Origin of the sequence: Janthinobacterium lividum, assembly GCF_034424625.1 — a bacterium.
GTDB classification, from domain to species: Bacteria; Pseudomonadota; Gammaproteobacteria; order Burkholderiales; family Burkholderiaceae_D; genus Janthinobacterium; species Janthinobacterium lividum.
This window is the reverse complement of record NZ_CP139976.1, coordinates 1,084,517-2,000,838: the sequence shown is the minus strand read 5'-3', so window position 1 is coordinate 2,000,838 and position 916,322 is coordinate 1,084,517. Positions and strand designations below refer to the sequence as shown.

Annotated in this window: 817 protein-coding genes, 11 tRNA genes, 9 rRNA genes, 2 other RNA genes, 1 pseudogene and 2 riboswitches (2 of these 842 running past the window's edge); of the genes and pseudogenes, 331 read left to right on the top strand and 509 right to left on the bottom strand. The window is 61.9% G+C overall.

All coding sequences use genetic code 11. The features are described from left to right. From U0004_RS09045 to U0004_RS09020, 6 genes are all read left to right on the top strand, one after another. A protein-coding gene (locus U0004_RS09045; RefSeq protein WP_070259747.1) for an L-cystine transporter crosses the window boundary here: on the top strand, window positions 1-1,177 show its 3' portion. 224 nt of this gene lie to the left of the window's left edge; only the last 1,177 of its 1,401 coding nucleotides appear in the window; the start codon falls outside the window, past its left edge; its stop codon occupies window positions 1,175-1,177. A 212-nt stretch (window positions 1,178-1,389) separates the two neighbouring features. Continuing rightward, entirely contained in the window at window positions 1,390-2,154 is a 765-nt protein-coding gene (locus tag U0004_RS09040) for a histidine phosphatase family protein (protein ID WP_070259744.1), read from the top strand. Window positions 2,155-2,170: 16 nt separating this feature from the next. After that, window positions 2,171-3,049, top strand: coding sequence for an NAD(P)H-hydrate dehydratase (locus U0004_RS09035; protein ID WP_070259743.1), 879 nt, complete (start codon window positions 2,171-2,173; stop codon window positions 3,047-3,049). A 126-nt stretch (window positions 3,050-3,175) separates the two neighbouring features. Continuing rightward, on the top strand, window positions 3,176-5,689 hold the full coding sequence (locus U0004_RS09030; protein ID WP_231958611.1) for a TonB-dependent receptor plug domain-containing protein: 2,514 nt from the start codon (window positions 3,176-3,178) through the stop codon (window positions 5,687-5,689). Window positions 5,690-5,706: 17 nt separating this feature from the next. After that, window positions 5,707-6,642, top strand: coding sequence for an SAM hydrolase/SAM-dependent halogenase family protein (locus U0004_RS09025; RefSeq protein ID WP_070259741.1), 936 nt, complete (start codon window positions 5,707-5,709; stop codon window positions 6,640-6,642). A 237-nt stretch (window positions 6,643-6,879) separates the two neighbouring features. After that, window positions 6,880-7,215, top strand: a complete 336-nt coding sequence (locus U0004_RS09020) for a hypothetical protein (protein ID WP_070259739.1) — start codon at window positions 6,880-6,882, stop codon at window positions 7,213-7,215. A gap of 92 nt (window positions 7,216-7,307) precedes the next feature. On the opposite strand, the gene U0004_RS09015 is transcribed toward U0004_RS09020, so the two are convergent. From U0004_RS09015 to U0004_RS09005, 3 genes are all read right to left on the bottom strand, one after another. Further along, window positions 7,308-10,529, bottom strand: a complete 3,222-nt coding sequence (locus U0004_RS09015) for an efflux RND transporter permease subunit (protein ID WP_070259737.1) — start codon at window positions 10,527-10,529, stop codon at window positions 7,308-7,310. Window positions 10,530-10,532: 3 nt separating this feature from the next. Further along, a complete protein-coding gene (locus U0004_RS09010) occupies window positions 10,533-11,708 on the bottom strand; it encodes an efflux RND transporter periplasmic adaptor subunit (RefSeq protein WP_070259735.1) in 1,176 nt (391 codons plus the stop codon). A 240-nt stretch (window positions 11,709-11,948) separates the two neighbouring features. Continuing rightward, entirely contained in the window at window positions 11,949-12,374 is a 426-nt protein-coding gene (locus tag U0004_RS09005) for a divergent PAP2 family protein (protein ID WP_034785408.1), read from the bottom strand. 248 nt (window positions 12,375-12,622) lie between these two features. Here U0004_RS09005 and U0004_RS09000 point away from each other — a divergent pair, with 248 nt between their 5' ends. The 11 genes from U0004_RS09000 to U0004_RS08950 all read left to right on the top strand — a co-directional run bounded on the left by U0004_RS09000 (window position 12,623) and on the right by U0004_RS08950 (window position 23,340). After that, a complete protein-coding gene (locus U0004_RS09000; protein WP_034785106.1) occupies window positions 12,623-13,705 on the top strand; it encodes a DUF475 domain-containing protein in 1,083 nt (360 codons plus the stop codon). Between the two features lie 100 nt (window positions 13,706-13,805). Further along, window positions 13,806-14,381: a TerD family protein gene (locus tag U0004_RS08995; RefSeq protein WP_034785104.1), complete on the top strand. Its 576-nt coding sequence runs from the start codon at window positions 13,806-13,808 to the stop codon at window positions 14,379-14,381. 106 nt (window positions 14,382-14,487) lie between these two features. Beyond that, window positions 14,488-15,204, top strand: a complete 717-nt coding sequence (locus U0004_RS08990; RefSeq protein WP_035826041.1) for a TIGR00266 family protein — start codon at window positions 14,488-14,490, stop codon at window positions 15,202-15,204. A gap of 165 nt (window positions 15,205-15,369) precedes the next feature. Beyond that, a complete protein-coding gene (locus U0004_RS08985) occupies window positions 15,370-16,407 on the top strand; it encodes an ATP-grasp domain-containing protein (protein ID WP_070259733.1) in 1,038 nt (345 codons plus the stop codon). Further along, on the top strand, window positions 16,404-17,561 hold the full coding sequence (locus tag U0004_RS08980; RefSeq protein WP_070259731.1) for a phosphoribosyltransferase domain-containing protein: 1,158 nt from the start codon (window positions 16,404-16,406) through the stop codon (window positions 17,559-17,561). The genes U0004_RS08985 and U0004_RS08980 overlap by 4 nt, the downstream gene beginning before the upstream one ends. After that, entirely contained in the window at window positions 17,539-18,291 is a 753-nt protein-coding gene (locus tag U0004_RS08975; RefSeq protein ID WP_070259729.1) for an HAD family hydrolase, read from the top strand. Before U0004_RS08980 ends, U0004_RS08975 begins: the two co-directional genes overlap by 23 nt. Next, entirely contained in the window at window positions 18,288-19,394 is a 1,107-nt protein-coding gene (locus U0004_RS08970) for a cysteine protease StiP family protein (protein WP_070259727.1), read from the top strand. The genes U0004_RS08975 and U0004_RS08970 overlap by 4 nt, the downstream gene beginning before the upstream one ends. Then, the gene (locus U0004_RS08965; RefSeq protein WP_070259725.1) at window positions 19,387-20,382 is read left to right on the top strand and encodes an HpcH/HpaI aldolase/citrate lyase family protein; all 996 of its coding nucleotides are present in this window, start codon (window positions 19,387-19,389) and stop codon (window positions 20,380-20,382) included. Before U0004_RS08970 ends, U0004_RS08965 begins: the two co-directional genes overlap by 8 nt. Further along, window positions 20,379-21,623 carry a TerD family protein gene (locus U0004_RS08960; RefSeq protein WP_070259723.1) on the top strand — a complete coding sequence of 415 codons (1,245 nt, stop codon included), beginning with the start codon at window positions 20,379-20,381 and terminating at the stop codon, window positions 21,621-21,623. The genes U0004_RS08965 and U0004_RS08960 overlap by 4 nt, the downstream gene beginning before the upstream one ends. Before the next feature lie 127 nt (window positions 21,624-21,750). Beyond that, the gene (locus tag U0004_RS08955; RefSeq protein ID WP_070259721.1) at window positions 21,751-22,125 is read left to right on the top strand and encodes a hypothetical protein; all 375 of its coding nucleotides are present in this window, start codon (window positions 21,751-21,753) and stop codon (window positions 22,123-22,125) included. Between the two features lie 261 nt (window positions 22,126-22,386). Next, on the top strand, window positions 22,387-23,340 hold the full coding sequence (locus U0004_RS08950; RefSeq protein ID WP_070259718.1) for a hypothetical protein: 954 nt from the start codon (window positions 22,387-22,389) through the stop codon (window positions 23,338-23,340). An 82-nt stretch (window positions 23,341-23,422) separates the two neighbouring features. Here the strand turns inward: U0004_RS08950 and U0004_RS08945 are convergent, their stop codons facing one another. Together U0004_RS08945 and U0004_RS08940 are read right to left on the bottom strand one after the other, a co-directional pair. Beyond that, window positions 23,423-25,873 (bottom strand): coiled-coil domain-containing protein, encoded by a 2,451-nt coding sequence (locus tag U0004_RS08945; protein WP_070259716.1) that lies wholly within the window; start codon window positions 25,871-25,873, stop codon window positions 23,423-23,425. 125 nt (window positions 25,874-25,998) lie between these two features. Then, window positions 25,999-27,012: a serine/threonine protein kinase gene (locus U0004_RS08940; RefSeq protein WP_070259714.1), complete on the bottom strand. Its 1,014-nt coding sequence runs from the start codon at window positions 27,010-27,012 to the stop codon at window positions 25,999-26,001. A 102-nt stretch (window positions 27,013-27,114) separates the two neighbouring features. On the opposite strand from U0004_RS08940, the gene U0004_RS08935 reads away from it, so the two are divergent. The 6 genes from U0004_RS08935 to U0004_RS08910 all read left to right on the top strand — a co-directional run bounded on the left by U0004_RS08935 (window position 27,115) and on the right by U0004_RS08910 (window position 33,417). Further along, a complete protein-coding gene (locus U0004_RS08935) occupies window positions 27,115-27,813 on the top strand; it encodes a UPF0149 family protein (protein ID WP_034785080.1) in 699 nt (232 codons plus the stop codon). Between the two features lie 78 nt (window positions 27,814-27,891). Then, a complete protein-coding gene (locus tag U0004_RS08930) occupies window positions 27,892-28,812 on the top strand; it encodes a LysR family transcriptional regulator (RefSeq protein WP_070259712.1) in 921 nt (306 codons plus the stop codon). A 116-nt stretch (window positions 28,813-28,928) separates the two neighbouring features. After that, a complete protein-coding gene (locus tag U0004_RS08925) occupies window positions 28,929-30,452 on the top strand; it encodes an MFS transporter (RefSeq protein WP_034785076.1) in 1,524 nt (507 codons plus the stop codon). Window positions 30,453-30,479: 27 nt separating this feature from the next. Next, a complete protein-coding gene (locus tag U0004_RS08920; protein WP_070259710.1) occupies window positions 30,480-31,550 on the top strand; it encodes an HlyD family secretion protein in 1,071 nt (356 codons plus the stop codon). Continuing rightward, window positions 31,547-32,986 (top strand): efflux transporter outer membrane subunit, encoded by a 1,440-nt coding sequence (locus U0004_RS08915; protein ID WP_070259708.1) that lies wholly within the window; start codon window positions 31,547-31,549, stop codon window positions 32,984-32,986. The genes U0004_RS08920 and U0004_RS08915 overlap by 4 nt, the downstream gene beginning before the upstream one ends. Then, a complete protein-coding gene (locus U0004_RS08910) occupies window positions 32,983-33,417 on the top strand; it encodes a hypothetical protein (RefSeq protein ID WP_070259706.1) in 435 nt (144 codons plus the stop codon). The genes U0004_RS08915 and U0004_RS08910 overlap by 4 nt, the downstream gene beginning before the upstream one ends. A 29-nt stretch (window positions 33,418-33,446) precedes the next feature. Here the strand turns inward: U0004_RS08910 and U0004_RS08905 are convergent, their stop codons facing one another. The 5 genes from U0004_RS08905 to U0004_RS08885 all read right to left on the bottom strand — a co-directional run bounded on the left by U0004_RS08905 (window position 33,447) and on the right by U0004_RS08885 (window position 38,406). Further along, the gene (locus U0004_RS08905; RefSeq protein ID WP_070259763.1) at window positions 33,447-34,235 is read right to left on the bottom strand and encodes an ATP-binding cassette domain-containing protein; all 789 of its coding nucleotides are present in this window, start codon (window positions 34,233-34,235) and stop codon (window positions 33,447-33,449) included. 10 nt (window positions 34,236-34,245) lie between these two features. Further along, window positions 34,246-35,298 (bottom strand): FecCD family ABC transporter permease, encoded by a 1,053-nt coding sequence (locus U0004_RS08900; RefSeq protein WP_070259704.1) that lies wholly within the window; start codon window positions 35,296-35,298, stop codon window positions 34,246-34,248. After that, complete coding sequence (locus tag U0004_RS08895) at window positions 35,295-36,230, bottom strand: heme/hemin ABC transporter substrate-binding protein (protein ID WP_070259702.1); 936 nt, start codon at window positions 36,228-36,230, stop codon at window positions 35,295-35,297. The genes U0004_RS08900 and U0004_RS08895 overlap by 4 nt, the downstream gene beginning before the upstream one ends. Beyond that, window positions 36,218-37,303 (bottom strand): hemin-degrading factor, encoded by a 1,086-nt coding sequence (locus U0004_RS08890; RefSeq protein WP_052140378.1) that lies wholly within the window; start codon window positions 37,301-37,303, stop codon window positions 36,218-36,220. The genes U0004_RS08895 and U0004_RS08890 overlap by 13 nt, the downstream gene beginning before the upstream one ends. Window positions 37,304-37,506: 203 nt before the next feature. Further along, entirely contained in the window at window positions 37,507-38,406 is a 900-nt protein-coding gene (locus tag U0004_RS08885) for a DMT family transporter (RefSeq protein WP_034785067.1), read from the bottom strand. A 230-nt stretch (window positions 38,407-38,636) separates the two neighbouring features. On the opposite strand from U0004_RS08885, the gene gcvA reads away from it, so the two are divergent. Next, complete coding sequence (gcvA, locus tag U0004_RS08880) at window positions 38,637-39,581, top strand: transcriptional regulator GcvA (protein ID WP_070259700.1); 945 nt, start codon at window positions 38,637-38,639, stop codon at window positions 39,579-39,581. Then, window positions 39,578-39,943, top strand: a complete 366-nt coding sequence (locus tag U0004_RS08875) for a hypothetical protein (protein ID WP_070259698.1) — start codon at window positions 39,578-39,580, stop codon at window positions 39,941-39,943. Before gcvA ends, U0004_RS08875 begins: the two co-directional genes overlap by 4 nt. A 135-nt stretch (window positions 39,944-40,078) precedes the next feature. Here the strand turns inward: U0004_RS08875 and orn are convergent, their stop codons facing one another. Then, window positions 40,079-40,675 (bottom strand): oligoribonuclease, encoded by a 597-nt coding sequence (gene orn / locus U0004_RS08870; RefSeq protein ID WP_170846480.1) that lies wholly within the window; start codon window positions 40,673-40,675, stop codon window positions 40,079-40,081. A 56-nt stretch (window positions 40,676-40,731) separates the two neighbouring features. Here orn and U0004_RS08865 point away from each other — a divergent pair, with 56 nt between their 5' ends. From U0004_RS08865 to ppnP, 15 genes are all read left to right on the top strand, one after another. After that, on the top strand, window positions 40,732-42,012 hold the full coding sequence (locus tag U0004_RS08865; protein ID WP_034785061.1) for a M48 family metallopeptidase: 1,281 nt from the start codon (window positions 40,732-40,734) through the stop codon (window positions 42,010-42,012). Beyond that, window positions 42,009-42,374, top strand: coding sequence for a 4a-hydroxytetrahydrobiopterin dehydratase (locus U0004_RS08860; RefSeq protein WP_070259695.1), 366 nt, complete (start codon window positions 42,009-42,011; stop codon window positions 42,372-42,374). The genes U0004_RS08865 and U0004_RS08860 overlap by 4 nt, the downstream gene beginning before the upstream one ends. Then, complete coding sequence (gene rsgA / locus U0004_RS08855; protein WP_070259693.1) at window positions 42,371-43,276, top strand: ribosome small subunit-dependent GTPase A; 906 nt, start codon at window positions 42,371-42,373, stop codon at window positions 43,274-43,276. Before U0004_RS08860 ends, rsgA begins: the two co-directional genes overlap by 4 nt. Window positions 43,277-43,557: 281 nt before the next feature. Next, window positions 43,558-43,974 (top strand): hypothetical protein, encoded by a 417-nt coding sequence (locus tag U0004_RS08850; protein ID WP_070259691.1) that lies wholly within the window; start codon window positions 43,558-43,560, stop codon window positions 43,972-43,974. Window positions 43,975-44,203: 229 nt separating this feature from the next. Then, entirely contained in the window at window positions 44,204-47,059 is a 2,856-nt protein-coding gene (locus U0004_RS08845) for an ATP-binding protein (protein WP_070259688.1), read from the top strand. 285 nt (window positions 47,060-47,344) lie between these two features. Next, on the top strand, window positions 47,345-48,265 hold the full coding sequence (gene argF, locus U0004_RS08840) for an ornithine carbamoyltransferase (RefSeq protein WP_034785055.1): 921 nt from the start codon (window positions 47,345-47,347) through the stop codon (window positions 48,263-48,265). 69 nt (window positions 48,266-48,334) lie between these two features. Continuing rightward, the gene (locus tag U0004_RS08835; protein ID WP_034759383.1) at window positions 48,335-49,570 is read left to right on the top strand and encodes an argininosuccinate synthase; all 1,236 of its coding nucleotides are present in this window, start codon (window positions 48,335-48,337) and stop codon (window positions 49,568-49,570) included. 186 nt (window positions 49,571-49,756) lie between these two features. Beyond that, complete coding sequence (locus U0004_RS08830) at window positions 49,757-51,568, top strand: methyl-accepting chemotaxis protein (RefSeq protein ID WP_070259686.1); 1,812 nt, start codon at window positions 49,757-49,759, stop codon at window positions 51,566-51,568. Window positions 51,569-51,572: 4 nt separating this feature from the next. Then, window positions 51,573-52,028, top strand: coding sequence for a chemotaxis protein CheW (locus tag U0004_RS08825; protein ID WP_070259684.1), 456 nt, complete (start codon window positions 51,573-51,575; stop codon window positions 52,026-52,028). Next, entirely contained in the window at window positions 52,025-53,275 is a 1,251-nt protein-coding gene (locus tag U0004_RS08820; protein WP_070259681.1) for a CheR family methyltransferase, read from the top strand. The genes U0004_RS08825 and U0004_RS08820 overlap by 4 nt, the downstream gene beginning before the upstream one ends. Window positions 53,276-53,284: 9 nt before the next feature. After that, window positions 53,285-53,971 (top strand): chemotaxis protein CheW, encoded by a 687-nt coding sequence (locus U0004_RS08815; RefSeq protein ID WP_070259679.1) that lies wholly within the window; start codon window positions 53,285-53,287, stop codon window positions 53,969-53,971. Further along, window positions 53,968-56,256, top strand: coding sequence for a hybrid sensor histidine kinase/response regulator (locus U0004_RS08810; RefSeq protein WP_070259677.1), 2,289 nt, complete (start codon window positions 53,968-53,970; stop codon window positions 56,254-56,256). Before U0004_RS08815 ends, U0004_RS08810 begins: the two co-directional genes overlap by 4 nt. Window positions 56,257-56,266: 10 nt before the next feature. Next, complete coding sequence (gene cheB / locus U0004_RS08805; RefSeq protein ID WP_070259761.1) at window positions 56,267-57,319, top strand: chemotaxis-specific protein-glutamate methyltransferase CheB; 1,053 nt, start codon at window positions 56,267-56,269, stop codon at window positions 57,317-57,319. A gap of 10 nt (window positions 57,320-57,329) precedes the next feature. Beyond that, entirely contained in the window at window positions 57,330-58,355 is a 1,026-nt protein-coding gene (locus U0004_RS08800; RefSeq protein ID WP_052140376.1) for a diguanylate cyclase, read from the top strand. 25 nt (window positions 58,356-58,380) lie between these two features. Then, window positions 58,381-58,695: a pyrimidine/purine nucleoside phosphorylase gene (gene ppnP, locus U0004_RS08795; RefSeq protein ID WP_034785044.1), complete on the top strand. Its 315-nt coding sequence runs from the start codon at window positions 58,381-58,383 to the stop codon at window positions 58,693-58,695. A 75-nt stretch (window positions 58,696-58,770) separates the two neighbouring features. Here ppnP and murB read toward each other — a convergent pair whose 3' ends face one another. After that, window positions 58,771-59,799 (bottom strand): UDP-N-acetylmuramate dehydrogenase, encoded by a 1,029-nt coding sequence (gene murB, locus U0004_RS08790; protein WP_070259675.1) that lies wholly within the window; start codon window positions 59,797-59,799, stop codon window positions 58,771-58,773. Between the two features lie 185 nt (window positions 59,800-59,984). On the opposite strand from murB, the gene U0004_RS08785 reads away from it, so the two are divergent. Both U0004_RS08785 and U0004_RS08780 read left to right on the top strand, forming a co-directional pair. Then, window positions 59,985-60,470 (top strand): YajQ family cyclic di-GMP-binding protein, encoded by a 486-nt coding sequence (locus tag U0004_RS08785; protein ID WP_034759416.1) that lies wholly within the window; start codon window positions 59,985-59,987, stop codon window positions 60,468-60,470. A 183-nt stretch (window positions 60,471-60,653) separates the two neighbouring features. Next, window positions 60,654-61,919 carry a nitronate monooxygenase gene (locus U0004_RS08780; RefSeq protein ID WP_046682270.1) on the top strand — a complete coding sequence of 422 codons (1,266 nt, stop codon included), beginning with the start codon at window positions 60,654-60,656 and terminating at the stop codon, window positions 61,917-61,919. 54 nt (window positions 61,920-61,973) lie between these two features. Here the strand turns inward: U0004_RS08780 and U0004_RS08775 are convergent, their stop codons facing one another. The 6 genes from U0004_RS08775 to U0004_RS08750 all read right to left on the bottom strand — a co-directional run bounded on the left by U0004_RS08775 (window position 61,974) and on the right by U0004_RS08750 (window position 68,610). Beyond that, window positions 61,974-63,272, bottom strand: coding sequence for a leucine-rich repeat-containing protein kinase family protein (locus tag U0004_RS08775; RefSeq protein WP_070259672.1), 1,299 nt, complete (start codon window positions 63,270-63,272; stop codon window positions 61,974-61,976). A gap of 110 nt (window positions 63,273-63,382) precedes the next feature. Beyond that, window positions 63,383-63,495 (bottom strand): 5S ribosomal RNA (rrf, locus tag U0004_RS08770). Between the two features lie 138 nt (window positions 63,496-63,633). Continuing rightward, window positions 63,634-66,523: ribosomal RNA gene (locus U0004_RS08765) — 23S ribosomal RNA — on the bottom strand. A 239-nt stretch (window positions 66,524-66,762) separates the two neighbouring features. Beyond that, window positions 66,763-66,838 (bottom strand) — tRNA-Ala (locus U0004_RS08760). Window positions 66,839-66,904: 66 nt separating this feature from the next. Then, window positions 66,905-66,981, bottom strand: a tRNA-Ile gene (locus U0004_RS08755). Between the two features lie 98 nt (window positions 66,982-67,079). Then, a 16S ribosomal RNA gene (locus tag U0004_RS08750) occupies window positions 67,080-68,610 on the bottom strand. Together the 16S, 23S and 5S rRNA genes with 2 tRNA genes alongside form the textbook arrangement of a ribosomal RNA operon. Before the next feature lie 605 nt (window positions 68,611-69,215). Between U0004_RS08750 and U0004_RS08745 the strand changes: the two genes are divergently transcribed. The 3 genes from U0004_RS08745 (at window position 69,216) to U0004_RS08735 (ending at window position 72,673) form a co-directional block, all read left to right on the top strand. Beyond that, window positions 69,216-70,496, top strand: a complete 1,281-nt coding sequence (locus U0004_RS08745; protein ID WP_070253895.1) for a sensor histidine kinase — start codon at window positions 69,216-69,218, stop codon at window positions 70,494-70,496. Window positions 70,497-70,564: 68 nt separating this feature from the next. Then, window positions 70,565-71,323 (top strand): LytR/AlgR family response regulator transcription factor, encoded by a 759-nt coding sequence (locus U0004_RS08740; RefSeq protein WP_034782231.1) that lies wholly within the window; start codon window positions 70,565-70,567, stop codon window positions 71,321-71,323. Window positions 71,324-71,479: 156 nt separating this feature from the next. Continuing rightward, window positions 71,480-72,673 (top strand): PAS domain-containing sensor histidine kinase, encoded by a 1,194-nt coding sequence (locus tag U0004_RS08735; protein WP_070253894.1) that lies wholly within the window; start codon window positions 71,480-71,482, stop codon window positions 72,671-72,673. Window positions 72,674-72,719: 46 nt separating this feature from the next. On the opposite strand, the gene U0004_RS08730 is transcribed toward U0004_RS08735, so the two are convergent. From U0004_RS08730 to U0004_RS08720, 3 genes are all read right to left on the bottom strand, one after another. Then, complete coding sequence (locus U0004_RS08730; protein WP_052140115.1) at window positions 72,720-73,667, bottom strand: porin; 948 nt, start codon at window positions 73,665-73,667, stop codon at window positions 72,720-72,722. 185 nt (window positions 73,668-73,852) lie between these two features. Next, window positions 73,853-74,503 carry a class I SAM-dependent methyltransferase gene (locus U0004_RS08725; RefSeq protein WP_034782226.1) on the bottom strand — a complete coding sequence of 217 codons (651 nt, stop codon included), beginning with the start codon at window positions 74,501-74,503 and terminating at the stop codon, window positions 73,853-73,855. A gap of 61 nt (window positions 74,504-74,564) precedes the next feature. Further along, window positions 74,565-75,506, bottom strand: a complete 942-nt coding sequence (locus U0004_RS08720) for a CysB family HTH-type transcriptional regulator (RefSeq protein WP_034751505.1) — start codon at window positions 75,504-75,506, stop codon at window positions 74,565-74,567. A 160-nt stretch (window positions 75,507-75,666) separates the two neighbouring features. On the opposite strand from U0004_RS08720, the gene U0004_RS08715 reads away from it, so the two are divergent. The 8 genes from U0004_RS08715 (at window position 75,667) to U0004_RS08680 (ending at window position 83,444) form a co-directional block, all read left to right on the top strand. Beyond that, complete coding sequence (locus U0004_RS08715; RefSeq protein ID WP_070253893.1) at window positions 75,667-76,440, top strand: sulfite exporter TauE/SafE family protein; 774 nt, start codon at window positions 75,667-75,669, stop codon at window positions 76,438-76,440. Between the two features lie 81 nt (window positions 76,441-76,521). Next, window positions 76,522-78,210 (top strand): nitrite/sulfite reductase, encoded by a 1,689-nt coding sequence (locus U0004_RS08710; protein ID WP_070253892.1) that lies wholly within the window; start codon window positions 76,522-76,524, stop codon window positions 78,208-78,210. After that, entirely contained in the window at window positions 78,203-78,763 is a 561-nt protein-coding gene (locus U0004_RS08705; protein ID WP_034782220.1) for a DUF934 domain-containing protein, read from the top strand. The genes U0004_RS08710 and U0004_RS08705 overlap by 8 nt, the downstream gene beginning before the upstream one ends. 9 nt (window positions 78,764-78,772) lie before the next feature. Next, the gene (locus tag U0004_RS08700) at window positions 78,773-79,489 is read left to right on the top strand and encodes a phosphoadenylyl-sulfate reductase (protein WP_070253891.1); all 717 of its coding nucleotides are present in this window, start codon (window positions 78,773-78,775) and stop codon (window positions 79,487-79,489) included. Between the two features lie 39 nt (window positions 79,490-79,528). After that, complete coding sequence (gene cysD, locus U0004_RS08695; RefSeq protein ID WP_034782216.1) at window positions 79,529-80,440, top strand: sulfate adenylyltransferase subunit CysD; 912 nt, start codon at window positions 79,529-79,531, stop codon at window positions 80,438-80,440. After that, window positions 80,440-81,756, top strand: coding sequence for a sulfate adenylyltransferase subunit 1 (locus U0004_RS08690; RefSeq protein WP_034782214.1), 1,317 nt, complete (start codon window positions 80,440-80,442; stop codon window positions 81,754-81,756). Before cysD ends, U0004_RS08690 begins: the two co-directional genes overlap by 1 nt. A 28-nt stretch (window positions 81,757-81,784) precedes the next feature. Next, window positions 81,785-82,549, top strand: coding sequence for a uroporphyrinogen-III C-methyltransferase (cobA, locus tag U0004_RS08685; protein WP_070253890.1), 765 nt, complete (start codon window positions 81,785-81,787; stop codon window positions 82,547-82,549). A 244-nt stretch (window positions 82,550-82,793) separates the two neighbouring features. After that, window positions 82,794-83,444 (top strand): hypothetical protein, encoded by a 651-nt coding sequence (locus U0004_RS08680; RefSeq protein ID WP_139144061.1) that lies wholly within the window; start codon window positions 82,794-82,796, stop codon window positions 83,442-83,444. Here U0004_RS08680 and U0004_RS08675 read toward each other — a convergent pair. Genes U0004_RS08675 through lptF form a run of 4 tightly spaced genes read right to left on the bottom strand, consistent with a single transcriptional unit; the run spans window position 83,441 to window position 87,124 of the window. Beyond that, window positions 83,441-84,409 (bottom strand): Stealth CR1 domain-containing protein, encoded by a 969-nt coding sequence (locus tag U0004_RS08675; protein WP_115057433.1) that lies wholly within the window; start codon window positions 84,407-84,409, stop codon window positions 83,441-83,443. The genes U0004_RS08680 and U0004_RS08675 overlap by 4 nt on opposite strands. Further along, window positions 84,406-84,813, bottom strand: a complete 408-nt coding sequence (locus U0004_RS08670; protein WP_070253888.1) for a sirohydrochlorin chelatase — start codon at window positions 84,811-84,813, stop codon at window positions 84,406-84,408. Before U0004_RS08670 ends, U0004_RS08675 begins: the two co-directional genes overlap by 4 nt. Further along, entirely contained in the window at window positions 84,813-85,982 is a 1,170-nt protein-coding gene (lptG, locus tag U0004_RS08665; RefSeq protein ID WP_034782207.1) for an LPS export ABC transporter permease LptG, read from the bottom strand. The genes U0004_RS08670 and lptG overlap by 1 nt, the downstream gene beginning before the upstream one ends. After that, on the bottom strand, window positions 85,979-87,124 hold the full coding sequence (gene lptF, locus U0004_RS08660) for an LPS export ABC transporter permease LptF (RefSeq protein WP_034782206.1): 1,146 nt from the start codon (window positions 87,122-87,124) through the stop codon (window positions 85,979-85,981). The genes lptG and lptF overlap by 4 nt, the downstream gene beginning before the upstream one ends. A gap of 67 nt (window positions 87,125-87,191) precedes the next feature. Here lptF and U0004_RS08655 point away from each other — a divergent pair, with 67 nt between their 5' ends. Continuing rightward, window positions 87,192-88,685: a leucyl aminopeptidase gene (locus U0004_RS08655; protein ID WP_034782204.1), complete on the top strand. Its 1,494-nt coding sequence runs from the start codon at window positions 87,192-87,194 to the stop codon at window positions 88,683-88,685. Between the two features lie 186 nt (window positions 88,686-88,871). On the opposite strand, the gene U0004_RS08650 is transcribed toward U0004_RS08655, so the two are convergent. From U0004_RS08650 to U0004_RS08635, 4 genes are read right to left on the bottom strand one after another with little or no spacing between them, the layout of a single operon-like run. Next, window positions 88,872-89,396, bottom strand: a complete 525-nt coding sequence (locus U0004_RS08650) for a hypothetical protein (protein ID WP_174718095.1) — start codon at window positions 89,394-89,396, stop codon at window positions 88,872-88,874. 11 nt (window positions 89,397-89,407) lie between these two features. Then, the gene (locus U0004_RS08645) at window positions 89,408-89,878 is read right to left on the bottom strand and encodes a CreA family protein (protein WP_058049645.1); all 471 of its coding nucleotides are present in this window, start codon (window positions 89,876-89,878) and stop codon (window positions 89,408-89,410) included. 32 nt (window positions 89,879-89,910) lie between these two features. Next, entirely contained in the window at window positions 89,911-90,099 is a 189-nt protein-coding gene (locus U0004_RS08640; RefSeq protein ID WP_034782199.1) for a DUF1653 domain-containing protein, read from the bottom strand. 10 nt (window positions 90,100-90,109) lie between these two features. Further along, window positions 90,110-90,481, bottom strand: coding sequence for a hypothetical protein (locus U0004_RS08635; protein ID WP_034751548.1), 372 nt, complete (start codon window positions 90,479-90,481; stop codon window positions 90,110-90,112). Window positions 90,482-91,050: 569 nt separating this feature from the next. On the opposite strand from U0004_RS08635, the gene xth reads away from it, so the two are divergent. After that, window positions 91,051-91,815: an exodeoxyribonuclease III gene (gene xth / locus U0004_RS08630; RefSeq protein WP_034782197.1), complete on the top strand. Its 765-nt coding sequence runs from the start codon at window positions 91,051-91,053 to the stop codon at window positions 91,813-91,815. Here the strand turns inward: xth and U0004_RS08625 are convergent. Then, the gene (locus U0004_RS08625) at window positions 91,812-95,474 is read right to left on the bottom strand and encodes a sensor domain-containing protein (RefSeq protein ID WP_070253601.1); all 3,663 of its coding nucleotides are present in this window, start codon (window positions 95,472-95,474) and stop codon (window positions 91,812-91,814) included. The genes xth and U0004_RS08625 overlap by 4 nt on opposite strands. A gap of 211 nt (window positions 95,475-95,685) precedes the next feature. On the opposite strand from U0004_RS08625, the gene prpR reads away from it, so the two are divergent. The 5 genes from prpR to U0004_RS08600 all read left to right on the top strand — a co-directional run bounded on the left by prpR (window position 95,686) and on the right by U0004_RS08600 (window position 101,007). Beyond that, window positions 95,686-97,311 (top strand): propionate catabolism operon regulatory protein PrpR, encoded by a 1,626-nt coding sequence (gene prpR, locus U0004_RS08620; protein WP_070253574.1) that lies wholly within the window; start codon window positions 95,686-95,688, stop codon window positions 97,309-97,311. A gap of 25 nt (window positions 97,312-97,336) precedes the next feature. After that, window positions 97,337-98,275 carry a phytanoyl-CoA dioxygenase family protein gene (locus U0004_RS08615; RefSeq protein ID WP_070253573.1) on the top strand — a complete coding sequence of 313 codons (939 nt, stop codon included), beginning with the start codon at window positions 97,337-97,339 and terminating at the stop codon, window positions 98,273-98,275. A 90-nt stretch (window positions 98,276-98,365) separates the two neighbouring features. Then, complete coding sequence (locus U0004_RS08610) at window positions 98,366-99,238, top strand: alpha/beta fold hydrolase (protein ID WP_070253600.1); 873 nt, start codon at window positions 98,366-98,368, stop codon at window positions 99,236-99,238. Between the two features lie 3 nt (window positions 99,239-99,241). Beyond that, window positions 99,242-100,291: a sensor histidine kinase gene (locus U0004_RS08605; RefSeq protein ID WP_070253572.1), complete on the top strand. Its 1,050-nt coding sequence runs from the start codon at window positions 99,242-99,244 to the stop codon at window positions 100,289-100,291. Beyond that, on the top strand, window positions 100,288-101,007 hold the full coding sequence (locus tag U0004_RS08600; protein WP_034782191.1) for a LytR/AlgR family response regulator transcription factor: 720 nt from the start codon (window positions 100,288-100,290) through the stop codon (window positions 101,005-101,007). Before U0004_RS08605 ends, U0004_RS08600 begins: the two co-directional genes overlap by 4 nt. A gap of 5 nt (window positions 101,008-101,012) precedes the next feature. Here the strand turns inward: U0004_RS08600 and U0004_RS08595 are convergent, their stop codons facing one another. The 3 genes from U0004_RS08595 to clpS form a co-directional block, all read right to left on the bottom strand. Beyond that, window positions 101,013-104,366 carry a S41 family peptidase gene (locus tag U0004_RS08595; RefSeq protein ID WP_070253599.1) on the bottom strand — a complete coding sequence of 1,118 codons (3,354 nt, stop codon included), beginning with the start codon at window positions 104,364-104,366 and terminating at the stop codon, window positions 101,013-101,015. A gap of 298 nt (window positions 104,367-104,664) precedes the next feature. After that, complete coding sequence (gene clpA, locus U0004_RS08590; RefSeq protein WP_034751575.1) at window positions 104,665-106,965, bottom strand: ATP-dependent Clp protease ATP-binding subunit ClpA; 2,301 nt, start codon at window positions 106,963-106,965, stop codon at window positions 104,665-104,667. Further along, window positions 106,962-107,264, bottom strand: a complete 303-nt coding sequence (gene clpS, locus U0004_RS08585) for an ATP-dependent Clp protease adapter ClpS (protein ID WP_034751577.1) — start codon at window positions 107,262-107,264, stop codon at window positions 106,962-106,964. The genes clpA and clpS overlap by 4 nt, the downstream gene beginning before the upstream one ends. Before the next feature lie 321 nt (window positions 107,265-107,585). On the opposite strand from clpS, the gene cspE reads away from it, so the two are divergent. Continuing rightward, the gene (gene cspE / locus U0004_RS08580; protein WP_010395943.1) at window positions 107,586-107,789 is read left to right on the top strand and encodes a transcription antiterminator/RNA stability regulator CspE; all 204 of its coding nucleotides are present in this window, start codon (window positions 107,586-107,588) and stop codon (window positions 107,787-107,789) included. Window positions 107,790-107,876: 87 nt separating this feature from the next. Here the strand turns inward: cspE and icd are convergent, their stop codons facing one another. Beyond that, entirely contained in the window at window positions 107,877-109,130 is a 1,254-nt protein-coding gene (gene icd / locus U0004_RS08575; protein ID WP_070253571.1) for an NADP-dependent isocitrate dehydrogenase, read from the bottom strand. A gap of 290 nt (window positions 109,131-109,420) precedes the next feature. On the opposite strand from icd, the gene U0004_RS08570 reads away from it, so the two are divergent. The 3 genes from U0004_RS08570 to U0004_RS08560 all read left to right on the top strand — a co-directional run bounded on the left by U0004_RS08570 (window position 109,421) and on the right by U0004_RS08560 (window position 110,986). Beyond that, window positions 109,421-109,984 (top strand): pseudouridine synthase, encoded by a 564-nt coding sequence (locus tag U0004_RS08570; protein ID WP_034782188.1) that lies wholly within the window; start codon window positions 109,421-109,423, stop codon window positions 109,982-109,984. 110 nt (window positions 109,985-110,094) lie between these two features. Further along, window positions 110,095-110,415, top strand: a complete 321-nt coding sequence (locus tag U0004_RS08565) for a hypothetical protein (RefSeq protein ID WP_231958417.1) — start codon at window positions 110,095-110,097, stop codon at window positions 110,413-110,415. A 127-nt stretch (window positions 110,416-110,542) separates the two neighbouring features. Continuing rightward, the gene (locus U0004_RS08560) at window positions 110,543-110,986 is read left to right on the top strand and encodes a DUF192 domain-containing protein (RefSeq protein WP_070253569.1); all 444 of its coding nucleotides are present in this window, start codon (window positions 110,543-110,545) and stop codon (window positions 110,984-110,986) included. A gap of 161 nt (window positions 110,987-111,147) precedes the next feature. Here U0004_RS08560 and rpsT read toward each other — a convergent pair whose 3' ends face one another. Beyond that, window positions 111,148-111,414 carry a 30S ribosomal protein S20 gene (gene rpsT / locus U0004_RS08555; protein ID WP_010395935.1) on the bottom strand — a complete coding sequence of 89 codons (267 nt, stop codon included), beginning with the start codon at window positions 111,412-111,414 and terminating at the stop codon, window positions 111,148-111,150. Between the two features lie 308 nt (window positions 111,415-111,722). Between rpsT and murJ the strand changes: the two genes are divergently transcribed. Further along, the gene (gene murJ / locus U0004_RS08550; protein WP_070253568.1) at window positions 111,723-113,270 is read left to right on the top strand and encodes a murein biosynthesis integral membrane protein MurJ; all 1,548 of its coding nucleotides are present in this window, start codon (window positions 111,723-111,725) and stop codon (window positions 113,268-113,270) included. Between the two features lie 185 nt (window positions 113,271-113,455). On the opposite strand, the gene U0004_RS08545 is transcribed toward murJ, so the two are convergent. The 12 genes from U0004_RS08545 to gspG form a co-directional block, all read right to left on the bottom strand. Next, window positions 113,456-113,953, bottom strand: coding sequence for an FxDxF family PEP-CTERM protein (locus U0004_RS08545; RefSeq protein WP_070253567.1), 498 nt, complete (start codon window positions 113,951-113,953; stop codon window positions 113,456-113,458). 241 nt (window positions 113,954-114,194) lie between these two features. Further along, a complete protein-coding gene (locus U0004_RS08540) occupies window positions 114,195-114,845 on the bottom strand; it encodes a type II secretion system protein (RefSeq protein ID WP_070253566.1) in 651 nt (216 codons plus the stop codon). Window positions 114,846-114,850: 5 nt separating this feature from the next. Then, a complete protein-coding gene (locus U0004_RS08535; protein ID WP_070253565.1) occupies window positions 114,851-115,243 on the bottom strand; it encodes a type II secretion system protein in 393 nt (130 codons plus the stop codon). Between the two features lie 3 nt (window positions 115,244-115,246). Further along, a complete protein-coding gene (locus U0004_RS08530; protein ID WP_070253564.1) occupies window positions 115,247-115,738 on the bottom strand; it encodes a type II secretion system protein in 492 nt (163 codons plus the stop codon). Further along, window positions 115,735-117,759, bottom strand: coding sequence for a secretin N-terminal domain-containing protein (locus U0004_RS08525; protein ID WP_070253563.1), 2,025 nt, complete (start codon window positions 117,757-117,759; stop codon window positions 115,735-115,737). Before U0004_RS08525 ends, U0004_RS08530 begins: the two co-directional genes overlap by 4 nt. Further along, window positions 117,759-118,280, bottom strand: coding sequence for a hypothetical protein (locus tag U0004_RS08520; RefSeq protein WP_070253562.1), 522 nt, complete (start codon window positions 118,278-118,280; stop codon window positions 117,759-117,761). The genes U0004_RS08525 and U0004_RS08520 overlap by 1 nt, the downstream gene beginning before the upstream one ends. Then, window positions 118,277-118,849, bottom strand: coding sequence for a hypothetical protein (locus tag U0004_RS08515; protein ID WP_070253561.1), 573 nt, complete (start codon window positions 118,847-118,849; stop codon window positions 118,277-118,279). Before U0004_RS08515 ends, U0004_RS08520 begins: the two co-directional genes overlap by 4 nt. Continuing rightward, window positions 118,846-119,394 (bottom strand): hypothetical protein, encoded by a 549-nt coding sequence (locus U0004_RS08510; protein WP_070253560.1) that lies wholly within the window; start codon window positions 119,392-119,394, stop codon window positions 118,846-118,848. Before U0004_RS08510 ends, U0004_RS08515 begins: the two co-directional genes overlap by 4 nt. Beyond that, window positions 119,391-120,209, bottom strand: coding sequence for a hypothetical protein (locus U0004_RS08505; protein ID WP_139144041.1), 819 nt, complete (start codon window positions 120,207-120,209; stop codon window positions 119,391-119,393). The genes U0004_RS08510 and U0004_RS08505 overlap by 4 nt, the downstream gene beginning before the upstream one ends. Further along, a complete protein-coding gene (locus tag U0004_RS08500; protein WP_070253558.1) occupies window positions 120,202-121,908 on the bottom strand; it encodes a GspE/PulE family protein in 1,707 nt (568 codons plus the stop codon). The genes U0004_RS08505 and U0004_RS08500 overlap by 8 nt, the downstream gene beginning before the upstream one ends. Then, entirely contained in the window at window positions 121,905-123,110 is a 1,206-nt protein-coding gene (locus U0004_RS08495) for a type II secretion system F family protein (protein ID WP_070253557.1), read from the bottom strand. The genes U0004_RS08500 and U0004_RS08495 overlap by 4 nt, the downstream gene beginning before the upstream one ends. Before the next feature lie 36 nt (window positions 123,111-123,146). Next, window positions 123,147-123,590, bottom strand: a complete 444-nt coding sequence (gene gspG, locus U0004_RS08490) for a type II secretion system major pseudopilin GspG (protein WP_034782166.1) — start codon at window positions 123,588-123,590, stop codon at window positions 123,147-123,149. A gap of 465 nt (window positions 123,591-124,055) precedes the next feature. On the opposite strand from gspG, the gene U0004_RS08485 reads away from it, so the two are divergent. From U0004_RS08485 to U0004_RS08475, 3 genes are all read left to right on the top strand, one after another. Next, window positions 124,056-124,814: an NF038120 family PEP-CTERM protein gene (locus tag U0004_RS08485; protein WP_034782165.1), complete on the top strand. Its 759-nt coding sequence runs from the start codon at window positions 124,056-124,058 to the stop codon at window positions 124,812-124,814. Window positions 124,815-124,857: 43 nt separating this feature from the next. After that, window positions 124,858-128,010, top strand: coding sequence for a S8 family peptidase (locus tag U0004_RS08480; RefSeq protein ID WP_070253556.1), 3,153 nt, complete (start codon window positions 124,858-124,860; stop codon window positions 128,008-128,010). A 112-nt stretch (window positions 128,011-128,122) separates the two neighbouring features. After that, on the top strand, window positions 128,123-128,542 hold the full coding sequence (locus U0004_RS08475) for a protease inhibitor I9 family protein (RefSeq protein ID WP_034782162.1): 420 nt from the start codon (window positions 128,123-128,125) through the stop codon (window positions 128,540-128,542). Here U0004_RS08475 and U0004_RS08470 read toward each other — a convergent pair. From U0004_RS08470 to U0004_RS08455, 4 genes are all read right to left on the bottom strand, one after another. After that, window positions 128,539-129,210 carry a LuxR C-terminal-related transcriptional regulator gene (locus U0004_RS08470; RefSeq protein WP_070253555.1) on the bottom strand — a complete coding sequence of 224 codons (672 nt, stop codon included), beginning with the start codon at window positions 129,208-129,210 and terminating at the stop codon, window positions 128,539-128,541. The genes U0004_RS08475 and U0004_RS08470 overlap by 4 nt on opposite strands. Beyond that, a complete protein-coding gene (locus U0004_RS08465) occupies window positions 129,207-129,911 on the bottom strand; it encodes a winged helix-turn-helix domain-containing protein (protein WP_070253554.1) in 705 nt (234 codons plus the stop codon). The genes U0004_RS08470 and U0004_RS08465 overlap by 4 nt, the downstream gene beginning before the upstream one ends. A gap of 347 nt (window positions 129,912-130,258) precedes the next feature. Further along, on the bottom strand, window positions 130,259-130,897 hold the full coding sequence (locus U0004_RS08460; protein WP_139144040.1) for an NF038129 family PEP-CTERM protein: 639 nt from the start codon (window positions 130,895-130,897) through the stop codon (window positions 130,259-130,261). Window positions 130,898-130,907: 10 nt separating this feature from the next. After that, a complete protein-coding gene (locus U0004_RS08455; protein WP_070253552.1) occupies window positions 130,908-133,901 on the bottom strand; it encodes an ExeM/NucH family extracellular endonuclease in 2,994 nt (997 codons plus the stop codon). A 456-nt stretch (window positions 133,902-134,357) separates the two neighbouring features. Here U0004_RS08455 and U0004_RS08450 point away from each other — a divergent pair, with 456 nt between their 5' ends. Next, on the top strand, window positions 134,358-135,107 hold the full coding sequence (locus U0004_RS08450; protein WP_211551178.1) for a PEP-CTERM sorting domain-containing protein: 750 nt from the start codon (window positions 134,358-134,360) through the stop codon (window positions 135,105-135,107). A 40-nt stretch (window positions 135,108-135,147) separates the two neighbouring features. Here the strand turns inward: U0004_RS08450 and U0004_RS08445 are convergent, their stop codons facing one another. From U0004_RS08445 to U0004_RS08435, 3 genes are all read right to left on the bottom strand, one after another. Then, a complete protein-coding gene (locus tag U0004_RS08445; protein WP_231958420.1) occupies window positions 135,148-136,092 on the bottom strand; it encodes a TIGR03790 family protein in 945 nt (314 codons plus the stop codon). A gap of 235 nt (window positions 136,093-136,327) precedes the next feature. Next, window positions 136,328-136,906, bottom strand: a complete 579-nt coding sequence (locus U0004_RS08440; RefSeq protein WP_081345400.1) for an FxDxF family PEP-CTERM protein — start codon at window positions 136,904-136,906, stop codon at window positions 136,328-136,330. A 78-nt stretch (window positions 136,907-136,984) separates the two neighbouring features. Further along, window positions 136,985-137,539, bottom strand: a complete 555-nt coding sequence (locus tag U0004_RS08435; protein WP_070253550.1) for an FxDxF family PEP-CTERM protein — start codon at window positions 137,537-137,539, stop codon at window positions 136,985-136,987. Window positions 137,540-137,782: 243 nt separating this feature from the next. Between U0004_RS08435 and U0004_RS08430 the strand changes: the two genes are divergently transcribed. Then, window positions 137,783-138,388 carry a serine O-acetyltransferase gene (locus tag U0004_RS08430; RefSeq protein ID WP_070253549.1) on the top strand — a complete coding sequence of 202 codons (606 nt, stop codon included), beginning with the start codon at window positions 137,783-137,785 and terminating at the stop codon, window positions 138,386-138,388. On the opposite strand, the gene U0004_RS08425 is transcribed toward U0004_RS08430, so the two are convergent. From U0004_RS08425 to U0004_RS08245, 37 genes are all read right to left on the bottom strand, one after another. Beyond that, on the bottom strand, window positions 138,376-139,806 hold the full coding sequence (locus U0004_RS08425; RefSeq protein ID WP_070253548.1) for a mannose-1-phosphate guanylyltransferase/mannose-6-phosphate isomerase: 1,431 nt from the start codon (window positions 139,804-139,806) through the stop codon (window positions 138,376-138,378). The two genes, U0004_RS08430 and U0004_RS08425, sit on opposite strands and share 13 nt — an antisense overlap. 232 nt (window positions 139,807-140,038) lie before the next feature. Next, window positions 140,039-141,319: a nucleotide sugar dehydrogenase gene (locus tag U0004_RS08420; RefSeq protein ID WP_070253547.1), complete on the bottom strand. Its 1,281-nt coding sequence runs from the start codon at window positions 141,317-141,319 to the stop codon at window positions 140,039-140,041. Between the two features lie 49 nt (window positions 141,320-141,368). After that, window positions 141,369-142,106 carry a WecB/TagA/CpsF family glycosyltransferase gene (locus U0004_RS08415; protein ID WP_070253546.1) on the bottom strand — a complete coding sequence of 246 codons (738 nt, stop codon included), beginning with the start codon at window positions 142,104-142,106 and terminating at the stop codon, window positions 141,369-141,371. Next, window positions 142,103-143,212 carry a non-hydrolyzing UDP-N-acetylglucosamine 2-epimerase gene (gene wecB, locus U0004_RS08410; RefSeq protein WP_070253595.1) on the bottom strand — a complete coding sequence of 370 codons (1,110 nt, stop codon included), beginning with the start codon at window positions 143,210-143,212 and terminating at the stop codon, window positions 142,103-142,105. Before wecB ends, U0004_RS08415 begins: the two co-directional genes overlap by 4 nt. Before the next feature lie 27 nt (window positions 143,213-143,239). Next, window positions 143,240-145,222: a heparinase II/III family protein gene (locus tag U0004_RS08405; protein ID WP_231958424.1), complete on the bottom strand. Its 1,983-nt coding sequence runs from the start codon at window positions 145,220-145,222 to the stop codon at window positions 143,240-143,242. After that, window positions 145,219-146,298, bottom strand: coding sequence for a glycosyltransferase family 4 protein (locus tag U0004_RS08400; protein WP_230522489.1), 1,080 nt, complete (start codon window positions 146,296-146,298; stop codon window positions 145,219-145,221). The genes U0004_RS08405 and U0004_RS08400 overlap by 4 nt, the downstream gene beginning before the upstream one ends. 468 nt (window positions 146,299-146,766) lie before the next feature. Next, window positions 146,767-149,013, bottom strand: a complete 2,247-nt coding sequence (locus U0004_RS08395; protein ID WP_081345399.1) for a heparinase II/III domain-containing protein — start codon at window positions 149,011-149,013, stop codon at window positions 146,767-146,769. A gap of 177 nt (window positions 149,014-149,190) precedes the next feature. Continuing rightward, window positions 149,191-150,531: a phenylacetate--CoA ligase family protein gene (locus U0004_RS08390; protein ID WP_070253544.1), complete on the bottom strand. Its 1,341-nt coding sequence runs from the start codon at window positions 150,529-150,531 to the stop codon at window positions 149,191-149,193. Between the two features lie 53 nt (window positions 150,532-150,584). Further along, window positions 150,585-151,586: a glycosyltransferase family 2 protein gene (locus tag U0004_RS08385; RefSeq protein ID WP_167468640.1), complete on the bottom strand. Its 1,002-nt coding sequence runs from the start codon at window positions 151,584-151,586 to the stop codon at window positions 150,585-150,587. Then, a complete protein-coding gene (locus U0004_RS08380; protein ID WP_070253542.1) occupies window positions 151,564-152,049 on the bottom strand; it encodes a serine O-acetyltransferase in 486 nt (161 codons plus the stop codon). Before U0004_RS08380 ends, U0004_RS08385 begins: the two co-directional genes overlap by 23 nt. A 58-nt stretch (window positions 152,050-152,107) precedes the next feature. Next, a complete protein-coding gene (locus U0004_RS08375; RefSeq protein ID WP_070253541.1) occupies window positions 152,108-153,607 on the bottom strand; it encodes an O-antigen ligase family protein in 1,500 nt (499 codons plus the stop codon). A 46-nt stretch (window positions 153,608-153,653) separates the two neighbouring features. Continuing rightward, complete coding sequence (locus U0004_RS08370; RefSeq protein WP_081345398.1) at window positions 153,654-155,114, bottom strand: oligosaccharide flippase family protein; 1,461 nt, start codon at window positions 155,112-155,114, stop codon at window positions 153,654-153,656. A gap of 49 nt (window positions 155,115-155,163) precedes the next feature. Further along, window positions 155,164-155,850 (bottom strand): exosortase-associated protein EpsI, B-type, encoded by a 687-nt coding sequence (epsI, locus tag U0004_RS08365; RefSeq protein ID WP_070253539.1) that lies wholly within the window; start codon window positions 155,848-155,850, stop codon window positions 155,164-155,166. Next, window positions 155,847-156,746 carry an exosortase B gene (xrtB, locus tag U0004_RS08360; RefSeq protein WP_070253538.1) on the bottom strand — a complete coding sequence of 300 codons (900 nt, stop codon included), beginning with the start codon at window positions 156,744-156,746 and terminating at the stop codon, window positions 155,847-155,849. Before xrtB ends, epsI begins: the two co-directional genes overlap by 4 nt. Window position 156,747: 1 nt before the next feature. After that, complete coding sequence (epsG, locus tag U0004_RS08355) at window positions 156,748-157,623, bottom strand: chain length determinant protein tyrosine kinase EpsG (protein WP_070253537.1); 876 nt, start codon at window positions 157,621-157,623, stop codon at window positions 156,748-156,750. Between the two features lie 15 nt (window positions 157,624-157,638). Continuing rightward, on the bottom strand, window positions 157,639-159,048 hold the full coding sequence (epsF, locus tag U0004_RS08350; protein ID WP_070253536.1) for a chain length determinant protein EpsF: 1,410 nt from the start codon (window positions 159,046-159,048) through the stop codon (window positions 157,639-157,641). Between the two features lie 53 nt (window positions 159,049-159,101). Beyond that, complete coding sequence (epsE, locus tag U0004_RS08345) at window positions 159,102-159,890, bottom strand: polysaccharide export protein EpsE (protein ID WP_070253535.1); 789 nt, start codon at window positions 159,888-159,890, stop codon at window positions 159,102-159,104. A 46-nt stretch (window positions 159,891-159,936) separates the two neighbouring features. Next, window positions 159,937-160,947 carry an EpsD family peptidyl-prolyl cis-trans isomerase gene (locus U0004_RS08340; protein ID WP_070253534.1) on the bottom strand — a complete coding sequence of 337 codons (1,011 nt, stop codon included), beginning with the start codon at window positions 160,945-160,947 and terminating at the stop codon, window positions 159,937-159,939. Window positions 160,948-161,609: 662 nt separating this feature from the next. Continuing rightward, on the bottom strand, window positions 161,610-162,992 hold the full coding sequence (locus U0004_RS08335) for an undecaprenyl-phosphate glucose phosphotransferase (protein WP_070253533.1): 1,383 nt from the start codon (window positions 162,990-162,992) through the stop codon (window positions 161,610-161,612). Window positions 162,993-162,999: 7 nt separating this feature from the next. Continuing rightward, entirely contained in the window at window positions 163,000-164,274 is a 1,275-nt protein-coding gene (gene epsL / locus U0004_RS08330; protein ID WP_070253532.1) for an XrtB/PEP-CTERM-associated polysaccharide biosynthesis outer membrane protein EpsL, read from the bottom strand. A gap of 40 nt (window positions 164,275-164,314) precedes the next feature. After that, window positions 164,315-165,004, bottom strand: coding sequence for a CAAX prenyl protease-related protein (locus U0004_RS08325; protein ID WP_230522482.1), 690 nt, complete (start codon window positions 165,002-165,004; stop codon window positions 164,315-164,317). A gap of 149 nt (window positions 165,005-165,153) precedes the next feature. Further along, complete coding sequence (locus tag U0004_RS08320) at window positions 165,154-167,046, bottom strand: ATP-binding cassette domain-containing protein (protein ID WP_034782110.1); 1,893 nt, start codon at window positions 167,044-167,046, stop codon at window positions 165,154-165,156. Between the two features lie 160 nt (window positions 167,047-167,206). Beyond that, window positions 167,207-167,281 (bottom strand) — tRNA-Arg (locus tag U0004_RS08315). A gap of 65 nt (window positions 167,282-167,346) precedes the next feature. Next, window positions 167,347-168,081 (bottom strand): PEP_CTERM-anchored TLD domain-containing protein, encoded by a 735-nt coding sequence (locus U0004_RS08310; RefSeq protein WP_177885976.1) that lies wholly within the window; start codon window positions 168,079-168,081, stop codon window positions 167,347-167,349. Window positions 168,082-168,203: 122 nt separating this feature from the next. After that, window positions 168,204-168,596: a RidA family protein gene (locus U0004_RS08305; RefSeq protein WP_070253587.1), complete on the bottom strand. Its 393-nt coding sequence runs from the start codon at window positions 168,594-168,596 to the stop codon at window positions 168,204-168,206. Between the two features lie 17 nt (window positions 168,597-168,613). Continuing rightward, window positions 168,614-169,774: an acyl-CoA dehydrogenase family protein gene (locus tag U0004_RS08300; protein WP_070253530.1), complete on the bottom strand. Its 1,161-nt coding sequence runs from the start codon at window positions 169,772-169,774 to the stop codon at window positions 168,614-168,616. 1 nt (window position 169,775) lies between these two features. Then, complete coding sequence (locus tag U0004_RS08295) at window positions 169,776-170,630, bottom strand: enoyl-CoA hydratase family protein (protein ID WP_070253585.1); 855 nt, start codon at window positions 170,628-170,630, stop codon at window positions 169,776-169,778. Between the two features lie 2 nt (window positions 170,631-170,632). Continuing rightward, window positions 170,633-171,145: a MarR family winged helix-turn-helix transcriptional regulator gene (locus U0004_RS08290; RefSeq protein ID WP_081345395.1), complete on the bottom strand. Its 513-nt coding sequence runs from the start codon at window positions 171,143-171,145 to the stop codon at window positions 170,633-170,635. A 13-nt stretch (window positions 171,146-171,158) separates the two neighbouring features. Continuing rightward, complete coding sequence (locus U0004_RS08285; RefSeq protein ID WP_070253528.1) at window positions 171,159-171,947, bottom strand: SDR family NAD(P)-dependent oxidoreductase; 789 nt, start codon at window positions 171,945-171,947, stop codon at window positions 171,159-171,161. Between the two features lies 1 nt (window position 171,948). Further along, window positions 171,949-174,330 carry a bifunctional salicylyl-CoA 5-hydroxylase/oxidoreductase gene (locus U0004_RS08280; protein WP_070253527.1) on the bottom strand — a complete coding sequence of 794 codons (2,382 nt, stop codon included), beginning with the start codon at window positions 174,328-174,330 and terminating at the stop codon, window positions 171,949-171,951. Further along, a complete protein-coding gene (locus U0004_RS08275) occupies window positions 174,327-175,946 on the bottom strand; it encodes an AMP-binding protein (protein ID WP_070253526.1) in 1,620 nt (539 codons plus the stop codon). Before U0004_RS08275 ends, U0004_RS08280 begins: the two co-directional genes overlap by 4 nt. A gap of 93 nt (window positions 175,947-176,039) precedes the next feature. Then, window positions 176,040-176,750 carry a response regulator gene (locus tag U0004_RS08270; RefSeq protein WP_034782102.1) on the bottom strand — a complete coding sequence of 237 codons (711 nt, stop codon included), beginning with the start codon at window positions 176,748-176,750 and terminating at the stop codon, window positions 176,040-176,042. A gap of 86 nt (window positions 176,751-176,836) precedes the next feature. Continuing rightward, on the bottom strand, window positions 176,837-181,066 hold the full coding sequence (locus tag U0004_RS08265; protein WP_231958426.1) for a hybrid sensor histidine kinase/response regulator: 4,230 nt from the start codon (window positions 181,064-181,066) through the stop codon (window positions 176,837-176,839). A 54-nt stretch (window positions 181,067-181,120) separates the two neighbouring features. Further along, the gene (locus U0004_RS08260; protein WP_034751717.1) at window positions 181,121-182,290 is read right to left on the bottom strand and encodes a patatin-like phospholipase family protein; all 1,170 of its coding nucleotides are present in this window, start codon (window positions 182,288-182,290) and stop codon (window positions 181,121-181,123) included. Window positions 182,291-182,329: 39 nt separating this feature from the next. Then, window positions 182,330-184,105: a gamma-glutamyltransferase gene (ggt, locus tag U0004_RS08255; protein ID WP_070253525.1), complete on the bottom strand. Its 1,776-nt coding sequence runs from the start codon at window positions 184,103-184,105 to the stop codon at window positions 182,330-182,332. A gap of 84 nt (window positions 184,106-184,189) precedes the next feature. Then, entirely contained in the window at window positions 184,190-184,948 is a 759-nt protein-coding gene (locus U0004_RS08250; protein WP_070253524.1) for a 3-hydroxyacyl-CoA dehydrogenase, read from the bottom strand. 150 nt (window positions 184,949-185,098) lie between these two features. After that, complete coding sequence (locus U0004_RS08245; protein ID WP_139144039.1) at window positions 185,099-185,521, bottom strand: SANT/Myb-like DNA-binding domain-containing protein; 423 nt, start codon at window positions 185,519-185,521, stop codon at window positions 185,099-185,101. 291 nt (window positions 185,522-185,812) lie between these two features. Between U0004_RS08245 and U0004_RS08240 the strand changes: the two genes are divergently transcribed. Continuing rightward, window positions 185,813-187,873: a TonB-dependent receptor domain-containing protein gene (locus U0004_RS08240; RefSeq protein ID WP_081345394.1), complete on the top strand. Its 2,061-nt coding sequence runs from the start codon at window positions 185,813-185,815 to the stop codon at window positions 187,871-187,873. Between the two features lie 113 nt (window positions 187,874-187,986). Here the strand turns inward: U0004_RS08240 and U0004_RS08235 are convergent, their stop codons facing one another. The 8 genes from U0004_RS08235 to U0004_RS08200 all read right to left on the bottom strand — a co-directional run bounded on the left by U0004_RS08235 (window position 187,987) and on the right by U0004_RS08200 (window position 194,941). Beyond that, complete coding sequence (locus tag U0004_RS08235; RefSeq protein WP_070253522.1) at window positions 187,987-188,439, bottom strand: hypothetical protein; 453 nt, start codon at window positions 188,437-188,439, stop codon at window positions 187,987-187,989. Between the two features lie 190 nt (window positions 188,440-188,629). Further along, the gene (locus U0004_RS08230; protein ID WP_070253521.1) at window positions 188,630-190,753 is read right to left on the bottom strand and encodes a sodium-translocating pyrophosphatase; all 2,124 of its coding nucleotides are present in this window, start codon (window positions 190,751-190,753) and stop codon (window positions 188,630-188,632) included. Window positions 190,754-190,933: 180 nt separating this feature from the next. Then, the gene (gene adk / locus U0004_RS08225; protein ID WP_034782090.1) at window positions 190,934-191,590 is read right to left on the bottom strand and encodes an adenylate kinase; all 657 of its coding nucleotides are present in this window, start codon (window positions 191,588-191,590) and stop codon (window positions 190,934-190,936) included. A gap of 244 nt (window positions 191,591-191,834) precedes the next feature. Further along, window positions 191,835-192,590 (bottom strand): 3-deoxy-manno-octulosonate cytidylyltransferase, encoded by a 756-nt coding sequence (kdsB, locus tag U0004_RS08220; RefSeq protein ID WP_070253520.1) that lies wholly within the window; start codon window positions 192,588-192,590, stop codon window positions 191,835-191,837. A gap of 2 nt (window positions 192,591-192,592) precedes the next feature. Then, window positions 192,593-192,769, bottom strand: a complete 177-nt coding sequence (locus U0004_RS08215) for a Trm112 family protein (RefSeq protein WP_010395789.1) — start codon at window positions 192,767-192,769, stop codon at window positions 192,593-192,595. Beyond that, window positions 192,750-193,805 (bottom strand): tetraacyldisaccharide 4'-kinase, encoded by a 1,056-nt coding sequence (gene lpxK / locus U0004_RS08210; protein ID WP_070253519.1) that lies wholly within the window; start codon window positions 193,803-193,805, stop codon window positions 192,750-192,752. The genes U0004_RS08215 and lpxK overlap by 20 nt, the downstream gene beginning before the upstream one ends. Before the next feature lie 93 nt (window positions 193,806-193,898). Then, window positions 193,899-194,339, bottom strand: a complete 441-nt coding sequence (locus U0004_RS08205) for an ExbD/TolR family protein (RefSeq protein WP_070253518.1) — start codon at window positions 194,337-194,339, stop codon at window positions 193,899-193,901. Further along, a complete protein-coding gene (locus U0004_RS08200; RefSeq protein WP_070253517.1) occupies window positions 194,336-194,941 on the bottom strand; it encodes a MotA/TolQ/ExbB proton channel family protein in 606 nt (201 codons plus the stop codon). Before U0004_RS08200 ends, U0004_RS08205 begins: the two co-directional genes overlap by 4 nt. Window positions 194,942-195,810: 869 nt before the next feature. Here U0004_RS08200 and U0004_RS08195 point away from each other — a divergent pair. Together U0004_RS08195 and xseA are read left to right on the top strand one after the other, a co-directional pair. Then, entirely contained in the window at window positions 195,811-195,954 is a 144-nt protein-coding gene (locus U0004_RS08195; RefSeq protein WP_161789562.1) for a hypothetical protein, read from the top strand. A 315-nt stretch (window positions 195,955-196,269) separates the two neighbouring features. Then, on the top strand, window positions 196,270-197,631 hold the full coding sequence (gene xseA, locus U0004_RS08190) for an exodeoxyribonuclease VII large subunit (RefSeq protein ID WP_070253516.1): 1,362 nt from the start codon (window positions 196,270-196,272) through the stop codon (window positions 197,629-197,631). 84 nt (window positions 197,632-197,715) lie between these two features. Here the strand turns inward: xseA and U0004_RS08185 are convergent, their stop codons facing one another. The 6 genes from U0004_RS08185 to U0004_RS08160 form a co-directional block, all read right to left on the bottom strand. Further along, window positions 197,716-200,166 (bottom strand): TonB-dependent receptor, encoded by a 2,451-nt coding sequence (locus tag U0004_RS08185; protein WP_070253515.1) that lies wholly within the window; start codon window positions 200,164-200,166, stop codon window positions 197,716-197,718. Window positions 200,167-200,273: 107 nt separating this feature from the next. Continuing rightward, window positions 200,274-201,326: an ABC transporter ATP-binding protein gene (locus U0004_RS08180; protein ID WP_070253514.1), complete on the bottom strand. Its 1,053-nt coding sequence runs from the start codon at window positions 201,324-201,326 to the stop codon at window positions 200,274-200,276. 1 nt (window position 201,327) lies between these two features. Continuing rightward, window positions 201,328-202,692, bottom strand: a complete 1,365-nt coding sequence (locus U0004_RS08175; RefSeq protein WP_070253513.1) for a GH1 family beta-glucosidase — start codon at window positions 202,690-202,692, stop codon at window positions 201,328-201,330. 41 nt (window positions 202,693-202,733) lie between these two features. Next, window positions 202,734-203,582: a carbohydrate ABC transporter permease gene (locus U0004_RS08170; protein ID WP_070253512.1), complete on the bottom strand. Its 849-nt coding sequence runs from the start codon at window positions 203,580-203,582 to the stop codon at window positions 202,734-202,736. Further along, window positions 203,579-204,577: a carbohydrate ABC transporter permease gene (locus tag U0004_RS08165; RefSeq protein WP_081345393.1), complete on the bottom strand. Its 999-nt coding sequence runs from the start codon at window positions 204,575-204,577 to the stop codon at window positions 203,579-203,581. The genes U0004_RS08170 and U0004_RS08165 overlap by 4 nt, the downstream gene beginning before the upstream one ends. Window positions 204,578-204,584: 7 nt before the next feature. Continuing rightward, window positions 204,585-205,874 (bottom strand): extracellular solute-binding protein, encoded by a 1,290-nt coding sequence (locus U0004_RS08160; RefSeq protein WP_070253510.1) that lies wholly within the window; start codon window positions 205,872-205,874, stop codon window positions 204,585-204,587. A gap of 403 nt (window positions 205,875-206,277) precedes the next feature. Between U0004_RS08160 and U0004_RS08155 the strand changes: the two genes are divergently transcribed. The 5 genes from U0004_RS08155 (at window position 206,278) to U0004_RS08135 (ending at window position 212,623) form a co-directional block, all read left to right on the top strand. Further along, window positions 206,278-207,297 carry a LacI family DNA-binding transcriptional regulator gene (locus U0004_RS08155; protein WP_034751748.1) on the top strand — a complete coding sequence of 340 codons (1,020 nt, stop codon included), beginning with the start codon at window positions 206,278-206,280 and terminating at the stop codon, window positions 207,295-207,297. 212 nt (window positions 207,298-207,509) lie between these two features. Further along, complete coding sequence (locus tag U0004_RS08150; protein ID WP_034751750.1) at window positions 207,510-208,088, top strand: superoxide dismutase; 579 nt, start codon at window positions 207,510-207,512, stop codon at window positions 208,086-208,088. A 118-nt stretch (window positions 208,089-208,206) separates the two neighbouring features. Further along, window positions 208,207-211,179: a sensor histidine kinase gene (locus U0004_RS08145; RefSeq protein ID WP_070253509.1), complete on the top strand. Its 2,973-nt coding sequence runs from the start codon at window positions 208,207-208,209 to the stop codon at window positions 211,177-211,179. 117 nt (window positions 211,180-211,296) lie between these two features. Then, a complete protein-coding gene (locus tag U0004_RS08140) occupies window positions 211,297-211,668 on the top strand; it encodes a lysozyme inhibitor LprI family protein (RefSeq protein ID WP_070253508.1) in 372 nt (123 codons plus the stop codon). Window positions 211,669-211,747: 79 nt separating this feature from the next. Beyond that, window positions 211,748-212,623 (top strand): Kdo hydroxylase family protein, encoded by an 876-nt coding sequence (locus U0004_RS08135; protein ID WP_070253507.1) that lies wholly within the window; start codon window positions 211,748-211,750, stop codon window positions 212,621-212,623. 54 nt (window positions 212,624-212,677) lie between these two features. Here U0004_RS08135 and U0004_RS08130 read toward each other — a convergent pair whose 3' ends face one another. After that, complete coding sequence (locus U0004_RS08130; RefSeq protein ID WP_070253506.1) at window positions 212,678-214,267, bottom strand: CYTH and CHAD domain-containing protein; 1,590 nt, start codon at window positions 214,265-214,267, stop codon at window positions 212,678-212,680. A 121-nt stretch (window positions 214,268-214,388) separates the two neighbouring features. Here U0004_RS08130 and mgrA point away from each other — a divergent pair, with 121 nt between their 5' ends. Continuing rightward, window positions 214,389-215,429, top strand: a complete 1,041-nt coding sequence (gene mgrA / locus U0004_RS08125; RefSeq protein WP_070253505.1) for an L-glyceraldehyde 3-phosphate reductase — start codon at window positions 214,389-214,391, stop codon at window positions 215,427-215,429. 5 nt (window positions 215,430-215,434) lie between these two features. Here mgrA and U0004_RS08120 read toward each other — a convergent pair whose 3' ends face one another. The 3 genes from U0004_RS08120 to U0004_RS08110 form a co-directional block, all read right to left on the bottom strand. Next, a complete protein-coding gene (locus tag U0004_RS08120) occupies window positions 215,435-215,905 on the bottom strand; it encodes a DUF2244 domain-containing protein (RefSeq protein WP_070253504.1) in 471 nt (156 codons plus the stop codon). 74 nt (window positions 215,906-215,979) lie between these two features. Then, window positions 215,980-216,297 carry a hypothetical protein gene (locus U0004_RS08115; RefSeq protein WP_034782067.1) on the bottom strand — a complete coding sequence of 106 codons (318 nt, stop codon included), beginning with the start codon at window positions 216,295-216,297 and terminating at the stop codon, window positions 215,980-215,982. 123 nt (window positions 216,298-216,420) lie between these two features. Further along, window positions 216,421-216,753 (bottom strand): hypothetical protein, encoded by a 333-nt coding sequence (locus tag U0004_RS08110; protein ID WP_070253503.1) that lies wholly within the window; start codon window positions 216,751-216,753, stop codon window positions 216,421-216,423. 286 nt (window positions 216,754-217,039) lie between these two features. Here U0004_RS08110 and U0004_RS08105 point away from each other — a divergent pair, with 286 nt between their 5' ends. The 7 genes from U0004_RS08105 (at window position 217,040) to U0004_RS08075 (ending at window position 223,685) form a co-directional block, all read left to right on the top strand. Further along, complete coding sequence (locus U0004_RS08105; protein ID WP_034782066.1) at window positions 217,040-217,357, top strand: DUF4148 domain-containing protein; 318 nt, start codon at window positions 217,040-217,042, stop codon at window positions 217,355-217,357. Between the two features lie 126 nt (window positions 217,358-217,483). Further along, on the top strand, window positions 217,484-218,896 hold the full coding sequence (locus tag U0004_RS08100; RefSeq protein ID WP_070253502.1) for an efflux transporter outer membrane subunit: 1,413 nt from the start codon (window positions 217,484-217,486) through the stop codon (window positions 218,894-218,896). A 73-nt stretch (window positions 218,897-218,969) separates the two neighbouring features. Then, on the top strand, window positions 218,970-219,476 hold the full coding sequence (locus tag U0004_RS08095) for a MarR family winged helix-turn-helix transcriptional regulator (RefSeq protein WP_034782299.1): 507 nt from the start codon (window positions 218,970-218,972) through the stop codon (window positions 219,474-219,476). A gap of 10 nt (window positions 219,477-219,486) precedes the next feature. Next, entirely contained in the window at window positions 219,487-221,643 is a 2,157-nt protein-coding gene (locus tag U0004_RS08090) for an FUSC family protein (protein ID WP_070253501.1), read from the top strand. Further along, complete coding sequence (locus U0004_RS08085) at window positions 221,633-221,833, top strand: DUF1656 domain-containing protein (RefSeq protein WP_070224633.1); 201 nt, start codon at window positions 221,633-221,635, stop codon at window positions 221,831-221,833. Before U0004_RS08090 ends, U0004_RS08085 begins: the two co-directional genes overlap by 11 nt. A 38-nt stretch (window positions 221,834-221,871) precedes the next feature. Continuing rightward, the gene (locus U0004_RS08080; protein ID WP_070253500.1) at window positions 221,872-222,768 is read left to right on the top strand and encodes an efflux RND transporter periplasmic adaptor subunit; all 897 of its coding nucleotides are present in this window, start codon (window positions 221,872-221,874) and stop codon (window positions 222,766-222,768) included. After that, window positions 222,765-223,685: a LysR family transcriptional regulator gene (locus tag U0004_RS08075; RefSeq protein WP_070253499.1), complete on the top strand. Its 921-nt coding sequence runs from the start codon at window positions 222,765-222,767 to the stop codon at window positions 223,683-223,685. Before U0004_RS08080 ends, U0004_RS08075 begins: the two co-directional genes overlap by 4 nt. A gap of 10 nt (window positions 223,686-223,695) precedes the next feature. Here the strand turns inward: U0004_RS08075 and U0004_RS08070 are convergent, their stop codons facing one another. The 5 genes from U0004_RS08070 to U0004_RS08050 form a co-directional block, all read right to left on the bottom strand. Continuing rightward, window positions 223,696-224,232, bottom strand: coding sequence for an ester cyclase (locus U0004_RS08070; RefSeq protein ID WP_070253498.1), 537 nt, complete (start codon window positions 224,230-224,232; stop codon window positions 223,696-223,698). 130 nt (window positions 224,233-224,362) lie between these two features. Then, the gene (locus U0004_RS08065; RefSeq protein WP_070253497.1) at window positions 224,363-225,109 is read right to left on the bottom strand and encodes an SDR family oxidoreductase; all 747 of its coding nucleotides are present in this window, start codon (window positions 225,107-225,109) and stop codon (window positions 224,363-224,365) included. Window positions 225,110-225,330: 221 nt separating this feature from the next. Beyond that, window positions 225,331-225,555, bottom strand: coding sequence for a hypothetical protein (locus U0004_RS08060; RefSeq protein WP_070253496.1), 225 nt, complete (start codon window positions 225,553-225,555; stop codon window positions 225,331-225,333). A gap of 12 nt (window positions 225,556-225,567) precedes the next feature. Continuing rightward, entirely contained in the window at window positions 225,568-226,239 is a 672-nt protein-coding gene (locus U0004_RS08055; RefSeq protein ID WP_034782052.1) for a thiol:disulfide interchange protein DsbA/DsbL, read from the bottom strand. A gap of 146 nt (window positions 226,240-226,385) precedes the next feature. Beyond that, a complete protein-coding gene (locus U0004_RS08050; protein ID WP_070253495.1) occupies window positions 226,386-227,921 on the bottom strand; it encodes a TonB-dependent receptor domain-containing protein in 1,536 nt (511 codons plus the stop codon). A gap of 245 nt (window positions 227,922-228,166) precedes the next feature. Here U0004_RS08050 and U0004_RS08045 point away from each other — a divergent pair, with 245 nt between their 5' ends. Next, on the top strand, window positions 228,167-230,455 hold the full coding sequence (locus U0004_RS08045) for a M1 family metallopeptidase (RefSeq protein ID WP_167468639.1): 2,289 nt from the start codon (window positions 228,167-228,169) through the stop codon (window positions 230,453-230,455). Further along, a complete protein-coding gene (locus tag U0004_RS08040; protein WP_070253494.1) occupies window positions 230,452-231,336 on the top strand; it encodes a hypothetical protein in 885 nt (294 codons plus the stop codon). The genes U0004_RS08045 and U0004_RS08040 overlap by 4 nt, the downstream gene beginning before the upstream one ends. Here the strand turns inward: U0004_RS08040 and U0004_RS08035 are convergent, their stop codons facing one another. Beyond that, window positions 231,337-232,227, bottom strand: a complete 891-nt coding sequence (locus U0004_RS08035) for a LysR family transcriptional regulator (RefSeq protein ID WP_070253493.1) — start codon at window positions 232,225-232,227, stop codon at window positions 231,337-231,339. It lies immediately after the preceding gene. A 113-nt stretch (window positions 232,228-232,340) separates the two neighbouring features. On the opposite strand from U0004_RS08035, the gene U0004_RS08030 reads away from it, so the two are divergent. Further along, the gene (locus U0004_RS08030) at window positions 232,341-233,144 is read left to right on the top strand and encodes a DODA-type extradiol aromatic ring-opening family dioxygenase (RefSeq protein WP_115057432.1); all 804 of its coding nucleotides are present in this window, start codon (window positions 232,341-232,343) and stop codon (window positions 233,142-233,144) included. A 69-nt stretch (window positions 233,145-233,213) separates the two neighbouring features. On the opposite strand, the gene ylqF is transcribed toward U0004_RS08030, so the two are convergent. Further along, window positions 233,214-234,134 carry a ribosome biogenesis GTPase YlqF gene (gene ylqF / locus U0004_RS08025; RefSeq protein WP_035825692.1) on the bottom strand — a complete coding sequence of 307 codons (921 nt, stop codon included), beginning with the start codon at window positions 234,132-234,134 and terminating at the stop codon, window positions 233,214-233,216. Between the two features lie 227 nt (window positions 234,135-234,361). On the opposite strand from ylqF, the gene U0004_RS08020 reads away from it, so the two are divergent. Then, window positions 234,362-235,159 carry a hypothetical protein gene (locus U0004_RS08020; protein WP_070257585.1) on the top strand — a complete coding sequence of 266 codons (798 nt, stop codon included), beginning with the start codon at window positions 234,362-234,364 and terminating at the stop codon, window positions 235,157-235,159. Between the two features lie 155 nt (window positions 235,160-235,314). Next, complete coding sequence (locus U0004_RS08015; RefSeq protein WP_070257584.1) at window positions 235,315-235,641, top strand: hypothetical protein; 327 nt, start codon at window positions 235,315-235,317, stop codon at window positions 235,639-235,641. A 13-nt stretch (window positions 235,642-235,654) separates the two neighbouring features. Here the strand turns inward: U0004_RS08015 and U0004_RS08010 are convergent, their stop codons facing one another. Next, the gene (locus tag U0004_RS08010; protein ID WP_034782036.1) at window positions 235,655-236,581 is read right to left on the bottom strand and encodes a histone deacetylase family protein; all 927 of its coding nucleotides are present in this window, start codon (window positions 236,579-236,581) and stop codon (window positions 235,655-235,657) included. 219 nt (window positions 236,582-236,800) lie between these two features. Here U0004_RS08010 and U0004_RS08005 point away from each other — a divergent pair, with 219 nt between their 5' ends. From U0004_RS08005 to U0004_RS07985, 5 genes are all read left to right on the top strand, one after another. Continuing rightward, entirely contained in the window at window positions 236,801-237,709 is a 909-nt protein-coding gene (locus U0004_RS08005) for an AAA family ATPase (protein ID WP_070257583.1), read from the top strand. A gap of 5 nt (window positions 237,710-237,714) precedes the next feature. Next, window positions 237,715-238,713, top strand: a complete 999-nt coding sequence (locus U0004_RS08000; protein WP_070257582.1) for a DUF58 domain-containing protein — start codon at window positions 237,715-237,717, stop codon at window positions 238,711-238,713. Continuing rightward, window positions 238,710-240,731, top strand: coding sequence for a transglutaminase TgpA family protein (locus tag U0004_RS07995; RefSeq protein WP_070257581.1), 2,022 nt, complete (start codon window positions 238,710-238,712; stop codon window positions 240,729-240,731). Before U0004_RS08000 ends, U0004_RS07995 begins: the two co-directional genes overlap by 4 nt. An 8-nt stretch (window positions 240,732-240,739) precedes the next feature. Beyond that, window positions 240,740-241,900 carry a lytic murein transglycosylase B gene (gene mltB, locus U0004_RS07990; RefSeq protein WP_081345702.1) on the top strand — a complete coding sequence of 387 codons (1,161 nt, stop codon included), beginning with the start codon at window positions 240,740-240,742 and terminating at the stop codon, window positions 241,898-241,900. 439 nt (window positions 241,901-242,339) lie between these two features. After that, entirely contained in the window at window positions 242,340-242,672 is a 333-nt protein-coding gene (locus U0004_RS07985; RefSeq protein ID WP_034751784.1) for a hypothetical protein, read from the top strand. 97 nt (window positions 242,673-242,769) lie between these two features. On the opposite strand, the gene cysM is transcribed toward U0004_RS07985, so the two are convergent. Next, the gene (gene cysM / locus U0004_RS07980; RefSeq protein WP_034782030.1) at window positions 242,770-243,672 is read right to left on the bottom strand and encodes a cysteine synthase CysM; all 903 of its coding nucleotides are present in this window, start codon (window positions 243,670-243,672) and stop codon (window positions 242,770-242,772) included. A gap of 252 nt (window positions 243,673-243,924) precedes the next feature. Here cysM and U0004_RS07975 point away from each other — a divergent pair, with 252 nt between their 5' ends. The 4 genes from U0004_RS07975 (at window position 243,925) to U0004_RS07960 (ending at window position 249,291) form a co-directional block, all read left to right on the top strand. Next, the gene (locus U0004_RS07975; protein WP_070257579.1) at window positions 243,925-245,688 is read left to right on the top strand and encodes an FAD-dependent oxidoreductase; all 1,764 of its coding nucleotides are present in this window, start codon (window positions 243,925-243,927) and stop codon (window positions 245,686-245,688) included. Window positions 245,689-245,813: 125 nt separating this feature from the next. Continuing rightward, the gene (locus U0004_RS07970) at window positions 245,814-247,379 is read left to right on the top strand and encodes a phospholipase D family protein (RefSeq protein WP_070257578.1); all 1,566 of its coding nucleotides are present in this window, start codon (window positions 245,814-245,816) and stop codon (window positions 247,377-247,379) included. Window positions 247,380-247,609: 230 nt separating this feature from the next. After that, the gene (locus U0004_RS07965) at window positions 247,610-248,368 is read left to right on the top strand and encodes a PEPxxWA-CTERM sorting domain-containing protein (protein WP_070257577.1); all 759 of its coding nucleotides are present in this window, start codon (window positions 247,610-247,612) and stop codon (window positions 248,366-248,368) included. A gap of 77 nt (window positions 248,369-248,445) precedes the next feature. Then, a complete protein-coding gene (locus tag U0004_RS07960; protein ID WP_070257576.1) occupies window positions 248,446-249,291 on the top strand; it encodes a sterol desaturase family protein in 846 nt (281 codons plus the stop codon). Between the two features lie 86 nt (window positions 249,292-249,377). Here the strand turns inward: U0004_RS07960 and U0004_RS07955 are convergent, their stop codons facing one another. The 15 genes from U0004_RS07955 to gyrA form a co-directional block, all read right to left on the bottom strand. After that, window positions 249,378-250,088: a ComEA family DNA-binding protein gene (locus tag U0004_RS07955; RefSeq protein ID WP_034782026.1), complete on the bottom strand. Its 711-nt coding sequence runs from the start codon at window positions 250,086-250,088 to the stop codon at window positions 249,378-249,380. 165 nt (window positions 250,089-250,253) lie between these two features. Further along, a complete protein-coding gene (gene rfaE1, locus U0004_RS07950; protein WP_052140095.1) occupies window positions 250,254-251,207 on the bottom strand; it encodes a D-glycero-beta-D-manno-heptose-7-phosphate kinase in 954 nt (317 codons plus the stop codon). After that, complete coding sequence (locus tag U0004_RS07945; RefSeq protein ID WP_070257575.1) at window positions 251,204-252,571, bottom strand: UDP-glucose dehydrogenase family protein; 1,368 nt, start codon at window positions 252,569-252,571, stop codon at window positions 251,204-251,206. The genes rfaE1 and U0004_RS07945 overlap by 4 nt, the downstream gene beginning before the upstream one ends. A 79-nt stretch (window positions 252,572-252,650) precedes the next feature. After that, complete coding sequence (gene lapB / locus U0004_RS07940) at window positions 252,651-253,826, bottom strand: lipopolysaccharide assembly protein LapB (protein ID WP_034782020.1); 1,176 nt, start codon at window positions 253,824-253,826, stop codon at window positions 252,651-252,653. Between the two features lie 46 nt (window positions 253,827-253,872). Then, window positions 253,873-254,175, bottom strand: coding sequence for a LapA family protein (locus tag U0004_RS07935; RefSeq protein WP_034751796.1), 303 nt, complete (start codon window positions 254,173-254,175; stop codon window positions 253,873-253,875). A 254-nt stretch (window positions 254,176-254,429) separates the two neighbouring features. After that, window positions 254,430-254,735: an integration host factor subunit beta gene (locus U0004_RS07930; RefSeq protein WP_008446215.1), complete on the bottom strand. Its 306-nt coding sequence runs from the start codon at window positions 254,733-254,735 to the stop codon at window positions 254,430-254,432. Between the two features lie 17 nt (window positions 254,736-254,752). After that, entirely contained in the window at window positions 254,753-256,465 is a 1,713-nt protein-coding gene (rpsA, locus tag U0004_RS07925) for a 30S ribosomal protein S1 (protein ID WP_071650172.1), read from the bottom strand. 141 nt (window positions 256,466-256,606) lie between these two features. Further along, window positions 256,607-257,275: a (d)CMP kinase gene (gene cmk / locus U0004_RS07920; RefSeq protein ID WP_070257574.1), complete on the bottom strand. Its 669-nt coding sequence runs from the start codon at window positions 257,273-257,275 to the stop codon at window positions 256,607-256,609. Window positions 257,276-257,290: 15 nt separating this feature from the next. Beyond that, entirely contained in the window at window positions 257,291-258,646 is a 1,356-nt protein-coding gene (gene aroA / locus U0004_RS07915) for a 3-phosphoshikimate 1-carboxyvinyltransferase (RefSeq protein ID WP_070257573.1), read from the bottom strand. Window positions 258,647-258,664: 18 nt separating this feature from the next. Further along, on the bottom strand, window positions 258,665-259,573 hold the full coding sequence (locus U0004_RS07910) for a prephenate dehydrogenase (protein WP_174718094.1): 909 nt from the start codon (window positions 259,571-259,573) through the stop codon (window positions 258,665-258,667). A gap of 4 nt (window positions 259,574-259,577) precedes the next feature. Beyond that, entirely contained in the window at window positions 259,578-260,684 is a 1,107-nt protein-coding gene (hisC, locus tag U0004_RS07905; protein ID WP_070257572.1) for a histidinol-phosphate transaminase, read from the bottom strand. Between the two features lie 172 nt (window positions 260,685-260,856). Further along, window positions 260,857-261,927 carry a prephenate dehydratase gene (pheA, locus tag U0004_RS07900; protein WP_070257597.1) on the bottom strand — a complete coding sequence of 357 codons (1,071 nt, stop codon included), beginning with the start codon at window positions 261,925-261,927 and terminating at the stop codon, window positions 260,857-260,859. A gap of 82 nt (window positions 261,928-262,009) precedes the next feature. Beyond that, complete coding sequence (gene serC, locus U0004_RS07895; protein WP_070257571.1) at window positions 262,010-263,101, bottom strand: 3-phosphoserine/phosphohydroxythreonine transaminase; 1,092 nt, start codon at window positions 263,099-263,101, stop codon at window positions 262,010-262,012. A 24-nt stretch (window positions 263,102-263,125) separates the two neighbouring features. Beyond that, entirely contained in the window at window positions 263,126-263,710 is a 585-nt protein-coding gene (locus U0004_RS07890) for a DUF2059 domain-containing protein (RefSeq protein WP_070257570.1), read from the bottom strand. A gap of 105 nt (window positions 263,711-263,815) precedes the next feature. Continuing rightward, window positions 263,816-266,494 (bottom strand): DNA gyrase subunit A, encoded by a 2,679-nt coding sequence (gene gyrA, locus U0004_RS07885; protein ID WP_070257569.1) that lies wholly within the window; start codon window positions 266,492-266,494, stop codon window positions 263,816-263,818. Between the two features lie 655 nt (window positions 266,495-267,149). Between gyrA and ompA the strand changes: the two genes are divergently transcribed. From ompA to U0004_RS07860, 5 genes are all read left to right on the top strand, one after another. Then, complete coding sequence (gene ompA, locus U0004_RS07880) at window positions 267,150-267,860, top strand: outer membrane protein OmpA (protein ID WP_034782001.1); 711 nt, start codon at window positions 267,150-267,152, stop codon at window positions 267,858-267,860. A 127-nt stretch (window positions 267,861-267,987) separates the two neighbouring features. Beyond that, window positions 267,988-268,683 (top strand): bifunctional 2-polyprenyl-6-hydroxyphenol methylase/3-demethylubiquinol 3-O-methyltransferase UbiG, encoded by a 696-nt coding sequence (gene ubiG / locus U0004_RS07875; RefSeq protein ID WP_034751812.1) that lies wholly within the window; start codon window positions 267,988-267,990, stop codon window positions 268,681-268,683. Between the two features lie 68 nt (window positions 268,684-268,751). Then, complete coding sequence (locus tag U0004_RS07870; RefSeq protein ID WP_070257568.1) at window positions 268,752-269,456, top strand: HAD family hydrolase; 705 nt, start codon at window positions 268,752-268,754, stop codon at window positions 269,454-269,456. A gap of 82 nt (window positions 269,457-269,538) precedes the next feature. Beyond that, window positions 269,539-269,899, top strand: a transfer-messenger RNA (tmRNA) gene (ssrA, locus tag U0004_RS07865). Between the two features lie 471 nt (window positions 269,900-270,370). Continuing rightward, the gene (locus U0004_RS07860; RefSeq protein ID WP_070257596.1) at window positions 270,371-270,673 is read left to right on the top strand and encodes an HNH endonuclease; all 303 of its coding nucleotides are present in this window, start codon (window positions 270,371-270,373) and stop codon (window positions 270,671-270,673) included. 241 nt (window positions 270,674-270,914) lie between these two features. On the opposite strand, the gene U0004_RS07855 is transcribed toward U0004_RS07860, so the two are convergent. The 4 genes from U0004_RS07855 to U0004_RS07840 all read right to left on the bottom strand — a co-directional run bounded on the left by U0004_RS07855 (window position 270,915) and on the right by U0004_RS07840 (window position 272,825). After that, window positions 270,915-271,427 (bottom strand): hypothetical protein, encoded by a 513-nt coding sequence (locus U0004_RS07855; protein WP_070257567.1) that lies wholly within the window; start codon window positions 271,425-271,427, stop codon window positions 270,915-270,917. 75 nt (window positions 271,428-271,502) lie between these two features. Further along, window positions 271,503-271,913 (bottom strand): hypothetical protein, encoded by a 411-nt coding sequence (locus U0004_RS07850; RefSeq protein ID WP_139144185.1) that lies wholly within the window; start codon window positions 271,911-271,913, stop codon window positions 271,503-271,505. Window positions 271,914-271,956: 43 nt separating this feature from the next. Next, entirely contained in the window at window positions 271,957-272,391 is a 435-nt protein-coding gene (locus tag U0004_RS07845; protein WP_139144184.1) for a hypothetical protein, read from the bottom strand. A gap of 17 nt (window positions 272,392-272,408) precedes the next feature. Continuing rightward, window positions 272,409-272,825, bottom strand: coding sequence for a hypothetical protein (locus U0004_RS07840; RefSeq protein ID WP_139144183.1), 417 nt, complete (start codon window positions 272,823-272,825; stop codon window positions 272,409-272,411). 44 nt (window positions 272,826-272,869) lie between these two features. Between U0004_RS07840 and U0004_RS07835 the strand changes: the two genes are divergently transcribed. Beyond that, window positions 272,870-273,289, top strand: coding sequence for a hypothetical protein (locus U0004_RS07835; RefSeq protein ID WP_070257563.1), 420 nt, complete (start codon window positions 272,870-272,872; stop codon window positions 273,287-273,289). 45 nt (window positions 273,290-273,334) lie between these two features. Here U0004_RS07835 and U0004_RS07830 read toward each other — a convergent pair whose 3' ends face one another. The 3 genes from U0004_RS07830 to U0004_RS07820 all read right to left on the bottom strand — a co-directional run bounded on the left by U0004_RS07830 (window position 273,335) and on the right by U0004_RS07820 (window position 276,376). Further along, window positions 273,335-273,784, bottom strand: a complete 450-nt coding sequence (locus tag U0004_RS07830; protein WP_070257562.1) for an HD domain-containing protein — start codon at window positions 273,782-273,784, stop codon at window positions 273,335-273,337. A 13-nt stretch (window positions 273,785-273,797) separates the two neighbouring features. Further along, window positions 273,798-274,643, bottom strand: coding sequence for a hypothetical protein (locus U0004_RS07825; protein WP_139144182.1), 846 nt, complete (start codon window positions 274,641-274,643; stop codon window positions 273,798-273,800). A gap of 131 nt (window positions 274,644-274,774) precedes the next feature. Further along, on the bottom strand, window positions 274,775-276,376 hold the full coding sequence (locus U0004_RS07820) for a sensor domain-containing diguanylate cyclase (RefSeq protein ID WP_070257560.1): 1,602 nt from the start codon (window positions 276,374-276,376) through the stop codon (window positions 274,775-274,777). Between the two features lie 242 nt (window positions 276,377-276,618). Between U0004_RS07820 and U0004_RS07815 the strand changes: the two genes are divergently transcribed. Both U0004_RS07815 and U0004_RS07810 read left to right on the top strand, forming a co-directional pair. Then, on the top strand, window positions 276,619-277,128 hold the full coding sequence (locus U0004_RS07815; RefSeq protein WP_139144181.1) for a hypothetical protein: 510 nt from the start codon (window positions 276,619-276,621) through the stop codon (window positions 277,126-277,128). Next, entirely contained in the window at window positions 277,128-277,511 is a 384-nt protein-coding gene (locus tag U0004_RS07810; protein WP_081345701.1) for a hypothetical protein, read from the top strand. Before U0004_RS07815 ends, U0004_RS07810 begins: the two co-directional genes overlap by 1 nt. Window positions 277,512-277,597: 86 nt before the next feature. On the opposite strand, the gene U0004_RS07805 is transcribed toward U0004_RS07810, so the two are convergent. The 5 genes from U0004_RS07805 to U0004_RS07785 form a co-directional block, all read right to left on the bottom strand. Beyond that, entirely contained in the window at window positions 277,598-277,840 is a 243-nt protein-coding gene (locus U0004_RS07805; RefSeq protein ID WP_070221783.1) for a hypothetical protein, read from the bottom strand. Window positions 277,841-277,970: 130 nt separating this feature from the next. Continuing rightward, the gene (locus U0004_RS07800) at window positions 277,971-279,416 is read right to left on the bottom strand and encodes an ATPase domain-containing protein (protein ID WP_070257557.1); all 1,446 of its coding nucleotides are present in this window, start codon (window positions 279,414-279,416) and stop codon (window positions 277,971-277,973) included. Further along, window positions 279,413-279,829 carry a hypothetical protein gene (locus U0004_RS07795; RefSeq protein ID WP_070257556.1) on the bottom strand — a complete coding sequence of 139 codons (417 nt, stop codon included), beginning with the start codon at window positions 279,827-279,829 and terminating at the stop codon, window positions 279,413-279,415. The genes U0004_RS07800 and U0004_RS07795 overlap by 4 nt, the downstream gene beginning before the upstream one ends. Window positions 279,830-279,901: 72 nt before the next feature. Continuing rightward, on the bottom strand, window positions 279,902-281,275 hold the full coding sequence (locus tag U0004_RS07790) for a hybrid sensor histidine kinase/response regulator (protein ID WP_231958431.1): 1,374 nt from the start codon (window positions 281,273-281,275) through the stop codon (window positions 279,902-279,904). Between the two features lie 163 nt (window positions 281,276-281,438). Continuing rightward, window positions 281,439-281,675, bottom strand: a complete 237-nt coding sequence (locus tag U0004_RS07785; protein ID WP_070257555.1) for a hypothetical protein — start codon at window positions 281,673-281,675, stop codon at window positions 281,439-281,441. A gap of 219 nt (window positions 281,676-281,894) precedes the next feature. Here U0004_RS07785 and U0004_RS07780 point away from each other — a divergent pair, with 219 nt between their 5' ends. The 3 genes from U0004_RS07780 to U0004_RS07770 all read left to right on the top strand — a co-directional run bounded on the left by U0004_RS07780 (window position 281,895) and on the right by U0004_RS07770 (window position 283,964). Then, window positions 281,895-282,644: a hypothetical protein gene (locus tag U0004_RS07780; RefSeq protein ID WP_070257554.1), complete on the top strand. Its 750-nt coding sequence runs from the start codon at window positions 281,895-281,897 to the stop codon at window positions 282,642-282,644. Between the two features lie 5 nt (window positions 282,645-282,649). Then, the gene (locus U0004_RS07775; RefSeq protein WP_070257553.1) at window positions 282,650-282,892 is read left to right on the top strand and encodes an Imm32 family immunity protein; all 243 of its coding nucleotides are present in this window, start codon (window positions 282,650-282,652) and stop codon (window positions 282,890-282,892) included. Between the two features lie 76 nt (window positions 282,893-282,968). After that, the gene (locus U0004_RS07770; protein WP_231958433.1) at window positions 282,969-283,964 is read left to right on the top strand and encodes an SMP-30/gluconolactonase/LRE family protein; all 996 of its coding nucleotides are present in this window, start codon (window positions 282,969-282,971) and stop codon (window positions 283,962-283,964) included. Here U0004_RS07770 and U0004_RS07765 read toward each other — a convergent pair. Continuing rightward, window positions 283,951-285,018, bottom strand: a complete 1,068-nt coding sequence (locus tag U0004_RS07765; RefSeq protein ID WP_070257552.1) for an SDR family oxidoreductase — start codon at window positions 285,016-285,018, stop codon at window positions 283,951-283,953. The genes U0004_RS07770 and U0004_RS07765 overlap by 14 nt on opposite strands. A gap of 100 nt (window positions 285,019-285,118) precedes the next feature. Between U0004_RS07765 and U0004_RS07760 the strand changes: the two genes are divergently transcribed. Further along, window positions 285,119-286,030, top strand: a complete 912-nt coding sequence (locus U0004_RS07760) for a LysR substrate-binding domain-containing protein (RefSeq protein WP_070257551.1) — start codon at window positions 285,119-285,121, stop codon at window positions 286,028-286,030. A gap of 20 nt (window positions 286,031-286,050) precedes the next feature. Here U0004_RS07760 and U0004_RS07755 read toward each other — a convergent pair whose 3' ends face one another. The 13 genes from U0004_RS07755 to U0004_RS07695 all read right to left on the bottom strand — a co-directional run bounded on the left by U0004_RS07755 (window position 286,051) and on the right by U0004_RS07695 (window position 298,382). Then, complete coding sequence (locus U0004_RS07755; RefSeq protein ID WP_070257550.1) at window positions 286,051-287,013, bottom strand: ABC transporter substrate-binding protein; 963 nt, start codon at window positions 287,011-287,013, stop codon at window positions 286,051-286,053. A gap of 54 nt (window positions 287,014-287,067) precedes the next feature. After that, window positions 287,068-288,042, bottom strand: a complete 975-nt coding sequence (locus tag U0004_RS07750) for an ABC transporter permease (RefSeq protein WP_070257549.1) — start codon at window positions 288,040-288,042, stop codon at window positions 287,068-287,070. A gap of 19 nt (window positions 288,043-288,061) precedes the next feature. Continuing rightward, a complete protein-coding gene (locus U0004_RS07745) occupies window positions 288,062-289,594 on the bottom strand; it encodes a sugar ABC transporter ATP-binding protein (protein WP_225317206.1) in 1,533 nt (510 codons plus the stop codon). Window positions 289,595-289,675: 81 nt separating this feature from the next. Continuing rightward, on the bottom strand, window positions 289,676-290,542 hold the full coding sequence (locus tag U0004_RS07740) for a fumarylacetoacetate hydrolase family protein (RefSeq protein ID WP_070257548.1): 867 nt from the start codon (window positions 290,540-290,542) through the stop codon (window positions 289,676-289,678). 21 nt (window positions 290,543-290,563) lie between these two features. Next, window positions 290,564-291,319 (bottom strand): SDR family oxidoreductase, encoded by a 756-nt coding sequence (locus U0004_RS07735; protein WP_070257547.1) that lies wholly within the window; start codon window positions 291,317-291,319, stop codon window positions 290,564-290,566. 96 nt (window positions 291,320-291,415) lie between these two features. Continuing rightward, entirely contained in the window at window positions 291,416-291,745 is a 330-nt protein-coding gene (locus U0004_RS07730; RefSeq protein ID WP_070257546.1) for an L-rhamnose mutarotase, read from the bottom strand. Then, window positions 291,742-292,584 carry an amidohydrolase family protein gene (locus tag U0004_RS07725; protein WP_217495250.1) on the bottom strand — a complete coding sequence of 281 codons (843 nt, stop codon included), beginning with the start codon at window positions 292,582-292,584 and terminating at the stop codon, window positions 291,742-291,744. The genes U0004_RS07730 and U0004_RS07725 overlap by 4 nt, the downstream gene beginning before the upstream one ends. Further along, window positions 292,581-293,600, bottom strand: coding sequence for an aldo/keto reductase (locus U0004_RS07720; RefSeq protein WP_370452795.1), 1,020 nt, complete (start codon window positions 293,598-293,600; stop codon window positions 292,581-292,583). Before U0004_RS07720 ends, U0004_RS07725 begins: the two co-directional genes overlap by 4 nt. 20 nt (window positions 293,601-293,620) lie before the next feature. Next, window positions 293,621-294,844 carry a UxaA family hydrolase gene (locus tag U0004_RS07715; RefSeq protein ID WP_034781960.1) on the bottom strand — a complete coding sequence of 408 codons (1,224 nt, stop codon included), beginning with the start codon at window positions 294,842-294,844 and terminating at the stop codon, window positions 293,621-293,623. Continuing rightward, window positions 294,841-295,176 carry a UxaA family hydrolase gene (locus U0004_RS07710; RefSeq protein WP_070257544.1) on the bottom strand — a complete coding sequence of 112 codons (336 nt, stop codon included), beginning with the start codon at window positions 295,174-295,176 and terminating at the stop codon, window positions 294,841-294,843. Before U0004_RS07710 ends, U0004_RS07715 begins: the two co-directional genes overlap by 4 nt. Before the next feature lie 25 nt (window positions 295,177-295,201). Next, window positions 295,202-296,119 (bottom strand): GntR family transcriptional regulator, encoded by a 918-nt coding sequence (locus U0004_RS07705; RefSeq protein ID WP_070257543.1) that lies wholly within the window; start codon window positions 296,117-296,119, stop codon window positions 295,202-295,204. A 114-nt stretch (window positions 296,120-296,233) separates the two neighbouring features. Further along, window positions 296,234-297,370 (bottom strand): mannitol dehydrogenase family protein, encoded by a 1,137-nt coding sequence (locus U0004_RS07700; protein WP_070257542.1) that lies wholly within the window; start codon window positions 297,368-297,370, stop codon window positions 296,234-296,236. A gap of 1 nt (window position 297,371) precedes the next feature. Further along, a complete protein-coding gene (locus U0004_RS07695; RefSeq protein ID WP_070257592.1) occupies window positions 297,372-298,382 on the bottom strand; it encodes a zinc-binding alcohol dehydrogenase family protein in 1,011 nt (336 codons plus the stop codon). 339 nt (window positions 298,383-298,721) lie between these two features. Here U0004_RS07695 and U0004_RS07690 point away from each other — a divergent pair, with 339 nt between their 5' ends. Next, window positions 298,722-299,756 (top strand): MerR family transcriptional regulator, encoded by a 1,035-nt coding sequence (locus tag U0004_RS07690; protein ID WP_070257541.1) that lies wholly within the window; start codon window positions 298,722-298,724, stop codon window positions 299,754-299,756. Between the two features lie 67 nt (window positions 299,757-299,823). Continuing rightward, window positions 299,824-300,903, top strand: coding sequence for a hypothetical protein (locus tag U0004_RS07685; protein ID WP_070257540.1), 1,080 nt, complete (start codon window positions 299,824-299,826; stop codon window positions 300,901-300,903). On the opposite strand, the gene U0004_RS07680 is transcribed toward U0004_RS07685, so the two are convergent. The 4 genes from U0004_RS07680 to U0004_RS07665 all read right to left on the bottom strand — a co-directional run bounded on the left by U0004_RS07680 (window position 300,900) and on the right by U0004_RS07665 (window position 304,376). Then, entirely contained in the window at window positions 300,900-301,589 is a 690-nt protein-coding gene (locus U0004_RS07680; RefSeq protein ID WP_070257539.1) for a M24 family metallopeptidase, read from the bottom strand. The genes U0004_RS07685 and U0004_RS07680 overlap by 4 nt on opposite strands. 133 nt (window positions 301,590-301,722) lie before the next feature. Next, the gene (locus U0004_RS07675) at window positions 301,723-302,700 is read right to left on the bottom strand and encodes a GlxA family transcriptional regulator (protein WP_070257538.1); all 978 of its coding nucleotides are present in this window, start codon (window positions 302,698-302,700) and stop codon (window positions 301,723-301,725) included. Between the two features lie 3 nt (window positions 302,701-302,703). Next, a complete protein-coding gene (locus tag U0004_RS07670; protein WP_070257537.1) occupies window positions 302,704-303,927 on the bottom strand; it encodes a D-amino acid dehydrogenase in 1,224 nt (407 codons plus the stop codon). Then, window positions 303,924-304,376, bottom strand: a complete 453-nt coding sequence (locus U0004_RS07665) for a winged helix-turn-helix transcriptional regulator (protein ID WP_070257591.1) — start codon at window positions 304,374-304,376, stop codon at window positions 303,924-303,926. Before U0004_RS07665 ends, U0004_RS07670 begins: the two co-directional genes overlap by 4 nt. Before the next feature lie 91 nt (window positions 304,377-304,467). Between U0004_RS07665 and U0004_RS07660 the strand changes: the two genes are divergently transcribed. Further along, entirely contained in the window at window positions 304,468-305,658 is a 1,191-nt protein-coding gene (locus U0004_RS07660; protein ID WP_070257536.1) for an MFS transporter, read from the top strand. Here U0004_RS07660 and U0004_RS07655 read toward each other — a convergent pair. From U0004_RS07655 to U0004_RS07640, 4 genes are all read right to left on the bottom strand, one after another. Further along, window positions 305,655-306,350: a Crp/Fnr family transcriptional regulator gene (locus U0004_RS07655; RefSeq protein ID WP_034781930.1), complete on the bottom strand. Its 696-nt coding sequence runs from the start codon at window positions 306,348-306,350 to the stop codon at window positions 305,655-305,657. The genes U0004_RS07660 and U0004_RS07655 overlap by 4 nt on opposite strands. Before the next feature lie 155 nt (window positions 306,351-306,505). Next, complete coding sequence (locus U0004_RS07650) at window positions 306,506-307,183, bottom strand: response regulator (RefSeq protein WP_170846465.1); 678 nt, start codon at window positions 307,181-307,183, stop codon at window positions 306,506-306,508. Window positions 307,184-307,186: 3 nt separating this feature from the next. Continuing rightward, window positions 307,187-308,419: a GAF domain-containing sensor histidine kinase gene (locus U0004_RS07645; protein ID WP_070257535.1), complete on the bottom strand. Its 1,233-nt coding sequence runs from the start codon at window positions 308,417-308,419 to the stop codon at window positions 307,187-307,189. A gap of 64 nt (window positions 308,420-308,483) precedes the next feature. Beyond that, window positions 308,484-309,065: a DJ-1/PfpI family protein gene (locus U0004_RS07640; protein ID WP_034781925.1), complete on the bottom strand. Its 582-nt coding sequence runs from the start codon at window positions 309,063-309,065 to the stop codon at window positions 308,484-308,486. A 195-nt stretch (window positions 309,066-309,260) separates the two neighbouring features. Here U0004_RS07640 and U0004_RS07635 point away from each other — a divergent pair, with 195 nt between their 5' ends. Both U0004_RS07635 and U0004_RS07630 read left to right on the top strand, forming a co-directional pair. Further along, window positions 309,261-309,599 (top strand): hypothetical protein, encoded by a 339-nt coding sequence (locus U0004_RS07635; RefSeq protein WP_070257534.1) that lies wholly within the window; start codon window positions 309,261-309,263, stop codon window positions 309,597-309,599. 67 nt (window positions 309,600-309,666) lie between these two features. Then, window positions 309,667-309,966 (top strand): antibiotic biosynthesis monooxygenase family protein, encoded by a 300-nt coding sequence (locus tag U0004_RS07630; RefSeq protein WP_034781921.1) that lies wholly within the window; start codon window positions 309,667-309,669, stop codon window positions 309,964-309,966. A gap of 8 nt (window positions 309,967-309,974) precedes the next feature. On the opposite strand, the gene pncB is transcribed toward U0004_RS07630, so the two are convergent. The 3 genes from pncB to U0004_RS07615 all read right to left on the bottom strand — a co-directional run bounded on the left by pncB (window position 309,975) and on the right by U0004_RS07615 (window position 312,484). Continuing rightward, a complete protein-coding gene (gene pncB / locus U0004_RS07625; RefSeq protein ID WP_034781917.1) occupies window positions 309,975-311,165 on the bottom strand; it encodes a nicotinate phosphoribosyltransferase in 1,191 nt (396 codons plus the stop codon). Window positions 311,166-311,242: 77 nt separating this feature from the next. Further along, window positions 311,243-312,106, bottom strand: coding sequence for a cysteine hydrolase family protein (locus U0004_RS07620; RefSeq protein ID WP_070257533.1), 864 nt, complete (start codon window positions 312,104-312,106; stop codon window positions 311,243-311,245). Window positions 312,107-312,229: 123 nt separating this feature from the next. Continuing rightward, window positions 312,230-312,484 (bottom strand): hypothetical protein, encoded by a 255-nt coding sequence (locus tag U0004_RS07615; RefSeq protein ID WP_034781908.1) that lies wholly within the window; start codon window positions 312,482-312,484, stop codon window positions 312,230-312,232. Window positions 312,485-312,620: 136 nt separating this feature from the next. On the opposite strand from U0004_RS07615, the gene U0004_RS07610 reads away from it, so the two are divergent. Next, window positions 312,621-312,920, top strand: coding sequence for a YciI family protein (locus tag U0004_RS07610; protein ID WP_070257532.1), 300 nt, complete (start codon window positions 312,621-312,623; stop codon window positions 312,918-312,920). Window positions 312,921-312,937: 17 nt separating this feature from the next. Here U0004_RS07610 and U0004_RS07605 read toward each other — a convergent pair whose 3' ends face one another. Both U0004_RS07605 and U0004_RS07600 read right to left on the bottom strand, forming a co-directional pair. Continuing rightward, the gene (locus tag U0004_RS07605) at window positions 312,938-313,444 is read right to left on the bottom strand and encodes a nuclear transport factor 2 family protein (RefSeq protein ID WP_167468637.1); all 507 of its coding nucleotides are present in this window, start codon (window positions 313,442-313,444) and stop codon (window positions 312,938-312,940) included. A 147-nt stretch (window positions 313,445-313,591) separates the two neighbouring features. Continuing rightward, window positions 313,592-314,197 (bottom strand): FMN-dependent NADH-azoreductase, encoded by a 606-nt coding sequence (locus U0004_RS07600; protein WP_070257530.1) that lies wholly within the window; start codon window positions 314,195-314,197, stop codon window positions 313,592-313,594. 133 nt (window positions 314,198-314,330) lie between these two features. Between U0004_RS07600 and U0004_RS07595 the strand changes: the two genes are divergently transcribed. Next, the gene (locus tag U0004_RS07595; RefSeq protein WP_070257529.1) at window positions 314,331-315,245 is read left to right on the top strand and encodes a LysR family transcriptional regulator; all 915 of its coding nucleotides are present in this window, start codon (window positions 314,331-314,333) and stop codon (window positions 315,243-315,245) included. A gap of 149 nt (window positions 315,246-315,394) precedes the next feature. Next, on the top strand, window positions 315,395-315,622 hold the full coding sequence (locus U0004_RS07590) for a hypothetical protein (RefSeq protein ID WP_034781896.1): 228 nt from the start codon (window positions 315,395-315,397) through the stop codon (window positions 315,620-315,622). A gap of 3 nt (window positions 315,623-315,625) precedes the next feature. Here the strand turns inward: U0004_RS07590 and U0004_RS07585 are convergent, their stop codons facing one another. The 6 genes from U0004_RS07585 to U0004_RS07560 form a co-directional block, all read right to left on the bottom strand. Then, entirely contained in the window at window positions 315,626-315,937 is a 312-nt protein-coding gene (locus U0004_RS07585) for a MerR family transcriptional regulator (protein WP_034759737.1), read from the bottom strand. A 3-nt stretch (window positions 315,938-315,940) separates the two neighbouring features. Continuing rightward, window positions 315,941-316,861 (bottom strand): DnaJ C-terminal domain-containing protein, encoded by a 921-nt coding sequence (locus U0004_RS07580; RefSeq protein WP_034781891.1) that lies wholly within the window; start codon window positions 316,859-316,861, stop codon window positions 315,941-315,943. A 132-nt stretch (window positions 316,862-316,993) separates the two neighbouring features. Then, window positions 316,994-317,665 carry a beta/gamma crystallin-related protein gene (locus U0004_RS07575; protein ID WP_070257528.1) on the bottom strand — a complete coding sequence of 224 codons (672 nt, stop codon included), beginning with the start codon at window positions 317,663-317,665 and terminating at the stop codon, window positions 316,994-316,996. A 159-nt stretch (window positions 317,666-317,824) separates the two neighbouring features. Next, window positions 317,825-318,802 (bottom strand): beta/gamma crystallin-related protein, encoded by a 978-nt coding sequence (locus U0004_RS07570; RefSeq protein ID WP_070257527.1) that lies wholly within the window; start codon window positions 318,800-318,802, stop codon window positions 317,825-317,827. Between the two features lie 102 nt (window positions 318,803-318,904). Continuing rightward, a complete protein-coding gene (locus U0004_RS07565) occupies window positions 318,905-319,777 on the bottom strand; it encodes a beta/gamma crystallin-related protein (RefSeq protein WP_070257526.1) in 873 nt (290 codons plus the stop codon). A gap of 168 nt (window positions 319,778-319,945) precedes the next feature. Continuing rightward, complete coding sequence (locus U0004_RS07560; RefSeq protein ID WP_070257525.1) at window positions 319,946-320,623, bottom strand: beta/gamma crystallin family protein; 678 nt, start codon at window positions 320,621-320,623, stop codon at window positions 319,946-319,948. A gap of 202 nt (window positions 320,624-320,825) precedes the next feature. Between U0004_RS07560 and U0004_RS07555 the strand changes: the two genes are divergently transcribed. From U0004_RS07555 to U0004_RS07545, 3 genes are all read left to right on the top strand, one after another. After that, on the top strand, window positions 320,826-322,220 hold the full coding sequence (locus U0004_RS07555) for an MATE family efflux transporter (RefSeq protein ID WP_070257524.1): 1,395 nt from the start codon (window positions 320,826-320,828) through the stop codon (window positions 322,218-322,220). Between the two features lie 18 nt (window positions 322,221-322,238). Continuing rightward, the gene (locus U0004_RS07550) at window positions 322,239-323,078 is read left to right on the top strand and encodes a PhzF family phenazine biosynthesis protein (protein ID WP_070257523.1); all 840 of its coding nucleotides are present in this window, start codon (window positions 322,239-322,241) and stop codon (window positions 323,076-323,078) included. A 188-nt stretch (window positions 323,079-323,266) separates the two neighbouring features. Beyond that, complete coding sequence (locus U0004_RS07545; RefSeq protein WP_070257522.1) at window positions 323,267-325,474, top strand: S9 family peptidase; 2,208 nt, start codon at window positions 323,267-323,269, stop codon at window positions 325,472-325,474. 70 nt (window positions 325,475-325,544) lie between these two features. On the opposite strand, the gene U0004_RS07540 is transcribed toward U0004_RS07545, so the two are convergent. The 3 genes from U0004_RS07540 to U0004_RS07530 all read right to left on the bottom strand — a co-directional run bounded on the left by U0004_RS07540 (window position 325,545) and on the right by U0004_RS07530 (window position 328,681). After that, window positions 325,545-325,730: a CsbD family protein gene (locus U0004_RS07540; protein ID WP_034759763.1), complete on the bottom strand. Its 186-nt coding sequence runs from the start codon at window positions 325,728-325,730 to the stop codon at window positions 325,545-325,547. A 155-nt stretch (window positions 325,731-325,885) separates the two neighbouring features. Then, window positions 325,886-326,527, bottom strand: a complete 642-nt coding sequence (locus U0004_RS07535) for a class I SAM-dependent methyltransferase (RefSeq protein ID WP_070257589.1) — start codon at window positions 326,525-326,527, stop codon at window positions 325,886-325,888. A 69-nt stretch (window positions 326,528-326,596) separates the two neighbouring features. Then, window positions 326,597-328,681 (bottom strand): M13 family metallopeptidase, encoded by a 2,085-nt coding sequence (locus U0004_RS07530; protein WP_071653690.1) that lies wholly within the window; start codon window positions 328,679-328,681, stop codon window positions 326,597-326,599. A gap of 288 nt (window positions 328,682-328,969) precedes the next feature. Between U0004_RS07530 and U0004_RS07525 the strand changes: the two genes are divergently transcribed. Next, window positions 328,970-329,221: a flagellar protein FliT gene (locus tag U0004_RS07525; RefSeq protein WP_327076254.1), complete on the top strand. Its 252-nt coding sequence runs from the start codon at window positions 328,970-328,972 to the stop codon at window positions 329,219-329,221. 424 nt (window positions 329,222-329,645) lie between these two features. On the opposite strand, the gene U0004_RS07520 is transcribed toward U0004_RS07525, so the two are convergent. Next, entirely contained in the window at window positions 329,646-330,767 is a 1,122-nt protein-coding gene (locus U0004_RS07520; RefSeq protein ID WP_070257519.1) for a type IV pilus assembly protein FimV, read from the bottom strand. A 172-nt stretch (window positions 330,768-330,939) separates the two neighbouring features. Between U0004_RS07520 and fumC the strand changes: the two genes are divergently transcribed. The 3 genes from fumC to U0004_RS07505 all read left to right on the top strand — a co-directional run bounded on the left by fumC (window position 330,940) and on the right by U0004_RS07505 (window position 333,061). Next, entirely contained in the window at window positions 330,940-332,334 is a 1,395-nt protein-coding gene (fumC, locus tag U0004_RS07515) for a class II fumarate hydratase (RefSeq protein ID WP_070257518.1), read from the top strand. A gap of 96 nt (window positions 332,335-332,430) precedes the next feature. Then, entirely contained in the window at window positions 332,431-332,652 is a 222-nt protein-coding gene (locus U0004_RS07510) for an RNA-binding S4 domain-containing protein (protein ID WP_034781865.1), read from the top strand. Between the two features lie 124 nt (window positions 332,653-332,776). Then, entirely contained in the window at window positions 332,777-333,061 is a 285-nt protein-coding gene (locus U0004_RS07505) for a hypothetical protein (RefSeq protein ID WP_034781863.1), read from the top strand. 129 nt (window positions 333,062-333,190) lie between these two features. Here U0004_RS07505 and bufB read toward each other — a convergent pair whose 3' ends face one another. The 8 genes from bufB to U0004_RS07465 form a co-directional block, all read right to left on the bottom strand. After that, entirely contained in the window at window positions 333,191-334,813 is a 1,623-nt protein-coding gene (bufB, locus tag U0004_RS07500) for an MNIO family bufferin maturase (RefSeq protein ID WP_070257517.1), read from the bottom strand. Window positions 334,814-334,830: 17 nt separating this feature from the next. Then, window positions 334,831-335,133, bottom strand: a complete 303-nt coding sequence (locus U0004_RS07495; RefSeq protein WP_034781859.1) for a BufA1 family periplasmic bufferin-type metallophore — start codon at window positions 335,131-335,133, stop codon at window positions 334,831-334,833. 239 nt (window positions 335,134-335,372) lie between these two features. Then, the gene (locus U0004_RS07490; RefSeq protein ID WP_034781856.1) at window positions 335,373-335,573 is read right to left on the bottom strand and encodes a YjfB family protein; all 201 of its coding nucleotides are present in this window, start codon (window positions 335,571-335,573) and stop codon (window positions 335,373-335,375) included. Between the two features lie 57 nt (window positions 335,574-335,630). Continuing rightward, complete coding sequence (gene mobB / locus U0004_RS07485; protein ID WP_070257516.1) at window positions 335,631-336,155, bottom strand: molybdopterin-guanine dinucleotide biosynthesis protein B; 525 nt, start codon at window positions 336,153-336,155, stop codon at window positions 335,631-335,633. A gap of 95 nt (window positions 336,156-336,250) precedes the next feature. Further along, entirely contained in the window at window positions 336,251-337,711 is a 1,461-nt protein-coding gene (locus tag U0004_RS07480) for an alkaline phosphatase family protein (RefSeq protein ID WP_139144180.1), read from the bottom strand. Window positions 337,712-337,811: 100 nt separating this feature from the next. Then, window positions 337,812-338,513 carry a general secretion pathway protein GspB gene (locus U0004_RS07475; protein WP_070257514.1) on the bottom strand — a complete coding sequence of 234 codons (702 nt, stop codon included), beginning with the start codon at window positions 338,511-338,513 and terminating at the stop codon, window positions 337,812-337,814. A 1-nt stretch (window position 338,514) separates the two neighbouring features. Then, complete coding sequence (locus tag U0004_RS07470; RefSeq protein WP_070257513.1) at window positions 338,515-340,140, bottom strand: ExeA family protein; 1,626 nt, start codon at window positions 340,138-340,140, stop codon at window positions 338,515-338,517. Window positions 340,141-340,191: 51 nt separating this feature from the next. Beyond that, a complete protein-coding gene (locus tag U0004_RS07465) occupies window positions 340,192-340,716 on the bottom strand; it encodes a hypothetical protein (RefSeq protein ID WP_070257512.1) in 525 nt (174 codons plus the stop codon). Between the two features lie 413 nt (window positions 340,717-341,129). On the opposite strand from U0004_RS07465, the gene U0004_RS07460 reads away from it, so the two are divergent. After that, the gene (locus tag U0004_RS07460) at window positions 341,130-341,402 is read left to right on the top strand and encodes a hypothetical protein (protein ID WP_139144179.1); all 273 of its coding nucleotides are present in this window, start codon (window positions 341,130-341,132) and stop codon (window positions 341,400-341,402) included. 51 nt (window positions 341,403-341,453) lie between these two features. Here the strand turns inward: U0004_RS07460 and U0004_RS07455 are convergent, their stop codons facing one another. Beyond that, window positions 341,454-341,741 carry a hypothetical protein gene (locus U0004_RS07455; protein ID WP_034759823.1) on the bottom strand — a complete coding sequence of 96 codons (288 nt, stop codon included), beginning with the start codon at window positions 341,739-341,741 and terminating at the stop codon, window positions 341,454-341,456. 348 nt (window positions 341,742-342,089) lie between these two features. Between U0004_RS07455 and U0004_RS07450 the strand changes: the two genes are divergently transcribed. The 11 genes from U0004_RS07450 (at window position 342,090) to U0004_RS07400 (ending at window position 354,182) form a co-directional block, all read left to right on the top strand. Next, complete coding sequence (locus U0004_RS07450; RefSeq protein WP_070257510.1) at window positions 342,090-342,962, top strand: glucosamine kinase nucleotide-binding domain-containing protein; 873 nt, start codon at window positions 342,090-342,092, stop codon at window positions 342,960-342,962. Between the two features lie 2 nt (window positions 342,963-342,964). Then, window positions 342,965-343,699 (top strand): GntR family transcriptional regulator, encoded by a 735-nt coding sequence (locus U0004_RS07445; protein ID WP_052140116.1) that lies wholly within the window; start codon window positions 342,965-342,967, stop codon window positions 343,697-343,699. Next, window positions 343,696-344,808, top strand: a complete 1,113-nt coding sequence (gene nagA / locus U0004_RS07440) for an N-acetylglucosamine-6-phosphate deacetylase (protein WP_034781839.1) — start codon at window positions 343,696-343,698, stop codon at window positions 344,806-344,808. Before U0004_RS07445 ends, nagA begins: the two co-directional genes overlap by 4 nt. Further along, window positions 344,798-345,811, top strand: coding sequence for an SIS domain-containing protein (locus U0004_RS07435; protein WP_070257509.1), 1,014 nt, complete (start codon window positions 344,798-344,800; stop codon window positions 345,809-345,811). Before nagA ends, U0004_RS07435 begins: the two co-directional genes overlap by 11 nt. Window positions 345,812-345,942: 131 nt before the next feature. Beyond that, window positions 345,943-347,202 (top strand): ABC transporter substrate-binding protein, encoded by a 1,260-nt coding sequence (locus tag U0004_RS07430; RefSeq protein ID WP_070257508.1) that lies wholly within the window; start codon window positions 345,943-345,945, stop codon window positions 347,200-347,202. Between the two features lie 7 nt (window positions 347,203-347,209). Further along, complete coding sequence (locus U0004_RS07425) at window positions 347,210-348,079, top strand: carbohydrate ABC transporter permease (RefSeq protein ID WP_034781832.1); 870 nt, start codon at window positions 347,210-347,212, stop codon at window positions 348,077-348,079. Between the two features lie 12 nt (window positions 348,080-348,091). Continuing rightward, window positions 348,092-348,928 (top strand): carbohydrate ABC transporter permease, encoded by an 837-nt coding sequence (locus U0004_RS07420; RefSeq protein WP_070257507.1) that lies wholly within the window; start codon window positions 348,092-348,094, stop codon window positions 348,926-348,928. A gap of 26 nt (window positions 348,929-348,954) precedes the next feature. Continuing rightward, a complete protein-coding gene (locus U0004_RS07415) occupies window positions 348,955-350,283 on the top strand; it encodes an MFS transporter (RefSeq protein WP_052140085.1) in 1,329 nt (442 codons plus the stop codon). Between the two features lie 14 nt (window positions 350,284-350,297). Then, on the top strand, window positions 350,298-351,431 hold the full coding sequence (locus U0004_RS07410; RefSeq protein ID WP_070257506.1) for an ABC transporter ATP-binding protein: 1,134 nt from the start codon (window positions 350,298-350,300) through the stop codon (window positions 351,429-351,431). A gap of 159 nt (window positions 351,432-351,590) precedes the next feature. Continuing rightward, complete coding sequence (locus U0004_RS07405; protein ID WP_070257505.1) at window positions 351,591-352,898, top strand: tetratricopeptide repeat protein; 1,308 nt, start codon at window positions 351,591-351,593, stop codon at window positions 352,896-352,898. An 81-nt stretch (window positions 352,899-352,979) separates the two neighbouring features. Beyond that, window positions 352,980-354,182: a DUF5009 domain-containing protein gene (locus tag U0004_RS07400; protein WP_070257504.1), complete on the top strand. Its 1,203-nt coding sequence runs from the start codon at window positions 352,980-352,982 to the stop codon at window positions 354,180-354,182. Here the strand turns inward: U0004_RS07400 and U0004_RS07395 are convergent. The 3 genes from U0004_RS07395 to U0004_RS07385 form a co-directional block, all read right to left on the bottom strand. Continuing rightward, entirely contained in the window at window positions 354,179-355,291 is a 1,113-nt protein-coding gene (locus U0004_RS07395; RefSeq protein ID WP_070257503.1) for an acyltransferase family protein, read from the bottom strand. The two genes, U0004_RS07400 and U0004_RS07395, sit on opposite strands and share 4 nt — an antisense overlap. Next, entirely contained in the window at window positions 355,288-356,601 is a 1,314-nt protein-coding gene (locus U0004_RS07390) for a glycoside hydrolase family 18 protein (protein ID WP_115057428.1), read from the bottom strand. Before U0004_RS07390 ends, U0004_RS07395 begins: the two co-directional genes overlap by 4 nt. Window positions 356,602-356,724: 123 nt before the next feature. Beyond that, window positions 356,725-359,376: a TonB-dependent receptor gene (locus tag U0004_RS07385; RefSeq protein WP_167468636.1), complete on the bottom strand. Its 2,652-nt coding sequence runs from the start codon at window positions 359,374-359,376 to the stop codon at window positions 356,725-356,727. 459 nt (window positions 359,377-359,835) lie between these two features. On the opposite strand from U0004_RS07385, the gene U0004_RS07380 reads away from it, so the two are divergent. Next, window positions 359,836-360,576 (top strand): GntR family transcriptional regulator, encoded by a 741-nt coding sequence (locus U0004_RS07380; protein ID WP_034781815.1) that lies wholly within the window; start codon window positions 359,836-359,838, stop codon window positions 360,574-360,576. Between the two features lie 191 nt (window positions 360,577-360,767). Here U0004_RS07380 and U0004_RS07375 read toward each other — a convergent pair whose 3' ends face one another. From U0004_RS07375 to rpsP, 10 genes are all read right to left on the bottom strand, one after another. Beyond that, entirely contained in the window at window positions 360,768-362,237 is a 1,470-nt protein-coding gene (locus U0004_RS07375; RefSeq protein ID WP_081345695.1) for a carbon-nitrogen hydrolase family protein, read from the bottom strand. After that, window positions 362,234-363,052 carry an AraC family transcriptional regulator gene (locus U0004_RS07370; RefSeq protein WP_070257499.1) on the bottom strand — a complete coding sequence of 273 codons (819 nt, stop codon included), beginning with the start codon at window positions 363,050-363,052 and terminating at the stop codon, window positions 362,234-362,236. Before U0004_RS07370 ends, U0004_RS07375 begins: the two co-directional genes overlap by 4 nt. Before the next feature lie 78 nt (window positions 363,053-363,130). Beyond that, window positions 363,131-363,580 carry a CBS domain-containing protein gene (locus tag U0004_RS07365; RefSeq protein ID WP_035825422.1) on the bottom strand — a complete coding sequence of 150 codons (450 nt, stop codon included), beginning with the start codon at window positions 363,578-363,580 and terminating at the stop codon, window positions 363,131-363,133. Window positions 363,581-363,661: 81 nt separating this feature from the next. After that, window positions 363,662-363,997 (bottom strand): DUF3579 domain-containing protein, encoded by a 336-nt coding sequence (locus U0004_RS07360; RefSeq protein ID WP_029496213.1) that lies wholly within the window; start codon window positions 363,995-363,997, stop codon window positions 363,662-363,664. A gap of 225 nt (window positions 363,998-364,222) precedes the next feature. Next, on the bottom strand, window positions 364,223-365,182 hold the full coding sequence (locus tag U0004_RS07355; protein WP_034759859.1) for a CobD/CbiB family protein: 960 nt from the start codon (window positions 365,180-365,182) through the stop codon (window positions 364,223-364,225). A gap of 97 nt (window positions 365,183-365,279) precedes the next feature. Then, window positions 365,280-365,939, bottom strand: coding sequence for a CoA pyrophosphatase (locus U0004_RS07350; protein WP_070257498.1), 660 nt, complete (start codon window positions 365,937-365,939; stop codon window positions 365,280-365,282). 81 nt (window positions 365,940-366,020) lie between these two features. After that, window positions 366,021-366,404, bottom strand: coding sequence for a 50S ribosomal protein L19 (gene rplS, locus U0004_RS07345; RefSeq protein ID WP_010395528.1), 384 nt, complete (start codon window positions 366,402-366,404; stop codon window positions 366,021-366,023). Between the two features lie 133 nt (window positions 366,405-366,537). Then, complete coding sequence (gene trmD / locus U0004_RS07340) at window positions 366,538-367,284, bottom strand: tRNA (guanosine(37)-N1)-methyltransferase TrmD (protein ID WP_070257497.1); 747 nt, start codon at window positions 367,282-367,284, stop codon at window positions 366,538-366,540. Between the two features lie 50 nt (window positions 367,285-367,334). Continuing rightward, window positions 367,335-367,892: a ribosome maturation factor RimM gene (rimM, locus tag U0004_RS07335; protein WP_070257496.1), complete on the bottom strand. Its 558-nt coding sequence runs from the start codon at window positions 367,890-367,892 to the stop codon at window positions 367,335-367,337. Window positions 367,893-367,905: 13 nt separating this feature from the next. Next, on the bottom strand, window positions 367,906-368,157 hold the full coding sequence (gene rpsP, locus U0004_RS07330) for a 30S ribosomal protein S16 (protein ID WP_010395524.1): 252 nt from the start codon (window positions 368,155-368,157) through the stop codon (window positions 367,906-367,908). A gap of 277 nt (window positions 368,158-368,434) precedes the next feature. On the opposite strand from rpsP, the gene U0004_RS07325 reads away from it, so the two are divergent. After that, window positions 368,435-368,869 carry an NINE protein gene (locus U0004_RS07325; RefSeq protein WP_034781788.1) on the top strand — a complete coding sequence of 145 codons (435 nt, stop codon included), beginning with the start codon at window positions 368,435-368,437 and terminating at the stop codon, window positions 368,867-368,869. A gap of 137 nt (window positions 368,870-369,006) precedes the next feature. Then, window positions 369,007-369,633 carry a glycine zipper 2TM domain-containing protein gene (locus U0004_RS07320; protein ID WP_034781786.1) on the top strand — a complete coding sequence of 209 codons (627 nt, stop codon included), beginning with the start codon at window positions 369,007-369,009 and terminating at the stop codon, window positions 369,631-369,633. A 139-nt stretch (window positions 369,634-369,772) separates the two neighbouring features. Here the strand turns inward: U0004_RS07320 and U0004_RS07315 are convergent, their stop codons facing one another. The 6 genes from U0004_RS07315 to U0004_RS07290 all read right to left on the bottom strand — a co-directional run bounded on the left by U0004_RS07315 (window position 369,773) and on the right by U0004_RS07290 (window position 377,307). Then, on the bottom strand, window positions 369,773-371,563 hold the full coding sequence (locus U0004_RS07315) for an acyl-CoA dehydrogenase (protein ID WP_070257495.1): 1,791 nt from the start codon (window positions 371,561-371,563) through the stop codon (window positions 369,773-369,775). Window positions 371,564-371,655: 92 nt separating this feature from the next. After that, the gene (locus tag U0004_RS07310; RefSeq protein WP_034781780.1) at window positions 371,656-372,588 is read right to left on the bottom strand and encodes an electron transfer flavoprotein subunit alpha/FixB family protein; all 933 of its coding nucleotides are present in this window, start codon (window positions 372,586-372,588) and stop codon (window positions 371,656-371,658) included. 42 nt (window positions 372,589-372,630) lie between these two features. After that, window positions 372,631-373,380, bottom strand: a complete 750-nt coding sequence (locus tag U0004_RS07305) for an electron transfer flavoprotein subunit beta/FixA family protein (protein ID WP_070257494.1) — start codon at window positions 373,378-373,380, stop codon at window positions 372,631-372,633. A gap of 256 nt (window positions 373,381-373,636) precedes the next feature. Further along, window positions 373,637-373,864 (bottom strand): sulfurtransferase TusA family protein, encoded by a 228-nt coding sequence (locus U0004_RS07300; RefSeq protein WP_010395510.1) that lies wholly within the window; start codon window positions 373,862-373,864, stop codon window positions 373,637-373,639. Between the two features lie 237 nt (window positions 373,865-374,101). After that, window positions 374,102-376,714: an alanine--tRNA ligase gene (alaS, locus tag U0004_RS07295; protein WP_070257493.1), complete on the bottom strand. Its 2,613-nt coding sequence runs from the start codon at window positions 376,712-376,714 to the stop codon at window positions 374,102-374,104. 119 nt (window positions 376,715-376,833) lie between these two features. After that, complete coding sequence (locus U0004_RS07290; RefSeq protein WP_070257492.1) at window positions 376,834-377,307, bottom strand: Fur family transcriptional regulator; 474 nt, start codon at window positions 377,305-377,307, stop codon at window positions 376,834-376,836. Between the two features lie 157 nt (window positions 377,308-377,464). On the opposite strand from U0004_RS07290, the gene U0004_RS07285 reads away from it, so the two are divergent. Then, a complete protein-coding gene (locus U0004_RS07285; RefSeq protein ID WP_070257491.1) occupies window positions 377,465-379,522 on the top strand; it encodes a TonB-dependent receptor domain-containing protein in 2,058 nt (685 codons plus the stop codon). A gap of 89 nt (window positions 379,523-379,611) precedes the next feature. Here U0004_RS07285 and ugpQ read toward each other — a convergent pair whose 3' ends face one another. After that, window positions 379,612-380,349, bottom strand: a complete 738-nt coding sequence (gene ugpQ, locus U0004_RS07280; protein ID WP_070257490.1) for a glycerophosphodiester phosphodiesterase — start codon at window positions 380,347-380,349, stop codon at window positions 379,612-379,614. Between the two features lie 198 nt (window positions 380,350-380,547). Here ugpQ and U0004_RS07275 point away from each other — a divergent pair, with 198 nt between their 5' ends. Together U0004_RS07275 and U0004_RS07270 are read left to right on the top strand one after the other, a co-directional pair. Next, a complete protein-coding gene (locus tag U0004_RS07275) occupies window positions 380,548-381,651 on the top strand; it encodes a sensor histidine kinase (RefSeq protein ID WP_070257489.1) in 1,104 nt (367 codons plus the stop codon). After that, window positions 381,648-382,505, top strand: a complete 858-nt coding sequence (locus U0004_RS07270) for a LytR/AlgR family response regulator transcription factor (protein WP_070257488.1) — start codon at window positions 381,648-381,650, stop codon at window positions 382,503-382,505. The genes U0004_RS07275 and U0004_RS07270 overlap by 4 nt, the downstream gene beginning before the upstream one ends. 19 nt (window positions 382,506-382,524) lie before the next feature. Here U0004_RS07270 and U0004_RS07265 read toward each other — a convergent pair whose 3' ends face one another. Further along, window positions 382,525-382,851 carry a hypothetical protein gene (locus tag U0004_RS07265; protein ID WP_070257487.1) on the bottom strand — a complete coding sequence of 109 codons (327 nt, stop codon included), beginning with the start codon at window positions 382,849-382,851 and terminating at the stop codon, window positions 382,525-382,527. Window positions 382,852-383,018: 167 nt separating this feature from the next. On the opposite strand from U0004_RS07265, the gene U0004_RS07260 reads away from it, so the two are divergent. Further along, entirely contained in the window at window positions 383,019-383,672 is a 654-nt protein-coding gene (locus tag U0004_RS07260; RefSeq protein ID WP_115057427.1) for a hypothetical protein, read from the top strand. Window positions 383,673-383,677: 5 nt separating this feature from the next. On the opposite strand, the gene U0004_RS07255 is transcribed toward U0004_RS07260, so the two are convergent. Next, window positions 383,678-384,955 (bottom strand): MFS transporter, encoded by a 1,278-nt coding sequence (locus tag U0004_RS07255; RefSeq protein WP_070257485.1) that lies wholly within the window; start codon window positions 384,953-384,955, stop codon window positions 383,678-383,680. A 108-nt stretch (window positions 384,956-385,063) separates the two neighbouring features. On the opposite strand from U0004_RS07255, the gene U0004_RS07250 reads away from it, so the two are divergent. Further along, window positions 385,064-385,966 carry a LysR substrate-binding domain-containing protein gene (locus U0004_RS07250; RefSeq protein ID WP_070257484.1) on the top strand — a complete coding sequence of 301 codons (903 nt, stop codon included), beginning with the start codon at window positions 385,064-385,066 and terminating at the stop codon, window positions 385,964-385,966. A gap of 107 nt (window positions 385,967-386,073) precedes the next feature. Here the strand turns inward: U0004_RS07250 and U0004_RS07245 are convergent, their stop codons facing one another. The 4 genes from U0004_RS07245 to U0004_RS07230 form a co-directional block, all read right to left on the bottom strand. Further along, complete coding sequence (locus tag U0004_RS07245) at window positions 386,074-386,946, bottom strand: hypothetical protein (protein ID WP_034781756.1); 873 nt, start codon at window positions 386,944-386,946, stop codon at window positions 386,074-386,076. Window positions 386,947-386,965: 19 nt separating this feature from the next. Continuing rightward, window positions 386,966-387,754, bottom strand: coding sequence for a hypothetical protein (locus U0004_RS07240; RefSeq protein ID WP_070257483.1), 789 nt, complete (start codon window positions 387,752-387,754; stop codon window positions 386,966-386,968). Continuing rightward, on the bottom strand, window positions 387,744-388,256 hold the full coding sequence (locus U0004_RS07235; protein ID WP_035828715.1) for a hypothetical protein: 513 nt from the start codon (window positions 388,254-388,256) through the stop codon (window positions 387,744-387,746). Before U0004_RS07235 ends, U0004_RS07240 begins: the two co-directional genes overlap by 11 nt. Window positions 388,257-388,361: 105 nt before the next feature. Beyond that, window positions 388,362-388,655 carry a DnaJ domain-containing protein gene (locus U0004_RS07230; protein WP_010395442.1) on the bottom strand — a complete coding sequence of 98 codons (294 nt, stop codon included), beginning with the start codon at window positions 388,653-388,655 and terminating at the stop codon, window positions 388,362-388,364. A gap of 161 nt (window positions 388,656-388,816) precedes the next feature. On the opposite strand from U0004_RS07230, the gene U0004_RS07225 reads away from it, so the two are divergent. The 3 genes from U0004_RS07225 to U0004_RS07215 all read left to right on the top strand — a co-directional run bounded on the left by U0004_RS07225 (window position 388,817) and on the right by U0004_RS07215 (window position 393,580). After that, window positions 388,817-390,583: a glutamine--tRNA ligase/YqeY domain fusion protein gene (locus U0004_RS07225; protein WP_070257482.1), complete on the top strand. Its 1,767-nt coding sequence runs from the start codon at window positions 388,817-388,819 to the stop codon at window positions 390,581-390,583. A 201-nt stretch (window positions 390,584-390,784) separates the two neighbouring features. Next, window positions 390,785-392,644 carry a CHASE domain-containing protein gene (locus U0004_RS07220; protein ID WP_231958442.1) on the top strand — a complete coding sequence of 620 codons (1,860 nt, stop codon included), beginning with the start codon at window positions 390,785-390,787 and terminating at the stop codon, window positions 392,642-392,644. Window positions 392,645-392,833: 189 nt separating this feature from the next. Continuing rightward, window positions 392,834-393,580 (top strand): glycine-rich domain-containing protein, encoded by a 747-nt coding sequence (locus U0004_RS07215; protein ID WP_070257481.1) that lies wholly within the window; start codon window positions 392,834-392,836, stop codon window positions 393,578-393,580. A gap of 87 nt (window positions 393,581-393,667) precedes the next feature. On the opposite strand, the gene U0004_RS07210 is transcribed toward U0004_RS07215, so the two are convergent. From U0004_RS07210 to U0004_RS07195, 4 genes are all read right to left on the bottom strand, one after another. Further along, entirely contained in the window at window positions 393,668-393,907 is a 240-nt protein-coding gene (locus U0004_RS07210; protein ID WP_029496207.1) for a hypothetical protein, read from the bottom strand. A 242-nt stretch (window positions 393,908-394,149) separates the two neighbouring features. Further along, entirely contained in the window at window positions 394,150-394,512 is a 363-nt protein-coding gene (locus U0004_RS07205) for a hypothetical protein (RefSeq protein ID WP_070257480.1), read from the bottom strand. Between the two features lie 112 nt (window positions 394,513-394,624). Further along, complete coding sequence (locus U0004_RS07200; protein WP_070257479.1) at window positions 394,625-394,885, bottom strand: hypothetical protein; 261 nt, start codon at window positions 394,883-394,885, stop codon at window positions 394,625-394,627. 84 nt (window positions 394,886-394,969) lie between these two features. Next, the gene (locus U0004_RS07195) at window positions 394,970-395,887 is read right to left on the bottom strand and encodes an SDR family oxidoreductase (protein ID WP_070257478.1); all 918 of its coding nucleotides are present in this window, start codon (window positions 395,885-395,887) and stop codon (window positions 394,970-394,972) included. 12 nt (window positions 395,888-395,899) lie between these two features. Here U0004_RS07195 and U0004_RS07190 point away from each other — a divergent pair, with 12 nt between their 5' ends. The 5 genes from U0004_RS07190 (at window position 395,900) to U0004_RS07170 (ending at window position 400,773) form a co-directional block, all read left to right on the top strand. Beyond that, a complete protein-coding gene (locus U0004_RS07190; RefSeq protein WP_070257477.1) occupies window positions 395,900-396,925 on the top strand; it encodes a CDP-6-deoxy-delta-3,4-glucoseen reductase in 1,026 nt (341 codons plus the stop codon). A gap of 80 nt (window positions 396,926-397,005) precedes the next feature. After that, a complete protein-coding gene (locus U0004_RS07185) occupies window positions 397,006-398,277 on the top strand; it encodes an MFS transporter (protein WP_070257476.1) in 1,272 nt (423 codons plus the stop codon). Window positions 398,278-398,315: 38 nt separating this feature from the next. Beyond that, complete coding sequence (locus tag U0004_RS07180; RefSeq protein WP_070257475.1) at window positions 398,316-398,981, top strand: DUF1345 domain-containing protein; 666 nt, start codon at window positions 398,316-398,318, stop codon at window positions 398,979-398,981. 189 nt (window positions 398,982-399,170) lie between these two features. Continuing rightward, on the top strand, window positions 399,171-399,548 hold the full coding sequence (locus U0004_RS07175) for an HPF/RaiA family ribosome-associated protein (protein ID WP_034781728.1): 378 nt from the start codon (window positions 399,171-399,173) through the stop codon (window positions 399,546-399,548). 259 nt (window positions 399,549-399,807) lie between these two features. Next, entirely contained in the window at window positions 399,808-400,773 is a 966-nt protein-coding gene (locus U0004_RS07170) for a GGDEF domain-containing protein (RefSeq protein ID WP_070257586.1), read from the top strand. A 1-nt stretch (window position 400,774) separates the two neighbouring features. Here the strand turns inward: U0004_RS07170 and U0004_RS07165 are convergent, their stop codons facing one another. Then, on the bottom strand, window positions 400,775-401,383 hold the full coding sequence (locus tag U0004_RS07165) for a DUF5610 domain-containing protein (RefSeq protein WP_231958444.1): 609 nt from the start codon (window positions 401,381-401,383) through the stop codon (window positions 400,775-400,777). Window positions 401,384-401,529: 146 nt separating this feature from the next. On the opposite strand from U0004_RS07165, the gene sbcB reads away from it, so the two are divergent. After that, window positions 401,530-402,978, top strand: a complete 1,449-nt coding sequence (gene sbcB, locus U0004_RS07160) for an exodeoxyribonuclease I (RefSeq protein ID WP_070257474.1) — start codon at window positions 401,530-401,532, stop codon at window positions 402,976-402,978. 144 nt (window positions 402,979-403,122) lie between these two features. Here the strand turns inward: sbcB and pyrF are convergent, their stop codons facing one another. Then, window positions 403,123-403,947: an orotidine-5'-phosphate decarboxylase gene (gene pyrF / locus U0004_RS07155; RefSeq protein ID WP_034781724.1), complete on the bottom strand. Its 825-nt coding sequence runs from the start codon at window positions 403,945-403,947 to the stop codon at window positions 403,123-403,125. Window positions 403,948-404,114: 167 nt separating this feature from the next. Here pyrF and U0004_RS07150 point away from each other — a divergent pair, with 167 nt between their 5' ends. The 5 genes from U0004_RS07150 to U0004_RS07130 all read left to right on the top strand — a co-directional run bounded on the left by U0004_RS07150 (window position 404,115) and on the right by U0004_RS07130 (window position 407,923). Continuing rightward, on the top strand, window positions 404,115-404,729 hold the full coding sequence (locus U0004_RS07150; RefSeq protein WP_034759964.1) for a LemA family protein: 615 nt from the start codon (window positions 404,115-404,117) through the stop codon (window positions 404,727-404,729). 1 nt (window position 404,730) lies between these two features. Then, on the top strand, window positions 404,731-405,567 hold the full coding sequence (locus tag U0004_RS07145) for a TPM domain-containing protein (protein ID WP_115057426.1): 837 nt from the start codon (window positions 404,731-404,733) through the stop codon (window positions 405,565-405,567). Beyond that, the gene (locus U0004_RS07140; RefSeq protein ID WP_070257294.1) at window positions 405,567-406,088 is read left to right on the top strand and encodes a TPM domain-containing protein; all 522 of its coding nucleotides are present in this window, start codon (window positions 405,567-405,569) and stop codon (window positions 406,086-406,088) included. The genes U0004_RS07145 and U0004_RS07140 overlap by 1 nt, the downstream gene beginning before the upstream one ends. Before the next feature lie 84 nt (window positions 406,089-406,172). Further along, on the top strand, window positions 406,173-406,937 hold the full coding sequence (locus tag U0004_RS07135) for an SDR family NAD(P)-dependent oxidoreductase (protein WP_070257292.1): 765 nt from the start codon (window positions 406,173-406,175) through the stop codon (window positions 406,935-406,937). 560 nt (window positions 406,938-407,497) lie between these two features. Then, complete coding sequence (locus U0004_RS07130; protein WP_070257290.1) at window positions 407,498-407,923, top strand: VanZ family protein; 426 nt, start codon at window positions 407,498-407,500, stop codon at window positions 407,921-407,923. A gap of 29 nt (window positions 407,924-407,952) precedes the next feature. Here the strand turns inward: U0004_RS07130 and U0004_RS07125 are convergent, their stop codons facing one another. Further along, complete coding sequence (locus tag U0004_RS07125) at window positions 407,953-408,240, bottom strand: hypothetical protein (protein ID WP_139144170.1); 288 nt, start codon at window positions 408,238-408,240, stop codon at window positions 407,953-407,955. Between the two features lie 221 nt (window positions 408,241-408,461). On the opposite strand from U0004_RS07125, the gene U0004_RS07120 reads away from it, so the two are divergent. Continuing rightward, entirely contained in the window at window positions 408,462-408,941 is a 480-nt protein-coding gene (locus U0004_RS07120) for a hypothetical protein (RefSeq protein WP_070257285.1), read from the top strand. Window positions 408,942-408,982: 41 nt separating this feature from the next. On the opposite strand, the gene U0004_RS07115 is transcribed toward U0004_RS07120, so the two are convergent. Beyond that, window positions 408,983-410,110 carry a M24 family metallopeptidase gene (locus U0004_RS07115; RefSeq protein ID WP_115057425.1) on the bottom strand — a complete coding sequence of 376 codons (1,128 nt, stop codon included), beginning with the start codon at window positions 410,108-410,110 and terminating at the stop codon, window positions 408,983-408,985. A 194-nt stretch (window positions 410,111-410,304) separates the two neighbouring features. Further along, window positions 410,305-411,810 carry a dipeptidase gene (locus U0004_RS07110; RefSeq protein ID WP_070257281.1) on the bottom strand — a complete coding sequence of 502 codons (1,506 nt, stop codon included), beginning with the start codon at window positions 411,808-411,810 and terminating at the stop codon, window positions 410,305-410,307. Window positions 411,811-412,024: 214 nt separating this feature from the next. Here U0004_RS07110 and U0004_RS07105 point away from each other — a divergent pair, with 214 nt between their 5' ends. Both U0004_RS07105 and U0004_RS07100 read left to right on the top strand, forming a co-directional pair. Beyond that, on the top strand, window positions 412,025-413,023 hold the full coding sequence (locus tag U0004_RS07105) for an LLM class flavin-dependent oxidoreductase (protein WP_070257279.1): 999 nt from the start codon (window positions 412,025-412,027) through the stop codon (window positions 413,021-413,023). 187 nt (window positions 413,024-413,210) lie between these two features. Continuing rightward, window positions 413,211-414,440, top strand: coding sequence for an MFS transporter (locus U0004_RS07100; RefSeq protein WP_070257277.1), 1,230 nt, complete (start codon window positions 413,211-413,213; stop codon window positions 414,438-414,440). 126 nt (window positions 414,441-414,566) lie between these two features. Here the strand turns inward: U0004_RS07100 and U0004_RS07095 are convergent, their stop codons facing one another. From U0004_RS07095 to U0004_RS07070, 6 genes are all read right to left on the bottom strand, one after another. Then, window positions 414,567-416,195: a M28 family peptidase gene (locus U0004_RS07095; RefSeq protein ID WP_070257275.1), complete on the bottom strand. Its 1,629-nt coding sequence runs from the start codon at window positions 416,193-416,195 to the stop codon at window positions 414,567-414,569. Window positions 416,196-416,332: 137 nt separating this feature from the next. Beyond that, window positions 416,333-417,169: an HDOD domain-containing protein gene (locus tag U0004_RS07090; RefSeq protein WP_070257273.1), complete on the bottom strand. Its 837-nt coding sequence runs from the start codon at window positions 417,167-417,169 to the stop codon at window positions 416,333-416,335. 115 nt (window positions 417,170-417,284) lie between these two features. Continuing rightward, complete coding sequence (locus U0004_RS07085; protein ID WP_070257271.1) at window positions 417,285-418,361, bottom strand: BMP family ABC transporter substrate-binding protein; 1,077 nt, start codon at window positions 418,359-418,361, stop codon at window positions 417,285-417,287. A 21-nt stretch (window positions 418,362-418,382) separates the two neighbouring features. Continuing rightward, on the bottom strand, window positions 418,383-419,312 hold the full coding sequence (locus U0004_RS07080) for an ABC transporter permease (RefSeq protein ID WP_070257269.1): 930 nt from the start codon (window positions 419,310-419,312) through the stop codon (window positions 418,383-418,385). Beyond that, window positions 419,305-420,381 carry an ABC transporter permease gene (locus U0004_RS07075; protein WP_070257267.1) on the bottom strand — a complete coding sequence of 359 codons (1,077 nt, stop codon included), beginning with the start codon at window positions 420,379-420,381 and terminating at the stop codon, window positions 419,305-419,307. Before U0004_RS07075 ends, U0004_RS07080 begins: the two co-directional genes overlap by 8 nt. Next, on the bottom strand, window positions 420,374-421,888 hold the full coding sequence (locus U0004_RS07070; RefSeq protein ID WP_070257265.1) for an ABC transporter ATP-binding protein: 1,515 nt from the start codon (window positions 421,886-421,888) through the stop codon (window positions 420,374-420,376). Before U0004_RS07070 ends, U0004_RS07075 begins: the two co-directional genes overlap by 8 nt. A gap of 440 nt (window positions 421,889-422,328) precedes the next feature. On the opposite strand from U0004_RS07070, the gene U0004_RS07065 reads away from it, so the two are divergent. From U0004_RS07065 to gluQRS, 8 genes are all read left to right on the top strand, one after another. After that, window positions 422,329-423,141 (top strand): outer envelope protein, encoded by an 813-nt coding sequence (locus U0004_RS07065; RefSeq protein ID WP_081345681.1) that lies wholly within the window; start codon window positions 422,329-422,331, stop codon window positions 423,139-423,141. A gap of 78 nt (window positions 423,142-423,219) precedes the next feature. Next, window positions 423,220-425,097: a type VI secretion system baseplate subunit TssF gene (gene tssF, locus U0004_RS07060; RefSeq protein WP_070257263.1), complete on the top strand. Its 1,878-nt coding sequence runs from the start codon at window positions 423,220-423,222 to the stop codon at window positions 425,095-425,097. Next, a complete protein-coding gene (tssG, locus tag U0004_RS07055) occupies window positions 425,061-426,101 on the top strand; it encodes a type VI secretion system baseplate subunit TssG (protein ID WP_070257261.1) in 1,041 nt (346 codons plus the stop codon). The genes tssF and tssG overlap by 37 nt, the downstream gene beginning before the upstream one ends. Before the next feature lie 77 nt (window positions 426,102-426,178). Next, window positions 426,179-428,320, top strand: a complete 2,142-nt coding sequence (locus U0004_RS07050; RefSeq protein WP_070257258.1) for a type VI secretion system Vgr family protein — start codon at window positions 426,179-426,181, stop codon at window positions 428,318-428,320. A gap of 2 nt (window positions 428,321-428,322) precedes the next feature. Continuing rightward, window positions 428,323-429,621: a DUF2169 family type VI secretion system accessory protein gene (locus U0004_RS07045; protein ID WP_070257256.1), complete on the top strand. Its 1,299-nt coding sequence runs from the start codon at window positions 428,323-428,325 to the stop codon at window positions 429,619-429,621. Next, window positions 429,618-434,603, top strand: coding sequence for an RHS repeat-associated core domain-containing protein (locus tag U0004_RS07040; protein WP_070257254.1), 4,986 nt, complete (start codon window positions 429,618-429,620; stop codon window positions 434,601-434,603). The genes U0004_RS07045 and U0004_RS07040 overlap by 4 nt, the downstream gene beginning before the upstream one ends. Then, window positions 434,600-434,977, top strand: coding sequence for a hypothetical protein (locus U0004_RS07035; RefSeq protein WP_139144169.1), 378 nt, complete (start codon window positions 434,600-434,602; stop codon window positions 434,975-434,977). The genes U0004_RS07040 and U0004_RS07035 overlap by 4 nt, the downstream gene beginning before the upstream one ends. Before the next feature lie 124 nt (window positions 434,978-435,101). Continuing rightward, the gene (gene gluQRS, locus U0004_RS07030) at window positions 435,102-436,016 is read left to right on the top strand and encodes a tRNA glutamyl-Q(34) synthetase GluQRS (protein WP_070257252.1); all 915 of its coding nucleotides are present in this window, start codon (window positions 435,102-435,104) and stop codon (window positions 436,014-436,016) included. Between the two features lie 74 nt (window positions 436,017-436,090). Here the strand turns inward: gluQRS and U0004_RS07025 are convergent, their stop codons facing one another. Beyond that, entirely contained in the window at window positions 436,091-438,322 is a 2,232-nt protein-coding gene (locus tag U0004_RS07025) for a TonB-dependent receptor (RefSeq protein ID WP_070257250.1), read from the bottom strand. Window positions 438,323-438,838: 516 nt separating this feature from the next. On the opposite strand from U0004_RS07025, the gene U0004_RS07020 reads away from it, so the two are divergent. Next, window positions 438,839-441,514 carry a hybrid sensor histidine kinase/response regulator gene (locus U0004_RS07020; protein ID WP_070257248.1) on the top strand — a complete coding sequence of 892 codons (2,676 nt, stop codon included), beginning with the start codon at window positions 438,839-438,841 and terminating at the stop codon, window positions 441,512-441,514. Beyond that, window positions 441,507-442,400 carry a class A beta-lactamase gene (gene bla / locus U0004_RS07015; RefSeq protein ID WP_070257246.1) on the top strand — a complete coding sequence of 298 codons (894 nt, stop codon included), beginning with the start codon at window positions 441,507-441,509 and terminating at the stop codon, window positions 442,398-442,400. Before U0004_RS07020 ends, bla begins: the two co-directional genes overlap by 8 nt. On the opposite strand, the gene U0004_RS07010 is transcribed toward bla, so the two are convergent. From U0004_RS07010 to U0004_RS06950, 13 genes are all read right to left on the bottom strand, one after another. Then, on the bottom strand, window positions 442,401-442,835 hold the full coding sequence (locus tag U0004_RS07010; protein WP_070257244.1) for a DUF695 domain-containing protein: 435 nt from the start codon (window positions 442,833-442,835) through the stop codon (window positions 442,401-442,403). A 38-nt stretch (window positions 442,836-442,873) separates the two neighbouring features. After that, complete coding sequence (locus tag U0004_RS07005; RefSeq protein ID WP_070257242.1) at window positions 442,874-443,536, bottom strand: hypothetical protein; 663 nt, start codon at window positions 443,534-443,536, stop codon at window positions 442,874-442,876. Between the two features lie 84 nt (window positions 443,537-443,620). Continuing rightward, on the bottom strand, window positions 443,621-443,887 hold the full coding sequence (locus U0004_RS07000) for a PAAR domain-containing protein (protein WP_070257239.1): 267 nt from the start codon (window positions 443,885-443,887) through the stop codon (window positions 443,621-443,623). A 13-nt stretch (window positions 443,888-443,900) separates the two neighbouring features. Next, a complete protein-coding gene (locus tag U0004_RS06995) occupies window positions 443,901-445,517 on the bottom strand; it encodes a type VI lipase adapter Tla3 domain-containing protein (RefSeq protein ID WP_139144168.1) in 1,617 nt (538 codons plus the stop codon). Between the two features lie 58 nt (window positions 445,518-445,575). Next, window positions 445,576-447,867, bottom strand: a complete 2,292-nt coding sequence (locus U0004_RS06990) for a T6SS effector phospholipase Tle3 domain-containing protein (RefSeq protein ID WP_070257235.1) — start codon at window positions 447,865-447,867, stop codon at window positions 445,576-445,578. Between the two features lie 18 nt (window positions 447,868-447,885). Next, on the bottom strand, window positions 447,886-450,681 hold the full coding sequence (locus U0004_RS06985) for a type VI secretion system Vgr family protein (RefSeq protein ID WP_070257233.1): 2,796 nt from the start codon (window positions 450,679-450,681) through the stop codon (window positions 447,886-447,888). Window positions 450,682-450,894: 213 nt separating this feature from the next. Further along, window positions 450,895-451,890 (bottom strand): extracellular catalytic domain type 1 short-chain-length polyhydroxyalkanoate depolymerase, encoded by a 996-nt coding sequence (locus U0004_RS06980; RefSeq protein ID WP_070257231.1) that lies wholly within the window; start codon window positions 451,888-451,890, stop codon window positions 450,895-450,897. A gap of 84 nt (window positions 451,891-451,974) precedes the next feature. Beyond that, window positions 451,975-454,194: a TonB-dependent receptor gene (locus tag U0004_RS06975; RefSeq protein ID WP_217495247.1), complete on the bottom strand. Its 2,220-nt coding sequence runs from the start codon at window positions 454,192-454,194 to the stop codon at window positions 451,975-451,977. A gap of 148 nt (window positions 454,195-454,342) precedes the next feature. Further along, window positions 454,343-455,149: an alpha/beta fold hydrolase gene (locus tag U0004_RS06970; RefSeq protein WP_070257220.1), complete on the bottom strand. Its 807-nt coding sequence runs from the start codon at window positions 455,147-455,149 to the stop codon at window positions 454,343-454,345. Window positions 455,150-455,265: 116 nt separating this feature from the next. Continuing rightward, window positions 455,266-455,904: a TetR/AcrR family transcriptional regulator gene (locus U0004_RS06965; protein WP_070257218.1), complete on the bottom strand. Its 639-nt coding sequence runs from the start codon at window positions 455,902-455,904 to the stop codon at window positions 455,266-455,268. Between the two features lie 107 nt (window positions 455,905-456,011). Continuing rightward, the gene (locus tag U0004_RS06960) at window positions 456,012-456,968 is read right to left on the bottom strand and encodes a bifunctional helix-turn-helix transcriptional regulator/GNAT family N-acetyltransferase (protein WP_070257216.1); all 957 of its coding nucleotides are present in this window, start codon (window positions 456,966-456,968) and stop codon (window positions 456,012-456,014) included. A gap of 97 nt (window positions 456,969-457,065) precedes the next feature. Continuing rightward, window positions 457,066-457,491 (bottom strand): hypothetical protein, encoded by a 426-nt coding sequence (locus U0004_RS06955; RefSeq protein WP_070257214.1) that lies wholly within the window; start codon window positions 457,489-457,491, stop codon window positions 457,066-457,068. A 27-nt stretch (window positions 457,492-457,518) separates the two neighbouring features. Then, window positions 457,519-457,944, bottom strand: coding sequence for a hypothetical protein (locus tag U0004_RS06950; protein WP_070257212.1), 426 nt, complete (start codon window positions 457,942-457,944; stop codon window positions 457,519-457,521). 172 nt (window positions 457,945-458,116) lie between these two features. Between U0004_RS06950 and U0004_RS06945 the strand changes: the two genes are divergently transcribed. The 4 genes from U0004_RS06945 to U0004_RS06930 are packed head-to-tail and all read left to right on the top strand — an operon-like array spanning window position 458,117 to window position 460,416. Beyond that, the gene (locus U0004_RS06945; RefSeq protein WP_070257210.1) at window positions 458,117-458,611 is read left to right on the top strand and encodes a hypothetical protein; all 495 of its coding nucleotides are present in this window, start codon (window positions 458,117-458,119) and stop codon (window positions 458,609-458,611) included. A 9-nt stretch (window positions 458,612-458,620) separates the two neighbouring features. Beyond that, window positions 458,621-459,142 (top strand): DUF1993 domain-containing protein, encoded by a 522-nt coding sequence (locus U0004_RS06940; protein WP_070257208.1) that lies wholly within the window; start codon window positions 458,621-458,623, stop codon window positions 459,140-459,142. After that, complete coding sequence (locus U0004_RS06935; protein ID WP_081345679.1) at window positions 459,126-459,857, top strand: Lcl C-terminal domain-containing protein; 732 nt, start codon at window positions 459,126-459,128, stop codon at window positions 459,855-459,857. Before U0004_RS06940 ends, U0004_RS06935 begins: the two co-directional genes overlap by 17 nt. A gap of 40 nt (window positions 459,858-459,897) precedes the next feature. Continuing rightward, window positions 459,898-460,416: a hypothetical protein gene (locus tag U0004_RS06930; protein WP_070257206.1), complete on the top strand. Its 519-nt coding sequence runs from the start codon at window positions 459,898-459,900 to the stop codon at window positions 460,414-460,416. A 3-nt stretch (window positions 460,417-460,419) separates the two neighbouring features. On the opposite strand, the gene U0004_RS06925 is transcribed toward U0004_RS06930, so the two are convergent. After that, complete coding sequence (locus U0004_RS06925; RefSeq protein ID WP_070257204.1) at window positions 460,420-461,136, bottom strand: SDR family NAD(P)-dependent oxidoreductase; 717 nt, start codon at window positions 461,134-461,136, stop codon at window positions 460,420-460,422. A gap of 163 nt (window positions 461,137-461,299) precedes the next feature. Here U0004_RS06925 and U0004_RS06920 point away from each other — a divergent pair, with 163 nt between their 5' ends. The 4 genes from U0004_RS06920 (at window position 461,300) to U0004_RS06905 (ending at window position 464,981) form a co-directional block, all read left to right on the top strand. Continuing rightward, window positions 461,300-462,604, top strand: a complete 1,305-nt coding sequence (locus U0004_RS06920) for an MFS transporter (RefSeq protein ID WP_070257202.1) — start codon at window positions 461,300-461,302, stop codon at window positions 462,602-462,604. 335 nt (window positions 462,605-462,939) lie between these two features. Further along, window positions 462,940-464,520: an isocitrate lyase gene (locus tag U0004_RS06915; RefSeq protein WP_034784508.1), complete on the top strand. Its 1,581-nt coding sequence runs from the start codon at window positions 462,940-462,942 to the stop codon at window positions 464,518-464,520. Between the two features lie 114 nt (window positions 464,521-464,634). Further along, window positions 464,635-464,832 carry a hypothetical protein gene (locus U0004_RS06910; RefSeq protein ID WP_070257200.1) on the top strand — a complete coding sequence of 66 codons (198 nt, stop codon included), beginning with the start codon at window positions 464,635-464,637 and terminating at the stop codon, window positions 464,830-464,832. A 52-nt stretch (window positions 464,833-464,884) separates the two neighbouring features. After that, window positions 464,885-464,981: transfer RNA gene (locus U0004_RS06905), tRNA-Phe, on the top strand. A 310-nt stretch (window positions 464,982-465,291) separates the two neighbouring features. Here the strand turns inward: U0004_RS06905 and U0004_RS06900 are convergent. The 4 genes from U0004_RS06900 to U0004_RS06885 form a co-directional block, all read right to left on the bottom strand. After that, window positions 465,292-466,545: a restriction endonuclease subunit S gene (locus U0004_RS06900; RefSeq protein ID WP_070257198.1), complete on the bottom strand. Its 1,254-nt coding sequence runs from the start codon at window positions 466,543-466,545 to the stop codon at window positions 465,292-465,294. Further along, window positions 466,535-468,172 (bottom strand): HsdM family class I SAM-dependent methyltransferase, encoded by a 1,638-nt coding sequence (locus tag U0004_RS06895; protein WP_070257196.1) that lies wholly within the window; start codon window positions 468,170-468,172, stop codon window positions 466,535-466,537. The genes U0004_RS06900 and U0004_RS06895 overlap by 11 nt, the downstream gene beginning before the upstream one ends. Further along, window positions 468,166-471,276: a type I restriction endonuclease subunit R gene (locus tag U0004_RS06890; RefSeq protein WP_070257194.1), complete on the bottom strand. Its 3,111-nt coding sequence runs from the start codon at window positions 471,274-471,276 to the stop codon at window positions 468,166-468,168. Before U0004_RS06890 ends, U0004_RS06895 begins: the two co-directional genes overlap by 7 nt. Before the next feature lie 118 nt (window positions 471,277-471,394). Further along, window positions 471,395-472,282: a WYL domain-containing protein gene (locus tag U0004_RS06885; protein WP_070257192.1), complete on the bottom strand. Its 888-nt coding sequence runs from the start codon at window positions 472,280-472,282 to the stop codon at window positions 471,395-471,397. 156 nt (window positions 472,283-472,438) lie between these two features. On the opposite strand from U0004_RS06885, the gene U0004_RS06880 reads away from it, so the two are divergent. From U0004_RS06880 to U0004_RS30095, 3 genes are read left to right on the top strand one after another with little or no spacing between them, the layout of a single operon-like run. Further along, a complete protein-coding gene (locus tag U0004_RS06880; RefSeq protein ID WP_081345678.1) occupies window positions 472,439-472,723 on the top strand; it encodes a multiubiquitin domain-containing protein in 285 nt (94 codons plus the stop codon). Next, window positions 472,698-473,894 (top strand): ThiF family adenylyltransferase, encoded by a 1,197-nt coding sequence (locus tag U0004_RS06875; RefSeq protein ID WP_070257190.1) that lies wholly within the window; start codon window positions 472,698-472,700, stop codon window positions 473,892-473,894. Before U0004_RS06880 ends, U0004_RS06875 begins: the two co-directional genes overlap by 26 nt. A 35-nt stretch (window positions 473,895-473,929) precedes the next feature. Further along, window positions 473,930-474,325 (top strand): DUF6527 family protein, encoded by a 396-nt coding sequence (locus U0004_RS30095; protein ID WP_071653686.1) that lies wholly within the window; start codon window positions 473,930-473,932, stop codon window positions 474,323-474,325. Window positions 474,326-474,424: 99 nt separating this feature from the next. On the opposite strand, the gene U0004_RS06870 is transcribed toward U0004_RS30095, so the two are convergent. The 7 genes from U0004_RS06870 to acs all read right to left on the bottom strand — a co-directional run bounded on the left by U0004_RS06870 (window position 474,425) and on the right by acs (window position 481,789). Then, on the bottom strand, window positions 474,425-474,865 hold the full coding sequence (locus U0004_RS06870) for a hypothetical protein (protein ID WP_070257188.1): 441 nt from the start codon (window positions 474,863-474,865) through the stop codon (window positions 474,425-474,427). Window positions 474,866-475,120: 255 nt separating this feature from the next. Further along, entirely contained in the window at window positions 475,121-475,321 is a 201-nt protein-coding gene (locus tag U0004_RS06865; protein WP_070257186.1) for a helix-turn-helix transcriptional regulator, read from the bottom strand. 137 nt (window positions 475,322-475,458) lie between these two features. Continuing rightward, window positions 475,459-476,325, bottom strand: coding sequence for a phage integrase N-terminal domain-containing protein (locus tag U0004_RS06860; RefSeq protein ID WP_070257184.1), 867 nt, complete (start codon window positions 476,323-476,325; stop codon window positions 475,459-475,461). A 997-nt stretch (window positions 476,326-477,322) separates the two neighbouring features. Next, window positions 477,323-477,967, bottom strand: a complete 645-nt coding sequence (locus U0004_RS06855) for a DUF4102 domain-containing protein (protein ID WP_167468634.1) — start codon at window positions 477,965-477,967, stop codon at window positions 477,323-477,325. Further along, window positions 477,960-479,270, bottom strand: a complete 1,311-nt coding sequence (locus U0004_RS06850; RefSeq protein ID WP_070257178.1) for a tyrosine-type recombinase/integrase — start codon at window positions 479,268-479,270, stop codon at window positions 477,960-477,962. The genes U0004_RS06855 and U0004_RS06850 overlap by 8 nt, the downstream gene beginning before the upstream one ends. A gap of 231 nt (window positions 479,271-479,501) precedes the next feature. After that, window positions 479,502-479,592, bottom strand: a tRNA-Ser gene (locus U0004_RS06845). A 190-nt stretch (window positions 479,593-479,782) separates the two neighbouring features. Further along, window positions 479,783-481,789 carry an acetate--CoA ligase gene (acs, locus tag U0004_RS06840; RefSeq protein WP_070257176.1) on the bottom strand — a complete coding sequence of 669 codons (2,007 nt, stop codon included), beginning with the start codon at window positions 481,787-481,789 and terminating at the stop codon, window positions 479,783-479,785. 308 nt (window positions 481,790-482,097) lie between these two features. On the opposite strand from acs, the gene U0004_RS06835 reads away from it, so the two are divergent. From U0004_RS06835 to U0004_RS06815, 5 genes are all read left to right on the top strand, one after another. Beyond that, window positions 482,098-482,712 (top strand): YqhA family protein, encoded by a 615-nt coding sequence (locus U0004_RS06835; protein ID WP_034784515.1) that lies wholly within the window; start codon window positions 482,098-482,100, stop codon window positions 482,710-482,712. Window positions 482,713-482,809: 97 nt separating this feature from the next. Beyond that, window positions 482,810-484,351, top strand: coding sequence for a fumarate hydratase (locus U0004_RS06830; protein ID WP_034784516.1), 1,542 nt, complete (start codon window positions 482,810-482,812; stop codon window positions 484,349-484,351). A 66-nt stretch (window positions 484,352-484,417) separates the two neighbouring features. Beyond that, on the top strand, window positions 484,418-485,263 hold the full coding sequence (murI, locus tag U0004_RS06825) for a glutamate racemase (RefSeq protein WP_070257173.1): 846 nt from the start codon (window positions 484,418-484,420) through the stop codon (window positions 485,261-485,263). 142 nt (window positions 485,264-485,405) lie between these two features. Next, window positions 485,406-485,481 (top strand) — tRNA-His (locus U0004_RS06820). A gap of 274 nt (window positions 485,482-485,755) precedes the next feature. Continuing rightward, a complete protein-coding gene (locus U0004_RS06815; protein ID WP_167468633.1) occupies window positions 485,756-486,478 on the top strand; it encodes a DUF2971 domain-containing protein in 723 nt (240 codons plus the stop codon). Between the two features lie 40 nt (window positions 486,479-486,518). On the opposite strand, the gene U0004_RS06810 is transcribed toward U0004_RS06815, so the two are convergent. Further along, window positions 486,519-487,079 carry a recombinase family protein gene (locus tag U0004_RS06810; RefSeq protein WP_070257170.1) on the bottom strand — a complete coding sequence of 187 codons (561 nt, stop codon included), beginning with the start codon at window positions 487,077-487,079 and terminating at the stop codon, window positions 486,519-486,521. Between the two features lie 204 nt (window positions 487,080-487,283). Here U0004_RS06810 and U0004_RS06805 point away from each other — a divergent pair, with 204 nt between their 5' ends. After that, complete coding sequence (locus U0004_RS06805) at window positions 487,284-487,763, top strand: hypothetical protein (protein WP_070257168.1); 480 nt, start codon at window positions 487,284-487,286, stop codon at window positions 487,761-487,763. A gap of 268 nt (window positions 487,764-488,031) precedes the next feature. On the opposite strand, the gene U0004_RS06800 is transcribed toward U0004_RS06805, so the two are convergent. From U0004_RS06800 to U0004_RS06790, 3 genes are all read right to left on the bottom strand, one after another. Further along, entirely contained in the window at window positions 488,032-489,183 is a 1,152-nt protein-coding gene (locus U0004_RS06800; protein ID WP_231958453.1) for an AAA family ATPase, read from the bottom strand. Next, window positions 489,180-489,497 carry a hypothetical protein gene (locus tag U0004_RS06795; RefSeq protein WP_070257167.1) on the bottom strand — a complete coding sequence of 106 codons (318 nt, stop codon included), beginning with the start codon at window positions 489,495-489,497 and terminating at the stop codon, window positions 489,180-489,182. The genes U0004_RS06800 and U0004_RS06795 overlap by 4 nt, the downstream gene beginning before the upstream one ends. 154 nt (window positions 489,498-489,651) lie before the next feature. Beyond that, entirely contained in the window at window positions 489,652-489,921 is a 270-nt protein-coding gene (locus U0004_RS06790; protein ID WP_070257296.1) for a hypothetical protein, read from the bottom strand. Window positions 489,922-490,277: 356 nt separating this feature from the next. Between U0004_RS06790 and U0004_RS06785 the strand changes: the two genes are divergently transcribed. From U0004_RS06785 to U0004_RS06755, 7 genes are all read left to right on the top strand, one after another. Further along, a complete protein-coding gene (locus U0004_RS06785) occupies window positions 490,278-490,535 on the top strand; it encodes a hypothetical protein (protein ID WP_217495246.1) in 258 nt (85 codons plus the stop codon). A 37-nt stretch (window positions 490,536-490,572) separates the two neighbouring features. Next, a complete protein-coding gene (locus U0004_RS06780; RefSeq protein ID WP_139144167.1) occupies window positions 490,573-490,791 on the top strand; it encodes a hypothetical protein in 219 nt (72 codons plus the stop codon). 310 nt (window positions 490,792-491,101) lie between these two features. Continuing rightward, window positions 491,102-491,317 (top strand): hypothetical protein, encoded by a 216-nt coding sequence (locus U0004_RS06775; protein ID WP_070257165.1) that lies wholly within the window; start codon window positions 491,102-491,104, stop codon window positions 491,315-491,317. A gap of 30 nt (window positions 491,318-491,347) precedes the next feature. After that, window positions 491,348-491,659, top strand: coding sequence for a hypothetical protein (locus tag U0004_RS06770; protein ID WP_115057423.1), 312 nt, complete (start codon window positions 491,348-491,350; stop codon window positions 491,657-491,659). Window positions 491,660-491,721: 62 nt separating this feature from the next. After that, window positions 491,722-492,312, top strand: coding sequence for a hypothetical protein (locus U0004_RS06765; protein WP_139144166.1), 591 nt, complete (start codon window positions 491,722-491,724; stop codon window positions 492,310-492,312). Between the two features lie 1,141 nt (window positions 492,313-493,453). Further along, a complete protein-coding gene (locus U0004_RS06760; RefSeq protein WP_167468632.1) occupies window positions 493,454-494,215 on the top strand; it encodes a DUF4145 domain-containing protein in 762 nt (253 codons plus the stop codon). Between the two features lie 656 nt (window positions 494,216-494,871). Next, window positions 494,872-495,726 carry a HEPN domain-containing protein gene (locus tag U0004_RS06755; protein ID WP_139144164.1) on the top strand — a complete coding sequence of 285 codons (855 nt, stop codon included), beginning with the start codon at window positions 494,872-494,874 and terminating at the stop codon, window positions 495,724-495,726. Here the strand turns inward: U0004_RS06755 and U0004_RS06750 are convergent. The 3 genes from U0004_RS06750 to U0004_RS06740 all read right to left on the bottom strand — a co-directional run bounded on the left by U0004_RS06750 (window position 495,680) and on the right by U0004_RS06740 (window position 496,799). Further along, window positions 495,680-496,048: a DUF2280 domain-containing protein gene (locus tag U0004_RS06750; RefSeq protein ID WP_070257161.1), complete on the bottom strand. Its 369-nt coding sequence runs from the start codon at window positions 496,046-496,048 to the stop codon at window positions 495,680-495,682. The two genes, U0004_RS06755 and U0004_RS06750, sit on opposite strands and share 47 nt — an antisense overlap. 39 nt (window positions 496,049-496,087) lie before the next feature. Beyond that, window positions 496,088-496,396 (bottom strand): hypothetical protein, encoded by a 309-nt coding sequence (locus U0004_RS06745; RefSeq protein ID WP_139144163.1) that lies wholly within the window; start codon window positions 496,394-496,396, stop codon window positions 496,088-496,090. A 112-nt stretch (window positions 496,397-496,508) separates the two neighbouring features. Continuing rightward, window positions 496,509-496,799: a hypothetical protein gene (locus tag U0004_RS06740; RefSeq protein WP_070257157.1), complete on the bottom strand. Its 291-nt coding sequence runs from the start codon at window positions 496,797-496,799 to the stop codon at window positions 496,509-496,511. Window positions 496,800-496,827: 28 nt separating this feature from the next. On the opposite strand from U0004_RS06740, the gene U0004_RS06735 reads away from it, so the two are divergent. The 10 genes from U0004_RS06735 (at window position 496,828) to U0004_RS06690 (ending at window position 503,182) form a co-directional block, all read left to right on the top strand. After that, entirely contained in the window at window positions 496,828-497,208 is a 381-nt protein-coding gene (locus U0004_RS06735; protein ID WP_070257156.1) for a phage tail protein, read from the top strand. Continuing rightward, window positions 497,205-497,681: a phage virion morphogenesis protein gene (locus U0004_RS06730; protein ID WP_070257154.1), complete on the top strand. Its 477-nt coding sequence runs from the start codon at window positions 497,205-497,207 to the stop codon at window positions 497,679-497,681. The genes U0004_RS06735 and U0004_RS06730 overlap by 4 nt, the downstream gene beginning before the upstream one ends. A 208-nt stretch (window positions 497,682-497,889) precedes the next feature. After that, a complete protein-coding gene (locus tag U0004_RS06725; protein WP_139144162.1) occupies window positions 497,890-498,483 on the top strand; it encodes a hypothetical protein in 594 nt (197 codons plus the stop codon). A gap of 382 nt (window positions 498,484-498,865) precedes the next feature. After that, a complete protein-coding gene (locus U0004_RS06720; RefSeq protein WP_139144161.1) occupies window positions 498,866-499,573 on the top strand; it encodes a hypothetical protein in 708 nt (235 codons plus the stop codon). Between the two features lie 244 nt (window positions 499,574-499,817). Continuing rightward, the gene (locus U0004_RS06715; RefSeq protein ID WP_070257150.1) at window positions 499,818-500,240 is read left to right on the top strand and encodes a phage baseplate assembly protein V; all 423 of its coding nucleotides are present in this window, start codon (window positions 499,818-499,820) and stop codon (window positions 500,238-500,240) included. A 72-nt stretch (window positions 500,241-500,312) separates the two neighbouring features. Next, entirely contained in the window at window positions 500,313-501,002 is a 690-nt protein-coding gene (locus U0004_RS06710; RefSeq protein ID WP_231958456.1) for a phage tail protein I, read from the top strand. After that, window positions 500,986-501,519 carry a hypothetical protein gene (locus U0004_RS06705; protein WP_070257146.1) on the top strand — a complete coding sequence of 178 codons (534 nt, stop codon included), beginning with the start codon at window positions 500,986-500,988 and terminating at the stop codon, window positions 501,517-501,519. Before U0004_RS06710 ends, U0004_RS06705 begins: the two co-directional genes overlap by 17 nt. Before the next feature lie 50 nt (window positions 501,520-501,569). Then, window positions 501,570-501,758 (top strand): hypothetical protein, encoded by a 189-nt coding sequence (locus U0004_RS06700; RefSeq protein WP_070257144.1) that lies wholly within the window; start codon window positions 501,570-501,572, stop codon window positions 501,756-501,758. 28 nt (window positions 501,759-501,786) lie between these two features. Next, complete coding sequence (locus tag U0004_RS06695) at window positions 501,787-502,011, top strand: DUF4224 domain-containing protein (RefSeq protein WP_070257142.1); 225 nt, start codon at window positions 501,787-501,789, stop codon at window positions 502,009-502,011. Then, complete coding sequence (locus U0004_RS06690) at window positions 501,977-503,182, top strand: site-specific integrase (protein ID WP_070257140.1); 1,206 nt, start codon at window positions 501,977-501,979, stop codon at window positions 503,180-503,182. The genes U0004_RS06695 and U0004_RS06690 overlap by 35 nt, the downstream gene beginning before the upstream one ends. A 131-nt stretch (window positions 503,183-503,313) precedes the next feature. On the opposite strand, the gene U0004_RS06685 is transcribed toward U0004_RS06690, so the two are convergent. The 3 genes from U0004_RS06685 to U0004_RS06675 form a co-directional block, all read right to left on the bottom strand. Then, a complete protein-coding gene (locus tag U0004_RS06685) occupies window positions 503,314-504,354 on the bottom strand; it encodes a DUF4062 domain-containing protein (protein ID WP_070257138.1) in 1,041 nt (346 codons plus the stop codon). Window positions 504,355-505,204: 850 nt separating this feature from the next. Further along, on the bottom strand, window positions 505,205-505,681 hold the full coding sequence (locus U0004_RS06680) for a hypothetical protein (RefSeq protein WP_070257136.1): 477 nt from the start codon (window positions 505,679-505,681) through the stop codon (window positions 505,205-505,207). Between the two features lie 369 nt (window positions 505,682-506,050). Further along, window positions 506,051-506,497, bottom strand: coding sequence for a response regulator (locus tag U0004_RS06675; RefSeq protein ID WP_161789566.1), 447 nt, complete (start codon window positions 506,495-506,497; stop codon window positions 506,051-506,053). 287 nt (window positions 506,498-506,784) lie between these two features. Between U0004_RS06675 and U0004_RS06670 the strand changes: the two genes are divergently transcribed. From U0004_RS06670 to U0004_RS06660, 3 genes are all read left to right on the top strand, one after another. Beyond that, entirely contained in the window at window positions 506,785-508,896 is a 2,112-nt protein-coding gene (locus tag U0004_RS06670; protein ID WP_070257134.1) for a TonB-dependent receptor family protein, read from the top strand. Between the two features lie 481 nt (window positions 508,897-509,377). Further along, window positions 509,378-509,824 (top strand): hypothetical protein, encoded by a 447-nt coding sequence (locus tag U0004_RS06665; protein ID WP_070257132.1) that lies wholly within the window; start codon window positions 509,378-509,380, stop codon window positions 509,822-509,824. Between the two features lie 47 nt (window positions 509,825-509,871). After that, window positions 509,872-510,078 carry a hypothetical protein gene (locus U0004_RS06660; protein WP_070257130.1) on the top strand — a complete coding sequence of 69 codons (207 nt, stop codon included), beginning with the start codon at window positions 509,872-509,874 and terminating at the stop codon, window positions 510,076-510,078. A 63-nt stretch (window positions 510,079-510,141) separates the two neighbouring features. On the opposite strand, the gene U0004_RS06655 is transcribed toward U0004_RS06660, so the two are convergent. From U0004_RS06655 to U0004_RS06560, 20 genes are all read right to left on the bottom strand, one after another. After that, complete coding sequence (locus U0004_RS06655; protein WP_070257128.1) at window positions 510,142-510,528, bottom strand: hypothetical protein; 387 nt, start codon at window positions 510,526-510,528, stop codon at window positions 510,142-510,144. Window positions 510,529-510,689: 161 nt separating this feature from the next. Beyond that, the gene (locus U0004_RS06650; protein WP_070257126.1) at window positions 510,690-511,262 is read right to left on the bottom strand and encodes a hypothetical protein; all 573 of its coding nucleotides are present in this window, start codon (window positions 511,260-511,262) and stop codon (window positions 510,690-510,692) included. Between the two features lie 168 nt (window positions 511,263-511,430). After that, a complete protein-coding gene (locus tag U0004_RS06645; protein WP_092611776.1) occupies window positions 511,431-511,757 on the bottom strand; it encodes an energy transducer TonB in 327 nt (108 codons plus the stop codon). A gap of 81 nt (window positions 511,758-511,838) precedes the next feature. After that, the gene (locus tag U0004_RS06640; protein ID WP_034782537.1) at window positions 511,839-513,578 is read right to left on the bottom strand and encodes a methyl-accepting chemotaxis protein; all 1,740 of its coding nucleotides are present in this window, start codon (window positions 513,576-513,578) and stop codon (window positions 511,839-511,841) included. A gap of 532 nt (window positions 513,579-514,110) precedes the next feature. Continuing rightward, window positions 514,111-514,575: a hypothetical protein gene (locus tag U0004_RS06635; protein WP_070257123.1), complete on the bottom strand. Its 465-nt coding sequence runs from the start codon at window positions 514,573-514,575 to the stop codon at window positions 514,111-514,113. Then, window positions 514,575-515,570, bottom strand: a complete 996-nt coding sequence (gene dusA, locus U0004_RS06630) for a tRNA dihydrouridine(20/20a) synthase DusA (RefSeq protein ID WP_070257122.1) — start codon at window positions 515,568-515,570, stop codon at window positions 514,575-514,577. The genes U0004_RS06635 and dusA overlap by 1 nt, the downstream gene beginning before the upstream one ends. 119 nt (window positions 515,571-515,689) lie before the next feature. After that, window positions 515,690-517,522, bottom strand: coding sequence for a translational GTPase TypA (gene typA / locus U0004_RS06625; RefSeq protein ID WP_034782534.1), 1,833 nt, complete (start codon window positions 517,520-517,522; stop codon window positions 515,690-515,692). A 342-nt stretch (window positions 517,523-517,864) separates the two neighbouring features. Continuing rightward, the gene (gene truB / locus U0004_RS06620; RefSeq protein ID WP_070257120.1) at window positions 517,865-518,800 is read right to left on the bottom strand and encodes a tRNA pseudouridine(55) synthase TruB; all 936 of its coding nucleotides are present in this window, start codon (window positions 518,798-518,800) and stop codon (window positions 517,865-517,867) included. After that, window positions 518,790-519,212 (bottom strand): 30S ribosome-binding factor RbfA, encoded by a 423-nt coding sequence (rbfA, locus tag U0004_RS06615; protein ID WP_070257118.1) that lies wholly within the window; start codon window positions 519,210-519,212, stop codon window positions 518,790-518,792. Before rbfA ends, truB begins: the two co-directional genes overlap by 11 nt. 115 nt (window positions 519,213-519,327) lie before the next feature. Next, entirely contained in the window at window positions 519,328-522,186 is a 2,859-nt protein-coding gene (gene infB, locus U0004_RS06610) for a translation initiation factor IF-2 (protein ID WP_034760145.1), read from the bottom strand. A 46-nt stretch (window positions 522,187-522,232) separates the two neighbouring features. Continuing rightward, entirely contained in the window at window positions 522,233-523,798 is a 1,566-nt protein-coding gene (gene nusA / locus U0004_RS06605; protein WP_034782529.1) for a transcription termination factor NusA, read from the bottom strand. After that, window positions 523,795-524,283 carry a ribosome maturation factor RimP gene (gene rimP / locus U0004_RS06600; RefSeq protein ID WP_070257116.1) on the bottom strand — a complete coding sequence of 163 codons (489 nt, stop codon included), beginning with the start codon at window positions 524,281-524,283 and terminating at the stop codon, window positions 523,795-523,797. The genes nusA and rimP overlap by 4 nt, the downstream gene beginning before the upstream one ends. Window positions 524,284-524,627: 344 nt before the next feature. Next, window positions 524,628-526,703 (bottom strand): 23S rRNA pseudouridine(2605) synthase RluB, encoded by a 2,076-nt coding sequence (gene rluB / locus U0004_RS06595; RefSeq protein ID WP_115057422.1) that lies wholly within the window; start codon window positions 526,701-526,703, stop codon window positions 524,628-524,630. Beyond that, window positions 526,696-527,490, bottom strand: coding sequence for an SMC-Scp complex subunit ScpB (gene scpB, locus U0004_RS06590; RefSeq protein WP_034782524.1), 795 nt, complete (start codon window positions 527,488-527,490; stop codon window positions 526,696-526,698). Before scpB ends, rluB begins: the two co-directional genes overlap by 8 nt. Window positions 527,491-527,888: 398 nt before the next feature. Beyond that, entirely contained in the window at window positions 527,889-528,908 is a 1,020-nt protein-coding gene (locus U0004_RS06585) for a glucokinase (RefSeq protein ID WP_034782520.1), read from the bottom strand. A gap of 389 nt (window positions 528,909-529,297) precedes the next feature. Further along, a complete protein-coding gene (locus tag U0004_RS06580; RefSeq protein ID WP_070260501.1) occupies window positions 529,298-530,260 on the bottom strand; it encodes a VTT domain-containing protein in 963 nt (320 codons plus the stop codon). Window positions 530,261-530,287: 27 nt separating this feature from the next. Then, window positions 530,288-531,979: an ABC transporter ATP-binding protein gene (locus tag U0004_RS06575; protein WP_070260499.1), complete on the bottom strand. Its 1,692-nt coding sequence runs from the start codon at window positions 531,977-531,979 to the stop codon at window positions 530,288-530,290. 9 nt (window positions 531,980-531,988) lie between these two features. Further along, window positions 531,989-533,098: an ABC transporter permease gene (locus U0004_RS06570; protein ID WP_070260497.1), complete on the bottom strand. Its 1,110-nt coding sequence runs from the start codon at window positions 533,096-533,098 to the stop codon at window positions 531,989-531,991. 9 nt (window positions 533,099-533,107) lie between these two features. Beyond that, window positions 533,108-534,046: an ABC transporter permease gene (locus U0004_RS06565; protein ID WP_034782513.1), complete on the bottom strand. Its 939-nt coding sequence runs from the start codon at window positions 534,044-534,046 to the stop codon at window positions 533,108-533,110. 28 nt (window positions 534,047-534,074) lie between these two features. Continuing rightward, entirely contained in the window at window positions 534,075-535,913 is a 1,839-nt protein-coding gene (locus U0004_RS06560) for an ABC transporter substrate-binding protein (protein ID WP_081345921.1), read from the bottom strand. Window positions 535,914-536,592: 679 nt separating this feature from the next. On the opposite strand from U0004_RS06560, the gene U0004_RS06555 reads away from it, so the two are divergent. From U0004_RS06555 to U0004_RS06540, 4 genes are all read left to right on the top strand, one after another. Continuing rightward, window positions 536,593-537,573, top strand: a complete 981-nt coding sequence (locus U0004_RS06555) for a TonB-dependent receptor plug domain-containing protein (protein WP_231958463.1) — start codon at window positions 536,593-536,595, stop codon at window positions 537,571-537,573. Then, the gene (locus tag U0004_RS06550) at window positions 537,570-539,321 is read left to right on the top strand and encodes a TonB-dependent receptor domain-containing protein (RefSeq protein ID WP_327076260.1); all 1,752 of its coding nucleotides are present in this window, start codon (window positions 537,570-537,572) and stop codon (window positions 539,319-539,321) included. The genes U0004_RS06555 and U0004_RS06550 overlap by 4 nt, the downstream gene beginning before the upstream one ends. A gap of 180 nt (window positions 539,322-539,501) precedes the next feature. Then, complete coding sequence (locus U0004_RS06545) at window positions 539,502-542,177, top strand: TonB-dependent receptor (RefSeq protein ID WP_115057421.1); 2,676 nt, start codon at window positions 539,502-539,504, stop codon at window positions 542,175-542,177. A gap of 357 nt (window positions 542,178-542,534) precedes the next feature. Beyond that, window positions 542,535-545,186 carry a TonB-dependent receptor gene (locus U0004_RS06540; RefSeq protein WP_070260022.1) on the top strand — a complete coding sequence of 884 codons (2,652 nt, stop codon included), beginning with the start codon at window positions 542,535-542,537 and terminating at the stop codon, window positions 545,184-545,186. A 186-nt stretch (window positions 545,187-545,372) separates the two neighbouring features. Here the strand turns inward: U0004_RS06540 and aroG are convergent, their stop codons facing one another. Continuing rightward, window positions 545,373-546,437 (bottom strand): 3-deoxy-7-phosphoheptulonate synthase AroG, encoded by a 1,065-nt coding sequence (gene aroG, locus U0004_RS06535; RefSeq protein WP_070260189.1) that lies wholly within the window; start codon window positions 546,435-546,437, stop codon window positions 545,373-545,375. 484 nt (window positions 546,438-546,921) lie between these two features. Here aroG and U0004_RS06530 point away from each other — a divergent pair, with 484 nt between their 5' ends. After that, the gene (locus U0004_RS06530; RefSeq protein ID WP_231958467.1) at window positions 546,922-549,804 is read left to right on the top strand and encodes a TonB-dependent receptor; all 2,883 of its coding nucleotides are present in this window, start codon (window positions 546,922-546,924) and stop codon (window positions 549,802-549,804) included. Between the two features lie 147 nt (window positions 549,805-549,951). Here U0004_RS06530 and tldD read toward each other — a convergent pair whose 3' ends face one another. From tldD to U0004_RS06515, 3 genes are all read right to left on the bottom strand, one after another. After that, window positions 549,952-551,412 carry a metalloprotease TldD gene (gene tldD, locus U0004_RS06525; RefSeq protein WP_070260024.1) on the bottom strand — a complete coding sequence of 487 codons (1,461 nt, stop codon included), beginning with the start codon at window positions 551,410-551,412 and terminating at the stop codon, window positions 549,952-549,954. 157 nt (window positions 551,413-551,569) lie between these two features. Beyond that, on the bottom strand, window positions 551,570-552,370 hold the full coding sequence (locus U0004_RS06520; protein WP_034782501.1) for a carbon-nitrogen hydrolase family protein: 801 nt from the start codon (window positions 552,368-552,370) through the stop codon (window positions 551,570-551,572). Between the two features lie 30 nt (window positions 552,371-552,400). Then, on the bottom strand, window positions 552,401-556,561 hold the full coding sequence (locus U0004_RS06515; protein ID WP_306508869.1) for a YhdP family protein: 4,161 nt from the start codon (window positions 556,559-556,561) through the stop codon (window positions 552,401-552,403). 259 nt (window positions 556,562-556,820) lie between these two features. Between U0004_RS06515 and glnE the strand changes: the two genes are divergently transcribed. The 3 genes from glnE to U0004_RS06500 all read left to right on the top strand — a co-directional run bounded on the left by glnE (window position 556,821) and on the right by U0004_RS06500 (window position 560,691). Next, the gene (gene glnE, locus U0004_RS06510) at window positions 556,821-559,574 is read left to right on the top strand and encodes a bifunctional [glutamate--ammonia ligase]-adenylyl-L-tyrosine phosphorylase/[glutamate--ammonia-ligase] adenylyltransferase (protein ID WP_070260025.1); all 2,754 of its coding nucleotides are present in this window, start codon (window positions 556,821-556,823) and stop codon (window positions 559,572-559,574) included. Window positions 559,575-559,587: 13 nt separating this feature from the next. Then, on the top strand, window positions 559,588-560,364 hold the full coding sequence (locus U0004_RS06505) for a YoaK family protein (protein WP_070260028.1): 777 nt from the start codon (window positions 559,588-559,590) through the stop codon (window positions 560,362-560,364). 138 nt (window positions 560,365-560,502) lie between these two features. Further along, window positions 560,503-560,691 carry a hypothetical protein gene (locus U0004_RS06500; RefSeq protein WP_070260030.1) on the top strand — a complete coding sequence of 63 codons (189 nt, stop codon included), beginning with the start codon at window positions 560,503-560,505 and terminating at the stop codon, window positions 560,689-560,691. 57 nt (window positions 560,692-560,748) lie between these two features. Here U0004_RS06500 and gap read toward each other — a convergent pair whose 3' ends face one another. Further along, on the bottom strand, window positions 560,749-561,759 hold the full coding sequence (gene gap, locus U0004_RS06495) for a type I glyceraldehyde-3-phosphate dehydrogenase (RefSeq protein ID WP_010395244.1): 1,011 nt from the start codon (window positions 561,757-561,759) through the stop codon (window positions 560,749-560,751). Between the two features lie 76 nt (window positions 561,760-561,835). After that, window positions 561,836-563,833, bottom strand: coding sequence for a transketolase (gene tkt / locus U0004_RS06490; protein ID WP_070280969.1), 1,998 nt, complete (start codon window positions 563,831-563,833; stop codon window positions 561,836-561,838). Window positions 563,834-564,021: 188 nt separating this feature from the next. Here tkt and U0004_RS06485 point away from each other — a divergent pair, with 188 nt between their 5' ends. After that, window positions 564,022-564,747, top strand: a complete 726-nt coding sequence (locus U0004_RS06485) for a 16S rRNA (uracil(1498)-N(3))-methyltransferase (protein ID WP_070260034.1) — start codon at window positions 564,022-564,024, stop codon at window positions 564,745-564,747. 110 nt (window positions 564,748-564,857) lie between these two features. Here the strand turns inward: U0004_RS06485 and U0004_RS06480 are convergent, their stop codons facing one another. Further along, window positions 564,858-567,923 (bottom strand): TonB-dependent receptor, encoded by a 3,066-nt coding sequence (locus U0004_RS06480; protein WP_070260036.1) that lies wholly within the window; start codon window positions 567,921-567,923, stop codon window positions 564,858-564,860. A gap of 178 nt (window positions 567,924-568,101) precedes the next feature. Between U0004_RS06480 and U0004_RS06475 the strand changes: the two genes are divergently transcribed. Then, entirely contained in the window at window positions 568,102-568,290 is a 189-nt protein-coding gene (locus tag U0004_RS06475; protein WP_139144283.1) for a hypothetical protein, read from the top strand. 201 nt (window positions 568,291-568,491) lie between these two features. On the opposite strand, the gene U0004_RS06470 is transcribed toward U0004_RS06475, so the two are convergent. Then, window positions 568,492-569,280, bottom strand: a complete 789-nt coding sequence (locus tag U0004_RS06470) for a tetratricopeptide repeat protein (protein ID WP_139144284.1) — start codon at window positions 569,278-569,280, stop codon at window positions 568,492-568,494. Window positions 569,281-569,780: 500 nt separating this feature from the next. Between U0004_RS06470 and U0004_RS06465 the strand changes: the two genes are divergently transcribed. Beyond that, on the top strand, window positions 569,781-571,412 hold the full coding sequence (locus U0004_RS06465; RefSeq protein WP_070260040.1) for an NAD(P)/FAD-dependent oxidoreductase: 1,632 nt from the start codon (window positions 569,781-569,783) through the stop codon (window positions 571,410-571,412). Between the two features lie 76 nt (window positions 571,413-571,488). Here the strand turns inward: U0004_RS06465 and U0004_RS06460 are convergent, their stop codons facing one another. The 7 genes from U0004_RS06460 to glnA all read right to left on the bottom strand — a co-directional run bounded on the left by U0004_RS06460 (window position 571,489) and on the right by glnA (window position 581,943). After that, the gene (locus tag U0004_RS06460) at window positions 571,489-574,305 is read right to left on the bottom strand and encodes a TonB-dependent receptor plug domain-containing protein (RefSeq protein ID WP_070260042.1); all 2,817 of its coding nucleotides are present in this window, start codon (window positions 574,303-574,305) and stop codon (window positions 571,489-571,491) included. A 310-nt stretch (window positions 574,306-574,615) separates the two neighbouring features. Beyond that, the gene (locus U0004_RS06455; protein ID WP_070260044.1) at window positions 574,616-575,989 is read right to left on the bottom strand and encodes a GAF domain-containing sensor histidine kinase; all 1,374 of its coding nucleotides are present in this window, start codon (window positions 575,987-575,989) and stop codon (window positions 574,616-574,618) included. A gap of 134 nt (window positions 575,990-576,123) precedes the next feature. After that, the gene (gene corA / locus U0004_RS06450) at window positions 576,124-577,089 is read right to left on the bottom strand and encodes a magnesium/cobalt transporter CorA (protein ID WP_034760218.1); all 966 of its coding nucleotides are present in this window, start codon (window positions 577,087-577,089) and stop codon (window positions 576,124-576,126) included. Window positions 577,090-577,228: 139 nt separating this feature from the next. Then, window positions 577,229-578,719, bottom strand: a complete 1,491-nt coding sequence (ntrC, locus tag U0004_RS06445; protein WP_070260046.1) for a nitrogen regulation protein NR(I) — start codon at window positions 578,717-578,719, stop codon at window positions 577,229-577,231. Window positions 578,720-578,767: 48 nt separating this feature from the next. Continuing rightward, window positions 578,768-579,856, bottom strand: a complete 1,089-nt coding sequence (gene glnL, locus U0004_RS06440; RefSeq protein WP_034782484.1) for a nitrogen regulation protein NR(II) — start codon at window positions 579,854-579,856, stop codon at window positions 578,768-578,770. Window positions 579,857-579,861: 5 nt separating this feature from the next. After that, the gene (locus U0004_RS06435; RefSeq protein ID WP_370452793.1) at window positions 579,862-580,371 is read right to left on the bottom strand and encodes a DUF4124 domain-containing protein; all 510 of its coding nucleotides are present in this window, start codon (window positions 580,369-580,371) and stop codon (window positions 579,862-579,864) included. Window positions 580,372-580,527: 156 nt separating this feature from the next. Then, window positions 580,528-581,943, bottom strand: a complete 1,416-nt coding sequence (gene glnA / locus U0004_RS06430) for a type I glutamate--ammonia ligase (protein ID WP_029496182.1) — start codon at window positions 581,941-581,943, stop codon at window positions 580,528-580,530. Between the two features lie 384 nt (window positions 581,944-582,327). Between glnA and U0004_RS06425 the strand changes: the two genes are divergently transcribed. Then, window positions 582,328-582,789: a rhodanese-like domain-containing protein gene (locus U0004_RS06425; RefSeq protein WP_070260048.1), complete on the top strand. Its 462-nt coding sequence runs from the start codon at window positions 582,328-582,330 to the stop codon at window positions 582,787-582,789. A 75-nt stretch (window positions 582,790-582,864) separates the two neighbouring features. Here U0004_RS06425 and U0004_RS06420 read toward each other — a convergent pair whose 3' ends face one another. Continuing rightward, window positions 582,865-584,217, bottom strand: coding sequence for a TAXI family TRAP transporter solute-binding subunit (locus tag U0004_RS06420; RefSeq protein WP_070260198.1), 1,353 nt, complete (start codon window positions 584,215-584,217; stop codon window positions 582,865-582,867). 130 nt (window positions 584,218-584,347) lie between these two features. On the opposite strand from U0004_RS06420, the gene U0004_RS06415 reads away from it, so the two are divergent. Next, the gene (locus U0004_RS06415; RefSeq protein ID WP_070260050.1) at window positions 584,348-584,953 is read left to right on the top strand and encodes a glutathione S-transferase family protein; all 606 of its coding nucleotides are present in this window, start codon (window positions 584,348-584,350) and stop codon (window positions 584,951-584,953) included. Here U0004_RS06415 and U0004_RS06410 read toward each other — a convergent pair. The 7 genes from U0004_RS06410 to U0004_RS06380 form a co-directional block, all read right to left on the bottom strand. Next, a complete protein-coding gene (locus tag U0004_RS06410) occupies window positions 584,950-585,330 on the bottom strand; it encodes a hypothetical protein (protein WP_139144285.1) in 381 nt (126 codons plus the stop codon). The two genes, U0004_RS06415 and U0004_RS06410, sit on opposite strands and share 4 nt — an antisense overlap. A 63-nt stretch (window positions 585,331-585,393) precedes the next feature. Then, a complete protein-coding gene (locus U0004_RS06405) occupies window positions 585,394-588,522 on the bottom strand; it encodes a transglycosylase domain-containing protein (RefSeq protein WP_081345895.1) in 3,129 nt (1,042 codons plus the stop codon). A gap of 364 nt (window positions 588,523-588,886) precedes the next feature. Then, on the bottom strand, window positions 588,887-589,672 hold the full coding sequence (locus tag U0004_RS06400) for a competence/damage-inducible protein A (RefSeq protein ID WP_070260054.1): 786 nt from the start codon (window positions 589,670-589,672) through the stop codon (window positions 588,887-588,889). A gap of 31 nt (window positions 589,673-589,703) precedes the next feature. After that, window positions 589,704-590,531, bottom strand: a complete 828-nt coding sequence (locus U0004_RS06395; protein WP_070260056.1) for an EI24 domain-containing protein — start codon at window positions 590,529-590,531, stop codon at window positions 589,704-589,706. After that, window positions 590,531-591,571 carry a sterol desaturase family protein gene (locus tag U0004_RS06390; protein ID WP_081345896.1) on the bottom strand — a complete coding sequence of 347 codons (1,041 nt, stop codon included), beginning with the start codon at window positions 591,569-591,571 and terminating at the stop codon, window positions 590,531-590,533. Before U0004_RS06390 ends, U0004_RS06395 begins: the two co-directional genes overlap by 1 nt. Further along, window positions 591,568-592,377 carry a polysaccharide deacetylase family protein gene (locus U0004_RS06385; RefSeq protein ID WP_070260206.1) on the bottom strand — a complete coding sequence of 270 codons (810 nt, stop codon included), beginning with the start codon at window positions 592,375-592,377 and terminating at the stop codon, window positions 591,568-591,570. Before U0004_RS06385 ends, U0004_RS06390 begins: the two co-directional genes overlap by 4 nt. 14 nt (window positions 592,378-592,391) lie before the next feature. Then, the gene (locus tag U0004_RS06380) at window positions 592,392-593,363 is read right to left on the bottom strand and encodes a YVTN family beta-propeller repeat protein (protein ID WP_070260058.1); all 972 of its coding nucleotides are present in this window, start codon (window positions 593,361-593,363) and stop codon (window positions 592,392-592,394) included. 197 nt (window positions 593,364-593,560) lie between these two features. On the opposite strand from U0004_RS06380, the gene U0004_RS06375 reads away from it, so the two are divergent. The 3 genes from U0004_RS06375 (at window position 593,561) to U0004_RS06365 (ending at window position 594,886) form a co-directional block, all read left to right on the top strand. Further along, complete coding sequence (locus tag U0004_RS06375) at window positions 593,561-593,917, top strand: FKBP-type peptidyl-prolyl cis-trans isomerase (RefSeq protein ID WP_034782471.1); 357 nt, start codon at window positions 593,561-593,563, stop codon at window positions 593,915-593,917. A gap of 200 nt (window positions 593,918-594,117) precedes the next feature. Then, window positions 594,118-594,372 (top strand): acyl-CoA-binding protein, encoded by a 255-nt coding sequence (locus U0004_RS06370; RefSeq protein ID WP_034782468.1) that lies wholly within the window; start codon window positions 594,118-594,120, stop codon window positions 594,370-594,372. 43 nt (window positions 594,373-594,415) lie between these two features. Continuing rightward, window positions 594,416-594,886 carry a GNAT family N-acetyltransferase gene (locus tag U0004_RS06365; RefSeq protein WP_070260208.1) on the top strand — a complete coding sequence of 157 codons (471 nt, stop codon included), beginning with the start codon at window positions 594,416-594,418 and terminating at the stop codon, window positions 594,884-594,886. Between the two features lie 92 nt (window positions 594,887-594,978). Here the strand turns inward: U0004_RS06365 and proX are convergent, their stop codons facing one another. From proX to U0004_RS06345, 4 genes are all read right to left on the bottom strand, one after another. Continuing rightward, the gene (gene proX / locus U0004_RS06360) at window positions 594,979-596,037 is read right to left on the bottom strand and encodes a glycine betaine/L-proline ABC transporter substrate-binding protein ProX (protein WP_034782466.1); all 1,059 of its coding nucleotides are present in this window, start codon (window positions 596,035-596,037) and stop codon (window positions 594,979-594,981) included. Window positions 596,038-596,046: 9 nt separating this feature from the next. Next, on the bottom strand, window positions 596,047-597,150 hold the full coding sequence (proW, locus tag U0004_RS06355; protein WP_034782464.1) for a glycine betaine/L-proline ABC transporter permease ProW: 1,104 nt from the start codon (window positions 597,148-597,150) through the stop codon (window positions 596,047-596,049). Further along, entirely contained in the window at window positions 597,147-598,382 is a 1,236-nt protein-coding gene (gene proV, locus U0004_RS06350) for a glycine betaine/L-proline ABC transporter ATP-binding protein ProV (protein WP_034782568.1), read from the bottom strand. Before proV ends, proW begins: the two co-directional genes overlap by 4 nt. Window positions 598,383-598,964: 582 nt before the next feature. Then, window positions 598,965-599,249, bottom strand: coding sequence for a polyhydroxyalkanoic acid system family protein (locus U0004_RS06345; protein ID WP_070260060.1), 285 nt, complete (start codon window positions 599,247-599,249; stop codon window positions 598,965-598,967). Window positions 599,250-599,449: 200 nt separating this feature from the next. Between U0004_RS06345 and U0004_RS06340 the strand changes: the two genes are divergently transcribed. The 4 genes from U0004_RS06340 (at window position 599,450) to U0004_RS06325 (ending at window position 603,397) form a co-directional block, all read left to right on the top strand. Next, entirely contained in the window at window positions 599,450-600,847 is a 1,398-nt protein-coding gene (locus U0004_RS06340) for a gluzincin family metallopeptidase (RefSeq protein ID WP_070260062.1), read from the top strand. Between the two features lie 89 nt (window positions 600,848-600,936). Continuing rightward, entirely contained in the window at window positions 600,937-601,224 is a 288-nt protein-coding gene (locus U0004_RS06335; protein ID WP_034782459.1) for a protealysin inhibitor emfourin, read from the top strand. A 353-nt stretch (window positions 601,225-601,577) separates the two neighbouring features. Then, window positions 601,578-601,901 (top strand): ferredoxin FdxA, encoded by a 324-nt coding sequence (gene fdxA, locus U0004_RS06330; RefSeq protein ID WP_034782458.1) that lies wholly within the window; start codon window positions 601,578-601,580, stop codon window positions 601,899-601,901. A gap of 275 nt (window positions 601,902-602,176) precedes the next feature. Next, window positions 602,177-603,397 (top strand): polyhydroxyalkanoate depolymerase, encoded by a 1,221-nt coding sequence (locus U0004_RS06325; protein WP_070260064.1) that lies wholly within the window; start codon window positions 602,177-602,179, stop codon window positions 603,395-603,397. 54 nt (window positions 603,398-603,451) lie between these two features. On the opposite strand, the gene U0004_RS06320 is transcribed toward U0004_RS06325, so the two are convergent. The 3 genes from U0004_RS06320 to U0004_RS06310 form a co-directional block, all read right to left on the bottom strand. After that, a complete protein-coding gene (locus tag U0004_RS06320) occupies window positions 603,452-604,129 on the bottom strand; it encodes a DOPA 4,5-dioxygenase family protein (RefSeq protein WP_070260066.1) in 678 nt (225 codons plus the stop codon). A 46-nt stretch (window positions 604,130-604,175) separates the two neighbouring features. Then, entirely contained in the window at window positions 604,176-606,743 is a 2,568-nt protein-coding gene (locus tag U0004_RS06315) for a TonB-dependent receptor plug domain-containing protein (RefSeq protein WP_070260068.1), read from the bottom strand. Between the two features lie 126 nt (window positions 606,744-606,869). Beyond that, on the bottom strand, window positions 606,870-607,610 hold the full coding sequence (locus U0004_RS06310) for a substrate-binding periplasmic protein (protein WP_070260070.1): 741 nt from the start codon (window positions 607,608-607,610) through the stop codon (window positions 606,870-606,872). Window positions 607,611-607,695: 85 nt separating this feature from the next. Here U0004_RS06310 and U0004_RS06305 point away from each other — a divergent pair, with 85 nt between their 5' ends. From U0004_RS06305 to nth, 3 genes are read left to right on the top strand one after another with little or no spacing between them, the layout of a single operon-like run. Next, window positions 607,696-607,953 (top strand): hypothetical protein, encoded by a 258-nt coding sequence (locus tag U0004_RS06305; RefSeq protein ID WP_139144286.1) that lies wholly within the window; start codon window positions 607,696-607,698, stop codon window positions 607,951-607,953. Between the two features lie 19 nt (window positions 607,954-607,972). Next, on the top strand, window positions 607,973-608,704 hold the full coding sequence (gene rsxB, locus U0004_RS06300; RefSeq protein ID WP_070260072.1) for an electron transport complex subunit RsxB: 732 nt from the start codon (window positions 607,973-607,975) through the stop codon (window positions 608,702-608,704). Next, window positions 608,701-609,348, top strand: a complete 648-nt coding sequence (gene nth / locus U0004_RS06295; protein WP_034782448.1) for an endonuclease III — start codon at window positions 608,701-608,703, stop codon at window positions 609,346-609,348. The genes rsxB and nth overlap by 4 nt, the downstream gene beginning before the upstream one ends. Before the next feature lie 54 nt (window positions 609,349-609,402). On the opposite strand, the gene proB is transcribed toward nth, so the two are convergent. From proB to rplU, 5 genes are all read right to left on the bottom strand, one after another. Further along, the gene (gene proB, locus U0004_RS06290; protein WP_070260073.1) at window positions 609,403-610,521 is read right to left on the bottom strand and encodes a glutamate 5-kinase; all 1,119 of its coding nucleotides are present in this window, start codon (window positions 610,519-610,521) and stop codon (window positions 609,403-609,405) included. 27 nt (window positions 610,522-610,548) lie between these two features. Then, window positions 610,549-610,959, bottom strand: coding sequence for a hypothetical protein (locus tag U0004_RS06285; protein WP_034782445.1), 411 nt, complete (start codon window positions 610,957-610,959; stop codon window positions 610,549-610,551). A gap of 12 nt (window positions 610,960-610,971) precedes the next feature. Beyond that, a complete protein-coding gene (obgE, locus tag U0004_RS06280; protein WP_034754647.1) occupies window positions 610,972-612,081 on the bottom strand; it encodes a GTPase ObgE in 1,110 nt (369 codons plus the stop codon). A 113-nt stretch (window positions 612,082-612,194) separates the two neighbouring features. Next, a complete protein-coding gene (gene rpmA / locus U0004_RS06275) occupies window positions 612,195-612,467 on the bottom strand; it encodes a 50S ribosomal protein L27 (protein WP_010395157.1) in 273 nt (90 codons plus the stop codon). A gap of 40 nt (window positions 612,468-612,507) precedes the next feature. Continuing rightward, window positions 612,508-612,819, bottom strand: a complete 312-nt coding sequence (gene rplU / locus U0004_RS06270; RefSeq protein ID WP_034754730.1) for a 50S ribosomal protein L21 — start codon at window positions 612,817-612,819, stop codon at window positions 612,508-612,510. Window positions 612,820-613,123: 304 nt separating this feature from the next. Between rplU and ispB the strand changes: the two genes are divergently transcribed. Then, window positions 613,124-614,113 carry an octaprenyl diphosphate synthase gene (ispB, locus tag U0004_RS06265; protein ID WP_070260076.1) on the top strand — a complete coding sequence of 330 codons (990 nt, stop codon included), beginning with the start codon at window positions 613,124-613,126 and terminating at the stop codon, window positions 614,111-614,113. A 61-nt stretch (window positions 614,114-614,174) separates the two neighbouring features. Here ispB and arsH read toward each other — a convergent pair whose 3' ends face one another. The 3 genes from arsH to U0004_RS06250 are packed head-to-tail and all read right to left on the bottom strand — an operon-like array spanning window position 614,175 to window position 615,694. Next, a complete protein-coding gene (gene arsH / locus U0004_RS06260) occupies window positions 614,175-614,903 on the bottom strand; it encodes an arsenical resistance protein ArsH (protein ID WP_070260078.1) in 729 nt (242 codons plus the stop codon). Beyond that, on the bottom strand, window positions 614,904-615,326 hold the full coding sequence (gene arsC / locus U0004_RS06255; protein ID WP_070260082.1) for an arsenate reductase (glutaredoxin): 423 nt from the start codon (window positions 615,324-615,326) through the stop codon (window positions 614,904-614,906). Next, window positions 615,323-615,694: an ArsR/SmtB family transcription factor gene (locus U0004_RS06250; RefSeq protein ID WP_174718093.1), complete on the bottom strand. Its 372-nt coding sequence runs from the start codon at window positions 615,692-615,694 to the stop codon at window positions 615,323-615,325. The genes arsC and U0004_RS06250 overlap by 4 nt, the downstream gene beginning before the upstream one ends. A gap of 124 nt (window positions 615,695-615,818) precedes the next feature. Here U0004_RS06250 and U0004_RS06245 point away from each other — a divergent pair, with 124 nt between their 5' ends. The 3 genes from U0004_RS06245 (at window position 615,819) to U0004_RS06235 (ending at window position 619,564) form a co-directional block, all read left to right on the top strand. Continuing rightward, window positions 615,819-617,912 carry an AsmA family protein gene (locus U0004_RS06245; protein WP_070260084.1) on the top strand — a complete coding sequence of 698 codons (2,094 nt, stop codon included), beginning with the start codon at window positions 615,819-615,821 and terminating at the stop codon, window positions 617,910-617,912. Between the two features lie 54 nt (window positions 617,913-617,966). Next, a tRNA-Pro gene (locus tag U0004_RS06240) sits at window positions 617,967-618,043 on the top strand. 126 nt (window positions 618,044-618,169) lie between these two features. After that, window positions 618,170-619,564 (top strand): GntP family permease, encoded by a 1,395-nt coding sequence (locus tag U0004_RS06235; RefSeq protein ID WP_070260086.1) that lies wholly within the window; start codon window positions 618,170-618,172, stop codon window positions 619,562-619,564. Between the two features lie 12 nt (window positions 619,565-619,576). Here U0004_RS06235 and U0004_RS06230 read toward each other — a convergent pair whose 3' ends face one another. The 4 genes from U0004_RS06230 to U0004_RS06215 all read right to left on the bottom strand — a co-directional run bounded on the left by U0004_RS06230 (window position 619,577) and on the right by U0004_RS06215 (window position 623,480). Then, window positions 619,577-620,980, bottom strand: coding sequence for a sodium:solute symporter family protein (locus tag U0004_RS06230; protein ID WP_070260088.1), 1,404 nt, complete (start codon window positions 620,978-620,980; stop codon window positions 619,577-619,579). Between the two features lie 131 nt (window positions 620,981-621,111). Continuing rightward, complete coding sequence (pcaD, locus tag U0004_RS06225) at window positions 621,112-621,915, bottom strand: 3-oxoadipate enol-lactonase (RefSeq protein ID WP_231958471.1); 804 nt, start codon at window positions 621,913-621,915, stop codon at window positions 621,112-621,114. 11 nt (window positions 621,916-621,926) lie between these two features. Further along, window positions 621,927-622,217: a muconolactone Delta-isomerase gene (gene catC, locus U0004_RS06220; RefSeq protein WP_034782430.1), complete on the bottom strand. Its 291-nt coding sequence runs from the start codon at window positions 622,215-622,217 to the stop codon at window positions 621,927-621,929. A gap of 153 nt (window positions 622,218-622,370) precedes the next feature. Then, window positions 622,371-623,480, bottom strand: coding sequence for a muconate/chloromuconate family cycloisomerase (locus U0004_RS06215; protein ID WP_070260092.1), 1,110 nt, complete (start codon window positions 623,478-623,480; stop codon window positions 622,371-622,373). 102 nt (window positions 623,481-623,582) lie between these two features. Here U0004_RS06215 and U0004_RS06210 point away from each other — a divergent pair, with 102 nt between their 5' ends. Next, window positions 623,583-624,497, top strand: a complete 915-nt coding sequence (locus tag U0004_RS06210; protein WP_070260212.1) for a LysR family transcriptional regulator — start codon at window positions 623,583-623,585, stop codon at window positions 624,495-624,497. A 6-nt stretch (window positions 624,498-624,503) separates the two neighbouring features. Here the strand turns inward: U0004_RS06210 and U0004_RS06205 are convergent, their stop codons facing one another. The 15 genes from U0004_RS06205 to U0004_RS06135 all read right to left on the bottom strand — a co-directional run bounded on the left by U0004_RS06205 (window position 624,504) and on the right by U0004_RS06135 (window position 641,761). Continuing rightward, on the bottom strand, window positions 624,504-624,887 hold the full coding sequence (locus tag U0004_RS06205) for a hypothetical protein (RefSeq protein ID WP_070260094.1): 384 nt from the start codon (window positions 624,885-624,887) through the stop codon (window positions 624,504-624,506). 56 nt (window positions 624,888-624,943) lie between these two features. Beyond that, a complete protein-coding gene (locus tag U0004_RS06200) occupies window positions 624,944-626,293 on the bottom strand; it encodes a PepSY-associated TM helix domain-containing protein (protein ID WP_070260214.1) in 1,350 nt (449 codons plus the stop codon). An 8-nt stretch (window positions 626,294-626,301) separates the two neighbouring features. Further along, window positions 626,302-628,425 (bottom strand): TonB-dependent receptor family protein, encoded by a 2,124-nt coding sequence (locus U0004_RS06195; RefSeq protein WP_070260096.1) that lies wholly within the window; start codon window positions 628,423-628,425, stop codon window positions 626,302-626,304. A 77-nt stretch (window positions 628,426-628,502) separates the two neighbouring features. Next, entirely contained in the window at window positions 628,503-628,904 is a 402-nt protein-coding gene (locus U0004_RS06190) for a DUF2946 domain-containing protein (RefSeq protein WP_231958472.1), read from the bottom strand. A gap of 47 nt (window positions 628,905-628,951) precedes the next feature. Further along, entirely contained in the window at window positions 628,952-629,548 is a 597-nt protein-coding gene (locus U0004_RS06185) for a PqiC family protein (RefSeq protein WP_052140127.1), read from the bottom strand. Continuing rightward, complete coding sequence (locus U0004_RS06180; protein WP_070260100.1) at window positions 629,545-631,176, bottom strand: PqiB family protein; 1,632 nt, start codon at window positions 631,174-631,176, stop codon at window positions 629,545-629,547. The genes U0004_RS06185 and U0004_RS06180 overlap by 4 nt, the downstream gene beginning before the upstream one ends. Further along, window positions 631,169-632,461, bottom strand: coding sequence for a paraquat-inducible protein A (locus U0004_RS06175; RefSeq protein ID WP_370452792.1), 1,293 nt, complete (start codon window positions 632,459-632,461; stop codon window positions 631,169-631,171). The genes U0004_RS06180 and U0004_RS06175 overlap by 8 nt, the downstream gene beginning before the upstream one ends. Window positions 632,462-632,584: 123 nt before the next feature. Next, complete coding sequence (locus U0004_RS06170; RefSeq protein WP_081345898.1) at window positions 632,585-633,628, bottom strand: acyltransferase family protein; 1,044 nt, start codon at window positions 633,626-633,628, stop codon at window positions 632,585-632,587. A 318-nt stretch (window positions 633,629-633,946) separates the two neighbouring features. Next, window positions 633,947-635,296: an amidase gene (locus U0004_RS06165; protein ID WP_070260106.1), complete on the bottom strand. Its 1,350-nt coding sequence runs from the start codon at window positions 635,294-635,296 to the stop codon at window positions 633,947-633,949. Window positions 635,297-635,300: 4 nt separating this feature from the next. Further along, window positions 635,301-635,978 (bottom strand): DUF2848 domain-containing protein, encoded by a 678-nt coding sequence (locus U0004_RS06160; protein WP_070260108.1) that lies wholly within the window; start codon window positions 635,976-635,978, stop codon window positions 635,301-635,303. A gap of 4 nt (window positions 635,979-635,982) precedes the next feature. Further along, window positions 635,983-637,308, bottom strand: a complete 1,326-nt coding sequence (locus tag U0004_RS06155; RefSeq protein WP_070260110.1) for an MFS transporter — start codon at window positions 637,306-637,308, stop codon at window positions 635,983-635,985. A gap of 108 nt (window positions 637,309-637,416) precedes the next feature. Further along, a complete protein-coding gene (locus U0004_RS06150) occupies window positions 637,417-638,088 on the bottom strand; it encodes a DUF4286 family protein (RefSeq protein ID WP_070260112.1) in 672 nt (223 codons plus the stop codon). 215 nt (window positions 638,089-638,303) lie between these two features. After that, entirely contained in the window at window positions 638,304-639,221 is a 918-nt protein-coding gene (locus U0004_RS06145) for a LysR family transcriptional regulator (RefSeq protein ID WP_034782414.1), read from the bottom strand. A 75-nt stretch (window positions 639,222-639,296) separates the two neighbouring features. Beyond that, window positions 639,297-640,532, bottom strand: coding sequence for a M20/M25/M40 family metallo-hydrolase (locus U0004_RS06140; RefSeq protein WP_070260114.1), 1,236 nt, complete (start codon window positions 640,530-640,532; stop codon window positions 639,297-639,299). Then, window positions 640,529-641,761 carry a urate hydroxylase PuuD gene (locus U0004_RS06135; RefSeq protein ID WP_070260122.1) on the bottom strand — a complete coding sequence of 411 codons (1,233 nt, stop codon included), beginning with the start codon at window positions 641,759-641,761 and terminating at the stop codon, window positions 640,529-640,531. The genes U0004_RS06140 and U0004_RS06135 overlap by 4 nt, the downstream gene beginning before the upstream one ends. A gap of 131 nt (window positions 641,762-641,892) precedes the next feature. Between U0004_RS06135 and U0004_RS06130 the strand changes: the two genes are divergently transcribed. Continuing rightward, entirely contained in the window at window positions 641,893-642,831 is a 939-nt protein-coding gene (locus U0004_RS06130; protein ID WP_034754583.1) for a LysR family transcriptional regulator, read from the top strand. Window positions 642,832-642,904: 73 nt separating this feature from the next. Then, window positions 642,905-644,659, top strand: a complete 1,755-nt coding sequence (locus tag U0004_RS06125; RefSeq protein ID WP_070260124.1) for an allantoate amidohydrolase — start codon at window positions 642,905-642,907, stop codon at window positions 644,657-644,659. Window positions 644,660-644,680: 21 nt separating this feature from the next. On the opposite strand, the gene U0004_RS06120 is transcribed toward U0004_RS06125, so the two are convergent. The 7 genes from U0004_RS06120 to aptA form a co-directional block, all read right to left on the bottom strand. Further along, window positions 644,681-645,916, bottom strand: coding sequence for a Zn-dependent hydrolase (locus U0004_RS06120; RefSeq protein WP_070260126.1), 1,236 nt, complete (start codon window positions 645,914-645,916; stop codon window positions 644,681-644,683). A 10-nt stretch (window positions 645,917-645,926) separates the two neighbouring features. Next, window positions 645,927-647,318 carry a dihydropyrimidinase gene (hydA, locus tag U0004_RS06115; RefSeq protein WP_070260128.1) on the bottom strand — a complete coding sequence of 464 codons (1,392 nt, stop codon included), beginning with the start codon at window positions 647,316-647,318 and terminating at the stop codon, window positions 645,927-645,929. A 16-nt stretch (window positions 647,319-647,334) separates the two neighbouring features. Then, window positions 647,335-648,819: an NCS1 family nucleobase:cation symporter-1 gene (locus tag U0004_RS06110; RefSeq protein ID WP_034782401.1), complete on the bottom strand. Its 1,485-nt coding sequence runs from the start codon at window positions 648,817-648,819 to the stop codon at window positions 647,335-647,337. A gap of 144 nt (window positions 648,820-648,963) precedes the next feature. Beyond that, window positions 648,964-650,244, bottom strand: coding sequence for an NAD-dependent dihydropyrimidine dehydrogenase subunit PreA (gene preA, locus U0004_RS06105; protein WP_070260130.1), 1,281 nt, complete (start codon window positions 650,242-650,244; stop codon window positions 648,964-648,966). Next, window positions 650,244-651,611: an NAD(P)-dependent oxidoreductase gene (locus U0004_RS06100; RefSeq protein WP_070260132.1), complete on the bottom strand. Its 1,368-nt coding sequence runs from the start codon at window positions 651,609-651,611 to the stop codon at window positions 650,244-650,246. The genes preA and U0004_RS06100 overlap by 1 nt, the downstream gene beginning before the upstream one ends. 46 nt (window positions 651,612-651,657) lie before the next feature. Continuing rightward, on the bottom strand, window positions 651,658-653,160 hold the full coding sequence (locus U0004_RS06095; protein WP_070260134.1) for a CoA-acylating methylmalonate-semialdehyde dehydrogenase: 1,503 nt from the start codon (window positions 653,158-653,160) through the stop codon (window positions 651,658-651,660). Between the two features lie 82 nt (window positions 653,161-653,242). Beyond that, a complete protein-coding gene (gene aptA / locus U0004_RS06090) occupies window positions 653,243-654,559 on the bottom strand; it encodes an omega-aminotransferase AptA (protein ID WP_070260136.1) in 1,317 nt (438 codons plus the stop codon). 199 nt (window positions 654,560-654,758) lie between these two features. Here aptA and U0004_RS06085 point away from each other — a divergent pair, with 199 nt between their 5' ends. Both U0004_RS06085 and U0004_RS06080 read left to right on the top strand, forming a co-directional pair. After that, a complete protein-coding gene (locus U0004_RS06085) occupies window positions 654,759-656,216 on the top strand; it encodes an aminotransferase-like domain-containing protein (protein WP_070260139.1) in 1,458 nt (485 codons plus the stop codon). 10 nt (window positions 656,217-656,226) lie between these two features. Continuing rightward, window positions 656,227-656,925 (top strand): TetR/AcrR family transcriptional regulator, encoded by a 699-nt coding sequence (locus U0004_RS06080; RefSeq protein WP_070260141.1) that lies wholly within the window; start codon window positions 656,227-656,229, stop codon window positions 656,923-656,925. A gap of 13 nt (window positions 656,926-656,938) precedes the next feature. Here the strand turns inward: U0004_RS06080 and U0004_RS06075 are convergent, their stop codons facing one another. Beyond that, window positions 656,939-657,874 (bottom strand): choice-of-anchor A family protein, encoded by a 936-nt coding sequence (locus tag U0004_RS06075; RefSeq protein WP_070260217.1) that lies wholly within the window; start codon window positions 657,872-657,874, stop codon window positions 656,939-656,941. Window positions 657,875-658,185: 311 nt separating this feature from the next. On the opposite strand from U0004_RS06075, the gene U0004_RS06070 reads away from it, so the two are divergent. The 4 genes from U0004_RS06070 (at window position 658,186) to U0004_RS06055 (ending at window position 660,838) form a co-directional block, all read left to right on the top strand. Beyond that, entirely contained in the window at window positions 658,186-658,668 is a 483-nt protein-coding gene (locus U0004_RS06070) for a hypothetical protein (protein ID WP_070260143.1), read from the top strand. 142 nt (window positions 658,669-658,810) lie between these two features. Continuing rightward, complete coding sequence (locus U0004_RS06065) at window positions 658,811-659,080, top strand: hypothetical protein (protein ID WP_070260145.1); 270 nt, start codon at window positions 658,811-658,813, stop codon at window positions 659,078-659,080. Window positions 659,081-659,240: 160 nt separating this feature from the next. Then, window positions 659,241-659,663 carry a VOC family protein gene (locus U0004_RS06060; RefSeq protein WP_070260147.1) on the top strand — a complete coding sequence of 141 codons (423 nt, stop codon included), beginning with the start codon at window positions 659,241-659,243 and terminating at the stop codon, window positions 659,661-659,663. An 11-nt stretch (window positions 659,664-659,674) separates the two neighbouring features. Next, on the top strand, window positions 659,675-660,838 hold the full coding sequence (locus U0004_RS06055) for a dipeptidase (RefSeq protein ID WP_115057416.1): 1,164 nt from the start codon (window positions 659,675-659,677) through the stop codon (window positions 660,836-660,838). On the opposite strand, the gene U0004_RS06050 is transcribed toward U0004_RS06055, so the two are convergent. From U0004_RS06050 to xapA, 7 genes are all read right to left on the bottom strand, one after another. Further along, on the bottom strand, window positions 660,835-662,046 hold the full coding sequence (locus tag U0004_RS06050) for a nucleoside deaminase (RefSeq protein ID WP_070260151.1): 1,212 nt from the start codon (window positions 662,044-662,046) through the stop codon (window positions 660,835-660,837). The genes U0004_RS06055 and U0004_RS06050 overlap by 4 nt on opposite strands. Window positions 662,047-662,056: 10 nt before the next feature. After that, window positions 662,057-662,464 carry a cytidine deaminase gene (locus tag U0004_RS06045; protein WP_034785574.1) on the bottom strand — a complete coding sequence of 136 codons (408 nt, stop codon included), beginning with the start codon at window positions 662,462-662,464 and terminating at the stop codon, window positions 662,057-662,059. Window positions 662,465-662,549: 85 nt separating this feature from the next. Beyond that, on the bottom strand, window positions 662,550-663,872 hold the full coding sequence (gene deoA, locus U0004_RS06040) for a thymidine phosphorylase (protein WP_070260153.1): 1,323 nt from the start codon (window positions 663,870-663,872) through the stop codon (window positions 662,550-662,552). A gap of 74 nt (window positions 663,873-663,946) precedes the next feature. Continuing rightward, window positions 663,947-666,328 (bottom strand): aldehyde dehydrogenase family protein, encoded by a 2,382-nt coding sequence (locus U0004_RS06035; protein ID WP_370452791.1) that lies wholly within the window; start codon window positions 666,326-666,328, stop codon window positions 663,947-663,949. A 12-nt stretch (window positions 666,329-666,340) separates the two neighbouring features. Continuing rightward, window positions 666,341-667,300, bottom strand: a complete 960-nt coding sequence (gene deoC / locus U0004_RS06030; RefSeq protein ID WP_046685481.1) for a deoxyribose-phosphate aldolase — start codon at window positions 667,298-667,300, stop codon at window positions 666,341-666,343. Further along, complete coding sequence (locus tag U0004_RS06025; RefSeq protein ID WP_034785578.1) at window positions 667,297-668,490, bottom strand: phosphopentomutase; 1,194 nt, start codon at window positions 668,488-668,490, stop codon at window positions 667,297-667,299. Before U0004_RS06025 ends, deoC begins: the two co-directional genes overlap by 4 nt. Before the next feature lie 117 nt (window positions 668,491-668,607). Then, the gene (gene xapA / locus U0004_RS06020; protein WP_034785579.1) at window positions 668,608-669,447 is read right to left on the bottom strand and encodes a xanthosine phosphorylase; all 840 of its coding nucleotides are present in this window, start codon (window positions 669,445-669,447) and stop codon (window positions 668,608-668,610) included. Window positions 669,448-669,985: 538 nt separating this feature from the next. Between xapA and U0004_RS06015 the strand changes: the two genes are divergently transcribed. From U0004_RS06015 to U0004_RS05985, 7 genes are all read left to right on the top strand, one after another. After that, window positions 669,986-671,143, top strand: a complete 1,158-nt coding sequence (locus U0004_RS06015; protein WP_070260158.1) for a carbohydrate kinase — start codon at window positions 669,986-669,988, stop codon at window positions 671,141-671,143. Window positions 671,144-671,145: 2 nt separating this feature from the next. After that, window positions 671,146-672,075 (top strand): pseudouridine-5'-phosphate glycosidase, encoded by a 930-nt coding sequence (locus U0004_RS06010; RefSeq protein ID WP_034785582.1) that lies wholly within the window; start codon window positions 671,146-671,148, stop codon window positions 672,073-672,075. Between the two features lie 85 nt (window positions 672,076-672,160). Next, window positions 672,161-673,063, top strand: a complete 903-nt coding sequence (locus tag U0004_RS06005) for a LysR family transcriptional regulator (protein WP_034785584.1) — start codon at window positions 672,161-672,163, stop codon at window positions 673,061-673,063. Between the two features lie 383 nt (window positions 673,064-673,446). After that, on the top strand, window positions 673,447-674,442 hold the full coding sequence (locus U0004_RS06000) for a BMP family lipoprotein (RefSeq protein WP_034785587.1): 996 nt from the start codon (window positions 673,447-673,449) through the stop codon (window positions 674,440-674,442). An 81-nt stretch (window positions 674,443-674,523) separates the two neighbouring features. Continuing rightward, window positions 674,524-676,053, top strand: coding sequence for an ABC transporter ATP-binding protein (locus U0004_RS05995; protein WP_070260161.1), 1,530 nt, complete (start codon window positions 674,524-674,526; stop codon window positions 676,051-676,053). Next, complete coding sequence (locus U0004_RS05990; RefSeq protein WP_034785591.1) at window positions 676,050-677,129, top strand: ABC transporter permease; 1,080 nt, start codon at window positions 676,050-676,052, stop codon at window positions 677,127-677,129. The genes U0004_RS05995 and U0004_RS05990 overlap by 4 nt, the downstream gene beginning before the upstream one ends. Window positions 677,130-677,133: 4 nt before the next feature. After that, the gene (locus tag U0004_RS05985; RefSeq protein ID WP_034754516.1) at window positions 677,134-678,105 is read left to right on the top strand and encodes an ABC transporter permease; all 972 of its coding nucleotides are present in this window, start codon (window positions 677,134-677,136) and stop codon (window positions 678,103-678,105) included. A 513-nt stretch (window positions 678,106-678,618) separates the two neighbouring features. Here U0004_RS05985 and U0004_RS30090 read toward each other — a convergent pair. After that, window positions 678,619-679,203: pseudogene (locus U0004_RS30090) on the bottom strand (NUDIX domain-containing protein); the annotation flags it as partial. 75 nt (window positions 679,204-679,278) lie between these two features. Here U0004_RS30090 and U0004_RS05975 point away from each other — a divergent pair. Then, entirely contained in the window at window positions 679,279-680,043 is a 765-nt protein-coding gene (locus U0004_RS05975) for a DeoR/GlpR family DNA-binding transcription regulator (RefSeq protein WP_070260166.1), read from the top strand. 35 nt (window positions 680,044-680,078) lie between these two features. Here the strand turns inward: U0004_RS05975 and U0004_RS05970 are convergent, their stop codons facing one another. The 10 genes from U0004_RS05970 to puuE form a co-directional block, all read right to left on the bottom strand. Continuing rightward, complete coding sequence (locus U0004_RS05970) at window positions 680,079-681,149, bottom strand: S1/P1 nuclease (RefSeq protein ID WP_070260168.1); 1,071 nt, start codon at window positions 681,147-681,149, stop codon at window positions 680,079-680,081. A 2-nt stretch (window positions 681,150-681,151) separates the two neighbouring features. Next, window positions 681,152-682,381, bottom strand: coding sequence for a phospholipase D-like domain-containing protein (locus tag U0004_RS05965; RefSeq protein WP_070260171.1), 1,230 nt, complete (start codon window positions 682,379-682,381; stop codon window positions 681,152-681,154). A gap of 18 nt (window positions 682,382-682,399) precedes the next feature. Continuing rightward, entirely contained in the window at window positions 682,400-684,085 is a 1,686-nt protein-coding gene (locus U0004_RS05960; RefSeq protein WP_070260173.1) for a bifunctional metallophosphatase/5'-nucleotidase, read from the bottom strand. A gap of 158 nt (window positions 684,086-684,243) precedes the next feature. Then, window positions 684,244-686,568: a TonB-dependent receptor gene (locus U0004_RS05955; protein WP_230522256.1), complete on the bottom strand. Its 2,325-nt coding sequence runs from the start codon at window positions 686,566-686,568 to the stop codon at window positions 684,244-684,246. A 567-nt stretch (window positions 686,569-687,135) separates the two neighbouring features. Continuing rightward, window positions 687,136-688,638 carry an adenosine deaminase family protein gene (locus tag U0004_RS05950; RefSeq protein ID WP_070260175.1) on the bottom strand — a complete coding sequence of 501 codons (1,503 nt, stop codon included), beginning with the start codon at window positions 688,636-688,638 and terminating at the stop codon, window positions 687,136-687,138. 43 nt (window positions 688,639-688,681) lie between these two features. Next, window positions 688,682-689,998, bottom strand: coding sequence for a guanine deaminase (guaD, locus tag U0004_RS05945; RefSeq protein WP_070260177.1), 1,317 nt, complete (start codon window positions 689,996-689,998; stop codon window positions 688,682-688,684). A gap of 9 nt (window positions 689,999-690,007) precedes the next feature. Further along, window positions 690,008-691,075 (bottom strand): xanthine dehydrogenase accessory protein XdhC, encoded by a 1,068-nt coding sequence (gene xdhC / locus U0004_RS05940; protein ID WP_070260179.1) that lies wholly within the window; start codon window positions 691,073-691,075, stop codon window positions 690,008-690,010. 9 nt (window positions 691,076-691,084) lie between these two features. After that, complete coding sequence (gene xdhB, locus U0004_RS05935; protein ID WP_070260181.1) at window positions 691,085-693,430, bottom strand: xanthine dehydrogenase molybdopterin binding subunit; 2,346 nt, start codon at window positions 693,428-693,430, stop codon at window positions 691,085-691,087. Window positions 693,431-693,440: 10 nt separating this feature from the next. After that, a complete protein-coding gene (gene xdhA, locus U0004_RS05930; RefSeq protein WP_070260183.1) occupies window positions 693,441-694,907 on the bottom strand; it encodes a xanthine dehydrogenase small subunit in 1,467 nt (488 codons plus the stop codon). A 99-nt stretch (window positions 694,908-695,006) separates the two neighbouring features. Next, window positions 695,007-695,960, bottom strand: coding sequence for an allantoinase PuuE (gene puuE / locus U0004_RS05925; RefSeq protein ID WP_070260185.1), 954 nt, complete (start codon window positions 695,958-695,960; stop codon window positions 695,007-695,009). Window positions 695,961-696,081: 121 nt separating this feature from the next. Between puuE and uraH the strand changes: the two genes are divergently transcribed. Beyond that, window positions 696,082-696,435 carry a hydroxyisourate hydrolase gene (uraH, locus tag U0004_RS05920; protein ID WP_070260187.1) on the top strand — a complete coding sequence of 118 codons (354 nt, stop codon included), beginning with the start codon at window positions 696,082-696,084 and terminating at the stop codon, window positions 696,433-696,435. A 221-nt stretch (window positions 696,436-696,656) separates the two neighbouring features. Here uraH and rrf (U0004_RS05915) read toward each other — a convergent pair. The 6 genes from rrf (U0004_RS05915) to U0004_RS05890 all read right to left on the bottom strand — a co-directional run bounded on the left by rrf (U0004_RS05915) (window position 696,657) and on the right by U0004_RS05890 (window position 703,346). Then, window positions 696,657-696,769, bottom strand: a 5S ribosomal RNA gene (gene rrf / locus U0004_RS05915). A gap of 139 nt (window positions 696,770-696,908) precedes the next feature. Beyond that, window positions 696,909-699,798: ribosomal RNA gene (locus tag U0004_RS05910) — 23S ribosomal RNA — on the bottom strand. A 242-nt stretch (window positions 699,799-700,040) separates the two neighbouring features. Then, a tRNA-Ala gene (locus U0004_RS05905) sits at window positions 700,041-700,116 on the bottom strand. Window positions 700,117-700,141: 25 nt separating this feature from the next. After that, window positions 700,142-700,218 (bottom strand) — tRNA-Ile (locus U0004_RS05900). A gap of 81 nt (window positions 700,219-700,299) precedes the next feature. Beyond that, window positions 700,300-701,830 (bottom strand): 16S ribosomal RNA (locus U0004_RS05895). A 436-nt stretch (window positions 701,831-702,266) separates the two neighbouring features. Next, window positions 702,267-703,346 carry a tartrate dehydrogenase gene (locus U0004_RS05890; protein WP_034785988.1) on the bottom strand — a complete coding sequence of 360 codons (1,080 nt, stop codon included), beginning with the start codon at window positions 703,344-703,346 and terminating at the stop codon, window positions 702,267-702,269. A gap of 103 nt (window positions 703,347-703,449) precedes the next feature. On the opposite strand from U0004_RS05890, the gene U0004_RS05885 reads away from it, so the two are divergent. Then, window positions 703,450-704,349 carry a LysR family transcriptional regulator gene (locus tag U0004_RS05885; RefSeq protein WP_070254568.1) on the top strand — a complete coding sequence of 300 codons (900 nt, stop codon included), beginning with the start codon at window positions 703,450-703,452 and terminating at the stop codon, window positions 704,347-704,349. Between the two features lie 4 nt (window positions 704,350-704,353). On the opposite strand, the gene U0004_RS05880 is transcribed toward U0004_RS05885, so the two are convergent. From U0004_RS05880 to U0004_RS05845, 8 genes are all read right to left on the bottom strand, one after another. Further along, a complete protein-coding gene (locus tag U0004_RS05880) occupies window positions 704,354-705,844 on the bottom strand; it encodes a DUF3482 domain-containing protein (protein WP_070254567.1) in 1,491 nt (496 codons plus the stop codon). Next, window positions 705,841-707,319 (bottom strand): DUF2868 domain-containing protein, encoded by a 1,479-nt coding sequence (locus U0004_RS05875; protein WP_070254566.1) that lies wholly within the window; start codon window positions 707,317-707,319, stop codon window positions 705,841-705,843. Before U0004_RS05875 ends, U0004_RS05880 begins: the two co-directional genes overlap by 4 nt. 62 nt (window positions 707,320-707,381) lie before the next feature. Next, entirely contained in the window at window positions 707,382-708,071 is a 690-nt protein-coding gene (locus U0004_RS05870) for a phosphatase PAP2 family protein (RefSeq protein ID WP_081345520.1), read from the bottom strand. A 330-nt stretch (window positions 708,072-708,401) separates the two neighbouring features. Next, window positions 708,402-708,514: ribosomal RNA gene (gene rrf, locus U0004_RS05865) — 5S ribosomal RNA — on the bottom strand. Between the two features lie 139 nt (window positions 708,515-708,653). Beyond that, window positions 708,654-711,543 (bottom strand): 23S ribosomal RNA (locus U0004_RS05860). A 238-nt stretch (window positions 711,544-711,781) separates the two neighbouring features. Then, window positions 711,782-711,857, bottom strand: a tRNA-Ala gene (locus U0004_RS05855). Window positions 711,858-711,923: 66 nt separating this feature from the next. Then, window positions 711,924-712,000, bottom strand: a tRNA-Ile gene (locus U0004_RS05850). A 100-nt stretch (window positions 712,001-712,100) separates the two neighbouring features. Continuing rightward, window positions 712,101-713,631: ribosomal RNA gene (locus tag U0004_RS05845) — 16S ribosomal RNA — on the bottom strand. A gap of 492 nt (window positions 713,632-714,123) precedes the next feature. Between U0004_RS05845 and cobT the strand changes: the two genes are divergently transcribed. The 13 genes from cobT to U0004_RS05780 all read left to right on the top strand — a co-directional run bounded on the left by cobT (window position 714,124) and on the right by U0004_RS05780 (window position 726,989). Next, a complete protein-coding gene (cobT, locus tag U0004_RS05840; protein ID WP_070258910.1) occupies window positions 714,124-715,164 on the top strand; it encodes a nicotinate-nucleotide--dimethylbenzimidazole phosphoribosyltransferase in 1,041 nt (346 codons plus the stop codon). A gap of 4 nt (window positions 715,165-715,168) precedes the next feature. After that, on the top strand, window positions 715,169-715,975 hold the full coding sequence (locus U0004_RS05835) for an adenosylcobinamide-GDP ribazoletransferase (RefSeq protein ID WP_070258909.1): 807 nt from the start codon (window positions 715,169-715,171) through the stop codon (window positions 715,973-715,975). Between the two features lie 6 nt (window positions 715,976-715,981). After that, complete coding sequence (locus U0004_RS05830) at window positions 715,982-716,536, top strand: histidine phosphatase family protein (protein WP_070258907.1); 555 nt, start codon at window positions 715,982-715,984, stop codon at window positions 716,534-716,536. A 44-nt stretch (window positions 716,537-716,580) separates the two neighbouring features. Further along, window positions 716,581-716,822, top strand: a riboswitch (cobalamin riboswitch). A 127-nt stretch (window positions 716,823-716,949) separates the two neighbouring features. Further along, window positions 716,950-718,818 carry a TonB-dependent receptor domain-containing protein gene (locus tag U0004_RS05825; protein WP_070258905.1) on the top strand — a complete coding sequence of 623 codons (1,869 nt, stop codon included), beginning with the start codon at window positions 716,950-716,952 and terminating at the stop codon, window positions 718,816-718,818. A gap of 81 nt (window positions 718,819-718,899) precedes the next feature. Next, a complete protein-coding gene (locus U0004_RS05820; protein ID WP_070258903.1) occupies window positions 718,900-719,925 on the top strand; it encodes a FecCD family ABC transporter permease in 1,026 nt (341 codons plus the stop codon). After that, window positions 719,922-720,695, top strand: coding sequence for an ABC transporter ATP-binding protein (locus U0004_RS05815; RefSeq protein ID WP_070258901.1), 774 nt, complete (start codon window positions 719,922-719,924; stop codon window positions 720,693-720,695). The genes U0004_RS05820 and U0004_RS05815 overlap by 4 nt, the downstream gene beginning before the upstream one ends. Continuing rightward, window positions 720,692-721,324: a cob(I)yrinic acid a,c-diamide adenosyltransferase gene (gene cobO / locus U0004_RS05810; protein ID WP_070258899.1), complete on the top strand. Its 633-nt coding sequence runs from the start codon at window positions 720,692-720,694 to the stop codon at window positions 721,322-721,324. Before U0004_RS05815 ends, cobO begins: the two co-directional genes overlap by 4 nt. A 7-nt stretch (window positions 721,325-721,331) precedes the next feature. Beyond that, complete coding sequence (gene cobU, locus U0004_RS05805; protein WP_070258897.1) at window positions 721,332-721,898, top strand: bifunctional adenosylcobinamide kinase/adenosylcobinamide-phosphate guanylyltransferase; 567 nt, start codon at window positions 721,332-721,334, stop codon at window positions 721,896-721,898. Continuing rightward, window positions 721,892-722,845: an adenosylcobinamide-phosphate synthase CbiB gene (cbiB, locus tag U0004_RS05800; protein ID WP_070258895.1), complete on the top strand. Its 954-nt coding sequence runs from the start codon at window positions 721,892-721,894 to the stop codon at window positions 722,843-722,845. The genes cobU and cbiB overlap by 7 nt, the downstream gene beginning before the upstream one ends. Beyond that, complete coding sequence (gene cobD, locus U0004_RS05795) at window positions 722,838-723,824, top strand: threonine-phosphate decarboxylase CobD (RefSeq protein WP_070258893.1); 987 nt, start codon at window positions 722,838-722,840, stop codon at window positions 723,822-723,824. Before cbiB ends, cobD begins: the two co-directional genes overlap by 8 nt. Continuing rightward, window positions 723,821-724,732, top strand: a complete 912-nt coding sequence (locus U0004_RS05790; protein WP_070258891.1) for a cobalamin-binding protein — start codon at window positions 723,821-723,823, stop codon at window positions 724,730-724,732. Before cobD ends, U0004_RS05790 begins: the two co-directional genes overlap by 4 nt. Further along, the gene (locus tag U0004_RS05785) at window positions 724,729-725,538 is read left to right on the top strand and encodes an ABC transporter substrate-binding protein (protein ID WP_070258889.1); all 810 of its coding nucleotides are present in this window, start codon (window positions 724,729-724,731) and stop codon (window positions 725,536-725,538) included. The genes U0004_RS05790 and U0004_RS05785 overlap by 4 nt, the downstream gene beginning before the upstream one ends. Next, a complete protein-coding gene (locus U0004_RS05780) occupies window positions 725,535-726,989 on the top strand; it encodes a cobyric acid synthase (protein ID WP_070258887.1) in 1,455 nt (484 codons plus the stop codon). Before U0004_RS05785 ends, U0004_RS05780 begins: the two co-directional genes overlap by 4 nt. A gap of 3 nt (window positions 726,990-726,992) precedes the next feature. Here U0004_RS05780 and U0004_RS05775 read toward each other — a convergent pair whose 3' ends face one another. Next, the gene (locus tag U0004_RS05775; RefSeq protein ID WP_070258885.1) at window positions 726,993-728,147 is read right to left on the bottom strand and encodes a hypothetical protein; all 1,155 of its coding nucleotides are present in this window, start codon (window positions 728,145-728,147) and stop codon (window positions 726,993-726,995) included. Window positions 728,148-728,353: 206 nt separating this feature from the next. On the opposite strand from U0004_RS05775, the gene U0004_RS05770 reads away from it, so the two are divergent. From U0004_RS05770 to yacG, 7 genes are all read left to right on the top strand, one after another. Then, complete coding sequence (locus U0004_RS05770; RefSeq protein WP_230523170.1) at window positions 728,354-729,826, top strand: DHA2 family efflux MFS transporter permease subunit; 1,473 nt, start codon at window positions 728,354-728,356, stop codon at window positions 729,824-729,826. 73 nt (window positions 729,827-729,899) lie between these two features. Further along, window positions 729,900-731,096: a type II secretion system F family protein gene (locus U0004_RS05765; RefSeq protein ID WP_070258883.1), complete on the top strand. Its 1,197-nt coding sequence runs from the start codon at window positions 729,900-729,902 to the stop codon at window positions 731,094-731,096. A gap of 131 nt (window positions 731,097-731,227) precedes the next feature. Then, window positions 731,228-732,388, top strand: a complete 1,161-nt coding sequence (locus U0004_RS05760; RefSeq protein WP_070258881.1) for an acyltransferase family protein — start codon at window positions 731,228-731,230, stop codon at window positions 732,386-732,388. 141 nt (window positions 732,389-732,529) lie between these two features. Next, complete coding sequence (locus tag U0004_RS05755; protein ID WP_070258879.1) at window positions 732,530-733,399, top strand: prepilin peptidase; 870 nt, start codon at window positions 732,530-732,532, stop codon at window positions 733,397-733,399. A gap of 32 nt (window positions 733,400-733,431) precedes the next feature. After that, the gene (gene coaE / locus U0004_RS05750; protein ID WP_034784995.1) at window positions 733,432-734,079 is read left to right on the top strand and encodes a dephospho-CoA kinase; all 648 of its coding nucleotides are present in this window, start codon (window positions 733,432-733,434) and stop codon (window positions 734,077-734,079) included. A 62-nt stretch (window positions 734,080-734,141) separates the two neighbouring features. Further along, on the top strand, window positions 734,142-734,897 hold the full coding sequence (gene zapD, locus U0004_RS05745; protein ID WP_034748811.1) for a cell division protein ZapD: 756 nt from the start codon (window positions 734,142-734,144) through the stop codon (window positions 734,895-734,897). 18 nt (window positions 734,898-734,915) lie between these two features. Continuing rightward, a complete protein-coding gene (gene yacG, locus U0004_RS05740) occupies window positions 734,916-735,107 on the top strand; it encodes a DNA gyrase inhibitor YacG (protein ID WP_034785391.1) in 192 nt (63 codons plus the stop codon). A 3-nt stretch (window positions 735,108-735,110) separates the two neighbouring features. Here yacG and U0004_RS05735 read toward each other — a convergent pair whose 3' ends face one another. From U0004_RS05735 to argJ, 5 genes are all read right to left on the bottom strand, one after another. Continuing rightward, window positions 735,111-735,527 (bottom strand): PIN domain-containing protein, encoded by a 417-nt coding sequence (locus U0004_RS05735; protein ID WP_070258877.1) that lies wholly within the window; start codon window positions 735,525-735,527, stop codon window positions 735,111-735,113. Between the two features lie 3 nt (window positions 735,528-735,530). Beyond that, complete coding sequence (locus U0004_RS05730; protein ID WP_070258875.1) at window positions 735,531-735,740, bottom strand: FitA-like ribbon-helix-helix domain-containing protein; 210 nt, start codon at window positions 735,738-735,740, stop codon at window positions 735,531-735,533. 120 nt (window positions 735,741-735,860) lie between these two features. Next, window positions 735,861-736,283 carry an NUDIX domain-containing protein gene (locus U0004_RS05725; RefSeq protein WP_070258873.1) on the bottom strand — a complete coding sequence of 141 codons (423 nt, stop codon included), beginning with the start codon at window positions 736,281-736,283 and terminating at the stop codon, window positions 735,861-735,863. After that, window positions 736,280-737,161 carry an ATP-binding protein gene (locus U0004_RS05720; RefSeq protein WP_070258870.1) on the bottom strand — a complete coding sequence of 294 codons (882 nt, stop codon included), beginning with the start codon at window positions 737,159-737,161 and terminating at the stop codon, window positions 736,280-736,282. Before U0004_RS05720 ends, U0004_RS05725 begins: the two co-directional genes overlap by 4 nt. Then, the gene (argJ, locus tag U0004_RS05715) at window positions 737,158-738,396 is read right to left on the bottom strand and encodes a bifunctional glutamate N-acetyltransferase/amino-acid acetyltransferase ArgJ (protein WP_070258936.1); all 1,239 of its coding nucleotides are present in this window, start codon (window positions 738,394-738,396) and stop codon (window positions 737,158-737,160) included. Before argJ ends, U0004_RS05720 begins: the two co-directional genes overlap by 4 nt. Before the next feature lie 505 nt (window positions 738,397-738,901). Between argJ and U0004_RS05710 the strand changes: the two genes are divergently transcribed. Then, window positions 738,902-739,981, top strand: coding sequence for an alpha/beta hydrolase (locus U0004_RS05710; RefSeq protein WP_167468631.1), 1,080 nt, complete (start codon window positions 738,902-738,904; stop codon window positions 739,979-739,981). Window positions 739,982-740,061: 80 nt separating this feature from the next. Here U0004_RS05710 and secA read toward each other — a convergent pair whose 3' ends face one another. Beyond that, window positions 740,062-742,830 carry a preprotein translocase subunit SecA gene (secA, locus tag U0004_RS05705; protein WP_034784987.1) on the bottom strand — a complete coding sequence of 923 codons (2,769 nt, stop codon included), beginning with the start codon at window positions 742,828-742,830 and terminating at the stop codon, window positions 740,062-740,064. Window positions 742,831-743,109: 279 nt separating this feature from the next. On the opposite strand from secA, the gene U0004_RS05700 reads away from it, so the two are divergent. After that, window positions 743,110-743,619 (top strand): DciA family protein, encoded by a 510-nt coding sequence (locus U0004_RS05700; RefSeq protein ID WP_034748833.1) that lies wholly within the window; start codon window positions 743,110-743,112, stop codon window positions 743,617-743,619. A 109-nt stretch (window positions 743,620-743,728) separates the two neighbouring features. On the opposite strand, the gene lpxC is transcribed toward U0004_RS05700, so the two are convergent. The 3 genes from lpxC to U0004_RS05685 form a co-directional block, all read right to left on the bottom strand. Beyond that, window positions 743,729-744,664 carry a UDP-3-O-acyl-N-acetylglucosamine deacetylase gene (gene lpxC, locus U0004_RS05695; RefSeq protein WP_070258868.1) on the bottom strand — a complete coding sequence of 312 codons (936 nt, stop codon included), beginning with the start codon at window positions 744,662-744,664 and terminating at the stop codon, window positions 743,729-743,731. 75 nt (window positions 744,665-744,739) lie between these two features. Beyond that, window positions 744,740-745,582 carry a DMT family transporter gene (locus U0004_RS05690; RefSeq protein WP_070258932.1) on the bottom strand — a complete coding sequence of 281 codons (843 nt, stop codon included), beginning with the start codon at window positions 745,580-745,582 and terminating at the stop codon, window positions 744,740-744,742. Window positions 745,583-745,742: 160 nt separating this feature from the next. Continuing rightward, window positions 745,743-746,516 (bottom strand): helix-turn-helix transcriptional regulator, encoded by a 774-nt coding sequence (locus U0004_RS05685; protein WP_070258866.1) that lies wholly within the window; start codon window positions 746,514-746,516, stop codon window positions 745,743-745,745. 104 nt (window positions 746,517-746,620) lie between these two features. Between U0004_RS05685 and U0004_RS05680 the strand changes: the two genes are divergently transcribed. Further along, on the top strand, window positions 746,621-747,388 hold the full coding sequence (locus tag U0004_RS05680; protein ID WP_070258864.1) for a class I SAM-dependent methyltransferase: 768 nt from the start codon (window positions 746,621-746,623) through the stop codon (window positions 747,386-747,388). Window positions 747,389-747,560: 172 nt separating this feature from the next. Here U0004_RS05680 and U0004_RS05675 read toward each other — a convergent pair whose 3' ends face one another. The 17 genes from U0004_RS05675 to rnpB form a co-directional block, all read right to left on the bottom strand. Beyond that, window positions 747,561-748,067 carry a peroxiredoxin gene (locus U0004_RS05675; protein WP_070258862.1) on the bottom strand — a complete coding sequence of 169 codons (507 nt, stop codon included), beginning with the start codon at window positions 748,065-748,067 and terminating at the stop codon, window positions 747,561-747,563. 224 nt (window positions 748,068-748,291) lie between these two features. After that, complete coding sequence (ftsZ, locus tag U0004_RS05670) at window positions 748,292-749,500, bottom strand: cell division protein FtsZ (RefSeq protein ID WP_034784974.1); 1,209 nt, start codon at window positions 749,498-749,500, stop codon at window positions 748,292-748,294. 154 nt (window positions 749,501-749,654) lie between these two features. After that, window positions 749,655-750,887: a cell division protein FtsA gene (gene ftsA / locus U0004_RS05665; protein ID WP_010394955.1), complete on the bottom strand. Its 1,233-nt coding sequence runs from the start codon at window positions 750,885-750,887 to the stop codon at window positions 749,655-749,657. A 42-nt stretch (window positions 750,888-750,929) separates the two neighbouring features. Beyond that, window positions 750,930-751,742 (bottom strand): cell division protein FtsQ/DivIB, encoded by an 813-nt coding sequence (locus U0004_RS05660; RefSeq protein ID WP_070258860.1) that lies wholly within the window; start codon window positions 751,740-751,742, stop codon window positions 750,930-750,932. A gap of 1 nt (window position 751,743) precedes the next feature. Further along, window positions 751,744-752,712 (bottom strand): D-alanine--D-alanine ligase, encoded by a 969-nt coding sequence (locus U0004_RS05655; protein ID WP_070258858.1) that lies wholly within the window; start codon window positions 752,710-752,712, stop codon window positions 751,744-751,746. Between the two features lies 1 nt (window position 752,713). Then, window positions 752,714-754,117, bottom strand: a complete 1,404-nt coding sequence (murC, locus tag U0004_RS05650) for a UDP-N-acetylmuramate--L-alanine ligase (RefSeq protein ID WP_034784971.1) — start codon at window positions 754,115-754,117, stop codon at window positions 752,714-752,716. A gap of 10 nt (window positions 754,118-754,127) precedes the next feature. Next, window positions 754,128-755,222: an undecaprenyldiphospho-muramoylpentapeptide beta-N-acetylglucosaminyltransferase gene (gene murG / locus U0004_RS05645; protein WP_071653277.1), complete on the bottom strand. Its 1,095-nt coding sequence runs from the start codon at window positions 755,220-755,222 to the stop codon at window positions 754,128-754,130. Beyond that, a complete protein-coding gene (ftsW, locus tag U0004_RS05640) occupies window positions 755,219-756,430 on the bottom strand; it encodes a putative lipid II flippase FtsW (protein ID WP_034784970.1) in 1,212 nt (403 codons plus the stop codon). The genes murG and ftsW overlap by 4 nt, the downstream gene beginning before the upstream one ends. Beyond that, window positions 756,430-757,986: a UDP-N-acetylmuramoyl-L-alanine--D-glutamate ligase gene (gene murD, locus U0004_RS05635; protein ID WP_070258856.1), complete on the bottom strand. Its 1,557-nt coding sequence runs from the start codon at window positions 757,984-757,986 to the stop codon at window positions 756,430-756,432. Before murD ends, ftsW begins: the two co-directional genes overlap by 1 nt. After that, a complete protein-coding gene (gene mraY / locus U0004_RS05630; RefSeq protein ID WP_034784967.1) occupies window positions 757,986-759,161 on the bottom strand; it encodes a phospho-N-acetylmuramoyl-pentapeptide-transferase in 1,176 nt (391 codons plus the stop codon). The genes murD and mraY overlap by 1 nt, the downstream gene beginning before the upstream one ends. Window positions 759,162-759,163: 2 nt before the next feature. Then, the gene (locus U0004_RS05625) at window positions 759,164-760,594 is read right to left on the bottom strand and encodes a UDP-N-acetylmuramoyl-tripeptide--D-alanyl-D-alanine ligase (protein ID WP_070258930.1); all 1,431 of its coding nucleotides are present in this window, start codon (window positions 760,592-760,594) and stop codon (window positions 759,164-759,166) included. A gap of 11 nt (window positions 760,595-760,605) precedes the next feature. After that, on the bottom strand, window positions 760,606-762,114 hold the full coding sequence (locus U0004_RS05620) for a UDP-N-acetylmuramoyl-L-alanyl-D-glutamate--2,6-diaminopimelate ligase (RefSeq protein WP_070258854.1): 1,509 nt from the start codon (window positions 762,112-762,114) through the stop codon (window positions 760,606-760,608). Window positions 762,115-762,122: 8 nt separating this feature from the next. Next, window positions 762,123-763,901: a peptidoglycan D,D-transpeptidase FtsI family protein gene (locus U0004_RS05615; RefSeq protein ID WP_070258852.1), complete on the bottom strand. Its 1,779-nt coding sequence runs from the start codon at window positions 763,899-763,901 to the stop codon at window positions 762,123-762,125. Further along, a complete protein-coding gene (gene ftsL, locus U0004_RS05610; RefSeq protein ID WP_034748894.1) occupies window positions 763,901-764,170 on the bottom strand; it encodes a cell division protein FtsL in 270 nt (89 codons plus the stop codon). Before ftsL ends, U0004_RS05615 begins: the two co-directional genes overlap by 1 nt. Then, the gene (gene rsmH, locus U0004_RS05605; RefSeq protein ID WP_070258850.1) at window positions 764,167-765,138 is read right to left on the bottom strand and encodes a 16S rRNA (cytosine(1402)-N(4))-methyltransferase RsmH; all 972 of its coding nucleotides are present in this window, start codon (window positions 765,136-765,138) and stop codon (window positions 764,167-764,169) included. The genes ftsL and rsmH overlap by 4 nt, the downstream gene beginning before the upstream one ends. 9 nt (window positions 765,139-765,147) lie before the next feature. Then, complete coding sequence (mraZ, locus tag U0004_RS05600; RefSeq protein ID WP_034748899.1) at window positions 765,148-765,576, bottom strand: division/cell wall cluster transcriptional repressor MraZ; 429 nt, start codon at window positions 765,574-765,576, stop codon at window positions 765,148-765,150. A 661-nt stretch (window positions 765,577-766,237) separates the two neighbouring features. After that, window positions 766,238-766,577, bottom strand: an RNA gene (gene rnpB / locus U0004_RS05595) — RNase P RNA component class A. Between the two features lie 235 nt (window positions 766,578-766,812). On the opposite strand from rnpB, the gene U0004_RS05590 reads away from it, so the two are divergent. Then, window positions 766,813-768,516, top strand: a complete 1,704-nt coding sequence (locus U0004_RS05590; RefSeq protein ID WP_070258848.1) for a thiamine pyrophosphate-binding protein — start codon at window positions 766,813-766,815, stop codon at window positions 768,514-768,516. Window positions 768,517-768,589: 73 nt separating this feature from the next. Here the strand turns inward: U0004_RS05590 and U0004_RS05585 are convergent, their stop codons facing one another. The 12 genes from U0004_RS05585 to U0004_RS05530 all read right to left on the bottom strand — a co-directional run bounded on the left by U0004_RS05585 (window position 768,590) and on the right by U0004_RS05530 (window position 780,708). Further along, window positions 768,590-769,132, bottom strand: a complete 543-nt coding sequence (locus tag U0004_RS05585; RefSeq protein ID WP_070258846.1) for a hypothetical protein — start codon at window positions 769,130-769,132, stop codon at window positions 768,590-768,592. Window positions 769,133-769,284: 152 nt separating this feature from the next. Continuing rightward, on the bottom strand, window positions 769,285-770,400 hold the full coding sequence (locus U0004_RS05580) for a porin (RefSeq protein ID WP_070258844.1): 1,116 nt from the start codon (window positions 770,398-770,400) through the stop codon (window positions 769,285-769,287). A gap of 870 nt (window positions 770,401-771,270) precedes the next feature. Continuing rightward, on the bottom strand, window positions 771,271-771,555 hold the full coding sequence (locus U0004_RS05575) for a hypothetical protein (RefSeq protein ID WP_254676151.1): 285 nt from the start codon (window positions 771,553-771,555) through the stop codon (window positions 771,271-771,273). A 152-nt stretch (window positions 771,556-771,707) separates the two neighbouring features. After that, entirely contained in the window at window positions 771,708-772,823 is a 1,116-nt protein-coding gene (locus U0004_RS05570) for a porin (RefSeq protein WP_070258844.1), read from the bottom strand. A gap of 975 nt (window positions 772,824-773,798) precedes the next feature. Further along, window positions 773,799-774,236: a nuclear transport factor 2 family protein gene (locus U0004_RS05565; protein ID WP_070258842.1), complete on the bottom strand. Its 438-nt coding sequence runs from the start codon at window positions 774,234-774,236 to the stop codon at window positions 773,799-773,801. After that, window positions 774,233-775,000, bottom strand: a complete 768-nt coding sequence (locus U0004_RS05560) for an SDR family NAD(P)-dependent oxidoreductase (protein ID WP_070258840.1) — start codon at window positions 774,998-775,000, stop codon at window positions 774,233-774,235. The genes U0004_RS05565 and U0004_RS05560 overlap by 4 nt, the downstream gene beginning before the upstream one ends. Then, the gene (locus tag U0004_RS05555) at window positions 774,997-775,557 is read right to left on the bottom strand and encodes a DUF3833 domain-containing protein (RefSeq protein ID WP_081345821.1); all 561 of its coding nucleotides are present in this window, start codon (window positions 775,555-775,557) and stop codon (window positions 774,997-774,999) included. Before U0004_RS05555 ends, U0004_RS05560 begins: the two co-directional genes overlap by 4 nt. Further along, window positions 775,545-776,825 (bottom strand): MFS transporter, encoded by a 1,281-nt coding sequence (locus U0004_RS05550; protein WP_070258838.1) that lies wholly within the window; start codon window positions 776,823-776,825, stop codon window positions 775,545-775,547. Before U0004_RS05550 ends, U0004_RS05555 begins: the two co-directional genes overlap by 13 nt. Then, on the bottom strand, window positions 776,822-777,370 hold the full coding sequence (locus U0004_RS05545; RefSeq protein ID WP_070258836.1) for a chalcone isomerase family protein: 549 nt from the start codon (window positions 777,368-777,370) through the stop codon (window positions 776,822-776,824). Before U0004_RS05545 ends, U0004_RS05550 begins: the two co-directional genes overlap by 4 nt. Window positions 777,371-777,372: 2 nt before the next feature. Next, on the bottom strand, window positions 777,373-778,614 hold the full coding sequence (locus U0004_RS05540; RefSeq protein WP_370452790.1) for an SAM-dependent methyltransferase: 1,242 nt from the start codon (window positions 778,612-778,614) through the stop codon (window positions 777,373-777,375). Further along, entirely contained in the window at window positions 778,611-779,408 is a 798-nt protein-coding gene (locus tag U0004_RS05535) for a DUF1365 domain-containing protein (protein ID WP_070258926.1), read from the bottom strand. The genes U0004_RS05540 and U0004_RS05535 overlap by 4 nt, the downstream gene beginning before the upstream one ends. Continuing rightward, the gene (locus U0004_RS05530) at window positions 779,398-780,708 is read right to left on the bottom strand and encodes an NAD(P)/FAD-dependent oxidoreductase (RefSeq protein WP_070258834.1); all 1,311 of its coding nucleotides are present in this window, start codon (window positions 780,706-780,708) and stop codon (window positions 779,398-779,400) included. Before U0004_RS05530 ends, U0004_RS05535 begins: the two co-directional genes overlap by 11 nt. Before the next feature lie 204 nt (window positions 780,709-780,912). Between U0004_RS05530 and U0004_RS05525 the strand changes: the two genes are divergently transcribed. From U0004_RS05525 to rpoH, 5 genes are all read left to right on the top strand, one after another. After that, window positions 780,913-781,854, top strand: a complete 942-nt coding sequence (locus U0004_RS05525; protein WP_070258832.1) for a MerR family transcriptional regulator — start codon at window positions 780,913-780,915, stop codon at window positions 781,852-781,854. Window positions 781,855-782,018: 164 nt separating this feature from the next. Then, complete coding sequence (gene ftsY / locus U0004_RS05520) at window positions 782,019-783,077, top strand: signal recognition particle-docking protein FtsY (RefSeq protein ID WP_034784937.1); 1,059 nt, start codon at window positions 782,019-782,021, stop codon at window positions 783,075-783,077. Window positions 783,078-783,085: 8 nt separating this feature from the next. Further along, a complete protein-coding gene (locus U0004_RS05515) occupies window positions 783,086-783,829 on the top strand; it encodes a cell division ATP-binding protein FtsE (RefSeq protein ID WP_034784934.1) in 744 nt (247 codons plus the stop codon). Then, window positions 783,826-784,746, top strand: a complete 921-nt coding sequence (gene ftsX / locus U0004_RS05510) for a permease-like cell division protein FtsX (RefSeq protein WP_034784931.1) — start codon at window positions 783,826-783,828, stop codon at window positions 784,744-784,746. The genes U0004_RS05515 and ftsX overlap by 4 nt, the downstream gene beginning before the upstream one ends. A 421-nt stretch (window positions 784,747-785,167) precedes the next feature. Further along, window positions 785,168-786,061 (top strand): RNA polymerase sigma factor RpoH, encoded by an 894-nt coding sequence (gene rpoH / locus U0004_RS05505; protein ID WP_034784924.1) that lies wholly within the window; start codon window positions 785,168-785,170, stop codon window positions 786,059-786,061. Between the two features lie 90 nt (window positions 786,062-786,151). Here rpoH and U0004_RS05500 read toward each other — a convergent pair whose 3' ends face one another. Continuing rightward, window positions 786,152-786,418 carry a hypothetical protein gene (locus tag U0004_RS05500; protein ID WP_034784922.1) on the bottom strand — a complete coding sequence of 89 codons (267 nt, stop codon included), beginning with the start codon at window positions 786,416-786,418 and terminating at the stop codon, window positions 786,152-786,154. Window positions 786,419-786,597: 179 nt separating this feature from the next. Here U0004_RS05500 and U0004_RS05495 point away from each other — a divergent pair, with 179 nt between their 5' ends. Then, entirely contained in the window at window positions 786,598-787,050 is a 453-nt protein-coding gene (locus U0004_RS05495) for a hypothetical protein (RefSeq protein ID WP_070258830.1), read from the top strand. Here U0004_RS05495 and U0004_RS05490 read toward each other — a convergent pair. Beyond that, window positions 787,047-787,394, bottom strand: coding sequence for an antibiotic biosynthesis monooxygenase family protein (locus U0004_RS05490; protein ID WP_070258828.1), 348 nt, complete (start codon window positions 787,392-787,394; stop codon window positions 787,047-787,049). The genes U0004_RS05495 and U0004_RS05490 overlap by 4 nt on opposite strands. Further along, on the bottom strand, window positions 787,391-788,518 hold the full coding sequence (locus tag U0004_RS05485) for a cytochrome P450 family protein (RefSeq protein ID WP_070258826.1): 1,128 nt from the start codon (window positions 788,516-788,518) through the stop codon (window positions 787,391-787,393). Before U0004_RS05485 ends, U0004_RS05490 begins: the two co-directional genes overlap by 4 nt. 76 nt (window positions 788,519-788,594) lie before the next feature. Here U0004_RS05485 and U0004_RS05480 point away from each other — a divergent pair, with 76 nt between their 5' ends. The 5 genes from U0004_RS05480 (at window position 788,595) to U0004_RS05460 (ending at window position 795,139) form a co-directional block, all read left to right on the top strand. Continuing rightward, the gene (locus U0004_RS05480) at window positions 788,595-789,293 is read left to right on the top strand and encodes an ArsR/SmtB family transcription factor (RefSeq protein ID WP_070258824.1); all 699 of its coding nucleotides are present in this window, start codon (window positions 788,595-788,597) and stop codon (window positions 789,291-789,293) included. A gap of 140 nt (window positions 789,294-789,433) precedes the next feature. Beyond that, complete coding sequence (locus U0004_RS05475; protein WP_231958553.1) at window positions 789,434-790,288, top strand: DUF3667 domain-containing protein; 855 nt, start codon at window positions 789,434-789,436, stop codon at window positions 790,286-790,288. Between the two features lie 73 nt (window positions 790,289-790,361). After that, window positions 790,362-791,096, top strand: coding sequence for an ABC transporter ATP-binding protein (locus tag U0004_RS05470; RefSeq protein ID WP_231958547.1), 735 nt, complete (start codon window positions 790,362-790,364; stop codon window positions 791,094-791,096). Next, entirely contained in the window at window positions 791,093-793,414 is a 2,322-nt protein-coding gene (locus U0004_RS05465; protein ID WP_070258820.1) for a type II CAAX endopeptidase family protein, read from the top strand. The genes U0004_RS05470 and U0004_RS05465 overlap by 4 nt, the downstream gene beginning before the upstream one ends. Window positions 793,415-793,486: 72 nt before the next feature. Beyond that, window positions 793,487-795,139: a patatin-like phospholipase family protein gene (locus U0004_RS05460; RefSeq protein ID WP_070258818.1), complete on the top strand. Its 1,653-nt coding sequence runs from the start codon at window positions 793,487-793,489 to the stop codon at window positions 795,137-795,139. Window positions 795,140-795,209: 70 nt separating this feature from the next. On the opposite strand, the gene U0004_RS05455 is transcribed toward U0004_RS05460, so the two are convergent. The 5 genes from U0004_RS05455 to U0004_RS05435 all read right to left on the bottom strand — a co-directional run bounded on the left by U0004_RS05455 (window position 795,210) and on the right by U0004_RS05435 (window position 798,689). After that, entirely contained in the window at window positions 795,210-795,383 is a 174-nt protein-coding gene (locus U0004_RS05455; protein ID WP_370452789.1) for a YqaE/Pmp3 family membrane protein, read from the bottom strand. Between the two features lie 125 nt (window positions 795,384-795,508). Further along, window positions 795,509-796,090: a TerD family protein gene (locus U0004_RS05450; protein WP_034784902.1), complete on the bottom strand. Its 582-nt coding sequence runs from the start codon at window positions 796,088-796,090 to the stop codon at window positions 795,509-795,511. Window positions 796,091-796,128: 38 nt separating this feature from the next. Then, complete coding sequence (locus U0004_RS05445) at window positions 796,129-796,824, bottom strand: TIGR00266 family protein (protein WP_070258816.1); 696 nt, start codon at window positions 796,822-796,824, stop codon at window positions 796,129-796,131. 78 nt (window positions 796,825-796,902) lie between these two features. Further along, on the bottom strand, window positions 796,903-797,478 hold the full coding sequence (locus tag U0004_RS05440; protein WP_034784897.1) for a TerD family protein: 576 nt from the start codon (window positions 797,476-797,478) through the stop codon (window positions 796,903-796,905). Window positions 797,479-797,609: 131 nt separating this feature from the next. After that, complete coding sequence (locus U0004_RS05435; protein WP_070258813.1) at window positions 797,610-798,689, bottom strand: DUF475 domain-containing protein; 1,080 nt, start codon at window positions 798,687-798,689, stop codon at window positions 797,610-797,612. Window positions 798,690-798,804: 115 nt separating this feature from the next. Between U0004_RS05435 and nhaR the strand changes: the two genes are divergently transcribed. After that, window positions 798,805-799,701, top strand: a complete 897-nt coding sequence (gene nhaR, locus U0004_RS05430) for a transcriptional activator NhaR (protein ID WP_070258811.1) — start codon at window positions 798,805-798,807, stop codon at window positions 799,699-799,701. Here nhaR and U0004_RS05425 read toward each other — a convergent pair whose 3' ends face one another. Then, window positions 799,702-800,721, bottom strand: a complete 1,020-nt coding sequence (locus U0004_RS05425) for a serine hydrolase domain-containing protein (RefSeq protein WP_070258809.1) — start codon at window positions 800,719-800,721, stop codon at window positions 799,702-799,704. A gap of 181 nt (window positions 800,722-800,902) precedes the next feature. Between U0004_RS05425 and U0004_RS05420 the strand changes: the two genes are divergently transcribed. After that, window positions 800,903-802,237, top strand: coding sequence for an MFS transporter (locus U0004_RS05420; protein WP_070258807.1), 1,335 nt, complete (start codon window positions 800,903-800,905; stop codon window positions 802,235-802,237). Between the two features lie 120 nt (window positions 802,238-802,357). Further along, window positions 802,358-803,698: a hemolysin family protein gene (locus U0004_RS05415; RefSeq protein WP_034785374.1), complete on the top strand. Its 1,341-nt coding sequence runs from the start codon at window positions 802,358-802,360 to the stop codon at window positions 803,696-803,698. On the opposite strand, the gene U0004_RS05410 is transcribed toward U0004_RS05415, so the two are convergent. The 6 genes from U0004_RS05410 to U0004_RS05385 are packed head-to-tail and all read right to left on the bottom strand — an operon-like array spanning window position 803,699 to window position 808,864. Then, complete coding sequence (locus tag U0004_RS05410) at window positions 803,699-804,775, bottom strand: AI-2E family transporter (protein WP_034784887.1); 1,077 nt, start codon at window positions 804,773-804,775, stop codon at window positions 803,699-803,701. It lies immediately after the preceding gene. Between the two features lie 42 nt (window positions 804,776-804,817). Beyond that, window positions 804,818-805,411, bottom strand: coding sequence for an SCO family protein (locus U0004_RS05405; protein WP_034784885.1), 594 nt, complete (start codon window positions 805,409-805,411; stop codon window positions 804,818-804,820). Continuing rightward, complete coding sequence (gene cyoE / locus U0004_RS05400; protein ID WP_070258805.1) at window positions 805,408-806,307, bottom strand: heme o synthase; 900 nt, start codon at window positions 806,305-806,307, stop codon at window positions 805,408-805,410. Before cyoE ends, U0004_RS05405 begins: the two co-directional genes overlap by 4 nt. Further along, complete coding sequence (locus tag U0004_RS05395) at window positions 806,308-807,477, bottom strand: COX15/CtaA family protein (protein ID WP_070258803.1); 1,170 nt, start codon at window positions 807,475-807,477, stop codon at window positions 806,308-806,310. A gap of 18 nt (window positions 807,478-807,495) precedes the next feature. Then, window positions 807,496-808,125 (bottom strand): SCO family protein, encoded by a 630-nt coding sequence (locus U0004_RS05390; protein ID WP_070258801.1) that lies wholly within the window; start codon window positions 808,123-808,125, stop codon window positions 807,496-807,498. Next, entirely contained in the window at window positions 808,106-808,864 is a 759-nt protein-coding gene (locus tag U0004_RS05385) for an SURF1 family protein (protein ID WP_070258799.1), read from the bottom strand. The genes U0004_RS05390 and U0004_RS05385 overlap by 20 nt, the downstream gene beginning before the upstream one ends. 36 nt (window positions 808,865-808,900) lie before the next feature. Between U0004_RS05385 and U0004_RS05380 the strand changes: the two genes are divergently transcribed. After that, window positions 808,901-809,101, top strand: a complete 201-nt coding sequence (locus tag U0004_RS05380; protein ID WP_034748996.1) for a twin transmembrane helix small protein — start codon at window positions 808,901-808,903, stop codon at window positions 809,099-809,101. 119 nt (window positions 809,102-809,220) lie between these two features. Here the strand turns inward: U0004_RS05380 and U0004_RS05375 are convergent, their stop codons facing one another. The 7 genes from U0004_RS05375 to U0004_RS05345 form a co-directional block, all read right to left on the bottom strand. Then, window positions 809,221-810,081 (bottom strand): cytochrome c oxidase subunit 3, encoded by an 861-nt coding sequence (locus U0004_RS05375; RefSeq protein ID WP_034784877.1) that lies wholly within the window; start codon window positions 810,079-810,081, stop codon window positions 809,221-809,223. A gap of 40 nt (window positions 810,082-810,121) precedes the next feature. Then, a complete protein-coding gene (locus U0004_RS05370; protein WP_034749002.1) occupies window positions 810,122-810,328 on the bottom strand; it encodes a DUF2970 domain-containing protein in 207 nt (68 codons plus the stop codon). A gap of 9 nt (window positions 810,329-810,337) precedes the next feature. Next, window positions 810,338-810,910: a cytochrome c oxidase assembly protein gene (locus U0004_RS05365; protein ID WP_071653728.1), complete on the bottom strand. Its 573-nt coding sequence runs from the start codon at window positions 810,908-810,910 to the stop codon at window positions 810,338-810,340. Between the two features lies 1 nt (window position 810,911). After that, complete coding sequence (locus tag U0004_RS05360) at window positions 810,912-811,016, bottom strand: cytochrome oxidase small assembly protein (RefSeq protein WP_211551746.1); 105 nt, start codon at window positions 811,014-811,016, stop codon at window positions 810,912-810,914. A gap of 51 nt (window positions 811,017-811,067) precedes the next feature. After that, on the bottom strand, window positions 811,068-812,672 hold the full coding sequence (gene ctaD, locus U0004_RS05355; RefSeq protein ID WP_034784874.1) for a cytochrome c oxidase subunit I: 1,605 nt from the start codon (window positions 812,670-812,672) through the stop codon (window positions 811,068-811,070). 13 nt (window positions 812,673-812,685) lie between these two features. Further along, entirely contained in the window at window positions 812,686-813,894 is a 1,209-nt protein-coding gene (coxB, locus tag U0004_RS05350) for a cytochrome c oxidase subunit II (protein ID WP_034784872.1), read from the bottom strand. 464 nt (window positions 813,895-814,358) lie between these two features. Next, window positions 814,359-815,282, bottom strand: a complete 924-nt coding sequence (locus U0004_RS05345) for a methyltransferase domain-containing protein (RefSeq protein ID WP_231958549.1) — start codon at window positions 815,280-815,282, stop codon at window positions 814,359-814,361. Window positions 815,283-815,339: 57 nt separating this feature from the next. Between U0004_RS05345 and U0004_RS05340 the strand changes: the two genes are divergently transcribed. Next, on the top strand, window positions 815,340-816,089 hold the full coding sequence (locus U0004_RS05340) for a ComF family protein (protein ID WP_070258797.1): 750 nt from the start codon (window positions 815,340-815,342) through the stop codon (window positions 816,087-816,089). Between the two features lie 42 nt (window positions 816,090-816,131). Next, a complete protein-coding gene (gene trmL, locus U0004_RS05335; RefSeq protein WP_070258795.1) occupies window positions 816,132-816,602 on the top strand; it encodes a tRNA (uridine(34)/cytosine(34)/5-carboxymethylaminomethyluridine(34)-2'-O)-methyltransferase TrmL in 471 nt (156 codons plus the stop codon). A gap of 113 nt (window positions 816,603-816,715) precedes the next feature. Here the strand turns inward: trmL and U0004_RS05330 are convergent, their stop codons facing one another. The 8 genes from U0004_RS05330 to U0004_RS05295 form a co-directional block, all read right to left on the bottom strand. Then, complete coding sequence (locus tag U0004_RS05330) at window positions 816,716-817,465, bottom strand: hypothetical protein (protein ID WP_070258793.1); 750 nt, start codon at window positions 817,463-817,465, stop codon at window positions 816,716-816,718. A 17-nt stretch (window positions 817,466-817,482) separates the two neighbouring features. Continuing rightward, window positions 817,483-818,544, bottom strand: a complete 1,062-nt coding sequence (locus U0004_RS05325) for a hypothetical protein (protein ID WP_070258791.1) — start codon at window positions 818,542-818,544, stop codon at window positions 817,483-817,485. 204 nt (window positions 818,545-818,748) lie between these two features. Continuing rightward, complete coding sequence (locus tag U0004_RS05320; RefSeq protein ID WP_081345820.1) at window positions 818,749-822,444, bottom strand: tubulin-like doman-containing protein; 3,696 nt, start codon at window positions 822,442-822,444, stop codon at window positions 818,749-818,751. A 36-nt stretch (window positions 822,445-822,480) separates the two neighbouring features. Further along, complete coding sequence (locus tag U0004_RS05315; RefSeq protein WP_070258787.1) at window positions 822,481-822,933, bottom strand: hypothetical protein; 453 nt, start codon at window positions 822,931-822,933, stop codon at window positions 822,481-822,483. Window positions 822,934-822,977: 44 nt separating this feature from the next. After that, entirely contained in the window at window positions 822,978-824,459 is a 1,482-nt protein-coding gene (locus tag U0004_RS05310) for a hypothetical protein (RefSeq protein WP_070258785.1), read from the bottom strand. Next, window positions 824,456-825,952 carry a hypothetical protein gene (locus U0004_RS05305; RefSeq protein WP_139144247.1) on the bottom strand — a complete coding sequence of 499 codons (1,497 nt, stop codon included), beginning with the start codon at window positions 825,950-825,952 and terminating at the stop codon, window positions 824,456-824,458. Before U0004_RS05305 ends, U0004_RS05310 begins: the two co-directional genes overlap by 4 nt. 126 nt (window positions 825,953-826,078) lie before the next feature. Beyond that, complete coding sequence (locus tag U0004_RS05300; protein WP_034784861.1) at window positions 826,079-826,561, bottom strand: adenylyltransferase/cytidyltransferase family protein; 483 nt, start codon at window positions 826,559-826,561, stop codon at window positions 826,079-826,081. A gap of 44 nt (window positions 826,562-826,605) precedes the next feature. Further along, window positions 826,606-826,845, bottom strand: coding sequence for a DUF3717 domain-containing protein (locus U0004_RS05295; RefSeq protein ID WP_034785368.1), 240 nt, complete (start codon window positions 826,843-826,845; stop codon window positions 826,606-826,608). 134 nt (window positions 826,846-826,979) lie between these two features. Here U0004_RS05295 and U0004_RS05290 point away from each other — a divergent pair, with 134 nt between their 5' ends. The 8 genes from U0004_RS05290 to U0004_RS05255 all read left to right on the top strand — a co-directional run bounded on the left by U0004_RS05290 (window position 826,980) and on the right by U0004_RS05255 (window position 832,126). Further along, window positions 826,980-827,918, top strand: coding sequence for a hydrogen peroxide-inducible genes activator (locus U0004_RS05290; RefSeq protein WP_034784860.1), 939 nt, complete (start codon window positions 826,980-826,982; stop codon window positions 827,916-827,918). A gap of 77 nt (window positions 827,919-827,995) precedes the next feature. After that, on the top strand, window positions 827,996-828,850 hold the full coding sequence (gene ubiA, locus U0004_RS05285) for a 4-hydroxybenzoate octaprenyltransferase (RefSeq protein ID WP_034784859.1): 855 nt from the start codon (window positions 827,996-827,998) through the stop codon (window positions 828,848-828,850). A 108-nt stretch (window positions 828,851-828,958) separates the two neighbouring features. After that, window positions 828,959-829,315: an ElaB/YgaM/YqjD family protein gene (locus tag U0004_RS05280; RefSeq protein WP_034784857.1), complete on the top strand. Its 357-nt coding sequence runs from the start codon at window positions 828,959-828,961 to the stop codon at window positions 829,313-829,315. A 67-nt stretch (window positions 829,316-829,382) separates the two neighbouring features. Beyond that, entirely contained in the window at window positions 829,383-829,769 is a 387-nt protein-coding gene (locus U0004_RS05275) for a phage holin family protein (protein WP_034784855.1), read from the top strand. Then, window positions 829,766-830,116 (top strand): hypothetical protein, encoded by a 351-nt coding sequence (locus U0004_RS05270; protein ID WP_070258781.1) that lies wholly within the window; start codon window positions 829,766-829,768, stop codon window positions 830,114-830,116. Before U0004_RS05275 ends, U0004_RS05270 begins: the two co-directional genes overlap by 4 nt. Window positions 830,117-830,205: 89 nt before the next feature. Continuing rightward, on the top strand, window positions 830,206-830,763 hold the full coding sequence (locus U0004_RS05265; protein WP_034784851.1) for a DUF3455 domain-containing protein: 558 nt from the start codon (window positions 830,206-830,208) through the stop codon (window positions 830,761-830,763). Between the two features lie 92 nt (window positions 830,764-830,855). Beyond that, window positions 830,856-831,413 carry a sigma-70 family RNA polymerase sigma factor gene (locus tag U0004_RS05260; protein WP_070258918.1) on the top strand — a complete coding sequence of 186 codons (558 nt, stop codon included), beginning with the start codon at window positions 830,856-830,858 and terminating at the stop codon, window positions 831,411-831,413. Further along, window positions 831,410-832,126 carry an anti-sigma factor gene (locus tag U0004_RS05255; protein ID WP_115057411.1) on the top strand — a complete coding sequence of 239 codons (717 nt, stop codon included), beginning with the start codon at window positions 831,410-831,412 and terminating at the stop codon, window positions 832,124-832,126. The genes U0004_RS05260 and U0004_RS05255 overlap by 4 nt, the downstream gene beginning before the upstream one ends. On the opposite strand, the gene proC is transcribed toward U0004_RS05255, so the two are convergent. Together proC and U0004_RS05245 are read right to left on the bottom strand one after the other, a co-directional pair. Beyond that, entirely contained in the window at window positions 832,127-832,957 is an 831-nt protein-coding gene (gene proC / locus U0004_RS05250) for a pyrroline-5-carboxylate reductase (protein WP_034784843.1), read from the bottom strand. A gap of 22 nt (window positions 832,958-832,979) precedes the next feature. Further along, on the bottom strand, window positions 832,980-833,681 hold the full coding sequence (locus U0004_RS05245; protein ID WP_070258914.1) for a YggS family pyridoxal phosphate-dependent enzyme: 702 nt from the start codon (window positions 833,679-833,681) through the stop codon (window positions 832,980-832,982). A 70-nt stretch (window positions 833,682-833,751) separates the two neighbouring features. On the opposite strand from U0004_RS05245, the gene U0004_RS05240 reads away from it, so the two are divergent. The 4 genes from U0004_RS05240 to U0004_RS05225 all read left to right on the top strand — a co-directional run bounded on the left by U0004_RS05240 (window position 833,752) and on the right by U0004_RS05225 (window position 838,723). Continuing rightward, window positions 833,752-834,795 (top strand): type IV pilus twitching motility protein PilT, encoded by a 1,044-nt coding sequence (locus U0004_RS05240; RefSeq protein WP_070258779.1) that lies wholly within the window; start codon window positions 833,752-833,754, stop codon window positions 834,793-834,795. 3 nt (window positions 834,796-834,798) lie between these two features. After that, window positions 834,799-835,938 carry a PilT/PilU family type 4a pilus ATPase gene (locus U0004_RS05235; RefSeq protein ID WP_174718092.1) on the top strand — a complete coding sequence of 380 codons (1,140 nt, stop codon included), beginning with the start codon at window positions 834,799-834,801 and terminating at the stop codon, window positions 835,936-835,938. A gap of 1 nt (window position 835,939) precedes the next feature. Next, on the top strand, window positions 835,940-836,425 hold the full coding sequence (locus tag U0004_RS05230; protein ID WP_070258777.1) for a glutathione peroxidase: 486 nt from the start codon (window positions 835,940-835,942) through the stop codon (window positions 836,423-836,425). Between the two features lie 186 nt (window positions 836,426-836,611). After that, window positions 836,612-838,723, top strand: a complete 2,112-nt coding sequence (locus U0004_RS05225; RefSeq protein WP_070258775.1) for a putative bifunctional diguanylate cyclase/phosphodiesterase — start codon at window positions 836,612-836,614, stop codon at window positions 838,721-838,723. Here U0004_RS05225 and glcF read toward each other — a convergent pair. From glcF to U0004_RS05210, 3 genes are read right to left on the bottom strand one after another with little or no spacing between them, the layout of a single operon-like run. Next, complete coding sequence (gene glcF, locus U0004_RS05220; RefSeq protein ID WP_070258773.1) at window positions 838,716-839,954, bottom strand: glycolate oxidase subunit GlcF; 1,239 nt, start codon at window positions 839,952-839,954, stop codon at window positions 838,716-838,718. The two genes, U0004_RS05225 and glcF, sit on opposite strands and share 8 nt — an antisense overlap. Window positions 839,955-839,960: 6 nt before the next feature. Then, window positions 839,961-841,031 carry a glycolate oxidase subunit GlcE gene (glcE, locus tag U0004_RS05215; protein ID WP_070258772.1) on the bottom strand — a complete coding sequence of 357 codons (1,071 nt, stop codon included), beginning with the start codon at window positions 841,029-841,031 and terminating at the stop codon, window positions 839,961-839,963. Between the two features lie 16 nt (window positions 841,032-841,047). After that, the gene (locus U0004_RS05210) at window positions 841,048-842,538 is read right to left on the bottom strand and encodes an FAD-linked oxidase C-terminal domain-containing protein (RefSeq protein ID WP_070258770.1); all 1,491 of its coding nucleotides are present in this window, start codon (window positions 842,536-842,538) and stop codon (window positions 841,048-841,050) included. A 151-nt stretch (window positions 842,539-842,689) separates the two neighbouring features. On the opposite strand from U0004_RS05210, the gene U0004_RS05205 reads away from it, so the two are divergent. After that, window positions 842,690-843,244: a cob(I)yrinic acid a,c-diamide adenosyltransferase gene (locus tag U0004_RS05205; RefSeq protein WP_034784827.1), complete on the top strand. Its 555-nt coding sequence runs from the start codon at window positions 842,690-842,692 to the stop codon at window positions 843,242-843,244. 63 nt (window positions 843,245-843,307) lie between these two features. Here the strand turns inward: U0004_RS05205 and U0004_RS05200 are convergent, their stop codons facing one another. The 9 genes from U0004_RS05200 to U0004_RS05160 all read right to left on the bottom strand — a co-directional run bounded on the left by U0004_RS05200 (window position 843,308) and on the right by U0004_RS05160 (window position 850,332). Then, complete coding sequence (locus U0004_RS05200; RefSeq protein ID WP_034749095.1) at window positions 843,308-843,496, bottom strand: hypothetical protein; 189 nt, start codon at window positions 843,494-843,496, stop codon at window positions 843,308-843,310. 96 nt (window positions 843,497-843,592) lie between these two features. Continuing rightward, entirely contained in the window at window positions 843,593-843,793 is a 201-nt protein-coding gene (locus U0004_RS05195) for a hypothetical protein (protein WP_070258768.1), read from the bottom strand. An 86-nt stretch (window positions 843,794-843,879) separates the two neighbouring features. Beyond that, complete coding sequence (locus U0004_RS05190; RefSeq protein WP_070258766.1) at window positions 843,880-844,071, bottom strand: hypothetical protein; 192 nt, start codon at window positions 844,069-844,071, stop codon at window positions 843,880-843,882. Between the two features lie 31 nt (window positions 844,072-844,102). Continuing rightward, the gene (locus tag U0004_RS05185; RefSeq protein WP_034784825.1) at window positions 844,103-844,483 is read right to left on the bottom strand and encodes a glutaredoxin family protein; all 381 of its coding nucleotides are present in this window, start codon (window positions 844,481-844,483) and stop codon (window positions 844,103-844,105) included. A gap of 81 nt (window positions 844,484-844,564) precedes the next feature. Then, complete coding sequence (locus U0004_RS05180) at window positions 844,565-844,750, bottom strand: hypothetical protein (protein WP_034784824.1); 186 nt, start codon at window positions 844,748-844,750, stop codon at window positions 844,565-844,567. A gap of 301 nt (window positions 844,751-845,051) precedes the next feature. Continuing rightward, window positions 845,052-847,169 carry an FUSC family protein gene (locus tag U0004_RS05175; RefSeq protein ID WP_327076250.1) on the bottom strand — a complete coding sequence of 706 codons (2,118 nt, stop codon included), beginning with the start codon at window positions 847,167-847,169 and terminating at the stop codon, window positions 845,052-845,054. 131 nt (window positions 847,170-847,300) lie between these two features. Next, the gene (dxs, locus tag U0004_RS05170) at window positions 847,301-849,172 is read right to left on the bottom strand and encodes a 1-deoxy-D-xylulose-5-phosphate synthase (RefSeq protein WP_070253794.1); all 1,872 of its coding nucleotides are present in this window, start codon (window positions 849,170-849,172) and stop codon (window positions 847,301-847,303) included. Further along, window positions 849,173-850,072, bottom strand: a complete 900-nt coding sequence (locus U0004_RS05165) for a polyprenyl synthetase family protein (RefSeq protein WP_070253850.1) — start codon at window positions 850,070-850,072, stop codon at window positions 849,173-849,175. Window positions 850,073-850,080: 8 nt separating this feature from the next. Next, window positions 850,081-850,332 carry an exodeoxyribonuclease VII small subunit gene (locus U0004_RS05160; RefSeq protein ID WP_034784821.1) on the bottom strand — a complete coding sequence of 84 codons (252 nt, stop codon included), beginning with the start codon at window positions 850,330-850,332 and terminating at the stop codon, window positions 850,081-850,083. A 405-nt stretch (window positions 850,333-850,737) separates the two neighbouring features. Here U0004_RS05160 and U0004_RS05155 point away from each other — a divergent pair, with 405 nt between their 5' ends. Genes U0004_RS05155 through U0004_RS05145 form a run of 3 tightly spaced genes read left to right on the top strand, consistent with a single transcriptional unit; the run spans window position 850,738 to window position 853,682 of the window. After that, window positions 850,738-851,838: an aromatic ring-hydroxylating oxygenase subunit alpha gene (locus U0004_RS05155; protein WP_070253795.1), complete on the top strand. Its 1,101-nt coding sequence runs from the start codon at window positions 850,738-850,740 to the stop codon at window positions 851,836-851,838. A 56-nt stretch (window positions 851,839-851,894) separates the two neighbouring features. Next, window positions 851,895-852,818, top strand: coding sequence for a DMT family transporter (locus U0004_RS05150; RefSeq protein WP_070253796.1), 924 nt, complete (start codon window positions 851,895-851,897; stop codon window positions 852,816-852,818). Between the two features lie 12 nt (window positions 852,819-852,830). Continuing rightward, entirely contained in the window at window positions 852,831-853,682 is an 852-nt protein-coding gene (locus U0004_RS05145) for a sulfurtransferase (protein WP_070253851.1), read from the top strand. Window positions 853,683-853,725: 43 nt separating this feature from the next. On the opposite strand, the gene U0004_RS05140 is transcribed toward U0004_RS05145, so the two are convergent. The 4 genes from U0004_RS05140 to polA all read right to left on the bottom strand — a co-directional run bounded on the left by U0004_RS05140 (window position 853,726) and on the right by polA (window position 860,523). Beyond that, the gene (locus U0004_RS05140) at window positions 853,726-855,468 is read right to left on the bottom strand and encodes an ABC-F family ATP-binding cassette domain-containing protein (protein ID WP_070253797.1); all 1,743 of its coding nucleotides are present in this window, start codon (window positions 855,466-855,468) and stop codon (window positions 853,726-853,728) included. A gap of 276 nt (window positions 855,469-855,744) precedes the next feature. Then, entirely contained in the window at window positions 855,745-856,503 is a 759-nt protein-coding gene (locus tag U0004_RS05135) for a ZIP family metal transporter (RefSeq protein ID WP_051959370.1), read from the bottom strand. Between the two features lie 243 nt (window positions 856,504-856,746). Then, entirely contained in the window at window positions 856,747-857,631 is an 885-nt protein-coding gene (locus tag U0004_RS05130) for a dienelactone hydrolase family protein (protein ID WP_070253799.1), read from the bottom strand. A gap of 129 nt (window positions 857,632-857,760) precedes the next feature. Further along, window positions 857,761-860,523, bottom strand: a complete 2,763-nt coding sequence (polA, locus tag U0004_RS05125) for a DNA polymerase I (RefSeq protein WP_070253800.1) — start codon at window positions 860,521-860,523, stop codon at window positions 857,761-857,763. 304 nt (window positions 860,524-860,827) lie between these two features. Here polA and U0004_RS05120 point away from each other — a divergent pair, with 304 nt between their 5' ends. The 3 genes from U0004_RS05120 to U0004_RS05110 all read left to right on the top strand — a co-directional run bounded on the left by U0004_RS05120 (window position 860,828) and on the right by U0004_RS05110 (window position 863,057). Next, window positions 860,828-861,223, top strand: a complete 396-nt coding sequence (locus U0004_RS05120) for a hypothetical protein (protein ID WP_034784813.1) — start codon at window positions 860,828-860,830, stop codon at window positions 861,221-861,223. Between the two features lie 83 nt (window positions 861,224-861,306). After that, window positions 861,307-862,263, top strand: a complete 957-nt coding sequence (locus U0004_RS05115) for a homoserine kinase (RefSeq protein ID WP_070253801.1) — start codon at window positions 861,307-861,309, stop codon at window positions 862,261-862,263. A gap of 2 nt (window positions 862,264-862,265) precedes the next feature. Next, window positions 862,266-863,057: a BPSS1780 family membrane protein gene (locus U0004_RS05110; RefSeq protein WP_034784808.1), complete on the top strand. Its 792-nt coding sequence runs from the start codon at window positions 862,266-862,268 to the stop codon at window positions 863,055-863,057. Between the two features lie 173 nt (window positions 863,058-863,230). Here the strand turns inward: U0004_RS05110 and U0004_RS05105 are convergent, their stop codons facing one another. Further along, window positions 863,231-865,540 (bottom strand): UvrD-helicase domain-containing protein, encoded by a 2,310-nt coding sequence (locus tag U0004_RS05105; RefSeq protein WP_070253802.1) that lies wholly within the window; start codon window positions 865,538-865,540, stop codon window positions 863,231-863,233. Between the two features lie 114 nt (window positions 865,541-865,654). Between U0004_RS05105 and U0004_RS05100 the strand changes: the two genes are divergently transcribed. Then, on the top strand, window positions 865,655-865,930 hold the full coding sequence (locus U0004_RS05100; RefSeq protein WP_070253803.1) for a hypothetical protein: 276 nt from the start codon (window positions 865,655-865,657) through the stop codon (window positions 865,928-865,930). After that, window positions 865,927-866,451, top strand: a complete 525-nt coding sequence (locus tag U0004_RS05095; RefSeq protein ID WP_070253804.1) for a GNAT family N-acetyltransferase — start codon at window positions 865,927-865,929, stop codon at window positions 866,449-866,451. Before U0004_RS05100 ends, U0004_RS05095 begins: the two co-directional genes overlap by 4 nt. 13 nt (window positions 866,452-866,464) lie before the next feature. Here the strand turns inward: U0004_RS05095 and U0004_RS05090 are convergent, their stop codons facing one another. The 12 genes from U0004_RS05090 to U0004_RS05035 form a co-directional block, all read right to left on the bottom strand. Further along, window positions 866,465-867,328: a hypothetical protein gene (locus U0004_RS05090; protein ID WP_139144057.1), complete on the bottom strand. Its 864-nt coding sequence runs from the start codon at window positions 867,326-867,328 to the stop codon at window positions 866,465-866,467. Window positions 867,329-867,671: 343 nt separating this feature from the next. Then, complete coding sequence (locus U0004_RS05085) at window positions 867,672-868,778, bottom strand: S-(hydroxymethyl)glutathione dehydrogenase/class III alcohol dehydrogenase (RefSeq protein ID WP_070253806.1); 1,107 nt, start codon at window positions 868,776-868,778, stop codon at window positions 867,672-867,674. A 100-nt stretch (window positions 868,779-868,878) separates the two neighbouring features. After that, entirely contained in the window at window positions 868,879-869,511 is a 633-nt protein-coding gene (locus U0004_RS05080) for an ANTAR domain-containing response regulator (protein WP_034749164.1), read from the bottom strand. Window positions 869,512-869,590: 79 nt separating this feature from the next. Further along, entirely contained in the window at window positions 869,591-870,214 is a 624-nt protein-coding gene (gene thiE / locus U0004_RS05075; protein WP_070253807.1) for a thiamine phosphate synthase, read from the bottom strand. A gap of 10 nt (window positions 870,215-870,224) precedes the next feature. Next, window positions 870,225-870,992, bottom strand: coding sequence for a bifunctional hydroxymethylpyrimidine kinase/phosphomethylpyrimidine kinase (gene thiD / locus U0004_RS05070; RefSeq protein ID WP_231958551.1), 768 nt, complete (start codon window positions 870,990-870,992; stop codon window positions 870,225-870,227). After that, on the bottom strand, window positions 870,989-871,783 hold the full coding sequence (locus U0004_RS05065; protein ID WP_070253809.1) for a thiazole synthase: 795 nt from the start codon (window positions 871,781-871,783) through the stop codon (window positions 870,989-870,991). The genes thiD and U0004_RS05065 overlap by 4 nt, the downstream gene beginning before the upstream one ends. 25 nt (window positions 871,784-871,808) lie before the next feature. Next, entirely contained in the window at window positions 871,809-872,012 is a 204-nt protein-coding gene (thiS, locus tag U0004_RS05060) for a sulfur carrier protein ThiS (protein ID WP_070222852.1), read from the bottom strand. Window positions 872,013-872,032: 20 nt separating this feature from the next. Continuing rightward, window positions 872,033-873,946 carry a phosphomethylpyrimidine synthase ThiC gene (gene thiC, locus U0004_RS05055; RefSeq protein WP_070253810.1) on the bottom strand — a complete coding sequence of 638 codons (1,914 nt, stop codon included), beginning with the start codon at window positions 873,944-873,946 and terminating at the stop codon, window positions 872,033-872,035. 79 nt (window positions 873,947-874,025) lie between these two features. Then, window positions 874,026-874,141, bottom strand: a riboswitch (TPP riboswitch). 108 nt (window positions 874,142-874,249) lie between these two features. Next, window positions 874,250-874,504 carry a hypothetical protein gene (locus tag U0004_RS05050; RefSeq protein WP_070253811.1) on the bottom strand — a complete coding sequence of 85 codons (255 nt, stop codon included), beginning with the start codon at window positions 874,502-874,504 and terminating at the stop codon, window positions 874,250-874,252. Between the two features lie 38 nt (window positions 874,505-874,542). Continuing rightward, window positions 874,543-875,349, bottom strand: coding sequence for a response regulator (locus tag U0004_RS05045; protein ID WP_070253812.1), 807 nt, complete (start codon window positions 875,347-875,349; stop codon window positions 874,543-874,545). Between the two features lie 28 nt (window positions 875,350-875,377). Next, window positions 875,378-877,282: a hybrid sensor histidine kinase/response regulator gene (locus U0004_RS05040; RefSeq protein ID WP_230523127.1), complete on the bottom strand. Its 1,905-nt coding sequence runs from the start codon at window positions 877,280-877,282 to the stop codon at window positions 875,378-875,380. 45 nt (window positions 877,283-877,327) lie between these two features. Then, on the bottom strand, window positions 877,328-878,068 hold the full coding sequence (locus U0004_RS05035) for a Crp/Fnr family transcriptional regulator (protein ID WP_070253813.1): 741 nt from the start codon (window positions 878,066-878,068) through the stop codon (window positions 877,328-877,330). 239 nt (window positions 878,069-878,307) lie between these two features. On the opposite strand from U0004_RS05035, the gene U0004_RS05030 reads away from it, so the two are divergent. Beyond that, window positions 878,308-880,392: a putative bifunctional diguanylate cyclase/phosphodiesterase gene (locus U0004_RS05030; RefSeq protein WP_070253814.1), complete on the top strand. Its 2,085-nt coding sequence runs from the start codon at window positions 878,308-878,310 to the stop codon at window positions 880,390-880,392. A gap of 9 nt (window positions 880,393-880,401) precedes the next feature. Here the strand turns inward: U0004_RS05030 and U0004_RS05025 are convergent, their stop codons facing one another. Then, on the bottom strand, window positions 880,402-881,451 hold the full coding sequence (locus U0004_RS05025; RefSeq protein WP_070253853.1) for a porin: 1,050 nt from the start codon (window positions 881,449-881,451) through the stop codon (window positions 880,402-880,404). Window positions 881,452-881,953: 502 nt separating this feature from the next. Between U0004_RS05025 and U0004_RS05020 the strand changes: the two genes are divergently transcribed. The 4 genes from U0004_RS05020 to U0004_RS05005 all read left to right on the top strand — a co-directional run bounded on the left by U0004_RS05020 (window position 881,954) and on the right by U0004_RS05005 (window position 888,534). Then, window positions 881,954-884,761, top strand: coding sequence for a valine--tRNA ligase (locus tag U0004_RS05020; RefSeq protein WP_070278376.1), 2,808 nt, complete (start codon window positions 881,954-881,956; stop codon window positions 884,759-884,761). 115 nt (window positions 884,762-884,876) lie between these two features. Next, window positions 884,877-885,332, top strand: a complete 456-nt coding sequence (locus U0004_RS05015) for a DUF2147 domain-containing protein (RefSeq protein ID WP_070253816.1) — start codon at window positions 884,877-884,879, stop codon at window positions 885,330-885,332. Window positions 885,333-885,605: 273 nt separating this feature from the next. Next, the gene (locus U0004_RS05010) at window positions 885,606-887,381 is read left to right on the top strand and encodes an ice-binding family protein (protein ID WP_070253817.1); all 1,776 of its coding nucleotides are present in this window, start codon (window positions 885,606-885,608) and stop codon (window positions 887,379-887,381) included. Window positions 887,382-887,394: 13 nt separating this feature from the next. Then, window positions 887,395-888,534, top strand: coding sequence for an OmpA family protein (locus U0004_RS05005; protein ID WP_070253818.1), 1,140 nt, complete (start codon window positions 887,395-887,397; stop codon window positions 888,532-888,534). Between the two features lie 67 nt (window positions 888,535-888,601). On the opposite strand, the gene U0004_RS05000 is transcribed toward U0004_RS05005, so the two are convergent. The 11 genes from U0004_RS05000 to tyrS form a co-directional block, all read right to left on the bottom strand. Further along, complete coding sequence (locus U0004_RS05000) at window positions 888,602-889,069, bottom strand: YaiI/YqxD family protein (RefSeq protein ID WP_070253854.1); 468 nt, start codon at window positions 889,067-889,069, stop codon at window positions 888,602-888,604. Window positions 889,070-889,101: 32 nt separating this feature from the next. Then, on the bottom strand, window positions 889,102-890,157 hold the full coding sequence (gene ruvB / locus U0004_RS04995) for a Holliday junction branch migration DNA helicase RuvB (RefSeq protein WP_046683444.1): 1,056 nt from the start codon (window positions 890,155-890,157) through the stop codon (window positions 889,102-889,104). 6 nt (window positions 890,158-890,163) lie between these two features. Beyond that, a complete protein-coding gene (gene ruvA / locus U0004_RS04990; RefSeq protein ID WP_070222695.1) occupies window positions 890,164-890,742 on the bottom strand; it encodes a Holliday junction branch migration protein RuvA in 579 nt (192 codons plus the stop codon). 42 nt (window positions 890,743-890,784) lie between these two features. After that, entirely contained in the window at window positions 890,785-891,324 is a 540-nt protein-coding gene (gene ruvC / locus U0004_RS04985; RefSeq protein WP_070253819.1) for a crossover junction endodeoxyribonuclease RuvC, read from the bottom strand. Window positions 891,325-891,460: 136 nt separating this feature from the next. Next, window positions 891,461-893,047 carry a bifunctional phosphoribosylaminoimidazolecarboxamide formyltransferase/IMP cyclohydrolase gene (purH, locus tag U0004_RS04980; protein ID WP_070253820.1) on the bottom strand — a complete coding sequence of 529 codons (1,587 nt, stop codon included), beginning with the start codon at window positions 893,045-893,047 and terminating at the stop codon, window positions 891,461-891,463. Between the two features lie 96 nt (window positions 893,048-893,143). Beyond that, on the bottom strand, window positions 893,144-893,377 hold the full coding sequence (locus U0004_RS04975) for a helix-turn-helix domain-containing protein (RefSeq protein ID WP_008445162.1): 234 nt from the start codon (window positions 893,375-893,377) through the stop codon (window positions 893,144-893,146). Between the two features lie 191 nt (window positions 893,378-893,568). After that, window positions 893,569-894,621 carry a tRNA dihydrouridine synthase DusB gene (gene dusB, locus U0004_RS04970; RefSeq protein WP_071653609.1) on the bottom strand — a complete coding sequence of 351 codons (1,053 nt, stop codon included), beginning with the start codon at window positions 894,619-894,621 and terminating at the stop codon, window positions 893,569-893,571. A 161-nt stretch (window positions 894,622-894,782) separates the two neighbouring features. After that, complete coding sequence (locus U0004_RS04965) at window positions 894,783-895,427, bottom strand: histidine phosphatase family protein (RefSeq protein ID WP_034784771.1); 645 nt, start codon at window positions 895,425-895,427, stop codon at window positions 894,783-894,785. A gap of 3 nt (window positions 895,428-895,430) precedes the next feature. Further along, window positions 895,431-896,075: a YbhB/YbcL family Raf kinase inhibitor-like protein gene (locus U0004_RS04960; protein ID WP_070253821.1), complete on the bottom strand. Its 645-nt coding sequence runs from the start codon at window positions 896,073-896,075 to the stop codon at window positions 895,431-895,433. A 26-nt stretch (window positions 896,076-896,101) separates the two neighbouring features. Then, window positions 896,102-896,551 (bottom strand): D-aminoacyl-tRNA deacylase, encoded by a 450-nt coding sequence (gene dtd, locus U0004_RS04955; protein WP_070253822.1) that lies wholly within the window; start codon window positions 896,549-896,551, stop codon window positions 896,102-896,104. Beyond that, window positions 896,548-897,813 (bottom strand): tyrosine--tRNA ligase, encoded by a 1,266-nt coding sequence (tyrS, locus tag U0004_RS04950; RefSeq protein WP_070253823.1) that lies wholly within the window; start codon window positions 897,811-897,813, stop codon window positions 896,548-896,550. The genes dtd and tyrS overlap by 4 nt, the downstream gene beginning before the upstream one ends. Window positions 897,814-897,967: 154 nt before the next feature. On the opposite strand from tyrS, the gene U0004_RS04945 reads away from it, so the two are divergent. Next, complete coding sequence (locus U0004_RS04945; protein ID WP_034784764.1) at window positions 897,968-899,335, top strand: M23 family metallopeptidase; 1,368 nt, start codon at window positions 897,968-897,970, stop codon at window positions 899,333-899,335. A 142-nt stretch (window positions 899,336-899,477) separates the two neighbouring features. Next, window positions 899,478-900,569, top strand: coding sequence for an anhydro-N-acetylmuramic acid kinase (locus U0004_RS04940; RefSeq protein ID WP_070253856.1), 1,092 nt, complete (start codon window positions 899,478-899,480; stop codon window positions 900,567-900,569). Window positions 900,570-900,634: 65 nt separating this feature from the next. On the opposite strand, the gene erpA is transcribed toward U0004_RS04940, so the two are convergent. The 5 genes from erpA to rplM form a co-directional block, all read right to left on the bottom strand. After that, complete coding sequence (gene erpA, locus U0004_RS04935; RefSeq protein ID WP_029496047.1) at window positions 900,635-900,997, bottom strand: iron-sulfur cluster insertion protein ErpA; 363 nt, start codon at window positions 900,995-900,997, stop codon at window positions 900,635-900,637. A 98-nt stretch (window positions 900,998-901,095) separates the two neighbouring features. Further along, window positions 901,096-901,485: a bactofilin family protein gene (locus tag U0004_RS04930; RefSeq protein ID WP_070253824.1), complete on the bottom strand. Its 390-nt coding sequence runs from the start codon at window positions 901,483-901,485 to the stop codon at window positions 901,096-901,098. A gap of 90 nt (window positions 901,486-901,575) precedes the next feature. After that, window positions 901,576-902,613: an N-acetyl-gamma-glutamyl-phosphate reductase gene (gene argC, locus U0004_RS04925; protein ID WP_070253825.1), complete on the bottom strand. Its 1,038-nt coding sequence runs from the start codon at window positions 902,611-902,613 to the stop codon at window positions 901,576-901,578. Between the two features lie 179 nt (window positions 902,614-902,792). Beyond that, window positions 902,793-903,185: a 30S ribosomal protein S9 gene (gene rpsI, locus U0004_RS04920; RefSeq protein WP_010393285.1), complete on the bottom strand. Its 393-nt coding sequence runs from the start codon at window positions 903,183-903,185 to the stop codon at window positions 902,793-902,795. A gap of 9 nt (window positions 903,186-903,194) precedes the next feature. Beyond that, the gene (gene rplM, locus U0004_RS04915; protein WP_010393282.1) at window positions 903,195-903,623 is read right to left on the bottom strand and encodes a 50S ribosomal protein L13; all 429 of its coding nucleotides are present in this window, start codon (window positions 903,621-903,623) and stop codon (window positions 903,195-903,197) included. A 225-nt stretch (window positions 903,624-903,848) separates the two neighbouring features. Here rplM and U0004_RS04910 point away from each other — a divergent pair, with 225 nt between their 5' ends. After that, on the top strand, window positions 903,849-904,271 hold the full coding sequence (locus U0004_RS04910; protein WP_070253826.1) for an OsmC family protein: 423 nt from the start codon (window positions 903,849-903,851) through the stop codon (window positions 904,269-904,271). A gap of 85 nt (window positions 904,272-904,356) precedes the next feature. On the opposite strand, the gene coq7 is transcribed toward U0004_RS04910, so the two are convergent. Together coq7 and U0004_RS04900 are read right to left on the bottom strand one after the other, a co-directional pair. Next, window positions 904,357-905,001 (bottom strand): 2-polyprenyl-3-methyl-6-methoxy-1,4-benzoquinone monooxygenase, encoded by a 645-nt coding sequence (gene coq7, locus U0004_RS04905; RefSeq protein WP_070253827.1) that lies wholly within the window; start codon window positions 904,999-905,001, stop codon window positions 904,357-904,359. Window positions 905,002-905,088: 87 nt separating this feature from the next. Continuing rightward, complete coding sequence (locus U0004_RS04900; RefSeq protein WP_034784755.1) at window positions 905,089-905,520, bottom strand: hypothetical protein; 432 nt, start codon at window positions 905,518-905,520, stop codon at window positions 905,089-905,091. A 148-nt stretch (window positions 905,521-905,668) separates the two neighbouring features. Here U0004_RS04900 and U0004_RS04895 point away from each other — a divergent pair, with 148 nt between their 5' ends. From U0004_RS04895 to U0004_RS04880, 4 genes are all read left to right on the top strand, one after another. Then, the gene (locus tag U0004_RS04895) at window positions 905,669-906,448 is read left to right on the top strand and encodes an ABC transporter ATP-binding protein (protein ID WP_070253857.1); all 780 of its coding nucleotides are present in this window, start codon (window positions 905,669-905,671) and stop codon (window positions 906,446-906,448) included. 3 nt (window positions 906,449-906,451) lie between these two features. Further along, window positions 906,452-907,648 carry an ABC transporter permease gene (locus U0004_RS04890; protein ID WP_034784752.1) on the top strand — a complete coding sequence of 399 codons (1,197 nt, stop codon included), beginning with the start codon at window positions 906,452-906,454 and terminating at the stop codon, window positions 907,646-907,648. A 170-nt stretch (window positions 907,649-907,818) separates the two neighbouring features. Beyond that, window positions 907,819-908,712, top strand: a complete 894-nt coding sequence (locus U0004_RS04885; RefSeq protein ID WP_034784750.1) for an ABC transporter ATP-binding protein — start codon at window positions 907,819-907,821, stop codon at window positions 908,710-908,712. 10 nt (window positions 908,713-908,722) lie between these two features. Continuing rightward, on the top strand, window positions 908,723-912,301 hold the full coding sequence (locus U0004_RS04880) for an ABC transporter permease/M1 family aminopeptidase (RefSeq protein WP_070253858.1): 3,579 nt from the start codon (window positions 908,723-908,725) through the stop codon (window positions 912,299-912,301). 52 nt (window positions 912,302-912,353) lie between these two features. On the opposite strand, the gene U0004_RS04875 is transcribed toward U0004_RS04880, so the two are convergent. The 5 genes from U0004_RS04875 to U0004_RS04855 form a co-directional block, all read right to left on the bottom strand. Next, window positions 912,354-912,737 carry a hypothetical protein gene (locus U0004_RS04875; RefSeq protein WP_070253828.1) on the bottom strand — a complete coding sequence of 128 codons (384 nt, stop codon included), beginning with the start codon at window positions 912,735-912,737 and terminating at the stop codon, window positions 912,354-912,356. A gap of 170 nt (window positions 912,738-912,907) precedes the next feature. Next, window positions 912,908-914,371 (bottom strand): catalase, encoded by a 1,464-nt coding sequence (locus U0004_RS04870; RefSeq protein ID WP_070253829.1) that lies wholly within the window; start codon window positions 914,369-914,371, stop codon window positions 912,908-912,910. A 92-nt stretch (window positions 914,372-914,463) separates the two neighbouring features. Continuing rightward, window positions 914,464-915,120, bottom strand: a complete 657-nt coding sequence (locus tag U0004_RS04865) for a DsbA family protein (RefSeq protein WP_070253830.1) — start codon at window positions 915,118-915,120, stop codon at window positions 914,464-914,466. A gap of 20 nt (window positions 915,121-915,140) precedes the next feature. Further along, window positions 915,141-916,010 carry an MBL fold metallo-hydrolase gene (locus U0004_RS04860; protein ID WP_070253831.1) on the bottom strand — a complete coding sequence of 290 codons (870 nt, stop codon included), beginning with the start codon at window positions 916,008-916,010 and terminating at the stop codon, window positions 915,141-915,143. Window positions 916,011-916,098: 88 nt separating this feature from the next. Beyond that, window positions 916,099-916,322, bottom strand: partial view of a LysR family transcriptional regulator gene (locus U0004_RS04855; protein ID WP_139144058.1) — the 3' portion only. It continues 694 nt past the right edge of the window; 224 of the gene's 918 nt are visible here — the last part of the coding sequence; its start codon lies off the right edge, out of view — the gene reads right to left on this strand; the stop codon is at window positions 916,099-916,101.

The window sequence follows — 916,322 nt, the reverse complement described above, 5'->3', positions numbered from 1 at the left end:
GCTGCAGATGATCATCATGCCGCTGATCATGGTCTCGATTATTTCCGCCATTCTAAAGCTCAAGGACGCGAGTTCCCTGGGCAAGATCAGCGCGCTGACCATCGGCACCCTGCTCATCACCACGACCATCGCCGCCGCGCTGGGCATCCTGATGGCCAAGCTGTTCGGCCTGACGGCTGTCGGTCTGACGTCGAGCGCCGCCGAAGTGGCGCGCGGCGTGCAGCTGCAAGGCTCGCTGGAAACGGCGAAAGCCCTGTCCCTGCCGAAACTGCTGGTCAGCTTCGTGCCGACCAACCCCTTCCTCGACATGACGGGCGCGCGCAAGACGTCGACCATCGCCGTGGTCGTATTCTCCATCTTCATCGGCATCTCGGCCACGGGCATCGCCGTAAAGAAGCCGGAAATCTTCGCGTCCTTCGAAAACTTCATGAAAGTGGCGCACGCCATCGTCATGCGCATGGTCACCCTGGTGCTGCGTCTGACGCCGTACGGCGTATTCGCGCTGATGTTTGAAGTGGTGGCGTCGTCGAGCTACACGGACATCTTGAAACTGATCAACTTCGTCGTCGCCTCGTACAGCGCGCTGATATTGATGTTCCTCGTGCACCTGGCCATCATCGCCGGAGTGGGTCTCAATCCGCTGCGCTTCGTGAAAAAAGTCTTCCCCGTGCTGGCCTTCGCGTTTACCTCGCGCACCAGCGCCGGTTCGATCCCGATGAGCGTGCAGACGCAAACCCAGCGACTGGGCACGCCGGAAGGCATCGCCAACTTCGCCGCCTCGTTCGGTTCGACCATCGGCCAGAACGGCTGCGCCGGCATCTATCCCGCCATGCTGGCCGTCATGATCGCTCCCACCGTCGGCGTCGACCCGTTCACGATCAGCTTCCTGCTGCCCTTGCTGGCCATCATCACCATCGGTTCCGTCGGCGTGGCCGGCGTGGGCGGCGGCGCCACGTTTGCCGCCCTGATCGTGCTGTCGGCGATGGACTTGCCCGTCGCGCTGGCCGGCTTGCTGATCTCCGTCGAACCGCTGATCGACATGGGCCGCACGGCCCTGAACGTGAGCGGCTCGATCACGGCCGGCACCGTCACCAGCCGGGTCATGGGACAAACCGACCTGGCCGTCTACAACAGCGACGACGCGCCCGACCTGGACGAAGCGGAACATACCGCCTAGAACGCATAACCAAACCTACTGCGCGTCGCGGGTCGCGGTTTCCGATGCTCACTGTGCATTCGCACAGTTCCGCTTCTCAACCACAACTCGCTTCCGCTCGCTACGGTTTTGTTAGACGTTCTTAAGCGCGTCCAGCCACACCACCGGCGCGCCGCGCCTTGCCGCTTTCGTCTATATTTATTAACAATAAATACAGAGGAAGGCGCAAGGCGATGGAACAGAAATGGCCGCAGCAAATCTGGATCGTGCGTCACGGCCAAAGTGCCGGTAACGTGGCGCGCGATGCCGCCGAAGCGGAAAAGCAGTTATTGATCGCCATCGCCGAGCGCGATGTCGATGTCCCCCTCTCCGAGCTGGGCGCGCGCCAGGCGCAAGCCCTGGGCGACTGGTTCGCCACCCTCCCCCCTGAACAACAACCGACCGTCGTGCTGTACTCGCCGTATGTGCGGGCCCAGCAGACGGCGCAAGCCGTGCTGGCGCGCATCGACGCGGACAGCCTCGCCTCCGTGGTAGCCGACGAGCGCCTGCGCGAAAAGGAATTCGGCATCCTCGACCGCCTGACCGTGCACGGCATCGCCAGCAAGTACCCGGAACTGTACGAACAGCGCCAGCACGTGGGCAAATTTTACTTCCGTCCGCCAGGCGGCGAAAGCTGGTGCGACGTCATCCTGCGCCTGCGCAGCGTGCTCGACACCATCACCCGCGAATACCGGGGAGAACGGGTGCTGATCGTCGGCCACCAGGTCATCGTCAACTGCTTCCGCTACCTGCTCGAGCGCTGCGATGAGCAAGCCATCCTGGCCATCGACAAGGCCGCCGACGTGCCCAACTGCGGCGTCACCTCCTACGCCTTCAACTCCGCCCTGGGCAAGCACGGCAAGCTGCAGCTGGACCTGTGCAACTTCGTCGCGCCGCTGGAAGCGGCCGGCACACCCGTTACGGCCCAGCCCGACATGCCGGCTGCGCCCAAATCCTGATCCTTCGGAGCCATGCATGGACACCACCCATATCACCCCATCCCTGCTGCGCTCCTGGCCCCTGCCCATGCCCCACTCCGACGGTGACAAGGAAGTGCGCGGCCACCTGCTGATCGTCGCCGGCTCGGCGGAAATGCCGGGTGCCATCCTGCTGGCGGCCACGGCAGCGCTACGGGCGGGCGCCGGCAAGCTGACCCTGGCGACGGGCGCATCGGTGGCGGCGCAGGTGGCCATCGCCATGCCCGAGGCGCGGGTCATCGGCCTGGACGAAACGGCGCTGGGCGGCTTCCGCCACGAGGCGCAACACCAGCTGGCGCCGCTGGCCGGCAAGGTGGATGCCGTCCTCGTGGGGCCAGGCATGTGCGACACGGCGGCCAGTTGCGAGCTGATGCGCCACCTGCTGCCCCTGTTTGCCGGCAGCCGCCTCATTCTCGACGCCTGCGCCATGCAGGTTGTGCGCAAGCCCGCGCACTTCCGTTTTGAGCAAGCCGTGCTGCTGACGCCGCACGCGGGCGAGCTGGCCCAGCTGATGGGCCTGTCGAAAGACGCCGTGCTGGCCGACCCGCATGCCTGCGCCGTGGACGCGGCGCGGCGCTGGAATGCCATCGTCGCCCTGAAAGGCGCGCTGACCGTCATCGCCATGCCCGACGGCACCAGCTGGACGCATGCAGGCGGCAATATCGGCCTGGCCATTTCCGGTTCCGGCGACACCCTGGCCGGCATCATCACGGGCCTGGCCGCGCGCGGGGCGCCGTTGGAGCAGGCGTGCGCCTGGGGCATCGCCCTGCATGCGCTGGCAGGCGAACAGCTGGCCCTGCGCTTCGGCAGCCTCGGCTACCTGGCGCGCGAAATCCCGACCGAGATTCCCGCCCTGCTGCGCCATCTGGCCGCATGAACGGCGCGGCGTGGAAACAACAGCATAAGCATATCCAGAAAGAATCGTTAGCGCCGGCGGGCGCCTCCCTTAAGCTCATGACAACTGTTTCCACACCGACACTACTCGAGCCCAAAGGACACCGCCTTGCATCCGCGCCATTCATCCACCCCTGCCTCCCTTCCCGCCACGACCCTGCGCGCCATCGTGCTGGCCTGCGCCATGCTGGGCACCGCGCCCGCCTGGGCCCAGGACGCGCAAGCCAGCGCCAGCACAGGCACCACCGCTGAAACGGCCGGCGCCAGCATCGACCAGGTCACCGTCGTCGGCTCGCGCGCGCGCAACCGCACGGTGTTCGACAGCAGCGTGCCCATCGACCGTTTCGGCGCACGCGAAGTGAGCAATGCGCTGGCGACGGGCGACGTGGGCGCGGCCCTGCAAAACCTGTCGCCGTCGATCAACTTCCCCCGCATCGAGTCGAGCGGCGCGTCCGATTCCGTGCGCGGCATCCAGTTGCGCGGGCTGGCGCCCGACCAGGTGCTGGTGCTGATCAACGGCAAGCGCCGCCACACGAGCGCCGTGCTCGACACGGAAAGCAGCTTTGCCGGCACTGTGCCTGTGGACATCAACGCCATTCCGCCGAACGCCATCGACCATATCGAAATCCTGCGCGACGGAGCCGGCGCCCAGTACGGCAGCGATGCCGTGGCGGGCGTCATCAACATCGTGCTGAAGAAGGCCCGCACGGGCGGCGCCGCTTCCGTCAGCTATGGCGCCAACCACACGCATTTCGACCCGACCGACCAGACCCTGACGGATGGCCAGACCGTCATCGTCAACGCCGACTATGGCGTGCCGCTGGGCGAGGCGGGCTTCTTCCGCTTCGGCGCGGAGACGCGGCGCCGCTCGCCCACGGAACGGGCCGGCCCCAGCGACGCGGGCTGGACTTCCTACAACTTCACGCCAGCCGACCAGGCGCTCGACGGCAAGGTGGTGTTCAAGTCGGGCGACTCGCGCCAGCGCAACCACTATTTGTTCTACAACACCCAGCTCACCCTGGACAGCGGCCTGGACCTGTACTCGTTTGCCACCCTCAACGAACGCACATCGGACGGCAGCGCCTACTTCCGCTATCCGGGCGACCCGTCGAACGTGCTGGCCCTGTATCCGAACGGCTACCGCCCCGTCACCAATGGCGACAAGCGCGACCTCAGCATCGTGGCCGGCGTGCGCGGCAGCGCTGGCGAATGGAACTGGGACGCCAGCGCGCGCCACGGCAGCGACCGCTTTGACTACGGCGTGAGCCACTCCGTCAACGCTTCGCTGGGTGCGGCCAGCCCCACGCGTTTTGATCTGGCCGGCTTCGACTTCCGCCAGAATGCCTTGAACCTCGATGCCACGCGCAGCATCGACATCGGCTTGCCCGCGCCTTTGAGCCTGGCGGTGGGCGCCGAATGGATGCGCGAAACCTACACCAGCTCGGCCGGCGATCCTGCCTCGTATGCGGCCGGCAGCTTCACGGACGCTCCGCCGGGCGCGCAGGCGGGACCAGGCTTGCGCCCCTCGGACGCCTACGACGGCAGCCGCCAGATCCGCTCCGTGTATGCGGACGTGGAAAGCGACCTCACGCCGCGCCTGCTGGTAGGCGCCGCCGCCCGCTATTCCCACTACAGCGACTTCGGCAGCGCCAGCACGGGCAAGCTGTCCACGCGCTATAAAGTGACGGATAACTTCCTCGTGCGCGGCTCGCTGTCGAACAGCTTCCGCGCGCCAGCCCTCGTGCAGACGGGTTTCCGCTTCGCCACACTGAACTTCAACGCCGATGGCACGGCACTGCAAACGGCGGCCCTGCTGCCGGCCAGCGATCCGCTGGCGCGCAGCTTCGGCGCACAACAGCTGAAACCGGAAAAATCGACCAACGTCTCGCTGGGCCTGGCCTGGAAACCGGCCACCGCCACCAGCGTGACGGTGGACGCCTACGTGATCCGCATCCGCGACCGCATCACCCGCTCGAGCGACTTGCAAAGCGACGCCGTCACGGCCTACCTGGCCGCCAACGGCCGCAGCGACATCCAGTCCGTGGCCTACCTGGCCAACCTGCTCGACACCCGGACTAAAGGCCTGGACGTGGTGCTGAACCATGACCTGGCGTTCACCTCAGGCAAGCTGAACCTGAATGCGGCGCTGAACCTGAACAAGACCAGCCTCGACAAGGTACGCCAGAGTTCCGCTGCGCTGGCCAATATCGATCCGAGTCTGACCCTGCTGACAGAAACGAGTTTGTTCCGCATCAAACATGCGTCACCCGCGAGCAAATTGATCCTCGGTGCCGACTGGCAAGCGGCCGGCTGGGGCGTGCAGGCGCGCGCCACGCGCTTTGGCGAGCTGAAAGATTTTTCCTACGACAGCGATGCACCGTTGATCGACGGCATCCCCGCACAGCGCTTCGGCGCCGTCTGGTCGCTGGACCTGGAAGGCCAATTGAAACTGAGCAAGCAACTGACTTTAAGCGTGGGTGGCAATAACATCCTCGACCGCTATCCGCAGCGCGTGCGTGAGACGAATAACGCCACGTATGGCGGCGCCCTGCCCTACAATTTCATCAACCCCATCGGCGTGAACGGCGCGTACTTCTACGCCAAGCTGAACTACACCTTCTAACGTTACGGAAAGAACATATGATCATCAACCGACTTTCTCACCTCGTCTCCCACCTCGCCGCAGGCGCCTGCCTGAGCGCCCTCCTGCTGTCCAGCGCCCAGGCCGCCGCGCCGCTGGTGCTGATGACGGACTTCGGAACGGCCGACGGTGCCGTGTCGGCCATGCATGGCGTCGCCTATGGCGTCGATCCCCAGCTCACCATTTCGGACCTGACGCACCAGATTCCCGACTACGACATCTGGCTGGGCGCCTACCGTTTGTACCAGACGGCCAATTACTGGCCGCAAGGCACGGTGTTCGTGTCCGTCATCGACCCGGGCGTGGGCACGGCGCGCAAGTCGGTGGTGCTGAAAACCAAGGGTGGACGCTATTTCGTGGGGCCGGACAATGGCCTGTTCACCCTGATCGCCGAGCGCGACGGCGTGGCCGAACTGCGTGAAATCGATGAAAAGGTCAATCGCCTGGCGGGTTCCGCCGAATCGTACACCTTCCATGGCCGCGACGTGTACGCGTATGTCGGTGCGCGCCTGGCCTCGGGCGCCATCAGCTATGAACAGGTGGGTCCGCAATTGCCGAGCGAATCCGTGGTGAAGATCGCGTATCAAAAACCTGTACGCGACGGCAACACCATCCGCGGCATCGTGCCCGTGCTGGACGTCAAGTATGGCAATGTGTGGACGAATATCCCGAAATCCCTGCTCGACGAATTGCAGGTAAAGCTGCACGATCCGCTGCAAGTGCGCATCTTGCACAAGGGCAAACAAGTGGCCAAGGTCACGGCGCCATTCGAACACACGTTTGGCGGCGTCGCCAAGGGCAAGCCGCTCGTCTACCTGAACAGCCTGCTCGACGTGGCTGTCGCCATCAGCCAGGGCGACTTTGCTGCCAAGCACCACGTCGAGTCGGGCGTGGATTGGGAAGTGGAAGTAAGCAAGGCCCCTGCCGCCAAATAAACGCTCCTTATGCGGCCGGGGCATGCTGTCCTGGCCCACCTCGTATCCCTTGCGGATTTGCGCTGCGTCAAGCGCAGCGCGCTCCCCGCCCCCGCCAGCACGGCGCCTGTGCAAGTCCGGTGAACCTGTGCCGGCCCGCCTACTCTAAACCTTGCAAGCGATGCCAGCCTTGTTCCAGATACGCAATCTGGCGAGGCATGCGTTTCCACGACAGTCTTACACTGAAAAGGAACAATCATGACGGCTCCACTCCTGACCACCAGCAAGCTCGTCCTCGGCAGCGCCATCGTCTGCGCGCTGCTGGGCGGTTGCAACAAACGCAATGACACCAGTACCACCGCCACGCCCGCCGCCACCGCGCCGGCAACGCCGCCCGCCACCAGCGGCACGTCCGGCACCACGGGCACGACCAACCCGGACGCCACCACGCCAGCCACGCCAGGCATGACACCGGGCACCACCACCAACCCCGATGGCACGACCACGCCGCCATCCACCACACCGCCCCCCAACGGCACGACACCGGGAACAGGCACGGGCACAGGGACCACGCCGCCGCCACGCAACAGTTAGCACTCTGGCCAGACGGGCGGGCAAAAAAAAGAGCCTTCCGCGGAAGGCTCTTGAAATACCACGGCGCAGCGCAAGCTGGCCTTGGCCCGGTATTACTTTTGCAGGCTGACCGACGTCGCCTTCGGCGTGCGGCGTCCCATCAGGAACAGCACGGCCTTTTTCAGCATGCGGTAGACGAAGCGCACCAGCAGCAAGGTCAGCACGCATTCGAGCAAGGTCAATATCATGGCCACGGCTACGGGCATGCGCGCGGCGCGGCGGTGGAACTTGGCCACGGCGCCATCGCGGGCGATCTCGATGCTGTCATAGAAGGTCGGCACGACCAGCAGGGTCAAAATCGTCGAGGTGATGGTGCCGCCGATGATGGCGATCGCCAATGGACGGTAGAACTCGCCACCCTCGCCCAGGCCCAGCGCCACGGGGAACATGCCCGCGATCAGCGCGAACGTCGTCATCAGGATGGGACGCAGACGCATGCGGCCCGCATACATCAGCGCGTCTTCGCGGCCATGCCCCTCTTCCTCGCGCTTGCGCGCCGCGTCCAGCAGCAGGATGGCGTTCTTGGCGACCAGGCCCATCAGCATGATGATGCCGATAAAGCTCATCAGGTTGAGGGTGTTGTTCGTGATCACCAGCGCCACCACCACGCCGATCAGACTCAGCGGCAAGGACATCATCACGGCCACCGGCGCCGTAAATGAACCAAACTGCATCACCAGGATCAAATACATCAGGCCGATACCCATCACCAGCGCGATCAGCATTTCCGTGAACAGCTCTTGCTGGTCCTGGCCAGCGCCGCCCAGCGCCAGGCCATAGCCGGGCGGGAAGTCGATGGAGTTGGCCAGCTTCATGGCGTCGCTCGTCACTTCGCCGTTCGAGCGACCTTGCGCATTGGCCGACACGGTGATCGTGCGCTTGCCATTCTTGTGCTCGATGCCGGACGGGCCCTTGCCCATGGTAATGGTAGCGATCTGGTCGAGCGGCACCATTTGCGACGTGCCCGTCACGCTGATCGGCAGGCGCTCGATGTTTTCCGATGCCACGCGGTCATCGGGATGCAGGCGCACGGCCACGTCGCGCGTCTCGCCCGTCGGATCGACCCAGTCGCCCACTTCCACGCCGGCGAATGCCACGCGCAACGATTGCGCCGCGTCATTGACGGAAATACCCATCGAGTTGGCCAGGCCGCGATTGAGCTCGATCTGCAGCTCGTTCTTCGGATCTTGCTCGGACAGGCCCACGTCGACGGCGCCAGGAATGGCGCGCAGCTTGTCCATATAGGCGTTCGTGATCTCCATGAGTTTACGCGAATCCGGACCCGTGAATTCCACCTGGATCGGCTTTTGCGAACCATTGCTCAAGTCATCCTGCACCACGTACTCGGCGCCCACCAGGCGCGACATCTTCTCGCGCAGCTCGACGGCGATTTCCTTGGCCGAACGCTTGCGGGTGTTGCGCTTGCCGATGTCGACATATACCCGTCCGCCGCCGGCATTGATGGAGCTGTTGGTATCCTTGGTTTCAGGCAAGGTACGCGCCAGCACGGCCGCCGCTTCCAGTTTCAAACGCGAATACTCGATGCTGCTCGACGATGGCGTGCGCACATTGATCATCAGATTGCCCGAATCGGATGCCGGCAAGAAACTCGTGCCGCCATGCGTAGAGTGCAGGACAATGGCGCCCACCAGGCTGCCGAAGGCGATGACGGCCATCCAGCGGCGGTGATGCAGGGCCCAGGCGATCACGCGGCCATAGCGGTCGGCCTGATGGTCGAACCAGTGGTTGAATTTTTCCAGCACGCGGCCGATGCCCTTTTTCGGCGCCGAGTGTTCCTCGACCGGGTCGCCCCAGTAGGCCGACAGCATCGGGTCGAGCGTAAACGAGATGCCCAGGCTGACGAGCACCGAGCACGTCACCGTCAAGGCAAACGGGCGGAACCATTCGCCAGAGATGCCGGGCATGAAGGCCACGGGAATGAAGACGGCGATGATGGAGAAGGTCGTGGCGGCCACGGCCATGCCGATCTCGGCCGTGCCTTCCAGCGCGGCCGTGCGGCGGTCCTTGCCCATCTGCATGTGGCGCACGATATTTTCGCGCACGACGATGGCGTCATCGATCAGCACGCCGATGGCCAGCGACAGGCCCAGCAAGGTCATGAAGTTCAGGGTAAAGCCGCACAGCCACACGGCAATGAAGGCGGCAATCACGGACGTCGGCAGGCTCAGCGCCGTGATCAGGGTCGAACGCCACGAGTTCAGGAAGGCGTAGACGACGAAAATCGTCAGCACGGCGCCCAGTACCAGCGATTCGATCACGTTGTTCAAGCTATGCTGGGCGTTTTCGCCGCCGTCGCGCGTCACTTGCAGGATCGTGCCTTTCGGCAAGGTCTTGTTGATTTCCGCCACCATGTCGCGGATCTTGTTGGCCACGCTGACGGTGGACGCGTCGCGCACGCGGGTGATCGAAATGCCCACGTTCGGCTTGCCGCTGCGCATGCTCAGGCTATTGACTTCGGCAAAGCCATCTTCGATGGTGGCCACTTGCGCCAGGCGCACGATTTCCTCGCCACGCCGCTTGATCACCACTTTCTCGAAGTCGCTTGGAGATTCGATGCGGCCCACCAGACGGATGCTTTTCTCGTCCAGGATACCGCGCACCTTGCCCACGGGCGCATTCGTGTTCTGGTTACGCAAGGCGGTGACGACATCGCTGACGGACACATTGTATTCACGCAATTTTTCTGCCCGCAGCAGCACGGACAGCTCGCGTTTCAGCGAACCGCCCACATTGACCAGCGCCACGCCATCGACGGTGCGGAAGCGGTCCGACAGCACGTCTTCGGCCAGGCGCGAAATTTCCGCATGGCTTTGCGTATTCGACGACAGCGCCAGTTGCATGATGGGCTCGGCAGCCGGGTCGATGCGCTGCAAGATAGGCTCGCGCATTTCCGTCGGCAACTTGTAGCGCACGGCGGCAATCGCATTGCGGATATTGTCGGATGCTTCGATCAGGTTGGTATTGAAGGAAAACTTCAGGAAGATACTGGCCGAACCTTCATTTGAATCGCTGTTGACTTCGGTCACGCCGGAAATGCTTTGCAAGGACTTTTCCAGGCGGTTCACCACTTCGCGCTCGACCGTGTCGGGCGATGCGCCAGGGTAAGGGATGCTGACGACGATGAAGGGCACTTCGACGTCCGGGTTCTGGTTGACGCGCAGTTTCTTGAGCGCCAGCAAGCCGACGCACATCATGGCCAGGATCAGGACGATGGTGGCGGTGGGCCGCTTGATACTGAAATCGGAAAGGAACATGGCTTAGTTTCCTTTACCGGCAACGGCGGTGCTGCTGCTGGCCACGGCGGCTGCAGGCACGGCCTTGGCGGCCGTCAATTCCACTTTCTGGCCATCCTTGAAGGTCGAGCCCGGAGTGCGCAGCACGGTATCGCCGCTGGCCAAGCCGCTTTGCACTTCCCACTGGCCCGTGCGCACGTCGCGCGCGCCGATGCGCAAGTTGACTTTATGCAAGGCCTTGTCCTTGACTTTCCACGTGTACGTGACGTCGCCCGCCTTCACCAGGGCCGAGTCGGGGATCATCAGCGCGCTGACGGTTTCCGTCTCGATACGGCCTTCCGCATACAGGCCGGCCACGCGCGGTTGTTCCTTGTCATTGAAATCGACGAGCACGGCCACCTGGCGCGTGACGGCGTTGGCGGCCGGATCGACGCGGCGCACCTTGCCCGCGAAATCCTGTCCCGGATAACCATTGATGCGGAACAGCACGGGCTGGCCCACCTTGACGACGCCGATCTTGTCGGCCGACACCAGGCCTTCAAGGCGCATGCTGGTTGGATCGATGACCTTGATCAATTCCTTGCCGATTTGCGCCGTATCGCCACTCGAAACCTTGCGCTCGCTCACGATGCCGTCGAACGGTGCGCGCACGAGGGTGCGCTGCAGCTGCTGGCGGGCTTGCACAGCGCGGCTTTTCGCGGCGGACAGGTCGCTTTGCGCATTGTTGCGGCGGATTTCCGCGTCTTCCAGCGCCTGTGTCGACGTCATGCCCGAGGCGCGCAGGGTTTTCATGCGCTGGAACATGCGTTCGGACTGCTCCAGCACCTGGCTGGCGGCGCGGCTGGCTTCCTCGGCCGAATTGAGGCCGTCGCGGATGGACGTTTCGTCCAGGCGCACCAGCACGTCGCCCCGTTTGACCACTTCGCCATTTTCCTTCATGACCTGGATCACCACGGCCGACACTTCGGCGCGCAAGTCCGCATTGCGCTCAGGCTGCACGGAACCGGTGATGACAGGCCCCGATGCCAGCGCATTGCTCTGGATGGTCAGCAGGTCTTCCGGGGATACCAGCAGATTGACGGCAGCGCCCGCCTGTTCCTTGCCCCCCTTGCCAGCGCCTTTGCCAGGATCTTTGGACTCTTTGCCGCAGGCGGCCAGGGCGGAAGCGATTGCCAGAACAAACAGGGTTTTGCGCAACATGGGTAATTCTCCGGATAGATAGCACCACTACCGTTGCTGCGGCCCGGATAGGGCTGCAAGCGATAGCAAGCATAATATTTTTATTAAAACCACAAGCGCCAAAGTATCCATGAGCGTGTCCGGGCATGTCAATCGGCGGCTTCCTGTAATGCTTTAATGAATGGATGAAACGTAGTTTTTACGCCCTGAAACGCAAAACCCCGCCTTCAGGCGGGGTTTTGCGTTTCAGGGAAAGCGAACTTAGCGGGCAAAAACGGTGTTGATCAGGAAACCGATCGCCACGCCCGTGCACAGGCCGCCGGCAATTTCCACCAGAGTATGCCCCATGCGCTCGCGCAACCAGGTGTGCGCCGGGCTGGCCGCTTCCTTGGCCAGGCGGTTGATGGCCGCCGCCTGCTTGCCCACGTGCTGGCGCAGGCTGTTGGCGTCGATGATGACGATGAAGGCCAAGGTCACCGCCACGCCGAAGGCGGGATGGGCTATGCCTTCGCGCAAGGCGATCAGGGTGGCCATGCTGGAAACAACGGCGCTATGGTTGCTGGGAAAGCCGCCATTGCCGACCAGACCGAACGCCCATTGCCGCGTGCGGACACTGTTGATCAGGAATTTGATCGGTCCGACCAGGATCCAGGTGATCAGGGGCGTGACGAGGTAAGCGATATCCACGGGGTATTCCTTCTTATATATGTCTGTCAAGTGTGCGAGGGGCTGCGGCAGCCCGATGGGCGCGCCGCAATTATCGCAGATCATCCGCGCCAGCAGAACTGTCCATCGTCAGCCTATAAAACGCCGCCCCCGGCGGCAACTAATATAAAATCATGGCATATACAACAATTGACGTATATCAACACTGAGTGCGGCGCGCACAGCGGCGCGGATAATCAAACGTCTTTCACACTTGCAACGGGGTCCTCATGCGGCATTTCAGAATTTCCTTTTTAGTCACTTTTATCCTGATGGCAGTGTCAGGCTGGTGGGGGTACAGCCATGGCGGCATGTCAGGCATGATCCAGGCGCTGTGGATCACGGGCGTGCTGGGCATCATGGAAGTGTCGCTGTCGTTCGACAATGCCGTGGTGAATGCATCGGTCTTGCGTCACTGGAATGAGTTCTGGCAAAAACTGTTCTTGACGGTCGGTATCCTCGTGGCCGTCTTCGGCATGCGGCTGCTGTTTCCGTTGGTCATCGTTTCCGTCGCCACGGGCCTGGGTCTGGTCGACGTGTGGACCATGGCCACCACGACGCCGGACGTGTATGCCAAGCACCTGACGGACAACCATGCGCAAGTGGCGGCCTTCGGCGGCGCCTTCCTGTTGCTGGTGTTCCTGAACTTCCTGTTCGACGATGAGAAGGAGTTGCACTGGCTGGGCTGGGCCGAGGAAAAAGTCAATGCGCTGGGCACCGAAAGCCTGGCCGTGCTGATCACCATGGGCGCCGTGGCCGCCTGCGTGGCGATGGGCCCTGTGGATGAAAAGTACAGCGTGCTCGCTTCAGGCATCGTCGGCATCGCCGTCTACATCGGCGTGAACTGGATCAGCGGCTTGCTGGAAGAAGGCGAACCGGACTTGCAGGATGACGCAGAAGAAGGCGCCGCGCCGGCCAGGAACGGCAATGGCGACCTGGTAAAAACGGTGGCGCGCGGCAGTATCGGCGGCTTCCTGTACCTGGAAGTGCTGGACGCCTCGTTCAGCTTTGATGGCGTGATCGGCGCGTTCGCCATCACCAACGACGTCGTCATCATCATGCTGGGCCTGGCCATCGGCGCCATGTTCGTGCGTTCGATGACGGTGTACCTGGTGCACAAGGGTACCCTGGACGAATTCGTTTACCTGGAGCACGGCGCCCATTATGCGATCGGCATCCTGGCCTTGATCATGCTGGCGTCCGTCAAGTACCATATTCCGGAGTGGTTCACGGGCCTGTCGGGCGTGGCCTTCATCCTGGTCTCGCTGTGGTCATCCTTGCGCTATCGCAAACGGCACGCGGCACAAGCTTGAAATCGGGGGTTCCGCCCCCAATTGAGAGAGTAATGGCACGAGCGCCTTGCGCTCATCCCATGAAGGCATGTTTGAGTTATTTATTAAAAAGGAGCACCACATGGCAATCAGTTTGCAAAAAGGCGGCAACGTCAACCTGAGCAAGGAAGCACCGAACCTGAAGAAGATCATCGTCGGCCTCGGCTGGGATCCTCGTTCGACGGACGGCGCCACCTTCGACCTTGACGGCAGCGCTTTCCTCCTGAAAAGCGACGGCAAAGTCCGTGGCGACTCTGACTTCATCTTCTACAACAACCTGAAGTCGACCGACGGTTCCGTCGTCCACACGGGCGACAACACCACGGGCGAAGGCGAAGGCGACGATGAGCGCATCGAAATCGACCTGTCGCGCGTGCCGGCCGACATCGATCGCATCAGCATCACCGTCACCATTCACGATGCCGACGCGCGCCGCCAGAACTTCGGCATGGTCTCGAAAGCCTTCATCCGCTGCCTGAACGCGGAAGGCGAAAAAGAAATCGCCCGCTACGACCTGTCCGAAGACAGCTCGACGGAAACGGCGATGATCTTTGGCGAAATCTACCGCTACAACGGCGAATGGAAGTTCAAGGCTATCGGCCAGGGCTTCAACGGCGGCCTGGGCCCACTGGCCCGCTCGTTCGGCGTCAACGCCTAAAATTCACACGCAGAAAGCCTGCCTGGCTTTCTGCGGTGAATTGGACTAGTGTCGTATCATCACTGCCGCCTGCACAGTTCAGGCGGCTTTTTTTTGGAGATTTATCATGCCAGTATTTAGTGTCACGGGCGACGTCGATCCTTTCCTCCACGTCAGCATGAAACAGGGCGAAACCATCTATTGCGAATCCGACGCGATGGTGATGATGGAAACGGCGCTGGACTTGAAAGGCAAGATGACGGGCGGCCTGGGCAGCGCCATCATGCGCCGCTTCGCGAATGGCGAATCGTTCTTCCAGCAGCATATCGAAGCGGTGCGCGGCAGCGGCGATTGCCTGCTCTCGCCCACCCTGCCGGGCGCCATCGAAGTGGTCGACGTGGGCGCGCGCCAGTACCTGCTCAACGACGGCGCCTTTGTCGCCGCCACCTCGGGCACGGAAATGAAAGTGCGCACGCAAAGCATCGGCAACGCCTTGTTCGCCCAGTCGGGCGGCTTCTTCGTCATGGAGACGGCCGGCACGGGCCAGGTGGTGGTGTCGGGCTTTGGCTCCATGTTCCAGCTCGACGTCGAGCCGGGCAAGGATGTCGTGATCGACAATTCCCACGTCGTATGCTGGGACAACAGCCTGAAATACGAGATTTCCGTGACCACGGGCGGCGGCGCCAGCGGCGGCGGCATCGGCGGCTTCCTCGGCAATATCGTCAATAGCGTCACCAGCGGCGAAGGCATCGTGCTGCGCTTTTCCGGCTCGGGCAAGGTGTTCATCTGCTCGCGCAACCGCGACGCCTTCCTGAAATGGACTGCCTCCGGCAAAGCTGGCTAAGTTCTCGTGAGCATACCTGCCATGCGCAGGTACCAAAAGCGCTGCTAGTTTGTTGTTCAACATTGTTGTTCAAAAAAATTCTAAGGCCAGGTTAAGTCTGGCTGGTTAGACTCCCCGCGCGCGCACCTGCGCGCGGCTTTCCCTTTCTTTACCCGGTCCCCGTACATGCAAAGAGTCTGGTTCAACAAAACATTTTCCTCGGTCGGCACGGCCATGCGCCTGATCCGCGAGGCCGACATGGCCGCGACTAGCGGCGCGCCCCGCTACCACATCGTGTGCAGCAATACGAACGCGCACGCGGCCGCCTTTTTGTCGGCCCACGAATACGCGGTCGAACCGTCGGGACTGACGGGCCTCAATTATGTCGAGTGGTGCCTGGAATTCTGCCGCGAGCGGGGCATCACGATTTTCTGGCCCGGCAAGGAAGCGGGCCTGATCGGCAGCGCCAGCGCGCGCTTCGCCGCCATCGGCACGCGCGTGCTCAGCGTGGCCAGCGAAGACACCCTGAATTTGATGCACGACAAGGCGCGCTTCTGCGACGGACTCGATCTGTCCATGGCGCGCCCGGCCGACTACCGCGCCGTCACCACGATCGCAGAATACGACGCCGCCTACGCCGAACTGCGTCCGCTGCATCGCAAGCTGTGCATCAAGCCGTCCGAATCCGTGTATGCCCTGGGCTTTGCCATTCTCGATGAAGAGCGCACCAGCGCCCAGCTGCTGCTGGCCGGCGCCGCCTACCAGATCAATGCGCAAGAGCTGCGCAGCGGCCTGGCGCAGATGGCATCGTTCAAGACCCTGCTGCTGATGGAATACCTCGACGGCCACGAATACAGCGCCGACTGCGTCGCCGACCAGGGCAAGCTCGTTTGCGCCGTGCCGCGCAAGAAGCTGCACGGGGGCGGCAGCGGCCAGCTGATCGAACTGCGCGACGACTTGCTGGCAGCCTGCGACAAACTGGCGCGCGACTACCGCCTGAATGGCGTCTTCAACATCCAGTTCCGCGAAGGCGCGAATGGCCTGGCGCTGCTGGAAATCAACCCGCGCATGTCGGGCGGCATCGGCATGGCGTGCGCTGCCGGCCCGAACCTGCCCTACCTGGCGCTGGCCGGTTTCGACCAGGGCTTTGACAAGCTCACCGTGCCCGCCATCCACGAAGGCATGCGCGTGGGCGAAGCCGCCTACGCCGTGGAGCTGCCATGAACATCGTCAAGCAGCAGATGCCCACGGGCGAGCTGACCTTGAAAGTGGACGAGGCGCGCTTTCCGCTGGACTGGCTGATCGGCTTTGCCGCGCGCGCCAACGCCAAGCGGGGCTTCCTGTTTTTGTCCAAGGTGCTGGGCAAGCACTGGCCCGTCACGCCGCGCGCCATGCAAGCCATCCACGACGACCTGGCCGCGCAGATCCCCCCCAGCCTGCCCGGTCCCGTGGTCTTCATCGCCATGGCGGAAACGGCCGTCGGCCTGGGCCAGGGCGTGTTCGAGGCATGGCTGCGCGCCAACCCGCATGGGAAAGCCCTGTTTTTGCACAGCTCGCGCTACCGCGTGGGCACGGTGCCCTTCTTCGAATTCGAGGAGTCGCACAGCCACGCGCCGCGCCAGTTCCTGCATTTATCGGACGCCGCCAGCGCGCTGTTTTCCACGGCCCGCAGCCTGGTGCTGATCGACGATGAAGCGTCGACCGGCAACACCTTCGCCAACCTGGTGCAAGTGTGCCGCGCGCGCTATCCGCAGCTGGAAAAGCTGCACCTGGGCGTGATCACCAATTTCATGGGCCAGGCCGCCAACGCGGGCTTGAGCGAGCGTTTCGGCCTGCCCACCAGCATCGGCGCGGCGCTCTCCGGCCAGTACGCCTTCCAGGCAGGCGATGCGCCTGCTCCGGTAGCAGCCAGCGCGCAGCGCTTCGAGGCGAATGCGGAACGGGGCGCCAGCCCCGCGTTTGGCCGCATCGGCGTGGGACGCGCCCTGGCGCCGCCGCAAGGCCTGGCGGTGCAGCTGGCGCAGGAAATCGGCGCCGGCGACTCCGTGCTGGTGCTGGGCACGGGCGAATTCATGCACCCGTCGTTCCTGCTGGCGCGCGAGCTGGAAGCGCTGGGCAAGAACGTGGTGGTGCAATCGACCACGCGCTCGCCCATCCTGTCATGGGGCTCCGTCGGCCACATCGTCAACTGCGACGACAACTACGGCGAAGGCATCGCCAATTACCTGTACAACGTGGCACCTGGCCAGTACCAGCACGTTTTCATCTGCCATGAAACCCCGGCCAGCCCGGCCCTCATGCAACTCGCCGGCCAGTTGAATGGCCGCCTGTTCCACTTTCAGTCAGAGACCAAAATTGAAGAAATTCCTGTTTGTTGATCTGGACGACACACTGTTCCAGACCCCGAAAAAATGCCCGGGCGAGACCGACCTGCAGCCGGCCGCCTATCTGAAAAATGGCGACGCCTGCTCGTTTACGACGGCGCGCCAGCGCGCCTTCTTTGAATTCGCGCACAGCGGCATGACCCTGATTCCCGCCACGGCGAGAAATGGCGACGCCTTCCGCAGGGTCGACCTGCCGTTTACCAGCTACAGCGTGCTCGATTACGGCGGCATCGTGCTGCAGCCGGGCGGCGCGCTCGACGCGGGCTGGCTGGCCCTGATGCAGGACGACATGCAGACGGCCTTGCCCGGCCTGCGGGAAGCCATGCGCATCATCGACGATTTCCAGGCCAAGACGGGCATGCCTTCGCGCGCGCGCCTGATCGAGGACTACAACACGCCGTTCTACATCGTCGTCAAGGATCACGAAGCGCGCGGCGAACGCCTGGCCGATATCGAAGAGCAGGTGCTGCAGCAGTGGATCGCCACCGAAGGCAGCGACTACTTCATCCACCGCAACGGCAACAACCTGGCCGTGCTGCCGAAAACCCTGAACAAGGCACGCGCCGTCGCTTACCTGCGCGCGGAGCTGGAAGCCGAACATGGCCCCATCGTCAGCTTCGGCATGGGCGACAGCCGTTCGGACGCCCGCTTCATGGCCGCCTGCGACTACGCCATCATCCCCAACGGCACCCAGCTGGCGGCACTCACGGTGGCGGCGCTATGACCGACGGCACGCAGCATTTCAGCGGCAGCTACCGCCAGGAAGACGTGGAGTTCCTGCTCACGCCGATGGCGCTCGAACCCATCCTCGACCTGGCCGAAAAAGAGCGCTTGATCCAGTCTGGCCAGCGCCACTACAGCGAAATGCTGTCGCCCGAATCCCTGCCCTCGCCCGCCTACCTGGCCCTGTTCCGGAGCGCGTTCGCGGCCAACCGCCTGCAGATGGCGCGCGACTGCCTGCGCCTGGCCGCCCTGATCGCGGCGCGGCGCACGGGCCCCATCACGCTGGTCTCGCTGGCGCGCGCCGGCACGCCCGTGGGCGTCATCCTGGGCCACTTGCTGCGCCAGGTGTTCCAGCGCGAATGCAGCCACTATTCCGTCTCCATCATCCGCGACCGCGGCATCGACGCCAATGCCCTGCAGCACATCCTGGCGCACGGCCATGCGGCCGAATCCCTCGTCTTCGTCGATGGCTGGACGGGCAAGGGCGTGATTTCGCGCGAACTGCGCCAGACCGTCAACGATTTCAACGCGGCGCATGGCACGGCCATCGACGGCGGCCTGTTCGTGCTGTCCGACCTGGCAGGCACGGCCGCCTGCGCCGCATCGGCCAGCGACTACCTGATCCCGTCAAGCATTCTGAATGCCACGGTCTCGGGCCTGGTCAGCCGCTCCGTGTTGAATGATGCCATCGGTCCGGACGACTTCCATGGCTGCGTGTACTACGCGCAGTTCGAAGCGCATGACCAGTCGCGCGATTTCGCCGACGGCCTGGTGGCAGACGCCATGGCGATTGCCGCCAGCAGCGGCATCCCGCTGGCCGAAGCGAGCGATGCGCCAGCCATGGCGGCCCGCTCGCAAGCCTATATGGCTGCGGCGCAGCAGGAATACGGCATCAGCGACATCAACCTGATCAAGCCAGGCATCGGCGAAGCGACGCGCGTGCTGCTGCGCCGCGTGCCCGAGCGCCTGATCGTGCGCGACACGAATGCGCCGGACGTGGCACATTTGCTGCTTCTGGCGCAGGAAAAAGCCATACCCGTCACAGTAGAACCGGCGCTGCCTTACCAGGCGGTCGCCCTTATCAGGAGCGCAGTCGATGGATAACAACTCCCTACACCCGCAAAGCGAGCATAAAGCGGCGCTGGGCGCCTCCATGTATGTGCCGACCACGCACAAGGACTTGCTGGCGATCGCCAATGGCGACAAATTCAGCCATTTGCGTTCGGTCATACTTTGCACCGAAGACGCCATCGCGGAACGCGACCTCAGTTACGCGCTGTTCAACCTGTCGCTGGCGCTGCAAAACATGTGCGACGAATCGGATACCTTGCGCTTCGTGCGCGTGCGCAATCTCGACGTGCTGGCGCGCGTGCTGGCCATGCCCGGCGCCGACAAATTGAGCGGCTTCGTGCTGCCGAAATCCACGCGCCACAACTTTGCCGCGTATTTCGAGCTGGTGCGCCACACGCACCATCTGCTGATGCCGACCCTGGAAACGGCGGAAGTGTTCGACGACGAGGAAATGAAGCAGTTCCGCATCATCCTGTCGGCGCCGGAAGTGCGGCGCCGCATCCTGGCGCTGCGCATCGGCGGCAACGATCTGCTGGCCCTGCTGGGATTGCGCCGCCCTACCAGCGGCACCATCTACCAGACGCCGCTGGGCCAGGTCATCGGCCGCCTGGTCACCATCTTCAAGCCGCACGGCTTCCAGCTGACGGCGCCCGTCTTCGAGCACCTGTCGCAGGGCAGCTGGCTCGATGCCGAAGTGGCGCAGGACATGGCGCACGGCATGATCGCCAAGACGGCCATCCACCCGGACCAGGTGCCGCAGATCGAACGCCACTACCAGGTGGCGCAGTCGGACATCGAACTGGCGCTGCGCATCATCGACCCGGACAGCCCGGCCGTGTTCCGCATGCAGGAATCGATGTGCGAAGTGGCCACGCACAGCAGCTGGGCGCTGCGCATCATCGAGCAGGCGCGCCTGTTCGGCATCCGCCATGCGGCCGATGGCGCCGCGGCGCCCGCCCCCCATTTGCACCACTCCTTGAATACTCAACTCTCCAGCGACGAAGGGACTGCACGACCATGACCAATTTCACACGCGGACAAAAAGGCAAACTGGCTGACCTGGGCTTGAATGGCCCGTTTGCCGTCACGCTCGATATCGTTTCGGGCTCGATGGAAGTGGACGTCAGCTGCTTCGGCGTCGATGCGGCCGGCAAGCTGTCGGACGACCGCTACATGGTGTTCTTCAACCAGAAAAGCGCGCCGGACAACGCCATCACGGTAGACTTGAACGGCCCCCGCTCCACCTTCCAGGTCGACCTTTCCCGCCTGCCCGCCTCGATCGACAAGCTGGTGTTCACGGCGGCGACGGAACAGGGCAGCATGCGCGCGCTGGGCAATTCCAGCATGGCGCTGGGCCAGGCGGCCACGTTTGCCTTCACGGGCAATGACTTCCAGGATGAAAAAGCCGTCATCATCGGCGAACTGTATCGCCGCGACGGCAGCTGGCGCTTCGGCGCCGTGGGCCAGGGTTTCGCGGGCGGCCTGGCGGCCCTGCTGAAGCACTTTGGCGGCAGCGAAGCGGGGGCATCCTCCCCGGCGCCAGCGCCGGCTTCCGTGCCCACGCCGGCGGCCCCGCCGCCAGCGAATAAAATCTCGCTGTCGAAAATCCGCCTGGAAAAACGCGGCGACAAGATCTCGCTCGACAAGCGCGACAGCGGCGGCTATGGCCGCATCCGGGTCAACCTGAACTGGAACCAGAGCGCGTCGCAAGGCCAGGCTCCCGCGTCGAAGCTGGACACGGGCTTCCTCGGCAAGCTGTTCAACAAACCGGCCGGCCGTGCGGGCGGCATCGACCTCGACATCGGCTGCCTGTTCGAAATGAGCAATGGCAGCAAAAGCGCCGTGCAGGCGCTGGGCAACAGCTGGGGCGCCTACGACCGTCCGCCGTACATCCACCTGGAAGGCGACGACCGCACGGGCAGCATCAGCAGCGGCGAAAACATCTTCATCAACGGCACCCATTTCGACCAGATCAAGCGCGTGCTCGTGTACGCCTTCATCTACGAAGGCGTGCCGAACTGGGCCGCCACCGATGGCGTCGTGACGATCGAGATTCCCGGCCAGCCGACGGTGGAAGTGCGCCTCGACAGCGACAGCCAGCACGCCATGTGCGCCATCGCCATGCTGGAAAACCACGGCGGCAACCTGCAGGTGACAAAGTTGGTGGAATACTTCGGCGGCCAAGGTAAAATCACGGCGCACCAGGCCATGGACGAGCGCTACAGCTTTGGCCTGAACTGGAAAGCCGGCCGCAAAGACTGAGGGAACACTTAAAAAAGTCCATGGCGGCGTTGCATTGCCTTGCCGTACTAATCGTACTGTCTTCGGCAATGCGCCTTGCCCTGAACATTTTTAAGCATCCCCATTTTTTTACTTAGACAACCCTACCATGACCCCTACGACCAAAAAAGTCACCTTCGCCTTCGCCATCTTCCTCGTGGCCGGCTTCCTGCTGCTGGCCGCCTACACGTGGATGGCCCTCAGCTTCTCGTACTCGGAAGGCGAACGGGCGGGCTACCTGCAAAAGTTCTCCAAGCGGGGCTGGATTTGCAAGACATGGGAAGGTGAACTGCTGTTGACGGCACTGCCCGGCACCATCCCGGAAAAATTCCAGTTCAGCGTGCGCGATGAAGACGTGGCCAGGCAATTGTCGGCCGCGGCCGGCAAGCGCATTCTCGTCACCTACAGCCAGCACAAGGGCGTGCCCACGCAATGCTTCGGCGAGACGGAATATTTTGCCGATAAAGTCGTATTGAGCCAGTAATAAGACAGCAATACGACCGCAAGTCCAGCAGTCCCGCGCCGGCCAGCCCCTTCAGGCCGGCGCCTCCCCTCCCGCCCGCCACCGATGTATTTTCAACAAGAAAATATTGGCGCGCATCACGCATTCCCGCTTTCTTATACACTTGTGACAAGTCCTGGCTAAACAGTTTACAAATGTAGTCAATGTGCAAGATTCTTGCGCAATCGCATGGCATTTCGCCAGCCTATCGTTAGCGTGTATTCACCCATCAATGGAAACGTCATGCGCCTGCCATTCACCGTCCTGGCCCTGCTGGCCGCCTCGCTCCCCCTGTCCATCCACGCACAGGACTTGGCCGGCATGGCCGGTTCCCTGAAAGTCAACTCGACCAACGAGCGCACCTTTGTCGGCGCCATCAGCTACACGCAGCCGGTGGGCAATTACAACGCAGTGAGCCTGTCGTATATCAACGAGGGGCATCCTGAAGACCATCACCGCGACGGCATGGCGGGCCAGGTGTGGCTGCGCACGAAAAATGTGGAACAGGGCCTGATGCTGGGCGCCGGCATCGGCCGCTACTTCTTCTTCGACACGGCCAAGACGGACGAGGCACCGCACAATTTCGACAATGACCATGGCTGGGGCTCCATCGCCAGCCTGCAGGCGCGCTGGCAATTCGACAACCGCTGGTATGCCTTGGCCCAGGTCAACCGCATCCGCCCCAGCGGCAAGGACACTACCACGCACCTGCTGATCGGCGCCGGCTACCGCTATGACGGCGTGCCGGGCGCCAAGCTGCACTTGCAGAACTGGGCGCACGACGACACCCTGACCTTATCGACAGGCCACACCATCGTCAACAGCTTCCGCTCCGAGTCCTCGCGCCCGTTCACCGTGGAATACCGGCGCGCGGCGGGAAAATACGTGGACTGGAGCGCCACGCTCATCGACGAAGGCAGCACGGCGCTGGCGCACCGGCGCGGCGCGGCCGCGCAGCTGTGGCTGATCCGTTCGCTCAACGAAAAAGTGGAATTCGGCATGGGCGCCGGCCCGTACGTGGCATGGGACGGCCGCGACACGCAAGGCCACAGCACGCGCCTGACAGGCTTGCTGTCAGCCGTAGGCCGCTACCACGTCAACCGCCGCTGGGTGGCGCAGGCGGCGTGGAACCGGGTGGTGACGGATTACCACCGCGATGCGGATGTGTTGCTGGTGGGGGTGGGACGGAAGTTTTGAGCGAGATGCAGACGTAACCCAAACTTGGGACTGGGGTCGGACCTTAAGGTCCGACCCCGGGTGTTATCGGGTTTTCAGGCCTTCAACGTGAGCGCCAGACGGCTCCCGCGTCGTTCGGCTGCGTCAAGCGCTCGATCACTTCGCGCGTCAAACTGGCCGAGCTGACCTGTTCTGCTTTCGCGCGGGCGGCGGTCAGGGAACTGGAAAACGCGCTTTGCGGCTGCTCCAGGCTGGCGCGCAAGGCGGCCAGTTCGCGCTCTTGCTGCTGCGCGCGCGCCGTTTCCAGGTCCAGCAATTGTTGCTTGGCCGCCGCCATCGCGCGTGTCGTCTCGGCCGCCTTGCGCTGCAGGGCTGCATGGGCCTGGGCGCTGGCCAGCAAGGCTTGCTGCGCGGCGAGCTTCTCGCTGGCCGCCTGCTGCGCGGCCAGTTCCAGTTGCTCGCGCTGGCGCATGGCTTCCAGCGCCTGCTGTTCCATGGCAGCACGCGTTTCCGCTGCCGCCGTCGCCTGTTTTTCCGCTTCCAGGCGGCCGGCGATGGCTTGCGAGGCGCGCTCTTCGGCACTGCTGGTCTGGCGCTGCTGCACCAGCTTTTGCGCGATCAGGGCCAGCGACTCGCGCTCGGCCGCGACGAAATCGCGCTCGGACGCCAGCAGCGCATCGGCCGCTTGCGCCTTGGATTCTTCCACGCGGGCGCGCTCGGCATGCACTTGTCCCAGTTCCACGGCCAGGCGCGCCTGTGCCTGTACGGCTTGCGCGGCAGCGGCTTTCTGCTCGCCTTCGACCAGGGCCTGATCCATCAAAATACGGATGGCGTCCGCTTCTTTTTGCGCCGCTTCCGTCAAGGCCAGTTCGGCCGCCTGCTGGCCGCGCAGCAGTTCCGCTTGCGCGCCTTCGGCGGCGATGCGTTCCTGCGCCGCGTTGAACGCCAGCGCTTCCGCTTCCAGTTTCTCTTTCAAGGCGGCGATGGCGGCTTGTTCGGCGGCCAGGCGCTCCTGCTCCGCCTGCAGCAGCTGCTCTGCCTGCTGCGCTTTTTCCTGTGCCAGTTGCGACGCCTGTTCCTGCGCGGCCAATGTCGCCCGGCCGGCATCGACCTCGGCCTGCTCGGCTTCATTCTGGCTGGCGGCCAGTTCCGCGGCCTGGCGCGCCAGTTCGGCCCTTTCGTGCGCCAGGCTGGCGGCGCGCTGCTGCTCTTCCAGTTCGCGGGCTGCCGCCACGGCGGCGGCCTGCTCGGCCGCTTCGCGTGCCTTGGTTTCTTCGAGGGCCGCCGTTTCCGCTTCCAGCTTGGCGTGGCCGGCGATTTCCGCATCCTGTTCGGCGGCGACGCGGGCCAGCGCCACGGCGCGCAGCTGGCGGTCTACCTCGATGCGTGCTTCGGTGGCGGCCAGGATGCGCACGTCGGCATCGCGGCGCGCCTGCGCGCTGGCCACGGCGACCATTTCCAGGCGCTCGCGGTGGATGGCCGCGTCGCGCAGTTCCTTTTCCGTCTGCAGGCGCAAACGCAGGGACTGCGCCGCATGGCGTTCCGATTCCGCCTGTGCCAGGGCGATGGCTTCGCGTTCCTGCTCCAGGTGCGCCAGCGCGCGCGCTTCTTCCAGGGCGCGCACTTCGGCGGCGGCCCGGTTGAAGGCCGATTCCAGCGCGATCTGGTCGGCGCGCTCGCGCTGCACCGTCAAGTCCAGCGCTTCGCTTTCCGCCTCGGCCAGCATCTGCGCCGTCTGGCGCGCACCGTGCGCATGGCGCTCGCGCTCACGCGCCAGCACGGCAACTCTTGCATCGGCCGAGGCGATGCCCACCATTTCTTCCTTGGCTGCCTGCACGGCGGCGACGCGCTCGACGGCCTGCAGGCGCGCCTGCTCCGTCTGCACCTGCAATTCTTCGGCCGCGCGGGCGGCCTGTTCGGCCAGTTCCGACTGCACGGCCACCTGCTCGCTGGCGCGCAAGCGGCTTTCCTGTTCCGCGCGCGAACGCTGTTCGGCGGCCAGGCGGATTTCATTGTCCGACTCCACGCGGGCGCGCAATTCCGCCGTCTCCTGCTTGACGGCTTCCAGGCGGGCCACGCTGGCTTGCGCGGCGGCGCGCATGGTGTCGAGACGTTCGCGGTTGGCGGCAATCGCTTCTTCGGCTGCCTGGGCATTTTGCTGTGCGGCGGCGGCGGCGGCGGCGTCGATGGCGGCGCGGTCCTCGGCCAGCGAGCGCACGCGCGCCTCGGCCAGCGCGCGGCTTTCGGCGGCGCAGGTGGCCTTCGCTTCCGCTTCCACGCGGGCAATCGCCTCGTGGATGGCTTTCAATTCCATTTTCTGGCGTTCGGCGGCCGGTGCCTTGCCATCAACGTCGGCTGCCGGCCCGGCTTGCGGCTCGGGCATCGCGGTGACGGGAGCGGCAAGAGCGGCAGGAAGCGGCGCTGGCGCATCGGCCTTGCGCTCCAGGTCCTTGAAATCATGCAGCGAGACCATGCTGTCCTGGTCGAACTCGTCGTCGGCGGAATACGCGACGGTGAGGGAGGCGGCCTGGCGCTGATTTTGCTGTGCTTGCATGATTTCTCGCTTATTCGGGTGAATTCCGTTGCTTATGGGAATTTATTACCACCATTATCGAACAGGCATGCGCAAATCAGCGCGGCAAGAAGAGGGGCGTTTACCGCCCTTTTCCCGCGTTTAGGTCAAATGGGCCAGAGCGGCGCTTCATCCATCAAGGCAACCTGCTCCCTGAGTTCCAGAATGCGGTCCTGCCAGTAGCGCTGCGTGTTAAACCACGGGAAGGCGACGGGGAAGGCGGGATCGTCCCAGCGGCGCGCCAGCCAGGCCGAATAATGGATCAGGCGCAGGGTGCGCAGCGCTTCGACCAGGTACAGCTGGCGCGGGTCGAAATCGCAAAAGTCTTCATAACCGGCCAGGATGTCGCTCATCTGGCGCACCATGTCGCCCCGCTCCCCCGACAGCATCATCCACAGGTCCTGGATGGCCGGGCCCATGCGGCTATCGTCGAAATCGACGAAATGGGGGCCGGCATCCGTCCACAGCACGTTGCCGCCATGGCAATCGCCGTGCGTGCGCAGCATGGCCACGTCGCCCGCGCGGTCATAGCAGCGTTTGACGCCATCGAGCGCCTGTTGCGCCACGCTGGAATAGGCGGCCAGCAGTTCGGGCGGCAGGAAATTGCCCTCCAGCAAAAATTCGCGCGGCTCGACGCCGAACGTCTGGTGGTCGAGCGCCGGACGCTCCTTGTACGTGGACAGCGCGCCGACGGCGTGGATGCGGCCGATGAAGCGCCCTATCCACTCCAGCGTCGCCGGGTCGTCCAGCTCGGGCGCGCGGCCGCCGTGGCGGGGAAAGACGGCAAAGCGGAAGCCCTGGTACTGGTGCAGGGTGCTGCCGTTGATTTCCAGCGCCGGCACCACCTGGATTTCGCGCTCGACCAGCTCGGACACGAACGCGTGCTCTTCCAGGATGGCCGTATCGCTCCAGCGCTCGGGACGGTAGAACTTGGCCACCAGGGGCGCGCTGTCTTCGATGCCCACCTGGTAGACGCGGTTTTCATAGCTGTTCAGGGCCAGCAGACGGCCATCGCCGCGCAGCCCCACGCTGTCGAGGGCGTCGAGCACGCAATCGGGGCTCAGGGCGGAAAAGGGATGGACGGGCCGGTCGTCCTCGTGCGGCTGGTTTTCATTGTGCATAAGCGACATTGTAAGGCGCGCGCGGGCCGCCGGTGCAAACACTTAGGTGAGGAAGCGCCGCTAGGCGTATACTGTCTGCTTACATTCAATAAAGAGCAAGCCATGCAACTCGAACAGCCATTATCAGAAAAAGAATTCGACGAATTAGACCAATTCCTGTTGTCGGAGCGCTGCTCCGAAGACGCGATGACCATGGATATGCTGCACGGCTATCTGACGGCCGTCGCCATCGGCCCGGAACCGATCATGCCGGCCGAGTGGTTGCCGCGCGTGTGGGGCGAAGATGCCGAAGATGCGCCGAAATTCAAGAACAGCAAGGAAGAAGAGCGCATCGTCAACCTGATCATGCGATTCATGAACGAAGTGCTGGTGACGTTTGAAGTGGCGCCGAAGGAATTCGAAGCCCTGTTCGTCGAGCACGACTACGAAGGCCAGACCCTGATCGACGCCGAAGCCTGGTGCTGGGGCTTCTGGGACGGCATGGAGCTGCGTCCTGGCTCGTGGAACGAAATCTGGGATTCCGAAGTGGCCGAGCTGATGCAGCCGATCTACCTGCTGGGCGCCGACGAAATCAAGGAAGAAGAGCTGAAACTGGTGGAAGACCCGGTCAAGGCGCACAAGCTGGCGCAGGAACTGGAAGCGAACCTGCCGGCCATCCACCGTTTCTGGGTCCCGCGCCGCAAGGCTCCCGTGCAGACCATGAAGCGCGAAGAGCCGAAAGTGGGCCGCAACGACGACTGCCCTTGCGGCAGCGGCAAGAAGTTCAAGAAATGCTGCGGCGCCGAGCCGGCAGCCGAGTAATCCCGCAGTAGCATCACTCTCTGTGCCGGCGTCCTGCCGGCGCAGCGCTGGCGCTGGCCCCCGGGCTATAATCGCCGCATGAAACTCCCTGACCTGAACCTGCTCGTCGCCCTCGACATCCTGCTCGAGGAAGGCAGCGCCGTGGCCGCCGCGCGGCGCATGAATTTGAGCGCGCCTGCCATGAGCCGCACCCTGGCGCGCATCCGCGACGCCATCGGCGACCCCGTCTTCGTGCGCTCCGGGCGCGGTCTGGCGCCCACCCCGCGCGCGCTGGAATTGCGCGAGCAGGTGCGCGGCGTGGTGGAACAGGCGCACGCCATCTTCACGTCGGGCCGCGAAGTGGACTTGCGCACGCTGGAACGCACCTTCAGCCTGTGCGCCAACGACGTGTTTGTCGGTTCCTACGGCGGCAAGCTGCGCGACCTGCTGGCCCGCCATGCGCCGCACACGGTGCTGCGCTTCGTGCCAGAGGGCGATGGCGCCACGGAAAACGACGCCCTGCACGCTGGCCGCATCGACCTGTACATCAGCGCGCGGCGCGCCTTCGCGCCCGACATCAAGCTGCAGCAGCTGTTTACCACCGGCTTTGTCGGCATCGCCCGCAGCGACCACCCGATCTTCGACGGCCCCATCAACCTCGACAGTTTTACCGAATACGAACATATCAGCGTCTCGCGGCGCGGCCTGGCGCGCGGTCCCTTCGACACCATCCTGGCCGAGCGGGGCTACACGCGCCTGGTCTCGCTGATCAGCCCCAACTTCCAGTCCGCCATCTTCGCCGTGGCCGATTCGCGCCTGCTGCTGCCGCTGATGCCCACGCCCCTGCTGGCCATCGTCGAGCGCCTGGGCTTGAAGCTGCGCACCTTCCAGCTGCCCATCCCCGTCGACAGCGTGGAAGTCTTCCAGGCCTGGCACCCGCGCCTCGACCACGACCATGCGCACCGCTGGCTGCGCCGCATGATCAAGGAGCTGTGCGACGGCACGCCACCCGACGCTTAGGGTCTGAGCCCACAATCATTGCGCCAGACGCAATTCAGAATTCATTAATTATCAATTTTCACAAGATTGACGGCTACCTATACTGCGTGGACTGATCCTCATCCACGGAGTTCCCTGTGTCTGCTGTACCCCTTCCTGGCGCCGCCCCCGCGGCCGCGCCGCCCGCGCCTCCCATCTTCGGACTGCGCCTGGCCACGGGCCTGGCTGGCGTGCTGCTGGCCGTGCTGGTATCCGGCCTGAATGAAAACATCACCAAGGTCGCGCTGGCCGACATCCGCGGCGCCATGGGCATCGCGCGCGACGACGCCAGCTGGCTCGTCGCCCTGTATGCGGCCGCCTCGGTCTCGGCCATGGCGTTCGCGCCGTGGTGCTCCGTCACCTTTTCGCTGCGCCGGCTGACGGCCACCGCCATCATCGTCTGCATGGCCGCCGGCGTGCTATGCCCGTTCGCGCCGAACCTGTCCGTGCTGATGGTCCTGCGCGTGGTGCAGGGCGCGGCCGGCGGCGCCCTGCCGCCCATGCTGATGACGGTGGCGCTGCGCTTCCTGCCGCCGAACATCAAGCTGTATGGCCTGGGCGGCTATGCGCTGAGCGCCACCTTCGGTCCCAGCCTGGGCACGCCGCTGGCCGCCTTCTGGACCGAATACCTGGGCTGGCAATGGGCCTTCTGGCAAGTCGTCCCGGGCAGCATCGTCGCCCTGCTGATGGTGTCCTGGGGCTTGCCGCAAGACCCGCTGCGCCTGGAGCGCTTGCGCCAGTTCGACTGGCGCGGCCTGCTGCTTGGCCTGCCCGCCATCAGCATGCTGGTGGTGGGATTGCTGCAGGGTGAACGCCTGGCGTGGTTCGCCTCGCCGCTGATCTGCGTGCTGCTGGGCGGCGGTCTGTTGCTGCTGGTGCTGTTCTTCATCAACGAGTGGTCGCACCCGCTGCCGTTCTTCAAGCTGCAACTGCTGTCGCGGCGCAATCTCAGCCATGCCCTGCTGACCCTGGGCGGCGTGCTGTTCGTGCTGCTGGCCGTGATCCTGATTCCCTCGTCCTACCTGGCGCAGGTGCACGCTTACCGCCCGCTGCAAACGGCGCCCGTGATGCTGATGGTGGCGCTGCCGCAGTTGATCGCCCTGCCGCTGGTGGCCGCCCTGTGCAACATCCGTGCCGTCGACTGTCGCTGGGTGCTGGCCATCGGCCTGGCCCTGCTGGCACTGTCCTGCGTGCTGGGCGCGCGCATGTCGCCGGACTGGATCCGCACGCATTTCTACCTGCTGCAAGCGGTGCAGATCTTCGCGCAACCGATGGCCGTGATTCCCTTGCTGCTGCTGGCCACCACGGGCCTGGCGCCGCAGGATGGCCCGTTCGCCTCGGCCTGGTTCAACACCATCAAGGGCATGTCGGCCGTCGTCGCCACCGGCGTGCTCGATGCGCTGATCACACGCCGCAACCATTTTCATTCGACGGTGCTTAGCGAACGCCTGGGCAACCTGCCAGCCGGCGTGGACATGGCGGGAATTGCGCAGCGCATGCATGCGCAAGTCGTCACCCTGACCTCGTCCGACCTGTACCTCACCGTGGCCGCCATCGCGCTGGCCATGATTGTGATCATTCCCATCCTGCCGACACGCGTATTCCCTCCGCGCGCCGCCTGATTTCCATTTTTACGAAAGAGCTTCACCATGCAAACACCCATACTGCGCTCGCGCGCATTTCTTCTCGGCCTGGCCCTGCTGGCCTGCGCCCTCGCCTTTTGCGCCTGGCAACTGCTGTTCGCCCGTGGCGACGAACAAGCCACCGACGACGCCTTTGTCAGCGCCGACTACACCGTGCTTTCCCCCAAGGTGGGCGGCATCGTGCGGGAAGTGCTGGTGGAAGACAACCAGACTGTCAAGGCGGGTCAGCTGCTGGCGCGCATCGACGACCGCGACTACCAGGCCGCCGCCGCCTCGGCCCGTGCCGAGGTAGCCGGCGCCGAAGCGCAACTGGCGAATGCCCGCGCCACCTTGCAGCGCCAGCAATCGGTGATCGAACAAGCCAGCACCCTGGTCGACGCCAACCAGGCGGAAGACAAACTGGCGCAGCAGGAACTGGCCCGCTCGCAGCACCTGGCTGGCCAGGGCGCGGGCAGCGTGCAGAACGCGCAGCAGGCGCAATCGCGCTTCGACGTGAGCCGCGCGCGCCTGGCGCAAAACCGCGCCGCCCTCGTCGCCACCCGCAAGCAGACGGAAATTTTGCAAGCGCAGCAAGACGCGGCTGAAGCGGCCTTGCTGCGCGCCAGCGCCAGCCTGCAACGGGCCGAACTGGATCTATCGCATACGCAGCTGCGCGCCCCCATCGACGGCATCGTCGGACGCCGCATCGTGCGCGTCGGCGCCCTGGTGGCTCCCGGCGCCAGCCTGATGGCCGTGGTGCCCCTGAACCGCAGCTTTGTCGTCGCCAACCTGCAGGAAACCCAGCTGACCCACGTGCGCCAGGGCCAGCGCGCCAGCATCGCCGTCGACGCCTATCCGGGCATGCTCCTGCGCGGCACGGTGCACAGTATCGCGCCCGCCACGGGCGTGACGTTCGCCGCCATCGCGCCGGAAAACGCCACCGGCAACTTCACCAAGGTGGTACAGCGCATCCCCGTCAGGATCGCGCTCGATCCGGGCCAGGATGGCGACGCCCGCCTGCGCGTGGGCATGTCGGCCGAAGTGCGCATCGATACGGCCATGCGCCGTCAACATCTGCAACAGGTGAGCGCGCGATGAAAGCATGGATACTCTTCACGGCCCTGGGCCTGGCCGGCTGCGCCAGCGTCGGCACCGACTTCCAGCGCCCGCACCACGAGCTGGGACAGCAATGGCGCCAGGCGCAGGATGCCAGTTTCGCCGCACAGCAGGATGGCGCCATCGAGCAGCGCTGGTGGGACAGCTTTGGCGATACCACCCTGTCGTCACTGCTGCAGCGCGCCGCCGGCGCCAACCTCGACATGCTGGCGGCCGCCAGCCGGCTGGAGCAAAGCCGCGCCGCGCGCGGAGTCATCGGCGCCGCGCAAGGCCCGTCGCTGGGTGCGAATGGCGGCTACAGCCGCGCGCGCAACAGCGAACAGGGCTTGAGCGACCCGTCGCGCAACAATGGCCAGTCCGCCTACAACCTGTGGCAAAGCAACCTTGACGCAGCCTGGGAACTGGACCTGTGGGGCCGCGTGCGGCGCGAAGTGGAAGCTGCCGATGCGCGCGTCGACGTGGCAGTGGAAACGCAGCGCGGCGTGCTGCTGGCCGTGCTGGCCGAAACGGCGCGCGACTACATCGAGCTGCGCGGCGCGCAGCAGACGCTGGCCATCACGCAGCAGCTGCTCGATATCGCCCGCCATACCTTGAACCTGACCCGCATCCGCCTGCGCGAAGGCGCGGCGACGCAGCTCGACGAGGCCGAGGCGGCGGCCCATGTCGCCACCATCGAAGCGCGCCTTCCGCCGCTGCAGCAGCGCGAAGCGCGCCTGGGCAATGCCCTCGCCCTCCTGCTGGCGCTGCCGCCACAAGGCTTGCGGGCGGAACTGGCGGCGGGCAAGGACATTCCCGCCATGACCATGCAGGTGCAGCTGGGCGTGCCGAGCAGCCTGGCCGAACGGCGGCCCGACATCCGCCGCGCCGAAGCGCAGCTGCACGCGGCCACGGCCGCCATCGGCGTGGCGCAGGGCGATTTTTATCCACGCATTACGCTCTCGGGCAGCGTCGGCCTGCAAGCGATGCAGCTGTCCGACATCGGCTGGGACGCCAGGCGCTTCGCTTTCGGCCCCGGCTTCAGCGTGCCCCTGTTCGATGGCGGCCGCCTGCGCGGCAACCTGCAATTGCGCGAGGCGCAGCAACAGGAAGCGGCCATCGCCTACCGCCAGACGGTGCTGGCCGCCTGGCACGAGGTGGAGGATGCGCTATCTGGCTACCAGGCCAACGCCCGCCGCCAGGCCAGCCTCGATGAAGCCGTCAAGCAGGGACGGCGGGCGCTGGGCAGCGCGGAACTGCAGTACCGCCAGGGCGGCACGGACCTGATCAACGTGCTGCATGTGCAAAACACCTTATTGAACAACGAAGCGGCGCTGGTCGACAGCCGTGCCACCGCGTCGCTGTCGCTGGTCCAGGTCTACAAGGCGCTGGGCGGCGGCTGGCAAGCATTTTCAACCACCTCGCAAGGAAGCACGCCATGAAACCGAATCCCGCACAGTTCTCCATCCACGACGTCAGCGACTTTCCCGTCGTGCGCTTTCGTCCTGAAACGGCCGTTACCGGCTATGCCCCGCTGTGGGAAAACGACATGGACGCCCTGCTGCGCCATGGCGAACCGTTCGTCATGCTGTTCGAAGAGGAACGCAGCGATGAAGCGCACATCGACCGCAAGCGGCGCGGCCTTTGGCTCAAGCACAACAAGGTAGCGCTGGCCGCCATTTGCCGGGGCCTCGTATCGGTCGAGGCGGACGCGGAACAGCGCGCGCGCCTGCAGGCGATGGCGGCCGGCGCCATGAAAGCCTTCGGTATCCTGCAAGAGGTGGCGGCCACGCGCGAACAGGCCGAGGCCCTGATGGTATGGCTGCTGGGCAGCGGCCAGATGGCGCGGCCGCGCGCGGCGGACGTGTGGTGATGAATTGATTCAGCGAGTGAGTGTATCCGTCAGGCGACCCTGCGGACGGCGCTTCTGGCAGGGATGACGCACACGTCGCCATCGCTGCTGGTCGCCGTCGTCAGGGCGATGCCGTACAGCGCGGCCAGGGCCGGCACGGCGCCGGCATCGCTGGCGATATCGGCCACCAGCTGGCCCGAACGCACCAGCAGCAGCCGCTCGAAGCCCAGCAAGGCGTGATTGATGTCGTGCAGGATGGCGATGACGGCGTGGCCGCGCGCGGCGCAAAACTGCCGCAGGCTATCGAGCAAATCGAACTGCAGGCCGGGATCGAGCGCCGCCAGCGGTTCGTCGACGAGTATCAAGCCATCCTGTACGTCCCACATCTGCGCGAAGATGCGCGCCAGCTGCACCCTGGCCTGCTCGCCGCCGGACAGGGTATCCAGGCGGCGGCCCAGCAAATGCCCGGCGTGCGCCAGGGTAGCCGCGTCCTGCACGATCCGCCCCAGCTGTGGGTCGACCAGGCGCGCCACCCGTCCCAGGCCGATCACCAGCTCGCACTGCAGTCCGAAGGCCACGTTCGAGCCCTGCGGCAGGACGGCGCGGCGCCGCGCCAGGTCAGCCAGCGGCCACTGCGCCAGCGGCCTGCCGGCGAACGCCACCTGGCCCGCCTGCGGGTGCAGTTCGCGCGCCATCAATTTGAGCAGGGTCGACTTGCCCGCGCCGCTGGGGCCGAGGATGGCGACGCGCTCGCCGGCCGCGATCCGCAGATTGAACGGGCCGAAATACTGCTGGCCCAGTTGTGTGGTGGCGAAGGAGAGTTCCAGCAGGGGCGTCATGCGCATCCTTTCAGGCAGTGCCGTGGCGGAAGCGCCGCAACAGCATCAGGAAAAATGGCCCGCCCAGCAAGGCCGTGAAAATGCCGACGGGGACTTCCGCCGGAATGGCCACCGTGCGCGCCAGCGTGTCGGCCAACAGCAGCAGCAAGCCGCCGGCCAGCATCGCCAGGGGCAGGACGCGGCGCTGGTCGGCGCCCAGCCAGGTGCGCACCAGGTGCGGCGCGATCAGGCCGATGAAGCCGATGCCGCCGCACCAGGCGACGGCAAAGCCCGTCAGCACGGCCACCAGCACGATGACCTGCGTGCGCAGCCGGCCCACATCGATACCCACGTGCAGGGCCTGCGCCTCGCCCAGCGCCAGCGCATTCAATGAGCGCATCAGGAAGCGCGTGGCCCACAGCGCGCCGGCCAGCACCAGCAGCAAAGCCGCCACCTGGCGCCAGCTGCCGGCCGACAGCGAACCGAGGGTCCAGAAAGTCAGGGTGCGCAACTGGTCGTCGCTGGCCAGGTAGATGCACAAGCCCATGACGGCCACCGTGATGGCGTTCAGCGCCACGCCCGTCAGCAGCAAGCCGACGATGGAGCCGGGGGTGGCCCAGCGCGCAACCCTGTCAAGCAGCACGCAGATCAGCATGGCACCGGCAAACGCGGCGGCCGGCAGCAGCCACACGCGCAGCTCGGGCGCCACGTGCAGGCTGGCCGCGAAGACGATGGTGGCCGCGCCCGCGCAGGCGGCGCCGCTGCTCACGCCCAGCAGCCCCGGATCGGCCAGCGGATTGCGGAACAGCCCTTGCGTCAGGCCGCCGGCCAGCGCCAGCGCGGCGCCGATCAGGATGGCAAACAGGGCGCGCGGCAAACGGATATGCCACAGCACATACGCGCCGCCGGACAGCGTCTCCTCGCCAGATTGAAACGGCGCCAGCCAGTCGGCCAGGGTCACCGGCACGGCGCCCGCCTGCACGGCGATGATCAAGCCGACAAACAGCGCCACGGCCAGCAATCCGCCAGCGCCCCAGCGTGGCCAGCGCCACGGGGCGACAGACGCCAGGGAGGCCACGTTCATGCCGTCATGGCTTTGACGAAGGCGGCGTCGAGTTCGGCCAGCGCCTGCGGCATGCGCGGGCCAAAGCCCAGCAGCAGCATGGCTTCCAGCGACACGATGCGGTGCTTGCGCCCGGCCGGCGTCTGCGCCAGGCCTGGCAGTTTCAAGATGCCGTCCACGCCGCCCGAGGCCTTCAAGCCCTGGTCCGTGACGAGCAGCAGGTCGGGCCGCGCGGCGATCACGGCTTCGGGCGTCAGCGGCTTGTAGCCGGCGAATCCACCCTGGCCGCCCTGTCCGCCCATCACGTTGACGGCACCCGCGTACGCGAGCATGGCGTCGGCGCCCGTCTCGCGCCCGCCCACCATCACCTGGTTCGGCGCATGCGCGAGAATGAACAGCACGCGCACGGGCGCATGCTGGCGCTGCTGCACCTTGGCCAGGGCGCCGCTCCATTGCTGCTGCAAGGTATGCGCCAGGCGCGCGGCGGGGTCGGCACGTCCCGTGATCTGGCCCACCTGTTTCACCCGTTCGAGCAAGCCTTCGAATTTGTTATTCGCGTTCAGCACCGCCACCGGCACGCCCGCGTCGCGCACCTGGCGCAGCACCGTTTGCGGTCCCGCTTCCTCGGTGGCGATCAGCTGCGTGGGCGCCAGCGACAGCACGCCCTCGGCCGACAAGGTGCGCGCATAGCCCACCTGCGGCAGCTGTTGCGCCACGGCCGGATACAGCGAGGTGGTATCGACGCCCACCAGTTCCCCCTGCGCTTCCAGCGCATAGACGATTTCCGTCAACGCGCCGCCCACGCTGACGATGCGCCGCGCCTTGACCATCGGCTTGGACGCGTCGCTGACGGCGGCCAGCACCTGCATCGGCGCGGCCAGCGCCAGCGCTCCCGCCCCCATTTTTTTCAGCGCGATGCGGCGCGCCACGCTGGCGGCGATCATGCGGCGCATAGTTCGCCCTCCTGCAGCACCCGCTCGACGACGTTGCGCCATTCGCACAATTCGTGCACGCCCGGCTTGCGTTCGCCGAAGAACATGACGATGGTGTCGCCCTTGGCGTCGAACAGCTCCACCGATGTCACCAGGCCATCGACGGTCGGCTTTTTCACCACCCAGGCGCTGGCGATATGGTCTTCGCGCAAATGCAGGTTGAAGCGCTGGTCCAGGACATTGATCCACGGCCCCATCACGGCGATCTTGTGCACGGGCCCCGAATGGATCTGGATCATGCCGGCATTGCCGACGAAGGCCATGATGGCCACCTTTTCGAGGGCGGCATTATTGAGCAGGTCGAGCACGCAGGATTTGTCGAGCTGCTGCACGAAACGCGCCTCGGCCAGGCGCAGGCCTTGCAGGCGCGAGACCGAATATTTTTTCAGCACGGTGAAAAATTCATGCGTGTCGCGCAAGTCGGCCCAGGCGGCGCGAAAGCCGGCCACGTCGATCTGCGCGTCGGGCAGTTCCGCCGGCGGCGGCGCCGGCGCCGTCACGGCAATGCCGGCCGCCTGATCCGCATCGGCGAAGCGCGCCACCAGCGCGTCGTAGGCGGCCAGGTCGCTTTGCGGCTTGAGGAAAATCTTGTGCACGGCATGGCCGGCCGCATCGAAAAACTGCAGGCTGCGCTGCACTTCCTTCTCGCCCATCTCGCGAACGGCAAAACCATGCGCCCACTGGCGGTAAAACACGCGCAGGTCGATATCGCCACCGAGCACCAGGCCCACGTGGTTGTTGTGGCTGGCTTTTCGATACACGCCCGTCTTTTCATGCACGCACGAGGCGTTGCGCGTCAGCGCCATGACTTCGCCCAGCGGTTCCAGGGCGGCGATGATGGCGGGCCAGTCGGCCTGCAGGCGCTCGGCGCCCAGCAAGGCGCCATCGGCCAGCGACAGGCCGGCGTGCGCGGCGATTAGCTCGCCTTCGGAAATGGCCAGTTCCTCGGCGATATCGCGGTGGCGGGCTTTCTTTTCGCGGCGCAGGCGGGCAAATTCGCCGGCGACCAGCTCGGTATTGCAAATAGGGGGCATGCTCGTCACGGTGTCTCCTTTCAAGGCGAACACTGGCTGGCATGGGCTGGCTGGTGGTGGGGGAATCTTGAAATCAATTATAAATGAGAATCATTCGCAATCAAGTGTTATTTGTACGCGGCCAAAAAAAAGCGCCGCGGCAGGAAACCCGTCGCGGCGCAAAGGAGACCGATCGGTATTGCCGATCAGTTCAGGAAAAAAGTTCAGGCGCTGGCTTGCACGCCAGGCATGGAAACCGGCTTGGCACTGGGCCGCTGTGCCAGCAAGACCACGGCGGCCAGCACCATGGCACCGCCCAGCAATTGCGTGCCGCTGACGGATTCCTTCAGCAAGGTCACGCCGAACGCCATCGTGATGACGGGTTCAAACGTGGAAATGATGGATGCCTTGGCCGCGCCGATCTGCGCCACGCCGGCAAAGAAGGCGGCAATCGCGATGGCCGTCGAGAACAGCGCGATGGCGCTGACGGCCAGCCAGCCCGTCGCCGTACCCGGCAAGGACACGCCTTGCCACAAAGCAATCGCACTGTTCGACAGGCCGGCCGTGCCCAGGATCACCACACAGGCGGCCAATGGGTGAATATTCTCGCGGCTTTTCGACAGGCTGTTGCCAAACAGGATGTACACGGCATACACGCCGGCGGCCATCAATGCCAGCGCGATGCCGATGGGCTGGCCCTGCAGCTTGCCGCCCAGGGTGATGGCCATGCCGGCAATGGCCAGCGCCATCAGCACCAGCATGCGCCGGTCCAGCTTTTCCCAGCCCAGCGCCAGCGCGAGGATGGTCACCAGCACGGGATACACGTACAGCAGCATGCCGCACAGGCCGCTGCTGGCATACATGAGCGCATTGAAATAGCCTTGCGACTGGGCCGTGTACATCAGGCCCATCAGCATGTAGCCGGCCAGCAGGCGGCCGCGCGGCAAGCGCCAGCCACCGAGCCACACGAGCGGCAGCAACAGCATGGCGGCGATGACGAAACGCAAGGCCAGCATGGTCGACGGGTTGACCCCGGACGCATATGCCGCCTTGGCAAACACTGCGGAACTGCCGAATCCGGCGGCCGACAGCAACACCAGCGCAACAGCGCGGCGATCAGACATGACTAACCTCTTTGAGTACACCCGGGCAAACCTGCTGCGCATCGCGACGGTTTTCCCAGGCGTTGTAAATATAAATGCCAAGCAAGGCTGGTAGATGATTCATGCGTGAATCATATTGCGGGTCACTTCACGCATAGCCGGCATCATATTCGCTTGCGCAAAATGAAACAAACCAATATTCTTCACGGATAGGCCAAATAATACTGAGGCTCAATTCTCTTGAGAATGCCATGTCACGTCCCCTGCCCCCACTTGCCGCCCTGCACGCCTTCGAGGCCGCCGCCCGCCACGAAGGCTTCCAGCGCGCGGGCGAAGAATTGCACGTCTCGGCCGGCGCCATCGGCCATCATGTGAAACAGCTGGAAGCGTGGCTCGGCATCGTGCTGTTCCAGCGCCTGCCGCGCGGCGTGGTGCTCACCAGCGCCGGGCAGCGCTATGCGGCCTCGCTGGGGCCGATACTCAACCAGCTGGCCGACGTCTCCGAGCAGGCGCGGCGCCAGGGCGATGACAAGGTGGTGACGGTGACGGCCACCAGCTCGCTCGTCTCGCGCTGGCTGATGCCGCGCCTGGGACGCTTGCGCGACCGCTATCCGCAGATTGAACTGCGCGTGCTGGCCTCGATGCACCCGGTCGACCTGGCGCGCGATGGCGTGGACGTGGCCATCCGCCTGGGACCGGGCCGCTATCCGGGCCTGAAAGTGGATTTATTGATGGAAGAATGGTTTTCCGCCGTCTGCAGCCCCGATTTCCGCGCCAACGCGGCCAGCCTGCGCCAGCCCGCCGACCTGCTGCGCTACCCGCTGCTGCACGACGAGCCGGAAGTGCACCTGCCCGGCGAAATCGACTGGACGCGCTGGCTGCACAGCTGCGGCGTGCATTACAGCGGCAATAGCGGCAACAGCGGCGCGCGCTTTTCGCACACGTATCTGTGCCTGGACGCGGCCGCCAGCGGCCAGGGCGTGGCCATCGCCGCCAGCCCCCTGATCGGCGACGATCTCCGCTCGGGCCGCCTGGTGCGCGTGTTCGAACATACCGTGCGCGGCCCCCACTGCTATTATCTGCTGCGTTCGCCCCAGGCGGAAACGCGCCCCCTCGTGCACGCCTTCTGCGAATGGCTGATCGCCGAGGCGCGCGCCGACCAGGAAACCGTCTGGCCCACCGTGGAGACAGCATGACGAGCAGGGAACTGGCGCGCAGCGCCCAATATATTGTCCAGCATGAATACGAACATGCCAAGGTGACGGCGGCCGATGGGCGTCATGCCAGCCTGGGCGAATTCTATGGCGATCCGGCCGTGGCCTTGATCGATGTCAATGAGCAATGGTGTGCCGTGGCGGGCGAGGGATTGGTGCTGTGCCGGCTGGAGCAACCGTTCGGGCAGTGCGTGGCGTATTTTCGCGAACCTGGCGAGACAGTGTGGCTCACGGGCTTGCGGCAAACGGGACCGTTTGCGCTGGAGTGGCAGGGCGAGGATGCCGAATGGCACGGCCTGATCTTCGCGGCCCCGGGTGCGTCGGCTTACGCGCCAGGGCGCTAAGCCGACCTACGCCGCCTGGATATCTTCGCGGCGGAGGATCGTCGGATTACGCTCCGCTAATCCGACCTACGCCCCCGGCGCGGCGCGCCATATGTAGGTCGGCTTAGCGCCTGGGCGCGTAAGCCGACAACACTATTACAATTTGATGAAGTGCTCGCGGTAGTACTTCAGCTCTTCGATCGACTCGAGGATATCGGCCAGCGCAGTGTGCTTCTGGTGCTTCTTGAAACCGGTGGCGATTTCCGGCTTCCAGCGCTTGCACAGCTCTTTCAGTGTCGACACGTCAACATTACGGTAGTGGAAGAATGCTTCCAGCTTCGGCATGCCGCGTACCATGAAGCGGCGGTCCTGGCCGATGGTGTTGCCGCACATGGGCGACTTGCCTGCCGGCACGTATTTCTTCAGGAAGGCGATCAGTTCCGCTTCCGCCTGGGCTTCCGTCACGGTCGACGCCTTGACCTTGTCGATCAGGCCCGAGCGGCCGTGCGTGCCCTTGTTCCAGGCATCCATCTTGTTCAGGGTTTCATCCGACTGGTGAATCACGAACACGGGGCCTTCGGCCAGCAGGTTCAAGTGCATGTCCGTCACCACTACCGCCACCTCGATGATGCGGTCGGTATCGGGCTCCAGACCCGTCATTTCCATGTCGACCCAGACCAGGTTCATCTCATTTGGACGTGCGGGCACCGCGGGTGCGGGGGTGGATGCAGTTAAGTCGGTCGCTTGTGACATAATTCTCTCTTGGCCTAATCAAACTAAATAATCAGCCATTTTCTCACAGGCACAGAATGTATTCACTCGCGTTTTCGATTTTGTTTGTATCCGTCCTCGTTTTGACTCTCGCCGTGCGCTTCTGGCTCGCTTCGCGGCAGATTCGCCACGTGCTGGCGCACCGCGCCGTTGTCCCGCCCGAATTTGCGGAAAAAATCCCGCTGGCCGCGCACCAGAAGGCGGCCGACTACACAGTGGCCAAGACCAAATTCGGCTTGCTGACCTTGCTGATCAACTATGCCGTGCTGATCGGTTTTACCTTGCTGGGCGGCCTGCAATGGCTGGCGCTGCACCTGAATGAATGGATGGGTCCCGGCTCGCCCATGTTGTACCAGATCGGCCTGATCGCCGCCTTTGCCGCCATTTCCGGCCTGATCGACCTGCCCTTCGACTATTACCGCCAGTTCGTGCTGGAGCAGCGCTTCGGCTTCAACACCATGGCGCGCAAGCTGTTTTTCACGGACATGCTCAAGGGCGTGGGCCTGGGCGCCGTCATCGGCTTGCCGCTGATCTGGGTCGTGCTGACCCTGATGGCCAAGTCGGGCGACCTGTGGTGGCTGTACGCGTGGTTCGTCTGGAGCGGCTTCCAGCTGCTGATGATGGTGCTGTTCCCGACCGTCATTGCCCCGCTGTTCAACAAATTCACGCCGCTGGCCGACGAAGCGCTGAAAAGCCGCATCGAAGGCTTGATGCAGCGCGTCGGCTTCGCTTCGAAAGGCTTGTTCGTCATGGATGGCTCGAAGCGCAGCGCCCACGGCAATGCGTATTTCTCGGGCTTTGGCGCCAACAAGCGCATCGTCTTCTTCGATACCCTGCTGTCGCGCCTGGCGCCACAGGAAATCGAAGCCGTACTGGCGCATGAACTGGGCCACTTCAAGCTCAAGCACATCGTCAAGCGCATCGCCATGATGTTCGTCATCTCGCTGGGTTTCCTCGCGCTGCTGGGCTTCCTGAAGACGCAGCCGTGGTTTTACGCGGGCCTGGGCGTCGATCCCGTGGCGCTGGCGCTGACGGGCCAGCCGACGGACGCGCTGGCGCTGCTGCTGTTCATGCTGGCCTTGCCCGTCTTCACTTTCCTGCTGGGGCCGTTGACGTCGCTCAGCTCGCGCAAGCACGAATTCGAAGCCGACGCCTTTGCCGCCACGCACACGCAGGCGGACGACCTGGTGTCGGCGCTCGTCAAAATGTATGAAGACAATGCGTCGACCCTGACGCCCGACCCGCTGCACTCGGCCTTCTATGACTCGCATCCGCCGGCCAGCGTGCGCATCCGCCACCTGAAAGGGGCTTCCGCATGAATACGCCATCCACTTCGCAAGACCTGGCCCAACTGAGCTGCACGCCGCGCCAGCAGGCGCTGGGCGACACGGATATCGCCACCCTGCACGCCCTGCTGCCCCAGTGGACGGTGCAAAACGGCAAGCTGTGCCGCGACTTCGGCTTCAAGAATTACTACCAGACCCTGGCGTTCGTGAACGCCCTGGCCTATATGACCCATACGCAAGACCACCATCCGGAGCTCATCATTACTTACAAAACCTGCGCCGTGCGCTACGACACGCACTCGGTCAACCAGGGTGCCGGCGGCCTGTCCGAAAACGACTTCATCTGCGCCGCCAAGGCCGACCTTATCTACCAGAGCAGCCAGGTGGCCCCATGAGCGAAGGCAAGTTGACGGGCATCATCATCGCCGCCCACGGCCGCCATTACCTGGCCGACGTGGACGGCGCCAAGCTGCAATGCGTAACGCGCGGCAAGAAAACCAATGTGGCCGTGGGCGACATCGTGCACCTGACGCGCACTTCCAACGACCAGGCCGTCATCGACCGCATCGAGGAGCGCAAGACCTTGCTGTACCGCTCGGACCAGTACAAGTCGAAATTGCTGGCCGCCAACCTGACGCAGCTGTTCATCGTCGTGGCGACGGAACCGGGCTTTGCCGACGACCTGATCTCGCGCTCGCTGGTGGCGGCCGACGCGGCCGGCATCGAAGCGCGCATCATCCTCAACAAGACGGACGTGACCGCTTCGCTGGAGCGTGCCCGGGAACGCCTGCTGCCGTATTCCTCGATGGGCTATCCCGTCGATGAAGTGTCGGCGCGCGCCGAACCGGAGCACGCCGTGGCCACCCTGGCGCCCCTGCTGGCGGGCCAGTCGTCGATCCTCATCGGTCAGTCGGGCATGGGCAAGTCGTCCCTGATCAACCTGCTGGTGCCAGACGCGGACATCGCCGTGCGCGAAATCTCCGCCGCGCTCGACACGGGCAAGCACACGACCACCTTTACGCGCCTGTACAAGCTCGACGAACTGGGCGCGAACAGCTCCATCATCGATTCGCCCGGCTTCCAGGAATTCGGCCTGTACCACTTATCCGAGGGCATGCTGGAACGGGCCTTCCGCGAATTCCAGCCCTACCTGGGCGGCTGCAAGTTCTATAACTGCCGCCACCTGATCGAGCCGCAGTGCGCCATCCTGCAAGCCTTGTCCGAAGGAAAAATCTCCAAGATGCGCCATACCCTGTACGGCCAGCTGCTGCACGAATCGGCGCAAACGCTGTATTAACGCGCCTGGCGCCCGCCATCGGAGCGGGCGCCAAACCGACAAAAACATTATCAACGCGAATTAAACAGAATTAAATTCTGCCGCTCAGCCCGCTTTCCTGCATTCATTCCAAAACCATCCATCGTCCGATTTCGCGTTTCAGCGCCGAATTCCTGCGTTTCATCGCTTTGCGCTGGCATCGCGCAGGTCCGATTGCTACCTTGGCATTGTCCCCGCCAGCGAACCTGCTGGAGACAACATTGGTCTAACTCCAACCAGCATTTTGATCACAAGGTGAAATCATGAAAGCATCGTTCTCGCGTACCCTCGCCCTCGGTAGCGCCGCCCTCGTCCTCGGCCTTTCTTGCCTCAGCGCCAGCGCGCTGGAAATCGGCGATCAGGACAAGGTCCAGATCTCCGGCAAGGTCTATAAACTGGCCCCGCAGGAATTCAGCCAGTACGGCAATCGCTACCAGCTCGACACGGGCGATACCTTGCTGCTGCGCCAGCAAGTCAACCGTTACTTCACGCAAATCAAGGGACAGCCCGAAATAGAGCTGTTCGGCCGCGCGCCCGGCGTCTTTGAAACGGCCAGCGGCACCCGCATGGAATTTCGCAACGATGGCGACGTCATCGCCATTACCGGACTGAACAATATTCCGGGCGCCATCGCCAAGGCTGGCGAAACAGCCAGCACCGTGCACTTCGCCGGCCGCTAGCACAAGCAGTACGGTACAGGCGGCACGGCCATCGCCAGGCTGTCCACGGGGCGTGCATCAGCCGGCAGGGGCTGATGCACGCCCCGCCTGCTTTGCGCCGCCTGAAATGGCGCGCGCAAAAAATACTGTCGAGTCGGCCAAACAACTGCATCCGAATGCAGCTTACAATGCGATCCAATAAGGTGTCACTGGCCGCGGGCCAACACCATCGCCTTGCGGGAGATTTCGGATGGAAATGTTCGCCCTCGAACATGACATTGCACAGTGGGAAGACACACTGCGACCATTGCGCGCCCTGGAGCGCTTGCCCTTGCTGATGTTGCTGGCATGGCATTTGCGCCAGCGTAACTGCGCACAGGCGCTGCACCATGCAGACGAAGCGGCAACCTTGTTGCCCCAGGCCCAGCTGCCGGCCCACGCCCTGGCCATGGCGCAGGCGCGCCTGCAACTGGTGCAGGCGGAAGTGGCCTGGCTGCAAGGTGCGCTCGATGCGGCCGAAAGCCTGGCCATGGCGGCGCACGCCATCCTGTGCGCGCATGGCGACGGCGCCGCTTGCGCCGATGCGCACTGGCTGCTGTCCTCGATTGCCGTCGACCGGGGCGACCATGCCCGCTGCGATGCCGAACTGCTGGCCGCTGCCGAACAGGCGCGCAGCGCCGGCGATGCGATGCGCGCCAGCCTGGCCGACGCGGCCACGGCGCGCTGGGCCGTGCTGCGCGATGCGCCGGCCGCCCAAGCGCGCTGGGGCAGCCACTTCCAGGCCGACGGCGCCAGCGGCAAGCTGCCCGCGCCGCTGGCTGCCTGGGTGCATGATTTCCGCGGCTTGCTGGCGCACACTTCGCGCGACCTGGGCACGGCCGCCGGCCACTACATGCAAAGCTACGAAGCGGCGCTGGAAAGCGGCCAGCTGCGCGGCGCCATCACGGCCGCCATCAATATCGGCGACTGCTTCGCCAGTCTCAACGACAACGAATCGGCCCTCGAATGGATGCAGTGCGCGCTGGACCTGGCGCGCCCCACCGGCTGGCCCCGCAGCATCGGCGCCTGCCAGACGCATACGGCCGAAACCATGCGCAAGCTGGGGCGGCTGGCCGCGGCCGAAGACTTGCTGCGCCAGGCGCTGCTCATCCTGGCCCCCGTGGCAGGCGCGCGCACCTATGCCAACGCCCTATTCCACCTGGGTGAACTGAGCCTGGACAAGGGCGACTACGACACGGCGCTCGACGCTTTCAGCCGGCTGGCGCAGCGCGCCGAAGCGCTGGGCCAGGCCGATTTCCGCAGCATGGCGCAGCGCGGCAGCGCGCACGCGCTGTCCTATCTGGATCGCCCCGATGAAGCGCTGCAGGCGGCCGAACGGGCTTGCCAGCTGGCCACCGCGCAAGGCGACGCCATGCATCAGGTGGCGGCGCTGCGCGTCCTGTCCATGCTGCATGCGCGCCACGAGCTGCCGCCGCCCGCAGGCATGCAGGAACGCAATCCCGCCCTGCATTTCCTGCACCAGGCGCTGCAGGTGGCCGCCTCCATCGAAGGCTATTCGCCGCCCGGCGAACTGCTCGATGCGCTGGCGCGCGAATACGCGCATGCGGGCGACTATGCGCGCGCCTACGATATCGCCCTCGATGCGGGCATGGCGCGTGAAAAAAGCCACACCCAGCAGGCGAGCAACCGCGCTACCGCCATGCAGGTCTACCACCAGACGGAACATGCGCGCTCGGAAGGCTATCACCACCGCGAACTGGCCGCCTCCGAAGCGCGCCGCGCCGAAGTGCTGCAACAGACCAGCGACACCCTGGAACGGCTGTCGGCCATCGGCCAGGAAATCACCACCCACCTGGACGCCAGCGCCGTATTCCAGGTGCTGGACCGCCATGTGCACGCCTTGCTGCCAGTCAACACCTTCGCCGTCTACATGCTCGATCCGGCTGGCACGGCGCTGCGCCGCGCGCACGGCATGGAAGCGGGCCGTCCCCTGCCCGACAACGCCATTCCACTGAGCAATCCACGCGCCTACTCCGTGCGCTGCCTGCTGGGCCGGCGCGAAGTGTATATCGACCAGGTACCGCCGCGCCGCCATGCCTACACGGTGCCCGGCACCCTGCATAACCAGAGCGTGCTGTACGTGCCGCTGATGGTGGGCGAACGCGTTCTGGGCGTGATGACGGTGCAAGCTTGCCATGCCAACGCGTATGGCGAACGCGAGCGGCTGATCTTCCGTACCCTGTGCGCGTATGGCGCCATCGCGCTCGACAACGCCAGCGCCTACCGGCAATTGCAAGATGCCCAGGCGCAACTGGTATCGCAGGAAAAACTGGCTGCCCTCGGTTCGCTGATGGCCGGCGTGGCGCATGAACTGAATACCCCGATCGGCAACAGTTTATTAATCGCCAGTACCATGCAGCAAAAGACGGAAGACGTGGAACGCCTGATGAACGGCCCCGGCCTGCGCCGCTCGGACCTGGCCGCCTTCATCGACGATGCGAACAAGGCGTCGGCGCTGGTGATGCGCGGCCTGCGCAGCGCGGCCGACCTGGTCAACAGTTTCAAGCAGGTGGCCGTCGACCGCACCACCGAGCAGCGGCGCCGGTTTGACTTGCAACAAGTAAGCAATGAAATCATCGCCACCGTCATGAACCGCATCCGCAGCTCGGGCCACCGCATCGAAGTGGAGATAGCCTTCGGCATCGCCATGGACAGCTATCCTGGCCCGTTCGGCCAGGTGATCACCAACCTGATCAACAATGCCCTGCTGCACGCCTTCCCCCCCGCGCCCAACGATGGTGGCGCCGGCACGGGCTGCATGCGTTTGTCCGCCACGATGGAGGCGGCGCGCGTGCAGATCGTCTTCGAAGACAATGGCGGCGGCATCGCCGAACAGCATTTGTCGCGCATCTTCGACCCCTTCTTTACCACCAAGCTGGGCCAGGGTGGCAGCGGCCTGGGTTTGTCGATCAGCTACAACATCGTCACGGCCCTGCTGGGCGGCACCATCCAGGTGGCCAGCAGCCCTGCCGGCACCCGCTTCACCCTGGACTTGCCCCTGGTGGCGCCGCAGCTGGACGGCGCTGCGCCCGCCAGCATCTATTAATCCACCGCCCCGTTGCCCGGGCGCAGGCTTGCCTATACAAGTACGCGCCCGGCCAGTCTTTCCAATCTAAAAGCAAAACCCTTATAATTGAACGGCTGAAGTACTTGCCATTGCATTATTTTCAACTTGGCAAACCGCATCGTACCGCGCGACAGGCGTCGCGCTGGCACCGATCAACACAGCAGCGCGCCGGGCGAGGCAGTCATCAGACGAGATGTTTTACGCTGATGCAACCCGGCGGGAAAGGCACGCCGCCGGCGGCCTGCGCATCTTCAAGTGGTCATTATGTCGACAAAAAAACCGATCAAGCACTACCTCCAGTTCTCCGATTTCACGTTGGAAGAGTACGAATATGTGATCGAACGCGCCCATCTGATCAAGCGCAAGTTCAAGAACTATGAAATCTACCATCCCCTGATCGACCGCACCCTGGTGATGGTCTTTGAAAAGAACTCGACCCGCACGCGCCTGTCGTTCGAAGCCGGCATGCACCAGCTGGGCGGCGCCGCCATCTACCTGAACACGCGCGACTCCCAGCTGGGCCGCGGCGAGCCGGTGGAAGACGCGGGTCAGGTCATGTCGCGCATGTGCGACATCATCATGGTGCGCACCTTCGGCCAGGAAATCATCGAGCGTTTCGCCGCCAATTCGCGCGTGCCGGTGATCAATGGCCTGACCAATGAACACCACCCGTGCCAGGTCTTTGCCGACATCTTTACCTACATCGAACACCGCGGCTCGATCGCTGGCAAGGTCGTCGCCTGGATCGGCGACGCCAACAACATGCTGTACTCGTGGCTGCAGGCGGCCGAGGTGTTCGGCTTCCACGTCAACGTGTCGACGCCGAAGGGCTACGACATCGACCTGTCGCAAGTCAAGACCGAGCGCTACACCTTCTTCGCCAACCCGTCCGACGCCTGCGAAGGCGCGCACCTGGTCAACACGGACGTGTGGACCAGCATGGGCTACGAAGCGGAAAACGCGGCCCGCATCGCCGCCTTCGACGGCTGGATCGTCGATGGCGCGAAGATGGCCCGCGCCGCGCCCGACGCGCTGTTCATGCACTGCCTGCCCGCCCACCGCGGCGAGGAAGTGGCCGCCGAAGTGATCGACGGCCCGCAATCGGTGGTGTGGGACGAAGCGGAAAACCGTTTGCACGTGCAAAAAGCGCTGATCGAATACCTGTTACTGGGTAAAATCAACTAATTCGCCAGGCACTGCATACACTCTGGCAGCATCGCAATACATACATCGACAACGACAACTGGAAGCAATATGAGCGACATTAAAAAAGTAGTCCTGGCCTATTCCGGCGGACTCGACACCTCCGTCATCCTGAAATGGCTGCAAGATAACTACCAGTGCGAAATCGTCACCTTCACGGCCGACCTGGGCCAGGGCGAAGAACTGGAACCGGCACGCGCCAAGGCCATCAAGTTCGGCATCAAGCCGGAAAACATCCATATCGAAGATGTCCGCGAAGAATTCGTGCGCGATTTCGTCTTCCCGATGTTCCGCGCCAATACCGTGTATGAAGGCGAATACCTGCTGGGCACCTCGATCGCCCGTCCACTGATCGCCAAGCGCCTGATCGAAATCGCCAACGCCACCGGCGCCGACGCCATCTCGCACGGCGCGACCGGCAAGGGCAACGACCAGGTGCGTTTCGAGCTGGGCGCCTACGCGCTGAAGCCAGGCGTGAAAATCATCGCTCCATGGCGCGAGTGGGATCTGCTGTCGCGCGAAAAACTGCTGAAGTACGCGGAAGACGCCGGCATCGAAATCGACATGAAGCACAAGAACGGCGGCGCGCCGTACTCGATGGACGCCAACTTGCTGCACATCAGCTTTGAAGGCCGCCACCTGGAAAACCCGAGCGCCGAAGCGGAAGAAACCATGTGGCGCTGGACCGTCAGCCCTGAAAAGGCCCCGGACGAAGCGGAATACCTGGACATCGAATACGAAAAAGGCGACATCGTCGCCATCAACGGCGTGCGCATGTCGCCTGCCACCGTGCTGGCCGAACTGAACAAGGTTGGCGGCAAGCATGGCGTGGGTCGCCTGGACCTGGTGGAAAACCGCTACGTCGGCATGAAATCGCGCGGCTGCTATGAAACCCCGGGCGGCACTATCATGCTGAAAGCCCACCGCGCCATCGAATCGATCACCCTGGACCGCGAAGTGGCCCACCTGAAAGATGACCTGATGCCGCGCTACGCATCGATGATCTACAACGGCTACTGGTGGGCGCCTGAGCGCGTTGCCCTGCAAACCCTGATCGACCACACGCAGGAAACCGTGAACGGCTGGGTACGCATCAAGCTGTACAAAGGCAATGTCATCGTCGTCTCGCGCGATTCGAAGACGGATTCGCTGTTCGACATGAACATCGCCACCTTCGACGAAGACGGCGGCGCCTACAACCAGGCCGATGCAGGCGGCTTCATCAAGCTGAACGCCTTGCGCATGCGCATCGCCGCCATCGCCCGCGAAAAGCGCGGCCAGAAGTAATTAGTTGCCGGGAGGCACTGCCTCCCGCAGCTGCCTGAGCCGCCCACGGGCGGCTTTTTTGCGTCTGGAGCGCACTCTGCCGCAAATTACGCCCCGCCACGTCCCGAGATCGCCCCCATTTTGCTGTCCGCATGGCAAAATGCTACAGTGCAATTGTGCTGACCTTCCCGCTTCCGGAGCCCTCCCATGTTCAAAGACCTGAGTATCAAGAATAAACTGTACCTGGGCTTCGGCTCCATCGTGGCCATCATCCTGATCCTGCTGGGCGTGGCCTACAACAGCTTTTCGCGCCTGTCGGCAGCCAATGCATGGGACCGCCACACGATGGAAGTGCTGGTCGAGATCGACAGGATTCACAATTCCATCCTGCAAATCCAGGTGGAAGCACGCGGTTTCATCCTCACAGGCAACGAAGCCTCGCTGAACCCTGGAACGGACGAGATGGCGGTGCTGAGCCAGCACACGCAAAAAGCCATCGCCATGACGGTCGACAACAAGGTACAGTCGGAACGCTTCCGCAAGATCGACCAGCTGACCACCACCTGGGTCAAGGAGTGGATCAATCCCCTGATCGAGAAGCGCCGCGCGCTGGGCAACGCGCCGGGCGCCACGGAAGCGGTGGCGCGCACCATGCCGCCGACCGGCTATCCGGCCGTCGCGCAAGCGAACAAGCTGCTTGACGAAGTCGCTGCCGAAGAATCCCGCTTGCTGGTCGAACGCACGGCCACCACGACAAAATTGCAGGAAACCATGCTGCTGACCCTGGCGCTGGGCGGCCTGCTGTGCGTGGTGCTGGCGCTGGGCATTTCCTACCTGCTGGGCCGTTCCATCCTCGGCCCGCTGAACAGCCTGACGGACGCCGTCGGACGCATCGCCGGCGGCGAGCAGGGCGCGCGCGCCGCCATCATCTCGCGCGACGAGCTGGGCAAGGTGACGGAAGAATTCAACCGCATGGCGCAAACCATCCAGGACAACCAGGCTAACGAACTGGCCGCAACGAATAGCTTGCGGGCCAAGGTCGATTCCCTGCTGGAAGTGGTGTCGAAGGCGGCCTCGGGCGATCTGACGGGCAAGGTCGGCATCACGGGCAATGACGCCATCGGCCAGCTGGGCAACGGCCTGGCGAAGATGTTCGAAAATCTGCGCAGCTTGCTCAACAATGTGCAAAAAGCCGGCATCCAGGTGACGACCTCGGCCACGGAAATCGCCGCCTCGGCACGCCAGCAGGAAGCCACGGGCATCGAACAGGCGCAAACCAGCGTGGAAATTCTCAGCACCACCAAGGAAATCTCGGCCAACACGAGCCAGTTGCTGAAAACCATGGAAGACGCCACCGCCGTGGCCGACTACACGACGAATGCGACGGCCGAAGCACAAAACAACCTCAAGCGCATGGACTCGACCATGCAGCACATGGTCTCGGCGACCGATTCCATCAATGCCAAGCTGGCCGCCCTGTCGGAAAAAGCCAGCAATATCAATAGCGTACTGATCACCATCACCAAGGTGGCCGACCAGACCAACATCCTGTCGCTGAACGCCGCCATCGAGGCGGAAAAAGCGGGCGAAGCGGGCCGCGGCTTTTCCGTGGTGGCGACGGAAATCCGCCGCCTGGCCGACCAGACGTCCGTCTCCACTTGGGATATCGAGCAAATGCTCAAGGAAATGCAGTCGGCCGTTTCGGCCAGCGTGATGGGCATGGATAAATTCTCGGAAGAAATTCGCCGCAGCGTGGGCGAGGTGCGCCAAGTGGCGGAACAATTGTCGTCCGTGATGGACCAGGTGCAGAAACTCACGCCGCAATTCGATGCCGTTCTGCAAGGCATGCAATCGCAGGCCATCGGCGCCTCGCAGATTTCCGATACCATGATGCAGCTCAACGATGCCACGCAGCAGACGGTGGAATCGCTGAAAGCCACCAGCGAAGCGGTGCACCAGTTGCAATATGCGGCGGGCGACCTGCAGTCGAGCGTATCGACCTTCGCCGTCACCATCTGATCCCATGAAAGTACTGCTCTTTCACATCGGACGCGACCGCTATGGCCTGCCCCTGGCCGGCATCGTGCGCGTCTTGCCGCTGCTGGAGCTGAAACAGTTGCCGCTCACGCCAGACTACGTGGCCGGCCTGATGGACTTGCACGGCACGCCCGTGCCCGTGATCGACCTGTCGCGCCTGGCCGGGCTGCCTGCCGCCGCCGCGCAGTTCGACACGCGCATCGTCATCGTCGACTACCGCGCGCCCGGCGGCGCCACGCATGCGCTGGGCTTGCTGGCCTCGCAGGTGCGCGGCATCGCCGACATCGATGCGGAAAAGCTCGACGACAGCGGCGTGACGACGGCGCCCTTCCTGGGCCAGGTGGCCAGCGACGCCGACGGCATCGTGCAACTGGTGGAACTCGAGCACCTGCTGCCGCCCGACGTGCGCGCGCTGCTGTTTCAAGACGCGGGCGCGGCATGACGGCACAAGCCCTGCTGCGCCGCGCGACCGGCCTGTCCGTCTCCAAAGCCGTGGCCGAACGGGCCGTCGGCCAGCGCATGGAGCAAACGGGCTTCAGCGATAGCGAAGCCTACCTGCAGGCGCTCACGCCGGCCGAAATGACGCAATTGATCGAGCTGGTGGTGGTGCCGGAATCGTGGCTGTTCCGCGACCCGCAGGCGTTCTACGCCACCGTCGAACTGGTGCAGGAACGCTGGGCACGGGGGCGCGCCACGCGCATCCTGTCGATTCCCTGCGCGGGCGGCGAGGAACCGTATTCGATGGCCATGGCGCTGCGCGACGGCGGCGTGCCGAAACAGGCGTTCAGCATCGACGCGTATGACCTGAGTCCCGGCTGCATCGAGCGTGCGCAAGCCGGCGTGTATGGCCGCAATGCCTTCCGCGCGCAGGACGTGGCCTTCCGCGACCGCTATTTCACGCACGTGGCCGACGACGCCTACCGCATCATCGACTCCCTGCGCGAACAGGTGACCTTCAGGCAGGGCAATCTGCTGCAGTTCGATACCGCCACCTACAGCCGCCATTACGACGTCATCTTCTGCCGCAACCTCTTGATTTACTTCGACAAGCCGACCACGCGCGCGGCCATCCACAACCTGTCCGCCCTGCTGGCCGACGACGGCATGCTGCTGGCCGGCTATGCGGAAGTGCCGTCGTTCTGCCAGAACGGCTTTGCGACGCTGCAGTTCCGCCAGGCCTTCGCCCTGAAAAAGGGAACGGCGGCGCCGGCCAGCCCCGCGCAAGTGGCGCCGCTGCCGGCCTTGCGTACCCTGCGCAGCGTGCCGCCCGCGCCAAGGCGCGCCGCCGCAGCCGCCCCTGCTGCCGCGACAGCGCCGCGCACGCGCCCCGTGTCCGTGCCATCGCCGGCGCCGGCCGCGCAAGCCGCGCAGGCCGATTTGCTGGCCGAGGCGCGCCTGCTGGCCGACCGTGGCCAGCTGCGCGAGGCCGGCGAAAAATGCCACGCCCACCTGGCCAGAGTGCCCGAGGCGGCGGAAGCGTATTTCATGCTGGGCATCATCAATGAACTGGCCGGCAAGATGGACCTGGCCGACGATTACTGGCGCCGCTGCATCTACCTGCAGCCCGACCATTACGAAGCGCTGTGCCACCTGTCCCTGCTGGCCGAACGCAATGGCAACCACACGGCCGCCGCCACCCTGAAGGCGCGTGCGGCGCGCATCTACCAGCGCCGCCAGGCGTCCAACTAAGGGGCAAGCATGACCAACCTCATCGCCACCGAGTCCCCCGCCGCCATCGACGACTGCTGGAACCATATCGGCGTGGTCGGCGACCAGAGCTGCCCCAAGCTACCGGCCAACGTGCATTGCCGCAACTGCGACGTGTATGCGGGCGCCGCCCAGCGCAACCTGCAGCGGCCCGTGGATGAACACTACCAGCGCGACTGGGCCAGCCACTTCCGCCAGATCGATGCGGGCGGCGAAGTACGCGACAGCTCGGTGCTGGTGTTTCGCATCGGCCGCGAATGGCTGGCGCTGCCCACGCGCGTGTTCGACTCCGTGGCGCCGCAGGCCAAGCCGCACGTGCTGCCGCACCGCGGCGGGCGCGGCCTGGCGGGCATCGTCAATATCGGCGGCAAGCTGTATCCATGCATGTCGCTGGCCAGTTTGCTGGGTATCGACGAACAGGGCGCGCCGCCGGCCAAGGGCCGCCACACGTTCGCGCGCCTGCTGCTGATGCGCTGGGAAGAGCAGGCCTACGCCCTGCCCGTGGCCGACCTGCACGGCATCGTGCGCTATGCATCAAGCACCGTGCAGGCGCCGGCGGCCACCATCAACAAGGGCCTGTCGCGCTATCTGTCCTGTGTCATCACCGAAGGCGACATGCGCATCGGCTGCCTCGACACGGCGCTGATCGGCTTTCAACTTGCGAGACTATTACGATGAGCCAGGACCAGCACGGCGACCTGAGTGCCTTTTCCATGCTGGACCTGTTCCGCATGGAGGCGGACAGCCAGACCCAGATTCTCACCGACGGCTTGCTGGCGATGGAGCGCCATGCGGGCGACGCGGCCGCCGTCGAAGCGATGATGCGCGCGGCGCACTCGATCAAGGGCGCGGCCGCCATCGTCGGCCTGCAGGTGGTGGTGCAGCTGGCGCACGGCATGGAAGACAGCTTTGTCGCCGCCCAGCATGGCCGACTGAAGCTCACGCCGGAGCGGGTCGACGTGCTGCTCTCGGGCGTCGACCTGATCGTGCAGCTGTCGCGCCTGGACGACGCGGGCGCCGAAGCATGGCTGGCCGCGAATGCGGCGCAGATCGACCAGACCCTGAACGCCATCGCCGGCATCGCCGAGCTGCCCGAATTGCCGGCCCTGCCCTCGGCGCCTGCGCCCATGCCGGCGCCGGCAGCGGCCACACCACAGGCTCCCGTGGCCAGCGGCCTGGCGGTAGAGGAGCCGGAAGCGGCCGCGCCTGCGCCGCGCACGGGGGCCGCACCAGCCAAGGCCCCGGCGCAAAACTTCGACAAATTGCTGTCGCTGGCCAGCGAATCGCGCATCAACGCGCACCAGATGCACCCGTTCATCGGCGCGCTGCAGCGCTTCAAACGCAACCAGAGCAGCCTGTTTTCCGCCATCGAGCACCTGCACGAAGCCATTGCCCGCGCGGGCGACGCGGGCCTGATGGAAAAGTCGCTGCTGGCGCTGCAAAAGACGCAGCCCCTGAAGCAGTTCATGCTCGAGCACATCGCTGACATCGAAACCTATGAACGGCGCCTGCTGGCCGTCTCCCAAGGCATGGTCGACGAAGTGCTGGCCCTGCGCATGCGCCCCTTCCGCGACGGCATCCATGCATTTCCCCGCATGGTGCGCGACCTGGCGCGCAGCCTGGGCAAGGAAGTGCAGCTGGAGATCGAGGGCGAAGACACCCTGGTCGACCGCGACATCCTGGCGAAGATCGAAAGCCCGCTGAACCACATGCTGAGGAATGCCATCGACCATGGCATGGAAGGCCCGTACGAGCGCATCGACGCGGGCAAGGAAGCGCTGGGCACGATACGCATGGAGGCGCGCCACCGCGCCGGCATGCTGAGCATCGAAATCAGCGACGACGGCCGTGGCGTCGACCTGGAAAAAATCCGCCAGTCCGTCATCGAGCGCAAGATGGCCAGCCCCGTCATGGCCGCTGCGCTGTCGCCGGGCGAGCTGCTGGAATTCTTGTTCCTGCCTGCCTTCAGCCTGAAGGAAAAGGCGAACCAATTGTCCGGCCGCGGCGTGGGCCTCGACATCGTACACGAGACGATACGCCAGCAAAACGGCACGGTGCGCCTGGAATCGGAGCCGGGCCGGGGTTTCCGCGCCCTCATCACCCTGCCGCTGACGCAATCGATCGTGCGCGCGCTGGTGATCGATATCCAGGGTGAAGCCTACGCCATCCCCATCGTCAAGGTGGAAAGCGTGGTGCGCGTGCCGCAAGCGGCCATCCATACCCTGGAAAACAAGCAGTTCTTCGAACTCAAGGGCGAGCATCTGGGCCTGGTCTCGGCGGCGCAGGTGCTGGAACTGGGCGAAGCGGCGAACCAGGCCGAGGACTTGCCGGTGGTGGTGATCGGGCGCGGCAAGCAAAGCTATGCCCTGGTGGTCGACGCCATCCGCGGCGAGCAAAGCCTGGCGGTGCAAGCCATCGATCCGATTTTCGGCAAGATGCGCGACATTTCCGCCGCCGCCCTGCTCGACGACGGCGAACCGGTGCTGATCCTCGACGTGCCCGATTTGCTGCTGTCGATCGACAAGCTGCTGCACGAAGGCGGCCTGCACCAGCTGGCGCAGGCGGGCCACGCGCAGCAGCGCCGCGCCAAGCGTATCCTCGTCGTCGACGATTCGCTGACGGTGCGCGAAATGGAGCGCAAGCTGCTGCTGGCGCGCGGCTTCGAGGTCGACGTGGCCATCGACGGCATCGACGGCTGGAACGTGGTGCGCAGCGGCGAGTACGACCTCGTGATCACCGACGTCGACATGCCGCGCATGGATGGCATCGAACTGGTATCGCTGATCAAGAAGGACCTGCACCTGCACAAGCTGCCGGTGATGATCGTCTCGTACAAGGACCGTCCGGAAGACCGCGCGCGCGGCCTGTCCGCCGGCGCCGACTATTATCTGACCAAAGGCAGCTTCCACGACGAGACCTTGCTCGACGCGGTGGCCGACCTGATAGGAGATGCCCGCTTATGAGTTGTACTTCATGAAAATTGCCATTGCCAACGATGTCGCCATGGCCGCCGAGGCCCTGCGCCGCGTGGTGGCCAGCACGCAGGAACACCAGGTGCTGTGGATCGCCCGCACGGGGCTCGAAGCCGTGCGCATGTGCGAAGGCAACCGCCCCGACCTGATCCTGATGGACCTGAACATGCCGGAGATGGATGGCGTCGAGGCGACGCGCCTGATCATGGAGCAAAGCCCGTGCGCCATCCTGGTGGTCACGGGCCGCCCGCAAGACAATGTCAACCAGGTCTTCCGCGCACTGGGCGCGGGCGCGCTCGACGTCACGGCCACCCCCGTGCTGCAGGGACAAGTGGGCGGCGACAGCGAGCTGCTGGCCAAGATCAAGACCATCGGCAAGCTGATACGCCACAGCGCAGAACCTCCGCCGCCGCGCCAGGCGAACGGCAATGGCGGCGAACGGGGCGATGGCCAGGTATCGACCCTGGTGGCCATCGGCGCCTCGACGGGTGGCCCTTCGGCCGTGGCCAGGGTGCTGTCCGGCTGGACGGCGCCGCCCGGCTGCGCCATCGTGGTGGTGCAGCACATCGATGAAACCTTTGCCTCGCACTTCGCCAAATGGCTCGATGACCAGCTCAGCATGCCTGTGCGCGTGATTGCCGAAGGCGACGAACTGGTGTCCGGCACGGTACTGATCGCCAAGACCAATGATCACCTGCTGCTAGATCAAAATTATCGTTTGGGTTACGATGCAGCACCACGCGAGTATGTTTACCGTCCTTCCGTCGATGTATTCTTCAACTGCGTGGCGGAGCACTGGCGCGGCGACGCCATCGGTGTATTGCTCACAGGCATGGGGCGCGACGGCGGCGATGGCTTGCTGGCCATGCGTCGCGCCGGCAAGACGACCATCGCGCAAGACCAGGCCAGCAGCGCCGTGTACGGCATGCCGCGCGCGGCGGCCGAACTCGATGCGGCGCAGCACATCCTGCCATTGGATAGAATTGGCGCCAGCCTGCGCAGCCGCCTGGGCGCCAAACTCAACAATGGGTGGGAGCCCTCCCCTAACATCTGAAAAGAATGCAATGCCAGAATTTTCCTCCAGCTTCATCCAGCAAGAACCCGCATTGACCGAATTCAAGGTCAGCGTCCTGCTGGTGGACGACCAGTTGATTATTGCTGAGGCAATCCGGCGCATGCTGAGCGATCAGCAGGATATCGAGTTTCACTATATGACCGACGCCACCCAGGCGCTGGACACGGCGCTGCGTTTGCAACCGACCGTCATCCTGCAGGATCTGGTGATGCCGGGCATCGACGGCTTCGCCTTGATCAAGCTGTACCGCGAAAACGAGGCGCTGGCGCATGTGCCGGTGATCGTGATGTCGGCCAAGGATGACCCGAAGCTGAAGGCGCACAGCTTTGCCGTCGGCGCCAACGATTACGTGGTGAAACTGCCAGACCGCCTGGAGTTGCTGGCGCGCATACGCTATCACTCGGCGGCCCACATCAGCCGCTTGCAGCGCGACCAGGCTTTTCGTTTCCTGCGAGAAAGTCAAAAAAACCTGGCCGACGCGAATATCGAGCTGCAGAAACTGGCCGCCCTCGATGGCTTGACGGGCATCGCCAACCGCCGCCGCTTCGATGAAACCCTGCAATTCGAATGGCAGCGTGGCCAGCGCGACAAAACACCGCTGAGCTTGCTGTTCTGCGATATCGACCATTTTAAAAGCTATAACGATCACTTTGGCCACCTGGCGGGCGACCTGGGCCTGAAAAAAGTCGCCGCCGTGCTGACGGAACATTTGAAACGCCCGGCCGACCTGGCCGCCCGTTACGGCGGCGAAGAATTCGCCTTGATCCTGCCGGAAACGAATCCGGCCGGCGCGCTGCTGATCGCCGAAGCGTGCCGGCGCCATCTGGAAGGCTTGCAGATCGAGAATCCGGCGGCAAGCACGGGCATCGTCACCATCTCGATCGGCGTGGCCACTATCGTGCCTTCGCCGGACTCGACGGTCGAGCAATTGATCAACCGCGCCGACCAGGCCCTGTACGCGGCCAAGCGCGGCGGACGCAACAGCGTGTTGAGCGCCGCTGACGTCCAGGACTGATTTTTAACAGCAAGGAAAGTGAAGCATGAGCACACAACTGGACAATGTCAGCGTCGTCAAGAAGTCGAATATTTACTTTGACGGCAAATGCATCTCGCATAACGTCATCCTGGCCGATGGCACGAAGAAAAGCGTGGGCGTGATTTTCGCGTCATCGTTGCGCTTCAATACGGGCGCGCCGGAAATCATGGAAATCGTCAGCGGCCTGTGCAAGGTGCGCCTGGCCGACGCGACAGAATGGAACAGCTATGCCGCGGGCACGCAATTCAAGGTGCCGGGCAATAGCTATTTTGATATTGAAACGGTCGAAACCGTCGACTACGTCTGCCACTTCGGCTAATCCACGCAGAAAAAACGTCCATGGCTGCGTTGCACTGCCTTGCCCTGAGCATTTTTCCAAGCGCGGATTGACTATTTAGATAAACACAGGCTCGGGCGACAGGCGCACGCCATATTTCGCCTCTACATCATCCTGTATCGCTGCCGCCAGCCGGGTAATGTCCGCGCCACGAGCGCCGCCATTATTCACCAGAACCAGAGCCTGCTTGGGATACACTCCCGCGGGCCCCAGGTTTTTCCCCTTCCAGCCGCACTGATCGATCAGCCAGCCGGCCGCCAGCTTTTCCGTGCCATCGGGCTGCGCATGGTGCACGAGGGTCGGGAAACGTTCCAGCAAAGCAAGACATTGCTCGCGCGACACCACCGGATTCTTGAAGAAGCTACCCGCATTGCCGATCACGGCCGGATCGGGCAATTTTCTCCGGCGGATCGCCATCACCGTCTCGGCTACCTGTTGTGCTGTCGGCTCGGCAAGATTGCGCTCGGCCACGGCCTGCGCCAGTTCCGCATAGCGCAAGTTCGGCTGCCACTCGGCCGGCAAGGCAAACGTGACTTCCAGCACGATCAGCTCGCGCCCGTCCGCCTGCTTGAAGATGCTGTCGCGGTAAGCGAAGCGGCAAGCATCGCGGTCCATGTCGAAGACGATGCCGCTGGCGCTGTGCATGACGCTCACGCTATGCAGATAATCCTTGATTTCAACGCCATACGCGCCAATATTCTGGATAGGCGCCGCGCCTACCGTGCCGGGAATCAGGGACAGGTTTTCCAGCCCGCCCACGCCTTGCGCCAGGGTCCATTGCACGAAATCGTGCCAGTTTTCGCCGGCCGCGGCCGTGACGAGTACCGTCTCGAAATCCGCCTGCGCCAGGCGCATGCCGCGCGTAGCCATGTGCAACACGGCGCCGGGAAAGTCGCCCGTCAGCACGATGTTGCTGCCGCCGCCCAGTATCAGGCGCGGCATGGCGGACAGGGCGGGATCTTGCAGCGCGGCGTGCAATTCGGCCTGCGAGGTGATGCGTACGTAGGCGGCCGCGTTGGCCGTGATGCCGAAGGTATTCAGGCGCTGGAGGGAGTAATTGTGTTCGATGGTGAGCTCTGCAGACATGGGATAGGGAAATTTTGCTCGATTATAGAGCGAAAGCGACAAAAAACCACCTCAGGACAAGGGCGACTTGCCCGTTGTCCGTTAAAATGTCGCATCTTTAACAGGGCCGTCCCATGGCGCAGAATCAGCCGCCAAGGCCCAGCGCGCCGAGCGTGCGCTCGCTTTAACAAGAAAAGGAACAGACCATGCCGTCATTTGATGTAGTCTCCGAAGCCGATATGATCGAAGTCAAGAATGCAGTCGAGCAATCCAACAAGGAAATCACGACCCGCTTCGACTTCAAGGGCAGCGACGCCCGCGTCGAGCACAAGGAAAACGAATTGACCGCGTTTGCGGACTCGGAATTCCAGCTCAGCCAGGTGCGCGACGTGCTGACCAACAAATTGACCAAACGCAAGGTCGATGTGCGCTTCCTCGACGAAGGTGACATCAAGAAGATCGGCGGCGACAAGGTCAAGCAGATCATCAAGATCAAGAATGGCATCGAATCGGATGATGCGAAGAAAATCGTGCGTGTCATCAAGGACAGCAAGATGAAGGTGCAAGCGAGCATCCAGGGCGAAGCCGTGCGCGTCACGGGCGCCAAGCGCGACGACCTGCAGGCGGCCATGGCCATGCTGCGCAAGGACGTGCCCGACATGCCGCTGGAATTTAACAATTTCCGCGATTAATTTCGATGATGCGCACGCTCCGGCCTGCGCTTGCACCGGCATGGCGGCAAGCTGCCTCGGAGCGCCTGCCCGCTTGGGGTAGAATTGAAGCTGCGCGCAGCTACATGCGCCCGCGCGCCTGACCGGCGGCGGGCTTGACCGTACATCTGGCTCAGTGATAACCACGGTAGTCTAAGGATAGCAATGAAACGTGTTGATGATTTCCGCCTGCGATTTGGCAAAAAAGAATATGTGCCCATCATGATAGGCGGAATGGGTGTGGATATTTCCACGTCGGAGCTGGCCCTGGAAGCGGCCCGGCTGAACGGTATCGGGCATATCTCCGATGCCATGGTGGAAGACGTGTCGGATCGCCGTTTCGACACCACCTTCGTCAAAGACAAGACGAAACTGTACAAGTTCAACATCAATAACAGCGACAAGGCCGTGGTGCAATTCGACCTGGGCCGTCTGGCGGAAGCGCAGCGGTTGCATATTGGCCGCACCATGGAAGCAAAAAAAGGCGATGGTTTGATCTTCGTCAATTGCATGGAAAAGCTGACCATGAATGGCCCGCGTGAAACCTTGCGCGTGCGTCTGAATGCGGCGCTGGACGCAGGCATCGACGGCATCACCCTGTCCGCCGGTTTGCACTTCGGCTCGTTCGCCCTGATGGCCGACCATCCGCGTTTCCGTGATGCCAAACTGGGCATCATCGTCTCGTCCGTACGCGCCCTGCAGATTTTCCTGCGCAAGAACGCCAAGCTCGACCGTTTGCCCGACTTTATCATCGTCGAGGGGCCATTGGCCGGCGGCCACCTTGGTTTCGGCATGGACTGGGCCAATTACGACCTGCACACGATCACGGCGGAACTGCTGGCCTACCTGAAGGCAGAACAGCTGGATATCCCACTGATCGCCGCTGGCGGCATCTTCACGGGCAGCGACGCCGTCTCCTTCCTGGAAGCGGGCGCGGCTGGCGTGCAAGTGGCGACGCGCTTTACCGTCACCAAGGAATGCGGCTTGCCAAACAAGGTCAAGCAGGAGTATTACAAGGCCTCGGAAGAAGACATCATCGTCAATGGCGTCTCGCCGACGGGCTACCCGATGCGCATGCTGAAGAACACGCCCGCCATCGGCGCCGGCATCCGCCCAGGCTGCGAATCGTATGGCTACCTGCTCGACGCGACGGGCAACTGCGCGTACATCAACTCGTACAACCGCGAAGTGGCGGCCCATCCGGAACAAAAAACCGTCGTCGTGATGGACAAGACGTGCCTGTGCACCCACATGCGCAACTTCAACTGCTGGACCTGCGGCCATTACACGTATCGCCTGAAGGACACCACGCATAAGCTGGAGAATGGCGAATACCAGATCCTGACGGCCGAACACGTCTTCAAGGATTACCAGTTCAGCGTCGACAACCAGATCGCCCTGCCGGAAAAAGAAATCCTGGTGGCAAGCTGAATCTTGCCAGCCTGAAATGAAAATGGCGCAGCCTGCGAAGGCTGCGCCATTTTTTTATGCGGGGAGCATGTCCCGCAAGGCCCGTTCGATCACATTAAAGCTGGGCCGCTGCAATGCTTCTTCCTGCAGGCAAGCGTCCATCATGACTTGCAGGGCCGGCAAAGGCGTCGCACAATGCGCGATCAGTTCGCCCAGCAGCACGCCAAAGGCACGCGCCTCTATGCCCTGCAGCAAGTCCCCGCGCGGCGAGCCCGGCACAAACATGGACGCCGCGCCAAAGTCGCCCAGCAGGGAGGTACCAGCGTCCGCATGCAGGATATTGTGTGCATACAAGTCGCCATGCACGATGCCGCGCGCGTGCAGCTGGCACACGGCCGAAGCGATGCCATGGGCAATGGCCAGCGCTTGCGGAGGGGTAAAGCGCGCGTCATCGGCATACACGTCGCGCGTGCACGATTCCAGGCTCGGCGGTCCCGCCAGGTTGCGAAAGGCCGCGTCGATGAGCGGCATGACGAGTCCCATTGCCCCTTGCGGATGCGCATCGAGCGTCCCGAGGATGGGAATCAGGCCCGGGTGCGCACCGGCGCCGACGCAGGCGGCCATTTCACTGCGCGGCAAGCCGTCGCTGGTCATCGCCCCCTTGAACACTTTGACGGCGACATCATCCGCGCCATCCAGACAGGCACGGTAAATCACCCCCGATGCGCCCTCGCCCAGCTGCTGCGCCAATGCCAGGCGCTGCCATGCCACGCCTGCCGCAGCCGTACCGGCCAAGGCCGCCAGTTCCCGCGCTTCCGTGCAGGGATTGCCCGCATACGCGAGCCAGCTCAGGCGTGGCAGGGACAGCAGGCAGTCGGGCAGCGCCGTAAAACGGTTGGCGGCGATACGTACCAGTTCCAGACGGCAGCAGTTCGTCAACGAAGCGGGCAAACTGTCCAGGCAATTTCCCGCCAACATGAGTTTCTGCAGCTCACTGCACTTGCCCAGTTCGTCCGGCAAGGCTTCGATGGCATTGTCGGTCAGGGTCAGCCAGCGCAGCCTGGCTGGCAAGGCGGCAGCAGGCACGTGGCGGATCCGGTTCGCCTTGAAACCGATCATGCTCAGTTCTTCGCAGCTCCCCAGCACGACAGGCAAGGTGGTGAACAGGTTGTCCGAGCAAAAAATGATGCGCAGCTTGTGCAAGCGCGGCAGATCGTCGGGTAAAGTGGACAGCGCGTTGCCCGAGAGGTCGAGGATTTCCAGGCTGTCGGCCAGGTCGAAGATTTCGCGGGGGAAGTCCGTCAAGCCGCAGGATAGCTTCAGGCGGCGCAGACCGGCCAGTTGGCCAGCCCGTAATTGCTCCAGTGTATGCACAGCAGACAAGACATCCCTTTCAAAAACCCGGCAATCGCTGGTGCAGTTAAAACCAGCGGACGTAAAAAAACCCCAACCGGATCACCGGAAGGGGTTTTTTCGAATAACAAGCCTGACGATAACCTACTTTCACACTGGTTGCAGCACTATCATCGGCGCAAAGTTGTTTCACGGTCCTGTTCGGGATGGGAAGGGGTGGGACCAACTTGCTATGGTCATCAGGCATAACTTGTACTGGCGTTTGTCTCCTGTGGGACGACAAAGCCTGAATCTGGAAGAAGCAAAGATTAGGGTAATGAATAGTTGTATCAACACACACGCAACGTTGTACCGTCTTATCCTCTGTACCTGCTAAGGTTATAGGGACAAGCCGTACGGGCAATTAGTACTGGTTAGCTTAATGCATTACTGCACTTCCACACCCAGCCTATCAACGTCCTGGTCTCGAACGACCCTTCAAAGAGCTCAAGGCTCTGGGAAATCTCATCTCAAGGCAAGTTTCCCGCTTAGATGCTTTCAGCGGTTATCTCTTCCGAACTTAGCTACCCGGCAATGCCACTGGCGTGACAACCGGTACACCAGAGGTTCGTCCACTCCGGTCCTCTCGTACTAGGAGCAGCCCCCTTCAAATTTCCAACGCCCACGGCAGATAGGGACCAAACTGTCTCACGACGTTTTAAACCCAGCTCACGTACCACTTTAAATGGCGAACAGCCATACCCTTGGGACCGGCTACAGCCCCAGGATGTGATGAGCCGACATCGAGGTGCCAAACTCCCCCGTCGATATGAACTCTTGGGAGGAATCAGCCTGTTATCCCCAGAGTACCTTTTATCCGTTGAGCGATGGCCCTTCCATACAGAACCACCGGATCACTATGTCCTACTTTCGTACCTGCTCGACTTGTCAGTCTCGCAGTTAAGCACGCTTATGCCATTGCACTATCAACACGATGTCCGACCGTATCTAGCGTACCTTCGAACTCCTCCGTTACACTTTAGGAGGAGACCGCCCCAGTCAAACTGCCTACCATGCACTGTCCCCGATCCGGATAACGGACCAAGGTTAGAACCTCAAACAAACCAGGGTGGTATTTCAAGGTTGGCTCCACGAGAACTAGCGTCCCCGCTTCAAAGCCTCCCACCTATCCTACACAGATTGGTTCAAAGTCCAATGCAAAGCTACAGTAAAGGTTCATGGGGTCTTTCCGTCTAGCCGCGGGTAGATTGCATCATCACAAACATTTCAACTTCGCTGAGTCTCGGGAGGAGACAGTGTGGCCATCGTTACGCCATTCGTGCAGGTCGGAACTTACCCGACAAGGAATTTCGCTACCTTAGGACCGTTATAGTTACGGCCGCCGTTTACTGGGACTTCAATCAAGAGCTTGCACCCCATCATTTAATCTTCCAGCACCGGGCAGGCGTCACACCCTATACGTCCACTTTCGTGTTTGCAGAGTGCTGTGTTTTTATTAAACAGTCGCAGCCACCAGTTTATTGCAACCCTTTCACCCTCATGGAGTAAACCAATCAAGCTACCGGGGCGTACCTTTTCCCGAAGTTACGGTACCAATTTGCCGAGTTCCTTCTCCCGAGTTCTCTCAAGCGCCTTAGAATACTCATCTCGCCCACCTGTGTCGGTTTGCGGTACGGTCTCGTATGACTGAAGCTTAGAGGCTTTTCTTGGAACCACTTCCGATTGCTTCGTGAACAAGTTCACTCGTCTCAACCCCTTGAATTGCGCACCCGGATTTGCCTAAGTGCCTTCTATGAGCCAAAAACCAACTATTCCAACAGTTGGACAACCTTCCGCGATCCGTCCCCCCATCGCATCATACGACGGTGCAGGAATATTAACCTGCTTCCCATCAGCTACGCATCTCTGCCTCGCCTTAGGGGCCGACTCACCCTGCTCCGATGAACGTTGAACAGGAAACCTTGGGCTTACGGCGTGGAGGCTTTTCACCCCCATTATCGCTACTCATGTCAGCATTCGCACTTCTGATACCTCCAGCATCCTTTACAAGACACCTTCGCAGGCTTACAGAACGCTCTCCTACCATATATATCTGTGATAAATCACAGAACAATATCCGCAGCTTCGGTGACTGGCTTAGCCCCGTTACATCTTCCGCGCAGGACGACTCGATCAGTGAGCTATTACGCTTTCTTTAAATGATGGCTGCTTCTAAGCCAACATCCTGACTGTTTTAGCCTTCCCACTTCGTTTTCCACTTAGCCAATCTTTGGGACCTTAGCTGGCGGTCTGGGTTGTTTCCCTCTTGACGCCGGACGTTAGCACCCGACGTCTGTCTCCCAAGCTCGCACTCATCGGTATTCGGAGTTTGCAATGGTTTGGTAAGTCGCAATGACCCCCTAGCCATAACAGTGCTCTACCCCCGATGGTGATACTTGAGGCACTACCTAAATAGTTTTCGGAGAGAACCAGCTATTTCCAAGTTTGTTTAGCCTTTCACCCCTACCCACAGCTCATCCCCTAATTTTTCAACATTAGTGGGTTCGGACCTCCAGGGCGTGTTACCGCACCTTCATCCTGGCCATGAGTAGATCACTTGGTTTCGGGTCTACACCCAGCGACTGATCGCCCTATTCGGACTCGATTTCTCTACGGCTTCCCTATGCGGTTAACCTTGCCACTGAATGTAAGTCGCTGACCCATTATACAAAAGGTACGCAGTCACGGAACAAGTCCGCTCCTACTGTTTGTATGCACACGGTTTCAGGATCTATTTCACTCCCCTTCCGGGGTTCTTTTCGCCTTTCCCTCACGGTACTGGTTCACTATCGGTCGATTACGAGTATTTAGCCTTGGAGGATGGTCCCCCCATATTCAGACAGGATGTCACGTGTCCCGCCCTACTTGTCGTACGCTTAGTACCACCGGTCCGATTTCACATACGGGGCTATCACCCACTATGGCTCCTATTTCCAGAGGATTCTGTTATCGGTCCGACTATCACGTACAGGCTCTTCCCATTTCGCTCGCCGCTACTTTGGGAATCTCGGTTGATTTCTTTTCCTGCAGCTACTTAGATGTTTCAGTTCGCCGCGTTCGCCTTGCATACCTATGTATTCAGTATGCAATACCCTAAAAGGGTGGGTTGCCCCATTCGGAAATCTGCGGATCAAAGTGTGTTTGCTCACTCCCCGCAGCTTATCGCAAGCTACTACGTCCTTCATCGCCTGTAATCGCCAAGGCATCCACCATGTGCACTTATTCGCTTGTCCCTATAACGTTAGCCTCTGATTACCGAAGTCATCAAAGAGCGCTACAGGGATAAGAAAGTACAACGTTGTTGCTTGTTTGTTGATACATACAATCATTACCCATCGATTTACCTTTTACGGCAAACCGATCAATAAATAATCTTTACTTCTTCCAGATTGTTAAAGAACGAAACAGCTTTGATCGCTAAAAGATCAAACCTAAACCTAACCGGCTTACGTTTGCACTTTCGAGTAAAACGTGGTGGAGGATGACGGGATCGAACCGACGACCCCCTGCTTGCAAAGCAGGTGCTCTCCCAGCTGAGCTAATCCCCCTGGGGTATTACATACTGGTAGGTCTGGCTGGACTAGTGTCCACCTTACCCCCGGGTCTGTTTTTACTGGTAGGGCTGGTTGGACTCGAACCAACGACCCCCGCGTTATCAACACGGTGCTCTAACCAGCTGAGCTACAGCCCCAACGCGGAACTACTACGACTACTGTTTCTTCTCTTACTAACAGCCGATAAGTGTGAACATTTGATGCGTGAATCATTACTGATTCGTGCAAACTCTAGAAAGGAGGTGATCCAGCCGCACCTTCCGATACGGCTACCTTGTTACGACTTCACCCCAGTCACGAATCCTACCGTGGTAAGCGCCCTCCTTACGGTTAAGCTACCTACTTCTGGTAAAACCCGCTCCCATGGTGTGACGGGCGGTGTGTACAAGACCCGGGAACGTATTCACCGCGACATGCTGATCCGCGATTACTAGCGATTCCAACTTCATGCAGTCGAGTTGCAGACTACAATCCGGACTACGATACACTTTCTGCGATTAGCTCCCCCTCGCGGGTTGGCGGCGCTCTGTATGTACCATTGTATGACGTGTGAAGCCCTACCCATAAGGGCCATGAGGACTTGACGTCATCCCCACCTTCCTCCGGTTTGTCACCGGCAGTCTCATTAGAGTGCCCTTTCGTAGCAACTAATGACAAGGGTTGCGCTCGTTGCGGGACTTAACCCAACATCTCACGACACGAGCTGACGACAGCCATGCAGCACCTGTGTACTGGTTCTCTTTCGAGCACTCCCCAATCTCTCGAGGATTCCAGCCATGTCAAGGGTAGGTAAGGTTTTTCGCGTTGCATCGAATTAATCCACATCATCCACCGCTTGTGCGGGTCCCCGTCAATTCCTTTGAGTTTTAATCTTGCGACCGTACTCCCCAGGCGGTCTACTTCACGCGTTAGCTGCGTTACCAAGTCAATTAAGACCCGACAACTAGTAGACATCGTTTAGGGCGTGGACTACCAGGGTATCTAATCCTGTTTGCTCCCCACGCTTTCGTGCATGAGCGTCAATCTTGACCCAGGGGGCTGCCTTCGCCATCGGTGTTCCTCCACATATCTACGCATTTCACTGCTACACGTGGAATTCTACCCCCCTCTGCCAGATTCTAGCCTTGCAGTCTCCAATGCAATTCCCAGGTTGAGCCCGGGGATTTCACATCAGACTTACAAAACCGCCTGCGCACGCTTTACGCCCAGTAATTCCGATTAACGCTTGCACCCTACGTATTACCGCGGCTGCTGGCACGTAGTTAGCCGGTGCTTATTCTTCAGGTACCGTCATTAGCAAAAGATATTAGCTTTCACCGTTTCTTCCCTGACAAAAGAGCTTTACAACCCGAAGGCCTTCTTCACTCACGCGGCATTGCTGGATCAGGCTTTCGCCCATTGTCCAAAATTCCCCACTGCTGCCTCCCGTAGGAGTCTGGACCGTGTCTCAGTTCCAGTGTGGCTGGTCGTCCTCTCAGACCAGCTACTGATCGATGCCTTGGTAGGCTTTTACCCTACCAACTAGCTAATCAGATATCGGCCGCTCCACGAGCATGAGGTCTTGCGATCCCCCACTTTCATCCTTAGATCGTATGCGGTATTAGCGTAACTTTCGCTACGTTATCCCCCACTCTAGGGTACGTTCCGATATATTACTCACCCGTTCGCCACTCGCCACCAGAGCAAGCTCCGTGCTGCCGTTCGACTTGCATGTGTAAGGCATGCCGCCAGCGTTCAATCTGAGCCAGGATCAAACTCTTCAGTTTAATCTCTGTTTAATGTCATTTCTGACAGGTCGGACAGTATCACTACCATCCAAATCTTTTGCATTGCAAAAGATTTGCTCACTCAAAAAACTGACAGGCTACTTCCGAAGAAGTATCCTATTTCATTATTTCTTGTGAACATTTGATATTTTAAGTTTTACAGCGATCCGAAGATCACTGCTGCACTTACATCAAATGCCCACACTTATCGACTGTTAATTGTTAAAGAACTGCATTCGGTTACTGCTTTCGCGCTATCGACAAAGCGTTGTGTTTGTCAGCCGCGAAGAAGGAAGAGTATGAAGCATTTCGCTACGTCCGTCAACTCCTTCTTTTTTCTCACTTTACGCTGCATTTGCATGCGTCGTTCAGCGAGGGGGCGAATTATAGCCTTGCCCCGCACGCCCCGCAAGCGCTATTTTTCCACCCTCACCGCCCAGCAAGCATAGTCTTCACTTCAAGCGCCTTTTTGTGCAGCCTGTCGCAATCGGCTGGCGTAGTTCGTGGTCTTTAGGCACAGTGGCAACATCAGACTCTGACGCTACTCAACAAGGGGTTAAACTTGCCCGCTGCGTCGATTAACTCTTGTACTTGAAAGTGCCCTCATGCTTCCGATTTCCAGCCTGCCCCAATTGTTGAAAACCATCCTCGCTTGGTTGCAACGGGCATTCGACGCGACGACGACCTGGGTTACCCAACTGTCCTGGTGGAAATTCTTCCTGTTCGCTGCACTGGCACTGATCGCCGGCTCCATTTTGCAAGATGAGCTGTTCTCGTCCAGCCCGGACGAGGAAGTGGTCATCAAGTCGCATAAACGCAGCAGCAAGGGCTCGGGTGAAACCAATATCCTGATCGACGATACGGGCATTCACTTCAATCCCCGCAACAGCAAGAACCGCCGTAGCAGCTCGGCCGATCCAGCCGATGCGGCCGAGGCAGACGCACAAGCCGGTGCCGTGCCGCCCGAACCGCCTGAACCACCGGCGGCCCCTGCCAAACCCAGCTATCCAGTAACGACGAATGCCTCGGGCGAAGAAGTCCATATTGAATTGCCGCCGCAAATCGGCGAAGAGCTGTCGAATGCTATTGAAGAAGCGGTCGATGATGCGGCAGAACAAAAAGTGTCGCGCTATCACCAGCAGGCATCGACCTGGTTCAAGAGCTTTGTGTCCTTGCTGGTATTGGCCCTGTTTGCCATGAAAGCCCTGGTTGGCGGCAAGAAACGTGCGGAAGCGGAAACTGTCACGGCAAACGAGGCCGCCGAGCGCGAATCCATGCAGCGCCAGCTCAGCGAGGCGAAGATGCAGATGATGCAGGCGCAAGTCGAGCCGCACTTCCTGTTCAACACACTGGCCTCCGTCGAACACCTGATCCAGGTCGATCCGCCGCGCGCGGCCAAGATGCAGCGCAGCCTGATCCAGTATCTGCGCGCCGTGCTGCCGCAAATGCGCGACAACGCCCTGATTACCAACCTGGGCCGCGAAGCGGATATGGTGCAAGCGTACTTGAACCTGCTGAAAATGCGCATGGAAGAACGCCTGACCGTCGATTTCCAGATTCCAGACGGCCTGCGCAGCGCCGCCTTCCCGCCCATGATGCTGCAATCGATGGTAGAGAATGCCATCAAACACGGACTGGAAGTCAAACCGGAAGGCGGCACCCTGCGCATCGTGGCAGAAGTGGCGCACAGCAAGCTGCGCGTCACGGTGACCGATGACGGCCTCGGCTTTGGCGTGGTACCCAGCGATGGCACGGGACTCGGTTTGCCCACCATCCGTGAGCGCCTGAAGCTGCTGCATGGCGACCAGGGCAGCCTGACCATTACGCCTAATCAACCGTCCGGCGTATGCGCCGTGATCGAAGTGCCATATCAATTGTCCAAATAAGACAGAGTAGTTGATAAAAACGCTAAATCATTGAATAATCAATCTTCGCCTGTTCACACTTGAGACCTATGCCTACCGCTATTATTGCCGACGACGAAAGACTGATGCGCGACCAGCTGCGCCTGCGCCTGGGCCAAGCCTGGCCTGAACTGGAAATCATCGGCGAAGCCAAGAATGGCGACGAAGCGATCGAACTGGTGGAGCAACTCAAGCCGGACTTTGCCTTCCTCGATATCCGCATGCCGGGCAAGACAGGCATGGAAGCAGCGCAAGTGATTGGCGGCAAGACGCATATCGTCTTCGTCACGGCCTATGATACCCACGCCGTCGAAGCCTTCGAGCGGGGCGCCGTCGACTACGTGCTCAAGCCGCCCGAGCATGAGCGCTTGCTGGTCACGGTGGAGCGCCTGAAAACCCACTTGAACAAGCCGGCCCTGGACGTCAACAGCAGCGTCACGGCCATGCTGTCGCAACTGGCGGAAAAAATCACGGCCAAGCCCACGTATCTGCAATGGATACAGGCCAGTATCGGCCAGGACTTGCGCATGATCCCCGTGGAAGAGATTCTGTTCTTCCGTTCTGACGAGAAATACACCTGCGTGCAGACAGCCAAGTATGAGGCGCTGATCCGCAAGCCCGTGCGCGACCTGGCCGAAGAGCTCGATCCTTCGCTGTTCTGGCAAATCCACCGCGCCACACTGGTCAATGTGAATGCCATCGAAGGCGTGACGCGCGACATCCGCGGCCGCCACCTGGTGCTCATCAAAGGCAAGTCCGACAAGCTCGAAGTGAGCCGCAGCTTCCTGCACCTGTTCAAGCAAATGTAAGTCTCTCGCCGCCGCCCGGCCCAGGCCGGCGCGGCGCATCACTCTCTTCTTTCCCCTTCCTGCGCCACATCAAGCCGCGCCGTGCCAACAGGCATAGGCTAAAGTCCTGTCTGCCATTCCTGTCTTGCCTTCGTTCACGTTCGCAAGGAGAACCCCATGCCTGACCGAGGCAGTTCCACACTGCTGCGCATCCTGCCACTGGGCATGGCGGCAGCGCTTTTGCTGTGCTTGTTTCCTCCCCTGAAAGCCCTCCGGCAACGGCAGGCGCGTGGCCAGGCCATCATCGATAGCGCCAGCGACGCCATCATCAGCATCGACAGCGGGCAAATCATCCTGCATGCGAACGCGGCGGCAGCCAGGTTGTTCGATGACACACCAGGCGGCATGCGCGGCATGCGCCTGGGCCACTACATCCTGCGCGACTTGCGTACCCTTGACGGCCTGGGCAAGCACGATGGCGATCCGCCGTTTGGCGACATCAGCCAGGAGCTGCGCCTGACGGGCCGGCGCGCCACCGATTACACCTTGACGGGCCGGCGCAGCGATGGCGCCATGTTTCCCCTCGAAGGTTCGCTCTCGGCCATGCAGGAAGACGGCCATAGCGTGTTTACCATCATCGTGCGCGATATCAGTGCGCGCCAGCAAATGCATGAACAGCTGGCCCGCTCCTTTTCGCAACTGCGCGAATTGTCGAGCGCGCTGCAATCCATCCGCGAAGAGGAGCGCAAGCATATCGCACGCGAACTGCATGATGACCTGGGGCAGCTGCTGGCCACCTTGCGCGTCGACCTGACCCTGGTGCGCCAGCACACGGATACCACCGCATCCTTGCAAGCACTGCTGCACAGCATGGACGGCTTGCTGGTGACGGCCATCACCTCGCTGCGGCGCATCGCCAGCAACCTGCGTCCGCGCGCGCTCGATGAAGGGGGCTTATATTTTGCGCTACAAAAACTGCGGCACGACTTCCTGCTGCGCCGCGCCATCCATTTCGACTTGCTGGCCGACGAAGCCGACCTCGTGCTCGACGATGCGCGCAGCACGGCCATCTATCGCATCGTGCAGGAAGCGCTGACGAATATCGCGCGCCATGCCGAGGCCAGCCACATCACCATCGCTCTGCACCGCATCGATTCCTCGCTCGCCATCACCATCCAGGATGACGGCCGCGGCATTGCCGAACACGACCTGGAAAAAGCCACGGCCCTGGGCTTGCTGGGCATGCGCGAACGGGTGTGGGGCTTGAACGGCAGCATCCATATCGGCGCCGATAGCGAATTGGGTGGCACGCGAATCGACATCTCGCTGCCCATGCATGCGGAGGCGGCAGCAGCAGCGGCGATGCAATAAAAAAGGCGCCCGCAGGCGCCTTTCACTTCGTCACATCGAACGATGCTTAGAATTTGTGTGCCAGGCCGATCTGGTACGAGGTCAGCGATTTGACGCGCTCGCGGCCAGCGTAAGCGTACACGTCGGTGCGCTTCGACAGGTGGTAGTCGTAGCCGACGCCGAATTCCTTGATGGTATCCTGATCCTTGAACTTGTTGTTGCTTTGCTCTTGCTTGCCATACGACACTTTGGCATCGCCGCCGCCAACCGTGTAGTTCAGGCCGATCAGGTAGGACTTGAATTCGCCGGTCGTGGCAACTTTGGTGTCGCCTTTCGAGTAGGCGGCCGTGATCTTGGCTGGGCCGAATTTATAGCCGCCACCGATGGACCACAGGTCAGGCTTGGCGGCCGTTGCCGTTGCTTGCACGGCTTTTTCGTAGCCGGCGTGCAAGCTGATCGGGCCATTGTCGTAGGTTGCCAGGCCGATCACGCCTGCGTCAGCGCTGTTGACTTCGCTCAGCACGTATTGCAGGCTGCCCACGAAACCTTCAAAGCTTGGGCTGTTGTAGGTCACGGCGTTGTTGACGCGCGATGTGCCGACGCCCGAACGCAGCAGGGTTTCATTGTTCTTGCCGACCACGCCGTAGGTGTTGAATGGATCGACGCGGGCGATGGTGCCATCGACCAGGTTCTTGGTGCGGCCCAGGATGGCGGTACCAAACGCGCCTTTCAAGCCCACGTAAGCTTGACGGTCGAATAACACGCCTTTTTGCGCGCCGGTATCGGCCAGGAATTCACTTTCCAGGTTGAAAATTGCGGACAGACCGCCACCCAGATCTTCCGTACCCTTGAAACCGAGGCGCGACGCATTGTTTTCGCGTTGTACCGTCGGCTGGCCAGTGGTCTTGGCAATACCGAGGTCAACCAAGCCATACACGGTGACGTTCGATTGTGCTTGTGCCGTAGCTGCTGCGAAGGTGCCGATGATCAATGCTGCCAGAGTAATTTTTTTCACTTGAGATTCTCTACATTAGGTTGGACAAGAATGTTGCTGCTTAGCTGCTGAACCGAATCATGCCCACCAAATACTTCAACAATATGACATCGACAAGATGTTGTTTTTTGGCACAATATCTTGTCAGATAAAAACAACAGGCGAAAAAAAACCGCCCGAGGGCGGCTTGTGGCGGCAGTCCGGCCTTACTTCAGGCGGCAGCTCAGCAGCCAGTAGTATTCCAGGCGCTTCATGCGGATTTCGCGGGCCGAATGGGCGAACTTCTTGCGCAGGTGGCTATCCGACGGGAAATTCTTCAGCACTTCATAGCGCTCGCCCCCATCCGTCGTGCGGAACTGGTGGGTATTGCCTTCCAGGTCGGTGCGCGCGATAACGGTGCTGCTGCCATCGACATAGGAATTGTCGATCAGTACCAGCAGGATGTCCTTGCCCAGCTTGCTGCGCAATTGCTTCAGGTATTTGTCCTGGTCTTCACGCTTGACGTGCGACCACCAGAAGCCGGCAAATACGGCCGTGAACTTGCCCAGCAAATCGTCTGGCAAGTTGAACGCGTCGAGCTTGGCGAAGGTGACGTTGTCGGGCAAGCCGCGCGCCTGGGCCAGCGCCAGCATTTCATCGTTGATGTCGGTAGCCAGCACGGACTCGGCCGACTCGGCGACCACTTCCGTCCAGTAGCCGGTGCCGCAAGCCAGTTCCAGCACGGTGTGGCCTTCCAGCACGTCGGCGACCTTGTCGCGCAACACTTCCAGGTCTTCCTGGCGTTCGGGCTTGTCATAGACGCGCTCGTACTGCTGCGCGATGGTGGCGTAATATTTGGCAAGCTGATCGGTAATCATTGTTTCTTCTCTTCTTAAATAATCTTGGCCAGGCACCTCGCCCGGCCGGCTTCGTGCATTGTTATAGTTCGTAGTGCTCTTTATCACCGCTCATCGCCTGCTCGATGAGCTTGCGGTTCAGGGTCGGCGTCAGCAACTCGATAAAGGTATAAATATAGCTGCGCAAATACGCGCCTTGCTTGACAGCCACGCGCGACACATTCATGCCGAACAGGTGGCCGACAGGGATGGCGCGCAAGCCTTTGTCGCGCTCGGCATCGAAGGCCATACCCGCTATGATACCAATCCCCATGCCCAACTCGACATAAGTCTTGATCACATCCGCATCGATGGCTTCGAGCAAGATGTCAGGCTTCAGGCCGCGCAGCACGAAAGCGTGGTCGATCTTGTTACGTCCGGCAAACGCGCTGTCATAGGTAATCAGGGGGAAGGCGGCGATTTCTTCCAGGGTCACGGACTTCGACTTGAGCAGCGGATGGTCGACCGGCACCACCACCACGTGCTCCCACTGATAGCATGGCAAGGTGATCAAGCCATCGATGGCGGCGATCGATTCCGTGGCGATGGCCAGGTCGGCCTGGTCGCGCTGCACCATTTCGGCGATCTGGCGCGGGTTGCCTTGCAGCAAAGACAATCTTACCTTCGGAAACTTCAACATGAAGGCTTGCACCACCTTCGGCAAGGTGTAGCGCGCCTGCGTATGCGTGGTGGCAATGGTAAAGCTGCCGCTGTCCTGCGCCGCGAATTCCTTGCCGATGCGCTTCATGCTGTCGATTTCCTGCATGATCAGCTCGACGGACTCCAGCACCAGGCGGCCCGGCTCCGTCAAGCCGCGGATGCGCTTGCCGTGGCGCGTAAAAATATCCACGCCCAGCTCTTCCTCCAGCTCGATGATGGCTTTCGATACGCCCGGTTGCGACGTAAACAAGGCCTTGGCGGCGTCCGTCAGGTTGTAATTCTGCCGGACCGCTTCGCGCACGAAGCGCAATTGATGGAGATTCATTGCTGGTTTGCCCTAGATTGCCGTGATTTGCCGAGTTTCCGCCCCACCCATGATTTTACGTTCATGCATATACGCATATCGCATATAAGCAAATGCGTACTTAGTAGTTTGGAATAAACACTAAGTTTATTACTATTGCGGGTACTTTGGGGGTGCAAGCATGACTTTGTCTTATATAGTCTCAGGATTTGCCGTAGGATTACTCGTAGGAATGACCGGCGTGGGCGGAGGTTCGCTGATGACGCCGCTGTTAACCTTGCTGTTTGGCGTGCCGCCTTCCGTGGCGGTGGGCACCGACCTGGCGTTCGCCTCGATCACCAAGAGCGCCGGCACCCTGACGCACCGCCTGCGCGGCACCATCCGCTGGGATATCGTCAAGCGCCTGTGCATGGGCGCCCTGCCCGCCGCCGTCATCGCGACCCTGGCGCTGAAATCGTTCGGCACCCTGTCGCCGGAAATCGGCCAGATCATCCGTTACTCGATCGCCGGCTCCGTGCTGCTGACCGTCGTGGCGCTGATTTTCAAGGGCCGCATGCTGGCCTGGATCAATGCACACCCCGAGAAACAATTGCAAGGTAACAAGCTTGCCGCTGCGACCATTATTTCCGGCGCCGTGCTGGGCGTGCTGGTCACGGTGTCGTCGATCGGCGCCGGCGCCATCGGCGCGACCCTGCTGGTGATGCTGTATCCACGCATGAGCTCGGCCGAAGTGGCGGGCACCGATATCGCCTACGCCGTGCCCCTGACGGCCATCGCTGCCCTGGGCCACTGGTGGCTCGGCTCCATCCACTGGGAATTGCTGGCCTCCTTGCTGGTCGGCTCCCTGCCCGGCATCACGCTCGGTTCCTGGGTCGCCCGCTCCGTGCCGGAAAAGTTTTTACGAGTGCTGCTGGCGATGACCTTGACCGGCGTGGCAGTGAAGCTAATCTATTAATTACCGAACAAGTGACAAGAGCAGTATCAAGAACATAATCCCAGGCAATCTTCCAGCACCCCGGCTTTTTTAGGAATTGATATGTACCACTACGATCAGTACGACCACCTCATCATCAAAGAACGCATCGCCCAGTACCGAGACCAGGTTGCGCGCCGTATCGCCAATGAGCTGACGGAAGAGGAGTTCATTCCGCTGCGCCTGCAAAACGGCCTGTACATGCAACGCCACGCCTACATGCTGCGCATCGCCGTGCCATACGGCTTGCTGTCGTCGAAGCAGATGCGCATGTTCGCACACATCGCGCGCAAGTACGACCGCGGCTATGGCCACTTCACGACGCGCCAGAATATCCAGTTCAACTGGATCGAACTGGAGCAAACTCCCGATATCCTGACGGACCTGGCATCGGTGGAAATGCACGCAATCCAGACTTCCGGCAACTGTATCCGTAATACAACATCGGACCCGTTCGCCGGCGTCGCCGCCGATGAAATCATCGATCCGCGCCCGTACGCGGAAGTGTTGCGCCAATGGAGCACCTTCCACCCCGAGTTCATCGCCCTGCCGCGTAAATTCAAGGTCGCCATCAATGGCGCCGAAGAAGACCGTGCCGCCATCGCCGTGCACGATATCGGCTTGACGGCCGTGCGCAACGAAGCTGGCGAAGTGGGCTTCAAGGTGATGGCCGGCGGCGGCATGGGCCGCACGCCGATCCTGGGCAGCGTCGTGCGCGAATTCTTGCCGTGGCAGCATTTGCTGACGTATATCCAGGCCATCATGCGCGTGTACAACCTGCACGGCCGCCGCGACAACAAATACAAGGCGCGCATCAAGATCCTGTTGAAAGCCATCGGCGTGGAAGAATTCACGCGCCAGGTGGAAGCAGAGTGGGTGGACTTGAAAGATGGTCCGGAAACCTTGACGGCCGAGGAAATGCAGCGCGTGGCGGACTTCTTCAATCCACCCGCCTACCTTGCCCTGCCGGAACTCGACTACAAGGCGGAGCACGCGGACAACAAGGCGTATGTGAACTGGCTGGCGCGCAACGTCAAGCCGCACCAGCGTCCCGGCTACGTGGCCGTGGTACTGTCGCTGAAGAAAACGGGCGTGCCGCCAGGCGATGCGACGGCCGAGCAGATCGACTTCGTGGCGGATCTCTCCGACCGCTACAGCTTTGGCGAACTGCGCGTGACCCACGAGCAAAACCTGGTGCTGGCCGACGTGGAGCAGTCGAAACTGTTCAAACTGTGGCAGGAAGCCAAGGCGCACGGCCTGGCCACGCCGAACATCGGCTTGCTGACGGACATGATCTGCTGCCCCGGTGGCGATTTCTGCTCGCTGGCCAACGCCAAGTCGCTGCCGATCGCGGCCGCCATTGCCGAACGCTTCGACAGCATCGACTTCCAGCATGACATCGGCGAGATCGAACTGAATATTTCCGGCTGCATCAATGCCTGCGGCCATCATCACGTGGGCAGCATCGGCATCCTCGGCGTCGACAAGGATGGCAGCGAATGGTATCAAGTGTCGATTGGCGGCGCACAAGGCAACAATGCGGCCATCGGCAAGATCATCGGACCATCGTTCTCTTCCCTGCAGATGCCTGAAGTCATCGGCCGCCTGCTGCACGTCTATGTGCGCGACCGCCACGAAGGCGAGCGCTTCGTCGATACGGCCCAGCGCCTGGGCGTGGCGCCGTTCAAGGAACACGTATATGCAACGCCGATCACGGTCGGCAACCTGGTGGGAGAGGACGAATATGTTTGAGGTACGCGAAGAAATCATCAAGAACGCCGCCGTGGTGCCAAATACCTGGGGCTTGCTGCGCCTCGATGAAAACGACACGCCGGAGACGGTCGTCGTGCCTGCAGGCAAGGTCATCGTGCCCCTGCTCGTATGGCAAGCCCAGCGCGAGACCCTGGCCGCCCGCCTGCCCGATATCGGCGTATGGCTGGCCAGCGACGAGCGCCCGGAAGAACTGGCGGCCGACGTGGCGCAACTGCCCGTGATCGGCGTGGACTTCCCGAAATTCACGGATGGCCGCGGCTATTCGATCGCCTTCAACCTGCGCGCCCGCCTGGGTTTCCAGGGTGAGTTGCGCGCCATCGGCGACGTGCTGCGCGACCAGCTGTTTTCCATGCACAGGGTAGGCTTTGACGCGTATGCCACCCGGCCCGACCGCAGCATCCACGACGCCCTGAAAGGTTTGTCGGTCTTTTCGGAAACCTACCAGGCTTCGTGGGATCAAAAATCACCACTGTTCCGCCGCCACCAGCGCGAAGGCCAGAATCCTGACCTCGACAACGCGGCCGGCATCTGAGGGCCAATCATGAGCGATCTGACTTCTTTGATTGACGCCACCGAGCAAACGCTGACACGCATCGCCGCGGATTTTTCGCCGGCCGTGTTCGCGTCCAGCCTGGCAGCCGAAGACATGGTGCTGACCGACATGATTCTCAAGGCAAAGCTGCCAATTGGCATCTTTTCCCTGGAAACGGGCCGGCTGCACCAGGAAACCCTGGCCGTGCTCGACAAGGTCAAGACCCGTTACAACCACGACATCACCTTGTACCGACCGCAGCCGGAAGCGGTGGCTGCCTACGTGGAACAGAACGGCCTGAACGCCTTTTATGACAGCGTCGAGATGCGCCGCGAATGCTGCCGCATCCGCAAGGTCGAACCGCTGGGGCGCGCCCTGGCCGGCAACAAGGCCTGGGTAACGGGGCAACGCCGCGCGCAGTCCACCACGCGCGCCGAATTGCACGTGCAGGAAGACGACGCGGCGCACGCGATGACGAAATTCAATCCGCTGGCCGACTGGTCGGAAGAAGACGTGTGGGCGTATATCCGCGCCAACGACGTGCCCTACAATGCGCTGCACGACCAGGGCTACCCGTCGATCGGCTGCGAACCTTGTACGCGGGCAGTCCAGCCGGGCGAAGATGTGCGCGCCGGACGCTGGTGGTGGGAAAACCCGGACTCCAAGGAATGCGGCCTGCACATGGTGGACGGCAAATTGATACGCATCAAATCCGTGGCAGCCTGAACAGACACAACAGACTCAGCAGAATAAGAAAGCACCCATATGAGCAATATTTTGAACCAGCGTCACCTCGACAGCCTTGAATCGGAAGCCATCCACATCATGCGCGAAGTGGCGGCCGAATCGGCCAATCCTGCGCTGCTGTTTTCCGGTGGCAAGGATTCCGTCGTCCTCTTGCGCTTGGCCGAGAAAGCCTTCCGTCCGGGCAAGTTCCCATTTCCCCTCGTGCATATCGACACGGGCCACAACTTCCCGGAAGTCATTACTTTCCGTGATAAAAAGGTGGCGGAACTGGGCGAACGCCTGATCGTCGGCTCCGTGGAAGACTCGATCAAGCGCGGCACCGTGCGCCTGCGCAACCCGGCCACGGATTCGCGCAATGCGGCGCAAGCCGTGACCTTGCTGGAAACCATCGCCGAACACGGCTTTGACGCCTGCATCGGCGGCGCCCGCCGCGATGAAGAAAAGGCCCGCGCCAAGGAACGCATCTTCTCGTTCCGCGACGAATTCGGCGCCTGGGACCCGAAAGCCCAGCGTCCGGAACTGTGGGACCTGTATAACACCCGCGTGCATCCCGGTGAAAACATGCGCGTGTTTCCCATCTCGAACTGGACGGAGCTGGACGTGTGGCAATACATCGCCCGCGAGCAACTGGAATTGCCGCCGATCTACTTCGCGCACGAGCGCCAGGTGATCCCGCGCAACGGCTTGCTGGTACCGCTGACGGACCTGACGCCGCCACGCGAAGGCGAAACCGTGGAAACGCAAGTCGTGCGCTTCCGCACGGTGGGCGATATCTCGTGCACCTGCCCTGTCTCCTCCGATGCGGCGACGGTCGATGCCATCATCGCCGAAACGGCAATCACGCAAATCACGGAACGGGGGGCCACCCGCATGGATGACCAGACTTCCGAAGCCTCGATGGAAAAACGCAAGAAAGCAGGGTATTTCTAATGAACGCAGCAATCCAGAACACCAACCTCACCGACAGCCTGGAGCGCGGCATGTTGCGCTTCATCACGGCCGGTTCCGTCGATGACGGCAAAAGCACCCTGATCGGCCGTTTGCTGTTCGACAGCAAGGGCATCTTCGCCGACCAGCTCGACGCCATGTCGCGCTCCAAGCACAAGCGCACGGTGGGCGACACGGTCGACCTGTCCCTGCTGACGGACGGCCTGGAAGCGGAACGCGAGCAAGGCATCACCATCGACGTGGCCTACCGTTACTTTGCCACGCCGAAACGCAAATTCATCATCGCCGACACCCCGGGCCACGAACAATACACGCGCAACATGGTCACGGGCGCTTCCACCGCCGATGCCGTCATCATCCTGATCGACGTGTCGAAGGTAAAACTGGGCGACGATGGCAGCGTGGAATTGTTGATCCAGACCAAGCGCCATTCGACCATCGCGCACTTGCTGCAGATCGAGCACGTGGTCGTGGCCGTCAACAAGATGGACCTGGTCGACTACGATGAAACGGTGTACAAGCGCATCGTGGCCGCCTACCGCGAATTTGCCCAGTCGCTGGGTTTGAAGGACATCACGCCGATTCCCCTGTCGGCACTTACCGGCGACAACGTCGTCGAACGCGGCGACAAGCTGGGCTGGTACACGGGCCCGACCCTGATCGAGCTGCTCGAATCGCTGTCCGTCTACGATGAATCGCACGACACGCCATTCCGCTTCCCGGTGCAGCTGGTGGCGCGCCACAATGGCCACGAAGCGAACGACTTCCGCGGCTACATGGGCCGCATCGAAGCGGGCAAGGTCAGCATCGGCGACACCCTGGTGGTGCAGCCATCGGGCCAGACGGCAACAGTCAAAGACATCGTCACCCTGGACGGTTCGCTGTCGACGGCCGTGGTGGGCCAGTCCGTGACCCTGCTGCTCAATGAATACCTCGATATCTCGCGCGGCGACTTGCTGGCAAGCAGCGAGCGTCCTGCCACCCTGCTGAAACAGGTGGTGGCCGACGTGTGCTGGCTGTCGGAAGACGCGCTGGACCTGCGCCGCAAGTACTGGATCAAGCACGGCACGAAACAGACGGCAGCCAAGGTGACGGCGATCGAATCGATCCTCGACATCAATACGCAGCAGCGCCATCCGGCCGAAGGCTTGAAGCTCAACGATATCGCCCGCATCAGCCTGAATGTGCAGCAGGCGCTGGCGGCCGACGCGTATGCCGATATCCGCGCCACCGGTGCCTTCATCCTGATCGATGAAGTCACCCACCAGACGGTCGCGGCCGGCATGGTTCGACTCTAACTCCGCATCGTCCAGGAAAGGCAGCCACATGAACAGCTCCCCATCTCTCCCCGGCAAGGTCTACCTGGTCGGCGCCGGCCCCGGCGCGCAAGACCTGATGACCTTGCGCGGCGCGCGCCTGCTGGCGCAAGCGGACGTCGTGCTGCACGACGCGCTGGTCACCGAAGAGATGCTGGAGCTGTGCCCGCAGGCGAAGAAAATCCTCGTAGGCAAGCGCTGCGGCCAGTTGTCGACGGCACAGGCCTTCATCAACAAGCAACTGGTCGACCATGCGCGCAAGCACGCCGTCGTCGTGCGCCTGAAAGGGGGCGACCCCATGCTGTTCGGGCGCGCCGACGAGGAATTGCGCGCGCTGGAAGAGGCGGGCATCACGGTGGAAGTGGTGCCCGGCATTACCACGGCACTGGCGGCCGCGGCCGCCACACAGCAGCCGCTGACCAAGCGGGGCGTGTCGCGCAGCGTGGCCTTTTTCACATCCAGCACGGCACCGGGCGAACCGGACCAGACGCGCATTCCCGACTGCGACACCTTGGTGCAATACATGGGCGGCCGTGAAGCCATCGCCACGGCACAGCGCCTGCTGGCCCAGGGCCGCCGTGCCGACACCCCGGTGGTGGTGATTGAAAACTGCAGCCGCCCGGACCAGCGCATCGTACGCCTGCCGCTGAGCGCCCTGGCGCATGGTCTGGGCGATACCCACGGCCCCGTGCTGGTGATGCTGGGCGACGCCATGGCCGCGCGCGCGCACCAGAGCACCGAAGCAGCCGCCGCCATACTGGCGCGCCATGCTTGAATAAACACACCGTATTTTACCGACTTTAAAGTCAGTAATCGACGTCTTCAGAGGAAACATGATACGATGCGGACGCATCTTTTCTCGAGAAGTTGTTGTGGATAGCAATAAATTCACGCTTCGCCCCGCCATAGCGCTTGCCATGCGGTCTCCCGGCTGACGGAACCACTGGCAACCTCCCCGAAAAAAGCTGCGCCCGCAGGCTGCAATACCGCGCCGCGCAACTTTAGCCTTACGACCACACATGAATTTCACCTCCATGCGCGAAGCCCTGACTTCGCTCAGCCGCAGCAATGTCGGCGTCGCCAGTGCTGTGCTGTTAAGCATGCTCGCCTCCATCGCCCTGTGGACGGTGTTCCCGAATATCGACGACGAAAACCATTTGCTGGAATGGCTGCAAGCGCTGTTCCTGGCCCTGGCCTGCACCGTGCACGGCGTGCGCGCCTGGCAAGAGACTGACCGCCAGTCGCTGCGCTTCCTCATGCATGCAGGCTTGTGCGCCCTGCTGTTCGGCTTCCTGCTGCGCGAACTCGATATCGACCAGTTCGGCACGGCGCCCGTCTGGGCCCAGCTGGAAAAAGCCCTGCGCGTGCTGGAATTGCTGATCCTGATACGCATCCTGATCTTTTTCGCGCCGCGTGCCCGCAAGGTGTTTGCCCATGCCGGCCTGATTTTCAGCATGCGCATCACCATCCTGACGGCCATCGGCGGCTTGCTGATGGTCGCCGGCTGGCCCTTCGACAAGAAGGTCTTCCATGGCATGCCGGACGCCTACGCGCTGCTGGGCGAGGAAGTCTTCGAACTGGGCGCCTATCTGCTGCTGTTCCTCGCTTCGCTGTCCGACAGTTCGGCCGCCGCCCGCATCAGCCTGGCACCAAAGAAGAAATCGGCTTAAGCGCCTTCAAATGAAGATGGCAGCGGCAGCAGCCGCTGCAAGGTCGCGGCCACGCGCAGCAGGCGCGGGTCATCATCCTCGGCCTCGTCGCAGGTATCGTTGATACAGAAAAACGGCAAGCTGCCAAAACGCGCCGCCAGCTCCTCAAGCTGCTGCGGCGCCGCCACATCGCCGCTGGCGATATGCAGCGGGTCGAGCATGCGCGACCGCGCAATCCCCTGATGCACCATCCAGCGCGGCACCAGGTCGGGCAGCAACGCCGGCACCTGCCACGAGCGAAACACCGTCGCGCGCACGCCGGCAAACATGGCCGGCGCCAGCCCTTCCAGTGCATGCAGCGCGCTTTTCAGCATGGGCCGCGGCGCGTGCGCATACAGGCGCGGTTCATGCTGGTAAGCTGCATACTGCGCCGACAGCCATTGCCGCGACAAGGTGGCGCAATTGACAGGGGCCGCCACGTCGGCGCGCAAGCCCTGCATGTCTTCGTGCAGCGCACTCTCCGTGAAAACACTCAAACGCCCGTCCCCTTCCTCCCCAAACCAGAATGCGGGCTCGAACGGCGCGCCAAAAAATACGTCGTCGTTCAGATACAGGAAGCGCTCGGACAGGCCCGGAATATGGTGCAGATACGATTCGATATGGCCGGAATCGAACACGGGCAAGGCGGCGCCGGGCATCAGGCTCGCATGGTCGATCACCGTCAGGCGCGGTGAGGCACGCAGCCACTCCGGCACTTGCCGGTCCGTCAGCAGGTAGATATGGCCGTGGCCGGGGAAGAAGCGCTCGAGCGCGCGCAGGTTGTAGCGCAGCTCGCCGTTGTCGCGGTAGCGCCCCGCCACGTTGCCGTGCAAGGCCAGCTGGCCGGGATGCGCCCGCGCCCAGGCGGCATACGCGTGCTGCCAGCGCGCGCGCCAGGCGGGGTCGGTGCCGTCGACCCACAGGTAGACGATGTCGATGCCGCTCAAGGGAGAGTGCTGGAGCCTGGCGCCGCCACGCAATAATCGGCGATGGCGGCGAGCACGCTGGCGTTCTCGCCGACCGCCTCGACCACCTTCAGGCGCAGTGCCGGATGCCGCTGGCGCAATTCTTCCAGCAATAGCGGCAAGTCGCGCAGCACATGCCCGCCCTGCCCCAGGAACACGGGCACCACGGTGACGTCCAGGGTGGCGCCGGCGGGCAGCTTGGCCAGCAGGCTTTGCACCAGCTCGGGCAGGCGTGGCGTCATCAGTTCAAGGAAAGCCAGGTGCACGCCGGTGCCAGGCATGCGCGCCTGGGTCAGGTCGCGCAGGCGCTCGAAGGGCGCGGCCCACGATGCGGCGCGCGCGCCATGGGCAAACAGGATCAGCGCCTGTTCCGCGTTCGTCTCCATCAGTGCCGCTCCACCCACCACAGGGCGCCCAGCGCCAGCAGCAGATACAGCGCGCTCGGCGCCACCGCCGTCAGGAAGGCCGGCCAGGTGCTGAGCAGCCCCAGATGCGAGAACAGGGTGTTGACCAGCATGAAGCTCACGCCGATCATGATGCCGATGAAGATCTTCAGGCTGATGCCGCCGCTGCGCGTATGCATATAGGCGAACGGCAGCGCCAGCGCCATCAACACGAAAATGGCCAGCGGATCGATCAGCTTTTTCCAGAAGGCGATGCGGAAACGCTCGGTTTCCTGCTTGTTCTCGGCCAGGTGGCGCGTGTACACGGCCAGTTCGCTGGCCGACATGCGCTCGGGATCGGAAGCCGACACCGTCAGGATCTTCGGCGTCACTTCCGACGTCATGTCCTTGCTGGCGCTTTGCACCGTGTGCACCAGGCTCGTTTCCTGCCCATAGTAGTTCGACAGCTTCGGCTCGAAGCCGGGCGACGTGGCCGCGCTGTTCGAGAACGAGGTTTCCGTCACATCGGTCAGGCGCCAGATATTATTGCCCCGATACGTCGCACCCTTGGCCACGGTCAGGGTGCGCAAACGCATATCGGTGTCGAATTCATACAGCTTGACGTTTTTCAGCTGGCCGTCCGGACGCGCTTCGCCGACATTGAAAAAGCGCGAACCGGTGACGGTGCCCGTCAGGCCATCGCTCTTGACCATGTCCTTGGTCCACAGGCCCGAGCGAAATTCGCTCGACACGGCCGCGCCGCGCGAGGTCAGCTTGAGGCGTTCGGCCAGCGGTTCCGTGCGCGGCGTGATCAACTCGCCGAAGATGAAGGTGATGACGACGAAGACGATACCGATGCGGAACAGGAAACCGGCCGCCATCGCCGTCGACATGCTCGATGCGCGCATGATGGTAAATTCGGAGCTGGCGGCAAACTGCGCCATCGTGTAGATGGTGCCGATCAGCGCCGCGATCGGCATCACCTCGTACACGTGCCCCGGCACCAGCACCAGCACGTACAGGAAGGCATACTGGATGGTGTAGCCGTTGCGGCCCACCTTGGGCAGCTCGCCCGTCAGGTCGATGAAGGCTTGCAGTGCCAGGAAGGCCAGCAGCACGAACAGCACCGCCTGGAATATTGAGACCGCAAAATAGCGCTGTAAAATCTTCATTTCGATGCCGCTTTACTTGTATTGCCGGCGCGGCGCGCGCGCTTGAAAGCCGCCAGCAGGACCAGCGGATGATAGCGGTGGTTCACATTCAGGCGCCACGCAAACAGCGCCACCACGGCCAGCGCCGCCAGCAGGTGCAGCGGCCACCAGGCCAGGCCAAAGGTCAGGCGGCCCTGCTTCACGCTCGCTTCGATGACCTTGATCAGGTTGCTGTACGTAAAGAAAATCAGCAGGGCGATGATCAGGTTGGTCGAACTGCCGGCACGCGGATTGACAAAGCCCAGCGGAATGGCCAGCAGGATCAGCATCAGGCCGATCAGAGGCGCGCTGACCCGCCACAGCAATTCGGCCATGGTATACGGATTCGGATCGGCGATGAGCGCCATGGTGCTCATGGCGCGCACGCCCAGTTCCGCGCCCAGTTCCTGCTGCTTGCTCTCGATGCGCATGATGTACTGTTCGAACTCCATGGTCTGGAAGTCCGCCTGCGTCGGCACGCCCTGGTAGCGGCGGCCGCTCTTGAGCACCAGGAAGCGTTCACCCTTGGCGTCGGTATTGATCACGCCTTCCTTGGCGACGACGACGACGGCGCTGCCTTTTTCATCGACGGTATTGACGAAGACGTTTTGCACCACCGTCTTCTCGCCGCTGACGCCCTCGACGAAGAAGATGCGGTTGCTGCCGGCCGATTCGCGGAACTGGCCCGGCGTGACTTTCTGCAGGTCTTCGCGCTTTTCAAAGCGCGCCACATATTCATCGCTTTTCTTTTGCGCCCACGGCGTGGCGTACAGGCTCAGGATGCCGGTGGCCAGCACCAGCGGCAGGCCGAAGCTGAGCACGGGCCAGATCCAGCGCGACAGGCTCAGGCCGGAGGCGAACCACACCACCATCTCCGACTCCTTGTAGCTGCGGGTGACGACCATCAGCACCGAAATGAATCCGGTGAGGATGATGATGGTGGGCAGCTGCATCAGGGCGGAAAAAACCATCAGCGACATGACGTCGGACGACGCAATCTTGCCGCCCGCCGCCTTGCCGAGAATACCGATCAGCATCCAGGTGAGCAGGATGCTGAACAAAACTGTGAAGGTGGCCCCGGCGGCACTAGCCAATTCACGTCGAAGGGCGCGTTGAAAGATCATTCGGAGTTTATAATTCGGATCAGTTAGTTGAGTAACACGTTACTAGTAAATGAAAACGGAGAACCAAATGGACTTTAGCATAAAAGCATTCGATACCAAGAGCACCCTCGGCACGGCCAAAAGCGGATGCATCGCGGTTGCGGTATTCGAAAACAAAAAACTGTCGCCAGCGGCAAAATCGCTGGACAGCAAGGGTGCGATTTCGGCTGCGCTGAAGTCCGGCGACATCAGCGGCAAGCCTGGCAGCACCTTGCTGCTGCGCGCAGTCGATGGCGTCGCCGCCGAACGTGTTCTGCTGGTAGGCATGGGCAGCGATGACACTGTCAGCGAAAAAAGCTTCACGACCGGCGTACAAGCCGCACTGAAGGCCTTCGGCTCGCTGGGCGCTGCGGACGCCATTATCGCATTACCGCTGGCTGAAGTGAAAGAGCGCGACGTAAATTGGGCAATCCGTTGCGTGGTGCAAGCCGCACATGACAGCCAATACCGCTGCGACTCGCAAAAAAGCAAAAAAGATCCGGCGCCAGCAGGCGTGCGCAAGATCGTCCTGGCTGCTCCTGCAACGGCCGCCACGCGCGGCGCGCTGGCGCAAGCCATCGCCATCGCCAACGGTTCCGACCTGACGCGCAACCTGGGCGACCTGCCGGCAAACATCGCCAATCCGACCTACCTGGCCAACACGGCCAAGCAGCTGGCCAAGGATTACAAGTTCGAAGTCGAAGTGCTGGACCGCAAACAGCTCGAAGCGCTGAAAATGGGCAGCTTCCTGTCCGTCACCAACGGCAGCGAGCAGCCGCCGAAGTTCATCGTCCTGAAACACATGGGCGGCAAGGCCAAGGATGCGCCAGTCGTCCTGGTCGGCAAAGGTATCACCTTCGACACGGGCGGCATTTCGATCAAGGCCGGTCCTGGCATGGATGAAATGAAGTACGACATGTGCGGCGCCGCCTCCGTCCTGGGCACCTTCCGCGCCATCGGCGAAATGAACCTGAAGCTGAACGTCATCGGCATCATCGCCGCGTGCGAAAACATGCCGTCGGGCCGTGCCACCAAGCCGGGCGACATCGTCACTTCCATGAACGGCCTGACCATCGAAGTGCTGAACACGGACGCCGAAGGCCGTCTGGTGCTGTGCGACGCGCTGACCTACGCCGAACGCTTCAAGCCGGCAGCCGTGGTCGATATCGCCACCCTGACGGGCGCTTGCGTCGTGGCCCTGGGCCACCACAACAGCGGCCTGTTTACGCGCAGCGATGCGGCGCATGACCAGCTGGCCAATGAATTGCTGGCAGCGGGCAAACAGTCGAGCGACACGGCATGGCGCATGCCGATCGAAGAGGCGTACAACGAGCAGCTGAAGTCGAACTTCGCCGACCTGGCCAACATCGGCACGCCAGGCGGCGGTTCGGTGACGGCAGCGGCCTTCCTGGAAAACTTCACCAAGAAGTACACCTGGGCGCATCTGGACATCGCCGGCACGGCATGGAAATCGGGCGGCGCAAAAGGCGCGACCGGCCGTCCAGTCCCACTGCTGACGACGTTCCTGATCAACCGCGTGTAAGAGAACGCCAGACCACACCTACTGCGCGGGGCTATTGGCGGCCGGCGATGCTCGCTGTACATAAAGTACAGCTGCGCTTCTCGGCCACCACTAGCTCCCGCTCGCTACGGTTTTGTCAGGCGTCGTTACGCAAGAAGACAGCCGCCACGATCACTGACCCTGGCGGCTTTTTTATGTGCAGTTGAATCAGTAGACGACGGGATTGGGCAAGGGCGACGGCGCCACCTTCGGCTGCACCACCGTTTCCGGCACGGCGGCCGGCTGCGGCTTCGCGGCGACGGGCGCGGGCGGCGGCGCCAGGCGCGCGGGGTCCTGCATGACGATGGTCAGGATCGATGGGTAGTCAAAGCCGGCGCCCGTGTTGCGGTCGACGAAATAGCCGACGCCCAGGGTCAGGATGACATTGCCCCAGACGCTGCCATTGAGCTTGGGGTCGATATGGTCGTCCGTCGCGATGGCGGGCGAACCGTGCTTGCGGCAGTCGACCTTCAACGGTTCCTGGCTCTTGCGGATGGTGATGCGCCCGGGCGTGGTGACGAACCACTTGCCCACGTCGTTGCTGAGGATGCAGCCGGCGCCCGTCAGTTCGCGGTTGTCCTGGATGGTTTGCACCAACACCATCTGCTCAGTGTTGCCAGTCAGGGTGGCGCAGCCGCCCAGGCCAAACAGCAGCGTCCCGGCGGCAAAGGGGACAGACAGCGGCACGCGCATGGGAAACTCGCTTAACGGACGGGAATCGGCTGGTCGCCGGGCACGGCGACGGCGGTGACGCTGTTTTTCGGACTGCCATCGATCAGGCGGTCGGAATACACGAGGTAGACCAGCGCATTGCGCTTGCTGTCGACCATGCGCACGACGCGCACATGCTTGAAGAAGATCGAGGCTCGCTCGGTAAACACTTCTTCCTGGCGTGGCAGCTTGCCCTTGAATTGCAGCGGCCCCACCTGGCGGCACGCCACGGCCGCATCGGCCTTGTCTTCGGCCAGGCCGACGGCGCCCTTGATGCCGCCCGTCTTGGCGCGCGACAGATAGCAGCTGACGCCAGCGACGCGCGGGTCGTCATACGCTTCGACGACGATCTTGTGGTCAGGGCCGATCAGTTTGAACACCGTGTCGACCGAACCGATGGTTTCGGCGTGCGCCGCGGCGCAGGCAAAGCCCAGCACCAAAGCGGCAGGCAGCAATTTACGCATGAAAGTATCCTGGGCACGCACGCAGGCGGCCATCAGTTGATGGGAGCGAAACGCTGGACCATGACGCCTTCGACTTCGATCAGTTGAAAGAATACGTCCTTCGGCCGGGTCCAGATGGAACCGTCGGCGGCGCGATAGACGATCATCGGCGTCAGATCCGCTTCCAGCGTGGCTTCGCACACCAGTTCGTAAATGCCGCCCTTGTAGTGCCGATAACGCATCGCCGTCCCCTCAAGCCGTTGAATCTTCGCTCTTGTCGTCGGCCAGTGCCTTCTGCTTCTGCTTCAGGCCCTGGATCACTTTCAGTATGCCTTCCATGCCGGCCGCGCCATCGGCGCCGCTGAAGGCGTCGAGCACTTCATTGAGCACCTTGTTGCGCACGGTCGCTTCATCGGAAGACATTTCCAGCGCGCGCTGGGCTTTCGCCGCCTTTTCGGCAGCGCTCACGCGCGGCTTGGCAGCCGTCTTGCCATGCGTCAGAGCAGCCTGCCAGATAACCCAGCGGCGCTGGGTCTCGAAAATCAGGTACTCATCCGGTTTGTCTTCTCTTCGCCGCACAATGTGGCCGTCACGCTGCGCCCACGCTTCAAATGCAGTTCGCATTTTCTTCCTTTGCAAATGCTACGCGCAAGTCTCACTATTAAAACTGCAACATTTCAAAATAGTACCATCTATTGATGTCGCAAAACAGTCTCATAGATATAGTACTGCAATTTATATAACAAGTCTGGCGGCGCCAGGGACGGAATTGACACTCCGTCCCCGGCACAGTGGTCATGTAATCGGAATAGCAATTACAACTAATTACAACTGCTTCCTGTCTGGTTGCCAACTTGGCCGTAACAAAGCTGTGTGACACAGTTGTTACACGGTGCCATTTTAGTAGTTTTTATCGCGTTTTAGCGAGAAACTTTACACCTTTGTCGCGTTAATCAGCGAGACGCATCCTGCCACGCCAGCCACTTATGCCAAATCAAACATAGGGGTTGATCAATGATACACAAAAACATAATATTCATGCGCCACGATTGGTTAAGTATAAATACTTTATTTGTACTCTTTTTCCCTGCCAGCAAATAAAGCTCCTACCCGGCAAGCGGCGCAAGACGTCATCGACACGCATGCGGTAAGATTCGCGCCTAACGATACCCATTCAAGCAAGGATTTTTCCCATGAAACTCGCCACCTGGAACGTCAACTCGCTCAAAGTGCGCCTGCCGCAAGTGCTGCAGTGGCTGACAGACAACCCGGTCGACATACTCTGCCTGCAAGAGACCAAACTGACGGACGACAAGTTCCCCGTCGCCGAGATCGAGGCGGCCGGCTACCAGGTGGTCTTCAGCGGCCAGAAAACGTATAACGGCGTGGCCATCCTGTCGAAGCTGCCGATCACCGACGTGGTGAAGAACAACCCGCGCTATGAAGACGCGCAGCAGCGCATCCTGGCCGCCACCATCGGTGGCGTGCGCGTCGTCTGCGCCTACGTGCCGAACGGCCAGAGCGTCGACTCGGACAAGTACGAATACAAGCTGGGCTGGCTGGCCGCCCTGCACGACTGGCTGGCCGAAGAAGCGCAGCAGCACCCGCAACTGGCCGTCGTCGGCGACTACAATATCGCGCCCGACGACCGCGACGTGCATGACCCTGTCGCCTGGGAAGGCCAGGTACTGGTGTCGGACAAGGAACGCGCCGCCCTGCAGCGCCTGTTCGACATCGGCCTGACGGATGCTTTCCGCCTGTTCGAGCAGGCGGACAAATCGTTCAGCTGGTGGGATTACCGCCAGCTGGGCTTCCGCCTGAACAAGGGCCTGCGCATCGACCACATCCTGCTCTCGCCCGCCCTCGCCGCCCGCTGCACGGCGTGCGTCATCGACCGCGTACCGCGCAAGTGGGAACAGCCGTCCGACCATGCGCCAGTCGTGGCGACGATTGACTAGCTAACGGCTATCCGCTCCAGCAAGGCCTGCGCGTTCACGGCAGGCACTGGCGCGGAAAACAGATAGCCCTGCGCATAGCGGCAGCCGTTCGCCTGCAGCAGGGCGAACTGCTCTTCCGTCTCCACGCCCTCGGCCACGGCCGACAATTGCAGGCTGTCGGCCAGCGCGATGATGGCCGCCACGATGGCGCGGTCTTCCCCGCTGTGCTCCAGGTCCTTGATGAAGGCGCGGTCGATCTTGACCTTCTTCACGGGGAACCGCTTCAGGTAGGCCAGGCTGGAATAGCCGGTGCCGAAATCATCGATCGACAGGCGCAAGCCCATGCCATTGATCTGGCGCAAAATCTCCAGCGTATGCTCGCCGTGCTGCATCAGCGCCGTCTCGGTGATCTCGAATTCCAGCAGCGCCGGGTCGATGCCCGTTTCCCGCACCACGGCGCCAATCGCCGCCACCAGGCCCTTGTGCATAAACTGGCGCGGCGACAGATTCACCGCCAAGGGCACCGGCTGCAAGCCCTGGCGCTGCCAGGCCATGCTTTGCTCGCAGGCCTGGCGCATTACCCATTCGCCCACCGGCACGATCAGGCCGTTTTCCTCCATGATGGGAATGAAGCGGTCCGGCAGCACCAGGCCGTGGCCCGGGCGGCGCCAGCGCAGCAGCACTTCCATGCCGTGCAGCCGGCGCGTGGCGATATCGATGACGGGCTGGTAAAACAGTTCGAACTGCTGCAGCGCCAGCGCCGTGCGCAGGCTGCTTTCCAGGTCGAAGTGCAAGGCCGCCGCCTGGTTCATCATCTGCGTGAAGAACTGGTAGTTATTGCGGCCGTTGCCCTTGGCGTGGTACATGGCCGCATCGGCATGGCGCATCAGGGCGTCGACGTCGCCGCCATCGTCCGGATACACGCAGATGCCGATCGACGGCGTCACGTGCAGCACATGGCCGTCGAGCGGAAAGGCGGGTGTCAGCGCTTCGATGATCTTCTCGGCCACGCGCGCCGCCTCGTCACTGCCGCGGATGCCCGGCACCAGCACGACGAATTCGTCGCCGCCCAGGCGCGCCACCGTGTCGCTGGCGCGCACGGCGCCACACAGCCGGGCGGCCACTTCCTTGAGCAGCAAGTCGCCCGTCATGTGGCCCAGCGAATCGTTGATGGTCTTGAAGCGGTCAAGGTCGATGAACATCACGGCCAGCTTGCGCCCGGAACGCTGCGAGGCCAGCATGGCCCGTTCCAGCCGGTCCGACAGCAACGCGCGGTTCGGCAAGCCTGTCAGGTTGTCGTGATAGGCCATGTGGTGCACCCGCGCCTCGGCCTGGCGCCGCTCGACGATCTCGCCCTGCAACAGCAGGTTGGCGCCGGCCAGTTCGGCCGTGCGTTCCTGCACGCGCAATTCCAGCTCGTCGCGCGCGCGGCGCACCGCCTCGGCCGCCTCGCGGCGCGCCGTCACGTCGTCGACCAGCCACACGGAACGGCCATGCGCATGCGCCAGGTCGAACGGCCGGCCGGACAGGCGCGCCCAGAAGCGGCTGCCATCCTTGCGCACCAGCTGGTATTCCGACATGTGCACGCGTCCCGCATCGAAATCGCGCGCCGTCTCGCCGCGCGCCACCTTCCACGCGGCCATGTCCGGATACAGGGCCTGCACCGACAGGCCGTTTATTTCACCGGGTCCATAGCCGAACAGCTCTTCCATCTTGCTGTTGGCACGCAAATTGTAGCCGCCCTCTATCACCGAGATGCCCAGCACGGCGCTGTCCAGGATGGCCTGGTTTTCCAGCAGCGCGTTGCGCAGGGATTCTTCGGCGCGCTTGGCTTCCGTGCGGTCCTCGATGATCCAGATGGTGCCGGCGGCGGGATCGTCCGGATTGACGACATAGGCGATCAGCTGCGCCCACAAGGTGCTGCCGTCGCGGCGCATCATTTCCACTTCCGTCTGGAAGGGCTTGGCCACCGACAGGAAGGGGAAGGCCGCCGCGCCCAGCAGCTCGTACGATTGCTGCGACACGTACAGCGCGCGCCCGGGCAAGCCCAGCGCCTCGTCGCCGCTATAGCCGAACATCGCGGCAAAGCCCAGGTTATAGCGCGTGATCAGGCGGTTCTTGGTATACAGGATGCTCACCGAGGCATTCGTCATGATGGCCGCCACTTCCATCTGCGTCTGGCGGCTGGCCGTGATGTCTTCCAGTATCCAGATGGCGCCCTGCTCGCTGTGCGTCTGGTCGACGGCCTTGGCGCGGATGCGGCACCAGAACAGGCTGCCGTCGCGGCGGCGGAACAGCGATTCATCCTGCTCGTATGGCAAGCCCTGTCCCAGCAGCGGCGTGGCCTGTACGCCAAACTCCTCGTAGGCGGCGGGCGACGGAAACAGTTCGGCGGCGGGCAGGCCCGTCATCTCCTCCTGCGCGTAGCCGAACATTTCGGCGAAACGGGGATTGCAGCGCAGGATCAGGCGCGAACGGGAAAACAGGATGCCGACGGAGGCATTGTCGAGGATAGCCTGCTGCTCGAGCATCAGCTGGCGCGTCGCCTCCTCGGCCGCCTTCTGCGCGCTGCGGTCGTCGAACAGCCAGATCGTGTCGCGCAGCGCGCGGTCGGACTGGCTCTCGGGATTCAGCACATAGCCATACGCCAGGGCCCAGAACGTGGAGCCGTCGCGGCGGCGCATCTCCATCTCGCCCTGGAACGGCAGGCCGCGCCGCAGCAGCGGTGCGGCCTGGCGCACGACATTGTCATACGCCGCGCGCGACGGATACAGGTCGGCGACGGCCAGGCCCACGCCGCTGTCGCCGTCAAAACCGAAGCATTCGGCGAAACGCCGGTTGTAGCGCAGCACGCCCTTGTCGCGCTGAAAACCGATGGCCAAGGGCGCGTTATCCATCACGGCCTGCATTTCCAGCATGGCGCGCCGCAGCTGGTCTTCATCGCGCCGGTGGTCGCTGATGTCTTCGATGATCCAGACCGTGCCGTCATGCGTATTGAGGGGATCGACGGCGCGCCCGTGCAGGCGGCTCCAGAACAGGGTGCCATCCTGGCGCCGCAATTCCAGTTCCGTGCGGTAGGGCTTGCCCTTCGACAGCAGCGGCGCCGCTTCCAGCCCCAGGGCGCGGCAATGCTCGGCGGAGCGGTACAGCACCGCGCCCGGCATGCCCGTCAGCTGGTGGCGCGCGTAGCCGAGCATCTCGGCGGCGCGGATATTGCACTCCTCGATGAAGCCGCCCTTGGAAAAGACGATGCCGACGGCCGCGCTTTCCAGGATCGCCTGCTGCTCGAGCAAGGTCTTGCGCAAGGCTTGCTGGTCGCGCTGCTGCACGCTGATGTCGGCAAACACGAGGGTCGCACCGGGCAAGCCATCGTCCACCAGCAGGGGCCGCGACCAGACCTGCACGGCGATGGCGCCCGCCTCCCCTTCCAGGCTGCTGTCCCAGTGCCGCTCGCGCCCGGCCGCGCCAAGCGTACCGCGCAGCATGCTGGTGCTCGACGCGCGGTAAGCGTCCGTAAAGCAGTCGGCCAGCAGCCGGCCCGTCATATCCCGACCCAGCAGGGCCTGCAAGGCGCCATTCGCGGCCACCACCATGCCGCAGGCATCGCAGGCGCAGGCCGGCAAGGCGATCAGTTGCAAGGCATCGGCGATGAAATCGGGACTGGTCGGTACGCGGTTCATGGACACCATGGGATGGTTAAAGACAAGATAAACATGCGCCTGGGCAAATATTCTTCCAAGCATCATGGTGCTGCTAGATCATAAACCAGTTTCCCGGGGTTTTTTCATATTCCTTATTGGCAATATCTGAAACACCACAGACCACTTGCAACACGCCCGTTGCAACGCCGTTGCATGGCTGAAAAATGAAACAAATCGTTTAGAATAAAGCATGCGCCGCCCTCCCCAACCTCCGCTCGACCATCGCGACAAACCCGTCATCTGGACCGTCTCCGTCTCGCGCCTGTTCGACCTGTTCCGCGACATCACGCTCGAATACGACGACCTGGCGACGATCGAACCGATCAACCTGGGCTTCGACGACGCCGTGCGCCACATCCGCGAACGCATGGCCACGGAGCGCTGCGATGCCGTCATCGCGGCCGGTTCGAACGGCGCCTACCTGAAAGGCAGGCTGTCGGTACCCGTCATCATCGCCAAGGCCAGCGGCTACGACGTGATGCAGGCGCTGGCGCGCGCGCGGCGCATCTCGCCGCACATCGGCGTCGTCACCTACCAGGACCCGATGCCGGAACTGGCGGAATTTGCCGCCACCTTCGGCTTCCAGATCTTTCAGCGCACCTATGCCACCGAGGAAGACGCGCGCGCGCAGATCAATGAACTGAAGGCGGCCGGGGTCAAAGCCGTCGTCGGCGCGGGCCTCGTCACCGACCTGGCCGAAGAAGCGGGACTGGCCGCCGTCTTCGTGTATTCGGCCACGGCCATCCGGCGCGCCTTCGACGATGCGCTGGAACTGGCGCGCCTGACCCAGATCGAATCGAACCGCGGACGCCGCACGGTAGTGGCCGACACCCTGCGCGCGCGGCACGGCCTGCACGATCTGCGCGGCGAGTCGGAAGCGATGGAAGCGCTGCGCCAGTCGGTGGTGCTGTATGCGCGCTCGCCGGCAACGGTGCTGATCCAGGGAGAAACGGGCAGCGGCAAGGAACTGGTGGCGCAGGCGATCCATCGCGAAAGCCCGCGCAGCCTGGGCGCGAACCGCCCCTTCATCGCCATCAACTGCGGCGCCATCGCCGAATCTCTGCTGGAATCGGAACTGTTCGGCCACGAGGATGGGGCCTTCACGGGCGCCCGCAGGGGCGGCCATGCGGGCCTGTTCGAGGCGGCCAACCACGGTACCCTGTTCCTCGACGAAATCGGCGAAATGCCGCTGGCCCTGCAAACGCGATTGCTGCGCGTGCTGGAAGAGCGCGAAGTGGTGCGCGTGGGCGGCACGCGGCCCATCGCCATCAATGTGCGCATCATCAGCGCCACGCATTGCGACCTGGAACAGCGCATCCGCGAAGGACGCTTCCGCGCCGACCTGTTCTACCGCCTGGCCGTGCTGCGCCTGCATTTGCCCGCCTTGCGCGAACGCGCCAGCGACATTCCCGGCCTGGCCGAGTGGTCGCTGAAAAACGCGCTGGCCGCGCTGGGCGCCCGTCCGCACCCCAACCTGCATGCGGAAATCCAGGCTTGCGCGCCGCTGCTGCGCCGCTACGACTGGCCCGGCAACGTGCGCGAACTGCGCAACCTGGCCGAGCGCCTGGCCCTGTTCCTGGCCGCCGAACCGCTGCAGGCGCTGACGCCCGCCTTCGTGCTGGGCGTGGCGCCGGAACTGGCCAATGCTGCCGGCACGCCGGCGCCGCTGCCGTCGCCGGCCGCCGCCATCGCGCCGCGCCCGGAAGACGAAAGCGCCAGCGCCGTGCTGGCGCGCTTTGGCGGACGCCGCGACGCCGCCGCCCACTACCTCGGCATCAGCCGCACCACCCTGTGGCGCCGCCTGCGCACCGGCTGATTTCTTCAACCAGACAAAAGACACCATGGACGACTGGCCTCACTTGCACGAATTATGGCAACGCTGCACGAGACATGGCGGCGCGGCCGGCAGCCAGGGACTGGCGCACGACCACCGGGACATCAAGGCGCTGTATGCGCGCGGCATTTCCATGGAAGACGCCATGCAGTTCCTGTTCCAGCAACGCCCTACGCTGGAAGCCTTCCAGGCGTGGCTGGCTGGCCGCACGCGCGTCCGCCCGGCGCACGCCGCCAGCGCGCATCAGGACGTGCTGTCGGCCGCCGAACTGCGCCATTTCGAGGAGCACGGCTACCTGGTGCTGCGCGGCGCCGTACCGCGCGCGCAGTGCCTCGCCGCACAAACGGCGATATGGGAATACCTGGGCGCCAGCCCCGATGATATGGCATCGTGGTACCGGCCGCACCCGGGCAAGCGGGGCCTGATGCTGCAGTTTTCCGACCATCCGGCCCTCGAGGAAAACCGCCACTGCGCGCACATACGCCACGCCTGTCAGCAGCTATATGACACCGGCATCGGCGCCGGCACCGGCATCTACGCCAGCATCGACAAGGTGAGCTTCAATCCGCCGGAAACGCCGCAGCACCGTTTCCTTGGCAGCGCCCTGCACTGGGACGTCAGCCTGCAACAGCCGGTTCCCTTCAAGCTGCAAGGCATGCTGTACCTGAGCGACTGTCCGGCGCAGCACGGCGCCTTTCACTGCGTGCCCGGCTTCCAGCACCACATGGCCGGCTGGCTGCGGCAAGTACCGCCGGGCCGCCAGCCGCGCGAATGGGCCGTCGAGGACTTGCGGCCCGTGCCCGTCGAAGGCATGGCCGGCGATTTCATCATCTGGCACCAGGCCCTGCCCCATTGCGCCACGCCCAACCGCGGCCCGGCGCCGCGCATGGTGCAGTACCTGACCTACCTCCCGGAGCACTGCCAGGATCAGGATGCGTGGATCTGAACCACTCATCCCGCCTTGGCGCCGCTCATCCCGCAGCGCTGGCCGCGCGCTCCCGGCGCCGCTAGCATGGTCGTCAAGGAGGAGTACCCCATGAAACAAACACTGCAAACATTGATCTTGCTCAGTACGGCGCTGCTGGCAGGCGCCAGCCAGGCCGCCGCGCCCACGGCATTCAAGGTCGAGGTCACAGGACAAGGCCGTCCCCTGGTCCTGATTCCCGGCCTGGCGTCTTCCGGCGAAGTCTGGCAAGGCACGGTGGCGCGCCTGTGCGGCCCGCAAGCCGCACGCCAATGCCACGTGCTGACACTGGCCGGCTTTGCCGGCGTGGCGCCCATCGAGGGCGACTTGCTGGCGCAGGCCGAGCAACAACTGGCCGACTACATCGGCACCCAAAAACTGGGCCAGCCGGCCATCATCGGGCATAGCCTGGGCGGCTTCCTGGCGTTGAAAATGGCCATCGACCATCCTGACCAAACGGGCAAGCTGGTGATCGTCGACTCGCTGCCGGCGCTGGGCGCGACGCAGCTGCCCTCCATCACGCCGCCGCAGCTGCAAGCCATGGCCGCGCAGATGCAATCGGCCATGCGCGCGCAGGATGGGACCACCTACGCCGCCAGCCAGCGCCGCACGGTAAGCAGCATGGCCAGCGCGCCGGCCGACGTGGAGCGCATCATCGGCTGGGGCCAGCGCTCGGACCGCGAGACGGTGATCAAGGCCATGGGCACCCTGGTGGCCAGCGACCTGCGCCAGGACGTGGCGAAAATAAAATCGCCAACCCTGGTGCTGGGTACCTGGATCGCCTACAAGGACTATGCGCCGCGCGCCGCCATCGAAGCGACCTTCCAGCAGCAGTATGCCCAGCTGCCCGGCGTAAAAGTCGCGCTGGCCGACACGGCGCGCCACTTCATCATGTACGACCAGCCGGACTGGATGCAGGCGCGCATCGAACAGTTCCTGGACTAGGCGATGAACGCACCCTTGCATCGGCCGCCGCTGCTGGCCAGGATCAACTGGTACTGGACCTTCCAGCTGGCCGGCTGGGGCGCGCTCACCCTGTTCAACAGCGTGTATGGCGGCTCCACGCAGCTGCGCATCGTCGTGACGATTGCCAGCTGGGGCTCGCTGGGCGGGCTGCTGCTGTCGCACCTGTGGCATGGCGTCCTGCGCCGGCGCGGCTGGGCGGCGAACGGCTTGCGCTGGCAGCGCATCGTGCCGTCGCTGATCGTGCTGGCCGCCATCCAGACGGCCAGCGTGACGGCCGCCTTCCACGTCATGTATCCGCCGGACACCATCCGCGGCATCGCCTGGCTGCCCGGCGCGCTGCTGTTCTGGTTCGGGGTATTCCTGACCTGGACGGTGTTCTACTTCACCGCGCTGTCGCTGCGCCGCGCCAGCCGTTTCGAGGCCGAGGCGCTGCGCCTGGAAGTGCTGGCCAAGGATGCCCAGTTGCGTGCCCTGCAGGCGCAAGTCAATCCGCATTTTTTCTTCAACAGCCTCAATAGCGTGCGCGCGCTGATCTTCGAAGACCGCGAAGCGGCCGCGCGCATGATCGACCAGCTGGCCAACCTAATGCGCCATGCGCTGCAGTCCAGCCAGCACGCCACCGTGCCGCTGGCGGCAGAACTGGAGGCCGTGCGCGCCTACCTGGCCATCGAACAGAGTCGCTTCGAGGAACGCCTGCGCGTCAGCTTCGACATCGCCCCCGGCCTGGAGCTCGTGCGCGTGCCGCCCATGGCCTTGCAAACGCTGGTGGAAAATGCCGTCAAATATGGCGTCGAAGCGAGTGCCGAGGGCGGCGACATCCGCATCGCGGCGCGGCGCGGCGCTGGCATGGATACGCTGCAGATCGAGGTCGCCAACACGGGCAGGCTGCGCAGCGCGTCCGGCTCCACCGGCATCGGCCTGCACAATGCGCGCCAGCGCCTGCAGCTGGCCTGCGGCGAGCGCGCCAGCCTGGAACTGTGCGAACAGGCCGGCTGGGTATACGCCACCATCCACTTGCCGGAGCTGGCATGAACGGCCAGCCGCTCAAGATACTGCTGGTCGATGACGAGCGCCTGGCGCGCGCCGAGCTGCGGCGCCTGCTGGCGCCGCATGTGCAGCAAGGTGCCGTGGAAATCGTGGGCGAGGCGGCCAGCGCGGCCGACGCCATCACGCAGATCGGCAAGCTGCGCCCCGACCTGCTGCTGCTCGACGTGCAGATGCCGGGCGGCTCCGGCTTCGACCTGCTGGCCGCGCTGGACGATGCGCCCGACGTCATCTTTTGCACGGCCTTCGACCAGTATGCGCTGCAGGCATTCGAGGTCAGCGCCCTCGACTACCTGCAAAAACCCGTGCAGGCGGCGCGCCTGGCCACGGCGCTGGCGCGTGCCGGCGCACGGGCGCAAGCCGTGCCGCCGCCTGCGCCGCGCAAGGTCTTCATCAAGGATGGGGAACGCTGCTGGTTTGTGGCGTTTGACGATATCCGCCTGCTGGAATCGGAAGGCAACTACACGCGCGTGCATTTCGGCGAACAGCGTCCGCTGATGCTGCGCACCCTGAACCAGCTGGAAGAAAAACTCGATCCCGCCCTGTTCCTGCGCGCCAACCGGCGCCAGATCGTCAACCTGGCGCAGGTGGCGCAGCTGTCACCGAACGGCGCCGATGGCCTCGACCTGCACCTGCTGGACGGCAGCGTGGTCGAGGTCTCGCGCCGCCGCGCGCAACAGTTCAAGGCCGCCTGCGGCCTGTAGCAGGACTATTTCAACGCGGGGATCGGCTGCGCCTGGAATGCGGGGCGCGGCTGCTCCTTGAGCTTTTTCGCCAGCATGTCGAGCGCCACTTCCAGCTGGCGGTCGGCGCCATTGAAGGTGGCGTGCGGCGGGTTTTCCACCTCCACGTCCGGCACCACGCCCACGCCTTCGATCAGCCACTGGCCATCGATGCCGAACTGGCCGTTTTCCGCCACGCGCGCCATGCCGTTATCCGCCAGGCGCGTATTGTCGCTGAGCCAGACGCCGGCGCCGGCCGTGCGCTTGCCCACCAGCGGCGCCAGGCCCAGGGCCTTGACGCCGGCGGCAAAGGTCTCGCCATCCGAATACGTGAGTTCATCGACCAGCACCACCAGGTGGCCGCGGAAGGTGTTCTGCATGTTCGACGATGGCTGCACGCCCGGCGGCGCCCAGTAGGCCCAGGCCTTGCGCAGCAGTTTTTCAATGATCCAGCTGTCGATATTGCCGCCGTTATTGCGCCGCACGTCGATGATCAGACCTTCGCGGTTGATGTTGGCGTAAAAATCGCGCGCGAACGAGGCGATGTCATTCGGGCCCATGGCGCGCAGGTGCAGGTAGCCGATGCGCCCCTGCGAAGCGGCCGCCACCTGCTCGGCGCGGCTCAATTCCCAGTCGCCATAGCGCAGCGCCGTCTGTTTCGCCATGTTGACGGGCGTGACGATGACGGCGCGCGGCGCGCCCTTGCCATTCCCCCGTTTGACCTGCAACAAGACCTGCTTGTCGGCCTGGTTCAGCAGCAGGTCGCTGATATCGCGCGCGGCCAGCACGTCCTTGCCGTTGACGGCCGTGATCACGTCGCCCGCCTTCACATCCACGTCGGGGCGCGACAGCGGCGCGCGCGCCGAGGGCAATTCCGCTTCGCTGCGGTAGACATGCTCGACCCGATAACCGTCGCTTGTCCGCGCCAGCACGGCGCCCAAGCCCGCAGGCGTGCCTTCCTGCTCGGTGCGGCGCAATTCGCCGGGACGGATCTGCGAATGCAGCGCGCCCACTTCGGCCACCATCATGCCGAGTAAATCATTGAGTTCGGCGCGGTCCGTGACCCGCTCGACCAGCGGCGCGTACTTGTCGCGCGCCGCCTTCCAGTTCACGCCGCGCATCTTCGCGTCGTACAGGAAGTCGCGGTGCAAGCGCCAGGCATCGTTGAACATCTGCTTCCATTCCAGGCGCGGATTCGACACAAACGTCCAGTCGTCAACCTTGACCTTGGCTTTCGACAGGTCGGACGGCAGCTTGGCGCCCGCCTCGATCACCAGCATCTCGCCCGGTCCCGTAGCTGCCGCCGTGCGGTAGTACAAATGCTTTTTATCCTGCGCCAGGTCGAATTCACGCACGTTGGCCACCAGCAGTTCCGGCTTGGAACCGGTATTGCCAATCGCCAAAGTCTTCAGGCTGGACTTGTTCTCGCCGCTGTCGCGTTCGAGGAAATACAGGCGCTTGTCATCGGCGGCCAGCGCGCTGTAATTGCCCGCCGCCAGCGGCACTTCATACAGGCGCTCGGCCAGGCCCTGGCTGACGATGGCCGGCAGCGCAGCCGCTACCTTTTTCACTGCGCCCTTGCCGCCGGCCTTTTCCAGTGCCTTTTCCGCCGCCAGTTCGGCCGCCTTCTCATCGTCCGTCTCGGCCGGCTTGACGCCAGGGCGGCTCAGTTCATCGTCGGGCTGGAACGGGAAACGGTTGCCCGGCTGCAGCGCCAGCGCATACACGCCGATGCGCTTGTCGAATACGGGGCCCATGTTGCGGTCGCCCCACGGCGAACCATTGGCCAGCTGAAAATTGCGCGCCGACATGAAGTACAACCATCGCCCGTCGGGCGAAAACACGGGTGAACCGGACGTATAGCGGTCGCTGGTGACGAACTGCAGCTGTTTCGACGCGAGGTTGTACAGGCCGATCTGCTCGCGCTGCTCATTGCTGGCCACACGCACGATGGCCAGGTTGCGGCTGTCGGGCGACCATTGCACTTCGTCGTGCTTGTCCACGCCCGCCTTGCCCGCGTCGTCGATCAACTGGTTGCCCCTGGTCGCCAGGTCCAGCAGCCAGAAGCGGCCCTTCTTGTCCGTGTGGGCCAGCCAGCGTCCGTCCGGCGACGGGTACAGTTTCCAGCGGTGGTTATCTCCCTGCGTCGTCAGCTGCTCGCCCTTGCCCGAGCCATCGGCGGCGTACCTCCAGATTTCATTCTCTCCGCTCGTGTCGACGATGGCGAAGACGGATTTTTCGTCGCTGGAAAAGACGGCGTCGCGCGCCCGCGCCCCTTCGGGAATGGCGATATCGACGCGGCGCATGCTGCCCGTGCCGGCGATGCTGACGCGTCCGCGAGCCGTCAGGATGATGCGCTCATCCTTGCCGGACAGCTGCACATTGCTCAAGGTGTCCAGCGGCGAGCGGATCTGGCGCGCGCGCTGCTGGTCGAAGTCGGATACGAGGCTGATCGGCAATGGCGATGAGTCCGTCCCTGCCGCCAGGTCCAGCACCTGCAGGTCCGCGCCCAATTGATACACAATCTTGCCATCGCCCAAGGAAGCATTACGCACGTCCCATTGCTTGTGCGTCGTCAATGCGCGGCGGTCGGAACCGTCCGGCAGCATGCTCCACAGATTGTCGCTGCCGCCCGCGTCGCTAATATAGTAAACGCGGCCTTGCCACCACATGGGACGCTTGTTGTTGCCAGCCAATACGGCAGGTTCCGCATGCATGCGCACGGCCTCGTCCTTGCCGCCCAGCTCATAGCGCCACAGGGTGGCATGCGCGCCGCCCCGGTAATTGCGCACATTGTCGTTGGTCATGGCCAGGCCGAAACGCGTGAAGAACAGCGTCTTGCCCGCATCGTCGAGCACGGCGTCGTTGGCGTCGGCCACGGGAAACACGCGGCGCGTCTGTTTCACGGGGTCGATGGCAGCGACGATGCGGCGCGAAGCGGGACCATCCGTGTTTTGCGTGCTGACCAGTACCTCGCCCTGCGCCGTCCAGCCCAGGACCAGCACGCCGCCGTTGTCATACGAAATACGCCGCGGCAAGCCGCCTGCCAGCGGCATCACATACGCTTCCTGCGCCCCTTCATAGGCGGCGGAAAAGGCAATCCATTGGCCATCGTGCGAAATCGCCGCGTTCGTTTCATAGCCGGGATGCGTGGTCAGGCGCTGCGCGGCGCCACCGCGCACGCTGCTTTTCCACAAATCGCCTTCGGCGGTAAACACCACGGTATCGCCGCGCACGGCGGGAAAGCGGAAATAGCTGCTGGCAGGAGAAGAGGCAGCGGTGGCGTTGCCCAGCAGGCCGGCGGACAACAGGAGCAAGCTAAGATTGCGGGAAATTTTCATATGAGCATCCAGATAGCGGTCAGGTGGCATGGACATCATGTCGATACCGGACAGCAATTCTGGCATAACTATGACCAAAGAAAACCTTCTTAAAACCTTCTTTATTGCCCACAAAAACGTAAAAAAACCCGCGCCACTTGCGTGGGCGGGTTTTTCGACAAGAGCAGAAACGCTCTGAACGCCGAACAAAACCGTAGCGAGCGGCAGCGAGTTGCGACCGAGAAGCGGAACTGTGCAAGAGCACAGTGAGCATCGGAGGCCGCTAATCGCGACGCGCAGTAGGTTTGGTTCGGTGTTCTTATTCCACTTCCACCGTTTCCGGTGCTGCCGTCGGCGCCGCATCTGGCGGTTCCGGGAATTCCAGCAAGACCTGGTCCTTGTCGTCGAGGTCGACCGTGACCCGTCCGCCCGTCACTAGGCGGCCGAACAACAATTCGTCGGCCAGGGCCTTGCGGATCATGTCCTGGATCAAACGCGCCATCGGACGCGCGCCCATGAGCGGATCGAAACCTTTCTTGCCGAGGAAGGCACGCAGCTTCTCGGTAAACACGGCTTCGACCTTTTTCTCGTGCAGCTGCTCTTCCAGCTGCATCAGGAACTTGTCGACCACGCGCAGGATGATTTCCTGGTCCAGCGCGCGGAAGCTGATGGTCGCGTCGATACGGTTGCGGAACTCCGGCGTGAACATGCGCTTGATGTCGGCCATCTCGTCGCCAGCCTGCTTCGAATTCGTGAAGCCGATCGACGTCTTTTGCAAGCTTTCCGCGCCCGCATTGGTCGTCATGATGATGATCACGTTGCGGAAATCGGCTTTGCGGCCATTGTTGTCCGTCAAGGTACCGTGATCCATCACTTGCAGCAGGATATTGAAAATGTCCGGATGGGCTTTTTCAATTTCATCGAGCAGCAAGACCGCATGCGGCTTCTTGGTGATCGCTTCCGTCAGCAAGCCGCCCTGGTCAAAACCAACGTAGCCCGGTGGCGCGCCGATCAAACGGCTGACGGCGTGGCGTTCCATGTATTCCGACATGTCGAAACGGATCAGCTCGATACCGAGGATGAAGGCCAGCTGTTTCGCCACCTCGGTCTTGCCCACGCCCGTCGGACCGGAGAACAGGAAGGAACCGATCGGCTTGTCTGTCTTGCCCAGGCCGGCACGGGCCATCTTGATGGCCGACGCCAGCGCATCGATGGCGGGATCTTGCCCGAACACGACATTGCGCAGGTCGCGGTCGATCGTCTGCAACTTGCTGCGGTCGTCCTGGTTGACCGTTTGCGGCGGAATGCGCGCGATCTTGGCGATGATGTCCTCGATCTCGGCCTTGCCGATGGTTTTCTTTTGCTTCGACTTTGGCAAGATGCGCTGTGCCGCGCCCGCTTCATCGATGACGTCGATCGCCTTGTCGGGCAGATGGCGGTCGTTGATGAAGCGCGCCGCCAGTTCGGCCGCCGTCGACAGGGCCGAAGCCGAGTATTTCACGCCATGGTGCTCTTCGAAGCGCGATTTCAAGCCGCGCAGGATCTGCACGGTTTGCTCGACGGTCGGCTCGTTGACGTCCACTTTCTGGAAACGGCGGGAGAGCGCATGGTCTTTCTCGAACACGCCGCGGAATTCCGTGTACGTGGTCGCGCCGATGCACTTCAATTGACCGTTGGCCAGTGCCGGTTTCAGCAGGTTGGACGCGTCCAGCGTGCCGCCCGACGCCGAGCCCGCACCGATGATGGTGTGGATTTCGTCGATGAACAGGATGCCGTTCGGATTGTCCTTCAATTGCTTGAGCACGGCTTTCAGGCGCTGTTCGAAGTCACCGCGGTATTTGGTACCGGCCAGCAAGGCGCCCATGTCCAGCGAATACACGACGGCATTCTGCAGGATTTCCGGCACATCGCTTTGCGTGATGCGGTAAGCGAGGCCTTCGGCGATGGCCGTCTTGCCCACGCCCGCTTCGCCGACCAGCAGCGGATTGTTCTTGCGGCGGCGGCACAGGATCTGGATCACGCGGTCGACTTCTTCCTCGCGGCCGATCAGCGGGTCGATCTTGCCTTCGGCAGCGGCCTTGTTCAGGTTTTGCGTGAACTGGTCGAGCGGGCTTTCCTTCGGCTGGCCGTCGACGGGCGCTTCTTCCACCCCTTCGGAGGCTTTCGCGCTTTCCGTCGACTGGTCCTTGCGCACGCCGTGCGAAATGAAATTGACCACGTCCAGGCGCGTCACGCCCTGCTGGTGCAGGTAGTACACCGCATGCGAATCCTTTTCGCCGAAGATGGCCACCAGCACATTGGCGCCCGTGACTTCCTTCTTGCCATTCGAGGCGGACTGGACATGCATGATGGCGCGCTGGATCACGCGCTGGAAACCAAGCGTCGGCTGGGTGTCGACTTCGCCCGTGCCAGGCACGGTCGGCGTGTTATCGCCGATGAAATTGGTGAGGGTCTTGCGCAGGTCTTCTATATTGACCGCGCAGGCACGCAACACCTCGGCAGCGGAGGGATTGTCCAGCAGTGCCAGCAGTAAATGCTCAACCGTGATGAATTCGTGCCGTGCCTGCCGAGCTTCGACAAACGCCATGTGCAAACTTACTTCTAATTCCTGCGCAATCATACTTCCTCCATCACGCACTGCAGGGGATGCCCCGCCTTGCGCGCATGCGTTAAAACGAACTCCACTTTGGTACACGCTATATCTTTAGAGAACACGCCGCACACTCCTTTGCCGTAGCGATGAACACTGAGCATGATTTGCGTCGCCGTTTCACGGTCCTTGTTGAAATACTCCTGAATGATGGCCACCACAAATTCCATCGGGGTGTAGTCGTCATTGAGCAAGGCTACCTGGTAGAGCGGTGGCGGCTTCAGCACTTGCCGCTCCAGCAGGGTTTCTGTGTCGTGCTTGGTTGCCATACGCTTATTCTAATGCTTTCACAGTGGTTGTCATGCGCAATATCTACGCCTTTCCAATTGTTTTCAATCTTACGCGTTTTCTTAATACTGCGCAGATGGCGACCTTGCCGTCAAAATCAAGAGTTGCTTTTTTGGTTGTCGTGAAGAATTTGGCAATATCGATGGAAAAGCGCTTGACTTCATTATTTATTCCGCCAACAATGCTGTATCGACTGTTGCAGTAATGTACAGCTTGATAAGAAGTGAGACGTCGAGGAGGGGGCAAGAAGCTTCTTGCTTTTATGGCTCGTGTGATTTGTTTTAATTTTGAAAGTTCTTTTTATGGCAACAGGTACAGTTAAGTGGTTCAATGATTCCAAAGGTTTTGGCTTCATCACTCCAGATGATGGCGGCGAAGATTTGTTTGCTCATTTCTCCGCAATCAACATGAACGGTTTCAAGACCCTCAAAGAAGGTCAAAAAGTTCAATTCGAAGTCACGCAAGGCCCTAAAGGCAAGCAAGCTTCCAACATCCAAGCAGCCTAAGCATCGCCTGCCCTCAGATGTGAAAAACCCCGTCTCCTGACGGGGTTTTTTTTCGTCCGCAGGGTGCGCGGCACCCTGCCCCTCCAGTTACATGTGCTCGATCATCACTTCGCCGAAGCCGGAGCACGACACTTGCGTGGCGCCTTCCATCAGGCGGGCAAAGTCATAGGTGACGCGTTTCGAGGCGATCGATTTTTGCATCGAAGAAATCACCAGGTCGGCCGCTTCCAGCCAGCCCATGTGGCGCAGCATCATTTCCGCCGACAAAATCAACGAACCGGGGTTCACGTAATCCTTGCCTGCGTACTTGGGCGCCGTGCCGTGCGTCGCTTCGAACATGGCGACGGAATCGGACAGGTTGGCGCCCGGCGCGATGCCGATGCCGCCCACTTGCGCCGCCAGCGCGTCGGAAATGTAATCGCCATTTAAATTCAGGGTGGCGATGACGCTGTATTCGGCCGGACGCAGCAAGATCTGTTGCAGGAACGCGTCAGCGATGGAGTCCTTGACGATGATGTCGCGGCCCGTCTTCGGATTCTTGAACTTGCACCATGGGCCGCCATCGATCAGCTCGGCGCCAAATTCCTTTTGCGCCAGCGCATACGCCCAGTCACGGAAGCCGCCTTCCGTGTACTTCATGATGTTGCCTTTATGCACAATCGTCACGGATGGCTTGTCATTGTCGATAGCATACTGAATGGCCTTGCGCACCAGGCGCTGCGTGCCTTCGATGGACACGGGCTTGATGCCCAGGCCCGACGTGGCCGGGAAGCGGATTTTCGTCACGCCCATTTCATTGACGAGGAAATCCATCAATTTCTTGGCCTCGGGGGAGCCTTGCTGGTATTCGATGCCGGCGTAGATATCTTCCGAGTTTTCGCGGAAAATCACCATGTCCGTCTTTTCCGGCTCTTTCACGGGCGATGGCACGCCCGTGAAGTAGCGCACGGGGCGCAGGCAGACGTACAGATCGAGCTGCTGGCGCAGGGCCACGTTCAGCGAGCGTATGCCGCCGCCGACGGGCGTGGTCAGCGGGCCCTTGATGGAGACCACGTAATCTTTCAGCACTTGCAAGGTTTCTTCCGGCAGCCACACGTCGGGGCCGTACACATTCGTCGATTTTTCGCCCGCATAGATTTCCATCCAGCTGATCTTGCGCGCGCCGCCGTAGGCCTTGGCCACGGCGGCATCGATCACCTTGATCATGACTGGGCTGATATCGATGCCCGTGCCATCGCCTTCAATGAAGGGAACGATGGGATTATCTGGTACATTCAGCGAAAAATCGGCGTTGACGGTGATTTTTTGGCCGTCAGCAGGTACAGTGATATGTTGATACATCGTGATCTCCGAAGTGGGACACACCGCTGGCGGGCAACGCAGGCCGGCGACGCGCTCTGCGGTTGCAGAGTTTACAAAAACAAGTGCGGACATGGCGGCAACAACGCACTTTAGCAGGGAAAGAACACCCGGGCTATCTGGGGCGCCAAAGAATCTCAATGCCATACCGTCCATGTCTTCTATAAGACATAAGACTAACATCCATATTATGCACCAGTATCCTACAGGGCGCCACGCTTTTGCGGCGCCGACCAGCAGCCACCATCGTTTACATCAATTCCTCTACCAGCATGCCACTCATCCTCTTCAATAAACCATTCCAGGTCCTGTGCCAGTTCTCGCCGCAGGATGGCCGCGCCACCCTGGCCGACCATCTGAGCATCCCCGGCATCTACCCGGCCGGCCGGCTCGACGCCGACAGCGAAGGCTTGCTGCTGCTGACGGACGACGGCCGCCTGCAGCACGAAATCAGCCACCCCGACCGCAAGGAAGCGAAAACCTACCTGGTACAGGTCGATGGCGTGCCCGATGCGGCCAGCCTGGCGCGTCTGCAGGCGCCGCTGGACCTGGGCGACTTCATCACCAAGCCATGCAAGGCCGTGCGCATCGCCGAGCCGGACTGGCTGTGGCCGCGCAATCCGCCCATCCGCGCGCGCGCCGACAAGCCGACCTCATGGCTGGCAATCACCTTGAAAGAAGGAAAGAACCGGCAAGTGCGGCGCATGACGGCCGCCGTCGGCCTGCCCACCCTGCGCCTGGTGCGCAGCGCCATCGGCCCGTTCTCGCTGGCCAGCCATCCCTTGCTGCCCGGCGAATGGTGCGAAGTGCCGGCCGAGAACATCGGAAAAACGTGAACCGGACAAGAAAAACCGCCTCCAGTACCGAATTTTGCCAATAAGCACTATTTATTTTTAGATAATGCATTAAAATCATCTGACCTTAACATGACCGAAAAGGAAAGATGATGACAAAAGTAATACTGGCCCTGGCCGCTTCCCTGCTTGCCGGCGCCGCACTGGCGCAATCGGGCGCCCAGGTGCATGCTTCCGCCGCGACCGATGCCGTCAAGCCGCCGCCCGCATCGGCTGCCAGCCATGCCTCGGCCGCCACCGACACCGCCAAGCCGGTGCCGCCGGCATCGGCCACCGTCAACGCTTCGGCCGCGACGGATGCGGCGCGATCAGGTGCATCGACCAAGGCCTCGGCGGCAACGGATGCGCCGCGCCTGATTCCCCAGGCGCGCAAGACCAAGCAGCCGGCCGCTGAAGGCAAGCCCGTGAAATAAACGCGGTTCCCGGGGTTACGGCAGCATGTTGCTGTAACCCCACGCTTTCGGCGCGGCCCGGCAGCACGCTTGACCAGGCGGCCACCAGCATGGCTTAATCGCCGCTTCGCAGCCACCGTCCCGCCCCATGAAAAATTCCCTACGCCGTCTCAGCCTGTCGATCGCCCTGCTGGCGTGCGCCAGCATTGCTCAAGCGCAGACAAAGAGCTTGCAACTGTCGGCTGGCATGCATTTGATCCAGGCGGAAGTGGCCGCCACGGAAGAGCAGCGCGAACAGGGTTTGATGTACCGTGAAAAGATGCCGGCCAATGCGGGCATGCTGTTCGTCTTTGGCAACCCATCGACGCAATGCATGTGGATGAAGAACACGCCGCTGCCCCTGTCCGTGGCCTTTATCGATGCCGGCGGCAAGATCGTCAATATCGAAGACATGCAGCCGCACACGCTCGACAGCCATTGCTCGACCAGGACAGTACCCGTGCGCTATGCGCTGGAAATGCACCTGGGCTGGTTCAAGCAAAGAAACATCAAGCCGGGAATGAACATCGGCAACTTGCCGGCGGCACGCTAGGCCGGCGCGGCCGCGGTCTGCCGCTGGCGGGCGTGGCCGCAAAAAAGGTGAAAAAACGCGAAAAAACCCGCCAGAATGAATCTGCGGGTTTTTGCTTTTCAACCAGTGCCAGCGTACCGGCACAGGCAAGGCCACCATGGTGGCTTGCCTGCTGGCGAATATTAAGCGGACAGTGCTTTCAAAGCAGCTGCCAGACGGCTCTTATGGCGAGCTGCCTTGTTTTTGTGGATGATCTTCTTGTCAGCGATACGGTCGATGGTCGACACGGATGCTTGGAAGATTGCAGCAGCAGCTGCCTTGTCGCCGCCCTGGATCGCTTTGCGAGCAGCTTTGATAGCCGTGCGCAAGGTCGAACGTTGGGACGAATTGTGTGCGTTTTGCTTAACTGCTTGACGAGCGCGTTTGCGCGCTTGTGCGGTATTTGCCATGGAATTTCCTAAAACAGGGTCAAAGTGCGTTTGCAAACATTAGTGTTTGCCAACCGGTGCGTTCTGTGCGTCTGCCGAACCATGTGTGCCAAACCAGTGCCTGTCAAACATTAGTGTCTGCGTAACAGAATTCTGTACAGCCTTCGATTATAGCGATATTTTCAAGCGGGGGCAAATCAAAAAACCGGGTATCGCGGTAAAAACACCTGAAAATGGGCCTGGCAAGGGCGAATCGGCGGCGCTTGTTACCCGCTTGTTACCATATTTTAACCGTTTGCCAGTACCGCGCCCGGCTATAATCTGGCCCCATGAACTTGCTTAAAACCCTCGCCGCCATTTCCAGCATGACCATGCTGTCCCGTGTAACCGGATTATTGCGCGAAAGCCTGTTCGCGCGCGCCTTTGGCGCCGGCGCCTACACGGACGCCTTCATTGTTGCCTTCCGCATCCCCAACCTGTTGCGCCGCCTGTTTGCCGAGGGAGCCTTCTCGCAAGCCTTCGTGCCGATCTTGTCTGAATACAAGAACCAGCATGGCCAGGAAGCCAGCAAGCAACTGGCCGACCATGTGGCCACCACCCTCGTCTGGGCCACCTTGCTGGTGTCCGCCATCGGCATCGTCGGCGCGCCGTGGTTCGTATATGTGATTGCCACCGGCCTGTCCAAGGACCCGGGCGCTTTTGACGCGGCCGTGTGGATGACGCGCTTGATGTTCCCTTATATTACTTGCATGTCCTTCGTGGCCCTGGCCGGCGGCATTCTGAATACCTGGCGCGAATTCAAGATTCCCGCGTTCACGCCGGTGCTGCTGAACCTGTCGTTCATCGCCGCCTCGCTGTTCCTCGCGCCCCATCTGGAGCAGCCGATCTATGCCATGGCCATTGCCGTGTTCGCCGGCGGCCTGCTGCAGGTGGCCATCCAGATCCCTGCGCTGATCAAGATCGGCATGCTGCCGCGCCTGTCGATCAACCCCGCCATCGGCCTGTCCGACGGCGGCGTGCGCCGCGTGCTGAAAAAGATGGGGCCGGCCGTGTTTGCCGTCTCGGCAGCGCAGATCAGCCTGATGATCAACACCAGCATCGCCTCGCGCCTGGCCGAGGGCAGCATTTCCTGGCTGTCCTATGCGGACCGCCTGATGGAGTTTCCCACCGCCATGCTGGGCGTGGCCCTGGGCACCATCTTGCTGCCCAGCCTGTCGAAGGCGAATGTGGATGGCGACAAGACGGAATACTCGGCCCTGCTGGACTGGGGCTTGCGCCTGACCTTCCTGCTGGCCCTGCCCGCCGCCGTCGGCATGGCGACCCTGGCCACGCCGCTGATCGCCACCCTCTTCCACTACGGCAAGTTCACTGCCGAATCCGTGACCATGTCGACGCAGCCGCTGGTGGCCTACAGCCTGGGCCTGATCGGCATCATCCTCGTGAAAACCCTGGCGCCCGCCTTCTATGCGCGCCAGGACATCCGCACGCCCGTGAAAATCGCCATCGGCGTGCTGATCGCCACGCAACTGATGAATCTGCTGTTCGTGCCCTACATCGCCGTGGCTGGCCTGGCCCTGTCGATCGGCCTGGGTGCCTGCCTGAACGCCAGTTTCCTGTACTGGGGCTTGCGCAAGCGCGGCATCTACCAGCCGAAGCCGGGCTGGGCCAAGTTCTTCCTGCGCCTGCTGCCGGCACTCATCGTGATGGGCGGCGTGGCATATGTTGGCGCCATGCGCATCGACTGGATCGCCATGCAAGCCCATCCGCTGCTGCGGGCCGGCGCGCTGGCCCTGGTGGTGGCCGTGTGCGGCGTGGCGTACTTTGCCACTTTGTTCCTGGTTGGCTTCCGCTTCCGCGACTTCAAGCGCCACGCGTGACAAGCTGTGCAGGACGTTGTTGCCGGCGTCTCGCCATACTAGCGTACTGTCTTCGATTTGGCGCCTGGTCCTGCGCAGCTTGTCCGGATTGCACAGGGCATGGTTGCCGGCGCCTTGCCTTGTGCCGATGATCCAGACGAAAAAAAACCCGCCGAAGCGGGTTTTTTTTTCATTACAGCGAAAGCTTAGGCAGCTTTCTTGGCGCGGCGGCGTGCCACGGCGCCGACCAGTGCCAGGCCGCCCAGCAGCATGCCATAGGTTTCTGGTTCTGGTACTGGCAGGGCAGAAACCGTGCCTACGTACTGAACATTTTTCACCAGCGTCAGGCCCGTGACTTGCACCGTGTACGTGCCTGCAGCCAATTGACCGGCCCAGCTCAGATTCTGGATGCCGTTGGCCGTGCTCTTGGCCAGGCTGCCATAGCCGACCAGGCTGGCGGCGAAATCCTTGATCGCGCCGTTAGCAACGGAGAACGTTTGCAATGCACCGAACGAGGTCGACGATGGGGCCAGCAACTGGAAAGTCCACGAATCATTGATTTCCGAATTGATGGCGAACTTGGTCGTGAAAGCCGACAGGGTGTCCGAACCGGTTGGGTCCAGGATGCCCAAGTCGTAGGTTGCTGCCGACGCGCTGAACGATGCTGCTGCCAGAATGCCTGCAGCGATAAATTTCAATTTCATAGTTTATCCCTTAAAAAGTAATTTATGGCTGCAATGCGCAGGCCACCAATAGTTTTAGTACCGGAAGTACTAGACAGGATGGTAGCATAATCACATCAAATTACTTATAAATATTTTATCGAAGTTTCATCCAGTATAACTATTTTCGAAATGAACTATTTGCCACTATCTATGAATTTCTATGGAAAAATAGTTACCGGGGCATACATCTAATTTTTCCCATGTTTAACGGTGAAAACGCCTATTCGGCAGGGTTTTCAACGGAACTTTGCGGTTCAGGCGGCTCAACTGGCTCTGTTGGCGCCTGTTCTTGCGATTGAGTAACAGGGCGGGAAAACAACGGTGGCGGCGGCAAGGCGGGCATGATGCCGGCCTCATCACCCGCCGGAACAGTTGCCGGTCCCGCAGGCGGCACGGATGACAGCCGTGCGTCGACCATGAAGTGCCACTCCGAGAAATGCGCCCTGCCTTCGAAGCCCGCAAACCGGGCGTCGAAATTGCCAACCTTTAATGGCGCCGCCTGGGACAAGCTGTGCACGCCGATGATGCCCTGGCTGCCGGGCTGGTACAGCAAGCCCCACTCGGCGCGTCCCGTGATGGGGTCCACATACAGCTTGCGCAAATGGCGGCGCAGTTGCGGAAAGCGGGGGTCGCGCAGCAAGGCCGCCAGGGTCGGAGGCTGCTGCGGCTGGCCGGCCGGCGTGGCGGCTGCATAGCTGTAGAGGGCATCTGAAAACTGCGCGCCGATGTCGAGCAACTCCTGCTCGGTCGCCTGGCGCTGCAACAAGGAACCCATCTTCAGTCCGGCCGCCCCCACGAGGCCCAGGATAGCCACCAGGATGATCAGGCCCAGGTAGGTAAAACCACGCTGGCGGCGCGCAGGACGGTGCATGGCCGCTACCAGTCGGCAAACGGCGTGCCGCTGCGGTCCTTGCCGGACGCGCCGCTTTTCACGTCATACACCTGGCCCGGCGTGTCGTCGGGCGGCGGCACGATGAGCCAGCTGCTGTCGCTATCGGTGATGGGATCGATGGGCATGGCCCGCAAATATTTCTTTTCCACCAGCTGATCCAGCGTATCGGGATAGCGCCCCGTATCGCCGTGGAACTGGTCGATGGTCGCGCGCAGGTTGCGCAAGTTGTCCGCCAACACGGTTTCCTTCGCCTTGTCCAGGCTGGGAAAGTAGCGGGGGACGGCCAAGGTCAGCAGCAGCGCCACTATGCCGAGCACCACCAGCAACTCGATCAGGGTAAAGCCGCGCCTGCGGTGTGGGATATTTTCAGCAGCCATGGTTCACCATAGACGGTAAGGCACGTTGTTCAAGCCCGTTTTGCCGGACGTACAATACACATCGTAGACATCGTCGCCCTCGCGTGGTTCGGCCGCTTCGCTGGCGTAGCTGCGCTTGCCCCACGTTTGCGCATCGCTCAGGCCAGCGTCCGTATTGAACGGGTCGCGCGGCACGCGGCGCAGGAAAAACAGCTTGCTGCGCTTCGGGTTGCGCTGGTCAGGCACGCCCTCGACCAGCAGTTCCAGGCTTTTCGGATAGCCGCTGGCGTCTGGCGCGCGCAGGATACGACCCTCGTCGCCGGCCCGTTTATAGGCATCGAGCCCCTGGCGGATCTCGCGCAGCGCGCGCCGCAATTCCTGCTCCTGGCGCCGCTGCACCGTTACCTGGGTGACGGGGATCACCAGGGTGGCCAGCACACCCAGGATGGCCAGGGTCACCAGCAGCTCGATCAGGGTGAAGCCGCCCTGCCCACCCTGCGCATGCGCCAGTCTCATTTGACGGGCGGCGGCGGCACCACCGGCACCGGCTGGCTCGATGACAGCGGCAAGGGCGCCGCCTGCAGCGGCACGGGCTGGCCCGACGACATCGGCAAGGGCGAGGCGGCCGGCTCGGGCGACGGCGCCACTTCCGGCGCCGGAACGCTCTGCGGCAAGGCCGATGGCACCTGGCCGGGCACCATCAGCGGCTGCGCCGGCGCCGGCTGCATGCCGACGGCCGACGGGCCGGAACGCACGATCACCGTGCCCGGCATCTGCGTGGGCGCCTTGGCCGCCATGTCGGGCCGGCGGCGGAAGCTGCCTTCCGTGCCGGCAGAGAATTCCGATTCCTTCGCTTCCGGACGCTGCACCGTGCGCACGAGGTGCGGCGTGATCGACAGCACGATTTCCGTCTTCTGGCTGTCGTCCTTGCTGCTGCCGAACAGGCGCCCCAGCACGGGTATGTCGCCCAGGCCAGGCACCTTGTTGCCCGAACTGCGCTCTTCATTGTTGATCAGGCCCGCCAGCACCTGGTTTTCGCCATCCTTCAGTTGCAGCATGGTCGAGGCCTGGCGCGTGCCGATCTGGTACAGGGTCGAGCCGCTGCGGGTGGTGGTGGCCGCGCCCAGGTTGCTCACTTCGAGCGAGATGCGGATGCCCACTTCATTGTTCAAATAAATGGTCGGCTCGGCATTCACCGTCAAGCCCACGTCCAGGTAACTGATGGACTCGGAAGCGAAGCCGCCCGTGCCCGGCGAAATGGTGGTGGTCACCACGGGCACCCTGTCGCCGATGACGAACTTCGCCTTTTCCCGGTTGCGCACGCGGATGCGCGGATTGGCCAGGATGTTCGCGTCGCCGTCCGTCTTCTTGGCGTTCGCCGTCACGGACAGGTCGCTCACGCCGATGGTGCGCTGGTTCAGCCTATTCAGGTCACTGATGGTCAGGCCCGCGCCGCCCGAAGTGGAAAGCGGCGTCAGGGTCAGGCTCGACGGCCAGACCACGCCCAGTTCCATCAGGCGGCTGCGCTTGACTTCGAGGATTTCCAGTTCCAGCACCACCTCGGCCTCCGGCACGTCCTGCAGCGCGATCAGGCGCTCGGCCAGGCGGATCGCCTCCGGCGTGTCGCGCACGATGACGAGGTTGAGTTTTTCATCGGCCACCACGTCGCGCGTCTTCAAGATGGTCTTGAGGGTGTTGGCCACCTGCTTGGCGTCCGCATTCGCCAGGAAGAAGGTTTTCACCAGCACTTCCTGGTACTCCTTCAATTTTGCCGCCACGTTCGGGTAGATCAAGATCGTGTTTGCATCCATCACCTGCTGTTCCAGCTGGTTCGTCACCAGCAGGAAGTAGACGGCCGATTCCACCGTGCTGTTTTTCAGGAAGATCGAGGTTTTCGCATCCGCCTTGACGTCCTTGTCGAAGACGAAATTGAGGCCGGAACGGCGCGCGATCAGCTCGAACACCTGTTTTAATGGCGCTTCGCGAAACTCGATCGTGATCGGCTGCTTGTACGATTTGGCCAGGCCCGATTCGACGACGGGCGGCGCCGTTTTGTCATCGACCTCGCGCAGCAGCGCGCGCGCGCCGGCGTGATTCGGCTGCTCGGTCAGGATCGCGCTCAGGCGCTGGCGCGCCGGGTCGTAGCGCTTGGCCTCGATATCTTTCTGCGCTTCGGCCAGCAGCTTGCCCTGGCGCTGCTCGCGCTCGAGCGCGCGCAAGCCGCTGTTGGCCCGTTCGTTCTGTGCATCGATTTCCAGCACGCTCATGAACGAGGCGCGCGCCAGGTCGCCCTGCCCTGCCTGCGCCTGGCGCTCGGCCTGCTGCAAGCGGCTGCCAGTCGCCCGTTCGCGCGCCTGCAGATAGGCGCTGCGGTATTGCGCATTGCCGGGGTCCTGCTGCAGCGCCTCCTGCAGTTTTTGCAGGCCGGCCGGGATTTGATCTTGCGCAATCAGCTCGCGCCCGTCGCGGTAGGCTTGCTGCCCTGCGCAGCCGGACAGCAGCAAGAGCAGCAGCGCCGATGAAAAGGAACGAGACATCACTCGGAAACTCCAATGTTGAGCTGCTGAACCTGGTTCAACGGCAGATAAGTGAGCGTCATGACGGGCGGCGCAATCGTCACGACCTTGTAGGCGCCATCGATGACGGTATTGGCGCGCACGATATACGTCTTGTCGGCGCGCGACAAAAACACTTCCCAGGCGCCATCGGCGGCCGCCTTGCCCAGGTAGACGAAGGGCAGCGGCGGCGCCATCGGCGGTGGCGGCGGCGGTGGCGCGACGGCTACCATTTTCGGCGGCGGCGGATTCCAGTTCTGGCTCTGGAAGACAGCGCCGGCGCCGGCAAAGGTATCGCCATCCTCGCCCGCCACTTCGCTGCGCGGCAGCAGGGCCAGGATGGCCGGCTGCGCGGCTGGCGGCTTGGCTGCCGCATGGCGCGCGGGCGCGACGGCCCGCTCCACCGCTTCGGCCACCTCGGCCACGGGCTGGCGCTCGCCGAACAGCAGCAAGGCGCCCGCGCCCAGCACGCCGGCCAGCATGAGCCAATGGCGCGGGGTCATGGCGCCTCTCCCGCATCGCCAGGCGTATCGGTCAGATAAAAGGTCAGGCGCAAGCGCGCTTCGAGTTCCGTATCGGCGATCTGCTCGCGGCGAAAACTCAGTTCGTCGAGCGAGGCGAAGGGGACGGCGCGCAGCGCTTGCAGCGCGAACTGCCACACGGCCGCATAACTGCCCTTCAGCGGCAAGGTCACCTGATAGCTGGCAACCCTGCTGGCCTTGTCGTAGCCGCTCTTGTATTCGCCCTGCGCCAGCAGCAAGCCGTTTTTCGCGGCCAGGTCGAACAGCTGCTTGACTTGCTGCTCCGCGTGGCGCTGCTGTCCCAGGGCGGCATAAAAGCGCGCCAGGTTCTCGCTGGATGTCGCCGGCGGCGCCGCGATGACTGCGGCCAGCGATGGCTGCGGCAAGGGCCGCGCTTCCAGCTGCGCCGCCACGGCGCGCTGCTGCCAGGCCCACGCCCAGGCTGCCACGCCCAACGCTAGCAATACCAAAGCCAGGCAGGCAGGCGCGCCCAGGCGGCGCAGCAGCAGTTGCGCGCGCAGGCGCACGCTATTGATGTCGATGGCCATCATGGCGTGCCCCAGCGCGCTTCAAGCTGGAAGCGCAAGGGTTTGTTCGGATCGAGCGCGTTGATTTCATGGCGCAGCAGCTGCACGCGGGTGCCGAACAGCTCCTGCTGCTTCAGTTGCGCCACATACGCGACCATGGCGTCGCTACTGGTCGTCTCGGCCGTGATCTTCAGCACGCGCTTGCGCGCATCCGGTTCCAGCGCCAGCAGCGCGATGGCGGGTGGCGTGGCGCTGGCCAGCGCATCCTGCACGTCGCGCCACGGCAGATTCAGTTGCAGGATGGCCGCATTCACGGCCGCCGCCTGCGCCGGCGCGATGGGTGTTTGCGGTGCAGCCACCGGTCCCTGCGTGGCGGCCATGACGCGCTGCTGCGCCAGCCGCCAATGTGCCTCGCTTGCCTGCTGCCGCTGCAGCGCGGCGCTGCCGCTGTACGCCGCCGTGGCGATCAGCGCCGCACCCACGGCGCCGATGCTCCACGCCCACGCGGGCACGCGGTGCAGGCTGCGGCGCCAGCTGGGCGGCGCGAAATCGATATCGAGGCGCGTCATGCCACGCCCCCGCTGCGGGCCAGCCGGGCGGCCGGCGACAAGGCGCCGTCGCCGTCCGGCGTGGAGAAAATCTGGCAGTGGAACGCTTTCGCCTGTGTCAGCCATGCGGGCGGCGGCGCGCCGCACAGCTGCAGCAGCGCCGGTGCGGGCACGCCTTGCAGCAGCGCCTCGCGCGCCAAGGTCTGCGCCAGCCAGGCATGGCCGGCGTCTGCGGGCACGGGCAGCGCGCGCACGGCGCGCAGGCGGCCATCGTGCCGCACGCCCAGGGTCAGGACGTTCTCCTGCAGCTGGCCAAACCAGGCGCCCGGCTTCAACGCGCCGTGCCAGCGGTTCCAGTGGCGCGCGAATTGCGGTGTGATAAAAATCAGGGCCAGCTTGCGTGCGTCGGCCACGCGCGTCAGCTGCGCCAGCAGCGCACGGGGCACGGCGCAAAAGAACGGCGCGCGCGCATCCCAGGCGCTGCTGCTGTGCCACAGGCCGGGCGCATCGCCATACAGCGAGTGGAAGCGCAGCGCGGCGGCAGCCTCGATATCGGCCAGGCGCGCGGCGCCTTGCGGCATGTCCACTTGCCACAGGCGCGCCAAGCCATCGTCAAGCACCACGGACAGGGGCCAGCCGGCGTATTGGCTGGCTGGCAGAATCTGTTCCAACGCCTGGCCCAGGGCGACAAAGTCGCCATGCAGCGTGCCGTCCGGCACATACGCAGCTTCGCCCAGCAATATCCATGCAGGGGCGCGCCAGCGGCTGCTGCGCCACAGGCTCACCTTGCCCGCCGCCACGCCCAGGCGCAAACCTTGTCCAAAACCTCTATGCATGCAGGGTGACCCTCTTGATTTCCGTGATGGTGGTGGCGCCCCGCTTGACCAGTTCCAGCGCCGCCAGGCGCAGGCTGCGCGTGCCGTTTGCATACGCGGCCGCCTTGATCTGCCGGATCGGTTTCTTGTCGACGATCAGTTCGCGGATTTCATCGGTCAGCACGAGGATTTCGGCAATCGAGCGGCGCCCCTTGTAGCCCGTGCCGCGGCAGTCGCCGCAGCCCTTGCCCTGCTTGAATTGATACTGCGCCACGTCGGCGCGCGCCAGGCCCACGCTGGCCAGCTCACCATCGTCGGGCGTGTAGTCGGTGGCGCAATGGGGGCAGTTGGTGCGGATCAGCCGTTGCGCCCAGATGCCGTTCAGGGCCGAGACGAACGCATACGGATCGATGCCCATGTGGGTAAACCGGCCGAACACGTCGAAGACATTATTCGCATGCACGGTGGTGAGCACCAGGTGGCCCGTGAGGGCCGACTGCACGGCGATTTCCGCCGTTTCGCGGTCGCGGATCTCGCCCACCATGATCTTGTCGGGGTCGTGGCGCAGGATGGAGCGCAAGCCCTTGGCAAACGTCAGCCCCTTCTTTTCATTGACGGGTATCTGCAGAATGCCGGGCAGCTGGTATTCGACGGGGTCTTCGATGGTGATGATCTTTTCGCGCCCGTTATGGATTTCCGTCAGCGCCGCATACAGGGTCGTCGTCTTGCCGGAGCCGGTCGGTCCCGTCACGAGCAGCATGCCATAGGCTTCCTGCGCCAGCGCGCGCAAGGCTTCCAGCGATGGCGCGTCAAAGCCCAGCGCTTCCAGGGTCAGGGCGCCATACGCCTCGATCATGGCGCGCTTGTCGAGGATACGGATGACCGCATCCTCGCCATGGATGCTGGGCATGATGGAGACGCGCAGATCGATTTCGCGTCCGCCCGATTCGACGCGGAAGCTGCCGTCCTGCGGCACGCGGCGCTCGGCGATATCGAGTTCGGCCAGCACTTTCAGGCGCGAGATGATGTGCTCGGCCACTTCGATGCCGTTGACGGACGTGGCGTGATCGAGCACGCCGTCGACGCGGTACTTGACGGCCAGGCCACCGGCCGTGCTTTCCAGGTGGATGTCGGAGGCGCCGGCCTTCAGCGCGTCATATAAGGTCGAGTTGACCAGCTTGACGGCGGGACTGGCCGCTTCCGACACGCTGGCGAACGACAGCACGGCCGCCGTCTTGCCGTCGCGCCGCGCATCCGTGGCGGCGCCGGGCAGCAGGCTGTCGACGGCGCGCGCCGATTCTTCCTGCTTCGACAGATAGGCGCCGATGTCGGCCTGCAGCGCCAGGCGCACGTGCAAGGTGCCCTGCCCGGCGCGCGCACTCAGCCAGGTTTGCAGGTCGAGATCGAACGGGTCGGCAATCACGCCCACCAGCTGGCCGTCGGCGGCGCGCAGCAGCACGCTGTGGCGCGCCAGCGCCTGCGACAGGGGCAGCACATCGAAGGCGGGAGAAAACGCCAGCATGTCGGCCGTTTCCAGCACGTCCAGGCCGAACGGGCGCGCCAGTTCGCGCACCACGGCGCGCGCCTCGATGCCGCTCAGTTCCTGCAATTCCTCGACCAGGCTGCGCTTCGATTGGCGGCTCAGGACGCGGGCGCGCTGCAGCAGGGTGGCGTCGATGGCGACGCTGGCCAGGGTGGATTCGGCAGCGGTCTGCATCATGAAATATCGCCGGCAAGGTCAAAGATGGGCATGTACAGCAGGATCACGATGGCTCCCACGACCAGGCCGATGCCAGCCATCAGCAAGGGTTCGAAAGTACGCGTAAAGCGGTCGATCCAGCGGCTGATTTCACCGTCGTAGAAGGCGGCCGACTGCGTCAGCATGGGCCCCATGTCGCCCGTGCGCTCGCCCACGCGCAGCATGCGCAGGGAAATCGGCGTCGTCAACTGATGCTGCTCGAAGGCGGACGACAGGGGCTGGCCCGCCTCGATGGCGCCGCGCGCGCCCTGCAAGGATGCCTGCATGCCCGGCGAGACCATCGCTTGCACGGTGGAAATCGCCTGCACGATGGTGATGCCGCCCTCGGCCAGCATGCCCAGGGTCAGGTACAGGCGCGACAGTTCATAGATGCGCACGCGCTCGCCGATGCCGGGCAGTTTCGCCAGCAGGCGCGCCACGCCGCCATGGCGCAGCACGCGCCGCACGGCCATGAACACCGCGCTGCCGGCGAGCACCAGCCCAAGCAGCAACAGCACGCCATGCTGCGTGACGAACTGGCCCCAGCTGAGCATGACTTGCGACATCCACGGCAGGTTGCGCCCTGCGCCCTGGTAGACCTCGGCGAAACGGGGCACCACATAACTGATCAGGAAGGCGCTGACGCCGCCGCCCACGGCCAGCAGGATGGTGGGATAGATGGCGGCGCTGACGATCTTGCCACGCACCGTATCGATGCGCTGCTGGTAGTCGATGTAGCGCGACAGCGCGCGCGGCAAGTCGCTCGTGCCCTCGGCCGCCTTGACGATGCCGATATACAAAGGGGGGAACAGCTCCGCTTGCTCTGCCAGCACGGCGGAAAAGCGCTTGCCTTCGCGCAAGCCTTCCAGCAGGCGCGTGAGCACGCTGCGCGTGGCCGGCGACGCTTCCTTTTCCAGCAAGGCTTCCAGCGCTTCGACGATGCCCAGGCCCGCTTGCAGCAGCGCCAGCAATTCCTGGCTGAACAGCAGCAGTGGCAAGGCGCGCGCCCGCTGGCGCCCGGCCGCGCTGAACGGCGTGGCACGCAACGGGCGGATGGCGCTGACAAACAAGCCGCGCGCTTCGGCCTGGCGGCGCGCGTCGGCTTCATCTCGGCCGTCGATCACGCACGTATGCAAGGTTGCTACGGCCTGGTCCGTGGAAAGCGCGCGTACTTCGAACTGCATGATGGCTTGTCCGTAGGAAAAAGAATGGCGCTGGCGTTATTGCGAGCTGATGTCGGCGTTCTCGCCGCTGCCGCCCGGCTGGCCATCCTTGCCCATCGAGACGATGTCGTACTCGCCCTTGCTGCCGGGCGCGCGGTATTGATAGGCATGGCCCCACGGGTCGAGCGGCACGGCCTTTTTCAGGTAGGGACCATTCCAGCGCGTGCCGGCGGCAGGCGGCGCGGCCAGCAGCGCGGCCAGGCCTTCTTCCGTGGTGGGATAGCGCCCCACGTCGAGGCGGTAGGTGTCGAGCGATTTTTCAAACGCCTCGATCTGCGCCTTGGCCACCGTCACTTCGGATTTGCCCAGCTGGGCGAAATACTTGGGGCCGACATACGCCGCCAGCAAGCCGATGATCACGATGACGACCAGCAATTCGAGCAAGGTAAAGCCGCGCGCATGGCGCGTTGCCGCAAGGTTCTGCCTGTGTGCTGCATGCATCCGGTAACTCCTTATTGCCTACCTTCAATACATTGCGTCGCTGCGCGCGGCGGATGGCCACGCACAGGCGACACGCGCTTGCCTGATGCTTATCAGCCTACCATGCCGGTTATGGTTCATACAATCTTTTCTTTGTACTGTGAACAACAAATTCCGACGGAAACCATCCAGTGTGCGCGAAACCGCCACGGCGACGCGCGCGCTTGACTGGCTGGTCAATCACTCAACTATTTTCAATGCGGAAACTATCTACTACTGGTTACCAATTCATAGTAAGTGATGAATTTTATTCATTCATTATTTGTAACTTTCAAATTAAATTTGCAAGAATATCAAACAATGAAATTGCCTCTTTTGCTATAGTAAAAATCAATTTTCTACGTATTGGTCTTATCCGTCCACGCAGGAAAGAGCATCCCAGACGCAAAACATATTGCATCCTACATAATCACCAAGGGAAAATTCATGACTCGTATTGTGCATTCGAAGGCAGCTTCCGCAGCAAGTCCTTTCTCGGCCAAGCAGTGGACCGGCGCCGCCATCCTGGCCCTGTCCGCCGCCTGGGCCCCCGCCGCCATCGCGGACGTGATCAACTTTGACAATCTGGATAGCCAGTTCGTCGGCCATGGCGACTCCCTGGAATTCGGCAAATTCCTGCTGACGGGTGCTTCGAATGCCGCCGGCGCCAGTTATGGCGACCTGGTCGGCGCCGTGTTCGACGGCACGGATCCGGCCGCCTGCGGCATGGCGTGCCCGACCAACAATACGAGCAATTACTATGCCTCGCTCAACGACGGCATCATCTACCTGGACCCGCTGAACCCGGGCGGCAGCGTCAGCCTGCAGGGCTTCGACGCCAGCTTCATCGGCTACGCCCAGGGCGTCACTTATCCGGCGGTAGCCGGCCTGCTGCGCGTGCAAGGTTTCTACGCGGACGGCTCTTCCCTGTATGAAACATACCAGCTGGGCGGCCCCATCGGCGGCAACTTCCAGTTCCAACACTACAACACCAGCGCCAGCTTCGGCAGCCAGCAATTCGCCTCGCTGGCCTTCTTCGGCTTCACTTGCAACACGGCCGGCAATTGCAACGCCTTCAGCACCAACAAGGGCCAGTTTGCGCTAGACAATATCGTCGCCTCGGTACCGGAGCCATCGACCTACGCGATGATGCTGCTGGGCCTGGCAGGCATCGGTTTCGCGGCGCGCCGCCGCCAGCAAGCCTGATTTATCCCTTTCGATTCCCGCTACCGTCACCAGGAAACCCTACATGACATTCCGTCCCGCCTTGCGTCCCATTTCGCTCGCCGTGCTGAGCCTGTTTGCCAGCCTCAGCTTCCAGGCCCACGCCGACGACCTGCGCCGCCCCTACATCGTGCAACTGAACGACAAACCGATCGCTTCCTACACCGGCTCGGTGGAAGGCCTGGGCGCCACCCAGCCTGCCGCCGGCGGCCGCCTCGACCTGGCCAGCACACAAGTGCAGCTGTACGGCGACTACCTGGAACAGAAACAGGCCCGGGTACAAGCCCTCGTCGCCGCCGCGCCCGTGCAATACCAGTACAAGATCGTCCTCAACGGCTTCTCCGCCCTGCTGACCGACGCCGAAGTGCGCCAGCTGCAGGCGAGCGGCGAAGTGGCCAGCATCGCCCCCGACGAACCGCGCGCCCTGCAGACGAACTACACACCCACCTTCCTGGGCCTGGACCAGCCGGGCGGCCTGTGGAGCCAGCTGGGCGGCAAGCAGCATGCGGGCGAAGACATCATCATCGGCATCGTCGATGGCGGCGTGTGGCCGGAAAACCTGTCGTATGCGGACAAGGTCGACGCCAACGGCGCCCCGACCTTCGACCCGAACGCCACCCTGGCCTACGGCGCCGCGCCGGCCGCCTGGAAAGGCAGCTGCCAGACGGGCGAAGGCTTTACGCAAGACCACTGCAACAACAAGCTGCTCGGTGCGCAATACTTCAATGCCGTGCGCCTGACCGAGACGGACAAGATCCAGCACTGGAGCGAATTCACCTCGCCGCGCGATTCCATCGGCGACCCGAATGGCGAAGGCGGCCACGGCACGCACACCTCGTCCACCGCGGGCGGCAATGCGGGCGTGCCCGTCACGGCCAACGGCTCGCCGCTGGGCGCCATTTCCGGCGTGGCGCCGCGCGCCCGCCTGTCCGTCTACAAGGTGTGCTGGTCGTACAATCTGGCTACCCAGCCGACCGGTGCGAAGAACGGCTGCTACGGCGGCGACAGCGTGGCGGCGATTGAAAAAGCCGTGCAGGATGGCGTACACGTCATCAATTACTCGATCAGCGGCGGCGGCACCGTCAACGATCCCGTCGAGCAAGCCTTTTTGCACGCCTCGAATGCGGGCGTCTTCGTTGCCGCTTCGGCCGGCAATGCGGGACCGGCCAATACCGTGGCCCACGTCAGCCCATGGATCACCACGGTGGCCGCCTCGACGCACAACCGCGCCAACCAGGCCAAGGTGACCTTGAGCAACGGCGCCAGCTACACGGGCGCCTCGCTCAACTACAATCCGCTGCCGGCCACCACCCTGATCCGCGCGCAAGACGCGGGCCTGGCCGGCGCCGATGCGCAAAAACTGGCCCTGTGCTACCGCGCCGGCGACAACGGCGGCGTGGCCCTGCTGGACCCGGCCAAGGTCGCCGGCAAGGTCGTCAGCTGCCTGCGCGGCACCACGGCGCGTACCGACAAGGGCGTCGCCGTGCTCGAAGCGGGCGGCGCCGGCATGGTGCTGGTCGACACGGGCGTGGGCCTGGTGTCCGACCCGCACGTGCTGCCGGCCGTGCACGTGAGCGCCGCCGATGGCGCGCTGATCAATGCACAGGCGCAAACGGGCACGGCCACGGCCGCCATCTCGCGCTTCGTCACCAACGGCAACGGCCCTGCCGCGCCCGTGGTGGCCGACTTCTCGTCGCGCGGCCCGAACCTGTACGACGCCAACCTGCTCAAGCCGGACGTCACCGCGCCTGGCGTGGACATCCTGGCCGGCGGCACGCCTGCCCTGTCGCGCGCCCAGCGCGACGCCGTGCAGGATGGCAGCCTGGTCCCTGCGCAAGCCTACATCTTCCTGCAAGGCACCTCGATGGCCAGCCCGCACGTGGCCGGCCTGGCCGCCCTGCTGCGCCAGCAGCATCCGGACTGGAGCCCGGCCGCCATCAAGTCGGCCCTGATGACGACCGGCAGCACCACCTTGCCCGACATCCAGGCAGGCGACGCGCGCGGCATCCTGCCATGGGGCCAGGGCGCCGGCCACGTGACGCCGAACAAGGCGACCGATCCCGGCCTCGTGTATGACGCCAACCTGGCCGACTACAAGAAATACATGTGCGGCGTCGGCATGACGGCCGAGTGCGCGGGCGGCACCCTGGCCGGCTACAACCTGAACATGCCGTCCATCACCATCGGCAACGTGCTGGGCACGCAAACGGTAACGCGCCGCGTCACCAACGTGGGCAGCAGCAGCGCCACCTACACGGCCAGCGCCTCGCTCAGCGGCTACAGCGTTGCGGTGGCGCCTGCCACCCTGGCGCTGGCGCCCGGCGAAACCAAGTCCTTCACCGTCACCCTGACGCGCACCACGGCGCCGGACAACGCCTGGCAGTATGGCGCCCTCGTATGGAGCGACGGCGTGCACACGGTACGCAGCCCCGTCACGGCCCGCTCGGGCCGCGCGGTGCAGTCGCCGGCATTGCTGCAGGCCGACAAGGTCAGCGGCCTGCGTTCGCTGACCCTGTCCACCGGCTTTGCCGGCAAGGTCGGCGCGGCGACGGGCGGCCTGAAGGAAGTGGCGCGCAGCGCGCAAACCATCAGCCAGGCCGCGCCGGGCAGCGTGGAAACGCTGGTGCAGATGGCCGACGCGTGCAAGGCGGGCGGCAGCGGCGTGCGGGTCGTCAATGTCAGCATTCCCGCCAGCACCGTCGTGGCGCGCTTCGAAATCTTCGACCGCGACACCAGCGAAGGCGCGGGCAATGACCTCGACCTGCTGCTGCTCAACAGCGCTGGCGCGACCGTTGCCACCTCGGCCACGGCCGGCTCGAACGAGGCGATCACCGTGACCACCCCGGCGGCAGGCAGCTACAAGGTGTGCGTGGTCGGCTATGAGCTGGCGAATGGCGCGTCGACCGGCTTCGGCCTGTCGTCGGCCGTCGTCACGACAGCGGACAAGGGCGGCAACCTGAAAGCCACCCTGCCTACCAAGGTGTATGTGGGCGGCAGCGCCACGGCCGGCGTCAGCTGGTCGGGGCTGGAAACGGGCAAGCGCTACCTGGGCGGCGTAGTCTTCCTTGATGGTAACAACGCGGCAGCGTCCACCACCGTGCTGTCGGTGGAGACCAACAGCCCGTTGCCGCTGGCCGTCCCCAGCCAGCGCAACGTGAAGGCGGACGCCAAGCTGTAACGGTATCGCTCCAGGCGGTAACACGACGCGCCCTGCGGGGCGCGTTTTTTATGCGTAACACGCGTACAATCGGCGCACGGGCAACTCGTCCGCCATGCGCAAAGGAGTTTGCATGTCCGCATTTCGCCTCAGCATTGCCATCCTGGCCGGCATGGCCAGCCTCCATGCACTGCCTGTCGCGGCGCAGGCCGCTGCGGCGCGACTGTCCTATCTGGTGCAATTGCGCGCCCCGCCGCTGGCCTCGCAAGCGGACGGCGTGCATAGGCTCGATACGGACAGCGACGCGGCGCGGCGCTACACGGCCCAGCTGGAAGCGCAGCAGCGCGCCGTGCTGGCGCTGGTGCCCGATGCCCCAGTGCAATACCGCTACACGGTGGCCTTCAATGGCTTTGCCGCCATGCTGACACGCGCCGAAGTGGCGCGCCTGCAAGCGAGCCCTGACGTGGCACGGGTCTCGCCCGGCAGCATCGAACACACGCAAGATGGCGGCGGCAGCGGCAAGCCGCAGGCCAGGCCGCAGGACCAGCGCTAATGGCTGAGCAAGCGCAGCGCGATGCCGCGCGACACGGCTTGCATGCGATTGCTCACGCCCAATAATTTGTAGATACGCTGCAAATGGCTTTTCACGGTGGCGCCGCTGATACCGAGAATTTCCCCCACCTCGTCATTGCTTTTCCCTTCGCGCACCCAATGCAGCACTTCCAGTTCGCGCGCACTGGCCGCGCGCGTGGCAGCCGGGCCGGCCATGCGCGCATGCTGGCTGCCTGGCAGCGCCAGCCAGTGCACGTGCAGGTAGGGCAACAGCAGTTCCAGCACATACGCCTGGCGCGCAGCGTCCGCCGGCATCACGGCGAACAGGGCAAAAAAGCTGCCGCCGGCGTCGCCCACGCTGCCGTGCACCAGCACGCCGTCGATGACGGCAGCCCCCTGGCCGCCCGCGCGCCAGGCCAGCGCAAGGTGCGCCAGCTGGCCCTGGCGCTCGCGCAGCAGCGCGTGATCGGGCGCGGCGCTGTGCCAGGCTTCGCTGCGCAGCACGGCACCATCGTCATCCAGTTGCGCGCACATTAATATGTCGTGCGGTAACAGCGTTTGCAGCGGCCCCTGGCTCCACAGAAAGAAATCGCCGGGCGCGACGATGCCATGCGCGCCGAGGATGGCGTGCAGCAGGTATTCCTGCTCCCGCCCCGTCAGCAGCATCATGCGCACACGGCGGCGTCAAACGCCAGATAGCGGTAGCCGCTGCCGCGCACGGTTTCGATGCGGTGGCCGCAGCCGCCCGGCTGCAGCGCCTGCCGCAGACGCCCCACGTGGGCGTCGACCGTGCGCTCGTCGAGATACGTCGCATGGCCCCACACCTGGTCCAGCAACTGCGCGCGGCTATGCACCCTGCCCGGATGGTTCATCAGGAAATGCAGCAGCTTGAATTCCACGCGGCCCAGGTTGACGGGCACGTTACCGGCCGTCACGCGCAGGGTGTGTGGGTCGAGCCGCAGCGCTGCCGTGCCTGCGCCTGCGCGCAAGGCCGATGGCGCGCGCCGGCGCAGCAGCGCGTGCACGCGGGCCAGCATTTCACGGGGACCGAAAGGCTTGCACAGATAGTCGTCGGCGCCGCTTTCCAGCGCCAGCACCTTGTCCTGTTCGCTGTCGCGCGCGCTGACCATGATGATGGGCAAGTCGCACAACACGCCATCCTGGCGCACCTGGCGCAGCAGCGCGATGCCGGACGCATCCGGCAGCTCCCATTCCAGCAGCAATACATCGGGCGGGCCGGCCGCCAGCAGCGCCAGCGCGCCGCGCGCATCCAGGGCGCAGCTGACCCGGTAGCCGGCGCCTGCGAAGTTATGCGCCAGCAGCGCTTGCATGGCAGGCGCAGGGTCCAGCACCAGGATATGGCCAGGCATCGATGCATCTCCCGAAAAAAGTTGGCGGCAATCTATGAAGAACTAAGTAATCGCCAGAAAATTATTGTGAATTTATAGCAAACAGAAGTGGATGTGATGCAAGGCGCCCGGCGCGACGCAGTGCGAGCACTGCTAGCGATGGGTAACGCAGCAGCGCGCCACTTATGGAAGCTAGAAAACACAAGAATTTATTGGGGGTTACTTAGACTGCCCGACAAGTTTTTTACTATGCATCAAGCGTAAAACGGTGACCAATACAATTTAGTTTCCTGATTTATAGCTATTTCAAATAAATAAACAAAAAAAACACAGCGGCCCGCAGGCGCGCTGTGTCCAGGCTGGAAAGACTAGGCCCGTGTGCCAGGCTGGCGGCGGCGCAGGGCAAAACCGATCAGCGCCAGGCCGCCCGTCAGCATCATCCATTCCGACGCCTCCGGCACGGCCGAGATCGTCGCGATGCTGGCGTAGCTACTGCCCGCAATGCTGGCGGGCAAGCCGCCGTTGAGCGGGGTCAGTTCGAATTGCACGACGTTGCCGTTCGCATTGCCCAGATAAGCCATGCCGGTGTAGTCGAGCAAGCCCACGCCAAACGTCGTGCCCGCGTTGCCGGCCGTGTTCAGGAAATCGCCGCCGAAGACGATATTGAAACCGAACTTGCCGCCCAGGGTCACGTTGTGAAACCAGTCGTTGTAGGCGCCGCTATTGCCGAAGGTCAAGGTGCCGGGCAAGCTGCCGCTGACATTGCCTTCCTGCGATGCCAGCCCGCCGAACGCACCCGAAAAATTGCTGAGCACGGCGCTGGCGCCCGGCGCGGGGCTATTGCCGGCGATAAAGGCGAAGTCGAGGAAACCGGCGCCCGAGAACTGGCTCGTGTCGATTTCCACGCGGTAGCCGAGCGGATCCGCCAGCGCCAGGCTGGAGCTGGCGGCCAGCACGGCGGCCAGGACGGCGCGGCGCATGGCCGGATGAAGTGTCGTTGTCAACATGATGGTGTCCTTAGAAGTTGCCGGCGAAAATGCTGGCGGAATAATTGATCGTCACTTTCGACGGATTGGTGAAACTGACGGCAAACGAGGCTGTCGCGCCCGGCGCCAGGCTGGCCGCGTTGACCGTGACATACGCGGCGCCCGCATGGCTGCCCGTGGCATTGGCCAGGGCCACGCCGGCAGGCAAGCCGCCGAACACCACCTGGAACGGGCCGGACAAGGCGCTCGTGCCCGTGTTGGTGAACGAGAAGGTGCCCGTGTATTTTTGCGTCACGCGGTTGTACGCGAGGCCCGAACTGGCTTGCGCCACGCCCGCCGTGATGTCGCGGTAAGCGGGCTGCAAGTCCAGGCTGATGACGACGGGATCGTGGTCCGAGGCGCGGTAAGGCAAGCCGTTGTACAAGTCTTGCGGCTTGGCCGAGTCGATGTTGTAGTCGATCACTTCCGGCTCGTCCGCATTCACATGCCATTCGGCCACGCCTGCCACTTGCGGGCTCAGCGACGCACTGGCCAGCGCATGGTCGAGGTAGCCGCTCTGGCCGCCGAATACATACGAGTACGGCATGCCGGACGGCCGCACGAAACGCTCGAGTTCATTGACGAAACCGGCGCCCGTGATGACCTGGATCGGGTCTTCCGCGCCATATGAATTCAGGTCGCCGATGACCAGCACGTCCGCGTCGCCGGCAGCGGCCGCCACTTGCGGCACGAAACTGCCCACCAGGCGCTGGGCTTGCTGCACGCGGGTGGCATTCCAGCAGCTCTGGCTATCGTTCTGGTCCGCGTCCAGCCCGCTCGATGGACAGCTGCCCTTCGACTTCAGGTGGTTGACGACCAGCGAGAATTTCTCGCCATTGCCGGCGCGGAAGGTCTGTGCCATGGGCGGACGGTTGTTGATGGCATTGGCATCCGACAAGGCGGCGCCGACCAGGCCCAGCTTGGCCGGCTTGTAGATCATGGCCACGCGGATGGCGTCCGTTCCCGTGGCGGCCGGCTTCGGCACCACGGCATACGTGACGCCGCCGATGGCAGCGTTGAGCTGCTCGACCAGGTAACTGACGGCTGTTTCGCCATTGTTCTGGATTTCCATCAAGCCCACCACGTCCGCATCGATGGCTTTCAGTTCGGCGACGATCTTGTCGCGCTGGCGCACGAATTCGGCCAGGTTGTCGGCGCCGCGGCAATTGCTCTTGGTGGTAGACGAACCCACGGTGCAGCCCTGCCCCGTCTGGCCAAACACGTTATTGCCATTGGTAAAGGTCGTAAAGAAGTTCAGCACGTTCGCGCTGGCCACCTTGACGTTGCCTGATGGCAGTTCCGGGCTGCCCGTGCGCGGATTGTCGCGCGAAAATTGCGGCGTTTGCGTCGGCTGCAGTTTGTAGGCAGCACCGCCACCGCCGATGGCGCCAAAGTCCACCACGCCCGTCAGGTCGGCCACCGTGTCGCCGCTGCGCACGGTGCCATCCTGGCCGATGTACGGTATCGTCGGCGGTGCGACAAAGATGCCATCATCGAGCACGATCAGGTTGTTCGCATTGGCGGCGATCAAGGCTTGCGCCTCGGCGGAGCCGGCCGGATAACGGTTGGTCGGCACTTCGCGCCGTCCCGCCGACAGGCTCAATTCGCCGCGCGCGCCCAGGTAGGCGTTTTGCGACACGGTCAAGGGCTGCGTGAAGCGCACCAGCATGCCTTCCACGGCGGCCAGGTTCTCGTTCGGCAAGGTCACATTCGTCGGCACGATGGCGTGGCCCGCGCTTTGCGTGAGGATGGCCGTCACGTCCTTGAATTCCGTATAGGAATTTTTCGCGCCCGACGGCGTGTATTCGACCACCGTGCCCGTCACGCGCACCAGCTCGCCCGGCTGCACGGTGGTGGCCGTCGCGCCCGTGTACACGAAGATGCCGTCCGAGGTCGATGGATCGCCATCGCCGGCCGCATCCTGGATGAAGAAGCCGGTGCCTACTTTCAGGGTGACCACGCCCTGCGTCGTCTGCACGGAATTGGCGTACGGGCTGGCAGCGCCGCTGCCCTGGATCTGCGGGATCGTGTGGCTGACGGCAGCCAGGCCTTGCACGGCGACATCGATCTTGCAACTGGCGCTTTGCTGCTGGTCGTTGCTGAAATTCACGATGACAGGGTAATTTCCCACCGGCACTCCGGCGGCCACCAGCAGGCTGACCATGGCGCTCTCGCCCGCCACGCCGGCCGCGCTGAAATTGGCCAGGCTGATGCCAGCCACGGCCGGCGAGCTCAAGGTGGCGGCATTCACGACGCCATCGACGTCGGATGCGCGCAGCACGGCGCTGCCGCCATTGCCCACGGCCAAGGCCAGGCTGGCTGGGCAGCTGGTGACGATCTGGTGCACGACAGGGCCGCCGCAGGCATTCAATGGCGAAGCCGTATTGCGCGGCGTCACGCTGCCTGTGGCGAAGTCGGCGCTGTTATCGTCCGTGTCGGCGCAGCCGCCATTCGCACGCGCAATCGACAGCGTATTCGATGGCGCGGGCGCGACGGCGCCTTCGAAGCCGTTGGCCGTGCCGAAACCGACCAGGTCGATGACGGCGGCGCCCGTGGGGCTGGTGCCCGTTTGCGCCGTCTTGCTATTGCTCAACAACACCTTGCCCGCCGTACCGGACATGGCCAGGCTGCCCGTGGCATCCGGCGCAGGCAAGTCCTGCGTACCGCCCGCGCCCTTGGCTTGCTGGACCAGCAAATACTGGCCAGGTTGCAATTCGATAGCCGGCAAGGCCGTCACCGACCAACTGGAACCGGCGGCGGACGCGTATTGCACGCTCCAGTTGCTCACATTCACGGGGCTGGCACCGCGGTTGAACAATTCGATGAAATCGTTGCGGTACAGCGCCCCCGTATTGCCGCCCCCGCCATACACCTGGCTGATGACGATATCGGAAGCAGCCAGGGCCGGCACGGACAGGCTGGCCAACAGGGAGGCCATGACGGTCAGGCGCAACGGCGTGCGCAAGGGGGAAAACGAGGTGTGCATGAGGATCCCGGTCGGTAAATAAATGACGCCGGTCCCGCATGATCGGCCGGCGCGCCACAATTAACAAAAGTATTTCAGACTTGTTATTTGCATATTAAAGGCCCGGGATGACGACTTGATGACATTTGATTAAGCCGAATGGAGTAATTTTCTTTCCAGACGCATCAAAATAAGTATCTTTCGAACAACAAACAATGCTTTCCATTTACGCAAAGAAAGCGCCAATGTGAAAAATATGATATATTTCAGGCAAATAAGTTTTGTTCTTGATAAGCCATTGGCAACTTTGAGAACCTTGCAATACAAATGGATTGAGCGGGCCCCATACATGCCCGGCTCTTCATCTGCCATCCTGGCGTGCACAAACAATGTCGCACAGCTAGCGTAGGCACCAATTACATCCTCAGCGCCTGGCGATATGCGCCGCGCTCAGAATGCATTTCCAAGAGGTAAGTAATGTTAAAACCAGCCACCCCATCCAAGTTCGCATCCTTGTTCGCCTGCAGCGTGTTATTGCTGGCGGCTAGCACGGCGCAAGCGCAAAATGATGCGCAGCGCGCCAGCGGCGACGATAAACGCTGCCAGGCCACGGGAGCCGCCAGCAACGCAGGCGGCAAGGCGAAGGACGCCGACCTCGATAGCACGTACAGCGCTTGCAGCCTCGTCGATGGTTTCATCGGCTTCGGCGCACGCATCAACGACGGCACCAGCACGCCGCCGGAATTCGGCAGCGGCGCTTCGGACCAGGAATTGCGCAACCCGCAATTTGGCGGCGGCGGCCACCGCCTGGGCAATCAGTTTGCCGATGCGGGCGATACGGCGGGCGGCACGCGTGCGCGTCCGGCGCGCGACACGGGAAGCTATCAGTTTGGCACCCGCGATTTCGTTACCAGCCAGGAGTTCCCGCCGATCGATGGCGGCGCCGGCTACCGTGGACCGGGGCGCGCCTACCATGGCGCCACCGGCACCGATACCTATGCACCGCTGATCACGTCCGCCTCGCGCGGCACCGGCTCGCCGGCTGGCGGCTCCAGCGTGGGTGGCGGCGGCGCGACAGGCGGGATCGACAGCGGCAATAGCGGCATCGGCGTTCCCAGGCCGCCTATCGCCGTCGTGCCTGAGCCGGAAACCTACGCCATGCTAATCGCCGGCCTCGGCCTGGTGGCATTCGCGGCGCGCAGAAAGCGGAGCGTCAAAGCCGCTTAAGCTATCCTCCCCGGCGTCGGGCGCACCGCCAGGTCAGCGCTCAGCGCCGGTAAGCCATGTACGGCGCGGCCAGCGGGTCGCCGATAAACAGCCCCTGCGCCGGCCACAGCACACTCCCCCAATACGCTTCCAGCGCCGTCATGCCGTTCAGGTAGCGGCGCAGGAGCACGGTAGGATTCGGGAATTTCTGCCAATAATTGCACGGTTCACTCACCGTACCGTAACTGGCCGTCGCGCCAGCTTCCAGCCAGCGCTGGCTGCTCATCTGTCCTGTGCCCTGCAAATCGCCACCGAATGACGTCAGGTGATCGGCCAGCGCCCCCGGCAAAAATCGCAGCGTGTCCAGCTTGGCCACATTGGCCACGCCGGTCTGGTACACCATGATGTTCTGGACGCTTTCAATGCTGTTGGCATGCACATTCGTAATGGTCAGCTTGCGCTGACGCACCATGCCGGTCGGCGGAAAGAATGCCGCGCGGCTATTGCGCGCGGCGTCGCTGGTAGTCAAATAATAGGCGCCGGCGGCCGGCACGGCAAACCCGCTGGCCGTGCCGCGCTTGATGACGGCCTTGGCATCATCCACGGAATCGACAGGCAACAGCATGGACAGGCGCATGCCCATCTGGGTCATGGGCCGGTCCACGTTGCTGTTGAAATAGATGCTGGGCTTGCCCGGGTCGCACGTCTTGACGCACTGCGCCATGTCATATCCCAGGGTAAATGCGGAGGTGATCGAATTGCACTCGACCGCATAGGGGGCGCTCCAGACCATCAGCACGGCCTGGATCTCGGGCTTGAGCTGCGCCTCGATGCGCTCCTTAAGCTGAGAAAATTGTTCGGCGCTAAGCTTGCGTGGCCGGTTTGGAATATTCACATGCACGACATTGGCAAGCGGAATGTCGTGCGACTGGCGGTAGTACTCGCCGACCTCCACACTATTCGGTTCCGCATCATTGATGATGACCGCCAGGTGCGCGGGCTGCAATCCTGGCGCCGCGCCAGCTTGTGGCACTAAGGAGAAAGCCGCCAGCAACACGGGCAAAAAACGTAGTGGAGTATGCAATGGATAGCTGCCAGAAAGATGAATCGAAACGACCGCAGCATGGCAGTCGGAGCTTGACGGCCAATTATAGCGCTGGAAATAGTGCCGCAACGCGGCAAACAAAAAACGGAAGCCATGGCTTCCGTTTTTTATTGCTGCTGATAATGCCAGCGCGCGCTCAGGCTTGCAGCTTGCGCCGGCGCGCTACAAAGCCCATCAATCCCAGGCCGGCAAGCAGCATGGCGTAGGTTTCAGCTTCCGGCACGGCACTGGCCGAGATATTGCCGCTGTAGCTACCACCCGTTGCGGAAGCGACATAGCCGTCAACTTGCAGGAAATAGGTTCCCTCAAGCAAAGGCGTCTTGCCGCTGTTCAGCACCCAGGCTTGGTCCTGCGCCGTGAAATTCAGCAGATCAAGCGCGCCCTGCAGCACTACGCCACTGGTATTGCTCAGGCTAAATCCCGTCAGGGTCAGGCCGGAATTGGCGCTTGGCTTGAGCGAAGTTGCCAGCCCGCTGAAATCATGGATGCCCGTCAGCGTGAAGAGGAATTTGTCGCTGAAAAAATTATTCCCGGCGCCAGCAAGCTGGCCGGCGCCCAGGCGGAAGGAACCAAACAGTTCACCGCTGGAATAGTCGATCAGGTCCTGCGTCAGGTCGACCGGCGCATGGCTCAGGTCGACGGGAGCGGCGTGGGCGCCCACGCTGGCAGCGGAGAGCACGAACGTCATGAACAGGGATTTCAATATTTTATGCATACTTTTCACCAAGATAACGGCGGTCAACGCAAGCGCGCCGCGGGAAAGGGACTATAGCGTCACGACAGCGAGTCGTGTTCAGGCGGATTTCTGACGGCGGCGAGCGACAAACCCCAGCAAACCCAGGCCGGCAAGCAGCATCGCATAGGTTCCAGGCTCGGGCACGGCCGATACCAGGTTGCCATTGCCGCTGAACGTGGCGCCGGTGCTGAAGACGATATCGCCGCTGACCTTCATATAGTACGCACCGGCGGCCAGGTTCGCGAACGACAGGCTCCATTTGTCGGTCGCACCGCTCAGCTCCTGGGTACCGCCCTGCAACAAGGTGTTGCCGACGCTGCTGTACAAGCCAAAGCCCGTCAAATTCAAGCCGGTCAGGGCGCTGGTGCTTTGCGAAGTCAGGACCACGTTGAGCGCGCTGGGCTGCGTCACGTTAAACGTAAACACATCATTGAAAAAGCTGCCCTGTTGATTGTTCTTGAACTTGTCGCCAAATGTCAGCGAACCGCCGCTCTCCAGCTTGACGGCTTTCGGCAGGGAACTGATGTCGACAGCCGCAGTGGCCGCCTGGGACAGCAGGGCCGAACCGGCAAAAGCCAGGACAGCCAGAATAGAGCGGGTATTGTTCTTCATGCGACTCCACCAAGCAAAATTGTGGCCGCAACGCGGCCACATGAATTTATATAATCAAACCAGCAAGGATAATAGCATAAAGTAACTTTTTAAGTTATTTATTTTTTAATAAAAAGTTTCTTTATGGCATCAAAATAAGAGGCGAGAACTATCGCCCGTCAGCCACCAGGGCAGGCACATGCAGCAGTTATAATTGGCAAAGTTTTATCAGATTGACGGATCATCTCAAGAAAAGGAAGTCATATGTCCACCTGGACGGCATTGCATGCGGACACATTCCGGTTATACGGGCGCAGTGGTTGGCGCCTGACGCTGAAAGGGGCTGTCGGCAGCCGTCCCTTCCGCGCGATCGTCACCATGCGCCTGTGCCAGGCCGCGCGCGACGCCCGCGCTCCCTGGAAATATCTGCTACCGTTTTGCAAGCTGCTGCATCGCAGCGCCACCCGCCGCGCGGGTATCGACTTTTCCTGGCAAACCCGGGTCGGTCCCGGTTTCGCCCTGACGCATGGCTGGGGCACCGTCATTTCGCCTGGCGCCGTCATCGGCAGCAATGTCACCCTGCTGCACGGCGCGACCCTGGGCCGGCGCGATAGCATCACCGCCCCGGACCAGCGCAGCAGCGCCTATCCGACATTGGAGGACGGCGTCTGGGTCGGCCCCCATGCCATCATTACCGGCGCGATCACCATCGGACAGGGCAGCCGCGTCGCCGGCGGCACCGTGGTCGTGGCCGACGTGCCGCCCGCCTCCATCGTCGCGGGCAATCCCGGCAAGATCATCGCCAGCGACTGCGTTCCCGACGTCATGAATGCGGCGCCGCTCGGTACGCCCGCATCTCAGGCGCGCTGATACGCATCCGCATGGCGCACGATATCGTCCTCTCCCAGGTAAGCGCCCGTCTGCACCTCGATCAGGTGCAGCGGCAGCTTGCCAGGATTTTCCAGCCGGTGGATCATGCCGAGCGGAATATATGTCGATTCATTCTCTGTCAGCAGGCGCACCGTCTCGCCGCATGTGACGCGCGCCGTGCCGCGCACGACCACCCAGTGTTCAGAACGGTGATGGTGCATCTGCAGCGATAGTTTCCCACCTGGATTGACGACGATGCGCTTGACCTGGAAACGCTCGCCCACGTCGATGCCTTCATAGCTGCCCCAGGGACGGTAGACGAGCCGATGCTGCACGTGCTCGGTGCGCCCATGGCGCTCCAGGTGTTCAACCACTTGCCGCACGCGCTGCACCTGATCGCGCCGCGCCACCAGGACGGCATCGTCCGTCTCCACGATCACCAGGTCCTGTGCGCCCAACACGGCCACCATCCGGCTTTCCGCCCGTATCATGCAGTTGCGGGCGCCGTCCAGATAGACATCGCCACGCACGACATTGCCCTGCTCATCGCCTGGCAACACGTCCCACAAGCCGGACCAGGAACCGATATCGCTCCAGCCCATGGCGGCGGGAAGCACCACGGCGCGGCGCGTGTGCTCCATCACAGCATGGTCGATCGAGACGCTGCGGCAGGACGAAAAAACATCCGCTGCCAGGCGAAAAAAGTCGAGGTCGCGGCAACCGTCGGCCACCGCGGCGGCGCACGCCGCGTGCATGGCCGGTTCGAATTGCTGCAACTCGCGCAGGTAACTTGCGGCGCGGAACATGAACATGCCGCTATTCCACAGATAACGGCCATCGGCGAGGAAGCCACGCGCCGTCGCCAAGTCCGGTTTTTCCACGAAACGCTCAACTTCGCGGCCCTGCAGCGAACCGGCCAGCAGTGCGCCGGAAAGAATATAGCCGTAAGCCGTTTCCGCAGTGGTAGGAACGATGCCAAAGGTGGCAAGCTCGCCGGCCGCGGCCAGCACAGCCGCTTGCCCGACCACCTGGTGAAACGCCGGTACGTCGGCGATGCAGTGGTCGGCAGGCAGGACGAGCATGACCGCCTCGGCATCGAGCGTCAGCAGATATTGCGCGGCCACCGCCACTGCCGGCGCCGTATTGCGTCCCAGCGGCTCCAGGACGATGGCCAGCGGCGCCACGCCGATCTGGCGCAACTGCTCCGCCACCATGAAGCGGTGCTCATTGCCGCACACCAGCAGCGGCGGCATGGCCTCGAGCGCGGCATGACCCAGCCCGCGTACGCGCAGCACGGCTTCCTGCAGCAGGGTCTGCTGCGAAAGCAGCGGCAACAATTGCTTGGGCAACGCCTGGCGCGACAAGGGCCACAGGCGGCTGCCGGCACCTCCCGACAGGATCACTGGGTAGATTTTCATATCGGGCTCCTGTCGACTCAATGGCGCACGCTTCCATCGGCGGTCCGGCACTCCGGCCGCGGCGCCGCTGCCTGTCTGAAGGATAGTTCGATAAGGCGCCGTCGGCGCCCCAGGAAGATGGCCAGGCCCAGTGTAGGGGACTATGCCAGAGAGGAAATTGATACAGTGCAAAAGAGGAGCACATTAACGGGACAAGCGTGGCCGCCTGTCCCGCCGTGCCGCCCAACGGCTGTTACAAGCGCCAGACCTTGATCCCCACGGCGCGCAATGCCGCCTCGTCAAAACACGCCTTCACATCGATGAAACAGCCGCCCTTGATCAGTTTTTGCTGGAAGTCTTCCACGGGCAGCGACGTCAGCGCGCGGTGCGACACGGCAGCGACGATGGCATCGGCGCGCGGCAACTCATCCCACGCAAACAGGCGCACGCCATACTCGTGCATGGCCTCCTCCGCATCGGCATACGGATCGTGCACGAACACTTCCACGCCATAGGTCTTGAGTTCGTTAATGACGTCGCCCACCTTGGAATTGCGCAGGTCGGCGCAATCTTCCTTGAACGTCAAGCCCAGCACATTCACGCGCGCGCCCTTGATATAGCTGCCGGCGGCAATCATGTTCTTGATGGTCTGCTCGGCGATGTACTTGCCCATGCCGTCATTGATGCGACGGCCGGCCAGGATGACCTGAGGATGGTAGCCCAGCGTCTCGGCCTTGTGCGTGAGGTAATACGGATCGACGCCGATGCAATGCCCGCCCACCAGACCTGGGCTGAACTTCAGGAAGTTCCACTTCGTGCCGGCCGCCGTCAAGACTTCGGAAGTATCGATGCCGATCTTGTCGAAGATGATCGCCAGTTCGTTCATCAGCGCAATGTTCAGGTCGCGCTGGGTATTTTCAATCACCTTGCACGCTTCCGCCGCCTTGATGCTGGAGCAACGGTGCACGCCCGGCTCGACGATGGATTCGTACATGGCGGCCACCGTTTCCAGCGTTTGCGGCGTGTCGCCCGAGACCACTTTCACCACGTTCGTCAGCATGTGCTTGCGGTCGCCCGGGTTGATGCGCTCCGGAGAATAGCCGACGAAGAAATCGCGCTTCCACTGCTTGCCCGACGCCTGTTCCAGCACGGGAATACAGATTTCCTCGGTCGCGCCCGGGTATACGGTCGACTCGTAGACGACGATGGCGCCCTTCTTCATGTGCTGGCCGACGCTCTTGCTGGCGCCGATCAGGGGGCCGAAGTCGGGGCTGTGGGCCACGTCGACCGGCGTCGGCACGGCGACGATGATGATGTCGGCCTGCGCCAGAATGGCGGGGTCGGACGAGTATTCGGCATGCACGGCGGCGGCCATCTGCTCGTCGCTCAGCTCGCGCGACGGATCGACGCCCCGCAGGCAGCTGTCAACCTTGCTTTGCACAATATCAAAGCCGATGGTGCGCGCCTGCTTGCCGAATTCGGCAACGAGGGGCAAACCGACATAACCGAGGCCAATCACGGCAATAGTAGTCATAACAATACTTTCAATCTAAAAGGTGGAAACCGTAATTCGGCGATGGCGCCTAGCGGCGCAGCGCTTCCTTGAAGAACAGGCGGATAAAGCCCATGTCCTCGATAAAGTAGCGCCGGAACATGCGGCGCGGTTCCTGTAAAAAACGATAAAACCATTCCAGACCCGATTTCTGCATCCACACGGGCGCACGCTTGACGCGGCCGACGGCGACGTCGAAGGTGCCGCCCACGCCCATGGCGAACGGGATTTTCATCTGCCCCTGGTACTGTCCCAGGAAGTGTTCCTTCTTGGGTGAACTGATGGCGACAAACAGCAGGTCGGCGCGCGCCTCCGTGATCTGCGCGACGATGCCAGGCTCCTCCTCCGCACTCCAGTAGCCATTACGGTAGCCGGCCACGGTCAATCCTGGATACTTCAGCTCGTACAGACGCTTGACCTCGCTGACGACCTCCTCGCGCGCGCCCAGCAGATACACGCGCCACTGCTTGTCGGCGCTGCGGCGCATCAGCGCCTCGAACAAATCGACGCCCGCGACGCGCTCCTTGAGCGGCTTGCCCAGCAGGCGCGACGCCCACACGACCGGCATGCCATCGGCATTGATCAGCGCGCAGTCATTGATGATGCGCCGCAATTCGGCATCGCGTTCCGCCTTGACCAGCTTGTCCACATTGACCACCACATGCTGATGGGGATGGCCGGACTGGATGAATCCCTCGACTTTTTGCAGGGTTTCTTCCATCGTCAGATTATCAATCTGACAGCCCATCATCGTGATACGGGCGCTCATGACAGCTGCGCGGCCAGCACGGCCACGATACGTTCGGCAGCCTTGCCGTCCCACAGGTGCGGACGCTGCCCGCGCTTGCCTTCGCCGCGCAGTATTTTGCCGGCCTCGGCCACGATGCGCTGCGGATCCGTTCCTACCAGTACATTGCTACCTTCATCGACAGTGACGGGACGCTCCGTGTTTTCGCGGATCGTCAGGCACGGCACACCCAGCGCCGTGGTTTCCTCCTGCAAGCCGCCGCTGTCGGTCAGCACTACGCAAGCATCCTTCCACAGATTCAGGAAGGCCATGTATCCCTGCGGTCCCACCAGGGTCACGTTCGGCCCGAGGTCGATGCCGAACTTGTCCAGGTTGGCGCGCGTGCGCGGATGCACAGGGAAAATCAGCGGCAAGTCCTGCGCGATCGTGCGCAGCGCGCCGCCGATCGATTGCATCATGTCCGCGTTGTCCACGTTACTGGGCCGGTGCAGGGTGACCACGCCGTAGCGCTGTCCCGCGCCCGTATGGGCCGCCTTGAAAAGCGCCCCCTCGCCTTCGGTGACGACGCCGGCACCGAGCTTGTCGGCCTGATACAGCACGTTGTCCACCATCACGTGGCCCACGTAGTGCACGGCCGCTTCCGGCTTGCCTTCGCGCCGCAGGTGTTCCAGCGCGCTGGGTTCCGTGACGAAAAACCAGTCGCTGATACTGTCGGTGACAAGGCGGTTGATCTCCTCCGGCATGGTCATGTCGCCGCTGCGCAAACCGGCTTCGACATGGGCAACGGGAATATTGAGTTTCTTGGCAACAATGGAACAGGCCAGCGTGGAATTCACGTCGCCCACCACCAGCACGGCGTCGGGACGCTCGGCCAGGCACAGCTCTTCGAAGGCCAGCATGATCTTGGCAGTCTGCTGCGCATGGCTGCCGCCGCCGGCGCCCATGAAGACGTCGGGCTGGGGGATACCCAGCTCTTCGAAGAAGACGTCGTTCATTTCGCGATCATAGTGCTGGCCGGTATGAATGATCTTGAATCCAAGCCCGCCGTGGGCTTGCAAGGCGCGCACGATCGGTGCGATTTTCATGAAGTTGGGACGCGCTCCGGCAACCAGATAGAGGGTAGGCATCGAATGTTCTTTCAACGTTAATAAGGTCTAAAATAATGCCATCGTAAATTCTGCCGCGATATCGCTGCCCTCGGCAGTGACGCACAAGGTCGTACAGGCAACTTTGACTTCGTAGTGGAGCGAATACCAGCCCAGCGGCGGCTGCTCTCTGGCGCTGGACAACTGCAAACGCAGCTGGCTGCCGGTAAAACGGCCTTCCAGGCGGAAACGCGCGCCGCTTACCACCAGCACCTCGCCGTCCAGCGCCACCGACAGGTCGGGCGCAAAATGCCAGAACTGTTCCAGGCGGTGCGCCTGGCGTGCCTCGGCGCAATCCTGCACGCTCAAGCGCCGTGTTGCCGCATCGAATTGCACGCTGCGCACATGGCGCACGGGGTCGGTCAGGCGCAAATAGCCATCATGCGCACCGCGAAAGACAAACTGCGCGGGATCCTGCGGCATCTGCAGCACGCTGCTCGCCGCCTTGCGCAACCACATGAAGCGGCCGCCGCTGACGGACTGGTCCAGACCATCGACCCGCAAGGTGTTGTGCGCGGAAGTGCCGCGGAAATAATCGCGCCACTTCATATCCTGCCAATACGAGTAGGTACCGGGATCGACCAGGCACTCTTCGCCGCCGATCGACAGGGTCAGCGCCAGCGCGTCGGCATGCCCATGCGCCGCGATGCCCAGGTAGCCGAGCGGACCGCAATCGAGCATGCCCTTGATTTCTGTGGGTAGACCGAAATCGTTACCGAACAGCAGGTAACCGCCATCGGCAAAATTCCAGTCGCTGGCCCGTCCATCCACGGCAGGCACGGCTGGCAACTCCGTGCCGCCAAGCAACCATTGCGCCGTCGCGCCATACTGCGATGGCGCTTGCCCCCCCCACAGTACATCGGCCAGCGCCAGCAGCATTGCCGGCCGGTCGCCCATCGTGCCGGGCTCCAGGCGAAAGACGATGCCGTCATCGGCGTCGCCCACCATAGGCACATGGCCGCCGACATCACGCACGGCACGCAGGAAATGTGTGGCCCGCTGCAGTACCTGCCAGTAAGCGTCGCTGAACGGCGTTTTGGCGCGCGCACCGCTCAAGCCCGCCAGCAGCAGGAATTCGGCGGCGAATACCTGATAGGCAAATGCCTGCTCGCGGTTGACGCCATCGGCTGAATGCTGCAACTGCGCTTGCTGCTCCAATTCGCGCGCCGCCTGATCGCGCCAGGCCGCACTGTGCTGCCAGCACGGCCAGGTTTGCGCCGCAACATACAGGCCGGCCAATTCACCGATCAGATGATTGTTTGCCGACGAGTGGCGCGACAGATGACGCTGGATAAACTGGCAGTGGGAAAAAATGCTGTCCAGCCAGCGCGATCGCCGCCGCGCCCCGGCTTCTCCCGTGAACAGGGCACCGTTGCCGCCCCCCATGATGTGCCAGATCAGGCTCCAGTTAATCAGGCGGATGCCCAGTTCCAGTGAGCTGGTCCAGTTCGGCCCCGTCAACGGCGGGCATTGCTCCAGCCAGGAGTCCAGCTGCCCCGCCAGCGCATCGCGGTAGCGCGCGTCGCCGCTCAGCGCCCAGGCCTGTGCCAGCCGCACCAGATGCAGATGGCGGTTCAGCTCCCACACGTGCTTGATATCGCCCACGCTGCTACGGTCGGTAATGTCGAGCGCAAGGCTGAAACTGGCAGGTCCCGCCACGCCCGTCAGGGGATCGGTATTCCAGCGCGGCGATGCACCCACCTGGAAATGCGCCGTGGCAAAGAGTACCACGTCACCCGCCATGATCGCGTCGGCTTCGCGCAGATACAGTGCCGCGTCCGCCAGCCGTGGTGCAGCATACGGCGAGGCGATGCCGGTTTGCGCCAGCGGCGCCGGGATGGCTGTGCTCAGCAAGCCATGGCGCAACAGCCGCGACTGCCACACCTGGCGCAGGCGATACAAAGGCTCGCCTGGCGGCATGCAGCGCAGCCGGTTCCATAGCCAGCCCAGGCGACTGGTCCGCGCGCGCACCACGCTCGTCGCCACACTCATCGTCCCGCTCCCTCGAGGCGCGCGTAAAGCGTCGCCAGCTTGTCGAGCATCAGTTCGGTATCGAAACGCTGCTCGATCGTGGCCCGCCCCGCCGCCGCCAGGCGCTCGCGCAATGGCTTGTCCGCAAGCAAACGCTGCAATGCACCAGCCAGGCTCGCGACACTCTCCGGCTCGATCAGCAAGCCATTGATGCCGTCCTGCACCGCTTCGGGGATGCCGCCGACGGTCGTCACCACCACCGCCTTTTGGGCCGCCATGGCCTCGAGCATGGCCATGGGCAAACCTTCATGATAAGAAGGCAGCACGAAGATGCTCGCACGCTCCATTTCCGCGGCTTTCTGATCTGGATCTATCCATCCGAGCAATTCAAGCCGGTCGGCAATACCCAGTTCAGCAGCACGCGCACGGACCTCGGCCAGTGCGCCCTCGCCGCCCATGACCAGGCGCAGGTGGGGAAATTGTGCGCTCAGGCTGGCCACGGCTTCGACCAGTTCAAACACCCCTTTTTTCTTTTCGACGCGGCCGAGGAACAACAGGCGCCCCTCCTCTTCCGGCAGCACGGGGGGCAAGGCGGCCAACTTGACCGAATTGGCCACGACCAGCACGGCCGCGCGCGGCGCGAAAGTCTGCAGAAACTCGGCCCAGGATGGCGACAGGCCGATCACGGCCGAACTTTTTTCCAGGGTGTGGCGGATCCACCAACGGCCCACGGGACCCACCTCATCCATGGTGAACTGGCGGAACTCGCCACCGTGCAAGTGAAAGATGGTTTTGCATCCCATGCCGCGGGCCAGCGCCAGCAGGACGGACTTGCGGTAGAAACTGGCGCGCGACGAACAATGCGCATGCACGAGCGGCTTCGCCCCGGTCAGGCGCACCGCGAGCAACTGGCGCAATGCGTTGAAGGCAAGGGCAAGCTTGTCCATCGCCGGCACTTCGGCATGCGTCACGACATAGCGTACCGCATGCTCATCCAGGAAACCCTCCCGCAGCAGGACGCAAACGACGGCCGCCACGCCACCCTTGCCTTCCGGCGCGGTGCCCAGCATCAATGCCTGCGGCCTTTCGTCACTCACGCCGCCATCCCATGCCAGCCCACCGTGACCAGTAACTCACCCATCGATCATCTCCCAGATCAGATTCATTGAAGACATTGCAGAAAACACTTTGTGCACGTGCAATACGACTAACAAAAAAATAATGTTAAAACAACACAATCATTGCATTCATTACCACAATTGTCAACCGCAGCACGGCACTTTTCTTGTCTGTGCGCATCTGGAAAACCATGCACCAAGCATAAATCATGACGCATGGAAATTTGTCTCTTTCTCTCAACATCGGTTTGCCAACAGGTATCGACCGCCTCCGGTAAAAAAAAACCTCTCCGCCAGCGCTGCGCGGAGAGGTCATTCATATCAGGAGAGCGTCAGGGGGTCGGCAAAAAAACGCGTCCACAACTTGCCCAACCATTGCCTGCAGCGTCTAAACCAATCCCGCATCGAGCTTTCCGATGCGAACTGATCCGGCTGCCGGGCAGGCAGTCATTTCGGTATCGTGACCGTCTGTGCCCCAACCTTCAGGGTGCGCGCGACAGGATCGAACACGGGTGCCGGATTGCTGCAGCCGACATCGAGCACGACCACAAACTCGGCCTTGGGTTGCAGCACGGTATTCACAAACGCGCCGTGGTCTTCCACCGTGCCTACTTTTGGCGGAGGGCCGGTGCGCTTCTCGAAAGCAATCGGCATACCCGTCGACACGGGAATCAGGCACACCATTTGTCCATCTTTGGCGACAACCACCTTGCCATTCTCGCCCGTCTGCATCGGTGCATAGGAATGGAAATTCCATTCAAACTTGCGCGGCGTGGCCGACGCCAGGACGTCGACGACCACCGCCGCATTGGCACCGCGCAAATACCAGACCTTGCGCACGGCCTGCGTCAGGGCGCCGCTGTACGCCGGCGTGGCATCGCCTTCCACATAATCGAGCTGAGGTGTGGTCGAGAAGGCCGTGATCTTGCCGCCATAGGCTTTGGTCCTCGTGTAGCCCTGCGGTGTATAGCCATCGATGGCTTGACCCAGGCCGCCATCGAAGGTGACGGCATTGTGCGCCCGCGTCTGGCGATACCATGTGCTGGCCAGCGGTGAACCATAATAGTCGGAGTAACCAGACTGCCCCAGCAGCGCGACGCCGTTGCGTACCAGGACAATGCTGTTCTGCTCGCCATGGCTGTGGTTATACGAGCCGTACGGACTCGATTTGAAATACAGCGAGGTCCGTCCGTTGTCGGCCATGCTGCTGTGCATGGCCGCCCAGCCTATGCTGGGGTACAAACGGGCATTCTCCGGAGGCAGCGGCGTGCTGACCGACGAGACGGGCAGCGGATACGGCGCCTGCAGCAGGGTCAGCGCGTCCATCTCCACAGGCAGCGCGCGGAAATACCAGGCCGCCTCGGGACTCGCATAATGCGACACGAAGGCCTTCAGTACCGCGAAGGTGGGTACGACTTCCGCCTCATCGCCAAACAAATGACGCGGCGTACCGGGCGGCACGAAGTGCATGAAGTAGCGCACGAAACCCTTCGACCATGGCTTGCCGAACATGTCGATGCCGGAAGCGCTGGCCAGCGGCTGCCATACCTGCAAGGCAAGGTCCGCCGTGTACTGCGCATACGCCGTGCCATTCGCAAAGCCGCCTTCCGGACCGCTCCAGGCGCTGAATGCCGCCGCGTAGGCGCGGAAGGAAAAGTCAAACCAGGTATCGGCTTCCTTGATTTCACCGAGCGACAAGGTGGCGATGAGGGCAAGGAAACCCAGATTCGTGCCACCATGGGAGTCGAACGGATATTGATCCATGCGGCCATTGCTACCGGCCAGATCGGCGTAGATATCGTTGGTGCGCAAACGCACGACATTGAGCCACGCGGCGCGGCGGGTACCGTCGATGGCACTGCCCAGCGTATCGATGGCCTTGATCAGCGTCAGCGCGATGACGCGCGTGCCCTGGTCCTGGTTGACATAGCTGGTCGGACCATATGGATTGAGCGCGGCCAGCATATCGCCGCGGTAGATCGCCTCGGTCAGGTACTTCTGCTCGCCGGTCAGGCGGTACAGCAGCGAAGCGCCCTCCAGTTGGCGTCCATTCGCCGATACCAGAGCACGGATATTAGCCGTCTGCGCAACGTTGGCAGCCGTCAACACGGAACCCGTCTGCAGTGTCCAGTTTGAATCCAGAACTCCAGCGCCAGGCTTGACTGTCACCCAGTCGACCTCGGAGCGCATCTTGAGCATGGCGGCATTGCGCTCGGCCTTCAGCGGCGCGCTCCAGGCACTATATAAAGGCAGGCCCTGCAAACTGCGCGGCCTCGGCATTTTAGCGATGCGCGCGCGCAAGTCCGCATTCTCCGGCACAACGAACGGCGCCGAAGCCGTCGTGATCGTGAAGTTGCGGTAATCGGACCATTCCACGGTCGGCGTGGGGCGTACGCGCCAGGAATAACTACCGACTGGCAATAGCTGGCTGGGCAACAACCAGTTACGGGTCGTTGTATAGGTACTCACCGCGCCGGTGGCCGATTTGACTTCCACCGTATAAGATGCCGGCGCAGACACATGGCGCGACCAGGTAAAGGTGGGGGGATTTTGCGCTTGAATCTGCAGGTTTGTTGGTGCTGGCGCCACCACGACTGGGTCGACGGACTGCACCCAGTCGGCATGCGCCGGCCCTGCGACCGACAACACACCAGCTGCCAGCAATATTGGCAGCTTCACGGGAAAGAATTTCATAATTTAGCCTCCGAGGCAACGGCAATAAGATCGGAACCGATCTTGAAAAATAGGTGTGACAAGGCTGGCAAGATAAACCATTTTGCAGCGCAAAAATATTTGTGATTCAACGCGAGATTTAGAGACCTGGACAGGCCTCAATTGGAGTTGACGCCTAGCATTTTATTATACGCATTTTCATTTATTTTTTTTATGCTCATTCACGACCCAGCGGAACTTAACAGAAGATGTGTTGGGGATATCCGACGTTAATACAATTTCGACCATGATATCCTTATCTACCAATTGTCGAATATTCTCGATGAGCGCAAGTTCCTGCACTTTGGAGAACGCGGGTGCGGGTACGATGCGGATTTGCCAGCGGTCCTGCGCCACCTGCGCCACCTGCGACTTGAGGATATGTTCGACGCCCTTGAAGGCGAAGGTCAGCACGGATGGGCTGACGGGTTGACCATCGCCGCCAAAAATCGCATCCTCGTACTTGCCGCTGATTTCTTCCAGCACGGGAAATGGCCGGCCGCAGGCGCAAGCACCCGCCTTCCAGCGCGCGCGGTCCGACAAACGGTAGCGCACCAATGGCATGACGTGGTTATGCAGCGTCGTACCGACGACAAAACCGAAATCCGTCGTCGGCTGGCCATCGCCATCAACAATTTCCACATATGCATAATCGGCATTTACATGCATGGCGCCAAATTCACAGGCGCTGGCAAACGCCACCCGTTCGGCCATGCCATACATATCGCTGACCCGCGCACGGAAACGCTCCTCGATCAGCGCGCGCTGATGCGGATACAAAGGCTCGGAACTGGTAAAGACCAGCGGAATGGACAGGAAGCGCTGCTGGCGCTGCAGGTAGCTGGCCAGGGTGAAGGCCGTGGATGGATAGGCTTGCAGCATGGCCGGCGCGTAAGCGTCGAGCTGATCGCAAATCGCTGCCATATAGCCTTCCTTCAGGTGACGCGAGGAGATCATCAACTGTTTGTCATGGCGGTTATAAAACCAGAATGGCGGCGCCTCGCGCGACTGCGGCACGACAACGTCGCCGCGCAGCACGGCGCTGCGCGCGCCGCGGCGAAAACCGCTACATTCCCAGTGCCTCCACACAAAAGCCATTTCGTACAGCACGGAAAGCGGACTGCGGAAGATCGTCAGGGGCGTGCCCGTGGTGCCGCTGGTTTTGCCGACACTGTACCAGGGCTTGGTCTTGCCACCGTTCGGATACAAACGCTGGCGGTTGGCGAGCAAGGTACTCTTGTCGATGATGGGAAAGTCCCGGCGCAACACTTGCAGCGTGTCGCCTACGGGAAAATGCTTGTCGATGTGCGCGTAATACGGCAGCTTGTCGATCGCGCATTGCAAGGTTGCGTGCAGCAAGTTCAACTGCAAACGGTCCATGCCCGCCTGGTCGAGCTGCGCATTGCGGCGCAGGCGTGCCAGCAGATGCCGGCTCAGAAAATTATCGCGCAGCAGCGAACGAAGGCCATAAAACAGCTCTTTTTTTACATTTTTCTTCATTCGGTGTCTTTAATACGTGTACCACATTTACCATGGTGCCAAACTGCACCGGCCTATACCGCCGTATTCTCGGACAGGATCTGACTGGGAATCGCCTCGCACGGCGAGCGCAACCTGGCCGTAACGAAACCCCTTACCAGGCCTGCGGCAGAAAGATGCCACAGCAAAATAGAAAAACCGGCATCATAGACACTGCGCTTCTTGACGCACAGGGCCAATGCCGCCAGCCCCCCCAGCCCCAGGCATGCCGCAGGCAGACGCCAGTCGGGGGCCAGCAGCGCGGCACCGAGCACCAGCGTCCAGAAACACAGCACCGCCAGTGGATGCAAGCACATGCGCATCACACGCCAGCACCAGGGCCGTCCCAAGGCTGACTTAAGCAGCACGCCGCCAGCATCCATGCGTCTGCTACGCCATTGGCGCCAGATCAGCGCGCCAGTCGATTCGGCATGTCCCGTATGATACACCGCCACCGTGTCGAGCCGCAGCATGCGCCAGCCGTGACTGCCCAGGCGCAAGCCCAGTTCCGCCTCCTCATATGCCTTCAGGTTGCGGTTTCCCGCATATCCTCCGGCCTCGTCCAGCGCCGCACGGCGATACAGTCCGCCACCCGCCAGCCACTCGACGTCGCCGGCGCGCGCGGCGGGCTTGTTTTTCAGCCGGTGCCGGTCAAACCGATTATTGATGTGCCGGTCGCGTAATACGCCGGAAATGCCACCCAGCGTCGCGTCGTTTTCGATGAGCGCCAGCGCCTGCTTCAGAAAGTCGCCCTGCAGTTCCATGTCGCCGTCAAGCAGATACACGAACTGGGCGCGCGTATGCTGATAACCAAGCTGCACCCCGGCGCCGCAGCCGCGATCGGCGGGCAGCGTCAACTGGACGATCTTCACAGGATAAGCCCGTGCAAGGGCGACGGTGGCATCGGTCGACAACGAATCGGCGACCAGCACCTCCACGCCCCCGGCAATCCCGGCAATGGCATCAAACACGGCGTTGAGGCAGCGTTCGATATTATGCGCTTCGTTGTATGTCTTAATTAAGATCGCTAACTTCATTATCCACCTGTGTAGAGCTGTCCAGTCCATCTGTCGATAGCGGCCCGCCGGCCTGGCCACCGCGTATACGTGCAGGAATGCCAACGGCCGTGGCGCCGGCAGGCACGTCGTGCAGCACGACGGCGTTGGCGCCTATGCGCGCGCCATTGCCGATATGCACGGGGCCAAGAATCTTGGCACCGCTACCGATGAGCACATCGTCGCCGATTTCCGGCACCCCGTTCAATCCGGCCCGTCCACCGAGCGTCACATGCGGGCCGATATTGACGCGGTCGCCAATCTTGCAGCGGGCATGCACCACGATGCCCAGTCCGCTATAACCGAACAGCACATCGCGGCCGACGATACTGGTCGGCGGCAGCACGATCGAAAACACGATACGGTTGAACATATAGAGAAGGCGCGGCAACAGGGGGATGCGGGCCCGCGCGAGCAAGTGCGCAATCCGGTAAATGGTCAGCATGGCGCCTCCCCGCTCCGCTCACGCGCCGTCCGTTGGCAAGAAAAAACAACAAGGCAACTCATGCCGGCCCCCTGAAACGCCCGTTGGCAAAGTATGCCGGCTGTTTTTTCTCAATGACATTACGCTTGCTCAGCGGCCGCGCCCCGCGGTCAATGATGTAAAAAATATACGCCATGGTGCCGAAAAACTCGGCGCCCAGTATCCCGTTCGGCGCGATCGGCACTTCCGTCATCGAACGCACCAGCAGCACGGCAAGCATCACCAGGCTGGCGCCATTGGTGGCCTTCGAGGCGCGCATCGCATAGCGGACCAGGAAAAACAGAAAGGCCAGCAGGGATGCCAGTCCGATCAGCCCCGAACGGCTGAACACCTGCAAGTACAAGTTATGCGCGGAAACCGCGCCGCTCAGCCCCAGGCGCAGGCGGTTTTCCAGGTTCCAGAACGATGCTCCCTGGCCAAACAGGGGATTTTCCATCCCGCCCTTGATGGCTGCGGACCAGATCCACAGCCGGCCCGTGCCCGTACTGAGATCACCCACCGCGCGCGAGTCGAGCTTGCTCTCGATCATCGTTAATAAATTCACGTCAGAAAACATGATCCAGATACCCACCATGACGATCACGAAGCAAAAGCCCATCAGCAGCACGGCCAGAAAGGCCGAACTGTTGCGGTTGTAGCCGCGGGTTTGCGTCCTCAGGTAGTTCCATATCTGCATGCAGGTGATCATCATGCCACCCATGAAAGCCGTCAGGATCGACGTCTTGGACTGCGACATGATCATCGTCAGCCCTGCCGCAAAAAGAATACCGAAATGTAGCCAGCGTTTCTTTTCTGGCTCGGCCATCTCCATCAGGAAAAACGCGCAGGCGACCGCGCCGAGCGCATTGGCGTGCGCCGTCACGCCCCATAAACGCAGGTTGAAGCCTGGAATCAAGCCATTGTAGCCAGGCTGGAAAGCGGCGCTGGGCGTGACGATGGCCGCGACCAGGCTACCGAACACCAGGGCTCCCAGGCAATACTTTGAAACCCGCACAGGATCGATGTCCGATACCTGCAGATACAGGAACATGGCAAGGTAGACAAAAAAGGGATAGATCAGCGACACGTGGAAGTAATAACGCTGGCCCATAAAGATGGGCACGATGCTGAACGCCACATAAAACACCATGAAGGCGATCACGATATCGTTGGGCGCGCACATGTCACGGCGCGTAAAGCGCGAGTGCTGGCGCAGCTTCTTGTTGAAATCGAACAACCATGCCAGGCACAGGGCGAAGGAGCTGCCGATCACGGCCATCAGGATCAGCTTGGACAACAGGCCCGAGGCGCCATCGCCGTCGCTCATGTTCATCAGCCCCTGCTCGCTCAGGGTCAGCTTGCGGAACGACAGGACGATGCTGCTGATACTGGCGGCCACCGTCAGCAACAAGACCGTCGCAAATGCCCAACCGCGCCAGCGTGCGGCAATGCCGGCCACGAAAACGGCGCCGCCAATCGCCAGCAAAGCAAAGAGCAAGGCGCCCAGAGGCAACAGAAAATAGATGATTAACTCTTCCATGGATAGCCCTTAGCTCGCTTTCATACTATTTTTTTTCATCAATTTCTCACAGGCCCAAGGCACTCGCCAGACGGCGTCCGGGGCCAAAACGTTGCAAAACATACATCAGCGCGGGGCAGAAGAAGAAGCTCGGGAACAACTTGCACACGCACACGCTCAAGATCAGCTTGCCCCCCAGTTCCAGCAGCTCGGCAAGCAGGCCCGGATGCCCCGGCGCCAGCCATGACACCAGGGGCAAGGACCAGAGCATGCCCAGCACGAGCGGGCCGCGCAGCACATAGCCGAAGTCGGCCCCGGCAAGCCGGGCACTGACGGCGATGGTTCGCATCTGCAGCAGCAGGCGCACCGTATAAGCGATGCTGATCACGATGCCCACATAAACCAGCTCCACATGCACGGCGAAGTACAGTCCGGCCAACATCAAGGCCAGGCAATAAGCCTGCGAGCGCAGCACCGTGCCTTGCCCGCCCGTCGCCGTCAATACCGCGCCAGACAGGGTGCTCATGGCCAGCGCCACCATGCCGACCGTCATGGCGGCAAACAAGGACGCGGCCTGCAGCCATTTCTCGCCAAACACCAGATGCACGAGGAAATCGGCATGCGTCAGCGCATACGCATACGATGGCACTATCAGGATGGCAATCGAGGCCAGCGCGCTGAGGTAAAGCTGGCGTATGCGTGCCAGGTCTCCCGCCAGCGCGGACGCAGTGGAAAACAACACGGTTTGCATGGTCTGCGCCAACTGCATGGCCGGCGTACGCGAGAGCATCGACGCGGCATTGAAATTACCCAGTGCCTGCGGTCCCAGCGCACCGGTGAAGACGCCGCTGGCGTTGTCCACGGCCCAATTCAACACATTGATGCCAGCCACCTGGCGGCCCAGTGCTGCGGCCTTGCAGGAGTGAAACGGATTGCCGAATACCAAAGGATGCGGACTAAAGTAATAGCTGAGGGCAAACTGCAATATCGCCTGCGCATACCAGGCCGCCAGCAGCGCCCATACACCGGCTCCGGCCAGGGCCATGCCGACGCCAACGACGGGATAGGCGATCAGGTAAGCGCCGGTGGTGGCATACTGGATTTCACGAAAACGCAACTCGGCGCGTAGCCGGGCCTGAGAAATGCCATACACGGCAATGACCAGATACGAAGGCGCCGAATAGCGGAACAAGGTGCCAGCCAGCGGATTGTCCAGCCAGATGGCAAGCGGATAGGACATGCCGAAAACGAACAGCATGCCGAATACCGAACCCAGCATTAACCGGGACAATACCACGCGCAGTTCCTCTTCCGAAAAATCACCCTGCATCAATGCCCAGCCAAAACCCTGGTCGATCACCAGCGCCAGCACGCCGAACACCAGCAGTGCATAGCCGAACGTTCCCACCAGTTCCGGTCCCAGTTCGCGCATGATGACGACTTGTGCACCGAATTGCGCCAGCACACGGATCAGAGTGCCTGCGTAGTTACTTTTCACCGCGCCGAGTGTCTTTGCTGCAAGAGTCATGTTTTTCTAGGTAAGTGAAACAGCACATGGTGCGGCGCGCACCGTGTGTCTAGCCGTGTATGCCCATCAGGCGAAGCTTGCTGGCGGGGTCGAGCGCCACCTGCATAGCTTTGACGAAGTCGTCCTGCAGGCGGAAAGCGGCAGCCGTGTCGCGGTCGATCGACGACACGCGGAACAGCAGGCCATCGGGAATCTGTCCCTTGAAACCGTAGCGCATTTCCACCAGTTTCTTGTCCGTGCGGTTCGTCACCACCACATCGCCCACCGTCGTCCAGTACGTCACAGGCTCGTAGCGCTGGTTTTCCATGCTCGTCTCCAGTCGCTTCAAGGGGATATCGCCCTGGCGCGTCGACAGAATCTCCTCCCGCGTGGCACCGATCTGGAAGCCCTGTGCCGGATAGCAGATTTCCGGATAGTGCACTTGCGTGGTGTCGCTCTGGTCCTTGCCGTAGGCAATCGACAGCATGATGCGTTCGCCCCGGTCATTGACATAGGTGCGCGACAGGATCTGCGTGTAGATGCGCTTGAGTTCTGCCTGAATTTGCGGGTCGATCACGGCGCCGATAGACGTCTTTTCCTCATGCCATACGCCAAACTGGCTGGGGACGATTTTCTCGAGCGCCGGCATCGGCATGGTTTCGGCCAGGCGGATGGTCGGCTTGGCGTACGCCGCAGCCAGGGAGGCGAGCACCATCATGCAGCTCAGCACAAACATGGAAAGTCGCGATGGTTTCATACTGCCCCCTTGTGACGGCGCTGGCGCATATTCACGAACCATTGCAACAGCGAATCAATGGAAATGATCAGGATCAGGGCGCTGATGAACAACACCATGCCGGCAAAACCGTGCAGGAAACCCTGGCCTGCGGCATCGCCAAAGTAATAGGTAATCAATGTCAGCACGATGACGCGCACCACGTTGGCGGTAAACGAAATCGGCACGATCAGGATGGCCAGCATGACATTGCGAAATGCCGACGTATGGCGCACCACATTCATGTAGAACAGGCCCAGCGATTCCAGGGTCAGCAGCGTCTGCAAGCCAGCGCAGGCATCGGCCACGAGCAGCTGGTACTGGCCGATCTGCAAGATGACGCCGCTGCGCGCGATCGGATAGCCAGCCCAGAAAAGCAGGTGCTCGGTGACATACGATACGGCCATTTTCATCGGCATCGTCAGCGCGCTGACAATAGCACCTGGCAAGGGAATCATGAACAGCATGAAAAAGAAGGGGAACCACTGCGTTTTCAAGGCGCGCGCGCCAAAGAACAGCAGCAGCAGGGCCGCCAGCATCATGATGAAGGAAGCCAGCTCCATGCTCTGGATACTCTGCGAACGCCCCATTACATAGAACAGCAATGCCAGTATGGCCAGCGGCCAACCGGCAGCCGAGCCGCCCGTGCCGCCCGCAGCGGCAAGCATGGCCGGCCATTGCCGCCCTAGCAGCCACAAGGCGAGCAGCAGAATGATCGGACCGTGCGCATAACTCTCCGTGGACCACAGGCCAAAGGCCAGGTCGTGGAAGGTGGGCACGTACATGGCCAGCAAGCCCAGCAGCATAGGCCACCAGTGCAGCAGCAACTGTTTCCAGTCCAGCGAGGCGGCTGGTCGCGACTGTGCGAGCGTGGCCATGTCAGTAATCGACCAGTACGGAACCAACCACTTCCGAACCGCTGCGCTGCAGCTGCTCGCGCATGGCGTCGATATCGGCCAGGCGCGTCTTGTTCTTGCGCACGACCAGCAACACGCCACCGACGCGGGCACCCATCACGAACGCATCGGATCCCGACGACACGGACGCCACGTCATACAGCACGACATCGTAGCGCTCTTCCAGCTGCGTATTGAGCGCGCCAAAGGCAGGACGACTCAGCAGCTCCTGTGGATTCGGCGGCAAGGTACCCGCACCCAGCACGGACAGATCGACGAAGGAATCGATGACGGAAATGGCGTCCTGCTGGGCGCGCCCGGCCAGGACATCGGAGAGACCCTGGCGCTCTTCCAGCGCGAAAATCTCGTGCTGGCGCGGCTTGCGCAGATTGGCATCGACCAGCAAGGTGCTTTCACCGAGCTGCGAAAACACCACGGCCAGGTTGGCGGCGAACAGGCTGGCGCCATCGCCGCTATCGACGCTGGCCACGACGAGCGCCTTGCGCCCCAGCGAAAACCAGCGCAGCATCAACTGGCTGCGCACGGCGCGCAAGGTTTCCATTTGCGGGCTGAAGGGCTGATATGCCGCCACCAGCTCGCTGGCAAACTTGCCCTCGCCTTCCTGCAGATACGGATAGTCGAATTGTCGCGCCAGCACGTGCTGGATGTCAGCTTCGCTGATCAAGCCGAGACGCAAGGCCGCTTCGCCAAAACGGATGCCGAGCTCCTTCTGCATGCGCAGCACGCGCTCGGCATTTTCCGGGGTGATTTTGCCCGAGGCCAGCAACAGGGCGCCGATGCTGGAGTCGCCGCCCCGCAGGGGTGACGGTTTCGAAACAGGATGCGCGGGAAAGTTCATATTCAATTCCATCAATTAATTGGCACTCAGGCGGCGGGCCGGCAGAAGACGATGCAAGCCCTTGCGACGGCGCGGTGCGGCTTTCCAGTCGACCATGCCCAGTACTGGCACTTGCAGCAAGTCAGCCAGATCATGGTCGGAACGCACGCGGCGGTCCAGCATTTCAATCAACAGGCCCAGGCCGATACCCAGAAACGTTCCCAGGACGATGGACAACAAGGTATTCATCAGCACGCGCGGGCTGGACGGTTCGATCGGTGGCACAGCAGGATTCAGCACGGCAATGTCGGACTGGTCGGACTGGCCTTCGATCTTGGTTTGCGAGAAGCGTTGCGATGTCACGTCGAAGGCGCGCTGGGCGCTTTCCACATCCTTTTGCAGCACGCCCATCTCATCGCGGGTACGGTTCAGTTCCAGCACCTTCGACTTTTGCGCCGCCAGCGCCGCGCGTACCGAAGCTTCGCGCTGCTGCTGGATCTGCGCCGCATTGCCTACGCTATTCGAGGCGACGCGCAGCTGTTCGCGCAGATCGGCACGCAGCTTGTCCGCTTCGGCCTTCGCGCTCTGGTACTGTGGATGATTCTTGTCAAGACGCTGTCCCAGTTCGGCCAGCTTGGCTTCGGCATTGCCGAGCCCCATTTTCAAGCTTTGAATCAGGGGATTCGACGCCACGTCCGGCGATTCGCCGCCATTGCCGCCAGTAGCCATGCGCTGGCGCGAATTTGCCTCCATCAACTGGCCCTGTGCCATCACCAGCTGTGCGGACAGATCATTCAAGCGATTCGATTCCACGTCGAGACGGTTGTCGACGCTGACGATACCGTTTTCCTGCTGATACTTGGAGAGGCGGTTTTGCGCCTTTTCCACGTTATCGCGCAGCATCTTGGTTTGCTCATCGAAATAACTGGCCGCTTTTTTCATCGGCTCCACTTTCAGCTGGATGCTGACTTTCTGATATTCGTCGGAAAAGGCATTGGCCACGGCTGCCACGAATTGCGGATCGGACCCCTTGAAGCTGATGTCGACCACGCTGCTTTCGCGCGATGGCACGATTTCCAGTTTTTTCAGCAAGAGATTGGCCAGCCAGTCACGGACCGTTCCCTTGCCTTCTGTCGCCGCATTGAATTGCTCGATGACGGCCGGACTATTGGCCAGGCCCAGGTGATCGACCACGCGCAAAGCCACATTCTTGCTGCTGATGATATCGATCTGCGTGGCCATGTATCCAGGCAACAATTGTCCAGGCATGGCCAGGCCCGTGACAGGATCGACGCCCTTGTAGTTCATGACCAGGGAACTGGTGGCTTTATAGCTCTTCGGCAATAACAGGCTGACAGACAGCGTGGCGAGCACGGTGATGATCAAGGTCAAGAAAATAATCTTCTTGCGCGCTTGCAAAATCAGCAAAAATTGAGAGAAATTCATGTTGGAACCTTCAATACTGAATGATAAGAACGAGGCGCCGGCCCCGTTCAAGACTAGAACAAGCTCTCTTTGACATACACGACATCATCGACCTGCAGCATATCGTCATGCTTGGCTTCAAGAATCTGCAGTTTGCCTTCCGCATCGCGGCGCTTGATGCGGATGCCGCGTTCCGTGCCCCGCTGCGTCAAGCCGCCCCCTGCGGACAAACCCTGCAACACGGTCATCGAACGCTCCAGGCGGAATGGGCCAGGACGCTGGACTTCGCCATAAATATAAAAGCGTGGCGCACGCTCGACAAAAATCACGTCGTTGCCAGCCACATCAAGGTCGCGGTTCAAATCGGCGCTGCGCACCATTTCCACGATATCGATCACTTCCCGGCTGGTCTTGCCATCGCGTTTGCGGATCAGGTTGATCGAATCACCGCCATCGGCGCTGACGCCGCCAGCCATGGCCAGCATATCCATCACGCTGCGGCGCCCTTCGATCGGATAGCGTCCCGGACGGTTCACCTGGCCCAGCACCGACACCTGCTGGCTTTGCAGCGAAGTCACGATAATGTTGACCTGTGCCTTGCGCAGGAAACCGCCGCTTTCAAGCAAGCCGCCCAGTTTCTTTTCTGCCGCGGAAACCGACAAGCCGCCGAGCGCCACGTTGCCAACCAACGGGAAGGTGATCTGCCCAGCTTCGCTGATGCGCGTCTCCAGCGCCAGGTCAGGACTGCCATACACGGAAATTTTCAATACATCGCCCGCACCCAGCTGTACATCGGCGGCACTGGCAACCCCCGTACCAATGGCCAGCAACAGGGTCAGGCACCACATGACAAGTCGTTTCATGATTCGTTCAATCCATAATGAGTTGCTTAACTTAAAATGCTGCGGCTTATTTCAAGCCAGCAACGCCACGATCATTCGATTCCGAAGAACTCGGTGCCGGTGCCGCCGGCGCCACCGGTACGCTTGGTGCTGGCGCGACAGGCGTCGCAACGGCCGGTGCCGCAGCCGGCGCACTGGCCACTGCCGATGCCGAGGCGCCATTCTTGTTCAGGTACTCGATCTTGGCGGCGGCACGCAAACGTTTCAGTTCAGCATCTGCTGCATCCTTGTTTTTCTTGTTGAACAAAAATTGTTCAATTTGCGGTGCGGCTTGTGCCAGGGTCACGGGATTGTCGCGGATATCGGCCAGGGAAATGAGCAAGGTGCGGTCGCCCTCGCGGATGATGAACAACTGACCCTTCGGCATCGACAGCAATTTCGCGCTCAGCTCCGGCGCCAGGTCGGCGCTGGTGCGCGAGAGCTGGGTACGGGCAAACTTGACCTTGTTTGTCTCAAGCCAGGCCGCTACGTCGTCGAGTGTCTTGGCACTGTCCATGGCCGCCTTCAACTGGTCGTTCATGTCGGCACTGGCAATGATCAGTTCGCGCATGTCGAACTGCTTGCGTTCGGTGAAAAATTGCGGGTTCTTCTGGAAATACTCTTCCACTTCCTGCTTGGTGGGGCGGGCGATCGTACCGATGCGTTTTTGCATGTAGGCTTGCGCGACGATCAGTGCCTTGGCGCGCTCGATCGCCTGCACCACCTTGGGATCGCGGTCCGTCTTGTCCTTGGCCGCCTCATTCTGCAGCAATTGGCGGTCGATCAGCGATTCCAGCAACTGCTTGCTGGCCGCTTCCTGTTGCGCAGCCTGCACATTGGCGCGCTGCATTTCTTCATTGAGCTGAAGGACGGTGATTTCTTCCCCATTCACACTCGCCAGCGCCTGGCCGGCCTTTTTTTCTTTATCGCCACAAGCAGACAATCCTGCGACGGCCAGTACTACCAGGCCTGCGCACAGCAGGCGGGAATGCGTGGCGGATTTGCTCGAGGGCACACGGGCGATTTGCGCTTGGTTCAAAATGACTCCTTCAGTTCAGGTAAGGAAATCCGCTGACAGCTTTGTGAGCGTGATGATAACTCACTTAACAACAAAACATTGTCAAAAAAACAGATTTCGATTGAAATTATGGGCTTGCGACCACATGATTGTCAATATTATAAATATGATACACAGTGTACTAGCTTGCTAGGAAACTATTTGCTTAAAAAACTATTAAAAGGTCTTAAAAACAACTGTTTCATCAGAAACACAATCCTTGCAATCGCCAAGCCTCAATAAATAGTTTTCACAAGGCAATATTTCTCGCACAGCGACGGGCACTTGCATGACGCCGCACAATAATGGAAGGCGGGCCAGCATGGGAAAGCGGCAGGGATGGGGCCGGTGCTTTGGGAACAGTATCAATTGAACAGCCGCCGTGCGCCATGCGGGCCGGGCGCGGCGACAGCGGGCATGCCACGGGGCACAAGCTGGCCCGCCGCCAGGCAGGCGGAGCATGTCACCGTGCACATCATGTCGCCGTGCTTGCCTCATAGGATCGTCTGGCTCGTCGAATCACTGTTCGGCCGGCTCCAGGAACCGGCTATTGGACATCTTGCATGATTGCGCCATTTTAACGCGTATTAATTCTCCGCAAAAAATATTCAAGCCTGGTGTGGCGGCCCGCCATCGGTCCACGTTCAATGCGCGTTGTCGCGCTTCAGCACCACCTTGACGGTGCGCAAAATGATCCACAAGTCCAGCCACAGCGACCAGTTGCGCAGATAGTCGAGGTCGAAATGAATGCGCGCCTCCATCTTGTCGAGCGTCTCCGTCTCGCCGCGCAAGCCATTCACCTGCGCCCAGCCGGTAATGCCCGGCTTGACCTTGTGGCGCAGCATGTAGCCCTTGATCAGCTTGCGGTACTGCTCGTTGTGCGCCACCGCGTGCGGACGGGGCCCGACAATGCTCATCCTTCCCTGCAGCACGTTAATGAACTGCGGCAGCTCATCGAGCGAACTGCGGCGCAGGAAGCCGCCCACGCGCGTCACGCGCTGGTCGTTCTTGGTTGCCTGCACCACCTTGTCGCCATCCTCGCTCACCGTCATCGAGCGGAATTTATACACAATAATTTCCTCTCCATACAGGCCGTAGCGGCGCTGGCGGAAGATCACCGGCCCCTTCGACGTCGACTTGACGGCGATGGCGATGACCAGCATAACGGGCAGCAGCATGATCTGGATCAGCAGGCCCAGCACGATGTCGCTGCCGCGCTTGACCATGCTGTTAAAGCCCGTGAACGGCGATTCGCGGATGGCGATCACCGGCATGCCGCCCACATTGTCGAAGCGCGCCTGCATCAGGTCGAAGATATAGATATCGGGCAAGAAGTACACGGAAGCCGTCGTATCCTGCAACTCATCGAGCATCTTGCGGATGCGCGGCTGGGCCGAAATGGGCTGGCTGATGAATATCATCTTGATATTGTGTTCGCGCACATAGGCGGCAATATCGGCCATCTTGCCCAGCATCGGTTCGCGCATCGTCTCCGGCCAGCGGTCATCCGTACGGTCGTCAAAAAAGCCCCGCACGCTCATGAACAGATTCGGGTTGCGCTCCACGGTCGCGGCAAACTTCAGGCTGGCGTCATTGGCGCCGATGATGACGACCGAACGCACTTCGCTGTCGCGCCCGGGGTCGGCCACCATGCGCCGTGCGGCAAGATGACTGAGCAGCAATATGAATGGCGTCAGCATGAACCAGGCCAACACCAGCTCGCGGTCATAGTGAAACGCCAGTCCCGTCGCCGAACCCAGGAATACCAGGATCAGGGCCGTGATGCCCCAGCTGACGAAGATATCACGGGCATAGGCCAGCATGCGGCCGCTGCGCCAGGTACGATAGGGATCGACATACTGGAATACTGATGATGAAATAAAGAACGCCAGGATCATCAGTACCAGCGAGTAACCGGTAAATGGCGAACCTGACAAGGCGGACAGCAGATACAGCGTGCCCATGATGATCAATGGGTCGAGTATGCGCTGGAAAAACGAGATCAGGGGTATATCATTAACCGTCATATTACACTCAGAACTGAACACTGGCGCTGAAGGAAACGCCTTTGGCGCGGTAGCTGCCTGTATTAATAATAGGGGCGCCCTTGCGGGTATCGCGGAAGGCATTCAAGCCCAGCTGGATATTCGGCCGCGGCGCATAGGTCAGCCCCAACGACTCCGTATGTGTGGAGTCCGTGACATCAACAGGAAAGACCAGCCCGCTGGCAGCGGAAAAATCGCGTTTCTGGCGCCGCACTTCGGCATCCATGCGCACCTTCGACGAAATATCCCATGCAGCGGCCACGCTGGCGCCGTTATTCAGGCTGCTCGATACCAGCGCGCTTTCCACCGCGCCAAATTCGTGCCATAAGTTGCCCGTAAAGCGCACTTTCCCCAGCGGTGCCCAATTGACGATCAGGCGTCCGTTCGCGCCTTTCGAATCACGTCCCGAAAAGGAGGCATAGCCGCGCCGGACCCAGCCGGCGAGCAACTGCACCTGCGTCACCTGGCTGTAGCGCCAATAGATATTCGCCTTCACCTCGTCCTGGGTATAACCATCCACCAGGCTAAATTGCGAACCGGCAAGACGATTCGGATAATTGCCCTTCAAGTGCCGCAGCTGCACCCCGATCTTGCTGCCGCTCGAAGCCAGGTAATCGAGCCCCAGTTCGCTCGCATCCTCGACGCGATTCGCATAACTGAGGCGTGAAAGGTCATAGTAATAGCGCTCGCGGCTAACGCCACCGCGCAGGCGCCAGCTCGGATGAAACAGCCAGCCGCCGTCGAGGTAGGTCCTGTGCCGCGTACGCATATTGCGATCCGTACCTGTGGTTTGAAAGTCGCTGAATGGCGTCAGGGTCTCCGAATAGGTCGCTCCCGCATGGCCATCCAGGTGATTGCCAATATGCCACTCCAGGTCGGCCTGCAAATCCTTGCCGTTATAGTTCAAGTCATCGAAATGCTGGAACGATACCCGCGACCACTTGGCTTGTCCGCTCAGCACCTGGCGTCCAATCGGCCGGTTGAACAGAAAGCCGGCCTGGATCTGGCGCGAAGTATCGGAACGGGGCCCAGTGTAGCCAGGCGTGTTGTCGTCAAGACGCAAAAGGTTGTCATCATACGAATATGACGTGGCCAGGAATGGGAAAATCGTGTCGCTCCATGAGGCAAGAGCGGCCGGGCTGGCCATGCTTCCCAGCAACAATAAACAACCGGCACGCAATGCTGATGCAGCCGGAAAACGGCGTGATGCAGCAGCAAGACGGTAACTGTCATCGACATCTTTTTTTTGCGGGGAATTCAACATAGGTATTCTCTTTGATAGAGCAAACAGTTGATTGGCAATATTACCAGTAAGTCCAGTATCCACCGGAAACAATCCAGAGACCCAGTACGCCATTCGTGACGCCGTGCGCCAGGATGGGCGACCACAATGACTGACTGCGCATATAAAGCAGTGTATAGGCGGCACCGGCAACAATGCCCGCCAGCCACAAATTATGTTCAAAGCCAAACAACACGACGCTGATGACAAACGCCTTGGCACTGGCCAGGCGTGGCTGGAATTTCAGGAAATCAGGGGCATCGATCCAGCGCAGCAGGAAGGAGCGCCAGAACAGCTCTTCCATCACGGGCACCACCAAGGCGGCGCCGGCGATGCGCACGGCCACCAGGCTCCACTCGATCCGCCCCTCATTGCGGGGGTCGAAGCCGTCGGCACTGCCGATCGTCATCCAGCCCGCATCGAGGTTGATCCACAGCAAGAAAACAACAATGCCGGTCACCAGCGCCACGGCCAGCGCGCGCGCGCCCAATGGCACCCTGGCCAATTCCGTATAGCTGCGGCGCCAGTACAGCAGCATGCCCAGTACGACGCCGATCTTGACGGCATACAGCCAGCGCAGGTCCTGCGCGGCAAAGCCGAGCCGGCCCAGCATGTCGGCGATGAAGATGAAGGAAAGGTAGGCGAGGAATGGCGCTACCCGGGGCAAGGCGGCGCGGTCAAACATGCTGATGCGCACTGGAGGCGGAACCACGCGCCGGACGCCGTGGTCCGGAGCGCGTGCTTTTAATAACAAACATGCATCCCCCGATGTAAAAAATATAATTATATAATTATATCAAGCTGAACCGTTGCCGTGGCAAATAATCCTAACTTAATTACAACAGGAGAGGTGGAAAACAATCAACCGTTGGCGCGCGCCTCGATCTGTTCCCACTTTTCCAGCGCTTCCAGCAGTTCGCCTTCGATCTCGGCCACGCGCGCATTCAGGCGTTTGCCTTCGGCCGGCGTCTTCTTGTAGAAGTCCGGGTGCGACAGCTCGGCGGCCAGCACCGATTGCTCGTCTTCCAGCTTGGCGATCAGTTTCGGCAACTCTTCCAGCTCGCGCTGTTCCTTGTAGCTGAGCTTTTTCTGCTTGGCGGCCGGCGCGGCAGCCTCGACCTTCACGGCCGGCTTGCTGGCGGGCGCCGTGGCGATCGGCAAGGTGCGCACGCGCTCCCAGTCCGTGTAGCCGCCGACGAATTCGCGCCACTTGCCCTCGCCTTCGGCAACGATCACTTGCGTGACCACGTTGTCGAGGAAGGTGCGGTCATGGCTGACAAGGAAAACAGTGCCCGTGTATTCTTCCAGCAACTCTTCCAGCAACTCCAGGGTATCGATATCCAAGTCATTGGTCGGCTCATCGAGCACCAGCACGTTGGCCGGCTTGGCGAACAGGCGCGCCAGCAGCAAACGGTTGCGCTCGCCACCGGACAGCGACTTGACGGGCGAACGGGCACGCTCCGGCGCGAACAGGAAATCGTTCAGGTAGGTCATCACGTGACGGCGCTGGCCATTGATCTCGACCCAGTCGCTGCCTGGCGCGATGGTTTCCATCAGGTTTGCCTCTTCGTTCAGCTGCGTGCGCATCTGGTCGAAGTACGCCACTTGCAGCTTGGTGCCCAGGCGGATGGTGCCCGTGTCCGACTCTTCCTGGCCCAGGATCATCTTCAGCAAGGTGGTCTTGCCGGCGCCGTTGGCGCCGATCAGGCCGACCTTGTCGCCGCGCAGGATGGTGGCGCTGAAATCCTTGACGATGACCTTGTCGCCATAGATCTTCGAGACGTTTTCCAGGTCCGCCACGATCTTGCCCGAGCGTTCGCCGGCCGATACGTCCAGCTTGACCTGTCCCTGCTGTTCGCGGCGCGCATTGCGCGTCAGACGCAGTGCTTCCAGGCGGCGCACGCGGCCTTCGTCGCGCACGCGGCGGGCCTTGACGCCCTTGCGTATCCACACTTCTTCCTGCGCCAGGAACTTGTCGAACTTGGCATTTTCCACTTCCTCGATTTCCAGCTGCTCCGCCTTGCGGGTCTGGTAAGCCGTGAAGTTGCCCGGGTACGACAGCAAACGGCCGCGGTCGAGCTCGATGATGCGCGTGGCGACATTGTCGAGGAAGGAGCGGTCATGGGTAATGAACAGCACGCTACCCTTGAAGTCGCGCAACAAGCCTTCCAGCCACAGGATGGAGCTGAAGTCCAGATGGTTGGTCGGCTCATCGAGCAGCAGCACGTCGGGTGCCGAGACCAGCGCGCGCGCCAGCGCCACGCGCTTTTGCATCCCGCCGGACAGGGTTTTCATCAGCATGTCGCCCGTCAGGTTCAAACGGTCGAGTACGGTTTCCACCTTGTTCGGCAAGCTCCACGCATCGGCCGCATCGAGTTTGACCTGGATGTCGTGCATGCGTTCCATCAGTTCGTCGTCATTACCCTGGCCAAACTGGCCCGTCAGCGCATCGTATTCCTTCAGCCACGCCTGCGATTCGCCCATGCCGGAAGCGACGGCGTCGAACACGGACATGTCCGGGTCGAATTGCGGTTCCTGCTCCACATAGGCGATCTTGATGCCTTGCTGCATGACCAACAAGCCGTCATCGAGCTTGAACTTGCCCGAAATAACCTTCAACAGCGACGATTTGCCCGTGCCGTTGCGGCCAATCAAGCCGACCCGCTCCGAGGTTTCCAGTGAAAATTCCGCGTGATCGAGCAGCGCGACGTGACCGAACGCAAGTTGCGCCGATGAAAGAGAAATGACAGCCATAATGAGTAAGAGTGCTCGGGCGCCGCCTCGCGCGCACCGCGTGGTGCGCCAAACAGCCGCCGATTAGATGAATGAAGCACGCATTGTACCGACAACTCGGCACCACCAGTGCATTGCGGCCAGCATAAACTCAGGCCACCGGCGCGCGTTGCGTGGAATGTGGTGTCGCCAGCAGGAATCGAACCTGCATTTAAGTCTTAGGAGGACCTTGTACTATCCATTGTACGATGGCGACACGCGCAGCGGCATTATACAGGCAAGCGCCTGCCATTAACAGCCTGGCAAGCGGGCGGTGCCACTTCAGGCAACGCGTGCCGTAGCCCTGCCGCGCTGGCGCACCAGCAACACAAGCAATCCTGCCAGAAGCAGTCCATAGGTGGCCGGCTCCGGTACGGCGCTGATGGCAAATACCTGGATGGCGCCGAAGGTCACATCGTTGCCATGCCACGTGGAGCCATCGAGCAAACTGAGGCCTGTCAATGACTGTCCAGGGTAGTTATAGGTATACAAGAAAGAACTGCCGCCATGCGTGAGGTCTTGCGGCACATACAAATCATGCCCGTAGCCAAATGTCGGGCCATAATTGGACTGATTGTAGGTCTGGTCCTTGCCGATACCGTCACCGTTGAAATACTGCGGCAGTTGCTGCAGCCTGAAGCCGGCAGTCAGATTGAACAGGAAGGCCGTGCGTTGGCTGTCATCCATGGTGACATGCATGCCATCGGTGGAGCTCCAGCTCTGTGGATTGTAGCCGCCCACCAGCCACGTCTTGCCCGATGAATTCGTGGCCTCCATGACGGAAAAGGTGCGTCCCTTGCCATCGGATGCCTTGTGAAAGTCCAGCGAAGTGTCGCCCGCTGCCTTGCTGTAAATGTTCGTCAGCGCCAGATTGCCTTCACCGAGCCAGGTTTCCAGTTGCGCCTGATAGCCGGGGGACAATAGCGACGTACCGGGCCCCGCCTGCGCGCCCAGGCAAAAACCCATACTGGCCACGGCCAGCACCACACTTCTTGCCGTTCTGAAATTATTGCGCATCCTCTACCTCGACTGTCAGTATTTAAAACCGGTCTATGTTCCGGTTGCCAAATATAACACGATAGATAATGTTTTTATATTTATTATTTAGATGCCGATACGCAATATTTCATAGCAGAAATTCAGTCAGGCAGCACCGCCGTCACCTCGATCTCGACCTTCGCCCTGTCTTCGATCAGTCCCGCCACCTGCACCGCTGTCATGGCCGGAAAATGCTTGCCGATCAGCTCGCGGTAGGCAAGGCCGATTTGTGGATATGCCGCCACATATTCCTTCTTGTCCAGTACATACCAGTTCATGCGCACGATGTGCTCGGGCAAGGCGCCCGCCTCGGCCAGCACGGCGACGATATTCTGCAAGGCCTGGCGCACCTGTGCCGCAAAATCGTCCGTGTGGAACTGGCCCTGCGCATCCCAGCCTATCATGCCGCTGACGTACACCGTGCGCCCGCTGGCGGCAATGCCATTCGCATAGCCGCGCGGCCTGGCCCATCCCGGTGGTTGTAACACTTGCATATTGTTTTCCTCGTTGTTCATGCGTCCGCTGCCTCGCGCAGCAGTTCGCGCGCGATGATCAGTTGCTGTACTTCGCTGGCGCCCTCATAGATGCGCAAGGCGCGGATTTCGCGGTACAGGCGCTCGACCGGATGCCCGCTGACCACGCCCATGCCGCCAAACAGTTGCACGGCCGCGTCGATCACCTGCTGCGCCGTTTCCGTGGCCGTCAGCTTGGCCATGGCCGCCTCCTTCGTCACCTTGCGGCCCTGGTCGCGCTGCCAGGCGGCGCGGTAGGTGAGCAGCGCGGCCGCGTCGATGCCGGTGGCCATCTGCGCCAATTTTGCCTGCGTCAGCTGAAAGTCCGCCAGGGTCTGGCCAAACATCTGGCGCTTTGTCGCGTGGCGCAGCGCTTCGTCGAACGCGCGCCGCGCAAAGCCCAGCGCTGCGGCGGCGACCGAGGTGCGGAACACGTCGAGTGTCGCCATCGCCACCTTGAAGCCCTGCCCCGCCTCTCCCAGGCGCTGCGACACGGGCACGCGGCAATTGGCAAAGCGCAGGCGCGCCAGCGGATGCGGCGCAATGACGGCGATGCGCTCGGCGATTTCCAGCCCGGGATTGTCGGCATCGACGATGAAGGCGCTGATGCCGCGCGCGCCCGGCGCCTCGCCCGTGCGGGCGAACACCACGTAAAAGTCGGCGATGCCGCCGTTCGATATCCACGTCTTTTCGCCATCGAGCACATACTCGTCGCCATCGCGGCGCGCCGCGCACGCCATGGCCGCCACGTCCGACCCGGCCTGCGGCTCGGACAGGGCAAAGGCGGCGATGCGCTTGCCGCTGGCCACGTCCGGCAAATAGCGCGCCTTGTTTTGCGCGCTACCGAACAGGCCGATGGCGCCCGAACCGAGTCCCTGCATGGCAAAGGCGAAATCGGCCAGGCCGTTATGGCGCGCCAGGGTTTCGCGCATCAGGCAAATGGCGCGCGTATCGATCTTGCCGTCGATACCCGTGGCATGCGCCAGCCAGCCGCCCTGCCCCAGCTGCGCCACCAGCGCGCGACAGGCCGCATCGACATCGCTGCCATGGGCATCGTCCAGGTGCTGCGTCGCCCAGGCATCGAGCTCAGACTCAAGCTCGGCATGCCGCGCTTCGAAAAACGGCCAGTCCAGGTAAGTCGTATCGCGTGTATATTGCATCTTAATCGCCCTCGAATTGCGGTGTTTCTTTCGCCACGAAGGCGTGATAGGCGCGGTGGAAATCGTTGGTGGCCATGCAAATGGCTTGCGCCTGCGCTTCCGCTTCGATGGCTTCATCGACACCCATGTTCCATTCCTGCTGCAGCATTTTTTTCGTCATGCCGTGCGCAAACGTGGGACCGCTGGCCAGGCCGGCGGCGAACAGCTGCGCCGCCTGCGCCAGCTCTTCCGGCTCGACCAGGCGGTTGAGCCAGCCCCAGCGTTCGCCCTCCGCCCCTGGCAAGGAGCGTCCCGTATACAGCAGCTCGGCGGCGCGGCCCTGGCCGATCACGCGCGGCAGCAAGGCGCAGGCGCCCATGTCGCAGCCGGCCAGGCCCACGCGGGTAAACAGGAAAGCCGTCTTGCTGCGCGCCGTGCCGATGCGGATATCGGAAGCCAGCGCCAGCATGGCGCCGGCGCCCGCGCAAATGCCGTCGATGGCGGCGATGATGGGCTGCGGGCAGGCGCGCATGGCTTTCACCACGTCGCCCGTCATGCGGGTAAACGCCAGCAGGCCGGGCATGTCGAGCTGCGTCAGGGGGCCGATGATGTCGTGCACGTCGCCGCCCGAGCAGAAATTGCCACCGCTGCCCGTGATGACCACGGCCTTGACGTCGTCCGCATGCGCCAGCGCGCGAAACAGCTCGCGCAACTCCGCATACGAGTCAAAAGTGAGCGGATTCTTGCGCTCGGGACGGTGCAGGGTCAGGGTGGCGACGCCTGCGTCGACGGAAAACAGGAAATGCCGCGCGGCGTAGCCAGCCAGGCTGGCGCGGTTGCCTGGCAGGTCTTGCGGCTGGCCGGGTAGATGGCGCATGGTCAATCCTTGAGGGAAGTGTTATTCAACTGCTGCTTCATGTGCGACAGCAGGTCGATCAATTGGTTTTTGTCGTCCGGCGTCACGCCGTGCAGCAGTTCCGCGATCCAGCCTTCGTGCACGCGCGCCATCTCGTCGAACGCGCGCCGGCCGGCCGGCGTCAGCTTGACGCTGTACGAGCGGCGGTCCTTCGGATCGACCACGCGCGCCACCAGTTTTTCCTGCTCCAGCTGGTCGGTGATGCCCGTGATATTGCCGCCCGTGACCATCATGCGCTTGGACAGTTCGCCCATGCGCAAGCCATCGGGAAAGCGTTCGAGCTGCGCCATCAAGTCGAAACGGGGCAAGGTGATGCCGAAGGTGGCGCGCAAGCGCGTGCGCACCTCGTTTTCAATCTTGACCGTGCACGAGAGCATGCGCAGCCACAGCTTGAGCGACTGGTGGTGGTCCTGCGTCAGCCGGCTCGCCAGGTCCAGCACGGGTTCTTCCGGTACGTTCTCGGTTTCTTTATCCATGGTCTTCATTCAGTTACATGACTTCGCCGCCGGCGACGGCGATCGATTGTCCATTCATGGCGGCCGACGCGGGCAGGCAGAGCCACGCTACCGCATCGGCCACTTCCCGTGGCTGCACCAGCCGCTGCTGCGGATTGCCGGCCGCCAGTTCCGCGCGCGCCGCGTCTTCGCCGCGCCCCGTCTTGCGCACGATGTTTTGCACGGCCTGCGCCACCATGTCCGTTTCAGTGTAGCCGGGGCAGACGGCATTGACGGTGACGCCGCGCGGCGCCACTTCCAGCGCCAGCGCGCGCGTCAGACCGATCACGCCATGCTTGGCGGCGACATAGGCGCTGACATAGCGATAGCCTTTCAAGCCCGCCGTCGACGCCACGTTGACGATGCGCCCCCAGCCCGCTTCCAGCATGGCCGGCATGGCCGCCTGGCAGCAGTGGAACACGCCCGTCAGATTCACGGCCAGCATCTGCTGCCAGATGGCCGCGTCCGTCTTGCCGAAGGGCGCCGCATGCGCCTGGCCCGCGTTATTGATCAAGATATCGATGCGGCCGAAATGCGCGGCAGCCTGCGCGAAGCCCGCCTGCACGGACGCTTCCACGGCCACGTCAAGCACGCAGATGGCGACCCTGCCCGCATGGCCCTCCTCTTCCAGCTGCATGCGCGCGCGCGCCAGCCGCGCGCCGTCGCGCCCGGCCAAGGTCACCCTGGCGCCCGCGTCCAGCAAGGCGCGCGCGCAGGCCAGGCCGATGCCGCTGCCGGCGCCCGTCACCAGCGCATGCTTGTCGATTATCGCTTGCGTCTTCATGTCATCCTTCCAGCAGCCGCGCGGCCACCTGTTGCGGGGTGAGGCCCGTGCTGGCGGCGGCCAGCTGGCGCTCGCGCTGCAGATTGCGTTCCAGCTGCTGCTGGCCCGGACGGTACTGTTTCGGCCAAGCCGCTCCGGCGCCAGCGCCGCCGTAGCCGATGCGCGCCATTTCCGTCAGGGTCCAGGCGGGGTTGGCCAGGTGCGGCCGGCCCACGGCGCACAGGTCGGCGCGCCCTGCGGCGATGATGCTGTTGGCATGGTCCGCTTCGAAGATCGAGCCGACGGCCATGCTGGCGATGCCCGCCTCGTTGCGCACGCGGTCGGCAAACGGCGCCTGGAACATGCGCCCGTACACGGGCTGTTCGAGCTTGCTGACCTGGCCCGAGGAACAGTCGATCAGGTCGGCGCCTGCCTGCTTGAACAGGCGCGCGATGCGCACCGCATCGTCGGGCGTGATGCCGCCTTCGACCCAGTCGTGGGCCGAGATGCGCACGCTCATGGGTTTATCCTGCGGCCAGGCGGCGCGCATGGCGCGGAACACGCGCAGCGGATAGCGGCAGCGGTTTTCCAGGCTGCCGCCATATTCGTCCGCGCGGCGGTTGGTCAGCGGCGAAATAAAACTCGACAGCAAATAGCCATGCGCGCAATGCAGTTCCAGCCAGTCGAAACCGGCGACGGCCGCAGCCAGGGTGGCGCGCACGAAATCCTGCTCGATACGCGCCAGGTCGCTTTCCGTGGCCGCCCGCGCCACCTGCGACACGCCCGCCAGATACTGCTGTTCCGACGCCGCCAGCAGCGTCCAGTTATCCTCTTTCAAGGGCAGATCGATGCCATCCCACATGGGCCGCGTCGAGCCTTTCGGCCCCGCGTGGCCCAGCTGCAGGGCAATCTTCGCATCGCTGTTCGCATGCACGAAATCGACGATGCGGCGCCAGGCTTGCGTATGCGCTTCGCTGTACATGCCGGGACAGGCGGGCGTGATGCGCGCATCGGCCGACACGCACGTCATCTCGGCAAACACGAGCCCCGCGCCGCCCATGGCGCGCGCGCCCAGGTGCATCAGATGGTAGTCGCCCGCCACGCCATCGACGGCGCTGTACTGCGCCATCGGCGAGACAGCGATGCGGTTTTTCAGCAGCACGTCGCGCAGGCGGAAGGGCGTGAGCATGGGCGGCAAAGCCTCGTCCCGCATCTCCACGCCAGCCTGCTCGCCCGCGCGCCGCGCCAGCCATTGTTCATAGCCGGCCACGTAGGCAGGGTCGCGCAGGCGCAGGTTTTCATGCGAGATGCGCTGGCTGCGCGTGAGCATGGAATAGGCGAACTGCGGCGCTTCCATGGCGCTGTAGCGCTCGACGTTTTCAAACCACTCCATGGAATTGCGCGCCGCGCTCTGGATTTTCAGCACCTCGATGGCGCGCAGCTGCTGGTAGGCGGCCAGCGCCGCAGCCGTCTCGGCATGCTGGTCGAAGCAGCGCGCCAGCTCGATGGCGTCTTCCAGCGCCAGCTTGGTGCCCGAGCCGATGGAATAATGGGCCGTGTGGGCCGCGTCGCCCATCAGCACGACGGGCACGCCGTCCTGTACATGCACCCATTGCCGGCAGACGATGCGGGGAAAGGTGATCCACTGGGCCGAACCGCGCAAGTGCGGCGAATTGCTCAGCAGGCCATGGCCGTCGAGTTCCTCCGCGAACAGGGCTTCGCAAAAGGCAATGCCCTCTTCCTGGCTCATGGCATCCAGGCCCGCCGCGCGCCACACGTGTTCGGGCGTTTCGACGATAAAGGTCGAGGTCTCGCCGTCATACTGGTAGATATGCGCCTGGAACCAGCCGTGTGGCGTCTGGCGGAAGGCAAACGTGAACGCTTCGAATTTCTTGCGCGTGCCCAGCCAGACGAAGCGGCAATGGCGCTGCTCGATTTCCGGCTGGTAGCTGGCCGCATAGCGCGTGCGGATGCGGCTATTCAAGCCGTCGCTGGCGATCACCAGGTCGGCGCCGTACTGGCGCGCGATGGCCTGGTCGTCCCGCACCTCCGTCTCGAATACCAGCTGCACGCCGAGTTCCTCGCAGCGCGCCTGCAGGATATTGAGCAGGCGCTTGCGGCCGATGCCGCAAAAGCCATGGCCGCCGGAACGCACGGTCTCGCCCTTGAAGTGGATCTCGATATCGTCCCAGTGGTTGAACGCCTGCAGGATGGCGCGCGCAGTCGGCTCGTCCGCATTGGCCAGGTTGCCCAGAGTCTGGTCGGAAAACACCACGCCCCAGCCAAACGTGTCGTACGGGCGGTTGCGCTCGATGACGGTGATGCGGTGATCCGGGTTCTGCTTTTTCATGAGCAGGCTGAAATACAGGCCGGCGGGACCGCCGCCGATGCAGACAATATTCATGGAGTGTCCGTGCGAAGTTTGAAGCGCTGCAGCTTGCCCGTTTCCGTGCGCGGCAGGGAAGGCAGGAAACGGATGGCGCGCGGATATTTATACGGGGCGATCTGCTGGCGCACGAAGTCCTGCAGTTCGGCCGCCAGCAGGTCGCTGGCCTGGCAGCCATCCTTCAGCACCACGTGCGCCTCGACGATCTGGCCACGCTCGGCATCGGCGCGCCCGACCACGCCGCATTCGGCCACGGCCGGATGGCGCAGCAGCGCCTCTTCCACTTCCGGACCGGCGATGTTGTAGCCGGCCGAGACGATCATGTCGTCGCTGCGCGAGCGGTAATAGAAATAGCCGTCGGCATCCATCTCGAAGGTGTCGCCCGTCAGGTTCCAGCCGTTCTGCACATACTCGCGCTGGCGCGGGTCGGACAGGTAGCGGCAACCGGTGGGGCCTTTCACGGCCAGGCGGCCCGTCACGCCGGGCGGCTGCGGCACGCCGGCGTCATCGACGATGCACGCCTGGTAGCCGGGAATCGCCTTGCCGATGGCGCCGCGGCGGATGCCCTCGCCCGTGGCGGAAATGAAGATGTGCAGCATCTCGGTGGCGCCGATGCCGTCCGTCATGGCCAGGCCCGTCGCCGCCTGCCAGGCGTCGCGCGTGGCCAGCGGCAGCGCCTCGCCGGCCGACACGGACAATCGCAGGCTGCGCACGTCGTGGCTGGCCGCCAGAGGCGCCATCTGGCGGTAAAAGGTAGGTGCCGTGAAGCAGATCGTGGCTTGATAGGCGCCGATGGCGCGCAGCAGGCCGTCGGGCGTGAGTTTTTCCAGCAGTACGGTGGCCGCGCCAAAGCGCAGGGGGAACAGCAGCAAGCCGCCGAGGCCAAAGGTGAACGCCAGCGGCGGCGTGCCGATGAAGATATCGTCGGCGCGCACCTGCAGCATGGAGCGGGGAAAGCAGTCGCAGATGGCCAGCAGGTCGCGGTGCATGTGCATGGTGCCTTTGGGGACGCCCGTCGTGCCCGAGGTAAAGCTGATCAGGCAGACGTCGTCGGCCGCCGTGTCGCATGCGGCAAATGGCGCATCGTAGGCCGCCATGCGCTGCTCCAGTTCCGTGTCGTCGGCGCCAAAGCACAGCATGGGCGGCAGGGATGCCAGCGCGTCAAGTTCCGCGCGCAAGCCCTGCGCGCACAGCACGGCGTTCACTTCCGCCTTGGCCAGGATGGCGGACAGTTCGCGCGCGCGCAGCAGCGGCATGGTGGGCACGGCGATGCAGCCGGCTTTCAGCACGGCCAGCAGGCAGGCGGCCATCATGGGCGTATTCGCACCGCGCAGCAGCACGCGGTTGCCGGGGATCAGATGCAGGTCGCTGCGCAGCGCGTGGGCGATGCGGTCGACCTGCCGCGCCAGCTGCGCATAGGTCCAGCGCTGGCCGTCGGCAAGGATGGCGGTGCGCTCGCCACCGCCACCGGCCACGGCCACATCGAGCAGCGCGGCGACGCAATTGAGACGCGGCGGATACTGCAGCTCGGGCAAGTCCAGGCACAGCTGCGGCCAGAGTTCGCGCGGCGGCAAGTGCGTGTGGGCAAAGTCGTCCTGGGGAGATGCGGTGGTAGGCGAAGGGTCGCTGCTCATGCTCATCCTGGCTGATAGCGGGCGCGTGCACAAGGCCCGGAAGCAGATACTTTAAACCTAAAGTATTTTTCCAGCAAGCGGAAAACAGCAATTTCAGTCGACGCCGTCCTGCTGCCGCAGCAAACGCGCCTGCTGCGCCACGCTGCGCGCCAGCGCGGCCAGGGCCGCTTGTATCTGGTCGCCATCGAGCACCGAGGCCTGCAGCAGGGCCATCATGCCCGCTTCCGCGCCATGCAAGCCGAGGGTGCGGCAACCGAGGTGCAGCCGTTCAAGCTGCTGGCGCGCCTGGGCCGGTTCGCCGCGTGCCAGCAAGGCATCGACCTGTTCGCCGGCGGCGACTATCTGCCCCTGGAAGCCCGTCAGATACGCCAGCAGGCGTTCGCTGTCGATGCCCAGCCGCTGCAACGTGTCGCGCGGCGCCTCGGCCGGCAAGGCCGAGACGTCGAAGCAGGCGTCGATATGCTGGCGCACCTGCTCCGGCTGGAAAGGCTTGACGATATAGCCGGCAGCACCGGCCTGCACGGCATCACGCACCGTGTCATGGTCATTGGCCGACGATACCAGCACCAGCGGCATGGCATCGAGCGCGCTGTCGGAGCGGATTTTCTGCAGCAGCTCCATGCCGGACAGGCGCGGCATGCGCAAATCGCAGAAGCACAGCGACGGACGCAAGCCGCCTTCGAGCTGCTCCCACGCAGCCGCGCCATCTTCGGCTTCCACGATATCGTGCACGCCGCAACTGTCGATCAAATGCATCAATACCATGCGCGACACGACATCATCGTCAACCACCAGTACTTTCATTGCTTTCTCCATTGGCGGCAGCGTCAAGGTGCCTGGCCGTATTCTACCCAGTTTCGCCGCGCGCTCGATGGCCGGCATTGCCTATTTTACATTTCCTTGCCCGAAACGGCTATTTGCGCCAACAGTGCGCGCAATTGCGGCAAATGCACGGCCACTTGCGTCCAGCGCCCGCCGTCCGCCGCCTCTTCCATTTCCGTGCACAGCATGTGCAGCTGCGTTTCATCGAGATAGGCGGCGCTGCCCTTCAAACCGTGCAGCAGGCGCCCGGCGTTTTCCTTGTCCTGCGCCGCCAGGGCGGCATCGAGTTCACGCAGGCGTCCCTCCAGGTCGGCGACGAAGGCGACGCGGATGCGCCGTTGCAGTTCGCCGCTGCGGATGGACTGGGACGGCGCCGGAACGGGAATCGCCGGCGCGATGCCGAACAGGGCATCGAGTTCGGCCTGCCCCCGCGCCGCGCCGCGCTGCACGTTCGACGGCATGCGCGGCAACATGAAGCCGCGCTGCAGCTGGCGCTCGATGGCGCGCGCCAGCAAGCCATGCAGCGCCGCCTCGTCCACGGGCTTGCTGAGGAAATCATCCATGCCGACACCGAGATAGCGGCTGCGGTCTTCTTCGCTGGCATTCGCCGTCAGGGCCACGATCATCAGTTCCTGGTCGCGCACGGGCTGGTCCGGCCAGCCGCCCACGCGGATCAGGCGCGTCGCCGTCGCCCCATCCATCTCCGGCATGCGCCCGTCCATCAGGATCAGGTCATAGCGCGTATGCACGCAGGCCGCCACCGCCAGCACGCCGTTGGCGACCACGTCGACCCGGTGCCCCAGCTCTTCGAGCATGACGCGGATGATGATCTGGTTGGTGGGGAAGTCTTCCGCGCACAGCACGCGCAACTGGTGGCTGTGCGGCGCCAACGCCACCTGCGGCACCAGCGGCGGCGCCACGCCATCGGCCAGCGGCAAGGTGAAGGCAAACGTGCTGCCCTGCCCCGGCGTGCTGGCCACCTCGATCTCGCCATCCATCAGTTCGACCAGCTGGCGGCAGATCGCCAGGCCCAGTCCCGTGCCGCCGTAGCGCCGCGTGGTGCTGGCGTCGGCCTGCTCGAACTTCTGGAACAGCCGCGCCATGGCTTCCGCATCGATGCCGATGCCGCTGTCGCTGACGGTGAAGCGGATCAGGTTGACCTTGCGTCCGCCGCTGCCGCTGGCCACGCCGGCGCGCTCGACGCACACGCTGACGCCGCCGCGCTGGGTGAACTTGAAGGCATTGCCGACCAGGTTGACCAGCACCTGGCGCAAGCGGGTCGGGTCGCCCACCACGAAGGGCGGCAGGTCGGGCGCAAAGTCGATGGAGAAACCGATGCTGCGCGCGGCCGCCTGCTCCTCGAACAGGCTGACGACCGTCTCGATCGCCGCGCCGAGCGCGAAGTCGATGTTTTCGATGCTCAGCTTGCCCGCCTCGATCTTGGAAAAATCGAGCAAGTCATTGATGATCACCAGCAGCGACTGGGCGTTGGCCTGGCCGCGCAGGATCTGCTCGCGCGTGGCGTCGTGCAGCTGCTCGTCGCGCAGGGCAAAGCCCAGCATGCCGATCACGCCGGCCAGCGGCGTGCGCATCTCGTGGCTCATGTTGGCCAAAAATTCCGACTTCTGGCGCGTCGCATCCTCGGCCTTGCGCTTGGCCTGGCGCAGGCTTTCCTCGTTTTTCGTCAGGCTGCTGTTCACTTGCGCCAGCTTTTCCGACTGGGCCAGCACTTCGATTTCCTTGCTCTGCAACTCGGCCGTGCGTTCGCTGACCTGCTTTTCCAGTTCATTCTGTTGATGCCGCAGCGCGCGCACGCGCTGGCGGTAAGCGCCATAGATGGCGCCCAGCAGCAGCACCGCCATCAGGGTGCGGAACCACCAGGTTTTCCAGAACGGCGGCAGGATCGTGATGGCCAGGGTGGCGCCGCTCTCGTTCCAGACGCCGTCCTTGTTGGCCGCCTTGACGCGAAACACGTAGTTGCCGGCATCGAGGTTGGTATAGGTGGCAAAGCGCCGCCCCGCATCCGTCATGACCCAGTCCTGGTCGAAGCCTTCGAGCCGGTAGGCGAACATGTTGCGCTGGGGCGCGGCGAAATGCAGGGCCGCGAATTCCAGCGAAAAGACGCTTTCGCGGCTGGTCAGCACGAGGTTGCGCGTGTGGTCGATGGCCGCCTTGAGCACGTGCGCGAACTCGCCGCGGCCGATGGCCACCGGCTTGTTGAAGATCTGCAGTTCCGTGATGGCCACCAGCGGCGGCACGCGGTTGTCGTGGATATCCTGCGGCACGAACGCCGTCATGCCGTTGAAGCCGCCGAAATACATGGTCCCGTCCGACGCGCGCAAGGCCGCGCCATCGAAGTACGAGCCTTCCACCGTGCCATCGGCGCTATCGTAGTTGCGAAACAGGCCGCTGCGCATGTCGAGCCGCGTGATGCCGCTATTCGTGCTCAGCCACAGCTGCTCGTTGTCGTCGCCGAGGATGCTGGCGACGGCGTCGTCGGCCATGCCATCCTTGCGCAGGAAGCGCCGGAAACGGATCTCGCCCTTGGCATCGACGTCCATGCGGTTCAAGCCATTGGCCGTGCCCACCCACAGCACGCCGCGCTTGTCTTCGTGCAGGAAATGCACTTCATCGTGGCTCAGGCTATGCGGATTTTGCGGATCGTGGCGGAAATGGCGGAAGTGCCCGCTGGCGCGGTCCAGCAAGTCCAGACCGTGGAAGGAACCGATCCACAGGCGCCCCTTGCCGTCTTCCAGCACGGGCCGCACCATGTTGTCGGACAGGCTGTTCGGGTTGGCCGGGTCGTGGCGGTAGGTGGTAAAGCGCTTGGTGACGGGGTCGAAGCGGTGCACGCCGCCCCGCGTCGAGACCCACAGCATGCCGCTGCGGTCGCTCACGATATTGCGGATGGTGTCGCTGTTCGGGTCGCCGGCGGCAAAGCGCATGGTGAAGAAGCGCCCCAGTGCCGGATCGAAGCGGTGCAAGCCCGTCGAGCCGCCCACCCACAGGATGCCGTCCGGCGCCTTGTACAGGGTGGTGACCTGTTCGTCGCGCGACATGCCGGGAGAACTGCGCAGGTCGAACAGGCGCGAGCTGCCGTCGCGCGTGTCATACAGTTTCAGCCCGCCCTTGGTGGCCAGCCACAGCTTGCCATTGCCCGCGTCGGCCACGGCGCGCACTTTCTTGTCCGCCAGCGCGCCCACATCGCCGGGCGCGCGCGCCATGCGCGAAAAGCCGCCGCTGCCCAGGTCGACCCGGCTCACGCCGTTGTACCAGGAGCCGACCCAGAAGGTGCCGGCGCGGTCGCGGTACAGCGACGACAGCTGGTTATCGGCGACGCTGAATTTGTCGCCCGTCTGGTGGCGGTACTGCAGGAAGGTGTCGCTCTCGGGCAGCCAGCGGAACAGGCCATCGGCATTGCTGCCCAGCCAGACAGTGGCGTCGACATCCTGGTACAGGCTGGCGACGCGGATAGCGGAAAAGCCATTTTTCTCACCGAAGCGCACTCTTGCCTGCGGCGGCTGGCCGGCGGCGCCCAGGCGCCAGCGCTCGGCGCCGGCCATGGTGCCGATCCACAGGTTCTGCTGGCGGTCGATCAGCAGCGACTGGATCACGTTGTACTTCGAGCCGGGCTCCGTGTCGACGGCAAAATGCTCGAAGCGCTCGCTGCCCGGTGCCAGCATGTCCAGGCCCGTTACCGTGCCGATCCACAGACGCTGCTGCGCGTCCAGCGCCAGCGCCTTGATTTCATTGTCGCCCAGGCTGTGCGGGTTTCCCTCTTCATGGTGCCAGGTACGGAAGACGCCCGTGGCGGGATCGAAATGCTGCAAGCCGTCCGAGGTGGCGATCCAGAAGCCGCGCGCGCCATCTTCGAGAATGGCGTGGATATGCCGGTTGCCGTTACCGCGCTTGCTCTTTTCAGCCGGGACGTAATGGATGAAGGTCTGGCTGGCGGCATCGAAGCGGTCCAGGCCATTGTCGGTACCGACCCACAGCTGGCCCTGGCTATCGACATGCAGTTCGCCCACCCAGTTGTCGGCCAGGCTGGTCTTGTCGCCTTCGATATTCTTGTAGACGACCATGCGGTAGCCATCGTAGCGGCTCAAGCCAGACTGGCTGCCGAACCACATATAGCCCTGCCGATCCTGGGCGATGGCGAGCACCGATTCCTGCGCCAGGCCCTGGTCGACGCTGAGCTGGTCGAAACGCAGGGTGGGCGCAGGCGCCGCCGCGGCCGGGCCGCCCAGCAGCAGAATTAACAGTAAGGCAACATCGTAAACACGTCGAAATACCAGCACAATCGTCCTGTCAAAAAAAACGCGAAAAACCCGCACGCCGCTCCAAGGGCCGTCTCAGGAACCAAAGAACGCCAGGACATCATCCTTGCGGGCCTGCGTATCGCGCTGTCCAAGACGGATCAGCTCGTTAGTATACGTCGATTCGAACAATAAATACGATGCCAGCGCCGCGCCGCGCGCTTCTGCTGCGCCGATTCCCGACAACATGGTGCGGATGGGACGGGGCAGACTGCCGATATGCCGGCTGGCGATGGCGTCGAGCCGTTCGGACGGCGCGATGACCAGCAATTCCACGGGCCGCAAGGCCGTCTTGCCCAGCAATTCGGGCGGCAGCATCGACAGGGTCAGGTTGATGCGGTTCAGGCGCTCGATGTCGACGGCCAGGCCATCGAGGAAGATCGACGACAGCGCATGGCCGGCGATCTGCGCCAGGCTCGGGTAGCGCGCCGCCTCGGACGCGGCGGGCGCCGGTTCCGTCATGCGCCCGGCGCCCACCACCAGCACCTTGTTCGCGCCCAGGTGGATCGCCGGCGAGATCGGCGCCAGCTGGCGCATGGAGCCATCGCCGCAGTACTCGCGCTGGCCGCCCACATACAGGGGCACGGCAGGAAAGATGAAGGGGATGGCGGCCGAGGCAAGCAAGTGCTCCACGCCGATCTGGTCCGGCAGGGCCAGGCGCTGCGTGCGCACCCACGGCGCGATATCCTCGGCCGTCTGGTAAAACGTCATGTGGCGGCTGCCCGAATACGACGACGCCGTCACGGCCAGCGCATGCAGCAAGCCGTCAGCCAGGGCCGCGTCCAGGCGCGGCAAGTCGAGCATGCGGTGCAGCAGGCTGACCAGCGGGGTATTGTCGAGCAGGGAACTGGGCGGCGACGCATGCCACTGGCGCAGCAGCCAGCCGAACGACAGCAGCGACAGCCAGCGCGCGCCCGAGCGGATCACGCCCAGTGAATCGGCCCGATACACTTGCTCGACTTCGATGTGCTGCCACACGTCGAGCAGCTTTTGCACGCCTTCGCCGAAGTTATCCGCGCGGCAGGCCAGCGCCGTGGCGTTGATGGCGCCGGCCGAGGTGCCGCAGATGATGTCGAACGGGTTGCGCGCCGGCGCCCAGCCCGCTTCCCACAGAATCGCTGAAATCGCCTGCAGCACGCCCACCTGGTAGGCGGCACGGGCGCCTCCTCCCGTCAGTATCAAGCCTGTTTTATTTTGCATTCCCATGCCGGCAGATTAGCAGGGTCTTGATACTTTGTGGAAATTTCAGTCGCCGCGCACCATGCCTTCCCTGCGTGGGTCCGCGCCGCCAAACCAGAAATCCTTGCCATGCGCATTCAGGCGCATGATGCCCTGCAAGCCGGAATTCTGTTCGATGACGCGCACCTCGTGGCCCATGGCTTGCAGCGCCTCGACTTGCGCGGCAGGCGCGCGGCCCTTTTCCAGTTCCGTCGGGCCGTTGCGGCTGCCAAAGTTCGGCAGGTTGATCGCCTGCTGCACGTTCATCCCCCAGTCCATGGTGCCGACCAGGACCTTGGCCACATAATTGATGATGGACGAGCCGCCGGGCGAACCCGTCGCCAGCACCAGCTTGTGCGTGCCCTTCTCGAACACGAGGGTGGGCGACATGGCGCTGCGCGGACGCTTGCCCGCCTCGACCCGGTTGGCAATCGGGCCGTCCGCGTCGCGCGAATCGAACGAGAAATCCGTCAGCTGGTTATTCAGCAAAAAGCCGTCGACCATCTGGCGCGAGCCGAACGCGTCTTCCACGCTGGTGGTCATCGACAGGCCGCCCCCAAAAGCGTCCACGGCCACCAGGTGCGAGGTCGACGGGCGCTGCAAGGCGTTGTCCATGCCCCACGCCACCTGCATGCCGGGCGGCGTGCCGGGCATGGCCTTGCCCATGGATTTGTCGCCGATCAGCGAGGCGCGCTGCGCCAGATAGGCTTTATCGAGCATCGAGGAGATACCGTTGCCCGGCAGCGGCACGAAGTCCGTGTCGGCCACGTAGCGGTTGCGGTCCGCGTAGGCCAGGCGCCCCGCTTCCGAGAACAGGTGGATCGCTTGCGCATCGAGCACGCCGTCGACAGGCGCATACGGCCGGATATCCTTCACTTCCAGCATGCCCAGCATCTGCGCGATGGCGATGCCGCCCGACGATGGCGGCGGCATGCCGCACACGGTCCATGCCTTGTAATCGCTGCAGACGGGTTCACGCACCTTGGCCCGGTAGCCGGAGATATCTTGCGCCGTCAGCTTGCCCGGATTGGTCGGATGCGAGGCCACCTTGGCGGCGATGTCGCGCGCGATGCGGCCCTGGTAAAAAGCGTCGGCGCCGCCACGGGCGATCTCGCGCAGGGTGCGCGCCAGCTGCGGGTTTTTCAGCACGTGGCCGACGGGCCAGGCCTTGCCCTCTTTATCATAGAAATAGGCGGCAGCGACAGGGTCGCGCTTCAGGGCCTGGTCCCAATTCAACAGGCCGTTGAGGCGCTGGCTGACGGGAAAGCCGCCGCGCGCCAGCCTGATGGCGGGGCCGAACAGGGTCGCCCACGGCAGCTTGCCGTGTTCCTTGTGCGCCAGTTCCAGCATGCGCAGCACGCCCGGCGCGCCCACGGAACGCCCGCCCACCACGCCCGTGGCGCGCGAGACGGGGCTGCCGTCCGCATTCTGGAACAGGTGCTCATCGGCGCTAGCAGGCGCCGTTTCGCGTCCGTCGAAGGCCTGCACGCCCTTGGCCGTGGAATACAGCAGGAAGGCGCCGCCGCCGATGCCCGACGATTGCGGCTCGACCAGGGTGAGGACCAACTGCGTGGCGATGGCCGCGTCGATGGCGCTGCCGCCCTTTTTCAGCATCTGGTAGCCGGCATCGGCGGCCAGCGGATTGGCGGCGGCGACCATGAATTTCTGCGCTGCCCAACCCGATTTTTCCGCATACGCGGTAGCGATTTCCGGCGCCTTTTGCGGCACCTCGGCAAATACGGGACTGGCAGCCAGGGCTCCCAGCAAGGTCAGGCTCAGCGCCAGCGGCTTCAATGTGATCATGGATTCTCCGATAAAAAAAGGGCGCACAGCCAGGCAAGGCTGTACGCCCCATACGGGGGTATCCTACATCAAATCACGCCAGGCTTATTTCGGTTGCATGCGGATGGCGCCGTCGAGGCGGATCGTCTCGCCATTGAGCATGACGTTTTCCACGATGGCTTTCACCAGTTGCGCGTACTCGCCGGGCTTGCCCAGGCGCGAAGGGAACGGCACCATCTTGCCCAGCGCATCCTGCACTTCGGCCGGCATGCCGAGCAGCATCGGCGTTTCGAAAATGCCGGGCGCCACCGTCATCACGCGGATGCCGTTGCGCGACAGGTCACGCGCCATCGGCAGGGTCAGTCCCACCACGGCCGCCTTCGACGACGCATACGCGGCCTGGCCGATCTGGCCATCGTAGGCCGCCACGGAAGCCGTGTTGATGATGACGCCGCGCTCGCCTTCAACGGTGACATCCTGCTTGGCCATGGCGTCGGCCGCCAGGCGGCACATATTGAAGGTACCCACCAGGTTGATGTTGACAACCTTCTGGAACAGGGCCAGCGGATGCGGGCCGTCCTTGCCCACGGTTTTCACGGCCGGCGCCACGCCGGCGCAGTTGACCAGGCCGCGCAAGGTACCCAGTTGGGTTGCCGCAGCCACCACGGCCAGGCCGTCTTCTTCCGACGTCACGTCGCACTGCACGAACACGCCGTTCAACTCCGCGGCCAGCGCCTGGCCCGCCTCCGTCTGCACGTCGGCCAGCACGACCTTGCCGCCGGCTGCCGTCAGCATGCGCGCCGTGGCCGCGCCCAGGCCCGATGCGCCGCCCGTGATGATGAATACATTGTCCTGAATCTGCATGAAATCTCCTGAGTGATAAGGGCCGTGTTCCCGGCGCCTGATGAGTGCATGGTGTCGTGCATTACGTTTACGTAAACGTAATGTCGGCGACAATTGTAGCCATTTTTGCGGGCACCGAGCGAAAACTTGCAGCGCTGGCGTATGGAAGGGCTAAAAACACTGGATGAAAGCGCCGTTGCGATGGCAGATGCGCCCGTTGGCATCGAGCGTGGCATTGCCCGCGCCGTTATAGCGCGTGCCGGCAGAGTCGCGGCAACCGCCCGTATCGCATGAACCGATGGGCTGCGGCGCGCGCGGCATCGGTACAGCCGGGCTGGGCGGCAGGGGCGCCATGGGCACGACGGGCGGCACGGATTGCGCCGGCATGCGGCCGATCACCTGCGCCACGGAACGGCGTGGCTGCACGGGCGGCGCCGGGCGGCATGGTTCCACCGCCAGCTTGCTGCTGTCGCGCGGGTCGAGCTGGCACACGGGCAAGGACTCAGGCGCCTGCTGCTGCGCCCAGGCATGGCCGCCAGCCGATACCGACATGCCGCAAGCCAGCGCCACTATGCTTTTTGTCATCCGCTTCATGCCCTCTCCCAACGCTTCCATCGCCCGGTTTTCATTATTGGCACATGCCGCGCCAGATGCCAGCAAGGTAACAATTACTCACGCTTGCTGGTGCCGCACACCGCCGATGCGCGTCCGGTAACGGTGTTTTATTTCCTTTCAGTACTTTCTTTCTTGCCAGCATGGCATTACAATAAGAACGATTCTTATTCTCATTAGTGGAGTGAGAGCGCAATTTATTATCTTTTCACTCATTTATACCCGAGCCACCCGGAAGGCAGCCAGGAAATAACAATATCCGGAAAGTTCATCATGACCCAGCGTAGTTCCGTCTTCGTAGCCCCCGTCGCCACTCCCGCCCGCTCCATTCATTCCGCCGCCCTGCTCCTGCCCTGCCTGCTGTCGCTGGCCGTCAGCAATGCCTGGGCCGAAGGCAATGTGGCCGCCGATCCCACCATGAACACGGTGGTCGTCACCGCGTCGGGCACGGCCATCGATATCAAGGATGCGCCGGCCAGTATCAGCGTCATCACGCGCGAGGAAATCGAACGCCAGCCCGTGTATGACTTGAACACGCTGCTGCGCCGTATCCCCGGCGTGACGGGCGGCACCAGCCCTGAAGGCGAGGCGTCGAAGATCAAGCTGCGCGGCTTGCCCGACAAATACACGCTGATCCTGGTCGATGGCAAGCGCGTGGGCAGCTCGGCCGACACGGCTTACCGTCCCGACCTGGGCCGCCAGGACTTGAACTGGATCTCGCCCGACATGATCGAGCGTATCGAAGTGGTGCGTGGCCCCATGTCCTCGTTGTACGGATCGGACGCCATGGGCGGCGTGATCAACATCATCACGCGCAAGGTGCCGGGCAAATGGAACGGTTCGGCCACGGCCAACTACACGCAGCCGCAGGACAGCGACCGCGGCACGGCGCACCAGCTGGGCGTAAACCTGGCCGGCCCCCTGTCGGACACGGTCGGCATGCGCCTGGGCGTGAGCCAGTCGCGCCAGAATCCCGATGAAAAATCCTTCGGCAAAGCGGGCGGCATGGGCGGCGAACGCAACCAGACTGTCTCGGGCCAGCTGAGCTGGGCGCTGGACAAGAAACAGAACCTGTCGCTGGACGCCAGCTATGGCAAGCAGGAAGCCAGCGATTCGAGCGCGCATGATGCGGATGGCGAGCCGCTGGTCTACAGCTGGGGCGCCAACAAACTGATACGCAAGAGCGTCAGCCTCGGCTACGAAGGCCGCTGGGACTTCGGCAAGGCGACGGTCAATTTGTACCACAACGATTTCGACAACGAAGTCGTCGGCACGGTGGCCAAATCCAAGGACAGCACCCTGGACGCCAGCCTGGAAAAACGGGTCGGCTGGGGCGGCATCGAGCAAATGCTGGTGATGGGCGGCCAGTGGAAGCACCAGGAGCTGACGAACACGGACACCATCGGCACCGTGCCCACCGATTACCTGGGCAACCCTGTAAGCGGCGCGACCCTGTCGGGCACCACCTCGGCCCTGTTTGCGGAAGACCAGCTGTTCCTGCGCGAAAACCTGACGGCCACGGCTGGCCTGCGCCTCGACCACCACAGCAAGTTCGGCAACCACTACAGCCCGCGCCTGTACCTCGTGTACCACCCTGCCCCGGCCTGGACCATCAAGGGCGGCATTTCGCAAGGCTTCCGCGCCCCGAGCCTGAAGGAAAACTCGCCGGCGGCAGCGACCAACTCGGGCGGACGCGGTTGCGGCAGCCTGAAACCGCTGGGCTACATCACCGGCTCCTGCTACATGGCTGGCAATGCGGACTTGAAGCCGGAAACGAGCACGGCCGGCGAGATCGGTGTGGCGTGGGAACAGAATGGCTGGGATATGGGTCTGACCTACTTCCACACGGATTTCAAGAACAAGATCGACTATGCGCCGCTGGGCTTTTACCAGAAACGCTGGTGGACCAAGATGACGAATATCCAGAAGGCGCGCACCAGCGGCCTGGAAGCGACGGCCACCATCCCGCTGATGAAAAACCTGAACTGGCGTAACAACGTCACCTACATGGCGGAAGCGAAGAACCTGACCACGGGCGCCAACCTGCTGTCCACGCCAAAACTGTCGTGGTACTCGGCGCTGGGCTGGCAAGTCAACGACCAGCTGTTCGGCGAAGTATCGGCCCAGTACACGGGCAAGGAACTCGATGCGGGCAAGCTGGCCGAAAAAGCCTACACCATCGTCGACACCGTCGTGTCGTACAAGGTCACGCCACAGTGGACCGTGCGTGGCGGCGTGCAGAACCTGTTCAAGAAGGGACCGATGGCCGATGGCCTGGTCGACTATTACGTGCCGGGACGCCGCATGTTCGTCGGCCTGACGTCGCGTTTTTAAGGCCTGGCTGTAAGACTTGATAGCGGCAACGTGCCGGCGTTGGCCGGCACGCTGCCAGCATGGGCGCCGCCCCTCACCACCCTCTCCTGTTCATGCCGGCCGCCTCCCGCGTCTCAGCGTCCGCCCAAGGACGTCACTGCGCGCCATGGCGTCAGGCAATTTTTCACATACGGATAATAGCCCTGCGGCCGCGCGCAGTAGTACCACATCTGCGCCGTCGGTACGCCGCCCTGCTCGATATACACGGGCGGCAGCGGCACGATGAGCGTGCGGCCATACGGATAACGGTAGGGATAGCCATACCACGGGTCGCCATACCAGCCCGGCCCATAGCCCCACGACGATCCCATCCATACGCCCACCTGCGGGCGGCCGTGAAAGTGGCCGTGATGGCCATGGTGGCCATGGTGGCCATGGAATTGGCCGTGCCCCATGTGCGCGCCATGCCCGCCCCGTCCACCGTGTCCGCCATGCCCGCCAGGCCCGGCCGCGGCGGCGCCGCTGAGCGCCAGTCCCACCACCAGCAGCACCAGCCCCACGCCACGTCTCTTGTACTTGCTGTCCATGACATCCTCCCGCCATGCACCATCAACGGTGACTATCACTCCATTATTGGTCGCGGTGGCCGGAAGTCAAAGGCAGGGTAACAAATGCTCACCGTTGATACGCGAGGGATACGGATGGCAGGAAAGTTTCGCGTGTGCACAGAAAAACAGCCCCGCTGGCTGCGGGGCTGTCGAGCGTGAGTGCGCTGCCTTACTGCGCCGGCAAGACCTGCGCCGGTGTCGCCGGCGCCAGGATGGGTGGCACGGGCGCGTGGATGGGTGCCGGCGCCTTGACCGCCAGCCAGCCCGTGGCCGGCAGCAGCGGCACCAGCAGCAGGGCCACGATATTGATGATCTTGATCAAGGGATTGACTGCCGGACCGGCCGTATCCTTGTACGGATCGCCCACCGTGTCGCCCGTGACGGCCGCCTTGTGCGCATCGGAACCCTTGCCGCCGAAATGGCCATCCTCGATGTATTTCTTCGCATTGTCCCAGGCGCCGCCGCCCGTCGTCATGGAGATGGCAACGAACAGCCCCGTGACGATCGTTCCCATCAAGAGGCCGCCGAGTGCCGCTGGCCCCAGCAGCATGCCCACCACGATGGGCACCACCACGGGCAGCAGCGAGGGGATGATCATTTCACGGATGGCCGACGCCGTCAGCATGTCGACGGCCTTGTCGTATTCGGGCCGCGCCGTGCCTTCCATGATGCCCTTGATGTCGCGGAACTGGCGCCGCACTTCCACCACCACGGCGCCGGCCGCGCGGCCCACGGCTTCCATCGCCATGGCGCCGAACAGATACGGTATCAGGCCGCCGATGAAGAGGCCAACGATGACCATGGGGTTCGACAAATCAAAGGTGATGTGCTGGCCCACCGATTCAAGCGCATGCGTGTAGTCGGCAAACAGCACCAGCGCGGCCAGGCCGGCCGAGCCGATGGCATAGCCCTTGGTGACGGCCTTGGTCGTGTTGCCGACGGCGTCGAGCGGGTCGGTGATGGCGCGCACGGAGTCGGGCAGGCCCGACATTTCCGCGATGCCGCCCGCGTTATCCGTGATCGGGCCATATGCGTCGAGCGCGACGATGATGCCCGCCATCGACAGCATGGCAGTAGCCGCAATGGCGATGCCGTACAGCCCGGCCAGCTGGTACGAAACGAGGATGGCGACGCAGACGGCCAGCACCGGATACGCAGTGGATTTCATCGACACGCCCAGACCGGCGATGATATTCGTGCCGTGGCCCGTCGTCGACGCTTCGGCGATGTGGCGCACGGGCTTGAAGTCCGTGCCCGTGTAGTACTCGGTGATGTACACCATCAGGCCCGTGAGGACGATGCCGACGACGGTGGCGCCCAGCATCTTGTAGCGCATGGCGTCATCGGGCCACAGCAGCCACGTGACGACGGCAAAGCCGACCAGCGACAGGCCGGCGGCCCACCACAGGCCCGTGTACAGGGCCGACATGATTTTTGCACCCGGCTTGGTCTTCACCATCGAGCAGCCGACGATGGAGGCGAGGATGGAGACAGCGCCCAGCAGCAGCGGGTAGATAATGGCCGTGCCGCTGGCCTCTGCCATCAGCAGTGCGCCCAGCAGCATGGTGGCGATCAGGGTCACGACATAGGTTTCGAACAGGTCGGCCGCCATGCCGGCGCAGTCGCCCACGTTGTCGCCCACGTTGTCGGCGATGACGGCGGGGTTGCGCGGATCATCCTCGGGTATGCCCGCCTCCACCTTGCCCACCAGGTCCGCGCCCACGTCGGCGCCCTTGGTGAAGATGCCGCCGCCCAGACGCGCGAAGATGGAAATGAGCGAGGCGCCGAAGGCCAGGCCGATCAAGGGCTTGATCAGGTCATGCTGCGTCAGGCCGGGCGCGCCCGTCGTCACCAGCAGCCAGTAGAACAGGGTCACGCCCAGCAAGCCCAGTCCCACCACCAGCATGCCCGTGATCGCCCCGCCCTTGAAGGCCACGTTCAGCGCCTGGTTGATGCCCAGAGTGGCCGCCTGCGCCGTGCGCACATTGGCCCGCACCGAGACATTCATGCCGATGAAGCCGCAGGCGCCCGACAGCACGGCGCCGATCAAAAAGCCCAGCGCCGTATGCAGGCCAAGCAGCGCATAGATGGCGATCAGGAGCACCACGCCGACGATGGCGATGGTGCGGTACTGGCGCGCCAGGTAGGCGGCCGCGCCCTGCTGGATGGCCAGGGCGATTTCCTGCATGCGCGCGTTGCCGGGATCCTGCCTCAGGATCCAGCTGCGCGACACCAAACCGTAAATGACTGCGACCACGCCGCAGGCTACCGCAAACCACAAACTGGCTGCCATATCGTCCCCTTCTGTTTTTATCCGACGTCATTGCCAACAGCTGCAGACCGCACCGGGTAGGCACGCGCAGCCAGGAAAACACGACCTGCAAAAAACCTGAACCACGAAAACGATGTGGCACCGCTGCTGAAAAGCGGGCACAAAAAAAGCGGACACTCAGGTCCGCTTTTCATAAACTGCTTATTCCGCCAGGGCGGCAAATGCGCTGTCGCGGATTTGCTCGACCGGACCGACGCCGGCGATGCGGCGGTATTTCGGTGCGCCTGGCAGGCCGGACTTGGCCCAGTCATTGTAGTAGCCCAACAAGACCTTGGTCTGGTTGTGGTACACGTCCAGGCGCTTCTTGACCGTTTCCGCCTTGTCGTCGTCGCGCTGGATCAGCGGTTCGCCGGTGATGTCGTCGATGCCATCGACCTTGGGCGGATTGAATTTGACGTGGTAGACGCGGCCCGAACCCGGGTGGCTGCGGCGGCCATCCATGCGCTCGATGATCGACGCGTCAGGCACGTCGATTTCCAGCACGTAGTCGACATTGATGCCGGCATCTTTCATGGCGTCCGCTTGCGCGATGGTGCGCGGGAAGCCGTCGAACAGGTAGCCATTGGCGCAATCGGCTTCCTGCAGGCGGTTCTTGACCAGGCCGATCATGATGTCGTCCGACACGAGGCCGCCCGCATCCATGACTTTTTTCGCAGCCAGGCCCAGTTCCGTGCCTTCCTTGATCGCCGCGCGCAGCATGTCGCCCGTGGAGATTTGTGGAATGTTGTATTTTTCTTTGATGAAATTAGCTTGGGTGCCCTTGCCGGCACCGGGTGCTCCTAAAAGTATCAGACGCATTGAAAAGTTCCTAAAAAACAGATTTTGGATGGTGGTATGTGTAATTATTTTTAGATGGTGTTGCTAAGGCTATCTTTCCCTACGAAACTTACCACAAAAAAACCCCGGAACGCCAGTTTGCTATCGAATTGCTATGCCCTGATTGATCAAAGCCAGCAATTCGCGCGACGCACGTTTCAAAATGTGGTTTTTACTGCAGGCGCACAAAATTATATTTGCACGCCTGCCGTTTTGCGGGTAGCGCTTACAGGGCGCCGTAGTGAGCTTGCACCCTGGCAAGATCTTCCGGCGTGTCGACACCGGCGGCTGGCGCCGAGTCCGTGACATGCACGGCGATGGCCACACCGTGCCACAGCACGCGCAACTGCTCCAGCGCCTCGATGGCTTCCAGCGGCGAAGCGGACAATTGCGGATATTCTTGCAAGAACGCATTGCTGTACGCATACAGGCCGATATGGCGCAGCGGCACGTAGCCAGCCGGCAGGCTGTCTTTCGATTGCGCGAAACCGTCGCGGTGCCACGGGATGGTGGCGCGCGAGAAATACAAGGCGCGGCCATTCTTGTCCAGCACGACCTTCACCACGTTCGGGTTGAACGCATCCTGCACATCGTGCAGCGGATGGGCGCAGGTGGCCATGGGGACGGCAGCGCTGATCTGCGCCGCGCAGGCGGCCAGCAGGCCCGGATCGATCAGGGGTTCGTCGCCCTGCAGGTTGACGACGACGGCGTCCAACGGCAAATCGAGCGTGCGCGCCACTTCGGCGATGCGGTCCGTGCCCGACGGATGATCGCTGCGCGTCATGCACACTTCCACGCCATGCGCGGCGCAGGCGGCGCGGATGCTGTCATGGTCGGTGGCGACGATGACGCGCGCGGCGCCAGACAAGGCTGCCTGCTCGGCCACGCGCACCACCATGGGCTTGCCGCCCAGGTCAGCCAGCGGCTTGCCCGGCAGGCGCGTCGAGGCCAGGCGGGCCGGGATGATGACGATGAACGCCATCGTTATTCCACTGCGTCTTGCAGGGTGCGCGCTTCGTCCGCCCACATGATGGGGATGCCATCGCGGATCGGATAGGCCAGGCGGTCGGCGCGGCAAATCAGTTCCTGCGCCTTCTTATCGTGTTCAAGCGGACCCTTGCAAACAGGGCAGACCAGGATATCAAGCAGTCGAGCGTCCACGACATTTCTCCACAATTTGTTGGGCCAGCGCGCTATCGATGCGCGCACTGACGGGGACGACCCACAGTCTCGGGTCATCTTTGAGATGTTCAATTTGCGCACATTTTACTGCATCCTTCTCGGTGATCAAGATCACATCCGTGTCGAGCGCCGCAAATGGCTGGTCGAGAAAGTCGTGATGGTCGGGCAAGGGCAGTTCCATGAAGTCCAATCCGGCCCCGCGCAGCATGGCAAAGAAACGCTGGGGGTTGCCGATGCCGGCCGCCGCCACGATGCGCTGGCCGCCAGCCGCCAGGGTCGCCAAAGGCATGCGCTCGCCGCGGTCGAGCAGGCGCTCGGCCACGCCACCGGCCAGCAGCATCTGCACCACCAGCCCGCCCTGCGGCGCGGCCCTGGCCACCAGTGCCGGCGCCAGCTCGGGCGCATTGATCACCGTCACATCGCGCCGGCGGCGCGGCGATTCGCGCAAAGGCCCCGCCGGCAGCAGCCAGCCATTGCCTGCGCCGCGGCCGTCGAACAGCACGATTTCCACGTCGCGCTGCAAGGCGTAATGCTGCAAGCCGTCGTCCGTCACCAGCACGTCGACGTCCGGGTGCGCGGCCAGCAGCGCCCTGCCCGCTTGCGCGCGGTCGCGCCCCACCATCACGGGGCAACCGCCGCGCTGGAAGATCAGCAGCGGCTCATCGCCCACCTGCTGCGGCGTGGAAGCGGCGCTGACGGCGCGCGGCGCACGGTCGGCGCTGCCATGGCCGCGCGAAATGACGCCCGGGCGCATGCCCGCCTCGCGCAAGGCTTGCACCAGCCAGATCGTCAGCGGCGTCTTGCCCGTGCCGCCGATGAAAATGTTGCCGACGACGACGACGGGCACGGGCAGGCGCGCGGATGTCAGGAGCTTGGCCCGATACAGGCCGCGCCGCACGGCGCTCAGGGCGCCGAACAGCAGGGATACGGGCCACAGCGCGCACGCCAGCGGGCCGCGCGTCAGCCAGGCGCGGGTGAGAGTGGTTTCAAGCTTGGCGGGAGAGGATATGGGCATGCGTGTCAACTAAAATTGGAACCCAAAATCGACACCTGGGGTCGGACCCTGAGGGTCCGACCCCGGCACTTCGGTTGGGGTTGGAGGTTGGCCTTACTTGCCACCCGCCTGCGCCGCAAACGTCAGCTTTTCATAGCCGGCCAGGCGCGCCGCTTCCATCACGTGGATGACCATCTGGTGCATGGCGAACTGGTCGGCGTTGACCACCACCACGGGCGTCTGCGCGGGTGCCTTGCCGCCATTGGCAGCCTTGGCCGCGCTTTGCAGGGCGTCGGCCAGGCCGGCCACGTCGCGGAACGAGACGGGCTCGCGGTTGACCGTGTAATTGCCCTTGGCATCGATGGTGACGTCGATCTGCTGCGGCTTTTCCTTGGCTTGCTCGGCGTCGGCCGTCGGCAAGGTGATCTGCAGCTCCGTGAACTTGCTGTAGGTAGTGCTGACCATGAGGAAGATCAGGATCACCAGCAGCACGTCGATGAACGGGATCAGGTTGATTTCGGGGTCTTCACGCCCCTTGCCTTTGCGGAAGTTCATTTGCGGCCACTGTGGACGATGTCGACGAACTTGACCGCTTGCTGCTCCATGTCAATGACGAAGCTGTCGACGAGGGCGCGGAAATGGCGGTAGAAGACCAGGGTCGGCATGGCGATGGCCAGGCCAAAGCCCGTGTTATACAGGGCCACCGAGATGCCGTGGGCCAACTGTGCGGGATTGGAGCCGCTGGCGTTTTGCGAGCCGAAGATTTCGATCATGCCCACCACCGTGCCAAACAGGCCCATCAGCGGAGCCAGGGTGGCGATGGTGCCCAGGGTCGTCAGGAAACGCTCCAGCGTGTGGGCCACGCCGCTGCCCGCCTCTTCGATCGATTCCTTCATCACCTCGCGTGGCGCGTCGACGTTGCGCAGGGCGGCGGCCAGCACCACGCCCAGCGGCGAGTTGTCTTCCAGCTTGGCCACCGTGTCCGGCGTGATCTTGCCGCTGCGATACACCTGCGCCACTTCATCAAACAGCTTGCGGGGCAGTATCTTGACGCGGCGCAAATACAGCAGGCGCTCGATGATCAGGGCCAGGGCGACGATGGAAGCGATCAACAACAGCCAGATGGGCCAGCCAGCGGCTTGAAATATAGCGAGCAAAAGAAACTCCTGGAAAAGGGAAGGCGATGGACCGCCCGAACAGCCTGTATTGTACCGAGCGCCGAAGACCGATTGTACGTCCGCGCAGGAATGGCGCAATGTAGCGCGTTGCCGCGCCGGCGGCAAGTGGCGCCCGCATGGCAGTTGTCCACACGGCGCAGCGGACGCCCACCGCCAGTGCCCGGTTTTGCACATTTTATGTGGATAAGATTGTGAGCAAGCATGAAGTCCATCAGGCAAGTCATTGATTTATATGCAGATTATAGAACTGCGCAAAATACAGGCATAGCAGCTTAACGGCAGTAGTCAATATCAATAAATCAACACCTGAAGAGTTCTGCACATTTACTGTGGACAAGATTGTGCGCAAAGCCCAGGAATTCAATTAAGCCATTGATTTTAAAGGAAATTAAATCAATGAGTAAAAAAGTGGCAGCGGGTGTGCGATACGCGGCATAGTGGCCGTAAAAGTTCTGCACACAATCTGTGGACAAGATTGTGCGCAAGCTCAAAGATAGGCGCCAAGTACATTGATTTATATCGTTTTTATTGTCATGCATAAAAATGTAGCACGGCCTGAAAAGCAGGGTTTTCGGCGTCCGATTTCACTTCAACACGGCAGTTTTTAAGCGTGAAGGCAGTTCCACACATAAAGTGTGGATAAGATTGTGAGCAAGCGGATTGACTCCATGTAAGAGCATTGATTTTAAAGGAGTTTTTTTCAATGCTGAAAAATGAGGCAGAGGAATGCTCTGGTCGTGCAGTGGAAAAGCCGGTGAAAAGGCGAAACGGTTTATGCAGTTTTGCACACATTCTGTGGATAAGATTGTGAGCAAGGCGTACGGCGTGATGCTATACCCTTGATTTATATGGCTATTTTTATGCTGCGCAAAATTCAGGCAAGCCATGCCATGGGCGTTCCGGTGGATAAATCAGGCGCTGTGCCAGAGTTCTGCACATTTTTTGTGGATAAGATTGTGCGCAAGGCCATGCATGGCATACTAAGCGCTTGATTCCTATACACTTTATTTCCGTGCGCAAAAATGTAGCACGGCACTTTTATCGCTCAATGCTGGCTTGTCAGGCAACGTTTGTCCAAGGCAAAAAGTTCCGCACACTTTCTGTGGATAACTTTGTGCGTAAGTGGCAGAGGCTTTACTGATGTGCTTGATATTAAAGGTTTTTTTCCCTGTGCACGCAAATCAGGCATACGGGAATTCATCATAAAATCAAATACTTAGAAATAGAACTTGTTGTTTTGCACGATATATGACATAAGCATGACCTCGCCGATAATATGTGGACAGTTCCCTCCCCCATAGCACCAGATGATGACCGATACTCCAACTGACAGCGGCTTTGCCGCCCCGCCCGTGCTGACCGTCAGCGCCCTGAACCAGGCCGTCGCGCGCCTGCTTGAGCGCTCGTTTCCCCTGACATGGATCGCCGGCGAGATTTCCAACTTCACGCGCGCCGCGTCCGGCCACTGGTATTTCACATTAAAAGATGATGGCGCCCAGGTGCGCGCCGTGATGTTCCGCGGCCGCGCCCAGTTTGCCGGCTTCACGCCGCGCGAAGGCGACAAGGTGGAAGTGCGCGCCCTCGTCACCCTGTACGGCGCGCGCGGCGATTACCAGATCAACGTGGAAGCCATCCGCCGCGCCGGCGTGGGGGCCCTGTATGAAGCGTTCCAGCGCCTGAAGGAAAAGCTGGCCGCGCAGGGGCTGTTCGACCAGGAACGCAAGCGCGCCATCCCCATGTTCGCGCGCAGCATCGGCATCGTCACCAGCCCGCAGGCGGCCGCCCTGCGCGACGTGCTGATCGCGCTCAAGCGCCGCGCGCCGCACGTCTCCATCATCCTCTACCCCACGCCCGTCCAGGGGCAGCAGGCGCCGGAAAAGATCGCGCACGCCATCCGCACGGCATCCACAAGGGCCGAGTGCGACGTGCTGCTGGTGTGCCGTGGCGGCGGCAGTATCGAAGATTTGTGGTCGTTCAACGATGAAGCCGTGGCCCACGCGATTGCCGATTGTTCCATGCCCGTGATCAGCGGCGTGGGACACGAGACGGATTTCACCATCGCCGACTTCGCGGCCGACCTGCGCGCTGCCACGCCGACGGCGGCGGCCGAACTGGCGGCCACGCCGCGCGCCGACTGGATGGCTTCCCTGCGCGCCGATGCGGCCGACCTGCGCCGCGCCATGCGCCGCAGCCTCGACGACGCGGCGCAGACCCTGGACCGCCACAGCCGCCGCCTGCTCAACCCGAAGGCGCAGCTGCAGCAGCAGCGTTTGCAGCTGCTGGCCCTGTCGACGGCCATGACGCATGCGGCGCGCGCGCCCGTGAACCAGTCGCAGTACGCACTCGAACGCCTGCGTGCGCGCTGGGCGGCCTTGCGGCCCGACGTCGCGGCGCCGCGCGCGCGCCTGGAAGAAATGCAGCGGCGCGGCGGCGCGGCCATGGCGCAGCAGCTGGGACAGCGGCGCCACCGCCTCGATGGCCTGGCGGCGCAGCTGGAGCTGTTGAATCCCCAGCGCACGCTGGAACGCGGCTACGCCATCCTGCGCGATGAGAAAGGGGCGATCGTCCGCTCGCCGGCGCAGCTGCAGGCGCGCCAGAACGTCAATGTGCGCCTGGCCGAAGGCAGCGCGCAGATCGGCATCGCCAGCGTGCAAGCCACCCTGGAATAATAAAAAAGGCCGGGGAAGCTCCCCGGCCCAACACCTACCCTACTGAGTGGACTGCTACTGCGACTGCTCTTTCACCCTACGCCATCAGAACTTCATCGACACGCGCGCGCCAAAGGTGCGCGGCGCGTTATAGAAGGCGCCGTAGATCTGCTGCGTGGGCTGGCATGGCATGCCGACGTCCGTGCAGATTTCATTGACGTCCAGCTTGACCGCCTTGTCCGTGGCGTTCTGCACGAACGCTTCCACCGTGTAGGCCTTGTTCGCCGGCTGGAAGCGCAGGCTCAGGTCCAGGGTCGTGTAGGCTTCCTGGCGCTTGACGCCGGCATGGCCCGGCACGTCGCCGTTGAACGCGCCCGCGCCCACATACGACATGGTTTCATAATGCACCGAGGCGCGCGGCGTGAGCTGGCCGCCGGCAACATTGAAATCATGCTCGTACTGGACGGTCGTGGAAAACTTCGGCGCATGCTTCATGGTGCTGCCGCCCACGTTCACCAATGGCGCCGTCGAACCGCAGGACTGGCCATTCGCGCGCGCCGCATCGACGTCGCACGACATGAAGTCGTCATACACGGCTTTCAACCAAGTGGCGTTACCCGTCAGACGGTCGACCTTCGTTGGCCGCCACACCCATTCCGCTTCCAGGCCCTTGACGGTGGCGCCGGCCGCATTGAAGTTGGCCAGCACGCTGTTGACCACCTGCGACTCGAGCTTGTCCTTGTACTTCATCAGGAAGGCATCGAGGTTCAGCGTCAGTTCGCGGTTCAGCAGGTCGGACTTGAAGCCGATTTCATAGCTGGTCAGCTTTTCCGGCTTGGTGGTGGCGCCGCCGTCGCCGATGGCAGGCGAATGGAAACCCGTCGTCACGGAGCCGAACAGCAGGATATCGGAGCGCAGCTTGTACTCGATGCGGCCCAGCCAGGTGGCCTGGCCGTATTTCAGGTCGGCCGTATTGTCGCCCGGCGTATTGCCGCAGGTCGCCGCCGTGATGGCGCCGCCAGGACCGATATTGTGCGTATTGGCCAGGCCCGTGCCCGGCGTGACCAGCTGCGCCAGTTGATCGGGCGTGAGCACGGTGGTGCCCAGCGGCGTGTTGGCAGGCCAGTTCGGGCAAGCCCAGTTCTTGCCACCGACGTCGAATTTATGGTCTTTCGTGTAGCGCGCGCCGGCCGTCAGCTTGATCTGGTCCGTCACTTGCTGGCTGACCTGGCCGAATACGGCCTTTGATTTGAGCTGGCGGTCGCCCTGGATGAAGGACATGGCCGAGGCATACTGGCCCACGGTCGGCTGCACGAAGATCACGGCGCCGTTGGCGATATCCTGCTGCACGGCGGCCTGCGAAATCTGGCTGCGGTCGATATCGAAGCGCACCTTGTTCTTTTCATTGAACAGGAACAGGCCGGCCACCCACTGGAACGGCGCATCGTCGTCCGAGCGCGCCTGCAGCTCGTGCGAATAGCTGTCGAACTGCGCCCAGTCGGTGCGGTTTTCCGACTTGAAGCCGGGGAACAGGCCCGCATCGGCATCGTTGCTGTTCTGGCGCTTGTAGCGGCTCCAGCTGCCCAGGTAGGTGAAGTCCAGCGCATCGGTCGGCTTGTAATTGAGCTTGCCCTTGTAGGTCAAAATCGACTGGTCGAGGGTGCCCGGCGTGTCGATCAGTGCCGAGCGCAGCTTCTCGCCCCGTTTCGGTTCGGCCGCCAGGTACACGTTGCCGGCGCCCTGGTCGAGAAAGTAGTCGGCGATGAACGTGCCGCGCAGTTGCGGCGTGAACTTCCACAGCAGCGAGGCGCGCACGCCCATCTGGTCGCCGGCGCCATACTTGGCCGTGCCCGGCATAACGTTCGAGCCGCGGCGGAAATCCACCGTACCGTCGTGGCTATCCTTGATGGCGGCGATGCGCAGCGCCACGTCGTCGGAAAACGGGATATTGATCATGCCCTGCGTCTGCAAATGGCGCTTGTCGCCCACCGTGATGCCGGCCGAACCCATGAACTTGGCCGTGCTCGGCGCGGCCGACACGAGGTTGACGGCACCTGCCGTGGAATTGCGGCCGTTCAGGGTGCCCTGCGGTCCGCGCGCCACCTCGACGTGCGACAGGTCATACATCAGCGCCGTGGCGCCCTGCGGACGCGGCGAATACACGCCGTCGACATAAAAGGCGACGGCCGGGTCGCCCAGCTCCGTGTGGTTGGCCGAACCGACGCCGCGCATGTAGACGTGCACGCCGCCCGAGTCGCCATGCTGCTCGACGACGAGGCTGGGTACCATGGTGGCCAGCGACGCCAGATCCTTGACCTGGTTGTTTTGCAGGGTGTCCTGGTTGAAGGCGGTGACGGCCAGCGGCGTCTCCTGCACGAAGGTGTTGCGGCGCGTGGCCGTGACGACGATGCGGTCCATCTGTTCTGAGGCCGGTTTTGCCGCGTCCGCGGCCGCAGTGTCCTGGGCCATGGCGGCGCCGCTGCCCAGCAAGATGAACTGGGCGAATGTCGCATGCGCCAGGCTGAGGGCGATGGTATTGCGTTTGAGCTGTTGCATTGTTGTTGTCTCCTGTACCGCTGGTTGAATGATGATCACATAGCTCTTTGGCTACTGCTGCACATTTTTTGGGTGTCAATCTGAAGTCATGTCGCCTCCGTGCGGGGTCAATGGGTAGCCACGGCGCGCCCGGCCGTGTCGAATAGAAAGGCATGGCCTTCTTCCGGCGCAAAGCCGATGGCGCTGCCCTGCGCCAGCGCATGGCGCGCCTCGCCGTGCAGCTTGATGGCCACCGCGTGCGGGCCGCCGTCAATACAGCCATCGAGCGTCGCGTGGATGATTTGCGCATCGCCCAGCTGCTCGATCAGGGTGACGGTGGCGCCGTAACCCTCCTCGCGCGGCACCAGCCGCAGGTGTTCCGGACGTATGCCGACCAGCATGCCCGCCTCGCCACCAAGCTGGCTGGCCAGCGCCGGGACGGCGGCGCACGGCAAAAAATTCATGCGCAGCGCGCCGATGAAGCCGGCCACGAACTGGCTGGCCGGATGGCGGTACAGGTCCAGGGGCGCGCCCACCTGCTCCAGGTGGCCGCCGTGGAAGACGGCGACCCTGTCGCCGAGGGTCATGGCCTCGACCTGGTCGTGCGTCACGTAGATCATCGTGGTGCCCAGTTCCTGGTGCAGCTTGGCCAGCTCGATGCGCGTCTGCACGCGCAGCGAGGCATCGAGGTTGGACAGCGGCTCGTCAAACAGGAATACCTTGGGCTGGCGCACGATGGAGCGGCCGATGGCCACGCGCTGGCGTTCGCCCCCGGACAAGGCCTTGGGTTTGCGGTCAAGCAGGTGCGTGATCTGCAAAATCTCGGCCACCTTGCCGACGGCGGCGCGCACTTCGGCCTCCCCCTTGCCCGCCAATTTGAGGGCAAAGCCCATGTTGTCGCGCGCCGTCATGTGCGGATACAGGGCGTAGCTCTGGAAGACCATGGCGATGCCCCGCTCTGCCGGCGCCACGTCGTTGGCCAGCAGGTCGCCGATGCGCAGCTGGCCCGCGCTGATGTCTTCCAGTCCCGCGATCATGCGCAGCAGGGTCGACTTGCCGCAGCCGGACGGTCCCACGAAGACCATGAATTCGCCGTCATGGATATCAAGGTCCAGGCCCTTGACGATTTCCGGGCCGTCGCCGTAGGTCTTGCGGATGCCGCGCAGGGAAATGGCGGCCATGTCAGTGCTCCCCGGCCAGGACGGCCGCATCGGCATGCGCGGCGCGCTGCGCGGCGATGAAGTCGCGGTACCACAGGGCGCTGTCCTTGAAACTGCGTTGCTGCGTGGCGTAATCGACGTACAGCATGCCGAAGCGCTTGGCGTAGCCGGAGTTCCACTCGAAGTTATCCATCAGGCTCCAGTAGAAATAGCCGCGCACGTCGATGCCCTGCGCGATCACGGCGCGCAAGGCATCCAGGTGCAGTTGCACGTACTCGATGCGCGGTTCGTCATGAATCTTGCCGTCGACGGGCTTGTCGGCAACCGCCATGCCGTTTTCCGTGATGTAGACGGGCGGCAGCCGGTATTCGCGGTGCAGGCCCACGAGCAGCTCCGTCAAGCCTTGCGGATAGGTTTCCCAGCCCATGTCGTTGACCCCGAGCTTGCATTCGGGCTTGCGCGGCGGCGTCTCGGCGCTCATGAAAGCGCGCGTGTAGTAATTCACGCCAAGGAAATCGATAGGCTGTTTAATATCCATGAAATCGTTTTCAAAGATGAATAAAGCAGAAGCGTCGGCGTGTTTCAGGGCCAGGGCCGGGTAGCGGCCCTTGAAGATGGCGTCCATATACCACTGCACCGAGCGTGCATATTCGAGTTCGGCCAGTTCGCGGTCCTGGGCACTGTCGGTAGCCGGTGTGGCCGTCCATTGATTGAGCACGATGCCCAGCTTCGCCGGCGCATTCACCGTGCGCATGGCCTGCATGGCCAAGCCGTGCGACAGCAGCAAGTGGTGCGACACTTGCACGGCGGCGGCCGGATCGGCCATGCCGGGGGCGAACTGGCCCGTGCCGTGGCCCAGCACGGCCGTGCACCACGGTTCGTTATGGGTGGCGATGCTGGCGACCTTGTGGCCGAAGCGGCGCGCCACCTCGGCCGCATAGGCGGCAAAGTGGTAGCAGGTGGCGCGATTGAGCCAGCCGCCCTCGTCCTGCAAGGCTTGCGGCAAGTCCCAGTGGTACAGGGTCAAATGGGCATCGAGCCCCTTGGCGGCCAGGGCGTCAAGCAGGCGCGCATAGAAGTCGAAGCCCGCTTCGTTCCAGGCGCCGGAACCGGCCGGCTGCACGCGCGACCAGGACATGGAAAAGCGGTAGGCGTTCACGCCCAGGTTGGCGATCAGCTCCACGTCCTCGGCATAGCGGTGATAGTGGTCGCAGGCCACGTCGCCATTGCTGCCGTCGATGATCTTGCCATCCGTATGGCTGAAGGTATCCCAGATGGACGGGCCGCGGCCGTCGATGGCGGCGGCGCCCTCGATCTGGTAGGCGCTGGTGGCCACGCCCCAGGTGAAGGTGGCGGGGAAATTGGTGTCAATGTCGTCGTTATGCATGGTGGTGGTATCAGTGTGAGGGGTTGAAATAAGTGAGTGCATCAGCCTTTGACGGCGCCCTGGGTCAGCCCTTCGATCAGGCGCTTGGAGGCAACAAAAAACATCAGCAGCAGCGGCAGCACGGCGATGGCGGCGCCCGTCATCAGCGCGCCCCACTCCGTGTTGTTCGGCGCCTGCATGCTGCGCAGGGCCAGCGGGATCGTGTAGTTTTCGACCGAGCGCATGACGACCAGCGGCGTGATGAAATTGTTCCACGAGTTGATGAAGGTGATCAGGCCCAAGGTGCCCATGGCGGGGCCGATCAGCGGCAGCACGACCCGCCAGTAGATGGCGAACTCGCCGCAGCCGTCTATGCGCGCCGCCTCGATCAGGTCCTTCGGTATCGCCGTGCCGATGTACTGGCGCATGAGGAAGATACCCAGCGCGCCTGCCGCTCCCGGTACGTACAGGGCGCGCGGCTGGTCCAGCCAGCCGAGGAAATCCATCAGCATGAAGGTAGGGATCATGTTCATGAAAGACGGGATGATCATCGACGCCATCACCAGGGTAAACAAGGGCCGCTTGAAGCGGAATTCGTACATGGCGAACGCATAGCCGCCCAGCGAGCAAAAGAACAGGGTCAGTGCCGTCGTCATCAGGGCCACGTACAGGCTGATGCCGATATTGCGCCAGAATGGCAGGCGCTCCTGCAGCAGCTCGATGTTGTTCAGCAGGGCCGTGCCGAACCAGCGCGGCGGCGGCAGGCTGTAGATCTCGGCGCTCGTGTGCGTGGCGAAGACGAACATGAAGTAGAACGGCGCGACCATGATCAGGGCGCCGATGGCCACCATGGCGTAGGCCGTCCAGCGGGTGCTGGCCGCGCTGGCGCGGCGGTTTGTCAATGCGCTCATTTGGCCTCCTTGCCTTCTCTACGCTCGTTGCGGCTGAAGATGCGGTTGTTGACCCACGTGGTGCTGGCGATGATGAGGAACAGCAGCCAGGAAATGGCCGACGCCGTGCCGAAGTCGCCCGAGGAAAACGCCGTCTTGTAGACGAAGATGGCCGTCGTCATCACCGACTGGCTCACGCCGCTCGATTCGGCCACCAGCACGAACGGCTCTTCGAACAGCTGCAGATTGCCCATGATGGTGAGGGTCACGGCCAGGTAGATCATGGGGCGCAGCTGCGGCAGGGTGATGTACCAGAACTGCTGGCGTTTCGAGGCGCCATCGATGGTGGCTGCTTCGTACAGATCCTTCGGGATCACCTGCAGCGCGGACAGGTACAGCACCAAATTCCAGCCCAGGTAGCGCCAGAAAATCACGAAGGCGACGGCCGGCTTGATGAACAGCGAGCTGCCCAGCCAGTCGATCGATTCTACCGGGAACAGGCCGCCCACCAGCGGCAGGCTGGCGCACCATTGGATCAGTACATTGATCTGCCCATAGTCGCGCGAGAACAGGGTATTGAAGACCATGGCGATGGCCACGCTGGACGTGATGAATGGTAAAAAGTAAATGCCGATCACCAGGTTGCGCGAGCGCTTGAAGCTGTTGTGGATGAAGGCCGCCAGCGGAATGGCCACCAGGTGCTGCGGCACGCCCGAAGCCAGCGCCAGCCACACGGTATTGCCCAGCGAGCGCAGGAACCACGGGTCGCTCAAGGCATACTTGTAGTTGTCCAGGCCAACCCACTGCATGGCTTCCACGCCGCTGGCCGCTTCCCACTGGTTGAACGACAAATAGATGGAAAACAGCAGCGGGAACAGGCTGAAGACGGCGAACAGGATGAAGAAGGGGCTGATGAAGATGTACGGCGCCCACTGCTTCATGTTGAAGCGTTTTTTTGCGGGCCGCGCTGCCGCAGCAGCGGGCGCGCCCTCGGTACAAGGCATGGAGGTAGTCATGCTGCTCCTAGCGCCGCGCGCGGTGGGTGATCAGGGCCTTGGCGTCGGCCAGGGCCGTCTTGATATCCTTGTTTTGCGCCAGCACGCTTTCCAGTTCCATGTTGACGATGTCGCGCGCCACGGCGTCGAACTTGTCGACGCGGATGACGGGGATCTTCGCCGCCGTGTCGCGCGCCAGCAGGCGCGTCTTCTGGCCGCCGAAGTACGCCTGCGGCTCGTCCATCATCGGGTCCGCATAGGCTGCCTTGAGGGCCGGGAAGGCGCCGATCTCTTTCAGCGAGTGCAGCTGGATATCCTTGTTGACGGTCATGAACTTGATGAATTCCCAGGCCTGGGTTTTATTCGCCGCCTTTTTCGGAATGCCGTAGAAGGAGCCGCCGTACGACGCCAGCGCACCGGCCGGCAAGTTCGCCGCGCGCCACTGGCCGGACGAAGCCGGCGCCAGCCACTTGGCCAGGTGGCCGCTGAGCCACGATCCCATCATCTGGCTGGCCACCTTGTCGCGTTTGAAGCCTTCGGCCCACTCGCCCGTCCAGGCCACGGTGCGCGCATCGATGCCCGCCACCCGTGCCGCCTTGGCCAGCTCGAACGCCTTCACGAAGCGGGGCGAGTCGACCAGCACCTGGCCCTTGTCGCCAAAGTAAATGCCTTCGCCATCTTTCAAATTGGCGCGGATATAGATGTCGGCCAGGTCGCTGGCGCCGGCCAGCAGATAGGTGCCTGTGGCGGCCTTGAGTTTCTTGCCGGCGGCGATATACGACTCCCACGATTGCGTCAGGTCGGTTTCCTTGATGCCCGCCTTGTCCATCAGGTCCTTGCGGTAGAACAGGGTGCCCGGTCCCAGGTCGGCCGGCATGGCGCCCAGAGTGCCGCGCGAACTGGTCGCCTGCACGAAGGTGAACGGCACGAACTGGGCGCGGTACTGCCCTGCCCCGTATGGCGCTTGCAGCAAATCTTCCATGCCCTTCGATTCGGCGAAGCTGCCGACATAGCGGAAGTCGATGGCCATCACGTCGGGCAGGCGCGCGCCGGCCGCCAGCGCCGTCGTCATCGAGTTATGGTGGTCGTCGATCTGCAGGCTCACCAGCTTGACCTTCACCTGCGGATACAGTTTTTCCCACAGGGGCAAGGCCGCCTTGACGGCGCGGTCCAGGTCGGGGAACGAGGCGACGGTAATCGTGGCCGGGGCCAGCGTCGGCAGGGCTGCAGCCGGCGGAACGGCTGCGGGCGCGGCGGCCACACTGGCGGCCAGGGTCAGCGCTGCCAGCGGGGCGGCGCCAAGGATGCTTGACTTCATTATTTCATCTCCGTTTATTGAGCGTCTTCTATCTTGAAAACGTTTTCACAACATGTGTCCATTTAACACCGCAAAGAAAATCAAGTCAACCGAAAAAGTTGTCATTTTTATTGAAGGCAGCATGGCAAGCGGCACGCCGTGGTGCGTGCTCTCCTATGAAAAAGCGCAAAAATTCGCCATTTGCGCTGCCGTTGTTTTTTGTGAAAACGTTTTCATATGGAGGTCGGATTAGCGGGCCACCGAGGCGCGCGAGCGCGTTATCCGACATGCACGGCCAACAATATGTCGGGTTACGCCCGCAGGGCTAACCCGACCTACGGGCCCGTGGGCATTTATGGTAATCTTTCGTTGAAAAGGTTTTCAGAGCACTGACAACCAGCCATCTTGATACCCAGGAATCACATTGAACGATAGCGCCCACGCTGCTCCCCCTTCCACCCTGCTCGACGTGGCACGCCAGGCCGGCGTGTCGCCCAGCACCGTCTCGCGCATCCTGAATGGCACGGCCAGGGTCTCCGACGACAAGCGCGACGCCGTGCTGGCGGCGATCGCCCACATGAAATTCGCGCCGAACCAGATGGCACAGGGGCTGAAAAAAGGCCGCTCGATGACCATCGGCATCGTGGTGCAGGACATTTCCAGCCCCTTCTTCGACGAAAGCCTGCGCGGCGTGGACGATGGCTTGAAGGACACGGGCTATGCGTCCGTCATCGTCAGCGGGCACTGGAATGCGCAGGAAGAGGCGGACCGCATCCGCCTGCTGCTGGCAAGAAAGGTGGACGGCATCATTTTGCTGTCGGGGCGCATCTCGGACGAGAGCGTGCTCGATTTCTCGCAGCAGCGCCCCATCGTCTCGACGGGCCGCCTGCTGGCCACGAAAAGCGCCATCGGCTTCAAGCTCGACAACGAATACGGCGCCTACCTGGCCGTGCGCCACCTGGTGGAACTGGGCCACCGGCGCATCGCCTTCGTGGCCGGCCCCGCCAACAACACGGATGCGGCCGAGCGCCTGACGGGCTACCAGCGCGCACTGCGCGAAGCGGACATCGCCATCGACCCGAAGCTGATGGTGGAAGGCGATTTCCACGAAGCAAGCGGGATGCTGGCCATGAACCATTTGTTTGATACGCAGCAGCAGTTCAGCGCCGTCTTCGCCGCCAACGACCTGTCCGCCTACGGCGTGCGCCTGTGCCTGTACCGCAAGGGCATCCGCGTGCCCGACGATATCTCGCTCGTCGGCTTCGATGACTTGCCCGGCTCGTCCTACACGACGCCGCCGCTCACCACCATCCATCAGCCCCTGTACGACATCGGCCGCATCGCCACGGAAGCGCTGCTGGGCCTAATCAATGGCGAAGCCGTGCAGGCAGCCATTCCGCCGCTGGAACTGATCGTGCGGGAAACCACTCGCCGCATCCGCTGAGGCTTGCGGCTGGGAACTTTTCCGCCCGATTCAGGCTGAACGAGAATCAGTACGCGAACGGCATCCGCAACGCATGCGGGAATCTGCAGCAATGGCGCATCCGCTTTACAATAGTGGCTCGTTCAGCAAGAATGCCTGCTTCAAGCAAGCTTGGCTCAACCCTCCGGCCGCAGGCTGGAAGACTCCGAACATTCACCACAAAGGGACATCACATGGAACATACTCTGCCACCACTGCCGTATGAAATGGACGCTCTGGCGCCGCATATTTCGAAAGAAACCCTGGAATACCACTATGCCAAGCATCACCAGGCGTATGTCACCAACTTGAACAACCTGATCAAGGGTACCGAGTTCGAGAACCTGTCGCTGGAAGAGATCATCAAGAAATCGTCGGGCGGCATCTTCAACAATGCAGCGCAAGTATGGAACCACACCTTCTACTGGAACGGCATGAAGCCGGCCGGCGGCGGCGCGCCTGCGGGTGCCGTGGCTGACGCGATCAACGCCAAATGGTCGTCGTTCGACAAGTTCAAGGAAGAATTCACCAAGTCGTGCGTGGGCAACTTCGGTTCGGGCTGGACCTGGCTGGTGCAAAAAGCCGACGGCTCCGTCGACATCGTCAACACCTCGAACGCCGGCTGCCCGCTGACCACCGGCGACAAGCCGCTGCTGACCTGCGACGTCTGGGAACACGCCTACTACATCGACTACCGCAACCTGCGCGCCAAGTACGTGGAAACGTTCTGGGGCCTGGTCAACTGGGACTTCGTTGCCAAGAACTTCGCGTAAGCAGTTCCTGTCAACGTAAGGAGAAAAAGCCTGCGCCGCCCCGCGCGGGCTTTTTTTTGCCTGCTGAAAGGCGAGGCGCTGCGCTACAATCAGCATCTTCCCACCCCGCCCTGCCCCGATGTCCGCTCGCCTGCTGCGCCGCCTGTTGATTTTGCCCCTGCTGGCGTGCCACCTGCACGCGTGCGCGGCCGCCCCATCGCCCCTGTTGTCCGACTATACCCACAACGCCTGGGGCGCTCTGCAAGGCGCGCCCGTCGACGTACTGAAATTCGCCCAGGGCAAGGATGGCTGGCTGTGGATCGCCACGGCCACCGGTTTGTACCGCTACGATGGCGTGCGCTTCGACCGCGTCGACAGCGTGTACGGCCACCGCCTGCCGTCGAGCAATGTGCTGGGCCTGGCCACGCCACCTGACGGCGCCGTCTGGGTCGGCTACCGCCTGGGCGGCGTCAGCGTCTTTCGCAAGGATGGCGCGCGCACGTACGGGGAAGCGGACGGCTTGCCGCCGGGCGCCGTGTTCCATGTCGAGGCAGCGCCCGACGGCGCCATCTGGGTCGGCACGCGCGATGGCGCGGCGCGCCTGGCGCCGGGCGCGCAACGCTTCGAAGCGCAGGCCGCCAACGTGGGCCTGCCCGACAAGCGCGTGTACCAGATCCTGTTCGGGCGCGATGGCACGCAGTGGATGGGCACCATGCACGGCGTCTTTTTCCGCAGGCCGGGCGAGACGCGCTTTTCCCATGCATGGCCGCGCACCATGCTCACCAGCATGGATGAAGCGCCCGATGGCGCCATCTGGGCTGTGGACGCGCAAAGCAATTACTATCGCGTGCGCACCAGCGCGCCGCGCGGCGACGCGCCCATCCGGCCCGACGCCAGGGGCAACGGCATCCGCTTCGACCGCGCCGGCACCATGTGGCTGATGCAGCCCGATGGCATTGAGCGCAAGTTCGATCCTTCCGGCCCCAGCCTGCCGGCCCAGCGCCTGACGCGCCAGAACGGCATCAGCGGCCCGCTGCCGCAAACGTCGTTCCAGGACCGCGAAGGCAATCTGTGGTTCGGCACCTCGACGGGCCTGGACCGGCTGCGGCCGAACCGCCTGAAGACCCTGGCCGTTGCCGCGCCCTTCGACCATCCCGGCATGCTGCCGGGACCCGATGGCGACGTGTGGATCGGCGACTACGTCGGCGACGTGCGCAGCTTTACCGCCGACGGAGTAAAGAAAGTGATACTGAAAGGGGCGCTGGCGGCCAGCCACTGGGCGCCCGACGGCACGCTGTGGCTGGGCAACGAGCAGGAGCTGCACCATCGCGCGCGCAACGGCGCCATGACGCGCGTGGTGCCGCCCGTGCTGGGACTCGATCCGCAGGCGCTGCAGCAGGACCGCTCGGGCGCCCTGTGGGCCTCGTTTTCCGGCGGCGGCCTGTTTCGCCTGAGCGAAGGAAAATGGATCGCCGACGGCGGCCTGTCCGGCCTGCCGGCGGTGCTGACCACGGCCATGGCGATCGATGGCGCCGGCACCGTCTGGCTGGGCCATGCCGACAATACGCTCAGCCTGGTGGCCGATGGCCAGCGCGCAGGCGCCGTCAAGCGGCTCGGCGCGCCCGAGGGCTTGCAGGTGGGTACCGTGCTGCAGCTGTACCGCGATGGCGAGGCGATGTGGGCCGGCGGCGAAAACGGCGTGGCCCTGTACCGCGCCGGCCGCTTCCACACCTTGCGCGGCGCGCGCGGGGCGGCGTTTCGCGGCGTATCGGGCATCGTGCGCCTGCCGGACGGCGACCTGTGGCTGCATGGCGCGGATGGCATCGACCATATCGCTGCCGCCAGCCTGGCCGCGTGGATGCGGGACGGCAGCGCTGTTGCCTCGGAGCGCTTCGACGCGCTCGACGGCTTGCAGGGCCATGCCTCGCAACTGCGCCCCGTGCCGTCGCTGATCCATGCGCCCGATGGCAAGCTGTGGTTCTCCACCTCGGCCACCATCGCCATGCTCGACCCGCTGCACATCCGCCGCAACGCCCTGGCGCCGCCCGTGCAGATCCACAGCTTGCTGGCCGATGGCGTGCGTTACGCGCTGGACGATGGCAAGCCGCAGCACCTGCCGCAAGGCAGCAAGACCCTGCAGATCGGCTTCACGGCCCTGAGCCTGTCGATGCCGGAACGCGTGCGCCTGCGCTACCGGCTGGCAGGCGTGGACACGGGCTGGCAGGAGGCGGTGGGACGCCGCGAAGCGTACTACACCAACCTTGCCCCCGGCAGCTACCGCTTCGACGTCACGGCCGCCAACGAAGACGGCGTCTGGAACACGCAGGGAACAGGGCTCGACATCGTCATCGCGCCCGCCTTCGTGCAAACGCCGTGGTTCGTCGTGCTGCTGGCGCTGGGCGCCGCGCTGCTGCTGTATGGCGGCTATGTGCTGCGCATCCGCCACCTGACGCGCAATATGCAGGAACGGTTGCAGGAACGCTTGCAGGAGCGCCTGGCCGAGCGCTCGCGCATCGCCCGTTCGCTGCACGATACGCTGCTGCAAAGCGTGCAAGGCCTGATCCTGTCGTTCCATGCGCATGCGGACATGCTGCCCAAGGGCACGCGCGAACGGGCGCGCCTCGATGGCACCCTCAACCTGGCGGACCAGCTGCTGATCGAAGGCCGCGACCAGATCATGGACTTGCGCGCCTCGGCCGAACCCGACGAACTGCGGCTGGCGCTGCAGCAATTCGGCAAGGGCCTGGCCGAGCACCGCGCGCACGCCTTCACGGTGCATGTCAGCGGCATCTGCCGGCGCCTGCAGCCGCGCGTGCATGACGAAATCTATGCCATCGCGCGCGAAGCGCTGTTCAACGCTTCGCGCTACGCCGAGGCGGCAAACATCATGCTGGAACTCGACTATGCGGAGCAGGCATTCACCCTGCGCGTGCGCGACGACGGCTGCGGCCTCGATGACGCCGTGGCGCAGGCGGGCCAGCGGCCCGGCCACTGGGGCCTGGTCGGCATGCGCGAGCGCGCCGCCGCCATCGGGGCCAGGCTGCGCATCGACAGCCGGCCCGGCGCCGGCACGCAGATCGAAGTGAGCGTGCCGGGCCGCCTGGCCTATTGACGGCACGCTTGCGGGCGCGCCCGCAAGCGTCTGCGGCCCGAATGGAAAATGTTATACGATGCGCAAGAGCGCTGCCTTGCTCGCCTATCCTGCCACACCACTTTCTGAAAGCACTCCATGAAAAAATGCCTGCTCGCCCTATTGCTCTGCGCCTCCGGCTCCGCCTTCGCCAACTCGGCCTGCGACACGCCGCGCAACGACTTCGATGGCCTGTATTGCCTCAACAAGGTGTACCAGGAAGCGGACAAGGAACTCAACGCCAACTACAAGAAACTCGCTGCCCAGCTCGATGCCGGCGGCAAGCAAAAGCTGAAATCGGGCCAGCTTTCCTGGATCAGCGAGCGCAACGAGCGATGCTCGAAAAAGGATGGCTCGGGCTTCTATGTGAACCTCGATTGCGCCACGCGCACCACCATCGAACGCGCGCAATTCCTGCAAGACCGCGTGCGCGAATGCGTGAGCGCCGGCTGCCAGAACAGCAAACTGTGAGCTGAACCTGCGCTAACGCAAACGGGAGCGGGCGGCAGGCGCCCATACTGGCCGCTCCGATGTCTTCCCCGTTTGTGCCATGAGCAAACTCATCGACATTTCCCTGAACCAGTGGGACGCCAGCGGCAGCGCCGTGCAGCAGGCGGCGGCGCTGAAGGCACTCGAAGATGGGCAAGTGCTGCTGTTGCCCCGCCTGGGCTTCACCCTGCGACAGGAAGAGCATGCGCTGCTGAACGGCGCGGTGGGTAACGCCAGCAGCGCCAAGAATATCAGCTGGGAACCGGCGCGCGGCGTGCGCGGCCACGGCGATGCCTACGATGCGGCCCTGCTGGCCGCGCTGATGCAGCGCTACGCGCGGCACACGCAGCGCTTGCTGGGCGGCTTGCTGCCTGGCTATTCTTCCCATCTTCAGCAAGGCAAGGGCAGCTTTCGCCCCGTGGAAATCGCCGGCCGGGCGAGTTCCTGGCGCAAGGACGATACGCGCCTGCATGTCGACAGCTTTCCCTCCTCGCCCACGCAGGGCCGGCGCATCCTGCGCGTCTTCACCAACATCCATCCGCGCGACGCACCCCGCGTGTGGAAACTGGGCGCGCCATTCGAGCAGGTGGCACAGCATTTTTTACCCGTCGCGAAGCGTCCGCAACCCGTGCTGGCTACCCTGCTGCAATGGCTGGGCATCACCAAGTCGAGGCGCACGCCCTACGACCACTACATGCTGCAGCTGCACGACGCCATGAAGGCCGACCTGGGCTACCAGGCGCAGGTGGAACAGCACACCCATGCGTTCGCGCCGGGCCAGACGTGGATCGTCTTCAGTGACGCCGTATCGCACGCGGCCCTGCGGGGACAGCATGCGCTGGAGCAAACCTGGCTGCTGCCGGTGCGCGCCATGGCCGCCCCGCACAAATCGCCGCTGGCCATCCTCGAACGCCGGTTGCAGCGCCCGCTGGCCTAGCCGCGCCTGGTCTGGCTTGGCCTGGCCTGGCCTGATACTCCGGCAAGAGCGGGCTCAGGCCGGCAAGCGGGCCGCCTTGAAGCGCCGCCAGGCCTTGTGCATGCGGCCATCGCTGCCCTGCGCCTGCGCGCGCGCCGCCAGATAGCCGCGCACGAAGGCCGCGTGCAACCGCAAGCCGTCCCGGGCGGACTGGGCGGACTGGTCAGCCTGGCCAGTCTGAACCTCGGGCAGTTGCTGCAGCAGCCGGTCCGCCACCTGCACATCGTTGAGCCAACCCAGTTCATCCTGCAGCAGCGACAGCCGCCCCACATACGGCTGCACGGTGCGCGCGGCGAACAGCGAGGCAAAGAATTCCGTCGCATACCGCGTCTTCTTGGCCGCGATGCGCACCCGATGGCGCTGCTGCGGCGTGGCATCCATCAGGCGCTTGCCGCGCTTCATCAGGCGGCGCTGGTCCTTGCGCAGGGTCGCGCGGGCAAACGGCAAGACGTGCGCGTCCAGGCGCCGCAATTGGCGCGCGGAGCAATTGTCGCGCCAGGCGCACGCCTGCAGCCAGCGCTGCAAGCCCAGCATGCAGGCCGTATAGCGCGCCGAGGTGACGGCCTGGGCCGCTTGCACGTGCTTGAACCGCGCCTGCGCATGCGCCGCCTCCGCCAGCGCCGCCGCATCCGAGGCCGCCTCGCCATCGAGCTGCGCCAGGGTATTGCCAGCCAACACATCCCAATCGCGCGCCTCGCCCAGCGCGCCGCCCAGCCAGCCGAGTTCACCCTTCAAGGCGTCCGGCAGCGCCAGCAGGGACTTGAACATGCCCAGCGCCGAGCGCAAGCGGCGCAGGCCCACGCGCATCTGGTGCACGCTTTCCACGTCCTCGCCCGCCGCCACGCCATCCTGGTTGCCGCTGACTTGCTCCAGGCAATTGCCGGCGATGGCCAGGAATACCTGCTCCACGGACATGGCCGCGTCCAACGCCAGGGGCTGCGCCTTGACGGCTTGCAAGGGATAGGATGCCGCCAGCCGGTAACCGCGTTCCGCCTTGCTCATGTGGCCCAGCTGCAGCGGCACGTCTTGCAGCAGGGCCAGCGCCACGTCGAACAGGCTGGCCGCCTGCCCCTGCTTCAACTCCAGTTCGATCTCGCTGACGGGCACGCTGCGGACGGCGCCATCCGCCCCATCCGCACCGCTTTCAATGACACCCTGGTCCAGCACGCATTCGATCTGGTCGCCCTGCGGCGTGCGCAGCTGCCATACGGTGCGCTCAATACGCGTGGTAAACACGGGCTGCAAGGCGTCGCGGATGGCGTCCTGGCGCAGCAGCGCGCGGATCGGCTGCTTGCGGCCGATGGCCGCATCGAGCGCGGCAAGGTCCGGTTGCGGCCCGGGAACTTCGCCTTCCCACTCGTGGCGGCTGTGCAAGCCGCCGCTGACAGTGCCGCCCGCCTTCAGGGTTTGCACCCAGCGCCCGTTCACCTGGCGCACGCGCAAGCCCGCCTGCTGGCGGCACAGCTGCAAATCGGGCGTATCGACATAGATATCGTGCATCTGCAGCAGCTGCGGCTCGCCTTGCCCAGACTGCGCCAGCAGCGGGTGCGCGCGCAAACGCAATACATCTTCCTGCGCCAGCAACAATTTCAATTCGATTTCCATGACCGCTCCTTGCGAGACTTCTCAACGCTTATTGTAAGGCGCGTCCCTTCGCGCGCAAGGCGCACGCACGCAGACCTTGATTTTGCGCGAAAATAAGCACTTCATTCAACCAGGAGATGCCATGACCTACCACGCCGCCGAGAACCGCTACGACAGCATGCAATACCGCACCTGCGGGCGCAGCGGGCTCAAACTGCCGCTGCTGTCGCTGGGACTGTGGCACAACTTTGGCGACAGCAACAGCCTCGCTTCCCAGCGCGACATGCTGCGCACGGCGTTTGACCTGGGCATCACACATTTCGACCTGGCGAATAACTACGGCCCACCGTATGGCAGCGCGGAAAGCAATTTCGGCAAGCTGCTGCGCGACGATTTTTTACCATACCGCGATGAACTGATCATTTCCACCAAGGCAGGCTGGGACATGTGGCCGGGCCCGTACGGCCAGGGCGGCGGTTCGCGCAAATATGTGCTGGCCAGCCTGGACCAGAGCTTGCAGCGCCTGGGCCTCGACTACGTCGACATCTTTTACTCGCACCGCTACGACGCCGACACGCCGCTGGAAGAAACCATGGGCGCGCTGGCCACGGCCGTGCAGCAGGGCAAGGCGCTGTACGTGGGGCTGTCGTCGTATTCTCCGCAAAAGACGGCCGAGGCGGCCAAACTGCTGAAAGAATGGAAAGTGCCGTGTCTGATCCACCAGCCGGCCTACAATATGCTCAACCGCTGGATCGAGGAAGACGGCTTGCTCGACACCCTGCAGGAGCAAGGCATGGGTTGCATCACGTTCACGGCGCTGGCGCAGGGGCTGCTCAGCGACAAATACCTCGATGGCGTGCCGCAGGATGCGCGCGTCAACCGCCCCGGCGGCGGTTCGCTGCTGCAAAAGCACCTGAGCGCGGAAAACCTGGCCCGCGTGCGCGCGCTGAACCAGATCGCCGCGCAGCGGGGGCAAACCCTGGCGCAGATGGCGCTGGCCTGGGTGCTGCGCGATCCCCGCGTCACCTCGACCCTGATCGGCGCCAGCAGCAGCGCGCAAATCCGCGAAAACGTGGCCGCGCTGCAGCAATTGTCATTCACGGCCGACGAGCTGGCCGCCATCGACGTGCAGGCGCGCGAAGGGCATATCAATCTGTGGGAAGGCCCGTCGCGGGCCGTGTAAGGCGACTACGCTGGCGGTGGCAGCAGGGCCAGCAGTTCCTGCGCCACTTGCCGGCGCCGTTCGGGCGTGGCGAACACGCCCACATCCACATGCGCGCCAGCCTGGCCGACATCCTTGATGCGTATCAACTGGCGCGGCCCTTGCGGCATGGCGATGCGCGTGCGCCACGGCGAAAAGTGGTGGCGCCGGCAGCGCCCGGCGCTGACCTGTTCAATGATCAGCTCGCCGTCGCGCAAGGCGATGTGTTCATAGTCGCGCGCATGGCGCAGATAATGCAGCAGTGCAATGGCCACCAGGCCCAGCTCGGCAAACGAAAAGACGGGAATGTACCAGAGGCCGCGCAGCGCAAAGGCGGCGGCTATCACGAGGGAAAACAGGCATAGCAAGCCATAGGCGCGCAGCAACTGGCGCGCCGTCAAGGCACTGTGGCGCGCCAGCAGCCATTGCGGCTGCTCGCGCGAGTGATCGCGTGGCATGGCGCCTCCCGCACTATCGCTCCATCACCGCAGCGGCCCCCGCCGCCGCCAGGTTCAGCCAGATCGCGCCGAGGTCAGGCGCCCATGCGCACCAGCGCGTGGCCCACGTGCTGCCACCAGTGATCGCGCGACTTGACCTGCTTCAGGCAAGACGTGTCGATTTCCGTGGGGAACACGTGATCCTGGCAAGCCTTCGTTTCCAGGGCATAACGCTGGTTTTCCGCCGCCGCCAGGGCCACGACAAGCCAGAACGCCAACGCCAGCAAGACCACCAGCAAACTCCAGGCCAGGTGATTGGTGTTACTTTTTTCGCCAAAAAACTCGCGCGGCCGCGTCTCGCGGTACATCGACATCAAGTCTTTTTCTTTCTCTTCCGACATCTGCGTTTGCATCCTCTGACATCCTATCCTGTGCCGGCCGGCTGGCCATGGCGGCGCGCACGTCGCCCTGACCACATTTTACGCTGATGGCGCAGGAGAGACAGTAATTCGTGGCCACCGTGCCGCCAGCAGCTGTCAGGGGCGCGGCGCAGTCCCCCGCGGACCGCCGGGTTCGCCCTCGCCCTCCTCCTCTGCCGGCCGCACGGGCGCGACGCTTTCCACATGGTCGACGTCGATATCGCCGCCATCGGGCGCCGTATTGCGCGGCTCCACGCCAGCCCGCTCGCCCGTGCCGGCCGCATCGCTGTCGTTCTCGAGCGCTTCCGGGTCCTGGCCCGGCACGCCCTGCATGTCGCTGCCGCTGTCGGAACTGTCGCTGGGCCCAAGCGCGCCCTTGCCATGGCCGCTGCCCAGGATACGGTCGGGCGTGACGGGCAAATTGTCCGGATCGAGTGAACTGCTGCTCATGGCTGGCTCCCGTTGATAAAAAAACCAGCTTACTCCCCTGGCCTGGCCAGCGGCGCACGCCTGCACGGCATTTTCCCTGGGGCAAATGCAGCGACGCACAAATATTTTCATAAATTACTTCACAAATGTACTATTCATTGCTATAGTTAATTCAAGTAAGCATCTTCTCATCCAGAAACTGCTTCATCGGCGGTACGGCGCCCACCAGCGCCCTGCCGCCGAACCGACCGGTACGTGGCGATCCGGCCCATCCACCCAGCCATCATGCACATTTTGGAGTCTTATCATGCAAGCCAAATCACTCATCGCAGCATTGTTTGCCATCACCACCGCCACGTCGGCTTTCGCTCAAAGCGCCGCGCCAGCCGCTGCCAGCCAGCAACTCACACGCGCCGACGTCACGGCCGAATACATCCGTGCCCGCAACGCCGGCGAAATCGCCACCAGCGAAGTCGACTACCCGAAAACGCCTGCCACCGCCGCCAGCAACGTGACGCGCGAACAAGTCATGGCCGAGTTCTACGCCGCCCGCAAGGCTGGCCTGATCCCGCAAACGGAAGCGGACTTTGATGTCGCGCAAACGGCAAAACACGTCGTGAAATAAGAAACCAGTCAGCCGGTTTCAGTCAGTAACACACCTCAGTTGCGGCGCAGCACCCGGGCCACTCCCGGCGCTCACCGCGGCGAGCTGTCAGCCTCACCCCAACACGATCTTTCCCGGAGTCCCTGCATGTCCCTGCACCGCCGTTTGCTTGCCGCCAGCCTGATCCTTGCCTTGAGCGCTTGCGCCGACATGGGCCATATCGCGCCGCAATCGGCCATGCTCGACGCCAACAAGCTGCAAGCGAGCCAGGCCATGGATGCCGCCGCCAGCGCCGCCATCCAATGGCCGCGCACGCAATGGTGGCAAGACTTGCACGATCCCCAATTGAACCGCCTGATGGAGCAGGCGCTGGCCGACAGTCCCACCCTGCGCGGCGCCCAGGCGCGCGTGCGCCAGGCCGAGGCGCTGGCCGGCGCGGCCGAGGACAAGACCCGTCCGCAAGCGGACGCGAATGTCTCCATCAACCGCGAACTGTATTCCCAGCACGGCAGCACCCCGGCGCCGCTGGCCGGCAACTACGCCTGGCGCAACCAGGCCACCGTCACGGCCTCGTACGACCTGGACCTGTGGGGCCGCAACCGCGCCGCCCTGTCCGCCGCCCTGGGCGACGTGCAGATGGCGTCGGCCGAATCGCAGATGGCCCGCCTGGCCCTGGAAACGGCGCTGGTGCGCACCTACATCCAGCTGTCGTATGAATTCCAGCTGCAGGACGTGATCGAACGCAGCCTGGCGCAGCGCGCCCGCATCCTCGACATCACGCGCCAGCGCAAGGCCGCCGGCATCGGCACGGACATCGACGTGGCGCAGATCGAAACCACCTTGCCGGCGGGACACCGCCAGCTGGAACAGTCGGCCGAATCGCTGGCCCTGCTGCGCAACCAGCTGGCGGCCCTGTCGGGCAAGGGCCCCGCAGCCGGTGCGGCGCTCACGCGGCCCGTGCTGCGCCTGGACCAGCCGCTGGCCATTCCCGCCGCGCTGCCGGCCGACCTGATCGGCCGCCGTCCCGACATCGCCGCCCAGCGCTGGAGAGTCGAAGCGGCGGCGCAGCGCATCGATGCCGCCAAGGCCGAGTTCTACCCGAACGTCAACCTGGTGGCCTTTGCCGGCTTCCAGGCCTTCGGCTTCAGCCACTTTCTCGACGCCAATTCGCAGGTGCGCGGCGCCTCGCCCGCACTGAGCCTGCCCATCTTCGCCGGCGCCCGCCTGCGCGCCCAGCTAGGCAGCCAGACGGCCGTGTACGACGGCGCCGTGGAGCAATACAACGCCACCGTCATCAACGCCATGTCGGACGTGGCCAACGCCGTCACCCGCGCCCAGTCGCTGGCCAAACAGCACCAGCTGACCGTGCAGGCGCTGGCCACGGCGCAGCGCGCGCGCGACCTGGCGGAGAAGGCCTACAAGGCAGGCATGAGCGACGCCATCAACATGCTCAACACGCAAGTGGCGCTGCTGGCGGAAGAACAGCAGCAGGCGCAGAATGGGGCACGCGAGCTCGATCTGTACGTTTCCTTGATGAATGCACTGGGAGGCGGCATCTGAGCTTGCAATCCTGGCATTGCCCTAGCCCAACAAGATACAATCGGAACTTTATTCACACATGAAGGAATATGACATGACCGCTTTTGACGCCACCTCCAAGCGGCTGCAAAACATCCGCACGCGCATGCCAGGCTTCCCCATGGAACTGATGCGCCTGTTGCGCATGACGTACCACATTCAAAAAGGCATGAAGGACCTGACCAACGCGGCGCTGAAAAAGCACGACCTGGTCGATGCCAGCTACATGGTGCTGGCCGTGCTGTACGGCACGGACGACGAAACCTCGAACGCCTGCACCCTGGGCATGGCCTGCCATGAAAAGCCGGCCAACCTGACGCGCGTGTGCAACGACCTGGAAACGCGCGGCCTGATCCACCGCGGCACGCGTCCCGGCGACCGCCGCTCGGTGATGATCTCGCTGACCGACAAGGGCCGCGCACTGATCGAAACGGCATTGCCCGATGTGTACCAGGAAACCTCGGCCCTGTATGAAGGGTTCACGGACGAAGAGCTGCAAGTGCTCGACAAGCTGTACATGCGCCAGTTGCGCAACCTGAACAATCTCAACAACCAGAACTGATAGCCTATCGATGACGCCAGCCACAGCAACCAAATTCACACACGGCCCCCTGACCCGGGCGGCCCACTGGCTGGCGCTGGCGCTGCAGGACTGGCGCGCAACGGAAGGCGAACGCTGGATCTACGTCGGCAAGACCCTCATCGCGTCCTTCTGCGCCCTGTGGCTGGCCTACCGCCTGGGTCTCGATTCGCCCAGCACGGCGATGACCACCACCATCATCCTGGCCCTGCCCAGCAGCGGCATGGTGCTGGAAAAAAGCTTTTACCGCCTGTGCGGCACCCTGCTCGGATGCACGGCCGCGCTGACCCTGATCGGCCTGTTCCCGCAACAGCCCGTGCTGCTGTTCGCCGGCCTGGCCCTGTGGGTGGGCCTGTGCACGAGCGGCTCTGCCCTGCACCGCAACGCGCAATCGTATGTGTACGTGCTGGCTGGCTACACGGCCTGCATGATCGTCTTGCCCGCCATCGAGCAGCCGATGCAGGTGTTCGCGCTGGCCGTCACGCGCGTGGCAGAAGTGAGCCTGGGCATCATCTGCTCGACGGCCGTCTCCAGCGTGCTGCTGCCGCGCCACCAGGGCACGCAGGTGATGCGCACGGTGCAGGCCCGCTACGGCAAATTCCTCACCTTTTGCCAGGACGTGCTGCAGCAAAAGCTCACGCCGGCGCAGGTGGAACTGACGCATTTGCAGTTTGCCGCCGACGTCGCGGCGCTGGAACTGGGCCGCTCGGCCGCCCTGTTCGAAGTCACCAGCAAGGTCAGCCACGTGCGCGCGCAAAACCGCAAGCTGCACGCCTTCAACGCCACCTTCATGACGGCGCTGACCACTTTCTACACCTTTCACCGCCTGTTCGACCGCCTGCAGCGCGATGGCGAAACCCAAGTCATGCAGGCCTGCGCGCCCCTGTACGCCATCGTCGCCGAAGCGCTGCAGGCGACGCCTTCGCAAGACTCGCTCGACACCATGCAGCTGCACCTGCAAACGGCCCTGGCGCAGGCCCGCTCGGATATCGACGGCGCGACCATCGCGCATGCGCAGCGCATCGATTTCGACACCGTGTGCGAACTGCTGGAGCGCTTCGCGCGCGACATGAGCCGCTTTCACGAAGTGTATTTCAGCCTGGCGCACGACACGCCCCTGGAAATCAGCACGCCGCGGGCCTATGCGCCGAAGACGCCGCCCGCGCTGGTGATCGCCAGCGGCGCGCGCGCGGCCATCAGCCTGGCCCTGCTGGCGCTGGGCGCCTACTTCCTCGCCTGGCCCTACGCCAGCACGGCGATGCTGATGGCGGCCGTGTTCTGCGCGCTGGCCTCGTCCTCGCCGCGTCCCATCATGATGATCCGCCAGGTGCTGGCGGGCTTCCTCATCGCCATGCCGCTGTCGCTCGTGTGCGTGTATTTCGTGCTGGTGCACGGCGACGGTTTCCCCATGCTGGTACTGAGTTTTGCGCCCTTCCTCGCCGTCGGCCTGTACCTGATGACGAATCCCGCCAAGCTGGGCGTGGGCCTGGGCGTGTCGACCTTCATCACGCAGATGGCGCCGACGAATCTGATGCATGTCGATGGCGCGGCCTTCTTGAACACGGGCATGGCCCTGATCGTGGGCCTGATGCTGGCGGCCCTCGTGTTTGCCGTGCTGCTGCCCGAGCACACGATGGGCCACAAGGACCACATCGGCCGTGCCCTGTGGCGCGAAGCGCTGCATGCGTGCACGGCGCCGGCGCGAAGAGTCAAGCATCGTTTCGACAACCGCGTGCGCGACTTGCTCAGCCAGCTCAATGCGGCGGCCGGACCGGCGCCGGGCGAGGCTGCGCGCGCCGTCGTGCGCCAGGCCTTGACCTTGCTGGAAATCGGCCACTCGGTGATCGAATTGCGCGAACTGATCGCGACGGCCCGGCCAGGCGCCACGCGCCACGCGCTGCAGCAGTGCGTGGACCACATCGCCGCCTGGCTGCGCACGCGCAGCGAAACGGCACTGCAGGCGGCGCTGGCAGCCACCCTGCAGGCGGGCGCCGTCGTGCGCGCGGCCCAGACGGAAGCCGGTGCGACACCAGAACGCAAGCAGGAGCAAGACCTGCGCCTGCACACGGCGCTGGCCGACCTGCATTCGATCTATACCTCATTACTCGACCATATGGCGCCTGGCGCCGGAGACCACCATGCCGCGTGAATTCGCCCTGTTCGGAATTCTGATTCCTACCCTGCTGCCCCTGTTCATCCTCAGCATCGGCCTGCAAACCCTGCTCGACCGCGTGCTGGGCTGGCTGGGCGTGTACCGCATGGTGTGGCACCCGTCGCTGGCGCGGCTGTGCATTTTCATCGCCATCTTTGGCGCGCTGGCTTTATCGCTTTACAAATAAAAAAAACTGTTCAACCCCATCAAGGAAAGGCTGCCGACATGGTAAGCAAACTGACCCGCTATGCAATCACCTTGCTGCTCCTGGCCGCCGCGCTGTGGATAGGCAAGACCGTCTGGGACCGCTACATGGAGTCGCCGTGGACGCGCGACGGCCGCATCAAGGCCGACATTGTCAACATCAGTGCCGACGTCGCCGGCACCGTCACGGACGTGCTGGTACGCGACAACCAGGTGGTGCAAAAGGGCGACGTGCTCTTCGTCGTCGACAAGGAACGCTACACGAGCGCACTGGCGCAGGCCGACGCGGTGCTGGCCGCGCAAAGGACGGAACAGGGACGCCGCGGCAAGGAAGCCCAGCGCCGCGCAGGCCTTGACGCCAGCATCATCTCGACGGAAAGCCGCGAAAGCGCCGCCTTTGCCGCCAGCTCGGCCTCGTCGCAGGTGCAGGCCGCCGTGGCCGCGCGCGCGCTGGCGCAATTGAACCTGGAACGCACCACCGTGCGCGCCCCCGTCAGCGGCTACGTGACGAACCTGAACGTGCACAAGGGCGATTTCGCCGCCGTCGGCGCGGCCAAGCTGGCCGTCATCGACAGCGCCTCGTACTATGTCGTCGGCTATTTCGAAGAGACCAAGCTGGGCATGCTGGCGCAGGACGACAAGGCGGAAATGAATCTGATGAGCGGCGGCACCCTGCACGGCCACATCGAGAGCATCGCGCGCGGCATCACCGACCGCGACGCCGCCACGGGCCGCGAACTGCTGGCCGACGTCAATCCCACCTTCAACTGGGTGCGCCTGGCGCAGCGCGTGCCCGTGCGCATCCACATCGACGAGCAGCCGAAAGGGCAATTGCTGGTGGCCGGCACCACTTGCACCGTGGTGATCACGCCCCATTCTGCGCCGGCGCCGAAGCCCGTGGCCGCGCACCCGGCATGATCCGCAGCGGCGGCGCCGGGCGCCTGGCGGAAATCGCCCTGTTCCTCGACGCCGCGGTGCTGGGCAGTTTTTCCGCGGCGGGCCGCAAGCACGGCCTGTCGCCGGCCGCCGCCAGCGCCGCCATCGCGCGCCTGGAAACGGCGCTGGGCGTCACCCTGTTCGAGCGCACCACGCGCCAGCTGCGCCTGACGGAAGAGGGTTTGCACTACCGCCATTACAGCGAACAGGCGCTGGACTTGCTGGCGCAGGCCGAAGACGGCTTGCACGCAGGCGGCGCCGGCGTGCGCGGCGTGGTGCGCATCTCGGCGCCGTCCGACATCGGCCGCCAGCTGCTGCTGCCGATGCTCGACCGCTTTGCCGCCCAGCACCCGCAGGTGCGCCATGCGCTGACCTTGACGGACGCCACGGCCAGGCTGGTGCAGGACGACATCGACCTGGCCATCCGCTACGGCGAACTGCCCGACAGCGACATGGTGGCGCGTTTGCTGCACCCTGGCCGGCGCGTCGTGTGCGTATCTCCCGCGTTGGCCGCCAGAGTGGGCATGCCGGCCACGCCGCGCGACCTGGCGATGCTGCCGGCCCTCGTGCTCACGGCGGGCGACGGTGCGCCGCAGGAGTGGCGCTACCGCGAGGATGGCAAGCGCCATAGCCTGCGCCCGCAAGGCGCCTGGCACAGCAACGACGGCGAAATCATCCGCCGCTGGGCCGTGGCCGGCCATGGCTATGCCTACAAATCCCTGCTCGACATCGGCGGCGACCTGTCCGCCGGACGCCTGCAGACGGTGCTCGACGATTACTTTGCCGATAGCGTCCCCCTGAACCTGCTGTACCGGCGCAGCCGCTTCCAGCCGCCGCGCGTGGCCCTGCTGATCGAATTCCTGCTGCAGCAGTTCGCGGCCCTGCCGGCGCAAGGCTAGCGGGCCGTCATCAGGGCGCCAGCACGCCCAGCTGGCGCAGCAGGGTCAGATTATCTTCCAGGTGCCAGTTGTCGCTGATGCGGCCCTGCGCATTGACCTGGTACAGATCGAAGGCATGGAAATCGATGGCTTGCCCCTGTCCCTGCAAGGGTCCCTGCGGCGTGGGGAAGACGCCCGTGAAGCGCCCCGTGAAATGCAGGCGCAGGCTGACCCGGTCGCCGGCCACCAGCATGTCCTCGATGGCCACCTGCAAATCCGGCACGGCCGCATGAAACACGTCAGATGCCTGCAGCGGACCGGCCAATCCCTGCGCACGCCCGGCGGGCAAGGTGCGGTCGTTGAAATCATCGGCCAGCGCCAGGCGCGCCAGGGCCGGGTCGCCGCTCTGCCAGAACGCGGCATAGCGGCGCGCCGCCAGTACCACCTTGTCGGTGGCAGCGGCGCCGGCCAGGTGGGCCGGCATGGGCAGATTTACGGCGGCATGGGCTGGCGCGGCAGCCAGCAGAGAAAGGGCCAGGATGGCGGGGGCAAGAACAGGTGCGGGCATAATGAATCCAGGTGGGTTGATCGGTGTGCCTGCTGCAATGGCACCCCGCCATTCTGGACTCGCTTGCCCTATTTGATAATTGGCCCCGCGCTTGAATCACTTGCTTGCAGAAGTTGAAAATGCGTGGAAATCAGCGCCCGCCCGCCACGTCGAGGATGCTGCCCGTCACATAGCTGGCGCCCGGTCCCAGCAGGTACAGGATGGCGTCAGCGATTTCTTCCGGCTGGCCGCCCCGCTGCATGGGCACGCCGGACGCCAGGCGCGCCACCCGTCCCGGTTCGCCGCCGGAAGCGTGGATCTCCGTATAGATGATGCCGGGCCGCACGCCGTTGACGCGGATGCCCTCGGCCGCCACTTCCTTCGCCAGGCCGAGGGTCAGGGTATCGACGGCGCCTTTCGAGGCCGCGTAATCGATGTATTCGCCCGGGGAGCCGAGGCGCGCGGCTGCCGACGACACGTTCACGATGCGCCCGCCCTGCCCGCCGTTGGCCGTCGACATGCGCCGCACGGCCTGCTGGCAGCACAGGAAATAACTGATCACATTGGTGCGCAGCACGCGTTCCAGGCGCTGCACGGAGATATCGGCCAGCCGGCATTTCTGCTCCAGCACGCCCACATTGTTGACCAGCGCCGTGAGCGTCCCCAGGCGCGCATCGACTTCCGCAAACAGCCGTTCCACGTCTTGCGCGTCGCTGACGTCGGCCTGCACGGCGATGGCATCGCCCCCCTCGGCCACGATGCGCGCGCACAGCGCCTCGGCCGCCTGCGCATCGCGCACATAATTGATGCACACGGCATAGCCCTGGCGCGCCGCCAGCTGTGCCGTCGCCGCGCCGATGCCGCGGCTGCTACCGGTAATCAAGATCACTTCCTTCATCGTTCCTCCTGAATGGTTGTGGCTTCATGATACCTGTAAGCTGCAGGCGTAAAAAAGCCCGCGCAAGGCGGGCAGTTTGTCTGTCTATTCCTTATCGTCACAACGCCGGAGAAAATCGTAGCGAGCGGCAGTGATTTGTGGCCGAGAAGCGCAACCGTACTCTAGTACGGTGAGCATCGCCGGCCGCAAAGCGCGACGCGCAGTAGATTTTATCCGGCGTTCTATGACCTGAAATGCGTCATGGCGTAGGCGAGGTGCTGCCACCAGTGCTCGCGCGATTGCACGGACGCCAGGCATTTCGCGTCGACCTCGTTCTTGAACGCGGGGTCCACGCACGCCTTGGTGACCAGCGCATTGCGCTGGTTTTCCACGCTGACGATCGCAATCGCCAGCCACGCCACGAGGGCAAGAGCCAGTGCGCACAAGGTCCAGGGCAGCTGTTTCATGATGCGCTCCGCTTACTTCTTCGCTGGCGCCGGGGCGCGCTCTTTCAGCACGCGCGCCACCAGTTCATCCATCACGCGCAGGGTCGCTGTCTGGGTCTGAGGCTCGGACTGCCCCGGACGCGACAGCTGCGCCGGCGACGTCACGAAGCGGCCATCGATGACGATGGTCGGCGCGCTGTCGATCTTGCTGGCCGTGATCAGCTGTTCATTGCGTTTCAGCTTGGTCTGCACGCCGAAGGAATTGAACATGTCCAGGTATTTCGCCTTGTCGATGCCGTTCTTGACCAGCAGGTCGAGGATGGCGTCATCGCGGTTCAGGCGGTTGCGCTCGACGTGGATGGCGCGGAAGATCTTGTCGTGGAACTGGTCCAGCTGGCCCATCGCTTCCAGGGTGGCATAGGCGTGCGCCTGCGGATCCTTCGGGCCATTGAAGGCCAGGTGGATCCGGCGGAAGGCGATCTTGTCGCCCTGCTTCTTGACCCAGTCGTGCATCAGCGGATCGAGCGCGTAGCAATGCGGGCAGGAATACATGAAGTACTCGACCACTTCCACCTTCTTGCCCGTGTCCGTGCGCACTGGCGTCGGGAGCGTGGTAAAGCCGGTATCGGCCGCCATGGCGCCGCCGGTGGCCGCCACCAGGGTGACGGCGGCAAGCAGGGGACGCAAGAAACGCAGAAAACGCATAATAATCCTTCTTCATAAATGGTCGTGAACGGGGCGAGATTACCACTTTTTGCGCCGGGCGATGAAGCCCGGGCGGAAAAAAACCGTCTTTATCGCCCCGGTTTGCGCCCGCTTAAGCCGCATTTAAGCCCCGCCGCGCCCGCGCCTCAAAAATGGTAGCGCGCCGACACGCGCAGCTGGCGCGCATCCTTGAGATAAATGCTGGAGCGGCAGCCTGGCGCATCGCCGTAATGGCGGCGGTTGGCCAGGTTGCTGCCGGCCAGTTCCAGCTCCCAGGCGCCCAGCTTGCGCACATAGCGCCCGTCCACGGTGGCAAACGCAGGCACTTGCGCCAGGCAGCTGTTGGCGAAATCGGGACCGTAGCGCAGCGCGCGCAGCCATTGCACGCCCATGTCGGCACTGGCGCCGGCCTGTCCCGTCCAGTACAGGCGCAGGCTGGCCAGGGTTTTCGGCACGAGGGCGATATCCGGGCCGTCATAGGCGTAATCGTCATAGCGCGCATGCACTTGCCGCAGTTGCCCGTCGAGGCGCCAGTCGCGCGCCAGCGCCATGCTGGCCTCGATGGCGATGCCGTCGCGGCGCGAGGGGTCGAGGTTGCCCGCAAAGCCCAGCTGGCCCAGGCTCTGGTCGAAAACGATCTGGTTGCTCAGGCGCTCGCTGAACACGCGCACGGAAGCGCTGCGCGCCACGTCGCCGAAGGTGGCGCCCACTTCCATTTCGCGCCGCAGCTGTCCCGCCAGGGGGCGGTAGCCGGCACGGGTATAACCATCGTCGTCGATGCGGTAGCTGCGCGCAGCCTTGGCGTACACGCTCAGTTGCGGGCGCAATTGCAGGCTGCCCTGCACGTCCCAGGCATTCTGGTTTTCCCAGTCGCTGCCGCCGGCGGGCATGTCGGCTGGATCGAGCTGGAACTGTTCATGCCGCAGTCCCAGCAACAGGCGCGGCGCATACAGGCCGCCGAAGGCCAGCTCCTCGCGCAGCAGCAGCGCGCGCGAATACTGGCGGCGCTGCCCATCGCCATCACTGCCCGAGCGCCGCTGCCACTGCATCAGGTCCAGGCCCACTTCCGTATCCGTGCCCACGCCGCCCACCTTGCCGTAATGGCGCAGGCGCGGCGCCAGCTGCCGGCGGCGGCTGCTGTATCTCGATTCGCTGCTGCCCTCCTCGCCCGCATAGTGGGCCGTGGCGCGCTTTTCCCGCTGCGACAGTTCCACGCCCAGCTCGAAACTGCCCACATAGCGCTGCACGAAGGCGCTGACGCGCCGCACTTCATAGCGGTACAGGTCTTCCGGGCGGGCCGCCAGCATGGCCAGGAACGGCGCCTCGGGCGCGGGATAGCTGGTGTCCTGGTTCAGCTGGTCGGCGCTGAAGCCGAAGCGGCCCTGCCGCACCTTCCATTCCGCGCCGCCATTGAAGCCGCGCTGGTGAAACACGCTGCCATCGCGGTAATTGCCATTGCGCAGTCCGTCCATGGCCACATCGAGCGTCATGCCGCCCTGCTCGCGCGACAAGGCGCCGCGCACGCTGTGCTGGCCGCCCTGCGCCAGCTCGGCGGACAAGTCGCCATGCGTGACGCCGGCCGCGCCGCCATCCACGCCATCCTGCGCGCACGCCGGCATGGCCAGGGCGCACAGCAGCAAGGCGCGCACGGCAATGGTCAGGACGGGAGGAGCAGGCATCATGGCGGCAGGCTTGAGGCGTCATCGCGGCGCGGACGCACGCTGGTGGGACGGGGGGATGGCAAAAGCGAATCATTATACGCACGGCGCGCGGCGCCGCAAGCGCCGGCCCGATGGTACTTTCCATATGCCAATATTTTATTGGTGATTTGGCATTTTTGTAGGTATATTAAGCTGCGCCCGGCGATCCTGGGCGCAGCCGACTGCATTTAAAAATCAACAATAAGAAGTCACTGTGGGAGTCACGCATGGAAAGTCGTAGCACAACGCGCCAGGGGCCGCCAAGTCCCCGCGGCACGCGCCGCAGCATTGGTTTTTTTCCCATCTCGGGCAAGCTCAAAGCCCTCTCCATCGCCGCCCTGCTGCTGGCCGGCCTGGCCCTGCAGGCCGACCTGTTCGCCCAGCCGGGCCAAGGCAAGGCGGCCAGCGCGCCCACGCCGCTGGCGCCGTCCGCCGACGGCATCGCCCTGGCGTCGCCGCACGCTTCCGCCGTCAGCACGCCCAGCGCCAGCAACGCCTGGGGCGGTGCGCGCACGGGCGCGCAAGCGACCCTGTCGGACCGCGTGGTCGATTACCAGATCGAAGCGACGCTCGATCCCGTCAAGCACACCATAGCCGGCCAGCAGAAACTACGCTGGCGCAACCGCAGCGCACAAGCCGTCAGCAGCGTCTACCTGCACCTGTACCTGAACGCGTTCGAAGGCGAGCATTCGACCTTCTTCACCGAGAAGCGCAAGCTCGATACGGGCTTCCGCTCGGGCGTCGACACGCGCGACGGCGAATGGGGCTACATCGAACTGCGCAGCATGACGCAGAACGGCGCCAAGGCGCCCTGGCATTTCGTCCAGCCCGACAACGGCCCGGCCACCGACCGCACCGTGGTGCGCGTCGACTTGCCGCAGGCCGTCGCGCCGGGCGCCGAGACGACGCTCGACATCCGCTTCTTCGACCAGCTGCCGCGCGTCATCGCGCGCACCGGCTATTTCGGCAGCTTCCACCTGGTGGGCCAGTGGTTCCCCAAGATCGCGGTGCTGGAATTGCCCGGCGAACGGGGCGCCACCGCGCCGCGCTGGAATGCGCATGAATTCCACCTCAATTCGGAGTTCTACGCCAATTTCGGCAACTATGACGTGAAGCTGACCGTGCCCAAGGAGTACACGGTGGGCGCCACGGGCGAGCTGCAAGGCGCGCCGCAGGAAAAGAACGGCATGCTCACGCATCACTATGTGCAGGGCGACGTGCACGATTTCGCCTGGACGGCCGACAAGCGCAGCGCGCAGCCGTTGACGGGCAGCTGGAGCGGCCCCGGCAGTCCGCCGGTGGCCATCAAGGTGCTGTACCCGCCCGAATACGCATCGAACGCGGCGCCGGCGCTGCAGGCGGCCAAGGATGCGCTCACGTATTTCTCGCGCACCCTGGGCCCGTATCCGTACAAGACCCTGACGGTGGTGATCCCGCCGTTCAATGCGGCCGAAGCGGGCGGCATGGAATATCCGACCTTCATCACGGCCTCGAGCTACGCCAACCTGCAGCCGAAGACCATACCCGAATTCGGCCTCGATTTCGTCACCATCCATGAATTCGGCCATGGCTATTTCTATGGCATCCTGGCGTCGAACGAATTCGAGGAACCCCTTCTCGACGAAGGCTTGAACGAATACTGGGACCAGCGCATGCTGCGCGCGCGCGGCCAGCACATCCACGCCACCACGCCCCTGCTCAAGCGCCTGGGCTTCGATCCCGTCTTCAAGGTCTTCGAATTCGAACGCATGGCCGCACCGCGCCAGGATGCGGCAGATCCGCTGGGCCAGAATGCGTGGGACCGCCTGCAGGGCGTGGGGCCCGTCTACAGCCGCACGGCCATCACCATGCGCGACCTGGAAGCGCGCATCGGCAGCGAAGCCATGGAACGGGGCTTCAAGGCCTACTACGAACAGTGGAAATTCCGCCACCCGAGCGTGGCCGACCTGCGCGAAACGCTGGCCGAGGCGACGGGCCAGCGGCGCATCGTGGAACAGGTCTTCGCGCAGCAAGTCTATGCCAGCGCGAATATCGACGACCGCATCGGCATCTTCACCAGCGAAGAGCAGACGCCCCTGGCCGGCATGGCACTGGTGAACGGCAAACGCGTGGAGCATACGGCCGAAGCGCTGGAAAAAGAGGAGAAAAAGGTACGCGAGGCGTGGGACAAGGCGCATCCGGACGCCAAGCCGGGCACGGGACCGTATCCTTATCTCACCAGCGTGGTCCTGCGCCGCCGCGGCGCGCCCGTGCCGCAGGTGCTGCTGGTGAAGTTCGCCGACGGCACGTCCGAACGCGTGGTCTGGGATAACGAGCAGCTGTGGCAGCGCTACACCTGGAGCAAGCCCGTGAAGGCCGTCTCGGCCGAACTGGACCCCGACCGCGTGCACTACCTCGACGTCAACAAGCTCGATGACAGCCGCACCTTGAAGGCAGACAAATCCGCCTCGCAGCGCTGGAGCTTCGACCTTGCCGCCGCCTTCCAATACCTCCTTTCCCTGATTGCCATCGTATGAGCGCCACTTCCACGACACGGGCCAGCGGCCTGACCCGGACCACGCGCGCCAGCCGCGCCGCCCTGCAATGGCGCTTGCTGCTGCTGTGGGCGGGCCTGCTGCTGATCCCCGCCATCCTTGCCGTCATTCCCCTCTGGCGCACCTTGAACGCCAGCCTCGATAACGCCGTGCATGCGGCGGCCCTGGCGCACCAGCTCGACCTGATGACCCTGGCCGACCTGGTGGCCAATGCGGGACGCAACGGCGCCGCCATCAGCCAGGCCGCCATCACGGGCATCGTGCTGGCCTTGCTGCTGTCGCCGCTGCTGAGCGGCCTGGTGGTGACGGCCGCGCGCGCGCCTGCGCCACCCGGCTTCGGTCCCCTGCTGACGGGCGCATTCAGCGAATACGGCCGCATGCTGCGCATGCTGCTGTGGAGCATCGTGCCGCTGGGCCTGGCGCTGACGATCGGCGCCGGCGCGCTGAAACTGGCCGACAAGCACGCGGCGAAAGCCATCCTGGAAGCCGATGCGGACCTGGCCCGTCACCTGGCCTTGCTGTTGACGGGTTTGCTGTTCCTGCTGGCCTGCGCCACGCTCGACGCCGGCCGCGCGGCCCTGGCCGTCGACCGTCGCCGCACCTCGGCCGTCAAGGCATGGTGGCGGGGCCTCGGCATGCTGCGCCGGCGTCCGCTGGCCAGCCTGGCCATCTACCTCGTCATCACCGTGCTGGGACTGGCGCTGTATGCGCTGCTGGGCGTGGCGCGCCTGAACCTGGCCGCGCCCGGCCCGCTGGCCATCGTGGCCGGCCTGCTGGTGACGCAGCTGGCGGCGCTGGTGCTGGCATGGATGCGCAGCGCCCGCCTGTTCGCGCTGATCGACGTCAAGCGCTCGCTCGCGTAATCAACTCCCCAGACGCCCCTCATCGGCGAGAAAGTCGATGAAGGTGCGCACCTTCGACGACAGGTAGCGGCGGCTCGTGTAGACGGCATACACGCTGCCGCCCGCCAGCTTGAAATCGTCGAAGAGGCGCACCAGCCGCCCCGCCGCCAGGTTCGCATCCGTCTGCCACGACGGCAGCAGGGCGATGCCCATGCCGTCGAGCGCGGCCGCGTGCAGCAGGCTTTCGTTATTGCATTGCAGGACGGGCGAGAACTTCACCGTCTCGCGCCCCTGTACCCCGTCGAAGGCCAGCTCATTGCCGTTCGCCAACAAGGAATAGCTGATCATGGCGTGCCGCGCCAGGTCCTGCGGCAGGTGCGGGTGACCCGCACGCGCCAGATAGGCTGGCGCGGCCACCAGGTGGAATTCGATGCTGCCGATGGGCCGCGCGATCAGGGTCGGTGATGGCGCCTGGCTCACGCGCAGGGCCAGGTCGAAACCTTCCTCCACCAGGTTCACCACTCTTCCGCTCAAATCGATGTCGAACGTGACTTCCGGAAAGCGTTCGCGGTAGGCGGCCAGGGTGCGCGTAAAGATGGCGTTGGCGAACCAGACGGGCGCGCTCAGGCGCAGCATGCCGCGCGGCACCACCGTCGTGCGGCCGACCGTCGCTTCCACCTCGTCGAGATTGTCGAGCATGTCGCGGCACTGTTCAAAATACACCTTGCCGATTTCCGTCAGGCTCAGGTGGCGGCTGCTGCGGTTCAGCAAGCGCGCGCCCAGGTGGCGCTCCAGGTGCATCACGTGCTTGCTGACCATGGCCGGCGACAGGTCGAGGCGCTCGCTGGCGCGCACGAAACTGTCGAGCTCCACCACGGCGCGAAACACGCGCATGCTGCGCAAGGTATCCATACCCATCCAATCATCAACAAATTGGAAATGATATATCAATAATAGCGATCTTGATCAACTGACTGCGCATGACTATCATGGTCCCATCGTTAGCCATTCCCCCAGGAGCCGCCATGCAAGAGCACACCTTCCCCACGTATTTCCTGTCGCACGGCGGCGGCCCGTGGCCGTTCATGAAAGACCAGTTCGGCGGCCGCTACGACGTGCTGGAAGCATCGCTGCAGGATATTCCGCGCCAGATCGGCGCGCGACCGACAGCCGTGCTGGTCGTCACGGCACACTGGGAAGGGCCGCAATTTCTCGTCTCGGCCAGCCCACGGCCGGGCATGATCTATGATTATTCGGGCTTTCCGCCGCATACGTACCAGATCCAGTACCCGGCGCCCGGCGCGCCGGAACTGGCGGCGCAGGTCAAACAGTTGCTCGACGCGGCTGGCCATCCGGCGCGCCTCGACCACGAGCGGGGTTTCGACCACGGCACCTTCAGCGCCCTGTTCCCCATCTACCCGCAGGCCGACATGCCGCTGGTGCAGCTGTCGCTGAAACACGGCTACGACCCGCTCACGCACATCGAGGTGGGACGCGCGCTGGCCAGCCTGCGCCGGCAAGGCGTGCTGATACTCGGCAGCGGCCTGTCTTACCATAACCTGCGCCAGTTCGGCCAGGCGGGCGCCGTCGCCTCGCACCAGTTCGACGCCTGGCTGCGACAGGCCATGGCCTTGCCGCCAGAACAAAGGCTGGCGCAATTGCTGGCCTGGGACCAGGCGCCGGGCGCGCGCCAGGCCCATCCGCAGGAAGACCATCTGCTGCCGCTGATGGTGGCGCTGGGCGCGGCCGAGCAGGAAGCGGCGCAGGTGGTGTACCACGAGGAGAATTTCTTTGGGGCGCTGGCGGTGACCAGTTTCAAATTCGGATAATCGGATAGCGCATGAAAAAAGCGCCGCGACATTGCTGTCGCGGCGCTTTTTTCATGGTGAAGCGGTTACTTACGTGCCGCGCTTGCCGCGCGCCGCATTCTTCGCCTTCTCGGCGGCGATCTCCGCTGCCTTGGCCGCTTTTTCCGCCATCTCGGCCGCGTGCTGGGCCAGCAGGGCCGCGCGCGTGTCCGGCGTTTCCAGCGAAATGCGTCCCAGGATGCCGCTGCGGTAGTCGAGCAGCAGGGTGTGCGACGCTTTCTCGAAATCGTAATCGCCGCCCTTGATGCGGAAACCGCGCTTGGCGGCGATGCCTTCGACCACGCCGATGGCGTCGACTTCATCGACCTTGGTGCCATAGCGGGTTGCCAGCAAGTCCGGGTAGCGCTTGAGCAATTCCTCGGCCAGGAATACGGCCACTTCCTCTTCGATCAGCGCGTTCGAGCCGATCGCGTGGCTGGCCGCCAGCATCAGGCCGTCGCTGGGGATGGCGATCTTCGGCCACAGCATGCCGGGCGTGTCGACCAAAATCGTGTTCTTGTCCAGGTACAGCTTTTGCTGCATTTTGGTGACGGCCGGCTCGTCGCCCACCTTGGCCACGCGCTTTTTCAGCAGCGCGTTCATCAGGGTCGATTTGCCCACGTTGGGGATGCCCATGATCATGATGCGCAGCGGCTTCGTCGGCACGCCGCGGTGCGGCGCCAGCGATTTGGCCAGGTCCGGAATGCGCGCCACGTCGCCCGGCTTCTTGGTCGTCATCGCATATGCGGTCACGCCTTCCTGGGCATTGAAATAGGCCACCCAGGCGGCAGTGGCGGCAGGATCGGCCAGGTCGGTCTTGTTGAGGATTTTCAGGCAAGGACGCTGGCGGAACAGGCGCAGCTCGTCCACCATGGGATTGCAGCTGGCTGCCGGCAGGCGCGCGTCCACCACTTCAATCACCAGATCGGTGTTTTCCATGGTCTCGGCCGCTTTCTTGCGGGCCGCGTTCATATGTCCTGGGTACCATTGTATCGCCATGCTCTTGCTTTCAAAATCGTTCGGTCAATCCGCTATTTTACGTGGTTGCCGCCCCGACGTCCCATTTTCCGCCGCCAGCGCCAGCCGTGCGACACGAACGAGACAATTGGTGATAATTTGGCAGTTACATGAATGATAAGATTCGCAGTCCGTCCAGCCTGGCCGGTTCCCCATCGCACGCTTAACCTGACACGCATTCCATGCACTTTTCCCGCTTTTGCCTCCTCGCCTCCCTGTATGCCTGCCTGCTGCCTGCCATGGCCCAGGAAAAACCGGCGGCACCAGGCGACGCGGCAAACCAGGAAATGCAGCAGATCGTCGACGTGCAAAGCACGCGCGATCCCGACCTGCGTCCCTACCGCACCATGCTCAAGGGGCTCGACGCGTATGCCGATCACCAGCGCCTGGCGCCGGGCGCGCCGCTGCGCTTCATGCTGATTCCCGCCACACCCCAGGCCAGGCTCGATGGCGTGACCCTGCACCTGTCGGCCGATAACCTGTCGATCCCCGTGCCGCTGGCAGCGGACGGCGGCTTCACCTTGTCGCGCGACAAGACCGCCTACGATGCGAATGCCGACCTGGTCAGCAACAAGAAGCGCGACACCTTGCGCTGGCGCGCCGACATCCACACGCCGGGCCTGCCACAGAATGTGCGCCGCCTGGGCGACCTGCGCCTGGAATGTGAAATCCGCTGGGCCGTCGAGCAGGATGAATTGTCCTTTGTCCGGCGCAACCTGTTCCGCCTGGCGGGCGGACCGTGCCACTCGTCGCTGATCCACGTGCCGTTTCCCGTGGCCCGCAAGCTGCTTGCCGTGCAGGCGCGCTCGGGCGAGCGCACGCTGGACATCCGCGTCACGGAAGACCGGCAGCGCTATGTGCCGCCGCTGCATGACGTGAACTGGGACGACAATACCCTGCTCACCCTGACCTACGCCGACGACGGAAAAATGGCCGGAGCCGCCCCGGCTGCGCCCTTGCAGGCGGCGCAGCACCAGTAAGGCGCACCCGGAAAGCCAGGTCAATTATTTCCACATGGATTCTTATATTTACTGAAAGAAACAAAAAAGTATGCTCTAATATCGCCTCTTAAATGAAAAGCAATTATTTCCAGGCTGGCTCCCGCCAGGGAAATATGCGATGGGGATAGTTCGATATGATGATGGAACACACTGGCACGGCGCCCAAGCGCGTGCCGCGCAATGACTGGAAGAAAGAATGCCGGCAATTGCAGGGACAAGTGGCGCAGCTGGAAGAGCGGTTGAAGCGCCAGAGCGCCGACAGCTATGGCTTGCAAGTGCTGTATGACCAGCTGGTCAATGAAATCAAGCACCACCGCGACATGTTGCAGCTCGACAGCTTCGACGCGGATAAATCATCGCTCGTCTACACGCAAGCCTGGCGCCGCTTCATGGCTGGCGACGCGCTCGACTACCAGACGCACCGCCACACGAATTCCCGCAGCCGGCCCACCTTGCTGTAGTAACCCTGCCCCCTTACAGCTCCGCCAGCGCCTTCACGTGCGCGGCCACGCTGCGGCCCAGGGACGACAGGTTGTAGCCCCCTTCCAGGCAGCTGACGATGCGGCCCTTGCCATACTGCCTGGCCACGGCCATCATTTGCTGCGTCATCCACGTGTAGTCGGCCTCCACCAGGCCCATGCCGCCCACGTCGTCTTCGCGGTGGGCATCGAAACCGGCGGAAATGAAAATCATCTGCGGCTGCTGCCGGTGCAGCGCGGGCAGCCAATGGTCGAGCACCAACTGGCGCACGGCATCGCCTTTCGAGCGGGCCGGCACGGGCACGTTGACGCGCGTGTCCGTATACGATTCCACGTCGCTGTACGGATAGAACGGGTGCTGGAAAAAGCTGACCATCAGGATGCGCGGGTCGTGCGCCACGGACTCGGCCGTGCCATTGCCATGGTGCACATCGAAGTCGACGATGGCGACCCGTTCCAGCCCGCGCACGTCGAGCGCATGCTTGGCGGCGATGGCGATATTATTGAACAGGCAGAAACCCATGGGTTCGCTGGGACGCGCATGGTGGCCAGGCGGGCGGATCGCGCAAAAGGCGTTGCTGATCTCGCCGTCGATGACGGCATCGGTGGCTGCCACGGCCGAGCCTGCCGCCGCCAGCGCCGCGTCGTAGCTGTGCGCGTTGAGCAGGGTGTCGCCATCGAGCGGGTAATAGTCGCCCGCCGGCGGCACGTTGTCGCGCACGAGGCCGATGGCCGTGGCGCTATGGTTGCGCTCGATATCGGACAATTGCGCGCGCACGCCGTCGCGGTGCTCGACCAGGTCGCTGATATGCGCCAGGATCAATTGATCGTTGATGGCCTGCAAGCGGGCCGGCGATTCGGGATGCCAGTCGCCCATTTCATGGCGCTGGCAATCGGGATGGGTATAAATGGCTGTGCTCATGCGCTGTACTGGTTACCTCTGTCTCTGTCCATTCTCTGTGCATACTGGAACACTGCATGGCATTCCTGTTCGCCCTGCGCGTTCTCGCATAAAATCACTGGCTGGTCTGTGCCGCCGCTGCACTAATCTACCACGTGCGCGGCACGGGCGGGCGGCACGGCTTGACCTGGCCAAAGCGATTGTAAATTAAATAATCCGTCTTACTGTGATAGAAATAGCATGTTTTCGAAAATACACCAGGCCGCACGGCAGATCGGCGAAGTTCTCGTCGGCAAACAATTGCAGATCCGCCAGACCCTCGCCTGCGTGCTGGCAGGCGGCCACCTGCTGATCGAAGACGTGCCCGGCGTGGGCAAGACGACCCTGGCCCACGCGCTGGCCATCTCGCTGGGCCTGCAATGGAAGCGCCAGCAATTTACCAGCGACCTGTTGCCTGCCGACGTGGCCGGTATGAGCGTGTATGACCGGGGCAGTGGCAGTTTCATCTTCCACCCTGGCCCCCTGTTTACCCAGGTGCTGCTGGCCGACGAGATCAACCGCGCCACGCCGAAGACGCAATCGGGCTTGCTCGAAGCGATGGAAGAGCGGCAAGTGAGTCTCGATGGCGTCACGCGCGCCCTGCCGCAGCCGTTTTTCGTCATCGCCACGCAGAACTGCGCGCACCAGCTGGGCACCTTCCCCCTGCCCGAGTCGCAGCTCGACCGTTTTCTCATGTGCGTCACCCTGGGCTACCCCGATGCGGCCGCCGAACGGGAACTGCTGCTGGGCGCCGACCGCCGCGCCATGCTGCAAACCTTGCCGGCCGTGATGAACGCGGAAGAATTGCTGCAGGCGCAAGCGGACCTGCGCGCCATCCACGCCTCGCCTGCCGTCGTCGACTACGTGCTGGCCCTCGTGCATGCCACCCGTGCGCCGGGCGTGTTTGCCGATGGCCTGAGCCCGCGCGCCGCGCTGGCCTTGCTGCAGGCGGCGCGCGCCTGGGCCGCCTTGGCCGGACGCGACCACGTCACGCCCGACGATGTGCAAGCCGTACTCATTCCCGTCTGCGCCCACCGCCTGCATGCCGCGCAAGGGTCCACGGACAGCCGCAGCCTGCTGCAGCAATTGCTGCTGGCGACACCCGTCTGACAGCCGTGCGCCTGCGCGATATCCGATGGCTGCCGGCGCGCCCCTGGCTGGGCGCGCAGCGCGTGCACATCCGCCCCTCGCGCGCGGGCCTGGCCTTTGCCGCGCTGCTGCTGGCGCTGTGGATCGCCGCCGTCAATTACCATCTGGGCCTGGGCTACGCGCTGACGTATTTCGCGGCCGCCTGCGCCATCGCCGACATGCTGTTTGCCAGCCGCAACCTGGCGGGCCTGGCGCTGGCCGCCACGCCGGGCGAGCCCGTGTTCGCGGGCAGCCAGGCCACGTTCACCTTGCGCCTGATCAACCGCAGCACGCGCCCGCGCCATGCGATCCGGCTGGCCGTGATCAATTCCACTGCAGCACCCGGCCAGGCAGATATCGCCGCCTACGGGGAAACGTCCGTCAGCATCGTCGTGGCGGCGCGGCAACGCGGCTGGCTCGATGCGCCCTCCATGCGCCTGTCCGGCAGTTTCCCGCTGGGCCTGTTTATTGCCTGGTGCCATTGGCAACCCGAAGCGCGCTTGCTCGTATATCCGCAGCCCGAGCAGAACGCGCCGCCGCTGCCCTTGCCGGCCGGCACGGTGCAACAGCCGCAGCAAACACAACAATTACGCTCCTCCGGCGGCGCCCTGGAACTGGCGGGCGTGCACGCCTACCAGCCCGGCGATCCCTTGCACCGCCTGGCCTGGCGCCAGATCGCCCGGCATGATGGCGAGCATTTATTCAGCAAGCAATTCCAGCCTGCCGCCGACGCACAGACGGGCGCAGCCCGTGGCAGCATCGTGTTCGATCATGCCGCCCTGCACGCGCTGGCGCCGGAAGCGCGCCTGTCGCGCCTGGCCGCCTGGGTGCTGCAGGCGGAACGCACGGGCTTGCCGTATGGTTTGCGCCTGGGCACGCTGACTCTGGCGCCTGCCTTGGGCGCCAGCCAGCGCGACGCCTGCCTGCGCGCGCTGGCCCTGCATGATGTGCCGCACGATTTGCCACAGGATGAGGCCATGGCATGAGGCAATGGCTGGCCAACTTGCCGCGTGACAAGGCCGACATCCTGCTGCTGTTGCTGGCCGCCGCCATGGTGCTGGCGCCGCACGCGCTGCACCTGCCCCCGTGGCTGTCGGCCGCCGCTGCCGCGCCGCTGCTGTGGCGCGCCGTCATCACCGTGCGGGGCCGGCGCCAGCCTCAGCTAGCTGTGCTCGCGCCGCTGGCTTTGCTGGGCATCGCCGCCGTCTACGCCAGCTATGGCACACTGCTGGGACGCGATGCGGGCGTGGCCATGCTGGTCTTGCTGTTGGCCTTGAAATCGCTGGAAATGCATGGCCGGCGCGACATCTTCGTCTTTGTCTTCCTCGGTTTTTTCCTCCTGCTGGCAAACTTCTTTCATGCGCAAGGCATCCTCAGCGCCGCCTGGATGCTGGCCACCGTCATCGTCTTGCTGGCCTGCCTGTTGTCGGCCCAGTACGGCGCCGTGCAACCGCGCCTGGCGCAAAGGCTGGGCTTGCTGGGACGCATGCTGGCGCTGGCCATTCCCCTGTCGGCCCTGATGTTTCTTGCCGTGCCACGCATCGACGGCCCCCTGTGGGGCACGGCACAAGAAGGCCCGCAGGCGCGCACGGGCTTGTCCGACAGCATGCAGCCGGGCGCCATCGCCTCGCTGGCCCTGTCAAGCGAACCCGTCTTTACTGCCGATTTCAGCACAGCTATCCCGCCGCAAGACCAGTTGTATTGGCGCGGCGTGGTGCTGGGCGACTACGATGGCGCCACTTGGACGCGCAGGGGCGCCGGCCGGCGCACGCCTGCCGGCGACAGCCGGATAGACATCGCGCTGGAAGGCCAGCCCAGCCAGTACGAAGTGACGTTGCAAGCGAGCGGCCAGCGGCGCATCTTCGCGCTCGACGTGCCGCGCAGCATTGAACGCTTGCCCGGCAATCCGTATGTCGTGTCGTCCGCGCTGGAAGTGCTGACCGTACAACCCATTACTTCGACCGTGCGTTACCGCGCCAGTTCCCAGCCCAGCTACCGGCTGCAGGCAGGCTTGTCGGTCGCGCAGCAACAGCCATGGCTGGCCTTGCCTGCTGGCAGCAATCCGCGCAGCGTGGCCTGGGCCCGCGCATTGCGCGGCCATGGCGCGCAGGCGCTGGCGCCCGCCGACGCCATCGCCGCCGTGTTGCAGCACTTCCGCCGTGCGCCCTTCCGCTACACCTTGCAGCCACCGCTGCTGGGCAAGCATGGCGTCGATGACTTCCTGTTCACCACGCAGGCGGGCTTTTGCGAACATTACGCCGGCAGCTTTGTCGTGCTGATGCGTGCCATGGACATACCCGCGCGCGTCGTCACGGGCTACCAGGGCGGCCTGCGCAACGGGACAGGCAACAACTTGAGCGTGCGCCAGTCAGACGCCCATGCCTGGAGCGAAGTGTGGCTGGCGGGCCGGGGCTGGGTGCGCATCGATCCCACCAGCGCCGTCGCGCCCCTGCGCACGGAGCGCAACCTTGATGCCGCCCTGCCGCCGGCCCCGTCGCCGCTGACGGCATGGCGCGCCCTGGCCGGCCTCGATGGCGGCGCGCACGGGGCGGTTGCCGCGTGGCGCCAGCAATGGCAGCAAGCCGAGCACGCCTGGAGCAGCTGGGTGCTCGACACCTCGCCGCAACGCCAGCGCGCCATCCTCGATGGCTTGAAAAACGTGCCAGCGAAAAAGCTGGCACTCGCTTGTGCCGTATTGGCCCTGCTGTGCGCCCTGGCGGGCGTACTGGTCTGGTGGTGGCAAGCCCGGCAAGGCGATCCGCTCGACATCCTGTACGGGCAATTTTGCCGCCAGCAGGCGCGGCGCGGCTACAGCCGTGCGCCGCATGAAGGCCCGCACGGTTATGCTGCCCGGCTGGCCGCGGGCAAGGCCACACAAGAGGCGCACGCCGCCATCGCACAGTTTCTGGCAATCTATGCCGCGATGAAGTATGGTAATGCCAACCCAGACGAACAACTCCGCGCGCGGCGCAGCTTGCGCCGCCTGTTAACCCAATGCCGATGAGACGCTCCTTGTTACCGATCAAATACTCCGCCCTGTCCCTGCTCCTCTCCCTTCCCCTATGCCTGTCCACCGCGCACGCTGGCGAAAACAGCAACATTTCCGCTGCCGACCGCGCCCGTGCCGTGCGCGCGGCCAAGGCCCAGCCCGTCAAGAAGGTGGCTGGCAAGCCGGCGACGAAGAAAGCACCGGCGAAATTCGACTTCGAAGGCGAATTTGTCGACTATGCCAATTGGAAAGAAGTACGCGCCTTCCTCGACGACATGTCCGCCAAGCACGGCTTTGACCGCGCCGAACTCGATACCCTGATCGGCAAGGTGCGCTATGTCGAGTCGACCGTGCAACTGATGAAGCCAGCCCCGCCGGGCAAGCCAAAGAACTGGCAAGCTTACAGCGCCCGCTTCATCGAGCCGGTGCGCATCAATGCGGGCGTGAAATTCTGGGAAGAGAACGCGGAAGCGCTGGCGCGCGCCGAACGCGAATATGGCGTGCCGGCCGAGATCATCGTCGGCATCATCGGCGTGGAAACCGTGTACGGACGCAATACGGGCCGCTTCCGCGTGCTCGACGCGCTGACCACCCTGGCGTTTTCCTATCCGGAAAGCCCGACGCGGGCCGCGCGCATGGAGTTTTTCAAGGGAGAACTGGAAAACGCGCTGCTGTACGCGCGCAAGGATGGCATCGATCCCTTGACCCTGCTCGGTTCGTATGCGGGCGCCATCGGCCTGCCCCAGTTCATGCCTAGCAGCATCATGAAATATGCGGTGGACTTCGATGGCGATAGTCACATCGACCTGCGCAATTCGACGGCCGACGCCATCGGCAGCGTCGCGCATTTCCTCGTCGAACACGGCTGGCGGCGCGACGATCCGGCCATCAGCACGTATCCCGTCACCGTTTCGGCCAGCCGCGCGTGGGAAAAGTTCATCGGCCAGGGCTTGCAGGCGAAGTACCGGCTGGCGGAATTGCAGGAAGCTGGCGTGAGTGCCGCCCCTTCCACGCCTCAGAACATGTTGTTTGGCTTGATCGACTTGCAAAATGGTTCAGAAGCAACTGAGTATCACTTGGCAACCAATAACTTCTTTGCTATAACTCAGTACAACAGAAGTTATTTTTATGCCATGTCAGTGATTGACTTGGGCAAGGCCATCAGTCAAGTGCGCGCACGCTAACCGAAAGTCAGTGTAAAGTTATAATATTACTTGTAAGAAAGCGTAAGCGATATTGAAGCGACCAGAAAACAGGTCTATGGTAAGGGCCGATAACATGTGCCAGCCTTGCTCGCCAGCCTTTGTGCGGCACGGAATACGGAAATGGTTTTATACTTAACTTTTGTCAAAGTACAATTTTTGTTCTATCATAGAGCATAATAAAGAATAAATAGGTGTTGCAGCTAGACAACACCGATTCTGTACCAGGCAAGATTATCGGGCTTTCCCGCCTGAAATTGAATCCTGTTGTACAATTGTGTATATATCATGAAAAACTGTATCCCGGATCGTACCGTGTGTGAATTCGTTCCTTTTAGTAAAGAATGAACATGAACGCAGCAAGAGCGAGCTCCGAGTGTTTTTTACTTTGCAGTGCAACTACAGAAGGAACAATAACATCATGACAAACCAAGTCGGCATTGATATGAACAGCGATTCGGACTCCGACGATCTGCTTCAATACAACCCAAACAGACTGCTCGATACCCTGATCGAAAACCTGCGCCTGAAAAACGACGCAGCCCTGTCCCGCGCGCTGGAAGTGGCGCCACCAGTCATCAGCAAAATCCGCCACCACCGCCTGCCGGTCGGCGCATCGCTGCTGATCCGCATGCACGAAGTCAGCGACCTGAGCATCCGCGACCTGCGTTACCTGATGGGTGACCGCCGCAACAAATTCCGCATCAGCGACAAGCAATTCAAGCCAAAAGAAGGCGAAACGCCACAAGGCTGATCCTGCCAGTTTCGCAGGTTTTCCCTCCCCGCCATGGGGAGGGGGTATTTCCAGCAGTTCTCAGGCCGTTCTGGCCGATATCAATTCAATTACACCATTACGCAGGGAAAACACCTGTGGACAGATAGCGGTCGCCACGGTCGCATACGACAAACACGATCGTCGCGTTTTCCACCGTTTGCGAGATGCGCAGCGCAATTTCGCAGGCGCCGGCTGCCGAGATGCCGCAGAACAAGCCCTCTTCCGCGGCCAGGCTGCGCGCCATGCGCTCGGCCACGCCCTGGCTCACGTATTCCACCTGGTCGACGCGCGACTTGTCGTAGATTTTCGGCAAGTATGCTTCCGGCCACTTGCGGATGCCGGGGATCTGCGAACCTTCCTCGGGCTGGGCGCCGATGATCTGGATGGCGGGATTCTGCTCTTTCAAATAGCGCGACACGCCCATGATGGTGCCCGTCGTGCCCATGGCGCTGACGAAATGCGTGATCCGGCCTTCCGTGTCGCGCCAGATTTCCGGTCCCGTGCTTTCATAGTGGGCGCGCGAATTGTCTTCGTTGGCGAACTGGTCGAGGATCACGCCGCGGCCATCCTTCTGCATCTGCTCGGCCAGGTCGCGTGCATATTCCATGCCGCCCGTCCTCGGCGTCAGTAAAATGTCGGCGCCGTAGGCAGCCATGCTCTGGCGGCGCTCCACGCTGAGGTTATCCGGCATCAAGAGCAGCATCTTGTAGCCGCGCAAGGCGGCGGCCATGGCCAGTGCGATGCCCGTATTGCCGCTGGTCGCCTCGATCAGGGTATCGCCCGGCTTGATGACGCCGCGCTCTTCGGCGCGCTTGAGCATGGACATGGCAGCGCGGTCCTTTACGGAGCCGGCCGGATTATTACCCTCCAGCTTGCCAAGGATGACGTTGTTGCGCGCAAGCGCATCGGCACCCGGCAAGCGCGTCAGCTGCACCAGCGGGGTATTGCCTATCGTATCTTCAAGTGTCTTGTAAGCCATCGTGTCTGTTTGAGTGGATTCAACAAAGACCCATTCTAATATGAGATGCTGGACGGTGTATCGCTCATCGGCGCCGGCATCCGGGCCCGCGGGCGCGTCCGGCTGCGCCGCCACATGCCGCATGACGCCTGCCGCGCCGCCATTTCCGGGCGTGCGCCAGGGATATTGCGGCAGGCGCGCGCCGCATGCGCTAGACTCGTCACTGTTAGTTATTTTTGTTATTTGCTTATTCAGTCTTCGAACGGACTCGCCATGGCCAGCAGCACACCCGAATTCATTCCCGAAACGACGCAGGACGATCCCGTCCAGTTCGCCACGCTCGACTTGCAGGGCCGCAGCCACCAGATCTCGCCCGTCTTCAATGCGCCCGAACTGCAGCGCTTGCAGCGCTATGGCACGCGGCAGCACTTTGCCGATGGCGATACGCTGTTCGAGGCGGGCAGCAGCAGTTTCGGCATGCTGGTGATACTGTCGGGGCGGGTCAGCATCAAGCGCCACGAGGTGCTGGGGCAGGCGTCGCAGCTGCGCGAAGTGGGTGTCGGCCACTTCATTGCCGAGGTGGCGCAATTGTCCGGCCGCCCTACCCTCGTCAACGGCAGCGCCGTGGGTGCGGTGGAATTGCTCGACATCAGTTCGGAATCCTTGCGCGCACTGATCGTGGCCGAGGCGGAGATGGGCGAACGCATCGTGCGCGCCCTGATCCTGCGCCGCGTGGCGCTGATCGAGTCCAATTCGGGCGGCCCCGTGCTGGTGGGACCGCGCGGCAATGGCAATCTGTTCCATCTGCAAAGCTTTTTATCGAGCAATGGCCATCCGCACACAGTACTCGACCCGGCCACCGATGCGGCCGCCGCCGCGCTGGCCGAGCGCTACCAGCCCACGCCGCAGGAATGGCCGCTGGTGGTCTGTCCTGATGGCAAGATCATGAAGAATCCCGGCAATGCGGAACTGGGACGCTGCCTGGGCATGCTGCCCGATTTGTCCGGCGACAAGATTTTTGACGTGCTGGTGGTGGGCGCCGGTCCTGCCGGTCTGGCCACGGCCGTGTATGCGGCATCCGAAGGCTTGAGCGTGCTGGCCCTGGAACAGCGCGCGTATGGCGGCCAGGCGGGCGCCAGCGCGCGCATCGAAAATTACCTGGGCTTTCCTACCGGTATTTCCGGCCGTGCGCTGGCAGGACGCGCCTACGTGCAGGCGCAAAAATTCGGCGTCGAGATCGCCACTCCGGCCAGCGCCGCCAACTTGCTCTGCGACACCTGGCCGCTGCGCGTCAATCTGTGCGACGGCACCCAGGTGCGCGCCCGCACGGTGGTGCTGTCCTGCGGCGCGCGCTACCGCCGTCCCTCGCTGGCGAACCTGAAAACGTATGAGGGACGGGGCGTGTATTACTGGGCCTCGCCCATCGAAGCCAAGCTGTGCCGGCAGGAAGAGATCATCCTGGTCGGCGGCGGCAATTCGGCCGGCCAGGCGGCCGTGTTTCTCTCCGGCCACGCCGCCAAGGTCCACATGGTGATCCGCGGCGAAGGGCTGGCGGCCAGCATGTCGAGCTACCTGATCGAGCGCATCGCCGCCACGCCCAACATCACCCTGCACACGCACACGGAAATCATCGCCCTCGAAGGCGACGACGATGGCTTGACGGAGGTGCGCTGGCGCAACAACCGTACGGGCGAGGAAGCCGATTGCGCCGTGCGCCGCGTGTTTCTCTTCGTCGGCGCCGATCCGAACACGGACTGGCTGCACGACTGCGCCGTGGCCGTCGACGAGCAGGGTTTCATCCGCACGGGCTTCGACGTCACGCGCGCCGAATGCCGCGCCCATGGCCACGGCCACGTGGTGTATTCCCCCGACTTGCCGGAGCGGGCCGCGCTGGAAACGAGCGTGCCGGGCGTGTTCGCCATCGGCGACGTGCGGGCCGGCTCGACCAAGCGCGTGGCCGCCGCCGTCGGCGAAGGGGCGGCCGTGGTGTCGCAGATTCACGGCTTCCTGGCGCGGCTGCCGGCGGGCTCGGCCTGAAAATCGTGCATTGTAGAAACTGCTACAATCGGCTGTTGCCATCCAGCTGAAAGAGTCCGCATGCCCCACACCGCCAAGCTTTCCTCGCGCCGCAGCATGTCCGCGGCCCGCTGACGGTGCGCCGCATGCTCGTCAAATTGCTGCTGCTGGCCACCTTGTTTACCGTGCTCAGCATCGGCGCCCTGTACAGCTATGGGCGTTTCGCCGAGCGGTCGCTGGGTGCGCCAGGGATGGCCTTGCCCGTGGCGGCAGACGCCACCCTGCTCGACCGCGTGCTGGCGCCGCAACTGGCGCAACGCCCGGGCCACAGCGGCACGGCCCTGATCGACGACAATCTGGAAGCCTTCGCCCTGCGCGCACTGAGCGCGCGCGAAGCGGGACGCAGCCTCGACCTGCAGTACTACATCTGGCATAACGACGTCACGGGACGCCTGCTGGTGCGCGAACTGCTGCGCGCGGCCGACCGCGGCGTGCGCGTGCGCGTGTTGCTCGACGATATCAATGCGCGGGGCCAGGACGCCGCCATCCTCGCGCTCGACAGCCACCCGCTGATCGACGTGCGCATGTTTAACCCGGGCCGCAACCGCGACGGCATCTGGTTGCGCGCCGTGGAAATGGCCTTGCGCGCCGTCAGCCTGAACCGGCGCATGCACAACAAGGCATGGATCGTCGATGGCAGGGTGGCCCTCGTCGGCGGGCGCAATATCGGCGATGAATACTTTGATGCCGCCGAGCAAGTCAATTTCCAGGATGCGGACTTGCTGCTGGTGGGACCCGCCGTGCAGCAGACGAGCGATATCTTCGACCGCTTCTGGAACAGCCGCGCCGTCATCCCCATCAGCGCCTTGCACGCCGATAAGAACGCAGGCGCGCCGGAATTGCAGGCTGTGCGCGCCCGCCTCGACGCGCTCACGGGCGAACTGGGCGCCTCGCCCTACCTGCGGCAACTGACGGATACGGGCCAGTTGCAAGCCCACCTCGACGGCCGGATACGCCTGCACTGGAGCGGGCAAGTGCAAGTGCTGTCTGACCCTCCGGAAAAAGCCGCGCCCGTGGCCAGTTTGCAGCGCAGCGAGCACTGGCTCATGCACAGCTTGCTGCCCCTGCTGACGGACGCGCGCGAAGAAGCGCTGCTGACCTCACCTTATTTTGTGCCCGGCACGGCGCTGACGCAGACCTTGGGCGAAAAAGTCGCGGCCGGCGTCAAGGTCCAGGTACTGACCAACTCGCTGGCCGCCACCGACGTGGCCCTCGTGCATGCGGGTTATGCGCGCTACCGCCAGGAGCTGCTAGGTGGCGGCATCGAGCTGTATGAATTGAAGACCCTGCACCGCAAGCGCATCAGCCTGATGGGTTCGAGCCGCGCCAGCCTGCATACCAAGGCCGTGGTGGTCGACGGCCAGCGGGGCTTCGTCGGCTCCTTCAACCTCGATCCCCGCTCGGCCCAGCTGAATACGGAGATGGGCGTGCTGTTCAACGACGCCGCACTGGCGGCCGACATGCGCACGCTGTTCCTGCACTCGACGGCTAGCGACACCAGCTATCGTTTGCTCCTCGACAACGGCGCCCTGCGCTGGTCCGACGCCACAGAAGAGCCAGCCAAGGTGTGGACGCACGACCCGGAAGCAGGCATCTGGCGCCGCATGCTGGTGTGCGTGATGCGCTGGCTGCCGATCGAGTCGCAGCTGTAGCCGCGCATGGCATGTAAAAAATTCAACTCTGGCAAGATTACCATCTAAAAATATTTGTTGTTTTCAAAACATGTTAGATGCCGTTTTACCAAACACTGCTATAATCGCTTCAACGAGACACCACCGCTGTCTCCGCAATACCTTTCTCGCCCTTCCGCGATTGAATCCAACGTTGGCCAAAAGCTCGCCGACAGACTGCAACACTACCCTGTCACTTTTGGAGCTTTATCATGCGTAAAACATCTATCTTGCTGGCGCTGGCCGCCGCTTCCCTGTGCGTCACTGCTGCCCAGGCCGCCACAACCAACCTGGTCAAGAATGGCGATTTCGAACTGACCAGCAACGGCACCTCGAAACAGCTGAACGAAGGCACCTACGCCCGCGCGGACCGCACCTACCTGAGCGACTGGTCCAGCAAGGGCTATAACTTCGTCTTGAACGGTAACAACATCGACGACACCAATGCCGCGACGGCGCTGGCCTTGTGGGGCCCGAATTCGTATAGCGGCGCGGGACCGAAAAACGGGCTGGGTGTCAGCCCCACGGGCGGCAATGTGCTGGCTGCCGACTGGGATTATTTCCCTGGTCCCGTCACGCAGCTGGTCAGCGGCCTGGTGGCCGGCCATGCCTACACCCTGAGTTTTTCGTATGGCGCGGGCCAGCAAGTGGGCTTCCGCGGCGATAACCTCGTCAATTACTGGGACGTTGCGCTGGGCAGCAGCAAGCAGCAGACGGCATCGCTGGCCAACGTCAGCCAGGGCTTCACGGGCTGGCACCAGGCCAGCATGACCTTCACGGCCACGAACAGCAGCGAATTGCTGTCGTTCATGGCCAAGGGCAGCCCGACGGGCGCGCCACCGTTCATGCTGCTCGATGGCGTATCGCTGGTGTCGGCCGTGCCGGAACCAGCGACCTGGGGCATGCTGATCGGTGGACTGGGCTTGCTGGGCTTCATGGCGCGCCGCCGCAAGGCTGTTGTTGCAGTCTGAGCCGCCAGCGCGCATAACAGAATCCGGACCAGCCCAGCTTTGTCCGGATTTTTTTTGTTCTTATCTGATGGAATGAAATGAGCCTGCTGCATACCTTGCAAACCCACTTGCCCGGCATCGCCATCGATGTGCTGCGCCTGGTCCTGTGGCTGGTGCTCCTGGCCGTGATCTTCGTGCCGCTCGAGCGCTTCTTTGGCGAGCGTCACGCGGGGCGTTCCCGCACGGAACTGTTCAGCGACCTGGGCTTTTATTTCATCAGCAGTCTGCTGCCGGCCGCCTTGCTGGCCGCGCCGCTGGCCCTGCTCGCCGTCGCTGGCCAGCGCTTGCTGCCGGATACCATCCCCGCCGCCCTGTCTGCCCTGCCCCTGTGGGGCAAGATACTGCTGGGCTTGCTGATCGGCGAAGTCGGCACTTACTGGGGCCATCGGCTCAGCCATGAAATTCCATGGCTGTGGCGCTACCATGCCGTGCACCACAGCATGGAACAGCTGTATTTCCTCGCCAATACGCGCACCCATCCAGTCGACATGGTCGTCACGCGTCTGTTCGGCCTGACACCCCTGTATCTGCTGGGCCTGGCCGGCCCAAGTGCGGCAGGCAGCGCCGCCCCCGTACTGCTGTTGCTGATCGGCACCGTCTGGGGCTTCTTCATCCACGCCAACCTGCGCTGGCGCTTCGGCCCGCTGGAATGGCTGGTGGCCACGCCCGCCTTCCACCACTGGCATCACAGCAAATTCGAGCACATCAACCGCAACTACGCCTCTACCTTACCCGTGCTGGACCGGCTGTTCGGCACATATCACCTGCCGCGCGCCTGGCCGGCCGCCTGCGGCATCGAGGCCGCCATGCCGCAGACGCTGGCGGGGCAACTGGCTGCGCCATTCCGGCGCACTGGCAAGCCGGAAGTCCAGGCTGCGGAATAAAAAAAACCCCGCGCGGCCGGTACCACGCGGGGTTTTCTTCTCGTGCTGCGTGGCACCACCACGCAACACGCTTCACAACGACACGCTTACTTTTTCTCGGCTTCGGCCTTCTTCGCGTCGGCAGCAGCCAGTTTGGCTTCCTTCTTCGCAGCCGCTTCCGCAGCCTTGGCTTCTTTCTTGGCGGCCGTTGCCGCTTTCTTCGCGGCAGCGGCTTCCTTCTTCGTTTCGGCAGCCGTTTTCACGGGGGCGGCATCGGCCGCCGCGGCAGCAGGAGCAACGGCTGCTGCAGGCACTACCTTGGCGGCGGCAGCTTCTTTTTTCGCGGCAGCGGCGGCGGCCTTGGCTTCTTTCTTGGCGGCAGCAGCTTCCTTCCTCGTTTCAGCAGCTGTCTTGGCTGGCGCCGCAGCGGTGTCGGTCGCAGCAGCTGGTTTCGGTGCGGCTTCTTTCGCTGCAACTTCCTTCACAGCAGCGTCCTTTTTTGCCGGGGCAGCTTTCGCCGCCGGAGCGGGCGCCGCTGGCGCGCCGGACTTGGCCTGGCCATTCACCTGCAAGCCCGCTTCCGACAGCTTCACGGAACTTTTCGGGCCGATACCCTTCACGCGTGTTTCGAAATCAGCCCAATCCTTGAAGGCGCCGCCCTTGGCGCGTTCATCGATGATGGCTTTCGACGTGACGGGGCCGATGCCCTTGACGCTGTCGAGTGCCGCCTGATCCGCCTTGTTGACATCGACCTGGGCAAAGGCAAAGCCCATCGTCGCGATCAGGGTGGCGATGGCCAGCAGTATTTTTTTGAACATGGGTATCTCTCCGTAATGTGGTTTCAAGATGACTCGAACGCAAAGGAGGAACAGCGCCTTAACGGCTTAACGGCTGTGGCGTGATACGGTTGACAAGACGGGACAGCGAAACGGCGGGGAAACCTGCGCCAGATCAAACAGACCGGCGCAGGTGATACAGCATATTTACTGCGGGAACAGCTCTTCTCGGGTGACGGTGGCCGTGCCCAGCTTGCCGACGACGATGCCGCCGGCGCGGTTGGCCGTGCGCACGGCGTCGCCCAGGCTCATGCCGGCGCCCAGCATGGCCGCCATGGTGGCGATCACCGTGTCGCCGGCGCCCGAGACATCGAACACTTCGCGCGCATCGGTGGGCATGTGCACCACCTCATCGGCCGTGTACAGGCTCATGCCCTCTTCCGAGCGCGTCAACAGCAAGGCGTCCAGGCCCAGTTGCGCGCGCATCTGCTGCGCCCGCTCCGTGAGTTGCTCTTCCGTGTTCCAGCTGCCGATCACGCGGCGCAGTTCGGACTTGTTCGGAGTGAGTACTGACGCACCCGAATAGCGGCTGAAATCATCGCCTTTCGGGTCGACCATGACGATCTTGCCGGCCTTTCTCGCCGCCTTGATCATCTCGGCCACGTTCACCAGGCTGCCTTTGGCGTAATCGGACAAGACCACCACATCGTAGTGCGGCAAGAGGGCATTAAACTGCGCCAGTTTGTCGCGCAGCACCGTATCGCTGGGCGCATCTTCGAAGTCGATGCGCAGCATCTGCTGCTGCCGGCCGATCACGCGCAGCTTGATGATGGTGGAAATGGCCGCATCGCGCTGCAGATAACTGTGGATGCCGCCGCCTTCGAGCAGGCGCTCGACCTGGCTGCCGGCCTCGTCGTCGCCCACCACGCCCAGCAAGCTCGTCTTCGCGCCCAGCGCGGCCGCGTTGCGCGCCACGTTGGCCGCCCCGCCCAGGCGCTCTTCGCGCTTCTCGATGCGCACGATGGGCACGGGCGCTTCCGGCGAGATGCGGCTGACATCGCCGAACCAGTAGCGGTCCAGCATCACATCGCCCACCACCAGCAGGCGTACCTGGGCCAATGCGGCCGGCGCCGTCAAGGCGACCACCTCTTGGGCGCTCATGCGCGCGTCAGGATCGAGCGACCGATCCCGTGGTATTCGATGCCATTCTCGGCCATGACGGCCGGCTCGAACAGGTTGCGCCCGTCAAAGATCACTGCCTGCTTCAGGCGCGCCTTGATCTGCTCGAAATCGGGGCTGCGGAAGGCTTTCCATTCGGTCACGATGACCAGCGCATCGGCGTCCTGCAGCGCATCCTTCGGACTGTCGGCAAAGCGCACCTTGGCCAGTTGCTCCGGCGTCAAGTCCAGTTGCAGCACGCGGCGCGCCTCGGCCATGGCGACGGGGTCATACACGGCCACGGTGGCGCCGCGTCCCAGCAGGTCCGCCAGCAGGACACGGGCCGACGCTTCGCGCATGTCGTCCGTATTCGGCTTGAAGGCCAGGCCCCACACGGCGAAATGCCGGCCCGTCAGGTCGGCGCCGAAGCGAGTGACCACTTTTCGGCCCAGCACCTGCTTCTGCTGGTCGTTGACGGCTTCGACGGCGCGCAGGATCAGCAGTTCCTGGCCGTGGCCGCGCGCCGTGCGCTCGAGCGCCTGCACGTCTTTCGGGAAACAGGAACCGCCATAGCCGCAGCCGGCGTACAGGAAGCTGTGGCCGATGCGCGGGTCGGAACCGATGCCGTGGCGCACGGCCTCGATGTCGACGCCCACCTTGTCGGCCAGGTTCGCCAATTCATTCATGAACGAGATGCGCGTGGCCAGCATGGCATTGGCCGCATACTTCGTGAATTCAGCCGAGCGCACATCCATCCAGTAGGTGCGCTCGTGGTTGCGGTTGAACGGCGCATACAGGCTTTTCAGCAATTCGCGCGCGCGCTCGCCGTCCGGCGTCGCATCGACACCGATGACGATGCGGTCGGGGCGCATGAAATCTTCGACGGCAGCGCCTTCCTTGAGGAATTCCGGGTTCGACGCCACCGAGAACGTGGCGGCCACGCCGCGTGCGTCGAGTTCGCCCTGAATGGCGGCGCGCACTTTTTCAGCTGTGCCCACGGGCACGGTGGACTTGTCAACGATGACCTTGAAGTCCGTCATGTACTTGCCGATGCCGCGCGCGGCCGCCAGCACGTATTGCAGGTCGGCCGAGCCGTCTTCATCGGGCGGCGTGCCGACGGCGATGAATTGCATCACGCCGTGCGCGGCAGCAGCCTCGACGTCGGTGGAAAAGGTCATGCGGCCGGCGGCGCGGTTGCGCGCCACGACTTCTTCCAGGCCAGGTTCATGGATGGGGATGCCGCCGCTGTTGAGCAAGGCGACCTTCTGTGCGTCCAGGTCGAGGCAAAAGACGTCGTTGCCCAGCTCCGCCAGGCAGGCGCCGGTCACGAGGCCAACATAGCCGGTGCCGATAATGGTGATTTTCATGGATGTACCGTATGGATAAAAAGCAGGTCTTACATAGAAGTACACGCCACATTGCTCAGGGCAAGGTGACGTGTACGAATCAGTTCATGACATTGAGTTCTTCTGTGCGGCGTGGTGGGTAAGTCTCCCACTTGTTGCAGCCAGGGCAGTGCCAGTAGAACTGGCGCGCCTTGAAGCCGCAGTGGCTGCACTGGTAGCGGGCCAGCTTCTGCGTGTAGCCGTGCACGAGGTTTTTCACCATCGACAGCTCGGACCAGATGGCGGCCGGCGCATCCATCATGCGCGCTTCCAGCAGTTTATCCAGGCCCAGCAGGGTCGGCGTGCGGCGCAGCTCGGCGCTGACCAGCTGCTTCGCCGCTTCCACGCCGTCGAGCTCGATGACGGCCTTGAAGACGACTTCGATCAGGTCGATCGACGACGCCTCTTCCAGGTAGGAGCGCAGCAGGTTGACGCCTTCCTGCGCACGGCCGACCTTGGTATACCCGTCCATCAGGCGCTGCGCCACCAGGGCCACGTGCGGCACGCTTTGCTGCTCCACGCGGCGCCAGGTGGTCAACGCGCCTTCCACGTCGCCGCGCGCCAGCAGCACGTCGCCCGTCAGGATGGTGGCACGCACGCTCTTGCGGTCCGTCTGCAAGGCTTTTTCCAGCAGCGGCATGGCGTCGTCCGGCTTCATGTGCACGAGGGCGTCATGCGCCAGTTCGCAATAGAACTGGGCGATTTCCTTCTGGCGCGCGCCGGCGCCCGATTCCTGCAAGCCCACGGCCGCTTCGATGGCGCGTGGCCATTCCTTTTCGCGCTGGTAGATTTCCAGCAGCGCGCGGCGCGCCTGGGCCGCATATTGCGTGTCGACCAGGCTGTTGAAGGTTTCTTCGGCGCGGTCCAGCAAGCCCGCCTTCAGGTAATCCATGCCCAGCTCATAGGCGGCATGGCCCTGCTGTTCCAGCGGCAGGTCCGGGCGCGCCAGCAAATTCTGGTGCACGCGGATGGCGCGCTCCGTTTCGCCGCGGCGGCGGAACAGATTGCCCAGCGCAAAGTGCATATCGGCCGATTCCGGGTCCAGCTTGACGACTTCGATGAAGGCATCGATGGCCTTGTCATGCTGTTCATTGAGCAGGAAATTCAAGCCCTTGAAGTAATTGCGCGGCAGGCTGCGCGATTCGGACACCAGTTGATGAATGTCCACACGCGCGGCAATCCAGCCCAGCGCGAAAAACACCGGGATACCCAAGAGCCACCAGAGTTCAAAATCCATGCGATTGTTTTTATTCGAGTAAGAGAGATAGGAGCGACGGCGCCGCTTACTGCGCGCTCACGCTGTCCGGTTGCGGCTGGACATTGCTGGCCACGCCAACGGTCTGCAGCGCGGCAATGGTGGTTTTTTGCTTGGTTGCTTCGCGGCGGTGACGGAACACGGTCGGCGTCAAGGCCAGTACGCCCAGGCTGGCGCCAGCGACAAAAAAGCCCAGCAGCATCAGGACCAGGGGGCCGCGAATTTCATAATTGAGGAAAACATGCAGGTCGACAACCTGCGCATTCTTCAGCGCAAAACTGAAGAACAGGACGAAAAGAACACAGCCAACGATGGTGGAGATGATTTTCATCGATAGGTCCAGAGTGAACAAAAAAAATGCCCGTGCCACATGACACAAACGTAGAGCGCTGATAAAACCGTAGCGAGCGTCAGCGAGGCTCGGCACCCCCGTTGGTCCGAGAAGCGCAACCTTACTGAAGTACAGTAAGCATCGCAGGCCGCAAAGCGCGACGCGCAGTAGCTTATGTCAGGCATTCTCAGCATATTAACAAAAAAAAGCGGCATCCAAGGACGCCGCTTTCTATGTCGCCTTCCAGCAGACGATTAATCCTCGATAATCGGTTGCCCGACCATCGCGTCCACCCGCTCGCGCAACTGTTTGCCCGGCTTGAAGTGGGGTACCCGTTTTTCGGGAACCATCACCTTGTCGCCGGACTTCGGGTTGCGGCCGATGCGCGGGGGCCTGCTGTTCAGGGCAAAACTGCCAAAACCGCGGATCTCGATACGCTGACCGGTCGCCAGGGCGTTGGTCATCGCATCGAGAATGGTCTTGACGGCATACTCCGCATCTTTCGCCACCAGCTGAGAATAACGCTCAGCGAGGCGGTTGATCAGCTCGGACTTTGTCATCTGCCGTATCCGCAGTCTTAGTTCTTGTTATCGAACTTAGCTTTCAACAAGGCGCCCAGGCTGGTGGTGCCCGAAGCTGCGTTGTTGTCGGTAGCTGCCATCTTCTGCATGGCTTCCTGGGTTTCAACATTGTCTTTCGCTTTGATCGACAGTTGGATACCACGGGCTTTGCGGTCGATGTTCAACACCATTGCTTCGACGGTGTCGCCGACTTTCAGGTGCGTACCAGCATCTTCAACGCGGTCGCGCGAGATTTCGGAAGCGCGCAGGTAGCCTTCAACTTCTTCGGACAGTTGGATCACGGCGCCTTTAGGCTCAACCGATTTAACGGTACCGGTTACCAGCGAGCCTTTGTCGTTCATGGCTGCGAAGTTGTTGAATGGGTCACCTTCCAGTTGCTTGACGCCCAGGGAAACGCGCTCGCGCTCAACGTCGATGGCCAGAACGATGGCTTCCAGTTCGTCACCTTTCTTGAAGCGACGCACGGCTTCTTCGCCGGTTTCGGTCCAGGACAGGTCGGACAGGTGCACCAGACCGTCGATGTTGCCGGCCAGGCCGATGAACACGCCGAAGTCGGTGATCGATTTGATCGCGCCGCGGACTTTGTCACCTTTCTTATGGGTAACACCGAAGTCGTCCCATGGATTGGCTTTGCACTGTTTCATGCCCAGCGAAATACGACGACGCTCTTCGTCGATTTCCAGAACCATCACTTCTACTTCGTCGCCCAGTTGGACAACTTTGTTAGGAGCAACGTTTTTGTTCGTCCAGTCCATTTCGGAAACGTGTACCAGACCTTCGATACCCTGTTCCACTTCAACGAACGCGCCGTAGTCGGTCAGGTTCGTTACTTTACCGAACAGACGGGTGCTTTGTGGGTAACGACGGGACAGACCGGTCCAAGGATCGTCGCCCAGTTGTTTCACGCCCAGCGAAACACGGTTTTTCTCTTGATCGTATTTCAGGACTTTGGCGGTGATTTCCTGGCCAACCGTCAGTACTTCCGACGGGTGACGTACACGGCGCCATGCCAGGTCGGTGATGTGCAGCAGGCCATCGATACCGCCCAGATCCACGAACGCGCCGTAGTCGGTGATATTTTTGACGACGCCGGTCACGACCGTGCCTTCTTTCAGCGTTTCCATCAGTTTCTGACGCTCTTCGCCCATCGAAGCTTCGATGACGGCGCGGCGGGACAGAACCACGTTGTTACGCTTGCGATCCAGCTTGATCACTTTGAATTCGAGGGTTTTGCCTTCGAATGGGGTGGTGTCTTTGACAGGACGGGTATCAACCAGCGAGCCCGGCAGGAATGCGCGGATGCCGTTGGTCAACACGGTCAGACCGCCTTTGACTTTACCATTGACGGTACCGACGACGATTTCGCCCGATTCCATCGCTTTTTCCAGAGCCAGCCACGAAGCCAGACGCTTGGCTTTATCGCGCGACAGGATGGTATCGCCGAAACCGTTTTCCAGCGATTCGATCGCCACGGAAACGAAGTCACCAACTTTGACTTCCAGTTCGCCGTGGTCGTTCTTGAATTCTTCGACAGGGATGAATGCTTCGGATTTGAGGCCGGCGTTCACGATCACGAAATTGTGGTCGAGGCGCACGACTTCAGCGGAAATAACTTCGCCGGAGCGCATATCTTGACGCGACAACGATTCCTCGAAGAGCGCAGCAAAACTTTCCATACCGGTAGATTCGTTAGTTGTAACAGTAGACATAGGGTTCACACAGGTTATCCAGCAGAGATCGCACGATGCGACTTAAACTGGGTTAGGTTTTTGACACACCCGGACAGGCCAGGAGCCGTCAACGGGCACCACATAGCACGCACTACACATCAATACACGCTATTTTGCTGCTTATTTTGCAACTGCGGCATACCATTTCAACACGGTTTCGACAGCTTCATCAGCTGTCATGGCCGAGGTATCGAGGACATGCGCCCCTTCCGCGGGGACCAGCGGCGCAATCGCACGGTGAGTATCACGTTCGTCCCGCGCCTGCAAATCCATCAGAAGGTCTTCCATATTAGCAGAAAAACCCTTGTCTATCAATTGCTTGTAGCGCCGTTGCGCGCGCGCCTCGACGCTGGCCGTCAGGAAGACCTTCAATTGCGCATGCGGGAAGATCACCGTGCCCATGTCGCGCCCGTCGGCCACCAGGCCCGGCGTCTTGCGAAAGCCCAGCTGCAAGCCCACGAGGGCATGGCGCACCGTTGGCAATACGGCAATCTTCGACGCCGTATTGCCAACCTCTTCGGCACGGATCTGCTCGGTGACGTTTTCATGCGCCAGCAGGATCTCGCCTCCCGCAAAATGGCAGGGCAAGTGTTCGGCCAGCTTGGCCAGCGCGTGCTCGTCGCGCAAATCCGTGCCGCGGCGCAGCGCGCTCAAGGCCGTCAGGCGGTACAGCGCGCCCGAGTCCAGGTAATGAAAGCCCAGCTTGTCGGCCACGCGGTGCGCCACCGTGCCCTTGCCGGAAGCGGTGGGGCCGTCGATGGCGATGACTGGGATGTGGGAGGTCGGCATAGTATGAGCAATCAATTAAATCAGGGTGTCTTTTGCAATCCCCGCAAACGCGGCGAAATACTCGGGGAAGGTCTTGGCCACGCATTTCGGGTCGTTGATGCGCATCTCATTGCCGCGGCGCGCGGCGCCGTCCAGCGAGGCGAGCGAGAAGCACATGGCCATGCGGTGGTCGTCATACGTGTCGATGGTGGCGGCAAGAATCTCGGCCGGCGGCGTCACGCGCAGGTAATCGGCGCCCTCTTCCACTTCCGCGCCCAGCTTGCGCAATTCCGTCGCCATGGCGGCCAGGCGGTCCGTTTCCTTCACCCTCCAGCTGGCGATATTGCGCAAAATGCTGGTGCCGTCCGCGTACAGGGCAGCCACGGCGATCGTCATGGCCGCGTCGGGAATATGGTTGAAATCCATGTCGACGGCTTTCAGCACGCCGTTCGAACGGGCTTCGATCCAGTTCTCGCCCATGGTGATGGTCGCGCCCATCTGCTGCAAGGCTTCAACGAAGCGCACGTCGCCCTGGATGCTGTCGCGCCCCACGCCTTCCACGCGCACGGGACCGCCGCCGATGGCGCCAGCCGCCAGGAAGTACGAGGCCGACGACGCATCGCCTTCCACGTGGATCGTGCCCGGGCTTTGATATTGCTGGCCCGGCTGCACGGTGAACGACTGCCAGCCGTCATGCTCGACCGTCACGCCGAAACGGCGCATCAGGTTCAGCGTGATCTCGATGTACGGCTTCGAGATCAGCTCGCCCGTCACATCGATGGTCACCGCATGGTCGCGCGCCATCAGCGGCGCCACCATCAGCAAAGCCGTCAAAAACTGGCTCGACACGTTGCCGCGCACGGCGATGCGCTGCGCGTGGATGTGGCCACGGCGGATGCGCAGCGGCGGGAAGCCCTGCTCGCCCGTGTATTCGATCTGCGTGCCGACGGCGTTCAGCGCGTCGACCAGGTCGCCGATGGGGCGCTCGTGCATGCGCGATACGCCATGCAGGGTATAGTCGCCGCCGATCACGGCCAGCGCCGCCGTCAGCGGGCGGATCGCCGTGCCGGCGTTACCCATGAACAGGTCCGCCTCGTGGTGCGGGAACACGCCGCCGCAGCCTTCCACGTGGTGGATCTGATGCGCCGTGGCCGGATCGCCCGTCAGCTCGTCCTGCGTCCATTTCACGCCCAGCGACGTCAGTGCCGTCAGCATGACGAAGGTGTCGTCGGAGGCGAGCAAGTCGACGATCTTCGTCGTGCCCTTGGCCAGCGCGGCCAGCAGCAGCACGCGATTGGAAATGCTTTTCGAGCCGGGCAAGCGCACCGTGCCTTCGGCATGCATCACCGGCTTCAAATCGATATGGTGGGGGTAGTGCTTGGTCTGGGTCATGCTGGAATCCTTGAGTATTTATCGTGAGGGCGAGGCTGGTACTTCCGCCGTTTCAATCGCCTCGATCCATTGCTGCCGCGCGTGCTGGGCGTTCGCATACACGCCTTCGATGGCGGCGCCGTCATTCGCGGCCAGATGGGCGCGCAAGGTCGTCAACTGCGCCAGGTAGGCATCCAGTTCGTGCAGCAGCGCCGGCTGGTTGGCCAGGCTGATGTCGCGCCACATTTCCGGCGATGAGCCAGCGATGCGCGTAAAGTCGCGAAAGCCGCTCGCCGCGTATTGGAACAGCAGGCCCGCGTGCGGTTTGTTGGCGATGTCGTCGACCAGCGCAAAGGCCAGCAGATGCGGCAGATGGCTGACGGCGGCAAACACCTTGTCATGCTCTTCGGGGCTCAAAGTGTGCAGGATGGCGCCGCAGGCGCGCCACGCGGCTGCCACGCGCGCCACGTCGGCCGCGGCGTTTTCCGCCAGCGGCGTGAGCACCACTTTCTTGCCCTGATACAGATCGATGATGGCGGCGTCGGGGCCATTCGTCTCGCGCCCCGCGATCGGGTGGCCGGGCACGAATTGCCCGACTTTTCCACCCAGCGCCGCGCGCGCGGCCGCCACCACGTCGCTCTTCGTGCTGCCCGCATCGGTGACGATGGTGCCCGGCTGCAGGTGCGGCGCGATGGCTGCCAGGATGGCGCCCGTTTGCGCCACGGGCGCGGCCAGCAGCACCAGATCGGCGCCATGCAAGGCTTGCGCCATGTCGCCGCCGATTTCATCGATGATGCCCAGTTCGAGCGCGCGCACCATCGACGCCTGCGAGCGGCCCATGCCGACCACGGTGGCCGCCACGCCCGCATGTTTCAGGGCGCGCGCGAACGAACCGCCGATCAGGCCTACGCCAAAGATGACTACCTTGTTCAGTGCAGGCGTCGTCATATCGTCAGGCCAGCGCTTTCGTCAGCGCGGCGATGAAGATGGCGTTTTCCTGCGGCAGGCCGATGGAAATGCGCAGCCATTGCGGCAAACCATAGCTGCCCACGGGACGCACGATCACGCCCTGCTTGAGCAGCGCCAGGTTCACGCGCGCGCCGGCGCCATCGTCGTCGCCCACCTTGACCAGCACGAAATTGCCGTGCGACGGCACGTATTCCAGGCCCAGTTGCGTAAACGCTTCCGTAAACTGCTGGTAGCCGGCCGCGTTGTTGCGCGCGCTTTGCTCGAGGAAGTCCTTGTCGTTCAGGGCGGCAATCGCAGCCGCCTGCGCCAGCGAGTTGACGTTGAACGGCTGGCGGATGCGGTTCATCAGGTCCGTCAGCACAGGCTGGGCGATGGCGAAGCCGATGCGCAGGCCGGCCAGGCCGTAGGCCTTCGACAGGGTGCGCGAGACCACCAGGTTCGGATACTGGCGCACCCACGCCGTCGACTCGTACTGGTCGTCGTCCGACAGGAATTCGTTGTAGGCCTCGTCCAGCACGACGACCACATGCGCCGGTACTTTTTGCAGGAAGGCTTCGAGCTGCGCCGCCGTCAGGAAGGTGCCGGTCGGGTTGTTCGGGTTGGCGATGAAAACCAGACGCGTGTCGTCGGCAATCGCCGCCGCCATGGCGTCCAGGTCATGGCCGTAGGCTTGCGCCGGGACGACGATGTGGCGCGCGCCCAGGCCTTGCGTGGCCAGCGCGTACACGGCGAAGGAATACTGCGAGTACACGACGGATTCGCCATGCTGCACGAAGGCGTGCGCGGCGATTTCCAGGATGTCGTTGCTGCCATTGCCCAGGGTGATCCAGTCGGCCGGCACGTCATAGCGCTTCGACAGCACGGCTTTCAAGTCAAAGCCGTTGGCGTCCGGGTAGCGGCCCAGGTCATCGATGGCGGCGATCATCGCCTGCTTGGCCGATTCCGGCATGCCGTACGGGTTTTCATTCGACGCCAGCTTGACGATGGCTGCCTCGTCGAGGCCGAATTCGCGCGCGACTTCCGCGATCGGTTTGCCGCTCTGATAAGGGGCGATGGCGCGGACGTATTCTGGACCGATATTTTTAGACATGGTGTTCTTTAAAAGTTGGTGAATGATTAGGCTGGTGGCTGTTGTTGGGTTACGCTGCCCAACCCAAGCTACGGCTTACCGTGGTTGTTTGTTGGGTTACGCTGCGCTAACCCAACCTACAGCTTACCGTAGGTCGGATTAGCGCAGCGTAATCCGACACCAGTCAACGAAGTCACAGACTGACCGGATATGACCCCAGCACCTTGAAAAACGCCGCATTGCTTTGCAGCTCGGCCAGCGCCTGGGCGACGGCCGCGTCGTGCACGTGGCCCTCCACGTCGACATAGAAATAATACTCCCAGCTGCCCATGCGCGCCGGGCGCGACTCGAAGCGCGTCATCGACACGCCGTGTTTCGCCAGGGGCGCCAGCAACTGGTACACGGCGCCCGCCTTGTTCGGCACGGCCAGCACCAGCGACGTCTGGTCCTTGCCCGACGGCGCCGTCTGCAGGGTACCGACGACGGCAAAGCGCGTGCGGTTGTGCGGATCGTCCTGGATGTGGCCCTTGACCACGCCCAGCTTGTACTGCGCGCCGGCCAGTTCGCTGGCAATCGCGGCCACCGTGCCATCTTCGCCGGCCATGCGGGCCGCTTCGGCGTTCGATGCCACGGCGTGGCGCGCAACGTGCGGATAATTCTGGTTCAGCCACACCTGGCACTGCGCCAGCGCCTGCGAATGGGCGCAGATGGACGTGACGCCGTCCATGTTGCCGCTCTTCGTCATCAGGCTGTGGTGCACGGCGATCGCCACCTCGCCGCTGATGATGAGGCTCGTCTGCAGCATCATGTCCAGGGTGCGGTTGACGGCGCCTTCCGAGGAATTCTCGATCGGCACCACGCCGAAGTCCGCCGTTCCCGCTTCGGCGGAACGGAACACTTCATCGATGGATGCGCACGGCAAGCCTTCCACGGCGCTGCCGAACTGCTGATACACGGCCTGTTCGCTGAAGGTGCCGGCCGGGCCCAGATACGCCACGGTGACCCGCTTTTCCAGCGAGCGGCAGGACGACATGATTTCGCGGAAGATGGTCTGTACTTCGCGGTCGCCCATGGGGCCGGGATTGCGCTCGGCCACGCCGCGCAGCACCTGCGCCTCGCGCTCGGGACGGAACACGGGCGCCTGCGTCTCGGCCTTCACATGGCCCACTTGCTGGGCGATTTGCGCGCGGCGGTTCAGCAGCTCGAGGATTTGCGCGTCGATCGCATCGATCTGTTCGCGCAGCGGTTTCAATTTATCGGTCATGGTGGTTTGTTTCGTCAGCTGTACTTCAATCATGGCCGCGCGGCCTGCGCCGGCGGCGGGCCGGCGCAGTCGTCTAGGCGACTCAGCGTCCGGCAAACTCGTTCAAATAGTTGACCAGGGCTTGCACGCCCTCGATCGGCATCGCGTTATAGATCGATGCACGCATGCCGCCGACGGACTTGTGGCCCTTCAGTTGCAGCAGGCCGCGCTGCTTGGCGCCGGCCAGGAATGCATCGTTCAGACTTTCGTCGCGCAGATAGAACGGGATGGTCATGCGCGAGCGGTATGCGGAGTCGACCCGGTTCTGGTAAAAGTCGTCCGCATCGAGCGCCGCGTACAGCAGCGCCGCTTTCTCAATATTACGCTGTTCCATGGCTGCAACGCCACCCTGGCGTTTGAGCCACTGGAAAACCAGGCCGGCGATATAGATGCCGTAGGTGGGCGGCGTGTTGTACATCGACTCATGTTCGGCAACGATGGTCCAGTCGAAGGCCGACGGGCAGATCGGCAAGGCCTTGCCCAGCAAGTCTTCGCGCACGATGACCAGGGTCAGGCCGGCCGGGCCGATATTTTTCTGCGCGCCGCCGAAGATGACGCCGTATTGCGACACGTCGATCACGCGCGACAGAATGTGCGAGGACATGTCTGCCACGATGGTGGTCCCTGCCGGCACGTCTGGCGCCTGCTGGAATTCCACACCGTCGATGGTTTCATTGGTGCAGATGTGCAGGTAGGCGGCGCCTGGCGTCAGCTTCCATTCGGAGACTGGCGGCACGCCCGTGAAACGGGCAGCCTTGGACGACGCGGCCACGTTGACGTTCGCATACTTGGCCGCTTCCTGGATCGACTTGCCCGACCACGAACCCGTGTGCACGAAGTCCACCGTGGCCGGCTGCTGCGCGGCCAGGCCCGCCAGGTTCATCGGGATGATGGCGTTCTCGCCCAGTCCACCGCCCTGCAGGAACAGGATTTTGTAGTTCGCGGGCACGGCCAGCAGCTCGCGCAGGTCGGCCACCGCCTGCTTGTAGATGGAAATGAATTCGGGACCACGGTGGCTCATTTCCATCACCGACATGCCACTGCCATGCCAGTCCTGCATCTCGGCGGCCGCTTGCGCCAGCACTTCCTTGGGCAGGACGGCGGGGCCGGCGGAGAAGTTGTAGATATGGGTCACGATACGGTCCTTAGTAAAATGAAATTATTGGGGCGACTGCGTGGCCGCCCGCATAACCTGGTCAAGCACGGCGTTCACGCGGGGGATCAGCACGCGCTGGCTGATGGCCATCGATTCGGCGGACAGTTGCGGCATGGTGGCCAGCATCTTGCGGCCCAGCGGCGTCTTGTAGAAGGCGGTCAGCTGCTCGACTTCCGGCACCGTGTAAAAGCGCGCGTACAGGGGCACCATTTCATCGCCCAGTTCATCGATCAGGGTCGGATCGGCCAGCACCTGCGTCAGAGTGGCGATGGCCAGGGGAATTTCCTCTTCGGCGCTGGCCAGCGCGCGCGCCTTGCGCTGCTCGTCCAGCTTCGGGTTGCCATTGATTTGCTGCTGCGCCGACTGGCGGATCATGGCGGGCACCGATTGCAGCATCTGGTCGAAGATATTGCGCGTCAGTTGCGGGAACTGCATCGCGTCGAGCATACGCCGCACGGCCACTTTCATGGCGGGGCTGGGCGCCGCCTGGCGCGAAGGCGTGGCTTGCGTGCTCTGGGCCAGGGCCGGCAGGGTCGCAAGGAAAGCCAGCGAAAACGCGGCAAAGAAGGTGGCAACGATTTTTCTCATGGCATGCGGGACTTTATAAAAGCGGGGAACAAATGGGACACGCAGGCTGGCGCCGCAACTGGCGCGCCAATAGCAATTGGGGCTCCCGAAAGAGCCCCAATCATCTTACTCCGGCTGGGCCGGATCGACAGGATCAACCGGGTCGGCCGCCGCCGGCGCGGCCTCCGTGCCCGCCTCCGTCGTCAGTTCGACTTCGTCGATATCCGTTTCCACCACGCGCTGCAGGCCGGACAGCTTGGTGCCGTCTTCCACGGCGATCAGGGTCACGCCCTGCGTCGCGCGGCCCATCTCGCGGATTTCCGACACGCGGGTGCGGATCAATACGCCACCGGTGGTGATCAGCATGATTTCATCGCTGGTATCGACCAGGGTCGCGGCAACCACTTTACCGTTGCGCTCGCTGGTCTGGATGGCGATCATGCCTTTCGTGCCACGGCCATGGCGCGTGTACTCGGTGATCGGCGTACGCTTGCCGTAGCCGTTTTCCGTTGCCGTCAGCACCGATTGCTGCTCGTTCTCGGCCACCAGCAGGGCGATCACGTGCTGGCCTTCTTCCAGGTTCATGCCGCGCACGCCGCGCGCCGTACGGCCCATCGGACGCACATCGTTTTCATCGAAGCGCACTGCCTTGCCCGAATCGGAGAACAGCATCACGTCGTGCTGGCCATCGGTCAGCGCCGCGCCGATCAGGAAGTCGCCGTCGTCCAGGTCGACCGCGATGATGCCGGCCTTGCGTGGATTGCTGAAGTCCTTCAGCGGCGTTTTCTTGACGGTACCGAGGCTGGTCGACATGAACACGTAATGGTCTTCCGGGAACGTGCGGTTCTCGCCCGACAGCGGCAGGATCACGGTGATCTTTTCGTTGTCCTGCAGCGGGAACATGTTGACGATCGGCTTGCCGCGCGAATTGCGCGAGCCTTGCGGCACTTCCCACACCTTCAGCCAGTACATGCGGCCACGATCCGAGAAGCACAGGATGTAGTCGTGCGTGTTGGCGATGAACAGCTGGTCGATCCAGTCTTCCTCTTTCGTCGCCATGGCTTGCTTGCCGCGGCCACCGCGCTTCTGCGCGCGGTATTCGGTGATCGGCTGGGCCTTCATGTAGCCGGTGTGCGACAGGGTCACGACCATGTCCTGCGGCGTGATCAGGTCTTCCGTTTCCAGGTCGGTCGCGTTCAACTCGATCTGCGAGCGGCGCGCGTCCTTGTTGCCAATGCCGTATTCGTTCTTCGCCGCCGTCATTTCATCGGTGATGATGACGGTCACGCGTTCAGGCTTGGCCAGGATGTCGAGCAAGTCGGCGATATGCTCCATCACGTCCTTGTACTCGTTGACGATCTTGTCCTGCTCCAGGCCGGTCAGGCGCTGCAGGCGCATTTGCAGAATTTCCTGCGCCTGGTCGTCCGACAGCTTGTACAGGCCATCCGTTTGCATGCCATAGTGTTTCGGCAGGTTTTCCGGACGGTAGGCATCGATGCCGCCTGGCGTCGTGCCGTCGCCCGTGCGGGCCAGCATTTCGCGCACGACGGACGAATCCCAGGCCTTGGCCATCAGCTCGACCTTGGCGATCGGCGGCGTCGGCGCAGCCTTGATGATGGCGATGAAGTCATCGATGTTGGCCAGCGCGACAGCCAGGCCTTCGAGCACGTGGCCGCGTTCGCGCGCCTTGCGCAGTTCGAACACGGTACGGCGCGTCACCACTTCGCGGCGGTGCGACAGGAAGCACTGCAGCATCTGCTTGAGGTTCAGCAGCTTCGGCTGTCCATCGACCAGGGCCACCATGTTCATGCCGAAGGTATCCTGCAACTGGGTCTGCTTGTACAGATTGTTCAGCACCACTTCCGGCACTTCGCCCCGTTTCAGCTCGATCACCACGCGCATGCCCGACTTGTCGGATTCGTCGCGGATGTCGGAAATGCCGTCGAGCTTCTTGTCGCGCACGTTTTCAGCGATGCGTTCCAGCAAGGACTTCTTGTTGACCTGGAATGGCAGTTCGTCGACGATGATGGCGATGCGGCCGCCGTCCTTGCCGTATTCTTCGAAGTGGGTCTTGGCGCGCATGACCACGCGGCCGCGGCCCGTGCGGTAGCCGTCGCGCACGCCGGACACGCCATAGATGATGCCGGCCGTCGGGAAGTCCGGCGCCGGGATCAGCTCGATCAATTCATCGATCGTGCAATCGGGGTTGCGCAGCACGTGCAGCGCGCCGTCGATGACTTCGGTGATGTTGTGTGGCGGAATGTTCGTCGCCATGCCGACGGCGATACCGGACGAGCCATTGATCAGCAGGTTCGGGATACGCGTCGGCAAGACCGTCGGTTCCTTTTCCTTGCCATCGTAGTTGGGCTGGAAGTCGACGGTATCCTTGTCGATATCGGCCAGCAGTTCGCCGGCGATCTTGTCCAGGCGGCACTCGGTGTAACGCATCGCCGCGGCGCCGTCGCCGTCGACGGAACCGAAGTTGCCCTGGCCATCGACGAGCATGTAGCGCAGCGAAAAATCTTGCGCCATGCGCACCAGCGTGTCATAGATCGAGGCATCGCCGTGGGGATGGTATTTACCCATGGTTTCGCCGACCACGCGGGCGCACTTGACGTAAGGGCGGTTCCACACGTTATTCATTTCATGCATCGCGAACAAGACGCGGCGGTGCACTGGCTTCAAGCCATCGCGCGCATCGGGCAAGGCGCGACCGACGATCACGCTCATGGCGTAATCGAGGTAGCTCTTGCGCATCTCTTCTTCGAGGGAAATAGGAATTGTTTCTTTTGCGAATTGATCCATTGGCGGTTCGACTGATCTCAGGCTGTGGTTAACTTATCTGTTACGCAATGTATGACGCAATACTGCATATCCTGGGTGGCTGTCGTCGTGGACGCCGCGCCGCGCGCTGCTGGCGCGGCCCGGCTTCCATGTCGCAGAGTGCCAGACAAATCGGCGGGCTGGCGGCACGGCCAGTACGGGTACCGCAAGGGTACGTCCTGGCCATGCAGTGCCGCCGTGGGCATTTGCTCGACACTCTTAACAGTCAAGCGCACGATTTTAGCATGCGCGCCCAGCTACCTGTACAAATTGGCCATACCAACAAGATTGGCAGTTTGCACCGGGGACGTGCACGTTGACCTGTCGATAATGCACAATGGCAATATCAGTTCAAGATACCTGCCCTTAAAAGAGGCAAAAAAAGCGATCAATTGTTACAGGCGCGTTACAAATGGGCATTTTCGTTGCGCAAAAACAACGCACGGTCTAAAATCGGGCAAGCTTTGATTTAACCACGGTCGTGTGCCCCTGATGCGTGTGGCAAAATGACTGGGAAGTTAATTGCTAGTTTCGCAATCTGAAACGAGCGCATATGGTCTACATGATAAAATCTTGGCACGTAGCACCAGTAGCGCAGTGTTGTTCTGCGGATATCACCCCCCGAAAGGAAAAAAGAATGAATAAATTTGTAACGCTGTTTTTCGCTGCATCCGCAGTGATTGCTGGCTCGGCTTCGGCCCAAACCCCAACCTCCCCACCATTCGCGCCAGTTACCACTGACATCAAAGCACCAAGCCCAAAAAGCGCTTACGTGCAAGATGCCCGCGGCGTAATCGTGCGTGACCCATTCGGCCTGTGCTGGCGTACCGGCTACTGGACACCTGCTGACGCAGTGCCAGGTTGCGACGTGCCACTGTGCGTAGAGCCAGAAACCCTGCAAGACGGCAAATGCGTGGCTCCTCCAGCACCAGTCGTACCAGCACCGGCACCAGTCGTTGTCGTACCAGTACCAGTCGTCGTTGCTCCTACCTCGGAAAAAGTCAGCTTCGCTGCTGATGCATTCTTCGATTTCGACAAAGCTACGCTGAAGCCAGAAGGCAAAGCCAAGCTGGACGAACTGTCCGCACAACTGGGCGGCATCAACCTGGAAGTCATCATCGCTGTGGGTCACACCGACTCCGTCGGCACCGATGCTTACAACCAAAAACTGTCGGTACGTCGTGCTGATGCTGTCAAAGCCTACCTGGTCACCAAAGGCGTTGAAAGCAACCGCGTGTACACCGAAGGCAAAGGCGAGAAACAACCTGTTGCTGATAACAAAACTGCCGAAGGCCGTGCGAAAAACCGTCGCGTGGAAATCGAAGTTGTTGGTACCCGCAACAAGTAATAGCTGATTCCCTGGACTTGCTGCAAGTCATCGCGCAAGTCAAGAACAGCATGAAAAACCCCGCTACGGCGGGGTTTTTTTTCGTCCGTGGCTGCCCAATTGTAAAATTGCCGCTATTATTCGACCTATGAACGCCGACCCTCTTGAAATCCAAAAATTCAGTGAGCTGGCCCACCGCTGGTGGGACCCCACTTCCGAGTTTCGTCCCCTGCACGAAATTAACCCCCTGCGCCTGGAATGGATCAACGCGAAAGTGCCGCTGGCCGGCAAGCGCGTGATCGACATCGGCTGCGGCGGCGGCATCCTGGCCGAATCGATGGCCCGCAAGGGCGCCGACGTGACGGGCATCGACCTGTCCGACAAGGCATTGAAAGTTGCCGACCTGCACAGCCTGGAATCGGGCGCCAAGGTGCGCTACAAGCTGATCGCCGCCGAAGCCATGGCCGAGGAAGAGCCGGGCCAGTACGACGTCGTGACCTGCATGGAAATGCTCGAGCACGTGCCGGACCCCGCCGCCATCGTCAAGGCCTGCGCCGCACTGGTGAAACCGGGCGGCCACGTGTTCCTGTCGACCCTGAACCGCAACCCGAAAGCGTATCTGTTCGCCATCCTGGGCGCCGAATACCTGCTGCGTCTGTTGCCGAAAGGCACGCACGACTATGACAAATTCATCACCCCGGCGGAACTGTCGCAATACCTGCGCAGCGCCGGGCTGGACGTCAACAGCATGCGCGGCATGGGCTACAATCCATTGACCAAGATTTACTCACTTAATAGCGATACCAGCGTCAATTACCTGGTGGCCTGCACCCGGCCGCTGTAACCATCACGCACAATACAAGGCGGCTGCGGCCGCCATTTTTCATTCCCACTTGACACACTTTGCCCGCCATGATCACAGACCATCTGCCAGCACCGCGCGCCATCCTGTTCGACCTCGACGGCACCCTGGCCGACACCGCGCCCGACCTGGCAGCGGCCATCAACCTGCTGCGCGCGCGCGCCGGCCTGGCGCCGACCCCGTATGACATCCTGCGCCCCACGGCTTCGGCCGGCGCGCGCGGCATGATAGGCGCGTCGTATGGCGTCCAACCGGGCGAAAGCGGCTACGAAGCCCTGAAAGACGGCTTCCTGAACAATTACGAAGCGGCCCTGGCCGTGGAAAGCCGCTTATTCGACGGCATCCCCGCACTGCTGGAAGGCCTGCAAGCCCTGGGCCTGGCCTGGGGCGTGGTCACCAACAAGGCCGCCCGCTTCACCGACCCGCTGGTCGGCCAGATCGGCCTGGGCGCCGCCGGCTGCGTGATCTCGGGCGACACCATGGCGCACCCGAAACCCCACCCAGCCCCCCTGCTGGAAGCGGCGCGTCGCCTGGAGCTGGCGCCGGAAGACTGCTGGTACGTGGGCGACGACCTGCGCGACATCCAGGCCGGCCGCGCCGCCGGCATGCGCACGGTCGCCTGCGCCTGGGGCTACTGTGGCCCCGTCGAGCCGCAGCACTGGAACGCCGACCATTTGCTGGACACGCCGCAAGCGTTGCTTGAGCTGGTCAGCGCCGTGGTGAAGGCGGCGCAGGCGCGGCAGCTGGCGGCATAAATGGCCTGCGCTTGATCTGGCACGACGGCAAGCGAATGCATCATGCAAGAGTGGGCAGATTGCGCTACAATGAAGGTTCTGTGGGGACGACCTGGTTTCGACGTGGGTTGCAAAGCAGCGCAGGGCATACCGAGGGCGGGCTACCTCGTAAATACAACCTGAAAAAACTTAACTGCAAACGATAACTCGTACGCACTGGCAGCTTAATCGCTGTTAGCTCTAGAACACCTCGTCCCTGGGGTGGGCCGTCAAAAGCTCTAGAGTCATTTACAGGGACTCGTCGTATGCTGGGTTACTTAGCGTCCGACTAAATAATAGGTAACTCGCTTGCCCATAACGTGCACATCCGTGCTGGCTGAGTTAAATTAAATGATAGTGCTAAGTATGTAGAACTGTCTGTAGAGTGCTTGCGGACGCGGGTTCGATTCCCGCCGTCTCCACCACTGAATAAATAAAAGGGCTTCCCCGTTTTGGCGGGGAGGCCCTTTTTATTTATTCCATGCATGCAGAACACGGACGTCGCGTCCGCGTCCGGTACGGGCGCGGGGGTTTTGCGGGACTTCGGCGAGCGCAGCTCGGTGCCGCAAAACCGGGTTGCGCTTGCAAGCGCAACCCTCTCCGATTCCTCTGACTAGCTCTTGCGCCGCAGGCGGTTTCCTAGCAACAACATCAGCTGCTCAGGCCATGTGCCAATGACGGACCTGCCCCTCTATGTGGGAAGCAAAACAGATAAGGCATGCTGGACGATGATTGCCAGAATATACGGGCGTTGGATACCGTATGCAGATCAGGCGGCCGGAAGAACAGCGGAAATTGTGTTCGGTCTTTACTGATTAAATCCAGCGGCTGTCTGTCCTGCAACATCAGGGGCCAATGATATAGTGGCGGAAATGTACTCACTGAAGAAAACTGCCATGAAAAACGACACAAACGCTCGCCCGCAAGCAACCCAAGCACCTGCCAGGCTCAGCAAAGGGGACTTCGTCACTGCACTGCGCAAGCTGCTGCAAGAAGAAGGAAAGGCCGGCAAGTCCAGCGTGGACGTACGCGCTGCGAACCTGCACACCGACGTTGGCGTTTATCCGGCGCGCGGCCACTCGATGCCGACCTGTTGCACGGTAATGTATGAAGAGATGCAGCCGGGTGACGAGATACTGCTGACACCACCCGGCGGCAAAGGACCTACGCTCCTGGTACGGTATAAATTCCCGCGCTGAGAATCGCGGCCTTAGGCTACTGATGGCGATTCGCAGCGCTAATCGGCTCCGTCCGCGTCCGCCCCACAGCGGACATGGAGCGTCCGAGCAGGCCGGGTTTCATAACAGCGACCTCGGTAGCCCAGTCTCATTGTGTTTTTGGGTCATGACGATTGATGCCGCCTGGACTGCGACAGTTTCAGCGTCGTTACCGCCATCAGTATTGCTTGATACGGCCACTTGGACAGAAAAACCCCATGCATCAATGCAGCCGCGCCGAAGGCGTCGAATTGAACGGCTGAGATCTCTTATGGAACATGAAATACGCAAATGGCACAAAGTAGAACACTAGCCAGTGCCCGGAGAAACCACGCACTTGATTTATCTTGAAAGTGGAATACTCCACGGCGGTCAGTTCGCGAATGAAATTTCCACGGTTCAATAGCACAAATTTTCCGTCAACGATCGAAGGATTACCGCCCGCCGCATTCATCATGAAGAGTGCAAAATTCACCAATGCGTAAGCAGCTATACAGAGTCCCAGTCCGACCACCCACTTCGGAAAAGCTGCGCGTAGTTCAGCGAACGTTGGTTTGGGGCCGAGTGACTTTCGACTGGAGAAGACAAACGGAATGAACACAATGAAAATGCCGCCGTGCAGCCACCAGATCGCAGGAAAATTATCAGATACATTGACTCCCATCAATGCCGCAATGTGCACAATCAGTGCGGTTGCAAAGCCAATTAGTGAGGCAAAGCCAAGAATTTGGTTCATAGAATCGGATTACATATATCGTAAAGATGTCGGTCTGCAACTAAATCCGTAAGTAATGCAACTTCATAAAGTATATTAACTGTCCGGCTTGCGCCCTGTGAAAAACGGCCAGGCAAACACCACAATGCCTGCAACGACACATCCGGCCAGGCTAACGGCGACACCAAAAATGTACCACGCCACATCGACTCCGTGACTGTAGAGCGTTCCGACAAATAGTCCACTCACCAGCCAGACTAACACCGCTAATTTAAGCAGAAAATATTTTACTTTACCGGTGGGACGATTCAGCCGCATTTGTTGAATAGCGGCCATGCCCATGACTAAACAAGCCACACCAGCCGCAATTATCAAGCGTGAAAACGAATGCTCCATGTCGCAACCTGACTTGTAGTTGAGCCAGCGGGCCCAGAGATTAAAAGATCGAGGGCTTAAATCCAGCAGCCAATTATCGCTTGCCACTACATCGCCGGCTTGAGTCTGCACTACGGAACCCGTGCGGCCAGAGAGCGGAGGCGCAGCGTTCACTTTACAAATTCCCGTCCTTAGCGCCATGGGTCGAAGGACTCGCAAGCAGAAGCCTTGCCTCCCTTATTGGAGTACCAAACCGAAATACGGCACCTGACGTTGACAGCACCACAACCCAGCCAGCCTTGATTGTTATTTGATCAAATGGATTGGATTGATCCGAAACAAACGTCCAAACAGGTTCATGATTTTGCAGCGATTCCAAAACGACTACGCCGATTGAGCCGTGTTCCATAGCCTCTCCGCACTTGACTATGTACTGTCCACCATACAGCTCTTCTTGTGCCAGAATCGCGACATTGAGCCAACTGCCAAGCTCCTGTTCTTCATGTACTTTGGCCATCCAGGTTTCGTGCACTTCGTAGATATCACCGTTGGTGCACACGAGGCCATTGTAGCTTCGCACCTCTTGGTTCTTCCACTTTTTTGCCATCACTGTGATTGATTCCATATTTAGAAATAGGCGACTGCACGCCCTGAATTAAACAACTTGTATTCTGGCCCGTAACGGAATGCAAGAAGCAGCGCAAGCTTATTCCACATCCGCTCTTGGCCGGTTAATTGTCTGCACTTTGCCAGCAAAACTTTCAAGACGCCTAATGCGCTGCAGCGCGGCGGCTCCCCCCCAGAATTAAAACCAGCCATACCCGAGCACCAGCATAACGCTAATGCAATTAATAAATATGCCATATTTACTAATACTAAAAATCTAGACTCACGTCCGCGTCCGTTGTTATCGGTCACGCCGACCAGGCCAACCCGAACATCAATGGCGGCGGCGAAAAAAATAGCGAGCAGGATTACAGGCATGGCCAGCGAGTTATCTTCAGCAAAGGCAAGATTATCCAAGTCACCAAGCAGAAGCGCCATCTGGCCGAACGCGATCTCGAAGCATTGGCAAAGAAATCCCAACCATGAAAATTGCTCGCCTGCTTTCCTCCAGTTTCCTTGTGCTGGCGGTGGCCCTCGTCGCTTATGGTCTTTTCGGCTTCTCCCGTTTTGCCTGGTACACCGGCGCATACTATGATGAACGCATGATCTTGTTCGATCACGGCTTCTATCCTTTTGCGTGGGGTATCGCGCTGCTGCTGATGGGGCAAATCGCCCGCTTGCACCATCGTCGACCGGCCATGCTGCTCGCCGCTGGCGCCGCCCTGGTGCTGCTTGTCTGGAAGCGTGCAACAGTGCCCGCTCCTATCGCCAATCAGCAACTTTTCCCTGATCCAGCTTTACTGGAGGGACTGATTGTTACCGCTGTCGTGGTCATCGTCCTGGCGCTGATAGACCGTCCCGTCGAGCAGGCCATCCGCAAGGCTCTTGCCCGTACCCCGTGATCTCGGGGGCCAGAGCCACTCGGATACGCTCTCGGCATGAAAGAATCATTGCTGCGATATGAGTTGCTGAATAGCCCTCCGATACTTTGCCACCCGCTCCAAATCCTTCTGCGTCGGATTCTCTATCCTCGACAAGTCGCTATTCTCTGCCAGATCAGCCAGCTTGACGGCCTTGCCGACGGGGTTCAATGCTGCGCGGGCGATGAACGCATCGTAGGACTCGCCTTCGATCTTGGTCACGGCGCGCACGCCGTCGATGACTTCCTGCGAGAACCCTTCGCGTGCCAGGTCGTCAAAGGTGACTTTGCCGTCGCTGTCTTCCACCACATCATGCAGCACGGCGACAATCTGCTGGGCGCCGGGGGCGACGCGCAGCATGACGCGCAAGGGGTGGAGAATGTACGGCGCGCCGCCCTTGTCCGTCTGGCCGGCATGGGTGGCGGCGGCGATTTCAATCGCGCGCTCCAGGGTGTCGCGTCTTGCGTGTTCACTCATGTTCACTCCTTGTTCACTCCACGTTGATTGATGCGTTCGTTGCGCGCCAGCCGCGGCGCTGCAAATGGCAAACGCTGGTGCACAGCACGGCTGGCAACAATAAATTGAGGACCGGTACGAGCATCAGCAAGCACAACAGCAGGCCCAGGGCAAAAATCACCGGACGCTGTTCGCTGCGCAACGCCGCTTGCTGTTCCGCGCCGAGCACATCTTCAGCTGCCGCGCCGTAGACCATCTGGACATTCCAGGCCAGCAAGTACGAGATCAGCACGCACATGGCCCACACGGGGATCAGCAGGGAAAGCAACAGCAGCAGACGCCGCCGCCAGGCGGGGGGCGCGGCGGACCGCTCCAGGCCGGCCGGTGCCTGCCACGCGACATAGCGGCGCGCCGCCACAGCCTTGGCGCGCTCCAGCAACAACCAGCGCAGCGGCAAGCGCGCCGTGCCGATGGCGCCGACGATAAAAACCATCCCATAGAAAAAGGCAGCCAGCGCCAGCAAGACCAGGGCGATCTGGCCGATCGACAGCAGGGCCTTGGCGGCGCTGCCCAGGCCACCGGCGATATTGCCCATCTGCGAAAGCGTGGCAGGCCCGTTGGCCAGTGTCCCGACGCCATCCATCACGCCCAGCCCCAGCAATCCGGTAACCGACACCAGCGCCAGCATGGCGCTCAGCTCGACAAAGAAGCGGCCGAAGTAGCCATACAGTCCCAGCCACAGAGCCACGACCGCCATGCACCACAGCGCGGAGCGCCACCACAGCCCCGCATGACGCGCATCGCGCAGTCCCAGGCCAACGCACATGAAGGCTTCCCGCCAGGCCAGCAGCCAGGTTTGCAATATTTGTGTCACGCTCAAGCGTACTCCGCAGGGAAGGAGCGGATACGTCGATCCGTATGTTGCCGATTGTACATGGATCAGACTGGCGCACGCGCCGCCCTGGACACAGCGCAAAGCCGGCACCGGCCCTGCTGCGTCTTCAAAAATTGCTATCGAAACGCAAAAGCCGTCGTGGCCTGTTCGGCAGGTTCGCGAGACGATGCATAACAGACCTGATTTCTGCCGGATGCCTTGGCCTTGTACAAGGCCTTGTCAGCGAGTTCAACCAGCTCGACCGCCTGGTTTTCCAGGTGTGTCGGCATGAAAGCCGCCACGCCGACGCTGGCCGTCACCACGCCAAGGGGATTGCCCCGATGCTCGATGCCCAGCGATTGCACGGCATCGCGAACGCCTTCCGCCACCGCCAACGCGCCCGGCAGATCCGTACCGGGCAATAAAATGACCAGTTCCTCGCCACCATAGCGCGCTGCAAGGTCGCCCGGTCTGCGCATGCTGTAGGCCACCACTTTGCCAATTTTTCGCAGGCACTCGTCGCCGGCCACATGGCCATAGATATCGTTGTATTGTTTGAAGAAGTCGACATCGATCAAGACCAGTCCCAGAACGCTTTTTTCACGCTGCGCACGGCTGAACTCGGCAAGCAGCGACTGATCGAAGTGGCGCCGGTTTGCCAACCCCGTCAGCCCATCCTGGCTGGCAAGACGGGCCAGGGTTTCATTGATCAATTCCAGCTCATTGCGCGCCGCGAGCAGTCCCGCCTCGCTCTTGACCCGCAAATCGATTTGCCGCACCACGCGGTATCCGATGAAGGCAATCAGCAGTACCAATACGCCGCCCACCGCGTTCTGTAAAATCGTATCGAGACGCCATTCGGCAAGCACCTCATCCTGTGACAAGGCGGCAGAGACCACCAGCGGGTACTCCTCGATTCTTCGGTAGCTATTGATGCGCGTCACGCCATCGACTCCCGACTTGATCACGGCAGTGCCAACGGGACTTTTGGGTAAATAATCATGAAACACGGGGAATTGTGAAATATCGCGCCCCAGCAAACTTTCATCGAATGGCCTGCGCAATAAAAGAATACCCGCTCCATTTGCGATGAAGATGGCGCCCTTTTCCCCTATCGAAAAACGTTCATAAAACAGCCTGAAATAATTCATATTGAGGGTCGCCAGCACCACCCCGCCGAAACTTCCATCAGGCATATTGATCCGCCGCGACACCGTGACTATCCAGTGTCCCGTCGATTTGCTGCGCACGGGAGGTCCGACATAGGGTCCCCGATCCTCATGCGTTAGATGGTAATTGAAATAATCTCGATCGGAATTATTCAGATTGCTCAACAGCGCTTTCTGGGAGTTCACCAGCCAGCTGCCATCCTTGGCGTAGATGAAGATGCCATGCAGCTGCGGCAGCTCGGCAACACGGGTGACCAGCAATTTATGGATACGGGCCAGTTCAAGCTCGGACACGCCGTCTGTCTCCACCCGCTCCACCAGTCCGACCAGCACCGTATCGGCCTCCTTGATGGTGTCATAGGCATGCTGTGCAACGGATTGCGCCAGGTTGGCGCTTTCACGGGCCGCTTCATTCAGCTGCACTTCCCGTGCGCGCAAGGTCATCCATAACTGGATCGCCAGGAGCGACAGGCACACCAGCACGACAAATGAGATAGCCAGCGGCAGCAAGGAAAAACCACGGAAGCCAGCTCCCAGCAATCGTGGCGGCAAGCTGCGTGACCTGATCATGGATACACTCCCGGTTTGATATCCGGCAAAGTGTGCACCAAATAGGTAGCAACATACTCACACATCGTAACAAGCAAGATATAAAAAAGTTACTGCCACACTTGCTGCGCAACGTGTCCTCTCGGCTATGGCATCGCTGCCCCCAGCGCCAGTTCGCAATTGTTTGCGGTAGAGCAATCCCATATTGAACGGAATGCGAAACAATGCCAGCTCTCCCACCGTTTCGCCTAGCGGAGTTGACCATGCTTGAAGTTCAGTCCAGGGATAAGCGCGGCTTCTTCATCCTGCCCCAGGCTTCGGAAGGTGCAGGCTACTACGTCTATGGCAATCTGCACCACATGCCAAGCTCTGGTCATCTGGCCCAGTATGCGTACCCCAGCATGCTATCCCTAATCTTTTACATCGCACGTGAATGGCAGGCCATTGATGATGGGAAATTTGACATCGGCAATATCAGTATCGCCGGAGGGTTAGGGTACGACAAGCATGTCAGCCACCGAAAGGGCATTGAAATGGATTTACGCCCCATGCGGAAGGACAAGCTGGAAGGCCAGTCCGCACGCGTGTCGCGCTTTGATGACGTGCATGACCGGAACGCCACCATCAAATTGATACGCCTGTTTCTGCAGCACCCAATGGCCACCACGGTATTCTTTAACGATGGCGAGGTGCAAAAGATGATAGCCGGTGGGCCCGTCCGGTCTCTGAAAGGGCACGACGACCATCTTCAGCTTGAAATCAGAGAACACTGATGAATATTCACCTTGCATGCTGCGCCATGGCGCTCGTTCTATTCTCACCGTCGCAAGCCGCTGCCAAGCAGCCGGTATGGACTGGCGAACCCCGGCCCATGCGGGGTGACTATCAGATCTATGGTGGAATGTTGTCCGAAATGCTACCGCCCACGCGAAACGACCGGAAAGTGGCAATCATGGTCATAGGGGAATTGGCAAGGGAACTGTTTACCCAGATTGGCCCCGATGTGAAACAGGAGCAGGCATGCAGTTTTTCGGCGGACTACCGGGAGCGGTGCAGGGGAGATATTGCCTGTGTTCATACAAAAGGGGCAGAATACGAATGCTATTTCGGACTGGACCTGCGTACGGGAAAAGGGACGTCTGGAGCGATCTGCTAGCCTGAACGCTGCCTGGCGTTGGTAAAACCAAGGCCAGGCACATGACGCAGCAGCAGCAGCAGCAGCAGCAGCAGCAGCAGCCTACCCTACCGCCGGCTCAACGGCACATACTCCCCCGGCAAGCTGGCCGCTTCCAGCGCATCGGCAAACGCCAGCAAAAACTTCGCCGGGCCATGCTCGGAAACGAGCAGCGAGGCGCCCTTGTGGCGCAGCAGTTTCAATACTTCCTGCTGGTGCGCCTGGTATTCCTGCGAATGGCCATAGAAGGTCTGATACATCTCCAGCGTTTCCATGGCTTTCGCGGCCAGGATGAATTCGGGTTTGTCCATCATATCTCCTCTTGATCGGCTCGGAAACACAGCAGACGCAGCATTCGTCTGCTCTGCGTACAGCCATCACCGCCAGCATGGCCGCACTTCCATCATACGCCTCAACTCAGCTGTCACCAACAGCGCGCACCTAGGCCCGGTAAGGCTCGCCCGACAGGATGCCCTGGTACTGGCTGAGAGTCGCACCGATCTTCATGCCCTCGGCGTCGATATCGTAGAAGCGGATATCCTTGCTGTGGCCGCTTCCGCGCACCTTCACCACCGATACGACGCGCTTGAACTGGCCTTCGAGTTCGATGTAGCGCTGCATGACGATGGCGTCGGCCAGGAAAGCGTTGCCATAGGAACTGAATCGCAGCATGGTGTACTGGTCTTCCAGCTCGGCCGTCATCAGCACGGACACGCCCATGTCCGTCAAGGCCGCCACTAGGCGATACAGCGATTCGCGGAAATCCTCGCGGAACATGGACGCCAGCGCCATTTCAAAGCCGGATAGCGAGTCGATGACCACGCGCTTGGCCCTCATGCGCGTGATCATGCTCAGCAGGTCGTGCAGGATTTCATCGAGCGACAGGTCGAGCGTACGCGTGTTGATCACGCCGATCTGGCCGGAATCGACGAGGGCATTCAGCTGATGGCTGAGCAGCTGGTTCGGGCTTTTCTCGAAGGCGGCGATCACGCCGGGCTCGCCGCAGCGCACGCCTTCCGCGAGAAATTGGGTGGCCAGCACGGTCTTGCCGGAACCTGACGGTCCCACCAGCAGCAGCGAATAGCCGGCCGGCAAGCCGCCCCCCATCATCTGGTCGAGCTCCGGCACGCCCAGCGACAGGCGCTCATTACCGGAAATGCTGACCTTTCCCGTGCCACTGGCCTTCAGCACGGCGCGGGAAAAGATTTCCACGCCATCGTCATTGATGCGGAAGGTATGCGCGCCCAGGCTTTGTGACTGGCCGCGCATCTTGACCACCTGGATCTTGCGCACCATGGCGTCGCGGTGCACGAGCTGCGACAGCCACAGGATGCCATCGGCGACCGTGAACACGGCGCTGGACTCAGCCTCGGGTGCCAGGTATTCGCCGATCAGGAAAGTCGTGGCCAGCCAGCTGGTCATTTGCGCGCCCAGCTGCTGCACAAAATTCTGCAGGCCGGCAGCGCCCGTGTCCATGGACTTTGCCGACTGCACCACGGAGCGGAAGGAGTCGACGAAGACGAGGCTGGGCGAGAACGCCTCGACCTCTTCGGCGATGCGCGCCAGCACGCGGTCGAAATCGCCCTCCAGCAAGTCAGCCGACAGATTGACGAACTTGATCGACTGGTTGATCTTGTCCACGTCGAAGAAAGGAAACTGCTGCTGATAGCGCAGCATCTTCAGCGGTGGTTCGCCCAGTACCGTGAAAAACAGCGCCTTGCGCTCCGGCGCGGCGAGGGAAAACATGATCTGGTGCGCCAGCGTCGTCTTGCCGCTGCCGGGCGTGCCCGCTACCAGATTGAAGGAAAACTCCGGTATTCCGCCGCCCAGCAGTTCGTCCAGCCCCGGCACGCCAGTGGCCAGGCGTTGGATGGTGACTTTGTTCATTCGTTCGGCTCCGTTCCAGCATTATTCACAACGTCATCACCCCAGGCCTTGAGGAGGATGCTATTCGTTAAGAGTTCGCCAATTAATAAAATAAGGGTGTTGATGAAGTGCATCATCATCGCCGTGCTCGCCGCGCAGGCGGCGGTCTCTGCCTGTCCCTGCAAGCTGGCGCGCAAGGCTCTCATGGCAGCTTCCAGCGCTTGCGGCGGATGGGGCGTCAGCCAGTTGAACTGTTTCTGACTCTGGTGCAGGCTGCGGGCATACATCGACTCCACGCCCCGCTCACCAATGATCTGATTCAACTCAGTGGCCAGCTGCTCCCAAAGGCGAATACTGACGTCTACCACCGCACCTGGGTCGCGTAACAGCGCGTGCTCTATCCTGCGCTGCCGCTGTTCATGGACTGTGGCCATAATCGGATCTTTTCTCTGCGGTTTTCGGTGCATGGACCATGTTAAAAAAAAGCATCAGGACTCCTTCGCCCGTCAGCGGGTAACCTTTGCCGTGATTATTTTCGACAAGGCGTCGATATTGATGGGTTTTACCAGGTAATGGTCAAACCCTGCCTGGCCAGCACGGTCGAACTCGCCAAGCTGGCTGTATCCGGACGCGGCGACAAAGCACGGCAGCGGCGGCGGCAAGGCCGCGCGTGCAGAACTGATGACTTGAAAGCCATCCATGCCCGGCAAGCCGATATCGCATACGATCACATCGTAGGGTGCATCGAGCGCGGCGCGCAAGCCACTGGGACCGTCATTGCGCACGTCGACATGGTGGCCATCCTGCGTCAGCAGCAGCGCCAACAGTTCCGCCGCATCGGTATTATCCTCGATCAACAATATGCGGCGTGGCGATGCATGCGCCGCATGCTCCACTTGCAAGTCCTGCGACGGCGGCGCCAGCGACGACAGGGGCAGCTGCAAGACAAACTGGCTGCCGAAGCCGACCCCGGCACTGAACACATCCACGGTTCCCCCATGCAGCTGGGTAATTATCCGCACCAGCGACAGGCCGATACCCAGGCCGCCCTGCGCCCGTTCCAGCGAGCGGAATCCCTGCGTAAACAGGTCAAAAATGAAGGGCTGGATATCGAGGGCGATACCGGCGCCATCGTCGGTGACGGCAATTTCCACCAGATTATCGTGGCGCCTGACGACGATGTCGATGTGGCCAAACTCGTGCGTGAATTTGCTGGCATTGATGAGCAAGTTGGCAAATACCTGTGTCAGACGTACCAGGTCCCCTTCGATCACCAGCGGTTCGTCCGGCAGGCTCACGCTCAGCACTTGCTGGCGTTGGCTGATGCTGGCCTGGCCAACTTCCATGGCGCTGGCGAGGATGTCGCTCAGCAGGATGGGCGCCAGCTGCAAGGTAATCTTCCCGCTGCTGACGCGCGAAGCATCGAGCAAGTCGTCGATCAGCCGCGCCATGTGCGCCACCTGGCGGCCGATCACGCCATGCACGTGCGCCAGTTGGGGATCGAGGTCGACCTTCTTGGCCAGCAAGTCATTGGCCATCGCCAGTGGCTGGAGGGGATTGCGCAACTCATGCGCGAGCATGGCCAGGAATTCCGTCTGGCGCAAGGTCGTCGCCTCGGCGGACGCTTGCATGTCCTGCGCGCCAAACGTTGCCAGCACGAGGTTTTGATTGGCTTCGCGCAACTGCATGATCAGCAGGCCGAAGGCGTCGGATTTATCCTTTTCCTGCACCTGCATCTTGGCCATGATCAACAATTGATTGATCGTCTCCCGCAGCAGCTTGACTTCGCGGCTATGCAAGGCATGCAGATTGTGCTCGGGGGGGGGCAACTGCTGGGCGGACGCATCCTCAGGATCCGGCGAGAGTGCTGTGTAGTGCATGGTGACGGTGTACGGCCTGTGGGGGCCGGCCTCAAGGACAACTCTTCGCTCCGCGGCGTTCACTCAGACATCGCCGCGCACGCCAGCTCTATTGCTGCATACGGTGTATTGCTTTCTATCCGAACACGATACTCTATTTCCCTTACCAAATGAAAGCATTAGATTACTTATCGTCAACAGTGCGCAGGGGTAGCACGTAATTGGCCAGCTGCCAGCCCATGGCCAAGGCAGATTGCTCCGCTTCGTGCTGCGTCTCACGATTTTCCAGATTGGCTTGCCTGACATCTTCAAAGCCGCACTTGCTCAGCACCAACTGTCCCTGCCAGCACCCCTCGGGCAGTTCGCAAGCGTAGGCCGAGATCAGGAACCCGTTATGGGTGGTGGGATTCGCATAAGACATGAGGTCTCCGTGGGATTGCCAGCGCCGCCGAGAACAAGAACCACGGCTGTCATTGCAGTATAGCCAGACTTAGTCTAACCGCAATGCGGCCCGAATTTCATTTAAATCAAATACATACGCATCAGTTCGTCTCAAGGGAGGGTCCGCACGCACGCATTGGCAGCGTTTGGCATCCCGTGCAAAAATATGTGCTTCGATACCCTCCCCCCGCATTGCCCTATGGACCAATACCATTTCCTCGTCGGCGAATTCACCAAGGATAGTCCCTTCATTCCCGCCGCGGCCAGCGCGCAGCTGTTCGCCTGGTTCGCGCACATCGGCGAACCCGTCGAGCGCTACGGCAGCAAGAGCGGCAAGGTCGTCAAGTTTTCGCAGCGAAACTACGAGAAAACCCTGTTGGCGCCCGATACCAGCAGCATCGAGTTGTTTTCACCTCGGATCTTGCCGCCCGACGAGGCCGACGAGGTCACGAACTGCGACGCGCTCGCCGTGTATGAGCCGACAGTTTCGCTGCTGCTAGCGATGCGCGCCAGCAAGCTGCCGTTGCAACAGCTGTTCGACGGCGCGGCAAGCATACCCGGCTTGCTGGATCATTGCGAGTATGTGTACGGCTATAGTGAAACCCTGGGCTACGGCACCGGCTACGCACGCGGCTACCGGCAGCTCGATGCAGCCCATCCGATGACCTTTGGCACTCCTTGCCCCGCAAATAACTGGGCCGCCATCAAGCGACGCGGGTTGCAAGCTTCGCACCTGCGCGATGTATATCCCGTCAATATCTTCAACCACGGAAAACTGGCTGCGCTGCCGCCGCCAAGACTGCAGGCATTGCGCCAGAGCATGCAAGCCCATGGCCGCAGCGAAGAGAAGCATGGGCGGATCCACTGGTTTTTATCGAACGAGGAACTGGACGCCGCCCGCGCCGTACTGAACGCACACGCCATGCTGGGCGCCTACATCAACAATTGATACCCATGACCACACATTTATCGCTGCACTGCTATCTGCAGGACGAAGCCGCAGAACGCCCCAAACGCTGTTCCGACGTCACCATACAGGCCGACCCGGCCACCCTGCGCGCCATCGCCCACTTCCTGCTGGCCAGCGCGGACACCTTTGATCAGGCGCAAGACCGGGCCGGCATGCACGCCCATCTGCAAGACGAATGGGACGGCTGGCAGGCTAACTTCCCCGACCTCGTCGTGGTAGCGGCCTGAGGTGAGGCTTAGAATGGCGCCCCGGCTGGCGCGCGTCGGGTAACATACGCCACCTTTGCCATACAGAGAACACTCGATGCCCCATTCCCGATACGCCCTGCCGTCGCTGCGCACGGCCGTGCTGGCCGCCGCGCTGGCCAACCTGTCCGCCTGTGCCAGTCCCCCCGCGCACGAAACGCTGTTCCTCGCCACCACCTTGACGGCCCCGCATTCCTTCACCAAGGGCATCGAAGGCCCGGCCGTGGATGCGGATGGCAATATCTATGCCGTCAACTTTGCGCGCCAGCAGACTATCGGCAAGGTCAGCCCCGGCGGCATGGGCGAGGTGTACCTGAGCCTGCCCGGCACCAGCATCGCCAACGGCATCCGCTTCGGCAGCCGTGGGCAGATGTACCTGGCCGACTACATGGAACACACGATCTACCTGGTCGATCCGGCCACGCGCGCGCTGACCATCCACGCGCGCGAGCCGCGCATGACGCAGCCGAACGATATCGCCATCACGCAGGACGACGTGCTGTATGCGAGCGACCCGAACTGGAAAGAAAACACGGGCCGCGTGTGGCGCATCGCGGCCGATGGCACGGTGACCCTGGCGCTCGACACCATGGGTACGGCCAATGGCATCGAAGTCAGCCCCGACGGCAAGATCTTGTATGTAAATGAAAGTGTGCAGCGCAACATCTGGATGTATGACATCGGCGCGGACGGCAGCCTGAGCGGCAAGCGCCTGCTGATCAAGTTCGACGATTTCGGCATGGATGGCATGCGCGTGGATGTCGACGGCAACCTGTACGTGACGCGCTACGGCAAGGGCAGCGTGGTGAAACTGTCGCCACAGGGACGCATCCTGCGCGAGATCAGCGTGCCCGGCGCCAAGCCCAGCAACATCACCTTCGGCGGCCCCGATGGCCGCACGGCGTACGTGACGGAAGTGGTGCAGGGACGGCTGCTGCAATTTCGCGTCGACCGCCCGGGGCTTGAGTGGCAGCGGGCGCAGCAGCACAAGAGTAATGCGGCGGCAGCGGCAGCCGCGCCACCGGCCGCAGCGGAGCAGGTCAGCGCGGAATGACGCGCTCCGCCTTCAGGCGCTCGAACAGGGCGATGAAGGCATCCTGCGTATCCTGGTAATCGAGAAAACCCGCCTTGCGGCTCTTGCCCATGTCCGTCATCACTTCCATCGGCCGTCCCAGGTCGGCATCCGTATGCCACCAGGAAGCGAGGCGGCTGATGTCGGCTTCCACCAGGCCGTGCTGCTGCGCGATGGCGCGCCACTGCGCGGGCCCGTCCTGCATGCGCCCGGCCAGCGGCGCCATCGTCCCGGGCAAGTCCGCCGCCTCGACGCCAAAGTAGGCGGCCAGGCGCGGCCACAGCCACTTCCAGCGGAACACGTCGCCATTGACGATATTGAAGTCCTCGTTGCGCGCGGCGGGGCTGTCGGCCGCCCATGCCAGGTGGCGCGCGATCTGGCCCGCGTCCGTCATGTCGGACAAGCCGTGCCATTGGGCGCTTGAACCGGGAAAGACGAAAGGCTGGCCGCCGGCCTTGCACAGGCTGGCATACACGGCCAAAGTTAATCCCATGTTCATGGCATTGCCCAGCGCGTAGCCGATGATGGTGTGCGGGCGGTGCACGCTCCACGTAAAACCGTACTGCGCGGCCGCGTCGAACAGCCGGTCTTCCTGCTCATAGTAAAAATTGTCAACATCCTGGCGGCCCTGCTCTTCACGGAACGGCGTGACGGGAACGCTGCCCTTGCCATAGGCATCGAACGGTCCCAGGTAATGCTTGAGACCCGTCACCAGCGCCGCATGGCGCAAGTGGCCAGTGGGGCCCAGGGCAGCCAGCACATTGGCCACCATGGCGCCATTGACGCGGATGTTTTCCTGCTCGTTTGCCTGGCGTGCCCAGGCCGTGAAAAAGACGTGGCTGGCGTCAAAGCCCGCCAGGGCGGCGCTGACCGCCGCGCCATCCGTGGCATCGAGCGGCAAGCATGCGCAGCCTGCGGGGACTGGCGTGCGGCCGCGCGAGACGCCCGTCACCTGCCAGCCCTGCGCCAGCAAATGCGTGGCCAGGCTGCTGCCGATAACGCCGCTGGCGCCGATAATCAATGCGTGCTTGTTCATGCGTACTCCCATGCCTGTGTAAAAAAAACCATGATATATCGGACAGAAATTCTTATCCGCGATAGTATTTCACCCTATTCGTGAATAAAATTCCTCAATCATGTTTTCATCGGAACATTTGAAGGGCATCACGCCCTTTCTCGCCACCGCGGATGCTGGCAGCTTTACGAGGGCGGCCGAGCACCTGCACCTGAGCAGTTCAGCCGTCAGCAAGAGCGTGGCGCGGCTGGAGGAGCGGCTGGGCGTGATCCTGTTCGAGCGCAGCACGCGCCGCCTGAAATTGAGCGAGGCGGGCCGCGCCTACTACGCCACCTGCAAGCGCGTGCTGCAGGAACTGGCCGATGCGGAAGACATCCTGGCCGAACACGCGACGGAACTGGCGGGCAAGGTGCGCATCGGCGTGCCCGCCTCGTACGGCCGCCTGCGCGTCATGCCGGCGCTGCTGGCCCTGTGCGCGCAGTATCCCGGGCTGCAGCCATCGATCGCCTTCAGCGACCGCTTCGTCGACCTGTTCGAAGAGCGCATCGATATCGCCGTGCGCATCGGCACGCCATCGCACTGGCCCGCCGCGCTGGGCCAGATGCAGCTGGGAGCGGAACGCCTGATCCTGTGCGCGGCGCCCGCCTACCTGGCGCGACGCGGCACGCCCGCCGCCATCGGAGAACTGGAGCGGCACGACTGCATCGCCTATGGCCGTGGCGACGGTTCGCCCATGCCGTGGCTGTTCCCGGATGAGGACAAGGGCGGCCAGCTGGAATACCGCGTGGCCGCGCCGCGCATGACGGTGGGCGACGCCGAGGCGCGCACCGCCGCCGTGCTGGCGGGCCTGGGCGTGGCGCAGCTGGCCACGTGGCTGGTGGAAGAACACCTGGCGTCAGGCGCCATCGTCGCCGTGCTGCCGCAGCTGGCCACGCCAGGCCTGCCGTTGTATCTGGCATGGCCGCTGGCGCGCCAGTTGACGCCGAAGACGGGCACCCTGCTGCAGGAGTTGCGCCAGCGCCTGACGATCTGAGGATCTGAAGACGTGAAAAATCAGTACAACACGTTCTTCGCTTCCGGCAGTTCGACATTGGCCTTGGTGACGATCACCACGCCCGTGTTGACGAACGGCGCGACCTTCTTGCCTTCGATCAGGCTGACGAGGGTTTTCACGCCCAGCGCGCCCATCGAGTACGAGCCTTGCACGGCGGTCGCATACAGGGTGCCGTCCTTGACGAAGTTTTTCAGGTCTTCATTGCCGTCGAAGCCCACGGCGATCACCTTGCCGGCCTTGCCCGCCTGCGCGATGGCGCGGCCCATGCCCACGGCCGTCGGTTCATTGGCGCCGAAGATGCCCTTCAAGTCCGGATTCGAGGCCAGCACGTCGGTCGTCTGGTTCAGCGCCGTGGCCATCTGCGACTGCGAGTAATACGTGCCGACGATCTGCAGCTGCGAGTTCTTTTCGATATAGCGCTTGAAGCCGCCCACCCTGCCCGTTTCGGAACCGGCGCCCGCCACATACGACATCACGGCGATCTTGCCCGTCTTGCCGACCTGCGAAATGAGGGCCTTGGCGCTTTGCTCGCCGGCCGCTTCATTGTCGGTCGAGAGGAAGGACTGGTAATAGCGCTTGCCGCTGTCGGCCACCAGCGAATCGATCAGCACCACGGGAATCTTCGCTTCCCACGCCTTCTTCAGGGCCGGCACCAGCGCGTCCGGGTCGGACGCGGCCAGCACGATGCCGGCCACTTTGCGCGTGACGGCATTTTCCACCATGCTGACCTGGTCGGCGATGGCCGATTCCGAGGCCGGACCCTGGAAGGTCAGGCTGTAGCCCTTGGCATCGGCGGCGCTGGCCGTGGCGCCCTTCTTGACGTTTTGCCAGTAGTTGGAATTGGTCGTCTTGACGATCACGGCGATTTCGCCCGGGGCGGCGAAGGCGGCGCTGGAGCTCAGGGCAAATACTGCGGTCGACAGACCGAACAGGATGGTGTTGAAGGCTTGGATGGTTTTCATTGTCGTCCTCATTTAATTATAGATTTATAGGTAAGACTGCGTTGCTGCACTGCCTCAGGCGCGGTTGCGCTTCTGATCGATCCAGACGGTCAGCAAGATGACCAGTCCGATAATGATTTGCTGGATAAAGCTCGATACCCCGTTCATGTTCAAGCCATTGCGCAGGATGCCGATGACGAAGGAGCCGATGACGGTGCCGGAAATGGTGCCGATGCCGCCGATCAGCGAGGCGCCGCCGATCACGGCGCTGGCGATCGCATCGAGTTCGTACATCACACCCTCGTTCGGCTGCGCTGTCACCAGGCGCGACATCAGCACGCAGCCCGTCAGGCCCGACAGGGCGCCGGACAAGGTGTACACCAGCAGGGTCACGCGCCCCACCTTCACGCCAGACAGGCGCGCCGCTTCCGCATTCGAACCGACGGCATAGATATGCCGGCCAAAGGTGGTGCGGCTGAGCATGATGGACACGGCCACGGCGATCACCACCATCAGCACCACCGGATACGGAATGCCAGGGAAGACGACTTCGGGAAAGGTGCCTCCCGTGTCGCGCTCGATGCGCCACAGCACGCCGTTGCCCAGTTCGCCGAACGAGTCGCCCAGGCCGGAAATGGCGCGCGCGCCCGTCACCTGCAGCGCCAGGCCACGGGCGATCAGCATCATGCCCAGGGTGGCGATGAAAGGAGGCAGTTTCAATTGCGTGATGCAAAAGCCGTTGACGGCGCCGCACATGGCGCCCACCACGACGCCGCCCAGCATGGCGACCGGCACGGGCACGCCGCTCTTGACGAGCAGCGCGGCGGCCACGCCGGCCAGCGCCAGCACGGAGCCGGAACTCAGGTCGATGCCGCCCGTGATGATGACGCAGGTGGCGGCAATGCCCAGGTAGGCGATCGACGTCACCTGCAAGGCCACGCTCATGCCGTTGCTGACGGAGAAAAAGGCGTTGCTGGTCAGGGAAAACACCAGCAGCAACAGCGACAGGCTGCCCAGCGCGGCGAATTTTTGTATCAGTTCTTTATTCATTTTTTTAAGCTTTCTGTTTTTAATGGGCTGCCGCCTGGCCAGGTGCGGGACTGGCTACGCGCCCCGACGCCAGTTGCATGATCTCTTCCTGCGACGACTCGCGCGTATTGACGATGCCGCTGATGCGCCCTTCATGGAACACGGCCACCCGGTCCGTCATGCCCATAATCTCGGGCAGCTCGGACGTGATCAGCACCACGCCGATGCCTTCCGACGCAAGCTTGTCGAGCAGCTGGTAGATGGCGAACTTGGCCCCCACGTCGATGCCGCGCGTGGGTTCGTCGAAGAAGATGATTTTCGATTCGCGGTACAGCCATTTGCTGATGACGATCTTTTGCTGGTTGCCGCCCGAGAGGTTGCGCGCGATCTGTTTCGAGGTCGGCGTCTTGATGCCCAGCGCCGCGATGTACTGCTGCGCCACCGCTTCTTCCCTGGCGAAATCGATGAAGCCGAATCGGTTCGCCAGCCCCGATACATTCGTCAGGGTCAGATTGGCCGCCACCGACATGCGGATCGCCAGGCCGTGGCTCTTGCGGTCTTCCGACAGGTAGGCGATGCCGTGTCCGATGGCGTCGATGGGGCTGGCGATCGTCACCGCCATGTCGCCCAGGTGGATCGCGCCGCCGGTGAGGGGATCGGCGCCGAAGATGGCGCGCGCCACTTCCGTGCGTCCCGCGCCCATCAGGCCGGAAAAGCCGAGGATCTCGCCGCGCCGCAAATCAAAGCTCAGCGGGCCGAAGACATCCTTGCGGTGCAAATCGGTCACGCGCAGCAGCACGTCAGCGGTCGGCGTCGAGACGCGATCGGGAAATTTTTCATCGAGGGTGCGGCCCACCATCTTGGCCACGATGGCATCCAGGGTGGTGGCGGCAAAATCGTCGGTGCAGACGAATTTCCCGTCGCGCAGCACCGTCACCCTGTCGATGATGTGCTGCATCTCTTCCAGGCGGTGCGAGATGTAGACCACGCTCACGCCATTGCGCTTGAGTTCATTGATGATGTCGAACAGCTGGCCCGTCTCGCTTTCCGTCAGCGACGACGTGGGTTCGTCCATGATCAGCACTTCCGTATTGAGCGACAGGGCCTTGGCGATTTCCACCATCTGCTGCTGCGCGCACGACAGGTTCTTGACCAGCTGGCGCGGGTCGATGCGCAGCTTCAAACGGTCCAGAAGCGCCTGCGCGTCGGCACGCATTTTTTTGCGGTCGATAAAAATGCCGCGCACCGGTTCGCGCGCGAGGAAAATATTCTCCGCCACGCTCAGGTGCGGGATCAAATTCAGTTCCTGGTGGATGATGGCGATGCCTGCCGCCTCCGCATCCACGCTGCAGGCAAAACTGCATACCTTGCCCTTGTAGACCAGTTCCCCCTCGTCAGCCTGGTACACGCCGCTCATCACCTTCATCAGGGTGGACTTGCCGGCGCCGTTTTCGCCGCACAGCGCATGCGCCTCGCCCTTGCGCAGGCTGAAACTGACGTTGTCGAGCGCCAGCACGCCGGGAAAGCGCTTGCTGACCTTGTTCAGCGCCAGTATCTCTTCGGATTCATTCATGGTGTGTCTCCTCCACTCCACTGCCATAGGCCGGCGCGCCGATGTCTGAGCACCTTGGCGGCACGCCGGTCTGCTACTTCATTAACCGTCGATCAGCTGCGGATTCCAGGCATGCACGGTCTGCCGCTGTTCCCCCAGGCCGTTGATCCCCAGACGCATGGTGTCGCCCGGCTTCAGGTACACGGCCGACGGTTTCTGGCCCATGCCCACGCCCGGTGGCGTGCCGGTGCTGATGATGTCGCCCGGGTACAGGGTGATGAAGCGGCTGATATAGCTGACCAGATTGGCCACGCCGAAGACCATCGTCCTGGTATTGCCGTCCTGCACACGCTTGCCGTTGACTTCCAGCCACAGGCCCAGGTTTTGCGGGTCCGCCACTTCGTCGGCCGTCACCAGCCAGGGGCCGATCGGGCCGAAGGTATCGCAGCCCTTGCCCTTGTCCCACTGGCCGCCACGCTCCAGTTGATACTCGCGTTCGGACAAGTCATTGACGACGCAGTAGCCGGCCACGTGCGACAGCGCATCCGCTTCGCTCACATAGCGGGCGGTGGTGCCGATCACCACGCCCAGTTCCACTTCCCAGTCGCTTTTCTTCGAGTCCTGCGGCATCACCACGGCATCGTTGGCGCCGATGATGGCGCTGGTGGCTTTCATGAACAGCACCGGTTCAAACGGCACGGCCATGCCCGATTCGGCAGCATGGTCGGCATAGTTCAAGCCCACGCACAAAAATTTGCCCACGCCTTTCCACGGCGGCGCGATGCGGCCGGGATGGTCCACCACCGGCAGGCTGGCGATATCGATGGCGGCCAGGGTCGCCAGGCCATCCTTGCCCAGGGTCGCGCCCGTGATATCCGACAGCACGCCGGAGAGGTCGCGCACGGCGCCGTCAGCATCGATCAAGGCAGGTTTTTCAGCGCCCTTGGCGCCATAACGCATCAGTTTCATGGGGTTCTCTCGTTGTAGTGATTAATTTGACCAGCCGCCGTCGATCACATGGACCATGCCGGTGGTAAAGGCGGATTCATCGGAAGCCAGGTAGACGGCCAGGGCGGCGATTTCCTCTGCCCTGCCCACTCTTCCCATCGGCTGGCGTGCCACGAAAGCGGCTTGCACTTCATCGATGCTCACGCCCGTCGCTACCGCCTGCGCGGCAATGCGTTCCTTCAGCGAAGGCGACTCGATGGTGCCGGGGCAGATCGCATTGCAGCGGATGCCGCGCGTGACAAAGTCCGCCGCCACCGATTTCGTCATGCCCACCACGGCCGCCTTCGAGGTACCGTAGATAAAGCGGTTCGGCGCGCCCTTCACGCTGGACGCCACGGACGACATATTGACGATGGAGCCGGCGCCCCTGGCCAGCATGCCGGGCAGCACGGCGCGCATCAGCCGGTACATGGAGCGGGCGTTGATGTCGAAGGACCGGTCCCAGGCCGCATCGTCGCAGTCGAGGATGGTGCCGCCGTCGACGAAGCCGGCGCAGTTGAACAGGATATCGACGGAGCCGATCTCGTCGGCCAGCGCGGTGATCGCCGCGCCATCGGTCACGTCGAGCCGGCGGATGGCGCAACCAGTCGCCTCCTTCAGCGCGTCGAGCTGGGACTGGTTGATATCGGTGGCGATCACGGTGGCGCCTTCGCGCACGAACGCTTCGGCCGTGGCGCGGCCGATGCCCTGGCCGGCGGCGGTGAGCAGGGCGATTTTGCCTTGTAGTCTGGCGGTCATGTTGTCTCCTTTGTTTTATATTTATTACCCCAACACCTGAACTGCCGGGGGCAGCCCCTCAGGGTCTGACCCCGGTCTTCGCTTTGGGGTCTACGACTAATCCATATGAAAAACCTGTTCCATCATCGCCCAGTGCTCGCCTTCGGCGCGCGAGGCCAGCGGCTGCTGGCACGGGGCGCAAAAGGTCCACCAGCGCTGCGTTTCGGGGTCGTCGGCGATGGCCGCCATGTCGGCTTCGAAGTCCTCGCCGTGGTATTCCCAGTAACCGAACAGCAGGTTTTCCGGCTGGCGCAGGAAGATCGAATAATTGCTGACATGCGCGGCTGCCAGTTTGGCCAGCACCTGCGGCCAGACAACGGCGTGCAGGGTTTTGTATTCGGCGATACGCTCCGGCGCGATGCCGATGAGCATGCCCATTCTTTTCATGGCGTTTCCTCGTTGATACCGTAAAAGCGCTGTGCGTTGAGGCCGAAGATATCGTTCCTGTCCGCTTGCCCCAGATGCGCCAGCAGCGCTTCGCTGGCGGCCAGCCACGCCGCATAGCCGCCGGCCAGGTCCACCACGGGCCAGTCGCTGCCCCAAATCACGCGCCGGGGGCCGAATACTTGCAGCACATGTGCGGCATAGGGATGCAAATCGTCCACGCACCAGCCGGGCCGCGCTTCCGTCACCAGCCCGGACAGCTTGCAATGCACGTTCGGCAGCGCGGCCAGCTGCGCCATGTCTTCGCGCCAGGTGCCGAAGGCGGCATCGGCTATCGGCGGCTTGGCCGCATGGTCGATCACGATGGGAAGCCGCGGATAGTCGTGCGCGCATTGCCGCAGTGCGGGCAGGTGGCGCGGCAGCACCAGCGCGTCCAGCCGCAAACCGTGTTCCACCATGGCGTTCAAAGCTGGCGCCAGCGCGGGATCGGCGATCCATGCATCGTCATCGAGATCCTGCAGCATGGGACGCAAGCCTTTGAGCTTGCCATGCGACGCCAGGCGGGCGATATTGGCCGGCGCGTCAAGCGCCCGCAGCTCCGTCCAGCCCACGACGGCGCGGATAAAGCCGCTTTCTTCGGAGAGCGCCAGCAGCCAGTGCGTATCGTCTTCGGACGGCAGCGACTGCACCAGCACTGTGCCGGCGATGCCGTGCGCAGCCAGCAGGGGCGCCAGGTCGGCGGGCGCAAAATCGCGGTGGATGGCGGCCAGGGACGGCGGCGGCCAGCTGCCGGCACGCGCGGCCAGCTGCCAGAAGTGCTGGTGGGCGTCGATGCGCATCATGCGGCCACTCCCGCAGGCAGCGGCGCGCGCGCATCGAGCAAGTCCGCGTCCCGCAGCGCCAGCCACAGGGCGTCAGGCAGCGGCGTGGCGAACCAGTCCAGATTTTGCCGCAGCTGCGCCAGGTCCTGGCCGCCCGGGATGCAGGAAGCGACGGCGGGATGGGCGAGCGGAAACTGCAGGGCGGCAGCTTGCAAAGGCACGCCAAAGTCACGGCAGACGGCGTCCAGGCGCGCCACGCTCTTGAGTATCGCGGCCGGCGCATCGGCGTAATTGAATTTGCCGTTCCCGGCCAGCACGCCCGAGTTGAACGGGCCGCCGATCACGATGGCGTTGCCGCGCTCCACGCAGACGTCCAGCAATGGCGACAGCGAGGCCTGTTCCAGCAAGGTGTAGCGGCCGGCCAGCAGGGTGCAATCGAGGTCGAATTCCACCATCGCGCGCAGCACGATCTCGCATTCGTTGACACCGAGGCCCACGGCTTTCACCTGGCCGCTGGCGCGCAGTTCATCGAGGGCGCGAAAGCCGCCGCCATCCGTCAGCTGGCGCCAGTAGTGCTGATCGCGTTCGCCATGCGTGGCCTTGCCGATATCGTGCACGAACAGGATGTCGATGCGATCGAGCCCCAGCCGCTGCAGGCTGTCGTCGTGCGAACGCAGCACGCCGTCATACGTGTAGTCGTAATGGGGGCGGAACGGCAGCGGCGCGGCAAAACCGTCATCGCCTGGGCGCACGGAGGCGTCGGGCCGCATCAGCCGTCCCACCTTGGTGCTGACAACAAAATGATCGCGAGGCCGCCCGCGCAGCGCCGCGCCGAGACGGTGTTCGGACCGGGTGTAGCCGTAGAACGGCGCCGTGTCGAAGAAACGCACGCCGGCATCCCAGGCGCCATCGAGGGTGGCGCGCGCCTGCGCGTCGCTGACCGGCTGGTACAGGCCGCCCAGCGGCGCGCAACCCATGCCGATGCAGGGCAGCGAGAGGCCGCCGCGCGGCAGGGTACGGCGGCGCGTGGTATCCATGACATCCATCGCCGTGGCCCTCATGCTGCGCGCAGCGGGAAGCAGCCTGGCCCCACCGCCTCGAATTGTTTATAGGTCAGCACGAATTCCTGGTGGCCCAGGTCTTCCGAGCGGCTCAGTGCTCCATTGGCCACGTTCAGCACGGCGGCGACGATCTCCGCACCCACTTCTTCCAGCGTGGCCTCGCCCGTGAGGATCTTGCCGGCGTTGATATCCATGTCGTCGGCCAGGCGCTCGAAGGTCTGCGGATTGGCGCACACCTTGATGACGGGCGAAATCGCCGAGCCCACCACGGAGCCGCGGCCCGTCGTGAACAAGGTGATGTGGGCGCCGCAGGAAATGAGTTCGACGATTTCCGCGTTGTCCGACACGTTAGGGAAACCGAAGCGCGGCTCGCCGTCCGGCACCACGTCGAGCAGGTACAGGCCGCCGCCGGCCGGCTGATCGCCCGGTTTCAGAATGCCGACGATGGGCGAGGAACCGCTCTTGGCGTAGGCGCCCAGCGACTTTTCTTCCTGCGTGGTGAGGCCGCCGTCGGCATTCCCCGGCGAGAAGCTGCCATGGCCCATGATGGTGTAGTAGCGGGCCGCCTTGGCCACGGTGTCGACGATGGCGTTGCCCAGGTCCGGGCTGACGGCGCGCCGCTGCATGTGGTATTCGCAGCCGACCAGTTCACCCGTCTCCTCGAAGATGCAGGGGCTGCCGGCCGCGATCAGCGTGTCGAACGCCACGCCGACGGCCGGGTTGGCGCTGATGCCGCTGGTGCTGTCGGAGCCGCCGCAGATGGTGGCCACCACCAGTTCATCGATGCCCATCGGCACGCGCTCCTGCTGCGCCAGGTGCTCGAGGGCCCAGCTGATCCACTCGACGCCGCTGCTCACGCTGGGGCGCGTGCCGCTGTTTTCCTGGATGGTAATCGTATGCACGGGGCGGTCGCTGTCGGCCACGGCGCTGGAGAGGCCATATTTGTTGAAGCCTTCGCAGCCCAGGGACACCAGCAGCACGGCGCCCACGTTCGGATGCGTCAGCAGGCGGCGCATCACCTGGTCCGCGTATTCATTGGGGAAGCAGCCCGTAAAGCCGATCAGGTGCACGGGCTGGCCGGGAAAGGCGTTGACCATCAGGCGCGCCACGTGGTGCGCGCATTCGACCATATAGGCCACCACCACGATATTGCGGATGCCCTTGCGGCCATCGGCGCGCAGATAGCCCGACAGGGCCGGTGTCGTTACGGGAGCGTTCATGCTTGGTCGTCCTTGTCCAGGAAATGGTGGCCGTCCTGGCCCAGGGTAAACGTGGGGATGTAATCGCTTGCCAGGTTGTGGGTGTGGATATGCTCACCGATGGCGACGGGGGCCGTGATGCTGCCGATCAGGGCGCCGTAGCGCAGCACCTTGTCGCCCACGGCCAGCGCGCGGCGCGCCACCTTGTGGCCGATGTGGATGTCTTGCGCCAGGGTGACGGGCAAGCCATCGATGGCGACGACGTCGCCGCAGGCCAATGCCGTCCTGGCGATCAGGCAGTTATCCTCGGGCGACATCAGCAGCAGGCTGGCAGGCTGGGAAGCGAGGCTCATGGCGCACCCTCCCCGGCAAGGATGGCTAGGCGTCCGGCTGGCTCAGTTTTTCGCGCGTGCCGATTGAGGACAGCATGGTGCGGCGCGAGGAATCCAGGTGCGAGCGCATGCCCTCGAGCGCCTTCGGTATGTCGTGCTCCGCCAAGGCGCGCAGGATCGCCAGGTGCTCCTGCACCGCGTACTGGTTGCGGCCTTTTTCCTCGCCCTTGTCCCACTGGTAGTGGTAGTGGAAGACAAACGAGACGATATCGTAGAAGCCCTGCGCGAAGCGGTTGTTCAGCAAGCCGATCAGAAAGGTGTGGAACTCGCGGTCCAGCGCCGGAAACGCGTTGTGGCGCGTGTCGATCCTGGCCGCCAGCTTCTCGTGCTGCTTGATCAGCCGCGCCAGTTCCGCATACGCCGGATCGCCGTGCGGCAGGTGCGCAAACTGCTCCACGGCCGCCATCTCGAACATGCGCCGCATATCCGCCAGTTCGGTGGCAAACGAGCGGTCGAACGCGCACAGGCGCCAGCCACCGCGCGGTTTCTTTTCGATCAGGCCGAAGCGCGAAAAGCCGATCAGGAATTCGCGCACGCTGACGGTACTGGCGCCCGCCTCGCGCGCCAGCTCCGCTTCCGAGAATTCCGCGCCGGGCGGCATGTCGCGCTGGTACACGCGTTCCATCAGCACTTGCTGGATGCGCTCCGCCCCCGACTGCAATTCGGAGATATCGAAGTAGTCGCCCGGTATGGGCTTCCTCAGCAAGCGCCGGTCCGCCGGGCTGGCGATCAGCCGCCGCGTCGACAGGTAGGCGATCGCGCTGCGGATCGCCGTGCGGCTGCCCTGGCAGATGGTGGTCAGGAACTGCTCCGTCGGCAGCATCTCGCCCACTGCGGCATTCTCGGCGAGAAATTGCAACAGCAGATTGGTACTGCGCTTGAAGACGGTGGCGGGTTTGGACATGGATGAATGAACGCGCTATGCCAGCGAAGGGGAAAGTGGATGAGTGGGCCATTTTAGTCGATATCGGATTGGATCGGCATGCCGAAAAAGAAACAACTGCGTTGACCGGGGCGTTCATGGCAGCGCTCCCGGCGCCAGCATGGCGCGCAGGCGCGGCTGCGCCAGGGAGGGACAGAGCTGCCGCGCCAGCGATGCCACGGGCGCCATGCGGCGCGCGATCTTGCCGGCGTGGTGCTGGGCGATGTCGGCCAGGCGGTGTGCGAGGAAGGGATTGCCGAAGCGCTCCCTGACCTGCGCCACGTAGGCCAGCGCGGCGTCACCGTGCTGCGCCCCCATGGCGGCAAACACGGGCAGCACTTCCTCGTGCCATACCGCTTCCAGCGCGGCGCGCATGGCGCCGTCGTCCATCGCCTCGCGCACCGTCATGCCGGCCGGGCTGCCCCGCTCCATCCACAGCTGCGCCAGATAGGTGTGGCCCAGGTTGAGCAAAAACAGCTTGCGCTGTTCATATTCGCGCAGGCTGCCCGTCACCACCACTTGCGGGTGGCGGCACGGCAGCAGCATGCCTTCCTGCGCCTCGATGGCCCACAGGGCATAGGGCTCGGCCACCGCGCCTATCGGTTCGATCGGTTCGGAAACGATGCGGTCGACCAGGGAATTGATCCACAGGCAGCCCGTTTCCAGGTAGCCGATGAACGCGGCAGCGCAACCCCACTGCCGCGCCAATGTCACGATCACCTGGCGCAGTACATGGCCGTTGTCGGCCACCAGTTCGCACGGAAAAATCGAGATGGGCGCGGCGCCGGCCAGGAAGCGCCCGTGCAGCAGCACCAGCAGCTTGGCGGGAAAGCTGGCGGGAACGGCCGCGCCGTCGAGCATGCCCGCGTGGTCGGCGCCATCGAGCTGGTAGCCCGTGTCGCCCGTATTCGAGATGATCACGCGCGCGGCCACGGCCGCATCGCGCACCTGCCGCCAGTCGCTGCCGGCTTGCCACGCCTGCGTGACGGCGTCGGCACGGCGCTCTTCATCGACTTGCGCGCCGTCCTGCCAGCCGCGGATGCGCACGGGGTAGCCGTCGCTGCGGCGAAACGCCGCCACCCTCGCCGCGCCCTGCGCGCTGTGCGTGGTCTGTACGATGGTGATATTGCCCAGCGCCTCGCCTGTCTTGGCCGCTTCGCTGACGAACAGGTCGGCGTGCGCCTGCAGGAAGCGGCTGGTGCCAAATTGAAGTATCGGGTTGATGTCGCTCATCTCAGACCTCGACGATGGCCTTGATGACGCCCGCTTCCGGCTGCATCCAGCGATCGAGCACGCCGGTAAATTCGTCGAGCGTGGTGCGGTGGGTATTGAGCAGCGCGGTGGGTACCTTGCCCGCCTTCATGGCCGCCACCACTTCCTCGAAATCGTCGACGGTGGCGTTGCGGCTGCCCAGCAAGGTCGTTTCGCGCTTGTGGAATTCAGGGTCGGAAAAGGACAGGCGGTCGCGCACGATGGACACCAGCACATAGGCCCCGCCATGGGCGACGAAGTCCAGGCCCCGCTCCATGGCGGCGATATTGCCGGTGGCGTCAAACACCACGTCGAAAAATTCGCCGCCGGTGGCGTCCAGCAGCTGCTCCTTGTCGCCCTCGCCCAGCGCCACCGTGCGGGCGATGCCCAGCGCGTCGCGGCAGAACTGCAGACGGTCGGCGCGGCCATCGAGCACCGTCACGTCGGCGCCCTTCAACGATGCGAACAGCATCACGGCCATGCCGATCGGGCCGGCGCCCACTACCAGCACGCGCTTGCCGGCATCGACCGCGCCGCGCTTGACGGCGTGCGCGCCGATGGCGAGAAATTCGATCATGGCCGCGTCGTCGAGCGAGATGCCCTCCGTCTTGAAGACAAAGCGCTCTGGCAGCGCCAGGTATTCGGTCATGCCGCCGTCGCGGTGCACTCCCAGCACTTCGATGCGGGTGCAGCAGTTGGTCTTGCCCTGGCGGCAGGCCACGCAGCTGCCGCACGACAGGTAGGGCATCACGTAGACCTGGTCACCCACGGCCAGGCGCGAGCCGGCTGGCGCGCTGTCGATATGGCCGGACAGTTCATGCCCCATCACGCGCGGGTAGCTGAGGAAAGGCTGGGTGCCGCGGAAGATATGCATGTCGGTGCCGCAGATGCCAACGCGGCGTATGCGCAGCAGCACTTCGCCCTCGCCGGGCACGGGCACGGGGCGCTGCTCCATGCGCAAACTGCCGGGCGTATCGCAAACGATACTTTTCATCATGGTCGTCCCTCTCGCCGCCCGGATCTTGCCGGTGGCATATTATATTTAACGTACAAACCAACTGTGAAAAAAATCCGTCTGTGCGGATTGTCTTTCCAGCCCTGCCAACGGCGCTTCTTGCTGCGCCGCACAACGATCCATTCGTCATTCCATGTGGCTCGAACGCACCGTTCATGCCGCAGTCGTCGTTCGGTTTTATAAATATACCGTACAAAAAAATGAAGGTCAACGGATTCTTTTACCGGCTTTTTCAGTTCCTCTGCTACATTTCTGCTTGACCCTGACGTTACGTCAGGCGCCATCGTGGTTGCACGCACTGGAGACAAGGAGAAGGCGATGCTGTTGAAAATCGGGGAACTGGCCAGGCTCACGGGCCTGACTATCCGCACCCTGCACCACTACGACAGCATCGGCCTGCTCTCGCCTTCGGCGCGCACGCAAGCTGGCTACCGCCTGTACCAGCACGGCGACATGGACCGGCTGCACCGGATCATGGCGCTGCGCAAGTTCGGGCTGTCGCTGGCCGATATCGCCAACGCCCTCGCCGGTCCGGATCTTCCTTTGCATACCATCGTGGCGCAGCAGATCGCCATGCTGGAACACCAGATCGCGCAGGCTTCCACCTTGCGCGAACGCCTGTGCAGCTTGCAGGCGCAACTGGCGCAGGGACAGGCGCCGGAACTGGCCGAGTGGCTCACCACTATGGAGTTGATGACCATGTACGACAAATACTTTAGTCACGAAGAACTGCAACAACTGCCGCTGCTGTCCGATGCGGCCGTGGAAGAGGAATGGAAAGCACTGGTGGCGCGGGTGCGCGCCGCCATGGAGGCAGGCGCCAGCCCCGGCGATGCGCAGGCGCAGGCGCTGGCCACGGAATGGATGGTCAAGCTGGTGCGCGACACGGGCGCCCATCCGGGCCTGTTCGCGCGCCTGAACGACATGCACGCGCAGGAGCCCATCATGCAGGCCACGACCAGCATCGATGCGCAACTGATGCAGTTCATCCTCACCGCCTTCAATGCCTCGCGCATGGCGCTGTACCGGCCTTTCCTCGACGAGCAGGAATACGCGCACCTGGTGGCCAACTACGGCAAGCGTTCGGGCGAGTGGCCGGCCCTGATCGCCGCCGTGCGCGCCGCCATGGATGCACGCACGCCGCCCACGGATCCGGCCGTGCTCCAGCTGGCGCGGCAGTGGCTGGACCTGTTCCGCTCGTATGCAGGCACGAACCCGGCCACGCAGCTGAAATTCCGCCAAGCGCACCAGCAGGAACCGCGTCTGATGGAAGGCAGCTTTGTCGACGCGACCATGCTGCAATACCTGGGCGCGGCGATGGCCGTGGTGGCGCAGGAGCGTCCCGCCAAATAAGTTGACGTGTGGCATCTCGTGGGCGGGGCCATGTAGAATCGGCCTTCGCCCACGAGAGGAAAAACCGATGCGCCGCTTTCTGTTTGCTTGCCTGACCCTGCCCGCCCTGCATGCCGCCATGGCTGCCGAGCCGCCCGTGCAAGGGGTGTGGCAGGGCACTGTGGGCAAGGCCAATATCGTGGCCTGCTTCAATCAGCCCAGTCCCACGCAAGGGTCTGATCGCAGCGGCAACTATTACTACACGCGCTACAAGACGCCGATCATGCTGTCCAAGCCGAATGGCAAGGCGCTGTGGCAGGAACTCAACGCCAAGGGCGACACGACGGGCACCTGGTCCCTGAATGCCCCGCAAGACGGCAAGGTCACCGGCACCTGGACGGAGCCGAAAAGCGGCAAGACCTTGCCCGTGGCCTTGACTCTGCTGGAGGCGGCGGGCGACCGCGAACACCCATCCTGCGCCAGCGATGCCTACAACCTGGCGCTGGAAGCGTTTCCCGGCACCAAGGTGAGCAAACCGATTGCCTTCGAAGGCAAGCAATACCGCAACCTGCAAGTGGGCGACACCATCACCGTGGAATTGATCGCGCCCGGCGATGGCGTGGCAAAAATCAATGCGCAGCTGCGCGCCGTGCTGGCCAGGAACAAGAAGGACCTGGAAGACTTCTACGCGACGCGGCGCGAATACCTGGGCCGCAACGGCTTCACGACGGAAGACGAAGTGTATGCGGAACCCACCTACTGGTCGCCGCGCTGGGTAACGGTCAAGTTCTACCGCTGGCCGGCCGGCTATGGCGCCCGCGGCATCTCCATCAAATTCCGCACCTGGGACGTGAAGACGGGCCAGGAAACGGACGTGTGGAACTGGTTTGGCGCCAGCGCCAGCGATGGCGACGACAAGGCCGAATTGCCCGACCGTTTGCGCCAGGCCCTCTTCAAGAATGTGACAATCGACGCCGAGTGCAAGGGCACGGATTACGACGGCCGTGGCCGCTTCCACCTGTCATTGAAACCCGAAGGCGTGTCCTTCTGGGAAGACTCGAACGGCAGCGGCTGTGAAAACGATTTTTTACTTCCCTACAGCAAGGTCGGCCCCTTCCTCACCGTCAAGGGCCGCGCCGCACTCAGCGATCTGCTGCCGAAGAACTAAGCATAGTAGCTGTCATCGAGCAGCATGTCCTCGAAAAAAGCGCCATACGGCAAGGTCGGATGGCGCAGATGGATTTCCAGGATCCAGCGCATCGGTGACGGCGAAAAATCCGCGTCGGCCAGCGCGCCCGCGTAGATCGTCGCGTGCGGGAAGTCGGACACGCGGTGGCCGCCCAGGTCAAAGTTCAATTCCCAGCCCAGCTTGCGCGCTTCCTCTTCTGCGTAGGCATACAGGGCTTGCCCCGTCAGCCTGTCGCGCTGCCACACGGCGCGCACCTGGTGGAACAGGCATTCCGCATCGCGCGCGCAGCGGGCATAGTCCGCCTGCTGTTCGCTGGCGCCCACCGTAAACGAGGCACCGCCATCGCCTTCCCACGCCTGCACACGCGGTGCGATATCGAGGAAGAAAATATCGCTCTCTTGCAGGATCACGCCGGGCTCGGAGGCACGTTTCATCGGTTTCGTGGTATTGCGCCCGAAGCGCACGCGCGTGGGGTGCCAGCTCAGCGCAAGCCCCATGTCCAGCAGCACCTGCTTCGCCATGGCGACGGCGTCTTCTTCCAGCATGCCGGGGCGGATGCGCGCGGCGATGGCGGCAATCGCCTCGCGCGTCTTGCGGCGCGCCAGCAGCATGCCGTCCTCGGTATAAGCGGGGCCGCCCCGCTCGGCGTCCAGTGTCGTGTGCATGTTTGACTTTCCTCAAGGGCACGGCCGAAGTGGCGCGCCAGCAGGAAAAGTATAGATTTACGCCCGGCACAGCGGGGGTGCTGGCTGCCGCGCTTTCCGGACAGCATGGCGGGGATTCCTGCCATGCGCGATGTCATCCTTGCCGGTAACTGGAGAAATGTTGCCGGTATTGCTTGGCCGATACGCCCAGGCGCCGCAGGAACACCGTGCGCAACTGGTCGGCCGTGCCGAAGCCGCAGCGCCAGGCGACGGTTTTCAGCGGATCGCTACTCGCTTCGAGCAGGGCGCGCGCCGCATCGAGCCGGGCGCTTTCGATGAACTGGGCTGGCGTCACACCCAGCTCTCGCACGAAGACGCGGGCAAAGTTGCGCGGACTCATGGCCACCAGCCGCGCCAGGGTGTCCACGTCGAGCACCTCGCCCAAATGTGCCAGCACGTATTGCTGCGCCTGCGCCACGGGAGAAGCCGCAACCACCACGGGCGTCAGATACGGACTGAACTGCGACTGCCCGCCCTGGCGCTGCGTGTACACCACCAGGCGGCGCGCCACCTGCAGCGCCAGCTGCGCCCCGCCCACCCCGCCTGCTTCGGCCAGCAACGATAGCGACAGGTCGATGCCGGCCGTTACGCCCGCCGAGCTGACCAGATTGCCGTCATGCACATAGATACTGTCCGCATCAACCTGCGCCAGCGGAAAACGCGCGGCCAGCGCGGCCGCATCGTTCCAGTGCGTGGCCACTTTTTTACCATCGAGCAAGCCCGCATGGCCCAGCAAAAACGCGCCATTGCAGATGGAACCGTGGCGGCGCGCCTTGCCGGCCGCACTGGCCAGCCAGGCGCTCAGGTCCGCGTCAACCGGTTGCGCCGGCAAGCCGGGGCCGCCTGCCACCAGCAACAGGTCATAGGCGTCGTGCGCCTGCGCATAATGCCGGTGCGCGGCCAGGCATAAGCCGTTGGAGCAGCGCAGCAAGCCTTCCTGCGTGCCCAGCACCTCGATCCGGTATTGCCGTTCTGGCGGCAGAAAGCTGTTCGCCTCGGCAAACACGTCCATGGGTCCGCTGACGTCGAGCGCCTGCACGCCGGGAAAAATCAGGATGGCGATCGTTGGCATGGCTCAATTCCGCGCCACGGCAGCCACTTGCTGCGCCACCATCTCGGCCGTGGCCGCCGCCAGGGTCCAGCCCAGGTGACCGTGGCCCGTGTTGTAGTACACGCCCGGCGCCTTTCCCGGCCCTACTTTCGGCAGCATGTCCGGCAGCATGGGGCGCAAGCCCGCCCAAGGGATCACCTTGCGCGTATTGATACCGGGAAAGCACTGCTCGACCCAGCGCAGCAGTGGCCGGATGCGGTCGGCGCGGATATCGTGGTTGATGCCGTTGAATTCGGCCGTGCCCGCCACTCTGAGCCGGTCTTCGCCCAGGCGGCTGCTGACCAGCTTGGTGGCATCGTCGAGCAGGCTGACGGACGGCGCCGCCGCGCGGCTGGCAAGGTCACCGAGCTGCACGGTAATCGAGTACCCTTTCACGGGATACACATTCACATGGTCGCCCAGCGATGCGGCCAGGGCGCGGCTGGCCGTGCCCGCGCAAATCACGACGGCGTCGAACAGGGTGCTGTCCTCGCCCACGCCGTCTCCCACGCTAATGCGCACCTTGCCGTGTTCGCGCACCAGCGCCGTGACCTGTGCACCATAGCGGCACGCCACGCCCAGGCGCACGCAGGCATCGGCCAGGCCGCTGGTGAACTTGTGGATGTCGCCCGTGGAATCGCTGTCCGTATAGTAGCCGCCGTAAAAGTCGCCCTGCAAGGTCGGCTCGATGGCGCGCATTTCCTGCCGCGTGACGGCGCGCCGCTCCAGTCCGCCCTGTGCCAGCAGGCGCGACACCTCGGCCGCCCGCTCGAAGCCGGCACGCTCCCGGTACACATGCAGGATGCCGGCGCGGCGGTGATCGAAAGCTATATTTTCCTCTTTCGCCCAGGCAAACAAATGTTCGCGCGCGGCGATCGCCATGCGCGCCGTGGCGATGGTGTTGCGCTCGTAGGCGGGCATGGCGGCAAGAAACTCCGCAAACCAGCTCAGCTTGTGCCAGCTGGGCCATGGATGCAGCAGCAGCGGCGCATCGCGCCGCGCCATCCATTTCAAGGCGTTGAGTATCGTTGCCTTGTGATTCCACACTTCCGCATGCGAGGCCGACAATTGCCCGCCGTTCGCGTATGACGTTTCCATGGCGGCATAGCGGTGACGCTCGATCAGGGTCACGCCCACGCCCCGTTTCGCCAGCGCATACGCCGTCGTCACGCCCGTGATGCCCCCGCCCAGCACGGCCACGCGGCTCATTGCGGCAACACCTTGTGCACGACCGTGTCGCCCGCCTGCAACACGTGCCCATCCGCTGCCAGCACGTCCATGCGGCGCACGGGCAAGCCTGAACCGCGTTGCAGCAAGGTGGAATGCGCCTCGCCCGCCTCGAACAATTGCTCCTCGCTCCACTGGCGCAAGCCTACGACGACGGGAAACAGCGCCAGCCCCTTTTGCGTCAGCACGTATTCCTGGTACGCCGTGCCGTCCGAGGCGGGGGCAACCGTAAAGATGCCCTCTTCCACCAGGGTGTGCAGGCGGTCGGCCAGGATGTTCTTCGCCACGCCCAGGCTTTTCTGGAATTCGCCAAAGCGGCGCATGCCGTCGAAGGCGTCGCGCACGATCAGGAGCGACCAGCGCTCGCCGATCGCGTCGAGCGCGCGCGCCACGGGACAGGGGTCGGTTTTCAGGCTCTTGCGCTTGGCCACGGGCATTCTCCAGGATTGACTGGTTGCATTTTAAAACTTCTCGGCGTAGACTCCAACTAGTTTTAATTTGAAACTACTTATATACAAGCCCATGCGCGATACCAACCCACCCATCACGACAGCACTTCCCCCTTCCCTCGTCTGGCTATTTGCCACGGCGGCCGGCCTCAGCGTGGCCAATGTGTATTACGCCCAGCCTTTACTCGCCACCCTGGCGCACGAATTCGGCATGACGGACGCTGCCAGCGGCATGGTCGTCACTGCCACGCAACTCGGCTGCGCGCTGGCCCTGCTCTTGCTCGTACCGCTGGGCGACATGCTGAACCGGCGCCGGCTGACCCTGTTCCAGCTGGGTTTGCTGGCCATGACCTTGGCGGCGCTGGGCTGCGCCCATTCCACGGCCGGTTTGCTGGGCGGCATGCTGCTGGTGGGTCTGCTGGGCACGGCCATGACGCAGGGCTTGATCGCCTATGCGGCCAGCGCGGCAGCCAGCCATGAGCGGGGCAGAGTCGTCGGCATGGCGCAGGGCGGCGTGGTGATCGGCTTGCTGCTGGCGCGCACCCTGTCCGGCGTAGTGGCCGATCTCGCCGACTGGCGCGCCGTGTATTTTGTTTCGGCGGCCATCGCTTGCGCCCTGCTGTTGCTGCTGTGGCGCAAGCTGCCGCCGGCGCAGCCGGCCAATCGACGGCTGGGCTACGGTGCCCTGCTCGCCTCGATGCTGGACATGCTGCTGCACCACAAGGTACTGCGCGTAAGGGGCATGCTGGCCCTGCTGATGTTTGCCGTTTTCAATATTTTCTGGAGCGCCCTGGTGCTGCCGTTGACGGCGCAAGGCTATTCGCATGCGGCCATCGGCGCGTTTGGCCTGGTGGGCGTGATCGGCGCGCTGGGCGCGGCGCGTGCCGGGGCGCTGGCCGACGGCGGACGCGCGCAGTGGACGACGGGCGCGGCCCTGTTGCTGCTGCTGGCCGCATGGCTGCCGCTGAGCTTTGCGGGCGCGGCCCTGTGGCCCTTGATCGTCGGCATCATCGCGCTGGACCTGGCGGGCCAGGCCATCCACGTGACGAACCAGAGCCTGATTTTCAAGCAGGATAGCGATGCGCACAGCCGTCTGGTGGCGTGCTACATGCTGTTTTATGCGGTGGGAAGCGGACTCGGTGCGATTGCCGCCACCAGCGTGTATGCGCTGGCGGGCTGGCATGGGGTATGCGCGCTGGGCGCGGCGGTCAGCTTGCTCGCCCTGCTGTTCTGGCGACTGACCTTGCCTGCTGAAAAAGCTTAGTTCAGCATGGCCGCGGTAGAACCATGGCGGTAGGTTTTCAAGGCGTCCGGCTGGATCTGGATCAGCGAACCGCTGACTTTAATCAGGTGCAAGTCCGTCAGCTGGTGCAGCACGCGCGACAGGGTGGCAGGCGCCAGGTTCAAAAACGATGCCAGCAAGCTTTTCTTCAGGTCCAGTTTGACCTCGTTCGAACGCTGCTGGTCCGACGCCTGCAACAGGTACTCGACCACGCGCTGGGTGGCGTTCTGCACGGAGCAGCGTTCCACGTTGCGGATAAAACCCATCAGGTGGTGCGACAGGCTGTTCATCATCTGGCGCGCGATGCGTGGCGACTGGTCCAGCAGGCGCAGCAGCGCGTGCGGCGGGATGCGCAGCAGCAGGCAGTGCTCGAGCGCTTCGGCGCAGAATGGGTACGGTTCATCGAGGAAAATCATGGCTTCGCCGAAGCTCTGGCCCGGACGGATCAATTCCAGTACCTTGTCCGTGCCTTCCATGGAAAACACGCTCAGCTTGACGAGGCCGAAGACCACCACATAGGCGCCTTCCGCCACTTCGCCCTTGCGGAACAGCACTTTGCCTTTTTCCACTTCGACGCGCACGACATCCTGGCGCAATTGCTCTAATTGCGAAGGGGAAATATGGCGGAACAGAGCCTGGCTCGATAGCAAGCCATCGACGTTGACCTTATGCATGACACTCTCTTATTAGATTAGCGAATGACTAAGAGTGTAATGCGCAGGCACGGTCAAGGCCATACGTCAAAGGAACTAGGGTTGTCTAGGCCGGAACGCCATGCAGATCAAACAATCGCGGATTCCTTGCGCACTATTTGCGCGTTGTTTGATCTTTATTTACTCAATTCGCGCTCGACGGCGTAGACGGCGATCTGCACGCGGCTGCTGAGCTTAAGCTTTTTGAGGATGTTTTGCACGTGGATTTTCACCGTGCTTTCGGCCACATCCAGCTGGCGCGCGATTTCCTTGTTGCTCAGTCCTTGCGCCAGGCAGGCCATGGCTTCCCGTTCGCGCGGCGTCAGTTTGTCATAGTCGGCCTGGGGCGCATTCTGCCCCGCGCGGAACTGCGACACGAGCTTGGCCGTCATGGCGTCGGCAATCACGGATTCGCCGGCGGCGGCGCGGCAAATGGCCTGGCCCAGCTGCTCGGCTTCGATATTTTTCAGCAAGTAGCCGCGTGCGCCAGCGCGCAGGGCCGCGCCCAGGTCGGCCGCGTTTTCCGACACGGTCAGCATCAGCACGACCATCTGCGGCAGGTCCTGCAAGATCAGCTGCAGCGCCTCGACGCCGGACACGCCGGGCATGTTCAAATCCATCAGCACCACGTCGGGCCGCAGTTCGGCCGTCAGGCGCACGCCGTCAAGCCCGTTCGAAGCCTCGCCCACCACCTGGAATTGAGGATTGCGCTGCAACAGCAGCTTGACGCCGCTGCGCAGCAAGGTGTGGTCATCGACCAGCAGGATTTTGATTGGTGCGTTCACTATGTTTGTTGCCTGATAGGGATAAGTCATCTGTTACGCGGCCTGGCGCCGGGCTGCCGGCAAGGCCAGCGAGATCGTCGTGCCGGCGCCGGGCCGGCTGTCGATGGCAAATTGCGCACCGAGCCGCTCGGCCCGTTCCTGCATGATACGCAAGCCGATCTGCAATTCCGTTTTCTTGTCGCGCAAGTTGGCGGCAAAGCCTTCGCCATCGTCGCGCACCTGCAGCGCAAAATCGCGCCCGTTTTCCACGCGCAGCGTCACGCTGCCCGCTTGCGCGTGCTTGCGGATATTCGACAGCGCTTCCTGCACGATGAACAGGATCTGCAACTGCTGTTCCGGCGCCAGCGGAGCGCCATTGCCGCTCATCTCCAGGGTTCCCGTGACGCCCGTCTGCAGCTCGAACTTGGCCAGCACTTCCGTGAGCTTGCTTTCGAGGTCGCTGCCATGCCAGCGCGTGCGGAAATTGACCAGCAATTCGCGCACGTCCTGGTAGCTTTGCTCGACGCCCATGCGCATCAGCGGCAACACTTCGGCCGCTTCGTCGAGCTGCCCCCGGCGCACGGAATCGTCGAGCATCTGCACTTGCAGGCTGATGAAATTGAGGCTTTGCGCGATGCTGTCGTGCAAGCCTTCGGCCAGCAGGCTGCGTTCGCGCGCCACGGCAAATTCCTTTTCGCGCGCAATCAGGCGCTGGTTTTCGATGGCGATACCCAGGCTCTGACCCAGGGTTTCCAGCCAGCCCTGCTGCTGCGCCTGCACGGCTTGCGGCTGCGCAAAGTGCAGCGAAAAACTGCCCACTACCTGCTCGCGCGCAAGGATGGGAAAGACGGCGATGGCAATAAAGCCTTCGTCCTGGCAACGGTAGCGCTGCAGCGCATCGACCTGGCGGAAATCGCGGATCTGGATCACGCCCTGCGCCACGGCCGCGCCGCACAGGCAATCGTTGTTGCGGATGCAGTGTTCCTCTTCCACCATGGCATCGGAAATGCCCTCGTGCACGATGATATGCACGGTATCGTGCTGCGGGTCGAGGATGCGCACGGTGCCCCCTTCGGCCTGCGCGAACTGCATCACGTGGCGCAGGAAGCCACGGCACAGCGCATCGATGGCGTGCTGCCCCGCCAGCAAGGTGGAAATCTCGTGCAGGGTGGCCAGCTGGCGTTCCTGCGCGGCGCTCAGGCCCGATGCGGCTTGCGCCAGGCGGCGCTGGCGCCAGCGCGAGGCTGGAAGTTGTTTGCGGGAAGATTGACTGCGCAGCGCATGCATGAAGAACTCGAATCTGAAAAGTGATGCGCCCGGCAAGCGCTGCGGCCTGCCGGGCTGGTAAAGGTTACAAACGGATCTCGGTACCGAGCAGCTTGACGAACTGCGCCAGCCAGGCCGGATGCGCAGGCCAGGCGGGGGCCGTGACGAACTGGCCATCCGTGACGGCGTCCGTGACGGCGATGTCGGCATACGTGCCGCCCGCCAGTTTCACTTCCGGCGCGCAGGCGGGATAGGCGGAAATGCGCTTGCCGCGGATGACGTCGGCGGCGGCCAGCAATTGCGCGCCGTGGCAGACGGCCGCGACAGGCTTGCCCGCCTCGGCGAAATGGCGCACGGCGGCGATGACTTTCTCGTTCAGGCGCAGATATTCGGGGGCGCGGCCGCCGGCGATCATCACGGCGTCATAGTGGGCCGGGTCGATCTCGTCGAAGCTGGCGTTCAGGGTGAACAAATGGCCCGGCTTTTCTGTATATGTCTGGTCGCCCTCGAAATCGTGGATGGCCGTCTTGATCGTCTCGCCGCTTTTCTTGCCGGGACAGACGGCATGCACGGTATGGCCGAGCATCAGCAGGGCCTGGAAGGGCACCATCGTTTCATAATCTTCTGCAAAATCGCCGGTCAAAAACAGAATTTTCTTCGCTGCCATTTAGTTCTCCTATGAAAGATTGATCCCGCATCCCTGCCTGCAGGATGCACCGCAAGGCGTATCTTAGCGCGACTTGGCAGCCATACTGGATATTTATCAAACTTTTGCGCCTTGATCGAGGATTTTACAGGCTGAGGCAGAATTTTTTACAGGCTTGCCGGTCAAATTCAAACGACACCTTCCGAGAGCCAGACCATGAGCACCGCCACGCATTCCCTTGCCCCATCTGCCCTGATCCGTATCTTCGACCATTTTGCCGATGCGCAGCAGGCCCGCAGCGCCCTGCTCGACGATGGGTTCCCCGCATACGCCGTGCAGCTCGACACGGTCGACGACGAGGCCGTCCCCACCGTCCCCATACAGGGCAAGGCCGCATGGCGCGGCATGTTCCGCCTCGTCGTGGCCATCGGCACCCCGCAGGAACGGGAACGGGCGCACGCCATCGTGCAGGCGTATCACGGCTGCGATATCGACCAGCGCACGGCCAGCCACGCGGGCGGCCAGCGCGCAAGCGCACAGGCGCTTGCAGGCTGACGTCCTCCCCCTGCGCGGCGAAATTATGGCAAGATCAAGCTTCCTTCATTCCTCAGTGGAACTTGCCATGATTTTTGAAATTGCCCACATCCAGATCAAATCGGCCACGCATGCTGCCTTCGAAGCGGCCGTGACGAAAGCCATCCCCCTGTTCCAGCGCGCACGCGGCTGCGAATCGATGCGCCTGGAGCGCTCGATCGAAAACGGCGATGCCTACCGCCTGGTGGTGGGCTGGACGACCCTGGAAGACCATACCGTGCATTTCCGCGGCAGCGACGACTTCCAGGCATGGCGCGGCCTGGTGGGTGAATTCTTTGCCGCCCCGCCCCAGGTCGAGCACATGAACACGGTAGTGACGGGCTTCTAGACAGGCACCTACACTGCCGGGTGGTGAAACACCTGCCGTAAATACGCGAGGAAGGTTTCATCCTTGCACAGGGTCTTGCCCGGCGAATCAGACAGTTTCGCCACGGACTGGCCATTGCAGCGCACCAGTTTCATGACGATGTTGAGCGGCGTCAAACCGACATCGTTGGTGAGATTGGTGCCGATGCCAAAGCCCGTCATGATGCGGTCGGCAAAGTGCTGGTACAGCGCAAACGCCTTGTCCAGGTCCAGCCCGTCGGAAAACACGAGGCGCTTGGTATTGGCGTCGATGCGCAGGGCCGCGTAGTGGGCCAGCGCCTTCTCGCCCCACTCGACGGGGTCGCCCGAATCGTGGCGCAAGCCGTCGAACAGCTTGGCGAAATACAGGTCGAAGTCGGCCAAAAAGGCATCCATGCCGACCACGTCCGTCAGGGCGATGCCCAGGTCGCCCCGGTATTCCTGCACCCAATCCTCGAGTGCCGCCTTCTGGAAGTCGCGCAGGCGCACGCCGAAGGACTGGAACGATTGCATGTATTCATGCGCCATGGTGCCGATCGGCACGATGCCCAGCTTTTTCGCCAGGTAGACATTCGACGTGCCCTTGAAATATTCGGGCACCTCGCGCGCCAGCCGTTGCACCACCTCGTCATGCCAGGCGCCGGAAAAGCGCCGGCGCACGCCGAAGTCGGAAAACTCGAACGGATGCTTGCGCCGCGGCAGCTTGCCGAATTCCTTGACGGCCGCCACTTTCAAGCCCAGGCGGTGGCGCCCTTCGCGCATGGCCGCATCGAGGTCGAAGCGGCGGAAATACAGTTCGTTGATGATGTACAGCACGAAAATCTCGAAGCCCATCACGTGCACCTGCGGCCCGGCCGCATGCACGAGCAGGGTGTCGCCATCCGTGCTGACGTCGATGAATTTGCGCTGGAAGCGGAACACCGTCAAAAAGTCGACGAAATCGCTCTTCATGAAGCGCAGGGTGCGCAGATAGGCCAGCTCGTCATCGGCAAACGACATCGAGCACAGGTGGTCGAGCTGTTCCTCCAGTTCGCCCTTCAGTTCGGCCAGGGGAAAAGCGGTGGCGTTGCGGCAGACAAATTCGTATTCGGTATGGGTATTCGGATGACCGTGCAGCAACGCTTGCCACATTGTAAATTTATACAGATCGGTTTCCAGCAAACTGCGCACTATCGGGGTCATGTGTGTTTTCTCCAACTTCCTGAAGCCAGAATAGTACGCCACCGCAAGCATTTCAGCAGGGCACGATTAATAATGGCTCAGGCAGCCGCGTTGGCCAACAATTCGGGCAAGACGTCGGCGGAGGTGGCCAGCCGCGCGCCGCGTGCATGCATGGCGGCAAGGAAGTCGCGCTGCTGTGATGCAAAGCCCGTGACGGGGCTCATGCAGTCCGTCAGCAAGACCAGGCGCGACAGGGCCGGCTTGCCTTGCTGCGCTTCCAGGTAATCGGCGATGTGCTCGGTGCTGGCTTTCACGCAATGGCTACCCGCCTCGCCGGTGACATAAATCTGCTGCGCCGGCAACAAGGTGGCAAGGAAATCCAGGTTCAGCTGGGTAGCCGCATCCTGAGGATCAGGCACTTCCGCCATGACGGCCGAGTAATGCTCGGTCCATGGGTTGGAACCCTTGCTCAGCTTGGCCACCACTCGCAGGTGATCCACCTCCCAGGCGTTGTAGGCGGCGCGCACGGCCGCATGGATATTCTGGCCCCAGCTGCCGATCTCGCAATGCACGGGCCACACCATCAATTGATAGCGTCCCGCTTGCTGCAAGGCATCGAGGTAAGCCAGCGCGCGCGGCAAGGCGCCGCTGGCGGCGGGCAGGAACAGGCGGTCGCGCACCTGCTGCGCGCTGATCTGCGTAAATGGCGGCACGGCGCCGCCATCGCCCGTGCGCCAGAAGGCGGGGTGGGCGATATCGTAGCGGTGGTGGGCGTCGAGGGTCACGCTGATCTGCGTCAAACCGCTGCCCCCTTCGCGGATCAGTTGCGCCACGCGCAGCATGTCGGCGTGGGCGCCAGGCACGGCCAGCGCCGGTGCGGTATCCGGCGGCAGCCAGGCGGCGGGCAAGTCGCAAAAATCGTTTTGCGGGTCGATGACGAGCAGGTGCAACTGGCGTTTCATGGCGGTCCTCTGGCGTGGCAATAGTTCGCATGATACGGGCAACTTCGCCGGCGCGCCTGCACCGGCTACGCCAGGACTGTGCTCATTCGCAACAAATTGCGCCGGAACAAGCCACGCGACGGTTCAGGGATGGAAGACGTAACGGCGCTGGCGCCGCTCGACCAGCTTGACGGCCACCTCGCCCGCTTCGGCCATGGCGTCCGCTTCCGTTGTAAACTGGTGGTCGGCAGACACCCGGCGCTTGCGAACCAGATTCATCCGGTGCATGGGATTGGGCGAAGGGGCATAGATGGCGACGTAGGCGCCCCATAGCTTGCAGCCCGGCAAGCGCTCTGCCGTGTAATTCACCTCATAAAAATCAACATACTTTATCGGCACGATGTTCGCTCCAAAAATGACATGGCCGGACAGCTTGTCTCTACGGACTGACGCGGTGAGGGTAAAACCATGCGCTCGCGATTGCTCAGGATACTCAATTCAGCTCTCTTTTTATAACGCGGCACAGGAGAAAAAGATGAATGACTACATTATCTTCATGCACGACGACACGGAAACACCGGTGGACGTCGCCACCTCAGCCTGGGAAGACTACTTCGCCATGCTCAGGGCCAGTGGCCGCTTCTGCGGTGGCAGCTCCATCGGACCCGGTATCTGCGTGCACCAGTCCGGCCAGGCGAGGCCGGTCACGTCACACTTGTCAGGCTATCTACGTGTGCAAGCTGAAAGTATAGACGATGCAAAAAAATTGTTAATCGGAAACCCCGTACTGAACGCAGGGGGAACGGTGGAAATTCGCGAACTGCCGCGCGACTGACGCGGCCTGTCTGGCGCCTATTTTCCCGCCTCGGCCGCGGGATGCATGGACCAGACGACGCTGAGGATTTTCCATTCGCCATCGCGCTTGACCATCTGCCACGCTTCCACGCCATAGTTGGACAATTTGTCGCCGACGAGGAATTCGTAGTCGAAGTTGACCCACGCCACATGGCGGTCCTGGGTGATCTTGACGTTGTAGAATTTTTCTTCCGTGCGCTGCGGTTCGCGCTTGATGAAGTTGGCGAATGCAACATAGCCGGCCGCCCCGACGCCGTCGAAGTGGACGTCCGTCGTGTCGCGCATTTTCTTGATGAAACCGTCGTCGGCCGGCGAGGCGAACAGGATGTTCGTATGCAGCAGCAGCGACGACAGCAGCTTGACATCCTTGGCGATCAAGGCCGCCTGGAAGTCGGCGACGACTTTTTCGATGGCGCGGATATCCTCGGGCGTGGAGGCGTGGCGCCCAACGTGAGGCGGCGCAGGGGGCGCGGTCTGCGCCAGCGCCATGCCTGCTGAAAACAAGGAACATCCGAACAATACCGCGCTTGCCAACTTGTGCATGAGGGACTTTCATGGCGAACGGCTCGCCAGGCTGGCACGGGGCGTGCCGCTGGCAAGCTTATGTCAACCATGGCAGATTGGCAATCCCTCTTTGGAACTAGGGCGAACTCAGGCAGCCAGCGCCTCGATCGAGGCACGGCCCTTGGCGATCGCGCTGCTGACGGCTTCCTCGCCCATGGCCACGCCTTCGGCTTGCACGAACTCGATATCGATGATGCCGATGAAGCCCAGCGCCGTGCGCAGATAGGTACTCAGGTAGTCATATGCGGCGCCCGGGCCTTCGCTGTAGACGCCGCCGCTGGCCGTGAAAATCACCGCTTTCTTGCCCGTGGCCAGGCCGACCGGGCCCGTCGCCGTGTACTGGAACGTGCGTCCCGCGCGCGCCACGTGGTCGATCCACGCCTTCAGGGTCGACGGCACGGAAAAGTTGTACATGGGCGCGGCCAGTACCAGCACGTCGGCCGCCAGCAATTCATCGACCAGGATATCGGACAATTGCACGGCCGCTGCCGCCTGCGCGCTGCGCTGTTCAACTGGCGTGAAGAAGGCGCCCATCACTTCTTCCGTCAGGTGCGGCACGGGCTGCGCCGCCAGGTCGCGTGCAACGACGCTGGCGCCTTGCGCGGCCAGTTTGTCGACGAATTCGCCGGACAATTGACGCGACAGGGAACCGCTGTTGCGCACGCTGCTATTGATGTACAAGACTTTGCTCATGAAATGCTCCTTCGAAAACGGTAGACTGGAATGCCGCATCGCGGCCCTTGCACACAGCATAGTTCGGGTCTACCATCGATGAAACCGTATAAATATAAATGATTAGCATCGAATTTTTAGATATGGAGTCACCATGAGAGAACCGGGCCAGCCTTCGCTCGACCAGTTGCGCGTGTTTGTCGCCGTCATCGACGCGGGCGGCTTCGCCCACGCGGCGCGCCAGCTGCACCGCACGCAATCGGTGATCAGCTACACCATCGCCAACCTGGAGGAACAGCTGAATGTGGTGCTGCTCGACCGCGGCAAGCGCAAACCCACCCTGACTGACGCGGGCAAGGCCCTGCTGGCCGACGCGCGCGCCGTGGCCCTGAAGGTCGACGGCATGCGCGCGCGCGCCAAGGCGCTGGCCGGCGGACTGGAAGCGGAAGTATCGGTCGTGGTGGACGTGATGTTTCCCACCTGCGTGCTGGTGCGCGTCTTGGAAGCGTTCCAGGCGCAGTTCCCCACCGTCGCCCTGCGCCTGCGCATCGAAGCCATGGGCGCCGTGGCGCAGCTGGTGATGGATGGCAGCTGCTACATCGGCCTCGGTGGCTGGATGACGGCCACGGCCAGTGTCTTCGAGCGCCTCGCCGTCGGACACGTGCGCCTGATTCCCGTGGCCGCCCCCAGCCACGCGCTGGCGCAGCAGGCAGGGCCGATTGCCTCCAGCGTGGCGCGCGAACACGTGCAACTGGTGCTCAGCGACCGCAGCGTGCTGACGGAGGGCCAGGATTTTGGCGTACTGGGATTGCGCAACTGGCGCCTGGGCGACCTCGGTTCCAAGCACGCGCTGCTGCGCGCGGGCCTGGGCTGGGGCAACATGCCCGAAGCGATGGTGCGGGAAGACCTGGCCGAAGGCCGCCTGGTGCACCTGCCGCTGGCCGTCGACAATGGCGAGAATTACCCGATTTACCTGATCCAGCGCGCCGACACGCCGCCTGGCCAGGCGGGCAAGTGGCTGACGGAGCGGTTTGCGGAGCAGTTGCCGTTGCTAGTGAAGGGGTTTTAGAAAAAGTGGGCCACAGGTATGATTAGCCCCCAACGGCAGACACTGGGGTCGGTCCCTGCGGGATCGCAACCCGTCCCATTGGGACGGGCTGCCCCTGAGGGTCCGACCCCGGCCTTTACTTGGGTCAACTTTTAATTACAAGGATTCACATGGCCGGCATCGACGACTTCGTCAACAAGCAAAAACCTGGCGCGCGCTTCGTCATCACGGCGCAGATGCTGCGCATGACGCCGCAGCAGTTCGACTCGCTGGCGCAGGAATGGATGGAAGACGGCGGTCCCGGCTTCGACGTGGCCGGCATCCCGCACCGGGTCGTCGTCAATGGGCAATTCTATATCGGCAGACTCACGGTGCAGCGGCACGGCGAGCCTGCATAAGGACTACTCCACGCCCAGCACGTGCAGGCGGCGGCGCAAACGCGCCACTTCTTCCGACAAGTCGACCACCAGCGCGGCCAGTTCGGCGTTCGCGTCGAACACGGATTCGATTTCGTGCAGGCGGCGCGCGCGCACCAGGTCCAGGCTGGTGAAGCGCCAGGCCGTCAGTTGCCCCGCCGGCGGGCCGTCCTGCAGCAGCACGCCCGTCTGCACGTGCTGCACCACCCAATCCGGCTCCACGGCGCAGGCGCGCGCCAGTTCTTCCAGGCTCAGGGCACGGTCTTCGAGCAATTCGCCAATTACCTTGTTTGTCATGATTTACCCTCCCAGCTTCTGGCGCGGATTGAAAGCCATCTCGCGCGCCATGGTTGCATACAGTTCCCGCGCCTTGTCGTCGTTCGCCGGCGGCAGCACCACTTCCAGCAGCAGATACAGGTCGCCCGGCTGGGCGGCGGGAATGCCGCGCCCTTTCAGGCGCAGCTTGCGCCCCGTCTGCGAATTGGGCGGCACGCTGACGGACACCGTGCCAGATGGCGTGGGCACGTCGATCTCGCCGCCCAGCGCCGCTTCCCATGGCGTGACGGGCACCGTCTCGAACACGTCGCGCCCTTCCACCTTGTAGCGCGCATCGGGCCGGAAGCGGATCTCCAGGTACAAATCACCGGCGGGAGCACCGCCACTGCCGGGATTGCCCTGCCCTTTCATGCGCAGCTGCTGTCCTTCCGTGACGCCTTTCGGTATCGTCACTTCCAGGGTACGCTCGCGCGTTACCACGTGGCCTTGCGCATCCGCTTCGGGCACGCGCATGACGATGTGCCGCTTGGCGCCCTGGTAGCTGTCCTGCAGGTCGATGGTGATGGCCGCGTGGCTGTCCTCGCCCTGCATCTGGAAGGTGCTGTTGGCGCGGCGCCGGCCGCCCACGTGGGCGAACAGGTCGGCAAAGAAATCGCTGTCGTCGGCGCCCGACGATTCGTAGCCCGAACCCCAGTCCGGCGGCGGACGGAAGGGCTGGCCCTGCGCGCCCTGGTTACGGCCCAGTTCATCGTAGGCGGCGCGCTTTTCCGCGTCGCCCAGCACGCCATAGGCCTCGTTCAGGGCCTTGGTGCGCTTGTCGGCGTCCGGTTCCTTGCTCACGTCGGGATGGTATTTGCGCACCAGCTTGCGGTACGCCTTCTTGATCTCGGCCTCGGTCGCCGTCTTCTCGACGCCAAGCTCCTTGTAGTAGTCCTTGTATTCCACCGTGCTTGCTCCCCATGGTTGAACTGCCTATGGGAAGAGTACACGAATTGGCGCCGACAGCGCGTGCGCACAATACAACACCGCCCGCGGGGCACGGGGCGCGCGGGCGGTGAAAATGGCAGCGGAAAGCGCCTAGCGCACGCGGCGCACCGAGGAAATGCGGCGGTCCAGGCCTCCATGCAGGCGGCCGTAGCTGCCTGGCCCCATCACCACGCAGCGGCCGCGGAAATTGGCATCGACGCAGAATTCCCAGCGGCCGTAATTGACGACGATCGATTCGGCGCGGTCGTTGAAGCCATAGCGGTTCAAGTCATGCACTTCACGGTCCAGGCGCACGGGCCGGCCGCGCATGCCGGCGTCAGGGAACATCAGCACGGCGCCATGCATGTCGGGACGGTGGCCGCCGCCGTGGCCGGGATAAGGACGCTCCGGCTCCGGACGCGGAGGGCGCGGCGGGTAGGGACGGTGGTCACCGCCGCCATGGCCCGGGCGGCCCGCTTCGCGCACCGAGGAAATGGCGTCGTTCATGCCCGGCATGCTGCTGTAGCGGCCCGGTCCCAGGGTGCGGCAGTTGCCCCGGTAATTGGCGTCCTTGCACACTTCCCAGGTGCCTGAGCGCACGATCACGCTGGAGGTCTTGTCGTTAAAGCCCATGCGCGACAAATCTCCCGCATCGGAACGCAGGGTGACGGGACGGCCGCGGAAACCGGCGTCCTCGAACAGGGTGATTTCGCCCGCGGATGCGGCAAGGGGGGCGAGGAAGGTGGCGGCGCACAGCAGCGCGGGGCGGAAAGATCGAACCATGACAACTCCAATACTGAGACATTTTCGCCAGTGTAGTCCAGGCGGCAGGCGGCGAGTGTAACAAAGGGCAAGCAAATGTCAGCACACGGCTGGGAATGTAAAAGCCGCCTGGCGGGGCATTCCCGGCAGGCGGCCTGTCAGCACGGCGTCAGGACGCGGTCAGCGCACGCGGCGCAGCGAGGAAATCTGGTTTTCCATGGCGTTCAGGCGGCCATATTCGCCCGGCCCGATCACTTCGCAGCGGCCGCGGAAGTTCGAATCGCTGCACACTTCCCACTGGCCCTCGTTGACGACGATGGACGAGGCGCGGTCATTGAAATTGAGACGCACCAGGTCTTCCGTGCTGCGATCCAGCGTCAGCGGTTCGCCGCGCATGCCCGCCTCGGGGAACAGCAGGACGGCGCCGCGCTGCTGGTACTGCGGCTGCTGGTATTGCGGATACTGCTGCTCGTACTGCGGCCGCTCATACTGCTGCTGGCGGCGCGCTTCGCGCTCGTCGACCATGCGCGCCGAGGAGACGCGCCCGTCAAGGCCGCGCCCCAGGTCGTCGTGACGGCCGGGGCCGAAAATGCGGCAAGTGCCCTGGTAGTTCGAGTCGCTGCACAGCTGCCAGTAGCCGTTATAGATGACGATGCTGGTGGTGCGGTCGTTGAAACCGATGCTGACGAAATCGTCCGTGTCGCGGTTCAGGCGCGCCGAGCCGCCATTCTGGCCCGCGCCCGAATACACTTCCAGGCTGCCGCCACGGCCATAGCCGCCATGGCCACGGTCTGGGTCGCGGCCCGGGCGGCCCGGATTGTAGCCATCGCCGCGCCCCGTTTCGCGCACCGAGGTGATGGCGTCGTTCATGCCTGGCAACGAGCGGTATTCGCCTGGCCCCAGGCTGCGGCAATTGCCGCGAAAGCCGGAGTCCGTGCACACATCCCAGGTACCCGAACGCACCATGATGCTGGACGCCTTGTCGTTGAAGCCCTCGGGCGACAGGTTGTCCGTCGTTTCGCGCAGGGTCACGGCGCGGCCACGGAAATTATCATCCTCGAACAGGGTGATCTCGCCCGCATGGGCGCCGGCATGGGCCGCCAGCGACAGCAGCAAGGTTGCGGTGCATGCCGCAGCATGTTTGAAAGGGCCCGTCATGATTAACTCCATTCTTCATTCTTTGGTGATGATTTGCCTGGCGCTTGCGCCAGGATGCTAGTGTAACAAATACAAGGCCACGGGCAAAACTCGATCACACGCTCAATACAGGCGGCGCAGCGAGGAAATGCGCTTGTCCAGCGTCGTGCCCAGGGTTTCATACTTGCCCGGGCCCATGCGCTCGCAGGTGCCGTTGAACTGCGAGTCCGTGCACACTTCCCAGGTGCCTTCGTTGATGGTCATGGAGCCGGCCTGGTCGTTGAAATTCAGGCGCACCAGGTCGCTGACGTCGCGGTTCACCTGCAGCCCCGGGCCCTTCAGGAATGCGCGGCCGTACAGCACCACCAGGCCTTCGTCGTTTTGCGGCCGGTTCTCTTCGCGCGGATCGACCAGGCGCGCCGACGATACGCGCCCGTTCAGGCTGCCCAGGTCATCGTGGCTGCCAGGTCCGAACACGCGGCAGCTGCCACGGTAATTCGAATCGCTGCACAGCTGCCAGTAGCCATGCTCGATGCGCGCGCTGCTGGCGCGGTCATTGAAACTGATGTCGACCAGGTCGTCGCGGTCCGCATTCACGCCGGCCGAGGCGCCGCGCTGGCCGCCGTCGGCATACAGTTCCAGCGCCGCGCGGCGGCCACCGCTGCCGCCGCTACCCTGCCCGCCGCCGATTTCGCGCACGGACGAGATCTTGTCGTTCATGCCCGGCAGCGAGCGATAGTCGCCCCGTTCCAGCGTCTTGCAATCGCCCTTGAAATCGGCGTTCGTGCACACTTCCCAGCTGCCCGCATCGACCTGGATGCTCGACACGGTGTCATTGAAGCTGACGCGCGACAGGTCATCCGTCGTATCGCGCAAGACGACTACGCGTCCCTTGAAATTATCATCGGTGTACAGGCGGATTTCGCCGGCCTGCGCCGCGAGATGGACAAACAGCGAGCTGGCGCACAGCAGTGCAAAGGCGAATGGGCGATTCATGGGGCGGTCTCCGGTGGCGGCAAAGCTTAGTGATCGACATGACAACTGATGTCAGTGTAGCCATCCGTAGAAAAAACGGTGTAACAAAGTATGGGAAAAGCACAATAAATTGTTACCAAAAGCAATAACCGGCCCCGGCAGGGACCGGCCACTCCTGCCCGCTTGGCGTCAGCGCACTTCGCGCACCGACGAGATGCGGTTGCTCATGCGTTCCAGGCTTGCGTATTCACCGGGGACCAGTGTCCGGCAACGGCCGCGGAAATCCACGTCCTCGCACACTTCCCAATAGCCGGAGCGCACGCGCACGCTTTGCACCGTGTCGTTGAAATCGCGCTCGCGCAAATCGGCCGAGGCGTTGCGCACGGTCAAACTGCGGCCGGCGAAATCGTCGCGCGTATAGAAGGTCAGTTCGCCGCCCAGCGAGCGCCCTGGCAAATGGCCGTGCTCACGGTCGCGGTCCCGGCGGCCGTCCCAGTCGCGTCCACGGTCACGATCACCGTCGCGATCGCGGCCCGGATGACCACCCCAGCCGCCGCGCACTTCGCGCAGCGAGGTGATTTTGTTGGCGCGGCCATCGAGCGAGGGATACTCGCCCGCCTCCAGCAGGAAGCAGGCGCCGCGGAAATCGGCTTCCTCGCATACTTCCCAGCGGCCCGAGCGCACGCGGATGCTTTGCGTCGTATCGTTGAAACGGAGGTCTTCCAGGTCGGCGACGGCATCGCGCACGGTCTGTGAGCGGCCGTGATAATCGTCGCGCGAATACAGGGTCAGTTCGCCGGCGCCGGCCAGTTCGGCCGTCATGGCGGCGCCCAGCAACAGGGCGCAATTCAAGGCTTTCTTCAACATGGTCTTACTCCATAGTCAGGGTACTGCGGTTGACTATTTGGTCATTTTGCCAAATAGAGCACGCAGTCTATCCGCGACCGGCCCACTTAGCTGTAACAAATGATTACCGCGCCCGGCGCCCCTCCGGGCATCTCCCGGGAGCGGCGGCGGACAAGCACGGCGAATGCCGGTAGAATCTTGTGTTTAGTCAAGCTTGCCGCCCATGCCACACACTACCTCGTTCACCCTGCCCGCCATCCGCACTGAAGTCTCGTCTCTGTGGAAGCTGGCCTGGCCCATCCTGATCGGCCAGCTGGCCACCGTCGGCATGGGCGCGGCCGACGTGGCGATGACGGGCCATACGAATCCCGAGGAACTGGCCGCCGTGTCGCTGGGCGCGGCCATCTGGTCCATCGTGCTCGTCACCGTGAGCGGCATCATGATGGCGATCAATACCCTGGTGGCGCATGAAATCGGCGCCGCGCGCCACGACCGGGTGCCGCACATCGTGCGCCAGTCGCTGTGGAAGGCGCTGCTCGTGGGCCTGGTGGCTTGTTTGCTGACGAACATGGCGGCGCTGGTGTTCGACCACCTGATGCTGGAACCCGCCGTGGCGGCCAAGGCCAAGCTGTTCGTGCACATCATCAGCTGCGCGCTGCCGCCGTTCGCCGCCTACCGCGCGCTGTACGGCTACAGTACCAGCATCAACCAGACCAAGCCCGTGATGGTGATCGCGCTGGCCGCGCTGGGCTTGAATATCCTTGTCAACTATCTGCTGATCTACGGCCACTGGGGCATGCCGAAGATGGGCGGCGTGGGCTGCGCCGTGGCCACCACCTGCTGCGTGTGGATGATGCTGCTGGCCATGCTGGCCTGGATCAGGATCGCCCCCGCCTACCGCGCCACGTATCCGTTCACGCACTGGGAAGGGCCGCAGCTGTCGTCCATCGGCCCCATGCTGCGCCTGGGCCTGCCCATCGGCGTGACCTATTTTGCCGAGGTGAGTGCGTTTGGCGTCATCAGCCTGCTGGTGGCGCGCTTCGGCGTGATCCAGGTGTCGGCGCACCAGATCGCCCTGAATTTCTCGTCCGTCGTCTTCATGGTGCCGCTCACGTTCGGCATCGCGCTGGTCACGCGCGTGGGCCACGCCGTGGGCGAAGCCAATCTGCGCCGCGCCCGCTTCATTTCCTGGGTGGGCGTGGCCATGTCGCTGACGGCGGCCATCGTCTCGGCCACCCTGATCACCGTGTTCCGCCACCAGATCGCGCAAGCCTACACGTCCGACCCGCAGGTGCAGGCCCTGTGCGCGCAGCTGCTGCTGTTTGCCGCCCTGTTCCAGCTGTCCGACGCAACGCAAGTGGCGACGTCCTGCGCCATCCGCGGCTACAAGGTGACGCGCCAGCCGATGCTGATCCAGCTGCTGGCCTTCTGGGGCTTCTCGCTGCCGATCGGCTACGTGCTGGGCCTCGCGCCGTCAGGCTTCATCTGGTCGCCGGCCGAGCCGATGGGCGCCGCCGGTTTCTGGATCGGCCTCGTCACGGGCCTGACGGTGGCGGCCGTGCTGCTGACCTGGTATTTGAACCGCCTGTCGCTGCAGCGCCTGCGCACAGCCCGATAAGCCAGCGAGGAAGCCACCATGCCGCAACAACGCCCCTTCAGGCAAGTCGATGTCTTCAGCACAGTGCCCTTCCTGGGTAATCCGCTGGCCGTAGTGCTCGACGCGAATGGCCTCGATGACGCGCAGATGCAGGCGATCGCGCGCTGGACGGGCCTGTCGGAAACCACCTTCGTGCTGGCGCCGCGCGATCCCGCCGCCGATTACCGCGTGCGGATCTTTTCGCCCGAGATGGAATTCCCGTTCGCCGGCCACCCGACCCTGGGCACGGCGCATGCCCTGCTCGATGCGGGCATGCAGCCCAAGGGCGCGCGCATCGTGCAGGAATGCGGCGTCGGCCTGGTGCCGATAGAACGCGGCGCCGGCGGCGTGCTGGCGTTCCAGGCGCCGCCCTGCACCACGCGCGCGCTCGATCCCGCGCTGCTGCCGCTGCTGCAAACAGCGCTGGGCGGCACACCCGCCGCTGGCGCCACCGTCGTCGACATGGGCATCCGCTGGCTGTGCGTGCCGCTGGCCAGCGCCGCCGCCTGCCTGGCCGTGCGCGCCGACATCGCCGCGCTGACGCCATTGCTGGCCGCCGCCGGCGCCGACGGCCTGGCGCTGTACGGCCCGCACGGCGCAGGCGGGCCGGCCGACTACGAAGTGCGCGCGCTGCTCAGCGAGCACGGCGCACTGGTCGAGGATCCCGTCACGGGCAGCGCCAACGCCTGCATCGCGCATCTGCTGGCGGGCGCCGACTACACGGTCCGCCAGGGCACGTGCCTGCAGCGCGACGGCCGCGTGTCCGTGATCTTCCGCGATGGCCACGCCTGGATAGGCGGCGCATGCCTGACCGTGGTCGCAGGGTCGATATTGGCCTGACCAGGCAAAGCGCCATGGAATGAGTGGCGATCGGATATTTCCATCGAAGGAAATACGGCCAGGAACGCCTTATTCCGTGGCCGGAGCTATCGCATAAACAGGCACGCTCTGGTATCGTCTTACGCTTAGGCAACGCTCAAGCTCGCCTTAACATGCAGTGCCCTTCCCTTCCAACTACCGAGACATCCATGCGTTTTATTCTTTGTTTCCTGGCCGCGATGGCCAGCGTTCCCGCATCGGCTGAAAAGCTGACCCTGGAACGCATCCACGCCGATCCGGCGCTGGCCGGCCCCGGCGTGCGCAACCTGAAGGTCTCGCCCGATGGCGAGCGCGTCACGTTCCTGCGCGGCCGCGCCGACAACCAGTTCCAGCTCGACCTGTGGGAATTCAAGCTGAAGGACAAGAGCACGCACCGCCTGGTCGACTCGAAGGCGCTGGTGCCGAATGAAACGATTTCGCCCGAAGAGCAGGCGCGCCGCGAACGCGAGCGCACGGCCAGCCTGAACGGCATTCTCAGCTACAGCTGGTCGCCGGACGGCAAGCAGCTGCTGGTGCCGCTGGCCGGCAATCTGTACCTGGTCGACGCGGCCCACCCGGACAAGGCGCGCCTGGTCGCCAAGGGCAACGTGCTCGACCCGAAAATCTCGCCGAAAGGCCGCTATGTGTCGTTCGTGCGCGACCAGAACATCTATGTCATCGACCTCAAAACAAACAAGGAACGCCAGCTGACGACGGACGGCAAGGGCACCATCCGCAACGGCGAAGCCGAATTCGTGGCGCAGGAAGAAATGGGCCAGCGCACCGGCTACTACTGGGCCCCCGACGATTCCGCCATCGCGTATAAACGCTATGACGAAACACCGGTGCCCGTCGTGCGCCGCTTTGAAATCTTCGCCGACCGCACCGACGTCGTCGAGCAGCGCTACCCGGCTGCCGGCGACCCGAACGTGCTGGTGCAACTGCTGATCGTCTCGCCGGAAACGGGCGCGCAGCGCCAGGTGGACCTGGGCACGAACCCGGACATCTACCTGGTGCGCGCCGACTGGAGCGCGGACAGCAAGTCGCTCGTGTACCAGCGCCAGTCGCGCGACCAGAAGACCCTCGACCTGGTCGCCGTTGATGCCACGACGTTGGCGCAGCGCACCCTGCTGACGGAAACGTCGACAACCTGGGTCAGCATCCATGACGACCTGCGCTTCCTGTCGAACGGCACCTTCCTCTGGTCGTCCGAACGCACGGGCCGCAACCATCTGTACCTGTACGACATGGGCGGCAAGCTGCTGCACCCGGTCACTTCCGGCGCATGGGGCATCGACAGCGTGCTGGCCGTGAACCAGAAGACGGGCAAGGTGTTCGTCTCGTCGAACCGCGACGCGGTGATCGACAAGCAGACCTACGCGCTGGCCCTCGATGGCAGCACGGCCGACAAGCCGCAGCGCGTGACGAAAACCGATGGCTGGCACGACACGACGTTCTCGCGCAATGGCGAAGTGTTTGTCGACACGTATTCCGACCCGGCCACGCCGCCGCAAGTAAGCATCCGCCGCCCGGACGGCGCCATGGTGGGCTGGCTGGAAGAAAACGCGCTGAACGCCAGCCACCCGTACGCGAAATACAAGGCCGACCACCTGCCGACGGAGTACGGCACCCTGAAAGCCAACGATGGCCAGACGCTGTATTACTCCATCGTCAAGCCGTCGAACTTCGACGCTGCCAAACGCTACCCCGTCTACCTGTCGACGTATGGCGGCCCGCACTCGCAGCACGTGGCTCGCCGCTGGGGCAACAACTTCGACCAGTACATGGCGCAGCAGGGCTTTGTCGTCTTCCGCCTCGATAACCGCGGTTCGTCGCGCCGCGAGCGCGCATTCACGGACGCCATCTACCACAACCTGGGCGCGGCCGAAGTGGCGGACCAGCTGGTCGGCATCGACTGGCTGGGCAAGCAAAGCTTCGTCGATGCAAAACGCATCGGCGTGTTCGGCTGGAGCTACGGCGGCTTCATGACCCTGCGCCTGCTGTCGGCGGCCTCCGACAAGATCGCCATGGGCGTCTCGGTGGCGCCCGTCACCGACTGGTCGCTGTACGACACCCACTACACGGAGCAATTCCTCGGCATGCCGAAGGAAAACGTCGATGGCTACAAGGCCAGTACCGTGTTCGCCCACCTCGACGGCCTGAAGTCGCCGCTGCTGCTGGTGCACGGCATGGCCGACGACAACGTCCTGTTCAGCAACAGCACGCGATTGATCGACGCGCTGGTGAACCGCGGCGTGCAGTTCGACCTGATGACGTATCCGGGCGCCAAGCACGGCATCTCGTCGCGCGCGGGCCAGCGCCACGTGTACAAGAAAATCGAGATGTTCTTCAAGCAGAACCTGGGCGTAGCGAAGTAAAGCGCGCCCACAAATAAAAACCGCCGCCTGTCTCGCGACAGGCGGCGGTTTTTTTATGCTGGAGCAAAAATTATGGCTTGCGCGTGACGGTTTCCACCGCGTCTTTCACATCGCCAACCTTCTTCTGCACTTTGCCTTCGACCTGGTTTGCCAGGCCCTTGGCTTGCTGTTCTTCGCTGCCGACGACTTTGCCAGCGGCTTCCTGGATTTTACCGCCGACTTCCTTCAGTTTACCTTCGACTTGATCTTTGTTCATGATGGATCCTCACTGTAGTTGGTACATCTGTTGTCCAGCCCGACAAGGGCCGGTACTGCGGCTCACACGCTGCTTGTTGCGTGTCGATGTATCCATAGTACGCAGTGGGGATCAAAGGCTCTGTACGGTTCCTAACACAGCGCCGACATCGTCAATTACGCCTGCGCACCCTTGCGCCAGACCGTCGCCAGCCACGGCTGCTGGTCGCGCGGCAAGCCGGGGGGGCGATAGTACTGCTCGATCAAGATAAAACCGGCCGCCTGCACGTAGGCGGCCCACGTCGCTTCGTCGTGATAGCTGCCATAGCGCGCGCCATTCCAGCCTTCCTGGTTCTGCCCGCGCGGGTTCGAGCTGAACAGCACGCCACCGGGCTTCAGGCACGCGTACAAAGCCCGCAGCACGCCGGGCAAGGCGGCGCTGGGCACGTGGAACAGCACGGCATTGGCGAACACGCCGTCGAAATGCGCGGCGGGCAGATCGAGGTCGACGAAATCCTGCTGCCAGACGGTGCAGCCGCTGTAGGCGCGCGCCATCTCGACGAAGCGGGGGCAGCCATCGACGCCAGTGGCATGGTGGCCCATGGCCGTGAACGCCTTCAGGTCGCGGCCAGGGCCGCAACCGAGGTCGAGAATATCCAGGGGCGCCGGCTTGCCGATGGCCCCCAGCAGCGCGGCGATGTTCTGGCTGACGTCGTGGTCGCGCGTGCCTTCGAAAAACTGCTCGGCACTGGCGTCGTAATGAGCCAGGGTGCGATGGGTGATGGCGTGGATGGGGTCTTGCGGTGGGGTTGGCTTCATGGCGGTCCTGTCGATATGTGCCGCCATTTTACGGTGCCAGCGCACTGCGCGCTGGCACCGCTTTATAACCTACCAGACGCGCACGCGCTGTTCCGGCGCCAGATACAGCTGCTGCCCCGGCTGGACGTCGAAGGCCGGGTACCAGGCGTCGAGGTTGCGCACGGTGGCGGCCCGGTATTGCGCCGGCGCATGGCCATCCGTGAGGATTTGCTGGCGCGCCGCCGCTTCGCGTGCCTTGCTGCGCCAGCTGACGCCATAACCCGTGAAGAAATCGCGGTCCGCATCCGCCTGCACCGGCTTGCCCTGCTGCGACAAGGTGAACGCGTCATGCGCGGCCGCCACGCCGGCCAGGTCGGCCAGGTTTTCGCTCAGAGTCAGCTGGCCATTCACGGCCAGGTCGGGAAACGGCTTGTAGGCCGCGAACTGCGCCACCAATTGCTTGGATGCGGTCTGAAAATGCGCCAGGTCGGCTGGCGTCCACCAGTCGCGCAACTTGCCCTGGGCGTCGAACTGGGCGCCCTGGTCATCGAAGCTGTGGCTGATCTCGTGGCCGATGGTGGCGCCGATGCCGCCATAGTTGGCCGCATCGGATGCCTGGGGGTCGAAGAATGGCGGCTGCAGGATGGCGGCCGGAAAGTTCAGCGCATTTTGCAGCGGCAGGTTGACGGCATTGACCAGCTGTGCCGGCATGGCCCAGGCCTTGCGGTCAGGCGACTGGCCCAGCTTGGCCAGCTCCTGCCGGTAGTGGAACTGTTCCGCCCGCTGCACATTACCCAGCGCATCGCCGCGCACCACGCGCAAGCCCGCATAGTTGTCCCAGCGTTCCGGATAGCCGACGCCCACGTACAGGGTCTTGAGTTTTTCCTGCGCCTGCGCCTTGGTGGCCGGCGCCATCCAGTCCAGCTTGTCGATGCGGCGCGAGAAGGCGGCGACGATATTCGTCACCATGTCTTGCACGCGGGCTTTCGATTCAGGCGGGAAATAGCGCTCCACGTACAGCTTGCCGACAGCGTCGCTGAGGGCCGCGTTGGTTGCCGCCAGCGCGCGCTTGCTGCGCGGCGACTGCTGCGGCGTGCCGCTCAGGGCGCTGCCGTAGAAGGCGAAGCGCTGGTCGGCGGCGGCCTTCGGCAAGGTCGTGCTGAAATGGTTGATCGCGTGGAAGGCGAGGAAATCCTTCCACGTGGCCAGCGGCACGCTCGCCACCAGGGCCGCGCTGCCCGTCATGGCCGTCGGATGCCAGACAATGAAGTCCGTCTGCCTGCCCAGGCCCGCCGCCTGGAAGAAGGCCTTCCAGTCCAGGCCCGGCGCCTTGCTGGCGAAGTCGGCGGCACGCCACGCGTTATTGCCCTTGGCGACATCGGCCGAATCCTCGCGGCTGGCGTGACTGGCGGCAATTTGCTGCTCCAACGCAAACACGCGCGCGGCGCGGGCCGGCGCATCGCGGTAGCCGGCCTGCTTGAGCATGGCGGCGATATGCGCCTGGTAGCCCGCGCGCAAACCCTGCATGCGGGCGCTTCCCCCCTGGTAGAACGCGCGGTCGGGCAAGCCCAGTCCACCTTGCAGCAGATAGGCCACGTTACGCGTGGTGTCGTTCAAATCTTGCGCCACCCACAGGCCGAACAGGTTTTCCGTATAAAAATTGGTGGCATTGAGCGGATCGACATCGGCGCGCAAGCTCTCGCCCAGCGCGCGGGCCAATCCTGCCTGGTCGCGTATGCCATCGATCTTCTTCAGCAGCGGCTTGATCGGCGCCCAGCCTTGCGCTTCGATAGCTGACTCATCCATCCAGGAACGGTAGAAATCGCTGACCTGGCGCGCCGATGCATCCGCCTGCGGCGCCGCCGCCAGGCCTTCGACGAGGGCGATGATGCGCTCGTTGGTCGCATTGGCGAGGATGGCGAACGAGCCCCAGCTGCTGCGGTCGGCGGGAATATCCGTGCCGCGCAGCCAGTCGCCATTCACGTAATCGTAGAAATCGTCGCCGGGCAAGACAGCCGTGGGTGCCGCCATCGCGGCGGCAGGATTGGCGGCCGCCTCCTGGCCATGCGCGTGGACGGCACCCCCGGCCAGGGCGATGCCGGACAGGGCGAGCGCCATGGCGCGCTTGCGCCAGGAAGCAGGGAAAGAGGAAGCGGCAGCAGTGACAACGCGCATGGTGATCCTTTCAGGCAAAGTAACGACAGTAGTATGCAAAATCATAACGCGTTTTGAAGCGCCGCAACACATTCCCCTGTCACCACGACGCCAGCAGGCATGCGGCTTGGGAGGCGATTCCGGCAGCAGGTAAGCAATCATCTAAATTATTTTCATTTTTTTTCAAAAACACCCTCAAGTTCCCGTTGCAGCTGCCGTTAATCTAGACAAGCGGTAATCCATTCACTAGTTACGGGTGTGCTCATGACCTCCAACGACGTTCTCTCGATGTATGAAAATATTGCAGGAATGACCAATAAAATGGTCGTGGCCGCACGTTCGAGCGACTGGGATGGCTTGGATACCCTGGAAAACCAGTGCGCCAGCGCCGCCAGCGCGACCATGACAGGCAAGGTGCCCGCCCTGGCAGGCGCCTCGCGCCTGCGCAAGATCGACTTGCTCAAGCAAATCCTGGCAAATGACCGCGAAATCCGCAACATCACGGAACCGTGGATGACGCAGCTGCCGAGCGCCATGCAAGGTTCGCGCGCCCACATGTAAGAAACTTGCCGCACCAGAAACGACAAAAGCACCTGCGGGTGCTTTTTTTGCGTCTGCCTCCGTGCCAGGGAGCGCGCCATCTGCGGCACCAGGCAAGGAGGGGGGGGGTGGGGGAATTTGGAAGGCGAGCCCCAGGTATCTCCTGGCGTCGCCTCGCTGCCGGTTGCATCCGGCGTTCGCGAGCACATCGTCGGCATCGCAAACCGCTTCCAGACCCAGGCGTTTATGCAACGCTACACCTGTTTGCCGCGCCACACTATCGTTGGTGACTGCGCCAGGCTGGGGCTGTTTTGTCGTAGAGCAAGTCCACTGAGTTAATCATATCACCATCTTTAAGAATTAAGCAACGCGATTGGCAAGCGTTTCCATGTATTTTTTCAATATCTTTTTTTATATCAAATTGTCGTGCCGCCTTGCATCAGCGTTAACGCGAGAAGGGCTCCGGCTCCGGCTCGGCCCCTACCCCGCCTTCCACCGCTTCCGTCAGCACGGGCACATCCTTCTTCTTGCGGCTGAAGGGCTTGCGCAGCAAGACCCAGTATTTCGACGGCGCGCCCGGCCCGGCCGCCTGCTTGCGCTTGCGCGCCACATACACGATGACCGCCGTCAGCAACAGGAAGACCAGAGTGCCGATGCCGAGCCACAGCAAGCCATTGCCACCCGCCGCCTTCTCGCCCGCTGGCGGCACCAGGGGCTTGGGCTTGGCATGCGGCACCCGCGCCTCGGCCGGCGCGGCAGCAGGCGCAGCGACGGCGGCAGCGGTGGCAGGCTGAGCCAGCGCCTTTTGCAAGGCGCCGAGCTTGCCCTCCAATTCGCCGAGCTTCTCATTCAAAGCCGCGTTTTTCTCATCCAGCGCCACGCACGCTTGCGCCTGCTCCACATTGGCCTGCGGCGCGCAGGCGGCGACGGGCGCCGTCGCGCGGCGCAACGGCGCCGGACGCAACGCGGGTACAGCCGGCGCGGGCGCGGCCGGCGGCACGAACGCGCGCGCCGGGCGCACGAGGCCCTCGGCGCGCGCGCGGGCCGCCAGCGCGGCGGCATCGGGCGACGGCGCGCCGGCCGCAGCCCGTGGCAGCGGTGCGGATACGGGCGCAGGCAACGGAATCGCGGGCCGGACTGGCGCACTGACGGCAGCGGCAGCAGGCGGGGCCGCTGCCAGCCACACGGTGCCCAGGCGCACGACGGCGCCATTGCCACTGCCCAGCAACAAATACAGATGCACATGGCCCGCCTGGATCGCTTGCCGGGTACTCACGCGCACATAGTGGCGCCCGCCGCGTTCCAGCGGACTGATCGTCAAGGTTTGCAAGGCCGGATCCATGCCGATGCCGCCACCGCGGTACACATCGGGCGAGGCCAGGCGCACGGCCACGCCATTGGCTTCCTCGGGCGCCAGGGCAGTCAGTTCGATTTCGGCCAGCAGAGGCTGGCCCACATGCGACAGCACGGCCATCTCGCCCAGTTCGGCCGCCATGACGGGCGGCAAGGCCAGGCTGGCGGCGGCGCACGCGATCAGGGACCAACGGGGAAGGCTGCTGCTCTGCATGGACTGATCGCTTTGATAACAGGATAAGAAGGGGAACTCGCCTGTCTTTAACGGCAGGAAATCGCAAAAATATAGATGGGTCAGGGCAAAAAATGATGCAATACAGCATCATCCTGTGCTTTTTTGACGCCTGGAGTACACTCGATCCACCTCTATCGATGAAAGGGATGTCATGAGTAGCAGAATCGAACGCGACAGTTTCGGCCCGATCGACGTACCCGCCGACCGGCTGTGGGGAGCGCAAACGCAGCGCTCGCTCGAGCACTTCCACATTTCCACGGAAAAGATGCCGCCCGAACTGATCGCCGCCCTGGCCACCGTCAAGCGCGCGGCCGCCCACGTCAACCTGGACTTGGGATTACTAGATGGCAAGAAAGCCGTGGCCATCACGCAGGCGGCCGACGAAGTGCTGGCCGGCAAGCACGACGCAGAATTCCCGCTGGCCGTCTGGCAGACGGGCTCTGGCACGCAAAGCAATATGAACATGAACGAAGTGCTGGCCAACCGCGGTTCCGAGCTGATCGGCGGCTTGCGGGGCGCCGAGCGCCTGCTGCACCCGAACGACGACGTCAACCTGGGCCAGTCCTCGAACGATATCTTTCCGACCGCCATCCACGTGGCCGCCGCCCTGGCCGTTGCCAACACGGTCTTGCCGCCGCTGCGCCAGCTGCGCGCCACCCTGGATGCGAAAGCCACGGAATTTGCCGACATCGTCAAGATCGGCCGCACCCATTTGCAGGATGCGACGCCGCTGACCCTGGGCCAGGAATTTTCCGGCTACGTGGCGCAACTGGACTTTGCCGAGCACATCATCACGGCAGCGTTGCCGCCGCTGCTGCAACTGGCCGCCGGCGGCACGGCCGTGGGCACGGGCTTGAATGCCCACGTGGAATTTGCCGGCCGCATCGCGGCCGAGCTGGCGCGCCTGACGGGCCAGCCGTTCGAGACGGCCAGCAACAAGTTCGCCGCCCTGGCCGCCCACGACGCCCTCGTCGCCGCCCATGGCGCACTGAAAACCCTGGCCACGGCCCTGATGAAAATCGCCAACGACGTGCGCTGGATGGCCTCCGGTCCCCGTTCCGGCCTGGGCGAAATCACCATCCCTGAAAATGAGCCGGGCAGCTCCATCATGCCGGGCAAGGTCAATCCTACCCAGTGCGAAGCGCTGACCATGCTGTGCTGCCAGGTCTTCGGCAACGACGTCGCCATCACGGTGGGCGGCGCCTCGGGCAATTTCGAGCTGAATGTCTTCAAACCCTTGATTGCGCACAACTTTCTGCAAAGCGCGCGCCTGCTGGGCGACGGCATGCGCAGCTTCGACGAGCATTGCGCCCACGGCATCGCGCCGAACCGCGAACGCATCGCCGAACTGATGGAGCGTTCCTTGATGCTGGTCACGGCGCTGGCGCCGCACATCGGCTACGACAAGGCGGCGCAAATCGCCAAGCAGGCCCAGCATGAAGGCACGACCCTGAAGGAAGCGGCGCTGGCCCTGGGCTTTGTGACGGAAGAGCAATTCAGTGCCTGGATCGTGCCCCTGGAGATGACGCGTCCCAACAAAAGCTGAGGCTGCACCCTGCATTGCTGGCGGCTTCAGGTAAACTAGGGATTAGTTGAGGTCGTCATCAAGTGTTTAAAACACATCATTGCAATAAGGGATACAATGCAAAAAGTAAGCTTTGATTTAACATCCGAGTTCGTCGAGCTGAACCAGCTGTTGAAGCTGGTCGGCCTGTGCGACAGCGGTGGCGCAGGCAAGGTCATGGTCGATAGCGGCGTGGTGAAGGTCGATGGCAAGAAGGAATTGCGCAAGACCGCCAAGATCCGCGCCGGCCAGGTCGTCAGCGTGGGCGATATCCGGATCACGGTCGTCGGCCCCGCTTGATGCCGGCATGGGGCGCGAAAGCAGCCCCATGCTTCCAGCCATCACCGCTGCCAGCCGGCTGCCTGGATCAAGCTGCAACATGTCGTTATTGCCAGATAAATATCGATTGCAGAAGGGAAGCGCCATGGACCATCCCGAACAAGGTACGCGCAGCCAGGAACGCCTGATCGGCGACTTGCGCCAGGTAATAGAAAACGCGGAAGAATTGCTGCGTAACACAGACAAATACACCAGCAGCCTGTACCAGGGCGCGCGCGCCAGGCTGGAACTGGCCCTCGTCGCGGCCACGGCCGAGCTGGCCCGCTTTGAAGAAGAGCAAGTGACGCGCATGATGGACGCCACCCTGGCCGCGAATACCCTGTACCGCGATCAGACAGGCGAAGCGCGTGTGCTGCGGGCCTTCGAATAACAACGCCTGACAAAACCGTAGCGAGCGGAAGGAAGTTGTGGTTGAGAAGCGCAACTGTACGAAGGTACAGTGAGCATCGCAGACCGCAAATTACGACGCGTAGTAGGTTTTGATAGGCGTACTAAACCGTCAGGTCGTCAATACCGCATGCGCCAGCCACTGGCGCAAGTATGCGGCCAGGTCAAATGCCGGATCCAGCTCGAACGCCGCATCGAGCGCGGCGCCAAAGGTCTGCCCCTGCTGCAAGGCCAGCAATGCCGCATGCGCGGCTGCATCCAGTACCAGCACCTGCGCCTTCCAGCGCGTCCGGCATACCAGCGCGTAGCTGGCCACCTGCATCTCTTGCGGAAACATCCCCTGCCCTTCACCATCCTGATGCGCCTGCCATAGGGCCGCCACCTGCCAGCCGGACGCCAGCAAAACGCAAGCGGGATGCAAGGTAAAACAGTGCGCTTCCAGTTGATCGGGATGCAGGGCGGCCAGCGCCTCTGGCGCCAGGCCCTGCGCATCGGCTGCGTAATGTGCCAAATGCAAGGCCCATTCCAGGCGCGCCATGTCCGGCAGATAGGGCAACTCCGCCACGGGCGGGAACACAGCGAGAAAATCGGCGAAACGGGCGCCAAACCGATTCAAATCAGCGCTATCGGATGGCATCTGCCGGCCATACGCGTGCGCCAGGCCACCAAAGAATTCCTCCCCCACCAGCGCTAGCACGACGGGGTAGACCTGGCTCAGCGTGCGGCGCCAGTTGGCGCCCAGGCTGCCGCGGTACAGTGAAAAACGCTGTGGCACCGCGTCTCCCGCGAACGGCGGCAAGGCTGCCGCCGTATCCAGCAAGGCTGCGGCAAACGCTTGCTGGCCAGCCGCCAGCGCGTCAAGCGGCACTGGCGCTGGCGAGGACGACAGCGTCGCTCCCTGCCATGGCGTCTGCGGCACATGCCGCGCCAGCATGGCCTGCGCCTTGTCCGCCTCGCCCAGCAGGATATCCAGCGGCGGTAGATCCGTATCCCATTCGACCAGGGTGGGCACGGCGCCAAAGCGCAGCAAGGCGGCCGCATACAAGTCCCAGACGGGATCGGCCACGGCGGCGCCATGGTGATCGACCACGGCATGCGGCGTCAGCAGATGGCCGCCCAGGTGCAGCTCACCCACGCTGCCCGGCGCAATGGACTGCATGGCCGTCAAGGCGTCTTCGCCGTGGTTGCACTGGTTCACATACAAGTTATTGATATCGAGCAGCAGGCCGCAGCCGCTGCGGCGCGCCAGTTCCGCCAGGAATTGCGCCTCGCTCATGGCATCGTCGGCAAAACGCAGGTAAGTGGAGACATTCTCCAGCAAGATCGGCCTTTTCAGCACATCCTGCACCCGCCCCACTCTGGCGCACAGCAAATCGAGGGCGGCGCCATTCAAGGCCAGCGGCAACAGATCGTTGAGTTGCCGCTGCGCCACGGCGCCCCAGCACAGGTGTTCCGACACGAGGGCGGGCTCGATGCGCTCGGCCACGGCGCGCACGCGCTGCAGGTGCGCCTCGGAAAAACCGCGCGCGGAACCCAGGCCCAGGCCCACGCCATGCAGGCTGATCGGGTAATCCTGGCGCAGGGTCTGCAGCACATGATGATCCCAGCCCGACGGCTGCAGATAATTTTCAGTGTGTACTTCCAGCCAGCCCACCTTGGGCCGGCGCGCCAGGAAGTCGCGGTAGTGCACGGCGCGCAGGCCGACGCCGGCAAGGGCCTGGATGGTCGGCGGCATGGGCAGGCGGCGGACGCTTACGGTTGCGTGGCCGGCTTGGCAGCCTTGCCGGCCTTGATGGGCTTGACGGAACCGCCCGCCTGTTCGCACGTGCCCTTGGCAACATACGTCCATTCCGTGGGCAGGTTGTCCGCTTCCGCCTGGCCGGCGCAGGAATGCGCGCCATCGGACGAGGCGCAATCGTTCTGCCCCGCCTTGGCCACGCCATAGCATTTTTCCTTGTCGCCGGGGGCGGGGCCATCGTGTGCGGCCGCGTTGATGGTGGTACCGGCGCAGATGCCCGCGAGGGCGGCAGCGATGAGAGCTTGACGTTTGTTCATGGTGATTCCTCTTGCATGGGTCAAAGTGATGGCGCGCCCCGGGCTGCGCCATGGGCAACGCGAGGTGGTGGACATCATTTTACTGAATTGGCCGCGCCATGGCGAACCATGGTCAATTAGTCAATTTACAGAAAGGAAGGGAAGGCAGGAAGACAGACAAAAACGCCCACTCGCACCGTCGATGACGGTGGTGTGGGCATAGCGATGGCGAGCGCCAGACCGGCGCCGCGGGACTGCGCTCAGGCTGTCGTGTTGATGCGGTTACCGAGGTGGGCCGGCAGGCTCGGCGCCGACTGTACCGGTGGCAGCGCTGCCAGCAAGGCTGTGGCAGTCGAGCTTTGGATATCCTGGGCTTTTTTCAGGACAGTCAAGCCGACGGCTTGCCGCGTGCCTGTCTCCGCCATCGTGGTTGACAGTTGAGCAATGCTTCCGACGTCCATACGTTTCTCCAATGAGGTTCTACCCTTGTTAACGGATGCCGCCGGCAAACCTTTAGCTTATTTTTCCAATCTGTGCAGCAGCCAGGCCAGCACGTGCTCGAGCGCATTCAAGTCCAGCCATGCTACACCCTCGCGCAAATCGGCCGGCGCCGGGCTGTCGGACGCGACGGCGACCACATGCGGGTCGTGCGGATACAGGGGCGCTTGCCCCACTTCCGGGCGGAACACTTCCAGCTTGGGGATGGGGTCCGTCTTGAAACCTTCGACCAGGGTCAGGTCTGCCGGTCCCATGCGGGCCAATTGCTGCGCCAGGCTCGGTTCCGGCGCGCCGCGCAGCTCATGCACGATGGCAAAGCGGTACGGCGACGCCACCAGCACTTCCGCCGCACCGGCCAGGCGCAGGCGGGCGCTGTCCTTTTGCGGCGGTTCCAGCGCCAGGTCATGGTGGCTGTGCTTGACCAGGTTGACGCGCAAGCCGCGCGCCGCCAGTTCCTTCACCACAAATTCCAGCAGGGTCGTCTTGCCGCTACCGGAACGGCCGATCACACCGAGTACCGGGTGTGCGGGCATCGCATCGTGCATGGTCACTCCTTGATTGAGAAGGAATGATTATACGCAGCCCCACGGGCGCCACCGCCTGGCGCAGGCGCCGTGCATTGCCCACCTCATCGCCCAAGTCAAGCGCCTGTGGATTTTCCGCCATTCCCGGCGCCGGCGGACGCCGGCTTGCCGCCCTGCCGCCGGCGCCTGTCCGCGGTCCTGCCCGCCGTTTTATTCGCCGTTTGATTTTTCACCGCCTGCGCATTCCTGGCCGTGCGTGCCAATTGCCGATGGGCGGCGATCGCGCCCGCCTCGGCATCGGACTGGAAGGATACGGCGGCAGCGGCGGCCACCTCGCCATCAGACGGGCAGGCGGGCGCCAGCAGGGCGAAATCCTGCGCCCGCACATCCGCGTCCCATGCGGCGCGCTGCGCCAGCACCGCAGCGGGCACGGCGGGCGCTGCGCGCGCTTGCGCCAGGGTCAGCACGGCGCCCAGGCCGCTGGCGGCCGCCACGCGTGCGCCCATCTGGGGCAAGGTGCCATCGGCGGCGCGGCAAAAGCGCTGCAGGATGGTTTTAATAATCGACGTGTGGTCGTATACCTCGTGGCTGACGCTGCACGGCGCGATCAGCGGCGACACCAGCAGCATGGGCACGCGCACGCCGTAGCGGCGAAACGCGGGGTCGTCGTCGATGGCGGCGCCAGGCGGCACATGGTCGAAAAAGCCGCCATGTTCGTCATAGCTGAGGACGAGCAAGGTACGCGCCCAGGCCGGTCCGCGCGACAGGGCCTGGTAGACCTGCGCCACGAGCGCCTGGCCGGCGCGGATATCGGCCGGCGGATGGTCGTCATTCTCAAAGAAATGCGGATCGATCCAGCTGACTGAGGGCAAGGTGCCCGCCAGCGCATCGCCGATGAAGCCATAGCGGCGCGCGCTGGAGCCGAACGGTTCGTACCATTCGGACGAGCGGTAATGGTCATCCGTCAGCGCCAGGCTCCAGGGCTTCCAGGCGGAATAAAATTTCCAGCTGACCTGGGCACGCTCGAGGTGGCGTACGAAGGACTTGTTCGCATACAGGGGCACGCGCTTGCTGTCGCGGCTGCCGGCCGCCTTGCCGCTGACCGCATACAGGCGGTTGGGCCAGGTGGCGCCCGGCACGGAACTGTAGCAGCGGTCGCAGACGCAGAACTGCTGCGCCAGGAAATCGTACATGGGCAAGTCGGCGCCATTGTAATAACCCATCACCAGGTCGATATCGGGGTCGCCCGGATGCGTTTGCGCATAGTCGCCGACAAAGCCGCCGTTATTGTTTTGCAATTGCTGCGCCACCGACATGCCCGTATGCGACGGGTCTTGCTGCGGCCCGAAGGCCGTGCGCCGCAAATGGTGCACCGGGTAGGTCACGCCCGCATGCACGTTGGCATGGCTGGCCTGCAAGCCGTCGATGTCGGCGCGCCCGCCTTCCAGGCTCAGGTAGCCGAGCATGTGGTCAAACGAGCGGTTTTCCATCATCAGCACGACGATATGGTCGATGCGCGCCAGGTTTCCAGGCACACCCACATCAAGGACACCCTCACCAGCGGCGGCAGCAATCATCGGAACTCCCCGGCCGCGCACACGGTCGCAGCGACCCTGGTTCGACCAGGCCTGGCCAGTATGGTTCAGCGATGGCGGTCCGGTCTTGATGCGCAACAACTCAATACGGCACGCGGTAGCGGTAGCCCTTGAAACTGAAGATGGCTGCCTTCGGCTGCAACTTTTCAAGCACCAGGCCGGGCGCCAATTCCTCGCCTTCGTGGCGCAGGACCTTGTCGATCAACAACAGGCGGTCGGCCGGATTCTTCGAGTAGATATAGCCGCCGATGGCAACCTGGGGGATTTGCCGCTGTATCGGCTCGGGCAAGTCGCGCATGCCGGGCACCGTCTCTTCGGCTGGCGGCGCGGGCGCGGGCATGGCCGGCGCCGCAACGGGGACGGCAGGAGCAGCCTGTCCTGGCGATTCTTGTTTCGGCTCCGGCACCGGTCTGGCATAGTGCACGGGGGCGGCGGTGACCGCCGCCGGCACGGGGGGGACTTGCGCGACGGGAACTGGCGCAGGCGCGGGAGCCGCTGGTGGCGGAGCTGCCGGCATCGGCGCGGGCACGGCCTGGGCCAGCACGGCTGGAGCGACAGGAATCGCCGCAGGCGCGTTGGCCGCTGCCTGCCAAGGCTGCCACAGCAGCAGTGCGGCGGCCACGGCCAGCGTCACGCCGCCCAGCGCCAGCCACACGGGCGCGCGCCGCGCCACGCCAGACGCGGCGGTGTCGTGCAGCTGCACCTGCGGTGCGTGGATCGACGGCAACTCGCCCAACTGGCGCTCGGCTTGCGATTTTTTCAATGCTTCAAGTATGTAGGACATCTTATTTCCCCGCCACCATCGCCGTCGCAGCGGGCGCCGCCACGGCAGGAGCTGCACTGCTCAGGCGCGGCTCCGAATTGTCACCCAGCTGCATCAGGCGTATGAATGTTTTCGGGCCTGCCAGGCCATCGGCCCGCAGGTTCTGGCGCTGCTGGAAGGCGCGCAACAGGCCTTGCATCTCGGCATCAAGCGGCAGATTGGCCGCCGGCGCCGGCAAGCCCTGCTGTTGCGCCAGGCGCTGCGCCAGCCAGTCCACGTCGGCGCCGCGGGCACCCAGCGGGACTTCGTCGCGCCAGTTGCGCGGGGCGCGCCAGAAGGTCGTGAAACTGCCATCGCTGCGCTGCGCCAACTGGGCCAGCGGCAGGCTTTGCTGTTTGCCATCGAGCATCAGTGTGGCGGTCTCGTCCTGCAAGCGCGTCAGCAGCGCCAGCTGCTCCACACCCTCCGCACCGCGCAAGGCCAGCATGGCGGGACGGTCCAGCACGCGCAGTTCGGCGATGCCGCCCCGGCTGTGCAGGCAGCGCAGGCCGGCGCGGGCGCCCGCCTGGCAAGCGTCGCCGGCCGGCAACTGCTCGCCCCACAGGCTGGCCAGCTGGCGCAGCACGGCGTTGCGGTCCGGCACGCTGACGGGCGCGGGCGCGGATGCGGCGGCAACCACCACGCTGGATGCGGCCGGCGCAGAGGCTGCCACGGCAGGTACAGCGGACGGGCGCGGCATGAAATGCCAGGCCAGCGCGGCCGTGACCACGGCGCCGGCCAGCACGCCGCCCGTCACGTGGAGCCAGCGCAGGCCCCGTCCGGCAGCCGGCTTGCCCTCTTCCGCAAACACTTCCTCGGCGGCACGGCGCAGGATCTGGCGCGTCACCTGCGGCTGGTTTTCCACGTAGGCGCCCAGCAACGCGCGGTCGCACAGCAGGTTGATGCGGCGCGGCACGCCGTGGCTCATGGCATGGATGGGCGCCATCAGACGCGGCGCGAACGGCGTCTGCGCCGTGCTGCCCGCCACGGCCAGGCGGTGGCGGATATAACTGGCCGTCTCGTCCGCCGTCAGCGACCCCAGGTGATAGCGGGCGATCACGCGCTGCGCCAGCTGCTCCAGTTCCGGCCGGGCCAGCATGGCGCGCAATTCCGGCTGGCCGATGAGGATGATCTGCAGCAGCTTGCGCTCGCTCGTCTCCAGGTTGGTCAGCAAACGCAGCTGCTCCAGCACGGCGGCGGACAGGTTTTGCGCCTCGTCGATGATCAGCACATTGTTCTTGCCCTGCGCATGGCTGACCAGCAGGTGCGCATTGATGGCGTCGACATAGCCTTTCACGCTGGCCACGCCGGGCACCACTGCGATGCGGAATTCCTCGCAGATCGACAGCAGCAATTCCTCGACGGACAGTTTCGGATTGAAGATATACGCGAGCTGGCAGTTTTCCGGAATCTGCTCCATGAAGCAGCGGCACACGGTGGTCTTGCCGGCGCCGATTTCTCCCGTCAGCAGCACGAAGCCGCCACCGCTGCCCACGCCATACAGCAGGTGCGCCAGCGCTTCGCGGTGGCGTTCGCTCATGAACAGGTAGCGCGGATCGGGGGCGATCGAGAACGGCGATTGCTTGAGCTGGAAATAATGCGTGTACATGGAGACCCTGCGGATGAAACGATCAAAATGCGCGGCGCCAGGCCGAACCCCTCAGCGGGTGCGGGCGGGCGGCAACGGCTTGTATTTGGCGCAATACACTTTCGCCTTGCTGCGGAAGTAGACGATTTTACTGCCAGGCACGGAACCACGGACAGGAAAGGCGGAATTGTCGAGTTTATTGAAACGCAGGCCCGAGGCGCCGCGGATGGCGGGCTCCAGCTTTTCCGGCGTCGCGTCGGCCACCACGCCCATGAAGACGAGGGGGCTGGTGTCGTCGCTGACGATGACGTCGGTAATCGGCGCGCCCCACAAGGTGGCGTCCGTGCGGAACCAGTAGGCGCCCCCTTCATGCTTGTAGGCCGGGCCGAAGGCCGTCAGCAAATAGGCATAGAAGGCCTTGTTGTCGATCTGGTCGATGCACAGCACGGCATTGCCCACCACTTGCCCGAACGTGGACGGCGGCGGCTTTTGCTGCGCCAGCACGCCGGACACGGGCACGCCGATGGCCAGCAAGGCGAACGCCGCCAGCAGGGCCGGCGCACGCCACGGGCGCATCGATGCACAGCGCACGCGCATGATCAGCGCTTGCGCTCTTCTTTCTTGACCTTCTTGGCTTCCTTCTTTTCCTTCATGCTCTTGGCCGGTTCCTTCTTGGCTTCCTTCTTGCTGTCCTGTGCCTTGCTCATCATCTACTCCATGCCTGGGCGGAAATGCCTGGGCCATTATGACACTCCCCCATGAAAATGCCACGTCATTTCCCCCATGCAATGAATCCCACCCGGCAAGCACAGGCAGCGCATGCACTTATTTGCAAAAAGACGTTTGCATTTCTATTTTATTATGTTTTAATACACGAAATTTATAAATAGATATCATTTCGGTGCGGCATGAGCAGCGCCGGAAAGCATACCAACTGGGGACAGGACATGGGCCGGCATACGGCGGGACCATGTGTTATCGACTTACAGCCCTCGGCGGAAACAGACAATATGATGAGAAAGATGATCTTGCTGGGCGCGGCCCTGTCACTCTGGGCCGCTGGCAACATGCATGCGGCAGACACGCCGCCGATTCAAGTGGCCGCCTACCAGGCGGCGCCCGCCACCCTGGCCATGCAACTGGCCAGCTTCCAGTCACCGAACGCCAGCCGGCACGCCTCCGGCCCGCATGAACCGGGCACCCATTCGCTGCTGCTGGTCGCCATCTTGCTGCTGAGCCTGCGCATGCGCGCGCGCCCCAGCAGCGAAAAATTCAGTACCTGACGTGAAAACGGCCGCGCAAGGCGGCCGTTCCATCCACACGTCAGCGCACTATCAGTGCAGGCACAGGCGGCGGCGCGTCTTTTCGATCAGCGCCGCATCGTAGGGATACAGGTTCTCGATAAAGAACAATTCCGTTTCCGCCTCGTCTTCCAGGCACATTTCGATCATGACCGGGCCATCGCTTTCGCGGCCCAGGAAATCCTTCGGCCAGCGGTTCTTGCGGTGCGTGCGCATCATTTCCATGCCCAGCGCGGCCAGCGGCGCCGACACGCCGGCGGCCAGCGCCTCTTGCTGCCAGTCGTCCCAGTACTCGCTCTTTGCTGCCTTGTCGTTCATCATGCTCTTCCAACTCAGGTGTAAAAGGCGGACTTTACTCTTCATGGCGTCCCTTGCCAAGCATGCATACAAGCAATAACGCAACACCGAGCACAGACCAGTCTGAAAAAATTGGCATTAAACAAGGCCAATTTCAATACCATTCATGACGCACAAAAACTCCTTTATTAACAAACACTTGCAATCACACCCTCGGGCACGGCGCGCCATCGTGCAACGCATTTGTTAATACCACTTAAATACCTGTTGACAAGCCATCTGGGCGACAATATAGTGCCTTCAGCTTTTTCGCCGCCCGACAAATAAAAGAACCGAGACAGGCGCATTCAACCAAACGCGGGACTGCACAACATGATCGAATACATAATCGGCGTCGACGGCGGGGGCAGCGGAACCCGCGTACGCCTGGCGCGCCTCGATGGCCAGGAACTGGCGCAGGGACAAAGCGGCCCTTCCGGCCTGGGACTGGGCATCGAACGGGCCTGGACATCCGTGGCGCATGCCGTCACCCTGGCCTTCCGCGCCGCCGGCCTGGAACAGCCGCCGCTGCAGCGCATGGCCATCGGCCTGGGCCTGGCCGGCGTGCACAACAAGCAGTGGGCCGCCAGCTTCGTCGAACACAATCCCGGCTATGCCTTTGTGGCACTCGAATCCGATGCACTGACCACCCTGCTGGGCGCGCACGCGGGCCAGCCGGGCGCCATCGTTGCCATCGGCACGGGCAGCGTGGGCGAAGTGCTGCACGCGGACGGCAGCCGCCATGAAGTGGGCGGCTGGGGCTTCCCCTCGGGCGACGAGGCGGGCGGCGCCTGGATCGGCATGCGCGCCATCAACCACGCGCAGCAGGTGGTCGACGGGCGCGTGCCCGGCAGCGCCTTCGCCACGGCCATCATCGATGCCTGCGGCGGCCAGCGCGACGCCATGCAGGTGTGGCTGGCCGCCGCCAGCCAGACCAATTTCGCGCAACTGGCGCGGCTGGTGCTCGAACACGCGGCCAGCAATGCGGTGGCGCGCACCATCCTGATGGATGCGGGGCAGCAGATCGCCCTCATCGCCAGGGCGCTCGATCCGGCTGGCACCTTGCCCGTGGCCCTGTGCGGCGGCCTGGCGGCGCCCTTGTCGAGCTACCTGCCGGCGGACTTATTGCAACTGGTCGTGCCGGCACAGGGCGACTCGGCCGCAGGCGGCCTGCGCCTGATACGCAAGTACTTGCAGGAGCAATGACCATGCTGGCCAAACTGTCCGCCTTCAAACCCAATCCGGCCAGCGACACGCCGCTCTACATGCAGCTGGCGAACATGCTGTCGGACGGCATCGCCAGCGGCGACTGGCGCGCCAACCAGGCATTGCCTTCCGAGCGCGTGCTGTCGGACATCCTGGAAATTTCGCGCGTCACGGCGCGCAAGGCCATCGACATGCTGTGCGACCGGGGCATGCTGACGCGCAAGCGCGGCTCGGGCACCTACATCACGCCCAAGCTGGAACAGCCGCTGTCGCGCCTGACGAGCTTTTCGGAAGAGTTGCGCCAACGGGGGTTTACCGCCGGCTCGCGCTGGCTGCAGCGCGATATCGGCTCGGCCGCGCCGCTGGAGCTGCTGTCGCTGGGATTGTCGCCGCACATGCCGGTGGCGCGCTTGCGCCGCCTGCGCACGGCCGACGAAGTGGTGATGGCGATCGAAACGACCACCATCCCCGCGCTCTACATGCCGGACCCGCAACAGGTGACCGATTCGCTGTACGGCTACCTGGAGTCGCGCGGCACCATCCCGATGCGCGCGCTGCAGCATATCCGCGCCGTCAACGCCACGGCGGAACAGGCCAAGCTGGCCAATATCAAGACGGGTGAAGCCATGCTGCACATCACCCGTGTCAGTTATCTCGACAACGGCGCAGCGGTGGAACTGACCCACTCGTATTGCCGCAGTGATTATTATGAATTCGTAGCGGAGTCGCGCAGATGAGCAGCACTATCAAAGGCAATATCCTTACCCCCGGCGGCTGGATCCACGGCGCCATCGCCTTCGGCGAGCGCGTCGACAGCATCACGGGCGAATCCCTTCACCCGTCGGGCAACAGCGACGACTATATTTTGCCGGGCTTTATCGACCTGCACGTGCACGGCGGCGCCGGCAAGGACATCATGGAAGGCGGCGAAGCCGTCTACACCATCGCGGCCATCCATGCGCGCCACGGCACCACCAGCCTGCTGGCCACCACCATGACGGCGCCGCCGGAAGATATCGACATGGCCCTGACGGCCATCGGCATCGCCGCCAACCACCGCCGCCCGAACACGGCGCGCGTGCTTGGTGCCCACCTGGAAGGCCCGTACATCAATTCCGGCAAGCTGGGGGCGCAGCCGAACTATGCGCGCGCCGCCAACCTGGCCGAAATCGAACGCCTGCAAACCCTGGCCAAGCTGCGCGTCATCACCGTCGCGCCGGAAATCGCCGGCCACCTGGACCTGGTGCGCGCCCTGGCCGATGCCGGCGTGCGCGTGCAGATCGGCCACACGCTCGGTTCCTATGAAGACGGCGTGGCCGCGCTGGAACACGGCGCCATGGGTTTCACGCATCTGTTCAACGCCATGAGCGGCCTGCACCACCGCGAGCCTGGCATGGTCGGCGCCGCCCTGGCGCACGCCGAATACGCCGAACTGATCCCCGACCTGCTGCACGTGCATCCGGGCGCCATCAAGGTGGCCCTGCGCGCCATCCCGCGCCTGTACTGCGTCACCGATTCGACCGCCGCCACCGGCATGCCGGACGGCGAATACATGCTGGGCCGCCACGCCGTGCAGAAATGCATGGGCGGCGTGCGTCTGCCCGACGGCACGCTGGCGGGCAGCACCCTGACCCTGGACCAGGCGCTGCGCAACCTGGTGGGACTGGGACTGGACCTGGCCGATGCGTCCAAGCGCGTGTCGACCAACGCCGCCGATTACCTGGGCCTGGAAGAACGCGGCCGGCTGGCCCCCGGTACTTACGCCGATCTGGTGGTACTCGATCGCGATCTCAAACTCAAAGCTGTGTATATAGAAGGAGAAATCTGTGACCTCAATGATGCTTAAAGAAGCCATTTCCGCCGCCGAATGCGTCGCCCTGCAACTGGCCAGCGACACGGAACGCTACGCGGAACTGGGCCGCAAATTGAGGAGCACCTCGTTCTCGACCGCGCTGACCATCGCGCGCGGCAGCTCGGACCACGCCTGCAACTACGTCGCCTACCTGATCATGGCGCGCCTGGGCCGTGTCGTCGCGTCCCTGCCGATGTCACTGGTGACCCTGAACAAGTCACCGCTGGTGACGCGCGACACCCTGGCCATCTCGATCTCGCAATCGGGCCAGAGCCCTGACGTGGTCGAGCCGATCCGCTACTTCCGCGACGGCGGCGCCACCACCGTAGCCCTGGTCAACGATATCGAGTCGCCGCTGGCGCACGCCGCCGAATGGGCCATGCCCCTGCGCGCCGGCAAGGAACAAAGCGTTGCCGCGACGAAGAGCTTCATCACCAGCCTGGTCGCCGGCGCGCGCATGGTGGCCCAGTGGCAGAACGACCCTGAACTGCAGGCGGGCCTGGAAGCGCTGCCTGAAGCGCTGCTCGAAGCGACCCGCATCGACTGGTCGCCCGCCATCGACGTGCTGGCTCCGGCCCGCAACATCATGGTCGTGGGACGCGGCATCAGCTTCCCCGTGGCGCTGGAAGCGGCGCTGAAATTCAAGGAAACCTCGGCCCTGCAGGCGGAAGCCTTCAGCGGCGCCGAAATCAAGCACGGCCCGATGGCCCTGATCGAAGACGGTTACCCGCTGCTGATTTTCGCCACGCGCGGCCCGACGCAAGCCGGCCTGCTGCAGCTGGCAACGGAGATGCGCGGCCGTGGCGCCAAGGTCTTGCTGGCGGCGCCAAGCGATGTGGCCGAGCGCGACCTGACCCTGCCCGTGGCGGCCACGCCGGACCTCGATCCGATCGTCGCCATCCAGTCCTTCTACGTGATGGCGGCGAAACTGTCGGCCGCGCGCGGCATGGACCCGGATGCGCCGCGTCACCTGAGCAAGGTCACGAAAACCAATTAAGCAGTACCCGGCAACCCGCCCCCGGCACGGGGCGCGGCTGCCGGCAGAAGCACCCGAATATAAGCGACGGCAAGGGCATGTACCCGCGCCGCGGACTCATGGACATTGGAGCGCCACGCTCCAGGATAAAAATGACGATCAAGAGACTGTTGGCGGTTGTTGCCTGCGCGGGCCTGCTCGCGCCGCAGGCATGTGCTGCCGAGAAAATCGAATTCTGGACCTTCAGCATGAAGCCCAAGTTCACGCCGTATTTCAATGCGGTGGTGGCGCGCTATGAGGCGCAGAATCCCGACGTCAAGATCGAATGGATCGACTTCCCGTGGGACGTCATCCAGACCAAGCTGGTCACGCGCATCGTGGCCGGCACGCCGCCCGCGCTGGTCAGCCTGAACGTGCCCTGGGCCGACGAATTTGCGCGCGACGGCTTGCTCACGCCCGTCGATGGCCTGATCGCGCCAGCGCGCGCCAGCTACATTCCCAGCGCCCTGGACGACTTGCGCTTCAAGGGCGCCACCTACGGCTTCCCCATGTACAGCAATGTCGCGGTGATCGCCTTCAATACCGCCATTTTCAGGCAGGCGGGCCTCACGCGCGGCCCCGCCAGCCTCGATGAACAACTGGCGTACGCGCGGCAGATCGCGCAACGCACGGGCAAGGCCGGCATCGCGCCCGCCCTTTCGAAGATCGATGGCCTGTTCATGCAGCAGGGCCTGGCCGTCATCACCGGGAACCGCGCCGTCTTCAATTCGCCGCAGCACGTGGCGCTGGTGCAGAAACTGGCCGACACCTATAAAGTGGGCGGCCTGCTGAAGGAAAGCCTGTTCGCCGAAGACAATTTCCCCGCCGTGATCGACGCCTACAAGGGCGGCCGCCTGGGCATGCTGCTGGCGCCGCCCACGGCCATGCAGCGCATCCGCGGCGATGCGAAAGACATCTACGCCATCACCGACGTGGCGCCCGCGCCGCTGGGTCCGACCGGCATCGCCGACGGCGGCTGGCTGGTACACTTCGCCATTCCGAAAGGCGTGCCGGCGCGCCAGCTGCCATCGGTCGGCAAGTTCGCGCGCTTCCTGACGAACGACGAGAACCAGCTGGCCTTCGCCAAGCAGGCCAGCGTCTTCCCCACCACGGTGAAAGCGGCGGCCGACCCGTTCTTTCTCGCCACGCCGCAGAACGCGGGTGCGGCCGAAAAGGCGGTGGCCGCCGGCGCCCTGTCGATGGGCCACTCGCGCACCCTGTACGTGGCCGGCATCGACGACTACGACGAGTTGCGCCGCTCGCTGGTGAAAGCCGTCGAGGCGGGCGTGACGGGCAAGCAGGATGTGAAGCAGGCGCTGGACCAGGCCGTCGCCATCTGGAACCGCAAGCTGGCCACCCTGCCGCGCCACTGAGGACGCCATGAAACTTACCCACCGCCATACCGTGCAAGCCTGGCTTTTCCTCACCCCCGCCCTGCTGCTGCTGGCCGCCTTTTCATTCTGGCCCGTCGGCTACGGTTCCGTGCTGGCCTTCACCGACTACAGCCTGATACGCGAGACGCGCTTCGTCGGCCTCGATAACTTCCGCTACATCTTCAATAACGAGATGTTCGTCTCGGGCCTGAAAAACTCGCTGATGTTCTTGCTGATGGTGCCCTTCGTGCAGGTGGGCGCCATCGTGCTGGCCGTGCTGGTCAACAACCGCCTGCCCGGCATCCGCCTGTTCCGCGCCGCCTTCTACGTGCCCGTGGTGACCACCGTTTCCGTGGTCGGCATCATGTGGGGCTTCATGTTCCACGAACAGGGCGCGCTGAACTACGTGATGATGACCTTGAAGCTGGTGAACGCGCCCGTGGGCTGGCTGTCGAACGACAGCCTGGCCCTGTTTGCCGTGATGTTCGTCACCCTGTGGCGCGGCCTGGGCTGGTACATGGTGATGTATCTGGCGGCCCTGCAATCGATCCCGTCGGACATGCAGGAAGCAGCCATGCTCGATGGCGCCAACCGCTGGCAGCGCTTCTGGAAGATCACCGTGCCGATGCTGCGCCCCACCATCATGCTGTGCTCCATCCTGTCCGTGCTGGCGGCCCTGAAGGCTTACCAGGAAGTCGATGTGCTGACCCAGGGCGGCCCGATGAATTCCACCTTCACGGCGCTGTACTACGCGTATGACCAGGGCCTCAAGCACTTGAAACTGCCGCGCGCGCTGGCGGCCAGCTTCGTCGTCTCGCTGTTCTGCATCGGCATCGCCCTGCTGTGTCTGCGCTACCTCAAACCGAAGCACCGCTGACAGGGAATTACCATGAAAACCCGTTCCCGCTCCCTGAAAACGCGCCTGCACATACTGGGCCACTATGCCGTGCTGTGCGCGATCGCCGTCGTCTGCGTCTTCCCCTTCTGGTGGACCCTGGTGACGGCCATTTCCACGGAAGGCAATATCTTCGCCTTCCCGCCCACCTTCTGGCCGAAGGCGCCGTCCTTCGACAACTTCATCGAAGTGTTCAATGCGATCCCGATCTGGTCGTTCTTCAAGAACTCCGTGCTGATCGCCGTGTTTACCGTATTCTGGAAACTGCTGCTGTGTTCACTGGCCGCGTATCCGCTGGCGCGCCTGAAATTCCGTGGCCGCAAGCTCGTGTTCGGCCTGATCCTCGCCACCCTGGTGCTGCCGTCCGAGGTCAACTTCCTCGTCAACTTCATCACCATCACGCAAATGAGCCTGGTCGATACCTACACAGGCGTGATCCTGCCCAACGTGGTGACGGCCGTGGCCATCTTGCTGCTCAAGCAGGCGTTCGAGGAAGTGCCGCAAGACCTGATCGACGCGGCGCGTGTCGATGGCGCTACCGAGTGGGTGATCTTCAGCCGCATCATGCTGCCGCTGATTACGCCATGGCTGGCCACCGTCGGCATCCTGACGGCCGTCGAATCGTGGAATGAATACATCTGGCCCTCCATCGTCATGAGCAAACCCGATGAATTCCCCCTGTCGGTGGGCGTGCTGTACTTGCGCGGCACCTTCGGCAGCAGCACGCGCGTGATCGCCGCCGGCACCCTGATCACCATCGTGCCGACCCTGCTCGCCTTCCTGTTTACCCAACGCTTCTTCATGCGCGGCATGGACGGCGCAGTCAAATGAAAACGTCTCTCGATAAGGAAGCCCCCATGCACGACCAGCGCATCAGCATCAGCAAAAAAGTCCGCAGCCCGATTTCCTGGGTGCCCACCTTGTACTTCGCCCAGGGCTTGCCGTTCTACGCCGTGGCCCTGGTGGCCGGCCTGATGTTCAAGAGCATGGGCGTGCCGAACGACCAGATCGCCCGCTGGACGGGCCTGATCGGCTTTGCCTGGGTCTTCAAGTCGCTGTGGAGCCCCTTCCTGGAACTGGCGTCGAGCAAGAAGACCATGGTGGTGCTGTTCCAGTTCGCCGGTGGCCTGAGCCTGGGCCTGATCGCGCTGGCCCTGCAAACGCCGCTGTGGTTCGCCGCCTGCATCGCCGTGCTGTTCGTCGCCGCGCTGGCCTCGTCCACGCACGACATCGTCTGCGACGGCCTGTATATCGCCAGCCTGTCGGACAAGCAGCAGGCGGCCTACGCGGGCTGGCAAGGCGCCTTCTTCAACGCGGGCAAGTTCATCTCGCTGGGCGGCCTGGTGATCCTGGCCGGCTACCTGGAGAAAAAAATCGGCATCAAGCCCGCCTGGTCGGTGATCTTCCTGATCATCGGTGCCATGATGCTGTCGCTGGCCGCGTACCACCTGTGGGCGCTGCCGCAGGTGCGCAATGCGGCCGTGGCCGACAAGAGCGTGGCCGGCATCAGCCGCACCCTGTGGGACGTGCTGGTGGACTTCCTGAAAAAGCCCGGCATCTGGGGCATGATCGCCTTCATCATCCTGTTCCGCGCCGGCGAGGCGCAAGTGCAGACCATCGGCCCGCTGTTCCTGCGCGAAGCACGCGAACTGGGCGGCCTGGGCCTGTCGACGACGGAAGTGGGCGCCGTGTACGGCACGGCCGGCACCGTGGCATTCCTGCTGGGCAGCATCGGCGGCGGCTACTTCACTTCGTGGCTGGGCCTGAAGCGCGCCATGTTCTTCCTGATCCTGGCCATGAACTTGCCGAACCTGGTGTTCTATTACCTGAGCCACAGCATGCCGACCGACCTGACCCTGATCACGGCCGCGCTCAGCGTGGAGATGTTCGGCTATGGCTTCGGCTTCGTCGGCCTGATCCTGTTCATGATGCAGGTGGTCTCCGTGGGCAAGTACCAGACGGCCCACTATGCGTTCGCCACCGGCGTGATGCAGCTGGGCTTCGTGCTGTTCAAGATGATCAGCGGCGACATCCAGACGGCGCTCGGCTACAAGACGTTTTTCCTGTGGGTGCTGGTGTCGGCCGTGCCCGTATTGATCCTGTCGCGCTTCATGCGCATCGGCCCGAAGGATACCTCCGACCAGTCTGACGCCGGCGCCACGTCCGCGCCGGCCAGCGCAAGCTAGGAATCGCACAGTCCATGGCACACATCGCATTAAAGAATATCGTCAAGCTGTATGACGACAAGCACCCGGTCATCCACGGCATCGACCTCGATATCCGCGACGGCGAATTCGTCGTCTTCGTGGGACCGTCCGGCTGCGGAAAATCAACCCTGCTGCGCATGATCGCCGGGCTGGAAGACATCACGGATGGCGAGCTGCATATCGGCGGCAAGCTGGCCAACGATATCGCGCCGGCCGAGCGGGGCCTGGCCATGGTCTTCCAGAGCTACGCCCTGTATCCGCACATGACGGTGTACGAAAACATGGCCTTCACCCTCTCCCTGGCGGGACACAAGAAGGCCGAGGTGCGCGCCGCCGTCGAGCGCGCGGCCGACATCCTGCAGATCACGCCTTTGCTCAAGCGCAAACCGAAGGACCTGTCGGGCGGCCAGCGCCAGCGCGTGGCCATCGGCCGCGCCATCGTGCGCAAGCCACAGGTTTTCCTGTTCGACGAACCGCTGTCGAACCTCGACGCGTCGCTGCGCGTGCAGATGCGCGTGGAAATCTCGCGCCTGCACCAGGAACTGAAAACCACCATGATCTACGTCACGCACGACCAGGTCGAGGCGATGACCCTGGGCGAGCGCATCGTCGTCTTCAATGGCGGGCGCATCGAGCAGGTAGGCAGTCCGCACGCGCTGTATAACAATCCCGGCAACCTGTTCGTGGCCGGCTTCCTCGGCGCACCGAAGATGAACTTCATCGCTTGCACGGCCGTTGCCAGCGGCCCCGGCTCGGTGGCCGTGCGCCTGCCCGGCGGCGCCGTCATCGACGTCGAAGCGCAGGGCGGGAGCGTGGCGCCGGGCGACGGGCTGACCCTGGGCGTGCGCGCCGAGCATGTCAGCCTGCAGCACGGGGACAATGCGGACGGCAACGTAATCGACGCGGCCGTCAGCCATGTCGAATACCTGGGCGACGTGGCCATCGTCTACGCCAGCATGCCGGGCGTGGCCGAGATGCTGGCCGTCAAGCTGCCGGCCGAGGAAGGCTTGCGCCACGCGGGCGACGCCATGCGCCTGCACCTGCCAGCGCAGCGCTGCCTACTATTCGATGCCGCAGGGCAAGCCCTGGCACGCACGTTTGCCGCACCCGCTCAGCCGTTTATGTGACAATAGCCGTTTTGTATCATGCCGCTTCTGTTTGACCTATGCAGGCAGAACGGCAGAAATGTGTTTTTCGAGCTTCCTTGCCCCTCTGGCAATGCCACTGCACGATGTTGCGGTTGCCAGTGCAGGTGCGTATTTTTGTTATTGATTGAAGGATAACCCATGTCCCAATTCCGTCTTGCCCGTCTTAGCCTGCTCCTGGCCGCCATCGGCCTGAATGTCCTGCCATCCCTGTCGCACGCGCAGGATGCCAAGCCAGCCGCCGCCGCGGCTGCCGCTCCGGCCGAATCGGTGCGCCCTGAAGTGTTCAAGCTGCTCGATCCGACCGCCGTGAAGGCATCGATGGATGCCAAGAACTACGCCGACGTGCAAAGCCGCATCGACCAGGCTGCCGCCATTCCAGCCCTGACGCCGTATGAAACGTTCGTGCTGAACCGCCTGCGCGTGGCATTGGCATCGGCCACCAACAATGCGCCCATGGCCATGACGGCACTGGAAGCGGTGATCGAATCGGGCAAGCTGGAAAAGAACGTCAAGGGCGATTTCATCCAGGCGCTGGCCAACTACCACTACAACGCCAAGGATTACCCGAACGCCATCAAATGGTTCACCCGCTACCAGACGGAAACGGGCGATGTCGCCAGCGTACGCAAGTACATCGTGCGCGCCTATTACCTGGGCAATGACTTTGCGCGCGCAAAACAGGAATTGTTGGCCGATATCACGGCACAACAGCAAGCGGGCAAGACACCTAGCCTGGAAGAATTGCAATTGCTGGCCAACACGGGCTCGAAAAGCAAGGATCCGGCCACCTACCTGATCGCCATGGAAAACCTGGTGCGCTACTACCCGTCGGACGACTACTGGACCGACCTGCTGGGCCGTTTGCAGGGCAAGGCCGGCTATTCCGACCGCTTCGCGCTGGACGTGCTGCGCCTGCAATTCCAGGCCGTCGGCACCATGTCGCCGCAAGATTACAGCGACATGGCTGAAATCGCCTTGCAAAATGCCTTCCCGACGGAAGCGAAAAAAGTCCTCGACGCCGGCTTTGCCAAAGGCGTGCTGGGCACGGGCGCGAATGCCGCCAAGCACAAGAAACTGCGCGACCAGGCCAACAAGGCTGCCGCCGACGATGCGAAAAACATCGCCAGCGGCGAAGCGTCGGCCATGAAGAGCAAGGATGGCACGGGCTTGATCAACCTGGGCTACGCCTTCGTGACGATGGACCAGTTCGACAAAGGTATCGACCTGATCCAGAAAGGCATCGCCAAGGGCGGCCTGAAGCGTGCTGAAGACGCCAAGCTGCGCCTCGGCTATTCCTACGCCATGGCCGGCAAGAAAGATGACGCCATCAAGGTCCTGGAAACGGTCAAGGGCGGCGACGGCGTGGGCGACCTGGCCCGCTACTGGATCCTGTGGCTGAACCGTCCTGCCACGGCAGCGGCGGCACCGGCAGCAGCGGCACAGTAATTCCCGCTCCGTCCAGCATGCGCAAGGCAGTTCCCGGCTCAGGCCGGGGCTGCTTTTTTTTCGACCTTTTTTCATCCTTCCATGCCGCCAGCCACTATCGCCACCGCCACCGCCGCCGAACGATTGACCAGCCTGGACGCCTTTCGCGGCTTCGTGATCGTCACCATGATCTGGGTCAACTACCTGGCCGGCATGCCCGGCATTGCCTGGTGGCTCGAACATGCGGGTCCCCGCGCCGACGGCATCAGCATGCCGGACCTGGTCTTTCCCGGCTTTCTGTTCATGGTCGGCATGGCTATTCCGCTGGCCTTGCAGCGCCATTGCGGCCACGTCACGCCAGCCCTGCTGGGACGCCTGCTGTGGCGCTCCGCCAGCCTGATGCTGGCCGGCGTGGTGCTGGCGAACGCCTACCGCTACGATGCGCAGGCGGCGCTGCTGCCGCACGCCGTGTATTTCCTGCTGTTTTACGTGGCCATGATCCTGCTGTGGCGCCAGGGCGCGGGCAAGCTTGAGCTGGCTGCGGGCGGCGCCCTGATGCTGTTCCTGCTGGCGACGTTCCGCGGTGAATTGAATGCGGAATTTTCCAGCACCTGGCTGCAACCGTCCTGGTGGGGCATCCTCGGCATGATCGGCTGGTCTTACCTGCTGTGCAGCCTGCTGTACCTGGCATGCCAGGGCAGCGGCACGGCGCTGATGGGCGTGCTTTCCCTGCTGATCGCGCTGTACATGGGCGGCACGGCGGACAGCCTGGATTTCCTGCCGGCGGGTATCAACGGGTTTGTCAACGTGCCGCAAGTGCTCGGTTCGACGGCGGCCAATGTGCTGGCCGGTACCCTGGTGGGCCGGCTGTTCCTGCGTGGCGCGGCATTGAACCATGCCCAGAGGATACGTTTCATGGCGTGGTTCGCGCTGGGCCTGCTGGTGGCCGGCCTGCTGCTGCGGCCGTATCACCACATCAACAAGATCACGGCAACGGAATCCTACACGCTAGTGTGCAGCGCCATCATCCTGGCCCTGTTCCTCGTGTTTTATGTCGTCATCGACGTGTGGCGCTGGCGTGCCTGGGCGGTGGTGCTGTTGCCCGCCGGAACCAATGCCCTGTTCGCCTACATCGTGCCCGACCTGTGGCAGCAACTGGCAACCGTGCTGCACCTGCCGCACTTCTGGTGGCCGTATCTTGAAACGGGCGGCGCGGCCGGCCTGTGGAATGCCGCCGCCGTCACCGCCCTGATGCTGCTCTTCACGGCCCTGGCCACACGCCATGGCCTGAAGCTGAAGTTTTAGACCTTGATATAGATCTTGCGCTTGTCCATGCCGTAGGCGATCAGCCAGCACAGCAGCATGAAGCTGACGGCAAACAGCAAGGAGCCCACGCGCGCCGGCACCCAGCCCGTAAACCACTGCTGGTACAGCCACTGGTACAGGTTGTCACCACCGATGCGCACGGTAAACGCGATGATCACCAACACTTCCGACACCAGGTAGATGAACAGGGTGTTCTTGCCGAAGACTTCAAAGAAGTAGGTCCAGCCCGTCATTTGACGTACGTCAATGATGAACATCAGCAGCGCCAGCAGCAGCAAGTCCAGGCCGATGCCCAGCATCACGTAGGAGCTGGTCCACAGCTTCTTGTTGATCGGAAACACTTCATTCCAGCACAGGGCCACGGCCACACAAATGGCGCCGGCCACGGCCAGCTGATACAGGCTCGAGCGCAATTGCATCGGTGCCGCCTGGCGCAGGAAGCTGCCCGCCAGGTAGCCGGCAATCACATTGACGATAGCTGGCAAGGTGCCGAGGATCCCTTCCGGATCGAAGGCGATGCCTTCGCCGTGGTACAGGTGGCTGTCGCCCAGCAGGATCAGATCGAGCTTGGCCGGCGCGTTGCCGTGCAAGCTGTAGTCGCCCCAGGTCGCCAGGATGGCCCAGTAGCCAAGCAAGGCGCAGGCGCTGAAGACCAGCGCGCCCCGCGTCTTCCAGCAATGGAGGATCAGGGCGGCGGCCAGGTAGCACACGGCGATGCGCTGCAGCACGCCGGGGATGCGCGTGTGCGACAGGGGCGACCAGGCGAACTGGCCCGCATCGTCGAGCTTGAAGAAGGGAAACCAGTACAGCAGGAAGCCCAGTAAAAAGATCAGCGCGCTGCGCTTGCACAGCTTGGCCAGCACGGCGCCATGACCCAGGTTTTCATACTTGCCCAGCGCAAAGGCCAGCGCATTGCCGACGACAAACAAAAAGCTGGGAAAGACCAGGTCCGTCACGGTAAAACCATGCCATTCGGCATGCAGGAACGGCGCATACACGCTGCCCCAGTCGCCCGGCGTATTGACGACGATCATCAGGGCGACGGTCAGGCCGCGCAGGACGTCGAGGGCGAGGTAACGCTGGTTCATGGCTGCGCCCCCTTCAGAATAGGCGCCAGGGCCGTGCCCAGCACCTGCTGCGCATCGCCGCTCAATTCCCAGAACATGCCACCGCGCAAGCCCTTGTCGCGGATATAGCGCACTTTACGGGCCACCGATTGCGCATCTTCATAGCTGATGAAAACGCCGCTGTCGCGGTTATACAGATACGGCACTTGCGATGCAGCATTCCAATGGCGCTGGAAACCGCGCGCGCCCTTGCCATCGACCAGGTAACCCTGCTCGAGCAGATGCCGGTACGTGAATGTCGGCGTACCGTCATTGCCGCTGGCCGCGCCCTGGCAAGGCTGGTACAGGCCGTCACCGCGGGGACCGGCGGCGCACTGCTTCCAGCCATAGCCATAGAAGGGCACGCCCAGCACCAGCTTGGCGGCAGGCACGCCGGCGCGCAGGAAGCGCGTCACGGTGGCGTCCGCGTGCAGCCCCTTGTCGCGCTGCGGGTCGGCGGGATCCGCATACAGGGGTGCCAGCTGGCCATTCTCGGCATCCCACACGCCACGGTAGTCATACGTCATCAGGTTGATCCAGTCCAGCTGTGCCGCCAGGCGGACGATCCAGCCCGGCGCGGCGTCGCTGTCATCGGTCAGGCTGGCATGTGCGCCAGCGGCGATGGTGATCAGGTAATGGCGGCCGGCCGCCTGCTTGCCAGCCTGGTCGAAGGCGCTGCGCAATTCGGCAACCAGGCGCACATAGTTTTCCTTGTCGTCGCCGCGGTGGCAGACCTTGCCTTCGATGCAGGGAATTCCCCCCGTGGCCGGGTGCTCCCAGTCGATATCGACGCCATCGAGGCCATGCCGGCGCACCAGCTCCAGCGCGGAGGCGATGAATGCCCGGCGCGCGGCAGGCGTGGCGGCCACGTCCGAAAAGCGGTTCGACCAGATCCAGCCGCCCACCGACAGCAGGACGCGCAGCCGCGGATTGCTGTGTTTGAGAGCATTGAGTTTGCGCAAGTTGTCGGCATCGGTTTGCGGTGCCGACAGCACGATGCTTCCATTGGCCGGTCGGGACGGCTTGCCGTCCGCATCCAGGCAGGCGCTCACGCCGCCGCCATCGGGCGCGGGATTGCCATGTTCGCCATCCCAGCAGATGTCGGCGAACGCGTACTGGATCAGGCTGACATTGCCAGCGCGAATATTGTGCTCGTCAACGGGGAAATCGGCCGATTTCCAGCCGGGATAGTAAGCCACCACTTCCGGCGCAAAGGCCGGTGCGGCAGGCGCGGCGGAGGCGGCCAGTGGCAGCGCGCAGGCGAAGCAAGCCAGCATTGCGTGTAATGTCATCGGATGTATCCCACCATGTAAAGAAAACCATCTTGCAATAAAAAAATGGCGGAGCCAGCTGCGCTCCGCCATTGTCATGCCATCCCGGGTGTCCGCCGGGAGGCATCAACTACATAAAACGTCTTACATCTTGCCTTGCAGTGCCAGGTAGATCTGACGGCCGTTCTTGTAGAACGCGCCCGGCATGTCATCCGAACCTGGGGTCTTGATGGTCGAACGCGACAGTGGATTGTTCAAGTCCTTGCCGTCCAGGGTGATGGCCAGGTTTTCCGTCAACTGGTAGGCGATCGATGCGGACAGGCCGCCGATGCCAGCCTGGTAGGCGGCGCTGCGACGCGAGGTGCCGTTCAGGAATTCCGAACGGTAGCTGTACGTCAGGCGTGCGCTGAACTTGTCGTTTTCAAAGAACGCGCCAATGTTATACGCATTTTTCGAGGTGCCGATCATCGTGCATTCGCCGAAATCACCGCATGGCGAACCCTTGACGTTGCCCGTTTCCTTGCCATCGGTATAGGTGTAGTTGGCGTTCACACCGAAGCCTGCTGGCAACGCTTGCACATACGACAGTTCCAGGCCTTTGACTTCCGCCGTGGTATTGGTTGGCGTGCCAACTTCATACTGGGTGAACTTGTTCTGCAACTGGTTGTAGAACGTCGTCACACCTTTGCCGTAGGTGACATACCCATCAAGCGACGAGTAGAAGATGCCAGCCGAGACCATCGATTTTGGCGCGAAGTACCATTCCACGCCGATGTCGGCGTTGTTCGAACGGATAGGACGCAGGTTAGGATTGCCGGCGTTGCCGTCGAGCTGGTTGTCGCGCAGATCCAGGCCAGCCATCATGCCCAGTTCAGGACGGGCCATGGTGCGGCTGATACCGAAACGGCCGATGATATCCTTCGTCACATCCAGGCGGAAGTTGGCGCTAGGCAAGAAATCGTTATACGTGTTGGTGTAGTTCTTGATTTCGTACTGGGCAGCCGGGTTCAGCTCGTAGCGGTTGACGTCTTCCTTGGTATGCACATAGCGCACGCCAAAGTTACCCGACAGGCCTTCCGTGCTGAAGTTCGCCATCGCGTAGACCGACTGGGTCGGTTCCTTGATGTTGAACTCGGACTGGCGCAGGTTGCCTTCATACGTGGCGTTATCCTTGAGCCACTTGTTGACGCTCGCTTGCGAGAACGTCCAGTAGCCGGCGCCGTTCACGCCCAGGTCCTTGAAGTTGCTCGGGAACGAGGTCAGGCCATCCATCGGCAGGTTGGCGGTGACGCCCAGCGATGGCTTGGCGACGATGCCGATGGCGGTCAGGTCACGCTTGTGTTCCGCGACGCGGGCACCGAATTCCACCGACGAGATCGCTGGCAAGTCCAGTTTCAGGATACCGTCGATCTGACCATAGGTTTCCTTGTCGTTCGCGGTGACGTGCGAACCGTAGGTGTAAGGCGTTGCCTGACGGCCGCCGATCGAGAACTTGTTCGCGCCCGGGGTATCGTAGATCACGCCATGGCTGGCGCCGTTCTGGGTGTAGCCGCCGCCCGTCCAAGGCATCCAAACGCCCAGCGCGCCGCTTTCCGTGTTGCCCACGCCCTTGGTCGTGCCGACTTTGCCCGAGAAGGTCAGGCGGTCATTGACGCGGTATTTGGCATCGACGTTGAAGAAGTCGGACTTGCTTTCCGCCACAGGACGGCTGAACTCTTCCTGCACTGCGCTGGAATAGCCGGCGCAGATGGCGCCGCAATTGGCTGGCACGGTGGTGTGCAGGCCGGTAACGATACCGCCCTTGTAGGTGCCGCTGACGTTGCCGACAGGATAACCACCCTTGCTGCCCGTTTCCAGGCCCACGGTCTGGATGAAGTTATGGTTGATGTTGGGGGCGTCGAGTTCGGAATGGAACAGGGTGAAGTCCAGGGTCAGCGCGCTGCTCGGCTTGATCTGCACGTCGATCAGGCCGCCCTTGCGGGTGCGTTCCTGTTCGAACCAGGCGGTGCCGCCCATGTAGTTGACGCGGCCACCGGCCGAACCTGGCAAGGCGCCAGCGACTGCCGAATCCGCGGCAACGCCGTCATACCAGACGCCATTTTCCTGGCCAACACGGCTCAGTTTGCGCTTCTGATAGAAGCCCTGCAGCATCACACCCATGGTGTTGTTATCGTTCTTCCAGTTCAGCATGCCGCTCACTTGCGGATCTTTCTTGCCCGAGTTGGACGAGTACACGGCGCCCAGGCTGACCTGGCCCGTAATTTGTTTCTTGAAGTCCAGCGGTTTGCGCGATTCGATATCGATCACGCCCTGTGCGCCGCCTTCCAGCAGGTTCGCTTGCGAACCTTTGTGCACGGTGACGCGGCCGATCAGTTCGGAAGGGAACAGCGAGAAGCTGACGCTGCGGCCACCGCCGATGATGTTGTCGGCAAACCAGTCGCCGCTGCTGACCGAGTGGCCATTGAAGGTGGTCAGGGTCAGGCCGAACGGTGTGCCGCGCAGTGCCACGCGGTCATTTTCGCCAAAGCTGCCTTCGTTGCCGCCCGCAGCGGCGACGCTGACGCCGGGCACGCGTTGCAGCGAGTCGGCGATATTTTTGTCAGGCATCTTGCCCACGTCTTCAGCCGTGATCACTTCGACCAGGCTGTCGGAATTGCGTTTTTGGTTCAAGGATTGTTGCAGCGATGCACGGATACCCGTCACGACGACGGTCTGGCCTTCGTCAACTTCGGCCGCTGCTGCCGGCTTGGCTGCCACGGCTTCCTGCGCATGCGCCGAGAAACTCGCGCCTGCCATCAACATAGCCACAGCAGCGGCGATAGGCGTCAAATTGCGTGCTGCAGAGCTAGCTGTCAAATTGCGTTTCATGTACTCCCCCTTGATTTAGGCTCCAGGATTGGATCCTTTTCATTTTTAATGTAGGTCTTCTTTCCAGCCGCCCACTCTCGCCGGCATGCTGCAGACCCTTCGGCACAACCACTTACAAAACCAATTCAACGCCAATATACTACTATCCAATACCAGAACACTACCAGTTGCAACTTTTTTTTTATAACGTTGCTTGAATCACACAGACCACTTTATCTAAATCAATCCGTAGCCCGTATGAGCAGGCTAAATCCCAGCGAAGCCAGGCATAAATTGCTGGCATGACAATTCAAATTGGTTTTATAACGGCCTTTTTTGGTATTATCCAGCGACACAAAACAGATACAGAGCGCGTCTGCAACGCGCCGTAACGGAGACCCTCAGCGTATGACAACCCTGGCTCACATCATGCAAGGCCTGGGGCAGACGAGTAGCCTGCCCCTGTACCAGCAACTGCAGCGCGCGCTGCGCGAAGCGATCGACAAGCGCATCCTCGGCCCCGAAGAAGCCCTGCCGGCCGAGCGCCAGCTGGCCAGCGACCTGTCCGTCTCGCGCATCACCGTGCGCAAGGCGATCGATGGCCTCGTCAACGAGGGCTTGCTGGTGCGGCGCCCCGGCTCGGGTAATTTCATCAATACGCGCATCGAGAAAAATTTCGCCAAGCTGACCTCGTTTTCCGAGGATATGCGGGCACGCGGACGCACGCCGCGCAGCGTGTGGCTCAAGCGCGCGGAGGGCACCGTCACGCCGGAAGAGGCCTTGCGCCTGCGGCTGTCGCCGGGCGCGCCCGTGTACCGCTTCCACCGCATCCGCTATGCGGACGAGGTGCCGATGTGCCTGGAATACGCGACCATCGTCGCCAGTTGCCTGCCGAACCTCGACGCTGTCGATATCTCCATGTATGACGCGCTGGAACAGGCGGGCAACCGGCCCGTGCGCGCCTTGCAACGGCTCAGCGCCTTGTTGTTGACGGGGGAGCAGGCCAGCCTGTTGCAGGCGGAGGAAGGCGACGCGGGATTGTCGGTGGAAAGACTGGGCTTTTTGCGCGATGGCCGTGCCGTGGAATTTTGCCGCTCCTACTTCCGCGGCGATATGTATGACTTCGTGGCTGAATTAAGTACCAATTAATACCAGCTGCCCGAATTTCTGAATACCAGATAAAACCACTTATTGCAGTGCAATATATATGCCGGCATCGCGGCTATATATGCACGACAATGGTGCAATCATCGGCGGCGATTATGAGTCTGCGTGCGGAGAATATAAAAGAACGCCGCGCAATGCGGTTTTGCGCATCGCAGCAAAACGGTGATTATCCGTCAGGAAGCGGGCGCGGCGCGGCGGCCCACGCACAGCAAAATCACGCCCAGCGCCACGCACAGCCAGCCGAATAGCGGCCCCAGCCATCCGGCCCAGGTAGCGACGCTCGGCTGCGCCGGCAGCGGCGCGAGCAAGGTACTGCCCGGCATGGCGCTGCTGGCCCGCTCCGCCAGCACGCGTCCATATGCATCGCTGACCGTCAGCACACCCTCGCGCGCCGCGCGCAGCACGGCATAACCGTTTTCCACGCCGCGCACCACCGTCATGCGCGCCCCCATCCAGGCGTCCAGCTGGAAATCCCAGGCCGGCACCAGCATCGCCTGCGCCCCGGCCGCGCCATACGCCTGTCCCAGGGGTGCGAAATGCATGTCCTTGCAGATGGCCAGTCCCATGGCCATCCCCGCTACCGGCTGCACGGCATAGGCGTTGCCGGCAAGAAACTCGCGCTCGGGCGGCGCCAGATGATGTTTTTGATAGCTGACAGGCGCGGCGCCATCGGGCGCGAACAGCCACGCCAGGTTGCGCCGGCCGGCAGCGTCCTGCACGCCCAGCCCCAGGGTGATCCACGCGCCCGTGCTACGCGCCAGCGCCTGGAAACGCTGTTGCACGGCGTCCGCCTGCGCTGGGGCCAGCACGGCTATCTTTTCCGGCAACAGCACCAGCTTGGCGCCCTGCCCGGCCAGTTCTTCGACATGGCGCGCGTACTGCTCCCAGATGGCTTGTGCGCGCGCTGGCGGCGTGGCCGGGCCGATAAAGTCATCGATGGCCACCAGCCCCGCCAGCGGCCCTGCCGGCGCAAGTGCCGGAGCGCCCTGCACGCGCCAGGCGCCACCGGCAAACGCCACCGCCAGCAGCAACACGGCAGCGCCCGCCGCTGGCGCATACGCGCGACCGCCTGCCAGCAGCAAGGCCAGCGCGGAGGGCGCCAGGCACAGCAAAAACAGCAGGCCAGGCACGCCCGCCAAGGCCGCCACCTGCAGCACGGCAAGGTTATCCGCTTGCGAATACGCGAGGCTGCCCCAGTTACCATCCGGCAGCAAGGCCGCCATCAGCGTATCGATGGCCACCCACAGCACGGGATACGCCAGTACCGTCCAGGACGCCCGGTAGCGCAGCACGAGGCGCCGCGCGGCCAGCACCACCAGCAGCCACAACAGTGCCTTGACAGCGATCACGGCCAGCACGGCCGGCAAGGGCATGAGCAGGCGGAAATAGGCAAAGTTCGATGACAGGCCCAGCACGGCGGCCAGGAACGTCATCCAGGCCGCATCGCGGCGCGACGAGCGCAGGGCCAGCCACAGCACGGGCAGCGGCGCGCACCAGGCCAGCCAGCCCAGCGGCTGCGGTCCCAGCACCCAGTGAAGGGGCAGGCCCGCCGCCAGCGCGGCTGCGGTTTGCAACAGGCGCTGGCGCAGCGCGGTGCCACCGGCAAACGCAGCCGATGTAGTCAAGGTCGGGAACATGCTCATGCTTTCAAGGGGAGCCAGATTTCCACACCGCCGATGCCGCTGGCGGGATCGAAATGCTGGTCGTAGCGTTCAAAATCGGGCGCGTCGGCCACTTCCAGCCCGGACTGGGGCAGCCATTCGTTCCACACCGTGTGCCAGGTGGCGCGGATGGTGGAAATATGCCCCCGGTGATGAAACACGGCATAGCGCTGCGGCGCGATGCGCAGCCGCGTCCAGTTCTCGGGGGCCTGGGAAAAGTCGCTTACCGGCATGGCGCACAGGTAATCGAAATTGCCCGCGTCGTCATTGTTGCAGCACACACCATACACCAGCTGGCCGGGCGCCACATGGGGCAGGAAGCGCTGCCACAGGGCGGGGATGCCGGCAGCCGTTTCTGCGCGATAACGTTCGACTAAGCCCGCCACCAGCAAGGCGGGGCCCTGCTCGAAACGGGGCGCCTCCAGGGCCACGCCCGGCGCCACATCCATTTTGATGGCGTCCACCAGCGCGAGGTTGGCGACATGGCGCTGGGCCCGTACCCGCTCCGGCGTGATCTGGAACTGCTCGCGGAAGGCCCGCGTAAATGCCTCGTGGGAACTGTAGCCGGCCTGCAGCGCGACGGCGAGGATGTCTTGCGCGCCCTGCGCCAGCGCGCGGGCCGCCTCGCTGAGCCGGCGCGCCCGCACATAGCGCATCACGGAATGGCCCGTGGCCAGGCCAAACGCACGCGTCAGGTGACATGGCGAGGCACCGCCCACATTGGCGATGTCGCCGAGCGAGATATTCTCCGCATAGTGCGATTCGATATACCAGAGTGCCTTGGCCAGATAGTGCATGAACGCTTCCCGTTGAACGAGCAGCGACTGTAGCATTTTCGGGGGAAGTGGATTTGACTGGAATTGCGCAATACGGGCTTATTTCCGGGTGCGCTTTTCGTACACCAGCTGGCCGCTGCTGATGCGGGCCAGCTCGGCCATTTCCTGGGCCAGGAAGGCGAGCAGGTCGTCGATGCTGACTACGCCGGAGAGCGCGCCCAGGCTGTTGACCACAGGCAGGCGGCGGATGCCGTTGACGCGCATGCGTTCGATGATGTCATAGACGTCCTCGTCTTCGCTGGCGGTAAGCAGCTGCGCGCTCATGATGTCGCCCACCAGCAGGCTGGCGGGGTCGAGGCCCAGGGCAATGACGGAAATGACGATGTCGCGGTCGGTGAGGATGCCGATGGGGACGCGCTCGCCGTTCGGCTGCTCGGCCACGATCAGGTCACCCACGTGGTGCTGGCGCATCAGCAGCGCCGCGTCCTGCACGCTGGTGTCACGCTGGCAATGGATGGTGTGCAAGGTACAGATGTCGCCGATGCGCATGTCGCCACTCCGTTTGAGGCAGAGTGTCCACGCTACGCCAGCCCACCGTGGCGGGCTTGAGGCACATCAATGAAACGGGTCTTACTTTTCTTCGGGGGGCGGCAGGAAACAGGCTTCGACGATTTGCAGGTCGTTATCCTTGGCAAATTCGCGCACGAAGTGAAACGCCATCGGCTCGATCTCGCGCAACTTCGTGTTGACCACCACCGACTTGACGCCATTGACGACGGTCGGGCGCACGTAGGGCGAATACTGGAGGTGCGCATTGCGCCCGCCACCTTCGGGATTGAAACAGGACATCACTCCGCAAAGGCGCTCGGCCCAATCGCTGGGTCGGAATTGCTTGCCATTGCTGGTGAGACCAAGGATGAAGAACTCGTCTGAGAGTTCCCCTGTTTTTTGAGATAACTCGGCCATGTGGCTTGTCGGGACTGGATTGCGTGAATGGCCCCGGCGGGTAAGCCGGGCTGGTAATTCAACTACGTTTGCTGCGGTAAGCCAGTATTATATCTTATAGAAGACTTGGGTTCTACCTCGATCTGCCCTGACGATGCAAACAGGGGCCGGCACGCCTTGCGCGCCAGCCCCTATTTTAACCTTGTTCCACGCGCAAGGCGCATGGATGGCGCATGTGCGCCCGCGTCAGCCGAGGAAAACAGCGCCCGACATCAACAGCAGCAGCAGCATCCACAGCAGCAGGGCGCGCCACACGAGGCCCACCGTGCTCTGCAAGGCGCGCGCGCCCGGCTCTTCGCCTGGCAGGATATCGCTTTCGCTGTCGCTGTCATCGACGGCCATGTCCGGCGTGACGAGCACGCGGGCCGCCGTTTCCGCTGGCGTGCCCAGGCGTACGCCCATGGCGCCGCCGCCGGCCGTCAGAATGATGCCGATGGCCTCATCCTGCCAGCGCTGGGCGAAGTTGCGCCAGGCGTAGATGGCATCCTCGAAATTGCCGACCACGGCAAACGCCACGGCCGTCAGGCGCACGGGGATCCAGTCGATCCAGTAAAAGGCGCGCGCGGCGAACTGGCCGAACGCTTCATTGCGCATGTGCTCGGGTTCGTTCCAGGCGCGCGCCAGGTATTCGGCCACACGGTACATCACGGCACAGGCAGGGCCCAGTGGCATGAGAAACCAGAAGAACACGCCAAATACATTGCGGTGCGTGGTGACCAGGGCTTTTTCCACGGCGATGCGGGCGATTTCGCTCGCTTCCATGCCCACCGTGTCGAGCTTGGTCCACTCGGCCAGCAAGGTGCGCGCGGTCGCTTCGTCGCCGGCGCTCAGGGCCAGCTGGATCGACGTGAAGTAATGACTGTAGTGACGGAAGCCCAGGGTCAGGTAGACGATGAGGACGTTCCAGGCAAAGGCCAGCAGGGTCAGCTGATAATGCTGCAAGAGCCAGTAAATACCGGCCGTCGGCACCATCAGCACGCCGATCATGAGGAACCAGCCCATGCGGCCATGGTTGGCGTGGCCGGCATTGAACCAGGTCTCCATGCGCATTGCCAGGCTCTTGATTTCGGCGTAGATCGGATTGTCCGCGCGCAAAGGTTTGAGCTGCTCGATCAGCAATGCGCAAAGTATGGAGAGAAATGTCATCAAACGTCCTTTTTGTCTTTTTCAGCAATACCGCAATGCCCGCTACGATAGCGCAGTGCAGTGCTGGAATCAAACTTATTACGTGCGGGGCGCCATTTTACGCGCGCAAGAGGTGAAACAGATTGCGCAGCATGCCGGCGGTGGCGCCCCAGATGTAGAAGCGCTCGTACGGCATGGCGTAGAACGAGCGCCGTCCGCCGGGCAATTCCACCGACAGGCGCTGATGGTTGAGGCCATCCATGAGGAAGACCAGCGGCACTTCGAAGATTTCCGCCACTTCGGACGGGTCGGCGCGCAGCTCGAACGGCGGCGTCACCAGGCCCACCACGGGCGTGACCTGGTAGCCGGTACCCGTCAGGTAATCGGGCAGGCAGCCCAGCACTTCGATATGCTCGCGCGCCAGGCCCACTTCTTCTTCCGTTTCGCGCAAGGCCGTGGCGATGGGCGACACATCGAAGGCTTCGCTGCGCCCGCCTGGAAAGCTGACCTGGCCCGCATGGCTGCTCAGGTGGTCCGTGCGCATGGTCAGCAAGATGGTCAAGCCCTGTGGCCGTTGCACCAAGGGAATGAGCACGGCGGCGCGCACGGGCACGGCACGGGCGGAAAGAAAATCCTGGGTAATCTCGGGCTGCCAGTCAGGCTGTTCGGCCAGGCGCTGGCGCAGCCAGGCGGGCGTCAGGCGCACGGCGTCCAGCGCCGCCTCGCCGGCGATCGAATCGATGGCGAGTTGTTTTGGATCAAATGCGATAGTGGCCATGGCAGCTTGCCTCAATAGCAATTCAGAATAAAAAAAGGGGCACCATAACAGGCACCCCTTTTCCCAACGCAGACGCTGATATTACGCGCTTGCTTTCGCCACAACGCGGCGATTTGGCAATTTTTCTTTGATACGCGCCGATTTACCCGAACGCTCACGCAGATAGTACAGCTTGGCGCGGCGAACGTCACCACGGCGTTTCACTTCGATCGAAGCGATCAGCGGCGAGTACAGTTGGAACGTACGCTCAACGCCTTCGCCGGACGAGATCTTGCGAACGATGAAGTTCGAGTTCAGGCCACGGTTACGACGGGAGATAACGACGCCTTCGTAAGCCTGGGCGCGCTTGCGCGTACCTTCGACTACGTTGACGCTGACGATAACGGTATCGCCTGGTGCGAATTCAGGAATGGTTTTACCCAGACGAGCAATTTCTTCCTGCTCTAATTGTTGAATCAAGTCCATTTTTATAACTCCGAAAACCATCATGCCGGCGCACTGTGGATAGCAAGTATCCGCCCGGTAGAGGATGGGTATTACCAATTTGGGCAACATGCCCGGCACTGCAAGGCCACCCTGCTTGCCGTCCGAAAACGGCTTACAGGCTGGCCAGGAATTTTTCGTCGGTCTTGCTGAGCAAGCCGGCGGCACGCGCGCTGACCAGCAGGTCAGGCCGCTTTGTCGCGGTCGCTTCCAGCATGCGCTGGCGGCGCCACTTGACGATCTCGGCATGGTTTCCACCCATCAAGACGGGCGGCACGGCCATGCCTTCATATGTTTCCGGCCGCGTGTAGTGCGGCGAATCGAGCAAGCCATTGACGAAGCTGTCCTCGATGGCCGATGCCTCGGTGTTCAAGACACCCGGCAACAGGCGGATCACCGCATCCATCAGCGCCATGGCAGGCAATTCACCGCCCGAGAGGACAAAGTCGCCGACGCTGATTTCTTCGTCGACGCAACGGTCCAGCAAACGCTGGTCCACGGCTTCATAGCGGCCACACAAGATCACCAAACCAGGTTCGGCTTTCAGTTGCGTAACGCGCTCGTGCGTCAACGGACGGCCTTGCGGCGACATGAACACCACGCGGGGCGCCGCCAGACCGAGGTCAAGCTGACGCTGCTTCGCGGCAGTAATTGTCGCTTCAAGGGGACGGGCCATCATCACCATGCCGGGGCCGCCGCCATACGGGCGGTCATCCACGGTACGGTGATTGTCGGTCGTGAAATCACGGGGATTCCACAGCGACAAGCCACATTTCCCCTGCTCGAAGGCGCGCCGGGTCACACCCGACTGCGTCAGCGCGGCAAACATTTCCGGGAACAGGGTCACGACATCAAATTGCATCGTTCACCATCCTGCAAAGTTTGCCCGGCGCAAAGTTAAGCGCAGGCGGTTTAATAATCGAGGCCCCAGTCGACCGTGATCTTGCTGGCGGTCTTGTCAACGTTAATGACAAACTGGCCAACAAACGGGATCAGGCGCTCAGGCGCCTTTTCAACGGTCTCATCGGCAGTGGCGACGGGCGTAACGCGCAAGATCGACTGCGGACCATTGCTCATCATGTCGTGCACTGTGCCGAGGCACTCGCCTTGCAAATTCTCGACTGTCAGTCCGATCAGATCGGACCAATAAAATTCATCGGCCGTCAGCGTCGGGAAATGGCTACGCGGAATTTGCACAGAGACGCCTTTCAGCGCTTCTGCGGCATCCCGCCCGACCACACCCACCAGCTGGGCCACGACGTCGCCGCCGTGTAACTTCGCTTGCCTGACTTGAACATCATGCAAGGTCGGTTTATCAAACCACCAGGTTTTGACGCTTAATAATGCATCCGCATCTTCGGAGAAAGGAGTGATCCTGACTCCGCCAGCAATGCCATAAGCACCGGAGACATAGCCTACCTGTACCAGGTCATCGGGGACTTTCACCCCGGATGCAGTCTTGACCGTCAAACCAGTGATCTAATTAAGCTGCTGCTTTGTTGTTGCTGGCTACCAGGCGAGCAACGGTTGGCGACAATTGTGCGCCAACGCCTTGCCAGTAGGCCAGACGGTCTGCGGTGATACGCAGTGGAACTTCGCCACCTTGCGCCATCGGGTTGTAAAAACCGATACGCTCAATGAAGCGACCATCGCGGCGATTGCGCGAATCAGTAGCGACGATGTTGAAGAACGGGCGCTTCTTGGCGCCTCCACGAGCTAAACGAATAACGACCATAATATTTCCAAAAAGTGTGCTGAGGCGGAAAAAGCCGCAAATTATAGCGCGCTTTACCGCCAGGCAGCAAGCGTTATGATGACGGGCGTGTAATTTGGGCTAATCAAACATTATGACCAGTCATGGCCGAAGACGCAATAGGCGCGTGCGTCTATCGTGCCGGCCATGGCTTGAAATCAGGCGAAATCATTCCATAAACGCCACAGGAAAGTGCTATCGTTGCACCAGACAATGGCCGATACTGGCAATCTTTACCGATGAGCAACTCTGGAGTCCCATGACCACCGCTACCATTTTGCAACAGTCGCACAAGAACAAGGCATTCACGACACTACTGGCCTTCCTGCTGGGCATGCTGGGCGCCCACCGCTTCTACCTGCATGGCAGCAAAGACCGCTGGGGCTGGCTACACCTGGCCGCCCTGCCCGCCTCCTTGCTGCTGCGCCAGCTGTTTCCCGAGGCCGACTGGTTTTACCAGATTTTGCCGCTGACCCTGTCCGCCCTGGGCGGTTTCCTGGAAGCGCTGGTGCTGGGCCTGATGCCGGACGACAAGTGGGATGCGCGCTACAACGCCGCCTCCGGCCGCCTGTCGGACACGGGCTGGCCCCTGGCCGTCGTGCTGGTCGCTACCTTGATGCTAGGCGCAGGCGTACTGATCGCCACCATGGCGCGCCTGTTCGACTTGCTGTATACAGGCGGTGCCTACGGTTAATTTCCATATGGAAAATGACTTCAGATATGGCGCGCCACACGCACATGTAAGTGTTGGTAAGCAATCATGATTTTCCTCTATACTGCATTCACAATGCCGACATTACTGGCACATTTAACACCCCCTAGGAGAAGATCATGATTCGTCGCCCACTCATCCTCGCAGTCGCCATCACGGCCCTGTTCAGCACCTCCGCCTTCGCGCAAAACCTGTCGCCGAAGGCGCAATACGCCTACGACACCAAGCAAGCCAGCACGCGCTATGCGGACGACAAGAAACTGTGCGCAGAAGAAAGCAGCTCGAAAGCCCGCATGCAATGCCTGCGCGACGCCAAGGGCGAGTACGACCAGGCCATCATCAACGCCAAGGCCGCGCAAAAGGCCGGCAATTCGTACGCAGGACAGAACAACAAGCCAGCCCAACAGCAAATCTGCGCCGAGTGCGGCAAGGTGCTGGCAGTCAACGTCGCTGAAAAAGCGGGCGAAGGCGGCGCGCTGGGCATGATCGGCGGCGGCGTGGCCGGCGCCCTGCTGGGCCGCCAGGTCGGCGGCGGACGCGGCAAGGACCTGGCCACCCTGGCCGGTGCCGCCGGCGGCGCTTTCGCAGGCAAGCAAGTCGAAGGCCACATGAAAAACAGCAAGGTGTGGACTGTCACCGTGCAATACGAAACAGGCGCCAAGGCTGACTTCGCATTTGACCAGGATCCTGGACTGGCGGCTGGCGACCTGGTGCGCAATTCCGGTAATGGTATTGCCAGAAGATAAGCCCAACCCAAGAAAGACCGGGGTCGTACCCTGAGGGTACGACCCCGGAATTTGCTTTGGGGCTAAAAAAGAAAAAGCGCTGGAGAGTGATCTCCAGCGCTTTTTGCATTCAACCAGCTTGCACTGGCCAAGCTTCAACTTAAAACTGCTCTTCCGACAAGGCCATCACGCCGGCGCTGCCATCGATGATGGTGGCGCGCAGTCCTGGCGCTTGCGACAGGATGTGGTCGGCAAAGAAGCGCGCCGTGGCGATTTTTGCCTTGTAGAACGAAGCGTCGCCGCTGCCCTCGCCCAGCTTTTGCTGCGCCACCACGGCCGCGCGCGCCATTTGCCAGCCACCCAGCACGATGCCGGCCAGTTTCAAATAGGGCACGCTGCCCGCGAACACGGCCTTGATGTCCGTCTTCATGTTCGCCACCACGTACTCGACCACGGCTTCCAGCGCGGCGCTGCCTTCGGCCAGGTGGCGCTGCATGGCCTGGAAGTCGGCGCCGGTCAGCTCGCCCAGCTGGGCTTCCGTGGCGCGCACCTGGGCGATGATGGCTTTCGCCACGGCGCCGCCGTCGCGCACCGTCTTGCGGCCAACGAGGTCGTTCGCCTGGATGGCCGTCGTGCCCTCATAGATGGTGAGGATCTTGGCGTCGCGGTAATGCTGGGCGGCGCCCGTCTCTTCGATAAAACCCATGCCGCCATGCACTTGCACGCCATCGCGCGTGACGTCCTGCGACATTTCCGTGGCCCACCCCTTGATCACGGGCACCAGGTATTCATACGTCGCCAGGCTTTCCGCGCGCACGTCCGCCTCCGGATGGTGGTGCGCCACGTCGCTGATGGCCGCGCCCACGTAGGCCAGCGCGCGCGCCGCCTCCGTCTGCGAGCGCATGGACATCAGCATGCGACGCACGTCCGGGTGGTGGATGATGGAGACGGGGCCAGGCGAACCGGCCAGGTCGCGCGACTGCACGCGGTCCTTGGCGAACGCCACGGCCTGCTGGTAGGCACGCTCGGCCAGGCCAATGCCTTGCAAGCCCACGCCGAAGCGGGCCGCGTTCATCATGATGAACATGTATTCGAGGCCGCGGTTTTCCTCGCCCATCAGGGTGCCGATGGCGCCGCCGTGGTCGCCAAACTGCAATACCGCCGTCGGACTGGCCTTGATGCCCAGTTTATGCTCGATGGAAACACAGTGGGCGTCGTTGCGCGCGCCCAGGCTGCCATCGGCATTGACGAGGAATTTCGGCACGATGAACAGCGAGATGCCTTTCACGCCAGCGGGCGCATCCGGCGTGCGGGCCAGCACCAGGTGGACGATATTTTCCGCCATGTCGTGTTCGCCGTAAGTGATGAAAATCTTCGTGCCGAACACTTTATAGGTGCCGTCGCCCTGCGGCACGGCGCGCGTGCGCACGGCTGCCAGGTCGGAACCGGCCTGCGGCTCCGTCAGATTCATGGTGCCCGTCCACTTGCCGGACACCAGGTTTTCCAGGTAAACCGCCTTTTGCTCATCGCTGCCGGCCGTCAGCAGCGCTTCGATGGCGCCGTCCGACAGCAGTGCCACGAGGGCGAACGAGATGCTGGCAGAGTTGAGCATTTCGATGCACGGCGTGGCCAAGAGCTTGGGCAAGCCCTGGCCGCCGAATTCCGTCGGATGCTGCACGCCCTGCCAGCCCGCTTCGCCATACGCCTTGAACGCTTCCTTGAAGCCTTTCGAGGTCGTGACCTGCCCGTCGTGCCAGAAGCTCGGCTCCTTGTCGCTGGGGCCGTTCAAGGGGGCCACCACGCCGCCGCAGAACTTGGCGTTCTCTTCCAGCACGGCTTCGGCCGTGTCGGGCGTCGCGTCTTCGCAGCCGGGCAAGGTGTGGATTTCGGCCAGGCCGGCCAGTTCGTTCATCACGAACAACATGTCTTTCAGCGGGGCTTGATAGCTCATCTTCTTTTCTCCAAGAAAAAAGCCACGCGCGGCTCGCCGTGTGGGGCGGGCCGGCGTGGCTTTGTCAGTAACAAAACCGGAAGGGGTGTGACTTAACCCAGTTCTTTGACCAGTTGCGGCACGATCTCGAACAGATCGCCCACGATGCCGTAGTCGGCCACGGCAAAGATCGGCGCTTCAGGATCCTTGTTGATGGCGACGATGGTTTTCGAGTCTTTCATGCCGGCCAGATGCTGGATCGCGCCCGAGATGCCGACGGCGATGTACAGCGATGGCGCGACGATCTTGCCCGTCTGGCCCACTTGCCAGTCGTTCGGCACGAAGCCGGCGTCGACGGCGGCGCGCGAAGCACCCATGGCGGCGCCCAGCTTGTCGGCCAGCGGCTCGAGGATGTGGAAGTTTTCGGCCGAACCCATGCCACGGCCGCCCGACACGATGATTTTCGCGGCGGTCAGTTCAGGGCGGTCGGACTTGGCCAGCTCGCGGCCCACGAAGGCCGATTTGCCATTGTCGGCAACGGCGGCGACGGTTTCCGTGGCAGCCGAACCGCCGGTGGCGGCAGCCGCGTCGAAACCGGTGGTGCGCACGGTGATGACCTTGATCTTGTCGCCAGATTGCACGGTAGCAATCGCGTTACCGGCGTAGATCGGACGCTCGAAGGTGTCAGGGGAATCGACCTTGGTGATTTCCGAGATTTGCGCGACGTCCAGCTTGGCGGCCACGCGTGGCAGGATGTTCTTGCCGTAGGCGGTGGCTGGCGCCAGGATATGGCTGTAGTTGCCGGCGATGGCCAGCACTTGCTCGGCCACGTTTTCGGCCAGGCCGTCGGCAAAGTATGGCGCGTCGGCCACGATGACTTTCGTCACGCCGGCGATTTGCGCGGCGGCAGCGGCAGCGGCCGATGCGTTCGAACCTGCGACCAGTACGTGCACGTCGCCGCCGCACTGGGCGGCCGCGGTCACGGTGTGGTGGGTGCTGCCCTTTAAGGTAGCGTTGTCGTGTTCAGCAATAACTAATGCGACCATGATGTGTCCTGTAATTGTTCTGGATAAACGGCGGGGCCGCGCTTAGATGACTTTGGCTTCGGTACGCAGCTTGGCGACCAGGGTAGCGACGTCAGGCACCTTGATGCCGGCCGAGCGCTTGGCTGGCTCGACGACTTTCAGGGTCTTCAGGCGTGGCGCAACGTCGACGCCCAGGTCTTCCGGCTTGACGGTCTCGAGCGGCTTTTTCTTCGCCTTCATGATGTTCGGCAAGGTCACGTAGCGTGGCTCGTTCAAACGCAGGTCGGTGGTGATAATCGCTGGCAAGGTCAATACCAGGGTTTCCAGGCCGCCGTCAACTTCGCGGGTAACGGTGACCTTACCGTCTTCCAGCACGACTTTCGAAGCGAACGTGGCTTGTGGCCAACCCAGCAGGGCTGCCAGCATCTGGCCGGTCTGGTTGCTGTCGTCATCGATGGCTTGCTTGCCCAGGATGATCAGTTGCGGCTGCTCTTTCTCGGCCAGGGATTTCACCAGCTTGGCGACAGCCAGCGGTTCCAGTTCAGTCGTCGTTTCCACCAGGATGCCGCGGTCGGCGCCGATGGCCATGGCCGTGCGCAGGGTTTCCTGGCACTGCGTCACGCCGCAGGAGATGGCGACCACTTCAGTGACCTTGCCAGCTTCTTTCAGGCGCATCGCTTCTTCCAGTGCGATCTCATCGAAAGGGTTCATCGACATTTTGACGTTGGCGGTATCGACGCCAGTGCCGTCACTCTTGACGCGGACTTTGACGTTGTAGTCGACCACGCGTTTGACGGGTACCAAGACTTTCATAGCTATGCCTTTGGGAAATTATAAAAATGACGGATCAAGTGCTGATTGTGCGTTCGATTATAAGAGAAATTTGAATCCTGAACCGAATTTAAGCACGATCGTGCGATTTTTTGTTAGAGCAATCCATCTAAACTGTCCAGCTTTGAGGATTTCAAGGGGCTCGGCCGCTACGCTGCAGGGCAGCAAAAGGGCCTGAAAGTGACGCGACACGGCAAGGAGAAACCAGGCCGCACCACGGCGGCCCCGGCTGGCAGAATTATTTGCGCTGCATCAGGAAGACGAACTCGGTGCCCGTCTGCACATGCGACAGCAGGGCATTGCCCGTTTGCTTGGCGAAAGCCTGGAAGTCGCGCACGGAACCGGGATCGGTTGCCATGATGCGCAGCACTTCCCCGCTCTGCAGCTCTGACAAAGCCTTTTTCGCCTTCAGAATCGGCAACGGGCAATTCAAGCCCCGCGCGTCGAGTTCTTTGTGAAATTCCATAATCTCGGTATCAAGTAGTGTGTCGCTCATCATCAATATCCCACCATTGTTTTGTTGTACTGATTTTCGACATACTACTCTAAATCAGGGGCATTGACGCGCTGCACCAAAATAGTTCATCGGCTGTTGTGGTGTCACAACGAGATTCCACACGGCAAAACGGCCCACAAACAGTGTCTGCGGGCCGTTTTCAAGGGGCTGTGGGACGAAAACCCCGCATGCCCTCTAGCTTACGCCTTATTTTGCGCGTTCGCCGACCCAGGCCGGCACGCCAGCCAGGGCATTCGCCAGGCCGCTCGGATCGGTGCCGCCAGCTTGCGCCATATCGGGGCGTCCGCCGCCTTTTCCGCCCACTTGCTGTGCAACGAAGTTCACCAGCTCGCCCGCTTTGACCTTGGAAGTCGCATCCGCCGTCACGCCGGCGATCAGGCTGACCTTGCCGTCCGCCACGCTGGCCAGCACGATGGCGGCCGTCTTCAGCTTGTCCTTCAGCTTGTCCATGGTTTCGCGCAAGCGGGCCACGTCGGCGCCGTCCAGCACGGCTGCGAGCACCTTGATGCCATTGACATCGACGGCTTGCGTGACCAGTTCATCGCCCTGGCCCGAGGCCAGTTTGGATTTCAGCGCGGCCAGTTCCTTTTCCAGCGCCTTCACATGGTCCTGCACCTGGCCGATGCGGGCAGTCAGCTCTTCCGGCTGCGCCTTCAGGGCATTGGCCGCTTCGACCAGGCGGCGGTTGATGGTTTGCACCAGCACCAGCGCGCCCTCGCCCGTCACGGCTTCCACGCGGCGGATGCCGGCGGCCACGCCGCTTTCGCCGATGATCTTGAACAGGCCGATGTCGCCCGTGCGCTGCACGTGGACGCCGCCGCACAGCTCTTTCGAGCTGCCGATGTCGAGCACGCGCACTTCATCGCCGTATTTCTCGCCGAACAGGGCCATCGCGCCATGCTTGACGGCATCGTCAAACGACATCAGGTGCGCTTGCGTGGCGCGGTTTTCCAGGATCTCTTTGTTGACGATGGTTTCCACGGCGGCGATCTGCTCGGCCGTCATCGGCGCATTGTGGCTGAAGTCGAAACGGGTCTTGTCCGGGTCGACCAGCGAACCCTTTTGCGCCACGTGGCTGCCCAGCACTTCGCGCAAGGCCTTGTGCATCAAGTGCGTGGCCGAGTGGTTGCGGATGGTGCGCGCGCGCTTGGCCGTATCGACTTGCGCCGAGACGGCGTCGCCTACCTTCAGCACGCCCGATTCGAGCACGCCGTGGTGGCCAAACACGTCGGCCTGGATTTTCAGCGTGTCGCTGACGGCAAAGCTGCCTGCGCCCGAGGAAATCACGCCCTGGTCGCCCACCTGGCCGCCCGATTCCGCATAGAACGGCGTGGTGTCGAGCACGACGATGCCATCCTGGCCCGCCTTCAGTTCCGTGACCTGCGTGCCGGCCGCGTACAGCGCCACGACCTTGCTGCTGAACGTCAATTGATCGTAGCCGACGAACTTGTTTTTCTCGCCCGTGTACTCAACCTTGCTGTCCTTGTGCGTCTTGCCGCCCTTGCGCGACAATTCCTGGCTTTCCTTCAGGGCCGCGTCGTAGCCGGCCTGGTCGAAACTGATATTGCGCTCGCGGCAGATATCGGCCGTCAGGTCTGGCGGGAAGCCGTAGGTTTCATACAGCGTGAAGGCGGTGGCGCCATCGATGCCCGTGGCATCCTTGGCCAGCTGCGCTTCCAGCACTTTCATGCCCGTTTCCAGGGTTTCGCCGAAACGCTCTTCCTCGGCTTTCAGCATGCTGGCGACGTTGTCCTTCGCTTCTTCCAGCTCGGGATAGGCGCCGCCCATCTCGATGGCCAGGTCGGCCACCAGCTTGTAGAAGAACGGTTTCGTCTGGCCCAGCTTGTGGCCATGGCGCAAGGCGCGGCGGATGATGCGGCGCAGGACATACGCGCGGCCTTCGCTGCCCGGGATGATGCCGTCGACGATCATGAAGGCGGCGGCGCGGATGTGGTCGGCGATCACGCGCAGCGACTTGTTTTCCAGGTCGGTGGCGCCCGTTTCGCGCGCGGCGGCCTTGATCAGGTGCTGGAACAGGTCGATTTCATAGTTCGAATGCACGTGCTGCAGCACGGCCGCCAGGCGCTCCATGCCCATGCCCGTGTCGACGCACGGCTTCGGCAGCTTGTGCATGACACCGGCTTCGTCGCGGTTGAACTGCATGAACACCAGGTTCCAGATTTCAATGAAGCGGTCGCCATCTTCGTCAGGCGAGCCCGGCGGGCCGCCAGGAATGTCGGCGCCATGGTCGTAGAAGATTTCCGTGCATGGACCGCATGGGCCCGTGTCCGCCATCTGCCAGAAATTGTCCGATGCGTAGCGCGCACCCTTGTTGTCGCCGATGCGGATGATGCGCTCGGTCGGCACGCCGATTTCTTTCGCCCAGATATCGTACGCTTCGTCATCTTCGATGTAGACGGTGACCGTCAGCTTGTCAGCAGGCAAGCCGTACACCTTGGTCAGCAATTCCCACGCGTATTGAATCGCATCGCGCTTGAAATAGTCGCCGAAGCTGAAGTTGCCCAGCATTTCAAAGAAAGTATGGTGGCGCGCCGTGTAGCCGACGTTTTCCAGGTCGTTGTGCTTGCCGCCAGCGCGCACGCAGCGTTGCACCGAGGTGGCGCGCGTGTACGGACGGCTGTCCGTGCCCGTAAACACATCCTTGAATTGCACCATGCCGCTGTTCGTCAACAGCAAGGTCGGATCGTTGCCTGGCACCAGGGAGCTGGAACGGACGATGGAATGGCCCTTGGACTCGAAAAATTTGAGGAACTTGTCGCGGATTTCAGTTGATTTCATGTTTTTTTGGCAAAGAGTGGCGGCAGCTTTAAAGGGAAGATTATACGTGATATGGGGTGCGGCAATGACGGCTGGCCAGGGCATTGTTGCGCCCGTGCCAACATCGACGGCCTGCCCGCTCAGGCCGGGTCGTGGTGGCTGGCGCAGGCGTGCGGTGCAGGCGTGGCCTTGGCCCCGGCAGCGGCGCCTTTGGCCGCAGAGCCTGTGGCGCTGGCGGCGGCATTGCAGTCGGCGCAGCGGCCGTACAGGGTCAGTTCGTGGCGCTCGACAACAAAGCCTTGCGGCGCCATGCGCTTCAAGTCGCCCGGGCAATCATGCACGTCGAATACGCGCTGGCACGTGGTGCACTGGAAATGGTGGTGGTGGTGATTGGCGACAGCGTTCGACTCGTAGCGCGGGTTTTCACCCGGCAAGGTCACCACGTGCACTTTTTCTTCCAGTACCAGGGACTTCAAATTACGGTAGACGGTGGCGATGCCCAGCTGCGTCACTTGCAAGCTGGCCTGTTCAAGGATTTCCTGCGCCGACAGGGGGCGCTGGGCCGACTCGATGGCGGCTTGAATAGCGGTTTTTTGACGTGTTGTGCGTTCCATAGCCGACAGAATACACCATCCGACTATATCTACCGTCCGGAAAAACTGTCACACAGTAATGATAATGGGTTATCATTATCATCTTAGGGCAGGCTATTTCCTTTTCACGCGCTGCCCCAACCCTGCCAACACTGATAGCCGATAAGGAACCTTGCCCATGTCCGTCCGTCCTCACCAACCCACTCCCCTCGCGCTGGCCATCATGCTGGCCTTTGCCGCTCCCGCCAGCGCCCTGGCGCAGCAAGCCGCCACCTTGCCTGCCGTCACCGTCTCGGCCAGTGCGCTGGCCTTGGGCAGCGACGACATGAGCACGCCCGTGACCGTACTCGAAGGCGAGGCACTGGTGCGCGCCCGCGAAGCGACGCTCGGTGAAACCCTGGCCGGCCAGCCCGGCATCACGTCCAGCCATTTCGGCGCCGGCGCCAGCCGCCCCATCATCCGCGGCATGGATGGCCCGCGCGTCAAGGTGCTCTCCGATGGCGCCGAAGTGCAGGATGCATCGACCATCAGCCCGGACCATGCTGTCGCGGCCGAACCGATGCTGTCGGAACAGATTGAAGTCTTGCGCGGCCCGTCCGCGCTGGCCTACGGCGGCGGCGCCGTCGGTGGCGTGGTCAATGTGATCGACAAGAAAATCCCCACGCGCGTGCCGGCAAAAGGCTTTGAAGGCAGCGCGGAAGTGCGCGCCAACTCGGCCGCGCGCGAAAAGGCGGGCGCCTTTGAAGTGACTGGCGGCTCCGGCAACATCGCCTTCCACGCGGAAGGCGTCAAGCGCGACGCGAAGGAATACAAGGTCGGCAGCGGCTGGGAAGGCGGCTCGAAAGTAGGCGGCAGCTACAACAAGACGGACACGGGCAGCGTGGGCGTGTCGTGGGTGGGATCGCGCGGCTTCCTGGGCCTGGCCTTCACCAGCCAGCACGCGGAATACGGCTTGCCTGGCCACAACCACGAATTCGAGAGCTGCCACCCGCACGGCACGCACCTGCATTGCGGCGGCCACGAAGGCCACGACCATGGCGATGAAGAGGAACACGATCACGATCACGGGCATGAAAGCGTGCCGTACGTGAAGCTGAAGAGCGAACGCTGGGATGTGCGCGGCGAATTGCGCGACCCCGTGCCCGGTTTCGCCAAGCTGCGCCTGCGCGCCGCGTTCACCGATTACAAACACGATGAAATCGAAGGCACGGAGATCGCCACCACCTTCAAGAACAAGGGCCACGATGCGCGCCTGGAAATGGAACACCATCCCGTCTTCGGCTGGCGCGGCGTGCTCGGCCTGCAAACGTCGAAGCGCGATTTCTCCGCTCTCGGTGAAGAAGCGTACGTGGCGCCGACGGTAACGAAGAAACACGCGGCCTTCCTGGTGGAAGAATACAAGCTCGACCAATGGCGCTTCGAAGCGGGCTTGCGCCACGAATGGCAGGACATCACCGTCGACAGCGCCACCTTGCAAGACCGCAGCGCCAAGGGCACGTCCATCTCGCTGGGCGCCGTGTGGAAATTCGCGCCCCAGTACTCGCTCGGTTCGACCATCTCGCGCACCCACCGCCTGCCTAGCGCCGAGGAACTGTATGCGCACGGCGTGCACATGGCCACGGCCACGTATGAGCTGGGCAATGAAAACCTGGGCAAGGAAACGTCGAACAATATCGACTTGACCTTGCGCAAATATGCGGGCGCCACGACCTTCTCGGCCAGCGCCTACCGCAACAAGGTCGACAACTACATCTTCGGTTCCACGCTGGACAACCACGAAGGCTTCCAGCTGATCCAGTACGCCCAGCGCGACGCCACGTTCACGGGCGTCGAAGGCCAGATCCGCCAGCAATTGAACCCCATGTTCGGCGCCAGCGTCTTCGGCGACTACGTGCGGGCCAAGCTGGCCAACGATGGTGGCAACTTGCCGCGCATCCCGGCCCAGCGCGTCGGCGTGAAGTTCGATGCCAACTGGCAGGCATGGAGCGGCGTGGCCGAGTTCTACCGCGTGGGCAAGCAGGATAAAGTGGCAGCGTTCGAAACGGCAACCTCGGGCTACAACATGCTGAACCTCTCCGCCAACTACGACACGCGCATCGGCACGACGCCGGCCCAGTTCTACATCAAGGCAAACAACTTGACGAATGAACTGGCGTACAGCCACACCTCGTTCATCAAGAATGCGGCGCCGTTGATGGGGCGCAATGTCACCGTCGGCATGCGCGTGACGTTCTAACGATGGAAGCGTAGGTCGGCTTGGCGCGTGGCGCCTAAGCAGACGTTGCCACGGCACCATGAAGTCGGATTACGCTACGCTAATCCGACCTACGCCTTGATCAGATCGATCCTGTCCGTGCAAAAACCGTCCACGCCCCAGGCCAGCAGCTCGCTGGCCCGCTCGGGCGTGTTGACGGTGTAGCAGAACAGTCCCAATCCCTCCTGCTTGACGGCTACCGCCAAAGCCGGCGTCAGCTGCTGGTGGTCGCAATGGAGCGCCACCACGCCCAGTTCGCGCGCCTGTCGTTCCCAGCCATCCGGTATCTGTTCGACCAGCCAGCCGCGCGCCAGTTCCGGCGCTGCCTGCCGCGCCGCCTGCAAGGCTTCGATGCTGAACGATGACAGCAGCGGCAGCAATTCCCCTGCCGCGATTTCCTGCGCAAAGTAACCGCGCGTGGCGCGCGCCACCGCCTCGCCCGTGGGCACGTCGAAGCCGGGCGCTGGCTTGATTTCGATATTCATCCAGATGCGCTGCGCCTTGCAATACGCCACCACAGCCTCGAACGTGGGCACGCCTTCACCGGCGAATGCGGCGCCGAACCAGGCGCCCGCCTCCATCGCTCCCAGCTGCGCGGCCGTGTAATCGCTGATATGCCCGCTGCCGGCCACAGTGCGCCCCAGCTCGGGGTCGTGCACGACGACGGGCATGCCGTCGGACGCCAGCATGACGTCGAATTCCACGGCATGGTAGCCGTAGGCGAGGCCGCAACGCAGGGCAGCCAAGGTATTTTCAGGCGCCAGGATGCCGCCGCCGCGGTGCGCCAGGGTACGTGGATAGGGCCACATGCTGTTCCTTTATGATGATGAGGTTGTCGATCAGGACGTCTTGCCATCATCGCGTGCAAGCGCCACCATGTAAAGGACGCGATCAGGCGATTGGCGCCGTCTCCGCCCTGTTTCGTCGCAGCGGCGTTGCACCCGCATGCAGAGCCGCCCATAATTGCCGCATTGCCAACCCGAACGCCCACCTGAAAGCGGTCCCGCATGCACACTACCGACACCGCCCCACGCAAGAAGGGCTTTCCCTACCGGCGCCTGCTGGGCGATGCGCGCTATGCACTGCTACTCAACATCCTGTGCGCCCTCTTCATCACCTACGTGCTGAGCGGTGGACAAAGCTTCTGGCTCAACCTGCTAGCGTCCATGTGCATCGGCGGCATCGCCTTCCTGCTCATCGACGGCATCCGCCTGGCGTGGTGGGGCGAACAGCGGCGTGCCCCATGGCTGCCCTTCACTGCCCTCATCATCGTCAGCGCCGCCGTGGCACAGGTGGCCGGCACCATGCTGTTCGGCTGGCTGGCCAATATCGACGTTCCCGCACCCGTCTCCATGTCGCCACGCAATGTCAGCATGACGGTTTTTACGCTGGCGGCGGCCAGTGCGGCCATCCTGTTCTTTAGCAGCCGAGAAAAGATTGCGCGCCTTCAAATGGAAGCGGCGCAAGAAAAGGCCCGCGCCGAATCCGTGGCGCGCCAGGCCATGCAGGCGCAGCTGCAATTGCTGCAAGCGCAGATCGAACCGCACATGCTGTTCAACACCCTGGCCAACCTGCAGGGCCTGATCAGCTTAGATCCGGACCGCGCCCAGTTGCTGCTCGACCAGCTGATCCAGTATTTGCGCGCCACCCTCTCTTCCTCGCGCGCCGAATCAACCACTCTCGAGCAGGAGTTTTCCCTGATGCAAGCCTACCTGGGCCTGATGTCCATCCGCATGGGTGCGCGCCTGAGCTTTGCGCTGGACTTGCCCGAGGCTTTGCGCCAGGTCAAGGTGCCGCCCATGCTGCTGCAGCCGCTGGTGGAAAACGCCATCCAGCATGGCCTGGAACCAAAGATCGAAGGCGGCCATATCCATGTGCAAGCCTCCACTGACGCTGGCGTGCTGATTCTTACCGTCAGCGACGATGGCCTGGGCCTCGACCATCCGGGCCAGACCAAGGGCACGCACCTGGGCGTGGAAAATATCCGCGAACGCCTGCGCGGCATGCACGGCGATGCCGCCAGCCTGTCGCTGGCCGCCAACCATCCGGCAGGCGCGACCGCCCGCCTGACACTCCCCCTTCCACCCACCATCACGAGTCCCCTCGCATGAGCCAATACACGCCACGCGCGCCACGCGCCCTGATCGCCGAAGACGAACCGATACTCGCCGCCGCCCTCGCGCACGCCTTGCAGCGGCTGTGGCCGGAACTCGACATTGTCGCCACCTGTCCCAACGGCGTGGAAGCCTTGCGGCAGGGCCTGGCGCTGCAGCCCGACATCCTCTTTCTCGACATCAAGATGCCAGGCAAGACGGGCCTGGAAGCGGCCGAGGAGCTGGCAGAGCACTGGCCGGACGGCGTCCCTTTCCCTCACATCGTGTTTGTTACCGCCTACGACGAATACGCGCTGGCCGCCTTCGAGCACGCAGCAGCCGATTACGTCTTAAAACCCGTCAACGATGCGCGCCTGGGCAAGACGGTGGAACGCCTGCAGCAGCGCTTGCGCGACAGCGGCGGTACGGCAGCGCCGGCGAACGCGACAGCGACGGCCGCCACGATGGCGCCGGCTGCCGAATCGGCCAGCGACGACAACATGGCCCGCCTGCTGAGCCAGCTGCAAGCCATGCTGCCACCCGCGCCGCGCCTGCAAATGATACGGGCAGCCGTCGGCAACAGCGTGCGCATGATCGCCCTGGCCGACGTCGTGTATTTCGAAGCGCTGGACAAATACATCAACGTCGTGTGCCAGGACAGCGAAGCGCTGATACGCACGAGCCTGAAGGAACTCTTGCCCCAGCTGGACCCGCAACAATTCTGGCAAATTCACCGGGGCACCATCGTCAACGCCAGCGCCATCGCCACGGCCGTGCGCGACGAGGCGGGCAAGCTGTCGCTGACCCTGCGCCAGCACCCGGCGCAGCTGCGCGTCAGCCCTCTATATGCCCATCTGTTCCGCCAGATGTGATGCGGTCAGAAGGTAAGACCTAGTGCAGCTGGTGCTTCAGGTCCGACAATTCATCATGCACCTTGAGCACGGCGCTCTTCATTTCCGGCGTCACGCTGGCCGCCGTGCCGCACGCCCGCTTGGCGCGGTCGCCCAGTGATTCCATCTGGTCAACGGCTTGCCGGATGCGTGCATCGTCTTGTGTGTCGATGGCTTGCCGCACGGCGTTCTTTTGCTGGTCCAGCTGGTTGATGCAATCCTTCAAGTCCATCGGCATGCCCTGCTGCTTGCCGCACAGCTGGGCTGCCTGGCCGATCGCGTGTTCAATGGCGCCAAAGCGCCGTGCCACTTCCTTTACTTGCATCATGATGATCTCCTGTTCGCGTGGTGTCCGGGTTGGATCACCAGACTGGCGCAGGGTTCCCCACCAGCGGCCAGCACATCAAAATTTCCATGCGGCACTTTTTTGTAAGAGCTTGTGACATTTTAGATAATTATCAAATCCTTCAGATACATTGGCGTACCTGAACCACCATGCCCTCCATGACCTCGCTGCCACCCCTGCCCCGCCGCGCTCCCGGCCTGCTGCTGATCGTCCTGCTGCACGTGGGCCTGGCATATAGTGTCTTGCAGTCGCGGCCCCGCGCTATCACGGACGAACACCTGCCGCAGGGCCCGGCCATCGCCTGGCTGCGCTACACGCTCCCGGCGCCGCCCAAGCCGGCCCCCATACCATTGCCCGATATAAAACCAGCCGCCGCGCGCCTGCCGCGCCTGCCCGTGCCGGCGCCCGTCAGCCGCCCCTTGCCCGTTCCCGCCGCCGAGCAGGCGCCGGCGCCAGCAACGCCGGAAGCGATCACACTCGTCGCGCCACCCAGCGCGGCCGATATCCTGGCGCAAGCCAAGCGCGACGTGGGCAAGATCGACAGGGAGTTGCGCAAGGAATTCCCGCAGCGAGGAGAGCAAAAACTGGACGACACAGCCTTCAAGCGCATGCAGCAAGGCTTTGCCGAGGCCTACGCAGCCGTGCCGCCGAAATGGTATGAAGCGTCAAGAATCGAGGAAATCGGCGCGAATGAGGCCAAAGGCAGCCGCACGTATAAAATCACCAGCGCGCTGGGTACCTTGTGCGTGACCACGCGCGCCGGCAAGCAGGGGGAAACGATGATCGGCATGTGTCCCAAATAGCTGCCTCAGCCCACCGCTTCGCGCGCCCCCAGCGGCTGCAAATGGCGCAGGCGCAAGGCGATCAGCAGGCCGCCGCCCAGGCACAGGCCCAGCATGATGACCACGCCCGTCCAGCCGTCGAAGCCCCACATCATGCCCGAGGCGGAACCGATCAGGCTCGATCCCAGGTAATAGAACAGCAAATAAAAGGCCGAGGCCAGGGCCTGCGGTGCGCGGGCACGGCGGCTGACCCAGCTGCTGGCGATCGAATGCGAGGCAAAAAAGCCGAAGGTGGCCAGCGCCATGCCGATGACGATCAGCGGCAGGGAATCGAACAGGGTCAGCAAAATGCCGGACAGCATCACCGACAGCATGATCCACAGCACGCCCCGGCGCCCCAGGCGGTCCACCAGACGGCCCGCCCAGACGGAACTGAAGATGCCGATCAGGTACAAGAAGGCCAGCAAGCCGACCGTGCTCTGGCGCAGGCCAAATGGCGCGGCCAGCAGGCGGTAGCCGATGTAGTTGTACAAGCTGACGAAACAGCCCATCAGCACGAACGCCAGGCAGAACAGCCACGGCAAGCCCCGGTCGGAAAAATGCTGCTTGATGGCGTGCGGCAAGGCGTTCCAGCCCTTGGTACTGGGCACGAAGTTCTTCGATGCAGGCAGGCTGCGCCAGAATTCGGCCGCCGCCAGCACGCCAGCCACGCCCAGCACGCCGAGGGCCCAGCGCCACGACAGGAAATCGCTGAGCATGGACGCCACCAGCCGCCCCGACATGCCGCCAAACGCGCTGCCGGCAATATACAAGCCCATCGACAGGCCCAGCGATGGCCCCTCGATTTCCTCGCCCAGATAAGCCATGGCCACGGCCGGCATGCCACCCAGGGCAATGCCCAGCGCGGCGCGAATCGCCAGCAGCTGCGCATAATCCTGCGCGAAGGCGGACAAGATGGTGAGGATCGCGGCGGAAAACATCGACGCCACCATCAGCGGCTTGCGGCCGACCCTGTCCGATACGGCACTGAGCAGCACCAGCGAGATGGCCAGCAAGCCGCTCGACACGGACAAGGACCAGCTGCTTTGCGCCGGCGTCAGATGAAACTGCTGCGACAGCAGCGGAAACAGGGGCTGGATGCAGTACAGCAGGCTGAAGGTGGAAAAGCCGCCAAAGAACAGGGCGCGGTTGCTGCGCTTGAATTCCGCCGTCCCCTTGGCGATGGCCGAACGGGGAGCGGGAGGAGCGACAGGAGCCAGCGCCGGGGTGGCGGCGGAGGCAAAAGCAAGCGATGAATCAGACATGGCCGTGTTTCGAAGAGGAAGCGAGTCTTCATCTTAGGATTGCCAACTCATATCGTCCAATATATATTCAAGGCCCAACTCATACTTTAAAACGATTACTGGACAAACATGGAACTGCGCCACCTGCGTTATTTTGTTGCCGTCGCCGAGGAGCTGCACTTCACGCGCGCGGCCGAGCGCCTGCATATCGGCCAGCCGCCGCTGAGCCAGCAAATCCAGGCGCTGGAGGCAGAATTGGGGGCGCAGTTGTTCGAGCGCAACAAGCGCTCCGTGCGGCTGACGCAGGCGGGCACGCTGTTCCTCGACGATGCGCGGCGCATCCTGGCCCTGTCGGAACAGGCGGCCGTGACGGCGCGCCGGGCGCAGCGGGGCGAAGCGGGCGAATTGCGCATCGGTTTTACGTTTTCCACGCCGTTTACGCCGTATTTTGCCACCGTCATCAACCGCTACCGCCAGCAATTCCCGCACGTCACCTTGACCTTGCACGAAATGGCGACCCTGCATCAACTCGAGGCGATCTCGGGCAGGACGATGGACCTGGGCTTCGTGCGCCCGCCGGAAACGACGTACCCCTCCGATATCAAGCTGACGCAATTGCGGCAAGACCCGTTGTTCCTCGTGCTGCCCGTCGCCCACGCGCTGGCGGCCAAGAAGGCGATTGCCATTGCCGACATGGCGGGCGAAGGCTTTGTCATGTACCCCAAGGATGCGGGCACGGGGATTTATCCGCAGATCTTCCGCCTGTGCAAGGCGGCAGGCTTCGTGCCCCAGGTCGCGCAGGAAGCGGGCGAGGCGTCGACCATCATCGGCCTGGTGGCGGCCGGCTGCGGCATTTCCGTGCTGCCCGCTTCGTTCGACCGCATCCGCATGGATGGCGTGTGCTACCGCCCGATCGCCGACCCGCAGGCGACGACCAGCTTATTGCTTGCACAACGGGAGGAAGAGACATCGCCACTGGTGGCGGCATTCGTGAAACTGGCCGAGGAAGCGGCGCTGGAAGGGGGAGCGTAGGCCGGCGTGTCGGCTTACGCTGCGGCTGTGCCGCAGCTAAGCCGACCTACGGGACGCGCGCCGTCGTAGGTCGGATTAGCCCGCAGGGCGTAATCCGACACCAGCAATCACGAATAATCCGCGTCCAGCTCGGAACCCGCGTAGTTTTCCAGGTCCTCGAACAGGCTCTTCATGCTGGCCCGCGTGAGGATTTTATGCACGACGGTGCAGCTGCGGCGGTACGAGTCTATGCGGTCGAGCAACACGGGATGGTGCTGCACAGGCACCTTGGCCACCAGGGCGGCCCAGCCTTCCTCGAAGTCGGGCTTGTTCTTGCGCACGGAACGCACAAAGCGTTCAAACTCCTTCTGCCCCGTGCGCGCGATGATGCGCCCGCCGCCTTCGATGGCGAAGATGATGGCCAGGGCGATGACGCCCTCGGCATTCAAGTCGCTGTCGCTGACGGGGCCGTTGTCATGGTGGCGGCGCAGCCAGCCGGCCAGGCGCACGACGGCTTGCACTTCCTTGCGCTGTTGCAACTGCAGCGCATACTTTTCATAGCCGGCCCAGTTCTGGTTCGGGTCAGCCTGGCAAATATCGATGAACAGCTCGCGCAAACGGCGCTGCAGGTAGACGGGGTCCTGGTCGTATTCGCCGACGAGGGCGTCTTCCGGCAACTGCGACAGGTCCTTGATCAGGCGAAAGCCCACCTGGAACGCATGCTCGGCGCCGTGCTCGACGAGGAAATCGAGCGCGGCCTGGTCGCCTTCATGCGTGACGGCCTGCTCCAGTCCCAGCGACACGCCGCCCACCGTCAGGTACAGCGCTTTCTGGATGCCATCGGCCGTGCGTTCATTCGTGAACTTCTCGGCCACCATGGCCGTGATGCCCGTCAATTCGTCGGCCAGGTTCAGCGCCGCGTCCTCGCGCGGGTCGCGCGGCAACAGTTTGATGGCGCGCACCAGGCGCGGAAGATTCTCTACAACAATTGCTGGCAGCATTAGACGTTCCCTGCTTTCATTACGAGAAAATGCCGGTGCCCAGGCTGCGGCGCGTACTGGAGCGTGGCGCGCTGCGCGTGCTCGGCACTTGCTTGCGCAGGCGGTACAGCAATTCCTTGGTGCTACGCTGCAACATGGTCGGCTCTTCGTCCGGGTCGTCCGAGTATTCCGCGTCGGCCAGGTCGGCGCTGTGGCGGAAGTCGGGGAACAGTTCGAACAACGAGCGGTCCCAGCCGTCTTCATTCGCTTGCGCCAGCTCGATGGCCAGCGGCACGACGTCGTTGTCGGACGAGGTCACGCCCGTCACATACGGTCCCTTGATGACGATCTCGCCCGCCACTTCGAGGATTTCCTTCGGCGCCATCGAGAACAGGATCGCAAACGCCGTGGCGCCCCAGTCGGTGGCCGATGCTTCCAGCAGCAGCTCGCGGCGGCGCTCGGCGTCGTCGGTGGAAAACACCACGCCGTGGATGTGCGCGAACAGGGCTTCGGCGATGCGTTCAGGATCGTCCTCGATCTGGTCGTCGCTCCAGGTGGCGGCGATGAAGGCCAGGCTGTCGGCCCACGCTTTCGGCGGCACCAGCAAGGTCGCCAGCGACATCTTGCCGCCGTCGAAACCGGCCAAATGCAGGGCCGTCACCTGTGGCGGGATGGCATTCAATACTTCCACCACGGCCAGGTCGCCATACTGGTCGGCCGCATCGGCAAACGCCTGCTCGGCGTGGCCCAGCGAACCGGACAGCACCAATTCCGTGACCTGTTTCGTCAGCGCGGGAAGATTGCTTTTTTGTTCATTGTTATCTGCCATGGTCATCTCCATCCTGGTCAAACATCTGGGCGAAATCGTCGGTGGCTTCGTCTTCGTCGTGATCGTCGTCGCCGTCGTCATTGGCGGCCAGCTGGTCGAGCGACTGGTCGTCGTCGTCCCACAGGCGCGGATTCTTGTGCAGGAAGGCCGTGATGATGGCCTGGCGCGCCAGGTCGGGGAAGCTCTCTTCGATGGCGGCGTACATCTTCGCCGCTTCCGGCGCGGCGCACGCGGCCATGGAAAACACGCGGGCCGTATCGCCGAATTCGTAGTCTTCGCTTTCGGCCAGCAAGCCTTTCGGGTCGCTGAAGGTGATGTGGTCGACCAGCGCGAAGGCCAGCATGTTCACGTCTTCGATGCCGCCGCCGCTCGCGTATTCACCGACCAGGGCGTCGACCATGCTTTTGTAGTTCTTGCGGTTCGGCGGGTCGCCGAGGATGCCTTCGATCTGGCCTTCCAGCTCGCGCGACTGGTACGCGAATTCAGGGTGTACTCTTCTCATGCTGTGCTTTCCAATGTGGTGCGCGGCACTTTTACTTAGAAGCAAAAGCACCATTGTTTGTTGTTTTTCAAATCATTCAGGCTGGCCGGACAGCCGCCAGCAGGCTTAATCTGCCGGTAGGACGGTGCCATGCAGGCGGAACACGCCGCACCACAGGGCATAGGCTTCCGCTTCCGGGTCGATGATGATGCGGTGGTTCACGCTCTGGTCGTACTCGGCGCGCTTGGCCGGGTCGGCCAGGATTTCATACGCCTTAGTCACGCTCTTGAAGCGCGCCTCGGCGCCGGGGGCCTGGTTGCGGTCGGGGTGGAAGCGCATGGCCAGCGAACGGTAAACCTTCTTGATTTCATCGTCGCTGGCATTGGGCGCGACACCGAGGACGTTATATAAATTTTCCATAAAAGGCTCCGGGGTCACGTTTTTCTACTAATTAAAGGCGAATTATCCTATAGAACGGCGCCCGCGTCGCTTGCATGCTGGGATATGGGGGCAAATACGTGCTTATAAAGCGCTTGCGGTACGGTAAAATGCTTTTTACTGTCACTCTTCCGCATTGATCAATGAGCAACGATAAACCGAATACCGCCGCGCCAGCGCTGGCGCCCAATTTCTTGCGTAACATCATCGAAGCCGACCTGGCTGCCGGCGCCCACGTGCGTCCCGGCCTGCCCCAGGTGATCACGCGTTTCCCGCCGGAGCCGAACGGCTACCTGCACGTGGGCCACGCCAAGTCGATCTGCGTCAACTTCGGCCTGGCGCGCGATTACGCCGGCCAATGCAACCTGCGCTTCGACGACACCAATCCGGCGAAGGAAGAGCAGGAATACGTCGACACCATCATGGACAGCGTGAAATGGCTGGGCTTTGACTGGGAGCCGAAGCATGCCGATGGCCAGAGCCATCTGCACTACGCGAGCGACTATTTCGACCAGCTGTACGCGATGGCCGAATATCTGATCACGGCCGGCTTTGCCTATGTGGACAGCCAGAGCGCCGAAGACATGGCCGCCAACCGCGGCAATTTCGGCCAGGCCGGCAAGAATTCGCCGTTCCGCGACCGTCCGCGCGACGAATCGCTGGCCCTGTTCCGCGCCATGAAGGCGGGCGAATTCAAGGATGGCGAGCACATCCTGCGCGCGAAGATGAGCGAAGATGCCATGAGTTCGCCGAACATGAACTTGCGCGATCCGGCCATATACCGCATCCGCCATGCGCACCATCACCGCACGGGCGACGCCTGGTGCATCTATCCGATGTACGACTACACGCACCCGATCTCGGACGCGCTGGAAAACATCACGCATTCGATCTGCACGCTGGAATTCCAGGACCACCGCCCATTCTACGACTGGCTGCTGGAAACCCTGTCGGCCGGCGGCTTCTTCGCCAAGCCGGTGCCGCACCAGTTCGAATTCTCGCGCCTGAACCTGACCTATATCGTCACCAGCAAGCGCAAGCTGCGCCAGCTGGTGGAAGAAAAAATCGTCGACGGCTGGGACGACCCGCGCATGCCGACCCTGGTGGGCATGCGCCGCCGCGGCTACACGCCGGAAGCGATCCAGCTGATGTGCGAACGCACGGGCGTGACGAAATCCGACGGCTGGATCGACTACAGTGTGCTGGAAGGCTGCCTGCGCGAAGACCTGGATCCGAAGGCACCGCGTACGGTGGCCGTGCTGCGTCCGTTGAAACTGATCATCGACAATTTCCCTGAAAACGAAAGCGTGGAATGCACGGCGCCCGTGCACCCGCACTTCCCGGAACGCGGCTTGCGCACCTTCCCCATCTCGCGCGAGCTGTGGATCGAGGAAGACGACTTCATGGAAGTGCCGAACAAAGGCTATTTCCGCCTGTATCCGCCGATCGACGACAAGCCGGGCAGCAAGGTACGCTTGCGCTACGGCTACGTGATCGAGTGCACGGGCTTTGACAAGGATGCGGACGGCAAGGTCATCGCCGTGCATTGCACCTATTTCCCGGACAGCAAGTCGGGCACGGACGGCAGCGCCAATTACAAGGTCAAGGGCAATATGCACTGGGTCAGCGCGCCGACGGCAATTCCCGCCGAAGTGCGCCTGTACGACCGCCTGTTTACGGACCCGCAGCCGGACGCGGGCGGCAAGGATTTCAAGCTGGCCTTGAATCCGCTGGCCAAGGAAGTGGTGCAAGCGTGGCTGGAACCGGGCGCGGAACTGGCCCAGCCGGAACAGCGCTTCCAGTTCGAGCGCCACGGCTATTTTGCGGCCGACCGGGTAGACAGCCAGCCTGGCAAGCCCGTCTTCAACCGCATCGTCACCCTGAAAGACAGCTGGCAGCCCGCCAAGTAAGGCACCGGGACGACCCACAAAAAAACCGCTGCGGCGGTTTTTTTTCGTTTCAACGGGAAATATTGCCTGTTGACTATAATAACGATAATTTTGTATATTAGGCAGCTATTGAGCAATTTGCAATTTTAATAGTGCTTGTACAACCTAGCCTAGCCTCCGCCACCAGGCGGCACCCGATTCCTCTTCCTGATGCGGATGGCAATGCCTTCTACTGCCGGCGAACACCCCTTAGCTGCTGAAAAAAGACCGCTGTGGCTGTTCGGCTTTGTCGTGTCGACGATGGTGGGCCTGCTGTTCTACATGGCCGCTTCGCTGTCGATCGAAAGCGATGCCAGCGAAGAATTCAACAATCTGGCGCACAACACCCAGAAAAACATCGAATCGCGCACCAAGTCGTATGCCAACCTGCTGCGCGGCACGGCCAGCCTGTTCCAGGCCAACGAACACGTGAGCCGCGAGCAATTCCACCGCTACGTGGCTAACATCGCCCTGCAACAGAACTACCCGGGCGTGATGAACCTCAATTACAGCCAGGAACTCGACGAGACGCAGCGCGCCGCCTACGAAGCGACCATGCGACGCGACTATCCGCCCGGGCGCGACGGCTATCCGGCGTTTGCCATCCACCCGCCCGGGCCGCGCGCCCAGTATTCCGTGCTCGTATACATCGAGCCGATCGCCAGCGCCCCGGAAAAGTATGGCCATGACATCGCCTCGCGCCTCCAGATCGCGGAAGCGCTGGCGGAGTCGCGCGATTCCGGCCGCATCAGCAATTCCGGCGTGCCCGTGCCGATGGACGGCCGTCCCCAGCTGACGGGCATGGCCATGCGCCTGCCCGTGTACCGCTTCGGCATGCCCGTCGATACGGTGGAACAGCGGCGCGCAGCTTACCAGGGCTCCGTCGGCATCGGCTACGACCTGGTGACGATGATGCGCAGCGCGCTGGCCGACATGCCGGTACGCAACGTCCGCCTGACCCTGTTCGATATCGGCCCGCAGGCGCTGGAGCAGCGGGAGGTGCCGCTGCAGTTGCCGCACGACATGCGCCCCATCTTCGACAGCACGGCGGCGGGCATGCATGCGCCATGGTGGCAGCCCGGCAGTTCGGGCCGCTACCTGAGCAGCACGCTGCTGATCGAGCACAATGGTCGCGCCTGGCAAGCGCTGTTCAGCGTGCGCAAGAGCGACCTGTATTCGCGCTTCGACGCCTTCCTGCCGTGGCTGGCCCTGCTGATCGGCTTTGCCAGCACCATGCTGCTGTATGTGCTGTTCCACACCCTGGCGTCGTCGCGCCGGCGTGCCATCCAGATGGCGACAGGCATGACGGAGGAATTGCGCGCCAGCCAGATCCGCCTGCAGCTGTCGCACCAGAAACTGCGCCGCCTGGCGGCCCACGCCGACCAGATCAAGGAAGAAGAGCGCAAGCGCATCGCGCGCGAAATCCACGACGACCTGGGACAGAACCTGCTGGTGCTGCGCATCGACGCCGACATGCTGGCCTCGCGCACGCAGCGCCGCCACCCGCGCCTGAACGCCCGCGCCCGCTCAACCCTGGAGCAGATCGACGCCACCATCAAGAGCGTGCGGCAGATCATCAACGACTTGCGCCCTACCGTGCTGGACCTGGGCGTGAATGCGGCCGTCGAATGGCAGGTGGCGCAATTTCGCCAGCGCACGGGCATCGCCTGCGAAGTGAGCGAAAGCCATGACGACATTTGCCTCAGCGACCAATGCGCGACGGCCCTGTTCCGCATCCTGCAGGAGTCGCTCAGCAATATTTCCCAGCATGCGAATGCCAGCCGCGTCCAAGTCAAATTGGAAAAGTGCCGCGATACGGTGTCGATGAGCATCAGCGACAACGGCGTGGGCGCGGCCATCGACGGGCGCAACAAGCTGGGCTCGTTTGGCCTGGTGGGTATCGAAGAACGTATAAAGTTGCTGGGCGGTACTTTCTACATTGAAAGCAGCCCCGGCGCCGGCATGAGCGTGCATGTCAGCGTGCCGCTGGGCGCGGACGCCACCGCGTTTCCCTACCAGGAAGAAAGCCGGGCCAGCAGCTGAGCGGCGCGCGTTCCCCATGAATCAAGCTCAGCTTGCGTATTTTGTAATTAGATGCAATATTGATGTAGAACAACTTAGCGCCTGCCCGCCATCGGCCAGGCATTCCCCGACTACTTGCCAGGAGTACACAGCCACCGCTTTCCCTTGTTTTACCGCAGTTCCCACAACGCTCTTTACCAAAGGACATTCATGGATACGAACGACAGTTTCAAGGCAATTGCCGATTTGAATTTGGACGCGATCAAGGTCAAGCTGATGCACCGGGAGTCAGGCGAAGGATGGAGCCTCGAGAAGGCCAATGCGGTGGAATTCGAATACCGCCGCTTCCTGATCCTGATGAAACAGTTTCCGCAGGAAGAAACGGCGCCGCTGATGGACGTCGATACCTTCTGGCACTACCACATCCTCGATACCCTCAAATATGCGGCGGATTGCGAACAGGTGTTCGGCTACTTCCTGCATCACTTCCCGTACATCGGCTTGCGCGGCGAAGACGACGAAGCGGCGCACCACCGCGTGGGCGAACGCATGAAGCAGTTGTACGAGCAGACATTCGGGGAAGATTATCTCCGCGCGGAGACGGCGTATTCGGGACGCGCCGTGCAGGCGGCATTTTCCAGTGCGGCAGTACAGGCGACGGCATTTTCCAGCGCGGCCGTGCAGGCGACGGCGTATTCGGGGCGCGCCGTACAAACGGCGTTTTCCAGTGCCGCGGTACAGGCAACGGCGTATTCTGGCCGGGCCGTGCAGACGGCGTTTTCCAGTGCTGCGGTGCAAGCGACCGCGTATTCGGGCCGCGCCACCGGTGCTGCCCAGACCGCATTTTCCAGCGCGCCCGGCAAAGTGGCCGCAGCGCTGGTCGAGTCATCCCCGGCTGGTCTGGAAACAGGGCGCTTCTATACGGATCGTCCGACGCTGAGCCCGGACACGCAATAGAAAACGGGAAGGCAGGTATGGCTGCCGCACGCGGCAAGCTTGGCTAACGCAGACGGCACCTCTCAGTTTGCCGTCTGTCAGGCGCTCTTAGGCAGCCATCAACTCGCGCAGTTCACGGATGCTGAAATCGCTGATTTCATGCATGCGGATGAGGATCGTGGCGCCGATCGGCAAGGTGTTGTGACGAATCTTGCTGATGACCGGTGGCGCCACTTCCAGTGCTCGCGACAGGGCCGCATCGTTCTTCAGTTGCAGCTTGTCGATGATCGCATCGAGGACGCGATTCGGGTTGTAGGTAGGCAAAGAGGTAATTTGTTTGAGAGACATGATCGAAAATCCGTACTTGTTGTATTAAGGCAAAAAGAAACCGAATGTCTCTTCTGCAATAATTCAGGGTAAACACACTAAAAAGCGCCATCACTTATGCGGCTTTTACGCCGCAAACAATATAATACACGCTATTGTTGATTTTTGCGTAACTTAAAGCAAAATTGTGATAATTGAAGAGAATTGACGCACTTGGAATGTGCTAGAGGATAACTCAAATTGAAAAAATTTGCTGCACGTCATCAATTTTTACGATGAGCAACACCGCTATGCATGAGCCAGGCTATGGCCATGAGGGTGCTCAGGCGGGCCATTTCCGCTGATAAATGCCAGCCTTGCACAGCCACGCCGGCCGGGGTGGCAAGCGGGCAAGTGCCCGGAATGGCATCCACGCGGCACCAGGCCAGTTGCCGGCGGATTTCATCGGGAGGCGGCGGCGGCTGCAGCGCGCGTTCGCGCCGGCGCATATAGGCGCGTACCTGTTCCTTGCTGGGGTGACTCGTAGCTCGCATGGCTCGCTCCTGCTGACGGGAAACAACGTCACGCTCATTGTGGATGCCGAGCCCGCCACAAGAGCCCAGACGCGTGACGACATTGCTCACCATATCGCCAGCGTGCCATGGCACGTTTGCGCTGCATCAAATGGCCGGGCCCCGGCATTGCGCCGAAGCCCATGTTGCCCCACGGCCTGGCGGCCAGAAGCCCAGTGATCCGTTCTTATTTCTTTTGCTGGCGCACGCGCTGCTGCTGTTTTTCCTGCGTTTGCTGGCGATTCTGCTTGCGCTCGAACAAGGTGACCGCATCCTTCTTGGCTTGTTCGGCGGTACGCATTTCTTCATGGGCATCGTGCGGGACAAAAAATTCGGCATCCTGCGCCGCCACGACCAGCTTGATGGCGGCGTCGTCGTCGAGGTCATACAGTTCCGTCAGGACGGTGGTGACCTCGTCCAGGTATTCTTCGTAAGTGAGGGTGCTCATGCGGTATTCCTTAAGTGAATGGCGCACCGCCGGAACGGCGCGCTGCGCGCCGGCCCAGGAAAAGTGCGCAGATAACCGGCCATTTTACCCGATGCCGGCCCCGTCGGCAGACAGCGGCCGCAAGGCATCGGCCACGCGCGCGTAGCGCAAGCGCACGCCCAGCTCGCGCTTGATGCGCGTATTGTGCAGGCGGCGCGATTCGGACATGAATGACAGCAGCATAGGCGTGACCACCTGCTGAAGTTCGGCGCGCGGCAGGCGCGGCGGGCGCGGCAAGCCGAACGTGTCGGCCACGGCATCGAAATACTCCGCCATTTTGAGTTCGCTGTCATCGCTGGCGTGATACACGCGCCCCGGCTTGCCCCGCCACAAGGCCCGTTCGATGATGCGCGCCAGGTCATCGGCATGGATATGGTTGGTGTATACATCGTCGCTTGCCGCCAGGGCCGGCGTGCCCTCGCGCAGGCGCTTCAGCGGCAGGCGGTCATCCGCATAGATGCCGGGCACGCGCAGGATGGCCACGCTGGCGCGGCGGCGCGCGCCCCAGCCGCGCAAGACCTGCTCGGCATCCACGCGCCGCTTCGCGCGCGCATTCGCCGGCGCCGTCGGCCGCGTCTCATCGACCCAGGCGCCGCCGCAATCGCCATACACGCCGCTGGTACTCACATACACCATGCGTGCGTGCTCGGGTAAAATGGCGGCCAGATTGCGCGTGCGCCGGTCCAGCGAGCCCGACGACCGGGGCGGCGCCAGGTGCACGATCATCGTCGCCAGTCCCGCCAGCCGCTTCAGGCTGGCGCGCTCGTCGAGGTTGGCCACGATGGGCACGGCGCCGGCCGCCCGCAGCTGCGCGCAGCGCGCCGGCTGGCTGGTGACGGCAAAGACGCGAAAGCGCGTACGCAGCAAGGGCAGCAACCGCATGCCGACGTCGCCGCAGCCCAGGATCAGCAGGCGCGGCAAGCCTGACGGCTTGCGCAAAGAGTGCATTAACATATTTTTCATCTCAAGGATTGTATGACTTTTCAAGTTACTGTTCAGCCCAGCGGCCACCAGTTCAGCTGCGAAGCGGACGAAACCGTGCTGGCGGCGGCGATACGCGCCGGCGTCGGCCTGCCGTATGGCTGTAAAAATGGCGCCTGCGGTTCCTGCAAGGGCAAAGTGGTTTCCGGCACCGTCCAGCACAAGGCGCACCAGCAGCGCGCCCTGACGCCGGAAGAGGAAGCGGCCGGCTTTTCCCTGTTCTGCTGCGCCACCACCAACGCCGACCTCGTCATCGAAGCGCGCGAAGTGGCGGGCAGCAGCGACTACCCGATCAAGAAAATGCCGTCGCGCGTGACCACCATCGAGAAAGTCGCGCCCGACGTCGTCGTGCTGACCCTGCAGTTGCCAGCCAGCGAGCGCCTCAACTACCGCGCCGGACAGTATATCGAAATCCTGTTACGCGACAACAAACGCCGCAGCTACAGCATGGCCAGCGCGCCCGCCGATGGCGGCCCGATGACCCTGCACATCCGCCACCTGCCGGGCGGCCTGTTCACCGACCAGGTGTTTGGCAGCATGAAGGAGCGCGACATCCTGCGCTTCGAAGGCCCGATGGGCACTTTCTTCCTGCGCGAAGATTCCGACAAGCCCGTCGTGCTGCTGGCCTCGGGCACGGGCTTTGCTCCCTTGAAAGCCATCGTCGAGCACATGATCAACGAGCAATCCACGCGCCCGATCACCCTGTACTGGGGCGGCCGCCGTCCGCACGATCTGTACATGGATGCGCTGTGCCGCCAGTGGGCCGCCGACTTGCCGCAGTTCACCTATGTGCCCGTCGTATCGGACGCGCTGCCGGAAGACGCGTGGGAAGGCCGCACGGGCTTCGTGCACCAGGCCGTCATCGCCGACTTGCCCGACATGTCCGCGTATCAGGTGTATGCCTGCGGCGCGCCCGTGATGGTCGATGCGGCCCACCGCGACTTCGTGCAACTGTGCCAGCTGCCAGCCGACGAGTTCTACGCGGACGCCTTCACCACGGAAGCCGACCTGGCCAAGTAAGCATCCAGACAGCGGGGTGCTGCTGGCGCGGCATCCGCTGCCGCCACCCGCCTCACCCCGTCGTGTCCTGGAAAGTATTCATGTCTCTCGCCTCTGCCGGCAACGGCTTCAGTATCCTGCGTCACCGCAACTTCGCCTTTTATCTTTCCGCCCGCGTGCTGGGCACGGTGGCCGTGCAGATGCAAAGCGTGGCCATCGGCTGGCAGGTGTACCAGATCACGGGCAGCCTGTTCGACCTGGGCTTGATCGGCCTGGCGCAATTCGCCCCCTTCCTCGTGCTGATTCTGCCTGCCGGCCACGTGGCCGACCGCTATAACCGGCGCAATATCATCGCCTGGTGCCTGGCGGCGCAACTGGCTTGCGCGCTGGCCCTGCTGGCGTTCACCCTGAGCGGCCTGTCCATCGTCTGGCCCGTGTTTGCCGTGCTGGTGCTGTTCGGCAGCGCGCGCGCCTTCATGATGCCGGCCACGCAAGCCGTGCTGGTCAACATGGTGCCCACGCAACATTTCAGCCGCGCCGTGGCGCTCAGCTCGTCCAGTTCGCACGTGGCCATCATCCTGGGCCCCACCCTGGGCGGCTTGCTGTACTACTTCGGCCCCAAGGTGGTGTATCTGATCTCGTCCGCACTGCTGGTCGTGTCCGTCCTGCTGATGCGCGCCACCACGCCCGCGCCGCAAGTGGTGAAGCGCGAACCCGTCAGCTGGCATACCCTGCTCGAAGGCTTGCGCTTCGTCTGGTCGAAACCCATCGTACTGGGCGCCATTTCGCTCGACCTGTTTGCCGTGCTGTTCGGCGGTGCCACGGCGCTGCTGCCGGCGCTGGCGCATGACGTGCTGCATATCGGCCCCAGCGGCCTGGGCTTGCTGCGCACGGCGCCGGGGGCCGGCGCGGCCCTGTGCTCGATCGCGCTGGCCATGTTCCCCATCACGCGCCGCGTGGGCGCCTGGATGTTCGGCGGCGTGGCCGTCTTCGGCCTGGGCACCCTGGTGCTGGGCAGCACCAGCTATTTCCCGCTGGCGCTGGCGGCGCTGTTCCTGATGGGCGCCGGCGACATGGTCAGCGTCTACATCCGCCACCTGCTGGTGCAGTTCGAGACGCCGGACGAGATCCGCGGCCGGGTCAGCGCCGTGAATGCCGTCTTCATCGGCGCTTCGAACGAACTGGGCGAATTCGAATCGGGCCTGACGGCCGGCTGGTTCGGCCTCGTGCGCGCCGTGCTCTTCGGCGGCGCCGCCACCCTGGCCGTGACGGGTATCTGGGCCGTGATGTTCCCCGTGCTGTCGCGCATGGACCGCTTCCCCCACCACGAGAAGGAAGCGGCCGCCAGGACGGCCACCACGGCAAGCCCATAAGGTCTAAGATGCGCTATCGCCACTGACGAACCCGCACCATGAAAATCACGCTTCCGTTCCACAGCTTCATCCGCAGCCGCCCCCACCTGAGCATGGCCACGGCCATCGGCGTCGCGGCCGGCCTGCTGCTGCCCGCATCCTGGCAAGAGATGACGCGTTTGCTGACGGCGTGGAACGTGGCCGTCTGGTTCTACCTGGCGACGATGGCCTGGATGATGATGCGCGCCAACCATCACAAGGTCAAAGCCATGGCGGCGCGCCAGGACGAGCGGGCGGCAACCGTCCTGTCGGCCCTGTCCGTCGCATCCGTGATGAGCCTGGTGGCCATCGTCTCGCAGCTGTCCTCGATGAAAGACATGGCGCCGGACGAGCGCGCGCTGCACTACGGCCTGACGATCCTCACCCTGGTCGGTTCCTGGTTCCTCGTCGGCACCCTGTTCTGCTTTCATTACGCCCACCTGTATTACCAGGCCGACCCCGCGCTGCGCCCCCTGAAGTTTCCCGACGACGAGCAAGACCCCGATTACTGGGATTTCCTGTATTTCGCCTTCACCATCGCCGTCGCCGTGCAAACGTCGGACGTTTCCGTGCAGACGCGCATGATGCGGCAGATCGTGCTGGGACAATCCGTGCTGAGCTTTTTCTTCAACCTGGTCGTGCTGGGGCTGTCGATCAATATCGCGGCTGGTCTCATTAATGGCTGAGGGTAAATAATTTCGTAGTGGAAACTTGACCTGGCTGAAGGGTTAAGCCCATCTTAATCGTGCGCACCCTCTTGAAATACTGGAAAGAGGAGTAAGATAAGTTCCATGCACGAGGTCATGTGCATGAGGCAGCAACCAGGCCGCATCACGCCTGAGATGGGTTTTTTTTGAATTGACAGGAGTAAGCATATGCAAATCAATATTCATACCGACAGCACCATCGCCAACACCGCTGGACTGAACGAACATGTGCAATCCGTACTTGAAAGCGCACTGAACCGCTTCCGCGACAACCTGACCCGCATCGAAGTCCACATCAGCGACACGAATGGCCCGAAAGGCGGCGCCGACGATATCCGCTGCGTCATGGAAGCACGCGTTGCTGGCTATCAACCGATTGCCGTGACCGAACAGAACGCCACCGTGCATCAATCCGTTGCCGGCGCCACCGATAAACTGAAACGCGCCATCGATAGCGCCCTGGGCCGCCTGCAAGACAGCAAGCGCCACGCCACCGGCAAGAATGCCGTGATCGATACGGCCGAAGCGGAAGAAACCGCCGAGTAACTCCCCACCCGCAGGATTTCCAGAGACTGAGGCAGCCGTTCAAGGCTGCCTTTGCACATCTGCCCCGCAGTTCACGCGCGGCAACATCCATACTAAAACAGCAAGTGTTCCAACGTATTAACGCGGCAATGAAATAATTGTCGTATTTCTCACAGTAAGTGACCTCAAGCAAGCCTTTGCCGTTACAGCCAAGGCTGCTTTACGCTATCATGAAGATACCGGCACCCTGCTCGCGCGCCGGCTTTTTGAAAGTGTGATTGTGGAACAGATCGGCAACTTCGGCGCTTCAGGCTGCAACATCGGCGATTTACAGCTATTTCGCGATGGGGCGGATAGCCAGACGGCTGCCATGCTGGCGCCCTGCCCCGTCATGCGCCTCGAAGCGGGCGAAGCCATTGCCGACACGCAAGGCGCCAGCCTGTACATCGTCCTGCGCGGCTCGCTGGCCGTGGCCGCCGACACCCACACGGGCATGGATGACGGCACCGTCAGCAAGGTCTTGCCCGGAGAAAGCGTGGGCGAACAATCGGTGCTCGATGAAGCGAGCAACCTGGCCGCCATTTCCGCCCTGGAAGAAACCGATTTGCTGGTGATCGACGCGGCCATCGTCTGGGAATTGATCGAACAGTCGAACGGCCTGGCGCGCAACCTGCTGCGGCTGCTGTCCTTCCGCATCCGCGCCGCCAATGCCCTGCTGCGCCGCCGGCAGAAACTGGGCGAATTCTACCGCCAGCTGTCGATGGTCGACAGCCTGACGGGCTTGTACAACCGCGCCTGGCTGACGGATTTACTGCCGAACATGATCGTCACGGCCCACGCCAGCGGCTCTCCGCTGTCACTGGTGATGATCGACCTCGACCATTTCAAGCGCTTCAACGACACGCATGGCCACCAGGCTGGCGACCAGGCACTGCGCATCGCCGCGCAAGTGCTGGGCGCGGCCCTGCGACCCACGGATTTTGCCGTGCGCTACGGAGGCGAGGAAATGATGGTGATCTTGCCCGATACCAACGAACACGTGGCCCTGCGGGTCGCCGAGCGCCTGTGCGAGCGCATGCAGCTCGCCGTCATCTTCGCCGACATGCGCAGCGCGTTGCCGCACATCACGGGTTCCTTCGGCGTAGCCAGCCTGGCGGCCGAACAGGACGACCATGCGCTGATCGCCGCGGCCGACGCGGCGCTATATCGCGCGAAGGCGGGCGGGCGCAACCGGGTCATGCTGTAGTTCAGGCAGCCTTGCTGTCGGCCGGCTTGGCGGCCTCATCCTTCTTGCTGCTGTGCGCGGCGATGAAGTCCGCATAGCCTTTCTGCACCAGTTCATACGTCTTGTCGATATTGCCGGCGATATCGCCATTCAGCACTTTCAAGCCGCCCAGGATGTCGCGCGCTTCCTTGAAGCCTTTTTCCATGCCGCCGCTGATGGTGTCCATGAACTTGCTCAGGGCCGTATCGTCATCCAGGCCGGGATTCTGCTTCTTGAAGGCGTCAAAAAACCCCGTCGACAGCGATACAATGCGGTTCGCCGTCGCTTCGGCACTGTTATCCTGCGAAGCCGCGTTCTGGATCGCGTCTTCGCCGTACTGGCCCCTCAGCGCTTCATTGATGTTGGTGATGGCCGTCTTGTACAGCAGCGCCAGCGGCTCGTTTTCCGCGCCGATCGACACGCTCAGCGACGCCTGCATGATGGACGCGTTCAATTGCAGCTTGGTACGGTCATTCACGCTCATTTCAGTGTTGACGCCGTGCTGGACTTTATCGTCCTTGCCGGCAACGCCCGTACTGACGGAAGTCACGGAAGGGTTGGAATTGCCGCTTGCGGCGATGGGAATTGACACGATAGACCTCCTTGAACGGGCAATGTATGCCACCATGCAGGAAACGCGATGATGACCATCCTCTCGTGTAGTATCGGCAGGTTTTCAGAAAACTGTAGCAGCGGCCCTTTCACGGGCCCGGATAACCCATCAAGTAACGACCATCAATGACTAACCAGACCTTTCTTTGGCACGACTACGAAACCTTTGGCGCCCAGCCGCGCCGCGACCGCCCGGCCCAGTTCGCCGCCATCCGCACGGATGCAGACCTCAACGAGATCGGCGAACCGATCATGCTGTATTGCCAGCCTGCCAATGATTTCCTGCCCGACCCGCAATCGTGCCTGATCACGGGCATCACGCCGCAGCAATGTCTGCAGCTGGGCGTACCCGAACACCAGTTCGCCGCCACCGTCGAAGCGGCCTTTTCGGAACCGGGCACCATCGGCGTGGGCTACAACACCATCCGTTTCGACGATGAAGTCACGCGTTTCCTGTTCTGGCGCAACCTGATCGATCCGTATGCGCGCGAATGGAAAAACCATTGCGGCCGCTGGGACATCCTCGACGTCGTGCGCATGACGCACGCGCTGCGCCCGGAAGGCATCGAATGGCCGAAGCGCGACGATGGCCAGACCAGTTTCAGGCTGGAACACTTGAGCAAGGCCAATGGCCTGGCCCACGAAGCGGCGCACGATGCGCTGTCCGACGTGCGCGCCACCATCGCCCTGGCACGCCTGATCAAGGAAAAACAGCCGAAACTGTTCGAATTCTGCCTGGCCCTGCACAAGAAGGACAGGGTCGCCAGCGAAATGGGCATGCACCTGGCCGCCAGCGAGCGCCAGCCTTTCCTGCACGTTTCCGGCATGTTCCCCGCCGAACGGGGCTGCCTGGGCGTCGTCTGGCCGCTGGCCACGCATCCGAGCAATAAAAACGAAATCCTCGTCTGGGATTGCGCCTACGATCCGCGCGAACTGTTCGCCCTGGACGCGGATACCATCCGCACGCGTTTGTTCACGCGCAAGGAGGCCATGCCGGAAGGCATGACGCGCCTGCCCGTGAAAAGCGTGCACTTGAACAAGTCGCCCATGCTGGTTGGCAATTTAAAGACCCTGTCGCCGGCCATGGCCGCGCAATGGGGCATCGATCTGGACGCGGCGAAGGTCAACGCGCAGCTGGCCGCCACGGCGCCGAACATGGATGCCGTCTGGGCCGAAGTGTTCCAGCGCCCGGGCGCGAATGTCGCGCTGGACGTGGATGAAGATTTGTACAATGGTTTCGTCAGCAACGACGACCGCCGCCTGCTCGAATCCCTGCGCCGCGACACGCCGGCCAAGCTGGCCACGGCCCGCCCTTCGTTTGCCGACGAGCGCCTGCAGGAACTGCTGTTCCGCTACCGCGCCCGCAATTTCCCGCAAACCCTGAGCGAAGCGGAAAGCCTGCGCTGGGAGCAGCACCGCGCTGCCCGCCTGTTCGACGGCGACGGCGGCGCCCGCACCATCGAAATGCTGTTTACGGAAATCGACGTGCTGTCGGAATCCGTGGATGAGCGTGGTGAGGAAATTCTGGGTGAGTTGTACGATTACGTGGAGATGGTGGCGCCCATGCGCGATTAGTGGCACCTAACCAAACCTACTGCGCGTCGGTATAGGTGGCCTGCGATGCTCACCGTACTCCAGTACGGTTGCGCTTCTCGGCCACCTCTCCCTTCCGCTCGCTACGGTTTTGTCAGGCGCTGTGTAGCTGACTGTATATCGTTCTTAGACCGAACGATGCGCATTGATCGCATCGCGCGTTTCAATGGCCACGCGGCGTGCCGCGTCGGCGTAGTCTTCGCCAGCCTGCGGCGTGGCATAGATGATGGCGCGCGAGGAGCTGATCATCATGCCCATGCCGTTCGCCGTCTGGCCCGCGCCGACCGTGGCGGCAATGTCGCCGCCCTGGGCGCCGATGCCGGGCACCAGCAGCGGCATGTCGCCGACGATGGCGCGCACCTGCGCCAGTTCTTCAGGGAAAGTGGCGCCGACGACGAGTGCGCACTGGCCATTCTTGTTCCATTTATCGGCCACCAGGCGCGCCACGCGCTGGTACAAGGGCACGCCATCCGTGTCGAGGAATTGCAGGTCCGAGCCGCCCGGGTTCGAGGTGCGGCACAGGATGATCACGCCGCGGTCTTGCCACGCCAGGTAGGGATCGAGCGAATCCTCGCCCATGTACGGGTTCACGGTGACGGCGTCGGCGCCGTAGCGCTCGAACGCTTCGCGCGCGTACTGCGTGGCCGTCGCGCCGATGTCGCCCCGTTTCGCGTCGAGGATCAGCGGGATGTGCGGATAGTTTTCGCGCACGTAGCGGCAGATGTCTTCCAGCTGCTTTTCCGCGCCCAGCGCGCCAAAATACGCGATCTGCGGCTTGAAGGCGCAGGCCAGGTCGGCCGTGGCATCGATGATGCGCGTGCAAAAGGTGGTGATTCCATCAGGCAGATCGCGCAGTTCGGCCGGCAGTTTCGCCAGGTCGGGGTCCAGGCCCACGCACAGCAGGGAATTATTGGCCGTCCACGCGGCGGATAATTTATTGATGAAATTCACGGCACACCTTCTCTATATTCAGTTGCAAACCCCGTATTGTAACGCGGCGCGGGGTTGCCACGGCGTGGCAACGCGGCCAGACGCGGCGGCCGGCGCTTATTAAACCGACATTGCGGGCCGTTTCAGGTATATTTGCCTCACCTCCCTTACTCTGCACGGAACCCATCATGCAAATCACCAATCAATTCACCAAATGGCTGCGCCTGGCGCTGAGCGTCACCGTCCTGGCCGGCATCCTGACGGGCTGCGGCTACAACGACTTCCAGAGCAAGGATGAAGCCACCAAGGCAGCCTGGGGCGAAGTGGTCAACCAGTACCAGCGCCGCGCCGACCTGATCCCCAACCTGGTCAACACCGTCAAGGGCTATGCGACGCACGAGCGCGAAACCCTGGAAGCGGTGACCAAGGCGCGCGCCGCCGCCACCAGTTTCCAGATCACGCCCGAAGTGCTGAACGACCCGGCCGCGTTCGAGAAATTCCAGCAGGTGCAGGGCCAGCTGTCGTCGGCCCTGTCGCGCCTGATGGTGGTGTCCGAGAAATACCCGGACTTGAAGGCCGACACCAGCTTCCGCGACTTGCAGTCGCAGCTGGAAGGCACGGAAAACCGCATCACCGTGGCGCGCCAGCGTTACATCGTTGCCGTGCAGGATTACAACGTGCATGCGCGCAGCTTCCCGAACAACCTGACGGCCATGGTCTTCGGCTACAAGGTCAAGCCATCGTTCACGGTGGAAAATGAAAAAGCCATCTCGACCGCACCGACCGTCAACTTCGGCAAATAAGATGAAAGCCTGGTCTTATCTGGCGGCGCTGGCGACGGCACTGCTGCTGTGGACGATGCCGCCGGCCGGCGCACAGGGCTTGCAGCCCGTGCCGCCGCTGGCCGCGCGCGTGACGGACAACGCCGGCATGCTGGACGCCAAACAGAAAGCGGCGCTGGAAGGCGTGCTGGCCGATTACGAAGCCAAGACGGGCAGCCAGATCGCCGTGCTGCTGGTCAAGAGCACGGAACCGGAAGCGATCGAGCAATACAGCATCCGCGTGACGGATGCCTGGAAGCTGGGCCGCAAGGGTGTCGATGACGGCGTGCTGCTGATGGTGGCGAAGGACAACCCGTCGTCGCTGCGCCGCCTGCGCATCGAAGCGGGCCGCGGCGTGCAGGGCGTGCTGACGGATGCGCAATCGAAACGCATCCTGCAAGACGTGATCGCGCCGCATTTCAAACAGAATGATTATTACGGCGGCCTGGTGGCCGGCGTGGGCTCGATTGCCACCCTGCTGAACCAGGAGCAATTCCCCGCCCCGGCACAGCAGAAAGCGCCGGCGACCGTGGAAGCGGGCGGCATGACCTTCTGGCTGCCGCTGCTGTTCTTCGGCTTCCTCGTCGTGCTGACCCTGTTCCGCTCGCGCGGCGGCCCCACGCGGCTGCAGCGCGGCAGCAACTGGTCCAGCGGCGCCACCGGCGTCGTGCTGGGCAGCATTTTGAGCCAGGCGCTGAACAACCGCGGCGGCGGCGGAGGCTTCGGCGGCGGTGGTGGTTTTGGCGGTGGCGGTGGCGGCGGTGGTTTCGGTGGCGGCGGCGGCGGTTTTGACGGCGGCGGCGCCTCGGGAGATTGGTAATGACGAAACAACTGACATTCGGACAGCGCTGCGGACGGGCCTTGAAACATTTGCGGGGCACGCCGGCGACGGCACGCCAGGCCTTTCCGGAACGCACCCTGAAAGCCATCGAGACAGCGATTGCCAACGGTGAAGCGATGCACCAGGCGGAAGTGCGCCTGATCGTCGAAGCGGCCCTGACGCCGGGCATGGCGTACCAGGGCGTGAGCAACCGCGAGCGGGCGCGCGAACTGTTTGCCCAGTATGGCGTGTGGGATACGGAAGACAACGTCGGCGTACTGATCTATATCAACCTGGCCGAGCACCAGGTCGATATCGTCGCCGACCGCAACGTGGGCCGGCGCGTCACGCCGGAACAATGGCAAGCCGTGTGCCGCACCATGACCAAAGGCTTCAAGGACGGCAATTACCACGACAGCACGCTGGATGCCTTGCAGCAGTTGAATACCTTGTTGCAAAGCCACTTCCCTGCCGATGGCACGCGCGGCAACCAGTTGCCAAACGAACCCATCCTCCTCTGATTCCCGCCCAGGGATTAAAATCTGCCCATTGCCGCGCGGGCCGGTGGCCCGGGCAGCGGCCCCTATTACCGCCGAGGAGCACACATGAAACTAGTCAATAAAACCGCCATCGTCACGGGCGCCACGCAAGGCATCGGCCTGGCTTGCGCCACCCGCCTGATCGCCGAAGGGGCGCAGGTGATGCTGGTCGACATCAAGGAAGAAGGCGCGCAGGCGGCCGCCGCCCTCGGCCCGCAGGCGCGCTTCTTTTGCGCCGACGTCAGCCAGAAGGCGGACGTCGATGCCTTGCTGAAGGAAACCCTGGCCCAGTTCGGCCACATCGATATCCTCGTCAACAATGCGGGCGTCACGCACGCGGCCGATTTCCTCGACGTCTGCGAAGACGATTTCGACCGGGTCATGCGCATCAACCTGAAATCGATGTTCCTGTGCGGCCAGGCCGTGGCGCGCGAAATGGTCAAGCGCAATACTGGCTGCATCATCAACATGTCCAGCGTGAATGCGGAACTGGCGATCCCGAACCAGGTACCGTACGTGGTGTCGAAAGGCGCCATCAACCAGTTGACCAAGGTCATGGCCTTGAACCTGGCCTCGCATGGCGTGCGCGTGAACGGCATCGGGCCGGGCACCATCCTGACGGAACTGGCCAAGCAGGCGGTGCTGTCGAGCCCCGAGGCGCGCCACACGATCCTGTCGCGCACGCCGCTGGGCCGCTGCGGCGAACCGGAAGAAGTGGCTGGCATCGCCGCCTTCCTGGCCAGCGACGACGCCACCTACATGACGGGCCAGACCATCTATGTCGATGGCGGGCGCATGGCGCTCAACTACACGGTGGCCGTGAAGGAATGAAGGCAGCGACAGGCAGAACGACAGGCAGTTATATCAAAAAACGATAATGGTTATCTGAAAAGACCATTAGACACATATCGTGCGACGCAGCATAATGCACCTGTCTCCACTATTCTCCTCCAAGAAAATAGTTTTAAGCCCGCTTTCACCAGCGGGCTTTTTTTTTGCTATCACTGCTGAAACATGGACATTCTTGCCATGACAGACGTTCTTCACTGTCCTTCTGCTCGCCGCAAAAAAATGTTGCGGCGTGTCATCAGCCCGTCATCTTCGCCCCCTATACTTGCTTCATCTGCTGTACAGGCAACCGATATGCCTGACTACAGACAGGTGTGCCGCGATGGCACACCACTCCCCTTTCATGACCGTGGCGGGCGCCGGCAAGGCGCGCGACATGGTGAGTACCGAGCAACTCTCAACTCTTGACCCATTTCATTTGGGTTTTTGGCCCGCCTCCCCGCGGGCCTTTTTTTGCCTGCACGGCAAGCTCTTGCGCAAAAACATGGCGGCCCGCCTTGCCCATGATATTGTGACGGCCTTTCCACCTGTCCTGACGCATCATGCCTGCACCATTGCTCGAACTCTGTTTTGCCGACCGCTACGAACGCCTGCGCTACCGCACCGCGCTGCTGCTGTATGTGCTGGTGATCCTGATCGGCGACATTCCTGGCGTGCGCGCGGATGTGGGCCAGTATGCATCGGGCGGCGTGCTGCATTCCGTCGGCTATGGCGTGCTGGCCCTGATCCTGTTCAGCGGCACGGGCGGCGGCATGGCGCGCCGGGCGCTGCTGTCGGTGCTGATGGTGGCGGCCATGGGCGCGCTGGACGAATTCATCCAGAGTTTCCTGCCCTACCGCCGTGGCGCCGTCAGCGACTGGGTGGTCGATATCACGGCCGCCGTGGCGGTCTGCCTGCCGCTGTATTTCCTCTGGCCGAAAATGGTCGCCGCTGCCCTTGGCAAGGGCGTGCCGCGGCCTGAAGCCTGAACGGGGAACGGGGAGATGACTCGCGCCCGTCAGGCGCGGTCCGTTTCGCTATCTTGCAATTCCAGCCGCAACTGTCCCTGGCCGCGCGCACTGCGCGTGCCCAGGCGGCGCATCAGGGCGCGCGCCTCGCGCCGGCTGCCAGCCCCCATGGCGCGTGCCGCATCGCGCTGCATGTCCAGCAACTGTTCCGAGCGCGCCAGCCGCACCAGGCCATGCAAGGCCTGGGCCAGGACATGGCGTGCGCGGGCATCGCGCGCGGTGCCGCCGACGGCCAGCACCAACTCATCGATCAGTTTTGCGGTAGGGCCAGATGACATTTTTTCTCCCGATTCAACAGTGAGGAAGCGTGCAGCCGCACGAAGTGGTAATTGCCAGCATCTTTTATACCAAGCACGGCAATTGGACGCTTGATCTAGCTCAATCGACAATGACGGGCGCCGAACATCCCTGCTCCGCCATGCTCTTACATGCAGCAATCGCGGCTATCCGCAATCACCGCGGGTGCCGATCCTGAGTATGCGACCATGAGGAGACCAAGATGAGATCGAAAACAACCCTGCTGCTGACCGGCCTGACATGCGCCTTGCTGGCGGCCTGCCAGTCCACGGACAAAACTAGCCTGGCACGCAGCAATAGCGGCGAAACCTATGCCGCACCGGCCGGCACGACACCGCAAAGCAGTACGGCCAGCGCCACCAGCAGCACGGCCACCGATACCGGCAACGCCATGAGCAGCGACATGCGCAATGACGCGAACCAGTCCACCCTGAACATCAGCTCGGCCACGGTGCAGTCGATAGAAACCGTGCCGCGCAGCATGGACCAAGGCAGTGCCGACATGCAAGCGGGCACGTCGGGCACGGCCGGCAGCACCTCGGGGGCGGCGGGCAATATGCTGTATCGCGTCACCTTGCGCCTGGACGACGGCACGACGCGCACCTTTGTGCAAAATACCCAGCCCGCCTTCCAGATCGGCGAGCGGGTCAGCGTGCAAAAAGGCGTGATGCAGCGCTATTGATATGTACCGGCACTGGCCGATGCTGGTCGCAACTGACCGCATCAAGCCAGCGCCAGGGTCAACGGCCGGCTGCGCCCCTGCACCACGGCCGAAGGCCAGGCCGGGTCGTGCGTCAGATTGTGCAAATGGCTGCCGTCGAGCAAAAACGTGTCTTCCACCGTGCTGCCGGGCAGGCTGGGGTGAAAGGCCAGCGCCATGCCCCGCTTGAGGATGATTTCCGTGTGCGCGCCGGCCGCCACTTCGGGCGCCAGGTAGCCATGGATACCGCCCTGCCGGCTGGTGCGCACCGTGTCGGGCTGGCCGGCATAGGCGTAGGCGCTGTCGAGCGCGTGATACACCATGCTCAGCGCATGGCCCGTTTCGCAAGCGTCGAGCGCCACCGCTTCCAGCGCCAGCATGGCCGCATCGGCATCGTCCATGACCACCGCCGCGCCGTCGGCCCGATGCTGCGCCGGGCCGAAGCGCCGTTGACGGCTGAGACTGGCGCACAGTCCGAAACGCCGCGCGCACAAGGCCAGCACGGCTTGCTTGCCCAGCACCGCCTGGGCTGGCGGCGCGTGCCGATAACGGTGCTGGCGCTCTCCACCGCTGGCCAGCACGTACACGGCTTGCAAGCCGCGCAGCCACAGCGCGCGCGCACACGCGGCAGCCAGTTCCAGCTCGCTCCAGTCGGGGCGGGCCTGGCGCAGCGCATCCGCGGCCGCACCAGCTGCCAGCAGCCCCACCTGCCGGTAGCGTAACTGCTCCGATTCCAGCAGCACCAGCCGCTCTTCGCGCAGGGCCACAGGCAGGCTGCGTTCGTGCAAGCCGGGCCGGTCGGACAGGACAGGCGCGCCGCCGGCCACATGCTGCACGAAATGCTCGCGCAATTCATACAGCTGCGGCTGCATCCAGGGCGACACCTGCCACGTCCATGGCCCGCGCACTTCTTCCTCGCGCATGCGCATGGCTTCGGCTTCGTCCGTCAGGATGTAGGCGGCATCGCGCGTCACCAGCACCTCCGCACAGCCGCACTCGGTCGTATGGCAATGGCTGTTCGATGCGCCCGCCGTGGCCCAAGCAAACCAGTCCACGCCGCGCAGGCGCACGGCACCGGCACGCTGGTCTTCCAGCCAGCCCCGCACCTGCGCCAGCTTGTGCGCCACTTCCAGCTCCAGCGGCCAGTTCATGACCGCCCCGCGTGCGGAATGCGGCACGGCGCCACCCCGCCTGCCCTGCCTGGCACCAGCCGGGAATCCTGTTGTGCATGCATAGCTGCTCCCTTCCTACATGGAAACTTAAGACCGGCGCGCGCATAAAAAGTTCAGTGCCTGGCCTCGTCTCAGGCTTGCAGTCTATGACTTCCCGCTATTTTTGCAAGCGGCTATTTCGCCAGTTCAATCAACACGGCCGTGTACATCTGCAAGTTCAACAGCAACTGCTTTTCCGTGATGAACTCATGTTCGGAATGCCCCGTGTAGACCGTGTGCGGCATGGCCGGGCCAAAGCTCACGGCATTCGGGAACAGGCGCGAATTGGTGCCGCCGCCGATGGCCACCGGTTGCGGATTGGCGATGCCCGTGTAGTGTTCGAAGACGGACAACAAGGTGGGAATCTGCGGCGCCGCCGTCTGCAGCCACGGTTCACCGATCTGCACCTGCAGGGTAGCCGGCACGTGGCGCCGCGCTTTCCAGCCGTCGAACGCAGCTGTCACCTGCTGTTGCAGCACGGCCGCCGTCTTGCCTTGCGGACGGCGCAAATTGATAGTCAGTTCCAGCGCGCCACCGTTCTGCTTGAGCACGGTCGGTGCTACCGTCATCGGCCCCATGAAGCCGTCGCGGTAAGCGATCTGCCCAAAGCGTTCGCCGTAGATGCCCGTGCCCACCAGCTCATTCAGGAACGACAGCATGTCGGCCGCCTGCGTGCCCTGCCACGGCTGCACGGACAGCGCGTCGGCCAGCATGCTGATGGCGTTGACGCCGTCTTCCGGTTTCGACGAGTGGGCCGACACGCCCAGCGCCGTCACCGTCAAGGTGCCGCCATCGCGCGCATAGCTGTAGCGCACGCCCTGTTGCTGCTGCGCGCGGGCGCGGATGGCCGCTTCCAGCGCGGCTGGCGCGTGGTCGATCACGGCTTGTGCATCTTCCGGGATCTGACTGCCGAAAAAGCCGCCTGTCAGCTGCGTCAGCACAGGGCCCTTCCCCGCCGGCATGGCCGTGCGCGGCGGCAAGGTCAGCTTGATGGAACCGTAGCCCTTCTCGGCGGTCACCACCGGGTATTCCGCATCGATGGTGATGTTCACTTGCGGCGGCGTATGGGTTTTCAGGAACTGTTTCAGCGGTTCCCAGTCCGATTCCTCGGCCATGTAGACGTACAGCTCGATGCGCTTGCTCAGCGGCACCTGCTGGTCCTGGATAGCCTTCATCGCGTACAGGGCCGTGGCGATCGGGCCCTTGTCGTCTTCCGTGCCCCGTCCCAGCAGCTTGCCAGGTTCGCTGGTACGGTCCAGCTCGAACGGCGAGCGGGCCCACTTGGCGGGATTCACGGGCTGCACGTCGCCGTGCGTGATCACGCCCACGCGCTCGCTGCCGCTGCCCATGCCGATGATCACCACGTAGCCGTGATCCTGGAAATCGAATCCCAGGCGCTGCGCCTCGGCCGCCAGGTAGCGCTTGAAGCCCGTGTGCTGGGGATTCGCGGCAAACGGCACGGCCGGGTCTGCCACCGTGTTGAAACTGACCATCTTCGCCAGGCTGGCGATCAGCGGTTCGGGATAGGTGGCCAGCGCGTAGCGCGCCGTTTCCTGCGCCTGCAGGCTGATGGGCGCGGCGTGAACGGAGGGCTGCAGCAGCAGGCTTATCAAAGTCAGCAGGACGGGTTTCTTGAACATGGCGGGGCGTATAAAGTGGGGAGGCCCACTCTAGCATTGCCCGCACCGATTTCCAATCGATACGAGTTTTTTACCGATCAGTACGCAAATTCCCGATTCGCATTATCATGTGCACAGCCTGTCATCCCTGCCGCTTCCAAGGCCGACCCTATTGTCGTCAGGGGATAGACAAATCGTCCATTGTGATTTTCCACCACGTCCCGATATCGCTACCATGATTCCATTTTCCATACTCGACCTGGCCCCCATCGCCGAAGGCAGCGACGCCAGCCAGTCGTTCAAGAACACGCTCGACCTGGCGCAGCACGGCGAGCGCTGGGGCTACAACCGCTACTGGCTGGCCGAACACCACGGCATGCCCGGCATCGCCAGCGCCGCCACTGCCGTCGTCATCGCCCATGTGGCGGCTGGCACGACAACCATCCGCGTGGGTGCCGGCGGCGTCATGCTGCCCAACCATTCTCCGCTGGTCATCGCGGAACAGTTCGGTACCCTGGAAGCGCTGCACCCGGGCCGCATCGACCTGGGCCTGGGCCGCGCGCCCGGCTCCGACCAGACGACGGCGCGCGCCCTGCGCCGCGACCTGCAGTCCGACGCGGAACAGTTTCCGCAAGACGTGCTGGAATTGATCGACTATATGTCCGACGAGCCGCGCCAGCGCGTGCTGGCTGTGCCCGGCAAGGGCGCGAAAGTGCCCGTGTGGATACTCGGCTCGAGCCTGTTCGGCGCCCAGCTGGCGGCCCACCTGGGCTTGCCGTATGCGTTTGCCTCGCACTTCGCGCCGCAAATGATGCTGCAAGCCGTGGCCTACTACCGCGAACATTTCAAGCCTTCAAAACAATTGGCGAAACCGTACGTGATGCTGGGCTTTAACGTGTTTGCCGCCGACACGGATGCCGAGGCGCACTTGCGCGCCACGTCGATGCAGCAAGCCTTCGTCAACCTGCGCACTGGCCGCCCGTCGCGCCTGCAGCCGCCCGTGCCCGGCTATCTGGAGCAGCTAGGTCCGCAGGAACGCGCCATGCTCGATTCCGTCCTGTCCTGCACGGCCATCGGCGCGCCGGACACCGTCAAGGCGAAGATGGCCGCGTTCATTGCCGAAACGGGCGCCGACGAGCTGATGATCACTTCGCAGATCTTCGAGCACCAGCACCGGCTGCGCTCGTATGAAATCACGGCGCAGGTGCATGCGGAACTAACCCGGCAACAGTAACTGAACGTTTTCCTCCCTCGGTATATCCCCCTATACCCTTTTCCCGGCCGTCGGCAACGATCGCCGGGATTTTTTTGCCTGCTGCGTTGCCTGCCGCCCCACCGCAAAATCGGCCGCGCCCGGCAAGAAATGCGCAGCCCCGCTATCATGCTCATCCAAAAGCATCACTCCAAGAAAGTTGTCTCGCATGAAATCTGCACCATCCACCGTCAACGCCAGCGCCCTGCTGACGTCGACCCGCATCCTGTTGTTCGCCCTGTCCGCCGGCGTGCTCGTCGCCAGCCTCTACTATGTGCAGCCGCTGACGTCCATGCTGGCCGCCTCGTTTGGCGTCAGCGTGCCGCAGGCGGGCTACCTGGTCACGGCCACGCAAATCGGCTATGTGCTGGGTATCGTGTTCCTGGTCCCCCTCAGCGACGTGCTGAACCGCCGCCAGCTGCTGACGTGGATGCTGGTCGCCAAGATCGGCGCCCTGCTGCTGGCCGCCACCAGCCAGAACATTATTATCTTTGCCATCGCCAGTGTCTTGATGGGGATCACGTCCAGTGCCTTGATGGTAGTCACGGCCATGGTCGCGTCGTATGCGCCCGACCACAGCCGGGGCCGCATGGTGGGCACCGTGATGACGGGCTTGTTGCTGGGGATTCTGCTGGCGCGTACCGTGTCCGGCACCGTGTCGCAGATCAGCGGCGGCTGGCGCACCGTGTACGTGCTGGCCGCCATCGTCGTGGCCGCCCTGCTCGTCATGCTGCGCCGCATCCTGCCGAACGAGGCGCCACGCGGCAAGCTGCAATACGGAAAATTGCTGGCCTCGCTGGCCGACATCATCCGCCAGGAACCGTTGCTGCGCCAGCGCGCCCTGTTCTCGGGCCTGGGCCTGGGCACCTTCAGCGTGTTCTGGACGGGCCTGACCTTTTTGCTCAGCGGCGCGCCGTACCACTACTCGGAAATGCAGATCGGCCTGTTCGGCCTGGCCGGTGCCACGGGCGCCTTTGCCGCCAACACGGCGGGCCGCATGGCCGACCGCGGCTATGCGCGCCAGGCCACCTGGCTGCTGGCCGTGGCTTCCATCGCGGGCTGGGCATTGATCGGCTTTGGCGCCCATTCGCTGGTGCTGCTGCTGATCGGTATCGTCCTGCTGGACATGGGCGTGATGGGCTTGCAAGTGACGCACCAGTCCATCATCTATAAACTGGCGCCGCATGCGCGGGCGCGGGTCACCACCGTGTTCATCGCGGGCGGCTTCATCGGCGCGTCGGCAGGCTCGGCCCTGGCCAGCGCCAGCTTTGCCGCCGGCGGCTGGCCCGCCCTGTGCATGGTGGGCGGCGCCATGCCGCTGCTGATGCTGATCGTGTGGAGCAAGTACCGCCACGCGCAGCGCCGGCTGGAACTGGCCGCCCAGACATCTATCACGTAGGTCGAATTAACGGCGGCACGCCGCGTAATCCGACACTGATGCGCCAACTGTCGGATTACGCTCTTCGAGCTAATCCGATCTACGATCCTAAAAAAAACCGCTCCACCGAGCGGTTTTTTTTCGTGCTTACTTCGCTGGCTCACGCGCCTTGCCAAACGCATCGCCCGCCTTCCACGCCGGCATCCTGGCCGCATTCGCCACGGCTTGCCCCAGGTTCAGGGTAAATTGCGCCTGCTGCGTCATGCCGGACAAATCCCAGCTGGCATCGTACTCGTCGGTAACCTGATGGTAGCGGGGGCCATACGCGGCCGCCTTGGCTTTCGACGCTGCCACGTCCTTGATGTACTCGCGTCCGCCATTGATGGAAAACGCGGGCACGCCCGCCTTGGCAAAGCTGAAATGGTCGCTGCGGAAGTAGCCGCCGGCCAGGTCGGGACGGGCTGGCGCGATATGCATGCCCATGGCTTTGGCCACCGTGGCCGCCATGGCGCCCAGCTCCGTGCGCTCGCTGCCCTGCGCGCCGATGTCATGCGTGGCACCGACAAAGTTCAGGCTGTCCAGGTTCAGCGCGGCGGCCGTCTTGTTCAAGGGCCACAAGGGGTCGGCCGCGTAGGCGGCGCTACCCAGCAAGCCCTGCTCTTCGGCCGCCACCCACAGGAATATCTGCGTGCGCTTCGCAGGCTTTTTCACGGCTTCCTGCGCCATGGCCAGCAAGCCGGCCGTGCCGGAAGCGTTGTCGACGGCGCCGTTGTAGATGGTGTCGCCACTGTCACCCTGCTTGCCCAGGTGGTCCCAATGACCGCTGTAGATGACGGCTTCATCCTTCAATGCCGGGTCGGTACCCGGCACCATGCCGGCGATATTGAATTGCTCCACCTTGCGCACGGCGGACTTCATTTCGCCGCTCAGCTTGGCATTCAAGGCGACGGCCTTGAAATCCTTGCTTTCCGCTTGCGCGCGCAAGGCGTCCAGGTCCAGCCCACCGGCCGCGAACAGGCGGCGCGCCGCGTCTTCCGCGATCCAGCCCTGCAGCGGTGTGCCAGCCGTGCGGTCGGCCAACTGGAAACGCTCGCTGCCGCTCCAGCTGTTCTGCACCACGCTCCAGTCGTACGATGCGGACGGTTTCGTGTGGATCAGCAATACGCCAGCCGCGCCCTGGCGCTTGGCTTCCTCGAATTTGTAGGTCCAGCGGCCGTAATAGGTCAGCGCCTTGCCGGCAAAGCGGTTCGGCTCGGCACTAGTCGGTTGCGGGTCGTTGACCATCATGACGACGATCTTGCCTTTGACATCGGCGCCCTTGAAATCGTTCCAGCCTTCTTCCGGCGCCGTGATGCCATAGCCGACGAAGACGAGCGGCGCATCGAAGGTGTGGGCGGCAACCGAGTCGCCCGTGGCCCACACCCAGTCCGGGCCGAAAGCCAGCGGCACGGGCTTGCCGCCCGCCACGGCTTGCAGGCTGCTGTCTTGTGGCAAGGATTTCACGCCGGCGATCTGCACGCTTTGGCGGTAGCTATTGCCGCGCACGGGTTGCAGTCCGGCCATCTGTGCCTGGGTTTCCAGGTAGGTCACCGTCAGGTCGGCGCCGCGCTGGCCCGTGCCCCGGCCTTCCAGCAAATCGTTGGACAGGAAGGCCAGGTGGGCGCGCAAGGGCGCTTCCTGCACCACGGGCCAGCCGGTCGCGGCGTGCGCGGAAAACGCCAGCGCCAGGCTGGAAGCGAGCGCCGTGACGGCCAGGGAAGAAAACAGCTTCTGCATAAGATCCTTTGGGTAAGAGGAGACATTCAGTCCGGCGGATGGCCGGGCCGGCGATTGTATGCCATAGGGAAAGATGCATCAAAATGCGGACGAAAAAAATCCCCGCGGCAAGGGCGGGGATTTTGCAGGGGAAACGTTCAGACCAGCAAAGCGGCCGCCAGGGATTCGATCTCTTCCGCCGATTCCTCGAGGATGGTGTGCAAGGTGCTGCCGCCGATGCCGAAGTCGATCTTCGCTGCAGCCTGGCGCCGCGCGGCGCTTTCCGGCGGGTGCAGGGGCGAGCCGACGGGCGACAGATCGTTGGCCAGCACCAGGGTCGCGCCCAGGGTGCGGGGCGGGAACGTGCTGCCGCCGTGCCACATGCCTTCCACGGCCTGCAAGACCATGTCCGGCACTTGCAACTGGCGCAGCACGCCGCGGCCGATCAGTTTTTCGCCGTATTCGATCCAGTCTTCCGTATTGTCGTCCAGCAAACCTGGATATTCCTCGGCGCGCGACAGCAGATAAAAGCCGCCCACTTCGTGCACGATGGCGGCGAACATGGCCGTTTCCACGTCCACATGCGTGACTTTCTTGGCGATTACCTGGCTCAGCGCGGCCACGTGGGCCGTGTGTTCCCACAGCTTGGCCGCCTTGGCGCGCAATTGCGGGTCGGTAATCTGGCTGCCCAGCTGGCGCACGATGACGGATGCCACCATCGATTTCAGGGTGGTAAAGCCCAGGCGCGAGACGGCTGCGCGCACATTGGCGATTTCATTGCCGGAACGGTTGTAGGCGGCCGAGTTGGCCAATGCCACGACCCGCGCCGACAGCAGCGGCTCGGCCATGACCATGCGGGCGGCCGCCTCGATATGGCAATCGGGGTCGTCCAGCGCTTCCTGCAGCTTCAAGGTGGCCTTGACGTTGGCGGGGAACGTCAGCTCGCCCTTGCTCGCTTGCAGCGCGATAATCTTGAATACTTCCAGTCTGTCCATGGGTCAATCTCCGGTACGGGCCTGTTCAGGCTCTGCTGTGTGGGTGGGCCGGGAATGCACTCCCGGCCCGGCTCCCGTTTCCGGCAATATTACAGCAAGTTCAAACTCAAACCTATTACTTTCCGGAAACTTTTCCTGCCACGCCTTCGACAAAATAATCCATCTTCGTCAGCGCCGCATCGTCCAGCACGCCTTTGTCCAGGCGCACCTTGCCATCGTTATCCTTGATCGGGGCGCTGAAAGGATTGAGCTTGCCAGCTACCAAGTCTTTCTCGCGTGCCAATACAAACTGTTTCACGTCGGCCGGCACTGTGGCGTTGATGCCTTCCAGCTTGACCATGCCATCCTTGATGCCGCCCCAGGTGCTGCTGGACTTCCACGTGCCGTCCAGCACGGCTTGCGCCTGCTTCGTATAATAGTCGCCCCAATGGTGGGTGACGGCAGCCAGCTGCGCCTTCGGCCCGTACTTTTTCATGTCCGAATGGTAGGCGATCGCGTACTTGCCCTTTTCTTCCGCCGCCTGCACCACGGCGGTCGAATCCGTGTGGTGGGTAACCACGTCGGCGCCCTGGCCGATCAGGGTGATGGCGGCGTCGCGTTCCTTGCCCGGATCGAACCAGCTATTCACCCACACCACTTTCACTTCTGCCTTCGGGTCGACGCTGCGCATGCCGCGCGTAAAAGCGTTAACGCCCTGCAACACCTCCGGGATCGGGAATGCCGCCACGTAGCCGGCCACATGGGTCTTGCTCATCTTGCCTGCCAACACGCCGGCTAGGTAGCGGCCCTCGTAGAAACGGGCGTTGGTATTGGCCACGTTGACGGCCGTCTTGTAGCCCGTCAAATGAATGAACTTCACATTAGGAAATTGCTTCGCCACTTTCAAGGTGGGATTCATGTAGCCGAACGAGGTTGTGATGACGAGCTTGCTGCCCGTTTGCGCCAGGTCGCGGATCACCCGTTCCGCATCGGCGCTTTCCGGCACGTTTTCCACGTACTTGGTGGTGATCTTGCTACCCAGCGCCTTTTCCATTTCCTTGCGGGCCAGGTCATGCTGGGTGGTCCAGCCCGCGTCGCCGATGGGGCTGATATACACGAAGCCGACATTCAGCGGCGCGGTGGCGGGAGCGGCGGCCATGACGGGCATCAAAACAGCACTGCAAACGGCGGCGCATACTAGTTTCTTGGACATGGTTTTCCTTGTGGTGAGTGATTAATTTCCCGGATTGAAATTCTTGCCCAGCGAAGCGGGCATATTGAGCTTGATGTAATTGGCGTTGCTGGAGATCAAAACCAGCACGACGATGGCTGCCACATACGGCAGCATCGACAGCAGTTGCGACGCGATGGGCACGCCCAGCGCCTGCGCGTGGAAGGTCAGAATCGTGATGCCGCCGAACAGGTAGGCGCCGCCCACCACGCGCGCGGGACGCCAGGTGGCAAAGGTGGTCAGCGCCAGCGCGATCCAGCCCCGTCCCGCCACCATGCCTTCGACCCACAGCGGCGTGTAGACGAGCGACAGGAAGGCGCCGGCCAGGCCGCAGCAGGCGCCGCCGAACAGCACGGCCGCCAGGCGGATGCGGCGCACGGGGTAGCCGAGCGCATGCGCAGACGCGGGCGACTCGCCCACGGCGCGCAGCACGAGGCCGGCCCGCGTGCGGTACAGAAACCAGGCGATGGCCAGGCACAGCAGCAACGACAGATAGACCATCGGATGCTGGCGGAACAGGGCCGGGCCCAGCACGGGAATGTCTTCCAGGAAGGGGATGCCGAAGCGCCCATTCTGCAAGCTGTTGCCCACGTACTTCAAGCCGATGTACGTCGAGGCGCCCGCGCCGAACAGCGACAAGGCCAGGCCCGTCGCGTACTGGTTCGTGCCCAGCCATACGGTCAGCCAGGCAAAGAAGCCGGACAGCACCATGCTGGCGCCCGCGCCCGCCAGAAAGCCCAGGGTGGGGCTACCCATGTTGACAGCCACGGCAAAACCCGTGATGGCCGAGACCAGCATCATGCCTTCCGCCCCCAGGTTGACCACGCCCGCCTTTTCATTGACGAGCAGCCCCAGCGCAGCGAGCATCAGCGGCGTGCCCGCGTTGATGCTGGCAGCGACCAGCGGCGCTATCGTCAGGGCCAGGTTATCCATGTTTCCTCCAGCGCAGTTTGTATTGGATCAGCACATCGCAAGCGAGCAAGGCGAACAGCAAGATGCCCTGGAACACACCCGTGATCGCGCTGGGCAAGCCCAGGCGCGACTGCGCCAGTTCGCCGCCGATATAGAACAGGGCCATGACGAAGCTGGAGAAAATCACGCCTACCGGATGCAGGCGCCCGACAAAGGCGACGATGATGGCGGCAAAGCCGTAGCCGGGCGAGACCGTGGGCGTCAATTGCCCCATCGGCCCCAGCACTTCGCACGCACCCGCCAGGCCGGACAGGGCGCCGCAGATCAGCAGGGACGACCACAAGGTCTTGCGCGAGGAAAAGCCCGCATAGCGGGCGGCGGCAGGCGCCATGCCGCCCACGCGCAGGCGGAAACCCGCAATGCTTCTGGATAAGTACAGCCAGCCGCCCAGCGAGGCCAGCAAGGCAAACACGATGCCCACATGCAAGCGCGTGTCGCTGATCACCATCGGCAACAGCAAGCCGTCGGACAGCAGTTTCGATTGAGGGAAGTTGAATCCTTCCGGGTCGCGCAGCACGCCGTACACGAGATAGCTGAGCAGCAATTGGGCAATGTAGACCAGCATCAGCGAGACGAGGATTTCGCTGGCGTTGTAGCTGTCGCGCAGCCAGGCCACCAGCCCCGCCCACGCCATGCCGCCCGCCATGCCGGCCAGCAGGGAAACGCCGATGATGGCCGCGCCGCCGACACCGTCATCGAGGTACAGGGCCGCCGCGCCGCCGCAGATGGCGCCCAGGGTCAGCTGGCCTTCCGCGCCGATGTTATAGATGTTGGCGCGAAAGCAGATGGCCAGGCCGACGGCGATCAGGAGCAAAGGCGCGACTTTAATGCCCAGCTCGGACCAGCCGTGCGCGTCGCGCAAGGGTTCGACAAAGAAGACGGCCAGGCCCGCCAGCGGATCGTGTCCCAGCGCAAGAAACAGCAGCGCGCCGCACAGCACGGTAAGCAGCACGGCCAGCACGGGCGACAGCCACGACATCAGCCGCGACGGAGAAGGACGGGCTTCCAGGCGCAAGGCAAACTTAGCCATGGGCAGCCTCCTGCGGCCACAGCCCGCTCATCCATTGTCCCACCTGCGCCACGCTGGCCACGCCCACGTCCAGGGACGGCGAAATCTTTCCTTTCGCCATCACCAGCAAGCGGTCGCTGATGTCGAACAATTCATCGAGCTCCTCCGACACGACCAGCAGCGCGCATCCCGCGTCGCGCAAGGCCAGCAATTCGGCGCGGATTTGCGCGGCCGCGCCCACGTCCACGCCCCAGGTCGGCTGCGCCACCACCAGCACGGTGGGTTCGCGCATGACTTCGCGTCCGACTATGTATTTCTGCAAGTTGCCGCCCGACAGGCTGCGCGCCAGCGCCTGCGGCCCGCCAGCCTTCACCTGAAAGCGCGCGATGATGGCGGCCGCCCGCTGCGCGATCGCGCCACGGCGCAGGAAGCCGTGGCGGATGGTGGCGGGAGTCTGCAAGCTCAATAAGACGTTGTCGGCCAGCGGCATGTCGGGCACGGCGCCGCGTCCCAGCCTTTCCTCCGGCACGAAACCGAAGCCCAGGGCGCGCCGGCGTCCCGGCGGCAAGCGACCCGCCGGCGTGCCGTTCAGGACGATGCTGGCAGGGATTGCGCGCATGTCCTCGCCCGACAGGGCCGCCAGCAATTCCTGCTGGCCATTGCCGGACACGCCAGCGATGCCGACGATCTCGCCCGCGCGCACGTCGAAATGGATATCGATCAATTGCGTAGCGAACGGATGGCTCTTCGGCAAGTCCAGCTGCCGCACGCTCAGCATGGTCACGCCGGGCGTGCGCGCCACGCGGGTGACGGCGGGCGGCTCGGCGCCGATCATCATGCGCGACAGGCTGGCCGCCGACTCTTGCGAGGGGTCGCACACGCCCGCGTTCTTGCCGGCGCGCACCACCGTGCACGTGTGGCACAGGGCGCGGATCTCGTCGAGCTTGTGGCTGATGTACAGGATGCTGCAGCCTTCGGCGGCCAACTGGCGCAAGGTGCTAAACAGCTTTTCCACGGCGCCCGGCGTCAGCACGGACGTCGGTTCATCGAGGATCAACAGTTGCGGCTTGGCCAGCAAGGCGCGCACGATTTCCACGCGCTGGCATTCGCCCACGGAAAGCGTGTGCACGTGACGCTGCGGTTCCAGGTCCAGGCCGTACTGGCGCGCCGTCGCTTCGATGCGCTGCGCCAGCTCCGCCATGTTGGTGCCGGCAGGTAAACCGAGGGCGATGTTTTCCGTGACCGTCAGGGTGTCGAACAGGGAAAAGTGCTGGAACACCATGGCGACGCCCAGCGCCCGCGCGGCCGACGGGTTGGCGATCTCGACTTCGCGGCCATTCCACAGGATGCGGCCGCCATCGGGCTGCACGGCGCCGTAGATGATTTTCATCAAGGTCGATTTGCCGGCGCCGTTTTCGCCAAGCACGGCATGGATCTGTCCGGGCGCGACGGTGAGACAGATGCCGTCATTGGCCACCACGGCCGGATAGCGCTTGCTGATATCGATGAGTTCCAGGCGTGCCGTCATTGTTTTTTTCGTGCCTCGCTGCGTGGGATGCGGGATGCCGATCGGTGGAAAAAATCAACACTCAGTCTCTATCGTATCGGCATCCGCGGCGCTTGGGGGGCGGGCGCGGCGGCGTGCATTTCTATTTCCACAAAAAAACAACACCTGTATACAATTTTGAAAAAAATTATCAGCTTTGCAGCGTCCGCCTTGCCCCGCAAGGACGAGAAGGTGCGATGATTATATGCAGGAACTGATAGTAAGTATGCGCACAAGACATATCGCCCGGCGCGGCGCTTCTCGCATCATGGATTGAACGGCGCGCGTTATCCCATTGCAGCGCTACATGCAGACTACGCGTCCAGCCATCCCCAGTTCCCGTTTTCCCACACCGCCATCAGGAGCCGAAAGTGCCAAAAACCATACCGTGTCTGTTGCTCTGCCTTACTACCACCCTCGGCGTGGGCGCGAACGCCCAGGCTGCCGAATGGAGCGATACCGCGCTGAGCTGGCGCGCCGGCAATGATTACCGCGAGCCGTTCAATCCGGACGACATCAAGAAAAACATCTTTGCCATCACGCATGCCAGCGGCTACAAATACGGCAGCAATTTCGTCAACCTCGATTTCCTCATTTCCGACAGCAAGGATCCTGGCGCACTGGACAAAACGTCCGGCGCACAGGAGGCGTACCTGGTCTACCGCAACACCATCGACATCGGCAAGGTGCGCGGCAGCGACATCAAGTTCGGCCCCCTGCGCGGCGTCGGCGTCACCCTGGGCTTCGATGTCAACACGAAAAATGACGTCGGCTACAACTCGCGCAAGCGCATGTTGGTGGCCGGCCCCACCCTGATGTGGGACGTGCCCGGCTTCTTCAATACCAGCCTGCTGTTGCTGCGCGAAAGCAACGCCCCCAGCGGCGCCTTCCCGCCCATCTCGCAGGTGACGGGCCGCTACACGTATAAAACGCACGCCATGCTGACGGGCGCCTGGGCCATCCCCCTGTCGCCGCTGTTCTCGTTCGAAGGTTTCTTCAACCTCATCGACTCGAAAGGCAAGGATGAAGTGGGTCGCGACACGGCGGTGGAAACGAATATCGACATGCAAGTAATGTACGACGTAGGCGCGGCCTTGGGCAGCGCCAAGAACACCTTCCGCGTGGGCCTCGAATACCAGTACTGGAAGAACAAGTTCGGCAACTCGCCCGCCACCACGGGCAATGTGGGCCAGACAGCAAAGACGCCGATGATACGCGCGGAGTACCATTTCTAAAATTCATTGTTACGCATCAACACCCACGATCGCGCCTGATGCCAGCATGAAGCTTTCCCACTGGCGGAGAGCGCGACCGTGGAACAACTACTGCCATATTACGAGCGCGAGCTGGGCCTGTTTCGCCAATACACGCGCGAGTTTTCCAGCCGCTATCCGAAGGCGGCCGGGCGACTGCTGATCGCTGGAGAAACCTGCGAAGACCCGCACATCGAGCGCCTGATCCAGTCCGTCGCCCTGCTCACGGCCAGGGTCGCCAAGCGCCTCGACGACGCCTATCCGCAATTTACCCATTCCCTGCTCGACACCCTGTACCCGCACTACCTGCGGCCGTTTCCCTCGTGCTCCATCGTGCGCATCGCCACCGACGAAGCGCCGGGCGGCGGCCAGCTGGACCAGGTGGCGCATGTGGCGCGCGGCACGGTGCTGCGTTCGCAGCCGGTGCAGGGCGTGGCTTGCAAATTTACGAGCGCGTATGACGTGACCCTGGCGCCGCTGGTCATTTCTCGCCTGCATTTCTCACCTGTCATCGACGCGCCGCCCGGCCTGCGCCTGCCCGCTGGCGCCAGCGCCTTGCTCAGCATCCAGTTCACCAGCAGCAGCGACAACTATCATCTGGATCAGCCGGGTTTTGCCAGCCTGCGCCTGTTTGCCGATGGCGAACCGTCCGTGCGTGCGGCCCTGCTCGACGCCCTGTTCCTGCGCGGCGCGGGCGCGTACGTGGCGCTGGACGAACACGGGCCGTGGCAAGCCGTCGATGGCACGCCGCTGGCGCCGGCCGGCTATGCGGAAGACGACGCACTGATCCCCATTTCCGCCCGCTCGCACCCGGCCCTGCGCCTGCTGACCGAGTACTTTGCGTTTCCGGAAAAATTTCACTTCATCGATATCGGATGGTCCCTGCTGGCTGCCCTGCTGCCAAAACAGTGCCGCCAGTTCACCTTGCACCTGCCGCTCAAGGGCGTGCGCAGCGACAGCCACGAAGCGCGGCTCTTGTCCGGCGTCAGCCGCGACAACCTCTTGCTGGGCTGCACGCCCGTCGTCAACCTGTTTGCCAAATCCGGCGTGCCGATCCGCCTCACGCATACCGAGCCCGACTATGCGCTGGTGGCCGATGCCACGCATGCGTTTGCCTATGACATCCACAGCATCGCAGCCGTCACCGTAGTGCGCAAGGACGAAACCGGCGAGCGCCTGAGCAGCTTCCTGCCGTTGTATGCCTCGCTGCAAGGCGCCCAGGCCGAACACGGTCAAGAGCGTGGCCAGGAGCATGGCCCAGAGCATGGACAGTACTGGCTGGCGCGCCGCGACGAAACCGTGGCCGCCATCAGCCCCGGTCACGAAATGCGCCTGAGCCTGATCGACCCGCAGTTTTCACCAAGCAGCGCGGCCTGCGCCACCGTCTCGACGCAACTGCTGTGCAGCAACCGCGACTTGCCCGTGCAGTTGCACTACGGCTTGCCCGGCGGCGACCTGCTGGCCGAGGACGTACCCGACGGCATCCCCGCGCGCTTCCTGCGCAAACCGTCACCCAGCATGCGTTTCCTGGCGGACACGCACTGGCGCCTGATCGCGCACCTGTCGCTCAATTACTCGAGCCTCACGCAGGCGGGCCTGGGTGAATTCCAGAAAATGCTGAGTCTGTACGACCTGCCCCGCTCGCCCGCCACGCAACGCCTGATCCAGGGCATCGTCACGCTCGAGCACGGCAGCACGCGCGCGTGGATGCCAACGGTCCCGTTTCCCACCCTGATGCCCGGCATCGCCATCCGCCTGGGCATCGACGAGCAAGCCTTCGTCGGCAGCAGCATCTATATTTTTGCCCAGGTGCTGCAACGCTATTTCGCCCTGAACAGCCAGCTCAACTGCTTTAGCCAACTGACGCTGCTGTCTCATCGCAGCGGCGAGGAACTCCTGCGATGCCCAGAACGCAGCGCCGACGCCACGCCAGCGTAATCCAGCAATTGCTCGATGCGCCGCAGCGCTTCGAGTGCTTCCAGGCGCTGCGCCTGCTGCTGGCGTGGCTGGCCGAACACGGTATCGATGAGCACACGGCGCTGGCAAAGCACATACGCTTCGACAACAGCGTCTCGCTGCGTTTTCCCGCCAGCCAGGTCGAAACGCTCACGGCAAACAGCATCGGCGATGCGGATGCCCTGCTGCAAGCGCTGCTGTCCGGTCACGGCCAGCACATCCACCTCACGCCCACCTTCATGGGCCTCCTGGGCTGCCAAGGCAGCTTGCCCAGCCACTATTCGGAGCGCATTGCCGCGCACCAGCATAGCGAACGCGAGAATAGCCCGCGCGCTTTCCTCGACCTGTTTTCCAGCCGCACCATCGCCCTGTTTTACCAGGCCTGGCGAAAATACCGCATCGAGCAGGCCTGCCACAGCGGGGACTTCCTGTCGCGCCTGCTGACCCTGGCCGCATGCCAACCGGGCCAGGACGAGGCAGCGGCCGGCTTGTACAGCGGCTTGCTACAGCAGCACAACATCTCGTCCATCGTCATGGCGCGCATCCTCGGCGACCACTTCGGCGTGCCTTGTCATATCGACGAAGCGACGGGCGCCATGGACGTGCTGGCGCCGCGCGAACAAACGGCGTTGGGCATGGAAAATGCCATGCTGGGCCAGCGCGCCCTCGTCGGCGAACGCTGCCGCCGCCCCGACCTGGCCGTACGCCTGCGCCTCGGTCCGCTCACGGCGCAGCAGCACGCCAGCTTCCTGCCGCGCGCCCCTGGTAGCCACGCGTTGCGCCACATGCTGATGCTGTTCGGCCAGCCGCTCGTGCGCTACGACATCGTGCTGGTGCTGCGCGCCAGCGATGTGCGGGGGACGGCATTGACAACCGCGCCACAAGGCGGCCTGGGCTGCAACAGTTTCCTCGGCGGTGCGGCAACGCCGCGCCACCGCGATGACAAACATTACGAGATGCGATTGATGCCCTCATTCAACGATTGATCCTTGCGGCCGCACAAAACGCTTGTGTTTGCTATTGCTACAGTCGGCCAACGATCCCTACCGTGAAGCGATGTGCGATGAGCCTGTTCCCCAATACGACGGCGGCATGGACGGCATTAACGGGCGACATGCAGGGCCAGCGCCTGCTGCGCCTGCAGTTTCCGCATGGCGACGGGCCTGCCGGCATCCAGTTACTTGCCAACAGCCTCGACGCGAGCGAAAGCCTGTCGCGCGACTTTTCCTATGTGGTGGAAGTACTCTCCGACGACGCCCTCATCGCCCTCGACAAGGTGATGGGCAAGATGGTGAGCATCGAACTGGTGCGCGAAGACGGCACCTTGCGCTACTTCAATGGCTATGTGTTCGAATTCCGCTTCCTGCGCACGGACGGCGGCTTCGCCTTTTATGAAATGGTGCTGGAACCGTGGCTGTCGCACCTGCACTTGCGGCAAAACAATGTCGCCTTCCACGGCTTGACGGTGGCGGCGCTGACGGACAAGGTCTTCGATGATTACCTGATGCGCGACTACAAGCTGGCCGCCAGCGGAGCCGACCCTGCCATCACCTACACGTGCCAGCACAACGAGAGCGACCACAACCTGCTGCACCGCCATTGGGAGCAACTGGGCTGGCACTACCGCTACGAACACCGCCCTGACGGCCACACCTTGTGGCTGTCCGACGACAGCACTACCGGCAAGCCCATCGATGGCGATCTGAGCGAAATGCCCTTCCAGCACCAGGCCGGTTCCCTGGAGGACGATGGTGTGCATCAATGGAGCACGGTGCGGCGCATGGCGCCAAGCCAGATGACGGTGGCCAGTTTCAATTTCAAGAACCCGCGCAGTGCCCGCGCCAGCCGCGACTCGCTGAACCGGCAGGGTGCCGTGCCATCGCTGGAAGTATATGAAAACACGGGCAGCTACGGTTTTAAAAACATCGACGATGGCGAGGCGCTGGCGCGGCGCCGCATGGAAGAGGTTGACGCGCAGGGACAGCTGTTCGAAGCGCAAGGCAATGACCGCACGGCGCAACCGGGACGCTGGTTCACGCTGGGCGGGCATTTCGACAGTGCAACCAGCGAATATCTGATCCTCTCCGTGCACCACCATGCCAGCAACAACTACCAGCAAGGGCACGGCGCCACCTCGCAATACAGCAACACATTTACCTGCATCCCCCGCGCCATCCCCTGGCGCCCGGGACGCAACTTCCATAGCCACGAACCGAAGATCTATGGCGTGCAGACGGCCACCGTCGTCGGGCCGCCCGGCGAGGAAATCCACACGGATGGTTACGGACGGGTGAAGCTGCAATTTCACTGGGACCGACTCGGCACCTTCGATGACAAAAGTTCGCCGTGGATACGGGTGATATCGAACTGGGCCGGCCCGAATTTCGGCCACATCAGCCTGCCCCGGGTGGGCATGGAAGTGGCCGTGCAATTTCTTGACGGTAATGTCGCCATGCCCCTCATCATCGGCTGCGTCTACAACGCGCGCAACATGCCGCCGTGGGATTTGCCAGCGAACAAGACGCAAAGCGGCATGCTGAGCCGCTCCTCAAAAAAGGGTTCCGCCGCGCACGCCAACGCCTTGCGCTTCGAAGACCGCAAGGACGCCGAAGAACTGTGGCTGCATGCGGAAAAAGACCAGCGCATCGAAGTCGAACATGATGAATCGCACTGGGTTGGCAACGACCGGCGCAAAACCATCGACCGCGATGAAACCGTGCACGTCAAGCGCGACCGCACGGAGACGGTGGACCACGATGAAGACATCACCGTGCATAACAACCGCCGTGAACGCGTCGACCATGACGAACACATCGACATTGGCGACAACCGCCGCGAACACGTGGGCGGCAACGAGCAGGTGCAGATCGACGGCCACCGTTCGGAACGGGTGACCCTGGCCAAGGACGAAACTATCGGCCTGGCCAAGGTGCTGACCATCGGCGCCGCTTACCAGACCACCGTCATCGGCGCCATGAACACCACCGTGGTGCTGGCGCAGGCCGAGCAGATCGGCCTGGCGAAAAGCGTCATCGTCGGCGCCGACAGCACGCTCACGGCCACCGATTCGCACACGATGACGGTGGGCACCTCCAGCATCACCATCACGCCCGGCCGCATCGAACTCGTTGCCGATGAAATCATCATCCGCGGCAGATCGAAGGTGCAGATCCATGGCGACGACATCGACAACAATCCGGGCTGACGATGAACGACGCCGGCACAACCCATTTCAACATTCCCAATCTGCTTTTCGACAACCGCACGCCGCATGCGGCCAGCCAGTTCGACATGGTCGACCAGTTTGGCGCAGCCTTTCACGTTGTGGTGGCGCGCATGGGCTACACCCTGGGCCCCTGCGGTGCGGACGGACTGGCCAGCCTGCTGCCCATGGCGCGCCCATCGCCGCTGGCCACGGAAGACCGGCACCTGGATGGCGACACGCAGGCGGGCATCGTGCAGGAGAGCGACTTCGCGCCCTACAAGCCGCGCTGCGACGTGATCGTCAATGGGGTGGCGCACGCACCGCGCGGGCAAGCGATGCCGCAATTTCTCGTCAACCTGAAAGTGCAGTCGGAAAAGAAAACCCTGATCGACAAGACCCTGCAAGTGTGCGGCGAACGCGCTTTCCGCAAGAAAGCCATCCTCACGCGCCTGGCGCAGGGCTGCATCCGCATCGGCACCGTGGGCTGGCTGCGGCCCAACCCCTGGCACCTGTCGGCGCCAGAACCATTCCAGCAATTGCCGCTGCACTACGCCTATGCGTATGGCAGCCAATGCCGCATCGAGGCCGATGACTGCACCGCGGCGAAGCACGATTCTTGCCAGGCCAATCCGTTGGGACGGGGTTTTGCGCGGCACTGGTACCTGGATGCGAAACATATTGACGAGGTGCCCGCACCGCGCATCACGGATGCATCTCTGCTGTGCACGGCCGCCCAGTTCTGGCAAGGCGCGGGCGGCAAGGAGCTGCCGGCACCGGCGGGGCTGGTCGTTATCGGCCGTGGCTGGCTGCCGCGCCGCGCGCTGGCAGGCAGCATCGTCGTCAAGGACAAATGGGATGCCGATGAAGTCCCTGCCCTGCCGGAAGACTTCGATTTCGCCTACTGGAACAGCACGCCGCCGGACCAGCAATGTCCGCACCTGGCGGGACTGGAACAATTCACCTTGACCAACCTGTGCCGCCACGACCATCCGTCGGCCCGCATCGACCCGCGCGGCAACACGGTGCTGCGTTTCGCCCTGCCGCAACAGGTGCTGTGCCTGCTGCTGGCGGACAAGAACGATCAGTTGCTCGTCTGGCGCCTGGTCATCGATACGGTGCTGGTCGACCCCGAAGCGGCCACTGTGGAACTGGTGTGGCGCGCCATCGTGCCGGCCGACGCTGGCCAGGTAGAGTCGCGCCTGCTGCACGCGATGGAGCCGGCGCAGATCGCACGCATCGAACTGCTGGAACAGGCCCAGGAAGCACTGGGCAAGGCGGCCGGGCAAGGTAAAGACAAATGACGAATGAAACCGTCACCAAGGCATCGCGCTTCTATTGCGTCAGCCTCAGTCCCGACATTTGCAAGACGCCCGTCGGCTCCAGCACGCCGCCTATTCCCTACAGCATCATCGGTGAATTCTCGGAAGCACAGAACGCCTCGCCCAACGTCAAGTCGCACAGCGAACCCGTCATCCTGCACCAGCGCAGCACCATTCCCACCGTCAAGGGCGACGCGGCCGGCAAGGCGGGCGGCGTCAAGAGCGGCACCGTCGGCAAGCAGGTCGACACCAAGGTCGCCAGCAGCATCCACCGCGCCAACGGCGCCTACCTGGTGCAGATGGGGCGCGAAGTATGGATGAATTCGCGCAATACCGTGGGCAAGATTTATGAGCGGGGTGGGGAGGCGGCCAAGCCCGTGCTCAAGGAACTGAAGGCGGCGATACGGGAAGCGGCACAGGATTACAAGGATCACGGCTCCAGGAAAATGCACGGCGCCGCCGAAGATCTGGTAGACGTGGGCGGCACCGTCCTGACAGGCAGCGCCGTGCTGGGCGTCGCCGGAGTGGGCGTTGCGGCAACGGGAGTCGGCGCCCCCGCTGCCGCCGCGATGGAAGCGGGCGCGGCAGCGGGCGCTGTGGCCGGCACGGCGACCGTTGCGTCAGGCACGGCCATGGACGCATCGGCCACGGTGCTCGACCAGGCGGCCGACTACATATTGACAGGCAAGACCCCCGATTTACTCAATACGGCCTCGGACATCGTCACGAATGCTGCAGGCACAGTATTGCAAACGGCGGTGTTCAGCAAGGTTCCGGGCGGGAAAATACTGAGCAAGTTCCTCGGCAAAAAGGCGGCGCCGACCATCGACAAGGTCAAGGAAAAGCTGGTCGGGAAAAAGCCGGACAAGCCACCGCCAAAACTCGAAAAACCACCCCCGAAAAACGGCGGCGACGACGGCAAGAGCCGTGGCAGGAAAGAACCGAAATCGGAGCCGCCGTCCGACTGCTGCCCCAAGGATAGCGGCCCCGCGAAAAGATCCGTCAAGGGCCGCAAGCCCGTGCATTTCGGCACGGGCCAGGAAATCCTGTACCAGACGGATTTCGCGCTCGAACGCAGCATCCCCATCGCCTGGACGCGCTGCTACCGCTCCGGTGCCGAATGCGAAGATGGGGACTTGCTGGGTGCGCGCTGGTCCACGCCCTACACCACCAGCCTGTCGCTATGCGATGCCGGCATCGTCTACCACGACGACAGCGGCCGCGCCCTGCGCCTGCCTGGCCTGGAACCGGGTCAGCAACACGACAGCCGCAGGGAAGGTTTTACGCTCACGCGCGACAGTGCCGACAGCTTCAGCCTGCTGTGGCGCGATGGCAGCGTCGACCGCTTTGCGCGCGCGGAAGGCGGCTGGCTGCCGCACGGCTACGACGGCGTCAACGCCATGCTGGTCCCGTCCGCGCCCGTCGCCACGCAACGCTTTGCACTCGTGCGTAGCGAGGGACGCGATGGACGCGGCATCAGCATCGACCGCTTGATCGATGCCAAGCCGGGCGACGTGCTGCTGCGCCTGCGCAGCGACGATGGCGTCGTGCTCGAAGCCATGCGCGGGGAAGCGGAAAAGGCCATCCACATCGGCAGCATCGAAGAGATATTGCCCGACGGCGGCCGCCTCTGCCACGTACGCTACGAATACGCAGCCGAAACAAACGAGACGCAGCCGCCCTTCCCGCCCCGCCACAACCTGGTCAGCCAGTCGAATGCGCTGGGCGACACGCGCCGCTACAGCTATCGCCACCACCTGCTCACGTCGTGCGGCAGCTACACGGGTTTTACGTACGAGCTGGAATGGATCAGCCTGGACGCGCTGCGCGCCCGCTGGAGCGGATCGCCGCTGAGCGAGCAGGAGCTGGCGCAGCACCATCCCGTGACCCTGGCCAACAGCTACCAGGCGCGCGCCATCGCCACGCGGGCGTGCGATGGCAGCGAGCACACGCTCATCGATTACGTGGACAACGACACCAGCCGCGTCACGGAAAACGGCGGTGTCCTCGAGTACACCTTCGACGCCAACTGGCTGGCCACCGAAGTGCGCCGCGTGCTCGACGGCAACGCTGCCTCGCTGGGCCGGCGCGAGTGGGACCGCGATGGCATGCTGCTGGCCGATATCGATGCCAACGGCGCCGCCACGCGCTATGCCTACGATGCGGCCGGCAACCTGACCCGCAGCACCGATGCCAAAGGACACAGCAACAGCATCGACTACGACAGCCAGAACCAGCCCGTCGCCTTCACGGATGCGCTGGGCAACACCACACGCCGCGACTACGATGCTGCAGGCCGCCCCGTCAGCATCACGGACGCCTTGGGCCACGTCACGCGCTACCGCTACGACCCGCGCGGCCAGCTGGTGGAACTGATCGACGCCAGGGGCGGCAGCAAACATTTCCAGTACAACCGTCATGGCTGGCTCACCAGCTACACGGATTGCTCCGGCCACACCAGCGAATTCGCCTACGATGCGCTGGGCCGGCTGGAAGCGGCCCGCGATGCGCTGGGCCATGCCACCCGCTACGAATATGACGCGCTGGGCCGCCTGATCCGCCTCACGGCGCCCGATCAGACCCGGGAGCAATATGCCTACGATGGGGACGGCAATCTGGTCTTGCACGTCGATGCGGCCGGTCAGCAGACACGCTACCGCTACAACGGCCAGGGCTTGCCCGTGGAGCGCACGGACGCCATCGGCCAGACCTTGCAGTATCGCTACGACGCTGCGCTGCAACTGACAGACTTGATCAACGCCAAGGGCGAAAGCTATCGGCTCGCATATCATGCGGAAGGCTGGCTGTCGTCGGAAACGGGCTTCGACGGCAAGCGCACGCACTACAGCTATGACCCTGCCGGCAACCTCACTACCACCGAGTGCGGCAGCCAGCGCACGCAGTTGCTGCGCGACGCGCTCGGTTTGTTGCAAGTCAAGACCACGGCGGACGGTGCGGTTCGCTACGCCTACGATGCGCTGGGTCGCCTGACGGCCGTCTCCGCGCCACAAGCCGAACAGCGTTTCTTCCATGATGCGCTGGGCCAACTGATCGAAGAACGCAGCGCCTGCTTCCTGCAAACGCTGCCCGAAGCGGCCAGGCTGCCGAATACCCCGCGCGCGCCGGACGCCAGCTTTGTCATGACGCACTCTTATGACGAACTGGGCAACCGTATCCAAACCGTCCTGCCGAATGGACGCCGCGTCGACACCCTTCGCTACGGCTCCGGCCACTGGCACGGCGTGCTGTGGCATGGCAAGACCGTGGTCGATGTCGAACGCGACAAACTGCACCGCGAAAAGCAGCGGCAGCTGGGCACCAGCGGCTTGCTCGCCACGCGCCAGTACGACCCGCAATCGCGCCTCACCCGGCTGACCCTGGCACGCGGCGCCGACGCGCCCGTCCCCGTGCGCGAGCGATACTTTGACTACGATGCGCAGGGCAACTTGCGCACCATCTCGCAGACGGGCATTACGGCCGCCGGCCCGCTCGGCAAACTGCGCTACGCCTATGACCCCGTCGGGCAATTGCTGTCCGCCGTGCAACCCGGCCTGGCCGAACACTTCGCCTTCGACCCGGCAGGCAATCTGGTCGACACTGCGCCCGCCTCCGGCAACGTACTGAAACGCTACGGCAATTCCGAATACGACTACGACGAACAAGGCAATGCCACCGCCAAGCGCTTCCATCCGCCGGGCAGGGAGTCGAGCTGGAGCGACCTGGAGCTTGAATACGACGCCGAAAACCGCCTCAGCCATGCCACCCGAACGGAACGCCAATCGCGCCACCGCGCCCGCTACTTTTATGACGCCTTCAGCCGCCGCATCGCCAAACGCGTCGAGGAGGCCCGCTGGAGCAAGCAGCAAGACATCACCAAAGGCCAGCCCGCCCGCAAGAACGCCGCCACCACCTTCTTCGTCTGGGATGGCGACACGCTGGCGCAGGAACTTGGGCGCGACGAGACGGTCACATACCTGTACGAGCCGGACAGCTTCGTGCCGCTGGCCAGGATCGGTTCGCCAGCCTGTCGCCAGGCAAGCGCCGTCCACCTGCCACGCGTCGCGCAATGGGATTTACCTGCCTCCCGGCACGACACCGAACTCCAGGCAGCCATTACGCAAGAACAGGCGGACACCGAAGCGCAGCATGTATCGGCATGGCAGCGTACCCAGGCGTTAGCCGACGGCGCGGCAGCACACGACCGCATCACCCACTACCACTGCGATCACCTGGGCACGCCACGCGAGTTGACGGATGCGCAAGGGAACCTGGTCTGGAGCGGGGGCTACAAGACCTGGGGACGCTTGCTTTATGTGGAAGGGGAAATCGAGCAGCCGCTGCGGTTTCAGGGGCAGTATGAGGATCAAGAGACTGGACTGTTTTACAACCGGTATCGCTATTACGAACCTGAAACTTCAAGATATCTCAGTCAGGATCCAGTGGGACTCTCTGGCGGGGTTAATTTGTATACCTACGCCCCTAATCCCACGATGTGGATTGATCCACTCGGACTACAAAAAAAATGTAATCCCTGTTGTATCGGTGGCCGGTTCTCCAGTGCTGACGGAGCTGCCCGAGCAGCGTTAACTCGCTACAATTCAAAGTCAATTCGAGACAATCTTGAGTATGGTGGGCTAATTTACAAAGGTAAAAATGGAAAATACGATTTCACAAAAGCGACGCGAGGCGATCTTGATGGAGTAGATCCCTGGAGTGGAAAAAAAATTTCCAAGAATTGTGAAGAAACAGGATATTGGCATACGCACGGAAATTATTCAAAAAGAGATGGAACACCGACAACAAAAGAAAATGATTACTTCAACAGCAACGATTTTTCCCCAGCAGATAAAAATGCAGCAAAATTGAGCGGCCAAGGAAAAACAGAGTATCGAGGATACGTAGGCACTCCAAGTGGCGTATTCAAAGGATATAATTCGAAGAGTGGAATCACCTATACGCTATGAGAAAAATCATATCTTGTTTTTTTGCACTTAACCTAGAATTTATCAGCCAGCAAAGTATTTCAAAAAATTTTCCCGATAAAAATACGAATGTGAAAAAATATATGTCCAACACAGAAAACTCAGAAGAAAAAATTTCCGGAAAAAAATTTGAAATATTACTTATAGCTTTTTATGAATTCAAAAAAATGCAAAAAAATATTTCCGATTTCGAAATCTACATCCAAGACAACAACGAAGATGTTGAAATAACCTTCGTACCAAATTTCTCACCAGGAGAAAAAATACTAGGTGGAAAAACATCTTTAGGAAGATCCATCACCTATACCATTTCAAAAAAAACAAAAGAAATTATCAAGTCAAATTATCATAGATGACATCAATAAGATTCTTAACTGTTTGACTTGGTTTTCAAGCTGAACCATACTTCGCATTGACTGCCTTAAGACAGGCCATTCAGCGACACAATCAGCACATCAGATCCAAATACGACATCCACGCATGCCCTCCTCCCCCTACATCGGCCGCTTCGCCCCCTCCCCCTCCGGCCCTCTGCACATGGGCTCGCTCGTTGCCGCCATGGCCAGTTATCTCGATGCGAAGGTGCATCGGGGCACGTGGCTGCTGCGCATCGAGGATCTGGACTATGACCGCAATGTCGAGGGCGCCGATCTCGGCATCCTGGCCAGCCTGCAGCGCTGCGGCATGTACTGGGATGGCGAGGCGACGTGGCAGAGCAAGCGCTTGCCGCTGTACGAGGCGGCGCTGAAACAGTTGCAGGATGATGGCCTCGTGTATGCGTGCGGCTGTTCGCGCAAGGAGATCCAGGATTCGGTGCTGCAGGCGGGCGGACCCAAGGGTGGGGCCGCCGTGTATCCGGGCACCTGCCGTCATGGACTGGCACCGGGCAAGGCGGCGCGGGCCTTGCGGCTGCGGGTACCGCAGGGGGCCGATGCGGTGTACGCGTTTGCCGACCGCTGGGCGGGTCCGCAGCGGCAGGATCTGGCCAGTGAAGTGGGCGACTTCATCGTGCTGCGCGGCGATGGCTACTGGGCGTATCAGCTGGCCGTGGTGGTCGACGATGGCGCGCAGGGCATCACGCAGGTAGTGCGCGGCGCGGACTTGCTCGATTCCACGCCGCGCCAACTGTATCTGCAGGACGTGCTGGGCTTGCCGCATCCCGGCTTCCTGCACGTGCCCGTCGTCATGAACGACAGCGGCGAAAAGCTGTCCAAGCAGACGGGCGCCCTCGCCTTCGATACGGCAAGCAATGCTGCTGACCTTCTGGCGTCGGCGCTGCAGCCGGCCGCCCGCTTCCTGGGACTCGACGTGCGCGCCGACAAGGTGGAAGATTTCTGGCAGCAAGCCATTCCCGCCTGGGCACAGCGGCTGGCACAACTTCCCGAGCGGGCATAAAAAAACCCGCCGCGGCGAACCGGGCGGGTTGCAATGCAGGCGCCAGCACATGGCCGGCACCTGAAGTCTGGCAATTAGAAGTTGCCTTTGAATTGCACCCCAAACTGACGTGGCTCATTGATGAAGCCCGTGCGGTTGTTGAAGTCGATGGCGCCCGTGATACGCTGGGTATCGGTGATGTTGCGGCCAAAAGCGGCCACTTCATACTTGCCGGCATCCCAGGTGTAGCCTACGCGCAAGCCGCCTTCGACCATCGGCTTGCCGGTGAACTCGGTTGCTTCATACAGGAAGAAGTTGATCTTGCTGCGGTATGCCCAGTCCGTGAAGACAAAGAATTCGCCGTTTTCCATCGGAATCGAATAACGGCCCGTGGCGGTGATCGTCCACTTCGGCGCTTGCGGCAGTGGATTGCCGTCGATGATGGCACGGTTGCCGGTGGTCAGCGAATCGGTCACGGTGCAACGCGTTTGGGCACAGGTGGCGATCGACAGGCTCGGGTCCTTGATTTCCGTGAAGTTGTAGCTGCCGCCCAGGGACATCTTCAGGCTAGGCGTGACAAAACCTTCCAGTTCCAGCTCGGCGCCACGGCCATTCGTCTTGGCTGCATTGATCAGGCGCGTCACGTTCGAAGTGCCGCCAACGACCGTCAATTGCTGGTTCTTCACCTGGTAGTTGTACAGGCTGAAGGCAACGCGGGCGCGGCGCTCGAACAGGTCGGCCTTGATGCCCGCTTCGAACGAGGTGATCGTTTCAGCATCGGCCACGGTGACAGGCACGCTGGTGCTGGCCGGGGCGATACTTGGCGCGCGGAAACCGGTAGCGACACGGCCGTAGAAGTTCACGTCCTTGTTGTATTTATAGGTACCGCTCAAGTCCCAGTTGACCTTGGCTTTGCTGACATCGGCGCTGGTCGGGTTGACCTGCACGATGTTGGTCGCTTCCACCGTGTTGAAATCCTTCTTGTCCTTGGTGTAGCGCAAGCCGGCGCGCAGCATGAAGTCATCGCTGACGGCGTAGTTGACGGAACCAAACGTTGCCCAGGCCGAGTTCTTCTGGCGGCTGGCCAGGTGCGTGGTCAGCACATGCGTGTTGGTATCGAAGTTGTCGGTGAAACCGTTGGCATCTTCGTTGAAGTAGTACACGCCTGCCTGCCAGTTGAGGGGACCGGCATTCTTCGATTCGGCGCGGAATTCTTGCGAGTATTGTTTCACGCTGGTGATGCCGCCAGCCGTTTCAACCTGAAAAGGAATGAAGCCTGGACCCGTCGGCGTGCCGCCATCGATATCGCCATGCGACACGTAATTGCCGACCTGTTCAAAGCCCGTGATCGAGTACAGTTTAATACCGTCCAGGTCCCAGCTCAGGCGGGCGCTGGCGCCGTTGGTGCGCAGGCGCTGGAAGTTCGGCGCATTCGTGAACGACTTGTTCGGGTCGAAACCGTCGACGATGTCGTTCGTGCCCTGCTTGATCATGTTGGCGTAGAAGACGCGCGCGCTGCCCGTGGTGTTACGCTGGTGCACATTGAACAGGGCATTGAAGGTGGTGTTCGGTGCGTACATCAGTTGCACGCGCTCGGCGTGTTCGTTGTAGCCGTCCAGCGCGTTTTTCTGGCCCGTAAAGGTGTTGTCGACGTAATCGTCGCGGTGCTGGCGCAGGGTCGAGAAGCGCAGCGCCCATTCTTTGCTCAGCGGCACGTTGACGGCGCCGTCGAAGTTGGTCGTGTTGTGCGTGGCGGCGGAAACGTTGTAGTAGCCTTCAACCTTGTCCAGGTTCGGCTTCACGGATTCGAACTTGACCACGCCGGCAGGCGTATTGCGGCCGAACAAGGTGCCTTGCGGGCCGCGCAACACTTCCACGCCAGCCACGTCGAAAATCGGATAGCCCTTGAGGATCGGATTTTCTTGCACGACATCGTCGTAAATCAGGGAAACAGGTTGCGATGCAAAAATGTTGAAGTCGGTATTGCCGTAGCCGCGGATGTAGAAGCGGGGGAAGGTGCGGCCATTCGACGATTCCACGTTCAGGCTCGGCACTTTACCGGCCAGTACGCGAATGTCTTGTCCGCTGGACACCAGCACGTCGAGCTTCTCGTCGCGCAGCAGCGACACGGAGACGGGCACGTCGCGGATATTTTCCTTGCGGCGCTGCGCCGTCACGGTCACGGTTTCCAGCTGGCTGGCGGCAGGGGTCGTATCAGCAGCGACTTCATCAGCATAAGCCGAGCCGATAGGCAAGGCAGCGGACAGTGCCAGCATAGCAGCGCTTTTGGCGCACAAACGCTTGTGCATCTTGGACATCTTGATCATGTTGTTTCCCAGAAGTTTAAAAAAGAATTGCGAAACCTGTCTCCGGGTTATGTACGGCGCTGGATGATCGCCTGCACCATCACGGTGCAGCAGCGCGAGCGGATGTTTCTCCGCCCATGGCGTCACTGGCTCTGCCCTGGCTGTCGTCCACGCCGACAGCGGTCTGGCCGCATCTCTGGGATGTCTGATGAACACCAACTTTTGAGTAAGGCGCCAATTTAATTCAAGCGCCTTATACGCTGCAAGAATATTGTTATGTAAAATATTCATTCATCAACATAATGCGCTGACTAGTGGTTATTCAGCCACAATAGCGCCCTTGTCTTGCTATTTCCTTGCTATTTCCCCCGATCACTTGCCGCCTGGCGCGATTTTTTCGCCAACCCTGAGAAAGTGGAAACGGCGTCCTGCAAGACAGCCCAGAGCGTATAAATAGTTGTAATATCGCCAGAATTGAGTTGCCAGGCCGCCCCATTCCGGTGCGGCGGGGCCCCTGCACCATCGTCCATAACCTCCATGCCAGAACCCAGCCAGCCCAGCAACGCCGCCCCGTCCTCCACCGTCGCCGCCCAAGCGGCGCATTTACTGCTGAGCGCCCATTGCGACATCGTCTGGAGCACGAAAACCTTCGGCCAGTTCGACGCAGACCAGCCATCCTGGCGCGCCTTCACAGGCCAGACCGAGGCTGAACTGCTGGGCCGCGGCTGGGTCAATGCCCTGCATCCGGACGACCGCAACTTGCCGTACGTCATGCCATCGCACCTGACCAGCGTGTTCGAGGCGGAATACCGGCTGCGCCACGTCAGCGGTAGCTACCGCAACATGCTCGTGCGCATGCTGCCTGTGCTGGCGCCCGACGGCAGCATCGTTGAATGGCTGGGCTCGCATTGCGACGTGACGCAGCAACGGCAGACGGAACAGCGGCTGCGCCTGGCCATGCAGGGCGGCCGCATGGGCACGTGGGAGATCGACCTGGGCAGCGGCAGCATGGCCGGCTCCGACGCCTTCAAGGCCAACCTGGGCCTGCCGCCGGACAGCCGCATCGATTACGCGCAGCTGACGGGCGCCATGCTCGACGGCGACCTGCAGCACTGGCAGACGGTGGTGCACGCCGCCATCGCCAGCGCCAGCGATTTCGAAATCGACATCCGCGTGCGCTGGCCCGATGGTTCACTGCACTGGGCGCACATGCGCGGCACCTGCGCCAGCGATGGCGCCGGCAATGTAATCGCCCTGTCCGGCATCTCGCTCGACCTGACGACCAGCAAACAGAACGAGGAAACCCTGCGCCTGACCCTGGCGGCCGGCGAAGTGGCCACCTGGAACTGGGACATCGTGGCCGACCGGGTCACGGCCGACAGCAATTTGGCACGCTTGTTCCCCGTCAATGCCGATGCGGCTACGGCGGCGCCGCTGGCGCGCTACCTGGACATCATCCATCCCGATGACCGCGAGCAAGTCAGCGCGCAGATTGCCCAGGCGCTGCACGCACACGCGCCGTTCGAGGCCAGCTACCGCGTCGCTGCCGGCGATGGCCAGTACCGCTCGGTCATCGCGCGGGGCCGCGCGGAATACGCCCCCGATGGCACGCCCTTGCAATTTCCCGGCGTCCTGCTCGACATCACGCGCCAGAAACAGGTGGAAGATGCGCTGCGCCGCAGCGAGGAACGCTACCGCACCCTGATCGAGCTGATGGACCAGGCCTTTTGCGTCATCGAAATGCTGTACGACGAACAAGGCCGCCCTGTCGACTTCCGCTACCTGGAAGGCAACGCCGCCTTCGTCAAGCAATCGGGACTGGACAATGCCATCGGCAAGACCATCCGCAGCTTCGTGCCCGACCACGACCAGCACTGGTTCGACCTGTACGACCAGGTCGTCAAGACGGGCGAACCCGTGCGCTACGAAAACGAAGCCGTGGCCATGGAACGCTGGTTCGAAGTCTTCGCCGCGCGCCTGGGCGGCCCCGGCAGCCGCCTGCTGACGGTGCTGTTCAGCGACATCAGCGAGCGCAAGCGTTCTGAGCAGCAATTGCGCCAGCTGGCCGACAACCTGTCCGAAATGGACCGGCGCAAGACGGAATTCCTTGCCACCCTGGCGCACGAACTGCGCAACCCGCTGGCCCCCATCCGCAACGGCTTGCAGATCATGCGCCTGGCCGCCGACAAGCCCGCCACCGTGGCGAGAGTGCGCGACGTGATGGAGCGGCAAGTCAATCAGATGGTGCATCTGGTCAACGACTTGCTGGACGTGGCCCGCATCACGCGGGGCCAGATCGAACTCAAGCTGGAACGCGCGGACTTGAAAACCATCATCGCGGGCGCCGTGGAAACGAGCATGCCGCTGATCGAAGCGGGCCGCCACCAGTTGCAGGTGCAACTTGCTGAAGAGGCGCTGCTGCTTGAGGCCGACCCCACGCGCCTGGCGCAAGTGCTGGGCAATTTGCTCAACAATACCGCCAAGTACACGCCCGCCGGCGGCCATATCAGCTTGCGCGCCTTACGCGACGGCAACGAGGCATTGATTGAAGTCAAAGATAGCGGCGTGGGCATTCCCGCCGAATCGCTGGCTACCGTCTTCGACATGTTTACGCAGGTGGGGCAGAACATGGGCAGGGCTCAGGGCGGCCTGGGCATCGGCCTGTCGCTGGTGCGGCGCCTGGCCGAGCTGCATGGCGGCAGCGCCACGGCGGCCAGTCCAGGCGCCGGCCTGGGCAGCACCTTCAGCGTGCGCCTGCCACTGTTGGAGGAGGAAGCGAAGGCGCCTGCCGTACTGGCTGCGCCTGCCAACACCACCGGCGGCCCGCACTTCCGCGTGCTGGTGGTCGACGACAATGTCGATGCGGCCGAGACCCTCGCCGCCGTGCTCGACATGATGGGCCATGCCGCGCAAGTGGCCCACGATGGCGCGCAAGCCCTGGCCTTGGTGCCGCAATTCCTGCCAGACGTTATATTCCTCGATATCGGCCTGCCCGGCATGAGCGGCTATGAAGTGGCACGCACGCTGCGCCGGATACCGGCCGGCGCCAACGTCGTGCTCGTGGCATTGACGGGCTGGGGCGCCGAAAACGACCGCAGTCAATCGAGCGCGGCCGGCTTCGACCACCATTTGACCAAACCGGCCAACCTGCTCGCCATCGGCGAACTGCTGGCCGCCCTTTCCACTCCCAACACTCCCACAAACCATGACTGAATCCCTGAACCACGTCCGCCGCAACCTCCTGCTGGCCGGCGGCGCCGCCCTGCTGTGCCCGGCACCGCTGCTGTTTGCCGCGCCCGCCACCAGCATCGCCGCAGCACAGACACAACTGGCCGCGCTGGAAAAAGCCGCCGGCGGACGCCTCGGCGTTGCCGCCTGGCGCCAGGGCAGCGACCTGCGCGTTGCCTATCGCGCCGACGAACGATTTCCCCTGGCCAGCACCTTCAAGGCGATGCTGGCGGCCGCCGTGCTGGCCCGCAGCGTCAGCCAGCCGGGCTTGCTGGACCAGCACGTGCGTTACGAGAAAAAAGACCTGGTCACCTATTCGCCCATCACGGAAAAGCATCTGGCCGACGGCATGACCGTGGCCGATCTGTGCGCCGCCACCTTGCAGTACAGCGACAATAGCGCGGCCAATTTCCTGATGACATTATTAGGCGGGCCGCAAGCCGTGACGGCCTATGCGCGCAGCATCGGCAATACGGTGTTCCAGCTGGAACGCTGGGAAACGGAATTGAATAGCGCCATCCCCGGCGAAGTGCGCGACACGGCCAGCCCCGCGTCGATGGCGCACAGCTTGCAGCAATTGTTATTGGGAAATAGCTTGCCAGCGCCGCAGCGCCAGCAACTGGACGCCTGGATGCGCGGCAACACGACAGGCGACAAACGCATCCGCGCCGGCGTACCGGCCGGCTGGCAGGTGGCCGACAAGACGGGCTCGGGCGCGTATGGCAGCGTCAACGATATCGGCGTGGCCTACCCGGCCAGCGGCGCGCCGCTGGTGATCGCCGTGTACTACACGCGCGAACAGAAAAAAGCGGACACGAATCAAGACATCATCACGGCCGCCACGCGCATCGTGACGGCCGCGCTGGTGTAATTACTTCGGCAGCGCAGCCATGAAGCCTGCATACGTGGACCAGGCGGGGTCGGCCGCGCTGCGGATTTCAATCGGGAACTTTGGACGCGGCGCCAGCGCCGTGTTCAGGCGATTGAAGAATTCTTCGCCCGACTGCGTGTAATAAATCCATTCGCGCAAGTTCTCGCCCGTCGACACCAGCGCCAGCGTAGCAAAACCTTCCTCTTCCACCACGGGCGCCAGCGCCGCTTCCAGCTCTTCCATGTGCTCGCGCTCGTTCGGCGCGGGCATGCCCGTCTCGTCCTCATAGCGCCAGGCGATGATGATGCGGTCCGGCTGCGACGACAGGTCCCAATCGTCATGGAAAGTGTCGACATAGCGGTAGATGATGGCCATCTCGTCGCTATGCGTGACGATGGTGCCCCAGCTGCGGGCGGAAGTGGAATTTTCGTTCATGGTTGCAACAGTCAAAAAAACAATCGAAGGGGCGCAGCTTACAGCACTGGCGGGCAAGTCACATTCCACGCGTCATACTGGGCGCCGCTCTTGCGCAGCCAGACGCGGGCGTAGCTGTCGCGGTCGCTCTTGAATACCAGCGCATAACGCTCTTCGGCACGCGGTGCGGCGGCGCCCACGTCGACGGCCGCCAGCGCAAACTTCAGCGCCCGCAACGGGGCACAGGCCGTGTTACCCGCCATCAATAATCGCGCCCGCTCCAGCAGCGGCTTCTGATACAGCAACACGCCTTCCAGCTCGACATCGGGAACGCGCTGCAGCATGCGCACGGGTTCGGCCACCGCGCGGCAGGTGCCACGGTCGAGCCAGGCGTAATACTCCATGCCCGCCTCCTGCCAGCGCGCCTGCTTGCCCTCGCCGTGCAGCACGAACTTGGTACGCTGCGTACGGCACAGCGCGCCATGTCCACGATACGGCGACGTTTCCACGCTGCCCACCACTTCGCTGCCACGGCCACCGACCACGGGCACGCTCTCGAACACGGTGCGTGCAGCCGGCTCGCCCGGATATTGCTGCGCATAAAATTCCAGCAAGGACGCGCGCTGCTGCGCATCCACCGCCACCGCCTCGGCGGCACTGGCAGAGAGGCACATGGCCGACACTACACACAGCGCCAAGGGGCGCACGAAATAACCTGGCATGGCATTCCTTCAATCTGAGTCCAGGGCGGGTATCGCCCAAGCGCAGATTATATAGTTACCGGGAAATGGCAGGCGAACGCGGCGTCAGGAGGTGCGCAAGGTGGCGCCGCCAGCGAGCAACTTGGCGCCACAGGTGGTGGTATCGCCTTCGAAGGCGATGGCAATGCCGTTGATGCTGTGCCGGGACGAGCCGCTGGCAATCTTGCAGCCCTGATGTCCCTTGATGGGGCAGCTGCACAAATCCCCGACGCAGGCGACAGGAATCCCGTTGACCGTACAATGCGTGGCGGCACAACTGAGCACCTTGCCGCCATGCGACGTGGCGTCGCCCAAACGGATGACTTTGCGCATGCTGCCTCCCGTTCTACCTGCCCGCCGAGCTTTCCAGGATGGCTTCCACCGATGGCGCCGCGTAGTTGGCCGGATCGACGGCCGGCGTGACGCGGCTGCGGAAGATATCGCCATTGGCATCCTGCTGCCGGCGTTTGGTGTCCGATGGCGGCGTGATGAAGATGATGCTCGCTTCATTATTGTCGCGCAGATTGATCGCCGCACTGGCGCCGCCATCGCGATAGCTGCCCATCACGCCAATGGCCATCTGCATGAACCAGGTCGCCGCACCGGTATTGCCCAGGCGATGGTCGGTATTGATGAACTGCGCGCTCTTGCTGCTGTCGATTTCCGGTCCACCCTGTGACGCGTAGTCGTGCAGCATGCTTTCCAACATCAGTAACTGCTCGGGCTGGTTTCCCGTCCCTGCCACGATGCGCGCCGCCCCCTTGCCGCGCTCTGCTTCCGGCAAGGTCTGCAGCGCCTGCTGCCAGCCTGCATTGAACATCTTCTGGCGCTGGTCACGCCGCGTGACGGGCTTGCCCTCTTCATCCGCAAATTTGACAAACACGGGCCGATGCACGAAACCGAACGAGGGCAAACGGTCAAAGGTTTCCATCTGTTCCCGGTTCCACGGAATGGGAAACCAAGGCGTCGGTTTCCAGTCACGCGGGGGACGATTTTCCCAGTGGTTGAGTTTGTCGAAAGTATGCAAGCCCGCCCCGCGGATATCGGGCCGCTGGGCGAAGGCGGCAGCAGCCGTGAGCCATTCGGCGACGGTGGGTTGACGAGACATGCTAAAACTGGACCATATTGATTTGACTGGCCTGGCCAATGAACTCTTCAAATCGTAATACATGGCCTTGAATTGCCCCTGTACAAACTTATTCTCGGGATCCTCCCATACGTAAGGACGCAAAGGATCTATTCTTTCGCGGCGCGCCAACACAAACACGGCGGTGGTATCGGGCATCTCGGGGACGTAATAGCCATCCTTTAGTTTCATTGCATCACCCGGCTTGCGACCTCCATCGCGCGTACCCAAACTATCTTCGGAATGTACAACAACATAAGGCAGCTCTGGATGTTGGTCGAAAAATTCAAAGACTTCAATCAACAAGCGATCCGGTCTCTCATCCAGTTTCCAAGGTCCTATGGAAAATAAATGTGCCGGCAGACCAATTGTCGATGCACCTGCTACCAGTCCGGCCATCGGCTCGTACAAACTGGGCTGCTCATCAGGATCAAGAATGGGAGAACCAGCATAAAACGATGGCAAGCCCCAATACATGGGCGTGAAATTAACGCCGTTTTCCAATGCGTCGCAGGCTCGGCCTCCCCCTTGCCCATCCTTATCCATCCCTTTCCACGGATACTTCGTCGGATCCTGCTCACGTATGCTGGTATAAGCACTTCCCTTTTGTAAGGATTCCCACAATTTACCCTGCCGATATTTATCCAACGTCACGCCAAATCCGATCACTTCCAGCACATACTCTCGTCCTAATTCCAAAGGCAGCTTTTTCTGTTGCGCCTGCAACTGTGACGCAATTTCACGTGCCTGACTCTTAGATGCGGCGCCTAGCCATAACCAGCCAGCAAATAGAATTACAACAACTATCGATATCCCCAACCAACGAAGCATCATCATAGTTCTCACCTTTTGAGTCAGCAATTCCGAAGGAAGCACAGTCAGTTCAAATAATCTGTTATCGATGCGTCTTGGACACGCTACTTATCTTTTTTTCGGCCACTATTTTCATATTTTTTGTTTGCGATACGACTATCTTCCATAAAGCGCCCGACAGTAATGGAAGTCCTGCAGGCAAACTTCCGCTGTTGTAATAGCCAATATTCCCTTCAATAATTGATTGCCGCCATGCTGGCTCAACATCCAGATAAGAAGAATACAAAGCACGAAATCGATGCATTAATAGTATTCCGTCTCTCGGTTGCTCACCTTTCTTCAGAATCTTCACTCGCCAATCCGCCACCGCACACAGATATGCATAAAACTGCGGATCTGACGACGCCTTGCCACTGCCTATGGCCACGTCATACGCCGTCACCTGGCTGTGATTCTTCGCGCTGCCGATGATGGAACTATGGAAAGATCTTGGACTCACTTCACGTTGCCAGCGCAAGCGTGACTCATTCGGGCTTTCCTGAATCTGTGCCACGACCTTGCTGTCTGGGTAGCGTTTCGCGGAAACAACTTCGCGTTGATCCCGCTTGTCTTTCTCGTGCAGTCCTTTTTCCTTGTTGTAGCTTGCCGTCATCAATGCCAACTCTCGTTGACTAAGATATTCTTCCCTTTCGGGAAACTTTTGATAACCTCCCGGGTCAGGACGATATTCGCTGCGTATCTGCATGCCGCTTCCGCTGGTCGGTGCTACCGACGCATCGCAGGGATCGACTTCTTCCACAGGTCCCTGATCTTCAGGTTTACGGTTTCGCATCATGGACGTTGTGGGAATATTGGCGGGATCAATTTGCGAGGTGCCACGCAAGTCGGCCGGTACCGGTTGTTTCAACGCTTCGCCAGTGATGGTGCGTACGCCATTGCGCTGTTCCACCTTGCTCAACCTGGTATTGACAGGCCACGCCAACGCCTTGTGTAGCGCACGATGACTACGCAAGGAAACCTCCACATGGGACTGTTCGCTTTCTGTAATGAGCCTTAGTGGAAAATCAAAAGGCGGCGGTTTTCCAACCAACGACACCGTGGTCTTTCCCGTAGCCGGATCCAGTCTGGTCTTGTTGCTGAATACCCGCTGATAAAACCTGTTGCCCAGTTCCGCCAGCGCGCCGCGTACCTGCTTGTGCTCCACCATCTTGGTATGTCCGGAGGAGATACTGTACCCATCAAGACTGGATGTCTCCTCTTCTTCTATCAATTCACTTCCCGAGGCATAATCGGGCACGCCATCCCATCCTATGCCCTGGATATTATCCAGCGCCACCGTCATATCTTCAGGGCAAAAATACAGATAGACCTTGCGGCGATTGTCGCGGTCATCAGCGCCTTGCCAGCGGCTGCCAACCATGCCGCGATGTTCGTCCTTCTTCAGATCGGCAAACGGCGGCATGCAGGGCTGACCGTTACCCTTCGCCACCCCGGCAACTATATTCACCAAGGTCTTCAGACGCGCACCCAGCGTCTGCGCACCACTGAGCAAATGGTAATAGGGCTTCATCGCCGCATCCTCACCGCCATCGAACCAGGCAGCGCCTCGCATCAACAGAGGCAGGCTGTCCACCAGGCTGTACGGCGGATGCGTGAGTATCAAATTATCGGCTGGCGCCAGCCCCTTCTCCATCAACATGGCTTGCGCCAGCAGCGACAGCAGGCAACCCTGGCTATGCGCAACGATGCTGACGGTATCATCCGCATCGTAATCGCGGATCATGGAAATGAGCGCGGCCAGCCGCTGAGCCGCAAGCACCATATACATGCGTCCGGGCGCCGTCCTCAGTGGCCGCAAGGCATCCCCCATGGGATCGGCTGGCGCATAGATTCCCGGACGCCACATGTCGGGCAAGCTGCTGGTGGCGTTGCCGAAAGGACCTCCTTCCTTGGACAGGTCCTTGTCGAGGCGGTTACCGTAACGGTCAACGAACTGGCCGTTGACGGTACTCGTCTTACCTTCGACTTCACGGTAGTCCCAGTAAAACGGAATCACGGGGCTATCGGTGTCCTTGGCGATCGTGCGCTTGAAGAATACGGCGTCGGGATCGTCTTCCAGCCTGTCCTTGTCCGCTGCCACGGGCATGCGGTAAGAAGCTGGCGTAAAGCCGCGCCCCAGCCTTTGCGTCAAGCCTTCGCACAAGCCATGTTCCACCGCCTTGTAGCTGACGCCCACATCGTTGACGCCATGGATGACGATGATATTGCCCGGCAGGTTGCGGCGTATCTGGACCTTTTTGCACACGCTGCGTTCGCAATGCAGGATCGCCACGTCCTCACCCACGACGTACGGTACTTTCGGATAGCTGCCCATCGCACTCTCCTGGCCTCATCAATCCTTGTTGTTGAATACTTCGATGGCGGCCAGATGCATCGTTGCGCGCTCCAGCACCTCTGTCTTGCCTCCCCCATCGCTGCGCCCATCGGCCGCCGAACCATCGCCCAGATTCACGGAAAAGTGCGCCTGCGGCGCCAGCTGCGGTGCTGGCGGCACGCCATCGACGGCACTGTCGTCGCCCGCGTACTGAAAGATGAATTGCTGATCGGCCTTGCCTTCGGCAAAGCTTGGCATTTGCACTGCCATGCTTTGCGGGTCGTTGAAGACAAAGTTGGGCGCATTGAACTGCAGCGGCGACTTGCTGCCGAAGGTGATGCCGTCGGCGATGCGGATGAAAGCGCCGTGCTTGGAAATCAACACGATTTCATCGGCCATGCCAATCACCTTGCCTTCGCTGGCCGTCAGCTTCAGGTTTTTCGCCGCATTGAGTTCCATGTCGTCATGCTGGCTTTGCAGCAGGAACTTGCCATGGTGGGCGATGGCGCGGATGCCGTCCGCGTGGGAAAACAGCGAGATACCCTTGCCCGCATTCACGCTGTAGCGCTGGCCAGCCACCGCCTGCAGGTGCTGCTGCGCCACGGTATCGATGCTGCCGGCGGCGTAGCTGACGATAGCCTTCGAACTGGCAAAGCTGATGCCGGCGGGCGCCGTGACGGCTATCGCCGCCGCCCCACCCAGCTCGGCACGGGGCGCCGTATTGCTGCCGCCTTCCCAGCCTTTCAAGCTGTGCTGCAACTCCTGCTGCGCGTGATCTTCCTGTTCCAGTGCCTGATGCGTCGCCGCATAGCTGCCCAGCGAACGAAACAATTCCAGGCAGTTTTCCATCAAGCCCAGATATTCGCTGCGCGCCATGTGGCCGCCATCGCCGTTCAGGCGCTTCCAGGCGGAAATCAGCATGCCCTTGCCCGCCCGCATCGCCAACTGCTCGTCGGTGCGCAATTCAGCGCCCTCGCCCCGCGCATCGCCCTGGCCATTGCGCCGATCCTGCGTCAGCCAGCCCAGGTTGAGCTGGGTGGAACCGTGATCGCTGGCAAGCTGGGTGTTGATTTGTCCGTGGACATCATCAAAGCGCAGCTGGTTGCCACGCGTGCCCTTGATTTCGCGGCTCTTCATGCCGGACAAATAACGGTTGCCGGGCAAGTCGCCTGCCTTGCTCAAGGCAGCCGGCTGCGCGTTGTGGTTGTACAACTGGCCCACGATAATGGGCCGGTCCGGATCGCCACCGAGAAAGGCCAGCAAGACTTCGCTGCCCACGCGGGGCAAGCCCAAATAGCCGCATTGCAGCATGCTGCCGGGACCGTTACCCGCCCAGCTCGACGCGACGCGCACCCAGGCCGAATCGGCATCCGTGTCGGAGGCGCCCGTGCCGCCTGCATGCTCGTGATCCAGCGTGCGCGTGGCGGGAAAGCGCACCTTGACCCGGCCCATCGCGTCGCAATGGACTTCCTCATTCGTCGGCCCCACCACCACGGCGCTTTGCATGGGAACTGGCGGCAGGTCGATGCGCGCATCGTATGCTGGAACGATGGGCACGCCGCGCCGCACGGCAGCCAGTTCAATATGCATGCGCAAGGGGCCATCGTCCACCGCCGCCGTCAGTTCGCGCTGCGGCAGCGATGCCTCATCGGCCAGCCAACGGTTACGCGCAAACAAACGCGCCACCCTGGCGGCAAGTTCCCTGGGTAGATTATTTTGCGCCGCCACCTGCAGCGACGTGACGACAAAATCGCGCTCGGCCACTGGCAAGGCGTCGATATCGGGATGCTCGGCCAGGCTGAAGTACTCGCCTGGGCACAGGTCGCGCACGCTGCCTTCGGCGTGAAAGCAATGGCTCTCGTAATCGTGCTGCTGCATGGCCAGCATGCCCAGCTGGCACAAAGCCTCATGATCCGCGCCCGCGCGCGGCGGCAGCACGCGGTAATCATCGAGGGTGGCGGCAATGGCATTGCCATGCATGCCTTGCTGCCCCCGCCCCAAGGCATCGGCAGTCATGAACGGCCGCGCGCGCGGGTGTTCCTCATTCCAGCTATGGCGCGTCACCTTGCCCGCCTGCAGCTTGCGCACTTCGCTCCACGACGTCAGGGTGTCGCGCTGTTCGGTTGCCCGGTCCGCGTGATAGCGCACGGTGTCCGCCATGTTTTTCCGCAAGCCGTCGGCATGGTTGAACAGCACCAGGGTATGCGCCGGCTCGGCATGTGCATCCGTATTGCCCTCCGCACGAAAAAACCAGGCTACGCCGCTGCGCTTGAGCAGGCGCCGCACAAAGGCCGCATCGGACTCATTGTGCTGCATGACAAATTCGCGCTGCGGGTATGCCTGCGCTTCGAAGAAATCGGCAAACGCATACTGGAAGGCGTGCGCCAGCACGGTATTGCTGCGTATCCATTCGTCGAGCAGGGTCTTGACGATCTCGATATCCGTCAGGCGCCGGAAGACGCGCGTATTGCAGCGCTTTTCCATGATGGCGAAGGCGTCCGTCAGCACCAGCTGGTAGCTGGCCAGCGCGCCATCGCTGTCACCGGCGCTCGCTTGCGCGACGATGCCGCAAATACTGCGCAGCTGCCCCTGGTCGGTAACGATATCGATAGCGGCGGGCAAGGCGATCAAACTATTCAGCGGCAAGTCCGCATGCGTCGAGACGCACAGCACGCGGTATTCGATGCCACCACAGATGGCCTCGCTGCCGGCGATGCGCTGCGGTATCAGCACACCGGCGGGCACCTTGGGCGAGCCCCCCAAGCGCAGGCGCAGCGGACGCTGGGCACCCGATATCGACTCGTCACCGTCCATGGCATTCTCCTCATGCGCGCTTGCATCTCATCAAGCTGGAGAACCGACAATGCCATGGGATGGCAAGGAAATACTTGATATTTAGTAAGAACCCGACAAGGTTCCCATAACTTCCGTCAACCTTTGCCGCTTGGCCAGCAGGACGGGCCTTGAGCGGCACAATGGGGCGCAATCGCTGCGCCCCATTGTACAAGCTGCAAGTTTCTCAACCCATCAGCGCTGGTAATTCTTGAAGAAATTCCAGCTGATCACGGTGGCGTCCGGACCCAGCTCATCGCTGAACGGCCAGCCGGGAGGACCGCCGCTCCACGCGTGGTTCATGCCTTCCACCGTGTACTTTTGCGCAATGACGGCGCCGTTGTGCAGATACGTGTCGATGGAATAGCTGCGGCCGTACGGCACCGTCTGGCGCACGATGCTGTCGGCACGGTAGCGCACGCTGTCATTGTCGAGGCCATCGTCGCCATAATCGCTGGTCTGCAGGAATTGTTCGATGGTTTGCTCGCCGTTGACGGGATTGACGACGATGTCCGAGGTGCCATGGAACACCATTGTCGGCATCAGGCGGCGCGGCGAACCGGAGCAGCGCCAGGCATCCTTGCCCCGTACTTTCGGGTCGAACGAACTGCCGTTGAACAGCGAATCGGCGGCCGTGATCATGCCGGTGGCGCCCTTGTACATGCCGCCCGAATGCACCATCACGGCGGCGAACACATCGGAATAACAGGCGGCCATGATGGAAGCCATGGCGCCGCCGGCCGAGATGCCCGTCACATACACGCGGCTGTCCTGCACCGCATATTTATTCTTGACCTTGTTCAAGATGCCCATCAGCACGGCCGGTTCGCCCGTGCCCCGCTCCTGGTTCAGCGGCAACATGAAATTCCAGCAGCGCATGGGGTTGGCCGTGGCGTTCTGGCGCGGATAGACAACAATAAAGTTTTCGCTGTCGGCCAGCTGGTTGTAGCGGCTGACGGCGGCCATGCTGTTGGGCTCGGAACCGCAGCCGTGCAGCATCAACACGACGGGCAGCGGCGTGTTGGCGTTGTAGTTGCTCGGTAGCCAGACCTGGTATTCACGCGTACCCCACAGGCTCGCGTACAGGCCGAAATCCCACTGCCCGGCAGCAGCCGGCAGCGCGGCCAGCAAGCCGCAGGCGGTGATCAGTGCAGATAATAAATGACGCAGTTGTTGATTCAGATGTGCCATGCCAGTCTCCTGATTATTATTCACGACGAAAACAGCGACAACCAACCGGCTTGACGCCCGTCAAGCCGGCACTTCTACAACTTCTTAAAATTTGTAGCCAGCCTTGGCGATGATCTGGCGTGGCGGACCATAGAAACCGTCGAGGATGAACACGGCGGGAATGTTGTAGCCATCCGTACGGTAGCGTTTATTACCCAGGTTGCTGCCATGCAAGCTGAAGGTCCAGTTCTTCGGCGCTTCCCACACGACGCCAGCCGTCCAGATGCTGTAGCCGCCCTGCGCCAGGGTTTCGCTCAAGTCCGTGGTCGGATACACCTTGCTGCGGTAGCCGTAGCCGACCATGCTGCGCAGCGCGCCGCCGAACACGTCGCGGTCCGTGCGCGTCAGGTTCAAGCCCACTTGCCGGGCCGGCGTATTGCTGAACTTTTGCGTATCCGCGATATTCTTGCCGCCGCTCATGAACTCGTCATAGCCGGCGCTCAGCAGGGCGAGGAAGCCGTTGACTTCCCACTGGCGGTTGGGACGCCACGAGAATTCGAACTCGGCGCCTTTGACGGTGGCCTTGCCCGCATTCGTGAAGTCGCCATAGAAGCCCGGCACGCCGCCCGGCTGCACATAGCTGGTGAACACGGACAACTGGATATCCTTGTAGCGGTTGTAGAACAGGGCCACGTTGGCATCAAACGTGTCGTCCGGCGCCGCGTACTTCATGCCCACTTCCAGCGCATCAAGTTTTTCATCCTTGTACGGCCGCGCCGAATCTGGCACCACCAGGTTGTTGGCGCGCACGTTGTAGCCACCCGACTTGAAACCGCGCGACAGGTTGCTGTAGAAATTCGTCGTCTTCGACGCTTCGTAGCGCACGGACAGTTTCGGCGAGGTATTGCTGACCGACAAGGACTTGTCGAAGTCGGCCGCCGTCTGGATAGGCCGCGTAAAGCCCACGTCGGCAAAGGCGCGGTTGAGCACGATGGCGCGCTTTTCCTCGCGCGTGTGGCGCAAGCCCGCATTGATGCTCCACACCTTGCCCAGCGGCCAGGTCCAGTCCGTGTACAGCGCCGTGCTGTCCGTCTCCACCGTGCTGACGGCGGCCGTGAACTGGCGCCCCAGGAAATTGTTGTAGATGCCGCCGCCGGCCGTGCCTTCGAAGCGGTACAGGCCGATCACGCCGGCGCCGTAATCGCCGCTGTACGAGGCCTGCAATTCCAGGCTCTTCTGTTCGTCACGCGAGTCGCCGAACACGTCGGCGATGGGCAGCGGCAAGCCGTCGAAGTCGATGGTTTGCTCGGACGTGCTGCGCCGCTTGGCGCCGATCACTTTGACGGACCAGTCATTCGACAAGGTGTAATTGGCCACCAGCGAACCGCCCCGGTTGTGCGTGAAGTTGTTGCCAGGCATGCCGCTCTGGATGTCATAGGCATCCGTGCTGGCCGGCCGCTTGAGCGGATCGAAGGCGCTCACGCCCATGCGCTGGAAACCGCGCACGCCCGATTTGTCGTCCGTGGCGTCCAGGCTCAGCACGACGGTGAGCGGGATGTCCTGCGGAAAATAGCCGACGGACAGGCGCGCGGCCGTGCTGTCCTGGTCGCTGACCTGTTCGCCATTGAAGGTGTTGCGGCCGAAACCGTCGCGGTCCAGCTTGGCAGCTGCCAGGCGCGCGCGCCAGGTACCGTTCTCGTTGGCCAGGTTAAAGGCGGCCTTGAAGTTGCGCTGGTTGTAGTTGCCGATGCCCACTTCCGCCGAGGCGCCGTTTTCCTTCGCCAGAGGACGCGAAATATACTTGATGGCGCCGCCGATGGTGTTCTTGCCGTACAGGGTGCCTTGCGGGCCGCGCAGCACTTCGATGCGCTGCACGTCGAACACGTCGAGCAGGGCGCCTTGCGGACGGGCCATGTAGACATCGTCAAAATATATGCCCACGCCCGGGTCCACGCCCCAGACCGGGTCGGCCTGGCCCACGCCGCGAATGAAGGCTGTCAGGGTAGTGTTCGTGCCGCGCGAGGCATACACGGTCAGGTTCGGCACGCGCTCCTGCAAGTCGGCCAGGTTCTGGATATTCGCCCGTTCCAGGGCCTTGGCGGAAAACGCCGTGACGGCCAGCGGCACGTCCTGCAGCCGCTCTTCGCGGCGGCGGGCGGAAACGGTGACGGTTTCCATGCGTTCTTTCGCATCGCTGGCCTCGCTGGCGCTTTGGGCGCTGGCGGCGCCAGACGTGGCGGCCTCCTGTGCCAGGACCTGGGTGGAAAAGCTGAAGGCACCGGCAACGGCAAGGGCGGCGGGCATCAATTTCAAAGCAAGTTTCATAGCGTCTCCAATGTCAGGCTTGCTTACCGCCAGGGAAGACGGCCGGATTCCAGAATCGCAAGACGTAACGGTACCCGCGCGCGCAATGCGAGCACCTGCCCTGCGATGACTGTTTCCCGGCCCCCTGCCCGTGCGGCGAGTGGCCTGTTTATTTTGAATGTAGAGTAAGGAAGGACTGCAACAAGGTATTCACACGCTGCGCCTGGTCCAGGGGCGTGGCGTGGCGCGAGTTCGCGATGATCTCGATCTCGCACTGCTGAAACTGTGCGGCAAAGGCCCGCTTGCTGGCGACGGGCGTGTAATCCTGGTCCGCCGCCATGATGAAGACGGGCATGGCCAGGGCCTGGAAATGAATGTCGATATCCCAGTGGAAAATGGCGTCCAGCGCGGCCAGATAGGCGCGCTTGTCCATACCCGCCATCTGCGTGGCAAAGCGCTCGACGAGGGCTTGCTGGGCAGGATCGGGAAACAGTTTCTTGCCGATGATCTTGCCCATGGCTTTCAGGCCGAAGGTGGCGATCACCGTGCGCCGCAGCCAGTAGGCAAACAGCAGTGAAGCCGGCTTGCTGCCCTGGAACGGCTGGGAATTGATCAGGCACAAGCTGGCCACGCGGCCGGGGGCGCGGTTGGCCATTTCCAGGCCCACCATGCCGCCCAGGGAAAAGCCGACGATGTGCGCGCGCGGCACGTCTAATTGGTCCATCAGGTTGAAGAGATCGTTGGCGAAGTCGCCGATCTGCCAGTCGCCGTTTGGCGCGGGACTGGCGCCATGGCCACGCAGGTCTGGCACGATGAGGCGATGCGAAAGACTGAGGGCGTCGATTTGCGGGCGCCAGTCTTCGGCGCAGGAACCGAGGCCGTGCAACAAAAACACGGGATCGCCCTGCCCTGTCTCTGTGCCGGGACCGAGGTCGAGGTAATGCAATGGAACATCGGATGTCGTGTGACGCCGCATTCTGTCTCCTTGCTGTTGAACATGCTTTGTGTTCAGGTGCAGGAATATATTTTCCTGCTGTTGGAAAACATAATACGGAATCCGAATTCCGATTTCAAGTTAAATCGCTAAATATCTCAAGTCAGGTAATTTAAAGCAACACGCACCAGCTCATCTTCCAGCGCGGCGGCCGATAAAAAGGATAGCGAGCCCGACAACACGTGCTGGTTCAGGATGCCCAGCAGCACGGGCGGCACCACCATCATCGCCTGCGTGGGATTCGGGTGGCGGATGCTGGACGACTTGCTGGCCAGCACGGCGACCGTGCGCTGCGAAATCAGATGGTTGATCTGGTGCACCTTGTCGCGGAATTGCGCATCCTGCGAGCAACGGGTGATCAAGGCCCGCAACACGCCGCGCCGGCCCATGTTGACGGCCACGAACATGGCCACCATGGCGCGGATGAACTCTTCCAGGCTGCGCCCTTCCCACTGGCGCAGCTCCGTCAGGGTTTCGACCTTTTCCACCATGTCGGAAAAAAAGCGCTGCAGCAGCAAGCGGCTCAGGGTGTCCTTGTCGCCCAATAAACGGTAAAACGTGCCCACCGAGGTTTCCGCCAGCTTGGCCAGGTCAGCCACGCCGATTTCATCGAAACGGTTTTCCGCCAACAACTGCTCACCCACCAGCAGCAGGCGCTCGAAGGCCAGCTTGCTGCGCGCCTGGGTGGGCTCGGGTGGAACGATCAACTGCGGGAAGGGCATCGGGAAGGAAGGCATGCGGCGTCGGCGTCTCGAAATAGTGGAACCTGGGTTCCGTTATGGGTGCGCGTATTGTAACGCGGGAGACGGCCGATGGGGAGCACCGCGTGGCGCCCTGGCGTGTGCTACCTGCCCTGCCACTCCATGTAGACGTCGGCACGCTGGTAATGGGCGTCGCCGGCGGGCCGCTCCACGTGGGTAAAGCCGCTGCTTTCATACAGGCGGATGGCGGGCGCCAGCTTGCTGTTCGACTCCAGGAACAGCCGTTGCGCGCCGCTGGCCTCGAAGGCGTCGAAAGCCCGTTCGATCAGCCGGCGCGCGATGCCCAGGCCCTGGCATTCAGGCGTGACGGCCATCTTCGACAGCTCGATACTGCCATCGCCGGCGCGGATGAGGGCGCAAGTGCCGACGATCTTGCCGTCCAAACGCGCCAGGAAAATCTGCCCGCCGTCGTCGAGGATCGAACGTTGCGGATCGGACAGCACCTTGTCGTCCAGCGCCTCGACATAGAAATAGCGTTCCAGCCATTCGATATTCAGGCGCTTGAAATCTGCTCCATACTGCGCCGCGTAATCGATGATCTCCACGGCAGCCCGCTCGCGCTGGCGCCGGCAGGCGGCGATCGTCTCGCCGAATCCCTGCGATTGCAGGCGCGCCTCGGCCCGGTCCAGGCTGGCCATCAGCTGCGGCGCGCCCTGCTCGAACACCACATCGACGGCCGCGCGCACATCGTCCCACAGGGGCGCCATGTTGCGCAGCAAGGCTTGCCCGGCGTCGGACAGCGCCAGCAGGCGGCGCCGTTCATCCTTGGCGTCCGGCATCTCCGCCACCACGCCCGCATCAAGCAGCTTGCGCCCCAGCTGCACCACCACAGGGTGCGTCTGCCCGATCTGCGCGGCCAGGGCCGTGATCGCCGTCGGGCCATTGTCGCGCAGCAGCAATAACAAAGGGAAACAGCGCGACGTCAGCTCGACACCGGCCGCCAGATAGCTGGTATCGACGCCGGCATACAGTTGATCGGAAAGACGGCGCAGGCGGCTGGCCAGCATCAGGGAGCCATAGGTTTGCAGGGTGGAAGACATGTTTGGCAGGATATATGTAAGTAGTTACGTATACCCTAACGTAAACCAGTTTCCTTGGTCAAGAAGAAGTATTCGCCGCACGACAGGCACGCCGAAGTCAGAACACGCCAGCCTTGCCCGCATCAAAGGCTTCTTTCCACAGATGGTAGCCCTCCAGTTCGCTTTCATGAACAGCTTCATGGCCTATCAATGACTGCCCCTCCGCCGCGCCCGGACTGCGATTCGGAGCGTGGCCTATCCTGACCGTCCAGCTGCCTTCCAGCGCAGCGGCCTGCGCCTCTTCGGCCGAGTCGAACTCGTATTCGCCGTATGCACAGCCGATGATCAGCAGGTAATCGTCCTCCGTTGCCACGATGTCCTTGCCGCCCATGTAAATCGCCTCGCCGCGGCCGACCTCGACTGTATCTATCTTCAACACCTTGGAAACAGAAAACTTGCCGCCCTCGTCTTGGGAAAGCAGCAGGTCTCCTTGCTCGAAAGGAAAAGTTTTATAGTCGGGAGGGAAGAAATTTCCTGCAATCATGGGTACACCTTTCAGTTTATATTTACATCAATCTTCATCGGCCAGCGCCGCTTGCAGCCTGGCTCGGAACACCGCCCCGGCCATCTCGCCCAAGGTCGGCCACACCTGCGTCAGCCAGCGCTTGCCTTCCTCGCTCACCGCCACATACGGCGCGTCGCGCGTGGCGCAGGCCAGGCCAATCGCGATGACTTGCCCCGCATCTTCCAGGCCGCCCGCGATCATGGCGTCGATGGGCAAGATGATCAGCTCGGCGGTCAGATGCGGACGCAGCAGGCAGGCAGGCGCGATGATGGCGAACGACGCTTCCGCATAATTCCAGCAATTGGTGGGCCAGTGGGCGTTTTTCACATTTTCCAGGAAGACAGCATCACTGAGCGTTTCCGGATGGGCTTGCGCCTGCGCATAAAAGGCGGCAAGGGCGACGAGTTGCGGCGGGGAAGTCCAGGTTGGCATCGGTCATTGATCCAGGCAAAGCCGCGCCAGGCTGGCGGCAGTGGCGGACTGTAACATGTTCAATTAACACGCTGAAACACCAATGAGCGAGGCATAATAATGGCCGCCGCCACTCTCGCCAGTCACAGCCATGCCAACCGCCTTTGAACTCTGGAAAGCCGAACTTTTAATTGTGGGTAACATCGTCCAGGATGACGATACCTCCACGCCGCCCGATGAGGCCCATCGGCGCTTCCAGCGCTACTGCGCCATGCTCGATGCGCTGACGGGCGCGGAAGGCGCGCAATACGCACTGGCCATTTTTCAATCTGTGCAGGCCGAGCACGACTACGGCGCCTATCAGACGGCCAACCGCGCCGCCTGGCGCTTCGGTGAAACAGTGTATTGCACGGCACTACTACACGAACTGCCGCGCCTGATCGCCAGCCTGCCCGACTGGGCTGGAGAATTTCTCGTCGGTATCGCCAACGGCGCCGGCACGCCCAGCGCCTCGACCATCACCTGCTTCAACACCGTGCTGGTCACCACGCCACCGGCGCATCAGGCGCTGATCGCGGCCTTTATTGCACAGGAAGAAGACGACGGCTGGTTCGACCATTGCCCTGGCGTACTGGGGCAACCGTCAAGGCCGGGCGCCTTTCCACTCCCTGTCAATATCATTACTTGAGGAATATGCATGTCGGTCTACGCCATTACCATCCCCTGCTTTGCACAGATGCTGCGCTCCCTGACGACGCTGTTAAATAAAAGCGAGGAACGCGCCCAGACGCTGGGTTTCGATCCCCAAAATCTGCTCGACGCGCGGCTGGCGCCCGATATGCACACTCTGGCGCGCCAGGTGGAATTCACGTGTACCCAGGCGCAGGAAGCCGTGTGCCGGCTGACACAGCAAGCGCTGCCCCGGCTCGCCACGCCCGCCAACATGTTGCAAGCCAAGGTGCTGATCGACGACACCCTGGCGATGCTCGCTTCGGCGGACCGTGCAGCCATCGACGCTGGCGCGCAGCAGCCAGTGTCGATCACCCTGGCCGGTGGACTGACCTTCGACATGGCGGGCCAGGAATACGCGCTCAACTGGGCCACGCCGCAGTTCTATTTTCACCTGGTGACGGCGTATAACATCCTGCGCCATAACGGCGTGCCGCTTGGCAAGGCCGAGTATGTACAACATATGTTTGCGTATGCGCGCCAGCCATAACCACCAGGACGCCATTGACGGCGAGCGCTACGCGGGCATCATGCCTGGCCACGCTGGCGGCGCCGGCTACAGGCTGTTCCTGCTGCCCGGCGAAGCCGATGCCCTGCCCTGGCAAGCCGCGCTCGACTGGGCCGCGGCACGCGATGCCTGCCTGCCGACGCGCAACGAATTGGCCCTGCTGCACGCCAACTTGCGCCATGTCTTCCCGGACGCCTGGTACTGGTCGTCGGAAGCGGACGCCATCCTGCCCCGCATGGCCTGGAGCCACGATTTCGATAACGGCACCCAGTACAACTTTCGCAAGACCTACTCGGGCCGCGCCTGCGCCGTGCGCCGGGTGGCGCTGCCGCCATCGGCCGCCGCGCCCGTCCCTTTGCGGCAGGGCGAACGCTATGCCGGGCTGATCCTCGGCACGGATGGCGCGCCCGATTACCATCTGCTGTTGCAGCCGGAAAAGTGCGAACTGGAGTACCAGTCATGGCAAGCCGCATCAGACTGGGCCGCCAGCCTGGGCCACAGCTTGCCGGATCGGCGCGAGCAGACCTTGCTGTATGCGACATTGAAAGATGCGTTCCGGCCAAACTGGTACTGGTCGAGCGAATTGGGCGACATCGAGGACGAAGCCTGGTGCAAGGACTTTGACACGGGCGTCGCCTATCAGAACGCGCGCGAGTTTGACGGCTATGCGCGCTGCGTGCGCCGGGTGCTTGTATAGTGCGCGTTTGCTCAGCCGAGCTGTCCCATCAAGGAAAACCATGCTGTTATCACTCGACGATCCCCTCTGGCCCACCCTGGAAGGCGGCTACCGCGTACCTTACGACGTGGCCGAGGCGCTCAAGGCCATGCAGGCGGGCGAAGACGTGTGGCATGAGCTATGGGAAGAGTTGCACCACCAGGGCGACGTGGGCGTCGCCTCGTATGCGGCCGTGCCCCAGCTCGTCGCCATGCTGGGCGGCGCCGAGTCGCGCGAGGAAGATTTCTATGCGCTCATCGCCCTGATTGAAATCGAGCGCCACCGCCAGCACAATCCGCCTCTGCCGGACTGGCTGGCCGACAGCTACCGCGATGCCTGGGCGCAACTGCCCGCCATCGCCGCACGCGACTTGCAGGGCCAGCTCGACCCCGTCATGCTGGAATCCGTGTTCGCCGTGCTGGCCCTGGCCAAGGGCAAGCTGCGGCTGGGCGCCGCCCTGATGCACATGGATAGCTCGGAAGTGGACGAGTGGCTGGAAGAGCATCTCGGCTGGTCCGAGGTCTACGGCAAGGACGCTTAAGAGTCAGAAACGCTCGTCGCGCAGCGCCGGCATCACCAGTTCGCGCACGAACGAGGCATTCGACAGGCTCAGCAAGGTGCGCACGACGGCGACGACATCATGCACGGGTATCAGCTCGCCCTCGCCCCGCGCGGCAGCGTCCGCCAGCGGCACGGACAAGCCGTCGTAGGTATTCAAGTAGCCCAGCTGCAGCGCCGTCACGGCCAGCCCCTGTTCGCGGAAACCTTCGCGCAAGGCATCGGCGATGCCGTTCAGGGCGAATTTCGACGCGCTGAACGTCACTTCCGGGCGGCCGCTCTGGCGCAGGCCGGACGTCGAGCCCGTGAGTATCAGTTGCGGCTTGCTGCTGGCCAGCAAGCGGGGCACGAGGCGCTTGAGCAGCAATATCGTCGCCGTAATATTGGTATTGACCATGTCCACGATGGCATCGTCCGCATCGCCGAGAAAAGCATACTCGTCGCTGAACGCTTTTTCTTCCCACATGCCCAGGTTATAGATCACCGCGTCCAGCGCGGCGGGCGCTGCACGCGCGATGCGTTCGACGGCCTCCGCGGGCGCCGCCAGGTCCGCCGCGATCCATTGCAGTTGCGTCCCCTGGCCTGCGGGCAAGTCGGCAGGTTGCTGGCGCGATACGCCGATGACGGCATGTCCGTCAGCGAGCAAGCCGTCCACCAGCGCGCGTCCCAGGCCCCGGCTGGCGCCCACGATCATGATATGCATACTGTGTCCTTTCCAATGAAGTCAACGCCGATGATAGCGGCGTTGTATTAAGCACAGCTGAGGCGGCTCCCCCTACGCGCGCGCCTGTCACAGCATTTACTCACGCGGCGGAAATGCGTATGCTAGATCTGGCAATCTCCGATAACACACAAGAACGAGACACATGCCTACTTCCGACACCGCCGCAAGCAACGCCGCAACGCGTCCCCTCACCCAACAAGACTATAAAACCCTGTCGCTGGCCGCCCTCGGTGGCGCGCTGGAATTCTACGATTTCATCATCTTCGTCTTCTTTGCCAACGCCATCGGCCAGTTGTTCTTCCCGCCGGAAATGCCGGAATGGCTGCGCTTGCTGCAAACCTTCGGCATCTTCGCCGCCGGCTACGTCGTGCGTCCGCTGGGCGGCATCGTCATGGCCCACTTCGGCGACTTGCTGGGCCGCAAACGCATGTTCACCCTGTCCATCCTGATGATGGCCGTGCCGACACTGCTGATCGGCCTGCTGCCCACCTACGCCACCATCGGCCTGGCCGCCCCGCTGCTGCTGCTCCTGATGCGCATCTTCCAGGGTGCGGCCGTGGGCGGCGAAGTGCCGGGCGCCTGGGTATTTGTCTCCGAACACGTGCCCAGCCGTTTCACGGGTTTTGCCTGCGGCGTACTGACGGCCGGCCTGACCGTCGGCATTCTGCTCGGTTCGCTGGTGGCGACGGGCTTGAACACCGTCTACACGCCGCAAGAAATCACCGATGGCGCCTGGCGCTATCCATTCCTGCTGGGCGGTATCTTCGGCTTCGGCGCCATGTATTTGCGCCGCTGGCTGCATGAAACGCCGGTGTTTGCCGAAATGCAGCAGCGCAAGGCCCTGGCGACGGAAATGCCCTTGAAATCCGTGCTGCGCAGCCACCGCGGCGCCGTCGTCGTGTCGATGCTGCTGACGTGGATGCTGTCGGCCGGCATCGTCGTCGTCATTCTGATGACGCCTGCCCTGCTGCAAAAGATCCACCACATCGCGCCGCGCACGACCCTGGTCGCCAATACCGTGGCCACCCTGTGCCTGGCTTTCGGCTGCATCATCGCCGGCATGCTGGCCGACCGCCTGGGCGGCAAGCGCGTGATCTTCGTCGGTTCCGTGCTGCTGGCCATCAGTACCTACATTTTCTACACCACCGTCGGCAGCCGCCCCGAACTGCTGCTGCCCCTGTACGCGATGACGGGCCTGTTCGTCGGCGTCGTCGGCGCCGTGCCCTACGTGCTGGTGCAAGCGTTCCCGGCCCAGGTGCGCTTCTCGGGACTGTCGTTTTCCTACAACTTGTCGTACGCGATTTTCGGCGGCCTGACACCCGTGGTCGTGACCCTGATGCTGAAGAACAACGTGCTGGGCCCCGCCTATTACGTGATCGGCGTGTGCGTGGTGGGCATGCTGACGGCGCTGTTCATCAAGGACCAGCGGCAGACGGTGGGACGTTAAATCAACCGCCAGCGAGCCAAGCCACCTTCGGGTGGCTTTTTTTGCCCCGATTTGTCGCGCTGCACCAAAATCTGAAAAGGCGTTTCACATCGCGGGATTTCAAACGGCAGACTCATCCATTAATGCTCTCACTTTTTGAAAATTCATTTCACATCCTGAAAAATTATAATTAAGTCGTTGAAAAAGAACGATTAAATTTAAGTTATATGTCTTATATAAGACTTGAAGATCGGCGCGAATCGGCCTACTATTTAGTCATGCAGTTTGCTTCGACAAGACGTTGTGGCGCACTCGGCGATTTTCTCAAACATAGCTTTTCTTTTTAGGAGATTCACATGTCCCAATATCAAGACGACATCAAGGCTGTTGCTGGTTTGAAAGACCAACAAGGCAGCGCCTGGAACGCCATCAATCCCGAGTCCGCCGCCCGCATGCGCGCGCAGAACAAGTTCAAGACCGGCCTGGATATCGCCAAGTACACGGCAAAGATCATGCGCAACGACATGGCCGCCTACGATGCGGACCCATCCAAGTACACTCAGTCGCTCGGTTGCTGGCATGGTTTCATCGGTCAACAGAAGATGATCTCGATCAAGAAGCATTTCAACAGCACCGACCGCCGCTACCTCTACCTGTCAGGCTGGATGGTCGCCGCCCTGCGCTCCGAGTTCGGCCCGCTGCCGGACCAGTCGATGCACGAGAAAACCGCCGTTTCCGCCTTGATCAAGGAGCTGTACACCTTCCTGCGCCAGGCCGATGCCCGCGAACTGGGCGGCCTGTTCCGTCAGCTGGACGCGGCCCAAGGTGATGCCAAGCAAGCCATCCAGGCGAAGATCGACGGCCACGTCACCCACGTCGTGCCCATCATCGCCGACATCGATGCCGGTTTCGGCAATGCCGAAGCCACCTATTTGCTGGCGAAACAGTTCATCGAAGCGGGCGCCTGCTGCATCCAGATCGAAAACCAGGTATCCGACGAGAAACAATGCGGCCACCAGGACGGTAAAGTCACGGTGCCGCACGAAGATTTCCTGGCCAAGATCCGCGCCATCCGCTACGCCTTCCTGGAACTGGGCGTGGACGACGGCATCATCGTCGCCCGCACCGATTCGCTGGGCGCCGGCCTGACCAAGCAGATCGCCGTCACCAACGAACCAGGCGACCTGGGCGACCAATACAACTCCTTCCTCGACTGCGAAGAAGTGTCGGCTGACGCGCTGGGCAATGGCGACGTCATCATCAAGCGCGAAGGCAAGCTGCTGCGTCCGAAACGCCTGCCGAGCAACCTGTTCCAGTTCCGCGCCGGTTCCGGCGAAGAACGTTGCGTGCTCGACTGCATCACCTCCTTGCAAAACGGCGCCGACCTGCTGTGGATCGAAACGGAAAAACCGCATATCGCGCAAATCGGCGGCATGGTCAGCGAAATCCGCAAGGTCATCCCGAACGCCAAGCTGGTGTACAACAACAGCCCGTCGTTCAACTGGACCCTGAACTTCCGCCAGCAAATCTTCGACGGCATGAAAGCGGCAGGCAAGGACGTGTCCGCCTACGACCGTGCCCAGCTGATGAGCGTGGAATACGACCAGACGGAACTGGCGATCGCCGCCGACGAGAAAATCCGCACCTTCCAGGCCGACTCGGCCCGCGAAGCCGGCATCTTCCACCACCTGATCACCCTGCCGACCTACCACACGGCAGCCTTGTCGACGGACAACCTGGCCAAGGAATACTTCGGCGACCAGGGCATGCTGGGCTACGTGGCCGGCGTGCAGCGCAAGGAAATCCGCCAGGGCATCGCCTGCGTGAAACATCAAAACATGTCCGGCTCGGACATCGGCGACGATCACAAGGATTACTTCAGCGGCGAAGCGGCGCTGAAGGCGGCTGGTAAAGACAACACGATGAATCAGTTCTGAGCTTTTGGTTTGGTTGTAGAGTGAGAAGGCCCGCTTTGGCGGGCTTTTTTGCGTTTGGGCTGCGGGCAGCGGCAGTTTTGTCGGTTCGGTTAGCGGAATGCGTAACTTGGTTGCGTGCAGATCATCGTCGGCATCGCCGTGAATTCGGTGATTGCAATGATGCTGGGGGCGATGGCAGGATTCCAAGCCCAGCGTCCAACTTGGGTGGCCGTGCAACGGTGGATGATGGTGGGCATGTTGACGGGGTTGGTGGTGAAGATGGCTGCGAGAGGGGGATTCGAATCATTACTGGCAGCGCGCATGGGTGACTGATTTCGACGGATGGTAGACTGAAGAATCCCCCCAACGATGCCCTTACCAAAAAGTTGCTTACTTGCACCATAAATGATTCAAAAAAATTCCTTTCGAGCTGAGGATTGAAAATCCTTGTGTCGGTGGTTCGATTCCGCCCCGGGCCACCAAGAACATCGTTCACGAAACGCCAACCCATGCAGGTTAGCGTTTTTGTTTATGGAACGAAAAGTCCTTGCGTCCGGCCTATTTCTGGTCAACTACCAAATCTAACCGTGAGTGCCATAAGTGCATTTTGCAGGTGTTGTCCCGCAACATCTTCGGGGGCTCGCTGAGCGTGCGTGTATCCGCGTAACTTTAGCTAGACGGCTTCCAACCTCTTCGCTTTGCTAATTTGGTCTACACGCTGGCGAGTCCGGATCAGGACTCGCCGGCGGCATTGAAAATAGGTCTCTAGTCACATCCAGTAATAGTTGAGCTTCACGCCACCTTGATCTGGCCATTCATTAGCATAGGCAGCAGCCAGTCGCGAAGTTGTCCGAGCTGTACGCTCTCCTGCTCTAGTAGGTCTTGACGTTCGAAGATGGGGGCAACTGCGGTAGTGAACTGAGCGACAACATCCGGATCGGGCAGGACAATTTTGACGGTCTTCAATACAGTGGCGGACACCTCTTTAAAGGTCGAGCCAGACGCGTATTGCGTAATCGTCCTCAAAGATCTTTTGATCGTGTAATAGATGAATGCTGTTGAATACTCACTACTGGGAATGAATGATTTAAATCCCTGATTCGTTGTCAATTCGGCCCGCGCAATGGCCATGTATCCGATGGGGGCACGTGAGCTAAGTAAGACGCTCCCCGCAGGCATTTTTTTCAGCGAGGCAGCCTTGATGCCCTCATCTGATACATCTTGCGCACCGCGGGTAATGAACTTGTTCCCTTGGTTGCCGGAAAGATCATAAGGAGTAATCCACGGTACCCCATCGGCAGAAAAGTTTTTTGGATTGTCCGTACTCGGAGTACTGCCACCGAGGATACGACCTAAATCATCTAAGGTGCCGTCCTTCCATCCTACCGGAACCTCCCGTTTCAGGGTTGTGTTATAGCTCATCTTACCGCCTGATGATTTATAGGGTTTGCCTTTAGCACAGGGGAAGTCGAACTGCATGAACCAATAACCGTAAAGCATATCGGCCAATGCCTCTAACTCGGCGTTGATACGGTTGTTACAGTCAATCTTAGTGTCGAGGGTCGAAAGGACCGCAGCGATACTTTTTTGTGCCGAAAGCTCTTTGGGCAGACGCACAACAAAATTCTTAATGTCATTAGAATTTAGGTTTTTCCTGACACCAGACGAAAGGTTTCTAAGCTCGTTGTACTGAGTCTTCAAGAAGTAATAAACATATTCAAAATCAGCTAATTCCGGGTCAAGCTCGATGTTGCAGCATGCCTGATTCGTTGCCATTTCATTTTTTATAATTGACACATTTCCACGCGTCTTACCTTCACCATACATAGCGACGGATAGCGTATTTATCGGATAAACCTTGATGCTGGTCTTATCCAATGCAGCCTTCGAAATTTTTTCGGTCGTGCTATAGATAAATTTCTCGCCCAGTTGCTCGGTTTTCAACCACGGAATTGTACCGTTCTCCCAGAACTCAGGGTTGCTCCTCAGAGGCGTCAGGCCACTTGAAACTCTTTTGGCAATAGACAAAATTGGCTTAGTCAACATAACGCAACCCTGCCAGTTGTTTCTTTATTTTAAGTTCCAACCCAGCAGATTCCTTAAAAAGACCATCCAGTTGGACGGAGAATTCCTTAAGCTTGCCAGCGAACTGCTTCGGCGTGAGGTCAGCGTACTCGATTTTCATATCAAAATACTGTCCGGCACTCAAACTATAATTCTTGGCAGCGATATCTTGATAACTTACCACCACTGAAAAGTCTTCAACAGCTTTTTTTTCATTGAAAGTTGCGATGATACGATCTTCTTCTGCTTCAGAGAGCAAAGTTTTCTGGTATTTGCCATCCTTGACCTTCGTACCCAGAGTAGAGGCGTCGATCAGCACCACATTCTCTTTGTTAGCGGCATCAATAAACAGAATGGAGACATTCGTGCCGGTAGTGGCGAAGATGTTACTCGGCATGGAGACGACGCCAGCTAGCATTTTGTTGACCACCAGATGTTGGCGAATTCCGCTGTCAATACCGCTTTGAGCTGTAATGAAGCCAGTAGGCACCACCACGGCTGCCTTACCACCAGGTTTGAGCGAATGAATAATGTGCTGCAAAAATAGCTGGTAGATGGCCATTTTATCCACGGCCTGCTTCGGAATATTTGGAATCCCAGCGAAGAAGCGCTCTTGGTTCTCCTCTGTGTCCAGCTCGTTGCGAAAATCACTGAAATCCATCTTAAAAGGTGGATTACTAACAATGTAATCAAACTTTCTCAGCACCTTGCCCTCTCTGTGATACGGATGGAGTACCGTATTACCCTGAATGACATTGGGAATGGAGTGTACCAAGTTGTTGAGGATCAGATTAAGACGTAGTAGGCTAGAAGATTTCTGCGAAATATCTTGCGAATATATACTGCACCGCTGCTCCCCGATGGCGTGGGCGATGTTCATCAGCAACGTGCCGGACCCGGCCGATGGGTCGTAGCAGCTTACGTTCTTAATCTTGCCGCGCACAGCGTCGGGGACGAGGATGGCGGCCATGATCTTGGCTACAGCGTGGGGGGTGTAGTACTCAGCGTATTTACCACCACTATCCTTGTTGTAATCCTTGATCAGGTATTCGAAGAGGGCAGCGTAAAAATCATATTTTTGAGTGAAAATGCGCTCGAAGCTAAAGTCGCCCAACTTATTGATGATGGCGCGACAGAAAGCGTCACGCTTGGACGTGTCGGTAATAAACTCGCTTACCCGATCAAACAGGGTAATCTTGGCGCCGCCATCGGTCTTGACCGCGAATATTTCGTTGTTGCTAATCGCTATATCACGTAACGTATCATCGAACAGTTTGGAGAATTCCGGGGCGGTCTGGCGGTTCCATAGGTGGGCGATGAAATGCTCGGGCTTCAATCGGGCGGTATCTGGCCCCATGCGCCGATGCAGTTTACCAAGCTCCTCATTGTTCAGGCCAACGATAGCCTGTTCCCACTTATTGTCTTTCGCCAAGTCCGGTCGGATTTTCTTGGCCTCGAACGCGAATTTATCGTTAAGAAATTTATAGAGAAAGACTTGGGTGATGATCTTGAACTCGTTGCCATCGTTACCCAGGCCATATGCGGCACATATGGCCTTGAGGCTGTCGATCAGTTCTCGAGTGCGTTGTTCAAATTCCTGCGTTACCAACTTTGTGCTCCTGTTCTGCTGCCTGAGGCAAATTCATTCATATATTCATTCACTACCAAATTATTGATGGTGTCAGCGGCGTCAAGATTGAGATCAATCTTTTGGCGGGTCTCGAACTCGTCCAACACGATCGGCATCATCATGCGCCCGAAGTAGCTTTCGTTGGCCAGCAATTGGGTGTTTTGCAGCACCTGTTCATCGGCTTGTTGCTTGACGCCGAGAAGTGCTTCAAAAAGGCGGCGCTCGGTTTGCGTTACCGAACCGCGCTCTTGCAATCGCTTATGGATGCGGGTGAATTTGACATCCCCCCGGTATTTAGCGCGGAGCTGGTTGTTCTGGCGATTCAGCTCCTTGATTTTGTCGTAGATGACATTGAGCGCGCCAATGTTGGTGGTCATTTCCTCTTGGCTTACTTCGTTCAGCTTCTTTTTCTTAAACAGCCGCTCCAGCTCTTCCCTGAGAGTGATGAACTTCGGGTCTTGCTGGTCGAAGTTATCGACCAAGGCTTCTCGTGTCCGGCGCAGCGTGCTCTTGAGCTTGTCGGCTAGCACCAACTCCTCTTCCTTGATTTTAGTAAACATGAACAGCACGTCTTCTAGCGCGATATTGAGCAGGTTACTAGTATCGGTGCTGGACTCGATGCTTTCCTTTAGGTTGAGCAGATCGAGGTGGTTACTTGTCTCGCGGTAGAGCTGGTTAAGCTTTTGAAAATCGAGTTGCTGAAGGAGCGCATTGTCGCCTTGCAAGCGGATCAGATTATAAAGGTTGCGTGCATCAGCCAACGCCTTCTTGAGCGCCAGCACCGTAGCGCGGTCCTGAATCTGAGTGATCTGCTGTGAGAAAACCTCAGCGTTTTCGATATCAAAACTGAACAGGATGTCCTTGATGGCTTCGATTTCCTGAGCGATCTCTTCTGTGGACTTAAACAGATTAGAATAATGCGCCACTTCATCGCCCAGCTCAGCCTGCAATTCGTCAAAATATGCCTTGTTGGTGGAATCAAACTCCTTGCGGATGTCTGCGAAATCGACGACGTAACCGTAGCGGAAATCCTTATACGTACGATTCACACGGGTGAGCGCTTGCAGCAGATTGTGCGAACGAATTACCCGCCCCAGGTAAAGTTTCTTCAAGCGCTTTGCGTCAAAGCCGGTGAGCAACATGTTGTAGACGAACAGTAGATCAATCTTGCCTGCTTTAAAGTCTTCAACCCATTGCTTACGCTCTTCCTTGGTGCCGACGTCGTGTAAAATCAGTGCCGCACTTTTAGCTCGGTTCTCCAGTAATACGCGAGCGGCATAGCTCCCTGGTTCGGCGGCGGCAATCAATGCTTGCGCTGAGTCCTGGACGGCATAGGTCGATATGGACGGTGTTGCATAGACACCGCTAAAAATCTCGAACATCTGGCGCGCCTGCTCAGCGCTGTCGCAGATTACCATACCGCCGATACTGATTTCCCCCAGAGCGCTGCGGCTCTTCTCGAAATCACGCACGATGTAATCGAGCATAGGCTCGACAAACTTCGGGTGCGCGTAAATAAGCTTTCGATCAATATCGCCTTGCTGGATCTCCACTGAGGCGAGCGCCTCCCGCAAAATGAGCTTGTAGTTAGTGGCAATTTCTTCCCGGATCAAGCGCAGAGTGTAGCCATCCGCAATTGACGCGTTGTAGTAGTACTTGTGGATGTAGTCGCCAAACAACGCGCGGGAATTGTAATCATCACCGAGTAGCGGGGTACCAGTTAGTCCGATCTTGATTGCATTACGATCTGACTGGGTGAGATTTGCAAGAAAGCTACCCTGTGGGTTATAGCTGCGGTGAACTTCGTCAAGAAAGTAGACGCGCTGGATGCTAACGTCATAATCCTCGGCACGTACTACTTCAGGGTCATCTTGGAATTTCTGAATATTGACCACCGTGATCTCAGGCTTGCCGGTGTTATTGTGCAGCACCTTCGTGGTCTTTATGTCGCGGGCGAAGGCTTCGCGACTATCAATGCTGTGCACCACCAGCCCGCGCGCCGCAAACTCCCGCTGCGCTTGGATGAGCAGATCAAGTCGATCCACGATGAAATAGAACTTGGGAATGATGCCTTGGTGCTGAAAATAATCAGTCAGAAAGCGGGTGTTGTAGTACGCTAACGCCGTCTTCCCACTGCCTTGTGTGTGCCAGATAATGCCCTTGCGCACGCCAGCGTCAAGCTTGCGTTCGATCGCCTTAGTAGCGAAGAGCTGCGGGTAACGCATAACGTGCTTTTGCAGTCCATCAGTCTCATTTACATAGACGAGCGCGAATCGCAGCAAGAAGGCCAGCCGGTCACGACTAAACAGCGAGGTACAAACGCGGTTGGTCGGTGCATCAGGCGATTTGTTACTGATGAACTCAGGGCTGTGTTTGATAACATTGAGGTTGTTGTCGCGCAGCACGTCGTTCTCAATGGTGTCATTCTCTTCTGCCAGCAGGGTCGCTAGATCCAGTGTTTCTTCTTCGCGGAAATAGTTGAAGACTGGCGAGTCATAGGACGGACTAGCATAGAACGCGCCTTCGATGGGCTGCGGCGAGCCATCATCGTACTCCATGTTATTGGAGAAGACCATCAGCTGCGTTATGTTGACGAAACGACGGAAACGCGGATTCCTGCTGCGTGTGATGATGCGATTGCGCTCGGCAAGTACGCCTTCGCGGTTATTGGGTTTCTTGACCTCGATAAAGCTCAGCGGCATGCCGTTGATGAGCAGAGTAATGTCGGGCCGGAACTCGTCGTCACCGTTCTTGCACGTCAACTCTGTAACGACATGGAAGCTGTTATTGTCAAAGTTCTCGAAGTCGATTAACCGGACGCCGGAACGTTCCGTAAGTTTTTCGTAGAAGGCCTTGCCGAGGTCTTCGTTATCCAGCAAAAGTTTGACGTCGGCAAGCAGGCGATCGATGTCGCCGCCATCGATGCCTGGATTGATCTGCCCGATGGCTGTTCGGAAAAGTTCCGGGAAGATGTTGGTTTCTTCATCCCAGGTTGCATCTTTCAGGGAGAGATAGTTGTAGCCAAGCCGCACCAAGTGCAAGATGCATGGAATTTTGACTCGTGAGTCCTCGCTGAAAACCATCAGATTTGCTCTCCCTGTACATCGTTGGAATTTAGTACCGCAATTTCGAAATATTCGTCGGTGTCACTTCCAGTGCCTCCATTCATCCACCTCGGAAGGTGAACCTTCCCGTACCTGCCTATTCGAGGCGAGCGGTGAGCGGCGCTTCTTTAGCTACGTCCGCGTCGAATACCCAACCCGCGATTTCTTGATCAATTAGCTCCTGTCGATTCAGAAGGAACAGTTGATGTTCTTTTGGGTTCTTAGTGCCAGTCGGTGTTGTGTCTATGTGCCAATGTCGTAAGAAGTACGGCACCAGGCACAAGCTCATGGTAACGATTTTGGTATCGTCTTCCATGTCATAGTCGAAGCGGATAGTTTCAGGATGGTCTGCTTGGGGATGCGGCCCCAGGATAACTGCAACTTCCTTGGTCCATTCTGGATCTTGGTCTATCGATTTTTCCGAAGGGCCACTTTCGGCTACCGCGTGGAAGCGCGCGAGGTTGAAATCCGTGAACCTTTCCTTTGCATGGTTAAAACAGCGAATGTGCCAACGCAGACCGTCATGGACCAGCGCTGCTGGCGACAGAATGCGTTCACTTGCTCCGCTTTCCAGCGACGCGTAGGTAGCTGAAACTTGCTTGTGTTGGTACATCGCCCGGGTCAGCGCAGCGACAAGGCCTACCGGCATTTTTCTCTTTATTGAAGCTTGTACGCTGCTCGCTAGCCGCTTGGCGTGCTCCGGGTTGAGCGCAATTGCGCGTTCCCCAGACAGCGAATACAGCGATTGGTCTACATCATGGGTGAAGATTGGAGTGCCGCCGGCAAAGATATAGCAGCGCTGCCGTAGGTCATATTCCAACATGGTTGGGGCCATTTCTGCATAAAGAGACAGGTCCTTTGTGGCGGCGGGTTCACTGATGCCGAAGCGGGTGACCAAGTCCTTTCGCGCAACTTGACCGACAAAAAATGCCAAAAAATCAATGTAAAACAGGCGCTCCCGCTGCGTATCGCGCTGTAATTCCATAAACAACTCCCAAAAGTTAGCTCGCGATTATACATTAGCCGAGCTTTCAGAAAAAATAAAATATGACGTGATAAAAATTATTGCCACGTAATAAATATCCTTGTATAGTTCACTCATCGGCCAGTTCCGGCCCCCATCTGTCGACGAAAGACGACTATGAATCAGCCAACTCCCCCCAATGAACACGCTGCGGCAGGTGCGGACCACGGCCAGCCCTTCGAAATTATTATCAACGCAGAGTCCTTCGACATTAAGCAAAAGCAGCTGACGTTTCGTGAGTTGTGTTTGCTCGCGTTTCCAGACGGCCAGTTCGGTGAGAACGTCGCCTGGACTGTGACCTACTCCGACCCGCATGGTCCTGAAGGCTCTATGGTGGACGGCGACACTATCAAAGTGAAGAAAGGAATGGTGTTCAATGTTGGCCGATCTGATAAGTCGTAATTCCGACCTCCAGCGACTGCAGGATGACGGATACTCTGTGGAAATTGTGCACAAGACAGGGTTGCATTTGTTGGTGCACGATGTTCCTTATCTCTGCGCTCAACGAACAGTTTTGCGTGGCACCTTGGTCTGTCCGATCTTCCTCAAGGAAGACGGTTTGACGAATGCTCCGGCAAATCATCAGGCGTGGTTCGTCGGTGAGCACCCGTGCACGGTGGACGGCTTGCCGATTTCAGGCATCGTGCATTCGAGTGGTCGGAACGATATGGGTGACGGCATTGTTACCGATCACGGCTTTTCGACAAAGCCGCCGGTAACGGGTATCTACCCAGACTATCACGCGAAAATGTCTCATTACGTCAACATCATTTCAGCGCCAGCACAGCATGTAAACCCGCAAGCTACAGCGAAGTTACACAAGCCGATTCTGACAACGGATGACTCCGTATTTCTTTATGCGGATACAGCATCAACCCGCGCAGGCATCGGCGCCCTCGCTGGCAAGCTTTCTCATTTGCGAATCGCTATTGTTGGTCTCGGAGGCACGGGGTCGTTCATCTTAGATCAGGTTGTCAAAACTCACGTACGCGAAATCCATCTGTTTGATGGGGACGCCTATTACTCGCACAACGCATACCGAGCACCTGGAGCCACTTCGGTTGCAGAGCTGCAGTCGCCTGAATCTAAATCACTACGATATTCGCGCATTTATAGCAGCATGCGTCGCGGGGTTGTGCCTCATGCCGAATACATCACGGAAGAAAACGTCGAGCAATTGGCAGAGTTCGACTTCGTGTTCATCAGCGTTGATAAGGGGGCAGTCCGAGAACTCATCGCGAATGTCCTGATTCCACGCGGCATTCCATTTATTGATGTCGGCATGCACATCCAGATGACCAAAGACGCCTCGACGTTGGTTGGTCAAGTAAGAACTACTCTCTGTTCGCCGAAGAAGCATGATCACTTCGCGCGTCGCGTGCCGACGGACGATACCCAAGTTGATAACGATTATGGCATGAACATTCAGGTGACTGAACTGAATGCGCTCAACGCCATCATGGCTGTCATTCGCTGGAAAAAATATTTCGGAATTTATGATGATCGGATACAGGAACATGAATCAGTGTACGCCATTAACACGCACATGATTACGAAGGACGAGAAAGCGTGAAGGCCAATGAACTGAGGCCTGAATATGTGGAGCTGATGCCGAAGGTAATCGAGGAAGGAGTTCTGTACATCTCGAAGAAATACGGCACAGCGGTTCACAAATGTTGCTGCGGCTGCGGTCAAAAGGTGGTGACGCCGCTGAAGCCCACAGAGTGGACGCTTTCCGTTGCGGCTGGAGGAGTCACGCTACGTCCCTCAATTGGCAACTGGAGCTTTCCGTGTAGGTCGCACTATTGGATTCGGAATAATAGGGTGGTGTGGGCGGGAGACATGAGTGCAGCCGAGATAGAACGTGGCCGTCGATTGGATCGAGCTGCAAAGCAAGAATACTTCGCACGGACTGGCAAGAAACAGGCGACGCCAATAAATCCTCCTGCGGTGCGGAGACCAGGGCTCTGGAAGCGTCTTACTACTTGGCTCACGTCCAGTTAGCGAGATCCGGGGCAGAGCGAGCGTAAAATTCGCTAACTTCTCTGCCCTCGTGCAGGACACTGGCCGACTGGCAAGCTACCTCATGACATGCTCCGGCGGTCACGACTTGATCAGTGAGTCAATAGTGACCTCCGACCGGCACTCGTCCGCAAGCTTCCACTCCTTATCGTCGGGACGTTTTATCCAAAGGTCTCGCCATGCGTTACGACTGTTGCCCGCGATAGTGTTTGCCAAACTTCCAGGTGAAATTGGTTTTCCGTCATAGATAATTTCGTCACCATCCACCTTGGCGTAGAAGTACGCGCCCTTGTACTGCATGCGGATCTGAGTGCCGCTGGGCAGAAACAGATTTTTCCACTGGTAGCCACGAGTATCACTTTCGGATAGAAGCTCTGGCTTCCAACTGGCGTTATCAAGCCAATAGTCAATCGCCACCGATACGATCTCCACCGGATCGCGCGGGTCGCCGTTGCTTCGAAGGAAATTTGCCAGCTCAAGAAACTGTTGAGTGTAGATTGGGACTGATACTTTCGTTTTCATACTTTTTTCTCCTTTTTTTTACTTCATTGAGTCTATAAACAAGAAAAAGCATTGTCAAGCTAAAAAACGTAGAAATAAGAATGAAAACGCAAAGCGCCCAATAACACTATGCTGGGTACAGGCATTAGATGTAGCAGCCCAGATGATCTGACACCGGATGTCAGATGGGATAGTCCTGCATCGATTCTTTCCGCGAGTACGTATCCACAGCTCTCTGACTGGCAAGCAATAGGCTGAAGAAAGTCAATCTTCTTCTCAAGCGCATTCACGCCTGGCGTCTATGCACCGCTGCTGCCATTGGGCGATCTCCTCTGCGTCCCAAGCGATGGACTTGGGGCCGATGGGGATAGGTGCTGGCAACACGCCCGCCTTCACCTTGCGCCAGATTGTGGCGCGGGACCAGCCGGTGGCCTCGATTACCGCAGGCAAGCGGAGGAATTTTTTAGTCGTGGTCATACGATTCTCCTTCGATTGATGAACAGCAAACAATGGAGAGTCATGCCGACTCTCCTCGATCATTCCGGCAGCTCCACGGCTGCACTTCTTTGCATCTCTTCTGCTCCATGCGCTGCGCCCCTGATACAAGTGAGCGGTCATCTCCCCAGATAGATGGAAGTGACCTGCTCACGCCCATGCCCCATCTCCGTCGAAATCTTCAGCCGCGCAGCGTTATCCACCAATTTTTGCGACGCATCCAGCTGTCTGGACGTCGCACCGCCACTGGCTGGACAAGGTCGGCCAGTCAACTCGGCATAGCGCCGCTGCGCGTACTCATGGCGCAGCCCATGCACGCCATGGATGCCAGCCTTGTCGCACTGCGCCCGAAAGCGGTTCAATTGGTCCCGATACCGCAACTGCGCCGGAATCAAGCTGCCTTTGCCCGCCAGCGCCTTGGCCGCATTCAGCACGGCGCGCTGCTGCATGGTGGCAATCGGCACTTCCCGGTACTTGCCGCCCTTGGTCCAGCTATCCTGCAGCCGCAGTATGTTCCCACCATCGGCCCATCCCGGCTTGATCTTGATACTTTCCTCGCGCCGCAAACCAAACGCCGCCTGCAGCTGCAAGGACATGCGCGAATAAGGGTCGCTCACGCGGGCAAGCGTATCGGCGTCCAGCACCTTCGCCTTCGAGACGTTGGTGACAAACACCCGCTCCGCGATGCCGTATTCGCCGTTGGTGCGCGCAATGATGTTTTCCTTGCCGATCTTCTCGGCCCACCAGCGCAAGGCGCTCATGCGATTCTTGATGGTTCCAGTACTGACGCCATCCTGCTTCCACTTGTCGAGCAGCGCCGCCACATGCTTCGGCTTCAGACTGTCCACACTCATATGCTGGAAGCCCCGCTCTGCCAGGTCGTTGGCGCACAGGTTTAATAAGCGCTCGCGGTCGGCCTGCGTCGCAAAGCTGCCATCCCGGTTGCGGTGACACAGTTGCTTGAGCTGGTAGTTCAGGTCGCGCATGGCAAAGTCATCCCTTCGATCTTGGGTTTCTACATCGATGTTGCGTGGTGTAATCCTGTCTGGTAAGTGTTTCTGGCCACCCTCACTGCCTCAGCAGAAAAGGTTGAATCAAGGGCCTCGGGACACCACTCCCGTGTATGCGGTTGCTGTTACTGCCTGCCCGCGCCGCATGCGCGTGTGGCACCGCTGCGCGCTCCCGGAGGGAACTGCCGCAGCGGGGACCAATCACCCAAGGTCCATGGAGTGCACATCGTGCACGGATCAACTTCAACTAATCAGCCCGTTGCGGGCAAAGGACATCGCTGGGCTTGCCTGCGATGCGGGGCGCCTGGCCCGGTCACTGAACAACATCACGCGGTGGAATTCCGCTTGCCGCCTGGGCCTATGCCGTCGGCGGCGCGTCGTCACTGGCAGCACGCCGCCAGTAACGACGCGCGCACGTAGCCATGGCATGTGACGGCATACATGCCAGCATCGCACTCGCGGTGACGATACTGGCCACTCTGAAGCACATGCGCTGGGGGCAGCCGCGATGGCATCGCATCGCTGGCATTTCTGCTGACGGTGCGGCTTGCGGTAAAGCCATGCTGTGCTTCATACGGAGCGCTACCTCGCGGGCATGCGAACCAATCGGGGCAGGAGTCTTGCTCCTGTTTGAGGAAGCGCCCATCGGGCGCAATCATCCAGGCAATCCGACTTGCGGATTGTGGGATATGAAGACGCTGAAGGCAGCGCTTTATCGTGCCGAGATGTGCATACTTCTGCATGGCCCGGCGATATGTCTAGCAGAAACTGCTAAGTATCATGATGGCGGGTGACGACCGCAACGCCTATGCCGCTAAGCATAGGGACATGCTCGATGCATGCCCTCGTGGGAGCGATTCCCACATAAGAGAGCTTCATTTTATGCCGGTTAACGACGTTTGCAAGCGGTTCGTTTCGTCAAGTGCGCTTTTGGTAGTACCCAAAATTGCAGCCCGGACAAAGACTCCGATAGCTACTGCATGTTGTCGCCCTGACGACGTACCCGCCTCCTTGACTCTTTCATCGCGCTAACCAATTGGTCCATGCTCATACCGTTACGTAAATAACTGGCAGCGAGCGCCGTCGCGACACCCTCCAAGTGTCGGGAAACGACCTGCAAACCGTCCTGTTCAATTTGCCGAATGGCTGCTTGCTGGATACTATCCTGTGCTTCACTGATGGAAATGCGCTCCCGCTCCAATGCAGGAAATAAGGCGGTTTCGAGGTGACGGATAGCGAGCAGGGTCGCCCACAGAACACTGGTCTGCACATGGCCCCACTCCGGCTCATCGAATATTTCGTCGATTGGAATAGGCTTTGGCAGTGGATGCAATTTTTCTCGATTGAATTCTGTGCCCGGGTCCTGCTTCCGTTCCAGCATCTGATGCGCTGCAAGCCTGTGTTCGCGGGCTTTGGCGATGGAGACTTCGGGATACCGGCCAAAAGTCAGAACGCTTTCCCCACCGCCTTGCTGGAGATACTTCATGCGCCAGACCTTGCTGCCGCTGGGCTGCACTTCAATGTACAGACCAGCCCCATCGGATAGTTTATATAATTTGTCCTTCGGAGCAGCTTGCTTGATAAGCGCATCCGTGAGGCGCAATACATACTTAGACATGGTGCCCTCCTGTTCCGCCATCCCGGCTGAATTCGCCACTGACCAGCGTTAATCTTGGCGTCTGCGGCGGCACTCCCTTGCCACTGACGGCATCGATGTAGTCGGCCCAATCCTGCATCATCCGGCGCCGTTCCGCCAGGAACTGCGCCCGGTCATAGGCGCTGGCCACCTTATCCTTCGGCGCATGTGCCAGCTGCCGGTCCACGACTTCATGCCGGTAGCCCAGGCGCTCCTTGATGGTGCTCATGGCCAGCGCCCGGAAGCCATGGCCGGTCATCTTGCCCTTGTATCCCATGCGTCCAAGCGCCACCAGTATCGTGTTATTGCTGATCGGCTTTTCGTGGTCGCGCTGATTCGGGAACAGGTACTTGCTGCGGCCCGTGATCGCGTGCAGTTCACGCAGCAGCTCCAGCGCCTGGCGCGACAGGCATACGTGATGGTTGGTCATATCCGGATTGACGGTCAGCTTGCCGCGCTTCATGCGCTGCCATGGAATGATCCACTCGCCGCGCTCCAGGTCAATTTCACTCCAGGGCGTTTCGATCAACTCGCTAGTGCGCACAAAGCACAGCAGCATCAGCCGCAGCGCAATGCGGGTCGGCGCGAACATGCGTGCTTCGTTGCGGTCCAGAATGGCCAAAAACTGCGGAAGTTCGTCGGCGTTGATAGCGGCGAAGTGTCCGGCGCGGACGGTCTTCAACACATCCTTCATATCGGTGACCAGATTGCGCTCTGTGAATCCGCATTGAATCGCGTAGCTGAAAATTGACGCACATAGCGCTCTCAGGCGATGGGCGACTTCACTTGCGCCACGCTCCTCGATCTTGCGCAGTGCGGCGATCAGATCGCGGTGCTTTATCTCATCGATCGGCATGCGGCCGATGGCTGGGAAGATGTCCGCTTGCAGGCGCTGGATGGTGTTCTTGGCGGTGCGTTCGCTCCACGTCGGCACTTTGTTGCCGTGCCACTCGCGCGCGATTTTTTCGAACGTGTTGGACGCCTTATCCTTTGCCAGGCGTTTGGCGTCGTCGCGATGCTTGGCGGGGTCGATTCCTTGCAGCAGCAGGCGGCGTGTCGCCAGACGCTTTTCACGTGCATCCTGCAGGGTAATTTCCGGGTAAGGGCCGAACGTCAGCGTATTCTCTTTGCCGTTGGCCTGCCGGAACTTGAAACGCCAGATGCGGGAACCGGTTGGCGCGACGACGAGGTACATGCCGTCACCATCGAACATTTTGTATGGCCGCTCGCGTGGCTTGGCGTTGCGGATGAGTAAATCTGTCAACGGAGCAATGATCTTTGGCATGGCAAACCTCCTGCGCGGCATGCTGTAAAGATCAATATAGTCGTTTTTTTGAATTTTTGGGGCAAGCGGCAATGGCTGAGTACGAGAAGCCCCCAAACTTGCGCCTACTTGAGGTGGATATCCTGGGACGCTGTGCAACGTCCAGAAACGAAAAAACCGCTTAGAATCAAGGCTCTAAGCGGTTTTTGAGGGACTTCCTGAGACGTCCTGATCTTACTTAATTACTATCCGTGGCGGAGAGAGGGGGATTCGAACCCCCGATAGAGTATTACCCTATACACGCTTTCCAGGCGTGCGCCTTCAGCCGCTCAGCCATCTCTCCTGAAGGCAATGCGCGCGTCTTGCTTGCTCACATTGTGTACTGCATATCGCTTGTCGCGAAGCCGCAGATTATAGCAAAGATTCTACAGACTGCCAAAGTTATTTACCCAGGGGTAAAAGTTTGACCAGGTCCGCCGGAAGGATGCGCCCCAGTGGTGCGCACGGCCCTTCCGGAGGGACTGGCCTGTCTGTTAAGACGTTTCCTTCAGCTGATCCAGGATGGCCGGGTTTTCCAGGGTCGACACGTCTTGCGTGATCGTCTCGCCCTTGGCCAGCACGCGCAGCAGGCGGCGCATGATTTTGCCGGAGCGGGTTTTCGGCAGGTTGTCGCCGAAACGGATTTCCTTCGGTTTGGCGATCGGGCCGATTTCCTTGCCGACCCAGTTGCGCAGCTCCAGGGCCAGCTTCTTGGCTTCCTCGCCCGTCGGACGCGCTTGCTTGAGCACCACGAAGGCGCAGATCGATTCGCCTGTCGTGTCGTCCGGACGGCCCACCACGGCCGCTTCGGCCACCAGCGGGTTAGCCACCAGGGCCGATTCGATTTCCATCGTACCCATGCGGTGGCCCGACACGTTCAAGACGTCATCGATGCGGCCCGTGATGGTGAAGTAGCCCGTGTCCTTGTTGCGGATGGCGCCGTCGCCTGCCAGGTACATCTTGCCGCCCAGTTCTTCCGGGAAATAGCTGGATTTGAAACGCTCGGGGTTGTTCCAGATCGTGCGGATCATCGATGGCCATGGACGTTTTACCACCAGAATGCCGCCCTGGCCGTTCGGCACGTCCTGGCCCGCTTCGTCGACGATGGCGGCCATGATGCCCGGCAATGGCAGGGTGCAGGAGCCCGGCACCATCGGCGTGGCGCCCGGCAACGGGGTGATCATGTGGCCACCCGTTTCCGTTTGCCAGAAGGTATCGACGATCGGGCATTTCTCGCCGCCAATATTCTTGTAGTACCACATCCACGCTTCCGGATTGATCGGCTCGCCGACCGTACCCAGCAAACGCAGGCTGGTCAGGTCGTAGTTGCCTGGATGGACTTTCGGGTCCACGTCGGCCGCCTTGATCAGCGAACGGATGGCCGTGGGCGCCGTATAGAAGATGCTGACGTTGTGCTTCTTGATGGTTTCCCAGAAACGGCCCGCGTTCGGGTAGGTCGGGATGCCTTCGAACACCACTTGCGTGGCGCCCACGGCCATCGGGCCATACGCGATGTAGCTGTGGCCCGTCACCCAGCCGATGTCGGCCGTGCACCAGAACACGTCGTCCGGCTTGATGTCAAAACTCCACTTCATCGTCAGCGCGGCCCACAGCAGGTAGCCGCCGCTCGAGTGCTGTACGCCCTTCGGCGTACCCGTCGAACCGGAGGTGTAGAGAATAAACAGTGGATGCTCGGCATCGACCCATTCCGGTTCGCATTGCGCCGATTGGCCTTCGACCAGGTCGTGCAGCCACGTGTCGCGGCCGGGCACCATCGGCAAGTCGCTGCCCGTACGTTTATACACGATGACGTTTTTCACGGAGTCGCAGCCGCCCAGCGCCAGCGCTTCATCGACGATGGATTTCAATGGCAGTTTCTTGCCGCCGCGCAATTGCTCGTCGCCCGTGATGACGGCCACGGCGCCCGCATCGATGATGCGTTCCTGCAGGGATTTCGCAGAGAAGCCGCCGAACACGACGGAGTGGGTGGCGCCGATGCGGGCGCATGCTTGCATTGCGGCAACACCTTCGACGGACATCGACATATAGATGATGACGCGGTCGCCCTTGGCGATGCCCTTGGATTTCAGGCCGTTGGCGAACTTGCAGACTTTTTCGTGCAGTTCTTTATATGTTGCCCTGGTGACGGTGCCGTCGTCCGCTTCGAAGATGATGGCCGTCTTGTCGCCCAGGCCATTGTCGATATTACGGTCCAGGCAGTTGTACGATACGTTCAGCTGGCCGTCTTCGAACCATTTGTAGAACGGGGCGTTGTCTTCGTTCAGGGTGCGGGTGAACGGCTTTTTCCAGCTCAGGTTTTCACGCGCCAGCTTGGCCCAGAAGCCTTCGTAGTCGGTTTCCGCCTCTTTCACCATGGCGCGGTAGGCGTCCATGCCAGAAATCGTTGCCTGTGCGGCAAATGCTGCCGACGGTTCAAATACGCGCGACTCTTCCGGTCCCTGCTGTTCCGTGCCCTGCCCTTGGTTTTCTGTAGCGCTCATGCTTGTCTCCAGTGTAGTAATTGTTTGCTAACACGATAGACCCCGTGTCTTACGGACGCCTTACATGTCGCGTTTATGCAGCGTTTTACCCCTATCAAGGCTAACCATAAGCGCCTTCGGCAATGGGAGTCAAGGGGACGCCGTACAGTATTTTCACTGGGAAAATGCATGCTGTGCCGAAGGTTCAATACCACTTCGTGTTTCATCAAACCTAATAATCAGGAGCAAGGCCATGCGCAGTAATCAGCAGCAAGTGTAAAATGTCGGGCATACCAAAAATTGGTATTTACTCCCCCAGGAAACCCCACATGATCGACCACCTACCACCGTCATCCAAACATACCAAGCTGCACCCGCTGTCCTCCTTCATCTTCATGTCGCGCTGGCTGCAGTTGCCGCTGTACCTGGGCCTGATCCTCGCACAATGCGTGTATGTCTTCCATTTCTGGGTGGAATTGTCCGACCTGATCGGCGCCGTGTTCGGCAATGATGCAGCCCTGCAGCACGTGCTGACGGCCGTTGCCGTGCCGGGCAGCGCCCTGCCGACCAAGCTCAATGAAGCGACCATCATGCTGGTGGTATTAGGCCTGATCGACGTGGTCATGATTTCGAACCTGTTGATCATGGTCATTATTGGCGGCTACGAAACCTTCGTTTCGCGCATGCACCTCGATGACCACCCAGACCAGCCGGAATGGTTGTCGCATGTCAATGCTTCCGTGCTGAAGACGAAATTGGCGATGGCCATCATCGGTATCTCGTCCATCCACCTGTTGAAGACATTTATCAATGCCAATTCCTACAAGATGGAAGTGATCATTGCGCAAACGGTGATCCACATGGTCTTCATCATTTCGGCCATGGCCATTGCGTACACCGACCGCATCATGACGGTAACCCAGAACCAGGCACGACCGCATTAAGGAGCGCTCCTGCACTACCGTACTAATTAGCAAGCAGCACCAAGCATCAAGTAACTAGCATCAAAGTCTTACCCTTCTTATCCACCGCGAGAACACCATGACTGTCATAAAGCAAGAAGACCTGATCGAATCCGTCGCCGCAGCGTTGCAGTACATTAGCTACTACCACCCTGCTGATTACATCGAGCACCTGGCGCGCGCCTACGCGGCCGAGCAAAGCCCGGCGGCAAAAGATGCGATCGCGCAAATCCTGACCAACTCGCGCATGTGCGCGGAAGGCAAGCGTCCTATCTGCCAGGACACGGGTATCGTCAACGTCTTCCTGAAAATCGGCATGGGCGTGCGCTTCGAAGGTTTCAGCGGCACGGTTACCGACGCCGTCAACGAAGGCGTGCGCCGCGCGTACAACTTCGACGACAACAAGCTGCGCGCGTCCATCGTGGCCGACCCGCACTTCGACCGCAAGAACACCAAGGACAACACGCCAGCCGTCGTGCACATGGAACTGGTCGAAGGCAATACCGTCGACGTGAAAGTGGCTGCCAAGGGCGGCGGCTCGGAAAACAAATCCAAGATGATCATGATGAACCCGTCCGACTCGCTGGTGGACTGGGTCATGAAGACCGTGCCGACCATGGGCGCCGGCTGGTGCCCGCCTGGCATGCTGGGCATCGGCATCGGCGGCACGGCTGAAAAAGCCATGCTGATGGCAAAAGAAGTGTTGATGGAAGACATCGACATGTTTGAGCTGAAACAACGCGGCCCGCAGAACAAGCTGGAAGAATTGCGTATCGAACTGTGCGACAAGATCAACTCGCTGGGCATCGGCGCGCAAGGCCTGGGTGGCCTGACGACCGTGCTCGACGTGAAAATCATGATGCACCCGACGCACGCCGCGTCGAAGCCCGTCGCCATGATCCCGAACTGCGCCGCCACGCGCCACGGCCACTTCGTGCTGGACGGCTCGGGCCCAGCCTACATGGAACCGCCATCGCTGTCGTCGTGGCCGGAAGTGCACTGGACGCCGGACACGGAAAAATCCAAGCGCGTCGACCTGAACACCCTGACGAAAGAAGAAGTCGCTTCGTGGACGCCGGGCCAGACCTTGCTGTTGAACGGCAAGATGCTGACGGGCCGCGACGCCGCGCACAAGCGCATCCAGGACATGCTGGCCAAGGGTGAAGAGTTGCCGGTCGATTTCAAGAACCGCGTGATCTACTACGTCGGCCCAGTCGACCCGGTGCGCGATGAAGCCGTCGGCCCGGCCGGTCCGACGACCGCCACGCGCATGGACAAGTTCACCGACATGATGCTGGAAAAAACGGGCCTGATCGCCATGATCGGCAAGGCCGAACGGGGACCAGTGGCCATCGAATCGATCCAGAAACACCAGTCGGCCTATTTGATGGCCGTGGGTGGTGCCGCCTATCTGGTGTCGAAAGCCATCAAGCACGCCAAGGTGCTGGGCTTTGCCGACATGGGCATGGAAGCGATCTACGAATTCGACGTGGTCGACATGCCGGTGACGGTGGCCGTGGATGCGAAAGGCACTTCGGTGCACAACACTGGCCCGAAAGAGTGGCAGGCAAAGATCGAGCAACTCAATAGCGTCAGCAAGATTCCCGTGACGGTCGCTTAAACAAGCACTACCATTAACGCCGCGCGGCAACACAGCGCGGCGTTTTTTTATCTTCTTCGGCTTTATATGACTTCTATTGCAAGCAATGCCCGCCCGGACGCCCCCATCGGCATTTTTGACTCCGGCGTGGGCGGCCTGTCGGTGCTGCGCCATATCCGCGCGCAGCTGCCGCAGGAAGACCTGATTTACTTTGCCGATTCCGGCTATGCGCCGTATGGCGACAAGACGGAACAGCAAGTGGTCGACCGTTCGCTGGCGATCACCGCCTTTTTATTGCAGCAAGGCGCAAAAGCGCTGGTGGTGGCGTGCAACACGGCCACCATCGCCGCCATCAAGGCGCTGCGCGCGCGCTATCCCGACCTGCCCATCGTCGGCGTCGAACCGGGATTGAAACCGGCAGCCGCCATCAGCCGCAATGGCAAGATCGCCGTGCTGGCCACGGAACGCGCCTTGCGCGGCGACAAACTGCTGGCCTTGCGCGAGCAGGTGAGCGCCGCCACGGGCGCCACATTCATCTTGCAGCCCTGCATCGGCCTGGCCGACCGCATCGAACAGTGCGAGCTGGGCACCGATCCGCAGGACGCCACCAGCGCCATGCTGGAACGCTACATCGCCCCCATGCTGGAACAAGGCGTCGACACACTGGTGCTGGGCTGCACGCACTACCTGTTCGTGCAGGACGCCATCGAACGCACGGTGCGCACCCACACGCAGGAACAGATCACCCTGGTGGACACGGGCGACGCCGTGGCGCGCCAGCTGGCCCGTCTGCTCGATGCGGCAAGTTTACGCCGCATCAACAACGACGCGCCACGACTGCAAGGCTACACGACGGCCAAGGTCGAGTCCCTGGCGAAAGCCTTCGCCGGTTTGCTGGACTTGCAGCCGCCCGTCGAACACCTGTCCGTGTGAGCGGTGGGAGCAAAAGCGACCGTTTTCATGCAATCTTTCGATTCTTTAAAAAAGACTGCATTTAGATTTGCCACTTTGCCGAGTTCTTTGTATAATTCGGCACCTGTTCAGCAAAACAGCTAAACAGGTAAGTAAGACAGTGGTGGCTGTAGCTCAGTTGGTAGAGTCCAGGATTGTGATTCCTGTTGTCGTGGGTTCGAGCCCCATCAGCCACCCCACAGAATTAGCAGGAAAATCAAAGGGTTACACGCTTCGGCTTGTAATCCTTTTTTTGTTTTATAGCCTGCTTACATTCTCCATGTAGGCACCATGTAGGTTTCTTACGCAGCCACTGATCAAACGATGAATCTTTATCACTATACGAGTCACGCAGGCCTTCTAGGGGTAGTAAGTTCACGTAGTGTTTGGGCAACTGACAGTCGCTTCCTAAATGACTCGACCGAGATTGTGCACACGGTTTCGTTAGCCAAGCGGATAGCTGGACATATTTATATGGACGATGACTATTTGGCCCCCCTTGCCCATGTACTTCGGCATGCTTTGGAAACCATGGAAAATCAGGCAGTATTTGTAACGTCGTTCAGTGAGAAACCTGACCTCTTAAGCCAGTGGCGTGGCTACTGCCCTGGGGGAGCCGGTGTATGTATCGGGTTTAACAAGAGCGAAATAGAGTCGCATTGCGCTCAGTTAGGATATCGTCTAGAAAAATGCGTGTATCAGCACGATATATTGCGGGGACGAATCGAGGAAATTGTAGGCGATTGCTTTGCAAATCTTCCACAGCCTAACATCAGCCGACAGCAATATGACAACCTCAGTTCGCGGGAGCAAGCTGAGTATGCAATTAACTACCATTCCAGACTTGGACATATTCTTGATGAAAGCGCCATCGATGAGATACTTGGCGAGGCATGCAAAAAGATTGTCATGCTTGCACCATTATTCAAGCACGAGGGCTTTCATGAGGAGGCCGAATGGCGGATAGTGGCCACCGAACCCGTCGGAGTTACACTTCATTTCAGGCCCGGGCCGTCATACCTTTGCCCTTATGTCGAGGTTCCTATCTTGAAAAATATGACCACTTTAAGAGAGGTTATACTTGGGCCAAATCCAAACCTTCAAAGAGCTCAGACCTCTGTCCAGATGATGCTTTCGTTTGAAGGATTTGATGACGTGAAAGTTAACGCCTCGTCCCTTCCCTTTAACAACTGGTAATTCTAACCAAAATATCTAGAATATTTTTAAGGCAATTTTCTTACTTGAGCACGCCCAAGATATTTGCACGAGAGACGTTATACGAACGGGCGAGCGCGCTAACGCTCTCGCCCTGCTCGAACTTGGCGACAATCTGGGCACGCTGCTCCGCTGTCGTCTTCGACGGCCGCCCCAGCGTCTTGCCTTCGCTCTTGGCGCGGGCCAGGCCGGCCTGCGTGCGCTCCACCAGCAAATCGCGCTCCATCTCGGCCACAGCTGCCAACATGGTCATCATCATCTTGCCCGCTGGCGAAGTCAGGTCCAGCTTGCCAAGCTGCAGCACGATGACGGCAATCTTGCGGGCGGCCAGCAGCTTGACGGTGGCGCCGACGTCCTGCGCGTCGCGGCCGAGGCGGTTCAGCTTCGCCACCACCAGAGTTTCGCCATTGCGAATCTGGGCCAGCAGCGCGGCAAACTCCGGGCGCTCGCTGGCGCTGGTCTTGCCACTGATGGTATCCGCATACCAGTAATCGACCTGGTGGCCGGCCGATTCAATTTCCATCTTCTGGTTGTCTGCGGTTTGCTCTTTGGTGCTGACGCGGCCGTATGCGAAGGTTGCCATGGTGTTGCTCCGGTTAAGACTGTTAGAAAACACTGTTAGAATATATCGACCTGTTAGAAATGGCAAGCCCTATATTTCCAACATTGACTTGTGTTGATACTTGTAGATGTTAGAAATCGTTCGTTTTCTAACACTCAATGCATCCTCCCATGAAACCAACCCACCATTGTAGAATTAACAAATTGCAACTTCCACGATTCGCTTATGAAATTTGGTTACTTTCTTATTCGGTACCTCCCGATGTCACGGCTCCGTAAAATCGGTTGGGAACGCTGGCTCACGAAGCGCGCCTTCAAAAAACAAGTCGAAGAGATGAAAAAGCGACTGCATCCGGAAGAATTGCATGAAAAGCTACGAGATATAGACAGCGATGAGCACTATGAACTCAGCATGCTCTCTGAAGAGGAGGCGAGTATTAAAAGCGATAAAATTATTGCTTTAGCACGTCTCTTGGATGTGCCAATTCCTCAGCGTCAAGATGAACACGGGGTGCAATCACCCGACTGGCAGGAAGGAAGCATCATGTACCGTTTTGCCTTATCTGAGGGCGGGAGAAGCCGACTGCGAGAGGATATTCGCAAGGAAAAGAAAGCACGGCACGAGCAGAGGGTTAGATGGCTCGCCTGGCTGACTCCAGCCATTGCCGCAGCGGGCATCGTTGCCACCATCCTGACGCGCAAGTAGAGATATTATTTCATCATCCCCGTACAGTGTTCGATGGCATCATCAGGACGGCCCGAAAATTTAGTCAGCGCCAGCACATTTCCTGAAAGTTCAGGTAATGTGCTGGCGCTGTGTAAATACCCGCTCAGGACTGAGCAGATTCTCTTTGTTGATGCCAACCACCGCCAGCAACTGGCAATCCACGAAGGCGCTCACTTTTTGCCGAAGATGCTCACATAGTTTAATGAGCACCTTCGACGCTTTTTGAGCACCTTCGGGAATTCGCAGCTCACAGCCGCCAAGTCCAGCCCTCTTTCATGCCTCCCTTGATTGCCGCCACGCCAAGGGCCTTTTGTGCCCGCCGTACTGTTGCCCAAGAATAACCAGCACCGTCCGCATCAGCTTTGATTTGGCGCGTTGGTAATGGCCCGTCCGCCAACAGGTCGCGCAGGAACTGCTCCGCGTCCAGGCGCTCACCGCCGCCCTCGCTGTCGTCGTGCTCGACGTCACCCAAGATTTCCCGAGCCGTGCCCTCGATGGCGCCGGCCCATACAGCGTGCGTCGCCTCGATGCCGCCGGCGATGGTGGCCAGCTCCAGCGAGTAGGCTACGCCGCCATCATCCGGGGCAATGTTCGATTTCGCCCTGGCCATTACGCGCCGGTTGCTGCCCTCTTCCTTCGCAGTCACTAGCACCATGCGGGCCAGCGCGCCGAAGGCCTGGGAGCCGATAACGCGGTCCTGCGGCGCTTTCCCTGCGCCGGCCTTGGCAAAGTGCGTGATACCGATGACCGCGCAGCCGTGAGCGTCCGCGAAGTCCACCACCGCCTGCAGGCTGCGGCGCACGTCATTGGCGCGGTGCATGTCGCCGGCGACGGCCGACACAATCGGGTCTATCAGCAACAGGCTCACGCCGCCAATGGCATCAACTGCGCGGCGCAGGTCCGGTATGTCCTGCGACGGGTCGAAGGGCACACTTTCACCATCCTGCGCGATACCCTCAATGAAGTGGCAGCGCGCCAGGTCGGCGCCGGAGGCAATTAGCCGCGGCACCAGCGTATCGTCGGCCACATCCTCACTCGACCAAATCAGCACGTTGCCCAGCTGCTTGCACTGGCTGCCATCTGGCCAGCGTCCGCCGGCAGTCAGCACGGAGGCCAGCGCCAGGGCGAGCGTAGTCTTGCCGGTACCGGCGGCGCCGGCCAGGATGGTCAACTTTCCCGCAGGCCCCCAGCCGGGCCACAACCAGGTGATGGGCAATGGCTTGATGTCGGCCCCGCACCGGATTTTTACCACCCGTTCGCCGCGCTGCATGCTCCGGTCGAACTGGCGGGCCGTTTCTCCCTGGCGGTCCAGCTCGATGCGGGCGGCGCGCGCAGCGTCATCCTCCCTGCCCAGGGTAAAGCCAGCCATCTGGCCATCTGTGTGTTTGTCCGCCATCATGATTCCGCCAGTTTGAGAAAGGCCGTGCGTTTGTGGTCACCGTCAACCAACAACAGCCGGCGCGGCCTGGCCTGATACAGCCGGTCGGACAGCGTCCGCAGCGCGCCGTATCTGGTCAGCTTTCCGGGGAATATCAGCACCACGTCCAGGCCGGCCACCGCGCGGCACTCCAGCGCCGTGGGCAGGTTGGCCGGGTCGATTTCGATGGCGTTGCGTTTGGGCGGCAACATGCCGACACCCAGCCACAGGACGCCGCCCAGCGGCGCCAGCCCATACTCGGCGCGTATGCGTGCCAGTTCCGCTAGAGTGCTCATACGCGACCGCCAGGCATGTAGAAGTGGTAGGGAAGCACAAGCAGGATGCGACTGCGGCCGGGTTCCGCGAATTGGTCGATGCAGCGCAGCGCCTGCTCAAGCGTCATGCTCAGCACTCGGCTGCTGGCGCTGGTCGGCGTACTGAGGGCGGAGCTCATGCTGCACCGCCAATCTTTGCTGCAGCAGCGCGCCATATGTTTTTGCCTTCCTCGATGCCGGCAAAGAAAGCATCAGCGGCGGCCGTGCCCACCTGGTACGGCATGTCGAAGTCCTTGCGCTCGATGCGGTGCTCAAGCGCCATGCGGGCACCGGCCTTGTATTCATTGCCGCGCGGCGTGCGGACGTTGGAGAACGCGGTTTGATAAAGCTGGTCGACGGACAGGGCTGCTGCTGGGATGTGTTGGGGTGTGATGGTGCCTGGCATGGTACTGCCTCCAAAGTCGGTTACAAAACCGAACACCACGCTGCTAAACGGGGTGAGCGGCGAATGGCGGGTTAGCAGACCGGTGACAAAGGAAACCGGCAGGCCGAAGCCTCCCACCACCGCCGCTCATTGAAAGGCTACAGTGGTACGGACGAAAAAAAGCCGCCGGATGGCGGATGTCCGCCTTGTCAGTTCGGGCTGCTAAACCCGTTCCCCTCTTTATCGAGGACGTTTTTAGGATAGGCCAGCTGGAAGGAACCGTCAAGGCGTTTTCGTCCGGCGTAGTTTACCAGCGACAAGCCCAAGTTGCATTAAAATAAATTCTTTACCTGCATCAGCAACTTTAGGAGGGCATCATGCAAAGCATGGGCACGGGAATTTGGAAGGTAGCCGGCGTATTTGCGCTGGCCGTACTATTGGTGGGGTGCAGGGGCGACGACAACGACAAGCCGGTGTATGGCGAGGGTACAGGGCTGCCGGTGAACTGCCGAGCGTATGTCCAGGTGGCTGTTGATGGGTACCGTGCGAAGCGCCACACGGCAGAAGAAACGATGGCAGGGTTAGAGCGCAACTGCGGCGCTGATGGTGGCATATGGAAGAAAAATCGAGGTTGAGGTAGGAGTAAGTGTGGCAATAATTTAAAGGACAGAGATGGGCAAATTTAAACCAAGTATGACTAACGAAGAAGTTGTCTATAAAGGCCGGCGCATCACTGTTTATTTGCATAGTCAGCCTGCCAACCAATGGCTGGCTGAAATCTCAATAGACGGGAAGCCGCGACCAATCGATAGGATTAGCGCCGCAAGTCAAGATTTCATCTACCGTAATGCCCTCGGCTCGGCAAAAAGAATGGTGGACGCAGAGGAGTGACGGGGCGAGCATCAGGCAAGCACGGTGCATTCACGGTAGATGCACCCCGTGCGCGCCACTGCCGATGGCGGGAATATTTCCGTGGTCGGCGCTAGCGCTGGCTGGCAGTTCAACTGGCGACCTGGCCCAGCGCCCGGACACGCTTTGGAACACCACTTTAGCGCAGTCCTTTCGAGCATACTAATTTAGAGGCAGCGCGCTGGCAGGACGCGTGCCGCGAATCATAATATTCATTTCTCGGCTTCACTATTACCTTGGCAGGATGTTATGCTTTATCAATTCAAACGGCGTCAGTAAATAGGAATTTTTCATGACCGAACAAGAATTGCGAGAGCACTTAGATTTTATAGATGGCATTCAGAAAGCTCAGATGCTCGTTCTCCGCGAGTTGTTGCGTGAGAACGCGGAATTGAAGAGTAAAGTAAGAAGATACGCTGAACAGCTTGATGAAAACCCACTTAACGCAAGCCTGTCAGATGTGCAGTTAGGCGCTATGAAAACACATATGCTCGGGCTCTCCGAATAGGTAATTTTTAAGAACCAAACTAGGCCCCCCATGTTTCCACGCGTTTTATATTTGGATGACCAGCGGTCGTTGGAGCTGAACTGGTTTGGCATAGGCACGCTTCAAATGCGGCGCAGGGAGGGCGGCTTACGCCGCGCCGACCCTATTCAAAAACAGGTATTTTTGCGAGTAGTTCAGGCTTTTGAAAATGCAGGGCAAACTGTGAGCCCTGCAAATCTCAAGTGTTCTAATTTGATGCAGGATTTTGCTGAATTGTTAGAGCACCCTCCTTCTAGCCTGAGGTGGAAAACACTGCTTGCGGCAGATCTTGATGAGGTGGGTGGGCAGTATGCGCAGGATTAATTTGCATTCTCGAGTGATGACTCATGCCGCCGCAAACTTAGACAAGCTTAAAAGAAATCCATATGGAAAAGACTACCTGCCCCTCGTGTCAAAAAGTGGAAGGCATCCCACTGCTTTGGGGGTTCCCAGATGAAAAACTGTTCCAACGCTCGGCCAACGGAGAGGTTCAGCTCGGAGGCTGTGTAGTGTCTAACTTGAAACTTAATTGTCATTGCCGGAACTGCGGCTATCAATGGGAGGCGCAGCAACCTCTGCACTCTCAAATTCAGCGAACAGTTAAAAAAAAGAAGCCAGCCGCGTTAGTTATACGAGCGAAATCTAAGCGACATAGAAAAACAAATTCAATCAGAAACCAACGAAATACTGAAAAATCGCCAATGAATAGGCATGAAAAATCATTGCCACAGCCAAAGAAAAGTATTTCTCTCCTACCCACGCTAATTGTGTTTGTGCTTGCGCTAGTTATCACCTTCACCGTTACCGGTGGGGTACTCTGCGGCGATGGCTGGGCATCAAGTGTCATAGGTCGGGCAGGTGCTTGCTCACAGCATGGCGGAGTAAACCGTTTACCTCAAAAACTGGCATTTTTCGCAAGCATTGTCGTGGCAATACTCTTTCACATTCATAGAGAAGGGAAAATAAATTCCCGTTGATTGGGCTCTCACTGCTCAGCGCCAACCATTTGTCATGCATGCAGCGCACCTCATGATTAGATGGCGCCGTACTTGGCCGGGGTTTTTAATTGACCTGGCTAGTGGAGCGGAGTGGCACCCCAGAAGTGGCCCAATGGGTTGCCATCCGGTTTCCAATCGGTTCTGAAACGGTATCGAAAGGGTTCCATCAACGCCAGCAAGCTGCCAGAAGAATTTCAGGCAACTGCCTCTGGTCACAGACCGGAATTAATCAGGTCTGTGCGGTGCTGACACGGTGTTGTCGGCGGAAGCGTTCCTGCCATCGGGACGAAGTCTGTCCAGCAGCAGGACGACCCCGCGTTCGCCCCCACCTTTTTGGGGGAAACCCACTGTAATTCGTAGCGCCAGCGCAACGGCCGTTCAACGCTCGATGTCGCCGAATCGGTACTGAGTAGGTCGCGTATCGCATCCAGGTCGCATCCGGATAGGAAGCGGCTGGGTTTCCGGAATACTTCCGCGCAAGACTGGCCTGGCATGCAATGCTCGAGGCTTCCCAAACGGCTTCAAAAGGGTTGCCAACGGGGGGGCCCGCAACGACCTAAAACGCGTTGCTGGCATTGCAGGTACCGTTGCAGGTCGCATGCACGCCTTTGGCCAGGGCATTCCTCATCTTGAAACATGCGTGCGTCGAGGATGGAGGTGATACGGGGGGGGGGGAATCCCGCATGTAGAAACGCAGCGCCGCAGACGCGGATGGTAGCACCTCCAGGCTAGTGCATCGCCCTCCTGGTGTTGTTAGCTGCGAATGAAGAGTGCACTCTAAGTGTTGGGCCAACTGGCCAGGATGTCGTTTAGGAGTAGGTTTTCGTGCGTACTAGGCTGCATACCTGCTTGGTGCGCACAGGACTCATTCGTAATGCTGCTGTAACGCCTTGCGTTAATGGGTGCGAAACCTGGTAGGTTCCTATTTGTTATTCGTTAGGTTTTTCTCGATTTTCATGTCTGTCAAATACGACACCTACTTCCATAAGCTGCAGCATTGTCGGCTGTAACTGTTTGGACGGAATACGACCTTCGCGTTCCAGAGATGCAGCCCAGAAATTGGTTTATAGGTAAGCATGCTATATTGGTATTTTTTATTTTTTCATTGAGAGTTACTACTATGGATCGCACTTCCTTTCATTTGCCATTTACCGAGCAGCACGTCCCAAAATGGCCTTGCCCAACATGCCGCAACGGACACCTTACCTTAGCTCCAAAGACTCTATCGTACAAGCAGACCTTTGAAAGTTCTCAAGATCAAGACCATGAGTACTGGGAGCCCGACTGGGTTAGATATGTCTTCTCATGCCTTTTTACATGTAGCAATGCCGATTGTAAGCAAGCTATTACTTGTTGCGGCGACGGAAGGGTAAACTATTTTGAATTTGAGGACGATGAACATGGATGGAGGCAAACTACCGATGATGTCTTTACGCCAAAGTACTTCAATCCGCCGCTAGTGCTGATGGACATCCCGGCGAATTGTCCCGCTGAAGTAACTGCAAACCTCACCAAATCCTTTGCTCTGTACTTCGCTGATCCTGGTGCTGCGCTGAACTGCGCACGAGCTGCAGTCGAGGCGCTACTAACAGCACTAGGAATTAAGAGATTCACGATCGCCAAGGGAAAGAGGCGATTGATTTTCTTGCACCAAAGAATACCACTCCTTCCTAAAAAATATGAAGAACTAAAGGAAATGCTGTTGGCAGTAAAGTGGCTCGGGAACGCCGGTAGTCACGATGGCGATAAGCTCAATTCTGGAGATGTTCGAACTACTTACGACCTCCTTGAACACGCACTTTCCGAGATATACGAAGGCAAAGGAAAAAAATTGAAAGCTATCGCAAAAAAGGTAAATAAGAAAAAAGGGCCGCTGAAATAAAACCTTACTGGGTGCTTGAAACAAAGCGTTTTCGCAGCTAAAGCCCCTTCTCTGAAATGGTGCTAACTATTCATAATTTGCGTTTTTAATAAGGCAGTGCTAAATTTTGACCCAAGCATATTGAGAGTAAGTACCGTGAGTGATAGGAGCCTTAGGTGCGCCGCCATTACATCTCGCATTAGTTACCTTTCGCTGGTGGCGCGTTCGACCTGTTGCCACCAGATACTTATCCAGTTGTACTGTGCCAGCCGCCTGCGTTGCCTGGTCCTGGCCCTCAACCGCCGCCACTGCTGCCTTTTGCACCGCTAGAACTGGCGCCGCCCCTGCCGGCAGCGCCGCTACTGCTTCCGCCACTCTTGCCATGACTGCCTCCGTCGCGGATGATTCCAGCGCAAGCCAAGGCTACGCCTGACGCCCATTTATTGGCGCACAACTGCGTACCAACCTGCGCACTTATCCACACAAAACATTGAGATATCTGGTTTGATTTTGCGCGTAAATTTGGTGATTTCTCCTATGGGAAGCACCTTCGCGGGTGGTTTGGAAACTCGCACTCAAGTGCGCACCCAAACCTCACTCGCTGCGCCTCATTCGGCCATGGACGCATGCAAATTACTGATAAACTTGCATAACAAAAATCGTTGGAGTCGCATCGCATGGACCGGACTGAGTATATCCCACCACCCCTACACGCAAAAATAAACCAGTTCGCCATCCGCTGTTTTCGAGATACGGGCGATGCTGACTATATCGCCGCTCGAATGGCTATGCGGGCCCGGCTCGCGATTCCATTTCTCTGGTCCGCTGAGCAAGCCGTTGAGAAGTATCTAAAGTGCATCTTGATGTTGAACAGGCAGAAAACTAACGACCTGTCGCACGATATCGAACGTGCTCTTAAGCTAATCAATACTGCGCTGCCATTCACCGTTGAGCTTCGGAAAGATGAGCAAGACGTTTTTGACCATATTGCTCAGTGTAACGGTGACCGGTATCTGATATTTTCCCTGTCCCTGGACGATATCGAAGTTATAAAGTTGGACCGGCTCGTTTGGCACCTTCGCCAATACTGCCAGCCCTTGGACGTCATCCACTACGCCGATGAGCCTAGCCAGCAAGTGTTGCTCGAAAACGTACGACGTATCGAAGCAGGGCTGGAACGCCCGGATAAAAATGGGCACATTCCGGGTGCCTTTCTGGAGCAGGTACTGGGCAATCGCAACCATCGTGCTCACGGTGCACTTGTATGGAAAAACTTATATTTTTCGCGTTCAAACCGAAAGCGCGTGCTATTTGAAGATGGGTTTCAAGCTATAAATGCGCCGTTGTGGCTAGACCCTGAACTGGCGGAAGAGGCTGCGAAATGGATGAAAATTCCCAAACCCATCATTGCAGCCGCCCGAGACTTGGCGAAGCAGAGAGTAGACGAAAAGGCAGTATTTAAGCGAAATTCGGCCGATGCGGCGGCTAGTCCTGTGCCAGCTGACCTGCCTCCCGCGCGGCCTGCTCAATGATGCGAGCGGCCAGCACCAGGTTACCCATGCTCTCGGCCTGTGCAGCTACCCGCTCCAATACGCGCAGGCGGTATGCCTGGCAGGTAATGGGGATATCGTCCAGCTCGGCCAGCAGCCGCGCCCTGGTGTCATAGAACACGGCCCGCCACTTGACGCCCAGCTTGGCGCCGGCCCTCCGCTCAGGGTGGTACGCCTCGATGCGCTGACGTGACACGGTGAGCCCGAATTTTTCCTTGACGGTGCTGGCCACCTGGGCGGGCGTGTCGAAGCACGCCAGCTCTATGACAATGTGCATGATTACAGCGGTTGGAAGGGTCGCCATCAGTTCTAATCCGTCAAGGCAGGTCAAGCAAGGCGGCACTCATACGGCGGCCGGTAGCAGGGTTATGGCGCCGTCCAGGTCGATGATGTCGGACAGCTCCAAGTGCCCGCGCTGTTTGGCGCATGCCTTGGCCAGCAGGCGCAGGGCTGCCAGCTCCTTGCGCTTGGCCTCGGTGAGCTGGCGCGCTGCGTCGCACTGTTGTGAGTACAGTTGCAGCGCCCACCCGCAATCGCCCCGGGCCTTCAGCTGGGCATCCAGCTTTCGCTTTGCGGTGCCGATGGCCATTCGGCGCACGTGCGCGGTATGCCACTGTAACGCGGCGTGTGTTAGTTCTCGGTCGTTGTTCATCTCGTCATTCTCTGTGGCAAGGGCCGGAATCGGGCCGTGGTGGCACGAACGGCCCTCGCCTGATGGCTTGGCATAGCCAAACAGCGCCAGCCGCTCAGCGGGCCGGATTTCGTCAGCCTTCGATGGTTCCGCCCGATTTGCAGTACGCGGCGCGGTCGATGTGAGGCATCTGCTCGAACTGCACGCGCGTCAGCACCTTGGCGCCGTGCGCGTGCGTAGCTGGCGCTGGATTGCTAGCGCTGTCTGCGACGGTACCGCCGGCTTTGATGTGGCTCATGCGTTCTTGCGGGTTCATGGCGTCGAACTGCTGGCGGCTGACCGCGCCGCTGGTACCGGGCTGGCCAGCTTGAACCGCACCGCCAGCACCTGGCGCGGCCAGTGCGCCGCCTTCGCGCCGAATCATGGCCTTGTTTGGGTAGCCACCAACCAGCTTGCCGAACGCCTCCCTCTCCTTCGAATACCGCTTCAAGCTCAATCTGATCGTCACCGACTACGCGGGCGACGCCGACGCCATCATGGTGGCCCTGATCGCCTGGCTGAAAGTCCACCAGCTCGACCTGATGGCCAACGAGGAAACGCGCAAGCACGGCATCGCCTTCGAAGTAGACTTCAACAACCATGAAACGGTGGACATTTCCATCAAGCTGGACCTGACCGAACGCGTGGCCGTCAAGGCCGGAGAGGCGGGCCGCCTCGACATCAAGCACCTGGCCGAAATACAGCACATGCCGCCCTACGCGGACGAGTTCTGGAAGCTGTATGACGGCGAGACGCTGCTGGCCGAATGGCGCACGCCCGAGGCGACAGCATGAGCGACGACCTGCACGCTCTCGAAGCCTGGGCCGGCGCCCTGCTGGCCAAGCTGCAGCCGGCCCAGCGCCGCGCCATCAATCACAAGGTTGCCATCGACCTACGCCGCAACCAGGCGCAGCGCATCAAGGCGCAGCAGGGGCCGGATGGCGCCGCCTATCCGGCGCGCAAACGGCGCAAGGAATTCAAGGGGAAGAACGGGCGCATCAAGCGGCAGAAGGCCGCGATGTTCGCCAAGATTCGCACCGCAAAATACCTGAAGGTGAAGGCGACCGGCGACCAGATCGAGGTCGGGTTCTTTGGCTGGGTGGCGCGCGTGGCGCGGGTGCATCAGTTTGGCAAGCAAGACCGCTTGTCGAAAAAAGGGCCACTGTACAAGTACCCGGAGCGGCAGCTGCTGGGCTTGGCTGAACTGGATCGGACTTTGATACGCGAATCACTGCTGCGTCACTTGGGGAAAGCTAAGGTGCATTAATGCATTCTTCAACTGACAGTAGTTATCAAATGAGTTAGAGTCGCATCATTACCAACCACAGTTGGCCAGAAGCAGGGGTTCAACTCGACAAGGTAGAACCTGCCGTATTGCCCTTGCTTTCAGTGCTATTTTGGCCACTTCCATATACGATCAACACACTAAGCGCACCTTCTGAATTACGTGTGCAATATTCATTTTGGAGAAAATTATGCCGGTTGGACTCAACGTTGACGGAATCATTTTTAGCGAGGTAGCGTTGGAGGATCGACCAAGTCACGCAGCCGCGCTTGGGCGAATCTTTACAAGTTGGTCTTTAATTGAAGCCTCGATAGCGTCCCTTTTAGGTTTGATGATGCATGCTGACCATAATGCGGCACTTGCTCTTCTCGGCACGTTCAAAAGCAATAGCACTAGAATCGATGCTATTAGAAAAACAGGAAAACAATTACTTGATGCTTCCCTTTTCAAGGAATTCGACGATGTTATGAAGGACGTGCTTTCTTATGCGGAAGAGCGGAATGCGATTGCCCATGGCGTTTGGGGCTCATGTAAGGAAAATCCGGAGATTGTCTATCGTATGCCCATGAATAATTTTACAAGGTTTTTATTAGAAACAGCGAATAGTTCAGCTGATGAAACCCTAGGGAAATTGGAGTCATTTAAGACCTCCTTTACGACCTTTACCCTGGATAAGCTGGAGCGAATCGAACAACAAGGGCGGGATGTCCTATCACGCGCTATGGCAGAAACAATGAAGAAATCATATTCTCTGGCATTGCAGAAACAAACGAAAACGAAGTAGCAAGCCGATCTCCGTGTGGCAACTGGGGGGAGCTGATCAACCGTAAGGTCTGTGATCCGAGGTAGTGGACTACCCCCCGTATAGGTCTGCTTGAGGGCGGTTGCGGAAACTGGTGATTTTTACTGTTTGGCAACATGTTATGCTACGCCCAGCGGCCGAGCTCAACCAGAAGCGGACTTTGCATTACTATTGGTATTGCTCTAACCAATACACCGTGGATGCATATTGCCCAGCGGTGCCTTAACGTATTGTTAGGGCCCCAATGTAGCTACAAATCTACGATCTGTGAAAACAGATGCAACCGAGGCGTCTCTCGCTACAGAATGGATCAGAGCTGGCAATCCTAACGTTAAACAGCTTTCTACTCATCAATAGGTTTTTAATGGAAAAACATCAAATAAGTCCGGAAAAAATAACAAAACCAATTCAGTTATTGGGGGCCTGGCTTGTTGGGCTATTGGCAGTTGACGCGTCGTTTTTGTTTGCGGCAACGAACATGGGAACTAATGCATGGCAATCGTCAGCACTAACTATTGCCGCGATTGCAAATGTTCCGATATTTATCGGCGCACTCTTCTTGTTGCAAACGAAATTTAGACCTGAACTACAAGAAGATTCATTCTATTCAACCTATTTAAATAGAAAAACGAACGAGGTTGTCAAAATTTCTAAAATCGATGTTCAATTCGAAGAAATGGAGAAAAAATTTGAGTTATTAGAATCGCGACAAGCAGAAGATTTAACTCATAAAAAACCTACATCCTTGTCCACACTTTCTTATGGTGTCAATACTCATATTTCCAATCAAGAAGAGATTACCTCTAGGCTTTGGGATATCGGCGTCAACCAACTACGCGAATTTGGCGAAAGATTACCACCACCTAACAGCAAGATTGTTTCGATTGCTGAACGGGTCTCAGACGAACTGAGGAGCGAAATTCTTACCATGGCATCGCAACTAGGGTTCGAGCACTATTCAACAATATTTCCTTTTGAAGATCTAGAGGAAGATGTTTTGTTTGGTGCTTATGGTGATGCGGAAGGGAGAATTATAAAAAAGGAAATAAAATTTAAACCATCGGAAAAATAAACCGTATTTAGCGCCAAACGCATCCTTTTAGCATTCCCCCAATTCGACGAACACTTCCTTTGGCACATTTACAGTTTTAGTAGTGCCTATGTGCCATTGAGGCAGCTTGGAGGAGGGCTACCCCAGCCACATAGCCCCTACTTGGAAAACATGAGTTAAACCTCACGAACTGCCATAGTCGCTAAGCCGCATATCAACCCGCCCCCGCGTGCATCCGCACGCGGACTTCGGCAACATGCACTGCATGAACGCCGACCTGTCCGACCTCCTCCGCTTGCTGCAAAACCTGATCCGCCTGGGCATCATCGACGAGGTCAAAGGGGCCAAGGCGCGCGTGCGGCTCGGGCCGACCCTAACCACCGAATGGCTGAACTGGGCCACGTCGCGCGCCGGCAGCACGCGCACCTGGTCGGTGCCCACCATCGGCGAACAGGTGATCGTCTTTTCCCCGGGCGGCGACTTGACGCGCGGCGTCATCCTGCCGGCGCTCTACTCGCAAGCGTTTGACGCGCCCGAAACCAGCGACAGCATCCACACCACGCATTACCCCGACGGCGCCGTGGTGCAGTACGACCACGCGGCCCACGCCCTGACGGCCACGCTCCCCGGCGGCACGGCCACCATCCCTGTTGCCGCCACCCAGCATCGTGGAGGTGCTGAGCTTTGAGGCCATCTATGCCGAGCGCCAGGCCGCGCTCGTCGCTCACTTCCCCGTAAGCCAGCAGGAACGGGGGTGCCCGTGGCTGATCTACTGCCACCCAACGCGACCCGCCTGGAGCGCAATCTTGCCCGGGCCGGCGCCCTGATCGAGCGCGTGCCCGTGCCGTTGCGCGACCTGGCCAACCCTGCCGCCTGCCCGGTATCTGCCCTGCCCTTCCTGGCCGCCTCGTTCTCGGTAGACCACTGGGAACCCTCCTGGTCCGTCAGCACCAAGCGCGCCGTGATCCAGTCGGCGTTTGCCGTGCACAAACAAAAGGGCACCATCAGCGCCCTGCGCCACGCGCTGGCTCCCATCAGCGCCGGCATCCGCGTGCGCGAATGGTGGCAAACCACCCCGCCCGGCCCGCGTGGCACCTTCCAGCTCGACTTCGATGTGCTCGATAGCGGCGTGACCAGTGGCATGCACCAGGAAATCGAACGGCTGGTGGACGAGGCCAAGCCGGTCACACGGCATATGACCGGCCTGGCCATCAACCTGGGCGTGCGCGGCGCGGCGCAAGTGGGCGCCGTGGTGCACCAGGGCGACGAACTGACGATCTACGCGCGCACGTCGATTGAGGTGCGCGCTGCCGGGCTGTGTGGCACCAGCGGCATGGCGCACACCATCGACACACGGCATTCGCCAGTTCCAGCAGATCGGCGGCGTGCCGGTGGGCGTGTGGCGCGAGTTCCGCCGGCTGTCGGAGGAGTCGGTGCGCAATGCGCCTGAGCCTATCCGCGAAGCCTACCAAGCCGCGCAAAAGGTCGAGTCCGAAAATCCAGCCATCGCCCAGCGCGCCGACTTCGCCCGTTTCATATGGGCCATGGGCGGGCCTACGGTGGGGCGCCGTGCAACGATCAGGCTGGCGACGAGAGAGGAGGACGTTGAGGGCCGCTATGAGCAGGTGGAGGCGCACAGGCCCGTCGGCGTGTATCTGGCGGCGCAGCCGCATGCGGTCTATGAGTCCACCCGTTACCGCTGGACGATAGACCGGGCCGGGGTGGCCCTTGCCGTTCCTCGGACTGGTGTAAATAAGTATACGCAGGCCACGAAACCGCCAACGGCCGTAGTGCCCGAAAACAAAAAATTCACTCCGTCCTTCAACGCTGGACGGAGTTTTGATAGGGAGGGCGCGCCATGCGCCCGGATTGATACCGAAGCCATCTACCTGCACCACAAAAAACGGCCGCCAGGCGGGCCAAGCGCGCATTTGGCGCATCTGCAACGCAAATATAAAAAGGAGTGATATCCATGCTAACAACTGAATTTTCTCAGCCAGTCTCAATTGGTGACCGCGTGACATTCGATACCGACGAAGGCTACCAGGCCGGCACCGTCAGCGACCTGCGCCGGGACGTGGGCAATGGCGAGCTGCATGCGTGGGTCGAGCTGGACCACCAGTGGCCGGGCATGTTCCGGGCCGTGCGGCTGGGAGCCATCGAGGCGATCAAGAAAGCTGTCGCTCCTGTCGGGTACCAAGCATGACACCGTGCGTTAAACCAAGGAGCAACGCATGAACTACCTGTCCGCAACAGATCTGGCCGAATTGGTCGGCTGCAAGCCTGGCCAGCGCTGCCGCATGCAGGCCTGGCTGACGAAAAACCGCTGGAAATTTGAAATAGACGCACGCGGCCTGCCGAAAGTGGCCCGCGCTTATCACGACCGCAAGATGGGTATAACCGAAGACGCAACCTCAATCAATTATGACCAAGCACCAAACCTCCAAGCCTTCTGCTAAAGAACGCACCGGCGTCGACCGCCTTTACAAGCGCGTCGGCATCCGGAAGATATCCTATTACTACCAGCACCCGGACGGCAGCAGCGAAACGCTTGCCACGGCCCTGGTCGGCGATCGCAAAGGCATTGCGGACGCTGATCGCACGGCCAAGCGCAAAGCGCTCGACATCATCGAGGGCAAGATCATCGCCGGATCAGTGGCCCAGCTGATCGAGCGGTTCCGCGACGAGATCGCACCCACCCATTACCTCGATCAGTCTAAGGATGGACTGGCCGTCAGGGAGTCCGGCTACAAGAACCTGACCAAGTTCTTCGGCAAAATGGACCCGAAGTCGCTGCGCATGCTGCACGGCTATCAGTACCTGGACGCGCGCGCCAAAGCAGGTGCGCCGGCGAAGGCGAACAAGGAGTTGTCGCTGATGTCTACTATCTGCAAATACGCCGTGCGCTGGGGTGTGATCGAGGCGATGCCGTTCACGGACATCATGCAGAACGACATCGAGAAGGACGTGCGCACGATCTCACGTGGCCAGGTAGTCCGCTTTTACCTGTGGTCGCTGCGCCAGACCGCCACCTTCCGCAACCTGGGCTGTGCCGCCATGTTCACCTACCTAACAGGTTTTCGCGCAGCCGAGGTGCGGCCGTTCCACATCTCGGGCAAGACAAAGGAAGGCGTGCTCGTTACCAGTGCCAAGCGCAAGAAGGGCCAGGCCGAGGTAATGAAGTTGCGTGAGTGGTCGACAAGGTTACGCGTGGTCGTCACGCGCGCCGAGCAGACGCACTCGGTGCCACGCCAGTTCCTGTTCGCCAACTCAAAAGGCCAGGCGTATACGCGGTCGGGAATGGGGTCGGTGTGGCAGGATGCCATGTTCGAGTGGATCGCATCGTTTGACACCCAAGCTGCTGCCGCACTCGCTCGCAAACGCGCGGCCGAGCTGGAATATATCCTGGCGTACAAGAAGGGACTGAAAGTGGCGAAGTACGAGGCCGATTACCGCCTGGCAGACCACGCGCAGTATTTTTCACTTCAAGACATTCGTCCAGCCGCGATTACTGCCAAGTTTGACCAGCGTAACAACGACGCTTACGATTTTGCCGCTCACGCGAACCCGAGCACCACGCATAAACATTATGACCGGCGGAAAATAAAGAAAGCTGGAGCAACTGAATGAGCACGCTGTTTAAAATGGCCATTCAGTCGCATCCAAAACCCAATGGCCGTAACCAATTTATCCGGACCTTGCAGCTTTTTGCATTTCCCTACAGAAGCAATCGCACTGCTACTAAAAAATAAAACTAGGCGTCAAAATAGATTGACGTCATCTTTAGTCGGTACCTCTGAGCGCGCTGTCATGATCGGCCGGCGAACAACAGGTGTTGGCATAGCAGGAGTGGGCATAGCAGGTTCCACTTTTGCTAGTGCAACCTTAACAATCCATTCATCTTTCCAGTCGCTAGCGGCATACGTTTTCAGATGTCCATTATCGTTGAAAAACGCCTCTTTGAATTCGATCCAGCCAAGCTTTTCGTGGTACCACTCTTCGACGCTTCCTTCAGAATATTTTTCATCATCCGCGAGCTCCCATCCCCGTGCGGTAAGCCATGCTGTCATTTCAACATGATTTGTAAAATAGATGCGGTATGTAGTTCCGGTGAGTTTGGCCAACCTAGCAAAAATCGGATGATTAGCAAGTAAGATTGACATCAAAGCATTATCTTTGTCTTGGTTCGAGCGCGAAAGAAAGTCTACCATCTCGCGGAGTGTTGTAGCCACACCTCGCATATCTTCCACAATTGAAACTTCGGTCAACCTGCTTTGCTGACTGAGAAAACGCTGAAACAATCCTGCCCATTGATCCTGCAGATACATAGTTATCTCAGAAACATTACCGAACCCGACAATGGGGTTATTATTTGGAAGAGCATAGAGGTGGTCAATGAATGAATAGATTCTCGTATCGTCTGCAAAACGATATTTAACCGTATCATTTTTGTTGTTCAACTTCCACATCTCATACTCGGTAAGAGTATTTCGCTCAACAAAAATGTATACTTGGATGCCTTTTTCCAACGCTCGAACGATCTCGTTTTGCGTTATCGAGTAACCTGTAACCTCTTTCGATTCAGATCCAAACTTCCCACCTATGATGGTGACGAAGATATCGCAAAGCTCAACTTCTCGATATGCTGATAACTCCAGACGACCTTCCTTTGCATACGGGATCGCCCCAGACTCATGTCGAACACAGTCGTATCCAAGGCTTCGGACAAAGCGATCTAAGTCTTCGCGAGACTGATGCAGATCATAAAAAGTAGAGCTTAGAAATACACGTGGCCTTGCCATAACTTATTCTCAAGTATATTTTTATCATCCAAGAACCTTTGTGCGAACAGGCCAAGGGCTAATTTAATTTTCCCACAAAATTTAACTGCTGAATGATGTGTTTAGGTTGCCAACAAAAACAAAGCACTTCAGTTAAATTCATCTGACGCCAAGTAAAATAGCTTCTACCTTAGCGCCAAGCCTATTTAAACCTCATTTTTTTTGCGATCAAGTGCAATCTGATCGTTAAATATATGAAAGATGACATTCCACGGGCGTAGAAATCTGCAACACAGGGAGCTTACTCACTATCACAAACATTCGTCCGTCACTAGGCGAACTTAACCCCGTGACCACAAGGATAGTCTCATATCGTTGGAATATACACTAAGCCCGATACCTTAAGTGGGGAAGGCCTAAATAAAATCTACGCAATGAAAGCTGGGCTACGGGCGAAAAAGGGCGTATCCGGCAACCTGCGCTGTTGGTATCCGATTTGCGAAGAGGGATGCTGTACGGACTGAACAGAATGCTGACCAACGTGACCTACTGAACAGCTCCAAAATTTTCCAACGGACAGTCTGCAGCCCGCATAGATTGGAGAGAAAAACTTCATCAATGTTGGAAAAATAAAATCTCAAGCAATTGATTTGAAAAAGAAATTTCTCGTTATGCGCTAGGGTTGTGATTCCTGTTGTCGTGGGTTCGAGCCCCATCAGCCACCCCACAGAATTAGTGGTAAATAAAAAGGGTTACATGCTTCGGCTTGTAACCCTTTTTTGTTTTCAGGATGATTCCTTGCGAGTATCGTCGCACATGTTAATGACAGGCAGCCAAGGCTGCCTGTCAGCCCACACAGGGTCGCCCGATTTTACGATTTCGTCGTCAGCGCAGGGTGCTGCGCATCAACACAATAACCATTCCAGTACACTTCCTCGAACGAGGTCAGGGAAATCCCTTTTTTTGACGCCTCCCTGTCCTGCATGCTGGCTTCATCCATCTCGACAATATAAGTGTCAAAGGTGTTCAGCTTTTCATGATCGGCACTGACGGAAACAAAACGCGTGCCGCCGGTATATGCCCCAAAGCCATTCTTGCCGTCAACGATACCGCACACGACGATTTCCATCGTTTCGCTATCCTTGCGCTTGTGAACAAGATACGAGGAGCGGATCACCGTCGAATCAGGATCTTTCATTTTCGCCTTCAACGCCTTGAGCGCATCGTCCTTTGCCCAGCCATCGGGTCCGGCCATCTTGTTACGCACATAATAACCTGCAGCCATTAGCGATGGCACGCCAATAACGAGCACCACCACAGCAATCAGCAACCACTTCAGAAATTTCATACCCACCCTTCAAAACCAACATCAGAGAATGCACCGGCCGTGCGAATACACTGCCAGCGAGCAATAAAACTATCGCATGATCATTTGGATATGTATAAATGTCAACTTCCAAAATTCCCGGCATTCGCATACCAGGTTTGGCCAGTTTGCTCACGGCACCAGTATCTCCTGGAGCCAATGGCAACACGTTCGGAACAAGAATTGTGCGGACGCAACGAGAGATACCCGATGCTGAAGCCGTGCTTATGCTTGCGCACGGCATAGGGAGACAATCCCGGCACCCGCGGGACGAAGTTCTTTCGTGCAAACGGGGCAGCTTAACCCCAGGCAGGCAAAGGCTCGCCAGGCAGTGCTTGATGACGCGAAAACCTACCCCGCCAGCACCGACTGCACCGTCGTCGCCAGGTCGTCCAGACGCACGGGTTTGACGAGGAAGTGGCGGAAGCCCACGGCCAGCGCATCGTCCATGTACATGGGCAGGCTGTGGCCCGTGACGGCGATCAGCACGGCGTTGGCCGTCTCGGGATTGTGGTGCAGGCGGCGGCCGATTTCGATGCCGCTGATGCCGGGCATTTCGATGTCGAGGTAGACGGCATCGGGCACGCACAGCTTGACTTGCTCGACGGCCATCTGCCAGTTGCGCACCACCACCGCGTGGTGGCCCAGCGCTTCGAGCAGCATGGCCAGCGATTCGCCCACTTCCTGGTTGTCGTCGACCACCAGCAGATTCAATTTGCGCGCAGCACTTGCCGGCTGGTCGCCCTGACGGCGTTCCACGGGGGGATTGCCTGGTGTCGTTTCAGTTGTCTGGCTCATTGTACGTTTACGTCTGACGGCTGCAAAAGCGGGAGTATACAAGAAGCGCGCGCAATGCCGCCGCACCCGAGCAATGGTGCCAGGCGGCAATCCAAGCCGCCCGCTGTACCGGGCCAGCAACACTTCTCCGCCCGCAGGCAGCCATATGGCCGCTACGCAATATTCGCAATTGACGGATAAAATGAGAATCATTATCATTATCATCCCCTTGCGCCGGATATCCACGCCACGATGTTGTCGCGCCGCCCGATTGCCCGCGCAAACATTGTCATTACGGAGATCCATGCATGGCTGCCACACCTTTCACACTGCCCTTTTCGCTGCGCCCGTGCGCGCTGGCCATCGCCCTCGCCTGCCTGGGCGTTTCTTTTTCCGCGCAGGCACAGGAGGCCAATACCGCAGATGGCGCCGGCCCCATCCTGGAATCCATCCAGGTCAGCAGCAATCTGCTGGGCACGAGCATGGCCGCCAGCACAAAGAATTTCGCGGGCGCACGCACCGTGGTGCAAAAGGATGACATCGAGAACTCGGGCGCGACCAGCCTCAGCGACGTGATGCGCCGCATTCCCGGCGTGCAGATCAGCGACAACTCGGGCAGCGCCGGCAGCGCCATTTCACTGAACATCGGCGTGCGCGGCCTGGCCGGACGCTATTCGCCGCGCAGCACGGTCTTGCTGGACGGCATCCCGATGTCGGTGGCGCCGTATGGACAGCCGCAACTGTCGTTCGCGCCCGTCAGCCTGGCCAATGTGGAAACGGTCGACGTGGTGCGCGGCGGCGGCGCCGTGCGCTTCGGCCCGCAAAACGTGGGCGGCATCATCAACTTCAAGACGCGCCGCGTGCCCACCACGCCAGGCATCACGGGCGACGCCACCGTGCGCTACAACTCGTACAGCGAAGTGGGCCACAATACGCAGGCCAGCGTCTTTGCCGGCACCCAGCTCGACAGCGGCCTGGGCCTGGCCGTGCTGTATTCCGGCATCCGCGGCAGCGACTGGCGCGTGGGCAGCGATGAGAAGGTCAACGACTTCGCCCTGAAATTCCGCTACGACCTGAGCCCGACGGCCGAGGTGTACGCCAAGCTGTCCTACTACGACGTGACGTCGCGCACGCCGGGCGGCCTGACCACCGCCCAATACAAGGCCGACCCGTTCCAGAACACGCGCCCGACCGATTACTGGAGCGGCGAGCGCAAGGCCTTCGACATCGGCTACCTGAACGCCATTTCCAGCACGCAGGAATTCGAAGTGCGCGCCTATTACAACAAGAGCTCGCGCGAAAGCACCCTGATCAACGCTGGCCGCACGGGCCTGGGCCGCCAGCCGCGCAACTATGAAACGACGGCCATCGAGCCGCGCTACACGCAGCGCTTCACGACCGGCAAGGTATCGCAGGACATCACCGTCGGCTATCGCTACCTGGCCGAACGGGCCGACGAGACCATCTACAACATCGTCATTGCCAGCGGTGTAAGGCAAAAGCCGACGCGCTTCGCCGACAATTCCACCGATGCGCAAGCCGTGTATATCGACGACAAGATCGCCATCGATGCCTGGCGCATCACGCCCGGCGTGCGCTACGAACACATCAAGACCGAACGCTTCAACCACTTGCCGACCGACCAGAAGATCGAGTTGCTCAACAATAAGGCCCTGCCTTCGCTGAACGTGGCCTACTTGCTCAACAACAACGTGACCCTGTTCAGCAACTACAACAGCTCGTTTGGCGCCGTGCAAAACACGCAGCTGAACTCGCAATCGGACAAGAATCCGCTGCAACCGGAACTGGCCAAGACGGCCGAACTGGGCGCGCGCTGGAAGAGTAGCCAGCTGTCGGCCGAAGCGACCTTGTTCAACATCAAGTTCGACAACCAGATCCAGTCCGTCGGCAGCGGCGAAAGCGCCGTCTTCTACAACGTGGGCGCCACGCATCACCGGGGCCTGGAAACGGCCATCGACTACCATTTCGACAAGTCCGGCCCGCTGGCCGGATTGAATGCCTACGCCACCTACACCTATACGAAGGCGACCTTGCAGGATGGCGTAAACGCGAGCAATGACGTGCCCTTCTATTCACGCAACACGGATACCGTCGGCGCCCACTACCAGCTGGGCGCCTGGGGCTTCGACCTGTCGAGCAACCACCAGAGCCGCCAATTCGCCGACGAAGCCAACACCGTGGCGGAAAACGCGGCCGGCAACCTGGGCGTCATTCCCGGCTTCCGCACCTGGAACACGCAAGTGAAATGGAAAGTGCCGGGCCAGGCGGGCCTGGAGCTGGTCGCCGGCGTCAACAACCTGAGCGACAAACGCTACTTCACGCGCACATCGGACGGCAACTTGGGCAAGATGGTGGGTGCGCCGCGCATGGTCTACCTGCAGGGCCGCCTGGCGTTCTGAGCTGATCCGCCGCCTCCGCCTATCGAATCGATAGGCGAGGGCGCACGCTTGCTGCACGCAAAAACCTGCACCATTGTTGTAATGGTGCAGGTTTTTTTACACCCCCGATGTCACAAAAATTCTTTGCTGCAAGCACGCTGCAGGCCGCATTCGCTGTGGGGAAAAATTGCAGCTGGGCCTGGGCTTGCTGGGTTTCATGGTGCACCGCAAGGCAGCCGCCTGAATCTGAAAAGCCGTCGCGCAACAGCCGCTCCGCCGCCTGACCAGGCGGCTTTTTTCATGGGAAAACGGGAGCATCACATCAGTAAATGTTGCCAAGAAGAATTAAATTGACGCTACAATAGCGGGGTATCAAGCAATGCCAAGCATCGCTCCGCCAGGGCCCCTACCCCGCCCTGATCATCAGCACGCATTTTTTGAACAGGATGACTGGCGCTGCCGGGCCCGATCGCGCTCCCGGCACGGCCACCACACACGCACCATGTCCGCAGAAAAAACCATTACCGAAACGAGTTCCTACGGCAAGGAAACGCCCGTAGGGCGTCCTGACATCGATGGCCGCGCCGGCATTTTCGTGCCCACGGCGGAATTTGACATCAACAACACCACCATCCGCAAGGGCGCGGGCATTGTCGGCTTCGGCAACCTCGATGGCACCCTGACCGTATATTTCGAAGCGAACCGCTTCGACGAAAGCAATCTGCACAAGTGGGAACACAAGGCGCGCAAGGCGTATGACCGCATGGTCATGGGCGCGCCCACGGTGTCGAAAGCGAAAATCGATGCGCGCATGCTGGAACAGGTCGGCATCATCGATGGCATGGGCATCAATCTCAAGCACCCGGAACGCCTGACGCACTGGCTGGCGATCTCGAACGTGCCGGACACGGCGCCGGAAGAGCCGGTGGTGCGCTGGAAAAACCGCTAAACGTCCGGAGAGCGAGGCGGGGCGCCAGGCACGAGGTGTTGTCCTACATGGCGGCGGACATTCATCCGATGCCCAAAGGCATCAACTCATCCTATGATGAAAGCCTGACCACACCTCACACCACTCAGGAGTACGACATGTCCCGCCTCATCCCGATCAGCTTTGGCGCCTTGCAAATAGGTCTGGCAGCGGCGGCGATGTACATCCTGTGTTCGGCGGACGTGCTGCACCAGGGTTCGGTTTATTTCCACTAATAAAATGACAAAGCCGGGCAAGCAACGCTTGTCCGGCTTTGTCCTGCATGCAAGTGCAATAGTCTAGCGGCGGCCGTGGTAGCGTCCATGCCCGCCCCAGCCGCCGCGGTGTCCACCGTAGCGCCCAAAGCCGAACATGAAGTCCAGCCCGATCGTCACGGGCGGATTGTAATAATACGGTTGCGGCGCGTACACGGGCGCCGGCACATATACGGGTTGCTGCACGTACACCGGCTGCTGCTGCTGCACGTACACGGGTTCATTCGTGTATTCCACGCGCGGTGCACTCATCACGCGGCCCGACTGCACCGGCTCGGACGAGACCGTATGCCATTCATAGGGATTGTAGGCCCCCTGCGGCGCGCGCGAACCGTAATATGCGGGACCGGGGGGTGCCACGGCGCAGCCACCCAGGGCGGCCAGCGAAATTACTGCCAACAGGGTTTTCATTGCAATTCTCCTCAAGTACCAATTCCATGTACTACCTTAATTAAGTACTATAAGAAATTACGTCGAGCTTTGCTGCGCTTTTACCGATTGTTACACCCAGACGCACGCCGCAACATGAAATGTGGCAAAGCCGCCACAAGCCACTCGTGCGGCATGTTTCCTCAAATAAACGGAATCGCGCACGTATCGATGGCCTTGCCCGCCGCATCGTAGCGCTGCACGCACACCTGGTAGCGCACGCCGTAATCGAGCTCGACCTGCTCGACCTTGCCATACTTCAATTTCCAGCTGGGCTGCACCTGTTGCCGGCCAGCCAGCGCGGCCACATCCTGCGGAATTGCCATCGCCGTTTGCGTCTCGCCCTGGCGCGCATCCTGGCGCCGAGCCACATCGGTCGATACGCTCACGGCCAAGTCCACGCCGCCGTCCGCATAGCTCAGCGTGGGCGCGCCGCGCTGCGCCCGCATCACGCCCCAGGCGCAAGGCTTGCCGCCGGCCTCGCATTGCTTCAATTGCGCCAGTGGAAAATATTCAGGGGCAATCTTGCCATCCTTGATGGGCCAGCTGGTGCGCACGCCGTCGCGCTTGCCCGTCAGGGGATTATCCCAGCTCAGGCTATTGACGACGGCCACGGTCTGCCCCGCCTGCAAGCCCACGGGCGTGCCCAGCGGTGCGCAGGCGGAAAGCAGCAAGCCGCTGGCGGCCAGGGAAAAAAGTGTCAGGATGCGCTGCATGGTAGGCCTCTTGTAATTGGAGATCCCGAAGGTATGTTTCGAGGGTAACAGAATCGGCGGCGACAGTGCCGTTGGCTGGCGCACATAACAGTACGGGCGGCACCCTTGCAGGCGCCGCCCGTAGCGGATATGGCCATGCCGGAAGCCCCGCTCCCGGCAATACGTGGATCAGTCCAGCTTCCAGGCGTAGTCAACCTTGGTCCAGGTTTGCGCTGCGGCGCCATCCTTGGTGCCCGGCTTGAACTTGCACGCGGACAGGGCCTTGATGGCAGCCTTGTCCAGGTTCTTGAAGCCGCTGCTCTTGTCGACTTTCGAATCGGCAACCGTACCATCGGCATTGACCAGGAAAGACATCGACACGGTGCCCTGCTCTTCGTTCATCAGCGAGGCTTTCGGATAGTCGGCCTTGCAGTTCTTGGCATCGAACGACGCCGGCACCTCGGCAGCAAAGGCCGCGGAAGAAACGGACACCAGCAAGGCTGCTGCAACACTCATAAAACGCTTATTCTCAAACATGTGCTTCCCCATGATTATCAGATACGGTAATTACAATTTCCGGTGCGCTGTTGACCGCGCTTAAAACTCTTCCCACTCGTCATTGCTGCCGGCGCCTGCCGCCTTGCGTGGCGCCGCGGCGGCCACGGGAGCGGCCGCTTCCGCCTTGCGGGTCAGCGACTTCACCGGGCGCAATGCCGCTGCCGGCTTGCGCACGGCCACTGGTGCGGCGGCCACGGGAGCCGGCACATACGCTGCCGGCTTCTCTTCGCCTTCGACCAGTTTGAAGATGCTGACCACGTGGGCCAGTTCGGCCGCCTGGTCTTGCAAACTTTGCGCCGCAGCGGCTGCCTGCTCCACCAGGGCGGCATTTTGCTGCGTCATGCCATCCATCTCGATGATCGACAGGTTGACCTGTTCGATGCCGGCGCTTTGTTCCTGGCTGGCACTGGCGATCTCGCTCATGATGTCGGTCACGCGGCGCACGCTGTCGACCACTTCGCCCATCGTCACGCCAGCCTGGCCGACCAGGCGCGTGCCCCGTTCCGTTTTCTCGGCCGAATCGTCGATGAGGATCTTGATTTCTTTCGCCGCGCCAGCGGAGCGCTGGGCCAGGTTGCGCACTTCCGACGCCACCACGGCAAAGCCGCGGCCTTGCTCGCCGGCACGTGCCGCTTCCACGGCCGCGTTCAGCGCCAGGATGTTGGTCTGGAAGGCGATGCCATCGATCACGCCAATGATGTCGACAATCTTCTTCGCCGACTCATTGATCGAGCTCATGGTGTCAACCACTTGCGACACCACGGAACCGCCCTTGATGGCGACATCCGAAGCGGTGGCGGCCAGCTTGTTGGCTTCCCGCGCATTGTCCGCATTCTGTTTCACGGTCGAGGTCAGTTCTTCCATCGCCGACGCCGTTTTTTCCAGCGCGCTGGCCTGCATTTCCGTACGCGACGACAGGTCGATATTGCCGTCGGCAATTTCACGCGAGGCCGTGCCGATGGTTTCCGTACCGACGCGCACCTGGCCGACGATGCCCACCAGACTGTTGCGCATTTCCTTCATTTCCGCCAGCAGGCTGGAGGTATCGGAAGGCTGCGTGTGGATGCCGATCGACAGGTCGCCATTGGCGATGCTGCCGGCGATCGATGCCGTGTAGTCCGGTTCGCCGCCCAGCTGTTTCAGCAGGCCGCGGGTAATCACCAGTGCCGCTGCCACGCCCATCGCCACGGCCAGTACGCCGAGGATGATCATGAACAGGCGCGCGCTGTCGAAGGCCTTGCGGGCGTCCGATTGCATCTGCTCATTGAGCTTGTCTTCCAGCACGGCCAGCTGCTCCAGCGCTTCCATCCATTTTTTCTGTACCGGGCGGATTTCCTTGATCATCACGCGCGTGGCGCCTTCCGCATCGTTGGCCATCCACAGCGCGGATGCCTTGGCGATGGCCGGCATGGCGGCGGCTTCATATTCCTTGATCGAGGCCAGCAGGGCTTTTTCTTCAGGAGTCGACTCGACGGCGAATTTCTCTTCGAGCTTCTTCTGCGTTTCCTGATAGGTGCTGGTCTGCGTCTTGATACGCGCCATTTCAGGTTCCATATCGCCCGCATCGGTCATCAGGGTCAGGATGCGCAGCGAAGTGATGCGGTCGCTGACGTTGCCACGCATGTCGATCACCAGGCGGGTGACGACGTTGTTGACATTGATCACGTGATCGAGACGTTCCTGGATTTGCGCCATGCGCGCGATGCCGAGGACGGTCACGGCCACCAGCAGAACCAGTACCAGGGCGAAACCCAGGCCCAGGCGGGTACCAACCTTCATTTTTGCTAAATTCATTTCGGCTCTTCGTAAATGAAACTATTGATAAGAATTTTGCCCGGCACGACAAGACGAAGGCTGCGTAACACCGGTATCCGCCCTTACCCATTGGTATGCTGGCGGTCTCCGGCCGCACGCAGCCTGGGGTACTTCCTGGTCTACAACAGCCCTGAAAACGCCAGTGACTGCGAATGCAAATTTGTTCCACACACTGAATTTTTGACACCGTTGATGTGAGATCAACATCAAACATTCATATGAGAAATATTTGTCTATAATCAATTATAGGTGTAAATTTTGCCTCAAAGCAAGCAATAAGTACCTGAATAAATAGCTGATTAACTTTCTTCGGGGAAATGGCAACAATGCCGTTTCTTGCCCCTTAGAAATGCCCCACGACAGTGCGGGCGTGCGCCGAAACAGCGCATTTACAACACATGGCATAGCCGGTGACATCGTTTTGGGAAAGGTACTCAGAGGAAGGGGTGGTGCGGACAATACCACTGCGCCGGGGCAGCGGTATAGACAACTTGGATCAGCGGTCCCAGCTGCAATACATCATATAGGCGTGGCTGTCCGTGCCGAAGACAAAGATGCTCCAGATGGCACCCAAGCGACCAGCCACGATGCCCTGGCCCGATGATACCAATTGATACCAGTACGGCTCGCTGCCCAGCAGTTCGGCCAGTTCGCCCTCGAAACCATCATATAAACGGGCGTCGAGCGGCTCGCGGTCGGCCTCGTTCGTCGGGAGCAAGCGCTCGAGCAGCCACTGGCGCGGCGTGCACAAGGCACCGCTGCATACCATGCTTTCGATCGGCTGCAGGCGCATGCCGTCCGGCGGCAGCTTCAGCGTGCGGCACAGCGCGTCAAGCGACGCCTGCGGCGCGATGGGCCCCAGATACTCGCAAAGAAACAGACTGCCATCATCCTTCAGCGCGGTGACGGCTTGCAGGTAGCCATGCAACTGCTGTGCATGGGCGTGGCAGTCGCCGCGCATCAGGCAGGCAAGGACAAGCGCGCCGCCGCTTCCAGCAGCAAACGCGGGTCGCCCGAGGCCAGCTTCTTCGAATCCGACAAGGTCTGGCGGAAGCCGCGCGCGCCGGGCAGGTTCTGCATCAGGCCCAGCATATGGCGCGTGACGCTGTTCAGTTTCAAGCGCCCCGCTTCTTTTTCCAGCTGCGCGCTGATATAGGGAATCATCGCCTCGAGCACCTGCTCGCGCGTTTTGACGGGAGCGTCGTCGCCGTAGTAGCGCTGGTCGAACTGCGCCATCACATACGGGTTGTGGTATGCCTCGCGCCCCAGCATGACGCCGTCCAGGTGCTGCAGGTGCAGGTCGATCTCGTCCAGGGTCTTGATGCCGCCATTGATGATGAACTCGAACTGGGGAAAATCACGCTTCAAGCGGTAGGCATAGTCATACTTGAGGGGCGGCACTTCGCGGTTCTCCTTCGGGCTCAAGCCTTTCAGGATGGCGTTGCGCGCATGCACGATAAACGTCTTGCAGCCGGCGTCGGCCACGGTGCCGACGAAGTCGCGCACGAAGTCGTACGATTCGCCGTCATCGATGCCGATGCGGTGTTTCACCGTGACGTCGATATCGACCACGTCGCGCATGGCTTTCACGCAGTCGGCCACCAGTTGCGGCTCGGCCATCAGGCAAGCGCCAAACGCGCCCTTTTGCACGCGCTCGGACGGGCAGCCGCAGTTCAGATTGACTTCGTCGTAGCCCCACTGCTGGCCCAGCATGGCGCTGGTGGCCAGGTCCTTTGGATCGCTGCCGCCCAGCTGCAGCGCCACCGGATGCTCTTCCTCGTTGAAGCGCAAATGGCGCTCCACGTCGCCGTATACCAGCGCGCCCGTCGTCACCATCTCGGTGTAGAGCCAGGTGTGGCGCGTGATTTCGCGGTGGAACTTGCGGCAATGGCGGTCGGTCCAGTCCATCATCGGGGCAACGGACAGGCGGCGGGAAGGCAAAGAAGAGGAAGTCATGGTGTCTACAAAAAAACAGGAGCTGCAAATGACAAACCCGCTGCGCGCCTCACCAGTGATGGTGACGCGGCGCAGCGGGCCGGGAGCGGCATGGCCCGCAGGCCATGCTCTACAACAGATTACGAATCACGCGACGCTTTTTTACGCTCGTGCTCTTTCAGGAAGCGCTTGCGCAGACGGATCGATTTAGGCGTGATTTCCACCAGTTCGTCGTCCTCGATGAATTCGACTGCGTATTCCAGCGACATCTGAATTGGTGGTACCAGGCGCACCGCTTCGTCGGTACCCGACGAACGCACGTTGGTCAGCTGCTTGCCCTTGATCGGGTTGACGACCAGGTCGTTGTCGCGCGAGTGGATACCGATGACCATGCCTTCGTAGACTGGGTCATTGTGCGACACGAACATGCGGCCGCGGTCTTGCAGTTTCCAGATAGCGTAGGCAACAGCAGCGCCGTCATCTTGCGAGATCAGCACGCCGTTACGACGGCCAGCCATTTCGCCACGGGTGTTGTCGACTGGCGCGTATTCATGGAATACGTGGCTCATCAGGCCGGTGCCGCGGGTCAGGGTCATGAATTCGCCCTGGAAGCCGATCAGGCCACGCGCAGGGATCAGGTACTCGAGACGCACGCGGCCCTTGCCATCCGATTCCATGTTTTGCAGGTCGCCACGACGACGGCCCAGTTCTTCCATGACGCCGCCCTGGTTGACTTCTTCCACGTCAACCGACAGGTTTTCAAACGGCTCGTGGCGCACGCCATCGACCATTTTGAAGACCACGCGTGGACGCGAAACGGCCAGCTCGAAGCCTTCGCGACGCATGTTTTCGATCAGAATCGTCAGGTGCAGCTCGCCGCGGCCCGATACTTCAAAGATCGTGTCGTCGTCGGTTGGTGCCACGCGCAGAGCAACGTTGGCTTTCAATTCTTTTTCCAGACGGTCACGCAGTTGACGCGAGGTAACAAACTTGCCTTCGCGGCCAGCCAGTGGCGAGTTGTTGACCATGAAGTTCATGGTCAGGGTCGGCTCGTCGACGGTCAGCATAGGCAGCGCTTCTGGAGTATCCACTGCGCACAGGGTCGAACCGATGCCGATTTCGTCGATACCGTTGATCAGGCAGATGTCGCCGGCGACGGCTTCGTCCACCAGCACGCGCTCCAGGCCCTTGAAGTTCAGCACCTGGTTGATGCGGCCTTTGATTGGCGTGGCGCCTGGGCCATTGATGACCAGCACGTCCTGGCCGACCTTGACGGTACCGCGGTTGACGCGGCCAATGCCGATCTTGCCGACGTACGACGAGTAGTCCAGCGAGGTGATCTGCATTTGCAGCGGGCCTTCAGGATTGTCGTCGCGTACTGGAACGTGTTCCAGGATGGCGTCAAACATCGGCTTCATGTCGCCGCCGCGCACGTCTTCGGTCAGGCCGGCATAGCCGTTCAGGCCCGAAGCGTAAATGATAGGGAAGTCCAGTTGTTCGTCGGTAGCGCCCAGCTTGTCGAACAGTTCGAACGTCTGGTTGATGGCCCAGTCCGGACGTGCGCCTGGACGGTCGATCTTGTTGACGATAACGATAGGCTTCAGACCCAGTGCCAGCGCCTTGCGCGTGACGAAACGGGTTTGCGGCATCGGGCCTTCTTGTGCATCGATCAGCAGCAGAACCGAGTCCACCATCGACAGAACACGTTCCACTTCGCCGCCGAAGTCGGCGTGGCCTGGGGTGTCGACGATGTTGATGTGGGTGCCTTCGTACTCAACGGCGCAGTTCTTCGACAGAATCGTAATGCCGCGCTCCTTTTCCAGGTCGTTCGAGTCCATGACTCGGGTGTCGACCGCTTGGTTTTCACGGAAGGTGCCGGACTGGCGCAGCAGCTGATCCACCAGCGTGGTTTTGCCGTGGTCAACGTGGGCGATAATGGCGATATTACGAATTGCGCGTTTTGTATTTGACATGGTCGTAGTAGTTACTGAAAAACTGCGGAGTGCGTACAAGGTGTACGAGATACCCGAATGCTAATCTATTTCCGGAACCGCGTAGTATAGCATGTTGCGTTGCAACGCTATCTAAAAATGCTGGCGGCTCCCGCAGTCGGGGACGATTTGTTTAAAAATGCGACACCGGGTTAGCAGTGTCGCTGATCAATATGACTTGACCATGACTTACTTATGACTTAACGACACCTGACAAAACCGTAGCGAGCGGAAGTGAGTTGTGGCTAAGAAGCGCAGCTGTGCGCATGCACAGTGAGCATCGCAGGCTGCAAATCACGACGCGCAGTAGGTTTGGTCAGGTGTTCACTGATGCGCGGTGGCGATCAGACGCTCCGGCGCCAGGATGCTGTACTCCTGCAACTGGCCCGTGCCCAGCAACTTGCTGTCGTGATACACGCGCACACGGCCCGGTTCGGCCGGCACGGCGACATCTTCCTTGCCCAGCGCGATGCGCTGGCCATGCAGGAAACGCTTGGCCAATTCTTCCGTCAGCTGGACGGCGGGGAAACTCGACAGCAAGGCATCGACGGGCGCCAGCAGGCTCAGCGGTTCGGCATGCGCCGTCAATTCGTCGAGCGTAACGACGCCGTCCAACGTCAGGCTGCCCACCTGCGTGCGGCGCAAGGCGTTCAGATGGCCGCCGCAACCGAGGGCATGGCCGATGTCTTCGCCCAGCACGCGGATATACGTGCCTTTGCTGCACATCACGGACAATTTCAGGAACGGGGCGTCATAGCCGAGGAACTCGAGCTTGTGGATGGTCACCGGGCGCGCTTCGCGCTCCAGGGTGATGCCTGCCCTTGCATACTCATATAGGGGCTTGCCGTCCCTTTTCAAGGCCGAGTACATGGGCGGCGTCTGCAGGATAGGCCCGCGGAACTGCGCCAGCACGGCTTCGATCTGCTCGTCGGTGACGTTGACGTCGCGCGTTTCCAGCACTTCGCCTTCCGTGTCGCCCGTATCCGTCGTCTGCCCCAGGTGCACCAGGGTTTCGTAGGTTTTATCGGCTTCCAGCAAGTCCTGCGAGAACTTGGTCGCTTCGCCAAAGCACAGCGGCAGCAAACCCGTGGCGAACGGATCCAGCGTGCCCGTATGGCCCGCTTTTTTCGCGTTCAAGACGCGCTTGGCCTTGATCAGGGCGTCGTTGCTGGACCAGCCGACAGGCTTATCCAACAGCAAGACACCATCGACCAGGTCGCGCACCCGCTTGATACCGGGCGGCCGCTTACTACCCGCCATGCTCGTCCGTCTCAGGTTTTGCGTCCGGCTCGGCGTCGGCCGCGCGCGTGGCGTTGGCCTTGTCGATCAGCAAGGACATTTCCATGCCGCGCGAGGTCGAGCTGTCGTGCACGAAATGCAGCATCGGCAGGGTGTGGATGTGCAGGCGCTTGCCCAGCAAGCCACGGATGAAGCCGGACGCGGCCATCAGGCCTTCGGTGGTGTTCTTGATGGCTTCCTTGCTGTCTTTCAACATCGTGAAAAACACCTTGGCGTGCGCGTAATCGGGCGTGATCTGCACTTCGGTGATGGTGATCATCGTGCCGACGCGGGGATCCTTCAATTCGTAGGCGACGATTTCAGCCAGATCGCGCTGGATCTGGTCGGCCACGCGCAAGCCGCGCGCTGGCATGGTTTTGCTATGTTTAGCCATGATTATTATGCTGTCCTAAGTGCCGCAGGGCGCATGGGTCAAACGGTTGCCCGTTGACCAATGCGCCCCACGTGTTTGCGCGGACAACGATATGTCCGCGCCATTACTTCTGTGATTACAGGGTACGAGCGATTTCCTGGACTTCGAACACTTCCAGCGTGTCGCCAACCTGAATGTCGTTGTAGTTCTTCAGCGACAGGCCGCACTCCAGACCGGCGCGAACTTCTTTCGCATCGTCCTTGAAGCGTTTCAGGGAGTCGATCTCGCCACTCCACACCACGATGTTGTTGCGCAACAGGCGGACGGAAGAAGCACGCTTGACCACGCCATCGGTGACCAGGCAACCGGCAATCGCGCCCACTTTCGAGACCAGGATAACCTGGCGGATCTCGACCTGGCCGATGACGGTTTCGCGTTTCTCTGGTGCCAACATGCCCGACAACGCCGATTTGATCTCGTCGATCGCATCGTAAATAATGTTGTAGTAGCGAATGTCCACGCCATTCGACTCGGCCAGCTTGCGTGCCTGGGCATCAGCACGGGCGTTAAAGCCGATGATGACCGCTTTCGAGGCCACTGCCAGGTTGACGTCCGATTCCGTGATGCCGCCGACGGCTGCGTGAACGACTTGTACGCGCACTTCGGAGGTCGACAGTTTCTGCAGCGAACCAACCAGCGCTTCTTGCGAACCTTGCACGTCGGTTTTGATGATCAACGGCAAGTTTTTCACTTCGCCTTCGGCCATCTGGTCGAACATGTTTTCCAGTTTCGCAGCTTGCTGCTTGGCCAGTTTCACGTCGCGGAACTTACCTTGACGGAACAGACCGATTTCACGGGCCTTGCGCTCGTCAGCCATGACGACGACTTCTTCACCGGCAACCGGCACTTCCGTCAAACCCTGGATTTCGACCGGAATCGAAGGACCCGCTTCAGCGATGGACTTGCCGTTCTCGTCCAGCATGGCGCGAACACGGCCATACGAAGAGCCCGCCAGAATCACGTCGCCGCGCTTCAAGGTACCGGACTGCACCAGGATCGTCGCGACAGGACCACGGCCCTTGTCCAGACGTGCCTCGACTACCAGGCCGCGTGCAGGCGCATCGACCGGTGCCGTCAGTTCCAGCACTTCGGCTTGCAACAGCACTTGTTCCAGCAGGTCGTCGATACCTTGACCCGTTTTGGCCGAAACCGGCACGAATGGCGACTCGCCACCGTATTCTTCCGGCACGACTTGTTCTGCGACCAGTTCCTGCGTCACGCGATCCACGTTGCCGCCCGGTTTGTCGACCTTGTTGATCGCCACGACCAGCGGTACGCCGGCTGCTTTCGCATGGGCAATCGCTTCTTTCGTTTGCGGCATCACGCCATCGTCGGCGGCAACCACCAGAATCACGATGTCGGTTGCCTTGGCGCCACGGGCACGCATGGCGGTAAACGCTTCGTGGCCCGGGGTGTCGAGGAAGGTGATCATGCCGCGTGGCGTATCGACGTGGTAAGCGCCGATATGCTGCGTAATCCCGCCCGCTTCGCCGGAGGCAACCTTGGCGCGACGAATATAGTCCAGCAGCGAGGTCTTGCCATGGTCGACGTGACCCATGACGGTGACCACCGGTGCGCGTGGCTTGGTTTCGAAGTGCGCGTGTTCGCCCACATCGGCCAGCAGCGCTTCCGGATCGTCCAGTTCGGCGGCGAACGCCTTGTGGCCCATTTCTTCCACCAGAATCATGGCGGTTTCCTGGTCCAGCACCTGGTTGATCGTGCACATCTGGCCCAATTTCATCAAATGCTTGATGACTTCGGATGCCTTGACGGACATTTTGTGCGCCAGTTCGGCCACGGTGATCGTTTCCGGTACGTGCACGTCTTTGACGACGGCTTCCGTAGGAGCCTGGAAGTTCGATTCACGGTCGTCATGGTGCGTCGGGCGACGGCCCTTCGCGCCACCGCGCCAGCTGTCACGGCCGCCTGGGCCGCTATTGCCGCGTGGCTTGGGACCACCGGTGGTGCCGCGTTTTTTCGCGTCATCGGACCAGGTGGACGACACATTGGCCGACTTGATGGATTTCTTGTCTGCAACAGCAGGCTTCTTGTCGCCCGGCTTGTCGCCAGGTTTCTTGTCAGCAGGCTTGTGCAGGGTGCCTTCCGGCGCCTTCGGCTTGACCGGAACCGGTACGGGTTCAGGTGCCTTGATGGCGCGGCGTGGCGCGTTCATCATGGCCTTGATCTGGGCAACTTCGTCGGCAACGGCCTTGCGTGCACGCTCGGTGGCTTCCGCTTTGTCAGCGGCTTCCTTGGCGGCAACAGCAGCGGCAGCCGCTTTCTTCTTCGCTTCTTCAGCAGCAGCAGCTTTTTTCGCTTCGGCGGCGGCGTCGTCAACGACAGGCGCAGCAGCGCTGGCGGCAGGCGCGGCAGCAGCCTTGGCAGCGGCTTTCTTCGCTTCCGCTTCAGCTTCTTTCTTCGCAGCCAGTTCAGCCTGTTGCGTGGCTTTCGCCTGGGCTTCTTTTTCCGCGTCGAGCTTGGCCAGACGTTCTTGCTTTTCGCGCAGATCGGCTTCCTGGCGGGCGATCAGTTCAGCCTGTTTACGGGCTTCTTCTTCACGGCGCGCCACGTCGGCTGGATCGATCACCGGTGCGGCAGGCGCGACCGGTTCTGCTGCGACCGGCGCAGCTTCGTCACGCTGGACGAAAGTGCGTTTCTTGCGCACTTCCACCTGGATGGTGCGCGATTTGCCGGTTGCGTCAGCTTGCTTGATTTCAGTCGTTTCCTTGCGGGTCACGGTGATTTTTTTCTTTTCTGTGTCAGCCGCTGCGCCGTGTGTGCGGCGCAGATGATCCAAAAGCTTGTCCTTATCATCTTTCGACAATGGATCTGACGTCGAACTTTTCTCGACGCCGGCAGAACGCAGCTGCGTCAGCAGCAAATCTGCAGGCATCTTCAGTTCGGTGGCAAATTGGGCTACGTTGTTACTCGCCATTCAGTCCTCTTTTCTATGTGTCGCGGAGATGATAAAGATACTCAAATTAAGCCTTTGCGGATTCGGCCAGACTCCATGCCTTGGCTTGCAACGCCTTGGCACGATCGTCGTATTTCGAGTCAACCAACTTCATCTCATCGTCGGTCACATCTTTAAATTCACTTGTAATCAGTTCACGCGCACGGTCCGCAGACAAGGCCAGGATTGCGCCAAATTCGTCGTATGCCAGTGCTGCAAATGCTTCAACGGTCTTGATACCAGCCAGACCCAGCTTGCCGGCGGTAATGCGGTCCATGCCTTCCAGACCCACCAACGCCTCGTCCATGCCTTCCAGACCCTCTTCCGAAGCAATCGCTTCGGTAACCAGCGCATCACGCGCACGGGTACGGAGTTCATTGACGGTATCTTCGTCAAACGATTCGATTTCCAGCATTTCGGAAATTGGCACGTAAGCGATTTCTTCCAGACTGGCGAAACCTTCTTCCACCAGAATATCGGCCACTTCCTGGTCAACATCGAGCTTTTCCATGAACAGGATGCGCACGGCAGCCGTTTCCTGGGCAGCTTTGTCAGCCGATTCTTCGGCCGTCATGATGTTGATCTTCCAGCCGGTCAGGTCCGAAGCCAGGCGCACGTTCTGGCCGGAGCGGCCGATCGCGATTGCCAGGTTTTCTTCGTCCACGACGACATCCATCGCGTGTTTTTCTTCATCGACCATGATCGACGACACGTTCGCCGGCGCCAGGGCGCCGATGACGAACTGCGCCGGATCTTCCGACCACAGCACGATGTCGACGCGTTCGCCACCGAGTTCGCCAGTCACGGCCTGCACGCGCGAACCGCGCATGCCGACGCAAGTACCGATCGGGTCGATGCGCTTGTCGGCCGTGTAGACGGCGATCTTGGCGCGCACGCCGGCATCGCGGGCTGCGGATTTGATCTCCAGCATGCCTTGCTCGATTTCCGGCACTTCCAGTTCGAACAGCTTCATGATGAATTCCGGCGCGGTGCGCGACAGAATCACTTGCGGGCCGCGCATGTTGCGGTCGATGCGCAAGATGAAGGCACGCACACGGTCGCCGATACGCAGATTCTCTTTCGGGATCATCTGGTCGCGTGGCAGACGCGCTTCGATCTTGCCCGATTCGACGATGGCGTCGCCGCGTTCCATGCGCTTGATGGTGCCGGTGACGAGCGAATCGCCACGTTCCAGGAAGTCGACCAGGATCTGTTCGCGTTCGGCGTCACGCACGCGCTGCAGGACGACCTGTTTGGTATCCTGGGCGAAGCGGCGGCCGAATTCAACGGATTCAATCGGTTCTTCGATATGGTCATCGACTTCGATATCGGAAATCTGTTCTTTTGCCTCGAAATGCAGGATCTCCTGATCCGGCAATTGCAGGCCCGCTTCATCGGGCACCACGTGCCAGCGGCGGAACGATTCGAATTCGCCCGTTTCGCGGTCGATCGAAACGCGGATGTCTACCTCACCCTCATACCGTTTCTTCGTGGCTTGCGCCAACGCGAATTCGAGGGCGCCGAAGACGACATCTTTATCGACGTTTTTTTCGCGCGCCAGCGCGTCAACCAATAATAAAACTTCGCGGCTCATGCTTTGCGTCCCTTAAAAACCACCTGCGGCACCAAGCGTGCCTTATCCACATCCGCGAGCGTAAACTCCAACATCGCCGGACCATCCTTACCTTCAAATTCCAACGACAATTTATCGCCCACGGGTTCTTGCAAGATCCCCTGGAACGATTTCCGGTTGTTCGTACCCGGCATCGCCACCATCAGCTTGACGATGATTTCCTGGCCTGCGAAACGGACAAAGTCTTCCAGCTTGCGCACCGGACGATCCAGACCCGGGGAAGAAATTTCGAGACGCTCGTAAGGAACGTTCTCTACCGTCAACACATGCGATAACTGGTGACTCACCGTGGCACAGTCTTCGACCGTGATCGGACCTTTTTCAGCGGCATCGGCGGCGCTGAAATCAATAAAGACGCGCAGCAGTCCGCGATCGGCACGTTCGACATCAACGAGCTCATAGCCCAGACCAATCACTGTCTTTTCAATTAATCCCAACTGCTGCAAGAAATTCTCCAGAAATAAGGCCCGTTTTCAGCATGAGAGCGCCGCATTGAGCGCCGACAACATGCAAAAACACGCATTCAAGTCATATATGGCCCCTTGCGGAGCCATTACAAACGGTTCAACAAAAAAAAAATGGGCATCTGCCCATCTTCTTGTATTTTCCCAACCAGATGAAAGCACTCCCCACCAAACAACCCTGCGGAGAACTTTTATTAGGCTGCAGATTATAACCTCTTATTAACTTCGCCGCAATGCCGCACGCAAGGAGCGGCCCGGCTTACAACAGTTACAAGAGCGCGCACCCGCGGCAGATCAGCGGGCGCGCAAGAAGAAACTCTTCCCGATTAACCTTTGCTGCGGCGGCGCGGCATGCCATCCATGCCGCCACGGTCCATGCCGCCACGCGGCTGGCCACCGGAACGCGCTTGCCCACCGGCACCACCGCCCGTATTGCGGCGCGGACCCGTGTTGGCGAAGCCGAATGCCGTTTGCAGCGGATCGGGCTGGCGCGGACCGCGCTGCGGCGCGCGGCCTTCGCCACCACCGGCCGGACGGCCCTGGCCTGCCGCACGCGGCGGACGACCCTGGCCTTGCGGCGAACCTTCGAACGATGCCGACGAGCGGGGCTGGCCGCCCTGGAACGGACCTTGCGGCTGGCCGCGACCAGGACCACGCGCTTCGCCTGGTCGGCCGGCGCCGCCTGGGCGACCCTGGCCTTGCGGACGGGCAAACTGGCCTTGCGGCTGGCCACGGCGCGGCGCTACCGGGAAAGGATCGGCGTTGCGGTTGCTCACATCGATGCGGTTGCCATTCGGCTCGTCATCACGGCTGGCCTTGCGCGCTTCGCGGCCCTTGGCGGCGCCAGCGGCACGAGGGTCGCCCGATGCAGGCATTTTCTTTTCGATGCCGTAGGCGGTCAGCAGGTCGCGCACGGTGTTTTCATCCATCTCTTCCCAGCGGCCGCGTTTCAGGCCGCTCGGCAGGGTCATGGCGCCGTAGCGGGTACGGATCAGGCGCGAAACGGTCAGGCCGATCGCTTCGAACATGCGGCGCACTTCGCGGTTACGGCCTTCGCCGATCACCACGCGGTACCACTTGTTGATGCCTTCGCCGCCGCCATCGGCGATCTTCGAGAACTGCGCCAGGCCGTCTTCCAGCTCGACGCCGGCCAGCAGTTTCTGGCGCATGCCCTCTTCCAGCTCGCCCAGGGTACGCACGGCGTACTCGCGGTCGATGCCGTAGCGCGGGTGCATCAGGCGGTTGGCCAGGTCACCGGACGTGGTAAACAGCAGCAAGCCTTCCGTGTTGAAGTCGAGGCGGCCAACGGCCAGCCACTTGCCAGCTTTCATGGTCGGCAGGCGGTCGAACACGGATGGACGGCCGTCCGGGTCGTTGTGGCTGACGATTTCGCCGGCCGGCTTGTGGTAGACCAATACGCGTGGCGGCTTCTTGCTGACGCGGCGCTGGATCAACTTGCCGTTGATGCGCACGTGGTCGCTCGGCAGGATGCGCTGGCCGATGTGGGCCGGCTCGCCATTCACGGACACGCGGCCCGAAATGATCAGGTCTTCCATGTCGCGGCGCGAACCGAGGCCGGCTTCGGCCAGCACCTTGTGCAGCTTCGGCGCGTCGTCGTCGGACGTCAGGTCGCGGCGCACGGCCGCTTTCTGCACGCGGCCCGTGCCGCCCTCTTCGCTGTCGAAAGCGTCGGAGGTGACAAACGAGAACACGGCGTCAGCGTCGCTGAGCTTGCCTGGCGCAGCCTGGCGGCCCTTGCCCTTCTTGCGGCTCTTGCCGGCATTCTTGCCAGCGCCCGGCACGTCGTTGCGCGGACCGCGCGGCAGGCGCGGGCCGGACACGAGATTGCCTTCGGCATCGAACACGTCGGCGACAGGCGCGGCAGCTTGCTCCGCGGCAGGCGCTGCGGCAACGGCATCGGCTGCCTGCGGCGCTTCCGCGCGCGGCGGCTGGCGCAGCGCGCGTTCCGCCTGCACGCCACGCATCTGGCGCGGACCGCGGGTCGGGCGTGCTTCGGCCGGCTTGTCGGCGACGGCTTCCGGCGCCGTTTCAGCGATGGCGGCAGCGGCCTTGGCGGCGGCGCGGGCGCGCGGTGGACGCGGCGCAGGTGCGGCGACGGCTTCGGCAGCCGCTTCGGCGGCGGCGGCCACGGCCTTCAGGGCTGGCTTGGCGCGGGTTTTCTTGACGACAGGCGCAGCTTCTTCTACCGCAGCAGCGGCAACGGGCGCGTCGGCAGCCACGTCGGCTTTCGTGCGGCGCTTCGGCTTGGCAGCGGCGGCATCGCCGGCAACTGCAGCAGCAGCCGTATCGGCTTCGATCTGGGCCTTGGTGCGGCGCTTGGGCTTGGCAACGATGGCTTCGTCGCTGGCGGTTACTGTCTCGGGTGTGTTCGGATTATTCATTCTTCGTTTCTTGGCTGTGCTGACCTGGCGCAGCGTCAACCGTTAGTTCTGGCGCAGGGTCGTGAGTGTAGGCTTCGTCCGTGGGCGAAGCATCGGGGCCGGCATCAAGGCTTGCTGTCACATCTACATCTGTCACAGCCGTATTGCTACCTGCACCAAGCTGGGGGACAAGCTCATTGCTTGCCTTGTCAAAATTTTCTTGCAGGGCCGCTTCCAGGGCTTCGAGCCCATTGCCCTGCATTTCACTGATTTGCTGCAAAGGCGGCAGCTGGGACAGCGAATGCAAACCCAGGTCATCCAAAAACTGCTTGGTGGTGGCCAGCAAGGCCGGCCGTCCCACCACGTCGCGGTAGCCGATGGCATCGACCCAGCCACGGTCTTCCAGCATCTTGATCGTCTGCGAATTGACGGCAACGCCGCGAATCTCCTCGATATCGCCGCGCGTCACCGGCTGGCGGTAGGCGATGATGGCGAGGGTTTCCAGGGTCGCCCGCGAATACTTGGGCGGCCGCTCGGGCGTCATGCGATCGAGATACATCTTCATTTCCGGGCGGCTTTGGAAGCGCCAGCCCGAAGCGAGACTGACGATCTCGATGCCGCGCCCTTCCCACTCCTGCCGCAACTCTTCCAGCAATTGCTTGATCGTGTCGGCGCCGACGCCGACGCCACGCACGCGACCATTCTCGTCCGCATCGACGAACAGCTTCTTCAAGCTGTGGATCGTCAGCGATTCACGAGCGCACAGCAACGCGGTTTCGAGGACTTTTTTAGCCTCAATTGTATTCATAGCAATTCTGTGCGGATGTGTGTTGCAATTCGTATGCAGAGAAAGAAATCAAAAACGTTCATTTCAACGTAACAGATGGCAGACATCATGATGACGCCGTGCTGGGTTACTAGTTGAGGCTGTTTTCCGACGCCTTGGCCGATGCGCGCAAAGCGGGACTAAAGCGGATGCAGTGAAAGTCCTGCCATCCATGGTGCTGGCCTTAAATAACCAGCAATGAAACGAACTCCGGAGCAGCTGCTTTTCCCGTGGCGGCGAACCAGCCAGACGGGAGAGCGACAGTCGTCGTTTCATCCAACGATGCCAATTGTACCTGATAAAAAGCGGAAAAGCGCAAAACCGGGTAAAACACGCGTTTTACCCGGCCCTGGCGCGACACATCGCCCGCACCCTGCATATCACAGGGAGGCGAGTTTCTCCGAGAGAATGGCCGATGCACCCAGGAAAGCTGGGTACTGCGCCGTGATGACGAAGGTCGGCACTTGCGAGACATAATTGGCGAAACGGCCCTTGCGCTCGAAGCGGGCGCGGAAGCCGGAGCGGTCGAAACGCGCGCCCAGGCGTGGCACGATCCCGCCGCCGATATAGATGCCGCCCAGCGCGCCCAGGGTGACGGCGACGTTGCCCGCCACCGTGCCCAGCATGCAGCAGAATGCTTCGATGACGTCGTCGCACAGCTGGGACTCGCCAGCCAGCGCGCGGCGCGTGATTTCCGCCGCCGGCAAGTCTTCCGCCGGCACGCCCGCGCGGTCGGCCAGGGCGCGGTAGATCAGTTCCAGGCCATCGCCGGAAATCAGGCGCTCGGCCGAGACGTGCTCGTATTCGCGCCAGGCAAATTGCAGAATGCTCACTTCCACTTCATTGAACGGCGCGAAGCTGACGTGGCCGCCCTCGCTTTGCAGGGCGATCCAGCCGCCGTGCGACGGGATCAGGCCCGACACGCCCAGGCCCGTGCCGGCGCCGATCAGGCCGATGGCCGTGTTCGGACGGGCCGTGCCCGCGCCCACCTGGTGCTTTTGCTCGTTCGACAGCTGGGGCAAGGCGCGCGCCAGGGCCGTGAAATCGTTGACCACGTCCAGGGTCGTGAAACCGCACTCGTCGCGCATGGCGCGGATCGAGAACGACCAGTGGTGGTTCGTCATGCTGAGGAAATCGCCGTCGACCGGATTGGCGATGGCGATCACGGCATGGCGCACGGCTTGCCCGCCGGCGGCAGCGATGTGCGGCAGGGCGAGGTAGGCTTGCAGGGCGGCAGACAGGCTCGGGTAATCGGCACAGGGCAACACTTCCACCAGGGTGATGTGGCCAGCGGCCACTTCCAGGGCGAAACGGGCATTGGTGCCGCCCACGTCGGCCAGCAGGCGCGGTCCATCGGCGAAGGCGGAAGTCGGCAGTACGGGAGAAGACGAAGCGCTCATGATTTTAAATGATGAAGTGGGACGCATGGGACGCCAAGCTTAAAGGATGAATGCGCCCGGAGGCAAGCAAAGTTTGTAGTTTAAGTACATCAAAACAAGCCTTTATTGGTAGTTCCACTCCAAATGCAACAGGCAGCGCCAAAATTGCTTAGAAACAATGATTTATAGTAAGTACTTGCACTCACCAGGCACGCGAAAAGCATGCTGCACAGCAGCAGGAATCACCTTGAAAGCAGAGTATGCCGGAGTTTGCGCAAAGGCGCTTTGTACGCGGCGGCGGCGGTGCGGCGCTCCCGTCCTGGCGGCGCCGCAAAGGTGTTTTCGTATTATTACTACCGTTTTTTATTGCGGGTCTTACTGCCAGCCTGGCGTGCCGGCGGCAGCCCGGATCAGGACGGCAAGCCTTCGCCCAGCAGGCTGGCGGGCGCCGGCTGGTCCGAGCGGTAGGCGGCATTCCACGCATCGAGGCCGCCATGCAGGGGCTTGGCCCGGTGAAAGCCGTGCTGGTGCAGCAGCTTGGCCACTTGCGCGGCCGTCACGTCGTTGGGACAGCTGCAATACACGATGATGTGGCGGTCCTTGTCCATGGCGATCATGGCTGGCACGGGTTCCTTGCCATTGAAAAACAAGGCGCCCGGCACGGCCGGCTCCAGCGCCTGCGCCGTGGCGCTGCGCGCGTCGACCATCAGCGGCTCTGCGCCCTGCTCTATGAGTTCGAGCAACTCATCGATGCCGATGCGCTCAATCTGCAAGGCCTGGCGGAAACGCCGGCGTTCGAGGAATTTGTACAGCAGGAACAATCCCAGCAAGGTGGCCAGCATCAGCAAGGCCGTGCTGCCCATGGTGCTGAGCAAGTCGAGCACCTGCTGCACGCTGGCATGGAAAATCACGCCGACGATGATGCCCGTGCCGCTCCACAGCAGGGCGCCCAGGCCCGCGTACAGGAAGAACAGTCCCGGCGGCGTGCCCAGCGCGCCCGACATCGGCGCGGCCACGGTATTGAATCCCGGCACGAATTTGGAGACGATCAGGGCTTTCGGGCCCCAGCGTTTGAATTTGTCTTCCGTCTGGCTGACGCAGTAATCGGGCGACAGCGAGATGCGGCACAGCAGCCGCAGGATGCGCTTGCCGAAATGGCGGCCCGCGCGGAACCACGTGAAGTCGCTGATCAGGCAAGCGCTTAGCGCGGCGGCCAGCACCAGGCCCCCATTCATGTCGCCATCGACGGCCAGCGCGCCCGCCACCACAAGGATGGGAAAGGCGGGAATCGGCAGGCCGAGCTGCTCCACCAGCACGATGCCAAAGACAATCAGGACACCGTAATGTTCGAGCAGATAAATGAGGTTGGGCATGGCCGCTATCTTACCGTAAAAAGCCCCTTACAACTGCACGCCCTTCGGTATGGCGCTGAGCAAAGTGCGCGTGTACGGATGCACGGGATTGCGGTACAGCTCATCCGAATCGGCCAGTTCCACCACTTGCCCCTTGTGCATCACCATCACCTGGTCGGCGATATATTTCACCACGGACAAATCGTGCGAAATGAAGATGTAGGACAGGCCGAATTCATCCTGCAAGTCCTGCAGCAGATTGAGCACCTGCGCCTGCACCGACACGTCCAGCGCCGACACGGATTCGTCGCAGACGAGGATTTCCGGCTGCATGGTCAGGCAGCGGGCAATGGCGATGCGCTGGCGTTGTCCACCAGAAAACTCGTGCGGATAGCGGTGGAAGGCCTGTTCCGGCAAGCCAACCTTGTCGAGCAGCCAGTAGGCCTTGGCGATGCGTTCCTGGTCGTTCGCGCCGATCTTGTGGATGCGCATGGGTTCCAGGAGGATCTGTCCCACCGTAAAGCGCGGGTTCAGCGACGCATACGGATTCTGGAAGATGATCTGGATGCGGCGTTTATACGGCAAATATTCCCTGTTCGGCATGGCGATCAGATCCTTGCCGTGGAACATGGCCGTACCGCCCGTTGCCTGGTGCAGGCGCAGCAGGGTCAAGCCCACCGTCGTCTTGCCGGAGCCGGACTCGCCCACCACGCCCAGCGTCTTGCCGCGCGGCAAAGTGAACGACACGTCCTTGACGGCCTGGAATTCGCGCTTGCCGAACAGTCCCTCGCGCGTGTAAAAACTTTTACTCAAGTTATTCACCACCAGCACGGGTTCGTCACCGGGCGTGTAGCCGCGCGTGCGCTGTTTCACCTCGATGCCGGGGCCCGCCTTGCCGTCCATATAATCGGCGATGACGGGCAGGCGCCATGGGCGTTCGTCCAGCGATGGGCGGCAATGCAGCAGCGCCTTGGTATAACTGTCTTGCGGCGCTTCAAACACTTGTCGCACTTCCCCCGTCTCGCGCACTTCGCCGTGGCGCATGACGATCACCTGGTCGGCGATCTCGCCCACCAGGCCCAGGTCGTGGGTAATGAACAGCACGGACATCTGATGCTTCTTTTGCAGCGCCGCGATCAGGTCCATGATCTGCTTCTGGATCGTCACGTCCAGCGCCGTCGTCGGCTCGTCCGCGATCAAGAGCTTCGGTTCGCAGGCGATGGCCATGGCGATCATCACGCGCTGCTGCTGGCCGCCCGACATCTGGCTCGGGTAGGCGTCGATCTTGGTAGCCGGATCGGGTATGCCCACTTCCTCGAGCAGCGCCAGCGTGCGCGCACGCGCCTGCTTGCGGTTCATGCCCATATGCTGGCGCAACACTTCGGCGATCTGGAAACCGACCGTAAACACGGGGTTCAGCGACGACATCGGCTCCTGGAAGATCATCGAGATATCCTTGCCGCACATGGTGCGCCGCTCGGCGATCGACAATTTGAGCAGATCGCGCCCGCCAAAATGGATGCTCGAGGCGGTATCGATGATGGTGTTATCCGGGGGCAACAAGCCCATCACAGCCAGCGAACTGACGGACTTGCCGCTGCCCGATTCTCCCACCAGCGCGACGGTGCTGTTGCGCGGCACGTTGAACGAGATGCCCTTGACGGCTTCGAACGTGGTCTTCTTGTCCAGGCGGAAGGTGACGCGCAGGTCGCGCACTTCCAACAGGTTATTCTGGTCCATGAGCAACTCCTATTTCACTTTGGGGTCGAGCGCATCGCGCAAGGCATCGGTAAACAGCGAGAACGCCGTCACCAGCACGGCCATCGCCGTGGCGGCCGCTGTCAGCTGCCACCATTTGCCCAGGATCAGTTCATTTTGTGCCTCGTTGAGCATGCTGCCCCACGAGACGGTACCCACCGGCACGCCAAAGCCGAGGAAGCTCAAGATCACTTCCGCCTTGATGAAGCCCACGACCAGAATCGACATTTGCACCAAGGCAACGTGACTGACGTTCGGAAAGATGTGGGAAAACATCTTGCGCCAGTGCGAAGCGCCGATGGCGTCGGCCGCCATCACGTACTCGCGCGCCTTGTGCTTGATGTATTCGGCGCGGATCAAGCGGTACGGCCCCGTCCAGCCCGTCAACCCCAGGATCAGCACGATGGTCAGCACGCCCTTCTGCTGCAGCACGGCCGCCACCGTCAAGATCATCAGGATGGACGGAATCGACGTAAAAATGCTGTAGAACCAGTTGAAGAAGTCATCGACGACACCGCCAAAGTAGCCGGACACGGCGCCAAAAATCGTGCCCAGCACGACGGCCAGCAAGGCGGCCACCAGGCCCACGACGATCGACGTCTCGCCGCCCTTGACGGTTTTCTGCACGATATCGTGGCCCCACTTGTCGGCGCCGAACGGCAAGGTTGCCGCCTTGTGCGCGATCAACTTCTTCGTCTTGCCCATGCCGGCGCGCAAGGCCGTCAAGTCGTCGGCCAGCGGATCGGTAACGCCGTACATTTCCACGCCGGCCGATGGATTGCTACCCATCTGGGCGCGCAGTTCGGCGATATCGTCGGCCAGCGGGTCGAGCACGTTGACGGGTGTCGGCGCGCTGCGCTCGTCGGACTGGGGAATGGCGCCGTCGACTGGCGCGTCGTTGTCGGCACCGACAAACGTGGGCGGCGCGTAGCTGACGGCCACTTCGTCTTCCCAGTTCGCCGCCACCAGGCCGCTGGCGGACGCCAGCACCAGCAGGAAAAATGCGCCGACCACGGCCAGCGATACCATTGCAATCTTGTCGCCGCGCAAACGGCGCCACGCCAGGGCCCACAGGCCGGGCGATGTATGAGGTTTCGACATCGTCTCTTTCTACTTCAGTTGTACGCGAGGATCGACCGCCTGGTACAGCAGGTCGGTGAGCAGGTTGAAGAGCATGGTGGCGGCGGCGACATACACGGTGATCGCCTTGATCACCGGAAAGTCGCTGCGCTCGACGGCCAGGATCACTTCACGCCCGATGCCGGGAATGCCGAAGAAGCGCTCGAGCAGGAAAGCGCCGATCAGCAAGGCTGGCAAGTTCGACATCACATAGGTAATGATGGGAATGCCGGCATTGCGCAGCACGTGCACCCACATGATGCGGCCTTCCTTGAGGCCCTTGGCGCGCGCCGTGCGCACGTAATCCTGGTTCGCCTCGTCGAGCACGAAGGTGCGGAACAGGCGCAGGGTAGGCGCAATCGACACGGCCAGGCCGATCAGGATGGGCAAGGTGGAATAGCGCAGCAGGTTTTCCCAGAAACTGTCGCCCCAGCCCTGCACGGGGAACAGGCCCAGTTTATAGGCGAAGCCGTACTGGAAGACGATGATGTAGACGAGGATGGAAATCGACATGCCCACCGTGCAGGCGATCATGACGGCGCGGTCCGTCAGCGAGCCGCGCACGAAGGCGATGGCCAGCGCCAGCGCCACGCCGAAGAACGTTTCCAGCACGGTCAGCGGGATCAAGACCATCATCGACGGCCCCAGGCGCGACGTGATGATGTGCGACACGGATTCGCCCGTGGCCCAGCTCTGGCCGAAATCGAACGTGACGATCTGCTTGATGAAGATCCACAGCTGCACATAATAGGGCTGGTCGACACCGAGCTGGCGGCGGATGTTGGCGATGCTTTCCGCACTAGACATCTTGCCGGCCAGGATGTAGGCGGGATCGCCGCCCACCCAGTTGAACAGGATAAATACCAGCAGGACGACGCCCAGCATGGTGGGCAGCATCTGCCACAGGCGGCGCAGGATATAAGCAAACATAATGATTCCTTGTCGTTATAAGCCGCGCTTATTTTTTAGCGGAATCGGCAACGGGCGCCACTGGCGTGCCCGTGCTGTCGATATCCATGTACGCCCATTCCTGGAACAGGATCGGGTGCTTCTTGTAGCCCTGCACCGACTTTTGCGCCAGCATGTTGCGGTAGCGCGCATAGCCGATCAGGGCGCCCGCATTGACTTCCAGGCGGCGCGCCATCTTGTGGAACAGCTCGTCGCGCTCGGGGCTGGCAGGCATGGCCTGGCTGGCCGCGTACCACTTGTCGTATTCGGGATCCTGGTAGCAGCCATTGTTGTTCTGGTGCGTGTTCGGACCATAGAACAGCTGCATGAAGTTGTCGCCGTCCGGATAGTCGGCCAGCCATGGCGCCGTGCGCGTCTGCATCTTGCACTGCTTTTCCGTTTTTAAAATGTCGGAAAAGATCATGCGGTCGTTTTCCATGCGGATGCCCAGCGAGTTGTACGTCTTGCGCCACATTTCCGCCTGCAGCACGCCATTGGCTTCGTTGCGCGAAGCGTAGCGGATCAGCAGCGGCTTGCCGTCCGGCAAAGTACGCCAGCCATCGGCGCCCTTCTTGTAGCCGAATTTATCCAGCAGTTTGTTCGCCAGCACGGGATCGTATTGCAGCAGGGATTTGTAGTGCGGATCGTAGCCGACGACGCCAGGCGGTATCGGATAGTCGAGGCGCTTGGCCTGGCCATTCCAGATGATGCGGATTTCTTCATCGATATTGTGCGCCATGGCAATGGCGCGGCGCAGGGCGATCTTTTCCTTGCTGAAGCCACCCAAGGTCGGGTCTTCCATATTCCAGTAGTAATAGCTGATCTCAGGGTCGAGCAGGCGCGACAGTTGCACGCCCTTTTCCGCCAGTTCGGGACGCAGCTTGCCGTTCAGCAATGCTTTCGGCGCCAGCGGGCCGTCGAGCCAGAACACGTCCGTGCCGCCGCTCTGGAAGGACAGCCAGCGCGACTGGTCTTCGATCATCACGGAAATTTCGATGCGGTCGATGGCGGGAATGCGTTTACCTTGCATCTGGCGCACGATGCGCTGGTCGTCCGGGTCGTCGCCGGCCATGAAATTCCACGTTTCCGGCAAGTGTTGCGGATTGCGGTTCAGGACGATGCGGTTGCCGCGCGTCCATTCACCCAGGGTGTAGTAGCCGGTGCCGACGGGATTCGAGCCCACTTCGCCCTTCACGTCGCCGTATTTGTCCACCACTTCGCGCGCCACGGCGGCTGTCGGCACGTAGGCGAGGATCATGGGGAAATTGAAATCCGTCTTGGTCAGCGTGATGCGCAAGGTGTACGGGTCGAGGATTTCCAGGCCGGCCACCTTCTTGTTGAAGTCCAGCTTGTTCGCCTTGGCCGCTTCCTTGGCCAGGTCGTCGAGCCCCACCACCTTGCCTTCAAACAGCCAGCTGTGCGGCGAAGCCAGGCGCGGATCGAACAGTCGCTTCCACGAATACACGTAATCGGCCATCGTCAGTTCGCGGCGCTTGCCGCCAAACGCGGCGTCGGGCGTGAACAGGATGCCTTTTTTCAGGCGGATGGTGTAGGTCTTGCCGTCGGCGGATACTTCCGGCATGGCGGCGGCCGCGCCGGGCACCACCTTGACGGGGCGCGCCAGGTAATCGTAGGTGTACAGGGTGTCGAAGACGGCCTGCGTGATGTGGTTCGAATACAGGTCGCGCGCGGTGGCCGGATCGAAGCCCGTCTCGGCGGCCGGCAGGATATAGCGCAAGGTTTTGACCGGCGCGGCCGCGGCGCTTGGGGCATCGGCGGCAACGGCCGCCAGCGGCAGGGTGGCCAGGCAGGCGAGCAGCGCCACGCGCCGCATCCATGGTGACTTCATGTAATACCCTTCATCTCGATTATCTGTCGCACCGTATTGGTGCGCTTGTACTGGCTTCCCCCTGGGATACAGGATTCCACCGCCAAAACCAGTCCATCCTCGCAAGATCTATGCCTTGTTCATCGTCCGTCCCGTCTGCATGCAGGCGAGCTGGAAAAAGGCGTAACGATAACGCATATTTTGTTCGCCGGGCGAAAAGCCGCAGCAAGGGCGTGGCACGCAGCCACGCCCGCCTGCCTCGTGGAGGAAATCTTCCGCAGTGCAACAAAGGCGGCTCACCACCATGAAAAACCGACTTGGTAGAAACCCTTACGGCCCAGAATGACAACGGTTTTTATGGCAGTACGGAAAATATGCGGCGCAGTGCAACATTAAAATAATTGCACATATTGAAACACATCAACATTATAAAAAACACTGTTGTTTCCATGCTGAAAGAGCATGTGTGCGCGTTGACAAGGTTTCTCGGCAAGTGGTCTTATCGATGACGGCACTTATAAAAATGCCGCCTTATCCACAGCGATTGCCGACGCAGCAATCTTTATCACCCTGGCAAAGCTGTGCCGCACGAAGGCCAGCCGAGCTTACTTTCGGAGTTCAGAGAATGATGATGGAAACAGTGATATCCCGCTCCGTACGCCTGATTTTTTCGGGTAGCGTAGCAGCGCTCGGCCTTGGCATGATGGCTGCGCCGGCAATGGCGCAAGACGCCAATGTGCAACGTGTGGAAATTACCGGCTCGAGCATCAAACGGGCCACGGCCGAGACCGCATCGCCGGTACAGCTGATCACCCGCGACGACTTGATGAAATCGGGCAAGGCCACCGTCGCCGAATACCTGCAAACCCTCACCGCCGATGGCGCCGGCTCCCTGCCGACGGGCTTCGGCAACGGTTTTGCCGCCGGCTCCACGGCCATCTCGCTGCGCGGCCTGGGCGCCACCTCGACCCTGGTCTTGCTCAATGGCCGCCGCATGGCCCCGTTCGCGCGCGCGGACGATGGCCAGAAGAGCTTTACCGACCTGTCCACCGTGCCGATGCAGATCGTCGAACGCATCGAAATCCTCAAGGATGGCGCTTCGTCCACCTACGGCGCGGACGCCATCGCCGGCGTCGTCAACATCATCCTGCGCAAGGACTTCGAAGGCCTGACCCTGAAGGGCGACACGGGCATCTCCGGCGACAGCGACGCCAAACAGCACCGCGCCTCGCTGACCTTCGGCAAAGGCAACCTGGACACGGATAAATTCAACTTCGTCGTCAATGCCGAATACAGCAAATCGGACATGCTGATGAACAGCGACCGCGCCGGCCGCAAATGGATAGGCAAGGGCGACCTGCGCCCGTATGGCTATGCGATCAACACCCAGTTCGCCGGCGGCTACATCAATAGCAACAACGATGCGAATGCCGCGCCGACTGGCCTGATCCGCGACCCCGTCACCAACAACTATGTCTCCCTGCCCGGTTGCTCCACCTTGTCCGTGTCTTCGCCGCAAGATCCGAAAGGCGGCTGCGTGTGGCACCACGACCAGTTCCGTTCGATGCAGCCGAAAATCGAATCGGTCACCTGTACACGCGCGGCACGTGGCAAGTCAATGCCGACACCCAGGTATATGCGGAAGCGGGCTACTCGAAACGCGATACGGCGTTCACCATGATCCCGCCATCGGTCACGCCCACCGTCGCTTTCCCGCCGAATGCCGGCAACAAGGCGGGCGTCATCAACTACGCTAGCGGCAGCGGCACCAGCATCGTGCTGGCGGCCAACCACCCGCAAAATCCGTATGGCGTGCCGGTGCGCGTACGCTACCAGGCTTTCGACGTCGGCCCCAGCACGCGCAAGGCCAACAACGAGTTCAACCGCATCGTGCTCGGCGTCAAGGGCAATGCCATGGGCTGGGACTACGATGCCGGCTATACGCATTCGGAATCGAAGCTGCACCTCGATTACAGCAACATGCTGAACATGGCCGTTGTCAGGGATGCCCTGGGCGATTCCAGTCCAAAAAACCCGTATTTCCCATACTACATCGGGGCGCAGGCAAACAAGAATCCCGCCTCGCTGTACGCGGCCATGGTAACGAACGCCACCTCCGATTCCACGACCAAGCTCGACATCATCGACGTCAAGGCCACGCGCGAACTGATGCAGTTGCCGGGCGGCGCCCTGGGTCTGGCCGTGGGCGCGGAACACCGTCGCGACAAGCTCGACAATCCCTCCCTGACGGGCACGGAAGACGGCTCCATCAACGCCAGTTACGTGGCGGCCAAGGGCGACAGCAAGGTCTCGGCCGTGTTCCTCGAAGTGCTGGCACCCGTGATCAAGACGGTGGAACTGTCGGGGGCCTTGCGTTACGACAAATACGACCGTTTCTCGTCGACGACACCGAAACTGGGCGCCAAGTGGACGCCGTTGAAAACCTTCGCCGTGCGCGGCACGTATTCGGAAGGCTTCCGCGCCCCAGGCCCCGCCGAAAGCAATGCCGATTCGCAATCGACGGGTACCTCGACCGTGACCGACCCCGTGCGCTGCCCTGGCGGCAACCGCCTGCCGGGCGCCAATGCCAGCGACTGCGAACTGCAAGTGGCGGCCGTCAAGGTCGGCGACCCCAGCCTCAAGCCGGAAAAATCCAAGGGCTACACCCTGGGCCTGGTGTGGGATCCGTTCAACGATACCAGCCTGTCGCTCGATGCCTGGAAAATCAAGCGTGAAAACGAGATCAATCCGCTGCCGTACAACGAAGCGGCCGCCCTGCCGACCGCCATCCGTTCCGACAACAACCTGACCATCAATGGCGTCGTCACGCCGAACACGGGCACTTTGCTGATCACCAAGGCACCGTACCGCAACTCCAGCTTTACGGAGATCAAGGGTATCGATCTGGACGTCAAGCAGCGCGTGCGCCTGGGCGACTACGGCCGCGCCACGTTCGGCCTGACCTGGACCCACATCGCCTCATGGGTGCGGGCCGAGTCGTCCACTGTGCGCTACCAGTTCGCCGGCACGCACGGCAATTGCGATACCTCCAACTGCGCCGGCACGCCGAAGGACAAGATCAATCTCACCGGTTCGTGGGACCTGGGTAACTGGAACGTCAGCGGCGTGCTGAACTACCGTTCGGACATGAAAAATATCAAGTTTGAAGGCGACCCTTGCGCTTCCAAACTGGCCAACGGCACACCGGCGCCGAACGGTTGCAAGCTCGCCTCGTTCACCACGCTCGACCTGTCCTCCCGTTGGAACGTCAACAAACAGTTGCAACTGTTTGCCTCGATCAACAACGTGACCGACAAGATCGCGCCGCTCGACCCGCTGACCTACGGCGGCATGAGCTACAACCCGATGGATGCCAGCGGCGCCATCGGCCGCTACTTCAAACTGGGCGCCAGCTACAAGTTCTTCTAAGCTGGCACAGGCATCCTGACGCGAGGCGGTGAGCAATCACCGCCTTTTTTTTCGTCGGCGACTGTGGCGCCAGTTCACTCATCCACACGCCTATTGCGCCAGCGCAAACCTTATCTCCTGCGCGCCTGTAAAACTCCCTTGCAAGCCACTTGGCCCATGACCATGCCACAGGAGTGTCAGATGACGCAAACCCGCAGTCCCTCCCCTACCTTGCGCCTGCTGTGCGCAGCCTTGCTCGGCGCGTTCGGCCATGCGGCCATGGCGCAGGAAACCGACGCAGCCGGCACGCCCGCCATGCAAAGAGTCGAAGTCACCGGTTCCTCCATCAAGCGCCTCGTCTCGGAAACGGCGACGCCCCTGTCCATCTTCAAGGCCGAGGATTTCGCCAAGCAGGGCTTGACGACGGCCCAGGAAGTGCTGGCCAGGATCCCCTCGAATGCGTCGAGCATGGGCAGCGGCAATGCCGTGGGCGGCAATACCAGCGGCTTGCCCACGGGCGGCCAGGCCAGCGCCGACTTGCGCGGTCTGGGCGGCGACAAGACGCTGGTGCTGCTCAATGGCCGGCGCATCGCCAACCATCCGTATGACGGCGCCAGTGTCGACCTGAACATCATTCCCATCGCCGCCCTGGAACGGGTCGAAGTGCTGCGCGACGGCGCCTCGGCCATCTACGGCACGGACGCCATCGGCGGCGTCATCAATTTCATCACGAAGCGCTCCGTCAACGTCACGAATATCACCGCCGAGGTCGTTGCCCCACAGCACAAGGGCGGCGGCGAGCACCGCATCAACCTGTCGACGGGCTATGGCGAGCTCGACACCGATGGCTACAATATTTTTGGCGTGCTCGACTATCACAAGCAAAAAGTGCTGACCTCGCAAGACCGCGCCTTCTCGGCCACCGGCATCGTTCCCTCGCGCGGCCTGTCCATTACCAGTGGCACGACTTTCCCCGGCAATTACTTCGATGCGGCGGCCAACGGCGGCGACGGCCTGGCTGGCAACCCCTACGCGGCCAGCGGCTGCCTGCCGCCGCTGTCGGTGCCGGCCGTGCCGGCGAATGGCACTTGCCGCCAGGATTACACGCGCCAGATCGACGACTTGCCGGCCCAGCAACAACTGGCTTTCTTCGGCAAGAGCGCCTTCAAGCTCGGTGGCGGCCACCTGGCTACGCTGGAATATCTGCATTCGGAAAACAAGGTCAAGGCGCGCACGGCACCGCCGCCGCAAACGGGCTTGATCCTGCCCAGCACCAGCCCCTACTATCCGGGCAATGCGGGTGGCGTGCCAGCCCAGCCAGGCTTGTCGGGCCAGCCCCTGAGCGTCAACTGGCGTCCCGTCGAGGCAGGCCAGCGGCAAATCGATTCCACCGGCAAGGCCGACCGCCTGGTGCTGGCGCTGGAAGGCGAACTGGCTGGCTGGGATTACAAGACGGGGCTCAGCCATGCGATCAGCAAGTCGTCGGAAAAGTTCACGAACGGCTATGTGCAGGATGCGGGCTTTGCCGCTGGCGTGCTGAGCGGCATCCTGAACCCGTTTGGCGTGCAGGATGCGGCCGGCAAGGCTTACCTGGCCAGCACGGCCCTGCGCGGCGAAGTGCAGAACGCCAAAGTCACCACCACGGGTGTCGACCTCAAGGGCAGCCGCGATCTGATGCAGCTGGCCGGCGGCCCGCTGGCCATCGCGCTCGGCGGCGAAGTGCGGCGCGAAAAGGCCTACTTCAACGTGAACCGCGATATCGCCGGCCAGGCCGCCAGTTCCGGCTTGTCCGGCTCGCTGTCGAAGAGCGGCGCGCGCACGATCCAGGCCGTCTTCGGCGAAATCAACTTGCCGCTGATCAAGGACCTGGAAGTGCAGTTGGCCGCCCGTTTCGACCATTACAGCGACGTGGGCAGCACCACCAATCCCAAGCTGGCCCTGCGCTACCAGGCCAGCAGCGCGCTGGTGCTGCGCGGCTCGGCCAGCACGGGTTTCCGCGCCCCCACCCTGTTTGAAAAGAATGCGCCGCCGTCGAAGAACGATACCAACGATAGCTATGACGACCCGATCCTGTGCCCCGGTGGCGTGCCGCAGCCCGGTGCCAATCCCTTGCGCGATTGCGACTTGCAGCAGTTCAAGCTACAAGGCGGCAATGAAAACCTGAAACCGGAAAAATCCACCACGTTCGCCTTCGGCCTGGTGCTCGAACCGGTGAAGGAAGTGACGGTGGCCATCGATTACTGGAACATCCATCTGAAGGACAAGATTGCATCCTTGCCCGAGCAATCGATCTTCGGCAACTACGAGAAATACAAGGCCTTATTCCTGCGCAATCCCGACGGTTCGCCCTACGCCATTCTCGACCTGAACGACAACCTCGGTGAAGTGAAAACGGACGGCATCGATGTCAGCCTGAATGCGCGGCTGGGACGCGGCGCGTATGGCGATGTCAGCGTATCGGTCGATGGCACCTGGACCCGCAAGTACGACTACCAGAACGAGCGCGGCGGCGTCTTCATCGCCAACGTGGGCCGCTATGCGGACAACAATCCCGTGTTTCGCTGGAAGCATACGGCGGCGCTGAACTGGCGCAAGGGTAACTGGGGCGCCACCTTGTCGCAATCGTTCAAGTCCGGCTACACGGACCAGAATCTGGTCGCGCCGCCATACCGGCACGATGTGCCCTCGTACAGCCTGCTTGGGCTGTCGGGCAGCTATGCGTGGAAAGGCTTGCTGCTGACGGCCGGCGTGAAGAACCTGCTGGACAAGGAGCCGCCGTTTTCGAACCAGGGCACCTTGTTCCAGAAAGGCTATGACCCGCGCTATACGGACCCGATCGGGCGCGCCTGGTACCTGCGCGGCAGCTATACGTTTTAAGGAGAGAAATTCAGATCGGCAAATAAAACAGGCAGCGCTGGCAACAGCGTACCAGCGACAGAAAAGCGGCGCCATCAGCGATGATGTGCGCCGTTTTATTTTACGCATCTGAGCAAGTCTGACAAGGGTTCGCGATACTTTATTACTGAAGGATTATAAAAAAAACAGGGAAATGTTGCATTTCGTCCAAAAAGTCCGCGCGAAATTGACAATCTGAATCGTGAATGTTTTGATGAGGGCCCTGAAAATTTACAGAATTTTCATTGGTGGATTTTCAAAAAGGCAAATAAATTGTTGGTTAGCAACAAGTTATTTCAAAATAATTGCCGCCTTTATCACAATAACAAGGAATTTCAGATGATGATAGAAAATGTAATATCGCGGTCGCTGCGCCTGATGTTTGCAGGCGGCATGGCCCTGAGCATGCACGCCGCGTATGCACAAGAAACAACAGAAAGCCCCATGCAACGCGTGGAAGTCACCGGTTCGAGCATCAAGCGTCTGGCATCGGAAACAGCGCTGCCGATCACCTCGATCAAGGCCGACGATTTCGCCAAGCAAGGCTTGACGACGGCGCAAGAAGTCCTGTCCACCATTTCCATGAACCAGAGCTCGCAAAGCAGCTCGCAATCCGTTGGTTCCGGTACTGGCGGCCAGTCCGTCGCCGACCTGCGCGGCATCGGCGGCGACAAGACCCTGGTCCTGCTGAACGGCCGCCGTATCGCCAGCCACCCGTTCAACGGTTCGTCTGTCGACCTGAACATCATCCCGATTTCCGCCCTGGAGCGCGTCGAAGTGCTGCGTGACGGCGCTTCCGCCATCTACGGCACCGACGCCATCGGCGGCGTGATCAACTTCATCACCAAGCGTTCCGTCAAAGGCGGCTCCGTCACGGTCGAACATTACGAGCCACAGAAATCGGGCGGCGGCGACGAGTCGCGCCTGAACCTGTCCGGCGGCTATGGCGACCTGAACAAAGATGGCTTCAACGTCTTCGGTGTTGTCGACGTACATCGCCAGTCGGCGCTGAGCACGGCCGACCGTTCCTTCTCGAAGAGCGGCTACATCCCGAGCAAGGGCGTGGATAACCTGAGCGGCACCACCTTCCCGGCCAACTTCTACGATACGGGCAATGGCCTGATCGGCAACCCAGCCTTTGCCGGCGGTTGCGTGGGTGAAAACCTGTACAAGAATACCTCGGGCAAGAGCACGTGCGCCATGGATGTCACGCCATTCATCCAGGCCATTCCGAAAACCCAGCAGGAATCCTTCCTGGGCAAGGCCAGCTTCAAGCTGAACCAGGATCACCTGGCCACCATCGAATACCTGCACTCGCGCAGCACCAACGAAGCGCGCATCTCGCCGCCGCCGATGTCGAACATCGGCATCCTCATGTCGTCGAGCTCGCCGTACTACCCGGGCGGCAGCGGCGGTGTGCCAGCCATGGCAGGCCTGTCGGGCGAGCCGCTGGACATCAGCTGGCGTCCAGTGGCGTCGGGCCAGCGCAGCGGTTTCGACACCAGCACCTCGGATCGCCTGGTACTGGCTTCCGAAGGCGTCCTGGGCGCATGGGACTACAACGTCGGCCTGAGCTACTCCGTCAGCAAGGCCACCAGCGCCTTCACGGGCGGCTACCTGAATGACCAGCGCATCATCGACGGTATCGGCAATGGTATCCTGAACCCGTTCGGCGAGCAAAGCGCCGCCGGCCAGGCCTACCTGAATGACTCCGTCCTGAAAGGCGAGTACCTGAGCGCCAAGATGACCAGCACTGCGGTCGACGCCAAAGTCAGCCGTGAGCTGTTCACCCTGCCGGCAGGCGCCGTCGGTTTCGCCGTCGGTACGGAATTCCGCAACGACAAGGCGGAATACAATGTGAACCGCGACCTGGCTGGCCAGGCATCGAGCTCCGGCTACGCCGAAGCGCAGAACCAGTCGGGCAGCCGCAACATCGCCGCCATCTTCTCGGAACTGAGCATTCCTGTCGTGAAAGACCTGGAACTGTCTCTGGCAGCCCGTTATGACCACTACAACGACGTCGGCGGCAGCTTCAACCCGAAAGTCGGCGTGCGCTGGCAGCCAACGAGCCAGGTGCTGCTGCGCGGCTCCTACAACACAGGTTTCCGCGCGCCAACGCTGTATGACCTGCATGGTCCGCAAACCAAGACCTTCACGGCCAACAAGTATGACGATCCACGCCTGTGCCCAGGCGGCGTACCGATCCCTGGCGCCAACAGCAACGTCGCCTGCGGCGCGCAGCAATACATCCGTTCGGGCGGTAATCCGGACGTCGGCCCGGAAAAATCGAAAACCTTCAGCGCCGGTATCGTCATCGAACCGACGAAATCGCTGACCGTCTCGCTCGATTACTTCAAAATCAAGCTGCGCGACAAGATCGGCACCGTGGCCGAACAGACCCTGTTCGACAACTACGATAAATATCAAAGCAACTTCATCTACACGGCTGACGGCAAGCTCGATTACGTGCTGGCGACCCTGGGCAACCTTGGCGAAATGCACACTTCGGGCATCGACCTGGGCCTGAACTGGAAATTGCCACGCAGCCAGTACGGCAACTTCACCTTCAACTTCGATGGCACCTGGGTACAGAAGTATGAGTACCAGAATGAGCGCGGCGGTGAATTCGTGCAAAACGTGGGCGTGTATGGCGACAATGCACCGGTATTCCGCTGGAGACACAATGCCTCCCTGCAATGGAATATGGGCAAGTGGAATGCCACGCTGTCGAACAAGTACATGAGCGGCTACCGCGACCAGAATTATGTCGATCCGCAATTCGAGCAAAGCGTCAAGGCTTACTCGGTATGGTCGCTGTCGGGCGCGTACTCGGGCTTCAAGAACACCGAAGTCACCGTGGGCGTGAAAAACCTGCTGAACGAAGATCCACCGTTCAGTAACCAGATCGGCACATTCCAGTCCGGCTACGATCCGCGTTACGCTGATCCGCTGGGCCGTACTTTCTACGTGCGCGCTACCTACAAGTTCTAAGTACACCTGACATAAGCTACTGCGCGTCGCGATTTGCGGCCTGCGATGCTCACTGTGCTCAAGCACAGTTCCGCGTCTCGGCCGCAACTTGCTGCCGCTCGCTACGCTTCTGTCAGGCGTCTTGAATGCATTAAAAAAGCCCGGAAAGCTTAGCTTTCCGGGCTTTTTTTCATGCTGCGCGCCACGTTATTCCGCGTCGCCCTGCAAGCGGCGCTGCTTCACGGCCGCCGCCAGGTTTTCCAGCACGGCCACGCTGGCGCTCCAGTCGATGCAGCCATCCGTGACAGACTGGCCATAGATCAATTCCTTGCCCGGGATCAAATCCTGGCGTCCCGCCACCAGGTGCGATTCCACCATCACGCCAACGATGCGGCCATCGCCCGCCGCCACCTGGCTGGCGATGTCGGCGCACACGGGGATCTGGTTTTCCGGTTTTTTCGAGCTGTTCGCATGCGAGGCGTCGATCATCAGGCGCGCCGCCAGGCCTTGTGCCGCGATGGCCTTGCACGCCTCGTCCACGCTGGCTGCGTCATAGTTCGGGGTTTTCCCGCCGCGCAAGATGATGTGGCAATCCTCGTTGCCGTTGGTCGAGACGATGGCCGAGTGGCCGCCCTTCGTGACGGAAAGAAAATGGTGCGGCTGCGAAGCGGCCTTGATGGCTTCCACGGCGATCTTCACATTGCCGTCCGTGCCATTCTTGAAGCCGACCGGACAGGACAGCCCCGACGCCAGCTCGCGGTGCACCTGCGATTCCGTCGTGCGCGCGCCGATGGCGCCCCAGCTGATCAGGTCAGCGATGTATTGCGGGCTGATCACGTCGAGGAACTCGGTGCCAGCCGGCAAACCCAGCTCATTGATATCGCGCAACAGTTCGCGCGCCATGCGCAAGCCGTCGTTGATGCGGAAGCTGTTGTCCATGTACGGATCGTTGATCAGGCCCTTCCATCCCACCGTGGTGCGCGGCTTCTCGAAGTACACGCGCATGACGATTTCCAGTTCGCCCGCGAAACGCGCGCGCTCCTTGACCAGCAGACCCGCATATTCCATGGCCGCCTTGGTATCGTGGATGGAGCAAGGCCCGATCACCACCATCAGGCGGTCGTCCTGGCCATGCAGGATACGGTGCAGGGCAATGCGGGCGCTGGCAGCGGTCTGTTCGGCTTGCTCCGAGCAGGCAAATTCGCGGATCAGGTGGGACGGCGGGGTCAATTCCTTCATTTCGCGAATACGCAAATCATCGGTGCGGGGCATCATTTTCTCCAAAATTTAAGGATGGGTAAAACATCTGGGTAAAAAAAAACCGCCATGAGTGGCGGTTTTTTAGAATTTGCTGGGATCTCGTTTTGCTGCTACGTGAACCGACCGCTACTCCACCGCCTTTGGGTTGGAATTGCTAAAGTAAAAATAAGCGGTAAAAAAGTGGCGAGCGAACATGCGAGTCATCCGTAAGTGATGAACGACTATAAACCTAAATTGCAAGGGTTGGCAAGCATATTTGTCGGCAAAGCCGCATGCCACCGCCGTTTTACACTGCACAACACGCAAAAAAGCATAAAAAGTTGCGCGCTATGACTCTCGCTGTGCATCTGCGCTGCGACTCTGCATACCGGACGCCACCGCTGTGTCCGTCGTGGCAACCACGCCACGCCAGCCATTCTATCGACGAGAAGCGAGGCACTACTTGATCTAGATCAATTCCAGCGTCGCGGGACGGAGAAAACTCAAGGACGTATCGATGACCTTTGACTGCCTGACCTTTCCGGAGAACCGCATGATCCCGACACCATCCTTACAGTCCACCACCTTTTCACCACCCAGACTGGGCCTGGCACTGGCCAGTGCGCTGCTGAGTCTACCCGTCCTGGCGCAGGATGCCGCGCCGATTGCCCGCGTGGAAATCACCGGCTCGAACATCCGCCGCGCGCAGGCGGAAACGGCTTCAGCCGTACAAACCCTGAACGCGGCCGACATTGAAAAGTCGGGCAAGTCCAGCGTGGCCGAACTGCTGCAGACCCTGGCCGTCGACAACCAGGGTTCCGTGCCCACGTCCTTCGGCAATGGCTTTGCCGCCGGTGCTTCCGGCGTGTCGCTGCGGGGCCTCGGCACGGCCTCGACCCTGGTCTTGCTGAATGGCCGCAGGGTGGCGCCGTACGGCCTGGCCGACGATGGCCAGAAAGTGTTTGCCGACCTGAACATCATTCCCCTGGAAGCGGTGGAACGGGTGGAAATCCTCAAGGATGGCGCCTCGGCCATCTACGGTTCGGATGCCATCGCCGGCGTGGTCAACGTGATCCTGCGGCGCGACTACCAGGGCACGGCCATCAAGGGCAATTACGGCAAGACCAAGGAATGGGATGGGCGCGACGCGCGCGCCGCCATCACGCACGGCTTCGGCGACATCGACAGCGACCGCTACAACGTGCTGCTGAATCTCGAATACAGCGAAAAGGCCGCCATCTGGAACCGCGACCGGGCCGGGCGGGGTGCCGTCGGCCGCAGCGACTTGCGCGACCTGGGCTTCAGCGCGCAGGAGTCGCTCAGCGGCGCGGGCGCCATCACCACCAACAATGCGGCCGGCAGCGCCGTCAATGGCAATGTGCGCAATCCCGACACGCTCGACTACTACAACCGCGGCAATCTCGCCGGCGCGGGTTTTACGCGCGCCTTCCCCGGCGCCGCCTGCGGCAACTTCACCACGCACCCGCAAGGCGACCCGGGCGGCGGCTGCCTGACCGATGCGGCGCAACAATACGGCCAGATCCAGCCGAAACAGAAGAACATCAATTTCTTTGGCCGCGCCGCCTGGCAACTGACGCCAGCGTTGCAGACGTATGCCGAATTGAACGTATATCACAGCGAATCGCACTCGGCCACCACGCCATCGACGGTCAGCGGCTCGGTCGGCTACCCGGGCGGCCCTGTCAGCAATGCGGGCGTGTCGCTCGGTGCCGCCCACCCGGACAATCCGTATTTCGGCACGGCGGCGCGGCTGCGCTACCTGGCCGCCGACGTGGGGCCGCGCCTGTCGGAAGTCAATTCCACCTTCACGCGCTTTGTCGCCGGCATCAAGGGCGCGTTGGCGGGCTGGGATATCGACAGCGCCTTGCTGTACTCGCAGAACAAGGTGTCGAACGACTTGAACGGCTACCTGCAGCGCGACGTCGCCTTCGCCCTGCTCAACCCGACTACCGCGAATGTGGCGGCGGCCAGCCTGAACCCCGCGTATGCAGCCCTGCCGGCCGGCAGCCTGTGGCGCATCGCGGAAAACGCAGGCCTCAACTCAGCCGAGCTGTACGCGGCCCTGTCGCCGCGCATTTCCAACGATGCCAAGACGCATATCGCGCAGATCGACTTCAAGGCCAGCCGCGAGGTGGCCAAGCTGGACGGCGGCGGCCTGGGCGTGGCCGTGGGCGCCGAATTCCGCCACGAATCGACCGAACTGAAACCTACCACGGGCACGGAACGGGGCAATATCATTGGCCTCGGCTATTCCGCCTACAAGGGCAGCCGCAATGCCTCGGCCATCTATGCCGAGGTGCTGGCGCCCGTGCTGAAAACCGTGGAACTGTCGGGCGCGCTGCGCGCCGACCATTTCACCGACGTGGGCAATTCCTATACCCCGAAAGCGGGCGTGAAATGGACGCCCGTGCGCGAACTGGCCCTGCGCGGCACCTTCGCCAAGGGCTTCCGCGCGCCCAGCGCGGCGGAAAACGGCGTCGGCGGCCTGGCCGCGTTTTCCACCGCCAGCGATCCGCTGCGCTGCGGGCTCGGCGTGGAAGCGGCTTGCGATCCCGCCTCCATCGCCGTCATCACGTCGCCCAATCCCAAGCTGTCGCCCGAACGTTCGCGCAGCTATTCCGTGGGCGCCGTGTGGGACCCGCTGCCGCGCACCAGTATTTCCGTGGATCTGTGGCAAATCCGCCGCAAGAATGAAATCAACCAGGAGCAAACGGACACCGCCATCGCCGAAGGCCATGTGGCGCGCGACCCGTCGACGGCCACGGGCATCGCCGGCGATCCGGGTGCCATCACGGCCGTGCTGGCCAATTATGTGAATTCGGCGCAAACGACGGTGCGCGGCATCGATATCGACGCGCGTCAGCGCTTCAGCCTGGGCAGCGACTATGGCAGCCTGGTGTTCGACCTGAAATGGACGCACTTGTACAAATGGCTGCGCACGGAGCAGGATGGCACGCAACGCGATTTTGCCGGCACGCATGGCAATTGCGATGTGTCCAACTGCATGGGCACGCCGGACGACCGCATCAACCTGGGTGCCACCTGGGAGCGCCAGGACTGGCGGGTCACGGCCAACCTCAACTACCGCGCGCCGCTCGACAACGTGCTGTTCAAGAATGATCCGGACGGCTGCGCCACGCATTTCGCCGACGGCACGGATGCCCCTCGCGGCTGCCGCATCGCCTCGTTCACCACGGTGGACCTGACGGCCCGCTGGCTGGCCACGCCCAAGCTGGAAGTGTTTGCAACGGTGCAAAACCTGTTCGACAAGATCGCCCCGCTCGATCCGCTCACATATGGCGCCACGGGCTACAACCCGCTCGACTACGCGGGCGCGGCAGGACGCTTCATCAGCGCGGGGGTGAAGTACAAGTTCTGAATTTCGTCATATTTTCAACGTATCAGGCGTTTCAGGAACCGTAGCGAGCAAGCCCAATATTGGGTTGAGTAGCGCAGCTGTACTTCAGGTACAGCGAGCAACGCAAACTCAAGAGTGGGCTGCGCAGTAGGTTCCTGAAATGGCGATCTAAGCCGTCCCGCCGACCGTAATGCCATCCAGGCGCAAGGTCGGCTGCCCCACGCCCACGGGTACGCTTTGCCCCTCCTTGCCGCACACGCCCACACCCGAATCGAGGCGCATGTCGTTGCCGATCATGGAAACGCGGTTGAGCACGTCCGGGCCGTTGCCGATCAGGGTCGCCCCTTTCACCGGGTAGCTGAGCTTGCCGTTTTCAATCATGTACGCTTCACTGGCCGAGAAGACAAACTTGCCGTTCGTGATGTCGACCTGGCCGCCGCCGAAGTTGACGGCGTACAAACCGTTCTTGACGGACGCGAGGATCTCGCCCGGGTCCTTGTCGCCACCCAGCATATATGTATTCGTCATGCGCGGCATGGGCAGGTGGGCAAACGATTCGCGGCGCGCATTGCCCGTCACGGGCATCTTCATCAGGCGCGCATTCATGGTGTCCTGGATGTAACCCTTCAGGATGCCGTCCTCGATCAGGGTCGTGCACTGCGTCGGGTTGCCCTCGTCATCGATATTCAGCGAGCCGCGCCGGCCCGCCAGGGTGCCGTCATCGACCACGGTGACGCCCTTGGCGGCCACGCGTTCGCCGATGCGACCCGAAAACGTGGACGAACCCTTGCGGTTGAAATCGCCTTCCAGGCCGTGGCCGATCGCTTCGTGCAGCAGGATGCCGGGCCAGCCCGGTCCCAGCACGATGGTCATGGGGCCGGCGGGCGCCGGGCGCGCTTCCAGGTTCACCAGGGCCGAATTGACGGCGTCCGTTGCATATTGTTCCAGCACGGCATCGCTGAAATAGTCATAGCTGAAACGCCCGCCGCCGCCGGCCGAGCCCGTTTCGCGGCGGCCATTCTGTTCCGCGATCACCGTCAGCGAGACGCGCACCAGCGGGCGGATGTCGGCCGCCAGCACGCCATCGCTGCGCAGCACCAGCACCACGTCGTATTCGCCGGCCAGGCCCGCCATCACTTGCACCACTCTGGGATCTTTCGCCCGCGCCATCTTTTCCACTCTTTCCAGCAATTGCACCTTGGCCGTGGCATCCAGCGAGGCGAGCGGATCGTTGGGCAGGTACAAGGAACGGCCGCCCTGCGCAAGCATCTGGCCCGCGATCTTGATTTTGCCGCTACCTGCGCGCGCGATGGTACGCGTGGCCGCAGCCGCTTCCAGCAGGGCCCGCTCGGAAATATCGTCGGAATACGCAAAGGCCGTCTTGTCGCCAGACACGGCACGCACGCCCACACCCTGGTCGATGGAAAAACTGCCCGTCTTGACGATGCCCTCTTCCAGGCTCCAGCCTTCGCTCTTGGTCGACTGGAAGTACAGGTCGGCATAGTCGACCTTGTGCGTAAACATCGTGCCCAGGGCTTTCAACAGCTTGTCTTCATCCAGGCCGAACGGCGTGAGCAGGATATCGCGCGCCACGGCAAGGCTGGACAGATTCGGTTCAAATGGCTTCATAGCTTTGCACTCGCTCATTATATTCAACTCATTCTCAGTACCTGACAGAAGCGTAGCGAGCGGCAGTGATTTGTGGCCGAGAAGCGCAGCCGTGCTTGAGCACGGTGAGCATCGCAGGCCGCAAAGCGCGACGCGCAGTAGCTTATGTCAGGTATCCTCACATAGTGCGGTGCGCCAGGGCGGGCAGCGACTCGCGCACGCCGGCCAGGAACACCAGGTCGATCTCGCCGCTGACCACGCCCTCGCCTTCGGGCAGCACGGCTTTCACTTCGCCCCACGGGTCGATCAGCATGCTGTGGCCCCAGGTGCGGCGGCCGTTCGGATGCAAGCCGCCTTGCGCCGAGGCCAGCACATAGCACTGGTTTTCGATGGCGCGCGCGCGCAGCAGCACTTCCCAGTGGGCGCTGCCCGTCGTATGGGTAAACGCGGCCGGCACGACGATCAGCGCGCAATCGCCCATGGCGCGGTACAGCTCGGGAAAGCGCAGGTCATAGCAGATGGACAGGCCGACCCGACCGAACGGCGTCTCGATCGAGCGCACCTGCGCGCCCGGCACGATGGTGCGCGATTCATTGTACGACTCGGTGCCGCGCGTAAAACCGAACAGGTGGATCTTGTCGTAGCGCCCGGCCGGCGCGCCTTGCGGGTCGTACACCAGCGTCGTATTGAGTACCTTGCCCTCCTCGCCGGAAATCAGGGGCAAGGTGCCGCCGATCAGCCAGATGCCGTGCTGGCGCGCCATCTGCGCCATGCCATCCTGGATGGGGCCGCTGCCGGGCTGTTCCGCGTGGGCCAGCTTGTCCGTTTCCTGCTTGCCCATGATGGCCCAGTATTCGGGCAGCACCACCAGCTGCGCGCCACCGGCGGCGGCCTGCGCCACGAGCCGGCGCGCCGTGGCCAGGTTGTCTTCCACGGAAGGCGAGGAAATCATTTGTACTGCTGCGACTGTATGCATCATTGCCACCTCTTATCCATTCGAACGCCTCGCCTATTTCGCCACGGCCTCCACGGCTGCAGCGGCAGGCACGGCGACAGGTTCCAATTTACCACCATCGAGCTTGGTCACGACGGGCGATTTCCACGGGCCGGCGATCTGCATGTGGTAAGTGAGCGCCTTCATCACGGGAGCGCGCAGGAACAATTGCGCCAGGAAACTGCCCAGGCCGATGACGGGGTTGACGGCCAGCGCGTACACGAGCGGCCCCGTGCCCAGGTTAAATTCGGGGATCACCACCACGTGCAAATTCGTCGTTTCATTGGCGATATCGGCCGTACCATCCATCAGCACGGTGGCCGCCACGCCATGCATCTTGAGGTTGTCCGTGGTCACGACGCCGCGCTTGATGCTGGCGTTGGCCGTGATGCCGTCGAAGGCCAGGCCTTCGGAAAACACGTCGTGGAAATCGAGTTTCAGCAAACGGGGCAAGGCTTGCAGGCTGAGCACGCCCAACAGCTTGGCCGCGCCCGGATCCTGCTTGAGGAACTGGCCCGATTCCACGTTCATCTCGATCTGCCCCGACAAGGTGGGAATGTCGAGCGAATACGGCAAGCCATTCCAGGCGATGTCACCGCTCAGGCGGCCCTTGCCGCGACGCACCGTATCGGCAAAGCCGAAGCGGTCGAGCAACTTGCCCGCATCGACGATATCGAGGCCAAAACGCAGGCTGGTCGTGCTTTGCCCATCCTTGATGACCCATTTGCCATTGCCGCTCAGCGCTCCATCGGGGTTCGACAATTGCAGCTTGCCCACGCGCCACTCGCGCCCGCCCGCCGCCATGGTGTTATAGGCCTGCAACTCCAGCCGGCCGATCTTCTTGTTGAACAGTTCAAACTGCTCGGCGACGATATCGAGCGAAGGGATCGACTGGGCGCCGCTTTTTCCTTCCAACAGATTCTTCACGTCGTTGGCGGCCGACTCGGGAATGATCAGCGACGACAGGCGCGCCGTCATCTTGCCCAGGCCGGACGGCGTTTCCAGCCACGTCACATAGCCGGACACCTGCTTCGCGTCAATATTGGCTTGCCACACATCCTTTTGATGGGTGGCGCCCACGACCACGTTTTCCAGCTTGCGCTCGCCCAGCATCAGTTCGCTGGCACGGGCCGCCATCATGTCAGGCACCACGTATTGCGCAATATCGGGCGCATCATCGGCAGCGCCGCTGTCGGCGGGGGCCGTGCCGCTGCCGGCGATTTCACTGCCTGCGGCAATCCAGCTGTCCACGTCCAGGGTTTTCATGTTGACGTTGAACATCATGCCGCTGTCCGGTTCCGGCGCCGGCACATTCACGCCGATGCCGCCGCGCACCAGGCGCCAGGCATCCTTGCCCTGCTTCTGGCGCTGGTAGCGGGCAGCGATGCCGGAACCCAGCGCGATGCGGATATCGTCCGTGCGCAAGCCCGCGCCGTTGGCTGCATTGCCCGTCAGGGTGAATTTCACGGGCAGGCTGTCGCCGGCCGGCTTTTTCAGGGGGGCGGGGAAATCCAGACCCAGGCCCGTCAGCGGCGACTCGACATTGACGACCACCTGGTGGTCGCGCGCCGTGATCAGGCCGCTGTAACGGGCGCCGCCATTCAAATGTTTCGCCAGGCGCTGCAGCACGGGCGCCGGATAGGTCTTGCGCAAGCCGTCGATCGTCATGTTGCCGGCCAGTTTCACCTGGATGGAACTGTCCGGCTGCGTGCCGCCCGAAATGGCCAGCGGCCCGCCCAGCAGGCTGCCATTCAAACCATTCAGGTTGACGCCTTTTTCGTTGAATTCGATCTTGCCCTGCGTGCCGAGCACGGGCGGCATGTCGTGGAACAGCACCACGTCGTTGCCCGCCAGCTGCAAGCTGCCCTGCACGGTCGACTCGAGCATGCGCTCTGTCGGCAAGTGCAATTTGAGGGCCAGCTTGGCATTGCCCGTTGCCGTCGTTTCATCCGTGAAATGCTCGATCCAGCCGAGCACGGGGCTGGCCGTCACGTACTTGAGGAATTCCTGCATCGGGCCGGCCGCATTGCCCTCGATATCGAGCAAGGTGTCGAAGACGGTCAGGTCGGGGATCACGGCTTTGACATTCGTCAAGGCCACGCCGCCCGTGGTGGCCGTGTCGCCGCGGATTTCCATGCGCGCCCGCTCGAACACGAAACTGCCCTTGATCTTTTCCGCCTGCGGCCACAGCGGTGCCTTGCCGGCCAGGGGGCCGCTTTCCGCAAATTCGCCGGGCGCGTAGTTCAGCGTGCCATTCTCGATCTTGCCGGCCACGCGGAAGTCACCGCGGTTGCGCTGGGCCGGGGTGTCGGCCTTGAAAGGGAAATGTTCGAGTTCGCCGCGCAGGCGCAGGCTGACATCGCGCGCCACGCCGCCCTCCAATGCACCCGTCAGCCAGTGGCGCAGGTGCTCGGGCGTTTGCAGCGGCAGATAGCGGCCGATGGTGTTGATCTGGAAGTTGTCGATCGTGCCCGTCACATCCACCTGACCCAATTTGCTGCCGTCGAGCGGCAAACGCTGCGAACCATGCAAGGCGACCCGCATGCCTTGTTGATTAAAATCAAGCCTGTCCAGGTCAACTTGCAGCATATTGTCTGCTTGAAAAGCCCAGCGCGCCTCCATTTCGAATTGTTCGAACGGCAAGGCCGGCTCACTCAAGTAGGAGGCCAGTTGCAATACCAATCCCTGTGCATCGATATCGATCTTGCCGCCCTTGTCGCTGGCGTCGATACTGCCCGTCAAATGATCGAAACCGGGGATAGCCGGTGCGGCCGCCTGCGCAGGGCTGGTCGCCGTCTTCGCCACGGCCAGGCGCGCCGGCTGCGCATTCAGGCCCAGATCGATGAGCTTGCCACGCAAACGGTAGCTGGCCGGCGTCGCCATCTCGCCTTCCCATTGCGCAGAAAAATCCTGCAAACGCCCGCGCGGCGCCAGGGCGTCGAGGCGCTGGCGCTGCTGTTCACCCAGCGGCAGCTTGTCGGCCAATGCGGCCAGGGTCTGCAAATCGAGCGACTTGGCCGTGATTTCCGTACGCGCCGGCTTGCGCTTCGTGGCGGCAACAAAGCGTTCGGACAGGGTCGTGGGTGGCAAGCTGAGGCCATCGCGGGTTTCCACCGCAAAATTCGTCAACTCGACCTGGTGCCCATTCGCGCCAAAGGTAGGCTTGCCGTCCGGCACCTGCGCCGACAGCTCTTCTTTTGCCGAAATGCGCCCGCTGACCGACAGCAAGTCGAGCGGCGCGATATGTTCGCCCAGCTGCGCCTGCACATCCGTCAAGCCCACGTCGGCCGTGAAGCCGGCCAGGCGCGCGTGATCCAGGCTCAACCAGGCGCGCAGGGCGCCCTTGCCCTGGCTCAGTTCAAACGGATAGTCGAGATAGCGGCGCCAGGCGGCCAGGTCGGCATTTTTCAGGTCGGCGTACAGCTCCCCCTTCCACATCGACACATCCGAGATGCGCGTGCTGAAAGGCGGATGCGTGAAGTGGGCGCGCACATCGATGGGCGCGGCCAGGCTGGGCGGCGGCGTGGCCTGCAAGCCCAGCCGATGGCTGCGCCAGCGGTTGCGCAATAGCACATTGACCTGCGATAAAGCCAGCTCGGGTGTGCCGCGCGCTTCGTCCGTCCAGCGCACCTTGCCGTCGCGAATGATGATGTCATGCTGCGACAGCAGCCAGTCGGCGCCCTTGCCATCGCTACCTTGCGTGCTGTCGATCAATACCCCGGCTACGTACAGCTTGCCATCCTTGCTGCGCCGCACGTCCAGGTCGGGCCGCGTGATTTCCAGGGTAGTAAAGCGCACGGAGCCCAGCACGCTCCACCACGACACGGTGGCCGATATGCTCGGCAGGCTCAACGCCTGGCGGCCCGCCTGGTCGCGCAGGGTCACGTCGCCAAGGAAGAGATTCGGGCGTACGCCATGCCAGGAGGCATAAATGCGCGCAATGCTGACAGGGTTGCCCAGCGCGCGGCTGGCCGCCCGCTCGATATCGCCTTTGTAGTAATCGATATTCGGCAAGATCGCGTAGCGCAGGAATAAAAACAGCACGGCAAAGGCGAAGTACGCCAGCAATACCAGTTTAATGGTAAAACCCAACACATGGTGGGTGGCCAGGTTGGCCATGCGATAGGCGGCACGCAGCCGCTGCCAGCGCAGGGCCAATGGCACATGTTCTGTCACGCTTGCTTCTGGCGGTTTTTGCATCAATAAGCTAATAAACTGGCCCGGCGTCAAATAATGGCAAAAATCGTCTGCATTCGTGGTGCGCGCCTGCATCCTTGCGCTTGCGTCTGAGCAAAGCCTCCCTTACCATCGTCCGGAAGAGCACGCACTGCCGGCGGTATTGGGCCGGCGGCACAATTTTACCGCATCCCCCGCCGTTCGCAGCCAAGTTAAGCAAGAACATGCACGCAGCATCCACGAGACACTTACCGATACCATGAGCACACAGCCTTTGATCTCCGCCTCCCGTTTCTACCAGCGCTGGCTGGACGCCGCCCCCGAGCGCGCCGCGCAGGTGGCGCAACTGGTGCGCGCGCCGCTGGACGGGCTCGACTTTGCCGCCGAGTTGGCCGCCCAGGCGAATGCCGTCACGCCGCCGCTGCCGCCCGAGCGGGCCATGCGCCGCCTGCGCAACCTGCTCGTCTGCGGCCTGATCGCGCGCGATCTTGGCGGCCAGGCCGACTTGAACGAAGTCGTCACGGCCATGACGGGCTTTGCCGATTTCGCCATCCGCACGCATGTGGACGCCATCATGGCCGAAATGGTGGCCCTGCACGGCATGCCTGTCGGCGAGGAGTCGGGCGAGGAACAGGTCTTGATGGTATTGGCGATGGGCAAGCAAGGCGGCGGCGAACTGAATGTCTCGTCGGATATCGACCTGATCTTTGTCTACCCGGAAGATGGCGACACGCAAGTCACCGTGGCGGGCCAGCGCAGCCTGTCCAACCACGAGTTTTTCATTCGCATGGGCAAGAAACTGATCGCCGCCCTGGCCGAGATCACGCAAGATGGTTTTACTTTCCGCGTGGACATGGCCTTGCGTCCGAACGGCAACTCGGGGCCGCTGGCCGCCAGCCTCAGCATGGTGGAACAGTACCTGATCGTGCAAGGGCGCGAATGGGAGCGCTACGCCTGGGTCAAGGCGCGCGCCGTAACGGGCAAGGCCGAGGATATCGCCTCGCTCGACGCCATCGTGCGCCCGTTTGTCTTCCGCCGCTACCTTGATTTCGGCGTCATCGATGCCATCCGCACCATGCACGGCCAGATCCGCGCCGAGGTCAACCGCCAGGAACGGCTGCACCCGGACCGCAGCAACAACGTCAAGCTGGGCCGTGGCGGCATCCGCGAAATCGAATTCCTCGCGCAAGTGTTTCAATTGATACGGGGCGGGCGCGACGCCGAGCTGCGCGAACGTTCCACGCGCGCCACCCTGCGCACGGTGGCAGACAAGGGCTTGCTGGAGCCGGCCATCGTGGAACAGTTGCTGGGTTCCTACACCTTCCTGCGCAACCTCGAACACCGGCTGCAATACCTGGACGATGCGCAAACCCACACCCTGCCCGCGAATGACGCCGACCGCCTGACCGTGGCGCAGATGATGGGCTTGCCCGACACGCCCCCCCTGCTGGCCCAGCTGGAAGCACACCGCGTATTTGTCGCCGGCCAGTTCGACGAGATGTTCAGCGACAAGAGCAGCGGCACGCCGCCGGCCGACACGGGCATCGACCCGCAAACGTCGAACGACTGCGCCGCGTCCGACCAGCAGGAAGCCATCGAAGCGCGCTTTGCCGTCCTGGGTTTCCATGAGCCCGCCGCCTGCGCGCGCCGCATGCTGGCCACGTGGCAGGCGCCCCGTTTACAGTCCTTGCCCGAAGCGAGCCGCACGCGCCTCGTCGCCCTCGTCAATTCCGCCCTGCCCCTGATCACCGATTGCTCCGTTTCCAACGGCAATGCCAGCCAGCTGGCCACCCTGGGCCGGCTGCTCGATTTCCTGGAAGCGATTGCGCGCCGCTCGGCCTATCTGTCGCTGCTGACGGAATACCCGCATACGCTCGAGCGCGTCGTGCGCATGGTGTGCGCCAGCGGCTGGGCCGCCACCTTCCTCACGCAGCACCCGATCCTGCTCGACGAACTGCTCGATGAGCGCATCCGCAACACGGTGCCGGACCCGGCCGCCCTGGCGCTCGACCTGCAGCGCCAGCTCGACGACGCGCCCGGCGACACGGAGCGGCAGATGGATATCCTGCGCGAAATGCACCACGCGCAGCTGTTCCAGTGCCTGGCGCAAGACCTGGCGGGCGACCTGAGCGTAGAAAAACTGGCCGACTACCTGTCGCAGCTGGCCGACATCATCGTCGCCGCCACCGTGCAAGCCGTCTGGCAAACCTTGCCGACGCGCCACCGCGACGTGCCGAAATTCGCCGTCATCGCGTACGGCAAGCTGGGCGGCAAGGAACTGGGCTATGTGTCCGACCTGGACGTCATTTTCCTCTTCGACGACGACGACCAGGAAGCGCCCGGCCTGTACGCCAAGCTGGCGCAACGTTTCATTACCTGGATGACCTCGCACACGTCGGCCGGCATTCTGTTCGATATCGACATCGCCCTGCGTCCCGACGGCGCCTCGGGCATGCTGGTTTCCAGCGTGCAGGCATTCGAGCGCTACCAGGGCAGCGCAGCCTGGGTGTGGGAACACCAGGCGCTCACACGCGCGCGCTTTTGCGCCGGAGATACCACCATCGGCAAGCATTTTGAGCGCATCCGCGACACGATCTTGCGCAAGGAGCGCCCGGAAAACGGTCCGCTCAAGGGCGAAGTGGTGGCCATGCGCAAGAAGATGCTCGATGCGCATCCGCCACGCCCGGGCAGCTTTGACTTGAAGCAGGATCCGGGCGGCATGATCGACATCGAGTTCATGGTGCAATACCTGGTGCTCCAGCATGCGGCGCAGTATCCGCAACTGACGGCCAACTCGGGCAATATCGCCCTGCTGCGCCTGTGCGGCGAACTGGGACTGATCGACGCCCAGCTGGCCGCCCTGGTCGCCGACGCCTACCGCACGCTGCGCAAGCTGCAGCACCAGTTGCGCCTGCAGGGGCAGGACCTGGCCCGCGTGGAACCGGAGCGCGTGCGCGTACATGCGGATAACGTCGTGCGCCTGTGGCAAGCCATCTTCGGCGCCGCAGCCTGAGGCCGGCCCGGGCATGCCGCTCCATTACCTGTCGCGCCTGAGCGGATCGGCGCGCGATACGCAAGCCAACCTGCAGCTGGGCTGCGTGCTGGCGCTGGTGGCGGGCGCCGTGAATGCGGGCGGTTTTCTCGCCATCGGCGGCTATACCTCGCACATGACGGGCATCGTCTCGGGCATGGCCGATGACCTGGCGCTGGGCAATATCACCGTGGCCCTGGCAGCGCTGGGCGCATGGCTGGCCTTTGTCAGCGGTGCGGCCGTCACGGCCATCATGGTGAACTGGGGCAAGCGGCGCCGGCTGCACAGCCAGTTTGCCGCCAGCCTGCTGCTGGAAGCAGCCTTGCTGTTGCTGTTCGGCTTGACGGGTAATTACCTAGCCGCCATGCCCGACGTGCTGGGCCCCGTCACCATCTTGCTGCTGTGCTTTGTGATGGGATTGCAAAACGCCATCATCACCAAGATCTCGGGCGCCGTCATCCGCACCACGCACGTGACGGGCCTGTCCACCGATATCGGCATCGAACTGGGCAAGATGGCATATTACAACCGGCGCCACCTGCCGGACCGGATGGTGAAGGTCAACCGCGGCAAGCTGAGAACGCACAGCCTGCTGATCGCCTGCTTCTTCCTCGGCGGCGTCAGCGGCGCCCTGGCCTTCAAGCACATCGGCTTTCCCGCCGCCACCATCCTGCTCGCCGCCGTGCTGACCCTGCTCTCCGGCGTGCCCGTGCTGCGCGACTTGCGCCTGCTATGGCGCTTTTACCGGCGCCGCCTGCACGCCTGGCGTTAGCAGGAATATTTTTCTTTATAGCAATAAATTACTGATTTTAATGCTAATATTTTTCTGCGTCTGGCCGGTTCACCATGCCTGCCGTGACGGCCTTTTGATTTGACACCCTACCGTTGTCCAATTGTGAAAGCGAGAAAAATGATTTCCATTAAAAAAGCCCTGTTTATCTTTGCCATCGCCGTCGGCGCCGCAGCTTCGTTCTCCAGCACGGCCGCCGTGCGCGCGTGGATTCCGTCGGAAAACTGCGACTACATCCTCAACATGTGCTACCAGGGCGTCGAGGCGTCGTGCGAGCAGTGGCGCAACCAGTGCGAACCCAAGGAATAAGCTGGCAACAGACGAAAAAAACGCCCCGAAGGGCGTTTTTTGTATGCTAGCCAGGAATTACTTGGCCGACATCAGTGCGACGGTGGTGTCGAGCATGCGGTTCGAGAAACCCCACTCGTTGTCGTACCACGACGATACTTTCACCAGGCGGCCCGACACTTTGGTCAGGGTCGAATCGAAGTTCGACGAAGCCGGGTTGTGGTTGAAGTCGATCGAGACCAGCGGTTCGGTCTGGTACGTCAGGATGCCTTCCAGGGCGCCTTCCGAAGCGGCCTTCATCAGGGCGTTGACTTCTTCCACGGTGGTGTCACGCTTGGCGATGAAGGACAGGTCGACCAGCGACACGTTGATGGTCGGCACGCGGATGGCGAAGCCGTCCAGCTTGCCATTCAGCTCAGGCAATACCAGGCCCACGGCGGCAGCGGCGCCCGTCTTGGTCGGGATCATGCTCATGGTGGCCGAACGGGCGCGGCGCAGGTCTTCATGCATCACGTCGGACAGCACCTGGTCGTTGGTGTAGGCGTGCACGGTGGTCATCAGGCCCGTTTCGATGCCGATGGCGTCGTTGAGCGGCTTGACCAGCGGTGCCAGGCAGTTAGTGGTGCACGAAGCGTTCGAGATGACGGTGTCGGTCGATTTCAGTACCGAGTGGTTGACGCCGAACACGACGGTTGCGTCGACATCCTTGCCGCCTGGTGCCGAAATGATGACTTTTTTCGCGCCGCCCTTCAAGTGAGCCGAAGCTTTCTCTTTGGTGGTGAAGAAGCCCGTGCATTCCAGCACGACGTCCACGCCCAGCTCGCCCCATGGGATTTCAGCCGGATTGCGCTGTGCGAATACGCGGATCGGATCGCCATTGACGATCATGTTGTCGCCTTCGACGGTGACCGTGCCCGGGAACTTGCCGTGCGCGGTGTCATAGCGGGTCAGGTGGGCGTTCGATTTGGCATCGCCCAGGTCGTTGATGGCAACGATCTGGATATCCTGTTTCTTGCCGCCTTCGTAGAAAGCGCGCAACACATTACGGCCGATGCGGCCGTAGCCATTGATTGCAACTTTGATCGTCATACTCTGCTCCTGATTAAAAAAGAAGGTACATGCACGACCCTGGCAAATGCATCGCCAGGGACGTTAGAAATCAATATTAGCCAGCGATAACGGCTTTGACCTTGGCCACGACGTTCTCGACCGTGAAGCCGAAGTGCTTGAACAGCACGCCAGCCGGAGCCGATTCGCCAAACGTGTCGATACCGACCACGGCGCCTTCCAGGCCCACGTATTTGTACCAGAAGCTGGTCACACCCGCTTCGATGGCCACGCGCGGCACGCCTTTCGTCAGCACGCTGGCCTTGTAGGCGGCGTCCTGGCGGTCATACACGTCAGTCGACGGCATCGACACCACGCGCACGTTGATGCCTTCGGCGGCCAGCGCGCTGGCAGCGGCGACAGCCAGTTCCACTTCGGAACCGGTGGCGATCAGGATCGCCTTGGCATCGGCCACGTCGTTCAGTACATAGCCGCCACGGTAGATGTTGTCGATCTGTTCGGCGCTACGCTCCTGGTACGGCAGGTTCTGGCGCGAGAAGATCAGGGTCGACGGGCCATCCTTGCGGCGCACGGCGGCGCCCCAGGCAGCGGCCGACTCGACGGTGTCGCATGGACGCCAGTTGTCCAGGTTCGGGATCAGGCGCATCGACGAGACGTGCTCGACCGATTGGTGCGTCGGGCCGTCTTCGCCCAGGCCGATCGAATCGTGGGTGAACACGAAGATCGAACGCAGCTTCATCAGGGCAGCCATGCGCAGGGCATTGCGGCTGTAGTCGGAGAACGTCAGGAACGTGGCGCCGAACGGGATGTAGCCGCCGTGCAAGGTGATGCCGTTCATGATGGCGCTCATGCCGAATTCGCGCACGCCGTAGTTGATATGGTTGCCCGGCTGGCCCGAGCGCACGGCCACGCACTCTTTCCAGTTGGTCAGGTTCGAACCGGTCAGGTCGGCCGAACCGCCGAGGAATTCCGGCAGGGACGACGCCAGGGCCTGGATGGCGTTCTGGCTGGCCTTGCGGGTGGCGATGTTTTCTTTTTTCTCGACGCAGGAAGCGATGGCGGCCGACAGCGCCGTTTCAAACGCGGCTGGCAACTCGCCCTGCATGCGGCGCGACAATTCTGCGGCTTGCTGCGGGAATTCACGGCTGTAGGCGGCAAAGCGCTCGTTCCAGTCCGCTTCCAGCAAGGCGCCTTGTTTCTTGGCATCCCAGGCCGCGTACACGTCGGCCGGCATCTCAAATGGCGCGGCATCCCAGCCAATGTATTCGCGCACGGCAGCGATTTCCTTGTCGCCCAGCGCGGCGCCGTGGACCTTGTCGCCGCCTTGCAGGTTCGGCGAACCCTTGCCGATGATGGTCTTGCAGCAGATCAGGGTTGGCTTCGATGCGGTCTTGGCGGCGGCGATGGCGGCAGCCACGGCGGCAACATCGTGGCCATCGACGGCGCGGATGACGTTCCAGCCGTACGCTTCGAAGCGGGCCGGGGTGTCGTCCGTGAACCAGCCTTCGACTTTGCCGTCGATGGAAATGCCGTTGTCATCGTACAGGGCGATCAGCTTGTTCAAGCCCAGGGTGCCGGCCAGCGCGCACACTTCGTGCGAAATACCTTCCATCAGGCAACCGTCGCCAACGAAAGCATAAGTGTAGTGATTGACGATGTCGTAGCCAGGCTTGTTGAATTCAGCAGCCAGCAATTGCTCCGACAGGGCCATGCCGACGGCGTTGGCGATGCCCTGGCCCAGCGGGCCGGTAGTCGTCTCGATGCCTGGCGTGATATCGACTTCCGGGTGGCCCGGGGTTTTCGAATGCATCTGGCGGAAAGCCTTGATGTCATCCATCGACAGGTCGTAACCGGTCAGGTGCAGCAGCGCGTAATGCAGCATCGAGCCGTGGCCGTTCGACAACAGGAAACGGTCGCGGTTCTGCCATTTTGGATTCGCGGGATTGTGGCGATAGTGACCACTCCACAGAGCAACTGCGATCTCGGCCATGCCCATCGGCATGCCTGGATGGCCGGAGTTGGCCTTTTGTACAGCGTCCATTGCCAGTGCGCGGATCGCATTGGCCATTTTGGTAGTCGGGAGCGTAGTTGTCATGATGGTGTGGGTCAGTCGCGAGTTTGGGATTCGTTTGCAACAGCACGGACAGGGAAGCCGGCTGCTTTCTGTGGTCAAGTATTTTACCAGACTGGGGGGCCGCAAATTAGAATTGCGGCGTACTGGCCAGCCAAATGGCTATACTTTGACGTCTTTCCACCCCACATATACCCCCGTTGAGGATTTGCATGCCGCGTTTTTTCTGCCCCCAGCCGCTCGTTGCCGGCACCACCATCGCCCTGCCGGAGGCTGTCGCCCACCATATCCAGGTCGTGCGCCTGGCGCCGGGCGATGTCATCACCCTGTTCAATGGCGAAGGCGGCGAAGTGCAAGCGAGCCTGGTGACGGTTGCCAAGCGCAGCGTGACGGCTGAAATCCAGACGCACATAGCGCGCGAAGCGGAGCTGCCCTACGCCGTGACTCTGGCGCAGGCGCTGCCGGAAGCATCCAAAATGGACTGGATCATCGAAAAAGCCATCGAACTGGGCGCGGCGGGCATCGTGCCGCTGTCGGCCCAGCGCTGCGTCGTGCGCTTGTCAAGCGAACGGGCCGAAAAAAAACTCGCGCATTGGCAAGGCATTATCGTTTCCGCTTCGGAACAATGCGGGCGCAACCGCCTGGCGCAGCTGGCACCGCTGCAGGATTTCAATAGCTGGAGTAGCCAGCAAGATTTACATAAACGCATCATTTTGACGCCGCGCGCGGAGCAGTCCCTGGCAGACTGGGCCCGCCACCAGCCGCCGCAAGCCATCACCGTGATGGTAGGACCGGAAGGCGGGTTTTCGGAGGCGGAAGAAAAGGCGGCCCTCGCCGCCGGCGCCATCGGCCTGGCTATGGGCCCGCGCATCCTGCGCACGGAAACGGCGGGCCTGACGGCATTGGCCACGCTGAGTGCCTTGTGGGGCGGGATGTAAGCAGTCAAGACTGGACGAGCAGGCAAAAAAAACCCCGCTAGCTTGCGCTAGCGGGGTTTTTCTTTTCCCCTCTTGCCGTGAGACACGGCAAGGGGTGAAAAACAAGTCAATTAAAACTTGTAGTTGTACTCGGCGGTCAGACGCACGGAACGCGGTGCGGTGTAGCTGATAACGCGGCCGTAGGTTGGGCTGACGTTCAACGAGCTGTCCACGTTGTACGTTTCGTCCAGGGTCTGCACGGTTTGCTTGTTGAGTACGTTAAATACGTCAACTTTCAATGCCAGACCTTTCACCAGTTGCGGACGGTAGGACAGATTCATGTCCAGACGCGTATCCCACGGCAGGGTGCCTTTGGAGCCGCGTGGCGAAGCAGCACCATCGCAGTAGAAGTAGACCGAACCATAGTCCACTTCGCCAGGAACGTTAGGGTTCCAGCCGAAGCAGTTCTTCGGACGACCCGAAGCCAGCAAGGCGTTCGCGCCGACAGTCCACTCAGGGTTCAGTTCATAGAAACCGAAGGCCTTGATTTGGTGCTCGCGGTTGTTTGGCAGCAAGCCGTTGGCATTCACCATCAACTCTGGATTATCCCAGGTCGACGTTGCGGCAACGTCGGTTTGGGCATTGTCCGAACGGGTTTGACCTTCGGTATTACCTTTGCTGCGCGACCACGTGTAGTTCACACGGCCATACCAGCCATCACGCATCGGATGCTCAGCAAACAGATCGATTGCCGTGTACGTACGTTTCGCTTCGTCAAAGCCCAGCTGTGCTTTGGTCAGGTGAACTTTCGTGTAGTTGCTGCGGGTACCAGCATAGTCGACCAGGAAGGTGTTGTCTTTACCTGGGTTAAACGATGCACACGAAAAACCGGAGTAGTTCGACGTATCGATATTGTTATCAACAGCGTAAGCATCGATCAAACGGGTATCGCAGTAATCATCGATGGTGGCTTTCAATTGGCGATAAGTCACTTTCGCGCCAAAGTTCAGGCTAGGCGAAAACGCTTTTTCGAAACCGATGGTCAACTCATCCTGATACGTTGCCTTGATATCCTGGGCAACAACGGTTTTTGGATCCTTGTACTGACCCAATTCGTTGTTGACCGAGTAAACCGGTGCCAGCGATTGCAGGCCCGTCGGCTGACCGTAAGCGTCGGTACCCGTGTAGGTGTAGCCTTCACGTGTCAGTGTCGAACGGCTGCCACCGCGAACGGCAAGGTGGGTCGGGATTTGCAGAGCATAACGACCAGCGCTACCGTACACTTTCAACGAGGCATCACCGTTGACGTCCCATGCCGCGGCAAAGCGTGGCGAGATCATGTTCTTCACTTCCAGGAAGGTATCACCGTCGCCGTTGACGTTTTTAAAGCCTTCGTTACGAATGCCCAAGGTCAGCAACAGGTCCTTCGTGGTTTGCCAGCGGTCTTCCAGGTATTGTGCGCTTTGCTCGGAACGAGCATCCGTCACGCTGGAGAACAGGCGCTTGCTGACCCAGTAACCCTGGGAAGCCAGCAGACCAGGATTGTTCGAGGTCTTCACGGTGCTACCACCCAACTGCAGCGGCACAGTACCGTCACCAACACCGTTTTTACGGGTTTGGCCATACACCCAGATACCGCCGCCGCCATAGATGTCACCGACGTTGGTCGAGGTCAGCTTGTTGTCATCCAAACCGCCACGGATGGTGTGGTTGCCAATCTTGTATTCCAGATCCAGACGGGTAGACTTGATTTTGCTGGCCGAGTCGTTAGCGGAAACAGCACCGTTCAAGGTTTGCGGGCTGCTGTAGTTCAAGCCAGGCGCGCGGACATTGCTGGCGGCGCTGATCTGGAACAGATCCGCAGGTGCGGTACCGATCGGATCATAAACAGCCGAGTTCGGCGTTTTGCTTTGACCGTACAGGGCATTGACCGTCAAGTTTTCAGTCAGGTTACCCGTGTAGCGAATAATTTGCGTTTCTGCACCAACCGATGGCGAGAAGTCTTCGCTGTTCTTGTAGTGCTGCGATGCGGTCTTGGCAAGACGACGGCTGTTCGTGTAGTCGTAGCCATACAATTGACGGTCGGTCTTGGCTTCGTCGCCCAGCAACGTCATTTCCAGACGGTGATCATCCGTGATATTCCAGTCAAACTTCGCCATGTAGCGGTCGATCTTGTGCTGGTTCGACTGCCAGCCAGTGGTGGCGTTCGATGCCGAGGTACGGGTACCCAGCGCGGCGTCGGTATCGAGACTGCGCGATTCAAACGCGGCAAACATGAACAGTTTGTCTTTGATGATCGGGCCACCCACATAGGCGCCATACGTCTTTTCCGAGCGCGAGCTGTCATTGCGGCGCAGGTACAGCGTATTGTCGGTCGCGGCGTTCGACGTCGCGCCCGTATTCGGGTAGTAATAGTCTTTTGGCGTCGAGCGCAAACCGTTAGGCTCGATGGCAACCTGGGCACCGAATTCCCAGTTGTTGGTACCGCTCTTCGTCGTGACGTTGACCACGCCGCCAACCGAACGGCCAAACTCGGCGCCGAAGCCGCCGGTCAGGATCTGTGCCTGGGCGATCGCGCCGAATGGCAGTTCCGATGCGCCCAATTGGGTCAGCGGATTGGTAACTGGGAAACCATTGATGTAATACGCATTTTCCGAAGCGCCGCCGCCGCCGAACGATGCGCCGGCAGAGTAACGGGAGTCAGCACGGGTCGTGTTAGGCGCCAACTGAATGATCGCGGCAACGTTTTGCGCGATAGGCAATTTTGCCAGTTCTTTGGCGGTAAACGTCGCGCCATTGTTCGAGCTCGAAACGTCGATGCGACTACGACGACCGGTAACCTGCACTGCCTGTACCGCGCTGCTGGCGAACGATGCATCAACGCCTTGACCCACGATAACATCGGTTTCGACGGTGTTGACGGTCTTGCCGTCGCGCACCAAGTCAATCTTGTAATGGCCTGGAGCCATGCCCGACGCAAAATAGCGACCCTCGGCATCGACCGTCACGGTACGTTTGGTACCAGTACCGATATTTTGCAAGACAACGGAAGCGCCAGCGGCTGCGCCATCGACCGTACCGTAAATATTACCGGCAGCGTTAGATTGCGCCATTGCGACAGGAACGACAGCTGCAGTCACCGCAGTCGCACTAAATGCAATCGCCAATGCACGCACTAAGACAGTTTTTCTAAACATGTGATTTCCTAATTATAGTTAAGCTTTTCTCGTGGATCAGCTTGGATAGAATGCATACAACAAATCACGGTCAATATTATTTTAAGTCCCGATTTTCCCCACTCCGTCATTTTATGACAGGTCATATAGTCCTATAGCCGGTCCCCTAGCTAGCTGACTAGACAACATATGGAAACATATGCAAACCTTAACTGTCAACAAACAGAACAGAATGGTGCGCAGAAACAACACACCTGCACAAAAAAGGTCAGAAAAAATAAACACACCCAAAAATGGTGCGGCAATGCACAATTTTGATGCGTGGAAAAGGCATAAAAATGCATATGCAAATACGTTTTTAGCGCGTTGCCAGCTCTTGCATGTATGAAAAAAGGGAGGAGTGCGGCCGCAGGAAGCGGTTATGTGCGAGTGCGCAAATAGAGACCCGCTGCCCGCCACGCACCGCCCAAAACCTCACGAATAGGGGGTGCGCTGACGGGGATCGAACGAAATATGCAGCCGCTATCAGATGGCTAAACGTTTCTGCTCTGGAGTAGGATTCAAAATAAATGAATTATCATTTAAATAATTATTTCTTTTTATATGCAATACGCTTCATCTCTTGCAGGTTGCGCAAGTTTCTCTCTTCCTGATCATTATCATTTTCCAATTTCACCAACTGGGCTTTATGTTGCGCATTGCTGTTATAAACAAATTCTTCAGTATCTTTTTTCCAGCGAACATTATCGGCAATGATTCCATCCGCGACCTTCTGGCTGTCATTTGCTATTTTTTTATACGTCTCAGAAATCAGTACATCTGCCTTGACAAATTCCTCATTGCTCATCAGCTTAAGGATATCTGGCGGAATAGTATTTGTTATTGGCATCGCCGCATTCAGATTCTTTACGAAACGCCCATAACAATCCACCCATGCATTAACGGCAGAATTCACCGAAGTAATTTCAGTATTTTTAGTAGACACCTTGGGAATTACTGGATGGGTACAATTAAATTTGCCATAGGCGACATTGGCACCGTCAAAGTTGGTAGTGTAGTAAGCGATGTCGGTTTTGCGTGCGCTCCGTTGTTGCACCAGATCCAGTGATGCGGCCGCTTCCGGGTTGCCGCTGGCAGCAGCCTGCTTGAGCCAGTACGTCGCCTGCGCTACGTCCTCTGTCGTGCCTTCACCAAAACCGTACATTTCACCCAGCTGCAATTGCGCGGCACTGTTACCCTGCTTAGCCAATTTCGTGAACTTCTGGAACGCAGTTGAAAAATCCTTGGCTTCCCACGACTTCTGAGCATCGGCAAGGTCATCTGCATGTACAGCCCCGAATGCCATCATTAAGCAAAAGCTGAGTGTAATTTTTTTCATCTTGACGTCCACTAGAAAGTTGATCGGAATAAAAGAATTTTCTGCTGGCAGGTTCGTTGCTCGTACGGAAGCAGTAGCAGTTCCCAGAAGGCAAATACAGCCCGACGAGTGCTTTAATCGTAGCTCAGAAATACGGGTTCCGCAATTAATAAGTTTGGCAAAAGGATCACATTTTTACGGCACTGTTAAATAAAAAAGACAAGCAAACCGTCACACCTCGTTAACTATTTATATTGTTTACACACAACCGAGCCATCCATGGCAAATCGAGGAAGACGCGGCCGTCATGCAACGTCCGCCTCACATACCCGCCAGCCATCATTGACATGCTCTGCAAATAGCAGCGCTAGGGGTAAAATAGCGCCTGGACTGCGCTCTTCCCTCCCTGGCAAAACCTTCTCATCGCAAGTTATGGTTGGCAAGGTGCAACAGCTTGTCAGGCAGTCTTTGCGTGCTTTATTCATGGGGCCTAGATAGCCCCCAACCTTGGACCCATCATTATGTTGCGACTCAACGAAGTAAAACTCCCCCTCGAACACGACGAAGCGGCCCTGCCCGCCGCCATCCTGGCGCGCCTGGGCATAGCCGCCGCCGATTTGCTCGGCTTTACCGTCTTCAAACGCAGCTATGACGCGCGCAAGCGCAGCGCCGTGGTGCTGATTTACTCGCTGCACGTTGAAGTCAGGAACGAGGCCGCCGTGCTGGCGCGCCTGCAGCACGATGTGCACCTGATGCCCGCGCCCGACACCGACTATAAATTCGTCGCCGGCGGCGAACAGCTGGCCGGCCACACCAATGAACCGCGCCCCATCGTCATCGGCACGGGCCCCTGCGGCTTGTTCGTGGCGCTGATCCTGGCGCAGATGGGCTTGCGCCCCCTCATCCTGGAGCGGGGCAAGCAGGTGCGCGAACGCACGGTCGACACCTTCGGCTTCTGGCGCAAGCGCGAACTGAACCCGGAATCGAACGTGCAGTTCGGCGAAGGCGGCGCCGGCACCTTTTCCGACGGCAAGCTGTACAGCCAGATCAAGGACCCCAAGCACTACGGCCGCAAGGTCTTGACGGAATTCGTGAAGGCGGGCGCGCCTGAAGAAATCATGTACGTGAGCAAACCGCACATCGGCACCTTCCGCCTGGTCAAGATGGTGGAAGAAATGCGCGCCAATATCGAACGGCTGGGCGGCGAATATCGCTTCAGCAGCAAAGTGGTCGATCTCGACATCGTGCCAGGCAGCGATGGCGGCCAGGTGCGTGGCGTGGTGCTGGACAATGGCGAAACCATCGCCAGCAACCACGTCGTGCTGGCCATCGGCCACAGCGCGCGCGACACCTTCGAGATGCTGCACCGCCGCGGCGTGTACATCGAAGCGAAACCGTTTTCGATCGGCTTCCGCGTGGAACACCCGCAATCCCTGATCGACAGCTGCCGCTTCGGACCCAGCGCGGGCCACCCGATCCTGGGCGCGGCCGACTACAAGCTGGTGCACCATGCCAGCAATGGCCGTTCCGTCTACAGCTTCTGCATGTGCCCGGGCGGCACCGTGGTGGCGGCCGCGTCGGAACCGGGGCGCCTGGTGACGAACGGCATGAGCCAGTATTCGCGCAACGAGCGCAACGCCAACAGCGCCATCGTGGTCGGCATCACGCCGGCCGACTACCCGGGCGACCCGCTGGCCGGCATCGCCCTGCAACGCGAACTGGAAGAGCGCGCGTTTGCCCTGGGAGGCGGCAACTACGATGCGCCAGGGCAATTGGTCGGCGACTTCGTCGCAGGCCGCGCCTCGACCGAATTTGGCAGCGTGGTGCCATCGTACAAGCCGGCCGTACACTTGACGGACCTGGCGCCATCACTGCCCGAATACGCGATCACGGCCCTGCGCGAAGCGTTTCCTGCGTTCAACAAACAGATCAAGGGCTATTACAAGGCCGACGCCGTGCTGACGGGCGTGGAAACGCGCACCTCTTCGCCGATCCGCATCAAGCGCCGCGACGACGACCTGCAAAGCCTGAATACACGGGGACTGTTCCCCGCGGGCGAAGGCGCCGGCTATGCGGGCGGCATCCTGTCGGCGGCCGTCGACGGCATCAAGGTGGCTGAAGCGGTGGCCCTGTCGATGGCGGCGCGCGGCTAAGCACGCTGTCCCCGCCCTGCAGCGTGACGAAAAAAAACCGGCACCATGTGCCGGTTTTTTTACGCCTGCGCGCTGCTTAAAACTTGTACGAGGCATTCAGGTAGCCAGTGCGGCCGCGCGGATCGTAGTAGCGGTCGTCATAGCCGAATTGCTGGCCGCGGTTCGCGCCAGACGTCGATGGCACGAATGGCGGGCTCTTGTCGGTCAAGTTCAGCACGCCTGCGGTGAGGACCCAGCTCTTGCTGGGCGTCCATACCGTTTGCCAGTCGAGCGTCGAATAGAAGCCCACTTTCATGCGGATCTTTTCCTGGCCCGTCACTGCGCCCGAAGCGTCAAGCACGTCGACCGACGTTTCCTGGTCCTTGTAGCCGGACAGGAAGTTGACCGTCAGCGAATTGGCCCAGTTGCCCGTTTTCAGGGTATTCGTCCACTGGCCGCGCGTGCGGAAAGTCACCGTGCCCAGATCGGCGAAGTTGCCCAGCGCCGAATAATATTGGCCATCGCGTTCCAGCTGCACATCCTCGCGCAGCATCTGCGTCGCATTCAGCTGCGACGTGAACAGGCCGATGCCGGAGCGGTAACGGGCGCTGACGTCGATATCGACGCCGGTGGCAAACGATTTACCGAGGTTCTGGTTATCCGCCAGGAAGGCCAGGTAGGTCGTCCCCGTGCCCACGTCCTTGTTGACGCCCCAGGATTTCGGGAAGTTGGCCGGATTGGCGAATACCAGCTGTTCCGTCAGCTGGCCGAAGGAATCGCGGATCTGCACATGCCACAGGTCGGCGCCCAGGGTGATGGCGCTGATCGGCTCGTAACGGAAACCGATGGTCGCCTGTTTCGATTTCTCGGGCTGCAAGTCGCGGTTGCCGCCGGCCAGCTGATCGTACTGGCGATTGCCTGGCTGGCATTGTGCATTCAGGCGCGTGGCGATGGCTTGCAAGGCTGGCGAGCACGTGTACTTGTCGCTGGTGACACCATAGCCGCGCTGCAAGGCATTCACTTGCGGCACGGTCGGCGCATGGAAGCCATTACCGACCGAACCGCGGATCAGCAAGGTGGGCGCCGGTGTCCACTTGAAACTGGCCTTGGCCGTGGTGGCGCCGCCGAAGTCCGAGAAGTCATCGAAACGCAAGGCCGCACCCAGTTCCAGTTCTTTCAGCACAGGTGCGATAACTTCGCCAAAGATGCCCTTCGAGGTGCGGCTGGCGCTGTATGGCTGGCTGCTGGCCGCGTCGCCGAAACGCTGGTCGCATTCCAGGCCCGTCGTACCGCCGCACAAAGTGCCTTTTACGGGATCGGCCAGGATGCCTTGCGCAAACGGGCTCGGCTTGGCCGAGAATTCCTCGCGGTTGATGTTGGCGCCCACGCCCAACATCATGGCGCCGCCAGCCAGACGCCGCACTTCCGTCGACCCATTCAAATTGATGGTTTGCAGGCGCGAGGTGCCGCCATCCCAGTAACCGGAGAAAGTGGCGCTTTTGATGGCTTCCTGCGCCGCAGTGGACTGCTTTCCCGGGCCGACGAAGGGGTCGAGCAAGCCGCTTGACGTGAGATTATTGACGGCGATGGCGCCAGGATAGCCGGAAATACTGCCTTTTACGCGGCTTTCCGAGAAGTTGTACGAGGCGTTGTAATCCCAGCCGGCAGCGACGCCGCGCGTACCGACCACCACGCTGGCGAAGTCAGCCGTATCCTTCGAGGTACGCTGGCCCATGTCGAACAGCCGGTAAAAAGCCGTGCTGTCGCCAGTAATACCGATTGGCAATAAATACTTGTCATGCAGGGGCGTGCCTGCATCCACGGCAATGGCGCCAGGGACGGGCGCGATACGCGAGGTTTGCTTGGTGCGCGACAGCAGCACGTCCGCAAACACTTCGTGGCCGGCAATCTTGAACGTGCCCGAGGCCATGAAGTTGTCACGCTTGCGCTCCGGATAGATTTCCAGATCCTTGGTGAAATCGTAGCCGCAGTAGTCATCGACCAGGCCGCTGCCATCGTTATACGGTTCGATCACGCGGAACGTCTTCTCGGGACAGGATCCGTTGCTCTTCTGGAAAGGACTGATCAACTGGCCATTGTCATCGGTGGCATTGGCCGGAATCGGGCTGGCCGAGAATTGCTGCTTCTGATAGCGCTTGCCGTTGGCCGAGAATTGCACCTTGCCCGTGCTGGCGAACTTGCGGTCGACGGAAGCGAGCTTGTCGCGCTCGTCGTGGCCAAAGGTCAGCACCACATTGTAGCCATCGTCTTCCAGGTTGCCAAAGCCCTTGGTGGCGCTGATGCGTTTCTCACGCGCACCGTTTTTTGGTGCGGAGTAGCCGATGGACACATCGCCTTCTGTCGTGTCGTGCTTGGTAATGAAGTTGACCACGCCGGCAATGGCGTCGGCGCCGTACAGCGCGGAGGCGCCGTCAGTCAGCAGTTCGACGCGCTGAATGGCTGAAATGGGAATCGAATTCAAATCGAAACCGGCGGCAAAACCGGTCAGCGTCTGGCCGCCGAACTGGGCCAGGCGCTTGCCGTTCAGCAAGACGAGCGTACGCGTCTCACCCACGTTATGCACGGAAATACCGGAGAAACCAAAGGTGCTGCCGCCCACCGAGGAACTTTCACTGGTGGCGCCCTGGGCGGAAGAGAGTTTCTTGACCAGATCGGTGACCGAGGTGGCGCCCGAGGTGCGGATGGCTTCAGCGGTCAGGACGGTGACCGGCAAGGCGCCTTCGGCGGCGATGCGCTTGATCGACGAGCCCGTGACTTCCACGCGCTGGATCTGCGTATCGGCCCCTTGCGCATCCTGCGCGATCGCCGACTGTGACGCAACGGACAGCGCCGCTGCCACGCCGCCAGCGCAAACGATGCGCACGGCATGGGAGATGACGGTTTCTTTAAGCATGGTGACCCCTTTTCATTGTACGTTATACAAGCAACGGATCTGGTATCCGCACTGCAGTCGTTCACTTCAAGGCACTCTTGCACCGCACATTTTTCAGGTCCCGGCCCCAGCAGGGAGCTCCACGTATTTGCGCGGAAAAAGACACTAGACAACTGAAAGTTAACTTGAAAACTACATAGAATCACAATGCCAATCTTGATGTCAACAGAACTCAGCACGTGTATGGCGTGCATACAACATTGTGAAAACAAAGGAGGATGGATCACGCAGGCCACCTGGAGGTGGCGCAAACGCAGGCCTGGTCAGCTGCCTAGCCGGCCAGCGGCAGCCTGATCTGTATATGACAGCCGGGAGTGCTGTCGATGGCGCACACCTGGCCGCCCAGTTGCTGCACGATCGTGTAGACGATGTGCATGCCCAGGCCGGAGCCGCCCTGGCCCCGCTTGGTGGTGAAAAACGGTTCAAACATATGCTCGCGCACGGCCGGCGCGAGGCCGATGCCGTCGTCGGAAAAATCCAGCAGCAGCCAGCGCGCAGGCGCGTCATCGCCATCCGCCTCGATGCGCGCGCGTATCGTGATGCGCCCTGGCCCGCCTTGCGGATAGCCATGGCGGGCGCTGTTCATCAGCAGGTTCGAGAGGATTTGCGACAGCTTGCCGGCCGCCAGGCGCACCTGGCAATCGGGGGCGATATCGAGTTCCACGCCGAGCGCCGCCTTGCGCAGTTCCGGACTGTGCGCCGATACCAGGCCGTGCACATAGTCGTGCAGGGCCAGGTCGGCCACGTATTCGCTGACCTGGTCCACTGCCAGCTGCTTGAAATTGCCGATCAGGTCGGCAGCGCGCGCCAGGTTGCGCTCGACCAGGGCGGCCGCGCCTTTCAAGGATTCGGCAATGTCAATCAGTTCGGCCCGGCTGACCTTGGCGCCGCCCAGCAGCTGTACCAGCTGGTCGGCATAGCTGCCCATGCTCGACGCCGCCGTCAGCGCCACGCCGATGGGCGTGTTGACTTCATGCGAGACGCCGGCCACCAGCGAACCGAGCGCCGCCATCTGTTCCTGCTCGATCAGGTTCGCTTGCGCCGCCAGCAGCGACTCGGTGCGCACGCGCACGATTTCTTCCAGCTGCTGGGTGCGCTCCTGGTGCTGCAGCTCGGCCGCGCCGCGCGCCGAGAAGATCGACAGCAGCAGCAGCGCCAGCAAGCGCTTGTTTTCATCGATGGGCCGCGTGTCGATGGCCGACAGGATGCCCAGGGTCTTGCCATCGGTATCGATCAGCGGCATGCCGACATAGCTTTCCGCCCGCATGTCGACGAGGAGGCTATCGAATGGAAAGCGACGCTGGATGTCGCTGCCATGAAAACACATGCTCTGGCAAGTCACGTCCTGGCAAGGCGTGTGCTGCAGGCTGTATTCGATATTCGGCTGGTAGCCGTCGCCGCCCCACAGGGCGAGGGTGCGGATGCCTTCGCTGCCGTCGTCCAGGCGCACCAGCCGCCCGGCGATCACATAGCGCACGTCGAGCGCTTCGGCCAGGTCCTTGACGAGGATGCGCAGGAAGTCGTCGCCACGGGCATGCGCCGTCGAGGCGGTAATCGAGCGCAGCGCAGCTTCCGCCAAGGTGCGCCGCTGCTCGGCATCGAACAGGGGTTCTTGCGAATTCACATCAAACAACGGAATACTCATGAATGCTCCTGCGCAGCACCGGAAGCGCAGGCACACTTGCCGGCGCGGCGACTCTCAGCCATGGCCCGCCCCAGCGGACCTGCCGCGATTGTACCCCTGGCTATTGTTTAATAATACAGATACACAGGAATTTTTTATAGCCAGCCGGAACGCTTGAACAAGTAATACATATAACCGCAGACACAGCTCATCACTGCCACGGCGGCCGGGTAGCCATAATGCCAGTCCAGCTCCGGCATGAACTTGAAGTTCATGCCCCAGATGCCGGCAAACGCCGTGAACACGGCGAAAATAGCGGCCCAGGCCGCCAATTGCTTGTTCACTTCGCTCTCGTCGATGGCCACCATCGACAGATTCACCTGGATCGCCGTGCTGATCGTGTCGCGGATCGTGTCGAGCGTGCCGTTGATGCGTGCCAGATGGTCATGCACGTCACGGAAATACTCCTGGGTATCGTGGCACAGGGGCGGCACGCGCCCGCCGTGCAGCTTGCCCACGGCTTCCATCAGGGGCGCCACCACGTGGCGCAAGACCATGACCTTGCGCTTCAATTGATACAGGCGTTCGATATTGTCGCGCTCGGTGCCACGGTCGAAGATGCGGTCCTCGATCAGTTCCAGTTCCGATTCCAGCGCGTCGAGCACGGGAAAGTAACGGTCGACGACGGCGTCCATCAGCGCATACAGCACAAAGGCGGAGCCCTGACGCAGCAAGTGCGGTTCACGCTCGGCGCGCGCACGGACGCCAAGGAACCCTTGCGAGCTGTTGCTGCGCGACGAAAGCACGTAATTGGCGCCCACGAAAATGTCGACTTCGCCCAACACCAGTTCGTTCTCGACCATTTCCACGGTTTTCACGACGGCAAACAGGGAATCGCCATATTCCTCGATCTTCGGGCGCTGGTGACCCCGTTGCGCGTCTTCCACCGCCAGTTCATGCAGGCAAAACTCGTGCTGCATCTGTTTCAGCTCGTCCGGCGTAGCGTCGAGCAGGGCTACCCAGACGAAGCAATCGGGGCGCTCGACGTAGTCGCTGATGTCGTCGATCGGCAAGTCGGCCAGTTTTTTGCCATCCTGGTAGGCCACGCAGTTTATGAGCATGCTATTCCACAGTTCAAGTTAACACCGGACGAAACAGTCCGGCAGGCGCCAGCTTACCTTATCGCCTGCTGTGGGTGTTGTGGCGTGCAAGGAACACCGCAAGAAAAAGCGGACGGGGGAGCCCCCGTCCGGCAAGACGTCAATCTTCCTTGGCGCCGTCGATGCCCAGTTCGGATATCTTGCGGGTGATGGTGTTGCGGCCGATGCCCAGGCGCACGGCGGCATCGTTCTTGCGCCCGTGCGTATGCTTGAGCGCCGTCTTGATCAGGGCCGACTCGAACTGGCGTCCCAGCACGGCCATGACCTCCTGCTGCCCTGCCCCCAGCATGCCGGCCGCCTGCAATTCCAGTAAACCGATCCAGCCCGGCGGCGCGCCGTTGGCGGGTGCGGCCGCCTCGAAGACCTGGCCGCCATGCGGATGCGCCACGGCCGCCGGCGCAGCTTCGCCCGCCGCCACGGTGGCCGCGCCATCGCCCTGCCCCTGCGTCAATTCCAGCGGCAAGTCCTTGATTTCCACCGTCTGGCCCGGCGCCATGACGGTGATCCAGTTGCACAGGTTTTCCAGCTGGCGCACATTGCCGGGCAAATCGAGGCTGCTGAGGAACTGCATCGTCGGCTCGCTCATGCGCTTGGCTTCCACGCCCAGCTGGCGCGCGCTTTGCACCAGGAAGTGGCGCACCAGGATGGGGATATCCTCGCGCCGCTCCCTCAAACTGGGCAGGCGCAGGCGGATCACGTTCAGGCGGTGATACAAGTCTTCGCGGAACAGGCCGTCGCGCACGCGCTGCTCGAGATTCTGGTGCGTGGCGGTAATGACGCGCACGTTCGCCTTCATGGGCTGATGCCCGCCGACGCGGTAGAAATGGCCGTCAGACAGCACGCGCAGCAAGCGCGTCTGCAGGTCGAACGGCATGTCGCCGATTTCATCGAGGAACAAAGTGCCGTTCTCGGCTTGCTCGAAGCGGCCCCGGCGCGTCGTTTGCGCGCCCGTAAATGCGCCGCGTTCGTGGCCGAACAGTTCGGACTCCAGCAAATCCTTCGGGATCGCCGCCGTGTTCAGGGCAATGAACGGCTGCGCCGCGCGCGGGCTGTGCTTGTGCAGCGCGCGCGCCACGAGTTCCTTGCCGGAACCGGATTCGCCCGTGATCAGCACGGTCACATTCGATTGCGACAGGCGGCCGATGGCGCGGAAGACTTCCTGCATGGCCGGCGCCTGGCCGAGGATTTCCGGCGTCTCCGACGGGCCCGACTCGACGCTGGTCTCGCGCAGGCTTTCTTCCAGCGCGCGGCGGATCAGCTCGACGGCCTTGTCGATATCGAAGGGTTTCGCCAGGTATTCGAAGGCGCCGCCCTGGAAGGCTGCGACGGCCGAATCGAGGTCGGAAAAGGCCGTGATGATGATGACCGGCAAGCCGGGAAAACGCGACTTGACCGTCTGCAGCAATTCCAGGCCGGATGCGCCCGGCATGCGGATATCGGACACGAGCACTTGCGGCGTGTCAAATTCCAGTGCGGCGATGGCGTCGCGCGCATTGGCAAAACTCTTGGTGGCGAGATTTTCCCGCGCCAGGGCTTTTTCCAGCACCCAGCGGATTGATTCGTCGTCGTCAACTATCCAGATTGGCTTCATTAGTGTGTGCGTCCCGCAATGGATTTCATGGGTGGGATACCTCCTCGCTTATGGCAAGGGTAGAACGATCCTGAAATCGGTGTATCCAGGCCGGCTTTCGCACTCGATCACGCCCAGGTGCTGTTGCACGAAGGTTTGCGCCAAGGTCAGTCCCAACCCGCTGCCGCCTTCCCTGCCCGACACCAGCGGGTAGAAAATCCGGTCGCGGATCTGGGGTGCGATGCCCGGTCCATTGTCAATGATATGCAAGTCTAATGCCAGGCCGTAACGGACCTTGGCCAAGGTCACCTGGCGCGCCACGCGCGTCTTGAAAATCAGCTCCGCATCGCCCGCCTCGATGCGCTCGGCCAGGGCTTGCGCCGCGTTGTGCGCGATGTTGAGCACGGTTTGTATCAATTGTTCCTTGTCGCCGCGAAACTCGGGGATCGAGGCATCGTAATCGCGCGAAATAGTCAAGCCACTGGGAAATTCGGCCAGGATCAGGCTGCGCACGCGCTCGCACACTTCGTGGATATTCACGTCGCCCACGATATGCGGGCGGCGGTGCGGCGCCAGCAGGCGGTCGACCAGGGTTTGCAGGCGGTCCGCTTCCTTGATGATGACTTGCGTGTATTCGCGCAGCTCGCTCAGGTGCAGGGCCGGCAATTCCAGCTCCAGCAGCTGGGCCGCGCCGCGGATGCCTCCCAGCGGGTTCTTGATTTCATGCGCCAGGTTGCGGATCAGCTCCTTGTTGACCTGGCTCTGGTCGAGGATGCGCTCCTCGCGGTCGAGCTTTAGCTGCTGCACGTTTTCGCGCAGCTCGATCAGCACGCCGTCGCGCGGCGCGTCGAGCGCGCTGATGATGCTGTGCACGCGCAGCGGTTCGCGCCCCAGGCGTTCCAGGCTCAGGTCCTGCCGCAAGTCGGAAAATTTATGTTCGAGCGCCTGCGCGCAAATACCGGACAGCTCGTCGGGATTGAGGAACAGCGCCGTCAGCTTTTGCCGCGACAGGGCTTTCAATGAGCTTTCCAGCAGGTTTTCCGCCGCCGCGTTGGCATAGCTGATGCGGCCGTCGCCATCGAGCAGGATCACGGCTGAAGCGAGCAAATCAAGGCCGGCCAGGTGGGCGGGACGGCTGGAATGGTTGTCTGGTGTCATGTGCTTTACCGAATATTCGCGATCTCGCGTTTCAGGGCCTCGACGTTCTGCTGTGTTCGGCTAATGTTGTCCTTCAACTGCGCCACCCGTTCCTGGTATTTCGCATAGTTGCGCTCATTGCCCTGGCGCTCGGGCTGGCCGGCGTTGAATTCCAGGCGCTGGGCCGCCAGTTTCAGTTCTTCGCTGCGCAATTCGTCCTGCAGGATCTGGCGCCGGTCCAGGTCGCGCGCGCGCTGCTCGGCGCCATCGACCTTGGGAAACGCGCCGGCGGCAGGCGCCGGCGTGGCCGCCGCCTGCATGGCGGGCCGGGCAGGCGCGCCGGCCAGCGGCGCCGTCTTGCGTGGCGGCTCCGTCATGGCGCCCGGTAAATCGAGCAACTGGCAATGCGCGCCGGCCCGCTTGTCCGTGTACGTCTTGTGTCCCTGCGCATCGGCGCACACATACAGCTGCCCGTGCGCCTGTGCCGCCGCGCCCAGCAATCCTGCCATCAGCACCATTCTGTAATGCTTGGTCAATCTTCACTCCTGTCGGCACATGCCGCATCGTTCCTGGGCCGACTATACAACACCGCACGATCACCGCATTGGCGTACTGCATAAAAAAACGCGGGCAAGACCATCGCCTCACCCGCGTTTTTTATTCACTACCGGCACATTGCCGGCATGGCGCCATTACAGCGAGTAGTACATGTCGAACTCGGCAGGATGCGTGGTCATGCGCATGCGCTGTACGTCCTGCATTTTCAGTTCCAGGTAAGCGTCAATCATCGAATCGCTGAACACGCCGCCACGGGTCAGGAACTCGCGGTCCTTGTCCAGTGCGTCCAGAGCTTCTTCCAGCGAAGCGCACACGGTCGGGATCAGTGCGTCTTCTTCCGGCGGCAGATGGTACAGATCTTTCGAGGCGGCTTCGCCCGGATGGATCTTGTTGGCAACGCCGTCCAGACCGGCCATCAGCAGTGCGGCGAAGCACAGGTACGGGTTCGCCAGTGGGTCCGGGAAGCGCGCTTCGACGCGGCGGCCTTTTGGATTGGCCACGTGCGGGATGCGGATCGAGGCGGAACGGTTTTTCGCCGAATACGCCAGTTTCACTGGGGCTTCGTAGCCTGGTACCAGACGCTTGTACGAGTTGGTGCCCGGATTCGTGATCGCGTTCAGTGCCTTGGCGTGCTTGATGATGCCGCCGATGTAGTACAGGGCGAAATCGGACAGGCCGGCATAGCCGTCGCCAGCGAACAGGTTTTTGCCATCTTTCCATACGGATTGATGCACGTGCATGCCCGAACCGTTGTCGCCAACGATAGGTTTCGGCATGAAGGTGGCGGTCTTGCCATAGCTGTGCGCCACGTTCCACACCACGTATTTCAGGTTTTGCGTCCAGTCGGCGCGCTCGACCAGGGTCGAGAACTTGGTGCCGATTTCATTCTGGCCGGCGCCGGCCACTTCGTGATGATGTACCTCAACCGGGATGCCCAAGGACTCAAGGATCAGGCACATTTCCGAACGCATGTCCTGGAAGCTGTCCACTGGTGGCACCGGGAAGTAACCGCCCTTGACGGTAGGACGGTGGCCGCTGTTGCCGCCTTCGATGTCCTTGCCGGTCGACCACGAACCTTCGTCCGAACCGATCTTGACGAAGCAGCCCGACATGTCGATCTTCCAGCGCACGCTGTCGAAGATGAAGAATTCCGGCTCAGGGCCGAAGTAGGCGGTGTCGCCCATGCCCGACGATTTCAGGTAGGCTTCGGCGCGTTTCGCGATCGAGCGCGGGTCGCGGTCATAGCCCTTGCCGTCCGACGGTTCGATCACGTCGCACTGCATGAACAGGGTCGTTTCTTCCATGAACGGATCGATATTGGCCGTGTTTGGATCCGGCAGCAAGATCATGTCGGACGCTTCAATGCCTTTCCAGCCAGCGATCGAAGAACCGTCAAAGGCGTGGCCCGACTCGAATTTGTCCATGTCGAAGTGCGACACGGGAACCGTCACGTGCTGCTCTTTACCACGGGTATCGGCAAAGCGGAAATCAACGAATTTGACTTCGTTTTCTTCTACCATCTTCAAGACTTCTGCGGCTGTCATTGCCATGCGTATCTCCTAAATGAATGTGGGGTGAGCCGACCTTAGTGCGTCTGGGCTGATGAAGCGAAGCAAACATTGCGTGCCACCAAAACTCATAAGGATCATAGCAGATTCCATGCCAGCTCCAGGAGCCCCCTGGTGCCGACAACAAAATTACTGCCATCCCAGTGAAAGTTTCATGCCCGCGATTTTCCTGCTGCGTTTGCGTCAAATCAAGAATGCACTATGCAAGTGCAAAAAACGAATAACGCACCATTATCGTGCATTTTGTATGAATTTCTGGAAAATGCCTCGTTGTGGTGCAAAGACTGTGCACCATGGTTTCCCGTTTGCGGGGCGCGGACAGCGCACTATAATCGTACACACCTGCCCACTTTCATCGAGGACGCCATGACTACCGCCGCCGACATCCTGACCACCGCCCGCAGCCGGGCCAATGAAGGCACGCCGTATGCCGGCGCCGTCACGCCGCAGGAAGCGTACGACCTGCTGCAACTCGACGCTGCCGCCAAGCTCATCGATGTACGCACGAATGCCGAGCGCGACTGGGTCGGCCGCGTCGACATCGCCGATACCCAGCATGGTGCGGTGCAGTGGGCCACCTACCCGGGCGGCGTGCCGAATCCCGACTTCCTCGCACAACTGGCGGCCCAGGCCGGCAAGGATGAGGTGCTGCTGTTCCTGTGCCGCTCCGGCGTGCGTTCGCGCCATGCCGCCAAGCTGGCGACCGAGCACGGCTACATGAACTGCTTCGACATCCTCGAAGGCTTCGAGGGCGACAAGGACGCCGATGGCCACCGCAAGCAGATTGGCGGCTGGTGCAAGGCGGGGTTGCCGTGGCTGGGCGCCTGACACCAGGAACAACGGAACCGCTGCCGATGACGGCCACGCGTCGTCCAGAGGCAAGTCCCGCGCTGGCTTGATGCTTCAGGCCGGCTCGCCCGCCTCGGGCGCCGGGTGCTCGCCCATCAGGGTCAAGATGCGCTTGCGCACGAAATTGATGTGGCTGCGCAAGCCATACAGGCCGTCCGCGAACGACAGCGGTATCGAGATCTGGTTGACCATTTCCTCGATCTGGTCCAGCCGTTGCAATTGCGCCGCATAGACTTGCGCGCGCTGCGCTTCCGGCACGTCTTCCAGCGCCTGCTCCACCGTGCGCAGCTGGCCGTACCAGCGGTACACGCGCGAGCGGATGCGCCACACGTACAGGGGCGGCACCACGCGCGACAGGGGCAGGATCAAGGCGCCCAGCGCCACCACCAGCACCCACATGCGGTCGAAGAAATTGGCCAGCCAGAAACTCATGTAGCGCTGCAGCACAGGCGCGCCATCCTTGTAGAATTTCAGCGCTTCCGGCGCGACGGGAATCTCCGTGTAGCGCGCGGATGGGAACTGCCCCTGCTGCTGGAACCAGCCCGTGCCGCCATGGATGCCGGCCGCCGCCTGCACGAACAGGTCGACCAGGGCAGGATGCAAGTCTTCGCGCGCGACCAAAGTCGCGGTCGGCGCGATCAGGTGATAATCCTGCGCGGGAATGTTCTGCCCCAGGTCGACGATGCCGCGCGGCAAGACGACGTGCGTGAGGAAAGGCAGGCGCCGCGTGTACGCTTCCGCCTGCGAAAAGTCAAACAGCTTGATGCCCGGCGTTTGCAGCAGCATCTGGATCAGCGGCGCTTCCGGCGCCGAGCTGAACACGAGACCATCGATGCGCCCTTCCAGCAGCTCCACCGTGGCAGGCGTATTCTGCAAGTCGCTCACCGTCAAGTCCTTGGCTTCGACGCCATTTACAGACAGCAACTGCCGGAACAGGCCGGGCACGCCCGTGCCTTCCGGCCCCAGGTTGATCTTCATGCCCTTCAGTTGCGTCAGCTCCGTCACGGCCTTGTCTTCGCGCATGAACAGCCAGACGGGCTCCGTAAACAGGCTGCCCAGGGAAATCAAGCCGTGGCGCTCGGCATCGTCATGTTCTGTCGAGCCGCTTTGCACGAAGGCGATATCGGTCGTGCCGCTATTCAAGCGCTGCAGGTTTTCCTGCGAACCCAACGACGGCTGCAAGGTCACCTTGATGCCGTGCTTGGCCAGGGTGGCCGCATATTTCTTGCCGAACTCTTCGTAGGCGCTATTGTCCTGCCCCGTCGACAGGCTCACCTGGCGTGGCGGCGCGGGGTCGACCAGCCAGTACGCGAGCGCGCAAAACGCGCCGACCAGCAGCAAGGTGGGACCGGCGGTGGCGAGGAAGTCGCGCACGGAAAAGCGGCTGAACGCGAGGATTTTGGACATGTGGTGGCGCATAGGTTTCATGGGTGGCTACGATGCCAAGAAAACCCCAACTATGCAAGGCACTTTCACATGCGCGGCGTGGCCAATTCGGCTACAGTTCTGGATCGACCACCTGCCTATGGAGTCCCGCATGCTGAAAATTCTTGGAAAAGCCGCTTCGATCAATGTCCGCAAAGTCCTGTGGACGTGCGAGGAGCTCGACCTGCCGTATGAACGCGAAGACTGGGGCAGCGGCTTTCGCAGCACGGACGACCCGGCCTTTCTGGCCTTGAACCCGAACGCCATGGTGCCCGTGCTGCTCGATGGCGACCTGGTGCTGTGGGAATCGAACACGATTTGCCGCTACCTGTGTGCCCAGGCGGGCCGCGACGACTTGCTGCCGAGTAATCCGCGTGCCCGCGCGGAAGTGGAAAAATGGATGGACTGGCAAATGGGTGATTTGAACAACAGCTGGCGCTACGCCTTCATGTCGCTGGTGCGCCACAGCCCCGCGCACCAGGATGCGGCGCAACTGGCGGCCGGTATTGCCGGCTGGAACAAGATGATGGGCGTGCTGGAACAGCAGTTGCAGCGCACGGGCGCCTTCGTCTGCGGCGAGGCGTTCACCCTGGCCGATATCGTGCTGGGCCTGTCCGTCAAGCGCTGGTTGATGGCGCCCATGCAGCGTCCCGACTATCCGGCCATCGCCGCGTATCACGCGCGCCTGGAAGATAAAACCGCCGTGTTTGCCGGCTAATCGAGTTCGATTGCCTCGACCGTGCCGCCGATGACGTAGCAATCGCCATCGCGGCGTACCTCATCCAGGGTCGCCGGGTCATCGTGCGTGTAGGTGCCGTCGATATCGACGCACCAGACATCGCCGAAACGCAGCAACTTCACGCCGCAGCAGATGCGGTTGATGAAGTTGCCCGGCGTCCTGACCAGTACTTCCTGCACTTCTCCCACCGTGATGGCGACTTTGCGCCAGACATTGCCTTCCAGCCCATGATTTCTTGCGTACAAGACGATGCGCACGGCCTGCACGCCTTGGGGCTGGTACATCTGTTCCATCGACACCAGTGAGCCATCGTCAAAGCGGTGGTATTGCGCAAAGATCTGCTGTGTTCTTTCCATGGATTCTTTCTCCTCCATAAAAAAACCGGCCCATTCAGGCCGGCTTTTAATTGCAGCAACGATTTAATTCGTGCACTGCTTGGCCACACCTTCGGCCGGCGCGGGCGCCTCGATCAGCGGCATCAGGCTCGGCGCCAGCGAGACCAGCAATTGCACCGGCAAGGCACTGGTGAAATCGTAGTTCTTCGATTCCGGCCCCCGCACATACGCCGTCATGCTGCCATAGAAGCGCTCGCCGATATTGAACACAAATGTCGCCGAGCGGTTCACATAGCGCGACTCGATCAGGCGGCCACCGGCGCCGTACACGTCGAAGCGCTGGTCGCCCGTACCCGTCTTGCCGCCCATCGGGATCGGCACGCCGTCGGCTCCGACAAACGCCGTCTTCGCCCGTTTCGCCGTACCGTCCGACACCACTTCGCGGATGGCCTTGGCCACTGCCTTGGCCACGTCCGGCGACAGCACTTGCTCCGCTTCCACCTTGCTGCCACGCTTGACCATGGTGTCGTATGGCGTATTGGCGGCGAAATGCATGGAATCGATGCGCACGCTCGGTTTACGCACGCCATCGTTGATGATGATGCCCATCAACTCGGCCAGTGCGGCGGGACGGTCGGCCGATGCGCCCAGGGTCGTCGCGTACGACGGCACGAGCGAGTCGAACGGATAGCCCATCTTCTTCCACTGGCGGTGGATTTCCAGGAACCCTTCCACTTCCAGCAAGTTGGCAATGCGGCGGTCCTGCGCATGCTTGCGGTGCGTATTGAACAGCCATTTATAGACTTCCTGGCGTTCCTTCTCGCTGGCCGCCACCATCTGCGACAGGGTGGAACCTTCGTGCTGGCGCAGATACGCCACCATCCACAGTTCCAGCGGATGCACATTGGCCAGGTAGCCACGGTCGGCCAGCGACCAGTTTTCCATCGCGTACTGCTGGTACATCTTGGCGACGCGCTCGGGCGGTACTTCGTTTTGCGACGTCAAGTTGGCATTGAGGAAATCGCCAAATTCCGCCACGGTCCCCTTCGGATTCACGGTGCGGAAGATATTGGCCAGGCGCACGGGGGTCGGGCGGATGCTGGCCAACAAAATCTTTTCCTGCTCGTCAACGCTCTTGCCGCGGTATTTCTGATAGAAGCGGTGCAGGAATTCACGCCCTTCCTTGTCGGCAAAACGGCTCAGGTACTGGGCCCGGCGCGGATCATCCGCATCCGCCAGCAGCGAGGCCGAGGAATCAGGACGCGAAAACATGTAATAGCGGGCCACGTCGCGCATCAGGCGCACGAACACCAGGTTGGTCGACTGGCGCAGCGCCTGCTGCAAGGTCATGATGCGGCTGTCGTCGAGCTTGGAGAAGTTGCCGAAATGGTGCAAGCCGCCGCCCGTGAAGAAGCCTTCGCCCGGGTTGCCCGAATATTTGCGTTCCATGGCGGCCGCCAGCATGGCCGGCAGGTTGCGCGCCTCGCCGAGTGCCAACGGTTTCAGATAGGCAATCGCCCACTGCGACAGCATGTCCTTGGGATCGACGGCGATCTTATTCAGCTCGGCGGCGCCCATGCCGCTGTAGCGCTGGTGCAACTGGTCGATGATGTCCAGATAGGTGACCAGGGTGCGCAGCTTGGCCGTGGAACCGAGGTCCAGCTTGGCGCCTTCGTTGATGTCGAGCGGCTGGTCGTAGTTATCCGTCTGCACGCGCAGCAAGTTGGCTTGCTCGCCCTTTTGCAGCAGGGTAAAGCTGTAGACCACGTTGGCCGGGTCGCCATTGCCCAGCATGCCCTTGCCCGTCAGGCCGGCCGCTTTCGCCACTTCCGGGTCGCGCAATTCGCGCAAGACCTTGGTGACGGCATTTTGCGCCTGCGCGTCGAGCGTGCTGACCACTTTCAGGTCGAGGCGGTCGAGGTTGTACAAACGCGGGTCGCCGAGCATGCTGGCCAGGTGATTGCGCACGGCATTCGAGGCCTTGCGCGTGACAAACGAGGTCGATGCTTCCGATTGCACGCCGGACGCCGTCGACGGACGCAGCTTCTCGGCGATGGCCGCATTGCGCAGCTGCGGCGAAATCACGCCCGCTTGCGCCAGCAGGCGCAGATGGCTGTTGGTCAATTCTTCCAGGTCGGCGCCGCCGGCCACCAGGTAATGCGAGGGACGGCGCTGCGCGATCAAGAGGCTCAGCGCCTGCTTGTAGGCCAGCGCGCTGCCCGGCTGGTCCATATTACCCTTGAGCAAAGTCTTCACTTCGGCAAATGGCCTGCCATACCAGACCCACATGCCGTCGCCAATGCCGTTGACTTCGCCAAAACCGCTCTTTGCCGACAGCGGCACGGTATTGAGGTAATTGAGCACGATCTTGCGCCGCGCTTCCATGGTGTTTTCGCCATCCTGGTACGAGCGCAGGCTGGCCGAAATCATCTGCAGCAACTTGTCCTGCATGGAACTGGTGCGGCCGTCTTCCGAATGCCGGTATTTTTCAATTTGGGTAGCCAGAGTGCTGCCGCCGCCACTGCGGTGGCCGCCGAACAGGTTCAGCGCCTTGTCGAGGACAGCCTTGCTCAGGCGGTCCCATTCCACGGCGGGATTGCGCTCGGGCGTGCCCGGGTCGAGCAATTCGCGGTTTTCGATGAACAGCAGGCTTTGCACGAGCGCGGGCGGCGCTTCGGCAAAGCCGTCGAACATGCGCTCGGGATAGCTGGCCGCGAACAGGGGCGCGGCGCGGCAATCGAGGATGGTCAGTCCGGCGCGGTTTTTCTCGTGGTATGTGGCAAAGATGCCCCGGTCGACCAATTGCACCATTTTCGGCGACATGCGCGCCTGCGCCGTCACTTCATAGTCGCGCGCATTGAGCTTGCTAATAAAATCCGGCAGGCTGGCATAGCCGAGCCGCTCGTCATACGGCCCGTGCTGCGGATAGCGGATGGCGCCTGCCGGTGCCGGGCCAGGCTCGACCTTGAACGCCAGCTGGCGGTCCAGGCGCGTGAAAAACTCCGCCTGCAGGGCCGAGGTGCGCACTTCGCGCATGACGAACCACGCCGCGCCGGCGATCAGCCCCAGCACGATGATGGCAAAGATGGGCCAGATGCGCGAACGGCGCTTCTTCGGCGGGCGCGCCGGCGGCGGCGCCTCGGCGCCCGTGTCGGAGAGTGGATCAGAGGGGGGCCGCTCTTGCGCGGCCAGATTGACGCCTGTGTCTTTCATGGGATGCTGGGGTAAGGTTGGGTTTGGACGGCGCGGGAAATGCGGTAGCGATACCGCTCCGCGCGGGATAAGACCAGAGCCGGCCAGGGCCGGTCACGACAAAGCTTGCTTAACATGATGTCCATACCGGTGAATCAAAAAAACACGCTACTGCACAGGCAGGCAACCCCGCGTTTGACACGCCAGGCTCCTGTTCACCATTCCACCACATCGGCATGGGAACGACTGACGAGCGCACACAAAAATCTTGCTTCATTGAAGATTTTCGCAAAAAAACAACGTCTTGGAACGTACGCTTGCGTACATAGATGCAAGGCGGGCTGGACGCCGGAGAAAAAGCCGCCGGCGCCGGGCTGGCTGCATGTCAGATGGTGGTGTATTCCGCTTGCAAGGTATCGAGCGCGGCGCACATCTGCGCGAAGGCGGCTTCAGCCTGCGCGGGCTCGCCCTTGACGCCCAGTTCGATATGCCGGCGCGTCTGCGCATCGCCCACGCTGGGCAGGCTGAACACCTTAATCAGCGGAAAATCTGTTTCCAGGCGCACCATCAGCGGCGTCAGCAGGGATTCGGCCGTTTCATACACGAGCAAGGCGTGTTCCGCGTGCGGCACCTGGTTGAACAGGTGCGCATAATGCGTGTCGAGCACCCATTCGATCATGGGCCAGGACATGACGGGAAAGCCCGGCACGAAATAATGTTCGTGCACGGCAAAGCCGGCAATCTTGTTGTACGGATTCGGAATCAGCTCGGCGCCTTCGACAAATTCCGCCATTTTCAGGCGGTGCAGGTTTTCCGGCGAGTTCAAATCGGCCGGCACGCCCGTTTCTTCTCCCATTTCCGTGATGCGCTGCTGGATATTGACCTTGCCCTGCGGATGCAGCACCAGCGGCAAGCCCAGCGCATCGGCCGCCGCCTGGCGCGTATGGTCATCCGGCGTGGCGCCGATGCCGCCAAAGCTGAAGACGATGTCGCCGCTGGCAAAGCTGCGCTTGAGCAAGGCGACCAGGCGGGCCGGCTCGTCGCCCACGTACTCCGCCCAGCTCAGCTGCAAGCCGCGTGCCTTGAGCATGCTCACTACTTTCGGGAAATGCTGGTCCGCGCGCTTGCCCGACAGGATTTCGTCGCCGATGATGATCAATCCGATAGCCATGAAGCTCCCTCGTAGAATTCGATAAAAATACTCAGGCGTCCGCCGGCGCCACGTCGGTCATGCCGCGTACGCCCCGCAAACGCGACAGTGCTTCCAGGCAGTAATACTGGAACCACAGGCCCGTGAAGATAAAGATCAGCACATACAGCCAGATGGCGAACGCCGCCAGGAAGGGGAAGAACACCACCGACATCACGCCGCCCATCCACAGCATGCCCGGCACGGCGCCGGCCGCGCCGGACACCATGCCGATGGCCAGCAGGGGCCAGCGCTGCGTGCGCATGATGGCGTGGCGCTCTTCCGCGCTGGCGTAGTCGGCCATGGCGTCATACGCCATCACGCGGTAGGTCAGCCAGCCCCACAGCACGGCTTGTCCCGCCAGCGCGGCCGGCGGAAACGCGTACAGGGGCAGCATGATGACCCAGGCGATGATGAACAGCAAAAAGGTGGCCAGGGACGTCCCCACGCTGCCCAGCAGGCTGCCGCCATGTTTCTTTTCCAGCTCAGGAAAGTGCCGTCCGCCGATATGGCGGCCGATGGCCGGCATGGCGAACAGGCCCATGAAGATCAGCGCCGTCAGGATCATCAGCGGCAGCAGCATGAACATGGCGATCAGGGGCACGATCACGGCCTTCAGCACGCCCAGGCCAAAGGTGGACAGCACCTGCCCGCTGGTGCGGAAGAAATCGTACTGCGTAAACAGCGCATGCAGGCTGTCGATCAGCGGCTGCAAGCCCACATACAGCAGTCCGCCCCACAGCACCAGCGACAGGATGAACGGCGCCACGCTCAGCAGCAATATCCTGCCGTGCAATTGCGACAGGAAAGCACGGCCATACGAATTCAACACATTACGCATCAACGGCGTCCTTTTCGTTTGATTCTTGCAAATTCCACCATGCGGCGCAGGCCCAGCCATTGCTGCTGCCAGAAGCCGTGGCCATAGCTGCGCCCCGGCCGGCCCATGCCCTTGCTATCGATACGGGCCAGCTGGTCGCGCACGCCCGTGCGCGCATAGCCGGCCGAGAAATTCGCGGTGCCCAGCAGCATATCCCAAATCGGCAAGACCACGCCGAAGTTGCAACCGCCCATGCTGCCCTTGCCTTTCGACTCATGCCCCACGCCGATCGCGTGATGCGTGCGGTGAAAACGGGGCGAGATCAGCAGCCGCTCACCGATGCGGCCGAAGTGTATCCTCACATTTGCATGCTGCAAGCTTTGCAGAATGCGCGAAATCGACACCAGCAGCACATACTGGCCCGGCGGCACGCCGATACCGAGCGCCACCAGGGCCATCACCACGTCGCGCAGGAAATCATCGAGCAGATGGTTGCGGTCATCGCTCCACAAGTTCATGTTTTGCTGGCTGTGATGCAGGCTGTGCAAGCCCCACCACCAGCCGAAATGGTGCGAGGCCCGGTGGTAGCAATAATCGACGAAGTCCAGTATCACAAAATAAATGATAAAACTGAGCAAGGGACTCATGCCGGGCAACAGCGATTCCAGGTTCAGGGGATGAATATTGTCGAAACGCAAGGCGCCCGCCAGTGCATCCATCAGCGGATCGAGCGTGAAGAACACCACGACCGAAAACAGGCCGATGCGGTGCAGCACGGTGTAGATGAAATCGTTCCAGCGGGCGCGCGGGTCGGTGATCTTTTGCGCGGGAATCAAGGCTTCGAGCGGGCGCAGCACGAGAAACAGCAGCACCAGTTCACACAGGCCGATCAGCAGCCACTCCGTGCCCTCGAACGCTTCTTCCGTGAATTCGCCAAAGCCCAGGTGATACACGAGGGGATTCACGATGGTCTGGAACAGCCAGCCCTGCGCCACGCCAAAGGCGTCGACGACGGCGTCGATGACGGGAGTGACGTGGCCGAGGATGTCGGCGGCGATCATGGCTGGCCCTTCTTCTGCGCGTAGGCAGGATGCTCGCGCAGGGTGGCAAAGCAGAACCCTTTGCCTTGCAAGCCGGAAATCAAGGCGTCCAGGTTGGCGGGCGCCCACGCATCCTTGCGCGACCAGATGCCCATATGCGAAATGAAAATATCGCCGCTGCGCAAGTTCGCCAGCGCTTTTTTCAGCAACATGGCGTTCGGATACTTGTCGCTGGGCAGCTCATCGCCGGAATACCCCGCAGGCGCCCAGCCCGCATGCTGGTAGCCGCAGGCGCTGCCGGCCGCCAGGGTGCGCGGCGACGTGTAGCCGCCCGGCGCGCGCCAGAATGGATCGAGCTTGTGCCCGGTCAATTCCTGGAAGCGCGTATCGACGCGGCGCAATTCCTCGCAGAACTGTTTATCCGTGAACGACGCCAGCTTGCCGCCGTCCTTGCCGAACTGGGGCTTGACCTGGATCAAACCGTTGGCCAGATCCTTCTTCCAGTACACATGGTCAAACGTATGCGTGCCGAACGCATGGCCTTCGGCGACCCGGGCTTTCCAGTACGGCGCCCACGAGGCATCGAGCGAATAATCGCCGCGCGTGGTCTTTTCATTGGCGAGGAAGAAAGTTGCCTTCACATGGCGTTGATTCAGCACGTCGGCGATCAGTTGCGCTTGCGACTGGCTGCCCGTGTCGAAGGTCATGTAGATGGTGCCCTTGCAGGCGGCCGGGGCAACAGGTGCGGCGGCCTGCGCGGGCGACAGCATGGCGCTGGCGCACAACAGCATGGCGGGCACGTGGCACGCGGGAATCAGACGTTTCATCAGCACACCCGCCATCACATGCGCGGCGAGTGGGTGGCGAAATACACGCCATGGGGCGAGCGGCCCACCGGTATGGTCTTGATGACCTTGCGCGTCGTCAGGTCGATCACGGCCACTTTCTTGATCCAGCGCAGGGTTACCCACATGGTCTTGCCATCGGGCGTGATTTCCATGCAGTCAGGGCCGCCCGGCACATTGATGGTGCCCACGTTTTCCAGGGTCTTCTGGTCGATGATGTTGATCGTGTTCGACACGCGGTTCGAGACGAACGTCATGCGGTTATCCCCCAGCGCGCGGAAATTATGCGTGCCGGCGCCCGCCTTGATGCGCTTGACGGTCTTTTGCGTGCGCCAGTCGATCACTTCCACATAATCGCTGCCCATGATGCCGACCAGCAAATGCTTGCCATCGGGCGTCATGGTGATGCCGGCTGGCGCCGGACCGACGGGCATGGTCCATTTCACGGTTTGCGTGGCCAGGTCGATGGCGCTGACCTGGTTGCTGCCCTGCTGCGTGATGAAAGCCATGGTGCTGTCAGCCGTAAACGCCATGTGGCTGGGCAACTTCGGCAGCGGGATGCGCTTGGCCAGGGTCAGGTTCTTGCCGTCGTAGCGGTACAGGTCGATGCGGTCCAGGCGCAGCGAATTCGAAATGAACCACTTCTGGTCCGGCGAAAAGCCGATCTGGTAAGGATCGAGGATATTGCTGATGCGGCGCTGGATCTGGCCCGAGACAGGGTCGAGGAAAATCAGCTCGTTGCCGACGGAACTGGCGACGATCAGCGACTTGCCATCCGGCGTTTCCATCAGATGGTGCGGTTCCTTGCCGACAGCAAAGGTAGACAGGGGAGCATAGGTTTTCTGGTCCAGCAGTTGCACCGTAGCATCACGGGAATTGAGCACCACCACCACTTCGGCTTGCGCCGTCGATATTGCGGAAACCAGGCACAGCGAGGAAAAAACAAGGCGGCATAGACTGCGGAACATGGAAGAAATCACTGTTAAATACAAAACATGCATTTTACGTGGAACACTGTATTTATTGTGTTAAATCCCCCCTTAAATGCGACCGGCAGCCACACATCGTCGTAATTTCTGGTTTTTCCCTGCGCCGGGCCTGGAATGGCGCTTTGCAACTCATTGCTCTACAATCTGAAGCTTTCATCGCCTACACAAGGATTATCATGACCACCACCACTACCGCTTCCGGCCTGCAATACATCGATACCACCGTTGGCGAAGGCGCTGAAGCGCAAGCTGGCAACAATGTTGTCGTGCATTACACGGGCTGGCTGCAAAACGACGACGGCAGCGCCGGCGCGAAATTTGACTCGAGCAAGGACCGCAACGACCCATTCGAATTCCCGCTGGGCGCCGGCCGCGTCATTCAAGGCTGGGATGAAGGCGTGCAAGGCATGAAAGTGGGCGGCAAGCGCCAGCTGATCATCCCTGCAGCACTGGGCTATGGCGCACGCGGCGCCGGCGGCGTGATTCCACCGAACGCCACCCTGATTTTCGACGTTGAACTGCTGGGCGTATAAGAACAGACTCCGCAGCGCGCAAGCGACTGTACAAGGTGCCGCCCCTGTTCACGCAGCGGCGGCGTTTTTGTTTTGAGTGTGTCCTCTAATGCACGGCGCGCTTTTTTCACTATGATGTCAGGCACTGCAGCACGCACGGTGGCCACTCCGCCGGGCCTGCCGCACTTTTCCCGCGATTCCATCAGCACACAGGAGCCATCATGAGTTTACAAGAGCAATTCGAACAAGCGCAGCTCGATTCCAAGACCCTGTCCGAGCGTCCGGACAATATGACCTTGTTGAAAATCTATGCCTTGTTCAAGCAAGCCTCGAGCGGCGACGCCACGGGCGAGCGTCCTGGCATGACCGACTTCGTCAACCGCGCCAAGTTCGACGCCTGGGCGGCCCTGGCCGGCACCTCGAAGGAAGAGGCGCAACAGCAATACATCGACCTGATCGAAGACTTGAAGGACTGATCTTCCCCTGCCCCGGCACTTGCCGGGGCAGTATAATTTCTGCATGACCCCATCCCCGCTTTCCCCAGTTTCCCTGGCCCATGCCGACGACCTGCCCCGTTTGTTCGACGTCTGGCACCTGTCCGTACGCGCCACCCACGATTTTCTCGCCGATAGCGATATCGCCTTCCTGATGCCCTTCGTGCGCGATGAGCTGGCCAGGGTGACGGCGGAACGCCTGCTGCACGTGCTGCGCGCCGATGACGGCGTCGCTCAGGCCTTCCTGTGCGTCGAGCACGCCAAGATCGAGATGCTGTTCGTCCATCCGGATCACCGGGGCAGCGGCGCCGGCCGCACCCTGGTCCGTCACGCCATCGCGGCCCTGGGCGCCACGGCCGTCGACGTCAACGAGCACAACGCGCAAGCGCACGGTTTTTACCGGCACCTGGGCTTTATCGTGGAAAACCGCTCGGAATGCGACCCGTTCGGCAAGCCTTTCCCCATTTTGCACCTGAAACTGGCCGAAAGGGCCTAAAAACTCACCAAAAACCACCAAAACAGGCCGTTAACGCAAAAGTGGCTACCGAATCGGTAGCCACTTCTTTCAATGCCGGGTAGCGCTGAAACTTACTTCTTTGCTGCCGCCAGCGCTTGCGCGATCCAGCCATCAAATTTTTGCTGGTGGAACTTGATCCAGCCAGCCGTATGGCGGGCGATATCGGCCTGCGTGTTTTCGCCGCGGCGCATGCGCTCGTTCTGCGCATTGATGTCCGCCACGGGCAATTGCATCACTTCGAACAGCTTGGCCGCGGCGGGATTTTTCTCCGCCCAGGCCTTGTTCGACACGATGCGCGCCGTGTTGACGGCAAAACCGTAGTCGCTGCCATCGTCGAGGCGGGTATTCACCTTGTCCGGATTGGCCGAGAACGGCACTTTCAGCCAGACCACGTCCTTGCCCGGCACCAGCACGCCACTGACCCAGTACGGCGTCCACGTGTAATACAGGATGGATTCGCCACGCTTGTAGCGGCCCAGGGTATCGGCGATCAGGGCCGCATAGCTGCCCTGCACGTGCGTCACCGTCTCGCGTAATTTATACGCATCCATGTGGTTCTCGATCAGCGCTTCGCAGCCCCAGCCGGGGTTGCAGCCCGTCAAGTCGGCCTTGCCGTCGCCATCGTGGTCGAACAGCTTGGCCAGGGTGGGATCGCGCAACTGGTCGATATTCGTGATGTTGTACTTCTCGGCCGTCGCCTTGTCGATCAGATAACCCTGTGCGGCAGGACCGGCGTATTGGCCCGTGCGCAACAGCTTGGCGTCGCCGCCCGCATTGTTATAGAAATCCTTGTGCATCGGATCCCAGTGCACGGCCATGAAGGTGGCGTCGCCGTTGGCGATGGCGATATGCGCGGTCGGATACTCCACTTCCTTGATCGGCTGCACTTCGTAGCCCAGCTTTTCCAGGGCCTTGTCGACCAGCATGGTCTGGAAGGTTTCTTCCGCGATCGAGCTTTGCAGCGGCTGCACCTTGACGCCCTTGCCGGGCAGCGCATCGGCGGCCACGGCCGGCGTCTGCGCCATGGCCAGGCTGGTGGTCAGGGCCAGGGCGGCGATCGCCAGGGCGGAAAACAGCTGGAACTTGCGTTGCGATTTTTGCGTCACTTTAAAATTGTCAATTTGATGCATGTGTATCCTTTATTGTGCGTTGGCCAGCGTTGCTTGCTGTTCAACATTATTTTTGTCCGTGTTGCCGCGCACCAGGCGCAGCACGAAACCGGCAGGACCCGTCTGGTACCAATGGCGCACGCCACGGCGTGGCTGGCCCATCGCTTGCGTCAATCGGTCCAGGGTGATGGCCAGCAGCACGATGCCCAGGCCACCCACGGTTGCCAGGCCCATGTCTAGGCGGCCAATGCCGCGCAATACCATCTGGCCCAGGCCACCCACGGCGATCATCGAGGCGATCACGACCATCGACAGCGACAGCATCAGCGACTGGTTGATACCGGCCATGATGGACGGCATGGCCAGCGGAAATTGCACGCGGGTCAGCAGCTGCCACGGCGAGGCGCCATAGGCGCGGGCCGCTTCGATCAGGTCGGGACGCACCTGGCGGATACCGAGGTTGGTCAAACGCACCAGCGGCGGCAGGGCAAAGATGATCGTCACGATCACGCCTGGCGCATTACCGATACCAAACAGCATCACCACGGGTACCAGGTAGACGAAGGCAGGCGTCGTCTGCATGGCGTCCAGCAGGGGGCGCAGGATATTCTGCGCGCGGTCGCTGCTGGCAAGGAAAATACCCAGCGGCAAGCCGATGGCCAGACAGAAAGCCAGCGACGTCAATACCAGCGACAGGGTGGTCATGGCTTCCGGCCAGATGCCCAGCATCGACACCACCAGCAGCGCCAGCACGGTACCGATGGCCAGGGTACGGCTGGTAAATTGCCACGCCAGCAAGCCGATGATGGCGATCACCGTCAGCGACGGGGCCGCCAGCAGCACGCCTTCCACGCCGGACAGCACGCTGTCGATCGGTGCGCGCACGGCCTGGAAGAAAGGACGGAAATGGGCGACGACCCAGCCCAGGCCCTGGTTGATCCAGCTTTCCAGCGGCAGCGAGCCGTCGAAGATCTGTGTCAGGTGAAAGCCGCTCGCATGTTCCGGCTGCACGGCAGGCGCGGCGGCGTCCAGCCAGGCGGTGCTGGCGTCGGTGGGCGGCGTCAGCGCCCAGGGATTGATTTGGGCGGCCTGTTCAACAACAGGTTCTACTGTGGAAACGGTGCTTGGGTTCATGCTTGTCCTTTCTGTTGTTGTGGCTCGGCAATGGCTGGCGTGTCGCGGTCGAGGAACTTCAGCAAGGTCGTCTTGCTGATGGCGCCGCGGAAGCTGCCGTCATTGGCCACCACAGGGACGGCGTAAGGCAGTTGCGCCACCTGGCCGAACAGGCCGGCGACTGGCTCATCTGCATTGATGGTCTGCACGTCGGGCAGATAGGCATGCGCCAGGCCCAGCGGTCCCACATGGCCGTCGAGCGCACTGCGCAGCGAATCGGCCGAGACGACGCCGAGGAACTTGCGCTGCGGATTGACGACATACGCAAAGGCGCGATCCTGCTCTTCCAGCATCGACAGCGCGGCGCGCGAACCGCGGCTCGGCGACTCGGACACGACGATCTGGCTCTTGCGGGCAATATCGCTGGCCTTGAACACGGCCGCCGCATCCACGCCGCGCACGAAATTGCGCACGTAATCGTTGGCAGGCTTGCGCAGGATTTCTTCCGGCGTGCCCACTTGCACCACGTGGCCGTCTTTCATGATGGCGACGCGGTCGCCGATGCGCATGGCTTCGTCGAGGTCATGCGAAATGAAGACGATGGTGCGGCGCTTGATTTGCTGCAAGCGCAGCAGTTCCGATTGCATTTCCGTACGAATAATCGGATCGAGCGCGGAAAATGCTTCATCCATCAGCAAAATCGATGGATCGCAAGCCAGCGCACGGGCCAGGCCCACGCGCTGCTGCATGCCGCCCGACAATTCGTCGGGATAGCTGGCGCCGTAGCCGTCCAGGCCCACTTGCTCCAGCGCTTGCTGGGCCAGCGCATGGCGCTCAGCTTTCGGCATGCCGGCCAGTTCCATGCCGAAGGCAGTGTTGTCGAGCACGGTAATTTGCGGCAGCAGCGCGAACGACTGGAACACCATGCTGATGTCCTTGCGGCGCAGGGCGCGCAGCTGGGCGTCCGGCAAGGTATTGATGTCGTTGCCGTCGATCAGGATGCGGCCGGCGGTCGGCTCGATCAGGCGGTTCAGCATGCGCACCAGGGTCGACTTGCCCGAACCGGACAGGCCCATGATGACGAAGATCTCGCCCGCTTCAATGGTAAAGGTGGCGTCGAAAACGCCGATGGTGCAGTCCGTCTTGGCCAGGATATCCTGCTTGCTGGCGCCTTGATGGACAAGTTCAAGTGCTTCTTCTGGCTTGTCGCCGAACACTTTGAACACATGGTCGATAATGATTTGTTTTGCCACGATGTGGTTCTCCCTCGATTTGACGAATGGAATGAAACCCAGCAAGCTGCTAGCTTGCGGCGGGAATCAGCAAACCCTGTTGCGTCGGCTACGCCACGGCGCAAAAAGCGCACGGGAGCGACAGGAAACAGGGGGTGACACGCGTGTGACCAGCGGATGGCCAAAGCCGGTGCCGGGGTGCCGTGTGCGTGCTAAAAGAGGCTGTGGTTCAGGACTTTTAACAACGCTAGCGCCATGCAAATACATGGCACCAAATGTATTTGACCGAAAAAAAATCGACCAAGCTACTTTTAACTGGATGCGGGTGTAAAACCCGAAGAATTATTCACCACTCAGCGAGTGGGGAGTACTGCGAAGCAGAAGGTGAAACGCGGTGTAGCTGTTGTAAATATGACTCAAGTATAACGCAAAAAGCCACCAAAGTCCAATGGCTTTCCAAATAGAAATGTGCTAGCAATGTTCGCCAGCGTACAGTCAGACGTAAAAAAGGCGAAAAGAGACTTGTTTTCATCGTCTTTTCGCCCATCGCTGCGACACGCTCCCTAGCACCAAACCGGGCGCCGGACAAGCGGTGCAAAGCCGTCAAGCCGGCTCGGTAAACACCTTGCGCATCTTCTCGGCAATCTTGCCTTCAATCGTGGAGGCGAAGGCGCTCAGCATGAAACCCAGCTTGATTTGCAGTTGCGCCTGCTCTTTTTCCAGGGTCAGCGATCCGTCGACGCCGCTGCGCTCGAAACGCAGCACGTCGCCATCCCAGGCGCACGCCAGGTCATATTCCTGGGCCAGCTTGTCGGCCACTTGCTGCGCCGCTTGGCGCGCCTTTTCTGCTGTCAGCTTATGTTGCTGAACTATATTTATATCCGCCATCAAACAATCCTTTTATTATAAAAACGGGGGCAATACGGCCAGCATCATACCAGCCGCCATGCGGCAGCCGCGGCCATCGGTGGCGCGGGCACGCAGAAAAAACCGCGCTTTCCTGCGCCGCACTTGCGCCGCATCAAACCGAAACCACCGAAGCGGGCCGACTATCTCAGTTCCAGTTGCGAGTGTCTTGGAGAGCTACCATGGACCAGAAAGTCATCGTGCCGGTCGAAGCCGTGCTGACCAAATGCGTGTCCCTGCCCGTCGGCTATGTCCCCACCCCATCGGCGCCCTACCGCCAGCACCGCAAGAATGCACAGCTGACCTTGCAGCCGGGTCCGCCTCGCGTGCTCGACCCCACCACCCGCAAGCTCGAAGCCGTGCCGGTCGGTTCGCGCGTGCTGATCTGGAAGCAGGACCCGTCCGTGAGCGAACTGGGCACGCGCAAGACCTTCCTCGCCGGCCTGACCCTGCAAGGCCCGCGCGATGCACGCATCACCTTTGGCGAGCCGGGCATCGCCCAGGTCAGCCCGAACGCCTTTGGCGACTTCATCGTCTCGCCCAATACCGACCAGTTCGACGCCGTGCACACGTTTGCCATCGTGCGCATGACGCTCACCATGTACCAGCGCGCGCTGGCCAGCAACGGCACAGCCTCGCCCCTGCCCTGGCAATGGAATAGCGCCAGCAACACGGCACCGCTGCGCGTGTTCCCGCACGGCTTGCCCAATGTCATGAATGCCTATTACAGCCGCAGCGACAAGGCCCTCAAGTTCGGCGACTTCATTCCCAGCGGCGCCACCGAGCGCGTCTACACCTGCCGCTCGCTCGACATCGTTTCGCATGAAACCGGGCACGCCATCCTCGATGGCCTCAAGCCGAATTGGCTGCTCAACAATAATCCACCGCAGACGGGCGGCTTGCACGAATCGTTCGGCGACCTGACGGCCATCTTCCTGGCCCTGTCGCAGCTGGACCAGGTCGAAGCCGTGATTGCGCAAACCAAGTCCGACCTGCACGACAAGACCTTCCTGGCCGACCTGGCGGAACAGTTCGGCCTGGCGCTGGGCCGGCCGAACGGCTTGCGCAATGCCGATAACGACATCAAATTGTCGGAGGCCGGCACGGAAGTGCACGCCATCTCGCAAGTGTTTACAGGCGCTATCTACGACATCCTGGCCGACATCTTTGCCCACGAACGCCAGCCCCAGCTGGAAGATGACGCGGCCGTGCTGCACCGTTGCGGCGACTACCTGCGCAGCCTGGTCTTGCGCGCCCTGGTGGCCTCCCCCGACCAGGCGGCCACGTACGCCGACGTGGCCGGCCACATGCTGACCCTGGCGCAGGCCGACGGCTTTACCAGCTACCTCGATTTCATCCGCAACAGCTTTACCGTGCGCGAAGTACTCAAGGACAATGCCATGACGGAGGATGGACAAATGACCTTTGCCCCCGATGTCGTCGACGAAGCGGGTGCCGTGCAGGACAGGCGCGCCTGCTGCGGTACCATGAACCATGCGGAATACAGCGAATCGGACCACTTGCTGGAAGCGGAGCGCGAAGCGCTGGCGGCCTGGTGCCGCAGCTACGCGCCCCGATAAATGCCATACGCCGCGAGCAAGTCAATAGTCGACAGCAGACGATGACATGCCGCACCACGTCCCCACCACCGTCCACCAGAAGGAGCAGCATGAAAATTTCAGCCCGCAGCAGCGGCGGCTTTGCCGGCCTGAGCGAACAGTACGACATCGATACGCAAGCCCATCCGGCCGGCCCCGGACTGGAAGCGGCACTGGCCAGCAGCGGCTTTTTCACGCACTCACAGGCGACGGGCCAGCAGGTGGGTGCCGACATCCCCCAATGGCAGATCACCGTCGACGCACCCACCGCGCGCCGCACCATCACATTTGCCGAGGATGGCAGTGCTGAAAATGCACGTTGGCAACAGTTACTGACGCAAATACGCGCCAGCGCCTGAATGTTCCGACACTTGGCCTGATTGTTCCTGCGCTTATTTTGTGCCGGTCTTGATTTGAGTAAAACAAAAACACCACACGGCAAGCCAGCACACCGCCCGCCCTGCACCCTGCCGCATCGGGTGACTGTCGCTTTCTTGCCGCGTTCTTTATGGCAACGTCCCGGATAGTCGCTGAATTACCCGCTCTGCGCGGCAACGGCACCGTCAAAAAATGAATTTGCTTATATGTATTGTATATAAGCGGGATTTGTGAGAAATAGCGAATTGCCTTAAAATACAATGCTTTGCTTTAGTATGCGCCGCCGAGTTTCCTGCAGGCGCTACAGCACCTCCCCCAAATTGATAGGACTGTTATGACCCACGTTGTCACCGAATCCTGCATCGCCTGTCGCTATACCGACTGCGTCGATGTCTGCCCGGTAGATTGTTTCCGGGAAGGCCCGAACTTCCTGGCAATCGATCCGGACGAATGTATTGACTGCGCAGTCTGCGTGGCAGAGTGCCCGGTGAACGCGATTTTCGCGGAAGAAGACGTGCCGGGCGACCAGCAAGCCTTCATCAAGATCAACGTCGATCTGGCCCGTAACTGGCCTTCGATCACCAAGACGAAGGCTGCCTTGCCGGAAGCCGAGCAATTCAAGGACGTCAAGGACAAGCTCGACATGCTGGTGCGCTAAGCGCACGGCACTTGCCGCGGCCGTTCTGGCGGAGAGACTCTTCTCCGCAGGGGCGGGGCGGCGAAAAAACAGACGAAAAGCAGCGGAAACGCTGCTTTTTTTGCTTTTAAAGCATCGTTGCAGCTCTATCCACGCAAGTGTGGCGCCCTGTCACACCAAAGCGCAAACTGTGGACCTGTGCGCGGTAAAGCACATTTTGTCCTCAACAAATATCGTAGAATTGGATTATGATATTTGAGCCGATATTGGCGCTTGGAATTAAACAAGGACTCTATATGCTTTACCAACTGCACGAACTGCAACGCTCTTTCCTCACTCCGGTGATGCAATGGGCAGACATGTCCTCCAAGTTATTTACCAACCCGGTTTCTCCACTGGCCCACACCCCGTTTTCGCAACGCATCGCAGCCGGCTACGAGCTGATGTACCGCCTTGGCAAAGACTACGAAAAACCACAATTCGACATCCAATCCGTTCTCGTCCAAGGCGAGAGCGTCGACATCCGCGAACACGTTGTCGTGACAAAACCGTTTTGCCGCCTGATTCACTTCAAAAAAGAAGCCACTGGCTTGCAACAGCCCAAAGTTTTGCTGGTTGCCCCCCTGTCCGGTCACCACTCGACCCTGCTGCGCGATACCGTGCGCGGCTTGCTGGCCGAGCACGATGTCTACATCACCGACTGGACGGACGCGCGCATGGTACCGCTGACGGAAGGCCCATTCCACCTGGACGACTACATTTATTATGTGCAGGAATTCATCCGCCTGCTGGCGCCTGACTTGCACGTTATTTCCGTCTGTCAACCGACCGTGCCCGTGCTGGCCGCCATCTCGCTGATGGCGACAGCCAAAGATCCGCACATGCCGAAAACCATGACGATGATGGGCGGCCCGATCGACCCGCGCCGCTCGCCCACGCAAGTGAACAACCTGGCGACGGAAAAGAAATTCTCGTGGTTTGAAAACACCGTGATCTACGCGGTGCCGCCGAACTACCCGGGCTTTGGCCGCAAGGTGTATCCGGGCTTCCTGCAGCATGCCGGCTTCATCGCCATGAACCCGGGCCGCCACGCGCAAAGCCACCGCGAGTTCTACATGCACCTGGTGACGGGCGACGACGAGCCGGCGGAAGGCCACCGCCAGTTCTACAACGAGTACAACGCCGTACTGGACATGCCGGCCGAGTACTATCTGGAAACCATTAAAACGGTTTTCCAGGAATTCAGCCTGCCGATGGGCACCTGGAAAGTGGGCGGCCAGCTGGTGCGTCCGCAAGACATCACGAATGTGGCGCTGTTCACCGTGGAAGGCGAACTGGACGACATTTCCGGCGCCGGCCAGACGCAGGCGGCGCATGACTTGTGTTCCGGCATCCCTGCCGAGATGCAACAAGACTTCGTGGCGCCGAAATGCGGCCATTACGGCATCTTCTCGGGCCGCCGCTGGCGTGAGATCATTTGCCCGAAAATCGGCGAATTCATCCAGAAACACGGCTAATACACGGCATATCCATCAAAAAGCCACCCCAGTTCACACTGGTGTGGCTTTTTTTCATGCGCGCTCGATTTTCACCGTCGGACGCGTATTGACAAAGATCTGCTCGACTCTCGGCTCGCCCGGTCCAGGCTTCTTCATCGCATAGCCATTCACAGGCTGCGAGCGGTTTACCCACAGCGCGTAATACAGGTGGTCGGCGCGCGGATCTTCCGTATTCGGGTGGATCAGTATCGTCAGTCCCAGGCTGTTCAGCTGCAGCCACGGCACGATCACGGGCAGCAGATCATTGGTAAAGCCAAAATAAAACGACGGCGTCACGTGGGGGCCGCGCGGCTCCAGGTTCCAGTCGCCCAGCTCGATCTGGAAACGCTCGGCCGCCCACTTGCGTATCAGCGCCGCTTTCTGGTAACTGTCTTCGTCAAAATAGATATGCGCGTGATAGCTCTCGATATCCGTGTAGGCGCGCGGGGTCGACGGCAAGGTTTCCTCGCCGGGCCGCACGCTGACGGGGCGCGGCGTGGGCGCCTTGTCCGTATGCTCGCCCCACGGGCTCTTGCCGGGCGCTGGTTTCACACGCGACGGTTTGGCTTCCTGCGCCAGGGCTGTGCCCGCCAAGCCGGATGCGGCCAATGCCGCCACCAGACCGCCGCCGCGCAAGACCGTGCGACGCTGCGGTGAGAGGAGATTGGCCCATTCCAGATCGATGGCCGCGTGTTGAGTATTGTCAGACATATCCGTTCCTGTTCTTGATGATAAGTATGGAGATAGCGAAGGCAGATCAAAAGTGAACAGTGGCGCGGGCGTAGTAGTAACCGCCCAATACGCCCAATGGTCCCGAATTGTCGTAGGCGCCCGTGTACTGCGCCAGATTCGCAGCACTGCGCGCTGCGCGCGGCACCTGGCTGGGCTTCTGGTCAAAGACATTGTTGGCGCCCACCGTCACGTTGATGCGCTTGCTGATGTCGTAGCCGACGCTGACATCCGTCACGAAGGCGGCCTTCAGCTGGTAGTCGCCGCCCGTGATGGCGTTCAGGCGCTTGAGCTTGCCGTAGCGCGTTTCGCGCAGGTTGAATGTCCAGCCGGCTTTTTCATACGCCAGGGTGACGATCTCCTTGTCGCGCGGCGCCCGGTACAGCAAGTCGTACTCGGCCGACTTGCTCAAGGTGCCGATGTTCGGCAAACCTTGCAGCACGGCCGGCAGTGCAGCCTTGCCGACCAGGCTCGTATGGTTGATATTCGCGGCCGCCGTCCAGCGCAGCTTGCCATCGGCCACGCGCAGGACATCCTCGGCCGTCAAGTCGATGCCGCGCGTGCGCGTGTCGCCCACGTTGGCAAAGTAATGCGCGACCAGGCCATTGCCTACCGTCAGCCCCGCCGAGCGCAGCAGGTTTTCAATGACGCTCGCTTGCGCCCCCGTCAGCGGCCGGCCGCTGCCGTCGAGCGCCACGCCCGAGCTGCGGTCGATGCCGATGTTCGACGACACGCCCAGGCGGTCGCTGACCTTGATTTGATACGCGTCAACGGCCAGGCGCAGGGTGGGCGTAGGATTGAAGGTCAGCCCTGCTGACAGATTCGTCGATTTTTCCGGTTTTAATGCTTGCGCACCCAGGGCCCGTGCGGCAGCGGAATTGGGCTGCGCCAGGGTGTACGGCACGCCCGCATGGTCGGACGTGTTCGAATACGATTGCGTCACCAGGCTAGGTGCATGGAAACCGTTGCTGACGGTAGCGCGTACGGCGACCGTGGACGTCACGTCATAACGGGTGGACAAACGGCCCGTCGTCTTGCTGCCGAAATCGGAATATTTCTCGGCGCGCAGAGCCGTGTCGAGCAGCCATTGCGGCGTCAGTTTCGCGCCCAGGCCGATATACGCCGCATGGCTGTGGCGCGCCGTGTCGGATGCATCGACGGGCAGATAGCCGGCCAGCGCCGACGAGCCACTGCCCTGCCAGGAAGCGGGCTCGCCGGGGCTGCGCTGCTGCGTTTCATGCGAATACTCGAGGCCCAGGCTCAGGTCGGCCGGCTCGCTCAAGCCCAGTTGCACGGGGCGGCGCACCTCGGCATTCGTGGTCGAGCGGCTGTAGCGCTGATTGCCGATAGTAAAATCGGTCTTGCCACCGGGATAAGTCAGCGAGTAATTGGCCGAGTGTTCGACGCCCACGTCGATATCGTCGCGGCCATACGTCGTGCTCAGGTCCCAGGACCAGCCCGCCGTCTCGCCCTTGACGCCGCCCGTCAGCGAAAAGTCGTTTTCGCTCGTCGTTTCATATGGCGTGAAACCGTCGGGATACACGGCCAGCAAGCCTTTGTTGTTATTGAAAATGGTATTGGGCAGGCGGAAATTCTGCGCCGAGCGGGCATTGCGGTGCGCATAGATGCCGAAACCATACAGTTGCACCTCGTTCGACACGTCATAGCCGAGGTTGGCGCTGAGCGAGGCGGTCGTGCTTTGCGGCACGCCCGTATTGCGCCATGGATTGCTGTTGCGGTTTGCTTCGGCCGGGTTGGGCGAAGCGCCCGCCGGCAAGCTGTTGTTCGGTCCCAATTTCACCAGTTGGCCATCGCTGTTGCGCACGGCCGGATACGACAGATAAGCGGGATTCAGTCCAAAATTGCGCACGGCGATGCCTTGGCGCTGGACTTCGGCGCCGAAGTGGGCAAAGCCGTGTTCGCCCAGGCGCATGCCGCCATCGATGCGTGCCGACCCGTTCGTGCCGTCGCCCTCGTAGGTGGAACCGAGTTGCGTGCTGAAATTGCCCTTGTCATCCGACTTCAGGATGATGTTGATGACACCGGCGATGGCGTCCGAGCCGTAGATGGCGGAAGCACCGTCGCGCAGGATTTCCACGCGGGCAATCGCCCCCGTGGGGATCAGGGCCAGGTCGGTGGCGACGGAACCCGGAAAGCCGTCCTCATTGACGATGGCCGTCGTATGGCGGCGCTTGCCGTTGACCAGCACCAGAGTATGCGATGGATCGAGGTTGCGCAGCTGCCCGGCGCGCACGATGCTGCCCAGGTCAGGCTGCACGCGGGCCGGCAAGTTGAATGACGGCAAGGCCGTATCCAGCGCATCGAGCAAGTTCAATTTGCCCGTGGCCTGCAATTGCTGCGCGCTGATCACGTCGATCGGTGCGGCGCTGTTGGCCACCGTGCGGCCCGTGCCGCGCGCCCCCGTCACGATAACGGCATCGAGCGGGGCTGCAGCCTGCGCACCGTCCCCGGCAGGCACCGCTTCTTGCGCATGCGCCACGCCAGGCGCCCCCAGCACGAGCACGGCCACCGAGACGGCGTACGCCAGTTGCCGCAGGCGCGGGATGGGGTCTTGCTTGTGAATCAATTCCAGCATACGGAAACATCCTTTTCAAGTCGTCAACACAGTGGCTGCAGACTAAAGGATGGACAAACAAACAAGAACGAATGGTTTCGTATTTAGATATTTCGTTTTGGCAACTAACAACAGCGACGCGCCGTGTCAGGGACTGGCCGGGGCGGTCGCCAGGCTCTGGTCGAGCCGCTTCCAGTAATCGCGTTCCAGCCGGGCCGTATCGATGTCGCGCGCCGCTTCGTTGAAGCGCTTTTGCCGCGCCGCCCCTTCCGCGTCGCGCTGGAAGCACACGTGCACGGGACGCTCCTTGAAGACGGTATCGATGATGGCGATGCGCTCCCGCTCGGCCTTGCTGAAGTTGCGTCCCATCAGCAAGTGCTGCAGGACATGGCGCTCGATGACGATCACGCGGTAACGCTTGATGAGCAGTTTCTTCAGATTCGTCGCATCGTTCAAGCCCTCTTCCGTCTTCAACTCGCCGCGCGCCACCATGCCGTCGAACTGCTCGCCATTCGAATAGCCGGCCACGGTGCCGATACGCAGCTTGCCCAGGTCGGCCAGGGCGGTACCGGGCACGCCATCCTCCTTCAGGTAGGCCAGCACGCCTTGCGTATTGCCAACCGGAACAGAAAAGTGGCAGAGTTTTTCCCGTTCGGGCGTACGCCAGACAGCCAGAAACCCGGCATAGCGGGAACTGGCCAGGCCAAACTGCATGGCGCGCTTCCACGGGAAATACTCATATTTGACGACATAGCCCATGCGTTCGAAGATGGCGCTGACCATCGCCCCGGACATGCCGTCGGCAGGCAGGCTGCGGGAAATAAAGGGCGGCCAGTCTTCCGCGGCGAAGCGGACGATGCGCGAGCTGGCAGCGCCCGGCGCCGCCATGGGGGAGCCAGCCTGCCCGTGTGCAAGGGCAAGTGTAGCGTGCATGAATAAACAGAAGGGCAAACCAACTGTCCGGAGGAAACGCATGTTTGGCTCCTATGGCCTGGCGCACCTTGCAATGCAGGCGCGGCAACAGGACTGGCGGTCGGCTTTTTTGATCACTGGCTTGATAAAAATCATGCTCCCACAAAAAAAAGAAATTGCAAAGTTGTTTATTTGCACTTTGACATTCCCATGGGAAATAAAATACGATTGCGGCGCGCCTGCAACAGGCTGTCATGGCGCCGGCTATCCCCTCTCGCGCAACAGGTTTTTACTTGTGCGCGTGCCGGATGGCCGATAATGGCGTTTTACCGTGGAAGATGACCGTGCCGCACCCTGCCCCTCCCTCACTTGCCGACCAGATCGAAGACTTGCTGCCGCAAACGCAATGCACCAAATGCGGCTACAACGGTTGCCGCCCGTATGCGGAAGCGATTGCCGCCGGCAGCGCCGACATCAACCAGTGCCCGCCGGGCGGTGCGCAAGGCATCGTGCGTCTGGCCGGCTTGCTGGGCAAAAAAGTCATCCCGCTCAATCCCGTCAACGGCCTCGAACGTCCGCGATCTGTCGCCTATATCGACGAATCGCTGTGTATCGGCTGTACCCTGTGCATCCAGGCCTGTCCCGTCGACGCCATCGTCGGCGCCGCCAAGCAGATGCATACGGTGGTGACAAGCCTGTGCACGGGCTGCGACCTGTGCGTGGCGCCCTGCCCCGTCGACTGCATCGTCATGTACCCGGTCAGCGGCGACGCCACGGGCTGGGATGCCTGGAGCCAGGCCGAGGCAGACGACGCGCGCGCGCGCCACGATTTCCGCACGCAGCGTTTGCGCCGCGAAACAGAGGAAAATGAAGCACGCCTGGCCGCCAAGGCAGTCGCCAAGATGCATGAAGTGACGCAGGAAGTGCCCGTCACGCCAGACGAACAGGCCGAAAAGGAACGCAAGCGCGCCATCATCGCCGCCGCCATGGAGCGCGCGCGCGCCAAGGCCGCTGCCGCCAGCACGGACACCGCCCAGCCAGCCACCATCACCCCGAAAAAAGACGCATGAACGCCGCCAAACGCCTGGAAATCTTTACGCGCTTTCGCGCCGCCAACCCTTCCCCGAAAACGGAACTCGACTACACGACGCCGTTCGAGCTGCTGATCGCCGTGCTGCTGTCGGCGCAGGCAACGGACGTGTCCGTCAACAAGGCGACCCGCTTGCTGTATCCGGTCGCCAATACGCCGGCCACGATACTGGCCCTGGGCGTGGACGAGCTGGCCAGCTACATCCGCACCATCGGCCTGTTCCGCACCAAGGCGAAGAACGTCATCGCCACCTGCCAGATACTGCTGGAGCAGCACGGCGGCGAAGTGCCGCGCGACCGCGCCTCGCTGGAAGCCTTGCCCGGCGTGGGCCGCAAGACGGCGAATGTGGTCATGAACACGGCGTTTGGCGAACCGACCATGGCCGTGGATACGCATATCTTCCGCGTCTCGAACCGCACCGGCATCGCGCCGGGCAAGAATGTCGATATCGTCGAGCAAAAACTGCTGAAATTCATCCCCAAGGAATTCCTGCACGACGCCCACCACTGGCTCATCTTGCACGGCCGCTACACGTGCACGGCGCGCAAGCCCCAATGCTGGAACTGCATGATTGCCGACCTGTGCGATTACAAGGACAAGTCGCCGATGCCGGCCGTGGTATAGAGCAAAAAAAAACGGCCCGCAAGGGCCGTTTTTTGATTCGCAGCAAGCGGGAGCTTACAGCAAGACCATATTATCGCGATGAATCAGCTCATGGCCTTCCATATAGCCGAGGATGGACTCGATCTCGGTGGAAGGCTTGCGCATGATGCGGCGCGCTTCGCCGCTCGTGTAATTGGACAGGCCGCGCGCCACGGGCGCGCCATCGGCATCGACGCAGGTGATCACGGCGCCGCGGCCGAATTCGCCATTCACGCCCGTCACGCCGATCGGCAACAGTGACTTGCCTTCCTGGCGCAGCTTTTGCACGGCGCCCGCATCGAGCACGACGGCGCCGGCCGTATGCAAATGATCGGCCATCCACTGCTTGCGCGCCGTCAATTGCCCCGTTTGCGCCCGCAACTCCGTGCCGATCGCTTCGCCCTGTGCCAGGCGGCTGAGCACGTCGCTGTCGCGGCCCCAGGCGATGATGGTATGGGCGCCGGACTTGGCGGCGCGCTTGGCGGCAAGGATTTTCGTCAGCATGCCGCCACGCCCCAGGCTGCTGCCGGCACCGCCGGCCATCGCTTCCAGGGCCGGATCGCCGGCGATGCCTTGCGTGATCAGGTAAGCGTCCGGGTCCTTGCGCGGGTCGGCCGAGAACAGGCCGTGCTGGTCCGTCAGGATGACCAGCGCATCGGCTTCGATCAGGTTGGCCACCAGGGCACCCAGGGTGTCGTTGTCGCCGAACTTGATTTCATCGGTGACGACGGTGTCGTTTTCATTGATGATCGGCACCACGCCCAGGCGCAGCAGGGTCGTCAGGGTGGAACGGGCATTCAGGTAGCGTTCGCGGTCGGCCAGGTCGGCGTGCGTGAGCAGCACTTGCGCCGTGCCGAGGCTGTGGGCGCGGAAGCTGCTTTCATAGATTTGCGCCAGGCCCATCTGGCCGACGGCGGCGCAAGCCTGCAATTCGTGGATATCGGTGGGGCGCTGCTCGAAACCGAGGCGCAGCATGCCTTCGGCAATGGCGCCGGAGCTCACCAGCACGACTTCCTTGCCCAGGACGCGCAAGCCGGAAATCTGCGCGGCCCAGCGCGCGATGGCGGCATGATCGAGTCCGCGGCCATCGTTGGTGACCAGCGAAGAACCAACTTTGATGATGATGCGGGTAGCTTTTTGAATCACGGAATCCATGGGGCGGCGCTCTTCACTTAATAGACGTCAGCGCGCAGGACGCAGCAGCAGCAAGGCCAGCCCCGCCGTCAGCTCCATTGCGCACATGAACAACACAAAACCCTGGGGCAAGCCGAAGCTGATGGCCGCGAATAAACGGCCGGCGGGCTGCGCCAGGACCAACATTGCAGTGATATCGCCGAGGACAGGCGGTTCGCCCTGCCGTGCCGCGAACAGTGCCAGGAGCGCGGTAGCGCCCCAGACACCGACATGAGTAGCGTAGAACTGGCTGTAGCCGTTGACGCCATTGAGGAAGATGCCCATGCCGGCCGCCATTTCATCGGCGAACAACAGGCAGGCGACCGCGCTCAGCCCGTAAGCATACGCGATCAGATGCAATACACGGCGCTGCCACGCTTGCTTGCGCGCTGGCGCGACAGCGGCCGTCTGTACCGACATCAGGGTAAAGCCTTAGTCGAGGATCTTGAAACGCGGATCATCCGGGTCGATCGACGAGATACCGCGTGCTTCTTCGGTCATCTGCGTTTCTTCGGCACGGCTTTCGCTGTGTTTCTTCTCTTCCAGATGCTGGTAAATCGCATTCACCAGTTCCGGGCAACCCTGATGGTTCAGCGCGGAGATCTCGAAGACGGGACCTTTCCAGGCGAAACGCTTGAGGAAGTCCTTGACGATCTTCTTGCGCTCTTCTTCCGGCACCATGTCGAGCTTGTTCAACACCAGCCAGCGCGGTTTGTCGACCAGCGACTCGTCGTACTTTTTCAATTCCTTGACCAGCGCCTTGGCTTCCTTGACAGGATCGACGTTGGTTTCAAACGGCGCCAGGTCGACAATGTGCAACAGCAAGCCCGTGCGCTGCAAGTGGCGCAGGAATTGATGGCCCAGGCCCGCGCCTTCGGAAGCGCCTTCGATCAAGCCGGGAATGTCGGCGATCACAAAGCTCTTCTCGTGCGACACGCGCACCACGCCCAGGTTCGGGTGCAGGGTGGTAAATGGATAATCGGCAATTTTCGGACGCGCGTTCGAGACGGCCGAAATGAAGGTCGACTTGCCGGCGTTCGGCATACCCAGCAGGCCCACGTCAGCCAGGACTTTCAGTTCCAGGCGCAGTTCGCGGCGTTCGCCTTCCTTGCCCTCGCCTTTTTGGCGCGGTGCGCGGTTGGTCGAGGACTTGAAGTGGATATTGCCCCAGCCGCCTTCGCCGCCCTTGGCCAGCATTTCGGTCTGGCCGTGCTCGGTCAGATCGGCCAGGATTTCGCCGCTCGCGTTGTCGATGATCAAGGTGCCGACCGGCATGCGCAGGTGGATGTCATCGGCGCCCTTGCCATAGCAATCTGCGCCACGGCCAGGCTCGCCATTGCGAGCCTTGTGCATTTTGGAGAAGCGGAAATCGACGAGCGTGTTGATATTGCGGTCGGCGACTGCCCAAATGGTGCCGCCCTTGCCGCCATCGCCGCCATCGGGACCGCCGAAAGGCCGGAATTTTTCACGGCAGAAAGAGGCGCAGCCGTTGCCGCCATCGCCCGCGATGACTTCGATTTTTGCTTCGTCGATAAACTTCATAATTTTGCCGCCATAAAACTAAAAAGGCTCTACCTTGGGCAGAGCCTTTCGATTGAAGGCTTGCGCCTTACATCATGCGATCATTGCGGAGCGAACTGGCGCTCCGCGATGAATTACGCTGGTACTGCTGCGTTAGGTACAACGGTCACGAATTGCTTCGAGCCAGCACCTTTGACAACGAACTTCACTTTGCCCGCGATCAGCGCGAACAACGTGTGGTCCTTGCCCATGCCTACGCCTTCGCCAGCGCGCACTGGGGTGCCGCGTTGACGAATGATGATGCCGCCAGCATTGATAGCTTGGCCGCCGTAGACTTTAACGCCCAGACGTTTTGATTCTGAATCACGGCCGTTTCGCGTTGTGCCGCCGCCTTTTTTATGTGCCATTTAAGACTCCTTGATAGCTGATTAATTCAAACAGCGGCGATTAGCCGTTGATCGAAACGATTTGGATTTCGGTAAAATTCTGGCGATGGCCTTGATGCTTTTGGTAATGCTTACGACGACGCATCTTGAAAATTTTGACCTTATCATGGCGACCATGCGCCACAACCGTAACCAGTACCGTTGCACCTTCGACCAATGGAGCACCAAACTTGATGCTGTCGCCCGCGCCTACTGCGAGAACTTGATCGATGGTGATTTCGGAACCAATGTCTGCCGGTATCTGTTCTACTTTAAGTTTTTCGCCAGCGACAACTTTGTATTGTTTGCCACCGGTTTTTATGACCGCGTACATGATTTGAAACCTCATCAAATGTTGAAAGAATTTGTCCCACTGCCATGAAAAGCAAGCCGTGCACAACAGGGGGAACCAGCGATTATACACGGACTGAGAAATTGCGTCAAAAACTATTCACAAAGCTTGACGATCGTGGTATGTCGACAACCTGACCATCATGTCAGGCTTGCGCCAGGCGGACAGCAAAACGCGCGCCAGTGCCAACAAGGTCAATCAATTGCTCTACAGTCATAGGCAAACGTCACGCACGCGCAAGCCTTGTCGTATAATCGCGGCACCCACAATCTAATGCAGGTTCGCCTTGTCTGACGCTAACAAACACGTTAACCAAAACACCATCGTGCAAACGATTGCCGCCGATATGGACGCAGTCAATACGGTGATCCGCCAAAAGTTGCACTCCGATGTGATTCTGATCAACCAGATCGCTGAATACATCATCAGCGCAGGCGGCAAACGCATCCGTCCCGTGCTGATCTTGCTGGTGGCCAATGCCCACGCCTATCGCGGCACGGCGCACCATGAACTGGCCGCCGTGGTCGAATTCATCCACACCGCCACCCTGCTGCACGACGACGTCGTCGATGAATCGTCGATGCGCCGCGGACGCCAGACGGCCAATGCCCTGTTCGGCAATGCCGCTTCGGTGCTGGTGGGCGACTTCCTGCACTCGCGCTCGTTCCAGCTGATGGTATCGCTGAATAATATGCGCGTCATGCAAATCCTGTCCGACGCCACCAACGTGATCGCCGAAGGCGAAGTGCTGCAGTTGCTGAACATGCACGATCCGGACGTGACACAGGAAAGCTATCTGAACGTCATCCGCTCGAAGACAGCCAAGCTGTTCGAAGCGTCGGCGCAACTGGGCGCCCTGATTGCCGGCGCCAGTGAAGGCGATATCGAAGCGGCCGCCGAATACGGCCGCTCGCTGGGCACGGCCTTCCAGCTGATCGATGACGTGCTCGACTATGCAGGCGACGCCGCCGAAATCGGCAAGAACGTGGGCGACGACTTGCGCGAAGGCAAACCGACCATGCCGCTGATCTGGCTGATGGAAAACGGTACGCCAGAGCAACGCGAACTGGTGCGCAGCTGCATCGAGCAAGGCGACGAACAGCATTTCGACGCTGTCCTGACGGCCATCACCAGCAGCGGCGCCCTCGACTACACGCGCAAGCAGGCGGAAATCGCCGGCCAGCGCGCCGCCGATGCCATCGCCGGCTGGCCGGACAGCGTCTACAAGCAATCCATGCTGCAGCTGTGCTCGTTTGCCGTGGACCGCAATCACTGATCGCGTTTCATCCCATGCAATACAAAACGGCGCCACTGGCGCCGTTTTCTTTATGTGCCGCTTATTTGCTGCGCTCATGCTCCATCGCGGCGCCCGCCAATGCCTGGACGATGGCCGGCGCCGCTTCCAGCCGCTCGCTGTAGCGGCTGCCCAGGTAATCGCGGCGGTCGCGCACCAGCAGGGTGAATTTATACAGCTCCTCCATCACGTCGACCAGGCGCTCGTAATACGGCGATGGCTTCATGCGGCCGTCATCGTCGAATTCCTGATACGCCTTGGCAACCGAAGACTGGTTCGGTATCGTCACCATGCGCATCCAGCGTCCCAGCACGCGCAAGCCGTTGACGGCATTGAACGATTGCGAACCGCCCGACACTTGCATCACGGCCAGGGTCCGGCCCTGCGTGGGCCGCACGCTGCCCGTTTCCAGCGGCAGCCAGTCGATCTGCGACTTGAACACGCCCGTGACGGCGCCATGGCGTTCCGGGCTGCACCACACTTGCCCTTCCGACCATAGCGACAGCGCGCGCAATTCCTGCACCTTCGGATGCTCGGGCGACACGCTGTCGACCATGGGCAAGCCATGCGGATCGAACACGCGCGTGTCGGCGCCAAAGTGGCGCAGGATGCGCTCCGCTTCCAGGGTCAGCAGCTTGCTGTACGAGCGCTCGCGCAAGGAACCGTACAGCAGCAGGATGCGCGGCGCATGGGTGGACACGCTGGCCGGCGCCAGCTTGTCCAGGTCCGGCACGTCCAGGTGCGCAGCATTGATATTCGGCAAATCATTCATTCAGGCCACCGGCTTGCCGTCGGCGCCGACCACGGCCTGGCCGTCTTCCTTGACGAAGGCCCCTTGCTGCGGCAGCGGCAGGATGTCCAGCACTTTTTCCGACGGCCGGCACAGGCGCACGCCCAGTTCCGTGACGACGATGGGGCGGTTGATCAAGATAGGATGGGCTTGCATGGCGTCCAGCAGGGCCGCGTCCGGCAAGTCCGGATTGGCCAGGCCCAGCTCGTCATACAGGGCACCCTTGTCGCGCATCGCCGCGCGCACGGACAGGCCCGCGCGGCTGATCAGGTCGACCAGCTCGTCGCGCGACGGCGGATGCTTGACGTAATCGATGATGACGGGCTCGACACCCGTGTTGCGGATCAGGGCCAGGGTATTGCGCGAGGTGCCGCACGCCGTGTTGTGATAGATCGTGATCGTCATGTCGTGATGTCCTTGAGTAAATGAGATTCATTGACGCAACAAGAGGCGCCAGCACAGCAATTCTCGGTCAAGAAGGCCAGCAAGCCATTCATGCCCGCATAGTTGGCGGCGTAGATGATGGAGCGGCCCGCCTTGCTCGCCGTCACCAGGTTGGCGTGCGCCAACTCCTTCAAATGAAACGACAGCGACGATGGTGCGATCGCCAGCGCTTCGGCGATTTTCGTCGCCGCCATGCCTTGCGGCCCCGCTTGCACCAGCAGGCGGAACACGGCCAGCCGCGATTCCTGTGCCAGCGCAGCCAGGGCAGCGATGGCGGCCGTGCTTGTCAGCGGCGCAGCCTGCGTTGCGATAGTATTGTTGTTTTCCATAATTCAATAATACTCGAATTATGGAATCAATGCCAGTAATCACGATGCGTACGTAACCCAGCGCACCGACTGTCATGATCAATCGGTCTATCTTAATGAAAAAATCACTGCGATTGGCATCCCCATGACACGCTCGACACCCCTGAAAATCCTCGGCTGGAGCCTGGCCGCCCTGCTGGCCCTGATCGCCATCGTGGTCATCTTCGTGCTGACCTTCGACTGGAACCGCGCCCGCCCCTACATCAACGAAAAGGTGTCGGAAAGCACGGGCCGCACTTTCGTCATCGGCGGCGATTTGCAGGTGCAATGGAAGCAAGGGCTGAAAACGGAGCCGGGCTGGCGCCGCTACGTGCCGCGTCCCATCATCAGTGCGCAGGACGTGCGCATGAGCAACCCGGACTGGGCGACGGCCGGCCCGCAACTGGCCAGCGCGAAACGCATCGACGTGGCCATCCATCCGCTGCCCCTGCTGCAGCACAGGCTGGTGCTGACGGACCTGGCGCTCGACTCTCCCAATATTGCCCTGCAGCGGCGCGCCGATGGCAGCAACAGCTGGACCTTGAAGGATAACGGCCCTTCGGCATGGGACGTGGAAATCCAGCGCATGGCCTTCGGCGATGGTGCCATCCGCTATCTGGACGAGGGCATCGCGCTGGACCTGCGCGCCAAGGTCAGCTCGACAGCGCCCGACGCCACGCCGGGCGACGCGCCAGGCAGCGCGCCCGTGCAGAAATACGGCATCGAATTCACCCTGGGCGGCACCTACCGCAAAGCGCCCGTGACGGGCGGCGGCAAGGCCGGTGCCGTGCTGTCCTTGACCGACAACAACACCGTGTATCCCGTGCAGGCGCATGCCGTGCTGGGCAAGAACAAGGCCAGCATCGATGGCACCTTGACGGACCCGCGCTCGCTGTCGGGCATCGATTTGCAGCTGAGCCTGGCCGGCGCCAGCATGGCCGACCTGTATCCGCTGACGGGTGTGCTGCTGCCGGAAACCCCGGACTACGCCACCAAAGGCCGCCTGCTGGGCAAGAAGGACGGCGCCATCTGGAACTGGACCTATCAAAACTTCAAGGGCACGGTGGGCCAGAGCGACCTGGCCGGTACCCTGCAGTACTTGCCGCGCCAGCCGCGTCCCTTGCTGCGCGGCGAAGTGACGTCGCAACAATTGCGCCTGGAAGACCTGGGTCCCACCATCGGCGCCGACAGCAATGCGCAGAAACAGGCGCGCGGCAAGGCGCCTGTGCAGCCCGACAACAAAGCCTTGCCCGTGGAACAGTTCAATACAGCCAAATGGAATGCGCTCGACGCCGACGTGAAATTCACGGGCAAGAAACTGGTGCGCACGCACGATATTCCGCTCAACAATGTCGTCGCCAACATCCACATGAAAGACAAGGTGCTGAGTCTGACGCCGCTCAACTTCGGCATGGCCGGTGGCGACATCACCTCGAACATCACGCTCGATGGCCGTCAAAAGACCATCGCCGCGCAAGCCAAGGTGGCGGCGCGCCACCTCAAAATTCGCGAACTGTTTCCCAAGCTGCAATCGATGCAAGCGAGCTTCGGCGAAGTGTATGGCGATGCGGCGCTGACGGGCCACGGCAATTCCGTCTCGGCCATGCTGGCCAGCGCGAATGGCGAGCTGGCGGCCACCGTCAGCGAAGGCTCCGTCAGCCAGTTCATGCTGGAACTGGCTGGCCTGAACCTGGCCAACGCCGTCTTCGTGAAAATCTTTGGCGACAAACAAGTCCACCTGAACTGCCTGGCCAGCGACTTCGCCGTCACGAATGGCCAGGCCAACGTGCGCCGCTTCGTGCTCGACACGGACAGCGCCGTCGTGAATGTCACGGGCAACGTCAACCTGGCAAGCGAAACCCTGGATCTCGACGTGCGCCCCCGAACCAAGGGCGCCCGCATCATCACCCTGCGCACGCCGCTGTATGCGAAAGGCACGTTCAAGAACCCGGACGTGGGCCCGCAAAAAGGCCCGCTGGCGTTGAAAGCCGGCGCCGCCGTGGCGCTGGCCACCGTCGTCACGCCGCTGGCCGCCCTGCTGCCGCTGGTCAGCGTCGACAAGGCCCCGGACACGGATTGCGCCGCCGTCATGGCGCAAGCCAACGCCACCCGCAAGGCCCCGACTTCGCCTGCGACGAATGCGCCAGCAAAAAAAGTGAGCGAAGCGGAAATCAGGAAGGCGCAGCAGGAAAAGAAATAAGCGTTGATGCAGTCACTTGAAACCCGCCCCGCCATCTGCTGTAATACCAGTATGCGGGGTGTGGCTCAGCCTGGTAGAGCGCTGCGTTCGGGACGCAGAGGCCGGAGGTTCGAATCCTCTCACCCCGACCAACTTTTTCCTCACTAGGCTGACGTGAACTGCCGTCACCTTGATCTGCGCGTTGGCAGATTGCCGGGAAGTATGATATTAACTGCATTATTAATATCTTGATCACTTCTCGCGCAAGGGCCTGACCGATGTCTTTCCTGATAGTTCTGGCCGCACTGGCCTTCCTGATGCTGGCCGCCTACCGTGGCTACAGCGTGATCCTGTTTGCGCCCGTCGCCGCGCTGGGTGCCGTACTGCTCACCGATCCGTCCGCCGTGCCGGCTGTCTTCAGCGGTATCTTCATGGAAAAGATGGTGGGCTTTATCAAGCTGTATTTCCCCGTCTTTTTGCTCGGCGCCGTGTTCGGCAAGCTGATCGAGCTGTCCGGCTTTTCACAGTCGATCGTCGTGGCCGCCATCCGCTATATCGGCAGTTCGCGCGCGAATGCCGTCATCGTTGCCGTGTGCGCGGCCCTGACGTACGGCGGCGTGTCGCTGTTCGTGGTGGTATTTGCCGTGTACCCGTTCGCGGCCGAGCTGTACCGCCAGAGCAATATCCCCAAGCGCCTGATGCCGGGCGCCATCGCCCTGGGCGCATTTTCCTTCACCATGGATACCTTGCCCGGCACGCCGCAAATCCAGAACATCATCCCCACCACCTTTTTCAATACGACCGGCTGGGCCGCGCCATGGCTGGGCACCATCGGCGCCGTGCTGACGGTGATCATGGGACTGGCCTTCCTGGAATGGCGCCGCCGGTCCGTCATGGCGACGGGCGAAGGTTATGGCGTGGAAGCGGAACAGGCCAAGACCGGCGGTGGCGACTTGCCCCATCCGCTGCTGTCGGTGGCGCCTTTGGTGCTGGTGGGCGTGGCCAACTTTGCGCTGACCAAACTGATTCCCCACTGGTATGGCGACAGTTACGTACTCACCACCGAGGCCCTGCCCGGCTTGCATGCGCCCGTGTCGACGTCGATAGCGTCCGTGACCGGTATCTGGGCCGTGGAAGGCGCCTTATTGCTGGGCATCTTGCTCGTGTGCGTGACGGCCTTCGGGCGTATCCGCGCCGCCTTTGCCGAAGGCACCAAGGCGGCCGTGGGCGGCGCCCTGCTGGCGGCCATGAATACGGCATCCGAATATGGCTTTGGCGGCGTCATCGCCGCCCTGCCCGGTTTTCTTGCCGTCAGCAACACCTTGCGCAGCGTGCCCGATCCGCTCGTCAACGCAGCGGTCTCCGTGACGACCCTGGCCGGCATTACGGGCTCGGCTTCGGGCGGCATGAGCATTGCGCTGGCGGCCATGTCGGACAGTTTTATCCAGGCCGCGCAGCAGGCGCACATTCCGCTCGAAGTCATGCACCGCGTGGTGGCCATGGCCAGCGGCGGCATGGATACCTTGCCGCACAATGGCGCCGTGATCACCCTGCTGGCCGTCACGGGCCTCACGCACCGCCAGTCCTACCGCGACATTTTCGGCATCACCGTCATCAAGACGGTGGCCGTGTTCCTCGTCATTGCCATCTATTACATGACGGGACTGGTGTGAGGGTTGGGTAAGCTACAGCCGCGACGACGATGCCGGCTTCGCCAACGCTTGCGCCGGCTTGAACAGATGGCTGATGCCCATGGTCAGCAGCGGGCCGGCCAGCGCCAGGTAGGAACTGTCGACACCGTACGGATTGCCCGCCAGGAACCAGCCGATGGTGGCGATCACGGAGACGATCACGCCAACGAAGGCGCCGCGCGGCGTGCCGAATTTCGGCGCATAGAAGGCCATCAGCACCAGCACGGCCAGGGTGGCGCGCAGGGCCTTGCCCAGGAAGGCGATCATCAGCAGTTTTTCCGCATACAGCGCCAGCACCAGCGGCAGCAAGCCGGCCACGACGATGGCGATGCGCAGGAACATCAGCGATTTCGCGTCGTTCTTCGCCTTGTTGTACCAGGGATCATAAAAATCCTTCATGGCCAGGGTGGCCGATGCCAGGGTGGTGGCGGAAATGCCGCCGAACAGGGCGCCGGCCAGGCCGACGATCATGATGCTGGCGGAAAACGCCGGCATGTGGGCGATCAGGGTCGGGAAGGCGTCGATCGACTTCATGCCCGGATACAGCACGGCACTGCACATGCCGATCAGGGCCGCCATCAGGCCGAACGGGATCATCAGCGACGATACGTAGTAACAGGCGCGCTTGGCCACGGCCGGATTGTCCGTGCTGACCAGGGCCTGGATCACGTATTGCGTGGCGAAGATGGAACCGATGCCGCCGATCATCCAGGCGATGATCTGGCCCCAGCCGATCTCGACCCAGTTGAACATCTTGGCCGGCAGTTGCGCCTGCAGCGCGCCGATGCCGCCTGTGGCTTCCAGCGCATACGCCAGCGCCAGGATCACGCCCAGGTACTTGACGATGGAGTGGGCAAAATTGGTGTACACCACCGAGCGCATGCCGCCCAGGCTGACATAGATCACGGTAATGGCGCCCACCAGCAAGATGGCCACGGTCTTGTTGATATGCAGCACGGCTGCCAGCACGGCGCCGCCACTCGCGTACAGGGCCACGGCAACGATGCTCAGCGCAACGATGGTGAGGATGGACGCCGCATAGCGCACGGGTTCGCCGTAGGTTTGCGCCAGGATGCCGGAAATCGTCGACTGCCCGCTTTCCTTATATTTTTTCACCAGCACGATGGCCAGCAGCAAGAAGCCCAGCGACAGCGCCACCAGATTCCAGGCGGCGGAAATACCCAGTTCATAACCCTTCTGGGCCGTGCCGATGCTGACGGAGCTGCCAATAAATTCCGACAATAGCAGCGCGCCGATCAGGTAGGCGGGATAGTTGCGCCCGCCCGCCGCCATGCCCTCGGCGCTGTTGGCATGCTTGCGCACGCTATACGTAATGTACGACATGAGGGCGAAATAGCCCACCGTGACCGCCGCGATAATGATCAATCTGTTTTCCATCCGTCTACTCCAAGTCTGCTTTTCTTATTATTATTTTTCAAGAAAGCTTCCCCTGCCGCACGCCGGACCAGCCGGCGGCGGTGCTCAGAGGAAAACCACATTCCTGCCGTACCGATACGGTACAGCAAGCCTCACACTAAAAAAGTGCGCAACTGCGCCGTAAACAAGTCCGCCGCCTCGATGTTCGAGATATGCGAGGCGGGCAGGCTTGCCAGGCGGGCGCCCGCGATCTGCTGCTGCAGCCAGCGCCCGTCGTCGACGGTGGTTACGGGATCGTGCTCGCCCGCGATGATCAGGGTCGGCACGGCGATCGTGCCGACGCAGGCGTGCAAGTCCGCCTGGGCCAGCATGTCGCAGCAGGCCGCGTAGCCGCCGGCATCCTGGCTGCGCAAAATGCCGGCCAGGCGCGCCACCGTGTCCGCTTCGCGCGCGATGAACGGCGGCGTGAACCAGCGCGCGGCGGCGCTCCCGGCCACCGCAGCCATGCCGTCGCGGCGCACTTGCTCCGCCCGCAGCTGCCACGGCGCGGCGCCGCCGATGCGCGCCGCCGTATTTGCCAGCACGAGCTTCGTCAGGCGCTGCGGCTGGTGAATGCCCAGCCACTGGCCCGTCAAGCCGCCCATGGAAATGCCGCAGAAGGCGGCACGGGCGATATCGAGGTGGTCGAGCAGTGCCACCACGTCCAGTCCCAGCCGCCCGACGCCGAACGGCGCGCTGCCGCTGGCCGACTGGCCATGGCCGCGCGTGTCGTAGCGCACGACAAAAAAATCGCCAGCCAGCGCGGCCGCTTGCGCATCCCACATGGACAAGTCCGTGCCGAGGGAGTTCGACAGGACGAGGCAGGGCTTGCTGCGCTCGCCATCCGTGCGGTAATGCAGGCCGATACCGTCCACCTCGCACATTTTCCCGGCAGTGTCGTTGCCTGTATCCGTCATCGCATGTCTCCTCAGGAATCGTCGTCGCGCACCGACGAGGGATGGCGGCACAGCGGCATCACGTCGATCTGCATGTAGGGAAACAGCGGCAAGGAGGTGAGCAAGTTGTGCAGCTCCTCCACGCTGTCCACGTCGAAGACGCTGATGTTGGCGTACTGGCCGGCGATGCGCCACAGGTGGCGCCACTTGCCTTCGTGCTGCAGGCGCTGCGCCAGTGCCTTTTCCGTCTGCTTGAGCTGCGCCGCCTGCTCGGCGGGCATGCTCAATGGCAAGTTCACGTTCATGCGTACATGGAATAACATGGTTTCTCCTTAAGATTTTTATAGGCACTTACAACGCCAAACAAAACCGTAGCGAGCGGAAGAGAGTTGCGGTCGAGAAGCGCAACTGTACGAAGGTACAGTGAGCATCGCAGACCGTAAATCACGACGCGCAGTAGGTTTTGATAGGCGTCCTCAGGCGCGCTGCATGGAACGCAGCTTGTCCATATCGATCTCGACACCCAGGCCCGGCCCCGTCGGCACTTGCAGCATGAAATCGCGGTAGACCAGCGGCTCGCGCAGGACTTCCTGCGTCAGCAGCAGTGGCCCGAACAGCTCCGTGCCCCAGGCCAGTTCCGCGAACGTGGAGCACACGTGGGCCGTGGCGGCGGTGCCGACGCCGCCTTCGAGCATGGTGCCGCCGTACAGTCCCACGCCAGCCAGGCGCGCCACGGTGGCCACTTCCAGCGCGGGCAGCAAGCCGCCCGACTGGGTGATTTTCACCGCATACACGTCGGCCGCATCGGCCTGGGCCAGCGCCAGCGCATCGGCGGGACCGTGCAAGGCTTCGTCGGCCATGATGGCCACGTCGAAGCGCCGCGTCAGGCGCGCCAGCGCGGCGCGGTTGCCCGCCTTCACCGGCTGCTCGATCAGGTCGATGCCGCCCGCTTCCAGTGCGGCGATGCCGCGCACGGCGTCCGTCTCGCTCCAGGCCTGGTTGACATCGACGCGCACGCTGGCCCGTTCGCCCAGCGCCCGCTTGATCTCCAGCACGTGGGCCACGTCATCCATCACGTCGCGCATGCCGATCTTCAGCTTGAAGATGCGGTGCCGGCGCAAGTCCAGCATTTTTTCCCCTTCGGCGATATCGCGCGCGGTGTCGCCGCTGGCCAGCACCCAGGCCACAGGCAGCGCATCGCGCACGCGGCCGCCCAGCAATTCCGACAGCGGCACATTCAGGCGGCGCGCCTGCGCATCGAGCAGCGCCGTCTCGATCGCGCACTTGGCGAAGCGGTTGCCCTGTATGACCTTGCGCACCCTGGCCATGGCCTTGGCCACTTCGCTCGCTTCCATGCCGACCAGCAGCGGCGCGATATAGGTATCGATATTCGTCTTGATGCTTTCCGGGCTTTCGCCGCCGTAGCTCAAGCCGCCGATGGTGGTCGCTTCGCCCCAGCCCGTGATGCCGTCAGCGCAGCGCAGCCGCACCAGCACCAGGGTTTGCGTATTCATGGTGGCGACGGACATCCGGTGCGGACGAATGGTTGGCACATCGACCAGGTAGGTCTCGATATTTTGAATCATATTTATTCCGTATAATTCTGTGGAGTGGTGACACGATATTCCCCGAATCTCCCCACGTCCAACACCGAGTTGGTATCAAACCTATACCTGAAAGGTATGAAGATGGAATTACGGCACTTGCGCTACTTCGTTGCGGTCGCGGAGGAAAGAAACTTCACGCGGGCCGCCGCGCGCTTGCACATCGCGCAGCCGCCGCTGAGCCGGCAGATGCAGCAGCTGGAAGAAATCCTGGGCGTGGCGCTGATCGAAAAGGGTTCGCGTCCCTTGCGCCTGACGGAAGCGGGCGAGTTTTTCCTCGCCCATGCGCGGCCACTGCTCGACCAGGTGCGCGACCTGCAGGCGATGACGCAGCGTGTCGGCAAACTGGAACGCACCCTGTCGATCGGCTTTGTCGCGTCGACCCTGTATGGGGAATTGCCAGACATCGTGCACCGCTTTTGCGAGCGCCATCCCGAGGTCGACGTGACCCTGCATGAAATGACGACGGTGCAGCAGCTCAAGGCCCTGAAGGAAGGCCGCATCGACGTGGGTTTCGGGCGCCTGAAAAGCGAAGACCCCAGCATCCGCCGCATCCTGCTGCGCGAGGAGCGGCTGGTGGTGGCCCTGCCGCCCGGCCACCGGCTGGCCAGGGGGGAAGGCGGATTGCGCCTCACTGACCTGATCCACGAAACCCTGCTCGTGTATCCGAAAGCGCCCCGCCCCAGCTTTGCAGACCAGGTGCTGGCCATGTTCAGCGAAGGCAATGTCACGCCCGGCCCCGTCACGGAAGTGCGCGAGCTGCAGATTTCCATGGGACTGGTGGCGGCCGGCCAGGGCATTTCCATCGTGCCGGAAAGCGTGCAAGCCATGCATCACCGGAACGTCGTATACCGCAAGCTGGACGACAAGCATGCGTTCTCGCCGATTTTATTCAGCATGCGGCATATGGACCGCTCGCCGGAACTGGAAAACATCCTCGCCGCCGTGTACTCGATCTACGATGAACACGGCATCGCGCACGTCAAGGAAAGCCTGTAGCAGTGACTACGCCGCGTCGGCCAGCAATTCCGGGCGCAGCGCGCGGATGCGCAGTTCCGTGAAATAGCCGCCCGCCTCGTTGTAGCGCAGGTAGTGGCGGCCGCAATTGAGGCAGCGGGCTACCTGGCTCAGATTGGCGGGATAGTAGCGCGGCGCGATGGGCGCATCGGCGCTGTCATAGCGCGTGCCGTGCGGGTGGTACTCGGCAAACGTCGGTTCCTCGTACGGATCTTCGCGCAGGGTGCCGATTTCTTCAAAGCGGTCGAGCTCCAGCGAGGTAGGCAGGCGCTGCCAGGCGTCCAGCGGGACGGCGCAGCAGCTGCATTTTTTGGTAATCGTGGCCGAAGCGGTGGCCAGCGCGGACAAGGCGGGAAAGTCGATGAATACCATGGTTCAACCTATGCAAGGGGCGGCCCATGGCAACGAGCCGGGCCGCGCCCCTTATTCTAGCGCAGCCACATCCGGCCGACACGCGGCCCACATTTTGCCAGGCCCAGCTCCAGCAGCAACAGCATGCCGCCGGAAACGAGCAGCAGCGGCATCAGCGCGCACATGGCGGCTGCCGCCAGCCAGGCCAGCGCGGAAGGCGACGTCCAGGCGCCCGGCAGCAGCCTGGGTAAACCCAGCGAGCCAGGCAAGCGCCGTTTGAAAAACATCACCCAGCCCGACACCAGCGAGAACAGCACGCTGGCGCCGAACAGCAGCAGCACGGCCTGGTTCCACCAGCCGAATTCGCCGCGGTGGAACGGAATGCCGATGGCGGTGGCCTTGCCGAACGCCGTCTGCGCCTCCCACCCCGCGTAATACAGGGGCTTGCCGCTGTAGGCATCGAATTGCAGGTCGAAGCGCAAGGTGGGCTGGCTGCGGTCAGCCATGGTGGCGCGCCACACATCGTCCTGGCTGGCCGGCGCCGTCAGCTGCACGGCGATGGCGGGCGCGTGGCTGCGCGCTACCTGCCACGCATCCTGCCAGTCGAGCGGAGCGCCCTCCTCGCGCGAGTGCAAATCACGTGGCACGGGCGGCGGCGCCTGGCCGCTGACGTCGCGCAACGCGCGGATGCGCCCGCCCGCCTGCTGGCTCCACGTCAGGCCCGTCGTCAGGATCACAACGCTGACGATGCCGAGCGCCACGCCCAGGAAAGCATGCCACTGGCGCCAGCCATTGCGGCCCCGCGCGCCCCGCTTCGGCAAGCCCGATTGCGCGCCACGCGGCCACCACAGCACCACGCCCGTCACCAGCATCACCATCAGCCAGCTGGCCGCCAGCTCGATCATCCAGCGCCAGCCATCGTTTTGCAGCAGGCGCGAATGCAGCTTTTTCGCCCAGTTGCCGAAGCGCTCGCTGCTGGCCAGGCTGCCCAGCACGCGCGCGTCATAGGGATTCACATACACGACGATGGCTTGCGCGGGCAGGCCGAACTTCGGCCTGGCGTGCGTGAGCGGCGCGGCATGTCCGCCATGGCCCGCATGTTCATCCTGCGCGCCGCCGGGCGGCGCGAACGCCACCTGCACCGCATCGTCCTGTTGAAACGGCGGCACCACGTGCTGCACCGCCCAGCCTCGAGGCGCAGCCCGCTCCGCAGCCGCCACGGCGGCGTCCAGCGGCAGCATGGACGCTTGCGGCGCCACATGGTCCAGGTGCTGGTACAGCCTTGCCTCGATCTGCGGCGTGAACACGTACAAAATGCCCGTCAGGGTAGCTAGCAGGGCAAACGGCGAGGCGATCAGCGCGGCCCAGAAGTGGATGCGCCAGTACAGGCTTTTGCGCCGCGCGATGAGAAAGGTGAAATCGTCCATGGCCATCCTCACAGTGCGTTATAGGTATAGGACAGGCCCAGCATCACGCTGCGCGGCGCACCGGGCGTGTACTGGTTCTGGCTGTTCGGCGCATAGCTGCCCGTGCCCGCATAGCTGCTGCTGGCCGAATCGGCATAGCGTTTATCGGCCAGGTTGCGCACCTGCGCCCACGCTTCCAGCCCGCGCGCGACCTGATAGCTGGCGCGCAGGTTCAGCAAGGCGTGGCCCTTGTACTCCACCGTGTTGGCATTGTTCATCCAGTAGCGCCCCTGGTGCACGGCTTCAAGTGCGATACGCGCGCCGGCCACGGGCTTGTAGCCGATCTCGAACGAGGTGATGTCGCGCGGCGCCTGCGGCATGGCGCGGCCGCTGTAATCGAGAGTACTGGAGAGCTGGTAGCGCAGGTAGCGGTGGCGCGCGATGGCCGTGGCGAAGCGCGCGTCGAACGGGCCGCTGTCGTAATTCAGGCCCAGCTCCAGCCCTTCGCTGCGCGTGCGCCCCGCATTGCGGTTTTCGCTGTTGCCCGGCGAGAGCGTGTAGCTGACGATCGTGTCGCGCCCATCGAGCCGGTACAGGGCCGTATCGAGTTTCAAACGGCCCTGCAAAAAGGCCCAGCGCAGGCCCAGTTCATAGTTGTTGTAGACGGACGGCTGCAAGTTGGCGATGCCCGTCTTGCCATACAACTGGCTCACTTCCGGCGGCGTGAAGCCCTGGCTGACGTTTGCATACGCGCTGCCCGCATGGCCGATGGCGTATGTGGCGCCCAGTTTCGGGCTCACATGCGAAAAACTGCGCGACTCGTCGGGCGCGCCGTAATTGACGCTGCCGCCGGGCGCCAGCTTGTTATGGTAGTCGTAGCGGATGGCGTCAGAACGGCCACCCAGCACCACGCGGGTGCCCGCCAGCGGAGAAAATTCCCATTGCGCGAAGACGGCCGTGTTGAGGATATCCGTCTGGTAGTCGCGCACGCCCTGCGGATTGCTGGCATTGGCCAAGGAGTAGCGCAGGTAGCGGCCCGTGGCGGCATCGCGCACGATGGACAGATTGTCGCTGACAAAGGGATTGTCGCTCTTGTCCACGTACACACCAGCGATCAGGCGCGAACGCAGCCACGCGAATTCCTGCTGGTGCTTCACGTCCAGCCCCAGCGAATCGACGTGGTTGTTGTTGATGACGCCCTTGCACAGCATGCCCGCGCAACTGCCTATGGAATACGCGGGAATCTGCCCATGGTCGTTCTTGCGCGTAAACACGGTGACGGTGCTCGTGCCATTGACTGTCGTCGCGCCTTCCCACGCCAGGTTCATGCGCGTGGTCTTGTCCTTGCGGTAGGTAAACGTATTCAAACTCTTGCCGGGATTGCTGCGGTAATCGTTTTCGAACAGGCTGCCCGTCATGGCCGCATCGAGATCCGTGTGGACGATGGTGGCGCGCAGCTGCGAAGTGGGGCTGAGCGCATAGTCGGCGCGCAGCGAGAACGAATCCTTGTCGCCATAGCTGTACTCCTGCCAGTTATCGCGCGAACGGCGCGAGCTGTAATGGGAAAAGCGCAGTCCCAGCGGCCCCCAGGTATCGCTGGCGGAAGTGTCGTAGCGGGTGTAGCCGCCCACGTTATCGCGCCGCACGCCCACGCTTGCCGTGGGTGTCGCGCTGGCGCCGGCCGTGAGGAAATTGACGGCGCCGCCGACGGCATTGCTGCCGTACAGCGACGAGGCGGCGCCCTTCACCACTTCCACGCCGCTGGCGCCCGCCATGTTCATCTCGTTGAGCGAGTTATGGTTGAAGACGCCCAGCGGGCGGATGGGAATGCCGTCTTCGAGGTACTGGTAGACGGCATTCGTGCCGATGGGCTGGCGGATGCTCATGCTGTGCTGCTCGTTGCCCAGGTCATTCCAGTACACGCCGGCGATGCGGTTGAGGATATCGCCCATGGTCTTGGGCTTGTCGCGTTCCAGCATTTTGGCATTGACGGCACCGATGGCCTGCGGCGTCTCGGACAGCCACGATTGCGCGCGCGAACCGGAAACGACGACGGTGTCGATGGCGTGGTCGGTTTGGTCAAGTTGCTGCGCCTGCGCGCAGGGGTAAGCGAGGGTGATGGCGACGGCCAGCACCAATAATTTCTTGTTCATGTGATTCTCGTATAAGTGTGCGGATGCGGCGCGTCACACCGCGAGGTGGGCAGCGCCAGCATTGAAAATGCAAAAACCTAGACGAGAGCGGGCGGCGCGCGCGACTGCGCGGTGGACCAGATGAACAGCGGTGACGGGGACTGGTAGTACAGGGCCGGGAAAATGGCCGTGCCGCTGGCCACAAGCAGCGGCAGCACGGTACTGGCGGGCGGCAGGCCGACGGAACCCGTGTGCGTGGAACAGAAGGCGCAATGCTCCATCTGCATGGCCTTGCCGCCGGATTTTTCATCGGCGGCACCGTCATTGTCGACCTGGACGAAACGGATGCCGGCCACCGAACAGATTTCCGCCCAGCCGGAGCCGGACTCCTGCTTGGCGTTGGCGACAGCCTGGGAAATCGACGGCGCGAGCGCCGCCAGCAAGATCGCGAAACAGGCGATCCAGGCGGCAAAGCGGCGCGTGAACAAGGTCATTCCCATGGCCGCATTTTACCAGCGGCCGCCGGGACTGGGTAGCGGAAAGCGGCTCAGGCGGCCGGGCAAGCGGCGTTGCCGTTGTCAAAAGCGCGCACCACGCTCGCCGTATCGGCGGCGATACGGTTCACGGCGCGGCGGTGACCGAGCACCAGTTCATCGTAGCCGGCGCCCACCTTTTCATTGGCTATCGTGCGGCAAGTGACCACCTTGCTGCTGGCCAGCTGGCGCACGCTCCACACGGCATCGATCAGCGCATACTGGCCCATCACCGACTCGAAACGCTGCACATTGGTGCTGATACGGTACACGGGCAGGTTGTCCGGATGCGGCGTGCGGAACACATCGATGGCACCCAGGTCGTTCGTCACGGCCGTCGACAGGGCCTGGCCGATCTCGCCGGCCAGCGGCCCGGCCCAGCGCTGCTGCTCCAGCAGTTCGATGCGCCCCGATGGTCCCGTCACGACAAACTGGTTGCGGCTCACCTGCTGCGGCACGCTGACGGCCAGCACCTCGACATAGTATTTGACGGGTTTGGCCGGCTGCGCGTCGGCGCCGCCGCTGAGCGTATAGAAATGCTCGGGCTGGGGCGTGGAACAGGCGCCCAGCAGGCTGGCCGCCAGCAGCGCGGAAAAAATTGGTTTCATCATTTTTTTTCATCTCCTTTTTTACCGCGGATCAGGGACTCGGGATGACGTTCCAGGTAATCCGACAGCGCGTTCAGCGATTGCAGGGTTTGCGTCAGCTGCTGCAAGGCCTGGCGCACGTCCGACTGCAGTGGCGAATCCTTTTGCAGCACCTGTTCGGCGGTGCCGAAGGTCTGTTTCGCCGCCGTCAGGGTATCGCGCATTTCCGGCACCACCTGGCCATCGAGCTGCCTGAACAGGGTATTGGCCTGCTTGATGGTGGCGTTCAGGTTATTGCCGATCTCCGCATAAGGCACCTGATCGAGCTTGCGGGCGATGCTGGCGATCTGCGTCTGCAGTTCATCGAGGGTATTGGGCACGGTCGGCACTTCCAGCGGATACTTGTTCGGATCGAGCGCCACCTTCGGCGCTTTCGGGAAGAAGTCCAGCGCGATGTACAGCTGGCTGGTGAGCAGGTTGCCCGTGCGTAGCTGGGCGCGCAAGCCACGGCTGACCATGCGTTCGAGCAGCTGGTGGCCGGCCGAGCCTTCCTCATCGTCGACGGCGGCCTTGAAGCGCATGCCCAGGCGGGCAGGGTACAGATTGACGGTGACCGGCATGCGGAAGTTCTTCTTCACGGGATCGAACTCGATGCCGACCGAACGCACCTCGCCCAATACGATGCCGCGGAAATCCACCGTGGCGCCAGGCTGCAAGCCGCGCAGCGACTGGTCGAAATAGAACACGGTGGTAATGGCCTGGCCATCGGGCTCGCGCATGGCGCTGGCCTCGTCGGCCGCCAAGCGGAAATTGGTATTGGCCGGCGCCGGTTCCTCGGGTTTGCGGCCATTTTCCGCCTCGAAGGCGATGCCGCCCACCAGCATGGCGGCCAGCGACTGCGTGTTCAACTTGAAGCCGTTGGAATCCAAGCGCACATCGACGCCGCTGGCATGCCACCAGCGCGCATTCTTGCCGACGAACTGGTCGTATGGCGCGTTCACGAAGACCGACATGGTAATGCCGTTGCCATCCTTGTCCAGCGCAAAGCTGACCACCTTGCCCACGCGCAGGCGGTGGAAGAACAGGGGCGAACCCACGTCGACGGAACCGAGACTTTCCGCATGCAGGGTGTACAGCTTGCCCTTCTGGTCACCAGCCACGGCGGGCGGACTCTCCATGCCGACGAAATTCTCCTTTTTGGCTTCCGACTTGCCCGTGTCAACGCCGATGTAGGCGCCCGACAGCAAGGTGCCCAGGCCCGTCACGCCGCTGGCGCCGATCTGAGGGCGCACCACCCAGAAACGCGAATCGGCAGTGGCGAAACGGCGCGCCTCCTTGCTCATGTCGATCGTCACGAGGACATTGCTCAAGTCGTCGCCCAGGGTGATGGCGCGCACCTGGCCGATATCGACATCCTTGTATTTGACCTTGGTCTTGCCCGGCTCCAGGCCTTCGGCGCTCTTGAAGCTGACCGTCACCGTGGGCCCCTGGTCAAGGATGGACTTGGCGGCCAGGCCGGCGCCTATCAGGGCGGCCAGCAGCGGAATGAGCCATACCAGCGACGGCAGCCAGCGGCTGCCCTGTTCCACATCGGGTTCCGGCAATGGACGGCCACCCGTTTCGGCAAGGCCGCCCGCTTCTTTGTCAGACATGCTGTTCTCCAATCACTGTATTGTTTCCGGTATTTGCCACCACCACGGGTTCTTCCTCGCCAGGCACCTGCCCGTCGACGGGGTCCCAGATCAGGCGCGGGTCGAACTGCATCGCCGCCAGCATGGTCAGCACCACCACGGCGCCAAAGGCCAGCGCGCCGGGTCCGGCCGTGATCACGGCCAGCGACTTGAAGCGCACCAGCGCCACCGTCAGGGTGACGACAAAGATGTCGAGCATGGACCAGCGGCCGATGAATTCGACCATGCGATACAAAATGGTGCGCTGGCGCGGGCGCCAGCGCGAACGCCGCTGCGCGGTGAACGCCAGCAGCGCCAGCACGCCCAGCTTGAGCATGGGCACGACCACGCTGGCGATGAAAATGATGATGGCCAGGCCTTTCGAGCCGCTGGTCCAGAACAGCACCACGCCGCTCATGATGGTATCGTTTTGTGCGCCAAACAGGGAATACGTCACCATCACGGGCAGCAGGTTGGCGGGAATATAGAGGATCATGGCGGCGATCAGCAAGGCCCAGGTGCGGTTGATGCTGTCCGGTTTGCGCACGTGCAGGGCCGTGCCACAGCGCACGCACGCCAAATGCTTGCCCTTGCCCAGTGGCGGCGCCACCAGGCCGCAGGCATGGCAGGGCACGACCTTCTCGCCGGGCGCAAAGGCCTTGTAGCGGATGCCGGGCAGCGCTTGCCGGGTCAGGTCGTCGCCCAGGTTCCACAGGGCCTTGGGGTCGAACGAGACGACGATGGCCAGCATCAGGGTCAGCGCGCCAAACGCGAACAGCCCCGGTTGCGGCAGCACCGTGGCCAGACTGGTCATCTTGACGACGGTGATCAGGATGCCGATCATCAGCACTTCCGTCATGCCCCATTCGCGCGCCGTCTGCACGGCGCGCAGCACGCGGTTAAAACCGGGCACCTTGACGCCGCCGCGCAAGCCCAGCGCCACATACAGCAGCGAACCGAGTTCGATGGCGGGAAAGAGTATGGTGAACAGGAAGACCATCGTCGCCACGATATGCATCTGCTCGGACCACAGCACGCGGATGGAACCGAGCAAGGTGGCGCTGGACGTCAGGCCATTGACGTCGAGTTCGACGATGGGAAAAAACTGGGCGATCAGGAAGACAAAGGCGGCGCCCAGAGTCAGCGCCACCACCTTGCTCAATTCCGCCGATGCGCCGCGCGCGTGAGCGCCCCGGTATAACACCGAGCGGCAACGGATGCAGCGCGCCTTTTCGCGGGGACGCAGCGGACGTTTGCGGTACAGCACGCCACAGTCATGACAGCTAATCAGGTCGTATCGGTGCACAGGTTCACGATGAGCAGTTGAGTCCCCTGCATCATACGTCAAAGCAACCTTCTACCGCAGGCAAAAGAAGACAGACGAGCAGCCTCAGGCGATAGTCGCCACTGTTGGCGCCGGCTTGCTCACTTTGCCAAAAAGCAGTTTGGCGGCGATTTTATTTTTTGCCAGCAAGACACCAGTCGCGCAGCAAATACATGTGACCAGCAAGCCGATACTGAACCCCACCAGAGTGGCAAGCGGCGCAAACGCCACCGGCTCAAAATAGCGCACCGAAATTTTAGTGACACCGATAAAAGCATACTGGCCGATGATATAAATATACAATGAATTTTTACCAAAGATAATAAACCCTTGGATGATCCTCTCACCAAGCTTCAAGTAGGCTACATAAAACACACACAATGCGAATACAGAGGCTATTGCACCGGCAATATAACGCAGCGCAATATTTTGAAAGTTTTCAGAACTTAACTCCATTCCTGTAACATAAATATAAGTCTGATTATTCCACAAGAAGAAACAAATCAGCGCAAGAACACCTGAAACAGGAAAAATTACATTTTTATATGGCATCAATTTTTCAACATACGAGCCAGCGGCCAGATAATAGCCAGCCAAGAAAAAAGGACATGTATATTTAATTAACGGCAAAATACCCCAGTCCGGAATGAACAGGCTGAAAAAAAACAGGATCAACGATACCCAGAACGAATAGCGGCCAAAGACATTGGCAATCGTCACCAATACGAGACTAGCGAACAACGCCCATAGAAACCAAAGGCTCTGCAGTATGCTGAGAAGCAAGGAGAAAGGAAAATCCTGGTCAATCTTTTTTTTAAAAACAAGGGTAAGCGCAACCCGAAATAAAATCTCCCATATGGCAATAGGAACCAGTAAGGAAAATATTTTCGATTTAATGAACTCCAAAGGCGGTGTGCGGAGTACACTATTACGGCTCACATAACCGCTAATAGCGATAAACAACGGCATGTGAAACATGTAGATAGCTTTAAAGGTAGGGTCTTGGAAGAATCCCTCTTCCTGATATGCTGCACATTGCACCGCATGTCCGATCGACACCAGAAAAATCAACATCCCCTTGTAAAAGTCTACGCAATTACTTCTCAGCATGAATAAACTCCGGCGTTATGATTTTTTTGGATAAATTCCGGCACCCGAAACAAATTTTTGCATAAAGTATGTGGGCACAGGACAGTGGAAGACACTCAATGTCACTCAACGTCGCGATCCGCGTATGTTACAGACCACGTTACTTTTGCGGATTTTCACTCAGACGCAGCGGGCGCTTTCGCTACAACAGCCACATTCATGACAAATGATCAGCTTGTTTCAGAACACAGTGTGAAGTTTACCGGTACACAGTGCGTGCCTATTCCATATCAGTGCCAGCCATCATATTACAAAGGCCCCCCTTGCGCCACTGCAAGGTTAACGTTCGAGCAACAGTGCCTCCACGGCACGGCCAATTTGCAGCACTCTTTCATCCGCGCCGGCCAGGCCGCAAATGCCCAGCCCCACGGGCAGCTCGTCCTCGGCATGGCACGGCAGCGACAGCGCGCAGCCATCGAGGAAGTTGATCACGCTGGCGTTGCGCAGCACCAGGCCATTCGTGGCAAAGAAGGTGGCGTCATCCGCTTCCAGGGGCGCAACCTGCGGCGCCAGAATCGCCACGCTGGGCATCAGCCAGGCGTCGAATGGCGCCAGGCGCCGCCGGGCGACGGCGATCAGGCGCGCGCGCGCATCGAGCAAATCGATGTAATCGGCCGCGCCCTGCTGCTGGCCGCGTCGGATGCGCGCCGCCACGCGCTGGTCGTATTGCGCGCCCTTCTCTTCAAGCAGCACCTTATGCCAGTGCCAGGCTTCCGCCGCCACCAGGCCGCCGCCGCCATTGATCTCCGGCAGTTCCAGCAACTCGGGGAAATCGAACTGTTCCACCAGGGCGCCGGCTTGCCGCAGCTTGTCCAGCGCGGCGTCGAAAGCCCGCTGCACCTGCGGCTCCACGTGCGTACCGACATAGTCAAGGGTAAAGCCGAAGCGCAAGCCTTTCAGCGCTGGCGCCTGCACGCCGATGTCATGGCCCGACAGCGCCGCGTACAGAATGGCGCAGCAGTCGACGCTGCGGGCAATGGGCCCTGCCGAGTCGAGAGAGCGCGACAAAGGCACCGTGCCCGCCAGCGACACGGAAGCGGCCGTCGGCTTGAAACCCGTCAAACCGCAAAAGGCGGAAGGGATGCGGATCGAGCCGCCCGTGTCCGTGCCCAGCGCGCCGGCCGCCATTGCCAAAGCCACCGTGACGGCGCCGCCCGAAGTGGAGCCGCCCGCCACACGTTCATGGTCCAGTGGATTGCGCGGCGTGCCGTAATGGGGATTCAAGCCCAGGCCGGAAAACGCGAATTCGCTCATGTTGGTGCGGCCCAGCAGGACGGCGCCGGCCGCTCGCAGGCGCGCCACGGCGCCCGCATCGGCCACGGCGGGCGGGGAGTCGGCCAGCGCCAGCGAAGCGGCGCTGCTGGTTTGCCCCTCGACGTCGAACAGGTCCTTGATCGAGATGGGCACGCCGGCCAGGGGCGAGGCAACGATACCGGCCGCGCGCGCCGCATCGCTGGCCCGCGCCTCGGCCAGGGCCTGTTCGCCATCGAGGCTGACATACGCATGGCCGCCCTGCGCCCGGTGCGCCTCGGCGCGCGCCAGCATGCGCTGCGTCAGTTCCACGCTGGTGATGCGTCCGGCGGCCAGGTCGGCCGCCAGTTCGCGGATAGTCTTGGTCAACTGGGTCATTCTCTTATCCTTCCACGGGCAGGGTTTGCACGGCATAGCGGTGCTGCAAGCGGCGCTGCAAGGCTGGATCATACAGCTCCAGCTCGAAGGCGTCGCCGTGGCCCATTTCACCGATGATGGGCTGCGTGCCGCAGAACATGGCGCTGCCCACTGGCAGGGTCGCTTGCCCCGTGTAGCGCAAAATCAAATCTTCCGGCGACAGCATGCGCGTCACGGGCCCCTCCTGATACAGGGCCGGCACGCCGGCGCGCTCGCGCCAGGAGCGCATCTGCAACTGGTCCCAGTGGCCGGCCACGTCGGCATAGCGCCACAAGGTATCGCCCACGGGCTTGCCGCACATCTGCTTCGACACCGTCACGCCATAGCTTTCCACCTTGCGGTCCGTATGGTCGGAACCGATCCCCACCAGCAGGCCGTATTCCGAGGAGAACAGCACGAATTCCGCCTCGCCGGACGAGTCCAGGCCCGGCACTTCAATGGCGGCGTCGCTCGAGAGCAGCGCTGCCGAAACCCGGTAAAACGTCGGCACGCTTTTCGGGCGCGCCACGCCGATGGCTTCCAGTTCGGCGATATGGTGTTCCACCATCGCCATGTCGCGGCCCGTCCAGCCGGCGATGATCAACTGATCGATATCGAAGGTGACGGGGCCGTGGCCGGCCAGTTGAAAACTCAATGTCGTCATGATTTTATTCCTCAAGGGGGCCGCGGCCCGTTTCGCGTGCAGCAAAAACGGCGGCGCCGGTGATCAGCAAGGCCGCCGCCACATACAGCGAGACGGCCATGCTGCTGTTGTACGAGCGGTACAGGCTGGCGATGACGAGCGGGGCGAAGCCGCCGCCGATGACGCCGGCCAGGGTGTAGGCCAGCGAGGACCCCGCATAGCGCACCTTGGTCGGGAATTGCTCGATGACGAAGGCGGCCTGCGGGCCGTACATGATGGCGTGGATGACCAGGCCCACGACGACAGCCGTGACGATGGCAGCCGGGCTGGCAGTATCGAGCAAGGTAAAGAAGGCAAACGCCCACACGAGACCCAGGCTCGCGCCCAGCGCATACACGGGACGGCGGCCGATCTTGTCCGACAGCGCGCCAAACACGGGCACCGCCAGCGCATTGCAAGCCGTGCCGATCATGATGGCGGTCAGTGCCAGCGTCGACGACAGGTGCAGCACGGTCGTCACATACGTGAGCGTGAACACCACCACCAGCGCATACAGCACGTCCGAACCGATGCGCACACCGCCGGCGATCAGCAGACGGCGCCAGTAGATGCGCAGCACGTCGCCAATCGGCGCTTCCGCCTTCGCATCCTGCTGGTCGAGTTCCTTGAACAGCGGGGTTTCCTCGATGCCGCTGCGTATCCACATGCCGAAGGCCACCAGCAGCAGGCTGGCGATGAACGGCATGCGCCAGCCCCAGTCCATGAACGCTTCATGCGGCAGCAGGTAGGTGATCAGGCCGATGCAACCGGTCGCCAGCAAGGTGCCGAACGACGGTCCCACCTGCGTCCACGACGCGTTGCGGCCCCGCTTGTCCGCTGCCCCGTGTTCGACGGAGATCAGCACGGCGCCGGCCCATTCGCCGCCCAAAGCGATGCCCTGCACGAAGCGCAGCGCCACCAGCAGGATGGGGCTCCAGATGCCGGCCGTCGCGTAAGTCGGCAAGAGGCCCATCAGGCCCGTCGTCACGCCCATCAGCATCAGGGTCACCACCAGCACCCAGCGGCGCCCCAGCTTGTCGCCCAGGTGGCCGAAGATCACGCCACCGATGGGACGCGAGATATAGCCGACGGCATACGTGGAAAAGGCCAGGATGGTGCCCGTCAGCGGATCGAACGAGGGAAAGAACAGATGGTTGAAGATCAGCGCGGCCATGGTGTTGTAGACGGTGAAGTCATACCATTCCAGGGTCGTGCCGACCATGCTGGCCGTGGCCAGGCGGCCCGTTTTCGGCTTGTCGCCCGGCGCCTGGGCCGCCGGATGCGCAGCGTTTGCCGTTGTATATGTGCTCATTGCCTACCTCTCTCGTCAGTTTTATTGCAGGCCCGGCGCAGGATGCGTTGCCCTGCGCCGTGGCCCGTGTCTCGTGTTATCAGTGCCGGCAAGATGCGCGCCGCCGTGTCAGGCAGCGTGCAGGTCGGCCTCGCGCAGTTGCCAGGACAGTTGCAGGATGGCTGCCTGCTCAGCGTCCAGGCCCAGTGCCGCGCTGGCGGCATCGGCCGCCGCCGAGGCGGCGCTTTCGGAGGACGCGTCGATCAGGAAGATCGGGTCGAGCACGCGGCCCTCCTTCTGCTCCGCCGGCAGGGGGCCGGACAGATTCGCGTCAGGCGTGAGCAAGCGCGTGGCAATGACGCCATCGATCTGCAAAAGCTGCGCGCCCAGCGCTGCCATGCTGGCCACGGCTGCGGCATCCTGGCCGATGGCGGGCGCGCCCAAGCGCAGCACGGCCAGCCAGGCGCCCGTGCCCATGCCCGTTTCCGCCTCGATGGCGCAGACGCGGCGCATCGGATCGACCATGCGCTGCAGATTCGTCACCGACCATGGGGTCTGCTGGCCGAAGGCCTTGAAATAGTCGGGGGTCTGGAAGGCGCCCAGCGAATCGGTGCGGTACAGGCCCAGGTATTTGCGCGAACCGCGCACGCTCTGGTAGCGCGTGCCGCTGACGAAGCCGGGAATGCGCACGCGCTCTTCCACGTGCTCGCGGTCGTACCAGCGGTTGAAATCGAGCTCGTGTTCCGGGTCGGCGCTGGTCCAGACAAACAGGATGCCTGGCAAGGTGTGGGACGTCGTCATGATGGTTCCGTTCTGCGTGATGGATGGTGTGCCAACCCAGAATAGGTGGCGCGCCGTCACTTGGCAAACGGGTTATTCTGAACGCGACTGATAAGTTTTTCTTGTGGGTGGAGCCAACAATGCTGTCGGATTACGCGCCTGGGCGCTCATCCGACCTACGCGACTCACCTCGACCACGGCATCGTAGGTCGGCTTAGCGCCAGCGTAAGCCGACATCACCCTGCCCCATATTCCTCACCCAGCGCCAAAGTGAACCTGGCCGCCTCCTCGCACGCCAACATGGCCACCAGCTGGATCGCTTCCGTCGTGATGTCTTCGCTGTAGCTGATGACGATGCGCTGCGGTGCCAGGCTGCTGGTGCAGGGAATCAGGGCGATGTGGCCCTGTTCGATTTCCTCGCGCAGGGGCGCCAGCGGCAGCACGGCGATGCCGAAGCCCGCTTTGACCAGGCGCACGATGGCGGAGATCGAGCTGACGCAGTGGACCCTTCCCAGCTGCACGCCCTCGTCCTGGCACAGCGCCTTCAAGGCGGAATGCGGCTGCGAACCGCGGTTCATGGTGATGATGGGGTGCTGCGCCAGTTGCGCCACCGTGAATGGCGCGCCCGTATCGGGCCAGTCAGCGGCCCTGCCGGCCCAGCCCATGGCGATGGCGCCGCTGCCCGTGCTGCGGATATGGTCGCCCGTCAGCATGTCCGTCTGCAGCGCGATATCGAGTTCGCCCTGCTGCAGCTGTTCGTGCAAGCGGCGCGTCGATTCGGACGTCAATTGAATCTCGATGCCCGGATAGCGCTCCTGCACGCGCTGCAGGAACGGGATCAGCCACGTATGCACGATGGTTTCGATGACGCCGATGCGCACTTCGCCCGTGATCTGCGCGGGCGAGGAATTGGCCGCATACATATCGCGGCACAGTTCCAGCATGCGTTCGGCATACACGAGCAGGTTGCGTCCGGCGAAGGTCAGGCGGATTTCACGCGCGTCGCGGTCGAACAGGCGCGTGCCGAAATCCTGCTCCAGCGAAGCGATGCGGTTGGAGATGGCCGCCTGCGTGATGTGCAGCTTGTCGGCGGCCGTGCGAAAGCTGCCCAGCCGCGCTGCCCAGACAAACGCTTCGAGAAAACGGGTATTCAATTTGGCTCTTCAATCAATGGGGGCACTTCTTCACAGAATGTGTAGTCGCCCCATTGTAAGCCAAAGCGCGCTGCCTTATTTCTGGCCCAGGAAGTCCAGCAGGGTCAGGGCGACGATCTTGCTGGCCCTGCGCAAATCATCGAGCGCCAGGCGCTCGTCAGCCTTCTTCGCGTTCGATTCGGGCACCGTGCGCGGCCCGGCGCCATACAGCACGGCGGGGATGCCCCGCTCGCCATACAGGCGCGCGTCCGCATACAGGGGCGTGCCGACGGCGGGAATCGTCTCGCCGAGGATGGCTTGCGCATTCTTTTGCAGGCTGCCGACCAGTTGTTCGGAACCGGGCAAGGGTCGCAGCGCGTGCGACAGCAGCAGGCGGCGGATCTCGATGCGGATGCCAGGCTCGCCCCGCACGGCGTCTTCGATCAGCGCGCGCACCTGCGCTTCCACCGCCACCGGGTCTTCTTCGGGAATCATGCGGCGGTCCATCTTCATGACGACCTTGCCCGGCACCACATTGGTATTCGTGCCGCCGTCGATGCGCCCCACCAGCATGGTGGGCGAGTCGATGCCAGCCACTTTGGATTTGATCTTTTTCAGCTCCGGCAACTGGCCGTAGATGGCGTTGAGTATCTTGTTGGCCGCCTGCAGCGCGTCATGGCCCGTCTCCGGCATGGAACCATGGCCAGCCTTGCCGTGCACGGTGATTTCCAGCTGCAGGCAGGCGTTGTGCGCCGTGACGATGCCGTAGCTGAAACCGGCGGCGATGACGAAATCGGGCTTCGTCAGCTGCTGTTCCAGCAGCCAGCCCGGCCCCAGCAAGCCACCGAATTCCTCGTCATACGTGAAGTGCAGCTCAAGCTGGCCTTTGAGTGGAATGCCCAGCGCTTCGAGCGCGCGGGCGGCAAATACATAGGTGGCGAAATCGCCTTTCGAGACGGCCGTCGCGCGGCCATACATGTAGCCGGCGTCGATCTGGCCGCCATACGGCGGATACGTCCAGTTGTCGCCGGGCGGCACCACGTCGCCATGCGCATTCAGGGCCACGGTCGGCCCGCCTGCCGTATACGGCCGGCGCACGATCAAATTGGTGATGCTTTGCATGCCGTACGCTTCCACCTCATCGTTTGGGACGGCGTGCTTTTCCGCCTGCCAGCCATACGCCTGCAGCAGCTGCGCCACCAGTTCCGCATGGGGCGCGTTGTTGCCGGGCGGCGTATCCGTCGGCTGCTGCACCACCTTCTGTAAAAATGCGACTTCCTCGTCGAAGTGATCATCGATCCAGGCCGTGATTTTTTCTGCGTGCGTTGTCATTTTGCTCCTTGCATGGTCTGTTGCAGCCAGGCGCCAAGTTCGCTGCGCTCGGCCTCCGTCATATTGGTCAGGTTCCCGATCGGCATGGCCTTCAATTCGATGGCCTGCTTGTAGATTTGCGCCGCGTGCTGGCGGATTTCAGTTTCATTATCCAGCATCATGCCGGCCGGCGCCGTGGCGAAACCCGGTTGCGTGGGCTGGGCCGAATGACAGGTGGCGCAGCGCTGGGCGATGATGGCATGCACGCTCTTGAATTGCGCGGCCGGATCCACCGCCGGCGCGGCCGCCACGGCCACGGGCGCTTTCGGCGCGATGGCGATAGCTACGGCCAGCAACAGGGCCACGCCGATGGCCGGATAGCGCCATTCCACTCTTCCCTTGTGGCGCAGGTTGAAAAAGTGGCGGATGAAGACGCCGGCCGCCATGATCAGCGCCAGCACCAGCCATGCGTGGTCGTTCCGGTAGGTCATCGCATAATGGTTGCTGATCATGATGAACAGCACCGGCAAGGTAAAATAATTGTTATGCACGCTGCGCTGCTTGGCTTTCAGGCCATGCTTGGGATCGGGCAGCTTGCCGGCGGCCATGGCCTCGACCATCTTGCGCTGGCCGGGAATGATCAGCATCAGCACATTGGCCACCATGATGGTGCCGATCATGGCGCCCACATGGATATAGGCGGCGCGTCCGCTGAGCAAATGCGTGAGCACGTACGCGGCGCCGACGATCAGCGCGAACACGGTCACGCCGAACCACAGTTCATATTGCGCTAATGTTGACCTGCACAGCAAATCGTACACGGTCCAGCCGATGACGAGGGTGGCGATGCCGATACCGACTGCCTGCCCGCTGGAGATGTCCGCCACGGATTTGTCGATCATCATGGCCTGGGCATTGAAATAATACGCGATGGTCAGTAGCGCGAAACCGGACAGCCAGGTCGAATACGCTTCCCATTTGAACCAGTGCAGTTCCTTCGGCAGTTCGGCGGGCGCCACCAGGTATTTTTGCGGGTTGTAGAAACCGCCGCCATGCACGGCCCACAGTTCTCCCGACACGCCCTTCTTCGCCAGTTCGGAGCCGGGCGCGGGCGGGCGGATCGAGTTATCGAGCCAGACGAAATAGAAGGAAGCACCGATCCAGGCGATGCCCGTGATGACGTGCAGCCAGCGGACGATCAGGTTCAGCCACTCAAGGCCGTACGGGATCAGGTAGGCAAATACTTCCATAAATTTCCTCTAGTCAGACCGAACCAATATTCGTGCCAATCTACACAAGATAAACGGATTTACCGCCCACCACATGAAAAATATCGTATATTTGACATATTCAAATCGATATACAACAGAGGCGCCGCCACATGTCCAGCCTGCCGCAACACCTCGACCTGCACCTGATCCGCATCCTCTACCTGCTGCTGGTGGAAAAGAACGTCTCGCGCGTGGCGCTGAAACTCAATCAGCCGCAGCCATCGATTTCCGCCTCCTTGCGCAAGCTGCGTGAATTGACGGGCGACCCGCTGCTCGTGCGCGGCGCGCGCGGCATGGTGCCGACCCAGCATGGCGAAAGCCTGCTCAATCCGGCCAAGCGCATCCTCGACCAGACGGAGAGCCTGTTCGTCAAGAAGACGCCGTTCGTGGCGCAGGAAGAGGCACGCACCTTCCATATCGCCGCGCCCGATTACCTGGACAGCCAGTTCCTGCCCAACGTGGTGGCCCTGCTGCGCCGCGGCTCGCCAAAAAGCCGCGTCGTGCTGCATAGCCTGGGGCCGGGCATCGACCATATCCGCCAACTCTCCGACGGGGGCCTGGACCTGGTCATCGCCAACTGGGACGAGCCGCCCGCGCATCTGCACATTTCGAAGCTGTTCGAAGACCCCATCATCTGCGCCATGCATGCGGAAAACGCCTATGCGCGGCGCACGGCCAGCGACGCCATGACCCTCGACGACTATTTGAGCCTGCCCCACGTGGCGCCGTCGCAGATGATGCCCGGCTATCACGGCGTGATCGATTCCTTCCTCGAGCGGCAAAACCTGCAGCGCAACGTGGTTGTGGAATCGGCGTATTTCGGCCTGATCCCCTACATGCTGACGCAGACGGACCTGGTACTCACCACGGGCCGGCAATTCATGCGCTTCTATGAAAAGACGCTGCCGCTGAAAACGTATACCGTGCCGCTGAAATTCCCGCCGATGCGCTTTTACCAGCTGTGGCACCAGCGCGTACACCAGGCGCCCGAGCACAAATGGCTGCGCGACCAGGTCAGCGCGGCCGCCAAGGCGCTGGTGCAGCGATAGCCGCTATCAGCACGCGCATATAATGGACGCAGGAACGGGGCGCTATCATCACCGCTTGCATGATCGGAAAACCATGACCACCCTTTCAGACCTGAACGCCGGCAGCCCGGCAGACTTTATCGCACGGCTGCATGGCATCTACGAACACTCGCCCTGGATCGCCCAGCGCGCGGCCCCCGCCCGGCCGTTTGCCAGCCTGACGGCACTCAAGACGGAGCTGCAGCGCGTGCTGGCGCATGCCTCGCCCGAAGAGCAGCTGGGGCTGATACGCGCCCACCCGGAGCTGGCCGGCAAGGCCGCCATCGCAGGGCAGCTGACGGCGGAATCGACGCGCGAGCAGGCCAAGTCCGGCCTGAACCTGTGCAGCGCCGATGAATTCGCCACCCTGCAGCGCCTGAACGACGACTACAACGCCAAGTTCGGCTTTCCCTTCATCCTGGCCGTCAAGGGCCCGACGGGCGAAGGCTTGACGCGCCAGGACATCATCGCCACGTTTGCGCGGCGCCTGAAAAACCGGCGCGCCGATGAACTGGCCGAGTCGCTGCGGCAGATCAAGCGCATCGCCGAGCTGCGCCTGAACGACTTGTTCGACGTGCGCCTGGACTTCGGCCCGGCCATCATGCAGCAGGCCGAAACGCTGGCGGCCTGGAGCGACAGCGATTACAACCTGACGTGCGCCTACCTGACGCCGGCGCACCAGAAAACGGCCGCGCAGCTGGCCGAATGGATGCGGGATGCGGGCATGCAGGTGCACATCGACGCCGTCGGCAATGTCGTCGGGCGCTATCTGTCCGACGCGCCCGACGCAAAAACCCTGATGACGGGATCGCATTACGACACGGTGCGCAACGGCGGCAAGTACGATGGCCGCCTGGGCATCGTGCTGCCCATCGCCGTCGTGCGCCACCTGCATGAGCGGGGCGAAAAACTGCCGTTCCACTTCGAGATCGTCGGCTTCGCCGAGGAAGAAGGCGTGCGCTTCAAGAGCACGTTTTTGGGCAGCACGGCTGTCACGGGCAAGTTCGACGTATCGCTGCTGGAACAGGTGGATGCGGATGGCTTGAGCATGCGCGACGCGCTGGCCGCCGCCGGCCACGAGGCAAGCGCCATCGGCGCCATCGCGCGCGATCCCGCCGACTTGCTCGGTTATGTGGAAGTGCATATCGAGCAGGGTCCCGTACTGCTGGAACGCGACCTGCCGCTGGGGATCGTCACGGCGATTGCCGGCAGCTCGCGCTACCTGGTCAATCTTGGCGGCGTGGCCAGCCACGCGGGCACCACACCCATGACCATGCGCAAGGATGCCGCCAGCGCGGCAGCCGAAATCATCCTGCTGGTGGAACAGCGCTGCAACCAGGGCGAGGCGCTGGTGGGCACGGTAGGGCAGCTGCACGTGCCCAACGGCTCCGTCAACGTGATCGCCGGCGCCTGCACCCTGTCGCTCGACATCCGCGCGGCCGTTGACGCGGTACGCCAGGCGGCCGTTGACGATATTCTCGATGGCATCGCCGCCATCTGCGCGCGGCGCCAGATCGACTATCAGCTGGAACTGCTGCTGTCGGCGCGTGCCGCGCCATGCGCGCCATGGCTGATGGCGCAGCTGGCGCAGGCCGTGGAATCGGTCGGCATCGAACCGTATGCGCTGCTGTCTGGCGCCGGCCACGACGCCATGGCCATGGCCGCCATCACCGACGTGGCCATGCTGTTTACCCGCTGCGGCAATGGCGGCATCAGCCACAACCCACTGGAAACCATGACGGCGGACGACGCCGACATCGCGGCGCGCGCGCTGCTGGCGTTCCTGCGCAACTTCCAGCCCAAGCCCTGAAGCGGGCATGGGCCGGTGGAGCTACACGGCCACGGCCCGCTCCAGCATCGCGTGCAGCAGGACATTGCAGCCCGCTTCCAGGTGCTCGGGCTTGGCGTCTTCGATTTCATTGTGGCTGATGCCATCCTTGCACGGCACGAAGATCATGCCGGCCGGCGCCAGCCGGGCCGCGTAGATGGCATCGTGTCCGGCGCCGGACACCACGTCCATCACCGAGTAGCCCAGCTTTTCCGTGGCGTTGCGCACGGCGCCCACGCAGTCCGGATGGAACGGGCATGGCGGGTAATAGGAAACACGTTCAAGAGATATATCCAGTCCCGTAGCAATACGCGTGGCATCGATGAAGGCCGTGATCTCGCCATGCATGGTGTTGAGCAGTTCGTCGTTCACATTGCGCAGGTCGATGCTGAATGTGACTTCGCCGGGGATCACGTTACGGCTGTTCGGGAAGACCTGCACCATGCCCACCGTGCCGCGGCCATACGGCGGGTAGCGGTTGGCAATCGCCACCACTTCCTGCATGATCGTCGTGGCCACCTGCAGCGCATCCTTGCGCAATCCCATGGGGGTGGGGCCAGCATGCGCTTCCATGCCCGTTACCACGCAGTCGTACCACGACAGGCCCATCACGGCCGGTACCACGCCAATGACTTTATCGGCGTCTTCCAGCACGGGTCCCTGCTCGATATGCGTTTCAAAATAGGCGCCGATGGGATGGTTTCCCGGCACCTGCTCGCCTTTGTAGCCGATGCGCGCCAGTTCCTCGCCCACGGTTTTCCCCTCGGTATCCTTGGCCGCATACGCCGTCTCCAGCGAGAAGGCGCCGCAAAATACGCCGGAACCCATCATCACGGGCACGAAGCGCGAACCCTCCTCGTTGGTCCAGAAGGCCACCTCGATGGGCGCCTGCGTCTTGATTTTCAAGTCGTTCAGGGTGCGCACCACTTCCAGGCCCGCCAGCACGCCGTAATTGCCATCGAACTTGCCACCCGTGGGTTGCGTGTCGATATGGCTGCCCGTCATCACGGGCGGCAGGCTGTTGTCGGCGCCGTCGCGGCGCATGAAGACATTGCCGATCTGGTCGATCGTGATGCTCATGCCCGCTTCGCGGCCCCATCCCACCACCAGGTCGCGGCCCTGCTTGTCCAGGTCCGTCAGGGCCAGGCGCTTGACGCCGCCCTTCGCTGTCGCGCCGATCTGCGCCAGCTCCATCAGGGCTGCCCACAGGCGCTCGCCATTGATACGCAATTCATCCATCGTCAACTCCTTATGCGGTGGTAACGGAAAAGGCGGGCCGTTCGACATAGCGCCCCGCCCCTTCGACGGCCGTCAGTTCGCCCTGGTGGAAGACCACCTTGCCGGCGGCAATCGTGGTGCTGGGGATGCCGCGCACGGTGCGCCCTTCGAAGACGTTGAAGCCTCCCTTGGCGAACTGCGTGGCGGCGGAAATGGTGCGCGTGCCCTGCGGGTCCCACAGCACGATGTCGGCATCGCTGCCAGCGGCGATGACGCCCTTGCGCGGATACATATTGAAGATCTGCGCCGCATTGGTGGAGCTCACCTTGACGAATTCGGAGGGCGTCAGCATGCCGGAATTGACGCCGGCGTCCCACACGACGGCCATGCGTTCCTCTACGCCGCCGCAACCGTTCGGGATGCGCGTAAAGTCCTGCTTGCCCGCCGCCTTCTGTTCGGCGCAAAAGGTGCAGTGGTCGGTGGCCGTCGTCTGCAGGTTGCCGCTTTGCAGGCCGTGCCACAGCGCCGATTGATGGTGCTTGCCGCGAAACGGCGGGCTCATGACGTGGCCCGCCACGTAGTCGAAATCGTCGCTCTGGTAGACGCTGTCGTCGATCACCAGGTGGCCCGCCAGCGCTTCGCCATACACGCGCTGGCCATTGGCGCGCGCCCGCGTGATGGCGTCGAGCGACTCGGCGCACGAAACGTGCACGATGTACACGGGGGTATTGAGTACGTTGGCAATTGCGATGGCGCGGTTGGCGGCCTCCGCTTCCACGGCCGGCGGGCGCGACCGCGGATGCGCCTGCGGCCCGGTAATCCCCTTCTTGAGCAAAGCTTGCTGCAATTGAAAAACCAGCTCGCCGTTTTCCGCATGCACGGTGGGCAGCGCCCCCAGTTCCAGCGAACGGGTAAAACTTTTCACCAGGGTTTCATCGTCGGCCATGATGGCGTTTTTATACGCCATGAAGTGCTTGAAGCTGTTCACGCCATGCTCGCGCACGAGGGTGCCCATCTCTTCATGTACCTGCTCGCTCCACCATGTGATCGCCACATGGAAGGTGTAGTCGCCAGCCGCCTTGGCCGACCATACACGCCACTGGTGATAGGCCTCGATCAAGGATTGCTTGGGTGCCGGGATGACGAAGTCCATGATGGTGGTGGTGCCGCCGGCCAGTCCCGCCGCCGTGCCCGTGAAAAAATCGTCGGACGTCACGGTGCCCATGAAGGGCAGGTTCATGTGTGTGTGCGTGTCGATCCCGCCCGGCATCACGTACAGGCCGCCCGCGTCGATTACCGTGGCGCCGGCGGGTGCCAAAAGGTTCTCGCCGACGGCGGCGATGGTGTCGCCCTCAATCAGCACATCGGCGCGGAATGCGCGGTCGGCGTTGACGACGGTACCGCCACGTATCAGTGTAGCCATCTTGTCTCCTTTGTGATTACGACTGCGGCGCCTGCTGCACGTGCGCCACGGCCTTACCCTTCATCATGACGCCGTACACGACGGCGGCGATGGCCACGCCCACGAACCAGGCGTAGGTGTAGATGGTTTTAAAGCCTTCGGCCACGTCGGGAAACGCCGTGGGAAAGGCCGCGTTCAAAAAGCCCGGGATATTCGGCAGCACGGCGATGACAAAGGCGATCAGCGCCGCCATATTCCAGCCATTGCCATACGAGTAGACGCCGTCGTCGCGGTACAGCTGCCTGACGTCGAGCTGCGTCTTGCGCACAAAATAATAGTCGACGATGAGGATGCCGGCGATGGGGCCCAGCAGGGCCGAGTAGCCGATCAGCCATGTGAAGATATAGCCCTGCGTCGATTCGAGCACCTTCCACGGCATCATGACGATGGCGATGAAAGCCGTGATGTAGCCGCCCATCTTGTAGGAAATCTGCTTCGGTGCCAGCGAGGAAAAGTCGTACGCCGGGCCCACCAGGTTGGCAGCCAGGTTGACGCTGACCGTGTCGATCAGGAGGATGATCAAGGCGATCAGCACGGCGGCGCCCGTCATGCGGCTGGCCAGGTCGACCGGGTCCCAGATGGCCTTGCCGTACATGACGACGGAGCCGGCAGTGACGATCACGGCCAGCATGGCCAGCAATCCCATAGGCACCGGCAAGCCGATCGACTGGCCGATCACCTGGTCGCGCTGCGTCTTGGCAAAGCGCGTGAAGTCGGGGATGTTCAAGGCCAGGGTGGCCCAGAAACCCACCATGGCCGTCAGCGACGGCCAGAAGACGCTCCAGAACTGGCCCGCCTTTTTACCGCCGGGGATGAATTGCGATGGCTGGTCCAGCAGGCTGGCCACGCCGCCGGCCTTGCTGTGCACCCAGTACAGCAGTACGAAGCAGATGAGGATTTTCAGCGGCGCGGTGTAAGTTTCGAGTTTGCGGATCGACTCCATGCCATGCAGGATGTAATAGAACTGGATGGCCCAGAAAGCCAGGAAGCACAATAGCTGGCTGCCGTTGATGCCCAGGCCCGCGATCTTCTCGCCGCCCAGTTCATGGCCTACCAGCACGCCCATCAGGGTATAGATCATCTGCCCGCCGAACCAGGTCTGGATGCCATACCAGCCGCAGGCGACGATGGCGCGCATCAGGGCCGGCAACCGCGCGCCCATGGTGCCGAACGAGGCACGCGCCAGCACGGCATACGGGATGCCGTACTTGGTGCCCGCATGGCCGATCAGCAGCATCGGCAGGAGCACGATGGCATTGGCGAGAAACACCGTGAGCACGGCCTGGTAACCGGACATGCCGCTGTCGATCAGGCTGGCCGACAGGGTGTAGGCGGGAATGCACATCACCATGCCGACCCACAGCGCGGCGAAGTGATACCAGCGCCAGGTACGCTGTGCCGCCGTGGTGGGCGCCAGGTCTTCATTCCAGAGTTGCGTGTTGCCTGAATAGTCGTGGTTCACAGGGTTGCTCCATCGGTTAGACCGCTGGCGTAGCGAGGACGCCAGGGATACGGCAGTGTGGAAACGGCTCGGCTTTTAAGTAATCTAGCTTACTGCAAAGACGCGCCGCTGTTTATAAAAATAAACGCACGCAATAACCGTGCCCTATGCCGTCTCCGCCAGCGCTCTTGGATTTCGCGGATCCTGCGTCCAGTTCATGTACGGCTTGCCCGTGGCTTGCGGCACCATCGTGATGCAGCCCTGCACCGGACAGGTGATTTCGCACAGGTTGCAGCCCACGCATTCCTCCTTGATCACCTCATACGTGCGCGTGCCGGCGGCGTCGATCAGTTGCGCAATCGACTGGTGCGATGTGTCTTCGCAAGCCACGTAGCACTTGCCGCATTTGATGCAGTCGTCCTGGTTGATCTGCGCGATGACCTGGTAATTCATGTCCAGGTATTTCCAGTCCGTCGTGTTGGCCACGGCCTTGCCGGAAAAGTCGCTGATGCGCTCGTAGCCCTTCTCGTCCATCCAGCGCGACAGGCCATCCTTCATCTCTTCGACGATGCGGAAGCCATGCAACATGGCGGCCGTGCACACCTGCACGCAGCCCGCGCCCAGGGCGAGGAATTCGGCCGCGTCGCGCCAGTTGCCGATGCCGCCGATGCCGGAAATGGGCAAGCCGCGCGTCTGCGGATCGCGGGCGATTTCCGCCACCATGTTCAGGGCGATCGGTTTGACGGCGGACCCGCAATAGCCGCCGTGCGTGCTGGCGCCACCGACAATCGGCAAGGCCACCATGCGGTCCAGGTCCAGCGAGGTGATGGAATTGATGGTGTTGATCAGCGAGACGGCGTCCGCGCCGCCCGCCTTGGCCGCGCGCGCCGGCATGCGCACGTCCGTGATGTTGGGCGTGAGCTTGACGATGACGGGAAGACGGCTGTGCTTCTTGCACCAGGCGGTCACCATCTGCACGTACTCGGGCACCTGGCCCACGGCCGCGCCCATGCCCCGCTCCGGCATGCCGTGCGGGCAGCCGAAATTAAGCTCGATGCCATCCGCCCCTGTCGCCTCGACCTTGGGCAGGATGTCGGCCCAATAGTGCTCTTCGCAGGGCAGCATCAGGGAGACGATCATGGCGCGGTCGGGCCAATCCTTTTTCACCTGCGTGATCTCGCGCAGGTTGATCTCCAGCGAGCGGTCGGTGATCAGCTCGATGTTATTGAAACCGACCACTTCGCGGTTCTTGCCATACAGGGCCGAGTAGCGCGACGAGACGTTGACGGCAGCAGGGTCTTCACCCAGGGTTTTCCACACGACGCCGCCCCAACCCGCCTCGAAGGCGCGCACCACGTTGTAGGCCTTGTCGGTCGGCGGTGCGGACGCCAGCCAGAAGGGATTCGGCGCCTTGATGCCGCAAAATTCGATGCTGAGATCAGCCATTATGCAGCCTCCACTTTATTCAACAAATCGGAATGGATGGCCAGTGCGGCCAGCTTGCCATGCTGGACGGCTTGCACCGTCAGGTCCTGCCCCGGCGCCACGCAGTCGCCACCCGCGTAGATCCCCGGCAGCACCGTGCGAAAACCCGCATCGACGGCGATCTTGTCGCCTTCGCGCTGCAGCAGCGACGCCATCGGATCATGCAGCACGTCGGTGTCGAGGCTCTGGCCGATGGCCTTGAAGATGGCGTCGGCCGCCACGTCGAACGTTTCACCCGTCCCCGCCAAACGCGTGCCCTGCATGCGCGTCTTCTCGAAACGCATGCCGGCGACCTTGCCGTCAGTATCGAGCAGCACCTGCTGCGGCTGGGCCCACGTCAGCATGCGCACCTGGTTGGCCTTGGCAATCTCCTGTTCATGGTGGGTGGCCGTCATGGCGTCGAAACCGCGCCGGTAGACGAGGGTGACTTCCTCGGCGCCGAGCCTTTGAATCTGCACGGCCATGTCGATGGCCGTATTGCCGGCGCCAATCACAATCGCCCGTTTCGGCACGGGCAGCGCGGCCAGGTCGTTGGCCTGGCGCAGCGCGGCGATGTAATCGACGGCGGCCAGCAAGCCCGGTGCGTCCTCGCCTGTCAGACCTAGCTTGCGGCTGGCGCCCAGGCCCAGGCCGAGGAACACGGCGTCATACTGCGCGTGCAAGTCGCGCAGTTGCAGGTTCTCGCCCAGCGCCTGGCGACATCGGATCTCGATACCGCCGATATCCAGCAGGAAGTCGATTTCCTTTTGCGCGAAATCGTCCGTCAGCTTGTATTTGGCGATGCCGTACTCATTCAGGCCACCTGCCTTGCCTTCCTTTTCAAAGATCACCACGTCGTGGCCCAGCATGGCCAGGCGGTGCGCGCACGACAGGCCCGCCGGCCCCGCGCCGACGATGGCTATCGTCTTGCCGGTGCTTGCAGCCCGTTTGAACGGGTGGCTTGCGAAATGCATGTGGTCGACGGCGTAGCGCTGCAAGAGGCCGATCTTGACGGGCTGCCCCTCCGCGTCGTGGTTGCGCACGCAGACATCTTCACACAGGATTTCCGTGGGACAGACGCGGGCGCAGCTGCCGCCCAGGATGTTCTGTTTCAGAATGCCTGCCGCGGCACCGTTGATGTTCTTGTCGTGGATATTACGGATGAAGCTGGCCACGTCGATTTCCGACGGACAGATGCGGCTGCACGGCGCGTCATAGCAGTACAGGCAGCGGGCGCTTTCGATGGCCGCCTGGCGCGCGCTCAAGGGAGGCGCCAGGTCGGTGAAATGGCCTGCCAGTTCCTCGTTGGGCAGGGCGGGATGCGGCAAATAGTTCAAAGACTCGATCATCGCGTATTCCTCTTGTTATGTGCGGCCGGCTTGTAGTTTGAAACCTTTACTTCATCTGGGGAAAAGCAAATTCCACACCAGCGCTTGCCGTATTCGGCCAGCGCTGCATCACGGCCTTGTGCCGCGTGTAGAAACGCACGCCTTCGGGGCCATAGGCGTGGTGGTCGCCGAACATGCTGCGCTTCCAGCCGCCAAAGCTGTTGAAGGCCATCGGCACGGGCAAGGGGATGTTGACGCCCACCATGCCGACCTGGATCTGGCGCACGAATTCACGCGCTACGCCGCCGTCGCGCGTGTAAATGGCCACGCCGTTGCCATACTCGTTGGCGTTGATCAGCTCCACCGCATGCACCACGTCAGGACACCGGAGCACGCACAGCACGGGGCCGAAAATCTCTTCCTTGTAGATGCTCATGTCGCGCGTCACATGGTCAAATAAAGTACCGCCGACAAAGAAGCCATTCTCGCGTCCCGGCACCACATGGTTGCGGCCATCGACCACCAAAGTTGCGCCCTGCTCCACACCCGATGCGATGAGTTTTTCGATGCGCTGCTTCGCGGCCAAGGACACCACCGGTCCCATTTCCGCACCATCGGCCATGCCGTCGCGCACTTTCAGTGCGGCCGTGCGCGATGCCAGTGCATCGATCAATTTGTCGCCCGCGTCGCCCACGGCCACCACCACCGAGATGGCCATGCAGCGCTCGCCCGCCGAACCGTAGGCCGCGCCGATCAGCGCATCGACCGTCATGTCCATGTCCGCGTCGGGCATCACCACCATGTGGTTCTTCGCGCCGCCCAGCGCCTGCACGCGCTTGCCGCTGGCGCTGCCGCGCGCATAGATGTATTCGGCGATCGGCGTGGAGCCGACAAAGCTGATCGCCTGCACGACCGGATGGTCGAGCAAGGCATCGACCGTGACCTTGTCTCCCTGTACCACGTTGAAGACGCCGTCGGGCAAGCCCGCTTCTTTCAGCAGTTTCGCGTGCAGCAGGGAGGCGGACGGATCGCGCTCGGACGGTTTCAGGACGAAGGTATTGCCGCAGGCGATGGCAACGGGGAACATCCACATCGGCACCATCACGGGGAAATTGAACGGCGTGATGCCGGCCACCACGCCGAGCGCCTGGCGCATGGACCAGGCATCGATGCCGCGCGAAATCTGGTCCGTGAATTCGCCCTTTAACAATTGCGGAATGCCGACGGCAAATTCCACCATCTCGATGCCGCGCGCCACCTCGCCCTGCGCATCGGCAAAGGTCTTGCCATGCTCGCGCGTGAGCATGGCGGCAAAGTCGTCCGTGTGCTGCTGGCACAGTTGCAGGTAGCGGAACAGCACCCGCGCGCGCGTCAGGGGCGGCGTGGCCGACCAGGAAGGAAAGGCGGCGGCGGCCGCCTGCACGGCCGCGTCCACGTCTGCCACGGTGCCCAGCACGACCCGGGCGACGGGTTCACCGAGCGCGGGGTTATACACGTCGCCATAGCGGCCGCTCTGGGTGTCGACTTTGGCGCCGTTGATGAAGTGGGTGATGGTGTCGAGAGTGTTCATGGTGTTCCTTTTTCAAACCCAAAAACAAGTGCCGGGGTCGGCCCCTCAGGGTCCGACCCCAGGTTTTGCTTGGGGTCACAGTTCAATCAAGATTTTTGAGTACCTTGGCCAGCTTGCCAAACAGCTCGTCGACATGCTGTTTTTCCAGCACCAGCGGCGGCGACAGGGCGATGATGTCGCCGGTCGTGCGTATCAGCACGCCGTCGGCGAACGCCTGCTTGAAGGCGTTGAAGGCGCGCGTGCCGGGTTTGCCGGCGATGGGATCGAGCTCGATGCCGGCGATCAGGCCTATGCTGCGCAAGTCGATCACGTGCGGCAGGCCCTTCAGGGAATGCACGGCGTCGCTCCAATACGCCTGCATCGCTTTAGCATGGCCCAGGATGTCCTGTTCCTCGAACACTTGCAGGGTCGCCAGCGAGGCGGCGCAAGCCAGCGGGTGGCCGGAATACGTGTAGCCGTGGAACAGTTCGATGCCGGCCGGCGCGTCCATGAAGGCGTCGTGGATGTATTGTTTGCTGAACACGGCGCCCATGGGCACCATGCCATTGGTCAGGCCCTTGGCCGTCGTCATCAGGTCCGGCTCGACATCGAAATAGTCGGCAGCGAACGGCGTCGTCATGCGGCCGAAACCAGTGATCACCTCATCGAAGATCAGCAGGATGCCGTGCTTGGTGCACAGTTCGCGCAAGCGTTTCAGATAGCCTTTCGGCGGGATCAGCACACCCGTGGAACCGGCCACCGGTTCGACGATGACGGCGGCAATCGTCGAGGCGTCGTGCAGGGCGACGATGCGTTCCAGTTCATCGGCCAGGTGGGTGCCGTATTCGGGCTCGCCCACCGTGTAGGCGTTCTTGTCCAGGTTATGCGTGTGCGGCAGGTGGTCCACGCCCGACAGCAGGGGACCGAAGGTCTTGCGGTTGCCGCCGATGCCGCCCACGGAAATGCCGCCAAAGCCCACGCCGTGGTAACCGCGTTCGCGGCCGATCAGACGGGTGCGCGCGCCCTCGCCGCGCGCCCGGTGATAGGCCAGCGCGATCTTCAACGCCGTGTCGACCGCTTCGGAACCGGAGTTCGTATAAAACACGTGGCCGAACTTGTGGCCCGTGTAGTCCATCAGCTTTTCCGCCAGGTCGAAAGCGGCCGGATGGCCCATCTGAAAGGTCGGCGCGAAGTCCAGCTGGCCCACCATCTCGCGGATGGCAGCGACGATTTTCGGCTGCGCATGGCCGCACGGCACGCACCACAGGCCGGCCGTGCCATCGAGGATGGCGTTGCCATCGACGTCCTTGTAATACATGCCTTCAGCCGACACGAGCAGGCGCGGGTTGGCCTTGAAATCACGGTTGTTCGTAAACGGCATCCAGAATGCCGACATCGATTCCGGCCTTGTTTCGTTCATGACCTTCTCCTTGGGATGGGCTGGCGCGGGGCCAGGATCGTTTTTGACGAAGCGTAAAATAATTTACCAGTTGGCAAAAAGCTGATGTAATAATAGACAGGCCATCCCCAATGGCACAGATACACAAACGGCAAAGTACCCCAACCGTACAGGGCGGAAAACCACTACAGTTTTGTGCAAGGCAGCATAAGGAGCCACCGTGAAGCACAGCGACAGCACAGACGATGCCCCCGAGCAAGCAAGCGGCTGGCCCGTGCTGGACATCGACCGCCAGAAAAAGGGCGGCCTCGTCGAGCAGATCGTCATCGCCATCAGCGTCATGGTGGGCAGCCGCGCCCTGCGCATCGGCACGCGCATGCCGTCCGTGCGCCAGTTCGCCCGCTGCAATGGCGTGTCGACGTTTACCGTCGTCGAATCGTACGACCGCCTGGTCAACCTGGGCTTGCTGTCGTCGCGCCGCGGTTCCGGCTATTTCGTCGCGCGCCACGATGTCGCCGCCTCGCCGCAGGCGGCCGTACACGCGAGTCCCACCGCCATCGATGCCCTCACGCCGGACCTGTATTCGGGCGTGTCCGATGCCCTGCCCGTGGGTGCGGGCTGGCTGCCGCCCGAGATGTATGGCGAAGCGACCGTGCTCGATGCCGTGCGCCAGGCCATGCGCATTCCCGCCAACAGGCTGCGCGGCTATGGCCATCCTCTCGGTTTTCCCTCGCTGCGCCAGCACCTGGCCACCAGCCTGTCGGAAGAACTGTTTCAGGTGGAGCCGGACCAGGTCTTGCTGACGCATGGCGCCACGCATGCCTTCGATTTGATCCTGCGCAGCCTGACCAAGCCGGGCGACACGGTGCTGGTGGAAGACCCCGGCTACAGCAATCTGCAGTCGCTGATCCGCCACCACGGCTGCATCCCCGTCGGCATCAGCCGCGGCGAGGCGGGCCTCGACCTCGATGCGCTGGCCAGCGAGGCCGCGCGCACCCAGCCCAAGCTGATGTTCGTCAACACGGTGCTGCAAAACCCGCTCGGCACCTCGCTCAGCCAGGCGCAGACGCACCGGCTGCTGGCGCTGGCCGAGCAATTCGATTTCTGGCTGGTGGAAGACGATATCTACCGCGAACTGGCGGCACGCGGCGACGCATCGCTGGCGGCCATGGATGGCTTGCGCCGCGTGATCCGCGTGGGCAGCTTTTCCAAGACCCTGTCGCCCGTGCTGCGCGTGGGGTCGATTTGCGCCTCGCCTTCGCTGGTGGCCGAACTGGTACGCGTGAAAATGCTGGCGGGACTGACGACGTCGGAAATCAACGAGCGCGCCGTCTACCACGCCATCTCCGCGCGGCCCTACAAGCGGATGGTCGAGCGGCTGGTGGCGCAGCTCAATGCGGCCCGCGAGCGCAGCATCGACTGCCTGGCGCAGGCGGGCATGGCGCCCGTGGCACGGCCCCGCGGCGGCATGTTCGTCAGCGCCGGCTGGCCCGACGTGCAAACGCCGGAATGGAATGGCAAGATCATCGCCGACATGGCCTTGAAGGCCGGCATCCTGCTCTCGCCGAACGAATTTTTCATGCTGCGCGCGCCCGAGACAGTGTGGTTCCGCTTCAACGTGGCCTACACCGATACCCCCGTGCTGCAAGCGTTCCTGCAATCGATCCGCCCACGCTAAAGAACCTGCCATGGCCAGCGAAAAATCCCCTACCCTTCCCGTAAAAAATGCCGGCGGGCGGCGCCTGCAAAACCGCGACCGCCTGGAAGCGGACATCCTGGAACAAGCCGTGCGCGCGTTCGCGGAAAGCGGCTATGAGGGCGCGTCGATCGCCACCATCGCCGAACGGGCCGGCCTGTCGAAGCAAAACCTGATGTATTACTTCCCGTCCAAGCAGCTGCTGTACCAGCGCGTGCTCGACGATGTGCTCGACGACTGGCTGGCGCGCATGGAGTCGCTGGCCAATGAACACGACGAGCCGCGCGACGTGCTGCGCGCCTACATCGGCGCCAAGCTGCGTTTTTCGCGCGAACAGCCGTGGGCTTCGCGCGTGTATGCGCTGGAAGTGATCAATGGCGCCCCCCTGTACGGCGCGCAGATACGCGACCGGGTCGTGCCCCTGCTGCGCAAGGATATCGCCGTCTTCGAAGCCTGGATCGCGGCCGGCAGGATCGCGCCCGTCAACGCCACGCACCTGATGTTCGCCATCTGGGCCATGACGCAATCGTATGCGGATTTTTCAGCGCAGATGGCCCTGGTGCTGGAGCGCAAGCAGCTCACGCGCAAGGATTACGAGGATGCGGAAATCCTGATCGCGCACATGGTACTGGCGGCCGTGTCCATGCCGCCCGCAGGCGAAAAAAAACCGCCTTGCAAGGCGGTTTCCTGAACAGCGCAAACGCTTATGCTGCCGTCTTGCCCTTGCGGCGGCGCGCCATGAAGCCAACCAGGCCCAGGCCTGCCAACAACATCGCATAGGTTTCCGGTTCCGGCACGGCCGAAACATAACCGGCCACGTTGGTGACGTTGAAATAATGGTTGGCGTTGACCTGGATGTTCGAAGCCCAGTTACCCACCACCACGTTGCCGTTGATCTGGCCATTGCCGCCGGCCAGGGTCGCCAGTGGCGCCAGAATGCTGCCATACAGGCCCACACCGTTCAAGGTGATGTTTTGCGCTTCATAGAAGTTGTACAGCACATTGTATTTGCTGAAATCGCCGTAGCCGCCGGACAGGTTCACATTCTTGCCGCTGATATTGAGGATCAGGGTGTCGTTCGTGTGCAGGTTGCTGAACTTGAAGTTATTCACCGAGCCCAACGCCGCGGAAGTCAGATCGAACACTTGCACGCTACCCGTGCCGCCCTTCAGGGTCATGCCGCCGTAGGCCACGGAGCTGCTGCCCGTGGACGCCACTTTCGCCAGCGAGGTCGAGGTGCTTTTCAGTTGGGCCGAGGTGGAGGCAAACGATACGGGCGACGCCGTGGTCTTGGTCGCCGTGTTCAGGCCCACGCTGCTCGTCGTCGTGCTGCCACCCACAAAATAGTTGCCGTTCTTGATCGAACCGGAGCTGTAGTTCAGGTTGCCGCCAACCACCAGCGCATAGCCGGTATTACCGTGCGTGACGTAGGCGTCCTTGTTCTTGTCATTAATCGAATAGCTCGACGCGGACAGGTTACCGGCAACCAGCACGCCGCCTTCGACATCGCTGCCGGACGCGCTGAAGTTGCTCAGGGAATACAAATTGGCGCCACCGATACCCAGATCGACAACACCGGCTTGCGCGGCGCCGGCAGCGAACACGGTCGACAGAACGAGAAGGAGTGGCAATTTAGGCATGCTTGGCATTTTTATTTCCAAAAAGAAAATTAACTTGACGCCAGAATATCATATCTATTTGATTTGAGATGTCGTAAATCAACAACTTTTGTAACAATTATGAAAACATAGTTGCATAATGGAAATTGTTTTCCTGTCGCTGCCCGGAGAAGGCCTTAGCCATCCGGATGGCGCTTTGAACAGATGGGAAAACAGCCGTTTGTTCTGCTCTTTCAATATTGCTTAGAAGCGCAGCCAACTTGGTGATACGATCGCGGCAGCGCCAGGCCAGGCCAGGCCACAGAATACGAAATCATAAGGATGAAGCACGCATGAAACGATTGTCCCTAGGCGCACTGATGCTGGCATATGCCTGCGGCGCACACGCCGATGTTGTGAACATGATCGATAACCAGCCGCTGAGCGAAACCTGGCTCAACGCGGGCTTTTATTCGTATCACTTTCAGCGCGACAAGAACCTGAATGACAGCAATCCGGGCCTGGGCGCCGAATACCGCTTTTCCACGGTCGCGTCGGTCACGGCGGGCCGCTTCTACAATAGCGACCGTGCCTACTCGAACTACCTGGGCGTGTACTACCAGCCGATCAAGGTAGGCCCGCTGCGCGTCGGCGCCGTCGTTGGCGGCTTCAGCGGCTATCCGAAGATGCGCGATGGCGGTTGGTTCCCGGCCCTGGTCCCCACCATCAGCTATGAATACCAGCGCGTGGGCGTGAATATCGCCGTCGTGCCTTCCTACAAGGACCGCCTGTATGGCGCCCTCAGTTTCCAGCTGAAACTCAAGGTGTTTGAGTAACCGTTTGTCCCGGCCTGTCGCCGTTCGGTCCGCCATTCCTGCCATTCGTCGCATACGCGAGGCCCGGCAGTATAGTTCTGCCTATAGTGGACTCATCGCCAGCATGCATACGGCAGCGGCACCCACACGACAGGAGAACGGCATGAAAGACATCAATTCGGCACCGGGCAGCACTTCCTTCAGCGCTTTCTGGAACGAGCTGTGCGCTTACACGCGCCAGGGCATGGCCGCCTTGCGGGCCATGTCGTGGCCCATGCTGCTGGCGTGCTGCCTGGGCCTGGCGTTCCTGATTACCATCTTGCCGCTAGCCATCATGCTGTTTGCCCTCGTCATGCTGCTGAAATGGGCAAGCAACAGCGATGATGCCGGCGCAGACGAAAAAGCGCCGGGCTCGCAGCAGTCGCCGCAATAAAAATTTGCGTCGTGGCAAGAGTTCAATGATTGTTCTATGGCACTATGGATGGGCACAGCACTGACAGGCATCAAACCCATCCCGATGGACGGTATGGGTACGGAACGCCACGCAGTATCCATGATCGAAGCTACTCCCCCACCGCCATAGGAGTTTTCTGATGACCACGACAGCAAAAGCTACAGCAGCGACGACCATTCCCTGCCTGCGCTACCGCGACGCGCCCGCCGCCATTGAATGGCTGTGCAAGGCGCTCGGCTTTGAAAAACAATTGATCGTGCCTGACGGCAACGGTGGCGTCGCCCATGCGCAACTGAGCTTCGGCAATGGCATGGTCATGGTAGCACCGGCCCTCGACAGCGACTATGGCCGCCTGATGAAACTGCCTGGCGACATCGGCGGCGCCAATACGCAAAGCTGCTACCTGGTCGTCAGCGATGCCGATGCCGTCTACCGCAGCGCGCGCGAAGCCGGCGCCGAGATCGTGCTCGACATCAAGGATGAAGATTACGGCGGACGGGGATTTACCTGCCGCGACCCGGAAGGCCATATCTGGAGCCTGGGCACCTACGATCCATGGTAAAACGGAGAACAATGATTATCAGTACCCTCGCCGCCGCCAGCCTTGCGCTGATCGGCGGTTTCCTGTCCGCTCCCGTCCTCGTCGACGAGCACCTCAACCGTGTCCACCCTCCGTCCGGCAAGGCGCCATCGGCAGCCACCGTGGCCCTGCACCAGAGCCTGTGGATCGCCGACCTGCATGCGGACAGTCTGCTGTGGCAACGCAACCTGAACCGCGACAGCCAGCGCGGGCATGTCGACTTCCCGCGCCTGCAACGGGCCAACGTGGCGCTACAAGCCTTTTCCGTCGTGACCAAGACGCCGCGCAAGATGAATATCGAGCGCAATGGCAGTGACACTGACAACATCACGGCCCTGGTGGTGGCACAAGGCTTGCCGCCCGCTACCTGGAACAGCCTGCTGGCGCGCGCCACCTGGCAGGCCGACGAACTGCGCCAGCAAGCGGCCAAGAGCCATGGCAAGGTCCGGGTGATCGGCAGCCGCGCCCAGCTGCGCAGCTTCATCGCCGCGCGCGAAAAAGACCCCGCCCTGCTGGCCGGCTGGCTGACGCTGGAAGGCGCGCATGCGCTCGAAGGCAAGCTGGACAACCTCGATACCCTGTACCGGGCCGGCTTCCGCATGGCCGCGCCCACGCATTTCTTCGATACGGAACTCTCCGGTTCCCAGCACGGCATGAAAAAAGGCGGCCTGACGCCGCTGGGCCGGCAATGGCTTCGCGCCATGGAGCAGCGCAAGATGATCGTCGACCTGGCGCACGCCTCGCCGGCCACCATCGACGACGTGTTAACGATGGCGAAACGCCCCGTGATGGTCTCGCACACGGGCGTGCGCGGCACTTGCGCCAACGGCCGCAACCTCAGCGACAGCCAGTTGAAACGCATCGCCGCCCAGGGTGGCCTGGTGGGCATCGGCTTCTGGAACACGGCCGTCTGCGGCAAGGACGTGGCGTCCATCGCGCGCGCCATCAAGTACACGGTCAAACTGATCGGCGCCGAACACGTGGCCTATGGCTCGGACTTCGACGGCGCCGTCACCACGGCCATCGATGCGACAGGCTTGCCGCGATTGACGCAGGCGCTGCTCGACGCTGGCCTGTCGGAAGCGCAGATCCGCCGCGTGGCGGGCGAAAACGTACGCGACTTCCTGCTGAAGAACCTGCCGGACGACGACGCCTAACCGAGTGCGCTGATCAACGCATGGTCCGCCACCTGGCGTGGCCGGATGCGTATCAGCTTGCGGTACAACGGCGGCATCGACTCGCACAGCGCCAGCAGCGCGTCTTCATCCATGGCCGGGCGCACATACTGGAATTGCGCGGGATTATTTTCCGGCAGCGCCCCCTCCATGGTGGAGCCGTAGGCGCCCAGGGTCATGAAGCTGGCGGCGCTGTCGTCCGGGCCGATGGCCAGCACGAAGGTGCCATGCTTGGGATGCCCCAGGTAGCTTTTGATTTCATCCTGCAGCGCCGGCTCCGCGTTCGCCATCAATTCAAAGCGCAGCTGCGCGTACTGGCGCGTGCATTCCATGAATGGCGTGCGGATGACCGACTGCGCCAATTTTCCCGGCATGCACAACAACAGATTGCCAAAGGAATCGAGCAAGGCGGCCGCGTCGCCCTGCCCGCCATCGCGCACATCCTGCTCCATGGCCGCCTGCAAAAATGGCGCCAGGCCGGCATCCGGCGCATGCGGCGCGCAGCGGTAAGTGAGGGCATCAGGATAGCGGCGGCGCAGGGCGCGCACCACGGCATGCTCGGACGGCAAGGTGGCGGGATCGCGCAAGTACACGTCGTCGCCGGCGTTCAGCAACTGCATCACCTGCGCCGATGTCGACTCGAACACGAGCGAGCACAGTGCCTGCGTCGCCTCGTGGATGCTCTTGCCGATGAAAAAAGATTTGGGCGCGGCGCCGGAAGGCAGGCGCGCATACTCGGTGGCGCCACGCACGGCCGGATAGCAAAAGCTGCGGCCGGCCTGCGCCTGCAGCGGCGCCGGCAAGGCGGTAAAACTGGCGCTGCCATCGTAATTGATGCCCGCCTTGACGTCGGGAGCGGCCACCACCACGTTGAAACCGGCCGCCAAAATCGCCCCCGTGCACATGCAGCACGGATCGAGCGAGGTGACGATGGTCAGTTCGCCCGGCGGCGGCAAGGGCGTGCCCTTGGCCCGTTCGGCGAAATACCAATCCACCAGCTGGCGCTCGCCATGCGCGGTGGGGTCGAACACCAGGCCCTGGCGCACGACGTTGTTGTGCATCGATTGCAGCACGTTGCCGGCGCCATCGAGCAGCACGCCGCCCACGCCGAAGGTCCCCTGCGTCTTGGCTGCCATGGCTTCGGCCGCGGCAATCGCCACGGCGGCCTGGATGTCGATCGTCTTGTTCAAGCGGATCCTGTTACTTCATGTCCAGGTCGGAATTGCCGAAGCCGTGCGGCAGCAGCCAGCCCGCCGTCACTTCCATGACATCGTTTTTCAGATTGGTGAGGATCACCGGCAGGTCGGCGCCGCCCATCTCGAAGATCACCTGGCGGCAGGCGCCGCATGGCGAGATCGGTTCCGCCGTGTCGCCCGTGACGGCCAGCCTGGCAAAGTCGCCCGGCTTGCAGCCATGCGCGATGGCGCTGAAAAACGCCGTGCGTTCGGCGCAGTTGCACAGGCCATACGCGGCGTTTTCCACGTTACAGCCGCGGAAGACGCGGCCATCCTTGCACAGCAGCGCCGCGCCCACCTTGAAACGCGAGTATGGCGCGTAGGCCAGTTCGCGGCCAGCGTTGGCTTCGGCGATCAGTTCTTGGTTGTTCATTTGATTATTTACCTGTAAAACCCGCAAGGGCTGGGGTCGTACCCTCAGGGTACGACCCCGGACTCTGCTTTGGGGCTAAAAATAGTTACGGTCGAATGGTACGGTAAATCACCGGATTGGCCGCCAGCGCCACCGCGCTGATGGCGTACGCTTGCTGGATTTCCCTGACGGCTTGCTGCGCCGCCGCTTCCGTGCGCGCGTGCACCATGGCCAGCGGCTGGCCGACAGCCACCTGCTCGCCCAGGCCCACGAGATCCGTCAGGCCGACAGCGAAATCGATGCTGTCCGTCGGACGGCGGCGGCCACCACCCAGGGCCACCACGGCCAGACCGATGGCGCGGCAATCGCGCACGTTGGCAAAGCCGGCAGACAGCGCCGGTGCCGGCACGATGAATGGTGCCTGTTCCAGGTGCTTGTCCGGTTGTTCGACCAGATCGGCCGGGCCGCCCAGGGCAGACACCATGCGCGAAAAGCGCTCGGCCGCTTCGCCCGAATCGAGGGCCGCCATCAATTTCACGCGCGCTCCTTCTTCGGTGGCAGCCAGGCCGCCCAGCACCAGCATCTCGGCGCACAGCGCCAGGGTGACTTCATGCAGGCGCGCGGGACGCGAACGGCCCGTCAGGTAATCCATGGCGCCGCGCACTTCCAGCGCATTGCCCGCATACGGCGCCAGCGACTCGTTCATGTCCGTCAAAATCGCCGACGTCTGCATGCCCGCGCCATTGCCGACGGCGACGATGCTTTCGGCCAGTTCCACCGACTTGTCGTAGGTCGGCATGAAGGCGCCCGTGCCCACTTTCACGTCCATCACCAGCGCATCCAGGCCGGCCGACAGTTTCTTCGACAGGATGGAGCCGGTGATCATGGCCACCGATTCCACCGTGGCGGTGACGTCGCGGATGCTGTAGAAACGCTTGTCGGCCGGCGCCAGCTGCGCCGTCTGGCCGATGATGGCCACGCCGATCTCCTGCACCACCTTGCGGAACAGTTCATTGTCCGGCACCGTGCAATAGCCGGGAATGGCGTCGAACTTGTCCAGCGTGCCGCCAGTGTGGCCCAGGCCGCGGCCCGAGATCATCGGCACGTAGCCGCCGCACGCGGCGACCATGGGGCCCAGCAGCAGGGAGACGACATCGCCCACGCCGCCCGTCGAATGCTTGTCGACGATGGGGCCCGGCAGGTTCAGCGAGCGCCAGTCCAGCACCTGGCCGGAATCGCGCATGGCCAGGGTGAACGCCACGCGCTCGTCCATGTTCATGTCGTTGAAATAGACGGCCATGCCCAGCGCCGCGATCTGGCCTTCGCTGACGCTGCCGTCAGTAATGCCGCGCACAAAAAACTGGATTTCCTCGGCGCTCAGCACGCCCTTGTCGCGCTTCTTGCGAATGATTTCCTGGGTTAACAACATGGAATAACTCCAATCATGAGATCTGGGGCCAGTCCCTGCGGATCTGACCCCAGCTTTGTAACGCTGGTGACTTATCAGACGCCGTAAGGAATCCACACGTTTTTCACTTGCGACGCATGCGCCAGCACGGCACGGCCGCCGCTTTGCGCGGCGCTGTACCAGTCGCGGCCCTTCGCGCCGCCAACCCAGGTGCGCTTCAGGGTGCCGGCCGACAGGCGCTCGACTTCCGCGCAACCTTCAGCGGAACCGTCATGGCGCCAGACGGCGTCGATGTCGGCGTGCGTGGCCAGGGTGCGCGCCAGTTCATCGGCGTTGCCGCTGATGATGTTGACGACGCCGCCTGGCAAGTCGGACGTATCGAACACCTGGTACAGGTCCAGCGCGGAGAGCGGATGCGCTTCCGACGGCACCACCACCACGCGGTTGCCCAGCGCGATGGCCGGCGCCACCAGCGAAATGAAGCCGAGCAAAGGCGCTTCATTCGGGCAAACGATGCCGATCACGCCGACCGCTTCGTTCAGCGCCACGGTGATGCCTTTCGTTGGCGGCTGGTGCGCCAGGCCGTCGTACTTGTCGGCCCAGGCAGCGTAGTAGAACAGGCGTTCGATCGATGCCTGTACTTCCTTCTCAGGATTTTTACTGCCCGTCATGGCGGCGATGCGGGCGGCAAATTCGTCGGCGCGCGCGGCCAGGTTTTCAGCGATGTAGTACAGCACTTGCGCGCGGTTGTGCGCCGTGGCGCCGGTCCAGCCGGACGCTTTATGGGCCGCTTCGACGGCGTTGCGGATATCCTTGCGGCTGCCCACGCCCACTTCGGCCAGCAGGGTGCCATTCGCGCCGAACACGGGGGTGCTGTAGGCGCTGTCAGGGCGCGCCTGCTTGCCGCCGATGTACATCTTGGCCGTGCGGTCGATGGCGAACGGATCGGCTGCCGCCGGCTTCACATTGCCCTTGGCTTTCGCTTCCACCACCGGCAAGGCCGGACGCGCATCTTCGGCCAGGGCAGTCATGTATTCCAGCATGCCTTCGCGGCCGCCTTCGCGGCCGAAGCCCGATTCGCGGTAGCCGCCGAAGCCGCATGCGGCGTCGAACTGATTCGCGCTGTTGATCCACACCACGCCAGCCTTGATGGCGGGAGCGATATCGAGCGCCAGGCTGATCGACTCGGTCCACACGCTGGCGGCCAGGCCGTACACCGTGTTGTTCGCCAGTTGCACCGCTTCAGGCGGCGTGCGGAAGCTCATGGCCACCAGCACGGGGCCAAAGATCTCAGCCTGCGCCACGGCGGCCGAGGTCGACGCGCCCGTGATCAGGGTGGGCGGGAACCACGAACCGTCGGCAGGCAACTCGCACGCCGGCTGCCATACATCGCAGCCTTCGGCACGGGCCGAATCAACCAGCGCGGCGATGCGCTGGCGCTGCACGGGGTCGACCAGCGCGCCCACGTCCATCGATTTGTCCAGGGGCGAGCCGAGGCGCAGGTTTTCCATGCGCGCGCGCACCTTGTTCAGGAAGCGCTCCTGGATCGATTCCTGCACCAGCAGGCGCGAACCGGCGCAGCACACTTGCCCCTGGTTGAACCAGATCGAATCGACCAGGCCTTCCACGGCGCCGTCCAGGTCAGCGTCTTCAAAGACGATGAACGGCGACTTGCCGCCCAGCTCCAGCGACAGCTTCTTGCCGCTGCCGGCCGTCGCTTCACGAATGAGGCGGCCCACTTCGGTGGAACCCGTAAACGCGATCTTGTCGACGCCAGGATGGTTGACGATGGCCGAGCCCACGCGGCCGTCGCCGGTGACGATATTGACCACGCCAGCCGGCACGCCCGCCTGCACGCACAGTTCGGCGAACAGCATGGCGGTCAGCGACGTGAATTCGGCCGGCTTGAAGACGACCGTGTTACCGGCCGCCAGGGCCGGGGCGATTTTCCACGACAGCATCAGCAGGGGGAAATTCCACGGCACGATCTGGCCCACCACGCCCACGGCGCGGTAGTCGGCGAATTCTTCCGACTGCAGCTGCGCCCAGCCGGCGTGATGATAGAAATGGCGCGCGGCCAGCGGCAGGTCGATATCGCGCGTTTCGCGGATGGTCTTGCCGTTATCCAGGGTTTCCAGCACGGCGAACAGGCGCGAATGCTTTTGCAGCAGACGGGCCAGCGCGTACATGACTTTCGCGCGGCCGTGGCCACCCATGCCTTGCCATACGGGCAGCGCGCGGCGCGCCGCTTCCACGGCGCGTTCCACGTCTGCATCGCTCGCTTGCGTCAGTTCCGCCAGTTGCGTGCCGTCGGCAGGATTGGTCGAGGCGAACAGTTCCGCAGGCTCGCTCCAGGCATTGTCGATGAACAAACCGAATGTGCGCTGGTGGCCATCAAGCCACGCCTGCGCTTCTTTTTGACTTTCGGGTGCAGGGCCGTAGTCCATAGTATTGAGAATCTCGTTAATTGTTGGCATGACGATTGTTCTTTAAGGTTGTGCGTGACGATGATTGGCCGAGTAGCTGCCGGTGACGTAGTGCTCAAGCTGGCGCTCGATGTCGGTCAGCAGGCTGGAAGCGCCGATGCGGAACAGGTGCGGCTGCAGCCATTCGTTGCCCAGTTCTTCCTTCATCAGGGTCAGGTATTGCAGCGCGCTCTTGGCCGAGCTGACGCCGCCGGCCGGCTTGAAGCCCACCTGGAAGCCCGTCTGCTCGTGGTATTCGCGGATCGTGCGCACCATCGTCAGGGCCACGGGAATGGTGGCGTTCACGCCCTCCTTGCCGGTGGAAGTCTTGATGAAATCGGCGCCTGCCATCATGCAGACCCACGACGCCTTGGCCACGTTTTCCATGGTCAGCAAGTCGCCCGTGGCGAGAATCGCCTTCACGTGCGCTTCGCCGCAAGCCTTGCGGTAAGCGAGCATTTCGTCGTACAGCACTTGCCAGTTGCCGTTCAGGACGTGCTGGCGCGTGATGACGATATCGATCTCCGAAGCGCCGGCGGCGACCGACAGTTCGATCTCGCGCAACTTCGTTTCCATGCTCGTCAGGCCGGCCGGGAAACCCGTCGACACGGCAGCGATGGGCAAACGGCCCTGGATGACCTTCACGGCCGGCTGGATCATCTCGTGGTACACGCACACGGCGCCGGTGCTCAGTTCCGTCAAGCCCAGTGCGTCCATCAGGTCGGCGCGCAGCGGGCGCATGGCCTTCATGCACAGGCGTTCCACGCGGCCCGGCGTATCGTCGCCGCCCAGGGTGGTCAGGTCGATCATCTGGATGGCTTTCACCAGCCAGGCGGCCTGGTATTCCTTTTTCACGGTGCGGCGGTTCGCCAGGCTGGCCGCGCGGCGGTCTGTCGCGGCGCGGTTGACGCGGATCTGGTTGATCCAGCCCAGGTCGAGGCCGACGGCCTCGTTACGCTTGAATTCGGGGTGCATGAGTGTCATAACAAGCTGGTTCCATTAGCAAGTGGTGGTACGCCAAGGTGCTTGGCGAGGGTTTGGCCAATATCGGAGAAGGTCTCGGAAATACCCAGCGCGCGCGGGGCGACGCCGGGGCCGAAGAAGATCATCGGTATATGTTCGCGGGTGTGGTCGGAACCGTGCCAGGTCGGGTCGCAGCCATGGTCGGCCGTGATCACGACCAGGTCGCCTTCCTTGAGCTTGGCCATGAATTCCGGCAGGCGCGCATCCATTTCGCGCAGCGCGTCGGCATAGCCCTCGACGTTGCGGCGGTGGCCGAAAGCCTGGTCGAAGTCGACGAAGTTCACAAAGGTGAGCGACTTGTCCTGCACTTCATCGGCCGTCTTCAGCAGCGCTTCGAACAGCGCCATGTTGTCGACGCCCTTGACGACTCTGGAGATACCCTGGGTAGCGAAAATGTCGCTGATCTTGCCCAGGCCGACGACTTCACCGCCCGCGTTCTTCACATGGTCGAGCAGGGTCGGCGCGGGTGGCGCGACGGCGTAGTCGTGGCGGTTGGACGTGCGCGTGTAGTTGCCATTGCTGCCAGTGAACGGGCGGGCAATGACGCGGCCGATGTTGTACGGCTCGACCAGCTTGAAGGCCATTTCGCATACCTGGTACAGGCGCTCGAGGCCGAACGATTCTTCATGCGCGGCGATCTGCATCACCGAATCGCCCGACGTATAAATAATCAGCTTGCCGGTGGCGACGTGTTCATCGCCATGCTTGTTGATGATGTCCGTGCCCGAGGCATGGCAGTCACCGAGGAAGCCCGGCACGCCGGACATGGCCTTGAGCTTGTCGGTCAGGTCGGCGGGGAACGATGGCGTGGTACGGGGAAAATATCCCCAGTCGAATTCGACGGGCACGCCGGCGATTTCCCAGTGGCCGCTCTGCGTGTCCTTGCCGGTGGAGCGCTCGCGCGCCGCACCGTAGGCGCCGGTAAAACCGTCGCGCTGGTCGAAGCCCGTGGCCCATTCGCCGCTGGCCAGTTGCGCCGCAGCGCCCAAGCCCAGGCGTTCCATGTTCGGGAGTTTCAAGGTCTTGCCGCTTTTGGCGACAGTGCTGGCAATGTGGCCAAAGGTATTGGCACCTGCGTCGCCATACTTGGCGGCGTCTGGCGTCGCGCCAAGGCCGAAGGAATCAAGCAGGAGGATAAATGCGCGTGACATGATAAGGCTCGCTTTATGGATTGATGCGGGATGATGCGGACAGTGTAGGCCGGTTTTTCCCGGCCTGCCGCGCGGCAGCGCCGGTGGCCGGCGCGCCGCTACTGCATAAAAAAGTGCTTAGGCTTGCGGTTTTTCAGCGACTTTGGCCAGGAAAGCCAGGATCAGCTTGACCAGGTCTTTCGCGCCGATGGCCGCGTATTTCAGGGTTTGCTCGTGCGACAGGGCGAATGGCGACATGCCTTCGGCCAGGTTGGTGATGACGGACACGCCCACCACTTTCAGGTCGCAATGGCGGGCCGAGACCACTTCCGGCACCACCGACATGCCGACCGTGTCGGCGCCCAGGCGGGCCATCATGCGGATTTCGGCGGCCGTCTCGAAGTTCGGGCCAGGGTAGGCGACGAACACGCCTTCGTGCAGGGTGATGCCGTTCGAGGCAGCCGTGTCCGCGACCAGCTTGCGCAGGTCCGCATCGTAGGCGTTGGCCATGCTGAAGAAGCGCGGACCGAAGCGGTCGTCGTTCGGGCCGACCATCGGCGTGCCTGGCAACAGGTTGATGTGGTCGCTGATGGCCACCAGGCTACCGGCGTCCACTTCAGGGCGCAGGGAACCGGCGGCGTTGGTGACGAACAGCATTTCGCAGCCCAGCAGTTTCAGGGTGCGGATGGCGCTCGTCATCACGCCCATGCCATAGCCTTCGTAGAAGTGGCCACGGCCCTTCATGCAGACGACGGCGACGCCCGACAGGGTGCCGATCACCAGTTCGCCGGCGTGGCCGTGCACGGTGCTGATCGGGAAGCCTGGCAATTCGTCAAAGCTGATGCTGACGGCGTCCGTCATCTGCTCGGCCAACACGCCCAGGCCGGAGCCGAGGATCATCGCCACGCGCGGCTTGAAATTTTCAGGAGCGCGGGCACGGATGATTTCGGCGGCGTGGAAAGGGGTGTTGTTCGACATGGTTATCCTCTGATTGACTAATGATGATGGGTTGCTGCCTGCGCGGCCGTGCCCGGTGAAGGACTGCGGCCCAGGTATCGGGTAAGTATGGTGTTACAGGTATATCGAAATGCGTATTGCCATTGAGGCTATCCCAGTAGATGAATACATCCCCTGCTGGCGCACCTCAGAAGCGGGGACTGCGTTGATCGTCTTCGCGTGGCTCGCCACGCTTCCTCCTCACGCCTTGTCCGCGCTCCTGATCCGCTGCCAGCAGAAGACGCTCCCTACTGGGATAGCCTCCATTTGCCGCCACTATGCATCAAACGGAATATGTATGGCAAATACCATTTTTCTTGCCCATTTATACAATTCAAATATAAATGGGCGATATTATAGTCGAGACAAGCCCAGGTTCGCCATGCCCGGGAAATGCTTGCATACAAGCTCCATACGACCACTTTTGGCGCACGTCCGATACGAACTTCACACACGCTTGACACCAACAAGACAAATGTTTACAGTTTCAGACAAATGTTTAAACCTCAGCGAAAACCTTGTGACCGATACCAATAAAAAAGACCAGTTGTACACGCTGATCCGCAACAACCCCTTCATCTCGCAGCAAGACCTGGCGAGCGAACTGGGCTTATCGCGCTCGGCCGTCGCCGGCCACATCGCCGGCCTCATCCGTGAGCGGCGCTTGCTGGGACGCGCCTACGTGCTGCCCGACAGCCGGCCCGTGCTGTGCATAGGCGCCGCCAACCTCGACCGCAAGATGCGCACCCTGGCGACCTTGCAGATGGGCACCTCGAATCCCGTGCGCTCGGAAGAAGTGTTTGGCGGCGTGGGCCGCAACATCGCGGAAAACCTGGCCCGATTGTCGATCCCCGTGGCCCTGCTGACGGCGCTGGGCGACGATGCGGCCGGCCACGCCCTGCAGACGCACGCGGAAGACGCCGGCATCGACATGCGCGGCAGCTTACATCTGAGCAACACCAGCAGCGGCACCTACACGGCCGTGCTCGACGAACATGGCGAAATGCTGTTAGCGATGGCCAACATGCAACTCTATGAACAGCTGACACCGGCCTTTTTGCATAGCCGCCAGCCGCAGCGCGCCGCCGCCGCCCTCACCGTCTGCGACCTGAACCTGGGCCACGACAGCGTGCAGGCACTGCTGGCCGACGCGCGCCAGGATGCGGCCCACGCGACGCCGCTCGTCATCGTCGCCGTCTCGCAGCCGAAGATGGCGCACCTGCCGCAAGACCTGACGGGCTTGTACCTGCTGATCCTGAACCGGGGCGAACTGGAAACGCGCGTGGCGCGGACCCTGCCCACGGCAGCGGACCTGCGCGCCGCCTGCCGCGAAGTACAGCGCCAGGGCGCGCGCCAGGTGATCGTCACCTGCGGCGGCGAAGGCGTGTACTTCACGGATGGCGACAGCCCGGACGCGCCTATCGTCCACCTGGCCGCGCGCGAAGTGGACGCCGTCGACGTGACGGGCGCCGGCGACGCGTTTTCCGCCGCCGTCTGCTGGTCGCTCTACCACGACAGCAGCGATTTGAAACTGGCTTGCCGGCGCGGCCTGAAGCTGGCCGCCATGACCCTGGAATCGGCTGCCACCGTCTCCCCCCAGATTTCCGCCGGCGCGCTCGACAGCATTGACGACGCCGACCTGGCGCCGCCTCCCCCTACCCTCTTTCAACAGGATTAAACATGACCCAATTACAGAATTTCCTCTTGTTCTCGCAAGAAGTGCTCGACGCGCGCGCCGCCGGCAAGGCCATCGTGGCGCTGGAATCGACCATTATTTCGCACGGCATGCCGTATCCGCAAAACGTGGAAATGGCGCGCGAAGTGGAGCAGATCATCCGCGACGGCGGCGCCGTGCCGGCCACCATCGCCATCATCGACGGCAAGATCTGCGTGGGCCTGTCGCCCGAACAGCTGGAATTGCTGGGCACCTCGCCCGACGCCATGAAGGTCAGCCGCCGCGACCTGCCGTTCGTCCTGTCGCAGCGCAAACTGGGCGCCACCACCGTGGCTGCCACCATGATCTGCGCGGAACTGGCCGGTATTTCCGTGTTCGTCACGGGCGGTATCGGCGGCGTGCACCGCGGCGCGGAAACGAGCTTCGACATTTCCGCCGACTTGCAGGAACTGGCGCAAACCTCGGTGGCCGTCGTCTGCGCGGGCGTGAAATCCATCCTCGACATCGGCCTGACCCTGGAATACCTGGAAACCCACGGCGTGCCCGTCATCAGCGTGGGCCAGGAAGGTTTTCCCGCATTCTTCACGCGCGAAAGCGGCTTCAAGGCCGATTTCCGCCTCGACACGGCCGCCGAACAAGCCGCCTTCATCGGCACCAAGTGGCAGCTGGGCTTGACAGGCGGCGTGGTCGTCAGCAACCCCGTGCCAGCCGCGCAAGCCATGCCCAAGGAAGAAATCGATGCCATCACCACGCAAGCGCTGCAGGAAGCGGACGCGGGCGGAGTGAAGGGCAAGCAAGTCACGCCATTCCTGTTGTCGCGCATCAAGCAACTGACGGATGGCCGCAGCCTGGCGACGAATATCGCGCTGGTCAAGCACAATGCGCAAGTCGGTACGGCGCTGGCCATTGCCATGCAGGCAGTCGTGGCACGATAATAGGACTGCTGTAAAGAAAGCGCGCGCGCCTTTACGGGTCCGCGCGCCGTTCCATCGCCTAGCAACACGCAACGCCAAGGAAAGCATGTCCATCGATCTGAAACAGTTAAAGTATTTTCTTGCCGTTGCCGAGGAGAAAAGCTTCAGCCGCGCCGCCGAGCGCCTGCATATCTCGCAGCCGCCCCTGAGCCAGCAGATCATGAAACTGGAAAGCGAACTGGGCGTGCGCCTGTTTGCCCGCACCACGCGCACGTTCGAGCTGACCGTGGCGGGCAAGGCGCTGATGAACGAGGCGGCCGACCTGCTGGCCAAGATGCGCATGACCATCGACACCATCCGCCAGATCGACCGCGGCGAAGTGGGCCGCTTGCGCGTGGGCATCGTTGGCTCGGCCATGTGGGGGCCCATCCCCAGCCTGCTGGAAGAATTCCAGACCAAATTCCCCCGCGTCACCTGGACCATCCATGAATTCGGTCCCACGGTGCAATACGAAGCCTTGCGCGCCAAGCAGATCGACGTGGGCTTCTGGCGCGAACCCAAGCTCAACGACGACGACTTGCGTCACGATAATCTGCGCCAGGAACTGTGCTTCCGCGAAAATGTCTGCGTGGCCGTCAATGAACACCATCCGCTGGCGAAAAACACGGCCATCGAGCTGATCGACATCGCCCACGAGCCGATGCTCACCCTGAACCTCGATAAATCCGCGTTTCCCCGCTACCTGGTGCAATGCTGCATCAATGCCGGTTTCGAACCCGTAATCTTCCAGGAAGCGAGCGAGCCGCAAACCCTGCTGGCCATGGTCGGCGCGGGCCTGGGCGTGACCCTGGTGCCGGAAACGACAAGCCGCATCGGCTGGCCCGGCGTCGTGTTTCTGCCGATCAAGACGAATCCCCCGTCGGCCAACCTGTACATCAGCTACACCACGCTGGACGACGCTCCCGTCGTGCGGGCCTTCCTGAATATCCTCAATCCCCCGGCCGTCTAAGCTGCGGCACTAGCTATTTATATGCACTGCATATAAATACATAAACAAAAACGTATTTGTCATACATATCTGGCATGATGCATAGTGATTCGGACGCCCATCGCGGCGCCGGTCCCGTGCTTGCCCTGCCCGTCAACTGACGGCGCATCCCAGCCCGCTCCGGCAGCCCCATTCGATGTTGTACCTATAGACGGGGCGCGACTGTTGCATGAGCATCACACTGACGACATAAAAGCATACGAGGCCAGCAATGATCTTGTGCAATACAGTGCAATGTTGATAAGGAATTATCACCTCGTGCATCAAAAACAGGCTAAATCGGCCCCAAATTATATGTTTCACCTATAAAAAATATACAATATCGATCTTCCAGGAGCCAATTCATGAAACTTACACAATTTAGTTTGACGATCGCAGCCGTATTTCTGACTGCTCAAGCGTCCGCGGCTACCCCAAAACTGGGTGTCGTGTATGACGCGGGCGGCAAGTTCGACAAGTCGTTCAACCAATCCGCTTTCGAAGGCGCATCGCGCTTCAAAAAAGACACGGGCATTTCCTTCATCGAAGTGCAGGCATCGAGCGATACGCAGGCTGAACAAGTCATGCGTGGCCTGGCCCGCAAGAAACTCGACATGATCGCCGCCATCGGCTTTGCGCAAACGCAAGCCGTGCAAAAGGTCGCCAAGGAATTCCCGAACGTAAAATTCGTGCTGATCGACGGCCAGGCCGCCGGCAGCAACGTCAATTCCGTCGTCTTCAAGGAAGAAGAAGGTTCCTACCTGGTGGGCGTGGCAGCGGCCATGGCCAGCAAGAGCAAGAAAGTCGGCTTCATCGGCGGCATCGATATTCCACTGATCCGCAACTTCGCCTGCGGCTACGCGCAAGGCGCGAAGGCCGTCAATCCGAAGATGGAAATCACGCAAAACATGGTCGGCACCACGTCCGGCGCCTGGAATGACCCGGCCAAGGGTGGCGAACTGGCCCGCTCGCAATTCGAGCGCGGCGTCGATGTCGTCTTCGCCGTCGCTGGCGGCAGCGGCATGGGTACCCTGCAAATGGCCAAGGAAAAAGGCAAGCTGGCCATCGGCGTCGATTCGAACCAGAATCATCTGTATCCAGGCAGCATCCTGACCTCGATGGTCAAGCGCGTCGACAACACGGTCTACGACAGCTTCATGCAAGTCAAGGACGGCACCTGGAAGGGCGGCGTCAGCTATAAAGGCTTGAAAGAAGGCGGCGTGGATTGGGCGCTCGACGCGAACAACCGCAAGCTGATCACGCCGGAAATCGAAAAGCGCGTGTTGGGTGCGCGTAAGGACATTATCGATGGCAAGATCAAAGTGATCGATTACCGCGTCGGCAGCAGCTGCCCGGTTTAATTTTTCTCCGTATCTTTTAGCGCGCCGCCGGGGCCAGTCTCCGCGCGGCGCGTTTCCATGAAACTATCCAGTTATGAACCTATGCAGCCAGCAGTAGAATTTCGCAGCATTTCCAAGCAGTTTGGACATGTGAAGGCGAACGCCGACGTCAGCTTCTCCATCGCCAAGGGCAGTATCCATGGCCTGGTGGGGGAAAATGGCGCAGGCAAATCGACCTTGATGAGCATCCTGTACGGGTATTACCGTGCCGACGGCGGAGAAATCCTGCTCGACGGAAAAGTACAGCCTATCCGCAACAGCCAGGAAGCGATCAACCTCGGCATTGGCATGGTGCACCAGCATTTCATGCTCGTCGAGAACTTCACCGTCCTCGACAATATCATGCTGGGCACGGAAGGCGGCTTTCGCCTGGCCAGCCACCGCACGGAAGCGGAAGCCAAGCTGCGCGAGATTTGCGCGCGCTACCGCCTCGACGTCGACCCGCTGGCGAAGATCGAAGACCTGTCAGTCGGCGCGCAGCAGCGCGTGGAAATCCTCAAGCAGATTTACCGCAGCGCCAATATCCTGATCCTCGACGAGCCGACGGCCGTGCTGACGGCCCAGGAAACGGCCTCGCTGTTTGAAATCCTGCGCCTGTTCAAGGAACAGGGCAAGACCATCATCCTGATCACGCACAAGCTGCAAGAGATCCTGGAAATCACCGACAACGTCACCGTCATGCGCGGCGGCACGGTGGTGGGCGCCGTTGCCACGGCAACTACCTCGAAAGAGGAACTGGCCAACATGATGGTCGGCCGCCCCATCCAGAGCCACTTGCCGCGTGCCCCATACAATCCGGGCGCCACGGTGCTGGAAGTGGACGGTCTGCAACTGGCCGACGAGCAACAGGTCAAACTGCTGGCCGACATTGGTTTCAACTTGCGCGCCGGCGAAATCGTCGCCATCGCGGGGGTCTCGGGCAATGGCCAGAGCGAGCTGCTGGAAATTCTGTCGGGCATGCGTTTGCCCACCTCGGGCAAGCTGCGTTTTCTCGACAAGGACTTGCCGTTTGCCAAGCGCCACGATGCCGACGGCTTGCCGCTGGCCTTCCGCGAGCTGGGCATCGCCCACATTCCGGAAGACCGCTTGCGCGATGGCGTGGTGAAGAATTTCTCCGTCATGCAAAACACCATCCTCGGCTACCAGGATCACCTGAAAAACCGCTGGGGCCTGTTCAACTTCAAGGCCATCGGCGCCCGCTGCGCGGAACTGCTGAAGACTTTCGACGTGCGCCCGGCCAATCCGGACCTGCGCATCGGCCTGCTGTCGGGCGGTAACCAGCAAAAGGTGGTGATCGCGCGCGAAGTGCTGGCCAAGCCGAAACTAATGCTCGTAGGCCAGCCTACGCGCGGCGTCGACATCGGCACCATCGAAAGCATCCATACGCAATTGCTGGCCCTGCGCGACGCGGGCGTGGCGATCCTGCTGGTGTCCGTTGAACTGGAAGAGGTGCGGGCGCTGGCCGACCGCATTCTCGTCATGTGCGGCGGACGCATCACCGGCGAACTGAAAATTGAAGAATTCGATACCACCCGCATCGGTCTGTTGATGGGGGGAATGCATAAATCATGAATAACGACTTGCCACGCTGGGCGACAGCCTTTGTCATGCCCATGTTAAACCTGCTGTCGGCCTTGCTGGTCGCAGCCCTGGTGATTTATATGCTGGGCGAAGATCCCGCCGAATCGCTGGGTATCCTCGTCAACAGCGCCGTCCTCAATCCGGAAGGCTTGAGCTACACCCTGTTCTACGCCAGCACCTTCATCTTCACGGGCCTGTCGGTGTCCGTGGCGATGCAGGCCGGGCTGTTTAATATCGGTTCCGAAGGCCAAATGTATATCGGCGGCCTGGGCTTGACGGTGGCCATGCTGGCCTTCGACCAGACCCTGCCCGCATGGCTCCTGATTCCAGCCGCCATGATCGGCGCGGCCCTGTTTGGCGCGCTGTGGGGCTTCCTGCCCGGCTACCTGCAAGCGAAGCGCGGCAGCCACATCGTCGTCACCACCATCATGTTCAACTTCATCGCTGCCAGCCTGATGAACTTCGTGATCGTGAAATACCTGATCCCGCCTGGCGAGCAGAACACGGCCAGCCGCGTGTTTGCGGAAAGCGGCGAAATGCCGCGCCTCTCCACCTGGTTCCCGTCGCTGGGCGACACGCCGCTGAACATCAGTTTTATTCTGGCGATCGCCGCGCTGGTGATCTATGGCGTGATGGTGTGGCGCTCGTCATGGGGCTTCAAACTGCGCGCCACGGGCTTGAACAAGCATGCGGCCCACTATGCTGGCGTGTCGATCAGCAAGATGATCATCATCGTCATGCTGATCTCCGGCGCGCTGGCGGGCCTCGGTTCCGTCAATTCCATCATGGGTTCGACGCATTATCTGTCGCTCAATTTCGTCGGCGGCGCCGGCTTCATCGGCATCGCCATCGCCCTGATGGGCCGCCAGCATCCGGTCGGCATCTTTTTGTCGGCCGTGCTGTTCGGTGCGCTGATCCAGGGTGGCTTCGACCTGTCGCTGGAAAAACCGAATATCCCGACGGAAACTTTCATTTTCATCCAGGGCTTGATCATCCTGTTCTGCGGCGCCATGGAAAACTTCTACGCACCGGCCATTTCCGCCCTGCTCAAGCGCACCAAAGGCTAACACCATGACACTCGACGACTTTCAATTCGCCAGCATCCTGGTATCGACCGTGCGCAATGCGCCCGTCCTGATCTTTGCCGCCATGGCCGGCCTGTTTGCCGAACGCAGCGGCATGATCGACATCGGCCTGGAAGGCAAGATCCTGGCCAGCGCCTTCGCTTCCGCCGCCGTGGCCTACACGACGCAAAACCCGTATTACGGCATGGCTGCCGGCATGCTCGTGTGCGTCGCCTTGGCCTTGCTGCAGGCTTACGTCAGCATTACGCAAAAGGGCAACCAGCTGGTGGCCGGCATGGCGATCAATATCGCCATGAGCGGGCTGACGTTCGTGCTGGCGCAGTTCTTCTTCCAGCAAGGCGGCCGCACGCCCGACCTCGGTTCGGCGCGGCTGTTCGACGTGGTCTTACCGGGCACACAGTACGTGGAGCACATTCCCTTCATCGGCTGGGTATATGCCCACCTGATCGGCGGCCATTCCATCCTCGTCTATGTGGCGTTCCTGCTGATCCCGCTCGTGCACTGGCTGCTGTACCACACGCGCTTCGGCCTGCGTCTGCGCGCCTGCGGCGAAAACCCGCATGCGGCCGATTCGGCTGGCGTGAGCGTGGAGGCGACGCGCTACCTTGCCATGCTGGTGGCCGGCATCCTGTGCTCGTTCTCGGGCGCCTACCTGGCCATCGTGCAAAGCGGCTTCTTCTTGCGCGACATGTCGGCCGGCGCCGGCTACCTGGCCTTGACGGCCATGGTTTTCGGCAACTGGCGTCCCGTCTACACCTTCCTCGGCTGCCTGATGTTCGGCTTCTTTGCCGCCATCCAGATCCAGATTGAAGGCGTGGACTTGCCCGTCGTGGGCCGCATCCCCGGCTCGCTGATCCAGATGGTGCCATACGTCGTCACCGTGATCGTGCTGGCGGGCTTGATGGCGAAATCCATCGCGCCAAAAGCTATCGGCATCCCCTTTGTAAAATCGCGTTAAGAGCACCTGAGAAAATACCCATGGCGTCGTTGCCTTGCCTCGTCGTACATTCGTACTGCCTTCGGCAAGACGCCTAGCCCTGGGCATTTTTCAGGCGCCCCCTGAAATGACAAAAAGCGAAGCCCGCGGGCTTCGCTTTTTTTACGCCTGCGAAATCTCATCCAGCGAGAAAAACACAGGCAGACCCAGGCTGCGCGCCACCGCCACCATCTGGTCCGCCCCAGCCGATGCGCCACCGAGACGCAGCACGGCATCACAATGGCTCAATAAACGCGTCGCATGCGCGTGGAACAACTCTTCATACACGGCGTCGCCCACCCGGGTGGAACCGGCCAGCGCCAGCATGGGCAAGGCCAGCCATTCACCGAGCACGGGCATGTGTCCCTTGGCATACAGGGGCAGGCAGACGGCTTGCATGGCGTCCACATTGCGCTGCATCAAGAGCGGATCGTCGCCCGTGCCTGAACGGTAGGGGCCGGCAACCAGTATCTGCATGCCCTGATTCACCGGCATCAGTTGCAATTGCGCATGCTGCAGCAGCATGATGGTCTTGCCATCGCAGATGCGCCCATCGGCCACCATCTGCAGCGCCTGCGCGAGGGGCAGTTCCAGCACTTCGATATCCTCGCCCTCGTGCGCCAGACCGCCGCCGTCGCCGATGCGACTGGCCGGATCATATTCGCCGACAAAGAAATGCAGGCGTTCCGTCACGGAACCAGGACTCATGAAAGCCTGGAATATCTTTTGCACCTGCCCCACCCGGTAACCGGTTTCCTCTTCCACCTCGGCGCGGATGCGCTCTTCAGCACTGGCTTCTTCCAGCAAGCCGGCCGCTGATTCGATGAGGAAACCGTCGTGACCTTCGCGGTAGGTGGGAAAACGGAACTGGCGGATCAAAATCACCGTGCGTTTTACCTTGTTGTAAAGCAGGATGGTGGCGCCATCGCCGCGGTCATAGGTTTCCCGCGTCTGCGTCTGCCATTCGCCATCGTGGCGCAGATAGTCGAACGTGGTCTTTTGCAATAGATACCAGTCGTGCGACAGGGTCTGCACCTGCTGGATGCGTACCCTCTCCTGCCCCAAATTGTCTTCGCGCATATCGTCTCCTTGTGCTTGTATTTTCCGACTTTATCATGCAAACTCGTGCAATATCAAGAATTAACAAGAAAAACCATGCTGACACATCAACGCAAACAATATCTGCTGGATTTGCTCCAGCGCGAAGGGCAGATCGTCGCCAAGGCCGTCAGCGATAGCCTGGGCTTGTCGGAAGACACGATACGGCGCGACCTGCGCGAGCTGGCAAAAGAAGGACTATTGGAGCGTGTGCATGGCGGCGCCCTGCCCTTGCTGCCGCGCTCGCCCGCGCTGGCGCCGTTTGCGGGACGCGAACAGATCTCCCCCGAAGCCAAGCCCGCCATCGGCCGCGCGGCGGGCGCCATGATACAAACGGGACAAGTGGTATTCCTCGATGGCGGCACGACCGTCGTGCAGCTGGCGCGCCAGCTGCCGCGCGACTTGCGCGCCACCATCGTCACGCACAGCCCGTCGATTGCCGTCGAACTGGTGAATCACCCATCGATCGAAGTGCTGATGCTGGGCGGGCGCCTGTACAAACACTCGATCGTGGGCGTCGGCGCGGCGACCGTGGAAGCCATCGGCCGCATCCGCGCCGACCTGTATTTCATGGGCGTGTCCAGCCTGCATCCGCAAGCGGGCATCACCACCGGCGATTATGAGGAAGCATGCGTGAAGCGCGCACTGAGCGCGGCGTCAAGCCGCACTGTCGTGCTGGCTTCGCCGGAAAAGTTCAATACGGCCTCGCCGTTCCAGATCGCCCCCTTGAGCCAGGTCAACGACATCATCGTGCACCGCGACGTGGATGATGCGCTGGTCGCGCCCTACCGCGAGATGGGAATCGCCGTCATCCTGGCATGAAAAAAGCGGCCCGCAGGCCGCTTTCGAATGCCATCTTACTGCGGCCAGATCGCCTGCAGCACGGCCGCCAGGTGATAGCCGCCCTCGATCAGCTGCTGCTTCGCCAGCGCCGAGCTGGGCACCGGATAATTATCGGGCACCGTCAAGGTCCAGACGTTGTAGACCTCGCCCTTGCGGCTGGTCTGCTGCGTGGCAGGGCCAGCCACCACGTCCGTGAAAGCAATCTTTGACGCCGCCAGCGAGGCATCGGCCCACTGATACGGCCAGGTGGCGGGGTCGCCGCTATTGGCGCTCACCACAGGCGCGCTGGCGATCACCGTGCGGGCGAACTGCTGCGGCGTGCACGTGCTCAGGCGGCGCATGGCATAGTCGACCACGGTCGTGTCCCAGTACGAATGCAGGGGCTTGGTGGGCGACTTCGGATACGCGCTGGCTGGCTTGGCCGTGCCCTCTTCCGCCGGCAGCGGCGCGGGAATCACGGCATCGGACAGCGCCGTCATCTTCGCATCGTCGAGCAGCAAATCGTTGCCGCCGCGCGCATTGAAAATGGCGATGTCGTCGATCTGCGCCTGCGTGGCGGGCACAAAGAACTGGCCATCCTTGCCGAGAAACGCATTGCCAACATGCAGTGGCTGATGGATATCGCCTACCAGGTGCGTGATCAGGATCAGGGCTTCGCGCTGGCTGAAGCCGTGCGGATTGCTGGCCGCGTCAGCCTTGCCTTGCAACACCAGGATCGCCTGCTTGAGCGTTTGCACGATATCGTCGTCGGCCGTGCCTACGCCATGGTCATGGTAGTGCGCGTTCTGGAACGGCACATTCGTGTAATGGTATTCGCCATGTTTCGGATTCGCCGCCACATAGCTCAGCATTTCCGGCGATTGCGGACCGCAATACGTGCCCTTCACGCAATCGGGCCAGTTGGCGATCTTTTCCAGGCTTTCGCCAGGCAACAGCAACTTGGCCACCTGTGCCTGGGCCGCGCTACCCTTGAGCAATTGATCGGCAATGGCGCCCACGGCGCGGTGGCCGTCATTACCCCACGCCAGCACATTGCCGGAAGCGAAAGCGGCACCCAGCGCCAGCACGCACAGTAATTTTTTCATGTTCACTCCTTGCCTTGCGGCGCGGCCTTGGCTGGTTTCGGATACTGCTTGTTGATGTCGATGGGCTGCGCATACGCCGAGCTCCACGTCTGCTCATGCAGCGCGGCAATGCGCTGCGCCATCTGTTCGTTGCGCAGCACCACTTCCAGGTTGCGCGACAAGTCGAAATAACCGCCTGCCCAGTTGCTCGTGCCGACCCAGGCCAGCTTGCCGTCGATGCTCATGGTCTTGCTGTGGATCACGCGCGCGAACGGGATAAAACCCGTCGACGCCGTGGGTATCGTCACGATGCGGATTTCCACGTTCGGCACCAGGGCCAGGCTTTTCAGGTAGGCGATGGCCGGCGCTTCCGTGTTCCAGGCGGACACCATCAGCTTGATTTTCACGCCGCGCTGGGCGGCTGCGCGCACGGCGTTGTCGATCACGGCGTAGTACGGACGCGTGCGGTTCGGGCCGTAGGACAGCGGCGCATAATCGAGCAGCTGGATGCGCACTTCGCTTTTCGCTTCCGCCAACAAGGCGGGCAAGCCTGTTTCCGAGTCGCCCACACCGGCCGGGTTGTACGCATTCGGGCTGGCCAGCAGGAAAGCGTTTTGCGCGTAATTGGCCGGCACGACCTTGCTGTTGAGCACCGTGGCGCGGCTGCCTTGCGACGTCAATGCCTGCGCCTGCCAATCCTGCTCGAAAATGGCTTGCACCTGGCTCACCATGGCCGGATCCGTGATCTTCAAGCCCGTCTCATGGATGTGCTCGAACGAGCGCCAGTCGAAATTCTGGCTGCCGATGTACGCCACCTGGCCATCGACGGCCAGGTATTTCGCATGCACGATGCCGTTGCCCGTGATTTTATTGAAGTCGATGAGGCGCAAGTCCAGGTTCGGAATCGCCTTGATCCAGGTGATGGTGGCCGCTTCCGACAGGCCCACGCCCTTCTGGTCCAGCAGGAAACGGATCTTCACGCCGCGCTGGCCGGCGGCCGTCAGGCTGGCCAGCACCTTTTCAAAAGCCGTGCCCGGCTTGCTGACGGCGTAGAACTGGGCGATGACGATTTCTTTCTTGGCCGAATCAAACAGCTCGCTCCACACGGCGACGGGTTCGCGCAGGTCGGGATTCGCCAAGCTCGTTTCCACGGGCGAAGTGTGCACCAGCTCAAAGCCGGGAATGGTGAAATCCGCGTGGGCCGTGCCCGCGAACAGGGTAGTGACGAGCAGGGAAACAAATAAACGACGCATGGTTTTTCCTTGTAAAGATTATTGGACGCGCACGATGCGGCCGGCCGCCGTGGCGCTGCCAGCCGGTTTGCCGACGCGCGCACGGTCGATCAGGTAATTGCTGAAGGCGTCGATGTCGCGCACGCCCGTGTCGAGCCGGCGCGTGCCGGCCGCCAGCACCGTGAAACGGTCGCCGCCGCCGGCCAGGAAACTGTTGGCGGCGACACGGTATTGTTGATTGTCTTCAAGAGGGCTGCCATTGAGCATGATGCTGCCCGGCAGCACGCGCTGGCCCTGCGGCCGCGTGCTGTCCCAGCGGTAACTAAAACCTTCGGACACTTGCAACAGGTTGCCCTCGCCTGCCTCTTCGCCCGGCCATTGCTGCTCGAGCAAGGTACGGATTTGCGCGCCGGAAAGACTCACGACGATCAGGGTATTGCCGAACGGTACCACGGCCTGGTTCTGGCCCGCGTTCGTCATCAGGTCGGCACCAGCTTCCAGGTCCTTGCGGATGCCGCCATTATTCATCAGGCCGATTTGCGCACCGGCAGCGCGCGCGCCGAACAGGGTGCTGTCGGCCACCAGGTCGCCCAGCGGGGAAGCGCCGCCGCCCTTGGTGCTGCGGCCCACGTTCGGCACGGCGATACTGGCCACGGGACGCGACAATTCAGCCGCACTGCGCTGCTTGACCGATTCCAGGTAGGCTGCCACGGCCGGGTCCGGCTCATACATGCCTGGCAGCATGACGACGTTTTGCGCGCTGGCATCGATCACCGCATTCTTGACGGGATCGACCTTGAGCTTGATGCGCGTCAGCATGTGTCCGCCCATCTGCGCCTGGGTCACCAGGCGGCCATCGACACGGCACAGATAACCCTGGTGCGAATGGCCGCTGATGACCAGCTGAATCGCCGGGTCGAGACGTTTCACGACATCCACCACTTCGCCCTTCAGATGGCTGCAGTCGGGCCGGTCGACGGCTTCCTTGGTCTCGCCGCCCTGGTGCAGCAGCACCACGAACACGCCCACGCCCTGCGCGCGCAGTTGCGGCAAGGTGGCGTTGATGGCGTCCGCTTCATCGCCAAACTGCAGGCCGGCAATGCCGGCGGCCGTCACTACGGACGGCGTATCCTTCAGCACGGCGCCGATCAGGCCCACCTTGACGCCATGCGCCTCTTCGATGCGGTAGGCGGGCAACAGGGACTTGCCCGTTTGCGTGTCGATGACATTGGCCGCCATATAGGTATAGCTGGCGCCCTTGAAGTCCGGCGTGAATTTGCAAGCCTTGTCGGCGCGCGATGATTCACAGCCGCCGCGCTGCTGGCGCAGCAATTCCGCCTTGCCCTGGTCAAATTCATGGTTGCCTACGGAACTGGCCTTCATGCCCAGCATGTTCATGGCGACGATGCTCGGCTCGTCCGCCCACAGCGCCGACATGGCGGGACTGGCGCCGACCAGGTCGCCATTGCCGACAAAGATCAGCTGCGCATCTTCGCGCCGCCACGCCGTCAATGCGCCGGACAAGGTATCGATGCCGCCGGCCTGCACCGTCTTGCGCTCGGCATCGGCAACGCTCGTGTAGGTAAATTTGCTGCGGTCGAGGTTGCCGTGAAAATCGTTCAGGGCGACCAGGTTGATATCGACGGGCGCCACGGGATGGGTGGCGCAACCGGTCATGGCGGCGGCGATGGCCACCGCGATCAGGGATAAGGGCAGTGTTTTCATAGGCTTCGCAGCATAGCGCAACGGCCGGGGTACGGCATTGCGCAAACGGGTTAAACAAGGTCCGGCTGCACAACGCCGCCAGAAAAGAAAAACGGGCCCTGAGGCCCGTTGCAACACATCGCGCGCAGCCTGGCCTGCAGGCTGCGCGTCAGCGTCGATTAGATATCGATCGACAGGGTGACCGATACGAAGCGTGGTGCGCCCAGGTAGTAACGCTGGGTATCAACCGACGTCGTCACGCCAGCGATAGGCTGGGTGTTCTTGACGGTGGTCGAGGACGGATTGCGGTACTGCTTGTCCGTGATGTTGCTCAGGTTAAATGTCAGCTTGGGACGCTTGATGTAACCGAAGTTGGCAAAGGTGTAGCCGCCATCGATACCGAAGGTGGTGTAGCCTGGTGCCGTTTCATCATTGACCATCGATGCTTGCTGCTGGCCGGTGGCGCGCGCTTTCACGCGGGTCCAGAACGAACCATTCTGGTACTCGATCGACAGGCCGGCTTTCTTCTTCGGCGTGTTGATCATTTCCTTGCCAGCAGTCGGCAGGTACACATTCGTCGCGGACAGCATGTCGTCCTTGATTTTGCTGTTATTGAAACCCAGCGAACCGTACATTGCCCAGCCATTGATCGGCGTATTGCCGATTTCAAATTCCAGACCTTTGTTGCTGACGCGGCCCACGTTGGTGTAGCTGCTCGACTGCGTGATTGGATCGAAGGTGGTTGCCTGGCGGTCCTTGAAGTCGACGAAGAACGCCGTCACCGAAGCGATGAACTTGTCATCCTGGTGGCGATAGCCGATATCGGTATTCCACGACGATTCTTGTTTCACATCACCAACAAAGTTGGCAACGCCATTGACCACTTTCACGCTGGTGCCGATGTTGCCGAACACGAAGTTAGGTGGTGCTTTGACGTTTTTGGCGACCGAAATGAACAATTGATCGTCGTTGGTGATGCGGTAACGGGCACCCAGTTGCGGCAGCAGGGTGTTGTATTTCTTGATCAGGTTGTACGGCTTGACGTTGTTGTTTTCGTCGCCGTAGTTGGTGAAGTCACGCTTCACGTTCGGGCTACGTACGCCGATATTGATCTTCAGCTTGTCATCGTTCAGGCTGATCGTGTCTTGCAGGAAGAACTGATAAGCGGTCGAAATCGACATCCAGTTACGGCTTTGCGCTGGCGTGCCATCCGGACGCAGGATCTGGCCGTTTTGCAGCCAAGGATCTTGCGAGATACCATCATTGCTCAATGCCAGCATCGGGCCCGTTTGCTGATGGCGAGCGCGCTCGTACCAGAAGCCACCGAGCACATCGTGGTTACCGGACGACCAGTTCAGCGACGCGGTCACGCCTGGGCGGAAGGTCTTGGTGACGCTGGCGTTAGCGACCAGAACGGTGTCGAGGGTGTCGCCGTCACCGTTCAAGTCCACGGTGCCATTACGCATGCCAGTGGCTGCGTCATAGAAAGCTTTTTCCGACTGGGCGCGCTGTTGCACGCCGCCATTACCATAGCCGTACCAGATGTATGGCAGTACTTTCAGGTCCAGGTTCTCGTTCAGGCGGAACTTGGCCGTTGCCGATGCGATGGCATTCTTGAACGGGTTGATGCCCAGCTTGTAGAAGGCTGGCGACTGCGTGGTTTCCACTTGGGCAGTGCCTTTGACCGGCTTCAGATGGCCTTTGAAGGTATCGGCATAGTCGAAGTTATAACCGTTCTTGTTGATTTCAGCCAAGGTCAGGTTATTGATGTTGTTGTTCATCGCCTCGTTGTACAGCAAGGTGGCGTGAATATAGTTGAAACGGTCCCAGTCGTAGTTGATGCCGGCATCGATATGGTCGCGCTTGGCGCCGCCCTTGCCTTTCCATTTGTCGGCTTCAGCATGCGAAGCGGACACGAACATCTTGGTGCGCTTGTCCGAGAACAGGCCGGTGTCGACGCGCACGAAGGTTTTCTTCATGTTCAGTTGACCGATGGTCTGCATCATGCGCAGGCGGTGCTTGTCTTCAGGATTGCAGGTGTTGATACCGAAGTTGCCGCCGGTGGCGCCCACTTGTGGCGAATCGGCATCGGTCGAACCCTGGGTCACGGTTTGCGAGCAGGTATTTTCCTGGTCAACATATTCTTGTGGGTAGATGGCAAAACTACCGGAGTCATTCACCGGCACGCCATTGATCGTGGCGCCGATCTGGTCGGAGTTAAAGCCGCGCAGTGTCAGGCCGCCGCCGAACAGGCCAGTTGCATCGTAGTTGTAGCTATTAACAGCTGGCAACATCTCCAGGGCTTCGTACGCATTGCCCGTTGGACGTTGCTTTTCCAGTTCTTCTGCCGTAATCGTGCTGCGTGCCTTTGGAGCATCTTCCGTCACCATCAGGCCCATACCGGTTTTTTTCGCGGTAATGACCACTTTTGCGGCTTCGCCGTCGGTTTGCGCATGCGCAGTGGAGATGCCGAAGCAAGCCAATTGGCATGCCACTGCGATCATACTTAGTCGCAATTTTGGTTGTTGAATGAACTGCATTTGAACCCCCTAGAGTGTGTTGTAACTTACAAGATTTTGACTTGCTTATATTGTGGTGAAACACGGAAACTATCCAACTAGACACGGCAGTATAAAGATCGAATATTTCAAATCCATTACACGGATATGACCGCAATGTGACAGGAGCCGCTAGACATCCTGAATTGTCACAAAAGCGATATCAAAAATGACTTATTCAATTCTTCGCCGTCCAACTATGCATTAAGGTCTGTAGGCTGACAAATACGTTTTTTTTTAGTAATTTATATATAAAAAATATAAATCACCGCTGGAAGCCGCATTTTTTGTATCAACCGAGCAAGCTCACCTCATCGGGGCGAAATTATAGATGAGCGGCAAGACTTGGAAATTGTTTCAGAAAATAATTGCAAGAAAGCACTACTAGCGCATCATTTTTTGTCGTAAAGGCACAACAAAAAGGATAAAAGGAGGGTTTTGTAACTATGAAGAACAGGAGGTTACGCGACCGCTAGTCGCGGTCGCGTGGCAAGGAAGAGAGATGAAATACTTTTACGGTTTTACAACAGTTGCTTTGCGATCACTATTTGCGATCAAGGCTTCGAAACGGGTGAAACGGGCATCGAGCGCTTTCAGCAAACGTTGCTTGTCCGCTTCCGCCAAGAAGGAATAGCGCAGGCTGTTGTAGGACAGCTTTTTGATTTCCGCATAATCCGTCTTGTACTGGCTGGCAAACAGCACGTATTCATTCGACAAGGTATTGCGCGATACGCCTGCGTCATCGGTAGAAATCACGAATGGCACGCCATATTTGCGGTACAGGGTGATCGGATGCGCCTGGCCTTTGATACCGAGAATGTAATCGTTGCTGGTCAGGTTCACTTCCACGGGAATGTTACGCTCGCGCATTTTCTGCATGGTTGCCAGCGCATTGTTTTCGTACGCGATATCCATGCCGTGACCGATACGGTCGGCGCCTGCCACATCGACGGCTTCGGCGATATGGAACGTCATGCCTTCCGGCGGCACCATGCCCAGCGCCAGCTCGCCGGCGTGCAGTGCGATCTTGACGTTTGGATACTTTGCCTTGAGGAACTTGAACATTTCCATGTGCAGGCTGTAATCGCGCATCGACACGTTCACGCTTTCCTGGCCCACGATGTTCACGCCCACCAGCAGCGGATTCAGGCTCGCTGCCTTGAACGCGGCCACCATGGACGAGAACACTTGCGATGGCGACAGGAAACGCAGCACATACGCCTGGTAACGCATGGTGAAGTTCGCATCGTCGATGCCGGCGCTGCTGGCGTTGACGTTGTCGTTGTAGGCAGTGATGCTTTTCTGGAAGCTGGCATCCTGCTCCAGGCTGCCTGTCCAGTTGGCCAGCACGGCTTGCAATGCTGCCGGCTGCAAGCCCGGCGCCAGCACCTGCTGGTCGAACTGCGCGTTCTGCACGAATGGCGACAGTTCGAAAATCGTCTCGATGTAGCTGAGGTTTTCCGCGATGGCGCGCTGCTTCAGGGTTTTCAAGCCGTCAGCCGTGTTGCTCGACGCCACGGGACCGAAATAGCCGAAGGTATCAAAAAAGGTACGGTCAGGCGGCGTCTGGATGGCGCCGTGATTATAGAAATCCTTGGTCGACCAGCGCTGCAGCAATTCCGCATACAGGCCCGCATCGGCAAACACTTCCGTGGACGACAGGCATCCACGCTGCGCGGCCGGCTTGGCGCGCTCGGCCGCCACGACGTCCTTGTTGCTTTCGATGCGGTACGTCGTCTTGTTGACGCAATAGTTTTCCTTGTCGACCCAGTCGAGGAATTGCTCGGCGTAAATGGCGCCCGAGTAATGGTGATGTAGATCACCGCCCTTGGGCATCATGGAAAAGAACAGGCTCAACTCGGCCGTCTTCGGCTGCGCACCGGCAACCAGGGCGGCAAAATGGCGCGCGGTGGCCGCTTCGTTGGAAGACGGGGTGGCCTGCGCCTTGGCGGCCTGCGCCGTTCCAGTCAATGCCAGCGCGGCGCCAAGCGCCAGGCCAGTGAGTTTCTTGTGCATTCGCGTTCTCGCTCAGGATAATTCGTGTTGAACAACGGGTAGGTCAGCCCTGCCCCCGCACATGCACGCATTGCCCGCCTGAATAGGTGGCGGCCACGGCGCGGTCGTCGCCCAGCAGCGCAAAGGCAAACAGCAATTCCTCCAGGCTTTGACAGCCGGCCGTGCGGCGTTCGAGCAACGGCGTCGATTGCTTGTCGAGCACAATAAAATCCGCTTCCGTGCCTGCCGTAAAATTGCCGAGGGTGCCTTCCAGCTGCATGGCGCGCGCGGCGCCCAAGGTCGCCAGGTAAAACATGCGCAAGGCGGGCAGATAGCTGCCTTTCAAGCGTGCTACTTTATAGGCTTCGTTCATGGTTTGCAACATCGAGAACGAGGTGCCGCCGCCCACATCGGTCGCCAGCGACAGCAGCACTTTCGCCGCATCGGCCCGCTCGAAATCGAACAGGCCGCTACCGAGGAACAGGTTTGACGTAGGACAAATGGCAGCCGCCGAGGACGTTTCCGCCATGCGTGCGCGGTCGTGCTCGTCGAGCCAGATGCAGTGGCCAAACATGGCGCGCGGGCGCAGCATGCCGTACTGGTCATACACATCGAGGTAGCTGCGCGCCTGCGGATGCAGTTCGCGCACCCAGCGGCATTCATCCTCGTTTTCCGATACGTGGGTCTGCAAATACGTATCCGGATAGGCGCGCGCCAGTTCGCCCGCCAAGTGCATCTGTTCATTCGTGGATGTCGGCACGAAACGGGGCGTGATCGCATACAGCGAGCGGCCGTGCTTGTGCCAGCGGCGGATCAGCTCTTCGCTTTCGCGCGCGCCCGACTCGGCCGTGTCGCGCAGGAACTCGGGACAGTTGCGGTCCATCATGACCTTGCCCGCCACCATGCGCAAGCCGCGCGCATCGCTGGCGCCAAAGAAGGCATCGACCGATTGCGGATGCACGCTGCCATACACCATGGCCGTGGTGGTGCCGCAGCGCAGCAGTTCATCGAGGAAAAACTCGGCCACGTTGCGCGCATGCTCGGGATTCTCAAACGCGCGCTCGGTAGGGAAGGTGTACGTCTCCAGCCATGGCAGCAAACCCGGGGCAGGCGAGGCGATCATTTCCGTCTGCGGAAAATGCAGATGCGTGTCGATAAAGCCGGGCACGATCAGCTTGCCGCGGTAATCGACGATCTCGGTACCTGGCGGCAAAGTCGGTTGCAGCGATGCATAATCGCCAGCGGCCACGACCTTGCCGTCGGCCACGATCAGCAAGCCGTCCGCATGCCAGGCGTGCGCCTCCTCGGTGAAAGCGGGATCGGCGTGAAAGTGCAGCAAGCTGGCACGGTAAGCTTGCAATGTGGCAGGAACTATCGGCATGACTTCTTTCTATAACGGGTGAATGGCGGCGCGTTTCTCGCGTCGCGGTGGCGCACTGGCAGTAGCCAGCCGCAGCGGTGCGGCCAGGGCGGCCGCGGCCGCTTCCTCCCACACCATGAGTAGTTGACAGGCAACGGAAGCGGCGATCACGGCCGGCGCCTTGTTGCGGATGCCGGGCATGCCGATCGGACAGACCATGGCGGCAATGCGCTCATCCGGTACGCCGCGCGCCTGCAGGCGGTGCTCGAATTGCTTGCGTTTCGTGTGCGAACCGATCAAGCCGAACCAGCCCGCATCCTTGCGTTCCATGATGGCTTGCGTCAAGTGTTGATCGAGCGCATGGCTGTGCGTCATGACGAGAAAACTGCCGCCCGGCGGCGCCATGGCAACAAACTCCTCGGGCGTGTCGGTGGCGGCGATGCGCACGTTATCCGGCATTTGCAGGGGAAACATGTCTTCGCGCTCATCAACCCAGGTGATATTGCAGGGTAAATCAGCCAGCGCGCGCACGATGGCGGCACCCACGTGACCGGCGCCAAACAAGGTCAGGTGCGCGCGCGGCGCCAGGCAGGGGTCGACCAGCCAGCGCCGCCCCTTGCCATCCTGAGCGACATGGGTACTGCGTTCGCGCGCGAACGTATTGGGTGCCTGGCCTGGTGCGCCGGCAATCAGTTTACCGGCAGCATCGAACAGGGCCGACGCGGCATCGCCGTCAAGCGCCGTGACTTTCCAGCTGTCATGCTGGCGCCGTTCGCGCAAGGCGGCCAGCAATTCGTTCAAGCTGGCATCGACATACTCGAACGCCAGGTGGACGACGCCACCGCAGCATTGTCCCAGGCTGGGGCCCAGCGCAAAACGCTCGAGCCGCGCATGGGTCTCTGCCGTGGCCAGCATGGTCTTGGCGATTTCCACGGCGCGCAATTCCAGGTGGCCGCCACCGATGGTGTCCGCCTGGCCTTCAAGGGTGACGCGCATCTTCGCGCCCGCCTCGCGCGGCCCCGAGCCTTCCACCAGGGCGACCGTCACCAGCACGGATGCCTGCGTGTCATTCTCGATTGCTGTCAGCCAGTCGCTCATCCTCTGCTCCTAGGCGCCGGCATGCGCCGCTTGCACGGCCATGACCGCCTTGAGGATTTCCTCGCTGGTAGCGGGGGCATTCAGCGGTGGCTGCACGGCGTGATGGCCCACGCTGGAAATGGCGTCGCGAATGGCGAAGAAGACGGAGAACGGCAGCAGCAACGGCGGTTCGCCCACGGCTTTCGAGCGGTGGATGCTGTCTTCCACGTTGCGGTTCTGGAACAGCTTGACGCGAAAATCTTCGGGGCAATCGGAAATGCCGGGAATTTTGTATGTCGATGGCGCGTGCGTCATCAGCTTGCCCGCCGCGTTCCACCACAGCTGCTCCGTCGTCAGCCAACCCATGCCCTGGATAAATGCGCCTTCCACCTGACCCAGATCAATCGCGGGATTCAATGACTGGCCAGCATCGTACAAGGCGTCCGCACGCAGCAGCTTCCATTCCCCCGTCAAGGTATCGACCACCACTTCAGCCACTGCCGCGCCATACGCATAGTAGGAAAAAGGATGGCCCTTCATCGTCTTCGCATCCCACGACAGGCCAGGCGTGGCATAAAAGCCGTCCGACCACAGTTGCACCCGGGCCAGATAAGCCTTCTGCACCAGCTCGGCAAACGCGACGACATGGCCATGCACGTGGATATGGTTATTGAAGAAGCGCACTGCAGCAACGTCGCCGCCGTACAGTTTGACCGCGTAATCGGCCAGGCGTTCACGGATCTGCCGCGCCGCATCCTGCGCCGCCTTGCCATTCAGGTCGGCGCCGGTGGACGCCGCCGTGGCCGACGTGTTCGCCACCTTGCTGGTATCGGTGGCCGTGGCCCGTACGCGCTCCAGGTCCAGCCCCAGTTCGTGCGCCACCACTTGCATCACCTTGGTATTGATGCCCTGCCCCATTTCCGTGCCGCCATGGTTGACCAGTACGGAGCCATCCACATACACGTGGACCAAGGCACCGGCCTGGTTCAGATGCGTGACGTTGAAGGCGATGCCGAATTTCAGCGGCGTGAACGCCAGGCCCTTCTTCAGGATCGGGCTGGCCTCATTGAAGGCGTCGATGGCGCGGCGGCGCGCGCGGTAGTCGCTGCTCTCCTCTAGCTCAGCGACGAGATCGTGGATGACGTTGTCGACGATGGTCTGCCCATACGGCGTGACATTGCGCCCCTCGGTATCGTTGCGCCCATAGAAATTGAGCAGGCGGATATCGAGCGCATCGCGTTGCAAATGGCGGGCGATTTCATCGATCACATACTCGATGGCAATGGCGCCCTGCGGCCCGCCAAAGCCCCGGAAAGCCGTGTTCGACTGGGTATTCGTCTTGCCGCAGGCGGCGCGGATATCCACGTCGGACAGGTAATATGTGTTGTCGAAGTGGCAGACGGCGCGCGTGGCGACGGGGCCGGACAAGTCCGCCGAGTAACCGGCGCGCGTGGTCATATCGACCTTGGCGGCAAGTATCCTGCCCTCATCGTCGTAGCCCACTTCGTATTCATAGTAGAAACAGTGGCGCTTGCCCGTCACCAGCATGTCGTCATCGCGGTCGGCGCGCAATTTCACGGGTCGCCTCAGTTTGGCCGCCGCAATCGATGCCGCCGCCGCCCACAGGGCCGACTGCGATTCCTTGCCGCCAAAACCGCCGCCCATGCGCCGGCATTCGACGGTGATGTTGTGCGAATGCACGCCCAGCGCATGCGCCACCACGTGCTGCATCTCGCTCGGATGCTGGGTCGAACACAGCACCAGCATGCCTTGCGCTTCCTTCGGGATGGCGTAGGAAATCTGTCCTTCCAGATAAAACTGTTCCTGGCCACCTACATACAGCTGGCCCTTGACCACATGCGGCGCCTTCTCGAACGCCGCCTGATAATCGCCGCGTGTCAGCTGCATCGGCGGCAGCACGTATGATTGCGCGGCCTTGGCCGCTTGCGGCGTCATGATCGCGGGCAATTCCTCGTACGATACCTGTGCCAGGCGGGCGGCGCGGCGCGCATGGTCGTGCGTATCGGCCACCACGATGAAGATGGGCTGGCCCACGTATTGCACCAGTTCCGCAGCCAGGATGGGATCGTCATGGATGATCGGGCCGCAGTCATTGGTGCCGGGAATGTCCTGCGCCGTGTAGACGGCGGCGACACCGTTCGCACTGCGCACGGCCGACAAATCCATGGCCGTGATGCGTGCATGGGGCTTTTGCGACAGGCCCAGCGCCGCGTGCAAGGTACCTTGCAACTCGGCGATATCGTCCGTGTATGTGGCTTGCCCCAGCACATGCAATTGCGCCGATTCATGCGGACTGGGCTTGCCCACGGCGGCCCAGGCGGCCGCTTGCAGTTCGGGCGTGGCAGGATGGTTCATGCTGGTCCTTTCAGGCGCGGCAAGCGTAGGCGTTGACGGCAGTGCGCAACAGCGGCGCACTGGGGCGTGTTTCCAGCCAGAAGCGGCGCAACAGGTTTTGCGCCGTCGTCATGCGGTAAGTATTCGACGCGCGCATGTCCGACAGGGGCGCGTAATCGTCGGCCAGCAAGCGCATGGCGATGACCAGATTGTCTTCCGTCCATGCTTGTCCGCGCAAAAACGCTTCCGTTTGCGCGGCGCGCTGCGGCGTGGCCGCCATGCCGCCAAAGGCGATGCGCGCATCGACGATGCGCTCACCGTCGAGCTCAAAAGCAAACGCGGCGCACACGGCCGAAATATCCTGGTCGAAGCGTTTCGCCAGTTTATACGTGCGGAATTGCACACCGGCACGCGGCAAGGGCACGCGCACGGCTTCGACGAATTCGCCTGGCTGCATATCTTTCTTTTGATAAGCCAGATAGAAGTTTTCCAGCGGCATGATCCGCTGGCCGCCTGGGCCGCGCAGCACGATCTCGCTGCCCAGCGCAATCAGCCACGGCATCGAGTCGCCGATGGGGGAACCATTGGCCACATTGCCGCCCAAAGTGCCTGCGTTGCGGATCGGCAAGGAAGCAAAGCGTTGCCATAGTTCCGACAATTCCTCCGGGTAATGCTGGCACAGCGCCGCATAGGCATCGTTGAGGCTGGCGCCGGCGCCGATGTGCAACTTGCCATCGTCCACGACGATGGTTTTCAGCGCAGCGACGTTGCCCAAATAAATGATGTCGCCCAGGTCGCGCAATTGCTTGGTCACCCACAAGCCCACGTCGGTGGAACCGGCCAGCAGGCAGGCTTGCGGCTTTGCCGCGCGCAGTGCCACCAGTTCATCGATGCTGCGCGGCGCGTGAAATTGCTGGCCGCCATGTTCATACGTAGTCAGGCTGCTGCGCTGCAACGCCTGCAATTGCTGCGCCACGGCATCGCGATCGAACGTGACGTGCGGCAATTCGCCCATGCGTCTGGCTGCATCGATGATGGGCCGGTAGCCCGTGCAGCGGCACAGATTGCCCGACAGGGTATCGTCGATTTCGCCGCGCGTGGGTGTCTCGCCATTTTTTTTCAGATACATGCCCCACAAGGACATGACAAAACCGGGCGTGCAAAAACCGCACTGGGAACCGTGACACTCGACCATCGCCTGCTGCACCGGGTGCAGGGCGCCGTCGGGCTGTTGCAAGTCTTCCACGGAAAACAGGGCCTTGCCATCGAGTGTAGGCGTGAGCTGGATGCAGGCGTTGACGGCCTTCATCTCGATTTGCCCATCCACCAGGCTGCCGATGACGACGGTGCAGGCGCCGCAATCGCCTTCGGCGCAGCCTTCCTTGGTGCCCGTGCAATGCAAATCCTCGCGCAGGTGCTGCAACACAGTCTGCGTAGGGGCGGCGTTGCGTACTTCCTGTACGGCACCACGGTAGTAAAAGCGGATCGGTTCTGACATGCTGGCCTCGGTATAGTCCCAGTATAGGAGATTAACACCAGCATATGGGACAACTATATGCAAAGACTGATTTTACTTATCATCCAATTTCAATACCTATCAACCGGTACAGGGATGCGTCGCGTGCCAATGTTCGGCAATATCGATGCGGCGCGTGATCCACACATGCTCATGGCCCTGCACATAGTCGAGAAAGCGCGCCAGGGCGGCCGCGCGGCCAGGCCGTCCTACCAGGCGGCAATGCAAGCCCACGGACAGCATCTTCGGCTGATTCAAGCCGTTCGGATCGCCTTCCGCATACAGCACATCGAAGGCATCCTTCAAGTAATCAAAAAACTGCGTGCCCGAATTAAAGCCCTGCATGGCGGCAAAGCGCATGTCGTTCGTATCCAGAGTGTAGGGCACGATCAGTTGCGGCTGCACGGCAGGCATGCCGGAGGCATCCGTGTACGCTACCTTGTCCCAGAATGGCAGATCATCGCCGTAATAATCGGCGTCGTAGCGGAAACCGCCATGCTCGACCACCAGTTTGCGCGTATTCGGAGAATCGCGCCCCGTGTACCAGCCTTGCGGGGCCGAACCCGTCAATTCGCGGATGATCTGCACGGCTTCGCGCATGTGTTCGCGTTCCGTCGCCTCGTCCATGTTTTGATAGGAAATCCAGCGCAAGCCATGGCAGGCGATTTCATGCCCCAGTTCCTGGAAAGCCGCCACCGCCTCCGGATTGCGTTTCAAGGCCATCGAGACGCCGAATACGGTCAGCGGCAGGCGCCGCTCCTCGAACATGCGCAGCAAGCGCCATAATCCCGCACGCGAGCCGTATTCATAAATCGACTCCATGCTCAGGTGGCGCGCAGGAAAAGCGGCCGCCCCGATCATTTCCGACAAAAACGTTTCCGAGGCGGGATCGCCATGCAGCACGCTGTTTTCCGCCCCTTCCTCGTAATTGAGGACGAATTGCAGCGCGATGCGGGCCTTGCCCGGCCATTGCGGATGGGGTGGCGTGCGGCCATAGCCGATCAAGTCGCGTGGATAATGTTCGTAATTGTTCATGCGGAGGCGCGCCTATGGGAGGACAATGTTGGCTATATGCCCAATCATATAGCCCGGCGCAGTCACCGGTATATGATTTGCACGATAAGCACATTCACTCACCCTATATACAGGATAGCAAATGGGAAAACTCAGCACGCATGTACTCGATATCGCCCACGGCAGGCCGGGAGCCGGCGTCAAGGTGGCCCTGTTTTCAGTCGCGCAGGAAGGCAAAGTGTTATTGAAGATGGATATGACCAATAGCGATGGCCGCTGCAGCACGCCCTTGCTGGAAGGCGACAGCATGAAGGCGGGCCAGTATGAACTGGTCTTCAATGCAGGAGACTATTTCGCCGCCCAAGGCGTGGAACTGCCCTCCCCCCGCTTCATCGACCTGGTCACCCTGTCCTTCGGCATTGCGCATACAGACGAGAACTACCACGTGCCGCTGGTGGTATCGCCGTGGTCGTATTCGACTTATCGCGGGAGTTGAGCGACGTTAAGTAAAAAAGGCAGCGCGCAGCGCTGCTTTTTTTTACGCCTGCTGAACCGAACCACCGAGGTCAGACCCTCCACACCGCCAACGCCAGATTCGATGCCAACGCGCGAGGGGGTCTGACCCCAGCCTTCGTTTGGGGTTCGCCATCACAAACCGCCAGACGAAAAAAAACCCCACCGGATACCGGTGGGGTTTTTCTCTACTGCGAATAACAAGCCTGACGATAACCTACTTTCACACTGGTTGCAGCACTATCATCGGCGCAAAGTTGTTTCACGGTCCTGTTCGGGATGGGAAGGGGTGGGACCAACTTGCTATGGTCATCAGGCATAACTTGTACTGGCGCTTGTCTCCTGTGGGACGACAAGGCCATGAATCTGGAAGAAGCAAAGATTGGGGTAATGACTGGTAGTATCAACACACACGCAACGTTGTACCGTCTTATCCTCTGCACCTGCTAAGGTTATAGGGACAAGCCGTACGGGCAATTAGTACTGGTTAGCTTAATGCATTACTGCACTTCCACACCCAGCCTATCAACGTCCTGGTCTCGAACGACCCTTCAAAGAGCTCAAGGCTCTGGGAAATCTCATCTCAAGGCAAGTTTCCCGCTTAGATGCTTTCAGCGGTTATCTCTTCCGAACTTAGCTACCCGGCAATGCCACTGGCGTGACAACCGGTACACCAGAGGTTCGTCCACTCCGGTCCTCTCGTACTAGGAGCAGCCCCCTTCAAATTTCCAACGCCCACGGCAGATAGGGACCAAACTGTCTCACGACGTTTTAAACCCAGCTCACGTACCACTTTAAATGGCGAACAGCCATACCCTTGGGACCGGCTACAGCCCCAGGATGTGATGAGCCGACATCGAGGTGCCAAACTCCCCCGTCGATATGAACTCTTGGGAGGAATCAGCCTGTTATCCCCAGAGTACCTTTTATCCGTTGAGCGATGGCCCTTCCATACAGAACCACCGGATCACTATGTCCTACTTTCGTACCTGCTCGACTTGTCAGTCTCGCAGTTAAGCACGCTTATGCCATTGCACTATCAACACGATGTCCGACCGTATCTAGCGTACCTTCGAACTCCTCCGTTACACTTTAGGAGGAGACCGCCCCAGTCAAACTGCCTACCATGCACTGTCCCCGATCCGGATAACGGACCAAGGTTAGAACCTCAAACAAACCAGGGTGGTATTTCAAGGTTGGCTCCACGAGAACTAGCGTCCCCGCTTCAAAGCCTCCCACCTATCCTACACAGATTGGTTCAAAGTCCAATGCAAAGCTACAGTAAAGGTTCATGGGGTCTTTCCGTCTAGCCGCGGGTAGATTGCATCATCACAAACATTTCAACTTCGCTGAGTCTCGGGAGGAGACAGTGTGGCCATCGTTACGCCATTCGTGCAGGTCGGAACTTACCCGACAAGGAATTTCGCTACCTTAGGACCGTTATAGTTACGGCCGCCGTTTACTGGGACTTCAATCAAGAGCTTGCACCCCATCATTTAATCTTCCAGCACCGGGCAGGCGTCACACCCTATACGTCCACTTTCGTGTTTGCAGAGTGCTGTGTTTTTATTAAACAGTCGCAGCCACCAGTTTATTGCAACCCTTTCACCCTCATGGAGTAAACCAATCAAGCTACCGGGGCGTACCTTTTCCCGAAGTTACGGTACCAATTTGCCGAGTTCCTTCTCCCGAGTTCTCTCAAGCGCCTTAGAATACTCATCTCGCCCACCTGTGTCGGTTTGCGGTACGGTCTCGTATGACTGAAGCTTAGAGGCTTTTCTTGGAACCACTTCCGATTGCTTCGTGAACAAGTTCACTCGTCTCAACCCCTTGAATTCCGCACCCGGATTTGCCTAAGTGCCTTCTATGAGCCAAAAACCAACTATTCCAACAGTTGGACAACCTTCCGCGATCCGTCCCCCCATCGCATCATACGACGGTGCAGGAATATTAACCTGCTTCCCATCAGCTACGCATCTCTGCCTCGCCTTAGGGGCCGACTCACCCTGCTCCGATGAACGTTGAACAGGAAACCTTGGGCTTACGGCGTGGAGGCTTTTCACCCCCATTATCGCTACTCATGTCAGCATTCGCACTTCTGATACCTCCAGCATCCTTTACAAGACACCTTCGCAGGCTTACAGAACGCTCTCCTACCATATATATCTGTGATAAATCACAGAACAATATCCGCAGCTTCGGTGACTGGCTTAGCCCCGTTACATCTTCCGCGCAGGACGACTCGATCAGTGAGCTATTACGCTTTCTTTAAATGATGGCTGCTTCTAAGCCAACATCCTGACTGTTTTAGCCTTCCCACTTCGTTTTCCACTTAGCCAATCTTTGGGACCTTAGCTGGCGGTCTGGGTTGTTTCCCTCTTGACGCCGGACGTTAGCACCCGACGTCTGTCTCCCAAGCTCGCACTCATCGGTATTCGGAGTTTGCAATGGTTTGGTAAGTCGCAATGACCCCCTAGCCATAACAGTGCTCTACCCCCGATGGTGATACTTGAGGCACTACCTAAATAGTTTTCGGAGAGAACCAGCTATTTCCAAGTTTGTTTAGCCTTTCACCCCTACCCACAGCTCATCCCCTAATTTTTCAACATTAGTGGGTTCGGACCTCCAGGGCGTGTTACCGCACCTTCATCCTGGCCATGAGTAGATCACTTGGTTTCGGGTCTACACCCAGCGACTGATCGCCCTATTCGGACTCGATTTCTCTACGGCTTCCCTATATGGTTAACCTTGCCACTGAATGTAAGTCGCTGACCCATTATACAAAAGGTACGCAGTCACGGAACAAGTCCGCTCCTACTGTTTGTATGCACACGGTTTCAGGATCTATTTCACTCCCCTTCCGGGGTTCTTTTCGCCTTTCCCTCACGGTACTGGTTCACTATCGGTCGATTACGAGTATTTAGCCTTGGAGGATGGTCCCCCCATATTCAGACAGGATGTCACGTGTCCCGCCCTACTTGTCGTACGCTTAGTATCACCGGTCCGATTTCACATACGGGGCTATCACCCACTATGGCTCCTATTTCCAGAGGATTCTGTTATCGGTCCGACTATCACGTACAGGCTCCTCCCATTTCGCTCGCCGCTACTTTGGGAATCTCGGTTGATTTCTTTTCCTGCAGCTACTTAGATGTTTCAGTTCGCCGCGTTCGCCTTGCATACCTATGTATTCAGTATGCAATACCCTAAAAGGGTGGGTTGCCCCATTCGGAAATCTGCGGATCAAAGTGTGTTTGCTCACTCCCCGCAGCTTATCGCAAGCTACTACGTCCTTCATCGCCTGTAATCGCCAAGGCATCCACCATGTGCACTTATTCGCTTGTCCCTATAACGTTAGCCTCTGATTACCTAAATAATCAAAGAGCGCTACAGGGATAAGAAAGTACAACGTTGTTGCTTGTTTGTTGATACATACAATCATTACCCATCGATTTACCTTTTACGGCAAACCGATCAATAAATAATCTTTACTTCTTCCAGATTGTTAAAGAACATACAGCACTTGATCTCGAAAAGACCAAACCTAAATCCCGGTGCATTATCAGCACTGATTTACGTTTGAACTTTTGGTGGAGGATGACGGGATCGAACCGACGACCCCCTGCTTGCAAAGCAGGTGCTCTCCCAGCTGAGCTAATCCCCCTATGGGTAATACAGACTACAGAAACTGGTAGGGCTGGTTGGACTCGAACCAACGACCCCCGCGTTATCAACACGGTGCTCTAACCAGCTGAGCTACAGCCCCAAATGCTGTTCTTTATATTAACAGCCGATAAGTGTGAACATTTGATGCGTGAATCAGTTACCTGACTCGTGCAAACTCTAGAAAGGAGGTGATCCAGCCGCACCTTCCGATACGGCTACCTTGTTACGACTTCACCCCAGTCACGAATCCTACCGTGGTAAGCGCCCTCCTTACGGTTAAGCTACCTACTTCTGGTAAAACCCGCTCCCATGGTGTGACGGGCGGTGTGTACAAGACCCGGGAACGTATTCACCGCGACATGCTGATCCGCGATTACTAGCGATTCCAACTTCATGCAGTCGAGTTGCAGACTACAATCCGGACTACGATACACTTTCTGCGATTAGCTCCCCCTCGCGGGTTGGCGGCGCTCTGTATGTACCATTGTATGACGTGTGAAGCCCTACCCATAAGGGCCATGAGGACTTGACGTCATCCCCACCTTCCTCCGGTTTGTCACCGGCAGTCTCATTAGAGTGCCCTTTCGTAGCAACTAATGACAAGGGTTGCGCTCGTTGCGGGACTTAACCCAACATCTCACGACACGAGCTGACGACAGCCATGCAGCACCTGTGTACTGGTTCTCTTTCGAGCACTCCTCAATCTCTCGAGGATTCCAGCCATGTCAAGGGTAGGTAAGGTTTTTCGCGTTGCATCGAATTAATCCACATCATCCACCGCTTGTGCGGGTCCCCGTCAATTCCTTTGAGTTTTAATCTTGCGACCGTACTCCCCAGGCGGTCTACTTCACGCGTTAGCTGCGTTACCAAGTCAATTAAGACCCGACAACTAGTAGACATCGTTTAGGGCGTGGACTACCAGGGTATCTAATCCTGTTTGCTCCCCACGCTTTCGTGCATGAGCGTCAATCTTGACCCAGGGGGCTGCCTTCGCCATCGGTGTTCCTCCACATATCTACGCATTTCACTGCTACACGTGGAATTCTACCCCCCTCTGCCAGATTCTAGCCTTGCAGTCTCCAATGCAATTCCCAGGTTGAGCCCGGGGATTTCACATCAGACTTACAAAACCGCCTGCGCACGCTTTACGCCCAGTAATTCCGATTAACGCTTGCACCCTACGTATTACCGCGGCTGCTGGCACGTAGTTAGCCGGTGCTTATTCTTCAGGTACCGTCATTAGCAAGAGATATTAGCTCTCACCGTTTCTTCCCTGACAAAAGAGCTTTACAACCCGAAGGCCTTCTTCACTCACGCGGCATTGCTGGATCAGGCTTTCGCCCATTGTCCAAAATTCCCCACTGCTGCCTCCCGTAGGAGTCTGGACCGTGTCTCAGTTCCAGTGTGGCTGGTCGTCCTCTCAGACCAGCTACTGATCGATGCCTTGGTAGGCTTTTACCCTACCAACTAGCTAATCAGATATCGGCCGCTCCACGAGCATGAGGTCTTGCGATCCCCCACTTTCATCCTTAGATCGTATGCGGTATTAGCGTAACTTTCGCTACGTTATCCCCCACTCTAGGGTACGTTCCGATATATTACTCACCCGTTCGCCACTCGCCACCAGAGCAAGCTCCGTGCTGCCGTTCGACTTGCATGTGTAAGGCATGCCGCCAGCGTTCAATCTGAGCCAGGATCAAACTCTTCAGTTTAATCTCTGTTTAATGTCATTTCTGACAGGTCGGACAGTATCACTACCATCCAAATCTTTTGCATTGCAAAAGATTTGCTCACTCAAAAAACTGACAGGCCACTACTTTCGTAGCGCCTATTTCATTATTTCTTGTGAACATTTGATATATTTTAAGTTAGACGTCAATCCGAAGATTGACGCTGCACTTACATCAAATGCCCACACTTATCGACTGTTAATTGTTAAAGAACTGTATTCGGTTACTGCTTTCGCGCTATCGACAAAGCGTTGTGTTTGTCAGCTGCGAAGAAGGAAGAGTATGAAGCATTTCGGCACAATCGTCAACACCTTCTTTTCTACTACCCAGCCCCTGAAGGCTGTCCCTTTTGTGCCGCAAACTAGTGCGTCTCATTGGGGAGGCGAACTATAGCAAAGCCGCCCATGGGCGGCAAGCTTTATTTCAGCAATTCGGCAATTGCAATGCCCACATCGGTCGTACTGGCGCTGCCGCCCATGTCCGGTGTTCGCGGGCCATGCTCAAGCACCTTCTCAATGGCGCGCAAAACCGCGTCATGCGCCGCCGTGTAATTGGCGTCGCCATTACCGAGGAAGTCCAGCATCATGGCGCCCGACCAGATCATGCCGATCGGGTTGGCGATATTCTGGCCATAGATATCGGGTGCGGATCCGTGCACGGGCTCGAAGACAGAGGGGAACGTGCGTTCCGGATTGATATTGGCCGATGGCGCGATGGCAATCGTTCCCGTGCACGCAGGGCCCAGGTCGGACAGAATGTCGCCAAACAGATTCGACGCAACCACTACGTCGAAGCGCTCGGGACTGAGCACGAAACGGGCCGCCAGGATGTCGATATGGTATTTATCCCAGTGCACATCGGGAAAGCTGGGCCCCATCGCCTCCACCCGCTCATCCCAATACGGCATGCTGATGGCGATACCGTTCGACTTGGTCGCCGATGTCAGGTGTTTTTTTGGCCGGCTTTGCGCCAGCTCAAACGCATACGTCAGGATGCGGTCAACGCCCTTGCGCGTAAACACGGATTCCTGCAGCACCGTTTCGCGTTCCGTCCCCTCGAACATGCGCCCGCCCACGGACGAATATTCTCCTTCCGTATTTTCACGCACCACATAAAAATCGATATCACCTGGCTTTTTATTCGCCAGCGGGCACGGCACACCCGGCATCAGGCGCACGGGCCGCAAGTTGACGTATTCGTCGAACTCGCGCCGGAATTTTAGTAACGAACCCCACAGCGAGATATGGTCCGGTACCTTGTCCGGCCAGCCGACGGCACCAAAATAGATGGCGTCGAAATCCTTGAGCTGGGCAAACCAGTCCGAGGGCATCATCTGACCGTGCTCGAGGTAGTAGTCGCAATTCGCCCACTCCATGGTCGTGAACTGCAAGTCGATATTGAAACGGCGCGCGGCAGCCTCGACGACACGCAGCCCTTCCGGCATGACTTCATTGCCTATGCCGTCGCCGGCGATGACTGCGATTCTGTGTGCGGGCATGAGGTTCTCCTGTTTATAGATGGATGCGTTGATGATACTGGCGCCGCATCAGAATACAATCAGGGTATTCATGACCTCAGTATCCACATTTCGTGCTCAATTGATGAAACATACGCCGCTGCTGGAAGATTTACGCCTGTTTTGCCAGGTCGCCCATAAAACCAGTTTCGCCGCCACGGCGCTGGAACTGGGTATTTCCAAGGCGGTCGTCAGCAAGCGCATCGGCATGCTGGAAGCGGCGCTGCAAGTACGGTTGCTGCACCGGACCACACGCAGGGTCAGCGTCACCGATCACGGCGAGATCGTGCGGCAATGGGCGCAACGCATCCTGGAAGATGTCGAACAGATGGGGGAAGCGGTAGCACAGTCGAAATTGCAGCCGCAGGGCCTACTGCGCATTTGCTCCAGCTCCGGCTTCGGGCGCAACCGGCTCGGTCCCGCCCTCTCCCAGCTGGCACGGCAATATCCAAACTTGAAAATACAGCTGGAATTGCTCGACCGTCCCGTCGACCTGCTGGGCGAGGGTTTCGATCTGGACATTCGCATCGGCGTGGTGCGCGAGCCAGACCTGATCGCCCACCGCATTGCCAGCAATCAACGCGTGCTGTGCGCCGCACCCTCCTATCTGGCACAACGCGGAACGCCGGACACGCTGGCGCAATTGCGCGAGCATGACTGCATCGTCATCCGCGAGCGTGACCTGGATGGGCGACGCTGGAAACTGCAGGGACCGCAAGGGTCGGAAACGGTGAAGGTCGATGGGCCGCTATCGGCCAATAATGGCGAGATCGTCCATCAATGGGCGCTGGACGGCCACGGCATCATCTTGCGTTCGGCATGGGATGTGGAAAGCAGCCTGGCGCAAGGCAAGCTGGTGCGCATTTTGCCCGCGTATCATCAGGTCGCCGATGTGTGGGCGGTGACCACTTCGCGGCTGTCGAACTCGGCCAAGGTCAGGGCCTGCGTGCAATTTCTGGAACGGTGGCTGCAAGCCCGCGCCTGATAAGCTATACCAGACGCGCCACATCCGGATACAGACGCGCCAGGGTATCGGAGGTGATGGACGACATGACGGGCAAGACGCGCTCGGCGGCCTGCTCCGGCGATTTTTCCCGGCGCACCTCTTTCCACAGCTCGGCCAATGCGCCTTCATGGCGCGCCACCGCCTGCTCGACCTCATCCTGCCAGAAAGCCGGCGCCTCGCTTTCCACGAAATTGCCGCGGCCGCGGCCAAAGTGCGCCACCGCCAGGTAACGCAGCACGCCCGCCACCACCAGAGTGCGCAAAAAGGCATCCGTGAATTGCATGGTGGGTTCATTGCGGTCCGTGCCGGAATTAAAGCCCCAGGCAGCGCCGGCAAACGTCAGCGCACCGACCACGCCACCAAGCAAGGCACCCGTGCCCAAAGTCAGGCCGCCGGAAATCAGGTCGGCCGACAGCCCCGTCGCCGCGCCGGAAATCATAGCCCCCAATAACCCCGCTTGCGCCTTGTCGATCGGCGCACGCACGGCAAAATTTTCCCGTATCCGGCTATTGATCTTATGCGCATCGGTCGGGTCGAGTTTGTGCAAGATCAAGAGTTCACGCGTGGTCACGCCGCTGTGTGTATTGAGCCGTGCCACCAGGCTGGCCATGGCCTTTTCCTGGCGTTGCTGCTCTGCATTCTTACCGATGCCCACTACCTGCAAGGCCGATTTCAGCAAGCCCTTGGAGCCGAGCTCGATGGCTTCGCGATCCTGCCCTGCCACTGCCAGTTGCGTAGCCAGCAAAAGCATGGCTTGCTGGAAACGCGCCGTATTCTGCTCTTGCCAGGCAGAAAACAGACGCGCATAGCCGGCTTGCTGCGACTGCGGCAACAATTTACCCACGGCTTCGTAAAACACGCGCTCATGAACCCAGCAGCGGGCAAAGGCATCGAGCGCCAGGACATCGCGCACGATGGGATACTGCTGCAAATGCTCGCGCCAGCGCGCCTGCTCGCCGTGCTCCTCATTGCCAGGACGCGGCGGCCCCATTTGATTGAGCAAGACCACCACCGGCTTATCCAGCCAGGCGAGGATTTTCATTTCCGCCGGCAAGTAGCCCGCATCCTTGGGATGTTCCGAGGAATTCACCAGGTACAGCACCACGTCGGCAGAGTCCTTGGCCGTACGCAGCGCTTGCTGGCTGAGCCAGAACGGGCGGTCGCGGTAACGGTCCAGCACTTCGCGCAGGAACCAGCCGATGGGATTGCCCGACTGGCCCAGGCGCTTGAGCAGGCGCACGGAGTCGCCAAAGCCGGGCGTGTCCCACAATTGCAAGGCATCGCCCTGCGGCGTGGCCAGCAAGGTATGCGATTCCGCAAACACGGTCACGTGGGCGGCATCGCGCACTTCGCCAATGTCCACGCCCACTAAAGTGCGCGCCAAGGTCGTCTTGCCATTATTCGTGTGCGAAATCAGCGCAAACTGAATCTGTACCGCATCATCCTGCACATTTTTATTTACATTCACACTCATGCTGCTGCCGATACTTTCAGCCCGACACCGGCATCGAGCGGGTGCAAGGCAGGATTAAGCAAATTGACCAGGGTGGCCGTGGTTTTGTGGAACTGGCAGAACTGTTGCCACAGAGCGACTCGCTCCGCCAAGCGGGCGGCATTATCCACCTGCTCGCCCGCGCGTTCCAGGTAGCTGGATTCGTCGATCAGTACAGCGATGCCGCGTGCCGACGATTGCGCCAGGTAATCGAGGAAGGCGCCGTGGTTTTCCTTTTCCGGCGTCGCCGTCAGGTTGAACAGCACGGCCGTGATATTGACTTGTGGATCATTCAAGTCCGTGTCGCGCAAGACGTCCTGCGGCTCCTCGCCATACGACGTCGATGGACGCAGCATCATGCGGCCTTGCTCGCCGAACAGCATGAGGGAGATTTGCCCCAGGCCCTTGTGACGTGCCTCATCGACAGTAAAGCTGTACGGCAAGACACGGAGCATGCCGCCAGTTGCCACGCCGATGCTTTCATTAAGCTTGCGGAAATACGGTTGATCGAGATCCAGCGGAAAGTGCTTGGCCAGGCGCGCTGCGCGCCAGTTGTTGACCAGTGCCAGTATCAGGCGGGGAACGACCACCAGCAGGAAAATCGTTGCCGCATATAAATGCACCCAGCGTGCGCCGCCTTCGACGGTCGTCGTTTGCGGGAAGCGCAGCGCTTCGATTTCCGCCAGCGAAAAGCCTTGCAAATGAAACAGGGCAATAGCCGGCGCAAACAGGGTCGAAAGCAGGCTGTGCACCTGGCTGGCATTCAAAAAAGTGCTTTCCCAACCGGCCGCGTATTGCGACAGGAAGCCGCGCGCGTACAGTGAAGCGACGGCGCCGATGGCAAACATGGCGGCGCTCAGGTGAATGGTACGGCTGAGGCGCGCGGCCGTCAGCTTGGCGCTCAAGTGCGCCCATTCCCCCATAAAACTGAGCAAGCCCGAGGACAAGGCGTGCGGCAGCTTGCGCGGCAACGCCAGGCGGCCCACGCTCAGGTGGCGCACCAGTCCCGCCTTCAGCCAGCCGAGGGAGTGCGAGGGGATGCATAGCCAGATCAGCAAGCCCAGGTAGACCAGCACATTCCAGGCGATGATCAGCAGCAAGGGCGCCGACAGCAGATCCACGCGATGGGGATCCGTGATGCGGTCCAGCCCGGCGCCCAGCAGCAGTGCCAGCAAGGGCAAGGTCAGCGCCAGGGTCTTCATGCCGTTACGGCGTTTCGCGAAGGCAGCAAAAGCGGGCGTGCGCTCGGTGATGCGCTTGAGGATCAGCTCGGAGCGCTGCTGCAGGAAATCGTCACCTGTCACTTCGGCCTGCTTGCCCGAAGCTTGCCACTGCGCAAGCTCACGCGCGCTGCGGCTGGCATACATGCGGTCATCCTCGCTGAGGACTTCTTTTTTCTGGTCGGCCGTCTCGATAGCACGGACCAATACCACTTCTCTCGCAATCTGCTCGTTCATGGTGCTCCTGTTTTTGTATGAAACGACAACTAGACAGGCAGATTGTGACGTACTTTTGTGTTTCAGGCCAACGCGTCCTCGGCCCGGAACAAATTATGCAGCAGATAGATCAGGAAAGAAGCGATCCAGGCAGACCACAAGGTGTGGGTAAAAAATTGCTTACCTTGCAACTGTTGATGCCAGCCTGCCGCCAAACCGCACAGCAACATGACACCGGCGAACAAAAGTGCCGTGCGTGGCCGTCCGGGCAGGCAGAACAATGGCAAGGCCAGCATCCACCAGGCAGTGTTCGCATGCGTGGCGGGCAAGCAGACCATGGCAGATGCGCTAGCCGGCAATGTTTCCAGCAGGCGCGTATACGGTTGCAGTCCACCATAGCGCAGCAAATCCGTGGGGCAGGGAACATCGCTGAAGGAAGAGAGCAAATAGATGCTTAGCGGCACCAAGATAGCCGACAGGGCCACCACGCGCAAGGCGCTGCGGCGTGAGGCAGACCAGGCCAGCGGACGCTGCGTGTCCCAGACCGCCAGGACTATCGCTGCCGCGGCCAGCAAGGTCATGCAGAACTGGAAACCGCGCGCCCACGCGCTGTCAGCGCCGGCAAATTGCCCACGCGCACCGTCGAACATACTGTCGGCGATCATGAGGTCGAGATTGCTGTAATTGCCGATCCAGAGTATCAGCATGGCCGAGAGCATCAAGGCGCTATCGATGCCTGTGGGAGTTTTGACGAGTTTAAGCTTGGCCAACATGGGTGTACACATTTACTTGATGAGATGAAAGGGACTGGCCACTCAAGAGCAGCAGCCATGCAAGTCATCGTACAGTGTCAATATGAAGAGAACATGACGGTGCCCGCCGCGGGCAACACGGACGGGGCAAGATGGATATTTTGGGCACCTTACAAGTGTCGACTTGAATTACGCGTCAAAGGTGTTCTGGCATCCCCGCAAAAAGGGTGCGCAGCCGATAACTTCGGTCAACTCCGCCATACGTGCAGTAAAAATGTGTACAGAACAAACCGCCAGACGAAAAAAAACCCGCCAATTGCTTGACGGGTTTTTCTCTACTGCGAATAACAAGCCTGACGATAACCTACTTTCACACTGGTTGCAGCACTATCATCGGCGCAAAGTTGTTTCACGGTCCTGTTCGGGATGGGAAGGGGTGGGACCAACTTGCTATGGTCATCAGGCATAACTTGTACTGGCGTTTGTCTCCTGTAGGACGACAAGGCCATGAATCTGGAAGAAGCAAAGATTGGGGTAATGACTGGTAGTATCAACACACACGCAACGTTGTACCGTCTTATCCTCTGCACCTGCTAAGGTTATAGGGACAAGCCGTACGGGCAATTAGTACTGGTTAGCTTAATGCATTACTGCACTTCCACACCCAGCCTATCAACGTCCTGGTCTCGAACGACCCTTCAAAGAGCTCAAGGCTCTGGGAAATCTCATCTCAAGGCAAGTTTCCCGCTTAGATGCTTTCAGCGGTTATCTCTTCCGAACTTAGCTACCCGGCAATGCCACTGGCGTGACAACCGGTACACCAGAGGTTCGTCCACTCCGGTCCTCTCGTACTAGGAGCAGCCCCCTTCAAATTTCCAACGCCCACGGCAGATAGGGACCAAACTGTCTCACGACGTTTTAAACCCAGCTCACGTACCACTTTAAATGGCGAACAGCCATACCCTTGGGACCGGCTACAGCCCCAGGATGTGATGAGCCGACATCGAGGTGCCAAACTCCCCCGTCGATATGAACTCTTGGGAGGAATCAGCCTGTTATCCCCAGAGTACCTTTTATCCGTTGAGCGATGGCCCTTCCATACAGAACCACCGGATCACTATGTCCTACTTTCGTACCTGCTCGACTTGTCAGTCTCGCAGTTAAGCACGCTTATGCCATTGCACTATCAACACGATGTCCGACCGTATCTAGCGTACCTTCGAACTCCTCCGTTACACTTTAGGAGGAGACCGCCCCAGTCAAACTGCCTACCATGCACTGTCCCCGATCCGGATAACGGACCAAGGTTAGAACCTCAAACAAACCAGGGTGGTATTTCAAGGTTGGCTCCACGAGAACTAGCGTCCCCGCTTCAAAGCCTCCCACCTATCCTACACAGATTGGTTCAAAGTCCAATGCAAAGCTACAGTAAAGGTTCATGGGGTCTTTCCGTCTAGCCGCGGGTAGATTGCATCATCACAAACATTTCAACTTCGCTGAGTCTCGGGAGGAGACAGTGTGGCCATCGTTACGCCATTCGTGCAGGTCGGAACTTACCCGACAAGGAATTTCGCTACCTTAGGACCGTTATAGTTACGGCCGCCGTTTACTGGGACTTCAATCAAGAGCTTGCACCCCATCATTTAATCTTCCAGCACCGGGCAGGCGTCACACCCTATACGTCCACTTTCGTGTTTGCAGAGTGCTGTGTTTTTATTAAACAGTCGCAGCCACCAGTTTATTGCAACCCTTTCACCCTCATGGAGTAAACCAATCAAGCTACCGGGGCGTACCTTTTCCCGAAGTTACGGTACCAATTTGCCGAGTTCCTTCTCCCGAGTTCTCTCAAGCGCCTTAGAATACTCATCTCGCCCACCTGTGTCGGTTTGCGGTACGGTCTCGTATGACTGAAGCTTAGAGGCTTTTCTTGGAACCACTTCCGATTGCTTCGTGAACAAGTTCACTCGTCTCAACCCCTTGAATTCCGCACCCGGATTTGCCTAAGTGCCTTCTATGAGCCAAAAACCAACTATTCCAACAGTTGGACAACCTTCCGCGATCCGTCCCCCCATCGCATCATACGACGGTGCAGGAATATTAACCTGCTTCCCATCAGCTACGCATCTCTGCCTCGCCTTAGGGGCCGACTCACCCTGCTCCGATGAACGTTGAACAGGAAACCTTGGGCTTACGGCGTGGAGGCTTTTCACCCCCATTATCGCTACTCATGTCAGCATTCGCACTTCTGATACCTCCAGCATCCTTTACAAGACACCTTCGCAGGCTTACAGAACGCTCTCCTACCATATATATCTGTGATAAATCACAGAACAATATCCGCAGCTTCGGTGACTGGCTTAGCCCCGTTACATCTTCCGCGCAGGACGACTCGATCAGTGAGCTATTACGCTTTCTTTAAATGATGGCTGCTTCTAAGCCAACATCCTGACTGTTTTAGCCTTCCCACTTCGTTTTCCACTTAGCCAATCTTTGGGACCTTAGCTGGCGGTCTGGGTTGTTTCCCTCTTGACGCCGGACGTTAGCACCCGACGTCTGTCTCCCAAGCTCGCACTCATCGGTATTCGGAGTTTGCAATGGTTTGGTAAGTCGCAATGACCCCCTAGCCATAACAGTGCTCTACCCCCGATGGTGATACTTGAGGCACTACCTAAATAGTTTTCGGAGAGAACCAGCTATTTCCAAGTTTGTTTAGCCTTTCACCCCTACCCACAGCTCATCCCCTAATTTTTCAACATTAGTGGGTTCGGACCTCCAGGGCGTGTTACCGCACCTTCATCCTGGCCATGAGTAGATCACTTGGTTTCGGGTCTACACCCAGCGACTGATCGCCCTATTCGGACTCGATTTCTCTACGGCTTCCCTATCTGGTTAACCTTGCCACTGAATGTAAGTCGCTGACCCATTATACAAAAGGTACGCAGTCACGGAACAAGTCCGCTCCTACTGTTTGTATGCACACGGTTTCAGGATCTATTTCACTCCCCTTCCGGGGTTCTTTTCGCCTTTCCCTCACGGTACTGGTTCACTATCGGTCGATTACGAGTATTTAGCCTTGGAGGATGGTCCCCCCATATTCAGACAGGATGTCACGTGTCCCGCCCTACTTGTCGTACGCTTAGTATCACCGGTCCGATTTCACATACGGGGCTATCACCCACTATGGCTCCTATTTCCAGAGGATTCTGTTATCGGTCCGACTATCACGTACAGGCTCCTCCCATTTCGCTCGCCGCTACTTTGGGAATCTCGGTTGATTTCTTTTCCTGCAGCTACTTAGATGTTTCAGTTCGCCGCGTTCGCCTTGCATACCTATGTATTCAGTATGCAATACCCTAAAAGGGTGGGTTGCCCCATTCGGAAATCTGCGGATCAAAGTGTGTTTGCTCACTCCCCGCAGCTTATCGCAAGCTACTACGTCCTTCATCGCCTGTAATCGCCAAGGCATCCACCATGTGCACTTATTCGCTTGTCCCTATAACGTTAGCCTCTGATTACCTAAATAATCAAAGAGCGCTACAGGGATAAGAAAGTACAACGTTGTTGCTTGTTTGTTGATACATACAATCATTACCCATCGATTTACCTTTTACGGCAAACCGATCAATAAATAATCTTTACTTCTTCCAGATTGTTAAAGAACGAAACAGCTTTGATCGCTAAAAGATCAAACCTAAACCTGACGGCTTACGTTTGCACTTTCGAGTAAAACGTGGTGGAGGATGACGGGATCGAACCGACGACCCCCTGCTTGCAAAGCAGGTGCTCTCCCAGCTGAGCTAATCCCCCTGGGGTATTACATACTGGTAGGTCTGACTGGACTAGTGTCCACCTTACCCCCGGGTCTGTTTTTACTGGTAGGGCTGGTTGGACTCGAACCAACGACCCCCGCGTTATCAACACGGTGCTCTAACCAGCTGAGCTACAGCCCCAACGCGGAACTACTACGACTACTGTTTCTTCTTCATTTAACAGTCGATAAGTGTGAACATTTGATGCGTGAACCAGTTACCTGATTCGTGCAAACTCTAGAAAGGAGGTGATCCAGCCGCACCTTCCGATACGGCTACCTTGTTACGACTTCACCCCAGTCACGAATCCTACCGTGGTAAGCGCCCTCCTTGCGGTTAAGCTACCTACTTCTGGTAAAACCCGCTCCCATGGTGTGACGGGCGGTGTGTACAAGACCCGGGAACGTATTCACCGCGACATGCTGATCCGCGATTACTAGCGATTCCAACTTCATGCAGTCGAGTTGCAGACTACAATCCGGACTACGATACACTTTCTGCGATTAGCTCCCCCTCGCGGGTTGGCGGCGCTCTGTATGTACCATTGTATGACGTGTGAAGCCCTACCCATAAGGGCCATGAGGACTTGACGTCATCCCCACCTTCCTCCGGTTTGTCACCGGCAGTCTCATTAGAGTGCCCTTTCGTAGCAACTAATGACAAGGGTTGCGCTCGTTGCGGGACTTAACCCAACATCTCACGACACGAGCTGACGACAGCCATGCAGCACCTGTGTACTGGTTCTCTTTCGAGCACTCCCCAATCTCTCGGGGATTCCAGCCATGTCAAGGGTAGGTAAGGTTTTTCGCGTTGCATCGAATTAATCCACATCATCCACCGCTTGTGCGGGTCCCCGTCAATTCCTTTGAGTTTTAATCTTGCGACCGTACTCCCCAGGCGGTCTACTTCACGCGTTAGCTGCGTTACCAAGTCAATTAAGACCCGACAACTAGTAGACATCGTTTAGGGCGTGGACTACCAGGGTATCTAATCCTGTTTGCTCCCCACGCTTTCGTGCATGAGCGTCAATCTTGACCCAGGGGGCTGCCTTCGCCATCGGTGTTCCTCCACATATCTACGCATTTCACTGCTACACGTGGAATTCTACCCCCCTCTGCCAGATTCTAGCCTTGCAGTCTCCAATGCAATTCCCAGGTTGAGCCCGGGGATTTCACATCAGACTTACAAAACCGCCTGCGCACGCTTTACGCCCAGTAATTCCGATTAACGCTTGCACCCTACGTATTACCGCGGCTGCTGGCACGTAGTTAGCCGGTGCTTATTCTTCAGGTACCGTCATTAGCAGGAGATATTAGCTCTCACCGTTTCTTCCCTGACAAAAGAGCTTTACAACCCGAAGGCCTTCTTCACTCACGCGGCATTGCTGGATCAGGCTTTCGCCCATTGTCCAAAATTCCCCACTGCTGCCTCCCGTAGGAGTCTGGACCGTGTCTCAGTTCCAGTGTGGCTGGTCGTCCTCTCAGACCAGCTACTGATCGATGCCTTGGTAGGCTTTTACCCTACCAACTAGCTAATCAGATATCGGCCGCTCCACGAGCATGAGGTCTTGCGATCCCCCACTTTCATCCTTAGATCGTATGCGGTATTAGCGTAACTTTCGCTACGTTATCCCCCACTCTAGGGTACGTTCCGATATATTACTCACCCGTTCGCCACTCGCCACCAGAGCAAGCTCCGTGCTGCCGTTCGACTTGCATGTGTAAGGCATGCCGCCAGCGTTCAATCTGAGCCAGGATCAAACTCTTCAGTTTAATCTCTGTTTAATGTCATTTCTGACAGGTCGGACAGTATCACTACCATCCAAATCTTTTGCATTGCAAAAGATTTGCTCACTCAAAAAACTGACAGGCTACTTCCGAAGAAGTATCCTATTTCATTATTTCTTGTGAACATTTGATATTTTAAGTTTTACAGCAATCCGAAGATCACTGCTGCACTTACATCAAATGCCCACACTTATCGACTGTTAATTGTTAAAGAACTGTATTCGGTTACTGCTTTCGCGCTATCGACAAAGCGTTGTGTTTGTCAGCTGCGAAGAAGGAAGAGTATGAGGCATTTTGCTACGTCCGTCAACTCCTTCTTTTTTCTCACTTTACGCTGCATTTGCATGCATCGTTCAGCGAGGGGGCGAATTATAGCCTTGCTCTGCGCACCCCGCAAGCGCTATTTTGCAGCTGGGCAAATATTGCTGTGTGATATCGTAGCGCCGACCATACCTTGCCTCATCCATATAGATTCCCATGCCTATCCCACACATCTGCTCCACCGCCAATCCCGCACTGGCCAGTGCACTCGAACACGCCATCAATAGCAAGACCAAGCCGCTGGGCAGCCTCGGCATGCTGGAAACCCTGGCCCGCCAGATTGGCCTGATCCAGCAAAGCACGCAGCTGGCATTGCACCAGCCGTCCATCATCGTTTTTGCGGCTGACCATGGGGTCGTCGCGGAAGGCATTTCCGCCTATCCACAAAGCGTGACCTGGCAAATGGTGGAGAATTTCCTCGGCAACGGCGCCGCCATCAACGTTTTCGCCCGCCAGGCAGATTGCGCCCTCTATATAGTAGACGCCGGCGTGAACCACGACTTCGGACCGCGCAACGGCTTGCTTGACCGCAAGCAGGGTCCCGGCACCCGCAACTTCGCCAAGGAACCCGCCATGAGCGAGCAACAATGCCTGGCCGCCATGCAGGCGGGGATGGATCTGGTCGCCACCCTGGATGGCAATGTGCTGGGCTTTGGCGAAATGGGTATCGGCAACACTACCGCTGCCGCAGCGCTGATGCACAAGCTGACGCAAACACCGGTCGCCGATTGCGTGGGCGCCGGCACCGGCCTGTCGAAGGAAGGCATATTGCACAAACAGCAGGTCATCGAAGCGGCCGTCGCCCATCATGCGGCAGTCACCACGCCGCTCGACGCGCTGGCCACCTTCGGCGGATTCGAAATCGCCATGATGGCCGGCGCCATGCTCAAGGCGGCCGAACGGCGCATGATTCTGCTGATCGATGGATTCATCGTCAGCAGCGCCCTGCTGGTGGCGGCCCGTCTGCAGCCGGCCATCCTCGATTACTGCGTGTTTTCGCACTGCTCCGATGAAAACGGTCATCGCCAGCTGCTGGCCAGCCTGGGTGCGCGTCCGCTGCTGCACCTCGATTTGCGCCTGGGTGAAGGGACGGGTTCGGCGCTGGCCTTGCCGCTGCTGCACGCAGCCGTCAATTTCATGCGCGAGATGGCGACGTTTGCCTCGGCCCAGGTCAGCGAAAAATCCACGCCAGATTAAGACCATGGCCAATCCCGTTTCCGCCGCAGTCCATCAGTGCCGCCTCTTCTTCATCGCGCTGCAGTTTTTCACGCGCCTGCCCATCCCCCGTTGGGTGGGTTTCGAACCGGCCTGGCTACAGCATGCCTCGCGCTACTTCCCGCTGGTCGGCGTGGTAGTGGCGGCCATCAGTGGCGCCGTGTATCTGCTGGCCAGCTGGCTCCTGCCGTCGGCGGTAGCCGTGCTGCTGGCCGCCGCCGCCGGCATCTATCTGACGGGCGCCTTTCATGAAGACGGCTTCGCCGACATGTGCGATGGGTTTGGCGGCGGCATGACGCGCGAGCGGGTATTGGAAATCATGAAGGATTCGCGCATCGGCGCGTATGGCGCCATCGGCATCCTCTGCCTGCTGGCCATCAAGTGCGCGGCGCTGGCCTCGCTGCCGCCCGCCGTCATCGTGGCGACGCTGTGCATCGCCCATCCGCTCTCGCGCCTGGCCGCCGTCTCGCTGATCCGGTTCATGGACTATGCGCGCGACGAAGGCAAGGCCAAGCCGATGGCGCAGGAGATGAATACCGCTGAATTCCTCATCGCAGCCATCTGCGGCCTGCTGCCGGCCGTCGTGTGCGGCACCCTGGGAATCTTTTACTGGGCCACGCTGGTCTTCGCCGTCGTGGCGGCGGCCGCTGCCGCATTCTGGCTGGGCCGCAAGTGCCAGCGCCGCCTGCAAGGCTACACGGGCGACTGCCTGGGCGCAGTGCAGCAAGTGGCGGAAGTGGCTGTCTACCTGGCCATCCTCTCCAGCTTCCAGCCTCCCCTGCGCTTCTATTAAACACGCATGCGCCTGATCCTCGTTCGCCACCCCACGCCGCAGGTAACCAGCGGCACCTGCTATGGCCGCAGCGACGTGGTGGTGGCGCCGCACGAACTGGCCACGGTGCGCGCCAGCCTGCAAGCGACTTTGCCAGCCGGCGTGCCGCTCTATTCCAGTCCGCTGCGCCGCTGCGCCGGCCTGGCGGCGGCATTGGCGCAAGACCTGCCTGCCAGCGCCCTGCGCCTTGACGCGCGGCTGGCGGAGATGGATTTCGGAGCATGGGAAATGCAGCCCTGGCACGCGATTGCGCGCGCGGAAATCGATGCCTGGGCGACGGACCTGGCCTGGTACCGCCCCGGCGGGGGCGAGAATGTGCTGGCGATGGCCGCCCGCGTCGATGCGTTTTTAGGCGATCTGTTGCGCGAACAACACGAAACGGTCGTCATCATCTGCCATGCGGGCACCATCCGCCTGCTGTCGGCACTGCAAGCCCAGCTGCCATTGGAAGAAACGGCCCTGCTGGCCGCCCATTCCGCCCATAAAATCGCCTATGGTGCGACGGTCGTCGTCGATTTCTGATACCGAATCGCCCAGCCAGCCATTTCAGTCCACGCCTGCTGCACGTATAATGGCGGGGTTTTGGTGCCCGCGCTCATGTCCATGAGCGCAGTTAAACGGGAAACACGATGCCGCGACTGCGGCGAACGTGTGCTGCCCCCGCAACGGTAAGCAAGTGTCGCCCCTCTCTACAGGAAGCAGGCGACAAGCTATCTCTGACAACCACTGTGCTTGCAATCATCGAGCATGGGAAGGTGGGATAGCCCTACTTGCCAGCCCGGATACCGGCCAGGACAGGTGGAAGTGTGCGAACGGGGATGTTCGCGATCCGAATGGCTCATGGCCATCTTCGATCGTCATCTTCAGTTCCCACTTCTGTTCAATCTGGCCTACGGGGACGTCGGCTGGTTGCATATTACTTACTGAAAATTATCATGACCCATGCTGTTTCCCGCCACGCGGCGCTCACGTCGCTCGCGCTAGCCATTGCCGCGCCTGCCGCTTTCGCCCAGACCACGCCAGATACCTTCGATCCCGTCGTCGTCACCGCCAGCCGCTACCCGCAACACCTGAGCGAAGTGTTGAGCGATACGCAGACCATCAGCTCGGAAGACATCGCACGCTCGGGCGCCGGTACGCTGATCGACCTGCTGCAAAAGCAGCGCGGCATTGAAGTCAATCGCAGTGGCGGCCCAGGCACCAATTCGAGCGTATTCATTCGCGGCGCGAACAGCAACCAGAATATCGTGCTGGTCGACGGCGTACGCATTGGTTCCGCCACATCGGGCGCTGCCAACTGGAGCGCCCTGCCCCTGTCGAGCATCGACCACGTTGAAATCGTCTACGGTCCTCTGAGCACCATGTATGGTGCCGATGCCGTCGGCGGCGTGATCCAGATCTTTACCAAGAAAGGCGATGGCGCGACGCGCTTCTCCACCTTCGCTGGCTACGGCCGCTACAACACGCGTCAGGCGGAAGCCAGCGTTGCCGGCTCTACCGGTGGCAACAACAGCTTCAGCTACGCGCTGACCGCGGGCAAGGAAAAATCGGATGGCTTTTCCGCCTCCAAACTGGGCGCCTCGACGTACACCTACAATCCGGACAAAGACGGCTACGACAAGGAAAGCGTCAGTGGCCAGTTTGGCTACCAGATGGCCAAAGGCCATGATGTCGGCCTGACTTTCCTGAACAGCAAACTGGATGCGCAGTACGATTCGGGCTTGAACTTCGACGCACGCAATCACAATAAGCTGGAAAACATCTCGGTCTTCACGAAGAACCAGTTCTTGCCGAACTGGACCAGCGAACTGCGCTACGCACAAGCCAAGGACAAACAAACCTCTGTTTCCGCAGTTGGCGCCTTCGGCAGAAGCCAGTTCGACACCAAGCAAACGGACATCAGCTGGCAAAACGATATTCTCATTGGCCGCGACAACTTGCAATTACTGGGTGAATACCGTGACGAAGACGTCGTGAGCTCCGCCAAAGGCCTGTCCGGCGGACGCAATACAAAATCGTTCGCAGCATCGTACAACCTGGTACGCGGCGCCCACCTGGCCAGCATCAGCGGCCGTCGCGACGACAGCTCGGCGTTTGGCACGCACAACACGGGTAGCATCGCCTATGGCTATCGTTTCAACAATGCCTTGCGCGCCAACGCCAGCTATGGCACGAGTTTCCGCGCCCCGACCTTCAACGATCTTTACTACCCTGATTCCGGCCTCCCCACGAACAAGCCAGAAAAGGGCCGCAACGCTGAAATCGGCTTGCATTACAACGACGGCCAGTCGCAACTGAGCGCGATCTACTACCATAACAAGATTACCGATTTGATCAACTACGTATCGGCGTGTCCAGTCATTGGCTGGAAACCAGGCTATGGCTGCAGCATGAATGTCGACAAAGCCGTGCTCGAAGGCGTGACGCTGGCTGGCGGACACAAGTTCGGCGCCTTCAACGTCAGTGGCAATATCGACCTGCAAGATCCGCGCAATGAATCGATGGACAAACAATTGACACGCCGCGCGAAAAAGCACGCCAATTTCGCCGTCGATTACACGACCGGTCCCTTGACCGCTGGTACGGAGTGGCAATTGTCGGGCAAGCGTTTTGAAGATACCGCCAACAAAACCACCCTCGGCGGCTATGGCTTGCTGAACCTGTACACCACCTACCAATTCGCACGCGACTGGTCGGTGCTGGCTCGCTGGAACAACATCACCAATAAAGACTATGAACTGGGCCGTTTCTATGCGACGCCAGGTTCGAACCTCTTCGTTGGCGTACGCTACGGCATGAAATAAAACATGATGTAAGCTGCGGGCGGTGGCGCTATCCGTCATCGCCCGCAGTGCAGTTCTGTGGTCCCCGTTTTAAAGGTATGCATGCACCCATTTTTCCGCAACATGCGCCACCGTGCCACCGTGATCCTCTCGGTGCTGATCGTGTGCGCGGTTGCCAGCCTGATTTTCTCCGGCATGATCGGTTCGATCGCGATTCCGCTCGCCGACCTGCCTTCCGCCCTGTTCCATGTCGTGCAGGGCAAGACCGATACCCTCGCCGCCACCCTGCTTGACCTGCGCCTGGGCCGCGCGCTGACCGCGTTTGTCACCGGCGCGGCGCTGTCCTTGGCCGGCGTCATGATGCAGGCGCTGCTGCGCAATCCCCTGGCGGACCCGTATGTGCTGGGCATTTCCGCCGGCGCTTCCGTCGGCGCGCTGGCCGCGCTGCTGTTCATGTGCGCGCTGTGGGTGGTCGACGCAGCCGCCTTTGCAGGTGCCGTCGGCGTGTCCATGCTGCTGTATTTCTTTGCCCGCCGCGACCTGCGCGGCGGCACGGCCGCTGAAGGCGGCGCCTCGCTCTTGCTGCTGACGGGCGTGATACTGGCTTCGGCCTGCATGGCCATCGTCACCCTGATGCTCTCCATCGCCCCGGAAAGCCGCTTGCGCAGCATGGTGTTCTGGATGATAGGCGACCTGTCCGGCGCGCCCGCGCGGCTGATGCCGTGGCTGGTCCTGGCCGGCGCCATGGTCTTCGCGCTGCGCTGCGCGCGTTCGCTGAACGTCATGGCGCTGCACGCGGAAGCGGCCAGCACCCTGGGCGTACGCGTGGGCGCCCTGCGCAAGGGCCTGTTCTTCTGCTCCGGCCTGCTCACGGCCAGCGCCGTCACCAGCGCCGGCAGCGTGGGTTTTGTGGGCCTGATCGTGCCGCATGCGCTGCGCTTCGCCTGCGGCCCCGATCATCGCCTGTTGATTCCCGCCGCCGCGCTGGCCGGCGGCACCTTCCTCGTATTGGCCGATACCTTGGCGCGCACCGTGCTGGCGCCATTGCAGCTGCCCGTCGGCGTGGTAACAGCCATGATCGGTGCGCCCGTCTTCCTGTACCAACTGCACCGCTTGCGCCGCACATGATACGTACTTACCAACTCGGCCTGAAGGCAGGCACGCGCTCCCTGGTGGAAAACCTCATCTGGCACATCAGGGATGGCGAATGCTGGAGCGTGATCGGCCGCAATGGCGCGGGCAAGAGCACCTTGCTGCGCACCCTGGCCGGCTTGCGCGAACCGGATACTGGCCACGTGACGATACAGGGCCGCGCCCTGATCGACTGGCCGCTCGACGAACTGGCGCGCGAACGGGCTTTCCTGGCGCAGGCGCGCCACGATGCGTTCTCGTACCGCGTCATCGAAACGGTGCTGTCGGCGCGCCACCCGTACCACGACAACCATTACTGGGAAGGCAGCGACGACCAGCGCATCGCCCTGGCGGCGCTGGCCTCGATGGAAGTGGAGCACCTGGCCGAACGCGACGTGCGCAGCCTGTCCGGCGGCGAACGCCAGCGCGTGGCGATTGCCGCCATGCTGGCGCAGGATACGCCCCTGCTGCTGCTGGACGAACCGGCCAATGCGCTGGACCTGGCGCACCAGGTCAGCGTCATGGGCCTGCTGTCAAAACTGTGCCGCGAACAGAATAAAACCGTGGTGATGGTGGGGCATGACCTGAACCTGGCGCACAGCGTCTCGACCCATGCGCTGCTGCTGATGGGCGACGGCGGCTGGCTGGCCGGTCCCGTGGCCGATGTGATGCAGGCATCCATCCTGGGCGACTACCTGGGCCACCCGATCGAGATCATCGATCACGGCAAACGCAAGATATTCATACCGAAAGAGGATCAGACATGAGCGACAACAAACCTATCGACGTAGAAACAGCCGCAATCAACGAACGCCACCGCGTGCGCATGGAACGCAAAAAGGCCATCATCGACGCGGCCATCGCCAAGGCCGACAAGGAAATCGGCATCATCATCGTCAACACGGGCAACGGCAAGGGCAAGAGCTCGAGCGGCTTCGGCATGGCCATCCGCGCCATGGGCCACGGCATGAAGGTAGGCGTGGTGCAGTTCATCAAGGGCGCCATGTCGACGGGCGAAGAAAAATTCCTGCGCCGCTTCCCCGATGAAATCAGTTTTCATGCGATGGGCGAAGGCTATACCTGGGAAACGCAGAACCGCGAGCGCGACATCGAAAAGGCCGAACTGGCATGGGAACAGGCGAAGACCTTCCTGGCCGACCCCAGCTACGGCCTGGTGCTGTTCGACGAGCTCAATATCGCTCTCAAGTACAACTACCTCGACGTGCACAAGATCATCGCCGACCTGCTGGACCGTCCGCAGATGCAGCACGTGGTCATCACGGGCCGCGGCGCACCGGAAGAATTGATCGCGATCGCCGACACCGTCACCGAAATGGCCGTCGTCAAGCATGCTTACGCGGCCGGCATCGGCGCACAGATCGGCACCGAGTGGTAACAGCGCCATGACGCGCACCCTGGTCTTCGGCGGCGCCCGTTCCGGCAAGAGCGCCCATGCGGAAACGCTGGCCCGCGAATCCGGCAAGGAAGTGATCTACCTCGCCACCGCGCAGGCGGGCGATGATGAAATGACCACGCGCGTCAGGCATCACCGCGCACAGCGCCCGGCCGAGTGGACAACCCTGGAAGAACCGCTGCGCCTGGGCGACGCCATCCTGCGGGAAGCACGGTCCGGCCGCCTGCTGCTGGTCGACTGCCTGACCCTGTGGCTGACGAATCTGATGTTTTCCAGCGGCGAGACGTATCCGGACGTGGGCGACATCATCTTGCCTGAACTGTTCCACAGCGAGCGCGCGCACCTGCTGTATGCGCTGGCCGAAATCGGCGACACCGACTGCGACCTCGTTCTCGTATCGAACGAAGTGGGCATGGGCATCGTGCCGTATGGCGCCATCTCGCGCTGCTTCACCGACGAGGCGGGCCGCTTGAACCAGGCCGTGGCGGCCGTGTGCGACAAAGCTGTCTTTGTCGCCGCCGGCCTGCCGCTGTACCTGAAAGGCAGCCCATGCTGAGCGGCTTGTCGCTGCCCATGCTGGCCGCCTTGATGACGGCCGGCGTGCTGCTCGACATGCTGCTGGGAGAAACGCGCCGCTGGCATCCGCTGGTCGGCTTTGGCCGCATCGCCAGCACACTGGAACGCCTGCTGAACCGGGGCAGCGCACGCTTCCTGCGCGGCGCACTGGCGTGGGCACTCGCCGTGCTGCCGCTCAGCTATGCCGCCTACTGGTTGTGCGGCCTGGCGGGTGCCGCCCTCCACGTCTTCCTGCTGTATCTATGTCTGGGCCTGCGCAGCCTGCGCGACCACAATCAACCGATTGCCGATGCCCTGGCCATCGATGACCTGGACAACGCACGCCTGCTGACGGCGCGCATCGTCAGCCGCGACACGGCCGACGCCGATGCGGCCAGCCTGGCCAAGGCCAGCACCGAATCCCTGCTGGAGAACGGCAACGACGCCGTCTTCGGCACCCTGTTCTGGTTTGCCGTGGCGGGCGGCCCAGGCGCAGTCCTATTCAGGCTGGCCAATACCCTCGACGCCATGTGGGGCTACCGCAACGAACGCTACGACTGGTTCGGCTGCTGCGCCGCGCGCATCGACGACATCCTCAATTATCTGCCGGCGCGCCTGACGGCCCTGTCCTATGTCTTGCTGGGCAAGAGCATGGCGGACAAGAAGCGCGCCTGGCAGTGCTGGCGCACGCAGGCCACAAACTGGGGCAGTCCGAACGCAGGTCCCGTGATGGCCAGCGGCGCCGGCGCCCTGGGCCTGGCTCTCGGCGGCGACGCCATCTACGATGGCGAACTGGAACGCCGCCCGCCGCTGGGCGCCGGCCGTCCCGCCGAAGCGCGCGACATCGACCGCGCCTGGCGCCTGGTGGCCGAGACGGCCGTGTTGTGGCTGATCTGGGTGGCGCTGCTGGCGGGCCTGTTCTACCTGAAAGGGAAATACCTTGCTTGAACATGGCGGCAACCTGCGCGACGCCGCGCGCGAGTATGGACGGCCCATCGCCGACTGGATCGACCTGTCGACCGGCATCAATCCGCACTGGTATGCAGCGCCGGCACCCGGCGCCAACGCCTGGCACCGGCTGCCGGAAGCCGATCCCGCGCTGGCCGCTGCCGCCTGCGCGTATTACAACGCACCCGCCATGCTACCGGTTGCCGGCACGCAGGCCGCCATCCAGGCCCTGCCCCGGCTACGCGCGCCGTCGCGCGTGGTGGTGGCCGCGCCGTCGTATGCGGAACATGCGCACCACTGGCGCCAGCACGGCCACGCATTACACCAAGTGCCATATGCGCAGCTGGCCGATGCCGTCGACCACTGCGACGTGCTGGTCATCTGCAACCCGAACAACCCCACGGGCGAGCGCATCGCGCCCGCACTGCTGCTGGAGTGGGCAGCCCGGCTGGCAGCGCGCGGCGGCTGGCTGGTGGTCGATGAAGCGTTTGGCGACACGGAAACACACGCCAGCCTGGGGCCGCAATCGGGCCAGCCTGGCCTGATCGTGCTGCGCTCCATCGGCAAATTCTTTGGCCTGGCGGGACTGCGCCTGGGCTTTGTCGCCGCCCATCCCGCACTGCTGGTACAACTGGCCGATATGCTGGGCCCGTGGACCGTCAGCGGCCCGGCGCAGCAAGTGGCGCTGGCCGCCTTGAACGACACGCACTGGCAGGAAGCGATGCGCGAGCGTCTGCGCGGCGAAGGCGCCCGTTTGCAACAGCTATTGGCCGCGCACGGCATCGCCAGCAGCGGTACGGCGCTGTTTCAATGGTGGCCGGACACGTGCGCCGAAGCGTTCTGGCAGCACATGGCAGAATCAGGCATCTGGGTACGCCTGTTCCGCCACGCGGCCCACGGCATCCGCCTGGGCCTGCCCCCCGACGAACACGCCTGGCTGCGCCTGCAGCAGGCCCTCACCGCATGGAAGCACACATGAAAATCCTGAAAATATCGCTGCTGCTGGCTGGACTGGTCTCGCTGCAGGCGCATGCCGCCATCACCGTGCGCGACGATGATGGGAATACCGTCACCGTGGAAAAACCGGCACAGCGCATCCTGGCGCTGGCGCCGCACGTGACGGAACTGCTGTTCGCAGCCGGCGGCGGCGAGAAAATCGCCGGTGTCGTCAGCTATAGCGACTACCCGGAAGCGGCAAAGAAGATCACGCAAGTGGGCGACAACCGCCAGTACGACATGGAGCGCATCATCGCCATGAAGCCGGACCTGATCGTCGTGTGGATGCACGGCAGCGCCGAGCGCCAGATCGCCATGCTGCGCCAGCTGAAGGTGCCGATCTATCACAGCGAACCGCGCAAGCTGGCCGATATCCCCGACAGCATGGAGCGCCTGGGGCAATTAATGGGCACGGAAAAAACCGCCAAACCGGCCGCCGCCCAGCTGCGCGCCAAACTGGCCAGCCTGACGGCCCGGTATGCGCAGCGTCCGCCCGTGCGCGTGTTTTACCAGGTGTGGGACAAACCCTTGTATACCTTGAGCGGCGCGAGCATCATCAGCGATTCCATGCGCGTGTGCGGCGGCCAGAATGTCTTTGCCGCGATGAAGGTGGTGGCGCCCGTCGTCACGCCGGAAGGCGTGCTGCAGGAAGATCCGGAAGTCATTTTCGGCACCAGCGAAAAAAGCGATCCGCGCAGCGAAGGCGGCCTGGCCATGTGGCGCGCCTTCCCGTCAATGACAGCCGTGCGCCGGAACAATCTGTTTCGCCTGAATGGCGACCTGCTGAACCGCGCCGGCCCGCGCATGATCGAAGGCACGGCCGCCATGTGCGAACAGCTGGAAGCGGCCCGCCAGCGCCGCAACGCTCCCGCAGCCAAGGCAACGCCATGAGCCACTACCAGCGCATCGCGTGCCTGTCGACGGAAGCCGTGGAGACACTGTACGCGCTGGGCGCGGAAGACGTCATCGCGGGCATTTCCGGCTTTACCGTGCGCCCACCCCGGGCGCGCGAGGAAAAAACCAAAATCAGCGGCTTTTCCTCCTCGAGCCTGGAGCGCATCCTGGCCGTCCAGCCCGACCTCGTGATCGGCTTTTGCGACATGCAGGCCGATATCTGCCGCGACCTGGTCAAGGCCGGTATCGAAGTGCACCAGTTTAACCAGCGCACGGTAGAGGGCATCCTGCGCATGATCGCCGTGCTGGCCGCACTGGTGCGGCGCGAGGAAGCGGGACGCGCACTGATCGCCGGCCTGCGCGCGGACATCGCCGCCGCCCGGGCCCGCACCGCAGCCTGGACGCGCAAGCCCGTGATCTACTTTGAAGAGTGGAACGATCCCCTGATGAGCGGCATCGGCTGGGCGGCCGAATTGATCGGCATCGCCGGCGGCACGGACGCCTTCCCGGAGTTGTCCGCGCATCCGGGTGCAAAAGAGCGCATCATCGCCGATCCTTTGAGCGTAGTGCGGCGCGCTCCCGACATCATCATCGCCACCTGGTGCGGCAAGAAGTTCCAGCCGGCGCAGCTGACGGCACGTCCGGGCTGGGATGCGATTCCCGCAGTACGCAATGACATGCTGTTCGAGATCAAATCGCCCGACATACTTTCTCCCGGTCCGGCCGCCATCACGGAGGGATTGCGCCAGATCAGCAACATCATTGCGCAATGGCAGGAGAATCAGAAAGAGCAGCAGGCATGAAGAGCCCCTTCCCCGCCCTGATGGTGCAGGGCACGACGTCGGACGCGGGCAAGAGCACCGTCGTCGCAGCGCTGTGCCGCCTCTTGAAACGCCGTGGCGTGACGGTGGCGCCGTTCAAGCCGCAAAACATGGCATTGAATAGCGCCGTGACCAGCGACGGCGGCGAGATCGGCCGCGCGCAAACCTTGCAGGCGCTGGCCTGCGGCATCGCGCCGCACACGGACATGAATCCGGTGCTCTTGAAACCGTCATCGAACACGGGCGCGCAAGTGATCATCCACGGCAAGGTGTGCGCCGAAATGGATGCGCGCGACTACCAGCAATATAAAACCATCGCCATGGGCGCCGTGCTGGAATCCTATACGCGCTTGCGCCAGCAATACGACGCCGTCGTCGTCGAAGGCGCGGGCAGCCCCGCCGAAGTCAACCTGCGCGCGCGCGACATCGCCAACATGGGCTTTGCGGAAGCCGTCGACTGCCCCGTGATCCTGGTGGCCGACATCGACCGGGGCGGCGTCTTCGCGCACATCATCGGCACCCTTTCGTGCCTGTCCGACAGCGAACGGGCACGCATCCTCGGCTTCGTCATCAACCGCTTCCGCGGCGACATTTCACTACTCACACCCGGCATCGAATGGCTGGAACAGCAGACGGGCAAACCCGTGCTGGCCGTGCTGCCCTACCTGCAAGGCCTGTTCCTCGATGCGGAGGATGCCGTCGAAGCGGTGCAGGCGGAACGCGGCGCCTTCCAGGTGGTGGTGCCGCAACTGCCGCGCATCAGCAACCACACGGACTTTGACGCGCTGCGCGCCCACCCCGATATCGACCTGCAATTCGTCCAGCATGGGCAGCCGATTCCAGCGGCCGACCTGGTGATCCTGCCGGGCAGCAAGAACACGCGTGGCGACCTGGCCTGGCTGCAGCAGCAAGGCTGGCCCGCCTACCTGGCGAAACACCTGCGCTATGGCGGCAAGGTGCTCGGCATCTGCGGTGGCTTCCAGATGCTGGGACAAAGCGTGTGCGATCCGCTGGGTGTGGAAGGCGCGGCGGGAGAGTCAAAGGCACTGGGCCTGCTCGACATGGTGACGGAGCTGACGAGCGACAAGCGGCTGGAACAGGTGCGCGGCCGCTGCGCGTTTGCCGGCGCAGCCGATGCGCCCGTGGCAGGCTACGAAATCCACATGGGTGTCTCGCATGGCGCGGCGCTGGCACAGCCGGCCTTTGTCATCGATGGGCGGCCGGAAGGGGCCGTGTCGGGCGACGGTCAAATCCTCGGCAGCTATTTGCACGGCATGTTCGACACACCCGCCGCATGTTCGGCGCTGCTGCGCTGGGCGGGGCTGGACTCCGGCCACACAGTGGACACCGCCGCCCTGCGCGAGGCCAGCCTGGATCGCATCGCCGACGCGGCCATCCCGCTGCTGGCGGCCCTGGATGACCTCAAACGCTAGCGGCTATTTTTTCAGGCACACGCCCATGTACGAGCGGTCGCTCGAAAACTCGACCGCCATGCTCGACGACACCGGCATGAACATCGAATAGTCGGCCGGCACGTCGGCCGGGTCCTTGAGCACGGCGATGCCATCGAAATCGACGGCCTGCGCGCCCAGGCCCAGCCTGTTGACGGTAACGGTTTCCGCATGCGTCTTGCCGGTCGTGTCATTCGTCAGGGTGGCGGTGCTGCCGGCAACCTCGATCTTTGCGCTGATGCCCTGCGCCGCACAGGCGTAGCTGCCGTTGATTTCCGTGCCGATCTTTTGCTGTCTGGCGGCCACGATGGTACCCACGCGCAGCACGTTTTCCCGGTTACGGCTGTAGCGGTCGATGAACAGCGCCAGCCCCCGGTCCCCCGCATGCACGTGCACGATGCCGAAGTCCTGGCCACCCTGGCGGGCGACGATCAAGCCGTTCTTCGCATCCTTGACCAGGGTCAGGCTGGCGTTTTCCGCTTCCAGCTGCGGCGATACTGCGGAGCACACGCCTTGCGCATTGAACACGCCGCCATTGCACAGTTGGGCCGCGCCATCGGCAGCGATCCTGAGACTGCCTTTCGGATTGAAACGGTCGCCGCCGTTCGAGGCATTGCGCATGGCGCCCAGGAAAATATAGCTGCCGGCCAGCTTGGCCACGTCACCCACCGCATAGCCGGTGCCGCTGACGGTCGAGACCATATTACCCAATTTGATATTGCCCGACAGGAGACGCGTGCGCGCATCGACGGCGACGCTAAAATCCGTTGCCGTGTAAATAGTGAGATTGCCGCTGCTGGACGTAGTAAACGTGCCGCTGCGGTCGCTCAAGCCGAACTGCGTCGACAGCACGCGGATGGCGTAGGTTTTCTTGACATTGTCAAACGTGATGCGCCAGGTGTCGCCGATATCGGCAGCCACGTCATACACGCTTTCATCGGCGCTGGCGCCCGCAATGACGCTCAATCCCGCCTCTTTGGCCACGGCGGCGGACGCCACCGTCACGCTGTCGGCCGGGGGGACGGCGGGCGTGACGACGACAGGCGGCGTGATGGGCGCTTCCGGCGCGCCGCCATCACTGCCGCCACCGCATGCGGACAGGGCCGCGCCCAGGACGAGGAACGTAAGTGCATTTTTCATGTGATGTGACTTTCGGGGAAAAGAGGCCGGAACTGCCAGAAAACACATGCTAGCCTTACCCGCAATCTATTGCCATAGAACAAATGTTCCATGGACTCTGCCACCGGCACGCTGCCAAAATGCACGGCGCGGGCGGCACGCCTGCGCCATTTATGTGACAATTCACCGTACTGTCGGCTCCGTTTTTCCTCCTCAGGCTCGCATCCATGACCAGTTCCCCGATCAAAAGCTACCTTCCCTGGGTGGTCGCCACCGCCCTGTTCATGGAGCAACTCGACTCCACCATCGTCAACACCGCCATCCCTTCCATGGCCGCCAGCCTCAACGTGACGCCACTGAGCCTGAAGGCCGTCGTCACGAGCTACATCCTGAGCCTGGCCGTGTGCATTCCCATCAGCGGCTGGATGGCCGACCGCTTCGGCACGCGGCGCGTGTTTTCCGCCGCTGTCGCCATCTTTACCCTCGCCTCCATCCTGTGCGGCCTGTCCGTGAATGCGCCCATGCTGGTGGCTGCGCGCCTGCTGCAAGGGGTGGGCGCGGCCATGATGATGCCGGTGGGCCGGCTCACCATCATCCGCACCTTTCCCAAGTCGCAATTGCTGGCGGCCATGAATTTCGTCATCATCCCCGCCCTGATCGGCCCCCTGCTGGGGCCCACGGTGGGCGGGCTGATCGTGCACTGGCTGTCGTGGCGCGAGATTTTCTTCGTCAACGTGCCTGTCGGCCTGGTGGCGCTGTACCTGGCGCACCGCTACATGCCCGATTACTACGGTGACAAGCCCCGTCCGCTGGACCTGATCGGCCTGGTGCTGTTCGGCACGGGCATCGCGCTGCTGTCGTGGCTGCTGGAAATCTTCGGCGAACACCGCATCGACGGCACCTCGTTTGCCGTGCTGCTGTTCATTTCCATCAGCCTGCTGGCCGCGTATGTCTGGCATTCGAGCGAAGTGCTGCACCCGCTGCTGCGCCTGACCCTGTTCAAGATCCGCACCTTCCGCGTCTCCGTGGTGGGCGGCTTCGTCACGCGCCTGGGCGTGGGCGGCCTGCCCTTCCTGCTGCCGCTGCTGTACCAGCTGGGCCTGGGCTTGCCCGCCTGGCAATCGGGCTTGCTGATGATGCCGTCGGCCGCGGCCGCCATGGGCATGAAATTCATTTCCGCACGCGTGCTGGCCCGCTTCGGCTACCGCCAGGTACTGATCGTCAACACCGTGCTGATCGGCGTCACCATTGCCATGTTTTCGCTGGTGGGCGTGGGCACGCCCCTGTACGTGATCGTTGCCATCAGCCTGTGCATGGGCTTTTTCAATTCGCTGCAGTTTTCCAGCATGAACACCATCGCGTATGCCGATGTCGACAAGGCCGATTCCAGTATGGCCAGTACCATCGCCAGTTCGATGCAGCAACTGTCGATGAGCTTTGGCCTCGCCTTCGGTTCCCTGATCACGGGCTGGTACCTGGGCGACATGCCGCAGTCGGACCGCGCCATGCTCAGCACGGCCCTGCACCATGCCTTCCTGACCCTGGCGGCCCTGACGGTGCTGTCCTCGCTGACCTTCTGGACACTGCGCCGCGACGATGGCGAAAGCATCAGCAAGGGCACGGATAGCGAGGAAGAGGACGCGGCCGACATCAAGGCCCAGGCCGTTGTGCAGACGGAAGTGCAAACGACCAAGGGCTGAGCCAGATCAAGCTTGCCGCCAGCGCCGCTGGTGCTTTTGCCCGGCCCTGCTACCGTGACGGCAGGAGGTGCACATGGCGGCCGAGCGGCGCTTTGCGTGGAAGGGCACGGACCGCCATGGCAGGGCGGTCGATGGCGTCTTGCGCGCTGCCGACGCCAGCGCCGCCAAGGTCGCGCTGAGACGCGAGGGTATCCTGGCCACCCGGGTGCAGGCTGAACGCGCCGCGCCCGGCAAGGCCATCACGCGCAAGGATATCGCCCTGTTCACACGCCAGTTGTCGACCATGATGGCGGCCGGCGTGCCGCTGCTGCACGCCTTCGATATCGCCGGCAGGGGGCACGCCAAGCCTGCGATCACGGAGCTGATGCGCGACTTGCGCCACGACATCGAAGCGGGCAGCAGCCTGCAGCAGGCATTCCGCCAGTTCCCGCTGCTGTTTGACGAGCTGTACTGCAACCTGCTGGCGGCAGGCGAACAGGCCGGCATCGTGCAGGATTTGCTGGCGCGCCTGGCCACGCACCAGGAAAAGGCCATCGCCCTGCGGCGGCAGATGCGCGGTGCGCTGATGTATCCGCTGGTCATCGTGCTCGTCGCCATCGTCGTCACGGCCATCATCATGAGCGTGGTCGTACCCGCTTTCCGCCAGGTCTTCGACAGCTTTGGCGCGCCCTTGCCGCTGCCCACCCTGGTCGTCATGGGCTTGTCCGCCTTTGTTGTCCGCTACTGGCTGGCCTTGCTGGCGGCGCTGCTGCTGGCCTGCCTGCTGCTGCACCTGGCCTGGCGCCGCTATCCCGCGTGGCGGCGCAACATCCAACTGCAGGCCTTGCGCCTGCCCGTGTTCGGCCCCCTCCTGCGCAAGGCGGCAATCGCCCGCTGGACGCGCACCTTGGCTGCCATGTTCGCCGCCGGCGTGCCGCTGCTCGACTCGCTCAGCCTGGTGGGCGCCGCCTCCGGCCACACGCTGTACCAGGAAGCGACGGCACGCATCGAACGCGAAATCCGCGCCGGCGGCAGCCTGGCCCTGGCCATGGAACACAGCGGCGTGTTCCCGCCCTTGCTGACGCAGCTGGCCCTGATCGGCGAGGAATCGGGCGCGCTCGACGCCATGCTGTCGCGCGCGGCCGATATCATCGAGGCCGATATCGACGCCACGGTGGCCACCCTTTCCACACTGCTGGAGCCGGCGCTGATGGTGGTGCTGGGCGTGCTGGTCGGCTCGCTCGTGATCGCCCTGTATTTGCCGATTTTCAAGCTGGGCGCGGTGATCTAGGCAACAGCCAGCACCTCCCTTAAAACGCCCATTAGCCAGAAAAAAGAAATTACCGCGTTGACAGGTATTGCCTGCCGGGTCAGACTTCGTCGCAACCTCACACCGTTAATGAACGAGCCATGTCTTAATTCATGAAAAATCACAATAAACTGGACTGGCTTGAAGCGCTCAGGGGAATTGCTGCCACCCTGGTGGTCCTGACGCATGCCCGCTACTTCATGCTCAACACGGCCAATTGGGAAAAGGCCGATGAAATACTCAGGCCGGGCGCGATGGGCGTCGACCTGTTCTTCATCATCAGCGGCTTCATCATGGCGTATTCAACGCGCAATTCGGATGGCAGCCTGGCCTACGCCAAAACCTTCGCCATCAAGCGCTTTGCGCGCGTGTGGCCAGTCTACGCCATCATCACCTTCTGGTGGATAGCGGCAACGCAAGACGTCACCGCATATTTCAGTTCCTATGACAATGTCATTCAATTTTTAAAAAGCATCTTCTTCATTCCTGTCACTATCGACAATCCTCCCTATTTTGGCGCGGCATTGCCCTTGGGCTGGACCCTGGAATTCGAGATGTATTTTTATGCCATCTTCTGCGCCTCGCTCTGTTTCAAACAATGGCGCTGGCTCGCGCTGTTCGCCTGGATGATCGCCACCGTATTGCTGATTCCCATGCTGCACAATCCGGCCTTGTCAGCCTATGATGCCACCAGAAACCTGTCTTATTCCTTTGTCTATTTCAATTTGATGAGCAATCCGATTATTTTCGAGTTCCTGGCAGGCGCCGCCATCGGATTGTTGTACCTGCAGGACTGGGCCAGGATCAGGAATCCAGCCATCGCCTATCACCTACTCGGACTGAGCATCGCGTTGACCATCTGGCTCGGCTACTCGCGCGTAGTGGATTTCCACGGCCCTAGCAAATGGGGTGGCCCGCTGGCATTGACCGTACTCGTCATGGCCATCGCCAGCAAGACCGTCAAGATCCCCGCCCCCCGCTGGCTGGTGTGGCTGGGTTCGATTTCCTTCTCGCTGTACCTCAGCCATACGATTACCCATCACTATTTCGGCCTGGCCATGCTCAAGCTGGACATGGAAGCACATACGCACTCATGGGGCTATATCTTCATGACCACCGTAACGGCGATTTCGGTCGCGGCCGTAGTACATCGCTACCTGGAAAAAATGCTTTCGGAATCCATGCGCAACAAACTGCTGGCACTGCTGGTCGAACAGCAAAAACCGCGGCCGCGCGAACAGGACAGCCATGCCGCCGCCGTCACGAAAGAGTAGTCAACCGCGCCGCCGACATGCTCGTCCAGCGTAAGATGGCAGATACACTATACTCTCCTGGCTCGCGACACCGGCCCCGCCATGGCCAGCGTCGCGAGCCATAAACCTGTGCTTGCCCACGCCACATTGGCGATAAAGATAATGCCTCCAGATACCCTGCTGTTCGCCGCGCCCGGCAACCTGCCCGTCGCCCTCGTCGCCGCCCTGTTCGGCCTGATCGTCGGCAGCTTCCTCAACGTGGTGATCCACCGCGTGCCGAAAATGATGCAGCGCGAATCCGATAATTACGTGGCGGAAGAAAGCGGCTTGCCCTTGCCGCACACGGACCGCTACAACCTGATGCTGCCGCACTCGAACTGCACCGCTTGCGGCCACCGCATCACGGCCATGGAAAACATCCCCGTCATCAGTTACCTGCTGCTGCGCGGCAAATGCAGCGCCTGCCAGGCACCGATCTCCGTGCGCTATCCGCTGGTCGAACTGCTGACGGGCGCCCTGTCGGCCCTTCTGGTCTGGCACTTCGGCAGCGGCTGGACGGGTCTCGCCACCCTCGTGTTTGCCTGGCTGCTGATCGCCATGACCTTCATCGACGCCGATACGCAAATGCTGCCCGACGATCTCACCTTTCCCCTGCTGTGGGCGGGCCTGCTGGTCAATATCAATGGCACCTTCGTGCCCCTGCAAGACGCCGTCATCGGCGCGGCCGCCGGCTACCTGGCCCTGTGGGGCGTGTACTGGGCCTTCAAGCTGGCGACAGGCAAGGAGGGAATGGGCTATGGTGACTTCAAATTGCTGGCGGCGCTTGGTGCGTGGCTGGGCTGGACGATGCTGCCGACGATCATCTTATTGTCATCGCTGGTCGGCGCCGTGGTCGGCATCGGGCTGATCGTGTTTGCCAGGCGCGGGCGCGACAAACCGATTCCGTTCGGCCCCTACCTGGCTGCGGCGGGCTTGATCGCCTTGCTGTACGGCACGCCCCTATCCCGCCTCACGCTAGGCCTGATTGGCTGACCGGCGCAGCACTGCCCCCTATGGATAAATACATGCAAAGACAAAACGTCCCTTATTTCAGCGTGGGTCTCACCGGCGGCATCGGTTGCGGCAAGAGCACGGTGGCCGACCTGTTCGCCGCGCATGGCGCCTCCATCGTCGATACCGACCAGATCGCACACAGCCTGACGGCGCAAAATGGCGCAGCCATGCCAGCCCTGGTGGCGGAATTTGGCCCCGACTACGCCGATGCGCGCGGCGCCCTCGACCGCACCAGAATGCGCAACCTCGTGTTTTCCGATGCCGCCGCCAAGGCGAAACTGGAAGCCATCCTGCATCCGCGCATCCGCCAGGCGACCCTGACGGCGGCCGCCGAAGCGACAGGCAGCTACGTCATCTTTGCCGTGCCCCTGCTCGTCGAGTCCGGCGGATGGGTGGAGCGGGTCAACCGGGTTCTCGTCATCGACTGCCTGGAAAGCCTGCAAGTGTCGCGCGTGATGGCGCGCAATGGCTTATCGGAAGAACAAGTCAAAGCCATCATGGCCACGCAGGCGACGCGCGCCATGCGCCTGGCGGCGGCGGACGATGTGATCGACAATAATGGCGATTTGGCCGCCCTGGCGCCGCAGATTGCCCAGTTGCACGATTTATATCTGGCATTTTCAAAAAGAATGGCCGGAATCGGGCCGCAACGTTTGTAATTTGTCGACGCTTGGTTCAAAATCACGGGATTGTTTGCAGGTCCTTACTTAAGGGAATTATTTTGATTGTCTACGAATACCCTTTCAACGAACGCATACGTACCTTGTTGCGGCTGGAAGACCTGTACGACAAATTCAAGTTCTTCATCCAGCAAGAGCATGCAATGCAGCATCATGTTGCCTTGGCAACTATTTTCGATATGCTCGAAGTGGCCGGCCGCGCCGACCTGAAGTCCGACCTCCTGCAGGAACTCGAGCGCCAACGCCAAAGCCTGCTCGGCTACCGCAGCAATCCAAATGTGGAACCGGAAACCCTCGATGCCATCTTGGGCGAACTCGACAGCGTCAGCGGTGCCCTGGTGGCGGCGCAAGGCAAGACGGGCCAGAATATCCGCGACAATGAATGGCTGATGAGCATCCGCGGCCGCACCATCATTCCGGGCGGCGCCTGCGAATTCGACTTGCCATCCTACTTTGCCTGGCAAAAACGCAGCTCCGAGCAGCGCCTGACCGATATCCACGCGTGGTTTGCCCCGCTGGCGCCCCTGTTCGATGCGCTGGCCTTGGTATTGCGCCTGCTGCGCGATTCCGGCGGACCCGTTAAACTGATCGCCAATGGCGGCAGCTACCAGCAAATGCTGCAAGGCAAGGTGTACCAGATGCTGCGCCTGAGCCTGGATGAAAACAGCGGCGCCATCCCGGAAATTTCCGCCAACAAATATATGCTGTGGGTGCGCTTTACCACCCAGGGTGGCGACTTGAAACCCAAGCCGCTGGAAGAAGATGTTCCGTTCGAGCTCACGCTCTGTAATTTTTAATTGTTACTTATTTGCCCCATCATGACCGTCGTTAATTGCCCTACCTGTGCCGCCAAAGTCGAATGGACTGAAGCCAACAAATACCGCCCCTTCTGCTCGGAACGCTGCAAGCAGATCGACCTGGGCGCCTGGGCCGAAGAGAAATACACGATCCCCGCTGCCGACCCATTCGAAGATCCGCTGGCGGACGAAGACAACAAGCCGCAATAATTCTCAGCGAAACGGATTTTCCAGACGCAGCCCCTGCGCCGCGAAACTGTCGAGTCTGCCACTGACCACCGTCAAGCCATAGGCGATGCCCATCGCCGCGATCTGCCCATCGACGCCGTGCGCGTGGCCGCGCGCATGCAGGCGCGCACACACGAGCGCGCAATCGAGGTCGAATTCCAGCAGCCGCGGCGCATATTCTGACAGCACGGCTTCCAGCCAGCCTTCCAGCGCCAGTGCTTCCAGCGCCGCCTCGCGCCGCCAGCTGCGCTGTATGCCTGCGCGCAGTTGCGCAATCACCTGCACCGGCACATAGCGCATTTCCGGCGCCACCCGTTCAAAAAAATCGAGCACGCCCGCCGGCGCAGCGCCGCCCTTGCGCCCTGCAACGATCACATCCGTATCGACCAGGTAGACGGGCATGGCTCAAGGGCGGCGCTCGAAATCCGCATCGTGCCCCCCGTCGGGCATGCCGCGCAAAATATCGTCGAGCGGGCGCTTCGGCAGCGGCCGCAAGGCGCTGCGCAGGATGTCGCGATGCTCGTCCTCGATGCTGCGTCCATGCGCGCGGGCACGCTTGTGCAAGGCGGCAATCAGCAATTCATCGGTATCGGTAAAGGTCAGTGTCAGCGGCATGCGAGACTCCCCAATGCGTGATGAAAGCACTGTAGCGCAAAGCGCGCGCGATACAAGGAAAGTAACAGGAAAGCTTGCGCCAGCACGCAGCATGCTGCTGCCTGCTGGCACAAGTTGGGATCAGGCAGGCGCCAGCGATTCGCGGCGTACCTCGTCCAGCCATTCCAGCAGGGGAATGGTGGCCGGCAGCAAGGGTTCCACGCCGACCGTGCCTTGCCAGGCGAACGCCTGTCCTTCCAGGCTTTGCGGCTCGCCCCGCCACTCGCGGCTGATATAGAAATGCAGGCGCACATGGGCGTGCGGATATACGTATTCGACGCCGCACCAGGCTTCGGCAGTATCGATATGCAAGCCCAGCTCCTCGACAAACTCGCGTTTCAAGGCGTCAAAAATGGCTTCGCCCGGTTCCACTTTACCGCCAGGAAATTCCCAATAGCCGTCATACGGCTTGCCGGCCGGGCGTTGGCCCAGCAGCACGTCACCATTCGGCTTCATCAGGATACCGACGGCGACGTCCACCGGTGTCACTTTCATATCACTCATTGCGGCAACTTTCCCGCAGGTAGTTTCCCAGCATAGTCGCGCGCGAATTGCCACGCCACCCGGCCTGAACGGGAACCGCGCTGCAATGCCCAGCGCAGGGCGTCGCCGCGCGCCGCGGCGATCTGTTCCGGCGTGCAGCCGAACGAAGCGAGCCAGTGCGCCGTGATATCGAGGTAATCGTCCTGCTTGAACGGGTAGAACGACAGCCACAGGCCGAAGCGTTCGGACAGCGAGATTTTCTCTTCCACCGTCTCGCCCGGATGCAGGTCGCCATCGTCGTCCGTCTTGTAGCTGGTGTTGTCCGACATGCGTTCCGGCATCAGGTGACGGCGGTTCGAGGTGGCGTAGATCAGCACATTGTCCGATTGCGCGGCGATGCTGCCGTCGAGCGCCACTTTCAGCGCCTTGTAGCCGCTCTCGCCCTCTTCGAACGACAGGTCGTCGCAAAAGATGATGAAGCGCTCGGGGCGCGCCGCCACCAGGTCGACGATGTCGGGCAGGTCGGCCAGGTCCGCCTTGTCCACTTCGATCAGGCGCAAGCCCTGGTCGGCGAACTGGTTCAGACAAGCCTTGATCAGCGAGGACTTGCCCGTGCCGCGCGCGCCCGTCAGCAGCACGTTGTTGGCCGGACGGCTGGCCACGAACTGGCGCGTGTTCTGCTCGATCTGCGCCTTTTGCGTGCCGATATTGTGCAAGTCATCCAGAGCGATGGACGACACGTGCGCCACTGCCTGCAGATGGCTTGCCGCGCCCTGGCGCCGGCGCCAGCGGAAGGCAAAGCTGTTCCAGTCGGTGGCCGGCAAGGCAGGCGGCAAGATCGACTCGAGGCGCGCCAGCACCCGCTCGGCGCGGATCAGGAATTGATCGAGGCTGGTCATGAGCGGTAGTCGGCGTTGATCGACACGTAGTCATGCGACAGGTCGCACGTCCACAGGGTGGCCGTGGCATCGCCGCGCGCCAGTTTCACGCGGATGGTGATTTCGCTTTGCTGCATCACGCGCTGGCCATCCTGCTCCTGGTAGTCCGGGTTGCGGCCGCCATTCTTGGCCACCCACACGTCGTCCAGGTACAGGTTCAATTGGCCCACGTCCAGGTCGTCCACGCCCGCATAGCCGATGGCGGCCAGGATGCGGCCCAGGTTCGGGTCGGAGGCGAAGAAGGCCGTTTTCACCAGCGGCGAATGGGCGATGGAATAGGCGATCTTGCGGCACTCTTCCACGTTGCGGCCGTCTTCCACGGTCACGGTCATGAACTTGGTGGCGCCTTCGCCGTCGCGCACGATGGCTTGCGCGAGAAAAGTAGACAGTTCGGTCATGGCGGCGGCCAGTTGCGCATAGTGCGGCGAATCGATCGAATCGATCACCAGGCTGCCGGCGCCCGTGGCGACCAGCATGAACGAGTCATTGGTGGACGTGTCGCCGTCGATGGTGATGCAGTTGAACGATTTGTCGGCCGCCTGTTTCACCAGCTGGTCCAGCACCGGTTGCGCCACGGTGGCGTCAAACGCGACAAAACCCAGCATGGTGGCCATGTTCGGCTTGATCATGCCGGCGCCCTTGCTGATGCCCGTCAGGGTGACCGCGTGGCCACCGATGGTGACCGTGCGCGAACCGGCTTTCGGCTGCGTGTCGGTCGTCATGATGGCTTCGGCGGCCGAGAACCAGTTGTCCGATGTCAGCGCGGCCACGGCTTGCGGCAGGCCGGCGACCAGGCGCTGCACAGGCAAGGGTTCGAGGATCACGCCGGTGGAAAACGGCAGGATTTGCTGCGGGGTGCAGCCCAGCAGCTCGGCCAGCGCGGCGCAGCTGGCCTGCGCGTCGGCCAGGCCCGATTCGCCCGTGCCCGCATTCGCGTTGCCCGTGTTGACCAGCAGCGCGCGGATCGGCGCGGCGCCAGCCGTCACGGCGGCCAGGTTGGCTTTCGAGATTTGCACAGGCGCGGCGCAGAAGCGGTTCAAGGTGAACACGCCAGCCACGGTGGCCGTCGGCGCCAGTTTCAATACCAGCAAATCCTTGCGGTTGGGTTTCTTGATGCCGGCTTCGGCAACACCGATTTCAATGCCGGCGACGGCTTTCAAGTCGGCGGCGACGGGCTTGGGAGAATTGACGGCCATGGTGATTTCTTCTGCGAGGGAAAATGGAAGCGCTATTGTAGCGCCTTCGCGGCTCGGGTGAACATGCGGCAAGGGAATCGTCGCGCCGGCCAGGGCAGTCGCGAAGCCGGTCGGCAACATGACCAGGCTTGCGATTTATCAGAACGCCGCCGCCTGGCGGCGCTAAGGTGTAAGAACCGACGATCACGCGTCTCGCACAAGCGCCTGGGGAGGGGATGTCATGGCGCACGGAAAACCCTACCGCATGCATCGCAGCGATTCAGGCTCGGCACGCCCGTTACGTCTATGGTGTTTATGCTTCCTGTTTTGCCTGCTGGCCTCGTTGACGGCCTGTACGCTGCCAGGTGAAGCGGCCGATCATGCCATCGGCCGCGCCACCGATCTGGCATCCACAGCGCCGCCTGCCGCTGAAACGCCGCCTGCCGCAGAATTTCCACCCACGAGCGGGGTGCGACGGCCACCGCCAACCTTTCCATGGAGCAGCTCATGGTCAGGCATCGGCGGTTTGGTCGGCAACCTGGGCAACCTGACCGGCAGCAGCGGCATGCTCACGGGCAGTAGCGGCATGGCCAAGCCTGGCAACGATCCACCGCCGGCCGGCGCCATGCACGTCACGGTGTACTACGCCACCGACAGGCAATACCAGGCCAGCAGCCGCAGCTATGGCTGGCAGCCCAACCGCGCCGCGCCCCACCTGAGCTACGGCAGCGTCCTCGTCAGCATCCCTGAAAAAAGAGCGCCGGGCGAACTGCCGTTGCCGCCCTGGTACGCCATCCTTTCCAGCGACAATGCGCAAAAATATGTGCTGATCAAGGAAGCCACGCGCCTGTCGCGCGAGGATTTTCTCGCCACCGTCAAGGCCAAGATACAGGCCGCGCCGGAACGGCACGCCGCCTTCATCTACATCCATGGCTACAGCAACTCCTTTGACGACGCCGCGCGGCGCACGGCGCAGATGGCGGTCGACCTCGATATCGGCGCCCTGCCCGTGTTCTACAGCTGGCCATCGAAAGGCACCTTGGCCGGCTATGAATACGACCAGAATTCGGCCGAATGGACGCAGGCGCACCTGCAAGCCTTCCTGGCCGACTTCGCGGCGCACTCGTCCGCCACCGATATCTACCTCATCGCCCACAGCATGGGCAACCGCCCGATGACCGTCGCCCTGGCCAACCTGCTGGAAAAACGCCCCGAACTGCTGCCCCTGTTCAAGCAGGTGGTGCTGGCAGCGCCTGACATCAATGCCGATGTCTTCCGCGACCAGATCGCCCCCCGTTTTGCCAGCCTCAAGCTCCCCGCCACCCTGTACGCTTCCGCGAACGACAAGGCCATCCGCGCTTCCTACAATTTTGCCGACTGGGACAGGATAGGCGACATCCGCGGCCCCGTCGTCAGCATCCCCGGCATGGAGCTCGTCGATGCCTCGGCCGTCATCATGAACTTCATGGGGCACGATTACTTCGCCAGCAACCGCGTCTTGCTGACCGATATCGCCACCATGATCAAGACTGGGCAACGGGCAAAAAATCGCGGCGGCTTGAAGGGCATTCCCTCGCAGGCGCCGCAATACTGGGCCTTTCCCTGAGCCGGGACCGCGCAAGACATTCCGGACATAAAAAAACGGAGACCGTGGTCTCCGTTTTTGTTCAGGCCATGCAGCGGGCTTTACGCCAGCTTGCCGTGGCAAGCCTTGTACTTCTTGCCGCTGCCGCAAGGGCATGGGTCGTTACGGCCAACCTTGACGCCCATGCTCACGCTCATGTCGTCGACGTTGTCCATGTTGCCGCCGGCCACAGGCGCCAGCAGCTCTTCCGGCGCAGCGTTCGGGTCGAATTCGGCGTGCTGGTAGTGCACGTTTTCCACGTGCGACTGCTGCATTGCCTGTTCGGCTGCATCGACTTCTTCGCGCGACTGGATGCGTACCGTCATCACGTGTTTCGTGACGTCGTTCTTGATCATGTCGAGCATCTGGCCAAACAGTTCAAACGCTTCGCGCTTGTATTCCTGTTTCGGGTTCTTCTGCGCATAACCGCGCAGGTGAATACCCTGGCGCAGGTGATCGAGCGCCGCCAGGTGTTCGCGCCAGTGGCTGTCCACGCTTTGCAGCATGACATTGCGTTCGAAGCCGCCAAACGATTCCTTGCCGACGATATCGATCTTCGACTGGTACACGGCATCGGCCGCGGCCAGCACTTTTTCCAGGATCTCGTCGTCCGTCAGGGTCGAATCGGCTTCCAGCATCTGCTGCAGCGGCAAGTCGAGCTGCCATTCGCCGGCCAGGGTGTTTTCCAGGCCCTTGATATCCCACTGCTCTTCCACCGATTCGTGCGGCACGTACGCGTGCACCAGGTCGGTGAACACGCCGTGACGCAAGGAAGCGATCATGTCGGAAATATCGGTCGTTTCCAGCAGCTCGTTACGCTGCTGGTAGATGACTTTGCGCTGGTCGTTGGCGACGTCATCGTATTCCAGCAATTGCTTGCGGATGTCGAAGTTGCGCGCTTCCACCTTGCGCTGGGCCGATTCGATCGAACGCGAGACGATGCCTGCCTCGATCGGTTCGCCTTCCGGCATTTTCAAACGGTCCATCACGGCGCGCACGCGGTCGCCGGCGAAGATGCGCAGCAGCGCGTCGTCGAGCGACAGGTAGAAGCGCGACGAACCCGGATCGCCCTGGCGGCCGGCACGGCCACGCAGCTGATTGTCGACGCGGCGCGATTCGTGGCGTTCGGTGCCGATGATGTGCAAGCCGCCCGCATTGACCACGTGGTCGTGCAGTGACTGCCATTCATCGCGCAAGGTCTGCGACTGGGCTGCCTTGTCGGCGTCGCTCAGTTCAGCATTGGCTTCGATGAACTTGATCTGGTTTTCGACGTTACCGCCCAACACGATGTCGGTACCGCGACCGGCCATGTTGGTGGCGATGGTGATGGCTTTCGGACGGCCTGCCTGGGCGATGATTTCCGCTTCGCGCGCATGCTGCTTCGCGTTCAGCACGTTGTGCGGCAAGCCGGCCTTGGTCAGGATGCCCGACAGCAGTTCCGAGTTCTCGATCGAGGTCGTGCCCACCAGCACGGGCTGGCCGCGCTCGTAGCAGTCGCGGATGTCGTTCAACATCGCGTTGTATTTTTCCGCCGACGATTTGTAGACCTGATCCTGGCGGTCCTTGCGCTGCAGCGGACGGTTTTGCGGGATCACGACCGTTTCCAGGCCGTAGATTTCCTGGAATTCGTATGCTTCGGTATCGGCCGTGCCCGTCATGCCGGCCAGCTTGGCGTACATGCGGAAGTAGTTCTGGAAGGTGATCGAGGCCAGGGTCTGGTTCTCGTTCTGGATCTTGACGCCTTCCTTCGCTTCGACGGCCTGGTGCAAGCCATCGGACCAGCGGCGGCCCGTCATCAGACGGCCCGTGAATTCATCGACGATCACCACTTCATTGTTCTGCACCACATAGTGCTGATCCTTGAAGTACAGCGCATGCGCGCGCAGGGCCGCATACAGGTGGTGCACGAGGGTGATGTTGGCCGAGTCGTACAGCGAAGCGCCTTCCGGCAGCAGGCCCATCTCCATCAGGATGCCTTCGGCCTTTTCGTGGCCGGCTTCCGTCAGCAGCACCTGGTGCGCTTTTTCATCCTTGGTATAGTCGCCCGGCACGTCAACCTTACCCTTGCCGTCCGGCGTTTCTTCGCCGATCTGCAAAGTCAGGCGCGCAGGCACTTCATTGATCTTGTGATACAGGTCCGTATGGTTCTCGGCCTGGCCCGAAATGATCAGCGGCGTACGCGCTTCATCGATCAGGATCGAGTCGACTTCATCGACGATGCCGAAGTTCAGGCTGCGCTGCACGCGCTCGCGCGCTTCGTAGACCATGTTGTCGCGCAGGAAGTCGAAACCGAATTCGTTATTCGTGCCATACGTGATGTCGGAGTTGTACGCCTGTTGCTTGGCGCTGTGCTCCATCTGCGACATGTTTACGCCAGTCGACAGGCCCAGCCATGCATACAGGCGGCCCATGGTCTCGGCATCGCGCTGCGCCAGGTAATCATTGACGGTGACGATATGCACGCCCTTGCCCGACAAGGCATTCAGGTAGGCTGGCAAGGTTGCCATCAGGGTCTTGCCCTCGCCCGTGCCCATCTCCGCGATCTTACCGAAATGCAAGACCATGCCGCCGATCATCTGCACATCGAAATGGCGCATGCGCAGGACGCGCTTGCTGGCCTCGCGGCAGACGGCAAATGCTTCCGGCAACAAGGCATCGAGCGATTCGCCAGCGGCGATGCGTTCCTTGAAGGCAGGCGTCTTCGCTTGCAGCTCGGCATCCGACAGCTTTTCGATGGCCGGCTCGAGCGCATTGATCTCGCGTACCGTTTTTTGGTATTGCTTGAGCAGCCGCTGGTTGCGGCTACCGAAAATCTGGGTCAGTAATGACATGCTTGAATTCTTGAAAAAACGCCGTTAAAAAAAGCTCGGTAGGGAACAACGAGGTAGTAATCGCGTCACCGCACGGAGTTCGACTATGGCAAAAGACGATGATTTTATCATGCGTTCCCGACATGGTTGGGGTAATGCGCCATATAACAATAGCTTAATGACAAACAAATGGCAGAAATTGCGGACATTTTCCATACTGTAAGGCAATACGGCCCGCCCGCCTGCGCCGCACCCGCCGCCGCACTCGTCATGCGCGGGCGAGTGTGCTATGTTTCGGCCATGCGAACTCCCACTTATTCTCCGGCACCGCGCCGCGGCTACGGCTTTGCCCGTTCAGGCCCGGCCGTCACGGGCGCAACCGATTTTCTGCGCGGCAATGCAACGATGGCCTCCCTGATGCCCACCGTCACGCGCCTGGCCGCCCTGCAAAAAGATTGCGCCAAGGCCTTGCCGGCCATGTTCGAGCATTGCGACATCCTGCAATTCGAGGGCGGCCAGCTCGTGCTGGCCACGCCGAACGCGGCGCTGGCGGCCAAGCTCAAGCAGCAATTGCCGAAACTGCAAGGGGAACTGGAAAGAAAGGGCTGGCAGATTTCAGGCATCAAGCTGAAAGTGCAAGTCATCAAGAGCATCGCGCCCATCGTGCATACGCGGGCGCTGGTCTTGCCGGAAAAAGCCATGTCGGCCCTGGAAGAGCTGAGCACGGCCCTGCCCGCGTCGAAACAGAACGAGCAATTGATCGCGGCGCTGCGCAATATGGTCCGCCACCACCGAGAACCAAAAGATTAGCAACGCCAGGCGGCAGCACGTAGGTCGGATTAGGCCCTTCGGGCCGTAATCCGACAACATTGTTGGCGCCTGCGGGGTTGTCGGATTACGGCCTGCGGCCTAATCCGACCTACGTCAACGACCACTCGCGTTCCATTTGACGAAGATACGACTGCGGCGCCGCCTCGTTCGTGGCGAACGACACGATTTCATAGGATTCCGGCTGCTCCAGCAGCGCCAGCAGCAGCTGGTTGTTCAGCGCGTGGCCCGACTTGTGCGCCGTGTAGTACGCGAGCAGGGGATGGCCCACCAGGTACAGGTCGCCGATGGCGTCGAGGATCTTGTGGCGCACGAACTCGTCTTCATAGCGCAAGCCATCGGCGTTGAGGATGCGGTACTCGTCCATGACGATGGCGTTTTCCAGCGAACCGCCACGGGCCAGGCCCATGCCGCGCAAGCTTTCCACGTCCTGCATGAAACCGAAGGTGCGCGCGCGCGCCACGTCATGCACATACGACACGTCGCCAAAATCCACGGAAGCGCGCTGCATCGTGCCATCGACGGCAGGATGGTTGAATTCGATGAAGAAATCGAGCTTGAAGCCGTCGTACGGCGACAAGCGCGCCCATTTCTCGGCGTCGCCCTTGCCGTGACGCACTTCCACCGGCTTGATGACCTTGATGAATTTCTTTGGCGCCTGCTGCTCTTCCACGCCCGCCTGCTGCAGCAGGTAGACGAAGGACGAGGCGGAACCGTCCATGATGGGAATTTCTTCCGCATTCACGTCGATGTACATATTGTCGACACCCAGGCCGGCCGCCGCCGACATCAGATGTTCCACGGTGGAAACCCTGGCGCCATCCTTGATCAGCACGGAAGCCATGCGCGTATCGCCCACGGCCATGGCGCTGGCGGGAAACTCGACGATGGGATCGAGGTCGATGCGGCGAAATACGATGCCCGTATCGATCGCGGCAGGACGCAAGATCAGCTCGACCTTGGTGCCAGAGTGCAAACCGACACCGATGGTGCGGACCTGTTGTTTGATAGTGCGTTGTTTTAACATCTGTCGATTATATCTATTTGCCGGATTTTCGTTGCGGCGCGGCATCGCCCACGCCAGAAATACCACAACGGCTCATCACGGATGTTCGCTTTCCGCATGCACGGCTTCGCGGCGTACCAGATAAATGCCGCTGCCGATGATGATGGCCGCGCCGATCAGGGTATATTCGTCGGGCAAGGCACGCCACAGCATCCAGTCCAGGGCCATGCCCCATGCCAGGGCCGAGTATTCGAACGGCGCCACGCTGGACGCCTTGCCATGGCGAAATGCTTCCGTGATGGCCAACTGGCCCAGGAAGCCACTCAGTGACAAGCCTGCCAGCAGCCACCAATCTTCGCGGCGGATACTCACCCACTCATGCGCCGACAGGGCCACACCGCCGAGGGCCATCATCACCATCAGCCAGAAGACCATGCTTTCGCTGGCGTCCGTGCGGCTCAGGATGCGTCCCGTCACGGCGGAAATGGCGTAACAGGCGGCCGAGCCCAGCACGGCCAGCCCGGCCAGCGAAAAGAATCCCGAACCGTCGGGGCGCAGCGCCACCAGCACGCCCAGCAGGCCCACGGCGATGGCGCACCAGCGCGCAAAGTCGACTTTTTCCTTGAGGATAAACACCGACAGGACCGTGATGAACAAGGGGGCAACAAAGAACAGCGCATATGTCTCGGCCAGCGACATGCGCTTCAAGCCGTAGGCGAACAGCGTGATCATCAGCACGCCCAGGGCGCCGCGCAGCAAGTGCAGCGGCCAGCGCACCTTCAGCACGTTCTTGAAGGCGCCGCGGTACAGCAGGTACAGGCAGACGAGCGGCAACGACGACAGGGCGCGCAAGGCCGTCACCTGCATGGGAGGATAATGGGCGGACAACAGCTTCATGGCCGTGTCCATCAGGGAAAACATGGCGACGGCGATCAGCATCACATAGATGCTGCGCAGGTTTTGATTGCGGGGTATCAGGACAGACTCCTGGCGAAAGAGCGGGACCGTCATCATGGCGACGGCCGGAGCCAGGACAGCATGGTCTGGAAAGGCAGGGCCAGGCGGTCAGCCAGATTATAACAAGCGCGGCCGTTTTACCTTATGACACAGGCAACAGCATCACCAGTTTCAGTTCATGCTGGCGCGCCAGGTGCAGGGTCACCTGATTGAACGCCAGCAGTCCCTGTTGCGCATGCTGGAACTGGCGCAAGCCGCCATCGCGGCCCTGCACCTGCTGCGCGCCCCACCATAGGCGAAATTCAAAACTGGCGTCAGCCAGTTCCGCGATCAGGCCGGCCAGCGGCGCCTGGTCCGCCTGCCGGCCGATATCGGCGCGGAACTCCGCCACCAGGCGCTGCGCCCGTTCAGGCCAGCCGATGACCAGGTCGCGCGCCCCCGCGTCCAGGAACATGAAGCGCAGCTGGTTCGGTGCGGCCGCATCGCCATGCAGCCAGCCGGCAAACAAGGTGGATGCCGCCCCGTTCCACGCCACGGCATTCCATGCGCGGTCGAGGATGTACGCGGGCGCGTCGATGGCGGCAACGATGGCGGCCAGCTCGGCGACCGCAGGACCACTGCCCTCGCCTGTCCCGTGGCTGGGGTCATGCTTGTCGGCCACCTCGAACAGATAGGCGCGCTCGGCCGTGCTCAGCTGCAGCACCTGCGCCAGGCGCGCCAGCATCCTGGCCGATGCCGACACGGGCCGCCCCTGCTCCAGCCACGTCAGCCAGGTGGGACTGACATCGCACAGCTGTGCCAGCTCTTCGCGCCGCAAGCCCGGCGTGCGCCGCCGCCCGCCGCCGGGCAAGCCAGCCATGGCGGGGGTGACGGCTTCGCGCCGGGCGCGGATGAATTCAGCAAGTTTGTTCGACATGACAGCGGTGCATGGTAGTAGATATACCAGTATAAGTTATGGTCTTGTTACAGGATAATTTTATCCCTATTCTGCAGGAACTCACCCATCAACAGGAGAAAACCATGCAGCAGCACGATGTCGTTACCGAACAGTTTGGCAAGACGGCCAATGCCTACCTGAGCAGCGCCGTACATGCGCAAGGCGCCGACCTGGTGCTGATGCAGGAATGCGCGCGCCGCCACGGCAAGCCCGTCGTCCTGGACCTGGGCTGCGGCGCAGGCCACGCCAGCTTTGCCGTCGCCCCCGTGGCAGCTTCCGTCGTCGCCTACGATCTGGCGCAGCCCATGCTCGACGTGGTCGACCACGCCAGGGCGCAGCGCGGCTTGCACAACATCAGCACGCAGCAGGGCGATGTGGCCCGCCTGCCGTTTGCCGACGCCAGCTTCGACATGGTCGTCACGCGCTTTTCCGCGCATCACTGGAACGATGTGGCGGGAGCCCTGGCCGAAGCGTGGCGCGTGCTGCGCCCGAACGGCACCTTATTAGTGGTCGACATCGTCGCGCCGAAAACGGCCCTGTACGACAGCACGCTGCAGGCGGTGGAAATGCTGCGCGACGCTTCGCACGTGCGCGACTACCGCACCTGCGAATGGGGCGCCAAGTTCGATAACGCGGGCTTTACGCACAGCTTGCGCAGCGTGTGGAAACTGACGATGCAGTTCGACGAGTGGGTGGCGCGCATGCGCACGCCGATCGAAAGAGTGGCGGCCATCCGCAACCTGTTCGATGGCGCGCCCGAGGAAGCGCGCCGGTATTTCGCGCTGCAGGACGATTATTCGTTCAGCATCGATGCGGCCATGTTCGAGGCGACGAAACCCTCAGTACAGTAAACGTAAAAACGGCGCCGATGGCGCCGTTTTTTATTGCGTAGGTTGGATTAGCGCGCAGCGCGTAATCCAACAATGCCAGAGCAAACGTGATGCCAATTCCGCTCGTCGGCTTACGCTGCGCTAAGCCGACCTACGCCGACCTACGTCTGGCCTACGCCAACCTGCGATCTGCTTAGGCCAGCTGGCTCAGCAAGGTCTCGGCATTCGACACTTCAAACTTGCCGCCTTGCTCGATGTTCAATTGCGTCACGACGCCATTGTCGACCAGCAGCGAGTAGCGCTGCGAGCGCGTACCCATGCCATGCTTGGAAAAATCGGCGTCCAGGCCCAGGGCCTTGCTGTAGGCGGCATTGCCGTCAGCCATCATGCGCACCACGCCGGTGGCTTTCTGGTCACGGCCCCAGGCACCCATCACGAACGCGTCGTTGACGGAGATGCACCAGATTTCATCGACGCCCTTGGCTTTCAGGTCGGCAGCGTGCTTGACGTAGCCTGGCACGTGCTGTGCGGAGCAGGTCGGGGTGTACGCGCCTGGCAGGCCGAAGATGGCGATCTTCTTGCCCTTGACCAAGTCTTGCACGTTGAACGTGTTCGGGCCCAGTGCGCAACCTTCGGTTTCGCTTTCGATGAATTCGGCCAGGGTGCCTTCTGGCAGGGTGTCGCCGATCTTGATGGTCATGTTGACTCCTTGTGTGCTGTCGGTGGAAAACGCTCGCCGCCCGGCCGGGCGGAAAACGCGTGTATTCTGGTTCGGCTAGCATGATGCTGGCTCAGCGCGATAGTATGCCTGACTTGCCGCATTTGTGCAGAAAATGGCCGGAAAGGCAAAGCCAAAAATCAAAAAACGGCAAAAAAAAACGGCGGCCCTCAGGCCGCCGTCATCCGTGCATACATCAAACCACCTTAGTCAGCTTGCTTACGCAGGAAGGCGGGAATGTCGTACGTCTCCATGCCATTCTTTTCCATCGCGCGCACTTGCTCGGAAGCCGATTCGCGACGCCATACCGCCGGCGCCTTCATGCCGTCGAAACCGGCAGCCGGCGTGGCCACGCCAACCGTCGTCGTCGCCGCTTGCGCGCTACCCATGGCAGCCGACGGGGTCAACGGGCTGTTGTGGGTGCCGGTGCGCAGCACTTGCTGCGGTACCAGCTGGATGTTTTTCTTGGCGCGGCCCAGGCCCGTGGCCACCACGGTAACGCGGATGTCGTCGCCCATGGCGTCGTCGTAGGCGATACCTTGCGCGATCGACGCGTCCGGCGCGGCAAACGCGCGCACGGCAGCCATGACTTCCTTGATCTCTTTACCTTTCAAACCACGGCTGGCCGTGACGTTGACCAGCACGCCGCGCGCGCCGGACAGATCGATGCCATCCAACAGCGGCGAAGCGACAGCCTGTTCGGCGGCGATGCGCGCGCGGTCGACGCCGGAAGCCGTCGCCGTGCCCATCATGGCCTTGCCCTGCTCGCCCATGATGGTTTTCACGTCGTTGAAGTCGACGTTGATATGGCCAGGCACGTTGATGATCTCGGCAATGCCAGCCACCGCGTTGTTGAGCACATCATCGGCGTGCTGCATCCATTCCAGCATGCTTTCGTCTTCGTAGATCTCTTCCAGCTTTTCATTGAGGATGATGATCAGCGAATCGACGTGCAGGGACAGCTGCTCCAGGCCTTCGTCGGCGATGTCCATGCACTTCTGGCCTTCGTACGAAAATGGCTTGGAGACCACGGCCACCGTCAGCGCGCCCAGTTCCTTGGCCACTTCGGCCACGATAGGAGCGGCGCCCGTGCCCGTGCCGCCGCCCATGCCGGCAGCGATGAAGACCATGTGTGCGCCGCGCAGCGAATCGGCGATGCGCGCGCGCGATTCTTCCGCCAGCTGGCGGCCGACGGCAGGCTTCATGCCGGCGCCCAGACCGGTATCGCCGATCTGGATGATGTTGTGGGCCTTCGATGTCGACAGGGCCTGTGCGTCGGTGTTGGCGGCAATGAACTCCACGCCCGACATGCCTTTGTTGATCATGTGTTGGACTGCATTGCCACCCGCACCGCCGACGCCGACGACCTTGATGACGGTACCTAAAGCTGTGTTATCGACCATATCGAACTCCATGATGTGCTCCTATCAGATGCGGTTTCCAAGCGCCAGGCCTCATATTGGTAGGAGAACTGGAGATTGAAAACTGCGGTTAAATATAAAATAAAGTTATGTGTGTGTACCTGCGATGCTGCCAAAAAACCTGTCCTGCCGGGCCTGAAGTACGCCCTTAAAAATTCCCTAAAAACCATTCCTTCATGCGCTGCCAGACTGCCTTCACCGAGCCGTCCTGACGCGTCACGATGTGGCCGCGCAGGTATTGCTTCTTCGCTTCCAGCAGCAGGCCCAATACCGTGGCATAGCGCGGACTGCGCACCACGTCGGCCAGCTGTCCCCGATACTCGGGCGTGCCCAGGCGCGCCGGTTTCAGGAAAATATCTTCCGCCATTTCCACCATGCCGGGCATGATGGAGGTGCCGCCCGTGAGCACGATGCCCGACGACAGCACGCCTTCATAACCGGATTCACGCACCACCTGGTGCACCATGGCGAACAGCTCCTCGACGCGCGGCTCGATCACTGCCGCCAGCGCCTGGCGCGACAGATTGCGCGGGCCGCGGTCGCCCAGGCCAGGCACTTCCAGCGATTCGCCGGGGTCGGCCAGGACCTGCTTGGCCACGCCATAGCGGATCTTGATTTCTTCCGCTTCCGCGGTCGGGGTGCGCAAGGCCATGGCGATGTCGTTGGTGATCTGGTCGCCGGCGATGGGGATGACTGCCGTATGGCGGATCGCGCCATCGGAAAATACCGCCACATCGGTCGTGCCGCCACCGATGTCGATCAGTACCACGCCCAGTTCCTTCTCGTCGGGCGTGAGCACCGCGTCGGCGGACGCCATCGGCTGCAGGATCAGGTCCGACACTTCCAGGCCGCAGCGGCGCACGCACTTGACGATGTTCTGCACCGCCGACACGGCGCCGGTGACGATATGCACCTTCACCTCCAGGCGGATGCCGCTCATGCCGATAGGCTCGCGCACATCTTCCTGGCTGTCGACGATGAACTCTTGCGGCACCGTGTGCAGCAATTGCTGATCGGTCGGAATGTTAACCGCTTTTGCCGTCTCGATGACGCGCGCCACGTCGGTCGCCGTCACTTCCTTGTCCTTGATGGCCACCATGCCGCTGGAATTGAAGCTGCGGATATGGCTGCCCGCGATGCCCGCGTAGACATTGCGGATCTTGCAGTCGGCCATCAGCTCGGCCTCTTCCAGCGCGCGCTGGATGGACTCCACCGTGGCCTCGATATTGACCACCACGCCTTTTTTCAGGCCCTTCGATTCGTGCTGGCCCAGCCCGATCACTTCGTGGCGCCCGTCGGACATCACTTCGGCTACCACCGCCACCACTTTCGAGGTGCCGATGTCGAGGCCGACGATCAGGTTTTTCGCGTCTTTTGTCATTTCTGTCGCCTACTGTATGGGCTATAAATTAAAATTATTGGGTTAAGTCGGTTTTTTAATCGGACTGCTGTTTTTCTTCTTCATGACTGGCTTTCCATCCTTGCCTTCGGCCGGTATCACCAGGCCGGCGGAACTGAGCGCCAGGCCATTCTGGTAGCGCATATCGATCGTGTCGATATTTTCCAGCCGGCTCGCCAGCTGCGGGTAAATGCCCACCAGCCGGTCGACCCGCGCTTTCAGGGTCGTGTGATTCTGCTCGCGTCCCAGTGCCACGCTCATGCCGTTATCCAGTTTCACCGTCCACGCATAGCGGCTCGACAGCGACAGGGTTTCCGGCACCATCTTCAGCGGCGCAAACCACTTTGCCAGCTGCACGTAAGTGGCAAGTACTTCCTTTTCGCTGCCATCGGGGCCGGCAAACGCAGGCAACTCATGGTCGTCTTCGGCTTCGGCCACATTCGCCGTAAACACGTCGCCCTTGACCGACAGCAGGCGTCCATCCTCGCCCCAGGTGCCCAGCGCTTCGTGTTCTTCCAGCGCCACGATCAGCTGGTTCGGCCACTCGCGCCGCACGCTGGCACGGCGTACCCAGGGCACCGATTCGAACACGCCGCGCACGCTTTCCAGGTTGGTCGTGAAGAAATTGCCCTTGATGCGGCCCAGAGTGCCGCTGCGCAGGGTCAGGTAATTCACGTGGCGCAGGCCCTTGTCGTCCGCGCTTTCCACCTTGATCGTGCGCAGGTTGAACATGGGACGCTGCGACACCCACCAGACGCCGGCGGCCACGCACACGACCAGAACCGCGGCCAGCAAGCCGTTGGCAGTCGTATTGAGGCTTTTAGCGTCATGCCACATATCAGCGCTGTCCCTTGTGCATTTTCAGACGCGCGCCAGCGACGATTTCCAGGCACAGGTCTTCATAGCTGGTGCCTTCCGCGCGCGCCGCCATCGGCACGAGCGAGTGCCCCGTCATGCCGGGCGAGGTATTCACCTCCAGCAAAAACAGCTTGCTGTCGGCCGCGCGCATGAGCACATCGACCCGTCCCCAGCCTTCGCAGCCGAGGGCGCGGTACGCCGCCAAGGCGATGCGTTCCATCTCTGCGATGATGGCCGGGTCCAGCTGCGGCGGGCAGAAATACTGGGTATCGTCCGTGAAGTACTTGTTCTGGTAATCGTAATTGCCTTGCGGCGCGACGATTTCGATCGGCGGCAACGCGCGCGCCGTGGCGCCCTTGCCCAGGATCGCCACGGTGAACTCGCGGCCCTTGATGAATTCCTCGGCCAGCACCGAATCATCGAGACCGGCGGCGATGTCGTAGGCGGCCTGGAAGGCCGATGCTTCGTTGACGGTGGTGATGCCGATGCTCGAACCTTCATGCGGCGGCTTGACGATCAGCGGCAAGCCCAGTTCCGCGGCGACCTTGGCCAGGTCGGAGCCGTCGTCCAGCACCGCGTACTTTGGCGTCGGCAGCTCGTGCATCAGCCAGATCATCTTGGTATAGACCTTGTCCATGCCGACCGAACAGGCCATCACGCCGCTGCCCGTGTACGGGATGCCCAGCTGTTCCAGCGCGCCCTGCAGGCTGCCGTCTTCGCCGAAGCGGCCGTGCAGCGCGATGAAGACGCGGTCAAACTTTTCAGCGGCCAGTTCGGCCAGGCTGCGTTCGCCCGTGTCGAAGCCATGCGCATCCACGCCATGGCTTTTCAAAGCGGCCAGCACGCCCGCGCCGGACATCAGCGACACTTCGCGCTCGGCCGAACGGCCGCCGAACAGGACGCCGACCTTGCCCAATTGTTTTACGTCGATAGCTGAAGCTTGGTTCACATCAGGCCTTTACAGTGTTGGATGGATACGTTGTCAGTTGTTGCGGGATACCGCTGATCGAGCCGGCACCCATGGTCAGCACGACGTCGCCGTCGCGCGCCACGCTCATGATGGTGTCGGCCATGTCTTTCATGGATTCGACGAAAATCGGTTCGATCTTGCCGCGCGCGCGCAGCGCATGCGCCAGTGCGCGGCCGTCGGCGGCGACGATGGGCGCTTCGCCCGCCGCATACACTTCGGACAGCAGCAGCACGTCGGGCGCGCCCAGCACTTTCACGAAATCCTCGAACAGATCGCGCGTACGGCTGTAGCGGTGCGGCTGGAACGCCAGCACCAGGCGGCGGCCAGGATAGGCGGCGCGCGCGGCCGCCAGGGTCACTTCCGTTTCCACCGGATGGTGGCCAAAATCGTCGACCAGCGCAAAAGTGCCGCCGTTCGGCAGCGCCACGTCGCCGTAACGCGTGAAGCGCCGGCCCACGCCGGAAAACTCGGCCAGGCCTTGCTGCGTGGCGCTGTCGGCGATGCCGATTTCGCGCGCGATGGCGATCGCCGAGCAGGCATTCTGCACATTGTGCATGCCGGGCTGGTTCAGCACCACGTCCAGGTCCGGATAGCCTTCCTGCAGCACGGTGAAATGCATTTCCAGGCCCACGGCACGCGCGTTGATGGCGCGCACTTGCGCGTCTTCCGCGAAACCGTAGGTGGTGACGGGCTTGGTAACGGACGGGATGATGGCGCGCACGTGCGGATCGTCGATGCACAGCATGGCGCGGCCATAGAAAGGCAAGCGGTGCGTGAACTGCACGAAAGCCTGCTTGAGCTTTTCGAAATCGTGCTCGTAGGTGTCCATGTGATCGGCGTCGATATTCGTGATCACTTCGATCATCGGCGTCAGGTTCAGGAACGAGGCATCCGATTCATCGGCTTCGGCTACCAGGTAGTCGCCCGAGCCCAGCTTGGCGTTCGCGCCGGCGCTGGTCAGACGGCCGCCGATGACGAAAGTCGGATCGAGACCGCCCTGCGCCAGCACGGAAGCGACCAGGCTGGTGGTCGTCGTCTTGCCGTGCGTGCCGGCGATGGCGATACCGCGTTTCAGGCGCATCAATTCACCGAGCATCACGGCGCGCGGCACCAGCGGAATCTTGCGCGCGCGCGCGGCCGCCACTTCAGGATTGTCTTGCGGGACGGCGCCCGACGTCACCACCGCATCGGCGTCGCCGATGTTCTCGGCCGCGTGGCCCAGCATGACGGTCGCGCCCAGGCTCGCCAGGCGCTGCGTCGCCGCATTGCTGCCCAGGTCGGAACCCGACACCTTGTAGCCGAGGTTGACCAGCACTTCGGCGATGCCGCTCATGCCGCTGCCGCCAATGCCGACAAAGTGGATATTGTTTACTTTATGCTTCACAGAGCTAACCTCATGCCAGTTTTTCCAATACGTGTGCGATCGCCTCATTGGCGTCGCGCTTGCCTGCTGCCAGTGCCGCTTGCGCCATATGCTGGCAGGTATCGCGGCTCAGCGATGCCAGCAGGGTGCTCAGCGACGCCGCACTCATTTCCGTCTGCGGCAGATGAATCGCCGCGCCTTGTTTTGCCATCCATTGTGCGTTGTCGCGCTGATGGCTGGTGGTCGACGCCACCAGCGGCACGAGCACGCTGGCCACGCCGGCCGCCGTCAATTCCGACAGGGTGATGGCGCCCGCACGGCAAATCACCAGATCGGCCTCGGTATACGCCCTGGCCATGTCGTCGATGAAGTCGACCACATTGGCTTGCACGCCCGCCTGCGCATATGCGGCATGCAAGGCGTCGATATTCTTCTTGCCCGACTGGTGCGTCACCAGCGGACGTTCGCCCTCCGGCATCAGCGCCAGCGCGGCGGGAAGATTGTCGTTCAGCGCTTTCGCGCCCAGGCTGCCGCCCACCACGAGGATGCGCAACGGTCCGCTGCGGCCCGCGAAACGCGTGGCTGGCGGCGCCATGGCGAGGATCTCGGCGCGCACGGGATTGCCCGTGACGACTGCCTTGCCGGCGGCGCTGCCGAAATCGGCGGGAAAGCCGAAGCACACCTGCTGCGCCAGCGGCACCAGGGTCTTGTTCGACAGCAGCAGCGCCGCGTCGGCATTGACCAGCACCAGCGGCACGCCCTTCAGGCGCGCCATCAGGCCGCCCGGCACGGTGACGTAGCCGCCCATGCCCATCACCACGTCCGGCTTGCGGCTGGCGATGAAACGGCGGATGGCAAAAAAGCTGGCCAGCATCTTGAAGCCGCCTTTGACCGTGTGCGCCAGGCCCTTGCCGCGCATGCCGGAGAACGCGATGGCATCCATGGGAATGCCGCTTTTCGGCACCAGTTCCTGCTCCATGCCGTGGGTCGTGCCCAGCCAGCTCACTTCCCAGCCGCGCGCGCGCATCGTCTGCGCAATCGCCAGGCCAGGGAAAATATGGCCGCCGGTGCCGGCCGCCATGATCATCAGTCTTTTCGTCGTTTTCAAGTTCGTCACGCTGTTCATAGCCGGCCTCCCCGCATCAGGATCCGGTTTTCATAATCGATGCGCAGCAAAATCGCCAGGCCGATACAGTTAATCAGTACGCCCGTGCCGCCATAACTCATCAAGGGCAAGGTCAGGCCCTTGGTCGGCAGCAGGCCCAGGTTCACGCCCATGTTGATGAAGGTCTGCACGCCGATCCAGATGGCGATGCCTTTCGCCGTCAGGCCGGCAAAGGTCTGGTCGATGGCGATCGCCTGGCGGCCGATGTCAAATGCCCGCTTGATAATCCAATAGAACATGCCGATCACGATTAGCACGCCCACCAGGCCCAGCTCCTCGCCGATCACGGCCAGCAAAAAGTCCGTATGCGCTTCGGGCAGATAATGCAGTTTTTCCACGCTGCCGCCCAGTCCCACGCCAAATAGTTCACCGCGTCCGAAGGCGATCAGCGAGTGCGTCAGCTGGTAAGCCTTGTTCAGCGCATTGTCTTCCTGCCACGGATCGAGATACGCAAAAAACCGCTCGCGGCGGAATTTCGACAAGGCGATGATGGTGACGAAGATCGCCGTCAGCATGGCGCCGATGCCGCCGAACCAGATGGCGTTCACGCCGCCCAAAAACAGGATGCCCATGGCGATGCAGACGATCACGCCGAAGGCGCCGAGATCGGGCTCCATCAGCAGCAGCAAGCCGACGAAGCTGACAGCCAGCGCCATCGGCATGAAGCCCTTGGTCAGCTTGTGCATGTACTCCTGCTTGCGCACCGTGTAATCGGCCGCGTACAGCACCATCACCACCTTCATCAGCTCGGACGGCTGCGGCCGCAGGCCCGGCAGGTTCAGCCAGCGGCGGCCGCCATTGACCGACACGCCCAGGCCCGGTATCAGCACCATCACCAGCAGCACCAGGGTGCCGATGAACAGCCACGGCGCCATCTTTTGCCAGGTGGCGACGGGGATGCGAAATACCAGCGCGCCAACGACGATCGAAATACCGATGAACAGCGCCTGGCGCACGACAAAATAATTGTTCGTGTAGGCGGCGAACTTGCGCGCATCCGACAGCGAGATCGACGCCGAATACACCATCACCATGCCCAGCAACATGAGCAGCAGGACGACCCACACCAGCGGCTTGTCATAGTCCATCATCTTCGACTGCCGCGCGCGGCTATCCAGCGGCTTGGCAGCCGAGCCGGAACCAAAGCTGAAGGGCAGTTGGAAGGCCATCAGATATCCTGTCCGTTTTCCAGGGCGATGTCGCGCACGGCGCCGACAAACACCTGCGCGCGGTGCGCATAGTTCTTGAACATGTCCAGGCTCGCGCAGGCGGGCGACAACAACACGGCATCGCCGGCCAGCGCCAGGCCGCTGGCGCGCTTGACGGCTTCCGGCAAGGTGGCGCAATCGATGATGTCCACACCCGCCGGCTCGAGGGCCGCGCGCAAGGCCGGCGCATCGCGGCCGATCAGCACCACGGCGCGCACATAGCGCGACACGGGTTCGGCCAGCGGCGAGAAGTCCTGCCCCTTGCCGTCGCCGCCGGCGATCAGCACCAGGCGCTGTTCCGCGCCGCCAAACGCCTTGCCCAGGCCGAACAGGGCGGCTACCGTCGCACCCACATTCGTGCCCTTGCTGTCGTCGTAGTATTCGACTTCATTGACGGCCGTGATCAGTTCCACGCGGTGCGGCTCGCCCTGGTATTCGCGCAAGCCGTGCAGCAGCGGCGCGAACGGCAAGCCGATGGCGCGGCACAGGGCCAGCGCCGCCAGCGCATTCGAGGCATTGTGCTGGCCGCGGATTTTCAGCGCGTCGGCCGGCATTAGCTTTTTCGCCATCGTTGGCACCGGTTCCGGCGCCGGATCATTCTTCCTGCGTTTTTTCTCGATCACTTCTTCGCTGGGCACGGCTTGCGCCAGCCAGAAGATGCCCCGTTCATTCACCAGGCCAAAGCTGTCCACTTCCACGGGTTCGCCCGTGCCGAAGGTGATCGTTTCGGTCAGCGGGTCGGCCATGTGCATCACGGCCGCATCGTCGCGGTTCAATATGCGCACGGTCTGCTCTCCGAAGATGCGCGCCTTGTCGGCAGCGTAGGCAGCCATGTCGCCATGCCAGTCCAAGTGATCCTGCGACAGATTCAGGACCGTGGCCGCGTCGGCCTGCAGGCTGAACGTCGTGTGCAGCTGGAAGCTGGACAATTCCAGGATCCACGCCTGCGGCAAGGTGCTGGCGACGGGTTCCGCCACTTCAGCTTCCGCATCCACAGGCTGCGGCGCAGGCTCCGCATCGAGCACTTCGCGCAGCACGTCCAGCGCAGCGGGACTGATATTGCCAGCCACGCGCGTGGCCAGGCCCGCGCGTTCGCACAGCAAGCCTACCAGGCTGGTGACGGTCGTCTTGCCATTCGTGCCCGTGATGGCGATGACTTTCGGCGCATAGCCGCGTTCCGCCTTGAGCGCGGCCAGGGCCTGCGCGAACAGTTCGATCTCGCCCCACACGGGGATATTTTTCTCAAGAGCGGCAGGCGCAATCTGCGCCAGTTCACGGCACGGCGCCAGGCCAGGGCTGACGGCGACGAAATCCACGCCATCGAGCAATTCGGCCGTGAAGGCGCCGGCGATGAACTGCGCCTGCGGCACGGCGGCCTGCAGGGCAGCGAGGCGCTCAGGCGCCTGGCGCGTATCGGCCACGCGCACGCAGGCACCGCTGCGGGCCAGCCACAGGGCCATGGCCAGCCCCGACTCGCCGAGGCCCAGTACCAGTGCGGTTTTAGCGTCGTACATCATCAGCGCAGTTTCAAGGTGGTCAGGCCGAGCAGCACCAGCATCATGGTGATGATCCAGAAACGCACGACAACCTGCGTCTCCTTCCAGCCTTTTTGTTCAAAATGGTGATGCAACGGCGCCATCAGGAAGACGCGGCGGCCCGCGCCATAGCGCTTCTTGGTGTACTTGAACCAGACGACCTGGATGATCACGGACAGCGTTTCGACGACGAAGATGCCGCCCATGATGAACAGGACGATTTCCTGGCGCACGATGACGGCGATGGTGCCCAGTGCGCCGCCCAGTGCCAGCGCGCCCACGTCGCCCATGAACACTTTCGCGGGGTGCGTGTTATACCAGAGGAAGGCCAGGCCGGAACCGGCCAGCGCGCCGCAGAAGATCACCAGTTCGCCGGCGCCCGGGATGTGCGGGATGAACAGGTAGCGCGCATACGTTGCGTTACCCGTCAGGTAGGCGAACAGGCCCAGGGCCGTGCCCACCATCACGGTCGGCATGATGGCCAGGCCGTCAAGGCCATCGGTGAAATTGACGGCGTTGCTGGTGCCGACGATGACGCAATAGGTCAGCGCGATAAAGCCCCATACGCCCAGCGGATAGCTGATGGTCTTGAAGAACGGGACGATCAGGTCGGCCTTCGGCGGCAAGTCCATGGCGAAGCCCGATTGCACCCAGGCGTAGATCAGATTCCATACCTGGCCAGCATTGGGCTCGGAGATGGAGACGGAAAACGCCAGGTAAAACGCGGCGGCGATGCCGATCAGCGACTGCCAGAAGTATTTCTCGCGCGAGCGCATGCCTTCCGGATCCTGGTGCACCACCTTGCGGTAGTCGTCGGCCCAGCCGACTGCGCCAAAGCCCAAGGTGACGATCAGCACGGGCCAGATGAAGCGGTTCGACAGGTCAGCCCACAGCAAGGTGGAAATGCCGATGGCGATGAGGATCAGCACACCGCCCATGGTGGGGGTGCCGTGTTTTTTCAGGTGCGTTTGCGGGCCGTCCGTACGCACGGCCTGGCCGACCTTCATGCGCGTAAGCATGCGGATCACGGCGGGACCGGCGCACAGGCCGATCAAAATCGCCGTCAGGGTGGCGAAGACGGCGCGGAACGTGATGAAGTTAAAGACCCGCAGTGGGCCAATGTCGTCCTGGAAATAATGAGCGAGCCAGAGCAGCATGATTAGTAAGCTTCCTTGTTATTGTTGTTTGAACCAATCAAATGCTGCACGGCCCGTTCCATCTTCATGAAACGGGAGCCCTTGATCAATACTGTTGCATCCGAACGGCCGGACAAATGCGCATCGAGCGCCGCCAGCAAACCGTCGAACTGTTCGAAATACTCCACGACCGTGCCTGATTCCTGGCTGGCGGCTTCCTGCGCCGGATTCACCAGATGGCGCGCCAGTCCGCCCGTCGCCAGCACGTGTTCGATGCCTTTGGCGGCGGCGTAGGCGCCGATCTCTTCGTGGAACTGCTGCCCCTGCGTGCCGACTTCGCCCATCTCGCCCAGCACCAGGATGCGCGGTGCCGCGGCCTGCGCCAGCACATCGATGGCCGCGCGCGCCGAATCCGGATTGGCGTTATACGTGTCGTCGATGATGGTGGCGCCATTGGCGGCCCGTTTTTTCTGCAGCCGGCCAGTCACGGGAGAAAACGCCTCCAGGCCCTGCTTGATATGTTCTGGCGCGATGCCGGCGCCAATCGCGCATGCCACGGCCGCCAGCGCATTGCGCACATTGTGTTCGCCCGCCGCCTGCAAGCCGACAAAAAACTGACGCAAGCTGCCATCCTGCGCCCGCACGCTGACGAACAGGTCGCTGCCAAAATCCTCGGCCGCGCGGTGCGTGCAACTCACGTCCGCCTCTTTCGACAGGCCGAAGGTGATGACGGCGCGCGCGCCTGCCAATTCGCGCCACACGGGCGTGAATTCATCATCATGCGGGAAGACGGCCACGCCGTCATGCGCCAGGGCCGCCAGCGCGGCGCCGTTCTCGCGCGCCACCGCTTCCACCGTATGCATGAATTCCTGGTGCTCGCGCTGCGCGTTGTTGACCATCGCCAAGGTTGGCGCGGCAATCGCGGCCAGGCGGGCGATTTCTCCCGGATGGTTCATGCCCATCTCGATGACTGCCGCCTTGTGCGCGGCGCTCAGGCGGAACAGCGTCAATGGCACGCCGATTTCATTATTCAGGTTGCCGCGCGTGGCCAAACGGCCTTCTTCGCCAAAGGCCGCCGCCAGGATGGCCGCAATCATTTCCTTGACAGTGGTCTTGCCATTGCTGCCGGTGACGCCGATGACGGGTAAATTGAAGCGGCCGCGCCAATGGTTGGCGATGCGGCCCAGCGCCACCAGGGTATCGGCCACCACGATGGCGGGCACCGTGGCGCTGTCCCAGCCTTCGGGCAGGCGCTCGACCACCACGGCGGCGACGCCGCGCGCAGCCACCTGGTCGAGGAAATCGTGGGCATCAAAACTCTCGCCGCGCAAGGCAACGAAGAGCGAGCCGGCCTTGGCGCTGCGGCTGTCGGTGGAGACGCCATCAAAGGATGCGTCGCCCGTCAGCTGCGCGCCGTCCAGCGACGGCATCAGTTCAAGCAGGCTTGCGTGCATCAGGCTATCCATCAGTTCGTCCTCATCATCGTCAGGCGCGCGGACAAGGCCAGCTGCGCATGGTCGGCATCGGAGAACGGCAGTTTCTTGCCCTTGATTTCCTGGTATGGCTCATGCCCCTTGCCCGCCAACAGGATCACGTCCGGCTTGGCTGCGTGCTTGATGGCCGACAAAATGGCGCCGGCACGGTCTTCGATGGCTTGCGGCTGAGGACCGTCGGCACGCATGCCGGCGACGATCTGCGCGATGATGGCGTGCGGATCTTCGCTGCGCGGATTGTCGCTGGTGACCAGCACGTGATCGGCCAGCTGCGCGATGGCGCCCATCTGCGGACGCTTGCCCGGATCGCGGTCGCCGCCGCAACCAAACACGCACCACAGCTGGCCGCCCCGCTCCTGCGCCACCTGGCGCAAGGCAGCCAGGGTCTTTTCCAGCGCGTCCGGCGTATGCGCGTAATCGATGACGACCATCGGCGCTTCCTGGCCGCCCACCTGCTGCATGCGGCCGGGGGCCGGCTGCAGGGATTCGATGCCGTCGATGGCGGCGCGCAGGCCGATGCCGTGCGCCAGCAAGGCGCCGAGCACGGCCAGCGCGTTGCTGATATTGAAGTGGCCCACCAGCTGCGTCTTGACCAGCGCCACGCCCAGCGCGCATTCCAGGTGGAAGTCGGTGCCGGCATGGCGGCTGCGGAACTGGCTGGCGCGCAGCATCAGCACGCCAGCCAGATCGGGCAAGCTGGCCGCATCCTGCAAGGTGTAGCCGATGACCGGGTATTCACCGGCCAGCCTGCCGTCCACGTGGCGCGCCAGGCGCAGGCCCATGGCGTCGTCCAGATTGATGACGGCTGTTTTCAGGCCGGGCCAGTCGAACAGCTTGACCTTGGCCGCCTCGTAGGCAGCCATGTCGCCATGGTAGTCGAGGTGGTCGCGCGTCAGATTGGTAAACATGGCGACGTCGAAATGCATGCCGGCCGCGCGGTCCTGGTCCAGACCGATCGACGACACTTCAATGGCAACGGCCTTGGCGCCAGCGTCGCGCATGGCGGCCAGTTTGCGCGCCAGCAGCACGGCGTCCGGCGTGGTGTAGCCGGTGACGTCGAATTCGATGGCGCCGCGCGGCTTGCACAAGCCCACGCCCAAGGTCCCGATGACGGACGAGGTTTCGCCCAGGCGCGCCAGGGCTTGCGCCAGCCACAGCGCGCACGATGTCTTGCCATTCGTGCCCGTCACGCCGGCGCTGAACATGGCGCTGTCGGGCATGTCGTAGAAAGCATGCGCCACGGGACCGGCCAGGCGTTTCAGGTCGCTGACCAGCAGGTGCGGCACGGCCCATGCGGCGTTCCACTCGACGGCATCATGCACGATGGCGGCGGCGCCCTGCTCGATGGCGGCGTCGATGAAATGGGTGGCGCCCGCGTAGGCGAAAAACACGTCGCCGCGCTGCACGCGGCGCGAATCGGACGTCAGCTGCCCGGACGGGGCAGCCGCTTTGATCCACAAACTGATGTCTTGTATGGTCATGAGTGACTTCACATGGCCTCCGGGCCGGCATTGGCCGGGACCACGATTTCGGTAACGGAGGAATCGGGCGGTACGTTCATCGCGCGCAGCGCGTTGGTCGCAATCGCCGCGAAAGCGGGAGCGGCAACCTGGCCGCCATAGTGGGCGGGGCCGGTCGGTTCATCGATCATCACGGCAATGATGAAGCGCGGCGCCGACATCGGCACCATGCCCACGAACGAGCCGATATATTTGCGCGGCATCGCGTAGCGGCCGTTTTCCACTTTATAGGCGGTACCCGTCTTGCCGCCCACGCGGTAGCCGGCAACCTGGGCGCGCTTGGCCGAGCCGTGCGCGCCGGAGACCACGAGTTCCAGCATGGCGCGCATTTCGGCGGCCGTCTTCGGCTTGATCACTTGCTGGCCCACGGGCAGTTCATTGACCTTCTGGAATGACAGGGGAATCGTGTCGCCATCACGCGCGAACATCATATAAGAGCGCGCCAGCTGGATCAGCGACACGGAAATGCCGTTACCGTAGCTCATGGTGGCCTGTTCCACCGGGCGCCACGATTTATACGGACGCACGCGGCCGGCCACGGCGCCAGGGAAGCCCCATTTCGGCTGCTGGCCGAAGCCGACCTTGGTAAACATTTCCCACATTTCCTGCGACGGCATGCCCAGCGCGATTTTCGAGGTGCCGATGTTCGACGACATCTCGATGATTTCCGAGACATTGATCACGCCGTGCGGCTTGGTATCGGTGATCGTGCGGTCGGCGATGGTATAGCGGCCCGGACCCGTGTCGATCAGGGTGCCCGGCTTGACGCGGCCCGTGTCGAGCGCCAGTGACACCGTGATCGGCTTCAGGGTCGAACCGGGCTCAAAAGTATCGGTCATGACGCGGTTGCGCAGCTGCTGGCCCGTCAGCTTGCGGCGGTCGTTCGGGTCGTAGCTCGGGTAATTGGCCAGGGCCAGCACTTCGCCCGTGTGCACGTCGAGCACCACGGCGCCGCCAGCCTTGGCGTTGAATTTCTCCACCGCTTCCTTCAGCTGGGTGAAGGCGATGTACTGGATTTTGCTGTCGACGGACAGGGTCAGGTCCTTGCCGTCATGCGGTTCGTGGATGAAGCCGATGTCTTCGACGATGTGGCCCAGGCGGTCCTTGATCACGCGGCGGCTGCCGGTGGTGCCGACGAGGGTTTTCTGCTGCGCCAGTTCCATGCTTTCCTGGCCCACGTCTTCCACGTTGGTAAAGCCCACCACGTGGGTCATCACTTCGCCCTGTGGATAGAAGCGCTTGTATTCCTTGCGCTCGTCGATGCCGTCGATGCCCAGCCTGGAAATCTTGTCGGCCACGTCCATCTCGACCTGGCGTTTCAGGTAAACGAAGCCGCGGTCCGAATCGAGTTTCTTGCGCAATTCGTTGACATTCATTTCCAGCAGGCCGGCCAGCGCATTGATTTTTTCGGGTGATGCCTGCAGCACGTCGTCGGGAATGGCCCAGATGGCTTTCACGGGGACGGACGAGGCGAGCACCTGGCCATTGCGGTCGGTGATCTTGCCGCGCGTGGCCGGCAATTCCAGGGTGCGCTCATAGCGCGCCTTGCCCTGCTTTTGCAGGAACTGCGTCGATACGCCCTGCAGCCACAGGGCGCGCGCGCCCAGGCCGGCGAAAGCGAAGAACAGCAGGAACAGCACGACGCGCGAACGCCAGACGGGCAGACGCACCGCCAGTACGGGGTTCTTCGAGAATGGCACGCCTTTCGATGCCGCCACCCGGCCGTTGCTATTACCGCCCAACTTCATTATTCGCCCTCCGTCAGGTATTGCGTACGCGCCGCCGTCAGCGGCGTCATGCTCAGGTCGCGCCGCGCGATCGATTCGATGCGTTCATGCTTGCCCAAAGTGGACTGGTCCAGCTGCAATTGCGCCCAGTCGATGTCGAGCTGGCGCGACAGCGCTTGCGCGCGCTCCAGGTCGATCAGCAAGTGGCGCGACTGATACTGCGCATTCACCAGCGACAGGCCGCAGCACACCAGCAGGGCCGACAGCACGACACACAGCTTGCCAGTCATCGGGCGCCGCCACGAACTGGAATGGGCAAACGCTGCGCCACGCGCATCACGGCCGAACGCGAGCGCGGATTGCCCTCGATCTCGGCGTCGGACGGCTTCATCTTCGAAATCAGCTTCATTTCCGGCTGCGGCAAGTCGACCGCGCGGATCGGCAGACGGCGGTCAGGCTGCTCCACGTTCGCCTTCGAGGCGAAGAAGCGCTTGACCATGCGGTCTTCCAGCGAGTGAAAACTGATCACGGCCATGCGCGCGCCAGGCGCCAGGCAGGCATACGCCTGGCTCAGACCGATCTCGAGATCCTCGAGCTCTTTGTTAATGAAAATGCGTATGGCCTGAAAGGTGCGGGTAGCGGGGTCCTTACCCTTCTCGCGGGTCTTGACGGCGCCTGCCACGATGCCGGCAAGCTGTCGTGTGCTTGAAATTGGCTGGACTGCCCGGCCAGCAACAATCGCCTTTGCAATCTGAAAAGCAAACCGTTCTTCCCCATAATCGCGTATCACTTTCTCTAAATTCTGCTCGGTTTCCACCGCCAGCCATTCGGCCGCGGAGATGCCGCGCGTGGTATCCATGCGCATGTCCAGCGGTCCGTCGTTGCGGAAGCTGAAACCGCGCGCCGCGTCGTCGACTTGCGGCGACGAGATGCCCAGGTCAAGCAGGATGCCATCGACCTGCTGCACGCCGCGTTCGGCCAGGCTGGCCGTCATGGTGGCAAAACTGTCGTGGACGATTTCAAAGCGGGGGTCGCCGATCTGTTCGGCCGTGGCGATGGCTTGCAAATCCTTGTCGAAGCCGATCAGGCGCGCGTCGGGCGCCAGGCGCGACAAGATCAATCGGCTATGGCCGCCGCGCCCAAACGTGCCATCGACATAAATGCCGTGCGCGCGGTCGCCCGACAGGTCGAGCGCATCGACCGCTTCATCGAGCAGCACCGTGCGATGCTGAAATTCCGGCACCGTGAGTTGTGTCATTACGGAGCCTTAGAAAGAAAAATTGGAAAGTACATCGGGGGTGCCGGCATCGATCGCCTGCTGTTCTTTGTCGGCCAACTTGGCGGCATCCCATATTTCAAAGTGGCTGCCCATGCCGATCATCATGACTTCGCGCGCCAGTCCGACGGCGTTGCGCAATTCGGGCGAGATCAGCACGCGGCCGGCCGAGTCCAGCTCGACGTCGACGGCGTTGCCGAGGAAGATGCGCTGCCAGGCGCGCGCCGACATGGGCCAGGCGGCGATTTGCTGGCGGTGGCTTTCCCACACGGGACGGGGAAAAAACAGCAGACAGCCATCGGGGTGTTTGGTGAGTGTCAAGCGGCCTTCGCATTGAATCGCCAGCGCGTCACGGTGCTTGGCAGGGATAGACATCCTGCCTTTGGCATCGAGATTGATTGCGGACGCGCCTTGAAACACGGAAGACCTTTTTGAGCTTGGGTTGCGACGCTTGCGCATCGCGATGAAAAGGGAAAATTTCCCACAAAAACACACTTTTTCACACAGTTGCCCACTTTAGAGGAAGCAAAGATAGTGGTCAAGCGGTTTCCGATTGGCAAAACAGGAATTTTATTAATGAAATTAAGGACTTAGCGCATATCGTTGAAGGAGTCTCAAATAAAAATATATCGATAAATTAGATACTTATGAAAGATAGTGAATGTGCTACCTCATCTGCACACATGTGTTTTCCTACCGTAAACATCGAAAAAAACGAAATCAAAAAATTGAATTTTTTACAGTTAGTTGACACATGACAATAGTTTCGTCATCCGGACACAACAGCAATCAAGCATCGGAAAAGACTTGGTTTAAAGCAAAAGAAAATCATCCTTGGCGCGTATCGCCCCTGTTTTCCGGGCCTGGCCTGTCGCAGGAAAACTATTTTTGCAACGCAGCAATTAATTGTAAACAGAAAACTTTAACCAATTGTTCATTTTTAGTTGTCTATACAACTTTATCGCGGATGCTATATTTTTAGATACAAAAAAAGCCCCGTTGCGGGGGCTTTTTGGACGGCGCACAGCATGAAAAACGCTGCGGGCGATACGCTCCCTGGCAAGCCAGGAAACAGGAATTCAAGTGAAGCAGGCCGGTAGGCCGGATTTTGTTACGGCGCCTTCCCTTGCAGGTTGGCGCTATGACAGTCATTCCTCTAGGCGCCAGATTACTCGGGCGCTCAAGCTTTCTACCCGCACGCTCCGCGAGCAGCATCATCGCGTGCCTATTTGAAATTGCACCAGGTGGAGGTTACCGCGTTTCACCGTAACTTAATACGCTCGTCTCTGTGGCCCTATTCCTCGCCTTATACCTTGCGGCTTTCGACGGACGGCCGTTAACCGTCACCCCGCTCTATGGAGTCCGGACCTTCCTCCCGCCAGCGCATTGCTGCGCCGGCCAGCGACTGTCTGGCCTGCTTCACCCGCCATTGTACCGCGCCGCAGCATGTTTCTGCAAAAAGGCCTGTGCACGCGCGACACCGCTCGCCGGGCCCCTCGTCGGGTCCCGGCCCGGGGGATTGTGTAATTCGGTGTCGCCATTTCAAAAGCCGGGCCAAATCGGCTCACATAGAATGAGGCAAGCTGCTTGCATGCAGGCGCATGCGCACCGCTTGCCCCATTTCTTTGCCACCCACTAGAATATAAAGAGCCGAACATGACGCAACAACCCCGTACCGGCGGCCAGATCCTGGTCGATGCCCTGCAGATCCACGGTGTCGACACCGCCTTTGGCGTGCCTGGCGAAAGCTACCTCGACGTGCTCGACGCCCTGCACGATTCGGGCATCCGCTTCATCATCAACCGCCAGGAAGGCGGCGCCGCCTTCATGGCCGAAGCCTACGGCAAGCTGACGGGCAAGCCGGGCATCTGCTTCGTCACGCGGGGACCGGGCGCCACCAACGCCTCGATCGGCGTGCACACGGCCCACCAGGATTCCACGCCGATGATCCTGTTCATCGGCCAGGTGGGCAATGATTTCGTCGACCGCGAAGCATTCCAGGAAATCGACTACCGCCGCATGTACGGCCAGATGGCCAAGTGGGTGGCGCAGATCGACCGCGCCGAGCGCATTCCCGAATACCTGGCGCGCGCCTTCCAGGTTGCCACCAGCGGCCGTCCCGGCCCCGTCGTGCTGGCCCTGCCGGAAGACATGCTCATTGCGCTGGCCACGGTGGCCGACACGCGCGCCTACCAGCCCGTGCAGGCGGCGCCATCGGATGCCCAGCTGCAGCAGTTGCGCGGCATGCTGGCGACCGCGAAGCAGCCGCTGGTCTTGCTGGGCGGTACTACCTGGACGCCGCAAGCGTGCGCCGACCTGCAGCAGTTCGCGGAAAGCAACCACCTGCCCGTCGCCTGCGCCTTCCGCTTCCAGGACTTGCTCGACAATTCCCACCCGAACTACATCGGCGACGTCGGCATCGGCATCAACCCGAAACTGGCCGCGCGCGTGAAAAACGCCGACCTGGTCATCGCCATCGGCCCGCGCCTGGGCGAAATGACGACAGGCGGTTACACCCTGTTCGACTCACCCGTGCCGCGCCAGCGCCTGGTGCACATCCATACGGATGCCGAGGAACTGGGCAGCGTTTACCAGGCCGAGCTGATGATCAACAGCGGCATGCCGCAAGTATGCGCCATGCTGGCCGCCATGGCGCCCGTCGATGCGTCCGCCTGGCAGCATACGCCAGCCGAAGCCAAGGCCGAGCTGGCCGCCTACCAGGAGCGCCCGCCCATCTTCCAGGATGGCCAGGCGCCGCTGGACCTGTGGCAAGTCACGCAAGAGATCATGGCGCAGGCCCCCGCTGACACCATCCTGACGAACGGCGCCGGCAATTACGCCTCGTGGGCGCACCGCTTCTATCGCTACGGCGGCATGCGCACCCAGCTGGCGCCAACGAATGGCGCCATGGGCTACGGCGTGCCGTCCGGCGTGGCGGCGAAGATCGTGCACCCCGAGCGCACCGTGATCACGTTCGCCGGCGATGGCGAATACATGATGAATGGCCAGGAACTGGCCACGGCCGTGCAATACCAGGCGGGCGTGGTCATCATCGTCTTCAATAACCAGATGTTCGGTACCATTCGCATGCACCAGGAGCGCGACTACCCGGGCCGCGTGTCGGGCACGACCCTGCACAACCCGGATTTTGCGGCGTTGGCGCAAGCGTATGGCGCACATGGCGAAGTGGTGAATACGACAGAAGAGTTCGCCCCCGCCCTGCAACGGGCGCTGGCGCACGCCAAGGCGCACAACTTGCCGGCCTTGATCGAACTGCGCTACGACGGCAACCTGATCACGCCGAACGCGACGCTGGCCACCATCCGCGCCACGGCGGAAAAGGCGCAGGCCGCCAAATAAGCCTCCCGCAAGGCGAGAAATAACAAAGGCCCGGTCGATACCGGGCCTTTTTCTTTGTAACCGCAGCAATCGCTCAGGCGGCGGGCACGGGCGCGCTTTCCTCGGCAGGCGCTGCCTCGGCGGGCGCTTGCGGCACCGGCGGGCATGGCGTGCAATGCTTCAGGGGACGGCCGAAATCGCGCACGCGGCTCAGTTTCATCGGCATGCGCACGTTGCCGCCGCAGTAATCGCCTTCCAGGGTCAGGGTCTGGCCATCTTTGGAAAACTTGCCGACGATGGTGCGCTCTTCGCTGTCGGCGCCGGCGATGGTGAAGTCGAAGGCGCCCGTGGCGGCGTCCAGGTTGACGTCGTTGGCCACGATGGGCCAGCTCAGGGCGCCGGCCGTGAATTCATAGATGACGGAATCGGCTTCGGCAAAGCGGTGCAGCGTCACGCGCTGGCCGCCGATTTCGCCGCTATCCTTTTGCAGGCACAGGTCGGAGTAGACGGCCACGCCGTAGCGCTCCAGTCCGGCCGGCTTCTTGCCCTTGACGGCAGCGACAGCGGCGCCCGTGGCGCCAGCAAGCAGCAGCGCGGCCAGCAAGGCGGCCAGGCGCGGCGAGGTGAATGAATACATGGCATTCCTTTACTTGAGTAACGGCGTCATTATAACTGGCGCCGCACATGCAAAAACGCGCCGCCAGGCCGAAGCCAGACAGCGCGTTTCCTTGCTTATCAGCATCCCCGAAGGGATGCTGGCAGCGGTACTAAGCTTCGCTTGCGCGAATATTAGAACGAGTGACGAACACCAACGTTGAAGGCTTTGTCGCCCGAACCGATGTTGCTGTTGTTACCAACGGTGTAAGCTGCGCCGTTTTTGTTCTTGATCTTAGCGTACGAAGCGTAGGTGCTGGTGCGCTTCGACAGAGCGTAGGAGTAACCCAGTGCCCATTGATCAGCGTCAGCGTTAGCGATGCCTTTGTCGTTGGTCTTGATGTACGAAGCCATCACGGTGCCAGCTGGGCCAACTGGTACGGTCGCGCCGACCAGCAGGTTAGCGCTGTCGGTGCTAGGAGCAGCAGCGTTGTAGCCGTACGCGTTCAGGCTGCCGGTGGTGCCGAAAGCTTGACCAGCAACAACTGCGTTGGTGTTGCTCAGACCCGAGTTGTAGGTTGCGCTGTTGTCGCCTTTGTTGACGCCGTATGCCAGGAAAGCCTTGGCAACTGCGAAGTCGTAGTTAGCTGCAGCCAACCAGTTACGTGCGCTACCTTTGTTGCTGATAGCGGATTCGTTGCTGGTGGTGTTGTAAGCCAGACGTGCGTTCAAAGGACCGTTCGAGTAGCCAGCCGACGCGCCGATTTGACGGCCGTATTTGTTCGAATCAGCTTGTTCGCCGAAGGTGTAAGCCACATCAGCGTCAAAGCCGTTGAAGTTTGGCGAGGTGTACAGCACGGTGTTGCTGGTGCGGGTGTTCGCTGGGAACAGGTTCTTGGCGGAACCAGCGTAGCCCACTGCGAATGGATCAGCAACTTTCGACAGGGTGTTGTACCAAGGCGTGTATTGACGACCCAGGGTCAGGGTACCGGTCGTTTTGCTGCTCAGACCTACGTACGATTGACGACCGAACAGGGCTTCGTTTTTACCTTGCGAGCCGCTGTCAACACCGAAACCAGCTTCCAGAACGAACAGAGCCGACAGGCCGTTGCCCAGATCTTCGGTGCCTTTGAAGCCCAGACGGGAAGCCGAAGCAATGCCGCTGTCTACTTTGTTGGTGGTGCCGGCTGCGCCGCCGCGCTCGCTGACGAAACCAGCGTCAACGGTACCGTAGATAACAACGCTCGATTGAGCTTGGGCTACGCCAGTGGCTGCTGCCAGAACTGCCAGGGTGATCAGAGTTTTTTTCATTGCGATTTCCTTTAATTTTGAAGCAAAAAGTAATACAGCCTATGCATCTCGAGCTGCGCTCTAACAGAGCGCTTTTTATGAGTGAGGGCAAGGTCTCCACCTGCCACATTGCTGTTCCGGTCAGGGGAACAATTCACATCGGTATCGGCACGCTATTGCACCGATAAGCTTGAAGGCTGCAGAGCGACCGTATTTTGATGCGCCGGTTCGGTGCTCAAAGGGCACCGGAAGCGGCACTATAACGACCGTTTCACATTCCATCAAGTTCCAACATGTTACTTCCGGTACCAGGCCGAGGGCTTTTTCAGGCATCCCGACCATCGCCAACCGTACTACGCGACAGAGCCAGTGCCCCTTGCCAACCAATGCATTGGCCTGATTGACCATTCCATCATAGCGCATGCCTTGTCGACACCCGTTGTATTAGTGCAACAGTATCAGGCGCGTGATTAAAACATCAACATGCTTTACCCATCATTTACCCTGCATGATTTACGCGACAAAGCGCACAATTTGTCAGGCGATAATGGATAAACGGAACGAAGCATACACGGCATCGCCAATGTTTGCTGCCGGATGCCCAAAAACGGGAAATATCACGCCCTGTTTTGGTGCGTTGCCGCATTATTCAGGGGCGTAGACGCCATTTTTGACGTCGGCGCGCGCGTCAGGAAAATAGGCAGAGTATCAACACAATTACTGACTTTCCGGTAATTTAAATTGCTCACATAGAAATGTTTTTCATGTTTTCCGGCTAACTCTTCAGCCACCCGCCTAGAACCGATGAGGACGACTCTTGCTTGCAAATTGCGCATCAGTTGAAACAAATTCTTACAATGTTGCCTTCTCAATATTTCGACATATTTGTGTCTAAAAAACGACACATTGACCGAAATCAAGTTTTCGCCGACCCGATACCACACAATTTACTTTTTCTTTTTCGCATTTTTTGCTTATAAGCAGCAGCGTCACGCGCTGGCCGCCGATTTCGCCGCTATCCTTTTGCAGGCACAGGTCGGAGTAGACGGCCACGCCGTAGCGCTCCAGTCCGGCCGGCTTCTTGCCCTTGACGGCAGCGACAGCGGCGCCCGTGGCGCCAGCAAGCAGCAGCGCGGCCAGCAAGGCGGCCAGGCGCGGCGAGGTGAATGAATACATGGCATTCCTTTACTTGAGTAACGGCGTCATTATAACTGGCGCCGCACATGCAAAAACGCGCCGCCAGGCCGAAGCCAGACAGCGCGTTTCCTTGCTTATCAGCATCCCCGAAGGGATGCTGGCAGCGGTACTAAGCTTCGCTTGCGCGAATATTAGAACGAGTGACGAACACCAACGTTGAAGGCTTTGTCGCCCGAACCGATGTTGCTGTTGTTACCAACGGTGTAAGCTGCGCCGTTTTTGTTCTTGATCTTAGCGTACGAAGCGTAGGTGCTGGTGCGCTTCGACAGAGCGTAGGAGTAACCCAGTGCCCATTGATCAGCGTCAGCGTTAGCGATGCCTTTGTCGTTGGTCTTGATGTACGAAGCCATCACGGTGCCAGCTGGGCCAACTGGTACGGTCGCGCCGACCAGCAGGTTAGCGCTGTCGGTGCTAGGAGCAGCAGCGTTGTAGCCGTACGCGTTCAGGCTGCCGGTGGTGCCGAAAGCTTGACCAGCAACAACTGCGTTGGTGTTGCTCAGACCCGAGTTGTAGGTTGCGCTGTTGTCGCCTTTGTTGACGCCGTATGCCAGGAAAGCCTTGGCAACTGCGAAGTCGTAGTTAGCTGCAGCCAACCAGTTACGTGCGCTACCTTTGTTGCTGATAGCGGATTCGTTGCTGGTGGTGTTGTAAGCCAGACGTGCGTTCAAAGGACCGTTCGAGTAGCCAGCCGACGCGCCGATTTGACGGCCGTATTTGTTCGAATCAGCTTGTTCGCCGAAGGTGTAAGCCACATCAGCGTCAAAGCCGTTGAAGTTTGGCGAGGTGTACAGCACGGTGTTGCTGGTGCGGGTGTTCGCTGGGAACAGGTTCTTGGCGGAACCAGCGTAGCCCACTGCGAATGGATCAGCAACTTTCGACAGGGTGTTGTACCAAGGCGTGTATTGACGACCCAGGGTCAGGGTACCGGTCGTTTTGCTGCTCAGACCTACGTACGATTGACGACCGAACAGGGCTTCGTTTTTACCTTGCGAGCCGCTGTCAACACCGAAACCAGCTTCCAGAACGAACAGAGCCGACAGGCCGTTGCCCAGATCTTCGGTGCCTTTGAAGCCCAGACGGGAAGCCGAAGCAATGCCGCTGTCTACTTTGTTGGTGGTGCCGGCTGCGCCGCCGCGCTCGCTGACGAAACCAGCGTCAACGGTACCGTAGATAACAACGCTCGATTGAGCTTGGGCTACGCCAGTGGCTGCTGCCAGAACTGCCAGGGTGATCAGAGTTTTTTTCATTGCGATTTCCTTTAATTTTGAAGCAAAAAGTAATACAGCCTATGCATCTCGAGCTGCGCTCTAACAGAGCGCTTTTTATGAGTGAGGGCAAGGTCTCCACCTGCCACATTGCTGTTCCGGTCAGGGGAACAATTCACATCGGTATCGGCACGCTATTGCACCGATAAGCTTGAAGGCTGCAGAGCGACCGTATTTTGATGCGCCGGTTCGGTGCTCAAAGGGCACCGGAAGCGGCACTATAACGACCGTTTCACATTCCATCAAGTTCCAACATGTTACTTCCGGTACCAGGCCGAGGGCTTTTTCAGGCATCCCGACCATCGCCAACCGTACTACGCGACAGAGCCAGTGCCCCTTGCCAACCAATGCATTGGCCTGATTGACCATTCCATCATAGCGCATGCCTTGTCGACACCCGTTGTATTAGTGCAACAGTATCAGGCGCGTGATTAAAACATCAACATGCTTTACCCATCATTTACCCTGCATGATTTACGCGACAAAGCGCACAATTTGTCAGGCGATAATGGATAAACGGAACGAAGCATACACGGCATCGCCAATGTTTGCTGCCGGATGCCCAAAAACGGGAAATATCACGCCCTGTTTTGGTGCGTTGCCGCATTATTCAGGGGCGTAGACGCCATTTTTGACGTCGGCGCGCGCGTCAGGAAAATAGGCAGAGTATCAACACAATTACTGACTTTCCGGTAATTTAAATTGCTCACATAGAAATGTTTTTCATGTTTTCCGGCTAACTCTTCAGCCACCCGCCTAGAACCGATGAGGACGACTCTTGCTTGCAAATTGCGCATCAGTTGAAACAAATTCTTACAATGTTGCCTTCTCAATATTTCGACATATTTGTGTCTAAAAAACGACACATTGACCGAAATCAAGTTTTCGCCGACCCGATACCACACAATTTACTTTTTCTTTTTCGCATTTTTTGCTTATAAGCATCAAGAATCAGCCTTAACGCTGGCTTGCGCGGCGGAGCATGCGCATGAAAGGGCCCAGCACCGGCAGTTTTTCATACAATTCTTCCGCCACATCCCAATAATCGCGGTGCATTACCACCCGTCCCTGCCTATCGAAACGCACATGTGTTGCGCCACGAATACATTGTTCGCCAGATACCAGGCGTTTCATGCGAAAGCGAAACTCCCACGTCAGGAACGCTTGCTCTCCCTGCCCCAGGCTTTCCAGCACGACAAACCGTGGCGCATCGACTTGCACGAACATGTGCTCGAAGATGGCCAGGATGGCGGCATGGCCCTCGACCTCGTTGAACGGGTCCTTGAAGCGGGCGTCCGGCGCATACACGGCGCCCAGCTGGGCCAGGCTTTCCAGGCTCAGATGCTCGTAAAACGCCACCAGGCGCGCCAGCGCGCCTTCCATGGTTGCGCTCATAGGCCCGTCACCTTGTGGATCAGCCAAAAATAGGCGCGGTACGGCAACAGCCGCGCCAGGCGCATGGCATTGGTAAAGCGCTTGGGGAAGTGGATGTGGAACTGGCCCCGCTCGATGCCGTCGAGCATGGCGGCGGCCGCGTCACGCGCCGTCATCAGGGCCGGCATGGTGAAATCGTTGTCCGCCGTCAAGGGCGTGGCGACAAAGCCGGGGTTGATCTGGTACACGCCGATGCCGCGCGGATGCAGGTCCAGATACAGCGACTCTGTCAGGTTAATCAGCGCCGCCTTGCTGGCGCCGTACGCGAGCGCCTTGGGCAAGCCGCCATAACCGGCCACCGAAGCGACGATGCCGATGCCGCCACTGCCCTGGCGCAATAGCCACGGCAAAGCCTGCTCCAGGCAATTGAAGACGCCGCCCACATTCAAGGCCAGCAAGCCCTGGGCTGCCTCAAGGTCGAAGCTATCGGCGCGCATCGCCTGATAGCCGCCGGCGACCACCAGTATCAGGTCGATATGCGTCCACTGCTGCTGCAATTCTACGCAGACGGCCCGCAGCTGCGCGTGCTGGGTGATATCGAGCGGCAATGCCTGCGCCAGCGCCTGTCCGTCGCACAGCCGCTCAAGGCTGGCACGATGGCGGGCTGACAAGGCCACGCTGGCGCCCTGCTCCAGCAACAAGGTGGCGCACGCGGCACCGATGCCGCTGGAAGCGCCGATGATCCATACGCGCTTGCCGGCCCAGCTGGTAACCTTGCGATTCATGGGGCCGCCTGCGGACGCTTGCTGAACGATAAAGTGACGGCGCCCAGGCTGAAGCCGAACTTGCTCATGGCGGCGCGGTTCAGCATGACCTTGTCATCCATCAGGAACATCCAGTCCTCGAAGTCGACGTGGTAAACCGTGCCGTCGACGGGCAACGCCAGCACGTATTGCCAGCGCAGCGCATTGCCGGCCACTTCGCCGACAGCTTCCCCGATCACGTCGGGCGCCGTGCCGATGAAGCGCCCGGGCGCCGTCTTGCGCAAGGTCCACACGCGCCGTTGGCGGCTGCCATCCGAATACGTGAAGTCTTCATCCAGGGTGCCCGTCTCGCCCACCCAGCTGGCCCGCATCACCACGGTGAAGCGCTTGACCACCTTGCCGGAGCGGTCCTGGAAGATGCCGTGGGCATCGAGCGTGCCATTGAAATACTGTTGCAGATCCAGTATGGGCAATTCCTGCGCATACATGGCCGGCGTGGGCGGCGTGGAGCAGGCGGCCAGCGCCAGCATCAGGACCGCCAGCGGCAAACGGTGTTTGCAATAACTCATGAAGCGCATGCGCGATTCTCCAGGTGGTCACTAAATATATGTTGCAAGGGTGCACGCCACAACAGTAACGCCGCCAGCAGTTTCAAGGCGCAGGGCAGCAAGGCGTAGGCGGCAGCCAGGGCTGGCAAGCCTTTGCTGCTGCCCGGCACATAGCCGAGCCAGGCCAGCAGGGGCAAGGCGATGCCGGCCGCCAGCGCCAGGCTCATCTGCACGCCCCAGTTCCACCAGCCGAAATACGCCGCTTCGTGCCGCCCGGCATGACCGGCCGCGCCGATCAGCCCTGCCAGCAGGGCCGGCGGCAAGGCCAGGTCGGCGCCCAGCGCCAGGCCCGACAGCAGACAGATGGCGGCAAAACCCCAGGCGGCACCCGCGCCCAGGCCATACGCCCAGACAAACACGGTTGCGGCCAGCAGCATGGCACCACCCCAGGCACGGGCTTCGCCAAAGCGTCGCGCCAGGGCCACCCACACGGGCATCGAGGCGGCCGCCGCGCAAAAGTAGACGATCAGGAACGGCCCTGCGTAATGGCCCAGGCGCAGGTAGTCAGTGGCAAAGAACAGGAACAGGGTGGCGGGAATGGCGGCTGCCACGCCATTGACGAGCAAGACGGCAAACAGCCAGCGAAAGGCGCGCTGGCGAAACGGCAGGCGCCAGGCGCCAGCGGGCAGCGCCTGCGGGCCTTGGCGCAACACCGGACGCGGCGCGCGCGCCAGCAGCAGCGCCCCCGCCGCCAGCAGGCAGATGGCGAAGGCCAGCGACAAGCCGTCGTAGCCGAGCACGGAAGTGAGCCCCGCTGCCAGGATCACGCCGAGCAAGCCGCAGCCTTCGCGCACGGCCGTCACCCGCGCCCGCTGCGCGCGCAGCTGGCTCAGGGCCGCGCCCCAGCTCTGGTGCGCGATGCCGGCCAGGCCATAGGCGGCATACACGAGCAGCAAGGCGGCCAGGAACCAGGCCAGGGTGGCAGCTTCCCGCATGGCCGGCGGATGGAACAGGGCAGCAAAGCCCAGCAGCAGCAAGGGCAGCGAGGCGCCAACATATATTGCATAGCCGCGCCCGCCACGCGCCATCCAGACACCGAGGGCAGGATCGATGAAGGCGGCGGCGATGCGTGCCGCCAGCAGCACGGCACCGATTTGCGCCAGGTCAAGACTGCTGCGCTGCGCATAAAACGGCGCCACATATATATAGATGGGCAGCGCCAGCATGGCCAGCGGCAGGCCGAACAGGCCATAACTGAACAAGGCAGGCAAGGTCAAGGCGCTGGCCCCGGCGTTCATGGCAGCGGCGCCGCACTCTGCAGCAAGGCCGCGCGCAGCTTCGGCGCCGTGCTCGACGGCGACAGCCAGATGGCAAAGAAGGCGCGCGCGAAGTCGCCATCCGTCACGTCGGCCAGCACCTTGCCATCGAGATAAAAACGCACGCCGGGCGCGATGCCCGCCCGGTAGGCGCCTGCGATGCGCTGGTCTTCCTTGACGTCAGGAAAGATGCGCTGCATGGTGGCCAGCCAGGCCAGGCGCTGCTCCGACGTACCCGCGCCGATTTTCTGCATCTGTTCGTAGCTGGCTTCGGCGATTTTCTTGCCGTCGAGCGCGCGCGCGTAGCGCAGTTCCAGTACAAACGGCGCCGATTCGGATGCCGTACCCTGGTAGCCTTGCGGTCCCACCCAAAGTTGCGCGCGGTAAATACGCATGCCGAACCACGTGTATTCGCCCTCGCCCGCCAGGCGGGCCTCGGGTACGTCGGCAGCGATAAAGGCTGGCGGCGCGGCAGCGGCGCCCAACATGGTCAATGACAGCACAACAGTGGCAAGCAGGCGGCGCATGGTCAGTCCTTGATCAGGGTAAATTGCATCACATCCGTGTTGTGCGCCTCGAAGGCGGCCTCGCAATACGCGAGGTAAAACTCCCAGGTGAGCAGGAAACGGCCATCGAAACCCTGCTTTTCCAGCGCCGCGCGCTGGGCCAGGAAGCTGGCGCGCCACTGGCGCAAGGTTTCCGCGTAATCGAGGCCAAAGCTGAAGGCGTCTTCCACGCGCAAGCCCTGCGCCTCGGCGGCGCGGCGAAACCCGGCCGGCGAAGGCAGCATGCCGCCCGGGAAAATGTACTGTTGAATGAAATCCGTGCTCTTGCTGTAGCGCTCGAACAGTTCGTCGGCGATGACGATGGTCTGGATGCAGGCGCGTCCGCCCGGCTTCAGGTTGCGCGCCACACACTCGAAATAGCCGGGCCAGTAGCTTTGTCCCACGGCTTCGAACATCTCGATCGAGGCGATGGCGTCGTACTGGCCATGGCTGTCGCGGTAATCGCACAGCTGCAGGTCGGCCTGCCCTGCCAGCCCCGCATCGTGCAGGCGCTGGCGCGCATAGGCCAGCTGTTCGGTCGACAAGGTCAGGCCCGTCACGTGGGCGCCGTAGCTGCGCGCCGCCGTTTCCGCAAAGCCGCCCCAGCCGCAGCCGATTTCCAGCACGCGCTGGCCCGGCTGCAGTTGCAGTTGATCGGCGATGCGCCGGTATTTGGCACCTTGCGCCTGCTCCAGGCTGGCGCCTTCGCTGAACAGCGCGCTCGAATACGTCATCGACGGGTCCAGCCACAGCTGATAAAAGGCGTTGCCGATGTCGTAATGGGCGTGGATATTCTTCTTGCTGCCGGCACGCGAATTGCGGTGCAGCAGATGGCGCACCTTATAGATCAGGTTGCCCCACCAGTTGCCGTAGATCAGGGATTCGATGTGCGCACGGTTGCGTATCATCAATTCGATCAAGCCCGGCAAATTGTCCGTGCGCCAGTCCCCCGCGATAAACGTTTCGGCAAAGCCGATGTCGCCCGAGCGCAGGACGGCCGCACACAGGCGCCAGTTGTGCAAGTCCAGGGTGACGGGGTGGCTGCCATCGCCGTACAGCAAGATGCTGCCATCAGGCGTGCGCAGGCGCAAAGCGCCATATTGCAATTTTTCCAGCAGGCGCACAATCATGCGCCCGGCAGCGGGCATGTCACGATGGTCATGCACATGCACGGGAGTGGAACTGCTGCGCGCATGCAGGCCGGTCGGCAGGGAATCGGAGCTCATCGGGACACCTTTTCTTGTGGAGGGTGGGGTTTGCTGAAAAACGGCACGCGGCGCAGCCACAGGCGCAATGCCTGCCAATGGATGCGCGCCATCACGCCAAACGTCATCAGGGGGTAGCGCAGCAAGGCCCAGGCGATGGCGCCATCGCGCAGCGGCTGCGCCGTGCCGGACAAGCTCGTCTGCAGCAGCGGGCCATCGAGGTCGTCGTAATCGACCCTGGCCAGGTGGCGCTCGCCGCCCTGAGCGTGATTGCGCAGGAAACGGAAGCGGTACTGGCCTTCCACCTTGCAAAACGGCGACACGTGGAAAATTTTCTTGGCGACCAGTTCGCTGCCATACGCGATGGCGCCGCCCTGCTCGAGCAAGTACAAATGGCGCTCGCCAAAGGTATTGCGCACATCGCAGAGCACAGCCCGCAGCGCGCCGTCAAGCCCGTGGCAAAACCAGAAACTGACGGGGTTGAAGACATAGCCGAACATGCGCGGCATGGTTTGCAGCCAGATTTCGCCGCCCGCGTCGACCACGCCATGCTGGCGCAGCAAGCCGTCGATCCAGTCCAGCAGCGGCGTCGTGCCATCGCCGTGGTCGCTGTCGCGGAAGGACAGCACATTGGCGCTGTTGCGCGAAATCAAACGGGCAGCAAAATCGTGCGCGCCCAGGCTGCGCAAGGGCAAACGCACATAAAACATGCCGTAAGCAAAGGCATGCGCGCGCGGACGCAGCCGCGCATGGCGCACCCGTCCCAGGCACAGCTGGGGCTGCGGCCGGAGCGGCTGCTTGGGATCACGCGGCATGGCCAAGCTCCGCCGACGCCAGGCCATTGAGTGCTTCCGCCACGGCCAGGCCCGACTTCAAGCCGTCTTCATGGAAGCCGTAGCCCGTCCAAGCGCCCGCGAACCACGTGTGCTGCGCGCCCTGGAAGCTGGCCAGGCGCGCCTGGGCCGCAATGGCCGCGCCATCGAACACGGGATGGGCATACGAAAACTCGTCGATGATGCTTGCCGGATCGGGCTCGTCGAGCGGATTGAGCGAAACGATGACAGGCGTGGTGAAGGGCAAAGGCTGCAACTGGTTCAGCAAATAATGCACGCACACCTGCGGCGCATCACCGTGCGCGGCCGGCCGGCCCTGGTAATTCCAGGCCGACCAGGCACGGCGGCGCTGCGGCAGGCAGGACGCATCCGTATGCAGCACAGCCCGGTTGGGCTGGTAGCGCACGGCGGCGAGCACGCCGCGTTCGTCGTCGCGGATATCTCCCAGCAGGGCCAGCGACTGGTCGCTATGGCAAGCGAGCACGACGTGGTCGACGTGGTCGACGCCGGCGGCCGTCTGCAGCTCGACCATGCGCGCGCCACCGTGCGGCTGGCGGCGCACGGCCAGCACGGGGCAAGCCAGGCGCTGCTGTGGGATGCCTGCCAGCAATTTTTCCACGTACACGCGCGAGCCGCCCCGCACCGTGCGCCATTGCGGCCGGTCGCTCACTTGCAGCAAGCCATGGTTGTGGCAGAAACGGATGAAGGTAGCCAAGGGAAAGTCCAGCATCTGGCGCGCCGGGCACGACCAGATGCAGGCGGCCATCGGCAGCAGATACCAGTGGCGGAACTCGTCGCCATAGCCGTGCAGGTCGAGAAACTCGCCCAGCGGCATGGCCGGCGCCGGCAAGGCGGCCGTGGCCAGGGCGCTGGCCTGGCGGTTGAAGCGCAGAATGTCGCGCAACATGCGCAGAAAGGCGGGGCGCAGCAGATTGCTGCGCTGGGCAAACACGGTGTCCAGATTGGCGCCCGCCCATTCCAGCACGCGGGCGTCCGGCGTCGCGCCCAGCGGCATCTTCACGGAAAACGACATGTCGCTGTCGGCCGCCTCGACGCCGAGTTCCTGGAACAGTTGCACCAGATTCGGATACGTGGCGTGGTTAAACACGAGAAAACCCGTGTCGACGCCATGCGTGACGCCATCGAGCGTGACATCCACCGTATGGCTGTGGCCGCCAAAATAGTCGCCCGCCTCGTACAAGGTGACGTCCTGGCCCGATTGCGCCAGGCGATAGGCACACGACAAACCTGCGATTCCTGCTCCGACGACGGCAATTTTCATGAGTACACCTGCATTAAATTTGTCCTGGACAAAATCAGCTTCATGGATAATCGATGAAATATTGATTCATGTCAATGAGTGTGCGAGCCGCTCCAAAACTCATACGCCCGCACTTTCCAATCGGATTCAGCTATTTGGTATGGGGCGGCGGAAGGCGTAAAATGCATGCCACGTTCTTCCGCATGCGAGCAAAGCCACCCTGGTATGGATACTGACCTGCAACCTACTTCCGCCTTCAGCATCAGCGATGTCGAACGCGATACCGGACTGGCCAAGGAAACCTTGCGTGTGTGGGAGCGCCGCTACGCCTTTCCCCAGCCCCAGCGCGACGCCTTTGGCGAGCGCAGCTACCCGGCCGAGCAAGTGCAGAAGTTGCGCATGGTCAAGCGCTTGCTGGACCTCGGATTCCGCCCGGGCAAAATCATGCAGCACAGCACCGTGCAATTGCAGCAGCTGGCCAGCGCCAGCAGCGCGGCGCCGTCAACGCCGGCCCCCCAGCTCGAACACTACCTGTCCCTGTGCCGTGGCCACCAGATGGCCGAACTGGGCGACGCCCTGCGCCAGGCGCTGGCCGTGCTGGGCCTGAAAGCGTTCACCATCGACGTCATCGCCCCCCTCACCGGCATGGTGGGCGAAGCGTGGGCTTGCGGCGAACTGGCCGTATATGAGGAGCATCTGTATAGCGAAACCTTGCAAACGGTAATGCGCCACGCCATCTTTTCCCTGCCACAAGCAAGCAGCCCGTCCACGCGCTCCCCACGCATCGTCCTCAGTACCTTGCCGCAGGAGCGTCATGGCCTGGGGCTGCTGATGGCCGAGGCGCTGTGCGCGGCGGCCGGCGCCCATTGCATGTCGCTGGGCGTGGAAACGCCGCTGAGCGACATCGTCGCGGCCGCCCGCGCGCAACGGGCGGACATCGTGGCGCTGTCGTTTTCCAGCGCCAGCAAGCAACGGCAGACGCGCGACAGCCTCCAGCAGCTGCATGCAAGCTTGCCGCCCAACATGGAATTGTGGGCCGGCGGACGCAGTCCCGTGCTGACCAGGCAGCCGCCACACTTTTTGCATGTGCTGGACCTGCGGCAAGTCGACGAAAGCATCGCCGACTGGCGCCGCCGCCACCAGGCACTGGCCCTGCAAACCCATTGAACCGGCTGAAAAGCGCGGCAACTGCGGCGATCTCCGTGGATAGCGGCGCAATGTTGCCAATCGAACAGTAAAGCATGAAGGGCCGGGCGCGCTCTGGTAGAATAGCCCGTAACACAGTGTCCGGCGCCGCCGGGCCTTAGGTCAGCACCCGCCACCACACATCCATGTTTAGTTTCTTCAAGAAAAAACCCATCGCTCCCGAGGCTGCACCAGCCGAGCCTCTCGTCCTTCCCGCCGCCACGCCGCCTGCCCCGCAGCCTGCCGCTACGCCCCTGAGCGGTGCGCCGGCCGAGCTCGTGCCCGTGATCGTGGCCGCCGAACCCGAGAAAAAATCGTGGATGACGCGCCTCAAGGCAGGCCTGTCGAAAACCTCGAACACCCTGTCCGTGCTGTTTGTCGGCGCGAAAATCGACGACGCCCTATACGAAGAGCTGGAAGCGGCGCTGCTGATGTCGGACGCCGGCATCGACGCCACGGAATTCCTGCTGACGGAATTGAAGAAAAGGGTCAAGGAAGACAAGCTGCTCGACGCGGCCGCCGTCAAGGCCGCCCTGAAAGTGCTGCTGATCGACCTGCTCTCGCCGCTGGAAAAGCGCTTCGAGCTGGGCCGCCACAAGCCGCTGGTGATGATGATTTCCGGCGTGAATGGCGCCGGCAAGACCACCACCATCGGCAAGCTGGCCAAGCACATGCAGTCGAACAACCAGTCCGTGCTGCTGGCCGCGGGCGACACCTTCCGTGCCGCCGCGCGCGAGCAGCTGATGGTCTGGGGCGAGCGCAACAACGTCACCGTGATTTCGCAGGAATCGGGCGACCCGGCCGCCGTGGCCTACGACTCCGTGCAATCGGCGAAAGCGCGCGGCATCGACGTGGTCATGGTCGACACGGCAGGCCGCTTGCCGACGCAGTTGCACCTGATGGAAGAATTGAAGAAAATCAAGCGCGTGATCGGCAAGGGCATGGATGGCGCACCGCATGAAACCTTGCTCGTCATCGACGGCAACACGGGCCAGAACGCCCTCACGCAAGTGAAGGCCTTCGACGATGCCCTGCAGTTGAGCGGCCTGGTGATCACCAAGCTGGACGGCACCGCCAAGGGCGGCGTGCTGGCGGCAATCGCCCGCGTACGTCCCGTGCCCGTGTATTTCATCGGCATCGGTGAGAAGATTGAAGACTTGCAGCCTTTCGTGGCTGCCGAATTTGTCGAAGCGCTGCTCGGATAAGCCCATACATGATTGAATTTCAGCACGTCTCCAAGCAATACTCCCCCGATGCCGTGGCGCTCAGCGACATTTCGCTCAGTATTGCCAAGGGCGAGCTGGTGTTCCTGGCTGGCCCGTCCGGCGCCGGCAAATCCACCTTGCTGAAAATGATCGCCGCCATGGAACGCCCCACGTCGGGCAAGCTGATCGTCAATGGCCAGGACATGGCGAAGATCAAGCCGGCCGGCGTGCCGTTTTTGCGCCGTAACATGGGTCTGATCTTTCAGCAGCAAAAATTGCTCAACGACCGCTCCATCCTGGCCAACGTCATGCTGCCGCTGCTCGTCGTCGGTGCCCACAAGGCGGCCGCCGAACAACGCGCGCGCGCCGCGCTCGACAAGGTGGGACTGCTGGACCGCGCCATGGCGCGACCGCTGTCGCTGTCGGGCGGGGAACAGCAGCGCGTATCGATCGCGCGCGCCATCGTCAACCGGCCGCAGATCATCCTGGCCGACGAACCGACGGCCAACCTGGACCGCGCCAGCGCCAACAAGGTGCTCGACGCCCTGAAAGCATTCCACTCCGTGGGCGTGACCTGCCTCATTTCCAGCCATGACGAACAGATGCTCGACGCCGCCGCCCGCGTGATCCACCTGAAAAACGGCCAGCTGGTCGCCATCGACAAGGCCACGCAGGCGCCCGTCTTCGCGCCGCCCGATCCCGATTTTGCGCCCTCGCCCGACCAGGACGACGCGCAGGGAGAGCAGGCATGAGAGGCTGGTTCCGTCAACACCGCTTTGCCCTCGGTTCGGCGCTGATTCACTTGCGCAAGTCGCCGGGCGGCTTTCTATTGAACGTGCTCGTCGTCGCCATCGCCCTGTCGCTGCCGTTCGCCGGCTTGACCATGCTCGACAATGTCCGCCCCATGTCGGAACAGATGTCGGTCGACCCGGAAATCAGCGTCTTCCTGAAGATCGACACGCCGCGCGAGCAAGCCGTGGCCCTGGCGAGCGCCATGCGCAAGATCGTGGGCCCGCAAAAGGCGAAGATCGTCTTCATCCCGCGCGAACAGGCGCTGGACTCGCTGAAAAACAAGAGCGGACTGGCCGATGTGCTCAGCACCCTGGGCGACAATCCCCTGCCCGACAGCTATGTGCTGAAACTCGATGCCTTCAGCAGTGCCAGCGAAGCGCAGGATGTCGATGCGGTGGCGGAACAGTTGCGCCAGCTGCCATTCGTGGAATCGGCGCAAGTCGATTCGGCCTGGGTCAAGCGCCTGGCGGCCCTGCTGGGTGTGCTGCGCCTGGTGCTGCTGCTGCTGGCGATCACGCTGGGCGTGGCCGTGATCGCCGTGGTCTTCAATACCATCCGCCTGCAGGTGATGCAGCAGCGCGATGAAATCAGCATCTCGAAATTGATCGGCGCCACCGATACCTTCATCCACCGCCCCTTCTATTACACGGGTGCCCTGCTGGGCCTGTGCGCCGGTGCGCTGGCCCTGGGCGCCGTGGCGCTGGCCTTGCAGCCGCTGAATACCGCGATTGCCGAGTTTGCCCGCCTGTATGCGTCCGAATTCCAGCTGGTGCCGCTGGCGCCGCTGCCGATGGCCGGCTTGCTGGCCCTCAGCGCCGGCCTGGGTCTGATCGGCGCCTTCCTCTGCGTGCAGCGCCACCTGGCGCGCCTGAACTGACCTTCCTTTCCATGGCGGCGCTCCCGCGCCGCCATGCGTCTCGCCATCCCCATATTGCTGCCATATTGATATTAAGCAAGTATTCTTAAGGCTCGCTTCAGCCAGAGGCCGTAGACTGGCCATGTTGTCGTAAAGCGGCCTGCGGCGCTGTTCAGATCGTTTTTTACAGATGTATATCAAGCATTCATTCGCCATAGCATTTAGGCTATCAGGTCGATTAAATGTGCTGATTGGCACTCTCAAGCAGAGAGTGCTAATATAGGGACATACCAATAGCAGAATCGCCATGGACGCCAGATCAAGATGGTGCCGCGATCTGCAAAGTGCAAGACCGAATACGCAAAAACGACGATACGAGCTGCCACGTCGCGTGACGTGGCCAACTGGAACAAAGCAAGACTACGAGGGAGAAAACATGACTATGATGTCCGCAACGTCCGCATTGGTTCCGACCAAAAGTAATGCGCTGGGCCTCGGGTTCACTGGCAATCTGGGCAATATCGACGCCTATATTTCGGCCGTGAACCGCCTGCCCATGTTGACCCATGACGAAGAAATTTCGCTGGCGACACGCCTGCGTGAAAAAAATGACCTGGCCGCCGCGCAGGAACTGGTGCTGTCACACCTGCGCCTGGTGGTCTCGATTGCCCGCGGCTACCTGGGCTATGGCTTGCCGCACGCCGACCTGATTCAGGAAGGCAATATCGGCTTGATGAAAGCCGTGAAGCGTTTCGATCCGGACCAGGGCGTGCGCCTGGTGTCGTACGCCATGCACTGGGTGAAAGCCGAGATGCACGAGTACATCCTGAAAAACTGGCGCCTGGTCAAGGTCGCGACGACGAAGGCGCAGCGCAAGCTGTTCTTCAACCTGCGCAGCCACAAGACGGGCCTGGACGCGATGACGCCAAAGCAGATCGATGCGCTGGCCAAGCTGCTCGACGTGAAGCGCGAAGAAGTGATCGAGATGGAAACCCGCTTGAGCGGCCGCGACATCGCACTGGAATCGCCGACCGACGATGAAGACGACAAGTTTTCGCCGATCGCCTATCTGTCGTCGGAGCAAAGCGAGCCGACCAAGGTACTGGAAGCGGAACAAGTGACGCGTCTGCAATCGGAAGGCCTGGAAACGGCACTGTCGAAGCTGGACGCCCGTTCGCGCCGCATCATCGAAGCGCGCTGGCTGGCCAACGACGACGGCTCCGGCGCCACCCTGCACGCGCTGGCAGAAGAGTTCGGCGTATCGGCCGAACGCATCCGCCAGATCGAAGTGGCGGCGCTGAAAAAAATGAAGGGCGCCCTGGCAGCCTACGTGTAATCGCAAGCAATGCCGCAATGCAAAAGGCGCCGCAAGGCGCCTTTTAGTTTTATACCTTGATATTTATCAACAGATAAACATTGTCAGCCCTTACGCTGCAGCCAAGCCCTTGGTGATCAGTTCGGCGACCAATTCATTCAGATCCGCGCCGCGTTCCTTGGCCAGGGTCTGCAATTGCAAGACCAGATCGCTGTTCAGCTTGACGGCGAATGGCACCAGGCCCAGGGCCTGATCGCGCTTGCGCTGCTCGCGGCGGTCGATGACCACCGCTTCCTTACCGAATGCACCGGCGCCGGGAACATTCATCTTTCCCATCAGTTTCTTGGCATCGCTTTTGGCCAGGTCGGTTTTTTTCATGGTTGTTTCCTGATTTTCAAAACAGCCATTCTACGCAGTAATCGGCGCGCCGCGTGGCTGGCGCATCAATTCACCGGCAGCACGCCAATAGTGCGCCGTAAAAATATCATTTTGTTACTATCATTTTCATCCCACGCGTGAACAAGCACGCCGGGGACGCTCCACCTGAAAGGAAAAACATGCATTATCTGACCCGCTCTTACCGCACCGTGCTGCTTCCCCTGTTCTTCGCCTGCCTGGCCGTGCTGGCTGGCTGCGGCGCGGCCGGCAGCGCCGGCGACGCGGAAAACACGCCGCGCAGCGTCACCCACGTGCTCTCGCCGGGCGAACAGGTGGCCATCACGGCCACCGACACCCTGAAACTCGAACGTGTCAACGACAGCCGCTGCCGCAAGGGCGCCGTGTGCGTGTGGAAAGGCTACGTCAGCTACAGTTTCAGTTTGCTCAACAGCGCAGGCGCCGCGGACATCGTCTTGTCCGACTCCATGCCCGGCGCCGCCAGTTCCGTCACCGTCAACCACCTGACGTTTACCCTGCTCGACGTCGATCCGGCCACGCCGCCCGCCCTGAATGCGGCCGAGCCCACGTACCGGGTCAAAGTGAAAATCACGCAGGGCGCACTGCCCCGCTAAACGCTGTGGCGCCGCCGGCTGTCGGCCGGCGCCTGCTGCCGGTCCAGCATGCCGTAATCGCGCACGACGGCGGCAATGCGCAGCCGGTAGTCGTCAAACACGCCCTGCCGGCCGGCCGTTTGCGCCGCGCGGTGCGCTTCCAGCTGCCGCCATTGCGCCAGCGCCGCCTCGTCGCGAAAGAAGGATAGCGACAGCAATTTGCCTGGCTCGCTCAGACTGCTGAAGCGCTCGATGGAAATGAAACCGTCCACTTCATCGAGCAAGGGACGCAGCGCGGCGGCCAGGTCCAGATACTGCTGGCGCCCTTCCGCGCCGGGCCAGACTTCGAAAATCACGGCAATCATTTCATTTCTCCCAGGCTAAAAACAGGGATGCGCGCGTTCAGCGACGGCAGATAACGCCACGCCAGCGGCACGCGGTCCAGCCCGTCGGCCCACGCCTGCAGGCAAGCCGTGGTAATGGCCTGCGCGATGGACTGGCCCGGGCAGGCGTGGCGACCATGGCCAAAGCCGCACTCTGCATGGCCGGCGCTGGCCAGCACGACGACGATCATCTGCCCGGCCGCCACGCGCACGCCATCGAACTCCACGTCTTGCGCCGTGTAGCGGCGCGTGTTGTGGATGGAGGGGTCATGCCGGCTGACCTCGCGCAGCAGGGCTGGCCACAGCCGGGGGGCGGCACGCACTTGCGTGGACCACTGCGGTTGCGTGCGCAAGGCAACTATGGCATTGCCCAGCAAGCCGGCCGTGGCGTCGCAGGCCTGCGACAGCAGGCCCACGAGGTTGGCCAGCACGCCGTCCGAGGCCTGCCAGCCCAGCGCTTCCGCCTCGGACACGACCTTGGCCAGCAAGCTGCCGGGCAATGCATCCGCCTCGCGCAGCAACGCGGTAAAACCTTGCAGCAAGGCGTCGGCTGCCACTTGCGCGCCAGCCAGTTGTTCTCCATTACTCAGCGGCGACAGGCAGGCGACGAAATCGCGCGTCCAGGCGGCCAGCGCCGGCCATTGCGCTGGCGCAAAACCCAGCAAGTCCGCCATGGCAAACAGGGGCAGTTCGAACAGCGCGCCGTTCAATTGCGCGGCGCTGGCGGGCACGCGGTCGCTGGCCATGCGCCATGTCCGCGCCTGCAGGCGCGCCAGGTCCACCTGTCCCAGCGAACGCGCCAGCACCTGCTTCGGCACGGCATGCCGTTCCCCTTCATTCATGCGCACCAATTCCGCAAAAATCGCACCGCACGGCGTGCCCTCCAGGGTATCCGGCACCGGCTGGCCGGGCGGGCGCACGCGGCAATCGGGATGCTCGAGCACGGCGTGCACGCCGGCCGCGCCCGTCGCCAGCCAGCAGTCGAGCCGCACATCGAAACGCAGCGGCGGGCCGTCCGCCAGGCGGCGATAGTAGTCATACGGCGCCGCGTGGGTAACGGCTGAAAAAGGGTCGGCGGGGTCGATAACAAAGTCGGCGAGCGGCATGCGCATTCCATTGCAGTGAGGTGGGGACACGAGTATGCTGCCCCTTCCACCACTACACTTCGCCCTGGAACGAATCATGGATGACAAGCTTCCCTCGGCCGACATGGGACTGGCGCAACTGGCCGGCGCCATCGCCGAACCGGCCCGCGCGCGCATGCTGTGCAGCCTGCTCGACGGCCATGCGCGCACGGCCACGGAATTGGCGGCGCTGGCCGAGGTGGGCGCCTCGACGGCCAGCGCCCATCTGGCGCGCTTGCGCGACGATGGCTTGCTGTCGATGCTGGCGCAGGGCAAGCACCGTTACTACCGCCTCGCCAGCGCGGAAGTGGGCCAGGCCCTCGAAGCGCTGCTGGTGGTGGCCGGCGTGGCGGCAACGCCATTTACGCCCACCACGCCGGACCGCTTGCGCCATGCGCGCACCTGCTACGACCACATGGCCGGCACGGTGGCCGTCGCCCTGCATGACCAGTTGCAAGCGCAAGGCTGGCTGCTGGCCGATGGCGGCGAAGGCGAGTATCGGCTGTCGGCATCGGGTGCGGCCGGCATGGCGGCCCTGGGCATCGACGTGCCGCAATTGCAGCGCCAGCGCCGCCGCTTCGCCTGCGCCTGCCTGGACTGGAGCGAACGGCGCGCCCACCTGGGCGGCGCACTGGGGGCCGCCATCCTGCAGCTGGCCCTGCGCCAGCGCTGGGCCGAACGCGAACTCGACAGCCGCGCCCTGCGCCTCACGCCGGCCGGCGAACGGCGCCTGCTGGCCGCCTTCGGTGGCCGCTGAACGGCACAGGCATTTTGTATCTCGGAAGCAACTAGAACGCAAAAAAATACGCTTTTATCATTCTTTTCATTCATCATATGCTGCGCCCTTGAGCGATCGTCTTTACCTTTCGGCCATGGAAAGAGTCTATCTTGAAAACAGTGTCATCCAGCACGCGTCCCGCCAGCAGCTGCCATAACTGCAATACCGATGCGCCAGGCAACTTCTGCAGCGCCTGCGGCCAAACGACTACCCTGCACATGCCCAGCGCGCGTGAATTCCTGCATGAATTCGTCGCCCATTATGTGGCGCTCGAAGGCAAGCTCTGGCGTACCCTGGCCCTGCTGCTGTTCCACCCAGGCGCACTCAGTAATGAATACCTCGCGGGACGCCGCGTGCGCTACGTGGAGCCGCTGCGCGTCTACCTGACCTTCAGCATCCTGTTCTTTGCCATCCTCAAGTTCAGCAGCCCCGGCGTGTTCCTCACCGTCCACGACCAGCAAGCCCAGGTAGGCGCCCATGGTCCCCGCCACATTGCGGAAAACAAGACATCGACCATGCAGGTCAGCATTCTGGGCCAGACGCCCACGCTGCCGCGCCAATGGCAAGACTTTGAGCAACTGCCCACGGCCGAGAAACAAAAACTCGTGGTGGAAAGCTTTTTCCATTACGCGCCGTACGCCATGTTTTGCCTGATGCCGCTGTTCGCCCTGTTCCTGAAAATCCTTTACCTGGGCAGCGGACGCCGCTATGGCGAGCATTTCCTGTTCGCCTTGCATACGAATGCCTTCGCCTTCATCACGATGGCGCTGATGATTCTGATCCCCGTCGACCTTGTCCGCCTCGTGCTCGGCGCCTGGCTGCTGGCCTATCTGCCCTGGGCCATGTGGCGCGTGTATCCAAGCGGCAAACTCGCCACCGTCTGCCGCTGGCTGTTATTGATGGTCGCCTACAGCCTCGCCATGAGCCTGGCGATCCTGGCCTGCATCGCCATCGGCGTGATGCTGCGGCATTAAGTTACGCCACTAAGGGGCGCTCTGGCGGCGCCGTATCAGGCTATCATCCTGCACGCTATCTTTTTTGGGATGCATGATGATCAGCTTCGAAGGTTTGTCCAAACAGTACGGCGCGTTCGAGGCCGTCAAGCCGCTGACCTTGCAGGTAGGAAAAAGAGAGATCTTCGGCTTCCTGGGTCCGAACGGGGCGGGAAAAACCACCACCATCCGCATGCTGATGGGCATCCTCGTACCCAGCGCCGGGCGCGTGCTGGTCGATGGCCTCGATTGCCACCGCGATGGCGCCGCCGTCAAGCGCAAGGTGGGCTACCTGCCCGACAATCCCATCTTTTACGATTATTTGCGCGGCCGTGAAATCCTGCAATTCGTGGCCGAAATGCATGGTTTTTCGCGCGCGGAAGCGGCCGCCCGCGCGGCGCGCCTGCTGACGGAATTCGGCCTGGACGAAGCGAGCGAGGATTTCGCCGTCAATTACTCGCTGGGCATGAAGAAGAAACTGGGCCTGGCTTGCGCGCTGATCCACGATCCGGCCGTGCTGATCCTCGATGAACCGATCAACGGCCTCGACCCGCGTGCCTCGCGCGACGTGCAGGAACGCCTGCTGCGCTGCGCCGCCGCCGGCACCACCATCTTCGTGTCCACGCATTTGCTCGACATGGCGCAAAAGCTGTGCAGCCGGGTCGCCATCATCCACCGGGGCGCCCTGGTCGCCACGGGCAGCCTGGACGATATCCGCCAGCAGTTGTCCAGCGATGGCAGCCTGGAAGAGCTCTTCTTGCAACTCACCGATGAAACGTCGACGGCATGACAGCGGCGCCGCCCACCGCCTGGCGCGCCGTCTGGCTGCTGACCCGCTTGCGCCTGCAGCGCCTGCTCAACATCAGCGGCCGGGGGCTTTCCTTCAAGAAAAACAGTAAAAGCCGCCCCGCTACGCCGGGCAAGCGCGGCGGACGCTGGCTGCTGGGCGCTCTGCTATTGCTGCCCATGCTGTTTTCCTTCGGCAGCATCGCCCGCCACAGCGTGCTGAACATGCATTGCTTGCTGGACCAGGTCGCCGCCTGCCAGGCGCGCGGCAGCCTGCACACGGACAGCGGCCTGCTCGACCCCGTCATCACGCAACTGATAGCCACGCCGTTCAGCGCGACGCTGATCGGCGGGCTGACCCTGCAGCTGGGGCTGTTGTGGCTGGTCAGCGTCCTGCTGCCGCTGGGCATGGGGGAACTATCGAAGCCGGACTGGGACCTGGAATGGCTGGTCACCCTGCCCGTCAGGAAAAGCACCCTGCTGTGGGCGCGCGTGCTCGAACGCACGCTCGTCAATCCGGCCGGCTTGCTGGCCCTGTGGCCCAGCACGACCGTCATCGCCTGGTATTCGGGCCAGGGCTGGTTTTCACCACTGTCCGGCCTGCTCGCCAGCCTCGTCCTGCTGGCCCTGGCCGCCATGCTGCGCACCCTGGTCGACACGGGCTTGCGCCTGTCGCTCACGCCATCCCGGCTGGGCAACCTGCAGGCAGTGATTTCGCTGGCCGGGCTATTGCCCATGTATACCGGCATGTCGTTCGGCATGGGCACGGGCGGCTTCGCGTATGCCTGGGCGGCGGCCATGCCCGCCTGGAGCGGCTGGACGCCGCCGGGCCTGCTGCTGCGCCTGCTCAATGCCGATGGCGTGGCCGCCTTGCTGCCCGCCGTCCTGCTGCTGGCGCAATGCTTGTGCTTGATGCTGCTGGGCATGGCCATCCTGCGCCGCCAGTTGCGCCACGGCGTCGTGGGCGCGGGCCAACGCGAAGCCGCGCGCAAGCCGGCAGCTGCGCCATCGCCCACGCAGCGGTGGCGCCCGCGCATCGGCACGGCGATCCAGCGGCGCGAGCTGACGTTGCTCTTGCGCGACCGCAATTTTCTCGTGCAGACCCTGCTGATGCCCTTGCTGATCCTCGGCGGGCAAGCCCTGTTTACGGGCCGGGTGCGCGACGTGCACGCGCTGCTGGCCAGCCCCGTCTTGCTGGCCTCCACCGGCTTTTTCCTCGGCACCTATGTGCTGCTGATGTCGGCCTTCCAGACGCTGAACAAGGAAGGCGGCGCGCTGTGGCTGCTGTACACGTTTCCCGTCTCCATCGAACAGGCGCTGCGGCAAAAGGCGCAGCTGTGGGCCCTGCTGGCCCTGCTGTATCCATTGATACTGTTCGGTGCGGCGCTGGCCTGGCTGCCCGCGTGGTCGTGGCAGACGGCGGGCCTGATGCTGCTGGCCCTGGCCGGCATCCCCTTGTATGCGCTGATCGCCGTGGCGCTGGGCGTGTTTGCCAGCGACCCGCTGGCCACGGAAACCACGGCAAAGGTGCGCCCCACGTATATGTACCTGTATTTGCTGCTCACCGGCCTGTACATCGCCGCGCTGGCCGCCGGCAGCCTGGTGCAGCAACTGGTGTTTGTCGTGTTCACGGGCGCGCTGGCCGTGGCCCTGTGGCAAAAGGCGCGCGACGCGCTGCCCTGCCTGCTCGATCCCGCCGCTTCGCCGCCAGCGAGAATAGCGGCGGCCGACGGCCTGATCGCAGCCATGCTGTTTTTCATCTTGCAGACACTTTCCTTGATCCTGCTCAAAGGGAGCAGTGCGACGCCGCTGGCGCAGCTGGCCATCGCCTTCGGCGCGGCCGGTACCCTCACGTATGTGCTGCTGCGCCTCGTCTACTGGCGCGCCAGGACGGCCGGCGTGCCGCGCATCGGACAGGGCCGCCAGCCGTGGCGCCGGGGAGTCGCGGGCGCCTGTGCCGCGGTGCTGTTCGGCATCGGCTACGCGGCCCTGTTGCCGCCGCCCGCTGCACCATTGATGCAGATCAATAGCGACGGACTGTGGCTGCTGGCCGTGGGCGTGCTGGCCGCGCCCCTGTGCGAGGAATTCATCTTCCGCGGCTTGCTGCAGGGCGGCTTGCGCCGTTCTCTGCCCGCCTGGCAAGCGATCGGCCTCGCCGCCGCGCTGTTTGCCATCGTGCATCCACCGGCCGCCATGCTGCCCGTCTTCGTGCTGGGCCTGTGCACGGGCATCGCATACGAGCGCAGCGGCGCGCTGCTGGCGCCCATGCTTACACACGCGCTCTACAATGCCGCCATGCTCGGCTATCAGATGAATAGCTGATTGTTGCCGGGTTTGCTAGAATCGCACACGTTTCCGTCCGTATCCCAACCAATGACTACGCACAGATCACGCATGAATCCACGCTTGTTCGTCCCATTTATCCTCGTTGCGCTGCTGAGCGGCTGCACGGTACTCGCCCTGCGCCCCAACCGCGGCGTCGAAAACCGCACGTTTACCGTGCAGGAAACCCCGCGCCTGCGCATCGACGCGCCCAAGGCGCGCATCCAGAATCCCATGCCGAATGACCACTTCATCGGCATCGCCCTGTCCGGCGGGGGCAGCCGCGCAGCCAATTTCTCGGCCGCCTCGCTGGAACAGCTGGAACAGTTCGGCCTCGTCAGCGGCGCCTCGGCCATTTCCGGCGTGTCGGGCGGCGCCATCGCGGGCGGCTACTATGCGCTGCATGGCAAGCAGACGGACTGGCCCTTGCTGCGCAGCAAGCTGAAAACGGATTTCTTTGGACAGACCATCTTGAAACCCGCCAACCTGACGACGATGTTGTTGACGAACAAGACGCGCACCTCGTTCCTGTCCGACGTGCTCGACGATGTGCTGTACGACAAGAAAACCTACCAGGACTTGCCGCACGACGGCCCCATCTTCCTGGCCAACGCAACGGACGCCACCGATGGCGGCAAGCGCGTGGTGTTTTCCTACGAGTATTTTTACAGCACCCTGCATTCGCCGATCCAGGATATCCGCCTGGCAACAGCCGTGGCCACCTCGGCCGCGTTTCCCGGCGTGTTCGACTCCGTCACCTTCGAGCGCTTCCGCCCGAAAAACAGTTTCGTGCCGGAACTCGGCTCCGAATCGCGCGAATCGCCGTCGTACGTGCATTTGTTCGATGGCGGCGCGGCCGACAACCTGGGCGTGGAAACCCTGTGGGACGTGGCCCTGACGCAGCTGTACGGCAACGACATGGCCGTCGTGCCGCCGCGCCTGAACAGCAAGCCCTTCATCCTCATTTCCATCGATGCCAACGCGCCCAATTCCAGCGCCGTGTTTGAAAAGATGTCGGACGAGCGCCAGCCGCTGGACCGCATCTTCAACAAGAATATCTACGATGCCGTCGACGCCCTGTTCTCGCGCCAGCGCAAGGAAAACCTCGTCAAGATGGGCTTTGGCCAAGCCCGCTTCGATACCATCACGCATGAAAACTTTGGCGACCTGAGCCAGAAATTCGTGAAGGGCAAGCGCACCTCGGCCTTTGCCATTCCCGTGCTGTGCCGCCCCCATCTGGGCCAGTACCGCTGCGAAGTCGATGCGGCCGATCCCTTGCCCGGCCAGATCCGCACGCGGCTGGAAGGCTTTGCCTGGCATATTTCCATCGACCAGATCGCCTCATTGGCGCTGCGCCTGGCCAGCGAGGACGTGCACGTCGACGGTGCGCGCAAGGAAGAGCGCGCCGCCCTCGTCAAGCTGCAACGCCTGGCCACGCAAACGAAAACCCATCTGAAGCTGACGGGTCCGGAAAATTGCAGCCCGGAAGTGCTGCAATCGGCCCTGTACAGCGCCGCGCGCGTGCTGATCCTCGACGACGAAGAATCGCGCTTTGCCCTGTGCGACTACATGCTGGCGGGCCAGCTGATCAATGACGACACCGTCTGCAAGCAGCGCTACGTGCACGCCGTGCCCCGCTTTGCCATCGAAAGCGAAGATTTGCAGTACCGCAACCTGAGTTCGGACGGCAATTCCGTGAACGTGCCGATACGCTGCAAGAAGTGAGCGCCCACAAAAAAGCCCGCACGATCGCTCGTGCGGGCTTTAGCGCAAGGATTCCAAGCGCCCGGCTGATCTAGATCAACCGACTACGCCTGCGCATGTAGCTGCGGCTTAACGCACCTTCCAGTTCCTGCTCCGTTTTATGCTGGTTCACCGTGTACAGGGCCCACAGGGCCGCCGGCGCCCAGCCGATCACAGTGCACTGCAAGATCAAGGCGGCGGCACCGGCCAGCGGGCGCCCCAGCATAAAAAACGTGAGACACGGAAGTAGCAAGGCTATCAGCAATCGCATCACGACATACTCTCCTTCAATATAGAGCAGCGGACAAGGGCCGGTATCCGGTCCGTCCCCCGCCCGCTGCGTACTGCTCCTTATAGATGCACGGAAATCTGGGGCATTAAGTCGTCAAAGGTGCGACCGTTGCCGTTTTCTCCGATGGCGTGCATCTTCCATTCGCCGTTATGGCGGTACAGCTTGGCCATGATCTGCGCCGTGTGGGAACCTTGCACAGACAGGTTGAAACGCGCGACTTCCTGGTTATTGCTGGCATTCAAGATGCGGCAATAAGCATTTTCCACCTGCGAGAAGTTCTGGCCAGTAAAGCTGTTGACGGTGAAGACCAGGCTTTTCACGTTCGCCGGCACTTTCGACAGATCGACATTGATCTGTTCGTCGTCGCCATCGCCCGCGCCCGTGCGGTTGTCGCCCGTGTGGACGATGCTGCCGTCCTTGCTTTTCAGCTGGCGGAACCAGACGATGTCGGACGTGCTCTTGTTCTCATCGAACATGACGCACGACGCGTCCAGGTCGACGGCTTCCGTCTTCGAACCGAAACCGAGGAAACCCTTGGTCTTGGCCGCATCCCAGCCCAGGCCCATGGTGATACGGGTCAGGGTGGTACCAGCTTCTTTGTCCAGAGAAATCTTCTGGCCTTTGCTCAAATTGACAGACATACGCATTGCTCCTGTTTGGTTGGTTGCATCAACTGCTCTTACGCCGGCTTGCTTTGGGTCCAGGCGAGGAAGGCCGCGCGGTTGCGCGAACACACGAGGATTTTTCCCGTGCCTGAAAACTTCAGTACCATGCCCTCGCCGCTGGTCTGGCTATTGATCAGGTTACCCAGAAAGCCGCCGCTGCTGCCGGTCGTCATGGAAATTTCGTATTGCAGGCGGTTGTCCCAGCACACGACGTGCGAGTTATCGATCACCACGTCCTTGCCAGGCGTCACTTCCAGTATCGACATCGCGCCAAAACCGGACACCGCCAACTGGCCGCTGCCTGCCGTCTCGGTGATGAAAAAACCACCGCTCTGGGCAAACAGCGCATTGCCAAGGCTTTGCGTGCGCACCTTCAATTCCACGCCAGACGTGGCCGCCACGAAAGCGCCGTCGCTGATCATGTATTGTTGGGCGCCAACCTCGAGCACCCGCATCGCGCCAGGCAAGGTGGGCGACAGCAAGCAATCGCCATCGCCCCGCATGGCCTCGATATGCTGCTGAAAGAACGATTCCCCGTTGGCAAAGGTGCGCATCAGCGCGGCGCCTATGCCGCCGGTCATCTTGCCTTTCAGCTCAAGATTGGTTTCCATCATCACCATCGCGTTGGATTCGCAATAAATCTTCTCGCCCTTGGCAAGCGACACATGCAGGAACGGATCGACGTCCCCGGTAATACTAAAAACTGGCATACCTATTCCTTCCTCAACGATGATGGTGATGGCGGAGGCCCGCACTGCGGACCGCCTGTGCTATTTACTATTGACGACTTACACGCCGACGCCGAACGATGCTGCGAGTGGACCCAGGCCGCCTTTATAGCCCTGGCCGATGGCCTTGAATTTCCAATCGGCGCCATTACGGTAGATTTCACCGAAGACCATGGCCGTTTCCGCCGAACCGTCTTCCGACAGGTCGAAGCGGGCGATTTCCGTGTTGCCATTGGCATTCACGCAGCGTACATACGCCTTCGATACCATACCAAAGTTTTGCTTGCGCGCTTCGGCATCGTGAATCGTGACGCAGACGGCGATCTTGTCGATCTCGGCTGGCACGGTGGCCAGGTCGACGATGACGGTTTCATCATCGCCATCGCCGGCGCCGGTGGTGTTGTCGCCCGAGTGGGTGACGGAGCCGTCGCTCGATTTCAGGTTGTTGTAGAAAATCATGTCGACGTCGGCGCGAACCTTGCCGTCGGCCTTCAGCAGGAACACGGAACCGTCGATGTCGAACGCGGCGCCATCGGTGGCGCGGGCATCCCAGCCCAGGCCGATGATCATCTTCGAAATGCCAGGGGCTTCCTTGCTCAGGTTGACGTTGCCGCCTTTTTGCAGACTGATTGCCATGATGTATTTCTCCTATGTGGGTTGTATATGACCAAACACCTGGCGTCCTCCACCGGCCTGACTCCCCAGGCCGGCGGCGACGCTTGCTACAACTTGCCGACAAACCGGTGTAGTCGTTTGCCGCGCATTCTTTACACTGCTGCTGCCTTGGCCGGCTCCAGCGCTTCCGCCTGGCCTTCTTCAAGCGCAATCCTGCGCTTGTAGCGGATCGACGACCACAGCGAGGCGAGAATGAAGGCCACCCCGATCAAACCCGTGAAGATCTCGGGAATGTGGAACTTCATGCTGACCAACATGATCACGGCCAGGATACCGATCGCATAGTGCGCACCGTGCTCCAGATAAACGAACTCGTCGAGCGTGCCCTTGCGGACCAGGAACACCGTCATCGAGCGCACGAACATCGCGCCAATCGCCAGGCCCAGCATGATGATCACGACATCCTTGGTGATGGCAAACGCGCCGATCACGCCGTCAAAGCTGAACGAAGCATCGAGCACTTCCAGGTACAGGAAGCCGCCAATACCGCCGCGCTTGACGATGTCGCCCACGTTGCCGTCGCCGTTATCGCCTTCCAGCAAGCCGCTGACCACATCGACGCCCACGTAGGTCAAGATACCCCACAGGCCGGCCGTCAGCACCACCAGTTTCTGGCCTTCTTCGATCATCGACAGGCTGGCCATCAGGGTGCCCAGCGCGATCATCACGGAAATCGAGGAGATCTTGCCCAGCGCGCCCAGTTTTTCTTCAATACGGCCCAGCCAGTGCGTTTCTTTTTCCGAGTCCAGCAGGAAGTTCAGGAACACCAGCAGCAGGAAGATGCCGCCGAAGGCCGCCACTTCCGCATGGTGATTCGTCAGGTGCATCGAGTACTGTTCAGGATTGCTCAGTGCCAGATTCCATACTTCCATCAAACCCAGGTCCGCCGCTTGCGCCACGATGACCAGCGGGAATACCAGACGCATGCCGAAGACGGCGATGATGATACCGACGCCCAGGAACAGGCCCTGCCAGAACTTGTCCCAATTCTTCAGCACCGAAGCATTGACCACCGCGTTGTCGAACGACAGCGAGACTTCCATCACACCCAGGATCACCGCGATACCGAGCGCCGCCAGCATCGTCTGCACGCCACCGTGCGTGTAACCCCACCAGGCGGAAATGCCCAGACAGATAAATGTCACTAGAAATGACACTCTGAAATGTTTCATCGATAGTTCCCCTTTATCCAAATTCAATGGAACGTAGTATAGGGACGTGTGACACATTTAAAAATAGAAGATAATAGAAGCATTACTTCGCAAAAACAGAAGATAGGACTACGCGATGAAAACCACGGGCTTCAATTACCGCCATTTGTACTTCTTTTGGGTGGTTGCCAAGGAAGGCGGCGTGACGCGCGCGGCCGAGCGGCTGGGACTGGCCGTACAAACCATCAGCACGCAGCTGGCCTTGCTGGAAAAGGAGCTGGGCAAGTCGCTGCTGCAGCCGCAGGGACGGCGCCTGGTACCGACGGAAGCGGGACGCCTGGCGCTCGGCTACGCGGACCAGATTTTCCTGCTGGGCGAGCAGATGCAGGAAGCGCTGGCCGACACCGACGCGGAAAAGATGCGCCTGACGGTAGGTATTTCCGACTCGCTGCCGAAACTGATGGCGTATCGCATGCTCGACGCCACGCGCAGCCTGGACAAGCCCGTCAAGCTCGTGTGCCTGGAAGATGAATTCGAATCCTTGCTGGCCGACCTGGCCCTGCACAAGCTGGACCTGGTCTTGACGGACCGTGCCGTGCCGGCCGGCGCCAGCCTGCGCGTCTCGAGCCATTTGTGGGGCGAGAGCGCCATGAAGCTGTTCGCCATCCCCGCGCTGGCCGAGCGCTACCGCGAGGATTTCCCGCACCGCCTGAGTGGCGCCCCCTTCCTGCTGCCGGCGCGCAATAACGCCCTGCGCGGGCGCATCGACGAGTGGATGGTGCAGCAAGGCGTGCGCCCCGATGTGGTCGGCGAATTCGAGGATAACGCCATGCTCAACGCGTTCGGCCGCAAGGGCCTGGGCCTGTTCTTCGCGTCCGCCAGCCTGGCCGCCGATATCGAGGAGCAATTTGGCGCCGTGCTGGTCGGCGACGCCTCGTCCCTGCGCGAGCAGTTTTACGTCATCTCGAACGAGCGCAAGATCATGCACCCGGCACTCGATGTCATTTTGGCAGCTGTGCCGAGCCGGCACTGATCAGTCGTCCAGGTCGGCAGCGATGGCCGCCAGCCAGGCCGCCTGGTCCGGCTCGCAACTGTCCACATTCGCCAGCTGGATCACGGACAGGCCCGCCTCGGGCACGCGCAGCAGCAAGGCCCGGAAACCCCACAGTCCGCCGTCATGGAACACCACCGTGCGTCCGCCATGCTCGATTTGCTCCAGCCCGTAGCGGTAGGACCAGCTCAGGCCATCGGGGCCCGGCGTTTCCGCCAGCTGCGCGCGCACCAGGCTGGACGGATCGCGGTACTGGCGCTGCCAGTCGCGCTCCCACAGGGCCAGGTCGTGCAGCGAGGCATACACGCCGCCGTCACCGACCGTATTCGCATTGCCCAGGTGCTGGCGATAACCGCCCGCCTGCGCGGGATCAACGCTATAGCTGCGCACGCGCTGGGGCATGACAGCTTGCCGGTCGACATCGAAGGCCGTGGCGTGCATGCCCAGCGGCGCGAACAGGCGTTCGCGCGCCTGCGCCGCCAGCGGCTGGCCGGCGACCGCTTCCACCAGCTTGGCCAGCAAGATGTAATTGCAATTGCTGTAGGCATGCGCGCTACCGGGCGGAAATGTCAGATCCTCCATCCGCGCGATCAGGCGCAGCAGCAGCGCATTGTCAAAATAATCGCTGTCGTGGCGGCCCAGCTGGCATGCCAGGTAGTCGAAATAATCGGGAATGCCGCTGGTGTGATTCAACAATTGACGCACCGTGATGACGGCGCCGAACTGGCGCACTTCGGGCAGATGGGGCGCCACGTCGTCGTCGAGGCCGATGGCGCCCTGGCGCACCAGGTCGAGCACGCAGGCGGCCGTGAATTGCTTCGATTCCGACGCCAGGTAGTAGCGCGACTGCGCCGTCAGGGGCACGCCCAGTTCCAGGCACGCCAGGCCATGATGCAGTTCCAATAAGGTCTCGCCGTCGCACTGGATCAGCGCGCTGAAACCGGGACCGTGCGCCGGCAGGCTGGCTTGCAAGGCAAGAAAGTGACTGAGCAGATTTTTCATGGCGCGATCTTAGCATGCAGGCAAGATTACTTTTGCGCCATATTCATTAGCTAATCCGATAAATCCATTCGAAAATAACGTTTGAATAATCAATCAAAAGCGATTGTAATAAAGCCTGAGACAAACACGCGCCCGTCCCTCGCCGGCAGGGCGCGATCACCATAAAAACAGGAGCGGCAGCATGTCCACGGCAGGCACGACGATCGATATTCCCGATCTCATCAATAACAACAAGATCGGCTCCTTCCAGATCGGCATGCTGATCCTGTGCGGGCTGTGCGTCATCATGGATGGCTTCGACGTGCAGGCCATGGGCTATGTGGCGCCGGCCATCATTGCCGACTGGCATGTGAGCAAGGCCAACCTGGGTCCCGTGTTCGGCGCGGGTCTCCTGGGCATGCTGGTGGGCTCGCTCGTCTTCAGCATCACGGCCGACAAGTTCGGCCGCCGTCCCGTGCTGATCGGCTCGACCATCTTCTTTTCGCTGTGCATGCTGGTCACGCCGCTGGCCACCACCATCGAGCAATTGCAGCTGATCCGTTTCATCACGGGCCTGGGCCTGGGCGCCGTGATGCCGAACGCCATGGCGCTGGCCGGCGAATACAGCCCCCTGCGCAAGAAAGTCACCCTGATGATGCTGGTCTCGTGCGGCTTTACCCTGGGCGCCGTGCTGGGCGGTCTATTGTCCGCCGCGCTGATTCCCGCATTCGGCTGGCAATCCGTGTTTTACGTGGGCGGCGTGGTGCCGCTCGCCATCGGCGTGCTGATGTTCTTCCTGCTGCCGGAATCGATGCAATTCCTGGTGCTCAAGAAACGCAAGCTCGATAAAGTCGCCAAGTGGCTGAAACGCATCGACCCGACGGTCACCATCACGGCCGACACGCAATACCTCGTGCACGAGAAAGAGCACAAGGGTGCGCCCGTGCTGCAATTGTTTACGGGCGGCCGCGCAAAGATGACGATCCTGCTGTGGGTCATCAACTTCATGAACTTGCTCAACTTGTATTTCCTGTCCAACTGGTTGCCGACGATTGCCAAGGAAGCGGGCTTATCCACGGCCAACGCCGTGCTGGCCGGCACGGCCCTGCAAGTGGGCGGCACCATCGGCACCCTGGTCATGGGCCAGCTGATCGACCGCTCCAGCTTCCGCCGCATCCTGCTGCCATGCTTCCTCGTCGCCGCCGTGGCGATTGCCCTGATCGGCCGTCCGGACGTCTCGCTCGCTTTCCTGTTCATCACGATCTTCATCGCCGGTTTCTGCGTGGTGGGCGGCCAGCCGGCCGTCAATGCCCTGGCGGCCAGCTACTACCCGACCACCCTGCGTTCGACGGGCATCGGCTGGAGCCTGGGCATCGGGCGCATCGGCTCCATCATCGGCCCCGTGCTCGGTGGCGAGCTGATCCGCCTGAACTGGCCCAACAGCACGATTTTCCTCGTCGTCGCCATCCCGGCGGTGGTCTCGGCCGTCATGGTGTTTGCCATGCGCGGCGGGCCGCAAACGGCGGCCAAAGGCTGAACAAGCGTGAAAAACCTGCCGCGCCCGCCCGCCTGCACGGGCGGCGAGCGCGGCTAAATTAGGCTATGGCGCCCTTCGTCGTTTAAGATGACGTTTTTACAGCCCATCTTCAGCGCCCCCATGCACAATGTCTTGCTAGTCCTGCTCGCCCTCTTCCTGGTCGCGCTGAACGGTTTTTTTGTTGCCGCCGAATTTGGCATCGTCACCTTACGGCGCACACGCATCCGCGCCATCGCCAAGACACAGGGATTGCGGGGCCGCATCCTGGCCAAGGTGCATGGCCAGCTGGACGCCTACCTGTCGGCCTGCCAGCTGGGCATCACCCTCGCTTCTCTGGGCCTGGGCTGGGTCGGCGAACCGGCGTTTGCCGGCTTGCTCGAACCGCTGTTCGGCGCCATCGGCGTCACCTCGCAAGAGCTGATCCACGGCGTCTCGTTTGTCGTTGCCTTCAGCGTGATTTCCTTCCTGCATATCGTCGTGGGTGAACTGGCGCCCAAATCGATGGCCATCCGCAACCCGGAAGCCGTCGGCCTGTGGAGCGCGATTCCCCTGTACGGTTTTTACTGGGCCATGTATCCGGCCATCTACCTGCTCAACGCCAGCGCCAACTGGGTGCTGCGCATGGCGGGCCTGTCCGGCAAGGGCGGCCACGACGCCCATTATTCGTCCGAAGAGCTGAAACTGATCCTGCGCACCAGCCAGCCGGGCGAGAAATTCACGCGCGACGAGCGCAACATCCTGGCGCAATCGCTTGATTTCGAACAGATGACGGTATCGGACCTGATGCGCCCGATCAATGAAGTGATCGCCCTGCACGCCTCAAACACGCTGGAAGAAAACCTCGACACGGTGCTGCGCAACCGCTTCAGCCGCTACCCGTATTTCGACATGAATGAAGACGACGTGCTGGGCGTGGTGCACTTGAAAGACCTGTTCTTTGCCCAGCAGGCAGGCAAGCCGATCACCTCGCTCACGCCGTTTCTGCGTCCCGTCGACATCATTTCCGCGCGCACGCCGGCGCTGGAACTGTTCCGCCGCTTCCGCGACGGCGCGCCCCACTTCGCCCTGATCGGCGAAAAGGGCAAGCGCCCGCTGGGTTTCATCACCCTGGACAACTTGCTCGGCGCCATGGTCGGCGAAATCCGCGATGAATTCCGCCGCAATGAAAACGACTGGCTCAAGCAAAGCGACGGTACCCTGATCGGCAAGGCCAGCCTGCCCATCTTCTCGCTCGAACGCATCCTCGGCATCGATATCGAAAACGAGGAACTGGGGCTGGACGACGTGGAATCGGTGGGCGGCTTGATCATGGTCAAGCTGGGCGACATTCCCAAGCAGGGCCAGCGCATCACCTTTGTCGACTTCGACATCGTCGTCAAGAAGATGAACGGACCCCGCATCGTGCTGATCAAGGTGATTCCCAAGCAGGAACGCGACCTCGACGCAGACTTGCGCGACTGATTACTTCTTGCTCGTCAGGGTATCTTTTCCCTGCGGCACGGTGGTCTCGCCCACCGTCCACGTTTGCAGCAAGCTGTACAGTACCGCCAGCAGGGTCGGGCCGATGAAAATGCCGACGAAGCCGAAGGCCAGCACGCCGCCCAGCACGCCGAGCAGCACCAGCAGGAAGGGCAGGCTGCTGCCGCGGCTGATCAGCATGGGCTTGACCACATTGTCCACGCCGCTGATCAGCAAACCGCCCCACACCAGCATGAAGATGCCCCAGCCCGTCTGGCCGTCATTGAACAGCCAGATGGCGGCGCCGCCCCAGATCAAGGGCGGGCCCACGGGAATCAGCGAAAAGATGAAGGTGGCCACGCCCAGCAGCGCCACGGCCGGCACGCCGGCGATCAGGAAACCCACCACGGCCACCAGGGCTTGCGCCAGCGCCGTGCCCAGCAAGCCGTACATGACGCCGCGCACGGTGCGGCTGATGGTCAGGCCCACGCCGGGCGCGCTGTCGCCGATGATGCGGCCGGCGCCCGTCATCAGGGCACGGCTCAGCTGCTGGCCGTCGCGGTAGAGGAAGAAGCTGACGAACACGGCCAGGCTGGTCTGCGCCAGGCCCGTGCCCAGCAGGATGCCGCCGGAAGCGAGGAAATGGCGCGCCGGTTCCAGCATCGTCTTGCCCAAATTCAGTAATTCCTCGCGGTCCGCGAGCAGGCGCTCCACGTAGCCAGCGATGGTTTCGCCCACCACGGGAATGCTGGCCAGCCAGGCCGGCGGATGCAGGCCGCCCGACTCCAGCGCCGTGCGCAACTGTTCATAGATGCGCGACACATTGTCGGCCAGGTTGTAGGTGACGAGGGCCAGCGGCAGCACGATGACCAGGATCAAGGACAGGGTCATGATGGCGGCCGCCCAGTTGCGCCGGCCTTTCAGGCGTTCGAGCAGCAGCAGATACAGGGGCCAGCTGGAAATGCCCACGCAGGCGGCAAACAGCATGGCGGCGAGGAAGGGCCGCAAGACAAAAAAGCAGCCGATCAACAGGAAGATGATGGCTGCCAGGCGGGCGTGCGGCTCGAAACGTTTATCCATGTACTGCGTATCCTGAAGATGGCGCCCGGGGGCGCGATCAGGTCAGGATAGCAGAAGTTTAAGATCGTGCGCGATGGCGGCAGGCTTTTCGCCGTGGCGCACGAACAGGCGGATCTTGCCTTCGCGGTCGAAGACATAGGTGCCGGCCGTGTGGTCGACCGTGTAGCTCTCGTCCGTCTCGCCCTCGACCTTGGCGTAATACACCTTGAATTCCTTGGCTACCTTGGCCGTCGCGGCCGCATCGCCATACAGTCCCACGAAGCGCTTGTCGAAGGCCGGCACGTATTCGGCCAGCAAGGCTTGCGTGTCGCGCTCGGGGTCGACGGTGACGAACAGCACTTGCACCTGGTCCGCCTGCGGCCCCATTTCCTGCATCACCTGCGCCATGTCGGCCATGGTGGTGGGACACACGTCCGGGCATTGCGTGTAGCCGAAGAACATCAGCACCAGCTTGCCCTTGTAGTCGGCCAGGGTGCGCGGATGGCCCGTATGGTCCGTCAGCGCAAACTCGCGCGCGTAGCCGAGGCCCGTCACGTCCGTGTTCTTGAAGGCCAGCTTCGGCGCGGCAGGCTTGCCGCAGCCGGCCAGGACGGCGACCAGCGCGGCCGCCAGCAACAGAGTCAGGTATTTTTTCATGTGCCGAGAGGAATGTAGTGGTCAACCAGCAAAGCCGCGAACAGCAAGGCCAGGTAGATGATGGAAAACGTAAATGCCTTGCGCGCGATCAAGTCCGTGTAGTGGCGGTACATCTTCCACGCGTAGTACAGGAAGCCGGCGTTCAGCACCACGGCCGAAGCCAGGTAGATCAGGCCGCTCATGCGCACGGCGTACGGCAGCAAGGTGGTGGCGGCCAGCGCAATCGAGTACAGCCAGACGTGGAATTGCGTGAATTTCAAGCCGTGCGTGACGGGCAGCATGGGCAAGCCCGAGCGCGCGTAATCGTCGCGGCGGTACATGGCCAGGGCCCAGAAATGCGGCGGCGTCCAGACAAAGATGATCAGGACCAGCAGCCACGCCTGCATCGGCACGTCGTTGGCGACGGCGGCCCAGCCCAGCGCGGGCGGCATGGCGCCGGACAGGCCGCCGATGACGATGTTTTGCGGCGTGGCCGGTTTCAGCACCATCGTATAGATCAGGGCGTAGCCGACAAAGGTGACAAAGGTCAGCCACATGGTCAGCGGATTGACCAGGTGATACAGGATCGCCATGCCCAGGCCGCCGATCACCAGCGCGAATACCACCGTCTGTTTCACCGTGATGTCGCCCATGGCCATCGGGCGGCGCGCCGTGCGGGCCATGCGCGCGTCGATTTCGCGCTCGGCCAGGCAATTGACGGCAAACGCGGCGCCGGCCAGCAGCCAGATGCCGATGGTGCCGAATACCACCGCATGCCAGTCAGGCAACTCCTCGCTGGCCAGGAACATGCCGATGACGGCGCAAAACACGGCCAGTTGCGTCACGCGGGGCTTGGTCAGCGCCCAATACTGGGCGATGCGGGGGGATGGTTTACGGCTGATGGTCTGAGTAGTCATTTATGCGATACGGGAAGGACTGGCTGGTGCCGAGGGCACTGGCGCGGCGGCGGAAGCAGATTTCCGCGCTACATCGAGTTGGAATTTAGCCTTGTAGTTTAACATGGTCAGCAATAAGACGAGCAGCGCCGCCCCGCCGTTATGCATGACGGCAATCGACAATGGCCAGCTCAGGTAGATCGTCGCCAGGCCCGTGGCCGCCTGCAGGGCCAGCACCAGCGCCACCCAGCGAGCCGTGCCGCGCAAGGACGGCAGCTTCCACGCGCGAAACACCGTGTAGCCGATGCCAGCGAGCACGATGAAGGCGAAATTGCGGTGCACCCAGTGAATGGCCGTCAGCGCGGAAAACGGCAAATAATGGCCGGCGGCCGTCTTGCCCAGTTCGCGCCACAGATGAAAACCATGCTCGAAATCCATTTCCGGAATCACCTTGCCGCCGCACAGGGGGAAATCCGTGCAGGCCAGCGTGGCGTAGTTGGTGCTCACCCAGCCGCCCAGCGCGATCTGCACGGTCAGCAGCACGAGCGAAAAAATCGCCAGCGCGCGCACGGGGCGCAGCACGGCAGCGTCCGCATCGGCGCGCAGCACAGGTTTGACGGCATGATCCTGGCGTCCGCCCAGCCACGTCAGCATGGCCAGCAAGCCCATGCCCAGCAGCAAGTGGATGGTGACGATCACCGGTTGCAGCTTCAGGGTGACGGTCCAGGCGCCGAACGCGCCCTGCAGGCAGACGAACAAAAACAGCGCCGTCGGCAGCGCGGGAGCGAATTCTTCGCGTTTGCTTTTCTTCCACTGGCGCCACGCCTGCACCATCATCGCCACGATCAGCACGCCGATGGCCATGGCCAGGTAGCGGTGCGTCATTTCAATCCACGCCTTCACCACCGTGACGGGCCCCGTCGGCATCAGGGTTTCCGCCGCCACGATGTGCTCGTGCGCGAGGAAAGGATTGGCCGAGCCATAGCAGCCTGGCCAGTCCGGGCAGCCCAGGCCGGAATCGGACAGGCGCGTAAAGCCGCCAAACATGATCAGGTCGACCGTCAGGAAGACGGCGATCCACACGAGCTTGCGGTATTTATTGGCGTCCGCGGACACCCAGACCATGGTCAGCGGCAGCAGCGCCACCAGCAGACCCGTCAAGCCCAGCTGGGCCAGCGCGGAGAGATGCATCGTCGGCATGCAGACTCCTCAACCGATCGCCGAAGCTTTGAGCAGCTTGGCGATGTCTTTCTTGATCTTGTTCGGGTCCGCGTCTTTCGGGAAGCGCATCATCAGATTGCCCAGCGGATCGATCAAATAAAAATGGTCGCTGGTCTTGCCGCCCGGCTCCACGGGCAACCACGCTTTCAAGGCGTCGCTATTGACGCGCAGCATGCTGGTGCCGTCGAATTCGCGCATCACCAGGGTGTCGAGCGGCTGGGCATCCGTCACCAGCCAGACCCGTTCCAGGCGTTCGCGTTCCTTGCCCTGCATGAGGCGCAGTTGTTGCATGTCAAACAATTGCTTCTTGCATGCTTCCTGGCAATCGGATGGTCCCGTTTGCAGCAGCACCCACTTGCCCTTGAATTGCGCCAGCGGTGCCGCCTTGCCGTCCAGTTCCGTCACCTGCAATTGCGCTTCCGGTATCGGATGCAAACGCGGGTCGATCAGGGCGCCGTAATTGTTGCGGCCCGTGGGCTTGATGATGTAATACGTGAAATACGAGGCGATGATGGGAAACGCGCACACGGCCACGACGGCCAGCAATTTCCACCGTCCCGTATTTTGTGCCTGTTTATTGGTGCTGTCTTGCGTTGTGTCAGGGCTGTTTGTTTGCACGTCGAAATCCTGTAAAGACAAAAAATAGAAAGGCCATCAGTGCCAGTGCATACCACTGGAATGCATAGCCGCGGTGCTTGTCGGCGCCCAGGTCGGGCGCCGGCCAGTCGCGCACGGGAAGCTGGCCGGATGCTGGCGCCGTCGCTGAAGGATCCACTGAATCAGCCGTTTGTTCGAGAATAAATGGCTGCAAGGCCAGGCCGCTCGCCTGGGCCAGTTGGGCGATATCGGCATTTTGCACGATGGCGTGCGGCGCCAGGGCGGGCGCCGTGCCCAGTTCCATCACATGGCCCGCGTTCAGCCGCGCGATGCCGGAAATCGTCACCGTGCCCGTGGGCGTGGCGTAATCGGGAATGCGCGTGCGCTCGGCATTGTTGCGCGGCAACCAGCCCTGCGCCACCAGCACGTGCATGGCAGAACCGTCGATCTGGAATGGCGTGAGCACGTGGAAGCCCGCTTGCCCTTTGTAGGGGCGGTTGTCCAGGTACACCGTCCAGGCGGGCACGAAATGGCCGGTGACGGTGATCCGGCGATATTCGATCGCTTGCGCATCGGCCGGCAGCATGGGCGCGGCCGTCAATGCCAGCGGTGCGGCCAGGTTGCCCGCCTCGAGCCGGGCGGCGCGGGCGACTTTCTCGTCGCCACGGCGCTGCTGCCATTGCGCCAAAGAGCACCCCAGGGCCACCAGTAGCAGCATTACAACAAGTGGAATCCATCTAAAATGGAAGCGGATACGCATTACAATGAAACCTCCTCAAGCCAGGCGCTACCATCCATGAAAATCCTCGTTGCCATTGCCTTCATCCTGATCCTGGGCAGCCTGGGCTCGGCCCTGTTCTTCCTCATGCGCGACAAGGGCAAGAGCAACCGCACCGTGCAAGCGCTGGCCCTGCGCGTGGGCTTGTCGATCACCCTGTTTTTGCTGATCCTGCTGGCGCACAAGCTCGGCTATATCCAGCCGACGGGCATACACTAAGCTTCTTGCCTGATTGGCAAATTCTTCAGACTAAGAAAAAAGCCGTACCCAGGATGTCCCGGTACGGCTTTTTTTATGGTGCCGGCGCGCCCCTCAACAACGCGCGCCCTGCCCCGCCATTATAACCAATACACGACCACGTACAGGCCCAGCCAGACGACGTCGACGAAGTGCCAGTACCAGGCGGCGCCTTCGAAGCCGAAGTGGTGCTCGGGCGTGAAGTGGCCTTTCAGCACGCGGTACAGGATGACGGACAGCATGATGGCGCCCAGGGTCACGTGGAAGCCGTGGAAACCCGTCAGCATGAAGAAGGTGGCGCCGTAGATGCCCGACGTCAATTTCAAGTTCAGTTCGCTGTAAGCGTGGATGTATTCATACACCTGGAAGCCCATGAAGATGGCGCCCAGCAAGATCGTGGCGAACAGGAACAGGGCCGTCATGCCGCGGTGGCCAGCGCGCAGCGCATGGTGCGAAATGGTCAGGGTCACGCCTGACAGCAGCAGCAAGGCCGTGTTGATGGTCGGAATCCAGAACGGCGTCATGGTGGTGAATTCCTGCACCGTGCCGGCCGGCCCCGTATTGCCCCAGTGAGCGGCGAAATCGGGCCAGATCACCTTGTGGTCAAGGTCGGCCAGCCACGGCATGGAGATGCTGCGCGCGTAGAACAGGGCGCCGAAGAAGGCGGCGAAGAACATGACTTCCGAAAAGATGAACCAGCTCATGCTCCAGCGGAAGGAGTGGTCGATGCGCTCGCTGTACAGGCCCTGTTCCGATTCGCTGATGGCGTCGCCGAACCAGAAATACAGCACCAGCAGGATGCCGGCCAGGCCCAGGTAATTCAGGTACGGACCCCAGGAAACGTCGTTGACCCAGGCCGAGGCGCCGATCATGGTCAGCAGCAGGCTGGCGCCGCCCAGCATGGGCCAGCGCGACGGGCCGGGCACAAAATAATAAGGTACGGCGGCGTGGTTGGAACTCATCATCATCTCCTCAAAAACTTATAGGGTGGTTTTTTATAATTTATAAAACGACGAATTTGACAATCGAAATCAATATGCCGATCAGGCAAGCCACCACCAGGAAACCGGCGATGACGATGTGCACGGGGTTGAGCTTGGCCGAATCCGTGTCGAAATCGCTCTTGCGGCGCAGTCCCGTGAATGACCACACGACGGCCCGCAGCGAATACAGGAACGACGCTTTTTCAGGCTGCTTGGATTCGCCCATGCCACTCTCCTATTGGACGGCCGGCGTCTGAGCCTGGCTCAGACCGGCTATCTCGAAAAACGTGTACGACAGGGTGATGGTTTTCACCTCTTTCGGCAGGGCCGGATCGAGGAAGAACACCACCGGCATCTGCCGCGCTTCGTTCGGTTTCAAGGTCTGCTGCTTGAAGCAGAAGCATTCGACCTTCTTGAAATGCGGCGTGGCGCTCTGTGGCGCGTAGCTGGGGATGGCTTGCGCGTTGACGACGCGGTTTTGCGTGTTGACCACTTCATACATGACGGTCACCAGTTCGCCCGGATGCACCTGCATGCTCGACACCGTCGGGCGGAAGCGCCATGGCCCCTGCGCATTGCCGTCGAACTCGACGGTGATGCTGCGCGTCGTGTCGACCTGCGTATTGTTGTCGTAGGCCACCGTGCCATCTTTTTGCGTCAGCACGTTGATGCCCATCACTTCGCAAATCTGCTTGTAGACGGGAATCAGGGCATAGCCAAAGCCGAACATCAGCACGGCAATGACGAGCAGCTTGCCCAGCATTTTGCGGTTCAGGCCGCGTGTTTCCTGTTGGTCGGGCGTCGTCACGTCAGAGCCACATGCGCTTGACGAATACGGACAGGAAGAAGAAGGCCGCCAGGGCCCCCAGTATCAGTCCGGTACGCAGGTTGTTCGGTTTTTTACGTTCGGTCATGACAGGCACTTTATTCAAGACGGGCCGCGGAACACGCCGGCCCGGGATACCTTATTTCACTGTCGGCGGCGTTTCAAACGTGTGGAACGGCGCCGGGCTCGGCACGGTCCATTCCAGGCCTTCCGCGCCTTCCCATGGTTTCGCTGGCGCAGCCTTGCCGCCGCGGATGGTCGGCAAGACCACGAAGAACAGGAAGTACACCTGCATCAGGCCAAAACCGAAGCCGCCGATCGAGGCGATCATGTTGAAGTCGGTGAACTGCGCCGGATAGTCGGCGTAGCGGCGCGGCATGCCGGCCAGGCCCAGGAAGTGCATCGGGAAGAAGGTCACGTTGAACGTGATCAGCGACAGCCAGAAGTGGATCTTGCCGCGCGTCTCGTTGTACATGTGGCCCGTCCATTTCGGCGACCAGTAGTAGAAGCCGGCGAACAGGGCAAACAGCGAACCGGCCACCAGCACGTAGTGGAAATGCGCCACCACATAATAGGTATCCTGCAGCTGGATGTCGATCGGCGTGACGGCCAGGATCAGGCCCGTGAAGCCGCCCATGGTAAACACGAAGATGAAGCCGACCGAGAACAGCATCGGCGTTTCGAACGTCATGGAACCCTTCCACATCGTGGCGATCCAGTTGAACACTTTCACGCCCGTCGGCACGGCGATCAGCATGGTCGCGTACATGAAGAACAGCTGGCTGGTCACCGGCATGCCGGTGGTAAACATGTGGTGCGCCCAGACGATGAAGGACAGAATCGCGATGGAAGCGGTAGCGTAGACCATCGACGCGTAGCCGAACAGGGGCTTGCGGGCAAACGCCGGCAGGATCTGCGAGACGATGCCGAAGGCCGGCAGAATCATGATGTAGACCTCGGGATGGCCGAAGAACCAGAAGATGTGCTGGTACATGACGGGGTCGCCGCCGCCTGCCGCGTTAAAGAAGGAGGTGCCGAAATGGCGGTCCGTCAGGGTCATGGTGATGGCGCCGGCCAGCACGGGCATGACGGCGATCAACAGATACGCGGTAATCAGCCAGGTCCAGCAGAACATCGGCATTTTCATCAGGGTCATGCCCGGTGCGCGCATGTTCAGGATGGTGACGATGATGTTGATCGAACCCATGATGGACGAGGCGCCCATCAGGTGCATGGCAAAAATCGCCATGTCCATGCCGGGGCCCATCTGCGTCGACAGCGGCGCATACAGGGTCCAGCCGGCAGCCGTGGCGCCGCCCGGCACGAGGAAGGACGTGGCCAGCAGGATCGCGGCCGGCGGCAGCAGCCAGAACGAGAAGTTGTTCATGCGGGCAAAGGCCATGTCGGACGCGCCCACTTGCAGCGGGATCATCCAGTTGGCGTAGCCGACGAAGGCCGGCATGATGGCGCCAAACACCATCACCAGGCCGTGCATGGTGGTCAGTTGATTGAAAAATTCCGGGTGAAAGAATTGCAAGCCTGGGTGAAACAGTTCCGTCCGGATCATCAGGGCCAGCACGCCGCCCGACAGCAGCATGATGAACGAGAACCACAGGTACAAAGTACCGATATCCTTGTGGTTGGTGGCAAACAGCCAGCGGCGGTAGCCAGTGGGATGATCGTGGGCATGGTCGTGATCGTGACCGGCGTGGTCCAAGGTGCTAGTGCTCGTGCTAGTACTCATATGCGACTCCTAATTACTTGCGTGCAGCCACGATTTCGGCTGGTTGAACGATGTTCTCTTCGGCCTTGTTCGACCAGGTATTGCGCGTGTAAGTGATCACTGCGGCAATTTCCGTGTCGGACAGCTGTTTCCAGGCTGGCATTTCCGCCGGATACTTGCCGCTCTTTTGCCCGTTCAGCAAGACATGGATCTGTTCCGCTTTCGGACCGTTCACCACGGCCGAGCCGTCCAGCGGCGCGAATGCACCGGGCACGCCCTTGCCTGTCGCCTGGTGGCAAACCACGCAGTTGGCCGCATACACTTTCTCGCCCTTGACCTTCAACTCGTCGATGGTCCACACCTTGCTTGGATCATCAGCCAATGCCGCCATTTCCTTTTGTTTTACATCAACCCAGGCCTTGTAGTCATCGGCGGAGACAACCTTGACGACGATGGGCATGAATGCATGTTCCTTGCCGCACAGTTCGGCGCAATTGCCGCGGAAGGTGCCGATATGGTCGGCCTTGAACCAGGTGTCGCGCACGAAGCCGGGAATCGCATCCTGCTTGACGCCGAAGGCGGGCACGGACCATGCGTGGATGACGTCGTTGGCCGTCAGCACCACGCGGATCTTCTTGTTGACCGGCACGACAACTTCGTTGTCGACTTCGATCAGGTAGTTTTCGCCCCGTTTTTCCGTCGGCGGCACGCCTGGCGCGCCCACTTGCGAGCGCGGCGTGGCCAGGTTGGAGAGGAAGGAAATGCCTTCGCCCTCGCCTTTCAGGTAGTCATAGCCCCATTTCCACTGCATACCGGTGGCCTTGATGGTGATGTCGGCGTTCGAGGTGTCCTTCATGCCGACGACGGTGCGCGTGGCAGGCAGGGCCATGCCGATGACGATCAGGAAAGGCACGACGGTCCAGGCGATCTCGACGGTGGTGCTTTCGTGGAAAGTGGCCGGCTTGTGGCCCAGGGACTTGCGGTGCTTGAAGATGGAATAAAACATGACGCCGAACACGGCCACGAAGATCACCAGGCAGATGATCATCATCAGGGTGTGCAAATCGTAGATTTCATGGGCGATCTGTGTCGCCGGCGGTTGCAGATTCATTTCGAACGGCACGGGACCGCCGGTGCCGGGATAGGTGCCGGCAGCCGGTGCCGCCGTGGCCCATCGCCCGATGCCAAACGCTGTCAAAGACAGCCCGAGCAGCAACGATTGAAGTCGCTTTGCATGTGTCATGTTTTCCCCAACCACCCAAAAATAATGATATTTTAAACGGCTGCGGACTTCTCCGTACTGGACCGCTGCCGCTCCTCCATGAAAGCAACACGGCCAGAATACGGCCATGTGCGTCAAGCACCAGCGAATTCCATGCTGGCTGCCGCAGCAAAAACGGCGGCGCGCAACCATGCTGGAACCCTGTTTTTCTTCCCCACACTGAAATGGCCTTGTGTGGAAGATGGTTACTATACTAATGCAGTAACTTCGAATTAGTCTTGCTTTGTTTTTTTTATTTTGTATGCAGCCCTTGTTTTTTCTACTTAGCAAGCTGACAAACAATCAACGATTATAATCAAGTAAACTTGAATCCATCAAGCAATAATCGGCTTTGTGCGCGCCCTTCTCCCGGCCGCCGCGCGCTTTGCAACGCTTGCTGCTGCATCCATGCGCGAATGCGACCAAGTGTCGGTTTCTTTAGCCTTTTATTTGGGCTTTCTCGGCAAATCAAAGCGGATGATCGCCTCGCCATTGCGCGTCACGCGCGGCGCGGGACGGAAGGCATGGCCATAAATCACCTCGAAACTCAGGCCCAGCTTGCCGTCGGGACGGCGCATCTTTTCCAGCGCGGCCAGCATGCGCTGCCAGGCTGCCTTGCCCATCAGGCCGCGCCGGCGCGTGGTCAGTGGATTGCCGCCGAAGGCGCGCACGTCGGCCAGCAGTTTTTCCGCCGTATCGTAGGTGACGGTAATGATTTCCATATCCAGCACGGGCGTGGAAAAACCCGTCTCGACCAGCATGTCGCCAAAGTCGTGCATGTCGACAAAGGGCAAGGCGTGCGGATATAAATCGGCCTCGGCAAAGGCGTCGCGCACTTCGCGGAAGGTGTCGGGACCGAAACAGGAAAACATCAGCAAGCCATCGAGGCGCAGCGCGCGCCGCCATTCGGCAAACACGCGGTCGGGCTGGGCATGCCAGTGCAGCGCCAGGTTGGACCACACGAGGTCGATGCTGCCCTGCGCCAGCGGCAGGTCGCCCAGGTCGCCGCACAGCAGATCCACGCCCGCCTTGGCCGGCAGCAGTTTGCTGAGGAACTGGTTCAGGCTGGCCAGTTTCGACGCGGGCGCGCGCGCCGCCTGCATCATCGCTTGCGCTGCATCGAGACCGATAATCTGCGCGGCGGGATAATCCTTTTGCAACTGCGCCAGGTCCGCACCGGGGCCGCAGCCGGCGTCAAGCACACGATGCGGCGTGATTTTCACCAGCTCCAGGCGTTCGTGCATGCGTGCCGACACTTCGCGGCGCAGGAAGTCCGACGGCGCGATGCGCGCCGGACGGGAAAAGAAATCGCGTACTTGCACCGCATCGATGGGCGCACTCATTTTGGGCGGATTGGTGGGAACTGGCATGTTGAATCGGGTGAGGTGAGATAATGTCGGCAGTGTACATGGAACGACGCCATCGCGATGCGGACCGCCACCCAGCACCGCCTTGATGCCGCGTGGCAGGCGCTGCGGCTGTGGCTGGGCGCCACCTTGCTGCCGGCCCAGTGCGCGCTGTGCGGCATCGGCTGCCCGGAAGTGCTGTGCCCGCCCTGCCGCGCACAGTACCTGGGCCTGCTGCGGCACCGCTGCCGCCAGTGCGCCAATCCGCTCGACGATGTGGCAACGCTGTGCGGACGCTGTTTGCGCCAGCGGCCCGCGTATGACGCCACCGTCACGGCGTTTGATTATGCGGCGCCCGTCGACCAGTTGCTGCTGCAGCTGAAATTCGGCGCGCGCCTGGCGCTGGCGCCCCTGTTGGCAGAATTGCTGCATGTTGCCATTCAGCAACAACCAGATTGGGAGGCGCCGCAGTTGCTGTGCCCGGTGCCGCTGGGCCCGGCCCGGCTGGCCGAACGGGGCTTTAACCAGGCGCTGGAAATTGCCCGCCCGCTGGCGCGCCTGCTGCACGTGCATTTACAGCCCCGCCTGGCGCTGCGGGTGCGCGAAACCCGGGCGCAAAGCGGCGTGGCGCCGCAGGAACGGCAAGCCAACCTGGCGCACGCGTTCGCCATCGCGCCGGAACACGCGCCATTATTGCAAGGATGCCATGTCGGCATCGTCGACGACGTGATGAGCAGCGGCCATACCGTCAACGCGCTGGCCGCCGCCTGCAAGAGCGAAGGCGCGGCCAGGGTCAGCATACTGGTGGTGGCGCGCACACCACCGCATTGAATTCGCTATATATTAGATACAGACAGACCCAAGGAGAGCATTTTGTTTCACGTTGTTTTGGTAGAACCTGAAATCCCGCCCAATACGGGCAACGTCATCCGCCTGTGCGCGAACACGGGCGCGCAGCTGCACCTGGTCGAACCGCTGGGCTTTCCGCTCGACGATGCCAAGATGAAACGCGCCGGCCTCGATTACCACGATTACGCCAAGATGAAGGTGCACAAGAACTGGGAAGCGTTCCTGGCCGACACCCAGCCCGACCCGGCCCGCATGTTCGCCATGACGACGCGCGGCTCGCGCCCGTTCGGCGACGTGGCCTTCCTGCCGGGCGACGTGTTCGTGTTTGGCTCGGAAACAAAAGGCCTGGATCCGGCCCTGCGCGACGGCTTTCCTGCAGAGCAACGCATCCGCCTGCCGATGCGCCCGGACAACCGCAGCTTGAATTTGTCGAATACGGTGGCCGTCGTCGTTTACGAAGCCTGGCGCCAGCATGGCTACCAGGGCGGCGCGTAGGTCGGATCAGGCCCAAGGGGCCGTAATCCGACAACATTGTTGGCGTTAGTGGTGTTGTCGAACTACGCGGGGCTTTACCCCGCTAATCCGACCTACGCGTTTGCATACGGCAATCAGCGCAGCGCCAGCTGCGCGTCAATGCCCGTATCCACATCCAGCATTACCAGCTGCGTGCGCAGGTCGCGCGTGGCGGCCAGCTTGCCGTTCACGTACAGATTCGTCTTGACGCCATACACGCCCTGCGACACGCCGGCCGGCAAGGTCAGCTCGAACGAGTTTTCAAAGCGCCCGCCCGACTTGTTGTTGCTGGCCAGGGCTTTCGAGCCGGACTTGAATGGCTGGCCTTGCGGGTCGAGCACCACCAGCTCTTCGCGCACGTCGTTGACGCTTTGCGCGCTGCCGTTGACCAGCTCCACCACCGAATTGACCTTGAACGGCTGGCCGCGCTTGACGGTCGATGCGCTCAGCTGCGGCGTGTACGACACCACTTGCGGTTCGCGCGGCAGCGCGCCGCGTGTGCGGATGTAGTCGCGGTCCGCCTGCGCCGCCGTCTTGGTCTGGCGCGAATTGACATTGATGGCCAGGCAACCGGCCGCCGCCAGACCGCCACCGATGGCCGCGCCCTTCAGCGCGCTATTCTTGCCGCCCGCCAGCGCGCCCAGCAGCGCTCCCACGGCCGCGCCGGCAGCCGCCGTCGCGCCCATGCTGCACGGGTCCTCATCCGTGGCCGCCTGGCTTCCACCTTGCGGATAGGAACTGTCCTGGCGCACGCCATTCGGGTTCATCGGCGCCGTGGCGCAGCCGGCCAGCATGGCCGCAATGGTCAGCGCAGCGGCTGCGCGCAAGGTGGTGTGGTTCAGCATGGTGATTCCCCAGAGAGCTAATTGATCGTTGTTTCCGTCTGCAGCACTTGCCGTTCGCGCTCGCGGATGCGGCGCGACAGATTGTCGATGCGCGCATTGCCCGGATCGACGCGGCGCGCGCTTTCCAGATACGTCTTGGCCGCATCGAATTTCCCTTCCAGCAAAGAACGCTCGGCATCGCGCAAGAACGATTGCGCCATCTCGTTGCGCATGGCTGCGCCGCTATCGACGGGCGACGTTTCCGGCGGACGGCGTTCGGACACCGCTGAACGTTCGACCGCGCGCGCGGGCGCAGGTTCCTGCGCTGCTGGCATCGGCGCTGGCACCGGGGCTGAAACGGGCGCCGGGGCAGGCTCCGCGGCCGCCGACAGCGCCTGCACGTCGGCCTTCAACTGCGGCAATTCCAGCGCTTCGCGGTCGATCGCTTCCAGCCTGGCGATGCCATTCCTTGCCGCCGTCGCATCCTTGCCGTCCAGCGCCTGGCGCACTCCCACCAGCACGGACGCGGCTGCCGCCTGCTGGCGCGCCAGCTGCTTGCGCAGGGAATCCACGCTGGCAGCGCCCGCGCAATCGGCGTCGAGCGCGGCAATGCCCTTGGCCACGCTTTGCAATTGATGGCCATCAATGTTGCGCTCGATGGCGCGCACGCCCCGCTGGCAGCTGCCCGATGCGGCGCCCGCCTTGCCGATGGCCGCCTGCAAGTCGTCCGCCTTGGCGCTGGACTTGCCCGTACACACATTCTTCGCCGTCGCCAGCTTCTGGCGGGCGCCGTCCAGGCTGCCATTCGCCACCAGTTGCAAGCCACTGTCGATGGCGTCATTGCAGGCCGACTCGTTCTTTCCGCCCGGCTTGCCATTCATGTAGACGATGACGGCTGCCAGCACGGCAATACCGCCCAGCCAGCGCAGCCACTTGCGTGGCGGTGGCGGTGCTTCGGTTGACGCAGGTGGAGCTGCCGGCACGGGCTTCGGCACGGCTTTCGGCTGGGCCGGCTTCGGCGGCGCTGGCGGCGGCACGGCAGCCGGCGCGGACACCGGCACCGGCGGCGGTTTCGGCGTCGGCACAGGCGCCACAGGCACGGGCGGCGGCTTGGGCGCTACCGGCGGGGGCGCTGGTACCGGCGCGGGAACAGGCAGCGGCGGCGGCACAGCCGCAGCTGCCCGGACAGCGCCAGCCACCGCGTGACCACAGTACGGGCAATGGCTGACAACGGTCCACAGGCCCGTCTTGCATTTGTTGCAGATATCCAAAACTAATCCTTCATTCCAACGTCATTCCAGCGTTCACAGAGGCGGCGGCATCAACGGTGGCGGCGCGCCGAGGAACAAAGGCGCCAGTTCGGGGAACTGGGCCAGGTCGGCCCAGGCCGGCAAGCCGGCGCGCCACACCTTGGTGGTGCTTGGTGCGACTTGCCCTGCCTGCACGTACTGCACGATCTGCTGGGCCGTGAACGGTCCCTGCTGCTGGCCGTTTATACCCAGGAAATACTGGTATTCCACCAGCGGCGGCGGCATGCCGCCCAGCGGTGGTGGCATGCCGAACGCGGTTGCCGCGGGGGCAGCAGCCGCACCTGCCGGGCGCAGCAATTGCTCGAGGCGCCCCGCTTCCAGCATTTCCGCCTTGATCGCATATTTCAGGCGGGGCTGGCCGTCCGCTTCCGGCTCGCGCACTTCCCAGTCGTAGGCATCGCTGTCGGAGTCGCCGATGACGTTCGCCCACTCCTTCAGGCGTCCCAGCAAGGCTTGCACCGTGTGGTCGAGCTCGTCGCTGGCCATGCCCTTGCGGCGCGCCGACTCGCGCAGGCGCGCGCCCACTTCGGCGGAAATGGCGCTGCCAAAACCGATGTACGGCAGCTGCGAGCCATCGGCTTGCGCCACCAGCTTGGGCGCATACACGCCCCGCTCGTAGTATTTTGCCAGCGCAGCCATGGCCGCCGTCTGCACGGCATCAAGCGCCGTCAATTTTTCTTCGATGCGCAGGGCGATATTCTTCTCGTACGAGGCAGGCATGCCGTTCTGGCGGATGGCCCGTTCATTGCCGATGCGGCGCAAGTCGCCCGGTTCGACGGCAAACTGGTACTGGCCCGGCGGCACGACCCGGCCCGTGTGGCGTGTCAGCACGCCCAGCATGATCGCTTGCAGGAATTCGCCGAAGTCTTCCGCCAGGCGCTTCATCTCGTCCGTGTTCGGCGCGATCGGGTGCGTGAATTGCGTCGGATCGATGTGCGTGTGGGTCGGCGCCTTGTCGTTGTCGCCTTCCTTGCGGTAGCTGGTGCGCCAGCCTTCCAGGCCGCGCAGTACCGTCATCGGCACGCCGGCCAGTTCGCAATAGCAGACGGCGCGCCCGCGGATACCCGTCTCGACGATTTCCAGCTGGCTCACCGTGATGCCCACCTGGGTCGGCACGCACGATTCGAGCTCGGCGCCGAACTTTGCCTTGAAGGCGGCCGCGTTGGCCACGCCGATCACGCACTTGAACTGGTCCGACACGACCGTGAAGTCGCCCGCCATGTTGGCGTCGATCCACGGCATGGAGCAGGCCAGCAGCTTGCGGAAACGGTCCAGGCGTTCGGACACATCCATCTGTTCCAGCGCGTCGAACAGCGGGTCGGGCGTGCTCGTCGCCCCTTCGGCCAGGCCAGCCGTGGCGATCATGTTCTCGGCCATGCGCGTGACCTTGGCCAGGATCAAGCCCCGTTGCGCCGGTTCGCCCAGCATGGGGAACAGCGCTTTCGAGCCGCCCATGTCCTTGAACGCTTCATCGGCCCACTGGCGCAAGGTGGCCGCCGATGGCAGCGCGATGTCTTTTTCCGTGACGGGAATGACGATCAGGGTCGCGTGTTCCTTGTCCAGGTCCTTTTGCAGGATGGTATTGGCCGTCTTCAATTCCGCCAGCATGGCCAGCACGCCTTCGCGGCCCGTTTGCAGCTCGCCCACGAGGCCATTCCACTGCGCGCGGCCTTGCGCGTCGACGCCGATACGGTTGCCCAGCCAGCGCGACAGTTCGCCCAGCAGCAGTACGGACTCGTCCGCCGCCTTGGCGCGCAAATGGAATTTCAGGGCATTCGCCATTTCCGTGCGCAAATGGTCCATCACCACGCCCGCCTGCTTTTCGCCATTGCTGAGGAAGCCGAAGGTGCTGCGCGTCTGTTCCAGGTTGTTCAGCAGGCGCTCGTATTCGCGCGAGCGCACGGCTTCCTTGATTTCACGGTAACGCTCGGCATTGTTGCCGATCTGCGCCGTCAAGCCGCTGCCCGGCGCCTCGATGCGGTCCTTGATCTGCTCCACCAGCGACAGCACGTATTCGAGGCCGCCGAATTCCTTGTTGTCCAGGTAGCCATACAGCTGGTCGCGCACGACTTTCTTGACATCTTCCAGCACTTCGCGGCGGCGCTTGCTGATGCGGTCTTCCGTCGTGTCGGCCGTGGAATCCTGGTCGCGCACGGCGTCGCGTTCCAGGTGCTTCATGGCGTCGCGCACCTGCGCCGGCCATTCGCTGCGGTCAAAGCCCGTGCGGATATCGTTGATGCGCGTATTGACGCGGTTTTCCACGCCGGCCAGCAAGTGGCCATGGCGGTCTTCCAGCAATTCGTCGACGACGCGGAAATCGATGAAGTCGCCTCTGGAGCGCTTCAGTTCGATGCTCTTGTCGGAAAACTCGGGGAAATCGCTGAACGGCGTACCCTTCAGGAACATATTGGCGGCGAGGAAATTATCGCGCTGCGTATCCGTGGCGCGGTTGGCGCCCGCATCCGTGCCGCCCACGCCAAAGAACGCTTGCAGCATGGCGCCGGCCCAGCGGTGGGCCCGCTCGTCGCGCGCCGCTTCCTGGCGCGTATCGAGCACGGCCATGCCGAACGAGGAAAAGCGCTTCGAAAAATACAGGCGCATGTCGCCGAAGCGGTCTTGCGGCACGGGCGCGTTGTACAGCGAGTTCTTGTGCTGCGCCTGGTTGACGGCGATCGAACGCTTGGCGCGCGCGAAGTCGGCCGAGGCGAAATCCTCGAACAGCGAATCGGCCACCATATGGTAGACGTCGCTGACATCCTTGGTGTGCTGCTGGGCCAGGTTGCCCGAATCGATCAGGTAAACCTCGCTGTACGGCTCGCGCGTCAATTCCGGGCGGTCATACGCATCCCAGCGGCCCACATAGCCCTTGTTGCCCATCATGGCCGATTCCAGCTCCATCAGCGCCGCGTAGCCGTTGGCTTCGACCCGGTCCTTGTTGGCCTTGGTGTAGCCGGTCGGCAAGAACAGCATCAGCTCGACGTCGGCCGCGCCCACTTCGCTGCGCGCCAGCCAGCGCGCCAGCAAGCCCATGTCCAGGAAGGAACCGGAACCCGTGCCGCCCGCCACGGAGCCGACGATGACGATGCGGAAACGGTTCGTTTCCATGCGCAAACCCAGTTCGGCCAGCTGGCGCTCGTGCGACAGGCCCGCTTTCAGGGCTTTCAGTTTCAAACGGATCTTGTCGCGGATCTTGGCATACTTGTCGAAGAAATACAGGCGCGACACGGCGCGGATCTGCCCCGCGCCGCTGCTCATGTCGAAACGCAGTTCGCGGATGCGCTGCGGCGTCAGCGGCAGCCATTCCTTGATGTGCGGATACTTCTCCAGGGAATCTTCATCGCGGCTGTACTTGTCCATGTCGAACGATTCGACCACCTTGTCGTCGTCCGTGAACTTCACCTGGTCGAACTGCAAGTCCTTCGCCTGCGACTCGCCGCTTTCGATCACGGCGCCATTGTCCAGGTCGAAATGGATGAATTGCGCAATGGGAAAGTCGGCCAGCCCCTCGATGCGCGTGCGGTTGCCCGCGCCGCCCCACAAGGTGTTGAGGATGCGCCGGCGCACGCGCATCAGCACCTGCATGCCCGTGCCGCCGATGCCGATGAACAGGGTCGGGCGCAGTTCGATGATCTTGTCCTGCTTGCGCTCGCTGGCGCCGCCGGTGATGGTTTGGTTCAGGTTCTCTGCCATGGTGATTCCTTCGATGATGCGTGCAACGGCGTGTTCTTAGCGGCGGCTGGAGGTAAATGTCAGCAACAGGGCAACCAGGCCCACCAGCACCAGCGGTCCCATGAACAGTGGCGCAAGGAATTTATGCGCGTTCACGGCGGCCAGCACGACACCGGTCGCCAGGCTGGCCAGGAAGATGAACAGCCACCAGCCCGAGGCATTGGCCTTGTTCGGCGGCACGCGCTTGGCCACCAGGCCATTCGCGTAGGCATTCTTGGCAAAGAAAAAGGCGATAAACAGCAACAGCAGCACCACGCCGCCGACCAGGGTGTCGCGCGACGAGGTATCGGTCGTCCCGGCCGCATCGAACGCGGGCGCCGGTTCCGTGGTGGCCGTGGCGGTGGCTGCGCTGGCCGCAGGTGCGGCGGCGGCGGGTGGTGCGGATGCCGGGGCCGTTACCGGGGCCGGCAAGGTAAAACCTGCGTTGTCTTTTGGAGTGTCTTGCGCCATGGTATGCCTCTGTTAAATGGAAGGAATTTTTAAGGAATCTGTGTTCAGGCCAGGGTCAAGGTATGGCCTTCGGCCACGCGCACGACGGCCGGCTTGCCCAGGCCCCGTTTGAGTTCGCCAATGTCGCGGCCGTCATCATCGCGGATCTGCACGCTCTTGAACGGTTTTAATAACACTTGCCGCTGCACGCCGTCAGCCAGCACCTTGTAGCGCGTGGCGCGCGTGCCGACCAGGCCCAGCGCCAGCAAGCCCAGCACGAGCGCCAGCACGCTGCCCAGTATCACCAGCACGGGCAGCAGCGGATACTGTATGCGCACCAGCAACGGTATCGTTGCCTGCGAGGCGCGCACGCTGTCGGGCGGCGTAAACATGCTGGATATCGGGTCGCCAGGGAACAATTCCTGCAAATCCTTGCCAAAGCTGGACGCCAGCGCCAGCCGCTGTTCCGACAGGCCCACCTGCGCCTGCATGGGCAGCATCACCTGCTTGCCCATGGCGGCGATCGCCTGCGCCGACCACGGCGACGGAATTTGCGCCATCGGCAGCGCAAACTGTACCTGCACGGACTGGCTGGCGCCCGGCTGCAGCTGGCGGATTTGATCCGGCGCAACGTGCAGCGGCGCGTTCTGCCCGGCCAGGCTGGCGTGCACCCTGGCGCTGTCGATCACGTACGGGAAAAACATGTTTTGCAAGGACGCCTGCAGCACCACTTGCGGCACCAGGTTCGCCGCATCGACGTCGAGCACGATGGTGCGGCCGTCGCGGCCCAGGCTGGCGTGTACGTTGGCACTGTTCTTGACGGACTGGGGCACGATGCGCACGGCATCCTGGTCCACCGGTTTCAGGCGCGCGGGCGGGCGCGTCAGCACTTGCGACAGCCGCCCTTCGGCCAGGATGCGGTTCAAAGCCTCGGATGCCGGCTGGCCATACGCCAGTGCATACACCATCAAGCCCCTGGCGCTGTACAGCTTGCCCTGCACAGGCATGCGCAGTGGAAACACCACCGTCTTGGTGATCGACGGCTCCAGATGCAGCAAGCGGTAAAAGTCGCGGTTGCGCTCGGCCGTCTGGCTGTCGTTGTTCGGGCTGTTCTTGTTATTCGTAAAGATCCACACGATGCCGGAAGCGGACTGGAACGGCCCCGTGATGGTCTTCGTGACGGCTTCCTGGAAATCCGTGTCGGCCAGCGCGCCGCCGGCGCTCTTGCGCGCCAGGCCGAGATTGGCCAGCTGGCCCGCCACGCCGGCGCCGCCCTGCCCTTGCCCCAGCAGCGACGGCGACACGTGCGCGCCGCTGCTCTGGCTGAAGGCCAGCGTATAGACCTTGTCGGACGGGCTCGTCGCGGCCTGCGCCACGGCGCCCACCAGGGCTTTCAGTTGCGAATGTTCATCCGTGTAAAACGGCTCCATCCAGCCCGAGTTTTGCACGAGGAACGCTTGCTGGATGCCGGCCGCCTGCACGCTGGCGGTGGCGAAGGCGAAGGAGAGGAAGGCGGCGCCGGCCGCGATCAGGACGCGCGCTTTCATGCCTGCAAGGCCCAGCCATCGATGCGCGACAGCAGCGGGTGATACGCCCACAAGGTGCCTTCATGGACAAACAGGCGCACGCGCCACGGCTCGCTGACGGCAAAGGTATGAAACACGGTTTCGCGCAACTCGTCGTCCTGTACCAGCTGGGCCGCCAGGCGCTCGTTCGAACGCAGCACGCTCGACAGGCCGGCGCTGGTGGCGAACTTGACGCCAAAGACGCTGCCGCTGGTGCCCGACCCCGCGCCCGATTCCAGCAGCGGCATGACGGCCTGGTTCTTGCCGCCATCGTCGCCGTGTTCCGGCTCTTCCCACGGCGCCGTTTTCAGCTTGGTGGCGAAGCGGTAATTGAAGCTGCCCGAACACAGGCGCGGCGCCAGCGCATCGGCCCGTTCGGACTGCGCGCCCAGTTTCACGTAGACATAGGTGCCGCGGCTGCGCTCGAAGCACAGCTGCCACAGTCCGCCATCGCGCGACACGTACGGGCTGCCGAATTCGAAATGCGGCACCAGCCCTTCGGGCCAGGAAGTGAACGAAGCGGCCACGTTGCCGTCCGGCTGCAATTGCAGGCGCAGCTGGCCATTGGCGCAGGGCCACACGGCCATGCGGTTGTAGGCCACGGGTGCGCTGACGGTACCCAGCTCAACCACGCCATCGAGCAGCACATCGCTGCCCGGCTTCTGTTGCGCGTCAAGGTTGACAAAGCGGATGCGGCCATCGTCGTCGCGCAGCGGCGCCCACAAACGGTTCTGGAACCAGACGGGCGCGGCCGCGCACGGCGCGCCGCCCACATGCTCGACCACATAGGTGAGCGAAGGCACGTCGGGGCGGATGCAAGCGAGGCCATGGCTGGTCGGCAAGACCAGCACGCTGTTGAACTCAGGCACCAGCTCGGCGCGCCAGGCGCCGTGGGCCAGGTCCGATTCGGCCAGCAAGCTGCCATAGTCGGGGTCCAGCGCCAGCCAGCGTTTCGAGGCGGGCAGCCAGGCGTGCAAGACGGCCTTGCGCGGGTCGAGCGCCAGCAGCGCAGGCGCGCTGGTGCCGAACTGCGCGGAAAAGAATTCGTATTCGCCGGGCGGCGGCATGGGCAGCGAGGCATCGGCTTGCGCATGCTCTTCGCGGGCGCGCTGGTCGGCCAGTTTCAGGGGCACGCTGGCCTGGCGCAAGCCGGCCGGGCCCGCTGGCGGCACGTCGCTGACGGGATATGCGCCGTAGGGCGGCACCCAGGGCGGCGTGGGGGCCGTGTCGGGCGGCACTTGCAAGGCCGCGCCCGAGGCGGGGTCGAACGAAAATTCGGGCGGAAATTGCCGCACGGGCGCGCCGGCGGCTGCGGGCAGGCGCCGCGCGAGCATCAGCTTGCCGATATCGGCATGGCTCACCAAGGGCGAGACGTTCTGGCCGTCCGCGCTGCGCTGCATGCTCCACGCGCCATCGTCATCCACGTGCCAGGCGCCGGAGGGCAGTGGCCAATCCCCAGAAGTTTTATGATCCATTTATTTTCTATGACAAGCAATGCATTCAGACGGTGGAACGTACTGGGGCTGACGAAACGAGGTCGCAGCCCTGGCAGTTCTCATAGTAACGTCTTTTTATCTGTATGGAAACATTGACGAGCTTCCTCAGCCCTGCTGCGTCCGCACTTTCGTCAACAGCTTGGTGGTCGAACGGTCGTGCTCGAAATCGATGGCCACGGCCTGGCCGCCATACGCCAGCACGGCCTTGCCTTCCGGAATGGCCGCCATGTCGTAGTCGCCGCCCTTGGCATAGATTTCCGGTTCGATGTCCAGCACCACTTCCAGGGCGCTGTCTTCCGAGAATGGCACGACCAGGCTCACCGCTTCCAGGGCAGCCAGCACGGCCATGCGGTCTTCGCAGCTGTTCAGGGGACGGTCATCGCCCTTGCCCAGGCGTTTCACTGAAGCATCGGTATTCACGGCAACGATCAGCGAGGCGCCCAGCGCGCGCGCCTGCGCCAGATACGTTACGTGGCCACGGTGCAAAATGTCGAACACGCCGTTCGTCACCACCACCGGTTTCGGCAGGGCCGCGGCGCGGGCGCGCAGTTCGTCACGGCCGCACAGTTTGTTTTCAAAATCAGGCATGGATATCTCTTGTTGGGTTAAATAGGGTGACGATACGGTCACGCTCAGGCGTGACTATCGCCTTGGATGCCGCCGGCATCCCGGCGCCAGGCATCGATCAAGGCCACGACGGCCGGGTCCAGCCCTTCTTCGGCGATGCGATCTTGCCGGTAGTAAATCATCAGCGCATACACGCCGGCCAGGCGGCTGACGGACGGCGACAGTGCATATTCATTGCCGCGCGCCGGTTGCCTGGCACGCCAGTAATTAATTGCCGCTTCCAGCGCCTGCAGGTGCAATTCCATCGCCATCTCCCTTCGCTGCCCGGTCCCGCATTATAGGGGGCGATCCGCTACAATACGCCATCGGCGCCACAGTTTCACGTTTGCGCCACCTTTCATTCATTGCAAGTAAGCACTTCCTGTGTTTCAATCAACCTATGACACTGACTGAACTGAAATATATCGTTGCAGTCGCGCGAGCGAAGCACTTCGGCCATGCCGCCGAAGCTTGCTTCGTTGCCCAGCCCACCCTGTCAGTGGCCATCAAGAAACTCGAAGACGAATTGGGCGTGGTCCTGTTCGAACGGGGCGGCGCGGAAATCTCCGTCACGCCACTGGGCGCGCAAATCATTGCGCAAGCCGAGCGCGTGCTGGAACAGACGGCCGCCATCAAGGAACTTGCCAAGCAAAACAAGGATCCGCTGGCCGGTCCCCTGCGCCTGGGCGTGATCTACACGATCGGCCCCTACCTGCTGCCGCCGCTGGTCAAGGCCATGATAGACCAGGTACCGCAGATGCCCTTGATCTTGCAGGAAAACTTCACGGTTCGCCTGCTCGAATTGCTGCGCCAGGGTGAACTGGACGTGGCCATCATGGCCCTGCCCCTGCCCGACCACGGCATGGCCATGCAGGAACTGTATGACGAACCGTTCGTCGTCGCCATGCCGCGCCAGCATCCGTGGACGGCGCGCGACAAAATCGCCGCGCAAGACTTGAAATCGGAAACCATGCTGCTGCTGGGCAATGGCCACTGTTTCCGCGACCAGGTGCTGGAAGTGTGCCCCGAAATGGCGCGTTTTTCCTCGCCCGGCAATGGCATGCAGCGCACGTTTGAGGGTTCCTCGCTGGAAACCATCCGCCACATGGTGGCCAGCGGCATCGGCCTGACGGTCTTGCCGCGCGCCTCCGTCGCCAATATGCACGCCACCGACGGCATGCTCGAATACCGGCCCTTCGCCGCCCCCGTGCCATCGCGCCGCGTAGTGATGCTGTGGCGCAAGAGCTTTACGCGCAAGGCCGCCATCGACGCCCTGTGCGCGGCCATCGCCAGCTGCAACTTGCCGGGCATTACGCCGCTCTGCGAGGACGAAGACTAGCGCCCCAGGCGCAAAATAGTACATTTACATACTATTTGCGATAATCGACCTTTCTCTTCAACAAGATCGAGTCTTCCATGAACAAGCTGGCGCTGTATTTCCGCCTGATACGGCTGGACAAGCCTATTGGTACCGTATTGCTGCTGTGGCCTACCCTGTGTGCGCTATGGCTGGCGCAGCAGGGCGTGCCGGACTGGCGGCTGCTGCTGATCTTTACTCTTGGCACTTTCCTGATGCGCTCGGCAGGCTGCGCCATCAATGACTACGCCGACCAGGATATCGACAAATTCGTCAAGCGCACGGCCGAGCGCCCCATCACCAGCGGACGCATCAGCGGCAAGGAAGCGCTGGCCGTGGCTGGCGTGCTCACCGTGCTGGCCTTTTGCCTGATCCTGCCCCTCAACGCGCTGACCAAGCAGTTGTCCGTGGCCGCCGTCATCATCGCCGGCACCTATCCCTATTTCAAGCGTTTCTTTGCCATCCCGCAAGCGTATCTGGGCATCGCCTTCGGCTTCGGCATCCCCATGGGCTTTGCCGCCATCACGGATGCCGTGCCCGCCGTCGCCTGGTTGCTGCTGCTGGGCAATGTCTTCTGGGCCGTGGCCTACGATACGGAATACGCGATGGTCGACCGCGACGACGATCTGAAGATCGGCATCAAGACCTCGGCCATCACCTTTGGCCGCTACGACGTGGCCATCGTCATGGCCTGCTATGCCGTTTTCCTGCTGCTGTGGCTGGCATGCGGCTGGTACCTGGGCTTGCGTTACTGGTTCGTGGCGGGCTTGCTGGTGGCGGCCGGCTGCGCCGTTTACCACTACACCCTGATACGCGCACGCGAGCGTATGCCGTGTTTTGCGGCATTCCGGCATAATAACTGGCTAGGAGCGGCGGTGTTTGCGGGCGTGGTACTGGACTTTGCTTTCCGCTAAGCAAAAACCCTTGCGCCGCGGCAGCCCTTGAGGCGGCGCAAGACAGGCTTGGCCGCAGCTGCCTACACTGGTATTTCACTGTGCAGTTTCACTTCCATGAGGTAATACATGAGCTCGATACATACCGGAAAATCCAGCAGCGACAGCATCCTCGCCGACGCCGACAAGGCCCGCGACAAACTGGTCGGCGACCTGAAAACCGTCATCAATGAAGCGGAAGGCTGGCTCGATGGCGCCAAGGATCAGACGGGCGAGAATGTCAAAGCCGTCAAGGACAAGTTCATCGCCACCCTGGAAACGGCCAAGAAAGACTTGATCAAGCTGGAAGAAGATTTGCTCGAACGTACCAAGCAGGCGGCCAAGGCCACCGATGAATACGTGCAGGACAATCCATGGAAAGCCGTGGGCGCGGGTGCCGTCATCGGCGTGCTGTTCGGCCTGCTGCTTTCCTCGTCACGCCGCTAGATAGTAACGGCGCAGTACCGACGCAGCACCGACGGCGCAGGCCGTCTCCTGACGCGAAAGGCAGCATATGGCTATCTTGCACCATGTCGCCCAAGTCGCAGCGACCCTCGCCGCCATCGTCCAGACCCGTCTGGCCCTGGCGGCCGTGGAAATGGAAGAAGAGTCGCTGCGCTTCCTGTCCTATCTGGCGCTGGCCATGCTGGCACTGCTGTGCCTGTTTGTCGGCCTGGTCTTGATCGTGTTCCTCGTCATCGTGCTGTTCTGGGATACGCACCGCATCGCCGCCATCGCCATCACGGCCGCCGTCTTCATCGGCGCCGCCATCGCCACCCTGCTGGGCGTGCGCGCCAGTTTCCGCAGCAAGCCGAAACTGCTGTCCTTCACACTTTCCGAACTGAACAAAGACCTGGACGAGCTGCAACTGCTGGCGCGCCGGGGATCGGAGCGGCCATGACCACGCATCCCACCAAGTTATCGCATGTGCACACGGCCGCCAGCCTGGCGCAGCGGCGCGACGCGCTGCTGGCCGAATGTGCGCTGCAGCGCCTGGCCCTGGGCGTGCAGACGCGCCAATTGCTGGAGCCTTTAACGGGCGGCAATCTGCGCCACACCCTGGCCACGCGCTTTAAAATTCCCCTGATGATAGGGGGCGCCGTGCTGGGTTTGCTGCTCGTGCGCCCGCGCCGTTTCCTGCCGCTGCTGCGGGCCAGCGGCGCGCTGCTCAAGCACGCCACCACCGCCATGCCCGTCGTGCTGGCGCTGGCGCGGCGGTTCAGCAAGAAAGAAACGCCGCCGCCTTAGAATATTTTTCTCTGGCTGCATCCAAATGGCCAGCCCATGCGTAGTAATGGTATCAACCAGCCGGTTGAGCCAACTACCAGGAGTTCGCCATGCTTGCCACCATCGCCCCACGTCATACCGCCCCTTCGCTCACCGTGCTGTGCGCCGCCCTGCTCGTGGCCGCCTGTGCCCCCATGAGTGCCCGCTATTCGCAGGAACAATTACCGAATGCCGTCAAGGTGCCCGATGGCCACCAGGTAGCCATGCAAACGGTGGGCGTGGGCAAGATCGCCTACGAATGCAAGGCCAAGAAAGACATGACGGGCCATGAATGGGTCTTCGTGGGCCCGGACGCGGCCCTGAACGACCGCAGCGGCATGCAGGTCGGCACGTATGTCGGCCCACCCGCCACCTGGGCCAACCTGGATGGCTCGAAAGTGACGGCGACGCAAGTGGCCGTGGCGCCGGCCGGCGCCGGCAACATTCCGTATCAGCTGGTGAAAGCCAACCCGGCCACGGGCAGCGGCGCCATGCAGGGCGTCAGCTACATCCAGCGCGTGGCCACCAGCGGTGGCGTGGCGCCAAGCAGCCCCTGCGGCATGGAAAGCATCGGCGCCAAACAATGGGTGCCCTATCAAGCCGACTACATTTTCTGGAAGGCCGCATAAATCAGTGAAAGCGACGGTTGGCAAGCGGGTTTCTGGCCTATACTCGGCCTTGAAAACTTGCTAACCGTTTACTCTTGACGATTGCGCCAACCTTGCCAACGCTAGCCGCCCCTTACGATTACGATGCCGCCCTGCGCGCCTGCGCCAGAGGCGAGCAGCAGGCATTGCACGGCCTGTACCAGCAGGAAAGCCGCTACCTTCTGGGCGTGGCCCTGCGCATCGTGCGCCAGCGGGCCCTGGCCGAAGACGTGCTGCACGACGCCTTCCTGAATATCTGGCGCCGCGCCGGCAGCTTCGACGCCACGCGCGGCAGCGGCAAGGGCTGGATCTATGTGGTGGTGCGGCACCAGGCGCTGGACATGGCGCGCGCCCGTGCCCATGAACTGTCAGCCGACGAGGATACCGTGGAAACCCTGCTGCACCAACGCCAAGGCCACGACGCGGGCGAGGCCTATGCCGACCAGGCTGACCTGGGCAAGCTGCACGATTGCCTCGGCCACCTGGATGAAGCCAAGCGCAATAGCATCCTGTATGCCTACGTCGATGGCTGTTCCCACGGCGAAATCGCGCAGCGTCTGCAAGCGCCGCTGGGGACCGTCAAAGCCTGGGTCAAGCGGGGCCTGGCCGCCTTGCGGGAGTGCATGGGATGATCAACAGCGACGAGGAATTGCACAGGCTGGCCAGCGAATATGTGCTGGGCACCCTGGCACTGGCCGAACGCGCGGAAGTGGAACGGCGCTTGCCGCGCGATGCCGCCTTGCGCGACGCCGTCGATGCCTGGGAACAGCGCTTGCTGCCATTGACCACCCTGGCGCCGCCCGAAACGCCCTCGGAGCAACTGTGGCCGCGCATCAGCGCCAGCCTGTTCACGCCGAAAGCCGTGCAGCAGGCGGGCGGCTGGCAAGCGTGGTGGAACAGCCTGGCCTTCTGGAGACTGCTGGCCGGCGGCGGCCTGGTGGCGACAGCTGTGCTGGCCGTGCTGGTCAGCGTGCAGCTGCAAGCGCCAGGCGGACCCGGCTATCTGGTGGTGCTGGTGGCGCCGCAGGATAAATCGCCGGGCTGGATCGTGCAGGCTGGCGGACGCGGCGGCAAGAACCGCGACCTGAGCCTGATCCCTCTGGGTCCGACAAAGGTGCCGCAGCAAAAAGCCCTGCAATTCTGGACCAAGGGCAAGGATTGGGGCGCGCCCGTCTCGCTGGGCCTCGTCAAGCCGGGGCAAAGCCTCAAGTTGACCCTGGATAAGCTGCCGCCGCTGCAAGCCGATCAACTGTTTGAAATCACCCTGGAGCCGGAAGCGGGCTCGCCAACGGGGCGGCCGACAGGACCGATTTTATACATAGGCCGCGCCGTCAAGGTGATCTAATTACTTCGACAGCTCGTCACCCATCTCGCGCCCCCGTTGCGCGGCCGCCTTGATGCCCTTGACGATGGCCGCTTTCACGCCGCTCTCTTCCATGCTGGTGAGTGCCGCATACGTCGTACCGCCCTTCGACGTGACCCGCTCGCGCAGCAAGGACACGGGCTCGCTGGAATTGGCCGCCAGTTGCGCGGCGCCCGTAAAGGTGGCAATCGCCAGCTGCGTGCCCTGCTCGGGCGTCAAGCCCAGTTCGGCGGCCGCCTGCTGCATCGCCTCGATAAAGTAAAACACATAGGCGGGACCGCTGCCCGACACGGCCGTGACGGGGTCGATCTTGGCTTCGTCATCGAGCCAGACGGTCTGGCCAACGGCGCGCAGGATGGCGTCCGCCATCTTCTTCTGTTCCTCGCTCACGCCGCTGCTGGCCACCATGCCCGTGATACCCATGCCGATCAGGGCCGGCGTATTCGGCATGCAGCGCACGATGGCGGGGTAGTCGCCGAGCCAGCGCGACAGGTCCTGCGCGCGGATGCCGGCCGCGATCGACAGGATCAATGGCGCCCTATCCCCGTCGAGGAAAGGCAGCAACTGGGCCGCCACTTCGCGCATGCTTTGCGGTTTCACGGCCAGCACGATCACATCCACGCCGCGCAATGCCTCGCCGGCGGAAGCCGCCGTCGTGACGCCGAATTGCGCCTGCAGTTTTTCCAGCGCCGGCGCGTGCGGGTCGATCACGTGGATATTGCCGCCCAGGGTCAATTTGCCCGCCAGGCCCGCGATCAGGGCGGCCGCCATGTTGCCGCCGCCTACAAAGGCGATATTCAATTCTGTCGTCATGGTTATGCTTTCTGTCAATCAGTTAGGAATAGTTGCGGGAGCCGAAGATGGCGCTGCCCACGCGCACGATGGTGGCGCCCTCGAGCACGGCGGCGCGCAAGTCGGCCGACATGCCCATCGACAAGGTATCGAGCGCCAGCCCTTCGGCCTTCAATTGTTCGTACAGCGCGCGCAATTGCGCAAACGCAAGGCGTTGCAGGGCGAGATCCGTTTCCGGCTCGGGAATGGCCATCAGGCCGCGCAAACGCAAGCGCGGCAGCTGCGCCACGGCGCGCGCCAGCGCTGGCAATTCGGCCGGCGTCACGCCGCTCTTGCTGGCCTCGCCACTGATATTGACTTGCAGGCAGATATTCAGGTCCGGCAAGCCTGCCGGGCGCTGTTCGGACAGGCGTGCGGCGATCTTTTCCCGTTCCACCGTGTGCACCCAGTCGAAATGCTCGGCGATGGGGCGCGTCTTGTTGCTCTGGATGGGGCCGATGAAATGCCAGGCCGGGGCTTGCTGCGGTGCGGCTTCCTTCACAAAGGCAATCTTGTCGAGCGCTTCCTGCAGATAGTTTTCGCCAAACGCCGCCTGGCCCGCGCGCATGGCTGCCAGCACGGCATCCGCGCCGAAGGTCTTCGAGACGGCCAGCAGGGTCACGTCGGCCGGCGCGCGCTGCGCGTCAGCGGCGGCCTGCGCAATACTGTCGCGCACGGCTTGCAAGTTCTGTTCGATTGTGGACATAATCATTTTCTAGTGTATAGGGGCGGCGGCACAGTGCGCCAGCCCATCAATGCAGGCACAGGGATTATAAATGGACATCTCCGAACTACTCGCTTTCTCCGTCAGCAACAAGGCTTCCGACTTGCACCTGTCTTCCGGCCTGCCGCCGATGATACGGGTCAACGGCGACGTGCGCCGCCTGAACGTGGCGCCGCTCGAGCACAAGGAAGTGCACAGCATGATCTACGACATCATGAACGACAGCCAGCGCAAGGCGTATGAAGAAGCGCTGGAATGCGATTTTTCGTTCGAGATTCCCGGCCTGGCCCGCTTCCGCGTCAACGCCTACAACCAGGAACGCGGTGCCTCGGCCGTGCTGCGCACGATTCCGTCGAAGGTGCTGACCCTGGAAGAACTCAACGCCCCGCGCATCTTCGGCGAGCTGGCCATGCGCCCGCGGGGACTCGTGCTGGTGACGGGCCCGACGGGCTCCGGCAAGTCGACCACCCTGGCGGCCATGGTGAACCACGTCAACGAGCGCCTGAACCACCATATATTGACCATCGAAGACCCGATCGAATTCGTGCATGAACCGAAGAAATGCCTGATCAACCAGCGCGAAGTGGGCTCGCACACGCATTCGTTCAGCAATGCGCTGCGCTCGGCCCTGCGCGAAGACCCCGACGTGATTTTGGTGGGCGAGTTGCGCGACCTGGAAACCATCCGCCTGGCGCTGACGGCGGCCGAGACGGGCCACCTCGTGTTCGGCACCCTGCATACCTCGTCGGCGGCGAAATCGATCGACCGCATCATCGACGTCTTCCCCGCCGAGGAAAAGGAAATGGTGCGCGCCATGCTGTCCGAATCCTTGCAAGCCGTCATTTCGCAGAACTTGCTGAAAACCAAGGATGGCGCGGGCCGCGTGGCCGCGCATGAAATCATGCTGGCCACGCCGGCCGTGCGCAACCTGATCCGCGAAGCAAAAGTGGCGCAAATGTATTCGGCCATCCAGACGGGCAGCAACGTGGGCATGCAGACCCTGGACCAGTGCCTCACCGACCTGGTGCGGCGCGGCACGATCTCGGCGGAAACAGCCCGCTCGGCCGCCAAGGCGCCTGAAAACTTCCCCGGATAAGCCATGCAGACGACGCACGAACACTATGGCGCCATGCACGCGCTGCTGGCGCAGATGCGCGCACGGGGCGGCTCGGACCTGTTCATCACGGCCGGCTTTCCGCCCGCCATCAAGCTCGACGGCAAGCTGACGCTGCTGGCGGGAGGCGCGCTCGACGCGCAGCAATCGGCCGGCTACGTGCGCGCCGTCATGAACGAACGCCAGGCGGCCGAATTCGCGTCCAGCCGCGAAGCCAATTTCGCCATCAGCCCGGACGGTCTCGGACGTTTCCGCGTATCCGCCTTCGTGCAGATGGGCCAGGCAGGCATGGTCTTGCGCTTGATCAATACCGCCATTCCCACACTCGATGGGCTGGGTTTGCCCTCCATCCTGCAAGACATCGTGATGAGCAAGCGGGGCCTCGTCATCATGGTGGGCGCCACGGGCTGCGGCAAGTCGACCACGCTGGCGGCCATGGTGGGCCACCGCAACGCGCACAGCCACGGCCACATCATCACCATCGAAGACCCCGTGGAATTCATCCATCCGCACGGCAACTGCATCGTCACCCAGCGCGAAGTGGGCGTCGATACGGACGACTGGGCCACGGCCCTGAAAAACACCCTGCGCCAGGCGCCCGACGTGATACAGATCGGCGAAATACGCGACCGCGACACCATGGACCACGCCATCGCGTTTGCCGAGACGGGCCATCTGTGCCTGGCGACCTTGCACGCGAACAACGCCAACCAGGCGCTGGACCGCATCATCAATTTCTTCCCCGAAGAGCGGCGCCAGCAATTGCTGATGGACCTGTCGCTCAATTTGAAGGGCATGATTTCGCAGCGCTTGATCCCCAGCAAGGAAGGCGGCGGGCGCAAGGCGGCGCTGGAAATCCTGCTCAACTCACCGCTGATGAGCGACCTGATCTTCAAGGGCCATGTGCACGAGATCAAGGAACTGATGAAAAAATCGCGCGAGCATGGCATGCAAACCTTCGACCAGGCCCTGTTCGACCTGCACGAAGGGGGCGCCATCAGCTATGAAGACGCGCTGCGCAATGCGGACTCCGTCAACGACCTGCGCCTGACGATCAAACTCAAGGGCGCAACGGCGCCGGAACCGCCCCCGCAAACGGGCGCCACCAAACTGGGACTCCTCTGACATGACCAGCATCCACGATTTCCAGGCCGAGGCGCTCGACGGCACGCCGATCGACCTGGCGCAATACAAGGGTAAAGTGCTGCTGATCGTCAATACGGCCAGCGCCTGCGGCTTCACGCCGCAGTACCAGGGGCTCGAAGCGCTGTACCGCGCATTTCACGACCAGGGCCTGGTCGTGCTGGGTTTTCCCTGCAATCAATTCCGCCAGCAGGAACCGGGCTCGAATGCGGAGATCGGCGCCTTTTGCGAGAAAAACTTCGGCGTCACCTTCCCCCTGTTTGCCAAGGTCGACGTGAATGGCCCGCATACCCATCCCCTGTTTGCGCAATTAAAACAGGCGGCGCCCGGCATATTGGGCACGCAGTCGATCAAATGGAATTTCACCAAGTTTTTGGTGCGCAAGGATGGCAGCGTCTTTCGCCGCTATGCGACGGCCAGCAAACCGGCCAGTCTGGCAGCCGACATAAGGCAATTGCTACAGGAGTAAAAAATGCAATACTTTGATTTAAGACAACAATCATGCGAAATCTATAAAACCGTATTTATTTCATGCCTGATATCAATATTGTGTTTCAAATAGCAAATATCGGTGATAATGTTTACATAATTATTCGCAGATATCGATCAAAAAACGATGCCAGTCTTTGGGAAAATATTATCTTCATGGATGCGGATGGGTAGTTATTCCCGCCTCTTCATCCCTATTACCTTCCTGATACTCGCCGTTTCCGCTGTACGCTATCACGCCCTGCTGGGTACGGAAACGGCGCTGGCCAATGCGCGCTACCAGAGCGACGCCCGGCAACTCGACCTGTTCCTGGCCAATAGCGTGCTGCCGCTGGCCGTGCATACGGACCGGCATGCGATGCACGACAGCGTGCAGCAAGCGCTGCGCAGCGCCCTGCCACTGAACCGCAGCCTCGCCTCCGTGCGCTGGGATACGGCTGGCGGGCATGTCGAAGTGCTGGCTGACAACAAGCTGAGCGATGCGCTGGCCGACGGCGTGCCGGCGTGGTTTGCGCGCCTGGCGGGCATGGCGGCCATCCGCAGCCGCCTGACGGTGGCGTTGCCGGACGGCGGCGACGGCATCCTCGACCTGCACTACACGCCCGGCCGGCCCCTGGCCCAGGTGTGGCAAAGGGTGCGCGAGCAGGCCGTGCTCAGCACCATCAATATCGTCCTCGTCTTCCTCCTGCTGGGCTTGATCCTGGCGTCGCACCGCAAGCTGCTGGCGCGGCTTGTGCAAGCGACGGACCGCTTTCGCGATGGCAACTTCGCCGTGCGCCTGGCGGCTGGCGCCACGCCCGAGGCGCAAGCCGTGTCGCAGTCGTTCAACGGCATGGCCGGCGATATCGAAGAACTGCTGACCTCGCTGAAAACCAGCCAGCGCCAGCTGGGCGAACAGCTGAACGAAACCGTGCACATGCAGCAGGCGCTGCAAAAGCTGTCCTGGCAAAACTACAATGACGTGCTGACGGGTCTACCCAACCGTGCCGCGCTGGCCGCACGCTTCGAGCAGGAACTGTTCCTGGCGCGCGAACGCCAGCGCCTGCTGGCCGTCTGCCTGTTCGACCTCGACCATTTTCAGGCCATCAACGACCGCTACGGCGCAGAAGCGGGCGATGAAATCCTCAAGCAGGTGGCCGGACGCCTGCACGCCTTTACGGGCCAGATCCATTACGCGGCGCGCCTGGGCGGCGATGAATTCGTCCTGCTGCTGTGCGGCCAGGCCAGCATCGCCAGCATCGAACAGAACATCACCCAATTGATGCAGGAACTGAGCCGCCCCTATCATTGCGACCAGCAGGCGCTGCACATGACGGCCAGCGTCGGCATCGCCGTCTACGCGGGCAAGGACCTGAATACGGAAAGCCTGCTGCGCCACGCCGACCACGCCGTCTACCAGGCCAAGCTGACGGGGCGCAACCAGTATCACTTCTTCGATACCAATCTCGATGAGGAAGTGCGCACCCACCACAACCAGCGCACGGAAGTGCGCCAGGCCCTGATCAATGGCGAACTGCGGCTGTACTACCAGCCCAAGGTGAATATGCGCGCCGGCACGGTGGTGGGCATGGAAGCGCTGCTGCGCTGGCAGCATCCGCGCCGCGGCGTGCTGGCGCCCGCGCAATTCCTGCCGCTGGTGGAACAGACGGATTTGATCATCGACATCGGCGAATGGGTGCTGCGCCAAGCCCTGTGGCAGATGCAGCGCTGGGTCGCTTGCGGCAAGCACTGGGTGGTCAGCGTGAATATCGCGGCGCGCCACTTCCAGCAACCGGACTTCGTCTCGCGCCTGGAAACCATCCTCGGCGAATTTCCCGGCGTGCGCGCCAGCATGCTGGAACTGGAAATCCTCGAATCGTCGGCCCTGCACGACATCGAAGACGTGCGCCGCATCATCCGCGCCTGCCAGGCGCTGGGCATCACGTTCGCGCTCGACGATTTTGGCACCGGCTACTCGTCGATGTCGTATCTGAAACGCCTGCCGGCGAATATCGTCAAGATCGACCAGAGCTTCGTGCGCAACATGCTCAACGACCGCGATGACCTGCACCTGGTGCGCGCCGTCATCGGCCTGGCCCGTTCCTTCAGCTTGACGGTGATCGCCGAAGGCGTGGAAAGCGTCGAGCATGGCGCGCGCCTGATCCAGCTGGGCTGCGACCTGGCGCAAGGCTACGGCATCGCCCGCCCCATGCCGGCCGACGCCGTGCTGGAGTGGGCCAACCATTTCATCCCTGCGCCGCAATGGCGCATCGCGCAATACAACGAAGTGCCTATTTGACCGGGGTCAAGGCGGAGTCGATCAATTCGATCCAGTGCCGCACGGGGGTCTCCGTGCCCGACTGCAGGTGGCTCAGGCAACCGATATTCGCCGACACGATCATCTCCGGCTCGCACGCTTCCAGGTTCGCCACCTTGTTGTCGCGCAGCTGCTGCGACAGTGCCGGCTGCAGGATCGAATAGGTGCCCGCCGAACCGCAGCACAGATGGCTGTCGGCGCACAGGCGCACGTCGACGCCGACGGCGCGCAAGACCTGCTCCACCTTGCCGCGCACCTGCTGGCCATGCTGCAGGGTGCATGGCGGGTGGTACGCCACTTTTTTGCCGATGCGTCCTTTCAGCAGCGCCACCAGTTCCGCTTCGAAGGCCGGCATGATCTCGGACAAATCGCGCGTCAGTGCGGCGATACGCCGCGCCTTCTCCGCATACTGCGCATCGTGCGCCAGCAGATGGCCATATTCCTTCACCGTGGCGCCGCAGCCGGACGCCGTCATGACGATGGCTTCCGCGCTGTCCGCGCAGTCTACGTAGGGCCACCAGGCGTCGATATTGCGGCGCATGTCGTCCAGCGCCGCCTCCTGGTCGTTCAGGTGATGGCGCAGCGCGCCGCAGCAGCCCGCCTTCGGCGCGACGATCAGCTGCACGCCAAGCGCGTCGAGCACGCGCGCCGTGGCCGCGTTGATGTTCGGCGACATGGCCGGCTGCACGCAGCCGTCGAGCAGCAGCATGGTGCGCGCGTGCCGGCGCGCCGGCCATGCGCCAGCGGCGGCGCCGGGTCGCAATTTATCCTGCAAGCTTTTCGACAGCAGCGGCCGCAGCGCCTGCCCCGCCTTGTACACGGGCGTAAACAGCCAGCGGCGCGGCAAGGCTTCCTTCAGGGCGAAGCGCAAGGCCCGTTCACGCAAGGGCCGCTGCACGCGCTGCTCGACGACGCTGCGCCCGATGTCGACCAGGCGCCCGTACTGCACCCCGGACGGACAGGTGGACTCGCAGTTGCGGCAGGTCAGGCAGCGGTCCAGGTGCGTCTGCGTCTTGGCGGTGACGGGCGCGCCTTCGAGCACTTGCTTGATCAGATAGATGCGCCCGCGCGGGCCATCGAGTTCGTCGCCCAGCAGCTGGTAGGTGGGACAGGTGGCCGTGCAAAAGCCGCAATGCACGCAGGCGCGCAGGATGGCTTCGGCTTCGTCGCCTGCCGGCGTATTCTTGATGAAATCGGCGAGATTGGTTTGCATGCGCGCTCAATACATTCTGTGCGGGTTGAAGATGCCGGCCGGGTCGAAAGCCTGCCGCAGGCGTTGGTGGATGGTGGCCACGGCCGGCGCCAGCGGGTGGAACACGCCCACGGCCTTGTCGCCGCCGCGGAACAGGGTGGCATGGCCGCCGGCGGCCGCCATGACCTGGCGGATGTGCCGTGCGCCATCGGCATCGGCGCCGCCATCGAGCTTCAGCCAGCGCTGCGCCCCACCCCACTCGATCAGCTGGCGCCCCTTTAGAATCATGGCGCTGGCGTGCGGCGGCAACGACAAGCGCCACAGGCTGCCCGCGCCAGTAAAGAAATCGTGCGTTTGCTCGCGCACGGACAGCCAGAAGGCGGCCGCGTCATCGGCTGCCAGCAGCTCGCCTTTCAAGGATTGCAGGGCCGCCGACACGGCCGCCTCGGCGCCGGACAGGCGCACCGTCAACACGCCGTCATGCCAGCAGCTGGCCGATATCGGCAGCGGCTTGCCAGCCCATTCATTGAGCATGCGCAAGGCGGCGATTTCCGCACAGGCCACGCGAAACGTCGCTTCGCGCAGCGGCAAGGGCAGCACTTTCAGCGACACTTCCAGGATCAGGCCCAGGGTGCCCAGGGACCCCGCCAGCAGGCGCGAGACATCGTAGCCGGCCACGTTCTTCATGACTTGCCCGCCAAACGCCAGGCGCTCGCCATGGCCATCCATCAGCACTGCGCCCAGCACAAAGTCTCGCAAGGCTCCTGCGCTGGCCCGGCGCGGGCCGGACAAGGCGCTGGCGACGACGCCGCCCACCGTGGCGCCCTGGCCGAAGTGCGGCGGCTCGAATGCCAGCATCTGGTTGCGCGCGGCCAGCGCCGCCTCGATTTCCGCCAGCGGCGTGCCGCAGCGGGCCGTGATCACCAGCTCCGTCGGTTCATAGTCGATGATGCCCGCATACGCGCGCGTATCGAGCACCTCGCCATCGAACTGCTGGCCATACCAGTCTTTCGTGCCGCCGCCGCGCAGGCGCAAGGGACTGCCCGCCGCGCTGGCCGCCAGGATCCGCTGCCTGAATTGTTCCGCTATCGCTTGCAAAGGGGTCTCCGGAAAATTAAAAACGGGGCAGGTTGGCGAACGGCAGCCGCCCCGCCGTCACATGCATCTTGCCGAATTCGGCGCAGCGGTTCAAGGTGGGAATCGCCTTGTCCGGGTTCAGCAAGGTATGGGGATCGAAGGCGCGCTTGACGGCAAAGAAGGTATCGAGTTCGGCGCGCGTAAACTGCACGCACATGGAATTGATCTTTTCCATGCCCACGCCATGTTCGCCCGTGATGGTGCCGCCCACGGCCACGCACAGGGCCAGGATGTCCGCGCCAAACGCTTCGGCGCGTTCGAATTCGCCGGGCATGTTGGCGTCGAACAGGATCAGGGGATGCAGATTTCCGTCGCCCGCGTGGAACACGTTCGCGCAGCGCAAGCCATGCGTCGCTTCCATGCCGGCGATACCCGTCAGCACTTCCGCCAGGCGCTTGCGCGGGATGGTGCCGTCCATGCAATAGTAGTCGGGCGAGATGCGCCCGGCGGCGGGAAAGGCGTTCTTGCGGCCAGACCAGAATTTCATGCGCTCCGCTTCCGACTGCGAGACGGCGATGGCGCTGGCGCCCGCCCCTTCCAGCACGGCCGTCATGCGGGCGATTTCCTCTTCCACTTCCTCGTGCGTGCCGTCCGCTTCGCACAGCAAAATGGCGGCCGCGTCGATGTCGTAGCCGGCCTTGACGAATGGTTCGACCATGCGCGAAGAAGTCCGGTCCATCATTTCCAGCCCGGCCGGAATAATGCCGGCCGCGATCACGTTGGCAACCGCGTTGCCGCCCGTGACGACGTCGTCGAACGATGCCATGATGACCCTGGCCGTGGCCGGTTTCGGTATCAGTTTCACGGTCACTTCCGTGACGATGCCCAGCATGCCTTCGGAGCCGATGAAGACGGCCAGCAGGTCGAGGCCCGGAGCGTCCAGGCATTCGCCGCCCAGTTCCAGCACGTCGCCATCGATGGTGACGATGCGTACGCGCAGCACATTGTGCACGGTCAGGCCGTACTTGAGGCAATGCACGCCGCCCGAGTTTTCCGCCACGTTGCCGCCGATGCTGCAGGCGATCTGCGAGGAAGGATCGGGCGCGTAATACAGCGCGTGGGGCGCCGCCGCTTCGGAAATGGCCAGGTTGCGCACGCCCGGCTGCACCACGGCCGTGCGCGCATAGGCATCGACGCGCACGATGCGGTTCAAACGCGCCGTCGACAGCACCACGCCATCGACGATCGGCAAGGCGCCGCCCGACAAGCCCGTGCCGGCGCCGCGCGGCACGATCGGCACCTTCAACGCGCGGCAGACGCCGAGGATGGCGATGACCTGTTCTTCCGTGTCCGGCAAGGTCACCACCATCGGCAGCTGGCGGTAGGCGGCCAGGCCATCGCATTCATACGGGCGCGTATCTTCCGCGTCGGACAGCACGCAGCGGGCCGGCAGCACGGCCAGCAGGGCCGCGACGACGGCTTGCTGGCGCGCGGCGGTCAATCCGGATTCAGGGGCAGCATTGAGCATAAGATGGAGGGCAAATGGGCATGGGCGTGCAACGATTGTAAGCACAAAAGTGGCGCGCGCCGCATTTTTTGTCCGATTTGCCCGCAAATCCGGGGCCAGGCGGCGCGCGGTGTCGTATGCTGCCCCCATTCTTCTTTACAGGATCGACATCATGGGCAACCGACTTTCGAAAATCGCCACGCGCACGGGCGACAATGGCAGCACCGGCCTGGGCGACGGCAGCCGCACCAGCAAGGACAGCGCCCGCATCCACGCCATGGGCGACGTGGACGAACTCAATTCGAATCTGGGACTGCTGCTGTGCGAAGCCATGCCCGACGCCTTGCGCGACGAGCTGGTGGCCATCCAGCACGACCTGTTCGACCTGGGCGGAGAAATCTGCATCCCCGGCTACCAGCTGATCAAGGAAGAGCACGTGCTGCGCCTCGACGACCTGCTGGCGAAATACAATGCGGACTTGCCGGCCCTCTCCGAATTCATCCTGCCGGCCGGTTCGCGCGCCGCTTCGCTGGCGCATGTGTGCCGCACCGTGTGCCGCCGCGCCGAACGCAGCATCGTCGCGCTGGCCAATGCGGAACCCCTCCACGAACATCCGCGCCAGTACGTGAACCGTCTGTCGGACCTGCTGTTCGTGCTGTCGCGCGTACTCAACCGCTTTGCCGGCGGCAGCGACGTGCTGTGGCGGCATGACCGCACGCGGGGATGACATAAAAAACGGCGATGCCTGTCAAACCGCATCGCCGTGCTTTACCAGCTGGCAGGGTGTTACTCAGCCGCAGGCCTGAAGACACACTTTATTGGCGCGGACGCATGAAGGAACACTGAACTCCATGACACAGGCATCGAGCGCCATATAGCACTCGGACTGGCATTCGGAAATGTCGGCGGTACTACTGGCCATCGCATACGAGGCGCTGACGCCCATGGCAAACAAAAAGAAACCCAGCTTTTTGAACATACACACTCCTTTTTGGAAATGAGAGACTGCAGGACGGATGAGTTGATTCGGTCGGCCTGGCCAGGAGACTGGCAGACGCAGACCGGCAATCATTATTTACGGCAAGTATGGATCGCAGCTCTTATTGCACATCTGGTGAATCTTGAAGCAAGCGCCTGGCGCCCTCGGATGATCCGTCATGCACTGCGCCAGATCGTCCTCGCACTGCGCGTAGCATTCCGGCTCGCCGCCGCCAGCGATGGCATACGAGGCGCTCACGCCCATGGCAAACAAAAAGAAACCCAGTTTTTTAAACATTGGTACTCCTTTGTGGAAATGTCAGACGATGAGCAACATCCATGGCGCGCCGTCCCTTACGCGTCATCCATAAGTGCCTCCGCGCGTCAGTTATGCGGCGGGCGCAGGCATTCCTTCTGACAAGCCTGATAATTTTCCATGCAGGCCGGCTGGCCGAATTCCACGCAATCGAGCAGGTTGCGTTCGCAGACAAAGGTACAGTCAGGGCCGCCGGCATGGACATTGAAGGACAGCGCAGCGCCGGCGGCAAACAGGAAAGCGGCAATCTTTTTGAACATGGTGAGCCTTTCAGGTTGACAAGTTGAAACGTCAGATTTTCTTCAGCGCCGCTTCCAGCGCGCCAGTATTGAAACCCTGGATCTTGCGGTTGCCGATCAAGACCACGGGTACGCCGCCGCCGCCGAGTTCTTCATGGGCTTTTCTCGCTTCCGGTGATTTCTCGATATCGAGATCGACGAATTCGATCTTGTTTTCCTTGAAATACGCGCGCGTCTTGGCGCAATAGCCGCACCAATCCGTACCGTACAACACCACCTTCGCCTGGGCATTCGGGAAATATGCGGCGTAATTACCCTCGGTGTAATTCGGCTTGAGCAAACCGGGCAACAAGGACAGGCCATACCCGCTGCCCAGGCCGGCGGCCAGGATCAAGCCATACATGGCGATGGTTTTAATTTTTTTCTGCATCATAAGTATTGTCAGAGGCGTCAATGATCGAGGGCGGCCGGCGCAGCGTGCGCTTGCCGGCCGCCTCGCAATGCAACATGGATATCAGGCGCCGATTTGGCAGACTTTCAGGCAGGCTTTGTAACTGCCTATGCAAAAGGGGGATCTGTCGCCGTTCATCATCGTGCATTCCCGCAATTCCTCTTCGCAGCTGGAGCAGCCGATATCCGAAGCAATGGCATAGGAAGCACTCAATCCCACGGTAAAAATAAATGCGGCAATCTTTTTCATTTACTACTCTCCATGTGAGCTATTGCACCAGGCAATCGCGTCAGACCAGTCGTAAGAAATTTCATCTTTGCTTGCTACAAAATCGAATATAGACCGCACTTATTTTAGAGTCAACGTTTCCTTTCGATAAATTTCCAGTTTGGAAAATATATCGGGACAGCCCATGAAATGTGGAATTTGGAGAGATTGGGAGGCGCCAAACGTCTATACAATATTGGCGCCGCAATCAGTAAAGGCCGGTTGCGGGCGCAGCCGGCCGAGCGGCTACACGACGCCGAAAAAACGCGTCAGCACGATGGCGTCACCGCGCGCCGCCAGCCAGCGCCTGCACATGCTCGCGCAGCAAGCCGCGCAGCAGCTGCACCTGGGCCACGGCATCGGCCTGCAGGGCCGTCAATCCCTCGGCAATGCACGGAGCAGGCGCGCTGGCATCGGCTTCACCACGCAGCAAGGCATCGATTTCCCCGCTGACGGCGGCAATCCACCGTTGCAATTCGGGCGGCGCCGGCTCGGCCTGGGGACTCAGACTGATGCGCGCCGTGCTGCCCGCCACGCGGCGCAGCAACGGCAGGGTGCGCAGCGCCGCCAGACCCACGCCGCTACTGCGGTCCAGGCGGCGCTCGATACGCAAGCGCTGCAAGACCTGTTCCGCGTTATTGCTGGCCAGTCCCGCCTCGCGGCGCAGGCGCGCGATGGCGCTATCCCAGCGTCCACCCGCCGCCAGCACGGCCAGCAGGTATTTCAGGTTGGCCGACACGGCTTTCGCCAGGCGCTGGTCCAGGTCGTCCGCCTCGCGGTCCGGCCACAGGAAAAACGTGGCCAGCAGGGCCAGCACGCAGCCCAGCACATTGTTGCCCAGGCGGCTCATCGCATACACCATCTCGCTGGCCGGCGCCGCATAATCGGCCACCAGCACGAAGGCCGGCGTCATGAACAGCACGTGCAGGCTGTAGCTAACGCGGCGCAAGGCCATGGTGGCGACGATCAGGGGAAACACCACCAGCGAGATGCCCAGCGGCGTGTAAATGACCAGGCCGATCAGCACGGCCAGCACGGCGCCCAGCACGCTGCCCGCGACCCGCTCGATGCCGCGCGGCCAGGTGGTCGACACGGACGGCTGCAGTATCAGCAAGGTCGCCATGGTGGCCCAGTAGCCGAACGGAATATGCAAGGCCTCGACCAGCAGGAAGCCGGCCGTCGTCGCCAGCGACACGCGCGCCGCATGGCGCCAGCTCAGCGACTGCGGCGTGGCATTGACTTTTGCCGTCTGCCACGCCTGCCCCAGCGCCAGGAAGGCCGCTTCGCGCCACGGCAGCTGCGCCGCGCGCGGCAAGCCCAGCTCCATGAAGTCCACGTTCAGGCGCAGCGGCAGCAAGGCGCCCAGCGCCGCTTCCAGGCGCCGTCCGCAGCCGGCCAGGCGGCGCTGCAAGGCCAGCGGCGGCGTTTCCGGCTGGCGCTGCACGGCTTGCCCCAGGCGGCGCAGCAGCACGGCCATCACTTCCAGGCTGCGCCGCGCGCGCGGGTCCTGGCGCAGGCGCTGCTGCTCGCGCTCGCACGTATGCGTGACGGCGATCAGATAGGCGAAGATGCGCTCGGCGTCGCTGAGCGCCAGCAGCAGGTTGTCGTACAGGGCGCTGCGGCCCGCGCGCGCGGGCGGCACGGCGGCCAGCGCCACCCGCGCCGCTTCCAGCGCGGCGCGGGCCTGCGAACGGTAGCTGGCGCCATGCGCTGCCGCGTCCGCCTGCGCGGCATCATGTTCGAGAAAGCGCGCATTGTCGCGCGCGATGCCGGCCAGGCGCGAATACGCGGCGCGAATGGCGCGCCTGGCAGGGCTGAACGGGTGGATGCGCCAGATGGTAAAACTGAGCACGGTGGCGAACAGGCAGCCGAACATGTACAGGCCCAGGAAAGGCGCCGTCTGCGTCATCGATTCCAGCGGATGCGTGACCATCACCACGCACGCCGTGGCGGCCAGGATGGCCACCTGCGCCGTGGCCGCGCCCCAGATGCGCGCCAGCGCGCCGGCCCAGGAAAACAGCAGCACGGCGATGGCGGCCGCCGCCAGGCCATGGCCGGCCGCCAGCGCCGTCAGGCCGCCGGCCACGGTCGACAGCAAGCCGAAGCCCACCATCGAGACAAAGCGCATGCGCCGCGTGCCCGCCGCGTCGGCCAGGCAAGTCCAGAAGGCGCCGATAGCGGCCCAGGAAAAATCGGGGTGGTCAAACAGCAGGCCCAGCAGCAGCATGGCGCTCGAAGCGCAGGCGGCCCGCAAGCCCTCGGACAGGTTCGTTTCATCGATGGCCAGGCTGACCATCCACAGGGGGCGGCGCTGCGCCAGGGTATCGGTATAGGCGTGCATGCCCGTCAGCCAGCGGCTGGCCAGCGCGCGCGAACGGCGGTGAAGTTTCCTGAAATGCAAGATCGGCTTTGAAAGGGTATCAAAGCGTCATCGTAGCATTCCCCGGTGAAAAATGTTGCAGTGCAGCGTAAATGGACTGCGGGCGAAAAAAAAGCGACACCGCGATGTCGCTTTTCCGTATGCAAGCCAGCTTAGCTGACAGCTGCCAGGCGCGGCGGCTGCGTGCCGCCAAAGCGCTGCTCGATCGACGCGGCGATGCCGACGGCGTCCAGGCCCACGCTTTTCAGCAGTTGCACGGGGTCGCCATGGTCGATGAAGGTGTCGGGCAAGCCCAGCATCAGGATCGGCTTGACGATGCCCTCGGCGGCCAGGGCCTCGGCCACGGCCGAGCCGGCGCCGCCCATGATGCAGCCCTCTTCCACCGTCACCAGGTAATCGTGGTCGGCGGCCAGCTGTTTCACCAGTGCCACGTCGAGCGGCTTGACGAAGCGCATGTTCGCCACCGTCGCGTCGAGCTTCTCGCCCGCCGCCACGCTAGGCGCCACCATGGAACCGAAGGCCAGGATGGCGATGCGCTTGCCCTGGCGCTTGATCTCGCCCTTGCCGATTTCAATGCTCGTCAGTTCCGGCACGATGACCACGCCAGCGCCGGCGCCGCGCGGATAGCGGATCGCGGCCGGGCCAGGATAATGGTAGCCCGTCGTCAGCATTTGCCGGCATTCGTTTTCGTCGGACGCGGCCATGATGACCATGTTCGGGATGCAGCGCAGGAATGCCATGTCGTAATTGCCCGCGTGCGTGGCGCCGTCGGCGCCCACCAGGCCGGCGCGGTCCAGCGCGAACGTCACGTCCAGGTTTTGCAGGGCCACGTCGTGGATCAGCTGGTCATAGGCGCGCTGCAGGAAGGTCGAATAGATGGCCACGACGGGTTTGAGGCCTTCGCAGGCCAGGCCCGCGCCAAACGTCACGGAATGCTGCTCGGCAATGCCGACGTCAAAGTAACGGTTCGGATATTGCTGTTCGAACTTGACCATGCCCGAACCTTCGCGCATGGCCGGCGTGATGCCCACCAGGCGCTTGTCGTGGGCGGCCATGTCGCACAGCCAGTTGCCGAACACTTCCGTGTACGTCATCTTGCCCGGCGCCGTGGCCGGCTTGATGCCTTCCAGCGGATTGAACTTCGGCGTGCCGTGATACAGGATCGGCTCCGCCTCGGCCAGCTTGTAGCCTTGCCCCTTCTTGGTGACCACGTGCAGGAATTGCGGGCCCTTCAATTGCTTGATATTTTGCAAGGTCGGGATCAGCGAATCGAGGTCGTGGCCGTCGATGGGACCGATATAGTTAAAACCGAACTCTTCGAACATGGTGGCGGGCACGACCATGCCTTTGGCGTGCTCTTCAAAGCGCTTCGCCAGTTCCAGCACGGGGCCGGGCAAGACGGACTTGCCGACATTTTTCGCTGCCGCATAGAACTGGCCCGACATCAGGCGCGCCAGGTGGCGGTTCAGGGCGCCCACGGGCGGCGAGATCGACATGTCGTTGTCGTTCAGGATCACCAGCAAGTTGACGTCTTCCTGCACGCCCGCATTGTTCATCGCCTCGAAAGCCATGCCGGCCGTCATCGAGCCGTCGCCGATCACGGCGATCGCATGCAGCGGGTCGCCCTTGATCTTGGCGGCCTGCGCCATGCCCAGCGCGGCCGAGATCGACGTCGACGAGTGCGCCGTGCCGAAGGTGTCGTATTCGCTTTCGTCGCGCTTCGGGAAGCCGGAAATGCCATCCTTCTGGCGCAGGGTATGCATGCGCTCGCGGCGGCCCGTGAGGATCTTGTGCGAATAGGTCTGGTGGCCCACGTCCCACACGATGCGGTCGTGCGGCGTGTTGAACACGTAATGCAGCGCGACAGTCAGCTCGACCGTGCCCAGGTTGGACGACAAGTGGCCCCCCGTCTTGGAAACGGAGTCGAGCAGGAAGCTGCGCAGTTCCTGGGCCAGCGGCACCAGTTGCGAGCGGGCCAGCTTGCGCACTTGCGCTGGTTCATTGATGGTTTCTAACAGTTTCATTTATGCCTTCCGCTGCACGACCAGGTCCGCCAGCTCGCGCAAACGGCGTGCCTTGTCCCCGAATGGCGCCAGCGCCGCATGGGCGTCGCACCGCAATTGTTCTGCCAGGGCTCGCGATGGTTCCAGCCCCAGTATCGATACGTAAGTGGGCTTGTTGGCGGCCGCATCCTTGCCTGCCGTCTTGCCCAGGGTGGCCGAATCAGCCGTTGCGTCGAGCACATCGTCGACCACCTGGAACGCCAGTCCGACGGCGCGCGCATACGCGTTCAGCGCCGTCATCTCGTTCGCCGTCAAGTCCTTGCCGGCCAGCGCGCCGAGAATCACGGCCGCGCGCAGCAAGGCGCCCGTTTTCAGTTGATGCATCTGTTCCAGCTGCGGCAAGGTCAAGGCCAGGCCGACGCTATCGAGGTCGATCGCCTGGCCGCCGCACATGCCGGCCGAACCGGAGGCGTGCGCCAGCAGCTTGATCATCGCCATTTGCCGCGCCGGAGGAATGGCAGCGCCATCGGCCAGCAGCATGAACGCTTGCGATTGCAACGCGTCGCCGACCAGCAGGGCCGTCGCTTCATCGTAGGCGATGTGCACGGTGGGCTTGCCACGGCGCAAGGCATCGTCATCCATGCACGGCATGTCGTCATGCACGAGCGAATACACGTGAATCATTTCCAGCGCGCAAGCAGCACGGGCGAGGGTATCTTGATCGGCATCAAACAGTTCGCCAGCCGCCATCACCAGCAGCGGGCGCACGCGCTTGCCGCCGCCCAGCAGCGCATAGCGCATGGCAGCGTGCAGCTTGTGCGGCACGGTATCGGCCGCCGGCAGGAACTGGTCGAGCCGGGCTTCCACGCCGGACTGGGTGGCTTGCATCCAGTCGCCGAAGGTCACGCCATCTTGTTGCATGCTGGCCATCATTGGGCGGCCTCGCCGGCATCCACGAACGGTTTCAACATGTCGCCTTCGAGTACTTTCACCTGCGCTTCGACGCTGTCGAGCTGGCTTGCGCAATACTTGACCAGTTCCGAGCCGCGCTGATACGCCGCGACCGATGCTTCCAGCGGCAACTGGCCCGCTTCCATTTGCGTTACCAGCTGCGCCAGTTCCGCCATTGCCTCTTCAAACGAGGCCGGCGCTGCGGCAGCGGCAGTTAATTTCTTCGACATAGACTCAGATCTCTTCGTGGCACGAGGGGCTTGTAGGGAGACGCCGGGGATTCCCGGCCAGCATAGAAGCGTTATTTTAGAACAAACCACACTATTAAGTGAAAACTAAAGCGCAATCGGCGCGCTCAAAGTCAATAGCGTTGCCAGCTTGTCAGTGAATTTTAGCCGAATCCCCCCTCTCTGCCGAAAATTGCGCGCCAAATGACAATGTTTCTCATTAATAGGCTATTTCGCGGGGGAGTTTGATAATGCCGAGGCCGATCCGCGCTATAATCGCCGGTTCTGTCCGAAATACCGTTTCAACAAATTTGAATTCAGGTCTTTGCGGATTCTTTCTCTCTGTAGCGGTTGCCCAGGGAATGGCCTGGGGCACTGCTGACCGTTGTACATTTATGGGGGGTTGGGATGTCCGATCTGGCTACTCACGCCAAGCTGGCGCGTTCAAACGCGCAACTTCCGGTCCACGTCTATTTTGACGAAACGCTGTTGCAGCGTGAAATGCAGCAATTGTTCCAAGCCGGCCCGCGCTATGTCGGGCATGAGCTGATGGTGCCGGAAACCGGCGATTTTGCGACCCTGGCGTCTGAGAACGAAGGGCGCATGCTCGTGCGCAACGCCAATGGCATCGAAGTGCTGTCCAACGTGTGCCGTCACCGGCAGGCGCTGATGTTCAATGGCCGCGGCAATGCGAATCATATCGTCTGCCCGCTGCATCGCTGGACCTACGACCTCAAGGGTGAATTGATCGGCGCGCCGCATTTCCCCGAGACGCCGTGCCTGAACCTGTCGAAAACGCCGCTGCAAAGCTGGAATGGCTTGCTGTTCGAGCAAAATGGCTACAACGTGATGGAAAAATTGAAAGATTTGTCCGTCTCGAAAGACCTCGATTTCTCCGGCTATATGTTCGACCACGTGGAAATCCACGAGTGCGACTACAACTGGAAGACCTTCATCGAAGTCTATCTGGAAGACTATCACGTGGAACCGTTCCACCCGGGCCTGGGCAGCTTCGTCAGCTGCGACGACCTGCGCTGGGAATTCGGCAAGGATTACAGCGTGCAAACGGTGGGCGTGCACCGCGGCTTGCAGCAAGCCGGCTCGCCTGCCTACAAGAAATGGCAGGAGCAGGTGCTGCAATTCCGCGGCGGCGAAGCGCCGCCGTATGGCGCCATCTGGCTGACCCTGTATCCGAACATCATGGTCGAATGGTATCCGCACGTGCTGGTCGTCTCGACCCTGTGGCCCGACGGTCCGCAAAAAACGCGCAACGTGGTAGAGTTCTATTACCCGGAAGAAATCGTGCTGTTCGAGCGCGACTTCGTCGAAGCGGAACGGGCTGCCTACATGGAAACCTGTGTCGAGGACGATGAAATCGCCCAGCGCATGGATGCGGGCCGCAAGGTTCTGATGCAGCGCGGCGTGAACGAAGTGGGCCCTTATCAATCGCCCATGGAAGATGGCATGCAGCATTTCCACGAGTGGTATCGCAACAATATCGAACTGTAGTTCCTCAAGGGTCGCATTGCGCGGCCCTTTTTCATTTTCATGGTCAGGATTTACTCATGCAATCTTTATGGATGCTGTTTGCCAGCTTTATGTTTGCCATCATGGGCGTGTGCGTGAAACTGGCGTCGGATCTGTATTCGACCTCCGAAATCGTCATGTACCGCGGCATCATCGGCATGATCGTCATGAGCTGCACGATTCTGTACCAGGGCGGCAGTTTTAAAACCACGATGCCGGGCCAGCATCTGTGGCGCGGCGTGGTGGGCGTGATCGCCCTGTGGTTGTGGTTTTATGCCATCGCCATCCTGCCGCTGGCCACGGCCATGACCCTGAATTACATGGCGCCCATCTGGATCGCCGTGATCCTGCTGGCCGGCGGCTGGTTCAAGGGCATGCAGCAGGTCGAATGGCCGCTGGTGGCGGCCATCGCCATGAGCTTTGTCGGCGTGACCCTGCTGCTGCAGCCCGTGTTCGAGACGGACCAGGCGGCTGGCGCCATCACGGCCTTGATTTCCGGCATGCTGTCGGCCCTCGCCTACTTGCAGGTGCGCAAGCTGGGCTTGCTGGGCGAGCCCGAATACCGGGTCGTGTTCTATTTCTCGGTCGTCAATTTCCTCGCTGGCGTGATCGGCCACGTGGCCAGCGCCGGCGGCGGCCCCGTCGTCTGGCATGCGCACACGAGCGCCTACGGCATCGGCTTGCTGGCCGCCATCGGCTTGTGCGCCACCATGGCGCAGATGGCCATGACGCGCGCCTATCGCCTGGGCAAGACCCTCGTGGTTGCAAACCTGCAATACACGGGCATCGTCTTTTCCAGCTTCTGGGGCGTGGTGATCTTTGGCGACCTGTTCGACTGGCATGGCTGGGCCGGCATCGCCATCATTCTCGCTTCCGGCATCGCGGCAACCTATTACAATACCCGCAACACGGCCCGTGGCGCGGCGATCGCGCGCACGGATCCCATCGCCAGCGAAGTGTAAGGAGTCATGACCTTGTATACGACCTTGATCAACAGCAATGATTTGTCCAGCCACCTGAATGACAGCAACTGGGTCATCCTCGATTGCCGCCACGACTTGCTCAACCCGAGGGCCGGCAGCGATGCGTTTGCCGCCGGCCACATCCAGAACGCCCAGTTCGCCGATATCGACACGGCCCTGTCCGGCCCCAAGACGGCACGCGGCGCGGACTTTACGGGACGCCATCCGCTGCCCGACCGCAACGCCCTGCTGGCCACCCTGCGCGGCTGGGGCATCAATGACGACACGCAAGTGGTCGCCTACGACGGCCAGGGCGGCATGTTCGCCGCCCGTTTGTGGTGGCTGCTGCGCTGGGTTGGCCATCCAGCCGTGGCCGTGCTCGACGGTGGCCTGGCCGGCTGGCAGGCGCAAGGCTTGCCGCTGGTCACACCGGTGGCGCCCCGCCCTGCCGGCAACCTGACGGAAAAAGCCAGCCTGACGCGCACGGCCAGCGTGCAGGACGTCGTTGCCAACCTGGAAACCCAGGCGTTGACGGTGATCGACGCGCGCGCGCCCGACCGTTATCGCGGCGAAAACGAAACCATCGACCCCGTGGGCGGCCATATCCCCGGCGCGAAAAACCGTTTCTTCAAGGACAATCTGCAAGCGGACGGCCGTTTCAAGGGCGCCGAGGAACTACGACGCGATTTCAGCGCATTGTTTGATGCACCGCAAGCGGCCATCCTGCAATGCGGTTCCGGCGTGACGGCTTGCCACAACTTGCTGGCAATGGAAGTGGCGGGTTTGCCTGGCGCAGCCCTGTATCCGGGCTCGTGGAGCGAATGGTGCGCCGATCCGGCGCGGCCCGTGGCGACCGGGAGTTAAAAAAATGGCGGACCAGCTGGTCCGCCATTTCACCTGTGGGTAACTACGACGTTATCCCCAGCACTTGATTCAAGCGCTCCAGTTCCGCCAGCCACGCCTGCTGGCTGGCCGGCTTCTGGTGGCGCGGTTTTCTCGCCAGGTCTTGCGCCAGCAATTGCTCCAGTTCGCACAAGCGTTCCAGCTGTTGATCCACGTCACTGTGCGCTAGCGCCAGCGCAGCCGTTTCCATTCGCGCCGGGGACGGCGGAGCCTGCCCATCCTCAAGACTCAGCCGTGCATACGCGCCGGCCGCATCCGGCCACTCTTCCAGCCCGCCATCGGCCACCACCCAGTAGCGGTTGCAGGCCGTCTCGATCAGGTCGCGGTCGTGCGACACCAGCAGGCAGCCGCCCGCAAATCCCTGCAGCGCTTGCCCCAGTTCCGCCTTGCCCTGCATGTCCAGGTGATTGCTGGGCTCGTCCAGCAGCAGCAAGTGGTAGCTGGCCAGCGACAGCCCCAGGAACAGCAGCCGCGCCCGCTCACCGCCGCTCAACGTTCCCACCGTCTGGCCATGGCGCGCATACGGGAAACCGGCCGCGATCAGCGCCTGCTTGCGCGCCACCTGGCTGCGCGCAGCTTCGTTTTGCACGGCAAACGGGTACAGGGCGTCGGACAGGTCGGCCGTATCGGCCAGTTGTTTGAGCGACTGGTCGTAATAGCCGATGTTCGCCGCCTTGTGATAGCGCAAGTCGCTGCGCTCCTCCTGTGCCTGGATCGCTTGCCAGCACAGGCGCAGCAGCGACGACTTGCCGCTGCCATTGGCGCCCAGCAAGGCGACCCGGTCGCCCGGTTTCAGCCACAGCTGGCCGACCTGGAACAGCACGGGAGACGCGGGCACGGCGCGCACATCCAACCCGTCGAGCGCCAGCAGCTGGTCGGCCGCCAGCGCCTTGCCGCGCAGACTCAAGCGCCAGGGCGCGCCGTCGCTGACGAACGATTGCACATCCTTCAGCTTGTCGATGCGCCGCTGCATGGTCTTGGCCTTGCGTGCCAGGTCTTCATTGTCATAGGTGCGGCCCCACAGGGCCAGGCGGGCACTGCTGGCCGACAGGCGGTCGATTTCCTTCTGCTCGGCCGCATGGCGGGCGGCAGCGGCTACGTCCGCTTCGGCCAGCGCCGCCAGCGCGGGGCCGCACGGCAAGTCGAAATCGTACAGGCGGCTATCGCGCAAGATCCAGCTGCGCGTCGCCACGTTGTCGAGCAGGCGCTGGTCGTGCGAGACGAGGATGAAAGCGCCGCGCCAGGCCAGCAGGAATTGCTCCAACCACAGCAGCGATGGCAAGTCCAGGTGATTGCTCGGTTCGTCCAGCAGCAGCACGTTCGGCTCCTGCAGCAGGGCACGCCCCAGCAGCAGCCGCGTGTGCTGGCCGCCGGACAGGGAATGCACGGGCACTTGCGCCGTTTCTTGGTCAAAACCCAGTTCAGCCAGCAGGCTGTCGACCCGCCAATGCAGTTCCGGCTGCTCCAGCACGGGCGCCAGCAAGGCGTCGTACAGGCTCAGCTTGGCAAGTTCCGCCGGCAAGTGCTGCTCCACGTGCTGCAAGCGGCAGGCACGAGCATAGTGGATGGTGCCGGCAGTGGCTTCCCGCGTGCCGCTGAGCAATCCCAGCAAGGTGGATTTGCCGCAGCCATTGTGGCCGATCAGGCCGATGCGGTCGCCCTGGCGCAAGGTAAAGGCGAGTTCGTTGAAGAGGAAACCGTCGTGGGTATCCAGCTGTAAAGCTTGGGTAGAGATAAGGGTAGTCATGGCTCTTGTCTTTGTTCGGGATGCAAGCATCCGCGTTAACAGGAGCGCTAACGACAACGGAGTACCAGGAAAGGACTCGTCTAGGAGGGTGACTTTGCTCTGGCCAGGTTATCGCAGCGCGATAGAACGTGGGCAAGAGCTGGCAAATGCGCTTAAAGAGCGTGCGCGCCACAAGGCGAGCAACAAGTTTTCTTCCATTATATTTTCCTCCTTTCTGTGCAAGTTAGTCAGAAAGGCAATATAGCATAGGTAGCACTGCGCCGACAGAATGGCGTATCAACCGCCGTGGCGCTTATGCGTCAAAAACAGCACGATGCACACGCCCAGTGCGATCAACAGCACCTGCGGAATAGTTTCGCGCAAGGTGGCGCGACGCTGCATCTGCGGCATCAGATCACTCAAGGCAATATAGATGAAGCCGGACGAGGCGAACACGAGCACATAAGGAATCAAATTGCTGGCGCGGTCCAGGGTGAAATAGCCGAGGAGGCCGCCCGCCACCGCCATCAGGCTGCACAGCAGGTTGAAGATGTAGGCGCGCAGGCGCGAGAAACCGGCATTGAGCAGTACAATAAAATCGCCGATTTCCTGCGGGATTTCATGCGCGATGATGGCCAGGCCCGTCACCAGGCCCAGTTTCGGGTCGGCCAGGAAGGCGGCGGCGATCAGGATGCCGTCCGTAAAGTTGTGCATGCCGTCGCCCACTAAAATCATCCAGCCGGCCTTGCCCGCCTCGTGCTTGTCGTGGCCGTGCGCATGGTGGTGGCCATCGCCTTCGTGGTGGTGCGAATGGCGCAGGATGGCGAATTTTTCCAGCATGAAAAAGGCCAGCAAACCGGCCAGCAGGGTGGCGAACAGGCTGCGCGGATCCGCCTGCGATTCGAACGCTTCGGGCAAGGCGTGCAGCAAGGACGTCGACAACATGATGCCGACGGACAAGCTGACCATGCGCTCGACCACTTTGGACAGGAATGCAAACGAAAAGATCGCCGCCGCGGTAATGCTCAACACGCCCGCGATCGTGGTCGCGAGCAAAATGGATATAAGGACGGGATCGATGATTTTCTTACCTCAAAATGGCGCCGGGTCACTGGCGCCCGCGATGCTGGCGTCTGGCCTGATGAATGCGTTGTTATCTATTGTTTACATTTGCGCGTTTGGCGGCAGCGTAGCGCGGTGAAGATGCAATTGTACTGCATTGGCGCGCACCGGGCATTTTACAGCCCGGTGCGTCTTTCGCGTCAATTTATGGAAGATGCGGTATGTTTCTGTTGCAGATCACGCCACGCCGTGGCTTTTGAACCAGGCCAGGCAGCGCGCATAACCGTCTTTCGCATCGGCCGCCACATAGCTGGGGCGGTAATCGGCGTTGAAGGCATGGCCCGCATCGGTATACACGACAAACTCGGATTGGTTGCCGCCCTTGGCCAGCGCATCCTTCATCTTGCCGATCGATTCCTGGCTGATGCCCGTATCCTTGCCGCCATACAAGCCCAGTACGGGAACCTTCAAGGTAGCGGCGATATCGATGGGATTGCTCGGCTGCAAGGCAGTCGGTTCGCCGACGAGGCGGCCATACCAGGCCACGCCCGCCTTGACGGCCGGATTGTGCGCCGCGTACAGCCAGGTGATGCGCCCGCCCCAGCAAAAGCCCGTGATGCCCAAACGGCTCGTATCGCCGCCATTCTGTTTCGCCCATGCCACCACCGCATCGAGGTCCGCCATCACTTGCGCGTCCGGCGTCTTGGCGATGATGCCTTTCATCAACTCCGGGATGCTGGCCACCTTGGTGGGATCGCCCTGGCGCACGAACAAATCGGGCGCCAGCGCCAGATAACCCTGCTTGGCAAAACGGCGCGCCATGTCGGCGATATGTTCATGGACACCAAAGATTTCCGAAATGACCAGTACCACGGGCAAACCCGTCTTGCCCTCCGGCTGCGCCGCATACACGGGCACGGCCTGGCCATCGACCATCACCGACATGTGGCCCGTGACGAGCCCGGCGGAATCCGTCTTGATGACGTTTTGCGCCGCCACGGGCAAGACGGCCACGGCAAAGCCAGTGCCCAGCGCCACCTTCAGGAAACCACGCCGGCCATCCGGCCCGGACAAGCTGCTCCGGCCCAGCAAACTTTCACAATCGGTGATCATGTCGCTCATGCGTTTCTCCTGAAGGGTGTATTCACAGAAAATGTCGGCTTACGCTGCGCTAAGCCGACCTATGGTCATTGCTCAAGTAAACATGTAGGTCGGCTTAGCGGGGCATGCCCCGCGTAAGCCGACGCAGCATCAATGCGCTTCGTCCCAGTTCCTGCCGACGCCCACCTCGGCCGTCAGCGGCACTTTCAGCGCGGCCACGCCCGCCATCAGTTCCGGCAGCTTGCGCTTGACCAATTCGAGCTCGGCGTCCGGCACTTCCAGCACCAGTTCATCGTGCACCTGCATGATCATCTTCGTTTGCAAGTTGTCCGTTTCCAGCCAGCCTTGCACGGCGATCATGGCCAGCTTGATCAGGTCGGCGGCCGTGCCCTGCATCGGCGCGTTGATGGCCGCCCGTTCCGCGCCTTGGCGGCGGGGGCCGTTCGGCGAATTGATTTCCGGCAGCCACAAACGGCGGCCGAACACGGTTTCCACGTAGCCGCGCGCCTTGGCTTGCTGGCGCGTGTCTTCCATATACTGTTTCACGCCGGAGAAGCGGGCAAAGTAGCGGTCGATATAGCTTTGCGCGGCCGTGCGGTCCACGCCCAGGTTACCGGCCAGGCCGAACGCGCTCATGCCGTAGATCAAACCAAAGTTGATGACCTTGGCGTAGCGGCGCTGCTCGCTTTGTACTTCCGCGGCCGGCACGCCAAAGATCTCGGCGGCCGTGGCGCGGTGAATGTCGATGCCGTCGGCAAATGCGCGCAGCATGGCTTCGTCGCCCGAGATATGCGCCATGATGCGCAATTCGATCTGCGAATAGTCGGCCGAAACGATGTGGCTGCCGGGCGGCGCAATAAACGCTTCGCGGATGCGCCGGCCTTCCGCGCTGCGGATGGGAATATTCTGCAAGTTCGGGTCGTTCGATGCCAGACGCCCCGTCACGGCCACGGCTTGCGCATAGTTCGTATGCACGCGTCCCGTGGTGACGTTGATCATCTTCGGCAATTTATCCGTGTACGTCGACTTCAGCTTGGCCATGCCGCGGTATTCCAGCAGCACTTTGGGCAATGGATAATCCTCGGCCAGCTTTTGCAGCACTTCTTCATCCGTCGACGGCGCGCCCGTCGGCGTTTTCTTGACCACCGGCAGTTTCAACTTGTCAAAGAAGATTTCGCCGATCTGCTTGGGCGAGCCTAAATTAAACGGCTGCTCGGCCAGTTCATACGCCTTCTTTTCCAGCTCCAGAATCTTCACGGCCAGCTCGGCCGACTGGATGTTGAGCAATTCGTCGTCGATCAGCACGCCGTTGCGCTCGATCTTTTGCAAGACCACAGCCGTCGGCATCTCGATCTTTTCATAGATAAAGGTCAGCTTGTCATCGTTCGCCACGTTACCCCACATGGCATTGTGCAAGCGCAAGGTGACGTCCGCATCCTCGGCCGCGTATTTCGCCGCCTGCTCTACCTCGACTTGATTAAACGTGATCTGCTTGGCGCCCTTGCCGCACACGTCCTCGAACGGGATCGTCGTGTAATTCAGGTGGCGCAGGGCCAGGCTGTCCATGTCGTGCTTCTTGTGCGACTCGAATACATACGATTCGAGCAGGGTATCGTGGGCGATGCCGCGTAACGTCACGCCGTGATTGGCGAAGATGTGGCTGTCATACTTGAGGTTCTGGCCCAGCTTGGGCTTGTTCGCATCTTCCAGCCACGGGCGCAATTTCGCCAGCACGTGTTCACGCGTTAATTGCTCGGGCGCGCCCGCGTAGTCGTGGGCCAGCGGGATGTAGCAGGCAGCGTGCTCGGCCACGGAGAGGGAAATGCCGACCATTTGCGCCGTCATCGGCTCCAGCGAGGTGGTTTCCGTGTCGACGGCCGTCAAAGCCGCCGCATCGATCAGGGCGATCCATTTGTCCAGCTGCTCGTCCGTCAGCACGGTTTCATACACGGCTTCCACTGCTGGCGCGGCATCGGCAAACATGTCGCCCGTCGTGTTGGCAGCAGCGGCACCGGCAGTTGCCGGTGCGCCAACAGGCGACATCGGCGGCGGCACCGCGCCCAGTTCGCGCAGCAGGGCCTTGAAGCCGTAGCGCTGGAAGAAGGCCAGCAGCGCTTCCTTGTCTTCGTGTTTCGCCACCAGCGAGTCGGCGATGGTCGTCATGTGTCCGGACAAGTCGCAATCGGTCTTGACGGTGATCAAGGCGCGCGCCTGCGGCAGCCATGGCAAGGCCGTGCGCAGGTTTTCCCCCACGGCGCCGCCCACCTTGGCCGCGTTTTCCATCACGCCTTCCAGGCTGTCGTACAAGGTCAGCCATTTGACGGCCGTCTTCGGGCCGCATTTCGATACGCCCGGCACGTTGTCCACGGTATCGCCAATCAGCGACAGATAATCGATGATGCGGTTCGGCGGCACGCCAAATTTGACCAGCACGGCCGCTTCGTCGAGCTTTTCATTGCTCATGGTATTGATCAGGGTCACCTGGCTGTTGACCAGCTGCGCCAGGTCCTTGTCGCCCGTCGACACCACCACGTTCATGCCGGCGGCAGCGGCCTGCACGGCCAGCGTGCCGATCACGTCGTCCGCTTCCACGCCGTCGACCATCAGGATCGGCCAGCCCATGGCGCGCACGGCTTCGTGGATCGGCTCGATCTGCAGGCGCAGGTCGTCCGGCATCGAGGCGCGCGTGGCCTTGTATTCGGGATACATGTCGTCACGGAACGTTTTACCTTTGGCATCGAACACGCAGGCGATGTAGGCGGCCGGGTAATCGGCGCGCAGGCGGCGCAGCATGTTGACCATGCCGTGCATGGCGCCCGTGGGATAGCCATCCGGGCTGCGCAGGTCGGGCAGCGCATGGAAGGCACGATAAAGGTAACTGGAACCGTCGACTAACAGCAGGGTGTTTTGCATAATGCCAATAAAATAAGGTGAGCCGCGCCAGCCGGGAAGAAACAGCGGCGGACGGGCGGAATATCGCACAATTATCGCAGAGTTTAGGGCCACGCCACCGGCCGCAACGCGTGCCGTTCCTGGCGTTTTTATCACCCCGGCAGCCCCATGCGGGCGCGCGGGCGGCCGCTGCGGGCCGTTTCGGCGCATTAATCAGCCGTATTAAGCAGCATTGCCTACCAGTTTGTTACAATGCCTTATAGATAAATTGACGGCACTACACCACTGCACGCGCTGCAGTCCCTCACATGGAAGCGAACCCATCATGATGCGTACATCGACACTCTGGACATTCCTCGCCCTGCCCCTGCTGGCATGTTCGGCCATCGCCAGCGCCCAGACGCCGGCCAAACCGAGCGACGCGCCGCCACAACTGGAACGTATCGAGGAAATGGGCGAAGCGCCCATCACCGTGGCACCGGCCGCAGCCAAGCAGCAGATTACCGAGAAACGCGAAGCGGGCGTGACGTCCGAAGTGAAAGTGACGAGCGGCGGCAGCACCTATTACATGAAGCCGGCCGCCGGCGGCGACCAGGCCCACGGCGGCGCCCTGCGCGGTCCGCAATGGAAAGTGCTGGAGTTTGACCTGGGCAAAAAGAAACAGAAACAACGCGATGAAGAGGCAGCGGACGCGCCAGCACCGCCCGCACCAGCGAAGTAAGCAGCCACTCTCTTCTGCCCTGCCCCGGCCACCTGCGGGGCAGCCGGCTTTTTTTGACCTTTTAGACCAATCCTCTCTTTCCCATGGCAGTTTTTACCGCGCTACACCTGGACGATATCGGCCAGTGGATCACGCAGTTTCCACTCGGCAAACCTCTGGCGCTCAAGGGCATCGCGTCCGGCATCGAAAACAGCAATTTCTTCCTGAGCACGGAGCGCGGCGAGTACGTGCTGACGATCTTTGAAAACCTCAGCTTCGAGCAATTGCCGTTTTATCTGCAACTGATGCGCCATTTGGCGGACCGGGGCGTACTGGTGCCGGCGCCGATCGCCAATGCGGACGGCGAACTGGTGACGGCCCTGCAAGGCAAGCCGGCCGCCATCGTCAGCAAACTCGACGGCAGCTCGCAGATGGCACCGCAAGCCGTGCATTGCGCGGCCGTGGGCGCCATGCTGGCAAAGATGCACCTGGCGGCGCAGGACTTCCCCCTGCAACAGCCGAATTTGCGGGGACTGGACTGGTGGAACACCACCACGCCCCTCGTCCTGCACCACCTCGACGATGCCAAGGCGCACTTGCTGCGCGCGGAAATCCATTTCCAGGACGCGTTTGCTGCCTGCGATACGTATAAAGCCATCCCGCGCGGTCCCGTGCATGCCGACTTGTTCCGCAACAACGTCATGTTTGACGGCGAACAACTGACGGGCTTTTTCGACTTTTACTTTGCCGGCTGCGACACCTGGCTGTTCGACGTGGCCGTCACCGTCAACGACTGGTGCGTGGACCTGGCCACGGGCGTGCTCGACACGGTGCGCGTGCGCGCCCTGCTCGACGCCTACCAGGCCGTGCGCCCGTTTACGCATGAGGAACAAACGGCTTGGCAACCGATGCTGCGCGCCGCCGCGCTGCGCTTCTGGCTGTCGCGCCTGTACGATTATTACCAGCCGCGCGAAGCGGAAATGCTGACCCCGCACGATCCCACGCATTTCGAACGCATTCTGCGCGAACGTATCGCCACACCTGCTCCGGAACTGTTTTAAACATGGAAAAATTACCTGCAAGTACAGGTTGGCAATGGGTGAAACAAGGCTTCGCCCTGTTTCGCAAGCAACCTGGCGGCATGTCGATGCTGTTTCTCGGCTATATGTTCTGCATGCTGGCCGTCAGCATCGTGCCCGTGCTCGGCCAGATGCTGCCCGTCATCCTCGTGCCCGTGTTTTCCGTCGCCTTCGTGCAAGGCTGCCTGAACATCGACCAGGGCAAGCGCGTCTTGCCCAGCCTCTTGATCTCGGGCTTCCGCAAGCCCGCGTTTCCTTCCCTGTTCGGCCTGGGCGTGCTGTACATCCTGATGGCCATCGTGGCCATCGGCGCCTCGACTTTGGTGGACGACGGCTTGCTGTGGCAACTGGTCACCGGGCAATTGACGGAAGAGGCGGCGCGCACCGCCATCCCCGAATCGCGCCTGGGCCTCGGCATCCTGCTGGCCATCGTGCTGTACGTGCCGGCCGCCATGGCCTTCTGCTTTGCCGCACCGCTGATCTACTGGAAACAAACCGGGCTGGGCAAGGCGCTGTTCTTCAGCTTTTTCGCCGTCTGGCGTTCGCTGTCGGCCTTCATCGTCTTCGCCGCCACCTGGTTCGCCATCAGCGTCGTCACCAGCCAGTTGCTGGCCGTCATCTTTGGCCGCACGCCGCTGATGATGCAGCTGATGATGCCGCTGTCGATGATCTTGACCATCATCATGCATTGCTCGTTCTACGCCGCCTACCGCCAGATCTTCGGCTTACCCGTCGATGAAAGCAAGACGGTGTCGCTGGATAAGCCGAACGACTGATTGCTACGCCGCATAAGAAAAGGGCAGCCTGCGCAGGCTGCCCTTTTTTTATTTGCCGAATGCCTTGCAATGCCACACGTAGGTCGGATTAGCCGAAGGCCTCATCCGACGCCATTGCTGGCCTCGCAGCGTCGGATTACGCGGCGTTTCGCCGCTAATCCGACCTACGTCCATTACCGCCCCAGGCGTTCCAGCTTGGCGATACCCAGGTCCAGCACCTTCATGCCGTGCTGGCCGAAGTTGATTTGCGCGCGCGCATTGCCGCCGCCGCCTTCGATATTGACGATCACGCCTTCGCCGAACTTGGCGTGCGCCACGGATTCGCCGATGCGCCAGCCGCCGCCCGTGGCTTTTTGCGCGATCTTTTGTGCAATCGCATTGTCCGAACCCAGGCTGGCCACCTTGGGCGCCTCGTCCCAGGCCGACTTGCGGTTGCCGAACCAGTTCGCCTGCACCTTCGGCGACAGCCATTTCAAGGATTCTTCCGGCAATTCGTCGAAGAAGCGCGATTTCATGTTGTAGCGCGTCTGGCCATGCAGCATGCGCGTCTGCGAAAAGCTCATGTACAACCGCTTGCGCGCGCGCGTGATGGCCACATACATCAGCCGGCGTTCCTCTTCCACGCCGTTGTCTTCCTTCGAGCTGCTTTCGTGCGGGAACAGGCCCTCTTCCAGGCCGGTAATGAACACATTGTCGAATTCCAGGCCCTTGGCCGAGTGCACGGTCATCATCTGCAGCGCATCCTGGCCCGCCTGCGCCTGGTTGTCGCCCGCTTCCAGCGACGCGTGCGACAGGAAGGCGGACAGCGGCGACATCACGGCCGGCAGCGGCGCGTCGGCATCGAGAATTTCGATGCCATCCTGGTTGACGACGGGTGCGCCCGATTGCGCCTGGGCGGCAGGGCCCAGGTGGGCCGGTGCGCCCTGGCCGAAACCTTCCTCGGAAATGAACTGGCTGGCCGCGCTGACCATCTGCTCCAAGTTCTCGATGCGGTCGGCGCCCTCTTTTTCATTTTGATAGTGTTGCAGCAAGGTACTCGCTTCCAGCACCACTCTGACCATTTCCGGCAAGGACAATTGCTGCGTTTCGAAACGCACGCCCTCGATCAGCTTGACGAAACCGGCCAGCACGCTACCCGCCTTGCCCGCCACGTACGGCACGGATGCATACAGCGAAATGCCGTACTGTTCCGACGCGGCCTGCAATTGCTCGATCGAGCGCATGCCGATGCCGCGCGTGGGGAAATTGACCACGCGCAAGAAGGCCGAATCGTTGTGCGGATTGTCCATCAATTGCAAATAGGCAATCGCGTGCTTGACCTCGGCGCGCTGGAAATAGCGCTGGCCGCCATACACGTGATACGGAATCGCGGCCGAGAACAGCGCATGCTCGATCACGCGCGACTGTGCATTCGAGCGGTACAAGATGGAGATTTCACTGCGCGAAGCGCCATCGGCGATCAAGCTTTTCGCCTCTTCGATGATCCACTGCGCTTCCTGCAGATCGGAACTGGCTTCATACACGCGCACCTGCTCGCCATGGCCCGCGTCCGTGCGCAGATTCTTGCCCAGGCGCTTACTGTTGTTCGCAATCAGCACGTTGGCGCTGTCGAGAATGTGGCCGTGCGAGCGGTAGTTCTGCTCCAGCTTGATCAAGTTCTTCACTTGGAACTCGTGCTCGAAAGCGCTCATGTTGCCCACGTTGGCGCCGCGGAACGCATAGATGCTCTGGTCATCGTCGCCGACGGCAAACAGGGCGCCGCCATCGCGGCTACCGTGACCGGCCAGCAATTTGAGCCAGTTGTATTGCAGGTTATTCGTATCCTGGAACTCGTCCACGAGGATGTGGCGGAAACGGGCCTGGTAGTGTTCACGCAGGGGCTGGTTACGGCTCAGCAATTCATACGTGCGCAACAGCAATTCCGCGAAATCGACGACGCCTTCACGCTGGCACTGGTCGTCGTACAGCTGATACAGCTCGACCATCTTGCGCTCGTGCGCGTCGTACGCTTCCACGTCCGTGGCGCGCAAGCCCTGGTCCTTGGCATTGTTGATGAAATACATCACCGTCTTCGGCGGGAATTTTTCATCATCGATATTGTTTGCCTTCAACAAACGCTTGATCACCGACAATTGATCCTGGGAATCGAGGATCTGGAACGTCTGCGGCAAGGCCGCGTCCCGGTAGTGCGTGCGCAGCAAGCGGTTGCACAGGCCGTGGAAGGTGCCGATCCACATGCCGCGCGTGTTGATCGGCAGCATGGCCGACAGGCGCGTGAGCATTTCCTTGGCGGCTTTATTGGTAAACGTCACGGCCAGGATGCCGGGCGGCGATACCTGCTGGGTCTGGATCAGCCACGCGATGCGGGTGGTCAGCACGCGGGTCTTGCCCGAACCGGCGCCTGCCAGGATCAGCGCATGCTGCGCCGGCAAGGTGACGGCAGCCAATTGTTCGGGATTGAGGTTGTGAAGAAGATTTTGCATCCCGTGATTATACCGGCATGGCTAAAAATACTGTGCATTTGTCCAGCGGTCGCGCCGCATTCGCCGCGTGCGCGCTACAATCGGCATCACTGCACAGCTGACGAAAACATGCCCATGACACCTCCCAGCCACCTCGACGGCGCCCGCGTACTGGCCTGGGCCTGGTCCGGCCTGCCCTTCGGCCACGTCGCCAGTGAAGACGGCACCGCCCCCATCGCCATCCACGGCCTGGCCGTGTGCCGCTACGGGGACGAGGCGCAAGTCTACCGTTTCAGCTGCGACGCGCACTGGGAAACGGTACAGGATGAGGTGTATGCCAGCGAGGACGACGCCAGGGAGCAGCTGCCGGCGCAATACCGCGCCGTGGCCGCCGTGTGGAACACACCGTGAGTTACGCCATCCGCGCAGCCACCGGCGCCGACCTGCCCCTGCTGGCCCAGGTCGAGCGCAGCGCCGCAGCTCTGTTTGCCCACGCAGGCCCCGAACTGGCGTGGCTGGTGCAGGGAGAACCCTTGCCACTGAGCACCTTGCAGATGCTGCAGCAGCATGGCGGCATATGGGTGGCCGCCGATGGCCTGGACCGGCCATCGGGTTTCCTGGCCGCCCAGCCGCTCGACGGCCAGTGGTTCATCGTGGAATTGTCAGTTGCCCTGCCGCATCAACGGCAGGGCCTGGGGGCGCGCCTGCTCGACGCGGCGGCGGCCCATGCCCGGACGCTGGGCTGCGCATGCCTGACACTGAGCACGTATCGCCACCTGCCATGGAACGCGCCCTACTATGCGCGCCACGGTTTCAGCGCAATCGAGGCCGCGGCGCTGGGCGCGGGTCACGCGCTCAAGCTGGCGCGCGAAGCGCAGGACGGGCACGACCCGGCGCTGCGCTGCCTGATGCGCAAGCCACTGGCCCGCTGATTCAGCACAACATTCAGCGCACCAGCTTTGCCTTGCCTTCGCTGAGCGCCTGGGCGATCACCTGGCGCGTGGTCTTGTCGGCGATCTTGACGACTTTTTCCTGCTGGCGGCCCAGGTCGTCCATTTGCTTGCCCAGCGCTTCCATCGGCTTGCTGCGCTGCTCCATCTGGCGCGACATCTGCTCCATTTTCTCGGCCTCGCGCTCGTGCACGTCGGCGATGCGGTCGTTGATCTCTTCCATTTCTTCCTGCGCATCTTCCATCTGCTGCTGCAGGCGTTCCACGTCGCGCTCGGCCGCGCGGCGCGCCGTGCCGCTCGTTGCCAGCGCCTGGCGGCGCGAGGCGTCGCCGAGCTTGCGGCCCAGCTCCTGCTGCTGGCGGCCCAGCGCGCGCAGCTGTTCCGACTCGCGCGCGCTGCCTTTTTCCAGGCTGCGGGCGCCCATCTTGCGGCCCATTTCACCCATGGCCTTGCCGTGCGCGCCCATTTGATCGCCAAGCGCGCCCATCTCCTTGCCCAGCTGTTTCGAGGGCAGCCATGCCGTGCGCACCTTGCCCAGCAAGGCCGCATCCTGCAGCACGTAAGCCTGTCCCTGGTCGCGGAACCACAGGAAGGGTCCCTTGATCGAGCGCTTGAGCTTTTCCACCTGCTGCGAATGAATATCGCTGTCGATGACGATGACGCCCTCGCCATCCCTGGCGCCATCAACGAGCGCATAGCTTTCACCCTTGTCGAGCGAACGGCTGACCTGCACGCTGGGCGCGGCTGGTGCGGCTGGTGCGGCCGGTGGCGCGGGCGGTTGCGGCGGCTGCACGGCCAGCGCGCTGCCGCCAAGCAGGATACCGGCCAGGCTGAGGATCAAACGGTGGGAAGTGGACATGGCTGCCTCGTCGCAAAAGTAGTGGAGCATTGACTTTAACGACGGAAAGCTCACGGCTCCAGCGCGGTGCGACAGGCTGCAAAAAGGCGCACCTGGACGGCAGGCTTGCGCGATGAGTGGCAAAGCACGGGTAAAAAAAAGGAGGCCAGGGGCCTCCGTAAAGCCGCTGTGGTACAGCGACGAGAATCACGATAAGCGCTGGCGGCCAGTACCGCCAGCGCCGTGCGATGAAGTGCCGGGATGAAGGGTTAGGCGACAGCCTGGCCCGATGGATGGCAAACGCGGCGGCAAAAAAACGGAGGCCGCAGCCTCCGCAAAAACGCCGTGGTACGGCGTATGTCAATTAATACAGCACGACGGAGCGGATCGATTCGCCGCTCTTCATCAGGTCGAAACCCTGGTTGATATCTTCCAGTTTCAAACGGTGCGTGATCAAATCGTCGATATTGAGCTTGCCTTCCATATACCAGTCGACAATCTTCGGCACGTCCGTGCGTCCGCGCGCGCCGCCGAAGGCGGAACCTTTCCACACGCGTCCTGTCACCAGCTGGAATGGACGGGTGGAAATTTCCTGGCCGGCCGCCGCCACGCCGATGATGATGGACTGGCCCCAGCCCTTGTGGCAGCACTCGAGCGACTGGCGCATGGTGGTGGTGTTGCCGATGCATTCAAACGAATAGTCGGCGCCGCCGTCCGTCAGCTGCACGATGGTGTCGACAACGTTTTCCACCTCGTTGGCGTTGACGAAATGCGTCATGCCGAACTTGCGCGCGATGGCCTGGCGCGCCGGGTTGATGTCCACGCCGATGATCTTGTCGGCGCCAACCATTTTCGCCGCCTGGATCACGTTCAGGCCGATGCCGCCCAGGCCGAACACGACCACATTGGCGCCCGCTTCCACCTTGGCCGTAAACAACACGGCGCCCACGCCCGTCGTCACGCCGCAGCCGATGTAGCAGACTTTGTCGAATGGCGCATCTTCGCGGATCTTCGCCAGGGCAATTTCCGGCACGACGATGTAGTTCGAGAAGGTGGATGTGCCCATGTAATGGAAGATGGGCTTGCCGTCGATGGAAAAGCGCGAAGTCGCGTCCGGCATCAGGCCGCGGCCCTGGGTCGAGCGGATCGACTGGCACAGGTTGGTTTTTTGCGACAGGCAGAATTTGCACTGGCGGCATTCCGGCGTGTACAGGGGAATGACGTGGTCATCCTTCTTCAGGCTTTTCACGCCCGGGCCCACATCGACGACGATGCCGGCGCCTTCATGGCCGAGGATCGACGGGAAGATGCCTTCCGGATCGGCGCCCGACAGGGTGTAGTAATCGGTGTGGCAAATGCCGGTGGCCTTGATCTCGACCAGTACTTCGCCCTCGCGCGGGCCGGCCAGGTCGACTTCTTCGATCGTCAGCGGAGCGCCCGCCTTCCATGCAATCGCTGCTTTGGTTTTCATGTGTGTCCTGTCTATGGTTGAACCAGGCGCGCCAGCGCGCCGTATCGCCACATCATAACAAGGCAGGCGCCGACGTGCCATGCTGGCGCCGGTGCAACGCTTACTTGGTTTTCGCCCGGTTCAAAAAGGCGCCGTGCAGGCCGTTCAGGGTTTCTTCGGCCAGCAGCAGCTGGCTGGCGATTTCATTGATCTTGCGGCGGCTGGAACGGGCGTGGTCGCGCAGCACTTCGAACGCCGTGTTGCGGTCCGTCTGGAACTTACCCATCAGCAAACCGACAGCCAGGCTCGTTTCGCGGCCGGCGGCCAGCGCCGCATTCAGGTTCAGTTCGGTGCGCCGCAGCTGGCGGATTTCATCGGCGCGCGCCAGACCCGCTTCGAATGCGGGCATCAAGCGGCCTTCGTCGACGGGTTTGACGACATAGCCGACGGCGCCATAGGCGGCCGCCTGCTTGCCCGATTCGCTGTCGCCGCTGCCGGACAGGAACATGAACGGCACGGCCGTTTCGCCATGCAGGCGCTTGGCCAGCTCCAGGCCCGACATGCCCGGCATGTGGATGTCGAGCAAGGCCAGGTCGGGCTCGCGCTGGGCAATCAGCTGCAGCGCCACTTCGGCCGAATGGGCCAGGGCCGTCTCGTAGCCGGCATGGCGCAGGACTTCGCCGAGGAATTCCAACAGGAGTTGGTCATCGTCAACGATCAGGATAAGGCGTTTCGCGGCGGCTGGCTGACTCATGGGCAAAGGGACCTCGGTAATGAATGATGCTCTTATTATATGCCGATTATCCGCCCAAACCAGCCCTGCACCCGCATGCTCATGCCGCAAACAAGTGATTGAATTGCTGCACCGCAATATTCACATCGTCCGCCTGGTATTCTTTGCCAAAGACGCTGCTGATGGCCGCCACCATGTCGGCGCCGCGCGCCACCAGCGGCGCGGCGTTTTCCGGCGTCATGCCGCCGATCACCACGCAGGGCAAGGCGATCTCGCGCTTGGCCTGCAGCACGATATCGGGCGGCGTCGTGACCGGATACTTTTTCACCAGCGAGGGATAAAAGCCGCCGAAGGCTACATAGCTGGCGCCGCCAGCCTGCGCCGTCCGCGCCAGGGCCATGTCGCCATAGCATGAGGCGCCGACGAGCTTGTCCTTGCCCAGGCGCGCGCGCACCTGCGCGACGGACGCATCCGTGCCGCCCACGTGCACGCCGTCCGCGTCGAGCTCTTCGCACAGCTCGATAAAATCGTTGATGATGAAAGGCACGCCATACTTGCGGGCCAGGACCAGCAAGGCGCCCGCCTGCTCGCGCCGCTGTTCCGCCTCGGCGCTCTTGTGGCGGTATTGCAGCAGGGCCACGCCGCCATGCAAAGCCTGTTCCGTGATATCGAGCAGGCGGTCGGTGTCATCCCAGTTCGGGGTAACCAGATACAGTCCACGCATGATGTTTTCCTTATTGAATGAATCGTTGCGGTATCAGTTGGCCTGGCGCAACCGCATACGCGCCGGCCAGGGCCGCATGGCAATAGCTTTGCGCGCCATCAAGCGCTTCGGGCAATGCCTGGCCCAGTGCCAGGCGCGCCGCGATGGCGGACGCCAGGGTGCAGCCGCTGCCGTGGAATTCGCCGGGCAGGCGCGGCCAGCGCCACTCGCGCGCCCTGTCCTCGCCATCGTGCCAGCGGTTGACGATCACCTCGCCTTCGCCATGGCCGCCCGTCACCAGCACGTTCTTGCAGCCTTGCGCGCGCAAGTTTTTCTCGCCACCGAGGGCCGCCGCTTCCGGCCCATTCGGTACGATGACGGTAGTCACCGGCAGCAAGGGTGCCAGCGCCAGCACGGCGTCGTCCCGGCTGAGCACGTCGCCATGGCCGCTGGCCAGCACGGGATCGAGCACGACAGGCAAATCCGGCCGGACCAGCCGCAATTGCGCGATCAGTTGCGCAATGACGGCCGCATTCGCGGCGCTGCCGGGAATGCCGATCTTCACGGCATCGATGGCGATCTTGTCGATCAGCGTCTGCGCCTGTCGGCGCAGCAATTCCGGGGCCACAGGCTCGACAGCAAACACGCGGTCGTTGTCCTGCACCGTCAGCGCCGTGATGACAGGCAAGGCATGCGCGCCCTGCGCGGTAATTGCCACGATATCGGCGGCGATGCCGGCGCCGCCCGACGGATCGGCGCCGGCAAACACCAGCACCGTCGGCCGGCTCCCCGGCTTCACGCCAGGCGGCCCGCCATCGGCGACGATGGCGAAGCGGCGAATTTACGCGGCATGCGCCCCGCCAGGAATGCTTCGCGCCCGGCCCGCACGGCCAGCTTCATGGCATGCGCCATGCGCACGGGGTCGCGCGCGCCGGCAATGGCTGTATTCATCAGCACGCCATCGCAGCCAAGTTCCATGGCAATGGCCGCATCCGACGCCGTGCCCACGCCCGCATCGACGAGCACGGGCACTTTCGCCTGATCGATGATCAAGGACAAGTTCCACGGATTCAGGATGCCCATGCCCGAGCCGATCAGCGACGCCAGCGGCATGACGGCCACGCAGCCGATGTCCTCCAGAATCTTCGCCTGGATGGGGTCGTCGCTGCAGTAGACCATCACGTCGAAGCCATCCTTGACCAGCGCTTCTGCCGCGACCAGGGTTTCCGGCATGTGCGGAAACAGGGTTTTTTCGTCGCCCAGCACTTCCAGCTTCACCAGATTGCGCCCGCCCAGGAGCTCGCGCGCCAGTTGCAGGGTGTAGACGGCATCTTTTGCGTTGTAGCAGCCGGCCGTGTTCGGCAAAATCGTGTACTGGTCCGGCGGCACGAAGTCCAGCAGGCTGGGCGCGTTCGGGTCCTGGCCGATATTGACCCTGCGGATCGCCACCGTGATGATCTGCGCCTCGGCCGCGTCCGTCGCTTCGCGCGTCTGCGGCAAATCCTTGTACTTGCCGCTGCCCACCAGCAGGCGCGATTGATACTGTTTTCCTGCGATGGTCAGCAGGTCGTCATGTGTTGCGGTATTCATGTGCTTTTCCTTGTCTATTCTCAACTTAACCGCCGCCGATGGCGCGTACTATCTCCACTTGGTCTTGCGTCTGCAAGACCTGCCCTGGCCACGCCTTGCGCGGCACGACGTTGCGGTTGACGGCCAGCGCCAGCGCCTGGTTTTCCAGCGACAGCGCGGCGATCAGTTGGTCCAGGGTTTGCCCCGGCGGCACCTGGTGCGGTGCGCCGTTGAGCGTGATGGATATCAATGCAGGCATCACGCTCTCCTTCAGACCTTGCGGTACAGCTCGGCGCCGTTCTTGATGAATTCGATGGCCTTGATTTCCATGCCCTGCTTGAGCGCCTTGTCTTCCGCGATACCCATGCCGGCCGCGTATTCGCGCACCTCCTGCGTGATTTTCATCGAACAGAAATGCGGGCCGCACATGGAGCAGAAATGCGCCACCTTGGCCGAATCCTTGGGCAAGGTTTCATCATGGAATTCGCGCGCCTTGTCCGGGTCCAGGCCGATATTGAACTGGTCGTCCCAGCGGAATTCGAAGCGGGCTTTCGACAGGGCGTTGTCGCGGATCTGCGCGCCCGGATGGCCCTTGGCCAGGTCGGCCGCATGCGCCGCGATCTTGTACGTGATGATGCCGTCCTTGACGTCCGCCTTGTTGGGCAGGCCCAGGTGTTCCTTCGGCGTCACGTAGCACAGCATGGCCGTGCCATACCAGCCGATCATGGCCGCGCCGATGCCCGAGGTGATGTGGTCATAGCCGGGCGCGATATCCGTCGTCAGCGGCCCCAGGGTATAGAACGGCGCTTCGCCGCACTGTTCCAGCTGCAAGTCCATGTTTTCTTTAATCAGCTGCATGGGCACGTGGCCCGGCCCCTCGATCATCACCTGTACGTCGTGCTTCCAGGCAACTTGCGTCAGCTCGCCCAGGGTCTTCAGCTCGCCCAGCTGCGCTTCGTCGTTGGCGTCGTAGATGGAGCCGGGGCGCAAGCCGTCGCCCAGCGAGAACGACACGTCATACGCCTTCATGATTTCGCAGATTTCTTCGAAATGCGTGTACAGGAACGATTCCTGGTGGTGCGCCAGGCACCATTTCGCCATGATGGAGCCGCCGCGCGAGACGATGCCCGTCAGGCGCTTGGCCGTCATCGGCACATAGCGCAGCAGCACGCCCGCGTGGATGGTGAAGTAGTCGACGCCTTGCTCGGCCTGCTCGATCAGGGTGTCGCGGAAGATTTCCCAAGTTAAATCTTCGGCCTTGCCATTGACCTTTTCCAGCGCCTGGTAGATGGGCACGGTGCCGATGGGCACGGGGCTGTTGCGCACGATCCATTCGCGCGTTTCGTGGATGTGCTTGCCGGTCGACAAGTCCATCACGTTGTCGCCACCCCAGCGGATGGCCCAGGTCATCTTTTCCACTTCCTCGCCGATCGACGAGGTGACGGCGGAATTGCCGATGTTTGCGTTAATTTTCACCAGGAAATTGCGGCCGATGATCATCGGTTCCACTTCCGGGTGGTTGATGTTGGCGGGAATGATGGCGCGGCCGCGGGCGATTTCCTCGCGCACGAATTCCGGCGTGATCTCGGCCGGGATGCTGGCGCCGAAGGACTGGCCCGGGTGCTGGCGGCCCATCAGGTCGGCCAGGCGCTCGCCCATGGGGCCGGAAGCCTTGAGTTCGCGCAAATATTCCTGGCGGCGCATGTTTTCGCGGATGGCAACAAACTCCATTTCCGGCGTGATGATGCCGCGCCTCGCGTAATGCATCTGCGTAACATTCTTGCCGGCAATGGCGCGGCGCGGCTTGCGGTGCAGGTTGAAACGCAGCTCGGCCAGTTTCGGGTCCGCCAGGCGGGCGATGCCGTAATCGGAGGTCGGACCGGGTAATTCTTCCGTGTCGGCGCGCTCCATGATCCATGGCAGGCGCGGCGTGTCCAGGCCCGAGCGGATATCGATCTGCACGTCCGGGTCCGTGTAGGGGCCGGAGGTGTCGTACACGTAGATCGGCGGATTCTTTTCGCCGCCGAACGACGCTTCCGTATCGGACTGGCTGATCTCGCGCATGGGCACGCGGATGTCGGGGCGGCTGCCTTCGACATAGATCTTGCGCGAATTGGGCAGCGGCGCGATGGCGGCTTCGTCGACCGTGGCGGTGGCGGAGAGGAATTTCGGGTTGACGTTCATTTTGGCTCCTTGGCTAGACTGTTTTTAAGCCTGGAGCCAGCTAAGGAGGTTCGGAATTGCGCACGCGGAAAAGCGGGGTGCGTTCATCCTAAAGCTTCCCTTCGCTGGCATTATCCAGATCAGGTTCGGAGGGTATTTCTCACCCGCGCTTGCACCGTGTTTCCACAGCGAAAGGCAGGACCCCTAGCGTTTGCCGCCTTGCGGCAGCGAGCCAATTATACGCGGTTCACGCCGCGTGGCCAGATGATTTCTTGCAGGTGTCGTCTTTGCGCATCGGCTGCCGCGCAGCCGATGTCATTACGATTATTTCTTCTTGCCCCAGCGCCAGCCGGTCGGTTCGCCCTTCAGCTGGCAGATGAAAATGAGCACGGCGACGATGGCCGCTTCATAGATGATGTACAGCGCCAGCGATTCTTGCGGCGGGAACAGGAAGGCGCCGCAGGCGAACAGCGCCAGCGCGGACAGGAACACCAGCCAGCCCTGCCAGGTGATGGGCAAGCCCCAGCCCCAGCCATAGGTCTTGGCGGGGAACCAGTAGGAAGGAGATTTGTCAGTCATGATTTTTCCTGGTCAGTATCGATGGCACCAAGTATAAATCAGGCACTCCGATGGCGCTGCGTGACATCGAGGCCGATGCCGCGGTAGCCGATGAAGCGGCTGCCATTGTCGAACATCGGTTCGCCGCTCACTTGCAGGTACTGCGTGCTGCCGTCGAGGTTGGCGCGGCTGTAGATAAAGTCGAGAAACGGTTCCCGTGCGGCAATCTTGGCGTCGAGCAAGGCACGCTCGGCCGCGTTCCAGCGTTGCGGCTCTTCCTCGCTGCCGATGCCCAGCATTTCAGCCACGGGGCCGGAAAAGCGCGTCAAATTGCCCTGCGCATCCTGCTCCCAGTACCAGTCGGACGACAGTTCCGTGAAGCGCTGGAAGCGCGCTTCGCTTTCGCGCAACTCCGCCGTGCGCACTTCCACCATCTGTTCCAGCGACTTGTTGTATTCGGCCAGCTTCTGGTACAGCAGCCGCACTTCCAGCATGTTGTGGATGCGCGTCTTCACTTCCACCAGGTCGAAAGGCTTGCTGACGAAATCCTTGGCGCCCGCTTGCAGGGCGCGCAGCTTGTGGCCGGGCTGGGCCGTGATCACCAGCACGGGCAGATAGCTGCCCGCCTCGATGTCGCGCAAGCCTTCCATCACTTCGAAGCCATCCATTTCCGGCATCTGCAAGTCGAGCAGGATCAGGTCGTAGCGGTGCTGCTGGTGCAGCGCGCGCACGGCTTGCGGGTCCATGGTGGAGGTGATGCGCGTATAGCCGGCGTTGCGCAACACCTGCTCGAGCAGCATGACGTTGGCCTCCTGGTCATCGACGATGAGGATGCTGGCGTTCAGGATCTCGGTGGCTTGAAGCATGGCGGTATTCCTAAAAATAAGTGCTGAATTAGCGTATTACGTGAGTGTCGTCGGCCAGGCCGAGCGCGGCCGCGTGGTGCAGGGCCACGTCGAGCGCATCCATGAATTCGACCACCTTGATCGGTTTGGTCAGGTAGCGGAAGAAGCCCGCTTGCAGGCCTTTCTCGATGTCGCGCGGCACGGCGTTGGCCGACAGCGCCATCACGGGAATGTGGCTGGTGAGCGGGTCGTTGTGCAGGATATGCAGGGCGCCAAAGCCGCTGATGCCCGGCAGGTTGATATCCATCAAGATCACGTCCGGCTGATACGTGCGCGCCAGGTCGATGCCCAGGTGCGCATCGATGGCCGTGAGCAACTTCAAATCGCTGCGGCGGGCGATCAATTGCTCCACCAGCGCCAGGTTGGCGGGATTGTCTTCCACGTACAGCAGGGTGCGCAGGCTTTCCTGCGGCTCCTGCACCTGCGGCAGCGCGTCGCCATCGTCCAGCGCCAGTGCCGGCGCGCGGCTGGCGGCCAGCTCGAACCAGAACGTAGTGCCCACGCCCACCGTGCTGTCGACGCCGATGGTGCCGCCCATCAATTCGACCAGCTGCTTGGTGACGACGAGGCCGATGCCCGTGCCCTCTTCCGTGCTGTTTTCCTGCCCCAGGCGGTTGAAAGGCTGGAACAGCTGCGCCACTTGCTGCGCATCGAGGCCGGCACCGCTGTCGCGCACGCTCACGCGCACCTTCTCGCCGTGCCGGCTGCATTCGACGGTGACGGCGCCGCCGCCCTGGTTGTACTTGATGGCGTTCGACAGCAGGTTGATCATCACCTGTTTCACGCGCGTGCGGTCCGCATGCACATAGAAAGCCTGGCCGCAGCGGGGGAAATGCATGCGGATGCCGCGCTTTTCCGCCTGCGGCGCGATCATGGCCTGGCAATCCTGCAGCACGTCGAGCAGCGACATCGCTTCCTGCGACAAAGTGACCTTGCCCGATTCGATCATGGCCAGGTCGAGGATTTCATTGATCAAGCGCAACAGGTACCAGCCGCCCTTGAGAATCTGCTCGATCGAGCGCTGCTGCGGCGGACTCGGCGGCGGCACGTCGGACGCCATCAGCTGGGCGAAACCCAGCACGGCATTGAGGGGCGTGCGCAATTCGTGGCTCATGCTCGACAGGAATTCGGACTTGGCGCGGTTGGCCTTTTCCGCCACCAGGCGCGCCTTTTTCAACTCCGCATTGTTGGTCTCGACCAGCGAGCGCGTATACGCCTGCTGTTCGCGCAGGCGCTGGTCCAGCAGCGCCTGTTCCGCCTCGACCTGCTTGCGCACCGTGTTGTCGGTGCCGATCAGCAGATAGCCGATGACCTTGCTCTGCGCGTCGCGCAGGGCCGTCACGGAGACGATGGCGGGGAAGCGGCTGCCATCCTTGCGGATGTAGGTCAGCTCATAGATGTCTTCGATGCCGCGCATGGCCTTGAACACGAGCGCTTCCACACCGGGCGTGATAACCGTGTCGAGCTCGGCGCTGAGGGCGGCCGCGCGCGCGACGATTTCTTGCGCGTCGGAAATACCAGCCGGCGTCAGCTTGTCGACCACGTCGCTGGCGGCATAGCCGAGCATGCGTTCGGCGCCCACATTGAAAATCTGGATCACGCCTTGCGCATCGGTGGCGATGCACGAGAAATTGGCGCTGTTGAAGATCGCGTCCTGCAAGGCGCCCGCCTTGAGCAGCTGGCGCGGCAGACTGGCCGACACCGTGCGCCGGTACAGCGCCACGAGCAGCATCAGCAGCAAGAAGACCAGCGCGTCGATGACGCAAGCCGTCTCGAACGGCGCGCGCCAGGCCAGCGCGCCGACGGCCAGCAGGGCGATGGCGCTGAACGAAAACGCCAGCGCCATGGGCCAGCGCGACGGGGCGCGCGGGGGAATTTTTTCGACAGATTGCATGAGCTAGCCTGGGCTGTGACTACGATAAGAGGAAAGAAGCGGTGTTCAAGACGCCTGGCGCTGGCGCACGTCCGACAGCAGGCGCGCGAATTCCTTCTTCACCACGCCATAGCATTCGCACACCTGGTCTTCGAGGCCGGCGCGGTCCTGCACCGTGATATGGCCGCGCCGGTAGCTGATGAGGCCGCGCTGCTGCAGGCGCCCGGCCGCTTCCGTCACGCCTTCGCGGCGCACGCCCAGCATGTTGGCGATCAACTCCTGCGTCATGGTCAGCTCGCGGTTCGGCAGGCGGTCCATGGTCAGCAGCAGCCAGCGGCACAGCTGCTGTTCCACCGTATGGTGGCGGTTGCACACGGCCGTTTGCGACATTTGCGTGATCAGCGCTTGCGTATAGCGCAGCAGCAAGCGCATGACGGGGCCGGCGCGGTCGAATTCTTCCATCAGCAGATGGGCTTTCAGCCGGTAGCCGACGCCGCCCGTCTGCACGACGGCGCGGCTTGGCGTCGAGTTGCCGCCCATAAACAACGACACGCCCACGACGCCCTCGTTGCCGACGCCGGCAATTTCCGACGAACCGCCGTTTTCCAGCAGGTAGTGGATGGAAACGATGGCCGTGGTGGGGAAGTACACATGCTGCAGCTTGTCGCCCGAATCGTAGATCACATCGCCCAGCAGCATGGAGACTTGCTCCAGGTGGGGCGCCAGGCGCGCGAAATCGGCGTCGAGCATGGCGGAAAGCAAATGGTTTTGATTCGGGTTGTGCAGCTGGGCATGCGGACTCGACATGGGCAGTTTTCCTGGTTTCCAGTCGTCAGCTAGGGAGATAAATGAAAGACGTCCGAACGAGGGGCGCCATATGCAGCAGCGTAACACAGCGCCCGCACAATGCCCCCACTATATTTCTTGGTGGCATGAACGTCCGTTCGGTAGCGAACGGACGTTCATTCACCGCGCGCCCTACAGTCAATCACTGCCAGGGCTGCCGGATCACGGATCGGTAGCGGTGCTGCTTACCGGACGCCATCATGCAATCATTCTTCAAACGCATCTCCATTTCCGTTTCCACCTCGGCCCTGATCACCCTGGCGGTCGGGCTGTGCCTGACGGCCCTGTGCTACGCCTCGGCGCGGCAGATCGAAGCGGAAAGCGCCAGGCTGCTGCTGCAGTACCACGCCAGCGGACACACCCTGGGCGCCGCCCTGCTGCCGGCCAAGGGCATGACCTTGGATGCCAACCATCGCGGCTCGCTATATGTGCTGCTGGGCGGATTACTGTCGAGCCTGTTGGCAACAGCGTATGTATACCAGCTGGTGTCGCGCAATTCCGTGATTGCCCGCATCACGGGCGAACGCACGGCGGCGCTGCAGTTTGCCAATCTGCGCCTGTCCGAAGATATCGCCGCGCGCATGCACAATGAAAAGTCGCTGCGCTTGCGCGAACGCATCATCGAAGTATCGGCCAATGCCATCATCCTGTGCAGCGCCGACGCGCCCGGCTACCTGATCGAATACGTCAACCCCGCCTTCGAACGCATCACCGGCTATGCGGCCAGCGAAGTCATCGGCCAGCGCCTGGAAGACTTGCAAGGTCCCGAGCAAGGGCGGCAAGACATGCACGCCATTACGGCGGCCCTGCGCGAACAGCGCGAAGGCAAGGCCATCGTGCGCAATTTCCGCAAGGATGGCAGCAGCTACTGGAGCGAGCTGTTCGTCGCGCCCGTGCGCGACGATGGCGATGGCGCGCTCAGTCACTTTGTCGTGGCGCAATACGACATCAGCACCGTCATGCGTTTCGAACAGGAAATGGAATTTCAGGCCAGGCACGATATCCTGACGGGCCTGGCCAACCGGGCACTGCTGCGCGAACGGCTGGAGCAGGCGATGGCCGTGACGCGGCGCAACGGCCTTCCCCTGTGGGTGGTTTTCATCGACCTCGACCGCTTTAAATTTGTCAACGATACCCTGGGCCATGATGCAGGCGACCTGGTGCTGAAAAGCGTGGCCGAACGCCTGCGCGACGCCACGCGCGAAGTCGACACGGTGGCACGCCTGGGCGGCGACGAATTCGTGCTGCTGCTGCCCCAGCATGGCAATGGCGAACCGGGCGCGGCCATTCTGCAGCGCATCCAGGACGCCGTGGCGCAGCCGCTGCAACTGGGCGAATATGAATTTTTCCTCAGCTGTTGCATGGGCGTGGCCGTGTATCCCGATGATGGCGACGATGCCGACACCCTGATCAAGCACGCCGACATCGCCATGTACCGCGCCAAGGAACAGGGACGGGGCAACTGGCAATTCTATGCCTCGGGCATGAATGCGGGCACCCTGGAGCGCCTGGGGTTGGAAAGCGAGTTGCGCTACGCCCTGGAACGCGGCCAATTCCACCTCGAATACCAGCCCCAGCTGGACCTGGCCAGCGGCGCCGTGGTGGGCATGGAAGCGCTGCTGCGCTGGCAACATCCGCAACTGGGGCGTATTCCACCTGCCAGCTTCATCGGCCTGGCCGAGGAAATGGGCTTGATCACCCCCATTGGCGACTGGGTGCTGCGCACGGCGTGCGCCCAGACGCGTGCCTGGCAACTGGCCGGCCATGGCCCGCTGCGCCTGGCCGTCAATCTGTCGGCGCGACAATTCAAGCAAAGGAATCTGCTGCACGCGGTGGCGCAGGCACTGGCCGAGACAGGCCTCGATGCGGCCCATCTGGAACTGGAATTGACGGAAAGCATGGTCATGCATAACGTGGAGCAAGCCACGGCCATCATGGCCAACTTGAAGGCGCTGGGCGTGCAATTGTCCATCGACGACTTCGGCACCGGCTATTCCAGCCTGGCCTACCTGCGCCACTTCCCTATCGACGTGCTGAAAATCGACAAAACCTTCGTCAGCGACATCACGCACAGCGACGACGACGCGGCCATCGTGCGCGCCATCATTTCGCTGGCGCACAGCTTGCGCCTGAAAGTCATCGCCGAAGGCGTGGAAACGGAACAGCAGCTGGCCTTCCTGCGCCAGCAAGGCTGCGACCAGATGCAGGGCTACCTGTTCAGCCGCCCACTCGCCGCCCCCGCCTTCGAAGCGCTGCTGCACGAAGGCAGCATGCTGCCCGCCTAGCGTGACGGTTTAAAACGCGTGGCGCAGGCCGACGTTGAAGGCGCGGTTGCCGCTGCCCACTTCGGTGGCATTGCCCACCATGTAGGCGGCATCGTTGCGGTTACGGATGTGCGCGTAGGCAACATACACCTTGCTGCGCTTGGACAAGGCATACGTGGCGCCGATGGCCAGCTGCTGCGCATCGCGGTTGGCCGCGTCGCGGTCATCCTTGCGCACATACGAGGCCAGCAAGGTCGCCGCGCCGAGCGGCACGGACACGCCGACGATGGCGTCGCGGCTGTCGGTGGACTGGGCCGGCGCCTGCGCCGCGCCGTATGGATTCTCGGCAAAGAACATGCTGCTGCCATCGCCCGTGTTGCGGCCATAACCGGCAAACGCCGTGGCCACGCCAAAGTTGTAATTACCGGCCAATATCGTGTTGTTCACGTCGGCCTTGCCCAGCTCGCCGGCACGGCTCTGGCGCGCCAGGCGCAAGGTCAATGGACCGTTGACATAGCCGAGGGCCAGGCCCAGCGAACGCTGGTCCGCCGCAATCCCCGTGTGTTCGCCAAAACCGACCATGACCGTGGCCGTGACGCCGCGCAGCTCGGGCGAGGTGTAGCGCACGGTATTGTCGATGCGCGTGGCCGAATAGCCGGCCAGGTTGGTCGACGCGCCCGCCATGCCGCCCTCGAACGGATCGGCCACGTCGGTCAGCGCCTGGCTCTGCAGGTTGTACTGGCGACCCACGGTCAGCATGCCCAGCGGACTGTCGATGCCGACAAACGCCTGGCGGCCAAACAACTGGCCTGCCTGGTCCGAGCGGCCCGTGTCGCTCAAGACACCCGCTTCCAGCGTGAACACGGCTTGCAAGCCGTTACCCAGGGATTCCGTGCCGCGCAAGCCCAGACGCGAGCCGGCCGACACGCCGCTGGTGAGCTTGCTGACGCCGCCTTCCTGCACCAGGCCCGCATCCATCAAGCCATACACGTTGACGGAGGACTGGGCATGGGCGGCAGGCAAGGCGCCCAGGGTGGCGATGGTCGAAACGAGGCCGACACTGATCGAGAGTTTTTTCATGCTGGTTTCCTTATGCAGGCAAAACCGGGAAAGCGCGCGGCCATGGCATAGCCACAGCGGCCAGGCGCTGTGGAACATGCCGTATCGAAAGACGACGGGCCAGATAACAACATTCCTGGCTAAGCTGTGGCGGCAGCGGCGTGCAATGACGAGCCGCCTTGATTCCGCCGTGAATGGTGCACCGCTGGCGGTGCGCGTGGCTCAGGCGCCCAGCCCGCAGGGGACGCTCTGAAAGTGGCTGGCATCGCAGATGCGCTGGCCGGGTGACGCGGACGAGAGTTGGAGTGAAACTTTGATACAACTGCGCCCGCTGGCGCCGTCCGCAAAGATAGGGCAGGAGGCGCCAAGGCCGGCATTATAACATCGGCAGCGCTTTTATCCCCGTTCTGTTGCCCGTCAACGGCCCGCAAAGCCGCCAAAACACTGAAAAAGGCGGCTTGCCACGCTGCAGGCGATGCCGCGTCATCTATAATGGTTCCTTTTGCCAATCACACGCCAAATCATGGAATTAGCCAAGTCTTTCGAGCCCGCCGACATTGAACAATTCTGGCGCACCGAGTGGGAGCAGCGCGGTTACTTCACCGCCACCCTCGATGCGGGAAAACCTTCCTTCAGCATCCAGTTGCCGCCGCCGAACGTCACCGGCACCCTGCACATGGGCCATGCGTTCAACCAGACCATCATGGATGGCCTGACCCGCTACCACCGCATGCTGGGCCACAACACGGCCTGGATACCCGGCACCGACCACGCGGGCATCGCCACGCAGATCGTCGTGCAACGCCAGCTGGACGCGCAAAAGATTTCGCGCCATGACCTGGGCCGCGAGAAATTCGTGGAAAAAGTGTGGGAATGGAAAGAAAAATCCGGTTCCATCATCACTGGCCAGATGCGCCGCCTGGGCGCCTCGGCCGACTGGCAGCGCGAATACTTCACGATGGACGAACCGCGCTCGAAAGTCGTCACCGACGTCTTCGTGCGCCTGTTCGAGCAAGGCCTGATCTACCGCGGCAAGCGCCTCGTCAACTGGGACCCCGTGCTGGGCACGGCTGTGTCCGACCTGGAAGTGGTGTCCGAGGAAGAAGACGGTTCCATGTGGTACATCAAGTACCCGCTGGCCGACGGCAGCGGTTTCCTGACGGTGGCCACGACCCGTCCTGAAACCATGCTGGGCGACGTGGCCGTGGCCGTCGATCCAACGGACGAGCGCTACACGGCGCTGGTGGGCAAGATGCTGAAACTGCCGCTGACGGACCGCGAAATCCCCATCATCGCCGACGAATACGTCGACAAGGAATTCGGCACCGGCTGCGTGAAGATCACCCCGGCGCACGACATGAACGATTACGCCGTGGGCCAGCGCCACAAGCTGGCGCAGATCGTCATCCTGACCCTGGACGCGAAGATCACGGACGACGCGCCGGCAGCCTACCGCGGCATGGACCGCTTCGCCGCGCGCAAGCAGATCGTCGCCGACCTCGACGCGCAAGGCTTGCTGGAACAAGTCAAGCCGCACAAGCTGATGGTGCCGCGCGGCGACCGCACGGGCGTCGTCATCGAGCCGATGCTGACGGACCAGTGGTTCGTCGCCATGAGCAAACCGGCCCCGGAAGGCACCTTCTTCCCAGGCAAGTCGATCGCGGAAACGGCGCTGGACAAGGTCGCCAGCGGCGAAATCAAGTTTGTGCCGGAAAACTGGAGCACCACCTACAACCAGTGGCTCAACAACATCCAGGACTGGTGCATCTCGCGCCAGCTGTGGTGGGGCCATCAAATCCCGGCGTGGTACGACGATGCCGGCAATATCTTCGTGGCCAAGACGGAAGCGGAAGCCATCGCCAAGGCGCAGGCGGCCGGCAGCACGGGCCCGTTGAAACGCGACGACGACGTGCTCGACACGTGGTTCTCGTCGGCGCTCGTACCGTTCTCGACCATGGGTTGGCCGGAAGAAACGCCGGACATGAAAGCCTTCCTGCCATCGTCCGTGCTGGTGACGGGTTTCGACATCATCTTCTTCTGGGTCGCGCGCATGGTCATGATGACGGCGCACTTCACGGGCAAGGTGCCGTTTGAAACCGTCTACGTGCACGGCCTCGTGCGCGATTCGACGGGACAGAAGATGTCCAAGTCGAAGGGCAACACGCTGGACCCGATCGACCTGATCGACGGCATCGACCTGGAAGGCTTGATCGTCAAGCGCACCACGGGCTTGATGAACCCGCGCGACGCGGAAAAGATCACCAAGGCAACGCGCAAGGAATTCCCGGAAGGCATTTCCGCCTATGGCACGGACGCCGTGCGCTTCACCATGGCCAGCTATGCATCGCTGGGCCGCAACATCAATTTCGACCTGGGCCGCTGCGAAGGCTACCGCAACTTCTGCAACAAGATGTGGAATGCCACCCGTTTCGTCATGATGAATACGGAAGGCAAGGACTGCACGCCGAATGACGCCGACCTGTCGCAAGCGGACAAGTGGATTATTTCCCTGCTGCAAAAGGCGGAACTGGACGTGGCCAAGGGCTTTGAAGACTTCCGTTTCGACAATATCGCCGCCACCATCTACAAATTTGTCTGGGACGAGTATTGCGACTGGTACCTGGAAGTCGCGAAAGTCCAAGTGCAACAGGGCACGGAAGGCCAGCAGCGCGCCACCCGCCACACCCTGCTGCGCGTGCTGGAAGTCGTGCTGCGCCTGGCCCATCCGATCATCCCGTTCGTTACGGAAGCGTTGTGGCAAACGGTGGCGCCTTTGGCCGGCAAGACGCTCAAGCCAGAGGGCGATTCGATCATGATGCAGCCGTATCCGATCGCCAACACCGAGAAGATCGATGAAAGCGCGGAAGCGTGGATGCAGCAGCTGAAAGCCTTGACGGACGCAACGCGCAACCTGCGCGGCGAAATGCAGATCTCGCCTTCCGTGCGCGTGCCGCTGATCGTCGAAGCGGGCAATGCCACGGAAAAAGCCGCGCTGGCGTCGTACGCACCGTACATCCAGTCGCTGGGCAAGCTGGCTGAAGTGCAGATCGTCGATGCGCTGCCGGACTCGCCAGCGGCCGTCGCCATCGTCGGCACCACCAAGCTGATGCTGAAAGTGGAAATCGACGTGGCCGCCGAGCGCGAGCGCCTGGGCAAGGAAATCGCCCGCATCGAAGCGGAAATTGCCAAGGTTAACAGCAAGTTGGGCAATGAAAGCTTTGTTGCGCGCGCCCCTGCCGCCATCGTTGCGCAAGAAAACGAGCGTTTGCTCAGTTTTTCGGCGACAATTGAAAAACTGCGCGAACAGTTTGCTAAACTAGCCAGCGCATAAGGCAAGTTTGGAAGGATTGCGCGGCGTCATCTCCTGACGCCGCGCAGCACTGCTGGTCTTGCCTTGGTATCTATACTGTTTCGTAACAGATCAAAAAAACCACAGGAGACTAGCGATGCATAAACTATTCAAAGCAAGCGTACTGGTGGCCGCCCTGGCCATCGCCGGCAGCGCCACCGCGCGCGACGGCAACTATACCCCCGTCGGCACGTGGAAAACCATCGATGACGCCAGCGGCAAGCCGAAATCCCTCGTTGTCATCACGGAAAACAATGGTGTCTTGCAAGGCAAGATCGAAAAGCTGTTCCGTGGCCCGAATGAAGATCAAAATCCCAAGTGCGACAAGTGCACGGGCGCCAACAAGGACCAGCCCATCATCGGCCTGGTGATCCTGTCCGGCCTGAAATATGACGGCAAGGAATGGACGGGCGGCGAAATCACGGACCCGGCCACCGGCAAGGTCTACAAGAGCAAGGCAGAACTGACGGAAGGCGGCACCAAGCTGCAAGTGCGCGGCTATGTCGGCGTGCCGATGTTTGGCCGCTCGCAAACGTGGGTGCGCGAAGAGTAAGCAACCGCCCCGCCCTGTCGAAGCCGGCCCTGCGCCGGCTTTTTTGTGCCTGCTTTCCGCACACGGCCGTTGTTTTTCAGGCCGAATCGTTCCCTTTTGAACCCATTCCCCGTCAAAGACAAGCTAAGCGTGCCAGCGCACATACCTTCAGTTTCCTAAATGAAATAGTGCATGCCTGTGACGCCATCGCCCTGTAGCGAAAGGCGGCATGGCTCTGCCGGATGACCTCATCCGCGGATGCCCGGCAATGACTGCCATGCACAAAGGAATTATATGAATCTCTTCAAGCGATATCTGAACCCGCTGCTCGTCTCGGCAGGTCTGCTGGCCATGGCCGCCCTGGCCGGCTGTGGCGGCGGCGACCAGGGACGCGATCCCATCCTCGGCTTGCCGGCTGCCACCTTGTCCAGCCTGGCCGTCACGCCAGCCACGGCCACGGTCGCCATCGGCGCGGGCCAGCAATTCACGGCCATCGCCACGTATAGCGACGGCTCCTCGCAAGACGTCAGCGCCAAGTCGGCCTGGACGTCGGCCACGCCAGCCAGTGCGACAGTCAATAGCGCCACAGGCTTGAGTACCGGCATCGCTGCCGGCGGCAGCAGCATCAGCGCCGCGTTCGGCGGCAAGAGCGCGGCGGCCCAGCTGACCGTCTCGCCGGCCACCTTGACGGCGATCGCCATCACGCCGCTCGCGCCATCCATCGCCATCGCCGCAACACAGCAATTCACGGTGACCGGCAGCTTCAGCGACGGCGCCACGCGCGACGTCACGGCCGTGTCGACCTTTGCTTCGGCCAGCCCTACCACGGCCAGCATCGCCGCTGGCGGCTTGGCGCTGGGTAAGGTTGCCGGCACGACACAGATCACGGCTACCACGGGCACCTTGACAGCCAGCACCGTGCTGACCGTCACGCCAGCGACCCTGCTGGCTATCGCCGTCACGCCGCAAAACCCCGTCATCCCGGCCGCCGCGACGCGCCAGCTGGCCGTCCTTGCCACGTATTCGGATGGCAGCAGCGTGGACGTCACGACCGGCAGCACCTTCGTTTCAGTCACGCCCGTCTCGGCCACCGTCGCCAGCGGCGGCCTCGTCACCGGCGTTGCCTTTGGTACCAGCGTCATGAATGCCAGCTTCAACGGCAAGACGGCCAGCACCACCGTGACCGTACCTGCCCTCACCCTGGTCAGCATCGCCGTCACGCCAGCCACGGCCAGCATCGCTGTTGGTGCCCAACAGCAATTCATTGCCACCGCAACGTATTCGGACAGCTCGAACGCCATCGTCACCAACAGCGCCGCCTGGACGTCGGGCACCGTTGCCAACGCCAGCGTACTGAACACGGGCGTCGCCACCGGCATCGCCGCCGGCACCAGCAGCATCACGGCCACGGCCGGCGGCCAGTCGGGCAGCGCGTTGCTGACAGTCACGGCCGTCGCCATCCCGCCCGTCCTCAATCCGATCATCCTGGGCCGCGCGGCGCCGTTCGGCGTACTGGCCGGCACCTCGATCACGAACAACTCGGGCGGCACCACCCTGATCACGGGCGACGTCGGTGCGCCTTCGCAGACCACCGATCCGACCCAGGCGGCCGGCTTTACCAACTACAAGTCGGGCGCCATCCTGGCCGGCGCCATGACGGATTTGCAAGCGGCGATCACGGACGGCAATAGCCGGACTTGCGACGTCACCTTTGCCGGCGGCATCGACCTCGGTGGCCAGACCTTCGGCCCCGGCGTGTATTGCTATGCCGGTGCCATCAGCATTACCGGTACGCTGACACTGAACGGTCCCGGCGTGTACATCTTCCGCACGGCGCTGACCCTGGACTCGACCGTCAATTCGGTAGTTTCCCTGAATAACGGCGCCACGGCCGACAACGTCAGCTGGCTGCCCGTCGGCCCGACCACCCTGGCCGCGAACAGCGTCTTCAAGGGCAATATCCTGGGCCAGTCGGCCGCCATCACGGTGGGCGACAACACGACCCTGCTCAATGGCCGCGTGCTGACGGCTGCCGCCGTTACCCTGCGCAACAACCAGATCACCAAATAATCGGGACATGACGATGACTATCGCACACACACTGGGCGCCCTGAGCGTCATGGCCGGCGCCTTGCTGGCGGCGCAATCGGCGCAGGCGCAGGACAACACTTTCATCAACCCGGACTGGGCCAACAGCGCCTGGTACATCGGCGCGGGCGTGGGCCAGTCGCGCGCCACCATCGACGAACCGCGCCTGCGCACCAGCCTGGCCGCCAACGGCGAAACCGTCACCGGCTTCAGCAAGGACCAGCGCGACACCGGCTATAAGCTGTTTGTCGGCCGCCAACTGAACCAGTATGTCGCCGTGGAAGCCGGTTACTTTGACCTGGGCAAGTTCGATTTCAAGTCGACCACCAGCGGCAACGGCGTGCTGAACGGACAAGCAGCGTTTCGCGGCGTGAACCTGGACCTGCTGGGCCAGCTGCCGCTGTCGCAGCGCCTGTCATTACTGGGCCGTGTCGGCATGCACTACACCAAGACCAACACGGAGTTCAGCGGTAACCGCCTGCTGGGTTCGACCAATACCCATGCCAGCGAGCGCAAACTCAATGCCAAGCTGGGCCTCGGCCTGGAATACAAGTTCAGCGAAGCGCTGGCCCTGCGCGGCGAAGTCGAGCGTTATCGCCTGAACGATGCCGTCGGCAACCGCGGCGATGCGGACCTGTATTCCGTCAGCCTCGTGTATAAACTGGGCCGCCCGGCCAGCGCCACGCCCGCCTACCAGCCGGCGCCCGAAGTCGCCCCTGTCGTCGCCATGCCGGCACCTGTCATCGTGGCCGCACCGGCGCCTGTCCCCGTAGCGGAAAAAGTATCGTTTGCCTCGGAAGCGTTGTTTGATTTCGATCAATCGACGCTCAAGCCGCAAGGCAAAGCCGCACTGGACCAGCTGCTCGGTCAATTGACGGGCATGGACCTGGAAGTGATCGTCACGGTCGGCCATACGGATGCCGTCGGCTCCGACGCCTACAACCAGAAACTGTCGCAGCGCCGCGCCGAAGCCGTCAAGGCCTATCTGGTGGCGCAAGGTGTCGAGACGAGCCGCGTCTACACGGAAGGCAAGGGAGAAACGCAACCGGTGGCCGACAACACGAGTGCCGCCGGCCGCGCCAAGAACCGCCGCGTGACGGTGGAAGTGGTAGGCACGCGCAAAGTTGCACGCTAAGTTACATGCACATAAAAAAACCGGCTTGCGCCGGTTTTTTTTCGTCCACGTTTTTTTCGTCCACCGCTTACTGCGCCGGGGCCGGCTTGCGGTGGTGCTTGCTCAGATGCCGGTCCAGGCTATTGGCAAACTGTTGCCGGTCGGATTGGCTGAAGGCGGCCGGACCGCCCGTGTCGACACCGCCGCTGCGCAATTCTTCCATGAAAGCGCGCATCGTCAGTTGCTGGGCGATATTGTCCTTCGTGTAAAACTCGCCACGCGGGTTCAGCGCAAAACCACCCTTCGTCAGCACGTCGGCAGCCAACGGGATATCGCCCGTGATGACGAGGTCGCCGGGACTCAACAAGCGCACGATTTCCTGGTCAGCCACGTCCGCGCCGGACGGCACTTGCACGGTGCGGATAAAACGCGAGGGCGGCACGCGCAAGCCCTGGTTGGCGACCAGGGTGAGCGGCAATTCCAGGCGGTCGGCCACGCGATACAAGATTTCCTTGATGACGACGGGACAGGCATCAGCGTCGATCCATATCTGCATGCCCGGCGTGGTCTGCTGGCTGCCTTCCGCCATCACAGTTCCCACGCTTCGCCGCCCGGGCCCATGCGCGGGGCGCTGACGCCAAAGTGCAGGTAGGCGGCCGGCGTGGCGACACGGCCACGGGGCGTGCGCTGCAGGAAACCTTGCTGTATCAGATACGGTTCCAGCACATCTTCGATGGTATCGGCCGCTTCGCCGATGGCTGCCGCCAGATTCCCAATGCCGACGGGGCCGCCGCCGAACTTGAACAGCACGGCTTCGAGCAGCTTGCGGTCCATCACGTCGAAACCGGCGGAATCGACGTCGAGCATGGCCAGCGCGCGGTCGGCCACCACCTTGGTGATCTCGCCATTGCTTTTGACTTCCGCAAAATCGCGCACGCGGCGCAGCAGGCGGTTGGCGATGCGAGGCGTGCCGCGCGCGCGCTGGGCGATTTCAATCGCGCCTTCCGGGTCGATCGGTGCTTTCAGCAAGGCCGCGCTGCGCGTGACGATCTTCGTCAATTCGCCCGTGTTATAGAACTCCAGGCGCGCCACGATGCCGAAGCGGTCGCGCAGCGGATTGGTCAGCATGCCGGCGCGCGTGGTGGCACCGACCAATGTAAACGGCTGCAGGTCGAGTTTTACGGAACGGGCGGCCGGGCCTTCGCCGATCATGATATCGATCTGATAATCCTCAAGCGCCGGATACAAAATCTCTTCCACGACGGGCGACAGGCGGTGGATTTCATCGATGAACAGGACATCGTTCGCTTCCAGGTTCGTCAGGATCGCCGCCAGGTCGCCCGGGCGCTCCAGCACGGGACCGGAGGTCTGGCGCAAATTGACGCCCATTTCGCGCGCGATGATGTGCGCCAGGGTCGTCTTGCCCAGGCCCGGCGGGCCGAACAGCAAAGTATGGTCGAGCGCTTCCTTGCGCTGGCGCGCAGCCGTAATGAAAATCTCGAGCTGGTCGCGGATTTTTTCCTGCCCCACATACTCGTCGAGCTGCTTGGGGCGCAAGGCCCGTTCGATGGCCTCTTCGTTGTGCGAGATGGGGGCCGCGTCGATGATGCGCTGTTCCGTGAAGCTGTCGGTCTGGATGCTCATGCCCTATCAGCCTTTCGACAGCGCTTTCAGCGCCAGTTTGATGCCGTCCGACACGCCGCTGCCGGCCGGCACGTTTTTCACGGCGGCCAGCGCTTCCTTGTCCGAATAGCCGAGCGCAACCAGGGCATTCAAAATATCCGATTGCGCATCCGGCGCCGCGTGCGCGCCGCCGGCGCCAATGTCCGCACCCAGCTTGCCCTTCAATTCCAGCAACAGGCGCTCGGCCGTTTTCTTGCCGATGCCCGGCACTTTCACGAGGCGGCCGGAATCCTGCAGGGTGATGGCTTGCGCCAGGTCGGCAATCGTCATGCCCGAGAGGATAGACAAGGCCATGCGCGCGCCCACGCCCGTGATCTTGATCAACTGGCGGAACACGGCGCGCTCGGCTGCATTGCCGAAGCCAAACAACAGGTGCGCATCTTCGCGGATGGCCTGGTGTGTGAACAGCACGACTTTTTCGCCCACGTGGGGCAGGTTGTAAAACGTGCTCATCGGCACGTCGACTTCATAGCCGACGCCCTGGCAATCGACCAGCAATTGTGGCGGATTCTTTTCAAGCAAAATACCGGAGAGACGGCCTATCATCGCGTGTTCCTAATGTTGTGTATATATATGAGGGCCATGCAGCTATCCCACTAAACGGCCGCGCTTCATGCGCAGCCCCTGCAGCTGGGGCGCCAGCGCACCGATCATGGCCAGCGCATCGATGCTGTTGGCGTGGCAAATGGCCACGCCCAAGGCATCGGCCGCATCCGTGCCGGGCAAGCCTGGCAAGGACAGCAGCCGCGACACCATCTCCTGCACCTGCTCCTTGGCCGCCTTGCCATGGCCCGTGACGGCCTGCTTCACTTGCAGCGCCGTGTATTCGGCCACCGACAGGTCGGCGTTGACCAGCGCGCAAATAGCCGCGCCGCGCGCCTGGCCCAGCAGCAAGGTCGATTGGGGATTGACGTTGACAAACACTTTTTCGATGGCCGCGCAATCGGGCTGGTAGGTGCCGACGATTTCGCTCACGCCCTGCAGGATGACCTTCAGGCGCGGCGGCAATTCCCCTTCGGAACCCGTCTTGACGGTACCCGACGCGATATAGCGCAGCTTGTTGCCGTGTTTTTCAATGACCCCAAAGCCGGTCGTGCGCAGGCCAGGATCGATGCCAAGAATAATCATCGCCAGATTCTATAATGAATACGGCAGGCACCGGTGAATAACCGGTGCCTGCCGTATTGTGTCGCAGCAACCCAAAACAACATCTGGGGTCGGACCCTCAGGGTCCGACCCCGGTCATTGCCGTTGGGTTCAATTATCAATGACGGAAGTGACGCGTGCCCGTGTAAAGCATCACGACGCCGCGCTCGTCCGCCGCATCGATCACTTCCTGGTCGCGCATGGAGCCGCCCGGGTGGATGACGCAGGTGGCGCCCGCGTCGACGACAACGTCGAGGCCGTCGCGGAACGGGAAGAAGGCGTCCGACGCCACGACGGAGCCCGTCAGCGACAGGCCGGCGTTGTGCGCCTTGATGGAAGCGATGCGGGCCGAGTCGATACGGCTCATCTGGCCAGCGCCCACGCCCAGGGTCATGTTATTGCCGCAGAAGACGATGGCGTTCGACTTGACGAATTTCGCCACTTTCCAGGCGAACATCAGGTCGGCCAGTTGCTGCGGCGTAGGCTGCAGCTTGCTGACCACGCGCAAGTCGCCGATGCCGACGTTTTTCGCGTCCGGCGATTGCACCAGCAAGCCGCCACCGACGCGCTTGAAGTCCATGGCGTGCACGCCGCTGCCCAGCGGGATTTCCAGCATGCGCACGTTTTGCTTGCTCGACAGAATCTGTTTCGCTTCCGCGGAGAACGACGGGGCGATCAGCACTTCGACGAACAGCTTGGCGATTTCGCCGGCCGTGGCCCCATCCAGTTCGGTATTAAACGCGATGATGCCGCCGAATGCCGAGGTCGGGTCCGTCTGCAGGGCGCGCGCATACGCTTCCGCCGCATTCTTGCCCAGGGCGACGCCGCATGGATTCGCGTGCTTGACGATGACGCAGGCGGCGCTTTGCTCGAAACCGCCCATGCTCTTCACACATTCCCAGGCAGCATCGGCGTCGGCGATGTTGTTATACGACAATTCCTTGCCTTGCAGCTGGCGGTAGTTGGCCAGCGCGCCATCGGTGGCGACCAGGTCGCGGTAGAAGGCGGCGCTCTGGTGCGGGTTTTCACCGTAGCGCATGTCTTGCACTTTTTCAAAGGCAACGTTCAAGATTTGCGGATAGGCGCCGCGCTCGGCGTGCACTTTCGTCGGACCCAGGCTGGTCAGGTAGTTGGTGATGGCGCCATCGTATTGCGCCGTGTGCGCAAAGACTTTCTTCGCCAGCATGAACTTGGTATCGTAGCTGACGTCGCCTGCCTTGCCGTCGGCCGCACGCATTTCCGCCAGCACCACGTCATAGTCGGTCGGGTCGCAGATGACAACCACGTCCTTGTGGTTCTTGGCTGCCGAACGCAGCATGGTCGGGCCACCGATATCGATATTTTCGATCGCATCTTCCAGGGTGCAATCGGCCTTGGCGACCGTGCCCTGGAACGGGTACAGGTTGACCACCACCATGTCGATGGTCGGCATGTCGTGCTCGACCAGTTTCGACATGTGCTCAGGGAAATCGCGGCGCGCCAGGATACCGCCGTGCACTTTCGGGTGCAGGGTCTTCACACGGCCATCGAGCATCTCCGGGAAACCCGTGTAATCGGCAACTTCCGTGACGGGAACACCGTTGTCAGCCAGCAATTTGGCGGTGCCGCCGGTGGACAGGAGGTTGACGCCGAGGGCGGACAGGGCGCGGGCGAATTCGAGAACGCCGGTCTTGTCGGAAACGGAGAGGAGAGCTTGTTTGATCATGGCTGTGGCTAGGTGGTTAAGTGTTCTTGGCGAATGGCGCAGGCCCGGTGCCGGGCTGCGGCGGATTCAAATCTTGGCGTCACTTGCATGCCGGCATTACAGCAAACCGTGCTCCTGCAATTTCTTGCGCAGGGTATTGCGGTTGATGCCCAGCATCTGCGCGGCGTGCGACTGGTTGCCATCGGCGCGTGTCATCACGACTTCCAGGATGGGCTTTTCCACGGTCAGCACGACCATGTCATAGATATTCGATGCTTGCTGTTCGCCCAGGTCATTGAAGTAATCTTCTAGACTTTTCTGTACGACTTCCTGAATGCTTTCTTTGCTCATTTTTATGCTTCAACCGGCTGAACACCTGGCAATCCGGCGCCGCGCCGCCCATGCGGTCCGCGTGCTGCCCTCTTGCCTCGGTGTTGTAATTAATATTGCATGACGCTCTGTATAGGCGCTCGCCCTTGTACTGCTGATCACTCTTGCTTGTCACTATTGCTTATAACTTATATCACTGCCTTGCTATCTGCTCATGCTGCCGTGGCCACAGGTTTGATCACATCGATCAGGCCACTTTCACTGGATTCGGAGAGGCGGTATTGTAACCGTTCGCCAAATTTCCATTGCGACTCAAAAAATTGATCGACGGCCAGCAATTGCGCGTCCGTCGATTCCAGCAAGTTCATTTGCTGGCGGAACGCTTCGCCGCCTTCCATATCCTTGACATACCAGCCGATGTGCTTGCGTGCCGTGCGCACGCCGAGGAATTCGCCGTAAAATGCGTAATGGGCGCGTAAATGCTCGTCCATCAGGGTACGCACTTCATCCACGTACGGCGCCGGCAGCAAGGTGCCGGTGCGCAGGAAATGGTCGATTTCACGGCAAATCCACGGCCGGCCCTGCGCCGCGCGGCCGATCATGACGGCATCGGCCCCCGTTTGATCCAGCACAAAGCGGGCCTTTTCAGGACTGGTAATGTCGCCGTTAGCCACCACGGGGATACCCACCGATGCTTTCACGGCGGCAATCGTTTCATATTCGGCATCACCCTTGTAGCCATCGGCGCGCGTGCGGCCGTGCAAAGTCAGCATCTGGATGCCGGCTTGCTCGGCGATGCGGGCGATGGTCAGGGCATTCTTGTTGGAACGGTTCCAGCCCGTGCGGAATTTCAGGGTGACGGGCACATCGACGGCATTGACGACGGCGTGCAAGATCTTTTCGACGAGGCTTTCATCTTGCAACAGGGCCGAACCGCACCAGCTGTTGCACACTTTTTTGACGGGGCAACCCATGTTGATGTCGATGATCTGCGCGCCCCGGTCCACATTGAACTTGGCGCAGTCGGCCAGGTCTTGCGGATCGGCGCCGGCGATCTGCACGGCCTTCGGCTCCATTTCGCCTTCGTGGTCCGTGCGGCGCGAGCTTTTTTCCGTCGCCCACAGGCGCGGATTCGACGCCGCCATTTCCGACACGGCGTAGCCGGCACCCAACTGCTTGCACAACTGGCGGAAAGGCCGATCCGTCACACCCGCCATGGGAGCGACGAAAACGTTGTTGCGCAGAATGTGAGGGCCGATTTGCACTGAAGAACCTGGAATGGACGGAGGAACCTGCTATTTTAACCGATTCCCTGCCTAATTAATAAGCACTATTTTTTTGCTTCAGTGCGCTTGGGCGGGCGCCGCGCTTGTGCAGCACAGCAAAACAGAGGCTCGGCGAGCCCGTCCGTCGGTTCGTCCGGCTCTTAGCCCAGCTCGTCCATCGCGGGCGCGCTCAAATGTTCGATATTTCCCCAATGCACCAAATGCAGCTTGCCGTCCGCGTAAGAAAAGCGGTTGACGCTGGCATTTTTGACCTGGAAGTCGCGCGGACTGTCGAGCGTCATGCCGACCGCCTCGCGGTAGGCGCATTCGAGCACGCCGCCGTGGGCCACGATGGCGATCGTCTGGCCGTCATATTTCCCGGCCCAGCGGGCGATGGCACCGTTCGCGCGCGCATAGAACTGGCGGAAACTTTCGGCCTGGCGCTCGCCCGACGGCATCACGGCATCGATCTGGCGCGATTGCCACTGTGCATATTCGTGCGGATAGCGCGCGGCGATGTCCGCATACAGCAAGCCTTCGAAGGCGCCATAGCAGCGCTCGCGCAGCAAGGAATCCGTTTGCACGGGTAAATCTTTCACGTCGGCCACGGCTTGCGCCGTCTGCTGCGCGCGCTGCAGATCGCTGGCGATGATGGCGGCCAGCGGTTCGTCCGCCAGCGCCTGCCCCAGCGCCCCCGCTTGCGCCAGGCCCGCCTCGTTCAGGGCGATGTCGATATGGCCCTGCAGGCGGCGGCCCGCATTCCAGGCCGTCTCGCCATGGCGTATCAGTAAAATCGTGGTGCTCATGCTTTATTTCTTCAGGGTAAGTGCCAATTCGGGGTTAAGCGAATAGGCGACGACGAGCTGGGCTTCGTCGAGGATGTGGCCGTACAGGGCTGCATGGGCTTGCTGCCCCGTGAAACGCTCGGGCAGCGCCAGGCGCGGCACGTCGAGCGCGTACAGGCGAAAAATATAATGGTGGATGCGCTCGTCATTCCACGGCGGGCACGGGCCATCATAGCCGTAATAGTCCCCGGCCATGGCGGCATCGCCGGCAAACCAGGCCGTATAGTCGTTGAGGCCCTGGCGCAGTGGCAACGCACCGCCGCTGGCGGCAGGCTTGCCGCGCGGCGTGATGCCGCTGGAAAACTCGCCAGCGGCAATAACCCGCATGGCCAGGGGAATATCAAGCAAGCTCCAGTGATAAAAGGCGCCGCGCGGCGCCGTCAGCGGCAGCGATTGGTCATCGCGGTTGGCCAGGCTGGCGTCTTGCGGCGCATCGGGGTCGATGCAGAACAGGGCCAGCGACTCGGTGCCGTTGGGCACCTCGTCCCAGGCCAGATGAGGATTGCGGTTGCCGGCGAGGCGCACGCGGCTGGCCGGATCGATCTCGGCAAAGGCATGGTCGGCCGGCATCAGGCCGCCATCACGAAACGTCTCGCTCCACAATTTCATCGCTTGCTCCTCTTTATATTTTTTAGTTATTGCTTTGCGTTTACTTGCAGCCAGAAGGTGACGGGCCCGTCGTTCGTCAGCGACACCTGCATGTCGGCGCCGAACTGTCCCGTTTGCACGGTCGCGTGACGGCTGCGCGCCTGGTCCACGAAATGCGTGAACAGGCGCAAGCCGTCCTGCGGCGCGGCCGCCGGCGTAAACGACGGGCGCGTGCCGGACTTGGTGTCGGCCGCCAGCGTAAACTGCGGTACCAGCAGCAAGCCGCCGGCCACGTCCGTCACGCTGCGGTTCATCTTGCCCGCCTCGTCGGCAAACACGCGATAGCCCAGCAGTTTTATAAGCAGGGCGTCCGCTTCCTTCTCCGTATCGCCCCGCTCCGCGCACACGAGCACCATCAGGCCGGCATCGATGGCGCCGATGGTGGCGCCGGCCACGTCGACCTTGGCCTGCGTAACGCGCTGCAGCAGCGCGATCATGCCGTCAAGGTGACGCGCGCAAAACTGCGCTTGCCAACTTGCAACACGAACTGGCCAGCCGCCACTTGCAAGCCCTTGTCGCTGATGACGGTGCCGTCGATGCGCACGCCGCCCTGGTCGATCTTGCGCATGGCTTCCGACGCCGATGGGCACAGGCCTGCCTGTTTCAGCAATTGCGGGATGCCCAGCGGTGCGCCAGCCAGCGTCACTTCCGGGATATCGTCGGGGATGCCGCCCTTCGAGCGGTTGACGAAGTCGGCCAGCGCCTCTTCCGCCGCCTGCTGCGAGTGGAAGCGGGCAACGATCTCTTGCGCCAACGCAACTTTGGCATCGCGCGGATTGCGGCCTTCCTCGACTTCGCGCTTCAGCTGGGCCAGTTCGGCGATCGAGCGCCACGACAGCAGCTCGTAGTAGCGCCACATCATGACGTCGGAAATGCTCATCAGCTTGGCGAACATGGTGTTGCCCGGTTCCGTGATGCCGATGTAGTTATTCTTCGACTTGGACATTTTTTCCACGCCGTCCAAACCTTCCAGCAGAGGCATGGTCAAAATACACTGCTGCTCCTGTCCGTACTGCTTTTGCAGTTCGCGGCCCACCAGCAGGTTGAACTTCTGGTCCGTGCCGCCCAGTTCCAGGTCCGACTTCAGGGCCACCGAGTCGTAGCCCTGCATCAGCGGGTACAGGAATTCATGCACGGAAATAGGAATGCCGCCCTGGAAGCGCTTGGTGAAATCGTCGCGCTCGATCATGCGCGCCACCGTGTAGTGGGAAGCGAGCTGGATGATGCCGCGCGCGCCCAGCGGATCGCACCACTCGGAGTTATAGCGGATTTCGGTCTTGCTGGCATCCAGCACCAAAGATGCTTGCGCGAAATACGTCATCGCGTTAATCTCGATCTGTTCCTTGGTCAACGGCGGGCGCGTGACGTTGCGGCCCGAAGGGTCGCCGATCATGGACGTGAAGTCGCCGATGAGGAAAATGACTTGATGGCCGAGGTTTTGCAGCTGGCGCATCTTGTTCAGCACGACAGTGTGGCCCAGATGCAAGTCGGGTGCAGTCGGGTCCAGGCCCAGTTTGATGCGCAGCGGAACACCGGTTTTCTCGGAGCGGGCTAATTTTTGCGCAAATTCGCTTTCGATCAAGAGTTCGTCGACGCCACGCTTGGTAATCGCGAGGGCTTCTTGTACTCTGTCCGACAGCGGAAGCGCGGTCTGAGCGGCGTTAGCCTTTGTAGGCGATGCGGTGGTGTTGATTTCCATAAAATTTGACTGTAGATCTCAAAATGGTAGTAGGTTTGCGGAGTTTGCTATAATGCTCGATCCCATCAATCTTGCCGTATGAAAACGAACCAAAATAACAATAACAAAGAGCATTAGTTCAGGTCACGTTCAAGGGCAAATTTTAACTGATTGCATGAACCCTATACATAAAATCACAGGCTCACGCTTGTACACACAGCTGACGACGACACGCAAGGCACGCATTATCGGTGCCTCCGCAGTGCTGCTCGCCGTGGCCGCCTTCGGCGCGGTCGCTGTGTCGCCCATGGCGCCCGACGCATCCGACTTGCCGGTCACGTCCATCGCCCAGAACCTGGAAATGCCTGATCTCGCCTCGCAAATTTCCGCGATGGAACAGGTAGACCAGAATTTCACCCACGAAGAAAAAGTCCGCGCTGGCGATACCCTCGCCACCCTGCTGACCCGTCTCGGCGTGGATGATGCGGCGGCCGCCAATTTCATTAAAACCGACAAGATCGCGCGCGGCGTGATGTTGCTGAAATCGGGCAAGCGCGTGCAAGCGCAAACGTCCGAAAACGGCGACCTCAACTGGATGCGCGCCACGCTCGTCGACGGCACGGACAAATCGGTCAAGAACATCCTGATCACCCGCAAGGGCGACAAGTTCGTGGCCACGGAAGTAGCTGCCCAACTGGAACGCCGCGTTGAAATGCACGCGCGCAAGATTACTTCCACCCTGTTCGCCGCCACCGACTCCAGCCTGGACGGCACCCGCCTGCCAGACTCGATTTCCGCGCAAATCGTGGAAATGTTCTCCACCAATATCGACTTCCGCTCCGACCTGAAACGCGGTGACTCGTTTAATGTTGTCTACGAAACATTCTGGCAAGATGGCGAATTTGTCCGAGCGGGCCGCATCCTGGCCGGTGAATTCACCAACCGCGGCACGACTTACCAGTCCGTTTGGTTCGAAGACCCAGCCAGCAAGCAAGGCGGCGGTTACTACAGTTTCGACGGCAAGTCCCTCAAAAAAGCCTTCCTGAAATCCCCCCTCGAATTCTCCCGCATCTCGTCCGGCTTCTCCATGCGCGTGCACCCGATTTCCGGCAACTGGAAAGCGCACAAGGGCATCGATTTCGCTGCAGCAACCGGCACCCCTATCCGCGCTTCGGGCGATGGCGTGGTCGATTCCGTCGGCAGCCAAAACGGCTATGGCAATGTTGTTGTCCTGAAACACTGGGCCAACTATTCCACCGCCTACGCACACATGAGCCGCTTCGCTTCGGGCCTGAAAAAAGGTCAAAAAGTCAGCCAGGGCGATGTGATCGGCTATGTCGGCACCACCGGCTGGTCGACGGGCGCCCATTTGCACTATGAATTCCGCGTCGGCGGCGTGGCACAGGACCCAAGCAAGCTGAACGTACAAGCCCAGGCGCCGTTGACGGCCGCCGAGCTGAGCCGTTTCCGCATGGTGTCGGCCGACATGATGCACCGCTTCACCCTGCTGCGTCCGAACGACACGGCACTGGCTGCGCGCTAAGCAACACTGCCTTCGGGCAACATATAAAGAAAGGCACCGCCCATGCAAATGGCCGGTGCCTTTGTTTTTCCCCGTGCGCTTCTGCGGCCGGCACAAATGCGGCACAATGCACCTCACCACTGACGCATTCAAGGAATACCCCATGCTGTATATCGGTTTAATGTCAGGCACCAGTCTCGATGGCGTCGACGGTGCGCTGGTCGACTTTTCCGACGAGGGCACGCGCAGCCTGGGCGACGCGTACATTCCCTTTCCCGCCAGCCTGCGCGCCGACCTGATGGCGCTGCAAAGTGCGGGCCAGAATGAAATCGAACGCGAAGCGCTGGCGGCAAACCGACTCGTGCGCCATTACGCCGATTGCGTCGCCATGCTTCTGAGCAACGCGGGCATAGTCCCGGACGCCATCGCTGCCATCGGTGCGCATGGCCAGACCATCCGCCACCGCCCGGAGCTGGGCTTTACGCGTCAGCTGAACAACCCGGCCCTGCTGGCCGAACTGACGGGCATCGACGTCATCGCCGACTTGCGCAGCCGCGACGTGGCGGCCGGCGGCCAGGGCGCGCCGCTGGTGCCCGCCTTCCACCAGGCCATCTTCAATCTGCCGGGCCACACGCGCGTGCTGGCCAATATCGGCGGCATCGGCAATATCAGCGTACTGCACGCGGACGGCACGGTGACGGGCTACGACACGGGTCCCGGCAATGCATTGATGGATGGCTGGGTCTTGCAGCACCTGGGCCAGCCCTACGACGCCGACGGTGCCTGGGCTGCCACGGGCCAGGTCATCCCTGCCCTGCTGGCAGAATTGCTCAACGATCCCTATTTTGACTTGCCTGCACCAAAAAGCACGGGACGCGACCTGTTCCATGCCGACTGGCTGGGCGCCAAGCTGGCCAGCTATCCGCAAGCCAGGCCAGCCGACGTGCAGGCGACCCTGACCCAGCTGACGGCCGCCAGCCTGGCGCACGCCATCGTGCGCGACGGCGCACGGGCGGAAACCGTGTATGTGTGTGGCGGCGGCGCGCAGAACGCCAGCCTGATGGCGGCGCTGGCCCGTGAATTGCCGGGCATGGCGGTGGCATCGACGGCAGCATTGGGCGTGGCGCCCAGCCAGGTCGAGGCGCTGGCCTTTGCCTGGCTGGCCTGGCGTTTTAACCAGCGCAAGCCGGGCAACTTGCCGGCCGTGACGGGTGCGCAGGGCTTACGCGTACTGGGGGCGCTGTATCCGCGCTGAGCCGGCGTAGAAACACAAATAGCGGATCGAAGATCCGCTATTGTCTTGCTTGCCCAGTTTAGTGCTTAAACGGAGAAAGACGAACCGCAGCCGCAGGTGGACGTCGCAGTTGGGTTTTTGATCACGAACTGCGCGCCTTCCAGGTCATCCTTGTAGTCGATTTCCGCGCCGACCAGGTACTGGTAGCTCATGGAATCGATCAACAGCTGGACGCCGTTCTTGACCATGGTGGTGTCATCTTCGTTGACGATTTCATCGAAGGTGAAGCCATACTGGAAACCGGAGCAGCCGCCACCCTGCACGAACACGCGCAATTTCAGGTCGGGATTGCCTTCTTCTTCGATCAGCTGCGCGACTTTTTCGGCGGCGCTATCGGTAAAGATAATAGGGGAAGGGATCACATCTTGCATTTCAGCGACGGCATTCATATCAGGCACTCCTACTAGAAAACATTAAGTCATTATAGACTGTTGGCGCAACTCGCGCTGCGGCCGCCGCTGATGCGGCTGGACGGTGTTGTTCCTGCTCACATTTCCGATACGGCCAGGTGCAGCACGGGATCGGCGCTGTCGTGGCGACTCAGCTTGCCTTGCACCAATGCGCCGCTGTGCATTTCCAGCACTTTGTAATAGACCTCTCCTACAATGCGGGCTTTTGGCTGGATTTCAAGCATTTCCGACACATACACGGGGCCATTGATCTCGCCGCTGACGACCAGGCTCGAACAGCGCACTTCGCCATCGATGCGGCCCGCTTCGCCCAGCACCACATACGTGGGCTCGCCCGGCTCGCCCGAGACGTTGCCGCGCACATGGCCATCGATGCGCAAGCCGCCGCAAAACAGCAGGTCGCCCTCGATCCGCGTGGAAGCGCCGATCAGGGTGTCGATGGGGTTTTTCGCATTGCGCTCGAACATGAACGTCATCCTGTCGGGGTACGTGGCAGTCCAATTTATCACAGGTCCGGCAAAAAGGCGCCGGACCCGCGCAAGCAGCGGCGCCGATAATTACGGCAGCAGGGCGATGTGTTGCAAACCGGCCGTTTCTTTCAAGCCAAACATCAAGTTCATGCACTGCACGGCCTGGCCCGACGCGCCCTTGACCAGATTGTCCTGCACCACCAGCACGATGACGGTATTGCCGCCTTCAGGGCGGTGCAAGGCCAGGCGCAGCATGTTCGAGCCGCGCGTGGAGCGGGTTTCCGGGTGCGAACCGAACGGCATCACGTCGACGAAAGGCTCATCCTTGTATTGCGCTTCGAACAAGGCTTGCAATTCTTCATTGCTGACATCCTTGTTCAGCTGCGCGTAGAGGGTCGAATGCATGCCGCGGATCATCGGCACCAGGTGCGGCGTGAAGGTCAGCGCCACTTTCTCATCCGTGAAACGCTGCAATTGCGCCGTCGTTTCCGGCAGGTGGCGGTGGCCGGCCACGCCGTAGGCCTTGAAACTGTCGCTGCTTTCCGAAAACAGGATGCCGATTTCCGCCTTGCGGCCGGCGCCCGACACGCCCGACTTGCAGTCGGCGATCAAGCCGCCCGCGTTGACCAGGCCCGCCTTGAGCAGCGGGTAAAAGCCCAGCTGCATGGTGGTCGGGTAGCAACCGGGGTTGGCGATCAGCTTGGCTTGCTTGATGTCTTCGCGGTTCAGTTCCGGCAAGCCATATACGGCCTGTTCGATCAGCTCGGGAGCCGTATGGGGAATCTTGTACCACTGCTCGAACTTGGCCTGGTCTTTCAGGCGGAAATCGGCAGCCAGGTCGATGACTTTCACGCCGGCGGCCAGCAAGGCTGGTGCTTGCGCCATGGCAACGCCATGCGGGGTGGCAAAGAAGACCACGTCGCACTGTTCCAGATTCGCCTTGTCCGGCGAGGAAAACGCCAGCTTGACGTGACCACGCAGGGAAGGATACATGTCGGCAACGGGCAAGCCATCTTCCTTGCGCGAGGTAATCGCCGTCAACTCGACATCTGGATGGGTAGCGAGCAAGCGCAGCAACTCCACGCCCGTGTATCCAGTGCCGCCGACGATGCCAACTTTGATCATGTTCTTTCCTTGTGTATAGATTGCATAAGATTGCATAAAGAAGAGGGGAAACGCTACCCCTGCGGGTTTTCGCGTATTTTACAGCGCAACGGCGCATCCCGCTGAAATGCAAAAAAGCCGCGGGACCGAAGTCCAGCGGCTTTTCGACCAGCACCCCGGAAGGTGCTGTAGCGTAGAAATTAACGCTTCGAGAATTGCTTTGCGCGACGTGCTTTGCGCAGACCAACTTTTTTACGCTCGACTTCACGTGCATCGCGGGTCACGAAGCCGGCTTTCGCCAGTTCCGGTTTCAACGCTGCATCGTAGTCGATCAGAGCGCGGGTGATGCCGTGACGAACTGCACCAGCCTGGCCCGACTCACCGCCGCCATGGACGTTGACTTTGATGTCGAAACGCTCGACATTGCCGGTCAGTTCCAGTGGTTGACGGATGACCATCAGACCCGTTTCGCGCGAAAAGTATTCGTTTGCTGGTTTGCCGTTAACAACGATCAAGCCTGTGCCAACTTTGATAAAAACCCGAGCCACTGCACTTTTGCGACGGCCGGTTCCATAATTGTAATTACCGATCATGTCAGTTCCTTAGAGAACAAGTGCTTTAGGTTGCTGAGCAGCGTGCGGATGGGAACCTTCCGCGTACACTTTCAGCTTCTTGATCATTGCGTAGCCGAGTGGGCCTTTAGGCAGCATGCCTTTGACCGCTTTCTCAAGCGCGCGACCTGGAAAACGCTGTTGCATTTTCTGGAAGTTGGTTTCGTAGATGCCGCCTGGATAGCCAGAGTGACGGTAGTAAATTTTCTCAGTAGCTTTGGTACCGGTCACACGCAGTTTGCCTGCGTTGATGACGACGATGAAGTCGCCGGTATCGACGTGAGGAGTAAATTCTGGTTTGTGTTTGCCGCGCAGTCGGAGTGCCACTTCGCTGGCAACACGTCCGAGGACTTTGTCCGTCGCGTCAACCACGAACCAATCGCGCTGGACTTCATGTCCTTTAGCGGAAAATGTTTTCATGTTGACTTCCTAATAGATTACACGCTCAAATGGTGGTTCCGCCGATGCTGCCGTGCGGACTCTGCCTTATTTACTTTTCCTGAGCGAACGGAAAGCCGACAAGTATAAGCGGCTTTGCCTTGCCGCGTCAAGCCGCAATCGAGGCCGGCTGCGGGCCGGCGGGCGGCACATGGACAGGCATTCCTCTATTACAATACAAAACGCTTACAATTTTCGGAGAGTACGATGGAATGCAAAGTCAGCTGGAATGGCCCGTCGGGCATGAGTTTTCGGGCAGAAACGGGTTCCGGCCACCTGGTGACCATGGATGGCGCGCCCGATGGCGGCGGCCACAACCTGGCGCCACGCCCCATGGAAATGGTCTTGCTGGGCACGGGCGGCTGCACCGCCTATGACGTGGTGCTGATCCTGAAACGCGGGCGCGAAGCCGTCAGCGGCTGCGAAGTGACCCTGAAGGCCGACCGCGCCGACACCGACCCGAAAGTATTTACCAAGATCCACTTCCACTTCACCGTGCGGGGCAAGTCCCTGAAACCGACGGCCGTGGAACGGGCCGTGGCCTTGTCGCATGACAAATATTGCTCGGCGTCGATCATGCTGGCGAAGACGGCGGAAATTACCCATTCCTTCGAGATTATCGAAGAGTAGGTCGGATTAGCGCGCCAGCGCGTAATCCGACAACACCGCCGACGCCAGCAATGTTGTCGGATTACGGCCTGCGGCCTAATCCGACCTACAAGTAATACGCCGTTTTTGTCATCACTTTCCCCATGATGCCCATCAACGCCTTCACGGGCGCCGGGGTATCGATGGCGCCCAGCCGCTGGGCGGCGGCGCCGTGCTCCACTTCGTCGATGGCCATCTGCTTGACGATGGCGCGCGACTTGGCGTCCTGCGGCGGCAATTCTTCCAGGTGACTGGCCAGGTGCGCTTCCACCTGGCGTTCCGTTTCCACCACAAAACCCAGGCTGCGGCCGTCGCCCATGCGCGCGGCGATGGTGCCCAGCGCAAACGAACCCGCATACCACAGGGGATTGAGCAGGCTCAGACGCGAGCCCAGCTCCGTCAGGCGCTGCGCCGTCCATGCCAGGTGGTCTTCCTCTTCGCGTCCCGCTTCGTCGAACTGGGCGCGGATGGCCGGGCTGTGCGCATAGCGCGCCTGCGAGTTGTACAGGGCTTGTGCGCACACTTCGCCCACATGGTTGACGCGCATCAAGCCGGCACTGTGGCGCTGCTCGGCCGGACTCAGCTCCGCATCGGGCGCATGCGCGGCCGGCGTGGGGCGCGAGGCCGAGGCCACGCCCGCCATGACGCGCAGGGCCTTGTCGGCGCCAACAATCAAACGATCCAGGGGGTCAAAATGGCGGTTCGCGGTCATCGTGGCTATGCTCATGAGTAGTAAAGCATGAATTATAGGACGATAGCGGCCAGCAGTCCCCACGCCGCGCGCAGGGTGTACGGGGCTTTATTGACTTGTGCGCGCTTTTTCCTGCTCGATCCAGTCCACCACGGGGCCGACGGCATCCAGGCCCGACAGGCTTTTCGCCACGCCCAGGTTCAGTGAAATCAGGAAAGAAATGCTGTCCACGGGGATGTCCGGGCAGTATTCGGCAAACGCGGCGCGAAAACGCTCCGATTGCAGCACGCGCAAGACTTTCTCGCCGCTCATGAATTGCAGCACGCTGGCGATGCTGTGCCCGCCACCTATCGAGTGGTAGATAAACCGGTTGTACTTCGCGTCGATCTGCTTGAAATCGAGGGTTTCCTCCGTCATCAGGCCGGCCAGGTAGTACAGCCCCAGGCTGACGCGGAAGAAACCGATGGCTTCGGCACTGGTCATGCCGGCGCGCGCCACGGCCAGTACCTTGTCCTGCATCGCCTGATCGATCGTTTGCATTGCGCTCTCCCGCGCCGTCCGCCGGCGCCCACCGGGCCAGCTTGCATGAAGATGCTGTTTTTTTCAATAGACCAAACGATATTTCCACCTTGCAAGTTACATTTTTTGCATGCTACTCTCGTTCTTCACCGTCGAATGGATGAAGCACATGATTGAAGTCAAGCACCTGGCAAAACGTTTTCGCCTGCCGCCCCATAAGGGCAAGGGCGTGCACGTCAGCGATCCGCGCGAACATGAAGGCTGGTTTCACGCCGTACGCGACGTCAGTTTCAGCTGCGCCCCCGGCGAAGTGCTGGGCCTGCTGGGCCCGAATGGCGCCGGCAAGACCACCACCCTGCGCCTGCTGTCGACGGCCTTGCAAGCGGACGCGGGCAGCGCCCTCGTCAACGGCGTCGACGTGCTGCGCCAGCCGCTGGTGGCGCGCCAGAGCATCGGTTTCCTGTCCGGCTCGACGGGGCTGTATGGCCGCCTGACGGCGCGCGAGAACGTGGAATATTTCGGCCGCCTGCATGGCATGCCGGCCGACAAGCTGAAACGCCGCTGCGACGAACTGTTTGCACTTCTGCAGATGGAGGAATACGGCGGCAAGCGGGCCGATCAGTTGTCGACGGGCATGAAACAGAAGTGCGCGATCGCCCGCACCGTCGTGCACGAGCCGCAGGTGGTCATCCTCGACGAACCGACGACGGGCCTGGACGTGATGTCGGCCAAGATCCTGCTCGACTTCATCGCCAGCTACAAGGCGCTGCGCGTGCCGCTGATCTTTTCCACGCACCACCTGCACGAGGTGGAAAAGCTGTGCGACCGCGTCTGCATCATCAACCGCGGCACCACCGCCTTCAATGGCACGGTCAACGAACTGCGCCACCTGGGCGGCAGCGCGGACTTGTACGACGCCTTTGTCAGCGTCATCAACCAGGGAGCCTGAGCCATGTGGACCATTTATCTGAAAGAGTTGCTGGAACTCACGCGCGACCGCAAGACGCTGATCTTCACCATCCTGATACCCATCTTTGCCATGCCGCTGATCTTTGGCGGCTTCGCCTATGTCTCGAACAATATGTTCAAGAATGCCAAGACGGCGGAAATGCGCTACACGCTGTTCGGCAAGGACCATTCGCCGGGCTTGAGCGCGCGTTTTACCCAGCAGCACAACCTGCGCGAAGTGCCGCTGGCCAGCGAGGGCGATATCCGCCGCGCCATCGGCGACGACACCATCAAGTTTGCCGTCGTCATTCCGCCCCGGTTCGAAGAGGCGCTGCAGCAACAGCAACAAGCCAAGGTGGTGCTGCACTACAACAGCGCCAGCACTGTCGACGTGACCCAGCAGCGGGTGCGCGAGATCGTCGAAACCTATAACGCCAGCCTGCGCGAAGGGACGCTGTCGGCCCTGAACCTGAGCCCGGCCCAACTGGCCTTTGCCCTCAATCCTATCGTGCTCGACAAGCAATCGACGGCCAACGAACGCGAGCAGATGGGCGCCATCGTCGGCGGCATGCTGCCCTATCTGCTGCTGATGGTGTGCCTGACGGCGGCCATGTACCCGGCCATCGACCTGGGCGCCGGCGAAAAGGAACGGGGCACGCTGGAAACCCTGCTGCTGGCGCCCGTGCCGCGCAGCGCCATCGTGCTGGCCAAGTTCCTCGTGCTGTTTACGGTGGGCATGACCTCGGCCGTGCTGATGGTGGGCAGCATGGGCGCCCTGCTGGCCATCTTCGGCAGTTCGCTGGAAGGCAACATGGCCGTCATGGTGCGCAGCATCGGCTTGCCCGACCTGGCCATGGTGACCCTGATGCTGGTGCCGACAGCCGCCATCTTCGCCTCGCTGCTGCTGTCGATCTCGATCTACGCGAAAAGCTACAAGGAAGCGGCCGGCATGATCACGCCATTGATGCTGTTCGTCATCCTGCCCACGGTGGCGGCCATGCTGCCCGGCGTCGAGCTGAACTGGATGTGGGCCATGGTGCCGCTGACCAACGTGTCGCTGGCCATGAAGGAACTGGTCAAGGGCACCATGGATTACCGCATGTTCGGCGTGATCCTGGCCTCGACCACGGTGATCGCGGGCGCCCTGCTGATGCTGTGCCGCTGGTGGTTCAACCGGGAATCCGTATTGTTCCGCAACTAGACACGCCAGCCAGGGTGAAGCGGGGTGCCGTCCACCCCGCCCATCTGCACTCTGGCCACGCGAAAATGCCGTGTATCGCATGTAACTGCCCAGTACGTCTTAAATTCAATACAATGCCAGCATAGAGAAGCCCTGCACCATCGGGCTGCAACGCATGAGTTAGGAGTTGTATGGAATTGCAGATTCGCAAATTGTCGAAGACCTACGCGAATGGCGTGGCGGCGCTGGATAACGTGTCGCTGACGATACCGCCCGGGATGTTTGGCTTGCTGGGCCCGAATGGCGCCGGCAAGTCGACCCTGATGCGCACGCTGGCCACCTTGCAGGAATGCGATTCCGGCTCCATCTTCTTCGGCGACTACGACGTGCTCGACGACAAGGACGAGATCCGCCGCATGCTGGGCTACCTGCCGCAAGACTTCGGCCTGTACCCGAAAGTGACGGCCTACGAGCTGCTCGACCACTTCGCCACCTTGAAAGGCTTGTCGCAGCGGGCGCGCCGGCGCGAGGTCGTCGATGGCCTGTTGCAGCAAACCAATCTGTTCGACGTGCGCCACCAGCGCCTGGGCAGCTTTTCCGGCGGCATGCGCCAGCGCTTCGGCATCGCGCAAGCCCTGCTGGGCGACCCGAAACTGATCATCGTCGACGAACCGACGGCCGGCCTCGACCCGCAGGAAAGAGTCCGCTTCCATAATCTGCTGTCCGACATCGGCGAAGACAAGACGGTGATCCTGTCGACCCACATCGTGTCCGACGTGGCTGACCTGTGCGCCAACATGGCCATCATCAACAAGGGCCATTTGCTACTGTGCGGCAAGACCCAGGAACTGATCGACGAAGTCAGCTGCAAGATCTGGGCGCGCTTCGTCGAGAAGAAGGAGCTGGCCAGCTTCCAGCAGCGTCACGCCGTCATTTCCACGCGCTTGCTGTCGGGCCGCACCTTGATCCACGTCTACAGCGACGACGACCCGGGCGACGGCTTCGAGGAAGCCATCGGCGACCTGGAAGACCTGTATTTCGCCACCATTGCCGGGCGCCACCGCGTCGCCCCGCAGTGCGACTAAGGGGACGGCCATGCTTGCCATCGCCCGCTTTGAAGCGCGACAGCGGCTCAAGCTGCTGTCCACCTGGGTGTATTTCGCCATGTTTCTGGCGCTGGCCATGCTGTGGATGGCTGCCGCCGGCGGCGTCTTCAAGGAAGCGAGCATCAGTTTCGGCGGCAAGTTCCTGATCAACGCGCCCCGCTCGCTGGCGTTCACGTGCAGCCTGCTGGGCTGCTTCGGCGCCGTGGTGGTAGCCGCCATGATGGGCCGCTCGGTGCAGCAGGATTTCGAATACGGCATGCAGCATTTCTTCTTCAGCGCGCCGATCAGGAAATACCAGTATGTCTTCGGCCGCTTCCTCGGCGCCTACCTGGTGCTGGCCGTGGTGTTTTCCAGCATCGTCATCGGTGCCTGGCTGGGCGCCTGGCTGCCCGGCATCGATCCGGAACGGCTGGGGCCGCAACGGGCGCTGGCCTACCTGATGCCGTATATGTTTACGCTGCTGCCCAACCTGTTCATCTTCGGCGCCATCTTCTTCGTCATCGCGGCCCTGACGCGGCGCATGCTGCCTGTGTACATCAGCTCGGTAGTCATGCTGATCGGCTACCTGGTGGCCCCATCGCTGGCGCGCGACCTCGACTACAAGACCCTGGCCGCCCTGATCGATCCTTTCGGCACGACGGCGCTGATACGCCTGACGGAATACTGGCCAAACGCGGAGCGCAACACGCGCCTGGTGACCTTGGAAGGCGTGTACCTGCTGAACCGCGCCATCTGGTCCGGCCTCGCCCTGGTGGCATTGCTGCTCGGCTACTGGCGCTTCCAGTTCCACGCCACGACGGACGCGGGCGCCGGCAAGCGCCGCAGCGAGGGCGACGTCCCGCTGCGCCTGTCGAGCGCCTCGCTGTCCACGCAGGAAACACCGGACTTCGCGCAGCGCAGCCTGGCCGCCCTGCTCGTCAAGATGAGCTGGCTGAACCTGCGCGAAACCATCAAGAACATCTATTTTGTCGTCATCGTGCTGGCCGGCGTGCTGACCATGTATGCGGGCGCGCTGGACATGGGCTCCATCTACGGCACAAATACCTATCCGGTGACGGAAAAGGTGCTGGACATGGTCAACGCTTCGTTCGCCCTGTTCATGCTGATCATTACCACCTTCTACGCGGGCGAGCTGGTATGGCGCGAACGGGAAGCGGGCACGTATCAGATGCTCGACGCCCTGCCCGTGCCGAACTGGCTGCCCCTGCTGTCGAAACTGTTTGCGCTGGTCGGCCTGCAAGCACTGCTGAGCCTGGTCATCATGCTGTGCGGCATGTCGATTCAGATCTTCAAGGGCTATTACCGCCTCGACCCCGGCCTGTACCTGGAATCGCTGTTCCTGTCGCACTTGCCGTCCTACGCGCTGATCGCCGTGCTGGCCATCTTTTTGCAGGTATTGATCAACCACAAGTACCTGGCGTATTTCGCCATGATTCTGTACCACATCGCCAGCATCAGCTTTTCCTCGCTGGGCCTGGGCGACCCGCTGCTGCTGTATGGCAACACACCAGACTTCGTGTATTCGGCCATGAACGGCGCCGGCCACTATCTGTTACGCGAGCGCTGGTACTTGCTGTATTGGAGCGGTGCGGCCGTCATGCTGACGGTGCTGTCCCTGCTGTTCTGGCCCCGCGGCGCGCAGGATAGCTGGCGCATCCGTCTGCGCCTGGCGCGCCATGGCCTGACGCACGGCGTACTGGCCAGCTTTGCCGGCGGCGCCCTGCTCTTCCTCGGCACCGGCACGGTGCTGTTCTACGTCTTCCACGTGGCCAACGATTACAAGTCCGAATTCGCCCGCGATGCGGACCGCGCCAGTGTCGAGCGCCAGTACCGCAAGTTTGCCGCCACGCCGCAGCCGAGAATCACCGACGTGAAACTCGACGTGGCCATCTATCCGGCGCAGCGCACCCTCGCCGTCACGGGCCGCTATGTGCTGCAAAACAAGACCAGCCTGCCGATCAGCCACATTTTTGTGCAGCAAGACCCGACCTCCACCATGCGCCTGCGTTTTGACGCGCGTGTGCATCCCGGCCTCGATGATGGCAAGCTGGGCTTCTACAGCTACCGCCTGGCCGCGCCACTGGCGCCGGGCGCTACCCTGGGCCTCGATTTCGACGTCCGCTATGCGCCGCGCGGCATCTTCGGCCTGGGCCAGGACACGCCCGTGGTCGCCAACGGCACCTTCTTCACGAATGCCGTGCTGCCGCACATCGGCTACCAGGCGCAGCAGGAATTGACAGACCCGCGCGACCGCAAGAAACACGGCTTGCCGGCGCGCGAACGGGCCTTGCCGCGCGACGATGCGAAGGGATTGGCCGACAATTACGTCAGCAACGACGCCGACCGCATCAACTTTGACGCCACCGTCAGCACCGTCGACGGCCAGACGGCCATCGCGCCTGGCATGCTGGACAACGACTGGATCGCCAAGGGCCGCCATTACTTCCACTACACGATGGAGCAGCCGATCCTGAATTTCTACGCGTTCCAGTCGGCCCGCTACGCCGTCAGGCACGAGCGCTGGCAAGACGTGGCCATCGACGTGTATTACCACCCGGGCCATGAATACAATCTGGACCGCTTCGTGCGCGGCAGCAAGGAAGCGCTCGAGTACTACACGAAAAACTTCGGCCCTTACCAGCACAAGATCCTGCGCATCGTCGAGTTCCCCCGCTACGCCACATTTGCGCAATCGTTCCCGAACACGATACCGTACTCGGAAGGGCTGGGCTTCATCGCCAAGGTGGATGACAAGAACCCGAAAGATATCGATTATCCGTTCTACGTCACGGCGCATGAAGTGGCGCATCAGTGGTGGGCGCATCAATTGGTGGGCGGCAATACGCGCGGCGCTACCGTGCTCAGCGAAACCCTGGCCGAATATTCGGCCCTGATGGTGATGAAGAAAACCGTGGGGCCGGCCAAGATGCGCCGCTTCCTGCGCTATGACCTGAATCAATACCTGATGGGGCGCAGCGAAGAGCGCAAGAAGGAATTGCCGCTGGCCGAGAATGAAAACCAGGCCTATATCCACTACAACAAGGGCAGCCTGGCCATGTACTTGCTGCAAGACATCATCGGCGAAGACAAGGTCAACGGCGTGCTGCGCGACTTGCTCAAGACCTATGGCCAGAAAGGCCCGCCGTATGCGAGCGTGACAGCCCTGATTGCCGGCTTGCGCCAGGTCGCGCCGCCCGAGCAGGCTTACCTGATCGACGACCTGTTCGAGAAAATCGTGCTGTTCGACAACCGCGCCCTGTCGGCCACGGCCACGAAACGCAGCGACGGCAAGTACGCCGTCACCATCAAGGTGCAGGCGAGCAAATTGACGGCCGGCGAACAGGGCGAGGAACACGACGCGCCCCTGCACGACTGGATCGAGATCGGCGTCGACGACGCGAATGGCCATCCGCTGCTGCGCGAGCGCCTGCGCATGACGAAGCGCGAAGCGAGCTATACCGTCATCGTCGGCAGCCGCCCCGACAAGGCGGGCATCGATCCCGACAACAAGCTGATCGACCGCAAGCCGGACGACAATATGGTCACCGTCGACATCGCCGAAGCATGACAAAAAATGGCCACCCTGAACAGGTGGCCATTTTTTAAGTGTCAGGCGCTCATCAGGCTGCGGCGGAACGCGTTACCAGACTCAGGCTGATGCCCATTTCCGTCAGGTGCTGCATGTCGGCCAGCGAGAGGTCGAGCGGCGCATCGAGCGTATCGTCGCCATTCAACTCCAGTTGCAGTTCGGCCACGATGCGCGGCATGCTGAAGCTGACGCCGCGCGAGCGGCATTCGGCCAGGTAGCTGCGTATGCGTGAGGGCAACACTTGCGATTTGGATGCCTGCGCGATCAGCACCTCGAAGCCGGAATCGAGATGCACGCGGCCCGCGCCCTTCGCCTCGCCCTTGCGCCATTGCCGTTCCGGATCGGTGGGCAAGACTTCAAGGATGGATTTGAGCGTGGGGTCGTCCCCATGCACCGACAGCTTCGCCATATTCATATTGCAAGACTTTCTAGTCAGGACGCCGCCGGGAAGGCTGCGCGATCATCAGACCGACAAGTCTACGCATGGGCGGCAAATATGTCCATACGGCAATATTTGGTATTCATCTCTAATTTGTGCTGGATCAACAACAGGCGGAACCAGCTTGTTCCGCCTGCAATAAACGCTTACAGGGTCACGCCACGCGCCTGCAGGGCGGCGCGCACGCCGGCGCCGTAGGCGGCATCGGCCCGGTCGAAGTGACCGAGCTGACGCTGCAAGGTTTCCGCACGTACCTGGCTCAACGGTCCTGCCAGGTTGTCGAACAGGTTTTGCTTCGCCTGGGCGGACATCAGGCGGAACAGATTGCCGGCCTGCGTGTAATCGTCTTCCACGCCGCGCCCATCGTAGCGCGCCGCGCCGCCATCGAGCGCCAGCGCCCCCTCGCCATGGCCCAGGCCTTGCGGTTGCGTGCCCGCCGCCGCCACGTTCGCATAGTTGCGCGCCGCGCCGCCATTGTGGATCGCCATGCCGCCGTCGCGCTGCTGGTTATGGAAGGGGCAGCGGGCCGCATTCACGGGCAGATGCTGGTGATTCGTGCCGACCCGGTACAGCTGGGCGTCGTGGTAGGCGAACAGCCGGCCTTGCAGCATCTTGTCCGGCGAGTATCCCATGCCCGGCACGGCGTTGGCCGGCGAAAAGGCCGCCTGCTCGACCTCCGCGTGGTAATTGTCCGGGTTGCGGTTCAGCTCGAAGATGCCTACCGGCAGCAGCGGGAAGTCCGCATGCGGCCACACTTTCGTCAGGTCGAACGGGTTCCAGCCCGTGCGCTGCTCCCATGCATCGAGCTGCTCCTGCGTCGCCACCTGCAGCTTGACTTCCCACTGCGGGAAATCACCGCGTTCGATGGCACCGAACAGGTCGCGCTGGGCGTAATCGGGGTCGGCGCCGGCCAGGCGGCCCGCTTCCGCGGCAGGCAGATTCCTGATGCCCTGGCGCGTCTTGAAGTGCCATTTCACATACACGCGCTGGCCGTCGGCATTGATCAGGCTATACGTGTGGCTGCCGAAGCCATCCATGTGGCGGTAGCCGTCCGGCGTGCCGCGGTCCGAGAACAGCATGGTGACCTGGTGCAGGCTTTCCGGCGCATGGCTCCAGAAATCGAACATCATCTCGGCCGATTTCAGGTTGCTTTGCGGATCGCGCTTTTGCGTATGGACGAAGTCGGGGAACTTGATCGGGTCCTTGATGAAGAACATGGGCGTGTTGTTGCCGACCAGGTCCCAGTTACCCTCTTCCGTATAGAAGCGCACGGCGAAGCCGCGCGGGTCGCGTTCCGTGTCTGCACTGCCGCGTTCGCCGCCGACGGTGGAAAAGCGCGCAAAGGTCGCCGTCTGCTTGCCCACTTCACTGAACAGCTTGGCCTTGGTGTAGCGTGAAATGTCGTGCGTGACGGTAAAGGTGCCGTAGGCGCCCGAACCTTTTGCGTGGACCACGCGCTCGGGGATGCGCTCGCGGTTGAAATGCTGGAGTTTTTCGATCAGGTGGAAGTCTTGCAGCAGCAGCGGGCCACGGGGACCGGCGCTGATGGAATTCTGGTTGTCGGCGACGGGGATGCCCGAGGCGGTACTGAATGGCGGCTGTTGGCTCATGCTGCTTTTCCTTCGTTGTTGACTAATGGAAGCAGTGTAACCAGGTCAACAATAAAGGAAAAGTTAATTGATTTTATCGAATCGATAGCTATTTACAATGCGCACCTTTGCGCATCGCACACGCCACCCAGTTGCGCCTGCAACTTCGCGGGCTGGCCCAAAAAGCCCCCGATATCGATCACGGACAGCGTGCCGCTGCCATCGTCGAGCACGAACGTGGGAAAGCCCTGCCCGCCCACCTGCGCCAGCAAGGCGCGGCTGGCATCGATATGCCGTTGCGTGGCAGTGCCCGCCTGTTGCGCATACTCGGCCTGGAATGCCGTCCCATCCATGCCCAGCTCTTGCGCCAAGGTCACCAGCACGGGCAGGTCGGCAATGCGCAAGCCGTCCACGTAATGAGCGCGCTGCACGCGCTGCAGCATGTCCAGGCCCTTGCCAGCCAACGATTCGGCCGCCAGGATGGCCGTGATCGGCGGTTCGGAATCCAGCATGGCCGTCGTGTCGTTCAGCAAGCCATCGATATAGGCGTCGCCGAACGGCTGGCCCGACAATTGCTCGATGCGCCGGTCATGCGGCAGCACATAGCCGCGCCAGGCGGACGTAATCTGGCGGCGATTACTGCCCGTCATCATGCCGCCGCCGTGAAACGCCAGCGTCAATCCGGGCACGGCGCGCGCCGCCTCGACCAGCGGCGCGGCGCCGTAGCACCAGCCGCACAGGGGGTCGAAAATGTAATGCAGTGTGGGCATGCTTGACTCCTTGTTGCCGCTTACCATTTCATTTCGCCCTTGGCCACCTTGGCGCTCGTTTCCAGGGCGCCATCAAGGCCCAGCTTCGGATAGCGCATTTTCATCGCTTCAATCAGGGCGGCCGAATTGGCGGCCTTGGCCGTTTCCGCTTCAAACGTCACCAGATAGTCGCGCGTAAAACTGATGCTGTCCGGCGTCAGGGGCGAACCCACCTTGAAGTGACCGGGCACGACGGTGACGGGTTTCAGGGCGGCGATGCCGTCCAGTGTCTTGAGCCAGTCCTGGCGCGATTGCAGGCTTTGCGTATCGGCTGTCCATACGTGCAGGTTGCCAAACAGTACCACGCCGCCGACGATGGCCTTGATCGATGGAATCCACACATAGGTGCGCGCTGGCGTCGGGCCGGCGATATCCAGCGACTGGCCTTCCAGGCTGATGCGCTTGCCTTGCAACGCTTCGGGAATGACGATGCTTTTCGGCGCATTGTCTTTCAGGATAGGACCCCAGTAGCCGACCTTGGCGTCGGCCTTGCGGCGGATTTCCGCGACTGTTTCCGGCGTGGCAACGATTTTCGCCTGCGGGAAAGCGGCCTTGATCACGTCGAGGCCAAAGTAAAAATCGGGATCGCTGTGGCTGATGTACACGGTCGTCAGTTTCTTGCCGCTGGCACGGATCTTCTCCACCAGCTTTTGCGCTTCGGCGCGCGAGAATTGCGCATCGATCAGCACGGCGTCATGCTTGCCCGCAACCAGCACGGAAGCGACAGGGAAGATCGCCGCTTCGCCCGGGTTGAAGACTTCCAGGGTCAAGGGAGCGCTGGCGGCGGCCGACGCGGCGCCGGCGGCAAACAGGGTGGAAACAAGAACGCTGCTGATGGATTTGGAGAACATGCTGTGCCTTCACAAAATGATTGGGATGCATGCATCTTACGTTGCTCAATCCGGTAGAAAAACCCGTTAAAGCGCAATAGTTTGTTGCTTATTTCGGATGAATAGACAGCTGCCGCGCCAATGCATGCAGCCATTGCCCCGCCAGCGCGCCATCCCACACGAGCAGCACCTGTTCGCTGCAATCAACGCTGCCGGCCAGCTCGACCTGCAGCAAATCGTGCGCGCGCACGGCGAAGTCGGGCAGGTAGGCCAGCGCCCGGCCGGACTGCACATAGCCCAGCAGCAGCTGCACGTCGTCGCTCCAGTAGCGGA

What these genes read in the sequence shown, in the direction of transcription:
- U0004_RS06140 (WP_070260114.1), bottom strand. Translation starts at nt 640,532, where the DNA reads ATGACAACGCACGCAGAAAAAATCACGGCCTGGATCGATGATCACTTC.
- U0004_RS08890 (WP_052140378.1), bottom strand. Translation starts at nt 37,303, where the DNA reads ATGCCCCCTATTTGCAATACCGAGCTGGTCGCCGGCGAATTTGCCCGC.
- U0004_RS07645 (WP_070257535.1), bottom strand. Translation starts at nt 308,419, where the DNA reads ATGCATGCGCTGCGCAGTCAATCTTCCCGCAAACAACTTCCAGCCTCG.
- U0004_RS05210 (WP_070258770.1), bottom strand. Translation starts at nt 842,538, where the DNA reads ATGCTCAATGCTGCCCCTGAATCCGGATTGACCGCCGCGCGCCAGCAA.
- U0004_RS05590 (WP_070258848.1), top strand. Translation starts at nt 766,813, where the DNA reads ATGACGCAACAACCCCGTACCGGCGGCCAGATCCTGGTCGATGCCCTG.
- U0004_RS06925 (WP_070257204.1), bottom strand. Translation starts at nt 461,136, where the DNA reads ATGCATATCATGATCGTGGGCGCCAGCCGGGGCCTGGGACGCGCGCTG.
- U0004_RS07755 (WP_070257550.1), bottom strand. Translation starts at nt 287,013, where the DNA reads ATGAAAACCATCCAAGCCTTCAACACCATCCTGTTCGGTCTGTCGACC.
- U0004_RS07510 (WP_034781865.1), top strand. Translation starts at nt 332,431, where the DNA reads ATGCAAAAAGTAAGCTTTGATTTAACATCCGAGTTCGTCGAGCTGAAC.
- cspE (WP_010395943.1), top strand. Translation starts at nt 107,586, where the DNA reads ATGGCAACAGGTACAGTTAAGTGGTTCAATGATTCCAAAGGTTTTGGC.
- U0004_RS08460 (WP_139144040.1), bottom strand. Translation starts at nt 130,897, where the DNA reads ATGTTGACAACGACACTTCATCCGGCCATGCGCCGCGCCGTCCTGGCC.
- U0004_RS08035 (WP_070253493.1), bottom strand. Translation starts at nt 232,227, where the DNA reads ATGGATACCTTGCGCAGCATGCGCGTGTTTCGCGCCGTGGTGGAGCTC.
- U0004_RS06125 (WP_070260124.1), top strand. Translation starts at nt 642,905, where the DNA reads ATGACCACCCTTTCAGACCTGAACGCCGGCAGCCCGGCAGACTTTATC.
- U0004_RS08835 (WP_034759383.1), top strand. Translation starts at nt 48,335, where the DNA reads ATGAGCGACATTAAAAAAGTAGTCCTGGCCTATTCCGGCGGACTCGAC.
- U0004_RS07435 (WP_070257509.1), top strand. Translation starts at nt 344,798, where the DNA reads ATGATGCTTAAAGAAGCCATTTCCGCCGCCGAATGCGTCGCCCTGCAA.
- U0004_RS06550 (WP_327076260.1), top strand. Translation starts at nt 537,570, where the DNA reads ATGATCCCGCCATCGGTCACGCCCACCGTCGCTTTCCCGCCGAATGCC.
- U0004_RS06935 (WP_081345679.1), top strand. Translation starts at nt 459,126, where the DNA reads ATGCGCGCCAGCCATAACCACCAGGACGCCATTGACGGCGAGCGCTAC.
- U0004_RS06055 (WP_115057416.1), top strand. Translation starts at nt 659,675, where the DNA reads ATGATTATCAGTACCCTCGCCGCCGCCAGCCTTGCGCTGATCGGCGGT.
- U0004_RS06465 (WP_070260040.1), top strand. Translation starts at nt 569,781, where the DNA reads ATGTTGCGACTCAACGAAGTAAAACTCCCCCTCGAACACGACGAAGCG.
- U0004_RS06830 (WP_034784516.1), top strand. Translation starts at nt 482,810, where the DNA reads ATGACTGTCATAAAGCAAGAAGACCTGATCGAATCCGTCGCCGCAGCG.
- U0004_RS08105 (WP_034782066.1), top strand. Translation starts at nt 217,040, where the DNA reads ATGCAAGCCAAATCACTCATCGCAGCATTGTTTGCCATCACCACCGCC.
- glnE (WP_070260025.1), top strand. Translation starts at nt 556,821, where the DNA reads ATGAGCACACAGCCTTTGATCTCCGCCTCCCGTTTCTACCAGCGCTGG.
- U0004_RS06725 (WP_139144162.1), top strand. Translation starts at nt 497,890, where the DNA reads ATGCCGGTTGGACTCAACGTTGACGGAATCATTTTTAGCGAGGTAGCG.
- U0004_RS06790 (WP_070257296.1), bottom strand. Translation starts at nt 489,921, where the DNA reads ATGCCAGGCACCATCACACCCCAACACATCCCAGCAGCAGCCCTGTCC.
- U0004_RS07445 (WP_052140116.1), top strand. Translation starts at nt 342,965, where the DNA reads ATGCTGGCCAAACTGTCCGCCTTCAAACCCAATCCGGCCAGCGACACG.
- U0004_RS09015 (WP_070259737.1), bottom strand. Translation starts at nt 10,529, where the DNA reads ATGTTCCTTTCCGATTTCAGTATCAAGCGGCCCACCGCCACCATCGTC.
- U0004_RS05440 (WP_034784897.1), bottom strand. Translation starts at nt 797,478, where the DNA reads ATGGCAATCAGTCTGCAAAAAGGCGGCAACGTCAACCTGAGCAAGGAA.
- U0004_RS06340 (WP_070260062.1), top strand. Translation starts at nt 599,450, where the DNA reads ATGGACCAGAAAGTCATCGTGCCGGTCGAAGCCGTGCTGACCAAATGC.
- U0004_RS06785 (WP_217495246.1), top strand. Translation starts at nt 490,278, where the DNA reads ATGCAAAGCATGGGCACGGGAATTTGGAAGGTAGCCGGCGTATTTGCG.
- U0004_RS08405 (WP_231958424.1), bottom strand. Translation starts at nt 145,222, where the DNA reads ATGAGTGTGGCGACGAGCGTGGTGCGCGCGCGGACCAGTCGCCTGGGC.
- murI (WP_070257173.1), top strand. Translation starts at nt 484,418, where the DNA reads ATGACTTCTATTGCAAGCAATGCCCGCCCGGACGCCCCCATCGGCATT.
- U0004_RS06765 (WP_139144166.1), top strand. Translation starts at nt 491,722, where the DNA reads ATGGAAAAGACTACCTGCCCCTCGTGTCAAAAAGTGGAAGGCATCCCA.
- xseA (WP_070253516.1), top strand. Translation starts at nt 196,270, where the DNA reads ATGATGACCGATACTCCAACTGACAGCGGCTTTGCCGCCCCGCCCGTG.
- U0004_RS08505 (WP_139144041.1), bottom strand. Translation starts at nt 120,209, where the DNA reads ATGCATAGAGGTTTTGGACAAGGTTTGCGCCTGGGCGTGGCGGCGGGC.
- U0004_RS08595 (WP_070253599.1), bottom strand. Translation starts at nt 104,366, where the DNA reads ATGAAAATTTCCCGCAATCTTAGCTTGCTCCTGTTGTCCGCCGGCCTG.
- epsI (WP_070253539.1), bottom strand. Translation starts at nt 155,850, where the DNA reads ATGAAACCATCGCGACTTTCCATGTTTGTGCTGAGCTGCATGATGGTG.
- cysM (WP_034782030.1), bottom strand. Translation starts at nt 243,672, where the DNA reads ATGGCTTACAAGACACTTGAAGATACGATAGGCAATACCCCGCTGGTG.
- U0004_RS07325 (WP_034781788.1), top strand. Translation starts at nt 368,435, where the DNA reads ATGACCACCGCTACCATTTTGCAACAGTCGCACAAGAACAAGGCATTC.
- U0004_RS06010 (WP_034785582.1), top strand. Translation starts at nt 671,146, where the DNA reads ATGACCCAATTACAGAATTTCCTCTTGTTCTCGCAAGAAGTGCTCGAC.
- U0004_RS08180 (WP_070253514.1), bottom strand. Translation starts at nt 201,326, where the DNA reads ATGGCCGCCATTTCCCTGCGCGGCATCCGCAAGACCTACGGCGACGGC.
- U0004_RS07265 (WP_070257487.1), bottom strand. Translation starts at nt 382,851, where the DNA reads ATGATGCAAGTAAAGGAAGTGGCACGGCGCTTTGGCGCCATTGAACAC.
- U0004_RS08745 (WP_070253895.1), top strand. Translation starts at nt 69,216, where the DNA reads ATGCTTCCGATTTCCAGCCTGCCCCAATTGTTGAAAACCATCCTCGCT.
- U0004_RS07955 (WP_034782026.1), bottom strand. Translation starts at nt 250,088, where the DNA reads ATGTTCAAAAAAATACTGCTGGCCATCGCCACCCTGATCGCGACGATG.
- U0004_RS05480 (WP_070258824.1), top strand. Translation starts at nt 788,595, where the DNA reads ATGGATGACAAGCTTCCCTCGGCCGACATGGGACTGGCGCAACTGGCC.
- U0004_RS05375 (WP_034784877.1), bottom strand. Translation starts at nt 810,081, where the DNA reads ATGAGTTCCAACCACGCCGCCGTACCTTATTATTTTGTGCCCGGCCCG.
- U0004_RS07520 (WP_070257519.1), bottom strand. Translation starts at nt 330,767, where the DNA reads ATGCAGAGCAGCAGCCTTCCCCGTTGGTCCCTGATCGCGTGCGCCGCC.
- U0004_RS07735 (WP_070257547.1), bottom strand. Translation starts at nt 291,319, where the DNA reads ATGACCGCCAGACTACAAGGCAAAATCGCCCTGCTCACCGCCGCCGGC.
- rluB (WP_115057422.1), bottom strand. Translation starts at nt 526,703, where the DNA reads ATGAATAATCCGAACACACCCGAGACAGTAACCGCCAGCGACGAAGCC.
- U0004_RS06920 (WP_070257202.1), top strand. Translation starts at nt 461,300, where the DNA reads ATGCCTACTTCCGACACCGCCGCAAGCAACGCCGCAACGCGTCCCCTC.
- U0004_RS08605 (WP_070253572.1), top strand. Translation starts at nt 99,242, where the DNA reads ATGAACGCACCCTTGCATCGGCCGCCGCTGCTGGCCAGGATCAACTGG.
- infB (WP_034760145.1), bottom strand. Translation starts at nt 522,186, where the DNA reads ATGGCGAGTAACAACGTAGCCCAATTTGCCACCGAACTGAAGATGCCT.
- U0004_RS06075 (WP_070260217.1), bottom strand. Translation starts at nt 657,874, where the DNA reads ATGCCTAAATTGCCACTCCTTCTCGTTCTGTCGACCGTGTTCGCTGCC.
- U0004_RS06320 (WP_070260066.1), bottom strand. Translation starts at nt 604,129, where the DNA reads ATGTCTGACAATACTCAACACGCGGCCATCGATCTGGAATGGGCCAAT.
- U0004_RS06795 (WP_070257167.1), bottom strand. Translation starts at nt 489,497, where the DNA reads ATGAGCACTCTAGCGGAACTGGCACGCATACGCGCCGAGTATGGGCTG.
- U0004_RS05320 (WP_081345820.1), bottom strand. Translation starts at nt 822,444, where the DNA reads ATGGCAGAGAACCTGAACCAAACCATCACCGGCGGCGCCAGCGAGCGC.
- cheB (WP_070259761.1), top strand. Translation starts at nt 56,267, where the DNA reads ATGAAAATTGCCATTGCCAACGATGTCGCCATGGCCGCCGAGGCCCTG.
- U0004_RS08950 (WP_070259718.1), top strand. Translation starts at nt 22,387, where the DNA reads ATGCGCCTGCCATTCACCGTCCTGGCCCTGCTGGCCGCCTCGCTCCCC.
- U0004_RS08935 (WP_034785080.1), top strand. Translation starts at nt 27,115, where the DNA reads ATGCAACTCGAACAGCCATTATCAGAAAAAGAATTCGACGAATTAGAC.
- U0004_RS06970 (WP_070257220.1), bottom strand. Translation starts at nt 455,149, where the DNA reads ATGCGGCGTCACACGACATCCGATGTTCCATTGCATTACCTCGACCTC.
- U0004_RS06180 (WP_070260100.1), bottom strand. Translation starts at nt 631,176, where the DNA reads ATGTCTGACAAAGAAGCGGGCGGCCTTGCCGAAACGGGTGGCCGTCCA.
- U0004_RS06370 (WP_034782468.1), top strand. Translation starts at nt 594,118, where the DNA reads ATGAGTTTACAAGAGCAATTCGAACAAGCGCAGCTCGATTCCAAGACC.
- U0004_RS08510 (WP_070253560.1), bottom strand. Translation starts at nt 119,394, where the DNA reads ATGACGCGCCTCGATATCGATTTCGCGCCGCCCAGCTGGCGCCGCAGC.
- U0004_RS08475 (WP_034782162.1), top strand. Translation starts at nt 128,123, where the DNA reads ATGTCCGCATTTCGCCTCAGCATTGCCATCCTGGCCGGCATGGCCAGC.
- U0004_RS04940 (WP_070253856.1), top strand. Translation starts at nt 899,478, where the DNA reads ATGCTGTATATCGGTTTAATGTCAGGCACCAGTCTCGATGGCGTCGAC.
- U0004_RS05450 (WP_034784902.1), bottom strand. Translation starts at nt 796,090, where the DNA reads ATGTCTGTCAATTTGAGCAAAGGCCAGAAGATTTCTCTGGACAAAGAA.
- U0004_RS06745 (WP_139144163.1), bottom strand. Translation starts at nt 496,396, where the DNA reads ATGAACAACGACCGAGAACTAACACACGCCGCGTTACAGTGGCATACC.
- U0004_RS08885 (WP_034785067.1), bottom strand. Translation starts at nt 38,406, where the DNA reads ATGTCTGATCGCCGCGCTGTTGCGCTGGTGTTGCTGTCGGCCGCCGGA.
- U0004_RS05885 (WP_070254568.1), top strand. Translation starts at nt 703,450, where the DNA reads ATGAAACATACGCCGCTGCTGGAAGATTTACGCCTGTTTTGCCAGGTC.
- proX (WP_034782466.1), bottom strand. Translation starts at nt 596,037, where the DNA reads ATGCATCAAATTGACAATTTTAAAGTGACGCAAAAATCGCAACGCAAG.
- U0004_RS06250 (WP_174718093.1), bottom strand. Translation starts at nt 615,694, where the DNA reads ATGGAAAACAACAATACTATCGCAACGCAGGCTGCGCCGCTGACAAGC.
- U0004_RS07795 (WP_070257556.1), bottom strand. Translation starts at nt 279,829, where the DNA reads ATGGCCACAGTCCATGAACAGCGGCAGCGCAGGATAGAGCACGCGCTG.
- U0004_RS07585 (WP_034759737.1), bottom strand. Translation starts at nt 315,937, where the DNA reads ATGACAAACAAGGTAATTGGCGAATTGCTCGAAGACCGTGCCCTGAGC.
- U0004_RS08940 (WP_070259714.1), bottom strand. Translation starts at nt 27,012, where the DNA reads ATGCACAATGAAAACCAGCCGCACGAGGACGACCGGCCCGTCCATCCC.
- U0004_RS07600 (WP_070257530.1), bottom strand. Translation starts at nt 314,197, where the DNA reads ATGAGCAAAGTCTTGTACATCAATAGCAGCGTGCGCAACAGCGGTTCC.
- U0004_RS07690 (WP_070257541.1), top strand. Translation starts at nt 298,722, where the DNA reads ATGCTGTTGAAAATCGGGGAACTGGCCAGGCTCACGGGCCTGACTATC.
- U0004_RS06100 (WP_070260132.1), bottom strand. Translation starts at nt 651,611, where the DNA reads ATGATCGAGTCTTTGAACTATTTGCCGCATCCCGCCCTGCCCAACGAG.
- U0004_RS07710 (WP_070257544.1), bottom strand. Translation starts at nt 295,176, where the DNA reads ATGAGCCTCGCTTCCCAGCCTGCCAGCCTGCTGCTGATGTCGCCCGAG.
- U0004_RS05545 (WP_070258836.1), bottom strand. Translation starts at nt 777,370, where the DNA reads ATGCGCCGCCTGCTTGCCACTGTTGTGCTGTCATTGACCATGTTGGGC.
- U0004_RS06915 (WP_034784508.1), top strand. Translation starts at nt 462,940, where the DNA reads ATGTCCCAATATCAAGACGACATCAAGGCTGTTGCTGGTTTGAAAGAC.
- fdxA (WP_034782458.1), top strand. Translation starts at nt 601,578, where the DNA reads ATGACCCACGTTGTCACCGAATCCTGCATCGCCTGTCGCTATACCGAC.
- U0004_RS06135 (WP_070260122.1), bottom strand. Translation starts at nt 641,761, where the DNA reads ATGGAAGTATTTGCCTACCTGATCCCGTACGGCCTTGAGTGGCTGAAC.
- U0004_RS06150 (WP_070260112.1), bottom strand. Translation starts at nt 638,088, where the DNA reads ATGACGACGTCCCACACCTTGCCAGGCATCCTGTTTGTCTGGACCAGC.
- U0004_RS08640 (WP_034782199.1), bottom strand. Translation starts at nt 90,099, where the DNA reads ATGCGTTATCGGCACTACAAGGGCGGCATTTACGAACTGGTGTGCGAA.
- U0004_RS05245 (WP_070258914.1), bottom strand. Translation starts at nt 833,681, where the DNA reads ATGTCCACAATCGAACAGAACTTGCAAGCCGTGCGCGACAGTATTGCG.
- U0004_RS07010 (WP_070257244.1), bottom strand. Translation starts at nt 442,835, where the DNA reads ATGAACGAAAATTCCACTTCCGCCCGCAGCTGGGGCACCATCGTCACG.
- epsL (WP_070253532.1), bottom strand. Translation starts at nt 164,274, where the DNA reads ATGTTGAATTCCCCGCAAAAAAAAGATGTCGATGACAGTTACCGTCTT.
- U0004_RS05005 (WP_070253818.1), top strand. Translation starts at nt 887,395, where the DNA reads ATGACTATCGCACACACACTGGGCGCCCTGAGCGTCATGGCCGGCGCC.
- U0004_RS06900 (WP_070257198.1), bottom strand. Translation starts at nt 466,545, where the DNA reads ATGTTGACTAAGCCAATTTTGTCTATTGCCAAAAGAGTTTCAAGTGGC.
- U0004_RS08565 (WP_231958417.1), top strand. Translation starts at nt 110,095, where the DNA reads ATGACAAAAGTAATACTGGCCCTGGCCGCTTCCCTGCTTGCCGGCGCC.
- dusA (WP_070257122.1), bottom strand. Translation starts at nt 515,570, where the DNA reads ATGACTTCCTCTTCTTTGCCTTCCCGCCGCCTGTCCGTTGCCCCGATG.
- U0004_RS05830 (WP_070258907.1), top strand. Translation starts at nt 715,982, where the DNA reads ATGCGCCTGATCCTCGTTCGCCACCCCACGCCGCAGGTAACCAGCGGC.
- U0004_RS07210 (WP_029496207.1), bottom strand. Translation starts at nt 393,907, where the DNA reads ATGTCTCTCAAACAAATTACCTCTTTGCCTACCTACAACCCGAATCGC.
- U0004_RS04860 (WP_070253831.1), bottom strand. Translation starts at nt 916,010, where the DNA reads ATGTTCTCCAAATCCATCAGCAGCGTTCTTGTTTCCACCCTGTTTGCC.
- U0004_RS05880 (WP_070254567.1), bottom strand. Translation starts at nt 705,844, where the DNA reads ATGAGTGTGAATGTAAATAAAAATGTGCAGGATGATGCGGTACAGATT.
- U0004_RS06930 (WP_070257206.1), top strand. Translation starts at nt 459,898, where the DNA reads ATGCTGTTATCACTCGACGATCCCCTCTGGCCCACCCTGGAAGGCGGC.
- U0004_RS08955 (WP_070259721.1), top strand. Translation starts at nt 21,751, where the DNA reads ATGACCCCTACGACCAAAAAAGTCACCTTCGCCTTCGCCATCTTCCTC.
- U0004_RS05960 (WP_070260173.1), bottom strand. Translation starts at nt 684,085, where the DNA reads ATGAAAACACTGCCCTTATCCCTGATCGCGGTGGCCATCGCCGCCGCC.
- U0004_RS08830 (WP_070259686.1), top strand. Translation starts at nt 49,757, where the DNA reads ATGTTCAAAGACCTGAGTATCAAGAATAAACTGTACCTGGGCTTCGGC.
- U0004_RS07960 (WP_070257576.1), top strand. Translation starts at nt 248,446, where the DNA reads ATGAGCCTGCTGCATACCTTGCAAACCCACTTGCCCGGCATCGCCATC.
- catC (WP_034782430.1), bottom strand. Translation starts at nt 622,217, where the DNA reads ATGTTATTCCATGTACGCATGAACGTGAACTTGCCATTGAGCATGCCC.
- U0004_RS08015 (WP_070257584.1), top strand. Translation starts at nt 235,315, where the DNA reads ATGATGATGGAACACACTGGCACGGCGCCCAAGCGCGTGCCGCGCAAT.
- U0004_RS09010 (WP_070259735.1), bottom strand. Translation starts at nt 11,708, where the DNA reads ATGTTGCGCAAAACCCTGTTTGTTCTGGCAATCGCTTCCGCCCTGGCC.
- U0004_RS05500 (WP_034784922.1), bottom strand. Translation starts at nt 786,418, where the DNA reads ATGAAAAAAACCGACCTGGCCAAAAGCGATGCCAAGAAACTGATGGGA.
- U0004_RS06585 (WP_034782520.1), bottom strand. Translation starts at nt 528,908, where the DNA reads ATGAGCGCTTCGTCTTCTCCCGTACTGCCGACTTCCGCCTTCGCCGAT.
- U0004_RS05490 (WP_070258828.1), bottom strand. Translation starts at nt 787,394, where the DNA reads ATGATTGCCGTGATTTTCGAAGTCTGGCCCGGCGCGGAAGGGCGCCAG.
- nth (WP_034782448.1), top strand. Translation starts at nt 608,701, where the DNA reads ATGAACGCCGCCAAACGCCTGGAAATCTTTACGCGCTTTCGCGCCGCC.
- U0004_RS06305 (WP_139144286.1), top strand. Translation starts at nt 607,696, where the DNA reads ATGTTTGGCTCCTATGGCCTGGCGCACCTTGCAATGCAGGCGCGGCAA.
- U0004_RS08650 (WP_174718095.1), bottom strand. Translation starts at nt 89,396, where the DNA reads ATGCGCGTGCCGCTGTCTGTCCCCTTTGCCGCCGGGACGCTGCTGTTT.
- ftsX (WP_034784931.1), top strand. Translation starts at nt 783,826, where the DNA reads ATGAGAGGCTGGTTCCGTCAACACCGCTTTGCCCTCGGTTCGGCGCTG.
- gspG (WP_034782166.1), bottom strand. Translation starts at nt 123,590, where the DNA reads ATGCATGCAGCACACAGGCAGAACCTTGCGGCAACGCGCCATGCGCGC.
- lapB (WP_034782020.1), bottom strand. Translation starts at nt 253,826, where the DNA reads ATGGATTTTGAACTCTGGTGGCTCTTGGGTATCCCGGTGTTTTTCGCG.
- U0004_RS07390 (WP_115057428.1), bottom strand. Translation starts at nt 356,601, where the DNA reads ATGACATTACACGCAATGCTGGCTTGCTTCGCCTGCGCGCTGCCACTG.
- U0004_RS06965 (WP_070257218.1), bottom strand. Translation starts at nt 455,904, where the DNA reads ATGCCTTCCTTCCCGATGCCCTTCCCGCAGTTGATCGTTCCACCCGAG.
- U0004_RS05955 (WP_230522256.1), bottom strand. Translation starts at nt 686,568, where the DNA reads ATGATCGCAGTGGCATGCCAATTGGCTTGCTTCGGCATCTCCACTGCG.
- U0004_RS06715 (WP_070257150.1), top strand. Translation starts at nt 499,818, where the DNA reads ATGAACGCCGACCTGTCCGACCTCCTCCGCTTGCTGCAAAACCTGATC.
- ftsL (WP_034748894.1), bottom strand. Translation starts at nt 764,170, where the DNA reads ATGACTGGCAAGCTGTGTGTCGTGCTGTCGGCCCTGCTGGTGTGCTGC.
- U0004_RS05410 (WP_034784887.1), bottom strand. Translation starts at nt 804,775, where the DNA reads ATGGATAAACGTTTCGAGCCGCACGCCCGCCTGGCAGCCATCATCTTC.
- U0004_RS07855 (WP_070257567.1), bottom strand. Translation starts at nt 271,427, where the DNA reads ATGAACCAAATTCTTGGCTTTGCCTCACTAATTGGCTTTGCAACCGCA.
- U0004_RS05990 (WP_034785591.1), top strand. Translation starts at nt 676,050, where the DNA reads ATGAATAACGACTTGCCACGCTGGGCGACAGCCTTTGTCATGCCCATG.
- U0004_RS05010 (WP_070253817.1), top strand. Translation starts at nt 885,606, where the DNA reads ATGAATCTCTTCAAGCGATATCTGAACCCGCTGCTCGTCTCGGCAGGT.
- proB (WP_070260073.1), bottom strand. Translation starts at nt 610,521, where the DNA reads ATGGATTCCGTGATTCAAAAAGCTACCCGCATCATCATCAAAGTTGGT.
- U0004_RS08780 (WP_046682270.1), top strand. Translation starts at nt 60,654, where the DNA reads ATGAAACGTGTTGATGATTTCCGCCTGCGATTTGGCAAAAAAGAATAT.
- U0004_RS05535 (WP_070258926.1), bottom strand. Translation starts at nt 779,408, where the DNA reads ATGCCGCGTGATCCCAAGCAGCCGCTCCGGCCGCAGCCCCAGCTGTGC.
- U0004_RS06385 (WP_070260206.1), bottom strand. Translation starts at nt 592,377, where the DNA reads ATGAAACGTCTGATTCCCGCGTGCCACGTGCCCGCCATGCTGTTGTGC.
- guaD (WP_070260177.1), bottom strand. Translation starts at nt 689,998, where the DNA reads ATGCCGATAGTTCCTGCCACATTGCAAGCTTACCGTGCCAGCTTGCTG.
- U0004_RS07415 (WP_052140085.1), top strand. Translation starts at nt 348,955, where the DNA reads ATGCACGACCAGCGCATCAGCATCAGCAAAAAAGTCCGCAGCCCGATT.
- U0004_RS07660 (WP_070257536.1), top strand. Translation starts at nt 304,468, where the DNA reads ATGCGCGATACCAACCCACCCATCACGACAGCACTTCCCCCTTCCCTC.
- U0004_RS08195 (WP_161789562.1), top strand. Translation starts at nt 195,811, where the DNA reads ATGGCTATTTTTATGCTGCGCAAAATTCAGGCAAGCCATGCCATGGGC.
- U0004_RS07560 (WP_070257525.1), bottom strand. Translation starts at nt 320,623, where the DNA reads ATGTTGAAGAAAGCCTTGAATTGCGCCCTGTTGCTGGGCGCCGCCATG.
- aroG (WP_070260189.1), bottom strand. Translation starts at nt 546,437, where the DNA reads ATGCCCCGCACCGATGATTTGCGTATTCGCGAAATGAAGGAATTGACC.
- deoC (WP_046685481.1), bottom strand. Translation starts at nt 667,300, where the DNA reads ATGACACTCATGCACCCCGAATTCAAGCGTAACGAGGCCGTCGGCCTC.
- U0004_RS05870 (WP_081345520.1), bottom strand. Translation starts at nt 708,071, where the DNA reads ATGTTGGCCAAGCTTAAACTCGTCAAAACTCCCACAGGCATCGATAGC.
- U0004_RS05435 (WP_070258813.1), bottom strand. Translation starts at nt 798,689, where the DNA reads ATGAAACATTTCAGAGTGTCATTTCTAGTGACATTTATCTGTCTGGGC.
- U0004_RS06395 (WP_070260056.1), bottom strand. Translation starts at nt 590,531, where the DNA reads ATGCGTAATGTGTTGAATTCGTATGGCCGTGCTTTCCTGTCGCAATTG.
- U0004_RS06315 (WP_070260068.1), bottom strand. Translation starts at nt 606,743, where the DNA reads ATGCTGGAATTGATTCACAAGCAAGACCCCATCCCGCGCCTGCGGCAA.
- U0004_RS07805 (WP_070221783.1), bottom strand. Translation starts at nt 277,840, where the DNA reads ATGGACAAACCCGAATTCATCCTGGCCGCGAAAGCCATGGAAACGCTG.
- U0004_RS05615 (WP_070258852.1), bottom strand. Translation starts at nt 763,901, where the DNA reads ATGAAGTTGGGCGGTAATAGCAACGGCCGGGTGGCGGCATCGAAAGGC.
- U0004_RS07305 (WP_070257494.1), bottom strand. Translation starts at nt 373,380, where the DNA reads ATGAAAGTCTTGGTACCCGTCAAACGCGTGGTCGACTACAACGTCAAA.
- U0004_RS08455 (WP_070253552.1), bottom strand. Translation starts at nt 133,901, where the DNA reads ATGCACACCTCGTTTTCCCCCTTGCGCACGCCGTTGCGCCTGACCGTC.
- U0004_RS06025 (WP_034785578.1), bottom strand. Translation starts at nt 668,490, where the DNA reads ATGTCACGCGCATTTATCCTCCTGCTTGATTCCTTCGGCCTTGGCGCG.
- U0004_RS07680 (WP_070257539.1), bottom strand. Translation starts at nt 301,589, where the DNA reads ATGCACACGACACTGGACGCCGAGCGGGGCGGCCCCGCTTATACCGAG.
- U0004_RS05340 (WP_070258797.1), top strand. Translation starts at nt 815,340, where the DNA reads ATGCGGACCGCCACCCAGCACCGCCTTGATGCCGCGTGGCAGGCGCTG.
- U0004_RS06555 (WP_231958463.1), top strand. Translation starts at nt 536,593, where the DNA reads ATGATGGCTGCGCCGGCAATGGCGCAAGACGCCAATGTGCAACGTGTG.
- U0004_RS07790 (WP_231958431.1), bottom strand. Translation starts at nt 281,275, where the DNA reads ATGCACTACACAGCACTCTCGCCGGATCCTGAGGATGCGTCCGCCCAG.
- U0004_RS05775 (WP_070258885.1), bottom strand. Translation starts at nt 728,147, where the DNA reads ATGAAAAATGCACTTACGTTCCTCGTCCTGGGCGCGGCCCTGTCCGCA.
- U0004_RS07555 (WP_070257524.1), top strand. Translation starts at nt 320,826, where the DNA reads ATGCCACACACTACCTCGTTCACCCTGCCCGCCATCCGCACTGAAGTC.
- U0004_RS07840 (WP_139144183.1), bottom strand. Translation starts at nt 272,825, where the DNA reads ATGGCGCTTCTGCTTGGTGACTTGGATAATCTTGCCTTTGCTGAAGAT.
- U0004_RS08540 (WP_070253566.1), bottom strand. Translation starts at nt 114,845, where the DNA reads ATGCACCGTCCTGCGCGCCGCCAGCGTGGTTTTACCTACCTGGGCCTG.
- U0004_RS04975 (WP_008445162.1), bottom strand. Translation starts at nt 893,377, where the DNA reads ATGAGCAAAGAAAGCATTCAGGAAGTCGTACAGAAAAGTCTAGAAGAT.
- xdhC (WP_070260179.1), bottom strand. Translation starts at nt 691,075, where the DNA reads ATGAGCGACTGGCTGACAGCAATCGAGAATGACACGCAGGCATCCGTG.
- U0004_RS08670 (WP_070253888.1), bottom strand. Translation starts at nt 84,813, where the DNA reads ATGGAGACGAACGCGGAACAGGCGCTGATCCTGTTTGCCCATGGCGCG.
- U0004_RS05000 (WP_070253854.1), bottom strand. Translation starts at nt 889,069, where the DNA reads ATGCAGATATGGATCGACGCTGATGCCTGTCCCGTCGTCATCAAGGAA.
- U0004_RS07420 (WP_070257507.1), top strand. Translation starts at nt 348,092, where the DNA reads ATGAAAACCCGTTCCCGCTCCCTGAAAACGCGCCTGCACATACTGGGC.
- U0004_RS07140 (WP_070257294.1), top strand. Translation starts at nt 405,567, where the DNA reads ATGACGAAACAACTGACATTCGGACAGCGCTGCGGACGGGCCTTGAAA.
- U0004_RS07745 (WP_225317206.1), bottom strand. Translation starts at nt 289,594, where the DNA reads ATGAATGAATCCGAAGAGATACTGGCGCTGAACAAGGTCAGCAAGCGC.
- U0004_RS05625 (WP_070258930.1), bottom strand. Translation starts at nt 760,594, where the DNA reads ATGCACGCAAGCCTGCTTGAACTGATGCCGTCGCTGGACGGCGCGCAG.
- wecB (WP_070253595.1), bottom strand. Translation starts at nt 143,212, where the DNA reads ATGCCTACCCTCTATCTGGTTGCCGGAGCGCGTCCCAACTTCATGAAA.
- U0004_RS07835 (WP_070257563.1), top strand. Translation starts at nt 272,870, where the DNA reads ATGAAAATTGCTCGCCTGCTTTCCTCCAGTTTCCTTGTGCTGGCGGTG.
- U0004_RS05675 (WP_070258862.1), bottom strand. Translation starts at nt 748,067, where the DNA reads ATGACCATCAAGATCGGCGACACCCTGCCAGAAGGCACCCTGGCCGAA.
- U0004_RS07535 (WP_070257589.1), bottom strand. Translation starts at nt 326,527, where the DNA reads ATGAAGCCAACCCCACCGCAAGACCCCATCCACGCCATCACCCATCGC.
- U0004_RS07370 (WP_070257499.1), bottom strand. Translation starts at nt 363,052, where the DNA reads ATGCACTATCTGGCCAAGGCACTCTGGTATATCGAATCGCACTATGCG.
- U0004_RS08150 (WP_034751750.1), top strand. Translation starts at nt 207,510, where the DNA reads ATGGAACATACTCTGCCACCACTGCCGTATGAAATGGACGCTCTGGCG.
- U0004_RS06120 (WP_070260126.1), bottom strand. Translation starts at nt 645,916, where the DNA reads ATGGATGAATTGCGTATCAATGGCGAGCGCCTGTGGGCAGCCCTGATG.
- obgE (WP_034754647.1), bottom strand. Translation starts at nt 612,081, where the DNA reads ATGAAGTTTATCGACGAAGCAAAAATCGAAGTCATCGCGGGCGATGGC.
- U0004_RS06980 (WP_070257231.1), bottom strand. Translation starts at nt 451,890, where the DNA reads ATGGCACATCTGAATCAACAACTGCGTCATTTATTATCTGCACTGATC.
- U0004_RS08905 (WP_070259763.1), bottom strand. Translation starts at nt 34,235, where the DNA reads ATGACGCCCCTGCTGGAACTCTCCTTCGCCACCACACAACTGGGCCAG.
- U0004_RS05570 (WP_070258844.1), bottom strand. Translation starts at nt 772,823, where the DNA reads ATGAAAAAAACTCTGATCACCCTGGCAGTTCTGGCAGCAGCCACTGGC.
- U0004_RS08785 (WP_034759416.1), top strand. Translation starts at nt 59,985, where the DNA reads ATGCCGTCATTTGATGTAGTCTCCGAAGCCGATATGATCGAAGTCAAG.
- U0004_RS06170 (WP_081345898.1), bottom strand. Translation starts at nt 633,628, where the DNA reads ATGCTGAGAAGTAATTGCGTAGACTTTTACAAGGGGATGTTGATTTTT.
- pheA (WP_070257597.1), bottom strand. Translation starts at nt 261,927, where the DNA reads ATGACCGATAAATTGAAACCGCTGCGCGAACAGATCGATGCGATCGAC.
- U0004_RS06870 (WP_070257188.1), bottom strand. Translation starts at nt 474,865, where the DNA reads ATGAAAACGAAAGTATCAGTCCCAATCTACACTCAACAGTTTCTTGAG.
- U0004_RS07205 (WP_070257480.1), bottom strand. Translation starts at nt 394,512, where the DNA reads ATGGTGAGCAATGTCGTCACGCGTCTGGGCTCTTGTGGCGGGCTCGGC.
- secA (WP_034784987.1), bottom strand. Translation starts at nt 742,830, where the DNA reads ATGTCATTACTGACCCAGATTTTCGGTAGCCGCAACCAGCGGCTGCTC.
- U0004_RS06230 (WP_070260088.1), bottom strand. Translation starts at nt 620,980, where the DNA reads ATGGAAAACAGATTGATCATTATCGCGGCGGTCACGGTGGGCTATTTC.
- U0004_RS05015 (WP_070253816.1), top strand. Translation starts at nt 884,877, where the DNA reads ATGCATAAACTATTCAAAGCAAGCGTACTGGTGGCCGCCCTGGCCATC.
- U0004_RS08075 (WP_070253499.1), top strand. Translation starts at nt 222,765, where the DNA reads ATGATCCGCAGCGGCGGCGCCGGGCGCCTGGCGGAAATCGCCCTGTTC.
- U0004_RS08045 (WP_167468639.1), top strand. Translation starts at nt 228,167, where the DNA reads ATGGAAAGTCGTAGCACAACGCGCCAGGGGCCGCCAAGTCCCCGCGGC.
- U0004_RS07525 (WP_327076254.1), top strand. Translation starts at nt 328,970, where the DNA reads ATGACCAATAAAATGGTCGTGGCCGCACGTTCGAGCGACTGGGATGGC.
- U0004_RS07740 (WP_070257548.1), bottom strand. Translation starts at nt 290,542, where the DNA reads ATGAAACTGATGCGTTATGGCGCCAAGGGCGCTGAAAAACCTGCCTTG.
- U0004_RS06855 (WP_167468634.1), bottom strand. Translation starts at nt 477,967, where the DNA reads ATGTCTAAGTATGTATTGCGCCTCACGGATGCGCTTATCAAGCAAGCT.
- U0004_RS07595 (WP_070257529.1), top strand. Translation starts at nt 314,331, where the DNA reads ATGAGAGAACCGGGCCAGCCTTCGCTCGACCAGTTGCGCGTGTTTGTC.
- U0004_RS08060 (WP_070253496.1), bottom strand. Translation starts at nt 225,555, where the DNA reads ATGAAACAGCTGCCCTGGACCTTGTGCGCACTGGCTCTTGCCCTCGTG.
- cobA (WP_070253890.1), top strand. Translation starts at nt 81,785, where the DNA reads ATGAACAGCTCCCCATCTCTCCCCGGCAAGGTCTACCTGGTCGGCGCC.
- U0004_RS05515 (WP_034784934.1), top strand. Translation starts at nt 783,086, where the DNA reads ATGATTGAATTTCAGCACGTCTCCAAGCAATACTCCCCCGATGCCGTG.
- U0004_RS07095 (WP_070257275.1), bottom strand. Translation starts at nt 416,195, where the DNA reads ATGCAGAAGCTGTTTTCTTCCCTGGCCGTCACGGCGCTCGCTTCCAGC.
- U0004_RS08810 (WP_070259677.1), top strand. Translation starts at nt 53,968, where the DNA reads ATGAGCCAGGACCAGCACGGCGACCTGAGTGCCTTTTCCATGCTGGAC.
- murJ (WP_070253568.1), top strand. Translation starts at nt 111,723, where the DNA reads ATGAACTTGCTTAAAACCCTCGCCGCCATTTCCAGCATGACCATGCTG.
- U0004_RS05405 (WP_034784885.1), bottom strand. Translation starts at nt 805,411, where the DNA reads ATGAAAAAATACCTGACTCTGTTGCTGGCGGCCGCGCTGGTCGCCGTC.
- U0004_RS05465 (WP_070258820.1), top strand. Translation starts at nt 791,093, where the DNA reads ATGACAGCGGCGCCGCCCACCGCCTGGCGCGCCGTCTGGCTGCTGACC.
- U0004_RS05265 (WP_034784851.1), top strand. Translation starts at nt 830,206, where the DNA reads ATGCTTGCCACCATCGCCCCACGTCATACCGCCCCTTCGCTCACCGTG.
- U0004_RS08310 (WP_177885976.1), bottom strand. Translation starts at nt 168,081, where the DNA reads ATGCGCAATAATTTCAGAACGGCAAGAAGTGTGGTGCTGGCCGTGGCC.
- thiE (WP_070253807.1), bottom strand. Translation starts at nt 870,214, where the DNA reads ATGCGTGGACTGTATCTGGTTACCCCGAACTGGGATGACACCGACCGC.
- U0004_RS08715 (WP_070253893.1), top strand. Translation starts at nt 75,667, where the DNA reads ATGACTTTGTCTTATATAGTCTCAGGATTTGCCGTAGGATTACTCGTA.
- ftsY (WP_034784937.1), top strand. Translation starts at nt 782,019, where the DNA reads ATGTTTAGTTTCTTCAAGAAAAAACCCATCGCTCCCGAGGCTGCACCA.
- U0004_RS07910 (WP_174718094.1), bottom strand. Translation starts at nt 259,573, where the DNA reads ATGACGACGCCTGCACTGAACAAGGTAGTCATCTTTGGCGTAGGCCTG.
- U0004_RS08910 (WP_070259706.1), top strand. Translation starts at nt 32,983, where the DNA reads ATGAAACCGAATCCCGCACAGTTCTCCATCCACGACGTCAGCGACTTT.
- cobU (WP_070258897.1), top strand. Translation starts at nt 721,332, where the DNA reads ATGACGCGCACCCTGGTCTTCGGCGGCGCCCGTTCCGGCAAGAGCGCC.
- deoA (WP_070260153.1), bottom strand. Translation starts at nt 663,872, where the DNA reads ATGTTGTTAACCCAGGAAATCATTCGCAAGAAGCGCGACAAGGGCGTG.
- U0004_RS07470 (WP_070257513.1), bottom strand. Translation starts at nt 340,140, where the DNA reads ATGTACACGCATTATTTCCAGCTCAAGCAATCGCCGTTCTCGATCGCC.
- U0004_RS07380 (WP_034781815.1), top strand. Translation starts at nt 359,836, where the DNA reads ATGACAACCCTGGCTCACATCATGCAAGGCCTGGGGCAGACGAGTAGC.
- U0004_RS08110 (WP_070253503.1), bottom strand. Translation starts at nt 216,753, where the DNA reads ATGAGCAGCAGTTCACTCGATCCGGACAATTTGCCCGTCACGCCCGAC.
- U0004_RS05280 (WP_034784857.1), top strand. Translation starts at nt 828,959, where the DNA reads ATGAGCTCGATACATACCGGAAAATCCAGCAGCGACAGCATCCTCGCC.
- U0004_RS07750 (WP_070257549.1), bottom strand. Translation starts at nt 288,042, where the DNA reads ATGAATAAAGAACTGATACAAAAATTCGCCGCGCTGGGCAGCCTGTCG.
- U0004_RS05140 (WP_070253797.1), bottom strand. Translation starts at nt 855,468, where the DNA reads ATGACTACCCTTATCTCTACCCAAGCTTTACAGCTGGATACCCACGAC.
- U0004_RS07655 (WP_034781930.1), bottom strand. Translation starts at nt 306,350, where the DNA reads ATGCATAAGGTCAACGTCGATGGCTTGCTATCGAGCCAGGCTCTGTTC.
- dxs (WP_070253794.1), bottom strand. Translation starts at nt 849,172, where the DNA reads ATGAAACTGTTAGAAACCATCAATGAACCAGCGCAAGTGCGCAAGCTG.
- U0004_RS08245 (WP_139144039.1), bottom strand. Translation starts at nt 185,521, where the DNA reads ATGAAGCGGATGACAAAAAGCATAGTGGCGCTGGCTTGCGGCATGTCG.
- U0004_RS07275 (WP_070257489.1), top strand. Translation starts at nt 380,548, where the DNA reads ATGCACACTACCGACACCGCCCCACGCAAGAAGGGCTTTCCCTACCGG.
- U0004_RS06505 (WP_070260028.1), top strand. Translation starts at nt 559,588, where the DNA reads ATGCCGCTCCATTACCTGTCGCGCCTGAGCGGATCGGCGCGCGATACG.
- U0004_RS07040 (WP_070257254.1), top strand. Translation starts at nt 429,618, where the DNA reads ATGACGAATGAAACCGTCACCAAGGCATCGCGCTTCTATTGCGTCAGC.
- U0004_RS06545 (WP_115057421.1), top strand. Translation starts at nt 539,502, where the DNA reads ATGACGCAAACCCGCAGTCCCTCCCCTACCTTGCGCCTGCTGTGCGCA.
- U0004_RS05110 (WP_034784808.1), top strand. Translation starts at nt 862,266, where the DNA reads ATGGAAAAATTACCTGCAAGTACAGGTTGGCAATGGGTGAAACAAGGC.
- U0004_RS05295 (WP_034785368.1), bottom strand. Translation starts at nt 826,845, where the DNA reads ATGGAATTGCACCTGCAGGCGCTGGAAGCGGCAATTAATTACTGGCGT.
- U0004_RS08815 (WP_070259679.1), top strand. Translation starts at nt 53,285, where the DNA reads ATGACCAACCTCATCGCCACCGAGTCCCCCGCCGCCATCGACGACTGC.
- U0004_RS05240 (WP_070258779.1), top strand. Translation starts at nt 833,752, where the DNA reads ATGGACATCTCCGAACTACTCGCTTTCTCCGTCAGCAACAAGGCTTCC.
- U0004_RS05485 (WP_070258826.1), bottom strand. Translation starts at nt 788,518, where the DNA reads ATGCCGCTCGCCGACTTTGTTATCGACCCCGCCGACCCTTTTTCAGCC.
- U0004_RS06770 (WP_115057423.1), top strand. Translation starts at nt 491,348, where the DNA reads ATGTTTCCACGCGTTTTATATTTGGATGACCAGCGGTCGTTGGAGCTG.
- U0004_RS08710 (WP_070253892.1), top strand. Translation starts at nt 76,522, where the DNA reads ATGTACCACTACGATCAGTACGACCACCTCATCATCAAAGAACGCATC.
- U0004_RS05575 (WP_254676151.1), bottom strand. Translation starts at nt 771,555, where the DNA reads ATGTATTCATTCACCTCGCCGCGCCTGGCCGCCTTGCTGGCCGCGCTG.
- U0004_RS07090 (WP_070257273.1), bottom strand. Translation starts at nt 417,169, where the DNA reads ATGGACAGACTGGAAGTATTCAAGATTATCGCGCTGCAAGCGAGCAAG.
- U0004_RS07860 (WP_070257596.1), top strand. Translation starts at nt 270,371, where the DNA reads ATGAAAAACGACACAAACGCTCGCCCGCAAGCAACCCAAGCACCTGCC.
- U0004_RS06640 (WP_034782537.1), bottom strand. Translation starts at nt 513,578, where the DNA reads ATGAAGGTTGGTACCCGCCTGGGCCTGGGTTTCGCCCTGGTACTGGTT.
- U0004_RS04865 (WP_070253830.1), bottom strand. Translation starts at nt 915,120, where the DNA reads ATGCCCACACTGCATTACATTTTCGACCCCCTGTGCGGCTGGTGCTAC.
- U0004_RS07200 (WP_070257479.1), bottom strand. Translation starts at nt 394,885, where the DNA reads ATGAGCACCCTCACTTACGAAGAATACCTGGACGAGGTCACCACCGTC.
- U0004_RS07000 (WP_070257239.1), bottom strand. Translation starts at nt 443,887, where the DNA reads ATGCGCAAAGTCATCCGTTTGGGCGACGCCACGTCGCATGGCGGCAAG.
- U0004_RS05780 (WP_070258887.1), top strand. Translation starts at nt 725,535, where the DNA reads ATGAAGAGCCCCTTCCCCGCCCTGATGGTGCAGGGCACGACGTCGGAC.
- xdhB (WP_070260181.1), bottom strand. Translation starts at nt 693,430, where the DNA reads ATGAACCATCCTGCCACGCCCGAACTGCAAGCGGCCGCCTGGGCCGCC.
- rfaE1 (WP_052140095.1), bottom strand. Translation starts at nt 251,207, where the DNA reads ATGAGCGCCCAAGAGGTGGTCGCCTTGACGGCGCCGGCCGCATTGGCC.
- U0004_RS07260 (WP_115057427.1), top strand. Translation starts at nt 383,019, where the DNA reads ATGCCCTCCATGACCTCGCTGCCACCCCTGCCCCGCCGCGCTCCCGGC.
- U0004_RS08995 (WP_034785104.1), top strand. Translation starts at nt 13,806, where the DNA reads ATGGCAATCAGTTTGCAAAAAGGCGGCAACGTCAACCTGAGCAAGGAA.
- U0004_RS08635 (WP_034751548.1), bottom strand. Translation starts at nt 90,481, where the DNA reads ATGCGAACTGCATTTGAAGCGTGGGCGCAGCGTGACGGCCACATTGTG.
- U0004_RS08690 (WP_034782214.1), top strand. Translation starts at nt 80,440, where the DNA reads ATGAACGCAGCAATCCAGAACACCAACCTCACCGACAGCCTGGAGCGC.
- U0004_RS07775 (WP_070257553.1), top strand. Translation starts at nt 282,650, where the DNA reads ATGACCACACATTTATCGCTGCACTGCTATCTGCAGGACGAAGCCGCA.
- U0004_RS06485 (WP_070260034.1), top strand. Translation starts at nt 564,022, where the DNA reads ATGCCGCGTTTTTTCTGCCCCCAGCCGCTCGTTGCCGGCACCACCATC.
- U0004_RS06570 (WP_070260497.1), bottom strand. Translation starts at nt 533,098, where the DNA reads ATGTCGAAACCTCATACATCGCCCGGCCTGTGGGCCCTGGCGTGGCGC.
- U0004_RS06310 (WP_070260070.1), bottom strand. Translation starts at nt 607,610, where the DNA reads ATGGCGGCGCCGGGCGCTGCCAGCTCGCGCATCGTCCGCTTCGCCGCG.
- U0004_RS05185 (WP_034784825.1), bottom strand. Translation starts at nt 844,483, where the DNA reads ATGATGCAGAAAAAAATTAAAACCATCGCCATGTATGGCTTGATCCTG.
- U0004_RS07135 (WP_070257292.1), top strand. Translation starts at nt 406,173, where the DNA reads ATGAAACTAGTCAATAAAACCGCCATCGTCACGGGCGCCACGCAAGGC.
- lptG (WP_034782207.1), bottom strand. Translation starts at nt 85,982, where the DNA reads ATGAAGATTTTACAGCGCTATTTTGCGGTCTCAATATTCCAGGCGGTG.
- U0004_RS05020 (WP_070278376.1), top strand. Translation starts at nt 881,954, where the DNA reads ATGGAATTAGCCAAGTCTTTCGAGCCCGCCGACATTGAACAATTCTGG.
- U0004_RS08960 (WP_070259723.1), top strand. Translation starts at nt 20,379, where the DNA reads ATGACCAATTTCACACGCGGACAAAAAGGCAAACTGGCTGACCTGGGC.
- U0004_RS07675 (WP_070257538.1), bottom strand. Translation starts at nt 302,700, where the DNA reads ATGCCAACGATCGCCATCCTGATTTTTCCCGGCGTGCAGGCGCTCGAC.
- ompA (WP_034782001.1), top strand. Translation starts at nt 267,150, where the DNA reads ATGAATAAATTTGTAACGCTGTTTTTCGCTGCATCCGCAGTGATTGCT.
- U0004_RS08545 (WP_070253567.1), bottom strand. Translation starts at nt 113,953, where the DNA reads ATGAAATTGAAATTTATCGCTGCAGGCATTCTGGCAGCAGCATCGTTC.
- ggt (WP_070253525.1), bottom strand. Translation starts at nt 184,105, where the DNA reads ATGATCACATTGAAGCCGCTGGCGCTGAGCCTGACCTTGCTGGGAGCC.
- U0004_RS07400 (WP_070257504.1), top strand. Translation starts at nt 352,980, where the DNA reads ATGCCGCCAGCCACTATCGCCACCGCCACCGCCGCCGAACGATTGACC.
- rsxB (WP_070260072.1), top strand. Translation starts at nt 607,973, where the DNA reads ATGACCGTGCCGCACCCTGCCCCTCCCTCACTTGCCGACCAGATCGAA.
- U0004_RS07650 (WP_170846465.1), bottom strand. Translation starts at nt 307,183, where the DNA reads ATGACTTATCCCTATCAGGCAACAAACATAGTGAACGCACCAATCAAA.
- U0004_RS05470 (WP_231958547.1), top strand. Translation starts at nt 790,362, where the DNA reads ATGATGATCAGCTTCGAAGGTTTGTCCAAACAGTACGGCGCGTTCGAG.
- rplM (WP_010393282.1), bottom strand. Translation starts at nt 903,623, where the DNA reads ATGAAAACATTTTCCGCTAAAGGACATGAAGTCCAGCGCGATTGGTTC.
- U0004_RS06565 (WP_034782513.1), bottom strand. Translation starts at nt 534,046, where the DNA reads ATGTTTGCTTATATCCTGCGCCGCCTGTGGCAGATGCTGCCCACCATG.
- nusA (WP_034782529.1), bottom strand. Translation starts at nt 523,798, where the DNA reads ATGAGCCGCGAAGTTTTATTATTGGTTGACGCGCTGGCGCGCGAAAAA.
- U0004_RS06475 (WP_139144283.1), top strand. Translation starts at nt 568,102, where the DNA reads ATGCAAACCTTAACTGTCAACAAACAGAACAGAATGGTGCGCAGAAAC.
- U0004_RS05890 (WP_034785988.1), bottom strand. Translation starts at nt 703,346, where the DNA reads ATGCCCGCACACAGAATCGCAGTCATCGCCGGCGACGGCATAGGCAAT.
- U0004_RS07760 (WP_070257551.1), top strand. Translation starts at nt 285,119, where the DNA reads ATGTTTTCATCGGAACATTTGAAGGGCATCACGCCCTTTCTCGCCACC.
- U0004_RS06865 (WP_070257186.1), bottom strand. Translation starts at nt 475,321, where the DNA reads ATGACCACGACTAAAAAATTCCTCCGCTTGCCTGCGGTAATCGAGGCC.
- coxB (WP_034784872.1), bottom strand. Translation starts at nt 813,894, where the DNA reads ATGACACATGCAAAGCGACTTCAATCGTTGCTGCTCGGGCTGTCTTTG.
- U0004_RS07050 (WP_070257258.1), top strand. Translation starts at nt 426,179, where the DNA reads ATGAGCCTGTTCCCCAATACGACGGCGGCATGGACGGCATTAACGGGC.
- rplS (WP_010395528.1), bottom strand. Translation starts at nt 366,404, where the DNA reads ATGGACTTGATTCAACAATTAGAGCAGGAAGAAATTGCTCGTCTGGGT.
- U0004_RS04895 (WP_070253857.1), top strand. Translation starts at nt 905,669, where the DNA reads ATGATTGAAGTCAAGCACCTGGCAAAACGTTTTCGCCTGCCGCCCCAT.
- U0004_RS05255 (WP_115057411.1), top strand. Translation starts at nt 831,410, where the DNA reads ATGATCAACAGCGACGAGGAATTGCACAGGCTGGCCAGCGAATATGTG.
- U0004_RS05835 (WP_070258909.1), top strand. Translation starts at nt 715,169, where the DNA reads ATGGCCAATCCCGTTTCCGCCGCAGTCCATCAGTGCCGCCTCTTCTTC.
- bla (WP_070257246.1), top strand. Translation starts at nt 441,507, where the DNA reads ATGACTGAATCCCTGAACCACGTCCGCCGCAACCTCCTGCTGGCCGGC.
- mobB (WP_070257516.1), bottom strand. Translation starts at nt 336,155, where the DNA reads ATGCACGATGCGATGCCCGCACACCCGGTACTCGGTGTGATCGGCCGT.
- U0004_RS06975 (WP_217495247.1), bottom strand. Translation starts at nt 454,194, where the DNA reads ATGAAACTTGCTTTGAAATTGATGCCCGCCGCCCTTGCCGTTGCCGGT.
- uraH (WP_070260187.1), top strand. Translation starts at nt 696,082, where the DNA reads ATGGGAAAACTCAGCACGCATGTACTCGATATCGCCCACGGCAGGCCG.
- U0004_RS06685 (WP_070257138.1), bottom strand. Translation starts at nt 504,354, where the DNA reads ATGGCAAGGCCACGTGTATTTCTAAGCTCTACTTTTTATGATCTGCAT.
- U0004_RS08070 (WP_070253498.1), bottom strand. Translation starts at nt 224,232, where the DNA reads ATGCCCGCACCTGTTCTTGCCCCCGCCATCCTGGCCCTTTCTCTGCTG.
- U0004_RS07870 (WP_070257568.1), top strand. Translation starts at nt 268,752, where the DNA reads ATGATCACAGACCATCTGCCAGCACCGCGCGCCATCCTGTTCGACCTC.
- U0004_RS06950 (WP_070257212.1), bottom strand. Translation starts at nt 457,944, where the DNA reads ATGCCAACCTGGACTTCCCCGCCGCAACTCGTCGCCCTTGCCGCCTTT.
- U0004_RS06885 (WP_070257192.1), bottom strand. Translation starts at nt 472,282, where the DNA reads ATGGAATTACAGCGCGATACGCAGCGGGAGCGCCTGTTTTACATTGAT.
- U0004_RS07425 (WP_034781832.1), top strand. Translation starts at nt 347,210, where the DNA reads ATGAAACTTACCCACCGCCATACCGTGCAAGCCTGGCTTTTCCTCACC.
- tyrS (WP_070253823.1), bottom strand. Translation starts at nt 897,813, where the DNA reads ATGGAAATCAACACCACCGCATCGCCTACAAAGGCTAACGCCGCTCAG.
- U0004_RS05875 (WP_070254566.1), bottom strand. Translation starts at nt 707,319, where the DNA reads ATGAACGAGCAGATTGCGAGAGAAGTGGTATTGGTCCGTGCTATCGAG.
- cysD (WP_034782216.1), top strand. Translation starts at nt 79,529, where the DNA reads ATGAGCAATATTTTGAACCAGCGTCACCTCGACAGCCTTGAATCGGAA.
- U0004_RS05735 (WP_070258877.1), bottom strand. Translation starts at nt 735,527, where the DNA reads ATGCCCGTCTACCTGGTCGATACGGATGTGATCGTTGCAGGGCGCAAG.
- lpxK (WP_070253519.1), bottom strand. Translation starts at nt 193,805, where the DNA reads ATGCCCATATCCTCTCCCGCCAAGCTTGAAACCACTCTCACCCGCGCC.
- polA (WP_070253800.1), bottom strand. Translation starts at nt 860,523, where the DNA reads ATGCAAAACACCCTGCTGTTAGTCGACGGTTCCAGTTACCTTTATCGT.
- rpsI (WP_010393285.1), bottom strand. Translation starts at nt 903,185, where the DNA reads ATGATCGGTAATTACAATTATGGAACCGGCCGTCGCAAAAGTGCAGTG.
- U0004_RS07125 (WP_139144170.1), bottom strand. Translation starts at nt 408,240, where the DNA reads ATGTCATCTGGCCCTACCGCAAAACTGATCGATGAGTTGGTGCTGGCC.
- xapA (WP_034785579.1), bottom strand. Translation starts at nt 669,447, where the DNA reads ATGTCGAACAACACCCCTTTCCACGCCGCCGAAATCATCCGTGCCCGC.
- U0004_RS08900 (WP_070259704.1), bottom strand. Translation starts at nt 35,298, where the DNA reads ATGAACGTGGCCTCCCTGGCGTCTGTCGCCCCGTGGCGCTGGCCACGC.
- U0004_RS07180 (WP_070257475.1), top strand. Translation starts at nt 398,316, where the DNA reads ATGAAAATCACGCTTCCGTTCCACAGCTTCATCCGCAGCCGCCCCCAC.
- argC (WP_070253825.1), bottom strand. Translation starts at nt 902,613, where the DNA reads ATGATCAAAGTTGGCATCGTCGGCGGCACTGGATACACGGGCGTGGAG.
- U0004_RS06690 (WP_070257140.1), top strand. Translation starts at nt 501,977, where the DNA reads ATGACCAAGCACCAAACCTCCAAGCCTTCTGCTAAAGAACGCACCGGC.
- U0004_RS08030 (WP_115057432.1), top strand. Translation starts at nt 232,341, where the DNA reads ATGCAAGAGCACACCTTCCCCACGTATTTCCTGTCGCACGGCGGCGGC.
- U0004_RS08515 (WP_070253561.1), bottom strand. Translation starts at nt 118,849, where the DNA reads ATGATGGCCATCGACATCAATAGCGTGCGCCTGCGCGCGCAACTGCTG.
- U0004_RS07540 (WP_034759763.1), bottom strand. Translation starts at nt 325,730, where the DNA reads ATGAACAAAGATCAAGTCGAAGGTAAACTGAAGGAAGTCGGCGGTAAA.
- U0004_RS07410 (WP_070257506.1), top strand. Translation starts at nt 350,298, where the DNA reads ATGGCACACATCGCATTAAAGAATATCGTCAAGCTGTATGACGACAAG.
- U0004_RS05525 (WP_070258832.1), top strand. Translation starts at nt 780,913, where the DNA reads ATGGATACTGACCTGCAACCTACTTCCGCCTTCAGCATCAGCGATGTC.
- U0004_RS08120 (WP_070253504.1), bottom strand. Translation starts at nt 215,905, where the DNA reads ATGCCACGCGATCACTCGCGCGAGCAGCCGCAATGGCTGCTGGCGCGC.
- arsC (WP_070260082.1), bottom strand. Translation starts at nt 615,326, where the DNA reads ATGACGATCACGATCTATCACAACACGGCGTGCGGCACCTCGCGCAAT.
- U0004_RS04870 (WP_070253829.1), bottom strand. Translation starts at nt 914,371, where the DNA reads ATGAGCCAACAGCCGCCATTCAGTACCGCCTCGGGCATCCCCGTCGCC.
- alaS (WP_070257493.1), bottom strand. Translation starts at nt 376,714, where the DNA reads ATGAAATCAACTGAAATCCGCGACAAGTTCCTCAAATTTTTCGAGTCC.
- U0004_RS08140 (WP_070253508.1), top strand. Translation starts at nt 211,297, where the DNA reads ATGAAAAAATGCCTGCTCGCCCTATTGCTCTGCGCCTCCGGCTCCGCC.
- U0004_RS08135 (WP_070253507.1), top strand. Translation starts at nt 211,748, where the DNA reads ATGAGCAAACTCATCGACATTTCCCTGAACCAGTGGGACGCCAGCGGC.
- U0004_RS05330 (WP_070258793.1), bottom strand. Translation starts at nt 817,465, where the DNA reads ATGCTGAACCACACCACCTTGCGCGCAGCCGCTGCGCTGACCATTGCG.
- U0004_RS05445 (WP_070258816.1), bottom strand. Translation starts at nt 796,824, where the DNA reads ATGCCAGTTTTTAGTATTACCGGGGACGTCGATCCGTTCCTGCATGTG.
- U0004_RS07565 (WP_070257526.1), bottom strand. Translation starts at nt 319,777, where the DNA reads ATGAATCGCCCATTCGCCTTTGCACTGCTGTGCGCCAGCTCGCTGTTT.
- prpR (WP_070253574.1), top strand. Translation starts at nt 95,686, where the DNA reads ATGCGCCGCCCTCCCCAACCTCCGCTCGACCATCGCGACAAACCCGTC.
- U0004_RS05030 (WP_070253814.1), top strand. Translation starts at nt 878,308, where the DNA reads ATGCAATCATTCTTCAAACGCATCTCCATTTCCGTTTCCACCTCGGCC.
- U0004_RS05455 (WP_370452789.1), bottom strand. Translation starts at nt 795,383, where the DNA reads ATGCTGGGGCGCCCGCTGGCCGGTGCCGCCGCCTTGATCTTGCAGTGC.
- U0004_RS06645 (WP_092611776.1), bottom strand. Translation starts at nt 511,757, where the DNA reads ATGAGTGTTGCAGCAGCCTTGCTGGTGTCCGTTTCTTCCGCGGCCTTT.
- U0004_RS06815 (WP_167468633.1), top strand. Translation starts at nt 485,756, where the DNA reads ATGGACGATGACTATTTGGCCCCCCTTGCCCATGTACTTCGGCATGCT.
- U0004_RS08100 (WP_070253502.1), top strand. Translation starts at nt 217,484, where the DNA reads ATGTCCCTGCACCGCCGTTTGCTTGCCGCCAGCCTGATCCTTGCCTTG.
- U0004_RS08735 (WP_070253894.1), top strand. Translation starts at nt 71,480, where the DNA reads ATGCCTGACCGAGGCAGTTCCACACTGCTGCGCATCCTGCCACTGGGC.
- U0004_RS04875 (WP_070253828.1), bottom strand. Translation starts at nt 912,737, where the DNA reads ATGAATATGGCGAAGCTGTCGGTGCATGGGGACGACCCCACGCTCAAA.
- U0004_RS08290 (WP_081345395.1), bottom strand. Translation starts at nt 171,145, where the DNA reads ATGGATAAAGAAACCGAGAACGTACCGGAAGAACCCGTGCTGGACCTG.
- U0004_RS06380 (WP_070260058.1), bottom strand. Translation starts at nt 593,363, where the DNA reads ATGTTCCGCAGTCTATGCCGCCTTGTTTTTTCCTCGCTGTGCCTGGTT.
- U0004_RS08850 (WP_070259691.1), top strand. Translation starts at nt 43,558, where the DNA reads ATGAAAGCATCGTTCTCGCGTACCCTCGCCCTCGGTAGCGCCGCCCTC.
- mraY (WP_034784967.1), bottom strand. Translation starts at nt 759,161, where the DNA reads ATGCTGCTCTGGCTCGCTCATTATTTCCAGGACGACATTGGCCCACTG.
- U0004_RS07995 (WP_070257581.1), top strand. Translation starts at nt 238,710, where the DNA reads ATGAGGCAATGGCTGGCCAACTTGCCGCGTGACAAGGCCGACATCCTG.
- U0004_RS07530 (WP_071653690.1), bottom strand. Translation starts at nt 328,681, where the DNA reads ATGCGCGTTGTCACTGCTGCCGCTTCCTCTTTCCCTGCTTCCTGGCGC.
- tkt (WP_070280969.1), bottom strand. Translation starts at nt 563,833, where the DNA reads ATGACAACTACGCTCCCGACTACCAAAATGGCCAATGCGATCCGCGCA.
- U0004_RS08705 (WP_034782220.1), top strand. Translation starts at nt 78,203, where the DNA reads ATGTTTGAGGTACGCGAAGAAATCATCAAGAACGCCGCCGTGGTGCCA.
- U0004_RS07700 (WP_070257542.1), bottom strand. Translation starts at nt 297,370, where the DNA reads ATGAGCGACATCAACCCGATACTTCAATTTGGCACCAGCCGCTTCCTG.
- U0004_RS07245 (WP_034781756.1), bottom strand. Translation starts at nt 386,946, where the DNA reads ATGCTGCCAGCAATTGTTGTAGAGAATCTTCCGCGCCTGGTGCGCGCC.
- U0004_RS07640 (WP_034781925.1), bottom strand. Translation starts at nt 309,065, where the DNA reads ATGGCAGCGAAGAAAATTCTGTTTTTGACCGGCGATTTTGCAGAAGAT.
- U0004_RS05040 (WP_230523127.1), bottom strand. Translation starts at nt 877,282, where the DNA reads ATGCAATCTGTCGAAAAAATTCCCCCGCGCGCCCCGTCGCGCTGGCCC.
- proC (WP_034784843.1), bottom strand. Translation starts at nt 832,957, where the DNA reads ATGACGACAGAATTGAATATCGCCTTTGTAGGCGGCGGCAACATGGCG.
- U0004_RS07780 (WP_070257554.1), top strand. Translation starts at nt 281,895, where the DNA reads ATGGACCAATACCATTTCCTCGTCGGCGAATTCACCAAGGATAGTCCC.
- U0004_RS06080 (WP_070260141.1), top strand. Translation starts at nt 656,227, where the DNA reads ATGGCCAGCGAAAAATCCCCTACCCTTCCCGTAAAAAATGCCGGCGGG.
- U0004_RS08170 (WP_070253512.1), bottom strand. Translation starts at nt 203,582, where the DNA reads ATGAGCGCATTGACAAACCGCCGCGCCAGCGCGGCCAGCACCCGCTGG.
- U0004_RS06730 (WP_070257154.1), top strand. Translation starts at nt 497,205, where the DNA reads ATGAGCGACGACCTGCACGCTCTCGAAGCCTGGGCCGGCGCCCTGCTG.
- scpB (WP_034782524.1), bottom strand. Translation starts at nt 527,490, where the DNA reads ATGAATACAATTGAGGCTAAAAAAGTCCTCGAAACCGCGTTGCTGTGC.
- dtd (WP_070253822.1), bottom strand. Translation starts at nt 896,551, where the DNA reads ATGATCGCGCTGCTGCAGCGCGTTACGCAGGCCAAGGTCGACGTGGCC.
- U0004_RS07315 (WP_070257495.1), bottom strand. Translation starts at nt 371,563, where the DNA reads ATGAGCTATCAAGCCCCGCTGAAAGACATGTTGTTCGTGATGAACGAA.
- U0004_RS09035 (WP_070259743.1), top strand. Translation starts at nt 2,171, where the DNA reads ATGGACACCACCCATATCACCCCATCCCTGCTGCGCTCCTGGCCCCTG.
- U0004_RS08280 (WP_070253527.1), bottom strand. Translation starts at nt 174,330, where the DNA reads ATGAATATTGTCTGCATCGGCGGCGGTCCCGCCGGCCTGTATTTCAGC.
- U0004_RS08080 (WP_070253500.1), top strand. Translation starts at nt 221,872, where the DNA reads ATGGTAAGCAAACTGACCCGCTATGCAATCACCTTGCTGCTCCTGGCC.
- U0004_RS05120 (WP_034784813.1), top strand. Translation starts at nt 860,828, where the DNA reads ATGATGCGTACATCGACACTCTGGACATTCCTCGCCCTGCCCCTGCTG.
- U0004_RS08115 (WP_034782067.1), bottom strand. Translation starts at nt 216,297, where the DNA reads ATGCAAACGCAGATGTCGGAAGAGAAAGAAAAAGACTTGATGTCGATG.
- gap (WP_010395244.1), bottom strand. Translation starts at nt 561,759, where the DNA reads ATGACGATCAAAGTTGCAATCAATGGCTACGGCCGCATCGGCCGTAAT.
- preA (WP_070260130.1), bottom strand. Translation starts at nt 650,244, where the DNA reads ATGGCTGATCTCAGCATCGAATTTTGCGGCATCAAGGCGCCGAATCCC.
- U0004_RS05555 (WP_081345821.1), bottom strand. Translation starts at nt 775,557, where the DNA reads ATGCGCTTCATGAGTTATTGCAAACACCGTTTGCCGCTGGCGGTCCTG.
- U0004_RS05415 (WP_034785374.1), top strand. Translation starts at nt 802,358, where the DNA reads ATGCACAATGTCTTGCTAGTCCTGCTCGCCCTCTTCCTGGTCGCGCTG.
- U0004_RS05035 (WP_070253813.1), bottom strand. Translation starts at nt 878,068, where the DNA reads ATGTCGAGTCCGCATGCCCAGCTGCACAACCCGAATCAAAACCATTTG.
- U0004_RS07765 (WP_070257552.1), bottom strand. Translation starts at nt 285,018, where the DNA reads ATGAACAAGCACGCATTGATTATCGGCGCCAGCGGCGTTATCGGCAGC.
- U0004_RS06005 (WP_034785584.1), top strand. Translation starts at nt 672,161, where the DNA reads ATGTCCATCGATCTGAAACAGTTAAAGTATTTTCTTGCCGTTGCCGAG.
- U0004_RS07730 (WP_070257546.1), bottom strand. Translation starts at nt 291,745, where the DNA reads ATGAAAAGAATGGGCATGCTCATCGGCATCGCGCCGGAGCGTATCGCC.
- U0004_RS08740 (WP_034782231.1), top strand. Translation starts at nt 70,565, where the DNA reads ATGCCTACCGCTATTATTGCCGACGACGAAAGACTGATGCGCGACCAG.
- U0004_RS06345 (WP_070260060.1), bottom strand. Translation starts at nt 599,249, where the DNA reads ATGGCGGATATAAATATAGTTCAGCAACATAAGCTGACAGCAGAAAAG.
- U0004_RS07320 (WP_034781786.1), top strand. Translation starts at nt 369,007, where the DNA reads ATGATTCGTCGCCCACTCATCCTCGCAGTCGCCATCACGGCCCTGTTC.
- U0004_RS06780 (WP_139144167.1), top strand. Translation starts at nt 490,573, where the DNA reads ATGGGCAAATTTAAACCAAGTATGACTAACGAAGAAGTTGTCTATAAA.
- U0004_RS05025 (WP_070253853.1), bottom strand. Translation starts at nt 881,451, where the DNA reads ATGAAAAAACTCTCGATCAGTGTCGGCCTCGTTTCGACCATCGCCACC.
- U0004_RS08235 (WP_070253522.1), bottom strand. Translation starts at nt 188,439, where the DNA reads ATGGACAGCAAGTACAAGAGACGTGGCGTGGGGCTGGTGCTGCTGGTG.
- U0004_RS05565 (WP_070258842.1), bottom strand. Translation starts at nt 774,236, where the DNA reads ATGAGCGCAACCATGGAAGGCGCGCTGGCGCGCCTGGTGGCGTTTTAC.
- U0004_RS05360 (WP_211551746.1), bottom strand. Translation starts at nt 811,016, where the DNA reads ATGACCGAACGTAAAAAACCGAACAACCTGCGTACCGGACTGATACTG.
- U0004_RS06775 (WP_070257165.1), top strand. Translation starts at nt 491,102, where the DNA reads ATGACCGAACAAGAATTGCGAGAGCACTTAGATTTTATAGATGGCATT.
- U0004_RS05230 (WP_070258777.1), top strand. Translation starts at nt 835,940, where the DNA reads ATGACCAGCATCCACGATTTCCAGGCCGAGGCGCTCGACGGCACGCCG.
- orn (WP_170846480.1), bottom strand. Translation starts at nt 40,675, where the DNA reads ATGTCACAAGCGACCGACTTAACTGCATCCACCCCCGCACCCGCGGTG.
- U0004_RS06800 (WP_231958453.1), bottom strand. Translation starts at nt 489,183, where the DNA reads ATGATGGCGGACAAACACACAGATGGCCAGATGGCTGGCTTTACCCTG.
- U0004_RS05130 (WP_070253799.1), bottom strand. Translation starts at nt 857,631, where the DNA reads ATGAGCGACATGATCACCGATTGTGAAAGTTTGCTGGGCCGGAGCAGC.
- U0004_RS06650 (WP_070257126.1), bottom strand. Translation starts at nt 511,262, where the DNA reads ATGCAGCGCATCCTGACACTTTTTTCCCTGGCCGCCAGCGGCTTGCTG.
- U0004_RS07100 (WP_070257277.1), top strand. Translation starts at nt 413,211, where the DNA reads ATGAAATCTGCACCATCCACCGTCAACGCCAGCGCCCTGCTGACGTCG.
- truB (WP_070257120.1), bottom strand. Translation starts at nt 518,800, where the DNA reads ATGGCGGGTAGTAAGCGGCCGCCCGGTATCAAGCGGGTGCGCGACCTG.
- U0004_RS05190 (WP_070258766.1), bottom strand. Translation starts at nt 844,071, where the DNA reads ATGTTCAAAAAGATTGCCGCTTTCCTGTTTGCCGCCGGCGCTGCGCTG.
- U0004_RS07695 (WP_070257592.1), bottom strand. Translation starts at nt 298,382, where the DNA reads ATGAAAAGTATCGTTTGCGATACGCCCGGCAGTTTGCGCATGGAGCAG.
- U0004_RS05730 (WP_070258875.1), bottom strand. Translation starts at nt 735,740, where the DNA reads ATGCCGCTGACACTGACCTTTACCGATACCGATGAATTGCTGATTGCC.
- U0004_RS06410 (WP_139144285.1), bottom strand. Translation starts at nt 585,330, where the DNA reads ATGGAAAGAACACAGCAGATCTTTGCGCAATACCACCGCTTTGACGAT.
- U0004_RS06560 (WP_081345921.1), bottom strand. Translation starts at nt 535,913, where the DNA reads ATGAAGTCACCATGGATGCGGCGCGTGGCGCTGCTCGCCTGCCTGGCC.
- U0004_RS07570 (WP_070257527.1), bottom strand. Translation starts at nt 318,802, where the DNA reads ATGACGGGCCCTTTCAAACATGCTGCGGCATGCACCGCAACCTTGCTG.
- U0004_RS04880 (WP_070253858.1), top strand. Translation starts at nt 908,723, where the DNA reads ATGCTTGCCATCGCCCGCTTTGAAGCGCGACAGCGGCTCAAGCTGCTG.
- U0004_RS05205 (WP_034784827.1), top strand. Translation starts at nt 842,690, where the DNA reads ATGGGCAACCGACTTTCGAAAATCGCCACGCGCACGGGCGACAATGGC.
- U0004_RS06655 (WP_070257128.1), bottom strand. Translation starts at nt 510,528, where the DNA reads ATGAAAACCCTGTTGGCAGTAATTTCGCTGGCCGCCCTGGGTGGCTGC.
- U0004_RS06210 (WP_070260212.1), top strand. Translation starts at nt 623,583, where the DNA reads ATGGAATTACGGCACTTGCGCTACTTCGTTGCGGTCGCGGAGGAAAGA.
- U0004_RS06540 (WP_070260022.1), top strand. Translation starts at nt 542,535, where the DNA reads ATGATGATAGAAAATGTAATATCGCGGTCGCTGCGCCTGATGTTTGCA.
- U0004_RS05950 (WP_070260175.1), bottom strand. Translation starts at nt 688,638, where the DNA reads ATGCACAAGAAACTCACTGGCCTGGCGCTTGGCGCCGCGCTGGCATTG.
- U0004_RS06500 (WP_070260030.1), top strand. Translation starts at nt 560,503, where the DNA reads ATGATTTCCATTAAAAAAGCCCTGTTTATCTTTGCCATCGCCGTCGGC.
- U0004_RS06215 (WP_070260092.1), bottom strand. Translation starts at nt 623,480, where the DNA reads ATGATTCAAAATATCGAGACCTACCTGGTCGATGTGCCAACCATTCGT.
- U0004_RS07240 (WP_070257483.1), bottom strand. Translation starts at nt 387,754, where the DNA reads ATGGCAGATAACAATGAACAAAAAAGCAATCTTCCCGCGCTGACGAAA.
- U0004_RS06670 (WP_070257134.1), top strand. Translation starts at nt 506,785, where the DNA reads ATGGCTGCCACACCTTTCACACTGCCCTTTTCGCTGCGCCCGTGCGCG.
- U0004_RS08825 (WP_070259684.1), top strand. Translation starts at nt 51,573, where the DNA reads ATGAAAGTACTGCTCTTTCACATCGGACGCGACCGCTATGGCCTGCCC.
- U0004_RS06890 (WP_070257194.1), bottom strand. Translation starts at nt 471,276, where the DNA reads ATGGTTTTCAGCGAGGACTCACGAGTCAAAATTCCATGCATCTTGCAC.
- U0004_RS04965 (WP_034784771.1), bottom strand. Translation starts at nt 895,427, where the DNA reads ATGAGCACCACGATTTTACTGATACGCCATGGCGAGACGGCCTGGAAT.
- U0004_RS08425 (WP_070253548.1), bottom strand. Translation starts at nt 139,806, where the DNA reads ATGAAAATCTACCCAGTGATCCTGTCGGGAGGTGCCGGCAGCCGCCTG.
- U0004_RS07705 (WP_070257543.1), bottom strand. Translation starts at nt 296,119, where the DNA reads ATGTCCAAACCCGCCACCGTCTTCAAGCGCAGTACCAATCTGCTGTTG.
- U0004_RS06365 (WP_070260208.1), top strand. Translation starts at nt 594,416, where the DNA reads ATGACCCCATCCCCGCTTTCCCCAGTTTCCCTGGCCCATGCCGACGAC.
- U0004_RS08185 (WP_070253515.1), bottom strand. Translation starts at nt 200,166, where the DNA reads ATGCAACAGCTCAAACGCAATACCATCGCCCTCAGCCTGGCGCATGCG.
- U0004_RS08305 (WP_070253587.1), bottom strand. Translation starts at nt 168,596, where the DNA reads ATGCAAGTGTTACAACCACCGGGATGGGCCAGGCCGCGCGGCTATGCG.
- cbiB (WP_070258895.1), top strand. Translation starts at nt 721,892, where the DNA reads ATGCTGAGCGGCTTGTCGCTGCCCATGCTGGCCGCCTTGATGACGGCC.
- U0004_RS06750 (WP_070257161.1), bottom strand. Translation starts at nt 496,048, where the DNA reads ATGGCGACCCTTCCAACCGCTGTAATCATGCACATTGTCATAGAGCTG.
- U0004_RS05290 (WP_034784860.1), top strand. Translation starts at nt 826,980, where the DNA reads ATGACACTGACTGAACTGAAATATATCGTTGCAGTCGCGCGAGCGAAG.
- U0004_RS30095 (WP_071653686.1), top strand. Translation starts at nt 473,930, where the DNA reads ATGCCGAAGGTAATCGAGGAAGGAGTTCTGTACATCTCGAAGAAATAC.
- U0004_RS06520 (WP_034782501.1), bottom strand. Translation starts at nt 552,370, where the DNA reads ATGATGCATACAGTCGCAGCAGTACAAATGATTTCCTCGCCTTCCGTG.
- rpoH (WP_034784924.1), top strand. Translation starts at nt 785,168, where the DNA reads ATGATGTCCGCAACGTCCGCATTGGTTCCGACCAAAAGTAATGCGCTG.
- U0004_RS06575 (WP_070260499.1), bottom strand. Translation starts at nt 531,979, where the DNA reads ATGGACCAGAATAACCTGTTGGAAGTGCGCGACCTGCGCGTCACCTTC.
- U0004_RS07035 (WP_139144169.1), top strand. Translation starts at nt 434,600, where the DNA reads ATGAGAAAAATCATATCTTGTTTTTTTGCACTTAACCTAGAATTTATC.
- U0004_RS06390 (WP_081345896.1), bottom strand. Translation starts at nt 591,571, where the DNA reads ATGATCGCCGCCGACATCCTCGGCCACGTCACTCCCGTCATCGACGCC.
- ntrC (WP_070260046.1), bottom strand. Translation starts at nt 578,719, where the DNA reads ATGAAGCCAATCTGGATAGTTGACGACGACGAATCAATCCGCTGGGTG.
- U0004_RS06185 (WP_052140127.1), bottom strand. Translation starts at nt 629,548, where the DNA reads ATGATGAAACCAATTTTTTCCGCGCTGCTGGCGGCCAGCCTGCTGGGC.
- U0004_RS05080 (WP_034749164.1), bottom strand. Translation starts at nt 869,511, where the DNA reads ATGAGTCAGCCAGCCGCCGCGAAACGCCTTATCCTGATCGTTGACGAT.
- U0004_RS06805 (WP_070257168.1), top strand. Translation starts at nt 487,284, where the DNA reads ATGAAATTTGGTTACTTTCTTATTCGGTACCTCCCGATGTCACGGCTC.
- U0004_RS08165 (WP_081345393.1), bottom strand. Translation starts at nt 204,577, where the DNA reads ATGACTACCTCCATGCCTTGTACCGAGGGCGCGCCCGCTGCTGCGGCA.
- U0004_RS07005 (WP_070257242.1), bottom strand. Translation starts at nt 443,536, where the DNA reads ATGCCAGGTTATTTCGTGCGCCCCTTGGCGCTGTGTGTAGTGTCGGCC.
- U0004_RS06035 (WP_370452791.1), bottom strand. Translation starts at nt 666,328, where the DNA reads ATGCCAACAATTAACGAGATTCTCAATACTATGGACTACGGCCCTGCA.
- U0004_RS05395 (WP_070258803.1), bottom strand. Translation starts at nt 807,477, where the DNA reads ATGCATCTCTCCGCGCTGGCCCAGCTGGGCTTGACGGGTCTGCTGGTG.
- U0004_RS08020 (WP_070257585.1), top strand. Translation starts at nt 234,362, where the DNA reads ATGCACTTTTCCCGCTTTTGCCTCCTCGCCTCCCTGTATGCCTGCCTG.
- U0004_RS08375 (WP_070253541.1), bottom strand. Translation starts at nt 153,607, where the DNA reads ATGGAAGAGTTAATCATCTATTTTCTGTTGCCTCTGGGCGCCTTGCTC.
- U0004_RS08700 (WP_070253891.1), top strand. Translation starts at nt 78,773, where the DNA reads ATGAGCGATCTGACTTCTTTGATTGACGCCACCGAGCAAACGCTGACA.
- pcaD (WP_231958471.1), bottom strand. Translation starts at nt 621,915, where the DNA reads ATGACGGATACAGGCAACGACACTGCCGGGAAAATGTGCGAGGTGGAC.
- U0004_RS05155 (WP_070253795.1), top strand. Translation starts at nt 850,738, where the DNA reads ATGTCCGATCTGGCTACTCACGCCAAGCTGGCGCGTTCAAACGCGCAA.
- U0004_RS08390 (WP_070253544.1), bottom strand. Translation starts at nt 150,531, where the DNA reads ATGAAGAAAAATGTAAAAAAAGAGCTGTTTTATGGCCTTCGTTCGCTG.
- U0004_RS05815 (WP_070258901.1), top strand. Translation starts at nt 719,922, where the DNA reads ATGATACGTACTTACCAACTCGGCCTGAAGGCAGGCACGCGCTCCCTG.
- U0004_RS07810 (WP_081345701.1), top strand. Translation starts at nt 277,128, where the DNA reads ATGAATATTCACCTTGCATGCTGCGCCATGGCGCTCGTTCTATTCTCA.
- U0004_RS08240 (WP_081345394.1), top strand. Translation starts at nt 185,813, where the DNA reads ATGACCCAGCGTAGTTCCGTCTTCGTAGCCCCCGTCGCCACTCCCGCC.
- U0004_RS07830 (WP_070257562.1), bottom strand. Translation starts at nt 273,784, where the DNA reads ATGAGTGAACACGCAAGACGCGACACCCTGGAGCGCGCGATTGAAATC.
- glnL (WP_034782484.1), bottom strand. Translation starts at nt 579,856, where the DNA reads ATGACACCAGACAACCATTCCAGCCGTCCCGCCCACCTGGCCGGCCTT.
- U0004_RS05425 (WP_070258809.1), bottom strand. Translation starts at nt 800,721, where the DNA reads ATGAAAAATCTGCTCAGTCACTTTCTTGCCTTGCAAGCCAGCCTGCCG.
- bufB (WP_070257517.1), bottom strand. Translation starts at nt 334,813, where the DNA reads ATGCCGCCGACCATCCAGGCCCTTGCCGGCGTCGGCCTGCGCGCCGTG.
- U0004_RS08465 (WP_070253554.1), bottom strand. Translation starts at nt 129,911, where the DNA reads ATGCCTGGCCATATCCTGGTGCTGGACCCTGCGCCTGCCATGCAAGCG.
- U0004_RS08095 (WP_034782299.1), top strand. Translation starts at nt 218,970, where the DNA reads ATGACCGCTTTTGACGCCACCTCCAAGCGGCTGCAAAACATCCGCACG.
- U0004_RS07215 (WP_070257481.1), top strand. Translation starts at nt 392,834, where the DNA reads ATGGATACGAACGACAGTTTCAAGGCAATTGCCGATTTGAATTTGGAC.
- U0004_RS07890 (WP_070257570.1), bottom strand. Translation starts at nt 263,710, where the DNA reads ATGAGAAAAATCGTTGCCACCTTCTTTGCCGCGTTTTCGCTGGCTTTC.
- U0004_RS07985 (WP_034751784.1), top strand. Translation starts at nt 242,340, where the DNA reads ATGACAAACCAAGTCGGCATTGATATGAACAGCGATTCGGACTCCGAC.
- U0004_RS07025 (WP_070257250.1), bottom strand. Translation starts at nt 438,322, where the DNA reads ATGATCAAGATGTCCAAGATGCACAAGCGTTTGTGCGCCAAAAGCGCT.
- U0004_RS05790 (WP_070258891.1), top strand. Translation starts at nt 723,821, where the DNA reads ATGAAAATCCTGAAAATATCGCTGCTGCTGGCTGGACTGGTCTCGCTG.
- U0004_RS07935 (WP_034751796.1), bottom strand. Translation starts at nt 254,175, where the DNA reads ATGAAAATCATCTCCACCATCGTTGGCTGTGTTCTTTTCGTCCTGTTC.
- U0004_RS07300 (WP_010395510.1), bottom strand. Translation starts at nt 373,864, where the DNA reads ATGGAATTTCACAAAGAACTCGACGCGCGGGGCTTGAATTGCCCGTTG.
- xth (WP_034782197.1), top strand. Translation starts at nt 91,051, where the DNA reads ATGAAACTCGCCACCTGGAACGTCAACTCGCTCAAAGTGCGCCTGCCG.
- U0004_RS06480 (WP_070260036.1), bottom strand. Translation starts at nt 567,923, where the DNA reads ATGTTTAGAAAAACTGTCTTAGTGCGTGCATTGGCGATTGCATTTAGT.
- U0004_RS04910 (WP_070253826.1), top strand. Translation starts at nt 903,849, where the DNA reads ATGGAATGCAAAGTCAGCTGGAATGGCCCGTCGGGCATGAGTTTTCGG.
- U0004_RS08130 (WP_070253506.1), bottom strand. Translation starts at nt 214,267, where the DNA reads ATGGAAATCGAATTGAAATTGTTGCTGGCGCAGGAAGATGTATTGCGT.
- U0004_RS05200 (WP_034749095.1), bottom strand. Translation starts at nt 843,496, where the DNA reads ATGTTCAAAAAGCTGGGTTTCTTTTTGTTTGCCATGGGCGTCAGCGCC.
- U0004_RS05270 (WP_070258781.1), top strand. Translation starts at nt 829,766, where the DNA reads ATGACCACGCATCCCACCAAGTTATCGCATGTGCACACGGCCGCCAGC.
- U0004_RS07945 (WP_070257575.1), bottom strand. Translation starts at nt 252,571, where the DNA reads ATGAAAATCACCATTATCGGCACCGGCTATGTTGGCCTCGTGACCGGC.
- U0004_RS06245 (WP_070260084.1), top strand. Translation starts at nt 615,819, where the DNA reads ATGACACGCTCGACACCCCTGAAAATCCTCGGCTGGAGCCTGGCCGCC.
- U0004_RS05680 (WP_070258864.1), top strand. Translation starts at nt 746,621, where the DNA reads ATGCAGCAGCACGATGTCGTTACCGAACAGTTTGGCAAGACGGCCAAT.
- U0004_RS07975 (WP_070257579.1), top strand. Translation starts at nt 243,925, where the DNA reads ATGGCCAGCAGCACACCCGAATTCATTCCCGAAACGACGCAGGACGAT.
- corA (WP_034760218.1), bottom strand. Translation starts at nt 577,089, where the DNA reads ATGCTCATAAACTGCGTGGCCTACCAGGATGGCAAAAAACTGGCCGAC.
- U0004_RS05785 (WP_070258889.1), top strand. Translation starts at nt 724,729, where the DNA reads ATGAGCCACTACCAGCGCATCGCGTGCCTGTCGACGGAAGCCGTGGAG.
- U0004_RS08970 (WP_070259727.1), top strand. Translation starts at nt 18,288, where the DNA reads ATGACCGACGGCACGCAGCATTTCAGCGGCAGCTACCGCCAGGAAGAC.
- U0004_RS05660 (WP_070258860.1), bottom strand. Translation starts at nt 751,742, where the DNA reads ATGTGGCATGACGCTAAAAGCCTCAATACGACTGCCAACGGCTTGCTG.
- ruvC (WP_070253819.1), bottom strand. Translation starts at nt 891,324, where the DNA reads ATGATTATTCTTGGCATCGATCCTGGCCTGCGCACGACCGGCTTTGGG.
- U0004_RS08415 (WP_070253546.1), bottom strand. Translation starts at nt 142,106, where the DNA reads ATGAGCGCCCGTATCACGATGATGGGCTGTCAGATTGATAATCTGACG.
- U0004_RS07460 (WP_139144179.1), top strand. Translation starts at nt 341,130, where the DNA reads ATGATGAGAAAGATGATCTTGCTGGGCGCGGCCCTGTCACTCTGGGCC.
- U0004_RS08160 (WP_070253510.1), bottom strand. Translation starts at nt 205,874, where the DNA reads ATGAAGTCAAGCATCCTTGGCGCCGCCCCGCTGGCAGCGCTGACCCTG.
- U0004_RS08655 (WP_034782204.1), top strand. Translation starts at nt 87,192, where the DNA reads ATGGACTTTAGCATAAAAGCATTCGATACCAAGAGCACCCTCGGCACG.
- U0004_RS07405 (WP_070257505.1), top strand. Translation starts at nt 351,591, where the DNA reads ATGTCCCAATTCCGTCTTGCCCGTCTTAGCCTGCTCCTGGCCGCCATC.
- U0004_RS07285 (WP_070257491.1), top strand. Translation starts at nt 377,465, where the DNA reads ATGTCCGTCCGTCCTCACCAACCCACTCCCCTCGCGCTGGCCATCATG.
- U0004_RS07725 (WP_217495250.1), bottom strand. Translation starts at nt 292,584, where the DNA reads ATGATGCGCATCGACGCCCACCAGCACTTCTGGCAGCTGGCCGCGCGT.
- U0004_RS05160 (WP_034784821.1), bottom strand. Translation starts at nt 850,332, where the DNA reads ATGTCGAAGAAATTAACTGCCGCTGCCGCAGCGCCGGCCTCGTTTGAA.
- U0004_RS06155 (WP_070260110.1), bottom strand. Translation starts at nt 637,308, where the DNA reads ATGAGCACATATACAACGGCAAACGCTGCGCATCCGGCGGCCCAGGCG.
- U0004_RS06045 (WP_034785574.1), bottom strand. Translation starts at nt 662,464, where the DNA reads ATGAACAACCAAGAACTGATCGCCGAAGCCAACGCTGGCCGCGAACTG.
- U0004_RS08485 (WP_034782165.1), top strand. Translation starts at nt 124,056, where the DNA reads ATGACTCGTATTGTGCATTCGAAGGCAGCTTCCGCAGCAAGTCCTTTC.
- trmD (WP_070257497.1), bottom strand. Translation starts at nt 367,284, where the DNA reads ATGCAATTTGATGTCGTGACCCTGTTCCCGGAAATGTTTGCCGCGCTG.
- U0004_RS07290 (WP_070257492.1), bottom strand. Translation starts at nt 377,307, where the DNA reads ATGGAACGCACAACACGTCAAAAAACCGCTATTCAAGCCGCCATCGAG.
- U0004_RS08645 (WP_058049645.1), bottom strand. Translation starts at nt 89,878, where the DNA reads ATGCGTAAATTGCTGCCTGCCGCTTTGGTGCTGGGCTTTGCCTGCGCC.
- U0004_RS05720 (WP_070258870.1), bottom strand. Translation starts at nt 737,161, where the DNA reads ATGACCAGCCTCGATCAATTCCTGATCCGCGCCGAGCGGGTGCTGGCG.
- rsgA (WP_070259693.1), top strand. Translation starts at nt 42,371, where the DNA reads ATGAGCGAAGGCAAGTTGACGGGCATCATCATCGCCGCCCACGGCCGC.
- U0004_RS05970 (WP_070260168.1), bottom strand. Translation starts at nt 681,149, where the DNA reads ATGAAAAAATTACTGTGCGTGCTGGCGCTGGGTGCCGCTTTCGCTTCC.
- U0004_RS06195 (WP_070260096.1), bottom strand. Translation starts at nt 628,425, where the DNA reads ATGAACAAGAAATTATTGGTGCTGGCCGTCGCCATCACCCTCGCTTAC.
- U0004_RS06675 (WP_161789566.1), bottom strand. Translation starts at nt 506,497, where the DNA reads ATGAGCCAGACAACTGAAACGACACCAGGCAATCCCCCCGTGGAACGC.
- U0004_RS05380 (WP_034748996.1), top strand. Translation starts at nt 808,901, where the DNA reads ATGAAAATCCTCGTTGCCATTGCCTTCATCCTGATCCTGGGCAGCCTG.
- U0004_RS07590 (WP_034781896.1), top strand. Translation starts at nt 315,395, where the DNA reads ATGGCCGGCATCGACGACTTCGTCAACAAGCAAAAACCTGGCGCGCGC.
- U0004_RS08300 (WP_070253530.1), bottom strand. Translation starts at nt 169,774, where the DNA reads ATGCAATATACACGCGATACGACTTACCTGGACTGGCCGTTTTTCGAA.
- U0004_RS05225 (WP_070258775.1), top strand. Translation starts at nt 836,612, where the DNA reads ATGGGTAGTTATTCCCGCCTCTTCATCCCTATTACCTTCCTGATACTC.
- U0004_RS07495 (WP_034781859.1), bottom strand. Translation starts at nt 335,133, where the DNA reads ATGAACAAACGTCAAGCTCTCATCGCTGCCGCCCTCGCGGGCATCTGC.
- U0004_RS07720 (WP_370452795.1), bottom strand. Translation starts at nt 293,600, where the DNA reads ATGGATACCACGCGCCGCCGTACCCTGCCGCGCGGCGGCCTCTCGCTG.
- U0004_RS09025 (WP_070259741.1), top strand. Translation starts at nt 5,707, where the DNA reads ATGATCATCAACCGACTTTCTCACCTCGTCTCCCACCTCGCCGCAGGC.
- U0004_RS05530 (WP_070258834.1), bottom strand. Translation starts at nt 780,708, where the DNA reads ATGAAAATTGCCGTCGTCGGAGCAGGAATCGCAGGTTTGTCGTGTGCC.
- U0004_RS06665 (WP_070257132.1), top strand. Translation starts at nt 509,378, where the DNA reads ATGTCCGCAGAAAAAACCATTACCGAAACGAGTTCCTACGGCAAGGAA.
- U0004_RS06000 (WP_034785587.1), top strand. Translation starts at nt 673,447, where the DNA reads ATGAAACTTACACAATTTAGTTTGACGATCGCAGCCGTATTTCTGACT.
- U0004_RS06680 (WP_070257136.1), bottom strand. Translation starts at nt 505,681, where the DNA reads ATGAAATTTCTGAAGTGGTTGCTGATTGCTGTGGTGGTGCTCGTTATT.
- U0004_RS07235 (WP_035828715.1), bottom strand. Translation starts at nt 388,256, where the DNA reads ATGAGAAGAGTACACCCTGAATTCGCGTACCAGTCGCGCGAGCTGGAA.
- U0004_RS06420 (WP_070260198.1), bottom strand. Translation starts at nt 584,217, where the DNA reads ATGTCCAAAATCCTCGCGTTCAGCCGCTTTTCCGTGCGCGACTTCCTC.
- U0004_RS06405 (WP_081345895.1), bottom strand. Translation starts at nt 588,522, where the DNA reads ATGAAAGACACAGGCGTCAATCTGGCCGCGCAAGAGCGGCCCCCCTCT.
- cyoE (WP_070258805.1), bottom strand. Translation starts at nt 806,307, where the DNA reads ATGACTACTCAGACCATCAGCCGTAAACCATCCCCCCGCATCGCCCAG.
- cobT (WP_070258910.1), top strand. Translation starts at nt 714,124, where the DNA reads ATGCCTATCCCACACATCTGCTCCACCGCCAATCCCGCACTGGCCAGT.
- U0004_RS05725 (WP_070258873.1), bottom strand. Translation starts at nt 736,283, where the DNA reads ATGAGTGATATGAAAGTGACACCGGTGGACGTCGCCGTCGGTATCCTG.
- U0004_RS05585 (WP_070258846.1), bottom strand. Translation starts at nt 769,132, where the DNA reads ATGTATTCATTCACCTCGCCGCGCCTGGCCGCCTTGCTGGCCGCGCTG.
- ftsW (WP_034784970.1), bottom strand. Translation starts at nt 756,430, where the DNA reads ATGGCCTTCCAACTGCCCTTCAGCTTTGGTTCCGGCTCGGCTGCCAAG.
- U0004_RS05065 (WP_070253809.1), bottom strand. Translation starts at nt 871,783, where the DNA reads ATGAATACCGCAACACATGACGACCTGCTGACCATCGCAGGAAAACAG.
- U0004_RS06850 (WP_070257178.1), bottom strand. Translation starts at nt 479,270, where the DNA reads ATGCCAAAGATCATTGCTCCGTTGACAGATTTACTCATCCGCAACGCC.
- U0004_RS08380 (WP_070253542.1), bottom strand. Translation starts at nt 152,049, where the DNA reads ATGCTGACCATTTACCGGATTGCGCACTTGCTCGCGCGGGCCCGCATC.
- U0004_RS08145 (WP_070253509.1), top strand. Translation starts at nt 208,207, where the DNA reads ATGTCCGCTCGCCTGCTGCGCCGCCTGTTGATTTTGCCCCTGCTGGCG.
- U0004_RS08865 (WP_034785061.1), top strand. Translation starts at nt 40,732, where the DNA reads ATGTATTCACTCGCGTTTTCGATTTTGTTTGTATCCGTCCTCGTTTTG.
- U0004_RS08615 (WP_070253573.1), top strand. Translation starts at nt 97,337, where the DNA reads ATGGACGACTGGCCTCACTTGCACGAATTATGGCAACGCTGCACGAGA.
- rbfA (WP_070257118.1), bottom strand. Translation starts at nt 519,212, where the DNA reads ATGGCTAAACATAGCAAAACCATGCCAGCGCGCGGCTTGCGCGTGGCC.
- U0004_RS08385 (WP_167468640.1), bottom strand. Translation starts at nt 151,586, where the DNA reads ATGAAGTTAGCGATCTTAATTAAGACATACAACGAAGCGCATAATATC.
- ftsA (WP_010394955.1), bottom strand. Translation starts at nt 750,887, where the DNA reads ATGACAAAAGACGCGAAAAACCTGATCGTCGGCCTCGACATCGGCACC.
- fumC (WP_070257518.1), top strand. Translation starts at nt 330,940, where the DNA reads ATGAGTAGCAGAATCGAACGCGACAGTTTCGGCCCGATCGACGTACCC.
- U0004_RS07020 (WP_070257248.1), top strand. Translation starts at nt 438,839, where the DNA reads ATGCCAGAACCCAGCCAGCCCAGCAACGCCGCCCCGTCCTCCACCGTC.
- U0004_RS05180 (WP_034784824.1), bottom strand. Translation starts at nt 844,750, where the DNA reads ATGAAAAAGATTGCCGCATTTATTTTTACCGTGGGATTGAGTGCTTCC.
- purH (WP_070253820.1), bottom strand. Translation starts at nt 893,047, where the DNA reads ATGATCAAACAAGCTCTCCTCTCCGTTTCCGACAAGACCGGCGTTCTC.
- U0004_RS05085 (WP_070253806.1), bottom strand. Translation starts at nt 868,778, where the DNA reads ATGAAAACCAAAGCAGCGATTGCATGGAAGGCGGGCGCTCCGCTGACG.
- U0004_RS08480 (WP_070253556.1), top strand. Translation starts at nt 124,858, where the DNA reads ATGACATTCCGTCCCGCCTTGCGTCCCATTTCGCTCGCCGTGCTGAGC.
- U0004_RS07185 (WP_070257476.1), top strand. Translation starts at nt 397,006, where the DNA reads ATGTCTCTCGCCTCTGCCGGCAACGGCTTCAGTATCCTGCGTCACCGC.
- U0004_RS08800 (WP_052140376.1), top strand. Translation starts at nt 57,330, where the DNA reads ATGCCAGAATTTTCCTCCAGCTTCATCCAGCAAGAACCCGCATTGACC.
- U0004_RS06960 (WP_070257216.1), bottom strand. Translation starts at nt 456,968, where the DNA reads ATGTCTTCCACCCTGCAAACCTATGGCTCCCTGATGCTGGCCAGCCGC.
- U0004_RS08520 (WP_070253562.1), bottom strand. Translation starts at nt 118,280, where the DNA reads ATGACCCCGCGCCATTGGCTCATGCTGGCCGGCGTGCTGGGCGCGGGC.
- U0004_RS06635 (WP_070257123.1), bottom strand. Translation starts at nt 514,575, where the DNA reads ATGCGCGGCGACTGCCACGCCCATGCACAGCAGTTGCATGGCTACCTG.
- U0004_RS07820 (WP_070257560.1), bottom strand. Translation starts at nt 276,376, where the DNA reads ATGATCAGGTCACGCAGCTTGCCGCCACGATTGCTGGGAGCTGGCTTC.
- U0004_RS08895 (WP_070259702.1), bottom strand. Translation starts at nt 36,230, where the DNA reads ATGCGCCGCATGATCGCCGCCAGCGTGGCGCGCCGCATCGCGCTGAAA.
- U0004_RS08980 (WP_070259731.1), top strand. Translation starts at nt 16,404, where the DNA reads ATGAACATCGTCAAGCAGCAGATGCCCACGGGCGAGCTGACCTTGAAA.
- U0004_RS07395 (WP_070257503.1), bottom strand. Translation starts at nt 355,291, where the DNA reads ATGAACCAGCGTTACCTCGCCCTCGACGTCCTGCGCGGCCTGACCGTC.
- U0004_RS07145 (WP_115057426.1), top strand. Translation starts at nt 404,731, where the DNA reads ATGAAAGCCTGGTCTTATCTGGCGGCGCTGGCGACGGCACTGCTGCTG.
- aroA (WP_070257573.1), bottom strand. Translation starts at nt 258,646, where the DNA reads ATGACCCAGACCAAGCACTACCCCCACCATATCGATTTGAAGCCGGTG.
- U0004_RS05765 (WP_070258883.1), top strand. Translation starts at nt 729,900, where the DNA reads ATGGCGGCCGAGCGGCGCTTTGCGTGGAAGGGCACGGACCGCCATGGC.
- arsH (WP_070260078.1), bottom strand. Translation starts at nt 614,903, where the DNA reads ATGAATGATTTGCCGAATATCAATGCTGCGCACCTGGACGTGCCGGAC.
- U0004_RS08040 (WP_070253494.1), top strand. Translation starts at nt 230,452, where the DNA reads ATGAGCGCCACTTCCACGACACGGGCCAGCGGCCTGACCCGGACCACG.
- U0004_RS07635 (WP_070257534.1), top strand. Translation starts at nt 309,261, where the DNA reads ATGAGCACCGCCACGCATTCCCTTGCCCCATCTGCCCTGATCCGTATC.
- U0004_RS04885 (WP_034784750.1), top strand. Translation starts at nt 907,819, where the DNA reads ATGGAATTGCAGATTCGCAAATTGTCGAAGACCTACGCGAATGGCGTG.
- U0004_RS05275 (WP_034784855.1), top strand. Translation starts at nt 829,383, where the DNA reads ATGGCTATCTTGCACCATGTCGCCCAAGTCGCAGCGACCCTCGCCGCC.
- U0004_RS08205 (WP_070253518.1), bottom strand. Translation starts at nt 194,339, where the DNA reads ATGAACTTCCGCAAAGGCAAGGGGCGTGAAGACCCCGAAATCAACCTG.
- gluQRS (WP_070257252.1), top strand. Translation starts at nt 435,102, where the DNA reads ATGCCCTCCTCCCCCTACATCGGCCGCTTCGCCCCCTCCCCCTCCGGC.
- U0004_RS07045 (WP_070257256.1), top strand. Translation starts at nt 428,323, where the DNA reads ATGAACGACGCCGGCACAACCCATTTCAACATTCCCAATCTGCTTTTC.
- U0004_RS08725 (WP_034782226.1), bottom strand. Translation starts at nt 74,503, where the DNA reads ATGATTACCGATCAGCTTGCCAAATATTACGCCACCATCGCGCAGCAG.
- U0004_RS09020 (WP_070259739.1), top strand. Translation starts at nt 6,880, where the DNA reads ATGACGGCTCCACTCCTGACCACCAGCAAGCTCGTCCTCGGCAGCGCC.
- U0004_RS07430 (WP_070257508.1), top strand. Translation starts at nt 345,943, where the DNA reads ATGACGATCAAGAGACTGTTGGCGGTTGTTGCCTGCGCGGGCCTGCTC.
- U0004_RS04945 (WP_034784764.1), top strand. Translation starts at nt 897,968, where the DNA reads ATGAACCCTATACATAAAATCACAGGCTCACGCTTGTACACACAGCTG.
- gcvA (WP_070259700.1), top strand. Translation starts at nt 38,637, where the DNA reads ATGTCACGTCCCCTGCCCCCACTTGCCGCCCTGCACGCCTTCGAGGCC.
- U0004_RS05700 (WP_034748833.1), top strand. Translation starts at nt 743,110, where the DNA reads ATGCGAACTCCCACTTATTCTCCGGCACCGCGCCGCGGCTACGGCTTT.
- U0004_RS05550 (WP_070258838.1), bottom strand. Translation starts at nt 776,825, where the DNA reads ATGAACGCCGGGGCCAGCGCCTTGACCTTGCCTGCCTTGTTCAGTTAT.
- U0004_RS08295 (WP_070253585.1), bottom strand. Translation starts at nt 170,630, where the DNA reads ATGCGCCATCTACCCGGCCAGCCGCAAGACCTGCCAGGCAACCGCGCC.
- U0004_RS07070 (WP_070257265.1), bottom strand. Translation starts at nt 421,888, where the DNA reads ATGACGGCACGCCTGGAACTCATCGATATCAGCAAGCGCTATCCGGCC.
- U0004_RS06205 (WP_070260094.1), bottom strand. Translation starts at nt 624,887, where the DNA reads ATGGTATTCATCGACTTTCCCGCCTTGTCCGCGCTGGCCACCGCTTCG.
- U0004_RS08915 (WP_070259708.1), top strand. Translation starts at nt 31,547, where the DNA reads ATGAAAGCATGGATACTCTTCACGGCCCTGGGCCTGGCCGGCTGCGCC.
- U0004_RS06165 (WP_070260106.1), bottom strand. Translation starts at nt 635,296, where the DNA reads ATGACCCAGTTGACCAAGACTATCCGCGAACTGGCGGCCGACCTGGCC.
- U0004_RS05685 (WP_070258866.1), bottom strand. Translation starts at nt 746,516, where the DNA reads ATGTCGAACAAACTTGCTGAATTCATCCGCGCCCGGCGCGAAGCCGTC.
- glcF (WP_070258773.1), bottom strand. Translation starts at nt 839,954, where the DNA reads ATGCAAACCAATCTCGCCGATTTCATCAAGAATACGCCGGCAGGCGAC.
- U0004_RS05235 (WP_174718092.1), top strand. Translation starts at nt 834,799, where the DNA reads ATGCAGACGACGCACGAACACTATGGCGCCATGCACGCGCTGCTGGCG.
- ylqF (WP_035825692.1), bottom strand. Translation starts at nt 234,134, where the DNA reads ATGAACGCGGCCCGCAAGAAAGCGGCCGAGACCATGGAAAACACCGAT.
- U0004_RS08005 (WP_070257583.1), top strand. Translation starts at nt 236,801, where the DNA reads ATGTTTTCGAAAATACACCAGGCCGCACGGCAGATCGGCGAAGTTCTC.
- U0004_RS08845 (WP_070259688.1), top strand. Translation starts at nt 44,204, where the DNA reads ATGGAAATGTTCGCCCTCGAACATGACATTGCACAGTGGGAAGACACA.
- U0004_RS07545 (WP_070257522.1), top strand. Translation starts at nt 323,267, where the DNA reads ATGCGTTTTATTCTTTGTTTCCTGGCCGCGATGGCCAGCGTTCCCGCA.
- clpS (WP_034751577.1), bottom strand. Translation starts at nt 107,264, where the DNA reads ATGGCAACCAAGCACGACACAGAAACCCTGCTGGAGCGGCAAGTGCTG.
- cmk (WP_070257574.1), bottom strand. Translation starts at nt 257,275, where the DNA reads ATGCCGACCTCCCACATCCCAGTCATCGCCATCGACGGCCCCACCGCT.
- U0004_RS07480 (WP_139144180.1), bottom strand. Translation starts at nt 337,711, where the DNA reads ATGATTGCTGCCGCCGCTGGTGAGGGTGTCCTTGATGTGGGTGTGCCT.
- U0004_RS07970 (WP_070257578.1), top strand. Translation starts at nt 245,814, where the DNA reads ATGCTCGTCAAATTGCTGCTGCTGGCCACCTTGTTTACCGTGCTCAGC.
- lptF (WP_034782206.1), bottom strand. Translation starts at nt 87,124, where the DNA reads ATGATCTTTCAACGCGCCCTTCGACGTGAATTGGCTAGTGCCGCCGGG.
- U0004_RS06990 (WP_070257235.1), bottom strand. Translation starts at nt 447,867, where the DNA reads ATGGGCAGCTATCCGAAAGTACCGTACGTCGTGGGTGAGGACGTGGCG.
- ruvB (WP_046683444.1), bottom strand. Translation starts at nt 890,157, where the DNA reads ATGAGCATCCAGACCGACAGCTTCACGGAACAGCGCATCATCGACGCG.
- U0004_RS08320 (WP_034782110.1), bottom strand. Translation starts at nt 167,046, where the DNA reads ATGGCTGTCATTTCTCTTTCATCGGCGCAACTTGCGTTCGGTCACGTC.
- U0004_RS06235 (WP_070260086.1), top strand. Translation starts at nt 618,170, where the DNA reads ATGTCTTTCCTGATAGTTCTGGCCGCACTGGCCTTCCTGATGCTGGCC.
- U0004_RS06285 (WP_034782445.1), bottom strand. Translation starts at nt 610,959, where the DNA reads ATGTCGGTACAGACGGCCGCTGTCGCGCCAGCGCGCAAGCAAGCGTGG.
- U0004_RS07475 (WP_070257514.1), bottom strand. Translation starts at nt 338,513, where the DNA reads ATGTCCTACATACTTGAAGCATTGAAAAAATCGCAAGCCGAGCGCCAG.
- U0004_RS05115 (WP_070253801.1), top strand. Translation starts at nt 861,307, where the DNA reads ATGGCAGTTTTTACCGCGCTACACCTGGACGATATCGGCCAGTGGATC.
- hisC (WP_070257572.1), bottom strand. Translation starts at nt 260,684, where the DNA reads ATGTCTAAAAATATCGGTCCAGAATACGTCCGCGCCATCGCCCCTTAT.
- U0004_RS08270 (WP_034782102.1), bottom strand. Translation starts at nt 176,750, where the DNA reads ATGAAAGTACTGGTGGTTGACGATGATGTCGTGTCGCGCATGGTATTG.
- rpmA (WP_010395157.1), bottom strand. Translation starts at nt 612,467, where the DNA reads ATGGCACATAAAAAAGGCGGCGGCACAACGCGAAACGGCCGTGATTCA.
- U0004_RS07310 (WP_034781780.1), bottom strand. Translation starts at nt 372,588, where the DNA reads ATGGTCGCATTAGTTATTGCTGAACACGACAACGCTACCTTAAAGGGC.
- U0004_RS08930 (WP_070259712.1), top strand. Translation starts at nt 27,892, where the DNA reads ATGAAACTCCCTGACCTGAACCTGCTCGTCGCCCTCGACATCCTGCTC.
- U0004_RS06955 (WP_070257214.1), bottom strand. Translation starts at nt 457,491, where the DNA reads ATGATTGCAGGAAATTTCTTCCCTCCCGACTATAAAACTTTTCCTTTC.
- U0004_RS06995 (WP_139144168.1), bottom strand. Translation starts at nt 445,517, where the DNA reads ATGATGATGCTTCGTTGGTTGGGGATATCGATAGTTGTTGTAATTCTA.
- U0004_RS07770 (WP_231958433.1), top strand. Translation starts at nt 282,969, where the DNA reads ATGCCCCATTCCCGATACGCCCTGCCGTCGCTGCGCACGGCCGTGCTG.
- U0004_RS08965 (WP_070259725.1), top strand. Translation starts at nt 19,387, where the DNA reads ATGGATAACAACTCCCTACACCCGCAAAGCGAGCATAAAGCGGCGCTG.
- U0004_RS07355 (WP_034759859.1), bottom strand. Translation starts at nt 365,182, where the DNA reads ATGACATTTCTCTCCATACTTTGCGCATTGCTGATCGAGCAGCTCAAA.
- U0004_RS08250 (WP_070253524.1), bottom strand. Translation starts at nt 184,948, where the DNA reads ATGCAGATTCAGGACAATGTATTCATCATCACGGGCGGCGCATCGGGC.
- ruvA (WP_070222695.1), bottom strand. Translation starts at nt 890,742, where the DNA reads ATGATAGGCCGTCTCTCCGGTATTTTGCTTGAAAAGAATCCGCCACAA.
- U0004_RS07110 (WP_070257281.1), bottom strand. Translation starts at nt 411,810, where the DNA reads ATGTTCAAGAAACCCGTCCTGCTGACTTTGATAAGCCTGCTGCTGCAG.
- aptA (WP_070260136.1), bottom strand. Translation starts at nt 654,559, where the DNA reads ATGAACGAAACAAGGCCGGAATCGATGTCGGCATTCTGGATGCCGTTT.
- U0004_RS06130 (WP_034754583.1), top strand. Translation starts at nt 641,893, where the DNA reads ATGTCCAGCCTGCCGCAACACCTCGACCTGCACCTGATCCGCATCCTC.
- U0004_RS08260 (WP_034751717.1), bottom strand. Translation starts at nt 182,290, where the DNA reads ATGGGAATGCAAAATAAAACAGGCTTGATACTGACGGGAGGAGGCGCC.
- U0004_RS06875 (WP_070257190.1), top strand. Translation starts at nt 472,698, where the DNA reads ATGTTGGCCGATCTGATAAGTCGTAATTCCGACCTCCAGCGACTGCAG.
- U0004_RS05310 (WP_070258785.1), bottom strand. Translation starts at nt 824,459, where the DNA reads ATGAAAGCGCGCGTCCTGATCGCGGCCGGCGCCGCCTTCCTCTCCTTC.
- U0004_RS06425 (WP_070260048.1), top strand. Translation starts at nt 582,328, where the DNA reads ATGACTACCGCCGCCGACATCCTGACCACCGCCCGCAGCCGGGCCAAT.
- U0004_RS05105 (WP_070253802.1), bottom strand. Translation starts at nt 865,540, where the DNA reads ATGCAAAATCTTCTTCACAACCTCAATCCCGAACAATTGGCTGCCGTC.
- U0004_RS06740 (WP_070257157.1), bottom strand. Translation starts at nt 496,799, where the DNA reads ATGATTCGGCGCGAAGGCGGCGCACTGGCCGCGCCAGGTGCTGGCGGT.
- U0004_RS07270 (WP_070257488.1), top strand. Translation starts at nt 381,648, where the DNA reads ATGAGCCAATACACGCCACGCGCGCCACGCGCCCTGATCGCCGAAGAC.
- U0004_RS05305 (WP_139144247.1), bottom strand. Translation starts at nt 825,952, where the DNA reads ATGGATCATAAAACTTCTGGGGATTGGCCACTGCCCTCCGGCGCCTGG.
- U0004_RS06190 (WP_231958472.1), bottom strand. Translation starts at nt 628,904, where the DNA reads ATGGGAATGACCTTGTTCACGCGCCGCTTTGCCGCCTGGATCGCCTGT.
- U0004_RS05580 (WP_070258844.1), bottom strand. Translation starts at nt 770,400, where the DNA reads ATGAAAAAAACTCTGATCACCCTGGCAGTTCTGGCAGCAGCCACTGGC.
- U0004_RS08560 (WP_070253569.1), top strand. Translation starts at nt 110,543, where the DNA reads ATGAAAAATTCCCTACGCCGTCTCAGCCTGTCGATCGCCCTGCTGGCG.
- U0004_RS06060 (WP_070260147.1), top strand. Translation starts at nt 659,241, where the DNA reads ATGACCACGACAGCAAAAGCTACAGCAGCGACGACCATTCCCTGCCTG.
- argF (WP_034785055.1), top strand. Translation starts at nt 47,345, where the DNA reads ATGTCGACAAAAAAACCGATCAAGCACTACCTCCAGTTCTCCGATTTC.
- coq7 (WP_070253827.1), bottom strand. Translation starts at nt 905,001, where the DNA reads ATGACCGCGAACCGCCATTTTGACCCCCTGGATCGTTTGATTGTTGGC.
- U0004_RS08055 (WP_034782052.1), bottom strand. Translation starts at nt 226,239, where the DNA reads ATGCGTTTTCTGCGTTTCTTGCGTCCCCTGCTTGCCGCCGTCACCCTG.
- nagA (WP_034781839.1), top strand. Translation starts at nt 343,696, where the DNA reads ATGAGCAGCACTATCAAAGGCAATATCCTTACCCCCGGCGGCTGGATC.
- U0004_RS07465 (WP_070257512.1), bottom strand. Translation starts at nt 340,716, where the DNA reads ATGCGCGTGCGCTGTGCATCGATGCGCCCGTGGCGTGCGCCGGCCCTG.
- U0004_RS07685 (WP_070257540.1), top strand. Translation starts at nt 299,824, where the DNA reads ATGCGCCGCTTTCTGTTTGCTTGCCTGACCCTGCCCGCCCTGCATGCC.
- U0004_RS07450 (WP_070257510.1), top strand. Translation starts at nt 342,090, where the DNA reads ATGATCGAATACATAATCGGCGTCGACGGCGGGGGCAGCGGAACCCGC.
- U0004_RS06755 (WP_139144164.1), top strand. Translation starts at nt 494,872, where the DNA reads ATGGACCGGACTGAGTATATCCCACCACCCCTACACGCAAAAATAAAC.
- U0004_RS08625 (WP_070253601.1), bottom strand. Translation starts at nt 95,474, where the DNA reads ATGAACCGCGTACCGACCAGTCCCGATTTCATCGCCGATGCCTTGCAA.
- U0004_RS07800 (WP_070257557.1), bottom strand. Translation starts at nt 279,416, where the DNA reads ATGAACAAAGTCACCATCCAACGCCTGGCCACTGGCGTGCCGGGGCTG.
- clpA (WP_034751575.1), bottom strand. Translation starts at nt 106,965, where the DNA reads ATGATTGCGCAGGAATTAGAAGTAAGTTTGCACATGGCGTTTGTCGAA.
- acs (WP_070257176.1), bottom strand. Translation starts at nt 481,789, where the DNA reads ATGAGCGCTACAGAAAACCAAGGGCAGGGCACGGAACAGCAGGGACCG.
- kdsB (WP_070253520.1), bottom strand. Translation starts at nt 192,590, where the DNA reads ATGGCGTTCATCGTCATCATCCCGGCCCGCCTGGCCTCGACGCGCCTG.
- U0004_RS05460 (WP_070258818.1), top strand. Translation starts at nt 793,487, where the DNA reads ATGAATCCACGCTTGTTCGTCCCATTTATCCTCGTTGCGCTGCTGAGC.
- U0004_RS07150 (WP_034759964.1), top strand. Translation starts at nt 404,115, where the DNA reads ATGCAAATCACCAATCAATTCACCAAATGGCTGCGCCTGGCGCTGAGC.
- U0004_RS05965 (WP_070260171.1), bottom strand. Translation starts at nt 682,381, where the DNA reads ATGCGTCGTTTATTTGTTTCCCTGCTCGTCACTACCCTGTTCGCGGGC.
- glnA (WP_029496182.1), bottom strand. Translation starts at nt 581,943, where the DNA reads ATGGCAATGACAGCCGCAGAAGTCTTGAAGATGGTAGAAGAAAACGAA.
- U0004_RS05975 (WP_070260166.1), top strand. Translation starts at nt 679,279, where the DNA reads ATGCTGACACATCAACGCAAACAATATCTGCTGGATTTGCTCCAGCGC.
- U0004_RS08875 (WP_070259698.1), top strand. Translation starts at nt 39,578, where the DNA reads ATGACGAGCAGGGAACTGGCGCGCAGCGCCCAATATATTGTCCAGCAT.
- U0004_RS06375 (WP_034782471.1), top strand. Translation starts at nt 593,561, where the DNA reads ATGACCACCACCACTACCGCTTCCGGCCTGCAATACATCGATACCACC.
- tssG (WP_070257261.1), top strand. Translation starts at nt 425,061, where the DNA reads ATGCCCAGAACGCAGCGCCGACGCCACGCCAGCGTAATCCAGCAATTG.
- U0004_RS06530 (WP_231958467.1), top strand. Translation starts at nt 546,922, where the DNA reads ATGACCTTTGACTGCCTGACCTTTCCGGAGAACCGCATGATCCCGACA.
- U0004_RS07385 (WP_167468636.1), bottom strand. Translation starts at nt 359,376, where the DNA reads ATGGCAGGCGCGAGTTTCTCGGCGCATGCGCAGGAAGCCGTGGCAGCC.
- U0004_RS07230 (WP_010395442.1), bottom strand. Translation starts at nt 388,655, where the DNA reads ATGGAAAATTTATATAACGTCCTCGGTGTCGCGCCCAATGCCAGCGAC.
- U0004_RS09040 (WP_070259744.1), top strand. Translation starts at nt 1,390, where the DNA reads ATGGAACAGAAATGGCCGCAGCAAATCTGGATCGTGCGTCACGGCCAA.
- U0004_RS05690 (WP_070258932.1), bottom strand. Translation starts at nt 745,582, where the DNA reads ATGCTGATCGCCGTCGCCATGTTTTCCCTGATGGACACGGCCATGAAG.
- U0004_RS05540 (WP_370452790.1), bottom strand. Translation starts at nt 778,614, where the DNA reads ATGAGCTCCGATTCCCTGCCGACCGGCCTGCATGCGCGCAGCAGTTCC.
- U0004_RS07505 (WP_034781863.1), top strand. Translation starts at nt 332,777, where the DNA reads ATGGACCATCCCGAACAAGGTACGCGCAGCCAGGAACGCCTGATCGGC.
- U0004_RS08570 (WP_034782188.1), top strand. Translation starts at nt 109,421, where the DNA reads ATGCCACTCATCCTCTTCAATAAACCATTCCAGGTCCTGTGCCAGTTC.
- U0004_RS05150 (WP_070253796.1), top strand. Translation starts at nt 851,895, where the DNA reads ATGCAATCTTTATGGATGCTGTTTGCCAGCTTTATGTTTGCCATCATG.
- U0004_RS07550 (WP_070257523.1), top strand. Translation starts at nt 322,239, where the DNA reads ATGCCGCAACAACGCCCCTTCAGGCAAGTCGATGTCTTCAGCACAGTG.
- U0004_RS09000 (WP_034785106.1), top strand. Translation starts at nt 12,623, where the DNA reads ATGCGGCATTTCAGAATTTCCTTTTTAGTCACTTTTATCCTGATGGCA.
- U0004_RS07075 (WP_070257267.1), bottom strand. Translation starts at nt 420,381, where the DNA reads ATGGCTAAGTTTGCCTTGCGCCTGGAAGCCCGTCCTTCTCCGTCGCGG.
- U0004_RS08420 (WP_070253547.1), bottom strand. Translation starts at nt 141,319, where the DNA reads ATGACTACTATTGCCGTGATTGGCCTCGGTTATGTCGGTTTGCCCCTC.
- U0004_RS08085 (WP_070224633.1), top strand. Translation starts at nt 221,633, where the DNA reads ATGCCGCGTGAATTCGCCCTGTTCGGAATTCTGATTCCTACCCTGCTG.
- U0004_RS07115 (WP_115057425.1), bottom strand. Translation starts at nt 410,110, where the DNA reads ATGAACTGGCCGCTGGAGCTGGAAGTGGCGCACAAGCTGGCGCAGGTG.
- U0004_RS05620 (WP_070258854.1), bottom strand. Translation starts at nt 762,114, where the DNA reads ATGACCATACAAGACATCAGTTTGTGGATCAAAGCGGCTGCCCCGTCC.
- U0004_RS07195 (WP_070257478.1), bottom strand. Translation starts at nt 395,887, where the DNA reads ATGAAAAATATGTTAATGCACTCTTTGCGCAAGCCGTCAGGCTTGCCG.
- U0004_RS07930 (WP_008446215.1), bottom strand. Translation starts at nt 254,735, where the DNA reads ATGACAAAGTCCGAGCTGATCAACCGCCTCGCTGAGCGTTATTCTCAG.
- U0004_RS07130 (WP_070257290.1), top strand. Translation starts at nt 407,498, where the DNA reads ATGCCTGCACCATTGCTCGAACTCTGTTTTGCCGACCGCTACGAACGC.
- gyrA (WP_070257569.1), bottom strand. Translation starts at nt 266,494, where the DNA reads ATGGATCAATTCGCAAAAGAAACAATTCCTATTTCCCTCGAAGAAGAG.
- U0004_RS06660 (WP_070257130.1), top strand. Translation starts at nt 509,872, where the DNA reads ATGGCGGCGGACATTCATCCGATGCCCAAAGGCATCAACTCATCCTAT.
- U0004_RS06065 (WP_070260145.1), top strand. Translation starts at nt 658,811, where the DNA reads ATGAAAGACATCAATTCGGCACCGGGCAGCACTTCCTTCAGCGCTTTC.
- U0004_RS05820 (WP_070258903.1), top strand. Translation starts at nt 718,900, where the DNA reads ATGCACCCATTTTTCCGCAACATGCGCCACCGTGCCACCGTGATCCTC.
- U0004_RS06940 (WP_070257208.1), top strand. Translation starts at nt 458,621, where the DNA reads ATGTCGGTCTACGCCATTACCATCCCCTGCTTTGCACAGATGCTGCGC.
- U0004_RS05300 (WP_034784861.1), bottom strand. Translation starts at nt 826,561, where the DNA reads ATGCCTGATTTTGAAAACAAACTGTGCGGCCGTGACGAACTGCGCGCC.
- U0004_RS06415 (WP_070260050.1), top strand. Translation starts at nt 584,348, where the DNA reads ATGCTGAAAATTCTTGGAAAAGCCGCTTCGATCAATGTCCGCAAAGTC.
- U0004_RS08435 (WP_070253550.1), bottom strand. Translation starts at nt 137,539, where the DNA reads ATGAAGAACAATACCCGCTCTATTCTGGCTGTCCTGGCTTTTGCCGGT.
- U0004_RS07785 (WP_070257555.1), bottom strand. Translation starts at nt 281,675, where the DNA reads ATGTCTTATGCGAATCCCACCACCCATAACGGGTTCCTGATCTCGGCC.
- U0004_RS07120 (WP_070257285.1), top strand. Translation starts at nt 408,462, where the DNA reads ATGAGATCGAAAACAACCCTGCTGCTGACCGGCCTGACATGCGCCTTG.
- U0004_RS06200 (WP_070260214.1), bottom strand. Translation starts at nt 626,293, where the DNA reads ATGGACGATTTCACCTTTCTCATCGCGCGGCGCAAAAGCCTGTACTGG.
- U0004_RS06455 (WP_070260044.1), bottom strand. Translation starts at nt 575,989, where the DNA reads ATGAGTATTCCGTTGTTTGATGTGAATTCGCAAGAACCCCTGTTCGAT.
- U0004_RS05045 (WP_070253812.1), bottom strand. Translation starts at nt 875,349, where the DNA reads ATGCTTCAAGCCACCGAGATCCTGAACGCCAGCATCCTCATCGTCGAT.
- rplU (WP_034754730.1), bottom strand. Translation starts at nt 612,819, where the DNA reads ATGTACGCGGTCATAAAAACCGGTGGCAAACAATACAAAGTTGTCGCT.
- U0004_RS08525 (WP_070253563.1), bottom strand. Translation starts at nt 117,759, where the DNA reads ATGTCTCGTTCCTTTTCATCGGCGCTGCTGCTCTTGCTGCTGTCCGGC.
- ftsZ (WP_034784974.1), bottom strand. Translation starts at nt 749,500, where the DNA reads ATGGAGTTCGATATGGTCGATAACACAGCTTTAGGTACCGTCATCAAG.
- U0004_RS05385 (WP_070258799.1), bottom strand. Translation starts at nt 808,864, where the DNA reads ATGCGTATCCGCTTCCATTTTAGATGGATTCCACTTGTTGTAATGCTG.
- U0004_RS07375 (WP_081345695.1), bottom strand. Translation starts at nt 362,237, where the DNA reads ATGAGCATGTTCCCGACCTTGACTACATCGGCTGCGTTTGCCGGTGGC.
- xdhA (WP_070260183.1), bottom strand. Translation starts at nt 694,907, where the DNA reads ATGTCAGAACCGATCCGCTTTTACTACCGTGGTGCCGTACAGGAAGTA.
- murG (WP_071653277.1), bottom strand. Translation starts at nt 755,222, where the DNA reads ATGAACAGCGTGACGAACTTGAAAACGACGAAAAGACTGATGATCATG.
- ubiG (WP_034751812.1), top strand. Translation starts at nt 267,988, where the DNA reads ATGAACGCCGACCCTCTTGAAATCCAAAAATTCAGTGAGCTGGCCCAC.
- U0004_RS07220 (WP_231958442.1), top strand. Translation starts at nt 390,785, where the DNA reads ATGCCTTCTACTGCCGGCGAACACCCCTTAGCTGCTGAAAAAAGACCG.
- lpxC (WP_070258868.1), bottom strand. Translation starts at nt 744,664, where the DNA reads ATGTTAAAACAACGCACTATCAAACAACAGGTCCGCACCATCGGTGTC.
- U0004_RS05985 (WP_034754516.1), top strand. Translation starts at nt 677,134, where the DNA reads ATGACACTCGACGACTTTCAATTCGCCAGCATCCTGGTATCGACCGTG.
- U0004_RS05995 (WP_070260161.1), top strand. Translation starts at nt 674,524, where the DNA reads ATGCAGCCAGCAGTAGAATTTCGCAGCATTTCCAAGCAGTTTGGACAT.
- tldD (WP_070260024.1), bottom strand. Translation starts at nt 551,412, where the DNA reads ATGAAGCCATTTGAACCGAATCTGTCCAGCCTTGCCGTGGCGCGCGAT.
- ctaD (WP_034784874.1), bottom strand. Translation starts at nt 812,672, where the DNA reads ATGAGTACTAGCACGAGCACTAGCACCTTGGACCACGCCGGTCACGAT.
- U0004_RS08945 (WP_070259716.1), bottom strand. Translation starts at nt 25,873, where the DNA reads ATGCAAGCACAGCAAAATCAGCGCCAGGCCGCCTCCCTCACCGTCGCG.
- U0004_RS05560 (WP_070258840.1), bottom strand. Translation starts at nt 775,000, where the DNA reads ATGAATCGCAAGGTTACCAGCTGGGCCGGCAAGCGCGTATGGATCATC.
- U0004_RS07105 (WP_070257279.1), top strand. Translation starts at nt 412,025, where the DNA reads ATGATTCCATTTTCCATACTCGACCTGGCCCCCATCGCCGAAGGCAGC.
- U0004_RS05090 (WP_139144057.1), bottom strand. Translation starts at nt 867,328, where the DNA reads ATGTCCACTTCCCACCGTTTGATCCTCAGCCTGGCCGGTATCCTGCTT.
- U0004_RS05825 (WP_070258905.1), top strand. Translation starts at nt 716,950, where the DNA reads ATGACCCATGCTGTTTCCCGCCACGCGGCGCTCACGTCGCTCGCGCTA.
- U0004_RS08335 (WP_070253533.1), bottom strand. Translation starts at nt 162,992, where the DNA reads ATGACGGTTAATGATATACCCCTGATCTCGTTTTTCCAGCGCATACTC.
- sbcB (WP_070257474.1), top strand. Translation starts at nt 401,530, where the DNA reads ATGACTAACCAGACCTTTCTTTGGCACGACTACGAAACCTTTGGCGCC.
- U0004_RS07360 (WP_029496213.1), bottom strand. Translation starts at nt 363,997, where the DNA reads ATGGCCGAGTTATCTCAAAAAACAGGGGAACTCTCAGACGAGTTCTTC.
- U0004_RS04930 (WP_070253824.1), bottom strand. Translation starts at nt 901,485, where the DNA reads ATGTTCGAGCGCAATGCGAAAAACCCCATCGACACCCTGATCGGCGCT.
- icd (WP_070253571.1), bottom strand. Translation starts at nt 109,130, where the DNA reads ATGTATCAACATATCACTGTACCTGCTGACGGCCAAAAAATCACCGTC.
- ugpQ (WP_070257490.1), bottom strand. Translation starts at nt 380,349, where the DNA reads ATGTGGCCCTATCCACGTACCCTGGCGCACCGCGGCGGCGGCATCCTG.
- U0004_RS06760 (WP_167468632.1), top strand. Translation starts at nt 493,454, where the DNA reads ATGGATCGCACTTCCTTTCATTTGCCATTTACCGAGCAGCACGTCCCA.
- U0004_RS06880 (WP_081345678.1), top strand. Translation starts at nt 472,439, where the DNA reads ATGAATCAGCCAACTCCCCCCAATGAACACGCTGCGGCAGGTGCGGAC.
- mgrA (WP_070253505.1), top strand. Translation starts at nt 214,389, where the DNA reads ATGACCTACCACGCCGCCGAGAACCGCTACGACAGCATGCAATACCGC.
- U0004_RS08175 (WP_070253513.1), bottom strand. Translation starts at nt 202,692, where the DNA reads ATGCATAACGACGACATTGACACCAATTTCCCCGCCACCTTCACCTGG.
- U0004_RS06470 (WP_139144284.1), bottom strand. Translation starts at nt 569,280, where the DNA reads ATGAAAAAAATTACACTCAGCTTTTGCTTAATGATGGCATTCGGGGCT.
- U0004_RS06095 (WP_070260134.1), bottom strand. Translation starts at nt 653,160, where the DNA reads ATGAACACTCTCGACACCATCACCCACTTCATCAACGGCGCCAAAGTC.
- U0004_RS06325 (WP_070260064.1), top strand. Translation starts at nt 602,177, where the DNA reads ATGCTTTACCAACTGCACGAACTGCAACGCTCTTTCCTCACTCCGGTG.
- U0004_RS05755 (WP_070258879.1), top strand. Translation starts at nt 732,530, where the DNA reads ATGCCTCCAGATACCCTGCTGTTCGCCGCGCCCGGCAACCTGCCCGTC.
- U0004_RS08985 (WP_070259733.1), top strand. Translation starts at nt 15,370, where the DNA reads ATGCAAAGAGTCTGGTTCAACAAAACATTTTCCTCGGTCGGCACGGCC.
- U0004_RS06720 (WP_139144161.1), top strand. Translation starts at nt 498,866, where the DNA reads ATGGAAAAACATCAAATAAGTCCGGAAAAAATAACAAAACCAATTCAG.
- U0004_RS08530 (WP_070253564.1), bottom strand. Translation starts at nt 115,738, where the DNA reads ATGAGACTGGCGCATGCGCAGGGTGGGCAGGGCGGCTTCACCCTGATC.
- U0004_RS06985 (WP_070257233.1), bottom strand. Translation starts at nt 450,681, where the DNA reads ATGGACGGTGACGAGTCGATATCGGGTGCCCAGCGTCCGCTGCGCCTG.
- U0004_RS07225 (WP_070257482.1), top strand. Translation starts at nt 388,817, where the DNA reads ATGAGCAACGATAAACCGAATACCGCCGCGCCAGCGCTGGCGCCCAAT.
- thiC (WP_070253810.1), bottom strand. Translation starts at nt 873,946, where the DNA reads ATGAACGTCAACCCGAAATTCCTCTCCGCCACCGCCACGGTCGACGAA.
- murD (WP_070258856.1), bottom strand. Translation starts at nt 757,986, where the DNA reads ATGATGTACGACGCTAAAACCGCACTGGTACTGGGCCTCGGCGAGTCG.
- nhaR (WP_070258811.1), top strand. Translation starts at nt 798,805, where the DNA reads ATGAAAACCACGGGCTTCAATTACCGCCATTTGTACTTCTTTTGGGTG.
- U0004_RS07630 (WP_034781921.1), top strand. Translation starts at nt 309,667, where the DNA reads ATGATTTTTGAAATTGCCCACATCCAGATCAAATCGGCCACGCATGCT.
- U0004_RS08430 (WP_070253549.1), top strand. Translation starts at nt 137,783, where the DNA reads ATGTCCACCTGGACGGCATTGCATGCGGACACATTCCGGTTATACGGG.
- U0004_RS08820 (WP_070259681.1), top strand. Translation starts at nt 52,025, where the DNA reads ATGACGGCACAAGCCCTGCTGCGCCGCGCGACCGGCCTGTCCGTCTCC.
- U0004_RS08470 (WP_070253555.1), bottom strand. Translation starts at nt 129,210, where the DNA reads ATGATGCTGCTGACGGGGCGGGAGCAGGAATACCTGCTGCACGCCATC.
- U0004_RS06580 (WP_070260501.1), bottom strand. Translation starts at nt 530,260, where the DNA reads ATGCCCAACCTCATTTATCTGCTCGAACATTACGGTGTCCTGATTGTC.
- U0004_RS08720 (WP_034751505.1), bottom strand. Translation starts at nt 75,506, where the DNA reads ATGAATCTCCATCAATTGCGCTTCGTGCGCGAAGCGGTCCGGCAGAAT.
- U0004_RS08920 (WP_070259710.1), top strand. Translation starts at nt 30,480, where the DNA reads ATGCAAACACCCATACTGCGCTCGCGCGCATTTCTTCTCGGCCTGGCC.
- U0004_RS08370 (WP_081345398.1), bottom strand. Translation starts at nt 155,114, where the DNA reads ATGACTCTTGCAGCAAAGACACTCGGCGCGGTGAAAAGTAACTACGCA.
- U0004_RS07620 (WP_070257533.1), bottom strand. Translation starts at nt 312,106, where the DNA reads ATGAAACGCCAGTTGCACCTGCTCGTCATCGACCCGCAAAACGATTTT.
- U0004_RS07815 (WP_139144181.1), top strand. Translation starts at nt 276,619, where the DNA reads ATGCTTGAAGTTCAGTCCAGGGATAAGCGCGGCTTCTTCATCCTGCCC.
- U0004_RS06460 (WP_070260042.1), bottom strand. Translation starts at nt 574,305, where the DNA reads ATGCTTAAAGAAACCGTCATCTCCCATGCCGTGCGCATCGTTTGCGCT.
- U0004_RS07715 (WP_034781960.1), bottom strand. Translation starts at nt 294,844, where the DNA reads ATGAACGCTCCCGTAACGACACCGGCCCTGTCGGGCTATCTGCGCGCC.
- U0004_RS07250 (WP_070257484.1), top strand. Translation starts at nt 385,064, where the DNA reads ATGGAACTGCGCCACCTGCGTTATTTTGTTGCCGTCGCCGAGGAGCTG.
- U0004_RS07365 (WP_035825422.1), bottom strand. Translation starts at nt 363,580, where the DNA reads ATGCGCATCGGCGACATCTGTACCTTGCACACCATCCATTGCCAGCGT.
- erpA (WP_029496047.1), bottom strand. Translation starts at nt 900,997, where the DNA reads ATGAATGCCGTCGCTGAAATGCAAGATGTGATCCCTTCCCCTATTATC.
- U0004_RS07575 (WP_070257528.1), bottom strand. Translation starts at nt 317,665, where the DNA reads ATGGTTCGATCTTTCCGCCCCGCGCTGCTGTGCGCCGCCACCTTCCTC.
- U0004_RS05370 (WP_034749002.1), bottom strand. Translation starts at nt 810,328, where the DNA reads ATGGGCGAATCCAAGCAGCCTGAAAAAGCGTCGTTCCTGTATTCGCTG.
- hydA (WP_070260128.1), bottom strand. Translation starts at nt 647,318, where the DNA reads ATGGCTACACTGATACGTGGCGGTACCGTCGTCAACGCCGACCGCGCA.
- U0004_RS07085 (WP_070257271.1), bottom strand. Translation starts at nt 418,361, where the DNA reads ATGTCCAAGAAACTAGTATGCGCCGCCGTTTGCAGTGCTGTTTTGATG.
- rpsP (WP_010395524.1), bottom strand. Translation starts at nt 368,157, where the DNA reads ATGGTCGTTATTCGTTTAGCTCGTGGAGGCGCCAAGAAGCGCCCGTTC.
- U0004_RS08610 (WP_070253600.1), top strand. Translation starts at nt 98,366, where the DNA reads ATGAAACAAACACTGCAAACATTGATCTTGCTCAGTACGGCGCTGCTG.
- U0004_RS07080 (WP_070257269.1), bottom strand. Translation starts at nt 419,312, where the DNA reads ATGGATAACCTGGCCCTGACGATAGCGCCGCTGGTCGCTGCCAGCATC.
- U0004_RS05345 (WP_231958549.1), bottom strand. Translation starts at nt 815,282, where the DNA reads ATGCCAGTTCCCACCAATCCGCCCAAAATGAGTGCGCCCATCGATGCG.
- U0004_RS05420 (WP_070258807.1), top strand. Translation starts at nt 800,903, where the DNA reads ATGTCCACGGCAGGCACGACGATCGATATTCCCGATCTCATCAATAAC.
- U0004_RS06070 (WP_070260143.1), top strand. Translation starts at nt 658,186, where the DNA reads ATGAAACGATTGTCCCTAGGCGCACTGATGCTGGCATATGCCTGCGGC.
- U0004_RS08680 (WP_139144061.1), top strand. Translation starts at nt 82,794, where the DNA reads ATGAATTTCACCTCCATGCGCGAAGCCCTGACTTCGCTCAGCCGCAGC.
- U0004_RS08275 (WP_070253526.1), bottom strand. Translation starts at nt 175,946, where the DNA reads ATGAGCAGCGACCCTTCGCCTACCACCGCATCTCCCCAGGACGACTTT.
- U0004_RS07610 (WP_070257532.1), top strand. Translation starts at nt 312,621, where the DNA reads ATGAATGACTACATTATCTTCATGCACGACGACACGGAAACACCGGTG.
- U0004_RS08500 (WP_070253558.1), bottom strand. Translation starts at nt 121,908, where the DNA reads ATGATGCAGACCGCTGCCGAATCCACCCTGGCCAGCGTCGCCATCGAC.
- puuE (WP_070260185.1), bottom strand. Translation starts at nt 695,960, where the DNA reads ATGAACAATTACGAACATTATCCACGCGACTTGATCGGCTATGGCCGC.
- U0004_RS08495 (WP_070253557.1), bottom strand. Translation starts at nt 123,110, where the DNA reads ATGCAGTTCGAAGTACGCGCGCTTTCCACGGACCAGGCCGTAGCAACC.
- U0004_RS05495 (WP_070258830.1), top strand. Translation starts at nt 786,598, where the DNA reads ATGCATTATCTGACCCGCTCTTACCGCACCGTGCTGCTTCCCCTGTTC.
- U0004_RS08440 (WP_081345400.1), bottom strand. Translation starts at nt 136,906, where the DNA reads ATGCATAAAATATTGAAATCCCTGTTCATGACGTTCGTGCTCTCCGCT.
- U0004_RS07965 (WP_070257577.1), top strand. Translation starts at nt 247,610, where the DNA reads ATGCGTAAAACATCTATCTTGCTGGCGCTGGCCGCCGCTTCCCTGTGC.
- U0004_RS06860 (WP_070257184.1), bottom strand. Translation starts at nt 476,325, where the DNA reads ATGCGCGACCTGAACTACCAGCTCAAGCAACTGTGTCACCGCAACCGG.
- U0004_RS08395 (WP_081345399.1), bottom strand. Translation starts at nt 149,013, where the DNA reads ATGAAATTCTTTCCCGTGAAGCTGCCAATATTGCTGGCAGCTGGTGTG.
- epsG (WP_070253537.1), bottom strand. Translation starts at nt 157,623, where the DNA reads ATGAACTTTCCCGCGCATCCTGTTTCGAAACCGTCACCCCTGCGGGGC.
- U0004_RS08090 (WP_070253501.1), top strand. Translation starts at nt 219,487, where the DNA reads ATGACGCCAGCCACAGCAACCAAATTCACACACGGCCCCCTGACCCGG.
- U0004_RS05165 (WP_070253850.1), bottom strand. Translation starts at nt 850,072, where the DNA reads ATGCAACAAGATGGCGTGACCTTCGGCGACTGGATGCAAGCCACCCAG.
- murB (WP_070259675.1), bottom strand. Translation starts at nt 59,799, where the DNA reads ATGTCTGCAGAGCTCACCATCGAACACAATTACTCCCTCCAGCGCCTG.
- typA (WP_034782534.1), bottom strand. Translation starts at nt 517,522, where the DNA reads ATGTCAAATACAAAACGCGCAATTCGTAATATCGCCATTATCGCCCAC.
- U0004_RS07490 (WP_034781856.1), bottom strand. Translation starts at nt 335,573, where the DNA reads ATGGACGTCGGAAGCATTGCTCAACTGTCAACCACGATGGCGGAGACA.
- U0004_RS07455 (WP_034759823.1), bottom strand. Translation starts at nt 341,741, where the DNA reads ATGATGAACGACAAGGCAGCAAAGAGCGAGTACTGGGACGACTGGCAG.
- adk (WP_034782090.1), bottom strand. Translation starts at nt 191,590, where the DNA reads ATGCGTCTGATACTTTTAGGAGCACCCGGTGCCGGCAAGGGCACCCAA.
- U0004_RS06695 (WP_070257142.1), top strand. Translation starts at nt 501,787, where the DNA reads ATGAACTACCTGTCCGCAACAGATCTGGCCGAATTGGTCGGCTGCAAG.
- U0004_RS06160 (WP_070260108.1), bottom strand. Translation starts at nt 635,978, where the DNA reads ATGACGACATTGAGTTTTCAACTGGCCGGCCACGGCCCCGTCACCTTC.
- coaE (WP_034784995.1), top strand. Translation starts at nt 733,432, where the DNA reads ATGCAAAGACAAAACGTCCCTTATTTCAGCGTGGGTCTCACCGGCGGC.
- xrtB (WP_070253538.1), bottom strand. Translation starts at nt 156,746, where the DNA reads ATGGCCACGCTCGCACAGTCGCGACCAGCCGCCTCGCTGGACTGGAAA.
- epsF (WP_070253536.1), bottom strand. Translation starts at nt 159,048, where the DNA reads ATGAATTTCTCTCAATTTTTGCTGATTTTGCAAGCGCGCAAGAAGATT.
- U0004_RS07350 (WP_070257498.1), bottom strand. Translation starts at nt 365,939, where the DNA reads ATGGCCACTATCGCATTTGATCCAAAACAACTCGCCATCGATTCGATC.
- U0004_RS06835 (WP_034784515.1), top strand. Translation starts at nt 482,098, where the DNA reads ATGATCGACCACCTACCACCGTCATCCAAACATACCAAGCTGCACCCG.
- U0004_RS05195 (WP_070258768.1), bottom strand. Translation starts at nt 843,793, where the DNA reads ATGTTTAAAAAACTGGGTTTCTTTTTGTTTGCCATGGGCGTGAGCGCC.
- U0004_RS04890 (WP_034784752.1), top strand. Translation starts at nt 906,452, where the DNA reads ATGTGGACCATTTATCTGAAAGAGTTGCTGGAACTCACGCGCGACCGC.
- pncB (WP_034781917.1), bottom strand. Translation starts at nt 311,165, where the DNA reads ATGACCCCGATAGTGCGCAGTTTGCTGGAAACCGATCTGTATAAATTT.
- U0004_RS08285 (WP_070253528.1), bottom strand. Translation starts at nt 171,947, where the DNA reads ATGAAGACGCAAGCGATAATCGACAAGCATGCGCTGGTGACGGGCGCC.
- ubiA (WP_034784859.1), top strand. Translation starts at nt 827,996, where the DNA reads ATGAACAAGCTGGCGCTGTATTTCCGCCTGATACGGCTGGACAAGCCT.
- U0004_RS07190 (WP_070257477.1), top strand. Translation starts at nt 395,900, where the DNA reads ATGACTTTTCAAGTTACTGTTCAGCCCAGCGGCCACCAGTTCAGCTGC.
- U0004_RS08050 (WP_070253495.1), bottom strand. Translation starts at nt 227,921, where the DNA reads ATGATGCCTGCTCCTCCCGTCCTGACCATTGCCGTGCGCGCCTTGCTG.
- U0004_RS04960 (WP_070253821.1), bottom strand. Translation starts at nt 896,075, where the DNA reads ATGAAATTGTGGAGCGAGACGTTTCGTGATGGCGGCCTGATGCCGGCC.
- U0004_RS08990 (WP_035826041.1), top strand. Translation starts at nt 14,488, where the DNA reads ATGCCAGTATTTAGTGTCACGGGCGACGTCGATCCTTTCCTCCACGTC.
- U0004_RS07670 (WP_070257537.1), bottom strand. Translation starts at nt 303,927, where the DNA reads ATGAGCCGCGTGGCCGTGCTGGGCGGGGGCATCACGGGCGTGACGACG.
- proW (WP_034782464.1), bottom strand. Translation starts at nt 597,150, where the DNA reads ATGAACCCAAGCACCGTTTCCACAGTAGAACCTGTTGTTGAACAGGCC.
- U0004_RS05315 (WP_070258787.1), bottom strand. Translation starts at nt 822,933, where the DNA reads ATGGCGCAAGACACTCCAAAAGACAACGCAGGTTTTACCTTGCCGGCC.
- U0004_RS05050 (WP_070253811.1), bottom strand. Translation starts at nt 874,504, where the DNA reads ATGACTGACAAATCTCCTTCCTACTGGTTCCCCGCCAAGACCTATGGC.
- U0004_RS08450 (WP_211551178.1), top strand. Translation starts at nt 134,358, where the DNA reads ATGTTAAAACCAGCCACCCCATCCAAGTTCGCATCCTTGTTCGCCTGC.
- U0004_RS05770 (WP_230523170.1), top strand. Translation starts at nt 728,354, where the DNA reads ATGACCAGTTCCCCGATCAAAAGCTACCTTCCCTGGGTGGTCGCCACC.
- ppnP (WP_034785044.1), top strand. Translation starts at nt 58,381, where the DNA reads ATGAGCACACAACTGGACAATGTCAGCGTCGTCAAGAAGTCGAATATT.
- U0004_RS07255 (WP_070257485.1), bottom strand. Translation starts at nt 384,955, where the DNA reads ATGTCTGATTCATCGCTTGCTTTTGCCTCCGCCGCCACCCCGGCGCTG.
- U0004_RS08600 (WP_034782191.1), top strand. Translation starts at nt 100,288, where the DNA reads ATGAACGGCCAGCCGCTCAAGATACTGCTGGTCGATGACGAGCGCCTG.
- U0004_RS05760 (WP_070258881.1), top strand. Translation starts at nt 731,228, where the DNA reads ATGAAAAATCACAATAAACTGGACTGGCTTGAAGCGCTCAGGGGAATT.
- U0004_RS08535 (WP_070253565.1), bottom strand. Translation starts at nt 115,243, where the DNA reads ATGGCTGCTGAAAATATCCCACACCGCAGGCGCGGCTTTACCCTGATC.
- U0004_RS04900 (WP_034784755.1), bottom strand. Translation starts at nt 905,520, where the DNA reads ATGCAAACGATCGATCAGGCGATGCAGGACAAGGTACTGGCCGTGGCG.
- argJ (WP_070258936.1), bottom strand. Translation starts at nt 738,396, where the DNA reads ATGGCCGTCAATTCTCCCAAGCCCGTCGCCGCCGACTTGAAAGCCGTC.
- U0004_RS06335 (WP_034782459.1), top strand. Translation starts at nt 600,937, where the DNA reads ATGAAAATTTCAGCCCGCAGCAGCGGCGGCTTTGCCGGCCTGAGCGAA.
- U0004_RS05100 (WP_070253803.1), top strand. Translation starts at nt 865,655, where the DNA reads ATGACACCTCCCAGCCACCTCGACGGCGCCCGCGTACTGGCCTGGGCC.
- U0004_RS08860 (WP_070259695.1), top strand. Translation starts at nt 42,009, where the DNA reads ATGAATACGCCATCCACTTCGCAAGACCTGGCCCAACTGAGCTGCACG.
- rsmH (WP_070258850.1), bottom strand. Translation starts at nt 765,138, where the DNA reads ATGACACAACTCACGGTGCCGGAATTTCAGCATCGCACGGTGCTGCTC.
- cobO (WP_070258899.1), top strand. Translation starts at nt 720,692, where the DNA reads ATGAGCGACAACAAACCTATCGACGTAGAAACAGCCGCAATCAACGAA.
- U0004_RS06810 (WP_070257170.1), bottom strand. Translation starts at nt 487,079, where the DNA reads ATGGCAACCTTCGCATACGGCCGCGTCAGCACCAAAGAGCAAACCGCA.
- rpsT (WP_010395935.1), bottom strand. Translation starts at nt 111,414, where the DNA reads ATGGCAAATACCGCACAAGCGCGCAAACGCGCTCGTCAAGCAGTTAAG.
- U0004_RS08010 (WP_034782036.1), bottom strand. Translation starts at nt 236,581, where the DNA reads ATGAGCACAGCCATTTATACCCATCCCGATTGCCAGCGCCATGAAATG.
- U0004_RS08230 (WP_070253521.1), bottom strand. Translation starts at nt 190,753, where the DNA reads ATGGCAGCCAGTTTGTGGTTTGCGGTAGCCTGCGGCGTGGTCGCAGTC.
- rpsA (WP_071650172.1), bottom strand. Translation starts at nt 256,465, where the DNA reads ATGTCTACTGTTACAACTAACGAATCTACCGGTATGGAAAGTTTTGCT.
- epsE (WP_070253535.1), bottom strand. Translation starts at nt 159,890, where the DNA reads ATGAAACGACTTGTCATGTGGTGCCTGACCCTGTTGCTGGCCATTGGT.
- U0004_RS06400 (WP_070260054.1), bottom strand. Translation starts at nt 589,672, where the DNA reads ATGGCTATCGGATTGATCATCATCGGCGACGAAATCCTGTCGGGCAAG.
- U0004_RS07175 (WP_034781728.1), top strand. Translation starts at nt 399,171, where the DNA reads ATGCAAATCAATATTCATACCGACAGCACCATCGCCAACACCGCTGGA.
- U0004_RS08065 (WP_070253497.1), bottom strand. Translation starts at nt 225,109, where the DNA reads ATGAAGGAAGTGATCTTGATTACCGGTAGCAGCCGCGGCATCGGCGCG.